Genomic DNA, 728,212 nt, shown 5'->3' with positions numbered 1-728,212 from the left:
AGATGTTTCAGTTCGGAAGGTTTGCCTTCCCTTGCGGGAATACTATACTCTTGTATAGTGGGTTGCCCCATTCAGACATCTGCGGATCACTTCGTGTGTGCCAATCCCCGCAGCTTTTCGCAGCTTACCACGTCTTTCTTCGCCTCTTGAAGCCTAGGCATCCGCCATACGCCCTTAACGATTTCTTTTCCTTAGCCAATTATATTGGCCGCTCGGTTTATTTTTTTATATAAAATCCCAATAATGTCAATGATCCGTATATAACACTGGTTCTTTTTTACTACTTCTTTCGTTTTTAGAACCTTGTGGAGAATAAGGGAGTCGAACCCTTGACCTCCTGCGTGCAAGGCAGGCGCTCTAGCCAGCTGAGCTAATTCCCCTTGTTTCCCTTTGTAGTCTCAGGCAGACTCGAACTGCCGACCTCTACATTATCAGTGTAGCGCTCTAACCGGCTGAGCTATGAGACTGATTGATTTTTATTTTCCTCGTTGCTCCTTTTACTCTTCTTCTTATGTCTTACCTTTTCCTTACAGGGGCTTTTCAGGGGTGTTATATATCTTGTGTTTTTTAACTTTTTACTTACTTTTTTATTTGTTTAAGTAGGAAACACCTGGAAGTTGTTAGCTTCTTTTGGGGTTTTTATTCCTTGTTTTGACTTTTTGCTCTAAAAAAGAGATGTTCCAGCCGCACCTTCCGGTACGGCTACCTTGTTACGACTTAGCCCCAGTCACTAGTTTTACCCTAGGCAGCTCCTTTTACGGTCACCGACTTCAGGTACCCCCAGCTTCCATGGCTTGACGGGCGGTGTGTACAAGGCCCGGGAACGTATTCACCGCAGCATGGCTGATCTGCGATTACTAGCGATTCCAGCTTCATAGAGTCGAGTTGCAGACTCCAATCCGAACTGAGACCGGCTTTTGAGATTCGCATCTGGTTGCCCAGTAGCTGCCCTCTGTACCGGCCATTGTAGCACGTGTGTGGCCCAGGGCGTAAGGGCCGTGATGATTTGACGTCATCCCCACCTTCCTCGCGGTTTGCACCGGCAGTCTCATTAGAGTTCCCGACTTTAATCGCTGGCAACTAATGATAAGGGTTGCGCTCGTTATAGGACTTAACCTGACACCTCACGGCACGAGCTGACGACAACCATGCAGCACCTTGAAAATTGTCCGTAGAAATACTTATTTCTAAGTACGTCAATTCCCATTTAAGCCCTGGTAAGGTTCCTCGCGTATCATCGAATTAAACCACATGCTCCACCGCTTGTGCGGGCCCCCGTCAATTCCTTTGAGTTTCAACCTTGCGGTCGTACTCCCCAGGTGGGATACTTATTACTTTCGCTTAGTCACTGAGAAGTTAATCCCCAACAACGAGTATCCATCGTTTACGGCGTGGACTACCAGGGTATCTAATCCTGTTCGCTCCCCACGCTTTCGTCCATCAGCGTCAATCGGTATTTAGTAACCTGCCTTCGCAATCGGGGTTCTGTGTAATATCTATGCATTTCACCGCTACACTACACATTCCAGCTACTTCAATACTATTCAAGATTAACAGTATCAACGGCAGTTCTACAGTTAAGCTGCAGGTTTTCACCGCTGACTTATCAACCCGCCTACGGACCCTTTAAACCCAATAAATCCGGATAACGCTCGCATCCTCCGTATTACCGCGGCTGCTGGCACGGAGTTAGCCGATGCTTATTCGTATGGTACCTTCAGAACATTACACGTAATGTGGTTTATTCCCATACAAAAGAAGTTTAAAACCCATAGGGCTGTCGTCCTTCACGCGGGATGGCTGGATCAGGCTCTCACCCATTGTCCAATATTCCTCACTGCTGCCTCCCGTAGGAGTCTGGTCCGTGTCTCAGTTCCAGTGTGGGGGTTCACCCTCTCAGGCCCCCTAAGGATCATCGTCTTGGTAAGCCGTTACCTTACCAACTAACTAATCCTACGCATGCCTATCTGTATCCGATTAATCTTTTAATATCTGCCAATGCTGACTGATATGTTATCCGGTATTAATCCGGGTTTCCCCGGGCTATCCCGGTGATACAGGTAAGTTGCATACGCGTTACGCACCCGTACGCCGGTCTCTCTTGAAGCAAGCTCCAAAATACCCCTCGGCTTGCATGTGTTAGGCCTCCCGCTAGCGTTCATCCTGAGCCAGGATCAAACTCTCCATTGTAATTTCTTTGTTATTATCAATTTCAAGGCTTTTTCCCTAACTCAAAAGAATCTCTTTTCTTCCAGGTTGTGTTTTGCTACTTTTTATCTTTCGTAAGCTTTGTTTAAAAAACTTTTTATTTCAACGATCTTTTGCGCTAATCAGGTCCCTCATCTTCTGTTTTTCTCTTTCGTTGTTCCTGACTTGCGGGTGCAAAGATAGCTACTTTTTCTTTCCCCGCAAGTTTTTTTTTAATCTTTTTTTAATCTTTTTTGCTAAATAATCATTAATATACTGAATACGAACCACTTAACCTCCAAAAAAATTTTTAATTTTTTTTAATTCTTTTTTAATCCTCCAGATACTTGTTATTATATAGTCATTAACAAAGATTATTATAGACTATCTTTGTACTAACTAATAAATGTAAATAACTATATATATCTATCAAATATGGCTAAGGCTAAAACTACTTTTTTTTGTCAAAATTGCGGAACTCAATATTCTCAATGGCTGGGTCAATGCAAAGTATGCGGAGAATGGAACACTATTGTAGAAGAAGTTATTGAAAAAAGTTCTGCAAATTCTATTTCTTCCCTTAGTTCCTCTTCTTCTAAAAATAAAATATATAAGATTCATGAAATTGAAACTACGGATGAGTATCGTATTCTTTCTAATGACTCTGAACTGGATCATTTATTAGGTGGCGGTATTGTTCCCGGTAGTGTTATTTTGATTGGAGGCGAACCCGGCATTGGTAAATCTACTTTGTTGTTGCAAATTTCTTTACAAATACCCAAAAAAGTATTATATGTTTCGGGGGAGGAAAGCAGTAATCAAATTAAAATGAGATCTGACCGTCTGGATATTTCTAATTCTGAATGCTATATTTTAACGGAAACTTCAACTCAAAAGATTTTAAAGAAAGCTCATGAGCTTCAACCGGAGTTGTTAGTGATTGATTCCATTCAAACTCTACATTCTTCTTATATAGAATCTTCTCCGGGAAGTATATCTCAAATTAGAGAATGTGCTTCCGAATTAATTAAATATGCTAAGGAAACTTCTACTCCTGTATTTTTAATTGGACATATTACTAAGGAGGGTTCTATAGCCGGTCCTAAAATTTTAGAGCATATGGTAGATGTCGTTCTTCAGTTTGAAGGGGACAGAAATTATGTTTACCGACTTTTACGTGCAAATAAAAATAGGTATGGTTCTACTTCTGAACTTGGAATTTATGAAATGTTCTCTTCCGGATTGAAACAGGTAAAAAATCCGTCTGAAATTTTAGTATCTAAAAAAGATGAAAGTTTATCGGGAAATGCTATTGCGGTTACTTTGGAAGGATTACGCCCTATGTTGGTTGAAATTCAAGCATTGGTATCAACGGCTGTTTATGGAACGCCTCAACGGGTGACAACGGGTTTTGACGTTAAACGATTAAATATGTTATTAGCTGTTTTGGAAAAGCGTGCGGGTTTTCATTTGGGAACTAAGGATGTGTTTTTAAATGTTACCGGAGGTATTCGTGTTGATGATCCTGCTATTGACTTAGCTGTTATTTGTGCTATTTTGTCTTCTAATGAGGATATTTCTTTACCGGATAATTGTTTATTCGCCGGTGAAATTGGTTTAAGTGGTGAAATCAGACCTGTAAATCGTATTGAACAGCGAATCATTGAGGCTGAAAAATTGGGTTATGATGTCATTTTCATTTCTAAATATAATAAAATAGATCGCAAGAAATATAATATTAGGGTTGAAATGGTTTCTAAGGTTGAGGATGTTTATAAGTTATTATTCTAATTAATTGTATGTAAATTTATCTTTCTTCGTATGGTGTAAACTTTTGCAGTCAATATATTTTTATTATACTAATAAGTGAAATTTGGCATTTGTTATCTATTACACATTATACTTTTATTTTTCAAATTAACGAAAATTAAGGTCGGTTTTATGTTTACAAATAATGTCTAAATTTTTGCTAATTTATTGTTAAACGTAATGTTTAAATTATACTTTTAGTTTTAATTTTTTTATATTTGTTCCACTACCTTCAGAATATTATACTATGAAAAATAACAAATCTAAATATTCCACTATAATTATTACTGATAAAAATTCACTGGAAACAAAAATTTTTTCTGTTAAGAATAAGCATATAAGAAATATTTTTCTGTACAAAAAGATTTTACTTTTATCAATTTTTACTATATTTTGTTTAGTTGCGGGATTGGTTAGTTATATAAGTTATGTGTATTACCAAAAACAAGATTTACATGTTAAGATTGCCGATCTTGAAAGCAAGTTGGATACTAAAAAATTAAATGATATGATTATCAATCTTAATGAAGCTGAAAAATCTTTATTAAAGATTGAGAGATACCTTAAAGATCGTCAAGTTAAAACGCTCCCTACTTCCGCCTCTAATTATAATGTTGATAATGTGGGGGGAGAGTATTATCCTGTTAATGATTCTAACTTAAATTTAATTGAAAATAAAAAAAAGAGAATTTCCGATATATATAAAAAGATTCAATTCATTCCTATCGGCTTACCTCACGTTGGAAGGATTACTTCTAATTTTGGTGTGAGAGGAAATCCGATGAAAAAAGGTAAAGGATCCGAGTTTCATCCGGGTTTGGATATAGCAGGAACTATTGGTGATCCTATTCATGCTACTGCGAATGGTGTTGTTACCTTTGCCAGTGTTAGAGGAGGATATGGCAATTGTGTAATGATAAAGCACCATTTCGGTTATGAAACACTATACGGTCACATGTCTAAAATATTGGTTAAAGAAGGACAGGTTGTCAATGCCGGAGATGTTATTGGTGAATTAGGAAGTACCGGCCGTTCTACCGGACCTCATGTTCATTATGAAATTATTTTAAATAAAGAAAAAGAAAATCCAAATAATTATTTGCATGTAAACTAAATATGAAATAAATTTAACTACTATATAAAATAAACTAACTATGTTCAATAAAAAAAAAGGAGCTGCTCTTAATTTATCTACAGAAAACATTACTACTATTATTGCGGAGGATTGTAAAATCGAAGGAAATATAGAATGTAAGGAATTTATTAGAATTGATGGTCAAACATTAGGAAATGTCAATAGCATTTGTGGACTTGTTGTTGGTCAGAAAGGAAGCGTTAAAGGAGATATCAGGACTAAAGAACTTATTGTATATGGCCAAATTGACGGCGATATTTTTGTTGATAATCTTAGTTTGAAAAACTCGGGGTCTATTATAGGAAATATGCAGGTAAAAAGTTTTCAAGTTGAAAATGGTGCCTTATATAAAGGCACCGTTAGTATGGATCAAAATAATTCTACTCCTGTTAATAAAAAAGAAAATAATTCTCAGCTTGTAGTATAAATTTTATTTCTGAAATATATACAATATTTTAGGTATTCAGGGTCTTGGATCTCCAATTTTATAAGCACTTCCTAAGGAAGAATTTTTAGATATGTATATGGTTAACCAACGATATAAAGTATTTAATCTATTACCTATGGAAACTAAAGAAATTAAGTGGATGGACGACCAAATAATCCATGCCGGTAATCCTTTTAAAAATAAGGTAGGATGAATCAGATCGGCTACGGCTTTATTTCTTCCGATAACTGCCATAGACCCTCTATCTTTATAACTAAATGGTACAGGTTGATAGTTGTCTTGGGTAAGTTGTTTTTTTAAATTATTTGCCAAATTTTTTCCTTGTTGTATTGCTACTTGGGCTAATTGCGGATGTCCTGCAGGAAAATTAGGATCTGTAGTCATTATACAGGTATCTCCTATTGCATATATATTTGAAAATCCTTGAATTTTATTATACGCGTCAACTTGCATACGTCTACCTCTTCCATACACTTCTTTGGGTATTCCTTCAAAAATTCTTGAAGTAACTCCCGCTGTCCAGATTATAGTTTTTGTTTCAATTTTATCTCCGTTTGAAAAATATATGGTGTTTTCATCACAATCTTTTACTTGTGTATTTACGAGTATTTTAACTCCTAATTTATCTAAGGCGTGATAAGCTTCTTTGTGAGATTTTTCGCTCATAGGTCCCAATAATACAGGGCTTCCTTCTACCAAATAGACTTGAATTTGGTCTTTTAAATCTTTATAATCAACATTTTCAATATAATTGATAATTTCGCGAATAACTCCTGCTATTTCAACTCCGGCAGGTCCTCCTCCGGTGATGACGATGGATAATAATCTTTTCTTTTCTACTAAATCAGTTTCTCTACTGGCGGCTTCTAACCTTTCTAAAAGTATATTTCTAAGTAACAAAGCATCATTTAAGGTTTTCATTGGAAAGGCATATTTCTCTAAATTTTCCATTCCGAAATAGTTACTTTGCGTTCCCGTTGCTAAAATCAAAATATCATAATCTAATTCTCCATTAGATAAGACTACTTTGTTTTCATCGGATTTGATTTCAATTAATTCTCCTAATCTGAATTTAACATTTTTTTTATGTCTTATAAATCTACGGAAAGGATAGCTGATAGCTGCGGGATCTAAAATACTTGAACTTACTTGATATATTAATGGTGGAAAAAAATTATAGTTGTTTTTGTCGACTAAGGTAATTTCAAAATTAGGATCATTGGACAATCTGGTGATTATATTAATCCCAGCAAAACCTCCACCTATTAATACGATTTTTTTCATAATTTGCACTAAAAAATTAATTTAACATATTGATGCAAACACATTTATTTCTTAAGAACACAAAAATGTATAGCATACATTTTATCAAAGTTACTGTTTTTTTGTAAAGTTATATAAACTTTTAATAAAAATTTAATGCTATCTTTGAATTTATTTTCAAAAATCATGATTCAAATAGAAGATACAATAATTTCTTTAGATGTATTACAGAAACAATTTGTTTGTAATCTTAATAAATGCAAAGGGATATGTTGTGTGGAAGGAGATTCGGGAGCTCCACTCGATGAAGAAGAATTACCGATTCTTGAAGACATATATGAGCAAGTATCGCCTTATCTTAGAGAGGAAGGTAGAAGGGCTATTGAATTGGAAGGTAAATATACAACCGACCTTGATGATGATTATGTTACTCCGTTAATAGAGGGTAGAGAATGTGCTTATGTAATCTATGATGAAAATCAAGCTGCGAAATGCGCCATTGAAAAGGCTTACGAAGACGGTAAAATTGATTTTAAAAAACCTATTTCCTGTCATCTGTATCCGGTTCGTCTTCAAAAATTACGAAAATATGTTGCGGTAAATTATGATGAATGGTATATATGCAAGGATGCGTGTACTTTAGGTAAAGAACTTAATGTTAAAGTTTTCGAATTTTTAAAAGAACCTTTAATTAGAAAATTCGGAGAAAATTGGTACAACCAGTTGATAGAAGCTGAGAAACTTTTAGAAATAAGTAAATAATTTAGCTTTATTTTTCCTGCAACGTATCTATGGTTTTTTGTATTTGTGTGTCATTTGCCGTAATTGCATAATAGTAAGCAATTTTTCCTTGTTGATCTATTACCATATAGCGTGGAATCCAATTTAATTCTATATATTCTGTAAAAGGATTTTTCCAACCAGTTGAAAACCAATAATTATCACCCGTATTTAATTCATACTTAGTGATACCGTTTTTCCAAGAGTCGTAATTTTTGTCTAATGACAGATAGATAAAATCTACATTATTATTTTTTTGCTTAAGAGCCCGTGAATCGGACATTCCCACTATGCAATCTTTACACCAAGATGCCCAAAATTTCAGGATCGTAACTTTACCTTTGTGTTTATTTAGTATGGATTGCATCGTTGTTTCTTTATTATCCGTATCAACTACTATTTGCTTTAAGGATTCTTCGGAAAATTCAGTTTTGGAAATTAATGGAATTTGCTGACTATAACTTAATGTAGCTATTAAAGTAATATATAGTCCTGTAAAAATTTTTTTCATTATTATATTTTTTCAAATCTGAAATTTTCTCCTAAATATACTTGACGAACTATCGGATCATTTGCTAATTCTTCGGGATATCCTTCCTTTAATATATTTCCTTCGAACATAACATAAGTTCTATTAGTGATAGCCAGAGTTTGCTGAACGTTATGGTCTGTTATTAAAATTCCTATATTTTTATTTACCAAAGAACGCACGACTTTTTGAATGTCTTCAACGGCAATAGGATCAACTCCTGCAAAGGGTTCATCCAGTAAAATAAATTTAGGATCGGTAGCTAGGCATCGGGCAATTTCGCAACGACGTCTTTCTCCTCCCGACAATAAATCTCCTCGGTTCTTACGAACGTGTTCTAAACCAAATTCTTCAATTAAAGAATCTGCTTTTATTTTTCTTTCTTTCTTCGAAAGTTTGGTCATCTCCAACACTCCCACAATATTATCTTCAACGGATAATTTCCTGAATATGGAAGCTTCTTGAGCCAAATACCCGATTCCTTTTTGGGCCCTTTTATACATGGCATCTTTGGTTATGTTAATCTTATCCAAAAATACATTTCCTTGAGTAGGCTTGATTAAGCCTACAATCATATAAAAAGAAGTGGTTTTTCCGGCTCCATTAGGCCCTAACAATCCTACTATTTCTCCTTGTTTTACATTTAATGAAACATCTTTAACTACTCGTTTGTTTCCGTATGTTTTTATTAAATGTTCTCCTCGTAATATCATAATATCAAAAGTAATTAAATTACTACGTTTTTTTCTATTACTCAATAAAATTTTTACAAATTATTTTTTTAAAATTATTCTAAAAGTAGTCCCTTTATTAATTTCGGTATTTTGAACGAAAATTTTACCGTAGTGATAATCTTCAATAATTCGTCTGGCCAGAGACAAGCCTAGCCCCCACCCTCTTTTTTTAGTTGTAAATCCGGGTTTGAATATTTTTTTCACATTTTTTGATTCAATGCCTGATCCTTCATCGGAAATATCTATAAAAATATTTTTTTTGTTATCGTGGATTTGCAATTTTATTTTTCCTTCTCCTTTCATGGCATCTGCTGAATTTTTAATGAGATTTTCGATAACCCAACTATATAAGATGTTATTTAAAGAAACATATACAGGATACTCCGGTGCTTGAAATTCAAACCCGATTTGTTTGGACATTCTTCTTTTCAAATACATAAATGCTTGTTCCGATATTTCCACAATATCTTCTTTTTTTAGTGAAGGAGTTGATCCTATTTTAGAAAATCTGTCGGTAATATTTTGCAGTCTGTGTACATCTTTTTCAATATTTATTATCGGTTTCTGATCAATTTCTTCTGTTTTTAATATTTCCAGCCATCCCATGATGGATGAAAGCGGCGTACCGATTTGATGTGCGGTTTCCTTAGCCATTCCTGCCCATAGTAAACTTTGCTCTGTTTTTTTTACGGTTTTAAAATACCAATAGGTGAACCAGACAAACAATGTTACTAATATAATTAGTACAAAGGGATAATAACCTAATTGTGTCAGCAGAACCGAGTTTTTATAATATACGTATTGATTTCCAAAAGGAAGTTTGATTAAAATGGGATAATAGGATTCTGCCATTTCGTGCAATTCTTCCTTTAATTTTAAGGTATCTGAAATAATTTTTTTACTTACATTTTTAGAATCGATGTAATTTCCTTTTTCATCTACTAAAATCACAGGTATGGTAGTGTTTTGCTCGATAAGCTGGACTAAAAAAAATTGTGTTTTAGGTGGAATGTCTGTTTCCGTGTTTAATAATTCCAACGTTTTGGCATAATTTGAAATTTTTACGGATTCTTCTTCTTTTAATTCTTCAACTTTGCTGTTAGAAAAGATTATAATAAACAGAGCTACTATAAGCGCCAATATATACCCAAACCAATTCCGTAATCTAACATTTTTAAAAAAGCTCATTTTCCGAATTTTATGAATTCATATATCAACGTATTTATGCAAACAAAAATTATTTGATTAAAACGGATAGTCGATAGCAAAATTAACTTGAGGTTTCAACAGATTGATATATTTAAAATACCATCGGTCATTTTCGTCTCTTCTTGGATCATGAAATCGATAAGCAAAATCAAAGCGAATGATAAAGTTACTTATATCCCAACGGATCCCCCATCCTCCTCCAATTCCCAGTTCTTTATAGAAGGAATTAAATTCAAATTTATTCAGTGAATTATTATTAATTCCCCAAACATTTCCTGCATCTACAAATAAAGCTCCTTCGAACCCTTTACTTGGTAAAGGAAACCTGTATTCTACCTGAGTCAACAATTTAAAATTATCGATCGCTATTAGTTCATAGCCGTCTTTTCCTCCTAATTTTGATGATCCCGGACCAAAACCAAAGGATTTCCAAGCTCGAACATCACTCGGTCCACCCACAGAGTAGCTTCGGTCAAAAGGCATACTAAAGGAATTTCCATAAGGTATTCCTATTCCGGTAAAAAGTCTCGCATTAAACGATTTTTTTCCGGAAAAAATCCAAAATTTTCTTAGATCCAAATCGAATTTCACATATTGTGAATAGGGAACTCCAAATATTTGTTTTATAGTTTTATTATTGGAAGTTGTAAAATCTTTGAGTGTTTTGTTAAATAAGGATTCCAGATTACCGGCTAATTCCACTTGTGCTTTTAAATAAAAAGGATGTTTACCCGGAAAATATCCTAATCGTTGATCGTAGGTAAAATCATATTTAAAAGAGGAGATTAATACATTCTGTGTGAAACGATAACGACGAAATTCCATTAAGTCGTAATCGTTAGCTAAACTTAAATGCGTAGTTCTTAAATAATCTTGAAAGTCTATATTATTCTGAATTTGAAACAGCAAATCATTATCGTTATGGTTTTTGTCGTACTCCTCTTTGGCGGAAGGATACTGTTGAAAATATAAATCGTAAACACTATTTCTTACTTTACTGTCTTGTGTATATATGTTGAAATAATTATTAGGATTTAAAAACTGCGTATATTGTAGATTCCATAATGTAATTTGGTGAACGGTAGTTCGGGTGGGATTGAAATTATAAAGTAATCCGGCATTATAACTTCTTTTATCCAAACCTATGTTATATTGTGCATTATATCCTAAAGAAATTGCCGATGAAGGCCCCCAGGCTTTAGGAATAATTCTTTTTGCGTTGAAAGGCAAAATAAGCTTAGGAAAGGATAAACTGGCCTGCGCTGATAGTTCCGATGCATTAAAAATTTTACTGTTATTTTTTTTGGTTTTAATATTTCCTAAGGATCCTCCAAAACTGACACTTAAATTTTCTGCTCCTCCAAAAAGATTTTTTACCGTAAAGGTAAGATTGGGAGTTATACCGAAATTGACAACACCTGAATTAAACGCTTCAAACCCTAATTCATAAGAATATTTATCCATGGGAGAAAGAATGATATTGGATATTAAGGTAGAATCTGAGTCTTTTTCAGGAACTGTATTAAACCCGAGGATGTTAAAATTATTTACTTTATATATATTTCGTCGAGTACGAGTCTCAGAGCTTAAATTATATGAATGCCCTTTTTCAATGGCTAGCATATCTGCCAATACTCTGTTTTTATATTTATTTCCTAAATGGTTAACAATGAAAGCAATGGTATCGTTAACCATCATTTTTGTTTTCCTACCGTCAACCCGTCTTACTATTTTTTTGGTAGTTACATAGAAACTTGAGTCTATAGTATTTTTACTTGTATCTCTATTTTCGTTATCTAAAAGTGAAATGTTTATTTTATTGTATTTAAATCTTTTGAATTTATGCACTAAAGTATCTTTCTTAAGAGTATCCGATCTAGTGGAATCAGTAACAGCTGTGGTAGTGGTAGAACTTCCTATTTGGCTTTTCTTGATTGATAATCTGACCGAAACATCATATACATTATTAGCCGTATCAACATAGTAAATAACTTCATCTTTAAGATCATTAAAACGATAATATCCCATATTTTTAAAACGGTTTTCCAAACGGGATATCTCATTCTCAATTACATAAGCATCTAATCGATCTCCTTTTTTAACATAGGAACCTCTACTGAATAGGTTGTATATAAATTCGTCTTTTGAAAGTTCATAAGTTTGAGACTTTTTTTTCTTCGCCTGTCTTGTTCGTTTTAAATAATGAGCATATAAATCATCTTTTATTTCATCGGCAATATCATAGGTGATCGTATCCATAATCATAGGACGTCCTAATTTTATGGAATACTGCACATGAGCTTTTTTACCGGAAGTAATTACACTGTCTTTTACAATGGACTTACGCCACCCTCTGTTTTTAAAATATTGTTGTATGTTTTTTGAAGAAGTTTTAGATAGTAAGGTATCAACTAATACAGGGGCTTCTCCATTATTATAAAAAAAACGATCAAACCATCTGGATTTGCCAACATAATTTTTTAAGTTATATTTTACATATAGAGAATCCAGTAATTTTTGATTTCTTTGTTTTTGACTAACGGAATAGTATTCTGCGTAGACGGAATCGAATGTAGGATTTGAGAAATCATACAGCCACAACCCTAATGGAATTATGAATAGTATTTTTTTATTAGATTTTTGCTTGACATAACTGTCCAATTCATCCTCAAATGGTTTCTTGTATTCGTTGATAATTTCTTTGCCTTTTTTATTCAAAAAGGGATTACCGTATGCATCCAAATAGGGTTTTCCTTTTTTATCTACATATTTATATTTATTATCAATAAATAAATGTCCATTTTTAGGTACTTTAGTTGTTCTACATGAAAAAATGAGAAACAGTTGAACAAAAATCAATATTTTTACTATAATATTGTATCCTAATTTCATTTTATGTTGTCTGCAAGTAAAATTAAACTTATTCAGTCGCTTTCAAAAAAAAAGTATAGACAAAAATATAACTTATTTGTTGTTGAGGGTATAAAAAGCATTAAAGAATTCTGCTTTTCGCAGTTTTCTGTAAAAAACATTTACAGTACGGTTCCCATTTCTTTTTTAGATGAAAATCAATATCAGATGATCAGTTTCGAAGAATTAAAAAAGATTAGTTTTCTAACCACCCCTCACGATGCATTAGCAGTATTGGAAATACCTCAAAACTCAAATAATTCATATAGCGGAATACAATTAGTATTGGATGAAATACAAGATCCGGGAAATCTGGGAACGATTATACGTCTTGCAGACTGGTATGGAATTAAACAGATTTTGTGCAGTAAAGGAACTACTGATGCCTATAATCCCAAAGCAGTTCAATCTGCAATGGGATCGTTAAGCAGAGTTAACGTTGTATACACAGACATCGCTGAAATATTGACAAATTCCAACATACCGGTTATGGGAACAGATATGAAAGGTGAAAATTTATATACAACGGATTTACCCGAAAATTTTTATGTGGTTATGGGTAATGAAGGAAATGGCGTTTCAGATGAAATAAAATCTCTGTGTACTCATACTCTAACAATCCCCAGATTCGGCTTAGAACAAAAAACAGAAAGTTTAAATGTCGCCATGTCTACCGGAATAATTTTAAGTGAATTCTACTCGAGAGCTGCAAAATTAAAAGGGAATATAAAATGAAATGGAATTCGTATATATCAAAAAAATATCGTAACAATACGGACATATTAAATGAAATAATAGAAAATTTTGATTCTTTAGGTGAGATTATATTTCAAGAACGGAACACTTTACGTAAAATACCTCATCCTGTACTGGGAAACGTAGCGGTAAAATCTTTTAAAAAGCCTCATCTTCTCAATCAACTTGTTTATGCTAATTTTAGAAAATCTAAAGCCCATCGTTCTTATATTCATGCTGAAATTTTAACTTCTAAGGATATAAACACACCGGAACCGATTGGTTTTTTTGAAGAGATTCATACTTTTAAAATCAAAAGATCTTTTTATTTTTCAAAGTATTCTGAGTATGATTTTACTTTTAGGGAACTCATTGAAAAAAGAAATAGTTTTGATGATTGGGAATTAATACTGAAAGAATTTGTTTCATTTGTTTTTTCTATTCATGAAAATCATATCTTATTTAAAGACCTTTCACCGGGAAATGTACTCATAAAAAATGATCAAGAAAAAAACGCATATTCTTTTTCATTAATCGATTTAAATCGGATGAGTTTTCAATCTTTATCTTTAGATCAAAGGCTTCAAAATTTTATTAGATTATCCTTAACGGATGAAATGATCCCTATCATTGCAAAAGAATATGCCAAATACAGCCATGAAAATGTTAATTTTATCAGGGAACAATTGCTTAAAAAAAATAATAAATTCATTGAAAAGAAGGAAAGAAAGAAAAAGATAAAGAAACTGTTGGGCAAAAATGTTTAGCATCTTTTAGTCCCGTTTTTATTTAAATTAACTTTACTATTAAAAATATTAAAAATTTTAAAGATTCAATTTTTTAAACTTTTTCATTTACAAGTAACAAAAAGATATATTAATGAAAATATATACGAAAAGAGGTGACGACGGAACTACGGGTTTGTATGGAGGAAAACGTGTATCTAAGAATTCCATTCGCGTTCAATCCTATGGCGAAATAGATGAATTAAATTCTTATATCGGTTTGCTAAGAAGTTATGGTTCTCTTAAAAATATTGATGAACAATTAAAAATTATACAAAATTTACTATTTACTATCGGTGCTGAATTAGCTACTCCTTCAGAAAAAATGTATTCTCCAAATGGAAAACCTAAAATATCTTGCTTACTTTCTGAAGAAAAAATAATTTTATTGGAGCAATGGATTGATGAAATAAGCGAAACCCTGCCTCCTTTAAAGCAATTTATTCTTCCGACAGGAAATGTATCTTCTTCTACTGCACATGTTGCAAGAACCGTATGCAGAAGATCAGAAAGAACTATAGTCACCTTAGGTGAAATTGAAGATATAAGACCCATAATTCAAAAATTTATAAATCGTTTGTCTGATTATTTGTTTGTTCTTGCGCGATATTTTGCACATTTAGCAAATGAAATTGAAGAACCTTGGAATCCCAATGAATAAAGCATTACTTTTTTTAAACGGAAAAAAACCTACAATTTTACCTGAAAATTTAGATTCATATTCCATTATTACGTGTACAGACGGGGCGTACAGCAGATATGTAAAAAATTTACCTTTTACAATTAATTATATTTCAGGAGATCTGGATAGTGTACAAGTATCGACTATCCCGTCGTCTATTCCAATTATTGAAACACCGGATCAAAACAAAACTGATTTTCATAAGGCTTTAGAATTATTGCTGGATAAAGGTATACATAATGTGGATGTTTACGGTGGCAGCGGAAGAGAAAACGATCATTTCATTGGAAACTTATCTACAGCACTTTTTTTTAAAAATAAACTCCGCATTACATTTTACGATGATTATTCAAAATTCTTTTTCTCGGGTAAATCAACTAAAATTAATGATGCAAAAGGTAAAACCATTTCCTTAATCCCTTTTTTTGAGACTAAAAATATTTGTACGAAAGGTTTACAATATCCCTTATCTAACGAAACTCTTATATTTCCGCAACGAATAGGTACGCGTAATGTGGCTGTAGAAAATGAAGTTGTTATAACCTACGGTGAGGGCGAACTGTTGATCTATATCAGCCGCTAAACTTTTTTGCTAAAAAAATTAGTTAAGTCTTGAGGTTTTAACGATATAGATGATAGAAACAACATCTAATAGCTAAATAATTCACGATTAACTAGTTAACCGTTATAATCATTATTAATGATTCTTTAAAAAGTTTATCTTTTATTTAAATAATATGGATATCTTATTTAAAAAGGTTTTCCTCCCGACATTTGTTTTGCCATTGCTTGCATCATCATCCTTCCTTGCGGTGTTTGCATCATCTTCATCATTTTGCTCATCTGTTCAAATTGTTTTAACAGTTGATTGATATCCTGTATGGATCTACCGCTTCCTTTAGCTATTCTATTCTTTCGAGATGTAGTTATAATAGCCGGATTTCTTCTTTCTTCAGGAGTCATGGAATAAATTAAAGCTTCAATATGCTTGAAAGCATCGTCATCGATATTAATATCTTTTAATGCTTTACCTGCACCCGGTATCATTCCAAGCAAATCTTTCATATTTCCCATTCTCTTAATCTGCTTAATTTGATTAAGGAAATCGTCGAATCCGAATTGATTTTTCGCTATCTTTTTCTGTAATTTACGAGCTTCTTCTTCGTCAAATTGTTCTTGGGCTCTTTCTACTAGTGATACCACATCTCCCATTCCTAAGATACGATCAGCCATACGCGAAGGATAGAAAATATCCAGCGCTTCCATTTTTTCTCCGGTGGAAATAAATTTAATTGGTTTTTCAACCACAGTACGTATAGTTAAAGCAGCACCTCCTCGGGTATCACCGTCTAATTTAGTTAATACTACCCCATCATAATTCAATACATCATTAAAAGCTTTGGCTGTATTTACCGCATCTTGTCCGGTCATGGAATCCACTACAAACAAAGTTTCATTTGGACTGACTTTTTGATGAACGTTTCTGATTTCATTCATCATACTTTCATCAATCGCCAAACGTCCTGCAGTATCTATTATAACAACATTAAATTTATTTTGTTTAGCATATTCTATGGCATGACCGGAAATATCAACCGGATTTTTACTTTCCGGTTCTGTGTATACTTCTACTCCAATTTGATCTCCTAAAACTTTTAATTGATCAATTGCAGCCGGACGATATACGTCACAGGCAACTAATAATACTTTTTTTTGTTTTTTAGTTTTAAGATAATTAGCTAATTTTCCCGAAAAGGTAGTTTTACCGGAACCTTGTAAACCCGCAATTAAGATAACGGTAGGATTCCCGGATAAATTTACTCCAACATTCTCTCCTCCCATTAGATCGGCCAACTCATCATGTACAATCTTCACCATTAGCTGACCCGGCGTAACGGAAGTAAGCACATTTTGACCTAAGGCTTTCTCCTGAATCCTTTTAGTCAAATCTTTGGCCACTTTATAACTAACGTCTGCATCCACTAAAGCTCTTCTTATTTCTTTGACGGTTTCAGCAACATTAATCTCCGTGATCTTTCCTCTCCCGCTGATGTTATGTAATGCCTTATCTAATTTATCTTGTAAATTCTGAAACATATTCGGTACTTATATACTATTATACTATTTATACTAACTGCAAAAATAGTAAAGTTTTACTTAATTTAAAAATATGTATTTCAGTAATTAGAAAGCGCCTTTCTTTGCTAAAAAAGTTTAAAAATGTATATTTGCTTTTATATTAAATTAAATAAAAAAGACATCGTGTTTATATACATGATTAAAAAATTTTCAAATTTTAGCTAACATGAATAAAATTTTAATTACAGGGCATCAAAATCCTGATACGGATACCATTACCTCTGCTATTTCATTTTCTTACTTACAAAATGCCTTAGGTAAAAATACAGAGGCAGTCGCTTTAGGTAACCCCAATGAAGAAACCCAATTTGCCCTGAATTATTTTAAGATACAAGCGCCTAGAGTTATTTCTAGAGCTTCCGATGAAACGAAAGAAATTATTTTGGTAGATCACAATGAATTCCAACAATCGGTTGCAGATATTGAAGAATTGACTATTTTAGCTGTAATAGATCACCATCGTATCGCTAATTTTCATACTTCCGTTCCTCTCTATTATCGCGCTGAACCTGTGGGATGTACTCAAACTATTATTTCAAAAATTTATAAAGAAAATTCCATTGAAATCCCCGCTGCTATCGCAGGTCTTATGGTATCAGGGATTATTTCCGATACGTTATTATTTAAATCTCCTACTTGCACACAAGAAGATGTACATGCAGCTCATGAATTAGCAAAAATTGCAGGTATTGAGGTTGAAAAATATGGGCTTGATCTTCTTAAAGCAGGAACCAATCTTTCCAACAAATCTGCCGAAGAATTACTATCTCTGGATGCTAAATCTTTCGAAGTAAACGGAAAAAAGGTACGGGTTGCTCAAGTTAACACAATTGATTATGATGATGTATTTTCTAATAAATCCAATATAGAGGCTGCTATAGCCGACCAAATTAATAAAGAAGGTTATGATCTTTTTTTACTTGTAGTGACTAATGTATTGGATAGTGATTCAAAAATTTTAGCTATGGGTAATGCTGCTCAGGCTTCAGAAAAGGCTTTTGGAATACAACTTGAAAACGGCGAAGCTTTCCTTAAAGGGGTGGTTTCCCGTAAAAAACAAATTATTCCACAAATAACTGAAGCATTATCCTAGATTCATCCATATTCTTAATTTTTTTAGAAGCCAAGCACTTTATTTAAAAGTGCTTGGTTTTTTCATTTTACAGTTAACACTAAAGGTTGTTAACTTATTTCAAAAAAAATATTTTACACTAATTCTTTCATACTTGACACTATTCCGTAGTGTAATGCTTCATGGGTATTGTTAAAATTTATCGCATCTTCAACGGAAGAAATCACAATGCCCATTTTTGTTTCAAATTCAGTATAAGATTCAAATCTTTTTTCATTAAAATCTTGTTCCAGTTGTTCAGCGGTGATAATTAGCTTACTTTTTAAGTAGTCAATTTCATCTTCTGTAATTACAAATCTGGGAAAAGTACCATTTTGATAGTTTTCAATCCAGTCATTGGTTATCAGCGGATTTAAACCTGACATTTTATAATGAAGAATTTGTTGAGAAACCAACGTATGGGCAACATTCCAAAAAATATTATTTTTAAATCCTTCAGGAATTTTCTGTAATTGCTCTAAACTTAAATCGTCAATCTCTTGTACTAAGGATTTACGGTATATTTTAAAAATTTCAAATTGTTTTTTCACCTCAAAAAGAATTTTAACAAAAGTATTAAAGTTATTTAACTAAACCAATGGCCCTAATCGTATCGGAATCTAAATTAGAAAAATCATTTATTATTTGATCCGCAGTAGACAAATCTTGATCACCGGAGGCTTCACTTTTATAACCTATACAAAATATACCGGCCCTATTGGCGGCAATAACGCCATTAGTCGAATCTTCAATGACAATACAGTTTTCTTTTGGTTGTCCTGATAATTTTACAGCTTCTAAAAATATAGCAGGATCGGGTTTTGATTTTGGAAAATCTTCTCCACTCACAATATGTTTAAAATAAGGAAACAATCCAAAACGATCAAAAATTTTAGTTAAGGTTACACGAGCCGAAGAAGTAGCCAAAAGTAATTGAAAATTATCTTTATATAAACTTTCGATAAGATTTCTTACACCCGGCAATAAATCTAGATCTTCATCTTCTTGAAAAATTTTATTAAAAATATTTCTTTTTTGTTGAACCAATTCCTCAACCTCTTGTTTCAAACCATATTTTTGTTTCAAATTTTGATATAAATTACGGGTAGATAATCCTCTGAACGTATCATATTCTTCCTGAGATATATCCAATCCTATAGAATGAAAATGTTTTTTAAATGACAATTCATGAATAGGCTCAGTATCTACTATTACCCCATCCATATCAAAAATAACTGTGTTTATCATAAGTTTATTTTATCTACGATTGCAGTGTAGGTTTTAATTCTGATATTTTTTAATTATTCTCAATAAAATTTGATTTATTTAAAAAATTGTGAATTTAAAGGCTCAAATTTAAGAAATATTGTTTCTACTATGTAGCCTTTACTAATATTCTAAATTTGGGATGAACATCTACTTTATATAAATTAATTGTAAAATTTTACATTATCTATGAATTTTTATTTTTTTAAAATTTTTAACTCATGAAATTAACACAAATATCCTGTATAATTATCTAAATTTGATATTTAAATTTATATATATGAAAGCGTGTATTATCGTTATTGGAGATGAAATTCTTTCCGGAAGAACTCTGGATACCAATTCTAATTTCATTGCTAAAAAACTAGATCTTACAGGGATTTCGGTTACAGAAATTTCGACAATCTCCGACAACCCCGATTCTATAGTGACTAAATTAAAAGAAGCCTTCGCATCTGACACTAATTTTATAATAACAACCGGGGGACTGGGACCTACTAAAGATGATAAAACCAAACAAACTTTAGCAGAGTTCTTATCTGATCAATTAGTTATTAATCAACCTGCTTTGGATTACATCACTCAGTTGTACTGTACAAATGGTCGAACGATGAATGATTTAACCCGCAAACAAGCTCTTGTACCTTCACATTCGGAAGTTATAATTAATAGATATGGTACAGCTCCTATCTTGTGGACAAAAAAATCAAATAAGATTTTAATCAACCTTCCGGGTGTTCCCTATGAGACCCAAGCTATGTTTGAAGAATTTATTATTCCGAAAATAAAAAAAGAATTTAACCTTCCCTTTATTGTAAGGCGTTCTGTTATTGTTGTAGATTATCTTGAAAGCGAGTTAGCCATAACGCTAACGGATTGGGAAAACAATTTGCCTGATTTTGTGTCTTTGTCTTACTTGCCTTCGGGGGCTAGGATTGAACTTAGATTGAGTGCAAAGGGAACTGATAAAAAACTACTTGAAAAAACAATTACTAAAGAAATAAAAAAACTATCTCAAATTTTACATGAGAAATTGCTCTCAACTACTACTACCAATATAATTGAAATTATTGCCGATTTTTTTTCAAAAAATAATCTTACTTTATCCGTCGCTGAAAGTATTACCGGTGGAAACATATCTCATAAAATCACTTCCTTAGCGGGAAGTTCTGTTTATTATAAAGGAGGAATAACTGCTTATAGCTCTTTAATTAAGGAGAGCGTTTTAAAAATACCCGAACCTTTTATTCATACTCATAAAGTGGTTAGTGAAGAAGTAGCTAAAGAAATGGCAATTCAGTGTGCAAAGTTATTTAATTCAGATGTTGCAATATCTACTACAGGCGTTGCCGGTCCAAGTTCTGATGAATTTAACGATCCGGTAGGTTTAGCTTATATAGGTTTATATGTTCATGGAAACACCTATGTAAAAAAATATTATTATCCTCATGTAACGAGAGATGAAATGATTACTCGAATAACTAACAAAGCATTGGAATATATTTATTTTGAAATGATTGAAAACAAATAAAAGTTGACCTACGCATTTGGTATAATTTTAGATTTTACGTAGAGATAACAAATCATCAGATTATGAAAAAAAGAAAATTAGGTCCGACTGATCTTGAGGTTTATCCATTTGCTTTTGGGGGCAATGTATTTGGTTGGACTGCCAATGAAAACACTTCTTTTGAATTATTAGATCAATATACCGAATTAGGATTTAACTTTATTGATACCGCAGATGTATATTCTGCATGGGTTCCCGGCAATAAAGGCGGAGAATCAGAAACCATCATTGGAAAATGGATGCATCAAAAAGGATCTAGAGATAAACTTGTTATTGCAACTAAAGTAGGGGGAGAAATTGACAGTACACATAAAGGGTTGAAAAAATCATATATTCTTTCAGAAGTTGAAGAATCACTAAAACGTCTTCAAACCGATTATATAGATTTATATTTTACTCATTTTGATGATCCCGATACTCCCATAGAAGAAGTATTGGACGCCTATCAGCAATTAATAAAAGAGGGTAAAATACGTTACATAGGGGTTTCCAATATGTCTCCTGAGAGAATTGTAAAATCATTGGAAATAAGTAAATCTAATAATCTACCTTCTTATTCCATTTTACAGCCTGAATATAATCTGTATGATCGACAACCGTATGAAAAGGATTACGAACCAATTGCCGAAAAATACCAATTAGGTGTCATGACTTACTATTCTTTGGCAAGTGGTTTTCTAACCGGTAAATATCATTCGGAAGCGGATTTAAATAAAAGTAAAAGAGGTGACAGCTTAAAGAAATATTTAAACGACAGAGGCTTACGAATTATAAAAACTTTAGAGGATGTTGCCGCACGAAATACAGCTACCCCGGCTCAGGTTGCTATCGCATGGATCATTCAAAGACCGAGTATTACTACTCCTATAGCCAGTGCTTCTAAATTGGGACAATTGGATATATTAAAAGCGGTAGACCTAAATTTATCTCAAGATGATATTAATGATTTGGACATTGCCAGTAAGGTAACTTCATAACGACAAGCGTTCAAATAATATAAAAAAAAGTATTCATCCTCTTGAATACTTTTTTTCCTTTTATAAGATAATTTAATTAATATAATCTGTTTTTATAATATAAATATAAAATTTTTCTGTCTTTTAAGCAGGTGATGAAATTTGATTTTATTTTTTCTCTGATATTATTTATTATCTTTGCAAAAAATTTTATTCAATTTCATGGAATTATACTACTCATTTTCAATCCTTATTATTTTAGCTGCTATTTTTTCATACATTAATGTAAGGTTTTTAAAATTCCCTTCTACCATCGGAATAATGATCATTGCGTTAATTATGTCAATAATTTTAGTTCTTTTAGGTAGTTTAACCTCTAAACCTTTAAATGATATTGCCTCATTAATTAAAGAATTTGATTTTACCGAAATTTTGATGGGGTGTATGTTAAATTTCCTGCTATTTGCCGGAGCTATACATATCAATATGTCGGATCTAAAGGAACAAAGGCTTCCTGTTATAATATTTTCTACTTTAGGAGTTATAATATCTGCCATCGTTGTGGGCGTAGGCCTTTATTATACATCCAATTATCTTCTTCCTCTTATAAATGTACATACAGAAATTCCTTTAATATATTGTTTACTTTTTGGTGCTTTAATTTCTCCGACAGATCCGATTGCGGTATTGAGTATATTAAAACAAGCCAATGTTTCTAAGTCTTTAGAAACAAAAATTGCAGGTGAATCTCTTCTTAATGACGGGGTAGCTGTGGTATTGTTTGCCGTATTAGCTAATCTTGCTTATAATCCCGTAGTAGTTGCCACCGGACGAATGGATTTATCATTTGCCCATATTTTTGATTTATTTCTTAGAGAAGCGGTAGGCGGATTGTTATTAGGGGCGGCTCTTGGATATCTCGCTGCTTATGCGATACGAACTTCACATGATTATAAAGTTTCGGTTTTGATTACCCTAGCGGTAGTTATGGGAGGATATCTTATTGCAAGTTCTTTGCATACGTCTGCTCCTCTTGCTATGGTGGGTGCGGGATTGATAATAGGAGAATCCAGACGAAGATTGGGTACTAGTAAAAAAGCAGTGTGGGTACTTTCTGGGAATTAATCGATGAGGTTATGAATGCAATTTTATTCCTTTTTATGGGATTCCAACTTTTACTTATCGACGATCTAATTCATTACTGGCTACTAGGTATTATATGCATTATAATTGTTTTATTCGCTAGATTTATTTCTATTAAAATTCCAACAATGATTATTCCTTTTAAGGAAAAATTCAGCAAAGGAACTATTGCCGTTTTAGTATGGGGTGGCTTACGCGGCGGGGTCTCCATCGCATTGGCTCTTTCAGTTCCTGAGAGTGACTATAAAGAAACTATTATAGCCGTTACTTATGTGGTGGTGGTTTTCTCAATTTTAGTTCAAGGATTGACTGTTGGAAAAGTAGCAAAAGACATTCAGTAAATTACTGCATCGTAACTATTTTCAAATAGTATTAAAAATAATGATAGTATCTGCAATAATCAATACATGCAGATACTATTTTCGTTTTAATACCGATTTAATTTCTATTGGTACTTCAATTTTGTTCAATTTATAAATTGCTGCAACTTCACTTTTTATACTTATTTTTAACATACGCCAATTTAAATGGAGTATATTAAAATACAACTATGGTTTACTTATTAAATGATAAGGTAATGGCATATTTATTGTTTAAATCATAAAGAACTACAAGATTATTACACTTCCTTCGAAATTGAAATAATAGTAAACTCTAAAAAATTTTATAAATGGAAGGAATGGGTATTTTATGGTCTATAATTATTGGAATTATAGCCGGTTTTATTGCAGGTAGAATTATGCGAGGCAGTGGATTTGGAATGTTAGTTAATTTGCTTGTTGGATTAGTAGGAAGTATATTGGGGGGTTGGATCTATAGTTTGTTGGGCTTTTCCAGTGGAGGTAAATTAGGTATGTTACTAATGTCTGTAATTGGTTCTGTGGTCCTTCTATGGATAATATCATTATTTAGAACAAAAAAACCTTATTAAATTATAATATGTTATGAAAAAAGTATTATTGGGTACAATCTTGGGTGCTGCTCTAGGTTATGTTGCCAGAAAAATGCAAGAAGATGGATTTCTAGATCAAGTTTCTGATGAGATAAGTAAATTTACATCCAAAACCAAAAAAAATTTTAGCAATATAGTGGATGTTGGTAAAAATGAGGCTGAGTATTTAAAAGATCGAGCAAAAAAATACGGAGAAAAAGGAGAAAGCTTTATACACGATGAGTAATAAGAGTAAGCATTAATCAGTAAGTAATAAATTGAATACATGTAAATAGCAGCTAATTAGCTGCTATTTTGTTTACCTGTCGAAATATTCTATATTTACATTTTAAATAGTATACTATTAATTTTACTACCTTTATATTGTATGCTTTTTTACTTCATTTTAGATTTAAAATATTCATAATTAAGATAAATAAAATATGAAAGTAACAGGTACACCTATTGAATTAGGTACTGAAAATATTGGAAAACTTTTAAAACAATATGCTATTCCTGCTATTATAGCCATGATTGCTTCCTCTCTCTATAATATTACGGACAGCATTTTTATAGGACATGGTGTAGGACCTTTAGCTATTTCCGGATTAGCCATTACTTTTCCTCTTATGAACCTTGCTGCAGCTTTTGGCTCGTTAGTTGGTGCAGGTGCTGCTACCTTACTTTCCGTTCGTTTGGGACAAAAAGATTATACCACAGCCAACAGCATTTTAGGTAATGTGTTCATCATGAACTTATTTATAGGTATTTCGTTTACCATTATTTCCTTATTGTTTTTAGATCCGATATTATATTTTTTCGGTGCGAGTGAAAAAACCCTTCCCTATGCTCATGATTTTATGGTTATTATACTTTCAGGTAATGTAATCACTCATATGTATCTTGGATTAAATTCTATGTTACGTTCTTCCGGAAAACCAAGACAGTCCATGTATGCGACCATATTTACCGTACTTATAAATTTAGTTTTAAATCCTTTATTCATTTTCGTTTTTAATTGGGGTATTCGTGGGAGCGCCATTGCTACGGTTATTTCTCAAACTTCAGTATTAATTTGGCAGATTTATCTGTTTTGCGATAAAAATAATTTTATCCATATACAGAAAGGAATTTTTAAATTAAACAAATATATAGTTAAAGATTCTCTATCTATTGGTATGTCGCCGTTTTTAATGAACGCAGCTGCCTCGGTGATTGTTATAATTATTAACCAGGGCCTTTTAAAATATGGTGGAGATCTTGCCGTTGGTGCTTACGGAATTGTAAATAGGATTGCGTTTTTATTTGTAACCATAGTATTGGGATTAAATCAAGGTATGCAACCTATAGCCGGTTATAATTTTGGAGCAAAACTTTATCCCAGAGTAACACAGGTTTTAAAAAAAACAATTTTAGGAGCTACTCTGGTCATGTGTACCGGCTTCCTTGTGGTTGAATCTGTGCCTCATGCGGTTGCTTCTATTTTTACAACCGATAAAGAGTTAATTGATATTGCATCCTTAGGATTGCGCATGGTATTTATTTGTTATCCGATTGTAGGTTTTCAAATTGTTACTTCTACCTTTTTCCAAAGTATCGGAATGGCTCAAAAAGCTATAATTTTATCTCTCACTCGCCAAATACTATTTTTAATTCCTTTTTTACTAATTCTACCTAAATTTTTCGGCATTGCAGGAATATGGTTGAGTATGCCTTTAGCTGATTTTTTCGCTACTATTTTGGCTGCCATTATGCTTTATAAGCAATACAAAGAATTTAATAGATATAATCCTGAAAACTAATATAAGTACGTTATGAAAGATAAATATTTTATTACCATTGGCAGACAGTTAGGAAGCGGTGGCAGACAAATCGGGAGAAAATTGGCTGATTTATTGGACATTTCATATTACGACAAAGAGATTATTAATCTGGCTTCAATTGAGAGCGGTTTAAATGCTGATATTTTTGAGCAAGCAGATGAAAAAAATTGTTATAGTTTTTTTGATAATTTTTTTGGTATGCAATTATCTAAAAACTATTTAGGAAACGAAAATTTATTTGAAATACAAAGTAAAATAATTAAAGAAGAAGCCCTTAAAGGTTCTGCTCTTTTTGTGGGTCGTTGCTCCGATTATATTTTGCGTGAATATGAGAGAAGGATAGACATATTTATTACAGCTAATAAAGAAGATAGAATTCGGAGAACATCTCAAAGAAAAAATATTTCTTTAAAAGAAGCAGAAGAATTAAACGTAAAAATAGATAAAAAGAGAAAAGAGTATTATAACTTTTTTAATAAGAAAAGTTGGGGGCATGCCAGTTCTTATCATCTTTGCATCAATTCATCCGTTTTAGGGATTGATAAAAGTGTACTTCTTATTAAAAGTTTTGTAGAGCAAAAATTTGCACTTTAGTTGTTATTTATAAAGAATATACAAGCTAAAAATCTTACTTATTTTTAGAAATAACAAGGAACAATTATTGTTATAAATCTTGTGAATCTATTTTACTTTTTAAACTTTACTGCCAGAGAATTTATGAAAAAAATATCGTGGATGTATTTTCAACTATTAAAAGACAGTAGAGAATAATGAAAAATTATCTTGATTATGACAAAAGTATTATATTTGAAAAAAAATAAGATTACTATATGAAATTGCTTGAAGGAAAAACCGCGATTATTACCGGAGCAACCCGAGGTATTGGAAAAGGAATTGCTGAAGTATTTGCTCAAAACGGAGCAAATATAGCTTTTACTTATGCATCTTCAGTAGCTAAAGCAGAAGAGCTGGAAAAAGAATTAGGTTCTTTAACTAAAATAAGAGGATTTCAATCAGACGCTTCAGATTTTGATTCTGCTCAGAAACTTGCCGATGATGTTATAAAAGAATTCGGGCAAATTGACATTGTGGTTAATAATGCAGGTATCACTAAAGATAACCTTATATTAAGAATGAGTAAAGAGGATTGGGATGAAGTGATTCGCATCAATTTGGATTCGGTATTCAATCTTACCAAAGCAATCATAAAACCGATGATGAAGCAAAAAAAGGGTTCGATTATCAATATGAGTTCTGTAGTTGGAGTTAAAGGTAATGCAGGTCAAGCAAATTATGCTGCTTCTAAAGCAGGAATTATTGGATTTTCTAAATCCATAGCATTGGAATTAGGATCAAGAAATATTCGATGCAATGTGGTTGCTCCCGGATTTATTGAAACTGAAATGACTGAAGCTTTGGATGAAAAAACCATTCAAGAATGGAGAAATAATATTCCTTTGAAAAGAGGAGGAACCCCTGAAGATATTGCTAATGCATGTTTATATCTTGCCAGTGATTTATCAAGCTATGTAACCGGACATGTACTCAATGTCAACGGTGGAATGCTTACTTATTAAAAAATATGGATTAAAGCACGATAAACAAGAGATTAAATTTTTTTAATCTCTTTCTTTTTTAACTTTAAAAACTATGTATAGTAATAAATTATCAGTTCAACTAATTGGAGAAGTTTTATATCGATACGGAATTACGGATATCATATTATCTCCGGGATCTAGAAATGCACCTTTAACCATACATTTTACTAATCATCAAGAATATACTTGTTACAGCATAGTGGATGAGCGATCAGCAGCATTTTTTGCGTTAGGAATGGCTCAATCAAAGAAAAAACCGGTGGCCATCTGTTGCACCAGCGGCACAGCATCCGCTAATTATTATCCGGCAATTATAGAAGCTTTTTACCAAAATATACCTATAGTCGTACTTACTGCTGATCGACCGGAAAATTATGTTGATATTTTTGACGGTCAGACTATAAGACAAAAAAATATGTATAGCAATCATATTTATGGATCTTATCAATTGTCTGAATCAGAAAGTGAAGAATCAATTACACAAAATTTTCTAGATTTAAAAAAAGCATTGAATACTTGTGTTTTAAAATCAGGACCGATTCATATCAATATTCCCTTTTCAGAACCTTTATATGAGCAAACAGATCAAATTGAAATTTCATTTGAAAAACTTACTCTTCCTGTAAAAAATTACAATTCAGATAAATACAAACCCTTGTTTTCTACTTGGAACAACTTTTCTAAAAAGATGATTCTTGTTGGAATGCAACAACCCAATTCGGAATTAAATCAATTACTCGAAAAATTAGCTGAGAGGGAAGATACGATTATTCTTACTGAAGTTACTTCAAATCTAAATTCTTCAAAATTTTATCCCAATATTGACCGTTATATGTTTCCTTTTGGTGAAGAAACGCTAGATGATTATAAACCGGAATTACTTCTTACCATTGGTCAAAATATTGTTTCAAAAAAAATTAAAGATTTTTTACGAAAATCTAAGTTGAAGGCCCATTGGCATTTAGATGAATATTGGCATCCTGATACTTATTTTTCTTTAACTGAAAAAATTGAAGAAAATCCGGTCATTTTTTTAAAAGAATTAGTGAAAGTTCCTCCCGTTGCTTCTTCGTATTCTTTACTATGGAAACAACTTAAAGATGAGCGACAACTAAGTCATAATGATTTTATTAAAAACTTAACATTTTCCGATTTACGTGTTATAAAAACTTTGGATGAAAAAATACCTGATTCATATAATCTGCAAATTTCTAACAGTTCTATGATCAGATATGCTCAGTTATTCAATTTTAACTCTAAAAATAAGATATTTTGCAATCGCGGTGCCAGTGGCATTGACGGGGCAACTTCAACGGCCGTTGGTTTCGCCGTTGCAGATACTCACCCTACTCTTTTGATCACCGGTGATATTGGTTTTTTTTATGATTCTAATGCTCTATGGAATAAATATATTCCTAATACATTTAGGATTATACTTGTAAATAATGGTGGTGGCGATATTTTTAAAATTATTCCCGGTCCCGATTCTTCCAATTCTTTAGAGGAATATTTTGTTACCCGACATAATCGTACTGCTCGATTGATGGCTCAAGAATATAATTTTGAATATATTCAAGCTCATAATCAAGAAGAACTGTTAAAACAATTAGATTCTTTTTTTCTTTGCTCGAAAAAACCTAAATTATTGGAAATTAATACTATTAATCAACCCAATTCACAAATTTTACGTGAATATTTCAAATATTTAAATCAGGAATAAAAACATGAGAATTAATTTATTCACCCCTATGAGGGAAGAAAATCAAAAAATTTTAGATGCTTTAAAGGTTTTTTCTAAATTAAAACATTCTTATGAGGTTATTATAACCGGTATAGGTCGTGAAAAAATTGCTAAATCCATGATTACTAAACCAAAGTCTGATTTAGATGTTTTAGTAGGATTTACAGCTATTACCGGAATTGAGAAAACGATGCCTAAAGAGCTACAAAAAGGAAGTTTAGTTGAAGTGGTGGCTTCTTCGTTATACGGATATTCAGGAGAAATATTTGAAAATGGAAAATTAATACTTTCCTCATCTCATACTCATTTTCCTAAACTAAGTTCCCTCACCTCCGATAAGTTTGTTACGACTTCCAATATTCCGATCGGAACATTGATTAATATGGAAGATTATACTTTTATGTATTTGAAAAGACCACAGGATTTTATCCTGCGTATTATCTCTGATTTTTTACCTCATCAGGAAGAAATTGATTTTTTTAAAATTATTGAAGAAATTAGTTTTTCTTCGGTAATTGAGTTTTTGGAAGGATTGAATTAATTTAGGATTATGTGCCCAATTCCAATTGATTTTTAACCAAATTATAGTAATTTGACCTTAATTTTACTAATTGGCTATGATTTCCTGTTTCTACTATTTGACCGTTTTTTAAAACTACTATTTGATCTGCATTTTTAACTGTTGATAATCGATGGGCTATAATTATCACGGTTTTACCTTTAAAAAATTCTTGTAAATTAGCATGAATAATCCTTTCATTTTCAGAATCTAAAGCAGAAGTAGCTTCATCAAAAAATAAGTATTCAGGATTTTTATAAACAGCCCTCGCTATAAGAATTCTTTGTTTTTGTCCGCCCGATAATTCTATCCCGGCATTCCCAACACGAGTGAAATAATGCATCGGTAAGTTTTCAATAAAATCTTGTATTCCCGCTATTTTTGCTGCTTTTCTAAGTTTATCTACATCATAGCTTTTTCCGGACATGGAAATATTACTTGCAATGGTATCACTAAAGATGGTTCCATTTTGAAGCACTGTTCCACATCGCTCTCTCCATTCTTCGGCATTTATATCATTCATGGAACAGGTATCTAAATATATTCCTCCTTTTTTTATAGGATAGTACGATAATAATAATTTCAACAGAGTTGTTTTACCACTACCACTAGCGCCGACAATGGCCGTTATGGAGTTTTTAGGTATTACCATATGTATATCCTTTAATATAAAGGGATTATGGGTTCCCGGATATTTAAAGGACACATGATCAATATAAATATTATGAATAACGCAATTTTTTATGTGCTTTTTATTTTGAGAATCTTCATCAGGTATTTCATAGATTAGTTCAATTCTTTTATTGGCAATAATGGTATCTTGTGTATCACGAAGAAACATAATTAAATTTTGTAGTGGTGTTGAAAGTTGTCCGATGACATAGGATATTCCCATTAAAGTTCCCAAAGACATTTGGTCCTCTATGATAAATGTTGCACAAAATGCTATGGCAATAATTTCTTTTAATTTGGAAAGTGTATCTACTCCAAAAAGCTGATAGGTATTTAAAAGTAACGATTTAATTTCCAATCGGTTTAATTTATCTTGAGTAGAAATAATTCGATTAATAATTTTTTCCTGAGCATTATTAATTTTTATCTCAGGCATATTCATTATGAATTCATATATATTATTGCTGTTTTCTGATCTTTTTAAAAATGATGCATATTCAATTATATTTCGTTTATTAAAAAAAATAGAAAACCACAATACTGAAATTATTGACAATACTAGATATACACAAAATATGGTTATGCTAAAATATGCCAATACACAGCTAAAAACAACCACATTTAAAAAACTCAATAGTAAAGTAACCCCTTTCCAAGTAAAAAACCGTTGAATGGTTTGCTGATCTTCCAACCGTTGTAGAATTTCCGTGTTAATTTGAGTGTCAAAGAAAACTATGGGTAAACGTAATATTTTTAAAAGTAATGTTTTTCGTAATTCAATACTTAATATGAAATTTAGCTTAGTAAGCACAATTTGACTAAAAAAGTCTGAGGCAAAATTAGATATGAACAAAATAAATTGCGCTAATAAAAGATAATAAACTACTCGTAATGATTTTGAAGAAATTCCTAAATCAATAATGTTCTGAAAGGTAAAGGGAATGAACCAATTCGTCACTAATCCTATGAAAACTAAAAATATAGCAAGGAAATAGTTACGTTTATGATTTTTTAAAAACCTATACGTATATTTTATTATACTGGATTGAAACAAACTTTTATTTTTTACATTATCAATTTTTATAGTGCAAAAATTTTCAGAAGGTTCTAAAAATAAAACGATCCCCTTAGTATTGTTTTCTTTCCACTCAGTTATAAAAGATTCTCTATCTAGTACTACCTTACCATAACTGGGATCTGCTAAATGATAATAAACTTGATTTTTCTTTTTAACTATTTTTTCTAAAACTACAAAATGACTTTGTTTCCAATATAAAATATAAGGCGTGGGAATTTCATCTAATTCTTCAACTGTTAATTTTAACGCATGGGCTGTTAATCCTAATTTTTCGGAGACATCCACGAGATCTTGTACAGATACTCCAATACGAGTAAATTCAAAAAAAGATTTAATATAATTAAGTGAAGTTTTTTTGCCAAAATAGCTCATGATCATGGCTAGACAGGCTGCTCCGCAATCGCTGCTTTCGAGTTGATTATAAAATTGTAAACGATGCCTTTTATTTATTCGCATTCTCTAAAATTTCACTTATTTTATTTCTTATAACCTTTTCTTTTTCTGTCTCATCCCATGAATACACACAATACTCTCTATTAGCGGCCAGACTTTCCAAGGCAGTTTGAGAACATCCCCCATTACATAAAGGTAAAATTTTACATTCTAAGCATGGGCGATTCTTGAACTTTGAATTCATTCGTTTATTTAACGAGTCATTTTCCCAAAATAATTCTCCGTTTTCCGTTAAATATCCTTCCCTATTTTTAGTTGAGAAATCACGGGCCGTGCATTTAAATATATCTCCATTATAATTGATAACAACACTATTTTTTTTATCTGCATAGCATGAATTTCGAAGGGTATCCGGGCTATATTCATGGCATGAGGTTTTCCCTCCTTTGCTATTTATTTGATTCATTTCTTTATCAACAATATCTTGTGTCTGATCTATTTTTTTATTTTGCCATACTCTATGAAAATCGAATTTTAAAAATTGAGTTTTAATATCTTCTTCGACGTCTTCGAAATCGTCATAAATTTTGTTTGCATTAAAAATATTTGAATCAGTGAAATTTATTCTAACATTCACATAGAATTTATTCTTTATCAAGTTTTTTATATTTGAAACAATTTTATCATAAGAACCCTTATTTTGACTTATATAGCGCACTTTATTATGTTCTTCTTTATGACCATCTAAAGTGATTTGTAAATTGCATCGGACGTTTTTATCCAAGAAAAAATTTATAAATTCTTGATTTGCTAAATATCCATTAGTAGTGAAAGATGTATAAGCATTTATATTTTTCTCTGTACATCTTTCTAAATAATAATTAATTATAGGAATTACATTTTTATTAAAATATAATAAAGGTTCTCCGCCAAAAAATGAAATATTCATATTTTTTAAATCCTTATTATTGGTAATGGTATCTATCAACTTTTTGATTTTAGATAGTCCATTTTCATTTAACCTTGAACTTTTTACCAGATTTTCATAACAATACCAACATTTAAAATTGCAATTCATAGTTGGATTGATAGTTAATAAAAACAATGAATTATCTTCATCAATGCTTTTACTTATTTTTTTTATTTCATCCAGCTCATCTATTTCATCATTAATAATAAATTTTTCTTCTACCATATAATTGAAAAATTCCGGATGGATCTCTTTTAGCTCTGATGTTTTATACATTTCCATTAATTCTTTAAGTTCAGATTGTATAAAAAGTAATCGTTGCTCAAGGGTATTATATAAAACATATTGCTCTCCATAAGGTAAGCATACATTATAATGACTATATTTCATAGAATGTATTTCCATTATATATATTTAATTTATTTAGTTCACTTCTATTACTAATTTTGAAAGATAAAATCCATTTATAACATATAATTCTTATTAGATATATAATTATTTTTAGATGATCATTTTTAATCTATTTTATCATCTATTGAAATTTATAATAGGTATAAATATTATTAAAAGTTATGTGCAGATTTTTCATTAAAAAACAGAGTGTTAAACAACACTCTGTTAAATTCTTAATCTTAAATTCGATTTAAAATCCTTGTAGTGCATCTATTAGCTGCCATACCTCCAAGTACTTCACATGAAGTTACTGCAGTAAATGATTTTGAAAATCCACCTTTTAAAACTGTTCCAGATGTTTTTAATGTTTCAAATTTTTTAACGTCTACTTTTTTTGTTGTTTTCATAATTTTAATTTTTAAATTAATATTAGAGTAACCTTTTTATGTCATGACTCATTTATGGACAATGATTGCAATCTTTATTTTATTTTAATATATTCTATTAGTATAAATTATTTTATATATAAATATCATTATGCTAAATGACAATTTGTAAAATATTAAGCATTCTAATATTATTATATTTCTTATACCGGATTGACTAAAATTTTTACATTTTTTTACTTATTATAAATTTTAGATAACGAAATAAATTTATCTTTTATCGCTAATTTTAATTAGTAAACTTTAAGAAAAACGTTATGTATCATATAATTAATATACACATACAAATATAGAAAATTTATATTATAATTAAAATTATAAAATAATTTTTATAACATAAATACACATAATTATTAATAAAATTATTTAAATAGAAATTAAAAAAATACAATAATTAACAATAGTCAACTAAAAATTTTATAGATAATCTTTTCGAGTATTATTATATCAGCTAATTGAAATTATCCTATTAGAATTTATAAATTTTTACCTCTCATATTAAACAGGCTAAATTTTTATTTTTAACTCAATTTAGTAATAAAGAACTTTTATAAAACTAACCTAACATTTTTTAAACTTTTATATTCCAAAACAGAGTATTGCTGCTAACAATACTCTGTTAGACTAAAGTAAGATTGTTAACATTTCCATCTAACCGGACCCGTACATTTATTTATACAAATTCCTACATTCATACATCCACCCATTACATCCTTAGCATCAACTGCAGTTAATGATTTTGAAAAACCTCCTTTTAAAACTTCTCCTGACGTTTGTAATGTTTCAAATTTTTTAACGTCAACTTTTTTTGTTGTTTTCATATTTGAATAATTATTATAAATTTTAGAGTAACCTTTTTGTGTCTTGACTCATTTATGGACAACGATTGCAATCTGTATTTTTATTTAATTCTGTTCTGATCTTCTGTATTACTTCCCTCAATATTTTTTTCTTTTACTGTTGAACTTCCTAATTTATAGCTTAACGATATTCGTATTGAAGGAGATTCATAATACCCTCTATATTTAGCACTTATGCCGTTATTAGTGCTTTTATTTCTAAATTGATCTGCATTAAATAGGTTAGTAACCTGTAAGGATAATTGCATTTTTTTATCCAACAGTAGAGCTTTAAAAAACATATCCATTTGTGTTAATGAATAATTGGTACTTAAAGCTCCTTGACTGCGCGGGTAATAAGAAATTATCAAGTCTGCTGACAGTGTCTTACTTTTATTAAGGATAAATGTATTATTAGCTTGTATTCTACCCATAAATCCTTCTTGAGATTTATCCGTGATCGGATAAATTTTAGATTTTAAATATAGATAACCCCCGACTAACATTAGATTACTTTGCAACCAATTCAATTTAGTATAGGTAAAAGATTGAATTATCCCTACCCCATAATTATCAAAATAATTTTCCACTTTTGTTGCTTGTATATAACTATCTTTATCCAAATAGGCAACATCGTTAAAGTTATCTTTTTGAACCATAAATTGTAAAATGGTTTGTATAATATCTTTATAATAATAAGATAGCTCAATACTGTTATTAATGACAGGTTTTAAAAAAGGATTACCCTCTGAATATTGATAGGGATTTGAATAATTCCTGAAAGGATTAACGGAATTGTAATCCGGCCGGTCAATTCTTCTAGAATAGGTAAAAGAATAAGAATTATTTTCGTTTGCTTTATAAAGTATATATAAAGTTGGAAATAATTTCAAATAATTATTTTTATTGCATTCATTAAGTGAAATGGAATTTCCACGAGTTTGCGTATTTTCCATTCTAATCCCTAGTTGAATATCCCATTTTTTCATTTCTTTACTGGCTGAGACATAAAGAGCTTGCGAATTTTCTTTATATATAAAGTCATCTTGATGCGTTTTTTCAATTACATTCTCACTTTTTGTCAGATAATTCCTTAAACTGCTTTTCGTTTTCGTAAAAGATATTTTAGCCCCGTATTGTAAGTTTATAAAAGAAAGGGGGTAATCAATATCAACCCGGCCGCTATAATTATCTATATCTAGCGATCCCTTATTTTCAACTGGGAAATAACGCGTAATTAGATCGTTGTGAGTCCCATAAGAACGGGTTAAATAATTGTATTTTTTCTCAGTATTGTAGTTAAAATAATCAAAATTCAATTTTATTTTTTTACCTAAACTATCAATGGTAAAATGTGAATACCAATTAAGTGAATTCAATCTTTTTGTAGAATTTTCATAGCTTTTAGTCCTGAGTAATGAATCCAATTTATTTTCATATGTATGGAAATTTGTTATATCCTTATATCGAGAATGCGGTTCTGAATAATTGAGCAAATATTGTATTCCTGAATTCCATTTAGAAGTTAATTGATAATCTAACAAAAATTTTGAACTGAGTGTATTTTGATAATTTTTACCTGTTTCCTTTTCATCCCATAATTGCTCGGGATAATACACCTTACTTTTTTTTACATTTTTGTAATTGCCGTTCGAGTAATTAGATGATAGGCCTAAGTTTATTTTATTTTTACTGTAAGTAAAGTTTGCTCCAAAATTACCTGATGCGTAATACCCTTGTTTATATGAAGACGTAAGGTTAGATGCCCAAAAATCTTTTTTGATTTTTTTTAAATTTATATTTATGAGGCCTGAGTTACCTTCTGCATCATATTGTGAAGGAGGCGTAGTTATAACTTCAATATTCTTTACCTGGTCAGAAGGGATACTTTTTAAATAATTAAATAAATCATCACCATTCAGAGAAACGATCTTATCATCAATCAGCACTTTTACCGAACTTTTACCTGTAAGAAATAATTGATTATTTCGTACCTCTATTCCCGGCATAAGGTGTAAAATATCTAAAACATCTGTTCCGGCGGATCCTATTGAATTTTCAATATTATAAATCGTTCGGTCAACTTTCTTTTCAATTAACCTTTTTTTTCCGGTAACTAATATCTCCTGTAATTCGTTAGGCGTTCTAATGGATAGTATACCTAAATCAGTATCTTCTTTAAGTTCCAAGCTTTGAGCATATAAAACTTCCTCCGATTCTTTAATGATCAAATTATAATTTCCTAGAGACAAATGATCAAAACGAAATTTACATTCTTCTTTGACTATAACTTTTCCTACTATCGAATCTCGATTTGCCAGAATTACTTCAGCTAAATGACCGGAATTAACTTTTTCAAATTTTATTTCTCCTTTAATATGAACTTTTTGAGAAAAACTTAGGAAGAACTGAAAGAATAAAACTAATAAAATATTAATCTTCATACAAGCACATTTATATCATTATCCTTAGTTTTACAAATACATTTCATAAATGATTACTAATTAAATTACTCTCATTGATAGAAATTTTTAAATTTAGATTTCCTGATCAGATACAACCTATAAAAACAGAGAACTTATAAAATTTAATACAGATAAATATAAAGAATTCATAGTAATTTTATTTTATATAAAATACAAATTTATATTATAATACTATTTAAATAAAACTGAATTATATCATATTTTATTATTACTCAATGAGTACTTAGTCTTGAATACATCATTTTAAAATAAAATATCAAATTTTAAAATATTTTTCTATCTCTACTTATTAGCCATTTGTAAACTTCTAACTTGTTATGTAGTTACTTTATACTATAAACTAGTGATTTAAATAACATTTCTTTTTTAATTTATTATTAACAAGTAAAACGTTTTTTTATAAAAATCTGAAATATAAAAAACAGTACTTTTGTAAAATGAAACTATTGAGTTACAACGTTAACGGAATAAGAGCCGCATTAAATAAAGGCTTAATTGATTGGTTGAAATCTGCCAATCCTGATATACTTTGCTTGCAAGAAATAAAAGCACATACTGATCAATTCGACTCAACAGTATTTGAAAGTTTGGGTTATCATTCCTACTGGTTTCCGGCAGAAAAAAAGGGATATAGCGGAGTAGCAATTTTATCTAAAGAAAAACCGGTTTCAGTGAAATATGGTTGTGATGAGCAAGAATACGATCAAGAAGGAAGAGTATTACAAGCAAATTTTGAAAACTTTTCAGTTTTAAGTGTTTATGTTCCCTCTGCAACCAATATTTCTCGTTTAGGTTTTAAAATGAAATTTTGCGAATATTTATTAAATTATATTAAAAAATTAGAAAAAGAGTTTAAAAACCTTATTATAAATGGCGATATAAATATTTGTCATAAAGCCATAGACATCAATGATCCGGTTCGAAATGCTAAAGTTTCCGGTTTTCTTCCTGAAGAAAGAGAATGGATGGATCGTTTCTTTGATCAATGTAATTTGGTAGATACTTTACGGGTTTTTAATCATGAACCCAATCAATATTCGTGGTGGACATACCGTGTAAAAACAGCCAGAAGTAATAATAAAGGATGGCGCATCGATTACACTTTGGTTACCAAGCCTTTGGTAAAACATTTGCAAAGAGCTTATATTTTAACTCAAGCAGTACACTCTGACCACGCTCCGGTAGGTATTGATTTCGACCTAAATAAAACACAAAATCTTTAATTAAATTATCTAATTATGAAAAAAGCAACTTGTATTATTTCTCTTGTAATTCTCGCCGCATCCTGTGTACCTCAATCCAGATACGATGAATTAGAAAAAAAATATTATGCTTCATTGCAAGGAGAAAGAAAAAGTCAAAAAGCAATTCAAGAAAAAGAAAACGAATTAAAATCTTTATCCGACCAATATTCATCATTACAAGAACAACAAGACGCCCTGGCTAAAAAGAAAGCACAGCTTGATGCTGAATATTCAGATCTTCAAATAGAATATGCTACACGACTTAAAGATATGGAAGATCTTAAAGCCAAAAACGCACAAATAGCTGATCAAGTTCAAAGTACGGAACAATCCAGAAAAAAAATATTAAATGAATTAGAGCAAACCCAAGGTCAGCTACAAGAAAAAATTAGAAGAATTAATGAGCTGGAAAACTTAATTTCTCAACAAAAAGAATCGGTTTCCAAATTAAAAAACAAACTTCAAATCGCTTTAAAAAATTATTCAGGAAAAGGAATTACTGTTGAAGAAAAAGATGGAAATATTTACGTTTCCATGGAGAATAAACTTCTGTTTCCATCAGCAAGTTGGACGGTGGAAACGGATGGTATAAAAGCGCTTCACGACCTTTCCGAAGTTTTATCTAAAGATAAAAATTTAAATATAATTATTCAAGGACATACGGATTCCGATAAATATGCTGGTAGCGGAAGCATTAAAGACAATTGGGATTTATCTGTAATGCGTGCAACCGCCATAACTAAAATTCTTCAATCTGAAGGAGTTTCGCCTAAGCAAATGACCGCTTCCGGTAAAAGTGAATATGCTCCTCTAGCCAGTAATTCCACAGCTACCGGAAAAGCAGCTAATAGAAGGGTTGACATTATTATAGCTCCTAATTTGAGTGAAATTACTAAAATTTTAAATGATTTATAATTTTAAGATTTAATTTTATGCGAGTGGTTATCCAAAGAGTTTTAGAATCTTCCGTGAAAGTTGATAATAAAATAGTTGGCCAAATTGATCATGGTTTGTTAATACTTTTAGGTATTGAGGAAGCAGACAACCGGGAAGATATAGATTGGTTGTCTAATAAAATTTGTAATCTTCGAATTTTTAATGATGAAAATGAAATAATGAATAAATCAATTTTGGATATTGGAGGAGATATTTTATTAGTAAGCCAATTTACCCTTCATGCTTCCACAAAAAAAGGTAATAGGCCGAGTTATATAAAAGCCGCAAAACAAGAATTTGCCAATACTATGTATGAAAAATTTAAAGATCAATTATCCAACATATTATCAAAACCTGTCCAATCCGGGATATTCGGTGCAAATATGAAAGTTTCTTTACTCAATGATGGTCCGGTAACTATTCTCATAGATTCTAAAAATAAAGAATAATAAAAATAGATAGTTATTCAAATTAAAAGACTTTTTGTTTTAAAAAACTTTCACCTTTTGATTAATAATTATTGAAAACTTATCGCATAAAAAAACCTGATTATTTAAAATAATCAGGTTTTTATTCTTTTATTTAAACAGAAAGATTAAATATTTAAATTTAAATCTGTCATTTGTTGTTTATATACACCTCCAACCAGCTTGTCTCTAACAGCTTCGAAAGCATCCAAGGTTTTATCAATTTCTTCATCTGTATGCGAAGCCGTAGGTATTAAACGTAAAAGTATCATTCCCTTAGGAATAACCGGATATACTACAACACTGGTAAAAATTTTATAATTTTCACGAATATCTTTAATTAATAAAGTAGCCTCAATAGGATCTCCCTGCATATATACAGGAGTTACACAAGTATTGGTTTTACCGATATCAAATCCTCTGGCTTTTAATCCTTCTTGAAGTTTTTTTACGTTATGCCACAGTTTATCTTTAAGTTCGGGTTTGCTTCGTAACAATTCCAATCTTTTTAACGCACCAATCACCATAGGCATCGGCAAAGATTTTGCGAAAATTTGAGATCTTAAATTGTATTTTAAATATCTGATTATTTCTTTATTAGAAGCTACAAATGCACCAATTCCAGCCATAGATTTTGCAAATGTTGAAAAATAAACATCTATACCGTCCTGGCAGCCTTGCTCTTCTCCTGCTCCTGCTCCTGTTTTACCAAGTGTACCGAATCCGTGAGCGTCATCAACTAATAATCTAAAATTGTATTTCTTTTTCAGTTCTACAATTTCTTTTAATTTACCTTGCTCTCCTCTCATTCCGAAAACTCCCTCGGTGATAACTAAAACACCTCCTCCTGATTCTGCTGCATTTTTTTCCGCTCTTTTCAGATTTTTTTCCAAGCTTTCTATATCGTTGTGCTGATAGGTAAATCTTTTTCCAAAATGAAGTCTTACTCCATCAACTATACAAGCATGGCTATCTACATCGTAAACGATTACATCATTTTTGGAAACCAATGTATCTATAATCGATAACATTCCCTGGTATCCAAAATTTAATAAATAAGCTGATTCTTTGTTTGCAAAATTAGCCAATTGTTTTTCCAATTCTTCATGGTAATGAGTCTGACCCGACATGGCTCTCGCTCCCATTGGATAAGCCATACCATATTGAGCTGCTGCATCTGCATCTGCTTTTCGCACTTCAGGATGATTAGCCAATCCTAAATAATCATTAATGCTCCAGATGATCATGTCATTACCCTTAAATTTCATTCTTGGGCTGATTTCTCCTTCTAGAACAGGAAATATATATTCTCCTTCCCCATAGTCCGCATATTTAGCTAGTGGACCGGGATTATTTTTTATTCTTTCAAAAATATCCATTGTTACAATTTAACCAAAGTTAGTTATATTTTTTCTACAGTAGCGTGAGATTCTAACCCATTCAATTTGCTGTTGACAAAACCTTGAGATGACATCCATTCATCACTGAAAACTTTAGTCATATATCTGGAACCGTGATCCGGAAAAATTAAAACAGCCAATGAGTTATCACTAAAAGTATCTGCTATTGTACGTGCTGCTGTTAAGCTTGCTCCACTGGTATATCCTACCATCATTCCTTCTTTTAGAGCTAATTCTCTGGTAGCATAGGCACTGGGCTCATCTGATACTTTAACGTATTGATCGATAACAGAAAAATCTAAAGCACCCGGTATTAAATTTTTACCTAAACCTTCAATTTGATAAGGTTTGATCTCGTTACGGTCTAATTCTCCTGTTTCAAAATATTTTTTTAATACTGAACCTACTGCATCCACTCCTATTACTTTAATATCAGGATTTTTTTCTTTGAGAAACTGTGCAGCTCCCGTAAGTGTTCCTCCGGTTCCTGTACATCCAATAAGATGGGTAATTTTCCCTTGCGTTTGCTCCCAAATTTCAGGTCCTGTACTTAAATAATGAGATTTTGTGTTTTCTTTATTAAAATATTGATTAATATATAAGGAATTAGGGGTATTTGCTGCTATTCTTTTGGCAACTTCATAATAGGATCTGGGATCATCTGCCGGAACATTAGCCGGACATAAATAAACTTTAGCTCCCATTGCTCTAAGAAAAGAGATTTTTTCAGGTTTTGTTTTATCGCTAACTGCTACTATACATTTATAGCCTTTCACGATACTTACCATAGCTATGGAAAAACCTGTATTTCCTGAAGTTGTTTCAACTATAGTTGCTCCTGGCTTTAATAAACCTTGTTTTTCAGCATTTTCAATAATATGAAGCGCAATTCTGTCTTTAGTTGAGTGTCCGGGATTATAGCATTCTAATTTTGCAAAAAAAGAACCTTTCATTCCTTCTGTTACTCTGTTTAAGCGAACTAACGGCGTATTGTTAATTAACTCAAGAACATTATTATAAGTTCCAGCCATCCTATCTTATTATTAATTTATATAATTAATTCAAGGGGCAAATTTATAATTTTTTTTTCTTACAAAAAATTTAACTGAATGAAATTTAACATATACAAATTGATTAAAAATTTATATCATACTTTATTAGAAAATCCGTATAAATTATTTGTAATTGTTATAGATATATTCTATAATTTTCTTATCCTCTTCAGATAATTCAATTCCCCTTCTTTTCATAGTCCTTTCTGCAACTTCAAATACTTGTTCCAATTTAAAGTTTGGACTTTCTGACTTACCACCCCATGAGAAAGATTTTATTATATTAGGTGGAAAACCGGAAGTAAATATATTGGCCGAAACTCCTACTACCGTGCCTGTATTAAATTGTGTATTAATAGCTGATTTAGAATGATCTCCCATGATCATTCCTGCAAATTGTAATCCTGACTTAATAAACTTTTGTTTTTTATAATTCCAAAGCTTAACTTCTGCATAATTATTTTTTAAATTTGAGGAGTTGGTATCAGCTCCCAAATTACACCATTCACCTATTACCGAATTTCCTACAAAACCGTCATGTCCTTTATTTGAATATCCTAAGATTATAATATTATTTACTTCTCCGCCCACTTTGGAATACGGTCCGACTGTTGTTCCGCCATAAACTTTGGCTCCCATATTTATTTTAGAACCCGTACCTAAGGCAAAGGAACCTCGAATCATCGCTCCTTCCATAATTTCAGAATTTTTCCCTAAATAAATAGGTCCTTCTTTGGTATTGAGTATTGCACATTCGGCTACGGCACCCTCTTCAACAAATAGTTGTGAAGGATCTCCTATGATTCTAACGGTATTAGATAAGGTACATGATTTTCTGCCTTGTGTAATTAATTGGAAATCATAAGTAATGGCATCCGAATTATAAGTAAACAAATCCCAAGGATATTGTATGTGAAAGCTTTCAAATGTTATATCCAATTTTTTTACAAAATTATTTAATTGAAAATTTTCAAGAGTAGTTTTTGCTGCTACCAACTCTTCCTGATAATAAAAAGCTTCTCCGAATTTTAAATTTTTTAATTGGAAAATAAAATCTTGATTTGGAAAATAGGCGGGATTTATAAATACGTTTTCTTCTTCATTTTGAAGAGTATATTTTTCTGAAAGATATCTTTGAGTTAGATAAGAGATTTTTTCCGTTTGAAAAATAAGTTTCCATCTTTCCGCAAATGTTAATATTCCCATCCTTAGTTCTGCCACCGGTCGCGTAAACGTTAAGGGTAAAAGATCGGAATACTCTTTCCCATCAAAAAGAATAATATTCATAGTATATACTTTATTATTTTTTCAAATATAAAAAATTATATCATAGTTTTTATTCTTTTATTTCCGTTAAAAACTTTAATTATTTTATACATAAAATAGCTAAAACACTGACTCTCTATTATTTAATAATGCCTTATTATTTATTTTTATAAATCTTTCGCATAATGCTCTTTAAAATATTCCAATCCTTCGGATGCTCCTTTTTGTATGAATATGATATCATTGCGTAATGAGGTTCGGAACGGTTTAGGATCTATGACAAATATTTTTGAAGTTACCGGCACAAAATCAAGTAAAGATGCAGCCGGATATACTTGAAGAGAGCTTCCAATGACTAAAAAAATATCGGCATTTTGAGTTATTTCAATGGCATTTTCCATTTCAGGAACCATTTCTCCAAACCACACTATATGGGGACGTAATTGTCCACCATCTTCTGCTAAGTCCCCCATATGAACATCTTGTAACGTATCATAAATAAGTGATTCATTAGTTTCGCTTCTTACTTTTGTAAGTTCACCGTGTAAATGAAGTATATGTGTTGATTGAGCTCTTTCGTGAAAATTGTCAACATTTTGAGTTATAATTGAAATATCAAAAATGGATTCCAATTCTTTGAGCAAATGATGCCCCCGATTAGGGTCATGTTTTTGCAACTCGGCTCTTCGCATATTATAAAAATTCTGCACTAATTCCGGGTTTTTATACCATCCTTCTATGGAGGCTACTTCTTGCACTTTATAATTTTCCCATAATCCACCTGAATCTCTGAATGTGCTTAAACCGCTTTCAGCACTCATTCCTGCTCCTGTTAATACAACTAATTTTTTTTTCATATTTTATGCACTCAATTAGTTAACTAATTATTTTTAAATATAAGTTCTCTCCTTTTAAATCTTATTTTAACTCATCATAAGTAGTATATCCACATAGCAGAAAATTTTTAAATTCTTCTTTATCCATATAACCTGCAACCGGAAGATTCAAAATTCTATTATCCGGTGTTACTAATACGTAGAATGGTTGAGAATTGGAATTAAAGTTCTCTCTTTGAAAAGTAGACCATTTATTTCCTATTGTTTTAATTTTTCTTTTTCTTCCATCTTTTAAATGAAGGGTTTGTTGCTCATTATTAGGCAATTTTTCTGAATCATCAACATATAAAGATGAAATTATGAATTTATCGTGTAAGATATTCCAAATATCCGGTTCACTCCACACATATTCTTCCATTTTTCGGCAATTTTCACATCCATAACCAGTAAAATCAATGAGAATGGGTTTATTTTCCTTTTTTGCCATTTCCCTTGCTTTCTCATAGTCATGAAAGATGGTCAATCCTAAAACCCCATTTTTTTGGTTGTTTGGATATATGCTAATTTGCATAGGTGGAGTAAGTCCACTAAGCAATTTTAAATTAGGCTTTTCTGAAGGAAACAATCCAGGGATCATATAAATTCCAATCAGTCCAAAGAGACAAGCCCAGATTATTCTTCCTACATTGATTTTTACTTTTTTATTATCGTGAGGAAATTTAATTACACCTAATAAGTATAATACAATTGAAATACAAATAAGGATCCAGATCGCGATAAAAATTTCTCTTTTTAACAAAAAAGTTTTAGCTACTAAATCTGCTTTTGATAAAAACTTGAACGCTAATGCCAATTCTAAAAAACCTAAAACAACTTTAACGGTATTCATCCATCCTCCTGATTTAGGCATCGTATGTAAAAATTGAGGAAATAATGCAAATATTCCAAACACTAGTGCCCAAGCTAATCCACATCCTCCAAATGCTAAGGTCAATTGATTCGGGTTTTGAATTGCATTCGCCAATATGCTTCCTAAAACAGGACCGGTGCATGAGAATGAAACGATTACCAGGGTTAAAGCCATGAAAAAAAGACCTATTATACCTCCCGATTCGGAAGCTTTGTCAGATTTATTAGCCATCCATCCGGGTAACGTTATATCGTAATATCCAAAAAAACTAAAAGCAAACAGTATAAAAATCACAAAAAAGATTAAATTCAACCAAACATTGGTGGCAATCTGATTAAAAATATCCGGATTTATGCCACTTATAAGATGAAAGGGCAGTGTGAATAATACGAAAATTAACACTATGAAAAACGCGTAAATCAAGGCATCTTTCTTGCCTTCTTTTTTACCTTTAGCATGTTTGGTAAAATAGGATATGGTTAATGGAATCATAGGATATACACATGGGGTTAGCAAAGCTACCAATCCTCCTAAAAAACCAAATGTAAAAATCCATATATAACCTTCTTTTTTAATTATCCTATCTCCGCAATCTTTATTTATGGGTTCAGCCATATTAAAGCCGGGTATAATGATCTGATTTTTATTGCTTTCTGCAATTGTTTTTATGGGTTGAACGGAATCTTTTATTGGAGTCGAAGGAACGGAATCTATTTTTGGATTCGGTTGAGTCAATTGCTTAATCGTGTCTTTGAGTAAGACCGTTGACTTATCTTGATTTATTGACTTAGGAATCAATTTGAATGAAAAGGTTTCTTCATCAGGTGCTAAACATACTTTATCGTTGCATATCTGATATTCAACATCTGCTTCAAATACAACCGGTTTAGAACCTAAAACCTCAACTCGTTGCCTATATTCAACTTTATTGGAATAATAAATCAAAGTTCCTTCAAATACATCGGAATATTCTTCAATTTTTTTACCAATTTCTTTAGTTGGACCAATTAGTTTTATAGAAGAATTTTTGGGGTATGAAAATGAAGTTGGAATAGCATTTTCAACCTTTATATCTTTGGAATAAACATGCCACCCCGATTCTAAAATTGCAGTGAATACGGCTTCATAGATATTATCTTTTTCATGTTTTATTTCCGATTTCCACTGGATAGGATTCTTAACTTGAGCATTGGCTACTAGGGCAAGAACAAAAAAAATCCAAATCAGTTTTTTCATGATAAGCTTTATGTTAGAATTATTTAGTTTATGAACCAAATGTAATAAATTTCACAAATATAATCGACTGATTTTATCTTAATTTTACTTTGGAAAGTCCATCTTTTTTTTCCAAAAATGACAGTAAAATTTGAAATTTTTCTTATTTATTAAATGGTTATTATCTGATTTATAAACACTTCATGATTGAAACAATATATGATTGATTACCAAATTACAATCATTTATTCAAAATTTTTTTGGTATATCTTATCTTTAAGTGTTGAATTTAACGATTAAAACGAAGCTTTTATCTGAACACTTCCCGTATGTATGGTTTTTGAATCTTCACTTTTGCGACCATCGTATATAATATTCAATGTAAAAACAGAGCTAAGTTCTCGTTGAAGGTATGCTTTCCATATCATATTTTTCCCACTTAGTAACCCTTCCATCATCTGACTGGATACCAAGGAAAAATTATTTCCTTTTAATTCATTTTTTATATATGAAAAAGTGCCGGTAAGAGAGGTTCTTTTCTCATCATTCCAATGGCATTCAAATCCGGCTTGTTTCCATTCTAACCGTTCATTTCCTAATTTGTTTTTTTTATGTTGATACTTTAGTAAGGCTCTTAGGCTGATATTTTTTTGAATTTCATAGGTTAATGAAGGATGAAAAGCTGTTGTTTCAATGGTAAATCGTTTGGTAACAAAAAGTTGAGATCTACTTTTATCTGTGATAAAATTATTTTGAAGAGAAAAAATCCATAAATCCCAAGGTTTATAATTTACTAAAGTTTGAAAATTGATACTATTTCTTTTGTCTTTTCCGGTAAATATAAATTGTGTAGAGTTATTTTCCATGAATTGAAAAGCTCCGGTCCATTTGTGTACACTGATTCGATTAAATGATAGATTTGTAGTTATATTCTGTGTCTGAGTCAAGATATCTTTATTGGAAAACGGATTAAGTTCAACGGTTTTATTTTTTTTCTTGTAAGATGAAATCGATTGAAAAGCAGATTGTAAGGTTATTCTTTTCCACCAGTCGGAATTAAGAAAACGAGAGGGATGTACATGTATGGTAAACAGTAATTTATTATTATTTGATTTTAAATAGTTTACATTGTCTGTATAAACACGTATATATTGTGCTTGATCGCTGAATTCTGCCACTTCAAATTCATCAATTTCCTCTATACCGTTCCCATTATAATCCGTCCATTTATAAATGCCTTTTCCATCCGTCACTTTTACATATTTAAATTCTCTTTGGGCTTCCTGACCACTCGACAACTCATATTCAGAATTTAAGACTAATCCGCTTTTAAGTAAAATTTTATTCCAATGAATAGATCCTAATAAGTAATTTTCATCTTTTTGATTGGTATATATAGCTTTACTATAATGCACTTTACGATAATGGAAATCAATATTTAAATTATGATTTTGAGATTGTATCAATTGATTGATTATTACCGTTCCATAGGAAGTGGTAAAATTTTTCAGTTTACCAATACGTACGGAATCATCTGTTCTGGCATAAATTTTTAATTCGGTAAAAATTTTTGCGCTATCTGTGAGTAAGGTTGCATATATTTCATTCCAGTTAAAACTGGATGAGGTATATTTTGACAGCAAATTGTTTTTAACTTTATTGGTTTCTCCTTTTAAACCGATTCCTACTTTCACCTTTCCTATTTGTTGATTAACTTCCGAAATATGCTTTATAAAATTAGAATGGATACTGTCTTGTTGTTTGGAATATAAATAACTAACATTTGTAGATATGGCTGTATTATTAGTAGCATATCCCAGGTGTATATCATTTTTGTATCCTTTATAAAAATTTTCTTCTTCTAAATAATGCAAGGTGTAATTTAACTTCCATTTTTCATATAATATGTTTTGCCAACCCAGACTTAATTGGTTCTGATTTATGCCATTGAATTCTTGTGAAATATTAAAATCCCTATCGAATTCAACTTGGTTAATTCTTTCTAAGATGTGAAAGTTTTTTTGAATAAAAATATGGGATAAATTAAAATTACTATTCCAATATTTTTTATCTATATTTTTATTTAAGTATATTTTACTTGCAAAACCTTTATTTTTGCCATTTCCAATAGACGAAAACGTATTTTCATCATGATCGCTTATTGCCAAATTAACACCCAAATTACCTTTATTAAACCTATATTCTGCATGAGTTGAAACTATTTGTGTTTTTTGAGGTGGAATCAATTGGGTTACGGGTTCATATTCCCCTTGTAATATCCCGTCAATTGGAGGAATATATTCATATACACGACCATTTACAGGAAGTGATACAATTTTATAATTTCCTTTATTAGTCCCCATATAGGTAAATGAAAGTGTATATAATTCTTCTGAGCTATCGGTTGAATATTGATAAATTAATTCTTGACCCGTATTAATTTTTTTATATAAAATTTTGTTTGGATCATATTCGGTTAATACCGCATTCGGCGCATACATTCGGTCTATTTCGTTTCCTGCTTCACGTAAAACTTCTTTTTGTTTATCTGTTAGTTCCTGATTACTAGCTTTGGTATCATTTTCAGAAAATATATTGGCACTAAAAGTAAATCTTTCTGATTGATATTTTCCACCCGTATATAGTAAAAAACGTGTATAAGTAGTGGTATTATAAATATATTCTACTACTATACGACTATTGGACGAAATATAGGTTTTAGAGGTAAAAGTAAGTTCTCCCGTATTATAATTGATCGTATAATCTTGATCTTCGCCCCTTTTTAATAACGCACCGTTCATATAAACTTTTTCTGAGCCTGATAATACAATTATAAAAAGTTCTCCTTGTTTTCCTTTTAATTTATAAGGCCCTTGATTTCCTTCTATTCCGGTAAATTTCATTCGATTAAATTCACCTCTGGAAAGTGAACCTAAAGCATATAAATCGGTAAATGAATTTGTACGTTTTATTCGTGTTCCAATTTTCATACCCGTAATCTTTCTCGAGAAATTGGCAAAATAATCTTGTTCTTGAATCAAATCTAAATGTCCCGCTCTTAAATAAGAATTTTTATTAGAAAGCTCAATATAGATTTTATCAAATTCATCCAATCGTTGGGTATATCCGTCGGCTTGTATAGGTATATTATGATCTGATATAGCTGCTTTTATCATAACATCTTTACTTAAATGACCGGATAGCTCTAAATCCAATGAAGACTGAACGGAAGCACTTTGATTGGTTCCAAAGGTGATTCCTCTAATTAAGGTCCCTGAACTTGTCAAATTTTGAAAAAATTCATTATCTTTCTTTACTTTTTCAGTTATTTCATAAAGTTTTACAGGCTTATTAATTCTCACTATAAGTGACGTATCTTTAGAATAAATTATTTTTTCTTTTTTTTCAGGAAATAGGTAATAACAAATTTTTAATTCCTGACCTATCAATAAAGGATCAATTCTTATCGCATTTAGTGTCGAATGGTATGAGTATAATTTAGGGTTTATTTCTTCATTATTTTTATTCTTTATGGAAATCGGCTCAGGTATAATCGTTAGAGAATCAAGTACTACTATGGTGTCCTTTATTACATTTTTTTTACACTTGAAATTTGGATTTTTCCAATCAATATCCTGAGCCTGGATAAATAATCCCAAGCATATAGTAATTAGTATGAATATTGATCTACTTAGCAATTTTATAAATTAACGAATTTATACTTTTTTTTGATATACCCATTAATTGATAAAACTTTATTTTATTCAATAAATTTTACTCATTACAATTTAGTTTACTACTTTTAATAACATTATCTTAATCTTCAACTAAAAAAATCAAAATTATTTTTCAATAATGAAATTGTATTTAATAAATAACGATAAATAATCTACCCAACGGTTTAATTTTTGTAATACTATAAATAATAAATGAAATATTTATGTCAAATTTTACCGAAATAATTCAAGGAAATAAAACCGTGTTAATTGATTTTTCCGCAGAATGGTGTCAACCCTGTAAAATGTTAGCACCAATATTGAAAGAGGTTAAAGAAAAAATTGGAGATAAAGCAACAATTATTAAAATTGATATAGATAAAAATCAAAAATTGGCAAGTGCATATCATATTCAATCAGTACCTACCTTAATTATTTTTAAAAAAGGAGAAATAAAATGGAGAGAAAGCGGCGTAAGAGCTGCACAAGAGATTATAGATTTATTAAATCAATACTTTTAATAATTTTTAAGTATTTCGTTGATTAAATTGTATTCATACCCTTTTTGTAATAGATAATTATATATTTTTTTCTTTTTTAAATATATTTCAGATTCCCTAAGAATATTCCATTTTTTTTCAGTCAACTCCGTGAGAGTTGATTTATAATCTTCCTCGTTAATTTCTTCAATCCCTTTATCTATTAAATTAGTTGGAATTCTCTTTTGCTTTAATCCTTGCTTAATTTTAATCTTCCCCCATTTTTTTTGATAAAATTTTCCTCTAGCATATGATTTAGAAAATCTTTCCTCATTCAAAAAATTATTTTGTATCAACCATATGAGTATTTCACCCCTCTCATCCTCATTCAAAGTTCTCAATTCTTTCAATTTTTGTTCAACTTCATAATGACTGCGATCCTGATAGACGCAATAATCTGCTAATTTTTTTTTTATTTGGGACAAATCAAGCACGACATCTTATTTAAGTACTAAAATATAAAAAAGTTTTAAAATTTTTGTATTAAGTTTATTAACCCGATTTTTTAAGTATTTTTATAACAATTATTTTTAGAACATGAAATCATTTAAGAGCTATTTACATATATTTTTAGTTGTAACTACTTTTTCAATTTCCTATGCACAAAATAATAATTCTTTTAAGCCTGAAGAAATTACAGAAAAACAAATTACAACATTAGATAAAGACCTAATCCTTGACGATTTTCAAAAATTAGAGCTTGAAGAATTCATATTAGAAAAAACTACATATCTAAAAAATGTAATGGATACCGGTATTGACAATCAAGAGATACGTTTTTTGATTGAAAACAACAACAGGGAAATTGATTTTAAATTAAAAGAAGTATTATCAACTGAGCAGTTTGATAAATATTTAAAACTAAAACGGGAAAGAGCGATTAATCCGGATCAGAAAAAAAGAAAAAAAACATCTAACTAAGTCTAGCAATCAAATGCATATTTGATTAAATTTTAGCATTGATTTCTATAGTATTATTTATTATTTTTAAAATATAAAAGGCGATTGTATCGCCTTATTTTTTTTGAAAATTAACAATTTTCAATGATTTTATATAGATATACTTAATTATCCAATTTTCCAAACATTTTCATAAGCCACATTGCTTATAGAAAGTGATTTTGCAACTATTATAAGGTTAATTTTCATTGGTTCATTATTTACAGAATCAAACTCCTCTGAAAATTCAATGCAATAACCTTTTTCAAATTTTACCTCTTGTAGTTTACTCATGGCATCTCTACGATAAAATATAATCTTTGCATCTTTGGTTTTTTCTGTGGATAACATCCAATCAACAAAATAGGGTGCTCCTGTACTTTCAATCGTTAAATGGATTTGCCCTCCACGGATAGTAGCTTGTGGTTTTCCTGTACTATCTACTCCTTGGTTAAAGCTATATTTACATTTGAGAACATTATGAGTATTACCATCCATTTCCAATTTAGCTAAGAATGACGACATATTGATTAAAATTTTGTTAAATAAAACTTATTGAATAATATTTAAATGAAAGGGAATTCATAAAATCCCCTTTCATCTTACAGGTTATATTTAATGTAGGTTTTTTATACCCATTCATTAATATGTTCTCCTGTACCCATTTTAATAGTCTTAGCTGAAATAGTAAACGTTTCTGTTAACGGGTTGGTACCGGAAGCATCAAAATTTTCTCTGTACTTAACCACGTAACCATCTGTAAATGACAACTCTTTCAAAGTGGCATCAGAATCTCTTTTTACAAAGATTACCTTACCATCTTTTCTCTCGAAACTATTGGTCATCCATTCGAAGATATCAGATTCTCCTGTTGATTCAACAGTTACTTCAATTCTTCCACCTCTGGTTTGAGAAGATGGACGCCCAGTTGGATCTGTTTCTTGAGCTAGGGAATAATTAACATTTAAAATGTTGTACGTTTTTCCTGCTACTTCTAATTTAGATTTAAAAGACATAATAAAAAAATTTAATAATTAATATTTAATAAAATATATTTATACCACAAAGATAATTATATATAGTAAGCTTATCTCAATACAATATGTTAAATTAATGTTAAAATATTTATTTATTATTATACAATTGTCTGCAGACTTCTAAATCTCTGGTAATAATTTGTATCTGCCTCCTATATGTCTCCACCTTAGCAAGTAAAGTGTCAATTTCTGCCTTACTTTTCCCGTAGGTTTTTATGGTCTTTTTTGATTCGATGAGAGCTCTACTGGTCAACAAAAAATTCTTATATAATAAACCTCTTCGTATACTGTCTTTACCCGGAATATTTTGTTCCATTTTTATGACCATATCAATGGCTTTCTGTTGATAATAATACATATCATGGTTGGGCATATCAATGGAATCTATATATTTTTTTAAAATTTCCATTTGATTTTCAAACTTTTCCTGATACCTAAATTCATTAATAATTGCAGTATTTTCTTTTCTAAGTTCATAATTTTCTCTCCAAGGCAACTGATAATTAAAGAATATTGATGTAACAATAATTATTACTGTTAATGTAAATAAAGATATAAAAAGTAGAAAAGCAATCCATCTATCTTTTTTATTTAATACTTCCATATTATAAATTTTTAATCGTCAAAAAATCTGCTTTTTTTTGTTTTTTCAATTGTATTATTTTCCAGCCTTTCTTTAATAAATATTCCGGTATCATTTCTTTTTCCGATGTAATCGAGTCTATTTAATGCGGCAAATAATTGATCTAGTGTTCGCATAAATATATTTACCTTTTTAATAGTTTTATCAATTTGTGAATGATTATAACCGGCATTAACCAGATCCGTAAACAGAACTTCAAAATCGCCTTGTGATAATCCACACCATTCTGCCAAATAATTCAATAATTCTTCTTTACCTGCTCCGGATTTAGCATCAACAAAGTTTTTCATGATTCTGGCTAATCGAACAATTTTATCCAACATGTAAGCCGGTGTAGTATACAACCCAAGCCATCTTAAGGAATTGATTTCATTACCCAAATAGGTAATCACCAATTCCGAAAGTTTTAAAACCATAATAGCTAATTCATTCGTTTGATTTTTCCTGTTAATTTTTTGAGCTATTTGAACTGCATATAATTCCAATTGCCCCATAAACTTATCAATTTGAGTATGTACATCAATCAACTCTTTATGACTGTTCGTTGAGGTACACGGAGGTATATAACCCGGTTGTAAATACGTATCCTCTTTAGTTACAACAATTTTACCTACAGTCAGTTGATAACCAATGTTTGAAGTTTGTTCTGATATTTGTCCCTCCTGAACTAAATGCAATTTATAAGTAGGAGTTAAATATGGATACCTAGGTGGATTTTCATCAGAATTTAAAACTCCAAAAGGTATTTGTTCAAACGGATTAACTACTATATTGGCTAGTAAAATGATTTCTTGTTCCTCATTTAAATTGTATACGGCTTCCGGATAAGGCATCTGTATATCTATAGAATTATTTAATGGGGTAATTTCGATACGGGCCCCATTAGGAGTGACTGCATGACATTCTTCAATTTTTACTCGTAATAATTTATGATTGTCTATAATCAAAGAAATTTTTATTGATTCCATGGTGTTGTGCACCGGTAAAAGACCATAGCTTATAGGGGTAACGTGACTTCCTATGGCATCACGCATCATATCAACAAAATTATCTTGCATGGCTATGAAGTGGGATTTGTTTATCTTCATCCCATCAATCCAATTAACTGGAAAATAATTTAATTTTTCTAACATAGCGAAGGATTTATTTTAAAAATTATCATTGTTTTTTTCATTTAGATTTTCAAATTCATCATTTTGATCATTGTCAAAATTATATTTCAATTCTTCTTCAGAATTAATTAATGGAGGTGTACGTTGGCATATGATGACACTATTCTCTTCTATTGAATTTACGTACAATGGATAATCAGGCTTAATAAATTTTGGTAAGCCTAAATATTTAGATTTTAAATAAAATACCCAATGTTGTTTTTCACCGTTTATATCAAGCAAATTAATAGTTGAATCAGGATTCCTTAAGTTATAATCATTTACAAAATGATAAAATAATCTTCCAAAATCCATACGTATCGGGGCTTTTGCTCTAAACTCTGTTCGTATATCAGAATTAGGATCTCTATGGAAAACAAAAGTAATGACTACCATATCTCTATATTCGCTGTCCGGTGGATCAGGATAGGCATGTTCTTCCGGAAATTGCCAAGTTTTATAAATTTTCGGAGGAATTGAAATAGATGCTTGAAATGTTAAAAATATAGATGTCGGAATGATAAAAACTAATGATGAAAACATCATGTTATATACAAACGTATTACCTTTTACCAGTGTATACACGAATAGAAATGGTATAAGAATGTATATCACCATAGTTATACTAAAAAGTAATTCAATCCAGGGAGATTTAGAATCAAACTTATCAAAGTAATTTCTGTAGACGAAACAATGGATAATTCCTAGTATAAAAAAAACTACTTGATAAAAAATAAAAATGCTAAATATCTGATTGTTAAAAACTTCCGAAGAACCTATAAAAACCACTAATGCAGTTACTAAAACTAATATAATGGTGTATGCTATAAATTTGTTTTTATATTTTTGTTTGAAACCTTCTACTTTTGAGCTAAAAAAAATATAGACAATTATAGATACCGCCAATATTATCAATACTCCTGTTATAATTGAAGGATCTATTAAGTCCTTAAAATAGGTTTTAAATTTCATATTCTCGATGTTATTCCTAAAATTGTATTTTCAGTTAAATTAAAAACTTCTGTTTCTTTTTCTAATAATATGGTTGTTTTTACATCTACTTCCATAGGTAGAAAATATTCATAAAATAATTCTATAAATTTTTTTAGTTTACCTTGATGGATATAATCTAAAAATGAAGTCTTTTGTAACGGTCCGATTTTAAATTCTAAGTATAATGAGTAATCCATATAGGCACTCCCTGAAATCATATCTAAACCGAGTCTGCAATTTCCCAGATTTATTTCTTCCTCTGAACTGGATTGTTCTTTATATCCTTGCTCTGCTATTTCCACATCTTCTTCCAACAAATAGCTTAAACAATGCACGGTCATATCAAGATTTCCAACAATTTTATGGAGATAAGGCAAGATTCTAATTAATTTAGAAACTAATACGGGGGGCAATTCTCGATCAATATGCCAAAAATCGTAAAAGAAATCCAGTGGTTTAGATCCATTAAGTTCCAACAAAATTTCTTTCTCAATATTTTCTCTTTCTATAGCTTTAAGAAAAAATTCATTTTCAAATGGAAAGAAAAATTTCCTTGCATATTCTTCTTCCTTTTTATGAACTTTATATTCTTTGGTCATATCAGAGACCATTTTTTTTGGTTTGTCGGCTCCCAGTTGGTGAGTTAATCCTTCAGGGAGAGTATCATAAATACCATCTCTAGATAAATTAACTTTCACATACTCTGTTATGTCATAATTGTAATTAACAACTTCCGCCCCTAAAACATCTTTCCTAAAAGGTCTTTTAAATTGTCCTTTGTAATCTACTAAAATGTTTTGTTCTTTATTGTCTAGCTGCTCGAGTATTTCTGAAATAATAACTTCGGCTTTTAGATCAAATTTCAAATTATTTATCCTATTTTTTATTTCTTCCGATAGGATATTTGTTTCTATAGCTTCCATCATTTATTCAGTTTCTTTATCAATAATTAGTCTTCCGGCACTAACATATCTAAGTTGAAAGTAATCTAAATTAAAATCACTTATTATTAAACCTTTACTCCTGGTACTTACTAATATTCTATTATTTCTTAAATAGATTCCTATATCGCCAACCGGAATATCTTTTTGATATCTAAAAAAGAGGATATCTCCTTCTTTAAGGAATTTTCGTCCCGTAAAGAGATTAATTTCCGGAGAATTAAAGATTCCCAGTGGGGTGGAGGGTATTTTTCTCTTAAAAGTTAATTGATACAAAGCACTTGTAAATGCCCCTATGTTCAAACTATCAGTGGTAAAACCTTTAGTAGCATAAGGTGTTCCGATCCATTTATCTATAAAACAATAAAATTTATAATTGGTTAATTCCTCAGGCTTAATACCTAGGATTATTGAATATTTTTCTTTAAGATAAATTTGTCTATCTGTTAAATTTTTTTCATATTGTTGATCTAAGGTATCTAAGATAGGCAGGTAATTTGTTGTAATTCCTAATTTTAATTTTATATCATCTTCATTGTATTTGAACTTATAAGGTATTTCATTATAATACTTATTTTGACATGCATAGAACAAAAAAAACGTCAATACAGATAATGCAAGTATATTCTTTTTCATTTTATTAATAATCTATAAGGATAAATATTAGAGGAAACTTTATCTAATTTATAAAGCATGTTATCACATAAATATTGCCATTCAAAATCAGTGATTGTAGAATCCGGTGTTAAATTTCTTTCTAAAATTATATCTATGGTTCGGACAAATCCTTTATTTGTAGAAGTATCGATTTTGGTACCTTTTCTTATTTCGACCCCGGTAATAGTAAATTTAAAATGGTTTTGACAAAAAGTTTTTATATCAGCAAATGTTACTATTCTTCCTCGAGTTAAAAGAGCCTCTCTATATGAATCAATTTTACCTTTAGTATCCATCCTGGACTTACCTCCTACTGATGTATTAATCAGCATGATAGAATCTTGGTTGAAATCACTAGTTCCTATCCCGTCCAAATGAGTTCCTACTTTCATATCGTTGGCTTCCTCCCCATTAGTAACCCAATAACTTATAGTAAAGAAATCATTATCATTTTTTATAGCTGCAGATTTTGGACGAATAATAGCATAAGGAAAATTAGATTTTGTGAATTTCTTTTCTTTTATGTGCTGCTCCAATGTTGCAATCGATTTGTTGATCTCTTTAATCGTCCCGTCAATAAAATCACCACCAATTACGGTAAAGGAAGCACTTTCATCTTTTAACAATTCAATCAGATATTGAATCAATTCAGAAGCATTCCGTTCATCAAATCGAATAACACCTGTGTGTCTCAATGTGGCATCTCCTATATCTAAATTTCCTTCCGAAAATTCTTTAATATGATATTGATAACCTCTCGAATCATTTATACTGTCTAAATCTAAAAATATATCTTCAGAAGCTAAAGGTATATAATTAATAAAAGAACCAATGGTTTGATTTTGAGTAAGTAATCTTTTATTAATAACAGGAATCGCGTTAATGTAAAACATTACATTTTCAAAAGCATCATTGATAACAACTTCCGGAAATTGAATCTGAATCCAAATTACATTTTCTGCATCATTAATTTTAGTTACGTTGCTGCCGAATAAATCTACTAATTCATCCGGGACTTTAAATACTTCATCTTTGATAATAATATCTTGGGTAAAATGCAAAAATTTATCTGAATAAAAATTATTTACATCTGTATACAATTGATTGATTTTATTATAGTTTTTATTTACAACTGCATCAATATCAATTGTATAATTTTCAACATTAAATCCTTCTTTATAAGGTATTTCTTGATTGTTAATATAAAATTTGGCTTGTTTTAAATAATTATAAAAAATTTCCCTTTGAGATATATTCCTTACATCCGTAAAAAACATAAGCTTTTCCAGTTTATCAACACCATCCGGACAAGTTATTCCTAACCATAATGATCCCGGTTTCATAAATCTTGATTCTTTTGCAATAGGATCTTTGTGAATAGTTCTTTTTAAAGAATATAATGAATTGCCAAAAGCGATATAGTCTAATTTAGCTTTTGTTAAAATAAAGGGTAAAGTTGTTCCAAAATATATATCTTTAACAATAGGTTGTAATGGGTCATAAATATTTTGTATTGTTTTTTTACATCTAAATTGATGTTCCAAGGATATGGTAAAATTATTTTCAATAGGCTCTAAATGAAGAATTGACCTGGCAGGTATAATTCCGGTATTAATCTCAGGAGACATTATTTCCAATAATCTTTCAATAATACGTGATCTGGAATTATTTAATTCAGCAGATATTTTTTCTAATTCTGATGCGCAAGCCTCTAATAGCAGAGCAACTATAGGATCAAAGGATGTTTCTAGTTCACTATCCGTATAACCCCACGTTTGGGCTGCCCTTCTAAGAATTCTATCTTTTATTTTTTCTTGAGTATCCATTTTCTAATTTTGTGAAAGAGGTCCAATAAAAAAATATCCATGAAAATTAAAGGGTCTATTTGTTTTCTTAATCAGTCCATCTATTTTCATCGTTACTTTTTTCTTTAATCGTATTGAATTATTATAAGAAGGATTCTGACCTACACCAATCGCAACATCAACTTCTAATAAATTTAATCTACTCTCATTCATCATTATAGCTTCTTTAATATCATTTTTAAATTTGTCTCTTAAACTATTAGTGTCTGATAATAAATCAAAATCCATCTCCCAAATTTTACATCCTAACATTTCATTGAATTTACATTCTCCAAAAGAAGAGGTTACAATTAAATTAATATATTTAGCTATTGATTGATCTAAATTTGTTTTTTCAACATCTTTTTTTTCAATGAGATGCTGAAAATTTATGGGAATATTATAATAAATTCCATACATATCAATTTCTTATTTATAAATAAATAATTTTGTTTATTTTACCTGATTTGTCTAATTCAAATTCTTTAATATTATTTAGACGCTTAATAAGGTGTATTTCAACTTTAGGAATAGTTTTTATAAATTTTTCTCTATAAGAAATATCTCCTATAAATTTTTGCCCTTGATGGTGATCCTCGATGTAAAAAAAATGTTCACAACTTGTAGAATTAATAAAGCTTTCAGGAGGCAATCCTGACACTAAAAGTGCTTTTTCATTGTTCCTATGTAGAGTATAATACAAATAATTATCTTTTTTTGTACGGTATTTGGAAACTTCAAATACTTCTTTAACGGATTTTAATGGCTCAAAAGCGACTACAGGTAACATATAAACTGTTTTTTTTAAAATATTTATTCCTAAAAATGAAAATCCACCTGTTTTGTTAATTTTTAATTCATTAAGCAATAAAGAGTCACGAGTTACTTCATAATAAGTTTTTTCTTCTGTTTTGTCATCAGTTACCATCATTTTATAGGTAGGTAACATGATTTTATGTAAGTTTTTGTCACTAAGATTAAATTCAATTTCATTGACTTTTTCATCAGTAATAACAATGGTAATAGTATGTTGTCGTATAGCGGAATCAAAATCGGACATCTTCTCCCTCTCACCTTTTCCGGAATACATAGGTGATCCGGGATTATCTGTTATAGATAATGATAAACCTAATTGAGGTAATGGCATTTATTTGAATTTAAAACGTTTACTTTTCAAGCATTGAAATTCATCCTTTATTCGTTCGGCCTCTGCTTTTTCTAAATGAAACTCATAATCCCTATCGAAAGTTATAATTTTAATACTGCTTATATCACTTCTAATTAGATTTTTAATATCTTTTCTCCTGATCTTACCTAATAAATATCCGTCACAGTTTGGTTTATAGCTATTTTTTATTCTATATCTATAACCGTTAATTGTAATAAATTCCATGACCTCATCTTTTTTGAGACAGGTATTAAATCTAAACAATTTCACAAATAATAGAGGTCGACTTCCTTTTCTCTTAATCGTTTGAAATACAGCAAAATCTTTTTTACTATTAAAAACTCTTTCATAATAAGGTTCGGCATAGATATAGGGTTTACCTCCTATTAAATCTACTTTCCTATTATTTAGTGTAAACAAGGCATTGCAATCAACTATTTTTGTTAGCAAAGTGTCTTCTTTTATTTTTTTCATTGGTAAACTTGACTGCCCATATGACATATTATATCCTAAGAATATACATCCGCTTATAAAAAATAATTTAAAGATTTTGCTTTTTATATTCATATTATAATTTTTAAAAAGAGAGGTAAAAAATTTTCCCTCTCTTGGTACTATCAATTATTTTTGTTCATATTCAGTATCCCAATCATTTCCTTCATCTCCTTTATGCCCATCCATTTTTATAAGAAAGTTCTTAGCCGGGAAATAAGGTTTTAAATGTATGTCTAAATAAATTCGATCTTTCTGTACTGCATCTTGTTCGAATCTTCTTACTTCAAAGTTTTCAATTAATTTATCCGGACCGGTAATACCATCTAAAAAGCGTACAATTTGATTCATAATTTCTTTACGTGTTTTTGCTGTAAAATTTTCAAATGCTCTACGATTTAAAAAATCCATTAATACCTTAGTAACGTAGTCAAATACTCTAACCACTGAATAGGTCTGAAGCCCTAAATTATCTCCATTGAATAGGGTTTTACCTGAGAAAGCCATTACTTTACCATATTCGTTAACCATTGGAATTAACCCCATATTCTCTAAATTAGCTATTTCGCTTTTTTTAAGATCGAATTTAACTCCTTCTATTTCATTAATTCCTCCGAACTTTTTACCTGCAGTAACTTGCGACATTAAAGTTCCGTATATTTTACCGGCTAATGCAGCGGATGGGGGTATGTATAGATCGTTTTCTTCTTGAATTTCATCAAATTTCCCTCTTCCAACTAACCAATTACATGTCATTAGTACATTGGAACGATAAATGTCTCCACCGGTAAGATATGCTTCATCAAACATCTCCATTACATCATCCGGTTCATCAAGGTGAGCAAAATCTGTTACCAACATTACTTTATTTTCATGAGCAATTTTTGCCCATTTTTCAACCACTCTATTACTACCTAAATAACCGGGTATAACTAATAATCCATAATTATTTTTTAAATCCAGTCGATCATAATTATCTACTAATTCTGTATGTATAGCATCTATAAATCGAGTGTTATCTAAATCGGTTAATTGGTCTAATTCTGCATTAATTATTGAAACATTTTTTACCTTATCCTGATCTGTATTTTTATAAAATAAAGCTACGGTACGATAGGCCTTTTCTAGCTCTTCAGTCTCTCTTACTGCATTAGCTAAATTCTTTTGTAAAGTTTTATCGGCAAGTTTACTCTTATCTTCACTAAGCGCCACCATATCTGTAAGACTGGTATTATTCTTCAACACATTAAGCCAAAGTTCTAATGTTTTCTTAAGTGCATTGCGTTCATTTTTTTTATTGGAATCACCTAAAAATATTTGTCTTCTAGCCTTACGTTCCGGATTTAAATTTTGAACATTTTCTATAGAGGCTTCTAATAAATCAAATCCACCAAATTTGGCTAATTTATCTAAACCACTTTTAATATCAATTTTTTTATTAGCTTGTTCCGATACCGCAACATCTACAGGTTGGATTTGCGCTTTTACATTTTCTTTAGCCATAATTATTTTTGATTTAATTCGTTAATAAGCCCTTCTATACTATCCATTAAAGCTTCTCTGGCTTCCGGATCTTCAAGTGCTGCTTTTAAAATTTTATTGGTTTTAAGCTGTTTAATAATTTTTTGATATTGGTCTTTTTCAACCTGTAAATCAGTTAAAAACTTACTTTGAGCTGTAATCCCTTTTATTCCAAAATCCCCAAGATTTTTAAATTTTAGCTCTTCAAATTGGGTAACTCCATCTGCATCTTCAAAATTCACTTTTACTTCCGGTTTAAAGTGTTCGAAAACTTGTTCAACGGTTGTTAACCCTTCGATTATTTCAGGTCTGATAGGAGTTTGACCTGTTAATTTTTGAGCTATTAAAGTACGGTTTTGTGCAATTTCCAGTATTGCTTCATTTGCATCTAAAGGAACTTCGTTTCCTCCAATGCCATAATTTGATAACATATTATTTAAATTTTAATTAATAATTTATTTTAATTGATTATCCATTGTAATTTATCATCCAGCATATCCACAGTAACATTATTCCCTTCTTTAATTTCTCCGGAAATTATCTTCTTAGCCATAGGTCTTCGTAAAGCTGAACGAATTATTCCTTTTAAAGGCCTTGCTCCATACGTTGCATTAAATCCGTTATCAACTAAAAAGGACTTAGCATTTTGCGACAAGCTTAGATCAATATTCAAATCTTTAACTAGATCTAATAATTCTTTTTTCAAGTGAATTTCAAATATTCCCATAGCATTATCTTTAGTTATAGGACTAAAAGGAATTATTTCGGTAAGTCTACCTAAAAATTCCGGTCTAAAATTACCTGACATTATTTCCATTAATTGATTCGAAGAGGGCAAGCCTTTACCCGTATTAACAGAATCCACAATGAAATGTGCCCCGATGTTAGAGGTAAATAAGATTAAAGCATTGGAGAAATCTCCTTCTTTACCTAAGCGATCATGAAGTTTACCTTCATCCATAATTTGTAAAAAGACATCAAATACAGATGAATGTGCTTTTTCAATCTCATCAAATAATACTATGGAATAGGGTTTTTGCCTGATTTTATTGACCAATAATCCCCCTTCTTCATACCCTACATAACCCGGAGGAGCTCCATATAATAATGCAGCCGAATGTTCTTCTTTAAATTCCGACATATCAAAACGAATAATCGCCTGTTCATCCTGAAAAAGAAAATCTGCTAATGATTTTGCTAATTCTGTTTTCCCTGTTCCTGTAGGACCTAGAAAAAAGAATGATCCTATCGGTTGTCCTGCTTTACTTAATCCTGAGCGAGATTCTAAAACTGCTTCTGTTATTACTTCAATGGCATAATTCTGTCCAACTACTCTTTTTTTAAGTATCTCATCCATATTTTGTAACCGATCTTTTTCTTCTGAATGAAGCTTACCTAATGGAATTCCCGTTTTTTGCGCCACAACTGCAGCTAAGTCAATCGGATCTATATGTTCTTTTTTGGATTGTGCTACTTGAGTTAATCTTTCTAATAAAGATTTTAAATATTCGTATAAAGAATCTTCAGATAATAATTCTATGTCATCCCTAATTAAATTTTCTTGGACCAATAAATATTGAGCTTTCTTTTTTAAATCTTCATAAAACCATTTTAATTCAAGTTTTTTATTACACTCTCCTTCTTGTATTGTTATTAACTTATCTTGCAAAGTATCTTTTTCTTTTAGAAAAGAAATACCTGCAGTTTTAATTACAGACATGGTTCGATCCAATAAATTCAACGCTGATTCGGGTAAACTTTTTTCTTTTAAATATCTTTGAGAAAGTCTTACGGATTCTGTAATAGATTCATCAGTTACCTTAATGGTATGATGTTTTAAATATGAAGGCAAAGCTGATTTTAATATTCGAAATGCCTGTTCTTCATTAGGTTCTTCAACTTTAATCACCTCAAACATACTGGAAAGCCCTTCGTCTTTTTCAATTTTTTTAGTATATTCATCTACCGTTGTAGTCACGATAAGTGTTAGTCCGCTATTTCCGGATAATTCACTTTTTAAAATACTGGAAATTCCTGAATTATCACTGTTTTTATCCAAAAGAACATGAATTCCATCAATAACAAGTATTGATTGAGGAAATGATTTTAATTCTTGCAATATCTTTTTTAAGCGATCTTCTATTTCCCCTTTATATGAGGCCCCTGCTATTAAAGACCCTAAATCTAATTCATAAACTTTAGTCTTTAACAATTCATCAGGTGCTTGTTTCTGAACAATTTGATTTACAAATCCTTCGATTAATACTGTTTTACCTACACCCGGATAGCCTTGCAAAAGAACATTAGGTTTAGAAAAACGACTTATAATTTCTACAATCTCCTTAATCTCTTTTTCTCTGGCCACAATTTGTTTAGGATTTTTTTTAGCTTTAGCTAACAGATCTTTGCAATATTTATATAAGTACTTTATAGAAGCATTTATACCATTGTTTTTTTCTGATATCCTTGTATTATTTTCATCACCAATATCGTTTAATAATTCGCCTCTAACAATAGGAAAACTTTTCATTTGATCGAAGCTGAAACCCACACCCGGAGTTGCCATTGCTGCCATTATACAATACAAGTCTACCTCTTCCCTACCTAGTATATCTCTTATTTCATCTGCTTCTTTTATAATTTTATCAATACTATCATCAGCTTCCGGTTTTATATTCCTGCTTGCTCGTGGAAAATCATCTATTCTAACATCTGCCCATTCCTCTATAAAAAAAACATCTTTTTTCATAGCTTCTAATTCTTTTAAAAGAGATAAATCTCTATGAAGAATTGCTTTAAGAAAATGTGGTGCGCCAAAATGTGCATTTTTCTTTTCCATTGCATATTTTCTAGCTATATTTAAAGCCGAGTATATTTCTTCAGTAAATGTCGCTTCCATAATAAGTATAAAGTGAATATTTTATATTTAAAATCATTTTTTTGATTATTTATTCATAAACCCAGAAAAGTCCTTTTTTAATTTTATATTTTATGGTTAAACCTTCAATACAGTTTCTATTATTTTTGGTAAGTCGTATGGATTCAATTTTTATCTTTTTATTTTGGATTTTATCACAAAATTCCGAAAACGGTATAATAATTTTTTCGTTTTTAATTACCGGAAAATCATACTTATCACAAGTATATTTACCAAAGTCTTCCTTAGCTTTATTCTGCTTAGCTACATCAATTAATAATAATTCAAACTGATTTTCAGAAATGGAAGGAGCTAAGTTTTCTTCTATTTTACTAATTTTCTCTTCTACCGGAGTCTCCATAGGTATAGCAGGTATATATCTTAAAAATTCTTCCATAGGATCTTTCTGTGGATTACCCGGAGGTAAATAGTATACAATGGTATCTTTTTCCGGTATATATCTTTTAAGAGTATCAATATTAGACACATTCAATATTCTTGGCTTCACATATATATCCCTACTGGCAATATGCGTTATATCCCCATTGACTACTAATGTCAATCTTTTTTTCCCCGGTGAACTATAACTATAAACCGGATATTCAGAAGTATTATCCATTTGCCCTGATTCCCCAAAACTCCATTCCCACGAAAAAGCCTCCCCTAAATATTTATAATAAACTTCAACTGGCTGTCCAACAGTAACTACCGTTGGAGCAATTATTTTTGGGATTTTCATGGAATCTATAATTTTACCCAACCCCCTTATTTCCAAAGTTTTTTGAAAAGTACATGAACCATTAACCTGCAAGGTAACGATATACATTCCCGATTTATCATATTTATGGAATGGGGATTGGTCGTATACTTTCGCAGAATTGTCACCGAAATCCCACACCCAACTTTTAGCATTAGGTGTTAAATCTTTAAATCCGATTATTTCACCAACCTGTTTTCTTTCAGCTTCAATCGCAAAATCGACCTTACTGCAGTCTATATATCTAGAATATTTATAAAATAAAATAAATAAACCGATAAGAATAAATATAATAAATATAAAAATTATTCTAAAATCTATTTTTTTAAAAAACTTATTAAAAGAATTTTTTAATTTATAGCTCATTACAACACAAAATATTAAATATATATATCATTTGCTAACTTAAGAAAAATATTTATATATATAAAATAAATTAAGATTTTTTTATAATATATAAACATACATAGGGAATTATTTATTTTTTTATAAATAATTAACTATTATTTTTAAAACATCAGATTATTAGCGTTATTTATAACATATTGATATTAAAATATGTTAATTATATTTATATTATTAAAATAATTAAAATCTACAATGCATTGATAATTAATTGATTATAACAAAAAATATGCATTATAATTACAAATTTAAAATGATATTATATTTTTCTATTTAAAAATATGAGATTAATTATGATATTCAGTACTTTTTATATATTATTATTTATATCATTTTATAAAATCATTTTAAAATATTTAATTTAATATATTAAAATAAATTCCGATTAAATTATATTTTGAAATTTAGTTTTCTTTAAAAATAAAAATCGGCATTGTTTTTTTTTTATATGGAAGTATATTTAGATAAATTTATAAAATACTTTATATTGTGTAAAAAATATTTACTGTCATTTATTAAATTAGGTAACATATTTTTTATAAAACTTAATTTATTTTAATATAAATACAATTCATCTTTTCCCACATTATCTCATTTATTTATAGAAATAAATAAAAAACATTAATAGAATTTGATTAAGAGTTATAGTTATTATTATCCTTATACTTTTACTTTCTATACGATAACCTCACTCGAACAAGTTGAACTAACAATGAATTTAATTGTATTCTTATTAAATACTAATCTATTTTAATTTAATTACACCCTTTAATCAATTTTATTAATAAAGTATTTATAAACTTTTATCAAATATTACCATACTGATTATATTTAAAATACCTATCATTATACCAATTTAATTATTTAAAAAAAATAATTATCTTTTATAAATTAATTATATAAATATATTATATTAAATAAATTAATTATTATATTTGATTTATAATTAAAAAATAAAAAAAATGAAAAAGAAGTTTCAATTATTTAAGGCTTTATTTATTACCATTAGCGGATTACTATTAATTAATAGTTGTAGTAATGACAATGACAATGATATCAATCCGATATCGAATAAGAAAGAAAGTATTACTACTTTCGAAAAAAATTATATAAGGTATCTTTATCCGGAATCAAACAATGATTCAATTAAATTAATTGGATTTAAAACGGTATATTTCAACAAAGAAGAAGCACAAGAAATTAAAAATGCACAAGAATTATATAAAAACGAATTAATTGAAATTAATAAATCAATTTATTATGCTGATGATTATTCATTTATGCGAGTATATTTTCCTATGAGTGATGCTATAGTAAATTATAATGGAAAAACGTATGAGGCAAGTAATCGTGGAAGCTTTATTACAGATGCGTTTGTAAATTTAAAAACTACTTCTTGGATACAAGTGATTGGAAGAAAAGCATCCGAATTCGTTTCAGGAACAGATTTTAATAGCATAGAAGGAAATCAAATATTACTTGCTGAAAAATTAGAAAAAGCGATGAAAGACCATAATACTGAAAATACTTATGTATTTAATTTAGGAGAAAGAAGCTTTAATCACCATCATAATGAAGATGGAGAAGCTATTAATGAAAATACAACATATAGTTCTAAAATTTCATGTTATAATAATCACAGAAAAAGAAATTGCAGCACAGCATTTGGATATAACGGAAGATGTAAAAGAGTTTATGTAAAATGCATGGACTATAATGGTTGGCCGGCTAGATGTGGTGATAAAAGTAAAGCAGGCTTTGTAGGTAGTGATTGCCAAAGAGCGATGGCTAAAGGAAATTGTTGGAATGAAATAATGTAATAATGTAATAAATTATTAAAAATGGTTTATTCTGTAGGGGTATTTTATGCTTGGGATTTTATTGCAATAATTTTAATAACTATATTATATTATTATTGCCCTAAAAATATCATTGATAAGAAAAATGAATATATTCAGTTTTTCTTGTATTTTCTAAGTATTTTATTTACAATATTTATTTTCATAATTAACATTACAAGATCAACTGCATTTACTCATATGCTATTTAAGATATCTTTTATACCCCTTTTATTTATATTTTACTCATTATATAAATTCAAAAACAATAAAAAAAATCAAAATCTATATTTTTTTCTACTTGTTATTTCAATTTATATAGTTTTAGTATTTTCTGCTATGTATATTGGAATATTACTCTCTACCATGTAGATTAATCTTATAATGTATTAGAAATAAACAACTATAAGCTAATTAACAACTAAAATTTATAAGCAAAAAATTACTATCAATTAATTTTCTTAGCTTTAAGTATTCAAACAAAAAAAAGAGTTACAAATTATGTAACTCTTTTTTAGCTCCTCCTGCTGGGCTCGAACCAGCGACCCTCTGATTAACAGTCAGATGCTCTAACCGACTGAGCTAAGGAGGAATTTTGTGAGTGCAAATGTAGAAGAATTTTATATACGCTCCAAATATTTTTTAATCTTTTTTTCATCTTAAAATCTAAGTACATAAGTATCAATGAAAAAAAAATTTATTTTTTTAATATATAACCCATATTAGATACTTTTTTTAATATAAAATAGTATTTTTGTCTCTGTCTAACTTATATAATTATTATGGACATATCTATATTGCTTGTATTCTTATTGATTTTAGTGCTCTTTATGGGAGGTTTTCTGTTTATGTTAACCCGTTTTTTTCAATCAGAAAGAGAAAGAAGAAGTTTTGAGTTGCGTTTAAAATATTCTGAGAATATTTTACCGAACAAATTACAAGCCTATGAACGTATGACTCTTTTTTTAGAAAGAATACGCCCTTCTTCTTTAATACGTCGAGTAACTCCTACAGATGATAGTAAATCTTATGAATTCACTTTAATAGAAACTATTCAAACAGAATTCGAACACAATTTAGCACAACAACTCTATATAAATCCGAATTCGTGGAAGATTATTTTATCGGCAAAGAATGCAACCCAATTGCTTATAAAAAATACTATTGAAGCTATGAAAGATTCTTCAATACAAGAAATTCAAGAGGAAATCATTAAACAATCGATGGAAGACGCTTCTCCTTCGTCTGCGGCAATTTTGTACTTACAAAAAGATATTCAAGACGGAATCTAAAAAATTTTCACTATGAACATCAAATCATTAGCTGAAGAAGAAAGACCCAGAGAAAAATTACTACTGAGAGGGAAACAATCCTTATCAGACGCAGAACTTCTTGCTATAATTTTAGGTAGTGGTTCGAAATCTGAAAGCAGCATTACTCTTGCTCAACGAATTTTAGCATCTGTGAATCATAATTGGAATGAATTGGCAAAACTAACCATACGAGATTTATGCAAATTTAACGGAGTAGGTAAAGTTAAAGCAATTGAAATTATCACTTCTCTAGAAATTGGAAGACGAAAATCCTTACAGCAAGCCTTAAAAAAAGAAAAAATTTCTTCTTCGAAAGATGCCTATAATATTCTTCAACCCATTATTGGTGATTTGATGGTAGAAGAATTTTGGGTGATTTACTTAAGCAGATCCAATAAAATATTAAGTAAAGAAAAAATTTCTCAAGGAGGAATAACCGGTACAATGGTAGATAATCGACTAATTTTTAAACATGCTTTAGAACTTAATGCCGTTTCATTAATCATATCCCATAATCATCCTTCAGGAAATATTCAACCCAGCAATTCTGATATACAAATTACTCATGAAATAAAAAAAGCAGGAAACTTATTAAATATAACATTGATGGATCATCTAATTGTAACGCAAACCTCTTTTTTCAGTTTTGCCGATGAAAATTTAATGTGAAAGACCATAAAATTTACTGTGAAAGACCATTTTACCTATGATTCTTGTATATGTTCCTAAAATCAATGAAAGAATTAAGTATATTTTTACTTTTATTTTCGAACAAATTTTGGGAATTTCTTTCCGGCTCACGGATTGCGCTATTCTCTTCGCTAAAGAAACTTCGCCTAAATTTTCTTACTCATTTTCAATAGTAAAAAACGAAATTCATTATTCGGCTTGTAATTTATTATTTGAAACGGATATTAAAACACAAAACTTGAGGGGAGTTTTAAAAGATCCTTTTGCAACTGCTTTTTTTTTACTTTCAAGATATGAAGAATATTTGCCATATCAAGAAGATATTCATCATAGATTCTCATACAAAGCATCATCAATTAAAGATAAGATTGATCCGTTAGTTCCATGGATAGATACCTTTGCTTATAAACTATTTGATCAACTAAAAAAAAGCTTTCCTTCACTCAATTATAAAGCTAGGAAGTTTACCTATATAAATACAATAGATATAGATCATGCTTGGTTATATAAAAATAAATTTTGGTTAAAAAAATGTAAAGCATTAGGAAAAAATATTTTAACTTTTCGATGGAAAGATTTTCATCAACAAATTTTAGTTATATCAGGATTAAAACCAGATCCTTATTACATTTATCCTTATATACAAAAATTAAAAATACCTACCATTTATTTTATTTCTTTTGGATTAGGAAGTCAATGGGATACTAATCATAACCCTAAAAATTCAGCTTACCAAGAATTGATACTACAATTATATAATCAAGATTATACTACTATAGGTCTTCATCCCAGCTATTTTTCCAATAAGGATTTCACAATCTTGAAAAAGGAAAAATTAGCATTGGAAAAACTTGTAAAACAAAAAATTACCATTTCCAGACAGCATTTTATAAAACTTCATTTACCCGAAACTTATGACAACCTGATCCGATTAAATATTACAGCAGATTTTTCCATGGGTTTTCAAGATCATATCGGTTTCAGAGCAGGGACTTGTACTCCTTTTTATTGGTTTGATTTGAAAAATAATCAAGTTACCCAATTAAAAGTTTATCCATTCTGCGTGATGGATGTTACGCTTAAAAATTACATGCAACTATCTATTGAGGAAGCTGAAAATAAGCTACTAAATTTATTGCATGCCGTAAAAAAAGTAAACGGAACTTTTATATCTATTTTCCATAATGACAGCTTATCTAATCATGGAGAATGGAAGCTATGGAAAAACGTATATGAAAAATTGATTCATAAAGCCAATGATTTTAAAGTACAATCATAAAACCATTGATAAAACAAAATACTCCGCATGTTTGGATCAATGCCTCAATTACAGAATTTATGCAGAATTGTGGTATTTAAACATTGTTTCTCCCGATGGTTATGATATTTTGGTATTAAACGATTATGAAGCTGTAATGCCTATCCCCTATCAAAAAAAATGGGGATTTAAATTAGTTATTCAACCTATTTTTTGTCAACAATTAGGCATATTTTATAAAGAAAACATATCCGCTGAAACCTTCCATCTTTTTATATCTTTCTTAAAAAAATATAAAGTCAGAAGCTATTGCTTTAACGAAGAAAACACCCCATATTTACCTTCCCACTATGTAAAGAGAGATAATCAATTATTGAATTTAGATCGTGAATATTCAACTCTTGTGACTAATTATAATGCAAACAAAAAAAGGGTCCTTAAAAATTATTTATTATCCAATAGCAAAATTGAAGAAAAATATACGGGATCAATTGTATCAGAAAAACCAAGTAATCTGCTCAATAGAATTCTATCAGCCTCACAGCTCAATATCTTAAACACACTTTTACAAGAATTAAATCGACAAAAAGTGTTAAAACAATATACCCTTTATAATAGAGATAATATTCCTACAGTCTATGTATGGCTCATTTTTTCCAAAGGAAGGATTATAAATTTACTGTCAATAAGAGACAAAGAGTTAGAAATTAAAAATTCGTATGCCTATATGATTGATTTATTGATTAAAAATCATTCCGATCAAAAATTAATTTTAGATTTTGAAGGTTCAATGATACCTGGAATAGCCCATTTCAATAAAAGTTTCGGAGCAGCGACTAATCATTATGTGTTATACAAAAATTTAAAATGGATGGATAATTTAAGCAGCTTAACTATTTTTAAAACTTCTCGTTAACTTTCCTTTAATTAGTGTATTCATTAACCTATTTTGAAAGAATTGATTTCTCTGAACTCAAAAATAACACTATAAAAAAATGGTTTGAAATATCAAACCATTCATTATATTATACTATAAACTCTTTTTTTAATTAGTGTTGGCTAGTAAACCGGCACGTTTGAGTAAGGCCTCCGATTGAGGTCTTCTACCCCGAAAACTTATATATAATTCCATAGGGTCTTCAGTCCCGCCTTTACTTAATAAACTTTCAAATTTAGATGCTGTTTCTTTATCAAAAATTCCTCTTTCTTTAAAGTAATCAAAAGCATCAGCGTCTAAAACTTCAGCCCATTTATAGGAATAATAACCTGCAGCATATCCCCCTTGAAATATATGTGAAAAAGATGTACTTATACAAGTATTTTTGATATGAGGATACAATTGGGTTTCTTTAATCTTTTCTACTTCAAAATCTTCAATCCCTTGATCTGATGTCAACTCATCGGTATGATAGGCCATATCCAAAAGACCTAAGCCAATTTGTCGAAGAGTTTGATATCCTTGCATAAAGTTAGCAGATGCAACTATTTTATCAATTTTCTCCTCATCCAGCATATCCCCTTTTTGGTAATGAAGGGCAAAAGTTTTTAAAAATTCCTTTTCAAAAACATAGTTTTCCATAAATTGAGACGGTAGTTCAACAAAGTCCCAATAAACATTCGTTCCTGATAATGATTCAAAGGTTGTATTAGCTAAAATACCGTGTAATGCATGGCCAAATTCATGAAATAACGTGGTAACTTCAGTAAATGTCAATAAAGAAGGTGTTTCTCCGTTAGGACGTGAAAAATTACAAACTATCGAAATATGCGGTCTGATATTATCACTTAAAGTTTTAAATTGCCCCTTATAGGAAGTCATCCAAGCTCCTGCCCTTTTCCCTTCTCTGGGAAAAAAGTCGGTATATAACAATGCCTGATGTTTTCCTTTATCATTGATGACTTCATACACTTTAACTTCCGAATGATATTTCTGTATATCTTCTCTTTCAATAAAAGTCAACCCGTATAATTTTTTAGCTACATCAAAAGCAGCATTCAAAACCTGATGCAACGGAAAATAAGGTTTTAATTCTTCTTCAGAAAACGAAAATTTTTCCTGTCTTAATTTTTCAGCATAAAAGGCATGATCATAAGGCATCATTTCAGTTATTCCGTCTCGTGATGCTATATTTTTTAAGTCTTGAATTTCTTTTTGAGCAAATGGCTTAGCTTTATGTAACAAATCATATAAAAAATCATATACAAGTTTAGGTGCAGAAGCCATTCTTTCTTGCAAAATTAAATCGGCATAAGTTTTAAAACCTAATAATTTAGCTTTCTTGCTCCGTAATTCAACAATTTTATGAATAATATCTTCATTATTATACTCATTATCTTTACATGCTCGTTGCATATAAGCAGTATAAATTTCCTTGCGTAACTCTCGATTTGCCGAATACGTCATAAAAGGCACATAGCTGGGATAATGTAACGTGAAAACCCAACCTTTCAAATTTCTATTTTCCGCCTCTTGTTTTGCCATTTCTTTAATGGATTCCGGAATTCCTTCCATATCCTTATTTTCAGATATATGAAGAAAGTAATCATTGGTTTCCTTTAAAACGTTTTGGCCAAACTTAACGGATAAAATTGCTAATTCATTAGATATTTGTCGGAGATTATTTTTATCCTCCGAGGATAACAAGGCTCCATTTTTTGAGAAATCCTTATACGTTTTATCTAAAAGTCGTACTTCTTCTTGGCTTAACTTTGATTTTAAAGTTGTATCGTAAACGATTTTTATTTTTTCAAATAATTGTTCATTCAGTATGATGTCATTTGCATATTCAGTTAGCATAGGAGATATTTCCTCCGCTAAACTTTGCAAATAATCATTAGTTTCCGCTGAATTTAAATTAAAAAAAGTAGAGGAAATTATGGTAAGTTTTTTTCCGACATTTTCTAAAGCTACTATGGTATTTACAAAATTCGGTGGATCAGTATTTTGAACTATTTCGTTAATTTCGTTCTTAGCATCTTCAATTGCCTGTTCAATCGCTGGTTTAAAATCTTCTTGTTTAATGTTTTCGAAAGGGATGCTTTCGTAAGGCGTATTAAATTTTTCCACTAAATTATTACTCATAATTTTTTTGTAAGTATATACTATCGAATAAAGTTTCCCCTATATACAGTTCTATATAATTAATTTATATGTGATTAAAATTATTCAAATTTACAAATATCCACTGATTCTCCAATGGACAAAAAAGTTAACCGTTTTTCTTCGGCTAAGAATAAATGTTTAATCTTATCCTTATTAACTTTTATGGCAGGAAAAGTATCATAATGAGAAGCTATAGCATTTTTTGTTTTAACAAATTTTGCTGCAATAACAGCATCATATCCACCCATCGTATAGGTATTACCAATAGGTAATATTGCCACGTTAATATATCCATAGATAAATGGTAGCAATTTCATGTCAGTAGTAAGGGCAGTATCACCCGCTACATAAATTACTTTTCCATCCATTTTCATCAGGAAACCACAAGCTAATCCGCCATAGGAACCATCGGGAAAAGAAGAACTGTGGGACGCCGATACCATTTTAATTTTACCAAAATCAAATTTCTTAACTCCTCCTATATTCATGGGTATAACATTTAAACCCAATTTTTGATAGTGAGCAGTAATTTCCGGATTAGCCAATATTTGGGAATTATTGTTTTTAGCAATAGTTTCAACATCCAAAATATGATCATAATGGGCGTGAGTCAAAAAAATATAATCTGCTTTAATTCCATTTATATCAATATCTTTTGCTAGTTCATTCCCTGAAATAAATGGATCAATTAAGACCGTTGATGATGAGGTTTTAAAACCAAAACATGCATGTCCGTAATATATAATTTCCATGACTTTATCCTTTAATATTTAATGTTCTTCAAATGTAATAAATAATAATTATCTTTGAAAAAAATTAAGCAAAAATCATTATATATGAAAAGACTCTTTCCGATATTATTTTTACTTTTTATTTCAATTGTTACTTATGCACAACAAGTTGAATTTGGAGCCAAAGCCGGAATGGCTTTCGGTTATAAAGGAACCTTAAAGCAAACCGTAACCAATATTAAAGAAAGTAAAGCCACTGATAATATCGGATGGCATGCGGGTTTTTTTAGTCGAATAAAATTTTTGGAATGGTTTATCCAACCTGAGATTTATTTTTCTTCCATGAAAACTAATTTCGATTATAGGAACGATGGTGAATTTACAGCACATTCCAACCGATTGGATATCCCTATTTTGTTTGGATCTAAATTTTTAGAAGTTACCCGATTGTATGCCGGTCCTGTTTTTTCCACTTCTTTAAATGAAAATATTTCCTTAAAAGGAATTAGAAAAACAAAAACAGATGATTTTTCACTTGCCGGTCAAGTAGGAGGAGGTTTTGACTTAGCTAAGCTCACTTTTGATGTGCGTTATGAATTCGGATTTAATAAAAGTCAAACAAATTTTATAAAGAAGCGTACCGGTGAAGCATTTAAATTGGAGAAAAGACAAAATTCTCTGGTATTAAGTGTCGGATATAAATTTTAAGGCAAAACGTATTTCTTATTTTAGTGCCCATTCTTATTATGATTAAACTGATATGAAAAAATTATCACTTTTATTATTTTTATCTTTTTTAGCTCTTTCAATTTTTTCATGCAGAGATGATTATAATTATGATTCTGCTTCTAAACCGCTTCGTTTTTCTAAAGATACGGTTATGCTGGATACTGTATTTTCAACGGTTCGATCAGAAACCTATGTACTTAAAGTTTATAACCAACAAAACGATGATGTTGTAATTCCGAGGATTTATCTTGAAAAAGGCTCGTCCTCTCAATTTAAAATTAATGTAGACGGAACTCCCAGCAATGCAACCAATCAAAATAGCTTTCAAAACATACCTATACGGTCTAAAGATAGTTTATTCATTTTTATTGAAGTTGCTCCTCAAGCCATTAATGCATCCGAAGCGTTAGCAGATGAAGACTTATTGTTTAACACCGTCGGATCTACACAAAAAGTTAAGTTACTTTCTTTAATTGAAGATGCAGAATTTTACTATTCTAAATCAGGGACTAAAGAAATAGCAAAAGATCTGGCTTGGAACAATACTAAATCCAAAGTTATTTATGGAAATTTAAAAATTACAAATGGTGCCAAGTTATCCGTGTCGGAAGGAACCAAAATATACCTTCATAAGAATGCAAATATAATTATTGATTCGGGCAGCCAACTTACTATAGACGGTTCTTTGGAACATGAAGTATTAATTCGGGGAGATCGACACGAAATCAAATACGATTCACTTCCGGGTAATTGGAATCAAATTCATCTCGCTACCAAAGCCTCCGCAACAATTAACCACTTAGTTATAAAAGGGGGTAATAATGCATTTTATTTAGAGGAAAATGCTCATTTGAACATCTTCAATTCCAAAATTTATAATTTTTTATATGGAGGAATCTACTCTGTAGGAGGCAATGTGGAAGGTAAGAATCTTGCCATAAATAATTGTGGAACTTCCGATCTTATAGCAGAATATGGTGGAAACTATGATTTCACTCATTGTACTTTTGCCAATTATTGGAATTTAAATGCTGGTGCAGGATATTCTGCCTATTTATCTAATGCTTATCAGAAATCAGGACAAACAAAATACAATTCGCTTACGGCTTCTTTTAAAAATTGTATTTTCTGGGTTAAAAATTATAACAGCTTATATTTAGATAAAAATGAGCATGCCCCTTTTAATTATATTTTTGATACTAATCTGATTAAAAATACTTCCAATAATTTATCTATAGAAACGGACGAACATTTTGTAAATACTATTCTTAATAAAGATCCTGAATTTTATAAAACAGGATATTCGGACTGTTTACTTCTTCTTAACATAGGATCTCCAGCTTTAGGTAAAGGCAATTTAAGTTATGCAAAGGAGGTTCCTGAAGATATGAACGGTATATCGAGAATTAAAGATCCTGCTTTAGGAGCATATCAATGATTTAAAATTATATTTAAATCAGAACTTATAAATTAATGGATTGGCCGGATTTTTTTTCAAAATAATTTTACATGGAAACCTTCATGAAAATTTAAAAGGCTTAATAAAACTATCGATTAGCTTTTAGATATCTTTAAGTAAAACTCCGCTTTCATGCTCATAAATCATATTTCGTATTTCTAAAGTTTTATCCCAAATATTTTTAATATCTCCTTCCATATCGATCTTGAAGTTTTCAGATCCATATTGATCCAATTTATTGAAAAAATAATTTATCGTAATGTGATTGATATCGATTCCGGGAATATACGCAACCTCCATGTCATTTTCTGTTAGTGTTTCTACAATAAGTCCTACTTGTAATAAATAGTATAAAGAATCACTAGTTAATCGGGTGGGTATTTTATAAGTTTCAGATAATTCATCTGCCGTGTAGGGCTTTTCGCCAGCTTCAAATCGTTTTATGATGAGTGTAGTGATCATTAAAAGTATAAAATCCTTATATCTTCTGCTTATGTTGCTAATATCTTTTTCGAAGCTAAACTTATTTACATTTTGATAGGAAAAAGATAATTGAACCCCGAACAAGCAAATAAACCAGCTCAATTGCAGCCACAACATTAACAAAGGCAATGCGGCAAAACTCCCATAAATAGCATTATATTTTGCTATCCAAAATTGTCCTGATATATAAAGCATTTGAAAAATTTGGAAACAACTCCCGCTCACTATACCTGCTAAAAAGGCAGCACTAAATTTGACTTTTGTATTAGGAATGTAAATATATATAAATGTAAAAAGTAAGATGATTATAACGTAGGGAATAAACTTTATGATCGGACTAATGACCATACCGATTATATTGATATTGGTGGTTGAGTTCAAAAAAATTGACAATCCGGCATTGCAAATTAAAAATAAAGGAGCTATAAGAATTAAGGCTAAATAATCCGTAAATTGTCGAGAAAACTTCCTTCCTTTTTTAATTCTCCAAATAGTGTTAAAATTATCTTCAATACTTACCAATAAAGTTATAACCGTGTAAAAGAGAATGATTATTCCTAAACCTAAAAATACGCCTCCTTGAGCATAATCAATCGAACCGTCTATAAATTGCATAGCCTTGGAAAGAGCAACTTTCTGTCCCGTAAAATATTGAAACAGTTGTGTTTCCACTAAATTTTGAAAACCAAATCCACGGGCTATAGCAAATAATACTGCCAATAAAGGCACTATAGACAAAAGAGAATTATATGTTAAGGCGGCTGCACGAGTATTGATCTGTGAGCCGTTACTGTTTCTAAAAGTTAATAAAAAAGCTTTGGTAATATTGATGAAAAAAGTTTTTATATGAGGACCATCGCTTCCGTTCACCCGCCATATGTCATAGGTTAAAAAATGTATAATATTTTTGATTTTTTCTTTTATCTTAGAATACATAAGATATTTTTCAAATTATTATTAAAAGATACAAACATGATACCTACTAGCTTTAAATAAGAAAAAATTTACTTTATAAAAGTTTATTATCCTTAACTCTTATGCTTTATAATTTAAATGAAGAAATTTTTGAGTGGAAGGTGATATTTTGAAACGATCATCTAAACGAAACCCTACCAACCAAATAATTTCTCCTGAATTATTACATAAAACCAATACTTTATCTTTTTGAAAATTAGATACCTTATGATCCTTTAAAAATTTACTTACCTTCTTTTTACCTAATCCATTAATAGGGTAAAAATAATCCCCTTCCTTCCAATTTCTTAAAACCAAAGGAAATTCAACTTTTTCAAAATCAATACTTTCTCCTTCCTTAAATATAGCTTTATCAACTACACAACAAGTAAATTCAAACGGTTGCTTAAGTATCCACGGAACCGATGGAATTAAAAAATTAACAGTTGAAAATTCCGTTTTACTTCTATTAGCTAACAACAATGTTCCCCTATCCACCCAAGCTTTATACTCTTGTGATTCAAATAAACTTCCTGTATGAGCATTTAAGATATTTTCACAATCTTTTTTATTAGTAAATCCATATTTGGAAAGTAAATGGTAAGATAAAAGAAAATCAGCTTGTAGGAGTTTCTCTAATGAATAAGCCTTCACCCCTGTTTCAGCAAAAACTTCTGCTTTTTTTTGTAATTCTTGCACCTGTGATTCTAAAAAAGATTGAGTTTCATGTAAAATACTCATACTTTTTTCTACTTGATGTAAAAAAACGGGTGATATATCTTGAAATTCAGGAATAATCTGATGACGAATTTTATTTCTCAAATAATCCAACGTTTGATTCGAAGCATCTTCTCTCCAAACGATTGAATGATTCAGAGCAAAATTAACGATTTCATTTCGGGTAAAAGGCAATAAAGGTCTTACAATATAATTTGCAATCATTTGCATTCCCGATAATCCCTTAATGCCTGAACCTCTCAATAGATTTATAAAAAAAGTTTCTACATTATCATTAAGATGGTGTGCGGTAACAAGATAATCAAAAGAGTGCTTTTTTATTAATTCTTGAAAATAATCATACCTTAAGTTCCTGGCAACCATTTCAATAGATTCTCTATTTTTCTTAATTTTTAAGGTATCAAAGGTTTTAATGAAAAGCTCAATATCATGATCATCACAAAAGTCCTTTACTAATTTTTCGTCTAAATCTGAATTCTCCCCTCTTAGCCGAAAATTACAATGAACTACACTAAAACGGTAAGGAGAATTATAAAATAAATGCAACAATACCATACTATCGACTCCTCCACTAACTGCTAATAAATATTTTTTTTCAACAGGTAAGTTATTCAATGAATCCGTTAACCTCATGCGTTTTATTTATCCGAAAAAATTGGTAAATATCAGAATTTTAATTTTTAACAAAGATAACTGAAAAAATTTTTGAGTAAAACCTTTCATTAAGCACAATCTTTGCTATCACTATAAATTGTACAATAAAATGCTAAAATAATATAAATACCTAGATTTATTTACTTTAGAATGATTATAAATAACAAAATTATCTATAAAATTAAAAATCTATTATGGAAATTGGTTTATTTATTCCATGTTATATTGATGCTATTTACCCGGAAGTAGGAATAGCAACTTTGGAATTATTAGAAAAATTGGGTTTGGATGTAGAATATCCAATGGAGCAAACTTGTTGCGGGCAACCCATGTCCAATGAGGGCGATTACAAAAGTGCAGAAACTGCACAAAAACTATTTATTCAAAATTTTAAGGATTATGAGTACATCGTTGGACCTGCCGGAAGTTGTGTAAAGCAAGTCCGTTTACATTTTGATAATTTAGAGCAAACCGATGAGGTAAAGCAAGTGAGAAAAAATACCTATGAATTGGTTGAGTTTTTACACGATATCCTACAAGTAAAAAGTTTTCCGGGTGTTGAATTCAAACATAAAGTTGCTCTACACAATAGTTGCAGCTCTATCCGAGGATTGGGTATTGCCAAACCTTCGGAAATCATAGGAACTCCCTATAATAAATCTGCCGATTTATTAAAAATGATTGAGGGATTGGAAATAGCAGAGATGAGCAGACCGGACGAATGTTGCGGTTTTGGAGGCACTTTTTGTGTAACTGATGAAGTAGTGAGCGGAAAAATGGGTAAAGACAAAATTTCAGATTACGTAACCAGTGGAGCAGAATATGTAGTTTCTCCCGATATGTCTTGCTTAATGCACCAAAAGGGAGTTGCTTTAAAAAATGGAATCACCCATTTACCTTTTCTTCATATTGCCCAAGTTCTTAACGGAGGTCCATTTTAAACTTTGAAAATGAAAAAGAAGATAGTCAACATTGAAAAAAATTCTGCTGATTTTATAAATCAAGATAACATACACGAAAAGGAACACGATAAAAACCTTTGGAATGCCCGAATAAAAAGAGATCGAATTGCCCAATCCATACCGGAATGGGAGGAACTTAAAGAATTAGCATCTAAAATAAAGGAACACACTTTGTCACACTTAGACGAATATGTATCCACTTTTGCAGAAAATGCCTCCAAAAGAGGAGCGGTGGTTCATTGGGCTAGAGATGCGCAGGAACATAATGAAATCGTTTATAATATCTTACAAGAAAGAAAAGTAACTGAAATTATAAAAAGTAAATCCATGCTTCAAGAAGAGTGTGAAATGACAAGCTTTTTAGAATCTAAGGGAATTGAGGTTACCGAGTCTGATTTGGGCGAAAGAATACAGCAGCTTTCGCATCAACCACCGGCTCATATTGTTATGCCCGCCATTGAAAAAACCACGGAAGATATCGCCCAGCTCTTTGCGAAAACCATAGGCACTGATCCTAATGATACGGATCCGCATTCTCTAAACGAAGCGATGAGGAATAATGCCAGACCTAAATTTTTACGAGCAGGGGCAGGAATGACCGGTGCCAATTTCGCCATAGCTGAAACAGGAACTTTTGTTGTCTGCACTAATGAAGGTAATGCGGATATTGGAGCAGCCGTACCTCCTCTTCATATTGCTAGTATAGGTATTGAAAAAATAATTCCAAAGGTGGAAGATTTAGGAATTTTTATACGCCTCTTATCCAGAAGTGCACTAGGAACTCCGGCAACCCAATATACTTCGCATTTCACCGGACCTCGAAAAAATGGAGAACTTCATATTATTATAACTGATAATGGAAGATCTACCCGTTTAGGCATGGAAGATTTTTGGACTTCTCTTAAATGTATCCGTTGCGGCGCATGTATGAATACTTGTCCGGTTTACAGAAGAAGTGGTGGTTTATCTTATGAATCAACCTATTCCGGTCCGATAGGAATTATATTAAGCCCGACTTTCGATCTAGAAAAATATAAAGAGCTTCCGTATCATTCCACTTTATGCGGCTCTTGTTCAGATGTTTGTCCGGTAAAAATTGACATATCCGATCAAATCTACAAATGGAGGAAATTGGTTGTCGACAAAGGATACATGCCTTCAAATCGAAAATATGCGCTGAAAGCAGCCGGTGCTGTTTTAGGTCATCCGCATCTATTTAGAACAACGGAAGCTTTTGCAGAAAAAGCACTGCCCATAGTGCCCGATTTTCTTATATACAGCAGTTTAAATCCATGGACTCAAGAACGTAAAATGTTTTCCATGGCAAAAAATACATTTAGAGATTGGTATATTAAAAACAGAAAAAGAAAAAAATGATAAGTACTAAAGAACATATATTAGAAGCTATTCGTAAAAATAAGCCTCAAGGAACACAATATCCCTATCCTGTAATTCCTTCATTTCCCAAAAGCACAAAAGATATAGTGGAAGAATTTAAGGAAAATTTAATCTTAAATGCCGGTACTTGCTTCACCATAAATTCCATTGAGGAGGGCGAAAACAAAATTAAAGAATTACATCCGCAAGCTAAAGTAATTTGTTCTTCTGCCATCGAATTTCCTGGAAATAAAGATTTATCCAAAGTAACTGATCCTCATCAATTGGATGATGTGGATGTTGGAATTATTCGTGCGGAATTTGGTGTTTCAGAAAACGGTATGGTCTGGTTGACGGAAAAAGGTATGATGGTTACTTCTTTAGGTTTTCTTTCTCAACATTTAATTATATTGTTAAAACCGCAAGATATAGTCAGAGACATGTATGAAGCGTATGCGAGAATAAATCTTAATGATAACAATTACGGTTGTTTTATGTTAGGTCCTTCTGCTACAGCTGATATAGGGGCTGTTATGGTTAGAGGAGCACAAGGAGCCAGAAGCTTATCGGTATTTTTTATGTAGTTTTATATGTTATTGAAATATAAATAAGTGAAAAGTAAAAAAAGAGGAGAAAATGAATTTCTCCTCTTTTAAATTCTATCATATTTTATTGGATTATAACTTTTCTGTTTACTTCAAAATCATTTCCCATTACTTTTATTATGTAACTACCTGATTTTTGAATAGTAATCGTCAATAAATCGCTGTTATAGGAATTGACAATGGTTTGTAATAAAATTCCGTTTAAAGAAAAAACCATCACTTTTTTAATTGCGGATTTATAATCGTTGGATTTTATATAAACAGTTCCCGAAGAAAGAGTAGGATAAATTTCTAAAAAATCTCTGGGTTGATATTCGAAACTTTCCACTTTTAAATTATTTCCCCATACCATTTCCACCCACTCGGGATGGTCTATATAGGGATTACGATTTTTTTGTTTACTATAAATAGCTTCATTCATGTCTATTTCTCGGTCACTGACAGGATCCATTACATGCCAAGTCAGCAATATATTTCTAAAGGTATCGGTAAACACTTGATTTTTTGTTCTATTAAACATATCAAAACTCCAAGAACTGATTTCATCTTCATATCGGGTTGCAAAATAAAAGAATGCTCGAGCTATATCGCCCTTAAATTCATCAATGGGTTCAAAAACGACTCCTTTATACCCTTTAGAATACCCTGAATTAGCATTGCTACCCAATTGAGATCCGTTTTTGGATACCCATTTGCTGTTACCTACTCTGCCAAACGGATAATCGCTTCTCATAGCATTCACTTTTCCGTCCGTTGGCCAAATATGAAAGGCATCAGACAGCATGGGATTTTTTTTATAAAATACAGATTGAGGTATCAGGTGCTCTCTATTATAACAATCTCCTTCTTTAGTATAATTTCCGCACTGATCTACACCAAACCGATAATTGTAGGGATCCGCACCGTTAGGTATCTCAGAATAAATATCCAAAACAGTTCCGTCGTTTTCATACCATTGATCACCAAAAGCACTCATGGACTTATATAAATTCCACAAACCTTTATATCCAATGGGTACATGTCCCTGTTTGATAATTTCTTTCAAACTTGTTTTTAAGTCATATCCCGTACCGTATGCATCCGCATAATAGTTGAGAGGTATTGACTTACTTTCTATAAACTGTATCTCAGCTTGCTGAGAATAAAAAAAACAGGTGGATAGTACAATCCAAAATAATAAAATTTTCTTCATATTATTTGTAATTTTAGCGTTGGTAATAACTTTGATAAAGTTTTTAACTTTTGTTCAAGTTAAGATAAATATCTCACTAATTATAATTATTTTTTTATATGATACAGGCAAATTTCACCTCATACGAATTACAATTTAAGCGTCCGGCAGGAACTTCTCGCGGAACATTAAATTCTAAGCTAACTTATCTTTTAAAAGTTCAAAATTCAGATACGGAATATGTTGGCGAATGTAGTTTTTTTAGGGGTTTAAGTGCTGATTCCGAAACGGAATATGAGCCTAAACTGCAATGGGTATGTGATCATATCAATGAAGGTAAAGAATTTTTGCTTACGAATTGTCAAGAATTTCCTTCCATACAATTCGGTATTGAACAGATTTTTGCTCAAATTGAAAACAGAAAAGAAGGAATGTTCTTTCCGTCTGAATTTACCGAAGGAAAACAAGGAATTAAAATCAACGGATTAATTTGGATGGGAAATTTGGACTTTATGCGTGAGCAAATCCAACAAAAACTTGAACAAAATTATAGTTGTATAAAACTTAAAATTGGTGTTAACTGGCAAGAAGAATATAAAATATTACAAAACTTACGCAAAGAATTTTCTGCTTCTCAATTGGAATTGAGAGTGGATGCTAATGGCGGATTTTCTTTTGAGGAAGCAAAAAAGGTATTAGAGCAACTGGCTCAACTTGAAATTCATTCCATTGAACAACCCATTAAAGCCGGAAATGAAAATCAAATGGCTGAATTATGCAAATATACTCCCACTCCTATTGCTTTAGACGAAGAATTGATCGGTAAGTTTTATAAAGATCAAAAAGAAAAAACGTTAGAAATTATAAAACCTCAATATATAATTTTAAAACCTTCTTTAATTGGCGGATGGAAAGGATCGGAAGAATGGATTGAAATAGCCGAATCTAAAAATATAGATTGGTGGATCACTTCAGCCTTAGAATCCAATATTGGATTAAATGCTATAGCGCAATGGACTGCTTTATTTCATAAAGATATGCCGCAAGGTTTGGGTACAGGAAGTTTATATACTAATAATTTCCCTTCTAAACTTTCCGTAAGGGGTGAATATCTATTTTATAATCCATAAATTGAAAAAAGTATCCGTTAAATACTTCTGAAAAATATAGTTTCATTGATAGTAATCATTATCGTATAAAGAAAAAAATTTCTTATGATTCATCTGAATTTTTCAAAACCTATAGACGTAAATGCAATACCTTGTCAAGAAAAATGGCAAATAGACCTTGTTGATTTTTTAAAAGATTGGTATTCTGCTTCACCCACTATAATCACAAAGACATCCGGTTCCACCGGAACTCCAAAAAATATTGAATTGACTAAAAAAGCTATGGCTGAAAGCGCAAAGATGACGGGTACTTTTTTAAATCTTAAAGCTAATGACAGCGCTCTTCTTTGTATGCCTTCTTCCTATATAGCAGGTAAGATGATGTTAGTAAGAGCTATCGTTTGGAAATTAGATCTTTATTGCATTAAGCCCGTATCTCATCCCCTTGAGAATGTTAACAGAGAATTTACCTTTTCTGCAATGACGCCTATGCAAGTTGAAAATTCATTGGATAAGCTTTACCTTATTAAAAAGTTGATTGTAGGAGGCGCTCAGCCTTCCGCTCAATTGGTATCCGAATTAAAAAACCAAACTACCGATATTTATGAATCTTTTGGAATGACGGAAACGATATCTCATATTGCACTTAAAAAAATATCGGGTCATGCGGTAAATTCGGCTTTTAAAGTTATGCCCAACACTAAAATTCGTGTGGATGAAAGAGGTTGTTTGTGTATTCTTCCTCCATTTTTGGATGAAGAAATTGTAACTAATGATCTGGTTTCGCTCATTTCTGACAATGAATTTGAATGGAAAGGAAGAATGGACCATGTAATTAATTCCGGAGGAATTAAAATTTTTCCTGAACAAGTCGAAAAACAACTCAAATCTATTATTCAATCTGATTTTATCATTTCATCCGTACATGATCCTTTACTAGGTAATAAAGTAGTGATTATAATAGCCGGAAAAAAAGATCTCAATTTGGAAAAACAAATTCTAGATTTCAATTTTGAAAATAAATATGAAAAACCTAAAGAGTTTATTTATGTTGAAAGCTTCGCTAAAACTCCTACCGGAAAAATCATCCGAAAAATATAAGCTCTATTTTTATTTCGATTGTTTTTAAAATGATTTTTTACTTCTATTAAGTTTAAATTTTACATTTAAAAATTAAGGTATAAAAAAAGCCTTATAAATAAATTATAAGGCTTTTTTGTCAAAATATTTGAGTATAATCGTACAATTTCTATTTGATTTTCAAGAACCAACGCATACCTGCAATAATTTGATTTCCATTAATTCCATCTAAACCGTTATATATTCCGTTAAAATTGGTTCTGTTATACGCATACATAAGGTGGAATCTAAGGTCTTTAATAGCCGGATCTGTAAATGGATAATATTCAACTGCTGCTTGTACACCTCCATTAATATAGGAAGAAGAATTTATTTGATCTCTTCTTTTATTCCATACTCCTTTAATTAAAGGTTTTATCTTTCCTAAATCGTATTTAAAATTAACTGAAACAGAATTGTCTCTAACATGTCTTAATCCTAAATCTTCATTTTGAACGACATCCCCGTAATCCATATCACGATCTCCCATATACCAATCTAATTCAGCTGTAAATTTTTTAAGATTGATTTGGTTACCAATGGTTATCCAGTTATAATATTTGCTCGCATCATGTTGAAAGGCTCCATATCCATATCGAGTTCTAAATACATTGTTGAAAAGGCTACCTTCCCATAAGAATAAACCTGCTAACGATTTATTTTTATATTTATCGGTAGCAAATTGAGGAGCATCCGAATTTACCACTTCAAAATTTAAGGTTTGTCCTGCTACTCTATAAGCTAAATTTACCCCCGTTTTATACGCATCCAGGTCATTATAGGTCATAGTATATAAGTAAACATCAGCAGCATTATAGTCAAATTCAAAAGTACCGAATTGTACTGCTTGTTTACCTACACGGAATGTTAAATTTTTTCCTGCATCAATTTCGAAATATGCTTGATCGGTTGCTGATGAATAGTTATCTCTGTACAATGCGTTTTGAGGGGTATTTAGTCTATGACGTACCCTGTAACGAAACCCCGGAATTATTTCACCTTCAAACCATACTTTTACAGTATTTCCTCTGAAACTGCTTTGATCCGTTTTACTTCCTTTAAAAGTAGCTTGATAATCTACACGAGTATCAAACATAATGTTTAACATTTTGTCATCTTTCAATAACTTATCCAGAACGGATTTGAAAGATGGTTCATTGACAGTGTTATCTCCTGTACTTGGATTGGTTTGCTGTCCGAACATGGACAAACAAAATAAACAATTAGCCGCTATGAGAATTTTTTTCGTAATACTTAATTTCTTCATAAATTTTTAATATTCTGTAAACATTCTTTGTATTTCCTTATAATTATTTGTTTTGGTTAAAGCAAGCATCAACAATACTCTGGATTTATACGGATTTAAGTACCAAGATGCTGTAAATCCATATTTATCGTCATCTACTTCATCATATTGAGCAGTTGGTCCCATTGAAATTCGGGAGGAACGAACTACTGCAATCCCTCTCTTTACTGCATTTGCAAGTGCATTTTGTAGATCGGTAGTAATGTTTCCGTTCCCAACTCCTGCTGTAACTATTCCTCTTACTCCGGCATTAACTGCAGCATCTACAAATAATGACTTAGCGTTGGAATAACTTAAAATTACTTCAACTCTAGGCAGTTTAGTTATGTTAGTTATGTCAAATTCTGAATTTATTGTATGTCTTTTTACAGATTCCCGGGTATAGATGGGTTTACCGTTATACACGATTCCCAAATTCCCATAATTTGGATCTTCAAAAGTTCCTACAGAAAGAGTATGCGTTTTGGTAATATCATCAGCCCCTATAATTTTATCATCCATTACTACCATTACTCCTTTACCTAAAGATTCCGGCGATCCAGCACATGCAACTGCATTGTAAATATTTCTAGGACCGTCTGCACTAATGGCAGTAGATGGACGCATGGAACCTACTAATACTACAGGCTTGTTGCTTTTTACGGTTAAGTTAAGAAAATATGCTGTTTCTTCTTGTGTATCGGTACCGTGGGTAATTACAATTCCGTCTACATCTTTTTGTTTAAGCAATTCATTAACTCTTTTCGATAATTTTAGCCAAACATCGTCATTCATGTCCTGACTTCCGATATTTGCTACTTGCTCTGCTTTAATGTTAGCAATGTCTTTAATGGAAGGAACTGCTTTTAAAAGTTCATCTACTGTAATAGAACCGGCTGTATATGCCTGAGTTACAGAGGATGACCCTTGTCCTGCGATGGTTCCTCCTGTTGCTAAAATGTAAATAGTTGGTTTATACTGTGCGTTAACCGCCATAAAAATAAACAATACAAACAAACTGAACAAATTTTTTAAACTTTTTGTTTTCATAGTTAAATAATTATAATTAATATTTGAATTTATTTTTTTGAATTTTTCCATGCTTCTACGTATTCGTACATTGTTTCGGAAAGCTTTTTTCCTATAGTTTTATAATCATCGTCATCTAAATTTGCTAACGATACTCTTACTGACCATTCCGGACCGGCAAAACCTCCTCCATTTAATAATACTATGGAAGATTTTTCGGCTAATCTGAAAAGTATATCTACGGGTTCAAAATTCTTTTCCAAGAAAGTAACAAAATCTTTATCGTAATTTTTAGATGCCCATTCATGAATATCTATTTCACAATAGTAAGATGCTCTTTCCGGATCGGGTTTGATAGGTATATTCATTCCTTCCCAAAGTAGATTAAATCTATGTTTTACTAAATCTGTACACACTTTTTTATAGTGATTTTGCTTATCCAATAATGCAAACGATGCAAACAACATCATTTGTATTTGCTGAGGTAAGGATAATCCTGCAGTATGATTCAATGCAACTTGACGACTGTCTGCTACTAATCGGTCAATAAATTTCAGTTTTTCAGGATATAAAGTCAAACTAGAGTACAATTTTGCTGTTTTAGCTTTTTCTTTTTCAGGTATTGCTTTTAGCATTTTATCATAAATGTTATCTTCATATAAAGCAATAGCCCCTAAACGCCATCCTGTGGCTCCGAAATATTTTGAAAATGAATAAACACAAAGTGTATTTTGTGGTAATTCATTCATTAATGAGCTAAATTTGGGAACAAAAGTACCATAAACGTCATCCGTCAATATCATTAAATTAGGATTGAGGTTTTTAACTACTTTTATGAGATATTTTCGACTCTTATCGCAAATTTCTACTGAGGTGGGATTACTTGGGTTAACAATGAAAAAGGCTTTGATGGTTTTGTCTCCTAATTTATCTAATTCTTCATCCGGATATTGATAGTTGGAAGTTCCGTCGCTATTTTTTCCTGTACCATGCACGTAAGTAACCTTAAAGTCATATCTTTTTAATTCAGGTATTTCTAAGTAAGGAGTAAAAACAGGAACTCCTAAAGCAATATGATCTCCTTTTCTTAATAAATAGTTTTCCATCAAAGAATCAAAAATATAACACATGGCAGCCGTTCCTCCTTCTACGGCAAAAATATCATATTTACCACTTCTTTGCGGATTATTCCCGCACATTTCTTGAATGAGGTAATCGTGAACTATGGGTTCTATGTGTTTTAACATCCTTACCGGACTTGGATATTGATCTCCGATAATTCCTTCCGCTAATTCGTGTGCCCAACTGTCGCGATCGTATTTATGTTTTTCTATACCGTATTTGTAGGTATTTTTTAAATGTTCAATACCGGGTTGCTCTTTATTTTTTTCCAAAAATGCTTCAAATCTTTTACCTATTCCTTTTTTTTCGGGTATCCCCGCCAATCCTTCGGGTTTATTTAAGGTTCTTTTACATTCTTCTATTCCGAACCTTCCTAAGGTAAAAAATGCTTCTCGAGGAACTGTTGCTATCCAATTGGGATTTCCGCGACCTGCATTTAACATGGTTCTGGTGGGTTTGGTTTGTTGATCTGAGGCCAATTTAATCAAATCATTTTTTAACTCAAAAGGGCTTAGTTGTTCTAATTGCTGCTCTTTACGACGAGAGGTTTTTAGTTTAGAAATATCCATTGTTATTTACTTTTTTCTTGTTTTACTAATTTTTATGTGTTCAATGGCTAGCTCATTAACAAAACAATTACTACTCCCCATATAATAAGTAGTGTATTACCAACGGCATAAGTAGTGGTATAAGACAGGGCCGGAACTTTACTTTGTAATGTATCTTCCAAGGCTCCCAATGCAGCGGTTGTAGTTCGGGCTCCTGCACAAGCCCCTAAGGTAATGGCTGGATTAAATTTAAATACATATCTTCCCAATAATATACCAATGAACATGGGTACGATACTTACAAATATTCCTGCGATAAATAAGCTTACTCCGGCCGTTTTCAATCCTGAAATAAAATCGGGTCCTGCATTTATTCCCACTACGGCAATAAACATGTTTAGACCCAAATTATTCATCAACCAAACTGAGGGCGAAGGAATGTATCCAAAAGTAGGTCGCAAGGATCGTAACCATCCGAATATAATTCCCATAATTAAAACTCCTCCACTGGCACTTAAACTTAAGGGAATATTTCCGGTACGGATTGATAATGACCCTAATAATCCTCCTAAAAATATACCCAATCCTATATATAGAATATCAGTAACATTAGTGGGTCTTTCCGGATAACCTAAATAGGAAGCAAATTTATCTACGTCTGTTTTCCTGCCTTCTATTTCTACAATGTCTCCTCGTTGGATGGTTACATTTTTTAATAAAGGAATTGTTGTTTTTCCTCTATGTATTTTTAATATGATTACTCCGTGTCTGTTTTTATTGTATTTTAAGGTATGTAAACATTTTCCGATTATTTCTTTATTGGCAACCATTACCTTTAAACTTTCTACCTTAAAATCCAATAATTCCAAATCTGCAACTTCTTTACCGACCAGATTTTCATCGGACAAAATGGTATCTAACGGGCCATTTAAAACCATTCGATCTCCCCTATTGATAGTAGTATCGGGAGTGGGATCTGAAATAATTTCATTGTTGGAAGCTGAACGAATTTGTTCAACATAGACGGGCCATCCTTTGTTTACTAGTAAATTTTCAACCTCTTGAACGGAGCGTTTTTGATTAAAAAATGAACTTCCTGCTTCAATTACTCTAAAAGTAGCTCCATCGTAAGCATATTCTAAACTTGAATCATCATCTTGTATTTCTCCTCCTAATGATTCTTCATATTTTTTGGTTTGTCCTATAACATCTTTTCCTAAAAGCTTAGGTCCAATGGATGATAAAAACCATGCTGTTCCTGCTGTCCCAAATATATAAGTTACTGCATACGCAACGGGAATGTGATTTATTAATTGTTGTTTTTGAGATGAGTCTATACTTAACTGATTTATTGTATCGGATGCAACTCCAATTACTGCTGATATGGTATTAGCTCCGGCTAATAATCCTGCTGCATTTCCTACATCAAAACCTGCAATAATTGCGGCAACCCATCCCACTAATAAACAAGATACACATACTAAGGCTGCAAATGCAATTTGCGGCAATCCTTCTTTTTTTAATCCGTGCACAAATTGAGGACCCACACTATATCCAACGGCAAATAAAAATATGAGAAAAAATGCTGATTTTACGGTAGGCGAAATGGAAATACCCAGCTGTCCGATTAATACTCCCATTAAAAGAACGCCCGTAACGGCGCCTAAACTAAATCCTTTAATTTTTATTTGTCCGATTGCAAAACCTAATGCTAAGGTGAGAAAAATAGCTAATTCAGGAGAACCTTGAATAGTTTTTAAAATCCATTCCATATATCTTGTTTTTTAATAAATATTTTTTAGGTTAATTAGAGATAAAAAAAGAAAATAATATTTTTTATCCCATAAAATAACTCTATATAAAATACAATTAATATGCCAACAAAATGAACTTATATTTTTTCCCTATTCCTATTAATGTCTAAAAAGTACCTCCTTAAAAAATTTATATTATGTTCGATATTTCAATGAATTTCTTGATAGTATATATAACTAAAAAAGAAAAAGCAATTGATTTCTCAATTGCTTTTCAAGGTTATATTAGTCTTTATACTTATGTGGCCCCAGCATATTTTGCGGGTTTAAAATTTCATCTAATTTTTCTTTTGATAAAAGCTTATTTTCGAGCACTAAGTCATAAACACTTAAATTTTTCTCTAAGGCTTCTTTAGCTATCTTAGTGCTGTTTTTGTATCCTATATAGGGATTTAATGCTGTAACAATTCCTATACTGTTTAATACCATATCTTTGCAATGTTGTTCATTAGCTGTTATACCGTCGATACAATTTACACGTAAACAGTCCATAGCGTTCATTAAGATATGAACTGATTCTAACAGGCTGTATGCGATTACAGGTTCCATTACATTTAATTGGAGTTGCCCGGATTCTGCAGCCATAGTTACTGTTAAATCATTTCCAATAACTTTAAAGCAAGTTTGGTTCATTGCTTCCGGAATAACGGGATTAACTTTTCCCGGCATAATGGAAGATCCCGGTTGCATAGCCGGTAGATTGATTTCATTCAATCCACAACGAGGCCCGGATGATAATAGACGTAAATCGTTACAAATTTTTGAAAGCTTGATGGCTACTCTTTTCAAAGCTGATGAATAAATAACATATGATCCGGTATCCGGGGTTGCTTCAACTAAATTTTTCGCAGATATAAACGGTAATTTTGTTATTTCCGCTAATTTTTTAGCACATAATTCAGCATAACCGGGGATTGCGTTTAATCCGGTTCCGATGGCTGTAGCACCCATATTGATTTCTAAAAATAAATTAGAATTTTGGGTCAACCTTTCCACATCTTCGCTTAATGTTTCTGCAAAGGCTTCAAATTCTTGCCCTAAAGTCATAGGTACTGCATCTTGCAATTGGGTTCTTCCCATTTTTAAAACATGCATAAATTCTTTTCCTTTGTTGCGGAAAGATTCAATTAATTGTTTTAAATGATCAATTAAGATCATGTTAGAATTAATTGCTGCTAATTTTATAGAAGTTGGATAGGCATCATTAGTAGATTGGGAAAGGTTTACGTGATCGTGAGGGGAACAATATTGGTATTCTCCTTTTTTATGTCCCATTATTTCTAATGCAATATTGGCTACCACTTCATTTATGTTCATGTTGGTTGAAGTTCCTGCTCCTCCTTGAATTACATCACTTGGAAATTCTTTGTCGTATTTACCGGTTATAATTTCCTGACATGCTTTTACAATTGCATTTTTGATATTTTCATCTAAGACTCCTAATTCGCAATTAGTCTCTGCTGCCGCCCATTTTACATAAGCTAACGCTTTAATTAATTCCGGATAATTAGATAATTTTATACCTGTTATATGAAAATTGTTTACAGCCCTTTGAGTTTGAATTCCATAATATGCATTTTCAGGAACTTCTAAATCTCCTATCAAATCGTTTTCGACTCTGTACATAATTTTTTATTTATAATTTTTTTACGGTTGTTTTTTTATTTTTAAAATAGTAAATAAGCTAAACCAAAACCTACACTTACGGCTACAATGGTTGCGATAAATCCCGGTAATTGGAAAGAGTGATTGACTACGTATTTTCCTATACGAGTAGTACCGGTACGATCAAAGTTTATTGCAGCTATTATGGTTGGATAATTTGGAATAAAGAAATATCCATTTACTGCCGGAAACATAGCTATCAAACTAGGGATAGGTATGCCCAGGGAAACTCCTAACGGCATAAGTGCTCGTACGGTTGCTGCTTGACTAAACAGCATGATGGACATAATAAATAAGGCTATTGCAAAGGTCCACGGATATTCTGTAACCATAGTGGTTAACAATCCTTTGAAGAAATCTAAATTTCCACCAAAAAAAGTATCACCCATCCAGGCTATACCAAAAATAGCTATTACTGCTTGCATTCCTGCAGAGAAAATGGAACCGGTTGCTATTTTTTCTACATTGGTTTTAGTGAATAGTAAGATACATCCTGCTGCTGCCAACATAAGTATTTCTATGATATGAGGCATAGCCATTGGTACACCATTAAAAGTGGGCTTCATTCCGTCAATTGAACCAAAAACCACTATCCCTACAACACTAACCAAAAAGATGATCACAGATAATTTTGCTCCAAAACTTACTTTGTTTTTGCTGCTTTTTTCTTTTATTTCTAATAAGCCTTCGTTTATTCTTTTTTGATATTCAGGATCTTTTTCTAAATCTACTCCTATAAACATTTGTACAATTGCAGCAACTATAACTCCAATTAAAGTGGAAGGTACTGATATCATTAAAATATCCGTAAGTCTTAATTCAGGGTTTTTTACCATAATTACACTAAGTAAAGCTGCCGTAGCTGCAGAAATGGGACTTGCGGTTATGGCTTGTTGTGACGCGATAACCGAAATGCTTAACGGTCTTTCAGGCCTCACCTTTGCATCGGTGGCTACTTCTGATATTATAGGCAACAGTGCATAGGCTATGTGTCCGGTACCTGCAATCATCGTAAAAATATAAGAAACAATAGGGGCTACTATGGTAATGGCAGGAGGATAAGCTCTTAAAAGCTTTTCAGCGATATTTACCATATAGTCTATACCCCCGGATGCTTGTAATGTACTTGCTGCTGTAATTACTGCAACTATCATTAACATGACATCTATGGGCGGATTTTGCGGCTTCAGCTTAAAAACAAAAACTAAAACAGCCAATCCCAGACCTCCGAAAATACCTAATCCTAAACCTCCTTTTCTCGCCCCGATAAATATGGCTGCCATTACAACCATAAATTCCAGCAAAATCATTAAAGTGTTACTCATCTAAAAATTAATTTTATTTAATTTAAAACTAATAATATGTATAATATTTATAACAAATCTTAGTTTTAATTATTTAATAATTGCAAATGTAAACAGATAATTAAGATTTTCATTATTTTTTGTAAGTGATGTTATTTGTATTTTAAAAACAATATAATTACCTTTGTAAGTGAAAAATCTTACTTTTTTGAACATGGAGAAGCTGATTACTACCATCCCTTTTTATGCTATATTAACTGAGGAGGAGAAAATGTTTCTCTCTCAAAATTGTAGTATTGTTGACTTTGATTCCAGAGAAGCCCTTTTTAAACAGGGCAGTTTTGCGGTTAATATATATTTTGTATTGGAAGGGTATTGTAAATTGACGTACCAATCCGGCAATAAAAGAAAAATCGTTTATATAGCCCGAAAGGGTGAAATTATAGGTAAGGATTATATATTATTGGAACATTATCCTTACAGTACTCACTCGCTTACCGCTTCTAAATTAATGGTTTTTCCCAAAAACTTGTTTCAAAAAATCTGTGAATTAAATAAATCATTTTATCTTAAAATAAGCAATAAATTAGAATTTAAACTACGGGAAACCATGGAATGGTTGATTAATCTTAGTTTTAAAAATGTGGAAGGAGCTGTGGCTATGTTTATTTTAAAATTTTGTAATAAAAATTTTAAGGACATTAGTTTAACTAGAACCGAAATTGCAGAAATTATAGGATATTCCAGAGAAAGCATTATTCATACCCTTACAAAGTTTGAACAAGAAAAACTGATCAAAACGAAAGGCAAAGACATTATTATAAAAGATATCGAAAAACTGGAAGAAATAATAAAATACGGATAAATTCAGTAATTATTAAAAAACATAAATCAATTCTTGAATTGTTAATTAACAAACAAATCATATCTTTGTATTGATTTTTAAAAATTATTGATGAATTTATTCAAAGAGTATGGCCTATCAGAAGATTTGTTAAAGGCCATAACAGAGTTGGGTTACACTCAACCCACTGAAATCCAAAAGCAAACCATTCCCTATTTATTATCCAAGGAAGAAGACTTAATAGCTTTAGCACAAACCGGTACCGGTAAAACTGCTGCATTTTCATTACCTATATTGGAAATGATAGATCCCTATCAAAAACATGTTCAAGCCTTAATTCTTTGTCCAACTCGTGAACTGTGTTTACAAATTTCAAAAGATATTGCCAGTTATTCGAAATATTTATCTAAAATACGCTCATTGGCAGTTTATGGCGGATCTAATATTTCTGAGCAAATCAGAGGTTTGAAAAATAATCCTCAAATTGTAATAGGTACACCGGGAAGGGTTAATGATATGCTTAAAAGAGGGGTTCTAAAAATTAACCAAATTCAATGGTTGATTTTAGACGAAGCAGATGAGATGTTATCTATGGGCTTTAAAGCCGAATTGGAAACAATTCTTAAAGAAACGCCTAAAGAAAGACAAACTTTATTATTTTCAGCAACAATGTCTAAACAAGTTGAGGCTATTGCTAAAAATTATATGAAGGGTGCACAAAAAATATCAGCGGGAGGAATTAATGAAGTAAAGAAAAATATTACTCATAAATTCGTAATGGTGCGTGACCGTCAAAAAAATAACGGGTTACGAAGAGTATTGGATGCAAATCCCAATATATATTCAATTATTTTCTGCAGAACGAGAGTGGAAACTCAACATGTTGCAGATTTCTTAATGCACCAAGGATATGCAGCTGATGCTTTGCATGGAGATTTATCACAATCTCAACGAGATATGGTAATGAAAAAATTCCGATTGAAAAATTTACGAATCCTTGTTGCTACGGATGTGGCAGCCAGAGGGTTGGACGTAAATGACCTTACTCATGTGATTCATTACTCATTACCTGATGATCCGGAAGTTTTCATCCATAGAAGCGGTAGAACCGGTAGAGCAGGAAAAGACGGAGAATCTATAGCTATTATTCGTCCTAGCGAAATGGTTAAATTTAATCGCATTAAAAAGGAAACTTCTATTAAGGTAGAAGAAATGAAAATTCCTACCAAAGAGGATATTTTAAAAGCGAAAGAACTTTATTTATCGGATAAGCTGCTTAATTCCGATTTTGATTCCGAAGAATTTGAACTTTCCACTATTCCTGATCTATCCAACATTTCTAAAGAAGAACTTTATAAAAGGGTAATGTTCCTTGAATTAAAATCAACTTGGGAATTCTATAAAAACGAGAAAGATATTGCTCCTATTGATAAGAACGAAAGAGCAGCCGAAAGAGGTAAAAAATCTTCCACAAGCCGAAACAGAAAGGATAGAAAAGACTCAAAAGACGGAAATAAAAGAAACAGAAAAAGTAAAAAAGGGAATTTCACTCGTTTTTTCTTTAATTTAGGCAAAAGAGATAATCTTAACAAAGTAACGGTTATTGACTTAATTAATAAAAACACGAAAGGTGCGAGAGCGGATATTGGCGAAATTGATATTAGAGATAAATTTACCTTTTTCGAAGTTGACGCCAATTATACTGATCAATTATTAAAGAAAATTAATCAGTTAAGTTTTAATGGTAAAAATATGTCATTGGAAATAGCTCAATAGAAGGTTTAGTTGAAATTTCTAAATTGTTTAAATTATTTTAAGCTACCTAAAATATACCATAAATGATGAAACTTATAAAAAAAATTTTTGTCATCCTATTGATATTCATTTCATTTACTGAAATAAATGCACAAATAAATAATCAAAAAGTTGAAAAAATAAAAGTTTACGGTAATTGCAATATGTGCAAGGAAACTATTGAAAAAGCCGGTTATGAAGCAAATATTTCTGCTGTACTATGGGATCCGGGCACTAAAATTGCAACTATAACTTATGATGATACGCAAACATCTTTGAATGCTATTTTGAAGAAAATAGCAAAATCGGGGTACAGCAATGAAAAATATAAGGCTAAAGATTCCGATTATAAAAAATTACCGATATGTTGTCAATATTAAAAAGATAGTAAAAATAGTTTTAAGCGTTCTTTTAGAGAATTTTTTTAATTCTCATAATTTAATACATTAATTTATCAATTTAGAGAACTCAATTTTATTGAGCTCTCTTTTTTGTTTTAATTCTAAATTTACTCTGCAAAAAAAGGAACTGACTTCAAAAAGCCAATTCCTTATATTAAAAAATTAATTTATTAGTTCAAAAATTTATGAGGCGGTTGCTCTTGGATACCATACCGTACACATAATACCTTCACTTGCTACCTTAGGATGGGCGCAATTTGATTTCTGAAATTTAGAACATTTCAAACAATCATCTTCTCTATGAGGAATCACTTTAAATTCGTATGAATTACAAACTTGATTTTGGCTTACTGCAATTTCTTTAATAGTACATAACTGCCCATTCAAAAAATGCTCACAATTACCACAGCATTTAGCTAACTTTAATTCCATATCAATTATTATTTTATTTAAAAACTTTGATACAAAATTATAAATTAAGATTCAAAGATTTATTCTAAATAACTGATTTAAAGCAATTTATATTTAGAATAAATTAATATAATCGATATAATCATTCTAAATACTCAGGTATTTTTATGAAGTAATTTTTTTACAACAATTTTATCGACCGGTAATGGGATGCTATCTAATGTAATTTGATCTAAAGGCATCCATTCTATTTGATTTATGGACTTTTCTATTATTTGAAGATTGGAAAGATCATTACATTCCACTTTATAGTACACGGTAAGTAATTGACTATCGGGAGTTAATTTAGATTCCAGGAAAAAATCTTGAGTATAGAAATGCTCTTTTACTGTAACTTCTAAATTTAATTCTTCTTTAAATTCTCTAATCAATGTATCCCGAGTTCCTTCTCCCAATTCCAATCCTCCACCGGGCAATTTAAGTAATGGTTTTCCCGCATACATTTCGTGTAGAAACATCAAACAATTATCTTTTATTAAAAGTCCATATACTCTTACATTTAATTTTGTTATCTTTTCCATGCATTAACCATTTCTCGTTTTCCTTTAGGTCCTGTTAATTTTTCTACGTCAAATCCTACCCTTTGCATGGCTCTTCTTGCACTTCCTTTACTGGAATAGGTAGTTAGCAATCCTTGTGGTGCCATCCGATCGAAGATTTGTTTAAAAATATCTTCTTCCCAAAGCTCGGGTTGAACTCTTGCTCCAAAAGCATCATAATAAACTACATTTATATCGGAAATAGGTAAATTTCTTAATTCAAGAAAATCTGCCTTAAATTTAATGATAGTAAAATTTTTATTAATTTGAGTTTCCTTCCCCCACTCTGCTTTATGTAATGATTGATAAAATTCCTCTGCTTTTTCTTTATTTAGTAAAGTCCCGTATTGTAACTCTTTAATTTCTTCATGTGTTAGAGGATATTTTTCCAGCGTATAATATCGAACTGTCAAATCCTTTTCTATTGCTTTATATAATGTTAAAAAAGCATTTAAACCCGTTCCAAAACCCATTTCCAAAATGGAAATCTCAGAAATTTTTAATTGATCTAATCCATGAGATATAAATACATGTTCTGCTTCTTGCATGATACCATGACGGGAATGATAAGTCTCATTCCATTCAGGAATATGTAAGGTTTTAGTACCTTCGGATGTGGTAATAATGGTTCTTTCTAACATAAAACGTAAATCCTTTCAAAATTACAACTCTTTTTAATCTATCAAATGATTTATTTATTAATTTTGAAATGTTCAATAAACAATTTTAGCAAGTTAAGTAATGAAAATAAATAAAATAGCAAACTCCAGATTAGATACAATCGATCCCAATGACTCCCCTTTTGGAGCCAACATATCTGATCATATGCTCATATGTGAATACGAAAACGGTAAATGGGGAGAACCGGTTATTATGCCTTATGGTTCGATGAATTATTCTCCTGCTTTGATGGCTCTTCATTATGGCCAAGCCATCTTTGAAGGAATGAAAGCATATAAGGATAAAAATAATGAGGTTTTTTTATTCCGACCTGAAAAAAACTTTGAAAGATTCAATAAATCTGCGGAACGTTTAGCTATGCCGCAAATACCTAAAGAAATTTTTCTTGATGGACTTTATGCTTTAATTGATTTGGATCGGGGTTGGATTCCTACTAAACCGGGTATTTCTCTATATATTCGTCCGGTTATGTTTGCTTCTGAAGAAATGTTTTCAGCAAGGATATCTAAAAAATATACTTTTGCTATTATGACTTCTCCTGCCGGACTTTATTATGATAAACCCTTAAAAATTAAAATTGAAGATTATTATACTCGTGCAGTAGACGGAGGGGTTGGATTTACTAAATGCGCCGGTAATTACGGGGCATCTTTTTATCCTACATTTCTAGCTAATCAAAATGGTTTTGATCAGGTAATTTGGACCGATAGTAAAAATCACAGGTATTTTGAGGAATCCGGAACTATGAATGTTATGGTAAGAATCGGAAACACTATTTACACCCCCCCTACTTCCACAACGATTTTAAGCGGTATTACCAGAGACAGCTTAGTACATTTAGCCAAATATCACAATCTGGATATTAAGGAAGAACGGATATCTGTTGACGACATTGTAAATGCATATCAAGAAGGTAATCTAAAAGAAATATTCGGTTGTGGTACTGCCGTGGTAATTTCAAGGTATTCTCATTTGGGCTATCAAGATTCTATCATGGAGTTGCCTCAATTATCGGATGAAGAGAGTTATGCCGTTTTTCTTAAAAAACAGTTAGTGGGTATACAAACTAATGAAATTGATGATCCTTTTGAATGGAGATATAAAATTTAAAATTATAATTATTTATAACCCAAAAATATTTTTTTGCTAACTTCTGGAACAGTCTGTGATTCAGAAGTTTTTTATTACCTATGTATAAACCTATGAATCACTTTAACATTAAATCAATATTTAGTAAATAATGAAAGTTAATTCCATAAAAAACATCCAATTTATATTCATAGGTATTTTATTCATATTCAATATTTTTCAATCGGTAACACTTCCTTTAATTGATGATGAGGCATATTATTGGGTTTGGTCGAATCATTTGGATTTTGGTTATTACGATCATCCTCCTATGATTGCTTTATTTATCAAGGCGGGATATTTATTTTTCAAAGGAACTTTAGGGGTTCGATTTGTATCGATTATATCTTGGATAGTCGTTTATTGTATTTGGTTGTTGATTCTTAAACCTAAAACGTTAAAAGAAAATTATTTATTTATAGGACTTTTTGGATCTGTCGGATTTTATCAAACGTTAGGATTTATATCTACTCCCGACACTCCTTTGCTTTTATTCTGTTCTTTATTTTTATGGAGATGGAAATCATTTACTGAGAAAAATAATCTACTAAATGCTTTACTTTTGGGATTATCCATGGCACTTACCATGTATTCTAAATATCAGGGAGCCTTATTGATTATTCTAACTTTTATTCCTTTTTTCCCTTCTTTATTAAAAAATAAATGGTTTTACTTCATTTTGTTGTTTTCTTTGCTTTTATATATTCCTCATTTATATTGGCAGTATGATCACGATTGGGCATCTATAAAATATCATCTTTTTGAAAGGAGCAAACAAAAAGCTGTTACTTATCCATTCATCAAATGGATACTTGGCATACTTATATTAGGTAACCCTTTGCTTCTCTATTTTTACGGTAAAAGTATTTTCAAACGTTTGGATGGAAATAAACCGTGGATAAGATCTTTACAATGGATTAGCTTGGGTGGAATCCTTTTTTTTAGTTTATTTTCATTTAGCAGAGTAATTCAACCGCAATGGAACTTAATTATTTATATTGCGCTCATTCCTTTAACTTATTTAACGTTTAAAGAAAAAAACAATGTTTGGATCACCGGACTTTCTTTTGCTTATATTTTACTATTGTTTTTTGTGAGAATATCATTATTCTTTCCCGCTGTCATACACAAAAGTCCCATGTATAAATTGAAGGAATTTGTTTTAAATGCTAAAGAAGTAACGGAGGGATTGGCTGTTTTTGAACGCTATCAAAAAGCGGCTGCATACAATTTTTATACACAACAACCTTCTTGTTGTTTACAAGTTTATACTCATAGATATTCTCAATATGATATTTGGAATTCCGAACAAAATATTCAAGGAAAAACTATTACATTTTTTGGATTGGAAGAATTATCTCCCGTTTACCTTGTTGATGAGGATGGAAAAAACGAGTATTATAAAACTGTAGATAAATTTTATTCTTATTCCCAAATAAAATGTGAAGTACAGCCCACTAGTATTTTATCCGAAGAAGAATCACAAACACTCGATGTTAAGTGGACAAATCCTTATAATAAAGAGATTAATTTAGGTGATGGTACTCCTCAAGAACTAGCATTTTTATTTTTCAATACTAAAACTTTTGAACCTCAAAATATAATTTCAATTAATAAAAAATTAATTCTTCCGCCTAAAAGCTCTACAGACCAAACTTTATTTATTGATGTTTCTCAAATTCCTCCCGGTACTTATAAAGTCTATCTGATTTTAAAACCCTATAATTTATTTGGAAAAATTATCTCTAATGAAATGAGCCTTCATATTCCTTAATTTTTTAGTATTTTTGATAAAATATTATATGGTACTTATTCAAAATATACATAAATCTTTTGGTTCCCTTGAAGTTTTAAAAGGTGTTTCTCTCCATATAAAAAAAGGTGAAATAGTTACCATCGTGGGAGAATCCGGTGCCGGTAAATCAACTCTTTTGCAAATCATTGGCACTTTAGACAAACCGTCAAATCCGGAAAGATATCACAGCATTATTGAAATTGATAATTTACCCATTACTCAATTGAGAGATAAGGAACTTTCTTTATTTAGAAACCAGAATATTGGATTTATTTTTCAATTTCATCAATTATTACCAGAATTTACTGCACTGGAAAACGTCATGTTACCCGGAATGATTGCCGGAAAATCTAAATCTAAATTAGTTAATAAAGCAAAGGAATTATTAAGTTACCTGAAATTATCTCACCGTTTGGAGCATAAACCCGGTGAACTTTCCGGCGGTGAACAGCAAAGGGTTTCCGTTGCCAGGGCATTAATGAATAATCCTAAAATTATTTTAGCGGATGAGCCATCAGGAAATCTTGATTCCGCGAATGCTGAAGATTTACATCAATTATTTTATCAATTAAGAAAAGAATTTAATCAGACTTTTATTATTGTGACGCATAACTCTCATTTAGCCTCTATGGCAGATAGAAGTTTACTTATGAAAGACGGGATAATAGCCAATGTTTAATGGTAAAATGGTAAATTAATTGAATAGATTCAACGATATCAATTTATAACATTTTATTTAGCTTTTTCTTTAAAAAAATTTTCAAATAAGATAGTAAGCAGAGTGTCTGTATTTTTGATTCCCTGCTTTAATCCAATTAAAAACTTATTTTAACTATATTCCAATAAAAAAAGCATCAAAAAATACTTTTCTGATGCTTTTTTCTTTTTAAAATTTTACTTATAACATTACTATTCCTTCAATGGAACTTGCTTCTTTATAATATTCAATAACTGAAATTGAATCCGTTACATACATAGTAATCGTTATGCTTGTATATTTACCGTTTTTACTTTCTTTCATTGAAAATGAAGCTCCGCTATGATCAAAAATTTTATGCAATTGAGCCACTTTCTTGCTTTCCGTTGGAATTATAAACTTAAACATATAATTCCCCGGAAATGTATGTTCTTTGTCTAACTGTTCTTTAAATCTTGAATAAAAATCTTCAGGATTTTCGCCTTTATTGGCAAATATTTTTATATTGTCATTCCTATTCATGGTTACCCTTAAATCAAATCTAAAGCCAAATAAAATTTATGACAAAATAGCATGTTGAAAATTATTTTAGTTATTTATCATACAATTTATTATATAAATTGATGTATTTTTCTTTAATAAATTTTCTTTTTAATTTTAAGGTAGGAGTTAATTCTCCTCCATCTACCGACCATACATTGGGGGTAAGCTCTATTTTTTTAATTTGCTCCCATTTTCCTAAATTTTTATTTACCTTTTCAACATCTTGCATGATTCTATCTTTAATTATCTTATTATTGACAATTTCTTCCGGCGAAGCAGTAGAATTTAATGGTAAATGTTTATAACTAATATATTTAGAAATAAAATCAAAATCAGGCTGTATAAGCGCACAAGGCATTTTTTCTCCGTCACCAACTACCATGGCTTCTCCTATAAACCGTGATTGCTTAAGGTTATTTTCTGTTACTTGTGGAATAATATATTTTCCTCCGGAGGTTTTAAATATTTCTTTTTTTCGATCGGTAATTTTCAAGAATCCATCTTTCATATAACCTATATCTCCTGTCTTAAGCCAACCGTCTTCCGTAAATATTTCTTTGGTTTTTTCTTCATCTTTATAATACCCTAAGAAAACATTCGGCCCTTTGGTTAGTATTTCTCCGTCCTCTGCAATTTTAACCTCATATCCGTCTAATAAAGGCCCCACCGTTCCTAATCGGTAGACTTCATTATTTATACCGTTTACTGAAATAACCGGAGACGTTTCTGTCATTCCATATCCTTCCGTAACGAGTAACCCCGCGGCAGAGAATACTCGACAAAGATTCTCAGATAGCGCGGCACTTCCACATATCATTAATTGAAGATTATTACCTACTGCTTCTCTCCACTTTTTAAATACTAAAGCATCTGCTATTTTATGAGAAAGGCCTGCCGGTTTGAAGGGTTGATATTTTTTAGCCACATTTAGTGCCCATAAGAAGATTTGTTTTTTAATCCAACCGGAAGAAGTTCCTTTGTTATATATGGATGCATACAATTTTTCAATTACTCTCGGCACCACTAGAATTACATCGGGTTTAACTTCTTTAAAGTTTGAAGCTAATTTATCTATACCTTCTGCAAAATATATCCCATAACATTTATACATAAAGACATAGACTACCATTCTTTCTAATATATGACTGATGGGAAGAATACTTAAAATTCTGAATTTCTCATCATTTTTCATTAAAAACCTGGTATGGCATCCCATTACATTGGATAGTACATTTCCATGTGAGAGCATAACGCCTTTGGGTCTTCCTGTAGTTCCGGAAGTATAAATCAACGTCATCCATGTATCGGGTTTTATATTATTTTTTAAGGTTTCAACATCTTGTTGATTAGATTCCTCTTCACCCTTTTCTTTAATTTCCGACCAATGAGGAACTCCTTCTATCTCATCGAAGGTAAAAATATTTGAAAGCGAAGGGCAATTTTCCTTTATATTTTGTACTTTATCATATAACTTTTTGTCAGAAATTAGACAAAATTTAGCTTCACTGTTATTGAGTATAAATGTTAAATCGTCATCGCTCATGGTTGGATATATAGGAACACTTACCGCTCCTATTTGTTGTATGGCAAAATCCATAATCATCCATTCTGTTCTGTTTACTGACGTAATTAAAGCTATTCTGTCTTCAGGTTTAATTCCATATTTTAAAAGACCTCTACTAACTTGGTTAACCTGATCTATAAGCGATTTTGTTGATATTCCTTCCCAAACTCCATTTTTTTTTGATGATAAGGAAACTTCAATCGGCCTATTTTCTAATTGATAATATAAAATGTCAAATAGCCTAGCGACTTTCATTATGTATTCATTTTAAAGCGCGAAAAATACAAAAAAATAATATATTAGCAAAAATCATCTTTTTTCTTGATTTGTTAATTAGAAATAAAAAATCAAATTTTCTATCTTATGTAAATGAAAACTGACTAAAACTTATTAATTAGAAATAATCAGTTTTCATAATTTAACTTTTTTTAAAATTCAATATTTTTATTTACCATTGGAATAAAGGCCTAGAATCCATTAAAGCATTGACTTCTTTTTTTACTTTATCTATCACCTTTTCGTTTTCCGAATCTGTGATAACTTCATTTATAAAATCCGCTATTTTTATCATATCGTCTTCTTTGAGCCCTCTGGTGGTTACCGCTGCAGTTCCCAATCGAATACCTGAAGTTACAAATGGACTCCGGTCATCGTAAGGAATCATATTTTTATTACATGTTATGTCTGCTTTTTCTAATACTTTTTCGGCAGCTTTACCTGTAATATTTTTATTGTGTAAATCAATTAGCATGAGATGATTATCAGTTCCTCCTGAAATTATAGTAAAATCTCTTTCTATCAATGCTTGAGATAAAGCTTCGGCATTTTTAACGACTTGATGGGTATAAGCAAGGTATCCATCACTTAATGCTTCAATGAAAGTTATCGCTTTAGCCGCAATTATATGCTCTAAAGGTCCGCCCTGAGTTCCCGGAAAAACAGCTCCATCTAGCACTTGTGACATCATCTTTATCTCTCCTTTAGGCGTTTTATGTCCGAAGGGATTTTCAAAATCTTTACCTAACATAATCATTCCTCCTCGCGTACCTCGTAATGTTTTATGAGTTGTAGTGGTTACAATATCACAATAAGGTAGAGGATCACTTAAAATTCCTTTAGCTATTAATCCTGCAGGATGTGAAATATCAGCCATCAATATTGCTCCTATTTCATCTGCTATTTCTCTAAATTTTCGATAATCAAAATCTCTGGAATAGGCTGATGCTCCCACTATGATCATTTTAGGCTTTTCTCTCCTGGCTGTTTCAATCATATCTTCATAGTTGATGCGCCCATCATCTTTATTTACTTTATAAAAAACCGGGTTGTAATTTATTCCTGAAAAATTAACGGGAGAACCGTGAGTTAGATGTCCGCCATGGGCTAAGTCTAACCCCATTACTTTGTCACCGGGTTTTAAACAGGCTAGAAAAACGGCTGCATTTGCCTGTGCTCCGGAATGCGGCTGAACGTTTACATAAGAAGCACCAAATAACTTTTTAGCACTTTCTATGGCGATTTCTTCTATTTGGTCTATTACTTCACATCCTCCATAATATCTCCTTCCCGGATATCCTTCTGCATATTTGTTTGTTAATACAGATCCGGCGGCTTTCATTACTTCGTCGCTGACAAAATTTTCTGAGGCTATCAATTCAAGCCCTTTGGTTTGTCTTTGTTTTTCTTTTTCGATCAGTTCGAATATTGTTTTACTTTCCATAACATAGTTTACTTTATTTTCTATATGATTTTTCCCAATTCCATGCATCTTTAACCATATCTTCTAAAGAATACTTGGCTTTCCATTTTAATATTTGATTGGCTTTATCGCAACCGGCATAGATGCTTTCTACGTCTCCATTTCTTCTGCCTCCTATAACATAAGGTACTTTAACCTTATTAACCGCTTCAAAGGTATTTATTATTTCTAAAACAGAATTACCAAGCCCTGTTCCTATATTAAATACATCATGCGACAAATCTCCTTTATCTGCCAGTAAATACTCACAAGCATTTACATGAGCTTTCGCAAGATCAACCACATGAATATAGTCTCTTATGCATGTTCCATCGGCGGTGTTATAGTCGTTACCAAATACTGTCAATTCTTTTCTAATTCCAAATGCTGTTTGTGTAATAAATGGCATTAAATTACTGGGAATTCCTTTCGGCAATTCTCCAATTAAGGAAGATGAATGGGCTCCAACCGGGTTAAAATATCGTAAAGAAAGTGCTTGTAAGCTACCCGTTGCCGAAACTTTTTCTATTATATCTTCCGCCATTTGCTTGGTACTTCCGTAAGAAGATAGGGCTTTTTGAATTGGAGAGGTTTCTGTAACAGGTAATTTTTCGGGCTGTCCATATACGGTTGCAGAGGATGAAAAGACCAATTTTCTTACCTTAAATTCATTCATAACTTCCAATAGGTTCATAAGAGATATTAAATTTGACCGGTAATAGGTAAGAGGAATTTCCATAGATTCTCCTACTGATTTTTTAGCTGCAAAATGTATACAGGCAGAAATATCGTTATTATCCGTAAATACTTGATGTAATTTATTATAATCACCTATATCGTATGAATAGAATTTGGGTTTACATCCCGTAATTCTTTCTATTCTTTCTAATATAAATAATTCTGAATTACTCAAATCATCTATAATTATCGGTTCAAATCCTGATTGAATCAATTCAACTACCGTATGAGAACCTATAAATCCTAAGCCCCCAGTAATTATGATTTTAGTTTTATTCATAAGTCATGAAATTTATCTAAATATTTATTTATAATTCTTCACTCTTTTTATCCTGCTTTTATATATTACATCCGTAAGCATAGGTACTTCTTCCACTTCTACGTTATAAGTATCTAAGCCTAAAGCAGCGGTATCAGATATTCCTATATATTTGACCATGTTATAAAAGCGTAAGATAAACCTTTCTTTTAATGAAAACAAATATTCTTGATTGAAAACTCTATCTATAAGGATATATTTAAAATCTGCAGGAATATCATATTTTTTCAAAGATGGATAATTGCTTGACAAATCTATTTTTCCTGAGATTTTTAAATCTTCAAGCACTTGGCTAAAATAAATATTTATTAAAGGAACTACTTTGAATCCTAATTTAAAATTAACTTTGTATAAGGTATTGGGTATTAATTCTAATACATCATATTCAAACGTATAAGGGTTTGTATCATTTTCTACTCTAAGGAACCAATAGTAATCTGCTCTTTTAGGGTTTTTATTGACTATGGAAAATAAAATTTTTGCTTCTATTTCTTCTGATTTACCTGCTCTACTTATATATACTAAATGGGTTGAATATTTCGATATGTCTGTATCGGTTTTCATATCTTGTATAATAGGTAGATAAGGTTTTATATTTACATATTGTACGTATTTATTCTTCAATTTGCGTCCGTTATACCAAATGTACATAGAGAAAGCAATCAAACCGGCCAACATCATGGTAATCCATCCGCCTTCTTCAAATTTCAACGCATTGGCATAGAAAAATCCTCCTTCAATGATAAAATATATGATTGCAAATAGTAAAATAAAAAATATATTTACTTTTTTGCTATATAAATAGAAAAGTAATAAAATGGTTGTCATCAGCATGGTGATGGTAATTGCCAAACCATAGGCCGCCTCCATTTTAGAAGATTCTTTAAAATAAAATACTACAAAAATACAGGATATGAGTAATCCCCAATTTATGGCCGGAACATACATTTGACCTTTTTCATGGGTGGGATATTCAATTTTTTGCCTCGGCCAAAAGTCCAACGACATAGCCTCGCTAAATATCGTATAAGATCCTGTTATTAAGGCTTGGCTTGCTATGACCGCTGCCAAGGTAGCCATCCCTACTCCAATGATTACAAAGTTATCGGGCATCATCATAAAAAATGGGTTTCCTCCACTAGCTGCTTCTACAGGATGTGACAGAATCCATGCGCCTTGTCCGAGATAGTTTATGATTAAACAAATTTTTACAAAGCCCCAACTTATCCTGATGTTTTTAATTCCACAATGTCCCAAATCGGAATATAATGCTTCGGCTCCGGTGGTACACAGAAATACAGCACCCATAATTAGTAAAATCATATGTTTAGCTTCTAATGCAGTTTCTGCACTGTCTCTCACAATAAGCATTAACTTAACAGCATAATAGGGATTTATGGCTTTTATTACATATAAATTAGGTATAAATTGAATAGCACCCAGTAATAACAACATGATAAACCAGAGGGTCATGATCGGTCCGTAAAATTTCCCTATGGACTGGGTTCCAAATTGTTGAACGACAAAAAGAACTATAAGTATAAATATGGTAATGGGTATGACTTCTGTATTGGGATTATAACTTTTAAGTCCTTCTACTGCCGACATAATGGTCATTGAAGGAGTAATTACTCCATCAGAAACTAACGTTGCGGCTCCTAAAATGGCTACAATATACAGCCATTTATTCTTCATCTTTTTGACCAACGAATACAAAGCTAGAATTCCACCTTCTCCATTATTATCAGCTCGTAACGCTATTACCACATACTTTAGGGTTGTTTGCAATGTTAACGTCCAAATGATGCAAGATAAAGCCCCTATGATAAAATCTTCTGAAATATGATCTGTGTGATTGGCGGCAACTATGGCTCTCATTACATATAATGGAGAGGTTCCTATATCACCAAAAACTATCCCGATGGTAACTACTAAACCTATAAAAGTAAGTTTAGATTTCTTAGAATCAATCTGCTGCACAATTAGTTATTTTAATTTACTACTAATTTGCAAAGTTATATTTTTTTTAAGTTAAATTTTTTTATATACTGTTAATTTAATTAAAATAGAACCGGAAATTTAGCTCATTAATTTAACTTCAATGTTGCCAGTACCGGATAATGATCGGAAATTGTAATTGTTTTATCTACATAACATTGCATCGGCGTAAAGCTATTACTTGCAAATATATAATCAATTCTAATGGGATAATAATAATCATAAAAAGTCCATCCTAAACCTTTCCCACTTTCTTCAAAAACATCTGTCAAATCTTTTTTCAAGGTAAAATATTCATACGATAAGGGTACCGAATTTAAGTCTCCACACACAAGTACGGGATAGGGTGATTCTTTTATATATTTTGAAAGTAAATCTATTTGAACTTGATGTTTTTGAAAACCTTTTATTAATTTTTCCGTTATCAGTTCCAAATTATCTCCAAAATGTTTTAGGCTGTTGGCTTTGAATAAATTTTTAGAAAGATTCATGGGTTCTAAATATATGCTGAAACATCTTATTATATCCTGATCTTTCTGTATATCTACCAAGCATGCAAATCCATTACCCGGCAGTATTATTTTTTGTTCATTTATAATGGGATATTTTGATGATATGCCAATTAAATCAAAGGCTGCATTATAGCGTTCAGCTAAAAATATTTCTTTTGATCTCCACTGTCTGGTATAGATTTCGTGAAAAAATGCAATATCAATATCTTTTTGATGAATATAGTTTTCCAGGGCTCGTAAGTCTTTATTATCATTTGCATATCTAATATTATAGGTTAAAATTTTAAGTTCATTATTCCGAATCGGTTGATTATTCATTTCCCCAAAATGAACGTATTTTTTTATAGGAAACAGTAAAAAAAGGGTGATAATAAAGAAGGGTACAAAAATTAATTGTCTTTTAATAAGCCAAAATATAGTGAACAAACAATAAAGAGCAATTAGTATGGGATATATAAGAGCCAGTAAGCCTAAATATGGAAATGTCTTGGGTTCAATAAATTTATTAAAATAAGTCAGAAACAGTAAAATAGCTATACTAAGATGTATTATAAGAATTAGATAATTTAATTTGTTCTTTTTTATAAACATCATATTCTTAACTATTTCATTTGGAAGAATTAAATAAAAATTCTTTTTCCTGTTTCGTCAAACTATCATATCCGCTTTTTGAAATTTTATCCAATATAGTATCGATCTGTTTTTGTTTCTTTACTTTGTTATAATTAAATTCTTCATCCGATAAAGGTCTGGAGTGATGCGATGTATATTGCTTTTTATCGCTTTTTTCAATTTTAAATTTAGGTTTATCTAGTTTTTTAAAATAAGCTCCGACATGGCTGAAAATCTTCTTAAAATTGGGAATAGGAAATACTAGAAAATCATTTCCTTTTTGGAAAGACTTCATATAAAAAAAACCAAAACTTGCAGCTGCTATTCTAGCTATAAATACTCCGATAAGTTCATTATAGTTGAGCAAATTAACAACATCAAAAAGCACAAACACTATTCCAACGACATAAAGAGGCAGTTGATAGGGTATGGGAAATAGGGATATTTGCATTTTTGGATTGTATGAAATTATTGCAAATAAGCAACTATAAACACCCAACATTCCACCTTCTAAAAGGGTATATTCCTGATCGGCAACTACATTTGTAAGTAAAAAAGCTATACAACCGATTAAATTGCCATAAATGAAAAATTTTAAAAAACTTGATCCACTAAAATATATTCTGAAAATTTTTTCCACGAAATAAATAATCATTGCGGCAATTAATAAATCCCAAAGATTAGTATATATAAATGGAAAGGTTATAATAGTCCAAATAAATGGAAGAAAATTATTTACAGAAACCAAAACATATGAGGTTATTGAAAAATCAAACGTTTTAATTAATAAAAAGTTTAAAATCCAATAAAAAAATGAAAACAACACAGAGATGAAAATGAGTTTAATTCCTTCTGTTCCATTTTTATAATAATCCCATATATTTATCATCTTTTTGTCCATACAACTGATTTAATTCCAACGATATCTGTTTTTTAGCCAATGACGAGTCAAAAAATATCCAAAAACGGCTCCTCCTAAATGAGCAAAATGTGCTACATTATCTCCTTGCGATTGTTGAATTCCTAAATATAATTCTAATAAAACCATAATCGGAATAAAATATTTAGCCTTCATTGGAATCGGTGGAAAGATTAACATTAATACGGAATTAGGAAACATCACTCCAAAGGCTACTAAAATCCCATAAATGGCTCCACTGGCTCCCACCATTGGGGTGACTAAATCTACATATAGCTTGCTTGCAATGTATTGATTAGTCCCTTGAGGCAAAGTATTCAACCATGCATATGCTTTTTGTTCCACATTATTATTTGATATTTCATAACTTAATTTTGCGTATTTGCCAACTTCGTTTAAAGGAACATTGGCAGACACTAAAGAATCATACACTTGCTTGAATTCAAAATAATTAACTAAATTGAATAAAGCAAAAGCTCCTAACCCACAAACGAAATACAAGATCAAATATTTTTTAGCTCCTAAAGACTGTTCTACAGCAGATCCAAACATCCACAGGGAAAACATGTTGAAGAAAAAATGTGTAAATCCTCCATGCATAAACATATGAGAAATTATTTGATACCAATGAAAATTGGGGGATAAAGGGAAATATGCTCCAAAAAGAACCGTGAGATCTATCCCGCGAGTAGATAATATATATGTTGCTATAAAAAACAGAGTGTTTAATAGTAAAAGATTTTTAGTTACCGCTGGTATGGTTCTATTCATTATTTTAAAAAATTAATTGTTCTAAATGATGGTTATTAATCGAAATTTGGCATGGGCAATATTTCATAATTTCTTTTTCCAAAAGGATTAAATTTAGGACATCCTAAAGTTATGAAATTCTCCCAAATAGGTAAGAAATGTGACGGTTGTATAAATTCATTTCTTTTTCTGGCAGAAACTTTTGAAATTGTTTTACTAAAAAATATAGAAAATTCTTCTTCGGAATGTTCAGATAATTCACTTAATAAATAGTCAATTAATTCAATTATTTTTTCCTGCATAACATCTGATGGTATTGCTGTTATCGTCAGTAAATCTTCTTCAATTTCCATATCTAATCCCTCCGCAAATAATGCGGTTTTAATTGAATCTAATTTCTCTTTTTCAAGATCATATACCGGTCTTTCTATGGGAAACAATAATTGTTGACTTAAGACATTCCCTTTCGAGTTTTTGATATGATTTTCATATAAAACTGTCTGATGTATTCTATAGGGATCCAAAATCCATACATTGGAATCTTTTTCAGTAATCCATCTCCCATTGGATAATCGTAATAGTGAAGATTCGGTGATAGTTTCACTAGGATTATCAAACATTTCAGAAGTTAAAATTTCTTGTCTGGAGGATGTATATAATTCATGCAAATTGACTTTTTCGGCACGTGACGGTTTACTGGCTGTACTATCAAACGGATTATAGGACGAATTAATATTTATTTTAGGTTCAACAATGGGAGTATCTTTTTTATTTAAGGAAAAACTCCAATCAGGATTTTGATCAAAATCTAAGCTTGGTACAACATTATAAACCCCAAGGGATTTTTTTATGGCTGTTCTTAATAAAGCATATATTGACGCCTCGTCTTCAAATTTAATTTCAGTCTTTGTCGGATGAATATTAACATCTATTCTTTCAGGATCAATCTGTATATAAAGAAAAAATGAAGGCAAAAACCGTGGCGGGATCAATCCTTCAAAAGCATCCTGTACCGCCTTATTTAAATAGGTCGATCTAAAAAACCTTTGATTAACGAAAAAAAATTGTTCACCTCGTGCTTTTTTAGCACCTTCCGGTTTTCCTATAAATCCATTTAATTTTATCCAATCTAATTGTTCTGCAATTGGGATTAATTGATGTTGAATTTTTCTGCCGAAGATCTCTGAAATTCTTTGCAACAAACTTCCTGAACGAAGTCTGAACATTTCTTCGTCATTATTAAATAATTGGAACTGTATATCTTCATGTGCTAAAGCAACTCTATGGAATTCGTCTAAAATATGCCTAAATTCAACAGAATTGGATTTTAGAAATTTTCTTCTTGCCGGCACATTAAAAAATAAATTTTTAATTAAAAATGTGGATCCTACTGCTGTATTTACGGGAAGTTGAGAAATGATATTTCCCCCTTCAATAATAATATGAGTACCCAATTCATCTTCCTCTTTACGAGTTTTTAATTCAACTTGAGATACTGCTGCTATGGAGGCTAATGCTTCTCCTCTAAAGCCTTTGGTATGAATATGAAATATATCTTCTGTAGTTGTTATTTTTGAGGTTGCATGTCTTTCAAATGACATTCTTGCATCAGTTACGCTCATTCCCACCCCATTATCAACTACCTGAATTAGATTTCGACCCGCTTCTTTTATGATTAGTTGAATTTGCGTTGCTTTTGCATCGATAGCATTTTCTAAAAGTTCTTTTACTACAGAAGAAGGTCTTTGTACTACTTCTCCTGCCGCTATCTGATTGGATACATTATCCGGAAGTAAGTGTATTATATCAGGCATACTACAAAGTTATTAAAACTATTAGAAACCTCATCGCATCCTTTTACTAATTAAAAAAATGAAAGAACAATTATTTAATTAGCAATTATTTAAAAAATGCTAAATTTATTTAACAAAAACTAATCAGTAGCCTATCTCTTTCAAATAATCTGCTTTTTTATTGGTAAATTTTTTTCTTTGTTATAAAAATCAACAAAATTTTCATACCCGATGTATTTACATAATAAATCTAATATATGTCGGTTGGGTTCTCCTGTAGCTTTTTCTCTTCCTCCTATATATTTATCGTAATATCTTATAAAGGTCTTTTCACTAATACATGTCTTATATTCTTTTTCGATTTTAGAGGAAATATGTTTTGAAAGAGGAGTTTTCAACACAAGTAACGATTCTTTTTTAGCTTTATTAAAAGCCGCATAAACTATCTTCTTAATTACTTCTTTATATCCCATACTTTAATTCTAATAGTTAGTTAATACCTTTTTGCAACCAATAAAAAAGAAGCAAAATTTGTTAAATGTCTTTAAAAAGTCTTTAGTATGTCTTTATTTTACTTTATATTATCAGTTACTTTGTATTTGAATTTTGTTAGTATATTTCACAGCAAAGGTACTAAATGTATTCTAATAAGGAATAAACAAGTAGTAGTATTTTAATAGATTTGGGAAGCCTATTAAATAACTGCCACTTAGTATTGCTTGCTTCCCTAATGCATAACTGTATTTTAAATGCTAGAAAACAACTAATTAGTTATCTAAAAATTTTTAGATACATTTTTTATTAAGTAAAAATTAAATAAACAATAAACATGAAAAAAATATCAATATCTATAGTAAGTTTATCTTTAAGCTTATTTATAACATCATGCAACGACGATTATAGCGATATCCCAATGCAAAAAACTTTATCTGCAGAAAATACATTAAATAGTCAGACACAAAAGAGGAAAATAATTCCGAAAATACAGAGATTGGAATTTATAGGATTGATATGGATATCAGCGGGGAAACTGCTCAGAATCCGGTAAGAAAAATGGATATCAGTGGAGAAACTGCTCAGAATCCCGTAAGAAGAATGGATATTAGCGGAGAAACTGCTCAGAATCCCGTAAGAAGAATGGATATTAGCGGAGAAACTGCTCAGAATCCCGTAAGAAGAATGGATATTAGCGGAGAAACTGCTCAGAATCCCGTAAGAAGAATGGATATTAGCGGAGAAACTGCTCAGAATCCCGTAAGAAGAATGGATATTAGCGGAGAAACTGCTCAGAATCCCGTAAGAAGAATGGATATTAGCGGAGAAACTGCTCAGAATCCAGTTAGATAATTCATTCTAATTCTAAAAAATGATTGAATTTCAAAAAAATAAAATATTTTAATTCTATCTATAATTTATAGATATTTATACGGCAAGGAATACATGTATTCCTTGTCTTTTTTTTACTTAATAAATATATAATTCTTAATACATAATAAGTTTCAATATTATAAGTTAATATTTTTATATTTAGTAAATAATGAAAACTTATATTATATATTTATCCTATATTGTTGTTTTATTGCTATATTTTCCTTCATGCAAAGATTTTACTATACGAAAAAAGAAATCTGATAGTTCAATTAAAAAATCAAAAATATATAATACTCCTTTTACTTATTATACCAATGAAACCATTCAATTAACGTATAAAGAAATATATAGGCTAAAAAAAGAAAAGAATAATGGACTTTTAGCCAATATTTATTTTCAAATGGGTCATTATTATTTAAACAAAAATAAAAGTGATAGCTCATTTTATTATTTCAATCATGCAAAAGAAGCCTATTTACTTGATAATAATAATGTCTTTATCGGTAAAAGTTTAATAGATATGGCCATCATCCAGGCGAATGAAGGAGATTACATAGGAAGTGAAGAGACCGCAGTTGAAGCATTACGATATATTAAAAAAACTCAACATAATGCTTCCTTATCTGCTGTATATAATTGTTTAGCCATATCTAAAACTGAACAAAAAGATTACGATCAAGCCATAAAATATTATAATTTGGCATTAAAATTTTCAACCAGTAAAATATCTGTTATCAACATAAAAAACAATGAGGCGGTAGTTAATATTAAAGCCGGAAATTATGATAATGCCATTAAAATTTTAACTAAGTTAATTAACGATTCTTTTTTAAATAATCTCCCCCTTCATAAAGCTCGTATAACTGATAACTTAGCTTATGCAAAATGGCTGGATAATCCAAATTATAAGGCGGATAAAGATCTTTATCAAGCCTTAAAAATAAGAGAAAAAGCATCTGATTCCATCGGACAAATTGCTAATCATTATCATTTATCGGAATACTATGAAAAAACAAGTATTAAAAAAGCAATTTTTCATGCAAATAAAATGTATGATATTGCTTTAAAATTAGGGAATATAGATGACCAACTTGCGGCGATGCAAAAAATTATTCTTTTAGATACACCTTCTACGCATGAAAAAAATTATTTTAATTCTTATATTAGATTAAATGATGAAATCAATTTTAAAAGAATTCGAGCCAAAAACCAATTTGCTTTAATTCGTTATGAAGTAGAACGTAATAAAGAAGAAAATGCATTACTGAAAGCTGAAAACGCTCAAAAAAACTATTTGCTATTACAACAAAATGTAACGATTGGTTCTATTATAATTTTAGCATTAATAATTGTAATATTAGTAATATTTTGGCATAAAAGAAGAAATGCTAAATTTAGACAAGAAAAAATTGAAGAAGTCCATCGAACTAAATTGAAATATTCTAAAAAAATCCATGATGAAGTAGCCAATGGTATTTACTTTTTGATGGTTCAACTTCAAAATAATTCAGATGTAAAACCAACAAAGATAATTGATGAATTGGACCAATTATATCTTAAATCAAGAGATATCTCGCATGATTCAGATTATAAAATTGGTTTAATTGAAGAATTTTCAATTACTTTACGAAATATGATTAAACCTTATGGTTCAAAAGATACCCGAATAATATTAATTGGTAATGAATCTCATATTTGGGATAATATTCCAAACAATAAAAAAGAGGATTTATATTATATCCTTAAAGAATTAATGACTAATATGAAAAAACATAGTCAAGCTGATATTGTTACATTAAAATTTAAAAAAGAAGATTATATCATTTCCATTGAATATTCAGATAATGGCGTGGGTTTTGCCGGTTCAGGTGCCAAACCACTCGCAGATTTAAAAAACATAAAAGACAGATTACACCCCAAAAAAGGTCATTATATTATTGATCGCAACAAAAAGACCGGCTGCTCAATAAAAATTTTATATTCAATATCTAATTAATAGTAATGTTAAAAAAAATACTTATTTCAGAAGATTTTGACAGTTACAACATAGGGATAAAAAAAACTGTTGAGGAATTAAAAATTCCTATTATTGACCAGGCTTTTTATTGTGATGATGCTTTACTTAAAATCAAAAGAGCAATTATGGATCATGATCCCTATGATCTATTAATAACCGATTTATCTTTTGCTTCTGATTATAGAGAACAAAAATTGGAAGGAGGCGAGGATTTAATATTAGCAGCTAAAAACGAACAACCTGATCTTAAAGTTATCGTTTTTTCGATTGAAAATAGGTTTCATAAAATTAAATCTATGTTCGACAGGTATAAAATTAATGGATTTGTAACCAAAGGCAGAAATGACACCAAAGAATTACATAAAGCAATTATATCGGTAAATCAAAATGAAACCTATATTTCCAACGATAATTACAAAACTACTCAAAATAATTTATACGAATTATCGGAATATGACATCAATTTATTAAAATTACTTTCTCAAGGAAATACTCAAAAAGAGGTGGAACAACATTTAAAAGAAAATCAAATTGTGCCTAATAGTGAAAGTTCAATAGAAAAGAGGCTTGCCTTATTAAGGGCATCTTTTAATGCAAAAGACACTAAACAATTATTAAGTTTAATTATTGAATTAGGGATAATTTAAAAATTTTTGAGTTTTAGATGATTTTTAGTTCAGATACTTTGATGATGTACTTTTTATCTAATGGAATAAAATTCCAGTCTTTTTTAATCTGTTTTTAAAATAATGAATTCTTACTTACAACATATTTTTTCTAATACAGAAGTAATTAATTTTTTAATATATATATTTAGAAATTTACTGATATGAATCTTTAAATTCCTTAAAAGGAATTTTTAATTGAAAATTCTTAGGAATATCATTTCCTAAATCCGATTCCGAATTTTTAATGCTTACCCCTATCAATCTAATTTTCTTATCCAAGTCAAGTGAATAGAGTAATTCCAGAGCAATTTTATAGAGTTGAGGAAAATCTGTTATAAAACTCGTTATGGTTTTACTTCGCGAAATTATTTTAAAATCAGAGAATTTTATCTTTAAAGTAACGGTACGGCCTTTAAAAGAATTTTTATTCATTCTGTGAATTACATCTCTACAGATAGTTTCTAATTCCGCATACAATCGAGGTAAAGAATTTGTATCTTCCATAAATGTATTTTCTGAACCTACTGATTTTCGTATTCTATTGGGATTTACTTCCCGATTATCAATTGCTCTCGCATTTAAATAGTATAAACTCCCGTGTTTACCAAATAGCTTTATAAGATCTTCTTCAGATTTTTTTTTCAAATCTAAACCGGTATTTATCCCTATTTGATGCATTTTTTCGGCAGTTTTTTTTCCTATTCCGAAAAAATCTTCAATTTTAAGGTTTTCTACAAATTTTTCTGCCTTTTGAGGAGTAATTATAAATAAGCCATTGGGCTTATTATAATCAGAAGCTATTTTTGCAAGGAATTTATTGAAGGATACACCTGCAGAAGCTGTCAATCCGGTTTCTTTAAAAATCTTATTTTTAATTTCCTTTGCGATATCCCTTGCAAATTCCATATTTTTAAAATTATAGGTTACATCTAAAAATGCTTCATCTAACGATAAGGGTTCTACTAAATCGGTATATTGAAAAAAAATGTCTCTAATTTGTTTTGAAACAGAACGATAAATCTCAAAACGGGCGGAAGTAAAAATAAGGCCGGGACATCGTTGAATTGCTTGTTTGGAGGACATTGCTGAACGAACGCCAAATTTTCTTGCTTCATAACTGGCGGCAGCAACTACTCCTCTTTCTCCTGCAAATCCAACGGCCAAAGGTTTCCCTCTAAATTCCTCATGATCTCTTTGCTCGATTGAGGCATAGAATGCATCCATATCTATATGAATTATCTTACGCACAATGACAAAGTTACAAAAGGTGTTTACTTAAAATCAACAAAAATATTATTTTTGTGTAAACTTTATTTATATGTTCCAAGTTATATGATCCGTTTTTAAATAAAATACAAATACGTAAATCAAAAAATAATTGAATTTACCTATGATTTATTTCTTACGAATTATAATTTAATCTTTATAGTACTTATTTTATGGGTAATCCACTCTAATAATAGTTATACATTTTCAAACATTTCTTATTGGAAAGTATAGTAGTATTAGTTTCGTTTAAATTATACTATAATTTAAAAAAGTTAATTTATTAAAATCTATTAAATAATTGTATATTTATCATTTAGGATTTTTTATTAAAACCTTTTGAAAAAAATTATACTTTACATAAAAAATAATGATATCATATTTCAGTATTTTCAAATTAAAATATAGTTACTATAAAATGTAACCATTTTATAATAAAAAAGTTATAATATGTTTTATAAAATAAAATGGCATGATTTATGACGAAATTATTTTTTAAAATTTTTTAAAAAATTTTAGCTATCCATATGAAATTATATTGTTTAACCCTCATATTACTTATTAGTTTACTAAGTTGTAAGAAAGAAGATAACAAAAAAATAAACGCTATACCTGAAAAAAATGTTACTAATGTAACTTCTATTTCAGACACAACCGGCACACATCATAATAATTCAAAAGATACTACTATACATCACGGTAAAAAAGATTCTTTAACTAAACCTGCTCATCCTAATAATAAAAATTCTTATAAATCAGACAGTGTCGCTAAGAAAAATAAAGATCAAGATAAATATACCGAAACTAGACATAAACATAAAGGAATCGTAAAAGATTCCTCAGATAAATACTATATATATTTATCCTTAGATGATGGTCCTCAGTTACCGGGCACGCATAATTGTAAAAGTATCTTGGAAAAGTACAATGTTAGAGCTACTTTTTTCATGATAGGTGTTCACAATACGGGAATAGTAAGAGAACAGTTAGTGGATTCCATAAACAATAACCCATTATTTATCGTTTGCAATCATAGTGATACCCATGCTAATAATAAATATAGTTTATTTTATAAGAATGCTAAAAGTGCTCTACAGGATTTTTTACGGGCTGAAAGTAAATTAAATCTTAAACATAAAATAGCTCGACTTCCCGGCAGAAATACTTGGGCGGTTAATCATCAGATTAAAGGCGAATCTTCTGCGTTCAATGTTGCCAAAAAACTCGACTCTATAGGTTATTCTGTATATGGTTGGGATTTGGAATGGAGATTTGTTCATAGTAACATTCCGGTTGAAAGTGCTACTGAAATGATAAAAAAAGTTAAAAATACTTTGAAAAACGGTAGAACACATAGTCCTAATTCCATAGTAATTCTAGTTCATGACAGAATGTTTGATAAACCGCAATATGCTGATTCTTTACAGAAATTTATTTCTGTATTGAAAAGCGATAAACATTACATATTTGAAACTCTTGATAAATACCCTATTTTATCTTTAGAAAAAAATTAATTATATTTTTTCGATAAGATTTTTAAATAAATATTTGTTGAAAAATTAGTAGTGGATTTTAGTATTAATTGTATTTAAATTTTAAAAATTGTTTATTTTTAGTACTAAATACTTTTATAAGGATTTTTTATTTTCCGTTATATTGATTCATAGTATTATTTAAACCTGAAAAAATAAAGGATAGTATTGCATCTGTGCTAATATCGATTCTTTCATTAAGAACTTTTTTTTCTTCTTCGTTCCACTCCCCTAAAACATATTCAATTTGTTTACCTTTTACATAGTTATTACCGATTCCAAAACGAAATCGCGGGTATTGTTGCGTTTGTAACTTTTCTTCGATACTTTTCAATCCATTATGCCCCGCACTGCTTCCTTTGGATTTTATACGAATAGTTCCAAATGGTAGGCTTAAATCATCACAAATAATTAAGCAATTCTCAAGCTTAATTTTTTCTTTAGTAACCCAATATTTAACTGAATTACCGCTTAAATTCATATAAGTATCAGGCTTTAGTATAAAAGTTTTTCTCCCTTTATATGAAGTTTCACAAACTTGACCGAAATTTTGTGCTTTAAAACTACCTCCAAGTTTTTCAACTAGTCTATCAACCAGTAAAAAACCTATATTATGCCGAGTATTGCTATATTTTTCTCCTATATTTCCTAAGCCTACAATCAGGTATTTATTCATAAAATTTCGATTTTTGTCGTACTACTATAAGAAAAAATCAGTATTTTTTCTTATAGTATTTTTTTATTCTTAAAAGTTCAAAAGGAAGTTTTAAAGAATAAGAAAATTTAACTTTGGAATCTCCCACATCTCTCCAGGCTTCTAGAGGGATTTCTTTTGCTCTCTTTTCAACATTTTCTTTACCAACTATATTCATGAATTTAAAGAAAATTTCTATATCAAAACTCCAATTAGATATAAATGGATCAGCAAATATCTTTTTAGCTATATCTTGAGAGAATGCTTTGGCTCCACATTGAGTATCATAAACCGGCAAATCTAACATGGTACTGGATAAGGTAGCAAAAATTCTTCCAATTAAATGACGATGCAATTTTCTTTTTATTTGCGAACCGATTCTTCTGACTCTTGATCCGAATACAAAAATAATATTTTCGTTCATGTATGAACATATACGACTATATTCTTCAACAGAAGTAGCTAAATCGGCATCTAAATATCCTAAAATATCAAAATTTTTCCACATAAAAGCTTCATTGATCCCGGTAAAAATTGCTGCTGCTTTCCCTGCATTTTGCTTTTTATCAACAATTAAAACTTTATCTGGAAATTTTTGATACAATTCATTTAATATTTTTAATGTTTGATCCGAGCTGCCATCATTTACAAAACAAAATGAAAGATTATTTTCTTCTGCTAAACTTTTTTCAAATTCTTTGACAGGCAACCTGAATTCTTCATTATAACAAGGAACAACTACACAATTAGTTTTCATGATTTATATATTATATATTAATTATTTAATTATGATCGCTTTTTTATTAAAATATTCTGCCATGGATGCATTATAAAAATGTTTTGGATCATGGCTTAAATCAGAATGATATATAATTAGTGGTTTTGTTTGAATTGGTGATAAATATATAGTATCTTCTTTAGATTTCTGAATAATCTCGTATCTTTCACGAACTTCTTCTTTATATTTTTGGGCTTTACCACTAACGATATCATCGTATGAATTATAAATATTATTGCTTAAATCATATACTTCATTATCTCTAATGGCAAAAATATAACCTAAAACTAAAATTAGCAAAGAAATATTTAGTAAAAAACGTGGCACATGTATTTTACTGATGAAAGGTTCTCTGATTAATTTGCAACATATAATCATTACAACAATCAAAATACTTAAAAAGATTACATTGACCGTGCGTAGTGGCGGATAACTTCCTAGAGTATATATACTTGGAAAGCATCCGATAAATATGAGTAATAAAAATAAAAGTATATAAAAATAATAAGGAAGTGAAAGTAAAGAAAATTTCATTTTTTGTAATGATTTTCTAAAGCTGTAGAAAGCCAAAAATATAATTAAAAATGAAAGGGCTGCATATCTAATAATTATAACTGTTGTTTTTCTAAGAGATCTTAAAATAATTTCCGTAAAGGAATAAGGATTAAACACGGAATGAGAACGTTCGTGATTTCCCGGTGCTATTAATATAAAAATCGTTAACAGTACAGTCCAAAGTAATAGATAAAAATATATAGTAAATAATTTTCTAGTTTTAAAAAAGTTATAAGTAAACAATAAGAAATTAAAGATCAGCAAATAAATCATGGATATTTCATTACAGCCTATAATAAGAAATATCAATAAATAGAGAAATACATTCCTTAATTTTAATTGTTCGGTACTCTTAGCACAAAATCCTATATAAAATAGAAATAATATATTGCCCAAATGATAGGTAGCAGAACCGGAAAGCCAATAAAAGGCTGAATTAATCCCGGGTAATTGAAATATATAAATAAAAGAAAATAACGAGGCTAGTTTAACAGATAAGATCTTATCTTTTACCAGCTGATAAAACATAAAATAGGAAGCAAAGATAAAAAGCAAGATCATCAACACAGAAATCACTCTATATCCTAAGAAACTTCCCCAATGGATGGGATCTGTAATTAAAACTGCAGTAGCTGTATATCTACTCCCCCAATGCATATATTCATAATATTCTATACCCAAAAAAGTATCTTTATCTAATTTTATAGCGTAATTAAAATCGTCCGCCGAAGGTTCATTAAAAAAAGAAAGATATAGCAATGGAAGGGTTGCCACAAATAATAATAGGATAATGAGTTTATCAAAAATACTAAATGTGCGCGATTGACTCATGTAATACGTATAAAATAAAATATTGGATAATAAATGCGAAGATACATTTTTTTTGATACGATTTCCTGCTATTCATCGATAAATGCATGAATTCTTTCCAAAAAATAAAGTACATCGTCTATTTTCAATATCTTGTCTTTTCTTAAATAAAGCTGTAAATTATCATGTACGTTTTTTTGTTTTAATGAAGCATCAGAAGGGTTATTTTGTAAATATTCCAGAACTTTCTTAAAAGTATCTGATTGATAATATTTAGATTGAGCATTAATTGGAAAATAGGCCAACAAAACATTATTTTTAATTAATAATTTTTCAAATCCAATATATTTGGAAATCCATTTTAACTTAACACTCTTTAATAAATCTTGAGTTTGATCAGGTAATTTGCCAAAACGATCTATAAGCTCGTTTTTAAAATTGGTAAGTTCTTCTTCATTAGTAATTTCAGATAATTTTTGATAAAGTGAAAATCGTTCTTCTACCTTATTTACATATTGATCGGGTATTAATAATTCAAAATCGGTATCAATTTGTACATCTGTAATAAATTCCTTCTTCTCATTTTCTTCAACAAACAAATCTGAAAATTCATCTTCTTTTAATTCTTCTATAGCTTCATTTAAAATTTGTTGGTAAGCCTCAAATCCGATTTCTGCAAAAAAACCGCTTTGCTCGGCACCTAACAAATCGCCGGCTCCTCGTATTTCCAAATCTTTCATGGCTATATTAAACCCGGAACCCAGATCTGAAAATTGTTCTATTGCTTGTAAACGCTTTCTGGCTTCGGATGTGATAACGTCTAAAGGCGGAGTGATGAGATAACAAAAAGCTTTTCGATTGGATCTTCCTACCCTCCCCCTCATTTGATGTAAATCTGCTAAACCGAATCTTTGAGCATCATTAATAAAAATTGTATTTGCATTTGGAACATCTAAACCGGATTCAATAATTGTAGTTGAAATTAAGACATCGTAATTCCCCTCCATAAAGTCAATCATAATTTTCTCAAGTTTCTTTCCCTCCATTTGACCATGTCCAATGGCCACTCGGGCCATAGGAACCAAGCGCTTAATCATCCCTGCGAGCACATCCAAATTTTCAATTCTATTATTGATAAATAATATTTGTCCTTCTCTGTTTAATTCATAAATGATGGCATCCCGGATTTGTTCTTCATTAAAACCAATAAGTTGAGTCTGAACGGGCTGCCTATTGGGAGGCGGAGTCTTAATAACAGACATATCGCGAGCCGCCATTAAAGAAAATTGTAAAGTTCTGGGGATTGGAGTGGCGGTTAACGTTAACGTATCTACCGTTGTTTTTAATGTCTTTAATTTATCTTTTACGGATACTCCGAATTTATGCTCTTCATCAATAATTAATAAGCCTAAATCTTTAAAAACGACATCCTTACCGATTAATTGATGAGTTCCTATAATAATATCAATTTTTCCTTCGGCAAGAGATTTGATTATTTCTTTTTTTTGTCCGGCAGTTTTAAATCGATTTAAATATTCAATACGTACAGGAAAATCTTTTAGTCTGGACATAAAAGTTTTATAGTGTTGCAAAGCCAATATGGTGGTCGGAACCATAATTGCGCTTTGTTTTCCATCTGTAGCCGCTTTAAAAGCTGCCCTTATGGCAATTTCCGTTTTACCAAATCCTACATCCCCACAAATAAGCCTATCCATAGCAATAGGTTTTTCCATGTCGCTTTTAACGTCTTGGGTAGCTTTTTCTTGATCCGGAGTATCTTCATACATAAAAGAGGCTTCCAGTTCATTTTGTAAATATCCGTCGGGTGAAAAAGAAAATCCTTTCTTAGTTTTCCTGTCGGCATAAAGTTTTATAAGGTCAAAAGCAACTTCCTTAACTTTTCTTTTTGCCTTATTCTTAAGGTTTTTCCACGCTGCCGACCCCAATTGGTTAAGAGTAACTTCTGCGCCTTCTTTTCCTGAAAATTTTGAGATTTTATGTAAGGAATGGATATTTACATATAAGATGTCATTATTTTTATATACCAGTTTGATGGTTTCTTGTAACTTATCATCATTTTTAATTTTCACCAATCCCATAAATTTACCGATCCCGTGATCAATATGGGTTACATAATCTCCCACTTTTAAGTCTGTTAACTCTTTAAGTGTTAAGGATTCTGACTTAGAAAATGAATTTCGCAAATTGTATCGGTGATATCTTTCGAAAATTTGATGATCCGTATAGATAAGAAATTTAGAATTATGATCTATAAATCCTTTACTTACATTGGCATGAAAACCTATAAAAGGCACTTCTTTTTCAATTTCTGAAAAAATATCTTGTAATCTGCTTTCCTGTTTTTCGGATTGAAACGCAATGTAATTCTTATAATGTGATTTTTCTTTTTCAAGCAAATCTTGCCCTAACAAGTCAAATTGTTTATGAAAACTCGGTTGCTCTGTTTGATCCAGCCGTACTGTTTTAAATTCATTAAAATAAGGGATTGAGGAGAATTCAATAAATGAATTCTGAACTATTTTAGAAATCAGCTCATGGGATTGTATATAAAGCTCTTTAGGCTCACTGCGTTTTATACTTTGCGATAAGGTAGCATAAACCTCTTCTGCCTTTGAAAATTTTTTTTCAATATTAGCTAAAGTCAAAGAAAAATCTTTACTTATAAATATAGTGTCCGAAGGCAGGTAATCTAAAAATGAAACTTTCATAGTTTCTCTGTGCGAATGATCTATATTGGGAACAATCATAAATTCATCAACCTTTTCTTCTGAAAGTTGAGTGTCAATATTAAATTTACGTATAGTTTCCACTTCGTTACCAAAAAAACCTATACGATAGGGTTTTTCATCAGAATAAGAGAAAACATCTACAATCCCTCCTCTTACAGAAAATTCACCGGGTTGAGTTACAAAATCGGTTCGTTTAAAATGAAAACTGAAAAGCGTTTCATTAAGGAAATCTGCATCAATTTTTTCACCTGTTTTTATTTTAAAACTAATCGAATGTAATTCAGATTTAGTAATTATTTTTTCAGATAAAGCATCAGCATAAGTAATAATAATTTTGGGATTTTGCATTTGCGTGATGCTGTTAATCACTTCCGTTCGTAAAACCACATTTGCGTTTTGGACTTCCTCAATCTGATAAGGAGTTAAATGTGAGGTAGGATAAAACAAAACTGTATCTTTCCCGAATATATCTTCGATTTCATTCAAAGCATACGCTGCTTCTTCTTTATCGGAAAAGAGTAACAATACCGTTTTTTTCAAAGAATTATATAAATAACTGCTGTAAATGTTAAGGTACGATCCTGCCGCACCTAATACAGATAGTTTTATGATATTATTTTCTTCTAAAAAAATGGATACTTCCGAATCTAAAATACTCTTTTTTAAAAGCGGAAAAATTGAGTGTATAATGGAATTTGTTTTCAAAACAAAGTAAAGGTACGAATTTTGTTAATAATTTATTTAATCACTTATTTAACCAATCAACATATAATTTTTATATTTTATTTTTTATATTTAATTAATTAAAAATTTAATATGAATGAAAGATAAAAAAATAGTAATATTAATCCATGCTCATAAAAATCTTGAATGTTTAAATAAATTGATAAAATCACTAGTTTATGATAATTTTGTTATCTATGTCAACTTAGATAAAAAATCCGACATTAATCCACAACAAATTGATTCTAGCGCTATTTTAGTAAAAAAAAGAGTAAATGTAACTTGGGGAGAATATTCCATAGTAAATCAAACGTTACATTCACTTCAACAAATTGTGGATGAACAAGAAGATTTTTCTCATGTTCTACTAATTTCCGGTCAAGATTATCCAATAAAAAGCAATCAATATATTGATGATTTTTTTAAAAAATATAAGGAGATTAGTTTTATTGAGTGCTTGTTAATTACTGAAAACAATAAATATAAACCTTATATATGGAGATACGATCGAAGGCATTATCCCGCGAATCGAATTTTAGAAAGAAAAATCCATACGGCATATAAATTAGCTTATAAATTTATTACGGGAAAGGAATATAAAATCAAAATGATTCACAATCTTACCCCCTATTGGGGTAGTCAATGGTGGAATCTATCCAAAGAAGCAGTATATTATTCACTTGAATTTGCAAAAAACAAAAAAATAACTACTTTTTTTACTACAACCTGGTGTTCAGATGAGGTTTTCTTTCAAGTATTATTGATGAATTCAAATTTGAAAGATAAAATTATAAATAAGAATTTCAGGTATATAGATTGGACTAATTGCATTAATAGCCCGAGAGTTTTAAGTGAAGATGATTTTAATAAGATTATTGACTCCGATAATTTATTTTGCAGAAAAATTGATAAAGAAATATCCGATTCTTTAGTTGAAAAATTAGAAAATAGAAGATAATAAATGGTTATATATTTTCCCTATATATTTTATGGTGATTTTCAAGGAATTACTATATTCCCGTTTATTTTTATACGCTATAAACATTTAAAAAAGAATAAAATATTAATCAATCACGAAAGAATACACCTAAGACAGCAACTTGAAATGCTTTGGGTCTTTTTCTTTATTTTTTATATCGCTGAATTTATAGTAAATCTGGTAAAATATAAAAATGCGTCTATCGCTTACAGTGAAATCAGTTTTGAAAAGGAGGCATATGCCAATGAATTTAACTTAGAATACTTAAAAAAAAGGAAGTGTTGGGCTTTTATCAATTATATAAATTAACAAATATAAATACGTAAAAAGCAGATTCAATTAAATTGAATCTGCCTTTTTTTACAATTAATTTAAAAAAACTATTTATAAAGAGCAGTATAAAAGGTCGCTTTATTTAAATAGGGAACTAAAGCGATAATGTGATCTCCTTCAGTAGAAATGAAGGTTACATTACCTCCAAATTTTTTCTGTTGTACAGAGAAATCATAAGCATTTTGATAATATACAGATACATCAGAAACTCCATGCGTCATAATAAATCTACATTTATTTACCCAAGGGGTTACGCTGTTTTCATGAAGAATATCATTCATATAAGCTAAAGAAGGGTCTGTATCAAGATCTTTGATAAATTTTTCTGTATACATTTCTTTAGGATATTGTGAAAAATATGCATTTACTTCTATATCCCAATGAGTTCCGTCGAAATAAGACAAAGAGGTTGAAGCATACGGTTCTTTAAGAAAATCTCTAATATTTATATTAGGATACGCATTTTGTTTATACCCCCACAAACCATATGTTAAAAAATAAGTATGTTGAGTTTTTTCTGAATTTCTAACAATATCCGCAATTTGTTTTAAATTACATGGAGTACCTCCGGTTAACAATAAATTTACAGAAAGTCCAAGTGAAGGGGTAGTTTCAATTTTGCGCCCTATGGATGCCGCAACGAATCCTCCTAAAGAATAACCGGTAACGATTAAATCTGTTTTATATCTATATCCTTCTCCCGAAAGTGTAAGTTTAGCCGCATTCAATAAATCTAATGTTGAATTAACCATTGATTTTGAATCTAAATAGGGATGCTGACATTGTCTGTAAGATTCACCGAATCCAGGATAATCAGGCACAAATACTATAAATCCGTTACTTGCATGAAGAGTCCAATAAGCTAAGAAATCATTATCAGGTAAATTCACATCTTTAAATAAATTGGATGGAGCTGTTTTATTATTGGTATAAGTAGGTGGAGTAGCCACTATAATACGATATTTGGTTAAATCCGAAATAACAGTTCTTGGAGGAAGTAATAAAACCCCTGAAACATCTATTAAGCCTCCTAAACGATTCGGATGCGCTGTTTTAGTTGTAACTTTTATAACTTTTACACTAGGAACAATTTTAGATGTCGGTTCATTTGATGCTTTTAATTTATCTAATTGAAAACTTGAAACATCTACCCCATATTTTTGTAATTTATTTTTTAAATTTAATAAAGCACTCGAATCAAAAGTAGCTATTACTTCTGATTTTACAGGAACATCAGCTGAAGAAGCTTTAGACAAGTTCTCTACTGAACTTGAAGAAGTATCAACGAAACTATCTTCATTATTACATGATTGGATTGTAAAAGTCACTCCCAATATGAAAGCGATTAAAATCCTTGAAAAATTTTTTTTCATGATTTATGTATATTTTATTTTTTATAAACAAAAATAATAAATTTTATCTTATAAATTATATCATTAGATGTAATTTTTTCCCTAAAATATATACATAATTTTTTTATATATCTAATTACCATTAAAACAAAACATTTATTTACAATTAGAAAATTTTTAAAATACCAATATCATTCCTTATATAATCTGAAAAATGCAAAGCAATTATCGTTAATAGTTAACCTATCCATTTTATATAGCCCTATATGACTGTTCAAAAAAAGTTTATTTTATTCTTAATTTTCAAAAAGATTTTCTATTAAGTTACATTTAATAATTAACTACAATTGGAAACTAGGGAAGCATTATAAAAAAAGCTCTGTAAAAAAAAACAGGCCTCGTTTAAGGCCTGTTTTTTTCATATTAATATATAAATGCTATTTGTATAGCAAGGTATAAAATGTAGCTTTGGTATAATAAGGAATCATACCAATAATATGATCACCTACAGTAGATATAAAGGTAACATTTCCTCCCGATTGATTCTGTTGTTTTGAAAAATCATATGCATTTTGATAATAGACAGAAATGTCTGAAGTTCCGTGAGTCATAATAAATCTACATTTATTTTTCCACGGCTTAACACTGTTTTCATAAAGAATATCATTCATATAGGAAATACTCGGATCTGTATCGAGATTTTTAATAAATTTTTCGGTATATATATCCTTTGGTCTGTTTGAAAAATATAGATTTACAATTAATTCATAATGAGTTCCATCAAACCAAGAAAGAGATTTGGAAGCATACGGCTCTTTTAAAAAATCATTGATATTTATATACGGATATGCATTTTTTTTGTATCCCCATACACCATATGTTAGAAAAAAATGATGCTGAGTTTTTTCAGCAGTTCTAACTAAATCTGTAATTTGCTTTAAGTTGCAAGGGGTTCCTCCTGTAAATAATAAGCTAACGGATTGTCCATGTGAAGGGTTTGTTTCTATCTCCCGAGCTAAAGATGAAGCGACGAAACCACCTAAAGAATATCCGCTGATTATTAAATCTTTTTTAAATCTATATCCTTTTTTAGTTAAAGTTCTTTGCGCTGATTTTAGAAGATCTAATGTTGAATTAACCATAGCTTTAGAATCTAAATAAGGATGTTGGCATTGTTTATATGAATCTCCAAATCCGGGATAATCCGGGAAGAAAACAATAAATCCATTTAAAGCTTGCAAGGTCCAAAATGCCAAATAATTAAAATGCAAATCGTTATCCATCCACTTAAATCCTTGAAAAACATTAGATGGCGCCATTTTATTATAAGTATAAGTGGGGGGCGGAGCAACAATTATGCGGTGTTTAAAAATGGAATTAAAAATGGTTTTTGCCGGTAATAACAATACTCCTGACACATCAATAGTTCCTCCTAATCGATTGGGATGAGCGGTTTTAGTTTTTACTTTTAACACTTGAACTTCGAGTGGTGATTTTTGTGTTTTAGAAGGTTCATTTATCTTTAAATCAGAAACATGGATCCCTGATTTAATTAAATTTTCCCTTATTTCTAATAAGGTATTGGAATCTAAAGTACCTAAATCTTCATATTCGCCAGATCCCCAAGATAAAGATTTAGATAATGCTTGATCTGAGTCTACAGCGCTCGAAGATACTTCATCAAGGCTATCCTCATTTGTACACGATTGTAGGGTTAATAGTAAACCCAATAGAGAATAAATAATAAGTCTAAAGGTAAATTTTTTCATGATTTTAATCTATTAAATTTATTTTATTAAACAAATTTAATAGATTAAATTATATAATATACTCATAAAATAATGAATATTTAAAATAGTAAAATGAATTATTTAGACTGATATCACATTATATAACATAATAATAAATTTATCATAAAAGAATAAAGCCCTAAAGAATTCTTAGGGCTTTAATAAATATAGATACTGTTAATCTATCAATCGTAAAGTATTCAAACTTTAGTATCAAGGTTTTTTTATAATTTTAAAAGATTGTTCACCTTTTTTAGTTACTAACTTAATATAGTAGATTCCCACTTGATTAGGAATTGGTATTTGAGTATCATCAAAATTTACAATATAATTTATCAAATTTCCTGAAATGTTATAAATATATATTGCTTTAATATCTCGTCCTTTAACATATACAAAATTTTCAGAAGTAACGGTTGGGTAAACCTTGTATTCTTCAGATTTAATTACTTCATCCATTAACAAATACCCCCAAGTATTTAAGGCTCTGGGCCCACCCCATATGAGAGTGGCAATGTAAGGATTATCAATAAATGGATTTCTATTTCCTTGAATGTTGTAAATAACTTCATTTCTAAGTTTTTCAAAAAGGGTTGGATCTTTTTCAGCATTCCACTTCAAATATAAATCGGGCATTTCAACGCTGTAAGTATACGTGCTTTCTGCTGTATTTTTTGCTTCGCATTGACCGGGATATCTAACATGCATATACATTATAATTCTTGCTACAGATCCCTTCCATTCATCCCCCGGATAAAATCCTGTGGATGAAACATTACCGGAATTACCGGTGCCTTCTGCAAAATTGCGATTACTTCGACGAATATTATATTGTTGATCTACGGCTCGTAAGTTATGTGCATCGGTACCGGGACCTCTAGACGAGGTAACCAATTTGGGATTAGCCAATGATTTGGCAAAAACATGCTCTCGAGTCCAAAGTCCTTTACAAGAAGATTTGTGACAAGAGGAATCAACACTTCTTATTCGGTTATGCATTACATCTTGCGGATCGTCATTATAGCCATAAATTAATAAAACAGTATTTTGATCCGAATTTTCAGGATCTATATCCGACAATTTTAAGGTCTTCCAAACATCCGGATTTTTAGTGCTGCTGTAATACAACCAGGTAGTATGAGTAGCAGTAACCAAAGATGAGATATCTGATTTTAATTCCTCTCCGTCTTTTGAAAAATCAATAGAATCGTAATAATTAGGAATTTGAGCAACTAGCATTACATGGGCTATTGCCCATAATAAAAGGATAAAATTTTTCTTCATAAAAGTATACTTAGTGAGACTGGTATAAAAATAAAAATATTGGTTGAGATAAAAAAATAAATATGTCGTTCTTATTCAACTTTACTTGTTGCCTTCAATCTAACTACGTTTTTTTATGAAGATCATTGTCCACAAGACCCGGTAAACTACTATCTTTCAAATAAATAAATGTAATTAAAAAATTTTGCAGGGATCTAAAATATCTTGCTTATTAAAATTTAATAGTTAAAAATATTTTTTAAAGAATAATCAAATAAGATAGCTGATTTTACCTTATAATATATCGCAAAAAATATAATTAAATTATCGCTTATTAATCTTAATTTCACCTGATGGAGAGAAAACAAAATGATTATTAGGAAAGTCTGTATAGGTTAAATATTTAATATAATTATACGCTTTGTGATTAGTATCGATTTCAGGTCCTTTTTTAGATCCTTTACTTTGAATGACGGATATAACACGACAAGAAATAAAATTACCTTTAGTATCTGTTTTAATTTTCAAAATAGGAGCATTGCCATTGGGTCCGGTTAACGTAATCTTTCCATACGTGGCAAAATTACCTAAACTGTAAGCAATAAATTTATTATTATAGAGCTCAACGGCCCGGGCAACATGGGGTCCGCTTCCTAAAATAAGATCTGCTCCTGCATCAATGCAAACATGGGCAAATTCTACGACATTGCCTCGATTTTCCCCGGCATAAAATTCATTTTTAAAAGGTATATGCTGATAAGAAGCCCCCTCTCCTCCTCCATGAAACATAACAATAACTATATCAGCTTTAGGTCGTACTTCTTTAATGACTCTTTTAATATCTTCGTAATGAACCGAACTTATTAAGCCCGGACTGTGTCCGGCTCCTATAAAAGCATATCGTATTCCATTTTTTTCTTTAATAGCATATTCACAATGATTCAATACACCGGCATATTGAATACCTAAATTCTTTAAATTTTTTTCGGTTGCATTTCTTCCAAAAGTACCAAAATCATTACTGTGATTATTTGCTATGCTTAAAAAATCAAACCCGGCTTCCTTTAAATAGTTTCCATACGCAAACGGAGATCTAAACACAAAGCAAAAATTCGGATTGGAACATTTTTTTGGTTTTCCTCCAGAATCAAATAAAGTACCTTCTAAGTTACCGACAATCAAATCTGTTTTTTCTTTAAGTACAGGAACTATTCCTTCTAATATATTGACACCCGGCAAGAAAGAGGCTGAAGGATAGTTACTTCCTAACATAATATCTCCCACTGCTGTAATGGTAACAGTATCGGAATTAGCGGATAGGAAATCTTTGGATTCAGTGACAGGATAAGATTTTTTTTCTGATTCTTTTACCTTATTTTTCTTACAGGCAACCGTAATCACCAAAAAGGTCAAGATAATTGAAAAAAATCTCATAAGAGCGTCTAAATGGATATGATACTAGTTTTTAAAGACAAAAATTATAAATGATCTCCATCATATTTATGATCCTTCTGTGTAAAACCAATAATTCGTTTACACCAATACAAAAGAAATAAACAAAGAATAGCCACATACAACCAATCAACAAAATGTCCAATGACAGGTAAAATTTTGTAAGACCATGTAAATAATTTGCCGATACCTAGTATTAATTCTGTCATGATTTAATAGGTTTTTATTTATATTTTTGTAACAAATATATAAAAAAATGTACTCGAACTCTCCTTCTATCAAATATTTTTTTCCCGTTTTTGGCCTGTGGATCATTTTTTTAGGAGTCTTTATTTATTATCTTAATTTACACGTTACATCTATTTTAAAATTGTGGGAGATAGTTGTTGTTAGTTCATTATCATATATTTTGAATACCCTTACGATTTTATATTCAAAATTTAAGAAAAAAAGGAAAATTTGGGCGTTAGCCATTTATAATCTTTTATTTATTCCTTCTTGTGAAGAATTTATAAATTTACCTATAGGTCTTTCTTACTTACTGCTTTCTATAGCGCTTTTATTATTGTTAGATATTTTCAGCAAATCTTCTCAATTGAAATATTTTAATATTGGAATGTTCGCTTCTATAGCAAGCTTATTATATTTTCCCACTATTTCCATAGTTTTTTTATTTTTATTCATGACTATTGTATACTATAAGGAAAAAATAAACATATCCCAGTATATCGCAGGTGTATTGGTAACCGTTATACTTACTCTTGAAATAACATTTATTACCGATTCTTTTTCATATATTACTAATTGGATAAATCAATTAACCATTCCAACATTTCATTTTGAATATCAAATCCCTATTTTATTAATACTTCTTGTTGTATTAGTTTTAGGATGGATCAGTCAATATTCAAATAAAAATATTTCCGAAGATTTAAAGATTTCTTCACAGCATACTATTTTAGTTTTTTATCTTTTGTTCTGGATTTTAATTTATGCTTTCTTCATGGGAGATAATTATGCCTTGTTGATATTCGTTAGCCTTCCCGTAAGTCTTATCACATCCAGATGTATTTAATATCAATTTCAATTTAATAAAACCATTCGGAACGTAACATTAAATATAAGAAGCATTGACCTTTACGTTAATTTAGTCAAAAAATTGAGAGTTAATTTGAAGTTTTTTTAGTCAATAGTCTATTCAAAATAATAAAGCTGCCCATGAACCAATCGAAGAAATGGCTAAAGAGTATATTGTTTTATACAAGCTCTATATTTAAAAACTTAACTACTTAAATAACTTTCTTAATTTTATTTTTTTAATACATTTTTATTAAATTTTAGGATTGGATTTACAATTTCACAATTAAAAAGAGTAGATCCTATCAAAAAAATGTAATCCGTAAACCCATTGAGCATTTTTAAAAACCATTAATAAGTACTAATTTAGCAAATTCATGTAAATTAATACCTACTATAACCTTCGAAAGCAATGGGTAAGACAAAAGAAACTCCTTTGATGAAGCAATACAACAGTATAAAAGCCCGATATCCGGATGCTATGTTGCTGTTTCGAGTTGGAGATTTTTATGAAACATTTGGTGAAGATGCGGTTAAAGCTTCCAAAATTTTAGGAATTGTACTTACAAAAAGAGCAAACGGACAAGCTAGTCATATTGAGTTGGCCGGTTTTCCTCATCATTCAATAGACGTTTATCTGCCCAAATTAGTACGTTCGGGTCTTAGAGTTGCTATTTGTGATCAATTAGAAGATCCTTCCATGGCAAAAGGTATTGTAAAACGTGGAGTTACGGAATTGGTTACCCCGGGAGTAACTTTTAATGATAAGGTTTTAGAAGCAAAAAGTAATAACTTTTTATTATCCGTTCATCAGGAAAAAAATTTATACGGTATGGCTTTATTGGACATTTCCACCGGAGAATTCCTGATTTCTGAAGGAGATGAACACAAACTTCGACATCTTATCGATAATTTTAAGCCGACCGAAATAATCCATCAACGAAGACATCCTTTACCCTTTGATCATCAAGCCTATTCATTTCAATTAGAAGATTGGGCATTTCAATATGATTATTCGTACGATAAACTAACTTCACATTTTAAAACCAATTCTTTAAAAGGTTTTGGTATAGAATCAATGAAACTGGCGATCACTGCAGCAGGTGCGGTTTTTGCTTATTTAGTTGAAGATACTCATCATAAATTATTGGACCATATAACCAATATTCAGCGATTATCACAAGATACCTTTGTCTGGATGGACGATTTTACCATCAAAAATTTAGAATTAATACATACAACTGAATCCCAATCGGTTTCCCTGTTAAAAATATTAGATAAAACCCATACCAATATGGGAGGGAGAATGTTACGCCGATGGATTCTCACTCCTTTAAAAGAAATATCCGTAATTCAGAGGAGGTTGGAAGTAGTAGAGTTCTTCTTAGAATTTTCTGAAATAGCTTATGAGATCCGAGAATTACTTAAAGGGATATCCGATGTAGAAAGACTTCTAGGCAAATTAGCCGGTGAACGTATATCACCTAAAGAATTAGGGTATTTAAAGGATTCTTTGATTAATTACTTAAAAATCGAAAAAATCTTAAAAGAAAAAAATCATCCGACCTTTACTAATTTTGGAGAATTTAAAAATTTAGAAGAGGTTGTATCCTTATTGCAAAAGCAATTAAATGATGAGTTACCGGTTATTTTGTCAAAAGGAAACGTAATAAAAGAAGGAATTTCCGAAGAATTGGATGTATTGCGTAATTTAAAAAATCATGGCAAAGAATATTTAGACAATTTATGTATAAGAGAATCTGAAAAAACCGGTATTCCCAGCCTAAAAATTGATTTTAATAATGTGTTCGGCTATTATTTGGAAGTTAGAAACACCCATAAAGATAAAGTTCCTACCGATTGGATCAGAAAACAAACATTGGTTAATGCCGAAAGATATATTACAGAAGAATTAAAAGAATACGAAAGCCAAATTTTAGGCGCTGAAGAAAAAATAGGAGTATTGGAATCTGAACTTTTCAAAAGTCTTTGTTTACAAATCAAAAACAGTCTTACGGATATCCAGCATAATACTTCCAAAATTGCGACCATCGATACTTTGCTTTCTTTTGCGGAAACAGCACAAGAAAACTCATATATACATCCTAAATTAACAGATTCCAAAGTCATCGACATAAAAGACGGAAGACACCCCGTCATTGAAAAACAATTGCCTTTAGGAGAATCCTATGTAGCTAATTCGGTCTATATGGATGACGAAAAGCAGCAAATACTTATGATTACTGGCCCTAATATGGCAGGAAAATCCGCATTGCTCAGACAAACGGCATTGATTGTTCTCATGGCTCAAATTGGAAGCTATGTTCCTGCCAAGGAGGCTACGTTGGGTATTGTGGATAAAATTTTTACTCGTGTAGGAGCTTCTGATAATTTATCAAAAGGGGAATCAACCTTCATGGTTGAAATGAATGAAACGGCGAGTATTCTAAATAATATTTCAGATCGCAGCTTAATATTGCTTGACGAAATAGGCCGAGGAACCAGTACATACGATGGGGTTTCCATAGCCTGGGCAATTGCAGAATATCTTCATGAACATCCCACACATCCTAAAACGCTTTTTGCTACACATTATCACGAACTTAACGAAATGACAGAGTCATTTCCAAGAATTAAAAATTTCAATGTGAGTATCAAGGAGGTCAATGGAACGATAGTATTTCTTAGAAAATTAATTCCGGGAGGAAGCGAGCACAGTTTCGGTATACATGTAGCTAAATTGGCAGGAATGCCCGAAATAGTAACTCAACGTGCCGAGCAAATTTTAAAAACTTTGGAAAATAACAGTTCTAAAAAAGAGCGGAAAGAAAATGCAAAAACATCTACCGATGAAAATATGCAATTAAGCTTTTTTCAACTGGACGATCCAATTTTAGAGAATATTCGTGAAGAAATAGTAAAAACTGACATCAATGCGTTGACTCCTTTAGAAGCTTTAATGAAATTATACCATATAAAGAAAATGATTGGCGGCTGATTGTTCATTTTTTAATAATATATTAAGATTTTCAACCTATTTTTTCCATATTTTTTACTGTATAAGATCATGCATATGGGTCATAATTTTAAAAAATTCTTTTCTTAGAACGACTTATTTTCGATTTGCATTTTCAACTATTGAATGTTATAAAAAAAGTTTCGTTTAACTCTTGTTTACTTTCGATTTAGTAAATATATTTGTTTGATTGACTTTCAATTAAACTAAAACCACAAAAAAAATTATAAACTATGGACACAAAAAAAGCAAAAGACGGTCCTTTAGTAATTGCCATTGACTCCTCAACCACTTCCTCCAAAGCAATTATTGTTGATGAAAACGGACACGTTTGGCAAACTGCAAAAAGAAATATACAACTTCATACTCCTGCCATGGATTTTTATGAACATAATCCGATTCGATGGTGGCAAACTACCAAAGAATGTGTAGGAGAAGTACTGTCAAAACTATCTTCTAAAGACAGAGAACGAATTTCGGCTATTGGAATAACTCATCAACGGGAAAGCTTTGCTCCTTTTGATGAAAACGGAATGCCTCTACGTAACGGAATTCTTTGGCTGGACGGTCGCGCAACGAAACAAATTAGAGCCTATGGCTCTCAACATATCCATGACCTCTCAGGTAAGCCGCCCGGCGTAACTCCCGGTATATATAAAATTGCTTGGTTAAAAGAAAATGAACCCGAAGTGCTGAAAAAAGCGTTTAAAGTTGTTGAAGTACACGGTTATATCACTTGGAACCTTACCGGTAAATGGATATCTTCAGTAGCCGCAACAGATTCTTTAGGATTATTGGACATCCGTAAATTTGATTACAGCGATGAACTTTTACAAATAGCCGGAGTAACCCGCGAACAAATGGCCGATTTAGTTCCTCCCGGAGAAATTATGGAAGAATTAAAACCGGAATTGGCTGCAGAATGGAAACTATCTAAGCCAATACCTGTAATTGCAGGTTTGGGAGATGGTCAGGCAGCAGGAATAGGTGCAGCTGCCGTATCTCCTGATATTGCCTTTCTAAATTTAGGAACAGCTGTAAATGCGGGAGTTGAAAGCTCGGAATACAGGTGCGATCCCGTATTCAGGACTCATGTTTCAGGAATTAAAGGAAATTTTGTTTTCGAAATTTTACAATCGTCGGGTTCTTATTTGGCGGGATGGTTCCGACAATCTTTGGGAGATCCTAAATTATTGGGAGAACCGGATCCAAAGTTGGATCACGAAGCTTCTCATATCCCCCCGGGATGTGAAGGACTCGTAACCTTGCCTTACTGGAATGCCGTACAAAGTCCCTATTGGGATTCTGTAGCAAGAGGCGCGGTAGTAGGCTGGAGAGGAACTCATTCCAAAGCGCATATGTATCGATCAATTTTAGAATCCATCGGCTTTGAGATGAAATTTAATTTAGAATCCATTGAAAAAGGAACCGGTGTTAAATTAAAATCGGTTCGAGCCATGGGAGGAGGAACTCGTTCTCAGTTGTGGCGTCAAATAATGGCCGATTCTCTGGGATTACCCATTACCATTTGTTCTGAAGATGAAATTTCCGCCCTAGGAGCCTCCATTGTTGCCATGGCAGGAATAGGCGCACATGGATCCAACAACGTAGCTCATGCGGCTAAACACATGGCACATTTTGGAGAAACTATTGAACCGGATGTAACGCAATCAGAAAGATATAGAGAAGTCGCCGAGATACAGCATAAACTATATCCGCAACTAAAAAATATTTTTGAACAACTTTATGAGTTGTCGGAAAAATACCCTTCAACAAAGCCGGAATCACCAAAATCAGAATTATAAAAACTAAAATCACAAATCGTAAAATAAATAAAAATGGCAATAATCACCATATTAGGCGCCGGAGCCATGGGCTCCGGTTTATGTACACCGGTAAGTAAAGCCGGTTGGGAAGTTAGGTTATGGGGCACCTGGCTCGATGATCATTTATTGGATGCCTGTGAAGCAGGTAAACCTCATCCAAGAACTCAAATACCTTTAGCAAAAGGAGTTAAACTCTTTCGTTCCAATGATTTACAAAACGCTTTAGAAGGAGCAGATGTCGTGGTGATGTCGGTTGCCTCAGTAGGTGTTCCTAAAGTTACCGAAATGGCATTAGAAGGAATTTCCAAAGCAAAAGCACTTTGGTTGACCTCTAAAGGATTTTGTCCCGATGAAAAAGGAAAAATCCAACTTCTTCCCGAAGCTATTCGCACCCTAGCTAAACAAAAAGGAATACAAATCCCTCCTGTCGTTGCAATTGCCGGACCGGTAAAAGCCAACGAGTGTGCAGACGGTAAACCCACGGCTACCATTTTCGGATGCAAGGATATTGAAGTTTCACGAAAATATGCCGGAGAAGCAAGAACAGAGGTTTACTGTATTGAAGCAACCGATGATGAAATTGGAGTAGAAATCTGTGCACCCATGAAAAATGTGTACGCCATAGCTCTGGGAATTGCTGACGGATTGGAAGAAGGTACCGGATTTCCTCATCATAATTTAAAAGCTGCTACTTTCAGTCGTGCTATTAAAGAGATGTCTTTGTTGGGTCAAGCTTTGGGTGCTCGTATGGAAACAGCCTTCGGACTTCCCGGAGTGGGTGACCTGGAAGTTACCGGATTATCGGGAAGAAATAAAGTATATGGGGTACGTATAGGAAGAGGTGAAAACGCAAAAGATGCTCTGAAAGAAATGGATCGTTTGGAACAAACGGTAGAAGGAGTACCGGCAGCGGGTCTTGCGGCTAAATTAGTTGAGCAATTAGCACCTCAACTTAAAGAAGAACTGACTTTATTAAAAGCTGTAAATGAGATTTTAGCTGGATCTAGTCGACCTGTAGTCAATGTGCTATCAGAAGCAGTACTTCCTAAAAAGCCTTAAAATTAATCTTTGAAAATTTCAATATACTTGTACTATTTAGTCAAAAAAGTTCCTGGTAATTCAGGAACTTTCTGTTTGCTATTCGTTTTGATTTTTAGTTATAGTTTTTAAGTTGTATTAATTGTATAGGCTTATTAATTCATCAATTCTTTTTTATAAATTTAAAAATGATCGTTGATTTCTCGCTGAATTTTTTTCCATTCTGATACTGTGAAATTTAATATCGATTTTTTCTGAATAGGTAATTTTTTTATCCACCGTGTAGATATTTATTGAGGCCGTTTTGGAAAGTAATTTACCGCTGTCTTTTTCCCAATGGGCAGTCACTTTGCATTGGGATTTTATGTTTTCCTTAGTTATATAGTCTCGGGTATATTTTTTTATGTCTAATAAGTAATTAATATTTTCGATAAATTTATCCTCTAGTTGTTTCGGACATCCATCATAACTACTAAAAATTTCATTTCCTTTTATTTCATTATGGACCGCTCCCAAAAAATACACAGTTCCTATCTTATGCAGACTCCAACGTAAGCTTTTCTCATTTTGATTTTCTGATACACCAAAAAAATACAGTCTCCAAAAAGCTTCTTCTTGTATTTTTTGTTTCAGTTTCTCTTCTGTTTCTATTGCTTGTTTATATTGGTCTCTTAGCTGTCTTGCTATCCCTTCTTGATAGTTAGTATTTAGTAAAGCACCTGATTTTTTTAGCCACTTTTCTTTCCAAAGATTATAAGATACTATTTGTACATAATTTTCATATTTATTTACCTCAACTGTTAACGGATACATTGCCAATTCTAAATTACATACCATATCAGTATTGGGATCATGGGAAGGTTTAGAACTTATTTTAAGATTTTCTTTAGTAAACATTCTTTGAAGTCTCTTTCCATTGGTAATACAACTTATAGCCATATCATAATTGATCTTGCTTTGCTTGTGTTGAGATCGTTCTTTTATATCCAATGTATGTTCTACTTTATATAGGCGCGTGTTTTTCGGATTATTTATCTGCATTTGTAGTTAGTTTTTCAATGCATTAAAATACAATTTTTATTTTATCTTTTTGTTTGATTCATTCTAAATTATTATTGAATAATTCTTTTATAGTTCTTCTTATTATTTTTACTTGTTAATCATTAATCGGAATAAGAAACATAAAGAAAACCGGATATTCCTTAAATTAATGCATAATTAAAACCATTGGGATAAAAAATATGAACAACTATAATATAATTGAGATTATTACAGGTTCAAAGTTTTCATTTAACGAATCTATAGTTCAAACTCAATAAAATAAACTTGTTGCAAACTCTTTTATTCCCTCATCGTTTAAATTGTTTCAATCTACACCATACCATCAGCTATATACATGTTGGTGTCTATTTTAAAACGTCCAAATTGGGTTTCTTCAATTTCCAAGTCTACCTTAACCGTTTGTGTTCCTTCTACCAAACCCTTATAGTCATAATTTATAATATCTCCACTTCAAACCATGCTCCTTTATCGTGGTATTTTAATTTCATTTTTTCCTGATTATCTTTGTTGTATAAAATATAAGTATAATTTTCTGTTTCTTTTTTACTTTCGTCCTTTTCTGCATAGTCTAAAAAATTCTGCACCGTATTAACCGTTAATGTTTCAAAATCTGAACTTAAGAATGTTTGGTTATTTTCCTTTTTTATGATAAATGAAATAGGTGTATTTTTTAAAAAGTTTACTTTTATATAATAAAATTTATCTCTAATATTATCTATTGAAAATCTTTGATAATTTGTGTTTAATATAGCTGATCCATCCTCAAATGTTACCCCATTATCATTAGTTAATATCCATTTATCGCCATAAGTACTCTTTATGTAGTTAAACAAATACCTTATTGAACTTTCATTATCTATAAAAGTTCTAAACAAAAAATACTTATAATAATAAGTATCTTTCAAATGTATTATTTCAGGAGATAAAACATTATTAATTTCTTTTTTACATTCCTGATAAGAACAAGAAGTAACTCCTATATTAAAAAATAAAAAAAGTATACAAATTATTCGTTCTATCATAGTTGTATATAATTAGTATCTTCATAAATAATTTCAGTTTCATATGGGTAGTAACCATAGTAATGTTGTAACCAGAAAAAAGCATTTAGACTTGTACATTTCCTTTAAGCCTCATATGTTCCTTTCCTGCCCTCTGAATGCGTTTTATCAAATCTGAAGGATTGCTTAAATCTTTTATTGGATCAATTTTTATTTCTTTAAGAAACTCAGATAAATCACCTCCATTAATATCGTACCAATCTGCTCCGTACCAATCGCCTATATACATTTTTGTTTTTACCTTATATTTATTTTTTTCAATTTTACTGATTTATAGATTTCATTGTTTAGAATTTAATTAAGATTAAATTCAGAAAATATACTAAATTTTATAATTATATTTTTATTTAAGGTATTCCTATAAATAATGAAATTATAAATATTATAGAATAGAATGCTATGTATCCTAAGGGAATAATTAATACTGAGTATAAAAACCTAAACTTAATTTTATACTTCATGGCTTTTCCTATAAAACTCAAAAAAAGTTCAAATAAAAGCCAGGTTAGTAATGAAGGAAGTATAAAAAACATGATTATATGAAAACAATTATCTAGAGCAAAAGAACTAAATATTATATAATTTATAAATTGAATATATATTAAGATTATTATTAGTTCTAATAAGCTTTTTTTACTAATTAATAAAGATATATTCCTCATTCTTTTAAAATTTGCTTGTAAATGATATTTTGGTTATAAAAGGTTTATAACCTCTAAAATGTTGTAAAATAAACCAAGCAATAAAAATATTATAATCATATTTTTCAATGTCCGGATAATCTAAACAAAATGATCAAACATTTCAAATATTAATTATTCATGAGGTTTCATACTAATTATTACCTATATAATTTCAACCTCAAACCATTCTCCTTTGTCATGATAAGTAATCACTACTTTTTTTTCTTTATCTTTATTATATAATTCATATATATAAGTGTCTATTTCTTTTTTTTCTTTATCCTGTTCTGCGAAATCTAACAGATTTTGCAAAATATTTAAGTTTAGAGTTTCAAAATTATAATATAAGGAAAGAGTTTTAGAATTAATTTTACTTGCTTCTTCTTCATAATCAGTTGCAGATACTTTTATTACAGGAGGCTCATATGGTTTTACTTCTTTTCCTTGTTCATTTTGAAATTGGATTGGAATATTTTTAAGAAAATTAACAATTATATACTCATTTTGAAATCCATTATCTTTTCTTGAAAAACTAAACCTTTGCTTAGTTGTATCTTTTATAAATTCAATTCCATCCTCAAATTCAAAAATATTTTTATTCGTTAATATTTGAAGATATCCATTATTCTTTTTTGAAAATGAAAAAACATATTTTATACATTGCTCATTATCTTTAAAATGATCAATTACATAATATTTTGCTAAGTAAGTATTTTGCAAATGATAAATTTTTGGAGGTTGATTGGAGCAGTTATTTAAATATAATAAACAAAGTAAGTAAAATAAGAAAAATTTTATTTTTTTCATAATGTTAAATAATCTAACGATTGGTAAATAATTTCAGTTTCAAAAGGCTGATAACCGTAATGGTGTTGTAACCAAAAAAATGCTGATAGGCTATGCACGCTCCCTTTTATGACTCCATTAACGTCATCCCAATCTGCTCCATACCAATCACCTATATACATTTTTGTTTTTACCAAACATATCCCCGGCTTATCTTCTTCAATTTCCAAGTCTACCTTTATGGTTTGAGTTCCTCCCATAAAGCCGTAATAAACATTACTATAAAATATCTATTTCAAACCATTTTCCAAAATTGTGATATACTTGCCTGATTTTAAGAGAATCTTTATTATTATATAATTCATAAATATAATCTTCAAATTGTTTTTGTGTATCATAATCATGATAAGAATAATCTAAAAAATTCTGTACGATATTTACATTAAGGCTATCAAAATCAGCAGATAATTTTTTTACATGATTTTTATCTTTATTTCTTTCTTCTTCAATTTTAAAATGGAGTTTTGTTTTTTTTAAATAATTTACACTAATTCTAAAATCCCGAGTATTATTATCATCACCCATACCATATTCTCTATTAAAAATGAACTTATGGGAAACAGTATCTTGAATGAACGCTATATTGTCTTCAAATTCATATATATCTTTATTAGTCATAATAATCAGGTAGCCCTTATTTTTCTTAGCAAAATTAAATAGGTATTTAATACAGTTTTCGTTATCCTGAAAATTATCAAACACATAAAAATGAGCAAGATAATTATCCCGTAAATGATAAATATGGGGCTTTCCTAATGACTTTTTTGGGGGATAACAATTTACCAAAACAGCAAGGAGCAGGAAAAAAGAAATAATAATTATATATATAAATTTATTTTTTTTCATTGTATTATTTCTTTCTGTTAATAATTAAATAGTCTACGGATTTATAGACCAGTTCGGTTTCAAAGGGTTTATATTTTTTTTCATATCCGGGAAGGTATCCGTAATGGTATTGAAGCCAGAAAAAGGCGTTCAAACAGGACATGTTTCCTTTTTTATGTCCTATCATTTCATTTAGTCGGCCAGACATAGCCGCAATAGCTAAGTTTTGCGCCATTAGTGTTTTTCCTAAATCGGTAAACTGATTCATCAGTTTTGTGTATATTTCTTCATAGTTTTTACCTCCGTTAAGGTCTCCCCAATCAGAGCCGTACCAATCCCCTATATACATGGTGGTGTCTATTTTAAAACGCCCGGGTTGGGTTACTTCAATTTCCAAGTCTACCTTAACCGTTTGTGTTCTTTCTACCAAACCCTTATAGTCATAATTTACAATATCTCCACTTCAAACCATGCTCCTTTATCGTGGTATTTTAGCTTCATTTTTTCTTGGTTATTTTTATTGTATAAAACATAGGTATATTCTTCTGTTATTTTTTTAGTTTTATCTTTTTCTGCATATTCTAAAAAATTCTGCACCGTATTTAACGTCAAAGTTTCAAAATCTGAAATAAGTATTTTTTTATTATCTGTTTCCTCTACATTAAAATTTATAGGTGTATTTTTTAAGAAATTTACTTTAGCACTTATATAAATATTTCCTACTTTTTTTTTATCAAAATAAAATCTCTCTTTATTTGTGTCTAATGAATTAAATATATTTCCATCAAATTCAGCTCCATTTTTATCTGTTAAAATCCACATTAGCCCTCGCTTTTCTCTAGAGAAATCAAATAGATAGTTTATGCAGAATTCATTATTTTTAAAATTATTAAATACATAAAAATCAGCATAATCACTATTTTTTAAAAACTCTAACTTAGGTGGTTGATTGTAACATCCTATTAAAAATAAGAAGAAAGACGTAAAGAGAAATACATATTTTATTTTTTTCATACTATTATATAATCTAATGATTGGTAAATAATCTCGGTTTCAAAAGGTTGACAACCATAGTAATGCTGTAACATAAAAAATGCTTTTAAACTGGGTGCAAATTCTTTTATTCCTTTTCCATTTAAATCATCCCAATCAGCCCCATACCAATCTCCTATATACATTTTGGTTTTTACCTTATATTTATTTTTTTCTATTTCAGTTATTTCTAAATCTACCTTTATGGTTTGGGTTCCTCCCATCAACCCATAAAAGTCATATTTTAGTATATCGCCTACCTTACTGAAGTTGGGTCTAAATTCTCCATAATTTAATTTTTTCATAAAAATCTCAATTATTTCCATTCCATCTTTATCCTGTATAGACTTTTCTTTGAGCATATATTTGATTACTTCCAAATAATTTTTAAAGTATTGTCTAAAATATGGATATTCTTCCAAATCAGATTGAAATTGTGGCCAATCCTTAAAACTTAATTTCTTTCCTCTTCCATAATAAAAATTATGGACTACCTTATCTGCAACATTATCGGACAACACTTTACGTGTACCTGTAATACTACTTTCATAATAAAATTTTGCCATCTTTAAACCTGTTTCTTCCCCCCAATCTACAAACCTTTTATAAGCTTTTTTACCTTGATTATTAGCATTTGCTTCAATATCCTTATTTGTAATTCTATCAAATTTAGCAGAAAAATCTAGTTCTTCATCGGTTTTATACTTTTGAAGTTTACCCCATTGCTTAGTTCCTTTATAATAAAATTTATCATCCAGTCTACTTAGTATACTAACATCCTTACTAGGCTTTTCCAAGTAGGCATATACACTGAATTTAGAATTTTTAACATCTCTGGGTACCCAAAATTTTACTTCTTGTTTTCCGTTATTTTGAGGGTATTTAGATATAATCTCTCCTTCATCAAATTGAGTTGCCCACTTAATTCTTATAAGTTCATGTGGTTTATAGGCTGTCTATTGAAATTTACTATTTTGTATTGGTATGATATACCTTTTGTAATAAAAGAAACTTTTTGTCCCTTTTCATCAAAAGGTCCGTCCAGTTTTACCACGCGCAAAGGCGGTGGAGGGGTATAATCATTTAGATATTCAACTCCGCTCTGCTCTCCTATCATTTCTACTTTTTTGGCGGAATATAAAGTCAAATTATCATGTGTTGCCTCTAATATAAGAGATTTTTTTGCCCTTTTTATACTCTCTCCCCCTATTTTGCGTACGATATTTCCTCCTTGCATAACTCTTTAGTATTAATGAATTAGAAGTATTTTAACTATAATGAATATAACTTTTATTTTCAGGTAAATTTATTTTAACTCTAGCTATCTCTTACACTGATGAAATTTGTATGCATAAACGCATATTATTTTTTCTTTGTTTTTTTATATAAAATGAAAAATATACCGATACAAATAAGATCTCCAATAAAATAAATTATACCTAACCCAAATAAAGCACCTACCATAGCTGAATCATCTCCCGGGATAGTATTTTCCGGATGAAAATAATCATACCAGTTAAAGCCAATTAATATAATAGACGCTAAACTTGTATATAAGATTGCAATAATTAAAAGTATTTTAGCTATTTGTATAACTATTTTTTTATTCATGTAAAACTTCTTTTAGTTCTATCTCTTTAGTTTTTACCCAAGATTTTCTTTTATTAATTATTACATAAAATCTTTTTAAAATATCTTGTTCTTTTAATTCTTTAATCTTATTGGTTATTTTTAGCCAGTGATGATTGCTTGAATCATCATCATAATCATCATTGATCGAAGCTTTTTTCGCTAATTCTTCTGTCTGATAAATATCGTTAGAAGGAATAAAAGAAAAACATCCTAATGAACCTCCTAACCACTGTACTAAAAATCCGTTAACACCCGCTCTGTATACACCTCCAATATGTACCATAACATTGGATGCCTCAGTTGGTTTTTCTCGTTTTTCCTCTATGGGATTATTATCAATATCTACCTCAACCTCAAATGGCTCCGCTTTTAATTTTCTCGATTTATTTTGCATTAAAAAATAACCTCTACAATCTGATGGAGCCTTAGAAGGGAAATGTATTTCTTCTGTGTAATAAAGGTTCATATTTTCATCTAAAGGCTCAAATGTTCTATTTAAAAGATGCACTTTATTATCTTTTTCCCCTAAATAGTACCATGCATCCCGTGTTACATTAAATTCTAAAATATCTTTGGTTTCTCCATTTTCAAAAAAACGTAAATAGGCTTTATACGTAGACACAACAACTGCTGGTTCATAAGGATATGTATAATCTTTTGCTGCTGGGTGTCCATAAAGTTTTTGTATTGTATAACCTGTTTTTTGAGTTGAAATGTAAAGCTTAGGATACTTTCCTTCTATTAAAGTAATAATAGAAATTTGGTCAGTTGGTTTACTGAAATATGCATAGACAGACATTGTTGTATTTTCTGTATTTTCACGAACTTTAAAAGAAACATTTTGACTTCCAACTATATGCGAATAATTTGTAATTATCTTGTCATTATCATATCTATTTGCCCATTTTAAATTTTTAAGCTCAGCTATTTTAGGAGTTCGATTAAACTGAATAACTTTATATGAATACCATTTTCCCTTTTTCAAAATAGATACTTTTTTACCTGTATTATCGTCATAAGGTCCGTCCAGTTTTACCACGTGCAAAGGCGGTGGAGGGGTATAATCATTTAGATATTCAACTCCGCCCTGCTCTCCTATCATTTCTACTTTTTTGGCAGAATATAAGATCAAATTATCATGGGTTGCCTCTAATATAAGAGATTTTTTTGCTCTTTTTATACTCTCTCCCCCTATTTTGCGTACGATATTTCCTCCTCTAATTGTCATTTTAAATCAATTTGTTGTGCACTATTTGATTGTACTGTTTTTCCACTTCTTAAACGCAATTTTTCATCTTCGCTTCCGTATATTCCTTTTTTTGAAGTTTCTTCAATATTTAAAGCATCTGAAGTTCTACTTTGTCCTGCAGCTTCATAAATATTAGCGGCGGTCAAACTATAATCTTCTCCCGCCATCAGGGATACATTTCCTCCTGCATTCATAGTTATATTTTGAGAAGCATTTACCGATATATTCTTGGCATCCATATACAAGGTTTCAGGGGCATATACTTTGATATTCCCTTTTCCATCCAAAAAAATTCTATTTCCGCTTGGATCTTCCATTAGTATCGTTCCCTCGGAATCATTAAATATTATCTTAGTGCCGCTTCGGGTTTGTATCACTTTAATATCATTTCCTTCACTATAATAGGCGGCTATTTCTCCTCCATTATAAGCCGATCCTAATACTACGGGTGCTTCGGCATTTCCTCCTTGAAAGGCACACAAAACGGTCTCTCCTTTCTCCGGATTCATATAGGTACCTTTTCCTCCTCCCGCATGAGGCTGTATTACCTGTATCCACGGGGTTTGACTGTTGCTTTCTTTCTGCCAACTAAACTGCACGCGCACTCTACCCATTTTCAACGGATCTTGATTATCTGTAACCGTAGCGTGTTGAATTGAAGCTTTCGGATAGACTCTTCCGTTGTAAAACGGTGGAACGGTCATGTCCTTAGGTATGCCTGTAAAGGTATTTTCATAGCCCTCTCCGTCTGCAAAGCGGTGTTCAATTTCGATGATCTTATATGATTCGATCGGTATTCGACCGTCTTTAAATATTTCATGTTCAGGTATCCACACCATCATCTTGGCTACATCTCCGATCCGCAATTGGGGATTGTTACTCACCCCTTCTACATAAACTAAATTTTGTCTTTTCTTTTTTTCAACCTCCATTGAATCTTCTATTTCCTTTGAACCGTTTGGCAATAAGCTTTGTTCATAATGGAATTGAGGTACTGTGTGATACAGGTTTTTTGAATAGGCTAAGGCATGTTGTTGAAAGGGATTGGTTGAACCGGGATGAGATTGAGGGTTAGCGGTTAAAATATGCTCTGTTTTCTGTTGGGCATCATAGGCCGTAAATTTAAAATTCTGAGGACCGATTCCCAGTTTTAACTCATATTCAAATACGTCTTCTCCTTCCATTAATTCTATGACCCTTCCCCCCCATGAACTATAGCAATATTCTTCACCATTGTAATAAAAATATTCACCATAGCGTTCGCTAAGTTGTTGGATAAAGGCTAAATCCGAACAATTGTACTGTACGGTATAAGGTAATCGTTCTTTTTTATTGGGATTGAATTGAAAGTTTATTAAGTTTCGGGAATAGGGTTTTATTATTTCTTTTATAATTTCTTCCTGGGTTTGGTTTTCAAAACTTCTGCATTGTAATCCGCTTTCCATCAATACCTCGGGAGAGGTACCCCGAAATACCAGCTGACGTATGCCTTGTTTTTTGGGTAGAGATATTTGTGTAATCACACCCGTAAAAAGAGAGGCTGTTTTTCCATACTGGCGAAATTCAAAGGTTATTTTTTTTCCTAAGTATTCTTTGGTATTTTGGTAGATATACGTCTTTTTATTTTCTCCGAATTCGTCCGGATCACAATAGAGTGTAAAAGTGTGTAACTGATTGAGTTTTTGCTTTAGCTCTAATTTTATACTGGTTTTGGTAAAATATTCAATTTCGTTGATACGTATTTTCACGGATACTAAATGAGTTTTTCCATAGACCTCTTCTTTAGTTCCTCCGTATTTTGCATAATATCTAACCTCTTTTTGAGGCGGGTTTAATTGAAAGGAAGGCTCCGTACCTTCTTCATAATTTGGAGTGGTTTTCATATAATAAGTAGTTTGTTTTGTTATTAAACAATAATAAACAAAGATACTAAATATTTAGTTATTGAAATAAATATATTTGAAAAATAGAAATAAGTAGTGGTAAAAATGCCAATTATATGGTTTATGAGATAGCAATAAGATCATTTTATATGTATGTGTTTTTTAATCAAACAATCTAAAAAGTATAAAATTTAAGTATAGGATAGGATCAATATTAGTTATTCTTTAAACAAAAAGTGAAATTCAAATCTTACTTCTTTCGGTATTATAAAAAAGAACTTGACGAATACGAAAAAATCGTGAGTCTCATTGAATCTATTTAAAAATGTAAAAAATAATTAAGAATAATAGTATTCCCGAAGATGAAAAACTTATCTAAAAAACCATAAAAAACGAAAAAACCCGTTATTTAAACGGGTTAAAAAGTGGAGATGGAGGGATTCGAACCCTCGTCCAAACAAGCAATACGCAAGCTTTCTACATGCTTAGTGAATTATTAATTTTCGGCTGATTGCTGAGAATTCACACCCCACAAGCAGCTTATCATCTAAATTTTCGAACAGAACCCGATGCGTGTCCTGTTCTATCTCCGCATTCCCGTGCCTCTTAACCAAACGCCGCAGAGAAGGGCTTTTGAGAGACATTTAGCTTCCTTACCTGGTAAGGAGATCGCTTGGACTTACTATAATTCGGTCGTATTAAGCAGCTAAAGCGTATTCTTCGTTGCCAGTTATAAGTTTGTAACGGAAGTTTAACGAGATTACCTTACGTGACTCGACATGCTTACTTACCCATTGATCTTGCTGTCAAAACCGGTCATCCCCAATGGATAATTCTTCAATATTAATTGGCAAATATAATCATTTTAACTTAATTATAGGTCAAAATGGATCCCGTATTCCTTTAAGCACTATATATATTCAATTATTATTTTTAAATAAATTAAAGATTTGAAAACAAAATAAGATATAAAACCATACATCTAAGCTTTTACTAAATCAATTAAAAACAGGGGGATCGGTTTTAAATTTCATCATAACAAAATTGACAGTAAAAAATAATTTTCTAAATATTTTTAAAAATAGAAATTATCTTTTTATTATAATTATAAAAATTTAAATCCCTAAAAATAAAACAATATATCATAAAGAATTTATAATTTATATATATTTTAAAATAGATAATATGATTTTTTCAATAAAAAATAAAAAAAAAGAGTTTGATTTAGAATGAAAAAAACTAATTTTGTAACTATTAAGAAAAAATTCATATATGAAATTCATAGTTTCAAGCGGAGAATTATTAAAAGCATTACAATTAATAAGTGGAGTTACCGGAGGAAACTCATCTTTACCTGTATTGGAAAATTTTTTATTCGATCTGGATTCTGATAAATTAACCATCTATGGATCTGATGGTGAAACAACCATGAAAACCAGTATTGAAGTTCAAAGTACAGATAAAGGAAAAATTGCGGTTCCTTCAAAACTGCTTACCGATACAGTAAAAACTTTTTCCGAACAGCCGCTTTCCTTTTCACAAGAAGGAAATCAACTCGAAATTGTGGATGAAAAAGACAACTACTTCATAGCATTGGATGATGTAGACCAGTACCCTACCCTACCCGAATTAGACACAGACAGGTCTATTACCATGAAAGCCTCCGTTTTAGGAGAAGCGGTCGCCAATACTATATTTTCAACCGGTAATGACGCCATGCGTCCTGTGATGACCGGAGTATTATTCCAATTTACCAATTCGGAATGTCGATTTGTAGCAACCGATGCTCATCGCTTGGTAAAATATACTCGTAAAGATGTATCTGCCAATGAAGATATAGAATTCATCATGCCTAAAAAACCGCTTACTCTATTGAAAAATGCCTTGATTGCATATGATGATGAGGTTATTATTGAATTTAATGAAACCAATGCTCGGTTCACTCACAATGAAACTCAATGGGTTTGTAGGCTAATAGACGGTAAATATCCTAACTACGATGCCGTAATCCCTAAAGAGAATCCGAACGTATTGACTATAAACAGGCAATTATTTTTAAGCTCTCTAAAAAGAGCCGCCCTTTTCTCTAATAAATCAACTTCACAAGTACGCTTGGCATTAAATGGAAATTTACTTAAGCTAAGCGCTGAAGATGTTGATTTTTCAAATAAAGCGGATATGAGCCTTCCTTGTGATTACAATGGGGAAGAATTAAAAATAGGATTTAATTCCAAATTCTTAAATGAAATGCTTAACAACATTTCTTCGGAAGACATTACTCTTGAAATGTCTACGCCCAATCGTGCGGGAATTATTAAACCTGCAGACGGATTGGATGAGAACGAAGACATATTAATGTTGGTAATGCCTGTTATGCTTAATAACTAAATAAATTTTAAAATATAAACCACTTTTCTCGCTCTTATGTAAATAAATTATTTACATAAGATTTTTTTAATATAAATAGTTAAAATCAATGAAAATTTCTTATAATTGGTTATGTAAATATATTAAGACTGATTTATCTGTTGAAAAAATAGCCTCCATACTTACAGACACAGGTTTGGAAGTGGAAGATGTTGAAGAAATTGAATCTGTCAAAGGCAGTCTAAAAGGTGTAGTTGTCGGTGAAGTCATTGAATGTGAAAAGCATCCAAATGCGGACAAACTGAAACTAACTAAAGTGAACTTAGGGGATCAAACCGTACAAATTGTTTGTGGGGCACCTAATGTAGAAAAAGGCCAAAAAGTACCTGTAGCCACTATTGGTACTTCTTTATATTCCGAAGACGGAAGCGAATTTAAAATTAAGAAAAGTAAAATACGAGGAGAAGAATCTTTCGGAATGATTTGTGCCGAAGATGAATTGGGCTTAGGTAAAAGCCATGAGGGCATACTCGTACTTGATACTAATTTAAAAGTGGGTACTCCGCTCAATGAGGTGATCCCTGTTTCTAAGGATTATTGTATTGAAATAGGGCTCACTCCCAACCGTACGGATGCTATGTCTCATTATGGGGTAGCTCGTGATTTATATGCGGCGCTTAAAAGCAGAAAAATCAAGGCTGAATTGCAACCAATCACTTTCGAAAATTTCAAATTGGATGAAGCCAAAGGGAATCCAATTAGCGTTGAAGTGGAAAATCAGCAACTCTGCCCTAGATATTCGGGTATATATTTAAAAAATATTGAAATTAAACCTTCACCGGATTGGTTACAAAACCAGTTAAGAATCATAGGATTATCTCCTATAAATAATGCAGTAGATATAACTAATTATATATTACATTCCTACGGACTTCCTCTTCATGCATTTGATGCCGATAAAATTGGCGGTCAAAAAATAAAAGTGGGAACAGTACCGGAAGGAACTGCGTTTACTACATTAGACGGAGTAAAAAGAAATCTATCCGATTCCGAATTACTTATAAAAGACGCTCAGGATACTCCTTTATGCTTGGCCGGTGTGTATGGCGGATTAGAATCCGGAGTTTCCAATGAAACTAAAAATATTTTTTTAGAAGCTGCTTACTTTGATCCGGTTTCTATAAGGAAAACCTCTAAAAAAGAAGGGTTAAATACCGATTCTTCTTTCCGTTTTGAAAGAGGTGTAGACCCTAATTATACCCTGATTGCTTTGAAAAAAGCCTGTGAGCTTTTTAAAGAGTTAACCCATGCAACCGTTGTTGGAGAAATGATAGATATATATCCCAATCCAATAAAAAACGTAAATACTATTTTAAGGTATCATAAAATCGATCGAATATTAGGAAAGAAAATCCATAGAGAACAGATCAAAGAAATCTTAAAATCATTAGAGTTTACTATCATCAGCGATACAAACGAAGTTTTGGATCTTATAGTACCCGCTTATCGTGTAGATGTGACGAGGGAAATAGATGTTATTGAAGAAATTGCACGAATCTATGGGTACAATCAAATTGATATTCCTGAAAAGTTTTCGTTTGCTTATGAAAATAAAAATGCCTTTGATGAAGAATTTCTTGAAAACACGATTGCTAACCAATTAAAATATAATGGTTTTAACGAAATCATCAATAATTCGTTAACGTCTCGTAGAGATGAAAACACCCAATACGTGGAGCTGGTTAATCCTTTAAGCACAGATTTGTGTGTAATGAGGCAATCCCTGATATATGGAGTATTACAAAGTATATCATTTAACAGCAATCGTAATCAGAAAGAAATTAAGTTTTATGAATTCGGAAAAACTTATTTTAAAAATTCCGCGGGAACTTATATTGAAAATAAAAAACTTTCGGTAGCTTTATTCGGAAATTTCCAGGAAAATAATTGGATTATTCCTCAAAATACTTCTACTTTTTTTCATTTAAAAGGAATTGTAAGCCAATTACTTACCGGTTTTAACATATCCATTGATGAAAAACCATTAGAGTCTTCTTCTCTGTATAAAGACGGCATCGAACTTTTTGTAAACGGATCTTCTTTAGGTAAATTAGGAAGTATCAATCCTAAGCTTTTAAAAGAATTCGGATTAAAAGGTAATGTATTTTATGCAGAATTGGAATGGGAAAAATGGGTGGATCTTGCCTCTAAGAAAAAACCTTATAAATTAGCTGAAATCCCTAAATTTCCGGGCTCAACCCGAGATTTAGCCCTTTTACTGGATAAAGATATAAAATATTTTGACTTATATAAAGCGGCCTTTGAAACAGAAAAAAAATTGCTTCAATCCGTAAATCTTTTTGATGTTTATGAGGGCAAAAATCTACCTGAAGGTAAAAAATCATACGCATTGAATTTCTTCCTTCAAGATGAAAATAAAACCCTTACGGATCAAGACATTGATAAGGTCATGAAAAAATTGTTAGATCGTTTTTCAACCCAGTTTCATGCCGAATTAAGAAATAATTAATGATGAAAATATGCATAAAAATGTTGTAATTCTAGGGGCCGGAAATGTTGCTTATCATTTAACCAGAGCCTTACTTGAAAATACGGTGAATGTCGTACAGGTTTTCAACAGAACCCTGGATAAAGCACAAAATTTTGCAGAAGATTATAATATTAATTATACAGATAAAATTTCAGAAATTGTTAAGGCAGACATCTATATTATCTGCACTTCAGATAAGGCCATTTCCGAAATATCTTATTATGTACCATTTGAAGATTGTTTAGTTGTCCATACTTCCGGATCGATCCCCTTATCTGCGCTTAAGGGTAAATACAGAAAAGGAGTCTTTTACCCTTTGCAAACCTTTTCAAAAAAAAGAGCGTTGGAATACGATAAAATTCCTTTTTTTATTGAAGCAGAAAATAAAGACGATGAAACTATTCTTTTAAATTTGGCTAAAAGAATTTCTGATGAAGCCTATGTTGTTGATTCAGAAAAGCGATTGAAAATACATATGTCGGGTGTATGGGCCAACAATTTTACCAATCACCTACTTTATATAGCCAATGAAATTTGCCGTAAACAAGATATACCTTTTGAGATTTTAAAACCTTTGATAAAGGAAACTTTTGAAAAAATAAATGATGACATTTCTCCGTATGACGCTCAAACAGGACCGGCAAAAAGAAATGACCAAGTTGTTATCCAAAAACATTTATCTATTTTAGAGTCTGATTCGAATTTATACCAAATCTATTCTCTACTAACTAATTCCATTTTAGAAACTTACCATGATAAATTATAAAGAAAAGCTCAATCATATTAGTGCATTCGTTTTTGATGTAGATGGAGTTATGACCGACGGATCCATCATTCTCATTAATAACGAAATGATAAGAAATATGAATACTAAAGATGGGTTTGCCTTACAGTTTGCCGTAAAAAAAGGTTATAAAATTGCCGTAATTACCGGAGGAAAGGATGCCTCTGTAGTGAGCCGACTCAACTATTTAGGTATAACCGACGTCTATCTTGATTCTAAAGATAAATGGGATGATTTGGAAGATTTTCTTTACAAATACGGGTTGAAACCTCATGAAGTTTTATATATGGGAGACGACCTGCCCGATTATGAGGTGATGAACCAAGTGGGAATTGGAGCAGCTCCCAAAGATGCTTGTCCCGAAATTCTTTCTATTGCAGACTATATTTCACCTACTAAAGGCGGAAAAGGTTGTGTGAGAGATGTGATCGAACAAGTTTTAAGAGTAAAGGGCGATTGGGATTATCTCGAAACAAAAGATACTACCGCTTCTATATAAACAACTTATTTACATAAGTTTTAGGATGTAAAATTTATTTAGATCCCTAAATAAAATAACCAATCTTGTTAATCTATTTGATAGCAATGGATAAAATCATACGCTTTCAATCATGTTATTCAAATTTAATTTCCATCCTATCTCCAAAATTTTTACACCACCTACCATCTCCATCAACTATATTGTTTTAATATAATTATTTGCACAATATATACGATTTCTTATAAAGAAATTAGTTTTTATCAAACATACAATCTATAAACTACAAAATTTGAATTGTAAATGTTAAAAATTATTAAATAATTATATTAATTAAATTTATAAGAAAATTTTTGTTTCAAAAATATGGATAAATTTATTGCATGGTTTAAATCTTTAAACTTTGAATATCTTTCAATACTAGGGGCTGTTCTTTATATACTTGTTATTATTTATACCATCTTTAAAATAATCAAAAATACGGAAAATCCATCCAAAGCAATCGGGTATTTACTTATAGTTATTATCCTTCCCATTATAGGGGTAATATTATATTTTTCGATTGGAATGAACTACCGATTGGAAAAATTGTATAAAAGAAAATATACACACGATCGAAACTTCTATCAGATACTCAGAAATCAAATAAATGAACATACTGAAAAGAGAATCAACAAATACAATAAATTACTGGAGGGTAAAACTCACTCAATAAGAATGTTATTAAAAGATACTTCTTCTGCCCTTTATGTAGCCGACAATACCAAGTTGCTTATCAATGGTGAAAATAAATTTAAAGAGGTTATTGAAGAATTAAAGAAAGCAACTAAACATATCCATATTGAATATTATATTTTTGCTGATGACCGTATTGGAAACGAAATTAAAGATATTTTAATACAAAAAGCCAAAGAAGGCGTAACCGTACGATTTATTTATGACGATTTTGGAAGCCATTCGTTGAACAAAAGAATGATAAAAGAACTGCGTGAAGGCGGGGTACAAGCCGCTGCTTTTTACAAAATTAAACTTTATGCTTTTGCTAACCGAATGAATTACCGCAATCACCGTAAAATAATAATCATTGATTCTAAAGTTGGTTTTATTGGCGGAATTAATGTTGACGACCGATATATCAATACCCCGAACAGCAAACTATTTTGGCGCGATACCCATTTTATGGTGAAAGGAGAAGCGGTGAACGGACTTCAATATAATTTCATAACCGATTGGAATTTTTGTTCCGGAAATGACGTCGATCCTTTTGACAAAGCCTACTTTCATGCGTCTAAAGATATCACCACTAAAGACGAAAACCCCGAACTTCTTCAGATTGCTGCCAGTGGTCCGGATAGCGATCGAGCAACTATAATGCTTGTATACAACGGAATTATAATGTCCAGCCGAAAGAGGCTTTATTTAACGACGCCTTACTTGATCCCTAATGAAACTATTGTTAATGCTTTAAAATACGCAGCTTTAAGTGGAGTGGACGTTCGGATTTTGGTTCCGTATAAATCGGACAGTATTATTGTAAATGCAGCTTCGTGCGCCTATTATAAAGAGTTATTAGCCTCGGGGGTTCGAATTTACAGGTATACGAAAGGATTTGTACATGCTAAAACCATAATTTCCGACACCAATCTTTCCGTTATAGGATCAGCTAATTTGGATATGCGGAGCTTTGATTTAAATTTTGAAATAAGCGCCTTAGTTTACAGCGAAACCATTAACCGGGAACTTTATGATGCTTTTATGGAAGACATTGAAAACAGTACGGAAGTTTCCTATAAGGAATGGTTAAAACGAAACCGATGGGTAGATTTAGGTAATTCCATAGCCAAACTTATATCACCCCTTTTATAAAAAAATGATTAGTTAATTCTTCAAGGTTAACAAATATTTTAGGGTATAACAATCCCTATATACGGTAATTTAATTGATCTGTATTTTTAAAAAATACGATTTTTTTAAAAGTTATAAATCGCTGATTGTAATACAATAAATTAGTTTTACTATACAATTAAAGTCCATTTAAGATAGACTTTTTTTTCGTATATTCGCAAATCAATTTTTTTCGCATTTGTTTTAAAAGAAAATGAGCAATAAATTTCAAGAATATAAAGAATTAAATCTAAATAAATTTGCAGACGAAATTTTAGAATTTTGGAAAAAAAATAATATTTTCCAAGAGAGTATAAAATCTCGTGAAGGCAATCCCCAATTCGTATTTTTTGAAGGACCTCCTTCAGCTAACGGAATGCCGGGCATTCACCATGTAATGGCTCGTACCATTAAAGATATTTTCTGCCGATACCAAACATTAAAAGGAAAACAGGTCAATAGAAAAGCCGGTTGGGATACCCACGGTTTGCCCGTTGAACTTGGAGTTGAAAAGGAATTAGGTATTACCAAAGAAGATATTGGTAAAAAAATAACTGTTGAAGAATACAACAAGGCTTGTAAAGAAGCAGTTATGCGATATACCGGTGCTTGGAACGAACTAACTCAAAAAATAGGTTATTGGGTAGATTTAAATCATCCTTATATTACTTACGATCCCAAATATATGGAAAGTGTTTGGTGGTTGTTGAAACAAATTTACGATAAAAATTTACTTTATAAGGGTTATACCATTCAACCCTATTCTCCTAAAGCTGGAACAGGGCTTTCCAGTCATGAGTTGAGTTTACCCGGTGCATATAAAGATATTACAGACACGACCATTGTTGCTCAATTTAAAGCAATTAAGGAAAGCACTACTTTATTTAACGATATTCAGGGCGATGTATATTTCTTGGCTTGGACTACCACACCGTGGACTTTACCTTCCAATACGGCGTTGACTGTAGGAGGATCTATTGATTATGTATTGGTAAAAACATTTAATCAATATACTTTTGAACCCATCAACGTTATACTCGCTAAAGAATTAGTAGGAAGTCAGTTTTCAGGTAAATTCGTGCCTGCTGAGTCTGATGTCGATTTTCAAGAGTATACATCTGAAAATAAAAAAATACCTTATCGAATTCTTGCCGAATACAAGGGGAAAGATTTAGTTGGAATAAAATACGAACAACTCCTTTCTTGGACATTACCGTATGTAGATGCGGATAAAGCTTTTGTAGTAATAGATGGAGACCATGTGACTACTGAAGACGGTACAGGTATTGTTCATACTGCTCCTACTTTTGGTGCAGACGATGCGAAAGTTGCAAAAGAACACGGGGTACCCGGTATGTTGGTTCTTGATGAAAATCAAAATCCTGTTCCTTTAGTGGATTTACAGGGTAAATTTATTTCAAGTTTACCTGAACCTTTTGCGGGAAAATATGTTCGCATTGAATATTATAACGATAACGAAGCTCCGGAACGTTCAACTGACGTTGAAATAGCCATACTTTTAAAGACCGAAAATAAGGCTTTTAAAGTAGAAAAATACAATCACAACTATCCTCATTGTTGGAGAACAGACAAACCTATTCTTTACTATCCTTTGGATTCTTGGTTTATAAAAATTACGGAAGTTCGTGATCGAATGACCGAATTAAATCAAAGTATCAATTGGAAACCTAAATCAACGGGAGAAGGTCGTTTCGGTAATTGGCTGGAAAATGCTAATGATTGGAATCTTTCCAGATCAAGATATTGGGGTACTCCCCTTCCTATTTGGAGAACTGAAGATGCTAAAGAAGAAATCATTATTGGTTCTATTCAGGAATTGATTGATGAAATGGAAAAATCCGTAAAAGCCGGATTTATGTCTAAAAATATTTTTGAAGATTTTATTGTAGGTGATTTTTCCGAGGAAAATTACAATAAAATAGATCTTCATAAAAATATTGTGGATCAAATAGTTCTTGTTTCAGAGAGTGGAAAGCCCATGAAGCGAGAAAGTGATTTGATTGATGTATGGTTTGATTCAGGAGCTATGCCATACGCTCAATGGCACTATCCTTTTGAAAATAAGGAATTAATAGACGAACGAAAATACTATCCGGCAGATTTTATTGCTGAAGGAGTAGACCAAACTCGCGGTTGGTTCTATACTTTACATGCAATCGGAACCATGATTTTTGACAGCGTAACTTATAAAAATGTTGTTTCCAATGGGTTGGTTTTGGATAAAAAAGGAAATAAAATGTCCAAAAGTAAAGGAAATGCTGTTGAGCCTTTTGAAACCTTAGCTATGTATGGGCCGGATGCTACTCGATGGTATATGATTTCCAATGCTCAACCTTGGGATAATTTGAAATTTGATTTGGAGGGCATTGACGAAGTACGCCGTAAAATATTCGGAACTCTATATAATACCTATTCATTCTTTGCTTTATATGCCAACGTGGATGGATTCAGTTATAAAGAGGATGATATACCTTTTAAAGAAAGAAACGAATTAGATCAATGGATCCTATCCGAACTTAATCTTTTGATAGATGAAGTGGATTCTTTCTATACCGATTATGAGCCAACCAAAGCTTTACGAGCAATTAATACTTTTGTTATAGATAATTTAAGTAATTGGTATGTGCGCTTATCAAGAAGACGTTTTTGGAAAGGAGAATATTCCAATGATAAGATTTCTGCTTACCAAACTCTTTATAAATGTTTGGATACTATTGCTAAATTAATGTCTCCGGCAGCACCTTTCTATTCCGATAGATTGTATCAGGATTTAAATGCAGTTACGGGAAAAGAACCTTATGCATCGGTTCATTTAGCTTATTTTCCGATCAAACAGGAAAATGAAATCGATTATTTATTGTTGGAAAGAACTCATTTAGCGCAAAAAGTTACCACTATGGTATTTTCTTTGCGTAAAAAAGAAAATATAAAAGTTCGCCAACCGTTGCAAAAAATTATGATTCCTGTTTTAAGTAAAAATGACAGGGAAAATTTAGAATCCATAATACCTATAATAAAACAAGAGGTCAATGTAAAAGAAGTTCAATTATTGAACCCTGAAGAAGCTTCTGATATTATTGTAAAAGCCGTAAAACCTAATTTTAAAACGTTAGGACCTAAATTAGGTAAAGACCTTAAAGCCGTTAGCCAACAGCTCCAACAATTATCTTCTTCTCAAATTGAAGAGTTGGAAAAGAACGGAACTATAACTCTGTCCGGCTACGAACTAAACTTGGATGATGTTGAAATTCGCACACAAGATATTACGGGATGGTTGGTTGCCAATGACGGCAAATTAACCGTTGCACTCGATATCACTATCACACCTGAATTAAAATCTGAAGGAATTGCTCGAGAATTGGTAAATAAAATTCAAAATCTCAGAAAAGAGAATGGATTGGAAGTTACCGATAAAATATCTTTAGAAATTCAGGAGAATGAAGAAATTGAAAAATCCGTTAACGAAAATATGGAATATATATGTTCTGAAACATTAACACAGAAATTAACTTTTGTAAGTAACACTACCGATGGGACGGAATTAGACATTAATGAAATTAAAATTAAAATCGTACTAAAAAAAGTGTAATTATGACTGAAGACAGACTTAGATATTCTGACGAAGAACTTGAAGAATTCAAGATACTTATTCTTGATAAAATTGAAAAAGCGGAAAATGATTTAACTATGCTGAAAGAAGCGTTTGTTAATGATTTAAATAACGGAACGGATGATACCTCTCCTACTTTTAAAGCTTTTGAAGAAGGTTCGGAAACCATGAGTAAAGAAAGTAATTCCCATTTGGCGGCTCGTCAAGAAAAATTTATCCGTGATTTGCGAAATGCTTTAATACGAATTGAGAACAAAACATACGGAATTTGCAGAATTTCAGGAAAATTAATAGGTAAAGAAAGATTGAAAGCGGTTCCTCATGCTACCTTAAGCATTGAGGCTAAAAACAATCAATAGTAAGAATGAAGAAAGTCTTATGGATAACATTTTTTATCCTTTTATTAGATCAAGTATCAAAAATTTACATTAAAACGCATTTTCATCTTCATGAGGAAATAAAAGTTTTCGATTGGTTTTATCTTACGTATGTTGAAAATCCAGGTATGGCTTATGGAGTGCAACTTGGAGGATTTATAGGTAAAATAGGTTTGAGCTTATTGCGTTTGGTATTAATAGGCTTAATGGCTTATTATATCAACAAATGGTCTAAAAAGGCTAATACTTGGTATTTTATCATTCCGGCAGGATTAATTTTTGCGGGTGCAATCGGGAATTTGATTGACAGTACTTTTTATGGAGTCCTTTTCGATTCGGGTACAACTTATAACTCGGTTGTGAAGGATTGGTATGGATATTCGGGAATTTCCAAGCTTAATTTTAAAGGATATGCTCCTCTATTTGGGGGATGTGTCGTGGATATGTTTCGTTTTCCTCTTATAGACACTTACTTGCCTGAATGGTTTCCTATATGGGGAGGTGAAAGGATTCAATTTTTTAATTATATATTCAATGTTGCCGATTCTTCCATCACTCTCGGAGCGATATTTCTCATAGGTGTTTATTTCTTCAAACCCGGTATGTTTCCTAAAGAATGGATGAAATAGTCCTGTGTAAAAAAGTACTCCATTTTGTATTTTTATGCAGGGTCTAATCTTTATATGGTATAATAAAAATGCATAAGTTTTTGCACTTTATATTTTAAATGTAAATTTGCATTTTATCATATAAAATATACACATGAGAGTTTTAACAGGCATACAAAGTACAGGTACTCCACATTTAGGCAATATATTAGGAGCCATTGCACCGGCTATTAAGTTAAGCAAGGATCCTTCTAATGAATCTTTTTTCTTTATTGCCAATTTGCATTCCATGACGCAAATTAAAGATGCTGAAGTCCTAAAACAAAATACGTATGAAATAGCGGCAACCTGGCTCGCATGTGGTTTGGATATTTCCAAAACTTATTTTTACAGACAATCAGACATCCCCGAAGTAACAGAACTTATGTGGTATTTGCTTTGTTATTTCCCCTATAGCCGTTTGGCTCTGGCACATGGATTTAAAGATAAGGCCGATCGTTTGGAAGATGTAAATTCCGGGCTTTTTACTTATCCTATGCTTATGGCTGCGGACATTCTTTTATACGATGCACAAATCGTTCCGGTAGGTAAAGATCAATTGCAGCATTTAGAGATGACTAGAGATGTCGCTCAAAAATTTAACCACGTACACGGCGATGTTTTGGTAGTCCCTGAAGCCAAAATTCAAGAAAATACGATGTATGTCCCCGGAACTGATGGAAATAAAATGAGTAAATCCAGAGGAAACACGATTCAAATTTTTGCTCCTGAAAAAGAGTTGAAAAAACAAATTATGTCTATTGTAACCGATTCTACTCCATTGGAAGAACCTAAAAATCCGGATACTTGTAATGCGTTTTCTATATTTAAATTGGTAGCCACTCCTGAAGAAGTGGAACTTATGAGAGAAAACTACTTAGCCGGTGGTTACGGATACGGACATGCTAAAAATGAATTATTTAAAGTTCTTCTACGTGAATTTAGTGAAGCCAGAGAAAAATATAATTATTATATGAATCATATTGAGGAACTTGAGAATATTCTTAAAGAAGGTGCTGAAAAGACAAAAAGCATAGCATCTGAAACACTGAAAAGAGTTAGAAAGTCTTTACAATTTTAAAACTTTTCAAAAAAAATTGCAGCAAAAAGATCTTTTGCTACAATTTAAACTAAACTAATTAAACTAATATTTAAATTCTTGTGTAAAAGGATACAATTTTAGTTTAATTATTTTTTTCCTGCAATTCTTTATAATAGATTTTATCTATAGCTATATTTAATATTTTTATATAAGCCATATTTAGTATATATTCACATATCCGCCCTCGATATCTTTTTTAACTACTTCCGCTCCTCCATAGACATTAATATCTCCGCCATCTTTTATTTTGGTTTCAACTAATCCATTAGAATAAACAGATGCTGTTCCTCCGGAAGTAACTGCTACTGCAATTTTGTTTGATCCCACTTCTTTTGCATCGTAGGTGCCTCCGGATGTAATTTTAATATTTTGATGGTTTGCCAATCCTGAAACTTTGATTTCTCCTCCGGATTTTAGCTTGGCATGTATTTTGTTTACTCCAACAAGAACGGTGATCTTCGAACCTTCAGTAGCCCCAATATTTAATAGATTTTCTTCTAATTTATCATGACCGGTTATTGTTGATCCTTCGTAAGCATGTATATTATTTAACTTTTTATAATATACCTTTACGTTTACTTCATCGTCGTTCTCTAATTTCAACGTATCCATTCTAATAATTAATTCTCCGCCTTTTTTAACGATTTTTACGTCATCTTTTTTTACTCCGCTGATCTCTACTTTTTCTTCCGGTGAGGAAAGTAACGTCACAGGAATTTTATCATAAACACGCAAAACGGTAAAACTTCTTAAATTTTTAATGATTGCCTGAGCAGAAACAATCTGTATAAAAATTATCCCAAATAAAACAAATAAAAATTTCTTCATATACTTTTTTGAGATAGAATTCAATAATTAAGCCATAACTTCATTATGATTACTATATTATCAATAAGTATATTCTTATAAGTGGTATTGATGATTAGTTTAGCCTAGTAATGCTTTTTTCCATTCTTCTTCTTTAAATCCTACTAAAATAAGAGAATCACTTATCACTAAGGGACGTTTTACCAACATTCCGTCAGTAGATAGAAGTGATAAGAGTTCGTCTTCGCTGCTTGTTTTTACTTTTTCTTTAAGATTTAATTCTTTATACAGTTTGCCTGACGTATTAAAAAATTTATTTATTGGCAATCCTGATTTTTGAAACCATTCTTTTAATTCTTCTTTCGTTGGACGTTCTTTTGCTATATTTCTTTCTTTAAATTCTATGGTATTATCTTGCAACCATTTGATTGCTTTTTTACATGTGCTGCATGTGGGATAGCATAAGATTGTTATTTTCATAATTTGCAATTATTCTAAGACCTAAAATTACATTATATTTTAATAAATATATTTAAATTAACTATTTAATATATAATCATTTTGATTATCTAATATAGGATAAAAAAAATTATATATTTTAAGTAGAATTTATATTTTAAATTCTTAAGAAATATATGATAAATACTTTTAAATAAATATCCGAATATATATAATTGAAAAAAAAATTTATTCTATTGTAATAAAATAGTTTATCTAGTATGTTATATTTTTTGAATATATAAATAAGTGTATCTTTGGAGATTGAAAAAATTGAATACTGATATAATGAAAAAAAAAACAGTACAATCAATCGAACCCAATATTGCAGATTTAGCTAACGGTTGGCTTAAATCATATCAATTAAACTATAAATTAGAACAAGAGTCATTAAATACTGAAATAGATAAAGCACTCTCAGATTACTTTACCAAAAATGGCGGAAGCGGGGCAAATCGTCCTGATGCGAAATTGTTGTTACAAAATGAAAATATGAGTTTTTTCCCTATTCTTATTGAATATAAAGGATATAAAGATAAACTTGTAAAACTTGACAATCAAGGAGAAGTTGAAAATAAAACAACAAAAAATGAACCTAATTTTAAAAATATCAATTCCTATGCAGTCAATGGTGCGGTGCATTATGCTAATGCTATATTGCATCATACCAGTTATACCGATATTATCGCTATTGGAATGACCGGTTATAAAGACGAAAACGAAAAAATACAATATCAAATTGGTGTTTATTATGTTTCAAAAAATAATTTTGGAATTGGCCAAAAAGTTGGCGAATTTTCAGATTTCTCTTTTTTAAAAAAGGAAAACTTTGATAGTTTTATTAAGCAAGTAAAAGAATTGACTTTAACACAAGAAGAGATTGAGAAACTCAAAGAACGACGTGAAAGGGAAATTAATGCGAGTCTAGTAAAACTTAATAATGATATATACCAAAATGAAAAAGGTTTAGGTGAAAACGATCGAGTCTATCTTGTTGCCGCCTCCATTATTGCAACGTTAGGTATACCCGGTAAAGTAGCGCCTCTTGAAAAAGAAGATCTAAAATCATCTAGTGAAAAAGGAAATACAGATGGAGATATAATTGTACGAAAAATCCAAGCCTTTTTGGAAGAAAAACTGCTACCTAAAGAAAAGAAAGATCTTATTTTAAGAACTTTACAAAATACTCTTACCACCGAAAACATCAATAAAGTCAATAATGGGGAATCTCAGTTAAAAAGAGTATTTACTAAAATTATTGATGATTTAGGTATTTATTACAAAATCGGGTTAACGACTGATTTTACAGGAAAACTTTTTAATGAAATGTATTCTTGGCTAGGTTTTACTCAAGATAAACTTAATGATGTAGTACTCACACCTTCATATGTCGCTACCCTTTTAGTAAAATTGGCACGTGTAAATAAAGATTCCTACGTTTGGGATTTCGCGACAGGATCTGCAGGTTTACTTGTTGCCGCAATGAACGAAATGCTTAATGATGCTAAAAACAGTATAACATCACCAGATGAACTTAAGCAAAAAGAGATCCAAATAAAAGCTCAACAATTGCTAGGTTTAGAAGTCCTTTCTAGTGTATATATGTTAGCCATTTTGAATATGATCTTAATGGGAGATGGAAGTTCAAACATCCTAAATAAAGACTCCTTAAATGACTTTGACGGTAATTATGGTTTTGGAAAAACGAACGAGAAATTCCCGGCAAATGCTTTTATACTCAATCCGCCTTATTCTGCCAAAGGAAATGGGATGATTTTTGTAGAAAAAGCACTTAGCATGATGAATAAAGGATATGCTGCCGTTATCATACAAAATTCAGCAGGTTCCGGTAAAGCAAAAGAATACAATCAAAAAATTTTAAAAAAACATACGCTTTTAGCCAGTATAAAAATGCCTAATGATTTATTTATCGGCAAATCTAGCGTACAAACCAATATTTATGTGTTTAAAATAAATGAAAAGCACGAAAAAGATGAAATAGTGAAGTTTATTGACTTCTCAAATGACGGATACACGCGGACCAACCGTAAAAAAGCAAGTAACAATCTAAAAGATACAGACAGAGCGATTGAACGCTATCAAGAATTAGTCAAATTGGTACGTTTTGGACGAAACAAGCTTAATATTTTTACCGATAAAGAGTATTACGAAGGTACCATAGATCCTGAAAATGGCGCTGATTGGAATCAAAGCGCACCACTTGATACCATACCAACATTACATGATTTTAAGAAAACGGTAGGCGACTATCTGGCTTGGGAAGTATCCAATTTATTAAAACAACAAAACAAAGAAGAAAGCCTGGGAAAGTAGAAGCCTCACTTAACAAAAAACTGCAAGGAGTTAAGTGGGGCGAATTTAAATTAAGTGATTTGTTTGAAAGTTCAAATGGTGATTTTGATATACAAAAAGAACATATTAACGGCAAAGGTGAATATGTAATCACAGCTGGCTTAACTAATAATGGAATATTAGGTAAAACTACCATAAAAGCTAAAATTTTTAATAAAAATACAATTACAGTTGATATGTTTGGTTTTGCTTTTTTCCGTCAGTTTAAATATAAAATGGTAACACACGCACGAGTATTTTCATTACAATCAAAATTTATAATCTCAGAAAAACAAGGATTATTTTTAGCTAATTCATTTTGTTTTTTAAATAAGAAATTTGGATATCAAAATATGTGCTCTTGGACAAAAATACGAAATGAAAAAATCCAACTCCCAATAAAAAATGATACGATTGATTTTGATTTTATGGAAAATTTTATAGCGGAGCTGGAAGCGGAGCGTATAGCGGAGCTGGAAGCCTATTTATCTGTTACAAACCTAAAAGATTAAACTTTAACAAAAGAAGAGCAACAAGCTTTAGATGATTTTGAGAATTTTAAATGGAAATTTTTCAATCTTAAAAATTTATTTGGCAAATCAACTCGAGGAAAACGCTTAAAAAGCGCAGATAGAATTTCAGGAACTTTACCATTTGTTACAGCTGGTGAAACAGATGAAGGGATTTCTGCATTTATTGGAAATAATATCACTATTTTTTCAGAAAATACTACAACAATTGATATGTTCGGTTCTGCAAAATATAGGAATTACAAATATGGAGCGGATGATCATATTGCAGTAGTACATACAGAAAATTTATCTAAGTTCGCAGCAATATTTTTAACAGCAGCCATTCATAAATCCTCTTATACTGATCATTTTAATTATTCAAGAAATTTTTATGCAAAAGATGCAGATGACTTGAATATTTTACTTCCTATACAAGATAATAAACCAGATTATACTATAATGGAAACATTTATCTTTGCTATTCAGAAATTGATCCTCAAGGAGGTCGTTTTATATGCTGATAAGAAAATTGCAGCAACAAAAACTGTCGTAAATAAAGAAAATTAACTCATTATGCAAATGTACCTCCAATAGAAAGATGCATTATCTGGTTTAAAAGATAATTCTTTTAACTGGAAAAATACATACTAAAATTATTTGAAACAAATTTAGAACAAATATCGGACTTCAAATTTGTTAAGTTTGAGTTTATAATTAATAATGTGTGATTGACACTTTTACTTTTACTGAAAGGGTTAATTTTTTATTTTAATAAAATAAAAGTTAGAACAAAATTACTATTAATCATAATTTTCAGCTTCTTTAAATTAGCATATGTATACTAAAGTGTTATTATAATTTACAATTTTAAAAAGTTGAGAGGAAATTTAAAAAAATAGATAAAATAAACCAATGATTTGATTTTATAATTATTTAGAATTTACAGAATACAACAAACGACAGTATCATATATTTTCATAATCATAAGCCTTAAGTATATGTTGATAAAACAACCCGAGATAAATTTAGTTTTATAGCTCAACTTTTAGAGTTATATTTTTTTCTTTATTTATATTTTTAGTTTATTATATCTCTTTCCTCTTTTCCACCACTTATTATCTCTTTGATCATTTCTAATTTACCTTTATCGTTATATCCTATCTTAATTTTGAATAAATAATATTTTTCTTTTTCAAGAAACATATGCCCTTTTGATAACGATTCATATTTTATAGGAATTACAACCTCATAATTTTCATATTTATCATTGAGTTCGATAGGGTGTTTACAATAATATTTCTGATAAATCTTCATCCATTTATCTATGGGTTCGTATATTTTTATTATATCAAAACTACTTTCACATAAATTCGTTATAAAATCAATTTTCTGAGGAATATATAAACTATCTGTATTTAGAAATTCAGAAATGTATTCTCGATCAAATTCAACTCCCAAAAATTTTCTTAAATCCTCAAATATTCAGTATTTTTTTGGCAAATCTTTTCTTAATTCTTTCACTGTTACACTATCTTTAGTTATATCCAGATTTGTATAATAAAAACCTAGAGAACCGCCTGTAGAATAGCCTTTAGGATAATAATCCATATTTAAAGAAACCGAATTAATTCCTACTACATGGCATTGCTTATTGCTTTTAAACTCTTTGGAAAGTATAATTGATTTATATACCTCAATTTTTAAATGATCAATTGGACTAACATCTACATTATTTATTTCTCGACTGCTTATTTGTCCTTGCAATACATAGATAAAAGAAAAATTAATTAAAATCAAAAGTTTCTTCATATACATGATAATTTATAGTTGTTAGAAATCTTAAAATAAATAAGTTATTAATATTTCCTTTATTTTGCCCAACTACTACTACATTCATTATCGTGGATTTTCAACTTATTTATTAAATTAATCTAATTCAACTACTTTCATTGATTTTACCTTTGTACTTCCTTCGTATAATTCTATTTTATATAAAAGATATTTAGGTTTTTCTTTAAAAGATTCATAAATAACAGGAATTACTACATTTGCTTTATTTAGTAAAATATTAGCTTTATAAATTTTCATCCAACTATCTAAAGGTTCTTGTATTTTGATAACATCAAAACTACTATCACATATATCCTTTTGTAAATTTCTTTTGGCATATAAACTATCCATTCTCTGCAATTGAGAAACAAGTTCATACCCTTGAACTGTATTTGATAACTTATCTTCTATGGAATAAACCCTATAGTTTTCAGATAATGAATTTCTCAAGTTTAATATTGACACACTATCTTTCTCTTTTTTTATATTATGAAAACCTATTTGACTATTAAAATCCATTCTAAGAGAAGTGGGTTGTACTATAATTATATGACATTTTTCATCACTTTGTAATTCTTCAGAGAAAAGAATTGATTTATAAACCTCTTCTTTAGCCTTATTCACATAAGATAATTTAAGTGTATCTATTTGCCCATATAAAAATATATTTATCAAAATAGTACTAAGAAAAATTATAAATTTCATCTTTCCCATTATATTTTAGCTTTATAACGTAATTCATTTGAACTAATTTTAAGTAATTGTTTTCATTAATGATGCCTATACCTTGATTTTTTGGATATTTTTTAGGTGGACTAGGATAATTAGTATCTCGACTATCTATTTCAGATTTATATAATTCATCACTTCCATTTAAAAAACCAAATTTCATTTCAACATTTCCCGCCTGACTAGCATTTACTGCATAACCACCATATGATTTTTTATCAGGAATTCCTATTTCTCTTCTTATTACATTACACAATTTAGCTTCAACTTGTGTTGGACCTTCGGTGGTAAATTCTTTAGAAAATATATCATATTCATCATCGGTAAGCTTCAGTAAGACATGTCCTAAAAACTCATGTTCTAAAACCCTCGACAAGCCATTATACCGAGCTGTCAATTTAGGTAAAATTAATTTAAACTCTTTGTAACAAGCAATATCATAATCTGATAATTTATAATACATATATTTTATATTTAAATCATCAATGAAATCTTCTAAATCTATACAAGCTACATTCCCTATCATATTCAAAATTTTATCTCCCACCGATCCGTCATTATATTTATAATTTTTTATTTTCTTTCTATATCCAGGAACTACTCCCAAAAACATAGGTTCTTTTGCATAAATATCAAATAACAAATGACCATTCTCATTATAAGTATTACCATTCTTATCTTTATTATCTGAATAAACTTCATATCCAAAATTATATCCAAATAACAACTTACCCTTAGATACTTGATCTCTGCTTAATTCTCTTTTCCAATGTGCAATTGCAGTTGGAGATATTTTTTCATAGGCTGGAGCACATTCGCCCTTATAGTATAGCATTTCATTTTCTTTGTCATAGGCAATCTTGATACCGTATTCTTCATTAAATGCTTTTTGTAATTTCCTAGGTATGTCGTATATCTGTTGCCCCTGTTCATCATAAAATCGGGTATGTATTCCTCCTTGTTTGGTACTTACATTTACTTCACATTTCCCTTCTTTTTTCCAATTGGAAATATAAGCATATATAGTAATTTTATCCAAAGAATCAGTTTTCGAAATGTCTAACGTTACTTCTTGTTTTCCAATAGTTTTAGCCGATAATTGTACTGCATCTTCATTGAGCTGTAACGACCATTTAATTTTCATGAGTTCTGCCGGCGATTTCAATTCCCTATTAAATTGAGTAATTTTAATTTTATAGGATTTTCCTTTTTCCACTGTTGAAACCTTTTCTCCTTCTTCATTTAAAGGGCCCTCTATATGAATTACTTGCAAAGGCTCAGGCGGTTTATAATCATTCAAATATTCTACCCCACCTTGCTCCCCTGACATAACCACTTGCTTGGCGGAATAAAAGGTCAAGTTATCATGGGTTGACTCTAATATAAGAGATTTTTTTGCTCTTTTAATACTTTCTCCACCTATTCTACGAACAATGTTACCGCCTTCCATTTTTTACTCTTTTTTTAAATTTATTATATAGCTTTTGTGTCTTAGTTATGAATTTTTGTGTCGAAATACTATCAACTGATTTTAAAATCTGATCAATTTAATCAGCTTTTCAAACGGATGTTTACTTCGGGTTTGCTTGCCGTATAGGTGGTAAAAAAGATCTTTATAAACTTAATATAAAGAGTTTGAGGTTTTAAAAATTTAAGTAAGTAATCTAAATTTTCTGCTGTTGTAGAAGGAATTTTTTCTCCATAGACAGCCTGAATGGTATATTTCATAGTAATCTGATTTAATAAATAGGCTCAACAAATATACTAGTATTTTTTATTTTATTTTATATTTTTCTGCTATATATTTTGCCTGTTTTACTATAAATACAGTTTTTGTACGATTAATATAACAAATTACCTTGTTTAAAAGAAATATTCAATAAATTTAAATATGTAGTATAAGTAGTCTTATGAATTTATTCTATATAGCCTTGCTTTAAAAGAATTGGAATTGACTAATTTTGGGTATACAAATAAATTTTTCTTATATATTATATTTGTTTTAGTTTTAGAATATATTATAAAATTTTAATTTATATGATTAAAATTTGGAAAGGAGTTAATTTTTTAATTGTAATATTTTTAATATTAATTTGTTTACTAGGGACATTTTATAAACATATTTCATTTGGTTTAGGATTAGGCGATATCATTTTTGGTTATATACCATTATATTTTATAACCATTACACATATATATTTAACCATTATTTTAAGAAAAAATGGTATTAAAACATTTATTTTGCTAAGTACTATATTTTTGACATTAACACTCTTTATCTGTTTAAAAGCAACCCTATGGAGAGGTCCTCAATATCGTTGGAATGGAAATATATTTTACATTCCATGTGGTAACGAAATAAACATTAGAAATCAGAATATAAATAAAATTGTATTAGTTGAAATGTGCACCGGCGATTATATCTCCGAATTTACTGCTGAATGGGATGGAAAATTTATGAAAATTGTAGATGGAAATTTAAATATTCCTAATAAATTAAATAAATACATAGATTATCCTATCAAACATGTTAAAATCGAAACAGAAATTTTTAAAAATTATAATGGTGTTGTTGATTATGTAAAAATAGATACCTTAAAAATAAATCATCAATATAAATTAAAAGGAAAAATAATTAAAATACAAAATAAAATTCCTGTAATTAAAGTGACTATTTATTAAAAATATAATAATACATAGTTTACTTTCTTTGTTTCAATGATTTTAAATACTACTAGATTAAATATCATTTTCTAAAAATGATTATTTTATACATATGAAATCTTTAATCAATATTCTTTAATTTAGTAATATAAATGCTAATCAAACTCCCCACTTACAACACAGTTGGATTCTTAACAATTTAATCTAAATTCATTTTTTATTTTAAAAGATAAAGAAAATATTTATAAATCCATAAATAACTCTCAATTTTTTGCACTTTAAACCTATTAAATTCGTTTAACAAAATATAAATTATTTCCCGATACAGTAACAAAATCCTTCACATGAAATATAGTGTTTTCACATTAAGTAGTATCCTATTTAGGAAAACTTTTATATCATTGTAAAGTAAAACAAAATAAAGTATTTAACTTAGTTTTCTGACTATTTCACTTAATAGTACATCCATATCCGAACTAAAATTTATTTGTGTTTTATTTGGTAATGTTTCTTTTTTTCTTATGTGTGTATGTAAATATGAATCAGAAATATTCCTAAGAGATTTGTTTAAGTGCTCCATAGATTTTTTAAAACTTTTACTTCCATAGTTATTGGTCACTTCATTAAAATTAGAGTATCCAAATATAGGAGGAATATGATCAATAATAGCTCTCATTAACATTCCAACACTTAAATAATTTTCAAACAAAAAAGTGAAATTTAACTCTTCACAAAATTTAATAAGTTTACTTAAATCAAAATCACTATTTTTAATATTTCTAAGTTCTGAAAGTCTTTTCGGATCAATAAAGTATTGATTATTAGATTTGTTTTCTATTAACTTTTCCAATAATAATTCTCTATTTTCATTAATATTAAAAATTCTATCATCATTAGTTATTAATGTGGTCTTATTAATTTTTTCTTTATTTAAATATTCTTCCCAACTACTAAATTTTAATACAGTCTCTCCTTTTTCTGTTAAACTTGAAACAACATTATCTCCATTATTTTTCTCTTTCACATTTATAAATCCATTATCTTTTAGATAATTAAACGATTTATCAAAAAGAGGTTGATAATTTTCTTTATCTGTTTCTTGTTTTAATACAAAATATTCTATTTGATCATCTCTATGAGGTTGTTTCATATTACTCACAAAAAATAAAATTCCATATCTCAAATCGTATTCTTCACTCATTTTAATATTAATTTAATATTACCCAACAAATTTAATGAAATAAAAATCTATCAAAATATGATAATTTATCTAAAATTAACCAGCTTCCAAAAATTGTATAGAAGAAATTACCATATATCCATTATTTTATCTCCCTGTTTATTAAAATGGATTACTTTTACCATATCTTTTGGAAACTCATTCCAATCGATAATAACATCAATACTTTCTTCTTTATATAAGTTTATAAATTCGGCATTGTTTAGATTACTTATTAATCATAAAAGTAAATAATTAACCAATAAGAATTTGGGAAGAATAAGTATAGGATAAGAAACAATCAGAAAGAAAAATATTTCCGTAACCCGTATTTAGAAAAGGATTTATTTTATGATTGTTTCTCTTGGATTTTTTGATGCCCCAGCCTATTTACCGATACAAAATTTACCAAAAATATTTCCTAGCAGTTCATCATTTGAAACTTGTCCCACGATTTCCCCGAGGGCTTCCAAGGCACGTCGCAAATCAATGGCAATCAATTCGCTGCTTAATCCGTTTTGTAAACCTTCTTTACATAAAAGTAAAGATTCTCTCGCTCGAATCAAAGCATTCACATGACGTACATTAGTTACAATTGTTTGAGAAGTTGACTTTTGAGATTCTATATACGAATACATGTTTTCTTTAAGTTCTAAAAGATCCGGATTTTGCTTAACAGAAACCATCAGTACCGTATATTTCTGTAAAATTTCATCGGGAATTTCAGAAACAGTGAATTTGCTATTCTTATCCAGCTTTGTTAAACATACAATGATAAATACGTCTTCCCTCTGAAATTTAATAAGATCAGATTTTATCTCTTCCCAATTTAACTCAGTTACATCTGCCAAATATAAAATAATTGAGGCTTCCTTGGCCTTTTCCAAAGCCTTGGCTACTCCTATAGCTTCTATTTGATCTTCCGTTTCCCGTAATCCCGCCGTATCTATAAATCGAAATTGAATACCATTTATAACTAACGATTCTTCAATGGTATCTCGAGTAGTTCCCGCAATATCGCTGACGATGGCCCTTTCCTCCTGCAATAAAGCATTTAACAAAGTTGATTTTCCTGCATTTGGCTTTCCTAGAATAGTAACCGGAACACCGTTTTTAAGAGCATTCCCGTAAGAAAATGATTCGATTAAAGGATTAATAACCCCTAAAATCTTATCCATCAATTGTACTAATTGAGAACGATCGGCAAATTCAACATCTTCCTCAGAAAAATCCAATTCCAGCTCTAGAAGTGAGGCTAAATCCAATAATTCAATTCGTAATTCCTTGAGAAGAGAAGAAAATCCCCCCCGCATTTGTGATAAAGCCATGTCGTGACTGGCTTTATTTTCGGCAGAAATTAAATCGGCAACTGCCTCGGCCTGACTTAAATCTATACGTCCATTAAGAAAAGCACGTTGTGTAAATTCTCCTGCCAAAGCCAATCGACACCCTTTTTTAAGTAATAGGGAAAGAATTTGCTGTTCAATATATTGGGAACCGTGACATGTGATTTCCACCAAATTTTCTGCCGTAAAAGTTTTAGGAGCTAAAAAAACGGTAACCATCACTTCATCAATCGTTTCATTTTCATCTTTAATAAAACCATAATGAACCGTATGAGAAGGTACCTCATTTAGATTTTTACCCTTAAAAACAGAATTAACTAAAGAAATTGAATTTTTACCGGAAACCCTGATAATTCCTAATGCCCCTGTTCCCGGTGGAGTAGCTAATGCACAAATAGTATCTTCAAACAACATCAATATAGATAATAAAAAAACTAATTAGGTTTACAAAGTTTATCAATATAAAGCTTTCCTTGCAGGTGATCGAATTCATGTTGGAAAATAGTACCGGTATAATCTTCGGCACGGCTTCCGCCTAAAAATTTATGAGTAACCTTTTTCTCATTTTGGTCCGTATATTCCACCTCAATCCAGGCATAACGTTGCGAAGCTCCATATCGGTCAGGTACGGATAAACATCCGTCATTCTGAAAACATAGTAATTCGGTAGAATGGGAAATAATCCGTGGATTAATAGCAACTTCTACCGTTTTTTCTTCCTTATCCAATCGATAAAATAAAAAAACATTTCGATTTACTCCAATTTGAGGTGCTGCAATTCCTACTCCGTTTTCTTCCAACATAGTTAAGTACAGCTTCTTTATCAGCTGCTCCAAGTCTTTATTATTGTGTATTTTTTTTATTCGTTTAGAAGGTTTTCTAACAATCAGTGAATCCTCTTTGTGATTTATCTTTAAAACTCTTGCCGGAGAATCGGGTGACTGATAAATAATTGCTTTCTCTGAAGAGGTAAAACAACTTCCACATGATGTTAGTATGACAAACAATGTCAGATATGCTATTTTATACATTTTTTTAAGGTTTGAGTTTTTTTTGGTTGTTGATTTTTATCAGTATTTTATTTTTACTATCCAGAAGTGTAGAAAAAAACTCGCTCATCTTTTGGTACTCTTCCGAATCCTGAGGATTTATAAATGAATATTCCTTACCGGAACATAAGACTATCTTGTATTTGGTATCTTTTCCATCATACAAACGTTTACTCTCACCGCTTTTAATTTTTTCAAGTAAATGAATATCTAAAGTAGATTCTAATTTTTTCCAAACAACTTCAGGTGTTTTTTCCAGCTCTTTTGCGCTTGTGTTCGTTCTTCTGATAATTGAATGATACGAACTATTCTCTTGAGTAATCATAAAAGATTCTTCCCAACCATTCATCCCTCCGTAATTAGAATACTCAACTTTGCAAAGCTTATCCTTGCTAACCGTTTTAGGTTGCTGAGATTTACAAGCAAAGCAAGTAACCAGCATGATAACTAAATAGAAAATTCTTTTCACTTTAGAATGAAATGCTTAAACTTTTAATTTTTTTTGAAAAAGCTGTCTACAAACTCATATTTATTAAAGGGTTGGAGATCTTCCATTTTTTCGCCCACTCCAATATATTTTACCGGAATTTTAAACTGGTCGGATATACCGATCACTACTCCTCCTTTGGCTGTACCGTCTAATTTGGTAACCGCTAAAGCACTAACTTCGGTAGCTGCCGTGAATTGTTTGGCCTGTTCAAATGCATTTTGTCCGGTGGAACCGTCTAATACCAATAATATTTCATGAGGAGCATCGGGAATTACTTTTTGCATAACCCTTTTTATTTTACTAAGCTCATTCATTAAATTAACCTTATTATGCAAACGACCCGCAGTATCAATTAATACCACATCGGCACCTTGCGCTTTTGCAGATTGAACGGTATCAAAAGCCACAGAAGCAGGATCTGATCCCATGCTTTGTTTAATTATTGGAACTCCTACTCTTTCAGACCATATGACTAATTGATCTACGGCTGCCGCACGGAACGTATCCGCAGCTCCTAATATAACTTTCTTTCCTTGTTGTTTAAACTGATAAGCAAGTTTTCCTATAGTCGTTGTTTTTCCAACTCCATTAACTCCCACTACCATGATAACGTACGGTTTTTTATCCTCCGGAATTTGAAATTCAGAATCAGAACTTTTATTTTCTGCCAATAAATTCATAATTTCTTCTTTTAGAATTTGATCTAATTCTGAAGTATTCATAAATTTATCTCTGGCAACCCTTTCTTCTATTTTTTTTATTATTTTAAGTGTGGTTTCAATTCCTACATCGGAAGAAATCAGCACTTCTTCCAATTCATCAAGAACCTCATCATCGACTTTACTTTTTCCTGCAATAGCTCTCCCAATTTTATCAAAAAAAGATCGGCTAGATTTTTCCAATCCCTTGTCTAATGTTTCTTTTTTCTCTTTTCCGAAAATTTTCTTAAACCAACTCATATAGGATATATAATATAACAAAAATAAAAAAAAAATCATTCACAATGAAGTGAATGATTTTTTTTAAAACCTTAAAAACCTATGTTATGAAAACTATTTCTGTTTTAAAAATGTGTCTACGTTATCCGCATTCACAACTTTTTCTTCAAAAACGTAAGCTCCGGATTTAGGAGACTTAACCATTTTGATCACTTTGGTCATTTTTTTAGATTCTGTACGTAATGTTGCTACAACCTTCTTTGCCATGACTAAAATTTATTATTTAATTTCTTTGTGTATAGTATATTTTTTTAACACCGGATTGAATTTTTTCAATTCAATTCGTTCCGGAGTATTCTTTTTGTTCTTAGTTGTTATATAACGAGACACTCCCGGCATTCCACTCTCTTTATGCTCAGTACATTCTAAAATTACTTGTACTCTATTACCTTTCTTTGCCATTTTAATTTTAATTTTTAGTAATTGATAAGACCTTGTTTACGAGCTCTTGCTACAGCTTCTTCAATTCCTATTTTATCTATAATTCTTAAACCATGTGCAGATACTTTTAAAAATACCCAAGCATCTTCTGATGGTAAATAGAATTTTTTCTCCATCAAATTTATTTCAAAACGTCTTTTTGTTTTGTTATTGGCGTGCGACACATTATTTCCTACCATTGCACGCTTTCCTGTTATTTGACAAATTCTAGCCATTATCTTAAATCTAAATAATATTCTTTTTCCTTGAATCGGGTTGCAAATTAACAAATTATTTTTGACTCTACCAACTTTTTTACTTTTTATTTTTTGATATTGTGTTTCCTTTTTAGGGCATTCTTATTTATTTTATTTAAAAAAGTTTTGGATATCGCATAAGCCAATAATATTCCCGCCAGCAGCAATGCCAATCTGGCGATTACATCGCCGTATTTCACATAAGTTGTAAGTGAAGTATTTAAATTAATATCCCCCTTTAGAGCCCCCCGTTTTCCATAGTCTAATTTTTCTACGATATCTCCCCGTTGGTTTATAAATGCTGAAATTCCACTATTGGCTGAGCGCCCTATATCTCTTCTGGTTTCAATGGCTCGTAATCGCGCATAAGCCAATAACTGCTTATGTCCTTGCGAATCGCTCCACCAAGAGTCATTGGTCATTATAAATAATGCGTTAGCTCCTTTTTTCACGAATTCTCCGACGTATTCTCCATATATGCTTTCATAACATATTATAGGAGCGGCTTTTAATCGGTTCTTCGAATTTGTGAATATAGTCGGATGGTCTTGTACTCCTAAACTTTCCATAGATCCGCCAAAATTCATCATATATTCTCCTAGTATAGGCTTTAATACAGCTGCATAAGGGAAATGTTCTACTCCTACCACTAATTTTGACTTATTATAATATTGAACCGGATCATTCAAATTTACTTGTACGGCAGAATTATATAGATCAATCCATTGGTTATACTGTTTGAGATAACGGGCTGTAGGAGTTTGTTGTTGAGTAAAATATTCAGCTAACGATCCACCCGATACCAAACTTAATTGAGGGTAATTTTTCAGCCATTGCTTTATTTGAGTTATGTAGATATCGTTTTCAAGATTGTTTACCATTACAAATCCATTTCCCGGAAAAGCAGTTTCAGGAGCAACTACAAATTGTGTGGCAGGGGTTATTTCTTTATCTACTGTTTGTAATAATTCTTGAAGAATTACAGTCCCGTCCAAACGATACTTATCGGCATATGGGTCAAGTGCCGGTTGAGCTAAAACCACTTCTATTTTTTCAGAAGCTTTTTCATGATACGATTGATATCTAAGGAGGGAAATAGCCAGGGGAATTCCTATAATGGCCAGGTTATAGCATAGAGATTTCCATATATAGGTTTTATTATGCGTAACTTGATAAGCTCGTAGGTAATAAAAGAATATCAGGTTTGCTGTTAATACCCATAAAGTTCCGCCCATAGTGCCGGTTATTTCATACCACTGAATGGTTTCAGGATAATTAGCAAAGGCATTTCCTAAATTCAGCCAGGGCCAGGACATTTCCCAAGTTAGATGAAATTTTTCAAAACAGATCCAAAGGGTTGGAAAGAAAATAATCCCGAAGCGAGTACCTGTTTTTCTTTTTACAAAATGAAAAAAAGTAAAAACGAAAGACATTAACAAACTGTTTACGAAAAGAGGAAACAAAAATGCCATCCAAGAATGGGACCCGTCCGGATTTTGGGCGAAATGTAGCCATTGGGTTGCTCCCCAGTTCCAAAGGAAAAAGGCCAAATAGGATAATCCAAAAATCTTCCAATCGGAGAATTTTTCTTTTTTTACAGTAATATCATGTTCAACCAATAAAAGGGGAACAAAAGCAATAAACAGCAAAAAGGGAAAGCCATATGCAGGCCAAGACAGAGCAAGAAGCAATCCACTGACTATTGCCGGAATAAATCTTTTCATATACTTGTAAAAATAGTTATTTTTGAGTTTTTAAACGCTTCAAATCTATGAATAAATTATTTTTTATAGTTCTGCTCTCCTTGATTTTACTTTCGTGTAAAGCTCATTACAGGGAATCAGTAAATACCTATACTACCCCACCCGAAGTAGGAATCCTTACTTCCGATTTACCCAGATACAGCAAACCTCCGTCATCCGTAAAACCTGTTAAATTAGATGAGTCTCTTCCTTCTTCAAAAAAAGACAGTATAGTTACTTCTAAGGATACCATTTCTTCTCCCTCCCACACAATTAATAGAGAAAATCCTTTAATTCAAACAGTTTCGGTATCCACCTTTTCATGGGAAATAGGAATACGCCAAACGCAGATTGTTGATGTACGAACACTGGTTGAATACAAAAGTGGCCATATATATGATGCTGTTAATATGAGTGTAGACGATCCCAGCTTTGAAAACCAAATTCAAGAATTAGATAAAAACAGTCCGGTAGCCGTTTATTGTAAATCCGGAATACGAAGTTTTTATGCGGCTAATGTTTTAAAAGATCATGGGTTTCAAATCATTTATAATTTAGACGGAGGACTTAACAGCTGGTTGAAAAATGGAAAGGAACTTGTAAAGTAAAAAATAATTATAATCATTAAATATATGAAGTCTATCTCAAAAATCTTAACTCTATGTTATTCTATTGTTTTACTTGTAAGTTGTTCCATACGCGAGGAAATTACGTTCAATCCTGAAGGCAATCTTACGTATTCTTATATGATTGATGCCGGTGAATTTATGAAAATTATGCCTGATAGTCTAAATAAAGGTATTTATAAAGACACTCTAATTTCATTCAACAACTTACTTACTCAAAAAAAGGATAGCATATCAAAATTATCTCTCGAGAATCAAAAAAAGTTAGAAGCACTTAAGCCTCTATTTATCAAAGTGCACCAAGATGAAAAGAAAGGGGAATTTTATGTATTGATTTACGGAGATTTCACCAATAGTGCGTCTTTAAATTCCGCTCTCGACGCTTTAAATTCTATTGATAATTCAAAAAACAACCCTTCTAAAAACATGGAATTTCTCACCAACTCAACTTTTCATTGGAAGGGCAACGTATTTAGTAAAAAGTCCGTGAAATCCGAAAGTTTAAAAAATGATTCTGTGGCTCAAAGCATTCTCCCCTTATTTACCGGTGGTACTTTTAAAACCATTTATACGTTTCCGAAAGAAATAAAGAAAGTAAACAATTCTTCGGCCGTAATTTCTCAAGACAAAAAAAGTCTTTCTATGGTATTTGATGCTGCCGAGTATTTGGCTGCTCCTCAAAAAACGGATTTAAAAGTGGAGCTGGTAAAATAATTACATAAAATTAGTACTTAGTACAATTTTTATTTTATACTTCTTGCAATGAAGTAACACGATGCCGGTTTCAGTTGTAAAATCTAAGACAGCCTCCTAGTAACTCATTTACATTTATTTACATATTTTGTACCTTTGCGTTGTTAAATAGTAAATGTGTACTATGAATTCTCAAACTCAGATAAAATGCCCGAATTGTGGAAATGTAATCGATGTAAATGATATTCTTAAACATCAATTAGAAGAATCCATAAAGAAAGAATACCAAGAAAAATTTCTTTCTTCTCAAAAAGAACTTCAAGAAAAAAACAATTTATTGGAGCGGCAAAAAGAAGAATTTGAGGCCAAGAAAAAGAAAGAGAATGAAATTTTTCAGGAAAGACTCTCGAAAATAACCAAAGAAAAGACTCTTGAAATTGAAAATTATTTAAAAAAGAAAATTGAGGAAGAGAATCAAGAACGCATTTTTCTTTATGAAAAAGAATTAACCGAAAAATCTGAAAAGCTTCAAGAGTTAAATAAGATGCAAGCGGAGATTTTCAAATTAAGTAGAGAAAAAGAAGAGTTGAAAGCCGTTTTTGAAGCAGAAGCTCAAAAAAAATTAACTGATGAACTTCTACGAGAAAGAGAAAAAATTCGCAAACAAGAAAATGAAAAAAATGAGTTAAAGTTTAAGGAGTTACTTAAACAACTGGAAGATCAGAAAAGACTCACTGAAGAAATGAAGCGAAAACAAGAACAAGGATCCATGCAATTGCAGGGAGAAGTTCAGGAATTAGCTATTGAAGAATGGTTAGCTCAAAATTTTCCTTTAGATACTATTAACGAAATAAAAAAAGGGGTCCGTGGTGCCGATTGCCTTCAAATTGTAAATACCCGTGAAATCCAAAATTGCGGTTCAATTTATTATGAAAGTAAAAGAACAAAAGATTTCCAAAACTCATGGATTGAAAAATTTAAAAATGATATCCGTGAGAAAAAAGCAAATACCGGGGTTCTTATTACTGAAGTAATGCCTTCAGACATGGATCGAATGGGAATGAAAGAGGGCATTTGGATTTGTACCTATAATGAATTTAAGGGGTTGAGTGCCGTTTTAAGACATTCTATCATTCAATTCAGCACCATTATTAAATCCCAAGAAAATAAAGGCGATAAGATGGAAATGCTCTACGATTTTCTTACCGGAAATGAATTCCGTTTACGAATAGAGGGTATTGTTGAAGGATTTACTCAAATGCAAGATGAGCTTAGTAAAGAAAAAAGGGCTATGATGAATATATGGTCCAAACGGGAAAAGCAAATCGAAAAGGTAATCGAAAATACAATTTCCATGTACGGCTCCATTAAAGGAATAGCAGGAAATGCCATTCAAAATATACAAGCTTTAGAATTAAATACTGACGAAACCTTAGGCTTTGATGAATAAATAATAGACACAATACTAAAAAATATGCTTCTTTATATATAATTTAGAATTATATTTGCAGTACTCTTCAATAACATAACCTAAAAAAAAAGTCTATGGAAAAAAATATCTTTGAAGGCACTCCTATTGAAGATCTTCACCCAAATGACATCGCAGAACAACTTGAAGAGCTATCCGAAAAAGATCGGATTTTAAACTTTTTTCTGCTTCCTCGTAATCAAAAAACGGATGTTTTTACGTATTTAGACCCTAAAATTCAACAAGAATTGTTGCATGGTTTAGGTAAAAAAGACATTGCCGATTTATTAAACGAAATGGCTCCGGATGACCGTACAGAATTTTTTGTAGATCTGCCGGACGATCTCATTAAAAACACCATAAACTTATTAGACGAAAACGAGAGAAAAATTGCTTTACAGCTTTTAGGATATCCGGAAGACAGCGTAGGTCGTTTGATGACGCCTAATTATATACAAGCTAAAAAATACTGGACGGTAAAACATACGTTACAACATATTAAAAAATATGGAAGGAAAGCAGAAACTCTAAATTTCATTTACATTGTCGATGAGAATGACAAGTTACTGGATGATATCAAAATAGGAAAGTTATTACTTGCCGATGATGACAGTAAATTGGAAGAATTAGGAGATGACAATTTCATTGCTTTAAAAAGCATGATGAACCAGGAGGATGCCATTCGCGTTTTTGAAGATTATGACCGAAGCACCCTTCCCGTTATTTCCGAAACCGGGGTATTGGTTGGTATAGTTACCGTGGATGATATCTTGGATATTGTTAAGGAACGAGATACGGAAGATATACAAAAATTTGGTGGTGTGGAAGCTTTGGATATTCCTTATCGTGATACTCCACTCTTAACTTTATTTAGAAAACGAGCCGGATGGTTAATCATACTTTTTCTTGGAGAAATGCTTACTGCCAGTGCCATGGTCCATTTTGAAGAGGAAATTGAAAAAGCCGTGGTTTTAGCCCTTTTTGTGCCTCTAATTATCTCCAGTGGGGGAAATTCCGGATCCCAAGCAGCTACCCTGATTATACGGGCTATGGCTTTGCATGAAATCAAATTGAAAGACTGGTGGTACGTTATGAAAAAAGAAATTTTTTCGGGTCTCTTATTAGGGATCACTTTAGGTGTAATTGGTTTCATCAGAATACTTATATGGCAAAATCTTAATTTTTACGATTATGGCCCTCATTGGCTGCTCATCGGAATTACGGTTGCCACTTCACTTATCGGAATCGTATTATGGGGAACCCTTTCCGGTTCTATGATTCCTTTCATTTTACGTTTATTTAAATTAGACCCTGCTACCTCCTCTGCTCCTTTTGTGGCAACGATGGTGGACGTAACCGGATTAATTATTTATTTTACTATCGCTTCTCTTATTTTAAGCGGTGTGTTACTCTAAATTTATTCTAATTTACGTAAATACGTTAATTGGTATTCAGGAACTAGTTCGGGATGTATGATTTTAATGAGATCCGATAATACTTTATCCGCATAAATGCTTCCGTACTCGTAGTAGTCATTAGCGAATGATTGGTTTTCTTTGTTATTTAATGCATATACGTTTCCTGTTTGATACGCTTTAAACCATGCATAGTTTGTATTGGAATTTAACAAATCTCTTTTAGACTTAAAATTACTGGTTCCTATCCATAAATCGGCATTTTTAGCTTTACTTAGTACTTCTTCAAAAGTCATGGGAACCGATCCTGAATTTTTATTATCCTGCCATAAATAATGAGCTCCCGCATCTCTGAAAAGAGTAGCTAAAAAGCTTTTTCCTCCTGCCATATACCAGGAATCTCCATACATAATTCCGGTAAAAACGGTGGGTTTCATACTTGTATGAGCCGATTTTTCTTTTAATTTTAAATAGTTTTCTTTTACTATAGAAAAGATGCTGTCGGCCTTTGGGAGCTGTTTAAAAACTGTTCCGAATAGTTTTAGATATTCTGTTTTTCCTAATGGATGTAATTCCATAAATTCTTCTACATAAAGAATTTTAATACCCTGTTTAGACAGTTGATTTAAAATTTTTTCATAATTGGGGTTATGTCCGGATATAATTAAATCCGGTTTTAAAGCTAAGATTTTTTCAAAATTCAACGTTCCGTCATTTCCTATATCTTCGATGGTATTGTTTTTAATTTTCTCTTTGATTTTTGGATTATAGAAATAATGGGGTGAACAAACACCTACAATGGAGTTAATCTCTCCCAATGCATCAATATACGCCGAGGCAGAAGTAGTAGTAATTACACATCGTTTACTTTTATAATGCTGGGGGAAAACTAAACGACTGCCCGCAGATGTTATAATTAGTTGATTATTTTCGTTTTGAATTGAAAAATTAGTCGCGTATTCGTTTTTAGAAGCAACGGATTTTTCTAAAGATTTTCTGCAAGAAAATAAGACAATTGCAAATACACAAAAAATGAATATTTTCCTCATAAACTATTCATGATTTTCGTTACAAAACTACTTAAAGTAAACATTTTTTTAATTTATTATTACACATATTTTTATTTTATCAGTATTTCGATTTAAATCTTAAATATATTATCCCAAATTTAAGTCTTCCTATTTTGAACTTTCTATTATAAACGTTTTTAATTCATTACTATTTAAAAATATAATCTCTTTAAATATATAAAAACATAAAATTTAAATTTAATTGTTTAAACAAAGATCTTATACACTTATAAACATTTTATTTATTATTAAATGTTATTAATTTATTTATTCCTTATTCATTATTTTTTAACATAAATTTTATGATATCAATCACTTTTAATTAAATTATACGTTATTTTTTAAATATATTTGTCTTTATAACTATACTGTTTTTAATTTATTAATGAACGGTTTAACATTTATTTTTTATGAAGAATTTTTTACTTTTTTTATTTTATTTTTTATCCATATTTTTTTTACAGGGTCAAGTAAAGGTCATTGATATGGAAGACCCCGGCAGCTTATCTAAGCTATTAGGTAATGAGGTTAATACGATTACCAATTTAACGATTAATGGAAGTATAAATCCTGATGATATAAAAACGTTAAATAATATGAAAAAATTAACGGTTTTAGATCTTTCCAACTCATCGGTTACGGACGGAATACTTCCTAAGGGTGCATTCCAAAGTAATTCCGTTTTAAAAGAAATAATTCTCCCTTCTAATCTAACAATTATTTCTAAAGAAGCTTTCAAATATGCGTATAATATCAGCGTGAATGCTTCTAAATGCTCCAAACTTAAAAATATTGGCGATTATGCTTTTAATGGAGTTAAGGGTAAAGTAGTACTTCCCGAACATCTGGAATCTTTACCTTACTTTTCTTTTGCTAGGTTTAATGGTACTATTAGTCTTCCTAAAAATCTGAAAACTATAGGACAAGGGGCTTTTCATAGTTCAAATATAAATGCTTTGGATCTTAGTCTTTGTCCTCTTTTGGAAACTATTTCTAAACAAGCTTTTGAATATGCATATAATATCAGCGTGGACGCTTCTAAATGCTCAAACCTTAAAAATATAGGCGAAAATGCTTTTAATGGAGTTAAGGGTAAAGTAGTACTTCCCGAACATCTGGAATCTTTACCTTACTTTTCTTTTGCTAGGTTTAATGGTACTATTAGTCTTCCTAAAAATCTGAAAACTATAGGACAAGGGGCTTTTCATAGTTCAAATATAAATGCTTTGGATCTTAGTCTTTGTCCTCTTTTGGAAACTATTTCTAAACAAGCTTTTGAATATGCATATAATATCAGCGTGGACGCTTCTAAATGCTCAAACCTTAAAAATATAGGCGAAAATGCTTTTAATGGTGTTAAGGGTAAGGTAGTACTTCCCGAACATCTAGAATCTTTACCTTACTTTTCTTTTGCTAGGTTTAATGGTACTATTAGTCTTCCTAAAAATCTGAAAACTATAGGACAAGGGGCTTTTCATAGTTCAAATATAAATGCTTTGGATCTTAGTCTTTGTCCTCTTTTGGAAACTATTTCTAAACAAGCTTTTGAATATGCATATAATATCAGCGTGGACGCTTCTAAATGCTCAAACCTTAAAAATATAGGCGAAAATGCTTTTAATGGTGTTAAGGGTAAGGTAGTACTTCCCGAACATCTAGAATCTTTACCTTACTTTTCTTTTGCTAGGTTTAATGGTACTATTAGTCTTCCTAAAAATCTGAAAACTATAGGACAAGGGGCTTTTCATAGTTCAAATATAAATGCTTTGGATCTTAGTCTTTGTCCTCTTTTGGAAACTATTTCTAAACAAGCTTTTGAATATGCATATAATATCAGCGTGGACGCTTCTAAATGCTCAAACCTTAAAAATATAGGCGAAAATGCTTTTAATGGTGTTAAGGGTAAGGTAGTACTTCCCGAACATCTAGAATCTTTACCTTACTTTTCTTTTGCTAGGTTTAATGGTACTATTAGTCTTCCTAAAAATCTGAAAACTATAGGACAAGGGGCTTTTCATAGTTCAAATATAAATGCTTTGGATCTTAGTCTTTGTCCTCTTTTGGAAACTATTTCTAAACAAGCTTTTGAATATGCATATAATATCAGCGTGGACGCTTCTAAATGCTCAAACCTTAAAAATATAGGCGAAAATGCTTTTAATGGTGTTAAGGGTAAGGTAGTACTTCCCGAACATCTAGAATCTTTACCTTACAGGTCTTTTGCTAATTTTAATGGATCTGTTAGTCTTCCTAAAAATTTAAAAGCTATTAGTAAAGAGGCTTTTTATAATTCAAATATTAAATCTTTGGATCTGTCACATTGTTTTCAACTGGAAAAATTAGCCGATTACGCTTTTTATGGTATTAAGGAAAAAGTGATCCTTCCAGATCATCTGGAATCTTTACCTTACAGGTCTTTTTCTAATTTTAGTGGATCTGTCATTGTTATACCTAAAAATTTAAAAACTATCGGGAAAGAGACTTTTTATAATTCAAATGTTAAAACTTTGGATCTGTCACATTGTTTTCAACTGGAAAAATTAGCCGATTACGCTTTTTATGGTATTAAGGAAAAAGTGATTCTTCCGGATCATCTGGAATCATTACCTTATAGATCTTTTGCTAATTTTAGTGGATCTGTCATTGTTATACCTAAAAATTTAAAAACTATCGGGAAAGAGACTTTTTATAATTCAAATGTTAAAACTTTGGATCTGTCACATTGTTTTCAACTGGAAAAATTAGCCGATTACGCTTTTTATGGTATTAAGGAAAAAGTGATCCTTCCAGATCATCTGGAATCTTTACCTTACAGATCTTTTGCTAATTTTAGTGGATCTGTTATTGTTATACCTAAAAATTTAAAAACTATTGGGAAAGAGACGTTTTATAATTCAAATGTTAAAACTTTGGATCTGTCACATTGTTTTCAACTGGAAAAATTAGCCGATTACGCTTTTTATGGTATTAAGGAAAAAGTGATCCTTCCAGATCATCTGGAGTCATTACCTTACAGATCTTTTGCTAATTTTAATGGATCTGTTAGTCTTCCTAAAAATTTAAAAACTATCGGACAAGAGGCTTTTTATAATTCTTTAATAAAAGAAATAACTTTACCTGGCTCGCTTAAAAAAATTGATACAGAGGCTTTTAATGGTGCTAAACAATTAGTTTCTATTACCAGTAACAATACAATTCCGCCTTCTTTGGGTAAAAATGTATTTAATGGGGTTGATAAAAATAACTGTTTGTTACAAGTTCCTAATTCTTCTCGTCAACTATACGCAAAAGCCGATCAATGGAAAGATTTTCAATTTAAAGAGGCCAATTTATTTATTTCTTTAAATTTACCCGATACAGATTTCTCAGTTAATACCCCTTTTTTAGTTTCCACTACTCTTGAAAATAAGGGTAAATCCGAAGCTAATAATAATGGTGAAGTAGCTTATTTTTTATCTGAGGATGATCGTTGGGATGATAACGATTACTTACTAGCTAAACATTCTATCTCTGAAACTATACCTGCCAAGGATAAAATTTCTTTTACTACCTCAATATCTTTCCCTGATAAATTAGGCGATTTTTTCTTACTTGCTGTAATCATTCCTAAGGACTCAGCGGATATCCCATTGGAAGATTACTCAAGCTTTGCAGGAAAAATACATTTATCCCCTGAATATAAAGTGAGCATAAACCCCTTAGATAAATCCGTTTATTCCAGAGGGGAAAAAATAATTTTTAATGGTAAAGCCCGGTTGGCTGATAAAAGCCCTGCCATTGATAAAAATATTAAAATTAATTTAGTTACTGCAGGTACGAAAAGGGAGTTTTTTTCTAAAACTAATTTCAAAGGAGAGTTTACCTACACCTTCACCCCTTTTGATGAAGAATTCGGTTTTTATCAAGTGGGAGCTTCTCATCCTGATATCTCTACTTCTGCAGCGCAGACTGATTTTACTATTCTTGGTATTGACATTATCGACAGCGATATTATATTTAAAGGTATAGTAAACAATACTGTAGAAGGATCTATTGAAGTTAAAAATAAAACCCATCTTACTTTACATACTATTACTGTCCTTCGTAAAGTTAATTCCGATAGTTATTCTATTTCTTTTGAACCATTAACCGTTTTAGAACCGGGTAAATCAGCTTTTTTAAAATATAAGCTTATCGCTAAAAAGGTTACCTTGACTGATAATTACGAGTCTTCAGACTTCGACATTAAAGCAGAGGAGGGTAATTTGGTTGAATTCTCCGCTAAATTTACCGCTACTACAGGTAAAGCTTATCTGGAAGTGAAAAAGTTTCCTAAAGATATTACTGTAACTAAAAGCAAAAAACGTTTGGTTGAATATACTCTTTTTAATTCCGGAAAAGAAAATACGGGTAAAATCTCTCTTTCTTTACCTTCTGAAGATTGGTTCAAAATTTTAAGTCCGGCCACTGCTTCTATTGATAATTTACCGCCGGGACAAACTGCTACCTTTACTATTGAGCTCACAGGTAAGTCGAATCTTCCTTTGAATTCACCATTCAAAGGATCCATAGCCGTAAATACCGAAAAAGCCAATTCAATATTAATTCCTTTTGACATTGAGCTTGTTTCTGAAAATGTTGGATCTTTATGGGTGGATGTGGTTGACGAATATTCTTATAATACACCAAGTAAACCTCATGTTAAAAATGCTAAAGTGGTTATTTCACATCCATTTTCCGGTAAGGTGTTGAGCGAAGGATTAACCGACCAAAATGGATTGTATAAATTGGATAGTATTCCGGAAGGATATTATACCGTTTCTGTTTCTGCTGATAAGCATGAAAGTTATAAAAATAATATTTTAATAAACGCCGGTAAACTCAATAATCAACGGGTGTTTATTTCTTACATGGGGGTTTCATATACCTGGGAGGTAACTCCAACAGAAATTGAAGATGAATATGATATCGATTTAAAAGTTGATTATGAAACCAATGTTCCTCAACCGGTGGTTATTATGGAATTCCCTAAACCCTTACCGGATCTTAAACCGGGTAATACGTACAGCTTTATGGTTACTTTAACCAATAAAGGACTTATCGCGGCTGAAAATGCAAAAATTCAATTTGATTCATACAATAATTACGTATTTACCCCTTTAGTTAATAAAGTAAATATTCCTGCTTTAACGGCTATACAAATACCGGTAGTAATGAGTATGAATAATTCAAATAATAATAGTTCCAATGGAAATAGTGAAAACAACAATAACAACAATGGTTCCAATGGAAATAGTGAAGACAACAATAATAACAATGGTTCCAATGGAAATAGTGAAAACAACAATAATAACAATGGTTCCAATGGAAATAGTGAAAACAACAATAATAACAATGGTTCCAATGGAAATAGTGAAAACAACAATAACAACAATGGTTCCAATGATAATAACAATAATTCAGATAATAATACTCCTACTAATGATAGTAATAAGGATACAAACGATGATAAGGTTAACAAAAATAATGGCTGCATAAGTTATGTTAAAGTTTTTTATGAATACAAGTGCGGTAACACTACAGTTAAAAAGTCTTCTTACAAGATAACCCATATTAACCCAGGTTGTAATACCAATAATTCTTCGGGACATTTATCCAATGGAAGCGTGAGTCATGGAAGTGGTGGGTTTATTCCTATTGTTATATCGGGTGGCTGTACCCCTTTATCTCAATGCCTTATTGAAGCTGGTGGAGCAATTATAAGTTGTATCCCAGGACTTCCTCCACATATAGGTTGTGAATATAGCTATGCGACTTCCGGTTTAACAGCAAAAAATATCTTTCTTTGCCATATCAACGTCATTCCTGTATACGGGTACGCTATAAATTGTTTGGTTTCTTTATACGATTTTTATAACTGTTACTATTCCGATAAAAACAAATTTTTTAAATCAGGAGCAAACTATAATGAAATAAATGACCTAGAAGCTATCCTTAACTTTATAAAAACTTCCGATAATTTTAATTCCGAATATTATGGAGACGATATTGTAAACAAGTCCTCATTTGGAAAATTCGCAAATGCAACTTCTGCTTATTTAGGTGACAATAAACCTTTTTCACCTCAAGATATTGCCGATATCAAAAGCCTTTTTGTTAATTCCGATTTAAGCTCTTCTACCATGGATTACTTCTTTACTCGATGGAATTTGACTGTTGAGGCCTGGAATAAAGGGGTTTGGGCTTCTAATGAGAATTATCTTGATATTGTTAATAAAAACAAGATTGATGACTATTTGAAGACTATGATTTCTATAAAAGAATATGTAAGTTCCAGAGGATATGATTCTTTAGATGAATTATATGCAGACAGGCTTAATGAAGCTAAAGAATATATTACTCGAAAACAAAATTCCGTTTGTGCTAAAGTTTCATTAGACATTAAGCAAAAAATGGTTATGACAAGAGAAGCTTTTGAAGGGGATTTTACTCTAACTAATGGTAGCCAACAAAAAGGGATTACTAATATTAAGCTTGATATAGAAATTAGAGATGATCAAGGTAAATTAGCTAATGAACTTTTCCAAATTAATATTAAATCTCTTACAGATTTATCCGCCATTGATGGTACCGGATCTTTAGACCCGGGCAAAAAAGGTTTTGCCTCCATTTTATTTATTCCTACCAAGAAAGCGGCCCCTAATCAAAAGAAATCATATTCTTTTGGCGGTACTCTTTCATATACCAATCCTCTGACTGATGAAGTAACTACGATTAAATTGTTCCCATCTATATTGGATGTCCATCCTAGTCCCGAAATTTATCTAGATTATTTTATGCAGAGAAACATTTTCGGGGATGATCCGTTAACCGAGGATATTGAACCTATCATCCCGGCTGAATTGGGGCTTATTATTCACAATAAAGGAATGGGAACGGCTAAAAATGTACATGTTAGTTCAGCTCAACCACAAATTATTGATAATCAAAAAGGATTAGCTATTGATTTTGATATTATTGGTTCCAACTTTAACGGTAAAAAACGTCAATTGGGAATTACCAATATCGATTTCGGAACTATAGAAGGTGGTAAAACTGCGGTTGGACAATGGTGGTTTACCAGCTCTCTTTTAGGTCATTTTATAGATTTCGAAGCAAAAATTTCTCATTCTAATAGTTTTGGTAATCCGGACCTTAGCTTAGTAGGTGGTATTAAAATTCATGAATTGATTAAAAGTATCCGAGTATACGGTAATCAGGATGATGGCATAAATGACTTCTTAGTTAATGATAATCAAGATATAAAAGATTTTCCTGACTCGTTATTCTTATCTAGCGGTGGAACTGAGCCAGTGTTCCGTACTAAAAATATCGTAATTAAAGAGAAAAATCCCGATACTATTGTATCTCAAATTGAAATTACTCCTTCTAAAGAAGGATGGAATTATGGTTTAATCAATGATCCTTGGAACGGCAAATATGTGATTACTAAGATTGTTCGTAATGATGGTGTGATTATTCCGTTGGATAACTTCTGGTTAACACAATGTACACTACATGATAATGCGGATCCTGTTTATGAAAATAAGTTACATGTCATCGATAAATTTGAATCTATACATAGTGCTATCTATACCGTTTATTGGGAAATCAATAAAAATAATGCGGTGAGGGTCGAGGCTATTACTCATGTTCCTGAAAAAACTATTTATGAAAGCTTGAATTATGTTGATGTCAGATTCAATACACCTATTAATCCTGCTACTTTTACTTACAAAGATCTTTATTTATCTTGCCAGGGTGGTAAAAATTTAATCGACTCCGGCATAACAATACATAAAATCGATGAAAGAAACTATCGCGTGTATATTGAATCTAAAACTATGAAGTTTGGGTATTACAGATTCCGTGTATTAACCAATGATATAGAAGATGCTAACGGAAATAAGGGGTCAACAGGTAAAGAAGCCGGTTGGACTCAATCCCCTCAAATTAATGTAATTAATGTTTCAGGTATTCTTAATGATGGACAGCCTGTGGATAAAGTAACTATTCAATTTAATATGCCGGTGAATTTTACTAAGGAGGCCATTTATCTTAGAAAAGGTAATTCTGAAACAATACTTTTAGATAATGTAACTATAACCAATAGTGAAGATAAAACTATTTTTACTGTTCAAGGTTTAAAACAATATAATTATATGGATGGTAACTATACATTAGTTATAGACCTGTCTAAAGTTACGGATACTAACGGTAATAAAGGGAAGGATAATCATTCTGAAAAATGGATGGTATATCCTGCTAATGCTAGCATTAGGTTATATCCAAATCCAGTATTATATAACCTTACTCTTGAATCTAATATTCCTTTTAAGTGGTATCATATTGTCTCTCTTTTTGGTAAATCTGAATTTTACCAAACTTTCCCGGATCATACTTACAAGGCTATTATTAAAACCAATAATTCTTGGAATAAAGGAATTTATTTGATTTTCATTTATGACAGTAACAATAAATTAATTGCAGTTAAAAGATTTATTAAAATTTAACTCTTTTAATTTATTTTAAGTATTTTATTTTTTTATTATATTTTAAATCACGGGGAGAATTATCGTTCTCCTCGTGATATTTATTACTCTATCTAATTTATAATATGTTTTGAATTTTTTATCTATGAAGAGAAAGATATATAAAATATACAATTTGACAATTTATTAATATACTACGTTAATTTTAAAAGCAACCATACAATTATTCATCAAAAAAAACAAATGCCAAAAAAAAATACATTTTTGGCATTTGAAATTTATTTACTCATTGAATAAATAAATCGTTATAGAATTTTAGTGTTAATAAACCCTGATTACGAATTTATTACATCAAATGTAAGAAATTTAACCTTTGGCTGTTACCGTAATTTCATAATTAAAATAATTATCATAAAATAGATAAATTATTCACAATATATATCTTATATTATTTTTTATCTCTTAAAAAATAAATAGAAAAAAATAATAAGTATCAATAAGTATAAAATTGAGATTATTTATATTATATAAAAATTATGTTAAAATTTATTATTTTAAAAATAGAGCCAACATTTTATCCTTCATTTAATTGAACATCATTGTTTTATATACGTAAGCAAATTAAAATATGAGATATTTAGCTTAGTATTTTTTATATTTTTATGAAATTATATATTCATAAAATTTATAAAAACTAAAATGAATGTTTGATTCATTTTTATTTTTTATCTTAAATTAGCTATTATGTTTATAATTAATTATTTGTTTTCATTAAAAATTAATTTTATTGCTGTTTTAATAGAATGATAAAAGCAACAAAACAAGAAAAAGACATAGCTCTTGAAATATTACATAGTGCTTTCTTTAATGTACTTATTCCAAATTCAATTAACTTCACGATAAAAAATGACTATAAGAGGCATGAAAGATTAATGGCTCTAATGGATTATCAATTTAAAATGTCAATGAAATATGGAGAAGTTTTTATTAGTGATGATAAAAATGGCTGTGTATTATATATCGATAAAATATACCCCAGTCTATATAAGGTTAGTTGGGAAATTAAACTTCTTTTTAAATGTATAGGCATTGAGAATACTTATAAAACCCTGAAAAGGGAAAATCTTTTAAAAAAGTATCATCCTAAAGAACCTTTTAAGCATTTATGGTTAATGGGAGTTCGACCCAAATTTCAAGGCAAAGGGATCGGAAGCAAATTAATCAATGAAACCCTTAAAAGATATAAAGGAGATTTAATTTATGTGGAAACAACTATTCCCCAAAATATAAAATTTTATAAAAATTTAGGATTTACCGTTTTCCATGAAACACATGAGCTCAATTATCCTCTTTATTTCCTCAAATTAAGAAATCAAATATAATTTTTTCATTATACTTTCCAGTTCAAGAATACTAACTAATTATATAATTATTTAAAAATTATTCTAAGCTGCAAAATTTAAAAACCTATATTTTTTATGTTTTTAATAAAGATAATACTGAAGGAAAAAATTAATTTATTTTTTCAACGATCTAACGACAACGAAGCAGACAAAAAGTATTTTTAAAGGACTAACTAAATACAATTACAAAGAAGCTATCAAAGTAATAGCCGGACCCTTAGACTATACCTATCAAATAACAAAGTTTATTTATATTGAAAGTAATGAAGCTTATATTCAATTATTAGATAATGTGGAATGGATGGTTTTAATCCATGCATCATTGGATTTTATAATACAGCTTTATTCATAAGGTCAAAATGGAAAGAGAGACATAGATATCACTATACTCACAATTTTAGAAATATTAACTTCCTTAGATTTTTACTAAAACCCAACAATAAACTTATTAATAAAAATAAAATTCAAATAAAATAAAATTTATCTTAAATTAGTCTCTTATATTATTCTTATCATTTATAAAATTTGATTTATGAAAAAAGCAGTAAGTGAAAATTATACTAAAATTAACCACATACTAACAAAAGCTTTTGTAAATAATAAGTCTGTAAATTTTGTTATAAAACAAAAAAATGAAAAATATATTTCAAGGTTGATGGATTATTCTCTATATATGGGTAAAAAATTTGGGGATATATTTTTAAATGAAAAAGAAACCGCCTGTGCAATACTCATAGATCATAAAAAAAAGAAAACTACATTAAGAACCCTTATACGAGATATTAAATTTGCCTGTTGTGTGAGTGGATTAAAAAATGCCTATAAAGTAGTGAAAAAAGAAAAGATTACTCATAAAACACTGCCTAAAAGCATTAATTTTATTCAACTATGGTTTCTGGGGGTTGATGTTTTACAGCAGGGAAAAGGGAAAGGTACTGATTTTCTACAAGAGCTTATAGAATATTATAAAGGAAAAAAAGAAGCTATTGTATTAGAGACATCAACAGTAAAAAATATTCAATTTTATGAAAAAAATGGGTTTGAAATATATTGTGTGAATAAAGAAGATTTTGGATTTGATTTTTATTTTTTTATATATAGATATTAATAATGTTCGGAACAGAAATTCAATTTAATACATTCATTTATATATGTATCGCCTTTATTAATTCATTTCCTGTATTATTTAATGAAAATACAAGAAATATCATATAAAATTTTTGATACTATCAGTATGTATCCTATTAAATAATTTATCATCGGGACTTCTGCCCGATAATAATTTGAAAATAAATACCCTTTCCCGGAATATATGAGCATATGTTGTAGGATTAAGTACAACAATATATTATTTATATTATATATACACTGAATATGATATTAAAGTCATTGAATTTATAAATATCTATTTTATACTAATAGTTTCAAGTCTTAGTTTAATACTTCTTTTTATATTTTCCTATACTATTTAAATACTCTTGTTTTATCCGGTAAAATATTTTTGATAATTCCACTAATTATTATTACAATAATTTTCTTCAATACCATTCATCAGGAATTAAAAAAATAGCAGAAGTAAAAATATCTGATAAAACCATACATGAATTAACAACAAAATAAAAAAAGACTGGAAGTCTCTTAATTATAGCTCAACTTTTTATTATTGCTATTTTTGATAGATGAGCGTTAATTAAGGCTTTTGAAATACAAGAAGCAGCTCACCTATTAGTATTGATAGCACCTATCAGGTTATTCTTCATATCACAACTATTATAGATAAAATTCTAAAAACACTCATTTTACATTCACAAAATATCCTGTATTATTTTTTGATTATGGTCAAAATATAGTACAATAAATCAATTGAAAAAAACAGAAATAAGAAGATTACACCTACTCTAAATTAGGTTCGTTTGAAGATGTTGTAGCTTTTAAATATGATATAATAATTAGAAATGGATAGAAATTAAAAAATGATTAATTTGGAAACTGATTATATTAAATTATTTCGAGGGATATATGGGAAATATTAAAAATAAAAAACCGCTAATCTTTTGAATTTCAAAATGATTAACGGTCTTTGAGTACCCCAGACGGGACTTGAACCCGTACAGCCTAATGGCCACAGGATTTTAAGTCCTGCGTGTCTACCAATTCCACCACCGGGGCATTAGTATTTTTAGTATTTTAATTATCAAACCTGAGCGAAAAACGGGACTCGAACCCGCGACCCCGACCTTGGCAAGGTCGTGCTCTACCAGCTGAGCTATTTTCGCGCTTCAATTAACGTCTTTCTTGTAAATTGGTTTGCAAATATAGAATTGATTTTTCTTATCTGCAAACTTTTTTTTCATTTTTTAAACTATTTTTACTCTCAAATTATTTATACCATTAGTACTCAATCTATTAAAAAATTACTAATTTAGTAATGCTAAGGCTAAAAAGGTTTCAAAACTTCTATTTATATCTGATTTATGCATCTTCAACTTAAAAAAAAGAATAGAATTTTTATTAATTGTTTATATTTGTCGAAAAGTTATTCAAAATTTAAAAGTGAAAGCAAGAAAGGAATTTATAGCGGGTATAATAGTAATTGTAACTTTATTAGCCTTTTGGTGGTTGTTTAAATTTTTAAAAGCGCAAAACGTTTTTACAAATCAAAACACCTATTATGTAAAATATAATAAAGTAGAAGGCTTATCTAAATCCAAAAATGTAAATATAAACGGCTTAAAAGTCGGAATGGTGGAATCAATAATTCCTGTACCTACCAAAACAAAAAATATAAGCTTTATTGTAGCAATAAATGTTGATAAAGATTATCAATTTTCTAAAAATTCTGTAGCTCAAATAGTTACCAGCTTTATGAACGGTGCAGAAATTAACTTGGTTCTGGCTGAAGATCAAGCAGAAATAGCAAAAACAGGAGATACTTTGAAAGGGAGTTTATTGCCGGGCCTAATGGATTTAGCCGAAGAAAAGATAAAACCAATTAGTGATAATGCCAATAAAGTTTTATTAAGACTGGATTCTACTCTAGCTTCTACTAATAAACTTCTTAATGAAAAAAATCGACAAAATATAGAATCTTCTTTAGCAAATTTAAATCAAGCTATAGCAGAATTCAATAAATTAGGTAAAGGGGCTAACCAATTGCTGGCTAATAATTCTTCAAAAATTAATTTAGCTATTGATAATGCCAATAAAATGATAGTTACAACCAATACTACGGTTGAAAAATATGGAATGATGGCTGATAAGATCAATAAAGCAGATTTAGATCTTGCCGTTAAAAAATTAGAATCTACATTAAATAATCTTAACGAAATATCCGGTAAAATAAATTCGGGAGAAGGCTCAATGGGCAAACTAATGAATGATCCCGGTTTATATACTAACTTAACTCAAGCTTCTAAAAATTTAAGTGTTTTATTGGATGATTTAAAAACCAATCCAAAAAGATATGTTCACTTTTCAATTTTCGGAGGTGGCGGAAAAAAGAGTAAACAAGAAGGAACAGCCAAATAATATAGTATGTTATAAGGGTTGAATATCCACTAATACACTATTTATGGATTACATACAGAGCATCATATTCTTACTTCTTGCATTTGCAGGAATTGGATTGTTTGTTCGTAATATCCTTAAAATAAAAAGAAATATATTATTAGGTAAAGCAGAAAACCGTTCGGATAATCCCTCCAAAAGATGGAAATTAGTTTTACGTATTGCCGTTGGGCAAGGGAAAATGTTAGCCCGTCCGGTTGCCGGAATTTTGCATCTTGTTGTATATATAGGATTTGTCATCATAAATATAGAATTAATTGAAATATTTGTTGATGGTATATGGGGAACCCATCGGTATTTCGGAAAAATTCTCCCCTCTCCTCTTTATAATTTGACAACCGGAACGGTAGATATTCTATCATTTTCTGTTTTAATTGCGGTAACCCTATTTTTTATACGAAGAAACATACTCAAAGTTCCAAGGCTTAATTCTAAAGATTTGCTGGGTTGGCCGCATATGGACGGAAATCTAATTTTGATTATTGAGTTCTTAATGATGCTTTCTTTGCTCATTATGAATGCTGCCGATTTTACTCTTCAAAAAAAAGGTATTTTATATTCATGCGGATTTTTTCCTGTAAGCAATTGCATTTTTAATAACGTATTTTCGACTTTTTCAGTTGAAAGTTTGTATATAATGCAAAAATCAGCCTGGTGGTTTCATTACATCGGGGTTCTCTTTTTTTTAAATTACTTATATTTTTCCAAACACTTACATATCCTATTTGCTTTTCCAAATACTTATTTTGCTAACCTTCACAATCAAGGTCAACTTAATGATTTGGACACTGTAACTAAAGAAGTAAAATTATTATTAAATCCCAATGCTGATCCTTATCAAGCATCAACGGAAGAATCAGTACCTGAAAAATTCGGTGTCAGTGACGCTACTGATTTATCTTGGATCCAATTATTGAATGCATATACCTGCACTGAGTGTGGAAGGTGTACATCTAGTTGTCCGGCAAACTTAACCGGAAAAAAATTATCTCCAAGAAAAATCATGATGGATGTTCGTGATCGTATCGAGGAAATCGGTAGAAATATTGACAAAAACGGGAATTTTTTAGATGACGGCAAACAACTTTTAGGTAACTATATTACTCCTGAAGAGATTTGGGCTTGTACAACTTGTAATGCTTGTGTGGAGGCTTGTCCATTATTGATAAACCCTCTTTCCATACTAATTGATTTGCGCAGATATTTAGTAATGGAGAAAACTGCTGCACCTAGCGAATTAAATTCTATGATGAGCAATATTGAAAATAATAATGCCCCTTGGCAATTCAGTCAAAATGATAGAGCCAATTGGACTAAAGAATAATTTTAATTTATTTTTGTAAATAAACATAAAATATGGATCGACCTATTAAAACCATGGCAGAATTTAAGGCAGAAGGAAAATCCCCTGAAATACTTTTTTGGGTGGGATGTGCCGGAAGTTTTGATGATCGAGCCAAAAAAATAACAAAATCATTTGCTTCTTTACTTCAAAAGGCCAATATTGAATTTGCTATTTTAGGGCAGGAAGAAGGTTGTACCGGAGATCCGGCCAAAAGAGCCGGAAATGAATTTCTATTTCAAATGCAGGCCTTGATGAATATTGAAGTTTTAAATTCATATGAAATAAAAAAAATTGTTACCGCTTGTCCTCATTGTTTTAATACTCTAAAAAATGAATATCCTCAATTAGGAGGAACATATGAAGTTTTACATCATACACAGTTTTTAGTTTCTCTTTTAAATGAAGGAAGAATAAAAGTTAAGGGAGGAATTTATAAAGGAAAAAAGATAACTTTCCATGATCCCTGTTATTTGGGAAGAGCTAATGATGTGTATGAAGCTCCTCGTGAATTGTTGGCCCAATTGGAAGTTAATTTGTTAGAGATGAAAAGATGTAAACAAAACGGTTTATGTTGCGGTGCGGGTGGAGCACAAATGTTTAAAGAACCAGAACCCGGTATCAAAGATATCAATGTTGAGCGAACAGAAGAGGCATTACAACTTAATCCCGATATAATAGCAACGGGATGTCCTTTCTGCAGTACGATGCTCACAGACGGTCTTCAATCAAAAAATAAAAACTCTCAAATCTATGTTAAAGATTTAGCAGAGTTGTTGAATGAAAATTTAAGCTAATCTTATCCACCTCTCCTACTTATAAATCTTTTTTTATTATAACTGTATCTTATTCAGTTAAATATATCATAATCTGTCTTAAATATTTATTTTTTATTTTGAAATATTATTAGTTTATTTGCTTTAAAATAAAATATTTATTCCATTAATTACTATTTATATTATATAACAAATTTGAAAAAAACTATTATATTGTATTAAAATTATAGTTCTTGAATAGTAATCTTTAGTAGATCAATTTCTTTAAATTTATCATAAATCATTTAAAAATTAATTACGTAGACCAAGCCAATAAAAACCACCTCATGAGAAAAACTAACCGAAAAATATATTTTGTTATCCTATATTTATTTACAGCGATAGGTATATATGCTCAAAATATTAATGAAAAGAATAACATACACGAAGATTCCCTATTATCCAAAGAAAAAAAAGATTCGCTTAAGATTCAAGAACTTAAAATGCAAGTTCAGGAATTAAAATTAAGCCAAATTGCCCTTCTGAATGAAAAGAAAAATATGGGAAAAACCGATTCCCTAAAAAAAGCATTACAAAAAAAACAAATTGATTCATTACGGGCGATCACCAAAGGGTATCCTGTTGTAATCGATAATGACACTTTATTCAATTTATATGCTCGGAGAGGCGGCGTTATGCCCGCAGACCGGGCAAGTAAGGTAAAGGAAGTGATAATAGCAGAAGGAAAAAAACTAAAGCTTAAGCCCGATTCCATATACATGTTTGAAACCGAATACGTTACAGATATCATGTCCGGAGACAAGGTTATAATTACTTTATCGGATCAAGATGGTTTATGGCAAAATACCACTCGTCAAGATCTTGCCAAAAAATATACAGCAATTATTTCCAAAAAAATATCTGAATTACACTCCAAATATGGTCTTCAACAAAAAATTAAGTCATTTTTAATTTTATTTTTAGTCATTATTGCTCAAATAATTGCCATATATTTTACCCAAAAATTATTTATTAAAATTAAAAGTCGCCTCAAGAAAATAATTAATGAGAAATTCAAAGCGAATAAATTTCTTACGAATGATCGACAGGAAGTTTTATTGGTTTCTATAACAAAAGTTACCAAATATTCATTTATCATTGTCCAATTAATTATATCTATTTTTATCATATTTTCGATTTTCCCTGAAACAGAAAAATATGTATATCACATGTTTACTTTTATGGGAAATCTTGCTAAAGATATGGGAAATACCATTATACATTATATTCCCAATTTAGTTAAGATAATTTTTATATATATAATTTTCAAATACATAATAAAAATATTAAAGTATTTTTCAGGAGAAATAGCTGAAGAAAGAATTAAAATCAAAGGCTTCTATCCAGATTGGGCGCATTCAACGTTCAACATACTTCGATTTTTACTTTATTCTTTTATGTTTATTATGATTTGGCCTTTACTTCCTAATTCTAATTCTCCTGCCTTTCAAGGGATTTCCGTATTTATCGGTCTTATTATATCGTTAGGATCTACTACCGTAATAGGAAACTTAATGTCCGGATTGGTTATTACTTATATGCGTGCATTTAAAATCGGAGATCAGATTAAGCTGAATGATACGATTGGTAATGTAGTAGAAAAAACACCTTTTGTAACGAGAGTTAGAACTTCAAAAAATGAATTGATTACTATTCCTAATTCCTTTATTCTTTCTTCTCAAACAGTTAATTATAGCGCTTCGGCAAGAAATTACGGGATTATAATATATTCAGATATTACGGTAGGTTATGATATTCCCCGCAAACAAGTGGAAGATTTACTTATTGAAGCGGCTACTAATGCAGAAGGAGTGTTAAAAAATCCTGCTCCATTTGTATTGGTGAAAGAATTGGAAGATTTCTATTGCTGTTATCAGATTAACGCTTATACGGATCGGGATTTGGCTATGCCTAAAGTTTATTCAAATCTTCATAAAAATATTATGGATCGTTTTCATGAAGAAGGAATTGAAATTTTATCGCCTCATTTTTATGCAGAACGCGATGGTAATGAAATTGTAATGCCCTCCCAATACAAACACCAATCCAATGATTGAACTGACACAACACAATAAAAAAGGCCTTAAAAAGGCCTTTTCTTCTTTTATATTTATAGTTTAAACTGGGAATCGTCTAATTTAGGATTTATTTTATAGCTGGTTATCGTTTGAACCGCTGTTTGACCAGGTACTTTGGTTTTTATTTTGGTGGAGAACTTATATCCTTCAAAATCTTTGTAATCTGAATATTCTTTTGATACAACTTCATTTTCTTTTACAGTTTCTTCTTTTACTTTAAATCCCGTATTTACATCGAAATAAAGAATAGTTTTAATGGTTCCTTCTGTAACCGTGATTTTATATACTTCTTTACCGTCTAAATTTTTCTTACCGTCTAACACCGCATTATCTTTGGTAATATACAATTCTGAAAAAATCCCTTTCTTAACTTTCATTTCATTTAATTCATCTTTTTCACCGGTTGCAGGTAAATTTGAAAATAATTTTTTCCCGTCAAAACCTTTAATAATGGTTTGACCCATGATTGATATTTTAGATACAAATTTATTAGGTGCTTTGTATTTAATTTCTAAATCAGCAGGTTCCGGCAACTGAGCAAATGTTATTTTGCCCTCAGAAATCAAAGTGGTTATTTGTTGTAATTTTTCTTTACTACCGGCCACAGCAACGTAATAATGATTTAAAACGGATTCTAACGTTGGTTCTTTTTCAATCTCTTCGGATAAAACTGTACAATGGGTACCGGTTACTACATTTGCTTTCGCTATAAAAGAAATAACCAGTAATAAGGTAAGTATTTTTCTTTTCATTTTATTTAATTATTTAAAAAATTAATATGTATTATTAAAAATTGATAATTTAGAGTTACTAATAAAACAACTATTGAATTCGACCGGTATATTCAACTGTTTTCTTATTCATAATTTCTTTTCAGAATTATTCTTAAATAATGATCCTATTTCCAAATATTCAGAACATTTAGAGACTTAAGCTTCTATATATTATCTTTCCCTTTGTGCTATTACTTCCTTTAAAATATTTAATACCCCATCTTCATCATTGGAATCTGTTTTAAATTTGGAAATTTTTTGTAATTTAGGATGTGCATTTTTCATTGCGTAACTAAAATAGCTTTCCTGCATCATTCCTATATCATTTAAAAAATCTCCAAAAGCCATAGTTTCTGCTTTAGATATGTTTAATATTTCTTGAACTTCTTTTAAAGCAAATCCTTTATCGGCATTTTTAACGGAAATATCCAGCCAAAATTTACCTGATACAACTACTTGGTAATTTTCGCTAAGGTGTTTCACATAAGGCAAAATATTTTCTTCCGAACCTACACTGTTGTATATCGCCATTTTGACTATCTGATCATCAATAGGCTCCTGAAAGCTCGAAATAATTTTCCTTTTAGGATAATAGGGAGCTATTTGTTTTTCAAATTCCGAAAATCCTTCTTCAATATATGCACTTTTTATACCACATAAAAGCATTTGAGTATCGGGTAAGGGACGTATCAGTTGGGCTACTTCATGGATAACATTTTGATCCAATTCATGGATAAATAACTGCTTTCCTCTATGTACTACGTTTCCTCCATTTTCAGCAATAAAATATATTTCATTCTTAATTTTTTCAAAAACCCCTAAGAGACTTTCATACTGTCTTCCACTTGCTACGACAAATTTTATATCCAACTTTTTCAGTTTTTCATATATTGTAAAGAACTCTTGATTGAGTGTATAATCTGAATGAAGCAGTGTTCCATCCATATCTGTAACTACCAGTTTTAGCTTACTATAGTCCATATATTATTTTAGTTAGCTTTTAAATTATGTTTTATTGTTAATCCGTTTATAAAATCTGAAATTCCCATTCTTTTCTTTCCTTCTAATTGAACTTCAGTTAAAAAATAGAATCCATCGGCGGCTGCAATTTTAAATGTTTTTTTGCCTTCAATACATACAGTTCCAATATCTAGAATATGTTTTTCAATTTTATAATGCCCCTTATAAATTTTTAATATTTTAGAATCTCCATTTATCGACAAATGGGTAAAAGCAGCAGGATAAGGACTTAAACCTCTTATTAAATTGTGTATATTTTCTAAAGGTGCATCCCAATGTATTTGACAATCTTCTTTAAATAATTTAGGAGCATATTTATACTCAACCCCCTCTTTTAAAATTTGTTTTTGAGGTTTTAATGTTCCTTCTGAAAGGCCTTCAAGAGTTTTAACTACTAATTGTTTTCCTAAATTTTTTAGTTTATCATGTAAAATTCCGGCGTCATCGGAATCATCAATTTCAGTCTTAGCTTGCAACAAAATTTCACCGGTATCAATTTTATCATCAATAAAAAATGTGGTAACCCCCGATTCTTTATCTCCATTGATAATAGCAAAGTTAATAGGTGAAGCTCCTCTGTATTGAGGCAATAAGGATGCATGTAAATTAAAAGTTCCTAATTTTGGAATAGACCAAACTTCTTTAGGTAATAAACGAAAAGCTACAATAACGATTACATCCGGATTTAATTGTTGAAGCTGATTTATAAATTCGGGATCTTTCATTTTTGCGGGTTGGAACAAAGTCAAATCTTGACTTACTGCATATTTTTTAACGGCTGATTCAGCCATTTTTTGTCCTCTTCCTGCCGGTTTATCAGGAGTAGTTACTACTCCCACTACTTCATATCCGGATTTTATTATTTCTTCTAAAGGAGCTACAGCAAACTCCGGAGTTCCCATGTAGACTATTCTTAGAGCTTTTCTTGTCATGTAAAATTCGCGTATAAATTTTGTATAATACAAAGGTAAACATTGTATTTTTTGTATTATACATTTATCACTTTTTTATATTTATACATTTTACATTTTTGTTCTGAAAAAAATCATTATATTTGCAGTTCAAAAAAACGAAAATTTTATGTATGCAATTGTAGAGATAGCAGGGCTTCAATACAAAGTTGAGCAAGACCAAAAATTGTTCGTAAACCGTTTAAAAGCAAATATAGACGACGAAGTAACTTTTGACAAAGTATTGCTTACCGATAACGGTTCTGTAACAGTTGGCGCCCCGGTTATTAATGGAGTGACAGTAGTCGCTAAAGTTTTAGATCAAGTAAAAGGAGACAAAGTAATTGTTTTCAAAAAGAAAAGAAGAAAAGGTTACAAAGTAAAAAACGGTCACAGACAACAATTTACTCAAATTCAAATTGTTTCCATTGGTGGTGCAGAAGCTCCTAAAAAGGCTGCAAAAAAAGCAGCTCCTAAAAAAGAAAAAGAAGCTGAAGTTAAAGAAGTAAAAGCAGAAGATTAATTTAAAAGTAATTAAAGCATGGCACACAAGAAAGGAGTTGGTAGCTCCAAAAACGGTAGAGAATCACATTCCAAAAGATTAGGAGTAAAGATTTTCGGTGGTCAAGACGCCAAAGCAGGTAACATCTTAGTGAGACAAAGAGGAACAACTCATCACCCAGGTGATAATGTTGGAATGGGAAAAGACCATACTTTGTTTGCTCTTACAGATGGTGTAGTAGTTTTTAGAAAAAAACAAAATAATCGTTCTTATGTTTCAATACAACCTAGTACTGAAGCTCAAGCTTAAAATTTAATACGATTATATTAAAAATATGAAAATCCGGTAGTAACTATCGGATTTTTTTTATTTATTAATTTTTAAATAAAAATCAACATTACCGGTTTAACTTTAAAATCAATAACAACTAAAAACTATGAAAACATACCCTTAGGATTGAATTTTAATTAGTTATCTATGTACTATGATTTTTTTAAAATAATCTAATGGAGACATTATGAATTTAACAATTTTAAATGTTGCCAGATATAAACAAGTAATGACAATTATAGCTGTAACACCTAAATTTAAGAGTAAGTTTGGGTTAAAATTCAATAGAGGAAATAATTCAACATATAAAAAATTTATAATAATGTGATGCATCAAGTAAATTTCCAAAGTTTTAGAACCATATTTACCCAGGGTATCCGGTATTACATTTATAATTCCAATTGAAACCGTTATTGCTAAAACATACGCTAAAATCCTATATAAGAATCCTTCATATCGGGTACTATAATTTTTTATGTAAGGATCTTCCCCGAATAAAGAAATCAAAAATTCTTTATTTACAATGAAGTAAATACTAATAAATACTACAACCAAAAATAATATTGCATATAATTTATTGATATTCCTTATCCTTACAATACTGACTTCCTTACAAAAAGCACCAAGTAAAAAATAAGGAAAAAAGGTAAGTATTCTAAACATGAATATTTCGGTATCTAAGAATCCTACGCCCAAAGGGAATAAAAAAGAGATTAATAAAAAAGAAACTTTTGAAACCTTATCTTTTGCAATTAAAAATAAAAAACGCCATACTAATAATCCAATGATATACCATCCTTTGGGTTTCATAAAAAAAATTATCCAATTTTTAAATCCTGTAAAAATTATAGGAAATGAATAAATAAATTGGAATATGGTAAAAGTAATTATTAATGATATAAAAGATTTTTTATATTTTTCCCAAGTAATATTTTTTGAAAAATAACCGGATATAAAAATAAATAACGGCATATGAAAGGTATAAATAAAACCAAAGATCGTATCCACTATATGCCCGCTATTATATTGCAAGGTATGTCCATAAACCATTAAGAATATTAATACGAATTTTAAAGAATCAAAGAGCTTATTTCTTTTCATAAGAACTATATTTTATTTCCAAAGAATGTTATTATCTTTCATGTAATCATAGCAGCAGTATTTAGTATTAGTAGTAGTTTTATTTATTATTATAATTTAAAAATTTTTTCGGCATTTTCAGAAGTTATAGCCCCTATTTTTTCAGGCAACATCTCATAGATATCTGAAAGTTTATCGGCAATAATTTTTAAATAGGATGATTCATTTCTTTTGCCACGAAAAGGAGAAGGCGCCAAATATGGAGAATCTGTTTCCAAAACAATCTTTTCAATAGGAATTTCTTTTAAAAACTGATCTATTTTTCCATTTTTAAAAGTAACAACTCCTCCGATTCCCAAATAAAAGCCTAAATCTATAAACTCTTTTGCCTGTTCTAAGTTACCCGTAAAACAATGAATTATGCCATACAAGTTTGCATCTTTTTCTTTTCTTATGATTTCCAATACTTCATTAAAAGCTTCTCTAACATGAATAACGATCGGAAGTTTATATTGTTTAGCTAATTGAATTTGTTTTACAAAAGCATACTTTTGAATTTCCAAAGTTGAAGTATCCCAAAATAAATCCAATCCTATTTCTCCAACAGCCGCAAATTTTTCCTCGGAAAGTTTATTTTCAATAAATGCTAACTCCTTTTCGTATGAATCTAATTTTACATCGCAAGGATGAAGCCCCATCATTAAAAACATGTTTTCAGGATATTTATTTTTAAGCTCTTCCATCTTAGGATAATAAGATGAATTTATGGAAGGTAAGTAAAAACGTTGTACTCCATGATCCAGGGCTCTTTGAATCACTTCTTCTCTATCGTGATCAAACTGTTCAGAATATAAATGGGTATGACTATCTATCAATAGCATTGTTTAATTTGGGTATTTTTTAATTTATCTTAATAAGAATCATTCATTTTTTTTCTTAATTCCTGATATTCTTCTTTAAAAGCACCCGGTGGTAAAAGAGGCTCTAAATTCTGAATATTTTTTACGATGCTATATAAAAATTTTTTATAGGCTATCGTGTGAGTATTTTGAATTTTGTGTTGTAAAGAAGTGTTTACTTTTTTCACCATTTGCATGGTTGAAAATTCATCAGGTGAAATATGGGCATTTTTAAATTTCTCCCATATATATTTTATGGCTACATCATTTGGATGTATTAAATCTTCTTTATAAAAACGATAATCCCGTAAATCATCCATCATAAATTCATACGATGGGAAATATTCACAATTATCGTATGATTCGACCACCGAATGGATGGCACATAAAAGCTTGGATTTACTTATATTATTTTCAACCATACCATCTTTAATATGTCTTACCGGACTTAATGTAAAAAAAATCTTCATGTTTTTCTTTCCCATATCCGTCAACATTTCAATGATGTTTTTCAAAGAAGTTTTTATTTGATGTTCTGCCAATAATAATTTAGAAAAATGTGTATTCGGAATTTTATGACAATTAGCTACTATTATATCAAATTGATTTAATTTGTATACAAATGAAGTTCCTAAAGTAATTATAACCATATCGGTCTCTTGAAGAAACTTATTAGCTAAATTTATATTCTTATTGATATGAGATAATACCCTATCTTTTGATATATCATTAAAAGAAGAATGATGATCCCAACTTAAATATAATTCTTCATATTTGAAAAGTTCTGATGATTGATATTCTTCCTGAGAATAAATTCTCATGATTGCATTTTCAACAGCTAAAGGATGGAATATAACACCAAAAGGATTATGAAATACTGAAAACTTATACTGAGATAATTTATTGGAAATTTCGGTAGCGAAACAGGAACCTATAGTAAATATTTTACTTTTGTAATCAAGTTTAATTGAATTTGGATTATATGGTAATTCTGTTCTAAATATCATCTTTATTAACTTTCCCTAACTAATAAATAATCGATCAGTTTATAAAAAGACTGTTTTTTGGTAGCATCTGCTTTAACTTTATCTAAATAGTTTTTTGCTTGATCTGAATAGGTTTTAATTAATTCTAAACATGAATCTCCTACATTCAAATCATTAAAAATAGCTAAAACTTCGTTTACTTTGTCTATATTTTCTCCTGTAATAGTATACCAACCATTTAATTTTTGCCTCTGTTCTTCATTTGCTTTTTGTCGAGCTAAGATGTATAAGATCGTTTTCTTATTTTCAACAATATCTCCTGCATGTTTTTTCCCTACAGATTTTTGATTTCCAAATACATCCAAATAATCATCCATTATTTGAAAAGCAATTCCCAACGATTTGCCAAATTCATACATATTTTTTGAGTCCTCTTCATCTGCTTCTGCTAATAATGCGCCCATTTGAAAAGCACAAGCACACAATACAGCCGTTTTTCCGGTAATCATGTTAATGTATTCTTCATATGACACATCCGATTGTTTTTCAAAATTCATATCATACTGCTGTCCTTCACAAACTTCTAAAGCAGTTTGAGAAAACAAATGAAAACATTTTTTAAATAATTGAGGTTCCAAGTCCTCTAACATTTGAAAAGACTTAACCATCAACGCATCACCCGATAGAATTGCAACATTTTCATCATATTTAACATGAACGGTTTCTTTGCCTCTGCGCAAAGTGGCTTTATCCATAATATCGTCATGCATCAAAGAGAAATTGTGAAAATACTCTATCCCTAAAGCAGGTTTTACGGCTCTTTCAATATTTCCTTTAAATAGATCACACGACATTAATAAAAATATAGGACGTAATTGTTTTCCGCCTATTGATAAAATATAATTGATGGGGTCATAAAGTTGATGGGGAGGATTTGTTAATTTATGTTTACTTATAGCATCTCTAATAATTAATCTATATTTATCTAAAAAAGGCATTTTTTCGTATTTTCCTATATATATTGTTACAAAGATAAGGTTTTGTAAAATATTCTTCCTACCCTTGTGAATAAATTTACTATCAATATTTTACATTTGATAGGAATAATTAATTTTTTATAGATTTTAAATATAAATAAATAGGTTTTTTTTAAAATGAACACTATGGTAGAATTGGACAACATAATCCCCAAAAAAGAATTTGCTAAATTTTCCACCCCTATAAATTGGAAGATAGCACCAACCCAACATTGGGCTGTCATTGGACCAAATGGAGCAGGAAAATCTTTATTGATTGATATTTTATTAGGTAAATATGCTTTACAAGAAGGTAAAATTAGATATACTAAAAAATTTAATCGTCTCTCTGATTTTATAAAAATAGTTGCTTTTAAGAATATTCATGCCTTTTCCAAGACTCAAAACAGCTATTACCAACAAAGGTGGAACAAAGGATTGGAAGATGAAACGCCCCAAGTTAAGTATCTATTATTCAAGAATACTGATTTACAATGGATGGAATATCTCATTTCCTTAGTAGGAATTGAAGACTTAATGGAGAAAAATATTGATCTCCTTTCGAGCGGAGAACTCAGAAAATTTTTAATTATTCAATCTTTATCCACTAAACCCGAGATTCTAATATTAGACAATCCGTATATTGGCTTAGATACTAAAGCCAGACAAGTTTTAGATCAGGTTTTACTCAACCTTAAAAATTTACAAAACTTACAGGTAATAGTACTCATCTCAAACATTGCTGATATTTCTCCAATCATTACTCACGTTTTACCCATTAACAACAAAACATTATTCCCAAGTAAAACCTCTCAAGAATTTTTTGAAGATAAAAAACTGCAAAATGAATTGTTTCCTCATTTTAAATATGAATTAAAAAAACTTCCATACCCCATTAATCAACCAAAGGAAATTAGTTATAACTATGCTTTACAATTAAATAATATAAATATCCGATATGGCAACCGAACCATTTTGAAAAATATATCTTGGAAAGTTAAAAAAGGTGAAAAATGGGCATTATCCGGTCCTAATGGCTCCGGAAAATCAACTTTATTGAGTGTAATTGCTGCCGATAATCCTCAAGCGTATGCCAATGACATTCTCCTTTTTGATAAAAAAAGAGGAACAGGAGAAAGTATTTGGGATATTAAAAAGCATATGGGATATATATCACCCGAAATGCATTTATATTATCAAAAAAATGTAACATGCTTGGAAGTAGTTGGATCAGGATTTTTTGATACTATTGGTTTATACAGAAAATGTGATCAAGAGCAAATAAAAATATCCTTGCAATGGATGGAAATTTTGGGAATTGAAAAACTTAAAAATTCTTCTTTTCTCTCTATATCTACAGGAGAACAACGTTTAGTTTTATTAGCTCGTGTATTTGTAAAAAATCCTTCGCTCGTTATTCTTGATGAACCCCTTCATGGACTGGATATGAATAATAAATTTCGTGTTTTGCAAATTATCGAAAAATTTTGCGATTCAAGCAAAGCTTTGATCTACGTGACCCATTATAAAGAAGAACTACCTTCTTTAATAAATCACGAATTGTCCCTAACTAAAATACAATAAAATTCTATTTCCAAAATCAAAAAGGTGTTTTACAGGCATGGTATGTATAAATTGTGTTGGGGAACAGCTCCCACCTAAGGGCAACCCAATAAATAAGATAATATATTTATTTAATGCGCAAACCTTAGCAGGTATTGATATATTTATAGATTTAAAAAAACTGTTAGATGAATTTACCTGTACTAAGGTAAACAAAGTTATTATATTAGAAAGCCAAAACCATCTAACATAATCAACAGCAATCAAGCATATCAAAAGAATAGCTATATATTGACATGTTAAAAATAAAAATATATTATTTGATTTTAAACGAAAATTTTTTTTCAAATAAATAAACATGCTTAAAAAAATTAAACATGTATTTAAAAAAAGCCTAAGAGATAAATTGGATGTTTTTTAAAAATAGGAATTTTCCACATAATTACCTCATCTGTTGAATTAAAGACCCAATAAAGCTCTTTAATACTATTCAAATGATCTGTTCCAAATTTATTCAACTGTTTATAATTATATTTATATTCTTATTGCTGCCATTAAAACAAATTCCTACCAATAAAAAAATAAAAAAAGAAGGGATTAATAATGAAATTTTCTTAATAGATACACTATTTAAATTAGTACTATTGAGATAATAAAGCAAAGGAAAAAAAGTAAAAACAAAATAAGCTTCATGTATAAGAATCATAAATATGCTCATCAAATTACATATCACAATTTTTAATTTAAAAGCTTTTATTTTGTTAATAACATATAATTGTAAAAGAAAATAAACAATCAACAAAACATCTAATGTAAAAAACATTTTATAAGCAATAACATTGATAAGCATAAAGTTTCCAAATAAAATATATGGTTCTAACTTATTTATGTAAAATTCTTTTATTATAATTATTACCAAAAGAATTATAAAAATAAGTTGAAATTTAAAAGGCTCAATAGGTGTGTTATTAGCTAAAAAAAATAAAATACTCCCGAATAATCCCCTTCTAATAAAACCTGCTTCATAATTTATATAAGACCCTTTAATAATTAACCATTCATTGAAATAATCTATAAACTTTAGTTTAACTTCAATTATAATAAAAAAATTTACTAATAAAGAGTTTTCTTTATCATATTCATATTTTTACATTAATTATATAAGTGAACAAAAAATAACAGTAGAAATAATTTATTTAAAATAAATTATAGTGATATTGATTTTTATTATTCATTAAAATATAATTACTAAATTAAAATATTATATGATTATTAACTTAATAGTGTTTTGAATAATGGATAAAACAATAAGATATGAACTCATTTTTTATTACATTTTGATAAATTTCAGATTTATAATTTCACAAACCTAAAAAGTAATGCCTTAAAAAAATACACAAATCAATATAAAGTAAAATTATTTTTTATTAAATTTATTTTGGCAATTAAAAAAATTATCATAATTTAGCGCCCAATTATAATTAATACAAAGAATGTCATTGTTTACTAACATAATTAGCATTATTCTGATTCTGGGTCAAGCTCAGGGTGAGTAATGCTTGTGTTGTAAATTATACAAAATATAAAAAGCCTTTCTCACTCTAAGGAGAAAGGCTTTTTAATGTTTTTTAATCACAAAAAGAAAACGATACCAAGGATGGATAAATTATTCATTTTCGACACTACTTTAAGGGATGGAGAACAGGTCCCGGGGTGTCAATTAAATACAATTGAAAAAATTGAAATTGCTAAAGCATTAGAAGAATTAGGAGTGGATGTTATAGAAGCCGGTTTTCCCATTTCGAGTCCGGGAGATTTCACTTCTGTAGAAGCGATTTCCAAAGCTGTAACAAACCCTACCATCTGCGCTCTAACCCGTGCTGTAGAAAAAGATATAGAAGTAGCTGCCGATGCTCTCAAATATGCCAAGAAAAAAAGAATACATACAGGAATCGGAACTTCTGATTTCCACATAAAATATAAATTTAACTCTACCAGAGAAGAAATCATAAAAAGAGCAGTTGCGGCAACTGCATATGCAAAAAAATTCGTTGAAGATGTTGAGTTCTATGCTGAAGATGCGGGAAGAACTGACAATGAATACTTAGCCCAAGTGGTCCAAGCAGTTGTTAATGCAGGAGCAACAGTAATCAATATCCCTGATACCACCGGATACTGTCTACCTACAGAATATGGTGAAAAAATAAAATACTTAATTGACCATGTAGATATGAAAAATGCCATCTTATCTACTCACTGCCATCAAGATTTAGGAATGGCAACAGCCAACTCACTTATGGGAGTTATCAATGGTGCCAGACAAGTAGAGGTAACCATTAACGGAATTGGAGAGAGAGCAGGAAATACATCGCTTGAAGAAGTTGTTATGGCTATAAAAAGTCATAAAGAATTATCTATTGACACAAATATTAATACAAAGAAAATATACCCGGTAAGCAAAATGGTTTCCAGCTTAATGAATATGCCTGTTCAACCTAATAAGGCAATTGTAGGTAGAAATGCTTTTGCCCATTCTTCCGGAATTCATCAAGACGGAGTATTAAAAAATCTCTCAACTTACGAAATCATTGATCCTAAAGAAGTTGGAATAGATGACAATGCTATAGTGCTTACCGCCCGAAGTGGTCGTCATGCCCTTAAAAGCAGACTGAACTTACTAGGAATTAAAGTAGAAGCGAATGAATTAGCAAATATATACGAACGATTTTTAGAACTTGCTGATAAAAAGAAAGATATTAATGACGATGACCTTTTAATATTAGTAGGAAAAGAACCTAATGAAAGCAACCGTATAAAACTCGATTACTTACAAGTTACTTCCGGAAAAGGAATTAAAAATGCTGCAATTGTTACCCTAAATATAGCCGGCGAAAAATTCACTTCCACTTCTTTCGGAAACGGACCTGTAGATGCAGCAATTAACACCGTAAGAGACATTCTTAAAAAACAAATGACTATTCACGAGTTTTTAATTCAGGCTATAAACAAAGGAAGTGACGACTTAGGAAAAGTTCACATGCAAGTTGAATATAAGGGTAAAAATTATTACGGATTTTCAGCAAATACAGATATTGTGACTGCTTCCGTTGAAGCTTATCTCGATGCAATAAATAAATTCACCGTTTAACACTATATACAAAAACCAATTAAAAAAGAGAATATACCATGAAAACACTTTTTGACAAAATTTGGGATGCTCATACGGTTACGTCTATACAAGATGGGCCTACCCAATTATATATAGATAGGCATTTTTGCCATGAAGTTACCAGCCCCCAAGCCTTTAACGGACTAAGAGAAAGAGGATTAAAAGTTTTTAGACCCTCTCAAACAACGTTAACTGCCGACCACAATACACCCACTTGTAATCAAGACCAACCGGTAAAAGATCCTGTATCCAAAAAACAATTAGATACCCTTTCTAAAAATGCGGAAGAATTTGGTCTTACCCTTTATGCTCTTGGAAATGAGAGAAACGGAGTGGTTCACATTATTGGTCCTGAAAACGGCTATACCCAACCGGGAATGACCATCGTTTGTGGAGATAGTCACACTTCTACACACGGTGCCTTCGGAGCTATTGCATTTGGAATCGGAACCAGTGAGGTTGAAATGGTTTTGGCCACTCAATGTATTCTTCAAAGCAGACCCAAAACAATGAGAATTAATTTTAACGGAGCCCTAAGTGAAGGAGTAACGGCTAAAGATTTAGCATTATATATGATATCTACCCTTACCACAGGAGGAGCTACCGGTTATTTTGTTGAATATGCAGGAGAAGCTATTCGAAATCTAAATATGGAACAACGTATGACTCTTTGTAATTTAAGTATTGAAATGGGTGCACGAGGCGGATTAATTGCACCGGATGAAACTACATTTGAATATCTTAAAGGTAAAGACTTTGCTCCTAAAGGAGATAAATGGAAGGAAGCAGTTGAATACTGGAAAACGTTGAAAACCGACGAAGGAGCCCAATTCGATAAAGAATATACTTTTGACGCTACTAAGATTGAACCTATGGTTACCTACGGTACTAACCCGGGTATGGGAGTATCTATAACCGGATCCATACCTACTTTAGACGGATTGGATGAAACCGGTAAAATATCTTTCAAAAAATCATTGGATTACATGGGCTTTAATCCGGGAGAAAAAATGGAAGGAAAACCCATTGACTATGTATTTATTGGAAGTTGCACCAACGGAAGAATTGAAGATTTTAGAACCTTTGCAAATTTTGTAAAAGGCAGGAAAAAAGCAGAAAATGTAACCGCTTGGTTAGTTCCCGGAAGTCATCGTGTAGCTCAACAACTTATCGACGAAGGTTTATATAAAATATTAGAAGAAGCAGGATTCGAAATTCGTCAACCCGGTTGTTCTGCTTGTCTTGCTATGAACGATGATAAAGTTCCGGCCGGAAAATATGCCGTTTCCACCACTAACCGAAACTTTGAAGGAAGACAAGGTCCCGGAGCCAGAACAATTTTGGCCAGCCCTTTGGTAGCTGCTGCTGCTGCTGTAACCGGAAAAATAACCGATCCTAGAAAACTAAACTAATCCTCTAAAAAAACAAAATGGAAAAATTTAAAACGATAACATCAACCTATGTTCCACTACCAATTGAAAATGTGGATACAGACCAAATCATACCCGCACGTTTCTTAAAAGCTACTAATAAAGAAGGTTTCGGAGATAATTTATTCGCTGATTGGAGATATGATAAAAATGGAAATCCAAAACCGGATTTTGTATTGAATAATCCAACATACAGCGGGAACATATTAGTTGCAGGAAAGAATTTCGGTAGCGGTTCCAGTAGAGAACATGCTGCTTGGGCAGTATCCGGATATGGCTTCCGTGCTGTGGTTTCCAGCTATTTTGCTGATATTTTTAAAAATAATTCCCTTAATAACGGATTACTTCCGGTAGTAGTAAGTCCCGAATTTTTATCGGATCTTTTCGAAAATGTACATTCTGATCCTAACAATACTATTACAATTGATCTGGAAAAGCAAACAATCACCAATAACAAGACGGGAAAAACGGAAATTTTTGACATTAACTCTTATAAAAAAGAGTGCCTTCTTCAAGGGCTTGATGATATAGATTACTTATTATCTAAAAAAGATAAAATTGAAGAATATGAAAAAAACCGTGTTTTTCAATACTAAATTAGATAAAAAATTATCATCTCATTTTTCTAAGTAAAGGTCCCATTGGGTCTATCACGTATCATTAATAAAAACAACAGTATGATAGAAATTATGGATACCACTCTCCGTGATGGAGAGCAAACTTCCGGGGTTTCATTTTCCATGCAAGAAAAACTAAGCGTTGCCCGTCTACTCATAGATATGGGATTAAATAGATTGGAAATTGCTTCTGCTAAAGTTTCTGAAGGAGAATTTTTAACTGTTCAGAAAATAGCCTCTTGGGCAGAGAACGCCGGACACTTAGATAAGTTAGAAATATTAGGATTTGTTGACAAAGGGGTGTCCTTAGATTGGATAAAAAGAACCGGTTGCAAAACAATCAATTTATTAACCAAAGGGTCTCTTAAACACGTAACAGAACAATTACGTAAAACACCCGAACAACATGTAAAAGATATCAAGCATGATATTTCACTTGCTGAATCCATGGGGATTTCGGTGAATATATATTTGGAAGATTGGTCTAATGGTATGATTCATTCAAAAGACTATGTTTTTTTTATGATAGATCAATTGAAAGACCTTCCTATCCAACGTTTTATGCTTCCTGATACTTTAGGAATTCTTAACCCCCTTAACACAAAACTTTTTTGTACGGAAATAGTTCATCGTTACCCGAATATTCACTTTGATTTTCATGCGCACAATGATTACGATTTGGCTGTTGCCAATGTAATGGCCGCAGTAGATTCCGGAATTCAAGGAATTCATGTTACCATGAACGGATTAGGAGAAAGAGCCGGAAATGCTCCATTACCCAGTGTAATTGCTGTTCTCCATGATCAGATGAAGATAAAGACTTCCGTAAAAGAATACATGTTAAATAAAGTAAGTCGTGTGGTAGAAACCTACTCAGGACTAAATATTTCATCCAATCAACCGGTAATCGGAGAAAATGTTTTTACCCAAACAGCCGGAATACATGCCGACGGTGACAATAAAAACAATCTATATTACAATGATTTACATCCGGATCGATTCGGTCGAGTTCGAGAATATGCCCTGGGTAAATTATCCGGAAAAGCTAATATTAAAAAAAATATTGAAGCTTTAGGAATTGAATTGGATGAAAAAGATATGATTAAAGTAACCAACCGAGTTATTGAATTAGGAGACAGAAAAGAAATTATTACCCAAGAAGACCTCCCATTCATCATTTCGGATGTTTTAAATACCAATGAAAATGAAAAGAAAGTGAAAATACTTTCTTATGCTTTAGTTTTAAGTAAAGGTTTGCATCCAACAGCATCCATCCGTATGGAAATTGACGGAAAAATGTATGAACAAACAGCATCAGGTGATGGACAATACGATGCATTCTCTGAAGCTATCAGTCTCATTTATGAAAAATTGAACAAGGCTAAACCTATCCTTACTAACTATAAAGTAATTATTCCACCCGGAGGACAAACGGATGCTCTTGTACAAACGGTTATATCTTGGAAGTTAAATGATTACGAATTTAAAACCAGAGGACTGGATGCTGACCAAACAGAAGCTGCTATAAAAGCGACTGAAAAAATGCTGAATATAATTGAAAACCTTCATTAAAATTGGTAATTATTTAAAAAAATTAGGTTTTAAACTTATTTAATTTAAAAAGTTTATCGTTTATATAATTTTGACGCGGAAATTATTTCCAAATTAAAATGTACTAACGCTTTAAATTCAGGTATGATGAAAACTTTTTAATCATAAACTGGTATAAGGATTAAAAATGCATAACAAATAAAGAATATAAATATAAAGAATATATAAAATGAAATTAAATATAGCCGTATTACCCGGAGACGGGATAGGCCCTGAAATCATAGCTCAAGCCTTAGAAGTAACTAAAGCTATATGCACAAAATTTAATCATGAGCTTACTTTTAAAGAAGCTTTAGTTGGAGCAATAGCTATAGACAAAACCGGAAATCCATATCCGCAGGAAACCCATGATTTATGTATGGATTCAGATGCCGTCTTATTTGGAGCTATCGGAGACCCTAAATATGACAACAATCCATCTGCTAAAGTTCGTCCGGAACAAGGTCTATTAAAAATGAGAAAAGAGCTTGGGTTATACGCAAACCTTCGTCCTATAAATACCTTTCCATCCTTACTACATAAATCTCCGCTTCGTCCTGATCTTGTGGATGGTGCTGATTTTATGTGCGTAAGAGAATTAACCGGAGGTTTATATTTTGGTCGTCCTCAAGGAAGAAGTGAAGATGGTAATACCGCTTACGACACTTGTGTATATACCAGAGAAGAAATTGAAAGAATTGTTAGGCTGGCTTATAAACTAGCAGGACAAAGAAATAAAAAACTGACTATAGTTGATAAAGCAAATGTACTTTGCTCTTCTCGCTTATGGAGACAGGTATCTCAAGAAATTGAAAAAGAATTTCCCGATATCGAAACTGAATATATGTTTGTAGATAATGCTGCCATGCAGATTATTCAATGGCCTAAGCGTTTTGATGTTTTAGTTACAGAAAATCTTTTCGGAGATATACTCACCGATGAAGCTTCCGTTATAACCGGATCTTTAGGAATGTTACCTTCTGCCTCAATCGGTATTCATACTTCCGTTTTTGAACCCATACATGGTTCCTACCCGCAAGCTGCAGGAAAAAATATAGCAAATCCGCTTGCTACCATACTTTCTGCGGCATTAATGTTTGAATATGCTTTTGATTTAAAAGAAGAAGGAGCACTAATCAGAAAAGCGGTGGACGCTTCAATGGAACAAAAAATAGTTACCGAGGACATCGCATTCGATGGTAAAGCTTATTCAACTTCAGAAGTTGGTAATTGGATTGTAGAATATATTAAAAATTCATAGTTTAGTTAATAAAAGGGCTTTCATATAATGAAGTCCTTTTATTTCTTATTTGATTTATAAAACTTTAAAATCTAGTTATAAGCAAAAGAAATTCTACTTTAAAGAATAACTGTCTTTTTCAATTAATAAATTACCTGTTTACCTTACTAATTAGATAAATTAAATTATTTAGATTACTTGTTTTTTAATTAATTATTATAAAAAGATTCATAAATTTCAGAGTATATCCAAAATACAAAAAAAATCACCATCGAATAAATCAATACAATATAAATAGCAAACTTTAATTTATGTTTTTAACATTAAATTATAATTTAATTTCATCAAATATTATTTTATTTACAAATAATATTTGGACATAACAAAAAACAATCTTAATTTTGTCCCATTATTATAAAATTTATACTTAAAACCAATGTATCAACATAACTACATACTATTACTTCTTCTCGTTCTGGTCAATATATATTAATCAGAGAAAGGGATATATGTAAAATCAATTGTAGTTATTAAAAATATTCATAAGCCCTTTCTCTTATTAAGGAAAGGGCTTAAATTTTATAAAAAATAAAATAAACTAAAAAAATGAAATACCAGTTAAGAAGTCACACCAGTACACATGGTCGAAGAATGGCTGGAGCCCGAGCTCTATGGAGAGCTAACGGTATGCGCGAGGAACAAATGGGGAAGCCTTTAATCGCAATTGTCAATTCATTTACTCAATTTGTACCCGGACACGTGCACTTGCATCAGATAGGTCAATTTGTAAAATCAGAAATAGAAGCTTTAGGCTGTTTTGCTGCCGAATTCAATACCATTGCCATAGACGACGGAATAGCCATGGGACACGATGGAATGCTATATTCTCTTCCTTCCAGGGATTTAATTGCCGATAGTGTTGAATATATGGTAAATGCGCATAAAGCAGATGCCATGATTTGCATAAGTAACTGTGATAAAATTACTCCGGGTATGCTAATGGCCTCCATGCGCCTCAACATACCTACTATATTTGTTTCCGGCGGTCCTATGGAAGCCGGAGAATTAAATAATCAACATTTAGATTTAATCGATGCTATGATTAAATCTGCAGACTCAACGGTTTCAGATAAAGAAGTGAATGCCATTGAACGATCTGCCTGTCCAACTTGCGGATCATGTTCCGGTATGTTTACGGCTAATTCCATGAATTGTTTAAACGAAGCAATTGGATTAGCACTTCCCGGAAATGGAACTATAGTAGCCACTCACGCAAACAGAAAAAAATTATTTAAGGATGCAGCCGCCCTAATTGTTAAAAACGCTTATAGATATTATCAAGAGGGAGACGAATCGGTTTTACCTAGAAATATAGCAACGAAACAAGCTTTTTTAAATTCAATGGCGCTAGATATAGCAATGGGAGGTTCAACAAACACTATTCTTCATTTATTAGCTATCGCCAATGAAGCTGAAGTAGATTTCACAATGGACGATATTGATGCATTATCAAGAAAAACGCCATGTCTTTGTAAAGTTGCTCCTAATACAACAAAATATCATATACAAGACGTAAATAGAGCCGGAGGAATTATAGGTATTTTAGGAGAATTGGCTAAAGCTGATTTAATAGATACATCTACCCACCGTATCGATGGTTATACTTTAAAAGAAGCAATAGATATATACGATATTACTAAACCAAACCCTACTCAAGAAGCATTGGATTTATACCAATCGGCACCGGGGAATAAATTTAACTTAGTAATGGGATCACAAAATTCAACCTATTCTACTCTGGATATCGATCGTTCCGAAGGATGTATTCGAGATTGGAATCATGCCTATACTAAGGATGGTGGTTTAGCTATATTAAAAGGTAACATTGCCCTAAACGGCTGTGTAGTTAAAACCGCAGGTGTGGACGAAAGTATATTTAAGTTTACAGGAACTGCTAAAGTATTTCAATCTCAAGATGCCGCTTGTGAAGGTATTTTATCGGGAAAAGTTCAATCGGGTGATGTAGTAATTATAACTTATGAAGGACCTAAAGGAGGACCCGGCATGCAAGAAATGCTCTATCCTACTTCATACATAAAATCTAAGCACTTAGGAAAAGAATGCGCCTTAATTACAGATGGTAGATTTTCGGGAGGAACTTCCGGTTTATCTATAGGGCACGTTTCTCCCGAAGCTGCAGCCGGAGGAGCCATTGGTTTGGTTGAAGACGGAGACATCATTGAAATCGATATTCCTAATCGAACCATTAATGTTAAAATATCCGATGAAGAATTGAAATTTCGAAGAGAACAAGAAATTTCCAAAGGATCAAATGCATTTAAACCGCAAAGAGATCGAAAAATTTCAAAAGCTTTAAAAGCTTATGCTAGTATGGTTAGCTCTGCTGATTTAGGGGCAGTAAGAATAATATAATAAATGACTAAACAATAAGAATAAAGACTATGAATACTAATATTTCAGGAAGTGAGGCTTTAATACAATCCTTACTTAAAGAAGGGGTAGATACCATATTCGGATATCCGGGAGGCGCTATTATGCCGGTATTCGATGCTTTATACGATTATAAAGAAAAAATCAATCATATTCTTGTACGTCATGAACAGGCTGCGGCGCATGCTGCACAAGGCTATGCCCGTGCTAAAGGCAAACCCGGAATCGTTTTGGTAACTTCCGGTCCGGGTGCCACTAACACTGTAACCGGGATAGCAGATGCCATGATTGACAGTACTCCCCTGGTGGTAATTTCGGGACAAGTATTTTCCGGTTTACTGGGAAGTGATGCTTTTCAAGAAGCTGATGTAGTAGGAATAACTAAGCCGATCAGCAAATGGACGTATCAGATACGAAATGCAGAAGATATTCCCTGGGCTGTAGCCAGAGCTTTTTATATAGCCGGTAATGGTCGTAAAGGTCCGGTAGTTTTAGACATAACCAAAGATGCTTTGCAAGGACAAATCGAATATGCCCCTGCAAAAATCAATTTTATAAGAAGTTATCAACCCATTCCCGATTTAAAACCGGAAGAAATCCGTGAAGCAGCCAAACTTATCAATGAAGCAAAAAAACCGTTGGCGTTAATCGGTCAAGGAGTTATCTTAAGCGGAGCGGAAGAAGAACTTAAAAAGTTTTTGGAAAAAGCTGATATTCCCGCCGCATCCACGATGTTAGGTTTATCGGCCATTCCTACTGACCACCCTTTAAATGTGGGACTTTTAGGGATGCATGGTAATGTAGCCCCTAATGTGAAAACTAATGAATGTGATGTTTTAATAGCTATAGGTATGCGATTTGATGATCGGGTAACCGGTGATTTAAAAACGTATGCTAAACAGGCAAAAATTATTCATTTTGATATTGATCCTTCCGAAATTGATAAAAACGTAAAAACTCATGTAAAAGTTTTAGGTGATGCTAAAGCAACTTTAGCTGAGGTAACCCAATTAGTAAACGAAAATAAACACACCGAATGGTTAGACAGTTTTAAAGAATATTACGAGAAAGAATACGATGCTGTAATTGAAAAAGAATTGTATCCTGAATCCGGGAGCTTAAAAATGGGAGAAGTAGTAAGAAAAGTATCGGAAGCTACCCATCATGAAGGTATTTTAGTTACCGATGTTGGACAAAACCAAATGATGGGCGTTCGGTATTTTAAATATAAACAAAGCCGAAGTGTTATAACTTCCGGCGGACTTGGTACTATGGGATTTGGTTTGCCGGCTGCCATTGGTGCAAAAATTGGTGCTCCTGATCGAACAGTTTGTTTATTTGTGGGCGATGGCGGAATTCAAATGACCATTCAAGAATTGGGAACGATCATGCAATATGACATTGATGTAAAAATTATCATATTAAACAACCATTTTCTAGGTATGGTGCGTCAATGGCAAGAATTGTTTTTTGACAAAAGATATTCTGAAACTCTTATGAAAAATCCAAATTTTGAAGCTATTGCTAAGGCCTACAATATTAAATCTAAAACCATAAGCAAAAGAGAAGAGTTGGATCAGGCAATTGAAGAAATGATTAATCATAAGGGATCTTACTTGTTAGATGTTCAGGTTGAAATTCAGGGTATGGTATATCCGATGATTCCGGCCGGTTCGTGTGTTACTAACATTTTATTAGGAGAAACTAACCAAATATAAATCTATGTTATGGAAACTATTGAAACTCAATTTAACTCTGTCGCCCAACAATACGATAAACAGCGAAGAAAATTAATTCCCTGTTTTCAAGATTTTTATAAAATAGCGGTTGAAAATATAAACCTTTCATCATCTTCTCCTAAAATTTTAGATTTAGGGGCCGGTACCGGATTATTATCCGAATTTGTTCTTCAAAAATATCCAAATGCTAAAATTACTTTGGTTGATCTGTCAGAAAAAATGTTAGAAGTTGCTAAAAATAGGTTTGAAACTAATACCTCTATCCATATAATTCGACAAGATTTTACCACATATACATCGACACAACCATTTGATGCCGTCGTGTCCTCATTGGCTATTCATCACTTGGAAGACTCGGATAAAATTAAACTTTATAATTCCATTTTTTCTTATCTTAAAGAGGAGGGCACATTTATAAATGCAGAGCAAGTTTGCGGTGAAGATGATTATTTTTCAAAATTTTATGAAACCCGTTGGAGATATCAAATTGAAAACAGCGGACTTACCGCTGATGAAATTAATGCTTCATATGAAAGAATTAAATTAGACAAAAGAAGTCCCATACTTGCCCAATTAAAATGGCTGAAAGAGGCGGGCTTTAAACATGTTGATTGTCTTTATAAATATTATGACTTTGCTGTTTTATATGCTAAAAAGTAGAAATAACCATGAAAAATAAAACGTTATATACTGTAACTATATTTTCTGAAAACACTGTTGGACTTTTAGGTCAAGTAACCAGTGTTTTTACCAGAAGATTTTTAAATATTGAAACTTTATCGGTATCGCCGTCAGCTATTGAAGGCATACATAAATTTACCATTACGGTACTTTGTGATAAAGAAATGATTGAAAAAGTAGTAAAACAAATCGACAAATGCGTGGATGTGTTGAAATCTTACTATAATACCGACGATGAATTAATTCATCAGGAAATTGCTTTGTATAAATTACCCACTCCTGAATTTTTAAAAATTGGTTCGGTGGAAAATTTAATTAGAAAATATAATGCTCAGATACTTGAAATTAACGAGATTTGTGTTGTCATTCAAAAAACAGGGCATTACACCGATACGCAAGCTTTGTTTCAAGAATTGAGTGAAAATATTAAAGTATTGCAATTTATTCGTTCTGGAAGAATAGCGGTAAATACTTCAAAAATAGAACGCTTAAGTGATATGTTAAGTGAATTAAAAATAAAAGAATCTTTAATAAAAAATTAAAAATACTAACAAGATGGCACAAATGAATTTTGGTGGAGTAATTGAAAATGTAATTACTCGTGATGAGTTTCCTTTAGAAAAAGCTAGGGAAACATTAAAAGATGAAACCATTGCTGTTATTGGATATGGAGTACAAGGTCCCGGACAAGCATTAAATTTAAGAGATAACGGCTTCAATGTAATCGTTGGACAACGTAAAGGAGGTAAAACTTGGGATAAGGCTATTGCAGACGGTTGGGTTCCGGGTGAAACTTTATTTGATATAGAAGAAGCAGCATCAAAAGGAACTATTATTCAATATTTATTGTCAGATGCCGCACAAATTGAGGTTTGGCCTAAATTAAAACCTCACTTAACTGCCGGTAAAGCTTTATATTTTTCTCATGGTTTCGGTATTACTTTTAACGACCGCACCGGAATTATACCTCCTAAAGATATTGATGTAATTTTAGTTGCACCTAAAGGATCAGGAACCAGCTTAAGACGTATGTTCTTAGAAGGAAGAGGGTTAAACTCCAGTTATGCAATTTTCCAGGATGCTACCGGTAAAGCTAAAGACAGAACTATCGCTTTAGGTATTGGTGTTGGTTCAGGATATTTATTTGAAACTGACTTTAAACGTGAAGTTTATTCTGATCTAACTGGGGAAAGAGGTACTTTAATGGGGGCTATTCAAGGAATTTTATTAGCTCAATATGAAGTGTTACGTGAAAACGGACACACTCCATCTGAAGCTTTCAATGAAACAGTAGAAGAACTTACACAATCTTTAATGCCTCTTTTTGCTGAAAAAGGTATGGACTGGATGTATGCAAACTGTTCTACTACTGCACAAAGAGGTGCATTAGATTGGATGACTCCTTTTCATGATGCCACTAAACCTGTATTTGCTAAGTTATATGCAGAAGTAGCTTCAGGAAATGAAGCACAAAGATCAATCGACACCAACTCTAAGCCTGACTATCGCGAAAAATTGGAAGAAGAACTTAAGGCTCTTCGTGAAAGCGAAATGTGGAAGGCCGGAGCTGTTGTTAGAGAATTACGACCGGAAAATAACTAATTAGTATTATATAAAAAAAGGAATATGCAAAATACATATTCCTTTTTTTATATTTACAAATTAAAATTACATTTAAATGTTTATAATTACTAAAAAATCTACTCTTCTAAATTCATCCGCATTAATTTTTCTTTTACTATCTCCCCTTTTCATAACATTATTTTTATCAAATCTATTATTTATATGTAAAATCAGCCTATCTGAATTTACAATGCTTTTTTCGTTTATATTATCTTATTTCATCCTTTTTTTCTTAACAAGAAAAACTCATTGGTACGAATGGATTTTAACTCTTTTATTTTACCTTATATCATATTCACTTAGTATATTTTTCTATGATCTATCTGCCGATGGTCAATGGTATCATTTAGAAAGTATTATAAATCTAAAGAATAGATGGAATCCAATCTATGAAATATCAAAAACTAATGTTGCACAAATATATGTTCAATCCTATCCAAAAGGATATGAAATTATAGCCGCCTCTATTTACTCTTTTACTCAAAAAGTAGAATCTGGAAAGCTTATCAATATAATTGTTCTGATAGCTTCTCTAATATATGTTTTTAAATTGCTTAAACAAACTCAGATAAGCAAGTTGAAGATATATCTATATACATTTCTTATCTGTATGAATCCAATAGTAGTTACTGAACTATTTACCTATTATTTAGACGGTTTCATGTATTCTTGCTTAATCATACTATTTTGTTCTTTTAGTTGCCTATTAAGAAGATATAACAAAATTGATTTAGCGACTTTTATATTTACATTATCAATTTTCTCATCACTGAAATTTACTTCTATTTTATTAGTTTTTATATTCGTATTATTTTCTTTTATATACTTATGGAAAGATCATAAATTTAAATTAAAATATATATTTCCATTTTTAATATCCGGAATAATCATCTTTCCAATAACCAATATAAATCCCTATTTCACCAATTTAAAAAATAATCATCACGTTTTTCATCCCGCATTTGGAAAAGAAAAAATAGAAAACTTACTATCCTCTCATGTAAGTTATGATTTTTACAAAAAAAACAGAATTGAAAAAGCATTTATATCATATTTTTCTTATACCGGTGACAGTAAAAAAACAACTAACTTAAAAATACCTTTTTCATTAAAACTATCCGAAATTAAAGTTCTTAATGAAGTATCTATAACATATGGGGGATTTGGACCTTTCTTTGGAGGAATTGTTATTCTATCGACCCTTCTTTTCATTATTTCATTTTTTATTCCTTCCAAAGCTCCTTCTGGATTGTACTATCTAACCTTAGGGGTTATTGCAAGTATTTTATCATTTCCGGATTTTTGGTTTGCTAGAATGGTTCCGCAACTTTACTTATGCCCTGTTTTGATTCTTTTAATAATGGAATATAAATCAATAAATTCTAAATATCTAAAATTCGGAACTCTTATAACTCTATTATTTATTAGCACTAATACGTTAATGTTCATCATAATTTCGTTTACCTTAAATTTTTATCTTAGTCTAAATACCCATTATCAAATTTCTCAAATGAAAAAGCTTGGGAAAAAATCCCCTATTCTTATCGATTATTTTTTTAAATCAAACGTAACTAGATTAGAAGAAAATGACATTACTTATAAAGTGACCGAGATTCCTTATTCAGAAGATGATAAAAATCTACAATTCTTTGGTGCTAAAGGAAAAAATACGACCCGATTTATAGCTGAATTTAATGAAAAAGATAAAAGTAATTTATTACGATATTTAGATAATCAATATAATAAGATTTTCAATTACTATCAATCTTATAAAAAATTAAGTGAAATTTAAGTTTCAATTCTCTATAATATATCTATTTTCTTTGTTACTTTTGCGTAGAAAAATATAGAAAATGTCAGAAATCAGAGTTCGATTTGCACCTAGTCCTACCGGATATTTACATATTGGAGGAGTAAGAACTGCTTTATATAATTATCTTTTCGCAAAAAAAAATAAGGGAAAATTTATCTTGCGCATTGAAGATACCGATCAAAACCGCTATGTTGAAGATGCCGAAAAATACATAAGTGAATCGTTGAAATGGTGTGGCTTAGAATTGGATGAAAGTCCGGAAAAAGGAGGACCCTATGCTCCATATAAACAATCTGAAAGAAAAGACATCTATAAAAAATATATCGAAGAAATACTTAAAACAGATTTCGCATATCTGGCTTTTGACACGCCGGAAGAATTAGAAAAGTTACGAAAAGAGTATGAGGAACAAGGTAAAGTATTTTCTTACAATCATGAAGTCAGAAATCAACTCAATAACAGCCTCTCTCTATCGCCCGATGAAGTTCAAAAAAAATTAAATGAGGGAGTTCCTTATGTGATCCGATTTAAAATACCGCCACACAGAACTTTGGTTTTAAAAGATATTATTCGAGGCAACTTTTCCATCGATACATCTATTTTAGATGATAAAGTGTTAGTTAAGACTGACGGAATGCCTACCTATCATTTTGCCAATATAGTAGATGACCATACCATGGAAATTACTCATGTGATAAGAGGAGAAGAATGGCTTCCTTCCTTGGCCTTACATGTATTGCTCTATGAAGCATTGGGGTGGAAATCACCGGAATTTGCCCATTTGCCTTTGATTTTAAAACCGGAAGGTAAGGGTAAATTGAGCAAACGAGATGGGGATAAATACGGATTTCCTGTATTTCCTCTTGCTTGGAAAAACGAAAAAGAAGGTACATCTTCCATAGGATACAGAGAAGAAGGTTACCTGCCTGAAGCCTTTATAAATATGTTGGCATTATTAGGATGGTCACCTTCTAATGACAAGGAAATACTATCTCTGAACGAAATGATCCAAGAGTTTGAATTGGAAAAAGTCCATAAAGCAGGAGCTCGTTTCAATCCTGATAAAGCAAAATGGTTTAATCATGAATATATTATTAAATCCAAAGCCTCTGACTTACTCCCTGAATTTCAAAAAATTTTGAAAGAAAAAGGTATTAAGACAGAAGACACTAAAGATATTCGAATCATCGAACTATTAAAAGAAAGAGTTAATTTTGCAAAAGAAATATGGGAAGTAGGTTCTTTTTTCTGGATTGCGCCTTCATCTTACCAAGAAAAAAGTTACAAAAAGGTTATTAAAGACGATACAAAAGCAATACTTACTCAATTAATTTCTAATCTGGAATCTGTTTCTTTTACCGAAAAAGAATTACATGACAAGATTCATGAATTTGTGGAAAACTCAGGATTGGGATTTGGAAAAGTAATGCAACCCTTACGTTTAGCTCTAGTTGGTGATCTTAAAGGACCGGATATTCCGGTTATTATGGAAATAATAGGAAAAACAGAAAGCTTACAACGTTTAAAAAATTTAGAATCAAAAATTTAAAAATAATAGGTCATGAAAATCGCATTAGCTTCAGATCATGCAGGATTTGAATATAAAAATTATATATTTAAATATCTCACTGAAAATGGAAACCAGGTACATGATTTTGGAACCTATTCGGGAGAAAGTGTAGATTATCCGGATTTTGTACATCCTTTAGCTATTGCTGTTGAGAAAAATGAATTTGATTTCGGCATACTTTTCTGTGGCAGCGGCGAAGGGGTATCCATAACCGCAAATAAACATTCCGGAATACGTTGTGCCCTTTGTTGGCAAACAGATATTGCCCGTTTAGCCAGACAACATAACAATGCGAATGTGCTTTCCATTCCTGCGCGTTTTATTGCCAAAGAATTAGCTCAAGATATAATTGATACTTTTTTATCCACTCAATTTGAAGGGGGAAGACATCAAATGCGTGTAGATAAGATATCCAAATGGTAAAGCGAATTTTATAAATATGACAAAATTTCATAAATAATTTTTGGAATAGATATTGACTTTTTATGTAATACAAAATATTGTATATTTGAAATAATAAATAACTAAGCAAATGGATTATAAAGATTACGGAAACACTCTTGAACCATCGTTTCAAAAAAATGCCATAGCTAAACAGCAAGCTACATTTATATCTAAAGTATATATGTGGATGAGCTTGGCTTTATTTATAAGTGGTTTTACTGCTTATTTTACTGCTAATTCTCCGGGATTATTAAGCTTAATGTTTGGTACTACCGGCCCTACTTTCTTATATTATGCTTTAATTTTAGGCGAATTAGGATTAGTATTTGCTTTAAGCGGAGCAATCCATAAAATGACTTTAGGATTAGCATCGGCAGTCTTTTTGTTTTATTCTTTTTTAAACGGAATGACTTTGGCTATGATTTTCTTAGCTTATACCTTTTCATCTATAGCTACCACATTTTTTATTACTGCCGGTACATTTGCTATAATGAGTTTATATGGTTATTTTACCAAAACAGATCTTACAAAATTTGGAAGAATTCTATTCATGGCTTTACTAGGTGTACTATTAGCCATAGTTGTCAATATTTTCTTAAATAACTCCATGTTGGATTTAATTATTTCAGTAGTTGGAGTTTTAATATTTGTGGGATTAATTGCTTATGATACTCAAACTCTGAAAAATATAGGATCACAAATAAACTCTGAAGATAGAGAAAGTTATTCTAAAATTGCGATTCAAGGTGCCTTGTCTCTCTATTTAGATTTTATTAACCTTTTCTTATTTTTACTTAGATTTCTTGGTTCAAGAAGATAAATTTACTTTTTGAAAACGTCAAAATAGTTTATAGGTGAATAAAGTTTTTATTCACCTATTTATATATAATAAAATACCATTATTAAAACAAAATATAAATCTAAAAGAAACTATAAAATTTGTAATTTTAAATTTATTTATAAATAAATATGGAGAACAATCCACAAGATAATAAAAATAATAAAAAAAAGCCCTTATTAAAAACAATCCTTGGTTTAGTTTTATTTAGCTTTTCCATCATCTTATTTATTTCATTCCTCTCATTTTACTTTAATTGGAAAGAAGATCAAAGCCAATTAACTTCTTATCTAAATAAAAATGTTACAGCGCAAAATATAATCGGTAAAACAGGCGCTTATTTAGGGGAAATATTTATTTTTGATGGTGTAGGAGTTATTGCATTTTTTATTCCGTTCTTCTTATTTATTTTATCTTTTAAAGTATTATTTAATAAAGAAATTCTAAAAATATGGAAACTCCTCTCTCATGGAATTTTCTTTATTATTTGGACCCCTATATTTCTAGCTATGATTTTCGGATCTAAATGGTTGCTTTCCGGTTTGATAGGCTATGAAGTATATGATTATTTAAAATCATTATTGGGCAGTGTGGGTACAGGTATTATATTGTTGCTGACCCTGTCGATATATTTTATCCTTGAATTTAATTTGAGCGTGGATCATGTAAAATCTAAATTGCATTCAACACCTTCTTTCAAACCGTCTAAAAAAGAAAAAGAAGAGGATGTTTTAAAAGAACCTTTTGAAGAAGACCAAATTTATGAGAAAATAAAAGACCCTAAAACCGTTAAATCTGAAACTGTTATCTCAAAAGTTCCAACAAAAAATGAAATTCAAGAAGAAAATTTAACAGGTATACAACAAGTCGAGTCACTAATAGAAGAGGAAAGTAATCCTATAAATTTATCCAATACCAATATTCTGATAGAAGAATCTTCCCATCCTGACACAACCACTCATTCTACAGAATTAGAAATTGATATTCCTACTACTGAAGAAACGGTTGAAGATGATATTTCGCTGACTATAGAAGAAACTAAAAAAGAAGAAATTTTGTCTGAAAATGAGCCTAATAAAAATATTTATGATCAATTCGGACCTTATGATCCTAAATTAGATTTACCTAAATATAAATACCCTACTCTTGACCTTTTAACCAATTATAATACGAATAATAATATTACAATAAACAATGAAGAGTTAGAAGAAAATAAAAATAAAATTGTAACAACACTTGCAAATTATGGCATTGGAATTTCAAGTATCAAAGCAACGGTCGGTCCAACAGTAACTTTATATGAAATTATTCCTGAAGCAGGTATCCGTATCTCCAAAATTAAAAATTTGGAAGATGATATAGCCCTTAGTCTTGCAGCTTTAGGAATTCGTATTATTGCTCCGATACCCGGAAAAGGAACTATTGGTATTGAAGTACCCAATAGCACCGCAACGATGGTTTCCATGCGTTCGGTTATCGCTTCACAAAAATTTCAAAAAATCGATATGGAACTACCTATTGTTTTTGGAAAAACCATATCTAATGAAACTTTCGTTACAGATTTAGCTAAAATGCCTCACATGCTCATGGCCGGGGCTACAGGACAGGGAAAATCGGTGGGATTAAACGCCATTATAACTTCTCTATTATACAAAAAACATCCTAGCGAATTAAAATTCGTTTTTGTAGACCCTAAAAAGGTGGAACTTACCTTATACAACAAAATTGAACGTCATTTTCTTGCAAAATTACCGGATACGGATGAAGCCATTATTACCGATACGACTAAAGTGATTAATACTTTGAATTCACTTTGTGTGGAAATGGATAATCGTTACAAGCTTCTCCAATCAGCTTATGTAAGAACCATCAAAGAATATAACCAAAAATTTAAGGAACGTAAATTAAATCCTGAAAAAGGTCATCGATTCTTACCGTATATTGTTTTGGTTATTGATGAATTTGCTGATTTAATTATGACCGCCGGAAAAGAAGTAGAGCTTCCTATCGCCAGATTAGCTCAGTTGGCCAGAGCCATAGGAATTCATCTTATTATAGCTACACAAAGGCCTTCCGTAAATGTTATTACCGGAATGATTAAAGCCAACTTCCCCGCTCGTGTTGCATTCCGCGTAACTTCAAAAATAGATTCAAGAACTATTTTAGACGGAAATGGTGCCGATCAATTAATCGGTAAAGGAGATATGTTGTTTACTACCGGTAATGAGTTGATACGTATGCAATGTGCCTTTGTTGATACACCCGAGGTTGATAAAATAACGGAATATATTGGTTCTCAACAAGGATATCCGGATGCTTATTTATTGCCGGAATTTTATGAAGAAAATTCAAGTGTAAGCTCAAACGATGCAGTTGAAGCAAAAAGAGATGAGCTTTTTAATGATGCTGCTCGAGTAATTGTAACTGCTCAACAAGGATCCACCTCTTTGATTCAACGTAAATTATCATTGGGTTATAATAGAGCCGGAAGAATTATGGACCAACTTGAAGCGTTCGGCATTGTCGGGGCTTTCGAAGGAAGTAAGGCACGTAAAGTTCTGGTTACCGACCTGGTTAGTTTGGAACAATTATTGGAAAATTTAAACCCCTAAAAAACATTACCTAATAATATGAAAAAGATATTTGCATTCTTATTTATTTGTTCTTCATTTTTAATATGGGCTCAAAAAATTGATCCGGAAGCAAAAAGACTTTTAGATACAGCTAGTGCGAAACTCAGCCAAAATTCAACATTTTACGTAAAATTCAATTATTTATATTCTATACCCGGACAAAAAAGTATATCTGAAATTGGACAGGTTTATGCCGCTAAAGAAAAGTATCATTTAATTCTGCCCAGTATTACCCAAATTTATGACGGAAATAAGATTTACACTATTTCTAAGGAAGATAAAGAAATTACTTCTTCTGATAAAGAAGACGGTGAAAGCCTATCTCCTACCAATATTTTAAGTCTTTATAAAAGCGGCTTTAATATTACTTTTGAAGGAAATACAACTATTAATAATGTTAAATGTTCCGTTATTAAATTGGTTCCTATTGATACCAAAAAATCAAAATCTATACTTCTTGCTCTTTCTAATAATAAGATCATAAGAGTATCTGAAAATTATAACGACGGAAGTTCTTTAATTTTAATGATCATTGATTTTAAAGAAAATTTAATTGTAAATAAATCTTTACTTACATTTGATAAAAATAACTATAAAGATTACACACTAACAGAGTTATAAAAGATGATTAAAAAGTTAGACTGGTATATTATCCGCACTTTTTTTGGTCCTTTTTTATTTATATTTAGCGTTTTAATGTTCATCTTTGTAGTTCAGTTTGCCTTTAACCAAATGGATAAATTTTTAGGTAAAGGACTGAACTTATGGGACATATCTAAATTATTGTATTATCTGGGCTTGGATGTGATTCGTCTCGTTTTACCTTTAACTATCTTGTTGTCATCAATTATGACATTTGGTGGTTTCGGAGAGCGATATGAACTAGCTGCAATGAAATCAGCAGGAATTTCATTAGCCCGAATAATGTATCCTCTTTTTAGTCTTGTAGTCTTACTGGCCATCTGGTTATTTTATTTCTGTAACACCACACTTCCCGAAAACCAACGAAGAGCGCGTAATATGCTCATCAATATTGCACAAACAAGACCTGCCCTGAATTTTGAAGAAGGACGGTTTATTAAGGAAATGAATCCTTTAAGCATTAAAATTGGCAGAAAAAGTGGTGAAAATGATAGTGAATGGGATCAAGTATTTATTCATAAAAATGCTTCCCCTTTTGAAGATCAACAAACCATTATAGCCGATAAAGGAAATATAATTTCCAAAGATAACCATTATTTAAAAATTGAATTATATAACGGATATATATATCAAGATAATATTAAAGGTAAGAATTTAAATGAACTAAAAAAACAACCGGGTAATTCCATTAAGTTTGACACCTTAACTCAATATTACGATATTTCGGATATAATTAAAAAGTCATTAGATAAACAATCCGAAGGGGATAATTTCAGATATAAATCAGTATCCGAATTAAGCACCTATATAGATTCCATCAAAACTTCCAATACTGTGTACTTTAAAGGGCTTGGAGAAAATGGCATGAAACTTTTGTTAGGAGAAACGAACTCGTTGGATTCCCTAGATTATAGTCATTATAATGAAGATTTTCCGTTTGAATGGTCTAACTTAGATGAAAACACTAAATATAATTTAGTTAAAGCCGCCATAAATCAGGTTACTCTGTCTAAATATGAATTAGGTTCAAAAGCCACTGAAATGAAAGCGGTTGAAAAATTTATTGCTAAAATGATTTTATGGCAGCAAAAAAATATCATTTCATATTCTGTTACCTGTATTGTATTTTTCTTAATAGGAGCTCCGCTAGGATCAATCATTAGAAAAGGAGGAGTCGGTTTGCCTGTAGTTGTAGCCATAATAATATTTATCATTTTTTATATTTTAGGTCTTTATATGGAAAATTTGGCGAAAAATCAGGTAATCAACGCCTATTGGGCTTCTTGGATTCCAAATGCAATATTTCTACCTGTTGGAATTTTTCTAACTATAAAATCCATGAGAGATTCTGAACTATTTGACGTGGATAATTATTTAAAACCTTTTAAAAGATTTATTAGTAAATTTATCAAACAAAAAAAATTAGAACACAGTAGATACCAATGATTATTACAGACTTAAAAATGAATACCATATCAGAAGCTCTTGAAGAATTAAGACAGGGAAAGGTAATTATAGTTGTTGATGATGAAGATCGTGAAAACGAGGGTGATTTTGTTGCTGCAGCTTCAACTATGACACCTGAAACTATAAATTTTATGACTAAGTACGGAAGGGGCTTGATTTGCACGCCTTTAACTCAAAAAAGGGCTGAAGAACTGGACTTGGAATACATGGTCGGAAAAAATACTGATCCTAAGCAAACGGCTTTCACTGTTTCAGTAGATTTACTTGGACATGGGATTACTACAGGTATTTCCGCTTCTGATCGATCCAAAACCGTTAAAGCTCTTGTCGATGAAAATATCAAGCCAAGTGATTTTGCACGTCCGGGTCATATTTTTCCTTTAGTTGCAAAAAAAGGAGGAGTACTTAAAAGAGACGGACATACTGAAGCTACAGTCGATTTATTACAATTGGCGGGCCTTCCTTCTACCGGAGTTTTAGTTGAAATCATGAATGAGGATGGAACAATGGCTCGTTTGCCTCAATTAATGGAAGTTGCTAAGAAATTTGATTTAAAAATTATAACTATTAAAGACTTAATTTCATATCGACTTAAAAATGATTCTTTGATCGAAAAAATCGACGATGAAATAATTAAAACCCATTATGGAGAATTACGATTTGTAACGTATAAAGATAAAACCAATGATCAAATTCATTTTGCCTTAGTGAAGGGAGAAATTAATGAAGATGAAATCATACCTGTAAAAGTTTGTGCTAATAATGTATATTTGGATCTTTTCAAAACTCTTGCTCAAGGCGAAGAAACCATTGTAAATAGAGCTATTAATTTTATTAATGAAAATGGCAAAGGAGTAATTATTTTTATAAACAATCCTTCCAATACAGACGTAATCGAAAATCATCTGAGCGAACTCAAAAAATACATATCGGGAGAAATAGCTGATTTTGGCATACAATCCGATGAAAGGGATTTAGGAATCGGTGCACAAATAATTAAAAATTTAGGAATTAAAAATATCAATGTTTTAACAACCAATCCTAATAAAAATTTCCCTCTAAGTAGTGGATATGGAATTAAGATTGTAAATGAAATTAAAATTTAAATTTCATTCTCATAAATTATAAATAAAGAAGCTATATAGTAGCTTCTTTATTTAACCAAATATTGAATTATAAAATGATATTTTGGATCTGATTCGGTAATTACACGTAAAGGATCTTGCTTCTTATTTCTTGCTTCTATAATTTTATTTTTATATTTCCTTAAATAAATATGTTTGTGTAAATCTTCTTCTGAGGCTGTTTGTAAATTTATTTTAAGAACTTGAGTTGGATCTAAAATGAAAGAATCAAAAATTTTTGAAACCATTTCAGAAGTTATATCATAAACATCTTTAATTTGTTCCATCGACACAAAACCACCTAATCCTTTTCTAAAACTCAATATTCTTTTAGTTATGATTTCATTTTCAATTACGGAATTTATATTGTTAAAAGATGCAGTATTAATATCCTTTTTTTCATTGGAGATTTGTAGTATTTTTATATTTGATGTATTTTCAATATTTTGAGAAGGAAGCTTAATGTGCGATTCCAATTCATGATATTTTACAGTTGATATCACATAACATTTTTTTAAATCCTCTTTGGATTTGAATTTTCCACCGATAGCATTTTTATATCTTATAATGCTTTCCGCTTGTTTTTCTGAAAAACCTATTTGTACCCAATCGTTTACTTTATATGTATTCGGGTCAAATGTTAATAACCGATACTTCTTTACTTTACTAGAATTAGTAGTTGTTTCATTAAAGCCGTTCTCGGGTAATAACAAAAAAGGATATATTTTTGCATACATTTCCTCGGAAATTACGTAGCAAGATTTAAGCTGTTCTTTAGAAGTAAATTTACCTCCAAGCATAGCCTTATAATTAATGATTACCTCTGCTTGTTTTTTAGAAAAACCTAAACTCTGCCAGTCTTCTGAATTATAATCAGTTGGATTAAAAGGTTCTATAAATTTATCTTTTTTATCCTTTACCTTAAAATTCTGTTCATTAATTTCTTCAACAAATTGAAAAGGGGTAGCATTATTATTCTCAAAGATTGAAGAAATTAAAGCATTCCTATGAATTAATAATTCTAAAATACATATAATTATGAGCAACAAAAGAACACCTATTCGTTGCTCTTTTATCATTTTAAGGCGTAAATTCATAAAAGTTAATATAAATATATAATTACAAGAGCTTAATTTTTAAAATGTTACCATTTATTATGGTAACGTAAAAAAATTATATTTTTATATTAAAAAAATGAAATACTATTTCTTTTAAATCGCTGTAAAATAATAACCTAAGATTCAAAATAGCTTAGAGGAAGTTAGCAATCCCTTTAAAATTGCGAACTCAATGGATACTTTACAAAAGTATTATGTGAAAATTTAATTCAAAAATATTTAGCTATTTTTTCCTTTTTCTGCATAGCTCATATCATTAACCGATTCGATGATATATTTTCCATCTTCAAATATAACTTTACATACTGAAGCGTTTTCCAAATCTTTAACAAATAACCTTTTACCTCCCAGATTATGAAGCATTAGAGTTATACTTAATCCGTGAGATACGATCAGAACGTTTTTATTTTCCTTATTCTTACTTTCGATATGTACAATATCCGATAAAGCTTTATGCGTTCTTTTTTCAACGGTATTAAAATCTTCTGCCATTTTCATAGGATCTAAAATACTTATGGTATTGACCGCTTCTTTATAAGTAATTTCTTTATTCTTGTCAAAGATATCATTGAATAAATCCTGAGCATTAGTGTAATGAAGATATAAGGCAACATCCTTAAACATTTCCGTAGCTAAGGCAGTTTCATAGGCTCCAAAACAGATTTCTCTTAATTCAGGTTTTTCTGTAACCGGAAGTTCTTTTTGATCTGAATTCTTTAAAATTATATTGATAGTTTCTCTGGTTCTCCTTAAATCACTGCAAAAAGCTGAAGAAAATTTAACATCTTTCAATCCTTTACCCAAATTTTCTGCCACCTCAATCCCTTCTTTTGTTAACGGCGTATCACTCCAACCTTGAACTTTGTTTAATGTATTTAAAATTGTCTTACCATGACGTACTATGTAAAATGTAATCTTAGATCCCATATAAAAAATATTAGCATTTTAAATACAAAATTAGAAAATTTTGTTTGTTATAAGTATAGAATAATCATTATAGTTCACTAGTATTTCATACTGTTGATTTAATTAAACATAAAATTAAAAAACAAAATATATCTGAAATAAAATTATTTTTAACCGTATAATTTTTAAAAAATTTTATTCGTATAAAAAAATAATTATTATTTTTGTTATGTTAATTTAGATTTTAAAAGTTAAAAATCTTAGTTATGTTATTACGCAATTTACCATTGCTGGTTAATAAAATTACCCTTTTATCTTACCCTATCTACTTCAGTAGGCAGGTTAGGCTTTGATTTTCGATTTTTCCAAAGCCGACACTTCCGTTTTTTATACAGTAATTTATCTACTACTGTTTTTTCAATTTATCCATTTACTATATTATTTATACATAAGATGAATATTAATATTGTTGTTGCAACAGAAGAACATTATCAATACGCTGAAGAAATATGCGAAACTATTTACCAATCGGCTATTGTAAGGGGGACAGGTATTGCTAAAAGAACCCCTGAATACATCCAAAAAAAAATGGATCAAAGACAAGCGATTTTAGCTCTTGATAATACAAAATTTGCAGGTTTTTGTTATATAGAAAAATGGCAGAACGGAGAATTTGTCGTCCATTCAGGATTAATTGTTCATCCTGACTACAGAGGAATAGGTTTAGCCAAAAAAATTAAACATTTTATTTTTGATTATACCCGCAAAAAATTTCCTGAAGCTAAAATTTTCGGTATAACTACTGGTTTGGCTGTAATGAAAATTAATTCGGAATTAGGATATAAGCCGGTACCCTTTTCTGAACTAACTGAAGATCCTGATTTTTGGAATGGCTGTAAAACATGTACGAATTTTAATATTCTACGAAGTAAACAAAATAAAATGTGCTTATGTACCGGAATGTTATTCGATCCTAAAGATCAAAAAAAAGATAAGAATATCTCCCATAAAAATAGTTTCGATAAAAAGGTCATTACTCATCTCAATAAAATAAAAGAAGTATTACACTTAAAATCTAAAAAGGATTGTAATAATTCCCAAATTAAAACCATCTAAAAAAATCTTGATTATGAAAAAAGCAGTTTTAGCATATAGTGGAGGACTAGATACTTCCTATTCTTTGGTTAAACTAACTAAAGAACACGATATGGAAGTACATACCGTTATAGTAAACAGCGGAGGATTTTCTAAAGAAGAATTAAAACAAATTGAAAAACGAGCATATGAGTTGGGTTCCAATCATCATATAACCATTGATATTACTGAAAAATTTTATAAAAATTGTTTACGCTTTCTCATTTATGGAAACATTTTAAAAAACAACACCTATCCATTATCAGTTAGTGCAGAAAGAATATTTCAGTCACTGGCTATAGCGGAATACGCAAAAAAAATAAATGCGGAATATATAGTTCATGGAAGCACGGGAGCCGGTAATGATCAAATCCGATTCGATGTAGCCTTTGAAGTCATTTCCCCTAAATCAAAAATAATTACACCGATTCGTGATGAAAATATTTCTCGTCAAGAAGAAGTTGACTACTTACAAAAAAACGGAATAAACATGAATTGGGAAAAAGCAAAATATTCTATCAATAAAGGAATATGGGGAACTTCTGTGGGGGGTGTTGAAACACTTTCCTCCGATCTCCCTTTGCCGGACGAGGCCTTCCCTACTCCCCTCTCTGAAACCACTCCTTCCATAATTGAACTTGAATTTTCTAAAGGAGAACCTATCGGATTAAATGGAGAAAAAATGAATCCGGTGGCATTAATTCAAAAACTGAATGAAATAGGAGGAAAATACGCCATTGGAAGAGATATACATGTGGGAGATACCATTTTAGGAATTAAAGGAAGAGTAGGTTTTGAAGCTCCTGCTCCTATGTTACTGATTAAAGCACACCATCTGCTTGAAAAACATACCCTATCCCGTTGGCAACTCTTACATAAAGATTCATTGGCCAATTGGTATGGTACTTTATTGCATGAAGCTCAGTATTTAGACCCTGTAATGCGTGACATTGAAGCATTTCTTACGTCCTCTCAAAAACGGGTTAGCGGAACCGTAAAGATTCAGTTGTATCCCTATTATTTCCGCATGATCGGTATAAAATCTCCTTACGATATGATGCAATCAAAAGTTGCTACTTACGGTGAAGAAAATGAAGCTTGGGACAGTAGAGATGCCCGAGGATTCATTAAAATTTTTGGAAATCAATTAAAAATTCACCATAGTTTCAATGATTTAGAATAATTTACGAACTTTATCTTGAATTAAAGTAAATAAAAATTGAAAGTATAGTTTAGTTTAAAAAACCAATGAACAAAATAAAAGCTAGTATTGTGGGAGGGGCAGGATATACTGCTGGCGAATTATTGCGAATCCTCATTAATCATCCAAAAATAGAACTCACATCCGTTTACAGCACTTCCAATGCAGGAAATCCTGTCACAACGGTTCATGAAGACCTTATAGGAGAAACCGATTTAATTTTTTCTGATCGCATTGATCAAGAGGCAGATGTTGTTTTTTTATGTTTGGGACATGGTAAATCCAGGGATTTTTTGACAAAAAATGTGTATTCTAAAAACACAAAAATCATAGATTTAAGTAATGATTTCAGGGTTAAACCTCATCATGTGTTTCAAGACAGGACATATATTTACGGTCTTCCCGAATTACAAAAAGAAGAAATAAAAAAGGCAAAAAATATTGCTAATCCCGGATGTTTTGCCACCGCCATACAATTAGCTTTACTTCCCTTAGCAAAGAAAAGTTTATTGTCGCAAGATATTCATATCCATGCTGTAACCGGCTCAACCGGTGCGGGGCAATCACTTTCAGCAACTGCTCATTTCAGTTGGAGAAATAATAATGTTTCCTTTTACAAAGAATTTAGTCATCAGCATGAGGCAGAAATTTCACAAAGTATTCATCAGTTAGGAACCAACCAACATCAACTCTATTTTTTACCCATGCGTGGCAATTTTACTCGAGGGATTCTTGCCGGCATATATTTAAAATGTGAAATTACAAAGGAGGAAGCTTTTTCTTTATATCGTGAATATTATCAGGATCATCCATTTACCTTTGTTTCGAACACTCCTCTATCTGTAAAGCAGGTAGTCAACACAAATAAATGTATGTTAGAAATACAAAAACATAAAGATACCTTATTAATTACTTCGGTGATTGATAATTTAAGTAAAGGTGCTTCGGGTCAAGCCGTACAAAACATGAACCTTATTTTCGGATTTGAGGAATCGAAAGGTTTACATTTAAAACCGGTGGCATTTTGATAAAATTAGAGTTATGAATTAACTATTTCCTCTTAAAATGATTAACCAGAAAAACTCAAAATACAATATCAGTTTCCTTAGTTTATTTAAAAAGTTCTTATGATTCTTTTAGAGATGTTAACTAAAATAAGGATAAATTACTGATTTTAATGAATAATAAAAATTATATAATTAGTACAAAATTATAATATGAAAATAGCAATTATTGGAGCCGGAAATTTAGGATTGGCAATCGCAAAAGGAATTATTAACAGCAATTTTGCTGAATCATTATATATTACTAAGCGAAATATTAAAACCTTAGATGAACTGGAAAATAAACAAAATATAGTTCTTACCTCAGACAATAAAGAGGCAATTAAAAATTCAGAGATTATATTGTTTGCGGTACAGCCTAATGTTTTAACCAATGTTTTACAAGAGTGCATGCATTTATTTACGGAACATCATACTTTACTATCAGTAGTTGCCGGATTTGATTTAAGTAAACTAGAAGAAATCATAGGCAGTCATTTTCCAATTATTAAGGCCATGCCTAATACTGCTATATCGGTGAAAAAATCCATGACCTGTCTTTGTTCCAATAAAAAAGGAAAGGATCGGATCAATATCGCGTTGGAAATCTTTAATCAACTGGGTCATGCTGTAGAAATTCCTGAAGAGCAAATGCAAGCGGCAACAATTATTTGTTCCAGCGGTATAGCTTTTTGGCTGAGGATCATTCGTGCACATATGTTGGGAGCTATAGAGATGGGACTGGAACCGCAAGAAGCTCTATCCATGATTACTCAAACTTGTATGGGAGCGGCACAATTAATTGAGTCTAAAAAAAGTCATCCCGAGCAAGAAATTGATAAGGTCACAACTCCGGGCGGATGCACCATAGCCGGAATTAATGAAATGGATCATCAAGGAGTTAACTCTGCCATTATTAAAGGGCTTTTAGCTTCCTATACTAAAATCAATCAGCTGACTAAGAAATAAATAGTAAAGTATCACATGAATACCACAAAAAAACAATAATAAAAATTTATAAAGGATACTAATATGAGTCTATTCAATGTATATCCTATCTACTCAGTAACCCCTGTTAAAGCATCAGGTTGTACCGTATGGGATGAAAAAGGAGATGCCTACCTTGACTTTTATGGTGGGCATGGGGTTATTTCCATCGGTCATTCGCATCCGACGTATATCAAACATGTAACTAAACAAATCAATTCCATCGGATTTTATTCCAATTCAATTATCAATCCTGTTCAGGAAAAACTGGGTAATTTATTACCTCAAATTTGCGGATATCCCGACTATTCGTTATTCCTCTGCAATTCAGGAGCAGAAGCCAATGAAAATGCTTTAAAATTAGCCTCTTTTCATACCGGAAAATCAAAAATTTTAGCCTTTAAAAACAGTTTCCACGGGCGTACTTCCGCAGCGGTTGCCGCGACCGATAATCCAAAAATTATTGCTCCTATCAACGCTCAACAGGAAGTGGTATTTTGCGAATTAAACGACATTGAAAGTGTTAAAAAAGAGATTGCTAAAGGGGATGTATCTTCCGTAATTATCGAAGCTATTCAAGGAGTGGGTGGATTGGATGAAGGAAGCACTGAATTTTTTCGGGAATTGGAAAAGGTTTGTAAAAATAATAAGGTAGTTCTAATTCTGGATGAAATTCAATGTGGATATGGACGATCCGGAAAATTTTTTGCCCATCAATATCACGGAATCAAAGCAGATATTATATCGGTAGCGAAAGGGATGGGAAACGGATTTCCTATCGGGGGGATCTTAATTTCTCCTGAATTTACTTCTTCTTTTGGATTATTAGGAACTACTTTTGGCGGCAATCATCTCGCTTGTGCCGCAGCATTAGCGGTTTTAGAAGTTATGGAGGATGAAGAAATTTTAAACAATGTTCAAAAACAATATGAATATTTCATTAAAAAATTTTCTTCCCTATCGAAAATTAAGAAAATTAAGGGTAAAGGATTAATGCTGGGATTAGAATTTGATTTCGAAGTCGCATATCTCCGTAAAAAATTAATCTATGAAAAAAAGATTTTTACGGGTAATTCCAATAATAAAAATCTACTGCGTGTACTTCCGCCGTTAACTATTTCCAAAAATGAAATTGATATGCTTTATGACAGTTTACAGTCTTGTCTTTAACAACCTTATAAAATAAGAAATAATGAAAAAGTATACTTCTGTCGATGATATTACAGACCTAAACGAGATGTTAAATTTGGCTAAGAAGATTAAAGCTGCTCCTTTAGCTAACCAAGTTTTGGGAAAAAATAAAATTTTAGGGCTTTTATTTTTTAATCCGAGCTTAAGAACGCGATTAAGCACGCAAAAAGCAGCTCGCAATCTGGGTATGGATTGTATGGTTATGAATTTAAACACAGAAGGCTGGACATTAGAATTTGAAGATGGAACGGTAATGGATGGTTCTGCTTCCGAACATATAAAAGAAGCCGCTAAAGTTATATCAGTTTATTGTGATATAATAGCCATTCGAAGCTTTCCCACTTTAAAAGATAAGGAAAAAGACGAAGCGGAAACAGTCATTTCTTCTTTCGTTAAATACGCCACCGTTCCGATCATCAGTTTAGAAGGGGCTACAGAACATCCTCTACAAGCTTTGGCTGATGCGTTGACTATTGAAGAATACAAAAAAACGGAACGTCCTAAAGTAGTGTTGAGTTGGGTTCCACACCCAAAAGCTCTTCCTCAATCTGTTTCTAATTCATTCGTGAAAATGATGAAAAAAATGGAGGTGGATTTTATTATTACTCATCCGGAAGGATACGAGTTGAACCCTGAAATTACCAAAGGTGTTCTCATTGAATATAATCAAGAAAAAGCATTTATAAATGCTGATTTTATATATGCTAAAAATTGGAGTAATTACAACGATTATGGTAAAATATTAAATGAGGACCCTCATTGGACCATTGGAAAAAGACAAATGGAATTGACAAATCACGCTAAATTCATGCATTGTTTACCGGTACGAAGAAATATGATTGTAACTGATGACATATTGGACAGCGATGCCTCGATAGTTATACCTGAAGCAAATAATCGAACGTATTCTGCTCAAACCATTCTTACTCGAATTCTGGAAGGGCTCACATAAATATTAATTATTTGATTTTTGGTAAAAAACAGGTATTTAACTAATTACTAACAAACAACCCAATAAGTTGAATATGGAAAAGAAAAAATTAACCGTTATAAAAATAGGAGGAAATGTAATTGATAATCAAAAAGTCCTTACTCAATTTTTACAAGATTTTTCTAAGTTGGAAACTCCGAAAATTTTAGTCCACGGAGGGGGAAAAGCTGCTACAAGATTAGCGGGTAAATTGGGGGTTGAATCGATCATGATTGAAGGACGAAGAGTAACCAACGAAGAAATGCTAGATGTGGCAATAATGACGTATGCAGGACTTTGCAATAAAAAAATTGTAGCTCAACTTCAAGGTTTACAAACTTCTGCTATCGGGCTAACCGGTGCAGATGGAAATTCTATTGTTTCGAAAAGGAGAGAAAATAGCGCTTATGATTATGGATATGTAGGGGATATCATTGAAATTAACTCCGAATGGATTAAATGTTTACTCGATACCGATACGATTCCTGTATTCTGTGCAATTACCCACGATAAAAAAGGACAGTTGCTTAATACGAATGCTGATTCCATTGCACAATTTCTGGCTGTGGGCCTATCCGCTTTTTATGAAACCACTTTATTGTATTGTTTTGAAAAAAAGGGTGTTTTACTAGATATTGAAGACGAAGATAGTATTATTAAAACGATAAATTACAGTTCCTATCAACAGTTAAAAAAGGATAATATTATTCACTCGGGTATGATCCCAAAACTTGATAATTGTTTTGAAGCGCTGAAACAGGGAGTTACAAATATTATTATTTCTAACCCTGAAATAATTAACAACTTTAATCATTCTCATACTTGTATTACCTTATAATTAAGTCTTATGAAAACCATTGAACAACTAACATATGAGGCAATTGACTTGTTAAAAAAATTAATTGCAACACCCTCTTTTTCCGGAGAAGAACATCATACCGCTTTATTGATTGAAGCTTGGTTCAGACATCATTCAATTCCTTATGAAAGAGAGAATAATAATATATGGGCATATAATAAATATGTGGATGAAAGCAAACCTTATTTACTGCTGAATTCTCATCAAGACACTGTTTTTCCTAACAAAGACTATACTCATAATCCTTTTGATGCCATTGAAAAAGAGGGTAAAATATTCGGTTTAGGTTCCAATGATGCCGGAGGATGTTTAGTGTCTCTTTTAGCCACGTTTACCTTTTTTTATTTACGTAAGAATATGAAATATAATTTAATTATGGTGGCTTCCGCTGAAGAAGAAAACAGTGGAAAAAAAGGTCTAAACAGTGTGTTGGCTCACTTGCCACCATTGGAATGTGCTATTATAGGAGAACCTACTCAAATGCAACTTGCCATTGCTGAAAAAGGCTTGCTTGTTTTAGACGTTTTCATAAAAGGAACTGCCAGTCACGCAGCTCATAATAATCCCGATAATTCCATTTATAATGCTATTGAGGTAATTGAATGGTTTAAAAATTTCTCGTTTGAAAAAATATCAGAAGTTTTAGGTCCTATGAAAATGACGGTTTCTCAAATTGAAGCAGGTAAACAACACAATCTTGTGCCTGAAGAATGTCGCTTGGTGGTGGATATCCGTGTGAATGATTGTTATACAAACGAAGAGATACTATCAATAGTAAAGAAAAATTTATCATCTGAAAGGGTGATAATTACCCCCCGATCATTGAAACTTAAATCTTCTTCCATTCCCAAGACTCATCCGTTGGTTATATCCGGAATAGCTTTGGGGAGAGAAACTTATGGGTCTCCTACCCTTTCAGATCAAGCCGTCTTACAATGCCCTTCTTTAAAAATGGGGCCGGGAAATTCTTTACGATCTCACACTGCCGATGAATATATTTTTAGGGAGGAAATTGTAGAAGCAATTCCTCTGTATATAGAATTATTAAATCAAACGATCTTATAAAAGATAATTGAAACTATTAAATTTTAAAAAATGAAACTTTGGGAAAAAGGTATACCGACTGATCAGAGAATTGATTTATTTACCGTAGGTAATGATCGGGAATTAGATATTGTTTTAGCTAAATATGACGTGTTAGGTTCATTAGCTCAAACTAAGATGTTGTATCAAGTAGGGCTTATTACGGAAAACGAAAAAAAAGATTTACTTCAAACATTAAATGAAATTCTCACAGATATTGAAAATCATACTTTTAAAATTGAAGAAAATTTTGAAGATGTTCATTCTAAAATAGAATTTTTACTAACTGAAAAAGTGGGAGATGCCGGTAAAAAGATTCATACGGCTCGTTCCCGCAATGATCAGGTTTTAGTGGATATGAACTTATATCTGAAAGATGAATTAAAAGTGATTAAAGATCTAAGTCGTAAACTTTTTGATCTTCTACTGGTACTTGCAGAAAAAAATAAAAACATTTTATTGCCCGGATATACGCATTTTCAAATAGCTATGCCCTCTTCCTTCGGAATGTGGTTTTCTGCATATGCTGAAAGTTTGATTGATGATGTAATTTTACTTAATGCAGCTTTAAAAATAGTCGATCAAAACCCTTTAGGATCAGCAGCGGGATATGGTAGTTCTTTTCCTATAGATCGAACGTTTACTACTCGGGAATTGGATTTTAAAACATTAAAATTTAATTCCGTTGCCGCACAAATGAGTCGTGGTAAATCGGAAAAAAGCACGGCATATGCTCTTAGCAGCTTGGCCGGTACTTTATCCAAGTTAGCAATGGATGTAACTTTATATTTAAGTCAAAATTTTAACTTTCTTTCACTTCCCACCCATTTGACAACAGGTTCCAGCATTATGCCTCATAAAAAAAATCCTGATGTTTTTGAATTGATACGAGGAAAATGCAATAAAATACAAGCTTTGCCTTATGAGTTGACTTTGATAACCAATAATCTTCCTAGTGGATATCATAGAGATTTACAGTTATTAAAAGAAGGAATTATTCCGGGAATACAAAATTGTAAGGCATGTTTAGAAATGGCTCATTATTCTCTTCAAGATATACAAGTTAATAAAAATATACTCGATGATCCTAAATACGATTATTTATTTACCGTAGATGCTCTTAATGAATTGGTAGCTGAGGGAATTCCGTTTCGAGACGCTTATAAAATAATCGGTCAAAAGGTGGAACAGGGAACGTTTCAATCCCCTAAAAAAACTACTCATACGCATGAAGGAAGCATAAACAATTTGTGTTTAGAGGAAATTAAAAAGAAAATGGATGATTATTGGATGGATTAATACATCCTATATGCCAGTAAAATCAAAGTTAAAAAAGATACGCTTGTCCATAAGATAACGCCCAATAGTAAAGGCTTTATACCGATTTTTTTTAAGGTTTGTAAACTTAATCCTGCTCCTATTAAAAATAAGGTTACGGTTAGTCCTCGTTTAGCTGCCATAACCAACCCATGGTCAATAATATTAAATACAGGAAAGTATTGGGGTAAATAGGTATTACTTATCATGGCCGCAATAAATAAAAATATAAAGTAAGGTAGTTTTATTTTCTTATGTATATTTTCCTTATCTTCTTTAAGAGTCAATATAATCAGAAAAGATAAAGGAATGATCCATAAGGCTCTTTCCAGCTTAACCATCGTCGCAATTTCTAAGGCTCTTGAACCATAGTGCTGTGCAGCGCCAACAACAGAACTTGTATCATGTATAGCCAATGCAGACCAATATCCGAATTGTTCTTGTGAAAGATGTATTAGATGTCCTATTGCCGGAAATATAAATAAAGCAATGGAATTTAAAATAAAAATAGTCGCTAAAGACAGGCTGGTTTCTTCTTCATCTGCATGGATAAGCGGAGCAACGGCAGCTATAGCACTTCCTCCACATATAGCAGTTCCTGATGATATCAATAAGGTTATTTTCCTATCAATTTTAAAAAATTTTCCTATCAATATTCCCAAGAATAAGGTAAGAAAAATTGATCCAACCGTTAATAACAATCCTTCTTTACCAACTTGAATTGCTGTATTTAAATTCATCCCAAACCCCAATCCTATAACAGAAAGTTGAAGAAGATAGCGCGTTATTTTTTTAGTAAAGGCGGGATAAGGATTACCGAAACTAAAGGAAAATAACATTCCCAACAATAACGCTAGAGGGGTGTCTATAGATACAACCAGGCAAAGTAAACCTAAAAGAATAAAAATTATTTTTTTTACCCGATCATTGGTGACTAATTTTTTATTGGTTGTTGCTTGATTCATTGTACAAATATCCTTTACTGAATACAAATCTGCCAATGAAAAAATGTTATACCTTATAACGATGGGTTATAATGTGAAGTAGCAAATTTTATAAAAACATCTGAATTTCCTTCGGGGACTCCTTGCTTATAAACAAAATAAAACCAGCGTTTTATATTTATTCCCTCTATATCAATTATTTGAAATTCTCCTTTTTTTATATCTTTAGCTACTGCTGCTATGGATATAAAACCTATACTGTTGGTATGGGTAAGGTAGGACTTGATGCCTTCTGTACTTCCTAAATGCATAGCAATGTTCAGATCTTTAAGCTGTATATTGACAGCTTGGAAAGCATCTCGTATAATATCCAAACTTCCTGAACCTAATTCTCTCAAAACTAGGGGTACTTTTTGCAATTCATCTAAAGTCAAAACTTCTTTTTTTGAAATTTCCTGTGAGGTGTGTGCAATGGCTACAATTTCATCTTTTAAAAATGGAAGGTATTTAAGTTGCATGTTTTTGGGTTTGCCTTCAACCATTCCTAATTCAATTTTTTTTTCAATCAGATATTTTTCAATTTCTTCTGTATTTGCGGTTATAAGAGACATTTTAATTTTCGGATGTTTGGAATGAAATTGAGACATCAAGGCCGGAAGTAAATATTGGCCTAAAGTAGTACTTGCTCCTAGTTGAAAAGTTCCTGAAAAATTTTCTTTCAATAAATCAAAATCATATCGTATTTGTTTATAGATATTCATGATTTTTTCTGAATGGATCAATAATATTTTACCGGCATCGGTAAGCTCTATTTTATTTCCTTTTCGAAGAAATAGGGTTAAATCATATTCTGATTCCAACTCCTTTATATTTTTAGTCACAGCAGGTTGTGAAATATATAATTCCTCAGCAGCTTTGGTAAAACTTAAATTTTTAGCTACAGCATAAAATATTTTCAATCGGAAATCAGACATTATAATTTTTATTATTTCTTGCTAAGTAAATTACTATAAATATTTTATTAAATCATACAATTATTGATTTATGAAAAAAATTGAACCTATTCAAATTAATTTTTATCCTTCGATCCTGATTTTCAACACAAGTGTAAAAGTATATATATGGAATAATTTTTGTTTTGGATTGGTATTAAACAATGTTAATTTTAAATAGACCTAAAAAACCAAATTATGAAACAATTAAAAAAAATTTTATGGGCTTTTGCATTAATGGGTACGCTGAGCTTTTCTTTGACATCATGTAAAAATGAGCCTAAAGATTCAGATTTAGTTACCAAGGCAAAATCCGTTATTCCTGAAGGAGTTACTATTGATGTTAAAAAAGGGGTGGCTACACTTACCGGAGAGTATAACGATAATGACGCTAAACAATCAACTGAAAATGCTGTTAAAGCAATACCGGGTATAAAATCTGTTGAAGATAATGCAACGGTTAAATCAGAATCAGGTGATGTAGTGGTTTCAGTGGATTCTGTATTAAAATCTAAAGTAAATGATATTTTAAAAGGATATACCGGTGTTACAGCGGATATAAATGATGGTGTGGTAACTCTTAATGGTGAATTAAATAGAAGCGAATTGCCTCGACTTATGCAAGCAATTAATACGCTGCAACCTAAAAAAATTGAACAAAAATTATTACTAAAATAGAAGTATGGCTTTACAAGATAAATACGCAGATTTAATAAATAAGGCGAAAAGTTTGGGAACAACAAATCTTTCTGTTAAAGAACAAAATAATGTTCTTTATATTGATGGAGAAGTTCCGAATGGAGAATCTAAAGATCAGTTGTGGGCTGCTTATAATAAAATTGATCCTGATTTTAGATCCGCTGATTTAATTTTAAATATTAATGTATCACCCAATGCTCCTTCTTCAAAATATAAAGTAACCACTCAAAGTTCTAATTTAAATATTAGAAAAGGACCGGGTACGGATCAACCTATTTTAGGAAAAGCCGCACATCAATCTACGGTAACTTTTCTGAGCAAATATAACGATGATTGGTATTTAATACGATCTGAAGATGGAACCGAAGGATATTGTAATACTGAATATTTAACGGCTATATAGAATTATTATACTTAAATATTTTTTGAGAGGGCTGGAATTAATTTTCTTGCCCTTTTTTTATCTAATCAAATATACTGTAATTATATTTATATCTTTTTAAGATTGTTTTACCTGTTGATATTATGACTTTTTAAAAAACATTTAAATTTTTTGTTTATTATTGCATCTATTAAAATTTAGATAGAATTATAGATTCTTAGGATTGATTTTTGCTATTATCTTATCTAATATTTTTATTTAAACTGTTTTTATTTTTTTGTGTATAATTTTATTTTTTATTTACTATTGCCTTTGAATTTTGATCAACAGAGAACTAGTATTATTTTAATACCTATATATTAAATGAATTTATTCGAAAAGCAATTTCAAGATATTATACATTATTTACAGTTTGATGATTATTCTTTAGTTTTAAAGAGAATTATTGACTTAACGTTAGATACGGAAGAGGTATCTTTTTATAAGAAAACAAGTGATTTACTTCAATGGGTTGATTATAATGAATCCAATGAAAAAGGAAAAAAGGAAAAATATTCTGTCATTTTAAATGAACTTTATCAATTTCTTTCTAAAAAAGAAATTCATGAACCGAAAAAACTTCTTGAAGCCGAAAAAGTTAAAAAATCATACAGTAAATCTGCTTTCTCTTTAGGGCCTATAAGCTTAAAAATTTCCGAAGGAGAAATTATTGGTTTAGTGGGAGAAAATGGAAATGGTAAAACTTCTTTGCTTAGACTTTTATGTGGAGAATTGGAAGCAACTGAAGGAAATATATCTTATTCGCTGGATTTTAAAGATCGATATGAATTAAGAACTAAGTTGATTTATATTCCTCAAAGGCCGAATATATGGTACGGTTCTATATTAGATAATCTTCAATTTACTGCATCTTCTTATAATATTAAGGGAGAAGAAAACGAATTAATGGTTGATTTGATTACCTCCAGAATGGGATTGCGAAACTATCGGAAAATGAATTGGGCTAATCTTTCTTCAGGATATAAAATGAGATTTGAATTAGCCCGAATGTTACTTAGAAAACCTAAACTTTTATTGATTGATGAGCCTTTAGCTAATTTAGATATTCTTTCTCAACAAACGGTATTGGAAGATTTTAAAGCAATAGCAAAATCTCCATTCAGACCTTTGGGTATCGTTGTCAGCTCCCAACAATTGTATGAAGTGGAAAAAAATTCCGATCAAGTGCTATTCTTAAAACATGGGGAACAAAAAAATATAAAAAGTGAGAGTTCTAATAAAAAAGAATTGCCTGAATTGATTATTGAGTTTGAATCGGAATGGCCTCAGGAAAAACTTTATGCTTCTTTATCTAAAATCTCTTTACTAAAATTACAATATAATGGAGGTTCTTATATTGCGCATTTTCCTGATACTACGTCTGTGAATAATTTTTTAACTCTTTGTATTGATGATCAGATACCCATTAAGTATTTTAGAAATATATCTGATTCAACTCGTAGATTTTTTATTTAATTCTTTTAAAAATCCGTGATCATGTTTACAAAAACACAAAAACGTTTGCTAGAAAATTACCCTATTTTATGGAACACAAAATTTGTTCCGATGGGTATAACAGTTCTATTTATTAATATTTTTTTCTTTATTACGGGTTATTTTTCCGGATCTATTAATTTTTATGAAACAGATTATGATTTAAATAGCACCACTGTCATCTATCTTATTTCAGTTTTAGCTAGTTTATTAATTCTCATTATATGGTTAGTATTTTATTTAAAGAATAATGGCTTTAAGTCCTTTTACCCCAAACAATCCAATGCTCTATATGTGGAATGGTTGTTGACTTTTATCTTACTCATAGGCAACCAATTATATCCTTACAGTTATTATCAGGGTATTACATATAAAGAAAGAGCCTTTGCTTCAAAACAACAAATCTATGAAGCTAAAAAAATATTGAATCAAATTCAAGTAGTAATACCTGATTCGTATAATTATTATCAATTCAATCCTATCGAGAAAACTATTGATTCTTTAGAAAAAGATCCTGATTCAACTCCCATGCACTTATCTCTTCTTAATTTTTATCCATATAATAAGGAGATTGAGCAGGTTAAAAATTGGTTAATTAACGAACAAAAAGATAGCATAAGAAATTTAATTCGGGAATATTTAGATCTTCAAAAAAAACATAATCTTTCTACCAATCTTACTGTAAACAGTTGGATGAAAATAGTTTATAATCCACCCAATTATATTGTTACTGAATCAAATTATATTAGCAATGCAAAAAATCAAAATGATGATAACATAAAAAATTATGTGGAATTTAAAAAACTCGATTTTGCTTATCAAAAAATGTTTGACGCATATAATAATGGGAATTTTTCCAATGAGTTTATTTTAATCATTTTATATAGTGCTTTAAGTTTATCTATAGCAATATTATCCTTTCGTACAACAAGTGGAAAAGCCTGGTTAATCGCATTTATAACATTTGGATTACTTATTTTTATTAACGGAATTATTTCGGTTTTATTCCATCTATTTTTTTTTGAAATTAATGAGTATAATATCACTTATTTAATAACCATTTATTGGACATTGATACTCTTATTTATGAGCATTTACGTTGTACTTAAACTCTATAAAAAAAGCGCAAAGAATAAATCAACTGTACTGATAAATTTAATTTTATGGATACTACCCTATATGCCTATACTTTATTTTACAACGTTTATGATAATAATGAATGAAACCGTTTATAGTGAAAATCTGAACCATTTTATTAGTACTATATATCTTTACTTTTTTAATCATTCTATCGTCTTTTTTTGGATTAATCTTATATTTGTAGGTATCATTTTATTCTTTGTAGCTAAAATAATAAAAAACTGGAAAGCTTTGCCTGAAGAATAGAAGAATTAACCCTATTTTTTATTTTAAATGTACAAAAGATTCCCATTATCCTTGCGAATTTTTTTAGTGATGATCCTTGTTGAGGTCAGCACTATATTTGCCATGGGATTGATAACTTTTTATCAATATATAAGAATTGCAGAGGAATATAACAATAAAAGGCTAGAAAGAAAGGAACAATTAATTATAGAAACTTTCGATTATCTCATTTCCAATCGAAATACAAAACCGGAGGAGGTTAAAAATAAAATTGGCAATAAAATTTATGAAATTTCAGATATTAATAATATCGATATAAATTTTTATTCTCTGGATGGAAAATATATTTTAGGGAATAAATTACCCAATCCTAAGACTGAATTTGTTCCTAAAGAAATCTTAAAAAATCTGAATGTAAATAACGACCGTATAGAGGTTATAAACAAGCTTCCCAATTCAGAAGAAAGTTTTACGTCCGTATATAGATATATTTACAACAATGATTATCAACCTATTACAATTATAAATTTTCCTTTTTTACATGATGAAGCATTTCTAAAAAAAGATTTTTATTCCTTATTATACAGATATTTAGTTATCATGCTTATCGTATTAATTGTAAGTGGTATTTTTTCATGGTTCTTTTCACTTACTTTAACCAGAAAAATTAAAGATATTGCTTATCGGCTTAGGGATACCGGCGCACTTACTCATAATAGACCCCTTTTATATAATTATATTGATGAAGTGAGTCCATTGGTTAAAGCTTACAATATTATGCTGAATAAATTTAGAGAGCAAACTGATGCACTGGTTAAAAAAGAAAAAGATAATGCTTGGCAGGAAATGGCGAGACAGGTGGCTCATGAAATTAAAAATCCGCTTACCCCTATGCGGCTCGAAATTCAAAGTTTTCAATTAAGATTTAATCCAGAAGATCCACAAATTCATGAAAAGTTGGATTCATTAACCCGTTCATTAATACAACAAATAGATACTATTGCCTCGATTGCCGGTGCATTTTCAGATTTTGCAAAAATGCCTCTAAAAAAGGATGAAAAATTAAACGTAATTGAAGTTGCTAAAATTTCGTTAGAAATATTTCCATCTCAACAAATTTCACTTGATACACTTGATGAATTGGTCATTTTAAATATTGATCCTAATTTATTGAACCGCATATTAACCAATTTAATTAAAAACGCTTTTCAATCGATACCGGAAGGAAGAACTCCCCATATTATTGTAAAAATCAGACAAGACATACGAATGGTTTATTTTTCTGTTATTGATAACGGAAATGGAATTCCGGAAGAAATAAAAGGCAAAATTTTTACTCCTCAATTTTCAACTAAAACCAGTGGAAGTGGTTTAGGTTTAGCTATAATTAAAAAGCTAATTGAAGAATATAATGGGTCTATAACCTTTGTGTCTGAAGAAGGGAAAGGAACTATTTTCAAATTTGAAATCCCTAAAGGTGAATAATATTTTTAAGTTTAAAAAATTTAATATACTTCAAAATAATTCCGTATTTAAAGTAGGCACGGATAGTGTATTATTGGGTTGTTTTGCTAATGTACATAATGCCTCTCATATTCTTGATATTGGTACCGGTACAGGGATTCTTTCGTTAATGTGCGCGCAAAGAAATCCCATTTCTCATATTACAGCCATGGATTCTGAATACAATGCGTATTCTTTGGCCTTTGAAAATTTTAAAAATTCTCCTTTTTCTCAAAGGATCACAGGTATCCATTGCGATTTAGACCTTTTCTTTAGTGATATATTATTTGATTATATTATTTGTAACCCTCCTTATTTTAAAATTTCCGAAGTATTACATCGTAAACATCCTGTCGCCAGGCAGCAAATAAAACTTAACTATCATCTTCTTATTAAAAAATCGGCATCATTACTATCTCAAAACGGAAAAATCGGATACATTTTTCCTATTGAAAATGAAAAAGAAATACTTGAACTATCAAATAGATATAATTTATTTCCCAATCGCATTATATATATTTCAGGAATAAGAAATGGAAAAATTAAAAGAATTTTTCTTGAACTTAGCAGAGACGATAAAAATCCTATAATTGAAAACTTTGTTATCGAAGAAAAAAGTCGTATTTGGTCGGAAGAATATAAAAAATTAACATCAGAGTTCTATTTATAATATCATAGAAAAGGCATCTTTTATATGTTCAATTTGCCATCTATAATCTTTTTTTATGATGGAAATAATATCAAACCTTACATTGGCATCTATTTCCTTACAAAGGACATATTCATTTGCTGCCTTAATCAATAATTTTCTTTTTGATCTGGTTACCGCCTCTATGGGGTCAATTATAGTTGTATAGTTTCTAGCCTTAACTTCAACTATTACCAACTCGGAACCATTTTTAGCAATAATATCAATTTCCGCCTTATCATATTTCCAATTTCTATCTAATATTTCATATCCTATATCTAAAAGATAATAAAATGCTTTCATTTCCGCTTCTTTTCCGAATTCATTATGATAAGCCACACTATATTTTTTAGTTTATTGATTAAAATTATATTTATATGAAATACAAATATACTATATTTGAAAAAAAATCCTGTATGAGGAATACGACCCTATTATTTTTTAGTTTTTTTAGTTTCTTTATTTTTTTCTCCTGTGGAGACGAAAATTTTGAACCCTATCCTAATCATGAATTTGATAACCACAAAGGCTTATTACCTTCAGAATATATAAAAACTGAAATAGATAAAAATACGGGGAACAAAGTAACTGTAACTACTTCTATGCAATACGATAATTTAAATAGATTAATAAATATTAAATCGTCTATCTCAGATTCGATAACTAATATTCATATGATCTCTTATAATGAAAGTAATGGTAAAGTTTATACCGTTACTACCGAAAATGCCGGAGGAACTTATTTGTATTCTTATGAATATACAGAACCCGGTATTATACTTGAGCATAGAAGTTTTAAAACAAATCCTCCTCCCGGATATCCTGAAATTGAACCTTATACAAGAACGTTAACTGTTTCGGGCGATAAATTACTAAAAATAGAAGATCCAAAAGACGTACAAACCCATCTTTTCAAATACGACATATACGGAAATTTAATTCAATTTGATACTACTATTTATACTTATGATATCTTAAAAGGCTTGATGAACAACGTAAAAACCCCTCATTGGCTATTTGCAGCATTCGAAGGAAATTTTCCATTCACTTACAATCTGGTTAATAATATTATCGGTGATAATAAGGGAACTGTTTATAATTATGAATATAATAAAGACTTACATCCTGATTATCCTACAAAAATTATTCTTAACAACACAGAAGAAATAATTATCAATTATATAGTTGCTAAATAAATCAAATTTTACCCTTAAAAAAATACACAAACTTTTAAATCTTAATATAATTAAAATTTATTATTGAAAGTAATAAACCATAAATTATTATTCTCAAATCTATAACATTAACTAACACTAAAAATGATTATATAATTACCTATGAGCTACATTTATAATGTAGCTTTTTGCATTTTATAGTACCTTATTAACTAATCTTAAAACCTAGAGCCATTGAAAATGAGTCCCAGATAATGAATTTTAATGGATTTACAAGTATATTCAAAGCTGAATATAATAGGCAAAATTTTTAGTATTTAAGATTAAATATAATAATTAATAAATAAGTTTAGAAAAATGAACGATTAGATTAAAAATTTACCACAAAATGCGTCCTTTTGTCATTCACTATCAAAATTAGTAGGATACTAGGGAACATGACTATATGTTCCCTTTAATCAAATATCTACAAAATAGTTCTTAGAATTTTTTATTACAATTTAAACAAACTTTTTCTACTTTTCCATTTTTAGTAAAACCTAAAAATATTAATGGCCAAAAGATAATAGCTAGAAGACAACCTCTTCCCCATCCAAATTGTTTTTTAGTATGAACGTAAATATTACTACTCCCACAATTAGGGCATTTAATGTTTAGATCAGATTTTATATTCTCCATAAAAATATAAATTTTAAATTTCCACCCAATATAATAATATAACATAAAAAAATTGATATATACTATTAAATATTTGTTCAATACTAATAAAAATCATGTTAAAAATATAAAAAAAACTTTTTTATTTTACTGACTCTATAAATCCTTTCTATATGTATTCTACTTTATACGGTCTACCCAATGACAATTTAATTTATCTGAGTGCTTTGACAAATTATTATTAAAAATTAAAGTAATATTCTTACTACGGCATTCGATGAAATATGGGATAGTTACTTAATAAGTATTTCATAGTTGATTTCATAAAAATGTTGAATTAGTTTTTTTTAAAAATTTATTTCAATTAATGAAATATAAAATAAACTCTTGTTTAAGCTCAAACATATATCACTTCCACATCATCTGAAGAAATATATACTAATAATTTACTTGCAACTTTTTTATTCATTTCAACTAAGGCTTTTTCATATAGCGAAATTTGTTTTTTATGACCGGTTAATTTTTCACCCGTTTTGAAATCAATAAGTGTTAATGAATCTTGCTTTTCTATGATTCGATCGGGGCGGTAAATTTTTCCTTCATATATTATTTCACGTTCTTGATATACAGTTATACCTTTTGAAAAATAATCTTTTATTTGAGGATTGGATATAACTTTATGTATTATATTTTCAATTTCTGCTTCCTGACCGATTGGAATCAATCCCGTCAAAGTAAATTTTTTAATTACCAGTGGCAGATCTTCCGGCGTATTAATTTCTGCTAAAATAGCATGTATACTATTACCGTATTGAATGTCTTCGTTTTCCTCACTATAAAATTTATGAGCCTCGGAACTTACTTTTATTTTAGAATTCCATCTCTCAGAGGTCCATTGTATTTTTTCTTCTTGAACAATATTTTTTGCGCTTTTTTCATTATTTTTCTTAAAATCGGAAGCAGGATAAAGTTCAACTATTCCTTCTGAAGATTTCCCTTGCTGAATTAAAAATTCACCCAACGAACTTAATTTATCTTTTCTTTCTTCCAATAAAAATAATTGTTGTGACGCCCGTGTGGTTGCAACATATTGTATACATAATTCATCTATCTTATTTTCAAATTCTCGGATAGTTATCACCTCCTTTATACTATCACCGGTATCATCTAAGCCTGATTTTGAAGATGTGTAAAACTTATCAAATCCATTATATAAGTCTTTATCAAGTGGAAACCAATATTCTTCTTTTCTAGAATTGCTATCGATCATAGGATAAATTACAATTGGAAATTCCAATCCTTTAGATTTATGTATAGTCATGATCTGGATGGCATTTCGATTATCAGGAAATCGTATGGATAATCCCGGACTTTTTAATTCCCAATATTCTAAAAATTCTTGTAAACTTATAACTCCGTTCTTTTCCAACTGAACTATCATATCCAATAAGGCAGAAATATATAAATCTTCTTTCTCTCCAAACCCTAAAGAATTAATAAATTCTTCTACATAATCATAAAAGCTTAAATTATATATTTGTTGATAAGGCAAAGAAATATTCAATTTTTCTTTAAACCAATTAATAATATCGTCAAAATCCAAATCTTTTATTTTACAAATTTCTTCTGTAAAATCTTCAAATTCCGCTCTACCTATGGTAAAAAGAAGATGGAGCATTCTCACCAAATTTTCTTTGTCTTCAGGATTGGAAATCCATTGTAAAGCATAAATAAGAGCCTGGATTTCAGGGGACGATACAACTACTAACGCTTCTTCTGTTAAAATAGGATAACCTTTTTCTGCAATTTTATCTACAATGGAAACACTATGCTTTTTATTTCTTACTAAAATTGTTATATCTTTAAAATCAAAACCATTCTGTAAAGACTCTTCAATTATTTCAACAATTCTTTCTTCTAAGAGATTTTCTTCTTTTGGAGATATAAATGATACCTGTACCCTTCCCCCTTTGTGTAAGTGGGAGATTTGCTGTGCATGGACTCCAAACAATGAAAAATATTCGGGATTATTTACTAAATAAGCAGATAAAAATTGATAATAGGTATTATTAAAATCAACAATATTGGGCAAACTTCTGAAATTATTCTGCAAAGTTTTTACATGTATGCCTTTGTCTTTTGCATTTGCTATAAGATCGATTAATATTTCAGGATTTCCCGAACGAAATCTGTAAATGGCTTGCTTGGGATCACCAACCAAAGTAATTGTATTTCCATCTGATACTTTTGCATTATCTAACAAAGGAATTATATTATTCCATTGAAGTTGTGAGGTGTCTTGAAATTCATCTATAAAGTAGTGATTGTATCTCCCTCCTAATTTTTCATATATAAAGGCTACCGGTTCCTCTTTTAAATGAGTTCCTATAATAGGATTTACATCTGATAGAAATACTACATCATTTTCTGTTTTTCGTCTGTGTAAAAATCGATTAATTTCAGATTGTAATTCAATCGTAATTAGATTTTTACGAACAGATTCATCTACTTTAATTCTAATGATGGCTTGTTTTATTTTATAAAATGCCTCAATAATTTGCGGTGCAATACCCTTTATATCTTCTTCATGAATCGATTTTGATTTTGCATATTTTTCTTCTTCACAAAAAGCTTTATAATAAGAAGAAGATAAGTTTATACTAAGTATTTTGCTCGAATCCTGCATTTTATAAAAAAATCCGGCCATACCTCTCGCTCCTTGATAAAAATCTCCTACTTCTAAACCGTTGGATTCAAATAACGCTATAATTTCATCGGCTGTTTTTTGTATTAAGGTATAATTTTCCTGTACTCGCCTACTTATCAACTGATTCAATTTTTTAAAATCTTCGATCTCTTTATAAGTCAAAGAATTAATCTGTTCCTGATTCTTTTCTTTTAAAAAATTTTGTGAGGAAGTCAATAATTCCTTTCTAATATCTGTAGATGATTCGTTCTCGAATTTCCAAAATATATAATTTAAAATGACCTCAGCAAAAGGATTATCTGTTCCTAATTCATCTACTAATTCATCAATTGACTGTTTGAGATATTCCGAAGAATCCAGTTCCACCGCAAACGAATACGACAACCCCAATTCTTTGGTAAATGCCTTCATCAATCGTAAATTAAACTTATCAATGGTACTGATGGAAAATAATGAATAATGATGTAAGATATAGGATAAGGCCCTATACGATCGCTGATGTAAAAGATTTATATCTATATTCAGTTCTTGAGATATCTGCTGTAAAACTATATTCGATTGATAATTTTTTTCATCTGAAAAATCCTTTAACCATGAAAGTATGCGCGTTTTCATTTCATTAGCTGCTTTATTGGTAAAAGTTACTGCTACTATGGAACGCACAGACTCTACGGAATCATTTTGCAACAGGATACTAAGGAAATTTTTCACTAAAGTGAACGTTTTCCCTGCACCTGCAGATGCATTGTATATCGTATAGCTTGAACTCATTCAGATGAAAATTAAAAAAGGATTTAACAAAATTAGTTAAATCCTTAATAGTATGGAATTTTATAACTTAATAAAGCTTTTCACTATCTTCTTTTTTGAAATGAATAAATTAAATGGAATACTCCCGGAAGTATAAAAATACTTCCTAATATTAATGCCCATGCTAGCATTGCAATAGTTTTATGTATATATTGGTCTTCAATCAAAGATAGAGTACCCTGTTTTAATATAACTAAATTAGGATAATGCTGGTAGGTTACCGCAAACAATATGGTTAATACCTGAAATCCTGCTAATACTCTTATCCAAGAATATTTCTTTTCTTTCAATGCATATAGAGTTCCAAAAACAGAAACGGTTGCTAAAATTACCGCAATCCATCCGACTGTTTCCCCAAATATCCATTGAATTAAAGGAACATGTGAAAAATAAGCACATACAAATACTAAACCTCCGGTAACTATCACTACAAATAAAAATATAGTAAGTTTTTTAGATAAATATTCACGATCATCAAAATTTTTAACTTGAGACAATGAATAGGAAACAGCCAAATATCCACAAATACTGCAAGTGAAAACACCAAGCGCACATCCAAACGGAGTAAGCCAACTCCATATATAAGCATTCATAAAATCGGTAGGTTCTACATCAATAGTTCCGGAAACCGTTGCTGCTGCTATAATACCTAAGAAAAAAGGTGTGATTACACTGGAATATCTAAATATTTTATTATAAACAAATTGCCAATGATCTTTAACCGCATCGTAATTTCGAAAAGAAAAGGCAGTTCCCCTGGCAATTATACCTATAAGCATTAATAGTAAAGGTATATGTAAATAGGTTGATAGTACCGAATAAATATCAGGAAACCCTACAAAAAGAATTACAATTACAATGATCAACCACATATGGTTAGCTTCCCATACGGGACCCATTTCTTCATACATGATTTTTTCAATTCTTTTTTCATTTTTGTGTTTGCTGAATAATTCTAAAATTCCAACTCCAAAATCTGCACCTCCTAATAGTAAATACAAAGCGATCGCTGTCCAGAGGAAAAAGATTACTACATATAAATAAAACATACTCTACTTCTTATTAGGTTTATAATTCTTATCCGTTGCGTCATATAATATAGGAACCATTTTCATTTGCCTATATAAAAGGAAAATTACAATGGCTGATAATGAAATAAAAATAGCTGTGAATAAATAGAATGAATATGCTATTCCGGGCATAGGTGTTACGGCATCAGCAGTCCTCATTACTTTATAAATAATCCACGGTTGACGTCCAACTTCCGTTACGGTCCATCCTGCCTCCAGCGCTATATATCCCAAGGGGGTAGCTATTACAAATAATTTATAAATCCATTTTTTTGTAAGCCACTTTTTAGTTTTGAATCTTGCCAATAAATAGATAACCGCCAATATCATTAATGCCACACCTAATATAATCATGATTTGAAAGGAATAATGGGTAATTGCAACGGGCGGTCTATCGTCTTTGGGAAAATCAGTGATTCCTTTAACCGGATCTTTTACATTTCCATAAGCTAAAAAACTTAATAAACCGGGTATTTTTATAGCATAATCAACTCTTTCTTCCTTTTCATTTACAATACCTCCTAAAATAAATGAGGCCGGGGCTTCTGTATGGAAGTGTGCTTCCATGGCCGCCAACTTTTCCGGTTGTCTTCTGCTTACATCTTTCGCAGAGATGTCTCCACTTAAAGGTTGAATCAAAGCTGCAATACATGCACAAGTGGCAGCAATTTTAAATGCTTTACTATGAAATTCGATATTCTTTTTCTTTAAAATCATGAATGCATGCATACCGGCTACGGCAAATCCGGTAGCCACAAATGCGGCTATTATCATATGTAATGCCTGAGAAAACCAAGCATCATTAAACATTGCCTTTACAGGGTCTATGTTTATATAGTTTCCGTTAACATAGTCGAACCCTGCGGGACTATTCATCCAAGCATTAGCTGCTAAAACCAGTATACCTGATGACAATCCGCTAATTCCAACTAATAATCCTGTTAACCAGTGAAACCAAGGGTTGAATTTATTCCAACCGTAAAGAAAGAATCCTATAGCTATAGCTTCTACGAAAAAGGCAGTACCTTCTAAAGAAAAAGGCATTCCAAAAATTGGACCTGCATGTTTCATGAATTCAGGCCATAATAATCCTAATTCAAATGAAAGCATAGTACCTGAAACCGCTCCGGTTGCAAATAATATTGCGATTCCTTTACTCCATGCTTTTGTTAGACCTTTGTATACTTCATCTCCGGTCTTTAAATATTTATAATGTGAAATTGCCATAAAGAAAGGCATAACCATACCTATACATGAAAATATGATATGGAATCCTAATGAAACTGCCATCTGCGATCGAGCAGCAATAAAATCATTCATCGAAAAAACAAATTAAAGAGTGCAAATTTATAATAATTCTTAACTTTTAAAATCATTTAATAAAAAGTTTTACTATAAGTCATAATTTATTTTATCATTATATAACAATAATTTAATTAAGATATTTATATAATTATATTTTTTTAGCATAATTATCATAGCTGCTTTCACTTATTATAAAAAACATCACATATTCATTATTGTTAAACAAATCATTATTTTTTATTAAAAAATTATGCCGAAAATTTAGAATTACTAATTAAAATCTTATTTTTTGAGGTTAAACTTCAAAAAAAAGAATTTTCAACATCAATATTTAGTTGTAATTTGATTTTAATTATTGAGGTTCAATTAATTTAAAATTCACTTTAAGTAGGCATGGTTATAATTTATTAAAATAAATGGGCTTAGCGCTTAAAAGAAGGAGGATTTTACTTATTATTTAATTTTTTATTTACAATGAGATAACACTAAGAGCTATTAAAAGAATTAAAACCATTCAGTTATGAAACTTTATTTTGAATATTAAAGTTTCCAATTATATATGTTACTAATATTATTATTTTTCGAATGTCAAAATAATTTACTCATTTTTAGACAAATAGTTTCCCGGATTTTTTTTGAATTCTTCCTTACAATGTGAACTGCAAAAACCATATAATTTACCTTGATAATTTAAGGTATCTTTTAAATTTTCATGGGTAGACATACTACATACAGGATCTACTTCATTCACAACTTTTACATTGGAGAGTATTTCTTCTTTGCTTGTATCCTTATTATTCTTAAGCTCACAAGAAGTCATCCACATCATTACAATTATATTGAGTGCGATAAATTTTATATTTTTTTTCATTAGTTATGAATTTTAATTTTAAAATATGAAGTTTTAATTTGAACTCCATAATCGAGCTAAATGTATGAAATCTTCTACAGATAATTGTTCGGCGCGTAGATTTAAAAATTCATGGGATTCAAGATGTTGAGGAATGTTTAAAACTTTTAATGCATTTCTCAGTGTTTTTCGTCTTTGATTAAATCCTGCCTTTACTAATTTAAAAAAGAATTCATCATCTATACCCTCTATTTTATCTCTATATCGTTTTAAGCGTATAACTGCCGATTTAACTTTGGGAGGTGGTGTAAATACGTTTTCATGAACAGTAAATAGGTAGTCTACATTATAATATGCTTGGGTTAGAACGGATAGTATACCATAAATTTTATTTCCTTTTTGAGCGGCAATTCTTTCTGCTACTTCTTTTTGAAACATTCCAACCATTTCAGGTATTTTATGTTTATTTTCTAAAATCTTAAAAACAATTTGTGAAGAAATGTTGTAGGGAAAATTACCAATTACAGCAAAATTATCTGAAAATAATTCCTCAAATTCTAACTTAAGAAAATCACCTACGATATTGTTTTCCAGTTGAGGATAATTTATTTTTAAATAATCTACAGATTCCTTATCAATTTCAGCAACATATACTTTCACCTGCTTTTGAAGTAAAAACTGAGTCAGAACTCCCATACCCGGACCAACTTCCAACACTAAGTCATACGGATGATAGCTTAATGAATCTACTATTTTTGAGGCGATATTCTGATCATTTAGAAAATGTTGCCCTAAATGCTTTTTAGGTTTAACTTTCAATTGTATCTTTATTTTAACAATAATTTATATCCAAAATTACACTAAAATAAATGAAGTTTTTATATTTTAGCGAATATTTAATAAAAATATGGCCAATAAAACAGACAAGCTAAATAAGGGAAGATTGCGTTCTTCTAACATTACTGTAGTCATCAGTATTTCTTTAGTCTTATTTTTAATTGGAATCATTGGCATGATTATAATTAATGCCAATTCTTATATTGATTATTTGAAAGAACAAATGGTGATTGAAGTTTTCTTTAAAAACGACAGAAACAAAAATAATCTAATTAAAAACGAAAAAGCCCAACTAAATTATCTTGACAGTATTCAAGTAAATCCTTACGTAAAAAAGGCTAAGTATATATCTAAAGAACAAGCAACTTACACCGCAAAAAAAGATTTAGGAGTTGACTCTCAATCTCTTTTCGAAGAAGATATATTTCCGGCTTCCATTACTATCGCTTTAAAACCGGAATATACTGATTCCGTACATATTGAAACTATAAAAAAGCAAATTCAAAAAAATGTTTTAGTTGATGAGGTAAAATCCGACAGTAATTTATTGACTCAGATGAATAAAGGAGTTAGAAAAATTACCTTAGGTATTTCCATACTCGCCGGTATTATCTTATTAATTGCCATTTCATTAATTAATAATTCCATTCGATTGAAAATTTACGCTAAAAGATTTATAATCAAAACCATGCAATTAGTGGGTGCAAAGCGTTTTTTCATTATGAAACCCTTTTTAATTCAATCGGTAATTTTAGGAGCCATAGGATCTGCAATAGCCTTAGTTCTTTTATTCGCCGTAAATTATATGCTTATCCGATATAATATTCTTCCGCCAATTGTAGATTATTCTAACCATATTATCTTGTCTTTATTTATTTTGCTTATTGGAATTTTGATAACAACGGTTAGTACATGGTTTGCAACTTGGAGATATTTAAAACTTAAAATTGATGATCTATATTATTCATAATTCTTAAATTGGCTGAAAATTTAATTTTATGAAAGATCAACCATCAAAAAATATATATTCTGAATCTGATAAACCTTTTTTATTTGGAAAAAAAAATTATACATTTATGTTTATCGGTTTGAGTTTAATTGCTCTAGGTCTTATTTTGATGACAGGACCGGATGCGAATACTGTAAATGGAGTTTATGATAAGAATAACTGGAACGAAGATATTTTTAGTTTCAGAAGAATTCGACTGGCCCCAATTCTTATTGTTCTTGGGTTTTTAGTCGAAATTTATTCAATCATGACTTATTCTAATCCAAAAAAGAACTCTAAATGAATACGTTAGAAGCGATCATTATTGCTATTGTTGAAGGTCTTACAGAATATTTACCTGTTTCCTCCACTGCCCATATGATTTTTACCAGTTCCATTTTAGGAATACAAGAAAATAACTTTGTAAAAATGTTTGAATATTGTATTCAACTGGGCGCAATCTTAGCAGTTGTTGTTTTATACTGGAAAAAATTTTTCGATTTTAAAAGATTAAATTTTTATTTGAAATTAATATGTGCTGTAATTCCTGCTTTAATTTTAGGTAAATTATTTAATGAAAAAATTGATGCTATTTTAGAAAAACCTATTCCTATTGCCATCGTTTTAGTTGTTGGGGGATTTATACTTCTGTTTGTAGATCGTTTTTTCAAAAATCCTACTATACTTAAAGAGGAGGATATTTCAATTAAACAAGCTGTAATTATAGGTTTTTGGCAATGTTTAGCAATGATGCCGGGTACCAGCCGATCTGCAGCCTCAATTATTGGCGGAATGCAACAAAAATTAAGCAGGGAGGTTGCCGCTGAATTTTCTTTTTTTCTGGCAGTTCCAACTATGCTGGCGGTTACTGTATATTCTCTTACATTAAAAACATGGGAAGAAAATGGAATCAGCATGAAAGGGTATGAACTATTGGCTTCAAATAGTAATCAAATGTGGCTTTTTATTTTAGGAAACCTTGTTGCCTTTGTAGTAGCAATTTTTGCTATTAAATTTTTTGTTGGAGTGATTAAAAAATACGGATTTAAAATTTGGGGCTGGTACAGAATTATTATAGGTTCTTTATTATTGATATATTTTATTTACTTCCAAAAAGCCTAAAATTTTGAGTTTTATTTATTAAATATTTACTTTCAATTTAAAAAAGTTGAATTTAAGATTTTATGTTTATTTAAATACTATATAGTTCTACTACTTCGCATTAATATTTAACTGTTTTTATTTTTCTATATTTTAATAGTAAATTAAATATTTTGTATGGGATAAACACAATTGCTTATTTTAGTTTAAATTTATACCTTATTAAAAACCAAATATAATCTTCAAAAATTACCTGACGTTCGATATTCTCAATAATCACACTTTATTATAATTTATTTTTCAGTTAAGGAATGTAATTTGCATTCATAAATTTAACAGATGTTATATATTTTTTGAGTTTATAAATATCTTATAATATAATAAACTATATACAAGATAAAGCTTAAAAAATACTTTTTAATTAATATTATCATAAATTTACCAAAAACTAATAATAATGTCAATACACTCGGAATTTAAAAAGATAACTACTGAAACTTTCAAAAAAATGAAAGTTTCGGGAGAAAAAATATCTATGTTAACTGCTTATGATTACACTATGGCAAGTCTTGCAGATGAAGCCGGAATAGATGCTATTTTAGTTGGCGATTCTGCAGCTAATGTAATGGCAGGATATGAAACTACGTTACCTATAACGTTGGATCAAATGATTTATCATGCCCAATGTGTATCAAGAGGAATTAAAAGAGCTTTATTAGTTGTAGATTTACCTTTCGGTACCTACCAATCCGATCCTTTACAAGCTTATCATTCTGCCGTTCGAATTATGAAAGAAACCGGTGCTTCCGCAATAAAAATGGAGGGAGGAATTGAAATAAAAGATTCTGTAGAAGCCATTGTTAAAGCCGGTATTCCTGTTATGGGACATTTAGGTTTAACTCCTCAATCCATTCATCAATTTGGATCTTTCAAGTTAAGAGCGAAAGAAGATGCCGAAGCAGATAAATTAATTTCCGATGCTAAATTATTAGAGGAAATAGGGTGTTTTTCACTAGTATTAGAAAAAATACCGGCTCAATTAGCAGAAAAGGTAACCAATGAATTAGATATTATTACCATTGGTATCGGTGCAGGAAATGTTACTGATGGTCAAGTTTTAGTTATTCATGATTTACTAGGCTTAAATAAAAATTTCAAACCTAAATTCGCCAGAAAATATTTACATCTTCATGAACAAATTGTTGAAGCCGTTTCAAATTATGTTCAAGATGTGAAAAGCCAAGAATTTCCAAGTAAAGAAGAAAGCTTTTAAATTTTTCACCTATTTAAGGATATAAAATTTTAGTGTCCTAAATTATTGGAATTATTTTTTTAAAAATATGCTTACTGAAAATCAAATACTTTTTGAAGATAATCATATCATCATTATAAACAAAAAAGCCGGTCAGCTCGTTCAAGGAGATAAGACCGGTGATATTTCATTATTGGATGAAGTAAAATCTTATATTAAGCAAAAGTATTCCAAACCCGGAAATGTTTTTGCCGGACTTGTTCATCGCATTGATCGTCCTACTTCCGGCATTGTTATATTTGCTAAAACGAGTAAAGCCCTTACTCGATTGACGGAAATGATCAAGAAAAGAGAAATTAAAAAAACATATTGGGCAGTAGTAAAAAAAAATGAAATTCCTGAAACACAAAGGTTAGTTCATTATTTAAAGAAGAATGAAAAGAATAATAAGGCAATTATTTTTAATACATCGAGTGCTCAAAGCGGTTCCAAAGAGGCCATTCTAACTTATAAAATAATAAAAAAATCTGACCATTACCTATTATTGGAAATCGATTTGGAAACAGGAAGACATCATCAAATACGAGCACAACTCAGTGCAATTAAATGTCCAATCAAAGGAGATCTAAAATACGGTGCTGATCGTTCCAACTCTGATGGCAGCATTCATCTATTAGCCAGAAAAATTGAATTTATTCACCCCATTAAGAAGGAAAATATTGTACTGGAAGCTCCTGTTCCGGAAAATGATAATTTATGGAAAAGCTTTGAAAATTAGAGTTTTTTAAAATATAAATATACAGTACTCATATTGTAAAATCCTGAAAATATATACGCTAAACCGGTTGCCATTGCTGCTCCTGCTATTCCATAGTGAGGAATCAAAAATATTCCTACAATTAGCTGAATAATAATAGCTCCTACGGAAGCAAAAATATTGTTTTTTAGTAACCCTAATGCTGCTGAAATATTTCCAAAAGGAATCAATACGAGTAAAGAAAAAACCGAAGCAATCATAAGAATATAAAAGGCCGTATTTGCCTGATAATTACTTCCAAATAATAAATTAATTATAAAATCTCCAAATAAAAAAAATACCGATATAAACAAACTTCCCAAACCAAAAAAAATTATAAAATAATTTTTCATATAAGTTTGAAAATACTTTTTGTTGTTAAAATTCTTTACAAATTTAGGATAATCTGTTACTATAAACATTTGAGCAATAAAGAATAAATTAAAAGGAATGATAGATGAAATTCTATATTCTGCAATACTAACTGCCGAAAGAAAATATCCTACCATAAAAGTATCTATCGATGAAATAGAAGAATGTAAAAAATTAGCTACGGAACTACCTATTGAATACTTCCAAAATTCTTTTTTAGATACGGGAAGTTTTGCACTTTCTTTAGACTTACTATATTTCCTAAGGAAGCAATAAAAAAAAATACATGAAATGGATAATGAAACAACATATCCATAAACTCCAAATATAAAGCTGAACAATAAAGAAACTACTAATGTGCTAACATTAAAGACCATATCCGTCATTGCATATCCATAATTATTATCTCGTATTTGAAAATCTATGCGTATTTGATAAAAAAAGGAAAGACTGACGAAACGTAAGCTCAATAGTAATGAAATTATTATTAGATAGTTATATTTTGTAGCAAACAACAGGCAAATAATAAGAAATAAAAATATGGTGATACTATTGAGCTTATTACCTACTTTAAAATTATAAATACTTAATATATCCTTTTCCTTATTGTCGGAAACTAATGAGCCGTAACGAAGTAATGCATTTTGACTTCCCATATTTATAAAGGGCATAAGAAATGATAAAATGGACAAGGCTAATGTAACCGATCCAAATTCCTCTTTGGTAAGAATTCTAACTATAAAAAACGAATTACTTACCATAGCCAATTTACTTACTACTTGAGACATAGCAATATATCCTCCTTTATTTTTTTGGAATTCAAGTAAAAAAGATGATAAACTTTTTATCATTGGTAGTATCTATTTAGTGTATTTGAGCATAACATTCATATATATTTGATCCATTTTTTTGGCTATACTTTTTATACTAAAATGTTTTTCCGAAAATTGATGCATAACGTCGGCTTCATCAAATTCTACTTTACCCGTAATACATTTTTCCATTGCTTCATACAATTGATCCTCATTACCTTTTTCTATAAGAATCCCAAAATTTTCAGGAAATAACTCAGAAATTCCTCCTACCTTAGTCGAAATTACCGGTAAACCGCACGAAAATGCTTCATTAATTACACACGGTTGACTTTCAGTATTACTAAACATGACTAATAGATCCGCATTCTTCATTTTATCCGAAACCTCAACTTCAGATAAAGAGTCAAAAGTAAAAATGTATTCTTCCAGCTTATTATTTTTTATAAATTCTTTTATATGAGTATTATCTCCATCCCCTCCTATTTGAAGTGTAAATCTATATCCTGAATCTGCTAATCTTTTGGCTACATTTAAAATACCTGTAATATTCTTGTATTCATTGATTAAATTCGAAATATGAAGAAATTCATTTTTTTTCGTTTTTATATCTAATGGTTTAAAAATTTCCGTATTTACCACATTTGGAACTATATTAAATTTCCCCTTAATTCCTTTATTTTTCATGTTTAACTCCAAATCTTTAGTTACGGGTATCAGACAACTTGCTTTAGAACAAATCAGTTTCATTAGTAGATAATAAAGTTTGAAAGACAGACTAGAATTGTTTGTGAGCCAACGCGACCAGTGTTCTGTAACTACAAAATTTATGTTCTTCTTCATTTTAAAATAATAAGCAAGAATAGCATAATAATGTAAGACATGAATATGAAGTAAATCTACTTTTTCTATTTTCCGTAAACCTTTTATATAGGCTTGACATTTTTTTACGTAGTTAATGAGTTTATAAGAACTTCCTTTATAATAAATTTTTAAAATAAATAAATTTTTTTCTTTATCCGTAGCAAGTTCAAATTCATTTTTTAACTGTTCATCTCTTTCAACATAAAGAATACTTACCTTATGTATTGTTGCAACCGCTTGAGCATGTCGTAAGATAAAATTACCATTTTTAGGATTTTTTCTGGAAGGAAACCAATAAGGTAAAAAAAGAATATGTAATTTTTGTCGCATCAGTAAAAGAGAACAAACTACAAATATATTATTTTTATCCAGATAATTAATTTATTATTTTTGTTAGTTAAAATGACTAAACGAAAAAAAGTATTAGTTTCTGTAATTAATAATATAGCTACGGATCAAAGAGTAGAAAAGGTTTGCAATTCCTTATATAAAAATGGTTACGAAATTTCAATTATCGGTACTAATTTATATGGAAAGCCCCCATTAAATAGACCCTATTCTTTTCACCGTTTCCATCTTGCCTTTCAAAGAAAATTTTTATTATTTGCGGAATTTAATTTTAAATTATTCTGGAAACTATTATTTAAATCCGATAAACATACCATATTATTAGCTAACGATCTGGATTCTCTTTTACCTAATTATTTAGTTTCAAAATTTAAAAAAATTCCTTTAGTCTTTGATAGTCATGAAATATACTCTGAGCTGCCCTCCATACAAGGTAGATATGCTCAAAAACTATGGAGAAAACTGGAAAAATATCTTATACCCAAAATTGAATATTTTTATACCGTTAGTGAAGGATATGCAGATTTTTTTGAAGAAAGATACAGCAACCGCCCTATTATAATTAAAAATGTTCCAATCATCGCCACTGTATCTGACAAGAATAAAAATATTCATACTAAATTACCTGAAACCCCATGTAGTAAGAAAATTATAGTATATCAAGGAGCCATTAATTTCAGCAGAGGTATTGATAAAATGATAGAAGCCATGAAATATATTGAAAATGCACAATTATGGATTATTGGTAATGGCCCATTAAAAAACACATTCGAAAATTTATGCAAAGAATTACGTTTAGATCATAAAATTTATTTCTTAGGAGAAATTTCACCTGAACAACTAAAATTAATAACTCCTAAAGCTGAGTTAGGGATAAGTCTGGAAGAAGACGGGGGCCTAAGTTATCGTTATGCTCTCCCCAATAAAATATTTGATTATGTTCATGCTAAAATACCCGTTCTAGGAACGTATCTCCCGGAAATAAAAAATATGATAAATGAAAATCAAATTGGTGAAGTTATTACCAATCATTCAGCGATTGAAATTTCAGAAAAAATAAAATTATTACTTTCTAAAGGAAAAAAACATTATGAAAATAACTTGGAAAAAACTTCAATAAAATACAATTGGGAAGCACAGGAATCAACCTTGTTAAATATTTTCAATCAGGCGAGTAAATAACACAAATACCCTATTTTGTATAACTGAAAAATTTTTAAATCTGCATTTTCGGACAATAAATTCTTTTTCATTAAACCACGATTTTTTTTAAATAAATAGGTAACGAATTTAACGCCGTTCACCTTTTTTATTTGAAAATATACTTTTGCTAGTCTGATTTTTTTACATAGTATTTCATCATGTTTTATTAAACTTGATAAATTTTTTATAGCTTCTTCTGTTTTGTTTAAAAATATATGGTTCGATTCAATTCCCTCATGATAAACAGGATTTTCAATTAATTCAAGTTTAATAGTATTTGCTTCTAAGGTTAACCCAAACAATGTATCTTCATATCCATAATTGCGTTCTAAAACAGGAAAAGGAATGGAGTGAAAAATACTTTTTCTAATCATTACATTAGCTGTTTTTAGATAAAGATAAATTGAGTTACCAGAATTTTTTTTTAGAGAAGTTTCTTCATAAGTAACTCCGTATTTCCAACGTAAAGAGCTCTGAATAGTTTGTTCCAAATTCCTCCTATATAATATAGTCCCGCTTAAAACCTGACTTTCACAATGAATGGATGAAACAAAAGTTTTAAGATACGATGAAGTAGCCGGTATAACATCGGAATCCATGAATACTAACCATTCATAGTTAGCTTTTTGTGCTAAAAAATTACGGGCTTTAGCTCTTCCTAAATTTTCTTCGGAAATGATATAAGTAAGATTGTTTTTTGCACAAAATAATTGATTACTTTTAGTGATTTCATGATTGACAGAGGCATCATCAAGAAAAAGTACCTCATAGGGTACGTTTAATTCTGATCCTTGTTTTACCAATTCTTTACCTAAATTTATAATAGAATAATTATAAACCGGAACAAGAATTGAAATCATAGGAGTTTAAAAATTTCAATTAATATAATTTAAATAAAAAGATCATTGGAATCACCATGATAAATCTTTCCATTTTCACATTTAATAGTTTTTGCAGGAAAGTTCTTAATCATCGAATAATCATGAGTAGCCATTAATATGGTACAATTATTTTGTTGTGCAATGCCTTTAAGTAACAGCATAATCTCATTAGAAGTTTCAGGATCCAAGTTTCCGGTCGGCTCATCTGCCAAAATTAAGGACGGATGATTTAATAAGGCTCTTGCGATAGCTACCCGTTGCTGTTCACCTCCGGAAAGTTCATGCGGCATTTTATGTTTTTTTGTTGCCATTCCAACACTTTGTAAAACCTCCTCAATTCTTTCATTGATGGCATACGCGTCTTTCCATCCGGTCGCTTTTAAAACAAACAATAAATTCTTTTCTACACTCCTATCCGTTAATAATTGAAAGTCTTGAAATACAATACCTAACTTCCTTCTTAATGTAGGAATTTCACTATCTTTCAAGGAAACCAAATCAATATCAACTACTTTCCCCTGCCCCTCAAGCAAAGGAATATCTCCATATAAAATTTTTAACAATGAGCTTTTCCCACTACCTGTTTTACCAATAAGATAATAAAATTCACCCTTTTCTAAGCTCATGTTAACATGACTTAGAACTAAAAAGTTTTTTTGATAAATATTAGCATTTCTTAAGTACAAAATAGGCTCACTCATTAGTAAAAGTTGTATAAGTATTTATAAAAGAGAATTAATTTTCACAAAAATAACAATTTAAAATATATTGCTTATTTTACTTCATTTTAAAGTTTTGTTAAAAATAGCTTATATGACTATTTTTAACTATTTTTGATTGAGAATTAATTTTTAATAATGAAAAATTTAATATTATTTATTGCAACTGCGCTGCTGCCTTTTACCGGAGTATTTGCTCAAAAACATGCAATTAATGAAGAGTACATGGATAAGAAAGTAAGACCGCAAGACGATTTTTATAACTATGTTAACGGAAATTGGATGAAAACTACTCAAATTCCTCCTGACCGTTCCAGATGGGGAAGCTTTGACCAATTACGTGAATTTACAGATTCTGTATCACTTACGATTCTAAAAAAATCAAATAATAAAAATTATCCTAAAGGTTCTGAAGGACAAAAAATTAAAGATTTGTTTAGTTCATTCATGGATATGGATGCTAGAAACAAACAAGGCATAGCTCCTATTCAACCTTATTTAAAAAAAGTGGACCGGGTTAAAAACCTTACGGACTTACAAAATTTACTTATCGAGTTCACTCCGTTAGAAATGAATCCTTTTTATGAATACGGCGTTCAATCCGATTTAAATAACAGCAATAAAAATGCGGTATATTTAGGAGATGTAAGTTTAGGTTTGGGAAGAGATTATTATCAAAAAAATGATGAAAAATCCTTAAAAACATTACAGGATTATACAATCTATTTATCAAAATTATTAAAGGTAATCGGACACAAACAACCGGATAAAACCGCTTCCGCTATTGTTGCTTTCGAAAAACAATTAGCTTCTAATCTCTTAACAGTAGAGCAAATTAGAAACGCGCAACTTCAAAATAATCCTTATTCATTTACAAGTTTATCTGAATTATCCAAAAATATAAATTTAACGGATTATTTGACAAAACTGGGAGTACGTGTAGATACAGTTATTATTCCTGAAAAAAAATATTTTGAAAACCTAGATAATAATATTACTCCACAAAACCTTTCATTAGTAAAAGATTATATAAAAATAAATATTGTTAGATCTGCAGCCAATAGCCTAACCAAAGAATTGGATGATATAAACTTTGATTTTTACAATAAAACATTGGGAGGACAATCAGAGCAAAGATCAATGGAAAAACGCGCTCTTGCAAGTATCAATTCTTTAGTAGGAGAAGCATTTGGTAAACTATACGTAGCTGAAGTATTTCCGGAAGAAGCTAAGAGAAACGCTAATGAATTGATTGAATATCTAAAAAAATCTTTTGCCATCCATATTAATAATTTAACTTGGATGTCTCACCCTACCAAACAAAAAGCATTAGATAAGCTAAACAAGTTTACGGTTAAGATCGGATATCCGGATAAATGGAAAGACTATTCTAAACTAGAAATAAAATCTGTAAAAGAAGGTGGATCTTATTTTCAAAATAAATTAAATGCTATTGTATTTAATTACGAGAGAGATAAAGACAAAATAGGTAAACCGGTTGATAAAACCGAATGGCTGATGTCTCCTCAAACAGTAAATGCCTATTATAATCCTTCTTATAATGAAATTGTATTTCCGGCAGCTATTTTACAGCCTCCATTTTATGATTATAAAGCAGATGCAGCAATAAATTTTGGTGGAATCGGAGCCGTAATCGGTCATGAAATATCTCACGGATTTGATGATAGCGGTTCTCAATTTGATGGAGATGGAAATTTAAAAGATTGGTGGACACCTGAGGATAAAGAAAAATTTGAGAAAGCTACTCAAGCACTTGAAAAACAATATAACTCTTATGAACCCATTCCGGGTCTACATATAAACGGAAAATTAACATTAGGTGAAAATATAGCCGATTTAGGCGGAGTTGCCATTGCTTATGATGCCTTACAAATTTATTTAAAAGAAAAAGGTAATCCCGGTAAAATTGATAATTTTACACCGCAACAAAGATATTTTATATCTTGGGCAACCATATGGAGAACCAAATCCAAGGAAGAAGCTTTAGTTAACCAAATTAAAACAGATCCACATGCTCCGGGTTATTATAGAGCGATTGCACCTCTAGAAAATGTTGAAGGCTTTTATAAAGCATTTAATGTACAAAAAGGAGATAAAATGTTTAAACCTAAAAAAGAAAGAATTATTATTTGGTAATTATGGATCTAAAAGAACTTTTGAAAAAAAGCTCGGCAACCCTTCTGGATGTAAGAGAAAAAGAAGAATTAATTAAAGAAGGAAAAGTAGAAGGAGCTATTTTAATTCCTATGAATGAGATACCATCTAAAATAGAAGAAATTCGCAACTTTTCTACCCCACTTATAGTATTTTGCAGATCAGGAATACGATCCGAAAAAATAGTTAACTACCTCAAAAAAGAAGGATTTAATGATATATATAATGGCGGTGGATTTAAAGAAATTAATCAATTGTTAAATTCCTAATTTATCCTGAATTTATACTTTGGCAAAATATTTGAGATAACGCTTTAAAAGTTAAAAAAGGCTTATAAAAGCTTAAAAATTTAATTTAATATAATATATGAAAAATTTAATTAAAATTAGTATTACCAGTTTATTCTTATTATTTTTAGGTACTACATTTCAAAGTTGTAATTCTACCAAAAATGTTGCACAAAAAGTGGATGATAAAGAATTACAAATTAAACTAAGAGGTACATGGTATCTAACTTCTATAGACGGTACGTTAGCAACAAATTCATTTAAAGGAGAAATTCCTACTTTAAATTTTGACTTTGATAAAAACAGAACCAATGGTAATGCAGGATGCAATCAATATAACGGTTCCTTTGCTCTAATTGGTAATGTATATAATCCTAGTCCAATGGTTTCAACTCTTATGGCTTGTCCTGAATACAACCAAGAGCCTAGATTTTTAGAATTAATGGGTAAAAGAAGTACCTTAGTATTTACTAATTACACTTTACAATTTGTTCAAGATGGTAAAGTAGTACTTGAATTTGCTCCGTTAACAAAATAAGTAAATACTAGTAAGATACAGCAAACTATATAAATAAGAGTGTATTTTTCACAAAAGCACTCTTATTTTCTTTACATCTAAAAAAAAGTTATATATTTGCTGCTCAATACATAATAATCATTAAAATAATATTGGCATGTATCTAACATCAGATGTAAAAAAAGAAATTTTCGCTAAACACGGTAAAGATGAAAAAAATACCGGTAGCGCTGAAGGACAGGTAGCTTTGTTTACCTTTAGAATTAACCATTTAACACAGCATCTTAAAAGAAATCATAAAGATTTCAATACTGAAAGAGCTTTAGTGGCATTAGTGGGAAAAAGAAAAAAATTACTTGATTATCTAAAGAAAAAAGATATCAACAGATATAGAGCAATTATTGCAGAATTAGGTATTCGTAAGTAAAAGAAATTATAAAGAGGCAATTTATCAATTGCCTCTTTTATTATCTTTTGAAAAAAGCACGAAAAGAAAAAAGTTTAATTTAATAAGTTATTCATTTTATATATTTTAACACACTGAGCACTGAATTCCATTAATCTTTATTATTTTAATGGACTTGAGTGTTCTCTGGTGTTTTCCTATTTAAGATAAGTAGCTATTTTATCAACACTACCTTTTCTTTTTGCTTTATTATATATTTATTAACAAATTTTTTATTTTTTATGGAGATTCCAAAAGCAATTACAGAAAAAATTGTCTTGGATGATGGAAGAGAAATCATCTTAGAAACCGGAAAACTTGCTAAACAAGCAGATGGCTCTGTGGTAGTTACATGTGGTGGAACCATGTTATTAGCAACAGTAGTGGCTGCAAAAGAGGCTAATCCCGGAGTAGATTTTCTACCTCTTACAGTGGATTACAGGGATAAATTCTCAGCCGGAGGACGTATTCCGGGTGGATTTATGAAAAGAGAGGGAAGACCAACGGATGAAGAAATACTAACCATGCGATTGGTAGACCGTGTTCTACGCCCTTTATTTCCCGACGACTTTCATGCCGAAATACAGGTAATGATTCAACTTATTTCGTACGATGGCTCCATACTTCCCGATTCATTAGCAGGACTAGCGGCTTCAGCAGCTATAAGCATCACTGATATTCCTTTTAACGGACCAATTTCTGAAGTTCGAATTATTCGCCATAACGGAAAGTACATCATTAATCCGAGCCTTGCTCAAATGGATGAAGGATTTGATCTTGATATAATGGTGGGTGCTTCCAAAGATTCAATTGTTATGATTGAAGGAGAAATGAGTGAAATTTCTGAAAAAGATATGATCGATGCAATTTCAGTAGCTCATGAAGCCATTAAAAAACAAATTGATGCTGAAGAAAGATTAGCCGCTAAGGTTGGAAAATCTCAGCCTAAAAGGGAATATTGCCATGAAACTCATGATGAAGAATTAAGAAGTGCTATTACAGAATTTTCTTATCAAAAAATTTATGATATAGCCAAAACACCTTCTGAAAAACATGAGAGAAGCGAAAAATTTGATGCTGTTTTAGAAGAATTTTTATCAAGATATACTGAAGAAGAATTAGAAGAAAAAAAATCTTTAGCCGCTACTTATTTTCATGATGTACAAAAAGACGCTGTTAGACAACTTATATTAAATGAAGGCATTCGTTTAGATGGTAGAGACACAAAAACTATCCGACCTATTTGGTGTGAAGTTAATTACCTTCCGGGATCTCACGGATCAGCCATTTTTACACGCGGTGAAACTCAATCATTGACTACTGTTACCCTAGGTTCTTCATTGGATGCCAATCGAGTGGACAATGTAATATCTCAACACGAAGAAAAATTCTATTTACATTATAATTTCCCGCCATTTTCAACCGGTGAAGTTAGACCGGTAAGAGGGGTTTCTCGTAGAGAAATAGGTCATGGTAATTTAGCTCAAAGAGCCTTAAAATATGTTATTCCAAAAGATTCTCCGTATACTATACGTGTTGTTTCCGATATTTTAGAATCTAACGGTTCTTCTTCAATGGCAACTGTTTGCGCAGGAACATTAGCATTAATGGATGCGGGTATTAAAATAAAGAAACCTGTATCCGGTATAGCCATGGGGTTAATCACTGATAAGGAATCAGGCAAATGGAGCGTTCTTTCTGATATACTTGGAGATGAAGACCATTTAGGAGATATGGACTTTAAAGTAACCGGTACTGCTGACGGTATTACCGCTTGCCAAATGGATATTAAAATTCAAGGGTTATCTTTTGAAATTATGGAAAAAGCTTTGAATCAAGCGAAGGAAGGACGTTTACATATTTTAGGTAAAATATTGGAAACCATCTCCGCTCCTAATGATCATTTGAAACCCAATGCACCTAAATTGGTATCTTTGGAAATTCCTAAAGACTTTATTGGCGCTGTTATCGGACCCGGAGGAAAAATCATTCAACAACTTCAAAAAGATACAGACACTGTAATTACGATTGAAGAGAGTAATGATGTAGGAAAAGTTGAAATATCGGGAGTTGATCAAACCAAAATTGATGAAGCAATTGAAAAAATTAAACAAATAGCTTTCGTTCCTGAGGTTGGAGCTACTTACAAAGCTAAAGTGGTTTCAATAAAACCTTTTGGAGCATTTGTTGAGATTTCTAAAGGTGTTGAAGGATTGGTTCATATTTCCGAGTTAGAATGGAGACGTTTGGAAAAAGTTGAAGATTCCGTTAAGCTTGGAGATATCATTGAAGTGAAATATTTAGGTGTAGACGATAAGAAAAAGATTAAACTTTCAAGAAAAGTCTTATTACCCAAACCTGAAAAAAAGGATTCTGAAAGTAAAAAATAATACTTTATAATAAAATAATAAAAAAGGTTGAAAATAATTTCAACCTTTTTTTATTTAATTCATTGAATGAAATATATTTTATAAAAATCAGATTTTACCTACTTTTTTTACGCATATTGGTAAAGTCCTTATTTTCAACTACTTATTATTTCAGTAAAATATTTAAAACTATAGTATTACTAAAAAACTGAAATAATCCGACTAGTTCGCATCTTAACTATATATCTTGAAACTTATAATTAAAGTATAAGATATTTAGTAATTGCAATACTTATAATTATAATAATTTATATTTTTATATTTTAGTTTCTTTTTCATGAAAGAATATAGGCCCATATTTATAAGTTTACTTAAATTTTTCTCTGTTTATTTAATTTTAACAGCACTCTATTATTGGTATCTTACTTATTATCAAAATGACCTGGCGACCTGTGATATTTATACTTTTAACGTTGCTAAACAATCGTCTTGTTTACTCCAATGTATTGGTATTACAAGCAAGGCGATCCATATAGATCATGAAAATTTCATGCGTTTTTATATCAATAATAAATTTGTCAGCATTATAAATGAGGGGTGCAATGCTTTGTCGGTAATTATTCTTTACCTATCGTTTATAATAGCTTTTGCTAATTCTTTCAAAAAAACCTGTATTTATCTGGTTATAACTATCTTATTTATATACTTAATAAACATTGTAAGGATAAGCTTTATTAATTATATATTTTATTATTATCCGCAATATGGAAAATTCAGCCATGACTATTTATTTCCATCAATTATATACGGATTGATCATTATATTATGGATTGTATGGATTAAATATTTCATATTTAAAAAGAAATAAAAATATGAAAAAAACAGGTAAAATTATTGGAATTCTACTAAGCATACTTGCTTTAATTTTGGTACGAAAATTTGAAACCTCTTTGTTTTATGATCCTCTACTCTTATTTTTTAAACAAAAAGATTTTAATCATCAAATTCCCCCTGAATTTAATCTCATAAAACTTACGACGTTTCTTATCTTTCGATACGGATTAAATTCTTTTATAACGCTTGTGATTATATATTTATGGTACAATGATAAAAAAATAACGAAAGTATGTTCCTATATTTTAGGTATTGGATTCCTTATTTTTATATCCCTTTATTTATTTTCCTTACTAACCAATTTTAGTTTGGGTTACATGCCAACATTTTATATAAGAAGAGTTTTAATTCAGCCTATATTTTTACTATTGCTTATACCCGCAATATATTATTATAAGAATTTACCCTCTAATTCCCGTTAGGAGTATCGTTATTGGTTGTTGTTTCTTGATTTTGTAGCTTATTTCTCATAACTTCTCTTTCGGCTTCTCTAGCTTTTCTCTTTATACTTTGCGTTTTACTGCTATAACCGCCAATAGCACCTAATATGAGACCTATTCCGGAACCGGCCAATAAACCAATAACTAATGTAATTGTTAAAAAGGGTTCTTTTGATCCATTACATTGGATGTACCCTAAGGCTATTCCCAGGATTAAAAATAGAATACCAATAATTATTGAACTTTTCATTATTATAATATATTTTAGATAATAAATTTATGAAAATTTATTTATTTGAGTTTAAATTCTGCCTTACCACTTCGTATAAAAAGGCGCCACAAGCTACAGATACATTTAAAGAATCCGTTTTACCGTAAATAGGCAGCTTTAATTTTGCATCAGAATTTTTAAGCAGATCCCTTGAAATTCCTTTTTCTTCATTTCCTACAATAACAGCTAACGGAAGTTCCAACACTTCATCATATAAATATGTATCTGTTTTCTCAGTAGCACTAACAACTTTTATACCACTAAGCTTTAAAAACTCCAATACTTTTAATAAATTCTTCTCCTTGCAAATTTTTAAATTGTAAATAGCTCCTGCAGATGTTTTAATAGAATCCGAATTGATTGGAGCCGAACCTTCATCAGGAATAACTATGACGTCAACACCAACAATTTCTGCTGTTCTGCAAATTGCTCCAAAATTTCTAACGTCAGTTAAATGATCTAAAATAAGGACCAATGGCATTTTCCCGTCATCAAACAATTGAGGTATAACATCCTCAATTGAAAAAAATTGTACCGGTGAAAGAAAAGCACATACACCTTGATGATTTTTACGGGTCAATCGATTCAATTTTTCAATCGGAACATACTTAACACGAATTCCCGCTTGTGAAAATTTCATCTTCAAGACTTTAATATTATCTCCTAATAAACCATTTTGAATAAATACCTTATCAAAAGTTTTTCCTGCCTCTAAAGCCTCCATAACAGGCCGTATTCCGAATATAAAATCTTTTTCCATATTTTTAATGAGGGTAATTTATAAGTATTTAGTCAAGCTTCTACTAATTATTTGGTTAGATTATTAATCTCCAAAATAAATTTTATTTCTTGCCAAATATTTATTGGTATCTTCAATAAAAGAAAGTATCTCTTCTTTTCCAATCTTCTTTTCTGATGAAGATTTAAACATTTCAGGAAGATCATCCCAAGTTTTACGTAATTCTTGAGAATACTTTTTAAAATTAAAAGAAAACTCTTTTTGAGTGACTTTATCCAACTTGGTGAAAATTAATGAAAAAGGGATACCTGATTCTCCCAGCCAGTTGATAAAATCTATATCAATTTTAAGAGGTAAATGACGAGCGTCTATTAATACAAAAAGGTTTACTAAATTTTTTCTAGACAACACATATTTTTCAATCATCTTAGAAAATGCAGCCCTATTCGTTTTAGAAGCTTTCGCATAACCATATCCCGGCAAATCTGTTAAATACCAGTTGTCATTAATTAAAAAATGATTAATCAATTGAGTCTTTCCGGGAGTGGATGAAGTTTTGGCTAACCCTTTTTTATTGGTAAGCATATTAATTAAAGATGATTTACCTACGTTAGATCTGCCTATAAAGGCATATTCAGGCTTATTGCCTTCCGGACAATCTTCAATTAATTTACTGCTTTTTATAAATTCTGCTGAATATATATTCATGATTTGATTTTCTACAATTTCATCTCTTTCAGCCAATTAAAAAGAATTTCATTAAATTCAATCGGTTTTTCCATCATTGGCGAATGACCGCATTGATCTACCCAAAATAATTGAGAATTAGGAATTCCTTCATGAAATTCTTCTGCTACTTCCGGTGGAGTTACATTGTCTTGTTTTCCCCAAATCAGACATGTCGGTTGATGAATATTTTTTAACTCTTTAGATAAATTATGCTTGATGGCACTTCTTGCAATGTGAATTGTTTTTAAAACTTTGCTCCTGTCAGACAATGTTTCATATACTTCTTCAACTAATTCTTTAGTGGCAATCTTAGGATCATAAAAAACCTCTTCCGATTTCTTTTTTATATAATCATAGCTACCTCTTTTAGGATAGGATTCTCCAAAACTTCTCTCATACAATCCTGAACTACCGGTTAAAACCAAAGAATCAACATATTGAGGTTTTTTCAAAGAAATCATTAATCCTAAATGTCCGCCTAAAGAATTCCCCAAAATAATGGATGGCTCATCAACAACCTTTTGTAGAAAGCTAATCACATAATTAGTTAATCCCATTACGTTAGTCCTCAAAGTAGGAAGAGAATATAAAGGAAGTTCAATAGAATACACCTTGTAGCCATTTTTGGAAAAAAAATTAACCTGATCCGAAAAATTGCTTAAACTACCCATTAAACCATGCAATAATACTATTGGTTTGCCTTCTCCCTCTACCGTATATGCAAATTTTTTTTCTTTACGAAGATTAAAAATCATTAGTCAATCTTATTGCTGTGCAGATGCAAAAATACATCATTTATTACTAAATAAAAACATTATTTACTAATAACTTTCCTTCTTTATGTATTTAAATATCCTTTTTTTACCGAATTAATTAGCCCACAAAAGTTATCAACAAAAGTGGGTAAAAGTGGAGCAAAGTGGAAAATAATTTCTAATTTTGAAGACTAATATGGTAAATCTTATTGGAACATATGAATGTACCCTTGATTCAAAAGGAAGAATGTTGCTCCCTTCAGGTTTAAAGAAGCAAATGGATACCCTTTTGCAAGAAGGTTTTGTCCTAAAAAGATCCGTATTTCAACCCTGTTTAGAGCTTCACCCCATGTCTGAATGGAATCAGGTAATGGGCAAAATAAATAAATTAAACCGTTTTGTGAAAAAAAATAATGATTTTATCCGCCAATTTACAGCCGGTTTAAAAAATGTGGAAATAGATACCAGCGGACGTTTACAGATAAGTAAAGATTTGATACAATTTGCTAAGCTTGAAAAAAATATTGTAGTAGCAGCAGCTATTAATGTTATAGAAATATGGGATAAGAACCTTTATGAAGATTCTGTTAATGTAAATGATTTAGACTTTGCCAATTTAGCAGAGGAAGTAATGGGTAATATATCTGAAGATGAATTATCATAAGCCTGTATTATTACATCCAAGCGTAGATGCTTTAATTTCTAATCCCAAAGGTATTTACGTAGACTGCACTTTTGGCGGCGGAGGGCACTCTCGTTTAATTTTGGAAAAATTATCTCCTGAAGGAAAGCTGTTTGCTTTTGATCAAGATTATGATGCAATTGCCAACCTTATTCAAGATAGTCGCTTTACGTTCATTCAACAGAATTTTCGTTATTTGAAAAATTCGTTGCGATTTTATAAAGTAGACGCTGTTGATGGTATACTTGCCGATTTAGGGGTTTCATCCCATCAATTTGATATACCGTTAAGAGGTTTTTCCACTCGTTTTGACGGCCCATTAGACATGAGGATGAATAATAAACAACCCCTGAGTGCAAAAGATATTATTAACAACTATACAGAAGATCAATTAGCTGAAATTTTTTATTTATATGGAGAATTAAAACAATCCAGAAAAATTTCAAGAGAAATTATAGAAGCAAGAAAAGAAAAACATATAGAAACAACCTCAGATCTTAAAGTAATATTTGAAAAGAGCATTCCCTCTTTTAAACAAAATAAATTTTTCGCTCAATTATTTCAAGCACTTAGAATTGAAGTAAATGACGAATTAAACGCTTTGAAAGAGCTATTAACTCAAAGCTATGAAATGCTTAAGCCGGGGGGAACATTGGTGTTTATCTCCTACCATTCGCTTGAAGATCGATTGGTTAAAAAATTTTTAAAAACAGGATTATTTAAAGGAGAGCCAGAAAGAGATATTTACGGGAATTGGGAAAAACCTTTTGATATTCCTTATTCAAAAGCTATAATCCCGAATCAGGAAGAAATTTTAGATAACACAAGAGCACGTAGTGCAAAAATGCGAATAGCAACAAAACGGTAAAATGGCTAAAAGAAGAGCTAAAAATAAAAAAGGTAGAACTATTTTAGATATACTAAAAGGAAAATTTTTAGTAGAGGGAGATGCTTTTTCCGTTTGGAAGTTTATTTTATTTATGATGATTTTGTCTCTAATTTCAATTTCTTCTTCTCATATAGTTGACGAAAAAGTGGTTGAAATTTCAGAATTAAAAGAAAAATCAGAAGAATATAAAGCCCGATATGCTTTAATACATAATAAACTAATGAAATTGAAAGTAGAATCGGAATTAGAAGACATGGTTATCTCTGATTCACTTCATGCATTAGATAAACAACCTTATAAAATTTTGGTACCTAAAGTTAAAGATGAATAATGAGCGAAAAAAAATATTAGCACGTACCTACTTGGTTGCCGCACTTATTTTATTATTTGCGGTATCCGTGTTTGCTCGCCTTATTTATATTCAAACTCATGATACCGAAAAATATAAAAATCTCGCTCAAACCACCAATTTCCGAAATGTAGAGGTTGTAGCTGCAAGAGGTAATTTATATGCTTCGGACGGTATCTTACTTGCCACCACGATTACTAAGTATGATATATATATGGATATGAAAACTATCCGTAATGAATTGTATCAAAATAATATTGGAGCATTATGCGATTCTTTGCAAAAAATGTTTAAAAAGCCAAGCTTTTATTTTTATTCAAAATTAAACGAAGCAAGAAAAAAAGAAAATCAATACTTAAAACTAGCCAAAGGTCTTGATTACGAACAATTTGCCAGACTTAAAAATTTTCCAATCTTAAACAAAGGAAAAAACAAAGGAGGCTTTATAGTTGAAAGAAGAACCGAGAGAATAAAAACCATTTCAGGATTTGGAATCAGAACCTTAGGATTTGATGATGAAAGAGGAAAATCAGGGTTAGAAGGTGCATTTTCTTGTTATTTAAAAGGTAAAAACGGAAGAGAAATCCAACAAAGAATTAATCAAAAACAGTGGAAACCCATTAATATAGAGTTAGAACCTCAAGATGGAAATGATGTGTATACAACTATAGACATGAGGATTCAAGACATTGCTTATTCTGCTTTGCAAGAACAACTTGAAAAATCTGAAGCTGATCATGGTTGTGCTATAGTTATGGAAGTTGCCACCGGTAAAATTGTTGCCCTAACCAATCTTCAACGAACTAAAGACGGCGGATATGACGATTTACGAAATTTTGCTGTATGGGAGGCAGCAGAACCGGGATCAACATTTAAATCAATATCTATGTTGGCTCTTCTGGATGATGGATATGTAGAACCAAATACCACGGTTGATATTGGTCCCGGGTATTGGAAATATTACAAACATACCATTCGAGATGATCACGGAAGCGGTATTATCACTCTATCACAGGTTCTTTCTCAATCGAGCAATGTGGGAATTTCTAAAACGGTAGATAAATATTTTTCTAAAAATCCGCAAGATTTTTTAAATAAAATAAATTCATGGGGCATTAATAAAAAAACAGACATTGATATACCCGGAGAAAGCGCTCCTTACATACCTAAATACGGTAAAAAATGGAGTCCGGTTACCCTTGCTTGGATGTCATTCGGTTATGGCGTAAAACTTACTCCGCTGCAAATTCTTACTTTTTACAATGGAGTAGCTAACAATGGCAAATTAATGAAACCTCAACTTCTGTATAAAATTGAATCAAAAGGTATCGTTACTGAAAAATTTACGCCTATAGTAATAAATCAAAAAATGGCTTCCCAAAAAGCAATTAACGATTTAAAGAAAATGTTAACCTATGCCGTGGAAACAGGAACGTCAAAAAGTATTTATACGCCGAATTTATCAATGGCCGGTAAAACAGGAACTGCTCAGGTGGAATACTGGAATAAAGGAAAAGGCAGATTATATCAAGCCTCTTTCTGCGGATTTTTTCCAGCAGATCATCCTGAATATTCGTGTATAGTAGTTATTAACAAACCAAAAAAAGGATTTTATGGATCTCAGGTTGCCGCTCCTGTATTTAAAGAAATAGCAGGTAAAGTATATCTTAAAAAACCATTAAATCTTCCCAAAGAAGATAAATCTAAAGAGTCACAAAATATAAATGTATTATTAACTAAAAACCAAAAGCTAACTATTAGCCCTTCTACTGCATTGGTACCAAACGTAATTGGCTATTATGGAAAAGATGCTATCCCCGCTTTGGAAAACCTGGGATTAAAAGTAGTTTATTCAGGAAATGGAAAAGTCATTGAACAATCCATAATTGGCTATCCTATAAAAAAAGGTATGACTGTATATTTAAAATTAAGCGCATGAAAAAGCTTTCAGACCTATTATATAAAGTATCCATTGAAAAACTAATTGGTAATGTTGGTTCTTCAATTAAAAATATTTCTTTTGATTCAAGAAAAATTGAATCGGGATATATTTTCTTTGCCATAAAAGGATACGATTTAGACGGTCATAAATATATACCCCAAGCAATAACCCAAGGGGCGTCTGTTGTCGTATGCGAGGAACTTCCTGAAGAGTTATCAGATTACGTAACTTATGTTCAGGTTAAAAATTCAAGCATAGCTTTAGGTATAGTCGCTTCAAACTTTTATGACAATCCTTCCGAGAAATTGACACTTGCAGGGATTACAGGAACTAATGGTAAGACCACCACAACAACTTTACTTTATAATTTATTTACACAATTAGGTTTTCGTTGTGCTTTACTTTCAACAATTGAAAACAGAATTTCAGATAAAGTTTTAAATTCAAATCATACGACTCCTGATCCTATTACCATAAACCAATTACTAGCTCAAGCAGTAGACGAAGGTTGTCAATATGCATTCATGGAAGTCAGTTCCCACGGAATACATCAAAATAGGTTAGCAGGGTTAACTTTTAAAATTGGAGCTTTTACAAATATCACGCATGACCATTTGGATTATCACCAAACGTTTTCCAATTATATTGCTGCTAAAAAGAAATTTTTTGATGAATTACCAAAGACCGCGATTGCGATCACTAATATGGATGATAAAAATGGTCTTATAATGCTTCAAAATACGAACGCTAAAAAAGTAACCTACTCCTTAAAATCAAATTCAGAGTATAAGGGAAAAATTATTGAGAATAGATTAGACGGAATGTTGTTACAATTTAATAATCAAGAATTTTGGACAGTTTTAGCAGGAAAATTCAATGCATACAATGAACTTTTAGCTTATACTATTGCTTCTGAATTAGGCTTTGATTCTTTAGATATTGTAACGGCATTAAGTAAATTACAACGAGTGAAAGGACGATTTGAAACCTATGTGAGTGATGACAAAAAATACATTATTGTGGATTATGCCCATACTCCCGATGCGTTACAAAATATTTTGGAGGCCATCAATCAATCCCGTACCAGAAATGAAAAATTGATTACTGTTTTTGGTTGTGGAGGACATAGAGATAAGGAGAAAAGACCTAAAATGGGAAATATTGCCACTCGATTATCCGATTTAGCAATTATAACATCCGATAATCCCAGAGATGAAAATCCGGATGAAATAATACAAGAAATTGAAACAGGAATTGAACCTCAAAATACCAATAAATATTTATCCATAACTGATAGAAAACAAGCCATACGAACAGCCATTAAAATGGCAGCACCTAAAGATATAATCCTGATTGCAGGAAAAGGACATGAAAATTATCAAGAAATTAATGGAAAGCATTTTCCATTTGATGATATGAAAATAGCTAAAGAATTATTAAAAAACACATAAAAAGGATGCTTTACCACTTATTTGATTATTTAAATGTAAATTATTATATACCCGGAAGCGGTTTATATAGATATATTACATTCCGAGCCTTAGCAGCGGTATTTACATCTCTATTTATCTCTTTAATTATTGGTAAAAAAATTATCAATTTCCTTCGTAGAAAACAATTAGGTGAAACAGTAAGAGAGCTGGGACTTAGCGGACAAAAAGAAAAAGAAGGTACTCCGACTATGGGAGGAATTATTATCATCTTGGCAACGTTGATTCCGGTACTTTTATTTTGTAAATTAAACAACATCTATATTATTATATTAGTCATATCAACCATTTGGATGGGAATTATTGGCTTTTTAGACGATTTTTTAAAAATTCATAAAAAAAATAAAGTCGGATTAAAAGGTAAATTCAAAGTTTTAGGTCAGATAAGTCTCGGTATTTTTGTGGGAGTAGTTTTATATACAAATAAAGATATAGTAATCAAAGAAAAAATTGAAGGCTCACATAATATAGAATTCGCAAAAGATTTCTATCCCAGAGAAAAAACATTTAAAACTACTATTCCATTTTTTAAAAACAATCAATTTGATTACGGAAAGGTTCTCAAATGGATAGGAATGGATGAAAAAGAATCAGAAGATTTGGTATGGATCATTTTAATTCCGGTAGTTATAACTATTGTTACTGCAGTTTCTAACGGAGCCAACCTCACCGATGGGATTGACGGACTAGCAGCAGGAAGCTCAGCAATTATTGTTACCACATTAGCTTTATTTGCTTATGTATCCGGTAATATAATGATGGCAGATTACTTAAATCTGATGTATATTCCTAATTCGGGCGAAATAGTAATATTTTCGGCAGCCTTTGCCGGTGCTTTGATCGGCTTTTTATGGTATAACACGTATCCGGCTCAAATATTTATGGGAGATACGGGAAGTCTTACTATCGGAGGCGTTATCGCAGTTTTAGCTATAGTTTTAAGAAAAGAATTACTAATCCCTGTATTGTGCGGAATATTTTTAATTGAAAATCTTTCTGTAATACTCCAGGTAATTTATTTTAAATATACTAAGAAAAAATACGGAGAAGGAAAAAGAATATTTTTAATGTCTCCCCTTCATCACCATTTTCAAAAATTAGGATATCACGAAAGTAAAATAGTAACCCGTTTTTGGATTATTGGAATTATGCTGGCCATATTCTGTATCATAACCCTAAAAGTAAGATAAAAAGAAATGAAAAGGTTAGTTATATTAGGAGGTGGAGAAAGTGGCGTAGGTGCAGCCATATTAGGAAAAAAAGTCGGATTTGACGTTTTTCTTTCCGATATGGGTTCTATAAAAGAAGAATATAAAGCAATTTTATCTGAAAAGGGAATTCCATTTGAAGAAAAACAACATACAGAGGCATTAATACTCAATGCTGATTGGATCATAAAAAGCCCGGGGATACCTAAAAAATCACCCATAATTCAAAAAATTAATGAAAGACAAATTCTTATTTCATCAGAAATTGAATTTGCCTCGCAATATACCGATGCTACACTTATTGCAATTACCGGTTCAAATGGTAAAACAACCACTACCTCATTAACCTACCATATGTTTAAAAAAGCAGGTTATTCAGTTGGATTGGCAGGAAATATCGGTAAAAGCTTTGCTTGGCAGGTAGCTGAAGAAAATTTTGATTATTATATACTTGAAATTAGTAGTTTTCAGTTAGATGACATTCAAAACTTCAAACCTCATATAGCTATGGTCTTGAATTTAAGTCCTGACCATCTCGATCGATATGAATACACCTATCAAAAATATATCGATGCAAAATTTACAATAACTAAAAATCAAGATATTAAGGATTATTTTATATATAATGAGGATGATCCAATGACTACTAATTGGTTTCAAAATCACAATACTAAAGCGCAAAAGCTTCCTTTTTCTTTACATAAGAAAATAGAAAACGGAGCTTTCAGCGATCATGAAAATATAAACTTCCACATTAACTCAGACACTTTTAAAATGAAAATCAACGAATTAGCACTTACAGGAAAACACAATATTGCCAATTCCATGGCAGCAGGAATTGCAGGAAAACTATCTAAAATTAAAAATGATTTCATAAAACAAAGTTTAATGGATTTTGAAGCGGTAGAACACCGTTTGGAATTTGTTTTAAAAATTAATGGAATTAATTTTATTAACGACAGTAAGGCGACCAATGTAAATTCTGTTTATTATGCTTTAGAAAGTATGAAAACTCCGGTGATCTGGATTGTGGGAGGAACTGACAAAGGAAATGACTACAGTGAACTGATCCCATTTGTTCAAAGAAAAGTCAAAGCCATAGTTTGCTTAGGTGTTGATAATAAAAAGATAATTGATACTTTTCAGGATATAGTTTCAAACATTGTTGAAACTAAATGTATGAAAGATGCCGTAAATGCAGCCTATAGTTTAGGCTCAAAAGGAGATTCTGTACTTCTTTCACCTGCATGTGCAAGTTTCGATTTATTTAAAAATTATGAAGATCGAGGAAATCAGTTTAAGGAGGAAGTTAGAAAACTTTAATAAATGAGAAAATTAAAACAATACTTTAAGGGAGACATAACTCTTTGGGCAGCGATATTACTGATTTCGTTAGCTTCCTTCTTACCCGTATATTCTGCCAGTTCGAATTTGCAATATGTAGTCGGACAAGGATCTGTTTTGGGACATTTTGCCAAACATGCCGGGTTTATCATAGTCGGAATAGGTATTGTTTTTATTTTTCAAAAAATTGATTATAAATATTTTGGCGGATTTTCCAAATTATTATTACCGGTAGTTATTTTTTTATTGATACTTACTTTAATGCAAGGAAAAAGTATTGATGGAGCAAATGCTTCCCGTTGGTTGAAACTTCCGGGGGTTCCATTTGCCTTTCAAACCTCTGTTTTTGCGGCATTAGTATTAAATATATATGTTGCCCGATATCTTGATAGAAATAAAGATAAAGAAATAACTTTCAATAATAGTTTTGTACCTATTTTACTACCTATTTTTATGGTAGTCGGACTTATATTTCCTGCAAACGGATCAACGGGAATTTTAATTTTTTTGATGGTTTTAGCTTTATTGTTTATCGGGGGATATCCTATCAAAATATTACTTTCAATTATCGGGGTTGGTATAATTGTGGCTATTCTTTTTATAACAATCGTGTTGGAATATCCGGATATGTTTCCCGGCCACAGGGTTCATACTTGGAAGAGCAGAATTGAAAACTTTGCAGGAGAAGATGGAGAAGAAAGTTACCAGGTACAACAAGCTAAAGCAGCTATAGTTCAGGGCGGTATTATACCCAGAGGACCGGGAAAAAGCGCTTTTAAGCAATCTTTACCTCAATCTTCTTCGGATTTTATATTTGCTATTATAGTAGAGGAATACGGTTATGCAGGTGTGTTTTTATGTTTTTTCCTTTATTTACTTATACTTTGGAGAATCATTGTTATAGCCACTAAGGTGGAAAATATATTCGGTACTTTATTAGTGGTGGGTATTGGTCTACCGGTTATATTTCAGGCATTTTCCAACATGGCTGTAGCCGTTAATTTAATTCCGGTTACCGGACAGCCTCTACCCATATTAAGTTACGGAGGAACATCCATGTGGGTAACTTATATGGCTTTAGGGATTATTATTAGTGTAAGTCGTGATATTGTTTCAAATGAAAACACAGTTAAAGAAAATAATAAAGGAGATATAAATTATGAGATCGCCTAGATTTATAATAAGCGGAGGTGGAACCGGTGGACATATTTTTCCTGCAATTGCCATTGCAGATGAAATAAAACATCGTATTCCTAATGCAGAATTTCTGTTTATTGGTTCGGAAAATAAAATGGAAATGGAAAAAGTACCTCAAGCCGGTTATGCTATTGAAGGATTATGGATCTCAGGAATTTCACGATCGTCCATGCTGTCTAACTTTAAATTTCCTTTTAAGGTTATTTCGAGCCTAATAAAATCACGGAAAATTATTAAATCTTTCCAACCGAATGCGGCAATAGGTACCGGCGGATATGCATCCGGGCCTGCTTTATATGTTGCGGCTCAAGCAAACATTCCCACTTTTATACAAGAACAAAATTCGTTTCCCGGTATTACCAATAGAAAACTTGGAACTAAAGCCAAAGGAATTTTTGTTGCTTATGAAGGCATGGAAAACTATTTCCCAAAAGATAACTTATATGTTACGGGAAATCCTGTTAGGAAATCTTTATTTGGAACTATAACTCAAGAACAAGCAAAAAAAGAATTAGGACTCGATCCATCGAAATTGGCAATTTTATCTATAGGAGGGTCTTTAGGTTCGAGAACTATCAATAATTTTTGGAAGGAAAATTCCAAGATAATTGCTGATACCAATATTCAAATCATATGGCAAACCGGAAAATTGGATTATTCTGATATTAAAGTTAATAACAACTTAAAACACAACAATATATTTATTTTTGAGTTTATAAAAGATATGTCCGTTGCTTACGCTGCCGCTGATATCATTATATCTAGAGCCGGAGCAATAGCCATTTCGGAATTAACCTTAGCCGGAAAGCCAACAATACTTATACCTTTCCCCTTTGCTGCAGAAGATCATCAAACTAAAAATGCCCGGCAATTAGTTAACGCAAACGCTGCAAAAATGGTAAAGGATTCAGAGGTTTCTCAAAAATTATTAAGCGAGATACAAAATCTTTGTAACGATAAAAAAGAAAGAGAACTATTGTCTGAAAATATTGTTAAATTGGCTAAGCCCAATGCAACTGAAGAAATTGTAACTCATATATTAAATGAATTGAAAATTTACTAGTCTATGAAAGATATTCATACATATAAAAATTATTACTTTATAGGAATTGGAGGAATAGGAATGAGTGCTTTGGCTCGTTATTTCAAATTTTCCAATGCAACAGTGTATGGATATGATAAGACTCCTACTAAACTGACTCATAACCTGGAAAAGGAAAATATATCTATTATTTATGAGGATACGATATCATTACTTCCGAAAAATATTTCCAAAGAGGATACGGTAGTGATTTATACACCAGCTATACCTGAAAATTTAAAAATTAAACACTATTTTATTGAAAAAGGATTTACACTTTTCAAACGATCCCAAGTTTTAGGTGAAATCACTAAAAGTACTCTGTGTTTAGCTATTGCAGGAACTCATGGAAAGACGACAACTTCAACCTTATTAGGACATATTTGTAAGTATGCAAATTTACCTGCTACTGCTTTTTTAGGCGGTATTTCTGCCAATTATAATTCTAACTTCATTTACAATGGGGCCAAGATTTCCATTGTTGAAGCTGATGAATTTGATCGGTCCTTCTTATCCCTTTCTCCAAACATGGCAGCTATAACATCTACAGATTCTGATCACTTGGATATTTATGGAAATCATGAAAATATAATTGAATCTTTTAATCAATTTGCGAACTTAATTCCCGAAAACGGATTTTTAATAGTTAAAAAAGGGTTACCCATCAATGCAAAGCATCTTACTTATTCAGCTAATGAAAAGGCTGATTATTATGCTGAAAATATACAGATAATCAATGGGCAATTCCATTTTGATTTAGTAGCGCCTCACCAAATTATAAAAGATTTTATTGTACCCATACCCGGAAAACACAATGTTGAAAATGCAATAGCCGCTTTAGCAATCAGCTTACAACTGGGTATTGAAGCCGATATACTACGTAAGGCTTTAGTTGATTTTAAAGGGGTTTTACGAAGATTTAATAAACATGTATTTGAAAATAATAAAATTTACATCGATGATTATGCCCATCATCCAACTGAAATCAATGCTGTAATCGATACAATTAGAAATTTGTATCCTACCAAAAAATTACTGACAGTATTTCAGCCTCACTTATATTCAAGGACTGCTGACTTTGCAGAGGATTTTGCTAAAAGTCTCAGCAAAACAGATACGCTTATTTTATTGGACATCTACCCGGCCAGAGAAACTCCTATCGAGGGAATAACTTCGGAATGGTTGGCGGATAAAATACAACTTGATGACAAGGAAATATGCTCGATTGATAATGTTTTAAAAAGTATTAAGACAAAAGATTTTGATGTGCTCTTAACTATAGGAGCCGGTAATATTGATACCTTATATGATCCCATTATAAATTGGCTTAATGAAATTAAAATATAGATTAATTAAAATTTTTTTATTACTAATAGTACTAGGATTTTTGATGAACTTTGCAGTTCGAAGACATAATGATAAAAGTATAGATAACGTAAGTATTCTAATTGATAATTCTGATTATATACATTTTATTACCAATGCCATGGTTTATGACATTGTCAACCGATCATCAAAAAATGAAAAGAAAGCAAGTAAAATAAAAGATATAGATATTTCAAAAACCGAAGAAAATTTGGATACCATACCGTTTATTTCAAACAGTAATGTTTATATAGACTTAAATGGTTCCCTAAATATACATGTGAGTCAAAAAATTCCAATTGTTCGAATTAAGACTCCTAATGATGAATTTTATTTGGATCAATACGGTACGAAATTTCCTTTGTCCCAAAACTTTTCATTGCCTTGTTTACTTGTAAGTGGTGATATTAAAGCAGAGGAATATAAAAAATTAGTGAAATTATCTCAATTAATAAGTGAAGACAAGATATTAAAAAATCACATTATAAGCATTGATAAAGACAAAAAAAATAGTTATAATTTACTTTTAAATGTAGCCGGAGTATATATAGAATATGGTGATCTTAAAAACAATCATCAGAAACTTACAAATCTAAAAGAATTTTACAAACAATATCTAGATTATGTAGGTTTTGGCGTTTATAAGAAAATAAGTTTAAAATATGACAATCAAATAGTTGCAACAAAGAGATAAATATGGACAACAACAACAATATTGCAGTAGGTTTGGATATAGGCACAACAAAGATTGTTGCTATAGTTGGGCAAAGGAATGAACATGGAAAATTGGTTATTCTGGGAATGGGAAGAGCTAAAAGTTTAGGCGTTCATCGGGGTGTAGTAAATAATATTACTCAGACTATTGATTCAATAAAAAAAGCAATTTCTGAGGCTGAAAAAGCAGCAAATTACAAAATTACCGATGTTACTGTTGGAATTGCAGGACAACATATTAGAAGTCTTCAACACAGCGATTATATTTCCAGACCTAACTTTGAAGATGTTATTGACGATACGGATATTGAAAAGTTAAAAGAACAAGTACATAAACTAGTCATGCTTCCGGGAGAAGAAATTATACATGTTCTTCCTCAAGAATACAAGGTTGATTCTCAATCTGAAATTATTGAACCGAGAGGTTTCCACGGTAGCAGATTGGAAGCTAATTTTCATGTTGTAGTTGGTCAAATTTCTTTAATTAGAAATATTGCCAGATGTGTTAAAGAAGCAGGGTTAAATTTAGTAGGTATAACATTGGAACCCCTTGCCTCTTCGGATGCGGTTTTGAGTCAAGAAGAAAAAGAAGCCGGAGTTGCTTTGATCGATGTAGGAGGAGGTACAACCGATATTGCCGTTTTTAAAGATAATATTATTCGTCATACAGCGGTAATACCTTTCGGTGGAAATGTGATTACTGATGATATCAAATCAGGTTGTTCAATTATTGAAAGACAAGCAGAGATTTTAAAAGTTAAATATGGTTCTGCCTGGCCTTCTGAAAATAAAGAGATTGAAGTCATCAGTATACCCGGATTACACGGAAGAGAACCCAAAGAAATTACCGTTAAGAAATTATCTCAAATTATACATGCAAGGGTTGAAGAAATTATTTCCTTAGCTTATTTAGAGTTAAAAAATTACGGATGTGAGGAGCAAAAGAAAAAATTGATTGCCGGAATCGTAATGACGGGAGGTGGTTCTAAGTTAAAGCACTTAAGGCAATTAACAGAATATACCACAGGTATGGATGTTCGCATTGGTTATTGTAATGAACATTTAGCCGGAGGACAGCCTGAAGAATTAGCCAGTCCTGAATATGCTACTGCCATAGGATTATTAATGACAGGGCTCAATAATCTTGAACTAAAGAAAAATAAAATTCAACAGGAAACTAAAAATATAAAGAAACCTGAAGTTTCTTCAGATATTCCGACTGAAAATTCTAATACAACTACCCTAAATATTGAGCAAAAAACTTTGAAAGAAGAAAAGAAGAAAAGTAAAGAAAAGAAAAAATCTATATTCGCTTCTTTTCAAGAAAAATTTATTAAATATATTAACGATACAGAATAAACAGATAGAATACAATGGATAATACAGAGAACAATAAGCTATTTTTTGAGCTGCCCAAAAATAAAACTTCAGCCATCAAGGTAATTGGTGTCGGAGGTGGAGGAAATAATGCTGTTGGTTATATGTATGATCAAGGCATTACCGGTGTAGATTTTATAATTTGCAATACGGATGCACAGGCATTAATCAATAATCCTATCCCAAATAAAATTCAGTTGGGAAATACCATTACGGAAGGTTTAGGAGCCGGAGCCAATCCTGAAATCGGAGAACAGGCTGCTCTAGAGAGTATAGATGACATTAAAAATGCTTTAGGTGATCAAACTAAAATGGTTTTCATTACCGCAGGAATGGGAGGAGGAACCGGTACAGGAGCGGCGCCTATTATTTCGGGTATTGCAAAAGAAATGGGTATTCTAACTGTTGGTATTGTCACTATTCCTTTCTCTTTTGAAGGTAAATCGCGATTGGAACAAGCAGAAAAAGGTCTTGAAAAAATCAGGAAAAACGTTGACTCTTTAATTGTCGTAAAAAACGATAAGTTGAGAGAATTGTATGGAAACTTGGGTTATAAATCCGGATTCTCAAAATCCAATGAGGTGCTAAGCACAGCTGCAAAAGGAATTGCTGAAGTTATTACCAAAAATTACTCCATCAATATAGATTTACGTGATGCTAAAACCGTTCTGGCAGATAGCGGAACTGCCATCATGGGATCTGCTGTTTCTTCCGGACCTAACAAAGCCCAGGATGCTATCATGGCTGCCTTGGATTCTCCTTTGCTTAATGATAATAAAATTACGGGAGCTAAGAATGTATTATTGTTAATCGTATCCGGCGATGATGAGATAACAGTAGACGAAATAGGTATCATTAACGATTATATTCAATCTGAGGCCGGTAATAGTACAAATATTATTATGGGTATCGGTGAGGATGAAAGTTTAGGAGATAGTATCAGAGTAACTGTCATTGCAACCGGTTTTCCTGTGGACGATGAAAGAAACAGCGGTAAAGAAAAAGAGAAAATTGTACACACATTAACTGATGATTTTCCAACTTCCAATCCCTTGAATTTAGGAAATGCAAAAGCTGCAAATTTCAATAGTCAAAAAGATAATAGATCTGATGAACCACAAATAATTTCTTCAATTAATAAAGGAAATTATATTCAGGAAAAAAACGAAGAAAAAACGATTCAAAAAATAATAACTCTAGAAGATGAAGAAGAGGTAACCACTTTCGGAATATCTAACAGAAAAGATCCGATTGTTCCCTCTTTTCCCATTGATGAGGAAATAAATATTATTAAAAAGGATGTATATCCTCCCCAAAATAATGAAACAACTTTATTTTCTAATACAGAAAATACATTTAAGGAAATCAAAGAAGATAAACTTCCCGAGCCTCCTGTAAACCAATCGACTATATTCACTTTAGATGAAGCTGAGGATTTTACTCAAAAAGTAAATTTTCAAACAGAAACCGAAGAATTTAGTTCTTATAATAACAAGTTTCAGCTTCCTGAAGAAAAAAAGGAAATTTTCACAGAAGATCAAACCGTTTCTGAAGATAAAAATTATTCTTCAGAATCTTTAAATGAGCTTATGGAGAAAAAAATCCAAGAAAGAAGAGAACGATTGAAAAAACTGAACAGCAAATTTCAAGGATTATCTAAACAAAATGTTGATGAAGTGGAAAAAGTTCCGGCTTATAAAAGACAAGGCATTAATTTAGATGAAAATATAGATTCTAATAAAAGTTCGGATATGTACTTTAACAAAAATTCTAATGAAGTTCAAATACGACCGAATAATTTTTTCCATGATAATGTTGATTAGTCCCTAACTAAAACAAATAATTATGAGCTTAGAAACTAAAATAATGGATGCGATGAAAATCGCCATGAAAGATAAAGATAAAGTAGCATTGGAATCATTACGAGCTATTAAATCTCAATTATTATTACTTAAAACAGATGGTAAGACGGAAGATATTTCTCCGGACCAGGAAATTGCTTTATTACAAAGATTGGTTAAGCAAAGAAAAGAGGCTTATGAACAATTTTTAGCTAATAACAGGAATGAATTGGCTGAAAATGAATTAGCACAAGCAAAAGTCATTGAGCAATTCCTTCCGGCACAACTTACTCCTGAAGAATTAGAAAAAGAACTTCGAGAGATTATAGCCGAAACCGGTGCTCAAGATATTAAAGATCTGGGAAAGGTTATGGGCATAGCTTCAAAAAAATTACAAGGAAAATCCGAAGGAAAAACAATATCAGAAACTGTTAGGAAGTTGTTGTCCTAATTTATCTTTTGTATGTAAGCCGATAGTATCAGTCGGCTTTTTTAAATTAAAAAAGACATTCGTAAATGAATGTCTTTTCTATTTTGTATTGTTTATAAGCAAACTGATTATCGATCTGATTCATTGTAATTCCTTAACATAATCCAACCGGTAAATTCTCTCCCGTCGGCAATTGTAATTATGTACCAATAGGAAGATGTCGGCAGATTTCTGCCTAAGTGTTTTCCGTCCCATACAAAACATGTATTAGAGGTTTCTTCATAAACTTGTTTACCGTATCGGTCAAAGATTCTAACTTGAGAATTTTCGCCTTTAAACAAATCTAATCCGCATACTCTCCATGCATCGTTATAATTATCACCGTTGGGAGTTATCACATTATTAATTCCGAAAATTATTCCTTTGGATGTTATAGCATCACAAGAATTGGCAACGGAACGTACATAGAATGTATAAATTCCTTGTTTTAAATTAGTAAATGTATTACTTCTTTGCCAATTTATCTTATCGATGGAATATTCCAACGGAGCCGGTCCATTTGCTATTACAGTTATATAATCTTTTCCTTGCTGTAATTCAACAATAATCGGTTCTTCCAACAATTTAACTTCTATTTGATGCGTAGTAGTACAGCTGATATTATAATTTAAAATTTTAGTATGTTCAACCGTATAAATACCTATGTCTCTAACATTTTCCAGATATTGACCGGTTCCAACTAATTTTCCTTTGAAATACCATCGGATTTGATCGTATCCATCATCTCCTGCGTCTAGTGTTGCAGCATATCTTGGACAGATATAAACTATTTCATTAGGAGGCGTTGGAGAAACATAAGGAATCAACTCTACTTTTGCTACCGATGGACAAAAATCATCATCTATATTATCCACACGAACATATACATATCCTTTATTACTTTTATAGTTAGATAATTCGGGTTCTTGTATTTGTTTTGAAGGTTTACCCATTGCTTCATCTTTCAAGGCATTATTTGCATCCTTTTCGGTTCTATAAAAACGAATTGTTGAATTGGGTTGATTTTTAAATAAATGTTCAACTAACGGAAGTTGAAAATACGCGTATCCGTCTTGATTTCCATCACAAGCATATAGGGTAGCATCAGTAAGTTCTACAGGATCATTGGTTTCAAATTCTATTTTTGTAATGCCGATGCATTCGGTTTGAATATTTTTAATTCTACAATAAATTGAATCGGATAAATTTAAATATTTGTTTTTATCTAATACCCCTGTTCCGTTCAATGCTTTTTTATATCCTTCATGATAGGTTATCTCATATACGCGTTGATCTAAATAATTATGTCCTGATTTATCTTTAATTTTAGGATCAAGGTCTTTGAGTAACAGGTCATCATATTTTCCATTATTGTCTCCATCACACACAAATTGAGGTATCAGTTGTGGACGTGGCGTTTCTTTTTGAGTGATTGTTATTGTTCCTTCATTTCCACATCCGTTCTCTTTGTTTTCAAATTTAACTTTTATTTCTACTTTGTTTTCTCCTACAGGGGGTTCGTAATCGGTTAAAGCTTTTGGTATTTGTCCTGATGTGTCTTCTACTCTACCAATCTCTACTCCTTTACTGTCTTGGAAAATTACTCGCATATCTTGTAAGAAGCTTTTTATTCTTGCTTCTTCTCCATTGGATGACAACATTGGATAAATCGAACTCCATAAATCTACTCGGGTTTTACTGCCTTGCGGTTCGTATTCACAAATGATCGGTTCGTCTTTTGCTACTTTTAAATATGGATATACGTAGAGTTTTACTTTTGATACTTCATCACAATAGTTGCCTTCTTCGTCTTTTATTCTTACATAGATTTCATCTACTAGGTATAATCCTTCTTTATATAGTTCTCTATTGGTATAGTTACTTATTTCAGGTTCGGTCAGGTGTGTATAAATCCCTTTCGCTTCATTTTTAAAGGCTTCTTTGGCATCTGATTCATTTCTGTAATAACGATAATTGCTTGTCGGATAATTGCCCAGTAATTGTTCTGATTCATGTAAATTAAATATTTCTTTTGAATCATCTTGGGAATCATCGCATTTTATTGATAAGCGTACTTCTTTCGGGATTGGTACATGGTTGGAATTTTTCTTAAACCATACTTCGTTTATGCCTATACAACCGCTCTCTTGGTTCAGTACTCGTACGTATAACGGGTTCAGGAAGTCCACAGTAAAGTACGTTTGTTTATCTATCGGAATTATAGTCGGATCATTTACTGCTAAGGCTTCGGACTGAGTGCGGTAATAGGTAATTTCTTGTTTCGCTGACGGGGTAATTACCAGATTATCTAAATCTTTTAGTAATACGTCATTATACTCTCCGTCTAAGTCTTCATCACACAGGGTATAGGTTACCTTATTGGGGAGTGGCGTTTCTTTTTGAGTGATTGTTATTGTTCCTTCATTTCCACATCCGTTCTCTTTGTTTTCAAATAGGACTTTTATTTCTACTTTGTTTTCTCCTACAGGGGGTTCGTAATCGGTTAAAGTATTTGGTATTTGTCCTGATGTGTCTTCTACTCTACCAATCTCTACTCCTTTACTGTCTTGGAAAATTACTCGCATATCTTGTAAGAAGCTCTTTATTCTTGCTTCTTCTCCATTGGATGACAACATTGGATAAATCGAACTCCATAAATCTACTCGGGTTTTACTGCCTTGCGGTTCGTATTCACAGATGATCGGTTCGTCTTTTACTACTTTTAAATATGGATATACGTAGAGTTTTACTTTCGATACTTCATCACAATAGTTGCCTTCTTCGTCTTTCACTCTTACATAGATTTCATCTACTAGGTATAATCCTTCTTTATATAATTCTCTATTGGTATAGTTACTTATTTCAGGTTCGGTCAGATGTGTATAAATCCCTTTCGCTTCATTTTTAAAGGCTTCTTTGGCATCTGATTCATTTCTGTAATAGCGATAACTGCTTGTAGGATAATTGCCCAGTAATTGTTCTGATTCGTGTAGATTAAATATTTCTTTTGAATCATCTTGGGAATCATCGCATTTTATTGATAAGCGTATTTCTTTGGGAATCGGTACATGGTTGGAATTTTTCTTAAACCATACTTCGTTTATGCCTATACAACCGCTTTCTTGGTTCAGTACTCGTACGTATAAAGGGTTCAGGAAGTCCACGGTAAAGTACGTTTGTTTGTCTATTGGAATTATAGTCGGATCATTTACTGCTAAGGCTTCGGACTGAGTGCGATAATAGGTAATTTCTTGTTTCGCTGACGGGGTAATTACCAGGTTGTCTAAATCTTTTAGTAATACGTCATTATACTCTGCGTCTAAGTCTTCATCACACAGGGTATAGGTTACCTTATTGGGACGTGGCGTTTCTTTTTGGGTAATTGTTATTGTTCCTTCATTTCCACAGCCATTCTCTTTGTTTTCAAATTTGACTTTTATTTCTACTTTGTTTTCTCCTACAGGGGGTTCGTAATCGGTTAAAGTATTTGGTATTTGCCCTGATGTGTCTTCTACTCTGCCAATCTCTACTCCTTTGCTGTCTTGGTAGATAATTCGTAAAGAATTGAACATTCTATATAAACGTGTTGGATCAGGAATGCCATTTGATTCAAGCATTGACCGGGATAATTCCCAAAGATTAATTTTTGATTTTGTAGCGTCCGGTTCGTATTCGCAAATTTCAACGGATTGATTTTCTACTTTTATATAAGGATATACTTTTATTTTAATCTTTGCTATACTATCGCATTGAATTCCTTTGCTATCCTTTACTCTGACAAACACTTCATCAAATGTATAAAATCCATCTGTAGTTATCACTCCGGTTTGGTAAGCATTTGGATTTGCAACAGCATTACTGATCTCTCCTTTTCGTGCTTGATTTTCATCTTTATAATATTCAAATTGAACATCGGAAGAACTACTAATCCGGTTGGAAACAGAAGTAAGATCAACGAAGGATTTATCCTGACCGTCCATACATCCTATTATTTCAACTTCCTGTTTATCCAGCGATAGGCGTGGATTTACATTTACCGATATAGCGGTAATGGTCGGACAAGTTTTATCTTTCTTATCTATTCTGACATTGATTATATAAAAAAGACTGTCAGGAGGAACACTGGTAAATTCATTATGTTTGATGGTAAATTTTACAGGCGATACCTCATTCTTATGTTCTTCTGCATCTTGTTTCGTTCTATAATAAGTAAAATCATATTCCGAATTGATAAAGGACAGAGATTCTCCGGTAATAATATTAGTTTTGTAATCATCTAAATTGCTGATTACATACTTGCCGTCTATGGTTCCATCGGTTTCATCACAAATATCTATAAAGTGTACATTGGCTTTAGGAACTAAAGAAATTAAAAATTCTACTTTACGGATTATATAGCACTTCGTCTTTATGTATTCAAACTTAACCCAAACTTCATCTCCTCCGGAAACTTCATATTCATCTAAATTTGCCTCAGGTATATTTATCCCATAAATTGCGTTGTATTTACTTGCATGATAGGAAACAGTAAAATCACTCAGTGTATATGAACTTCCAATCATTTGAGATGGATAATCCTTTAAGTTAACTTTTACCTTTTTTTCTTCATTACATAATAAGGTAGCAAAATGATTTACCTCTAATTCAGGATATGCTTTAACTTCTATAGGTGCAATTGAAAAACAGTTACTTTTTATATTTCTTACTCTAACCCAAAAAGTGGTTGGAAATCGGGAAACCGAAGCACTCCTCGAAATACTATTTTGATTTTTAAGTGCATCATCCTCGCTAGTAAAATAAATAAATTCAAAATCCTTACTATCTATGTTGGAATCAAGAAAAAGGCTATTGTAATTTTCCAACCAAATATTTTCATAGATGCTGTCTTGATCATTTTTCGTGTTATTATTGCATATGGTAACAGTTACATTTTGCTTTAAAACGGGAGATTCAATTAATGAAAAATTTAACATAAAATAATCCGAGCAATCTTTGGTTTTAATCTTCACCCAAATTTTTGTGGAGTTGGTTACATCAAATTCACTTACCGGATTAGTGCCATTTTTTGCATCATTTTCTGTTACATAATATTCATAATCCATTTGATTCGTCAACTTTGAATTATTGGATATAAGTGGGGCCGTTACCAGTTGGTATAAATTTGATGAATTGATCTTTTCTGTCCCGTTATTTCCAAAATCACATATATAGATGTTTGGATTACTAACTGTCGGTACAGGAATTAAGTTTATTGTAACTCGAATAATCTTAAAACACTTGGTTACCGGATCCTCCACTCTCATGCATATCTCATTATTGGTAATATTTGTTGTCGTATTTACCAGATACTTAATTGGAGTATTGCTATCCGTATACGTTCCTAACAATTCACCGGGAGCATCTATTTCATATTCTGCATCGTATATCAAACGATAAAATTGAATGGTTGTCCCTTTTGAATCAAGTATGATTTTAGACAAATCTACTTCTTCTTTGTAGTCATCCCCTATGTCACAAACCTCTAAGTCTGTATATTCCGGTAATTGTACGGATGGAACTAAATTAAATTTAATCTCAACAATAATGGGACATTGGTTTTTAAATTCTAATTTGACAAATGCCGAAAAAATCCCTTGTCCAATTTGAAATTTAGCAGGATTTGTTATCGTTGCTTTACCCCCTTCGTGTGCTTCATTTTTGGTTTTATAATACCTTAAATTTTTTATATCTTTTATAGGAGTTTTTAAACTTGATAACTGATCTTGAGTTAGAAGTTCTTCCAGCTTGTTTGGATCAGTCTTTTTAGAACCCTTTATAAATTCTAATATATTAACAACCTCAATTCCATCATCATTAAAATCACAAATAGTATGCGGACCCAATACTTTTTCTTCAATTGTTATCAAATTGAATTTCAAATCATAAGCATAGCTGCATCGGTTATATCGGACTGCAGGATATATTATTTTTGGATTTTCAGCCGAAGTTAGATCAAAACTCTTTTTAATCATTCCTTTTCCATGTTTAGGATCTGCCAAATACATATCCCGATCGTGCTGATTGTCAAAAAATACAATTTTATCATCTGAATCATTTCCAAAGGATGGATGTGAATATGAATAAGTATAAAGATCTTTAAGTAAATCTTCGTAATCTTTTAAGTATATTTTCTCGATACCATCATTGTATGTGTCGCATATATCAAATTCCCTCTTATATAATGTTTGATTTTTAGATACGAAGATAGTTATTGAGCTTACTGCTATAATTCCGCTTTTTTTAATCTTATATTTTAAATAAATTGTAGGTTTAGCCGGTGCCTCTACACTATAGATATAGCCGGGTGATGATTCCTTTAATTTAAGTTTATCCGTGCATGCCAAATCTTTATAAAAACCTTCAATCTCAATATCTTGAGGAGTTAATGAAGTACCGGACAAAAAGTTAGGAAGATACGATTCCAAATTTACTTCTTCTGTATCATTGGCATTACATATAGTTGGATAAGGCAATCCATCTCCGATGCCGCCGCCACCGCCGCCGCCGCTATCGCTACAATCTCCGATGGCTTTTAAAATCAATTTTGTTTTTACTTCTCCACAAAAATCCGGATGAGTCGCTTTGATGTAAATAGTGTTATTTAATCTCAACATACAATTATCCGGATTTACAATTTCGTTGTTGTAATAAGAATCTTTATAGTATTTCCATTTTACGGTAGTATGGGAAGGATTGATCGGTGAATTTGTTAGTAAGTTAGAGTTATATTTGGTTAGATCCAACATCACGGATTGCCCTTCCCTAACATCGCAAATTTCAGCTAAATACTCTTCTAACTCTAATTTTTTAACCAATTTTACAGTAAATGCGATTAAGGTATAACACGACTTATCCCTTATGGATTTATTCCATGCTTTAAGGTAAAACTTTACGCTATCATCGTCAGTTCCTGATAAATCAATCGGGTAATTACGTATAACCACATCGGGCAATTCTCTCATTTGATCATCCAGTATAATATACTCTGTAGTCCGTTTATTTATTTCGTAATTAAAATTATTCAGGTTCACATTCTCTATATCGTCATTGCCTTCATCGCAAACAATGAATTGCTGATTATCTTTTAAATCAGGCTTCTTATTTAATTTAAGATTTATCTCTGTAGAAACAAAACATTCTCCGCTTTTCAATACTTTTACATAGACCGTCATATCATCAGAAAAAGTAAAGGATTTTGCTTCTTCATCTGAAATCTGATTGGTTAAATTCTTATACCGGTAATAGGTAAATTTTAAATTTTTATCTGGGTTTATCAGTTGTTGATATGAGGTTAAATCAACTGTATAACTTTCTCCTTTATTAATACAAAAAGGTGGGGGTGATTGTTTTACTGCCGTAGGATATTCTTTGCTAAACTTCACCTGTAAGGTATCCGTAAGTGAAAAACTATTACATCCATTATAAGTAACCTTTGCTATAAAGTAATTGTTGGTGGTGGATTTGACTACCCAAGTATCACCCCAATTACTTGGACTTGAAGAATTTCCTTCATACCAAGTAACGGAAATATCCGTATTTCCATTCGGTGTAAATCTCCATGCTTCTTTTTTTGCTTCCCAATCATCCCTATTTCTTCCCGGGGGAGAAACTCCAATGTATCCATTGGAATTGATGATCCCTATTAAAGCGTTTTTATCTTTAGTGGTATGGGGGTTTTTACTTTTATTTCCAACATATATATCTATGATATTAAAAGTTTCATACAAAACAATTTGAGAAGATGAATAAATCCGATCCGGTCCGTATTGTTTTAAATTATCAAAATTAATAATGAATTTCCTATAGGGAGCTTTCCCTTCATAAGCAACTTTTACCTTGCTCGGTGTGGTATTATTCATGTCGTGATATACACCAAATATTGAATTTTTAGGTAATCCGGAATTTGGATTATTACCTGAAATAATATACGGGCATTCTTTATTTTTTTGCGACAGGTCAAAGCTGACTACTCCATTATCACTGACAATGATTTGATTATAACTTTTTCCATAAAAACAAAAATTAAAACCTATATCGATGATATCGTTACCAAAAACATCATCGTTTTTACCATTGGAGTTACCGGTTGATACCGGAATACCTTTGGTAAAATCTACGTTTGAAGGATATTGAATGGAAGAAACTTCATATTTATCTGTTTGTTTGATTATAGGATAATCTACACTTAGTTTAATGTTTTTATTTCTAAAAAACTTATAATCACAGTCAACATACACAGTATCTGAATTTCCATTATGATCTTTGATCGAGATCTTGGGTTCTTTAAAATCCTGTGAAAAAATTTTACCAATAAAAAATATTAAAATAACGAACGAATAAAGGTTTTTCATTTTTTAATTTTATTTATATTATTTAACTAAATAACACCCTATTAAATCAGATTTTATGATAAATACGGATAATGAATGGATAAAGATATTAATTCTTATTTTTTTTTTCTACTATTATAGGATTTATTATATAATTTAAAAGTTTTGAAGTGTTTTATATTTATATATATTTTTTATTTTATGTGATAAAAATATAGTATATGTATTTTAAAAAATTAAAATAATTATTATAATCTATAATAGAACCTATATTTTTATCTAAAGATCTTTTATTAATCTTTTAATCAATTTAATCAATCATAGATAATTGTATTCTCTTTCTTTCCTTATCTATATCGATTATTTTTACTTCTACATGTTGATGAAGATGAACGACTGTGCTAATATCTGTTATGAATTCATTGCATACTTTAGAAAGATGTACTAATCCATTCTCTTTAATTCCTATATCTACAAAACAACCGAAATTAGTGATATTATTGATTATTCCGGGAACTTTCATGCCCGGTTTTAAATCATCAATGGTTTTTAAAGAAGGATCGAAAGTAAACATTTTTACTTGTGTTCTTGGATCTAAACCTGGTTTTTCCAATTCTTTACAAATATCTTCCAACGTTAAAATCCCTACTTCCTCGTTTACGTAATTGTTTAAATTTATTTTTTGAATTAGTTCTTTATTTCGGATTAAATCTCCCAATTTTACTCCTAAATCTTTCGCCATTTTCATAACTAGTGAATAGCTTTCGGGATGAACAGCGGAATTGTCTAAAGGATTTTCAGATGTCGGAATTCTTAAGAATCCGGATGCTTGTTGAAATACTTTTTCACCAAGTCTGGGAACTTTTTTCAGATCTTGTCTGGTTGAAAATGCTCCCATTTCCGAACGGTACTGAACAATATTTTCAGCCATCTTTTCTCCTATACCCGAAACATAAGACAATAAGGATTTACTGGCTGTATTAAGGTTTACTCCTACACTGTTTACGCAAGATATAACAACTGCATCCAGTTCTTTTTTCAATAATGTTTGATCTACATCGTGTTGATATTGTCCCACTCCTATGGCTTTAGGTTCTATTTTTACCAATTCTGCTAGTGGATCAGACAACCGTCTTCCTATGGAAACTGCTCCTCTTACCGTAACGTCATAGGATGGAAATTCTTCCCGAGCCAATTTAGATGCAGAATAAACGGACGCCCCGGCTTCATTTACAACAAAAACTTTTAGAGGACGATCAAAAGCTATGGATTGTATTAATCGTTCCGTTTCTCGGGAGGCTGTACCGTTACCTATGGATATGGCTTCAATTTTATAGGCATTAATTAAAGATTTAATTTTTTTAATTGATTCTTTGGTTTCTTTTTGGGGAGGATGAGGATATATGGTATCATTGTGTAATAAATTACCATTTTCATCTAAACAAACCAACTTACAACCTGATTTATATCCGGGATCAATTGCCAGAATCCTTTTTTCCCCCAAAGGAGATTGCAATAACAATTGCTTTAAATTGGATGAAAACACTTGAATGGCTATTTGGTCGGCTGACTCTTTGGCTTTCTGGAAAACTTCATTACTTAGCGCCGGTTCTAATAAGCGTGAAAAAGAATCTTTTATAGCTATAAGTAATTGATCTTTAATTATTTTTTCCTGGGTTTTAATTATATGTTTGCTTATTATATGTAAGGCTTCCTCTGAGTCAACTTTAACTTTAACGCGTAGAATTCCTTCCTTTTCCCCTCGTAAGATTGCTAAAAACCGATGAGATGGCGAACGTTTTAAATTTTCAGAAAATTCAAAATAATTTGAAAATTTTTGTGCTTCTTTTTCCTCCTCTTTTCCTTTAATCAGCTTAGATTCCAATACGGCATTTTGTTGAAAAAAACGTCTTAAATTTGAACGTACATAATTATTTTCGTTAATCCATTCCGCAATAATATATCCGGCACCTTGAAGAGCATCATCTACTGACAATACCTTATCTGAGGTGTATTTTGAAGCTAATAGAGTTAAATCTGAAATCGGTTTTTGCGCCATTAAGATTTTTGCTAAAGGTTCTAAACCGTTTTCAATTGCAACAGACGCCTTTGTTTTTCTTTTCTTTTTATAGGGTAAGTAATAATCTTCTAAAAGAGTAAGTTCGAAACAATTTTCTATTTTTTGCTTAAATTCTTCGGTTAATGCTCCTTGTTCGTCAATACTTTTTATAATAAACTCCTTACGTTTTTGAATTTCTTCAAAATCTGTTTTTAACTTACATATATTGAATAATTGAACTTCATCCAGATTTCCGGTCATCTCCTTTCTATAACGGGCAATAAAGGGTATGGTATGATCTTCGTTTAATAATTTTACCGTATTTTCTATGCTTTTTTGAGAGATATCTATTCGTTTCTGAATGAAGGAAATCATATTTATAGTAATTATTTTATATTTAAGTAGTGTAGGTTCGTTTTTTATTTTATAAAAATAGGTAATATAAATTAATTGTCGAATCAAAAATAACTTGCTTTCAAAATAAATTATAATTTATATTAATAGCATTCCAATTAAATTTTATCTTTACCATCTGATCTTTATAAATTTTGTTAAATGACTTTAAAAAGTCTTCTACATACTCTTAAACCCTTATTTTTGTTGTAATAAAAGCAAATGTCTATTATAAAATAGAGTCTTATATTATTAAAACTTATATTTTTGTATATCTATTAATACCCATGACAAACTTAATACAAAAGTATTTTCCGGAGATAACTGAAAAACAATTACATAGTTTCGAAAAACTCTCTGATTTGTATTCAAATTGGAATGAAAAAATCAATGTTATATCAAGGAAAGATATAGATTCTTTACTTGAGAAACATGTGCTTCATTCTTTGGGAATAGCAAAAGTAATGCAGTTCGCTCCTTCTACCAAAGTTTTGGATATTGGTACAGGTGGCGGATTTCCGGGTATACCTTTAGCTATACTTTTTCCGGAATCTCAATTTACTTTGGCCGACTCCATTGGAAAAAAAATTAGGGTTGTTAATGAAATTGCACAAGAATTACAGTTAGAAAATGTCATCGGTATTCATACACGAGCCGAAAAAATTAAAGAGAAATTTGATTTTGTAGTGAGCCGAGCGGTTACCCAAATGCCTGTTTTTATGTCTTGGGTTAAAGGAAAATTTACATCTAAGAATATCAATAGTTTACAAAATGGCGTTTTATATTTAAAAGGAGGAGATCTAACTGAAGAATTGAAAAATTTTCCCGAGGCTACACTCTATGAGTTAAAAGATTATTTTGACGAGGAATTTTTTAAAACTAAAAAAGTCGTTTATATTAAAAATATGCACTAAAGTTATGCGAAAAAAAACCCAATGGCTTATCCCATTATTAGGAGCAAATTTATTTGTGAATGCTCAATTATCTGAAATTTATTATAACAATTACCAGATAAGCAACGCAAAGGAATTATATGAAAATGAAGCCTATAGAGGAACTCAATATATAATTAATGATTTAATTAACTTTTCTAATCTGAGATCTTATCAATTGGAAATTGCCAATTTTTACGATGCTCTGATAAGCCTTATCTTACAAGATGAAGAAGCAGAAAAGAAATTTGATGCTTTTACAAATAAATATCCGCAAAGCGTATTAACTGAAAGAGCTCACCTCCAATTGGGAAATTACTATTTAATACATCAGGATTATTTTCGCGCAGCAGAAGAACTCTCTAAAGTAGCTATAGATAAACTTCCTCCTAATAAAAGAGCCAACCAATACATCAAACTCGGGTATGCTCAATTTATGAATCAGGATTTTGAAAATGCTGAAAAAAACTTGGAAAAAGGATCCTATAGCAACCAATACAAAAATCAAATAGACTTTTTGTTAGGTCATATAGCTTATGCTAACGGTGAGCATATTGAAGCTAAGAAAAAATTCACATCCTTATTAAATCAACCGGAATTTACCGAAAAAATCAAGCCTTATATGGTTCAGATTTATTTTAATGACGGTGAATATGATTCTGCCATATCTACCGGTAAAACTTTATTAGCTTCTAATCAATATCCTGAATTAAAAAATGAGATAATAAAAATTATAGGAGAAAGTTATTTCAAATTAAAAAAGTATGCTGAAGCCGAACCCTATCTTTCATCTTATATAAAAAATAGTGCTTCTCCAACTTTGAGCGATTATTATCAAATGGGATATGTTTTGTATCAAGCCAAGAAATATGAAGAAGCAGTTACTTATTTTAATAAAATAACTGTTGGAGATATTTCTCCCATTTCACAAAATGCATATTACCAATTGGGGAATTCCTACCTGAAAACAAATAAAAAGAAAGAAGCTTTAACTGCTTTCAAAGCTGCTTCTGAAATGGATTTTGACAAAAAAATTCAAGAAAACGCCTATTTAAATTATGCGAAATTGAGTTATGAAGTAGGTAATCCTTATGAGCCTGTTTCCAAAGTTTTAAATACCTATTTAAAAAGATATCCCGCTTCCAAGCATCAATCGGAAATCAATGAATTGCTGGTTAAATCATATATTAATTCCGGAAATTTCTCAGAAGCCTCTCAACTTTTATCTTCCATACCCAATAAATCTTCGGAGTTGAAACTTAAAGAGCAAGAAGTTGCTTATGCCTACGGAGTACAATTATACAATCAGGGTAAAATAGAATCGGCTTCTCAAGAATTCGAAAAAGCCATACTTTTAAAAAATAATTCTCAATTTTATGCTCGTTCACTCTATTGGTATAGCGATTGTCAATACCAATTAGGAAATTTTCAAAATGCTATTGATAAATTACAACTTTTGCAAAATTCCGGAATTACCATACCGGAAAGTTCGCAAGTGATGTATCAAAAAGGATATTCTTATTTAAAATTGAAGAATTTCGATTTGGCAGCAGTTTCATTTCAAGAATATCTTAAAAATCCAAAGCAAGAATTTAAAGCAGATGCAGAATTACGTCTTGCCGATGCATTATTAGGCAGCAATCAGCTTAACCAAGCAATTCAAATGTATGATCAAGCGTATACCTCTTCTATCGAAGACAGGGAATATTCTCAATATCAAAAAGCTATTGTATATGGTCTGCAAAAAGATTATAAAAATAAAATTGTTGAACTTGAAAAGTTCATTAAAGCATATCCAAAATCGGAAAAAATTAGCGATGCATATTTTGAATTAGGTACAGCGTACGCTGAAACTGAAAATTATCAGAATTCAAATAACTATTTTCAGAAAGTTATCAGCGCTTCCAAAAATAATGACTTAGTGGTTATGTCATATCTTGGTATTGCTGATAATTTGACCAGTTTAAAAGAATATCAAAAAGCTATTTTAAATTATGGAACTATTGCCGATAATTATCCTAAAACCGATTATGCCTTACAAGCTATAACCGGAGCTAAAACTGCATTTATTGAAAGCGGTAAAGAAAATGAATATATTGACTGGGCAAATAGAAAAGGCTATAATATGGACCGTGCGGAAGCTGAGGAATTGTCTTTTATGTCTGCTCAAAAGAAATTTTTATCTAAAGATTACTCTGCGGCCTCTCAAGAATTTGCGAGTTTTTTAACTAAGTTTCCTACTACAAATCGTAAAATAACCTCTCTCTATTATTTAGGAGAAAGTTATTTTCAGCTAACTAATTATAATCAAGCGGTAGAGGCATTAAAAGAAGTTTCAGAATCATCCAATGAATTCCAGGAAGATGCTTTGGTTAGACTTTCTCAAATTTATATAAAACAAGAAAAAGACGAAGCTGCTCAAAATTCGCTAGAATCTTTGTATAAAATTACTTCCAATCAGAACTATAAATCTTTCGCCGAATTAGAATTGATGTATATCTATTCCGATCATAAAGAATATACTAAGGCTAATGAAATGGCTATAAAAGTACTGAATAATTCCAAAAATCCTTCTACTGTAAAAGAACAAGCCACTTTGATAAAAGCACGAAGTCTATACAATTCGGGAAAAATAAATGACGCAAAATCAATATTTACAACTCTTGAACAATCTAAAAATAATGTGGTAAAAGCTGAGGCCTTATACTATAATGCATTATTTAAAAATAAAGATAAAAAATACGATGCCAGTAATTCCGTAATATTTAATTTAACATCTAAATATTCTGATCAACAGTATTGGGGAGCTAAAGCTCTTCTTATAATGAGCAACAATTATCTAAACCTTAAAGATAATTATCAGGCTACTTATATATTGGAGCAAATTATAGAAAATTATAAAGAGTTTCCGGATGTTGTTCAAGATGCCCAAACTCAACTTAACCATATTAAATAATTATATCTCGTTTTGAAGTTTATGAATACTCAATATAAAATACTGATTTTAATTTTAATAGCGACTATTTCAACCACATCAGGATATTCTCAAATTAAAGAAGAAATATTAACCATTGGAAAAAAGAAAAATCCGAATGTTAATGTAAAAAATATCGAGAAAAAGAAAACAGATCCGGATAAATATCCACCGTCTAATGAAAACAGTTCAGTAAAAAAAGATTCACTAAATTATACGATTATTGATGTTCCTGCTGTTTCTGAATTTCAAACGTCTCAACTGCCTCCTCAATCCTTAAACACTGATTTTACTAATTCATATTATGACAATCATGCTAAGTTAGGTTATGGAACCAGAAATACGGTACTGGGGGATTTATATTTTAATTATCCGATAAATAATAATTTGACCGGTATTAAATTGTCTGCACTTTCTACCGATGGTCCTAAAAACAAATACGATTGGAAAACTTCTTCTTCAACAATTGATGCAGAAGCTTTTTACATTTTTAAATTAAAAACGGGAAAATTACATTTTGCGGGAAATTATACCTATAACGGATCTAATTATTACGGTCTCAACACACCGGAAATACATGCAACACCCCACATGAACTTAAGGCAAAATACCAATCAACTGACATTTAAATCCGATTATGACATGTACAGTAATAATTATTTGGATAAAGCTTCTTTAAAAGCCGGATATATGTGGGACAAATTTGATTCAAATGAAACTTTTGTAGACTTAAAAGCAAAGCTGGCTAAGAGTTCTGAAAATGCAAATCTTATGCTACCCGGTTTAAATTTTGGCGTGGAAGCAGATGTATTGTTTAATTATACTTATACGCATTTTGGATTGAACACAAAAGATAAATATTCATTTTTAACCGCCGGATTTTCTCCTGTGTTACGAATTTCCAGTCAAGGTTCTTATTTAAAAGTGGGTGCTAATATTGCCTATAATGGCGAATTGGAAGGTAATAATACAAAAATTTTCTTCCATCCTAAGGCTGAATTTTTATTCAATGCTGCCAGAGAAATTAATGTATATGCCGGTATAGATGGCGGTTTAAAACTTAATAATATGTCCGACTTATTTTCGGAAAATCCGTATTTATATTCCAATCAATTGTTAAGACCTACCAATATATTATATAAAGTTTATGGAGGGGTTAAAGGGGATATAGATGAAAGCATTAAGTACGAAGCGGAAGGATCATTCAGTAAAGCCGAAAACCTTTATTTTTTCATGAGAAATCCTTATGACCTTACCTTGCCTTCTGTATTAAAGGCCTATAACCGATTAAATACCTTTAATGCTGTGTACGATGATGGTAATATTATTACTGTTAAAGGTGCTTTACAATATTTTTGGACCGGAGATTTGACTATTGGATTGGAAGGAGAATATCATAATTACAATCTGGATGAGCTTAAACATGCTTATAATTTACCAAATTTTAAAGTAGGTTTAGATAGTAATTATAAAACTTTAGAAGATAAATTAAAATTAGAAGCAAAATTATTTTTTACCGGTGAGCGTAAGAGTAATTATTTTTATTACGATCCTGCTTCTTCATCTGTTAGGGAGGGAATAACTACTTTAGACAGTTATGTAGACCTTAATCTCTCGGCTTCTTATAAATTATATAAGAATTTTTCACTATTTGTTAACGGAACTAATTTATTCAGTAAAAATTACGAACGCTTTCAAGGTTATAAAGTCTTAGGAGCTCAAGTATTGGGAGGTATTTTGGTTCAATTTTAGCGAATTGATAATTGTAAATAAAAAATTGTAATTTTTTACCTTATATGTATTAACTTAATAAATACTTTTTTATGATAGAAAAATTACGCACCCTATTTGAAGCAAACGGATTTGAAGTAATTTCACGTGTATCGGAAAAATTCGGAGTACGGGCGTCTAAATTAAGACTTTTATTTATCTATTTGTCATTTATTACTTTAGGTGGAATTTTTGCTTTATATCTTACCGGAGCATTTTTTCTTTGGATTAAAGACAGCATTATCACTAAACGACCTTCGGTTTTTGACCTATAGTTTCTCTTGATTTTTCAAAGAATCTTTTTCATCTTGGTAATGGACGTTGTCTGTTTTATTTATCTCTGAAGTCGAATCATATTTCGAAGGATCTTCTTCATGAAAATATTCAGGATATTCCAATTGGTATTTTTCCCAAAGTTTTTCATCATCAGAATGATCATATTCATCCTTATCCCATTGAGGTTTTTCTCTTTTTTTCCCTATTCTTCTCAACATATAAGCTAATATAAACCCGGTTACTGCTCCCGACAGATGACTTTCCCAGGAAATAGGTCGATCATCGTATATGCCTAAAAGTTCTCTGGGAAATATTCCCCAAACTAAACTTCCATATAAAAAAACAACAATTAATGAAACTGCCAGTAAGGTTTTTTCATGCCTGAAAATTCCACTAAAAAAAAGAAATGATGCCAAAACATAGATAATACCGCTGGCTCCTATATGGCAAGATAAAACAGAAGAATTTAGTAAAGAAAAATTGGGTAGTAACCAAACCACAAAACCGGATATAATCCATCCATTTAGTAAAACGAAATAAGCCAATTTTTCATAAAACTGAAAAGTAAAAAATGTTAATACAAATAAAGGAATTGTATTACTGAGTATATGGGTAAGGTTTCCATGAAATAGCGGTGCAAGCAGGACTCCTCTCAATCCTTTTAGCTTAAGAGGTATGATTCCATAACATTCTTTGAAAACCAATAAATTTTGCAATAGAAATACCAACCATATGGCACCGACTAATACGATCGGAACAATAATAGCTTCTCTATGGATCGGAAATTTATGCATTTACCTTATTTATAAATACAAATTTGAACAGATTGTAAAATCCAAAAATTTATCTTCTATAAACTACATACTACTAAAAACGGTAAGAAATCTCTTACCGTTCTGTTTTTTTTTTAACATTAATATTTTATAATATTTTTTTCCATTCTTTAATAGATTCGGTGTTTAATCTAATGTAATCTTTATTACCTTCTTTTTGAGCTCCATCTAAAGATTTCTCAGCTGAATCTATTGCCCCTTTTATATCTCCTAACTTAGCTTGAATTTGCGATTTAACTCTGTAATACCAATAAGGGGATTCTCCTTGCTTTAAATCAATGGCTCTATTGATCCAATTTAAAGCTTTCTTCATATCTCCATTAGACTGTAAATAATAATTGGCTGAAGCATAATAGGCATTAGCATCTGCTCTTGGGTTAGATAATATACCGTCAATACTTGCATTTGCTATTTTTTGTGTCGGTACATGGAAAGTTACATCTACCAAAACCTGATCCCACATAAATTGTAAATGTGCGGAATTATCTGAAAGATTATTTATTCCTATAGTAAATGATTCCACTGATTCTGCCAATTTTTTAACCGGTGCCGTTGTTTTTAAAACCACTTTTTTATCGTCCCATTTTTCAGGTGTTCCCCAATTTTCTGAATCGGAATAAAAAATTACATCCCACGTATCTTCGTAGGGAATTGTATATATTGCATATTTACCTTTAGGAATAGTTTTTCCTTCAATTTCAACATCATCCCCAAACTTAATGGTTGTATTTTCATTAGCGCCTGTTCTCCAAACTTGGCCATAAGGTACCAGTCCGCCAAAAATTACCCTTCCTTTTTTATTAGGTCGAGAATATTCATATTCAACATCTGTTAAACCTACCATTTGTTCAACCTCCGCTTTTAAACTTGCTGCCGGAGTTTTTACTTGTTGAGCTTCACTGAAAAGTGAAAAAGAAGAAAGAGCAATTAAAAAAATTATTTTTTTCATAATTTAAAACTTTATTTATTAGCGATTTTCGCCCAGGTATCTTTTAATGTTACAGTTCTGTTAAAAATTAGATGATTTTCTGTTGAATCGTCATCGACTGCAAAATACCCAAGTCTTTGGAATTGATATTTTGTTCCAATTTTTGTACCATTTAAGCCGGGTTCTGCAAAACCATGAATAGTTTTTAAAGAATCCGGATTTAAAAAATTTAAAAAGTCACCTTCTTGCGTATCCGGAGATTCTTCTTTAAATAATCGATCATAGATTCTCACTTCTATAGGTAATGCGTGTTTAACGGATACCCAATGCAAAGTACCTTTCACTTTTCGCATGCTTTCTTCTGTCCCGCTTCCGCTTTTACTTTTATCGTCATACGTGCAATAAATGGTTTGAATTACACCGTTTTCGTCTTTTTCTACAGATTCTGCTTTAATTATATAAGCTCCTTTTAATCGGACTTCTCCTCCTAAGGTCAATCGGAAAAATTTCTTAGGAGCTTCTTCCATAAAATCTTCTCTTTCTATATATATTTCTCTTGAAAAAGGAACTTCTCTTTCTCCTGCATCACTATTTTCCGGATTGTTTTCAATGCAAACATTTTCTTCTGAATTTTCCGGATAATTAGTGATTACAACTTTCACCGGATTAACCACAGCCATGACTCTTGGCGCAATCTTATTAAGGTGATCTCTTACCGTGAATTCTAATAAAGCAAAATCAATAATGTTGTCTCTTTTAGCCACTCCTACTCGTTCCATAAAATCTTTAATAGCTTCAGGAGTATATCCTCTTCTTCTCATACCCGATACGGTAGGCATTCGCGGGTCATCCCAACCGGATACATAATTTCCTTCTACTAAACGCAATAATTTTCGTTTGCTGGTAATCGTATAACTTAAATTTAATCTGGCAAATTCACGCTGCTTACTTTTAACTTTTGCCGGATCGTATACTTGATCCAAAAACCATTCATATAAAGGTCGGTGATTTTCAAATTCCAGAGAACATAAAGAATGAGAAACCTGCTCTATGTAATCTGATTCTCCATGTGTCCAATCGTATAAAGGATATATACACCATTCGTTACCGGTTCTTTGATGATGTTTTTTTAAAATACGATACATTACCGGGTCCCTCATATTCATATTAGGAGATTTCATGTCTATTTTTGCGCGAAGTACACAACTTCCTTCCTCAAATTCTCCTTCTTTCATTCTTTGGAAAAGATCAAGGTTTTCCTCTATGCTCCTGTTTCTATAAGGACTTTCGATACCTTCTTCAAAAGGATTTTTTTTCTGCTCATTCATCTCTTCTGAAGTCTGATTATCAACATATGCTTTTCCTTCTTTAATTAATTTTATAGCCCACTCATATAACTGTTGAAAATAATCAGAAGCATAACATTCCTTATCCCAAGTATATCCCAGCCATTCTACATCCTTTCTAATCGCGTCAACATATTCTTGATCTTCTTTAACCGGATTAGTGTCATCAAATCGTAAATTAACGGGTACATTATATTTCTGACCCAATCCGAAATTTATCCAAATGGCTTTGATATGGCCTACATGAAGATAGCCGTTAGGCTCAGGTGGAAATCTAAACCTTAATTTCTCTTTAGGAAAACCATTTTCTAAATCTTCTTCAATTATCTGCTCTAAAAAATTTAAAGATTTTTTTTCTTCTTGGTGCATAATATAATATAGTTATAGACGTACAAATTTAAATCATTTTTAAAATTATTCTCCATATAATATTTTAAACGTAATAAATATTTCTTTAGCTTTATTTTTAATCAGATAAGATTTTAAAAATATTGAAAATTTTCGATATGTCGTAAATTTCATCGGTTAAAATGATTAATTTTGTACTATGAAGGAACGTTTCATCCCTATTTTATCGGGATTAATGACCATCTCCCTTATAGTTTTTGTGGGATTGCAGATTTTTTGGCTGAAACAAGCTATAGATGCAGGTGAACAGGATTTTTCATCTCGTGTATACAAAGCACTAAATAATTCTTCCAAAAAAATTAATACTATAGAGATTAATAAATTTTACAAACCATTTACTAATTTCTATCAAGACATCAATAATCAAAAAGATTCCAGCACCATCCAAACAGCCATGAGTGTTATTGACTCTCAGTCTGTTAAATACATCATTTATAAAAAAACAATCGTTAATAAAAAGCCTCTCATCATTCCTTTTTCAAAAAAAGATACTTTAAAAATCACCAATTTACTAACGGATGAAGGCGTATTAAAAATTAAAAAAGATTCGCTTCAAACCAATATTAAACCGATTGAAAAAAATATTGAAAATAGTTTTGTAAGCCCTAAATTTACCTTAGACGAATTTGCAAGATTGAGTGTAAACCAGATGAGTTTGGAATCCAGGATTAACATGCAGCTAATAGATTCAGTGGTTAGCTTAGAACTTAAAAAGCACAATATTAATACTGAATTTAAATGCGGAGTGCTCAACAATAAACTTAAATTAACTAAAATCCATAGTGATGATTTTATCTTAAGTAATAAGTTTACTCAAAATTACAATGTAGTTTTATTTTCTGACGGAAAAGATAATACCCAATATTATTTATCCGTTTATTTTCCTTCTAAACAATATTCCGTACTAAATCCTATTTTGGGAGCTATTGGGGTAACCATAGCCTCTACTTTGGTCATTATTGCTATATATATTGCTTCTATATATTATATGTCCCAGCAAAAAAAGATTTCTGAAATAAAAACTGATTTCATAAATAATATGTCTCATGAATTTAAAACTCCTATAGCAACCATTAATATTGCTACGGATGCGCTAAATTCGGAGAAAGTTCAATCAGAACCGGAAAAGATGAAATTCTATACTTCTTTAATTAAGCAAGAAAATGATAGAATGAAAAAACAAGTAGAGATGGTTTTGAGAATGTCGAAACTTGAACGAAATGCACTTCAACTGATCCGAAAAGAAACAGATATTCGACAAATCCTGAAAAACAGCATTAAAACTGTTCGGGTACAAGTGGAACAACGAGGGGGAACAATCAAAGAAGAGTATTTAGCAGATAAATATATTGGAAATGTGGATGGATTTCATCTCACCAATGCCTTTGTTAACATATTAGACAACGCGAACAAATATTCATTAGAAAAACCTGAAATCTCGGTAAAAACTTACAACGATAAAAATGATTACGTAGTTGAAATTTCAGATAAAGGAAAAGGTATGTCTGAAAACGTTATAAAAAAAATATTTGAAAAATTTTATCGGGAAGAAACCGGAAACATACATAATGTAAAAGGTCACGGATTAGGCTTGACCTACGTAAAAAATATTATTAAGTTACATAATGGTGGTATTAAAGTTGTTAGTAAATTACATAAAGGAACCACTTTTATTGTACGTATTCCTCTAAATTAAAAATATCATGGATAAAAAAGTAAAGCTATTATTAGTAGAAGATGATCCAAGTTTTGGTGCTGTTTTAAAAGATTACCTCTCTATTCACGATTACGATGTAACCCTATCTGTTGATGGTGAGGATGGGTTAGAAAAATTTAAAGCAGACAATTTTGATATTTGTCTCTCCGATGTAATGATGCCGAAAAAAGACGGCTTTACATTAGCTAAAGAAATTATTGACATTAATCCGGATGTTCCGATTATCTTTTTAACAGCTAAAAATATGCGTGAGGATATTCTTACCGGATATAAACTTGGCGCTAATGATTATATAACTAAACCATTTGATTCTGAAGTTTTATTGTATAAAATTAATGCCGTTCTTCAAAGGAATTCCAATTCTTCCGTTAATTCTGAAAATGAAGACAAAGAAATTTATGAAATTTCCAATTTTAAATTTAACACCAAATTACGTCAATTAGAGGTTAACGGTAAAATGCATAAATTATCTCCTAAAGAGAATGAGCTGTTAAAACTTCTTTGCAAGTATAAAAATGATCTTATGCCAAGAGAAGAAGCCTTAACTAAAATTTGGCATAATGATAATTATTTCACTTCTCGCAGTATGGATGTTTACATTGCTAAAATCAGAAAATTACTTAAAGATGACGACAATGTAGAAATCGTAAATATTCATGGAGAAGGTTTTCGCTTATTAGTGAAAGATTAATCTTTCTCAAAAACTATATGGAATAGATTATTAATCTTCATAAAAAAGATTAATAACCTATTCTTTTCCTTTACTTAACTAACTATTTATTAAAAAACAGACGATCTTAATTATTACGAATGAAGGCTATAGATAAATCTCAAAACATCTCAGAGCTGGAGAATGAAAAACCCGGCAAACTTATTTGGAAATATGCCGTTCCGGCTATTATAGGAACTATAGTAATTGCTTTATACAATATCATTGACAGTATTTACATAGGTCATGGAGAAAATTTGGGAGATCATGCTATAGGAGGACTGGGAGTTCTTCTTCCCATAATGAACCTTATCTCAGGAATAGGTATGCTGGTTGGAGCCGGAGCGTCTACACGTACCTCAATTTTTCTAGGCCAAAAAGATATGAAATCTGCCAATATTGTATTGGGAAATTCCATCTTATTAGCTACCGCATTAACTTTCTTGTTAATCATAGGTATGTATGCCTACATGGATCCGATACTTATTGGTATTGGAGCTACTCCTCAAACATTCCCATTTGCAAAAGAATTTTTACTCTATTATCTTCCGGGAAATATATTTTTAACGGTTAATTATGCTCTCAACAGTATCATGCGAGCATCAGGATATCCTAAAAAAGCCATGTATATGATGCTTATTGGAGTTGTCGCCAATATTATTTTGGCTCCCATCTTTATATTTGTATTGAAATGGGGAATGAAAGGTGCTGCCATAGCAACCAATATTTCCATGGCGATAGGCTTGGGTGTCGTTTTAAAACATTTTTTTAATTCTAATTCCATTGTATATTTTCACTTGAAAAGTTTAAAACCCAATTATAAGATCATATGGTCCATAATTAATGTGGGGTTTGCTCCTTTTTTCATGTTACTTGCTGCATCTGTTGTTGTTTTATTCATAAATAACAGGCTTAATGTTTACGGAGGCAGCACAGCCATAGAAGCTTATACCATAGCCAATCGCCTGATCATGGTATTTATAATGGTATTAGTAGGTTTAACTCAAGGAATGCAGCCTATTATAGGGTATAATTTCGGTGCTGAAAATATGAATAGAGTTAAGGACACGTTAACTTATAGCCTTAAAACCGGATTTTTTATTGGATGTCTAGGGTTTTTATTCGGTTTTTTATTTCCTGAACTTGTTGTTAAACCCTTTAATCCTTCCCCAAAATTAGCAAAAGAAGCATCTTTAGCTTTACAAATAATGACCATAACTTTACCATTAAGCGGTATACAAATGGTTATATCCAATTTTTTCCAATGTATTGGAAAAGCTGTTATTGCTTTTATTTTAAGTATGAGCAGACAATTCTTACTACTTGTTCCCTCATTATTTATTTTACCTAACTACTTAAATTTAAATGGGGTGTGGTACTCTATCCCTTTATCCGATACAATCTCTACTATTTTAGCAATAATTATCTTTATTTGGCAGGTTCGCAAGATCAAAAACTTAATCTAAATTAATATTAACAAAATGTTAAAATTATTCTTTTTTTGATTATATTTGCGATTCGATTTCCCTCTTTAATTATAAGGGGAATATGTTTAGTTAATACTATGTGATCCTAGATTATCTTAAGTAGTAAAAAACATTGATAAGTTAAATATTTACTAAATACAATTTTTTTAAGCCATGCAAGAAAAAAAAGAGTTATTTGTTCTTTCTCCTTTTGAATTACCTGACGTTGATCTAGCCTTAAAAACTATTAAAACCGGGGCTTTTCCAATCCTACATTTAGGAAGAGATAAAAACAAAGCTATTCAAAGTTTAAATGAACTTTCTGAAAAAACAAGAGAATCATTTGGTGTATGTTTTGTGTCAGAATCAATGGCTGACCTTACACTTCCTGAAAATGTAACAAAAATATTTATTCCTTTTAATTTTAAAATTTCTGTTAAAAAAAATATAGAAATTTTTCATCAAGTTCACTCATTGGATGAAGCAGAAGAAGCCATCAAAAAAGGGGTAGAATCAATTATATTAAAAGGAAATGAAGGAGCAGGAAAAGTGGCTTATGAATCCTCATATGTTCTTTTTCAAGGAATCAAAAACAAGCACAAAAAATTAAAAACTAAAATTTACATACAAGGAGGAATGGGTATTCATACCTCTGCTGCTGCCTTAGCAATGGGGGCACAAGGTATCATACTTGATAGTCAAATCGCTCTTTTTCCAGAATGTAGTATATCTAAAGATTTAAAAAATATTTTTAACAAGCTGAGTGGAAGCGAAACTGTTATTATCGACAATTTCAGAATCTTACTTAGAAAAAATTCACCGGAATTACCAATACAAGCAAAATATGAAGATATTTTACCTTTTTTAGGCGGCCTGGATCTTTCTCAAAATATAATTCCTATGGGGCAGGATATTTGCTTATCCGTGGATTTTGTAGAACGATACAAAAAGCTTGAAAATTTAATTATAGCTTTTCAAGAAGCTGCCTATGGGCATTTATTGCAAGCTAAAAATTTAAATATAATCGGAGAGAACAGCCCTCTTGCGAAAGAATTAGGAACCAGATTTCCAATCGCTCAAGGTCCTATGGCCCGTGTAAGTGACGTACCTGAATTTGCTGAAAAAATTGCCAATGAAGGTGGTGTTCCATTTATAGCAATGAGCTTGATGATTGGACAAGCAGCTAAAGATGCTGTTGAAAAAACACATGCTCTATTAAAAGATAAGGCTTGGGGAGTAGGTATTTTAGGTTTTGCTCCGGCACCATTGCGTGAAGAGCAAATGAAATACATCCTCGAAAATAAACCTCCTTTTATTATCATTGCAGGTGGAAGACCTTCATTAGCTAAACCTTATGAAAAGGAAGGTATCAAAGCATTTTTACATGTCCCATCTGTATCATTACTGGACATGTTCTTAAAAGAAGGTGCCAGAAATTTCATTTTTGAAGGAAGAGAAAGCGGTGGACATGTTGGCCCTTTACCTAGTATGGTTCTTTGGGAAAAACAAATCTATCGTTTATTAAAAGACGACCAACCAAGTACATTAAATATATTCTTTGCAGGAGGAATTCACGATGCATTTTCTTCCGCATTTATCTCTATTATGTCTGCATCCTTAGCAGCAAAAGGAGCTAAAATTGGTATATTGATGGGAACTTCTTACTTATTTACAAAAGAAGCTGTTGAAACGGGTGCTATTTCAGATGAATATCAAAAACAATCCGTAGCACATGATAAAACCGTTTTACTAGAAGCGGCTCCAGGTCAAGAAACCAGAGCTCTACCTACCCCTTTTACCAAATTATTCGATCAAGAAAAACAACGATTATTTGCGGAAGGTTTAGATTCCAAAGAAGTTTGGCTAAAACTTGAAGAAATGAACTTGGGACGTCAAAGAATTGCTGCAAAAGGAATTGAAAGACAGGGTAAAGAACTTATCAAACTTTCCAATGAAGATCAGTTAAATAAGGGGGTATTTATGATTGGACAGGTTGGTGCATTAAGAGGCAATTCAACTACCATAAAAGAACTCCACAAAGACGTAGCAATAGAAAACAATAAAGTTCTTTCAAAATTAGAAAATCTTACAGAACCAACTAAAGAACCTAGTGGTTCTAAATTGGCAATTGTTGGTATGGCAGGTATTTTTCCTCAAGCCCAAACGTTAGAGGAATACTGGAAAAATATTTTATCCGGTAAAGATTGTGTTACCGAAGTTCCTGATGACCGATGGAATAAAGAACTTTTCTATAATCCTGACACCAGAGACACTGATTTCGTTTCCTCTAAGTGGGGTGGTTTTATACCAACCATTGATTTTGATCCGTTAGAATTTGGTATCCCTCCTCAATCATTAGCTTCTATAGAACCGGTGCAGTTATTAAGCCTTTTAGTGGCTAAAAGAGCATTGGAAGATGCCGGTTATGACATGAAAACTTTCGATGGAGAAAATACATCTGTTATCATCGGTGCTGAAGGAGCAACCGAATTAGCTTCAAGTTATGGGTTTAGAGGATATGCTAAACAAGTTTTCGGAGATCTTCCTGAGGAACTTAAAAATATGCTTCCTAAACTTAATGAAGATTCCTTCCCGGGGGTTTTATCCAATGTGGTGGCCGGTAGAATTACCAACAGGTTAAATTTAGGAGGTACCAACTATACTGTTGATGCTGCCTGTGGTGCATCTCTTGCAGCAGTAGATATTGGATGCCAAGAATTACAAAATTACAGAACAGACATTGCCATCATAGGAGGTGCAGATTTACATAATGGTTTAAATGACTTTTTAATGTTCTCTGCAACACATGCCTTATCAAGAAAAGGAAAATGTGCTTCCTTCGATGCTAATTCTGATGGAATTGCTTTAGGAGAAGGAATTGGAATGATTGTGGTAAAAAGATTGGAAGATGCAGAACGCGATGGGGACAGAATCTATGCCGTAATAAGAGGAACAGGTGCCAGCAGTGACGGTAAAAGCTTAGGTATGACCGCTCCAAATAAAAGAGGTCAGATGAAAGCCCTACAAAGAGCCTATAAACATGCAGGTGTTTTACCTTCAGAAGTTGAATTAATTGAAGCTCATGGAACAGGAACTGTTGTAGGTGATAAAACGGAATTAAGCGCATTGACTGAAATGTTTTTAGAGTCCGGAGCTTTAGTGGGACAAACTCATTTAGGGTCTGTAAAAACTCAAATCGGACATACTAAATGTGCTGCCGGTATGGCCGGATTGATTAAAACGGCTTTAGCAACCTATTACGGTATTCAACCGCCGACCATCAATTTAACTAATCCGAATGCTTTTTATAACAAAGAAAGCAGTCCGTTTAAATTCAATACTAAAGCGGGAATCTGGAGCAGTGAAAGAAGAATATCCGGTGTAAGTGCGTTTGGTTTTGGTGGAACCAATTTCCATGTTGTTATGGAAAATTATAAATCAGAAATTCCTACGACAAGCAGCTTAACTTCTTGGCCTTCCGAATTATTTGTTTTCAAAGGAGATAACTTACAAGAAGCCAAACAAATTGCTCAAAAAGTTAAAAATTTAATTGAAATAAACAGTTCTCTAAACTTAAAAGATATAGCTTATAGTTTAGCAACTGATAACAATAAAGATATTCAAGCTTCTATAGTAGCTTCCAATACTATTGAATTAAAAGATAAAATTGAATCTCTTCTTTCCAATAAAGAAGAAGCGGGAATTTATCTAAGGAATCCTAAGGAAGGTAAAGTTGCCTTTTTATTTTCAGGACAAGGAAGTCAAAGAATTAATATGGCTCGTGATCTTTTTGTGGCATTTCCTGCTATGAGATCCTTATTAATTCAAAATAAAGAGGTTGAAAAAATATTATTCCCTCATGCGGTTTTTGATGATGAGAGTAAGAAATTACAGCAAACTACCATCACAAAAACTCAAAATGCCCAGCCATCATTAGGTATCGTTGATTATGCGATCGCCAGTTTTTTACGATCTTTAGAAATTGAACCGGATATGGTTGCGGGACACAGCTATGGAGAACTTCCTGCGCTTTGTTTTGCAGGAGTATTCAAACCTGAAGAATTAGTTTCTTTAAGTAGAAAAAGAGCCCATGCAATTTTAGATGCTGTTGGACAAGATAAGGGTAAAATGATTGCATTAAATCTACCGGAAGTAGAAATAAAATCATTACTTGAAGGAGAAAAAGAAGTTTGGGCCGTAAACTTCAATTCTATCAAACAAACCATTCTTGCCGGTTCTACTGCTGCAATGACTGAGTTTTTGAAGAAACTTACGGATAAGAAAATCACTTACAGAGAATTGGCCGTAGATTGTGCTTTCCACAGTCCACTATTGAATAAATCTAAAGATTTATATTTGAAAGAGCTTTCTTCTGTTGATTTTACTTCTCCGACGTTGTCCATATGGTCTAATACAACTGCAGAACTATACCCTTCCAAACCTGAAGAAATTAAAAATCGTTTAGCTGAGCATTTAATTAATCCAGTATACTTTACCAAAGAGGTTACTAATATGTATGCAGAGGGTGCGCGTGTATTCATTGAAACCGGCCCGGGTAAAGTTCTCATAAATCTTGTTCAATCTACATTAGGTGCTCAAGAAATTACTACAATTCAAACCGAAGAAAAAGAAAAAGAAGGAATTACCTTTTTACTTAATGCATTAGCTAAATATATTGCTACCGGAAGAAATATAAATCTTGAAAAACTATTTGAAGGTAGAAAAGTTACTTCTATAAATTTTGATGAACCGGAAAAATATAAAAAGAGAGCTACAAACTGGCTTATCAATGGCCATTATGCTATTTCTTCCGTAGGAAGCCTTCCTCCTAACGGAGCACTTCCAATTAGCAAACCGATAAATTTAAATTTTGGAGCTATTTCCGATACTTATACCATGAATAACAATCTTACTCAAGCGGATCATGTTATCCTTGAATATTTAGGTAACATGAGATCTATGATACAAAACCAAAGAGACGTCATGTTAGGATACTTTGGTCAAAATCCAACAACTATTGCTGCTCCTCAAGCAACAACAACTATTCAAGTGCCTACTCAAAGCACTCAAATTGCTACCCCTCAACCAACGGTGGTTGTTCCGGCTCAAGTCGCCGTACCGGTACATACGGTTGCTCAAAGTTCAGCTCCTGCATTATCAATTCAAGTAATCAAAGACACTTTACTTGATACAGTAAGTGAAAAAACCGGGTATCCTATTGATATGCTAGGTTTAGACATGGATCTGGAGGCTGACTTAAGTATTGATTCCATTAAAAGAATGGAAATCATTGGAGCTTTAAAAGAAAAATTAAAAATCAATGCTGATTTTGAAGAATCTGAAGATGCTATCGAAAAAATGGCTTCTATTAAGACACTTAGCGGTGTTATCGGATGGGTTGAAGAATTAGTAAAATCAGATCAACCCGTATCTCAAGAAGTTATTGTAGCTACAAATATTTTACCTGCAGCAACTCCAAGTGCTAAAAAAGAAGCCCTTTCTTTGGAAGTGATTAAAGATGCTCTCCTTAATACCGTAAGTGAAAAAACCGGATATCCAATTGATATGTTAGGTTTGGATTTAGATTTAGAAGCTGATTTAAGTATCGATTCCATTAAAAGAATGGAAATAATTGGAGCATTACGAGAAAGATTAAATATTACTTCTGATTTTGAAGAATCTGAAGATGCTATCGAAAAAATGGCCTCTATAAAAACATTAAACGGGGTTATCGGATGGATTGAAGATTTAGCAAATGGGGATTCTTCAGAAAAAACAGACAAGCAAATTGCAGCTTCACCGGCTGTAAATGAAATATCTTTTGATGCAGAATCAATTTCAGAATTAGAAAAAAACCTTGATTCAGCTAAAGACGAACCTCTTTTAAGAACTCGTTTTGAACTTGAAAAATATCCAATTAATGGATCAGATAAAATAGAAATTGAAGGCAAAAAATTTGCAATTACTGATGATGGAAAATCTATGGCTAAAGATCTTAAAAAAGCTTTAGAAGCAAAAGGAGCTACAGTAGATATCATTTCAGAAAGTAATACAAATCTTTCAAACTACGACGGTCTTCTTATTCTAGAGGTTTCAGAATCATCTAAGCATTATACTATTAAAGATGCTTTTACTCTTATAAAAAGTGCTGATATGGATCGTATTCAATGGATCTATAGCTTCAGCGACCTGATGGGTGATTTAGAAGGTAAAAAAGATATCAAAGAATTAAAGAAAATTCAAGGTTTTCCGGGATTAATCAAAAGTTTAGCTCGTGAATATTCTAAAATAAATTGTAGAGCTATTATATCTAATACTGTATTTACTTCTAAAAATTTAACGGAAATTGTTTTAAATGAAATACAAGCAAAAGACATTTCTGCTGAAGTCATTTATAAAGATACCGAACGTTTTCGTCTTAATTTAGTACCTGAAGCTCTTGCTGTAAATGGAAGCTCTAAATTAGACCTGGATAAAGAATCTGTAGTACTTGTTTTAGGAGGTGCTCAAGGAATTACCGCTGAATTAACTAATCAACTTTCTTCTGAATATCCTTGTCATTATATTTTGGTAGGACGTTCCGCTAAACCTACTGAGGAAGATAAAAAATACATTTCATTAAAAGATAAAAATGAAATCCGTAAATATCTTATCAATGAAGAGCAAATGAAAACTCCTACTGAAATAGAGAAGAAAGCTCAAAAAATTGATAAAACCAATCAAATTATACAAACCATAGCCCAAATTGAAAAGTCAGATTCTAAAGTAACATATGTTTCTTTAGATGTAACAGATGAAAAAGGACTAAGGCAATTTATAAAAGATACGTACAAACAATACGGTAGAATTGACGGATGCATTCATGCAGCAGGACTTTTAGTTGATAAGTTATTTACACATAAAACCCTAGAAGCATTCGAACAAGTTTATTCTACTAAAATAAATCCTTTACACGTACTTTTAGACGAACTTCATAGTGATATTAAATTCATTATTTTCTTCAGCAGCATCGCTTCTGTATACGGTAACAGAGGACAAACTGATTATGCTGCAGCCAACAGCGTGTTTGACATGACTTCGTGGGCTATCCAAGGAAAAACCAACGCCAGAGTTTTAGCTATTAATTGGGGACCTTGGAAAGGAGCAGGAATGGTATCCAGTTCTTTGGAAAATGAATTTAATAAAAGAGGTGTTGCTATGATTCCTTTAAAACAAGGAGCTCGTGAATTCGTTAACGAATTAAAATATGGTAATGATAACCAAGTTTTAATTATGGGAGGAAGTGATCAAGGAGTTAAACAATTTTTCGGAATCTGAGTATAACTATGAAAGATACAGATATTGCAATTGTAGGAATGTCTTGTTTCCTTCCAGGAGCAAATAATATCAATGATTTTTGGAACAATTTATTGAAAGGAACTTATTCCATAACTGATGTTCCTGAAGAAAAAATTGATTCAATCTACTTTAAAAATAATTTAAATAAATTAGATCATATTTATTGTAATAAAGGAGGATTTATTCCTCCTATTACAATTGATCCATCTAAAATAGGAATTACACCGGAACAGGTACAGCATTTAGACCCTATACAACTTTTAGTAATAAAATTAGTCTATCAAGCATTAGAGGATGCTTCTGTATTTGAAAAAAATATTTCTTTAAAGAAATCTTCGATTATAATCGGAAAAGAAAATTACATTAGTTCCAATGACTTAAAATGGATCGATATTGTTCGTACCAGTGAGCAACTTGCTCTAGCCATTAAAAATATACTTCCGTCCATTTCCGATCAAGACATTGAAAAAGTTAAAGAGGCTTTTCAAAAGGATAAAGGGGCTCAAGAAAACAAATTACAACTTGAACATACGACAAAGTCAATTGCGGGAATAGTTTCCTCTCATTTTAATACTGAAGGAACTGCCTATACCATCGATGCATCCGAAGTAAGTTCATTACTTGCCGTAGAACAATCAATACAGGAATTACTTGCTAATAAGGTCGAAATTGCAATCGCCGGAGGCATGCAATTTAGCCAAAATTCTCCTTATTGGAGTATGTTTTCAAACTCGGGTTTATTATCTCATAAACAAGAAATTAAACCTTTTAATGAAGACGCTGACGGTATTTTATTAAGCGAAGGAGCCGGATTTATTGTACTAAAAAAATTAAGTAAAGCTCTTTCCGATAATGATCGTATCTATGCTGTAATTAAAGGGGTGGGAATTGCTTCCAATAGAAATAATTTTTCAAACGGACAAAAAACTGCTATTCAGGAGGCTTGGAAAAATGCAAAAGTTAAGGCTGAAAATATCGGATATATAGAGGCCAACGGCACAGCTATTAAAAGCAATGATAAAATTGAGATTGATGTGCTTTCTGAACTATTCAAAGATGGAAAAGTTTTAATCGGATCGGTAAAATCCAATATCGGACATACTCTTTCTGCGTCCGGTATGGCCGGTTTAATTAAAACCGCACTTTCTTTATATAATAAAAAAATTCCTGTAACTCTGAATTGTGAAAATCCTAATAATTCACTAAAAAATACACAAATTTCACCTGTTACTGAAATAATCGATTGGAATGAAAAAGAAATTCCGTTGCATGCAGGGGTTAGCGCATTTGGTATTGACGGTATGAGTGCACACGTTGTTTTACAGGCACATAGTCATGCCGAGGAAAACAACTCTTCAATTCCGGTTTTTGACAACGAAGCGATTGCTATTTCCGCTTCATCTAAAGAGGCGTTAATTGAAGCTTTAGATAAAAGAGATTTTTCCTTATCTGATCCAAACGGTACTTATCGATTAGTTCTTTTTAATCCAACATCGGATCGTATTGAAAAAGCTAAAAAATTAATTTCAAAAGATAAGCCCTGGAAAGGAAGACAAGATATTTGGTTCTCAAACAAACCTCTTTTAAGAAAAAATGAAAAAATAGCTTTCTTATTTCCGGGATTCGATCCTTCATCTAATCCAGAAGTAGAAAGTATTGCAAAATATTTTGGGTATAAAATACCTAAAGAAAGAATTACAGGTAATTTATTACTTGACCAGTCTTTTAAACAATTTCACGGAGGTGAAATTATAGACGGAGCGTTAAAAAAAATGGGTATAATACCCGATTTAACTGCAGGGCATAGTTTAGGAGAATGGTTCGCAGCAAAATCAGGTGGTCTGGTTTCTGATGAATCCGTTGAAAATTTATTAAATTCAATGGAACCGGAAAAATACAATATGGACGATGTGTATTTTATCGCCGTAGGTGCCGGTACAGAAACAGTAAATCCCATTTTAGATGGAATCCAGGATCTTTACTTGTCCAATGATAATTGTCCCAACCAAGTTCTTTTGTGTGGAACGGAAACAGCAAAAGATCAATTAATACAAATCTTAAAATCTAAAAGTATATTTTATCAAGTTTTAGATTTTAAATCCGGCTTTCATTCACCATTCCTAAAAAAGAAGCTTTATTTACTGGACGATCTTAATTATATTAAGATTGAAAAAAATGACATTCCGGTTTGGTCGGCCACTACCCTAAATGTTTACCCGCATGATTTTGAATCTTTCAAAGAATTAACCATGCAACATCTAACTCAAGCCGTTCTTTTTCGTGAATTAATTGAAAAATTATATGAAAAAGAAAATGTTAGATTTTTTATACAAATAGGAAGTGGAAGTTTAATAGGTTTTGTGGATGATATTCTTAAAAATAAAGAATATGCTGCAATATCGGCTACAGTTCCTAAACTTTCAACTCTGGAACAATTGAGAAGGGTACTTTCTTTATTATTCATTGAAGGTAAAGAAATTAATACTTCTTTCATAGGTCTTAAAAATAAGGAAACTTCTTCTATAGAAGAGATTCAAGTTTTTGAAAACCAATCTTTAGTAAAAAACTTTCCTTTATTACAGGAATTATCCAATAAATATAAAATTCATACTACCGAATCAGATTCTATAAATTCTCTTTTCATTAAATCCAATCATCCGGTTATTCAAGCGATGAATGAGTATACTCAAGAACTTATTCTCATGCAAAAGGAATTTACTGAAATGGTTGAAACAAGAAAAGCATTTGCATCAAATTCTGATTATTTAGTTACTGATTTTGTACCCTTAAAAGAATATGCTCCTCAACCAATTATTCCTAATACGGTTACTCAAGAGATAAAAGTTGGAAGTTCTTTTGAAGAAAAATTAGATATCGACTTAAAGAATTATCCTTATATAATAGATCATTCTTTATTCAGACAACCTAAAAATTGGAAAGTTGTTGAAGATATGTGTCCGGTTATACCTATGACCATGACTTTTGAGTTGTTAATAGAAGCGGCTCATAAACAAAACTTAAATAAAAAAGTTCTTCGTTTGGGACCTGTAAGTGTTTTCCAATGGATGAAAGTATATAAACCTTTCCAACATACCATTGAAGGAACTTGGAAAACTGAAAATGTAGTTTCTTTGAAAATCAAAAATTTCGCAAATGGAGATGTAACTTTAGGCGATGCATATCCAAGTGCAGACCCTGCTTATCTTGAAAATATTGATTTTGGAGAAAATGCGGTAGCTCTTCCTACTCCGGAAATTATTTATAAAGATCATATGTTCCATGGTCCCGGATATCAAGGTATTTTAGAAGTTACAAACATTTCTAAAAAAGGATTAAGAGCCATTGTTAAGAAATCCTTTGGTAAAGGTTCTTTAATGGATACTATTGGTCAACTTTATGGCTTATATCTTCAATTGATGTTAGAGGGAGAATCTAAAGTTAGTTTTCCGGTAAAAATTGAAGAAATTAATTTCTATCAAGATGTAGAAGATCAAGAAGGAATTTTTGAATGTATTTGTCTTCCTACCTCCTATGTAGATAAATTGGCAACTGCCGATATTATCATGAAACGCGACGGAAAAATTTGGTGTATAATTAAAAATTGGAAAAATCAAATATTTGAAGGTTTTGACACCAGACTATGGAATACGAATATGAGTCCGGCGGATCATATTTTGGCAAATGAAATAGCACCGAATGTTTATTTCTTCGATGACCGATATAAAAAAGCTGTAAATCAAGATTTCTTGATGCATATATATTTAAACACTGAAGAAAAACGTCGATATGATTCTTTAATGTTAAATAAGAAAAAAGATTTCTTAATCAGTCGTGTATGTGTTAAGGATAGTGTTAGAGATTACATCAATAACCAAAATGGTATAAAATATTTCCCTATTGAATTTTCTATTCAGCACGACGAAAAAAATAAGCCATCCATACACGGCGTTCAGGAAACTGAGTCATTAGAAATTTCAATTGCTCATAAAGGAAGCAATACGGTAAGTATGGTATCTAATAAGCCGGTAGGGATTGATATAGAAACCATCGAGGAACGTGACAAAGGCTTTTTAGATATTGCATTCACAGATAAAGAACTTACTCTTATTAAATCAAAAGAAAATATTGCAGAATGGAGCACTCGTTTTTGGGTGGCTAAAGAAGCCTATGGAAAAATGCTTGGTGTTGGTTTAAACGGAAATCCTAAGCAATATGAAGTAACATCTATTGATGGTGAAAATTTAACTATCAATGAAACTATAATAAAAACAATTAAACATAATAATAAATTCATAATCGGATGGACTCTATAGAAAAACAAAAAGAAACTATTTTTGAATCACTTAAAAAATTTATTACTGAAGTAATTGGCGAAGACGTAGCGGAAGAATTAACTATTGAACCGGAAAGTGTTTTTACCAGAGATTTGGAAATGGACAGTATTGAAATTGTTTCATTTGCGGAGAAAGTAAAAGCTACCTATGGTGACAATATAGATTTTAATGGATGGTTATCAGGTATGGATATGGATCAATTAATCAATTTATCAATCAACGATGTTGTTAATTATATTGTAGATGCCAATAATTCAGATAAATAACAGAAAAACTCACATCTTAGAACTCAATCCGGAAGCTTCCGAAACAATTGTAATGGTTCATGGTATGTTTACCAATTTATCCATATTTTATTTTAATATAGCTCCGGAACTTGCTAAAAAATATCACGTGGTTATGTATGATTTACGTAGCCACGGCCTTAGCGGCAAAATTGATAATGGATATGATTTAGAAACTCTTTCTAATGATTTGTTGGATCTTTTGAATCATTTAAATTTATCAAAAGTTGATCTTGTAGGCTATAGTTTTGGTGGTTTAATAGCTTTATATACTGCAATTCATCATCAGGATAAAATAAAAAAACTTGCTATTATCGATTCTCCTATTACAGATAAAAATGGAGATACAGAGCAAATTCTTGAAAAATATGGTAATGAGTATATCGAACACTATATGAAAAATTATAGTATTTCAACAAATATTACTCCTAATAACAAACAGCTTGAAAAAAGTAAAAAATTATTTGATTTTCTACTTCATGAAACTTCGATGCCTCAAGATTTAATAAAGGATAAAAATTTTTCAACAGAAAAAAATATGAGTCTCATAAAAAATAAAACGTTATTACTTTATGGGAATGAATCGGATTGTTTACCGGATGGGAAGTTATTAAATACCTATATTCCTGATTCAACCTTATTTTCAGGAACTGGAGATCATAACATTCCAATTCAAAATCCTGAATGGATTAACGAAAAACTGAGTGAATTTTTTACTTAATAAATTAATTACTAGATGGCAAAATTTACTTTCATAGTTCCTCCCCTTACTGGTCATATTAATCCAACATTAAGCCTTGGCAATGAACTTTTAAAAAGAAACCATGAAGTTACCTGGTATAGTTTAGATGCTAATTTAAAAGCTCAATTGCCTGAAAAAGGCCAATTAGTTGTTCTTCCTTTAGAAATGGATGAAATGGCAAAAAAAAAGCTTTTTGAACATGCTCAAGAGCTTCAAAAAAAGAAAGTATACGGAATTGACAGTCTTAAATTTTTATATGAAGAAGTTCTCACTCCCATGAATTCATTAATGATGAATGGGATTGAAAATGCATTAGATGAATATAAACCGGATGTGGTGATTTCCGATCATCAAATTTTTGCCGGGGCTGTTGCTTCATTCAAAAAAAATATTCCTTATGCTACTTCCGTTACTGCACCGGCATCAATTAAAGTTAATCCTTCGTTTCCAAAAATTCATGAATGGGAAGGTGAACAGGTTATAGCTTTTCAAAATAAATACGGTGTTTCCGGATATAATCGCCTTGATTGTTCTCAATTATTAACTTTGGTATACACCTCAAGAGAATTTTTCGGTGAAACCGATTTGCCATCCAATTACAAATTTATAGGTCCTGTATTATCGCCACGCGCTCAAAAAATTGATTTTAATTGGGAAAAACTAGAAAAAATGGGTCAAGATCGTCCTAAAATTTTAGTAAGTATAGGAACCACATTTGATCATACACAAAAGAAACAATTTTTCAGTAAAGTTGTTGAGGCTTTTGAGGGAGAAAATATTACTGTTATTGTAGTATCCGATCCTGACTTATTTGAAAATATTCCAGATAATTTTATTATTCAAAAGAACATACCCCAACTTGAAATAATTCAACAGATGCAGGCAGTGGTATGTCATGGAGGAAATAATACGGTCTGTGAATCTCTGTCTTACGGTATTCCTTTAGTAGTTATTCCCATTGCTTATGACCAATCTTTTGTATCCAGTTGCGTTACAGATAGTGGGGCAGGTATACGTTTAAATTTTAATCGTTTTAAAACTTCTCATCTAAAAGAAGCTGTTGAATCACTATTAAATCAGAAATCATTTAGTGAAAACGCAAAAATGATTCAAAGTTCATTTGAAAAAGCAGGAGGAGTGAGTAAAGGAGCAGACTATTTACAAACATTAGTAAAAAATTAAACATTATGTCAAAATTCTTATTTGTTGTCCCTCCTTTTTTTGGGCATATCAATCCCAGTCTAAGTATAGGTAGAACTTTATTAGAAAACGGTCATGAAGTCGCATGGGCCGGATTAACCGAAATAAAACCAGAAACTATTCCGGCAGGCGGTACTTTTTTTATATTAAAAGAATCATATCAAGAAAATAAAGAAGAAATACAAGATATTATTAAACTACAAGACAGAGGGGCTAAATTACCTGCTTTGGAAGCATTAAAATTGGGTCTTCAGGGTACTTATATTCCTTTTGCCAGAATAATGTATGCCGAGCTTTCTAAGTTAGTAGATACTTATGAGCCGGATGTTATTATCAATGACTGTATTACATTTGCGGGAGCATTTGTAGCTCATGTTAAAAAAATTCCATTGGCTACGATCACCCCTGTTACCCCAAATACACTTCATGATCCGGGAACAGCACCAAAAGTAACTCAATGGGTACATGATTCCATCATAAATTTGCAAAAATCTTTAGGTATATCGGGTGATGAAGAATTAATTTCTTCTAAAGAAGTTAATATGTTTTATACCTCTCAAAAATTTGCAGGATATAATGATGGAGAATATCCTTCTTATATGAAATTTATCGGAGCTTTAACCGGTCGCCCGGATAATACTCCTTTTGATTGGGACAGATTAAATAAAGATAATAATCCTAAAATATATATATCTTTAGGTACTGTCCTGGTAGATATCAGAAAAGAGTTTTTCACTAAAATGATTGAGGCTCTTAAAGATAAAAACGTAACTGTTGTTGCGGCAACAGACCCTTCTATTATAGAAAAATGGCCGGATAATTTTATTGTACAAAGTTATGTGCCACAACTTGAACTTTTAAAACATATTGATGTAGTAATTGGTCATGGAGGATTAAATACCGTTTGTGATACTTATATGAATGGTATTCCAATGCTCATAATACCTATAGCTTTTGACCAATCTCATACCGCCACTTTAATTGAACAATACGGATGCGGCATACGGTTAAAATACAAACGCATGAGAATTATGGATATAGAACATGCGGTCGACGAATTATTATATAATGAAAAATATAAAAAGGCAGCAAAAGAAATTCAAGAATCTTTCATTGAAGCCGGAGGAAATAAAAAAGCTGCAGAGCTCATCGAAAATCTAGTTATTAAGAATAAGGTGTAAGTAAAATATTTAATTTTTATAAAATGGAAAAAACTTCTGAAAGAAATATTTACTTTTTGCTATTTATATATGTATTAAGTGTTTTATTCATATGCTCAAAGATGTCCCCTCTATATACTACAAATGAATGGGCAGATCCTAACATTTATTTTAATGTTGCAAAGGGAATGGTTAATGGAAGGGCTTTATATACCGAGATTTTCGATCATAAAGGGCCTTTCATATTTTTTATTTATGCAGCCGGATATATAATTTCCAATGAAAATTTTTTCGGGATGTTTTTAATTGAATTAGCCTCCTGGTTTATTTTAGCATTCTCTTTATATTCTACTTCTAGACTATTCTTAGGTAAATTCATTTCTTTTGTAATTACCACCGCATTCTTTATTTTTTTAATTAAGATTATGAAAGCGGGAGGTTCTGCTGAAGAATTTATTTTATGTATGGAAGGGGTCACCTTATACTTATTTTTTAAATATTTTAAATCTGAAAATCCTATTCACAAACCAATATATATGTTTATTAATGGTTTGTTAGTAACTGCTGTGTTATATACTAAAATAAATCTTATAGCATTTTGGATTTTCCCACTTTCTGCGATATTTATCAATATTTTATATCATAAGGAATATAAAAACTTTTTATATAATATTTTAGCATTTATTTTAGGGTTTTTATTTGTTAGTATCCCTGTTATTGGATATCTATACACACATAATTGTTTAGAAGAGGCTTATAAAATATATATTGAGTTGAATAGTGCTTATGCAAAATTAGGAACTCCTAAGGATATTGTTTTAAGACTATTGGCAAGAATTCTTTATTTATTTTTAGAACCCACCTGTTTGTTTTTACTTGCTTTTATGGGAATATTTTTATTTCCATTTAAATATGTTAAAAATATATTTGCTAGAGTAGGTATAGTATTTTCCGGATTTATTTTATATTCGGTTATCTTTATGGGTAAATTTCAATATTATTATCCTATACCTTTTTTAATTTTCGGGTTTATAGGTTTTATATATGTTGGAGCCATATTCCAAAAATGTTTTGGCTCATTTTATATAAACTCAAGTAAAACATTATTTTTTACTATGTTGGTTTTCGTATTTACCTGTGCGGGGATGTCAGGACTTGATAATACGCGCATAGAAGAATGGATATTAACGGATGAAAATTATGACCGAAAAGCTTTAATGACCATGAGGTTAAAAAAGGAAATTATGAAAGAAAATAATCCTACTTTATTAAATTTAGGATTTGGTCTGGCAAATAATCTTTTTACTACATGTAATATAGTGCCTAACATTAAGTATTTTGTTACTCCTAATCTTTCTCATAAATTTTATCCTCAATTAAGAGATGAACAATTTCAATATTTAAAAGATAAAAAAACTGATTTTGTTATCATACAGCAATACATACCTAGTAATGGATATTATGAAAAAATGGATTCTATTGATACACCGTATAGTTTAAAACGAAATCCATTCTTATTGGAAAATTATAAATTAATTCTTACCGATACGATCATAAATACAATTGATGAAAGGTCCGTTGATATTTATTTTCTATATAAGAAAAAACCATAAGTATTTATTTAGGGTATAACTAAAAAGAGTTCAGTTATAAACTGAACTCTTTTTTTATGGTAAAAATTTAAATATGTTAAATTTGGGTAAGGCGTAATGTGTTTGTCAAACTATTCGCAAAAGAAGGCATTGCATTTAGGTTGATTACAAAATCACCTGATTTAATATACCCTTTTTGCTTAATATTATTGTTAACCTCAACAACTGTTTCATCAGTACTGTTCGCACCTTCATATAAATATGCTTTAACGCCCCATAGTAAGCTTAGCATATTGATTATACGTTTATTGGATGTATAAACAATAATATTAGCTAGTGGACGATGGGATGATATTTGAAATGCTGTATATCCTGATTGAGTTAAAGTAATAATAGCTTTCGCTCCTACTTGTCCAACCATAACTGCAGCATTGTAGCAAATCATATCAGTTATATAACGCTCACTGCCTTTTTTTGGATAGTGTAAAGGTATTTGAATACGGTGATCATCTTCTACGCTTAAAATAATTTTAGACATGTTCTCAATTACTTCAACCGGATGTTTACCTACTGAGGTTTCTCCACTTAACATAACCGCGTCAGCGCCGTCTAATACAGAATTAGCCACGTCATTAACTTCCGCTCTGGTAGGGGTTAACCCGTCAATCATACTTTCCATCATTTGAGTTGCAATGATCACAGGTTTACAGTGAGTTTTACATATGCTAACCAAATTCTTTTGAATTAAAGGAACTTTTTCCATTGGAATTTCAATTCCTAAATCTCCTCTGGCCACCATAATTCCATCTACAACATGAACTATTTCTTCAATGTTAGTTATAGCTTCCGGTTTTTCAATTTTTGCTATAATTGGGATTTTATGATCACAGTGTTTCTTAATTAAATTTTGTAAATCTATAACATCCTCTTTATGTCTAACAAAAGAAAGCGCAATCCAATCAAATTCGTATTTTATCGCAGTTATCGCATCTTTAATATCCTTTTCCGTTAAAGCCGGTAAAGAAATTTGAGTATTTGGTAAGTTAACTCCTTTTTTAGATTTTAACGGACCTCCTTGAATAACTTTTGCTACTACTTTATCTGTTAAATTAGTTTCTAAAACTTCAAAAATTAATTTTCCGTCATCCAATAATATTCTTTCTCCCACTTTGACATCTTTAGCAAATTGGGGGTAACTCATATAGACCTGTTTTGCGTCGCCTTCTATATTTTCATTGGTAAACGTAATTGTATCTCCAGCATTAACAATTGTTCCTTCTTTAACAATACCTACTCTAAGTTTAGGCCCTTGTAAATCGGCTAATAAGGCTACGCTAAAGCCATGTTCTTCATTGAGGTCTCTAACTGTACGTACCCATTTTTCAACAACTTCTTCTTCTGCATGAGAGAAATTCACTCTAATTACATTTACACCTGCTTGGAACATCTTTAATAATGTATTCTTATCTTCAGATGCAGGACCAATAGTAGCTACTATCTTCGTTTTTTTTCTAAATCCACTCATTATGTAGGTAATATCAAATTTTCTAAATTTTTTATTTTAATTTTATCTATATTTATTTCACTAAATTTATAAATATTTTTAAGATTTCCCAAATTTATATAGAATTCTTCATCTAATATGACATCTGATTTTAAGAAATAATTGTAATATTTATATTCGGGGATTAAAATTTTAACTTTTTCGATCTGGTCAAAAAAACTATCATTTTCATGTATGGTTTGAGGAAAGGAGAAGTTACTTATTAATTCTAATTTTTGTTTAGTTTTTTCATGGAAAAACCTATAAATTGAGAAAATATAAGTAATCCCATCTTCTATTATTTGCTGGTCATTGACTCGCTTAAAATTAAGGTTACAATTCTTATTTAAATAGAATACAAAATCATAATCTTTATTAATACAGGTTTTAAATCCTAATAAATTAAAATCAAATATTGGATCATTTACTTCCCAATCTAAAGAATATGTTTTTAATATACTCATTTATTTTGCAGAGAATTATAATACTTGCTAAGACTGTGATAGGCTCTCCTGGAAGCGCTCTCTTCGGCTTTTTTCTTAGAAGTAGCTCTTCCTTTAGCAATAATCTTATTATCCAGTTGAATTATAGAATTGAAGATTAATGATTCTTCTGCATTTTCTTCTTGAAATGTATTAAAAATAATTTCGAGTTTATTTTTTTGAGCCCATTCAATAATCAGACTTTTATAACTTGCAATTCTTTTTTCAAGCTGTTCAAAGTTTTCTTGCTTAATGAGTGTTTCTTTTATAAAATTTCGACAAAATTCAAATCCACTATCTATATAAATTGCACCGACCAGCGCTTCATATAAATTTCCATTTATATTTTCGCCCAAACTTGTATTTTGCCTCTTTTGAAGAAAAGAGGTTAATTTTAAATCTGCTCCTAAAACATTTAAGGATTTTCGACTTACCAGTTTGGATCGCATCTGAGTAAGATAACCTTCTTTTTTATCAGGTGCTTGATGGTATAAATAGTCAGATACTATACTTGATAATATGGAATCTCCTAGAAATTCTAATCTTTCGAAATTCTTATTATCATTTGTATTAATTGAGGAATGAGTAAAGCACTCATAGAAAATCGACAGGTTGGATGGTTTATATCCAATAAGATTTTCAATTTTCTTATTAAAAGTTGTTTCCTCTTTTTTTTTAGAATTTTGTTTAAATAAATATGAACATAAAAGTATTTTTTTCCAAATACTCATTTGTTAGTAATCTCTTATTTTAAAATTTCTTTAAAATAACACATGCATTATGACCTCCAAAACCAAAAGTATTACTCATTGCATAATTTACTTGTTTTTCTTTTGCTACATTAAAAGTAAAATCTAATCTTTTATCAAACTCTTCATCGTCAGTAAAGTGATTGATTGTAGGCGGAACTTTATTTTCTCTGATAGCCACAATACAAGCCAAGGCTTCAATAGCACCTGCAGCACCCAATAAATGACCCGTCATTGATTTAGTTGAATTGATCTGGATGTTGTATGCATGTTCACCAAATAATTTTAGGATAGCTTTTGATTCAGCTAAATCCCCTAATGGTGTTGAAGTCCCATGGACATTAATATGGTTGATATCTGTTAATTCTATTCCGGCATCCTCAATAGCATTTTTCATAACATTATATGCTCCTAATCCTTCAGGATGCGGGGCTGTCATATGATAGGCGTCGGAACTTAATCCTCCCCCAACTACTTCGGCATAAATAGTAGCTCCTCTTTTTACTGCATGTTCATATTCCTCTAGAATAAGGGTTCCTGCTCCTTCTCCAAGAACAAATCCATCTCTATCCTTATCAAAAGGTCTAGAGGCAGTTTTAGGATCATCATTACGAGTAGACATAGCGTGTAAAGCGTTAAAACCACCAACACCACTCGCTACTATCCCGGCTTCGGAACCTCCTGTTATAATTACATCTGCCTTACCTAATCTTAATAGCATTAAAGCATCAATTATAGAATTGGAAGAAGAAGCACAAGCTGAAACAGTTGCATAATTCGGCCCTCTAAATCCATATTCGATTGAAATAAGACCTGCGGTCATATCTGCAATCATTTTTGGAATGAAGAATGGATTAAATCTAGGGGTTCCATTTCCTAAAGCATAAGCGGTAATTTCTTGCTCAAAAGTGTTTAAACCACCTATTCCGGATCCCCATACAACTCCTACTCTATCTTTATTTAAATCAGAATATTCTAATATTTTACTATCGATTACTGCTTCTTTGGTAGAAATTAATCCAAATTGAGCACATCGATCATATTTGCGAATATCTTTTTTTTCAAAATAATCCTCTGGATTATAATTTTTTACTTCGCAAGCGAATTTTGTTTTAAAATTTGTTGCGTCAAATAGAGTAATTGGACTAGCCCCACTAACTCCGCTTAATAAAGCTTTACAGTATTCTTTAAAATTATTTCCGATTGGAGTTATTGCACCCAGTCCAGTTACTACTACTCGTTTTAAAGCCATACTTGAATGTGTCTTTGTGTAAATTATTGTTTGTTTACTTCTTCAATATAAGAAATGGCTTGACCAACTGTTGAAATCTTTTCTGCTTGATCATCAGGTATTTGAATATCAAATTCCTTTTCAAACTCCATGATTAATTCTACTGTGTCTAATGAATCTGCCCCCAAGTCATTTGTAAAACTTGCTTCTGGTGTAACTTCGCTTTCATCTACTCCTAGTTTATCTACGATGATAGCTTTTACTCTTGATGTAATGTCAGACATAACCTTTTATTTTTTTATTATAGTTCAGTCGGCAAATATAAAAATTTTTTTACTATAATAATATTTTTTAATACTTTTTGATTGAAATGCTCATTCTTCAAAGAATTTATTGCAATTTTATTAACCTTAAAATCAACACATTAAAATGCATTTAAATAGTACTTTAAATTATTAATAATTTTTATGTTTTTCTGTCATATTTTATTAAATTATAGTTAGCAATTACAATAAAGTATCATTTAAAAAATTTTCTTTCAATGTAATTTAGCGAATCATAAACTCCTTTTCCGTACTTATATGAAGAAATATAATTTGCTTTTTCTTGTAAAGATTTTACCGCATTGTTTACTGCGCATCCAAAAAAAGAATTTGTAATCATTTCCAAATCATTATAGGAATCGCCAAATGAAAAAATTCTACTTTCCGTATTTTTTACTACCTCTTCTACTGCTAAATACTTATTTATATTTGAAGAAAATATTTCTATGTAAGAATTTGATGAAGCAGTTATGTGAACCCCTTTAAGATTGTTTTTTAAATCTTCGGTTACTTCTTTTAAATTTTTCTCTTCAACAATTACTATTTTTAATACCTTTTGAAAATTATAATCTTTTAAAGGTAATGCCTGGTGATTAACTCCTTTTACTTCTTTGCAGTAAGCTTCTGTTTCTAAAGATGAAGCATACCAAGCTTCTTCTGTGTAAAACCATAAGTTTAAATATTGCTGTTTGACACTCAAAAAATATTTTATGATATCATGAGATATGGGGTAGGTTTTGAATGTCTTGTTTTTATATAAAATATGTGCTCCGTTTAATGCAATTATATAATCAATGATTAGGTCTTCCAGTGAATACATACTTATAATTCCTTGAAAAGGGCGGCCGGATGCTAATATAACTTCTCCTAATTTTAAAGCTTTTTGTAAAGCTTTAATCCCGTAAGCATCTAAGCTAGGTTTGCATGGGGCAGTTAATGTTCCGTCAATATCTGTAACAAATATATTTTTCATAATATTTTACTATTTCTTAAATTTAATCAATATTATCTGAATTATAAGTTTTGATTACCTTTGAGATATTAAATATTTAGTATGTTATCTTCTATACCCTTAAAACAAATTTTATTTCTTGATTTGGAAACCGTTCCTCAACATGAAAATTGGAACGAATTATCTGAGAGAACTAAAGTTTTATGGGAGAAAAAAACTCAATTTCAAAGGAAAGAAAATGTTTCCCCGGAAGAATATTATTATGAAAGAGCAGGAATACTTTCTGAATTTGGTAAAATTATATGTTTATCTTGTGGATTAATTATCGAGGATAAAAAAATTCGTATTAAAAGTTTTTATGGTGATTACGAAGAAAAGTTATTAATAGAATTTAATGAATTATTAAAATCAAATTATTTTAAATCCAATTTGATTTTATGTGCTCATAACGGTAAAGAATTTGATTTTCCTTATCTCGCCCGGCGAATGATGATTCATCAAATAGAGTTGCCTAAAATTTTAAGATTTCACGGTAAAAAACCATGGGAAATTCAACATCTTGATACTATGGATTTGTGGAAATTCGGAGACTATAAACACTATACATCACTGGATTTATTATCTCATGTTTTTGGATTGCCTTCTCCTAAAGATGACATGAATGGCAGTGAGGTATCTGATGTATATTATAAAGATAAAAATCTAGAACGTATAAAAACATATTGTGAAAATGATGTGATTACGTTAATAAATGTATTTCGTAAAATGAGATATGAATCCGTTCTTGAAAGAGAATAAATTTGTTTATTTATTTTCAACCCGCAATTTATTGTTTTCCAAAAAATAGAAACATGTCTGATAATTAGCTATTGCTTCATCAGCTATAGAAGTATCAATGGATTTTGATTTTTTCATTTGAGTTCCTTCTATCACATTATATTGTTCAATTTTTTGGTTAGGTGATAAAACAATTAATTTATTATCTTTTAAATATCCTAATTTCTGATAGGTTGCAATTAATGCCCGTGGTTGATAAGTAGAGTCAAATACATCTTGCCCATAAAAACGTGATGAATAGGAAAAATGTAATTTACCAAAAAGTGTAGGCATAAGATCAATTTGGGAAACCAGTTTAGAAAACTTTTCCGATTTTATAAACCCCGGAGAATATATAATTGCAGGTATTTTGTATTTATCCAAAGGAATATCTTCTTTACCGGCACTTGAGGCACAGTGATCTGCTACAAACACGAATACTGTATTAGGGAACCAAGGACGTTTTTTTGCTTCTTCGATAAATCTACCAATAGCATAATCCGTATATTTTACTCCTCCTTTTCTGGATTTACTGGTATTAGATATATCTATTTTCCCTGAGGGATAGGTAAATGGTCTGTGATTACTTACTGTCATAATGTGTCCGAAAAAGGGAGACTTATGTTTACTATTTTCATCAAATACATGGATAGCTTTCATAAACATATCTTCGTCACAAACTCCCCATATATTAGCAAAAGTTATTTCATCTTTTTTAAAAGAACTTCTATCTATAATATTATACCCATTTCCTTCAAAAAAAGTATTCATATTATCAAAATATCCATATCCACCATAAAAATATTGAACCGTATATCCTCTGCGTTTGAATAAATACCCCGTAGAAAACATATGATCATTGTTATTTCTTTTTATTAAACTTTCACCGGGTGATGGCGGGATACATAGGGTAACAGATTCTAACCCTCTAACGGTTCTATTACCGGTAGCATACATATCTGTAAAAAAAAGTCCTTCTTTTGCTAACTTATCTAAGTTAGGTGTCAAATTTTGAGTATTTCCAAATTCCTTTAGAAAACTTGCACTCATACTTTCTATGGTTACAAGAATAACGTTTTTATGAAGTTCCGGAAGCGTATCCTTTATAATTTTGGTATTATTATTTGCAGACCATTCATTATCATAAATTTTATTAATTAGTGAAAATGCTTTTTGTAAGGGCAATTTTGCATAAAATTTATCATAATTTAAGGAACTGTCGCTATATGCATTACAAAATCGAACTAATCCATTTGCTTGTAATTCATTTACAAAGGCATTATCTGAATTTTCATACTTTTCATTTACTTTTAAAAGAAAAATCGCACCGATAAATAGTATTATATAAACTATACTGTTTATTAATTTTGTTTTAAAATTAGGTAAATCTTCAAAGTAATTTTTGGATTTTTTGAGATAAAATATGGTAATCAATACTGAGATTACTATTAATGCAGAAAACATGGGAATAATAGGATAGGATTCTAGAATATTCCCGATTACCTCATTGGTATATATTAAATAGTCAACAGCTATAAAATTATATCTTACCCCGAATTCATTCCAAAATAAAAATTCACTGATTACATTGAAATTAATTAAAAAAATGTATAAAAAGAAAATAAAAAAGTATATGCAATAACGCCATGTTTGCCTTATTTTAGGGATCAATAGCAATATTATATATGATGAAGCTTTTATTAGTACAAATGTTTTTATTATTTTAGGAACAGCACTTCCATAATCATCAAAAACCGTTTTAAAAAGAAACAAATAACCAATTAAAATCAAAAAAAGACATAATATAATGTATTTTAAAGGTGATTTAAATTTTGAATCGGTAATGAAGATTAGATGTATCCAAAAAAAAACAAAAATTAAAATTGATACACAAAAATCATTAAGTAAACCAACAGAAAATATTTTTAAATAGTCAATAAATGAAAAATTTGAATCAGTAACAGGTGAAAAGAGAAGAACAATTCTTAAGATTAAACCAACTATTATGTAAAAACTTGAAATCTTTATAAATGGCGCTACTAACTTTTTCATTAATTATTTATCGTATTTTCTTTAGTTTATTTATTATTTATTAAATGAAACGTATTATTTTTTTTATACTATTTAAAATAACGAAAAAAAATTATCAATAGTATAATCAACTATTAATTATTATTTTTTCTAAATTATTGTAAATAATCAAATATATAAAATTATTATAATTCACAACTTGTTTGAAAAATTTTTATGGAATTTTTAAATTTTAATTTAAGCATTGCTTGAATTACTTATTTAATTATTAAGCTTATTTTTAAAAATATATTTTTAAGACTTTTTTCTTTACTAATTAATATTCTCTATTACTATAATTATAAAATTCATTAAATAAAAAAGGGTAAATTAATTTACCCTTTTTTATCAATTAAATTTATCCATTCTATGGATTAGTAAAAAATTTATTTAGCATTTATCCACTAAAATTTTCTTTTACTTCCAATAATTCCATTGTAAACCATCAAAAATCGCTATACATTGACTTGCTGTATCATAACAAATCATTCCCGGATGTGGACTTTTTACATTTAAATGAGGATCGGAAATTTTTGGTAAAATTAAAGCTTTATCAGCCGCCTCTAAGACTAATACTCCCTCCGGTGTTGAACTAGTATAATCTCCGATGACAACCCCATTTCCTTTTTCAACAGAATCATTAAACTCCACATTGGAAACACTACCCGTTCCGGTTAAATCCATCCAACTATCATTTATTTTCACTTTAACTACTGCATCTTCTTTATCCATTATAAAAGTTCCGTCAACCGCTTTCTCCGGTAACGTTTCAACGATAGGCAATAGTATACCTTTAGTAGTCCCTTGACTAAAATCTAAAATTCCACCTTTATCCACCTTCTTTTTACCAATTGCAACTTGCGCGTTTGAAGTTACTGTCAGGAGCAATATAAATAAGATTAATATTTTATTTTTCATATCATTTTTCATTTTTGTGAGTTATTTTCAATTTTTCTCGTCAAAAAATTATTGAGGACAAGTTCTTTCTATACAATGCCATTCCTCACCGTTATACAATTTAATACATTTATCCGTAGTATCATATATAACCATTCCTTCAACTAGTTTTTCCTGAGGAATTAAATCAGAACTTGTTCTTGTAATTACAAAACCTTTATTTTTTGATTCCAAAACTATAAATCCATTGTAGATATTAAAAGGCCACCCTTTCAACTCTTTTTCAAGAGTAGTAATTCCTATTTTAGAAACTTCAGTTGAAGGTTCCAGGTTAGGATCTAATGTACAAAATGGAACAGGTGTACAGAATGAAACCAAAACAAAGTTGTTACCGTCTATATCAATGGAGGCACAATCAATTTCGGAAGATGTCGTCATATCTATATTTATTTCCATTTCCGTAAAATTATTAGACAGAATTTCTGGCGCTTTAATTTTAAAGCTTAATGTATGATTTCCATTCGGTAAGCTAAAGTCTTCTATTTCGAACTCATTATCTTCAATATCTTCTGTGTTAATTGTACCGTCCGTCATTTTAAAAGAAGTTTTTAAACTTCCTTTTACATATTTAAATCCTTCACTAAATGATGCATTTAAGGTTACATTATCCAATAAAGAATTAGGATTGTTTATATCCATTGTAACTAAAATGGTATCGTCTTCTGCAATACAAGTTTTATCCACACTAAGATCGCTTATTATAACCGGACTTGGTAAACCTGCTGCAACAGCATTTACAGTGGTATTACCACAACCATCTATAACATCACAACTTTCATAGGTTACATTTTCATCATTACGATTTAAATATTGTATAGAAGCCCTTGTAAGATAGGATGCTGTTTTATCTTCTGTAAATTTTGCTCTTGCCATAATAATAGTTGTAGTTCCACCGGGAACTTTTATTCCTTTTATAGAAAGCAAATCACTGTCTCCATATTCTTTAGTTTCAGTAGTAAAATCTCCGTCTTCAACATTTAAAGATTCTTTCACCCATTGCATACCTTGCGGTAGTTGGTCCGTCAAATCTATTAATTTGGATTCGCAATTAGTATTCATGATTTTAAATATAAAAGGCACTTCTTCACAGGTAAGGGTGGATTCAGCAACTTTAAGTGTAAAAGCAAGACCATCCTCATTAACTTCCACCGGCTTTGGACAATACAGCTTTATAGCACCAATACCTATCATTTGTGATCCCGTCGCAGGACGTCTATTATAATGAACTTTATATTCAATAACTATCTTCTCAACAGCTACGGAAAAATCTATTAAAACTTTTCCTCTGGCAGCAGTATATCCTGAAGATCTATAACCACCCGTAGCTTTTGCTGTTGCTATATTCTTATCAATAGTATAAGAACTTTTCTTTTTAGGTGCTACGTGCATAAGCTTTGGTTTAACAATTCCTCCTCCGCAAATTCCGTAAACATTAATTTCATCTGACCTATACGCCTGGGTATCAATATCAAATATTTCAAACATTGCAGCAGCGGCTCCTCCGGTAAATGAAATGGTAGTAGTGATAGGTTCTTTATCTTTATCAAAATTTCCATATCGGTAAAATTGCAAGGTTTTACCACTTCTTCTCGGGTACTTATAGCGTAGAACTTTTCCCGGATCCGATATATTAATATTGGCAGAGAAATCATCTCCTAAATCAACCGTTTTATCTAGCTGACCATTATTTGCAGCTCCCTTCCAAATTTGGGGTAGATCAATGGTTTTATATCCGCTGAAGCTGCAATTCGTACAAACTCCATCTGACTTAACAGCCCCAAAGGTAAAATAGGTAGTATCTTCTGTAAATTTATAATTAAATTGAACTTTGTTATCTACCCATTCGCCGGGTATAGTATAAGCCCAATTTTCATTTTTGATATCATCATCAGAATTAGCAATTAATAAATAAACTCTATAATTTTGATTAAAAACAAATTCATCTGCAGACTCATCAGCTGATAAAATAACCGATTGTTCATCCAAATTGGTTTTATTTACTAACCATATTCGATTCATTCTTCTATCTAATCCTCCACAAATAGATTGTGAAAGCTCACTTAAATCTGTAGTTCCCGTATCTCCGTTATGTCCCCAAAATAATCCACTTAGATCATTTTTTAATACAGACTTTTGCCCTTGTCCACATTCGGTACTTTCACCGGCTTGAATAGTTACAATTGACTGAACATCAGTAGATCGAGCTTTGTTAACATATATATTTGAATTATCATCACGTACTAACCCGGCAATATTTCTATGATAGTTAGAATAAGGCTGTGTTGATCCTTTCCAAACTTTAGTTTTAATGTCTGATAATATGTAATCAGTCGGTTGTTTTTGTAATTGCACTATTTCCTCACCCATAGTTATAGACTTAGTTGTATACAAAGTAATAGCATATTTCATTGCTAAATAGGTTTGTATACGAACTTTTTCATTCTTACTTAACTTTCTTTCATAAAAAAACAATTCGGAAATTAATCCATCAAAAAGCCCGGAATTCAAACTGGCTGCACCTATAGTTCCTCCACTAGCCATTAAGAAATCCGAACCAAAGTTAGTTTCCGGCCTGGATAATGTATCAACAATACCTCCAAAATCATGTTCGATTAAAGGAAATTTCGGATCTATACCTTTATAAGCTTTACTAAGCCTGGTCATATGCAAGGCTGTAGCTCCAAATTCAAATCCTTTTACTGAACCTTGAGTTATAGCTATGGAAGTTGCTATTCTTCCTGTTCCATAATTAGGATTGAAACCTACCGCCGGGTGTCTGGTTTTCACCGAAACTGGATCCACTCCACCAAAGCCGTGGGTATAGGTTCTAACTGTTGATGGAGACGCGAAGCTATTATAAATGATGAAAGAAGTGGTATGTTCCGGCGCATTAGTACTCATAGGCCCCTTCTTTATAGCAAGTGCGGAATTTTGACTAAAATATATGCTTGGAAAGAAATTCATTTTACTATTACATGAATCAAACACCGGCTCCATTTTAAAGTTATTATTCACTAATGAAAAATAATAATCGTTTTCATTAACGGTTTGGTCTTTCCAAATCAATAATTTAGAGCTTTCCCCATCAAACACTAAACTATTCTTATCATCTGCTTTTAACCACAATCTTAATCCATTCAATACTCCCCCCGGAGCAAATCCGTATAAAGCATAACTTATATAATCTCCATCATTAATTTCAACATTTTTGGCAACTTTATTTTCCACCACATAAAATCTGGTGTTTTGGGGCTCAAATTTTCCATCAGGTGAAACTAATAAAATCTTTGCCGTCAAACTTGGTTGTATATTTACTACATAGGAACCGGATCCTGATGCCTGTGCTTTTAAAGTCACCTGATTTCTGTAATCGATTCTAAATGGCAATTTACCGTTTGCATAAGCAGTGCCTTCAAGATAATTATAATCTAATAAATAATCTTCTAATCCATTAGAACCTAACATCAAATAATCTTTGTTTTTCAAGGTTCCGTTACCTAACTTATTCATATCTGCGACTTCATTACCAACAAAAATGGTCATAAGGTCTCTATCATAACTTACAGATTGCTTTTGATATAAATCAGAACTATCATCTCTGGCTATACCAAAAATATCATGATTAAATCCTGCATTTATTTTACCATCCCAAACTTTGTTTCCATAAGAGTCATAATAATCCGGTTCAGATTCACTATGTAATGTAATTCCATATTTAATCGCTAAATAAGAATTAATTCTATTAAAATCTTTGGAATCTATGGGTGTTCCTTTATTTCCAGAAAGAACAATTATTTCCTGAACATTACCTACAAAAGGATTGAAATAATTTAAAGTTTTAGTATAGAGTTGTCGAGCTCCGATAAGACTTAACGCCGGAATTTTATTTTCCATTGCAAATCCGTTAAACGAATTGGAAATACCATTGAATATGATTCTTTGTTCAACATATTTATCATTGGTTCGCTCCACTGCTACTACTCCATACGTTTTATTTATACTATTGGAATGTGTTTGAACAGTATTAGACGGATTATACCCATTAGTTAATGCAGGATTCCCTAAATTCCACCCCTGGTTATTATCATTATTGGTATTGGAATAGTTACTGTTTAAAGCATATAATACCGATAATCCGCTTGTATTTATTTCAGATACATAGAATATGTAGTAAGATCTATCTGAACTATAAAAACTTGGTGCAGTTAATACCGGAATTGTAGAATTTGACTGACCGGTATTAGTAAATTGCAAATGAGAATGATAATTCATTAATCCTTTTTGATTACGAATAATTGGTCCTTTAAACTCTTTAGCATCAGTAATGACCGAGTGGTCCCGTTTATATACTGAAATATCTTGCCAAGTACTAATTTCTGTACTATCTTCTTCAGTGCTTGGTATATCATCAGCTCGTAACCAAAGTTCTGTTAGTAAATTTACACCTCCCGGATTAGGTCGTCCACTGGTAAAAGAAACGTAATCATCATTCTCTATCTCAACTCCTTTAACGATTCCGTCATTAACAGGATAAATACGAGTTTTTGACGGATCAAACGTTTCTACAGAACTAACTATAACATATTTAGCATCAACATTTAATTTCATGTTGACAGTTAGACTTTTGGTTCCTGTTACCTTTGTTTTTAAGGTTCTTTTTAATTTAAAAAATACATCTTCACTCAATATGCTGTTAGAATATTTTTCTCCTTGCAAATGTTCATACCGTTCTACACCAATCTCATCATTAGATCCAAACATCAAAAAAGTGTTATTGGTTAGAGTTCCATTATTGTTATCATTTAATTCTGTTAATTCATCTCCAACATAAGCGGTTAAAGTTGATAAATCAAAATTAGTTGATTGTTTTTGATATAATCCGTATTGATCATCTCTTCCTAAACCAAATACATGGTTTTGATAGGACATGAAATTTTCTCCGTCCCAAATTTTTTCACCTTTTGAATTAACATAATTAGGGAATGTTATCTCATTAGCTGATTCTAAAGAAATACCATATTTAACGGATAAGTAAGAATGAATTTTTTGTAAATCCATATCTGTTAAATAGGTATTTTGAGGGGCAGATAATACTATTATTTCTTGTATTTCACCTTCAAAAGGATTCAGATTTTTTACATTTCCAGCTCCCACCACACTCTGTCCATCTCCCAGCCTTATAGAATACGACCTAAATGTGTTTTCGGGAATAGAGTTAAAATAAAGCATCTGGGTTAAAGTTGTACTGTTTGGACGAATTATCCCAACTATACCATAATTTTTGCCTTGACTGATTTTACTTCTATAAGTTGCGCCCGCTGTAGTAAAATATGGAAACCCGGTAGACCAACCCGAATAATTATTTCTCGTAGAATTTAATGAATAAACGTACTGAATACCTGTCGGTCTATCTAATAATGATACATAAAATACATAATAAGCTTTACTTGCAGATATTTTCAAATCAGGCCCCGCTAAAAAAGCTTTAGATCTAGGTTCAAAATACATAGACGGTTGAAAATTCATTAAATCTCCAGTTTTTTTATACACCGGCAAATTTTCATTAACTTTCTTATGATCTCTCCCATTACCGGATACATCCTTCCATAAATCCACCGGTTGATTATCCATCAATGAGCCGACTCCCCCTTCTTGAGGCCGGTCTGCTTTTAACCATAACTCTACATTGCTATCAAACCCACCGGGACTTTGTCCCAACAAAAGCACGGGTATTACAAAATAAAATAAAAATGAATAATAAGTAATTGATCCATAATTAGCTTTTCTTTTCATATAATTTAGTTTTTTATACAGTTATAATTCTATTGAATTAAATAGAATTTTAGCCATACATCAATTCATCATAGTAATATATTTTAAAAAATTATTTAGGGCTTAATTATCTTCTATAATAAACAATGATCTATTATTTATTATCTGCAAAGAATAAAAATGACATTAACAATATATTATCTAATCAATTATAATGTATGTTTTTAAACCTGCAAATGTAACAAAGTATTAACAAAGAAAATAAGCATTATACACATTAAATGTACATTAAATCTCATTTAAAATTATAAGTGGTTAATTTTAAATACCTTACTTTTTAACGCTTATTTAATATTTTATTAAACTAATTTTAAAATATGAGGTATATAAATTTTTATTCTGCTTTAGAAACATATTTATTTTAAATAAATAAAAATATAAATTGCATAATCAAAAAAAACAACTTATCTTTGTAGGATTTTAAAAAATCGATTTAATAAAAAAGTTTGTATAATCACACTAATTAAATCTTTTGAATAACTCTGAATCATTACCTAAAACAATAAACAAAAAAGGAAGAATTACTTTTAACAAAAAGTTTATCCCTCTACTATTCCAGATTCAGGGCAAGAAATCATCTTTAGAAGATACCGGAAATATTTTTTTTAAATATTCATTTAAAACATCTTATTATTTAAGATGTTTTTTTTTATTTTTAAAAAGCAATAATAAAAATTACACTATTATAACACCAATTAAACTAATATATAAATAATGAATCATTTTATCACTTTAGAAAATCTTGATCTAAGTTTGATTGAGGAATTAGTGGATGATGCGATAAGCTTTAAAAAGAAAAAAGCTTTTCCAAATCTGTCTAATCATTATATATCCAACCTTTTTTTCGAGAACAGTACTCGAACCAAACTCAGCTTTGAAATGGCTGAGAAAAAAACAGGAATGGAAATTATATATTTTGATGCAGAGAGTTCAAGTGTTAAAAAAGGTGAAACTCTTTATGATACAGTTAAAACTTTAAATTCCATAGGGGTTGAATGTTTTGTTATAAGACATATGCAAGATAGATTTTATGACGATTTAATTACAAAAATAGAGGTGCCTATCATTAATGCCGGTGATGGTTGCGGAGACCACCCTACCCAATCTTTATTGGATTTAGTAACCATATATGAGGAATTCGGTACTTTTAGAGATCTGAATATAGTAATTGTTGGCGATGTGATACATAGCAGAGTAGCTCATTCAGATGCTAAAATTTTAAAAAGACTGGGATCTTCTATAACATTTGCGACTCCGGAATTTTGGAGAGATTCCAGCATGACTATGGGAACCTATGCTTCTCTTGATTCAGTAATACAAGAAGCAGACGTTGTGATGTTATTAAGGAATCAAAACGAAAGACATGCGAAACAATATGACGAAAAAAATTTTTTAGAATTATATGGATTAACAAAACAGAGAGCCGATAAAATGAAATCCTCGGCAATCATTATGCATCCGGCACCTATTAACCGTAATGTTGAGATTGATGAGGATCTTATCGAATCTTCAAAATCAAGAATATTTACGCAGATGACGAATGGAGTTTTTGCCAGAATTGCTGTGCTTAACTATGTTTTTAATTCATAACCATATTCAAACCACTATAATAAATTAACAACCCTTGAAAAGAAAATTAGTATTAGAAAACGGATTAGTATTTAATGGCGAAGGCTTTGGTAGCGACCAATTCACAATCGGTGAAGTTGTTTTTACCACAGGAATGACAGGTTACCAAGAAACCTTATCAGATCCTTCCTTCCACAAGCAAATTATTGTTTTCACCTATCCATTAATAGGGAATTATGGAATTAATTCCAGCGATTTTGAATCCCTTAATTCTTTTGTAGGTGGAATTATCGTTCATGAATACGCTGAAACAGAATCTCACTGGAAAAGCCAAATGAACATCGATTCTTTTTTGAAAAAACAAAATATTCCCGGTTTAAGCGGTATTGATACCCGCGCCTTGGTAAAAACCATACGAACCAAAGGCAGTATGAAAGGTAAATTCTGTGATGAAAATGAAAACATTGATGAAGTAATTAAATCTCTACAAGAGACCAAGTTAGGACATCATGTTCCCGAAGTTTCTACACCAAGAGCCTATAGTGCTCCAGCAGAAGGACACAGAATTGTATTGATAGATTATGGAATGAAAAAAAGCATTTTAAAAGAATTATGCTTACGAAATTGTGATGTAGTGGTAGTACCTTATAATACAGATTCAAGCTCTATATTAGAACTAAACCCCGATGGAATTATGCTCTCCAATGGTCCCGGTAATCCGGAAGAATTAACCGAATCTATAAACACTATAAAAGAATTGAGCGGAAAAGCCCCGATATTCGGAATATGCTTAGGTCACCAATTATATGCCCTTGCACATGGAGCTAAAACTTTTAAGATGTTATTCGGACACAGAGGTGCAAATCATCCGGTAAAAGAACTTGCCACTAACAGAGTGTATATAACTTCTCAAAATCACGGATATGTAGTTGATGAAGAATCTTTACAAAACACAACTTTAGAAGTAACGCATCGAGCTTTAAATGACGGAACTATAGAAGGATTACAGGATAAAAAGAATTGGGCATTTACTGTCCAATACCATCCCGAATCCAGTCCGGGGCCTCATGATAACGAATATTTATTTAACCGCTTTATGTCTATGGTAGAAGAATTTAAAAATAAATAATAAAATTCTTTATATCCGAATAGTTAAGCACTATCGAATTATTACTAGGTTAAAAAGGATTAATGTAAAAGAATTAGTAAAAATTCATATAAACAGAAGTCATTACTTCAAACTAAAAATTAAAAAACAACATGCCAAAACGCACAGATATAAATAAAATTCTTGTAATAGGTTCAGGACCTATCATTATCGGACAAGCTGCCGAATTCGATTATGCAGGAACCCAGGCTTGCCTGGCTCTTAAGGAAGAAGGATACAAAGTCGTTCTTGTTAATTCGAATCCTGCAACGATCATGACCGATAAAGAAATTGCCGATAAGGTATACATGGAACCGTTAACATTAGATTTTCTTCAACAAATTATTGCATTAGAGCGTCCCGATGCGTTGTTACCATCTTTGGGAGGACAGACCGGACTCAATCTTGCCGTTGAATTAGCTAAAGCAGGTACGCTAGCCCAATATGATGTTGAAATTATCGGAACCAAATTATCTTCCATTGAGCAGGCCGAAGACAGAGATTTGTTCAAACAATTAATGGAAAACATTAATGAACCTATTGCAGAAAGTATAATTGTAAATGACGTTGAGTCATCGGTGGAATTCGCTAATCAAATTGGTTATCCGATAATTGTTAGACCTGCTTTTACTCTGGGAGGCACCGGAGGTGGAATAGCTGAAAATGAAACCGAACTAAGGGAAATTACTGATTCCGGTTTAAAATACAGTCCGGTTCATCAATGTCTTATAGAGAAAAGTATTGCCGGATATAAAGAAATTGAGTATGAAGTAATGAGGGATGCCAATGACAATGCCATAGTAGTTTGTAATATGGAAAATTTTGATCCGGTGGGAATACATACCGGAGATTCCATTGTTTTCGCTCCTAGTCAAACATTAGCAGATCAAGAATATCAATTACTTAGAAATTCTGCATTAAAAATAATCCGCGCTTTAAAAATTGAAGGAGGGTGTAATGTTCAATTTGCTTTAGATCCTTCTAGTAGAGATTATATAGTCATTGAAGTAAACCCAAGAGTTAGCCGTTCGTCTGCATTGGCCTCTAAAGCTACCGGATATCCGATTGCAAAATTAGCGGCTAAAATTGCGGTAGGATTAACTCTGGACGAAATGAAAAATCCGGTAACTAATACTACTTATGCTTGTTTTGAACCTTCGCTGGATTATGTTGTTGCCAAAATCCCTCGATGGCCTTTTGATAAATTTCAAAGTGCCAACAGGCATTTAGGAACCCAGATGAAAGCTACCGGTGAAGTTATGGCTATAGGAACTTCAATTGAAGAATCTTTGTTAAAGGCTGTACAATCTTTGGAAATAGGTTGTTTGCATTTAACTAAAAAAGATATGACGCCGTATGATCCTTCGACTTTGGAAAAGAGACTTAAAAATGCCGATGATGAACGTCTGTTTTTAATTGCCGAAGCTTTACGTAACGGTGTAAGTATTCAAAAAATACATGAAATAACCAAGATAGACCTATTCTTCCTGGCTAAAATATTACATATCATCAATATTGAAAAAGAAGTTAAAGAAAAACCAAAAGATATTGAGGTTTTAGCAAAAGCCAAAAAATACGGATTTTCTGATTGGGAAATTGCCCAATTATGGAACATGGAAGAAAAGCAAGTGTATTCTTTGAGAAAGGAAAACTCTATTATTCCGGTGTATAAAATGGTCGATACGTGTGCTGCTGAATTTATATCCACAACCCCATATTTTTACAGTACTTACGGTATTGAAAATGAATCGGTACGTTCTGATAAGAAAAAAGTGATTGTATTAGGTTCCGGACCTATACGAATCGGACAAGGGGTGGAATTTGATTATGCAACCGTACACAGTGTTTTAGCCCTTAAAGAATCAGGATATGAAGCTATTATCATCAACAGCAATCCGGAAACCGTTTCTACAGATTTCAGCATTTCTGATAAACTTTATTTTGAACCTCTAACCAGAGAATCCATCACTTCTATTATAGATTTAGAAAAACCGGACGGTGTTTTAGTTCAATTTGGTGGTCAAACAGCCATTAACTTGGCTCAAGCTGCCATAGATGCCGGAGCAAAAATATTGGGTACTACGCTGGAAGATATAGATCGAGCTGAAGATCGTAAAAAATTCGAAGAACAATTAAACGAATTAAATATCGCTCGTCCTAAAGGCGATACGGTGTTTACGTTAAAAGAGGCCTTACATGTAGCTAATTCCATTGGATATCCGGTTGTTATTCGTCCTTCTTATGTTTTAGGAGGAAGAGCCATGCAAATTGTTTATCAAGATTCTGAATTGGAAAGATATATGAAAGAAGCGATCAATGTTCATGAAAAACAACCTATTCTAATTGATAAATACTTAATTGGAAAAGAAATTGAAGTGGATGCAATTTCCGATGGCGAAAATGTTTTTGTTCCCGGAATTATGGAACATATTGAAAAAGCCGGAGTTCATTCCGGAGATTCTATTGCTGTATATCCTTCCCAAACTTTAACAAAAGAAGAAAAAGAAGACATTATTAGACAAACTCAAGCATTAGCCAGAGGATTTAAAATCATTGGATTAATGAATATACAGTTTGTTTTAATGAGCGGAAAAATATACGTTCTGGAAGTTAATCCGCGTTCCAGCCGAACCATTCCATTCATGAGCAAAGTAACCGGTATTCCTTTAGCAAAAATTGCAACAAAAGCTGTTTTAGGCCAATCTTTGAAAGAGCAAGGGTATGCTATGGATTGTTATTCGGAACCTCGTAATATATACATTAAAGCCCCTGTTTTTTCATTTGCTAAATTACGTTCTGTAGATATTACGTTAGGCCCTGAAATGAAATCGACCGGGGAGGTTATTGGAAAAGATACTACTTATGAAAGAGCTCTTTATAAAGCTTTAAGAGCGGGTCAAATCAATATACCTATTTTAGGTAATGCCATATTCACAGTAGCAGACAAGGATAAAGCCGAGGCTCTCCCATTAGCGAAGAGATTCTATGATATAGGTTATACAATTATGGCTACCGAAGGAACTGCCAAGTATTTCCGCGACTATAACATTCCTGTTGTTGAAATTAACAAGATTGAAAGTGAAGACAACAATATTGTTAAAATTATGCAACAAGGAAAAGCTCAATTTGTTATTAATACACTTTCTAATGACGGTACGGCTCAAGAAGACGGCTTTTTAATTCGACGAAATGCTGTTGAAAACAGTGTAGCTTGTTTTACTTCTTTGGATACTACCGCCGCCGTAATTCAAGTATTAGAATCAATAGTATTTGATATTAAACCTTTTTAAATTTAAATTTTATAAAATATACATTCAAAAAAGCCCTGTAAAAACAGGGCTTTTTTGTATTTATAATTTTTCGATATTTGATTTTGTTTCTTTAATTTTATCTAACCATGACTAATAAAAATCCACAATATGAAAAAAGTATCGCTTATACAAGCTTTATTTTTTTCTAGTAAAATACATTTTATACCACTTAATTACGTTTATCGTAAAACTTATTGTAATACATTTTTTACTATAGTAAATTTGATTTTATTTACAAAAGATACAGAATTTATGAAATAAAAAATTTATTTTTGATCAAATTTACATTATAATTATGGCTAAAGAATTGAATTCTGATCTTGGAAAACTCCTATTACGTGTTTCAATAGGCGGATTAATGGTCTTCCATGGAATATCAAAATTATATCATGGACACGATTTTATAAAAGGAATGCTTACTTCAAAAAATTTGCCTGAATATCTCTGGCTTGGTGTTCCTTTAGGGGAAGTATTTGCTCCTATTTGTATCTTATTAGGGGTTTTTACAAGGATTTCATCCCTTTTAGTAGCATTTACTATGCTTATGACTTTTTATTTAGTGCATGGGATGGAAGGTTTTTCACTATCGCAAACCGGAGGTTTAAAAGTTGAGCTTAACCTATTCTATTTATTAACCTCATTAGCGCTTTTCTTCTTAGGTTCGGGAAAATATAGCGTATATAAAGGAAACAAAGGAATTATGATATAAATGATTTATTTCTAATTTTTGTTCATTATTTTTTTACTACTATATTAATCCATACATGAATTTTGAAAAAATATTTGCCCACAATGAAACATGGATAGCAGAAAAGTTATCTATGGATAAGGAGTATTTCCATAAGCTATCAGAAGGACAGAATCCTGAAGTTCTTTATATTGGCTGTTCTGATAGTCGGGTAGCAACAGAAGAATTACTTGGAGCTAAGCCCGGAGAAGTCTTTGTCCATAGAAATTTAGCCAATATGGTTATTAGCACAGATTTTAATGTTCAATCTGTAATAACTTATGCTATCGATCATTTAAAAGTTAAACAAATCATTGTTTGTGGACATTATTATTGTGGCGGAGTTAAAGAGGCTATGGAGGCTAAAGACCTGGGACTTTTAAATCCGTGGTTGCGAAATATCAGGGACGTTTATAGAATTCATAAAGATGAATTAAATTTAATTACCGACTCAGAGGAAAAATACAATCGGCTTATTGAATTGAATGTGGAAGAACAATGCATTAATTTAATTAAAACCGCTGCTGTACAAAAAGCTATTATAGAAAGTAATCTAAAGGTTCATGGCTGGATTTTTGACATACGATCCGGAAAATTAATTGACATGAAAATTAATTTCAAAAAGATTCTAAAAGAGATTATGGAAATATATAATCTTTATGAAGGGAAAAGTTTATTTTAATATATGAAAAACCAACGGGTCAATTACCTTTCTCTACTAAATTAAAATGTAATTTTATTTCCAATAAAAATAATGGGAGAGTTAACTATATTGCTAATCTCTCCCAAAATAAAAATAATAAAGTAATTGTTTATATTTTAGTCCATTCGATACCAAAAACTAAATAAGCGATAATTAAGGTAAATACAACATTAAAAGTTTGTGCGCCTAAAAATACTAAAGTAGCTTTTCTGTTTTCTTTATTAATTAACGTTTTAAAATTAGTTTCTAAACCTATGGAGGTAAACCCTAAGGCAAACCATAATCCTTGAAATTTCTTCAATACAGCAAGAACCGGTTTGTAATGCTCAGTTGGAATAACAAATGAGAATAACAAAGAAGCTAAGATAAAACCTATAACAAATTTAGGAAATCGATCCCAAATTACTTTTAGATTAGGTTTATCAGCAAATTCATTTCCTTCTTTTTTAGTATAACTCCAATAAACAGCTATTAAAAAGGCAGCAATACCTAACAAAACATTTTGTGAAAATTTAACTATTGTACTAATTTTAAGTGCTTCTTCCCCATAAACGGCTCCGGTTGCAGCTACTGCTCCGGTAGTATCAATTGTTCCACCAATCCATGCACCGGCCATTACTTCTCCTAATCCTAATAGTTTAGCTAATGCCGGCATAATGATAATCATAGGAACAGCAACTACTAAAACTAGTGAAACTACATAAGATAATTTTTTGGAATCTCCTTTTATTGCTCCTGCCGTTGCTATAGCAGCTGAAACTCCACAAATGGATACCGCACTGGAAAGCATCATAGACATTTCCTTATCTATATTGAATTTTTTGCACAGCCAAAAAGAAAAATACCAAACAGAGAAAACTACTACTACTGATTGTATTAATCCCAAAGCACCCGCCTGCATAATATCTTGAAAAATAATGGTTGAGCCTAAAAAAATCAATCCTATTTTCACATACATTTCAGAAGATAAACATCCTTTCATCCACTGAGGAGTACCTATAAAGTTATTGATAACTAATCCTATAAGCAAACAAAATATTACGGTTTCAAATCCCCAATAATTCATTACCGAGTTTCCACCAATCACCATGGCGACTATAGTAAGAATAAACAGTAAGGGAAACCCTTTTGCTGAACTCATAGGTTTTCCTTGTAATATATCTGCCAATAGTAATAAAACATAAGAAACAATAAAAATGATAAAAATGTTTATAAAATTTTTACCTGTTAAAACATTGGACAATAAATCGTCACCGGTGCTCCATTTAAATGTAGGCCAACTTAGTGTATACCCGAATGAAGAATATAAAATAATACCTAATACTATGACCAATCCACCAATTATTGTGGCTGTCCAATCCTCTGTTAAACTCAGTTTTTTCATTTCTTATTTTTGATGTTCTTTAAAAAAGTTTTTTAGTTTTATTTTAGATTAAAACTCCGCAAATGTAATAATTCCTATCGAAATAATAGGAATTCAACTAAAATTTTTTACCCAGATTCGCAGTTTGTAGCAAATACACCCTTATATTGTTTATAAAAAATGTATTTTTGCACTATTGTAGAAAATATGAAGAACATAAGAAATTTTTGCATTATTGCCCATATAGATCATGGCAAAAGCACTTTAGCAGACAGACTTTTACAACAAACCAAAACTATTTCTGATCGTGAGCTGCAAGAACAGACCTTAGATGATATGGACTTAGAACGCGAACGGGGTATTACTATTAAGAGTCATGCTATTCAAATGGAGTATGAATATAAAGGGGAAAAATATGTTTTGAATTTGATCGATACTCCCGGGCATGTTGATTTTTCTTATGAAGTTTCTCGTTCTATTGCTGCCTGTGAAGGTGCCTTATTAATTGTTGATGCCGCACAAAGTATTCAGGCACAAACCATATCCAATCTTTATTTAGCGTTAGAACACGACTTGGAAATTATTCCAGTTTTAAATAAAATTGACCTACCTTCTGCAAATCCTGAAGAAGTTACCGATGAAATTGTAAATCTTCTCGGTTGCAAACCTGAAGACGTATTACGCGCCAGTGGCAAGACCGGAGCGGGGGTTGAAGAATTGTTGGAGCAAATTGTGGAAAGAATCCCGGCACCATCCGGAGATCCTAATGCTCCATTACAAGCGTTGATTTTTGATTCTGTTTTTAATCCTTTTCGAGGAATAGAGGCCTTTTTCAAGGTTGTAAACGGCAGCATAACTAAAGGTCAAAAAGTGAAATTTATGGCTACCGGTAAAAGCTATGATGCCGATGAAATAGGAACTTTAAAACTAAATCAAGTCCCAAAAGATGTTATACATTGCGGTGATGTGGGATATATTATAAGTGGTATTAAAGAAGCTCGTGAAGTTAAGGTAGGTGACACCATCACATCGGTTGAACGCCCTGCATCTGAAGCTATTGCCGGATTTGAAGAAGTAAAACCAATGGTGTTTGCCGGAATATATCCGGTGGACACAGAAGAATATGAATTGTTGCGCTCTGCATTGGAAAAGCTTCAACTTAATGATGCTTCTCTTGTTTTTGAACCGGAATCATCCGCTGCTTTAGGATTTGGTTTCCGTTGCGGATTTTTAGGTATGCTTCATATGGAAATCATTCAAGAGCGTTTGGAACGAGAATTTAAAATGACTGTAGTTACTACCGTTCCCAATGTATCTTACAATGCCTATTTAAATAAGGATCCTGAAAAAGCGATTGTAGTACATAATCCTTCGGAACTTCCGGAACCTACTTCATTAAATCGTGTGGAAGAACCTTATATTAAAGCTTCAATCATCACCAAATCAGATTTTATTGGTTCTGTAATGAACCTTTGTATTGATAAAAGGGGTGAACTGACTAACCAATCGTATTTAACTACAGACCGAGTAGAGCTATTTTTTGAAATGCCTTTAGCTGAGGTGGTTTTTGACTTTTATGATAGACTCAAAACTATTTCCAAAGGATACGCTTCTTTTGATTATTCGCCTTGCGGAATGAGAACTTCCAAGCTGGTAAAAGTTGACATCCTTATAAATGGTGAACCTGTGGATGCTTTATCTGCTTTAATTCATCAAGATAATGCCTATACTATAGGTAAAAAAATGTGCGAAAAGCTTAAAGAGTTAATCCCGAGACAACAATTTGACATTCCTATTCAAGCAGCACTTGGTGCTAAGATTATTGCTAGAGAAACTATTAAAGCTTTACGAAAAGACGTTACTGCCAAATGTTACGGAGGGGATATATCTCGTAAAAGAAAATTACTAGAAAAACAAAAAGAAGGTAAGAAACGAATGCGACAAATTGGTCGAGTGGAAGTCCCGCAATCTGCATTTTTAGCGGTATTGAAACTGGATTAAGTGTTTGTTACTTATTTATAGATTATAGGCTATAATTTGAACTTATTGTATTTTTTATAGGAGTATCATGTTATGATAATTGATTAATTTACCTTCTATAATTATTTTGTACCTTAATAAGTTATAGGATATATACTTGCATATATTTTTTCTAAAAGGTAAATACATTTATTTTATAGCTATTATCTTTTTTATACAAATAAAACTTCTAATTATTATTATTTTATAAACATTATTTATTATTTTTATCTATAAAATTTATTTGAATATTAATTTTTATGTTTTTATATTTAATAAAAATTTTTTAAATTAATATTTCAATATTTTTTTAAATAATTAAATAAGTATAGTAATCTAAATATGTTTAGTTTTTATGTAAGATTCAAAATCCATTTAATTTTAAATAGATAAACAAATTGTTTATTATTTTTGTGAAAATTTTTTTTATAGATTAATTTTCGTAACCAATCCTAATAATATACTACAAATAGTAAAAAGGGATTCCGTGTTCTTTACCATTTAACACAGTTAAGACAATGTATTTATAAAATTTTAACAACGGTTATATTATTGTTTTCTATCTCTATTAAAAAAATAGTTAAGAGAATTCTAACCAATTAGGACAATTTTACAAATAGCATTCTTACAATTATAAATGGATATAGTATTACATATTTAAAAAATTTTACATGGCGATTTAAAAACTCTTATATACTATGATTTTTGAAAAAATATTGGAAGAAATAAACAATGTAGTGCCTATTTCCAGAGAGGAAAAAGAGTATCTAAAGTCTATTTTAAAATTTAAAAAGCTAAACAAAAGAGATTCTCTTTTGCATCAAGAGGAGGTTGAAGATAATTATTATTACGTTCTTTCCGGTTGTTTACGAAGTTATATTAACGACAAAAAAGGATTGGAGCAGGTTCTTCAATTTTCATCTAAAGGTTGGTGGATTGCAGATAATGAAAGTATTATATACAATCAACCTGCTAAATTCAATATTGTTGCAGATTTAGATACTGAAATATTTATTTTATCTAAAAAAGCAAAAGAAGAATCCGTTAAAAGGTTTCCAAAATTAGAACTTTATTATAATGAAAGTTTAATCCGCTCTGTAATTTTCTTACGTAATCGTTTATATGAAATATTAAGTTTATCTGCAGAAGAACGATATAGAAATTTTTGTATTATGTTTCCTGAATTAAAAAATTCAATATCTCAAAAACATATCGCCTCATACATTGGTATTACTCCTGAATTTTTTAGTGCTATGAAAAAAAAATTAAAAGACAGGCAAACATGCGTTGAGGAATTTTAATTATATATTCTTAAGTTATTTAAATTTGTGAAAATATATTTCAGCTTTAAAAAAGGAGATAAAGATAGTTGATAAATAATGTATTTATTTTAAATTTACTTTATGGACCTAATAAAATATTGCATACTATTATTACAAGAAACCAATCAAGTTACTTTACCTTCTTTTGGAAAATTTGAATTAAAATTTAATTCGGTGAGAGAGGATCAGGAAACTAATCAACTACTCCCCCCCTCCTATTCCCTTTCTTTTACTCAGCAACATAATCTCAATGATATCGCTTTAGCTAGCATAATTGCGGAATTGAATTCAATAGATGTTGAGAAATCTAAAGATTTTGTTTATCAGACAATTAAGGAGTGGAAAAAAATTCTAAAATCGGAAACATATTTAACCATTGAAAATTTAGGAACATTTACAGCTGAAAAAGAAAAAATTATTTTCAGTTTGAGTGAAAAGAGTTTTGTTACTTGCAAAAATTTTGGTCTACTTCCTCTATAATTGAATTGAAATTCATGAAAGCTAAAACTCCCTCTGATTCAAGAACCATAATGACCACCATTGTGCTAACGAATGAAACCAATGCTTATAATAATATGTTTGGCGGGGATTTACTTTCTTTAATGGATCGAGCATGTGCCATAGCCGCTCAAAGACATGCGGAAGCTAAAGTTGTGACTGCTTCTGTTAATCATGTTTCCTTTTCAACACCTATTCCATTAGGAAGCACCGTAGAAGCCATAGCTAAGGTTTCTAGAGCTTTTGGATCTTCTATGGAAGTATTTGTCGATATATGGGTGGATGATGCAATAAATCATACAAAAACCAAAACCAATGAAGGGATATATACTTTTGTAGCTTTAGATGAATTTATGAAGCCTAAAAAAATACCTGACTTAGTACCTGAAACTGAAGAAGAAATAGTTAGATATAACTCAGCCCTTCACAGAAGGGAATTATCTTTGCTGCTATCCGGAAGAATTACTCCTTCAGAAGCTGTTGAATTAAGAAAAATATTTACGATGGATAAATAAAATTAAACAGTTTCGGTAAAAGTCTGTAAATGCAAATGATCTCCATCGAAAACGGCATAGGTATAATACGAAATCCAATCCCCTAAATTTACATAGTGGCTGTTTTTATCTTCACCAATCAATAAATCCATAGGTAAATGACGATGTCCGTAAATAAAGTAATCATAATGTTTTTCATTCAATTTTTCTTTAGAAAAGACAATCAGCCATTCATTATCTTCCCCTAAGAATTTAATATCTTCCTCACCGCTAATTAATTTATTTTTTCTTGATAAATAAGTACCTAAGGCGACTCCTACATCCGGATGCAACCATCTGAAAAACCATCGAGCAACAGGATTCGTAAAAAGTTTTTTCATTCTTTTATACCCACGATCTCCCGGTCCCAATCCATCTCCATGAGCAATAAAAAAACTTTTGTTGTTGATTATAAATGTTTGTTCTTCGTTAAAAACTGTTATTGCTAATTCTCTTTGAAGATAATCTCTCATCCACAAATCATGATTTCCGGTAAAAAAATATATTTTAACCCCCGAATCTGAAAGTTCAGCTAATTTTCCTAATATTCGAACAAACCCTTTAGGTACAACGGTTTTATATTCATGCCAAAAATCAAATAAATCTCCTAATAGGAATAATACTTGAACATCATGTTTAATTTGTTCTAAAAATTTTACAAAAATCTTTTCTCTTTTTCTGGATGAAACTTCATCAGGTGCTCCTAAATGCTGATCTGAGGCAAAATAAACTTTTTTGCCTGCAATAAGGTTAATTTCTATTGGTCTTCCCTTATCCATTCACCATATGACGTTTCGGTTTCATATAATTTAAGCTTCGCTAATAAAATATTTTCAGGAAGCTCTGATTGTATCTTTTCGGCAAAATCCATCAACATATTCTCACAAGTTGGCTGATAATTCATAAAAATAACTTTATGTCCTTGATTTTGCAATTGCTCTCCTAGTTGTTTATGTTCTGTTTGAGCGTTTAAAATAATGGCATGATCTAAAGGATTTATAATTAATTTTTTTACAATAGATTTCAACTCTCCAAAATCCATAACCATTCCATTTTTAACATGGTGTATATCATTACACGGCTCTCCTTTAACAGTAACATACAATTTATAAGAATGCCCATGAATGTTTTTACATTTACCATCATATCCCCACAGAGCATGTGCTGTTTCAAATGTAAATATTTTAGTCAGCCTTATCACAATAAATAAATTTGTTTATATTACGCAAAGATAATTGAAAAATACTCATGTGGCAAGAAATACTCTCTACCCTGTTTCCTAATAGATGTATTGGTTGTGAAACAATTATTTCTTCATCACAACACTATGTATGCGAAAGGTGTAAAGCTCATTTACCTTTTACTTATATTCCTTTTGACAACGCAAATTCAATTCACAGCCAACTTAACAATTCTGCGAAAATAGAATTTGCATCTTCCTTATTATTTTTCTCAAAAGAAAATATTACACAACAATTAATTCATCATTTAAAATATAAAAATAAACCGGAAATCGGTTCGTGGTTAGCTGAGATTTGGTTTATGCAAAATGAGAACAATCCTTGTTTAAAAGAAGTAAAAACCGTTGTTCCGGTTCCTATTCACTCGAAAAGATATAAAAAAAGAAACTATAATCAAATTTTGCTATGTTGCAAAAAATTAGCAACTCTAATGAATTGCAATTTCGACGAGCATGTTCTCCGACGAGTTTCTCATACGAAATCTCAAACTCAATCCAACAGAGAAGAACGTATAAAAAAAATGGAAAACGCTTTTATAAGAAATTCAAATTGTTCGAGTCATTATTTATTGGTTGATGATGTCTTAACAACGGGTGCAACTTTAATTGCATGCACTCAAGAACTGTTAAAAACCGATGATTCTCAAGTAAGTATATTTACTTTAGCAACAACAATATAAATATAAAATATAGAATAATTCAGAAAAAAGCCCTTAAGACAAAACTATTGAAGATAAGATAATTTAATATTATCTTTATTCCCAAATAAAAATAAAAATAATTTAATGAAAAGTTGTAAAGAATATTTTTTTTTTATAATTTTATACATTAATTTTAAGTACATAAAACTATCATTTTATCAAGGAAATTTTCATAATTTTTAGATATAAATTGCTTATGAAGAAATTTTTATTTTTTATTACGTTGCTTTTTTCAATTAACCTGGTTACTGCAAAAGAATTTCCGGCCAATATTTTAATGAACTTTTATTTACAAGAGCAACCTTATACTAAATCAAAATTATATCCTAATCCGGCAGTAAATTTTATACTTGTTAAGAATTCAAGTTCTTATAAAATTGATAATATTTCTGTTTTATCCATGGTTGGTACCAATTTAATCGATAAAGATATAATTGACTCCAATCTTAATCAGGAAATTAATATTTCAAAACTTCCTACAGGAAGATATTTTGTTAAAGTTACTTATTCCGATGGAAGCAGAGAAATTCTAACCCTTATCAAGTTATAATTCTAAGCTTTATTAGCAATTATAGTAAGTTTTTATTTGGCATATTAATTGACCTTAGTACACGTACAAACTTTGGAGGTTGCAACATTTCTTATTAATAATCAATACTATACCCATTTAAGATTAAAAAAAAGTAGTTCTCTTTTTTTAGATATCTGAAAGTTTGTCATTAAATCTTTAATACGAAACATTATGAAGTTCGACATATTGTCATTAGATCAAGTTATGCAAAATGATAGTGAATTTATTCCTTTACTAAGCCAGGATGAAGAAGATAAAATGATGAATGAAACTTTTCCTACTGTTTTACCCTTACTTCCGGTAAAAAATGTAGTTTTATTTCCCGGGGTTGTTATACCAATTACTGCCGGAAGAAATAAATCCATCAATTTATTACAAGATGCTCAGCAAAACGATAAGATAATAGCAGTCATTACACAAAAAGATGTAAATGCAGATAATCCGACTATAAATGATATGTACTCGGTAGGTACTATAGGTAAAATATTAAAATTACTTAAAATGCCTGACGGAAGTACCATGGTAATTATTCAGGGGATACGTAAATTTTCTATTAATAATATACTTGAAGAGGAGCCTTATTTAAAAGCAGAAATTACTTTATTGGAAGACAAAAGAAAGGTTTCCAATAAAAATAAAGAACATTTTAATGTTTTATTGGAAAGCCTTCGTGAAACAGCCATTAAAATTATTAATGAAAATCCGGCTATCCCTTCAGACGCTTCTTTTGCTATTAAAAATATTGAAGGCAGCTCCTTGTTGGTAAATTTTGTTGCTTCTAATCTTGATTTACCGTTAGTAAAAAAGCAGGAATTGCTGGAAGTTAATAGTTTGTTAGATCGTGCTTCCAAAACATTAAAGTACCTGAACGTTGAGCTTCAAAAAATATCTTTAAAAAATTCTATTCAGGATAAGGTTAACTCCGACCTCAGCAAACAACAACGTGAATATTTCCTACACCAGCAAATGAAAACCATTCAGGAGGAGTTGGGAGGCGTTTCTTATGAAGCTGAAGTTCAAGAAATGAAAGAAAAAGCTTCGAAAAAAAAATGGAGCAAGTCTATAAATGAACATTTTGAAAAAGAACTTAATCGATTAGTTCGCATGAACCCGCAAACACCTGATTATGGTGTTCAAAGGAATTATTTAGAATTAATGTTGGATTTGCCTTGGGAGAAATATTCTAAGGACAATTTTGATATTAATCATGCTGAAAAAGTTTTAAATAAAGACCATTTTGGTTTAGAAGATGTTAAAGAACGAATCTTAGAGTATCTCGCAGTCCTAAAACTTAAAGGAGATATGAAATCTCCCATCATTTGTTTATATGGTCCTCCCGGTGTCGGTAAAACTTCATTGGGTAAATCCATTGCTTCTGCTTTAGGAAGAAAATACGTTCGTATATCATTGGGAGGGTTGCATGATGAATCGGAAATTAGAGGACATCGTAAAACTTATATTGGGGCTATGCCGGGGAGAATTATTCAATCCATAAAAAAGGTTGGAACATCTAATCCCGTTATTGTTTTAGACGAAATAGACAAAATTAGCACCAGTGGACACGGTGACCCGTCATCTGCTTTACTTGAAGTATTAGATCCCGAACAAAACAGTACTTTCCATGATAATTTTCTGGATGTAGATTACGACTTATCTAAAGTATTGTTTATTGCTACCGCCAACAATTTAGCTACCATACAACCGGCGTTGTTGGACAGAATGGAAATTATTGATATTTCCGGATATACTATTGAGGAAAAAGTAGAAATAGCTAATAAATATCTTTTACCAAAACAAATCCTTGAACATGGACTTACCAAAAAAGATATTTCAATAAGTAAGAAAGAATTGGAATTTATTATCCAAGCATATACTCGAGAATCCGGTGTTAGAGGCTTAGAAAGGAAGATATCAAAAATTGTAAGGAATATTGCCTTACAAATTGCTCGCAATACTGAATACAACAAAAAATTGAGTCAAAATAAAATTATCGAAATCCTAGGTCCGCCTATGATGCCTGAAATGTCTGAAACTAATAAAGTTCCAGGAGTTGTTACAGGATTAGCCTGGACTCAAGTAGGAGGAGATATTCTTTTTATTGAAAGTATTCTTTCTAAAGGCAAAGGAAACTTAAGCATGACCGGAAATTTAGGTAATGTAATGAAAGAATCGGCTACTATTGCTTTGGAATACATAAAATCTAATTATAAAGAATTCGGTATCGATCCGCAAAAAATTGAAGAAAGTAATATACACATTCACGTTCCTGAAGGTGCAACTCCTAAAGACGGACCATCTGCAGGTATAGCAATGCTTACTTCTCTTGTTTCCTCTTTTACCGGTAAAAAGGTTAAGTCTAAATGGGCAATGACCGGTGAAATTACGTTACGAGGAAAAGTTCTTCCGGTAGGCGGCATTAAAGAAAAAATATTAGCTGCTAAACGGGCCGGTATTACCGATGTCATATTATGTGAAGAGAATAGAAAAGATATTGAAAAAATCAATCCTGATTATATTAAAGGCTTAAAAATACATTATGTAACTCAAATGTCTGAAGTGATTGATTTAGCTCTATAATAAAATTATAAAAACTATAAGCCTGATTTTCATCAGGCTTTTTTATTTCTAATTATAATATATTTAAAATGCAACATTTATCAAATAATAAAATTTAATTTTTTTTGATTCCTGTTAAAATTTGAAAGTAAAGTACTATTAGATATATATAGACTTTAAAATTAGCTATTTTATTTTGTTTACCTTTGATATCATGAAAATAAAAGATATTGAACATTCATACCGTTCTCTTATTAATAAAGAGATTTCAACGGTACAATCACTTAAAAAAAAGATATTTATTATTGCTGCTTTAAGATTATCAGTAGTTCTTATTGCTGCTTTACTTTGTATTTTTACTTGGAAAAACAGCTACCTTACCGGCGGTATCATCTTTGTATCTTTTTCAATATTTATCTTGTTATTAAAGTTACATCAAAAACTGTTTTATAAAAAAAATTATTCAGATTCATTAATAACTTTAGCAGAAAATGAATGTAAAGCTCTTAATTACGATTTTTCATCTTTTGATGGAGGCCCAGAATATATTTCGACTGAACACAGCTTCAGCTACGATTTAGATTTATTTGGCGATCGATCGCTTTTTCAGGCTATTAATCGAACATGCACCTATCAAGGTAAAAAATTTCTTGCCTATCTGTTCCTTACTCCCTATTTAGACAAAAAAACCATTGTGGAAAATCAGGAAAGCATCCAAGAATTAGCTTCAAAACAAGATTGGGTAAACCATTTCCGAGTTTTGGGGTCTTTAAACGGAAAATTAGAAAATAAAGAAAATTTTGATTCAAATATATTTCCGGAAACATTTTTATTGCATAAAAATAAATTCTGGGAAATAATGATAAATATTATTCCCTGCTTATATTTAATCTTACTTGTACTTACAGCTTTTAATAGGGTATCTGCATTATATTTTATTCCTTTATGGATCATAACTTATGCAATTAATGCCTTTGCGAGTAAGCATGTAAATAATATAGTTAATAACATAGAAAAAAAAACAGATGTTTTAAATACCTATACCTCACTTTTTAATGCCATAGAAGAGCAAAATTTTGATAGTTATTTGTTAGAAAAAAATCGTAAAACCCTTATCAAGAAAACTCCTGCATCAAAAGCTATCTATAAATTAAATAGATATTGTTCTCAATTAAATATGTGTATGGCTTATCCGATGATTTTATTTTTCAATCCGGTCTTATGTTGGAGTGTTCGTTATGCTATTAAGATAGAAAAATGGTTAGATATCTATAAAAAGTATCTACCGAATTGGTTTGATTCTCTTTCTCATTTTGATGCTTGGTGCTCCCTGTCAACATACGCATATACTCACCCCGGATATTCATATCCTAAAATAAATACTGAACATTTTATATTTGATGGGAAAGAATTGGGCCACCCTCTACTTAACCGTTCCTTTTGTGTAACCAATGATGTTAAAATTTCAAAAGAAAATTATTTTTTAGTAATAACGGGAGCTAATATGGCCGGTAAAAGTACGTATTTAAGAACTATAGGGGTTAACCACGTGTTAGCCTGTATTGGTGCTCCGGTATACGCTAAGTCATTAGAGATATTCCCGGGAAATTTGGTAACTAATTTAAGAACTACAGATTCCTTAGTTGATCATGAATCTTATTTTTTCTCTGAATTAAAACGATTGAAAATGGTTATAGACAGACTTCATTCCGGAGAACATTTATTTATCATTTTAGACGAAATTTTAAAAGGTACCAACTCTGAAGATAAGCAAAAAGGATCCTTAGCGCTTATGAAACAGCTTATTTCGCTAAAAGGAAATGGCATTATTGCTACTCATGATTTAGTATTAGGCACCTTGGAAGCAAACTATCCCGAAAATATAAAGAACTATCGTTTTGAAGCAGAAATTGCTCAGGATGAATTAGTGTTTGATTATAAATTAAAAGAAGGTATAGCTCAAAATATGAATGCCACTTTTTTAATGAAGAAAATGGGAATTACTGGTATTGAATAAAAAAATACCTGCCTATTCGGCAGGTATTATATAAATACTAGTATATAACTTAATTTTTAAAATTTATAGAGATGATTCATCTATATCTAAACGAATAGCAAAGAAATAAACTCCCACTTCAAGATTGCCCCCATTATTACCTGAACCACGAATTGATGATCTGGTTTCCAATACTTGATCACCATTTAAACTGGAACTAAAAGTTAAAGCAATTTCATGCTCATATCCCGGATCACCCGGTCTTAGTTTTTTACCTGGATTTAATGGATCATCAGATTTAATTACTGCTATATAATTAACATATGGAGTGGTATATCCTTGGCCTTTTGCTTCCGGATAAGTTCCAACCACAGTCATTGCATATTCTGAAGGGTTTCCGCCCAGATCGTTACTTGCTAAATACCAATTTAAATTGTAGCCACTACCATTACAATTATTTTCAGGAAGGGCTCCATCAACTAGACAAGGTTTACGCTTATCACGTAGATGATTATTATCTACGGGTAAAGTGGTAAGATCATCTAAATCATGCAAATAAGTCCAAAACAAATTACCTTTATCATCCCCGTTATTATAAACCATATATTTAGCCATAATCATCCAGATACCCGGAGTTAATTTTAAACCGTGTCCCGGTATTGAAATTTCTCTATGGTCATTCGCATTTCTTTTAAATGGATCGTTCATATTAAAATCTTTCCTAAGTTCTGCTTGTTTTATGGTAAAAGGTTTGGGAACCCAGTTAACTATTCCCGTATTATCTTGAAACATAAGCATACTCCCTTTTCCTTCTGATTGATCACTGATGCGGATTCCATTTGTTGATCCATCCGTTTTAATATGAACTTTAGCCGTTGGTGCAATGGTTCCTATTCCTAAATTTCCGTTTTTATCAACTATTACATCATCAGCTGTATTTAAAGATCCGTTTGTATCCCCCTTTGCATCTACATGAAAAGGTCCTTGCGGGTTAGTTGTATTTACTCCAACCGATGGAGCTGTTTGTGCAAAAGATTTAGTAAAACCTATACCTCCCGCTATAATTATATATAATAAAAATAATTTTTTCATATAATAAATTTAAAATTCATATGTATTAATTTAATCGTCTAAAAGTTCTGCATCTAATCGAACGGCATAAAAATAAGATCCTTGAAAATCGTCATTTGTTGTAATATATTCGAATTCTTTATTACTTGTACTTCCAAATACTCTATACTCAAAAGTTTTTCCTTTAGGTATATTAACAAGAGCTGCTAATTGCGGTGTCCCAACTTTAGCTCCCGCTTGTTCTAACGGTACCCCCAAAATAGTATTATAGACTTTATCGGTTATTAGCGGGTGCTCGCTAACATTTTTTAAATAAATCCATACATTATTCCGAGGTTTAAAATCGTCATTAACATGTTGGGTAGCTTTAACTACAAATTTGGATAGAATCAACCATCTTCCTTGAGTAAGCATTAAAGGTTGTACTGTTAAATCTATAGCACTTTCATCCAGTGGTAATCGAATACCATTTCCTATTTCTCCATTATGAATCAATGGTCTGGCAGGAGCTATCCATTGGGCATTTCCAAGTGAATCTGTACTAACTAATATATTATTATTAACTTGAGTTCCATCTTCCAATCGTATGTTGCCATTAACATCTAAACCCGTATCCGGATTAACTTTTCCAACACCTAAATGACCGTAGAGTTTTGCAGTCGGATCTGAGGCATTATTTGTACCCGGTTTGAAAATTACATCATCTGATGTATTTACTGGGACAGATATATTCCCATTATCTTTTTTAGCATCTATATGAAAAATAGCTTTAGGATTATCTGTGTTAACTCCTACTTGTGATAAACTAATTCCAATTGCTAATACACAAAAATTTATTGATAATATTATTTTTTTCATGACATGATTTTAAATATAAAATTATATGAATAATAAAGATCTTAATTCCACCACATTATTAATTAAAACTATCTATACGAATAGCTCTAAAATATGGTTTGCCGGTAGTAAATGAATTAAAATCGCCATCTACGAATACTACTGTATTGTGCCATATACTAGTACTGGCATAAGCACTAACTTTCATTGTCTGTCCCGGATTGACTTTTACTACGTGGGTTAACTGAGGAGTACAAGCACAAGCACCATCACGTTCCGTAGCAAAACCTACCGTAGTTAATACTGCTTTTTTAAAGTCCGGCTCATTTTCGTTATATAGTAATGTCCAAATATATTGATCAAATCCATTTTCTTTTCCACAATATTCTTGAAAATTGGATCCTCCCCCTCTTGTTGTACGAGTAGTGTACTTAAGCTGAATCAGCCATGTACCTTCTGTTAGCTCTATAGGCTTGTCAGATATTTTTACAGCCGGTTTTTTTCCCGGAGGTAAACTTGGATCACCGGGAATAATTGGATTTGAATCTATTAAATTAGGAGCTAATGTTGAAGTTGCATCAAGTCTTGTTCTAATTTGAATGATAGAACCCTCTCTAAGTTCGGGCATAGGCCTGGTAGAGGCTACAAAATTACCATTTGCATCAGATGCAATAACTTCTCCTTTAGCGATAGTTCCCGGAGGAGTTACCCGCAATCCTTTACCTTTAGTACCTATAATTTCCAACTTTGATTTAGGGGTTCGGGTACCTATACCCACATTCCCATTTGCATCTACAATAAAGTCATCTTGACTTAAATCTTTATTGGTTCCATTGATATGGAAAACTCCTTGAGGATCTTCCGTATTAATTCCCACTCTTTGGCTTTGAGAGAAAGAACAAACGGAAATCACTCCGAGTAATGAACATAATAAAATTCTCTTTTTCATAATGAATTATTAATTAACTTATTAACACTTAATTGATTTTCTATTTTTTTATTTAAAAAAATCTATTCTATTTTTAATGATCTCCTCTCTTATTTCATTATAAAAATTTAATTGCTACAATGGCATTAAAAATAGATGAACACTTAATTTTTTAAATTTTACAACACTTAAACACTAACTTTATGGCGGTAAAGATAAACAAAAAAAAATTACAATCATAAAGTTTATATAACATTAATTACCTTTATCTCCTTACATTATCCCAAGGCTGCTAAACAAGATTTATAACATATAATAGTTGGTTATTTTTATTTTTTCAGAATAAATTATCAACCATTTATACATATAAAACATTTATATAATTTAAATAAATTCTTGAACTATTACTTTAAAAAATTAATAGTCTTATTTAAAAATAATTTTAGTAACAATAAAGTTTTCCTTTATAAATATAAAGATCAATAATTTTTAAATTTTACAGAATTAATTATATACAGAGTATTTAAGCCAAGAAATTTAACTTGTATCACTAATTTTTTTAAAACTTCATTTTTCTACCAAAAGATTAAAAAAAAATTATAAAATAGGATTTTTGTTTTAAACTGCAGGTTATGATTTAAATTATGATCAACAATGAAATATTTTGTATTAAGATTATTATAATCATTTATTTAATAAGGCAACTCTCAATGAAGATAGTAATTTATCATTAAATCATAAGGAAGAACTCTTATCCTTTTCATAGTGTAAAATTCAGATTTAAAAAATTAAGTTGATTAGCCTGAAATTTTCTTATGGTATTCTTTTATAAACCTTTCCCTATTACTAATTATTGCTTTTAACGCTTCTATTGCATCCATCTTTTCTCGTGAAAAACGAGCTCTTACATTTTCGGGGGTTATATTTAATAATTTCGATGCCAAAATATAATCTCCCACTTCAATTTTTCTTTTTATTTGTTCTACTGTCATAACAATAATGTATTTTTTGATATCTTTGTTTTATCTCAACACAAATATATATACATTTTGTTTATTTTAAAATTATTTTACACAAAATGTATATTTTTTATATTGAACATGGATAAAAATATCATTCTAAACGAAATTAAAAAATACTATGGTTTTACTAAAGATTCTCAATTAGTAAAACATTTAGGCATAACCTCACAAATATTGTATAATTGGAAAAGAAGGAATTCGTTCAACATTAAACTTATTTATACAAAATGTGAAATTTTTAATTATGAATGGTTGTTAACCGGCAAAGGTCCTATGTTGAAAAAAGATAATATTGGACAATCTAATATTATTTCAATAGCGGAAGAATCTGGATATAATTCCTATAAAGGTGAAAAAAATCATATTCCTTTATATAATATAGACAGAAATGGTGGATTGAAAAATATATTTAGCAAAAAACATCATCAAGAAAATATTATAGATTTTATAAAAATGCCGGATTTGGCTGATTGCGACGGAGCTGCTTATGTAAAAGGAAATTCCATGCTACCAACTATACAAAATGGAGACATAATTATTTTTAAAACTATTTCTCTTAAAGACCTGTTTTGGGGTGAGCTTTATTTAATTGAGATATGTATGAATGATGATTCTTTTTATATGTTAATTAAATATATTCAAAAATCTGAAAAAGGCGAACAATTTGTTAAACTATTAGGACAAGACAACACAAACGCACCTCAAGATATTCCGGTTTCTAAAATTAATGCTATGGCTCTAATACGTGGAAGTATTCGAACCTTTTAAATTTTTATTTCATCCATTACTAATTCTTATCTCCTGTATAATTTATATTATTCTATTCTTTATATTGTTTTTACGGTAATAATATAACATTGTTGTGACAATATAATAATTTTTAGTATATTTGTCTAATTATCAAATAGATATATAAACACACTGTTTATATAAAATTTATTTGAACTTTTACTTATATAACTACAATCTATGGAAAAAACTACCATATTGAATAAAATAAAGTTATTTTATGGATTTAAAAAAGATTCTGAATTAGCCAGATATCTCGGTATTTCTCCCCAAACCTTTTCGAATTGGAAAAAAAGAAATAGTTACGATTCTTTATTGATCCATACCAAATGTCCCGAAATAAATTTAGAATGGCTTCTCACCTATGAAGGGCCCATGTTAAAATCCCCAATTTTAGATAAAGATTATCCAATGTCTGTTTTGGAGGACCCCATGTTTAAATTACAAGAAAAAAATAATACCAATATCCCTCTTTATAATTTAGATTCTAATGGTGGATTAAAAAATATCGTTCATAAAAAATCAGAAAATACATTTATTTCAGGATTTATAAAAATACCCAATTTATCAGACTGTGATGGAGCTATTTATATAAAAGGAGAATCTATGCTTCCTCTTTTAAAAAATGGTGATATTGTTATTTTTAAAAATGCTTCCATTGATAATATATTTTGGGGAGAATTATATATAATTGAAATTGCCTTATCTGAAGATTCCAATCATACCTTTGTTAGACACATTCAAAAATCCAGTTTAGGTAACGATTACATAAAATTAGTCAGCGCCAATCCTATGTTTGAATCTAAAGATGTCTCTTTAAAAACCATAAATGCTATCGGCATGATACGTGCAAGTATCCGATATCATTAAATATTACATAAAATCTATAATTTATTTATATCATATTATACATCTGTAATTTTTAAATTATATATGAATTTCATGTAATTTAATATTTTTGAAGATGTAGTAATCAAAAAGACAATCCAATCTTTTAATGAACAAACAATCATGACATTGTGTCATTAATTTTAGTTGCGACAAAACAAAACAATGCCATATTGTCTCGTTTTATTTATTTATTCCCTTACATATTGATTATAAAAACCTATCCATGATTTTGGTTTATATTTTGCTGAGAAAAAATGTAAGAGATTAAATAAAATGGATTTTAATAAATTAACCATCAAATCACAAGAAGCCTTGCAACAATCCCAAGTGATTGCACAAGGTTTAGAGAATCAGGCTATTGAACCTGCACACCTACTTAAAGCTTTATTGGAAAGCGAAGCCAGTGTGATTACTTTCATATTAAAAAAACAAAACTCAAATTTAGCATACATTAACTCCGAACTTGATTCTATACTAAATTCTTTACCTAAAGTTAGCGGCGGACAAATTTATTTGTCTCAAAATTCTAATAAAGCTTTAAATGAAGCCCAATTAGAATCAACTAAGATGAAAGATGAATTTATAAGTTTAGAGCATATTTTCTTAGGACTGCTTTCTGTAAATGACAAAACCTCACAATTATTAAAAAACCAAGGAGTCACCAAAGAAGGCGTAATTAAAGCGATCGAAGAAATTAGAAAAGGAGAACGAGTAACCTCTCAATCAGCAGAAGATACCTATAATTCATTAAACAAGTATGCCAAAAACCTTAATGAATTAGCTCAAAACGGTAAACTAGACCCTGTAATAGGAAGAGATGACGAAATCAGAAGAGTTTTGCAAATTCTTTCTCGAAGAACAAAAAACAATCCCATATTAATTGGAGAGCCCGGTGTCGGAAAAACTGCAATTGCCGAAGGAATAGCTCATAGAATCATTAATGGGGATGTTCCTGAAAATTTAAAGGATAAAACTATTTTTTCTTTAGATATGGGGGCTTTGATTGCAGGAGCAAAATATAAGGGTGAATTTGAAGAACGTCTAAAAGCAGTTGTTAAAGAAGTTACCGCTTCCAACGGAAATATTATTTTGTTTATTGATGAAATTCACACATTAGTTGGTGCCGGAGGAGGAGAAGGAGCCATGGATGCTGCGAACATTTTAAAACCGGCATTGGCACGAGGTGAACTTCGTTCAATTGGAGCAACAACATTAAATGAATATCAAAAATATTTTGAAAAGGACAAAGCGTTGGAAAGACGTTTTCAAAAGGTGATGGTTGAAGAACCCGATGTGGATGATGCCATAGCTATATTACGTGGAATTAGAGAAAAGTATGAAGCCCATCACAAAGTACGTATTAAAGATGAAGCCGTAATTGCATCAGTGGAACTTTCCAATCGTTATATTTCCGACCGATTTTTACCGGACAAAGCCATAGACTTAATGGATGAAGCATCGGCAAAACTTCGTATGGAAATGAATTCCAAGCCTGAAGAACTGGATGCCTTAGACCGTAAAAAAATGCAGCTTGAAATTGAATTAGAGGCGGTTAAACGAGAAGCGGAAAGTCCTACTTCCAATGAAAGCATTAAACAAGCTAATGAGAAAAGGTTAGAAAATGTTAAAGAAGAATTAGCACAACTTAATGAAAAAAGAAATGAGCTAAGCGCTTCCTGGAAAGCAGAAAAAGAAAGAGCGGATAAAGTTCAAGAAATCCGTAAAAATATTGAAGAATTTAAGATTGAAGCCGAAAAAGCAGAAAGATCCGGTGATTATGGTAAAGTTGCTGAATTACGTTACGGAAAAATAAAAGAACAAGAGGCTGAACTTGCTAAAGCTGAAGCCGAACTTTCTGATGATCGACCTAAATTAATCAAGGAAGAAGTTGATTCCGAAGACATTGCTGATGTAGTAGCCAAATGGACCGGTATTCCGGTTACTAAACTGGTACAAAGTGAACGAGAAAAATTATTAAATCTGGAATCTGTTCTTCACAAAAGGGTTGTCGGACAAGAAGAAGCAATTGAAGCAGTAGCAGATGCTATACGCAGAAACCGCGCGGGATTAAACGATGAAAGAAAACCTATCGGATCATTCTTATTCTTAGGAACAACAGGTGTCGGAAAAACCGAATTAGCTAAAGCCTTAGCCGAATTTTTATTTGATGATGAAAATTCAATGACCAGAATTGACATGAGTGAATATCAAGAAAAACATTCTGTTAGCAGACTGGTAGGTGCGCCTCCGGGATATGTGGGTTACGATGAGGGTGGTCAGTTAACCGAAGCCGTTAGAAGAAGACCTTATTCTGTTATCTTATTGGATGAAATCGAAAAAGCTCATCCGGATGTTTTTAATATTTTATTACAGGTATTGGATGATGGTAGGCTAACAGATAATAAAGGAAGAACCGTTAATTTTAAAAATGCGATTATAGTTATGACATCCAATTTGGGATCTCATTTAATTCAAGAAAATTTTGAAAAACTGGAAGGAAATAATTACAAAGAAATTTTAGAATTGACCAAAGAGCAGGTTATGGAACTGTTAAGGAAAACCCTTCGTCCTGAGTTTTTAAACCGTATCGATGAAACTATTGTATTTAAGCCTTTAAATAAGAATGAAATAAGAAGTATAATAGATATCCAGTTAGATTCTCTTAATAAAATATTAGATAAAAAAGGAATTCGCATGAGCATGACAGATGAGGCTAAAGATTATATAATGAGTAAAGGCTATGATCCTACTTTTGGCGCAAGACCTTTAAAAAGATTGATTCAACATGAAATTTTAAATCAATTATCTAAGGAAATTTTAGGTGGAAAAATTAATGACAATGATACCATCGTTGCAGATTATTTTCCTGAAACCGGTCTAGTTTTTAGAAAAGAAAATTAATAAGAATACATAAATCATAATACATTATAAAATTAAAAACAGGGTATAATAATTTATACCCTGTTTTTGTTTCAATTAATAAAAGCACTTCATATTATTTTTATTTTATATTTACTTCTTATATTTAGTATTCAACACTTACTATCTTAATTAATAATACATAAATTTAAAGATGATGATATCATTTAGAATTAATTAGTTTATTATCATATTTGACGATAGATCTATAATTAAAACCTGATAAAAAATGTTTTTAGATAAGTTTGTAACAAAATAAATAATTATTCTACTTATAATACTGAAAATTCATTTACATAAGAATGAAACTAAACAACAGTATAATCGCTTTTTTCATAGTCGGATTTATTTCAGCGCAAAAAGTATGGTCTTTCAATGATTGTTTATCTTACGCCAGAGAAAACAATTTGCAAGTACTTGCTTCTAAACTAAATGAACAAGTTCAAGAAAGTAATTTAAAAATTGCTAAAAAAGAAAAACTACCCGATCTTAAAGGTACTATAACTAACGGTATAACTTTTGGTCCATTGGCTACACAAAAGGTTACCCAAGATGGTGTAACAGATTTTGCCATTGACTCCTATTATAAATATACAGAAGGATATCAGAACAATCTTGCTCTTGAATCCTCCATGATACTTTATAACAACAGACGTTTACGATTAACCGAGGAAAAAAACTCTTTTTTGGTTCAACAAAATCAATATACCACTGAAAAAATCAAAAATGATATTTCACTACAATTAGTAGGAAATTATTTAACCGTTCTATTGAATAAAGAGCTTTTAGGAGTTCAACTAAATTCCATGGATACTCAAGCAAAAGATAAAGACAGGAATGAAAAATTATATAATGCCGGTAGTATACCTTTAAGCACTTTATATGAATCAAAATCCAATCTTGCGAATGCTAAACAAACGTATGAAAATGCTAAAATTGAAGTAGATCGTTCACTAATGGTTTTAGCCATGTTACTTCAAAAAGATTATCGAGACTTTCAGATAGAGGATGTTAAAGTTTCCGATGATATAGGAATGCCTCTTATCAATTTGGATGATATCATCAATTATGCTTTTAATAATCAACCGGTTATTAAATCTGCCGAATTAGGGGTTGAATCAGCAAAGAAAGATATTGATATTGCTAAAACCGCTTTTTACCCTTCAATTACCGGCGGATATAAAGTAAGTACTTTTTATCAGGATTATTTCGATCGTTCCAGTAAATCTATAGACGACCAATGGTATGACAATCACTCTCAAATGGTATCTGTAGGGGTTAACATTCCCATATTTAGTAAAGGAACAAATAAAATAAAAGTTCAGCAATCCCGAATTAATCAATTGATTCAAGAAAACCAGCTCGACCAAGAAAAATTAAATTTAAAGCAAAATATACAAACTTCTTATTTTGACGTAAATTCTGCTTTTCAAACATTTACCTCTGCAAAAGAATTGGTAGCATCCACCGAATTATCCTATGAATTTGCACAAAAGAGTTTCACTGCAGGAAAAATTAATATATACGATTTAAATACTGCAAGAAATAATTATTTCAACGCATTATCTCAAATGCTTCAAGCTAAATATTCATTTTTATTCAGATTAAAAATTCTTGATTTCTATATTGGTAAACCGTTAGAAATATCTTCTGATGAAAATACTAATTATAATAATTTAACTCCTGGTAAAGAAACGGTACAGGCAATAAATGATTTAACTTCAACTGATGTGGAAATTAAAAAACCGGAAGTTATAAAATCAAATAATATTATTCAGGAAAGAAAAAATGCAAATCTTTCAAGCCCAAAAACAACCGTTATAAAACCTGAAAATATTAGCAATGCTAAACCTAAGCCTTCTGTAAAATCTAAAGATGAAGTAAAAACTAGTTCCGTTCCTGTTACGGCTCCTGTTAAAAATAATAATGCATCTCAACCCATAAAAACAGAAACGGTGAATAGTAAAAATATTCCGGTTAAATCATCAAATGAAAATTCGACAGTAAAACCATCAACTAAAAATGATGCTGATGCTAAACGGGAAGCATTAATTAAAGAAAGAAGATTAAAATATAGTCAAGGCGCCAAACCTAAATTCCAGAATGATGCTCAAAGAGAAGCCTTAATTAAGGAAAGACGAGCTAAGCTGAGTAAAGGAATATATGACTAACTACTATGAAATAAAAAGGCCTATACCAATTGGTATAGGCCTTTTTATTTTGAATTAAATTTATTATTTACTTATATAAACCATACAACTTCTGTATATACTTACCAATAATATCAAATTCTAAGTTTACTTTATCTCCGATTTTCAGATATTTGAAATTTGTATGATCCCATGTATACGGAATAATTGCAACTGAAAACTCATTATCCTTACTATCTACCACCGTTAAGCTTACTCCATTCACAGTAACTGAACCTTTTTCCACGGTGATTTGTTTACCTGTATAGGTAAAAGTCAATAAAAAACTTCCTTCTTGATTTTCTATCGATTTCAATTCCCCTACTTGATCTACATGCCCCTGTACAATATGCCCGTCTAGTCTATCTGATACTTTAACACATCTTTCCAGATTAATACGATCACCAATGGCAAGAGTTGAAAAATGCGTTTTTTTTAATGTTTCAGCAATAGCTGTTACCGTATAAAATTCCGGATTTATATCTACAACTGTTAGACATGTTCCATTATGAGCTATACTTTGATCTATTTTTAATTCATCAATAAATGAAGCGGATATTGATATGGAAAGATTTTCGTCTATTTTTTCCATATTTACTATCTTTCCCGTTTCTTCTACAATACCTGTAAACATATTCAATTTTTATTCAAAAGTACTATTTTATAATTTTTTTTAAATCGTTTATAGGCAATATTTAAACTCTTTAATATTTTTTTTTTAATTTATAATTATTGTTGATTTATAAATTAAAAAGCTTTATTTCATATAGCAATATTTCTATTTTATTAAATTATTATAAATTAAGTATATATTTTTTTCTACTTTTGTTATAATAAATTTCACAGTTCATATATGAGCGTTAAAAATAATAAGCTAAAAATAGGAATTAGTATAGGAGACCCTAACGGTATAGGAATTGAAGTAATATTGAAAACCCTTCAAAATAAAGAAATCTTAGATTTCTTTACACCGGTTATTTTTGCATCTACTAAATTATTATCCTATCAAAAAAATATTTTCGGATTAAATTCTATCTATTTTCAAGGAATATTCAAAGCTGAAGAAGCTATTCCCGGAAAAATAAACGTTGTGAATTTATGGAAAGAAAATGTTTCTATTAGTTTTGGCAATTCTACCGAAGAAAGTGCCAAAATAGCTAAAAATTCTTTATTAGCTGCTGTTGACGCTTTAAAACAAGGTTCGGTGGATGTTTTGGTTACTGCTCCTCTAAATTGGGAAAGCATGCAAACCCAAGGATTAAATTTTTTAAATCATACGGAATATCTTGAAAATACTCTTAAGGAGAAAGCCCATTTACTTTTAGAAAACAACGATTTAAGGATTGCGTTTGCCACGTTTAATACTCCAATATCCAAAGTTTCTGAACTATTAAGTAAAGAGTTAATTAAAAAACAAATTAAAGCTTTACATACCACTTTAATTCAAGACTTCTGTATTGAAAAACCTAAAATTGCGGTTTTAGGATTAAATCCACATGCAGGAGAAAATGGTTTATTGGGAAGAGAAGAAATTAATTGTATTGAGCCGGCGGTTAAAGAATCTTTTGATCGAGGCATTCTCTCCTTTGGTCCTTACTCTGCTGATAGTTTCTTCTCGCCTAGTATTTATACTTCTTTTGATGGAATATTAGCAATGTATCACGATCAAGGGCTTATTCCTTTTAAAACTCTAGCTTATGAATACGGCGTAAATTTTACCGGTGGATTATCTGTTGTTCATACTGAACCCAATCATGGAGCAGCTTATTCGATAGCCGGACAAGGAATTGCGGATGCAAAATCATTTGAACAGGCAATTTTTGATGCTATAAAAATTTATAAAACTAGAAGAGAATATGTGAAATTAAAATCAAATGCCCTTCAAAAAACAAAAATTGAGGGTATTGATATTACTGTTGATGAAGATCTTCCCGAAGAAGGAGAAGTATAAATTTAAATATTGTTATAATCTAAAATAAAAAAAACTTTAAAATTAATTTTAAAGTTTTTTTATTTTTATCTATTAGGTAAACTGTCTACCTGGCTATATTAACTGCTCTCGTTTCTCGAATAACAGTTACTTTAACCTGTCCCGGATACGTTAATTCATTTTGAATTTTTTCACTTATTTCAAAAGACAATTGTGACGCTTTCTGATCATCTATTTTTTCACTTTGAACCATTACGCGTAATTCTCTACCGGCTTGAATTGCATAAGCTGTATTAACGCCATCAAAACTTAATGCTACATTTTCTAGGTCTCTCAATCTTTGAATATATGATTCTACTACTTGTCTCCTTGCTCCCGGTCTTGCACCGCTAATTGCATCAGCTACTTGAATAATAGGCGCAATCAAACTTTTCATTTCAATTTCATCATGGTGGGCACCTATGGCATTAACAACGGTTTGATTTTCTCCATATTTTTCCGCCCATTGCATTCCTAATATTGCATGAGGATACTCGGATTCTTCTTCAGGAACTTTTCCAATATCATGCAATAATCCGGCACGTTTTGCAATTTTTGGATTAAGCCCAAGTTCGGAAGCTAAAATTCCTGCTATATTAGCAACCTCTCTTGAGTGCTGTAAAAGGTTTTGTCCGTAGGAAGAACGATATTTCATTCTACCGACCATTTTTACTAATTCAGGATGTAATCCATGAATTCCTAAATCGATAATGGTCTTTTTACCGATCTCAATAATTTCTTCTTCTATCTGTTGCTGGGTTTTAGCTACAATTTCTTCAATTCTTGCCGGATGGATTCTTCCGTCGGTTACCAATCTATGTAAAGATAATCTGGCTACTTCTCTCCTAACCGGATCAAAACAAGAAAGTAATATTGCTTCAGGAGTATCATCAACAATAATTTCAACCCCTGTAACTGCTTCTAAAGCCCGAATATTACGCCCTTCTCTTCCTATAATCCTACCTTTTATTTCATCTGATTCTATATTAAAAACAGATACCGAATTTTCAATTGCTTGTTCAGTACCTACCCTTTGAATGGTTTGTACTATAATTTTTTTGGCTTCTGCCTTTGCATTCAGCTGCGCTTCTTCAACAATGGCTTGGATTTGAGCTTGAGCTCTGGATCTTGCTTCCTGCTTTAATGCTTCCACCAATTCAGCTTTTGCATCTTCAGCAGAATATCCTGAAATTTTTTCTAATATTTCTACCTGCTGTTCGTGCATTTGATTTAATTCAGCTTGTTTTTTAGTTAGCGTTTCCGCTTTAATCTGATTATCATTTATGGCTTGATCTAATTGCTTTTTCTGAATATTATTCTGATGCAATTCGTCATTCAGCTTCGTTTCTTTGTCTTTAATTCTTTTTTCCACTTCAAGCATTTTCTTTTCTCTTTGATTAATTTGCTCTTCGTGTTGTAATTTTAATTCTAAGAATTTTTCTTTTGCTTGAAGCATTTTTTCCTGCTTAATGTTTTCGGCCTTAAGCTCTCCTTCCTTTAAGATCGCAGCAGCTTTGTCTTCTGCTTCTTTTAATTTATTTTCTCTATATTTATTTAGAGAACTTTTCGATAAGAAGTATCCTATAAATCCCCCAATAAAAAGGGTGGCGATTAACTCAAATATTATCGTTACATTCATACAATTAATTTATATAAAAAAACCTACATCAATCCTATTAAACTTTGATTTAAGTAAACTCCAATAAACAGGATTCAAGCTATGTTTTTTTCTCTGTAATCTGCTGTTGATATTTCTATCAAATCATCTGAGAAGATGAGAGGCAGCCCGCCATTAAAAAAAACAATCACTCAGTCAGTCAATTCGTGTTGAGTTTACTAAATTGAGTTAGAATCAATGTAGGTTATATCTTTGTTCTACATTTAATTTTAAATTCTATGATCTATTTGGAAATGCGTTACTTTATCTATAACAATTTTTTTATTTTTTTTATTTTAAGCAAAATTTCATTTTGTTCATGTGATTTTTCCCTTAAAATGTTTTCTAATTCTGAAGCTAGTTGTAAAGCCGCCATAGCTAAAGCATCTTGTTTTTCAGAAATGTTATAGTTTTTTTCAAAAGTATTAATGTATTTTTCTATTTTTTTTGCAGCAATTCGTAATATCTCTTCTTCCTCACTTTGTACTACTAGGGGGTAATTTCTTCCCGCTACTCGTATATTTACTTTTTGAGACATTTTTATTTATGAATTCTGCAATTCTGAAATACATGCATCTATTTCTTTAATCATTCTATTCATCTGCAATTTCATCAACTTCTTATATTCTCCACTTCCCGAAATTGCATTAATAACTTTCAATCTTTTATTAAGCTCTTCAAGTTCTTTATATTGTTTTTCTTTCTGAATAAATTTATCTTCATTTTTTAAAAGAGAATTTTCTAGATATTCATTTTTTCTTTTCAATTCTTCATTTTCCTTCTTTAATTCGAGAATCTTATTTTCCAAATCATTAATTCCCTGAATAATCTCTTCCATATTAGAACGAAAAATTTACTATTCTAACTCTCTTGCAAATATATGAAATTCTTTTTTAAAAAAGTTAATATCCTAATATAATAGTTTATCCAACAAAATTTCACCAACATTGTTTTAAATAACAAATCCCTGCAGTAAAATTTAAAATTTTATATGATGTTTTTAAGTTAATTATACTGAATTATTTCAACAAGTTGTTGATAAATTGAAATAACTCCATTTTAACTTTTAGTTTATCATATGCCGATAAATTTATAGAAAAGAAGTATCAGCAGACCAAAAATAACTAAAAATTTAAATTATTTACTATAACAAAAGTAGTAATAAAAAGATTTAAAAATAATTATTCGAATTTAATTGAAAAGACGACAGCTCTGGTATGTATCGACTTTAATGCACCTGCCCAGTACGGAGGAGTTCCCGGATTATCTGCAACCAGTTCATTATTGAAAAAGAATATTCCCCTTACTGACGGAGTCATTTTAAATCGCTTAAAGTAAAGCTCTATACCGGCTTCTAATTGATAAGAAAAGTTATTAGTTTTCATTCGGAAGATTTGATCGGTATTATCCTTTTCTTTTTTCTCATTACTTTGTAAGTTTATTAACCAACTTAAACCGGCCTGTACATAAGGTCTGGAATTATACCATCGGTCCCCGTGAAAATTTAAAAATAAAGGAAAATCTAAATATGTAGATTTTACATTTCGTTTGACATCTTGTTCTGTGTAAGTAGTTTCCAGACCATTGGCAATTTCTTCATCGATGATCTTTTGAACATTATTAAAAATTAAATCGCGTTGTGTGAAGTGCATAGCCGGTTCTAACCTCAAATCAACGTAGTCATGAACTTTCATTTTACCAATTAAGCCTACAGTAAATCCTCCTTTAGAATCCACATCAACCAAATATCTGCCGGTATGTTCTAAACCTTCTTTGTTGGGATGAATTTTTAAATCAAAATAATTCATTGCTAAATAATACCCCCAGGAAAATTCCTGATCATCAAAATCAGTATACCTTTCCATAACGTCTCTTGAACGGAACTGCGCATTAACTCCACAATGTATTACTATTAATAATAAAACTATGACTAATTTCTTCATAGTAGAGAAAACGATTTTTTTATTTATTTATTTTATTCCCTCATAGACAGTAGCTACTCCAAATGTCAATCTTCTAAAGCTTGCCTCCTTAAATCCATTTTTAAGGATCAAGTTTTTCATATTTTCCCCATAGGGCATAGCATCAACGGAATTGGGTAAATATGTATACGCTCGTGAATCTCCTGAAATTATTTTTCCTATGCCGGGTAATATATTTTTAAAATAGAACATAAAAAAAGGAGCAAAAAAACCACCGGGTTTTGAAAATTCTAAGATTAACAATTTTCCTCCCTTTTTAAGTACTCTTCCCATTTCAGAAATACCTTTTTCTAAATTTTCGAAATTACGAACTCCGAAGGATACTGTTACAATATCAAATTCTCCTTCTTGAAAAGGTAAATTTTCAGCGTCTCCTTTAACTAATTTTATTCTGTCTTTCAGCCCTTTTTTATTTATTTTAGCTTGGCCGTAATCCAACATTTTTTGGGACAAGTCTAAACCGGTAATTGAAGCTTTTGTTTTTTTAGCATGTTCAATTGCCAAATCAGCCGTTCCTGTAGCAACATCTAATATTTTTTCGGGGTTATATGCCACCACTTTTTTTTCTAATTGATTCCGCCAATAAATATCAATGTTAAAAGATAACAATCTGTTTAAGAAGTCATAATTTTCAGATATATTATCAAACATCTGTTCAACCTGTTTCTTTTTACTTTCTGTTTCGTTATATGGCTTTACAATATTTGGCATATTATTAATTTGCTGTTCTCAACTTACAAAAGTAACTGTTTTATTCAAATGTAGACCGATAAAACTCTAAAAATTGGTTTTTTCTGAATAATTTAATCCTTGATTCTATGGAATCTACTTTATTTATTATTTTAGGAAAATTTTGATTAATATTATAATAGAAATCTTGTATTACTAATTGGTTGTATTCGCCAATTTCACCTATAAACTCTTTTCCATTGATATTTTTCCGATGGGCTCGATATATGGAATCTCTGTTTTTTATATGACCGTAATATCTTTTAAAAGTGAAATAGGTTGCTAAAGATGGATTAATAAGACCTCTTTTATTTTTAGTTATTACAAAAAAAGTATCTTTTAAAATAATATTCCCCTGTTTATTTTGACATGAGATTGTATTCTTACCCGAATTAACAGGAATTGAAAGAGATTGTCCTCCCGCGAGTAAATAACTTTTTCCATTTACAAGTACTTTAATTTCTTCCTTGTTGGGATTATCCAACAAAAATTCATCATTCTTTTCAATATAAAACTTGTATATAAAAAATGAAATTAATCCTATAAATAACGCTATCAATAATCCTTGTAAGGAATTTTTATTCAGCATATAACCTTACTTTGATGCACAAAGGTAACAATATAATAGATTTTTTAGTAATTATTACATAAATTTGTCAAATTATTATCAAGAATAATATCACAAATTTAATATGTTGCAAAGTATTATAACTGGCTCTGGATCGTACTTACCTAAGAAAGTCGTTCCAAATAGCAATTTTGAAGGAATTACTTTTTATGATGAAAACAGGGAACCCATAACGAAACCGACTCCAGAAATTATTAAAAAATTTGCAGATATCACTGAAATAACTGAAAGACGTTACGTTGACGACGACAATGTGATGAATTCTGATTTGGCAGCAGAAGTAGGTAGATTAGCAATTGAAAATGCAGGAATAGATAAGGAAGAACTCGATTATGTTATCGTAGCTCACAATTTTGGAGATATCGATGCTAATGAAAGACAAGTAAGAATTATGCCTTCCATAGCTGCTTTAACCAAGAAAAAGATTGGTATCAAAAATATTTTGTGTAAGCCATATGATATGAATTTTGGATGTCCGGGATGGAATGAAGGGATGATTTTAGCCGACCAATTATTAAAAGCTAAAGTGGCTAAGAAAATATTGGTTATAGGTTCTGAAACTCTTTCCAGAACTGTTGATCCTTATGACAGAAATTGTATGATTTTTTCTGATGGAGCAGCAGGTGTAATACTTGAATCCAGAGAAACCGATAAACCGGTAGGTATTCTTCATCATTATACCAGAAGCGATAATGGAGAAGAAGTATCTTATATTGCTACAGACTCCTCTTTAAATCCTAATTATGTCGGATCGAAAGCTAACATCCGAATGAAAGGAAGAAAAGTATATGAATATGCCCTAACTTACGTTCCTCAAGTCGTAAAAAAAGTGATCGATGATGCCGGATACACCATATCCGATATAAATAAGGTTCTTATCCATCAAGCGAATGCAAAAATGGATCATGCTATATTAGAAAGAGTTTTCAAATTATATAAATTAAAGGTAACCGATATTCCGGAAGGAATTGCTCCCATGACTATTCAAAAATTCGGTAATTCTTCTGTAGCAACCATACCCACGATGTATGACATGATGGTTAAAGGTAACTTTTTAAACCAAACTTTAAAATCCAATGATTTGGTCATATTTGCCTCAGTAGGTGCAGGGATGAATATCAATGCAATTTTGTATAGAATGCCATAAAATTTAATTACTGAAAATTCAAAAATACATTGGGCACTTTAATAGGAATATTATTTATTGTATCATTAATTGTTGAATATTATTGCTATCAAGCTATTAAAGTATTGACAACTAATAAACTTTTTAGAAAATACTGGTTAGGTTTTTCAATTAGTGCTTTATTGATTATTCTTATTTGGTCCATTTTTATTGATAGAAATAACAAAGGGCAAGTTCATTTTTTATTAGGTTTTTTTATGATTGTTTTCGTTCCGAAATTTGTTTTGGCAATAACGATCATTTTTGAGGACCTCATAAGAATGCTGACTTTTTTAGTTAGAAAAGTTACATCAAAACCATCTGCAAATGACGCATATTTACCTGAAAGAAGAAAGGCTATAAGTGCTATTGGTTTAGGACTTGCAAGTATTCCTTTTTTATCTATTATTGAAGGTATTGTTTGGGGTAAATTTGATTTTAGAGTAAGAAAAGTTACCCTAAAATTCCATGATCTACCCGAAAATTTTGACGGGTATAGAATCGCTCAACTTTCAGACATACATTTGGGAAGTTTTAATACTAAGGATTTCGATAAGGTTGCCAGAGGGATAAAACTTCTAAATGATCAAAATGCAGATTTGTTTGTCTTTACCGGAGATTCTGTTAATAATCTGGCGGATGAAATGGAACCGTGGCTTCCTTTGTTAAAAACCATAAAAGCAAAAGACGGTAAATATTCTATTTTGGGTAATCATGATTATGGGGTTTATGTTTTTGGAAAGAATGAAATTGCTCAACAAAAAAATATTGATCAATTAAACGAATATCATAAATCCATTGATTGGAAATTATTAAGAAATGAATCTATAAGACTTTATAAAGATAACCAATTCATCAACATTGTGGGAGTTAAAAATTGGGGAGCAGGACATTTTCCTAAAGATGGAGATATAGAAATTGCTTCTCAAAACATTAAAGATGGTGAATTCAATATTTTATTATCACATGATCCCTCCCATTTTGATGCTATTGTAAAAAATTTCTCAAAGAAAATGCATCTTACCTTATCAGGCCATACTCACGGAATGCAGTTTGGAATAGAAATTCCCGGCGTTATAAAATGGTCTCCTATCAAATATAGATACCCTAAATGGGCGGATTTATATCAAGAAAAGGATAAATACCTTTATGTAAACCGTGGATTTGGTTTTATAGGATTTCCGGGAAGAGTAGGAATTTGGCCGGAAATAACTATAATTGAATTAAAAAAAGGTTAATTTTGCAGTTCTTTTAATTGCAAACTACATTTAAATTAACTACGCTTAGTTATAACCATATTTTTATTAACTATGTTACAATCAATGACTGGCTATGGTAAGTCAGAAGTCAATACAGAAAATTTAAAAATTTCAATTGAAATTAAAACCCTTAACAGTAAATCTCTTGATTTATTTGTAAGGATATCGCCTAGATATAGAAATAAAGAGCTGGAATTAAGAAAAATTATCGGAAATAAATTAGTAAGAGGAAAAATAGATTTTTCTATAGTTATTGAAAATTTAGGTGCAGAAAATAATTCTCGAATCAATGTAAATGCTGTTAAAAATTATATTTCCAATTTGGAAGAATTACAAATAGAAGGCACACCCTTGGATTTCCTTAAGATGGCTATAAGAATGCCTGAAGTATTTACTAATCAAGAAATTGAAATTAGTGATGATGAATGGATTTTGGTTTTAGAATGTCTAAACGCTTCTATTGAAAAAGTAAACGATTTTAGAGCAGAAGAAGGAAAGTCTTTAGAAAACGTTTTAAAAAAATACACTCAAAATATTCTCATTTCATTATCTGAAATTGAAAAATACGAACAAGAAAGAGTGGAATCCGTAAGGCAGAAATTAGAAAAACAATTATCTGAATTGAAAGTCCAATTTGATGAACAGCGTTTTCACCAAGAACTTGTATATTATATTGAGAAATTAGATATTAATGAAGAAAAAGTACGCTTAAAACAACATTGTGAATATTTTTTTAAAGTAATTGAAGAAGAAGATCAAGCCGGAAAAAAATTAGGTTTTATTGCCCAAGAAATGGGAAGAGAGATCAATACCATTGGTTCTAAAGCCAATCATTCTGAAATTCAAAAATTAGTCGTACTAATGAAAGACGAACTTGAAAAAATAAAAGAACAAACTAATAACGTTTTATAATTAATTCATGGGGTTAATCTATCAAAAACCGGGAAATGATACGTTTCAACTTAAAGAATTGCTTCCGGGAAAGCCTATGGAAGGCAAATTAATTATTTTTTCTGCTCCTTCAGGTGCCGGAAAAACAACCATTGTTCAATATCTTTTATCCATATTTCCTGAAATTTCATTCTCTATTTCCTGTACAACACGTCCTAAAAGAGAAAATGAAGTTGACGGAAAAGATTATTATTTTCTAACTGAAGAACAATTTCAGGAAAAAATAAAAAATAATGAATTTATTGAATATGAAGAGGTTTATAAAGGACGATATTACGGAACTCTTCATTCAGAGATAGAAAGATTATGGAACCAAGGGAAGCATGTTATTTTCGATATTGATGTAAGGGGTGGACTAAATCTTAAAAAACAATTTAAAGATAGAGCATTGGCAATTTTTATAGCACCTCCTTCTTTAAAAGATCTTGAAGAACGATTGAAAAATAGAAATACTGAAAATTTAGAATCGCTATTAACCAGAATTCAAAAAGCGGATGAAGAGCTTTCTTTTGCCAAAGATTTTGACGCTGTTATTATTAATGATAATTTGGAAAAAGCTCAAAATAAAGCTAAAACGTTAGTAAAGAATTTTCTCGATATAAAAGAATAAACTAATTACTTTCTTCTACCTCGAAAAAAAATGCCTTTATCATTCCGCTAAAATATACATTTTGTTTAAAAAATAGTATCATAAAAACTATAGGGTTTAAAAATATGAATTTTTAAGAGCTTAATTTGCTTAAAAAATCATTCGGGAAAGCACAATTTACCTAAACATTTTTTAAATTCATGTAGCATTTACAATATCCATTGGCTTAAATAACAACTAAGTCTTCATTGATATTTATAGTTTTTTTAAATTTGAATAATCTTATTTCAAATGAACTAAATTATTCATAATTAACCAACTACTATTTTTTTATATTTTCATGAAAGGAAGGATAAACAAGAAAAACAGTAAAAAGGAAATTCCCTATAAGCTCTATTATTGGCTAACGGGTTTTATTATTTTTTTATCTGTGCTTTTCTTTTTTAGAACTTCACTCATTATGTATTATTACATTATAAAAGAAAAATTAGCTATTGGTGAATTCGGAAATGCAAATTTTCAAAAGAGCATTAAAATTTCTGAAGCCGAAAAGATTCAGGCTGTTTTTAAAAAATATAAAAATTATGCTTTCGGGTTGGATATAAGTCAACATCAAGGTAAAATACTTTGGGATAGCGTGCAAGACATTCATAAAGATATTCCTGTTTCCTTTGTTTTTGTTAGAGCAACCCGAGGGGCTTTTACTCAGGATGCTTTTTTCAAAAAAAATTGGAAAAATCTTACGAAAAAAAAAATACTTAAAGGCGCATATCATTATTATGATGTGAACAGAAATTCTACCCTACAAGCAGAAAACTTTATTAAAACCGTAACTTTGGATAAAGGTGATTTGCCTCCCGTACTTGACGTGGAAGATCTGCCCAAAAATCAATCGTTGGAATTATTGAAATCAGGACTTATCAATTGGTTGAACTTAGTTGAAAAAAACTATAATGTGAAGCCCATTATTTATTCTAATGATTCATATTTTATCTATCATATTTCGGATCTTGATTTAAGTGAATACATTATATGGACGGCAAACTATAACCCTATAGAAAGTCCTTTGCACCAAAAATGGATTTTTTGGCAATTTACGGAAAAGGGGATTGTCAAAGGATTTACACAAAATTTTGTAGACATCAATGTATTTAATGGAAGCATAGAAGAGTTACAAAGACTTACTCTTTAAAAAAATAAGGGTAGAAATATTTCCACCCTTATTGCTCTAACTAAGTATAAATTTATTTGAAAGAAATTTACTTTAAAAAAAATTAATTTACTTTTAAATTATATGCTACCAATAAAATCTAGAAATATTATTTGATCATGACTAAATAATTAACATTTACTATTTTATCAATAAAACTTATAATTTAAGTTAATATTTTCAAAAAACTTGCCAAAAAGTCCTTTAGATAAAGAGCATACATTAATAAATACTTGACTTTAGGGGTATGCTTATTGTATATTTGTAATCTAAACATAATTTTAATAATGAAAACTTCAGATTTTGATTTTAAATTACCTCCTGAACTTCTTGCGGATAGACCTTCCAAAAACAGAGATGAGGCAAGGCTAATGGTGGTACATAAAAATACAGGAGAAATAGAACATAAATTATTTAAAGATGTCATTGATTATTTTGATGAAGGAGATGTATTTATTTTAAATAATACAAAAGTATTTCCGGCTCGTTTATATGGTAACAAAGAAAAAACAGGAGCTCAAATAGAAGTTTTTTTATTAAGAGAGCTGGATGCTGAGTCAAGAATTTGGGATGTATTGGTAGATCCTGCAAGAAAAATAAGAATTGGAAATAAATTATTTTTTACGGAAGATGACAGTCTAGTGGCTGAAGTTGTAGATAATACTACTTCCCGAGGCAGAACCTTACGTTTTTTATTTGACGGTTCTTATGAAGAATTCAGAAGAAAATTAAAAGAATTAGGAGAAACTCCTCTTCCAAAATATATAAAAAGAAAACCTGATTCAGAAGATGCTGAAAGATATCAAACCATCTATGCAAAAGAAGAAGGTGCAGTTGCTGCTCCAACGGCAGGACTACATTTTTCAAAACATCTGTTAAAAAGATTGGAAATTAAAGGTATCGAATTTGCTGAAATTACTTTACATGTAGGATTAGGTACTTTTGCTTCAGTAGAAGTGGAAGATCTTTCCAAACATAAAATGGAAAGTGAACAAATTTCCATTTCAGAAAAAACTTGTAAAATAGTAAATCATGCCATTGAGACCAAACACCGTGTATGTGCTGTGGGTACAACTTCCATGAGGGCTATTGAAACTTCAGTTTCTGCTAATAAACGATTAAATCCATACGAAGGATGGACCAATAAATTTATTTTCCCTTCTTATGATTTTGGTATTGCTGATTCCATGATTACCAACTTTCACACTCCTAAATCAACTTTAATGATGATGGTTTCAGCTTTTGCCGGATATGATTTAATTATGAAAGCTTACAAAGAAGCTATTAAAGAAAATTATAAATTCTACTCCTATGGAGATGCCATGTTAATCATTTAATTATAGCATTATAGTAACTTTGAATCAAAATAAGAAAGATATAAGAGCCTTAAGTTTACAAGAACTTGAGGCTTATTTTTCCTCAATAGGAGAAAAACCTTTTCGAGCCAAACAGGTTTATGAATGGCTCTGGAATAAAAATGCTCATTCTCTTTCAGAGATGACCAATCTTTCCAAATCTTTACGTGAAAATTTAGAAAATCATTTCTCGATCAAGCCGGCAGAGATCCACGTCATGCAAAGATCTATCGACGGAACTATTAAAAATGCCGTAAAATTACACGACGGAAATGTTGTGGAATCGGTTCTGATTCCTACCACTAAACGGACTACGGCTTGTGTTTCTTCGCAAGTTGGATGCAGTTTGGATTGCACTTTTTGCGCTACGGCACAATTAACACGAATGAGAAATTTAACTGCCGCAGAAATCGTAGATCAGGTAACCTTAATTGATAAACAAAGCAGAGAATATCATCAAAAGCCTCTTTCCAATATAGTATTTATGGGAATGGGAGAACCTTTACTCAATTATTCTTCTGTAACGGATGCAATCCGAAAGATCACGGAGGACAAAGGATTAGGAATGTCTCCCAGAAGAATTACCGTTTCTACTTCCGGAATTCCTAAACTGATTGAAAAACTAGCAGATGAAAATTTAAAAGTTAAATTAGCCTTATCCTTACATTCAGCCATTGAGGAAAAACGCAATCAATTAATGCCATTTAGTGTTAAATTTCCTCTAACAAGTATAATGGAATCCCTATCCTATTGGTATCAGAAAACTAAAAGTAGAATTACACTGGAATACATTATTTGGAAAGGAATTAATGACGGCAATGAAGATATAAGAGCATTAATAAAATTCTGTAAATCAATACCGTCAAAAGTTAATTTAATACAATACAATTCCATAGAAGGTGGAAAATACTCTCAAGCCAATTCAAACATAATTCAAAACTATGTAACTGCTTTGGAACAAGAAAATATCATTGTTAAAATAAGAAAAAGTAGAGGGGATGATATTGATGCAGCCTGTGGACAACTCGCTAACAAGCATTAATATATAATTAAGTTTTGAAGAAAGTTTAACTTAAATACGAAGTTTACTTACCTAATAATTATTTTTTTAATCTGCTGCATTATTTATCAGAATTGGTATACCATTTATATATTCCTACGAGCGCATTTATTTCATATAATATGGATTGAACAGCAAAAATATAATTATGCGAAATCAGATTTAATGATAACCAAACTAAATTACTAACACTCCACAAAACCCAGGAAAAAGGTTGTCTCATGATCATAGTAAATTGAGCAGACACTCCTATCATAAAAGCAATACAATTAAGTAAAAGTATGTAAGGAGAAGAATCTTTTTTAAAAAAATAATCACCCAAGAAAAACATAAGAATTATTCCTATTATACAGAATAAGATCGTACATATTAAGGCTTTTTGATTCATTTTTGATACTTTGATTTTTCCTTCTTGATCTTGATTTTTTTTCTTAGTCCATAGAATCAGCCCGAAAATATGAGTTATAAAATAATATAGATTGCTACATGCCATACCAACATTTCCAAATAACAGATGGGTATATATCTCGCCAATATTTGCCGACATTCCCAATAAATTGGATACTATCGGCGATCTATATACTAACACGTTAACACAAACATAACCAAGCAAAGCGGTTACGGTAAAAATTAGTATATGGGAAAGTGTTTCAGCATTGTCTTTCCACATAGCATATCCCAAGTATATGGTTAAAAAAAACGCAACAATAAACCAGGTAATTCTAAGTATTTTTTCAAATTTCTTTGTAAACATTTTACTTAATTATTATATTTTATTTTCTTTTAATTGTTACTCCGTTCTCTGATACATACACCCCCGATAAAATACATACGGTACCTAGAAAAGTAATCATCGTTATACTTTCCTTTAAAATAATTGATGCTGAAATGATTGCTATCAACGGTACAAAGTAGATATAATTGGTTGTTTTTATAATTCCTATTTTCTTTATTGATAAATTCCAGGTAAAAAAACATACCATAGATGCTATAATTCCTAAAAATAAAAGATTAAAAATTACCGTAGGTGTTAGCAATACATCTTTTTGAAATTTGAAAGGTGCTATTAAAATAAAAGGTATTATAGTTACTATTCCATAAAAAAATAATTTACGGGTTATAAAAAGTATGGAATAGGTATTACTGAGCTTATTTAAAATTAAGGTATAGATTGTCCAAGAAAGTACTGCCGTTAAAGCCAATAAATCTCCCCAAAAGTTTATCTCGAGTATGAAATTACCATTAAATATTATTAAAAAAACTCCAAATAAAGCTAATAAAGAACCATATACTAAATTTTTGGTTACTTTTTCTTTTTTATTTATTAGTATAGTAAAAAAAGCGGTTACTATGGGATTAGTAGACAATATTAATGATACATTAGAAGTTAAAGATAACTTCAAAGCTATATTTTCTGTTATAAAGTATATTGTTCCTCCAAATAACCCGATTAACAAGAACAGAAATTCATCTTTATAATTTTTTGAAAAAATTACCTTAGGAGAAAAAAACCATATACATATATAAGCTAATAAAAAACGGTATAAAAAGATCTCTACCGGACTTAATCCGTCATTCATTAATACTTTGGTTGAAATAAAGGTAGTACCCCATATACAAATCGTTATTATAGCTAAAATATGATATTTTAAATTTTTGTTTTTCATGTATTTAGTTAGTATTATAATAAAAAAGAACTGATAGTTTTATAAAACTATCAGTTTATTCCAAGATTAAAAAATATACTAGTTTCTTAAAAATTCATCTATATGCCTAGCCGTTTTTCTTCCGGAAGCGATGCTTGTCACCACCAAAGATTGTCCGCTCACACAATCTCCTGCTGCAAAAATTTTATCCACATTGGTCTTTCTTGTTTCATCGGTATGAATATTTTTTCTTTCATTCATGATGATCTCCATTTCTTCTAAAAAACCTTCTTGAATGGGATTGACAAATCCAAGGGCCAAAAAAGCCAAGTCAATTTTTAATATTTCGGGTTCTCCCACTTCTTTCATAGTAAATTTACCTGATGAATCTTTTTCCCATTCAACTTCTACTACTTCCACTCCGGTTAATTGTCCATCTTCTCCGATAAATCTTTTGGTATGTAACGACCATCTTCGTTCACATCCTTCTAAATGTGAAGAAGAAGTTTTTAAATAGACCGGAAAAGGAACGGGCCATCGGTTTTCAACTTCTTTTAATTCTTTAGGCTTAGATAGTATTTCAATTTGTATAATATTAGCAGCTCCTTGTCGATTAGCCGTTCCTATACAATCGGAACCGGTATCTCCTCCTCCGATTACCAAAACATTTTTTCCTTTTGCGTTAATAAATTCTTCTTCGGAAATGGTTTCTTTAGCAACGATCTTGTTTTGCATTTTTAAATATTCCATTGCATAATGAACTCCTTTGAGTTCCCTTCCCTCAATTTTCAAATCTCTGGGCGACTGAGACCCGATGGCTATACAAACGGCATCGTAATTTTTTAAAATCTCTCTTCCTTTTATATCTTTGCCCACTTCAGTATTGACTATAAATCCAATGCCCTCCTCCTTCATCAAATCAACACGTCTTTGAACTACATTTTTGTTTAATTTAAAATCGGGAATACCATAACGAAGCAATCCGCCTATGCTCGTATCTTTTTCATAAACTGTTACAGTATGTCCTTTTTTATTGAGTTGATTGGCTACTGCCATTCCTGCAGGACCTGATCCAATAACAGCTACTTTTTTTCCTGTTCGTGCAGTTGGAATTTGTGGCTTCATGAATCCCTCCGAATAGGCATGTTCCATCACGGCCGCCTCATTTTCTCTAATGGTAACAGGCGAATCTTCAATCGCCAATACACAAGTTTTTTCGCAAGGTGCCGGACATACTCTGCCTGTAAATTCAGGAAAATCGTTGGTAGATTGTAAACTTCGAGCAGCCCTTTTCCAATTTCTTTTATAAATTAGATCTTGCCATTCGGGCATTTTATTTCCTAATGGACAACCGTATTGACAAAATGGAACTCCGCAGTCCATACATCTAGATGCTTGTAAGAATCTATCTTCTGTATTTAATGTCTGCTCTACTTCTCCATAATCCGAAATTCTTTCATGTCTAGGGCGATACCCTGCCTCTTTTCTATTTATTGTTAAAAATGCTTTAGGATTTCCCATTTTATACCTTATAATATCTTAATAATCGTATTCTAGTTTTGAAATTTTCTCATTTATTGCGCGAATTTTTTCTTCTTGCAAAACTCTTTTATATTCTATTGGAGTAACTTTAATAAAAGAATTTACTTCGTTTATCCAATTATCCAATAACCTTTTAGCAAGTGGGCTTGAAGTGTGTTTGTAATGATTGCTAATAAGATCATTTAATTCACGTATATCGCTAATGTCTTCAATTAAGGAAAGTTCTACCATTTCCATATTGCAATAGTAATCGAAATCGCCATCCGGATTATATACATAAGCGATACCGCCACTCATACCGGCTGCAAAATTTCTTCCTGTTTTACCCAGCACTACCGTTCTTCCTCCGGTCATATATTCACAACAATGATCTCCTGCGCCTTCAACTACTGCAAGAGCTCCACTGTTTCTTACGCAAAAACGCTCTCCTACCTGACCGTTAATATATACTTCGCCTGAGGTCGCACCATATAAAAGTGTATTTCCCGCTATAATGTTGTTTTCAGGCATAAAGTTAGATGAATCGGGAGGCAACAAAATAATCTTACCGCCAGACAATCCTTTTCCCAAATAGTCATTTGCATCCCCTTTTAATGTAAAAGTGATTCCTTTGGATAAAAAAGCTCCGAAGCTTTGACCTGCAGATCCTTTAAATGTGCAATGAATGGTATTATCCGGTAATCCTTCGTTACCGTATTTTTTTGCCACTTCTCCTGACAGCATTGCTCCCACTGCTCTATCCGTATTTTGAATGGTACGTTTCAATGATACGGGCATGGATTGATCTATGGCATTGCGACAAGTGTTTATTAATTCTCTATCTAAAACTTTATCTATTTTATGATCTTGAAGTTTATTATGTTTTAAAGAATTTTTATTTTTTTCGGGATAATATAATATTCTGCTTAAATCTAATTTTTCAAATCTTGGATTTTGAAGAGTGGATTTGGACTTTAACAGATCTGTTCTTCCCACAATATCGTCTAATTTGGTAAATCCCAGTGAGGCTAAATGTTCTCGTACTTCCTCTGCTAAGAAGGTAAAGAAATTTATAAGATAATCACTTTTACCGCTAAATTTTCCCCTTAATTGCTCATTTTGAGTTGCTACTCCTACCGGACAAGTATTCAAATGACACTTTCTCATCATAACGCAGCCCAAAATAATCAAAGCACTGGTTGCAAAACCAAATTCTTCGGCTCCCAGCATTGCGGCTATGACAATATCTCTGCCTGTTTTTAATTGTCCGTCTGTTTGAAGGCGAATGTTACCTCTAAGATTATTTAACACCAATGTTTGTTGGGTTTCAGCTAATCCGATTTCCAGTGGTAATCCGGCATGTTTAATAGAGCTTAACGGACTGGCACCCGTTCCTCCGTCGCACCCGCTGATTAAAATTAAATCTGCCTTTGCTTTTGCCACTCCGGCAGCTATGGTTCCTACACCACTTTCTGAAACCAATTTTACGCTAATTATAGCTTTTGGATTCACATTTTTTAAATCATAGATTAATTGTGCCAAATCTTCAATAGAATATATATCGTGATGAGGTGGCGGTGAAATCAATGAGATACCGGGTATGGAATGTCTTGTTTTGGCTATAATTGTGTCAACTTTAAATCCGGGCAATTGTCCTCCTTCTCCCGGCTTAGCTCCTTGGGCTACTTTAATTTGAATTTCATCTGCATTTACTAAATATTCCGTTGTAACTCCAAATCTTCCTGAAGCTACTTGTTTGATCGCTGATCTAGCATTAGTTGAAAAACGTTCTTTTAGTTCTCCTCCTTCTCCTGTATTACTTTTTCCCCCGATCGTATTCATAGCAACCGCTATGGCTTCATGTGCTTCTTTACTGATGGATCCGAACGACATAGCACCTGTAACAAAACGTTTCATAATTTCTGATGCAGGCTCGACTAAATCTATATCAATGGGTTGAGATGTATAATCGATAAAATCTCTTATAAATATTTTATCCTCTTTGTTGTCTACTTCTTGAGTAAATTCTTTAAATTTATTGTAATCTCCGGTTCGTGTGGCAATCTGAAGTTTTGCGATGGTTTCCGGATTCCAAGCATGGGCTTCTCTTCCTTTTCTCCATGCATACATTCCTAAATTGTCGTATATGGTTGAATCATGTGCCCCTTCGAATGCTTCTTTAAACGATTGGATGGTATCGTATGCTATGTCTTCTAAGTCTATACCTTCTATTTTTGAAATGGTGTGACCAAAATAATCAGACAATACTTTTGAACTTATTCCGATCGCCTCAAATACTTGAGCTCCTATATAACTTTTAAGGGTAGATATTCCCATTTTAGAAAGAACTTTCAATAATCCTTTATGTATGGATTTCATGTAATTTCTTTCTGCTGTTGAAAATACCATTTGTATTTCTCCTTTTTCAACCAAATCATTCAACATGGCAAATGACAGGTATGGATTTACCGCATTGGCTCCGTATCCAAATAATAAGGCAAAATGCATAACCTCTCTCGGTTCTGCTGATTCTACCACCAAATCAATTTGCATACGTTTTCTCTTTTTAATCAAATAATGATGGACAGAAGAAACTGCTAATAATGAAGGAATGGCTATATGGTCCAGGTCAGCTTTTCTATCACTTAAAATAATATAATTGCTTCCTTTGTCCACTGCTTCTTCCGCAGTTTTACAAAGTTCTTCAATACCTTTTTTCAACCCGTAAGCATACTCATCCGGTTGATACGTAAAGGTTATAGGAATTACTGTCGATTTAAATCCTTTATACTCTAAATTTTCGAGCAGATCCAATTCTTTATTGGTTATAATGGGATAGGCCAGTCCAACCATTTTACAATGTTCGGGCATGGGCTCTAATATATTTTTATGTAAAGAACCTATATATCCGGCTAGGGACATTACTAATTCTTCTCTTATGGGATCAATGGGTGGATTGGTTACCTGCGCAAAATGTTGCCTGAAATAGGAAAATAAACGATTGGGTTCTTTGGATAATATTGCCAAAGGAGTATCGTTTCCCATAGAGCCCACCGGTTCTTTTCCGTCCTTCGCCATCGGAATTAATAGTTTCTCTATATCTTCACGATAATATCCATATGCTGATAACATGACATCCAAATTCGGAACTTCATATTTCACGCTTCTTCCCGAAGATATATCATCTAAAGAAATTCTGTTTTTATCTAACCATTGTTTATACGGATAAGCATTTGCTAATTCTTCTTTTAATTCTTTATCATACTGAACACTACCATTTACAGTATCAATTAATACCATTTTTCCTGGTTTTAATCTTCCTTTTTCCCTGATTTCTGAGGGATCAAAGGTAACTACTCCTGTTTCTGAAGCTACTACCATCATATCATGATGGGTAATGAGATATCGTGCGGGACGTAATCCATTTCTATCCAACAATCCCCCGGCATATCGCCCGTCACTGAATAAAATGGTCGCCGGTCCGTCCCACGGTTCCATAAGAATGCTGTGGTATTCATAGAAGGCTTTCAGTTCGGATGAGATCGGATTTTTATCATTCCATGATTCCGGAACCATCATGGCCAATGCATGGGGCAAGGACTTGCCAGACATTACTAAAAATTCTAATACATTATCAAAAGATGAACTGTCGCTCATTCCCTGCTGCACAATCGGCCATATATCTTCTATATTTCCTATTTTTTCTGATTTTAAAACGCTTTCACGTGCTTCCATCCACAACCTGTTTCCTTTGATGGTGTTGATTTCACCGTTATGCCCGACTAAACGAAAAGGCTGAGCTAAATCCCAGGTTGGAAAAGTATTGGTACTGAACCTTGAATGAACTAAAGCAATAGCACTGGTAAAATTAGGATGTAATAAGTCAGGAAAATAATGTCTTAGTTGTAAAGATGTCAACATTCCTTTATATACAATGGTTTTGGTTGACAAACTTACTATGTAACACCCGCGCTTATTTTTTATATCTGATTCTAATAATGCTTTTTCAAATTTTTTTCTAAGTAAATACAGTTTCAGTTCTAATACTTCTTGTGAATATTCTTCTCCTTTTATGAATATCTGCTTTATAATCGGCTCATTTGCCATTGATATTTCTCCAAGTATATCACTATTAACAGGTACATCCCGCAAGGCTAAAAAACTTAATCCTTCTTTTTTGATTAATTCGGACAGTAATTCAAATGCCTTTTTTTCTTCTTCTTTTTCTTTAGGGAAAAATAACAACCCGCTCCCATATCTGCCCTTTTCCGGAACTGCTATTCCTTGAAGAAGAACAAATTCATGAGGTATTTGCACCATAATTCCGGCTCCATCTCCGGTTTTATTATCGGCGCTTTCAGCTCCTCTGTGGGTCATATTTTCTAAAACTTGAAGTCCGTTTTCAACAATTGAATGGGATCTGACACCTTTGGTGTGGACTATCATACCTACTCCACACGCGTCATGCTCAAATTCCGGATCATATAATCCTTTTTTACAGTATTCACTTTTCCACATAATTTTTACTCAGAATTTTTTAAGTTATAAAAGTAATAATTATAAATATAAATTATTGCATAAATTGCATTATAATTTGTTATTAATAAATTATAAACATAAATTATCTAGTATTTTATACCTTAAAACGCATAGGAAGATTCGATATTATCAATTGATTTTTGAAAAATTAATATCCATCGGAGTTTTTTACTGAAAATAAGATATATTAATATTTTTATATTTTACAATTAATTTAACATTAATTTAAAAATAAGACAACTTTCATGTACTATATTTGCGTTATAAATTCAATTAACACAATTTTATTAAGATAATCGTAAAACAATCACTATGTCATTTAAAGCGAAATTAGAAGTAGAAGGGAAATCATATAATGTTTTGAATATTAATTACTCTTTAGCTCAGGAAACAGATCCGACCGGTCGCCCTTCTTCTCAAACCAGAGGGGGAAGGATTGAAGTTTCAATTGAATCTACCGGTGAAACTGATATTTTTGAGTGGATGACAAATAGCTTTGAAAGAAAAGATGGTAAAATAGTATTCATTAAAAGAGACAACAATTCTACTTTAAAAGAATTATATTTTTTTGATGGATATGTTGTGAAATATAAAGAAAATTTTGATTCTTACGGTAAATCTCCTCTTACGGAAACTTTTACTATTTCTGCTAAGAGTATTAAAATGGGAACCGGAGAGCATATTAATGAATGGATTTAAGATTAAAAATCTTTTAATCGGAATTAATAACTGAATTATCGGTTTAAATTAAATTTACACATATTGTATGGTATTTTTATTTAATTAAAAAATTCTATTATCCGTTTTGGTAAGATTTGTAAAGTGGTTTCGGATATTAAGTTTCTAATTTAAAAAATACTTTATTCTTATAAAAAAATAAAACGATGAATTTCAAGAAATTCATCGTTTTTTTATGAGTGTTATAATTAATAACTATTTTACATATTATTGTTCCGCCAATTTTTCTTTAATGCGGGTTTCAATTTCCTCTAATAGTTCCGGATTATCTTTTAATAACTGCTTAACAGAATCTCTTCCTTGTCCAAGTTTTGTATCTTGATAGCTGAACCAGGATCCGGATTTTCCGACAATTCCCATTTCAACTCCTAAATCCAGGACTTCTCCAACTTTGGAAATTCCTTCTCCGTACATAATATCGAATTCTGTTTGACGGAATGGTGGGGCTACTTTATTCTTAACTACTTTTACTTTCACTCTGCTTCCTATTGCATTATCACCATCCTTGATCGGTGAGCCTGATTTACGTATATCAATTCGGACTGAAGCATAGAATTTTAATGCATTTCCTCCGGTAGTTGTTTCCGGGTTTCCAAACATTACTCCAATTTTTTCTCTAAGCTGATTGATAAATATTACGGTACATTTAGTTTTACTAATGGTAGCGGTTAGTTTTCTAAGAGCCTGAGACATTAGTCGTGCATGAAGACCCATTTTAGAATCTCCCATTTCTCCTTCTATTTCTGCTCGAGGAGTTAATGCTGCTACTGAATCGATAACTACAATGTCAATAGCACCTGATCGAATCAGATTATCGGCGATTTCCAATGCTTGTTCTCCATCGTCCGGCTGAGAAATAATCAGATCGTCCAAATTGATGCCCAGACGTTGAGCATAGGTTGGATCGAATGCGTGTTCTGCATCAATGAATGCTGCTATTCCTCCTTTTTTCTGAGCTTCTGCTATTGCGTGTAACGTAAGTGTTGTTTTACCCGATGATTCCGGACCAAATATTTCAATAATTCTTCCTCGTGGATAGCCTCCGACCCCTAAAGCCAAATCCAAACCGAAAGATCCGGTAGGAATGGTGTCTACTTCTTCAACAGGCTTATCTCCCATTCGCATGACTGATCCTTTACCATAGGTCTTGTCTAATTTGTCTAAAATTAGATTCAACGCCTTCTTCTTTGCTTCTGAATTGTTTGCGTCTTTGCTTTCTTTTTCTGCCATTATTTGTTTTACTTTTTATATATATTTAATTTTTCAATTGTTTTAATCCTTTAAAATATTCGTTGTTTACGAAATATCTAAGTTAACTAATGTTTATCTTAAAGATTCATAGTTTTAAGGATTTGCTCTGCATGATTCTTTGTTTTTACTTTGGTAATAATTTTTTTAATTATTCCATTTTCATCAACTATATAGGTATATCGTAAGATGCCTTCGTATTCTTTTCCCAAAAATTTTTTCTTACCCCATGCTCCAAATGATTCTATTATTTTTTTATCAACGTCTGCTATAAGCGGAAAAGGAAATGAATATTTATCATGAAATGATTTTTGTTTATCTACTGAATCTTTACTTATTCCTATGATTTGATAGCCTTCTTTTTGAAGAGTTGCATAATTATCTCTAAGATTACATCCTTCAGCTGAACAACCCGGAGTATTTGCTTTGGGATAAAAATATATGATAAGTTTTTTTCCTTTAAAATCTGAATATTTAATTATTTTTCCTTCTTGGTCAAGTCCTTCAAAATCAGGAATCTTATCCCCTATTTTTAACATCGTTTTGGGTTTAAACTTTTGGTTATGTAAAGATATTCATAAAAAATATAAGTATCAATTTTTTCAAAACTCTAAATTACATATCCTTACCAACCACCAACCTAAGCAATTATATATCAAACCATTAAGCAACCAAATAATTCTCAGCTATAAATTTTCCATTTCTTTCAATTAAGTGTAAGTAAATTTCATGAAATACTGAAATTTTAAATGTTATAGTATAAGATCCTTGTAACTTTTGATTACTTCATATCCTTTGTTTTGAAAATAGGTTTCCGAACATTCTAATTTTTCGGCCATAATAAAATCTCCTCCCCAAGCTCCCAGACTCTTAACAAACCCCGGATAATCACTGAATAAAACTTTTTTTACTGTATCTATATTGATAAACTCTGAAATCAATTGTTCATGTTCTGAAATAAGAATCCTAAATTGATTAAAGGTAATTTTTGGGTCAATAATTTCTCGGGTTATATTTGAAATGGCATCTATGAGATGTTCCGACTTCGTTTTTTGTTTATAATGCTGTATTCCTTCTCTTGAATTTTGTTTTTGATTCAAATAAATAAATAAAAGATTTTCCGTTATTGCGGAAGATATTTCTACCTTTTCAATTTTCTTTACTTCATTTTCTTTTAGTTGATAGGTAATAGGTGTATGGGCTTCGGCACAGGCTATATCATAACCGCTTCCTCCAAAAGTTTTTTCTAATAATTTATAGGGATTTACTTTTGTCCATTGTGCTATATTATTGATTAAGGTTGAACTGGTTCCTAAGCCCCAATTTTCGGGAAAGTCCAACCGAGTTATACATTCGTATCCTACTTTATTTTCAAATTTCGTGCTTCCTAATTTTTGTATTTCTTGGAAAATATGGAGTAATTGTTTTGAAAAATTTAAATTCGTCGTTTCATCGATTTTATTGCTGTTGATATCTAAAACGGTTTTAAACCATAATTTTCCATCACTTTTATAGGCAGTCCATACCAATTTATTAGAAAATTCTTGAGTTTGGTGTATTTGAAGAGATTGTCCTAATCGAGTGGGTACGGCTAAACTTACGGCACCATCCAGTACCGTATATTCTCCGGTTAAAAGTAATTTTCCGTTACTTTTAAATTTTTGTAAAATACTCAAATTATGAGAGTTTATTCTGTTTATTTTTGAAGATATTTAGCAAATGATTCATCTAATAGCGCCGGCATACTTACACGTCCATTAACTACACTTACTACTTCTGCTTTTGCTTCAGAACATACTTTGTTGTCGGACTTGCGTATAATTTTTTGATTAAATATATAACGGATTCCTTCTTTTTCCAATGAATCTATGGTACATAAAAATTTTTCTCCTCCTTTTAGTGAACTCATATAGCGTACATGAATGCTTATTAATACTAAATCGATTCCTTTTTGGTGTAAATCATAGAAATCAAGCCCATTATGTTCTAGAAATTCATGACGGCCTACTTCATAATAGTGTTGATAATTTGCATTGTTTACGATGCCTTGTGCATCACATTCATAATCTCGTACTTTTAAATCGATTTCAAAAAGAGGAGTATTCATAATTTAATTTTTTATACGTAATAGTAAACTCTAATTTATGAAAAATTTCGCTTATAAAAAAGGAATTGTAAGATTTTTATTCATGGTTTTTAGGTGAATATATACCAGAGTATTCCTATATTTAAACGAAAATCTGTATATGGATTGAGAGGTGAACTGTAGAATTTGTAACCACTAAAACTGGAGTTAAAATGTTGCCCTTCCAGTATAATCAACATTCTCTTGACTTTAAAATGCAGAAATAAATCTAATACGGGATATTCTCCGATATTATAATTTTCTGTTTTTGATTGTAATCTAAACTCGTTGGTTACCGGTAAAAAGAGTCTGGATTGAAATTTATTAAAGTAATAAGCATTTAACCCTAATTGGAATTCTGCATTATTTTTAAATGCTTTTGATTGGTAATAAATGGTTGCTCTACCAATGAAATCCGGCAAGGGTAAGAGTTGTTTATTACCGGTAACATTTTGATAAGCTAAATTAGTTTCCAAATGGAATTTTTTATATTGAAAACTGTTTTTCAAACCTACTTGTACTACATCCACTGAAGAACCGGCTTGTTTAGGAAGATAATCACTATCTAAATAGGTATAATTTTTTATATTATAAAATTGTGTAAAAACTCTTGTATTATAAGGTTTTATATGTAATTCTCCTCCCGCTTGAACTGTTCTTTCTTTTTTCGGGTCATCCATAAAATAATTCATGGATTTATAAAAACTTTGATTATACAGCAAGTTTAATGACGGTATCTGAGATTTAACTCCTACATTAGCTTCTAAATAATAATCTTTTAAAGGACTGACTATTAAATGATTGTCTAAGTAATACGAATTTTTAAATTCATCTCCCGTCATTGCCTCTCCTTGTGATTTTAAAACAATTTCTTTCTTCCAGTTAAATGCAAGTTTTCCGGCTATTCCCACTCGATTGTCTTTAAGATTTTTAGGAAAGGAAATACTTGGATCTACTATTCGGTCAAAATTAAATTCTAAATGTTCATATTTAAGTCCTGTTTCCAAATGTAATTTATCGCTCCAATCAAAAACTGCCATGGATTGATTGGTAATCTTTCTAAGTTTTTTGGTGTTGTAATGACTTTTCAAATTGTCTACATCAAAAATACCTTGTTTATCTGAAAAATAGGTATTTAGATTTTTAAATTCTTCATAGGTAAAGTGGGAAGATTCTGCCGAAAAAATATTTTTTATAGATAACGGATAGGTGTTATGTCCCGAATTAAGTATTCCTAATTGTTGACCGACATAAAATCTTCTTCTTCCATATTTTGATTGCGCTCCTGTAAGGTTTACTTCCATTCGGTCCCGATCTTTAAATCGGCTGTCTCCATCTTCGAAATTTTTTGGAAATTGAATTCCTCCGTTTTCTTCATCGTCTACATTAGCTGTTATATAGTGAGTCCACAAATTATATTTTTGATTTTTGGTATGATAGGCAAGTGTGAATAAAAGTGAATTATTGGAAGCTAATTGTTCTAAATATTTTCCTTCTGAACGTAATCCTCTGTATTGTATGGAATAATTTAGCCTTGAATTGATATTATGTGTAAATAAACTTGATAATGAATGGCCTTGTTTATATCCATTGTTGTATTGGAATTCGGTCATCGGGGTCTGAACATCAAAATATCTTACTTCATCAGCTTCTATTAGGTTAAAAGATTTTCCCGTAGGAATTAAATCTATTCCTGAGTTAATTTTAGTTGAAAATAATAAAGGATTAAAAGTATGTCCTATATTGGAAAACGGCATGGCGCCAAAACTATCTTTGTGATTGTACATTCTATTGCTATAGTATTTATCTATAGTTAAAATGGTATCAAAGATTTTTTTCGGATGGTCTTCCGTCCAATATTTATAGGATTGTATGGTTGGGTTATAAATTTTAATTGAATCAGAAGAGATAGTTTTACTGTTTGTTACAGGCATTTCGTTTGTGTTCCCTTCTGAAACCTGAGCAAAAGAAAATATTGAAACTATGCTTGAAAATAAACAGATAAAATATATTCTAATTCTACTCATGTACGTAAACAATATGCAAATATAAAAATAAAAAAACGGCAAAAAAACCGACTGTTTACTCTATATGTTATATTATTCTTAATATCTGTTAAAATAATGCCGAATATCATTATTTACGTTCTGTATTTAAAATTATTTTGGTGTTTATTAAAATGCTATCTATAAAAAAACCACCTTAAATAAGGTGGTTTTTTGTGTATATAATCTATTAATACCCTTTATTTTGTTGATCTTTGTTCATTCCGGCATTATTATCTATTTCGGATTGCGGTATCGGAAAAGCTAATCTGAAGTCTCCAACTGGGAAAGTAATATCTTGTTCTCCTGTTAAGTCTATTCTTGTTAAGGTTTTATTCCATCTTAACAAATCCCAAACCCTGAATCCTTCTCCTACTAATTCTTTTCTTCTCTCTTCTTTTACATCATCCATGGTTATTGTTGTTAATGGAGTAATTCCTCTTTGAGCTCTAATGCCGTTTACTAATTCTAAGGCTTCAGCAGTAGAACCTCCTCCTCCCATTAATATGGCTTCTGCCTGATTTAAGGCTATTTCTTCATATCTAACTAACTTTTGATTTGATTCTCCTGTTAATAACGGATATTTACCTTCAATATAGGTTGCATTTTTGGATGAATTTTGACGCAACATTCCGGTTTTGTCTTTACTATCTTTTTTGATTTTAGCTCTGATATCTTCAGGGTCGTATGCTGCAACTAAACTTGGGTTTAATCGGGTATTGGCATATCCTTCTGATGAAAAAATATAACCTACACTTGAAGTACCAATAGCCCCTGCAACGCCATAAGCTAATTCAAATATTGAGTTAAGCCCTTCTATTCTCCAACTGGTTACATATAAACCTTTGTCAATTGGTGCATATTGAGCCGTAACTTCACCGGCATATTTATATACATTAGTATAGTCTTCTTTGTATAAATAGTATCTCGACATTAATCCGGCTATCGCTCCTTTAGTTAATTTTTGTTTAACATCAATGTTATATACTGATTTTTCATAGGCTTGTTGAAAATCAGATTCGATTTGAGCATAACATTCATCTAAGGTTGCTCTTGATACAGCGAATGTTGCCGGGTTGGTTGTATTATCTAAAATTAAGGGAACACCTAAATTTTTGTCTTGTGTATATTTTTGTCCAAACAATTTTATGAGATCGAAATATGCCCAAGCTCGGATTGCATAGGCTTGTGATTTAATTTCGTCAATTTTTTCTTCCGGAGTTCCATCTGTTATAGTTGCGTTTATGACGATATTTGCATTGGATATTACTCGATAGATTCTTTTCCATGTTTCACTTGCATAACTGTCGGTTGCATTCATGGTAAATTGAGAAACTGTCTGATATCTTCCGGAAGAGCCTGTTGAGAACATTTCATCACTTCCTCTAACTTCTCCGAAAACTACATAATTACATCCGTAATAATATTGGGATCTCATTAAGGCATAAGTTCCGTTCATAAATGTTTCCAGCTGACCCAAAGTAGTAATGGGCGTTTCATCTATTACATCGGTTTGTTGCAATTGCGGGTCTGTAAAATCATCTGAGCATGATACGGTTGAAATTAATGATGATAAAACAGTTGCTAATAATATAATCTTTTTCATGGTTATCTTCTTAATTTTTAAAATCCAACATTAACTCCAACAGTAAATGTTTTTAATATAGGTTGTTCAAAGTTACTTCCTCCTCCATTGACATTTTGTTCAGGTTCTATTTTCAGATGCCTTACTTTACTGTCAAAACAATAGGTCCAAATATTGGTTCCTCGTAGATATATTTTAAGGTTAGTTAATCCTATATCATCTAATACTGATTTTGAAAAAGTATATCCGATGGTTAAGTCTCTTAATCTGATGAAATCGCCATCATATAAAAATCTGGTTGATGAATAGTTGGATTTTGAAGAATTGGTAAGTATTGGTTTTGGATTCGAAGCATGAGGATTATCCGGCGTCCAGAAATCGCCTTGTTCTTCATATCCTCCATATATATGTATATATTGTCCGTCACTGGTAGTGTAATTTCTCCATCCATCATATATTTTATGTCCGAAATTACCACTGAAGGTTGCAGATAAAGATATTCTTTTATAAGATAGATCTGTTGAAAGCCCTGCCATGTATTTTGGAAGTGTAGTTCCTTGAACGGCTCTTTCTGCTTTATTATAATCGGTAGTTACTTCTCCTCCTTTTCCATTTACATACCATTGTCCTTCTCCTGTAGTAGGGTTAACTCCCGCCCATTTCCTCATATACCAACTTTTTACGGCTTCTCCTTTTCTAACAATATTTACTCCTGTGATGGATTCACCTAACGGAAGATTTGTTACTTCATTTTTTACGTAAGTGAAATTACCGGATAGATACCAGTTGAACCCGTCAGGGGTATCTGATTTGATTATTGTTCCTCCTAAATCTAATTCAATCCCTTTGTTTACCATATCTCCGGCATTAACTAATACAGTAGAGAATCCTGTGGTTAATGATATACCTTTAGGGAATATTAAATCTTTTGTCTTTTTGTGAAAGTATGAAGCTGAAAAATTCAATCTGTGATTAAAAAATTCTGTTTCGAAACCTGCATCAAACTGTCTGATTTTTTCCCAAGTGAAATCTTTATATCCTAATTGATAGATATATCCTCCCGCAGCATCATTATAATTTAAATCATATCCATATTGTGCAAATGAATTTAAATCGTCATATAGTAATTGATTTCCTAATTCTCCATATGATGCTTTGATTTTTAACAAATCAATGGATGATCCGATTAAAAATCTTTCATTGGAAATATCATAAGCCGCTCCTACAGACCAGAATGTCCCCCATTTATTACCTGAACCAAAGTTATTTAATGCTTCTCTTCTTATCGTTCCGTCCAGAAAATACTTTTTACTGTAATCGTAACTTACATTCGCTGCATATGCATTTCTTGTAGCGATATAGCCATTTCCGGTGGTTTCTTCATTTTTAACAAAATTATCTGTAGAATATAACCCCAGTCTTCCTAATGTAGTATTTGAAGTGCTTAAGTATTTATAGTCTTTTTTATAAGCTTCTTGTATAATTCGTGTATCAAAGTGATGGTTTTCTCCTACTGTGAAAAAGTAATTTAAAATATTCTGAACATTCCAGTTAAAATATCGCACTCTTTCATTAATCATTCTTCCGTTTGTATTAGCTCCGTCTCCATGAATTGGATTATCATATTTATCTCTTTCCATGTTTATATACTCCGGTGCAAAATTTATCACATACCTTAAATTATTAATAATCTTGTACTCACCTTGTATATTAGCAAAAACTCTGGCTGTTTTAGTGGTTATGTAGTTATTTTCCAATAAATACGCGGCATTAAACATACCGTTAAACATTCTTCCGCCTTCTCCTAAATTGTAACTTCCATCCGGATTTTTAGCAGGGTCAGTTGGCAGCATAAAATATTTAGTTAATAACGGATTTGAAAAATATCCTCCGTTTAAAACACTATTTTGTTTGGTATAAGCCGCATTGATATCTGTACGGATGGTTAATTGATCTGTAGCTTTATAATCAGTTGCTAATCTCCCACTAACTCTATCAAAGTCTGTACTTCTTACAGTACCTTCTTGTGAGAAATAATTAAGAGAGGAAGCATATTTTAATTTATCTGAACCTCCGGTTACTCCAATATTTAGGCTGTTTTGAGAGGTATAATCTCTTTCCACAAGTTTAGTCCAATCAGGAACCTCAGTTTTACCATCCCATAACGGCAAAGTGGTTTCTTTTGGAGCCAATTCATTGTTTATATAATCGATGGCTTCTTGTTCTGTTAAATTTCTTTTATTTTTAACCGCTTCTGTTAAAACTCTGTTCCATGTTCCCGGAGTGATTGATTTTGGGCCTTTTACCGCTTTTTTTCCAAAACCTCTTTCCAGGTCAACTGAAAATTTAGCTTTCCCGTTTTTTCCTTTTTTGGTAGTTATCACAATAACCCCCGCTCCTGCATCAGCACCATACAAAGAGGTAGCTGCTGCATCTTTTAAGACTGTATAGGATTCTATATCATTGGGATTTATGGTTGCTAAAACATTCGTTGAAGGGTCTGTTTCGGATTTGTTACGATTATTGGTTAAATTACCTGAAGAAATTCTTACCCCGTCAATGATGTAAATCGGATTGTTATTTCCGTTCACAGAGGTAACTCCTCTCAATCTTATTTGTGCAAGTCCACCCGGCTGACCTGTAGAGGAGTTTACTGATAAACCTGAAACTCTTCCTGCTAAGGCTTTATCAAATGATGCAATCGGGGCATTTGATATGTCAGATCCTTTTACCACAGATGCTGTTCCTACCACATCTTTAGCATCTCTTATTCTACCGAATCCTAAAACAACTACTTCTTCAATTTCCTTTTCGTCTTTTTTCTCGATTTTTTTAGAAAATTTAAATGCTAAATCATCTTTTGCTATTACTTCTTCAGATTCTTCTTCTAAATTCGTAATTACTAAAACATCCCCAACTTTTCCTGCTGATAATTCAAAATTACCGTCATCATCGGTTCTTGTAAAAGTATTCGTTCCCTTAATTTCGACCTTTGCTCCTATGGCAGGTTCACCATCAGCCTCTTGTACATTTCCTTTAATTTGCCCAAAAGCAAATTGACCGGATAAGCACAATCCTAGCACACTTAAAATTTTAAGTTCTTTCCTCATACAATAATATATACTTAGTTAAACAACAAAATTCTAACATTTTTTTAATATATCCAAAAATAATATTAAATTATCTTAAAATAATAGCTATTTGTTATAAATATAGTTAAATTATTACATATATATTAAATAATGAAAAAATTATACTTAATTCTTTGAAAGAACACTATAATATAAGATGGTTGGGAAATAAAAAAAGCTGTATGAAATTTCATACAGCTTTTATATTAGTTATGTATAATTTTAAAATTTAAATCTTCAATTTTTTCTTAACTTCTACTTCTTCGTATACTTCCAATAAATCACCTATCTGAATATCATTATAATTCTTAATATTCAATCCACATTCGTATCCTTTGCTTACTTCTTTTACATCATCTTTAAATCTTTTTAAGCTTTCAAGCTCACCGGTATATACTACTATACCTTCTCTAATGATACGAATTTTAGAGTTTCTGTTAATAGTTCCATCTAAAACCATACATCCGGCAATAGTACCCACTTTGGAAATTTTAAAGGTTTCTCTGATTTCAACATTTCCAATAATTTGTTCTCTGATTTCAGGAGAAAGCATACCTTCCATAGCTTCTTTAACATCGTTAATTACGTCGTAGATAATGGAATAGGTTCTAATTTCGATTTCTTCTCTTTCTGCTAATTCTCTGGCACTTTGGTTTGGACGAATGTTAAATCCAATTAATATGGCATCTGAAGCTGCTGCTAATAAGATATCAGACTCTGTAATCTGTCCAACTCCTTTGTGGATGATATTGATTTGTATCTGATCATTAGATAATTTTTGTAAAGAATCTGTTAGTGCTTCTACTGAACCATCTACATCTCCTTTTAGGATAATGTTTAATTCTTTAAAATCACCTAACGCAATTCTTCTTCCAATTTCATCTAAGGTGATATGTTTTTGAGTTCTTATGGATTGTTCTCTGATTAATTGCTCTCGTTTGTTAGCAATTTGTTTTGCTTCTTTCTCATCCTCAAATACCCTAAATTTGTCCCCTGCAGTTGGCGCTCCATCTAAACCTAAAACCGTAACGGGAACTGATGGACCTGCTTCTTTCATTGGTTTTCCCCTTTCATCCATCATAGCTCTTACTTTACCGTGATTTTTTCCCGCTAAAATGTAGTCTCCAACTCGTAAAGTCCCATTTTGTACTAATATGGTTGATACATAACCTCTTCCTTTATCTAAGGCTGCTTCAATAACCACTCCATTAGATAATCGGTTAGGGTTGGCTTTTAATTCCAATATTTCAGCTTCTAATAATACTTTTTCAAGCAGAATATCAACATTGGTTCCAAACTTAGCGGAAATTTCTTGGGATTGAATATTACCTCCCCAATCTTCTACTAATAAGTTCATTTGCGATAATTCTTCCTTGATTTTATCAGGGTTGGAATTAGGCTTATCAATTTTATTAATTGCAAATATCATAGGAACTCCCGCTGCTTGAGCGTGACTGATTGCTTCTTTGGTTTGAGGCATCACATTATCATCTGCTGCAACTACGATAATTGCTAAATCGGTTACTTGAGCACCCCTTGCACGCATGGCGGTAAAGGCTTCGTGTCCGGGAGTATCTAAAAATGTGATTTTTTGCCCATTGGAAAGCTTAACATTATAAGCCCCTATATGTTGTGTAATCCCTCCGGATTCACCGGCAATTACATTGGTATTTCTTATATAATCCAGCAAAGAAGTTTTTCCGTGGTCCACATGTCCCATCACTGTAACGATTGGAGCTCTTGTAACCAAATCTTCTTCTTTATCTTGTTCTTCTTCAATAGCAGAATCATCTACTTCAGAATCGGTAAATTCAATTTTATAACCAAACTCATCGGCTACCAATACCATGGTATCAGCATCTAACCGTTGATTCATGGTTACCATAACACCTAAAGAAAAACATGCAGAAATAATTTCAGTTGCTGCAACATTCATTAGACTCGCCAACTCGTTAACAGTGATAAACTCAGTTACTTTTAGGGTGTTATCTTTTCTTTCTTGTTCGTGTAATTCAGCTTCTTGCTCTCTTCTTTGAATTCTTTTATCTCTTCTGAATTTTGAACTTTTAGATTTTCCTCCTTTGGAGGTTAATTTTTCTAAGGTTTCTTTTATTTGATTTTTTACTTGTTCATCCGTTAATTCTGCCGGACGAACATTTCTGTTTCCTCCGCCTGAATTTGGACGTCTGTTTCCTCCGCCTTTTTTAAAGTTTTTATTTTGTCCTTGACCTGATCCGCCCTTTTTATCTCCGTTGTTGTTTATTGATTTAGCAACCGCATTTACATCAACTTTAGAGTCTTTAACAATTCTTTTTCTTTTCTTTTTCTCAGAATTTGAATTTTCTTTATTGACTTTTTTAGGTTTTTGAAATTGTGTTAAATCAATCTTTTGACCTGTAATTTTAGGTCCGTCCAACTTTTGGTATTGGGTTTCTAACTTTTCAGGTTCTTCGTCTTGTGATTTTTTTTCATTCTCCTCAACTACCGGTGGAGAAGAAACGACCTGTGGTTTTTCTGATTTTTTTTCTTCTTTGATTTCCTGTTTCGGCTGCTCTTCTGCATTTTTCTCTTTCTGTTTTTTAACCGGATGTGTAGGTTCCTTAGCTCTTTGTAGGTCTTCAGGAGATATTTTTCCAACTATTTTAATACCCGATTTTTTTTCTTCTACAGGTTTAGCTTCTTTTTGCTCAACATTTTGAGAGGAAGTTACTTTTTCTTCTTCTTTTTCTTCTTCTTTTTCTTTCTCTTTTCTAAAATCTTTTTTAGTCTTTCTATGAGCATCTAGGTCTATTTTACCTATTGTTTTAGGTGCAGCTATTTCATCGGCTTTAACCTTAAATATTTCCGGTTGCTCCACCTTCTCTTCCTTTCTTCTTTCCGGAATTTTGTTTATGACCACATCTAAAGACGCATCTTTTTTCATTTTATCTTCTGAGAATTCAGTAACTAAGAGCTGATACGCTTTTTGATCTAACTTTACGTTAGGGTTTTTCTCAATCCCGACATTTTGAGAATGTAAATATTCTACTGCTCTGTCAAGAGAGATATTAAGGTCTTTTAATACTTTACTTAATCGAATACCCGACATATTATACTTTGTTGTTATTCTATTTTTTTTACAAATATGATAATTTATTGAAAGAAATTTACATTATTCTTCAAATTCTTCTTTTAAAATACGGATCACATCTATAATGGTTTCTTCTTCTAAATCCGTAAGTTCTAATAAATCATTTACATCTTTTTCTAATACAGATCGTGCTGTATCTAATCCTACTTTTTTCAATTCTTCAATAACCCAGCTTTCTATTTCATCGGAAAATTCTGTCAATTCAATATCTTCTTCTTCCGGCTCATCTCTTCGTACATCAATCTCATATCCTGTTAACCAACTAGCTAATTTAATATTTTGTCCTCCTTTACCTATCGCTTTAGATACTTCTTCCGGTCTTAAGAAAACTACTGCATGTTTGTTTTCTTCGTCTAGTTCCATGGAAGATACTTTTGCGGGACTTAACGCTCTTTGGATAAATAATTGCTGATTGTTGGTATAACTGATTACATCTATATTTTCATTTCTTAATTCTCTTACAATTGAATGGATTCTAGAACCTTTCATACCGACACATGCTCCCACCGGATCTATTCTGTCATCATAAGATTCTACTGCTACTTTGGCTTTTTCTCCCGGTATACGAACTGTTTTCTTAATGGTAATTAATCCATCATATATTTCAGGAATCTCAAATTCAAACAGTTTTTCCAAAAATTTAGGTGAAGTTCTTGAAAGGATAATTAATGGTTTTCCTCCTTTAAAGCCTACTTCTTCTACCACGGCTTTTACGGTTTCTCCTTTTCTGAAGAAATCGGATGGTATTTGATTTTCTTTGGGAAGTATCATGTCATTTTGATCTTCATCCATTAAGATAACCTGCTTATGACGAATATAATGGACTTCTCCGCTTACAATTTCTCCTTCTATTGATTTGAATTTTTCATATAAATTAGAGTTATCGTATTCGGCTATTTTTGTGTTCAATACTTGTTTGAATGCAAGAATATTTCTTCTTCCTAATTCGTTTAATTCAATCTTTTGGGTATATTCTTCTCCAACTTCAAAACTTGGATCAATTTTTCTAACTTCACTGATTTCTATTTCTAACAAATCATCTTCAGACATTTCATCTTCAACGATTTTTCTATTTAAATATATCTCCAAGTCCCCTTTATCCGGGTTAACAATAACATCAAAATGATCATCTGAACCATATCTCTTTCTTAAAACGGTTTTCATTGATTCTTCAACGATTGCCATTAAAGTAATTCTATCTATATTTTTCTCGTCTTTAAAATCTGCAAATGATTCTATTAACTCTATACTATCCATCGGTCCGTTCTAATTTAAATTAAAATTTTATATTAATTGTTGCTCTTTTTATATTGCTGTAAAATATTTCTTCTTTGACTTCTATAGTTACTTTTCCTTTACCTACTTCTTTAGCCCTTCTTTCCTTCCATGTAAGAACTACTTTTTCTTCGTCTGCATCAACTATAGTTCCATTTAGCTCTCTATTTTCTATAGTAATAATCTGTAGATCCCTTCCCTTATTTTTCACATACTGTCTTGGATATAATAAAGGATTGGTTATACCGTAAGAATAGACTGACAATTCAAAATCTTCTTCTTCTCTGTCTAAGTTATTTTCAATTGCTCTGCTGCAATCTAAACAATCTTGCACAGAAACTCCTTCGTCTCCGTCTATGGTAACTTCTATTTTATTAGTTTGAGAAACTTTACAAGATATTAAAAACAAATCTGCTCTAGTTTGAAGAAATTCTTCTAATAATACATTTACTTTCTCTTCCAATGCCATAATAACACCCTCTAATAAACAACTAAATCTTAACAATAATTTACTATACTATTTTTTCTAAGAATAAAGTACAAAAAAAAGCCCTTGTAGATAGGCTTTTAATAATCTTTTAAATCCCAAAAACTTTACAAATGTAATACTTATTTTCTAAATAATAAAATTATACTCTCTATGTATAAGATAATTACAGTTTTATATTTTATAAAATTATTTAATAAACTCTGCCATATCGATTTTAACTGAAAATATATTAGAATATAATGCAACTGAAGAATTTCCGATATTAGTAAGTGCATAATCTACCGTTACGCCTTTATAACGAAACCCTATACCTGCATTGGGTTGAATTGTTAATTTTCTTGAATCGTCAAAACGGGTTTCATATTGCATATTATTTAAACCCGCTCGTAAAAAAACTACATGATCATAATCTAATTCTATCCCTAAAGATGGGGACATACTCAGCGCTTCTGATGAAAGCCAATCATTGTTTTTATCAAATTCAAAATTTAAATCTAACTCAGCCAACAGCCCGAATTTATCATTTAAATCGAATTTTTTGGCTGCGCCTAATTTTAATTTAGGCATGGTTAACTCTATTTTATCTTTGGGCGCTTCATTAAGTGTTTCTCCGTCTAATTCTAATTTATTTAATTTTTTTTCATTTACGGACCATGCATTAAAAGTGGTTGTTATATCTCTGGCCATAATTCCAAAATAAAATTGATCTTGGGTTCGATATTGCAATCCCGCGTCTAATCCAAAACCGAATGCATTGGCAAATTTACCGATATGCCTATATACTATTTTTGCATTAGCTCCTATTGAAAGATTTGGATCATTGAATAAATTACCGGCATAGGAGGCCATAAAAGCATAATCAGCCGTTGAAAATCGACTTATTTTATTGTAATCTATATTCCCTTGATTATCGATCAATTGAGTAGTATTCATAATATCATCTACCGCAAATCGGTAGAGTGAAAAACCAATCGTTCCTTCCGTTCCACTGTTTAAAGGAATTGCTGCAGCTGCATATTCATATTTGGCGATAGATTGAAAATATTCTGCATGCATCAAAGCTCCTTGCCAAGCATCTCTGACTTCCGTCAACCCTGCCGGATTCCAATATCCTGCATTTACGTCCGATACACTAGCTATCACTGAATTACCCATCCCAAATGCACGAGCATCTGCTCCTATATTTAGAAATTCATTTGAATACTTTCTAAATGCTTGCGCATGAAGATTTATATTAAAATGAAAAGCCCAAATGATGAAGCTTAAAGTAATTTTTTTTAGAATTTTCCCTTTCAACAAATAGTATTTTTTTGTATAAATAAACTATCGTATAAACGTTGAAAACCGTTATTTATTACTTGGGCTGCCTCGGATTTTTAAAAATAATTATTACTTTTATAACTTAATTTGCTTTGTATTTAACAATACATTATTCATAAATACCTGAAAAAATGAAATATTTTCCTAATACACTAACTCTTGCTAATTTACTTTGTGGTAGCATTGCGTGTATTTTAACTATAATAAAAGCTCCCATTGAATATATTTTAATCCTGCTTTTATGTTCTTTGATTTTTGATTTTTTCGATGGTTTTGCCGCCCGTCTTGCAAAGGTTTCCGGTCCTTTTGGTAAGGAACTTGACAGTTTGGCAGATATTGTTACGTTTGGCGTATTGCCCGGTTTATTTATGTTTACTATGTTGGGAGGAGATGATTTTTATTCTCGTATAAGTACGTTTTCAAACGGATTTATACATAATAAATACATCGTTTTATTTCCATTTTTTGGATTGTTGATTACTTTGTTTTCTGCTCTGCGTCTTGCTAAATTTAATTTAGATGAGGAACAAAGTTATTATTTTAAAGGGTTGCCTACTCCTGCAAATACTATCTTGATATTTTCATTATACTATTTACATCAAAATCATACGTATTTATTATTGGATAATTCTTGGTTTTTATTATTCATTACTGCCTTATCAAGCTATTTACTGGTTGCCAATATTCCCTTATTGGCTTTTAAATTTAAAAACTTAACCTGGAAAGATAATTCTCTTGTATACTCTTTCCTTATAATTTGCATAGTATTATTAATTTTCCTTAAAATATCAGCTATACCAATACTTATATTAATTTACTTAATTTTATCAATTATATTTCGAAAAAAAATTATTTCAAATGGAACTAAAACTACATAAATCAATCTGCTTTTTCGATCTTGAAACTACCGGAATAAATATCAGCAAAGACCGGATAGTTGAAATTAGTATATTTAAAGTAAACCCTGACCAATCAAAAGAGAGTAAAACTTGGAGAGTTAATCCTGAAATTCCAATTCCAAAAGAATCGTCTTTAATTCATGGAATTTATGATAAAGATATTGTCGATGCTCCTACTTTTAAAGAAATTGCCCCTCAAGTTCTCGAAATGATTAAAGATTCTGATCTTTCAGGATATAATTCCAATCGATTCGATATCCCATTACTTGCGGAAGAACTTTTGCGAAACGGGTTTGAATTTGACATAAAAAAACACCGCCCGATTGATGTTCAAGTAATCTTTCATAAAATGGAACCCAGGAATCTTTCCGCAGCTTATAAATTTTATTGCGATAAGAATTTAGAAAATGCTCATTCAGCTTCTGCAGATACTTATGCTACGTATGAAATATTAAAGGCTCAACTTGAAAAATATGAGGATATTCAAAACGATGTGAAATTCCTTCATGAGTTTACCATGCAAAATAAAAATGCTGATTTGGCAGGATTTGTTGGAATAGATAAGGATGAAGACGAGGTTTTCAATTTTGGAAAATACAAAGGTAAAAAATTGAAAAATGTGTTTTTAAGTGATTTAGGATATTATTCCTGGTTAATGAATGCTGATTTTCCTTTATATTCGAAAAAAATTTTTACAAGAGCAAAATTAAAAAGTGTTTTATGAAATTTATCTGTGTAGGAAGAAATTATAGTAATCACGCGAAAGAATTAAACAATGAGATACCTAAAGATCCGGTTTTATTTATTAAACCGGATACCGCTTTAGCCAGACCCGGTGATGATTGGTATATTCCAGAATTCACTGAAAACCTTCAGCATGAAGTGGAGGTTCTTATAAAAATTTCTAAAGTTGGAAAATACATTCAACCGGAATTTGCCGGAAATTATTACTCTGAAATTGGACTTGGCATTGATTTTACTGCTAGAGATTTACAAGACCGATTAAAAGAAAAAGGGCTTCCCTGGGAAAAATCCAAGGCTTTCGATCGATCTGCTTTAATTGGAAATTTTGTAAGTAAAGAGAAGTTTAATTTAGATAATTTGAATTTTTCTTTAATGAAAAACGGTAATATTCAGCAAAAAGGAAATACTTCAGAAATGATTTTTTCATTTGATTACCTCATCTCATATATTTCTCAATATTTCACTTTAAAAATGGGCGATATTATTTTTACCGGAACTCCATCGGGAGTTTCAAAGCTTAGTGAAAATGATTTTTTGGAAGGTTTTATTGAAAATGAGAAGTTTTTTGAGATTAAAATCAGGTAATAGTTTTAATCATTAACCTTCAATTTATAATCCTGACTTTTGGGTACAATAAAAAATTTATTCGGAGACCACTGTGCAATGAAAATTTTGGACACATCATCATATCCTTGTTTTCGTAATTCATTTTTTAGCCAATCTTCTGTTTTATCAATTCCTTCTAAATAGACATGGTTAATTTTGCCATCAATAACCAGTAAGACCGCGTATTTATCATAATCATCCGTAAATGCGGTAATGGAACCGTCTTGTTCCATTTGAGCAAAATATACTTTAGATATATCGTATATACCATTATTTTTTAGTACACTGGCATAAGTCATTATATCAATCTTTGCTTTTTTAAATCCTTCTATATTAAATTTTCCTTTTAATACTAAAGGTATAATAGGACCTTCTACTAACCCTCTTAAACGACTATATTTTTTTGTGAGAAAGGCTATTAAATATACAATGAATGTCCAAATAAACAACACTAAAGCAAATTCCATAATAGAAATATTCGGATTATATATAATTCCACCTACCAAGCCCCCTAAGACTATATTCTGAATTAGATCAATTCCGGAAACTTGGTTTAAAATGGTTCTTCCTACTAATTTAATGTAAATTAAAACGGCGATAAATGCTACTACTAATTTTATCGATATAAATATGTTATCATATATATTGAAGCTTCCGAAAACTGCATTTTTTAAATCCATGATATTCTATATTTGTAATTTAGTGTTATATACAAAAATATAAATTAATTTAATATATTAATGTATAATTATCAAAATGTTTCTTATTTTATTTTAAAGAAATATATACATATAATATTATAATAAAATGAAAATAAGCTGAAAGCACTATGTTTTCAGCTTATTCTTAACACATAAAATGTATAATCAACTTTTGTTTCTTATCCTATTTTAGCTATTTAAAATTAAAATACTACTAAGACAATTATGATTTTGTTTTAATAAATCATTTTTAAGTTTTAATTTATCGAACTCTAGAATTTTTTAAATTTTCATTGAATTCTAACCTTTGGTTTAAACGACTTTTAAGAAGCTACGATCATATTTAAAACATTTATACGTATTATACAGACCGATACTAAAAAGATCGTTTAGTATTGTTCTCGCATTTCTGTTGCTGCTCCTACCATTTCGATTAATGCTTTTTCTGTTTCTTCCCATCCTCTTGTCTTTAGTCCGCAATCCGGGTTAATCCACAATTGCTCTACCGGTATACTTTTTATTGCTTTTTTCAATAAGGAAACCATTTCATTTTTGGACGGTATTCTCGGAGAGTGGATATCATAAACACCCGGACCAATATCGTTAGGGTATTTAAATTCTGAAAAAATGTTTAACAACTTCATATCTGATTTAGAGCATTCTATGGTAATTACATCTGCATCCATATCTGCTATGTTTTGTATGATATCATTAAATTCAGAGTAACACATATGAGTATGAATTTGTGTTTGATCTTTTACCCCACAGGATGCAATTCTAAATGCTTTTATAGCCCACTCTAAATAGGTTTGCCAATCTTTTTTTCGTAACGGCAGCCCTTCTCTTATGGCCGGTTCATCTATTTGAATAATTCGTATTCCCGCTTTTTCCAAGTCTACTACTTCTTCTCTAATGGCTAATGCAATTTGGAAACAGGTATCTTTTCTCGGTTGATCGTCTCGTACAAAACTCCATTGCAATATGGTTACCGGTCCGGTCAACATACCTTTTACATTTTTATTTGTTAAGGATTGTGCATAGGAAGACCATTTCACAGTCATAGGATTAGGCCTGAATATATCGCCATAAATGATGGGTGGTTTCACACAACGGCTTCCATAACTTTGTACCCATCCGTTTTTGGAAAATGCAACTCCTTCTAATTGTTCTCCAAAATATTCCACCATGTCGTTTCGTTCAAACTCCCCGTGAACCAATACATCTATACCTATTTTTTCTTGGAATCGTATTGTTTTTTCAATTTCCTTTTTAATCAGCTCTTCATATTCTAAAGGAGTTATCAATCCTTTTTTTAGTTTAGATCTCCAACTTCTGACTTCGGATGTTTGAGGAAATGAGCCGATCGTAGTTGTTGCAAATAAAGGCAACTGCAAGGCTTCAGATTGTTTTTTCTTTCGTTCTGAAAATACGGAATTTCTTTTATCTTCTACTTTTTCAATGTTCCTTATTTTTTCTTTTACTTTTTCGTTATGTATTAAAGCTGATATTTTTCTGCTGGTTGCAGCCGCTATATTTTCCTGTAATTTTTTTTGTAAATCCAGGGAATCTTCTTTAGACGCAAGCTTTTTTAAGGTTACTACTTCATCGATTTTCTGTTTTGCAAAAGCCAACCAATTTTTAATTTCCGATGAAAGGGCTTTTGTATCTGTTTCCAATTCCAAGTCAACCGGACTATGAAGAAGTGAACAAGAAGGAGCTATTAAAATTCGGTCTTTACCAATTTTGGAAACAGCTTTTTGAATAAGTTTCAAAGATTTTTCGAAATCATTTTTCCATATATTTCTTCCATCAACGATTCCTAAGGACAGGATAAGTTTTTCCGGAATATTTTCTAAAACTTCATCTAATTGTTCCGGACAACGTGCCAAATCAATATGTAATGCTTGTACGGGTAGATTAAAAGCAAGTGCTAAATTGTCTTTCAATCCGTCAAAATAGGTAGTTAGTATTTTATTTATATAAGGAAATTGTTTATGTATTTCTTTATAGGCATATTGGAAGGAGTCTTTCGCTTTTTCATCCAAATCCAAAGCTAAGAAAGGCTCATCAAACTGCACCCATTCAACACCTTCTGCCTTTAATTTATTTAGGATTTCTATATAGACAGGAAGAATATTTTTTAGTAAATCCAGCTTATTGAAGTTTTCCTCTTTTTCTTTTCCCAACAACAAATAAGATACAGGGCCTATTATAACCGGCTTTGTATGGATTCCTGCATTTTTAGCTTCTAAATATTCATCAATAATTTTTGTTGAAAACAAGGAAAATTTCTGATTACTTTCAAATTCAGGGACAATGTAATGATAATTGGTATCAAACCATTTGGTCATTTCCATGGCTTTTATATCAATACCTTCTTTTTGATGTCCTCTTGCCATGGCAAAATATAAGTCTAATTCTGTATTTGATTTATCCAGTATTACCTTATTATATCTTTTAGGGATAGCTCCGACCATTAGTGACATATCAAGTACCTGATCGTAATAAGAAAAATCATTAGATGGGATCCAATCAATCCCTAATTTTTGTTGAGTTACCCAGTTTCGGTGCCGGATATCTTTACTTGTTATCATCAGCTCTTCGACTGACGCTTTACCAGCCCAATATTTTTCACAGGCTTTTTTAAGTTCTCTGTCACTACCAATACGCGGATAGCCAAGATTGTGTGTTTGCATTTTTATAACTTTTTAAACGATTATATTATAAAAAGCTCTTATTGCTAAACTTCACAATGCTCTCTTTCTTTGTTAAATAAAATCAAATTTCAAAACAATTTTGACATACAAGTAAACTAATTATTCTAATGATCTTAAAGTTTCTTGTAGTCCAATTATATTTTTTGTGATCTTGCTTTTACTCGCGAAAGCATTGTCAATTAAGAACAGGCAGGTCTCCTGGCTTATAACATTTTATCTACCTTCTCACCGTTTAAATCGGCAATGGTTTTTATTGATAAAATTTTTTTTAGGTTACTTACAGTTGCGCGTCAGCTCATGATTCACACATGATTCCCTATTAAGTCGTTTTTACACAGCACCTTATTCTTGTTGATAAAGAAATTAAGTAAAGAACTTATATATACAAAGATAAAAAACCTTTGCTTTTATTTCTTTATTAAAATAAATAAAAATTAAAACTTGGTTTTTGTTTTTATTTTACTACTATTTTATGTTTTTATTAGTATAATTCTTTAAGTTGATCTTTAGAAAATCCTTTAAACTCAGATAAGTTTCCATTTTTAATTTTTAATGCCCATTCAGGATCTGCAAGTAGCGCTCTTCCTACTGCTATTAAATCAAATTCGCCCGCATCTAATCTTCTATTTAATTCGTTAAGAAAATTATCGGACGCCTCAAAACTTTGTCCTTTGAATGCCCCTAGGAAATCCCCGGTGAGCCCCACAGATCCTACACTTATGGAAGGTTTGCCCGTTATTTTTTTTGCCCATCCTGCAAAATTTAAATCGGAATTTTCAAATTCGGGCTCCCAAAATCTTCGTTGTGAGCAATGAAAAATATCAACTCCGGCATCCGATAACGGTAGTAACCATTCTTCCATTTCTTCCGGTGTCTTTGCCAATTTAGCGGAATAATCTTGTTGTTTCCATTGTGATAAGCGTAATATTATAGGAAAATCTTCTCCTACCGCATTTCGAACCGCTTTTACAACTTCAATGGCAAAACGACTCCTTTCGGCCAGGGTAGCTCCTCCCCATATATCATTTCTTTTATTGAGCTTATCCCAAAAGAATTGATCGATCAAATATCCGTGCGCTCCATGCAATTCCAGAGCATCAAAACCTATTTTTTTGGTTTGGTAAGCTGCTTCTGCAAAAGCCTCAATTGTATTTTCAATATCACTTTCGCTCATTTCTTTTCCGCCTTTTGTTTCCGGATTTAAAAGTCCGGATGGTCCCTCAAAAGGCTCTGATGGTTTCCAGTTTTTATGGGCAGGTATTATTCCCATATGCCAAAGTTGCGGAGCTATTTTACCACCTTTAGCATGAACTTCTTCAACCACCTTTTTCCAACCTTCTAAGGCTTGTTCTCCATAAAATACAGGTATATTGGGATCATTGGAAGATGCCGCCCTGCGAACAACGGTTCCTTCTGTTATAATTAAGCCCACTTCGGCCTGTGCTCTTCTTTGATAATAATCAGCTATTTGTTTACCGGGGATTCCATCATAAGCAAATGATCGGGTCATAGGCGCCATGACTATTCTGTTTTTTAATGACAGTTTTTTTGATGTAAACGGTTGAAATAATTTATGTACCATTTTAATTTATATCGTAGTTATTATTTAATTTCATATTCTAAACGAATGGTAATGCTTGCTGTTTTTTTCTTGGATGATACATTAAATGCTCCTCCCCAAGAGTAATCATCTTCAGATGAATTTTGAGCAGTTATTTGAAAAACCCCTTGATTGGCATTTTTTAATTTGCCTAATTTACAACCGGCGTTAATTGCTATTTCTTCTGCTCTTTTTTTTGCATCTTTGGTTGCATCTGAAATCATCTGTATTTTTAAATCAGATAATTTAGTATAGTAATATAAAGGCGATCGGGAATAGAGCTCTACTCCGTTATTAATCAATTCTGTAATTTGACGGGAAAGATCTTCTACTTTTCTCACATTTTTAGATTCTATGGTTATGGTTTGATTTAATTCATACCCCGTAAATATATTTTGATTTATTCCTTCATTGTATCTACTATCATATTGTTTACTTATTTCTACTGAGGAAAAAACTATTTCTTTATCGGAAAATCCTTTGGAAATCAGATATTCTCTTACTTTTTTTCTATCTGCATCTAATTCGGCATAAGCTTGTTTTAAATCGAGATTTTTCTTAGAAAAATCGGCTTTCCATACTATTAAATCAGATTCAAAATCTTTTGTGCCTAATCCTTTTACTGTTATTGTATTGGATTGATTTCTTTTTTGGTAAGAATTACCTAAAAAATAAGCAGCAAGAACGATTGAAATGGACGCTAGTAATGTTGATACTATTAGATAATTTTTCATACTCTCTTTTTTCCAAATATACAAAAAAAGCACCTCAAATAAAGGTGCTTTCATTTTTTATAAATAAAATTTATATTTTTTTACTATAATGTGTTTATATTATTTAAATCTTCAAAAGCTTTTTCCAATCTTTTTGAGAAACCTTCTTCACATTTTCTCATCCAAACTCTTGGATCATAAAATTTCTTATTTGGTGCTTCATCTCCGGTTGGATTTCCTACTTGAGTTCTTAAATAATCAATATTTTTTTCTACATAATCTCTTGCCCCTTCGGTATAAGCGAATTGTAAATCTGTATCAATATTCATTTTTACTACTCCGTAGCTTATAGCTTCTCTTATATCTAACAAGGAAGAACCTGATCCTCCATGAAATACAAAATTAATCGGTTTTGAAGGTCCGCCCACTTGTTTTTGAACGTATTCTTGTGAGTTGTGAAGTATTTTAGGCTCTAATTTAACATTTCCCGGTTTATACACTCCATGTACATTACCAAATGCTGCTGCAATAGTAAAATTAGGACTTATTGCGCTTAATGCTTTATACGTTTTATAAACATCCTCAGGTTGTGTATATAATTTTGAGCTTTCTATATCTGAATTGTCAACTCCGTCTTCTTCTCCGCCTGTTATCCCTATTTCAACTTCTAGAGTCATTCCTAATTTTGCCATTCTTTCAAAATATTTGGAAGAGATTGCTAAATTTTCATCTAAGGGCTCTTCTGAAAGATCTAGCATGTGTGAAGAGTATAATGTTTTTCCTTCTTTTTTATGGAATTCTTCACATGCATCTAATAACCCGTCAACCCAAGGTAATAGTTTTTTTGCACAATGATCAGTATGTAAAATTACAGTTGCCCCATAGGCTTCTGCCAACGTATGGACATGTTTTGCTCCAGCTATAGCCCCTAAAACATCTGCTCTAAGGGAAGAGTTTTTATATCCTTTACCTGCATTAAATTGAGATCCTCCGTTTGAAAATTGTATAATTAAGGGAGCATTTACTCTAACAGCTGTTTCAAGAGCTGCATTTACATTGCTAGATCCTATAACGTTACATGCCGGTAAAGCAAACTGATTTTCTTTAGCATAATCGAATATTTCTTTTACTAGCGAACCGGTTGCTACTCCTGCTGGAAATTTTCTGCTCATGATATTATAATTTTTTTTTGTTATACTTTTTTAAATTGTAAATGTAAAAACTATTTATATCTCAAAGAGTTATTTTATGTTGAAATTTCTCATGTTTTATTTTTTTTAACAAAAAGTTATAATTTTATTGAAATTATCGGGTTAATTTCTCATTATACATCTAACGTTTTATAGAAACTTTAGTACTTTTTTAGAATTTACCATATTTCTTTTAAAATATAAATCTTAGTTACTATATCAAGAGTTAATAACATTTTTTACTTTACATTGAATTCAAACAATTTTTACTCTCAATTATCATACTAATCTTTCATTTTGAAAATTAGAAAAAAATACAAATGCCTCATATTTGAAAAATACAAGGCATTCCTTTTTTTGATAGATTTTTTTATTTTAATATAGCTGTTACTTTTTCATAATTAGGCTCATGAGTAGTTTCAGCCACTTGTTCTTCATAAATAATTTCTCCTGACTCATTAATAACAAGTACTGATCTGCTAAGTAATCCTTTTAACGGGCCATCTGCAAATTCTAAATTATATACCTTACCAAAATCTGAACGAAAGGCAGAAAGCGGGATAACATTATCTAAACCTTCTGCGGCACAAAAACGTTTTTGAGCAAAAGGAAGGTCTTTTGAAATACATAAAACCACAGTGTTTTTCATTTCAGATACTTTTTCATTAAATTCTCTGACAGACATAGCGCATGTGTCTGTATCCACACTTGGAAATATGTTTAAAACAACTCTTTTTCCTGTATAATCCGATAATTTTTTTTCTGATAAATCCGTATCCACTAATATAAAATCTGGAGCCTTACTTCCTATTGATGGTAGGTTTCCCAATGTATGAACTTCATTTCCTTTTAATGTTATTGTTGCCATTGTATTATTTTTATTTACGGTTAATTATTACTATGAAAGATTTACAAAGACTAATGTATGAAATAATATTAATTTTGATGATTTGTAAAATATTATATTATATAATTCTTTTATTAATAATTTCTATTTAAATGTTACTATTTATTTTGAAAAGTATTTTCTATTATTTTCATATAAAATAATTTTTGATATCTATATTTTTAAAATACTTAATTAAATTTGGGTATTAAAACTTATGTGATATGCAACCCATTTTCAAATTCTGCCCAAATTGTAAAAGTGATCATTTAGAATATCCGCATGGATCTAAAATTGTATGTTTAGATTGTAATTTTGAATACTATCACAATACAGCCGGAGCAACCGCTGTGGTTATTCAGAAAAATGACGAAATATTATTTACTATTAGAAACAAAGAACCTAAAAAAGGCTTTTTAGATCTGGCAGGAGGATTTATTGAAGCCGGAGAAACCGCTGAACATGGAAGCTTTAGGGAATTACAAGAGGAATTAAATATATCGATTGATTTATCTAAATTAAAATATATATGTTCCCACCCTAATACTTATTTGTACAAAAACATCTTATACAATACCATTGATTTATTCTTTCTTTATAAAGATGAGAATTTATCTATCGGAGATTATGATCCGATTGAATTAAAAGGATATGTGTGGAAAAAATTATCCGATATAGATCTTAATGAAATTGCTTTTGACAGTCACAAGAAAACGCTAACTCTTTTGAAAAATAATTTAAAGGGATCTTAAGTATACTTGTTTTCTTGTAAATTATGAAAGCGTATCGGTATTTTGATTATTAATTTTATATTAAATTTTAAACCACTATAATTAAAAAACAAGTCTAAAAAAGAAATGATTCTAATTAAATTAGAATCATTTCTTTATTTTTACTTTCAAATTTAATAAAAAACAATAATTATTTTTAGAAAGCAAAAATCTCAAATTCTCATTTTTTATGTTATGTTTGAAGCCTAAACTTCCTGTCCTGCTAATGTAATAAATTATATTTTATATATAAAATTTAAAGCAAATAATTTAATAATAATCAATAAATTTTATTCTTTACTTGTAAAATTACTAATAGAAGAACACAAAAACGTATTATCTTTTTTTCTTACTTTTCAGTACTTAAAATGTTTTAAAAAATTTAGTTGCATCGCATTTTATTTGCTTACACTAGTTAATTATTGAAAATTATTTTTTTCATTTATTCCATGGAATCTACCAATTTTTATGAAAGGGTATATGAAATTGTACGAAAAATACCTTACGGTAAAGTAACCACTTACGGACATATTGCGGCTTATTTGGGAGTTAAAAGTTCCTCCCGAATGGTAGGTTATGCTATGAATTCTTCCCATTCAATATCAGACATTCCGGCTCACAGAGTTGTAAACCGAAACGGAATGTTAACGGGAAAATTCCATTTTCCCACCCCTTCAATTATGGAAGAACTTTTAGAAAATGAAGGAATCCCAATTAAAAACGATAAGATCATTAATTTTAAAGATTATTTATGGATACCTGAAAATGATTGATATTATTATTTTACAATGCAAAAATTTTATTTAAATTTGCAAATATTAGAAAAGCCTAACAATTGAGTAAGAAATCTCTTCAAGAAGTTCATGAAAGTATTAATACCGAAAATCCAAAAAGATGGAAAAGGATACTTTCTTTTTTCGGGCCGGCTTACCTAGTGGCCGTTGGATATCTTGATCCCGGAAACTGGGCAACTGACATTGCCGGGGGCAGCAAATTTGGATATGCTTTAATCTGGGTTCTATTAATGAGCAATATTATGGCATTATTGCTTCAAGCATTAAGTGCTCGTTTAGGTATTGTTCGCGGATTAGATTTGGCTCAAACTAACAGGGAGTATTATCCGAAATGGATGAATTATATTCTATATGGTTTTGCTGAAATAGCGATAGCTGCAACAGATTTAGCCGAAGTTTTAGGAATGGCCATTGGTTTACAGCTTCTTTTCGGCCTTGATCTTATTTGGGGTGTTTGGTTGGCTGCGTTGGACACATTGCTGTTACTTGTTTTACAACGGTTTGGTATACGAAAAATGGAAGCGTTTATCATCGCTTTGGTGGCTATTATAGGAGGTTGTTTTCTTATTGAAATGTTTTTAGCTAAGCCTGATCTTATTGAAGTTTCTAAAGGATTTAAACCTACTCTTCCCAATACTGAGGCTTTATATATTGCAATTGGAATTATTGGGGCAACTGTTATGCCGCATAATTTGTATCTTCATTCCGCTTTGGTTCAAACCAGAAAAATTAAACGAGATTATGAATCCATAAAACGAGCCATTAAATATAATTTTTTTGACAGTCTCATCGCATTAAACATGGCTTTTTTTGTAAATGCTGCCATTTTAGTGCTTGCTGCTTCAACTTTTTACAGTGCCGGATTACATAATATAGAAGGATTGCATGATGCATATAAAATGCTATCCAATTTATTAGGTCCTCTTTCTCCTGTTCTTTTTGCTATTGCTTTAATTGCTGCCGGTCAAAGCTCTACCGTAACCGGAACGCTTGCCGGTCAAATTGTTATGGAAGGGTACTTGCACTTTAGAATGAATCCTGCTTTACGAAGGTTATTAACACGTATTATAGCTATTATACCGGCTGTGATTGTAATAAGCCTGTTGGGGGAAAGTTCCGTTGATGAAATGCTTATTTTTAGTCAAGTGCTTTTAAGTATGCAATTAGGTTTTGCCGTAATCCCTCTAATCCATTTTGTTAGTGATAAAGAAAAAATGGGAAAATTTGCCATTAAATTACCTTTAAAAATTATATCTTGGATCGTATGTACAATCATTATCTTGTTAAATATAAAGTTAATTTACGATGAAGAAATTAATGTTTATTACAATGAGGATATAATTTTAAGTGTAAAAATTATTTTGGGAATTATATCTTTATGCTTACTATTATTCTTGATTTGTATTGTTTTATATCCTTGGATAAAAAAGTCCCAAAAAATAAATTTTGGTATTCACCAATTACCTTCTCAAAAGAGTATAGATAAATTACATCCATTCAAAGTTATTGGCATAGCATTGGATTTTACTAAAGGCGATCAGCGGGTTCTGAATTACTTACCAATTTTCGCTGATATTAGTTCTCGAATCGTATTGTTTCATGTTACTGAAAGTGCTTCTGCAAACTATAACGGTAAATTAGCAAATGATTACGAAGTGAAGTTTGATCAAAATAAATTGGATGATTATAAAAATTTTCTACTAAAAGAAGGATATATGAATGTCGAGACTAAATTAGGGTTTGGTAATCCTACTATATCACTTCCTAAATTAATTAATGATACTAAAGTTGATGTCTTACTAATGGCAAAACATGAATATAAGGGAATCCCTGATTTTACGTTTGGTATAATGGCTAATCGATTAAGCAATAAAACGAACGTTCCTATTTTAGTAGTATAAATTAGAATTTAGAATATTTTACTTCTATATTTAGCTTTATAATGATCATTTCACAATCATACATGGTTTTACAATTATTTAAAAGTGTGTATATTTTATTTAAATCAATTGTAAATGTGAACTCTAACTTTTTTATGAAACTTATTTTATAAAATTTTTACACGAGTTAATCTTTAATAAATTTACCATTCATGAGAATATTTTTTAATTTAATACTTATTTTTTTGGTGTTTTTCAGTATTGGTACAGAAACCTATAATTACGTCTATGGAGACATTCACCCATCGATCTTAAATGAAAAATCCAAATTCAATCGATTGATTTATTATTACAGCTATTTTACTGTTCAATCTAATATTGCGGTGGGTATTAGCTCTTTAGTCTTGCTTTTTAAACCTGATTATTCTAAAAAATGGTTTCGCATTTTACGAATAGACGGTATTATTTGTATAGTTATTACATGCATCGTTTATAATTTAATGCTCAGGCATGATCATAATGTAAAAGGGATTATGCGATTTACCAATGAAGCTTTGCATGTATTCATACCTTTTTTGGCTGTATTGTATTGGTTATTATACGGTCCTAGAAAACTATTGGATAAAAAAACTATTTTTTTTGCGATTATTCCTCCTTTAATTTATGTTATATATATTTTTATAAGAGGCCATTTCACCAATATGTATCCTTATCCATTTTTGGATGCCGGTGAAATAGGTTTATTTCAAGCTTTATTAAATACGGGAGCTATTGTATTGTTGTTTTTATTTCTGGAATTTATCCTTATTTATATAGATAATCAATTGATAAAAAAGGATCAATCTTAAATTAAAGTTTTAATTTTTAGAATTGTTGAAGAATACTTATTTAAAATAAAAAAGACTGCAATATGCAGTCTTTTTTATATATATTATTTTGAAATTATAATCGTATAAATCCGGTTATTTTAACTTCAGGATCAATTGATTTTACATAATCTTCTACTGAAGTTTTTTCACCCATAATATAATCTTGTTTTAACAAAGTGTTATCTTTAAAGAACTTGTTAAGTTTTCCTTTGGCTATATTTTCAAGCATAGCTTCCGGTTTTCCTTCTTGACGTAATTGATCTTTAGCAATTTCAAGTTCTTTTTCAATTACACTTGAATCCACCTGAGTTTCATCTAATGCAATAGGATTCATAGCTGCAACTTGCATAGAAATATTTTTAGCTACTTCTGCTGCCTGATCAAAAGACTTTGATAAACCAACTGCTGAAGCTATTTTATTTCCCGCATGTATATAGGAACCTACAAATGGAGCTTCCAAAGTTTTAAATCCGGATATTTCAATTTTTTCACCGATTACACCTGTTTGTTCTATAAGCTTTTCACTTACAGGAATACCATTGAAATCGGCAGCTAATAATTCTTCTTTTGTATTGAAATTTAAAGCAAGATTTGCAAAATCCTTAGCTAATTTAACAAAATCTTCGTTTTTTGCAACAAAGTCAGTTTCACAACTTAATTTTATTACAACAGCTTTTGTATTGGATTCGTTAACTGCAGCTATTACAGCTCCTTCAAGATTTTCTCTATCAGCTCTGTTTGCAGCAACTTTTTGTCCTTTTTTTCTTAATAAGTCAACCGCTTTGTCGAAATCTCCTTCAGCTTCAACTAAAGCTTTTTTTGAGTCCATCATTCCTGCTCCTGTAGCATTTCTTAGTTTTGCTACATCAGCTGCTTTTGGTGAATATGACATCTTTATTTTTATTTAAATTTAACTTTATTCTGCGTTATTTTCTTCTTGATTTTCAGAAACTTCAGAGTCATTAGTGTCTTGTACTAAAACATCTTCTTCTTCTGCAGCACCTTCTTCTTTAGCTTTCGCTTTTTCTGCTTTTCTTACACTTAACCCTTCTTTAATAGAGTTAGTAACAGTTTCTAAAATCAAATCAATTGATTTGGATGCATCATCATTTCCAGGAATTGGGAAATCAACCAATTGAGGATCTGAATTCGTATCAACGATTGCAAAAACAGGAATACCTAATTTTTTTGCTTCTGTTACAGCGATATGTTCTCTTAGTATATCTACTACGAAAAGAGCAGATGGTAAACGAGTCATATCAGCAATAGATCCTAAGTTTTTTTCAAGTTTAGCTCTTTGACGATCTACTTGTAATTTTTCTTTTTTAGATAGAGTTTCAAAAGTACCGTCTTTTTTCATTCTATCGATAGAATTCATTTTTTTAACAGCTTTTCGGATGGTAACAAAGTTTGTTAACATTCCTCCCGGCCATCTTTCTGTAATATAAGGCATATTTACAGATTCTGCATGTTTTGCAACAATGTCTTTTGCTTGTTTTTTGGTTGCAACAAACAAGATTTTTCTTCCTGATGTAGCAATTTTTCCTAAAGCGTTTGATGCCTCATCTAATTTTACAGAGGTTTTGTGCAAATCAATAATGTGGATTCCATTTTTCTCCATAAAAATGTAAGGAGCCATATGTGGATTCCATTTTCTGGTAAGGTGACCAAAATGCACTCCGGCATTTAAAAGGTCTTTTACATCTACTTTTGCCATACTTTTTTTAGTTTACGTTCCGCAGTTTTTGCAATCAACTTAAAGTTTAACTTTAAAGTTTGGATGCTAAACTAAACGGCAAGTTTAAATTATTTATAAAATTGTTATTTTTTAATATAAAATAACCACTACAAAATAGTGGTTATAAGTATCGTTATTAGTCAGATTAACGTTTAGAGAATTGGAATCTTTTACGTGCTTTTTTCTGACCGAATTTCTTTCTTTCAACCATTCTAGGATCTCTAGTTAGAAGACCTTCTGGTTTTAAAACTGTTCTGTTTTCTTCATTTAAAGAAACTAAAGCTCTAGATATTGCTAATCTGATAGCCTCAGCTTGTCCTGTTACTCCTCCTCCATATACATTTACTTTAATATCATACTGACCTAAAGTTTCAGTTAATTGGAAAGGTTGTGCAATTTTGTATTGTAATACTTCTGTAGGAAAGTAAACTTTATAGTCTTTTCCATTTATGGTAAACTCTCCTTTTCCTTCAGAAAGATATACTCTTGCGACAGATGTTTTTCTTCTTCCTATTTTATGTGTAACTGCCATTATTTTTTAGATGAAAGCGTTAATATCAAATGTTTTAGGTTGTTGAGCTGCTTGTTCATGCTCTACTCCTTCATATAAGTATAAATTTTTAAGTACTTTTCTTCCTAATTTATTTTTAGGAAGCATACCTTTCACTGCATACTCCAACAATCTTCTAGAATCCTTTACCTTAACTTCGGCAACACTTGAAAATTTTTGTCCACCGGGATATCCTGTATGTCTTACATATTCTTTTTGATCTGTTTTATCTCCGGATAAAACAACTTTTCCTGCATTGATAACAACAATATTATCACCACAATCTGCATGTGGAGTAAAATTTGTTTTGTGTTTCCCTCGCAAAATCTTAGCTATTTTAGAAGCTAAACGACCTAATTTTTGTCCTTCTGCATCAATAAGTAACCACTCTTTATTTGCAGTCTCTTTATTTGCCGATATGGTTTTGTAACTTAGTGTATTCACTTTTCTTATTTTTCCTTTATTAAAAAATCGCCCTAAATAGGGTTGCAAATTTAAAAAATATTTTTAATTTAACAAATATCTTATGAACATTTTATCGTTTTATTTAAGTTATTGTATATACCTCTAGATCAATGAGTCTTCAACTCCTCTAATTTTCCCGCTTTATAAAGTAAATATCTTAAAATTTTAATTATGTAAAATTCTGTTTTAATTTAAAATAATCTTAATTTTATTTTCTAACTTATTATAATGCACAAAAATAATTGTTATTTTTCAAGGTTGATTCTTTTCAATTTAAATTATTATTTATTACTCCTATTGTTTCATGAAATTTTACTGATTTGAAATTTCTAAAATTCAAAGATTATAATTCAATTTTATTTTTAAATAAAATAAATCTGTTATGAGATATTTTTCCCATAAATCTATTAATTTTACAAGCATTACATATAATTTCTATGAAAAAGCTTAGTTTTTTAATTTTATTAATTTTTACCGGTCTTTGCAATAGTCAAAATACCAGATGGAAAGATTATTTTTCTTATTTTAATATTAAAGCTATTCAAAAAGTTGACAATCTTATTTTCAGTGCAACTCAAAACGGTTTGTACTCTTATAATGAAACAACCGGGGAAATTAAGAAATTTTCAAAAGCTAATGGTCTTCACGAAGTTAATATTACTGCTTTCGCTTATAATTCCGATAATAAAGCTTTACTCGTTGGATATAAATCCGGTAAATTGGACATAGTAAAGCAAGACATGATCCAATTAATTGTGGATATTCCTTTTGATCGAAATTATCAAGGAAATAAAAGAATTAATCATATATATACTGAAGGTGATTATGCGGTACTTTCCATGGACTTTGGAATTACTTTATTTGATTTAAAGAAGCTTGAATTTAAAGAAACTTGTTATTTTAAACAAGGTCTTAACTATTATAAAGTACAGGAAAGCGTAATTGTTAATAATAAAATATTTGCCGCTTCAACTAATGGGATTTATTCTCATTCCATAGATCATTTAATTCCAAATTTTACTGCTTGGAATCTTACCAATTCCGGAAATAACATTAATCAAATAATTAAAAATAATACATCTTTACTTATAAGCTCCAACCAAACCATTTATAAAAGTGATGATGAAGGGATTAGTTGGCAAAATAAAGGCAATTTCATTGATTTAAATGATATTATTTCTATTGATGAGGGCTTTTTATTGGTTCAAAAAAATAAATTGGTTGTACTAAATGAATCTTTTCAAGTTTTAAAATCTATGGAATTTTCAGATGACCTTACCACCGGTTTTTACTCAAATGGAATTTTTTATGCAGGAACTCAATTAAAAGGCCTTATTAGAAATAACGCATACCTGGTTCCGGACGGCCCGTTTAATAACCGTTCTTATTCATTAACTATCTATGATAATCAATTATGGGTAGCACCGGGAGGAAGAAATATTGATAATTATTTCGAATTGAATCCCAACTCTTATGGTTTTTATCATTTTAACGGTCAAAAATGGAATCATATAGATTCTAAGAGTATTAATAACGAACGGTATATTATGAAAGTTGTTCCTAATGTTAATAACATTCATGAAGTTTTCGTGATCTCTTATAGTAATGGATTGATAAAAATGGTAAATGATCAAATGAAAATTATTTATAATCGGACCAATTCTCCAATAATTAAATATGAGCGATTAGTTGGCGGAAATTTTGATGCCAATGGTAATTTAATTATGGTTCAATCATTTGCTGCGGAATCTAACAATGGTTTTAATAATGCCATTATCATAAAAACGCCTAATGATCAATTTAAATTTTTAAGTCTTTTACCTAAAAGATTTCATTTAGCGGGAGGAGCTATGAATCCGTATATAGATTCCCAAGGATATATATGGGTTCCTTCACCAAGAAATAACGGACTGGTTGTATATAAATATAACCGAACCCCGCTTACTACTTCTGATGATAATATTTATTTAATAGATTCCAATAAAAATAGCGGAAACTTACCTTCTAATAATATATTATGCGTTGAATTAGATAAATCCGGAACTGCTTGGATAGGAACCGACAGCGGTCTTCGTATTTTTAGAAATCCTTATCAATCATTAGAATCAGGAAACTATAATACCGAAAGAATTATTATTACTCAAAACGGTTTAGGTGAAGAAGTTTTACGAGAAACTAAGGTTACGGCAATAAAAACCGATGGCGCTAACAGAAAATGGATTGGTACACATAGTTCAGGTGTTTTTTACTTATCGGAAGACGGAACAACTCTTTTAAATAGATTTACGGAAGAAAATTCTCCTTTACCTTCTAATCTTATTACGGATATACAAATCGATAAGACCGGTGAAGTTTATTTTGTTACTCCTTCAGGTATTGTTTCTTATAGAGGAGACATTATTGATTCAGGAGATGATTTTGGAGAAATTGTTGCCTATCCTAATCCGGTTAGACCCGGTTATACAGGAAATATCACGATACGCGGATTAGCCCATGATGCTTTTGTTAAAATTACTGATGTAGCGGGTAACCTGGTATATGAAACTAAAGCACCCGGAGGCGTTGCAACCTGGAATGGAACTAATTTTAATGGAAAACCTGTTGCTTCAGGGATTTATTTAGTTTTAATGAGCAATTCTGAAGGAAAAAAACATGCTACAACCAAAATTGCAATTATTCGTTAAGCTTAAAAGAAATGATTGAAACTACTAAAGCTATCGTATTGTCTTTTTTAAAATATGGAGATTCTTCTCTTATTGTAAAATGCTATACCGAAAATTTTGGATATAAAAGTTTTATTTTAAAAAATTCTTTTTCTAAAAAAAATAGAAAAAGCCATTTTATCTTTTTATTTAATGAAATTGAAGTTACTTTTTATTCTAAAAAAAACCATTCTTTAGAGTTGATTAAAGAAATTCATCAAGCTCATATTTTCAATACCATTCATACAAATATTATCAAGTCTTCGATAATAACATTTATTGGAGAAATGGTGAACCAAACACTAAAAAACGAGGAAGCACAGGACACATCTTTATATAATTTTATTAAAAGCAGTTTAATTGATTTAGATGCAAAAGACAGTTACTTTTCTGATTTCCATCTTTATTTTTTACTGCATTTTTCGAAGTATATTGGGTTTTATCCCTTAGAAAATGATTCAGAATTTCCTTATTTTAATATTAAAGAGGGTATTTTTTCTTTAAAAGCTGATACTGTTTCAAGGGAAGAAAATGCTCATTTATGGAAGCAATTACTTTCTTATGATTTTAATTCTTTAAAAAATTGCTTTACTAATTCACAGCGTAAACAGATGCTTTCAGAAATAATAACTTATTTTGAAATGCATTTGTCTAATTTTAAAAAACCTATTTCTTTAGATATTTTAAAATTAATTTTTGATTAAATATTACTAATTAAAATCAAGAGATTACTCCGCTTCCGATTAATTCATCTTCAACATACCAAGCCGCAAATTGCCCTCGGGTAATTGCTGATTGCAAATTTTCAAATTCAATGAAAATTCCTTCTTCAAATTGATACAAAACTGCCTCTTGCAAAGATTGTCTATATCTTATCCTGACTCGAACTCTCATTGTTTCTCCTATCTTCATTGGTAGGTCTTCTCTAACCCAATGCACTTCTTTTTGATCTATAAATAAGGCCTTTCTAAATAATCCGGGATGATTTTTACCTTCACCTACATAGATTGTATTGTTTTGCACATCGGTATCTAATACAAAGCATGGCTCGATATGCCCTCCTATTCCTAAACCTTTTCTTTGACCGATGGTATAATAATGCGCTCCTGAATGTTCACCGATCACTTTGCCATCCTCTATAGTATATGGAAAAGGAGTTGACAAATAAATCAATTCTTCTTTTTTAGTTGAAAATGATTGTTCTTCTTTTTTGTATATAGGATTATCTGAAAAAATTTCAACCAAATTTCCTTTTTTAGGTTTTAATTTTTGTTGTAAAAAATCAGGCAATCTTATTTTCCCAATAAAGCATAATCCTTGAGAATCCTTTTTATTTGCAGTAACTAAACCAATTTCACTTGCAATTTGCCTTACTTCCGGCTTGGTTAAATTTCCTATAGGAAATAAGGTTTTGGAAAGCTGGTATTGATTAAGTTGACATAAAAAATAGGATTGGTCTTTGTTGGAATCTATACCTGCTAAAAGCTGATAAATTGTTTGTCCTTCGTTATTCAATGAATGAACACGGGCATAATGACCGGTTGCTACTTTATCTGCCCCTAAAGATAAAGCCGTTTTAAGAAATATATCAAACTTGATTTCTCTGTTGCATAATACATCCGGATTAGGGGTACGTCCTGATTCGTATTCATGAAACATGTAATCAACAATTCTTTCTTTATATATTTCAGAAAGGTCTATGACTTGATAGGGAATATTAAGTTTTTGAGCTATTAGCAATGCATCATTGCTATCTTCTACCCATGGACATTCATCTTCCAGTGTAAATTCAGAATCGTTCCAATTCTTCATGAATAGACCTATAACTTCATGACCTTGTTGTTGCAATAAATATGCTGCAACACTTGAATCTACTCCTCCCGATAAACCTACTACTACTTTCATTTTATATAATTAAAAAGCATATTCTATATACCATAGAATATGCTTTATGATTTATTTATAATCGTTTACTTCTTTGCAGGTGCATTTTCCGGATATCTTGCTATAGACAATTCTCTGGAAATTGCTGATTTTTCGATTTTTATTTTTCCCGCCATAGTTTCAATAATAAGTCCATCATCCATTATTTCCGCAACTTTTCCATGTATACCGGAAGTGGTAACTATTCTTGTTCCTTTAGCTATATTATCTTGAAAATTCTTTTCTTGTTTTTGTCTTTTTGTTTGCGGTCTAATAAAAAAGAAGTAAAACACCACAAATAGAAGGACTAGGGGAAGGAATGCTCCTGCTTGTTCCATAAAACCTCCTTTTGCTTGTAAAATTATTGTTAACATTTTTATTTAAATTTATTTTTAATTAACTTTTGCTTGAAATTTAATTACTTTAGTTTCAAAATTTCCTGAAACAGCTATTGTTTTAAGTACTTCTCCTTCAAAATTTGAAGAATCAAAAGTAACTGTAATTTCTCCTTTCTTGCCCGGATATACAGGTTCTTTAGTATATTTTGGAGTGGTACACCCACACGAAGGACGTACTTCTGAAATTAATAAAGGACGTTTTCCAACATTGGTAAATTTAAAAACATGGGAGACTTCTTGCCCTCTTTTTATATCCTTAAAATCATACGTATCTTCATTAAATTTTATAATAGATTCTTCGGTTATTTTGGGTACACCATGAGTATTTTTAGTATTCGTATTATCCTGTACGGTACTTTTGATTTGCTTTTGAGAAGAATTTTCTTTTTTGCAACCGATGGTGAATAACATACCTATTAATAAAAATATTACTGCTGACTTTTTCATTTTTCAGGATGTTTAAACTTTATTCATATCTCTAGCATATCTGTCTAAAATACCATTAATAAATACATTACTTTTAGCGCTAGAATAAACTTTTGCTAATTCAATACATTCATTAATAACAACTTTAGCCGGAACTTGAGGGAAATAATTGAGTTCTGTAAATCCCATTGCCAATATGATTTTATCTATTTCCGCAATTCTATCCAACTCCCAGTTATTTGATCTTTTTTCAATTAATTTTAAACTTTCCGGATAGTGTTTAACCGTGGTCCTGAATAAATTTTTTGCAAATAAAATACCCTCATCCGATTTTAAAACTTGAATTAATGTATCAAAGGATGCCCCTTCCTCAATAGACTTGATAGTCTTCAGGGTCATATTATTGGCAATATGAACATCATCTGCCCAAGAAAGTTTTAATTCCTCAAACCATTCATACATGATGTCATTATCTGCTATATGCTTTAAAAACAGTTTAAGCAATACCTTTTTTTCCGACTCAAAATCTGTTTCTTTACTTTGCATATACTCTAAATAACTTCGCGATGTTTGAAATTTTTTAAAGATAATTGCCGGATAATTATTATTTAAATGCCACGATAATTCTAAATGTTTGTCCGAATACTCTTTTCTAGCTTTGTTTTTTTCTAACAGCTCAAATATCTTATTATTAACAAACTTAAGATTAGGATTTTTTTCCTCATCTGTGGCAAAACGTTTTTGCTTTTTCCTTTCTATAACTTCAAGAGCATAATCTCTCACAGCCAATAGAAGATTTAATTGATATATATATAAATCATATATCTCATCTATAGACTGAAACATTCTATTTTCAACATATTCTAACTCATTCCCACTTATATTATACGCATACAGAACCTGTAGAATTTTTTCTCTAATTTGCCTTCTTCCTAACACAACAATAAATTTTTAAGAACTTTGTTAATACTATATTTTTAGTGTTAATTATTACAAGTATATTTTACTTAACGTTAGTTTTAGGCAAAGCCTGTTCTTGTTGAGGGGTTGAAGACTGTTTTGAGTTTTGGGTTGGAGTTGATGTATATATAGTTGGCTTTGCAATCAATACCGATGCAAAAATTGACAATACTACTATTACTCCTCCTAAGGTCCAAGTTGCCTTCTCCATAAAATCATTTGTTTTCTGAACACCGAACATTTGTGTTCCACTACCTCCGAAAGTTGAACTTAAACCTCCTCCTTTTGGATTTTGCGACAAAACAACTAATATTAGCAAAACGCATGCGATAATGATAAATATCATTAGTATTCCATATACTGCTGTCATATTATTTTGAATTTTTTATCTTTTTTATTCTTCTTATTTCCGAGGCAAAATAACTACTTTTTTCTGGATATTTCAAACTTAATATCTTAAAAGCTGTTAATGCTGTATCATATTTACCTTGCTCTACATATAATTGAGCTAAGGTAATAGTCATTAAATTTGCAATGTCCTGAATTTCTTCTTTTTTAAATTCTACGTCTTTACTATATTTCGTGTCTTTTGCAACCGGTTTTATCTTGGGATTATTTTCAATAAAATTTGAAATAATGCTATTTTGTTTTTCTTGTTGTGGTATTACTTTTTCAAATTTTAAAGCTTTTTTTTGCTTGGAAAGTGAGATCCATTGATTAAAAGTTAATTTGTCGGATTCCAAAGTAATTTCCTCTTGCTTGTTTTCAATACTTGGTTCGCTTAACTGAATTTCATTGATTTCATTACCAACCAAATCTTCCTTTACTTCTTCTTCTTCAATTTCCGAATGTTCAATTTCAGTACTTTCTTCCCTATTCTCGAAATTTTCTTCATTTTCTTTTTCTAAGCTTGAAGTAAATAAATGTGATATTCCTAACTTTTCTATATTGGTATAGGAGATATCACTGTTTAAAAAGATTTTCTTATTATCCTTAGCATCTTCATTAGTTAAAAGTAATTGAATTTTAGAATGATCTTCTATAGGTTCAATTTCTATTATATTGTTGTTATTTACTAATTCTTCGGATATTTTTTGTTCATTTATAATTTCAGAATTTGAATCTATTGCTTTCAATTGGGTTAAACTGCTATCCTCTTCCATAAATTCATTACTAACAATATTTTCAAGAACTATAGTTTCTTCAAATTTATTATCATCTGCTTGTAAAATTTCATCTTCTTTTTTATCGATCAATTCTTCTGCTGTAATTGGTTCTACTAACTTCTTGTTAGTATCAATGGATTTTTTTATTAATTCTCGATAGTTCGTATAAATTGAAACCTTTTTAATATCTTCATTAGTTAACGGTTCTGATACATATCTATTTTTCCAATTTAAATAAATTAAATGAAACGATTGAGAAAATGGATAGTGAGTTATTAAATCTTCCACATAATTCTTATCGGAAAATTTAAGTTTTTCAGGGTTTTCTATTAACTGTATAATTCTACTATTATCCATAATTTACCAATCGGCTACTATCGCTAAAAATATTTGATCAATAATTCTTTGATTGATTTTCTGGGCAAGATCATCTTGAACATTAATCAATAATTCTTTGCTAGAATAATCTTCATAATCGGAAAAAGTTTTTTCGAAACTCTTTTCAGGCTGCTTTTTATTTTCGTATCTAACAGAAACGCTTATCGTCAATCTGTTTTGCGTTGCTTCGTCGGAATTACTTTGTATATTTACCGGACTGGTTGAAAAGTTAGTTATTTCTCCTTCTAAAATGATATCCGGATCTATATTAGTCTCTACAAGCTTCGTTCTTTGATTAAATCTACTTTGTAAGGCGGTAGTAAAATCTACACTTAAATTCGGGCTTTGATAAGCTGAATAATTAGGAAATGATTTTATTTCTATAGTTTTTATATCGGGATCCAAAGAAGCCCCTGTGAATGAATAACATCCGGACAAAGATATAAAAAAAATTCCTATTATGAGTAATATGATTTTATTCTTCAATATCATATTGTTTTATTTTTCTATATAATGTTCTTTCCGAAATCCCCAACTCTTTTGCTGCTAATTTACGTTTTCCATTATACTTTTCTAAAGCTTTTTTAATAAGTTCCTCTTCCTTTCTTTGTAAAGATAAAGATTCCGAATTGTTGGACACATCTTCATATTCGTAGTCATCCAAAATTTCGTGATACTCATTAACTGATGAAGGAACTGTCGGTATGACGGGTTTTTCATCATAATAAACAAGAGAATCTCCCGATTTAGGAATATCATAATCTTTATATACTCGTTGGAAAAGATCCTGATCATTTGAGTTTAGCATCAAATCGCCTTTATTTTTAATGAGTTCTAAAGTCAACGCTTTCAAATCGTTGAGATCTTTTTTCATATCAAATAAAAACTTATATAATATTTCCCTTTCACTGGAAAAATCGGAATGATTTTCATTTTGCTTGGAAAAGTTTACTAAAGACGTGGTTTGTGGAATGTCTTTTAAATATTCTTTTACCTTATCTATAGACAAATTCCTGTTGGTTTCCACCACCGTAATTTGTTCGGTAAAATTTCTTAATTGACGGATATTTCCCGGCCAATAATAATTTTGAATATAGGACATGGCTTCTTCCGATAAACTCACTGAAGGCATTCTATATTTTTCTGAAAAGTCAACTGCAAATTTTCTGAAAAGTAAAGGAATATCATCCTTCCTTTCCCTTAAAGCAGGTATATCAATTTGTACTGTATTTAACCTGTAATATAAATCTTCTCTGAATCTGCCTTTTTTAATTGCTTCCAATAAATTAACATTAGTCGCAGCTACAATTCTTATATTTGTTTTTTGAATAGTAGATGATCCGACTTTCATAAATTCACCACTTTCCAATACTCTTAATAAACGAACTTGCGTTTGCAAAGGCAATTCTCCTACTTCATCTAAAAAAATGGTTCCTCCATCTGCTACTTCAAAATATCCTTTACGAACCTTATCTGCTCCCGTAAAAGCTCCTTTTTCGTGACCAAAAAGTTCTGAATCTATGGTCCCTTCGGGAATTGCTCCACAATTAACAGCAATATATTGTTTATGTTTTCTTGGTGAAAGATTATGAATTATTTTAGGAATAAACTCTTTTCCTACCCCGCTTTCTCCAATTACCAAAACAGAAATATCTGTAGGTGCTACTTGCATAGCTTTTTCTAAAGCCCTGTTAAGTGCAAGGTTATTTCCAATTATTCCGAATCTTTGTTTTATTGCCTGTAATGAATCCATAATATTTATGTTATGCGATCTCTCCTATCAAGGTAGCTGAAGTGCAATCATTTACCAATACATTAACAAAATCTCCAACTTTTGTTTGATCTGTTTTAGTAAAAACCACCACTGCATTTTGAGAAATCCTTCCGTACCATTGATCTTTACTTTTTTTACTGGTTCCCTCTATCAAAACTTCGTGTACCTTGTTAGTATACGTTTTCATTCTTTCTAATGAAAGTTCTTGTTGAAGATTTATAATTTCTTTAAGTCTTCTTGACTTTATTTCCGCTGGCACATCGTCTTTCATTTTTTTATGAGCTAACGTACCGGGACGTTCAGAATAAGCAAACATGTATCCGAAATCGTATTTTGCATATTTCATTAGAGATAAGGTTTCTTGATGCTCTTCTTCCGTTTCTCCACAAAAACCTGCTATGATATCATGTGAAATCGCGCAGTCAGGTACGATTTCCCTTATTTTATCCACTAAATTAATATATTCTTCCCGTGTGTGTTGACGATTCATTCGCTGCAAAACTGTAGTGCTCCCACTTTGAACAGGTAAATGGATGTATTTGCAAATATTATCATGTTTAGCCATTACGTGCAATACTTCTTCATGCATGTCTTGCGGATTGGACGTTGAAAATCGTATTCTAATTTCAGGACAAGCTTCAGCTACCATGTTCAATAATTGTGCAAAATTTATCGCTGTTGCTCTTTGCAATTCACTAGCTTTTAAGAAATCTTTTTTAGGACCTCCTCCATACCATAAGTAACTGTCTATATTTTGTCCTAAAAGTGTAATTTCTTTATATCCGTTTTCTCTCAACTCTTTACATTCTTTAAGAATTGAATGTGGATCTCTACTGCGTTCTCTTCCTCTTGTAAAAGGAACCACACAGAATGTACACATATTATCACATCCTCGGGTTATGGACACAAAAGCTGTAACTCCATTTCCGCCTAAGCGTATCGGACTTATATCTGCATAAGTCTCTTCTTTTGATAAAAGTACATTAATGGCATTTCTTCCATCATCCGTATTTTTCAATAAGTTCGGAAGATCTCTGTATGCATCGGGACCTACCACTAGATCAACTAAATGCTCTTCTTCCAAAAACTTTGTTTTTAATCTTTCTGCCATGCAGCCGAGAACGCCTATAACCAGATCCGGCTTTTTTCTTTTTATTGCATTAAATTGAGAAAGTCTTTTTCTAACCGTTTGCTCCGCTTTTTCACGAATAGAGCAAGTATTGAGAAGAACTAAATCTGCTTCTTCCAGTTGAGGGGTAGTATTATATCCTTCGTTACTAAGTATTGAGGCTACTATTTCACTATCGGAAAAATTCATTTGACAACCATAGCTTTCTAAAAACATTTTTTTGGTGTTTTTAATAGAACTTTCTTGTATTAAGATTTCTCCTTGTCTTCCTTCTATAATTTCTTTTTCCATATTTAAACATTCCCTACGAAAAAAAGTACCGGGATATTACTAAATCAAAATAAAAATAGTCTGCAAAGATAAAACTTTATATGCCAAGTTGACAGATTATTGTTTTAAATATTTCTTAAAATATATGTTAAGTAAATATAATTTTATTTATCTGCTTGTTAAGACCATCTCAAAATACCCCGTAAAATTTTGCAAAAATAACACCCAGGCCATGATTACTATAGTTCCTACTATTGCTGCATAAAAACCCCCAAAATAAAAGTCTGATTGTTTAAGCATCCCTGTACTGTATACTATTGCATTGGGAGGCGTTGACACGGGCAGGAATAATCCGCACGAAGCACAAAGACCAATTACTAAACCGATCGGCAATATTTGTTCCGGAGGAAGTACTACCGCAGCAATATTTATGACGATGGTTGCTGTAGCCGTACTACTCATTATGTTAGAAAAAATCACAGTCACTATAGCAAAAATCATCATCATTAAATATTCATTAAACGATGCATCTCCCAATAATTCGGAATAATAGGGCGCCAGCAATTCCTTTATTGCAATCCCTAGTGATAATCCACCGGCGACCAACATTAAGGTATCCCACGGAAGCTTTCTTATATCTTCAGCCGTTATAATCCCTAACATAGGAAGGAAAACAATAGGAATTCCTGAAGTGGCTGCACTTGGGATTTTCAATTTTGAACCCATCATCCAAAAGAAAACGGTTATAAATAAAATTAGTATTACAAAAAACCTCTGCAATCTAATCTTTTTGGGAATCGGGGCTAATTCTTCTAAGAAATTTAAATTAATTTTTTCAACTTTAGATGTATATTTTTGCTTAAGCAGAATCCAAAAGAACAACAACAATACTATTGCTACGGGCAAGCCCAAGATCATCCAATCAAAAAAAGAAACCTCAATACCTTTGGATTTTAAAACATCTACTACAATCAAATTGGGAGGAGAAGATATTAAGCTGCCCATTCCTGCAAAAGTTGCCGAGGCCGGTATGCTTATCAATATTGCTTTTGTCATGGGCGAATCTTTCCCTTCTCTGTCTAAAAAAGGCATAACAGCTGCCAAAATCATGGCTGATGTTGCCGTATTGGATATAATTAATGATAAACAGGAAGTAGTTAGCATAATTCCTAACAACATATGCGACGGCTTACTACCAAAAATAGATATGGTACCTCTAAATAAAGAAATATCTATTCCTGTTTTTCTCATACTTTCACTGAGAAAAAAACCGCCCAAGAAAATCCATATAACACTATCAGACCATGTATTAGAAATAGTTTTCGGATCAATTGTTGATCCTTCTATATTCCCCATGGTATAAATGAGAAAACCTGTGATCAGTATCCCTACGGCAAAGGGGGGTATTGCTTCGGTAACCCATAGAAGTATTGAAAACATCAGAATGAACAGGGTGTATTCTTGAGCTTTAGTAAATTCTTGAGGAGAAAGAAAATAAGTACCTAATAAAGCAATACCTAATGAAAAAAAGAATAATCCAACTTTAGTTTTTATATTCCAAACATCTAAAGATTTTTCTATAAGAAGATCACTATAGACTCTAATATTCGTATTAATCTTTTTAAAATCTTTATTAATTCTATGAAAATCAAAATCCATATATATAGCCCTAAATTAAATTTTATCTACTCTTAAAAACTTTGCTTACCTTAATGACAGATAGCAAAACTCTTTATAAATTTACTATTTATTTCTAATAGTTTACTCTTAATTGAGAAATTAATTTTTAAATTTGTATCCTAATTCTCACATTAATAACACAGGTAAAGTTTACCTCTAATATAAATTATGAATAATTTTTCTAAGCTCTGGGTTTTTCAATCTAGAAGATTTCTTACCCCTGAAGAAATTCAAGATATCACCAAAATTCTTACTGACTTTTTGAAAACATGGGCGGCACATGGTGCTGATTTAAAATCTGAGCTTACGATTATTAAAAATAAATTCATAATTATAGCGGTTGATGAAAATCAAGCGAAAGCCACCGGATGTTCTATCGATAAATTGAATCAATGCATTAGACAAATCGATCAAAAATATCAATTAGAACTTTTAAACCGATTATGGGTAAGCTATGAAGATGATAAAGGGGAAATTACTACTGTTCCTATGAATTCTTTTAAGGAAAAAATCAAATCCGCTCAAATTTCTCCTGAAACCTATATTTATAACCTTGCTATAAGTACTTCCAAAGAATTCGAAGAAAAATTTAGACTTCCTCTTAATGAAAGCTGGGCAAGAATATTTATGTAATTTTTATTTATATAAGGTTTTCGTTTTATTAAAACTGTGATATAAGTTGCTTCTTAATAAATAATTTCTCTTTTAAAAATAATTTGAGACCCCATATACCTTATTTTCAATAAATAAACTAATTTTATCTTATAAAATTAAATACCATCATTTATTGACTTCATTATATTATTTATCTTGATAATTTTGTTTTATACTATACTATAAATCAAAAACCCTGTTTTTCATTTTATCTATTTTTTAAAAACTATTGATAGTAAAATTACAATTTATAATTTTATAATTAATAATCATAAATAAACATTAATATTATTGCTTATTAATTTATAATATATATTTTTGTTTTCATAATAACATACAAAAATAGAAATACATGAAAATTTTCTTATTAATTATTAGTGTTTTTATGTTCAGTATTCCTCTTTCAGCACAAAATTATTGGAAGAGAACAAGCTTAACAGGAAAGAAGATAAAAAGTGAAAATATCAATTTACCCATTGAAGAACTATATACCGTTGATTTTTATTCTTTGAAAAAACAATTAAATTCGGCCTCATTAAGAGGAACTAACCATACTCCTATCATAGTATACGTTCCAACATCCGAAGGAAAAATAGAAAGATTTTCGGTTTATCATGCTCCTGTAATGGATGAAGAAATTGAAAATACATACGAATTGTATTCATACGCAGGAATCGGTATAGATGATACGAACAAATATATTCGATTTAGTATTTCTCCCAATCAATTCAATTCAATGATTATGGATAATACGGGTATCATTCAGCTCATTGATCCTTATACAACCGATGGAGAAGTTTATTCTGTTCGTATTAGAAAGGAAAACATCTTTAATGATTTCAATTGTAATACGGTTGATGAAATTAATTCGGAAGAATCAAGTTCTTATAAAATTATAGCGGGTGATCGAAAATTTCGCACGTATAGATTAGCTCTTTCAGTAACCGGTGAATATACTCAACATTTTGGTGGCGTAACCGGAGCTTTACAACAGATAAATATCACCTTAACCCGAGCGAATGGTATTTTGGAAAAAGATCTAGCTGTAAATCTTAAAATGATAAATAATATTTCTCTTATTTATGAAGATCCCAATACGGACCCTTATTCCGATTCATCTTTGATGGATAACTGGAATATGGAACTTCAAAAAACATTAACAGCTGTGGTTGGAGAAGATAACTATGATATTGGCCATCTTTTTGGCGGTAATGGTGGAGGAGGAAATGCCGGGTGCATAGGGTGTATTTGTGTCAGTCCTTTGATGGATCGAAATGGAATCCCTACTTCTGTAGGAAAAGGAAGTGGGATAACTTCCCCCTCAAATAATAATCCGTCAGGAGATCATTTTGATATTGATTACGTAGCTCATGAATTGGGACATCAGTTGGGAGCTAATCATACTTTTTCTTGTTGGCTAGAAAACACGGGGGTTAATATAGAACCGGGAAGCGGAAGTACAATAATGGGATATGCCGGTATCACATCTGCCAATGTACAATTAAGTTCGGATGCTTATTTTCATTCTGCAAGTATTCAGCAAATTAACAGAAATCTACAGCGTAAAAACTGTGGAACAATCAATCAAATTCCTAATCATCCCCCCGTAGTAAATGTAGGTCCCTCTAGTGTGACCATTCCTATAGGGACACGGTTTTACTTGGATGCAGAAGGAACAACAGATCCCGATGGGGATGAGCTGACTTTTTGTTGGGAACAAATTGATAATGCTCGTAAAAATGTTATTCGAGTCGATTCTTCACAAAGATCCGGTCCTATATTCAGGTCTTTTCTACCGACTTCATCTACTAGAAGATATTTTCCCGCTTTAACTACCGATAGCTACTCTCCAAATACTTGGGAGACTGTTTCTAACGTTAAAAGAGTCCTGAATTTTACTGTAACCGTACGTGATAATAATCCTAATAAACCTCAGACTAAGATTGTTACTAAAGAAGTTTTGGTTTCTGATAGTGGTGGGCCATTTATCGCAACATTTCCTACCGCTGATTATATTGCAAAGAAAGGAAGTTCAATTAAAGTAGCTTGGAATGTTGCTAATACAACAGCACAGCCATTTAATACACAATATGTGAATATTTCATTAGTTACGGATGAGGGGCAAACTATTACTCCTCTGGCTGATCATATTCCTAATTCGGGAAATGCAACTGTGGATTTACCTGCTGATCTTGTCGCTAAAAAAGCAAAAATAATGATTGAGGCTAGTAATAATATTTATTTTGCCTTAACCGAATATTTTTCAATAGGATATGAATCGGAAGTAATTTGTAAAAAATATATGCCAAACTTTTCTCCGATTCCGATTCCTGACGGAAATGGTGATCATTTAAATTCTGATTTTGCTACCATGGGAATTATTATTCCTGATAATGAGAATTATGATGAATTAATTAATTTACAGGTATCTGTTGATATAGATCATCCAAATATTTTTGATTTATACATTGTTTTACAAGACCCCGGTCCGGATTATAAATCAACTGTTTTATGGAATCATTCATGTGAATATTATTCAGATTTAAAAGTTACTTTTGATGATAACGGAGCTGCCGTAAACTGTTCTTCTCCTACTACAGGTACTATTAAACCCCGTAATGCAATTCATTCACTTTATAAGAAAAAATATAGCGGTGAATGGCTATTAGGAGTAGCAGATCATTATGCTAACGATGTTGGTACATTAAATTCTTTTTCTTTGAATTTATGCAGTTTGAATTATAAGCAACTCCAAACCGATGAAAATTTTTCAGAAACCCCAACATTTAAAGTTTACCCTAATCCTTCTGAAGGAGTTTTTACTATCGATTTAGGTGCTATTCAATTTAAAGGAAATACAAGCCACGTTAAAGTTTATAATTTGGCCGGTAGCTTATTATTTTCAAAAGTTGAAAAAAATAAGCTTTTTTCTATAGATCTTACTAATTATCCTGCGGGTATATATACCATAAATATTACGGGGAATGGTAATTCTATATCCAAAAATGTAATTAAGAAGTAATCCTTTAAGCTAAAATAAATAAAGCACTCTTTTATATATTTATGAGAGTGCTTTAAATTTTTCTTTATTTTTAAAATTTAAATTCTTTTTCAGGAATGATCTTGTTAATTTCAAGCGATTTAAATACAAGAATAAATTCAGAGTCATCCTCCTTGTTTTTGACGACCAAACGATAAGGAAAAATTAGTCCGGAGACTAATTTAAAGTCTGAATACAATTTACTTTCATTTGAAGTATCTTCTCTAATTAATTGATAGCTGGTTTTATCAAAATAATAAATTTCTGATTCTCTGTTGTTAGTTAGCTTAATTTTATAACAATTCTTGTTATCAATACGTTCTTCTCCGAGAAATATCGGAAGAAACCCTTTTGCAGAATAATCAATTAAATCCGATTCAAATGCTTCAGGAACGTAATTATTATTTTCTTCAAGGGAATTCGTTTGAAAGTTATATTGTATAGCTTTCTTTCCATTGTAAGCATTTAAAATAATTTTTTTTCCCTGTATTTCTATACAAGTTTTATTAAGATTCGGCCTCTGCTGATAAATTTCTATAGGATATGACTCATTTAATCCTAAAATTATATCTCCTTTAATTATTATTGAATTCAATTCTTTCCAATGATCTGTTCCTCCGGTAACTTCCAAATGCTTTTTAATTATTTCTTCTACCGTCTGAGAATAACATATATTCAAAAGGAATATCAGAAAAGCAAAAAAAAGTTTCTTCATATAAGATTAAAATGGGTTGACTGTAAAAAAATTCCAGGCAACTTTAAAGTTCTCCCGGAATTATCATTTTTCTTCAATTTATATCTTTGCATTAATTGAACTATTATCTTTCGAATAATAGTATTTACATTTCTTCGTAAAGTGCTCTTAATTTTTCTTTAGTCATTATTTTCTGCCAATCTTTACCTAATGCATTTTCCCAAAGTGGTGCCATTCCATAAGAAACATTTATCATAGTATTGAATTGTTCATCAGACAATCCTTTGCATACACCTTGCGGAATTTCAATCTGATTTTTTTCAACCATATATTTAAATTCCTTAACTCCTTCCGGATAATACTCTTCTAATCGGTCAAAAACAATGCAATTACCTACTCCATGATGAGTTCCTAGTAAATAAGAAAGTCCGTAACTCACCGCATGAGCAATTCCTACTTGTGAATAAGCGATGCTCATTCCTCCATGCCAAGATGCCATCATTAAATCTTCATCAGACTCATCATCCCATTCAGATTTATGAACATATACTTTTTGGCAAAGTTCTAATGCTTTTTCTCCGTAACTTTTACTGAAAGCATTAAGATATGTTCCTGTTAAAGACTCAATGCAATGAATATAACAATCCATACCGGTAAAAAATGCCTGATTTTTTTCTACTCCTTTTACTAAAGAAGGATCCAAAATAACTTGATCAAAAGGGGTAAAGTCTGAATTAATACCTAATTTTCTTTCCGGCCCGGTTAATATACAAGTTCTGGAAACTTCTGCTCCTGTACCACTAATTGTTGGTATACCTACATGATATACAGCCGGATTCTTCACTAAATCCCACCCTTGATATTGAGAAGAAGACCCTTCACTATTCATCATAATTGCAACAGCTTTTGCCGAATCCATTACACTTCCTCCTCCTATTCCAATAACTCCGGAAACAGTTCCATATTCCTCTTTTAATGAATCTCTGATCGCATCAATTCCTTTGGTTTTGGGTTCATCAGTAGTATCTATAAATATAATTTTATCTTTTCCTTTTAAGGGAATTCTTTTTTCTAATTTTTTTCCTTCAAACACTTTATCTACTAAAAAAATAAATGGATAATCTTTATTTCTTTTTTCTTCAATAATTTCTGAAGTTTGATCAAAGCTTCCACGTCCATAAATTACACGGGGAACCATTGGGAAATTTCTGAATTTCATATTTTTATTTTTTCTCGTTTATCTGTTTTTTTAATATTTCATTTGCTTTTTCCAAATCCTCCGGAGTGTCTATTTCAACTCCTACAAAATCAGTCTCTATTACCTTAATTTTCATGCCATATTCTAAATATCTTATGCACTCCACCTTTTCTGCTTGTTCGTTTTGTAACATCGGTAATTTTGCAAAATCTAGTAAGGCTTGTTTACGAAAAGCATATACACCTACATGCTCATAGTAATCCGCCTGAAATGATTTTTCTCGAGGATATGGTATAACTGAACGTGAAAAATATAGTGCAAAGTCATTTTGGTCTTTAACTACTTTTACATAATTAGAATCCTCAATTAAATTCCAATCGTCCATTTTACGAATCAAGGTAGCAACATCAATTTTATTTTCTTGATCTTTCTTAAATACTTCAATTAGCCTTGCTAACGGTTCGGTTTTTACAAAAGGTTCATCTCCTTGTATGTTTATGATGATATCGCATTCTAAATTTTCAACAGCTTCTGCAATTCGATCACTTCCTGTCTCATGTTCCTTTTTACTCATAATGGCTTTACCTCCGTTTCTGGTAATTTCATTATGAATTATTTCGGAATCTGTTACTACAAATACATCTGAAAAAAGACGGGTTTTAACTGCATTTTCATAGGTTGACCGAATGACTGTTTTTTCTCCTAACATACCCATCAGCTTTGCAGGGAAACGAGAGGCTGCATATCTTGCAGGAATAACTGCTATTATTTTCACGTTATTTATAATTTAATTACAAAGTTAACTAAAATAGCTTTTGTTAACCGGTATTATCCCTATTAAAAAAACATTTTAAATGTGCTTATTTTTTATCTTTAAAATTTTTTATACAGCTATTATTTTTTTTATAAATCATTATTTAATAATTGTATTCTTTTATTATACTTTTATAAATAATGAATAAAAAAAGTCATCCAAAATTTGGATGACTTTTTTCTATTAGAAAAGTTTGTTTAGTAAATTATCTTCTTCTGTTACTAGGAGTTTTTACCTTAACTTCTTCTGTGATTGATACTTTTGAACCGGTTTGATCTAAGATCACAACTCTTCTGTTTTCTCTATCACAAGTTTCTTGATCCGGATAAAGAATATTTCCTTTATCGTCTTTCTTAGCATTGATATCTTGTTGTTTACATAACAATTCTGATTTACCGAATCCTCTTGCTATCAATCTATCTTTGCTTACTCCGTTTTTAACTAATTCGTTTACTACAGATTGTGCTCTTTGTTTTGATATTCTATTGTTTACGGCTACAGATCCTACTCTGTCGGTATGTCCGTCTACAAAGAATTTTTTACCATCAAAACTTCCGTCATTTAACATTTTTGCAGCATCGTTAACTAATGGTAAAGATTCTGCTGTTAATTTAGAACTGTTAAATTCAAAGTTGATATTTTTTAATTTGAATGTAACGTCTTTAGTTTCCCAAGGACAACCATTATTATCAATTGGTCCTTTTACTGTTGGACAAGCATCATCAATATCAGGGATACCGTCTCCATCTGTATCAGGACATCCTTGGAATTGTGCAGGTCCTGCTGCATTAGGACATCTGTCTTGATCGTCAGGGATACCGTCTCCGTCTGTATCAGGACATCCTTGGAATTGTGGTAATCCCGGTGTATCAGGACATCTGTCTTGATCATCTGGAATACCATCCCCATCTCTATCGCTCGGTGCTACCGGAGGTGGTGGTAATGGTTGTTCTTTCTTAGCTCCAAATTTAAATATTAAAGATGCTGAGTGTTGAAAGAAGTCAGAATAATCTTTTGATTGATTAGTTACCCAGTTATATTGAGATTCTATGTTTAAACCAAAGTTTCTGGTAAACCAAAAGTTAATACCAACACCCCCGTTTACTACGAACATATCATCTTTTCCTGTAAATTTACCTCCTAACTTATAATTTTTATCTGAGTTATAATCATCATCATAAGCGTCTAAGTGTGTAGATGGATCATCCTCAACAATTTTAATTCCTTTATAAGAATATTTGTGATAGTTTGCACCTACTCTCACATATGGGTCCAGCCATCTTAATGATTTTGACTCACTAAGTGGAGTAAATCTAAGACCTAAACCTGCTAAAACAAAAAATTCGTCTTTTATTTTTAATCTTTTGTTATCCATATCACTTATTGAAGCTTGTAAATCAACTGCAAAGTTTTTACCAATACTTCTTGCTACAGTTAATTTTGATAATGGAAAAGAAAAACTATAATCATCGGTATCAAAATATCCGTCAAAGATACCACGCACTGACGTATGGTCAGTTGCATGCATCCCTATCCCCACATACCACTTTTCTGTAGTATTTTGAGCTTTAGTTACAATGGCCATTATAACAGCTCCTATTGTAATCAATAATTTAAATTTTTTCATATTAATTTCTTACTACTATGATTTATTTTATTCTACTAAACAAATTCTATTCCAATATATAAAAAAACCATCCTAATAAGGATGGTTTTTTTATTTGTAGATCAATTATTTCTTAATTTTCACTTCTTTTGTTACGGAAACTTTATCTCCTGCCTGATCTAAAACTACCACTCTTCTATTAGATCTATCACAAGATTCTTGGTCAGGATATAGTATATTTCCTTCTTCGTCTTTTTTAGTATTGATATCTGCTTGTTTACATAATAATTCTGTTTTTCCAAAGCCTCTAGCTATCAATCTATCTTTTTCTATACCTTCATTAATTAATTCGTTAACTACAGATTGTGCTCTTTGTTTTGATATTCTATTGTTTACGGCTACAGATCCTACTCTGTCGGTATGTCCGTCTACAAAGAATTTTTTACCATCAAAACTTTCATCTTTTAATAATTTAGCTGCATCTTTTACTAATGGTAAAGACTCTGCTGTTAATTTAGAACTGTTAAATTCAAAGTTGATATTTTTTAATCTGAAAGTAACGTCTTTAGTTTCCCAAGGACAACCGTTGTTTTCAATTGGTCCTTTTACTGCTGGACAAGCATCATCAATATCAGGAATACCGTCTCCATCTGTGTCAGGACATCCTTGGAATTGTGAAGGTCCTGCTGCATTCGGACATCTGTCTTGGTCGTCCGGAATACCGTCTCCGTCTGTATCAGGACATCCTTGGAATTGAGGCAATCCCGGTGTATCAGGACATCTGTCTTGATCGTCTGGAATACCGTCGCCATCTCTATCACTTGGTGCTTCTACCGGTGGAGGTGGCGGAAGTGGTTCTTCTTTCTTAGCTCCGAATTTAAATATAATCGATGCAGAATGTTGGAAGAAATTTATATAATCTTTAGAATATGCTGTTGCCCAGTTATATTGAGACTCTAGATTTATACCAAAGTTTTTTGTAAACCAGAAGTTAATACCTACTCCACCATTTAATATGAAATTATTATCATGACCGGTAAATTTACCTCCCAGTTTATAATTTTTCTTAGGATTATAATCATCATCGTAAGCGTCTAAGTGAGTGGTTGGATCGTTTTCAACGATTCTAATTCCTTTATAAGAATATTTGTGGTAATTTGCCCCTACTCTAACGTATGGATCTAACCATTTTAAAGATTTGGATTCACTTAATGGGGTATATCTAATACCTAATCCTGCTAAAACAAAGAATTCATCTTTAATTTTTAATCTTTTATTGTCTATTTCTCCAATTGAAGCTTGCAAGTCAACTGCAAAGTTTTTAGCTATGCTTCTAGCTACTGTTAATTTAGACAACGGTGGTACAATACTATAATCATCGGTATCAAAATATCCGTCAAAGATACCACGAACAGAAGTATAGTCTACCGCATGAGCTCCAATCCCGATATACCACTTATCCGAAATGTTTTGAGCAAATACAGTAGTTGCTAACGTTGTAGCCAATCCTGTAAGTAACAAATTGAACTTTTTCATATATAAAAATCTAATTTTTAGGTTGCAAAGTAACATTTTTATTATCTAACTCCCAAGAAAAAATTAATATTTCTTTACCATTCTGTTAATATTTCGTTTGGATTCTCTTTCTTTTATCGCTTCTCTTTTGTCATATAATTTTTTTCCCTTCGCAAGATATACTTGGATCTTCGCGATTCCTTTTTCATTGATATACAATTTTGTAGGAACAATCGTTAATCCTGTTTCTTTAGTTTTTCTTAACAGTTTGTTAATTTCCTTTTTATGTAATAACAGTTTTCTTTCCCTTTTTATTGTATGATTATAACGAGTTCCGTAATAATATTCGTCAATGGTCATATTTATTACATATAATTCGCCATTAATAATCTGACAAAAACTCTCTGCAATACTTGCTTTCCCTAATCTAATAGATTTTATCTCAGTACCATGTAAAACTATTCCTGCCTCATATTTATCCAATAATTCATAGTTAAATCTTGCTTTTCTATTCAGTATATTTACTTTATTTTCAAATTTCATAATCAAAGTTTTTCTTACTACTTTTGTACAAATTTATTAAAGTATATGCTTACAGTATCAAATTTATCTTTACAATTTGGAAAAAGAGTACTCTTTGATGAGGTTAATGTAAAATTTACGAAAGGAAACTGTTATGGAATTATTGGAGCTAATGGAGCAGGAAAATCTACATTTTTGAAAATTCTATCCGGCGATGTTGAACCGACTACAGGAAGTGTAAGCCTTGAAACAGATAAAAGAATGTCTGTATTGGAACAAAATCACTTTGCTTATGATGCATATCCTGTACTGGAAACGGTTATTAAAGGGAATCAGAAACTTTTCCACATAAAGGAGGAAATGGATGCTTTATATGCCAAACCTGATTTTTCTGATGAAGATGGAGTTAAAGCGGGAGAATTAGGTATTATTTATGAAGAAATGGGAGGTTGGAATGCTGAGTCTGATGCAGGAACTTTATTATCTAATCTTGGAATAAAAGACGATGCACATTATAAAATGATGTCTGAATTGGAAAATGCTGACAAAGTAAGAGTATTACTTGCTCAAGCTTTATTCGGAAATCCTGATGTTCTTATTCTTGATGAGCCTACGAATGATTTAGACATTGAAACCATATCTTGGTTAGAAGATTTCTTGGCGGGATATGAAAATACTGTAATTGTTGTTTCGCACGACCGTCACTTTTTGGATGCAGTTTGTACTCATACCTGCGATTTGGATTTCGGAAAATTAAATTTATATACCGGTAACTATTCATTTTGGTATGAGGCCAGTCAATTAGCTGCCCGTCAAAGAGCTCAACAAAACAAAAAGGCTGAGGAAAAAAAGAAAGAACTTCAAGAGTTTATTTCCAGGTTTAGTTCTAATGTTGCTAAAGCAAAACAAGCCACGGCTCGTAAAAAAATGATCGAAAAATTAAATATTGAAGATATCAAACCATCTTCTAGAAGATATCCGGCAATTATTTTTGAACAAGAACGTGAAGCCGGGGATCAAATATTGGACGTTAAAGGATTGGAAAAAACTAAAGATGGTGAATTGTTATTCAGCAATATTGACTTGAACCTAAAAAAGGGGGATAAAGTTGCCGTTCTATCCAGAAATTCTTTGGCTATTACTGAATTTTTTCAAATATTATCCGGAGAGTCAGAACCTGATAAAGGGAGTTATTCTTGGGGTATAACTACTAAGCAAAGTTACCTTCCTTTAGATAATACAAAATATTTTCAATCGGACGATAACCTTGTAGATTGGCTTCGTCAGTATGTGAATACGGATGAGGAGAGACATGAAGAATATATCCGAGGATTTTTAGGTAAAATGCTATTTAGTGGTGATGAAGCTTTAAAATCTTGCAAAGTTCTTTCGGGAGGTGAAAAAATGCGTTGTATGTTTTCAAGAATGATGTTATTTAAAGCTAATGTTTTACTTCTTGATGAGCCTACCAACCATTTAGACTTGGAAAGTATTACGGCTCTTAACAACTCGTTAACCAATTTTAAGGGCACTATTTTACTTTCTTCTCATGATCATGAATTATTATCTACTGTTTGTAACAGAATCATTGAATTAACCCCTAAAGGTATCATTGACCGCTATATGAGCTATGATGAGTATTTATCTGACGCAAAAGTTAAAGAACTTAAAGCGCAATATTATAGCTAAGAAATTATTGGGCGAAATTTAAATCGTAAAGATTTTTATTTCACCAAAATGATAATACTATAAAACCTTTTAATCATCTTAAAGATTAAAAGGTTTTTTTATATAATAAACTTCGAATTATCCGGCTGGCAAGCGTGTTATTCTAAACAATATTTTTACTTTAACTTAAAGAATCCTTTGTGCTTTTTTAAATTTATTTTTCCAATAAGTTTCTTCGAGAGAACTAATTATAACCCCTTTAGATGTTGAGGCATGTATGAATGTTATTTCGCCTGAACCGGATATGTTATAGACTATACCTACATGATTTATTGAGCTCCCCCCTGTATTAAAAAATAATAAATCGCCTTCTTTTATTCGAGAGATACTTACATCTTTTCCTGCATTAGACATATCTATGGAACGTCTTGGTAATTTTACATCTATTCTTTGGTAAGCATTGCAAACTAAACCGGAACAATCTATGCCACTGAAAGTATTTCCTCCATATTTATAAGGAGTCCCTTTATATTTTTCTGCTTCTTTCAAAACCAAAATAACATCCGTAGATTTTATATTTTTATGAACTCCGTATTTTTTTGATTCTAAATTCGAATCTCTCTTTATCGGTTTTGAAATATGGGGTGATTTATGCGATGGTTTTGATTTTGAAATATGTTTATTTGTTTTATTGGAATTATAAGTATATCTTTTCGAATGAGGATGTTTTGATTTTTTATATGAAGAAGTTGCCTCGTAAGATACACAAGATGTAATAAATGAAAAAAACATCAATCCGAACACATAGATTACCATTTTACTTTTCATATATCTTATTTTTTAATAATCTTTGTGCTAATTTATAAAATTATGAACATTTTTTTAACACGTTATTTACTAATTTATTAACAAATTATTTTTCTAACGGTTTAGACTATTTAATTAAAAAATATTTTTATTGTCTGATATAAGATTTTCATATCCCATATCAATGGACAGATTTTCTCCTTTAGCTGCAGCAGTTGCCAACTGATCCGCCTTTTCATTGTAAAAATGCCCATGATGACCCTTTACCCAGTGAAAGGTTACTTTATGTTTTTTGTAAATTCTAATAAATCGAATCCATAGATCCGGATTTTTAACTTTTTCAAATCTTTTTTTCTCCCAACCATAAATCCATTTATTATTAACGGCATCGACTACATATTTTGAATCAGAATATATTTCAACTTCTTGATCGGGTTTATTAATTTTTTCCAAAGCAATAATTACGGCCAATAATTCCATTCTATTGTTGGTAGTTAAGCGAAATCCTTCTGAAAAGTTTTTTTCATATGAAGTTCCTTTCAGCTTCATTATAATGCCATACCCTCCTTTTCCCGGATTTCCAGAAGAAGCTCCGTCTGTATAAACCTCAATCATAATATCTATTTAAAAGATATTTTTTAATTCTAACAAATTTTCAATTATGGGAATCTCTGCACTTTTATGATGCTCTTCTTTTTTGTAATTAAAATAGACCGGAAACATCCCTATTCTTTGAGAACCTAATACATCTGCTTCCCAATCATCCCCGATAAACGCGGATTCATTCACTAATGCATGGGCTTTTTTAAGGCCTAATTCAAATACTTCTTTAGCAGGCTTTCTTTTATTTATTTCTTCCCCGCTGGTTAGGGTGGTTATATAATCTTTAATACAAGTTTCTTGAACTTTTTGTTCGGTTTGTTGTATAAAGCCATTGGAAACAACATGTAATTGGTAACCTTTTGTTTTTAGATATTTCAAAATTTCCTCTGCATACTCAATTAAATTATTGTTTTCCATGATCTGAGTTAAAAAATTGGCATTAAAATAATCCCAAATTTCAGGATCATTTATATGAAATTCCAAAAACGTATCCTTGAATCTTTTCTCCAATATATCTGCTTTGCTTACCTTATCTTGCCTATATAAGGACCAAAGATTTTCATTCCTGTTGTAATAACATGTATAAAAATCTGAAAATTGTAATTGATACCTTTCTACAATTTTTAAATTTTCATAAATATTTTTAAGAGTTAACTTTGAATTTTTATCCGTATCCCAAAGTGTATTATCAAGATCAAAGAATATGTGTTTTATATTATTTTTCATGTATAGTTTTTTTAAAGGCTTAATCCCATTCCAAAGAAAACGGAAAAACATAAGGCTAACAATGCTGTAGGTTTTAAGTATAAATCTAAATCTTTGGGGTTTTGGGTGTAAAGAATTTTTCTGCGTACTATAGTATTCGGAATAAATAGTATAAAGAATAAAAATGGTTTTAATGATGACCAACTATCTAATTTTATAACAAATTCTTTCTGATGTATTAACAGGAAAATGAGACAAAGAATAAAAGGAAGATTCATTAGTACCATTTGATAATACTTAGCATTTTGAAATCCTAATCGTAATGCCAGCGTTTTTTTATGACTGATTCTATCCGATTCAATGTCCCTCATATTATTTAGATTCAAAACGGCTACACTAAATAAGCCAATTGCAGAGGCGGGAAGCAAATTATCCCAAGTAAAAGATTTTGTATAAAGAAATTCACTTCCTAAAACAGAAACCCATCCAAAAAAAATAAAAACAAAAAAATCCCCTAATCCCATATATCCGTAGGGCTTTTTTCCCATAGTATAAAATATAGCCGCCAATACACAAGCAATTCCCAATCCAATGAATATAAAAAATTCACTTTTATAATTGGGGATAAAAGCATACCAAAGCAGAACTATTGAAGAAAGTAGGGATAGAAATACAGTAATTAAAATTGCACGAAACATGGATTGTTGTGTAATAGCTCCCGATTGAATAGCACGAACCGGACCAACTCGTAACTCATTATCGGTTCCTTTGGTTCCATCTCCATAATCATTGGCAAAATTGGACAATATTTGAAATAATATGGTTGTAAGACAAGAAAGTCCAAAAATAATTCCATCAAAATTCCCTTTCCATTTGGCAAGTAATCCTCCTAAAATGATTCCACATAATGAAAGCGGTAACGTTCTTAATCTAGCGGCCTCAATCCAATTTTTCATCTGTTTTTCTTCTATTTTTTAACTTTTTACAAAAATACACTAATTATATGATAGATTTAACGCATCCTGAATTGGATAAATAATTGAGTCAAAATATATAGAATTATTAATTACTCTAAGATTACCGACTTATCAATATATTAAGGTAAGAAATTCATCAAGTGTGATTTTCCCAAAATATGTTGATAGATCAATATCTTTTAATGAATCGGCAACGGAAGTTTTTGTGTATTTTTGTCCTAATAATCTGTTCTCTATATCTTCTAGGTCTCCCACTCCGAAGAAATCTCCGTATATTTTAATTGCAGTAATGTTTCCTTCTTCGACATTTAATTTTAAATCAATGGAACCTATTGGAAACCGTTGACTTCTTTCCATATAAAATTTGGGAGAACGTCCGTAATTCCAATCCCAATTTGAATACCTTTGATGTGAAATTTTATTTATTTGTTCCCAATCTTTTTCCGTCAATTCATATTTATTGACATCTTCTGTTTTATCTACATTAAAAATTGAAAGTAGTAATTTATCTCTAAATTCTTCTATGGTTAAATCTGTTGTGACAAAATCAGATATATTGGCTACTCTGCTTCTGATTGATTTAATTCCTTTCGATTCAATTTTATCTTTTCTTACCTTTAAAGAGTTAACAACTTCATCCATGTTGCTATTGAATAATAGTGTTCCATGGGTAAACATTCTTTTGTTAGTGGCAAATTGAGCATTTCCGCTTATTTTCTTTCCTTCTACTACTATGTCATTCCTTCCCTTAATTTCCGCATTGACTCCCATTTGCTTCAACGCTTCTAGTACCGGATGTAAATATTTTTGATAATTTGAAAAACTATTACCATCATTTTTGGTAATAAAACTAAAATTTAAATTACCCCTATCGTGAAATACAGCTCCTCCTCCCGATAACCTCCTAACAACTTTTATGTTTTTTTCTTCTACATATTCTGTATTGATTTCTTCTATAGTGTTTTGATGTTTTCCTATGATTATGGAAGGATCATTTATATAGAAAAGAAGATATGAATCTTCCTCAATTGGCAAGTTCATTACAAGATACTCTTCAATAGCTAAATTAATTTCGGGATTGTAATTGTTTTTATTATCTACAAATAACATTCTCATTTTTTTGGATCAAAAATACAATAAATAGTTTTTACGCCTTCTTTTCTGAATATACAGCGGCTCATGGGTATTCATTATAAGTAAACCAATGTGATATTAAATATTATAATATATATTTAATTTGTTTAGTTAAAACCGTAAAAAAAGTATAATTTATGCTTATAAATGGAACATATTCATCGAAAAATTATAAATTTGCCTGTTGAAAAATCTAACATATGAATTCTTTTATTGAAGAGTTAACTTGGAGGGGATTAATTCATAATATAATCCCGGGAACAGAAGAACAATTAAATAAGGAAATGACGCTGGGTTATATTGGTTTTGATCCGACTGCAGATTCTCTTCATGTAGGAAGCCTGGTGCCTATCTTACTTTTAGTTCATTTTCAAAGACATGGTCATAAGCCTGTTGCTTTAGTGGGTGGTTCCACAGGTATGATCGGCGATCCATCCGGAAAAAGCGCAGAGCGTAATTTACTGGATAGTGAAACTTTACAAAAGCACATTTTAGGAATAAAATCTCAATTAGAACGATTTTTAGACTTTGATAGTAACAAGTCAAATTCTGCCATACTGGTTAATAATTATGACTGGATGAAGGATGTTACTTTTTTAGACTTTGCCCGTGATATTGGAAAGCATATAACCGTTAATTATATGATGGCTAAAGATTCCGTCAAAAAAAGATTAAACGGTGAATATCAAGAGGGTATGTCTTTTACAGAATTTACATATCAACTTTTACAAGGTTTTGATTTTTATCATTTATACAAAGAAAAAGGGGTTAAACTTCAAATGGGTGGTTCCGACCAGTGGGGAAATTTGACCACAGGAACTGAGCTTATTAGAAAAAAAATCGGTGAAGAAGCTTTTGCTTTAACTTGTCCACTAACTACAAAAGCTAATGGTACTAAATTCGGTAAAAGTGAGGGAGGTGAAAATGTTTGGTTAGATGTAAATAGAACTTCCGTTTTTAAATTTTATCAATTCTGGTTAAATATAACAGATATTGATGCTGAAAAATATATAAAAATTTATACTTTCCTCTCCAAGGATGAAATTGAATCATTAATTAGAAATCATAATGAAAACCCATCCCTTAGGATTTTACAAAAAAAATTAGCTGAAGAAGTTACCCGTTGGGTTCATGGTAAGGAAGAAACGGATAAGGTCATAAAAGCTTCCTCTATTTTGTTTGGAAAATCAACTAAGGAAGATTTCCTATCTTTAGATGAAACTACTTTTTTATCTTTATTCGAAGGGGTTCCGCAAAAAGAAGTTTCTTTGAATATTCTTAAAAACGGAATTTCAATTCTTGATGCATTATCAGAAATAAGCGGTTTTTTATCTTCAAAAAATGAAGCTAAAAGAGCTCTTAAGGAAAAATCAATTTCTGTTAATCAAGAAAAAGTTAACGATGATTTTATTATTAATGAATCAAATTTAATTCAAGGAAAATACGTTTTACTTCAAAGAGGAAAAAAATCATATTTTATCCTTAAAGGAATTGAATAAAATAGTTTTTATTTTAAGTAAATATTTTATAAAATAACACAATATATATTTTTGCAACACGTTATATAACAAATAGATGAAAGGGCTTATTAAGTTTTATCATCCTGATGAAACCTTAGTGTATCACATCAGGAAATGTTTTTGTAAGGTTGTTTTTCTTAACAAGAAAAATACATTAGTAGTTGAAATAGAATCAGATGATGATTTAGATCACGTAGAAGAAGACTCATATCAAAATGAATACCCGCAAGTGTCTTTTTCCATTGAAGATTTCGAAATTCCAGTAAAAACTATACAGCAACTTTGCGGAAAATCATTTCAAATACCTTCGTATGAAGAAAAAGAAAATGAAAATGGCGAAGCAGAAGAATTATATTATACAAATCTGAATTTAAATGATGAAGAGGATTTGGAAACTGACAATAATGAATTGAAATTCGGTAAAGATGAACAGGGTAATTTAAAACTTATATGGCAAGGCTATTGTGAAGATTTTATTACTCAAGAAGAACCCTTACGATTTAAAGTATCTTGCTCATTTATCAATGATATCTTAGAAATAGATGAATAACCTGAACCATATATAATGAAAAAATTAATAGTACTTTTTTATTTTTTAGGGCTGATTTCCTTTACCCATGCTCAGAGTTTTAGAGGTATTGGAGACCAAAAAGTACAGTTAGGAATTAATGCTTTCGGATATGGAACCGGAATTACTGCTACTTATGATTACGGAATAATGGATTGGCTTTCCATTGGTGGGGGTACCGATTTTTATTGGAGCGCAGATGATGATAATTTTTTTATTTATGGACGGGCTAATTTTCATTTAAATGACCTCTTAGACCTTCCTCATACTATGGACTTATATCCCGGAATAAATATAGGAGGAAGAAATGACGGTTTTGGTATAGGTGCACATATTGGGTATCGGTATTTCTTCGATGATAAATTTGGTGCATTTGCAGAGCTAGGCAGCCATGGTTCTATTGGAGTTATTATAAACTTATAAAAATATACAGAATATCAGATTAAATCAGGAATTTTACTAGTAGATTTTTTCTTCTGAACTTTCTACATTTTTATTCAAAATGACAATAAAAAGGATCTGTCGCAAGTTCTAACATATTTTTATCTCCTTTACTATCTCCAAATGCGTATATTTTGGAATAATGGGCTAATTGTATTTCACTAATTATTCTAATTACTTTCTGCTTATAATTACAATTGGGTGTAGCAAATTTACCGGTAAATACTCCATCAATATATTCTGCTTCTGTTGAAATCAAACGTAATCCTAAATATTTTGCAAAAGGTTTAACCCATAGATCTAAGGAAGCTGTGACGATATATTTATTGGGTTCTCTTGATAACGCTCTTATGTATTCCAATGCCTTGGGCCTGATAATAGTATTTTTCCTACTTTCAAAATAATATTGAGCTAATTCTTCTAATTCTGAACGTGTTTTACCTTTTAAAAATTGAGAGATAAATTTTTGCTTAATTTTTCCTGCATCGAATATTTTAAATTTTACCAATATAAATAAAGGAATAAATTTAATAAAGACTTTTTTGTATTTATGAGGAAAAGAAAATTGTAAAAAATCAAATAAAGTATCTTTGTTTGTTAACGTTCCATCAAAGTCAAATATATATAAACAATTATTCTCCATCTTTTTTAATAAAATAATATTTTTGAAATAAATAATAATTCTTTTTATCTTTTTCGAAATCTTTTATCGAAACAACTTGGGCGTTTACCTCATATTCTTTAAAATAGAATTCTTCACTATCATAATCGACTTTTATTTTAATAGTTTTATCGCCAAAACACTTTTTTAACATAGACAGACATTTTCTTTTTTCATAACTATTATATAAAGTTTTACTATAGTTGTATCCTCCTATAATAAATATCATAATGGCAACTAAAACTAAACTAATTTGGCTAACAACTTTTAATATTGTATTGCCGAAATAATTTGTTAGAAAAAAAATAAAGATCGGAAAAATCCATAATTGTGGTATAAAACGAGCCCACCATGCCCCTTGTATATAAGGTAGGATGCTAATAAAAATAAACATCACAAAGAATAACATTAAATTTCTTTGATCTTTTTTTAGATAAAAGCATAGTGCTATAAACAATACAATTGCTAGTATAAAAATTCCACTAAACCAGAAACCGAATCCTGAAATTCTAGCACATGCTATTGATGAATATTTAATCTCATAAAATTTAAAGGTAAATGGTATTTTAAATTCTTCGATATTTTCATTTATAGTACCATTTGACCAAGAATGTGGAGCATGGTTAACTCTATAAAATAGAGATTTAAAAGCAGCAATAATTGATAAATCATCTTTTAATGATGGCGGCCTTTGATGTTCAATAATATCAATTTTATTTTTTCCAACAACAGGATATATGGGATTCCCCTTTTTAAGTAAATTTTGCCCAAAAGGATACCAGGAAACAATTCCTATTATTATTCCTGAAAGTATTAATAATTTTAAATTAGATATAATTTCTTTTATCCTTTTTTTATTTAATAAGTAAATAAAGTAAAAAAAGAACAGACAAAGTACTAATACAAAGGATGTCAACTTTATATTAACAAATAAAACAACGATCATTAATAATAGCAAGTCTAAATAAGGCCATTTCTCATTAAAGGATTTTAAGAGTAATAGTGACAAACTTATTAACAATGATAAATAAATTATTCCATCTACGTAAAAGGTAAATAGTTGATTAATTACAATAGGATTAGCATTTAAAAACAAAGTAAATACTACTGAAAATATTTTTTTATTAAATATTTTCTTGATACTAAGATATGTAAAACATAAAGATGATAATAAAAATAAAAAATTGATAACCTTGGAAGATTCAATATTACGAGTTAAACAGTAAACAGAATATTGCGAAAATTCAATTCCTTTTACATAATGATTATATACATATTGAAAAGGAATATCTTTTGTCATCTCTTCGTATATAGGATTCCATTTTTTACTAATTTCCAAGATAATACCTTTATGATATAGCATGCCATCCTGACTAAAATCAATGATAAAGCTATTAATGACTATTGTAATTAATACAAAAGCAGTAAAATAAAACATGGTTCCATTTACCTTGCTTGTTGGAAATTTAAATAATGCTAAAAAATAGGACAGAATTATAGCTAAAGGAAAAACAAATAAGTTAGATTCTATCTTGAGATTTAAACATAAATTTATAAGTAAAAAATTAAAAAATAAGGTTGATATACATAAAAAGCCAATTAAATATATATCAATTTCTTTTAAGGAAAAATATGATAAAATTTTTTTCATTAATTTAAATGATCATAATTTACATCTTTAATTTTTTAAATATAAATTCCGGAATATTCCTTACAATTAGCATTATATATCTCCAGATGCCCGTTATATAAATTTTATTTTTTTTCTTCTTATATGCTTTATAAATAATGTCTGCGGCTTGTTGCGGTGAAGCGGTTAGGAGTTTGGGTAATGCCATTCCCAAAGTCATTTTGGTATCCATAAATCCGGGAAGAACGGTCATAACATGAACATTTTTATGATAAAGATAATTACGCAAACCGTCTAAATAAACCATAAATCCGGCTTTCGAACTCCCGTAAATAAAATTACTTTGCCTACCCCGAAGTCCGGCAACAGATGATAATCCGATGATAGTTCCTGATTTTTTATTTTCAAATTTTTGAGCAAAATAATTTACTAATGGTACAAGTTTAGAATAGTTTATTTCAAGAATTCTTTGTGTATTATATTCATCATATAATCCCGCTTCTGTATTTTTTCCTAAAAAACCTGTCGCACAAAATAATAAATCTGAATCAATAGAATCAAATACAGAATAATCAACATCTTTAGTTAAATCAAAATTTATAATTTCGGAATCTTGTTTAAACTTAATTAAAATATGCTTTGATAATCGTTGGGTTTCTTCCGGGTTTGACGTTATTAAATATATTTTGGGATACCTGTTTATATTTTCAGATAATAATTTATTAATAAATGCTTGAGAGATGTCTGAAGTTGCTCCTAGAATTATCATTTGATTTCGGAATTGTATAATATTAAACTTTTATTTGTAATTGAATTGTCTTTTTGAATGGTTTGTATATCAGGATTAATTGATCTTACAATATTAGAATTTATATAACCTGATTGTAAATAAGGATGAAAGTATTCAAATTTTTTATTAAGTAATGGAATTTTATATATCGAAACATGATCGTTACCCGTATCATTTAAAAAATATTTTAGATTTTTTCTTTCTTTTAAAATTTTTATCACTTTTACTCTATAAGAAAGGTAATTTACCGGCGATTTCAGTTGATATATTATATTTATTGCTAACGATAAAATACTTAACATAAAAATATAATGCAATTTGTTGGGATAAGTTTTAAAAAATAATATTAAAAATGAAAAACAAAAACAGAAAGATGCCGGAGCCAACATTCTTGTGTTTAATGATTCTATTCCCTGTGTAAATTCTGAAATAAACATTAAAATGAGATATATACATCCTATAGTCAGTAATAATTGATGAAATGTGGTAACTTTACCTTTAAAAGGCCTTTTATAAAACCATATATAGGTTAGTAAAAAGAATAAATCTATTATCAATATACCTATCATTATAAAAATTACTGCCGACGTTGGTTCCAGTATTTTAATTGAAAATATAGGATTAACAACATTTAGTACACCTAACAAATTATCTAAGGTATGTTTCCATAAGCTATCCAATGAGGGAGCTGATCTTATATGCTCGCCAAAAAAACTTCCAAATTCCAGGTAATTATATATTAAATATATACTGATTCCTAAAGATGAAAATAACAAATAATAAAAATAATTTTTATAAATAAGTTTATTGAAGAGCTTATATTTAATTGTATAACATATAAAGTATATTGTTATTGCTATAAAAATATATAAGCCTGTATATCGTACTAAAGTTAAAAATACAGTTAAGATAACTGCCGGATAAATAATTTTAAATTTTAATTTGTTTTCTGTCAATAATTTATTTAAATAAAAGATTAAAATATAAAAAAGTGTCAAGAAAATACTTTCAGAAATAGAAAGAATATAAAGAGATATAATAAATTTTAAAGTAACCAGTAAAGCCGTCTCCTTAAAATAAAATTTTTTTAAATATGAGAAGCCAATTATAAGAGTAAAACTTAAGCAACTAATAATTCGAGAACCAAAATAAAACTCATTTGTAAAAAAATATCCAATTCTTAAAACTATTGGATATCCGATAGGAAACAAATTACTTTTACCATTCGGTATTTCCTTTGCAATCTTAAAATAAGATAATGAATCAGGTGTAATACCACCAAACGGCAAAAACAAAGGTAATAAAGTAATACTTAATAATGTAATTATGATGAGAATCCAATATTTAACTATCTTATAACCCGCCATTATCAAGATAAATAATTGGTAATTCTTTTTCTTTGTAAAGAATCAAATTTACCCGTTTCAGGAACTTTGACATAGTCTATAAGTGATTTTTTAGACATGGAATCTTTGGCTAAATAAATCCTTCCTCCATAATGTTCAACTATTTCATCTAATTCCTTAACTAGAAATGGTAATTTTTTATTGATTTTAAAATCCAATGCTAAACTGTATCCGTCAATAGGAAACGAATTATGAGCATTTATATTACCTTTTTTATATAATTTTAAAACAGCAAGGAATGAACCTTGGCCACTTTTTGCTATAGTTTTTAAAATCTCTGTCATTCCCTCTTTACCAACCTTTTTAGGTATTATAAATTGATATTGTATAAACCCATTTTTACCATAAATTCTGTTCCAATTGTTGATCGCATCTAAAGGGTAGAAAAATGTATCATAGTCTACTACATTACTTATGATTTTTTTTCTTTGTTTCAAATAATATAAAAAATTAAAAGCCTTAACAGACCATGTATTCAACACAAATGACGGAAAATCAAAAGGAACATTTAATTTTAATTTTTTCTTAGTTTGTAATGGATTTTCTTTCCATTGAGTGGGTAATTCCGACAACTTTGCATGTTCACCCACCATTAATATTGATCTCCCCATTTGGTTGCCTTTTTGTAGGCAATCAATCCATGCTACACTATACGTCCAGTTTTCACATTCCTCGAAAAATTTAAAAATTTCCTCAAGGTTTTCAGCCTTTAAAACTTTTTGTTTAATATAAGCCGTCTGTATTCTTTTTAAAGTAAATTTTGCAGAAATGATGATACCGGTTAATCCCATACCTCCAATGGTATTCCAAAATAAATCGGAATTTTCCTCACGGGAGCATTTTTTTATTTCTCCATCTTGGGTGATTATTTTGAAATCAATCAAATAATCTCCAAAACAACCTTCTGAATGATTATTTTTTCCATGAACATCAGATCCTATAGCTCCTCCAACCGTAATTAATTTAGTACCCGGTGTTACAGGTAAAAAATAACCTTCGGGAACAATTACATCAAGAATATCAGACAAAATAACTCCGGATTCACATTCAAAAATACCTTTTTCTCTATCAAAGGATAAAAATTTATTTAATCGCAGAGTAGATAAAATATGATCGCTGTTTAACGAATTATCGCCATAGGACCTTCCGTTTCCCCTTGCAATAATTGAAGTACTATTTTTTATTATTTTTACTATTTCTTTTACGTCAGATGTTATATGAAAATTAGTTTTAACTACCGGATATTTCCCCCAATTAGTTATATTTATTTTATTTTCAATTCCACTCATCTTTTTAATTTAAATATTTTAGTATAAAAATCATCACGATCCAAATCGCTAAGTCTATTTGGAGAAATAAGTCTTTATAAAGCACCTTGGTGGGTGATTCTGTTTTAGTATATACAAAAGTTAATTGTAAATATCTTAGAATACCAATTACCGCAAACAAAGAAGTATATACAATGTAATAATGGAAGTTCGTTTTTATTACAGGGTCTAAGGTATACATAATATAACAAACGACAAAACAGGTAGAAACCATAGTAATTGCAATATCTATAAATTGAAGATTATATCCGTCTAATGCTTTTCTAGTTTCGCCGGTTAATTGAACGTTTATTAATTCTCCCCTTCTTTTCCCTAAAGCCATAACTAATGCTAAAAAAAAGGTAACTAATATTGCCCATACGGATATGGGTAAATTTGTTGCAAATCCCCCCATATAAATCCTTAATAAAAATCCTAAAGAAATAATTACTACATCTACAATAGCAATTTGCTTTAATTTAAAGCTATAAGCTAAATTCATTAAAAAGTAAACCGAAATTATTAAAATTACTCCCCAAGAATGAGTAAGATAACCCAAAAAATAGGATGAAAAGAATAGAAATAGAAAAACAATAATTGCATGATTAACTGGTATCTTACCGGCGGCTAGAGGTCTATTTTTTTTTTCAGGATGCATCCTATCTTTTTCGATATCTGTATAGTCATTAATTATATAAATTGAACTTGCTATAAATGAAAACGAAAAAAAAGCGATTATTGAATTTAATAATAAATTCAAATCCAATATTTTACCTGCAAAAAATATAGGAAGAAATACAAAAACATTTTTTAGCCATTGCTTGATCCTTATTAATCTTAAATAATCCACTTTTATTTTATACCCTTGATTTTATAAGACGTAAAGATATAACATTTATGTCAATTATATATTCTTAGTAACAAGCTATTAGTTTTCTTAATCAAAAATTTAAGGATAATTGTCCATCTAACAGTTTAAAAGTCTTTCTATGAAGGTAAGTAATCCCATATTTCTTTATTGCTTGTCTATGAGCAATCGTTGGGTATCCCTTGTTCTTTTTCCATAAATAATCAGGAAATTCTTCATGGAATTTATCCATTAAAAAATCTCTGTGATTTTTAGCCAAAATGGATGCAGCAGCTATATTCATATACTTAGCATCACCCTTTATCGCACAAAAATGCGGTGTTTCTTTATATTTATGGAATCTATTTCCATCAACTAATAAAAATTCGGGTTGAACTTTTAATTTATCCACAGCTAAATGCATAGCTAAAAAACTGGCATTTAAAATATTAATTTCATCAATTTTTTGTGGAGAAACTTCTGCAATTGCATAATCAATTGCATTTTGTCTAATAATACTATCTAATTCTTTTCTTTTCCTTTCACTCAGCTGTTTGGAATCATTGATTTCTTCATTAAAAAAGTCTTCAGGAAGCACGACTGCGGCTGCAACTACAGGACCGGCCAAACAACCTCTTCCTACTTCATCCAGTGCAACTTCAAATTTATATTTTGAATATTTTAATTTCATTTAGAATATTCTTCTGATAAAACGCAACTGATGCGTATATTTATTTAGATCTGAATTAAATATTCCTGTATAATCTAAATTGTCAATGCGCACTTTTCCGTGGGCATGTAGAATTTTCTGATCAGGAAGTATAAACCCAACGTGTATAATTTTTCCATCCTGATTTTCAAAAAAAGCAAGATCTCCCGGTTCTGCTTCTTCTATAAAACTTAATACTTGCCCTTCTAATGCTTGTTGACCGGCATCTCTTGGTAATTTATACCCGGCTAATTTATATACCATTTGCACCAAACCACTGCAATCAATACCATAGGTTGTTTTTCCACCCCACAAATAGGGAGTATTTATGTATTTAAAAGCCAATTCTAAAATTTGATCTTTTTTTTGTTTTCCTTTTAACAAAGTTTCATCAATAAAAAAATGTTTATCTGGAGCTAATTTAAAAACACTATTTTCAATTGCACCGTGAACCTCTGCACCAATGGTAACCGGAAAAGGTTGATTATTTAAAATTAATAGGCTGAAAGGCTCTGATATATATGAATGATCTTGAGAAAAATTAGCAAATTCTATTTCACTGAGAATGGAAACCTGTTTATAATCTACCCATCCTTCATAGCCATCAAAATAAATTTTAATTTTAACCCATTGTTGTTTCACTTCTAAAATCTCACATAGCTCTCCAAACAACAATTGAGTAACCATTTCTGAAGAATCAGACGGTTCTTTTCGTACTGGGGCAACACTTACCTGGCAAATAGATTTACTCATAAATGCAAATTTATTTTTTTCTAACAATACTTATACCATCTCTAATAGGTAAAATTAGCACTTCTAGTGATGAATCTGATCTTATAAAAGAATTGAATTCCCTAATACTTTCTGTTTTTTTGTCTTTAAAATCTTCGACAACCTTTCCCTTCCATAAAATATTATCTGCTATTATTATTCCCCCCGAACGCAACTTTGGCTTAACTATCTCAACATACTTACTATAATTCTTTTTATCGGCATCCAGAAAAACCATATCAATTTCCTGATTAATTTCTTGTAAAACATTTATAGCATCATCCAAAATAAAATGAATTTTTTGAGAGTATTCAGATTTTAAAAAGTATTTTTTAGGTATATATGCCGTTTCGCGATTATTATCTACTGTTATTATTTTACCAGACTCTGAAAGTCCTTCAGCTAAACATAATGTTGAATATCCGGTAAAAGTTCCTATTTCAACAATTAAATGGGGAGAAATTAATTTCGAAATCATACTTAACAGTCTTCCTTGCAACAAACCGGACAACATATGTGGTTGTGTCGTTTTTAAAAACGTTTCTCTCCTTAATTCTTTTAATAAAGTCGGTTCTTCTGTACTGTTTTTTTCTATATAATCTTCAAGTAAAGGGGTTATCTCCATTATTTTATATTATTCTTTACAAATATAATTCGTTTCTAAAAATTCGTTACCATTAAATGGCATTATATCTAACTAATAACTAGGACATTTAAACTTAATAACATTTACATTCGATTATATAAAATGTCTTCTATAAAGCAAATCATAAAGAAATTTTTTTATCAAAAATTTAATTATACATATTTTTAATAAATTTAATAACATAAATTATAATAACTTTTTAACAGTATAACATAATGGATAAAATACAATATTTTTATACACATAAAAGTTACAAAGAAAAAATATAACCATTATAAGTATATATAAGATAAACTAAAATCATATAAAATTGCATGCAACTGGTGAAAAATGCAAAAATGTCAGTATACAATTTTGTGTACATCATTGTAAAAATTATCTTAAAAAATGTTAAAATTTAAATTATAAATTTTATTCAAAATAAGCTACAATCCTTTATTTTAGCCTATCCTATGAAATTATCACATTTTTTATCTATTGTTAAAAAATACAGAATAGTTTTGTTTATAAAATAATGGCATGATTTTTTCCTACCTTATGCCATATTAACACTAAATAGTATAACAATATGTTTGAAATTTTCAAAGACAAAGAAGGAGCTTTTTTCTTTAGATTAAAAGAAAAAAATGGTCAAATTATTCTTGAAAGTGATGGATATACACAAAAAACAAATTGTCAAAAAGGAATCAGTTCAGTAAAAAGAAATTCCAAAAATGAAGATCGTTTTGAAGTGAAACAAGCTTCCAATAAAAAATGGATGTTTAGTTTAAAATCCGGAAACGGACAATTAGTAGGGACCAGTTCTTATTTTGATTCTGAAACCGATGCTAAAAACGGTATAAGAACAGTAATGAAAACTGCACCTGTATCCGAAACAGTTGACTTGTCAAAATAATAGATTCCATAAATTGTTATCAAAAAATGAAAAAACCATCCGCTGGATGGTTTTTTTTTATAATTAATACGATACTAATTACATTTTTAAAAAATTATTTATTTCCCTACCTTTGTATATACTATATTTATAGTAAAATAGCATTACTTTTCAATTTAGCTAATCAAATACAAACTTTTGAAAACAAATAATAAAATTAAAACACATCCAGATCAAGATGTGGTTTTCATAAAAAATGCACATCTTCATAATCTTAGAAATATAGATGTTTCCATTCCCAAAAATAAATTAACCATAATAACTGGTGTATCAGGAAGTGGAAAATCTACCCTGGCTTTTGATACCTTATATGCAGAAGGTCAAAGACGATATGTGGAAAGCCTAAGCTCCTATGCGCGGCAATTTTTAGGAAAATTAGAGAAACCTCAAGTAGATGACATTAAGGGACTTGCTCCGGCAATTGCTATTCAACAAAAGGTTATTTCAGGAAATCCTAGATCAACCGTAGGAACTTCTACTGAAATTTATGATTATTTAAGACTATTGTTTTCTCGTGTAGGTAAAACCTATTCTCCCATATCAGGACAAGAAGTAAAAAAAGATGAGGTTACAGATGTTATCGATTATATACTCTCTTTAGCGGAAGGTGGTAAATACATCTTATCTGCTCCGATTACTACGGTAGATAAAGATTTTAAAGTATTTTTAAATACTTTGAAAGGACAAGGATATGTCAGGTTGGAAGTTGGTGGAAATATTGCTACTATTGAGGATTTGGAAAGTTTTGGATTTGTTCCGGATAGTAATACCCCTATAAATTTAGTTATTGAACGTTTTTCCGTTGAACATAATGAGGAATTCTTACAAAGATTTGCTGATAGTGTTCAAATTGCTTTTTACGAAGGCAAAGGCTCTTGTTCCATTAAAAATGTTGATACCCAAGAAATTAAAACCTTTTCTAATGCATTTGAACTGGACGGAATTAAGTTTTTGGAGCCTACCATACATTTTTTTAGCTTTAATAATCCTTATGGAGCTTGTCCGGTTTGTGAAGGATATGGAAAAATTTTAGGTATTGATGAAGACCTGGTATTTCCTAACAAAAATTTATCAATCTATGAAGATGCTGTTGTTGCTTGGAGAGGAGAAAAAATGAGTGAATGGAAAGATGATTTTATTAAAAAATCATCTAAACTCAACTTTCCCATTCACAAACCGTATTTTGAACTAACAGATAAACAAAAAGATATTTTATGGAAAGGTACAGGGGATCATAGTTTTCCCAGCCTGAACCATTTCTTCAAAATGGTTGAAGAAAATACGTATAAAATTCAATACAGGGTAATGCTTTCCAGATATAGAGGCAAAACTATTTGCCCGGAATGCAAAGGAAAACGTTTACGACCTGAAACCAATTACGTTAAAATCAATGGATATTCGATTAACGATTGGATTGATTTACCTATTGACCAATTACACGGTATAATAAAAAATTTAACGCTTAATGAATATCAACAAAAAATTGCTAAACGATTACTTTTTGAGATTAATAGCAGAATTGAATTTCTTTTAGACGTTGGCTTGGGATATTTAACTTTAAATCGAGCTTCTAATACCCTCTCAGGGGGAGAATCTCAACGAATTAATTTAGCAACATCATTAGGAAGCAGTTTAGTAGGATCTATTTATATTTTAGATGAACCTAGTATCGGACTACATGGAAGAGATACCAACCGCTTAATCACTGTTCTGGAAAAATTAAGAGATCTGGGAAATACCGTGGTTGTAGTTGAACATGATGAGGATATTATGAAAGCTGCCGATTATTTGGTTGATATTGGACCAAAAGCCGGTAGTCTGGGAGGGAATGTCGTATTTTCGGGCACTTATTCGGAAATGATGCAAACCCATACATTAACCGCCGAATATTTAAATGGTGAAAAGAGAATTGAAATACCTAAAACTCGAAGAAAAACTAAAGAATTTATTGAAATAACAGGAGCCAGACAAAATAATTTAAAAGGCATTGATGTTAAATTACCCTTACACTGCTTAACGGTTATAACAGGAGTAAGCGGTTCAGGTAAAAGTACCTTAATGAAAAATATCTTAACTCCTGCATTACAAAGAAAATTGGGAATAAACGGTGATAAACCCGGTAATTTTTCCGAATTAAAGGGAAATTGGAAGGAAATTAAACATCTGGAACTGATTGACCAAAATCCAATTGGAAAATCTTCTCGATCCAACCCGGCCACCTATGTTAAAGCTTTTGACGATATACGCGATTTATTTTCCAAGCAAAAACTAAGTAAGCTTAACAATTTCAAACCGAAACATTTTTCATTCAATGTAGAGGGCGGACGTTGTGAAACTTGTTTAGGAGAAGGATTTATAACTGTTGAAATGCAGTTTATGGCAGATATTGAATTAGAATGCGAAACCTGTCATGGCAAAAGATTTAAGCAAGATGTTTTGGAAGTAAAATATGAAGGTAAAAATATTGCTGACGTCTTAGAAATGACCATTGATGAGGCCATAGCCTTTTTCAACGAACACAATCAGGATAAAATTGCAACCAAATTGCAACCTTTACAAGATGTGGGCTTAGGTTATTTGGAATTAGGACAATCATCCGGTACACTATCCGGAGGAGAAGCTCAACGAATTAAATTAGCTTCATTTTTGGTAAAAGGTAATTCTTCCGAAAATACCTTATTTATTTTTGATGAACCAAGTACCGGTTTGCATTTTGATGACATAAATAAATTACTAAAATCATTTAATGCATTAATTGAGAAAGGCCACAGTGTAATGGTTATTGAACATCATCCGGATATCATCAAATGCGCAGATTATCTGGTTGATATCGGACCGGATGCCGGAATTAATGGAGGAAATATTGTCTTTCAAGGCACTCCTGAAGAAATTATTAAATGTAAAGAATCTTATACCGGACAATTTTTAAAAGAAAAGTTTAACGAATAATGATACGTACACTTTGTTTACACGTTTAAATGTTTATTTAAAAATGACAAAATTTCAGTAATCAATCATTATATTATTAAAAGAAAAAACACCGGAATTAACCGGTGTTTTTTTATGATTGTTTTTTTATTTTTTTTAGATTTTACCCTCATTTTTCTTAATTAAATTTAATGCTGAACCTGCCTTAAACCATTCGATTTGTCCATTATTATAAGTATGATTGGCTATGATATTTTCTCTAGTTCCATCAGAATGAACTAATTCAATAGTAATAGGTTTTCCGGGAGCAAATTGATCTAAATCTAAAAAATTAAATAGATCATCTTCCTGAATTTTATCGTAATCTTCGGGATTAGCAAAAGTTAAAGCTAACATCCCCTGCTTTTTTAAATTTGTTTCATGTATTCTTGCAAAGGATTTAACCAAAACAGCTCTTACACCTAAATGACGAGGCTGCATAGCTGCATGTTCTCTTGATGATCCTTCTCCATAATTATAATCTCCTACAACAATAGTAGGAACTCCATCTGCTTTATATTTTCTTGCCGAATCAGGAACAGCCATATATTCTCCTGTATCTTCATTCTTAACTTTATTAGTTTCCATATTAAAAGCATTTACAGCACCAATCAAAGTATTATTTGAAATATTGTCTAAATGTCCTCTGTATTTTAACCAAGGTCCGGCCATAGAAATATGGTCTGTAGTACATTTTCCATAAGCTTTAATCAGCAATCTCATTCCGCTAATATTTTTACCGTCCCATGCAGGGAAGCTTTCTAACAACTGTAATCTTTCTGAAGTAGGTGAAACTTGAACCTGTATTCCGGAACCATCTTCGGCAGGTTTTTGATATCCCGGATCATCTACTTCAAATCCTCTCGGTGGAAGCTCATATCCTTGAGGTTCGTCCAACATAACCTCTTCTCCTAGATCGTTTATCAATTTATCTTTTCTAGGATCAAAACTTAGATCTCCTGCAATAGCCAATGCAGTAACTAATTCCGGAGAAGCTACAAAAGCATATGTATTAGGATTTCCATCTGCTCTTTTGGCAAAATTTCTATTGAAGGAATGCACGATAGTATTCTTTTGTTGTTTTTCTGCCCCTTCTCTAGCCCATTGTCCAATACATGGTCCACATGCATTTGCAAAGACTTTGCCTCCAATTTTATCAAAAACAGCTAAATATCCATCTCTTTCTACGGTATAACGTACCAATTCCGACCCCGGTGTAATGGTATATTCTGCTTTAGGACTAATCTTTTTATCTGATGCTTGTTTCGCTATCGAGGCTGCTCTTGAAATATCTTCATAAGAAGAATTGGTACAAGAACCTATCAATCCGACATCTACTTTTAAAGGCCATCCATTTTTTTCAGCTATATCTTTAATTCGAGATATAGGTGTTGCTATATCCGGAGAAAATGGACCATTGAGATGAGGTTCTAAAGAAGTTAAATCTATTTCAACAACCTGGTCATAATATTTTTCCGGGTTCTCATAAACTTCTTTATCGGAACGAAGTTCCTCTTTAATTTTATCTGCCATGTCTGCAATCTCTGTACGTCCGGTAGCTTTTAGATACTTTGACATATTTTCGTCGTAAGCAAATATTGAAGTAGTTGCTCCTACTTCCGCTCCCATGTTACAAATAGTTCCTTTTCCGGTAGCCGATAATGATTCTGCTCCTTCTCCGAAGTATTCTATGATACATCCGGTACCTCCTTTTACGGTCAAAAGACCTGTTACTTCCAATATGATATCTTTAGGTGCAGTCCAGCCATTAAGTTTACCTTTAAGATGAATTCCAATTAATTTTGGAAATTTTAATTCCCAAGACATACCCGCCATAACGTCGACCGCATCAGCTCCTCCAACTCCAATGGCAACCATTCCTAAACCACCTGCATTCGGCGTATGGGAATCAGTTCCTATCATCATTCCTCCCGGAAATGCATAATTTTCAAGAATTACCTGATGTATAATTCCCGCTCCGGGTTTCCAAAATCCTATATTGTATTTGTTGGAAACAGACGATAGAAAATTATATACTTCATTATTTTTATTGATAGCCTCTTGCAAGTCTTTATCGGCTCCAACTCTGGCCTGAATTAAATGATCGGCATGAACGGTAGAAGGCACCGCTACCTTTTTCTTACCGGCTTGCATAAATTGTAATAAGGCCATTTGCGCAGTAGCATCCTGCATAGCTACTCTATCCGGTGCAAAATCTACATAAGATTCTCCTCTTTTATATGCTTCAGATGGATTTCCATCAAACAAATGTGAATATAATATTTTTTCAGAATATGTCAGAGGCCTCCCCACTACTTTTCGCGCCATTCCAACCTTTAACTGAAAGCGATTATATACCGCTTTTATCATATCTAAATCAAAAATCATATAGTAAATTTATTTTTTGCTTTGTTAATTTTATGTAACATTTAAATTTTACTTTACTATTGCTGTTTAATGACAGCCTTTTAATAAAACAAGTATTTTTAAAGGAAAATTTATCTGCTAGATTTTTAAATATACAATTTTAAAATCAATATATACGATGTTTTAATTTTTTGACAGATATTTATAAAGATTCTAAATAATTTTAAGATATATTACAGGTATTATATTAAATAAAGCACTTTATATATAAATTTATTTGATATAAGAATTTATTTTTTTTATTCAATTTATACACATTTATTAATATTTATATATAACTAATTAAATATACTGTAAAACTATTTATAATTTAAAGAAAAGAGGCTCTTATTAACATATGTTTAAAATTATTCAAGTGTTATAAACGGAATTATTTGTCTATAAATTTAAAGCTTTAAACAAAGAATGAGAATATAAATTTAATCGATTAAATTTTAAATGGATTATCAATTAAAAGCTCCCTTTTTTTAAAAAAAAAGAGAGCTTTAACTACACTAATTAGTTGTTTACATATAACAATAGGTGCTTAATAATATTATAAAATTTGTACGAGGCAAAGATATTCTATTATTGTAACATTAAATTGAGGAATCCCGTAATTATAATTTTTTTTATAATAAAATTTTTAAAAATTAAAATTTATGAATCTCTAATAAATTATAATATCTTCTTAAAACTCCTTATAATGCTTAAATAATTCATCATAAATTTATTTTACAAGTATATATTTACAGATAAAAAATATATTTTTATGAAATAAATCATATCTAAAAAATCTCAATAAATATGTAAAGAGATATGGATTTTAGTTAATTACTTATGTATAAATACGATTTTTCTTACTATTCGATAATTAAAAATACAACAAAAATGAATAATATTATATTTAGATAAATATATTATTTTTAAAAAACAATTATCATATAATTTTATAATATTTACATATATTGCAAATTATATTACCATATATTTTTGTAATTGCTATTACAATTATATTAAAAATTGAGATTATATATTTATTTAAACGGTTAAACTTGTCTCTGGTTTTTCATCTTTATAAATATTATTTCAATTCTGACAATTATTTATAATTTAACTTTATTTTTTCATTTATATAGATTTTATATTTCAGATGTTTTTATGATTATAAAAAATTTTATTTTTAAGATTGAAATAATATTTTACCTTATATATAACTAATAATAATGATTGTTTACTATTTTTTTTACTATATGATCGTTTTGTCTTTTTTAAAATCTTTTTATGAAAACAGATGTAATAATATTATTCGACGCATATAATTGTTACCTTATTTAGGCTGCAAAATGAAAAATTTAAATTTATTATCCTGAACTTGATGATATTCTTTTTGTATAGGATTTAATTTATTCGAATATTTTAACAACTAGCAGCAGTATAGTATTATCGATAAAATGGATTAGAATATAAAATATTACCTTTTAAATTAAAAATCCCCGCTAAAATATTCTTTATCGGTAACCGGATGAAGCCACACAGCTCCACCTAAATTGCTATTAGTTCCAATGGTAATATGTGTCATGGACTGATCTTTTGAAGCTCCATGCCAATGCTCAATATCACGCGTACATTTTATTACGTCTCCTTTTTTAATAATTTCAACGGGCTTACCTTTTTCTTGATACCATCCTTCCCCTTCAGTTATCAATAATATTTGGCCTCCAGGGTGATAATGCCAATGAGTTCTTGCTCCCGGCTCAAAACTTACAGAACCAATTACAACATTATAAACGCTATCGGATGGAGCTAAATATGTTAACCATACGTTTCCTGTAAAATGCTCATTGGAAACCTTAGTTCCTTTAGGAAAAATCGCCGACACTTCCCGTGCTTCCAATCTATTACTTTGTTGGGTACTCCTACACGCAATTAATAATAAAGTACATAAAAGTATTCCTTGAAAAAATGAGCTCCTAATTTGATTCATGGTTTATTAAATTTTAAAAAAAACTCGATGATTTATCCACTAATTTTTAAAGATTTTTCTTATAAAATTCAACTAATTTATTTACTGCTTGAGATACATATTCAGGCTTCCAATAGGTTTGTATATGAGTTGCCCCTTCTATTTGGAATAACTCCTTATTTTTTGCATTAATAGCCTTAGAAAAAGCTTCTTCGGTCATGTATTTGGTATCTGCTTTACTTCCAGCAATCATTACTAATGGCTGATTAAGTAATTCTATTTGATCGGTTGCATCCCACGCCATTAAATACATAAGGCTACTAGTAGTATAAAGAAAAGTTGAATTGGGATGCGCATGAGTTCTGTAATAATATACAAATCCTTCACGATATAAATCCGTAGGAGTTTTATTAATCTCTTCATCCGTAACAGTAGCTACTCCCGAATACAAAATTTTTCCTCCGGATGCTTCTTGGGCTCGAGCCTCGGATGCTTGTTTTAAACGTTCTTGAATAGTACTGACTTGTGAATTTTGGAACCCATTGCGTCGTACTTCTCCCGAATTAAACATACTAAGAGTGGCTATAGCTTTTAATCTTTTATCTGTTTGAGCCGCCTTAAGTGTATACCCACCGCCCCCGCAAATTCCCAGAGCTCCGATACGATTGGCATCAACTCCGGGGTATTGAGAAATGTAATCTACCATGCCATGAATATCTTCGGTGCGATAGGCCGGATTATCCGTATGACGAGGCTCTCCCCCACTGGCTCCTTGATAAGCAGCATCGGCAGCTATGGTAATATAACCTGCTTCTGCCAATTTTTGCGCATAAAGTCCGGCAGTTTGTTCTTTCACTCCCCCGTTAGGATGGGCTACAACTACAGCCGGATATTTTTTTGAAGAATCATAATGGGCCGGAGTATAAACATTAGCCGCTATTTCAATTCCATGTAATTTATAGGTAACCGGATGTATATTTACTTTTCCCGGTTCATTTTTTTGGATCGCACCTTCATAAACTAAGGTAAACTGATTTTGTTGATCGTTTTTATGAGACGATTGTGCTTGTATTGCATCAGCCCCTACTAATGATGTTGCAATAGCTAATATTGAGGTTAATTTATTCATGATTAAAATGTTATGTATTTTTTTCTTGCTGTTCAACTATTTCATTTACAATTTTTCGCACAGAGGAAGCTTCTTTTCTTTTTAAAGTTGTTTTTATTATAGATGTAAATTGTTGAAGTTGTCGGGGAGACCATCCTACATTAAGACAGATATTTAAATGGGAACGAAGCATAGGTTCTGCTTTTCCTATTGCACTAATAGCTGAAATGTTTACTAATTCCCTTTCAGCATAAGTAAGAATATCTCTTTCAAAAATATCGGCAAATAAATGTTCTTTCAAAAAGGTATCAATTATCGGAGCAAATGCTGAATAACCACTAAGTTTTTCAGGTTGTTGGGTTTTAGTCAATTCTTCCAGTATCTTTTTTCCTCTTTCATATTTGTTTTCGTTCCTTTTAAGGGGAGAAATATCTTTTCCATCTATATCTTTTATGCCTTGATTTTTATGATCCTCAATCACTTCCATAAAGGTTTGTAACCCCCGAATACTGCGCGGAAATCCACAATAAGCATATAAATGTACCAAGATCTCTTTGATTTCATTTACTGATAAACCGGAGTTAAGCCCATTATTTAAAGCTTTTTTAAGTTGAGATAAGTCTCCTTTAGCTGTATAGGACGATATGATTATTATACTTTGCTGCCTGGAATTCAAAAGAGTATCCTGTATTTTATTGTTATATTGTGATTTAAGATGGCTAACCATACCAATGACAATAAATAAAAACAGTATGGTTTTATGATATATTATTTTCATCATTTAAATACATGCAGTTGTTAACATGGATCTTTTAAAATTTAATTATTTCATCTCTACCCATACTCTAATTGCAATGATTATACCTTTATAAATTTTTAAATCATTGACAAAGACACCGATGGTATTCTTTAAACTGTTTTTAAATTATTTTAATAATAATCTTGTTTATTAACATTGATAGAGCTAATGTAAATTTCTGATTTTAAATCATCTTAATTTGTATACTGATTACCTTTATTTCAACCAATATAACTGATTTTTAAATAGATTGATTTTCAAAAGAGAGGAGGTACTTATAGGTGTAGAAATTAGAATTATTAAAAAAATAAAAGCACCGAAAAAATAATTTGGTGCTTGGATATTATGCTCAAGTTTAATTTCTTTTTTAAATAGTAAAATAAAGAGCTATTTAAATACTAATCCGGTGTCCATCTCCAGCCCACTTACTGTTTTTATATTCAAAACTAAGTCTAACTCTTTATTTAAATATTTTTTACCCATCTTTTTGATTAATATTATATCATACTAAAAAAACAAAGTCTTTTATAGTTAAGGTTGAATTTTTCAACAATTAACTCTAAAGTTTCTTCAAACTTAATTTTAGACTCATAATATTCTAAATATTTTAAAAAAGACATAATAAAATACGATAAATGTAAACCAGCATTGTCTTATTTGTTAAATAAATGTTTTTATGAAATAACTTTAAAATTTAATTGTTGGATTACTTGATTGTATAATTTCATATCTCATTTTGTTTGCATCTGCCAATTGTTTAGCGTACTCACTTTTAGCTTTTACCACTTCATCATCAATCATATAATCAGCTTTCACTTCTAATATAACATATGAACCATCTTTGAGCAATACTAGAAAGTCAGGATAATAACTGCGTAATGTATGCGAAACATTATCTATGTAATGTATTACAAAATCAGATTGGCCATTTGCTAACATGCCTGTAAACCATACTTTGTCAACCTTGTTTTCATTAAGCAATGTTTGGAATAATGTTTTTTCTGGAACACTATCAAAACAATAATTGTCAAGATGGAACGATTTGTTTTTGAAAGGTTTGTATTTATTGTCTTCTAAACTTGCTAAGAGTTCAGGCTTAACCTTCATTTGGTAAAATCCTTCTTTTGGTGCTTTGACTAATTCAACTTTTATTTCATCCGTAGAGGTAAATTCCTGTATATCCCAATAATAATTGAATAGTTTGGGTATAACCCAATCGTATAACAATTCATTATAGTCATTTACCCATTTTAAAACTTCATCAAGCCTTTGTATGGATTCTTGTAATATCTGTTTTATAAGTGTTGGTTTGAGATTCAAATATCGTGATATTTCACCGATTAATAATAATGTTGAATATTTAAATTTCTCTTTTATATAAGTAATATCTTTAGAATATCTTTTTTTTGATAAATCGGTAATTGATCTTTCTGTTTGAATAATCCTATACCTTTCAATATCAACCTTTTCAAATTCAAAGTCTATACCCTCATTAAGTTTTCGTTCTTTCAGTTTGTATAATTTCTTAACCTGTTTTAATTTCAATTCTACTGGTGGTGGAACGAAACGAACCTCAACTAATTCTTTGTCATCGTTTTCTCCTTTTAAATCATCAATCGTTAGTCTGAAATTTTCTTCCAATTCAGCATTCAAAATATCAACGTTTTCTTTGGATAGGAATACCATGGCTGTTTCTTGATACTCTGTGATTTTACGCAAACAACGCATTGTCGCCTGAAGTACAAATATCTTTGACTTAGGGCATCGATGCATACCCACACCAAATAATGAACGACAGTTCCAACCCTCTTTTCCTTTGTTTACAAGAAGAACGAATTGTTTCTCTGAGCTTATGGTGTCCAAATTAATAAACTCTCTTAAATCATCATTATTTGTGATAGTTGCATCACCTACATTTACAAGAATTTTTGAAATTGGTATATTCAATTCTATTAATACCTGCTCAACTGCAGGACGTAATTCATTTTGAAGTTCATCTATTGAACTTGCAAAGAATGCTATTTTAGGTAACATCCCTTCAAAGCGTTTCCCATCATAAGCATCCCAAAATTTAGTAATTGAATATCTTACAAATGCTTGTGTTTGACTTCTTATATTTTCAAATTCTTCTACTTTGACTTTTTTCAAATACTTGTTATCAATCGCATCTTTCAAACCGTAATAATAAACTACCTCAGGTAATAAACGTTTACCAACGTATGGAGTTCCTGTATAATTGTAACAGCCTACAATGTGAGTTCCTGCGTAATTCAAACTTTCTGCTAACTTATTGATAGTGTTTCGTAAACTTGTAGCCTTGTTGGGATCAAAATCTTTCTTTAAGGTACTACCAAATACATGGTGAGCTTCATCAACATAAATTCCTAGTTGAGAAATACGCCTTAAGGATTCAAAACGTTGATTTGTAAGGAGATTGTGTTCATTTAGTTCTTCACCATACAAGTCTTTTCCCATTTTCAAAAATGCATGGGTTCGATCACTGAATAATTGTTGAATTTGAGTTTGCTCATTTTGTTGCCTTCTCAAAATTATTTTTTGAGTATTGGATATGATAATATTAAATCTTGAACCTTCGAGCAGATTCAATGTAAGTCCTGTATCATCCAAAAAATGGAATTTTATATTTTCTATAAAATTGACATATTCAGGAGGTACAACTTTTGATTTGTCAAAAGTTTGAATCTCTTTTAGTGATTGTAAAACAGTCTTGTCGGGTGCAAATACCAAAGCATTGTGACAATATTTCGGGTCTTTGGGAAATTTATTTGCTAATAGGAATTCATAAAAGATCGATGTAGCCATCAGAACAGTCTTCCCTAGCCCCATTGTGAGAGAAAAGATATAGTTGGGATACTCTTGTTTGAACTCTTCTATTTGATTAAAGACTGCTTGATAAAGATCCTTATTTTCATCGAAGTTAAATTCGTTTTCAAATAAATCTATTTGTCCTTTAGAACTTAATCCCGTGGTTTCTCTGTCTTTAAACTCATTTTTTTTATAAACCCATTCTATAAATATTTCGTTCAAATGCTTGTTTTCACAAAACTCTTTTAGGAAAACATACATTTCCAAGGCTTCAAATTGTGGTTTGCGAAGATAGGCTTCAACATTTTCTTCAGGATTATTAAAAATTAAATATTTCTTAGTTATTCCTTTAAATTCTTTATATATACGTTTCCTTTCTTGTGAAATGAATAAGTTCAAATACCGATAAAAGGGAAAATCAATATGTGATGATTTTTTCTTTGCCATTATTTAATAGTCTTTTCAAAAGTTTCACTCAAAAGGTCTGTTATTTTGATATGGATTGTACCCGAATCTTTTGGTATATCATAGATTCCCTTTACCAATTCATTTTTCTCCGGTATATCAACAATCTGAGGTTCAAAAATAGAACCATCATAATTGAAGTCTATCATTATACTTTCTGTCATTTCTTTCCAATTCTCTACATTTTCTTTTTGGATGGAAAGTTTTTGGAGTAAATTCATTGGATAGAATTCCCGAACTAACAAACGATTACCCTCGATACTGATTTCAGCATCGCTGTCATGTTTGAATTCTAAGTTCGATTTATCTCTCAAAACATCTACTATTTTCACATCTAATGGAAAGGGTACTTGTTCTTTCAAATGTGCTGCCAAGTCGGGTTCGTGTCCCATACACACCAAAAGAATGGATTCGACAGGTTTGTTGGGGCTTTCATTGTGGCGTTTTTCGAAGGTCTTGTAGTCAAAGTTGACTATCAGCTCATTGAGGTCGGCACGTGTAGCAATACGATTTACAGACATCACTTTTACAAAACGTCCATCTTTTTCGCCATCATACAACATACTGTTTGGCATGGGTTGTACTTCTAATGCCTTTAGCAACAAATCTTTTGCTTCCACAGGATTACGAAACACATCGTAATTGTTGACATTATATACTTGAAAACCTGTATAGTAATTCTCAATCTTATTTTCATCATCAAAGCCGATCTTATTTTGTTGACTATTCAACTCATTAGCTACCTTTATCAAACGTTTAGTGGTTGTTTGAACAGCTCCTAAATTAATATCTGCACCAATAAAGCGTCTACCAAGTTTCATTGCAACAGCCTGAGTGGTTCCACTCCCCATAAAGCAATCAAAAATGATATCACCTTCATTTGTTGAAGCTTTAACAATACGTTCAAGTAAACTTTCAGGTTTCTGTGTTGGATATTTAATATTTTCTGCTGCGGTTGGTTGTTGCTGAAATGACATTATATCCCCCCATACATCACCAAATGGTTTACCTTTATCAATCACATCTTTTAAGTAACGTGTAAAACCATGTGCAACCATAAATTTTTCACCATTTTCATCTACTCTATTAAACATGTCAATATATTTTTGAGTATGAGGTTGCATCAATTTATTAAACTTACCATTACCTGTTTTTGTATAATAATATATTATGTCATGTCCTCGAATCCAATTATTAGCTTGGGTTTTAAAGCCTGACAAAACTGTAATATCCCATATTATTTCTCTTTTGAAGTTTTGAGAACCAAAAACCTCATCTAATATAATTTTAATATAATGAGCCCTTTTTTCATCCAAGTGGACATAAATACTACCTTCTTCTGATAATAATTCTCGCAATAATATGAATCGTTCATACATAAATTGAAGATATTCATCATTAGACCAAATATCTGTATATTGTTTTTCTTCAAATGCAGTATTATCATTTTTTACACTTTGTCCTTTCAGCGATATTTTCTTTTTATAATCAGCTTTACTGTCATAAGGAGGGTCAATATAAATTAAATCTACCTGCCCACGATATTTTTTCAAAAGATGAGACATCACTTGTAAGTTATCACCCCAAAAGATTTGATTCATCCAACCATCCGTTTCTTCGCCATGTTGTTCCTTCAATTGTGCAGGGTAATATTGCGTACTTGTAAAAGGTCGTTTGCCCTTCCATCTCAACATGGGATAACCTTTGATAGGTTCAAATTTAAATTTTTCAACCGAATCTATTTTTCGTTCTGCATTCAGATTTAATATATTATCTTCCATAGTATTTAATTCTTTCTTTTATTCACTAAACGTATGTGGATTACAATAATATCGCATATCACATTCACCGCATTGCTTTTCACCTTTAGGCGTACGACTCATATCGTAATCTTTTGATTCTATTCTGTTTACTACCTCAGAAAATATATCAATCGTAGCGTTTATGTTATCTATATTTGCTTTAAAAGTAATGTATGGAATACCATCATCTTCTTTTGGGTAGTACAAATGCAGTTTACTTATTTTTACACCTTTGTTTTTTTCGATAATATGTGCATAAACTTCCAATTGACGTTGGTATTGGTTCAACAATTTTCGCACTTTAGGGTCTGTTGAGTTTACATCAGGTTTATCTCCTGACTTAAAGTCTACCAATTCTACTGTTTCATTATCACCCTTTATAAGGTCGATAGTTCCTTTCAGAATATAATCTTCTTTTACCAAAGACACATCAACTTCGGTTTCTAATATCAAATTCCAACGACTCTGATTGCGGTCACGATACCTTAACACCTGTTTCAACAATGCGTTAAGCTGTCCTTGGTGTAGATAACTTCTTTGCTGTTTGGATAATAGTTGATAATTACGATTAAACCAATCGGTTATATTATAATTAGTGAGCTTATTTTCTTCTTTCTTCAATACTGCACGATGAATATCTTCAATCGTTTGATGTAATAAACTACCCCCTAAAACGCCCCCTGTACGAACTTCAACAAATCCTAATTCTTTATAGAATTTATATTGTAAAGGACAGTTTTCATATAATAAGATATCGGATGTAAAAGCATATTCATGCTTTATATTGATGGGTTTTAGGTTTTCTAATTCAAGCAATTCGGGTTTAAAACGTTCATCTGTCCAAGATGGCAATTTATTAAAAGTATCCGCAAAATGTTTGGATGGTGTGCGTCCTTGTCCCTCTCTTGTACAAGCTGATAATACCAATAGGTTCTGAGGTCTTGAAAAAGCAGTATAAAACAACCTGTAAAAGTCATAATACTTAGTTTTTTTAATAGGTTCGAAGGGTGGCTTGTGATAGTAGTCTGATTGAAGTTTCAAGTCAATATCATCATATTGTTCTCGTGGTGATGCGTTTAATGAACCAACAATAACAATAGGGAATTCAAGCCCTTTGGATTGGTGAATAGTCATAAATGAAATACAACCTGAGGGAGCGTATTCTTCAAAGTCTTCATATTCTTCAAGACCACCTTCCTTCAAAAATCGTAAGAATTTATTAAACAATTCTTTTAATGTTCTGTCAATATTCTTTTCTGTAAAAACAGTGATATTATAGGTATGTTCAAACTTAAATAATAGTTTGGAGAACATAGCGATATTATATGTTGCTCTCAGGTCTGTTTTCTTTTCTTGTAGGTTGACATCCAAATATTTTGAAAACATTGGAAATTCAAGAAGTTGATACAAAAGGGCAGCAAATGCATAGTTGGTACTTTGAGAAAAGTTAGTATGAGCTTTCATCTTACTCAAAGTCCACTTATAAAGTGTTTTGTGAGTTTGTGAGTCTTTCGTAAACTCATTCATAAATTCTACTTGACAACCTCTATAATAATACCATATATCCAATTCTGCTGTATCATTCCATTTCAGACGTTGAAATAGGTTAGGAAATATGGTAACAAATGCACCAATCAGCAAACGTATTTCTTCACGTTCAAAAAACATCTTGGAACGTGGTGAGAAAACAGGTATGCCCTTATCTTCTAAAAATTCAGCTAATCCAATGGCTTGGTCACTTTGAACAGATTTGAATAGAAATGCTATTTGATTGTAATCAGTCAGTACACCCTTATCTTTTAAATCTTTGATGAAATTATAAACTTCTTGATGATAAGCTTCTTTATCATTATGTTTAGATACTTTGATTACAGCAGGAATGTTTGGATATTCACCATCATTTGGTTTGATAGTCTTTTCGTATCTGAAAGTTTTACCATTATGATTCCAATTATGTCTGTTCATAAACCTGTTATAGAAATTGATAATATCAGGGTGTGAACGATAATTGGTATCTAATGTAACCTTTTTACAAGTCCCTTTTTCAAAGTGTGTAGAAAACTCTAAAATATTGCGTATAGAAGCTCCTCGAAAACGATATAAACTTTGATCATCATCTCCAACAACACAAATATTTTTGTGTTTGTCAGCTAGTAATAGAATAAGACGTTCTTGAATAGTATTAGTATCTTGATATTCATCAATCATAATATATTTAATCTTATTCTGCAATTCTGCTAATATATCAGGATTGTACTCTAATAACCCAAGAGCTTTACTCTGTATAGTAGCAAAATCAATAACATTTTCTTCTTTCAGCAGTTTTTGATATTCTTTGTAGAAATCACCAATCACTTGTAAATCAGGCTCATCAGAATTGTATAGCTCATCAGGGTCGATATATTCTTCTGCTATTTTAGATACATATTTTACAACGATATCAGCTTTAATCCAATTGGATAAATTTATCTTCCAAATGAAGTCACTATTTTCAACTGCTGTGAATCTATTGATATTTCTAAATATAAGATATCGTTGGTCAAATTGATCAAGAATATTATAGTTTCGTTTAAGACTCGTAAACTCTCTATATTCTTCCAATATTCTAAGAAAAATAGAATGTAGTGTACCAATATACATTTCATTGAGATTAATATCTATCCCAAGTTGTAATAATCGATTTGAAATTCTTGTGACAAGTTCTTTTGCTGCTTTCTCAGTGAATGTAGCAACAAGTATAGTCTCTGCATTAACACCTTTTGATATAAGGTAAACTACACGTTCCACAAGGGTTTTTGTTTTACCTGCTCCTGGACCCGCAATTATTAGCAGGGGGCCTTCTGTATTTAAAATAGCTTCCTTTTGGTTTTTATTAAGAGCTTGTTTATCGATTTTCCATATTTCTTCTAACACCATTGTATATCAACATAACGTCAAAATTAAAGGATAAATATATACATTAATATAAAATAAAACAACAAAAAGTAAAAGACTTATATACTTAATACTTTGACACTAAACAAAAACAAATCAATTTTATAAACCATTATTTGTTTCATGTATCTATAATTAATTGAATATAAAAACAATGATGGGAAAATTGTTTATAATAAAAAATGTTAGGGAAAACTTATTTTCGAGCTAGATCCAAAAATGCATCATGGAAGAAATGTAATATCTTCTCGAATTATTAAGAGTTTAACTGGAAGAATAGTTAAATAAGTTGAAACTTTCTTAACAAACGGTATCTAAACTTGAGAAAAAGGAGTAAATAAATGATAATATTCTAGATAAAAATGCTTCTGCTCTACATTTTCTTATTGAAACCATTAAGATTTATAAAGTAAAGGGTATTATTATAATAAATACATGTCAAGATGAATCATTCAGTTACGCTGTTCATTATAAATATGCTATTTATCCTATTGAAAAAATAGTAGAATTCTATATTATAAAATAAGCACTTTATGAAAAAATGATTTAATAGAGAAACTGTTTAATAAGTAAAATAATATTTATTTATTGAAAATAAAAATCAAACCGGCTTTATAGATATTGCCTAAAAATAAAAAACACCAAATATTATAATTCGGTGTATCAGATATTTGAATTTTAATCATGTGGAGCTGATGGGGCTCGAACCCACGACCTTTAGACTGCCAGTCTAACACTCTAGCCAGCTGAGCTACAGCCCCGAATTTTCGATCACAAAGATAACTTATTTTTCTTTTTTGCCAAACTTGCTAAGGTTGTTTTTCTATAGATTTCTAAGGTTGCATCTCGAACTTCTATAAATACATCTCGTATGGTACAAGTATCTTCTGTTGTACAAGTATCACACGGCTGATGGTACATAATCGACACACAAGGCAATAATGCGATCGGGCCATCCATTAATCGAATTACTTCTATCAAGGTTACTTTTTCGGGGTCTTTATTCAATCGATACCCTCCTTTTGCTCCTCTTCTACTGGTTAAAAATTGTGCATTCTTAAGGTCTCTTAAAATATTTTCCAAAAACTTTTTGGGAATATTTTCATCATTAGAGATTTCTGTCGACAATATACTTTTATCCTTATCTTGTCTTGCTATATAGATTAAAGCTTTTAAAGCGTATTTACACCGGTTGGAAATCATAAATCTAAAGATACTTATTTTCCTTCAATTAGTAAAACTATTTCACCTTTCAAAGGCTTTTCTTTGCATATTTTTACTATTTCGCCTACGCTACCCCGCAACGTTTCTTCATACATTTTGGTAAGTTCCCTGCTTATGCTAACTCTTCGATCTTCTCCGAAGATTTCAGAGATTTGTTCCAAAGTAGTATTTATTTTATGGGGGCTTTCATATAAAATAATAGTTCTGCTCTCTTGAGATAGCTCTTTAAGTTTTGTTTGCCTTCCTTTTTTGGCCGGTAAAAAGCCTACAAAAATAAATTCATGAGAAGGAAGACCTGAGATAGCCAGGGCAGGAACAAAAGCCGTTGCTCCCGGAAGGCATTCTACCGATATATTTTTTTCGATACACGATTTTACAAGCATATATCCGGGATCCGAGATTCCCGGAGTTCCGGCATCGGTGATTAAAGCAATGACACGTCCTTCAGAAATCTGCTGAGTATATCCCTCTGTTTTTTGATGTTCATTAAACATATGGTATGATTGCATCGGCGTTTGGATATCGTAATGCTTTAAAAGCTTACCGGAAGTACGAGTATCTTCAGCCAAAATTAAGTCTACTTCCTTTAAAAGCCGTAAAGCCCGCAGGGTTATATCTTCCAGATTTCCTATAGGAGTTGGAATTAAATATAGCTTTCCACTCATATACTTTATAAACTTTTAAGAATCAAATCTGTGAACTATTAAACCGGATAGACGTTCCACATATTCTTCTTTGTTTTTCCAATTATATTTTACGAACATTTCTTCCATCCATCTTTTTGCTTCTTCTATGGTATGCGTTTGGTTCAATTGGGCAAATTCATTATCCATATCTGATTTGCTGCCATTAAACAATTGACTGATAAATGCTATGGAATCATTAAAATCTAAATTAATTGGTCGTACAATTCTATTCTTTTCTTGAGGTTTTATTTCTGCAATTCGGATATTCAGAGAATCCATTTTTTTTAAATTTTCTTCCTCTGATTTTCTCATCTCTTCAGTTGTATCAACTGCTTCTACAAAGGGCTCCTCAACTTTTTGTTCTTCTGTGATTACATTGTTTTCAACATTATCTTTTTTTATTGAGTCTATAGGATCAGACACTTCACTTGCCGCCTCTTTGTCCGTTTCATAAAAATCTCTAACCTCTACTTTCTTTTCCTGAACTTTTCCATTACTTTCTAAATTTTCAAGGATCTGCTGATATTTAGAAGTAGATATTTGTTTTAAAAAAATAAATTTTTCGTATAAGTTTTGAATTTTCTGCTGATGTGACAAAAGACCTGAAAAGCTTTGCACACGGCTAATTTCTCCGGCAATAGATTTGATTTCCTCTAGAACTTCCTTTTGAAATATTTCTTTAGCATTCATAATTTGCTTTTTAATATGTTCGTTAATTTCTACTTTTGTAAAAATTTTTATTAAAGACCCGAAATTTACAAATGTTTCTTGAAAATACAACAAATAGCACTCAACAAACTGGCTGGATTGAAGTAATTTGCGGTTCCATGTTCTCCGGTAAAACAGAAGAACTTATACGCAGACTTAAACGTGCAGAATTTGCAAAACAAAAGGTTGAAATTTTCAAACCTGCCATGGATGTAAGATATGATGAAACATTGGTAGTTTCCCATGATCAAACTTCTTATCCCAGCACTCCTATTGACAATCCTTTAGAAATTCCTCTTTTGGCAGCCGATTGCGATGTTGTAGGAATCGATGAAGCTCAGTTTTTTAGCGATACTATAGTGGAAGTTTGCAATCTACTTGCCAATCAAGGAAAACGAGTTATAGTTGCAGGTTTGGATATGGATTTTAAAGGCAGACCTTTTGGCCCGATGCCCTTTTTAATGGCTACCGCCGAATACGTAACAAAAGTACATGCTGTTTGCGTAAAAACCGGAAATTTAGCTAATTATTCCCATAGAATTTCATCCGGTGAGAACTTGGTGGAATTAGGAGAAAAGGACAAATATGAACCTCTAAGCAGGCAAGCTTTTTGGGAGATAATGAATAAGGAAAAAGTACATAAAAAGGATTAAATTTAACTAGAGGTTCTACGATGAAATATTCCGCATCTCAACTGGCCCGAATTATTGATGCCCAACTCATCGGCAATCCTGATAGAATAATTAAACATGTTTTCTATGACAGCCGAAATATAGTATCTCCTGCAGATGGTACTTTTATTGCATTTAAAGGAGTTCGAGACGGACATACTTATATGGAAGATGCTTATAATAAATCGGTTCGAATTTTTATAGCGTCGCATATTCCCTCAATGCATCCCGATGCTACATATTTGATAGTGGATGATACGGTTTCTGCATTGCAAAAATGGGCTCGTCATCACGCAACTTCTTTTCCTAATCTTCTAACCATAGGCATTACCGGAAGTAATGGTAAAACCATACTAAAAGAATGGCTTGACCAATGTTTATGGGATGAATTTTCAATTATAAAAAGTCCTAAGAGTTTTAATTCTCAAATTGGACTTCCCTTATCTCTATTACAAATTACATCTAAACACAATTTAGGAATTTTTGAAGTCGGAATTTCCAAACCCGGTGAAATGGATAAACAGGAAGATGTTTTGCATCCTTCGATTGGAGTTCTCACAAATGTACTGGCAGCTCATTCCGAATATTTTAAAGATCGGGAAGAGCAAATTGTGGAAAAAATTAAACTTTTTAAACACTCAAGTGCAATTATTTATCCAAGTGATCCGATTATTTCAAAAATAATTCAAAAAACGTATCCCAATAAAAAATTAATTTCTTTCGGAAAGGAAAATTCAGACATCCAATTATTAGATATTTCTCTTACCGGTAATACAACAGAATTGAACGTTTCCATTTGGAGGGAAAAAAGAAAATATACTATCCCTTTTACTGATAATGCCTCTATTCAAAATGCATTATGTTTAGTAGCCGTACTTTCTGAATTGGGTTGTAAATACGATTTTATACAAGAAAAAATTTTTCATTTGCAACCGGTATCGATGCGTTTAGAACAAGTATCGGGAATTAATAATTGTACTATTATAAACGATACCTTCAATTCGGATTATCAATCATTGGAAATAGCCTTACAGTTTCTTTTTCAGCAAAATAAACCTAAAAAAGTATTGGTATTATCAGATATTTTCCAATCTCGTCTTCCTGAAGCTGCATTGTATAAAAAAATTGCTGACTTAGTTAATTCTTTTCCTTTACATCATGTCCTTTTAGTAGGAGAAAAAATGCACCAATATCAAAGCTTATTTAATGCTATGTTAAAAAGCTTTTTGTCCACGGCAGAAGTTATTAAGTTTTTAGAAAGTCGATCTATAAAAGATGCTGCCCTATTAATTAAAGGGGCCCGCAAGTTTGAATTGGAAAAAGTTGCTCAATTATTGCAAGTTCAATCTCATGATACCATACTGGAAGTTAATCTGAATTCACTTTTGAATAATGTAAATTATTTCAAAAGTCAATTAAAACCTAAAACTAAAATTATTGCCATGGTTAAGGCTTTTTCTTACGGTTTGGGAAATTTTGAAATTGCAGAAGTTTTACAATATTATCATATAGACTATCTGGCCGTAGCTTATGCGGATGAAGGTATTAAATTAAGAGACCGGGGGATTTATTTGCCCATTATGGTTATGAATCCTGAAATCAGCAGTTATGATCGTGTCATTGAATATAACTTGGAGCCGGAAATATACAGTTTTAGGGAACTTGACTTATTTACACAAAAATTAAAAGAAAAAAACGTATCGGATTACCCTATTCATATTAAAATAGATACCGGAATGCATCGCTTAGGCTTCCAACCCGATGAAGCTCAAAAATTAGGTGACTTATTAAAAGATAATATTTATGTAAAGGTAAAATCGGTTTTCAGTCATTTTGCAGTGTCCGATGTGTTAGAGCAAGAAGAATTTACCAGATTACAAGCGACGAGACTGAAATATTCATTTGATTTATTAGTTAAAATATTAGGTTATCGACCTCTTCTTCATATAGCTAATTCAAACGGTATTCTTAATTATCCCGAATATCAATTTGACGCCGTTCGTTTAGGTATTGGTATGTATGGATATATTGATAACGAAAAGGCTTTAAAAATGCTGGAAAATGTAATTACTTTAAAAACTGTTATCTCTAATATTCACAATCTTAAACCCGGAGAAACAGTCGGATATGGTCGACATTATGTTGTTGAAAAAAATTCTTCTATTGCAACTTTACCTATTGGCTATGCAGATGGTATTCGTAGAATCATAGGAAATGGTAAAGGATATGTAACGATACATGGAATGAAAGCTCCTATCATTGGAAATATTTGTATGGATATGATGATGATTGATGTAACGGGGATTGCTTGCAAAGAAGGAGATCCAGTCATTATAATTGGTGAAAATCCTAGTTTGAAAGAATATGCTGACTGGTATCAAACAATTCCTTATGAAGTCTTAACCTCTATTTCGCCCAGAGTAAAGCGCATCTATTACAGGGATTAAAATATTCCTTCCTATTTATATTTGAGGATTATCTATATTCTTATATAATTTTGAATTAATAAGCTTTTAATTACTATTGATCACAATATTATTTATTTATAAAAAATTTATAATATCTACAGGTTTTAAAAAAAACGGTTAAAGTAAAAAAAGTTACTTTATGAAGTTTACAAATAAATTTTACTTAACCGTATAAAATCTCAAACGTATTAAAAATAGTAATTTAATTATGCAACCGTATACTTGCTCGTATTAAAGCAATAGCATTTATATGTTCCATTAACATATCTTTAGGCTGATGATGTTGATTCTGTGAAACCAGCTTTATATAATTGTCTCCTAATTCGGATTTTTGGACAAACTTAACGGTAATATATTCGCTCCAATCATCAATTTTTATAGATAGTAAATACATTTCTCCCCAAAAAATTTTATCTAAAGTTATTTCTTTATATAATACTATATCACCACTTTTCAGTAATGGATACATGGAATCTCCTTTCACATATACTCCTCCATCACAATTAGCTATACCCGGTATACGAATTCGATCCAGAACCGCTTCACTGGAAGTCCCCTTAAAAAGCTCAACCAAACCGGCTGTAGCTTCTAAATCATATAATGGGACATCTTGTATTTCTCTAACAGGATCCGCCGTTTTACGGTGCACATTTATCGGAACAGTAATAATTTCTTTTCCTCTCGGAAATCCTGATCCTCTTTTTAACATGGATTCCCTTCCGGTAAGAAGCCAATTTACATTTATTTCATCAAACTTATTGGCAATATCTTCTAATATATCATAAGAAGGTTTAGTTCCTTCCCTTTTTAATCGGTTTAATTTTTCCGAAGAACTATATCCCAACCCATTAATTGCAAAATCATGAACACTTCTAAATCCTTTATATTTAATGATCTCAGCTATTCTTTCAAAGAAATTTGTGTTATTTTTCATATTTTATTTATTTTTTGCAAATATGTTTGTATGTTTGCTTTGTATTATAACGTAAATATACATTAATTTTTTAAAAACCCATATAATTACCAGAAAATTAATTTATTAGATATCGAAACTTTTATTTCGATTTACAAACAAACAAGAAAGATGTTAACTAAATAGGAACTAATAAATGATTATATGAATATTAAGAACAAAATACCATTTTTAAGATTGATTCCACGAATTATAGCGATTTAGTTAAATATAGTGCGCGAATCTAAAATGCTCCAATTATTAATATTCAATTATAATCCGATTTAGCCTGGTCTCATTTAGCAATTAAAAAGAATTAATTCACCAATTAATACACCATACCATGAGAAAAAGAAAATTAAACATCCATGATTTAAGAACCTGTTTAAGCTATGATTCTGAAGTTCGAAAATTTCTTAGTTTAAAGGAAAGATGTATCATCCATCATAATCAGATTAAAATTTTAGAGTGGTCTTACCCTTTAGAAATACCCGTCGATCTCATTGATAAAATTGAAGATAAATTAGATGAAATACGTCGAAAAAGATGGAAACGACCTGAGTTTCATTTTGAAAGAGAAAGCAACCATATTACGAGAATACAAATAAAATGAAAGAAAATATTCTTTTTTTAAGATTTATCTATTGATATGTTACCGATTTCATTTTGTAAGAATTTCCTTTTTTTATTCTTTTTATTGAAAGCTTCTTTATTATTAGCTTTTCTTATCCCTTAATTTTCAAGAAGTAATAAGCTAATAATTTTTGTTATCGAAACTAGACACCCTAAAAATTAATATTTTATATGATATAATTAAAGTGTATTTCATATTAAAACCTTAAATAACAACCTTTAAAAAGCCCATATGATACCATATTGTAAAGAAATTAACGAAACACTATTTGATTTTTTTATCCAAAACAAAGGTGTGATCTTTGTTACTGTGATCAGTATGATCGCTCGTTCCTTATATAAAGGAACTTCGGTATGCAGACTTCTAATCAAAACACCCATTTCCATAATAATAGGAATTTCCATGGGGATACTGATGCAAGAATTTACCGATGTATCCCACAATACTATATACGTATTATGTATGCTTACCGGTGCATATACCGGAGAAATTTTAGATGGCATTGAACAACTTTTAAAGTGGATTCCATCGGCTTTAAAGAAAATTATAAGTAAAAAACTGGATATTGATGATAAAGACCCTTAATTTAAAGAAAATCAACATCAATTGAATTTATTATAACATACTTTTTAAATAAGAAGTATTTAAAAATGAGCGATTTTTCTGTGAAATATTCTATTTAATAGGAATTTGTATTAGTAAGTCTTTGAAAAATATTTATTTAAATAATGTTAATCAATTTTGAAATCAATAAAATTTATAACCTATTTTTTAAAGCATTTATAAAGGTAGTATATTTGTTTTTGAATAAGTTTAAGATAATATACGATAAAAATGCTATCAATAAAAAATTTGCACGCAAGAATTGGAGAAAAAGAAATACTTAAAGGAATAAATCTTGAAATTAATAAAGGAGAGGTACATGCGATTATGGGTCCTAATGGAGGAGGAAAAAGTACGCTTTCCAATGTAATTACCGGAAGAGAAGATTATGAAGTTACCGAAGGTTCCATTCTTTTAGACGGAAAAAATTTGTTAGACCTTGCCCCTGAAGAAAGAGCCAATGCCGGTATATTTATGTCTTTTCAATATCCCGTGGAAATTCCGGGTGTTAGCGTTTCCAACTTTTTAAAGGCAGCCATAAATGCTAACCGCAAAGCTCGCGGACAGGAAGATATTTCGGCACAAGAATTTTTACAAAAAGTTAAAGAAAAATCTGAAATGCTTGAAATTAGAAAAGATTTTCTTTCCCGATCTCTTAATGAAGGATTTTCAGGAGGTGAAAAGAAAAGAAATGAAATTTTCCAAATGGCTATGTTAGAACCTAAATTATCCATTTTGGATGAAACGGATTCAGGGCTTGATATTGATGCATTACGTATTGTTTCTAACGGGGTTAATAAATTAAAAAATAAAGATAATGCCGTTTTAGTTATTACTCATTACCAACGCTTATTGGATTATATCGTTCCTGACTTCGTACATGTTTTAATGAACGGAAAAATTATAAAATCGGGAACTAAAGAATTAGCATTGGAATTAGAAGAAAAAGGTTACGATTGGTTATAATTTTCAAATACGCCAATCAGTCATCCTCTTAACTAAAATTAGTAAAATGAACATTCCACAACATACAGAATTAGTAAAAATTATAAAACAAGCTCAACAAACATTAGAGAATAGCAGTCTTCCAACCTCAAAAAATGAAGATTGGAAATTTTCAAAAATAGCAGATTTTAATCCGGAAACTTATGAAGCTGCAAAAAATAATCCTGTTTCTAAAGAGATTATAGAGAGTATTTTAGGTAATGAATCGAATTCTTTTAAAATAGTTTTGATTGATGGAATCATTTCACCAATGTATTCCAATTACCCACAGGATTCATGGAAAGTGCTTCCTTTTTCTGAAGCATTACAAAATGAAACGTATCAAACAATTATTCTCTCTAAGCTAAATTCCATTTCTAATAATGAAAATTATTTTAACGTATTAAATACGGCATCATATCAAGAAGGAACTTTTATTTATGTACCTAAACAAACAATAGAGAATCAGTTAATTGAATTAATCTATATAAATTCAAAACAAGAATATAAGGCCATTAGCAACCTTCGTAATTTATTTGTTATTGAAGATCAGTCTCAAATTCAAATTTCTGAAAGAATTCATACGCTTTCTGAATTGGACTTCTTTCATAATATAGTTACAGAAATTTTTGTTGGAAAAAATACGAATTTCAGCCTTTATAAAATTCAGGATGATAAACATTCCTCTTGTTTAATAGACTCTACCTATATTGAACAAGAAAAAGACAGTAACGCCTTTGTGCATACTTTTTCTTTTGGCGGCAAAACGGTTCGCAATGAATTATCTTTTGATCACAAAGGAGAAAATATCAATTCAACATTAAAAGGGGTTACCCTTATAGGAGATGGACAAGAAGTGGGAAATCATACACTTGTTAAACATAACCAACCTAATTGTGAAAGCCATGAACTTTATAGAGGGATATATCAAGATTCTGCACATGGCATATTTAACGGAAAAATCAAAGTAAATAAAATAGCTCAAAAAACGAATGCTTTCCAGCAAAATAATAATATTTTGCTTTCTGAAAATTCGAGCATCGATACGAAACCTCAGTTAGAAATTTTTGCAGACGACGTGAAATGTTCCCATGGATGTACTGTAGGTCAACTTGATGATGATGCCTTGTTTTATATGAAACAAAGGGGAATTCATGAGAAAGAAGCTAAAGCTTTACTTATGTTCGCATTCTGTGCGGATGTAATGGAATCTGTTTCCATTCCTTATTTGAAAAATAAAATAAACAAGATTATTGCTCAAAAATTAGATGTAAATTCTGATTTTGAAATATAAAAAATATATATAATTTTTTTCAAAGGTTAGGATTAATTCCTAACCTTTCGTATTTAAATAAGTTAAATTCAACGTTTAAACATCAATCTTTTTTAATAACTTAGCTACATCGCTAATAAATTTTAAATGAAAATACTTCTTTCTCCGGCAAAAATTATGAGTTTGGAAACCAATTCAAGTTGGAATCAACACACTCAACCCGAATTCATTGATTATAGTAAAAAATTACAACTTGTTTTAAAGGAATATTCTCCATCTGAATTAGAAAATCTATTGAATATTTCATCAAAATTGTCCGAAGAAAATTGGGAACGAATTCAGAAATGGACTCCCAATCCTTTAAAAAAGGATTGCGTACAGGCTATTTTTGCATTTAAAGGTGAAGTTTACAGAGGGCTAGATGCCGAATCCTTATCCAAATCCGCCTTAGATTATTTACAAAAAAATTTATTAATTCTTTCAGGCCTTTACGGTTTGCTTCATCCTTCAGATGATATTATGTTATATCGATTGGAAATGGGAAAAAAACTTAAAACCGAACAAGCCAACGATTTATATGGGTTTTGGAAAGATATATTGAATACTTATTTGAATAACTTACTTGAAAATGATGAACCTATACTAAACATTGCGAGTAAAGAATATTTTAAAGTAATTGACCTAAAAAAGTTGAAAGGTCAAGTTATGGATATTGAATTTAAAGATTATAAAAATGGATCTTTAAAAAGCATTATGATGTATTTTAAAAATGCCCGTGGAAAGATGACTCGTTGGTGCGCCGAAAACTCAATAACCCATTGGGAGGATATCAAGACGTATAATGAGGACGGATATGAATATTCAGATCAATTATCTACAGAAAAAAGTTTGGTATTTGTCAGGTAATTATAGTAATTTTTTTTAAGATAAAAGCTTACGTGCTCTCATCAAGCTTACTTTTACATTAGCTAAAGATAAACCGGTTTCTTCAACTATATCTTTAAGTTTTTTTCCTTCTACATATCGTGAATAAATTAATTTTCGATAATTTTCAGGAAGATTATTTAATCTTTTTTCAAATGCTTCTAAATTTTGTTTATCAATAAACAACTGCTCAGGCGATGGTTCCCAATCTCTTGGTTGTTGATAGTCATCATCTAAAAATTTGTTTTTATCCTTATTTTTTTTTCTTAAAAAATCTATGGCTGAATTATGCGCAATGGAAGTAACCCAAGTTCTAAAATCAAAATCAGAATTGTATAAATTTAATTTACTTAAAACTTTTGTAAAGGTTTCAACAGTGAGCTCTTCTGAATAATTTTCATCTTTCACTAAAGAAAAAATATAGGACTTAATATCACTCCAAAATAAATTTACTATTTTACTTTGAGCCTGTTGCCTGGAATTTTTTGCTTCTTCGATTAGCTGTAATAGATCTAATTTATTTTTCAATTTGAAATTATTCTCTTTTTTAGTTGACAATCTACAATAATAATACCTAATTAAAAAAATAAAAATTTAATAGTTACACTTATTATATGAGCACTTATCAACCTTTATTTCATTTGTATATAACAATTTCATGGCATTATTTTTGAAATTATCTTATCCTAATAATTACATAAAATTTATATGAAATCATTTATAAAAAATTGGTGGATTATGCTCCTTTTAGGCATATTGTTCATTTTAGCAGGTATTATAGTAATGGTGTCTCCTACTCCATCACTAATTTTCTTAACAACATTTTTTTCTGTCTCTTTTCTGGTTTTTGGTATTTTCGAAATTGTTTTTTCATTAAGTAATACTCATACCAGCAATTGGGGATGGTATTTGGCCGGTGGTATTTTAGATTTATTGGTAGGGATTATATTAATATCCTCCAATATATTTACTCAAATGGGAATCTTATCTTTCTTTATTGGCTTCTGGCTGTTATTTAAAGGAGTTAGTTTAATTGGCCACTCGTTTGATATTAAGAACATGGGGTTAAGTAATTGGGGATGGTTATTAACTTTAGGCATACTGGAAGTTATCCTTTCATTTGTAATAGTGGTATTCCCTCCAATCGGATTAGCCGCTTTGCTAATATGGGTTAGCATATCTATGTTGTTTTTAGGAATTTATTACATCAGTTTATCTTTTAGTGTTAAAAAAATAAAAAATAATATAGTTTAATTTTAAATTATCTATACTTCATTATAGACCTTTGATATTTTTATTTTATCAAAGGTTTTTTCATTTATACTTAACTTTTTAAACGTATTTTAAACTTATAGCACTGTATTACAAATACTTATTTACAAAAATAAATATTCCTCTTAAACCGTATTATAAGTCATCTGACACCTTGACGCGTTTACTTTCTTTTTGTCATAAAACTTTTATTTGGCATATTTTTAGAAAAAAGAAAAGGGTATTACCAATTAGTTTAAAAAAATAATATAAAAATTAAAAATAATAGATATGTCAGAACTATCAATTAAACCATTGGCTGACCGTGTAGTAGTAGAGCCGGCAGCTGCTGAAACAAAAACAGCTTCAGGAATCATTATCCCTGATAGTGCTAAAGAAAAACCACAAGAAGGGGTTATAGTTGCAGTAGGAGCCGGAAAAAAAGACGAACCGTTAACTGTTAAAGTTGGTGATAAAGTTTTATATGGTAAATATTCCGGAACTGAACTAAAACTTAATGGAAAGGATTATCTTATAATGAGAGAGTCTGATATTTTAGCAATTGTTTAATTAAACCTAATACTCAAATCTTAAAAAAATTAAAATGGCAAAAGATATAAAATTTAATATTGAATCTAGAGATGCCCTTAAAAAAGGGGTAGATGCTTTAGCTGACGCTGTTAAAGTTACTTTAGGACCTAAAGGAAGAAATGTAGTTATACAAAAATCTTTCGGAGCTCCTCATGTAACTAAAGATGGTGTTACTGTTGCAAAAGAAATTGAATTAGAAGAGCCTATTGAAAATTTAGGAGCTCAAATGGTTAAAGAAGTTGCATCTAAAACCAATGATGTTGCCGGTGATGGAACAACTACAGCAACTGTATTGGCACAAGCTATTGTAAGAGAAGGATTAAAAAATGTAGCTGCGGGTGCAAATCCAATGGATTTAAAAAGAGGTATTGATAAAGCAGTAGCTGCTGTTGTTGAAGAATTAAAAAAACAATCTCAAGAAGTTGGTTCTGATTCAGAAAAGATCAAACAAGTTGCATCAATTTCTGCAAATAACGATGATACTATCGGTTCACTTATTGCTGAAGCTTTCGGTAAAGTAGGAAAAGAAGGTGTTATCACTGTGGAAGAAGCAAAAGGTACAGATACTTACGTAGACGTAGTAGAAGGTATGCAATTTGACAGAGGATACCAATCTCCTTACTTTGTAACTAATACAGATAAAATGATCACTGAGCTGGAAAATCCATATATTTTATTATGCGATAAAAAAATATCCAGCATGAAAGATTTACTTCCAGTGTTAGAACCGGTTGCACAACATGGTAAATCTTTACTTATTATTTCTGAAGAAGTAGATGGTGAAGCATTGGCTACTTTAGTAGTAAATAAGTTAAGAGGATCTTTAAAAATTGCTGCTGTTAAAGCTCCGGGATTTGGAGACAGAAGAAAAGCAATGTTAGAAGATATCGCTATTTTAACAGGAGGAACCGTTATTTCTGAAGAAGCCGGATTAACTCTTGAAGGAGCTACATTAGAAATGTTAGGTACTGCTGAAAAAGTATCTATCGATAAAGATAACACGACCATCGTTAACGGTGCTGGAAGTGATGAAAACATCAAACAAAGAGTAGCTCAAATTAAAGCTCAAATTGAAAATACTACTTCTGATTACGATAAAGAAAAACTTCAAGAGAGACTTGCTAAATTAGCAGGAGGAGTAGCTGTTTTATATGTAGGTGCTGCTTCAGAAGTTGAAATGAAAGAGAAAAAAGACCGAGTAGATGATGCATTACATGCAACTCGTGCTGCTGTTGAAGAAGGTTTTGTTGCCGGAGGTGGTGTCGCTTTAGTTCGCGCAATTAACGGAATTGAATCTCTTAAAGGTATTAATCAAGATGAAGAAACCGGTATCAAAATCGTTAGAAGAGCTATTGAAGAACCACTTCGTCAAATTGTAGCTAATGCCGGTGGTGAAGGTTCTGTTGTTGTTAATAAAGTTAAAGAAGGAAAAGATGATTTCGGTTACAATGCCAAATCTGAACAATACGAAAATATGTTCAGCGCCGGAATTATTGACCCTACTAAAGTAACTCGTGTTGCATTAGAAAATGCGGCTTCTGTTGCCGGAATGTTATTAACTACTGAATGTGTAATTACTGATATTAAAAAAGATGAACCTGCAATGCCACCAATGGGTGGAGGAATGCCGGGAATGATGTAACAATCACATTTTTTCTTTATAAAAATAAAAAAATCCCGGAATTCCGGGATTTTTTTATTTTATTTTAAATTATTCAATTGATTTTTAGAATATTCTTTATTTTATATTTATACCGTTATTTGTTGAATTTATTTTTACCCATAACATTACAGTTATTTAACTTCTTATTTAAAAAACCATCTACAACAAGGTAACTCGCTAATTAGATGAATAATAGTAATTATATCTAAACCTAAAAAACTACTGATACGTATGCAATATCAAAAAATTTGTATACGATTAAGTTAATCTTTTAGTTACTGAAAAATTTATGTCAAATTATTCATTTTCAGCAATATTATTTTGTTCATAAAACCATTCGATTGAAGTAATTTTTAAAATAAGAAACTGTCAAAGGTTTTTAAAAATATTAGTTAAATTTTAATTATAAAATTAATATAATGTGTAAATTTGTAACGTTTTTTGAAGAATATTAAAATATGAAGCATCCTTTATTTTATGCAAAAATTTTACTCTTTGGAGAATATGGAATTATTGAAAATTCAAGAGGGTTAACCTTACCCTACAATGCCTACAAAGGAACCTTACAGTTTTCATCAGAACTTAATGAAATTGAATCAAAATCAAATAAATCATTGCATAAATTTGCAGATTATTTGAAAACTTTATCGTTACCTGAAAAATTTTCGATTAATATTTCTCAGCTTGAAAAAGATATTGAAAAAGGAATGTTCTTTGATTCTAATATTCCTCAAGGGTATGGGGTTGGTAGCTCCGGTGCTCTGGTAGCTGCTATCTTCGATAAATATTCTGTAAATAAAATTTCATCTGATAAGATTCTAAAAACTGATTTAAAAGATTTAAAAAATGTTTTAGGACAAATGGAATCTTTTTTTCACGGAAAAAGTTCAGGTATTGACCCTCTTATCTGTTATATGAATATCCCGTTGTTAATTCAGCCTAATGCAGATGTTGACAAAATAGGATTAACTGAGAGCAAAGACGGAAAAGGAGCTGTTTTTTTAATTAATTCCGGTATGCCCGGTGAAACAGAACCTATGGTTCAGATTTTTTTTGAAAAACTTAAAAATGAAGGTTTTAGAAAAACATTAAAAGAAGAATTTATAAAATATAACAATAATTGTATAGATTCTTTCCTCAATAGAGATATGGGGTCCTTTTTTCAAAACTTGAAACATCTTTCTCTATGGGCTTTAAATCATTTTACCCCTATGATCCCTCGAAAATTTTTAAAAATTTGGAAAAAGGGTATTGATACTAATACTTATTATTTGAAACTTTGCGGATCCGGAGGTGGCGGATATATATTAGGCTTTACCCAGGATTATGAAGCTACTGAAAAAATGTTAAAAAATTACAAAAAAGAAGTCGTATACCGTTTTTAATTATAAATCCCTTAATTTTTTTTGTATTTTTACCTGATTAATATCCTTAATGGATGTACTCTTCAGGAAAAAAAATAATTTTAATTAACCTCTCTTTTTTGGTTAGAGTTAGAATTTTTAATGTAATTATGCTAATTCTAGCCATGTATATTTCTGCTATCTATTTATTTGGTGATGAAAAAAATATTGTTGAGAATTTAAAAAATATAAAGCTTCATGGTATAGTCTTATCCTCCTCACTAAGTGCCATGGCAGGTTATATAATAAATTTTTTTTACGATCAGGAAAAAGATATGATATATAGGCCGATAACTTCTATATTGCAACGATTTATCAGTAATGGAATAGCTTTACGATTTTACATTTTCTTCAATTTCATATCTTTAACTATTGCCATAGTGTTATCTTATCGTATTTTTATTTTTTTTCTAATCTATCAATTTATCATTTGGTTTTACAGCCATAAACTCAGTCGAATAGTTTTTATCAATAATTTGACTAATTCTGCAATTATGCTTTTTCCTTTTTTAGCACTGTTTTTATTTTATGAAAATTTTTCTTCTTACATTTTATATCTTTCCGGATTTTTATTCTTTATCATATTCATCAAAGATATTTGTAAAGATCTTCTCTCTTATAAATATGATCATCTATTTAACTACCATACTTTGCCTAATACTTTAGGTATTATACCTACCAAAATTATATTAAATATATTATTTTGTTTATTATTAGGTATTTCATTTCAATTAAGTTGCGAACCTCATCTTTATGAAATACGACTTTATTATTTACTAACCATCCTATTATGCGTTTGTTCGATTGTGGTTATCTGGTTAAGTAAACCTCAATATATTCAGATATTAATATTTATGATCAAATTTTGGATTTTTTTAGGCACTATTTCTCTAGTATTTATTGATGGGAATCCCTTAACTTTGCACTTTTAATGAAGTTTGTTTAAAAATAGCTTTCTACCCATTTATATTCACATATATCATAAAGGTATATTAACATAGATTTGTAACAGATGAAAAATAATAAATCATACGACAGAAGAGGCTCTGGAAGAAATGAAAAGTCTCTAAAAAAAGAATATTTCAAAGCCAATGATAAAAAGGAAAATAAACCCGGTAAAAAAAATAAATTCGAGGATAAAAAACGATTTGCATCAACTGCTCCATTTAGAAAAAGATTACCTAAAACTCCCAAAGAAAATGAGGGAACAAGACTTAATAAATATATAGCAAATTCAGGCGTTTGCAGCAGAAGAGAAGCGGATATATTTATTCAAAATGGAGTTGTTGAAGTTAACGGAAAAATTATTACAGAATTTGGATATAAAGTACAACCGGGCGATGAAGTATTTTTTGACGGAAGATATATTCGTCCTGAGAAAAATGTATACGTACTTTTGAATAAACCCAAAGGTTATATTTCAACCACTAAGGATGAAAAGGCCAGAAAGACCGTATTGGATTTAGTCGCCAATGCTTCTCCTTATCGTTTATATCCTGTCGGCCGATTGGATAGGCAAACCACCGGTGTACTTCTTTTAACTAATGATGGAGATCTTACTAAAAAATTAACCCATCCTTCCCATGAAGTTAAAAAGATTTATCATGTCACATTAAATAAAAAAGTTTCGGTTGAAGATTTTGGTAAATTGTTGGAAGGTTTACGATTTGAAGAGGGAATAGCTAAGGTTGACAAGATATCCTACATTGAAGGAGCTCCAAAAAACGAAGTAGGAGTTGAAATCCATATCGGGTGGAACCGTATTATTCGAAGAATGTTTGAAAGGTTAGGATATGAGGTAGAAAAGCTCGATAGGGTAATGTTTGCCGGATTAACAAAAAAAGCATTAAAACGAGGTTACTGGAGAATTCTCACAGACCTCGAAGTTAATACTTTAAAAATGCTTTAATTATTTGATATTTTATAATTCTCCTATTAGATAGTTATTTTTTTCTTGATGGTTATCTTATTAACAATATTGTCAACTAATTTTTGCCATACATACGCTAAAATAAATGTTACAATAAATGAACATATATTTTCAATGTTGGATGGCAAAAACAGATGAAAAAAATAGAGAATTTTCTCATGAAATATAAATAAGGTAAGGCTATGTATTCCTAAAAATGTAAGAATCGGAAATTTATACGACTTAAACAAAGAAAAGAAATAACATAAAAACATACATAATGGCAAAGTTATAAGAATAAAAGGAGCCACATAAATTCCATATTCTTCAAAATAAGGAGTGTAATAATAAAAATAATAAAGAAGACATACTCCTACTATTAAACTTAATGCAAATAAAACTATTGTAATTTTATTAAATTCATATTCCTTATTTCTGATTAAAAAATCAGCTAACCAAAAACCTATAACGTAATGAGGTATCCTAAATGTTAAATTATAAAGATATTCATATGTACCATGTGTTGAATAGCTAAATACATAAGCTGCTGCTATAGCACATAGGGTAGTCACGGTCTTATTTATTTTAAAAAATTTGTAATATAAAGGCGTTAAAAGATATAAAAACAAAAGTGCTGGAATATACCAATCATATATATATCCTAAACCCACATTTCTCCAATATCCTAAAGTAGTTAAATTATAAAATAAAGCATCCGATTTCCAAATCCCCAATTTTATCGCTACGATAGTTACTACTATAACAATTGGATAGTAATAAGGTAATATACGTAATGCTCTTTTTTTATAAAAATGTCTAATTGAATCATCATTATGGATAGAAAAATAGACACCAAAACCAGATACTAATATAAAAATATCCACTCCTCCGTAGCCTATCCGTTTAAAGAATTCTAAAAAATTTGATGTACCTACATACACGTGAGAATGGTAAAACATTACCCATAAAATGGCAAAACCCATCAATATGGTTCTGTATTTACTCAGTAAATTTAATTTCATAATATTTATTTTAGTTTATTTTGAGCGAATTTAACCAATCAATGTAGTCTCTGGCATTTTTCATATGCTCTGCCGGATTCGAGGTAAAGGCATGTCTGCCGGTATTTCTTATGGCACACATATACAAATAATCAGTTGTAGCCGGATTTAAAACGGCATCGACTACAAAATCATTAGGAATACAAATAGGTAAAGGAGGTAAACCTTTATACTTATAGGTATTGTATGGAGAATCAATAGATACATTTTTTACTCTCTTAACTTGAACCTTAAAGCCATATACTTTTCTTTCAGCATACTGAACAGTAGGGTCCGATTGTAATTTCATATCTTTTTTTAGACGATTAAGATATAAGCTGGCGATGATGGGCAGTTCGTCTTTTTTTACATATTCCCTTTGAACTATGGAAGCTAAGGTATAAACTTCTAAAACAGACAAACCTAATTTATCGGCTTCTGCTTTTCTTTTTTCATTCCAAAAACGGTTATGAATAGTTTCAAATCTTGAAAATAATTTTTCCGGAGAAGTATTCCAGTCCATATAATAGGTTTCAGGAGTGAAATATATTTTCAGCTCTTCCACATCATTATATCCTTTTAATGATGCTTGTTTTTTAAAATAATTTATAAAATGTAAAGAATCATCTTCTAAATTCTTACCTAAATCGGAAGCTAATTCATAAATGTCATCATATGATTTAATTCTTAAATGAACTTCATCTTGCTTGCCTAATAACAATCGCCTGATTAAATCTTTATTATTTTCGCCTACATTTAATTTATACCTTCCTGCTTTTATTTTATCCGGATATTTTTCGGCATAAGCTACTTTGTCAAAAGATTCGATGTCTTTAAGATAAGGAGCTATCATTTTTTTTACCTGATGAAAACTAGCTCGAGTTGGAATATATATAAGCTTTTCCTGTATAACATTAGAGCTGTAATATTTTTTGTAATAAGGAACGCCTATCATAATTAATCCCAACGAAAGTAATAAAAACAAAATTATTATAATAATAATTATTTTTTTCATATTCGATTACTTGGTTCGACAAACATCCAATTAGGATTAAACGCTGCAAAAATACATATCTTTATTTAATTTGTATAATATAAACTCGGGTTTTTATATATTTGTTAGTAACTTCAAGTTGATTAAATATGATTTTAGGTTTATTAGGGAAAAATATTTCTTATTCTTTTTCCAAAAATTATTTCACGGAAAAATTTAAACTAATGGGATTAAAAGATTTTTCCTATAAAATATTTGATATTCCTTCCAAAAATGATATTTCAAAACTCTTTAACACGCCGGATTTACTCGGTTTTAATGTTACCATTCCTTATAAAAAAGATATTCTAGATTTTCTAGATGAATTAAGTCCGGAGGCTGAAAAAATTGGAGCTGTTAATACGGTTAAAATTAAAGGTAAAAAAAGAATAGGTTATAATACCGATGCAATCGGTTTTAAAAACTCATTAGTTCCTTTATTAAAACCTCATCACCAATCGGCTTTAATTCTCGGTAACGGTGGAGCTTCCCAAGCGGTCGCATATATATTACACCATCTTTCCATACCTTATACAATCATCTCCCGAAACGGAATAAATACCTATAGCTCATTAACCCAAGAAATAATTTCATCTCACAATTTAATTATAAATACAACACCGGTAGGAACTTATCCTAATATAGATGATTGCCCCCCTGTACCCGCTCAATTTTTTACCCCTGAACATTTAATTTATGATTTGATATACAATCCGGAAGAAACTAAATTGTTACAGCTGGGAAAAAAAGCAGGTTCACAAACTAAAAATGGATTGGAAATGCTCCATTTACAAGCTGATCATGCCTGGAATATCTGGTATGAAAATAAGTAACTAAATAATTATTTTCTGTCAAATAACGTTCCGGAAGCTTGAGCTTTGGGAAATATGGTCATGTCCGCAATTTGTACATGATCGGGCCTTGAAACGGCATAATAGATAGCATCCGCTATATCTTCTGCAACTAAAGGCTCAAAACCCTGATAAACAGAGTCTGCTCTTTTTTGGTCTCCTTTAAATCGAACTAAGGAAAATTCAGTTTCAACAGCACCCGGAGCAATATTGGTAACCTTTATCCCTTGAATTAATAAATCCATTCTCATTCCTTTACTGATTGCTTCCACGGCATGTTTGGTAGCACAATAAACCGTTCCTTTTGGATAAGTTTCCTTTCCTGCAATAGAACTTATGTTTATTATATGTCCTTTTTTGTTGGCAACTAAAATAGGCACGACGGCTTTGGATACATATAGAAGGCCTTTAACATTCGAATCGATCATCGAATCAAAATCATCAATTGAAGAATCCAAAAATGTGTCTAATCCATGGGCATTTCCTGCACAATTTACTAATATATTTATATCTTTCTTGTTTTGATCCGACAAACTTTCTATTGCAGAAAATACCGCTTCTCTATTTCCAACATCGAATGAAAGAGTGGTTATTTTCACTTTATCTTCCAATTCTTTTTTTATATCGTCCAATCTACTTTTTCTTCTTCCACAGAGTATAAGGTTGATTCCTTTTTCAGCGAAAATTTTCGCCGTAGCTTGACCTATACCTGAAGTAGCACCGGTAATTAAAGCTGTTTTTTGCATATACTATTTTTAAAGAATTAACTTACTAAATATACAAAATTATTCCAATTAAAATAGCTTATAAAAAACAGTTTGTTTATTATTTACCTTTATTCAAAATTCGGAAAATTCTCAACCAATTCAATATCATCAACTCTAAAACCTCTATCATTACTTGCCGCTTCACTAATCAATTCTAAGGTTGAAATTTCTTTTAAAATTTCATCCGGAATTCTGATCATTACGCCTTTGTATTTGTTTCTATTGTTGAATGCATTGAGTTCAATATTGGGTAAAGTCAGCTCTTTCTCATTAAATCTAATTCTTAGCTTGTTTGTATTAGAAATATCATCTGAGTTATAAATATTTGCATTGAAATTATATCTCAAGGCTATATTTTTCCGGTTTCTTAATGGGATATTACTTATGATTAAAGATGATTCTTTGTTTGCCGGGAACCATATAAAAAATTCTTTCTTGGCAATTTCACTGGATCCGTTTAATTTTCTTATATCAGCCAGTCTAAATGAATCCGAATAAACTGCTCCTTCTGCTTCTCCATCAAAATTAGTAACCGCAGATACTTTAGGCCATGGACTTGAAATAATTATTCCTACCTTGACTTTAGTTACTTTATTAAAAGTTTCTTTAAAAAATCCGCTTGGAGGAATCGGGGGCGTTGAGTAGTCATCATTATCAACACAGGAGATAAGAAATCCCTTAACCACCAATCCAATTATTATAAGTGAATATATGTATTTAAATTTCATCATTTCAATAATTAATCTTCCAATTGTATCGTATCAATCCTAATTCCTTTTTTATTTTTACTTGCTGATCCAAAAAATTCAATTTTTTGAGTACCATCCGGAATAGGAATTCGCACAGTATAAAATGTATTTTTATTGTTGCTTATATCTAAAGCAATATGGGGCAGCTCCACTTCAACATCATTACATTTCACTATTAAATCATCCACAAAGCCAATATCCAATGAATTAAAAATGCCTACATTGAGTTTAAACGATAAAACCATTTGTTTATGACCGGATGTATTAATATGATCTATAATTAATGAAGCATTAGTATTTGCCGGAAACCATACCAAAGGGGAAGGAAATGAAGTTCCTGAAGTTCTAATATCTGCTTTTCCATAAGGATCACTATAGGTGACCGATTGAGAATTATCAAAACCGTTTGCATTATTTATTTTAGGTCTTACGGATACATTTGAAACTTTATTAAAAGTTTCAATAAAAAAAGGTTGAGTAAGTGGAAAATCTTTGACATCTTCTATAGTTCTCAGGTTCAATCTATAGGTTTTATACATCCCATCATATCGGGTCATAATTCCTCTCAATTTACCCTCTCCATGGGGAATTTTATATCCCGCAAATGAAGCATAATTACTTATAGGTACAGTAAAATAATTGAGATTTATAGTATTTACCTGATTGTCAGTGCTTGAATTGTTTCTTACAAATGTCTTACCCGGTTCATTAAATTCTACTCTGCTAATTTCAACCAAGGTACACAAATATGTTTCATTATTATTGACCTCTCTAGCAGTTAATAATTTACCGTCTGAATTTCTTTTAATAACCAATTCTTCTTCATTTTTTTGATCTTTACCCAAGATAATATTCGATTTCATAATTGAAGGGGATATTTGATCGACGATATATTTTTCCGGCTGTGTGGGAAGCATACCAATCTGAACCATACCGTTTTGCTTTCCATAATAGAGATTATCTAATTTAATATATAGTTTAGACCCAAGCGGATAATAAGTATATAAGCTGGATTTATTAATGCTGAGTACAATCCCTTGAGTTCCGTCTTCAGTTACTAAAAATAAATTTTTATAAATATTTCCGGCATGATCTGTTGAAATAACATAGCCCTCTAAAATTTCGCCATTTGTAAAAGCTTGTGCCTCTATACCATTTTTTCCGGTAAAAACAGGAGCTGTTTTTAAAAGATCAGAAATGTATACAGTCGCTTGCATTAGCCGACCTTGATTTACTGAGGGATTTTTATAATCATCATCATGTACACAGGCCAAGAGAAACCAAGATATAAATATAAATAGTACACTATTTTTAATCATTTTTTCAATTTTAAAATTTATCGTTTATTTCAGCATTAATTTAAAATCTAAAAGAAACGTTTATGAAATACGATCTGCCTCTATCGTAAAAAAGCTTATTGCCAAAAAGCGGATAGGCCAACAATTTATCTTTTTCCAATTGTTCATAATTGGAATATCTTCCTTGCTCAAATGATCCGGTAACATATCCTCTTTCATTTAAAATATTATTTACCGAAGCACTTAAACCCAGGGAATATTTACCCATTTTAAGAGATTTACCCAGGGAAGCATTTAACATAAAAACATCTTGAAATTGCTTCTGTTTTATAATTGATTTAACATTTTCTTGAGTAGCTCCCTCATAGGGAAAAGCATCATCTTTCATAATAAAATTTTTGGTTCTTGATAGAGAAGATATATTCGAATAATTATCTTGTAAAAAATTACCACTAACTCCTACCCACCAATAGTTAGGCGAATCATATTTAATTCCAACAACATATGCTTTTTGTGGTGTTCCGGTAATCTTATAATTTTTAATGAAAGAAGATCCGTAATCATGTACACCCGGTGAATTATCACTAAGTATGTACAAATTAGGATTATTTTTATATGTATATTGTCCAATAGATGCTATTCCGGAGAGGGTTAAAGATGGTGTTAATTTCCATTCCAACCCTATTTCGGACCCCAAATATTCTTTTTCAACACCTGCTAAAACTTCTGAAACAAACGCGTCTTCACTTTCATCTAAACTAACTCCTTTAGCATAATAACGTGTTATTTCTACCGCATCTTTTATCTTTGTATAATATCCGGTAATCCTGGCCTTCACAGAAGGAGACCTTAAAATATATGTTAAATCATTAGTATTTATTCTTTGATTGGATATATGGGGTGTTATATCATTATTTAATCGGGAATTCACAAAAATTTCATTTAAAGTTGGTGAAGACTCAAAATAGGCGGAGTTTAGTATAATGAAATTTCTTCCATTAATTTTATAAGTTATTCCTGTTCTAAGACCCAATTCTGTAAAATTGGCTTTATTAGATTTTCCGTACGAATTATTCGGATATAATCCGTGTTTAAATTTTCCGTTTCTATAGGCTTCATTCCAACCGAATACTAATGATACTGCCATCTCCCAATGGTTTAACGTTACTCTTGAGGTAGCATTTCCTGTTATTTCCTGCCTGAACATTCGGTAATCATATTCCGTTTTCTCGCCTTTCCTTGCCACACTACCCGGTTTTAAGCTGTTATAATCATCGGTAGATGAACCGGAACCATCACCCTTTATAAATGAACTTTTATTTACGACAAAATCTGCTCCCAATAAATCATTTACCTCTCTATAATTATCTGAAACTAAATTTTGATAATTTAAATTGAGAAATAATTTCCAATTATCGCTCAAAAAAGTATGCAAATGAGTGGCAGCATTAAAGGTTTTATCTTTATAAACATCATCCACCAGGAAATAGGAAGCCCTTCTGCCTATTTGCCCGCTGTAGGGATCTTGATATGTTGGAGCATGATAATTCGTATTATATAAATATCCCCAATCGAGTTGAGTCACGTTGAGATCATTAGTCTCCCAAGCATGTAGAAAATTTTCATATTCCGTCATATTTTCCTGACTAAACCAGTAACTAGGTAAATTTTTATAATAAGTTGGAGATGGGTTATCGGCTTCATACCTATTTAGACGGGAACTTTTATTATACCCAAATTGATATGAGGCTGTAGTTGTTATCTTTGTTTTATCGCTTAAATTCCAGTAATGAGTTAACATAAATATCGGCTCAAAAATTCTTTTTACCCTTTCATTTCTTTTATCTCCATCTTGCCATCCCCAATATGAATTATAATTCTTACCTCTTAGGTCATATACTTCTTGTGTATTAGGACTCATTCCTGTTTTTCTTGTAGGAGCACCGAATGCAGTAAGATTTAGTCTGTGGTTATCATTAATTTTTTTCTCAAGAGATGCGAAGTACGCATATGAATTGTTATAGGTCCCATCAATTACTCCTTCTTCCATCCATCTTCTGGAACCTGAAAAAGTGAAAGCCCATCCTGACGGAAGCATTCCCGAGGAATACGTTGTCATGATTCTATGTTGATACGTACGATTTGAAAAAGAATAGGTTAGCTGAAATCCTTTCCTGTAAGAAGAAGAACGTGTATCGTAATAAGTTGTTCCTCCCAAATTGCTGAAAGAATAATCAGAGATGGTATTATTTTCTGCTAATTCGTAAGGATATTTAATAACATTATTTAAACCACCCCAATTACCAAAATCAGGTTTTCCTGTATGATTTTTAGACATTGGAATACCATTAAACATAATATTTGCATAACTGTTATCAATTCCCCTTACTTTGAACCAATAAGATCCTAATTCAAAAGAGGCGGTTTTAGAAAATACATCTTTAGATGATTGCAATAACCCAATTCCGGTCATTGATTGAGAACTCTCTTCATCAGGCGAAAAATCATCTTCCATCAATGTCAATAAACCTTCATCCTCTTGAGAAGGATTATATTCTAATTTTATCACTCCTAAATCTTTCCTCGTTTCTTTAGGAAAAACTTTTACCGTTAGAGTTAAAGGCACATAGCCTACTCTATTAATGATGATTAGATAAGTTCCGGCAGCTACATCTTTAAATTGAAAATATCCTACCCTATCGGATTTGGATTGTATCAAACGATCTTCACCTAAGCTAACGACAGCCTGATCCAAAGGCTTATCCTGGTCTCCTTTGAGATAACCATAGATCATAGTTTGCGCAAATATTACCTGATTTACAAAAAGTATCCAATACAATAACTTAAATTTCATCATCTTTTAGTAATTTCAAGAAGCCTATTGAAGCAAATATAATTATTTATTTTTAGTTTTGTTAATATAAAAAAAGCGGATCTATGCGTATATTTTTAAAAAATATATTTGTTTTTATTTTTTTATTAATGATTTATACCCCTTGTGAAGCACAAATACGATATAAATCAGCAACTGTCATGTTTTATAACGTAGAAAATCTCTATGACACCATTCCATCTGCTGATCTTATTAACGGCACCCTAGATCCTAATGATCCAAAGTATCAAATAAGTGTATCCGAAGATGAAGCTTTACAATCCGGATATGAGGTGTACCGAGGTGAACTATCCTTCAATAAACTAAAAGGAAAAAAGGTAGTCAGAAAGCATATTTTAACCGATGAATTCCATTATAAAGGACCAAAACGCTGGAATACAAAAAAATATAAAGAAAAAATCAATAACATCAGCCGAGTTATATCCGAAACCGGAAAAACCGAAACTCAATCTATGCCGGTAATCATTGGTTTATGTGAAATTGAAAATGAGCATGTATTGAATGATCTATGCGAAGCCATCAATAAAAGAGGAGGAAATTATGAATTTATTCATCTCAATTCTTTCGATGAAAGAGGCATTGACGTTGGCTTATTATATAACAAAACAAGGTTTATCCCCCAAAATAAACAAAAGCTGTTAATTAATTTACCCAGACAAGAAGGTTATAAAAATTACACACGCGATATACTACTGGTAGAAGGTCTGTTAGAAGGTGAAAAAATGTATTTCTTCGTCAACCATTGGCCTTCCCGACGAGGAGGTGAACAAAGAAGCCTTCCCAAAAGGATGGCGGCTGCAAAAGTCTTAAAACAAGCAATGGACAGCCTCATAAGCATCAACCCAAAGGCAAAAATAGTAGCTATGGGTGATTTTAATGATGATTGTACCAGCCCCAGTATTAAAAAAGGGTTAAATACGGTATCTAAAAAGGAAAACGTAATAACCGGTTCTTATTATAATCCCGCAGAGAACTTATTTAAAAAAGGATTAGGAACTATTGCCTATCAAGATTCATTTAGCTTTTTCGATCAACAAATTATGTCTCCTGCCCTTGTTACAGATCAGGAAGGTTATCACTTTTATAGAATGAACGTGTTTGCGCCTTTTTATTTAATTACACAAGAAGGTCCTTACAAAGGCTATCCCTACCGTACTTTTTCTAATAATAATTATACGGGGGGATATAGTGACCATTTTCCGGTTTATACTATTCTTATTAAAGAAATTAAATGAGTGTAATTTAATATAAATTATCCTTATAAAATACCATCTACTATAACAGCTTAAACTTACCAACATACCAATAAAAAAAGCGAGATAATTCCCGCCTTTAATGTTTTCACAACGGAATAATCCTTATTGTGAATTGCTTTCAAATTTTATTTGCTTCAAATATAATCAATAAATTAAACTAATTCATCATAAATATACATTTTTTTTATTTCTAATTAGTTTATACTTTTATTGAATAATTACTAAAACCAAATAGATCATTATGTCTTTTAAGAAAATTCTTGGCCTGAACGTAGGAGTATCTTCTATTGGCTGGGCTGTTGTCCGTGAAAATGAAGAAAATCCAAATTTAAATACTATTTCCAAATTAGGGGTGCGGGTAATTCCTATAACCAAAGATGAAAAGAATAATTTTGAGAAAGGATTGTCTGTAACACCCAATGCAGAAAGATCTTCAGCACGAAGCGCTAGAAGAAACCTTCAACGATTTAAGCTGAGAAGAAATAACTTAATCGCATTACTACTTCAAAACCAAATTATTTCATCCAACTCTTCTTTGACAGAAAAAGGTAAATTTACCTCTTTCGAAACCTTAAAAAATCGAGCGAAAGCAACAAAAGAAAGAATAGAGCTGGAAGAATTAGCCAGGGTTTTACTTCATATAAACAAAAAGAGAGGGTATAAAAGCAGTCGAAAAGTAAAAAACAATGAAGATGGGAAGACAATAGACGGAATGGAGATTGCTAAGCTTTTATATGAAAAAAAGTTAACTCCCGGGCAATATATTTACCAACTTATAAAAAAAGGGAAAAAGCAAATTCCTGACTTTTACCGTTCCGATTTAGAAAAGGAATGGTCCGCATTATGGGATTTTCAAAAAAAATATTATCCCGATATTTTGACCGAAGATTTTAAAAAAGAACTGGAAGGAAAAGGACAAAGAGCAACTGCCGCTTTATTTCTAAAAAAATATGGAATCAGAATCGCCATAAATAAAGGGAAAAGAGATGAAAAAAAGTTACAAGCCTTTAAATGGAGAAACCAAGCAATCTCGGAAAAAATAACCCTTGAAGAAATAGCCTATGTTTTGGCTGAAATAAATAACCATATTGCTAATTCCAGCGGATATTTAGGCGCAATTAGTGATCGAAGTAAAGAGCTTTATTTCAATCAACAGACAATAGGCGAAAATCTTTTTTCCCAAGTAGCAAAAAATATTCACACCAAATTAAAAAATCAAGTATTTTTGAGACAAGACTATCTTGATGAGTTTGAGCAAATATGGGAAACTCAAGCGCAATTCCACCCTCAACTTACTCCTGGGCTAAAAAAAAAGATTCGAGATTCCGTTATCTTTTACCAACGTAAACTTCGTTCCCAAAAAAGATTAATTAATCTTTGTGAATTTGAAAACCAAGAAATTGAAATAAATAAAAACGGAAAAAAGAAAAAGAAAAAAATTGGTTTAAAGGTTGCCCCCAAGTCCTCCCCTCTTTTCCAACAGTTCAAAATATGGCAAAGCCTTGGTAATGTACTCATCAAAAGGGAAGGAAGCGATCGTCCGTTGACGTTAAAAGAAAAAGAAATACTATTTACAGAACTGAATATTAAAGGAAACCTATCCGGACTAAAGGCTTTATCCCTATTAAAATTACCCTCTAAAGAAACTAAAATCAATTTTACAATCCTGGAAGGAAATCAAACTCAAGAACAGCTTTACCGAATTTATCTTAAAATTTTAGATATGGAAGGATATAATGTTTTTGAACTTTTGGACATATCGGAAGACCAAGAAGAATTAAAACCAGGAGACAGTAAAATCCCTGCCGCAGAAATCAAAGAAATAGTAAAATCTGTTTTTGAAACATGTTCTATTTCTACTTCTATATTAGATTTTGACCCGTTGCTTCCAAATCCTGAATTTGAAAATCAAAGCGCATATCAGCTCTGGCATCTAATATATTCTTATGAAGGAGACAATTCTACCTCGGGAAATGATAAATTGTTAGAACTGTTAACTACTAAATTCGGATTTAAAAAGGAGTATGCACAACTTTTTGCTTCTATCTCATATGATTCAGAATATGGTAATTTAAGTAGTAAAGCAATGCGAAAAATTTTCTCCTATTGTAAAGAAAATACTTTTAGTGAGGCATGCATAATGGCGGGATATAAACATTCTAAACATTCCCTGCCCCATGAAGAGAGTAATAACCGCAAATTAAAAGATCGACTCGAAATTTTACCTAAAAATTCTTTGAGAAGCCCTGTAGTGGAAAAAGTCATAAACCAATTAATTAACCTGGTAAATTCATTAATGGATGAGTATGGTGCTTTTGATGAAATACGCCTTGAATTAGCAAAAGAGCTCAAAAAAAATGCTAAAGAGCGAGAAAAAATTTCAAAAAATAGGGATGCTGCTAAAATTCGATATCAAAAATATTCAGAAATACTAAAAAAAGAATTTAATATTTCGAACCCCTCAAAGAACGATATGATTCGCTATCGATTATATTTAGAATTGGAAGCGAACGGTTTTAACGATTTATATACTGATACTCCTATAAATAAAGATTATCTTTTTACAAACAACTATGACATTGACCATATCATCCCGCAATCCAAAGTATTTGATAACAGCTTTTCCAATAAAGTACTGGTTCCCAGGCAAGCAAACCTTGAAAAAAGTAATTTAACTGCTTTCGATTACCTATCTAATCAAGGAAAAGAGAAAGAAGAACACTTTCAATATGTTATTTCAGAATTATATAAGAAAGGAGCTATTTCCGAAACCAAATATAAAAACTTACGTAAAAAAGGCTCCGAAATAGGAGAAAGTTTTATCAACAGAGAGTTGCAAGATACACCATATATTGCCGGAAAAATTAAGGAACTCCTTTTTGAAATTGCTCCCGATGTGGTTACTACTTGCAGTGATATTACTTCTAAATTACGTAAAGATTGGAACTTAACTGATCTTATGAAAGAGTTGAATATTGAAAAATTCCGTAACGCCGGACTTACAAAGTTGATTGAAAATTCAAGAGGTGAAAAAAAAGAGATGATCATAGATTGGAATAAAGGAAATGACCATCGTCATCAAGCTCTCGATGCCTTACTTGTTGCTTTTACATCCCGAAATCATATTCAATATTTAAATCATATGAATGCTCGGGACGATGAAAAACATAAGCGACATGCAGTTATTCTTGCTATTGAAAAGAAGATCAAATATGATAAAATCAATGAAAATGGAAGCAGACCCTCTCGATTTACTTTTCCTACTCAAAATTTTCGACAAGAAGTCGAAAAGCAATTAAAAGAAATATTGGTTTCATACAAAACTAAAAATACGGTAGCCACTGTAAACTTAAATAAACCTAAGAAAAAAGGCGGATATTCGCCCAAGCTTGAACTTACGCCAAGAGGCCCTTTACATAAAGAAACCATTTATGGGATGTCAAAAATTTCCCGGACTAAAGAAATAATGATTTCTTCAAAATGTAACTATGAGACGGTATCAATGGTTCAAAATCCTATATACAAAAATGCTTTATTAAAACGATTGAATGATCATTTCAATGATCCTAAAAAAGCTTTTTCCGGTAAAAATTCAGTAACTAAAAAACCAATTTTTTTGAATGCTTTTTCAACCGATACCATTCCTGAAAAAGTTACCATCCAATGGTTTGAAAAAGTTTATACTATAAGAAAAGCTATTACCCCCGAAAATTTTAAAAATGAAAAAACTATTGAAAAAGTATTGGATCCCACTACCCAAAACATACTAAGAAATCGATTAAAAGAAGCTCATGGAAATGCTAAAGAAGCCTTTTCAGATTTGGAAAAAAAACCCATCTGGCTAAACCAAGAAAAAGGAATCTGCATTAAAACAGCAACTATAATCGGAGTTAGTAATGTGGAATCGCTACATACTAAAAAAGACCATTTCGGAAATGAACTTTTAGATTTAAACGGCAAACCTATTCCGGTAGACTTTGTGAGTACGGGAAATAACCATCATGTAGCTATTTATGAAGATGCAGAAGGAAACCTACAGGAAAAAATAGTCAGTTTTTTTGAAGCGGTCGAAAAAGTAAATCAAGGACTTCCCGTAATTGATAAATTCTATAATGAAAACCTGGGTTGGAAATTTCTTTTTACCATGAAACAAAACGAGATGTTTTTATTTCCTTCAGAAGATTTCAATCCGAATGATCTAGATATCAACGATGAAAAAAATTTAAATCTAATTTCCCAACATCTATTCAGAGTCCAAAAATTAGCTTCTAAAGACTATTATTTTAGACATCATTTGGAAACAGGCATTGAATTTAATGATGCAAATTTAAAAAGAATAATCTGGAGGAGGGAAAGACCTAGCGGGGTTAGAAATATCGTTAAAGTTCGTTTGAATCATATGGGGAAAATTGTTCATATAGGAGAATGAAAAAAACAACACCCCAACACTGTAATTCCATAAACTACAACAAGATATCCCATACTTATTTTCAAAGAAACCCTGAAACCAACCCATAATTTTGTTCAGACAACCCAACAGCATCTTTTTGATGATCAATAAGTTAAACTAAAAATAACCGTAAAAGTTATAAATTCTGATAAAAAAATCTTTATCTTAGCCGAATAATTTTCACAAAGCCTAACTTATGAATATAACGTCTCGTTGTTTCGTGTATAGTTTATTTAGTGTAAATCGGAATCTAATTCTTATGGAATTTTTCCGCTTGTAAAGCTTAAAAAATAAAAAAGTAAAGGGAATTTTTAATTATTGCTTTACTCCCACTAACTCAACCTAAAAAAAACTAACTCCATGCCCGATAAAAAACCCGATCATTTAGCCTTAGTAGTAGAAGGAGCTTGCGTAAGCTGCAACCGAGGAAGCATTCCCGAATGTATTTTAAAAGTAAAGCATAAGGACGATGACAAGTACCTGGCCAACCAAAAGAAAATAGCCACCTGGCTGGAAGATGACCAAGACCACATGAATTTTGGATTGTGTAACCGAAGCAGCCCCCAGCCGGCCTGCATCCCGCAAATTTCATGGAAAGATTATTATCAAAACGCCGAATTCGGCAAACAAAAACCACTGACGGAAGCTTCCTACGGGGAGTGTAAGTATAAAGGGAAAATCACCATTAAAAACCACGGCCAAAAGGTCAAACTCTCAGCAAAAATTTTTAAAAAACACCTCAGGGAATCGTATGATATTTTTATGATAAGTCCGAAGATTGCGGCTTCATTAGGAAATACCATTCCTTCGGTAAGCAAAATAGATTTGGTTTCTTCAAGCGTTCCCAAGCAAACGATTCCCCCCCACCGAGAAGTGTGCTTTGAAATAGGCGGAGCGGTTAAAACAATCACCCTTCAGGCCACGGTAAGGGAAAAAGACGATGCCAGTCTGGTCAATTGGGCCTACTACAAAGGAGATACTCAAAAAGACCGAATAAAAACTTATCTGGAATACGGAAGCACACACCAAGTAAACCTGGAAGAGTTACCTGAAGGCAAGACCACCATCTTCGGATACGGAAAGGTTCCCATAGGCGATTCTACCAAAATAATCATCCATCGCAAAGCAAACAAACTCGAGGAAATTGTTGTCAACGCAAAGCAGGTTTCCAAAGAGAAAATCGTGGAACTTCCCAAAAATACTCCCACCTATTTTACCCCTCGCTATACCTTTCCCGATTCGCTAAAAACCAAGTTTTTTATGTTGCAAGGCATGCGATGGCGCATCAAAGATTTGAACGGAACGATTTTATATACGAATGCTCCGGGATTTTCTGCCGATCATAAAAACAGCCCTTTGGGAGCGCAAATTCTCTCGGGAAGCCTGATGGCTTCTTTTCGCAACAGCGGCTCTTATGTTATAGAATTGGAAGACCATAATTATGTTCCGATGGGAATGTTGCCTAATCGGCGCATGTTGACCGTAAAAATAAAAAACCGATCGGCAGAAAATATAGTAAACCTGGGAAGCGACAAGATACGAAAAGACGGCATTTTTCATCTGAAAGTCTCGAAAATCAAGTATAATTACGAAGGAATGATCGGATTAGGGAATCGGGTTTTTTGGATTGTTCAAAAAGACGGGGGAAAAGCCATACGGTTAGGACTTAAAGAAGAGTTAAAGATCAGTGTTGCAGCGCTTGTCGAAGAATTCAAAAAACAAGGGCAGCCTGTAACCGACCTTTACGGGATTTATAAATTCCGAGCCTTCGGGGAAGATAAAGACTCGGCAGCTGTTTTGGGAAAAGGTCCGGATACGGCATGGATTGAAGTGGGCAAGAACCGTTTGGAAAGCATCAGCGGTCCTGAAAAACTACCCGTGGGAGCTGAAGCTGTCTATAAGATCCAACCCTTGATGCCTCTGCAAGCGGGAGAAATGCCACAATGGACCGAACCGCATTCTGTCGAGTTGAAATGGAGTCTGTCCTCCGACCGTCAACAAGCGGTTTTACGAATGGACAGGAAAGATAAAGTTACTTTTTCGGCCCAACTGAAGGGAGAGGAAGTAAGTGATCGTTCAGTAGAAAAAACCGTACAAGCGGAAGAGGTTTTTCTGGAAAGAGCCTTGTGGTGTTACAAAAACGGAACCAGAAGGACCGAGACGGGCTGGGAGGAAGAAAATTATTTCTACCTTAGTTTGAAAGGGCTGGAGAGCGTTGGAATTAAAGTAACGATTTGGGCAGAACATCCCAACTTTGAACCATTGGAAACCTTCCGCCGACAAGAATGTTTGATAAAAGAACTGGATGCCGTCTTGGATAAAAAAGGAAGTTGTCAACTTTCCTTTATTGTGGACCGGGAAAGTAAAGAAAAGATACAAACCATCAATCCCGACCCTAAAGTACAGACCAAACTTTTTTTTACGGTGGAATTTACCTCAAAACAACCGTTGGATCTTTCTCGCATATCCTTGATCCACCGGGCAGACGGTCAAGAAGTGGAAACGGTGCATATAGACGGGAAAACGTTATATTTGGTATTGGATCGCAGAGAATATTTGAAAGTCCCTGCTCCTGCGCGCATTACTTCTTTGTGTTTTTCTAATGAGGCAGCGGATGATGTTCAGATAAAGACTACTGAGTACGGCATAAAACATACGGTTTGGGTACATACCGTGGGTATGGCTAAGGAAAAACTGACGGTGGTTGTGTATAAAAAATTGGGGGCGGATGATTGGGCGGATTCTTATAACGAAAAGCAAAAGTCCTTTATGGTGGCAACACAGGCAAAAAGGTATGAGGCAGAGGTGGTGGGGACCGACGGCTTACTGTCGCTGGATTTTACCCCGGAGAGGGACTCGAACTTTCCGAGCCCTCAGGTGTTCTATATCGCCGTTTTTAAGGAGGAAAAGGATACGAACGATGCAACGGTTTGGGTGGAATTGGAATCTCAGCTGAAAACGGTAAACAGGGATTCGTATGAAAAGGTTTTTAATGAGGAGTATTCGCAGGTGGGCATAGCCATGCCCACTTTGGAGGAAGGGCAAACTCCTACCGCGGAACAATTAAAAAAGGTGGAATCTGGTTTTTTTCATTTTTTTAATCCGCTCTATGTTTCTGATCTGGGAAATCTTGAAGATTTATCTTCTGTTTCTTTGGTTACCGTGGCCAGGGGGAAGAACTTGATGAAAAAACGTAATTGTTATTGTCATCGAGATTTTACCGAAGAAGAAATGGAACAATTGCTGATCCATATGAACGGAAATACGAAACTGTGGACCGACGGATTGATTAATGACAACAGCGTAAAAAGCTTGACTAGGGAATTAAACCAAATGTTTCGCAGATATGGTATTAATACTTGCATACAAAAGATTACTTTTTTGGCTCAAGTAAATGCGGAAACGGGATTTTTTAAATTATCGCAAGAAAAACCGAGTAAATATAAATCCAGTACTTCCTTTTATAAAGGGAGAGGATTGATTCAACTTACCGGTAATTTAAATAAGGATAAAACTGCTTACGATGATCCCGGGCCTTATGAAGACTATGGAAAATATTTAGCAGACAATGGATATCTGGAAAAAGGAAAGGAAGGAATATTTATCACCAATCCTGATTTGATATCCAAAGATCTACATTATGCCATAGACAGTGCCGGTTGGGAATGGGAGGTTTTTAAAAGGGTTTCAACATGGAAATATGATTCAAGAGATTCTAATCAAATAAAAGAAGTTAAGGCATGGAAAAGGGAGCGTTTTAGTAAAGGATTAGATCAAAGTTTAAACCGATTGGCTTTGGTTATGGAAGAAAGTGGAGAGGAGGAAAATTATTTTTGGTTGCAGTCTAAAATACTCAACGGATATTCGCCCGGTCATAAAGATAAACCTGATCCGCATGGTTGGGAAAAACGCAAAGAAGGGCTTAGAAAGTTAAAAACATGGTTTAAGTACGACAAAGCTGTTTGCAAAGGAGAGAAAGAGTTGGAATTTATAAGCGGCAAAGGCAGAGCGCCATGGATGGAAACCGCTATTCAAGAGATAATTAATTACGGCGGTAAACATGAGAAAGCAATTGACAAAAGAATAAGAGAATATCACAAAGCAGGAGGACTTTCAGGTAGTGGAAGTGATGTAGCATGGTGTGCCTCATTTGTATCCTGGTGCTTGGAGAATTCAACGCCCAAATTTGAATCACCTCATTCAGCTAGTTCAAGTATGTTTTTCAATCACAGTACATTAGAGCCTTGTGAGGCGTTCTTTGGTGCCATAGCCGTATTTTCAGATTGTTATTCAAATGGAAAAATGAAAGGATCAGGACATATAACCTTAGTATATGGAAAATTATTAGATAAAAACACCTATATTGGTTTAGGGGGAAATCAAGGAAACATGATAACCCTTTCACCTAATTATAAATTTGATGGAAGCACATTCTATTCTTATACCGAAAAAGGAATAAAAATATATAAAAAACTTAGAGGTTTTTTTAAACCTAAAGGATATGTTATTAAAGAAGAAGATAAACTGAATAAAAATGATGAATATGCCACTATCAATGAAGCAAATAAAAAATTAAACCAAAAAACTCAAGATACCAGTAAAGGAGAAAGTTCAAGATAAAAAATATATGAAAACCAAATTATTATTAATAAGCACAATCACCCTTTTTGCAATAATGAATTGTCAAGAAAAAAAAGAAGTAAGTCTGACAAACAAAAAAATAGAAGAAAAAAAAATGGAAACATCTAAAATAAAAGAAGTACTGATAAAACAAATAAAAGAAGGTGCTAGTTCAGAATATTGGGGGGAAACATATGGAAAGGAAGATTTAGATGCCTTAGTACAAATTGAAGACACTATTTTAAAAAATAATGGATATAAAACACCTGAAAGGGAGGTTTTTAATCAAAAAATAAAAATGATTTTTGGAAGAATTATAGATAATAATTCTAAAAATCAGTATTTAAAAATAGATGCTTATGAAAATTCTAAATGTAATAAAGAGTTAGAATTTTATCCATATTCTGCAGATGCACAATATTTATATGTTGATAAAAAAGATCATTTTATAACTTATTTTGATGCTATCCCTAAAATTATAGATTATCAGAAAATATACCCTGAATTATCAAAATATGAAGAAAATTCATATACGATTGATACTGCAGATGGTGTAATTGAGGTATCGATGTGGAAAGATTTAAATAATTTACCGCAAGAAAGATATTTTAATCAACAGCGTTTAATCTCACGAAACAAATATTTATTTACTGACGATAAAAGCCAGTTTCCATGGTTGGTTACTAAAGATGACTATTTTATGAGGCGTTTAATAACTGTTTTTGGTTATACGGAGGATAAAAGACTATTGAAGTGGGCACTTGAAAACACCCATCTTCCATTTTTTCATACTTATGCTAAAGACAATGATTTGGAGGAGTTGGGAAAATTATTATGGACTAAAGATTGTAATGGAGAAATACGAGTTCATCAAAATACCTTAGATATTCTAAAAGAAATGTCCACCCCAAATGAAAATTTATATATTATGTATGTAGCTGAATATCTTACAAATTTAGAACACCTAAATGCTAACAAAGAATTAAGTGATGCGCAAAAAGCCAAAATAGCAGCTCATTTGATGTATTGGGGAGAGCAATATAAATACGATAAACTTTATGATTATAATCAAATGTTTATGGGGCATTTTTGGCATTATAAGGATGATGGCACTTATGATAAAGAATTTAAAAAGAACAACTATTATGGCTTACCCAAATTTAAAGAGTGGTATGAAGCTGTCAAAAAAGAAGAAAATCTATTTTTAGATGATCAGACTATACCTGATTCACCACAACCTTTAGATTATAAGCATAAAGCAAGACCGATAAGAAAATAATTATTTTTTAAATAAAATTTAAGATAAAGACAACTTTAACATAGACACTTGTGCTCGAAAAGCACATTTTTTTGCACAATCTCGCGAAGAATCGGGCTTAGATTTGAAAGGAGCCTTAGAAGGTGAAAGTTTAAATTATGCTGCGGAAATTTTCATTAAACTTTAAATAGTTCATATTGGGCTTGCAAAGTTTTTAAATGAGTTCCAAAATAAAAAAAATAATTTTATTTATCAGAAACTATTAAAATAAGTTAAACAATAAAAAACACAGGATTGACTACTTTCACATAAATGTAAACCGAATTTGATGGATGGATTAAATGAAAGTTAAAATGACCAATAAGGGTACTATTCAATCAGTTTTGAAAACAATAGAAAACAAAAAAATAAAATACCCGTTTAAAAGTCAATACTATATTTCTATATCTAATAAAATTTGAAATCAATTCACAACATTACATATTTTCCAACCCTTACGGGTACTTGCTATTTAATTTATACCATTATGATTTAAATTACCTAAAAGCGATTCACAACATTCTTACATCAAGTTGTTCACTAGTTGTTATTATGAAAACTCGGTATATCTAATAAAATTTGAAGCAATTCACAACACTAAGTATACTTCATTGTAATAATTAAAGTTGTGAATGATCACTAAAACATCATATTAAAAAAGCACTATCAGCATAACATCATCACTCTTTTAGAGACAAAATGATTACAATTTTGCAAATATATAAAAATTACCATTCTTTATCCAAGAATACTCTATTTAATTAAATATCAAGCTCTACATTTAATAAGCAAAATAGTCGAAATTAACAGGTTACTTTAAATGTTAAAAAACATCCTTTTTTAGAATATTTTTTAAATCAGTTTATATATTTGCATTTATGTTTTTTAGTAGTAACATTAAGGATAAAAATTCTAAAGCAAGAGCAGGTATTTTGCAAACCGATCACGGAAAAATAGAAACCCCTATTTTTATGCCGGTTGGAACGGTTGGATCAGTAAAATCAGTACATCAAAGAGAACTAAAAGAAGATATTAAAGCCCAGATCATTTTAGGAAATACTTATCATCTATATCTTAGACCGGGCACCGATATATTATACAAGGCCGGTGGGTTACATAAATTTATCCATTGGGATCGTCCTATCCTTACAGATAGTGGCGGTTATCAAGTATTTTCTCTTTCTCAAACTCGGAAAATCCAAGAAGAAGGAGTAAAATTTAAATCACACATTGACGGATCGTATCATTTTTTTACACCTGAAAAATCTATGGAAATCCAACGGTATATCGGAGGGGATATCTTTATGGCGTTTGATGAATGTACCCCCTATCCTTGCGATTATTCCTATGCTAAAAATTCATTGGAAATTACACATAAATGGCTTAAACGTTGTGTGAAATGGTGTGATGAAAATCCGGAATTTTATAATTACAAACAACATTTATTCCCTATTGTACAAGGAAGTACCTTCGATGATTTACGTAAATTTTCAGCAGAATTTATTTCCTCTGTCAATGCGGATGGTAATGCTATTGGTGGGTTAAGCGTTGGAGAACCGGAAGAAGAAATGTATCGTATCACCGATTTGGTAACCGATATTTTACCTCTTGAAAAACCGAGGTATTTAATGGGTGTGGGTACTCCATGGAATATCTTGGAATCCATCTCTTTAGGTATTGATATGATGGACTGTGTAATGCCTACTCGAAATGCCCGAAACGGTATGCTATTTACCTGGGAGGGCGTTATTAATATTAAAAACAAAAAATGGGCGGATGATTTTTCCGAGCTGGATCCTAAAGGTACTGCTTTTGTTGACCATGATTACTCCAAAGCCTATCTAAGGCATTTGTTTTCTGCTAATGAATTTTTAGGAAAACAAATTGCTTCTGTACATAATCTTGCGTTTTATTTAGACTTGGTTAAAACCGCTCGTAAACATATTATAGAAGGTGATTTTACAAGTTGGAAAAAATCGGTCATTCCGCAGCTAAGAAACAGATTATGATTACTATTTTAGACCGGTATATTATTCGAAACTTTCTGGGAACCTTGTTTTTCATGCTGCTTCTTTTAATTGCTGTTTTTGTAATTATTGATATTCAAAGTCATTATCAGGAATTCAGCGAAAACGGATTTTCCGTATTGGATACCCTAAAATTATATTATCCGTTTTATGTTATTTGGGCAGTAAATGTTTTTGCATCCATACTGGTTTTTATTTCAGTAATTTATTTTACCTCTCGAATGGCAAATAATACGGAAATTGTTGCCATTACCAGCTCAGGGACCAGTTTTTTCAGATTTTCACGACCCTATTTTATCGTGGGAATTATGATTGCGTTAGGTTCTTTCATGACCAATCATTTTCTTCTTCCTTGGGCAAACATTAAAAAGAATGAGTTTAATGTAAAAATTCTTACCGGTAACAAAAAAGATGCTTATATGGCCAATCAAAATATATCTGCACAAATTTCTCCTACAGAATATATTTTCGTTAACAGCTATAATCGTCAAATGAAGAGAGGAACGGGGTTTTTATATCAGAAATTTAATGAAAAAAGAATATTGCTGCATGAATTACGTTCTGCTGAAATTTATTGGTCAGAAGAAGACAATACCTATGTCTTAGGCAACTATTACGAAAAGGAAATGTCTTCTAATGGAAATATAGTATCTTTAAAAAACGGAAGTACTTTAAAAAAACATTTTAATTTTACTCCTGATGAATTACTGCCTGAAGCCTTTGTAGCAGAAACTATGAATACTCCTGAATTAAGAGAGTTTATAAAAAAAGAAAAGATGAGAGGTGCTAATAATGTAAATATCTATCTTAATGAGCTTCATCAAAGAACGAGCTCATCTGTAGCTGTAGTTATTCTTACCTTCCTTGCCTTATCTCTTTCTTCAACCAAAAAAAGAGGCGGATTAGGAATAAATTTAGCGATTGGTATATCCTGTGCTTTTTTGTATATATTTTCTTTCCAAGCCTTACAAGTATTCTCTTCCAAAGGAATTTTACCTTCTTGGTTTGCAGTATGGCTCCCTAATATTATTTTTGGTATAATTACTTTAGTCTTGTATGTAAAACGCGCATACGCATAAAAAAAATAAATAATACTACTAATACGATGAAAAAAAAGATTGCAAATTTTATAGCATTTATAATTGGTATTTATTTTATTATCCGTTCGTTTTTCTGGTATAACCGCTCGCAAGGTGATCCCTCACAAAATAATTTTTTTGCGATCGTTTATTTTTGCATTGGAATAGTTGCCATTATCATTCAATTAGTTGTAAATTACCTTAAGAAAAAGAAAAAACAGTAATGGCAATCAACATTCTTCATATAGAAACCTCTTCAAAAAACTGTTCGGTAGCGATTGGAACTGACGGTAAAATAAATTCATATTGTGAAGAAATATCCCAAGATTATAAACATAGCGAAAATCTTCATTTATTTATTCAATGGGCTCTTGAAGGTGCAGAATTAGCACTTTCAGATATCCACGCCGTCTCTGTAGGAAAAGGCCCCGGATCTTATACGGGTTTACGTATAGGATTAGCATCAGCCAAAGGGTTTTGTTTTGGAAATGATATCCCTCTAATCTCCATAAACTCTTTATATATTTTAGCCGTTCCCTATTTAAATTCCGAGTACGATTATATTATCCCTGTTATTGATGCGAGAAGGATGGAAATTTACACGTCTGTCTTAAATAAAAAAGGTGAATATTTAATTGAGACTCATGCTCATATTTTAAATGAAAAATCTTTTGAACAAATAAGTTCAAAGAAAGTACTCTTTGTCGGAGATGCTGTTGAAAAAACTGAGAATTTCTTGAAAGAAATTTCATTTCCTTTGGAAAACGCTACCTTTATTAATGCTTATCCTCAAGCAAAAAATATGGTTGATCTCTCATATAAAAAATTCCAACAAACTATATTTGAAGATGTTGCCTATTTCGATCCTTTGTATTTAAAAGATTGGAAATAGTTTTCTCAAATAACTATTCCAAACTAGATCTTTATACTTTTAAAGTAAAGTTGATTGTAATAACTTATCTAATTACATTTACTCTATACTAATGTAGCCCAATAATTTATAAAATGGTTTTTTAATTTTAAAATTATTTCTACAATAAGATTAAAAATTATTTTTTTTATAAAATTATTTTTATAAAATAAAATCTATTATATAATTCTTACACATTTAATTTATATCTATTAACAATAATTCATCTAAATATAAATAATTTTATTATATAATAAGTAATTTTATACGAATATTCAGATAAACACCTTAATAATAATATAGAAATATTTGTATTTTTGCAAAATTGTGTGTGTGTAATTAGTTTTAGTTTATGTTATTTAAATAGTTCTTACTATCAATTTATTATATTTGTTCATATATTTCTATTTAAATATTCTTTATTAATCAGATTACTTCATTCACTTTGATAATTTAATTAATTATTTAATTTTTTTGATCAATAGTTGATTTATGAAACATCTATATTTTGTTCTTATTTTACTGCAAACTATAGGCATTGGGTCCCTTTATTCGCAAGAAAAAAATTCAATACTTACAGAATCTTCTCAAACACTTAAAGAAAGAACCTACCAACATCTAATTATGTATGGACAAAGTTTGTCCACCGGAGCTCAATCGTATCCCGCTCTATCTACCGAAAATATTGAGGGAAACTATATGATAGGAGATCAAGTCTGGATCGAGCAGGGAAATACCCATTTCACAGAATTTAATCCGTTGAAAGCTTCCACTGCCATAATGTACCAAAATTATCCTAAAAACAGAGCATCCATCACGTTGGCGGAAACTCCTTTGGTAGGCCTGGTAAACCACTTACAATTAAAGCAACCCAAAGCAGGTATTAAATATCTGGCTTCTTCCGATGGAGAAAATGGAAAAAGCATTGAAGCTTTATCTAAAAAAGGGGCTTTACAAAAAAATTATTATAATGATTATTTTTTAAAATCAGTTGAATCTGCTGCAAATATTGCCCGAACTAATGGTTACAAAATGGTCACTCCGGCTATTTTTTGGCTTCAAGGAGAATACAATTATTTTACTCTTCATGATGATAATAAAAGTGGTGCTACTCTTGACAAATACGGTTATAAAAAGCTTCTGGTTGAATTAAAAAATGATATGCAGAAAGATATCATGAATGCTTATGGGCAAACTAAAAAACCGGTTTTTATTACGTATCAAGTAGGATCGTTACGAAATGATGATAATCTCAATATTGGACTCGCTCAATTAGAGTTATCAAATACATATGATGACATTATAAATGCCGGCCCAATTTATCATTTGCCACACAGAGGAATTCATATGGATGCCAACGGATACAGATGGTATGGTGAAATGTTGGCAAAAGTGTATTATAAAACCCAAGTACTAGGCGAAGATTTTAAACCTTTACAACCTAAACAAATCTATCGTATATCTTCGAATTCAGTGGGGATTATATTTCATGTACCTCAACCACCTATGGTATTTGATACCAATCTTGTGCAAGCACTTCCCAATTATGGATTTAAAATAAAGAATAACGGGGTGGAACAAAAAATATCTGAGGTAAAAATCGATTCGAATAATAATACGATAATTATTTCTTGTACAAATGCTATTACCGGAAATGTAGAGGTCATATACGGGCAGCAAAATATATTTCATAATAAAAAATTATTGATTAAAGCCGGAAACCTAAGGGATAGTGATAACTATCCTGCTTTTTTTACTTATGTAGATTTGGATGCTAAAAAGGATGGCGAATATATCTATCCAAGAGAAAAATCAGAAACAACCTTAAGACCGGACAATGAACCTAAAGATAAGGACGGGAGTTTTTTACATGGCAAACCTTATCCGTTATTTAATTTTAGTGTAGCTTTCAGTTATACTCTGGATGCCAATAGATCTTCAGTTTTTATGCCCGGTTTCAGATCCAAACAAGACATTTTATATGTTAAAAAAGGTAGTAATGGAGACGGGAGCTCTTGGGAAAATGCTTTGGGAGAATTAGCTGATGCTTTAAAAATTGCTGAAGAGCAAAATATGGGTAATAAGATACAGGTTAACCAAATATGGGTTGCTAAAGGTTCTTATTCTCCATTATATACTGCAGGTGATGGAGGAAATGCTAATGATCGTTCATTTGTACTACCGAAAAATGTAGAAATTTATGGTGGATTTACAGGAACAGAAACATCCGTTAGTCAGAGAGATTGGAAAAATAATAGTACTACGCTCCAAGGGGATAATGTTTACCATGTTGTTATTTCATCAGGAGATGCCGGAAAAACAGTTCTTGACGGATTCACTATAAAAGGAGGTAATGCAAGCCTAGCTACTAATGCATGTAATAAAAAGCCTTTTTATACCTTTTGTCACATTATGCTTAATAATAGTTGGATTTTTACAGGATATGGAGGAGGAGTTTATCTTTCCAATTCATCGCCCAAATTAAAAAACTTGATAATATCGGATAATAATGCCGTAGATGCCGGAGCAGGTATAACAATTGACGTATCCAACTCTTTCTTAAACAATATAACTATTACAAATAATAAATTAATCAGTACTAATGCCATAGGGGGAAGCGGTGTCTATACTCTTAAGTCATCTCCTTTATTACAGGATGTATCCATTACTAATAACAATATAGAAACTACAAATGTTAAAGCAAAAGGTGCCGGAGTATACAATTTAGATTCAGAAAAACCTAGATTAAATAATGTAATAATTTCCGATAATGCTATTATTAATTATAAATATAAAAATGCGATTGGTAAAGGAGGCGGTATTTATATTGAAAACTCAAACTTACTGTTAACAAACTCTCTAGTCGTTAGGAATAAATCCGGCGAAGGAGGAGGTATTTATATCGAACGTTCAAATGAATCTGAATTTACAAATGTTACCATTTCAGATAACGAAGTTTCGGCTAACAAGGGCAGTGGTTTATATTGTAATTCTGCTGACCCAACAATTTACAATAGTATTATTTGGGGCAACAGACCCAATACAACCTCAAATGATGAAGGTAAAAAACCTATTTTTAATTATAGTTTAGTTCAATATAATTTTTCCACCGATAATTTTAATTTAAGCGGTCAAACTGATCCTTTATTCGAAGACGGATATAAATTAAATCCAAACAGTCCGGTTATAAATAAGGGTAATAATGAGTATATAATTTCGACGAATAAAGACTTAGACAACAGCCCTCGAATTGTTAACAAAACCGTAGATATAGGTGCTTATGAATATCAAAATGAAACCTCATGTAACAGCTTTAATGATATTACAATTAATGACACAGAAGTAACTTATGATGGAACACCTAAAGAAATTGTTTTAAATGATCTTCCGGATCATATAAGTGCAGAAATCAAATATAAAGGTATCGGGAATACTTCTTATAATGAAAGTTCTGACGCTCCTATTGATGCCGGAACTTATTTAGTAATCGTTCAATTAAAAAATAATTCTGAATCAACCGATTGCGAAATAACTCTTACGGCAAATTTGACTATCAATAAAGCTATAACTGAAATTGTCTCGGATGATTTATATACCTACATTTACGATGGAAAAGAAAAGAAAGTATTCGCTTCCCATAATCATACTGATTCTTCAATTACCTATGAACCTCAACAAGAATATATAAATGCCGGAGGGTATACCATAACAGCAAAATCTGCTGAAACAAAAAATTACCTTGCCGCAAAAAAAGATATTATATTAGTTATAGAAAAAGCAAACTTTACTAATATATCATTACCTGAAATGAGTGTTACTTATGATGGTTTAGAAAAATCTATGGAGGTTACCGGAACTGTACCGGCAGAAACCGATATAGTGTATGAATACGAAGGCATTAATGCAACATCCTACCCTAAACAAAAAAATAAACCTGTAAATAGTGGTACTTACCTTGTAACGGCAACAGTAAGTAACCCTAATTATAATACACTGTTGATACAAGGTAAATTACTAATTAATAAGGCAAATTTTAACGGTATTAAACTTAACGAGAAAGTAACTACTTACAATGGTGATAAACATAATAATGTTATCACTGTTTCAGATAAACTTCCCAACAATACCGAAATAAAATATGAATACGAAGGAGTTAATCATACTTCATATCCTAAAAATACAGAAGAACCGATTAATTCCGGTACATACCTGGTGACAGCCACTATAACAAACAATAATTATAATACACTGATTCTAAACAACTACCTTATAATAAACAAAGCTGAAGCAATTATTACAGCTGAAGACGAACAAAGTTTTATTTATGATGGTAATGAGAAAAATATAAGTGCCACTCTTAATCATTCGGAAAGCCAACTTCAATATTTACCTAAAAATAAATATATTGATGCAGGAGACTATGAAATAAACATTGAAGCTCCAGAATCAGATAATTACCAAAAGGCCAGCAAGAAAGTAATATTAAAAATTAAAAGGGCAAAAACTGTAATTACAGCCCAAAGCATACAAATATATACATATGACGGCAAGGAAAAAACTGTTACCGGCTCTATTAATCACAAGGAAACCACCATTGATTCTCATCCCCAAAAAGGATATATTAATGCCGGAGAATATTCAATAACATTAAAAACAAAACAAACCAAAAATTATGAAGCAGCATCATTTGATGTAAAATTAATTATTGAAAAAGCACAATCCATAATTTCTGCAGATGATGTACAAACCTATTTCTATAATGGTAAGCAAAGAAACATTTCTGCAACTTTAAACCATAATGAGGCAGATTTAACCTTTAGCCCTCAAAAAGGCTTTACGGAATCAGGTTCTTATGATATTGTTATAAATGCACCCGCTTCAACAAATTATGAATCCGTTTCAAAGAAAGTTAAACTTATAATTAAAAAAGCGGAGGCTTTAATCACCGCTAACGAAATTCAAACATATACTTTTGATGGAACAGTAAAAAATGTAGTTGCTCAATTAAACCATGACAAAGCCATACTAACCTATTCTCCACAAAGAGGATATACAGATGTCGGTTCCTATAAAATTATTGTTAGTGCTCCTTCTACCTCTAATTATGAAGCTGTTACTAAAACCATTACTTTAAATATTAATAAAGCTGTTTCTTATCCGTCAACGATTAAATTAGAAAGTAAAACATTTACTTATGATGGTAATCCACATAGTTTATTTGTTGAAGGTTATCCGGAAGGCACACAAATTAATTATGAAAATAATGATAAAATTAAAAGCGGAACATATACAGTAACCGCCACTTTAATACATAAAAACTATAAAGACGCTCAATTATTCGCTCAATTAATTATTAATAAAGCTCCTTCAATTATATCCGCTGAAGATTTACAAAATTTCACTTATGATGGTAAAGAAAAAGTTGTAACGGCTTCGCTAAATCATAATGAGACATCCTTATCTTATTTTCCACAACAAGGATACAGTCAGGCGGGTAAATATACAATTACCGCTAAAGCTGCAGAGTCTAATAATTATAAACATTCTTCAAAACAAATTGTTTTAAACATTGAAAAAGCTAATGCTGAAATTACGGCCGATGAGGTACAAACATTTACTTATGATGGAAATTTAAAAAAGATATCAGCTACCCTTAATCATAATGAAACCGAATTAACCTTTTCACCGGTAAACGGATTTACAAATGCCGGAGAATATACAATTACCATTTCTGCTAAAGCAACTGATAATTATAAATCTGTTTCTAAAACCGTAATTTTAAGAATTGAAAAAGCAGAAGCTTCCATTATTGCAGATGATACGCAAATTTTTTCATATGATGGTTCTGTTAAAAATGTAAAGGCTATTTTAAATCATAAAGAAGCTCATGTAACATATAGTCCTAAACAAGGATATACTGAGGTAGGATCCTATGCTATTACAGCTAATGCTCCTGAAACATCTAATTATAAAAAAGTTTCTAAGGAAATTATGTTGAAAATTAATTATCCTAACAAATTCCCGACTTCTGTGAAGTTGGAAAATAAATCTTTCACATACAACGGAGAACCTCATAGCTTAGTAATTTCCGGATTACCGGAATCTACCCAAGTTACATATGTAAATAATGAACATATAAAGGCCGGCTCATACTTGGTTACAGCGATATTAACTCATCCTAATTATGGTAAAGCAGAGTATACCGCTACCTTAACCATTGATAAGGCTAAGGCAATTATTTCCGCTGATGATGTACAATCATTTATCTATGATGGTTTAGTTAAGAATGTGACAGCTACCCTTAATCATACGGAAACTGATTTAATTTATTCACAAGGATATATTAATGCCGGGGAATATACTATAAAAGTTAGTGCTCCTGAATCTGATAATTATAAGGAAGTTTCTAAAATAATTACTTTAAAAATTGAAAAAGCTATTACAATAATTTCAGCCGAAGAGATACAAATTGCCACCTATGATGGAACAGTTAAAAAAGTTAATGCTTACCTAAATCACAACGAAACAGCAATCAATTTTGTCCCTAATGAAGGCGGCTATATCAATGCAGGAACTTATAAAATAACCATTGAAGCTCCAGCCACTCAAAATTATAAGGCAGCATCCAAAACTGTAACATTAAAAATTAATAAGGCTGATGCTGAAATTATCGCTCCTGAATTCCAAACATATGATTATGATGGAATCGTTAAAAAAGTTACTGCCAGACTTAATCATGACGAAGCGGTAATTTCCTATGAACCTCAACAAGGATATACAGATATAGGAATTTATATAATTACCGCCAGTGCTCCTGAAACTACTAATTACAATAAAGTTTCAAAAGATATTAAATTAAAAATTGTTGCAACTAATTCATTTCCGGCTTCTGTCTTATTGGAAAGTAAATCATTTATATATGATGGCAAACCACATAGTTTATCGCTTACAGGTATACCGGAATCAACTCAAGTTTCTTATGAAAACAATGGTCATACAAATGCCGGTTCCTATTTAGTTAAAGCTAAATTAAATCACCCTAATTATGGTTCTGCGGAATATACGGCTACTCTCACCATCGATAAAGCTCCGTCCATTATTTCCGGTTCTGATACGCAAACATTAACTTATGATGGTTCTGTAAAAAATGTGACAGCTACCCTGAACCATACAGAATCAAATTTAATTTATAGTCCACAAGAAATTAGAAATGCAGGAGAATATGTTATTACCGTTTTTGCTCCGGGGTCCAAAAATTACAAAGAGGCATCCAAACAAATAACTCTAATAATTAAAAAGGCAGTGGCAAACATTTCTGCTGATGAAAGTCAAAAATTTACATATGACGGTTCTGCAAAATATGTAACAGCGACCTTGAATCATACGGAAACTAATTTAATTTATACGCCACAGAGCTTTATTAATGCGGGTATACATAAAGTAACCGTAAGTGCTCCTGAAACTCAAAATTATTTGGAAGTATCTAAGCAGATATCTTTAATAATTGAAAAGGCTAAGTCTGTTATTTCTGCTGATGACATACAAACTTTCATTTATGATGGTTCGGTGAAAAATGTCCAAGCCAATTTAAATCATAAAGAAACTAATTTAATTTATTCTCCTCAACAAGGATATATTGAAGAAGGTTCTTATGATATTACCATTACCGCTAATGAAAGTTCAAATTATTTATCTTCTTCTAAAAATGTAAAACTAGTTATAAATAAGAATTCACTGGGAGTAGATGATATTACAGTTGAAGATGAAGAAATTAAAATAGCACCGAATCCGGTTTCAACTACTTTAAAAATAGCTTTCTCAAAACCACTGGCTAAAAAAGAAGCAATTAGCATCTATGACCTTATGGGTAGATTAATTATGGAAACCACCATTGCTCCGGGAGAAAAAATTAAAGAAATCGATTTTAACGGTTATTATTCCGGTGTTTATATTTTAAAATATAAAAACAAAGTATTTAAAATCGTTAAAGAGTAAAATAATTTTCAAATAACTACAAAAAAAGGATTCCTAAATTAGGAATCCTTTTTTAATTCTTCAACTATCAGTTTTGCCGTTCGAGAAGAAGCTCCGGAGTCTCCCAGCTCATGCCTGAGCTCTAAATAGTTCTTTTTAATTTTTGCTGCATTTTCCGGCTTCAATATTTTAGTTAATTCACTCTTTAAATTATTGTAATTTAAATCATCTTGGATAAGTTCGGTTACTACTTTGCGATCCATGATTAAATTAACTAAAGAAATATATTGTATATGCTTTATTAATCTTTTGGCTATTTCATAAGAAATTCTACTGCCTTTATAACAAACCACTTCAGGCACGTTCAGTAAAGCAGTTTCCAGGGTAGCTGTTCCGGAGGTAACTAAAGCAGCTTGAGAGATCCTTAATAAATTATATGTTTGATTGGAAACAATCTTTACATGTGAATTCAAAAATTGTTGATAAAATTCTATTTCAATAGAGGGTGCACCTGCAATGACAAACTCATAAGATAAAAAATCTTTTTCCACCGATAACATTTGAGATAACATTTTTTTAATCTCTTGTTTTCTACTACCCGGTAGTAATGCTATTATGGGCTTATTCGAGAGACCATGCTCTTTTCTGAATTTATTTTGATCAAGTTCCGGTAATGAATTTAAAGCATCTAATAAAGGATGCCCCACAAAATCCACCGGATAATTATATTTAGCATAAAAATCTTTCTCAAAAGGAAGAATTACAAACATTCGATCAATATATTTTTTAATAATCTTTACCCTTCCGGATTTCCAGGCCCATAATTGAGGAGATATATAATAAAATGTTTTTATCCCTAATTTTTTCACACTCTTACAAATGCGAAGATTGAATCCGGGATAATCAATAAAGATGACACAATCGGGTTTATATGCAGTAATATCTTTTTTACATAAGTTAATATTACCCAGTATAGTACCTAAATTGGCCACTACTTCAAGAAAGCCCATAAAAGATAAATCCTTATAATGTTTAACTATTATTCCCCCTTGGGCTTGCATTAAATCTCCTCCCCAGAAACGAAATTCTGCGTTTTGATCCTCTTTTTTAATTTCTTTCATGAGGTTAGAACCATGTAAATCTCCTGAAGCCTCTCCTGCAATTATGTAGTATTTCATATTATTTAAAATTTAAGGTAGAAAATGTTCGAACCTTCCTTCTTACTCTTGTAAAGATACGTTCTTCCCCCTTTCCAATAATCAATCTGTCTCCAACGTATTTTAAATTTCTCTTATACTAATTTTTACAATCCTTAGATTAGTATGTACGTGTAAAAAATTTCTTCTTATAACTTAAAACCGAATAAAATCTTTATAAATTAAGATTGAAGAAAAGTGGTTACAGTTTCATAAAAAACCGTAGGATTATCTACTTGAACCCAATGCCCTGCATGGGGGATAACTACTGTTTTTTCATTTGGAAATTGTTGACGTATCGAAAACTCATCTTCCTTCAAAATATAATTAGACTTTTCTCCGGCAATAAATAAAGTAGGACCTTCATATTTTCCAAAAGAAATTGTATTATTTATTAACTGATTGTATTTTTCTTTTAAGGTTTTTAAATTAAAACGAAAGTCGAAACGGTTATCTTCCGTTCTGTAAACATTTTTCATTAAAAACATTAATATTCCGGCATCACTTATATGCTGAGATAACATGTTTTCAACATCTTTTTTTTCATTTGCCTTTGAAAAATCAACGCTTTCCAATGCCTTGAAAATTTGCTGATGATGTGGAGGATACGCTTTAGGTGCCATATCAACAACTATTAATTTTTCAACAAGATCAGGGTGTTTAACAGCGCATTCCATGACAGCCTTTCCCCCTAAAGAATGCCCTAATAAAATGGCTTTATCTAATGAATAATGTTTCATGTAATTAACAATATCATCAGACATAGTTGTGTAGCTCATCTCATCCGAATGAAAACTCCTTCCGTGATTTCGTAAATCGATAAGATGTACTTCATTGGTTTCAGAAAATTTTTTTCCTAAAGTCCCCCAATTGTCCAACATTCCAAATAAACCGTGAAAAATCAATAAGGGCATTTTTCCGGGATTATAAAATATTTTTGAATTTAAGACACGATTTTCCATTGAATTATCTTTTTTACAAAAATATGGATATTCTTAAATATACTTATTTTTTAAATAGAAACACAAATAGGATTTAATTTATATGTGAAACTTCATAAAAAAATGTAATTTTATACTATATTTTATCAACAAAACAATTAATTATTACATAACTAAGAAAAAAATTGAACACATGAATAATTCCAACAATCAGTTAAAAAGGAGTTTAACTAACAGACACATACAGCTCATTGCAATTGGAGGAGCTATCGGAACGGGATTATTTATGGGATCAGGAAAAACCATAAACTTGGCCGGTCCATCAATTTTATTGGTGTATACCATTATAGGTTTTATTTTGTTCTTTGTCATGAGAGCCATGGGCGAATTGCTCCTTTCCAATCTTAACTATAAATCTTTTGTCGATTTTACTACCGATTTATTAGGCCCTATGGCAGGTTTTTTTATGGGATGGACTTATTGGTTTTGCTGGATAGTTACCGGAAGTGCTGATTTAATCGCTATTTCCGGATACGTAGAATATCTTTTTCCGAATATGGTTGCGCCCTGGATTCCGGCCTTAGCTTGTATAATATTATTCTTATGTTTAAATCTATTAACTGTTAAGCTTTTTGGAGAAACAGAATTTTGGTTTGCCATAATTAAAATTATTGCCATAATTTCCCTTATTGCAATCGGTATACTATTCATAATTAATCATTTCAAATCTCCATCCGGAGTAACTACCTCGCTTTCCAATATATGGAACGATGGCGGATTTTTCCCTACCGGTTTTACCGGATTTGTTGCGGGATTTCAAATCGCCGCTTTTGCATTTGTTGGAGTAGAATTGGTAGGAACGACAGCTGCTGAGACTAAAGATCCGGAAAAAACTCTTCCCAGAGCCATTAATGCCATTCCTGTTCGAGTTATTCTATTTTATGTACTTTCTTTAGCCGTAATCATGTCGGTAATGCCTTGGAGAACTATAGACCCCGACAAAAGTCCTTTTGTTGTTTTATTTTCTTTTGCCGGAATAACTGCCGCATTCAGTATAACTTATTTTGTAGTACTTACTTCCGCTGCTTCTTCTGCTAACAGCGGGATATTTTCAACCAGTAGAATGTTATACGGTCTTTCGTTAAGTAAAAAAGCACCTGTTTATTTCCGAAAACTTTCCAAAGCTTCAGTTCCTTCCTATGGATTAACGTTCTCCTGCATCTGTTTGCTCCCTGCCGTACTAATCCTTTGCTATGGAAACGAAAATATAATGTATGCCTTTACATTGGTAACTACGGTAGCTACCGTACTTTTTATTTTTATTTGGTCTATGATCCTCATATCCTATATTTCATTTAGAAAGAGAAAACCCGAACTTCATCGAAAATCAAATTATAAAGTTCCCGGAGGTCTTTTATCCATTTATTTATCCTTATTGTTTTTCTTATTTCTCATTGTAGCTTTTTGGTTTAAAGAAGACACAAGACAGGCTCTCATTTTTACTCCTTTATGGTTTATATTATTGGGAATTTGCTACTCAATAATTCCTAAGCAAATAAAAAACCAGTGGAAAGCACATTTTTAGAATTTTATACCTTTTATCAAGTAAAAAGATTTTCTAAAATCAATCAGTACAAACAATAATTGATCTTTACTAATCATTTAAGATTTTAAATTGTTTACAGAGTTAATTTAAAAAGCTTAGTCCGTTATCCCTAAAATTGCCATAGTTTGGTGGTAAAACAAAAGCAGGCTTAGTACTCTTACTTTTATAATAGGTATTAAATACCTAAATTTGAAAAATATCAACGAAAATAAATCTAAATACAATATGGCTAGAAATTGGGAAACTATAAAAGAATACTCTGATATTTTATTTGAATACTGGAACGGAATTGCAAAAATAACTATTAATCGACCGGAAGTTTATAATGCTTTCCGACCGGAAACCAATTTTCAAATGATTGAAGCAATGGAATACTGTCGAGAGCATCCCGAAATTGATGTAATCATTCTAACCGGAGCGGGAGATAAAGCCTTTTGCAGCGGAGGTGATCAAAATGTAAAAGGTGTTGGCGGCTACGTAGGAGAAGATGGAGTACCTAGATTAAATGTATTGGAATTACATAAAAAAATAAGGGAAATTCCTAAACCGGTAATTGCTATGGTAAACGGATATGCTATCGGAGGAGGACATGTGCTTCATGTCGTTTGTGATTTAACAATAGCTTCCGAAAATGCTAAATTTGGACAAACCGGTCCAAAAGTTGGAAGCTTTGACGGTGGTTTTGGTTCATCGTACCTTGCCAGAAGTATTGGTCAAAAAAAGACAAGAGAAATATGGTTCCTATGCCAACAATATACCGCTGAAGAAGCAAGAGAAATGGGAATGGTAAACAAAGTTGTTCCTTTGGAACAACTTGAAGACGCCACCATAGAATGGTGTGAAATTATGCAGCAACGAAGTCCAATGGCATTACGTATGATAAAACGTTGTTTAAATGCTGAACTCGATGGGCAGCATGGTCTAATGCAATTAGCCGGAGATGCTACCCTTATGTATTATTTAATGGATGAAGCCCAAGAAGGTAAAAAAGCTTTCTTGGAAAAACGTAAACCCGATTTTAAAAAATTCCCTAAATTTCCTTAATAATATTAAAAAAGTTCCTTAATCAAGGAACTTTTTTTATTTGAATATGAAAATACTTTGTTTTATATCGTTCATACAAAACAATATCATTTTAAAACTACAATAATAATTTTTAACTATTAGAAACCTTATTTTAAATGATGAAATAATTTCATTGATTATCAAGTCTCTTAGTTCTATATACTCTTATCTTTCATTTTATAATTTATAATTGGTAAAGATAGTATACAAAAAAATACAGGTCATTAAATCTATTTTATTTTCCATCGTTAAAAAAATCACTATTTCTCCCTTATAAAATTTTACCATTACTTACGTTTTAAAACCGATTTTTCAGATCAAATCAAAAGTAATATTAGGCCCTATTAGAAAATTTTTCTAAAAATTCTCATCATAATAATTTGTAAATAAATTTTAATTAATTAAAACTTTTACAATTAATTAAGTAATAATTAATCTAATTCATCAATCATATATTGATAAGAAAAAATTATCTTATCTGTTTTTTAAAAAAATGATTAATATCAGAATAGTAACTCCATATTGTTTCGTTTTCTTTCGTAATTTTGCTACTAAAATAAAACCAAACATTTGTGAAAACAGAATTATCTAATTCTAGTAAAACTAACACTTGGGATGTAATTGTTATCGGAGGAGGTGCGACCGGTGCCGGAACTGCCCGAGATTGTGCAAGGAGAGGATTGCGTACGCTTATGTTAGAGCGTCACGATATAGCTACTGGAGCTACGGGAAGAAATCACGGATTACTACATAGCGGCAGCCGTTATGCGGTTACTGATAGAGAATCCGCTGAAGAATGTATCAAAGAAAATATGATCTTAAAACGTATCGCCAGCCATTGTGTTGAAAAAACAGACGGTCTTTTTTTAACCTTACCGGAAGACGATATTGCTTTTCAATCTAAATTTATAGAGGCTTGTCATACTGCAGGAATTGATGCTAAGGCCATCGACCCTAAAGAGGCATTACATTTAGAGCCTTCTGCAAATCCTTCCATAATCGGTGCAGTAGTTGTACCGGATGGAACTGTAGATCCGTTCCGTTTAACTCTTTCTAATATAGTAGATGCTAAACAACATGGAGCAACCATTGAAACCTACCATGAAGTTTTAGGATTAATTAAAGAGCAGAACAGAGTTATCGGAGTAAAAGTTTATGATCATATAACCAAACAGGAAAAAAATTTATATGCTTCTGTAGTAGTAAATGCCGGAGGAATATGGGGTCAAAAAATTGCGGAGTATGCTGATTTAAAAATAAAAATGTTTCCTGCTAAAGGATCGCTTCTTATTTTTGGACACAGAGTTAACAATATGGTATTAAACCGTTGTCGTAAACCTGCGGACTCTGATATCCTCGTACCCGGAGACACCATTTGTTTAATAGGTACAACTTCCACCCATGTCCCTTACGAAGAAATTGACAACATGTATGTTACTCCTGAAGAAGTAGACATCTTAATCCGTGAAGGTGGAAAACTATCCCCTACCCTGCTTCAAACCCGAATATTACGTGGGTATGCAGGAGTGCGACCATTAGTAGCTTCCGATGATGATCCTACAGGACGTAATGTTAGTCGAGGTATCGTTTTATTAGATCATGCTACAAGAGATGGCCTGGAAGGTTTTATCACCATTACCGGTGGTAAATTAATGACGTACCGATTAATGGCTGAATGGGCTACAGACTTAGTATGTAAAAAATTAAATAATACAACTCCTTGTACAACCGCTGAATCCAATCTTCCGGGATCTCAACAAAGTACTGAAGAAATAAATCAAAAAATGACTTCAGTACCAACTACCATACGTAAATCTGCCATTTACAGATTGGGAGATATGGCAGAGAATTTAAAAGCAAACAAGGTTACGGAAAATAGTTTAGTTTGTGAATGTGAGGAAGTATCAGTCGGAGAAGTCGAATACGCTATTAATGAATTACATGTCAACAATCTAATTGATCTTCGTAGAAGAACCCGTGTTGGCATGGGAACCTGTCAAGGAGAACTTTGTGCCTGTAGAGCAGCCGGATTAATGAACCATTATCAAGTTTTAAGCCCGGATAAATCTAAAGAAGATTTAACCATTTTCCTTAATGAAAGATGGAAAGGAATACGTCCTATTGCCTGGGGCGATACTTTAAGAGAAAGTGAATTTACCAGTTGGGTTTATGAAGGAGTTTGCGGATTAGATATGACACAAGAACAAATTAAAAAAGCAAAAGATGAAATTTGATACAGTAATAGTAGGAGGTGGTTTAACCGGATTGGTTGGTGGAATTAGATTAATGCAGAAAGGGCAAAAATGCGCTATTATCTCTTCCGGACAAAGTGCTTTACATTTTTTTTCAGGTTCTTTCGATTTGTTAAACAATCTTCCGGACGGAACGCCTGTTAATAACCCGGAAGCTTCCCTATCAGAACTTTCTAAACAAGCGCCGAATCATCCATATACCAAAATGGGCGAATCTAAATTTAAAGAATTAGCCCAAGAAGCTAAAAATTTTCTAAATGGAATTGGAATAAAAATCCAAGGGTCTTCAAATAAAAATCATTATCGAATTACCCCTATGGGTATGATAAAACCCACTTGGTTAACCATGCCAAATTTTGCTTTTTTTGAAGATGGAAAATTTCCGGTTAAAAAAGCAGCAATTATAAATGTTGAGGGATTTTTAGATTTTAATCCTGATTTTATTTCCGAAGCATTTGAAAAAATAGGAGTGGAAACTACCTTCAACTATTTCAACTTACCGGAATTAAATACAATCAGAAAAAATCCGAGCGAATTTAGATCTACTAACCTCTCCTTTGTATTTGACAAAGAAGCTAACCAAGATCTTCTGGCTAAAATTCTCACTGAAAAAAGTCAAGGATGCGATGCTATTATTTTCCCTGATTGTATTGGCTTTAGAAATGCGGATGTATTACCTAAACTCATTCAAAAGGTAGGAAAACCTATATATTTAATACCGACCTTCCCTCCTTCCCTAGTGGGTGTTAGTACTCAATTATATCTAAAAGATTATTTCACAAAATTGGGCGGTATTTTTATGCTGGGAGACAGCGTAACCCATGCCAACATTGAAGGAAATCAAGTTACCGAATTATATACACTCAACCACGGAAATATTCCAATTTCTGCCAAAAACGTAATACTTTCTTCCGGAAGCTTTTTTAGTCAAGGATTATTAGCTGACAGTAAACAAGTTTATGAACCTGTATTTGACCTTGATACGGATTATTTACAAGATCGAGCAGATTGGTATAATAGTAATTTATTTGAAAAGCAAAATTATCAACAGTTTGGTGTTAAAACTGACAAAAATTTTCACGGTATAAAAAACGATATGCCTATCGATAATTTATATGTGACAGGTGCCATTCTTAGTGGGTTCAATCCATTAAAAGAAGGATGCGGTGCAGGTGTTTCCTTTTTATCCGCATTATATGTAGCTGAACAAATTTTAATTAAAGAAAAGACCTATGAACCTATTGCTCAATAAAAGTGAAAATAATTTCGAACAATGCATTAAATGTACGATCTGTACGGTGTATTGTCCCGTATCCAAAGTAAATCCCGATTATCCGGGGCCAAAACATTCCGGCCCTGATGGAGAAAGATTACGTTTAAAAGACCCTGAATTTTATGACGAATCTTTAAAATATTGTATTAACTGCAAAAGATGTGAAGTTGCTTGTCCATCTAACGTTAAGATTGGAGATATAATCCAGATGGCTCGCATTAAATACAGCAAGAAAAAACCTATTTTAAGAGATGTAATTCTTGCTCACACGGACTTTATGGGTACACTGGCTACTCCATTTGCTCCTATTGTGAATGCAATGACTTCTTTTAAACCGGTTAAAAGCTTAATTGAACCTATCTTAAAAATAGATAAGAGAAGAAGCCTTCCCAAATACTCATTCGGTACATTCAGAAGTTGGTACAAGAATGTAGCTGAAGAACAAAAAAAATATCCAACACAAGTATCTTATTTTCACGGTTGTTATGTAAATTATAATAATCCGCAGCTTGGAAAGGATATGATCAAAGTTCTTAACTCATTGAACATAGGGATTCAACTTCTTGAAAAAGAAAGATGTTGTGGTATTGCTTTAATATCAAACGGTTTTATAGATAAAGCTAAGAAAAACGCGACTATCGATGAAGCTGAAATTCGCAAATCCGTAATAGACAAAAAACTTCCGGTAATCACTACTTCTTCTTCCTGTACGTTTACTGTACGTGATGAACATTCTCATCTTTTGGGAGTAGATAATAGTTCCGTTAAAGATCAAGTAGAATTAGCTACTAGATACATTTACCGATTACTGAGTTCTTCTGACACTAAACTTAAGTTTAAAAATAAACCTTTAAAAATTGCGTATCATACCCCTTGTCATATGGCAAAATTAGGATGGACGTATTATTCCGTTGAATTGTTAAAACTTATACCAAATGTAGAAGTAACCGTTTTAGAATCTAATTGTTGCGGAATTGCCGGAACTTTTGGATTTAAAAAAGAAAATCACGAAGTTTCTAAAAAAATTGGTGATCCATTATTTAATCAAATTGAAACGGGAGGTTTCGATCTTATTGCAACCGATTGCGAAACTTGTAAATGGCAAATTGAAATGTTTACCACTAAAAAATGTGAACATCCCCTTAGTATAATTGCCAATGCATTAGAGGATTGATATTATATTTTCAGTAAAAAACCCTTATGAAAAATCATAAGGGTTTTTTTATAAACAAATCAAAATTTATTTGGCTACAATTACTTCTATTCCGTTATCTTCTAAAGTGGTAAGATCTTTTTCCGTAATATCATTATCTGTAATCAAAACATCAACTTTATCCAGAGAACAAATCTGACCAAACCCTCTTTTATTTATTTTAGTTGAATCTGCCAATACTATGACTTTCTCCGATTGCTCTATCATTACTTTATTAAGATGGGCTTCTGTTGAATTGGAGGTTGAAAGACCAAAGTCCAGGTCTATGCCATCTATTCCCAAAAACAATTTATTACATGAAAATTTTTTTAATTCGGATTCTGCTAAAGATCCTATTACGGAAATGGAGCTTTTCCTTAGATTTCCCCCCAGCTGAATTACATCAATAAAAGAATCCTTACTCAACTCCATTGATACACTTAACGAAGAGGTAATGATCGTTAATTTTTCATATCCTGAAATGATTTTTGCTAAATAATATACAGTAGTTCCTGAAGCTAAAATAATAAAATCCTGATCGTTAACGAACTTAAGTGCAGCTTTCGCTATTTTTTGTTTTTGCATTACTTGCACAAATTCTTTTTCGTTAATATTTTTTTCGAAAGCATAGAGAGGTTGCTTACTTGCTCCACCATGTGTTCTATATAAAAGACCGGTATTTTCCAAATATTGAAGATCCTTTCTGATAGTAACCGCCGAAACATTTAATTTTTCACAAAGCTCATTTACTTTAGTGAAATTATGCTCATCTAATTCATCGATAATAAGTTGCTGCCTTCTATTAAGCTTAATCATGATCAGGAATTTTTGAAAGTTTAAAGTTAAGAATAAAATCTAAATCTTTATTGCATTTTATCAATATGTCAATTAAATTATCATTAACAACTATATAGTCAATAAATTATTTTATTTTTATTCCATTAATTAATAGCCTGCAGCTTTATTTTATCAAATTTTTAACTAAAATTTATAGGATTTTCAACAGAAAATTGTATATTAAAAAATTTCATACTGTTTCGTATTGTTTTTTTTGTAATTTTACCGACAACAGAAAAGAAGCAAAAAACAATTAAATTAAAACAAAATGAAACGAAGTGATCAATTATCAAAACTAAATACAAATTCTGAATGGGATGTAATTATAATTGGTGGCGGTTCAAGTGGATTGGGAGCAGCTGTAGATGCAGCAACAAGAGGATATAAAACCGTTTTATTTGAAGCTAATGATTTTGCAAAAGCAACATCAAGTCGTTCTACAAAATTACTTCATGGAGGTGTTCGATATTTAGCACAAGGAGATATTGCCTTAGTAAAAGAGGCACTAAGAGAAAGAGGTCTTTTGGAAAGAAATGCCAGTCACCTTGCGAAAAAACAAGTTTTTGTTATACCTAACTATAAATGGATTGATGGTCCTTTTTACACCATTGGGCTAAAAATATATGATATGCTTTCGAAAAAACTTAGCTTAGGAAAATCCGAGCATATCAGTAAAAGCAAAGCGCTGGAAATGCTACCTACTGTAGAACCTAACGGTCTACATGGAGGGGTAATATATTATGATGGACAGTTTGACGATTCTCGTATGGCTGTAAATCTTGCCCAAACTGCTGTAGAAAATGGGGGAGCCATCTTAAACTATATGAAAGTAACCAGTTTAATCAAAGATGATAAAAACCAAATTACAGGTGTAAAAGTAAAAGACGAAATTAACGGTACCGAATACGAAGTAAAAGGAAAGGTAGTATTAAATGCCACCGGTGTATTTACTAATGATATTCTTAATATGAATGATCCTAATCATAAAAAAACAGTTGTTCCAAGTCAAGGGATCCACTTAGTATTAGACAAATCATTCTTACCGGGAGATAATGCTTTGATGATTCCTAAAACCAGCGACGGAAGGGTATTATTTGCCGTTCCATGGCATAACAGACTAGTGGTAGGTACCACAGATGTATTAGTTGATCACCCAAGTTTAGAGCCTAGAGCTTTGGAACAAGAAATTGAATTTGTACTTAATACAGCATCTCAATATCTTGTTAAAAAACCTACTCGAAAAGACGTATTATCCATCTTTGCGGGACAAAGACCATTAGCTGCTCCTGACAAAGAAGGAGGAAGCACTAAAGAAGTATCTAGAAATCATAAAATTTTAGTGTCAGAAACCGGATTATTAAGTATAATCGGTGGAAAATGGACTACCTTCCGACAAATGGCAGAAGACTTTATAGATAAAGCCATAGAGACCGGAAAAATTGACCGTAAACCTTGTAAAACAGTTAATCTTTCCATTCATGGGAATATGCCGGCAAATCAAGTAGACAGAACCAATCATTTATATGTTTATGGTTCCGATATACCGGCTATCAAAAAACTTCAGCAAGAAAATCCTGAATATGCAGAAAAAATCCATCCAAACCATGACTATACAAAAGCTGAAATTGTATGGGCTGTTAGACAAGAGATGGCGCAAAAAGTTGAAGATATATTAGCCCGAAGAGTTCGACTATTATTTGTTGATGCGCGCGCTGCTATAGATGCAGCTGAATCGGTAGCAAAAATTATAGCTAACGAATTAGGATATGATGACAATTGGGTTGCTAAAGAAACTAAAGAGTTCCAAGATTTAGCCAAAGGATATTTATTAGTTAATTACTAAAATAAGTTGTCTATCATTTTTTCATTAAAAAAATAATTAACTCTATTATAAAATTAAAAAAATGTCAAATTTTTTAGCTCCACCTAAGCCTATTGAACGTAAGCCGGAATCGGAAGTTAAATCTTCCTATACGCAATTGAGGCTTCAGGTCTTCATAGGAATATTTATAGGATATGCCGCCTATTATCTTGTTAGAAAAAACTTTTCATTGGCTATGCCTTATTTAGTTGAAATGGGTTTTTCTAAATCAGACCTCGGAATTGCCTTTTCATTCAATGCTACTGCGTATGGTTTATCTAAGTTCATTATGGGTGGTATTTCAGATAGAAGTAATGCAAGAAAATTCCTTCCTTTAGGATTAATCTTAGCTGCGGTTTCAACCATTATAGCAGGAACTTCCATAGGAATGTATAATATTACCGTAATGGCCGTTTTCCAATTTTTAGTGGGTTGGTTCGGGGGTATGGGTTGGCCTCCCTGTGGACGAGTGATGACTCATTGGTTTTCTGTTAAAGAAAGGGGAACAAAAATGGCTATATGGAATTTAGCTCACAATGTTGGTGGTGGATTATTAGGTCAGGTAACCAAATGGGGAATTCTTTTCGCTTCATCTCTTAGTATGAGTGTTCTAAGTTGGAAAGTAGGAATGTTTTGGTTTCCTGCAGGAATTGCCATCCTAATCGCCATAATTTCTTATATTCTTATTCGTGACAATCCTCAAGCATGCGGCTTGCCGAGCATTGAAGAATATAAAAATGATTTCCCTCCTAATTATTCTAAAGATTCCGAAAAAGTATTATCAACTAAAGAAATATTTTTCAAATACGTTTTAAATAACAAAATGCTTTGGTTCGTTGCATTCGCAAACGCCTTTGTTTACTTTATCCGATATGGAGTACAAGACTGGGCTCCTACCTATCTTTCTGAAGTAAAAGGATATTCCCAAAGTGATATCAGCAATGCCTATACCTATTATGAATTGGCTGCTATACCGGGAACCTTATTATGTGGTTGGGTTAGTGATAAGATATTTAAAGGGAAAAGAGCCATGACTACCATTATATTTATGTTGCTGGTAATTGTATCAATAGTTGTGTATTGGCAAAATCCGGACAGTAAATTAGTTGATTTAATCGCATTAACTTCAATTGGATTCTTTATCTATGGTCCGGTGATGTTAATAGGTGTTCAAGCATTAGATTTAGCTCCTAAAAATGCAGCAGGAACTGCTGCAGGTCTTACCGGTTTCTTCGGTTATTTTATCGGTACTTCATTACTTGCTAATATAGTTATGGGAAAAGTTGTTGAATCCCTTGGATGGTCGGCAAGCTTCCAATTGTTAATTGGCAGCGGCATTTTATCCATTATATTTATGGCTTTCACTTACAAAAAAGAACAAGAATTGGATAAAAATAAATAACAATATAAAAATACATTCTTTTTCTGTTTTTAATAAGTTTTGATTGTGATAAAATTTTTTGGAATGAATTACAAATGGATGTATAAATCCATTACTGAATAAAAGCTCTGATTTAATTGAAAATTATTTGAAAAAAATAATGATTGATAAAAGATAAAACATGAGTTATAAAATAAGAGTTAAAAATTCTGTTTTAGATATGATGTAAATAGAGCCACCAATAAAATTTTTCACAATCAAAACCTATTAGCATTGAAAAGAAATACCATCAAGTAGCAAGATATCTCAAAAATTAAATTCAAACTAAATTCACTTTTTTATAATAGTTATATGAGAAATAATAAGCTGGTTACATTAGCATGTTTAAGTATGATAGCTTTATCATGCAGTAGCGATGATAACGCATCCACAAACAGTAAAGAAGAAGTTCTTCATTTATCTCCTGAAATGCAAAAAGTAAGGGATTATGTTCCTGAAAATGCCGTAATAGGTCACAGAGGAACCTCTTATTGGGCACCGGAGTCTACAGAGTCCGCATATAGATGGGCGCGAAATATGGGCGCCGATTATTTGGAAGCTGATCTTCAAATTACCAAAGACAGCGTAATTTTAGTAGTGCATGACAATGTACTGACCCGAACGTCCAACATAAAAGATATCTATCCGGACAGAGCAACTCAACCTGCCTCTACCTTTACTTATGAAGAATTATTAAAGTTGGATGCCGGTACTTGGTTTAACCATGATAAAAATACATCACCCGACAGAGCTAGACCTAGCTTCTCCTCTCAAAAACAATATATCAGCACCTTGGAAGACTTACTAATGTTTGCACAAGGAAAACGTTTAAAAAGAGATTCTAACGGAGAAAGAATTTGGAAAAAAATAAACGGAAAATATACTTTTGAATATGAAGATGACCCGGCAGATAATGGAAACAGACCCGGAATTTATATTGAAACTAAAGAGCCCAGCTTAAATCCCGGAATAGAGCATGCTTTAGTTAAGGAATTGAATCGACATGGATGGAACATTATTGAAAAACCGGCTACAGAAACCGCCCATTTCAAAAACGGTAAAGTAAATGTCGGAAATACCAATGGAAAAGTTGTATTACAGACTTTTTCTCATAATAGCTTACTGATTTTAAAAGATTTATTTAAAGGAAAAATTCCAACCGCTTTATTATTTTGGAAAGGTACCGGGCCGGATGATATACATGATGATCAACAAGCCACTTATATAAAACATATTAATTTCGGAATTGAAAATTTAGCACAGTTTATTGGTCCTTCTATTGCCGGAGGAACTCCACCCGACAATTGGCCGGAATTATTAAATCCTTGGCAAGCAGAATTAATACACCAATCAGGCATGAAAATACATCCTTATTCTTTCGATAATGAGGGACAAATGATTAAATATTTTTCTTTTTATGATGGAATGTTTACCAATCAATCGGATCTAACAATTCGTTTCTATCATGAAAAGCAACTCAGAGAAGGAGGACCGGCTTATCAAGATGCTAAAACTATATTGGCAGATTTAGGCTACTAAACAAAAAAATTATAGGTTATTTTCAATTTTATTACTTCGATATAGTTTAAATGTTGTTTTCTTAAGAAGTTTAACAAAATTGAAAATAACCTTTTCATCAAACAGTAAAAAACTACTTATCAAAATTTCACCTAATTAAAATTTAAAAATTAGATACGCGTCAATCGTTTACTATCACATTTCATTTTTTAATCAGATCCTATTAATAAAAATAATCTTATAAAAAAACACGAAGTAAAAAATCTAGCCATTAGTTGATCAATAAAGAATAAATAAACGAGTCAAAATAAAAAATAAAATAAATATTAACGTTACAAAAAAAAGATCATGAAAAAACTAATACTTGCACTATTAGTAGTTGGATTCACTTCCATTAATGCTCAAAAATTAGCAAAATCAGGGAGTAGCTACAAACTAAAAAAAGTTATTCCTGTTGAAGGAAGACAAGGTATTGCTATAGACAAAGATTACTACTATGTATCAAGCAGCACCGCTTTATTCAAATACGATAAAAATGGGAATCTAATTACAAAAAACGATAAACCATTTACCAAATTTGAAAAACAAGTAAATCATTTCGGAGATATCGATATTTATAATGGAGAAGTTTATACCGGAGTAGAATTTTTTGATTCAGGAGTTGTACGCAACATTCAAATTGCCGTTTACGATGCTGAAACTTTAGATTATAAATATTCTATAGACTTTGGAGAAATTGAACAACCGGAAGTTAGTGGTATTACCATTGACAGAAAGAACAACATTGCTTGGATGTCTGATTGGACTTCCGGATGGTATGTATACAAATATGATTTAAAAACTAGAAAATATATTGGTAAAGTTCATTTACAACCCTCTCCGCAATGGCAACAAGGGGTTTATCATATTGATGGAAAACTTTTAATAACTTCTGATGACGGGGATTCCGATATTCCGGAGGCAGATAATGTTTATATTGCTGACGTAAGCGATCCGAACCAAACTCGTGCGGAAGTTTCATTATTTAGATCAATTCCTGAATTTAAAAGAGCCGGAGAAATTGAAGGTCTTTCAATTGATCCTGTAACCAATGACCTTGTTATCCTTAATAATAGAGGAGCAATCATTAAAATGGGTATGCCGTCCGGATTCTACCCAGGCTATGACAGAGAAATTCACGAATTGTATATTTTTGAAAAAACTAAAAAATAATTCTCTTTCGTTCCACTTATTAACATAAAAAGATAAGGCAAAGCATTAAATACCAAATCTTTGCCTTATTTCAACAACTACATTACGAAACCAATTAATTACTAAACAAAAACAACTAACATGAAATTTAAACGCAGTTTATCTCTTTTCTTTACGGCAGCATTTATTTTAGGCTATGGCCAAAAAGCCTCCCTGGATAAATTCCAACAAGACAGCGATTCAATTAAAAAAAGACCTTCACTTGTGGAACGTATGAACAGCGATAGCTCCCAACTTTCTCAAGGTATTAAGTTAAATTTTATTAAAGAATTAACGGGAGGAGATGAAAATAGCTTTACTCCTACTCTGAAATACGGAATCGGTATGGTTCTGGAAACTATTTACCAACAAGTTCCTAGTGAAAAAGGACCTCATAAAGAAGCAAATTCAAGCTATAATTTTCAACCGGCTGCATTCAAAATAGGATTCTTACATACAGATATGGCTATATCTCCTAAATTGAGCGCTAGCATAACTTGGAACCTACACGCAAGCAAAATTTCTGATGCTTTCATTAAATATAACTTCCATCCGTTGCTTAATTTACAGTTAGGACGTTTTAAAGGAGCCGGAAACAGAGCTGCTAATGAAACATCTGCTTATGACTTAGATTTAGCCGACTTTACTTATACATCTGAAAATCAAAGTGCAGCTCAAGGTGCTCCTGATTTAAGACATTATGGTATTAACGTTTCAGGTAACGTTAAAAATTTTGTAAGATATGCCTTCTTTTTGCATAATAGCGACAGCAATCGAGACAGATATTGGTCTTCATTCAACGATGGTCCATCGGAAGGACAAGGAAACCACGGTTTAGAATTTAAAAGCTGGGATGCATCCCTACGTTTTTTCCCTGTAAAAAATGTTGAATTCGGTGGTCATATGGGTGCTGTTAATCTTCCGGGAATGGGCTTTAAACAAGCTTGGGCTTATTCAGGGTTTTTATACTATATAAATCCTAACAAATACAAATTTAAATTTGATTACGGTACTTACAAAAATGTACGATTTACAAGCGTTGATGAAAATGGAAATACTATATTTGTAACCCCTAACAATATGGATTATACTAAACATGATTTTGTTAAGGTTAATAAGTTAGGTTACTCTTTATTAGCAGGATTTAATGTTACTCCAAAAATTGAACCTGTTGCAAGATTTGAATATTTCAATCAAGGAAATAAAGATATTTCCGGATTTGACTATGAAAAGCTTTACTTATATACTGCCGGGGTGAATTTTTATTTATACCCTAACAGTCCAAGAATGGCAAAAATAACAGCGTTCTATCAACATAGAGCGGAAAAAGGAGGACCAAGCATTGCTAATGATTGGTTCGGATTGAGTTACCAAATCGTATTATACAATAATACGAAAGGAGTTTTTTAACATAATAAAAAACATATAAAATTTAAAATACATTTAAAAAAAGATCTTTAAATTACTAATTATCCTATTTTAAATGTATTTTTTGTTTTATTTTATACGGACAAATTAAATAACTAAAATCAATAAAGATGAAAGAAAAATTCATTTTAGCTTTAGATCAGGGAACTACATCTTCCAGAGCTATTTTATTTAATCATGGAGGAGAAATAGTATCGGTTGCACAAAAAGATTATACCCAATACTTTCCAAAACCGGGATTAGTGGAACATCACCCTGAAGAAATTTGGTCTTCGCAAATGTCTGTTGCTGCCGAAGCAATAGCTAAAAAAGGTATATCCGGATTGGATATAGCTGCGATTGGTATTACCAACCAAAGGGAAACCACAATTGTATGGGACAGAGAAACCAGTGAAACCATTTACAATGCTATCGTTTGGCAAGACAGAAGAACTTCCAAATATTGTGATGAACTTAAAGAACAAGGTTTAACTGATATGATCCGAGAAAAAACCGGTTTAATACTGGATGCTTATTTCTCAGGGACAAAATTAAAATGGATATTGGACAACGTTCCGGGTGCAAGAGAAAAAGCTGAGCAAGGAAAACTTTGTTTTGGTACAGTTGATACTTGGTTGGTTTGGAAACTTACGAGAGGAAAAATGCATGTTACCGACGTTTCTAATGCTTCTCGTACCTTATTGTTTAATATTCATACTTTGGAATGGGATGAAGATTTATTAAAATTATTCAACATTCCTAAATCTATGCTTCCTGAAGTAAAACAAAGCAGTGAAGTGTATGGTGAAACCTCCACTACTCTATTCTCAACAAAAATTCCTATTTCAGGTATTGCCGGAGATCAACAAGCTGCTTTATTCGGCCAATTGTGTACTAATAAAGGAATGGCTAAGAATACATACGGTACAGGGTGTTTCTTATTAATGAATACAGGTGAAAAACCCGTTTTATCTAAAAATAATTTATTAACTACCATTGCGTGGAAAATTAATGGTAAAACTTATTATGCGCTTGAAGGTAGTGTATTCGTTGGTGGAGCGGTAGTTCAGTGGTTAAGAGACGGAGCTAAAATTGTTAAAACCTCTGCTGACACTGAAAATTTAGCTAAAACTGTTCCAGATAATGGAGGGGTATATTTTGTTCCTGCATTAACAGGCTTAGGTGCTCCGTACTGGGATCCCTATGCTCGTGGAGGAATTTTAGGAATTACCAGAGGTACTACCGATGGACACATTGCCAGAGCAACTTTAGAAGGTATTGCATACCAAGTGTATGATTTAATAAAAGCTATGGAAGCAGACTCCGGCGTTCATGAAATTGAACTTCGAGTTGACGGGGGGGCTTGTGCTAACAATTTAATGATGCAATTCCAATCTGATATTTTCGGATTTAATGTAATTAGACCTAAAACATTGGAAACAACCGCTCTAGGTGCTGCTTATTTGGCCGGATTAGCTGTTGGTTATTGGAAAAGCATTGATGAACTTCAAGCTCAACGATCTGTAGACCGTGTATTTACACCTGAAATGGATAAAGATAAAGCCGAACATTATTTAAAAGGTTGGAAAAGAGCGGTAAGCAGAGTACTTAATTGGGTTGATGATGAAGACAAATAAAGTTTTCACGCAAAGACTTACATTTACTATAAAATTATATAAAGCAAATAAAAGAAGTAATTAAATTAAATGCCTCTAAAAGTTCTTAACGTTGGTTTTTGTGATTTTTTGTAAAACTAATTACAATTGGAAACAGTAACTAACAATATAGTTTCTATGGATTGATTAATCATACCCATAAAATATAGATGGTTTTACTGATGCTAATTTTGAATGTAATAAAATTTTTCAGAATTCGGCATCTGTAAATCTATCTAAAAAATATATTATAAAATTTAGACAAGACAATTATCAGCTTTATAATAATCTCTAAAATATTTGTACTAAATATCCTATTTTTTTAATCTAATTGATACAAAAGTTTCAATATATTTCCGAATAATTAATAATAAATTATATATTCCGATAGAATATTTATATTTTTACATCCAAATTTCAATGCTGATTTAAAATAAAAACAAACTAAAATCCATTAATATGAAAAAAATTCTTATTTTACTTACAGTTCTTATATCTTCTATTTCATTATATAGTCAAGAAATAGAAAGATTAGATTTCAATCTTAGTTTACGATCTAACCACTTTTGGAGAGGTATAACTGTTACAGACGGTGCCATGGCCGACGTAGACATAAATTATGCTTTAGATCGTAAAAAATATCTAAAATTGGGAGTTTGGGGCGGTATAGGTCTCGGGGATACAAACGGACAACACTATCATGAAATTAATTATTATCTACACTATAGTACGGAAAAATGGGGTGTCGGTGTATGGGATGTATTCAATTCTACCGGAAGATTAAAAGATGCTAAAGATAATGACATTTGGAATTATGATCACAAAACAACCGGACATCGATTTGATTTCAGAGGATATTTTGTTTTCTGTGACAGCTTTCCTTTAAAACTGGATTATGGAACTTCTTTTTACGGAGCAGACAGAAATGAAAAAGGAGATCAAAGATGGTCTACCTATACCGGACTAAATTATCCTATTATAAAAGGTAAAGTAGTGGATCTGGATATATTTTGCGGTGCTGCTTTTGGTCTTGCAGGAAAATCTAGCTTTTATGGTAATGAAAAACACGATTTCGACATTGTAAATGCCGGAATTACAGCTTCTAAAGATGTTACGGTTCTCGGATATAAATTACCTGTTTCTGCCACAGCCATGTGGAATCCTTCACGCAAAGAAGCAAGAGTCCAAATCGCCACTTCTTTATTCTAATAAATATTTTTAATTCAGATATAAAAAAAGCCGGTTTATAATAAATCGGCTTTTTTAGTTATTAAAATACTTTAAACCATTTTCGTATAAAAAATAATTTTATAAATTTACGTTTTCAGTACAAGCTAAAAATTCGGATTTTTTAATCAATTGAAGCAAAAAAGATTATTTCTATAAATGCAAACATCTATAAGAAGCAACTTAGTTCTATTATTTTTTCTCTTTTTTTCTCTACATCTTTTCTGTCAAATACACATTAAAATTGTAAATATTGAAACCAATCTACCTGTTGAAAAAGCTTTTATTTACAATGAATCAAATAGCCTGTTAGGGTTTACCAATGCAGAAGGAATGATTACTTTAGATAGCAATATAAACAAAATAATCATTCGTGTTGATGGTTACTTGCCTAAAATAGAAATGATCGGCAAACTGGATAAAACTATTTATTTATTTAAAAAAATTAAAAAAAAGAGTGATCCAAAGGCTGTATCTATACTAAAAAAAGTATGGGAAAACAGCAGTAAAAATAATGCTGATCATCTCAATGCATATAAGTTTGATTCGTATGTGAAATTTACTTTAGACATGCCTTCTGATTCCGTTACTTATATTAATCATCCTAAAAGAAAACTGGATACTTTAAACAATAAATTAAAAGGATTTTTAGAAAAAAGCATGGTTTTTATTGGTGAAAGAACTATGCTTTATGAATATGATAAAAAATATGGTAAAAAAGCCATTGTAACAGCTTATAAAGCAGGAGGATTTAGTAATCCGCAATTTTTTAATTTTTCCATTGCAAAATCAATGGTCAATGATTATCCTGAAATGCTTAAGCCCAGGGAAACGCAGGGAACAATATCCCGATTGGTAGACAGTGTCTATATTAACAACAGAAAAACATATGTTATCTATACTTATTCTCATGGAAAAAGTGAAGCTCAATTTTACAAAAATCTAACTGTATTTGTAGATTCTGAATCGTATGCGCTCGTAAAATTAATTGGCAATAATTCGAAAATATCCAATATATACTACGAAATAACTTATGCTCCCTATGAAGGAATTTGGTATACAGAAGATGAATATATGAAGACGGAAATTTTAAGCAGTAATTTCATCAAAAAAATAAATAAACTACTGCCTAAGGGATTGCATTCGATAACTCGATTAACTACTACGGCAACCATAGATTCTCATGTAACCAATTTCACCAACGATGTTTCTTATACTGCTAATGACTTCAAAGGATATGAATATGTTATCTCAAAAGAAGTTTCCCACAATGCAGATGAAAAAATTTCAGCACTGCGAGATGATTCTTTAACTCATCGAGAAGCTACAACTTATAATGAATTATATCGAATATCAAAAGAATATAAACTGGAACCTAAATTACGATTTTTAAGAAAACTCACCGAAGGGGATTTGGAACTGGGATTTTTTAATTTTGATGTATACAGTATATTCAGTCATAACCTGTATGAATCTTTCCGTTATCAACTAGGAGGACATACTAACCATAAATTCAGTAAAAATACTCGTATTGGAGGGTATATAGCTAAAGGAACTCGAGATGAGGAAGTTAAAGGAGGAGCAGATGTAACATTTTTTGTTAATAAGCACCAAGGTGGAGAATTATCTATAAAAGCAGAAACCGATGTGCTGCCGGTGGGAAGAACCAAAATTAAGTATTTAACACCAAAAGATGAGCTTACGGCTAAAACCAATAATATTTATAACGGAGATTATTTTAGCTATAGGAAAGTAGAATTGTCATATCAACAAGATTTTTTAAAAAATATTGATATTACTTTTGCGGTTGATTTCCAAAGACAACGGGTAAATTTTCATTATAAATTTAAAGATTACGATGAAAGTACTTGGTTTAACTATGTTAATACTGCCATACGTTTACGATACGCTCCCAATGTAAAATATATCGAATCGAATAACGGAAAATATACTTTACAAGATAAGCCTCCTTATTATTATTTTACTTACGCTAAATCTTGGAAATTATTTGAAAACAGTACAGGTATTCATCGTTTATACCTCTCGGCTTTATATACTTTTTTGTCTAAATTAGGTAAAACTGAAATTATCGGGAATATAGGAGCCACTTTCGGAGATACTCCAATTATAAATTCTTTCGAGGGCAACGGGGTTGCGAAGCACGGAAACAGTATTTGGGGTAGATTTGCTTTTAAAGGCTTTCAAAGTTTTGAAACTATGAGACCTTCCTCCTTTTTTTCAGATAGATTTATTTCTTTTCAATTTACCCACCATTTCCGTCCTTTACGCGTAAGTGAATTTAAATCTCTACATTTTGCCGTATTATACAATGGTCTTATAGGATGGATGCCAAATAAAGATGTTCATTCGCTTTTTGAATTCGATGTTCCTAAAGATTATTACCAGGAAGTTGGTTTTGAAGCAAATAAGCTATTATTAGGTCTGGTAGGTGTTGGCGTATATGCTCGATTAGGCGCTTATAAAGTTGGAAATTTAGATCAAAATATGTCTATCAAGTTAACTATGGAATTATAATTTTCAAATAAATACATATTGATTTTACAAGCTTATAGATTACTATAAATCAATATAATATTTTAATTATTTATATACTTCGGGATTAACGACGCAAGGTAATTTTTCTCCTTTTAAACCGGAAATAATATTTTTAGCACACAAAGCCGACATCGCATTTCGTGCTTCTATAGTTGCTGATCCGATATGAGGCGTAACCGCAACATTTTCCATACGTAATAAAGGGTTATCTGCTTTCATGGGTTCGGGATCTGTTACATCTAAACCGGCTCCCCAGATTTGACCTTCTTGGATGGTCTGTATTAAATCTTTTTCATTAACCATAGGACCTCTGGCCGTGTTTATTAAAATAGATGTTTTCTTCATTTTTTTAAACGCTGAGGCATTAAAAATACCTTTATTTTCATCTGTTAAAGGCGCATGTAAACTTATTACATCCGATTGTTCCAATAATTCTTCAAAAGAAACATAATGCGCTCCTAATTCTTTTTCGGCATCTTCTTGTTTATGCCTATTATTATAAAGTATATTCATCCCATATGCATTTTTACATTTTTGAGCCATTTTGATTCCTATACGTCCCATACCAAATATGCCTAAGGTCTTTCCATTTAATTCTTGCCCTAAATATTCTACTGATAAAAAACCGGGCTTCCAATTTCCTTCGATTATCCTTCGATAATTAAAAAAAGCTTTTCTGGAAACATTCAACAGTAACAAGAAAGCAATGTCTGCCGTTGCATTACTGAGAACATCCGGGGTATTTCCCACTGGTATGCCCAAACGTGTGGCTGCTTGGATATCGATATGATTATAACCAACCGAAAATGTGGAAATAACTTTCAAATTTGTAACTTCTTTAAAAAAACTTTCCGGCACAGGAGACATCACATTTATATATGCGTCGGATTGTTTACATTTATCTATTAATTCTGCAAGGGTAATAGGTTCCGAATTTGTCCACATTTCGACCTCATAACCTGCCTTTTTCAGCATGTCTACTCCTACTTCCGGTATTTTGCCGGATATAAATACTTTCATATATTTTAAATGTTAAAATAATAAAGTCCGGTATATTAGCCGGACTTTATCTATGGGTTTATAATTTTAAGGATTGGTTGACCATAAAGATGCATTTGCCAACAAGGCTCGTTTATTTAACTTAAGAATATCAACCACTAATTCTGCAAAATCTTCCGGCTGTAAAACTTTTTCCGGATTTCCATCCGTAATTTTTAATAATTTTACAGACATGTCTGATGCAATGGTACTTGGTGTAAGAGTTGTAACTCTTATGTTGTGCTTTCTCATCTCATACATCAATGATTCCGACAAGGATATTAAACCGGCTTTTGAAACACTATAGGCTGAAGTGTTTGCGCCCCCTTTTAATCCAGCCGTGGATGAAACATTAATGATATCTCCCCCTTTTTTTTCAATCATTGCAGGCAAAACTGCTCTTGACATGAAATAAGGTCCGAAAAGATTGGTTTGTACAATATTTTGCCACTGATCAACAGGCATATCCAAAAAACTTTGAAATGCTGAAATTCCTGCATTGTTGATCAAAATATCAAAGGATCCGAAACTGTTTTGTAATTTTTCCATTTCCGTTTCAACTTCTTTTTGATTGGAAACATCAAAAATTGAATATGCAGCTTTTATTCCTTTTCCTTCTAACTCCTTTACAGTTTCCTTAACTGTTTTTTCATCTCTTCCTGTAATAGCTACATCTACCCCTTCAGCAGCCAGAGCTAAAGCCACTGCTTTTCCTAATCCTCTGTTTCCGCCTGTAACTATTGCTTTTTTACCTGTCAGTTTTTCCATAATAATTCTTTATATGATTTTATAATTTTGCTAATTCCGAATCGATAAAATCCATTTGTTCTTTGCTGATTTTTACTTCTGCAGCTTTTGCATTTTGTTTTGCTTGTTCAGCATTTCTTGCACCGGCCAAGGCTATGGTAATCCCCGGTTGTTCAGCAGTCCATTTTAATACTAACTGAGCCAGGGTTGCTCCTTGATCATCTGCTATATGTTTAATTTTAGCCAAGAAATCATCAATTCTTTTAATACTATCCGGTTGGTACATCTTCATATCCCTTCGGGCATCACCTTCTTCAAATTTATGATCCGGTTTAATTTTACCGGTTAATAATCCTCTTTCCATTGGACTATAAGCTAAGATAGACTTTTTATTTTTAATACAATAAGGAACTATATCTTTTTCTATTTTACGGTTTAACATACTATAAGGAACCTGATCGGAAAGTATTTTGCATGTTTTATTTGCTGCTTCAATTTGAGATGTAGAGCAATTACATACGGATGCATGACGTACTTTACCTTGCTCGATTAATTTTGCAACTGCTTCAAACGTTTCTTCAATGGGAGTAACGGTTTCCGGCCAGTGCAGTTGATATAGATCTATATAATCGGTTCCTAAACGTTTTAAACTTTGTTCACACTCATAGATAACACTTTCCTTTCCAGCATATTTATATATATCGATATCTTTACCTGAATTATCTTTACTGTGCATGGCTAAATCTCCTTTAGCTAAATCCCAACGCATTCCAAATTTAGTTAAAATTTGAACTTTATCTCTAGGAATTCCTTTAATAGCTTCTCCTACTATAGATTCACTGGTTCCCTGTCCATATATAGGAGCCGTATCGATAGATGTTATTCCTGCATCGTGAGCTGATTTGATTGCTTCAACGGCAACTTTTCTTTCTGTTCCTCCCCACATCCAACCTCCGGCAGCCCAAGCTCCAAAAGTTATTACCGATAAAGATAAATCTGAATCGCCTATTTTTCTATGTTCCATGTTTTTTAGGTTTTTGATTAATTTTAATTATTGTTGTTATTTTTATCTTTTTAATCTTATCTTTTATGAGATTTATTTAAAATTATTAATGAAAATATTATACCAACGCAAGATTTTATAAACAAAAATTTTACAATTATCCAGTTTTTGTAATTATTTTAAATATTCTATCTTTTTGAATTCTGTTTCTCTAATTTTATTTCATATAAAAACCGTATTAAAATATTTTATCCACAATACAGTGAAAAATTTATCCATTCGTAACATATTACAAGTTAACTATTTATTCATAAATTATTTTTCTTTCTTTTATTATTCTTAATAGAGCCCGATAAATAATAAATGAATATAAAATAATTTATTTTTTTTATACATTTTGTTTTTATGACATTCTCATATTAAAATACTTATTACTTGTTTATTTTATTTTATTTATTAAAATTGAAGTTTTTTTTTGATAATATGTTAAGAATTCAATGAATGATTTTTAATAAAATTCTTTTAATTGTGTGTAAAAAATGAGGGTTATTTGATTTATTTTAATATTATAATTATATTTACCCTCTAAAAAAAATACCTTTTATGTCAACATTACGTTTTTATGCTTTAAAAAGGCTTCCTTATTTACAGCCTAAACATATAGAAATTCCAAAAAAATTATCTGAGCTATATTGCGAAAATGTCTTTTCAGAATCCACCATGCGTGAATATCTGACTAAAGAAGCTTATCAAAGCATTTTAGATGCGATAAAATATGGAAAGAAAATCACAAGAGAAATTGCAGATCAGGTTGCTGTTTCCATGAAAGAATGGGCTATGTCTAAAGGTGCTACCCATTATACTCACTGGTTTCAACCTTTAACGGGAGAGACAGCTGAAAAGCATGATTCTTTTTTTAATCCAATTGGAGAAGGTCGAGCCATTGAAAGATTCAGCGGTTCTTTATTAATTCAGCAAGAACCAGATGCTTCCAGCTTCCCTAACGGTGGAATACGTAATACATTCGAAGCAAGAGGTTATACCGCCTGGGATCCGACTTCACCTGCTTTCATTATTGATACAACGTTATGTATTCCTTCTATTTTTGTTTCTTATACCGGTGAGACTTTAGATTATAAAACTCCACTATTACGAGCATTACAATCGGTAGATGAAGCTGCTACTGAAGTATGTCAAGCCTATTTCGATAAAAATGTAACCAAAGTTTATTCTACTTTGGGTTGGGAACAAGAATATTTTTTAGTGGATTCTTCACTTTTTCAAACCCGTCCGGATTTAGTTCTAACAGGAAGAACTCTTCTAGGTCACGCTCCTGCTAAAGGACAACAACTCGAAGACCATTATTTCGGCTCTATTCCTACTCGCGTAAGAAATTTTATGAAAGAGTTGGAAATTGACTGTATGAGATTGGGTATACCAGTAACAACCAGACATAATGAAGTTGCTCCTAATCAATTTGAATTAGCTCCATTATTTGAAGAAGCTAACTTAGCGGTAGATCACAATTCATTATTAATGGATGTCATGAAAAAAGTAAGCCGCAGACACGGTTTAAGCATTTTATTTCATGAAAAGCCCTTTGATGGTGTTAACGGAAGCGGAAAACATAATAACTGGTCGCTTTCAACAGATACCGGAGAAAACTTATTAAGTCCCGGAAAGAACCCTAAGAAAAATCTCCAGTTCCTTACTTTTTTCATCAATACTATTAAGGCTGTTCATGACTATGGTGACTTACTACGTTCCTCGATTGCATCGGCAGGTAATGATCACAGGTTAGGTGCTAATGAAGCTCCACCTGCTATTATTTCTATATTTATTGGATCTCAGTTAACCGCTGTTTTAGATGAGTTGGAAAAAGTTACTAAAGGAAAACTTTCCCCGGATGAAAAGACGGATTTAAAATTAAATATTGTCGGAAAAATCCCTGAACTATTACTTGACAATACAGACCGTAACAGAACTTCGCCTTTTGCATTTACCGGAAATAAATTCGAATTCAGAGCTGTCGGATCTCAAGCTAATTGTGGTGAACCTATGACCGTTTTAAACACTATAATGGCTTATCAATTACAAAAATTCAAAAAAGAGGTTGATGAATTGATTGCTAAAGGACTTAAAAAAGATGAAGCAATATTTAATATTCTTCGTGACTATATTACTGAATCAAGATCTATATTATTTGAAGGAGATGGTTATAGTGAAGATTGGGTTAAAGAAGCGGAAAAAAGAGGATTGGAAAATAAAAAAACTACTCCTGAGGCATTAAAATTTGAATTAAACAAAAAATATATTGAGCCATTTGAAAAGCTAAATATTTTATCTCATAAGGAAATTGAAGCCAGAAATGAAATCAAATTGGAAAAATATTCTAAAATGATCTCTATTGAAGCAAAGGTATTAGGAGATATGGCTCGTAATCACATTGTCCCTGTGGCTGTTGATTATCAAACTAAATTGATTGAAAATGCAAAAGGTTTAAAAGATATTTTTGGTGAAAATGAAATGAAATCCATGTGTAAAGAGCAATTGGATCTTATTAAAAATATCTCTTCTCATATTACTGAAATTAAAAGCGGGGTTGATAAATTGTTTAAAGAAAGAGACAAGGCTATTGCTATTTCAGATCCTGCTAAACAAGCTGAAACTTTTTGTAATAAAGTTAAACCTTTATTTGATAAAATCAGAGAACATTCTGATGCATTGGAAATGTTAATAGACAACGAAATGTGGCCATTAACAAAATATAGAGAATTACTTTTTACGTTAAGATAGGCTAAATTGATTTAATTTTCAATAGATATTTATTATAGAGAGGGTTGATGAATTATCAACCCTCTTTTTTTAATCTTTTTCTAAATATTTCTCTTATAAAATTATAAATATAAACCACTATTGAAAAAACTGTTTTTTCTTTATTTATAATGATTATAAATTTCGTACTAGTCTTTAAAAGCGGTAAATGTCATGTTTTATAAATCTATTAATATATAATTTTAGCGCTGTTAAATTTATAAAACTAGGCTTACTATATGGCAACACCGGATTTTAAGTATCAAGAAACTTTTGAACAAGGAAAAGATCTTACAGAATACTATTTACTAACTAAAAATTATATATCAACCTCTACATTTGAAGGAAAAGAAATTCTTAAAATAGAACCGGAAGGTTTAACTCTGCTGGCTCAACATGCATTTCATAATGTTGAATTTTTACTTCGTCCGGAACATCAAAAACAAGTAGCAAGTATACTATCAGATCCGAGCGCCAGTGAAAACGACAAGTTTGTGGCTCTTACTTTTTTACGAAATTCTGAAATCTCAGCTAAAGGAATTCTTCCTTTTTGTCAAGATACCGGAACAGCCATTATTATGGGAAAAAAGGGCCAACAGGTATGGACCGGAGGTAATGATGAAGAAGCTTTATCTAAGGGAGTATACAATACTTTTACATCTGATAATCTGCGTTATTCTCAAAATGCTCCTTTAGACTTATATAAAGAGGTGAATACAGGAACCAATCTTCCCGCTCAAATAGATTTATATGCTGTAAACGGACAGGAATATAAATTTTTATTTGTTGCAAAGGGAGGAGGTTCAGCAAATAAAACTTATTTATATCAAGAGACTAAAGCATTATTAAATCCCGATAAATTATTTCCTTTTTTAGTAGAAAAAATGAAATCGTTGGGTACTGCTGCTTGTCCTCCTTATCATATTGCTTTTGTAATTGGAGGAACATCGGCTGAAACTAACTTGAAAACAGTTAAGCTTGCTTCTACTAAATATTATGATAACTTGGCAACATCAGGAAATGAAGGCGGGCGGGCTTTTCGGGATCTTGAAATGGAAAAAAAGCTATTGAATGCCGCTCGAGAATTAGGGTTAGGCGCCCAATTCGGAGGTAAATTTTTTGCTCATGATATCAGAGTTATACGACTACCAAGACACGGAGCGTCTTGTCCGGTTGGAATGGGTGTTTCTTGTTCTGCCGATCGAAATATTAAAGCAAAAATAAATAAAAACGGTATTTGGATTGAAAAATTGGAAGATAATCCTGCCCGATTAATTCCTGAACAATATCAAAAGGCGGGAGAAGCCGGAGGTGTTGCGATTGATTTAAATCGACCGATGAAAGAGATTCTTTCCGAATTGTCCCAATATCCTGTTTCTACTCGACTATCTTTAACCGGAACTATTATTGTAGGACGGGATATTGCTCATGCGAAACTGCAAGAAAAATTGGATAATGGAGAAGAGTTACCGCAATATATAAAAGATCATCCTATTTATTATGCCGGACCGGCTAAAACACCTGCCGGGTATGCTTCGGGATCTATGGGGCCTACTACTGCCGGAAGAATGGATTCTTATGTGGATTCTTTCCAATCCCATGGAGGCAGCTTAATTATGATTGCAAAAGGAAACAGAAGCCAACAGGTTACAGACGCTTGCCATAAATACGGCGGTTTTTATTTAGGAAGTATAGGGGGACCTGCTGCAATTCTTGCGCAAACTAATATTAAACATTTAGAATGTTTGGAGTATCCCGAACTGGGAATGGAAGCTATTTGGAAAATAGAGGTTGAGAACTTTCCTGCTTTTATTCTCGTGGATGACAAGGGTAATGATTTCTTTCAACAGATAAAAAATACTTCTTGTAACTGCTAATTAATTTTATCTTTATATTTAAAAAGCAGCTTAATAATATAAGCTGCTTTTTATCTATATAGAGATAAGATTAGTGTATGCTAATTGATTGTTTGATCTTCTATAAATGTGTTACTGTTTATCGATTTGTCCTGTTTGAATTTTTGGAATTCTTCTAAATCATATACCGGACATGCTCCTATGTGATTGGTTATAAATGCTCCTAAAGCAATCGCTTCTTTCATAGCATCTAAATTTGAGAATCCTTGAGCTCGTTTAGCTAAAAATCCGGCCAGAAAAGAATCACCACTACCGACTGTATCTTTAATTTCAACTTGTATAGCTTCTGAATATATATATTGATATTGATCACAATATACAGCTCCTTTACTTCCTTTGGTTACAATTAGTCCATCTAAAGAGAATGTTTTACGAACATATTTAACGGCATCTTCTTCGGATGTATATTCTTTCCCCACCCATTCTAACAAAAGCCTTAATTCTGCCTTATTCATCTTTACTAAATCGGCTTTTTTCATAAAATCGATAATCGATTCTTGAGAAATATATGGGGGTCGTAGATTGATGTCAAAAACTTTATATGGCGCAACTTCTATTAATTTTGACAAAGTGTTTTTGGATAAATTATTTCTGCTTCCTAAACTTCCAAATACAAATCCTTGTGAATTCTTTACTAAATTTTCATATTCATCTTTCCATTCTATAAAGTCCCAAGCTACGGGTTCTACAATGGTATAATGAGCTTCGTTATTTTTATCTATTTCTGCTATTACAGTCCCTGTGTTGTATTTATCGCTTATCTGGCATTCTTCTGTCGGAATCGCTGCTTCTTGTACTTTGTTAAGCAATTCTCTGCCTAATTCATCATCTCCAACACAACTAATCATTCTTCCATCAACACCCATTTTATTAAGATGATATGCAACATTAAATGGAGCTCCTCCTATTTTCTTTCCTGATGGGAATATATCCCATAATATTTCTCCAAAACAGATGATGGGCTTCGTATTCATATTATTTTTCATTATGTATCTTATTAAGAAGATTGTTTTATTATTAATTTCGAGTTGTACACTCTCGGTTTAAATTTTAAATTTTTATCTTCAATCATGCCGGTAATTATTTCTACAGCTTCTTTGGATATTTCATACAAAGGTTGTTTTATATGGCTCACCGGTACTTTAAAGATGTCAAAGGCTTCTGATTCATCAAAGGTAATTAGTGCTAATTCGTCGGGTATTCTTATGTTTAACGTCATTAGCTTTTTAAGTCCTGCCAACGCTAATTTATTTGTTGCAAAAAATAAGGCATCAATGGCTTCTTCTTTTGATAGTAATTCATCTATAGCATGGGAAACTTCTATATCTATTTCCGCTTCATTAATGTATTTTATATTTTCTGATTTAATAGTTAAACCCCTATCCAACACAGCTCTTTTATAACCATTTACTCTTTCATTTATATGAATTAATTCCGTTTGAAATGATAGTATGCCTATGTTCTTTTTTCCTTTTTTTATTAAATGTTCTGTGGCTTGATAGGATGCTCCGTAATTATTAGTAGTAATTACGGGTATTTCCATATTATTATTAAAATATCTGTCTATTAAAACTATCGGAGCATTGGTTTTAGCTAAATCCAATATATACTTTTCTGAGCCTTCTACCGGTAGAATTATAAAACCATCTACCTGTCTGGTAAGAAAAATATCTATTAATTGCTGCAATTTTTCTGCGTTTTCATCGGAACTTCCAATTAATATTACATATCCTTTGCTGCTTATCTCATCTTCAATAATCCTTGCTATTTGAGAAGCAAACGGGTTGGCAATATCTGCAACCAACAAGGCAATGGTATGAGTTTTTTTGGCTTTGAGACTTCGCGCTATGCTATTGGGTCGGTAATTCAGTTCTTTAGCTGCATTTTTTATTTTTTCTGCTGTAAGTTTACTTATTCTATCGGTATGACGACCGTTCAAAACATATGAAACCAACGCAGTCGAAACTCCTGCTTTTAAAGCAACATCTTTAATTGAAACTCTTTTCATAGTAATTGTATTTTATAGCTTAGTCAATAAGCCCTAATTCTTTTTCAATTTGTTCTAAAGATTTTCCTTTGGTTTCCGGAATCCAAAATTTAACAAAAATAAAGGCAATTACAGTAAATATTCCAAAAATTCCAAATAATGCACTATCTCCTAAATTTGCTCGGATAATTGGTGCAAAATATACAGTTAAAAATGTACAACCCCAGCTAACAGCAGTTGAAAAAGACATTGCTAATCCTTTAATTCTATTAGGATAAATTTCGGATATAATTACCCACATTACCGGAGCGAAGGATGCAGCAAAAAAGGAGATATATCCTAATAAGGCTATTAAAACTCCCATACTATTTTTTTCAGGTTGTAAGAAAGCATATGTCAAATATCCTAAAGAAACAGCCATTCCAAAAGCTCCCCATAATAAAAGAGTTTTACGACCTTTAGAATCCACTAATTTCAAGGCAACTATAGTCATTAATACATTTACAATTCCCACGATCATGGATTGAAGTAAAGCTGTATCTCCACCTACTCCGGCAGAACGGAAAATATCCGGTGCAAATATTAATACAGCATTTATACCGGTAATCTGCTGGAATGCTGCTATAAGGGTTCCTATTGCAACTATTTTGCCAGTCTTTCCGTTAAATAATTCTTTACTGCTGGCTTTTTCTTTGTTCTTTTCAGCATTTATGGATTTTTCCATTTCAGGAAGTTCGTTTTTAACATAACTATCTCCTCCTATTTTATTAAGAATTTCTACGGCTTCGTCTTTTTTTCCCTTAGCTAAGAGCCAGCGTGGACTTTCCGGAAATGAGAATACTAAATATAGTAAAAAAATGATTCCGAACAGGGCCGGGACTCCCAACATATACCTCCAACTTTCTTGACCTAAATTAATCAAGAAATAATCAAAAACATAGGCTAAAAAGATACCGATGGTTATTGCAAATTGATTGAATGATACCAACGTTCCTCTTTTATTGGCCGGGGAGATTTCTGAAATATACATGGGGCCTACTACTGAAGTAGCTCCTACAGCGAAACCGGAAAGAACCCTAAAAATAGTTAATCCTATAAAGCTGGTTGCAAAAGCACAACCTAAAGAAGAAATTATATATATAATTGCTGTAATGATCATAACATTTTTACGACCGTATTTTTCAGCTATACTACCGGTAAAAAAAGCTCCAATTAAGCAACCAATCATTAAAAAACTGGCAACTGTACCTAATCCGCTATCGCTTAAACTGAAATCTTGCTTTATGAGATCATTGGCTCCGGCAATTCCTGCCATATTTAAACCAAATAATAGACCTCCGTTTACTGCAACGAAAGTAATCCAATATAGATATTTTGTATTCATATTACATTTATGTTTGTGGTTTCATGCAGTAAAATTATATCATTTAACCGATTAAATGATTTTATTTGAAATGAGTTATATCATATTAAAGAATGATAATATAATTATAGGTGTGGAGATTGATAGTACATAATTATACATCTTATTTTTTCAAATGATTCAAAAATAATTTTATTAAATGTAAACGAAAATGAATTTTTAAATTTAAATATTGTTAGGTTGAAAAAATGATTCTTTAACTTTAAAAAGATATTTAGTTTAAAAAATATTAATCTTTTATCTTTCTGAATATATTGTTTAAACGTTTAAATATTTGCTATAGATTTAAATATGCTTTATAAATTCTTATATGTTAGATGCATCATACAAACTTACTTAAGAAGCTATATAATCTAAACTTAATAATTCTTTGAACTAATATCCTATTATATTAATATAGGGGTATATATCATTAAATTTAAACTAATTGTAATAGTTCGTTTTGCTTGGTTTGGATTTTCTAATTTTCTTAGGCGGATAATTCTTAAACAACAAATTAATTGATGAATTATAAAAGGAAGCTTTAGAAGCGGTAGAAGTATTAAAAGGTTTAGAATCGACAACTTTTGATGTCCAAACTAAATTCTTTGTTTTAGCATCATCAAAATCGATTTTAAACGAATAATTAACAATTTTACTATTATTTTTTATGGGTATATCTACATTAGTACCTAATCCAAACCAGCCACTTCCTCCTCCAATTCCTAAATTAACTGAACTGTTGGCAGGGTGTGTAAGTTGGGTATAAACTTCCACGGCTATATAAACATCGGGGTTATCAACATCTTTCATTAAACCTTTGGAAAGCAACACCGCATCCAGGTTTTTCATAAAATTGGTACTGTCTATTTTATTATTAAGTTTTACTTTATTATCTGCATAATAATTATAGGTTTTTACTGTAGAAAAATTATATCCTGAATCATAATCTACTGATAGATTATTGGTTTGACATGAAACCAATGTAATTAGTAAAATAAATAATAGCCAATGTGATTTCATATATTTATATAATTTACATTCAACATAAGTAACAAATTTACTAATATTTTAGTCATATTTTACTTGCCTATCTAAATTATGAACCTTTTATGTGATTGTTATCAGGTTTACGTTATTTTATCTCAAAACTCTACTTCCTTGTTATAATTTTACACCTGTTAATTAATACTTCTTTATGACTGATACTTCAATCGAAATAAAATTTGTAAGTGAAGTTATTTCTGATATTGCTATAAGCCTTATCATGAATGGTGCTAATACTTCGCGAACATTAAAAAATACGCAAAGAATAGCCGGGGCTCTTGGTTATGAAGCTGATTTATTTTTTTCGTTATCAGGCGTTGTACTTAGTGTGAGAGATAAGAAAACTCATGTTATGCATACTATAGTTCGTGCTATACCTCATATTGGAGTAAATTTTGAAATTGTTTCTGAGATCAGCATATTATCATGGAGAGTGATCCATGAACAAATGGATGTGAATGCCGTTAATGAACAATTTAATTCTATAAAGAAAATTAATCATTACCCAAAACCCGCCATTTGGTTTTTTGTAGGTCTTGCCGGAGCCAGTTTATGCAGGATTCTTAATGGTAGTTGGATTGAGTTTTTTATTACTTTCCTTGCGACTGTTTTGGGAATCCTTTCCAGACAGTTTTTAACTCAAAAAAAATTCAACATTTTTATAATTTTTACTATTGCTTCTTTTACTGCCGTATCTGTTGTGAATATATTTAGATTAATCACCGGTCTTGATCTTAAAAGTGCTTTTGCTGCCAGTGTTTTATTTTTAATACCGGGTGTGCCTTTAATTAATTCTTTCATAGATATTTTAGAAGGATATGTTACACAAGGTATTGCCAGGGGAATACACGGATCAATGTTAATTTTTGTTATCGCTATGGGCCTATTTTTATCACTATTTTTATTTGGATATGGATTTAATTAATTTTTTTACCGTTTGTGAGAATGTAACTATTTGGGAAAAAATATTTTGGTCTATGTGGGTATCCATAGGCTTTGCCGTTATATTTAGAACGCCTTACCGTTCGATGTGGGTGGTGGCTTTGTTAGGAGCTATGGGGTTTAGCTGCAGAGCTGTATTATTACATTATTTCGTAAATCAAATTGTATTTTCAAGTTTTGCTGCTGCCAGCTTAGTAGGTATATCCGGCGTATATTTCGCTCATAGAGTACATACCCCTCCTATTGTATTTACGATTCCCGCTGTCATTAATATTATTCCCGGTAAAATGGGCTATGAGTTTATGATTTCTTTGATCGAGGTTATGACTTTAAAAGAGGGGGAACCTCTGCAATTTAATTATTTAGTTGAAATGCTTGAAAAAGCTACTCGTACGGGCTTTACTTTATTATCACTTGCATTTGGTGTTGTTTTTCCTTTATTAATTTTTAAAACCAGATCAGTTAAACAAACTAATCTTAATCAATTATTATTTAATAAACTGGTTCATATTAAGAAGAAAAATGAATAAATGATATGTTAAACAAATTGATAGTCTTATGATATAAAAGATTATTTAACTGATTATATTTAATTTATCTCCATATAATTGAGTAATAAAGTAAGTGAAATTCAACAATTAAATTATTTAATTAATTAGTTTTTGTTAGTTTAATACTATTTAGTAAAAAAAACAATCATATAGTTTTATATGATTGTTTTTTTTACTAACTTTTTATTTTATTTTTTAATTATCTTTTAATTTTATTAAAGATTATCTCAATTAATTTTAAAGGATTCATTATTAATTGAATAATTTTTAGCTTAGTTAAAAACAAACATACTAAAGTAATTGTTATAGCAGCTAAAATATCAACTACAAGTGGTATATGACTGAAATGTTTTGTAACTATCCCCCAATATACAGGATATACTATCATAATATGTAATAAAAGGATGCCCAAACTAGCGGAACCAAATTTATAGAAGGTATCCGGGATAATATTAAAAAATGCTGCTGAACTGAATATGGCAAAAACAAGAAAAATCAACCTTTGAATCAATCCATCGGTAATGGTAGGAAATACACTATAGGAATATCCTCCAAATGTGGTGAATGCATGATAGCTAGTTCCATATAAACATACCCAGATACCAAATATTGTAAAAAATAATACGGAATATATTTTTTTAATATTTTTTATTCTAGACCATATATCTTGTGGAGCATAATATCCTACAAAAAAATGGGGTATAAAAACCAAGATTCTTAGTGCAGAAACATAATCAGGATGTAAGATAGGATCTATCTTTATGAATCCAACAGCTAAAGAAATAACAGTTGAAATTAGTAAACTTGCCCATGCCGGTATATTAAATTTTTTTATTAGTATTATAAAATATCTCCAAAGAATTAATCCCGCAAGATACCAGAGCGGGCCTATAGGTAATAGTATATATCGTACGATATTGAAATGACCGGCAGCCATGGAGGGTATTGAATAAAAAAGCTGAAATAGGTAATATACTAAAACAAAGCCTAAGATGAATTTTTTAAACTTATCCCATGTTAAATTTTTTGAGAAGTAACCTGAAATGATTATAAATAAGGGTATAGTAAAGGTTGAAGAAAAAATGTAAATCAAAAGTTTGATTTTAGATGTAAATAAATCATATTCACAGGTATGTGCTAATACTACAAAAAATATTAAAATGAACTTAGCGGAATCTAAAGATTTATTCCTTTCCATAAAAAAATAAAATTACTTAATAATAAACTATTTGTATAATAAATTTAATTTAAAATATAACAATTTGTTTATAAATATATAGAGATCCAACTTTTATTTATAAATTTAAATATTCTTAAAATTTATAAAAATCTTCAACTTCATATAAATAAATAATTACTTTATTTATCAGTATTTCCAAAGGTTGAAAGCTTCTATTTTTTATAAAAATTGGTCAAATATACATATAAAATGTTAATGCAATTCATACAATAATCATGAGTGAAAAGTAATGATAAAAATCACTTAAACAAATAAAAATCAAAAAAATGTTTATTTTATATTAATAAAATATATTTTTTTATATAAAATTTAGAACTAATCATACTATGGATTATATTTATTTTTATATAAGATCAACACCAATTGTTGTTTAATTCTTTTTTCCTCAATACTCCTATCTTTTCTCAAAAAATATAGTGGCAACAAAGTATTGGAGGAAACCAAATTAATTATATCGACCTTGAACCTATTGAAGTGGTGGGTAATAATTACTTTTTACCGGATTATATATCCGGTGCATACAATCATGCAGTAGCAAGTGATCAATATGGAAGATATAGCCCTTATAAGCCGGATGCATTTAGTTTCAGCTTGGGATTTTCATTTCAAGGAATCTTTGGAGAAGCAAGCTTTAGTATAGGAATTGCAGTAGCCAACGGTGATGCGGATTTAGTTGTGGGAACTGGAGGTGGTCTGGGAATAAAACCGAGCATACCGGGGGTAAAAACCGGGGCTCAATTTGCTTTTCATGATAACTATTGGGATAATAAAGATCTTTTAAAAGGTCTTTCCGGAACGGATGTTAGCTGGGTAGGATCCTTTTTGGTGGGAGGTATGTATTCAACGTCTGCAACAGACTCTTTAACACCTGCTAAATCAGGTGTAAAAACAATGGGAATAAATGCCGGATTGGGGTTTGGAGCGGGTGTTGCTGTTTCTAAATCCGAAACTTTTAGATTAAGCAATGGTATTCGTCAGTTAAGTAATTGGTTTAACAATAAATAAAAAGATAATGAAAAAGATAATTATTTTATTATTGGGAATTAGTCTATTAAGTTCTTGCTTAAGCCCTGACTGTGAAAAATTGGCAAATTATGACAGAAAAAAAGAATGTTTATTGATTATTAAAAAAATGCCGGTTTTCGATACTAGATATCTTAATGCAGAAGGTATTCATTTGAAAACTGGAGAATATTGTAAATGTAGAGATGATGATAATTGGTGGACACAATATAGCGATTATATGTCTGTGGGAGATACTATAATTAAACGAAAAGGGGAATTAGTTTTTTATATTCACAAGAAAGATACTATTTTAAGTTTTCCTTGGGAATGTGAGGGTAAAGTTTATAAATCATGAAATATTTAAGTCTAATATATTTATTGTTTTTGGTTACTTCATGTACATTTGTCCATACTAATAATAATATGGATAAAAAGGAAGCAGAAAAAATATTAAAAGTATATTTTTATAACCTTGCTTACGAATCTGTTACATCTAATGACAGCTTATATAGTATTGATTTTTATACAAAAATTTCGAAAGATAAACTGCATAAAATCCACAACTCATTGAAAAATAAATTGGGAAATTTGATTGATTATAAATTAGATAAATGGGAAACCAGAGTTGTAAGCGGAACCCAATCTTATTCAGAGTATGGATTTGTTTATACGGTAATATATGAGAAAGATTCAGCAACTGAAATTTTTAAATTAAAAAAAGATGATAAAGGGAGAATAAAAATATATTATCATGATATATCTTCTTTAGCATTATTAAATGATTAAAATTTCATTAATAATAAAAAAATCCTCATTAAGAAGTAAAAATTTTTTATGTTTTTTGCATCCTATATTCTTTGTCCTACAGATTTAACGACTCAATTTCTTCGTTGTGGAATAGACTATAGTCATAGGATATCCAAAGAGTAACTATAATAACAAATTTATGGGAAGTAAATAATTCTATTTAAAATAAAGGAAAATTTACTATAATAGGATTTTATTTACAGAGCTTATTTAGATTTCAATAATGAATGAAAATAAAGGATAATAGGAATGTCTCTTATATAAAAAACCCTCATAATTCTATATGAGGGTTATAATTTTGTAGCGAGGAGCAGACTTGAACTGCCGACCTTTGGGTTATGAATCCAACGCTCTAACCACCTGAGCTACCTCGCCAATTAATTCGAGGTGCAAATATAACGGGATTTCATTAATTTACAAAATTATTTAATAGTAAAAGCCGATTTTTAACTTTCTGCTTTAGGTAAAAATATTTCTGCTAACATACATCGTACGCCACCGCCGCCGTATTTTTCAATTGTGGGAATATCAAATACCAATATTTGACTGTATTTATTTATGGCATTTATTTGACCTGCATTCAAGGATTGGTAGGCTGTATTGGACATTACTAAAAATCTTTCTTTTTTATCGTTTTCCAGTTGTAAGGTATTTCCTAAAAAATGATTCATTTGTTCTTCTGAAATGATAATTACCTCCTTTTTCGTAGTTTGTAAAAAGTCTATTACTAGTTTTCTTTCTTTTACATCTTGGATAGATTCTTTACAAATTATGGCGAAATCTTCTGCCACGCTCATCATTACATTGGTATGATACACCGGGTATCTTTTACCATTTTTTTCTTGTGTAGAATGAAAAACTACAGGTGAGAATTCCAAATCTTCACAAAACTCTATAAAAAGTTCTTCGTTGGTTCTTTCTGAAATGGCAGCATAGGCGATTTCATTAGTACGATCCAATACCATGCTTCCGGTTCCTTCTAAAAAAATATCTTCCTCTTCAGCCCGGCTGTAATCTATTATTTCATTAATTATAAATCCTTCCTTCTCTATACTATCCAATATATCTTCTCTTCTTTCTACTCTTCTATTTTCAGCATACATAGGATAAAGCACTACTTTACCGTCTGAATGAAAAGAAATCCAGTTATTTGGAAAAATTGAATCCGGTGTATGCGGTTGCTCCGTATCTTTAACAACCAAAACATTTATTCCGAATTTTCTAAGTTTTTCAACCATATTTCTGAATTCTTCCTTTGCTTTTTCTTGAATAGATTCTACAGAAACCGAATCGTTTTGTTGGAAGAAATTATTTTTTGCTGTTTGATAATTATACCCAAAGGAAACGGGTTCTATCATCAATACGGTATTTGTTATCTGCTTATTACTCATTTGTACGTATTAAAGGTAAAGTGGAACATCTTAGAAGGCCTCCCATTTTTGATATTTCATGGTATGGAACTTTTTCTACTTTTATATTCCATTCGTTTTCCATAAAATTATTAAGTCTTTCAAATTTATTTTCCGAAATAACCACTTCCGGTGAAATGGAAAATACATTAGTATTCATGTAATACAATTCTTCGTCAGTTACTTCAAAGACATTATTTGTGCCAAAAAAATCAAGTAAGAAATGATAGTCTTTTTCATTTGCAAAACCTCCTTTGTAAAGAATAGCTTTATCTTTTCCAACAGGCATAAAGGTGCAATCGAGATGTAAAATTCCGTTTCTCGGGTTTTTATCATCTTTTTTTAACGGTAAATTTATAAAGGTTTTATTAGGAAATAAATCTTTTAAGTAATCTATAGCATATTGGTTTGTTCTCGCTGTTTTAATATTCGCAAAGTCTTTTCCTTCATAAGCTCCGCAAAAAACAACATCGTTGTGAGGTATAATATCCCCTCCTTCAACTTTTGCTTTTTTAGGAAGATTATAAATATTCTGAAAATATATGGATTTGAATATTTCCTTATAAGCATAGAGTTCTTCTGCTCGATCTGCAATCATATTAGATATAATGATCTTATCTTCTATAACAAAGGCTACATCTCTTGCAAATACTTGGTTATAATCTTTTAAAATTTCGGGAGTTAAAACCGTAACATCATATTTTTGAAGGGCTTTTTTAAATTCCTTCATTTCGTGTATTACGTCTTCTTCTATAGGGTAACTGTTGTTTTTTACATTTTCATAAGACTTTGCATCATAAGTTTCATTTAGTTCCGGTGTTTTTCCCATAGAACAGGGTTGACCCAGAACAACCACTTTCAGCTTTGATGTTTCATTTTTTATGTTGAGCTGCATAATATTTCATCTAGTTAATTGATTAAAAAAAATCAAAGTTAGTTCAAATTTACAGAAAATTTATTTTTAAGGAGTTTTACTTTATGTTAACGGACTTTATTCGCCTAATTTAGTTTTTATTAGCTTCCAAAATTTTTTCATATTGGTGTATGATCTTATCTTTTGAAAATCTATTTATTATGGAATTTTTTATACGATTTTTATCGTATTTTTTACTTAATGTTATTTTTATCTCCTCAGCAAAATTTTTATGATCTTCAATGGAAATTATCCTTCCATTAACATTTTCTTCAATTATTTCACTGATTCCCCCTTTACAATTATTTGCTAATGAAAATGTTCCGGTAGCTCCTGCTTCTAACAATACATTGGGAAAACCTTCATATCTGGAAGAGAGGATAAATAGATCTGCATTTTTTAAATATGGATAGGGATTAGTTATTTTTCCTAAAAATTTTACATTCTTAATTTGTAAAGAATCTTTTAATTCAATCAATTTTTCTTTATCGTCTCCCTCTCCTATGATATATAAAAATATATTTTCATTTTTTAGGTATGAAAAAACTTTTAATAGATTGTCAAAGCCTTTACGATAGGAAAGATTGCCGATAGCCACTACATTTTTAAAGCCTTCGAAAAATGGAAAATTCATAGGTTCGAGTGATTTTGCTTCAACTGCATCTACATCCACCGGATTATTGATTTTTATAATCTTTTCTTCATGTATTTTCAGGTTGTTTATGAGATCATATTTCATATCATCACTTTGTGCAATGACTGTATCAAAATTATTGTAAAAACGATAAAAAAATCTTATTTCCGGTCGGGTTACATGTTGAGAAACTATATTGGTTTCTCTTGCTATAAAACGTATTTTCGGAAAAAAGGGTATTATGGGGGCTAAATAGGCCGATACTTCACCCCATCCGCCAAAAACAATATCGGGTTTTAATGTTCTAAGTACCTTAATTATGGGAAAAAATGCATTTCTTATTCGAGACGTTTTTATATCTATAATTTCAATATTTTTATCTAAAAGCTCAAGATAATATCCTTCTTTTCTCATTAGAAGGAGCTTTGGAGTAAATTTATTTTTATCCAAATTATTTATAAGCAAAGTAATTATTCTTTCTGCCCCGCCCATATTTAAATCCGGAAGTATAAACAGTATGGTTTTCATTTACACTTTATTATTAATATATCCTTGGGTTGCTTTTTCATTGGGTTGTATTTGAGCTACATTTCCAATTACAATTGAATTATCGGGAATATCTTCCGTAACATAGGCATTGGGCGCGATCAAAACATTATTTCCTATTTTTATATTGCCTACAAGTACTGCATTAGTACCTATCCATACTTCATCTCCTATAACAGGTACTCCTGCTTTTTTGCCTCTGTTCGTTTTTCCTATAGTAACTCCGGGAGCTATATTACAATTTTTGCCAATTTTTACTTTGGGATTTATGATAACTGTTCCCCAATGACCGAGGTAAAAGCCTTCTCCAATTTGTGTTTCCGGATATATCTGAAATCCATATTTAGTTTGGTAATGATATAAAATCAATCGATATAAAGTTCCAAATACCGATTTTTTTGGATATACGGATGCTTTTCTTAAAAAATATATATACCGAAAATTGGGATTTATTAGAGCTTTGCCTAAAAATTTCCCCGGCCATTTTCCGTATATTCTGAAATAATCTTTTTGTATTAAAGAGTTTGACATTTTATAAATTGTCTAAAATAGTTGTTAATCGGGATACAGCATTTTCTAATGTAAAGGGCAATTCCTTGTCGTTCATTTCTTGTATATATTTTTGGGTGATCTCGGGTTGTGTTAAAAATTGTTTCATTCCGGTATAAATCCCTTCTTCAGAATTTTCGACGATTTTTCCTAATTTACCCTCTTGCAATATTTCGCTGACTCCGGAAACATCCGTAGCTATTATCGGCTTTTTCAACGTTAGTGCTTCAAATAAAACGGTTGGATATCCTTCATATCGTGAGGATAAAATAAAATAATCAGCATTTTTAAAAAATGGATAGGGATTTTCTTGATAACCTACCATTTTTACTGTATCATCCAAATTCAAAGATTTAACCAAAGTATGGATATTTTTAAAATCATACCCATCTCCTACTATATAAATTTTATGCTTATATCCTTCTTGTAAAAGCCTTTTATGCATTTTTATAAGTCGGTCAAAACCTTTCTGTGGAAAAACTGTACCAACAGCTACAAAAATTTTTTCATTCTTTTCTTTCGTAAAAGTAAAGTTAATATCTTCTTCTGATTTTTTTATAATTTCTTGGGAATCAATTGGATTATAAATTCTAATTAGTTTTTCTCTGTCCTCTCGGGTTGTGGCTAATTTTTCGAATCCGGATTTAATTTTTTCAGATATTACCCATATTTTATCTGCTTTAAAAAAATTACTTAATTTTTTGGTTGTATATTCTGATATGCTGAACAAATCATTATGAACCCAAACTACTTTTTTTGAGGTTTTTATTGGACTTTTTAAAACTTCTTCTAACAGTCTGTGATTGGCAATAAGCTCTATATCATAATGTTGTTTTTTTAAAATAAATTTATAAAGTGCTTTAGGAAATAATTTCAACAGTACTTCATAGGATCTTCTAAAAGCTTTAACGGGTATTTCCCACGGTTTGTTTGTTGTTATCATTTCTCCTTTATGTAGATGATATACTGAGACCCAAGAGGGAACGTCTTTTAAATATTTTCCTGATTTAAGATTTAACAACAGATCTATTTCATACTTATTTTCGGGTAAATTTTTTAAAAATGTTACTAAAACTTTTTCAGCTCCTCCATGACGTAAGGATCCTATTCTAATAAGTATTTTCTTTTTATTCATCTTAACTTTAAAAAATTTTTTAATTCATTTGAAAGTTTTTTTTCAATGAATTGAAAGAGTATATATGAAAATAATATGATGCTTAATATCATTAAAATGTAGAAAAAATAATTAAATAAATCATTATTAAATATTCCCGGAAAAATATTAAAATGATTCATTAATAGATTTGGTATAAACGGATGAAATAAATATAAAGAATATGATATATTTCCTAAGAAATAAAGGGCATTTAGATTTATTTTTATTTGAGAAAAATCAAAATTAATTACGCTATATACGATGAATGTAAAAAAAAGTAATAAACTTATTTTATTATTTATTTTAACATAATTGAATAAAAATAAAATCAATATAAACATTGATACTGTAAACAATGTTAATGAAATTTGAGAATTATTTATTATAATTTTTTTTCTAAATAATCCTAATAAAACTCCTACTAAAAAGTAATTTAGCTGAAAGCTGGAAATCATATTTAGATAACTATTTTGATATTTAAAATGTTGTAAACTTATAAATATCATAAAAAATATAAGCAAAACTTTATATTTATAATGCCCAAATAATAAGCTTATTGCAAATATCAAGTAAAAAAACATTTCATAGTTTAAAGACCATCCTAAATATAAAATAGGGAATTCATTATACGGAATAAACATTATGGATTTTATTATTTTAATAAATACATTCCAATTAAAAGAATCAATAAATATAATATACCAAACAATTGTTAATATAGTATATAAAGGAACAATTCTAATTATTCTTTTCTTTATAAATGATATTGAATACTTATATTGACTTTGTAAATAATTATCTTTTGTGGTATATATCATTATAAATCCACTAATTATAAAAAATAATTCTACTCCATACACTCCTTTTCCAAATAAAAAATTTCCTAACTCACTATTATCATTTAAATTAATCCAATAACGTGTATGAAATCCACATACAAGTAATGATGCTAAACCTCTTAAACATTGAACATAGTATAATAATTTCTTATTTTCCATTTTTGACTTTAGTTAGTTTTTATCTAAAAGAATTTTCCATGTTGAAATAACGTTGTCCTTTTTCCACTTTTTAGATTCTTCATAAGAAGATTTATTTAATTTTTTTAACAACTCTTCATCAGTTATTAATAATTGAAGCTTATTTGTAAAATCTTCTTTATTATGATGCTTTATAAGAAAACCATTTTTATTATTTACTATTGAAGCAGGACCAAATTCACAATCATAAGAAATCAAAATATTGCTACAAAACATAGATTCAACCAGTACCAGACCAAAAGCCTCAGATTCTGATGCTAATACTAATATTTTACTTTTTTTCATATAATTACAGACCTCTTCTTTAGTTTTATTTCCCAATATCTCTATATGTGAATTAGGGTGATCTTTTACATAATTTTCTAAATAACTTTTTTCAGGTCCTTCTCCTATTATTTTAAAATTCCACCCTTCTTTTTCTTTTAAATTAGAATATATTTCCACTAGTTGCCTTATATTTTTTTCAGGATGTAGCCTTCCGACAAATAAAATGGTATTTTCTTTTTCTTCACAACATATAAATGGCATATTTTCAAAAGGATCACCTATGAGGTTATAAATTAAATAGCTGTTAGGATTTATCTTTTTATAATGTCCCTCGGATTCTTTATTTATATAAATAATTCCTTTTAAATTCTTGTAATATGGTCGCATAAGGGTATACCAAAAAAAACCTCCAATCTTATAGTTTATGTGTTCCCACGCCCATGTTTTCTTATTTATTCCTTTCATGGTGGACAACATGCTTGAAAGGGTATATCTGCAAGAAACTATGGTATCATAATTCTGATGGTTTTTTTTTAACCATTTTTTTAATAGGCAATATACCCCGTATTGATAAATATAATTTTTAATGTTTTGTTTCTTTGGCAACCACGAAAAGTATTTGTTAATTAGTACCATTGCCTTAAATGATTTTGTATTTCCAAAAGAATTTAAAACCACTGACTTAATTTTAGGATTTAAATCGTATAGAAATACCTCATTTCCATCCAAACATAAAACCGTTATATCGAACTTAGTACATAGTTCATTCATTAAATTAGTTAAAACGGTTTGTACTCCTCCGGATTTACCTAGTGAATAGGTTATAAACAATAACTTTTTCATTTTTTTATTACAGCTATCTTTTATTTATAAAATAATATATATAGCTAAATGGCAATGTTAAAACACTCATAGTCTTAATTAAAGGATTATTAATGTCTGTGATATTTGACGCTAAAGATTTTTTATTTAAAAAGGAATAAAATTGAAATCCTATTAAATTTCTAAGCAAAGTTTTAGGATATGAAAATAACTGATAGCTATAATTGTTTAACATGGCTTTATATCCCTCTCTTAATCCGAAAATATTTTTCCCCTTCCAACGGGTATTGGAAACCGATTCTGAATCGTTATCGTCTTTATGATAAGTACGAATTATCTTATTAATAAATTTTGTTTTTAACCCTTTTGCATCGTAAATGGTAAAGAAAATACTTTGAGGAATATAGCCTTTATTTTCATAAATTAAATAATCAAATTTATCCAATTCTCTTTGATAACTCTTTGTTATAAAAATACCATTTTTATCTCCCTTTACTTTGTACTTATACCGCATTTCTAAAATAGAACCTATAAATCCGTTTTCAGGGAAATAACTTCCTACTAAATTTCCTTCCGTATCTGCTGAATGTCCAATTACTCCAATATATTGATCTTGGTTTTCAATGCTGCAAACTTCATCATACAATATTTCAAATGAATTCTCAGGCCAACTATCATCTGAATCAATAATTACAAAATAAGGCGTTTTTACCTTCTTAATTCCTTCAAATACGGTAATAAATTTATGACGATTTTTTCCTTTACAGTATTCAATAGGAATACTGTTTTCATCTATATATTTTTGTACCAACTGACTGGTCGAATCCGTAGAACCATCATCCATAATTATCCACATAAATTGTTTAAATGATTGTTTTTTTAGTGATTCATAGACTCTATCAAGCGTATGAGCCCTATTATAAGTGGGTGTTATTACTGTTATTACGGAATTTTTTTCCATTCATTGATTTTTTTACTTTGTTAACAGCTTTTCTATTTCTTTATATATAGGAACTGGTGAGAAAATTTCTTTACAATTTTTATTATTTTCGATAAAGAATTGCACTTTTTTTGGGTCATACAACAGGGTTTTCATTGATTCATATAGGGCTGGTTCATTTTTACTTGGAATGAATATACCGTTTTCTTGATCGACCATCATTTCTCTAATTCCTCCAACATCGGTAGTTATAATCGGCTTTTCCAATATAAGGCTTTCTGCAATAACTAAAGGATACGCTTCTGAAAATGATGGAAGTATAAAATAATCTGCTTCTTTAATCAATGGGTAGGGATTACTATGTTCTCCCAAAAATATAAATGTTTCTTCTATACGATATTCTTTTACTTTTTTTAGTAATTCTTCTTTATATTCTCCCTCTCCAACGAGATATATTTTATGATATAATCCATCATCAATAAGCTTTTTATGGGCTTCAATTAAAAGTTGATAGCCTTTACCCGGTTTTATTCTTCCAACTGATATAAATGATTGTATTGAATCATTTTTGTGTGAACTGATTTTTATAGTTGGTTTCAGCTTGGATTTAGCTATGATATCATCAACCTCTATTGGATTATAAATAATCTTAGCATTTGCAGCAATCTGATCATTAAAACTTTTTGCACTTTGCATCGTTTGTTGTGAAACATAAACCATGGTATTAAATCTCAAAAATTTCGCTACAAATTTCTCTTTATTTCCATTTATGGTAATATTTTTTATATCACCATGCATCCAACCTATTTTTTTTGATTTTAGATTAGGACTGTTTAAAACATCATCGTAATTATAATGGAAAAAAGCTATTTCAACATCTTGATCATAGAGTTTTAGGTTTTTATATAATAATCGAGGAAATTTTGAATACAATTTTAATTTTGCAGCCCTAGTGATTAATTGAAATTTTTTTATAAAAGAATTTGAATTCATAAATTCTCTTCCTTTTCCTATATATTGAACTTTAATGGATTCCGGTATTTCTTTAATTAATTCTCCTTGATATAGATTCAACAATAAAGTAATATCAAAAATATTCTTATCTAAATGATTTAAAATATTTAGTAAGACTTTTTGAACACCTCCGGTTTCCATGGATCGGATTCTAAAAAGAATTTTAATTTTTTTTATTTCTTCCATTTATATAAGTAAAATATATATAGTTAAATCTATTTTTAATATTTTTTAATTATTTATTTTAATCGCTATATCTCAATTAATAGTTATAAATTTTAAATTCATTTTTATGAATAGTACCATCTTTCCTTTTAAAATAGATTTTAAAAATAAATGTAATACTAAGTATATTTTTAAGTAAATCTAAAAAAAACTTACCAATTCTTTCTATTTTATTATTACTTATATAAATTACATGTTTTTAATATATTTGCTATTATGAAATTTTGTAAAAAATACTTATTATTTTTTATTTTACTAATAGGAAATTTATTTTACGGTATAAATAGAGATTCAACTTTTATATCAATTCAGGATTCTTTAAATCGTAGACCCAAAGTAGGCTTAGTTCTTAGTGGCGGAGGTGCTAAAGGGTTCGCTCATGTAGAAGTTATAGAAGCTATTGAAAAAGCAGGAATTAAAATTGATTATATAAGCGGAACCAGTATGGGTGCCATAGTAGGTTCATTATATGCTGCAGGATATTCTCCTAAAGAAATGAGAAATATCATTAAAAGCATTGATTTTAACGAACTTTTTTTACAGGACAGAAATCGTAATTTTATTCCTTTTTTTGATAAATCTTACAGAGAAAAATATATTTTAACTTTACCCATCTCCAATTTTAAAGTAGTTTTTCCATCAGCTTTAAGTAAGGGACAAGGACCTTTAATGCTTTTAACTAATTTATTGTACAATGTTCATGATATTCATGATTATTCTAAACTACCGATACCTTTCTTATGCATAGCAACTAATTTAGAAACCGGTGACGAAGAGCAAATGGAAAAAGGTTTTCTTCCTCTCAGTGTTTTGGCCAGTGGTGCTTATCCTTCTCTTATCGAACCGGTTAAAATTGATGATAAAACTTTAATTGACGGTGGAATTGTTAATAATTTTCCTTCCCGAGCGTTACGAGATAAAGGCATGGATATCATAATTGGAGTTGATTTAGGCAATGGTTTACAAAAAGCGAATGAAATTAAATCAATATTAAATATTATTAGTCAAATTATAAGCTATCGTATCAATATCAAAACGGATTTTGAAAGAAGTTATGTAGATTTACTAATTCGACCTGATGTAAAGAATTATGAGGTAACCGATTTTGATAAAAAGGATTCCATTTTGTATAAAGGAAAACTAGCCGGAGAAAAGGCGTTTCCTGAGCTATTAAAAATTGCTAAATTACAAGGGTTTGATACTATCAATAGACCGAGAATACAGGAACTACCTTCCGAAAAAAATTTATTTATTACCAATCTTTCCATTATTGGTAATTCTTCAAAAGATTCTGTTTATATAAAAAGAAAATTAGGTTTGAAATTACCTCAAAATACCTCTATTACCAAATTAGATAAAGGAATTTCTGCTTTATATTCTACGGGAAATTATAATCGGGTTTTTTATGAGCTAACTTCTGAAAACTTTAATGAAAATCAACAAGTTAACTTATATCTGGATAAAAAAGATAACAATTCCATAAAATTTGGAATCCATTACGATGATGTGTATAAAACTTCTCTTTTAGCTAATGTTACTTTAAACAAACTCATATTAAATAATTCCAATTTATCCATTGATATAATTTTTGGAAATAATTTCAGAACTAATATAAATTATTATATTGATAATGGAATATTACCAAGTATTGGATCTAATACAACTTTTAATTCTTTTAATTTTAATTATTCCGATATAAAAAGAAGTGAATATTCCTTTAATCGTATTCGATACTTTAATCAACAACTATATCTACAATCTACCTTAAATGAAAAATATGCCGTGGGTACCGGTATAGAATATAGTTACATGCGCATCTCACCCTTTTCCTACGATCGAATTAACGATGTAGATCACAAAAATTTTAATAAGGACGAGAGTTTTTTTTATAATCCTTATTTTTATATAAAGGCCGATACGAGAGATAACTCTAACTTTCCTTTTAAAGGTTTTAAACTAGATGCCTCTGCTAAATATATATTTTATTCTAATGCTCCTAATTTTGAAAAATTTTCCACAATTAAAACTCAATTAAGTTATTCAATCCCTTTCGGACATCGATTAGCTTTAGAAAATCAACATTTTTTAGGAGTATCTTTTAATACGCCTTCTTTACAATACAAATATTTTAACGGTGGTTATTTTGAACAAGATTTTTTAAATTTCAGTAAATTTTTAGGATTACCATTTGTCTATAAATCCGGGGATCAACTATTCTCATTATATTCTTCTTTAAACTATAAAATCTTAAAAAATCATTATGTGAAAATTTATGCAGACATGGCTAATGTTGAAGATGAATTTAACGATATAAGATATTTTAAATACAAATATTTTAGTTATGGAGTGGGATATGGATATGACAGTCCTTTTGGACCTATTAACTTATTATACACATTTTCTACCAATCAAAACAAAGGTGTTTTTAGTGTTGGTTTAGGATATTGGTTTTAACAAAATTGTTACCTATCATTTTTTCAATCTTATTTATGTAAAATTACTTTATTTAAAAAACTTTTATTCATTATAAACATTTTCTCTTAATTTAACTTGGTATTAAATGTAAAAGTTATTATAAAATTTAATAGTATTAGTAAATAATATGAAGAATTTTATTATATTAAAATTTCAGAATTTAAATATTAATTTAGCTAAGTAGAAATTAACAAAAAATGATAAATTATTTTTCAAATAATGATTTTATTTTAAAAAATAAATTAAAAAGAAAAAAGTGGTTAAAAGAAGTTATACAACAAGAAGCCTGCCGTGTAGGGGATATAAATTATATTTTTTGCTCTGATGAACAATTATTAGAAATTAATATTCAATATTTAAATCATGATTATTACACGGATATAATTACGTTTGATTATAAAGAAAACCAATTAATTTCGGGTGATATATTCATTTCCACAGACAGAGTTAAAGATAATGCAGTAATTAATAATGAAAATTTTGATCATGAATTAAATCGTGTTTTAGTTCATGGAGTTCTGCATATCATCGGGTACAAAGATAAATTGGAAAAGGATATTGAACTTATGAGAAAAAAGGAAAACACTTATATAGACTTATATAAAAATTATTAAAAATTAATTATAAAAAAATTTTGTTTCACGTGAAACATCTGTTAAAATGATATTAGAAAAATACGATGTTATTGTTGTAGGTGGTGGACATGCAGGTTCAGAAGCTGCCGCTGCTGCTGCCAATTTAGGTTCAAAAACACTACTAATTACCATGAATCTTCAGACTATTGGTCAAATGTCTTGCAATCCGGCTATGGGAGGTATTGCAAAAGGACAAATAGTTAGAGAAATCGATGCTTTGGGCGGATTATCAGGTATCGTTACTGATAAAACTATGATTCAATTTAAGATGCTTAATTTATCTAAAGGTCCTGCCATGTGGAGTCCAAGAGCACAATCCGATCGAATGAGATTTTCGGAAGAATGGCGATTACAATTAGAAAGCATCCCAAATCTTGATTTCTTTCAAGACATGGTTGTTGAGTTATTAACAGAAAATGATCAAATTATTGGTGTTAAAACCTATATGGGAGCTGTTATTTATTCAAAAGCTGTAATATTAACTAATGGAACATTTCTAAATGGTTTAATCCATATTGGAAACAAACAGTTCGGCGGAGGTAGAATGGGTGAAAAAGCAGCATTTGGAATCACTGAAAATCTAGTTAAATTAGGATTTGAGGCCGGTAGAATGAAAACAGGAACACCTCCCAGGGTAGATGGTAGAAGCATAGATTTCTCAAAAATGGAAGAACAAAAAGGAGATACTAATCCACAAAAATTTTCCTATACTAATATACCTAAACTCAACAAACAAAGAAGTTGTTATATTACCTATACTAATGTAAAAGTTCATGAAGTTTTACGTGAAGGATTTGAAAGATCTCCTTTATTTAATGGAACAATTAAAAGTACAGGTCCAAGATATTGTCCTTCGATTGAAGACAAAATTAACAGATTTGCAGATAGAGAAAGACATCAAATATTTGCTGAACCGGAAGGTTGGCAAACTGTTGAATTTTACATCAACGGATTTAGTACATCTTTACCGGATGATATTCAAATTAAAGCTTTACAACTAATCCCCGGATTTGAAAAAGCTAAATTTTTCAGACCGGGTTACGCTATTGAATATGATTACTTCCCTCCTACTCAATTAAAAAATACATTAGAAACAAAAAATATTAATCATTTATATTTTGCGGGACAAATTAATGGTACAACGGGTTATGAAGAGGCAGCAGCTCAAGGATTGATGGCCGGTATTAATGCTTCACTTAAAATTCAAAATAAAGAGCCGTTGGTTCTTAAGAGAAATGAAGCGTATATTGGGGTATTAATTGATGATCTTATTACCAAAGGAACCGAAGAACCTTATCGAATGTTTACCTCACGTGCAGAATATAGAATGAGTTTAAGACAGGATAATGCCGATGAACGATTAACACCATTAAGTTATACACTTGGTTTAGCATCATCTGAAAGAATGCAAAATTTAGAAAAGAAAATCAAGCAAACGAATAATTGTATAGATTTTATAAAATCTACCTCCATAACCAAAGAAGAAACTAATCCAATTTTACTACAAAAAAATTCAACACCTATTTCTCAAACTGTAAAAGCTGACAGTATATTGGTTAGACCTAATATATACTTAAAAAACTTGGAAAACATATCCTCTATAAATGATTATATCAAATCAAATCATTTTTCGGATGAGGTTCTTGAACAAGTAGAAATTAAAATTAAATATAAAGGTTACATTGATAAAGAACTTGAAAATGTTGAAAAATTAAATAGATTAGAAAATATAAAAATTCCTTCAAATTTTGACTATTCAAAATTAAATAGTATTTCTACTGAAGCTAAACAAAAATTAATGAAATTCAAACCTGAGACTATAGGTCAAGCCAGTAGAATAAGTGGCGTATCTCCATCCGATATAAATGTTTTATTAATTTACATGGGTAGATAATATAAAGTTATAAATAAATGTTCCACGTGGAACATTTATTTATAATCCTAAATATTTTACTATATGATATTATATATATACAAAATTGAAAATGAAAATTAAAGATCACTTCTTATCTAATGAAATTTTTGAAATTCAAAAATCTGAATATACCGGTATTTTAAAAACTACCCAAATACCTGAGGATCTTTCAAAATATTATGAAAGTGAAAAATATTTATCCCATTCAAAAGATCAGTCTATAAAATCAAAAATATATTTATTAATTCAGAAACTGAATGAAAAATATAAATTAAAGATTATTAATAAATACAAAACGACCGGAACATTATTAGACTATGGTTGTGGAGATGGAACGTTCTTAAAATTCATAAAAGATAAAAATTTTTCAATACTTGGTTTTGAACCTAATATAAAAGCAGCAGAAACTGCTAAATCTAAAATTGGTGAAAATCATATAACTACTTCTTTAGATTCTGTTGAAAATAATTCTTTAGATATCATTACACTTTGGCATGTATTAGAACACATCCCTAATCCGAAAGAAATCCTGTCAAAATTAAGATTAAAATTAAAAAATGATGGATATATAGTAATAGCAGTTCCAAATTACAAATCTTTTGATGCTAAATTTTATAGAGAATTTTGGGCTGCCTGGGATGTACCTCGACATATATTTCATTATTCTAAAAAAGGAGCTATCGATTTTTTTAATAATCATAAGTTTGAAGTAATTCATACTTATCCCCTACCCTTTGATAGTTTCTATATTTCTTTAATCAGTGAAAATTATATGAATAATCCTTTAGGAATTTTTAGATTTCCATTCATTGCTGCCTTATCAAACTTAAAAGGAATGAATGATGGTAATTATTCATCTGTTATTTATATTTTGAAAAAATAAAATTTTCACAAAATTCTTATTATTAAATTAACTAGTATGCTAAGTTTAAAAGAAAATAATTTTTAATAATAGATATTTAAAATTTTAAATATTAATTAAATGAATCTATAAAATAGTATTTTTGATATAAATAGATATATATTAATAAAAATATTAATTTATTTATACAAAAAATATATTAAAAAAGATTTTATATATTAAAATTTATTAGAGCAATAATAAAATTAAAATTACTTTGAATAGTTACTAACATATAAAAAAAGAAGCTTGAAATATCAAGCTTCTTAATATGTATTGTATAATGCTAGATTTTAATACTAATCGTTTAAAATAGCTGCTACTCCGGGTAATTCTCTACCTTCTAATGATTCAAGCATTGCTCCTCCCCCGGTTGAAACGTAACTAACTTTGTCAGTATAATTATTTTGTTTAACAAATGCTACACTGTCACCTCCTCCAACTAAGGAGAAAGCTCCATTCTTAGTGGCTTCACCAATAGCGTCTCCAATAGCTTTCGTACCAACGGCAAAATTTGGCATTTCAAATACTCCTAAAGGTCCGTTCCATAATATGGTTTTAGAAGCTAAAATAACATCAGAAAATGTTTTAATAGTTTTAGGTCCAACATCCAAACCTTCCCATCCGTCAGGAATATCATTAGTATCGACTACTTTTCTATTTGCATCATTTGAAAAGTCATCACCTATAACAGAATCTTCCGGAAGATATACTTTTACACCTTTTTCTTTTGCTTTTTTAAGTATATCTAATGCCAATTCTTGTTTATCATCTTCACAAATAGAGTTTCCGATCTTACCTCCTTGAGCTTTAATAAAAGTATAGGTCATTCCTCCTCCGATTATTAAATTATCAACCACCGGAAGGATATTTTCTATAATAGTAATTTTAGAAGAAACTTTAGAACCTCCTAATATAGCTGTTACAGGTTTTTCGCCTGTTTTAAGGACTTTTTGAATAGCATCAAGCTCTTTGGCCATCAACAGACCAAAACATTTGTTAGAAGGGAAGAATTTAGCAATAATAGCAGTAGATGCATGAGCGCGATGTGCAGTACCGAATGCATCGTTTACATAAATATCACCTAGTTTGGCTAATTCTTTAGCAAATCCTTCATCTCCTTTCTCCTCTTCATTGTGAAAACGTAAATTTTCTAACAATAAAACTTCACCGGGTTTTAATTCTGCTGCAGCTTTTTCGGCTTTAGGGCCTACACATTCATCAACGAACTTAACAGGAACACCTAAAACTTTTGATACCTCATCAACAATGTGTTTTAAAGAATATTTATCTGTAACCTGACCTTTGGGTCTGCCTAAATGCGTCATCAATATTACAGAACCTCCATCTTTCAATATTTTATCTATAGTTGGCTTAGCAGAAACAATTCTTGTATTATCAGTAACCTTAAGATTTTCATCTTGAGGAACATTAAAATCAACTCTAATTAATGCTTTTTTTCCATTGAAATTGAAATCATTAACTGTCTTCATAATTTTTACTTATTTTTCTTACAAATATACCTTCATAAAAACGAAAAGAGAAATTTTGAAACCTGAATTTTTTCCACAATTAATTATTATATATATATCTTTTTTTAATTAATTAAATAAAATTTAAAGTAATAGTAATAATAGACCTGTTAATATGTTAATAACTTTGAAATAGTGAGTTATTAATATTTCTAAATATGATATTAACAAAATTTATTGAAAATAAATAAGTATAAATCAATAAACTAAATCACTTATCAACAATTTTTAGAAGTTATTAATAAAGTGACTGTTTAAAAAGTAACTGTTATTAAACTTATCAAAAGGAAGGTAAAATTCATTTTTAAAAAGTTTTATAAATATTTGGAAAAATCTTAAATCTTTATAAATGGAAATTGTAACTCTTGAAGCAAAATTTTTTGTTTAAAAATGTTAACAATAATTTATTTAAATTGTTAATATTGTTTTAACTTATTGAAAATTTATAAGTTAATAAAAATAATTTTTAATAATAATTATATAATTTTATTGATTTACAGTCAATTATATAATTGAAGGAATTTTTGAAATAAATTAAGTTATTAACATGTTTATTAATTAATTCATAATTAATTACTTATATATGAATTATTTTGTAAAATATTGATAGTTAATATATTATATTAGGTTAAAATTTATAAGTATAGTTTAGAAGTTTAAAACATTTCTGTAGTTAAAAAATTATATTTTAAAATTATAAACTATAAACAGCTCTAACATTAATTATATTTATTTATTTAAATAAAATCAAAATAATCATTAAAAATAAATTCTTACATTATTAATGCTTAGTTATACATACAATCAATAAGCAATTTATGATAATATGATATAACTATTCTAATTTTAATTTATGGTATTTTTTAATTTATAAACAGTTATCTTATGGTGGGATAATTATTAAAAAAGAAAACATAGAAAAAGCCTTTAAATAAGCTTGTAGACAGGCTCAATATTAGTAAAGAATTGAAGAATGTGAAATAATCCAAGTATAGAAATAAAAAAAGGTAAATAATAGCTATTTACCTTTTTAAAATAGTAGATTAAATTTTTATAAAAAGTTCAACATTAGTAAGGTGTTGAAAATCTAAGTATAGAGTACTTTAATAAAAGCAATTAGTAATCTTGTTTCAATTGAATAGTTATAAACTTGTTAACAATTGTTTATTTTTCTTCCTTTTGATTTTTTTTGTCCATAGAATCTAGCTCCTCTAATACCGGATTAATAGTACTATCCGGAATATCACTTATTCTAATATACATCAATCCGTCAATGGCATCATTAAACTTAGGATCGACGTTAAAAGCAATAACACGTGCGTTTTGTTTTAAATATTTTTTGATCAATACGGGAAGTCTTAAATCGGGCTCAAGTTCATCAATTAACTTGTCAAATTTATTAAGATCATTATCCGCAGCATCAAAGAATAAATCTTTTTCATTAGATTTCAGATGAACTTTAAATTCATTTTTTGAATGTACATATTGAGCAACATAAGAATCAAAATAATGAGAACGCATAAATTCAACCATTATCGATTTTGAAAAGTTGGAAAATTGATTACTTATACTTACACCTCCCACCAGATATTTATAATGCGGATTTCTTAAACAAACATGTACAATCCCTCTCCATAAAAGTAATAAGGGCATAGGTTTTTTTTGATATTCACTGGAAATAAATGCCCTACCCATTTCAATGATTTTTTTAAAGAAAGGATGTACTTCTGAATCATATTCGAAAAGAGAAGCAGTATAAAAACCTTTTATTCCGTATTTTTCATAAATCTCTTTTCCCATTCCCATTCGATAAGCACCCGCGATAAGTTTATTTTCTTTATCCCATAAAAATAAGTGATGATAAATTTGATCGAATTCATCCAGATCAAAAGGTTCATTGGTTCCCTCTCCCACTTCGCGAAAACAAATTTCTCTTAATCGGCCAATTTCACGTAAGATATTAGGTATTTTTTCAGGTTTAGCTAAATAGACTTCATATTGAGAATTGGAAAATAGTTCACAATCAATTTCTTTTAAAAGCTCAACTTCTTTTAAGATTAATTCATGAGGTGTCTCTTTAATAATAGGCTTAACCTCATTGGAATTAGCAGACTTAGTCATTGCTGAAACTGAAAGGAACTTTATATTTTTAAATGGATTCTTAACCGTAGTATAGAATGATTTAAGCATATATACCTTATTCCTTAAAAAATTACCGTAAGACTTAATATCCGTATATTCATCTTGCTGTTTAACTGAAATAGGTTTACCTATACGGATTTTAATAGGCGCTTTTCTTTTTCTAACCAATTCTCTAGGCAGCATCGCAGTCTGTAAATCCGGATGAATATTAGACATTTTGTAAAACAACTTACTATTTCTCGCATGAAAATATACAGGAATTACGGGTACTTTAGCTTTTTTCAAAAGTTTTAAGGCACTTTCCACCCATTCTCTGTCTTGATATTCTTTGGTATCCGGGTAATAATGAGAAACTTCACCGGCCGGGAAAATGATAACACAATGATTATCTTTCAAGACACGCAAGGTTTCAATAAAACCTTTTTTACTGTCAAAAGTATCTTTTCTGGTTTCAAAAGGATTAACAGGAATAATAACTTTTTTTAAAGGTTCAATTTTTTGCAATAAAAAATTAGTCATTATTTTAAAATCCGGACGAATTTCTGAAACAATTTTCATTAAAATTATGCCATCTAATCCTCCTAGAGGGTGATTGGAAACGATTATAAAAGGTCCTTTTTCAGGAATTCTTTTTAAATCTTCTTCATGAATTTCGTAGTTAATTTTTAAATGTTTTAAAACTGCAGTAAGAAATTCATTGGTAGGTAAATCTTTATTTTCAGTACAGAATTTATTTATATGACCAAGTTTTGAAACATTCATAAGGGTCCATGCTATACCCTTTCCAATAAAACCAAATTTCTTTAGGTTTAAAGTATTTTGTATATCCTCTAAGGTGACTAAACTCATATTGTTATTCTTTTACAATTGCTTGGTAAGTTTGTTTTACCAATTGTTCTAATAAAACTGTTTTTCCTTTTTTAAAATTATTTCGTATTTTTTGTGAACTATTCGTTATCGTAAATAGACGCACATTTTCTTCTAATGTTACATTAAAAGAATTTGCGAGTATATTCAGTAAAATGTTAATTGAATTAAATTTGTCTTCAATAACCAGTGAAACTGAACAAGCAGAAACCTTGATCATGTTAGTTTTAATATTCAGTTCAGTAAGTTGTTTGAAGAGTATACAAAGAGTATCTTCCAGATTATAAGTAAAATAAATGGAAGAAATAGTAAGCAAATGTACATTTAATTTTTGTATGAAACAAGAAACGCTCGGATCTCCCTTAATTCCTTTCGTAATATAAGTTCCATGATTTTCAAGTTCTAAAAAAGAACGAATGTTCAATGGAATCTCACCTTTATACAAAGGAAAAATGGTTTTCGGATGAAGGATGGATGCTCCAAAAAATGACATATCCATAGCTTCTTCATAGGAAAGAGATTTTAATAATTGAGCATTTTCATAGTAGTCAGGATCTCCGGTCATAATTCCCGGAACATCTTTCCAAATGGTAACACCTTCTGCATGTAAACAATAAGCAATTATGGCAGCAGAATAATCTGAACCTTCCCTTCCCAGAGTTACAGTAAAATTGCCGGAATTCGAAGCTATAAAACCTTGAGTAACATATGTTTGAGAAGTATCAAAATTTTCAAATTGTTTTTGCGTACGTTCCCAATCTATAGTCCCTTCTCTATAATTATCATCAGTTTTTAAATAATTTCTACTATCAATCCAAGTATTGGTAATTCCTGAATAATTTAAAAAAGAGCTTAAAATTCTGGATGAAATAATTTCACCAAAACTTACTGTTTGATCGTATAAGAAATTAAAATTATCGGATGTATTGTTAGTTAGTAAAGATCGCAAATTTTTAAAAATATTCTTAATATCGTTATAAACTTCCGTATAATTAGAAAATAATTTTTTAACTATTTCTAAATGCTCCTCCTCTATTCTGTCAATTAATAGTTTATAAGTATCATTATTATGAAAGTATGCTTGAATAACATCTTCTAATGCGTTAGTCGTTTTACCCATGGCCGAGACAACAATAATGGTTGATTTGTATCCGGTTTGGTTTAAAACTTTTAAAATAGCACGTACATTTTTTTCATTTTGTACTGAAGCACCTCCAAATTTATAAACTTTCATAAATGATAGTTATATATTTTCAATATATAAAAAACACATTTTCCCATAAATAAATCTTGTGAAAAAAGAATTTTTACACATCGGGAATTCACGTATTAATAGACTTAAAATTTATATTATAATGATAAACAGTACAATAAGTATTTTAAATATTAAAAGACCTTCAGCAAATATATGACAAATCTGCATATTACTTATAAAGTACAACCAAAAATCAATATATTTGGAACATTCAAAAAACTAAATATATAAAATATGAAATCGAAGAGCTCACAGACTTTAGGCGAATTTATAATTGATAAACAGGCAGATTTTAAATATTCTTCAGGAGAGTTGTCACGCCTTTTAGGAGCAATAAGATTAGCCAGTAAAGTTGTTAATCAGCAAGTTAATAAAGCTGGGCTCGTTGATATTATTGGAGCAATTGGAAATCAGAATATACAAGGTGAAGAGCAACAAAAATTAGATGTGTTTGCCAATGATGTATTTATTGGTGCCTTAAAAAATAGAGAGGTCGTTTGTGGAATTGCTTCCGAAGAAAATGAAGACTTCATCAGTATAAATTCTAAAGATAATTCACATAATAGTAAATATGTGGTATTAATTGATCCTTTAGACGGATCTTCCAATATCGATGTAAATGTTAATGTAGGAACTATTTTTTCTATTTATAGAAGAATATCGGAAGATGGACCGGTAACATTGGAAGATTTTTTACAACCGGGAAATAAGCAGGTAGCAGCAGGATATATAGTATACGGTTCATCAACAATGTTAGTATATACAACAGGTAACGGTGTAAATGGTTTTACTTTAGATCCGGCTTTGGGAGTGTTTTATCTTTCACATCCTAATATTAAAATACCTGAAGATGGAAAAATATATTCCGTAAATGAAGGAAATTATCTTAAATTTCCTCAAGGAATTAAGAATTATATAAAATATTGTCAAGAAGAAAAAGAAAATAGACCGTATACTTCCCGTTATATCGGATCTTTAGTTTCCGATTTTCATAGAAATATGTTGAAAGGAGGCATTTACCTATATCCTTCCTATTCACAAGCCCCTAAAGGCAAATTACGATTGTTATATGAATGTAATCCTATGGCATTCCTTGCGGAACAAGCAGGAGGAAGTGCCAGTGATGGTTTTACACGAATATTGGATTTAAATCCTGTTGAATTGCATGAAAGAACACCATTTGTTTGTGGATCAAAAAAAATGGTTGAAAAAGTAGAAAAATTTATGAAAGATGCCCAAGAGTAGCACTCATCCCTATGATTATGTTTTAAAAAAATTTGATCAACTTACTTTAGACGAATTGTATAACTTATTACGATTAAGAAATGAAGTATTTATAGTCGAGCAAAAATGTTCATACCAGGATTTGGACTATAAAGATTATAAAGCGCATCATTTATTACTGTATAAAGGGGAACAATTAGTTGCTTATTCCAGGATTTTTCCTGAAAAAGTTTCCTTTAATGAAGCTTCCATTGGAAGAATTATAGTTTGTAAGGAATATCGTTCTACCGGTTTAGGAAAAATTTTAATGGAAAAATCCATAGAGTCATTATTTACACTTCATGGTAAACAACCGATAAGAATTGGTGCCCAATATTATGCAGTTCCATTTTATAAAAAATTTGGATTTGAAACTGAAGGAGAGATTTATTTTGAAGATCATATTGAGCATATTGAGATGGTAAAGAAAGAAGACTAATATTCATATAAAAAAAAGTAAAAATTAAAGGCTGATAATATTTAAATTATCAGCCTTTATTGATTTATATAAAATTGAGTATTTATTTTAACGGACCGGAAGGTAACAATTTGTTAGAATTTGAATTAGTATCTTCTTCAATAATTGTATTTTCCTTTTTAATATTTCGGTTTTTATCAAAACTGTAAGATAATTTAATATAGAACAATTGATCGCTGTCTCTACTATAATAATTGGTTCTTAAATTAAAGTTATTAATATCAGAATTAAACTTAGTAGGACCCAATATATTTTGAATACCTAAAGAAGCCTTAATAGTTTTGTTACTAAAGGATCTTGAAAGTTCTATATTAGAATAACGGAAAGGTTTATAGGATTTGTAAATTTCAAAATATCCCTTATCTGTACTAGATAAAAAGAAAGTGGTTAATTTAAAATCTTTTGGAAGGATTAATTGAGCATATATTACATAAAACCACATAGGTCTTACTTTATCTAAATATGGATAATCATTTACTTTGTAGTAATTATACATCCCGTAAAGGTAGATGAAATTCATTTTATCCATATTCATAGGCTCGTCAAAGAATTTTTTACCCATGGTAACCAATTTAAATGGAATAGGAATACCAACCCATACGTTATAGTTTTTCATGCCGTGAAATGTACGAGTAGTTTGATTTACGGTTAATGAATTGTCTTCAGTCTCGTAATACAGCATATTTATATTTTTAGAATACGTATAGTTGAAAGAGATTTTCAAATATCTCCATGCACTTAAAGAAACTTCATAGTTATCGTAATAATCCGGTTTAAGATGTAAGTTTCCTTCCGAAGTATTGAATTCGTCAAAATAGTTGGTTAAATTTGGATCCATATTAGAATAGGAAGGAGGCATCATACTCTTTCTATAGGTAGCATTAAAATCCAGCGTAGGATTAAATTTATATAGTAAACTAAAAGATGGGAAAAACTTTTCAAACGTATATTTAATACTTTGATCAGTAGTTTTTACTTTATTTTTAAATTCTAAATTTTCATAACGAACCCCTGCAGTCAAATCCAACTTTTCAAATTTTTTACTTAGCTCTCCATATAAAGCATATTGATTTTCATCGTATATAAAATCCCTGAATGAATTATAATCCGGATTTTCCAGTATAGAAGAAGAAGTATTTAAAAGATTATATTTTCCGTTACTGGTATATTTAGTATGAGAATACTTTCCACCGGTATTCATTTTTATTCCTACCTTATTAAAAGAAAATTCAAAATTAGGATTTACTTGAAAATAATCGGATTTATAATCAATATCATTTACAGAATATTTATAAACACCCTCATTATTTTGAATACTGTTATTTGTTGAATTTTTGTTAAAGTGTTTATAAGATGCCGTTATATCAAACAAGTTTCCTAACGTATCTAATTTAACCTTATACTTTGTGGTTAATTCATGATTGGTGTTATCTTCCGAATATTTTGAATTATTTAAAAGATTAATTGGTTCAATATCGTTAGAGCTCAAAGATTCACCCGTATAATGGTTGCTGTTATCAGTATAACTTAAGTTATAATTGATCAATAAATTACTGTTTTTGTTAAGGCGAATATTTGAAGAAGGTCTAAAATAATAAAAACGATTATATTTATTTTCAATATTCTTTTGATCAAAAATAATGGAAGGAGTGAAAGAAGTAAATTCCCTTTTATAATAGGTAGTTTTATCGTTTTCCCTATAATTATAACCACTATTTAATTGTAAGGATACACTTTTTAAACGACTATTTAAACTAATAGAAGGAGATACACGGTTGTTCTTGTTAAATTGGTAATTTAAAGAAGCAGACCCGTTTATTCCTCGCAATGCACGACCATTAGTAATAATATTTATTATACCACCCCCTGTTTTAGCATCGTAAGAAGCTCCCGGGTTAGATATAATTTCAATTTTTTCAATAGCATTTGATGGTAAACTTTGTAATAAATTTTCTAAGTCTCCACCCGATAGACCTGTCGGGATATCATCAATATAAATAGTCATGGACTTACCATTTACGGTAAGATTTCCACCATAACCCTTGATTACCCCCGGAAGTTTTGTTAAAGTTTCTTGTGCACTTCCGCCGGAAAGTAAATCATTATCCTTTATCGTATAAGTTGTCTTGTTAGCTTCTAATTTAATAAATTTCTTACGTGCCCCGGTCACTGTTACCCCCTCAATTTCTTTTTCAGCAGATTTGGAAGGTTTCTGAATTTCTTCACTAATTTCGGGATACATACGTGTTAGATAAACCTCACCTAAATATAGGGTATCTTTACTTTGTTTAGTAATAGTGAAATCAAGATATTGTGATTCATATTCAGGTACTGAAATATAAATTCGAAAATTACCAGAAATTTTAGTTATTGCATAACTATTAAAACACTTTGTAGAAACTAAACTTTTTAGGTCTTTATAACCGGAACTATTTTCATATTGGAATGTAAAATTTTTCTTTACGTTAACATCAACACAGGAATTTTTTTCTTTATCTATAACTTTAAAAGCTACTACAACTTTTGATTGAGCAACACCTAATAAAGGGAGCATTATTAAAGATAAACGAATAACAGATCTTATCATAAACTGAATTTGGCAGAATAATTTTTAAACATTAGTATCATTTGATATTAATTATGTTACGTTAAATACTGTAAAATATTTAATCATAATCAAAAAATTTGCCTAAATGTAACAACAAAATTCGTTATTTTAAATCAGTATATAGAGTATCATTAATATATTATGATTTAAATAATAATATTAATATTAGTTAATATTTATAAATTTAATAATTATTTAGGAAAAAAATAAATTAAATTGAAGAAATATCCAGGCGAGTATTATTAGAATTGCTAAAGATTAAATTTTAAAATTTTTTGAATTTTACTGTTTAAAAGGGACGCTAAGTCGATAAATTAGTACTTATAGGAAAACATAAAAACAAATCATCTAGTAAATTCAATAACTTCTAAATTCTGTATAGTTTCCTGATTTACTTCAAATCTTAACATAGTCCTCACCTTATGAAATCCATAGATTCCTATAGCACCCGGATTCATATGAAGTAAATGAAGTTTTTTATCATTCATAACTTTTAAAATATGTGAATGACCGCAAATAAAAAGTTTAGGAGGATTCAATTTTATTTCTTCGCGTATGATTGGTGCATATTTACCCGGATAACCGCCAATATGGGTCATCCATACATCCACTTTTTCACAAAAAAAACGTAAATTAAGAGGGAATTCTTTACGAATTTCTGTTCCATCAATATTTCCATAGACCGCTTTAAATACCGGAACCGTTTTTTTTAAAGTTTCGGAAACCTTTATATCACCAATATCACCTGCATGCCAAACCTCGTCTGCTTGGGAAGCATATTCCAATATACGATCATCAATATAAGAATGGGTATCGGAAAGCAATAATATTTTTCTCACTATTTTTGTAGTAAATTTACAATAAAATTGCGTTATTTCATTCAATTTTCATACGATGGTACTCAATATTACGGGTATCAGAGACAGCCAAAACATATATCAGTACAAGAAAAATTAGAATCGGCATTAAGTCGATTACTTAGAAAAGAGATAAAAACAATAGGTGCAGGAAGAACCGATACGGGAGTTCATGCAGCTGAAATGTATGCTCATTTTGATTGGGAAGAAGAATTGCCGGATCAATTGGTTAGAAAATTAAATTCTTTATTGCCTTCGGATATTTCCATAAAAGCAATATTCCGAGTTAAAGACTCCGCACATGCACGTTTCGATGCAACGGAAAGAATTTATAAGTATAGAATTTCTACCCTGAAAAATCCTTTTAAACAGCAATTCCATGCTCAATTTCTTTTCTATCAGTTTGATGTAGATAAAATGAACAAAGCTGCAAAAGTATTATTTGAATATAAAGACTTTACCAGTTTTTCAAAACTACATTCGGATAATAAAACGAATGATTGCTATATTTACCAAGCAGAATGGAAACAATATGAAGATGAATTAGTATTTACCATCGCTGCTAATAGATTTTTGAGAAATATGGTTAGAGCAATTGCAGGAACTCTCATGGATGTTGGCAGAGGAAAAATTGACGAAAAGGAATTTAGAAACATAATTGAAAAAAAAGACCGTAAATTTGCTTCCACTTCAGCACCTGCTAAAGGTCTTACTTTAGTGAAAGTTAACTATCCTCAGGATATATATTATGAAACATAAAAAAGAAAAAAACGTAAAAGCAGGTCAAGCACTTTCTCGATTAATGGAATTGGGAAGTAAATATCCTGTATGGTTTTATTCTACAATTTTTATAGCATTGGCGTTAGCATATGTTTCCTCTTTCCGTCCGGTTGTAATTAGTCATGCAATAGATGTTGATATTATTAAAAATAAAAATTTTTCAAATTTATATCATTCCCTTTTGCTTATTTTTTTATTAATGTTGATTGAAGTTGTTTTACAATTTTTTTTAGTTTATGCTTCTAACTTTGTTGCCCAAAATGTAATTCGTAGCTTACGTATAAAATTATACAAAAAGCTCATTTATTTTAAATCTTCTTTTTTCGATAAAACGCCTTTAGGAGTGTTAGTCACTCGTTCTGTATCCGATATCGAAACTATTTCAACTATTTATACCGATGGAATTTTAATGGTTTTAGGAGATATTCTTCGTATAATTTTTGTGGTAGTAACTATGTATTGGATTAATTGGGAATTAGCAACCATAGCATTGTTCATCTTCCCGATAATGACTATTATAACCCGAATATTTCAAAAAGCCATAAAAAAAGCTTTTTCTGAAGAAAGAAATCAAACAGCCAATCAAAACAGCTTTGTTCAAGAGAGGCTGTCAGGAATGACCATCGTTCAAGTATTTAATCAACAGAAAAAAGAATATAAAAAGTTTTTTCAAATTAATCAAAAATTAGAAAAAGCCTATCTTAAAACAGTTTTCTATTTTTCACTGTTTTTTCCTGCTGTCGATATTATTACCGGTATTGCCATTGGTGTCATGATATGGTATGCAGGTTATAATGCATTAACGGCACACAATATATCACCGGGTGTAGTTATAGCTTTTACTACTTCCTATGTGAACATGCTGGTGAGGCCCATGAGGCAAATAGCAGATCGCTTTAATACCATTCAAAGAGGTATTGTTGGAGCGGAACGAGTTTTTACCGTTTTGGATTCCAATCATGAAATATCAAATAAAGGAACTGTAAAAAAAGACAAAATTAAAGGAGATATCATTTTTGACCATGTATCATTTTCATACGTAAAAGGAGAAAGTGTTCTTAAAGATCTTTCATTTACGGTTTCCGGTGGAGAAAAAGTAGCAATTGTTGGAGCTACCGGAGCAGGAAAATCAACTATTATAAATTTATTAAGCCGTTTTTATGAAATTTCGGGAGGGCATATATATATAGACGGAACGGATATAAAATCGTATGAATTACACAATTTACGGTCGCACATCGCTGTCGTATTACAAGATGTATTTTTGTTTAATGATACCATTTTAGAAAATATCACTTTTGGAAATAAAGATATAACCTTAGAAGAAGTACGGAAAGCTGCAAAAGAAATTCAAATAGATGATTTTATAATGAGCCTTCCCAATGGTTACGGCTATGAAGTAAGTGAACGGGGAGCTTCCATCTCTTTAGGTCAACGACAATTGATTTCCTTTTTACGGGCTTATTTATATAACCCTTCTATTCTGGTGTTAGATGAAGCAACTTCATCTATAGACACTAAATCAGAGGAATTAATACAAAAAGCTACCGATAAGATTACTAAAAATCGAACTTCCATTATTATTGCTCATCGTTTAGCTACCATACAGAATGCGGACAAAATTATCGTATTAGATCATGGTAAAATAGTTGAAATAGGAAACCATAATTCCTTGTTACAACGAAAAGGGTACTATAGAAAACTTTACGAAGCCCAATTTTCCCAAACTTAAAATTAATACCCATTATAAATTTTTAATATTTACCGGCTAATTATATTTATATATTACTGTTTATTTTATTAAAAATGAATAACAATTCACTTAATAAACAATTTTATTCTTATTATATTTCTAAAATATGTGTGTATACATGTAAATAAACGTAAAAAACAATTATAAAAATTGTTAAATTTGTTGTATAAACAAAAAATATGAAAGATTTACAACAAACTATTGAAAAAGTTTGGAATGACCGTGCATTATTATCGGATAAAGAATATCAAAAAGCAATTCGAGAAGTAATAGAATTGTTAGATTCAGGAAAACTAAGAGTAGCACAGCCGTTAGAAGATGGAAAATGGCAAGTAAATGAGTGGGTTAAAAAAGCGGTAGTATTATATTTCCCTATACAAAAAATGGAAACCTATGAAGTAGGTATTTTTGAGTATCATGATAAAATTCCTTTAAAAACAGGATATGCAGAAAAAGGAGTTCGTGTAGTACCTCATGCAGTTGCAAGAAAAGGAGCATATATTTCCAGCGGTGCGATCTTAATGCCTTCTTATGTTAATATAGGTGCTTATGTAGATGAAGGTACTATGGTAGATACTTGGGCAACCGTAGGAAGTTGTGCACAGATTGGTAAAAATGTACATTTAAGCGGAGGTGTTGGTATTGGCGGTGTTTTAGAACCTTTACAAGCGGCACCGGTTATTATTGGAAATAATTGCTTTATTGGTTCACGTTGTATTGTTGTAGAAGGTGTACATGTTGATGATGAAGCGGTTTTAGGAGCAAACGTTACTTTAACTTCTTCTACTAAAATAATTGATGTTTCAGGAAGCGAACCTAAAGAATACAGAGGATATGTGCCTCCACGTTCAGTAGTAATTCCAGGGTCTATAACTAAAAAATTCCCTGCAGGAGAATATAACGTAAATTGTGCCTTAATTATAGGAACTAGAAAAGAAAGTACAGACAAGAAAACATCGTTAAATGATGCTCTTAGAGAGCATAACGTATCTGTTTAGATATTAATCATATAGTGAAAGCGCTATTAATACAATATAACAATGTTGGAGAAGTATTACTCTCCAGTGTAATTCCTAATAATCTAAAGAAAATCTATCCGGATATTAAGATAGATTTTCTTTGTTATAAAAAATATATTGGAGTTATACAGAGAAATCCTAATATTGACCGTATAATAGCTATAGATACGGAGCATATACGTTCCGTACTTTTCGTATATAAATATATCCAGTTAGTAAGAAGTGAAAAATACGACATACTTATTGATATGTCGCAGAATTTTAACAGTATCTTGCTAACCCTATTTTCAAAAGCAAAGAAAAAATACAGTTTTTTCAATCCTTTATTGGATAAATTTTATGATAAAACCATCTCTAAAGTAGAAGAACCAATTACTCAAACGTGTACTTTATTGGAAGATCGTTTAGTAATCTTACAAGAATTTCTTAAAGATAACCCTATACCTATCGATCCGTTAGCTAAAATATATCTAGCAGAAGATGAAATTGAGGACGCTAAAGAAAAAATGATAAATGCGGGCATACATTTTAAACGACCGGTAATTATGTTGGGTGTTTTGGGTTCAAACATACATAATACTTGGACGGTGGGTAATATGGCAAAACTTATAGATTTTATTTGGGCAAATTATAGAGCCGATTTATTATTTACCTATTTGCCTTCGCAGTATAAACAAGTAAACGAGCTGCTATCTTTACTAAATTCTAATACCAAAGTATTTGTTCAGCCGGTAGGAAAAACAATACGTGAGTATGCCGCTTTTATGCAAAATTGCACTTTATTTATTGGAAATAGCAGTAGATTTGTAATTACGGCAAAAGCTCTGCAAAAACCTACTTTCACCATTTATCCTCCTTATATCAGTAGAAAAGATATTGCCTGTTATGAAAATACTAACTTACACCAAAGTGTCCATTTACACGACTTTTCTCCCAGGCTATACGAAGACTTTTATCAAAATGAATTAAAAAATGACTCGTCTAAATTTTACTTGATGTTGTCGTATGAATTTGTAATAGTAAAAGTTAGAACGTTTTTAAAAGAGCATTTAATTACTTTTAATAAAATAAAATAATAAACAAGCCCACCCTATGATCATAAATGTTCCCCCAATGGGAGTTACAGGGCCTAAAAAACGTAAATTGATATTCCAATAATCAGAAAAAGCCAATAGATAAATACTGAAAGAAAATAGAAATGTACCTATAATCATTCCCCATCCGGCCCATTTTTCCAAACCCGAGCTAAACGATAGAGAAAATCCAATAATTAAAAGAGCCAATGCATGATACATTTGATATTTAACACCCGTTTCAAAGCTTACTAATTTTTCAGCTGAAAGCATTTTTTTAAAAGCATGAGCACCGAATGCTCCTAAAATAATGGAAATTAAACCATAAAAAGCCCCTGCAACAAGAACAATATTTTTCATAATTTTAATTAACTAATTTTCTAATAAATATTTGGTTATAAAATCTTTTTCTAAACTCCAGCCTCTAGCCGGAGAATATTCCCGACCGTAAAAAATAATTTGAATGTGTAAGATATTCCATAATTCTTTAGGAAATAACCGTTTAGCATCTTTTTCTGTTTGTTCAACATTTTTTCCGTTGGTTAATTTCCATAATTTCATAAGTCTGTGAATGTGTGTATCAACAGGAAATGCCGGGTGTCCAAAACCTTGGCTCATGACAACAGAAGCCGTTTTATGACCCACGCCGGGTAAGGCTTCTAATTCCTCAAAACTTTCCGGAACTTCTCCGTTATATTTTTCTACCAAAATAGTAGAAAGTTTATGGATATTTTTGGATTTAGTATTTGATAAGCCAATTTCTTTTATGTATTCTTTGATTTCCCACTCAGGCAATTCAGCCATTTTAAAAGCATTGGGAGCAACTTTGTAGAGAGCAGGTGTAACTTCATTAACCTTCTTATCCGTTGTTTGAGCAGAAAGTAATACGGAAATTAATAAAGTAAATACATCTTGATAGACTAACGGAGCAATAGGGTTTGGATAGAGCTTGTTTAACTCCGTTATTATGTACTCTACTTTTTCCTTTTGTTTCATTAAAGCATATAAATTATAATCTAAAAATACTAAATTTTAAATTAGGTTGATGTTATAGAGAAATAAAATTTCTATTTGTTTTGAAAATGCAAAGAAATATATGTCTTATAAGTATTTTAATAATTTATTATGTATTTGAATTGGATTAGTTGGAGACGATTTAAATTATCGTCATATATAAAAATAATGATCCCGATTCGGAAGAAGATATTTATATCCCAATAAAGAGAAAAAAAATTTAAAATAAATGTATATATCAATTATGAAAAAATTGTTATTTCATCATCCATTGCTTGGGAGTAATTCCATATTTTTTCTTAAAAGCCTCTATAAAATGACTGGGATTTTCATATCCTAAATCATAAGCGATTTCCTGCACCTGTTTAACTTTCAAGTTTAATTTTTCTTTACCGATTTCTAATTTTGTATCCAGTATAAAATGAGAAATTGATTTTCCGTATATTTTTTTAAAACCTTCTTTAATTTTATACTCACTTAAATTAGTAGATTCAGAAAGTTCTTTTAAAGTAGGTGGAGAAGCTATATTCTCCATTAAGACCTCTTTTATTTCATAAATCTTACGAATGAATTTTTCATCTTTTATAGGTAAATGGTATGAAGAAGTAGAGGAATTTGAAGAAAAATAATAAAGTAAGAATTCATGTAATTTTAATGTCAAATAATGATTTTCAAATTCTTGATCTAAGGTAAAATCTTCAAGTTGTGAAATAATTAACTTTTCTTGAATGCTTAAAGGCTTTTCATGATAAAATTTAGTGTAATTGTTTTGAATGAGTAAAGGAAGTTTATCTTTATGTTTGGAAAAAATATCTTCCAGTTTTTGAATAGCTATTACGAAAATGACCAGTTTTGATTTTTTCGATAAACTGATATTAATAGGAATATCTATTTCAGGATGAAAAAGAAGTAAGGAATTCCCTTCATTCATAACACGTAAAGATTCATTTTTAAAATGAAAAGTGGCTCTTCCTTTAGTACAAAGATAAAATTGCACAAACCGTTTGCCAACAGGTTTGGAAATGGTATCAGTCAGAATAGTATAATTATCTATCTGAGCCATATAAATATCCGATCCAATTTTGTTTTCTCTAATTCTACTTTTAAAGGTATTTTTTAAATCCATTACCAAATTCTTTATCTATCAATTTACAACCACAAAATCATGATATTTATCATGTTAATTAACTATTTAGATTAGTTCTAAAATTGTAAAAATTTACTTTTATAGGTATTTTTTTATAAATATAGGTATTTTCTCCATACATGTACTCATAAATTTGCTTGAACAAAATATATGAAAAAGCTTCAGCCTAATAATATTAAAAACTTTTATGCAATAAGTTTGAGCTTTGTAAAGGCAGATACAGAAATTAGAGGAAAATTTAGTTTTTTTCCTGATTTTGTGGAAGAGTTTTCCAACAAAATTAACTCCCTGTCGGATACTCATATTTTCATATTATCCACATGTAACCGTACAGAATTATATTTTCAAACAGAAAACCCGGATTATGTAATTGATATATTTTGCAAGCAAATAAAAGTAGATTCTGCTGAATTTATAAAGTATATAACCATTTATAGAAGAGAAGAAGCCATTAAACATTTTTTAAGAGTTTCAGCAGGTTTAGAAAGTCAAATTATAGGTGATTTTGAAATCATATCTCAAATAAAAACATGGTTTAAAAGATTTAAAAAACATAATTGCACTAATGCTTTTTTGGAAAGATTACTAAACACAGGCATTCAAACCTCAAAAAAAATTAAATATACAACTTCAATAAGTACAGGAATTACGTCTATGTCTTATGCAGCAGTGCATTATATCTTAACTCATTTCACGCAACTATCAGAGAAAAAAATTACCTTGATTGGTACAGGAAAAATTGGTAAAAATACTTGTGAAAATTTAATAAAACATATCAATAATCCTAACATAACAGTACTTAACAGAACCTTTTCTAAAGCGCAAGGAGTAGCCCAAACATTCAATCTAAAGGTGGCAAACTATGAGCAAATGCAAGAACAGGTTATTAATTCAGATATTGTTATTGTAGCAACCGGGGCATCGAAACCTATAATTACAAAAAAAGATTTACTTTCTAATCAACCCATAACTTTAATTGATTTATCCATCCCTTCCAATGTTTGTTTATCTGTAAAAGAAAACAATCATATAACTTTACTAAATGTTGATGATTTGTCCCAAAAAATCAACGAAACACTGGAACTAAGAAATAAAGAAATTCCTATAGCTGAAGGGATTATAGACGAAATGATAAATGAATTTATAATTTGGTCTGAAAATAGAAAATATGCGCCGATCATTCACGCTTTCAAATCAGATTTAGAGAGAATTAAAGAACATCAATTGAAAACATTAAAAAAAGATCAGATGGTAATTTCTGAAGAAGAAACAGAATTATCAAATCGCATAGTACAAAAAATTACCAACAGACTAGCTAACTATCTTATTACTAACCCTGAAAAAGCAGATGACACCATAAATTTATTTACGGAAATGTTTCAACTGCAAGAATATAAAGTATAAAATATTTATGAGCCCTATTCGTATTGGAACACGAAATAGCCCATTAGCAATGTGGCAAGCGTTAAAAGTGCAAAAGAAATTTAAGGAATTAGGTTTCCAAGCTGTAATTGTACCCATTACCTCACATGGAGATAAGAATCTCACACAACCTTTGTATCAAATGGATATTATTGGTGTTTTTACAAGAGATTTGGATATTGCACTTTTAAATGATAAGATAGATGTTGCTGTTCACAGTCTCAAGGATGTACCCACCTTATTACCGGAAGGAATACATTTATCAGCGGTTCTAGAAAGGGATTATGAAGCAGATGTATTAGTTAGAAATCCGAATAAAATAGAAAAACTAAATTCTTATGAAAATTTATATTTAGGAACAGGCAGTTTAAGAAGGAGAGCCTTTTGGAAAGCAAAATATCCAGAAGTAACATTTGGAAATATACGCGGAAATGTACAAACCAGATTATCAAAATTAGATTCAGAAGGTTTTGATGGGACTATTTTTTCACTTGCAGGAATAAAGAGACTAGGTTTACCTTTGGATTATGAAGTATTGGATTTTATTATTCCGGCTCCGGCACAAGGTGTAGTTGGCATTACCTCTTTGGAAAAAAACAGAGAATTAACAGAATTGGTGAGAAAAATTAATCATAAGGACACTCAAATCTGTATAGATATTGAAAGGGATTTTTTAAATAGCATTGAAGGAGGCTGTACCGCGCCCATAGGAGCTTTAGCCAAAATTAAAAATAATCACGTATATTTTAAGGCTGGGATAGTTTCTTTAGACGGGACTAAAAAAGTACTTCTAGATGAAAGTTTTCCAATTTCAGAATCATATGAAAAAGGAAGAATACTTGCCTTAAAAGCTAAAAAAATGGGCGCTGAAGAGATAATAAACGAAATTAAAGCCTATAGAGAATAAGTAATAAAATTACTTATTCTTTAACTCTGCCATTCGTACTGCAACTACCCCTGCTTCTACCCCTTTATTTCCTAATTTTCCACCACTACGATCTAAAGACTGTTGTACATGATCATCTGTAAGTACGCAAAATACCACCGGTGTATCCATGTGTGTATTTAAATACGTAACACCATCCGTAACAGTTTTACATACATAATCAAAATGAGCCGTTTCGCCTCTTATAACGCATCCTATTACAATAACTGCATCATAAAGCTTTGTGTTACATAGTTTGTTTGCACCGTATACTAATTCAACAGATCCGGGTACGAATATAGAATCAATATCAGATTCTTTAGCACCTAAATCAATTAAAGTATCAACAGCTCCTTTGTGTAAGTTATAAGTAACTTCAGAATTCCAATCTGAAATAACAATACCGAAACGATAGGCTCCGGCATTGGGTAAATTTTCTTTATTATAGATAGATAAGTTTGTTGTTGCCATTATTGTTTTCCTGTTGCGTATTTAAGTCTTTCGATATATGCGTCTACTTCTCCTGAAGCATCTACATCTGGAAATTTATCTTTAATATTTTGAAAAAATTCTAAGGCTTTTTCGTTTTGGTTTAAAGACATAGCTAATATACCGGCTTTTTTACTGAATTGATAAACAGTGGCTGCATTTGAACTTTCATTAGCAGCTTTAGTCATATAATTTAGTGCTTCATCTGTGTTATTAAGTTCGGCATAAGTATCAGCAATAGCGCCATATTTAACGGCTTTTAAATCTTTGTCAGAAGTATCAAATTGGTTAAAATGGTCCAATGCATTTTGATAGTTTCCTTTTTTAAATTCGGCTATTCCGGCATATAAATGAGCAAATTTTCCTGCTTTTGTAGATCCATATTCTTCAGCGATGTCAATAAAACCGGAAACTCCGCTGGATTTTCCACCTAATGCCTGATCTGATTTTCCTTCATCATATAAATTTTGAGCGTCTACCAGTAAATCGGAGGCCTCAATATTTTTTGGAGTTACTACATAATTATCATAAATAACATATCCTAAAACTGCGATAATTACAATAGCAAAAAAAATACCTATCGGTTTTGCATACTTTTGTAAGAATTTTTCACCATCTAAGGCAGAAGTATTTAAAGAATCTAAAATTTCTTTAGTTGCGTAATTGTGCTTTCCTTTATGTTTTGACATGTGTCTGAATATGTTTTTAGTGCGCTAAAATAGGCATTTATAAATTGAAATCCAAATTTTTAATGGCCTCGCATTCTAAGTAGGTTTCGAATTTTTCCCGTGAGATTTCAACGGCTCCAAGTTGTTCCAGATAAGAAGAATAAATTTGACAATCAATAATTTTATATTGATTAGAATATTTTTGGATGAAATAGGTAAATCCGCATTTTGAAGCATTACTGATTTTTGAAAACATACTTTCTCCGCAAAATACGGTATGTAAATCTATACCGTAAAATCCTCCCACCAAATTATGGTTTTTCCAAACCTCAACACTTTTTGCCAATCCCCTTTCATGCAAGTTACAATAAGCATGGAACATTTCTTCGGTAATCCAAGTTCCTGCTTGACCTGTTCTTTTAATGGAAGCACATTGTTTAATTACTTCCGGAAAACATTGGTTTTCCGTAAATTCAAAATACTCTTGATTCAGTAATTTCTTAGTTGATTTAGAAATTTTTAAATTTTTTGGATAGAGTACAAATCTGGGATCCGGAGACCACCATTGTATAATTTCCTTAGGATTATACCAAGGAAAAATCCCCGATTTGTATGCCAGAAGTAATCTTTCCGGTGTTAAATCTCCACCTATGGCAAGAAGTCCGCTTTCATCAGCCAAAGAGATATCGGGAAATTCTAATTTTTGTGTTAACCGGTACATACGTATAAAAAAAGCACCTTTTTTAGCGGTGCTTGAATAATTTTTAAATATATGAGTATTTTATTAAAACGGTAAATCATCATCCTCTTCTTCTTGCATACTTGGAGCAGATGGTGCAGGAGATATATGTGCGGAAGGAGGAACCATAGGATTATCTTGTCCCATTCCGGAAGAAACAGGCATTAATTTTTCAATTCTCCAGCCGGTTATGCTGTTGAAATATTTAGTTTCACCTTGTGGATTAACCCATTCACGGCCTCTGATATTAATTGATACTCTTACATCATCTCCTACATTAAAAGAATTAATGATATCTACCCGATCTCCTAAAAGCTCAATTAAAATATGCTGAGGATATTGTTCTTCCGTAGTTAACACTACTTCTCTTTTTCTGAATCCGCTATCAAATGTTTGAATATCAGATATTAATTTTATTCTTCCTGCTATTTCCATATCTACTGTTTTTAGTTTAGAATACAAAATTAAAAAATAATTTTCAGCGAAAAAAAAAGATATTACCGGGTTTTTAATAAAAAGAAAAGGATCCCAAAAAGGATCCTCGTATATTGTAAATCAAAGAAAAGTATTTTATTTTACTTTTTGATCCATTAATTGCATAAATTGATCTAGTTTAGGAAGAATTACAATTTCAGTTCTTCTGTTAACTGCTTTATTTTCAGGATTTGTATTAGGAACTTTTGGTTGATATTCTCCGTGACCTCCGGCAAGTAATCTGGCAGGATCCACTCCGAATTTAGTTTGTAACATTTTAACAACTGAGGTTGCTCTCATGGCACTCAAATCCCAGTTATCTCTTATACAACCTGCAGCAGAATTTTTAAATTGATCATTGTCAGTATATCCCTGAACTTGAACATCATAATCTTTGTAATCATTGATAATTTTAGCTACTTTTTCCAATACATTTTCTGCAGTTGGAAGCACATCATAACTACCGGATTTATAAAGCATTTTATCTGATAATGAGATGAATACTACTCCTTTTTGAACTTGAACGTCTACATCACTGTCATTTAAATTATCTAGAGAACGTTTTAATTTATTAGATAAAGCAAGATTTAAAGAATCATTTTTTGCACGAGCTTCTGTCAAACGTTTAATATACGCATTAGATTCATTAATTTGACTAATTAATTTGTCTATATTAACAGTTCCGGCTTTTCCGGTAGCCATACAGTCGGCTAAATTTTGTTGTAATACGTCATTTTGTTTACGTATCAAATTCATTTGTTCTTCCAAAGATTTGTTTCTCTCTTTTAAAGAAGTGATCGAACGATCTTTTTCAACATTTCTTTCTAGACAAGATTCATAATTAGCTTTTGCCTGTTCAAATTCTTTTCTACTTACACAAGACATTGCTAATAAGCCAATAGAAGATAGCAATGCTAATTTAATAATTTTCATATCTTTTATATTATATATATTTTATTAAAAAATCTGTAAAAACAATTAATCAAAAAGTAGATCGTTAAAGGCTACTCAGGATAATTTTAATGGTAAAAATAGTAAATTAAAATTAAAAATGGTATAAATACTGATATAAAAATTGAAAACAAAGGATTCTTAAGTTGCTTTGTAAAAAATTGTACTTTTGTATTTATTAATGCTTATAACAGTATGCTATACTACAGAGATAAAGGAAAAGGTAAAGTTATAGTTTTTTTACACGGTTTCTTAGAAAATTCAAGAATGTGGAGGTTTTTTCAAAATAATTTATCCAAGAAATACAGAGTTATAGCCATTGATTTACCGGGTCATGGAAGATCTTCTAAAAAAACAAATGAAGTCAACAGAATGGAAGATATGGCCAAAAAAGTAAACAATGTTTTGGAGCATTTGAAAATAGATGATGTAATAATTATAGGCCATTCGATGGGAGGATATGTAGCATTGGCCTTTGCAGATTTATATAAGTATAAAGTTTCCGGATTGGGATTATTTTATTCTACCACATTACCGGATGATGAAATAAAAAAAGAACAAAGATTAAAAGCTGCCGAAGTAGTAGTTAAAAATCCTAAAGAATTTTTCCGTTTATCAATTCCTAATTTATTTGCTCCTGAAAATGTTCCCCTTATGCAATCAGAAATAAAAACAGCAATTTCTTGGGCTAAACATGCTTCTTTAACAGGGATATCAGCTGCTTTAAAAGGCATGAGGTTACGTAAAGACAGGACAGATGTTTTAAGGAATTTAGACAAACCCATCTTACTCATTTTGGGTAAATATGATACTGCAATTAAAAATGCCGAATTAATAAATAAATTAGAAGGTACAGAACATCTTTCTATTTTTGAGATTTCTACCGGACATATGGGAGCATTAGAGGCACCTGAAGAATGCTTAGAAATTATGGAATTCTGGTTAAATCAAAATTTTAATTGATGTCATTATTACAATTACTTATATGTAGTGTAAAATGAGTAAGAATTATTATTTGTAATTTTGTATTAGTGTAAACCTATTTATTTGTTTAATAGTATGATAAAGGTATCGCAAGAAGCAGAAAAAAAAATCATTGAATTGATGAAAGAAAGTGGTTTTGACAGTACCAAAGATTTCGTAAGAGTAGGAGTAGCAAGCGGGGGGTGTTCGGGATTGTCATATAAGCTTAATTTTGATCACAATCAAAACCCTGAAGATAAAGTCTTTGAAGATAAAGGAATTAAGATATTGGTTGATAAAAAATCCTTTCTTTATTTAGTAGGAACTACGTTAGAGTACTCCGGAGGTTTAAATGGAAAAGGTTTTGTTTTTAACAATCCCAATGCTCAAAGAACCTGTGGGTGCGGTGAAAGTTTTGCTGTTTAAAAGAATAAAAAAGTATATAAAAAAACCTTCTTTTTAAAAAGAAGGTTTTTTTATAGCTATTAATTACTTACATTTATTTCTTCATTACTTCAGCAGCCATGCTATCTAACTTTCTTACGAAATCATTAAATTTATTTAATTCTTTAGGGTTTGAAGACAATTCTTCACTTATAATTTTTCTAGTAATAATTAATTTTTGATTTTTCTTGGTAAGCTCTGTTAATTTATTAATATCTTTTGCATCGGCAGCATTAATATATTGATCAATATACGATTTATAATCTACCAAAAACTTTTGTATTTTAGCGTCTGAAAATTTAGGAATGTCTTGGTTTAAAATTTCACTTACAGTGTCTGTAGATAAGTCAATAGGTTCTTCCTTTATTATATTTGAATTGGATTCCGTTATTTGTTGATTTTCAGTTGTTTTTTGGTCGTTTTTACAAGATTGAAAAGTAATTGTATTAACAATAAATAAAGATAAAATTATTTTCTTCATATAAAAATTTATTTTCGGCTAATGTATAAAAAAATGATTCAAAAATTATAAAAAGATACTTATTAGTAGTTTTATGAAATATTTATTATAATTTATTATATATTTATTTTAAATAATTTATAATTAGTCTAATACATGCTTAATTTATAATTTTAATTTTAAATATTTATAATTTTATTAAACATTTTTTTTAATTAATATAGCTTAATAAAATACTTGATTTTATTCTATTATTCAAAAACCATCTCTAGTTTAAAATTTAAAATTCCATTATTTAAAAAATCTATCAATGTGTATTTATAATGTTTGATAAACTCAGTATTTTTGCACATAGAACCAATCCAAGTTTAATAAAGATGGCTGAGCTGTCTTCGAATCAAATCAATTGATAAAATGAGCAGAGCAAAATATACAGAAGAAGAATTACGGTTAGACCTTGAACAAAAAGATTATGAATATGGTTGGACCACGGATTTGGAATATGAAGATTTCCCTACCGGATTAAATGAAGATATAGTTCGTGAAATTTCCAAAAGAAAGAATGAACCGGAATGGATGTTGGAATGGAGATTAGACTCTTTTAAATTATGGAAAGAAATGAAAGCTCCTCATTGGGCTAATGTTACTTTTAAAGAGCCTGATTTCAATAATATAAAATATTATGCGGCACCTAAACAGAAAAAAGAATTAACGAGTTTAGAAGAAGTAGACCCGGAATTATTGAATACTTTTGACAAACTAGGCATTCCGTTAGAAGAACAAAAAAGATTAACAGGTGTAGCAGTAGATGCGGTAATAGATAGTGTTTCAGTTAAAACAACCTTCACAGAAACATTGGCTGAAAAAGGAATTATTTTTTGTTCTATTAGCGAAGCCATTCAAAATCATCCGGATTTAGTTAGAAAATATTTAGGAAAAGTAGTGCCTAAAAGCGATAATTTTTATTCTGCTTTAAATTCGGCAGTTTTTTCAGATGGTTCGTTTTGCTATATACCAAAAGGAGTGAAATGTCCGATGGAACTTTCTACCTATTTTAGAATTAATCAATCCGGAACCGGTCAATTTGAAAGAACACTTCTAATAGCCGATGAAGGAAGCTATGTTTCCTATTTGGAAGGATGTACAGCACCTCAAAGAGACGAAAATCAATTACATGCAGCCGTGGTTGAATTAATCGCTTTAGACGGAGCAGAAATAAAATATTCAACCGTTCAAAATTGGTATCCGGGAGATAAGGATGGTAAAGGAGGTATTTATAACTTCGTAACCAAAAGAGCTCTTTGCGAAAAAAACGCTAAAATTTCTTGGACACAAGTTGAAACGGGTTCTGCTGTAACATGGAAATATCCATCCTGTATTTTGAAAGGGGATAATTCAATTGGAGAATTTTATTCAATAGCAGTAACTAATAATTGTCAACAGGCAGATACAGGTACAAAAATGATCCATATTGGAAAAAATACACGATCAACAATCATATCAAAAGGAATTTCTGCAGGTAAATCACAAAACAGCTATCGAGGATTAGTTAAAGTTTTACCTCAAGCAGATAATGCAAGAAATTTCTCTCAATGTGATTCTTTGCTGATGGGTAATAATTGTGGAGCTCATACCTTTCCCTATATTGAAATAAAAAATAAATCTGCCCAAATGGAACATGAAGCCACAACCTCCAAAATAGGTGAAGATCAGATTTTTTATTGCAACCAGCGAGGTATTGATACGGAAACTGCAATAGCATTAATTGTTAATGGATTTAGTAGAGAAGTACTTGATAAGCTTCCTATGGAATTTGCAGTAGAAGCAAAAAAATTACTGGAAATTTCGTTAGAAGGCAGTGTTGGATAAAAGCGTTGCATAAATATATATTGTTCAGAAAAAAAACTTTCTATGGTATAGAAAGTTTTTTTTATTTGGTTTTTTTTCAACTATTTTTAAAAATTGATTTTATACGTGCCGGTTACCGATCGAGTACCTGCATTACCTTTTACGTATTGTTTAATCCATTTAATGCCTGTATTCAATAAACAAGTATTATTTATCCCTGACTTTCGACTAACAGAAATAACATTTCCATTTTTATCAAGAGTATAGGAAAAAATAATAGTTCCGGAACCATTGCAACTATGTTCGGGAACTTTTCCGCCTCTTCCCATAGTGCCCGGAATGAAGCTGACTAATTTTCTTCCGTTACCAATACCCTCGCCACCGCTTCCGTTGCCTCCTGTTTCTACTCCTTGGTTTTGACCCGGTCTTCCTCCGGTCCCTTCACCGGTGGAAAATGTTCCTGTTCCTTTACCTTTTATTAAATTTCCTAGAGCGGCATTTCCTTTGGGATTACCTCCTGTAGAACTCTTATTTCCTACACCTGCTACTGTTTTGGATTTAGTTTTATTTGGGATAGTTTTTGAGTTAATTTTAGTTACAGGTTTGGTTTTATCCTTTTTCTTAATTACCGTTTTTTTAGCAGGTTCGGGAACAATATCTTTGGTTTCGTTCTGATTGGCTAAAATAGGTTTGTTTTCTTCTTCTTGTTTTGAATTTTGGGAAGATTTATCTTCAAGATTTGTTACTGATTGTACTTCTCCACCTTCACCCGATAAAACATCTTGATCAATAGGCTCTTCATCCCCTAAACCCACTTCATCAGTACCAAAATTAGCACCCATATCATCCATATCAAAGTTTATATCAATATAAGCAGGAGGAGTCATAGTTAAAAAAACGGTTTTATAAGTTAAAATAAATAATAATATGGCGGCTGAAATTATTAGAGTAATAATACCGCTAATTAACTTCTCCTTTTTATTATCATAATACTTAATTTTATAACTATCACTCATAGCTTATTTTTCCTCTTGAGTATGCGGATTCGTCGCAATTAAAACTTTGTATTTATTTCTATTGGCAATATCCATTAAAAAAACAACATCTTTGTGTAAAGCCTCTTCATCTGCTGCAATAACAAAAGTAGGAGATGGATTGGCGTTAAATATCGTTTTTAAGGTGGGCTCGATTTCGTTTTTAGCTATTAATTTTTTATTTAAAAAATATTTTCCATCCATAGAAACCCCTATATAAACTCTTTCAGCGGGCATTTCCTGACCTTTGGCAGTTGGCAATTTTATATTTAAAGCAGACTGATTTGCAGATGCAGTAAGCATAAAAAATGTAAGCAATAAAAATATTACATCTGTTATGGATGCCATGCTGAATTCCGGAGTAACTCTATTTCTACTTCGTAATTTCATAAATTAATGAGTAACAGGTTTGTTTAATATATCCAGAAAATCAATAGCGGTAAGCTGTAATGCATGTACACTTCTATCAATACGAATAACCAAAATGTTATAGAATAAATACGCCAATAAACCAACAATTAATCCCGCAGCAGTATTTGCCATAGCAGAATAAATACCACCGGCTAACATTTGAGCGCTGGCTTGATCTTGTGCGCTGGTAGCAAAGAAAGCAATGATCATTCCGATTACCGTACCCAAAAAACCTAGCATGGGAGCGGCTCCTGAAATAGTACCTAAAACACCTACATTTTTTTCCAATTCAAAGATTTCCAACTGAGCTGTGTTCTCTATAGCATCACTAATATCCCGAGTAGGTTTACCAATTCTCATTAATCCTTTATAAAGCATTCTACCTTCAGGGGTATGAGTTCTTTTGCATAAATCTAAGGCTGCGTTGATATTACCCTGATGAATAAGATCTTTAATATCATTAAGAATGGAAGAATTTTTATTTGAAAACTTTTTTAAGGTTAGAAAACGTTCAAAGAAAATATAAAGAGAAAGCATGAAAAGCAAGAAAAGGCAGATCATTACAAATATACCTATAGGTCCTCCATGTGTAAACATTTCTAAAAGGGAAAATTGTTTTTCATTAATTTCTCCACTTTGTGCAAGTATTTTTTCTGCGGTCTTTAAAGAATCATTCATATAAATCCTTTTTTTTTGTATAAAAGTTTTTTAAATTATTTGTGCAAAGGTAGGAATTATTGTTAGTCTTTTCTTAAATATAATCATATAAGATTAGAAGTAAAATGGTATCTTCGCGTTGTTAATTCTTAAAATGAATGAGAGATACTAACACTAGTAAAGGAAAAGAATTTATAGCTGTCATTCAGGATAATAAAACAGGTAAGGTTTTAACATCCGGTCAATGCACCTATGCGTTGCTAAAAAAAACTCAGGCAGAAAAAAAAATTTATTTTGTTGGTGATTTTTTTGATGATTTATACACAGCAGAAGAATTTTTATGGAACAAAGATAAGACTGTGATATTAATCAAAGTTAAAACCAACAAAGATTCAGATAAATATTTACCAACAACGGATTTCTTGGAAGAAAATAGAAATTCCTATTCCTATTTAAGTATTTTAGAAAAAAAAATAGGAAAAAGCATTAAAGGAGAAAAGCAAAATACACATATTACTACTGTTTTAAAGAAAGGCAAATCCAAAATTGCGCAAAAATTTGGAGAAGAAGCAGTAGAGTTAGTAATTGAAGCAGCTAAGGAAAACGATAAATTATTTAAAGATGAAGCTGCAGATGTTTTTTATTATTATCTGATATTGCTGCAGGAAAGAGGATTTTTACTAGACGATATTTTAAAGCAATTAAAGCTACAACGAAGAAAAATTTAAAGTTCTTCCTCCTTAATCTGTTCAATTTCGATTCCTGCCTCCCTTAAAAAATCAATGCCACTCGTATCAGAATACTCATTAATATATACCAAACGCTTAATACCTGCCTGATGAATCAATTTGCTGCATTCGCGACAAGGAGAAAGTGTAACATAAAGAGTAGCTCCTATGCAGGATTGTGTAGATGCAGCCACTTTAAGGATGGCATTGGCCTCAGCATGCAAAACATACCATTTGGTAGTTCCCGTTTCGTCCTCGCATATATTTTCAAAACCTGTAGGAGTACCATTATATCCGTCAGAAATAATCATACGGTTTTTAACAATTAAAGCTCCTACCTTCTTTCTTTCACAATAAGATAATTTACCCCATTCTTGAGCCATGCGTAAATAAGCAATATCATATTTTGTTTTCATAAGCTAAAAATACATTTTTTTACTAAAAGGCTTGACTTATTTATTGATACTTTTTTATTTTTTTAACAGTTATTAAAAAGGGAAATACAGATATATAAAAAAAGTATTTATGAATAATTTAAATTATTTGGAATAATTATTGTCATAAACAAAAGATAAAATATGTTATAATTAAATAATAATACATTTAACACGGAAAAATTTTGTTATGGAAAATCTATTAGATTCATTAAAGAAAATTATTACACCCGAAGCTGTTTCTAATATATCTTCAGAATTGGGAGAAGATACAGGAAAAGTTACATCAGCAATAAAAACAGCCGTTTCCAGTTTATTCGGTGCAGTTCTAGAAAAAGGTAATGATAATAAGTTAGAAAATATATTGAAACAAGCGGGAAATATTCCTTCCATTTCTAATGTAAAAGGATTGTTTTCCGGACAAGCAGATGCTGAAACACAAAAATTAAGTTCGGGCTTTTTAAATAATCTTTTTGGAGATAAATTAGGAAACTTTTCTTCTCTGATATCTTCTTCATCAGGCTTAAAAAGTGAAAGTACTACCAAACTAATGGGAGTTATATCACCATTAGTAGCAGGATTTTTAGGACAAAAATTATTAGCAGGAGGAAATTTCAAAGGCTTATTAGGACAGATAAATTCAGAAAAAAATGGTTTTTTATCATCAATACCTTCAGGTTTAGCCGGTATTTTAGGAGTTTCTTCACTATCAGGATTAGGAGATTCTTTTCTTAACAAAGTTTCATCTCAAACTAAAGAAACTGCAGAAAACGTAAAAGAAAAAGTAGAAGATACCTATCATGAATATAAAGATAAAATGGAAAAACATTCCGGTGGCGGTTGGTTAAAATGGCTTATCATATTTTTACTTGCGGGTATTCTAATCATTTGGTTATTTTCTAAAAATGGATGTTCTAAAGGGAAAGGTACTACAACTCCGGTAAACGATTCCATCCAAAAAGTAGAGCCTAATGCAAATAATAGAGACACAGTTTCAGCTAATAGTACTAATCCAACAGATCATAAAATAAAAGAATTACTTCCGATTACTTTGCCAAGCGGAACAGTTATCAATGCTTTTCCCGGAGGAATAGAAGACAAAATGGTCAATTTTTTGCAATCCGATGAATATAAAAATGCTACCAACGACGATTTAAAAAATAAATGGTTTGATTTTGATGCCATCAATTTTGAATTTGGAAGCGGAACAAAATTAACGCCTGAATCGGAAACACAAGCAAAAAATATTGGAATTATACTTAAAGAATTTCCTGATGCAAAAGTTAAAATTGGAGCTTATACAGATAAAAAAGGAAATGACCAAGATAATTTAAAATTGTCACAAGAAAGAGCAAATACTGTAAAGGAAATATTTATTAAAAATGGATTTGGAGATAGAGTTGACGGTGCTGAAGGATATGGTTCCAAATTTGCAACAGTTGATGCAAACGCTTCCGATGAAGAAAGAGCTAAAGACAGAAGAATTTCTTTACGTTTTGAAAAATAAAATTTAGACGATTAATTTAAAAAAACTATTATATAACTGTAGCAATAGGATAAATATGTAAGAATCTAATAAAAGAGTAAAACCTTAAGAATTCTATTCGTAACCCATTCTTTATTTTATATAAATGAATGGGTTTTTTCTTTTAATTTAAGAATAATATCTAGTATTTGTAAACTCAGCACATAGCTAAATAGTCAATTTATATGCATAGCAAGAACAAAATATATAAAGTAAAGTACACTATTAAATCACGCTCATAATTAAATAATAATCTAAATATAAATTAAAGAAAAACATAAAATCGGATGAAATATTTTGTATTATAAAAAGATAATTAGTATTTTTGTTAAAATAATTAAGTAAAGTGAAAACAATATTTTTAAATAATATATCTTGGTGGTGGTGCTCTCAGCTTCAATAGCCGTGGGCAGTAAGGTATATTATTTTAAATAAAATAGTAAAAGAATAAGAAAAACCTACCGTGTTCACGGTAGGTTTTTTTGTTTTTTGAAATGATTAATTACATAAAATGAAAAAAATGAAGCATACATATAGTGTAAACCAAGAAGGTTACTATGGAGAATTTGGAGGAGCTTATATTCCTGAAATTCTTTATGAAAATGTGGAGATTCTAAAAAACAATTATTTAAAAGTATTAAATGACCCAAAATTTCAAAAAGATTACCACGATTTACTAAGAGATTATGTAGGAAGGCCCTCACCTTTATATTTGGCAAAAAGACTGTCTCACAAATACGGATGTAAAATCTACTTAAAAAGAGAAGATTTAAATCATACCGGAGCGCACAAAATCAACAATACAATAGGTCAAATATTATTGGCGCAAAGAATGGGTAAGACCCGAATCATAGCTGAAACCGGAGCGGGTCAACATGGAGTTGCCACGGCTACAGTTTGTGCTCTAATGAATTTGAAATGCGTAATTTACATGGGAAAAGTGGATGTGGAAAGACAAAAGTTGAATGTTGAAAAAATGCAAATGTTAGGAGCAGAAGTACTACCCGTAACGAGTGGAAATATGACCTTAAAAGATGCTACTAATGAAGCAATTCGCGATTGGTGTTCAAATCCGAAAGACACGTATTATATTATAGGTTCCACCGTAGGTCCTCATCCTTATCCGGATATGGTTGCTCGTTTACAATCAGTCATCAGTGAAGAAATTCGCAAACAACTGTTAGAAAAAGAACAAAGAGAAACCCCCGACTATTTGATAGCATGTGTAGGAGGAGGAAGCAATGCTGCCGGAACCATCTATCATTTTTTAAATGAACCTTCGGTAAAGATTGTCTTAGCTGAAGCAGCAGGAAAAGGATTAAACTCCGGAGAATCTGCTGCGACGATCCATTTAGGAAGATTAGGAATCATTCACGGAAGCAAAACATTACTCATGCAATCAGAAGATGGACAAATAGAAGAACCGTATTCTATATCGGCCGGATTGGATTATCCGGGAGTAGGTCCCCTTCATGCCCATTTGTCAAAAACCAAACGTTCGGAAGTTCTGGCAATCACAGATGAGGAAGCTCTAGATGCAGCCTTTGAATTAACAAGATTAGAAGGTATAATTCCCGCCATTGAGTCGGCACATGCCTTAGGAGTATTGAAGAAAAAGAAATTTAAAAAGGAAGATATTATTGTGATCTGTCTATCGGGAAGAGGAGATAAAGATATGGAAACATACATAAAAGTTCAGGAAAATCGAAACGAATAAAATATGAAAATACAGGTAAAAACTAAGAAATTATTAGCAGACTTACAAACTCCGGTGGGAATATATTTAAAAATAAGGGATGCTTTTCCTGAATCTGCCTTACTCGAAAGTTCTGATTTTCATGGAGGAGAAGACAGCTCATCTTTTATTGCGATGGATCCTTTAGCTAAATTTAAAGTAAAAGACTATGAAATTACAACGGAAATAAACGGGCAAACAAAAATCAAAAATTTAGAACAACCTTTAGTTAACGAATTGAATGATTTTATTAAAAGCTTTCAATTACAAGGAGAGAATCCTGCTAAAATTAATGGTTTTTTTGGATATACTTCCTATGATAGTATTCAATATTTTGAATCCGTTGATCCTAAAAATAAAAAATATGAAAATGCGGATATTCCTGAATTATTTTACATTTTTTACCGATTTATATTAGTTATTAATCATTTAAAGAATGAATTAACCATAGTTGAAAATATTCCCGAAGGGGGAAAATCAGATATTCATCAACTAGAAGCCTTATTGCAAAATAATAATTTTGCTTCCTATAATTTTAAGATCAAAGGAGATGAAAAAAGTTTTATTTCCGATGAAGAATATATAGAGTCTGTAAAAAAAGGGATTGCACATTGTAAAAGAGGAGATGTCTTTCAGATTGTTCCTTCACGGTGTTATTCACAAGCATTTACCGGCGATGATTTTAAAGTATATCGAGCGTTACGATCCATTAATCCGTCTCCCTATCTTTTTTATTTCGATTTTGGTTCTTTTCGAATATTCGGATCATCCCCCGAAACGCATTGTAAAATAAACAAAGGACGAGCATATATTGATCCTATAGCCGGAACTTATAAAAGAACCGGAGATGATGAAAAAGACAGAAAACTTTCAGAAAAACTCTTACAAGATGAAAAAGAAAATGCAGAACATGTTATGTTGGTAGATTTAGCAAGAAATGATCTGAGCCGAAATTGCCATGAGGTCCAATTAGAGTTTTTTAAACGAGTACAGTATTTTTCACATGTGATACATTTAGTTTCCCGTGTGAGTGGAATTGTGGATGAAAATAAAAACAGTATTTCTGTATTTGCAGATACATTTCCTGCAGGAACCTTATCCGGAGCACCCAAAGTTAGAGCCATGCAATTGCTGCACGATATAGAAAAGCATATGCGGGGAATATATGGAGGATGCATCGGGTATATTGGTTTAGACGGAAATTTAAATCAAGCAATTACCATCCGGTCATTTTTAAGCAAAAATAATGTATTGTATTATCAAGCAGGGGCGGGCGTTGTATCCAAGTCAAATCCGGAAGAAGAGTTAAAAGAAGTAAATAACAAGTTAGGAGCGCTTAAAAAAGCAATTGATCTGGCAGAAATTTTAAAAAATTAATTATATATGAAAGCTTTACTTATTATCGATATTCAAAATGACTATTTTGAAGGAGGAAAAAATCCTCTAAATAATTCTATACAAGCTTGTGAACAAGCAAAAAACATTTTAGAAAAGTTCAGAAAAGAACAATGGCCGGTAGTCCATATACAACATGTATCTTCAAGGTCGGATGCTACTTTTTTCCTTCCTCATACTCAAGGGGTAGAAATACATTCCCATGTTAAGCCGAAAGAAGAAGAAACCGTCATCATCAAGAATTTTCCAAATAGCTTTATAAATACAGATCTTCAAGATACTTTAAAGAAACTTAAAGTTGATGAACTTGTAATTTGCGGAATGATGACCCATATGTGTGTGGATGCAACTACTAGAGCAGCAAAAGACTTAGGCTATTCTTGTACTTTAATAGGCGATGCTTGTGCAACCCGAGATCTTGAAATTAAGGGAGAAAAAATACAAGCTAAAGAAGTTCAAAATTCATTTTTAGCAGCCTTAAGTTATTACTATGCCGATGTACAAACGGCTAACCAATTCTTAAATTCATGTTCTAAGTAAATATATGATGAAACTATTGGTTTTAGATAATTATGATTCATTTACCTATAATTTGGTTCACTTAATTAAAGAATTGAATTATACGGAAGTAAATGTATTTAGGAACGATCAAATCGCGGTATCAGAAGTAGCAGACTATGATAAAATAATATTGTCACCGGGACCGGGAATACCTTCCGAATCAGGAATATTGCTCCCATTAATCAAACAATATGCTCCAACTCATTCGATTTTAGGGGTGTGCCTAGGAGAACAAGCTATAGGAGAAGCTTTTGGTGCTAAATTGACCAATTTGGAAGATGTGTATCATGGAGTAGCAACGAAAATAAGAATAATAGATGAAGACTATATATTCAAAGGTATTTCTGAAGAAATGGAAGTTGGGAGATACCATTCGTGGATTGTAGATAATCAAAATTTTCCGGATGAACTTCAAATTACGGCCGTCGATCATGATAATCAAATTATGGCTATAAAACATAAGCATTATGATGTCCACGGAGTTCAGTTTCATCCTGAATCCATACTTACTCCGAAAGGCAAAAACATTTTAAAAAATTTTTTAGAAAATTAAGTTGATATGAAACAACTATTAAACAGACTCTTTGAGCATCAATATTTAAACCGAGAAGAAGCGAAAGAAGTATTGACTAAAATGGCCGCGAAAGAATATAATGAATCTCAGATTGCCGCTTTTATAAGCGTTTTTCTTATGAGAAATATTAGCATCGATGAATTTTTCGGTTTTAGGGATGCCCTTATGGATTTATGTACGGATGTTTCATCATTAGCCGCATATGATCCTATAGATATCGTAGGTACGGGAGGGGATAATAAAAATACGTTTAATATTTCTACTCTTTCTTGTTTTGTGGTAGCCGGTGCCGGATATAAAGTTGCAAAGCATGGAAATTATGGCGCAACTTCTGTTAGTGGAGCTTCCAATGTGATGGAACAACACGGAGTTAAATTTACTGCAGATATCAGTAAACTTGAACGATCATTAGATCAATCCAACCTGGCCTTTTTACATGCTCCTTTATTCAATGATGCCATGAAGGTGGTAACACCCATAAGAAAAGCATTAGGAGTTCGTACATTCTTTAATATGCTGGGACCTGTAGTGAATCCAATAAAGCCTAAAAGAAATGTATTAGGAGTATTTAACCTTAAAATGTCTCGTTTATATTATTATATCTATCAAAATACCGATTGTAATTATACGGTCGTACATAGTTTAGACGGGTATGATGAAATATCCTTAACCGATAATTTTAAAGTGGTTACCCATTTAGGGGAACATATCTATTCTCCCGAAGATATCGGTTTGGAAAGATGTACGCAACCGGAGTTGGACGGAGGAAAAACACCTGAAGAAGCTTCAAAAATTTTTGATAATGTATTAAATAATCAAGCAACCAAAGCCCAAAAAAATGCTGTGATAGCTAATTCGGCATTTGCCATACACAATATAAATCCCAAATTAACTATTGAAGAATGCATCAATCAAGCGAGAGAATCTTTGGAAAGCGGAAAAGCGAAACAAACTTTTCAAAAGTTTTTAAGCCTGAATAATTAGGTTTAATAAGAATAAAAAAGATGAAAAAATTAATACTTATAACATTTATCTTGTGGAATCTAGTATCCTATTCTCAAATAAAAGAAAGAGATCAAAACTTAATTGGATTTTGGCAAGGTACAGAAAAAGGAACTCGAGAAGGAGGAATACGTAACTATTGGATTAAGCAACGGAATATTGACGGAACTTTTCTTTTGTTGAAAATTCAATTGTTGGGAGGAATTGAAGAAAGAGCGATTGTAGATAAAGGGGAATGGTGGACGGAAAAAGGTAATTATTATGAACTTCATTTTACTAGTAAAACAATTGATACCTATTTTTATTATTTTCCTGATCAACAACAAGTTCAGTTTAGAAGAGGACAAATAAACGGAGATTCTGTTGATTTAGATGATGAATTTGTAGAAAAAAAAGTAGTTGATGAGGATAGTAACTCATTCATTGAACCATAAAAGAAAAAAAATGCCTACTATTTTAGATAAAATTATTGATTGTAAAAGGATTGAAATTGAAAAATCCAAAAGGAAAATTTCAATTAAAGATCTGGAAAATAAAATACAAAATGTAAAGAAAAGACAATCGTTTAAAGAATCCATACAAAGATCTTCAACCGGTATAATTGCAGAATTTAAACGTCGATCTCCCTCGAAAGATTGGATATTTAAAAATGCAAAAATAGAACAAATTATACCTCTTTATTCTGAAAACGGAGCAAGTGCTATATCCATTCTCACCGATACTGATTTTTTTGGAGGTAATTTGCAGGATTTGGTTAATGCAGAAGCCATTACACAAACTCCCCTTCTTCGTAAAGATTTTATGATTGATGAATATCAACTTTTTGAAGCTAAGGCTTACGGTGCAAGTGCAATATTGTTAATAGCCGCAGCTTTAACTGTTGAAAAAACTAAAGAATTGGCAAAACAAGCTAAAAATATTGGATTGGATGTGTTGTTGGAATTGCATCATGAAAAGGAATTAGATTATATTAACGAATGGGTAGATGTAGTAGGAATTAATAATCGTAATTTAAAAAACTTTGTTACGGATGTACAAGTTTCATTTGACATGGTTAATAAAATACCCCCGGAGTTTTTGAAAATTTCTGAAAGTGGAATATCATCTTCTCAAACTGTAAAAGACTTAATGCTAGCCGGATATAAAGGATTTTTAATGGGTGAAAATTTTATGAAAACGAATAATCCCGGTAAAGCTTTACAAGATTTTATTGAAGAACTTACATAATCATACCAATTAACCAATTAATAGATGAAAATTAAAGTTTGTGGGATGAAATATCCTGATAATATTGAGCATCTTTCTCTATTACCTATAGATTATATGGGATTTATATTTTACCCGAAATCCTTACGTTATATAGATAAGATACTCCCCGAAACCATTCTTTTACAAACTAAAGATATTTTGAGGGTTGGGGTCTTTGTTAATGAAAAAATAGAATCGCTATTCAATAGGATTGAAAAATATAAGTTGGATGTTATCCAACTTCATGGATCGGAACATCCAAAATATTGTTCAGATCTCATAAAAAGTTTTCCTAATATAAAAATAATTAAGGCTTTTAATGTATCATCCCCTAATGATTTGCACAGTACAAAAGAATATAACTCAGTTTGTGACTTCTTTCTGTTTGATACTAAAAGCACGCAATATGGAGGCTCAGGGAAAAAGTTCGATTGGTCGTTGATGGATTTTTATACAGGTGAACTTCCTTTTTTTTTAAGTGGAGGTATTTCAATGGAAGATGTAGGTAAAATTAAAGAAATAAAGCATCCGAAATTATATGGTTTGGACTTAAACAGTAAGTTTGAACTAGAACCGGGAAGAAAAAATATTGAATTAATAAAAAAATTTATAGAAGAAATAAACTATGAATAGAATAAAGCAATTATTTAATAAAAAACAGAAAGACATTCTTTCCATTTATTTTACGGCCGGATATCCGAATCTTGCCGATACTGGTAAGATCATAAAAGAGCTTGAAAAAAACGGCATAGATTTAATAGAAGTGGGTATACCCTTTTCAGACCCTATGGCAGATGGGCCGACCATTCAGGAAAGCGGCACGTTGGCCTTGAAGAATGGAATGAATTTAAAATTGCTTTTCGAACAAATTAAAGAAGTGAGAAAAGAAGTTGAATTGCCGTTACTATTAATGGGATATCTAAATCCTATTATGCAATACGGAATTGAAAATTTTTGTAAAAAATGTAAAGAAGTCGGTGTAGATGGAGCAATTATACCTGATTTGCCTTTTAATGATTATAGTACAAAATATAAATCGATTTTTGAAACTTATGATATAAAAGTTATAATGCTTATAACTCCCGAAACATCAGAAGAAAGAATTCGCTTGATTGATGAAAATACGGATGGATTTATATATATGGTTTCATCTGCCTCAACAACGGGAGCGCAAAAAAGTTTTGATGATAAAAAAGTAGAATATTTTCAAAAAATTAATTCGATGAAATTGCGTAATCCTCGTTTAATAGGTTTTGGTATTTCTAATAAAGCTACTTTAGAAGTCGCACAATCTTATGCTAACGGCGCTATCATTGGAAGTAAGTTCATTACCTTGTTAAAAGATAATAAAACAATAGAAAAGGCGGTTCAAGAATTAAAAAACACTTTAAAAACTTGATGGGTTTTTTAGTTTTTAAGTTTTTGGTTAATACCCTTTATCTTTTCATGGAAAAAATATATGTTCATTTTTCGGTTGCAGTACAATCTTCGCCTGAACTAATTTTAACGAAAAATTATTTTAAAATAATTTTTTAAATAGTAAGTGTATTTCTTTTTATCCTTATAATAAAGGGATTTACAGAGAAAACGGGTAGATTACATCTAAATTTAAAGGGTTTCATCCTATTTTTTAAATATTTAAGATGTTTAATTCTAAAAAAGGATATAAAAAATACTTTTTCCATGGATCAAAAAAAATATTTTACAAAGCCTTATTAGAAAGGGATAGTTCATTTGAAGGAACTTTTATTGTTGGTGTTAAAACTACCGGAATATTTTGCCGTCCTACCTGTTCAGCACGAAAACCTAAATTTGAGAATGTTGAATTTTTTTCTTCAACTAAAGAAGCTTTAAGTAAAGGATATAGAGCATGTAAAATATGTCATCCTATGGAAAGGAATGGTGAGACGCCGGAATATATTCATAAATTATTACAACATTTGGAGGACAACCCCAATATTAAATTAAAAGACTTTGATATAAGGAATTTTGGAATTGAGCCAATAAAAGTTAGAAGGTGGTTTCTTAAAAATCATGGAATTACTTTTCATATGTATCAAAGAATGTATAGAATAAATGAGGCATTTAAAAAATGTAAAGAAGGAAAGAATATTACACATATTGCCTATGACTCAGGATTTGAATCGTTGAGCGGATTTAATGAAACTTTTAAAAAAATAACAGGAATTACACCTAAAATGAGTAAAGAAAAACAATTAATTAATCTTACCCGCTTGGCAACCCCTTTAGGTACTATGATTGCTTGTGCCTCAGAGAAAGGCATATGTTTATTGGAATTTTCGGATCGTAAAATGTTAGAAAGAGAACTACAATTAATATCAAAGCGTTTTAATACTTCTATTGTGCCAAGTGAAAATAGTTTATTTAAACAATTAAAGCAACAATTAGACTCATACTTTGAAGGTACTTTAAAAGAATTTACAGTTCCTTTAGACTGGGTTGGTTCTGATTTTCAAAAAGAGGTATGGAAGGTCCTTCTTCAAATACCTTACGGCAAGACTTCAACTTATGCCATTCAAGCAAAACGTATCGGTAAGCCCTCTTCTGTTCGAGCGGTTGCAAATGCTAATGGTATGAATATGATTTCTATATTGGTTCCTTGTCATAGGGTCATTGGTTCGGATGGATCTTTAACAGGTTATGGAGGAGGACTGTGGAGAAAGAAAAAATTATTAGAGTTAGAAGCAAAAGGTTCGTTACAATTAAAATTGTTTTGATATTAGCAATATAACAGACTATATAGTATAATTGGTTACTAATTTATTTTTTATCAATTCTCAATAAGTTCAAAATCTAATTGTTTCTTTTCAAGATTAGCTTTTATAACTTTAATAAATACAGTATCTCCCAACTGATATTGATTGCCGGTTCTTTGTCCAATAATAGAATAGGTCTTTTCATCATAGCGATATTCATCATCCCGTATATCTCTTGTTTTGATCATTCCTTCGGTTCCGAATTCTTTAATTTCTACATAAATACCATATTCGGTTACTCCGGTGATTACTCCCTCAAAAGATTCACCTAAGTGTTTTTCCATAAATTTAACCTGCATGTATTTAATACTGTCTCTTTCAGCATCGGCGGCTAATTTTTCCATATTGCTGCAATGTTTTGCCATATTCTCGATGATTTCTTTGTTTGCAGACGGTTTTTTGTCTAGAAAATCTTGTAAGAGACGATGGGCAATTACATCAGGATATCGGCGTATGGGAGAGGTAAAATGACTGTAATAATCGAAAGCTAAACCATAGTGACCGACATTTTCGGTTGAATATTTTGCTTTTGACATAGTACGGATGGTAAGCGTTTCAATCATATTTTCTTCGCCTTTACCTTTCACGTCGGCAAGTAATTTATTGATGGATTGATAGGTTTTATTTTTATTGGTTATATTTATATCATAACCCAAAGTATTCACAAATTGTTTAAGAGAGAGTAATTTTATCGGATCCGGGTCGTCATGAATTCTATAAATAAAAGTTCGATCGGTTGGATTTCCTTTTTTATTGGTACTAACATATTCGGAAACTTTTTTATTGGCCAGGAGCATAAATTCTTCAATTAAATGATTGCTGTCTTTTCCAATTTTAAAATAAACACCTACGGGGTTTTTATTTTCATCTAAATTAAATTTTACCTCTATTTTATCAAAAGAGATTGCTCCTTTGTTCATTCGATCTTCTCTTAGTAGCTTTGCCAAATTATTAAGGGTGTGTATTTCTTCTTCAAAATCGCCCTTTTTTCCCTCGATAATCTCTTGGGCTTCTTCATAAGTGAATCTTCTGTCTGAATGGATAACCGTTCGTCCAAACCACTGTTTTTTTACTTGTGCTTTCTCATCCAATTCAAATACGGCGGAAAAAGTATATTTATCTTCTTTAGGACGTAAGGAACAAACATTATTGCTTAAAACTTCAGGAAGCATTGGAACGACTCTATCGACTAAATACACGGAAGTTCCTCTTAAATAGGCTTCTTTATCTAATAGGGTTCCCGGCTTTACATAATGGGAAACATCTGCAATATGAATTCCGATTTCCCAGTTGCCGTTGTCTAACTTTTCGATAGAGAGTGCATCATCAAAATCCTTAGCATCAACAGGGTCAATGGTAAATGTAGTGACAGTACGCATATCTCTTCTTTTAGATATTTCATCCTCTGATATGCGTATATCAAGTTTTTCCGCTTCTTTTTCAACTTCATAAGGAAATGTATAAGGTAACCCATATTCACTTAAAATAGCATGAATTTCGGTTTCATTTTCTCCGGGATCTCCTAATACTTCAACAATAGATCCCGTAGGACTGTCTTCTTTATCTTGCCAATCGAGGAGTTGAACCACTACCAGTTGACCGTTTTTTGCACCGTTGAATTTATCTTTTGGTATAAAAAAATCAGTGTGAACGGAAGGTTTATTAACTACTGCAAATCCAAAGTTTTTGTTCGGAGAATATTCAAATTTTGCAACAAATTTTGTTTTGTAACGTTCCAGGATTTCAACAACTTCTCCTTCCGGTTTTCTGTTTTTAAATTGATGGACTATAGCTTTTACAATGTCATTTTGTAAAGCTTTTCCTGTTTTTCCTTTCGGTATAAAAATATCTTTTTCAAGACCGTCAACAATTAAATAGGCATTACCATTCTGACTGAAATCAATTTTTCCGGTAACGGATTCTTTTATGGAATTGATTTGATATTTTCCGGTTTTTATTTCTGTTAGTTGTTTTTCAGAAACCAAACTTAAAAGTCCTTGTATTACAAATTCCCTTTGTCTGGGATTTTTGTAATCCAGTATTGTGGATATTTGTTTATAATTGTATTGTTTATTCGGGTTTTTTATAAAGATGTTAAGTATATTTCTTTTTAAATTTCGTAGTTTCTCTTTATGTTTAGTAGAAATTATTCTCTTTTTCTTAGTCATAATATATTTTAAAATTTATTTAAATATTCGCCTATTTCATAAAAACTTATCAGATAAATTTATAGTAATAAGTAATTATTTATTGTTACAAAAAGTTAACCACAACGAATATTTATCCAATCGAATTTAATAGTTGGATTAAATACGGAGTTAGTATAGGAGCAAATATAGCAGTTAATACACCATTTAAAGCCATTCCAAGTGCTCCGTAAGCGCCAAATTTTTCGCCATTTTTAACAATTTCCGCCGTACCTATAGCATGAGAAGCAGAACCCACAGCTATTCCGATTGCTTTGTGATCTTTAATTCCTAATTTAGTTAGGAATCCCCATCCGAAAAGGGCACCGACAAATCCGGTAATAAAAACTATCGCAATAGTAAGAGACGGAATACCTCCCAGTCCTTTAGATACCTCCATTGCAATAGGCGTTGTTACAGATTTTGGAGATAAAGAATAAGCTATAATGTCTGAAGCGCCTAGAATTTTTGCTATAACAACCACGGAAATAATTCCCGCAAGACTTCCCGCTATCATAGCGATAAAAACTCGTATATAACTGCCTTTTAAATGTTTTATATACAAATAAAGCGGTAGACCCAAAGTTACCACGGATGGTCCCAGCCAAAAAGAAATTAAAGAGGTATTATTGTTATAATCTTCATACGAAGTATGTGTCACTTTTAAATAGACAATCAATAAGATTATAGAGGTTATACCCGGATGAAGTATTTTATATTTGAATTTAGTAAACAACAAATTACATAACCAAAAAACCAGTAAGGTTAACGTTATATGAAAAAGAGGAGTATCTAAAAATTCCTTCATTCTTTTTTCTTTCTAATAAGTAAACTTACAGTTAATAACACGATAAAGGTACTAAGTATAATGGATATTAAAATTGCTAACCATTCCTTAGAGATTAAGTCCCATTGGGAAGCTAATCCAACCCCTAAAGGTATAAATAAAATCAGCATATTATTTAAAAAGAAAGTAGCCACTTCTTTTATATCTTCCACTTTTATGATATTCAATTGTAAAGATACAAGTAATAACAGCATACCTATTATGCTTCCCGGTATCTTTATTTGCAGGATAAAAACTATTAATTCACCAATAAAATACAACAGTAATATAATTCCTAATTGTGAAATTAATTTCATATAGCAAAATTACTATATTAAATACAAATCAAATATTATTTTTCATAAGATATTTAATCAAAAAAATAATTTTTAAGTAAAAATTCAGATTTTGATTTGTATTTTGATAAAATTATAATTAAATATTTTATATATTGGAAATAATTCTTCCATCACTAGTTTATAAATAAGCCAATTTGTTTAGGCTAAATAGCTAGACGCTTTATTAATAAAATCAATAGTTTCAATCGAATTTTCAGCATCTAAACAAGATGAGGTTGAATTTTTTAACGAATGTACTATTTCTTTATATAACAATTTATGAAGCGGTTCTTTAGGCAAATCAATACCTTCTAAAAAGCTCTCTTTTACATTATAATGTACTAGTTGATCCAAATATTGGCCACCAATTTTTATTGTTCCTTTTTCTGCAATGATAGTAATTGATGATTCAAAATTTTTATCATAGGTAGAGATCGTGTAACACATGCTTCCCAGGGTTTTTCCCGATTTAAATTGTAAAATTCCACTATCGGGGAATTCAATTACGTTTTGAAGCGTATAATTGGCAGTTAAATTGCTTAGTAATTCAATTTTTCCCAATAAATAATGTATTATGTCTATGAAATGAGAGAATTGAGTAAACAGTATTCCTCCATCTAACTGCTTTGTTCCACGCCATGAATTTTTTTTATAATAGCGGTCATTTCTGTTCCAAAAACATTCAATATTTATAAGAAAAATTTCACCTAAATAATCATTGTCAATTAAATTTTTGACGTGGTTTATTATATGTGAAAAACGTAGTTGCAGAGAGGTAAATAATCGAACATTATTATTCTTTGCGATAGTAATTAATTCTTCAATTTGGAATTTATGAAATGTAATGGGTTTTTCCACCAACACATTTTTAGATAATTCCAGGATTTCTTTCGTTTGTTTATAATGGTAACCGTTGGGTGTTGCAACTATATACAAATCAATATCAGGGAAAATAATATGGCATTCTGATATACTTTGAAAAATAGGGATATTTTTATTTTCCAAAACGGAATTATCCGTATCAATCAAAGCAACTACATTTAAATTTTCATTTTGTGTGATATTTTCATAGTGTATTTTTCCTATATGGCCGAATCCTATAATAGCTATTTTAAGAGTGTTTTTTTTCAAATTTATTTAAATATTTTACAAATTGGATAAACAAAATTATAAATATTGAAAATAAAAAACCATATAAAATAAAAGAATACGTACTTCTATTTGTAATTAAAGAATTGTTATCAACTAATTGAGGTTCTGAAATTAGTGTTATTACTTGAGATTTTTGAACTTTTTCTACTTCAGTATCAGCTAATAATTGTGTTATCTTTAATGCTTTATTAAGTAAATCCTGTTCAACATTCGTTTTAGAATCTTTATTAATAGATAGAGAAGATGCGGAAATTTTGGATTTATCCCCTTTAGCTATAGATAGTAAGAGGGTATCAATTATCTTTAATTCATTTTTATATATTTTAGATTTAGTATCTATTGAATTTAAATAAGCTTCTTTAAAACGGGAAAAAAACGGATCATTTTCAAACGGACTTAAAATTTCGTTTTTGATTTCTTCCGAAGAAAGTTTATTTGTTGATGTTATATGTATAGAATGTTTAAGATAATCAGTGTCTACAAGATATTGTCTAAACTTATTAATTAATTCAAAGTTTTTCGAAAAAATAGAATCATTTTTTACAATATTATCATTATTTTTTATGGTAGTATAAAATATATTAAGCTCTTCAGTTAGTGATTTAATAGGTTTTATTGAAATGTTTTTTAAACCTTTAAGTTTGCTTTCTTTATTTGCAGCTAATTTATTATATGAGTCAATGAGTTGATATAGTGTTTTAGAACTATTAAAATTAGGTTCAACAATCATATCATAATTATAATAAATGGGTATAATGCCCTTATTTAAGTAACCTAACACACCGGAAATAATTACGACAATTAAAATAAGAAGAAAGTATTTTTTTAATAAAATAAAAAACCATAAGATAGTTTTAAAAATTTTTTCGAAAATGTTAATAATTTTAGTTCCAATTTTTTTAACAATGTTTATAAGATAATTAAAAAAATCTATAATATTTACTTCGTGGTTTTGGTTTTGTTTAGTCATTTATTTTAGATAAATTAATTTTTAATATTTAATATTTGCTCAAGTATCTTTTGAGTGATCAAATACGTAGGTTTTACACCCGTTAAACCCAATCCTCCGGAGGCTAATGTACTTCCGGTTTCTAAAGGGTTATCTGAGGCATAATAAGCATATCTTAATTTTACGTTTTCACCTATATGATGACGTATTTTAGATGCCACTTGAATAGCTTTTTGATAATGTGCTCCCTCCATTTCTAAACCGATGGCTTTCCAAGATGTTTGCATAAAATAAGTCAAAACATTTTTATTTTGTAAGGAAGTACCTAATACGGTAATCATGGCTCCTTTATAAGCGTTAATATTATATCCTTCAAAATCTTTTAAGGAAAGTTGGTTATGAAAAGGATAGTTATCTGCTGTCCCTTCAAATATATGGGCAGTTGGAATCATAATATCGCCTTTATTTCCAACTAAAATTCCGGCTTTACCTAAGATAGATATTGAGTCAACATTCAGCTTAAATTTTTCTTTCGCATTATTTATTGGCCTTAATAATTCATCCATTATCTCAAAAGCTTGTTCTCCGAATGCATAATCAAAAACAATTAAAATGTCTTCTTTGTTTATGTTTTTAATATTTTTAAAAGGGGTGTTTTTAAAATTAATCTTAGATAAATCGAAGATTTGAACGTCAATATTTGATCCGCTGGTATCTTTACTGTATATCATGCCATTTTTTTGAGCATAACTTTTTACAGAATCAACTAAATCTAAATTTTTACTTAAATCTTCATACATTTTTAATTCTTCATCAGCATGAAAAGTCTTATTTAAAGAATCAAAAGCATACAACATATTTTTCACACTATGCATATTGGAGCTTATAATGTGAATTTTTTTATTAATTAACTTATTTTTAATTAATGTTTTTTTAACATTTTCCGCCCATTTTTCACCAAATAAATGATGACCCACTCTTTCCTTCAAAATGGAGCTGAAAAATATTTCTCTTCTTCGAATTCCTAATTCGTCTTCTTTGCTTACTCTTCCTAAATTGTAAATAATCTTTATAAAACGGTCAGGATCATTTGTTTCTTGAAAGTTTTTATAAGCAGTAATTACTTCATCAAAGCTTCTGCCCAGCATGGTGGCTATGTGGGCTAAAATTACCTCTCTTTCTTTTCTTTTTAAAGGTTCAGAGCTTAAGGCTGCATTTTCAACAGATATCCAGATTCTTCCTACTTTTCCGTTAAAATCATGAGTTCTTTTTCTGATTTTGTCTGCTTCATTATATAAAAACGTAAGGTGGGTTAATATATCATAAATTTCAGATCTTCCTAATAATACTTCAATGTTCATTTGGTGCTCATCCACCCGATAACAAGTTCTCCTTCTTTTTTTAGGATAAATAGGGGTAAATGATGATTTGTCTAATCCTTCATTGGAGGTTAAAAATATAAATGAACATTCTTCAATCCCTTGTGGGAGCCTGTCTAATACATAGTTGAGCCCATTAAGTTCCACTTTATCCGGATCTGCTATTGATCCGTATATTTCCGGATTTAGTTTTAACAAATAGTTTCTTAATTCAAGTCCTGAAGTACCCGTTGGTTTGAAGCCGCCTCGGTTAAAAAGGTGACGCATGGTTATATACAATCTTTCAATTACGTCTGTCGATTCTCTGGCTTTATATATTGTCATATGGATAATTTTTTAAATAAAGATAATACATTCTTTTATTTAGAATATGAAATTATAGTTGTACATATCCTTTTAAGGAAATGGGCTTGTCTTAATTAGAATATAAATTAGAATAAAGTTTTTAATTAAGATGTGTTTATTGTTATAATTATATAAAAATAATTAATGTGGTAGAAAATAAAATTGAATCATATTACTTTTTTTTGATTTAAAAATTTAACAAAAACAATATATAATTAGTATAAAAGAAAAATTATTTAGAAGTATAAAATATAAATTATATAGAGTGTTAACAAAAATTAAGCCAAAGTTTATCCTAGGTGTTCTTTTTGTATATTTTTGTTTAAATTTAATATTAAATCATTACATTATAAAAAGCCAACGATTCAGTATTATGATTGAATTTTTTTTGTAATTAGATTTTAAAATAACTTAATAAGAATATAAAAAATCTTTTTAAATGAAATAAAGATATTTTATTAGCTGCTAAGAATTTTATTTGATATAATTCAAAGAAACACTAAAAACATATATGTATCAACAGAAAATGTTAATATTTAAAGAATTTTTACAGATTTGATTTAATGTAATCAGTCATTTTTTGATATAAATGATATCGAGTATTTCCGCCATAAATTCCATGATCTTTATCAGGATAAATAGCTATATCAAATGGTTTTCCATTTTCAATAAGAGCATTGATCATAGCTGCAGAATTTTGAAAATGTACATTGTCATCTGCCGTTCCATGAATAATTAAAAATTTACCTTGTAAATCTTTTGCAAAGTTTATAGGTGAATTTTCGTCATATCCTGTTGGATTTTCTTGAGGAGTTTGTAAAAATCGTTCGGTATAAATAGTATCATAGAATCTCCAGTTGGTTACCGGCGCAACAGCTATTCCCATTTTAAATAAGCCATTAGACTTTGTCATACATAGAGAAGTTAAATAACCACCAAAGCTCCAGCCCCATATTCCAATTCTGTTAGAATCGATAAAAGATTGGGTTTGCAACCACTTTGCAGCAGCAATTTGATCTTCAAGTTCTAGTTTACCTAGCTGTTTATATGTTGATTTTTTAAAGTTTTCCCCTCTTCCACCGGTTCCTCTTCCATCAACGGAAACAATTATATATCCTTCTTGCGCAAGCATTTGGTGCCACCAATAATTGAATGAATCCCAAGAATTGGTTACCGTTTGAGATCCGGGGCCTCCGTATACATACATTAAAATAGGATATTTTTTATCAGGATTGAAATTTATAGGTTTAATCATATATGATTTCAACTTAATCCCATTTTTAGTTGGAATTTCAATAAATTCCAATTTTTGAATTTCTTTCTTATTGACATAAGATACTAAGAACGAATTATCTTCCAGAGTTTTTAATATAGATCCGTTATTGTTCCTCAATGTAACTACAGGAGGTGTATTTGCTGTACTAAATTGATCGATGAAATAAGAAAAATCAGTACTAAAAGAGGCATTATGGGTTCCTATTTCATCTGTTAAAATTATCTGTTTACCGGTTTTGATGTTAACGGAGGCAACTATCCTATTGTTAGATCCTTTTTCATTGGATTGAAAGTATAAGAGGGAATTTTTATTATCTATTCCATAAATTCGAATTACGTCCCAATTCCCTTTAGTAATAGGTTTTATTAATTGTCCTTTAGCATTATAAAGATATAAGTGATTGTAGCCGTTTTTTTCGGAGTTTAAAACAAAACTTCCATCGGCTAATAAATTAATATAAAGTTTGTCAGTGTCAATCCAAGTAGTGGATGTTTCCGTTACTAATAATTGAGTGTTAAGATTTGCCGGGTTTACTTTTAAAACAGTAATTTTATTTTGAAAACGATTGGAAGTTATCGCGAATAAATCTCCATTGGGTGAGAATTTACTATTTATAATATAATAATTTTCGTAATTAGATAAAGAAACCGTATTAATTTCTTTTTTATCTAAATTATATAACTTTAAGCTAACAAAAGAATTGTCTTCACCAGCTTTTGGATATTTATAAATGAAATGATCGGGATACAAAAAGTTTTCATATAATGGAATATCAACTTCTTTAACATGAGATTCATCAAAATGTATAAAGGCAATATTCTTTCCGTCGGGCGACCATTCAAAATTTCTGACATGAGCAAACTCTTCTTCATAAACCCAATCTGAAATTCCATTTATGATTTTATTCTTTTTTCCATCGTGCGTAACTTGCGTTATTTGTAATGAGGGAAATTCTTGATAATAGATATTATTTTCATAAACAAATGCTATTTTAGTACCATCAGGAGAAAAAATAGGTTCTTGTATAGGCTTTTTATTGAAAACCTCTAAAAATGTTTGGTTTTTTATGTTATATAAAGTATAAATTCCCGATTTTGAGCGTCGATATATTGGAAACGAATCATTTTCTAAAAGCAAATAATTTTCATCGTTATTAAATAAATAATCGGAATAAGTACCCGAAATGATCGTATTTATTTTATCAAAGGTATCATAGGAATATTTTTCAATACCATTTTTAGTTAGAATAGTATATTCTTTACCATTTTTTAAAGATTTTATTCCTGAAATGGTTTTTGGATAAAATTTACCGCTCCATATTTCTTCTAATGTTATTTTTTGAGCATTAATATTTACTACAAATATGCATAAAATTATAGATAACAATATACTTTTATCAAATCTCATAAAGATCATTTTTAAAATTTAGAATAATAAATAATAGCTTTTATTAGCTAACATACGCTTTTAATAACAAACGAAAGTACCTTTATTAATTATTGAAATTGGGATCAAGGGCTTTTGGAGACCAATCATTTAAAAATTTTTCAACTTTTTTAACGTCATATCCTGAATTGTTGTCTTCTAAAAAATCAGACTGCTGCGTATGAATTCTTTCACCTTTTTCATTTAAGATTACGAATACTGGAAAACCAAAACGTTGAGGATATCCCAACTTGGCTAAAATAGTCTCATTTTTATTTTCTTTTGAATAATTTAAATGATATACAATATAATTTTCCGTTAAAATATTCTTTATAGCCTCGTTATTTTGAGTTAGAGTATTGAATCGAATACACCAGATACACCAATTCCCACCGATTTGAAGCAAGATAAATTTTTTTTCTTTTTTAGCTTCACTAATACAAGAATCAATTTTTTGTTGAGCATGATCATCAGGATTATATATTTTTTTATCTTGTGAAAATACCATTGAGACAAAAAATATACATAGAACTAAAAATTTGATTTTCATTTTATCAAGGGTTTTCGGGTGATTCTTCTTCTTTTAATTGTTGTTGCTGCTCTTTAGTTAATTTACTTTTAAGATTATCAATAACTTTATCATATATATGCTGTAAAGCATTTACATCTGTATAGTAGTATATGTAACTGTTTTGAAAAATTTCTTTAGTGGTATGATGAGCCTTAAATATAGAAACGTATGTATCAAAAGCAGTTTCTTGATCCAATGGAAGATTGGTTGGAGTTTGTTTATATAAATATATGTCACTTAAAATAGCAATCATATCCTTTTTAGAGAGCAGATGATCAGGTTTTTCAAGCGGATGTTGGCATGAAAAAAACATTAAAGACAGACTAATAAATATATATAAATAAAGCCTCATAATCTTCCTAATAAAGACATAAATTTCATTTTAATTACTCCGAAAACAGCTTCACTGATGATGGCTCCACTCATCTTCGATTTTCCTTTAGTTCGGTCTGTAAATATAATAGGAATTTCAACAATTTTAAATTTTTTGCAATACGCTCTAAATTTCATTTCAATTTGAAAGCCATATCCTACTAATTCCACTTGATCTAGAGGTAATTCCTCCAATACTTTTCGAGTGAAACATACAAAACCGGCAGTAGAATCGTTAATGGGCAATCCGGTAATCAAACGCACATATTTAGAGGCAAAAAAAGAAAGTAGCACCCGATTCATCGGCCAATTAACTACATTAACTCCCTGGCAATAACGAGAACCAACAGCTAAATCTGCTCCATTTTTACAAGCCCGATACAGTTTAATTAAATCATTCGGATTATGTGAAAAGTCAGCATCCATTTCAAAAATATAGTCATATCCCTTTTGCAATGCCCATTTAAAACCATGGATATAGGCTCTTCCCAAGCCATTTTTAGTACTTCGAACTTCTAAAAAAAGACGATTGGAATATGTTGGAATTAAGTCGGCAACCTTCTCTCCAGTGCCATCAGGAGAAGAATCATCTACAATCAATATATCGAAATCCTCTTCCAGGCTAAACACACATGAAATGATATCTTCAATGTTTTCAATTTCATTGTATGTAGGAATTATGACAAGTTTTTTATCGGACACAGTATATTGTTTTTAATAAAGTAAATTTATGTTTCTAGCAACTTTATCAACAAAGGTAATCCAAAATTATAAGTTAGTTGGATAAAAAATAAGAAAACACGAGTTCTCTATCAGTTTCTTTTTCAGCTTCTTCAAATAAGGCAATTAATTGTTTAAACTTTTGAATTTTATCTAAATCTAAATTTTGGAAATTAATTTTAACAGGCAATTCAATAATACCGGTAAGCGTATCCCAAAGTCCGTCCAAATTATTGGCCGTATGAGAATCAAGGCCGAATTTTTTTTGAAAAACTCGGTAAAATTTAGGTAAAGAAGAAATAGAGTCAAAATCAAAAGAAACTGTTTTCATCTTTGTTGAAAAGTCTTATAATGGTCATAAGTTACAAAAATTAGTCCATCATTCGAAAAAATAACACGATCGGCACCTCTCATACCGCATTTATAATTTAAATCGGCTTCCGTCCATTTTCTTCCCTTTTTCGATGGAATCTTATTTTCTCTATTTTTAAATATATCCCCGCCAATTATTTTACCCGGGAGTATTTGACATAAATTACCTTTTTCGGGTTTCCAACCGGCTTTGCGCGCATCTAATCTTTTAATATAATAATTTGGTAAGGAATGATGTATTTTTATATAATTTATAACAATATCTTCTGAACTTAGCTGTTCTATATTAAATTGCCCAAGATTTAATTTTTTAGTTGAAAGGTTATAACTAAGGATTAAGGAAATTATTACTAAAACACTAAAGAAAAGACTATAAAAAAAGGATTGTTTTTTAATTTTCATGCTAATAATTCAAATATAAGTAATAAAATTATCTAAATAATGAATAAGTTTTTTTACTTTTGCCAAATTTCTTTTATATCATGTATATAGAAAGTAATAAAAATCCAAAAATAAAGAATTTAGTAAAATTATTAGAAAAAAGTAAAGAAAGGAAAAGTCAAAAGAAATTCATTGTTGAAGGCAAAAATGAAAATTTTTTCGCCTTAAAAAATGGTTTTGTTCCTATTGAATTTTACATACAACCACATATTTTTCAAGATTCTATAACACTGCCTTCTTCCGCTATAAAATATGAAGTATCACAATCTGTTTATGATAAGATCGCTTATAGGAAACTATCTGAAGGCATATTGGGAGTTTATGAATATAAGACCTATGAATTAGACCAAATAAAATTACCGGATCGCCCATTTATCCTGATTATTGAATCAATTGAAAAACCGGGTAATCTTGGGGCAATATGCAGGTCAGCAGATGCGTTTGGTGTAGATATGGTTGTAGTATGTGAAGAAAAAGCAGATCTGTATAATCCCAATGTACTACGGTCATCGGTAGGAAGTTTTTTTAATATTCCTATTATATCAACAAATAATGCAAATATATATGATTTTCTTATAAAAATGGATGTACCAATTTATGCTACTTATATGACTGAAACCTCAAAAATTATACAAAATGTTGATTTTACCCAATCATCTGCAGTCATATTTGGAACAGAGCATTCCGGTATTTCTGATTTTTGGAAAGATAAAATAAAAGAAAATATACTAATTCCTATGAAAGGACAAATAGATTCATTAAATGTAAGCAATGCAGTTGCAATTGTTTGTTATGAAGTGGAAAGACAAAAAATCATGTTAAACAAGCACTTATGAAAATAATATTTGCAAACTTTATGTGTATTATGTCATAAAAATATATTATTCTTGTTCTTTATTAATTAGAACTTATATCTTTGTATGAAATTGTTTAGAAAAAGAGAACATTGTTACTCTATTATTTGTTGAAAAAAACAAGAATATTGTAATATAGTTGGATAAATAACACTAAAAAGCTTAATAAAGTAAGACTAAAATTTGTACAACTATGTTTGAAATTTTTAAAGACAAATCAGGTGCTTTTCGATTTAGACTGAAAGCAAAAAACGGGCAAATTATCCTGGCAAGTGAAGGATATACCCAAAAAACAAATTGTCAAAAAGGTGTTAGTTCTGTAAAAAGAAATTCTAAAAACGAAGATCGTTTTGAATTGAAACAGTCCTCTAACAAAAAATGGTTCTTTAACTTAAAAGCCGGTAACGGACAAATAGTAGGAACCAGCGAGCTTTATGACAATGAAACTAATGCTAAGAATGGTGTAAAATCAGTAATGAACAATGCCCCGACAGCAGAAACGGTTGATTTATCTAAATAGAAAAATTGACCGGAGCCTATATAAATTAGGTTTGAATATTTACTAAAAATAAAAGCTGTGAATTTTCACAGCTTTTATTTTTTATAACTAAGAAATGATTTTTTTACGATAGAGTATTTTTGATTCTTTTTAAAGCTTCAATAAGATCTTCTTCAGAAGCCGCATACGATAATCGTATGCAATTACTGTCTCCAAAACATACACCACCCACTGTAGCTACATGTGCTTTTTCTAATAATAATAAAGCAAAATCATCGGAATTTGTAATCTTATGTCCTTGTATAGTCTTTCCAAAATAAAAAGATACATCAGGAAAGAAATAAAATGCTCCGGCCGGTTTATTAACTTTAAATCCCGGAATTTCATTTAGTAAATTGTATACAAGTTCCCGTCTCTTTTTAAAACCTTCAATCATATAATTAATAACCGAAGGATCAGCTTCTATAGCTGTTATAGAGGCTTTTTGAGCAATACAATTTGCCCCAGAGGTCATTTGTCCTTGAATTTTATCACAAGCATCAGTAAGCCATTTTGGGCCTCCTAAATATCCAATTCTCCAACCTGTCATGGCATACGATTTGGAAACGCCGTTAATTGTTACAGTCTGATCAAAAACTTCAGGAAATTGAGCTATACTTTCGTGTTTTCCTTCATAATTTATATATTCATATATTTCATCAGAAATAATAATTACGCTAGGATGCTTTTCTAATACCTTAGCTAAGGCATATAATTCCTCTTTAGTATAAACAGTTCCCGAAGGATTACATGGAGAGCTGAATAAAAATGCTTTGGTTTTTGGAGTTATAGCATTCTCAAGCTGTTCGGGTGTGATTTTAAAATCAGTGTCAATGGTAGTAGTTACCACAATATTTTCCCCCCCGGCAAGTTTAACCATTTCATAATAGCTTACCCAATAAGGAGCAGGAACGATTACTTCATCTCCATCATTAATGATTGAAAGCAATACATTAATAATAGACTGTTTTCCTCCGTTCGAAACAACTATTTGATCAGGTTTATATTCTAAATTATTGTCTCTTTTAAATTTATTAGCAATAGCTTTTCTTAATTCAAGATATCCGGGAACGGGTGTGTAGGATTTAACACCATCATTAATCGCTTTGATGGCAGATTCCCTTACAAATTTAGGAATTTCAAAATCAGGCTCTCCCAAAGTTAAGCTAATAACATTGATTCCTTGAGCTTTTAATTCACGAGCTTTGTTAGACATAACAAAGGTTTGAGAATAGCTAAGACGATTAACGCGATCGGATAATAAATTCATTTTGGACTAATTAATTTTTATTGTTTTTCAAAACTCAAAAATACAGTATTTTTTTAGATTAAGATAGTTTTATAAGATAAAAATATGAAGAGTATTCAGTTCAAAATCAGTAAATATAAACTCTTTTTATAGAATACATTTTTTGTGTATTTTTGTAATCTTATTTTATATTCTGTAATTTGAGAAGAAAAAAAAATATTCAAATCCCCAATTTAGAGCTTACTACTGCCGGAGCTAAAGGGGTTGCGATAGGAAAAACTGAAGAAGGAAAAACAGTATTAGTAGGATATGCCGTACCGGGGGATGTAGTTAATGCCCAGGTAATTAAGTCTAAAAAAAATTATTACGAAGCTAAAGTTTTAGATTTTATTAAATATTCTTCTGATCGAGTGGATCCCGAATGTATGCATTTTGGAATATGCGGAGGTTGTAAATGGCAAAATCTTTCTTATGAAAAACAATTAGAATATAAAGAGAAAGAGGTTTACAATAATATAAAAAGAATTGGAAAAATTGATAATTTTCAAGAATTAACCATTGTCCCTTCAACGGATAAGTATTTCTACAGAAATAAAATGGAATTTTCCTTTTCTAATGCTCGATGGTTGACATCTGAGGAAATACAATCCGATAAAGATATTGAAGATAAAAATGCGTTGGGTTTTCACATACCTCAACAATGGAATAAAGTATTAAACATTAAAGAATGTTTTTTACAACAAGAACCTTCAAATAAAATCAGAAATTCTATTAAAGAGTTTGCTTTAAAGCATAAGATGGAATTTTATGATTTTAAAGAACAAAGTGGATTTCTTAGAACATTAATGATTCGTTCTAATTCTAAAAATGATCTAATGGTTTTGCTACAGTTTTTTAGAGAGGATGAGCAAAACATTAGCAAAATATTGAACTATATTCGCGAAGAATTTCCTGAAGTAAAAACGATTCTTTATGCAATAAATTCTAAAGGAAATGACAGCTTATATGATTTGGATGTTAAAATATTCCATGGAAATGGTTTTTTAACGGAAGAGATAGAAGGACTAAAATTTAAAATTGGACCCAAATCATTTTTTCAAACTAATTATAAACAAGCCGTAAAATTATACGAAATAGCAAGAGATTTTGCAGATTTAAAAGGCGATGAAGTAGTGTATGATCTTTATACAGGAACAGGAACCATAGCGCAATTTATTTCTCGTAAAGCAAAAACGGTGGTCGGAGTAGAAGCGGTACCCGAGGCAATAAATGCTGCGAAAGAAAATGCTGAATATAATAATATTAAAAATTGTCGTTTTTATTGTGGAGATATGAAAGATATATTCACGGAAGAATTTATTCATGAAAACGGTCATCCGGATATTATTGTTACCGATCCGCCGAGAGAAGGAATGCATAAAAATGTAGTAGAAACTATATTACGCATAGCCCCCCAAAAAATAGTTTATGTAAGTTGTAATTCAGCAACACAAGCTAGGGATCTGGAGTTGATGAAAGAAAAATATGAGGTTGTAAAAGTTCAAGCTGTAGATATGTTTCCACAGACTTATCATGTAGAAAGCGTTGCGCTTCTTAAACTAAAATAAAAATGTTTCAAAAAAAAATAAATATACTATTCGTCCTATTCTTTATAGGTTTACTTGTTTTTTCCTGTGTAGATGATGATGTTTGCGACAAAGTTACTACACCGAGATTGACTATAGAATTGGATAGTTTAGGTAGTAAATATAAGAAAACTCGATTATATGTTGACAGGAAAATGCCGGATGGTTCTGTACATTCGGAAGGTGTCTTTCTTGGAAAAGACAGTATTCAATTACCTTTAAATTATTTATCCGACGAAACTGTTTTTTATTTATACGATACACTGCATACTCCGGATTCAAGTAAAAATATTATTACAATAAAATACCTGACTGATCAACAGTTTGTTTCAAAGGCATGTGGATTCAAGGTAATATTTAATGAGGTAACTTATGATGCAACTGCGCTTACAACTATTAAATCCATAACAGGTCAAACTAATCAAATTTATAATGAATCCTCTACGAATTTACGTATTGCTTATTAGTGTATTTCTGGGTATATATGCTCATTCCCAAACAAAAAGCAACGATTCTATTCCGGTAAAAAATCCAAAGCATCAACTATTTATAGGAGTGGATTTATTAAATCCGGTTGCTGGTTTTTTTGCAGATAAAAAAAATTATAGTAGTTTTATCGCTTATAAAATTAAAAATAGGTGGTTGGCTGTTGCCGAAGTAGGGTATGAAAAAAATATTTATAATAAAAATAACTGGAATATTGATGCAAAAGGAGTTTTTGGAGAAATAGGAATAAATTATATTTTAACTAACAACTATGAAAAATCAGGCGAAGGGTTTTATATAGGAGGAAGATTTGGTTATTCCCCCTTCAAGCAAAATGTAAAAAAATATCCTCTTAAGGGAATGAATCCCGAAGGACAAATACAAATAATTGGAGAAGGTTCTTTACCGGAAGCAAATGTAAGTTCCGGCTGGTTAGAAGCAGTTGCAGGAGCTAAAGTTCAAATTGGAAACTCATCGTTTTATATTGATTTCATGGTTCGTCCGAAATTTCTATTGTTTTCCAGCAAACAGAAAAATGTAGACAATTTAGTTATTCCCGGGTATGGAAAAGATAAGGGATCGGCAAATATATCTCTTTTCTGGGGTATATCTTATAAATTATTTTAATCCTATTGAAAACCTATAGTATTACTAATAGATAAAATAATTAATAAAATATAAATTATATTTTTGTAAAATATTTAAATATATGAATATTACAATTGTTGGTACAGGATATGTAGGACTGGTTTCAGGAACCTGCCTTGCAGATTTGGGACATAGTGTACATTGTGTTGATATAAATGAAGAAAAAGTTACCTTGATGAAAAATGGGCAAGTACCCATTTATGAGCCACAATTAGAAGAAGTATTTCTGAGAAATATTAAAGGAGGTCGTTTGTTTTTCACCACAGATTTGAGTGAAGCAATGCGAGTTTCAAATGTAATATTTTTAGCCTTGCCAACTCCTCCGGGAGAAGATGGCTCAGCGGATCTGTCTTACGTACTGGAAGTTGCCGGTCAAATAGGAGATCTAATGACTGAATATACCTTAATTGTAAATAAAAGTACGGTTCCGGTAGGTACAGCAGAAAAAGTCAAAAACTTGATAAAATCAAAAACTCAAGTACCTTTCGATGTTGTTTCAAATCCGGAATTTTTACGAGAAGGATATGCTGTGGAAGATTTTATGAACCCTGAAAGAGTAATTGTGGGAGCCGGTTCACAGAAAGCATTTGAAATAATGGATAAAATTTATTTGTCTTTAACTAATGCCGGTGCTAAAATGATAAAGATGGATGAAAAATCTTCTGAGTTAACAAAATATGCTTCCAATTCTTTCTTAGCCACCAAAATCACTTTTATGAATGAAGTAGCTAATTACTGCGAAAAAGTAGGAGCAGATGTTGATAAAGTAAGATTAGGTATGGGGTCGGATGAAAGAATCGGGAATCGATTTTTATTTCCGGGTGTAGGATATGGAGGAAGTTGTTTTCCCAAAGATGTAAAAGCTTTAATTAAAAGCGGAAAAGAAGTTGGATATACTTTTGAAATTTTGGAATCTGTAGAAGAGGTAAACCAAAAACAAAAAACCATATTAGTACCCGAAGTCGAAAAATATTTAGGAGATTTAAAAAATAAACAAATAGCAATTTGGGGGTTAGCTTTCAAAGAAAATACGGATGATATTCGGGAAGCTTCCTCACTTGAAATAATTGATATGCTTCTGGAGAAAGGAGCAAAAGTTAAAGCATACGATTCGATTGCCGTCAATAATGTAAAAAAAATATTAGGCAATAAAATAGAATATGCCAACAATATGTATGATTGTGTAGAAGGTGCAGATGCATTAATTATTGTAACAGAATGGGGTGAATTTAGAAATCCTCATTTTGATATTTTAGAAAAAAAGATGAATAAAAAAGCTATTTTTGATGGAAGAAACCTTTATAATCTAGATGAATTACAAATTCATGGCTTTTATTATAAAAGTATTGGTAGGAAATTAATAAATGGATAGATAATTTTTAAATAAATGAAAAAATTAATAATTACAGGAGGTGCCGGATTTATCGGATCTCATGTAGTCAGAAGGTTTGTAAATCAGTATCCGGAATATAAAATTTTAAATTTAGATGCATTAACTTATGCCGGTAATTTAGAAAATTTAAAAGATATTGAAAATAAGCCTAATTACCAATTTTTAAAAGCCGATATAACTAACGAAGAACAAATAAAAGAAATATTTTCTGAATTTCAACCGGATGGAGTAATACACTTAGCTGCTGAATCTCATGTAGACAGATCCATAACCACACCTTTAGAATTTGTAAAATCTAATGTTATAGGAACGGTTATTCTTTTAGATGCTGCAAAAAAAGTATGGAATAATAATTATGAGGGTAAAAGATTTCATCATGTATCCACCGATGAAGTGTATGGTACATTAGGTGAAACCGGTTTTTTTACTGAAGAAACAAAATACAATCCTCATTCCCCTTATTCGGCTTCAAAAGCCTCATCAGATCATTTTGTAAGAGCATATACAGATACCTATGATTTACCGGTGGTAATTACCAATTGTTCTAATAACTATGGTCCCAATCATTTTCCTGAAAAGTTTATCCCGTTGTTAATTCATAATATCTTAAATAATAACCCTTTACCTGTATATGGTGATGGAAATTATACCCGTGACTGGTTGTATGTAATTGACCATGCCGTAGCTATTGATCTGGTTTTTCATAAGGGAAAAAACAAAGAAAATTATAATATAGGAGGATTTAATGAATGGAAAAACATTGATTTAGTTCACTTATTATGCAAATTGATGGATAAGAAATTAGGAAGAAAAGAAGGAGAAAGTGCCAAATTAATAACTTTTGTTAAAGATCGTCCCGGACATGATTTACGCTATGCAATTGATGCTACTAAAATAAACAAAGAGCTAGGATGGAAACCTTCCGTAAATTTTGAGGAAGGATTAACTAAAACTATTGATTGGTATATGGATAATCAAGATTGGTTAAGCCACGTAACCAGCGGCTCATACCGAAAATATTATGATGAACAGTATGATTTAACGTAATACCTATCATGAGTAAAATAAGTGTATTTATTTTTTCGTTGTTACTTATAATAAGTTCTTGTACACAAAGTAAGGAAAGTAAAAAACAAACAACTAATACCTATCAAAAAGAAGGATTATCTATTAATTTACCTTTACATTGGAAAGTTAAAAACGATTATTTCAAAGAAGGTGTTAGATATCTGGAATTAGACAAATACACAAATTACAAAGTAGAAAGTACCATAGCGATTAGCATTTTTAATAAAAAATTATCTGCCGACTCTATAGTAAGTGATCAAATCAATCAACTTCAATTTTTTTATCAAAAAGTAAATTTTAAAGTTACAAGCAAAAATAAATCAACCCATCTTGGTAAGTTCAATTGGATAACTACCTATTACGAAGCCGATGATACCAGAGACAAAGTATACGGTGAAGTAGGGGTTATGCACTATGAAGATAAAACAATTACTTTACAAATAGTTGAAGATAAAAATAATACCGATAGGTCGGATTATAATGTTATGTTTAATACATTTATAATAAAATAATTATATGAAAGGAATTATATTAGCTGGAGGATCCGGAACACGATTATACCCACTTACCATTGCAGTAAGTAAACAACTTATGCCTGTTTATGATAAACCTATGATCTATTATCCATTATCGGTTTTAATGGATGCAGAAATTAAAGATATATTAATTATTACCACACCTCATGATCAAGAGGCATTCAAAAAATTGTTAGGAGACGGTTCAGATTTCGGATGTAACCTAACTTATGAAATCCAACATACGCCAAATGGGTTAGCTCAAGCTTTTGTTATAGGTGAAAAATTTATAGGAGATGATTCGGTGGCATTAATATTAGGAGATAATATTTTTTATGGATCAGGCTTAAGCCAATTATTGAGATCCAAGACCAATCCAAAAGGAGCTATAGTTTTTGCTTACCATGTAAATGATCCGGAAAGATATGGGGTAGTTGAATTTAATGAAGATATGAAAGCTATTTCCATTGAAGAAAAGCCATTAAATCCAAAATCAAACTATGCAGTACCGGGATTATATTTTTACGATAATAAAGTAGTAGAAATAGCAAAACAATTAAAGCCATCAGCTAGAGGAGAGTATGAAATTACAGATGTAAACAAAGTATATTTAGAAAACGAAGAGTTGGAAGTTGGAGTAATGGACAGAGGTACAGCTTGGCTGGATACCGGAACTTTTGATTCTCTTCATGATGCTACGGAATATATACGTGTAATTGAAAAAAGACAAGGTATAAAAATTGGATGTATTGAAGAAACTGCTTATAAGAGAGGATTTATTTCTATTGAAAAATTATATGAGATTGCTAATAAATATGGAAAAAGCGGGTATGGAGAATATCTTAAAAATATTACCTATTATAAACGTTAGTGCTTATTATTAAATGGAAGAAACTCAGAAATGGACTGAAAATATTAGTGCAAAACATTCTTTATTAGATTTTAAGCTTAAAGAAATTTGGGATTATAGGGACTTATTAGTCCTTATGGTAAGGAGAAATTTTGTTGCTAACTATAAGCAAACCATTCTAGGCCCTCTTTGGTTTTTTATAAACCCAATTATAACTTCTTTAATGTTTACGGTTGTTTTTGGGGGGATTGCCGGTATAAAAACAGATGGAATTCCGGGTATTTTATTTTATTTATCGGGTTTAACTCTTTGGAATTATTTTCAAGATTGCTTAACTGGAACTTCATCAGTATTTAGAGATAATGCAAGTATTTTTGGAAAAGTATATTTTCCTCGCTTAATCATGCCTTTGTCAATAGTTATCGGCAATTTATTGAAATTTTTAATTCAGTTTATTTTATTTCTGATATTTTTGTTTTATTATATATTTAAAGGAATTCATCTTCAAACAAATATATATGCTATTTTACTTCCTATTTTACTTGTTCTTATGGCAGGTATAGGACTAGGTTTAGGTATGATTATTAGTTCCATGACAACTAAATATAGAGATTTATCCTATTTATTGTCATTTGGAGTGTCATTACTTATGTATGCTACTCCAATCATTTATCCTATAACCATGATTTATAACAAACTTCCCGAAAATTTTCATTGGTTAGCTATGATTAACCCTATTTCACCGATCATAGAAGCCTTTAAATACGGCTTTCTAGGAGAAGGAGTTTTGAGTTGGGGAGGCTTATTATATAGTACTCTATTTGCTTTTTTTAGCATATTTTTTGGTATTATAATTTTTAATAAAGTGGAAAGAAGCTTTATGGATACTGTCTAATTGATGCATAAATTATTATATTTATCCAAAAATTTATAAAAAGTATATTCATTATTTTCCAATATGAATCTAGCAATAAAAATAGAAAATATTTCAAAACTATATAGATTAGGTCAGGTAGGTACCGGAACTTTGCAGCAGGATTTTAAACGATGGTGGTGGAAAACAATAGGCAAGGGTGATCCTTTCGCTAAAATAGGAGAAACGAATGATAGAACGACAAAAGGTTCTTCAGATTTTGTGTGGGCATTGAAAGAAGTTAGTTTCGACGTTAAGCAGGGTGAAGTCTTAGGCATTATAGGAAGAAACGGAGCAGGAAAATCAACCTTATTAAAAATACTATCTAAAACTACATCTCCTACATCAGGATGTATTAAAATTAATGGTAGAATAGCATCTTTATTGGAAGTGGGAACCGGTTTCCATCCGGAATTAACCGGAAGAGAAAATATTTTTTTAAACGGGGCTATTTTAGGAATGACTAAAAGAGAAATTCGATCCAAATTTGATGAAATCGTAAATTTTTCCGGTGTTGAAAGATATATAGATACTCCGGTAAAAAGGTATTCCTCCGGCATGTATGTACGATTGGCATTTGCTGTTGCAGCCCATCTAGAGCCGGAAATATTAGTTGTAGATGAAGTACTAGCTGTTGGAGATGCTGAATTTCAAAAAAAATGCTTAGGAAAAATGAAAGATGTAAGTGTTAATGATGGAAGGACCGTACTATTTGTGAGCCATAATATGGCAGCTATAAAAACACTATGTAACCAGGGGGTGGTTATGCAGCATGGTGGAGTATCTTATATGGGAGGGGCTTTGGAATCCGTTGAATATTATCAAAAATTAAATAATGTTCCATCATCGCTAGAACATAGTGGAGATATTGATTCCGCACCGGGAAATGAAAATATAAAGATATTAAAGTTTATTACTCAACCTGTGAAAGGTAATTATTTAACAATTTCTTCAGGATTAGAATTTGAATTAGTATTTTTTAATTATAAACAAGGCATAAATTTAGATGTTACTTTTGAATTAAGAAATTCTGATGAGATCGTTATTTTTCATACAGGAGAGTTAGTGACAGTGAATAAAGATTCCAAAAAAGGAATTTATATAGTAAAAGGCCATATAGAACCCAATTTATTAAATGCCGGAGTTTATAAATTTAACTTAATATTTGGGGAAGATCAGAAATACCCATTATACATACAAAACGAGGTAATTCAATTTGAAATATTAAATGAATCATTGGGTTCAAATAACAATTTACTACCGGGAGTAATTCGTCCGGACCTTAATTTTTCATATAAATTTTATGGCTAGGATGAATAAACCACAGATTATTGAATTACCAAAAATAGGGTCTTCTGTATTAGGATATATTACGGTTGCTGAAGAAAATCGTAATATTCCATTTGATATTAAAAGGGTATATTGGACTTATTTTACCCCTCAGGATGTACATAGAGGAGGGCATGCTCACAAAAATCTTGAACAGGTGATATTTGCGCTTTCCGGGACTATTGAGTTTAACATAGAAGATATATATGGCAATACGACAACATTTATCTTAGATTCTCCCGAAAAAGGGTTATATATACCAAGTAAAATTTGGAGAGATATAAAATTTTCACATAACGCAGTCTTACTATGTCTAGCTTCTGAATTGTATATTGAACAAGATTACATAAGAGATTATGACGAATTTAAAAAATTAACGAAATGATTAAAATTCATCCAACATCGGATGTACAAACTCACTATATCGGAGATAATACTTTCATTTGGCAGTTTTGTGTTATTTTAAAAAATGCAATCATCGGTAATAATTGTAATATTAACTTTAATGTTTTTATAGAAAACGATGTTACAATTGGAAATAATGTAACCATAAAATCCGGTGTTCAGATTTGGGACGGAGTCACTATAGAAGATGATGTTTTTATTGGTCCCAATGTTACCTTTACTAATGATTTAATACCCCGTTCAAAGCAATATCCTAGTGAATTCAAAAAAACAATTATAAAAAAAGGAGCATCTATAGGGGCAAATTCAACTATAATTGCAGGACATAGTATTGGAGAATATAGCCTAATTGGAGCAGGAAGTGTGATAACGAAAGATATTCCCCCCTATACGGTTTGGTATGGCAATCCCGCAATTCAACAAGGCATAATATCAAAAGAAGGTAAGATTCAAAAATTATGATAAAATTTTTAGACTTGAAAAAAATCAATCTTCAATTTCAAAAAGAAATCGAAGATGAAATCATAAAAGTATATCGATCAGGATGGTATCTTTTAGGAGAAAAAGTTAAAGAATTTGAAAATAATTTGGCAAAATATATTGGAGTAAATGAAGCAATAGGAGTTGCCAATGGATTGGATTCTTTACGATTAATAATTAAAGGTTATAAAGAATTAGGAGTAATAAATGAAGGGGATGAAGTAATCGTTCCTGCCAATACATACATAGCTTCGGTTTTAGCTGTTTCAGAAAATGGATTGATTCCAATTTTTGTAGAACCTGATGAACGAACCTTTAACATAGATATATCAAAAATTGAAGAAAAGATAACCCCTAAGACTAAAGCAATTATGATTGTCCATTTATATGGACAAGCCGTGTTTTCCAATGAATTAAAATTATTGGCACAAAATTATAATTTAAAAATTATTGAAGATAATGCTCAAGCGATTGGAGCAGAATGGGAAGGTATTAAAACCGGAAACTTAGGAGATGCTTCAGGCTTTAGCTTTTATCCGGGGAAGAATTTAGGAGCTTTAGGAGATGCAGGAGCAGTATGTACCAATGATACAGAATTAGCGCAAACCATAAGAACTTTGGCTAATTACGGATCACAGAAAAAATATGTGAATAAGTTTCAAGGATTAAATAGTAGGTTAGATGAAATACAAGCTACAGTTCTTAACCTGAAATTGAGATATAATGATCAAGAAAATCAGAAAAGGAGAGAGGTTGCTAATTATTATTTAAACCATATTAAAAATCCTAAGATTGAATTACCTAAAATTGAAAATTGTCTTCAAAACCATGGGCATGTTTGGCATATATTTGTAATTAAATGCAAACAAAGAGAAGAATTACAAGAATATTTATCAAAAAATAATATTCAAACTTTAATTCATTATCCTATACCACCTCATAAACAGGAAGCTTATTCAAACTTTAATCATTTACAATTACCAATAACAGAAAAATTAAGTAAAGAAATTTTAAGCATTCCCATTTCACCTGTTTTAACTCAAGATGAAATAAAAAAAGTAGTTGATCAAATAAATCAATTTTAAGTTATAGGCTTGTTGTGGATAAAGAATTACCATTAGTTAGTATAGTAGCTATCAATTATAATAATAGCAAGCATCTAGTAGAAACTTTAGATAGTATTGATCAGCAAACGTATAAGAACATTGAATTAATAATTGTTGATGATTGTTCCACAGATGATAGCGTAAAAAAAATAGATCAGTGGTTGCTCACTTATAATAAACCATTTCAATTTATAAAGCATATTGAAAATAAGGGAATTTGTAAAACTATTAATGACGGATATAAAGTTGCCAAAGGGAAATATATTTCATCGATAGCAACAGATGATCTCATGTTGCCTAAAAAAACCGAAATCCAAGTTCAATTATTAGAGAATACAGATGATCGTCTAGGAATGGTTTTTTCTGATGTTTATCTTATAGATGAAGACTCTAATCCTATAGAGGGTAAATTTATTGAAAAATATAAATCAAATGTATTTCATATAAATTCCGAAAATATATATGAAGAATTATTAAAAGGAAATTTTATACCGGCTATGTCCATAATGATTAAAAGTGATATTTTATCTAAAATTGGCTATTTTGATGAAAACTTAAATTATGAAGATCTTGATATGTGGTTAAGAATAGCTGAAAAATATAAAATACAATATTCAGAATATATTTCAGCTAAATATAGAATTCATAAAAATAGTATTACACAAAAGTTATCTAGAGATAGATGGGCTGTGGATGATATTAAAATATATAATAAACATAAAAATAATTCCCCAATTGCTAAATATTTTCTTAATAAATTAATATATGATTCATTCATTAAAGATAATAATGATGTATATAAGTTTTTGAAAAATAATAAAATAAACAAACAGATAACTTGTATGAGTAATATATGGGGAATGAATTATCTATCACATAGAAAAAAAATAGATTTGTATAATAAAACAATGAGTATATATAAATATTATTATAAGCTCATTGCTTTTATGAAATATCAAAAGTGTCTCATTTAAAATGGCTCGTTATTAATTTGAAAATAATTCATTAATAAAATAAATTCCATAAGTTTATCAAGTGTAAAAATTTTTTTCTTAACTATCTATAAAATAAAATCAAGAATTACTTATTTAAAAATTAGTTATATCTTCAATAATAAATTCAAATCCAAGACTTAAATACATATATATAAATTAAATTAGAAAGATAAAGTTATACCAATATGGTAAAATAATTTTTTCAATTCAATTTGAAAAAAATTTAATAAACCTTTATTTATAATTAATAAAAATTTCATACATATATGATAAACGAAAATTACGAATGATATCAATAATAGTTTCCTCATATAATAATAAATGGTTTCAATCATTTAGTAAAAGTGTTAATGAAACTATTGGAGATAATATTATCTATGAGATTATAAATATTTGGAATCCAAAATTAATGGGAATATGTTGTGCATACAATCAAGGAGCTCAACAGGCTAAATATGAAAATTTACTTTTTATTCATGAAGATACCATATTTATAACCAAAAATTGGGGAAATAAGTTACTGAACTTATTGTCAGATAAAAACATTGGAGTTGTTGGAGTTGCAGGTTCTACTTATGTGCCCAATGTTCCGGCTTTTTGGTGGGGAATAAAAGAAGTTTGTTTTTTTAATTTAATACAATCAGATGCAAACGATGAGAATGTGTTAACTTACAGATTAGATGATAAATACGGAAATAGCAAAAATGTTTATTCGTTAGATGGGGTTTTTTTGGCTTGCAGAAGGGATGTATATTCAGAATTTCCATTTAATGATAAAATAAAAGGATTTCATGGTTATGATATAGATTTTTCATTGAGAGTTGCTTCAAAATATATTAATATTGTTACAGGAGAAATATTAATTAAACATTTTTCATATGGTAATTTGTCTAAAGAATGGTTTACAGAACTAATAAATATTCGGTCAAATTATTCAATACCTAAGGAACAAAAAAATAATAAAAAATATGAATTAAATAAATATTATGTATTTATAAGTTATTTATATAAATACAAAACACCTTTTTTTTGGTCATTAAATAAACAAATAAAATATTTAAACTTACAAAAGTTGGGAGTAAAAGGTTATATGAAGGTAATTTTCAAAATTATGAAATATGTTAAATTCTCTTTTATTAGAAATTTTAAATTAACAAAATCTAGTTAAGAAATGCCTATTTCATAATTATTGAAAATTTTATATTAAAAATTTTTCATGCATAATAAAATTAAAATGAATAAAAATATTTTTGCTATAGTTGTTATTTTTAATGGAATGCAAAAAAAATGGATTCAAAAATGTTTTGATTCATTACTAAAATCCACTTTAAAAATAAATATTATAGCCATTGACAATGTATCGACAGATGGAAGTGTTGAATTCATTAAGAAAAATTATCCATCTGTTGAACTTATTGAAAATTATTCAAATGAAGGTTTTGGGAAAGCTAATAATATGGGAATTAAAAGAGCATATGAACAGGGAGCTGATTACTATTTCTTATTAAATCAAGATGCATGGATTGAAGAAAGCACAATTGAAATTTTGATTAATAATTGTATAAAATATCCGGATTATGGAATTTTAAGTCCAATGCATATGAATGGAGAAGGAAATTTGATTGATAAAGGGTTCTTTAATTGTATAAATCCTTTAAAAAGCAGATATCTTTATTCAGCATTAAGCACACCTAGAATAAATAATGAATTAATTTATAATTTCGATTTTGTACCGGCAGCCTGTTGGCTGCTTCCCAAAAAAACTATAGAAAAAATTGGAGGTTTTAGTCCAACTTTTTATCACTATGCTGAAGATGATAATTACGTTCACAGAGTACGTTATTTTTCAATGAAAGTGGGTGTAGTGCCTTCAGTTAAAGTTTATCATGATAGGGAAGAAAGATCTCCTCATGTATATTTTGATGCATTACTAACAAAATATAAAAGAAAAGTTTTATTAGATATTTCAAATCCATTGTTAAAAGGAAATAGAAAGTTTGTTGAATACAGATTACTTTTAGCAGACCTATTTAGAGCATTTCTTTTCTTTGATAAGAAATCAATCAGACTAATATTTGATAAGTTTAAAGTTGTATTAAAAATAAAAGAGAAAGAGATATTAAAAAATAAAAAAGTTTCAGAAAAAGAAGGAATGAATTTTTTGTAATAATTTTACATTTCTATAGTATAAAGCTAAAAAAAATCGGGTTATTAACCCGATTTTTTTGTCCTAATAATTAATTTTTTATAATTTTTTTAGTTATTACTGTTTGATTTGAAATAACGTTAACAATATAAATACCGGAAGGCTGAGTTTGTATGTCCACATAAATTTCGTTTATTCCATTGAATTTTTTAGAATAAATAATACCTCCGTTTATATTAGAAATTTCAATAGACCCTTCGGATATATTTCCTAAATTAATACTAAATAAGCCATTGTTTGGATTGGGATATACATTAATCTGAGGTTCTGTAGTTAAATAATTATTAAAAGCAAAGTTTGCTTTTTTACCACAAGCAACCAAATCTGCATTCTTAATAAAATCTTTCCACTGATCAGCTTCTGCGTAAGCACATGTATTGGCAATTAATCTTGTACTAGTTGTGTTAACAGATTTAAATACTTCTTTTCCTAATCTTGGCGGAGTTGGGTTATTGCTAATTATTTTTTCAAAAGTAGTATTTCCCATAAAAGCTGAATTACCAATATAATTAACAGTTGAAGGGATCACAATTTCTTTCATTTTGGCATAAATAAATGCTTTATCTTCAATAGTTTCCAAAGCTGGAGGTAGAGTTACACTACCCGTAAATTGTGAAAACGTTAGAGTGGAGATTTGTTTTAGGTGCTGAGGTAAAATCACGTTTCCTGTAAAAAGGGTAAAACTTCCAGAGTTTGTTCCTGGATTAGATGAAAATGTATTTAATTGACAATTTTTAGAAAAATCTAAAGTTTTATTTTCAGTTAGATTTAATTTTTCGAATGCTCTCTCCTTTATTTCTGTTAATATAATTGATTTACAAAAATCAAGTCTATCTATATTAGCATAATAGAAAGTTCTATTATCAATAACTCTTAAAGCTACAGGAAGGCATACACTTCCGTTAAACTTAGAAAACATATAACTATAAATTCTAGTCAAATTTATTGGTAATATGACATGCCCGGAATAATTTGAGAAAGCTCCTGAAGCAGAATTATGATGAGAAGGAAAAGACTTTAATTTAAGATTTTTAACAAAGTTTAATGTTTTATCTGTTGTAATTTGTAGGCCTTCAAAAGCATTATCTTTAATTGTATTTAAATTAGGGGTACTGAAAAAATCCAGTTTATCGACTTTAGCAAATAAAAAAGCTCTGTTCTCAATAGTTTCCAAAGCTGCAGGTAACGTAACACTACCGGTAAATTGAGAAAACATAAGATTAGGAATTTCTTTAAGGTTAGGGGGTAAAATAACGTTTCCATTAAAAGGAGTAAAAGCTCCGGAATTTGTACCGGGATTAGAAATGAAAGATGTTAACTTTAAATTAGTTGAAAAATCTAAAGTATTATTATTGGAAGTAATTTGTAAAGATTCAAAAGCTCTGTTTTTAATTGTATTTAAATTAGGAGTATTGGAAAAATCTAGTTTATCGATTTTAGCAAATAAGAAAGCCCTGTGCTCAATAGTTTCTAAGGAAGAAGGTAACGTAACGCTACCGGTAAATTGAGAAAACATAAGATTAGGAATTTCTTTAAGGTTAGGGGGTAAAATAACGTTTCCATTAAAAGGAGTAAAAGCTCCAGAATTTGTGCCGGGATTGGATATGAAAGAAGTTAATTTCAAATTTTTGGAGAAATCTAAGGTATTATTATTGGAAGTAATTTCTAAAGCTTCAAAAGCTCGGTCTTTAATTGTACTTAAATTAGGAGAATTAGAAAAATCAAGTTTATCAATTTTAGAGTACATAAAAGCCTTGTGCTCAATAGTTTCTAAGGCATAAGGTAAAATAACGCTACCCGTAAATTGAGAAAACATAAGATTTGAAATTTCTTTAAGATTAGTTGGTAAAATTACGTTTCCAACAAACCCTGTAAATGGACCAGCGACAGCGTTACCATAAGGCAGAAAAGAATTTAATTTTAAATTTTTAGAAAAATCTAAAGTATTGTTGGTTTTAGTTAAAGTAAGTCTTTCGAATGCAGAGTAATTAATAGTATTTAAATTAGGTGAATTAGAAAAATCCAGTTTATCAATTTTAGAGTATATAAAAGCTTTGTGCTCAATAGTTTCTAGAGCTGCAGGTAAAGTAATGCTGCCGGTAAATTGAGCAAACATTAGATTTGATATTTTTTTAAGGTTAGTCGGTAAAATTACGTTTCCTACAAATCCAGTAAAAGGACCTGCAACAGAACTACCATATGGCAAAAAAGAATTTAATTTTAAATTTTTAGAAAAATCTAAAGTATTATTGGTTGTTGTTAAAGTTAGCCCTTCAAATGCAGAATAATCAATCGTATGTAAATTAGGAATATTAGAAAAATCTAGTTTATCGATTTTGGCAGCTAAGAAAGCCTTATGTTCAATAGTTTCTAATGCAGAAGGTAAAGTAATACTTCCTGAATATGAAATGAAAGTGTTGGAAGGTATTACTTTAAGAGTTGCAGGTAATGATATATGGCCTTTGAAATTAGAAAAAGCCCCTTTTGGTAGATTGTTGTCTGATAATTTTACTTTAGTTAAATCCAAATTATTAAGAGCAGACATTTCCCGTATCGTTTTAATGTCTTCATTACTTATAGAACCTGTTAATTTAAGGTGAGTTATTTTACTTTTATCAGAAGTAACTAATTGGGATAAGGTCCCGGGTGATTTAACATCTAACTCTTTATAAACTTGTGCATGGCAAACTGCTCCTATTAAGAAAATAGAAAGCATAAAAAAAATAAATTTTTTCATAATAATTAATTTTATTAAAATGTATTTGAATACTTTTTTATTTGATTATGATAATATTATAATCATAAGAGGATACCCATTATTAAATTGTTAATGGGTGTAAAAAGATATTGATATGTATATAGCATAATATTTCATTTGTGTTAGTTTTAGTTAAATAAATCAGTAAATTATTAATGTGCACATATAATAATTACATTAGTATATGAAACAAAGTTAATAAAAATATTTATACTTTAATCGCAAAAATAAATATAAATTTATATTTAAAACGTAAACAAATTGTTTATAGGTATATACTTATAATAATTAAAATACTTGTAATCAATAATTTAAAAGTTTGGATAAAAATATTAGCAATGAAAATAGTAATTAATAAATATAAAATAAAATGAAGCATAAGAAGCTAATAATAATTAGTTGTATTTAAATTTAGAGTTTTTATTTATTAGCTAAAGAAGATAAAACTTAACTTAAAAAAAATTAAAAATGTAATAAATACAATTCATATTTTGAACTAAATGAACTTTGAGAAGAGATAGTTACTAAAACGATTATTTATACTAAGATAATAAAAAAAGAAACTTGAATTTTTCTAATTTTGTATGATTAAATACTAATAATTTTTTATAATCCTTTAAATAATTATAACAAAGAATTTAGAATATTTGTTTCAATATTCATCGAAATAAATTAATTTTAATTACTCATGTGCCAACCTTTAGTATCTATAATAATTCCTACTTACAATGTTGAAAGATATATTGAGCAAGCAATAGATAGTATATTAAATCAAACCTATTCAAATTTGGAAATACTTGTTATTGATGATTGTTCTACAGACAATACAGTACAAATGGTGAAGAGTAAATATTCTAAAAATCAAAAAATTAGATTATATGAAAAGTCACAAAATTTAGGTCCAGCAAATTCTCGAAATATTGGAATTAAACAAGCAAAAGGAAAATATATAGCTTTATTAGATGGAGATGATTACTACATTCAAGATAAAATAGAAAAGCAGGTTCGGGTACTGGAAAGAAATCAAGATTTAGCTCTTTGTTCTACTTTTTTGAAATGCATTGGATTAAAAAACAATGTGATAAAATTTAAAATTAATCACTCAGATATAAAAGATCAACAATTGCTAGGCTGTCCCATTGCACATGCAGCTGTTATGTTCAGGGCAACTTTTTTAAAAGAAAATAATTTATTTTATAATGAAAATTTAAGATTTTCAGAAGATTATGAATTATTTATCAGGATGATTGAAAAGGGAGGCAAATTTTTAACAATTCCTGAAGCCCTCTATGTATATAGAATTACAGGAAACCAAGCATCCTTTATAAAATCAGATAATAAGATTTTAAAAAATGAAAAGCAGTGGGAAATATCTAAAAACTTACATTATCAAGTCTTAAGCAAATTAATTGATGAAAGTTCAGAATTGTATGATAAAAAATTTGTAGACGCTTTATTAATCCATCAAGTGATAAGAAATTATGATGATCTGATGCTATTTATAGATTGGGCAAAAAAATTAATTGAATATAATGAAAGTATAGAATGTCCATTTAGTTCAAAATTTTTAGAAAACACATATAAAAATAGTGTACTAGGATATTTTCTTGCTCAAAAGAGATTATCCTGGAATATTTTATACCAATATATATCAGTTTATCCGTATTGTGCTAAATTGGATCTAACCTATCAATTTAAATATATTATAAAATGTCTTTTATTTCTAAAACATTAAAAAAAATTATTTTCGTTCAAATCTCCATTTAAATAATTTATATCCAATATTGACCGGTAAGTTTTGAAAAAAATTTTTCTTTTTTTGGTCTAATGAATAAAAAGAAGAAAAGTAATCTAGAATTGATAATGAAGGAGCTTTTTTTAATCTTTTATAATTCTGTTTCCAATAAGTAATATCCTTTTTCATACATTTCCATTGCATGGTAAGAGTAATTTCTTTAAATGAGATAATATGCTTAAGCATATATTTTTTCCTTATTGGATTAGCTTCTTTAAAAGCTCTTGTAAAATATTCAACTATAGTTTGATGATTTTCAAAATTTCTTTTAGTTTTATTAAAAATAATAGATTCATTGTGAAGATAATAAAAATAGGTTGATTTATGTAAAAAACAAATACTGTCTAGCTTCAATGCCGTATGAAAAGACCATAACTCGTCCTGAGAAAATAAATCTTTTACAAAATAAATTTTATGTTTTCTAAAAAAGTCAACTTCAATAAGTTTATTACAAGCACTTACTGACCAAGATCCATTACAAAAATATTCAAAGATACTATCGTTTCCTTTAAGGGAAGTAAGGGAGTGATTAAAAGGAAATATTTTATATTGTGTTTTTTTGAATGTATTAATTGCGGATATTTCACCCACAGCAACAGTAGACTGCGTTTTAGTAATCAATGTTACTAATTCCTCAATACACTCGGGAACAATTTCATCATCACCATCCAAAAAAAATAAATATTTACCCCTTGCATGATCTATACCTGTGTTTCTAACTATGGAAAGACCCTGATTGGTTTCGTGTTCTATAATTCTTATTTTTTCAGGGTGTTGAGACTGAATCTTTTTAATAACATTTAAACTATTATCTTTTCCTTTATCATCCACCAATAGTATTTCTATATTAGGATAGGTTTGATTCAATACAGAATTAATGCTGCGACCAATATATTTTTCACAATTGTAAACGGGAATAGAGACGGTAACTAATGGATATGGCATACAAATTAATTATAATCGAGCATCAACAATTTTTTTGTCTAGAAAAGATTTGCAATCGTAAATTACAGCATTATCTTTACAATATTTCTTAATATTCATTTCTTTAAATTCTTGATGTGGTACGGCAAGAATTACTGTGTCGAATTTCATAGAATTCGGAATTTCATTAAATATATCTAAGCCATATTCATGCTTAACCTCTTTAGGGTTTGCTAAAGGATCGCAAATAGTTATATTCAAATCATATTCATCCAAACATTTAACTATATTAACCACTTTAGTATTTCTAACATCCGGACAATTTTCTTTAAATGTAATGCCTAAAATTAAAATGTCTGAATTGTTTATAATAATATCCTTTTTAATCATTAACTTAATTACTTCGGAAGCGATATAATAAGGCATCGAATCATTTAATCTTCTTCCGGCGAGAATAATCTCGGAATGATATCCTAATTCCATGGCTTTTTGGGCCAAATAATAAGGGTCAACGCCAATGCAATGCCCACCTACCAGGCCGGGTTTAAACGGTAAAAAATTCCATTTAGTTCCGGCAGCCTCTAAAACTTCCGTCGTATCGACACCTAATAAATTAAAAATTTTTGCTAATTCATTAACAAAAGCAATATTAATATCCCGTTGTGAATTTTCAATTACTTTTGCTGATTCGGCAACTTTAATACAACTTGTCTGATAAGTACCTGCGGTTATAATGGAAGAATATAAATTATTTACAAATTCTGCAACCTGAGGAGTAGACCCGGAGGTTACTTTTTTAATATTTGTGAGAGTATTAATTTTATCACCGGGATTGATTCTTTCAGGAGAATATCCTGCAAAAAAATCACGATTGTATGTTAGCCCTGCAATTTTTTCAATAATAGGTACACATTCTTCTTCCGTGCATCCCGGATAAGTCGTAGATTCATAAATAACAACATCACCTTTTTTAATTACTTTCCCTACAGTGGTACTAGCAGAATGTAAAGGAGTTAAATCAGGTCTGTTGGATGAATCTACAGGAGTAGGTACGGTCACGATGTAAATCGTTGAATTTTTTATGTCATCCAAATCCGAAGTAGGATAAAATCCGTTTTGGTTTTCTAAATCTTTTGCGGATTTAACTATAACATTTGAAATTTGTTCAGAAGATACCTCTCGAGTAATATCTTTAGATTCAATTAATTGTTTTATTCTTTCGGTTGAAATGTCAAATCCTGTTACCTTATATTTTTTTGCAAATTCCAAAGCTAAAGGAAGTCCGACATATCCGAGACCTATTATACTTATTTTAATATTTTGAGGAGAAAAAAGCATTGTGTCGATTTTTAATTTAAATTGAATAAAAATTTCTATACCATTCAATGAAATTTTTAATTCCCTCCTTTACGGATACTTGAGGTTTATAATTAAAATTTTCAATTAAATCAGTAACATCAGCATAGGTAGCAGGAACATCTCCGGGCTGAATAGGCAGTAAATTTATTATTGCTTTTTTACCCAATTCTTCTTCTATAGTTTTAACAAAAGACATAAGTTCCACAGGCTTACTATTTCCTATATTATAGATTTTATAAGGAGCAGATGAAGACGAAGGGTCCGGATTAACAGGGTCCCAGTTTGAGTTGCCTATTGGCGGATTGTCATTAACCTTTATAATTCCTTGCACAATATCTGAAATGTAGGTAAAATCACGCTGCATTTTTCCATAATTATAGACATCAATAGGTTTATTTTCTAAAATGGATTTAGTAAAGATAAATAAGGCCATATCGGGTCTACCCCACGGACCGTAAACGGTAAAAAAACGCAATCCGGTGGTTGGGATTTTAAATAAGTGGCTATAGGTATGTGCCATCAGTTCATTGCATTTTTTACTGGAGGCATATAAACTTACCGGATGATCAACATTATCTTTAGTTGAAAAAGGCTGTTTTTCATTCAGGCCATATACGCTGGAACTACTGGCATAAGTTAAATGCTTGATAGAAAAATTCCTGCAACATTCTAATATAGTAAGGAATCCGGTTATATTTGAATCAATATAGGCTTGAGGATTGACTAAAGAATATCTAACCCCGGCTTGAGCAGCAAGATTAATTACTTTATCGAATTTTTCTTCTTTAAATAAATTTTCTAAATTATTTTTATCTTCAAGACCTAGTTTGATGAATGAAAGATTGGAATATTTGGAACTCTTAATCAGTTTATTATATTCAATATCGGATTTATCAAATCCACAATTTTTTAATCTTCCATATTTAATAGAGACGTCATAATAATCATTGATAATATCGAGACCAATTATCTCATCGTCTCTGTTTATTAAAGACATTACTAAGTGATAACCGATAAATCCGGCAATTCCTGTAACAAGGATTTTCATTCAGATTTTTTTTATAACAAAATACAAATTTAAAAATTTTTATTTTGATAGTTTGAGTGACTCATTAACTTTGAGTGGATTGTATTGAAAAAATGAATAAGATATACCTTACAACAGATCATGCTCTAAGTAAATTCAGTACTAGAAAAAATATTTAAACTCATGGTATTCTTAAATTAATGGGTTATACATACTTGGTATATAGTAGTTTAATGCTTAAGATTAGTTGTCACTGATGATAAGTTTATAGTAATGCGTATGCAGTTGACGAAATAAATGCAAAAGATTAAATTTAAGATCCTTTTTTTAACATGGAAAATTTGATTGAAAAGATGCAAAAAAAGAAAGCTTGGAAGTGGAATCAGAAATAAAATTTCACTGAATTCATTGCAGGTTAAATAAAATTTATCTAACTTTCAATTAGTTCGATGAAAAGGTTATGAAAGCAATAAGACATATATTCTTATTAAGTTTTATATTACTAATATTGATACATTGTAAAACAAATAAGGTAAAAGAAGTACACCAAATACATCTTAATAAAAAAATTACTGATTCAATTAAATCGGATTCACAAATTATAAATTTCATTTATCCATATAAAAAACAATTAGATTCAATAATGAATCAACCCATTAGTTATGCCAATGTTGACTTAACCAAAACAGGATACTCCAGCAACGAAGGTAATCTATTAGCAGACTTAGTATTGGAATATGCTAAAAAATATGCTAAAACAAACAAAAAACCTGAACCCGATTTTTGTTTGTTAAACAGCGGCGGAATCAGAACTATAATCCCTAAAGGAGTAGTTACTGTTGAAAACATATTTGAAGTATCGCCCTTTGAAAATGAAATGGTTCTTTTACAATTGGATGGATCTCGAATGAAAGAAATGTTTGATTATTTAAGAATTGAAAAAAAAGGACATCCATTGGCAGGAATAAAATTAGTATATAAGAAAGATAAATTAATTTCTGCACAAATTGAAGGTAAAGATTTTGATCCAACAAAAAAATATTGTGTAGTTACCATAGATTATCTAATGAATGGCGGAGATAGAATGAATTTTTTCATGAAATCGGATGCCCAAGAAATCACTCATTTAAAATTACGAGATATTCTATTAGAACAGGTAAAAAATTACAAAGTATTGCCGGACATTAAAGATCAAAGATTAGTCTTTGAAGATTAAAAAAAATTCAAATGAAAAGAAGAGATTTTATCAAAACTGCTGCTTTAGCAGGAGGAGCTTTAAGTTTTCCCTCCCTATCATTTGCTTCCCGTGTTTTACATTCAGACAAAAAAATAACCATAGTACATACCAATGATCAACATAGTAGAATAGACCCTTTTCCGGCGACTTATACCAAAAATCCCAATCAAGGAGGTTTTGCCAGAAGAGCAACTTTAATAGATGCTATACGAAAACAAGAATCACAGGTATTATTATTAGATTCGGGTGATGTTTTTCAAGGAACTCCTTATTTCAATTTTTTCGGAGGTGAACTGGAGTTTAAATTAATGTCAACCATGGGATATGAAGCTTCAACTATGGGAAATCATGAATTTGATAATGGATTGGAGGGATTTAAAAAACAACTGCCACATGCTAAATTTGATTTTCTTTGTTCAAACTATGATTTTAGCAATACGCTGTTGGAAGGATTAACCAAAGATTATAAAATCATAAAAAAGGGAGGCATTAAAATAGGATTATTTGGGTTAGGCGTTGAATTAGCCGGATTGGTAGAAAAAAAGAATTATTTAGAAACTAAATATCTGGATCCTATAGAAATTGCACAAGATCGAGCAAGAATGTTAAAAAAAGAAAAAAAGTGCGATCTAGTAATTTGCCTTTCCCATATAGGATATAAATATCCTAATTTTCCCGATAAAATTTGCGATGTGAAATTGTGTCAGCAAACATCGAATATAGATTTAATACTCGGAGGCCATACACATACCTTTTTTAAAGAACCGGAAAAATTTCTAAACAAAGAAGGCAAAGTAGTATTGCTCAATCAAGTGGGATGGGCCGGTTTATTATTAGGCAGAATTGATTTTCTCTTTACCCAAGACAATACGTTAAAAGAAATAGCTTATCAAACAATTCCCGTAAAAAATTACACCGTATAATTTCGCTTTCCAAATAATTTAGATCCAATTCTAACCATATTACTTCCGCACTTTATGGCAATTAGATAATCATCCGACATGCCCATGGATAAAATCGATAGACCATATTCATTTTGATGGGTTATATAAAAATCGTGAAGGGAAGAAAATTCTTTTTCAATTTGAGAAGTATTATCAGTAAATGAAGCCATACCCATAAGACCAAGAATAGTAACATGTGGAAACATTCCATCCTTTTTGAGCTTAAGTATTTCAAGAGCCGAATCGAAAGTTAATCCATATTTAGAATCTTCTTGGGCTATTTTTATTTGTAATAAAACAGAAATCGGGCGATTGTTTTTTACCGCCTCTTTTTCAATAGTATCAAGCAATTCCAAACGATCCACAGAATGTATTAGGTGAACAAAAGGAGCAATATATTTTACTTTATTCTTTTGTAAATGCCCAATTTGATGCCAGCGAATATTTTTAGGCAATTGATTATATTTTTCAACTAATTCTTGAACTTTATTCTCACCGAAATCGATCTGTCCACATTGATACATTTCTTCAATTTCCTTTGCAGGATGAGTTTTTGAAACGGCTATTAATTGAACATTAGAGGGTAGAGTTTCTAAAGTTGTTTGTAATGAATCTGCTATAGACATGGATTGAAAATATATTTTTACGAAGGTTAAAAGTACTAATAAATTTTTTGATAAAATAATGGTAGAAACATAGTATATAAAAAAGAGCGGAAAATATTTTATTTTCCGCTCTGTTAAATTAATATGACTTTAAAAATGATGGATTATGATTTATCTATTAGATTTTAAATCTTGAAAATTAAGATCATTATTTAACACATTGTTTACTTTTTCAACAATTAACTTATTTGGTAATGAAAAATTAGATACTTGCTTAGTGTTAGTAAGAGATGAGTTAAACTCAATTTTATAGATTCCAGCATCGGCAATCCATGCGGAAGCCAAAGGATTAAAAGAAGCTAAGTCTTTGGGTTGAAGTTCGAAAAATACCACTTGAGTTTCTCCCGGTTTCAATACTCTGGTCTTAACAAATCCCTTTAATTCTTTTGATGGTTTATCTATATTCCCTTTAGGAGTTGAAAGATACAATTGAACAACTTCTTTACCTGCAACACTTCCGGTATTTTTAACTTTAAGAGAGATCAAAAGTTTTTGATTAAATTCAGCGGAACTCAATACAGGTTCAGAATAGTCGAACTTTGTATAAGAAAGGCCGTACCCAAATTCATAAGATGGAATAACATTAAAGGTGTTAAAATATCTGTATCCCACATATATGCCTTCCTTATAAGATACGTCAGTTGGTTTTTCTGCCGGAACTCCGTCAAAATTAGAAGAAGAAGAAACATCTGTATATTTAACAGGTAGGGTTTGAGTTAATTTTCCGGATGGATTCACAGCTCCTGAAAGTACATCGGTTATAGCATAGCCGCCTTCCTGACCGGGAAGACTTGCCCAAACTATAGCATCTACTTTATCTTTCCAACTGGAAGTTTCAATAGCGCTTCCTGAATTTATAATCACAACCACTTTTTTATTTTGTTGATGAAATGCTTTTGATACTTCAGAAATTAAATTTTGTTCTTTTTCGGAAAGATCAAAATCATCAGGAATTTTTCTGTCTCCGGATTCACCCGCTTCTCTTCCAATAGTAATGATTGCAATATCATTTTCTTTAGCACTGTTTTGGATCGCTTTTTCCTTAATGGTCGGCTGAGTTAAAGTTGGTAAGATAGCGAGTAATTTTTTCTTTAATTCCTCAGTTTTAGCTAATTCCTCTTTAACAAATTGAGAATAAGTTTGATTTAAATTTTTATCAATCACATAACCGTTATCTTCTAATCCTTTAGGTAAAGAAATTACATATGCTTTATTTACATTTCCACTTCCTGTTCCTCCTGCTATAATATTATATGAACCACTTCCAAATAAGGCTATTTTACTTCCTTTATTTAAAGGTAAAGCTCCTTGCTCATTTTTTAATAAAACCATACCTTCTGAAGCTGCTTTTCTGCTTAAAAGTGCATGGGATTTCAAATCCGGATTATTAGTTGGTACATAACCGGCTACCCGTGGAGATTTATAGATCATTTCCAATACATTTCTCAAGCAATTATTTACATCTTCAATAGAAAGACGTTTAGTTTCAATGTATTTTTTAAGGGTTTCAAATTGTACTTGCGTACCCGGCATTAATAAATCATTTCCTGCATGTATTTGCTTTGCAAATATGTTTTCATCATAAGAATCTTTACTTATTCCATCATGGCTGGTATCGCTTACAGCAGATACATTGGCATATCCGCCAAACCAGTCTGTAATTACTGCTCCTTTGAAGCCCCATTCGTGACGTAAAATAGTGGTTAATAAGTCATAACTTGCCGAAGTGTAAGTCCCGTTAATTTTATTGTAAGAAGACATAATGGTTGCCGGATTAGATTCTTTAACAGCAATTTCAAATCCGCGTAGGTAAATTTCTCGTAACGCTCTTTGAGATAGATGAACATCTAAGTCCATTCGATTATTTTCACTATTGTTTGCGGCAAAATGTTTTAAAGAAACACCCACACCGTTTTTTTGAATTCCTTGGGTGATCGCTGAAGCGAATTTACCGGCTATTAAAGGATCTTCTGAGAAATACTCGAAATTACGCCCACACAAAGGGTTGCGAATGATGTTTAACGCCGGAGCCAATTGAATATCCGAGCCATATTTTAAGGCTTCATCTCCAATAGCATTTCCAACTTCTTTTGCTAATTCTGTATCCCAAGTGGTCGAAATAAGGGCCCCTACAGGAAAACCTGTGGCATAATAAGTTCTTGTTTCTCCTTTTCTTTTATAAGAAATGCGGACACCTGCAGGACCATCGGTAAATATTACTGCAGGAACGCCCCATTTGTCAATGGGTGTAGTTGAACCTGCTGACCCGGGAATAAGGTAGCTTGGTATTGTGACTCCTTTAGGGTCTATAGCTTCAAACCCTTTCAACATTTCAAATCCAACCATTCCCGTACCCAAGAGTAAATGTATTTTATCATCAACAGATAAACGAGAAATTAAATCATTAATTCTTTCATAATCCGACAGTCGAGTATCTTCATAAGGTTGTAGTTTTCCATCTTTGTTCCAATCAGAAAATCTTTGATTATTTACAACGATTTGAGGATAGGTTTGCGCCTTACTGAGGTTAAATGCGCAAAAACCGGCTAATGCATATAATACAAATCTTTTTTTCATCATATTATTTTTTTTCTCATAAGGTACAAATTATTTATTATATATTAACATAGACATGATATAAATTAGGTGTTAAGTGCCTTGCTATTACTATATAATATTCAATAATTGATATACAATAAGATATATATTCTGATTTTATATAATAAAAAAAGATGAAATTGATCTAAAGATGTATTCACATACAGTAGTATCTAAATAAAAAGATAATACGAACCATTTATGTAAATGCGAAAATTATCTTGATAAATGATTATTTTTGTACAAGTAAAGGTAAGCAAATGAATAAAAAAAAGGTAGAAAAATATTTTAATTTAGCTTGTTATGCAGAATGCATAAGTTGTTTCTTACTTTTTTTAGTAGCCATGCCCTTAAAATATTTTTTTCATTATACCTTATTTATGATTCCGACGGGTATGATACACGGTTTATTTTTTACCGCATATATTATATTGGCGATTTTAGTTAGAAAGCATTATAAATGGGATGATGAAGATTTTGTATTTGTATTAATGTCAGCCTTTTTCCCGTTCGCAACACTATGGGTCGAAAAAAAATTAGCTAAGATCAATCGAACATAAATTAACCAATTTTAGATTTCCGGTTGTAGAAATCAACTAATAATTTAAAACTGTTTAAATTATTATCAATGATTTAACAGGAATACGATAGATATAAAAAAATAAAAAGCTTCTTATAAGCATAAGAAACTTTCTATTTTTTATATATGTAAAAAATTCTAATTTACAGCGTTTTGCAATTCTTCAGTAATTTCCATATTATGAAATACTTGTTGAACATCATCATCGTCTTCAAATTTTTCAAGCATTTTCAAAATAGTTTGTGACTGTTCTAACGGAAGAGCTTTTGTATTGTTAGGCAACCTTTGTAATTCCGCACTCTTAGGCTCTATACCCAATTCTTCAAATTTATGGTTTATAGAACCAAAATCTTCAAAAGAAGAGGTTATAATCACTTCATTTTCATCTTCTTCAATTTCTTCGGCTCCTGCGTCAATCATTTCCAATTCAAAACTGTCCCAATCCATAGTAAGATTTGACTTATCTAAAGTAAAAATCCCCTTTCGATCAAAAATAAATGTAAGTTCTCCATTTTTGCCCAGATTTCCTTCAAATTTGTTAAATATAGCACGAACATTGGCTACAGTTCGGGTAGGATTATTAGTAGTACATTCTAAAAAAATGGCAATTCCTCCCGGTCCATATCCTTCATAGGTTATTTCATCGTATTGTTCTGCATCTGCCCCTGAAGCCTTTTTAATCGCTCTTTCTACATTGTCTTTTGGCATGTTTACACCTTTCGCATTAAGTAAACAACGACGAAGTGCAGGGTTAGATTCAGGGTTAGGGCCACCGGCTTTTACAGCAATTGCAATTTCTTTACCAATACGGCTGAACTGTTTTGCCATTTTGTCCCATCTGGCTAATTTTGAAGCTTTTCTATATTCAAATGCGCGTCCCATAATCAAGTTTAATTTCTAAAACAAAAATAATAATTGAATGAGTTATAGAAAAATAAATTATTAATTTTTAAATCTTTTTTACATGTTTAACTATTTGATGGTTTGTTCTTTTTTTACAACTAATATATAGATGAACTAAGAACAATTAATAATTATTAGTAACCGTGAAGTTAAACAGTATCCTTAACAAAGTTTAATCAAGTAATTCTTTAGGAATTTTACAAACCGGAATAGGATTAATTTTATGTTGAGCAAGTCTGTTTAATCGATCATAAATTTCGAAAACTTCACGTTCTCTTCCTGTAAAATCAGAAGCCTTATGATTTTCATGAACATTCATTGCCCATTCAAGTTCCGGATAGGAAGCTCCAATTTGGTCTTCATCAGATCGGTCATCGGTCCAAAGACCATCGGTAGGTTTCGCTTTTTGTATAGACTCAGAGACATGTAATTCTTTGGCTATTTCAAATACCTGACTTTTTAAGAGGTCGGCAATAGGGCTGATATCAACTCCTCCATCTCCATATTTAGTAAAAAAGCCGATGCCAAAATCCTCTATTTTATTACCTGTTCCACAAACCAAGAAATTGTTGAGTCCTGCATAATAATATAAGGCAGTCATACGAAGACGAGACCGAGTATTAGCTAAAGACAAATTGTTTTTTTCATGAGATTCATCCGCTTCTAAATCAGATTTTAAAGCCTCAAAAGTGTTGGTCAGATTTATAGTTTTTCCGGTAACATTTGTATAATGTTCAGTGAGATATTTTATATGTTCTCTGGCTCGAGTAACTTGGTCTTCCGGTTGATGAATAGGCATTTCTAAAACTAAAACGGGTTTACCGGTTTGAGCAGCTAATGTAGAAACTACAGCGGAATCTATTCCTCCGGATACTCCTACTACAAATCCTTTTGCTCCACTATTTTTGAGATAATCGTTTAACCAATTAACAATATAGGAAATTACTCTGGTTGTTTTCATAATATTGTATCTTTGCGCGTAATATTATATATTTAAAAATCAAGTGTAAAGATAATGAAGATTATTAAATATCTTACAGTATTGTTATTAGTAATAAGCTGCACTCATAAAAGCAGTAAAGATGATTTGAATAAGAGGTGGAAAGTAGAGGTTAGCGAGATACAAGAACCTATTGAAATTCATGATATAGCAAAAGATTTTTACAATTTAGATATTTCAATACCGGATTTTAGAAAAAAATATCCTTTTTATTTGAGTCAGAATACCCCGGATTCCCGATTTGAAAAAGATCGAAGGGATAGTACAGAACTCAATATTTATTCTGAAATAAAGAAAAAAGTTTCTAACGATAGAATTAAAGCTGAATTAGAGAATCTTTTTCAGCATATCAAGTATTATTATCCGGAATTTAAATCTCCCGAAGTATATTTATATTCATCATTTACCTCAGATTATTTGAATCCTATTACATATATTCCACAAAATAATTATTTACTTATTGCTACAGATTGCTTTTTAGGTTTTGATAATAAATACTATAATATGATGAATATAGATAAATATATCCAGAGAACAATGAGCATGGAATATTTTTCATCAAAAACGGCAAAAGAAATAATTAAAGGAATGGCAATAGTTCCGCGAGAGACGAACAGCCAATCTTTTGTTTCACAAATGATTTATCAAGGCAAAATTTTAGTTTTGGAAGATGCCTTTTTGCCTGAAGTAAAAGATTGTTATAAAATAGGATATACCCAAGACCAGATAAATTGGGCGAAAACTAACGAATATGAAATATGGAATTTCTTTATTGAAAGTAATTATGTGTTTAGTGATGATATTTCTTTATCTGATCGGTTTTTATCGTTAGCGCCTTTTTCTAAATTTTATACGGAGGTAGACTCTCAAAGTCCGGGGAGAATAGGTTGTTGGACCGGATGGCAGATTTGTAGAAAATACTTACTTGAAAATCCTCAAGTAAGCCTACAAGACTTTATTAAAAATCCTAACCACGAGCAAATATTTGCCAAGTCCAAATATAAGCCCCATCCTGAGGTAGAGACACACTAATATTTAAAGATACAAAACAAAGTAATATTTTAATAGGAGCTAATGAAAGAAACTGAAATAAATTTTAATGTACAATTAGATGAAAACCATATACCTGAAAAAATTGTATGGGCAGCCCCGGACGGAGGAGTAATTGGAGCAGAAAGTAAAGCTATTTTATTATCCGTTTGGGATGATAAAGTTAAAGAAGCTTTAAGGATTGATTTATGGACCAAAGAAATGCCTGTTGATGATATGAAGCGGTTTTTTCATCAAGTATTGCATTCTTTAGGAGATTCTTATCAGAGAGCCACAGATGAGGAAGAAATTGCAGAAGAAATAAGAAAATTTGCAGAATATTTTGCAGATAGGAGTGGTATAAAAATGTAATATTATTTTTAAACTGAATAAGATTTTATTTATCTTATGGGTCTATACCAAATTCTTTTAAATTATACCTTTTTAAGGTCAACTATTAACACGAAATAACAAAAAATGATACTATATAATAGAAATAGAAGATTAAGATCAACTCAAGCCGTAAGAGATTTAGTAAGAGAAACGATTTTAACTACCGATGATTTTATCATGCCGATATTTATTGCAGAAGGAGAAAATATAAAAGAAGAAATTTCTTCTATGCCGGGAATATATCGCCAATCATTGGATTTAACAATTAAAGAGGTTAAAGAATTATGGTCTTTAGGAGTTAAAGCGGTGAATATTTATGTAAAAATCAATGAAAATTTAAAAGATAATACAGGCAAAGAAGCATGGAATAAAAACGGCTTAATGCAAAAATCAATCAAAGCTATTAAAGATGCTGTACCCGAAATGGTAATTATGCCGGACGTCGCTCTTGATCCTTATTCAATTTACGGACATGACGGAATTGTTGAAAATGGTAAAATTGTAAATGATGCAACCGTGGATGCATTGGTAAAAATGAGCCTAAGCCATGCAGAAGCAGGAGCTGATTTTATTGCGCCAAGCGATATGATGGATGGAAGAGTTGCAGCAATTAGAGAAGCATTAGAAGAAAATGGATTTGATGAAGTAGGTATTATGAGTTATGCAGCGAAATATGCCAGTTCGTATTACGGTCCTTTTAGAGATGCTCTGGACAGTGCTCCCGGTTTTGGAGATAAAAAAACCTACCAAATGGATTACGGTAACAGTAAAGAAGCTATCAATGAAGCATTGAAAGATATTGAAGAAGGCGCAGATATTGTTATGGTAAAGCCGGGCCTTCCTTATTTAGATATAGTCTCTAAATTAAATGAAATAGTAGATGTGCCTATTTCGGTATTTCAGGTTAGTGGAGAATATGCCATGATTAAAGCGGCTGCAAAAAATGGATGGTTGGATAATGATAAAATTATTATTGAAAGCTTAACATGTATAAAAAGAGCAGGCGCCGGTCTTATTTCTACCTATTTTGCCAAAGAAGCTGCTAAACTATTGAATCGATAAATTGTAAGTAATAAATATTTTTATAAGAAGCCTCTTTTATTTCGATAAGAGAGGTTTTTTTATTTAAATTACTAAAATAAGTAGCTCTAAAATTGTTTGAAAATAGTATCACAAAAAAACAAAAAAGCATACTTATAATTAAGTATGCTTTTTTTAATATTTATTGTCTAAATTATTTTTGTTGTTGATTTAACAAGATACCTCTATAATCGGTAATATCTGATTCTTGAACTAATGATCTTAAAAGTAAAGAAGGCATTTGTTGAGCATATTGACTCATTAAAGAGGTTTTAAGCTGTTTTTTGTCTCCAACTTGTCCTTTAGTAATTGATTTAGTTACAATTACATAAACTCCGCTTTTTCCTTCAATTGCTTTCGAGGTAACTCCTTGTTTTAACCCAAATGCAGCACCACCCACCTTAGGCTCAAATTCTCCGTTAACTGATGGATTGTCAAAACTTATTGAAGCATTGCTTTTTGTAGTTTTAAATTCAGTTGCTAAGTTGTCAAGTGATTTGTTTCCTGAATTTACTTTTTCAGCAATTATCTTACCCAGCTTTTCATTCCTTACCTCAGTTTCAATTTCATCTCTAACTAAAGAAGGATCTGCTAACCCTTTGCTAAATAAAGATGAAACTCTGGCTACAATATAACTTTGGTCACCCGTAGTGAATACTTCAGTATCACCAAGTTTTCTTTTAGAATCAAAAGCCCAAGCAATAATATCAGAATCTTTATCTGTGTGTAATCCGTTCAACATAGAACCAAAACGTACTATGCCTCGTTGCTGTTGTGGTTTATAGTTAGATTTTTTAGCGAAATCAATAAATTCTCTTGATGACTTTCCTTGAATGGATTGTATGAAATTGGTTGATTGTTTACGGGCAGTCTCGATAGTTTCCTCAGAAGGTTTAATTTCTTTCGCAAGATCTGCTAGTTTATAAACAATTTCATCCGGTTTCCTTTGAGATATCATTAATACCAAATATCCCTGAGGAGTTTCAATAACTTCTGCTTTATTTGTAGGAGAAGTTTCTAAAAAACGTTGTAATTTTTTATAAGGAGCAGGAAAATCTTGAGCTGTTGTTAACTTCATTTCACCATTATTCGAGGAAGCCGTCGGATCGTCTGAATATTGAGAAGCTAATTTTGCAAAATCACTAGGATTAGCATTTAATTTTGCCGCTAATTCATCCGCTTGTTTTTTTGCCTGATCCTTGTTTCTGGCAGTTTTAGGCTGGATTTGCTGAGCTCCGGTGTAACTTATTAATATATTTTTAGCAGTTACCGAATCCGTATTTTTTTTAGCGATTAATTTAGATAATACATAGTATCCATTATCTTTATAAGCATTAGAAATTTGTCCGATAGAAGCATTTTTTACCCAATTTTGTATGTTTTGAGGCAATTGCTTTTCGCTTCTGTATTGAGAGATAAAAGGTTTATCTGCAATTTGTGCGGTATTTAGCTCGCTGATATATAGTGAATCATTTTTAACCGAACCAAATGCTTGAATAGTATCCCCTTCAATAATGGATTGAGATAATAAGGCATTTAATGAATGTAATGTGTTATTTTCATCGGAAGGAGTAGGTTTTGCAGAGAAATATACAAAATCTAGCGTTCTGTTTTCATCAATTTTAAATAAAGATTTATGTCTTTCAATATAAGCTTTTAAATCTTCATCTGTGACCTTAACAGGGTTTGATTTTTGGTATGCATTGTAATCGATTTTAACGTATTCAATATCTGCAATATTGGATTGATTTTGTGCTAAAAGTTCAATTTCCTTGTTATTGGTTAACATTCCGGAACCATAAGTCCCTAAATATTGTTTACCCATTGCTTGATAACCAAAATTCTTTTTTAAAGTCATCATAGTTTGGAAATATTCTCTGTATTGCGGAGAAGCATTTTGGCTTTCTTCCATTTTTTGGAATTCATCCTGAATCAATTTGGTATTAATATTTCCGCTTTTATCTTTGAATTGAGGATTGTTAAATAAAGGAGAGGATTTGGCCATATTCCAAATCATTTTATCAGTTAAAATTAATCCGGATGCATTAAATTTTTGCTCAATTAATTTTTGTTCAATTAACGAATTCCAAATTTGTCCTTCAAGTAAATTTTCCGGATATTGCCCTTGGTACTGAGAAGAAAGAAGACTAAGTTGACTATAATATTCCTGGCGTGAGATCGCTTCTTTGTTTACTTTTCCCAAAACATTGGGATCTTTCTTGCCAATTCTGCTCCAATCAATTCCACCTAATAAAAATAATAATAATGCTACAGCAACAAAACCTATTAATAACCCGTTTCTTTTTCTTATTTGTCCAAGAATAGCCATTTATTCGTAATTTAATTTATTTTAATTTACGAAATTACGGTTTCGACATGAAATATGAAAATAATATTTACCTTAATAGTCATTTTTAAAAATAAAAAAACCTCACAAGAAAAATCTTGCAAGGCTTTTAAAAATTAAATTTAAAAGTATAGACTATTTATCAATTGATCCGAGGACACGTTTCATAAATGCATTTAAAGCATTTTTTTCATCCATACCCTCTCTCATTAGCTTATTAACTTCAATAGCTCCGTACATATTAGAGAGCACTTCTCCTAAAACATCTAATTCTTCATCTTTCAAACCTGGAGCTTCCGTTAAGTTCTCTAAGGTTTCAATCGTTTCATTGATATAATCTTCATCATTATTTTCAATGAATTGAGTTAAATGTTTAATTATGGGTAATTTCATTTACTAATTCTTGTAAAGGTTCTATTTTATTTGTTTGTATTTGATTAACCAGCTTTCCGTCTTTAAAAGAAGCAAAAGTCGGCAAGTTGGTCACATTTGCTAATTTTCTAGATTCAGGAAATTTTTCCGCATCAACAATTAAAAAAGGAATGGTGCTGTTTTCTTCGCCAATTTTTTTAAATTTCGGCTTCATAATTTTACAGTTTCCGCACCATGAAGCAGCATACTGAACGAGAACGATCGGAGATTCTTTGATAATTTCACTTAAATTATCTTCTTGTAATTCTTGTACCATTTTTTTGTTTTTTTAAATTATGATTAATGAGAAGATAAATAATCCGATACTCCTTTACGATTGGCATTCATCGCATCTTTTCCTTCTTCCCAGTTAGCCGGACATACTTCACCGAATTTTTGAACATGAGTATAGGCATCTATAAGGCGTAAATATTCTTGAACATTTCTTCCTAATGGCATGTCATTAATACTTTCATGGAAAACTTTTCCCTCTTCATCAATTAAAAAGGTTGCTCTGTATGCAACATTGGATCCTTTCAATACCACAGTTTCATAATCTTCATCATATTCGGAAGATTCAATATCTAAAATTCCTAAAATATTAGAAAGATTACGTGTTGTATCTGCTAAGATTGGATAAGTAACCCCTTCTATACCGCCATTGTCTTTAGGTGTATTTAACCAGGCAAAATGTACTTCGTTAGTATCACATGAAGCCCCTATAACTATAGTATTTCTTTTTTCAAATTCAGGTAGTGCTTGTTGAAAAGCATGAAGTTCCGTAGGACAAACGAAAGTAAAATCTTTAGGATACCAAAATAATAAAACCTTTTTATTTTTTTTAGTTGCCTCCTCAAAAATATTGATCTTTAAATCATCCCCCATGTGATCCATGGCATCTATTGAAATGTTTGGAAATTTTTTACCTACTATTGACATAATTTTATTGTTTTGTTTATCAAAATATTATTTCATTTTTTACATTTCAAAATTAGTCAATAAAACAAGAACCTTACGTTGTGTAAGCATAATTCTTTTTTATTGAAGAATAAAAAAAAACTATATACATAAAAAAATTTCACGATAACTTCCCGGATTTTTTAATAAGATAGTAAAAAAAATTAATTTATCCTATTAAATGATATAAACACAAAAGGATGAATTAATTAAAAGATATTGAAATCTGATAGTAATCGGTTATAAAGACATGATTCGGCTAATTCTAATACAGATTAAAGGCATTAAAAACTAAAAAATAAAGTGCAGAAGGGTTTTTTAATGATATAGGATTAGACTTTATCAATTGCTGTTATTAGGGAATGTTTAAATATTTATGAGTTTGTAAAGAAACTAGCCATTTAGGGTTTTTCATCACATAATCAATGATTTTTGGAGTAACTTTATTCCTATTACTCCACTCAGGTTGTAAATATAAAATGGCATTATCATTTACTTTAGAAGCCTGTTCTTCCGCAAAAATAAAGTCATGATTATTATAAACAATTACTTTTAATTCGTTTGCTTTTGCATACACACTTTCGAGAGGAAGGGCTGTTTTTTTAGGAGACAGACAGATCCAATCAATATGTCCCGATAGAGGATAAGCTCCCGAAGTTTCGATATGTATTCGGCAACCTAAATTTTTTAGTCTGGACGTTAAGGGTTCTAAATTCCACATTAAAGGTTCCCCTCCGGTTAAAACAATGGTTTTCGATTGGGAAGCAGCCATTTCGGCAATTTTATCTACAGAGCTAACCGGATGAATAGAAGGATTCCAACTTTCTTTTACATCACACCAATGACATCCTACATCACAACCGCCTATTCTTATAAAGTATGCAGCCGTACCGGTATATCTACCTTCTCCTTGAATGGTGTAAAAATGCTCCATAATAGGTAATGATAGACCGGATTCTAAATCCATAGTTATACTATCTTCCATTTACTTATAATTTTTTAGCAAAAACAACTTGCAAAATTACAAAAAAGTAATTATTTATAAAGATTGCTGCCATCAATATAATTGAAGACTTCCGGAGGAAGCATGGGACGAACATTTTTATGTTCTTTAATCATGGAGCGTATTAAGGTAGAAGAAATTTCAATGATAGGAGCGGAAATTTTATGAATATGTGGATGTTCCATAGTTTGTTCCTTCTGAATACTGTTAATTCGAGGATAAACAAATAATGAATGATATTTTAAAATTTGATCATAATTTTTCCATTTATGAAATGAATTCAAATTATCTTCTCCCATTAGTAAAACAAAATCATAGGATGGATATTTTTCTTTTAGTACAACCAACGTATCAATGGTATAGGAAGGTTTGGGTAAAGCAAATTCAACTGAAGAAGATCTGAAATGAGGGTATTTTTCAATGGCAAGGTTTACCATTTCCAATCTGTGATGATCTTTTAACAGAGTAGATTTATTTTTGAAAGGGTTTTGCGGAGTTACAACAAACCAGATTTGGGTAAGGTCTGAATTTTCAATGATATAATTTGCAATGATTAAATGTCCTATATGAATAGGATTAAATGATCCGAAAAATAAACCAACTTTCATTCAACAAAGTTACAAATCCTCATAAAATTTAACATCTTTAATTTGCAGTTGATAAAAAGTTTTGCCTTGCCAATAATTTTCATATAAAGTGAAAACCATATCAAAAGGATATTTTTCAAATTTAGGCAAAAGATGACCCATTTTAAAGGCGATAGCTTCAAATGAATTTTTAATGGAATCTTGGAAAACAATAATTTTTAAATGGGAACGATCTTTACCCATAAGCGTATAATCGCCTCCAAAATAAACATTTCGGGCTAAAAATACCGGGCGCAAATTAGCCGGACCAAATGGAGCAAAATAACTGATAAGTTTGAAAAAACGTTTATTTATTACGGATAGAGATATTTCTTCGTCTATTTCAATAGTAGGTGTTCTTTGGCTTTCCTTAATCGTTTCTTTAACTACAGATTCAAATTTTTCTTTAAAGGGTAAAAAATTCTCTTTTTTTATCGAGAGCCCTGCAGCATACATATGACCACCAAATTGTTCCAAATACTCAGAGGTTTTTTCCAAAGTTTTATAAATATCAAAACCGGTAACACTTCGAGCAGAAGCAACCAGGTCTTTATTTTTTCCTTCTGTAAAGACTAAAGTAGGCCTGTAATATTCTTCAATTAATCGGGAAGCTACAATTCCAATGACCCCTTTGTGCCATTTGCGATTAAAAACAATGGTGGAATAAGTACTGGTTTGACCTGTTTTTATAATTTCTTGAATGGCTTCGGAAGTGATATTGGCATCAAGCTCTCGACGTTCGTTATTAAGCTCATTAATTTGAGTATAGATCTTTCGAGCTTCAATATCATTAGTTGTAATAAGTAGTTTTACAGCATTGCTTGCATGGCTGATTCTTCCTGCAGCATTTATTTTAGGAGCTATTCCAAATACAATATTATTAATTGAAAAAGCTTCACGAGTTTCTTTGGGTAAAAAAACCTTTAAACCTACTCTGGGTTTTTCCAACAATTGTTTCAAACCAAATGCAGCTAAAATTCGATTTTCACCGGTTATCGGTACAATATCGGCAGCGATACTGATAGCTACTAAGTCTAAGTAGGGAAATATATCTTCCTGTGGAATTTGTTTTTGGGAGGACAAAGCTTGTATAAGTTTAAAGCCAACTCCACATCCGCTTAAAAATTTATAGGGATACTTGCAATCTGATCTTTGCGGATCTAAAATAGCAACCGCTTCCGGAAGAACTTCATCCGGCAAATGATGATCGCATACGATAAAATCAATGTTTTTATCTTTTGCATAAGAAATCTTATCTTTTTCTTTAATTCCGCAATCTAATGCAATTATTAAGGAAAAACCATTAGCAGCGGCAAAATCGATGCCCTGATAAGAGATGCCATATCCTTCTTCATATCTATCCGGTATATAATAATCGATATGCTTATAAAAAGAATTTAGAAAAAGATACATCATTGCCACAGAAGTAGTACCATCCACATCGTAATCTCCATAAATAAGTATTTTTTCATTAGTATTTATGGCTTTTTCGATTCTTTCTACAGCAATGTTCATGTCCTTTAGAAGAAAAGGGTCATGAAGTTGATCAAGCGAAGGTTTAAAAAAAGTTTTAGTTTCATCAAATGTAGAAACACCTCGTTTTAAAAGAAGGCTGGTAATTTCCACAGGGAATCCCAGTTCTTCAGCTAGTTTTTGGGCTTTATTTGGATCAGGTTGAGGTAAAATTAACCAACGATTTCGCATAGTTTACAAATGTATATAATTTTAGTAAATATGAGTACTTTGATTTTATCTTTTATAATTATAGAAGATTGGCTAAAAAAAGATTGAATGTTTTTATATATTTGATTAAAAATAAAATATAATGGAAAAATTAAGAATTTTATTCTTTTCTGTATGGCTGTTTAGCTTATACTCTTGTAATCCGGGACCCGGAAAATTTAACGACAAATTAATGGAAAATTTGAATAGAGCAGACAGGGAATATACCACCTTTTATGCTATGGTTGAACAGCACCCTGATACCGGTGACTTTGTTTCCGTCACCAAAAAAGGAAAAATTGCTTCTGAAGAATTAGAAAAATTGATCAACAAAATTAACGGCTATGAAGTACCCAAAGATGGGGAAGATTTAAAAAACTTATGTGAAGAGTATATCCATAATATGATTACGTCGATAAAAGGATTTACTTCAAAAGAAAAATTAACAAAAGATCAATTTGAAAAAGCTCTAGAAGAAATGGATGTAAATGAAGTTAAATTAAATGAAATTGACGGTAAAATTGTTGAAGCTCAAAAATCATTTGCCAACAAAAGGGGGTTTGAGTTGAAAGATTCATCATCAAATAAAAGATAAATATGGATAAATTTTATTATTGTTACCAAAGTGTTAAATAGTTAAGGAATTTAATTTCTCTTAGTTTTTTACAAACACTTAAATTTATTAATTTATTACCTTTGCTTAAATCAAAAGAAAGATGATTAACAAAGAAAAATTTTTACTCAAATCTTATGAACTGGGAATAATAAAATTTGGTGAATTCACTTTAAAAAGTGGGATTCTTTCTCCTTTTTACGTTGATTTACGACCATTAGCCTCCAGTCCGGAATTACTAAGCGAATTGTCACAACTTTTATTGGCTATGCTAAAAGATTGTAGGCACGAACTTATTTGCGGTGTTCCCTATGCGGCATTACCTATGGCTACGGCGATGTCTTTAGAATCTAAAGTGCCATTAATTATAAAAAGAAAAGAGAGTAAAAATTACGGGACGAAAAAAATGTTGGAAGGGATCTTTAAAGAAGGACAACGTTGCGTACTCGTGGAAGATGTAATAACAAGTGGGAAAAGTTTGCTTGAAACGATAGAAGAGGTAGAAAAAGAAGGACTAAAAGTAAAAGATATTGTTGTAGTATTAGATAGGCAACAAGGGGGTAAAGAATTATTGGAAAGCAAAGGATATCATGTTCACACTTTATTCAGTATTGAAAATGTAATTGATATTCTGTACAATCATGAATTTTTAAATCAATCACAGGTTGTTAAAATCAAAGACTTTCTTAAAGAAAAACCAACGGTACAATTAAGTGCTCCTCGATTAACCTATGAGGAAAAATTAGAATTACAGAATCATTCGGTTTCTAAGAAGCTGATCGAAATTGCATTATCAAAAAAAACCAACTTAATTGCTTCCTTAGATACCCATAAATCTGCAGAAATTTTAAAATTAGCGCATCAAATAGGAGATTCCATTGTAGCTGTTAAATTGCATTCAGATATAATTTCAGACTTTACTGAAAATTTTATACACGAATTGAAAGAGATTGCAGCAGCTAAAAACTTTTTATTATTCGAGGACAGAAAATTTGGAGATATTGGTAATACACAACATATGCAGTTTACCGGAGGAATTTATAAAATCTCAGAATGGGCAGATTTAATAACTTCTCATGTTATAGCCGGAGAAGAAAGCTTACAAGTATTTGGTGAAAAAACCGGAGTAGTAACTATTGCAGAAATGTCGTCAAAAGGAACTTTAACAGATGAAAACTATAAGTCGAAAGCGATCGAAATTTCAAGTAAAGTTTCCAATGTAATAGGATGTGTTGCCCAATCCAAACTACCTTCTGCTTTATTGTTATTCACTCCGGGGGTAAATTTAACAGAATCAGGAGACTCCAAAGGTCAGCAATTCAATACACCTGAAAAAGTATTCTCCGACTATCATACAGATTTTATTATTGTCGGCAGAGGCATTTATGGAGCTAAGAATCCGGAAGAAGCTGCCAAGAAATATAAAGAAGAAGGCTGGAAAGCATATTTAAAGAATTGTTAAGATTACATTATTAAAACATTTTGACGGAAAGAATTATAATAGGAATCGATCCCGGAACGAATGTTATGGGATTTGGGATTATTAGTGTAGTGGGTAATAAAATGAAGCTGTTGTGCATTGATGAGCTAATTCTTAAAAAGGTTGAATCCCATGCATTAAAGCTTAAAAAAATATTTGATAAAACCTTATCGCTGATTGATACCTATCATCCGGATGAATTGGCAATTGAAGAACCCTTTTACGCTAAAAATGTACAGTCTATGTTAAAATTAGGCAGAGCACAAGGTGTTGCTATGGCTGCCGGCTTACTAAGAGAAATTCCTATTACAGAATATTTTCCTAAAAAAGTTAAAATGTCAATAACAGGAAACGGTAATGCATCCAAAGAACAAGTTGCAGGAATGTTAAAAACTTTATTGAATTTAAAAGATTTTCCTACTCGGTATTTGGATGCTTCCGATGGACTGGCTCTGGCAGTATGCCACTTTTTAAACAGTAGAGTTCCCTCATCGGCAAATACTTCAAAATCATATTCGGGGTGGGATTCCTTTGTGAAAAATAATCCTAAAAGAGTGGGCAGTTGATAAGGCCATGAAATGAAAAAATCGATTGAAAGATTTTTAATTAAAACTCAATTGTGGGTTTCTTTCATGATTTCATTATTATGTCTATTTTTTGGAAGTTTAAATCACTCCGTAAATTACAACAGAATTGCAATAATTTTTTTTTCTGCCTTAGCTGCTTATAATTTTATTTGCTTTCAAAATACTTGGTCGCGAAATATCTTAAAAAAACTTTCTTTTCATATTTCATTCATCAGTTTAATACTTGTGGCTTTTATAGTATGTAAGGAAAAAGATTTACTACAATTTTTTCATATTGCATTTATTGGAAGTATTGTAATCATGTATAATTCGGATTTTATAAAGATTCCATTTAGAAACATTCCTTTATTAAAAATTTTTATTATATCATTTGCATGGGCCTATGCGATTCTATATATAGGAAATACGGGTAATCGTAATACTCTCTCAGAATTTTTAATTCTGTATTTTTTTATCATAGGTATAACCCTGCCTTTTGATATTTGCGACATGAAAAAAGATGTTATTTGTACAATACCCAACTATTTAGGAATACGAAAAAGCAAAGGTATTGCTTGTATATGTTTATTTCTATCTGCACTAGTTTTTGCTTTGACTTTTTATAAGCAAGGCGATTTAATCTATGTGACAGCATGGGAAGTGGTGTGTATAATCAGTATGGGTATGGTAGTATTTATGGGAAAAACACATCAATTTTTTTACACCCGTTTTTGGATGGAAGCTTGTTCTGCTTTACCCATAATTATTATATGGTTGCAAAAAATAAGAGTCGTTTTATTTTATAAAACGACTCTTGCACTCATTAAAAGTTGTTATGAGTTTTAACGGAATCTGTCTACAGATTTTATGAGCTTTTCATCCTTATTGATGTACTTATTTGCCATGGCAAGCAGAATAATCAGCAGGACCGGGACGAGTAGCTCAACACCTTTCTCAGGAAGTATAGTACTTCCTCCAGATGAATTTAGCAAATCATAAACCATAAAACCGATCAACAATACGTTTATAATTATATTTATATAATTAATTTTTTTTTGAACATTTCTGCTTTTAAAGCAGAATAGGGAAATAAAAGCTAACAATCCGATGAGGAACAAAAGGAACATATCTGTTAAATCATTAGGAATGAAATCGGTTATATAACCGACAGCAAATCCTAGTATACCGGCTAATGATAGATAAATACTTTGAATTCTTTGGATCAAAATTTCGCTTTTTTGAACAGCAAATGTATAAAAAATTAGCGTTTTAATAAAATATTTTGTAATATTGCTGAATAATCTACTAAAGATTAGTGCATTATTTTTCATAAAGTTACCACTTTATTCTTTTATAAAATAATCAAAATCAATATTTTACGTAATTTTCGAGTAATTTTAAAATCATACTAAACATAACTTATGTTTGAGGAACAAAAGCTTAAAGCAATGAAAGTGGCTGATTTGCAGTCTATTGCTAATGAATTAAAAATTAAAAGTTCAGGATTAAAAAAATCAGAATTAATTGAATTAATTTTAGCTCATCAAAACAAACAAACAAACCATAATGAGTCGGAAAAACCCACCGATGAAGAGCCTATAGTAACGGAAAAAAGACAAAGAAAAAGAATACCTGCTAAACAACAGCAGAGAGATACTTTATTTTCTAAAGAGGAAGTGGTTGAAAATAAAAGTTCCCAAGATGATGACTCACTAATAGATGATGACGTTCAAAAAGAAGGTTCGGAAAATGATGAAGATTTTAAAATTGATATCCCGGTTTACAGAAAGCCGCAAGTTATATTAAGAAAAAGTGCAGACAGCACTCATTTTCAAAAAACTACAGTTTCCAAGGATGATAAGAAGCTTTTTGATGAAGAGCCTAAAACCAATTATCAAAGCCCGAAGAAAAACAATACTAAGGAATATGCTAACAGACCACATACCAATGGTAATAAATATCGTTCCTCCGATTATGAATTTGAGGGTATTATAAAAACAGAAGGAGTTTTAGAGATCACTCAGGACGGATATGGTTTTTTACGTTCTTCTGATTTTAATTACCTTTCATCTCCCGATGATGTATATGTTTCTCCTTCCCAAATTAAGCTTTTCGGACTTAAGACCGGAGATACTGTTACCGGAGAAGTTCGTCCACCGAAAGAAGGTGAAAAATTTTTCCCTTTAGTTAAGATTATCGAAATAAACGGAAGAGATCCTTTATTTGTTAGAGATCGAGTATCATTCGAGCATTTAACTCCCTTATTTCCTGAAGAAAAATTTAAATTAGCCGGTAAAGGAGCTACTTTGTCAACTCGTGTGGTAGATTTATTCTCACCTATTGGAAAAGGACAAAGAGGGATGATCGTTGCTCAACCTAAAACAGGTAAAACAATTTTACTGAAAGATATTGCCAATGTAATTTCCATAAATCATCCGGAAGTTTACATGATTGTATTATTGATTGACGAACGTCCGGAAGAGGTAACCGACATGCAAAGAAGCGTCAAAGGAGAAGTAATTGCTTCAACTTTTGATGAATCAGCCGAAAAACATGTAAAAGTTGCCAATATTGTTCTGTCTAAAGCACAAAGAATGGTGGAATGTGGACACGATGTAGTAATATTGTTAGATTCCATTACCCGTTTGGCTCGTGCTTATAATACGGTTTCTCCGGCATCCGGTAAAGTACTTTCCGGAGGGGTAGATGCCAATGCACTTCATAAACCTAAACGTTTCTTTGGAGCAGCAAGAAATATTGAAGGAGGAGGTTCTCTTACCATTATTGCAACGGCATTAATAGATACCGGATCTAAAATGGATGAGGTAATTTTTGAGGAATTTAAAGGTACCGGTAATATGGAGCTACAACTGGATCGAAAAATTGCCAATAAACGTATTTATCCGGCTATTGATTTGGTTTCATCTTCAACACGTCGTGACGATTTATTATTAGACCCGGTTTCTCAACAAAGAATGTGGATATTAAGGAATCATTTGGCAGATATGAACCCATTGGAAGCTATGGAGTTCTTAAAAATGAGATTAGACCGATCTCTTTCCAATGAAGAATTCTTATTAACGATGAATCAATAAAATAGCTAATAAAAATATATAGTATAGATAAAAAGGCTGTTAATTTAACAGCCTTTTTTATTGATAAAAATCTAAAACTAGGATATTTATATTTGAAATTTGAAAAAGTTTTTTTAAATGAAATGTGTGATACAAATATAAGCTAAAATTAATTATTTCATGAATTTAGAACGACTTCTCATTTGAGGGTTGATCATATTGCTTCTCGAAACATTTACTCTTTTCATTTGTTCTTTCATCATTTTAATTTGATCTCCCAACATGTTGGAAGTATCTAATTTTTTAGCTTCACTTAAAAAACGTTCTGCCTCATTTTTATTACCTCTCATCATAGCTCCTGCCGCCAAATTTAGTGTAGCCAATGCGCGATCGTGTTTAAAGCTTAAACCGTAATCCAAAGCTGTTTTCATATACGATTCGGCCTTAGCAGCATTGCCTTGAGCCTCAGTAATCCCCATAAGATAGTTATAATATCCGTATTGTTTTCTTACTAATTGACTTTTCACATTAGTAATTTTGTCCAACCAGGAACGAGCACCTACAAGATCTTGTTTTCTCAGTTTCCAAAAAGCTAATAAAATATATTCGTTTCTGAAAAATAATAAAATAGGCAGGGCAGAAAGAATAACCAATAGAATTCCTAATCCTATTTGACGATTAAACATCAGATAAATGCCCAATCCGATTATGAGGGCTGCAATAACAAGTTTTATATATTTATTCATGGTAAAGTCTTCAAATTTCGACAAAGGTAACAATAAGTGTTGAAAAAATAAGGATTAATAAAAATGTGAAAAGTACTTTTAATGAAAATAGCACAAAAAAATAAGTAAACCTGTCAACCAGTTATTTAATCTTATTTATTTGTATATCCGAAATTTTTTAAATCCCGATCATTGGATCTCCAATCTTTTTTTACTTTGACATAAAGGTTGAGGAAAATCTTTTTATTAAAAAATTTTTCTAAGTCTAGCCGAGCTTCCGTCCCTACTTTTTGAATTTTTTGTCCTTTATGACCGATAAGAATGCCTTTTTGTGTGTTTCTTTCTACATAAATAGTCGATTCAATACGGATAATATGATCTTCTTCTTTAAAGCTTTCGGTAACTACTTCTACAGAATAAGGAATCTCTTTTTGATAATTAAGCAATATTTTTTCTCGAACGGTCTCGTTCACAAAAAAACGTTCCGATAAGGTAGTAAATTGTTCTTTATCATAATAAGGAGGCATTTCCGGCAATAAACTTTTAATTTTTGGAAGAATTAATTCGGTATTGAGAGAATGTAAGGCAGATATAGGAAGAATTTCTGCATTTGGTAATTGGTTATGCCAAAATGCAACGCTTTCTGATATAGTTGAAGCATCTTTAGCTTTATCAACTTTATTTAGTAATACAATAACAGGTATTTTTACCGAATTTAATTTTTTAACTAAAAATTCAGAAGGATTTTTTTCTTCGCCAAATTCTGTGATAAATAAAATCAAATCAGCATCTTCAAAAGACTCTTTTACAAAATCATTCATTTTTTCCTGCAATTCATAAGCAGGATTTTGTATGATTCCGGGGGTATCGGAAAATATAATTTGTGTATTTTCATCATTCCAAATTCCATATACTCGATGACGAGTAGTTTGTACTTTTGGAGTTACGATGGATAGCTTTTCTCCTATTAATTGATTTATCAAAGTGGATTTTCCTACATTGGGTTTACCTACAATGCTGACAAATCCTGAGTGGTGTGACATGAAATTAATTTTTTGATAAAATTATAAAGTTATTTAGTATTGGAACGATATTTTTTATTCAAGGCTTGTAAAATAGCCCAAGTTTCAGCATCTACATTGCCATCAGCCTTTTCAGGTCTGAAATGCCATTGAAATGCACGGATAGTTAGAAATGTATTTTTGTCCCATTCTCCGGTTAAATCTATTTTATAACCGTATTTTTTAAGTGCTTTCTGAAATTCCAACGGAGAGCTGTAAGGGTAGGTATCCGGAATATATTGAGTCAAATAATACTCTTTGTCATACTCCTCATACCAAGCTCCAATTCCATACTGAGTATATAACTCTTTCCAAGGAAACATTGGCCCGGGATCTTGTTTTCTTAACGGGGCTATATCACTGTGCCCCACAACATTCACAGGGTCAATCTCGTAACGATTAATAATGTTCTTGGATAAAGTCGCAACTTTCTTAATCTGATATTTTGGAAAATAAGTAAATATTAATGAATCTTTTATTTTAGTGTATCCTTTATTTACTATTTCAATACCTATGGAGGTATCATTTAAATTTTCTGTTCCGTTCCATGAGCTCACTCCCGCATGCCAGGCTCTTTTGTCCTCACTAACTAAGATATCAATGGTATCGTTCGGCTGATCGGTGATTAAATAATGAGCGCTTACTTGTCCCTTTTTAGCCAATATCTTAACAGAGGTTGGATAATCTGAAACAGTATAGTGTAAGACTAAAAATTTAATTCTTTCATTAAATGCGACGGAAGGGAAATTTTTTTGAGAAATAACATATTCCGGAAGGTTGGCTTCGGTAATAATATGATATTTAGGATTAGCATGGGTTATATATATAGTATCTCTAATAACCTTGCTATCAACGATAATCTTTTTTTGTGATCCACAGCTTACTAAGAAGAAGAGTGTACAACACAAAATGTTGAATTTTATTATTTGTATCATTTATTTTATTATATAATAACAAAGTTAAAAAACAGTAAAATAATTATAAGTCAAAAATTTTAAAAAAATACTTGCATAAGTAAAATCTTACACTTACTTTTGCACTCCAAATTAGTTGGAATTCGGACTAAATTTGGAGAGTTGCCGGAGTGGTTAACGGAGCAGTTTGCTAAACTGTCGACAGGAAACTGTCGCGTGGGTTCGAATCCCACACTCTCCGCATTAACACACAAGGTATATTCGGGGTGTAGCGCAGGTGGTAGCGCATCTGGTTTGGGACCAGAGGGTCGCAGGTTCGAGTCCTGTCACCCCGACATTATTAAAATCCGAAAGGAGGTCGCGTAGCTCAGCTGGATAGAGCATCTGCCTTCTAAGCAGACGGTCAAAGGTTCGAATCCTTTCGCGATCACAATCTTCAAGAGTAGTTTATTACTCTAAAAATATTTTTAAACTTCTATAAATTTTAATTATAGAAGTTTTTTTATTTATTATAAAATAATAGTTCATTATTATGTTCTTAAAATGGTTGAAATAGATAATTGTTACTAAAGATTTTATTAAAAAATAAATCTAATGAAATCGTTGTAAATAAAGAATTTGAAATAGCTACCTATAATTTTCTGAATAATGAGAAGAATTACTTTTTTAGTTTGTATATCGGATTTATTTTTGATATAAATATTATTAAATAATTATGTAGAGCAGGTTAGATAATATAATAAAAAATGATATAATTAGAAAAATAGATATATTTTAATCTATAAAGCTTGTTTTATTAAACTCATAATATATTCTAAGTTATGCGTATCCTCAACAATAAGTTCATAATCCCCATTTCCCCAATGTCCGATTTTAGATACATCTCTCGTCAATTTTTTAGGATCATCCAATTCTCCACTTTTCTTATTTATAAAAATTTTCAACCCTTTTTTTAATAGTACAATATCTGCAATATTTTTATCTTTTTTGAAAGCAATATATAGTTTTTTAGGCTCTATTTCAATATTAGCAGGAAGGTTTAAAATCGCATTTTTATACATTTCGTATAATTCTTTAACCTCTTCGGATTTATGATCCAAATGATCCTCTTCTGTAAATACTTTTATAGCGTTTGTTACTCTTGATATTTTAGAGTTTCTGTCACTTTGTATCTGTTTAATACTAGGAGCTGATTTCGATTTTTTTATCGGATTTATTATGAGACTATTATTTTCATAACGTTTAATTTCCCATAATTCTATTGCTAAATCCTTAAAATTGGAAGACTGTTTCTGAAATTCGGTAAAGAAAGGGGAAACAAAAATTATTCGGCTCTGCGACCAATCCACCTCATTCCTTTTAATGGAATGCTTTTGGGTTTCATTATATTCGACAATAAAATCGGCTTTATACTCAAGCATCAGATTAAGATAAGAAACGCCCTGGTCTATAATACTGTAATTCCGTTCTCTTTTATACTCAATGATAACAAAGGCTTTACTTTCTATGTCAAAAGCAAGGGTATCAATCCGGCTATTTTTAATCGTAAATTCCGATTTAATATACTTTAATCCTGTTAAGATTTCCATATTATTTTCAAATAATAATTGAATTTCCTTTTCCAATTTAAAAGGCTTTTCTTTTAGTTCAGACAGTTGGTTTTTATTTTGAGAAAGTACGAACATAAAAATTAGTTTTAATAGTTAAGGGATAGATATTTACATATGTTTCTGAAATACGATAAGGTATTTTTTGCATTTTTTATTCCCATATTTATATATTGTTGGAGTACAAAACCTTTTATAGTCGGGCTTGCCTTCTTCCGTTTTAAGACAGCCTATTTATTCCATTGAAATTCATCTTTGATAATTGGTTTGAAGACATTTTCTTTTAAATCGAATAAATATTTTAGAAATAATTTTAAAGAATATTGTTCCTCATCATCAAGCTCTGTCTCGCATCCGTCGTCCTTATGAAATATTATAATATTAAAGATCTGTTTAAACATGCAATGTAATTTACGACAAATTTAGTTTTTAAAATTTAAAAATGTATCTATACTTTATCGTATTTTTTATAAATGTATTTGAGAGTAACAAATTACTTAAATTTAAGCTAAATTAAATAGTATATGTAGCCTAAAAATATTTAAGAATAACTTGAACAAAAAAAATCATTTCTTAGATAATCTTAATTAAAAGATTAATGTAAATTTACCTTCTTAATAAATAATACTGTGAGTTAATTTTTTTACATTAAATTATTAATATGAATAAAAATTTATATAAATCCCTTGTAAACTTTTTAGGAGCTTTAACAATAGTTTGTACTATAGCAAGTTGTGAATGTGACAGAGATAAAAAAGAAGAACTAATAAAACAACAGGCAGAAAAAGAAAAATTAGAAAAAGAACAATCGGTTGAAGTAGATAAAATTGGTACAGTCATTCAAGGTGCTTTAGATCCTGCAACAGGAAATTTTATATATGAAACCGGGGATATATTTACCATAAAACTTCCGAACGGAGAAGAAATTTTCGAAGTAGGAAACAATTCAACCGAGGCTAAATTGTTTAATTTTCTAAAAGATTCAACTCTAAATGTAAGTGAAGATAAAACCAAAGGCTGGATTACATTAGATCGAGTATATTTTGATACAGGTAAAACCACTTTAACTACAGAATCAGGAAAACAAATAAAAAATTTAGCGCAAATTTTAAAAGCATTTCCTAAAGCTAAAGTTAAAATTGGAGGATATACCGATACTACCGGATCAGAAGAAACTAATAAAAAAGTTTCAGAAGATAGAGCAAAAATCGTTCAAGAAGAATTAATCAAATCAGGAGTACAAACAGAAAGAATATCATCTGAAGGATATGGATCACAGCATCCGGTTTGTGATGCTAATGATACACCTGAATGTAAGGCACAAAACAGAAGAGTAGATATACGCGTACTTGAAAAATAAAATTCAGTTACTCACAGTATTCTTTATTTATATCCCCAAGTCGCTTCGTACAAATTTAATTTCGTCATAAGAAACATCTTCTCCCAATGATTCCTTAATAAGTTTTAATTCTTTAGTATTTAACTCAGCTAATTTTTTTTCAATCAAAACATACTTTTCCTCAGAGATAAAATCATATACAGATACTTTATTTTTAGAAATCAATTTAGCCACATGATTGCTAATAGTAGAAACCGTCAAATTTCTAACTTTGGCTACCTCTGTAAGATTTTTTCCTTCTTGCAAAAGCTGTAAAGTTATATCAACCGTGTCTTCTTTTTTATTGGCTTTTGAAAAAGTTTCGGAATCAGAAGTAAAAACATATTCTTTATATGTAATCCGTTGATCAATAAGATTCGTGGAAAGTATATATTTTATTTTCACTTTACTATCATTTTCAAATTCACAAATGAATTTTAGATATTGAGAAATTCTTGATTTATTTTTATAATCAAGATAATGAGTTTGCAAAGGTTTCCAAACTCTAAGAAAAAGCTCATCAGCAAAATATTGCACAGCGTCTTTAGCTCTCATTTCGATAGTTCGCCATATTTCCTCTTTATTGGTAATAGTTGATGAATTAAAACGAGAAAAAATATTTCGTTGAAATTTTTGATTGATTAACAAAAGAGAATGTAAGCACTCATCAATAGAAGTAATTAAATCCAAAACCTGTTGTTTTTCAGGAATAGATTTTTCAATAGTCATTTTGCGCCAATCCTGAATCCTATGAGTTAAAGAAAGAACCGATAAAGATTTAAAAAGAGTTTCAAGTCCAAAATTATATTTCTCTTCATTAAGAGTATTTTCTAACTCATGCACATTCCACATTTGATTTTGAAATTCATTTATCTTAGAATCTTGAATAATATTATGATTTCTTATAATAGATTTTAAAATAATTCCTTCCAAAGTTCGGCACCTGCTTAAGGCAACATAAACCTGGCCGGAAGCAAAAGATTTCCCTGCATCAACAATAACTTTATCAAAAGTTAGCCCTTGACTTTTATGGATGGTTACAGCCCAAGCAAGTCGAATGGGAAATTGAGAAAACGATCCCAAAACTTCTTCCGTAATCTTGCCCGTTTCAGGATCAATACTATATTTTATATTTTTCCAAACTTCATGTTCCAATAAAAAGGATTCTTTTTGATTTTCAAATCGAACATAAATTTCAAAATCCTCAATTTTTTCAATAATACCGATTTTTCCGTTAAAATACCTTCTGTTGCCGGAGCTGTCATTTCGAATGAACATGATTTGAGTGCCCTCTTTTAATACCAATTCCATATCAGTGGGATATGAGGTTTCAGGAAATACACCATCTACAATAGCCTCAAAAAACTTAATAGGTTTATTGAGTTTTCTTAATTCATTCTCATTAATGGAAGTAGCAATAGAATTATGAGTTGTCAAAGTTATATAACCGGGTTCCTTCGGAATAAAATCAGGATCATATCTTTCATGAAGTAATTCAAAATCAATAGAATCAAAATCCTGGTATCGAATAGCATTCAATAAATTTATAAAAACAGGATCATCTTGCCTGTATACTTTTTTGAATTCAATACATACCGGAGGATTATTTTGCAAAACTAATGCATCAAAGAAAAAAAGGCTTTTATAATAATTCTTTAAAAGATTCCATTGTTCCTCTTTTATTACAGGAGGCAATTGATACATGTCTCCAATCATAAGTATTTGTACACCTCCAAAAGGAGCTGCATTTTTTCTTGTGTATTGCAAAGACCAGTTAATAGCATCAAGAATATCCGCACGCAACATGGAAACTTCATCGATAATTAATAATTCAACCTCCGAAAATAATTTTTTCTTATCTTTATTATACCTAAAATGTTGATGAAGTTCTAATTTAGTGATAGCAATATTCCGATCAATCCATCCGTCATTAACAGGAATAAAACTTGTAAGAGGAAACCCGAATAAAGAATGTATAGTAACCCCTCCCGCATTAATAGCTGCAACTCCCGTGGGAGCAACGATAATAGTGTTTTTTCTAGTAGAATTTTTCAATTCCTTTAAAAAAGTGGTTTTACCCGTTCCCGCCTTTCCGGTTATAAAAATGTTTTTGTTAGTATAGTTGGCTAAATCAAAAGCTAATTTCTGTTCAATATTGACTGCAGTGGATGGGTTTTCCATTTACTTTTAGGTTTTAATACAAATATATACTAAAAGTTTAAAAAAATAAATATAAAAAAGTAAACAAAATAGAGGATTTTAATTCTAAAATTAAAAAATAATTTAAAAAGAGTAAAATGTATAAAAAAATATTCAAAAAAATATAATTTGATTACTTATACTATATATAAAAGATTGTACCTCTAAAGAATGTTACTAAACTATAGTATTAAAAAAACAAAATGTCATGAACAATAAATGTAAATAATTACGATATATAATTATATATTTTACTTTTGTTAAAGACTTAATCAAGTAATAAGATGAAAAGTAAAATTATTGAAGGGTTTTCAAAACTAAACAAAGAACAAAAAATTAACTGGCTAAATCAACAATACGGAGGAGGTTCAGGAGATTTAAAAAATATATTAGAACAGTATTGGAATCATAACGCTGATTTGCAAAAACTACATGACGAATTTACAGAAAACACTATAAGCAATTTTTATCTTCCCTATGGTATAGCACCTAATTTTTTAATAAATGATGAAATATATGCCTTGCCCATGGCTATAGAAGAAAGCTCAGTAGTAGCGGCTGCCTCCAAATCGGCTAAATTTTGGTTAGATAAAGGAGGTTTTAAAACGAAACTTTTAGGAAACACTAAATTAGGACATATACACTTTATATATAAAGGAGAAGGGAGTAAATTATTACAATGGTTTAACACCCATTTAAAAGAAGAACTCATTAAACAATCGAAGGACCTCACTAAGAATATGCAGATGAGAGGAGGAGGAATTGTGAATATAGAATTAATTGATAAATCAAACGAGCTTGAAAACTACTATCAGATAAAAGGTTCTTTTAATACACAAGATAGTATGGGAGCAAACTTTATAAATTCATGCCTCGAACAATTTTCAACAACATTTAAAACAGAATTTCAAAAATCCAATATATTTAATAAAGAAGAAAAGAACAGCCTGCAGATTATTATGTCTATACTTTCCAATTATACACCCGATTGTATGGCGAGAGCGGAAGTAAGCTGTAAAATAAAAGAATTAAAGGACGATAGCGGAATGCCTCCGGAGGAATTTGCCTGGAAGTTTAAACAAGCAGTTGAAATAGCAGAAGTAGAATCTTATAGAGCAGCTACTCACAATAAAGGAATTATGAATGGAGTTGATTCTGTAGTAATAGCCACAGGAAATGATTTTAGAGCAGTTGAGGCATGTGCACATACCTATGCCTCACATAAAGGGAAATACACCAGTTTAACTCATTGTGAAATTAAAAACGATCAATTTCGTTTTTGGCTTGATCTGCCTATATCCTTAGGAATAGTTGGAGGCTTAACGAAACTTCATCCATTAGTAATAGCATCCTTACAAATATTAAATAATCCCTCAGCAGAAAAACTTATGCAAATTGTAGCAGTTGCTGGACTGGCTCAAAATTTTGCTGCAATACGATCATTAATTACAACAGGAATTCAAAAAGGACATATGAAAATGCATCTTACCAATATAATAAATCAATTAGGAGCAACGGAAAAAGAAAAGAAGGAGATACTCAATATATTTAAAGAAAAAACAATATCACATCATTTAGTAGCTGCAGAACTGGAAAGACTCCGTAAAGAACAATAATGTTAAATAAAAGATACATTAAAAAGTATTAATAGTAAAGTGTACTGTCTACTATATATAAAAAAGTACTTGAATAAAAACATTAGAGGAAAGGAATTCAAAACTATCAATTAGAGTATACAACCTATAAAGTTAGTAAAATAGAAAAGAATAAGAACGAGCCCATAAGGTCCAATACGAATGATGAGGAGAGAAGCAGGAATAAATAGAAAAAAATTAAAAATTTTTTTGGAGGTTAAGTGGTTCGTATTCAGTATATTAATGATTATTTAGCAAAAAAGATTAAAAAAAGATTAAAAAAAAACTTGCGGGGAAAGAAAAAGTAGCTATCTTTGCACCCGCAAGTCAGGAACAACGAAAGAGAAAAACAGAAGATGAGGGACCTGATTAGCGCAAAAGATCGTTGAAATAAAAAGTTTTTTAAACAAAGCTTACGAAAGATAAAAAGTAGCAAAACACAACCTGGAAGAAAAGAGATTCTTTTGAGTTAGGGAAAAAGCCTTGAAATTGATAATAACAAAGAAATTACAATGGAGAGTTTGATCCTGGCTCAGGATGAACGCTAGCGGGAGGCCTAACACATGCAAGCCGAGGGGTATTTTGGAGCTTGCTTCAAGAGAGACCGGCGTACGGGTGCGTAACGCGTATGCAACTTACCTGTATCACCGGGATAGCCCGGGGAAACCCGGATTAATACCGGATAACATATCAGTCAGCATTGGCAGATATTAAAAGATTAATCGGATACAGATAGGCATGCGTAGGATTAGTTAGTTGGTAAGGTAACGGCTTACCAAGACGATGATCCTTAGGGGGCCTGAGAGGGTGAACCCCCACACTGGAACTGAGACACGGACCAGACTCCTACGGGAGGCAGCAGTGAGGAATATTGGACAATGGGTGAGAGCCTGATCCAGCCATCCCGCGTGAAGGACGACAGCCCTATGGGTTTTAAACTTCTTTTGTATGGGAATAAACCACATTACGTGTAATGTTCTGAAGGTACCATACGAATAAGCATCGGCTAACTCCGTGCCAGCAGCCGCGGTAATACGGAGGATGCGAGCGTTATCCGGATTTATTGGGTTTAAAGGGTCCGTAGGCGGGTTGATAAGTCAGCGGTGAAAACCTGCAGCTTAACTGTAGAACTGCCGTTGATACTGTTAATCTTGAATAGTATTGAAGTAGCTGGAATGTGTAGTGTAGCGGTGAAATGCATAGATATTACACAGAACCCCGATTGCGAAGGCAGGTTACTAAATACCGATTGACGCTGATGGACGAAAGCGTGGGGAGCGAACAGGATTAGATACCCTGGTAGTCCACGCCGTAAACGATGGATACTCGTTGTTGGGGATTAACTTCTCAGTGACTAAGCGAAAGTAATAAGTATCCCACCTGGGGAGTACGACCGCAAGGTTGAAACTCAAAGGAATTGACGGGGGCCCGCACAAGCGGTGGAGCATGTGGTTTAATTCGATGATACGCGAGGAACCTTACCAGGGCTTAAATGGGAATTGACGTACTTAGAAATAAGTATTTCTACGGACAATTTTCAAGGTGCTGCATGGTTGTCGTCAGCTCGTGCCGTGAGGTGTCAGGTTAAGTCCTATAACGAGCGCAACCCTTATCATTAGTTGCCAGCGATTAAAGTCGGGAACTCTAATGAGACTGCCGGTGCAAACCGCGAGGAAGGTGGGGATGACGTCAAATCATCACGGCCCTTACGCCCTGGGCCACACACGTGCTACAATGGCCGGTACAGAGGGCAGCTACTGGGCAACCAGATGCGAATCTCAAAAGCCGGTCTCAGTTCGGATTGGAGTCTGCAACTCGACTCTATGAAGCTGGAATCGCTAGTAATCGCAGATCAGCCATGCTGCGGTGAATACGTTCCCGGGCCTTGTACACACCGCCCGTCAAGCCATGGAAGCTGGGGGTACCTGAAGTCGGTGACCGTAAAAGGAGCTGCCTAGGGTAAAACTAGTGACTGGGGCTAAGTCGTAACAAGGTAGCCGTACCGGAAGGTGCGGCTGGAACATCTCTTTTTTAGAGCAAAAAGTCAAAACAAGGAATAAAAACCCCAAAAGAAGCTAACAACTTCCAGGTGTTTCCTACTTAAACAAATAAAAAAGTAAGTAAAAAGTTAAAAAACACAAGATATATAACACCCCTGAAAAGCCCCTGTAAGGAAAAGGTAAGACATAAGAAGAAGAGTAAAAGGAGCAACGAGGAAAATAAAAATCAATCAGTCTCATAGCTCAGCCGGTTAGAGCGCTACACTGATAATGTAGAGGTCGGCAGTTCGAGTCTGCCTGAGACTACAAAGGGAAACAAGGGGAATTAGCTCAGCTGGCTAGAGCGCCTGCCTTGCACGCAGGAGGTCAAGGGTTCGACTCCCTTATTCTCCACAAGGTTCTAAAAACGAAAGAAGTAGTAAAAAAGAACCAGTGTTATATACGGATCATTGACATTATTGGGATTTTATATAAAAAAATAAACCGAGCGGCCAATATAATTGGCTAAGGAAAAGAAATCGTTAAGGGCGTATGGCGGATGCCTAGGCTTCAAGAGGCGAAGAAAGACGTGGTAAGCTGCGAAAAGCTGCGGGGATTGGCACACACGAAGTGATCCGCAGATGTCTGAATGGGGCAACCCACTATACAAGAGTATAGTATTCCCGCAAGGGAAGGCAAACCTTCCGAACTGAAACATCTAAGTAGGAAGAGGAAAAGAAATCAACCGAGATTCCGAGAGTAGTGGCGAGCGAAATCGGAATAGCCCAAAAGTATGTAATTAGATAGCAGAATGTTTTGGAAAGAACAACCGAAGAAGGTGAAAGTCCTGTAAGTAAAATCTGGATATGTATGAAAAAGAGTAGGGCGGGACACGTGAAATCCTGTCTGAACATGGGGGGACCATCCTCCAAGGCTAAATACTCCTTGAAGACCGATAGCGAACAAGTACCGTGAGGGAAAGGTGAAAAGTATTTCGAAAAGAAAGATGAAAGAGACCCTGAAACCATACGCCTACAAGCGGTCGGAGCATCGTAAGATGTGACGGCGTGCCTTTTGCATAATGAGCCTACGAGTTAATTTCACTAGCGAGGTTAAGTAGTTCAGCTACGGAGCCGCAGCGAAAGCGAGTCTGAATAGGGCGTTTAGTTAGTGGGATTAGACGCGAAACCTTGTGATCTATCCATGGGCAGGTTGAAGCTTTGGTAACACAAAGTGGAGGACCGAACCGGTTGACGTTGAAAAGTCTTCGGATGACCTGTGGATAGGGGTGAAAGGCTAATCAAACTGGGAGATAGCTCGTACTCCCCGAAATGCATTTAGGTGCAGCGTTAAGAAAGAGTATACTAGAGGTAGAGCTACTGATTGGATGCGGGGGTTTCACCGCCTACCAAATCCTGACAAACTCCGAATGCTATTATATGTTTCTTAGCAGTGAGGGCATGGGTGCTAAGGTCCATGTCCGAGAGGGAAAGAACCCAGAGCAACAGCTAAGGTCCCGAAATGTATACTAAGTTGAACAAACGAGGTCAGACTGCCCAGACAGCTAGGATGTTGGCTTGGAAGCAGCCATTCATTTAAAGAGTGCGTAACAGCTCACTAGTCGAGCGGTTTGGCATGGATAATACTCGGGCATAAGTATACTACCGAAGCTATGCGAAATGAAAATTTCGGTAGGGGAGCATTCTATATGCGCAGAATCAGTAAGGTGACTTATTGTGGAGCGTATAGAAAAGAAAATGTAGGCATAAGTAACGATAATGAAGGTGAGAAACCTTCACGCCGAAAATCCAAGGTTTCCTCAGCTATGCTAATCAGCTGAGGGTAAGTCGGGACCTAAGGTGAATCCGAGAGGAGCAATCGATGGGAAATCGGTTAATATTCCGATACCGGCTGTAAATTCGATGGAGTGACAGAGTAATGACACTACCGCGTACTGACGGAATAGTACGTTAAAGCATGTAGGTAAATCAGCAATAGTAAAATGCGTTGCCGATGCCGAAAGTGAAAGTACCAGGAAGCTACGGTGGAATGGATAGTGTAGGTAAGAGCTCTCAAGAAAAACTTCTAAGGCAAGTTTACAGCGCCCGTACCAAAACCGACACAGGTGGATGAGGAGAGTATCCTAAGGCGCTCGAGTGAATCATGGTTAAGGAACTAGGCAAAATAGACCTGTAACTTCGGGAGAAAGGTCGCTCCCCGTAAAAAGGGAGCCGCAGTGAAAAGGCCCAGGCGACTGTTTATCAAAAACACAGGACTCTGCAAAATCGCAAGATGACGTATAGGGTCTGACACCTGCCCGGTGCTGGAAGGTTAAGGAAGGAGGTTAGCGCAAGCGAAGCCTTTGACTGAAGCCCCAGTAAACGGCGGCCGTAACTATAACGGTCCTAAGGTAGCGAAATTCCTTGTCGGGTAAGTTCCGACCTGCACGAATGGTGTAACGATCTGGGCACTGTCTCAACCATGAGCTCGGTGAAATTGTAGTATCGGTGAAGATGCCGATTACCCGCAATGGGACGAAAAGACCCTGTGAACCTTTACTATAGCTTCGTATTGACTTCGGGTAAATGATGTGTAGGATAGGTGGGAAACTGAGAATCGGCTTCGCCAGGAGTCGAGGAGTTGACGTTGAAATACCACCCTTTATTTATCTGGAGCCTAACTTCTGAACAGAAGGACATTGCGTGGTGGGTAGTTTGACTGGGGTGGTCGCCTCCAAAAGAGTAACGGAGGCTTTCAAAGGTACCCTCAGCACGCTTGGCAACCGTGCGCAGAGTGTAATGGCATAAGGGTGCTTGACTGCAAGACCGACAAGTCGAGCAGGTGCGAAAGCAGGACATAGTGATCCGGTGGTTCCGTATGGAAGGGCCATCGCTCATAGGATAAAAGGTACTCCGGGGATAACAGGCTAGTCTCCCCCAAGAGCTCACATCGACGGGGAGGTTCGGCACCTCGATGTCGGCTCGTCACATCCTGGGGCTGGAGAAGGTCCCAAGGGTTGGGCTGTTCGCCCATTAAAGTGGCACGCGAGCTGGGTTCAGAACGTCGTGAGACAGTTCGGTCTCTATCTATTGCGGGCGTAGAATTTTGCGTGGAGTTGACTCTAGTACGAGAGGACCGAGTTGAACAAACCTCTGGTGTATCAGTTGTGCCGCCAGGTTCACCGCTGAGTAGCTAAGTTTGGAAGAGATAAGCACTGAAAGCATATAAGTGCGAAACTCGCCACAAGATAAGAATTCGATATAGGGTCGTGGGAGAATACCACGTTGATAGGCTACAGGTGTAAAGGCAGTGATGTCATAGCCGAGTAGTACTAATTACCCGGAGATTTCGTCCAAAATAAAAAATAAAAGTTAATACAATTGGCCGTAAGAGTTTACAAAATTTATATAAAATCCCATTAAGATATTTAGGGTGGTTATAGCGGTAGGGCTCACCTGTTCCCATTTCGAACACAGAAGTTAAGCCTACTTGCGCTGATGGTACTGCAAACGCGGGAGAGTAGGTAGCCGCCGGTTTTTTAAAAAAGAAAGCTTTGTATAGGTAATATACAAGGCTTTTTTTGTTTTGGGTTGGAGTGGTTTATTTGGTTGGTGGATTTTTAAACTTATA

Annotated in this window: 594 protein-coding genes, 12 tRNA genes, 5 rRNA genes, 1 other RNA gene, 2 pseudogenes and 1 riboswitch (1 of these 615 cut by a window edge); of the genes and pseudogenes, 306 read left to right on the top strand and 308 right to left on the bottom strand. The window is 30.9% G+C overall.

Features of this window, described 5'->3' with window-relative positions; genetic code table 11:
* The 4 genes from G8C43_RS09310 to G8C43_RS09295 form a co-directional block, all read right to left on the bottom strand.
* Positions 1–188 (bottom strand): 23S ribosomal RNA (locus G8C43_RS09310); it reaches 2,635 nt to the left of the window's first position.
* Positions 189–306: 118 nt separating this feature from the next.
* Positions 307–380: transfer RNA gene (locus G8C43_RS09305), tRNA-Ala, on the bottom strand.
* 13 nt (positions 381–393) lie between these two features.
* Positions 394–467 (bottom strand) — tRNA-Ile (locus G8C43_RS09300).
* 201 nt (positions 468–668) lie between these two features.
* Positions 669–2,190 (bottom strand): 16S ribosomal RNA (locus G8C43_RS09295).
* 432 nt (positions 2,191–2,622) lie between these two features.
* Here G8C43_RS09295 and radA point away from each other — a divergent pair.
* The 3 genes from radA (at position 2,623) to G8C43_RS09280 (ending at position 5,558) form a co-directional block, all read left to right on the top strand.
* Positions 2,623–3,978, top strand: coding sequence for a DNA repair protein RadA (gene radA, locus G8C43_RS09290; RefSeq protein WP_166005607.1), 1,356 nt, complete (start codon positions 2,623–2,625; stop codon positions 3,976–3,978).
* Positions 3,979–4,243: 265 nt separating this feature from the next.
* Positions 4,244–5,110: a M23 family metallopeptidase gene (locus G8C43_RS10050; protein ID WP_160542592.1), complete on the top strand. Its 867-nt coding sequence runs from the start codon at positions 4,244–4,246 to the stop codon at positions 5,108–5,110.
* A 40-nt stretch (positions 5,111–5,150) separates the two neighbouring features.
* Positions 5,151–5,558 carry a polymer-forming cytoskeletal protein gene (locus tag G8C43_RS09280; protein ID WP_166005606.1) on the top strand — a complete coding sequence of 136 codons (408 nt, stop codon included), beginning with the start codon at positions 5,151–5,153 and terminating at the stop codon, positions 5,556–5,558.
* Between the two features lie 36 nt (positions 5,559–5,594).
* On the opposite strand, the gene G8C43_RS09275 is transcribed toward G8C43_RS09280, so the two are convergent.
* The gene (locus G8C43_RS09275; protein ID WP_160566430.1) at positions 5,595–6,863 is read right to left on the bottom strand and encodes an NAD(P)/FAD-dependent oxidoreductase; all 1,269 of its coding nucleotides are present in this window, start codon (positions 6,861–6,863) and stop codon (positions 5,595–5,597) included.
* A gap of 165 nt (positions 6,864–7,028) precedes the next feature.
* On the opposite strand from G8C43_RS09275, the gene G8C43_RS09270 reads away from it, so the two are divergent.
* Positions 7,029–7,604 (top strand): DUF3109 family protein, encoded by a 576-nt coding sequence (locus tag G8C43_RS09270; RefSeq protein WP_166005605.1) that lies wholly within the window; start codon positions 7,029–7,031, stop codon positions 7,602–7,604.
* A 7-nt stretch (positions 7,605–7,611) separates the two neighbouring features.
* Here G8C43_RS09270 and G8C43_RS09265 read toward each other — a convergent pair whose 3' ends face one another.
* From G8C43_RS09265 to G8C43_RS09250, 4 genes are read right to left on the bottom strand one after another with little or no spacing between them, the layout of a single operon-like run.
* Positions 7,612–8,133, bottom strand: a complete 522-nt coding sequence (locus tag G8C43_RS09265; RefSeq protein ID WP_166005604.1) for a TlpA family protein disulfide reductase — start codon at positions 8,131–8,133, stop codon at positions 7,612–7,614.
* A 2-nt stretch (positions 8,134–8,135) separates the two neighbouring features.
* Entirely contained in the window at positions 8,136–8,864 is a 729-nt protein-coding gene (gene lptB, locus G8C43_RS09260; protein ID WP_166005603.1) for an LPS export ABC transporter ATP-binding protein, read from the bottom strand.
* 60 nt (positions 8,865–8,924) lie between these two features.
* Positions 8,925–10,073, bottom strand: coding sequence for a sensor histidine kinase (locus G8C43_RS09255; protein ID WP_166005602.1), 1,149 nt, complete (start codon positions 10,071–10,073; stop codon positions 8,925–8,927).
* A gap of 57 nt (positions 10,074–10,130) precedes the next feature.
* On the bottom strand, positions 10,131–12,986 hold the full coding sequence (locus G8C43_RS09250; RefSeq protein ID WP_166005601.1) for a BamA/TamA family outer membrane protein: 2,856 nt from the start codon (positions 12,984–12,986) through the stop codon (positions 10,131–10,133).
* A 3-nt stretch (positions 12,987–12,989) separates the two neighbouring features.
* On the opposite strand from G8C43_RS09250, the gene G8C43_RS09245 reads away from it, so the two are divergent.
* The 4 genes from G8C43_RS09245 to G8C43_RS09230 all read left to right on the top strand — a co-directional run bounded on the left by G8C43_RS09245 (position 12,990) and on the right by G8C43_RS09230 (position 15,789).
* Entirely contained in the window at positions 12,990–13,739 is a 750-nt protein-coding gene (locus tag G8C43_RS09245; RefSeq protein WP_166005600.1) for an RNA methyltransferase, read from the top strand.
* Complete coding sequence (locus tag G8C43_RS09240; RefSeq protein ID WP_166005599.1) at positions 13,736–14,506, top strand: Kdo domain containing protein; 771 nt, start codon at positions 13,736–13,738, stop codon at positions 14,504–14,506. The genes G8C43_RS09245 and G8C43_RS09240 overlap by 4 nt, the downstream gene beginning before the upstream one ends.
* A 112-nt stretch (positions 14,507–14,618) precedes the next feature.
* On the top strand, positions 14,619–15,185 hold the full coding sequence (locus G8C43_RS09235) for a cob(I)yrinic acid a,c-diamide adenosyltransferase (protein WP_166005598.1): 567 nt from the start codon (positions 14,619–14,621) through the stop codon (positions 15,183–15,185).
* On the top strand, positions 15,178–15,789 hold the full coding sequence (locus tag G8C43_RS09230; protein ID WP_166005597.1) for a thiamine diphosphokinase: 612 nt from the start codon (positions 15,178–15,180) through the stop codon (positions 15,787–15,789). Before G8C43_RS09235 ends, G8C43_RS09230 begins: the two co-directional genes overlap by 8 nt.
* Positions 15,790–15,956: 167 nt before the next feature.
* Here the strand turns inward: G8C43_RS09230 and ffh are convergent, their stop codons facing one another.
* Positions 15,957–17,303, bottom strand: a complete 1,347-nt coding sequence (ffh, locus tag G8C43_RS09225) for a signal recognition particle protein (RefSeq protein ID WP_160557323.1) — start codon at positions 17,301–17,303, stop codon at positions 15,957–15,959.
* Between the two features lie 208 nt (positions 17,304–17,511).
* On the opposite strand from ffh, the gene G8C43_RS09220 reads away from it, so the two are divergent.
* A complete protein-coding gene (locus G8C43_RS09220) occupies positions 17,512–18,438 on the top strand; it encodes a manganese-dependent inorganic pyrophosphatase (RefSeq protein ID WP_166005596.1) in 927 nt (308 codons plus the stop codon).
* Between the two features lie 113 nt (positions 18,439–18,551).
* Here G8C43_RS09220 and G8C43_RS09215 read toward each other — a convergent pair whose 3' ends face one another.
* On the bottom strand, positions 18,552–19,007 hold the full coding sequence (locus G8C43_RS09215; protein WP_166005595.1) for a DinB family protein: 456 nt from the start codon (positions 19,005–19,007) through the stop codon (positions 18,552–18,554).
* A 31-nt stretch (positions 19,008–19,038) separates the two neighbouring features.
* On the bottom strand, positions 19,039–19,704 hold the full coding sequence (locus tag G8C43_RS09210; protein WP_160542606.1) for an HAD family hydrolase: 666 nt from the start codon (positions 19,702–19,704) through the stop codon (positions 19,039–19,041).
* Between the two features lie 298 nt (positions 19,705–20,002).
* Between G8C43_RS09210 and G8C43_RS09205 the strand changes: the two genes are divergently transcribed.
* The 10 genes and pseudogenes from G8C43_RS09205 (at position 20,003) to G8C43_RS09160 (ending at position 30,025) form a co-directional block, all read left to right on the top strand.
* Complete coding sequence (locus tag G8C43_RS09205) at positions 20,003–21,253, top strand: CinA family nicotinamide mononucleotide deamidase-related protein (protein ID WP_166005594.1); 1,251 nt, start codon at positions 20,003–20,005, stop codon at positions 21,251–21,253.
* Positions 21,254–21,315: 62 nt separating this feature from the next.
* Positions 21,316–22,269 carry an aldo/keto reductase gene (locus G8C43_RS09200; protein WP_166005593.1) on the top strand — a complete coding sequence of 318 codons (954 nt, stop codon included), beginning with the start codon at positions 21,316–21,318 and terminating at the stop codon, positions 22,267–22,269.
* A gap of 201 nt (positions 22,270–22,470) precedes the next feature.
* A pseudogene (locus G8C43_RS09195) lies at positions 22,471–23,732 on the top strand (cation:proton antiporter).
* Positions 23,733–24,061: 329 nt separating this feature from the next.
* Positions 24,062–24,322, top strand: coding sequence for a GlsB/YeaQ/YmgE family stress response membrane protein (locus G8C43_RS09190; RefSeq protein ID WP_220234011.1), 261 nt, complete (start codon positions 24,062–24,064; stop codon positions 24,320–24,322).
* Positions 24,323–24,335: 13 nt separating this feature from the next.
* Positions 24,336–24,569, top strand: a complete 234-nt coding sequence (locus G8C43_RS09185; RefSeq protein WP_166005592.1) for a hypothetical protein — start codon at positions 24,336–24,338, stop codon at positions 24,567–24,569.
* A gap of 196 nt (positions 24,570–24,765) precedes the next feature.
* Positions 24,766–26,124, top strand: a complete 1,359-nt coding sequence (locus tag G8C43_RS09180) for an MATE family efflux transporter (RefSeq protein ID WP_160542610.1) — start codon at positions 24,766–24,768, stop codon at positions 26,122–26,124.
* Positions 26,125–26,136: 12 nt separating this feature from the next.
* Positions 26,137–26,739 carry an AAA family ATPase gene (locus tag G8C43_RS09175; RefSeq protein WP_160542611.1) on the top strand — a complete coding sequence of 201 codons (603 nt, stop codon included), beginning with the start codon at positions 26,137–26,139 and terminating at the stop codon, positions 26,737–26,739.
* Positions 26,740–26,975: 236 nt separating this feature from the next.
* Complete coding sequence (fabG, locus tag G8C43_RS09170; RefSeq protein WP_166005591.1) at positions 26,976–27,722, top strand: 3-oxoacyl-[acyl-carrier-protein] reductase; 747 nt, start codon at positions 26,976–26,978, stop codon at positions 27,720–27,722.
* A gap of 73 nt (positions 27,723–27,795) precedes the next feature.
* A complete protein-coding gene (menD, locus tag G8C43_RS09165; RefSeq protein WP_166005590.1) occupies positions 27,796–29,463 on the top strand; it encodes a 2-succinyl-5-enolpyruvyl-6-hydroxy-3-cyclohexene-1-carboxylic-acid synthase in 1,668 nt (555 codons plus the stop codon).
* A gap of 4 nt (positions 29,464–29,467) precedes the next feature.
* On the top strand, positions 29,468–30,025 hold the full coding sequence (locus G8C43_RS09160; protein WP_255490364.1) for a hypothetical protein: 558 nt from the start codon (positions 29,468–29,470) through the stop codon (positions 30,023–30,025).
* Positions 30,026–30,032: 7 nt separating this feature from the next.
* Here G8C43_RS09160 and G8C43_RS09155 read toward each other — a convergent pair whose 3' ends face one another.
* The 5 genes from G8C43_RS09155 to G8C43_RS09135 form a co-directional block, all read right to left on the bottom strand.
* Positions 30,033–32,249, bottom strand: a complete 2,217-nt coding sequence (locus G8C43_RS09155) for a peptidase domain-containing ABC transporter (protein ID WP_166005589.1) — start codon at positions 32,247–32,249, stop codon at positions 30,033–30,035.
* Complete coding sequence (locus G8C43_RS09150) at positions 32,236–33,561, bottom strand: radical SAM/SPASM domain-containing protein (RefSeq protein ID WP_166005588.1); 1,326 nt, start codon at positions 33,559–33,561, stop codon at positions 32,236–32,238. The genes G8C43_RS09155 and G8C43_RS09150 overlap by 14 nt, the downstream gene beginning before the upstream one ends.
* Positions 33,562–33,788: 227 nt before the next feature.
* Positions 33,789–33,956: a hypothetical protein gene (locus tag G8C43_RS09145; protein ID WP_160542616.1), complete on the bottom strand. Its 168-nt coding sequence runs from the start codon at positions 33,954–33,956 to the stop codon at positions 33,789–33,791.
* A 677-nt stretch (positions 33,957–34,633) separates the two neighbouring features.
* Positions 34,634–34,816 carry a hypothetical protein gene (locus tag G8C43_RS09140; RefSeq protein ID WP_160542617.1) on the bottom strand — a complete coding sequence of 61 codons (183 nt, stop codon included), beginning with the start codon at positions 34,814–34,816 and terminating at the stop codon, positions 34,634–34,636.
* 80 nt (positions 34,817–34,896) lie between these two features.
* Positions 34,897–37,278, bottom strand: a complete 2,382-nt coding sequence (locus G8C43_RS09135) for a TonB-dependent receptor domain-containing protein (protein ID WP_166005587.1) — start codon at positions 37,276–37,278, stop codon at positions 34,897–34,899.
* A 479-nt stretch (positions 37,279–37,757) separates the two neighbouring features.
* Between G8C43_RS09135 and G8C43_RS09130 the strand changes: the two genes are divergently transcribed.
* Genes G8C43_RS09130 through dtd form a run of 3 tightly spaced genes read left to right on the top strand, consistent with a single transcriptional unit; the run spans position 37,758 to position 39,949 of the window.
* On the top strand, positions 37,758–38,543 hold the full coding sequence (locus G8C43_RS09130; protein ID WP_166005586.1) for an exodeoxyribonuclease III: 786 nt from the start codon (positions 37,758–37,760) through the stop codon (positions 38,541–38,543).
* Between the two features lie 15 nt (positions 38,544–38,558).
* Positions 38,559–39,479 carry a flagellar motor protein MotB gene (locus G8C43_RS09125; protein ID WP_166005585.1) on the top strand — a complete coding sequence of 307 codons (921 nt, stop codon included), beginning with the start codon at positions 38,559–38,561 and terminating at the stop codon, positions 39,477–39,479.
* Positions 39,480–39,496: 17 nt separating this feature from the next.
* Complete coding sequence (dtd, locus tag G8C43_RS09120; RefSeq protein ID WP_166005584.1) at positions 39,497–39,949, top strand: D-aminoacyl-tRNA deacylase; 453 nt, start codon at positions 39,497–39,499, stop codon at positions 39,947–39,949.
* 146 nt (positions 39,950–40,095) lie between these two features.
* Here dtd and G8C43_RS09115 read toward each other — a convergent pair whose 3' ends face one another.
* From G8C43_RS09115 to G8C43_RS09090, 6 genes are all read right to left on the bottom strand, one after another.
* On the bottom strand, positions 40,096–41,346 hold the full coding sequence (locus G8C43_RS09115; RefSeq protein WP_105297230.1) for an aminotransferase class I/II-fold pyridoxal phosphate-dependent enzyme: 1,251 nt from the start codon (positions 41,344–41,346) through the stop codon (positions 40,096–40,098).
* A 23-nt stretch (positions 41,347–41,369) separates the two neighbouring features.
* Positions 41,370–42,398 carry a PLP-dependent cysteine synthase family protein gene (locus G8C43_RS09110; protein ID WP_160566502.1) on the bottom strand — a complete coding sequence of 343 codons (1,029 nt, stop codon included), beginning with the start codon at positions 42,396–42,398 and terminating at the stop codon, positions 41,370–41,372.
* Positions 42,399–42,542: 144 nt separating this feature from the next.
* Positions 42,543–43,706, bottom strand: a complete 1,164-nt coding sequence (locus G8C43_RS09105) for a GlmU family protein (protein WP_166005583.1) — start codon at positions 43,704–43,706, stop codon at positions 42,543–42,545.
* A 146-nt stretch (positions 43,707–43,852) separates the two neighbouring features.
* Complete coding sequence (locus G8C43_RS09100) at positions 43,853–44,542, bottom strand: SIR2 family NAD-dependent protein deacylase (protein WP_166005582.1); 690 nt, start codon at positions 44,540–44,542, stop codon at positions 43,853–43,855.
* 61 nt (positions 44,543–44,603) lie between these two features.
* The gene (locus G8C43_RS09095) at positions 44,604–46,667 is read right to left on the bottom strand and encodes a protein-disulfide reductase DsbD family protein (RefSeq protein ID WP_166005581.1); all 2,064 of its coding nucleotides are present in this window, start codon (positions 46,665–46,667) and stop codon (positions 44,604–44,606) included.
* Between the two features lie 275 nt (positions 46,668–46,942).
* Positions 46,943–50,305, bottom strand: a complete 3,363-nt coding sequence (locus tag G8C43_RS09090) for a hypothetical protein (RefSeq protein WP_166005580.1) — start codon at positions 50,303–50,305, stop codon at positions 46,943–46,945.
* 281 nt (positions 50,306–50,586) lie between these two features.
* Here G8C43_RS09090 and trxA point away from each other — a divergent pair, with 281 nt between their 5' ends.
* On the top strand, positions 50,587–50,883 hold the full coding sequence (trxA, locus tag G8C43_RS09085) for a thioredoxin (protein ID WP_160542626.1): 297 nt from the start codon (positions 50,587–50,589) through the stop codon (positions 50,881–50,883).
* On the opposite strand, the gene G8C43_RS09080 is transcribed toward trxA, so the two are convergent.
* On the bottom strand, positions 50,880–51,335 hold the full coding sequence (locus G8C43_RS09080; RefSeq protein WP_166005579.1) for a regulatory protein RecX: 456 nt from the start codon (positions 51,333–51,335) through the stop codon (positions 50,880–50,882). The genes trxA and G8C43_RS09080 overlap by 4 nt on opposite strands.
* 103 nt (positions 51,336–51,438) lie before the next feature.
* On the opposite strand from G8C43_RS09080, the gene G8C43_RS09075 reads away from it, so the two are divergent.
* Entirely contained in the window at positions 51,439–51,822 is a 384-nt protein-coding gene (locus tag G8C43_RS09075; protein ID WP_166005578.1) for a hypothetical protein, read from the top strand.
* A gap of 147 nt (positions 51,823–51,969) precedes the next feature.
* On the opposite strand, the gene tssD (G8C43_RS09070) is transcribed toward G8C43_RS09075, so the two are convergent.
* From tssD (G8C43_RS09070) to G8C43_RS09000, 15 genes are all read right to left on the bottom strand, one after another.
* A complete protein-coding gene (gene tssD / locus G8C43_RS09070; RefSeq protein WP_160542629.1) occupies positions 51,970–52,365 on the bottom strand; it encodes a type VI secretion system tube protein TssD in 396 nt (131 codons plus the stop codon).
* 104 nt (positions 52,366–52,469) lie between these two features.
* Positions 52,470–52,856 carry a type VI secretion system tube protein TssD gene (gene tssD / locus G8C43_RS09065; RefSeq protein WP_160542630.1) on the bottom strand — a complete coding sequence of 129 codons (387 nt, stop codon included), beginning with the start codon at positions 52,854–52,856 and terminating at the stop codon, positions 52,470–52,472.
* A gap of 109 nt (positions 52,857–52,965) precedes the next feature.
* Positions 52,966–53,481 (bottom strand): type VI secretion system TssO, encoded by a 516-nt coding sequence (gene tssO, locus G8C43_RS09060; RefSeq protein WP_166005577.1) that lies wholly within the window; start codon positions 53,479–53,481, stop codon positions 52,966–52,968.
* Positions 53,482–53,492: 11 nt separating this feature from the next.
* Complete coding sequence (locus G8C43_RS09055) at positions 53,493–54,653, bottom strand: hypothetical protein (RefSeq protein ID WP_166005576.1); 1,161 nt, start codon at positions 54,651–54,653, stop codon at positions 53,493–53,495.
* Positions 54,654–54,668: 15 nt separating this feature from the next.
* Positions 54,669–55,643, bottom strand: coding sequence for a TssN family type VI secretion system protein (locus tag G8C43_RS09050; protein ID WP_160542633.1), 975 nt, complete (start codon positions 55,641–55,643; stop codon positions 54,669–54,671).
* Positions 55,640–56,587 carry a type VI secretion system baseplate subunit TssG gene (locus G8C43_RS09045; RefSeq protein ID WP_166005575.1) on the bottom strand — a complete coding sequence of 316 codons (948 nt, stop codon included), beginning with the start codon at positions 56,585–56,587 and terminating at the stop codon, positions 55,640–55,642. The genes G8C43_RS09050 and G8C43_RS09045 overlap by 4 nt, the downstream gene beginning before the upstream one ends.
* A 3-nt stretch (positions 56,588–56,590) precedes the next feature.
* Positions 56,591–57,241, bottom strand: a complete 651-nt coding sequence (locus tag G8C43_RS09040) for a C40 family peptidase (protein ID WP_166005574.1) — start codon at positions 57,239–57,241, stop codon at positions 56,591–56,593.
* A complete protein-coding gene (locus G8C43_RS09035) occupies positions 57,238–59,088 on the bottom strand; it encodes a type VI secretion system baseplate subunit TssF (protein WP_166005573.1) in 1,851 nt (616 codons plus the stop codon). The genes G8C43_RS09040 and G8C43_RS09035 overlap by 4 nt, the downstream gene beginning before the upstream one ends.
* 3 nt (positions 59,089–59,091) lie before the next feature.
* Positions 59,092–59,526 (bottom strand): GPW/gp25 family protein, encoded by a 435-nt coding sequence (locus G8C43_RS09030; protein ID WP_160542637.1) that lies wholly within the window; start codon positions 59,524–59,526, stop codon positions 59,092–59,094.
* A 13-nt stretch (positions 59,527–59,539) separates the two neighbouring features.
* Positions 59,540–60,253 (bottom strand): hypothetical protein, encoded by a 714-nt coding sequence (locus G8C43_RS09025; protein WP_160542638.1) that lies wholly within the window; start codon positions 60,251–60,253, stop codon positions 59,540–59,542.
* A complete protein-coding gene (locus G8C43_RS09020) occupies positions 60,254–60,748 on the bottom strand; it encodes a hypothetical protein (RefSeq protein WP_160542639.1) in 495 nt (164 codons plus the stop codon).
* 147 nt (positions 60,749–60,895) lie between these two features.
* Positions 60,896–62,269 (bottom strand): DUF5458 family protein, encoded by a 1,374-nt coding sequence (locus G8C43_RS09015; protein ID WP_166005572.1) that lies wholly within the window; start codon positions 62,267–62,269, stop codon positions 60,896–60,898.
* A 2-nt stretch (positions 62,270–62,271) separates the two neighbouring features.
* Entirely contained in the window at positions 62,272–62,718 is a 447-nt protein-coding gene (locus G8C43_RS09010; protein WP_160542641.1) for a hypothetical protein, read from the bottom strand.
* Between the two features lie 29 nt (positions 62,719–62,747).
* Positions 62,748–65,186, bottom strand: a complete 2,439-nt coding sequence (locus G8C43_RS09005; RefSeq protein ID WP_166005571.1) for an ATP-dependent Clp protease ATP-binding subunit — start codon at positions 65,184–65,186, stop codon at positions 62,748–62,750.
* Between the two features lie 49 nt (positions 65,187–65,235).
* Positions 65,236–66,327: a PKD domain-containing protein gene (locus G8C43_RS09000; protein ID WP_160542643.1), complete on the bottom strand. Its 1,092-nt coding sequence runs from the start codon at positions 66,325–66,327 to the stop codon at positions 65,236–65,238.
* A 1,001-nt stretch (positions 66,328–67,328) separates the two neighbouring features.
* Here G8C43_RS09000 and G8C43_RS08995 point away from each other — a divergent pair.
* Positions 67,329–68,186 carry a hypothetical protein gene (locus G8C43_RS08995; RefSeq protein WP_166005570.1) on the top strand — a complete coding sequence of 286 codons (858 nt, stop codon included), beginning with the start codon at positions 67,329–67,331 and terminating at the stop codon, positions 68,184–68,186.
* A 536-nt stretch (positions 68,187–68,722) separates the two neighbouring features.
* Here the strand turns inward: G8C43_RS08995 and G8C43_RS08990 are convergent.
* A tRNA-Asn gene (locus tag G8C43_RS08990) sits at positions 68,723–68,796 on the bottom strand.
* A gap of 190 nt (positions 68,797–68,986) precedes the next feature.
* Here G8C43_RS08990 and G8C43_RS08985 point away from each other — a divergent pair.
* From G8C43_RS08985 to G8C43_RS08970, 4 genes are read left to right on the top strand one after another with little or no spacing between them, the layout of a single operon-like run.
* Entirely contained in the window at positions 68,987–69,496 is a 510-nt protein-coding gene (locus G8C43_RS08985) for a hypothetical protein (RefSeq protein ID WP_160542647.1), read from the top strand.
* Between the two features lie 12 nt (positions 69,497–69,508).
* Complete coding sequence (gene radC, locus G8C43_RS08980; RefSeq protein ID WP_166005569.1) at positions 69,509–70,186, top strand: RadC family protein; 678 nt, start codon at positions 69,509–69,511, stop codon at positions 70,184–70,186.
* A gap of 37 nt (positions 70,187–70,223) precedes the next feature.
* Positions 70,224–71,486: a polysaccharide deacetylase family protein gene (locus G8C43_RS08975; protein ID WP_166005568.1), complete on the top strand. Its 1,263-nt coding sequence runs from the start codon at positions 70,224–70,226 to the stop codon at positions 71,484–71,486.
* Positions 71,464–72,381, top strand: coding sequence for a hypothetical protein (locus G8C43_RS08970; RefSeq protein WP_166005567.1), 918 nt, complete (start codon positions 71,464–71,466; stop codon positions 72,379–72,381). The genes G8C43_RS08975 and G8C43_RS08970 overlap by 23 nt, the downstream gene beginning before the upstream one ends.
* Before the next feature lie 129 nt (positions 72,382–72,510).
* Here G8C43_RS08970 and G8C43_RS08965 read toward each other — a convergent pair whose 3' ends face one another.
* Together G8C43_RS08965 and G8C43_RS08960 are read right to left on the bottom strand one after the other, a co-directional pair.
* Positions 72,511–74,547: a M3 family metallopeptidase gene (locus G8C43_RS08965; protein ID WP_166005566.1), complete on the bottom strand. Its 2,037-nt coding sequence runs from the start codon at positions 74,545–74,547 to the stop codon at positions 72,511–72,513.
* 80 nt (positions 74,548–74,627) lie between these two features.
* Complete coding sequence (locus G8C43_RS08960) at positions 74,628–75,320, bottom strand: metal-dependent hydrolase (protein ID WP_166005565.1); 693 nt, start codon at positions 75,318–75,320, stop codon at positions 74,628–74,630.
* An 84-nt stretch (positions 75,321–75,404) separates the two neighbouring features.
* Here G8C43_RS08960 and G8C43_RS08955 point away from each other — a divergent pair, with 84 nt between their 5' ends.
* Both G8C43_RS08955 and G8C43_RS08950 read left to right on the top strand, forming a co-directional pair.
* The gene (locus tag G8C43_RS08955; protein WP_166005564.1) at positions 75,405–76,007 is read left to right on the top strand and encodes an outer membrane beta-barrel protein; all 603 of its coding nucleotides are present in this window, start codon (positions 75,405–75,407) and stop codon (positions 76,005–76,007) included.
* Between the two features lie 52 nt (positions 76,008–76,059).
* The gene (locus G8C43_RS08950) at positions 76,060–77,466 is read left to right on the top strand and encodes a hypothetical protein (RefSeq protein ID WP_166005563.1); all 1,407 of its coding nucleotides are present in this window, start codon (positions 76,060–76,062) and stop codon (positions 77,464–77,466) included.
* Between the two features lie 123 nt (positions 77,467–77,589).
* Here the strand turns inward: G8C43_RS08950 and G8C43_RS08945 are convergent, their stop codons facing one another.
* Together G8C43_RS08945 and tilS are read right to left on the bottom strand one after the other, a co-directional pair.
* Positions 77,590–78,906 carry a YihY/virulence factor BrkB family protein gene (locus tag G8C43_RS08945; RefSeq protein WP_166005562.1) on the bottom strand — a complete coding sequence of 439 codons (1,317 nt, stop codon included), beginning with the start codon at positions 78,904–78,906 and terminating at the stop codon, positions 77,590–77,592.
* A gap of 99 nt (positions 78,907–79,005) precedes the next feature.
* Positions 79,006–80,295, bottom strand: coding sequence for a tRNA lysidine(34) synthetase TilS (gene tilS / locus G8C43_RS08940; RefSeq protein ID WP_166005561.1), 1,290 nt, complete (start codon positions 80,293–80,295; stop codon positions 79,006–79,008).
* Positions 80,296–80,510: 215 nt separating this feature from the next.
* On the opposite strand from tilS, the gene G8C43_RS08935 reads away from it, so the two are divergent.
* The 3 genes from G8C43_RS08935 to G8C43_RS08925 are packed head-to-tail and all read left to right on the top strand — an operon-like array spanning position 80,511 to position 83,239.
* Positions 80,511–81,257, top strand: coding sequence for a (Fe-S)-binding protein (locus tag G8C43_RS08935; RefSeq protein WP_166005560.1), 747 nt, complete (start codon positions 80,511–80,513; stop codon positions 81,255–81,257).
* A gap of 9 nt (positions 81,258–81,266) precedes the next feature.
* Entirely contained in the window at positions 81,267–82,655 is a 1,389-nt protein-coding gene (locus tag G8C43_RS08930; protein ID WP_166005559.1) for a lactate utilization protein B, read from the top strand.
* The gene (locus tag G8C43_RS08925; protein ID WP_255490359.1) at positions 82,652–83,239 is read left to right on the top strand and encodes a lactate utilization protein C; all 588 of its coding nucleotides are present in this window, start codon (positions 82,652–82,654) and stop codon (positions 83,237–83,239) included. The genes G8C43_RS08930 and G8C43_RS08925 overlap by 4 nt, the downstream gene beginning before the upstream one ends.
* Positions 83,240–83,324: 85 nt before the next feature.
* Here G8C43_RS08925 and G8C43_RS08920 read toward each other — a convergent pair whose 3' ends face one another.
* Positions 83,325–84,452, bottom strand: coding sequence for an endonuclease (locus G8C43_RS08920; protein ID WP_166005558.1), 1,128 nt, complete (start codon positions 84,450–84,452; stop codon positions 83,325–83,327).
* A 101-nt stretch (positions 84,453–84,553) separates the two neighbouring features.
* Here G8C43_RS08920 and G8C43_RS08915 point away from each other — a divergent pair, with 101 nt between their 5' ends.
* Positions 84,554–85,561, top strand: coding sequence for an o-succinylbenzoate synthase (locus tag G8C43_RS08915; RefSeq protein WP_166005723.1), 1,008 nt, complete (start codon positions 84,554–84,556; stop codon positions 85,559–85,561).
* A gap of 84 nt (positions 85,562–85,645) precedes the next feature.
* Positions 85,646–86,641: an AMP-binding protein gene (locus G8C43_RS08910; protein WP_166005557.1), complete on the top strand. Its 996-nt coding sequence runs from the start codon at positions 85,646–85,648 to the stop codon at positions 86,639–86,641.
* 148 nt (positions 86,642–86,789) lie between these two features.
* On the opposite strand, the gene G8C43_RS08905 is transcribed toward G8C43_RS08910, so the two are convergent.
* The 6 genes from G8C43_RS08905 to G8C43_RS08880 form a co-directional block, all read right to left on the bottom strand.
* Entirely contained in the window at positions 86,790–87,926 is a 1,137-nt protein-coding gene (locus tag G8C43_RS08905) for a porin (protein ID WP_166005555.1), read from the bottom strand.
* 6 nt (positions 87,927–87,932) lie between these two features.
* Complete coding sequence (locus tag G8C43_RS08900; protein ID WP_105297285.1) at positions 87,933–88,994, bottom strand: type II asparaginase; 1,062 nt, start codon at positions 88,992–88,994, stop codon at positions 87,933–87,935.
* Positions 88,995–89,023: 29 nt separating this feature from the next.
* On the bottom strand, positions 89,024–90,664 hold the full coding sequence (gene aspD, locus G8C43_RS08895; RefSeq protein WP_166005553.1) for an aspartate 4-decarboxylase: 1,641 nt from the start codon (positions 90,662–90,664) through the stop codon (positions 89,024–89,026).
* A gap of 47 nt (positions 90,665–90,711) precedes the next feature.
* Positions 90,712–92,415, bottom strand: coding sequence for an aspartate-alanine antiporter (aspT, locus tag G8C43_RS08890; RefSeq protein WP_160566613.1), 1,704 nt, complete (start codon positions 92,413–92,415; stop codon positions 90,712–90,714).
* Positions 92,416–92,682: 267 nt separating this feature from the next.
* Positions 92,683–94,083, bottom strand: a complete 1,401-nt coding sequence (gene aspA, locus G8C43_RS08885) for an aspartate ammonia-lyase (protein ID WP_160542663.1) — start codon at positions 94,081–94,083, stop codon at positions 92,683–92,685.
* Positions 94,084–94,124: 41 nt separating this feature from the next.
* Positions 94,125–95,432: an anaerobic C4-dicarboxylate transporter family protein gene (locus G8C43_RS08880; protein ID WP_160542829.1), complete on the bottom strand. Its 1,308-nt coding sequence runs from the start codon at positions 95,430–95,432 to the stop codon at positions 94,125–94,127.
* A 208-nt stretch (positions 95,433–95,640) separates the two neighbouring features.
* On the opposite strand from G8C43_RS08880, the gene G8C43_RS08875 reads away from it, so the two are divergent.
* The 3 genes from G8C43_RS08875 (at position 95,641) to G8C43_RS08865 (ending at position 98,444) form a co-directional block, all read left to right on the top strand.
* Positions 95,641–96,291 (top strand): Crp/Fnr family transcriptional regulator, encoded by a 651-nt coding sequence (locus G8C43_RS08875; protein WP_166005551.1) that lies wholly within the window; start codon positions 95,641–95,643, stop codon positions 96,289–96,291.
* A 90-nt stretch (positions 96,292–96,381) separates the two neighbouring features.
* Positions 96,382–98,046, top strand: a complete 1,665-nt coding sequence (locus tag G8C43_RS08870) for a DEAD/DEAH box helicase (RefSeq protein ID WP_105297264.1) — start codon at positions 96,382–96,384, stop codon at positions 98,044–98,046.
* A gap of 65 nt (positions 98,047–98,111) precedes the next feature.
* Entirely contained in the window at positions 98,112–98,444 is a 333-nt protein-coding gene (locus G8C43_RS08865) for a heavy-metal-associated domain-containing protein (RefSeq protein ID WP_160542665.1), read from the top strand.
* A 204-nt stretch (positions 98,445–98,648) separates the two neighbouring features.
* Here the strand turns inward: G8C43_RS08865 and G8C43_RS08860 are convergent, their stop codons facing one another.
* The 3 genes from G8C43_RS08860 to mnmD all read right to left on the bottom strand — a co-directional run bounded on the left by G8C43_RS08860 (position 98,649) and on the right by mnmD (position 100,116).
* Positions 98,649–98,852, bottom strand: coding sequence for a hypothetical protein (locus G8C43_RS08860; RefSeq protein WP_146105565.1), 204 nt, complete (start codon positions 98,850–98,852; stop codon positions 98,649–98,651).
* 179 nt (positions 98,853–99,031) lie between these two features.
* Complete coding sequence (locus G8C43_RS08855) at positions 99,032–99,457, bottom strand: NUDIX domain-containing protein (RefSeq protein WP_160557390.1); 426 nt, start codon at positions 99,455–99,457, stop codon at positions 99,032–99,034.
* Positions 99,445–100,116, bottom strand: coding sequence for a tRNA (5-methylaminomethyl-2-thiouridine)(34)-methyltransferase MnmD (mnmD, locus tag G8C43_RS08850; RefSeq protein WP_166005549.1), 672 nt, complete (start codon positions 100,114–100,116; stop codon positions 99,445–99,447). Before mnmD ends, G8C43_RS08855 begins: the two co-directional genes overlap by 13 nt.
* 100 nt (positions 100,117–100,216) lie before the next feature.
* On the opposite strand from mnmD, the gene G8C43_RS08845 reads away from it, so the two are divergent.
* The 3 genes from G8C43_RS08845 to G8C43_RS08835 all read left to right on the top strand — a co-directional run bounded on the left by G8C43_RS08845 (position 100,217) and on the right by G8C43_RS08835 (position 103,758).
* On the top strand, positions 100,217–101,266 hold the full coding sequence (locus G8C43_RS08845; RefSeq protein ID WP_166005547.1) for a branched-chain amino acid aminotransferase: 1,050 nt from the start codon (positions 100,217–100,219) through the stop codon (positions 101,264–101,266).
* Between the two features lie 130 nt (positions 101,267–101,396).
* Positions 101,397–103,058, top strand: coding sequence for a glycosyltransferase family 39 protein (locus G8C43_RS08840; RefSeq protein WP_166005545.1), 1,662 nt, complete (start codon positions 101,397–101,399; stop codon positions 103,056–103,058).
* Positions 103,059–103,086: 28 nt separating this feature from the next.
* Positions 103,087–103,758: an ABC transporter ATP-binding protein gene (locus tag G8C43_RS08835; RefSeq protein WP_160557393.1), complete on the top strand. Its 672-nt coding sequence runs from the start codon at positions 103,087–103,089 to the stop codon at positions 103,756–103,758.
* 219 nt (positions 103,759–103,977) lie between these two features.
* On the opposite strand, the gene G8C43_RS08830 is transcribed toward G8C43_RS08835, so the two are convergent.
* From G8C43_RS08830 to G8C43_RS08785, 10 genes are all read right to left on the bottom strand, one after another.
* Positions 103,978–104,298: a DUF493 domain-containing protein gene (locus tag G8C43_RS08830; protein ID WP_105297272.1), complete on the bottom strand. Its 321-nt coding sequence runs from the start codon at positions 104,296–104,298 to the stop codon at positions 103,978–103,980.
* 70 nt (positions 104,299–104,368) lie between these two features.
* Entirely contained in the window at positions 104,369–106,138 is a 1,770-nt protein-coding gene (locus tag G8C43_RS08825) for an AMP-dependent synthetase/ligase (RefSeq protein ID WP_166005543.1), read from the bottom strand.
* Between the two features lie 193 nt (positions 106,139–106,331).
* Positions 106,332–107,603, bottom strand: a complete 1,272-nt coding sequence (gene glyA, locus G8C43_RS08820; RefSeq protein WP_166005541.1) for a serine hydroxymethyltransferase — start codon at positions 107,601–107,603, stop codon at positions 106,332–106,334.
* A gap of 13 nt (positions 107,604–107,616) precedes the next feature.
* A complete protein-coding gene (galE, locus tag G8C43_RS08815) occupies positions 107,617–108,639 on the bottom strand; it encodes a UDP-glucose 4-epimerase GalE (RefSeq protein WP_166005539.1) in 1,023 nt (340 codons plus the stop codon).
* 24 nt (positions 108,640–108,663) lie between these two features.
* Positions 108,664–110,658: a KUP/HAK/KT family potassium transporter gene (locus G8C43_RS08810; protein WP_255466928.1), complete on the bottom strand. Its 1,995-nt coding sequence runs from the start codon at positions 110,656–110,658 to the stop codon at positions 108,664–108,666.
* Between the two features lie 107 nt (positions 110,659–110,765).
* Entirely contained in the window at positions 110,766–111,506 is a 741-nt protein-coding gene (locus tag G8C43_RS08805) for an endonuclease/exonuclease/phosphatase family protein (RefSeq protein WP_166005537.1), read from the bottom strand.
* A 289-nt stretch (positions 111,507–111,795) separates the two neighbouring features.
* On the bottom strand, positions 111,796–112,701 hold the full coding sequence (locus tag G8C43_RS08800; protein WP_166005535.1) for a rhomboid family intramembrane serine protease: 906 nt from the start codon (positions 112,699–112,701) through the stop codon (positions 111,796–111,798).
* A 9-nt stretch (positions 112,702–112,710) separates the two neighbouring features.
* Positions 112,711–113,490 carry a rhomboid family intramembrane serine protease gene (locus G8C43_RS08795; RefSeq protein WP_160542676.1) on the bottom strand — a complete coding sequence of 260 codons (780 nt, stop codon included), beginning with the start codon at positions 113,488–113,490 and terminating at the stop codon, positions 112,711–112,713.
* A gap of 35 nt (positions 113,491–113,525) precedes the next feature.
* A complete protein-coding gene (mutL, locus tag G8C43_RS08790) occupies positions 113,526–115,283 on the bottom strand; it encodes a DNA mismatch repair endonuclease MutL (protein ID WP_166005533.1) in 1,758 nt (585 codons plus the stop codon).
* Positions 115,284–115,423: 140 nt separating this feature from the next.
* Positions 115,424–115,735: a hypothetical protein gene (locus G8C43_RS08785; RefSeq protein WP_160542678.1), complete on the bottom strand. Its 312-nt coding sequence runs from the start codon at positions 115,733–115,735 to the stop codon at positions 115,424–115,426.
* 538 nt (positions 115,736–116,273) lie between these two features.
* On the opposite strand from G8C43_RS08785, the gene G8C43_RS08780 reads away from it, so the two are divergent.
* From G8C43_RS08780 to G8C43_RS08770, 3 genes are all read left to right on the top strand, one after another.
* A complete protein-coding gene (locus G8C43_RS08780) occupies positions 116,274–116,609 on the top strand; it encodes a hypothetical protein (RefSeq protein ID WP_166005531.1) in 336 nt (111 codons plus the stop codon).
* A 190-nt stretch (positions 116,610–116,799) separates the two neighbouring features.
* Positions 116,800–118,629 (top strand): tetratricopeptide repeat-containing sensor histidine kinase, encoded by a 1,830-nt coding sequence (locus G8C43_RS08775; protein WP_166005529.1) that lies wholly within the window; start codon positions 116,800–116,802, stop codon positions 118,627–118,629.
* Between the two features lie 5 nt (positions 118,630–118,634).
* A complete protein-coding gene (locus G8C43_RS08770) occupies positions 118,635–119,297 on the top strand; it encodes a response regulator transcription factor (protein ID WP_160542681.1) in 663 nt (220 codons plus the stop codon).
* 174 nt (positions 119,298–119,471) lie between these two features.
* Here the strand turns inward: G8C43_RS08770 and dinB are convergent, their stop codons facing one another.
* The gene (gene dinB, locus G8C43_RS08765) at positions 119,472–120,566 is read right to left on the bottom strand and encodes a DNA polymerase IV (protein ID WP_166005527.1); all 1,095 of its coding nucleotides are present in this window, start codon (positions 120,564–120,566) and stop codon (positions 119,472–119,474) included.
* A gap of 545 nt (positions 120,567–121,111) precedes the next feature.
* On the opposite strand from dinB, the gene G8C43_RS08760 reads away from it, so the two are divergent.
* Entirely contained in the window at positions 121,112–122,098 is a 987-nt protein-coding gene (locus G8C43_RS08760; protein WP_166005525.1) for a polysaccharide deacetylase family protein, read from the top strand.
* A gap of 127 nt (positions 122,099–122,225) precedes the next feature.
* Here G8C43_RS08760 and pth read toward each other — a convergent pair whose 3' ends face one another.
* From pth to mfd, 4 genes are all read right to left on the bottom strand, one after another.
* Positions 122,226–122,792, bottom strand: a complete 567-nt coding sequence (gene pth / locus G8C43_RS08755) for an aminoacyl-tRNA hydrolase (RefSeq protein WP_166005523.1) — start codon at positions 122,790–122,792, stop codon at positions 122,226–122,228.
* Between the two features lie 37 nt (positions 122,793–122,829).
* Positions 122,830–123,567, bottom strand: coding sequence for a glycosyltransferase (locus G8C43_RS08750; protein WP_166005521.1), 738 nt, complete (start codon positions 123,565–123,567; stop codon positions 122,830–122,832).
* Between the two features lie 21 nt (positions 123,568–123,588).
* Complete coding sequence (locus G8C43_RS08745; protein WP_166005518.1) at positions 123,589–124,974, bottom strand: DUF6056 family protein; 1,386 nt, start codon at positions 124,972–124,974, stop codon at positions 123,589–123,591.
* A gap of 68 nt (positions 124,975–125,042) precedes the next feature.
* A complete protein-coding gene (mfd, locus tag G8C43_RS08740; protein ID WP_166005516.1) occupies positions 125,043–128,408 on the bottom strand; it encodes a transcription-repair coupling factor in 3,366 nt (1,121 codons plus the stop codon).
* A 115-nt stretch (positions 128,409–128,523) separates the two neighbouring features.
* On the opposite strand from mfd, the gene G8C43_RS08735 reads away from it, so the two are divergent.
* A complete protein-coding gene (locus tag G8C43_RS08735; protein ID WP_166005514.1) occupies positions 128,524–129,384 on the top strand; it encodes a beta-1,6-N-acetylglucosaminyltransferase in 861 nt (286 codons plus the stop codon).
* Positions 129,385–129,785: 401 nt separating this feature from the next.
* On the opposite strand, the gene G8C43_RS08730 is transcribed toward G8C43_RS08735, so the two are convergent.
* The 5 genes from G8C43_RS08730 to G8C43_RS08710 all read right to left on the bottom strand — a co-directional run bounded on the left by G8C43_RS08730 (position 129,786) and on the right by G8C43_RS08710 (position 135,804).
* Positions 129,786–131,111: an alpha/beta hydrolase family protein gene (locus G8C43_RS08730; RefSeq protein WP_166005512.1), complete on the bottom strand. Its 1,326-nt coding sequence runs from the start codon at positions 131,109–131,111 to the stop codon at positions 129,786–129,788.
* Positions 131,112–131,527: 416 nt separating this feature from the next.
* On the bottom strand, positions 131,528–132,859 hold the full coding sequence (locus tag G8C43_RS08725) for an alpha/beta hydrolase (RefSeq protein WP_166005510.1): 1,332 nt from the start codon (positions 132,857–132,859) through the stop codon (positions 131,528–131,530).
* 234 nt (positions 132,860–133,093) lie between these two features.
* Entirely contained in the window at positions 133,094–134,164 is a 1,071-nt protein-coding gene (locus G8C43_RS08720) for an endonuclease (protein ID WP_166005508.1), read from the bottom strand.
* Between the two features lie 303 nt (positions 134,165–134,467).
* Positions 134,468–135,577: a CapA family protein gene (locus G8C43_RS08715; RefSeq protein WP_166005506.1), complete on the bottom strand. Its 1,110-nt coding sequence runs from the start codon at positions 135,575–135,577 to the stop codon at positions 134,468–134,470.
* Positions 135,578–135,621: 44 nt separating this feature from the next.
* The gene (locus G8C43_RS08710) at positions 135,622–135,804 is read right to left on the bottom strand and encodes a hypothetical protein (protein ID WP_160557414.1); all 183 of its coding nucleotides are present in this window, start codon (positions 135,802–135,804) and stop codon (positions 135,622–135,624) included.
* A 47-nt stretch (positions 135,805–135,851) separates the two neighbouring features.
* On the opposite strand from G8C43_RS08710, the gene G8C43_RS08705 reads away from it, so the two are divergent.
* The 4 genes from G8C43_RS08705 (at position 135,852) to G8C43_RS08690 (ending at position 142,573) form a co-directional block, all read left to right on the top strand.
* Positions 135,852–136,670 carry a DUF6427 family protein gene (locus G8C43_RS08705; protein ID WP_166005504.1) on the top strand — a complete coding sequence of 273 codons (819 nt, stop codon included), beginning with the start codon at positions 135,852–135,854 and terminating at the stop codon, positions 136,668–136,670.
* Positions 136,671–137,084: 414 nt separating this feature from the next.
* Positions 137,085–139,670, top strand: a complete 2,586-nt coding sequence (mutS, locus tag G8C43_RS08700) for a DNA mismatch repair protein MutS (protein ID WP_166005502.1) — start codon at positions 137,085–137,087, stop codon at positions 139,668–139,670.
* Positions 139,671–139,921: 251 nt separating this feature from the next.
* A complete protein-coding gene (locus G8C43_RS08695) occupies positions 139,922–141,493 on the top strand; it encodes a xylulokinase (protein ID WP_166005500.1) in 1,572 nt (523 codons plus the stop codon).
* A 33-nt stretch (positions 141,494–141,526) separates the two neighbouring features.
* A complete protein-coding gene (locus tag G8C43_RS08690; protein ID WP_166005497.1) occupies positions 141,527–142,573 on the top strand; it encodes an NAD(P)H-dependent glycerol-3-phosphate dehydrogenase in 1,047 nt (348 codons plus the stop codon).
* 153 nt (positions 142,574–142,726) lie between these two features.
* On the opposite strand, the gene G8C43_RS08685 is transcribed toward G8C43_RS08690, so the two are convergent.
* The 14 genes from G8C43_RS08685 to ssrA form a co-directional block, all read right to left on the bottom strand.
* On the bottom strand, positions 142,727–143,593 hold the full coding sequence (locus tag G8C43_RS08685) for a hypothetical protein (protein WP_166005495.1): 867 nt from the start codon (positions 143,591–143,593) through the stop codon (positions 142,727–142,729).
* Between the two features lie 455 nt (positions 143,594–144,048).
* Positions 144,049–144,636, bottom strand: a complete 588-nt coding sequence (locus tag G8C43_RS08680; protein ID WP_166005493.1) for a hypothetical protein — start codon at positions 144,634–144,636, stop codon at positions 144,049–144,051.
* 85 nt (positions 144,637–144,721) lie between these two features.
* The gene (locus tag G8C43_RS08675; RefSeq protein WP_166005491.1) at positions 144,722–144,904 is read right to left on the bottom strand and encodes a hypothetical protein; all 183 of its coding nucleotides are present in this window, start codon (positions 144,902–144,904) and stop codon (positions 144,722–144,724) included.
* A 616-nt stretch (positions 144,905–145,520) separates the two neighbouring features.
* Positions 145,521–146,165 (bottom strand): hypothetical protein, encoded by a 645-nt coding sequence (locus G8C43_RS08670; RefSeq protein WP_166005489.1) that lies wholly within the window; start codon positions 146,163–146,165, stop codon positions 145,521–145,523.
* Positions 146,162–146,404: a hypothetical protein gene (locus tag G8C43_RS08665; RefSeq protein ID WP_160557425.1), complete on the bottom strand. Its 243-nt coding sequence runs from the start codon at positions 146,402–146,404 to the stop codon at positions 146,162–146,164. The genes G8C43_RS08670 and G8C43_RS08665 overlap by 4 nt, the downstream gene beginning before the upstream one ends.
* 19 nt (positions 146,405–146,423) lie before the next feature.
* Entirely contained in the window at positions 146,424–146,822 is a 399-nt protein-coding gene (locus tag G8C43_RS08660) for a hypothetical protein (protein ID WP_166005487.1), read from the bottom strand.
* Between the two features lie 232 nt (positions 146,823–147,054).
* Complete coding sequence (locus G8C43_RS08655) at positions 147,055–147,459, bottom strand: hypothetical protein (RefSeq protein WP_166005485.1); 405 nt, start codon at positions 147,457–147,459, stop codon at positions 147,055–147,057.
* A 17-nt stretch (positions 147,460–147,476) separates the two neighbouring features.
* Positions 147,477–148,043 (bottom strand): hypothetical protein, encoded by a 567-nt coding sequence (locus G8C43_RS08650; protein WP_166005483.1) that lies wholly within the window; start codon positions 148,041–148,043, stop codon positions 147,477–147,479.
* Positions 148,040–148,858, bottom strand: a complete 819-nt coding sequence (locus tag G8C43_RS08645) for a DUF3289 family protein (RefSeq protein ID WP_166005481.1) — start codon at positions 148,856–148,858, stop codon at positions 148,040–148,042. The genes G8C43_RS08650 and G8C43_RS08645 overlap by 4 nt, the downstream gene beginning before the upstream one ends.
* Positions 148,859–148,989: 131 nt before the next feature.
* Positions 148,990–149,298: a hypothetical protein gene (locus tag G8C43_RS08640; protein WP_166005478.1), complete on the bottom strand. Its 309-nt coding sequence runs from the start codon at positions 149,296–149,298 to the stop codon at positions 148,990–148,992.
* 125 nt (positions 149,299–149,423) lie between these two features.
* Entirely contained in the window at positions 149,424–149,672 is a 249-nt protein-coding gene (locus G8C43_RS08635) for a hypothetical protein (RefSeq protein ID WP_166005476.1), read from the bottom strand.
* Positions 149,665–150,921, bottom strand: a complete 1,257-nt coding sequence (locus G8C43_RS08630) for a hypothetical protein (protein WP_166005475.1) — start codon at positions 150,919–150,921, stop codon at positions 149,665–149,667. The genes G8C43_RS08635 and G8C43_RS08630 overlap by 8 nt, the downstream gene beginning before the upstream one ends.
* Positions 150,918–152,825, bottom strand: a complete 1,908-nt coding sequence (locus tag G8C43_RS08625) for a type VI secretion system Vgr family protein (protein WP_166005473.1) — start codon at positions 152,823–152,825, stop codon at positions 150,918–150,920. The genes G8C43_RS08630 and G8C43_RS08625 overlap by 4 nt, the downstream gene beginning before the upstream one ends.
* Positions 152,826–153,248: 423 nt before the next feature.
* Positions 153,249–153,649, bottom strand: a transfer-messenger RNA (tmRNA) gene (gene ssrA / locus G8C43_RS08620).
* A 448-nt stretch (positions 153,650–154,097) separates the two neighbouring features.
* On the opposite strand from ssrA, the gene dnaN reads away from it, so the two are divergent.
* From dnaN to trpS, 9 genes are all read left to right on the top strand, one after another.
* On the top strand, positions 154,098–155,213 hold the full coding sequence (dnaN, locus tag G8C43_RS08615; protein WP_105297308.1) for a DNA polymerase III subunit beta: 1,116 nt from the start codon (positions 154,098–154,100) through the stop codon (positions 155,211–155,213).
* Positions 155,214–155,301: 88 nt separating this feature from the next.
* Positions 155,302–157,722, top strand: coding sequence for a phenylalanine--tRNA ligase subunit beta (gene pheT / locus G8C43_RS08610; RefSeq protein ID WP_166005471.1), 2,421 nt, complete (start codon positions 155,302–155,304; stop codon positions 157,720–157,722).
* Positions 157,723–157,732: 10 nt separating this feature from the next.
* A complete protein-coding gene (locus tag G8C43_RS08605) occupies positions 157,733–158,509 on the top strand; it encodes a Rossmann-like and DUF2520 domain-containing protein (RefSeq protein WP_166005469.1) in 777 nt (258 codons plus the stop codon).
* A complete protein-coding gene (locus G8C43_RS08600; protein ID WP_166005722.1) occupies positions 158,499–159,026 on the top strand; it encodes a KdsC family phosphatase in 528 nt (175 codons plus the stop codon). Before G8C43_RS08605 ends, G8C43_RS08600 begins: the two co-directional genes overlap by 11 nt.
* A 345-nt stretch (positions 159,027–159,371) precedes the next feature.
* The gene (cls, locus tag G8C43_RS08595; RefSeq protein ID WP_166005467.1) at positions 159,372–160,871 is read left to right on the top strand and encodes a cardiolipin synthase; all 1,500 of its coding nucleotides are present in this window, start codon (positions 159,372–159,374) and stop codon (positions 160,869–160,871) included.
* 232 nt (positions 160,872–161,103) lie between these two features.
* A complete protein-coding gene (ileS, locus tag G8C43_RS08590; protein ID WP_166005465.1) occupies positions 161,104–164,499 on the top strand; it encodes an isoleucine--tRNA ligase in 3,396 nt (1,131 codons plus the stop codon).
* A 2-nt stretch (positions 164,500–164,501) separates the two neighbouring features.
* A complete protein-coding gene (locus G8C43_RS08585; protein ID WP_105297303.1) occupies positions 164,502–164,879 on the top strand; it encodes a TraR/DksA family transcriptional regulator in 378 nt (125 codons plus the stop codon).
* A 5-nt stretch (positions 164,880–164,884) separates the two neighbouring features.
* Positions 164,885–165,526, top strand: coding sequence for a lipoprotein signal peptidase (locus G8C43_RS08580; protein WP_160557437.1), 642 nt, complete (start codon positions 164,885–164,887; stop codon positions 165,524–165,526).
* 133 nt (positions 165,527–165,659) lie between these two features.
* A complete protein-coding gene (gene trpS, locus G8C43_RS08575; protein ID WP_166005463.1) occupies positions 165,660–166,625 on the top strand; it encodes a tryptophan--tRNA ligase in 966 nt (321 codons plus the stop codon).
* A gap of 180 nt (positions 166,626–166,805) precedes the next feature.
* Here the strand turns inward: trpS and G8C43_RS08570 are convergent, their stop codons facing one another.
* Positions 166,806–167,474 (bottom strand): GIN domain-containing protein, encoded by a 669-nt coding sequence (locus tag G8C43_RS08570; RefSeq protein ID WP_166005461.1) that lies wholly within the window; start codon positions 167,472–167,474, stop codon positions 166,806–166,808.
* 99 nt (positions 167,475–167,573) lie between these two features.
* Entirely contained in the window at positions 167,574–167,933 is a 360-nt protein-coding gene (locus tag G8C43_RS08565; RefSeq protein ID WP_166005459.1) for an arsenate reductase family protein, read from the bottom strand.
* A 306-nt stretch (positions 167,934–168,239) separates the two neighbouring features.
* Here G8C43_RS08565 and G8C43_RS08560 point away from each other — a divergent pair, with 306 nt between their 5' ends.
* The 3 genes and pseudogenes from G8C43_RS08560 to G8C43_RS10000 all read left to right on the top strand — a co-directional run.
* Positions 168,240–170,285: an N-6 DNA methylase gene (locus tag G8C43_RS08560; protein WP_185152351.1), complete on the top strand. Its 2,046-nt coding sequence runs from the start codon at positions 168,240–168,242 to the stop codon at positions 170,283–170,285.
* Positions 170,228–170,815, top strand: a complete 588-nt coding sequence (locus G8C43_RS10005) for a restriction endonuclease subunit S (RefSeq protein ID WP_255490348.1) — start codon at positions 170,228–170,230, stop codon at positions 170,813–170,815. The genes G8C43_RS08560 and G8C43_RS10005 overlap by 58 nt, the downstream gene beginning before the upstream one ends.
* 60 nt (positions 170,816–170,875) lie before the next feature.
* Positions 170,876–171,382, top strand: a pseudogene (locus G8C43_RS10000) (restriction endonuclease subunit S); the annotation flags it as partial.
* A gap of 510 nt (positions 171,383–171,892) precedes the next feature.
* Here the strand turns inward: G8C43_RS10000 and G8C43_RS08550 are convergent.
* The 5 genes from G8C43_RS08550 to G8C43_RS08530 form a co-directional block, all read right to left on the bottom strand.
* Positions 171,893–172,273: a hypothetical protein gene (locus G8C43_RS08550; RefSeq protein ID WP_166005457.1), complete on the bottom strand. Its 381-nt coding sequence runs from the start codon at positions 172,271–172,273 to the stop codon at positions 171,893–171,895.
* A 24-nt stretch (positions 172,274–172,297) separates the two neighbouring features.
* Positions 172,298–172,624: a hypothetical protein gene (locus G8C43_RS08545; protein ID WP_166005455.1), complete on the bottom strand. Its 327-nt coding sequence runs from the start codon at positions 172,622–172,624 to the stop codon at positions 172,298–172,300.
* Between the two features lie 117 nt (positions 172,625–172,741).
* On the bottom strand, positions 172,742–173,269 hold the full coding sequence (locus G8C43_RS08540) for a hypothetical protein (RefSeq protein ID WP_166005453.1): 528 nt from the start codon (positions 173,267–173,269) through the stop codon (positions 172,742–172,744).
* Positions 173,270–173,327: 58 nt separating this feature from the next.
* On the bottom strand, positions 173,328–174,824 hold the full coding sequence (locus G8C43_RS08535; RefSeq protein ID WP_166005451.1) for a hypothetical protein: 1,497 nt from the start codon (positions 174,822–174,824) through the stop codon (positions 173,328–173,330).
* A gap of 101 nt (positions 174,825–174,925) precedes the next feature.
* Positions 174,926–175,102: a hypothetical protein gene (locus G8C43_RS08530; protein WP_166005449.1), complete on the bottom strand. Its 177-nt coding sequence runs from the start codon at positions 175,100–175,102 to the stop codon at positions 174,926–174,928.
* Between the two features lie 309 nt (positions 175,103–175,411).
* Between G8C43_RS08530 and G8C43_RS08525 the strand changes: the two genes are divergently transcribed.
* Positions 175,412–176,056: a hypothetical protein gene (locus G8C43_RS08525; RefSeq protein ID WP_166005447.1), complete on the top strand. Its 645-nt coding sequence runs from the start codon at positions 175,412–175,414 to the stop codon at positions 176,054–176,056.
* Positions 176,057–176,465: 409 nt separating this feature from the next.
* On the opposite strand, the gene G8C43_RS08520 is transcribed toward G8C43_RS08525, so the two are convergent.
* The 9 genes from G8C43_RS08520 to lnt all read right to left on the bottom strand — a co-directional run bounded on the left by G8C43_RS08520 (position 176,466) and on the right by lnt (position 183,541).
* On the bottom strand, positions 176,466–177,239 hold the full coding sequence (locus G8C43_RS08520) for a hypothetical protein (protein ID WP_166005445.1): 774 nt from the start codon (positions 177,237–177,239) through the stop codon (positions 176,466–176,468).
* A gap of 404 nt (positions 177,240–177,643) precedes the next feature.
* Positions 177,644–179,017, bottom strand: a complete 1,374-nt coding sequence (gene mnmE, locus G8C43_RS08515) for a tRNA uridine-5-carboxymethylaminomethyl(34) synthesis GTPase MnmE (protein WP_166005443.1) — start codon at positions 179,015–179,017, stop codon at positions 177,644–177,646.
* Between the two features lie 20 nt (positions 179,018–179,037).
* The gene (gene def / locus G8C43_RS08510; RefSeq protein WP_166005441.1) at positions 179,038–179,634 is read right to left on the bottom strand and encodes a peptide deformylase; all 597 of its coding nucleotides are present in this window, start codon (positions 179,632–179,634) and stop codon (positions 179,038–179,040) included.
* 4 nt (positions 179,635–179,638) lie between these two features.
* Complete coding sequence (locus tag G8C43_RS08505; protein WP_166005439.1) at positions 179,639–180,121, bottom strand: hypothetical protein; 483 nt, start codon at positions 180,119–180,121, stop codon at positions 179,639–179,641.
* Between the two features lie 23 nt (positions 180,122–180,144).
* Complete coding sequence (gene ftsY, locus G8C43_RS08500) at positions 180,145–181,101, bottom strand: signal recognition particle-docking protein FtsY (RefSeq protein ID WP_166005437.1); 957 nt, start codon at positions 181,099–181,101, stop codon at positions 180,145–180,147.
* 93 nt (positions 181,102–181,194) lie between these two features.
* On the bottom strand, positions 181,195–181,347 hold the full coding sequence (locus G8C43_RS08495) for a DUF4295 domain-containing protein (RefSeq protein WP_105297293.1): 153 nt from the start codon (positions 181,345–181,347) through the stop codon (positions 181,195–181,197).
* Between the two features lie 12 nt (positions 181,348–181,359).
* The gene (gene rpmG / locus G8C43_RS08490; RefSeq protein ID WP_055425117.1) at positions 181,360–181,542 is read right to left on the bottom strand and encodes a 50S ribosomal protein L33; all 183 of its coding nucleotides are present in this window, start codon (positions 181,540–181,542) and stop codon (positions 181,360–181,362) included.
* 14 nt (positions 181,543–181,556) lie between these two features.
* Positions 181,557–181,796: a 50S ribosomal protein L28 gene (gene rpmB, locus G8C43_RS08485; RefSeq protein WP_055425116.1), complete on the bottom strand. Its 240-nt coding sequence runs from the start codon at positions 181,794–181,796 to the stop codon at positions 181,557–181,559.
* Positions 181,797–181,882: 86 nt separating this feature from the next.
* Positions 181,883–183,541, bottom strand: coding sequence for an apolipoprotein N-acyltransferase (gene lnt, locus G8C43_RS08480; RefSeq protein WP_166005434.1), 1,659 nt, complete (start codon positions 183,539–183,541; stop codon positions 181,883–181,885).
* A 47-nt stretch (positions 183,542–183,588) separates the two neighbouring features.
* On the opposite strand from lnt, the gene G8C43_RS08475 reads away from it, so the two are divergent.
* From G8C43_RS08475 to mgtE, 4 genes are all read left to right on the top strand, one after another.
* On the top strand, positions 183,589–184,167 hold the full coding sequence (locus tag G8C43_RS08475; protein WP_166005432.1) for a rhodanese-like domain-containing protein: 579 nt from the start codon (positions 183,589–183,591) through the stop codon (positions 184,165–184,167).
* Positions 184,168–184,191: 24 nt separating this feature from the next.
* Positions 184,192–184,899 (top strand): hypothetical protein, encoded by a 708-nt coding sequence (locus tag G8C43_RS08470; RefSeq protein WP_166005430.1) that lies wholly within the window; start codon positions 184,192–184,194, stop codon positions 184,897–184,899.
* Between the two features lie 163 nt (positions 184,900–185,062).
* Positions 185,063–186,328, top strand: coding sequence for a DUF2130 domain-containing protein (locus tag G8C43_RS08465; RefSeq protein ID WP_166005428.1), 1,266 nt, complete (start codon positions 185,063–185,065; stop codon positions 186,326–186,328).
* Between the two features lie 95 nt (positions 186,329–186,423).
* Positions 186,424–187,761 carry a magnesium transporter gene (gene mgtE, locus G8C43_RS08460; protein WP_160542736.1) on the top strand — a complete coding sequence of 446 codons (1,338 nt, stop codon included), beginning with the start codon at positions 186,424–186,426 and terminating at the stop codon, positions 187,759–187,761.
* 2 nt (positions 187,762–187,763) lie between these two features.
* Here mgtE and G8C43_RS08455 read toward each other — a convergent pair whose 3' ends face one another.
* A complete protein-coding gene (locus G8C43_RS08455) occupies positions 187,764–188,810 on the bottom strand; it encodes an ABC transporter substrate-binding protein (protein ID WP_166005426.1) in 1,047 nt (348 codons plus the stop codon).
* 431 nt (positions 188,811–189,241) lie between these two features.
* Here G8C43_RS08455 and G8C43_RS08450 point away from each other — a divergent pair, with 431 nt between their 5' ends.
* The 3 genes from G8C43_RS08450 to G8C43_RS08440 all read left to right on the top strand — a co-directional run bounded on the left by G8C43_RS08450 (position 189,242) and on the right by G8C43_RS08440 (position 199,852).
* A complete protein-coding gene (locus G8C43_RS08450; protein ID WP_166005424.1) occupies positions 189,242–197,362 on the top strand; it encodes a leucine-rich repeat protein in 8,121 nt (2,706 codons plus the stop codon).
* Between the two features lie 782 nt (positions 197,363–198,144).
* The gene (locus G8C43_RS08445) at positions 198,145–198,723 is read left to right on the top strand and encodes a GNAT family N-acetyltransferase (RefSeq protein WP_166005421.1); all 579 of its coding nucleotides are present in this window, start codon (positions 198,145–198,147) and stop codon (positions 198,721–198,723) included.
* Positions 198,724–199,276: 553 nt separating this feature from the next.
* A complete protein-coding gene (locus G8C43_RS08440; protein ID WP_166005419.1) occupies positions 199,277–199,852 on the top strand; it encodes a GNAT family N-acetyltransferase in 576 nt (191 codons plus the stop codon).
* A 977-nt stretch (positions 199,853–200,829) separates the two neighbouring features.
* Here the strand turns inward: G8C43_RS08440 and G8C43_RS08435 are convergent.
* Positions 200,830–200,913, bottom strand: a tRNA-Leu gene (locus G8C43_RS08435).
* Positions 200,914–200,947: 34 nt separating this feature from the next.
* Positions 200,948–201,020, bottom strand: a tRNA-Gly gene (locus G8C43_RS08430).
* Between the two features lie 277 nt (positions 201,021–201,297).
* Between G8C43_RS08430 and G8C43_RS08425 the strand changes: the two genes are divergently transcribed.
* The 4 genes from G8C43_RS08425 (at position 201,298) to G8C43_RS08410 (ending at position 206,525) form a co-directional block, all read left to right on the top strand.
* On the top strand, positions 201,298–202,272 hold the full coding sequence (locus G8C43_RS08425) for an MlaD family protein (protein ID WP_166005417.1): 975 nt from the start codon (positions 201,298–201,300) through the stop codon (positions 202,270–202,272).
* Positions 202,273–202,315: 43 nt separating this feature from the next.
* Entirely contained in the window at positions 202,316–203,635 is a 1,320-nt protein-coding gene (locus tag G8C43_RS08420; protein WP_166005415.1) for a (Fe-S)-binding protein, read from the top strand.
* A 32-nt stretch (positions 203,636–203,667) separates the two neighbouring features.
* Positions 203,668–204,450: a (Fe-S)-binding protein gene (locus G8C43_RS08415; protein WP_166005412.1), complete on the top strand. Its 783-nt coding sequence runs from the start codon at positions 203,668–203,670 to the stop codon at positions 204,448–204,450.
* A 305-nt stretch (positions 204,451–204,755) separates the two neighbouring features.
* Complete coding sequence (locus tag G8C43_RS08410) at positions 204,756–206,525, top strand: mechanosensitive ion channel family protein (protein ID WP_166005410.1); 1,770 nt, start codon at positions 204,756–204,758, stop codon at positions 206,523–206,525.
* A gap of 53 nt (positions 206,526–206,578) precedes the next feature.
* Here G8C43_RS08410 and G8C43_RS08405 read toward each other — a convergent pair whose 3' ends face one another.
* From G8C43_RS08405 to fmt, 3 genes are all read right to left on the bottom strand, one after another.
* Positions 206,579–207,298: a hypothetical protein gene (locus G8C43_RS08405; protein WP_166005408.1), complete on the bottom strand. Its 720-nt coding sequence runs from the start codon at positions 207,296–207,298 to the stop codon at positions 206,579–206,581.
* A gap of 192 nt (positions 207,299–207,490) precedes the next feature.
* Complete coding sequence (locus G8C43_RS08400) at positions 207,491–208,300, bottom strand: HAD family hydrolase (RefSeq protein ID WP_166005406.1); 810 nt, start codon at positions 208,298–208,300, stop codon at positions 207,491–207,493.
* Between the two features lie 8 nt (positions 208,301–208,308).
* Positions 208,309–209,271, bottom strand: coding sequence for a methionyl-tRNA formyltransferase (gene fmt, locus G8C43_RS08395; protein ID WP_166005404.1), 963 nt, complete (start codon positions 209,269–209,271; stop codon positions 208,309–208,311).
* Between the two features lie 148 nt (positions 209,272–209,419).
* On the opposite strand from fmt, the gene rplU reads away from it, so the two are divergent.
* Entirely contained in the window at positions 209,420–209,812 is a 393-nt protein-coding gene (gene rplU, locus G8C43_RS08390; RefSeq protein WP_105297179.1) for a 50S ribosomal protein L21, read from the top strand.
* An 18-nt stretch (positions 209,813–209,830) separates the two neighbouring features.
* Positions 209,831–210,100, top strand: a complete 270-nt coding sequence (gene rpmA, locus G8C43_RS08385) for a 50S ribosomal protein L27 (RefSeq protein ID WP_160542760.1) — start codon at positions 209,831–209,833, stop codon at positions 210,098–210,100.
* A gap of 162 nt (positions 210,101–210,262) precedes the next feature.
* On the opposite strand, the gene G8C43_RS08380 is transcribed toward rpmA, so the two are convergent.
* From G8C43_RS08380 to G8C43_RS08365, 4 genes are all read right to left on the bottom strand, one after another.
* The gene (locus G8C43_RS08380; RefSeq protein ID WP_166005402.1) at positions 210,263–211,222 is read right to left on the bottom strand and encodes an acyltransferase family protein; all 960 of its coding nucleotides are present in this window, start codon (positions 211,220–211,222) and stop codon (positions 210,263–210,265) included.
* Between the two features lie 89 nt (positions 211,223–211,311).
* The gene (locus G8C43_RS08375; protein ID WP_166005400.1) at positions 211,312–212,082 is read right to left on the bottom strand and encodes a TatD family hydrolase; all 771 of its coding nucleotides are present in this window, start codon (positions 212,080–212,082) and stop codon (positions 211,312–211,314) included.
* Positions 212,083–212,111: 29 nt separating this feature from the next.
* Positions 212,112–213,107, bottom strand: coding sequence for a GSCFA domain-containing protein (locus tag G8C43_RS08370; protein WP_166005398.1), 996 nt, complete (start codon positions 213,105–213,107; stop codon positions 212,112–212,114).
* A gap of 5 nt (positions 213,108–213,112) precedes the next feature.
* Positions 213,113–214,084, bottom strand: a complete 972-nt coding sequence (locus tag G8C43_RS08365) for a polyprenyl synthetase family protein (protein ID WP_166005396.1) — start codon at positions 214,082–214,084, stop codon at positions 213,113–213,115.
* Positions 214,085–214,240: 156 nt separating this feature from the next.
* On the opposite strand from G8C43_RS08365, the gene G8C43_RS08360 reads away from it, so the two are divergent.
* From G8C43_RS08360 to ribB, 19 genes are all read left to right on the top strand, one after another.
* Positions 214,241–215,686 (top strand): ATP-binding cassette domain-containing protein, encoded by a 1,446-nt coding sequence (locus G8C43_RS08360; protein WP_166005394.1) that lies wholly within the window; start codon positions 214,241–214,243, stop codon positions 215,684–215,686.
* 1,636 nt (positions 215,687–217,322) lie between these two features.
* Positions 217,323–218,813: a 2-isopropylmalate synthase gene (locus tag G8C43_RS08355; protein WP_105297171.1), complete on the top strand. Its 1,491-nt coding sequence runs from the start codon at positions 217,323–217,325 to the stop codon at positions 218,811–218,813.
* Positions 218,814–218,851: 38 nt separating this feature from the next.
* Positions 218,852–220,246: a 3-isopropylmalate dehydratase large subunit gene (leuC, locus tag G8C43_RS08350; RefSeq protein ID WP_166005392.1), complete on the top strand. Its 1,395-nt coding sequence runs from the start codon at positions 218,852–218,854 to the stop codon at positions 220,244–220,246.
* A gap of 17 nt (positions 220,247–220,263) precedes the next feature.
* A complete protein-coding gene (gene leuD, locus G8C43_RS08345) occupies positions 220,264–220,860 on the top strand; it encodes a 3-isopropylmalate dehydratase small subunit (protein ID WP_166005390.1) in 597 nt (198 codons plus the stop codon).
* An 81-nt stretch (positions 220,861–220,941) separates the two neighbouring features.
* Entirely contained in the window at positions 220,942–222,453 is a 1,512-nt protein-coding gene (locus tag G8C43_RS08340) for an alpha-isopropylmalate synthase regulatory domain-containing protein (protein WP_166005388.1), read from the top strand.
* A 208-nt stretch (positions 222,454–222,661) separates the two neighbouring features.
* The gene (leuB, locus tag G8C43_RS08335; RefSeq protein WP_160542774.1) at positions 222,662–223,732 is read left to right on the top strand and encodes a 3-isopropylmalate dehydrogenase; all 1,071 of its coding nucleotides are present in this window, start codon (positions 222,662–222,664) and stop codon (positions 223,730–223,732) included.
* A gap of 585 nt (positions 223,733–224,317) precedes the next feature.
* The gene (gene ilvD / locus G8C43_RS08330; RefSeq protein WP_166005386.1) at positions 224,318–226,144 is read left to right on the top strand and encodes a dihydroxy-acid dehydratase; all 1,827 of its coding nucleotides are present in this window, start codon (positions 224,318–224,320) and stop codon (positions 226,142–226,144) included.
* Between the two features lie 29 nt (positions 226,145–226,173).
* Complete coding sequence (gene ilvB / locus G8C43_RS08325) at positions 226,174–227,880, top strand: biosynthetic-type acetolactate synthase large subunit (protein WP_166005385.1); 1,707 nt, start codon at positions 226,174–226,176, stop codon at positions 227,878–227,880.
* Between the two features lie 9 nt (positions 227,881–227,889).
* Complete coding sequence (locus G8C43_RS08320) at positions 227,890–228,561, top strand: class I SAM-dependent methyltransferase (protein WP_166005383.1); 672 nt, start codon at positions 227,890–227,892, stop codon at positions 228,559–228,561.
* Between the two features lie 8 nt (positions 228,562–228,569).
* The gene (gene ilvN, locus G8C43_RS08315; RefSeq protein WP_105297163.1) at positions 228,570–229,124 is read left to right on the top strand and encodes an acetolactate synthase small subunit; all 555 of its coding nucleotides are present in this window, start codon (positions 228,570–228,572) and stop codon (positions 229,122–229,124) included.
* Between the two features lie 13 nt (positions 229,125–229,137).
* Positions 229,138–230,184, top strand: a complete 1,047-nt coding sequence (ilvC, locus tag G8C43_RS08310) for a ketol-acid reductoisomerase (protein ID WP_105297162.1) — start codon at positions 229,138–229,140, stop codon at positions 230,182–230,184.
* A gap of 76 nt (positions 230,185–230,260) precedes the next feature.
* Positions 230,261–231,997: a hypothetical protein gene (locus G8C43_RS08305; RefSeq protein ID WP_166005381.1), complete on the top strand. Its 1,737-nt coding sequence runs from the start codon at positions 230,261–230,263 to the stop codon at positions 231,995–231,997.
* Between the two features lie 61 nt (positions 231,998–232,058).
* On the top strand, positions 232,059–233,567 hold the full coding sequence (gltX, locus tag G8C43_RS08300; protein WP_166005379.1) for a glutamate--tRNA ligase: 1,509 nt from the start codon (positions 232,059–232,061) through the stop codon (positions 233,565–233,567).
* A 12-nt stretch (positions 233,568–233,579) separates the two neighbouring features.
* Positions 233,580–234,011, top strand: a complete 432-nt coding sequence (rpiB, locus tag G8C43_RS08295) for a ribose 5-phosphate isomerase B (protein WP_166005377.1) — start codon at positions 233,580–233,582, stop codon at positions 234,009–234,011.
* 109 nt (positions 234,012–234,120) lie between these two features.
* Complete coding sequence (locus G8C43_RS08290) at positions 234,121–234,852, top strand: Bax inhibitor-1/YccA family protein (protein ID WP_166005375.1); 732 nt, start codon at positions 234,121–234,123, stop codon at positions 234,850–234,852.
* 149 nt (positions 234,853–235,001) lie between these two features.
* A complete protein-coding gene (locus G8C43_RS08285; RefSeq protein ID WP_166005372.1) occupies positions 235,002–237,482 on the top strand; it encodes an FtsK/SpoIIIE family DNA translocase in 2,481 nt (826 codons plus the stop codon).
* An 18-nt stretch (positions 237,483–237,500) separates the two neighbouring features.
* Positions 237,501–238,124 (top strand): LolA family protein, encoded by a 624-nt coding sequence (locus G8C43_RS08280; protein WP_160542787.1) that lies wholly within the window; start codon positions 237,501–237,503, stop codon positions 238,122–238,124.
* Between the two features lie 3 nt (positions 238,125–238,127).
* Positions 238,128–239,591 (top strand): LptF/LptG family permease, encoded by a 1,464-nt coding sequence (locus tag G8C43_RS08275; RefSeq protein WP_166005370.1) that lies wholly within the window; start codon positions 238,128–238,130, stop codon positions 239,589–239,591.
* Between the two features lie 2 nt (positions 239,592–239,593).
* Positions 239,594–240,718: a 3,4-dihydroxy-2-butanone-4-phosphate synthase gene (gene ribB / locus G8C43_RS08270; RefSeq protein ID WP_166005720.1), complete on the top strand. Its 1,125-nt coding sequence runs from the start codon at positions 239,594–239,596 to the stop codon at positions 240,716–240,718.
* A gap of 47 nt (positions 240,719–240,765) precedes the next feature.
* Here the strand turns inward: ribB and G8C43_RS08265 are convergent, their stop codons facing one another.
* Together G8C43_RS08265 and G8C43_RS08260 are read right to left on the bottom strand one after the other, a co-directional pair.
* A complete protein-coding gene (locus G8C43_RS08265) occupies positions 240,766–241,833 on the bottom strand; it encodes a helix-hairpin-helix domain-containing protein (RefSeq protein WP_166005368.1) in 1,068 nt (355 codons plus the stop codon).
* Positions 241,834–242,073: 240 nt separating this feature from the next.
* Positions 242,074–242,781 (bottom strand): histidine phosphatase family protein, encoded by a 708-nt coding sequence (locus tag G8C43_RS08260; protein ID WP_166005366.1) that lies wholly within the window; start codon positions 242,779–242,781, stop codon positions 242,074–242,076.
* 432 nt (positions 242,782–243,213) lie between these two features.
* Here G8C43_RS08260 and G8C43_RS08255 point away from each other — a divergent pair, with 432 nt between their 5' ends.
* From G8C43_RS08255 to argH, 9 genes are all read left to right on the top strand, one after another.
* Positions 243,214–243,876 carry a GNAT family N-acetyltransferase gene (locus G8C43_RS08255; protein WP_166005364.1) on the top strand — a complete coding sequence of 221 codons (663 nt, stop codon included), beginning with the start codon at positions 243,214–243,216 and terminating at the stop codon, positions 243,874–243,876.
* 13 nt (positions 243,877–243,889) lie between these two features.
* The gene (argG, locus tag G8C43_RS08250) at positions 243,890–245,077 is read left to right on the top strand and encodes an argininosuccinate synthase (protein ID WP_166005362.1); all 1,188 of its coding nucleotides are present in this window, start codon (positions 243,890–243,892) and stop codon (positions 245,075–245,077) included.
* A 65-nt stretch (positions 245,078–245,142) separates the two neighbouring features.
* The gene (gene argC, locus G8C43_RS08245) at positions 245,143–246,123 is read left to right on the top strand and encodes an N-acetyl-gamma-glutamyl-phosphate reductase (RefSeq protein ID WP_166005360.1); all 981 of its coding nucleotides are present in this window, start codon (positions 245,143–245,145) and stop codon (positions 246,121–246,123) included.
* 189 nt (positions 246,124–246,312) lie between these two features.
* Complete coding sequence (gene proC / locus G8C43_RS08240; protein WP_166005358.1) at positions 246,313–247,107, top strand: pyrroline-5-carboxylate reductase; 795 nt, start codon at positions 246,313–246,315, stop codon at positions 247,105–247,107.
* A gap of 63 nt (positions 247,108–247,170) precedes the next feature.
* Positions 247,171–248,295, top strand: a complete 1,125-nt coding sequence (locus G8C43_RS08235) for an aspartate aminotransferase family protein (RefSeq protein ID WP_166005356.1) — start codon at positions 247,171–247,173, stop codon at positions 248,293–248,295.
* Between the two features lie 22 nt (positions 248,296–248,317).
* Positions 248,318–249,268, top strand: coding sequence for an N-acetylornithine carbamoyltransferase (locus G8C43_RS08230; protein ID WP_166005354.1), 951 nt, complete (start codon positions 248,318–248,320; stop codon positions 249,266–249,268).
* A 73-nt stretch (positions 249,269–249,341) separates the two neighbouring features.
* Positions 249,342–250,124 (top strand): acetylglutamate kinase, encoded by a 783-nt coding sequence (argB, locus tag G8C43_RS08225; protein WP_166005352.1) that lies wholly within the window; start codon positions 249,342–249,344, stop codon positions 250,122–250,124.
* Positions 250,125–250,133: 9 nt separating this feature from the next.
* Positions 250,134–251,210, top strand: coding sequence for a M20 family metallo-hydrolase (locus G8C43_RS08220; RefSeq protein WP_166005350.1), 1,077 nt, complete (start codon positions 250,134–250,136; stop codon positions 251,208–251,210).
* A 30-nt stretch (positions 251,211–251,240) separates the two neighbouring features.
* Positions 251,241–252,527 carry an argininosuccinate lyase gene (gene argH / locus G8C43_RS08215; RefSeq protein WP_166005348.1) on the top strand — a complete coding sequence of 429 codons (1,287 nt, stop codon included), beginning with the start codon at positions 251,241–251,243 and terminating at the stop codon, positions 252,525–252,527.
* Here the strand turns inward: argH and G8C43_RS08210 are convergent.
* Together G8C43_RS08210 and G8C43_RS08205 are read right to left on the bottom strand one after the other, a co-directional pair.
* Positions 252,524–253,510, bottom strand: coding sequence for a YeiH family protein (locus G8C43_RS08210; protein ID WP_166005346.1), 987 nt, complete (start codon positions 253,508–253,510; stop codon positions 252,524–252,526). The genes argH and G8C43_RS08210 overlap by 4 nt on opposite strands.
* 53 nt (positions 253,511–253,563) lie before the next feature.
* Positions 253,564–254,463 (bottom strand): LysR family transcriptional regulator, encoded by a 900-nt coding sequence (locus tag G8C43_RS08205; RefSeq protein ID WP_166005344.1) that lies wholly within the window; start codon positions 254,461–254,463, stop codon positions 253,564–253,566.
* A 216-nt stretch (positions 254,464–254,679) separates the two neighbouring features.
* On the opposite strand from G8C43_RS08205, the gene G8C43_RS08200 reads away from it, so the two are divergent.
* From G8C43_RS08200 to G8C43_RS08175, 6 genes are all read left to right on the top strand, one after another.
* Positions 254,680–255,159 carry a BON domain-containing protein gene (locus G8C43_RS08200; RefSeq protein WP_105297142.1) on the top strand — a complete coding sequence of 160 codons (480 nt, stop codon included), beginning with the start codon at positions 254,680–254,682 and terminating at the stop codon, positions 255,157–255,159.
* A gap of 4 nt (positions 255,160–255,163) precedes the next feature.
* A complete protein-coding gene (locus tag G8C43_RS08195; RefSeq protein WP_105297141.1) occupies positions 255,164–255,583 on the top strand; it encodes an SH3 domain-containing protein in 420 nt (139 codons plus the stop codon).
* Positions 255,584–255,925: 342 nt separating this feature from the next.
* Positions 255,926–257,077, top strand: a complete 1,152-nt coding sequence (locus G8C43_RS08190; RefSeq protein WP_166005342.1) for an ATP-binding cassette domain-containing protein — start codon at positions 255,926–255,928, stop codon at positions 257,075–257,077.
* Between the two features lie 21 nt (positions 257,078–257,098).
* The gene (locus tag G8C43_RS08185) at positions 257,099–258,481 is read left to right on the top strand and encodes a hypothetical protein (RefSeq protein WP_166005340.1); all 1,383 of its coding nucleotides are present in this window, start codon (positions 257,099–257,101) and stop codon (positions 258,479–258,481) included.
* Positions 258,482–258,508: 27 nt separating this feature from the next.
* Positions 258,509–259,945 (top strand): sensor histidine kinase, encoded by a 1,437-nt coding sequence (locus G8C43_RS08180; RefSeq protein WP_166005338.1) that lies wholly within the window; start codon positions 258,509–258,511, stop codon positions 259,943–259,945.
* Positions 259,938–260,633, top strand: coding sequence for a tRNA1(Val) (adenine(37)-N6)-methyltransferase (locus G8C43_RS08175; protein WP_166005336.1), 696 nt, complete (start codon positions 259,938–259,940; stop codon positions 260,631–260,633). Before G8C43_RS08180 ends, G8C43_RS08175 begins: the two co-directional genes overlap by 8 nt.
* Here G8C43_RS08175 and G8C43_RS08170 read toward each other — a convergent pair.
* A complete protein-coding gene (locus tag G8C43_RS08170; RefSeq protein ID WP_166005334.1) occupies positions 260,628–260,990 on the bottom strand; it encodes a YraN family protein in 363 nt (120 codons plus the stop codon). The two genes, G8C43_RS08175 and G8C43_RS08170, sit on opposite strands and share 6 nt — an antisense overlap.
* Positions 260,991–261,028: 38 nt before the next feature.
* Between G8C43_RS08170 and G8C43_RS08165 the strand changes: the two genes are divergently transcribed.
* Complete coding sequence (locus G8C43_RS08165; RefSeq protein WP_166005332.1) at positions 261,029–261,847, top strand: hypothetical protein; 819 nt, start codon at positions 261,029–261,031, stop codon at positions 261,845–261,847.
* 1,033 nt (positions 261,848–262,880) lie between these two features.
* Here G8C43_RS08165 and G8C43_RS08160 read toward each other — a convergent pair.
* The 5 genes from G8C43_RS08160 to rsmA form a co-directional block, all read right to left on the bottom strand.
* The gene (locus G8C43_RS08160) at positions 262,881–265,961 is read right to left on the bottom strand and encodes a UvrD-helicase domain-containing protein (RefSeq protein ID WP_166005330.1); all 3,081 of its coding nucleotides are present in this window, start codon (positions 265,959–265,961) and stop codon (positions 262,881–262,883) included.
* An 83-nt stretch (positions 265,962–266,044) separates the two neighbouring features.
* Entirely contained in the window at positions 266,045–267,049 is a 1,005-nt protein-coding gene (locus tag G8C43_RS08155) for a cytochrome d ubiquinol oxidase subunit II (RefSeq protein ID WP_166005328.1), read from the bottom strand.
* Between the two features lie 3 nt (positions 267,050–267,052).
* Positions 267,053–268,390, bottom strand: a complete 1,338-nt coding sequence (locus tag G8C43_RS08150; protein WP_160542420.1) for a cytochrome ubiquinol oxidase subunit I — start codon at positions 268,388–268,390, stop codon at positions 267,053–267,055.
* Positions 268,391–268,973: 583 nt separating this feature from the next.
* Positions 268,974–269,246, bottom strand: a complete 273-nt coding sequence (locus G8C43_RS08145; RefSeq protein ID WP_160568062.1) for a YHS domain-containing protein — start codon at positions 269,244–269,246, stop codon at positions 268,974–268,976.
* Between the two features lie 33 nt (positions 269,247–269,279).
* Positions 269,280–270,044 carry a 16S rRNA (adenine(1518)-N(6)/adenine(1519)-N(6))-dimethyltransferase RsmA gene (gene rsmA / locus G8C43_RS08140; protein ID WP_166005326.1) on the bottom strand — a complete coding sequence of 255 codons (765 nt, stop codon included), beginning with the start codon at positions 270,042–270,044 and terminating at the stop codon, positions 269,280–269,282.
* A gap of 88 nt (positions 270,045–270,132) precedes the next feature.
* Between rsmA and G8C43_RS08135 the strand changes: the two genes are divergently transcribed.
* From G8C43_RS08135 to G8C43_RS08115, 5 genes are all read left to right on the top strand, one after another.
* On the top strand, positions 270,133–271,032 hold the full coding sequence (locus tag G8C43_RS08135; RefSeq protein ID WP_166005324.1) for a cell division protein FtsX: 900 nt from the start codon (positions 270,133–270,135) through the stop codon (positions 271,030–271,032).
* Between the two features lie 28 nt (positions 271,033–271,060).
* A complete protein-coding gene (locus G8C43_RS08130; RefSeq protein ID WP_166005323.1) occupies positions 271,061–271,354 on the top strand; it encodes a DUF3098 domain-containing protein in 294 nt (97 codons plus the stop codon).
* The gene (locus tag G8C43_RS08125; RefSeq protein ID WP_160542423.1) at positions 271,351–272,172 is read left to right on the top strand and encodes an undecaprenyl-diphosphate phosphatase; all 822 of its coding nucleotides are present in this window, start codon (positions 271,351–271,353) and stop codon (positions 272,170–272,172) included. Before G8C43_RS08130 ends, G8C43_RS08125 begins: the two co-directional genes overlap by 4 nt.
* A gap of 436 nt (positions 272,173–272,608) precedes the next feature.
* Complete coding sequence (gene panB / locus G8C43_RS08120) at positions 272,609–273,424, top strand: 3-methyl-2-oxobutanoate hydroxymethyltransferase (RefSeq protein WP_160542424.1); 816 nt, start codon at positions 272,609–272,611, stop codon at positions 273,422–273,424.
* Positions 273,425–273,491: 67 nt separating this feature from the next.
* Positions 273,492–274,181 (top strand): RluA family pseudouridine synthase, encoded by a 690-nt coding sequence (locus tag G8C43_RS08115; protein ID WP_166005322.1) that lies wholly within the window; start codon positions 273,492–273,494, stop codon positions 274,179–274,181.
* On the opposite strand, the gene G8C43_RS08110 is transcribed toward G8C43_RS08115, so the two are convergent.
* Both G8C43_RS08110 and G8C43_RS08105 read right to left on the bottom strand, forming a co-directional pair.
* Positions 274,178–275,422: an oligosaccharide flippase family protein gene (locus tag G8C43_RS08110; protein ID WP_166005321.1), complete on the bottom strand. Its 1,245-nt coding sequence runs from the start codon at positions 275,420–275,422 to the stop codon at positions 274,178–274,180. The genes G8C43_RS08115 and G8C43_RS08110 overlap by 4 nt on opposite strands.
* Positions 275,423–275,431: 9 nt before the next feature.
* Positions 275,432–276,577 carry a glycosyltransferase gene (locus G8C43_RS08105; RefSeq protein ID WP_166005320.1) on the bottom strand — a complete coding sequence of 382 codons (1,146 nt, stop codon included), beginning with the start codon at positions 276,575–276,577 and terminating at the stop codon, positions 275,432–275,434.
* Between the two features lie 72 nt (positions 276,578–276,649).
* Between G8C43_RS08105 and G8C43_RS08100 the strand changes: the two genes are divergently transcribed.
* Positions 276,650–277,777 (top strand): glycosyltransferase, encoded by a 1,128-nt coding sequence (locus G8C43_RS08100; RefSeq protein ID WP_166005319.1) that lies wholly within the window; start codon positions 276,650–276,652, stop codon positions 277,775–277,777.
* Here the strand turns inward: G8C43_RS08100 and G8C43_RS08095 are convergent.
* Positions 277,762–278,658, bottom strand: a complete 897-nt coding sequence (locus G8C43_RS08095; protein WP_166005318.1) for a glycosyltransferase family 2 protein — start codon at positions 278,656–278,658, stop codon at positions 277,762–277,764. The two genes, G8C43_RS08100 and G8C43_RS08095, sit on opposite strands and share 16 nt — an antisense overlap.
* Positions 278,659–278,687: 29 nt before the next feature.
* Positions 278,688–279,380, bottom strand: a complete 693-nt coding sequence (locus G8C43_RS08090; RefSeq protein ID WP_105297116.1) for a cell division ATP-binding protein FtsE — start codon at positions 279,378–279,380, stop codon at positions 278,688–278,690.
* A 156-nt stretch (positions 279,381–279,536) separates the two neighbouring features.
* On the opposite strand from G8C43_RS08090, the gene G8C43_RS08085 reads away from it, so the two are divergent.
* The 7 genes from G8C43_RS08085 to G8C43_RS10070 all read left to right on the top strand — a co-directional run bounded on the left by G8C43_RS08085 (position 279,537) and on the right by G8C43_RS10070 (position 286,507).
* Positions 279,537–281,555, top strand: a complete 2,019-nt coding sequence (locus G8C43_RS08085) for a M13 family metallopeptidase (protein WP_166005317.1) — start codon at positions 279,537–279,539, stop codon at positions 281,553–281,555.
* 2 nt (positions 281,556–281,557) lie between these two features.
* Complete coding sequence (locus tag G8C43_RS08080) at positions 281,558–281,842, top strand: rhodanese-like domain-containing protein (protein WP_160542430.1); 285 nt, start codon at positions 281,558–281,560, stop codon at positions 281,840–281,842.
* A 97-nt stretch (positions 281,843–281,939) separates the two neighbouring features.
* Positions 281,940–282,398: an META domain-containing protein gene (locus tag G8C43_RS08075; RefSeq protein ID WP_105297113.1), complete on the top strand. Its 459-nt coding sequence runs from the start codon at positions 281,940–281,942 to the stop codon at positions 282,396–282,398.
* A gap of 136 nt (positions 282,399–282,534) precedes the next feature.
* A complete protein-coding gene (gene rpsO / locus G8C43_RS08070; RefSeq protein WP_105297112.1) occupies positions 282,535–282,804 on the top strand; it encodes a 30S ribosomal protein S15 in 270 nt (89 codons plus the stop codon).
* Between the two features lie 260 nt (positions 282,805–283,064).
* On the top strand, positions 283,065–285,212 hold the full coding sequence (pnp, locus tag G8C43_RS08065; protein WP_166005316.1) for a polyribonucleotide nucleotidyltransferase: 2,148 nt from the start codon (positions 283,065–283,067) through the stop codon (positions 285,210–285,212).
* 316 nt (positions 285,213–285,528) lie between these two features.
* Positions 285,529–286,059, top strand: coding sequence for an exosortase family protein XrtF (xrtF, locus tag G8C43_RS08060; RefSeq protein ID WP_166005314.1), 531 nt, complete (start codon positions 285,529–285,531; stop codon positions 286,057–286,059).
* Between the two features lie 4 nt (positions 286,060–286,063).
* A complete protein-coding gene (locus G8C43_RS10070; RefSeq protein WP_166005312.1) occupies positions 286,064–286,507 on the top strand; it encodes an exosortase F system-associated membrane protein in 444 nt (147 codons plus the stop codon).
* Here the strand turns inward: G8C43_RS10070 and G8C43_RS08050 are convergent.
* The 4 genes from G8C43_RS08050 to G8C43_RS08035 all read right to left on the bottom strand — a co-directional run bounded on the left by G8C43_RS08050 (position 286,494) and on the right by G8C43_RS08035 (position 289,019).
* The gene (locus tag G8C43_RS08050; RefSeq protein WP_160542434.1) at positions 286,494–286,775 is read right to left on the bottom strand and encodes a hypothetical protein; all 282 of its coding nucleotides are present in this window, start codon (positions 286,773–286,775) and stop codon (positions 286,494–286,496) included. The two genes, G8C43_RS10070 and G8C43_RS08050, sit on opposite strands and share 14 nt — an antisense overlap.
* A gap of 37 nt (positions 286,776–286,812) precedes the next feature.
* A complete protein-coding gene (gene rlmB / locus G8C43_RS08045) occupies positions 286,813–287,556 on the bottom strand; it encodes a 23S rRNA (guanosine(2251)-2'-O)-methyltransferase RlmB (RefSeq protein ID WP_166005310.1) in 744 nt (247 codons plus the stop codon).
* Between the two features lie 63 nt (positions 287,557–287,619).
* On the bottom strand, positions 287,620–288,243 hold the full coding sequence (yihA, locus tag G8C43_RS08040; protein WP_105297189.1) for a ribosome biogenesis GTP-binding protein YihA/YsxC: 624 nt from the start codon (positions 288,241–288,243) through the stop codon (positions 287,620–287,622).
* A gap of 11 nt (positions 288,244–288,254) precedes the next feature.
* Positions 288,255–289,019: an alpha/beta fold hydrolase gene (locus G8C43_RS08035; protein ID WP_105297106.1), complete on the bottom strand. Its 765-nt coding sequence runs from the start codon at positions 289,017–289,019 to the stop codon at positions 288,255–288,257.
* A 196-nt stretch (positions 289,020–289,215) separates the two neighbouring features.
* Here G8C43_RS08035 and mraZ point away from each other — a divergent pair, with 196 nt between their 5' ends.
* Genes mraZ through G8C43_RS07965 form a run of 14 tightly spaced genes read left to right on the top strand, consistent with a single transcriptional unit; the run spans position 289,216 to position 304,949 of the window.
* A complete protein-coding gene (mraZ, locus tag G8C43_RS08030) occupies positions 289,216–289,683 on the top strand; it encodes a division/cell wall cluster transcriptional repressor MraZ (protein ID WP_105297105.1) in 468 nt (155 codons plus the stop codon).
* Positions 289,670–290,569: a 16S rRNA (cytosine(1402)-N(4))-methyltransferase RsmH gene (gene rsmH, locus G8C43_RS08025; protein ID WP_166005307.1), complete on the top strand. Its 900-nt coding sequence runs from the start codon at positions 289,670–289,672 to the stop codon at positions 290,567–290,569. The genes mraZ and rsmH overlap by 14 nt, the downstream gene beginning before the upstream one ends.
* Position 290,570: 1 nt before the next feature.
* Entirely contained in the window at positions 290,571–290,921 is a 351-nt protein-coding gene (locus G8C43_RS08020; protein WP_160557529.1) for an FtsL-like putative cell division protein, read from the top strand.
* Positions 290,914–292,878 carry a penicillin-binding protein gene (locus G8C43_RS08015; protein WP_160542439.1) on the top strand — a complete coding sequence of 655 codons (1,965 nt, stop codon included), beginning with the start codon at positions 290,914–290,916 and terminating at the stop codon, positions 292,876–292,878. The genes G8C43_RS08020 and G8C43_RS08015 overlap by 8 nt, the downstream gene beginning before the upstream one ends.
* Positions 292,875–294,332, top strand: coding sequence for a UDP-N-acetylmuramoyl-L-alanyl-D-glutamate--2,6-diaminopimelate ligase (locus G8C43_RS08010; protein ID WP_160568093.1), 1,458 nt, complete (start codon positions 292,875–292,877; stop codon positions 294,330–294,332). Before G8C43_RS08015 ends, G8C43_RS08010 begins: the two co-directional genes overlap by 4 nt.
* A 5-nt stretch (positions 294,333–294,337) precedes the next feature.
* Positions 294,338–295,561, top strand: a complete 1,224-nt coding sequence (gene mraY / locus G8C43_RS08005) for a phospho-N-acetylmuramoyl-pentapeptide-transferase (RefSeq protein WP_105297100.1) — start codon at positions 294,338–294,340, stop codon at positions 295,559–295,561.
* A gap of 6 nt (positions 295,562–295,567) precedes the next feature.
* Positions 295,568–296,902, top strand: coding sequence for a UDP-N-acetylmuramoyl-L-alanine--D-glutamate ligase (gene murD, locus G8C43_RS08000; protein ID WP_166005305.1), 1,335 nt, complete (start codon positions 295,568–295,570; stop codon positions 296,900–296,902).
* A gap of 3 nt (positions 296,903–296,905) precedes the next feature.
* The gene (locus tag G8C43_RS07995; RefSeq protein WP_160568100.1) at positions 296,906–298,096 is read left to right on the top strand and encodes an FtsW/RodA/SpoVE family cell cycle protein; all 1,191 of its coding nucleotides are present in this window, start codon (positions 296,906–296,908) and stop codon (positions 298,094–298,096) included.
* Positions 298,083–299,183 (top strand): undecaprenyldiphospho-muramoylpentapeptide beta-N-acetylglucosaminyltransferase, encoded by a 1,101-nt coding sequence (murG, locus tag G8C43_RS07990; RefSeq protein ID WP_166005303.1) that lies wholly within the window; start codon positions 298,083–298,085, stop codon positions 299,181–299,183. The genes G8C43_RS07995 and murG overlap by 14 nt, the downstream gene beginning before the upstream one ends.
* Before the next feature lie 3 nt (positions 299,184–299,186).
* Complete coding sequence (gene murC / locus G8C43_RS07985) at positions 299,187–300,548, top strand: UDP-N-acetylmuramate--L-alanine ligase (protein WP_166005301.1); 1,362 nt, start codon at positions 299,187–299,189, stop codon at positions 300,546–300,548.
* A gap of 43 nt (positions 300,549–300,591) precedes the next feature.
* Positions 300,592–301,260, top strand: a complete 669-nt coding sequence (locus G8C43_RS07980) for a cell division protein FtsQ/DivIB (RefSeq protein ID WP_166005299.1) — start codon at positions 300,592–300,594, stop codon at positions 301,258–301,260.
* Between the two features lie 2 nt (positions 301,261–301,262).
* Entirely contained in the window at positions 301,263–302,639 is a 1,377-nt protein-coding gene (gene ftsA, locus G8C43_RS07975) for a cell division protein FtsA (RefSeq protein ID WP_160557536.1), read from the top strand.
* Between the two features lie 14 nt (positions 302,640–302,653).
* The gene (gene ftsZ / locus G8C43_RS07970) at positions 302,654–304,480 is read left to right on the top strand and encodes a cell division protein FtsZ (protein ID WP_166005297.1); all 1,827 of its coding nucleotides are present in this window, start codon (positions 302,654–302,656) and stop codon (positions 304,478–304,480) included.
* A 22-nt stretch (positions 304,481–304,502) separates the two neighbouring features.
* Complete coding sequence (locus G8C43_RS07965) at positions 304,503–304,949, top strand: GatB/YqeY domain-containing protein (protein ID WP_166005295.1); 447 nt, start codon at positions 304,503–304,505, stop codon at positions 304,947–304,949.
* Positions 304,950–305,056: 107 nt separating this feature from the next.
* On the opposite strand, the gene G8C43_RS07960 is transcribed toward G8C43_RS07965, so the two are convergent.
* Together G8C43_RS07960 and G8C43_RS07955 are read right to left on the bottom strand one after the other, a co-directional pair.
* Positions 305,057–313,357 carry a T9SS type B sorting domain-containing protein gene (locus G8C43_RS07960; RefSeq protein ID WP_166005293.1) on the bottom strand — a complete coding sequence of 2,767 codons (8,301 nt, stop codon included), beginning with the start codon at positions 313,355–313,357 and terminating at the stop codon, positions 305,057–305,059.
* 289 nt (positions 313,358–313,646) lie between these two features.
* Positions 313,647–315,776 carry a Tex family protein gene (locus G8C43_RS07955; protein ID WP_166005718.1) on the bottom strand — a complete coding sequence of 710 codons (2,130 nt, stop codon included), beginning with the start codon at positions 315,774–315,776 and terminating at the stop codon, positions 313,647–313,649.
* 299 nt (positions 315,777–316,075) lie between these two features.
* Here G8C43_RS07955 and rsmG point away from each other — a divergent pair, with 299 nt between their 5' ends.
* From rsmG to G8C43_RS07935, 4 genes are all read left to right on the top strand, one after another.
* Positions 316,076–316,702 carry a 16S rRNA (guanine(527)-N(7))-methyltransferase RsmG gene (gene rsmG, locus G8C43_RS07950; protein WP_166005291.1) on the top strand — a complete coding sequence of 209 codons (627 nt, stop codon included), beginning with the start codon at positions 316,076–316,078 and terminating at the stop codon, positions 316,700–316,702.
* Positions 316,703–316,706: 4 nt separating this feature from the next.
* Positions 316,707–319,676, top strand: coding sequence for a tetratricopeptide repeat protein (locus tag G8C43_RS07945; RefSeq protein ID WP_166005288.1), 2,970 nt, complete (start codon positions 316,707–316,709; stop codon positions 319,674–319,676).
* Between the two features lie 21 nt (positions 319,677–319,697).
* A complete protein-coding gene (locus G8C43_RS07940; protein WP_166005286.1) occupies positions 319,698–321,446 on the top strand; it encodes a hypothetical protein in 1,749 nt (582 codons plus the stop codon).
* A gap of 71 nt (positions 321,447–321,517) precedes the next feature.
* Positions 321,518–321,739 (top strand): PspC family transcriptional regulator, encoded by a 222-nt coding sequence (locus tag G8C43_RS07935; RefSeq protein ID WP_105296274.1) that lies wholly within the window; start codon positions 321,518–321,520, stop codon positions 321,737–321,739.
* On the opposite strand, the gene G8C43_RS07930 is transcribed toward G8C43_RS07935, so the two are convergent.
* The 3 genes from G8C43_RS07930 to G8C43_RS07920 all read right to left on the bottom strand — a co-directional run bounded on the left by G8C43_RS07930 (position 321,734) and on the right by G8C43_RS07920 (position 325,216).
* Positions 321,734–322,534: a rhomboid family intramembrane serine protease gene (locus G8C43_RS07930; protein WP_166005284.1), complete on the bottom strand. Its 801-nt coding sequence runs from the start codon at positions 322,532–322,534 to the stop codon at positions 321,734–321,736. The genes G8C43_RS07935 and G8C43_RS07930 overlap by 6 nt on opposite strands.
* A gap of 127 nt (positions 322,535–322,661) precedes the next feature.
* On the bottom strand, positions 322,662–323,522 hold the full coding sequence (locus tag G8C43_RS07925) for a DUF2911 domain-containing protein (protein WP_166005282.1): 861 nt from the start codon (positions 323,520–323,522) through the stop codon (positions 322,662–322,664).
* 11 nt (positions 323,523–323,533) lie between these two features.
* Entirely contained in the window at positions 323,534–325,216 is a 1,683-nt protein-coding gene (locus G8C43_RS07920) for a glutamine--tRNA ligase/YqeY domain fusion protein (RefSeq protein ID WP_166005280.1), read from the bottom strand.
* 178 nt (positions 325,217–325,394) lie between these two features.
* Here G8C43_RS07920 and G8C43_RS07915 point away from each other — a divergent pair, with 178 nt between their 5' ends.
* The 10 genes from G8C43_RS07915 to G8C43_RS07870 all read left to right on the top strand — a co-directional run bounded on the left by G8C43_RS07915 (position 325,395) and on the right by G8C43_RS07870 (position 345,818).
* Complete coding sequence (locus tag G8C43_RS07915; RefSeq protein ID WP_160565859.1) at positions 325,395–326,951, top strand: sensor histidine kinase; 1,557 nt, start codon at positions 325,395–325,397, stop codon at positions 326,949–326,951.
* 7 nt (positions 326,952–326,958) lie between these two features.
* Positions 326,959–327,663, top strand: a complete 705-nt coding sequence (locus G8C43_RS07910; RefSeq protein WP_105296279.1) for a response regulator transcription factor — start codon at positions 326,959–326,961, stop codon at positions 327,661–327,663.
* Between the two features lie 119 nt (positions 327,664–327,782).
* Positions 327,783–329,147, top strand: a complete 1,365-nt coding sequence (locus tag G8C43_RS07905) for an MATE family efflux transporter (RefSeq protein ID WP_221411566.1) — start codon at positions 327,783–327,785, stop codon at positions 329,145–329,147.
* Between the two features lie 174 nt (positions 329,148–329,321).
* The gene (locus G8C43_RS07900; protein WP_166005278.1) at positions 329,322–336,464 is read left to right on the top strand and encodes a type I polyketide synthase; all 7,143 of its coding nucleotides are present in this window, start codon (positions 329,322–329,324) and stop codon (positions 336,462–336,464) included.
* Positions 336,465–336,472: 8 nt separating this feature from the next.
* Complete coding sequence (locus tag G8C43_RS07895) at positions 336,473–340,798, top strand: type I polyketide synthase (RefSeq protein ID WP_166005276.1); 4,326 nt, start codon at positions 336,473–336,475, stop codon at positions 340,796–340,798.
* Positions 340,786–341,085, top strand: a complete 300-nt coding sequence (locus G8C43_RS07890; protein WP_105296282.1) for an acyl carrier protein — start codon at positions 340,786–340,788, stop codon at positions 341,083–341,085. The genes G8C43_RS07895 and G8C43_RS07890 overlap by 13 nt, the downstream gene beginning before the upstream one ends.
* Positions 341,063–341,824 carry an alpha/beta fold hydrolase gene (locus G8C43_RS07885; RefSeq protein ID WP_160542460.1) on the top strand — a complete coding sequence of 254 codons (762 nt, stop codon included), beginning with the start codon at positions 341,063–341,065 and terminating at the stop codon, positions 341,822–341,824. Before G8C43_RS07890 ends, G8C43_RS07885 begins: the two co-directional genes overlap by 23 nt.
* 15 nt (positions 341,825–341,839) lie before the next feature.
* A complete protein-coding gene (locus G8C43_RS09995; protein ID WP_166005274.1) occupies positions 341,840–343,027 on the top strand; it encodes a glycosyltransferase in 1,188 nt (395 codons plus the stop codon).
* A gap of 5 nt (positions 343,028–343,032) precedes the next feature.
* On the top strand, positions 343,033–344,226 hold the full coding sequence (locus G8C43_RS09990; RefSeq protein ID WP_166005272.1) for a glycosyltransferase: 1,194 nt from the start codon (positions 343,033–343,035) through the stop codon (positions 344,224–344,226).
* A gap of 101 nt (positions 344,227–344,327) precedes the next feature.
* A complete protein-coding gene (locus tag G8C43_RS07870) occupies positions 344,328–345,818 on the top strand; it encodes a hypothetical protein (protein ID WP_160542463.1) in 1,491 nt (496 codons plus the stop codon).
* Positions 345,819–345,894: 76 nt separating this feature from the next.
* Here the strand turns inward: G8C43_RS07870 and pyk are convergent, their stop codons facing one another.
* The 6 genes from pyk to G8C43_RS07840 all read right to left on the bottom strand — a co-directional run bounded on the left by pyk (position 345,895) and on the right by G8C43_RS07840 (position 351,098).
* Positions 345,895–347,322 carry a pyruvate kinase gene (pyk, locus tag G8C43_RS07865; protein ID WP_160568143.1) on the bottom strand — a complete coding sequence of 476 codons (1,428 nt, stop codon included), beginning with the start codon at positions 347,320–347,322 and terminating at the stop codon, positions 345,895–345,897.
* Positions 347,322–347,804, bottom strand: coding sequence for an IPExxxVDY family protein (locus tag G8C43_RS07860; protein WP_160542464.1), 483 nt, complete (start codon positions 347,802–347,804; stop codon positions 347,322–347,324). Before G8C43_RS07860 ends, pyk begins: the two co-directional genes overlap by 1 nt.
* On the bottom strand, positions 347,801–348,553 hold the full coding sequence (rnc, locus tag G8C43_RS07855) for a ribonuclease III (RefSeq protein WP_160542465.1): 753 nt from the start codon (positions 348,551–348,553) through the stop codon (positions 347,801–347,803). Before rnc ends, G8C43_RS07860 begins: the two co-directional genes overlap by 4 nt.
* 19 nt (positions 348,554–348,572) lie before the next feature.
* Positions 348,573–349,823 carry a beta-ketoacyl-ACP synthase II gene (gene fabF, locus G8C43_RS07850; RefSeq protein WP_105296290.1) on the bottom strand — a complete coding sequence of 417 codons (1,251 nt, stop codon included), beginning with the start codon at positions 349,821–349,823 and terminating at the stop codon, positions 348,573–348,575.
* 23 nt (positions 349,824–349,846) lie between these two features.
* On the bottom strand, positions 349,847–350,086 hold the full coding sequence (locus G8C43_RS07845; protein WP_055424989.1) for an acyl carrier protein: 240 nt from the start codon (positions 350,084–350,086) through the stop codon (positions 349,847–349,849).
* 235 nt (positions 350,087–350,321) lie between these two features.
* Positions 350,322–351,098 carry an HAD-IIB family hydrolase gene (locus G8C43_RS07840; protein ID WP_166005270.1) on the bottom strand — a complete coding sequence of 259 codons (777 nt, stop codon included), beginning with the start codon at positions 351,096–351,098 and terminating at the stop codon, positions 350,322–350,324.
* 81 nt (positions 351,099–351,179) lie between these two features.
* On the opposite strand from G8C43_RS07840, the gene G8C43_RS07835 reads away from it, so the two are divergent.
* On the top strand, positions 351,180–351,875 hold the full coding sequence (locus G8C43_RS07835) for a 3'-5' exonuclease (RefSeq protein ID WP_166005268.1): 696 nt from the start codon (positions 351,180–351,182) through the stop codon (positions 351,873–351,875).
* Between the two features lie 6 nt (positions 351,876–351,881).
* Here the strand turns inward: G8C43_RS07835 and G8C43_RS07830 are convergent, their stop codons facing one another.
* The 3 genes from G8C43_RS07830 to G8C43_RS07820 all read right to left on the bottom strand — a co-directional run bounded on the left by G8C43_RS07830 (position 351,882) and on the right by G8C43_RS07820 (position 360,713).
* Positions 351,882–353,666: an LTA synthase family protein gene (locus tag G8C43_RS07830; protein WP_255490343.1), complete on the bottom strand. Its 1,785-nt coding sequence runs from the start codon at positions 353,664–353,666 to the stop codon at positions 351,882–351,884.
* Between the two features lie 714 nt (positions 353,667–354,380).
* Positions 354,381–354,881: a hypothetical protein gene (locus G8C43_RS07825; RefSeq protein WP_166005265.1), complete on the bottom strand. Its 501-nt coding sequence runs from the start codon at positions 354,879–354,881 to the stop codon at positions 354,381–354,383.
* Between the two features lie 48 nt (positions 354,882–354,929).
* Entirely contained in the window at positions 354,930–360,713 is a 5,784-nt protein-coding gene (locus tag G8C43_RS07820; RefSeq protein WP_166005262.1) for a hypothetical protein, read from the bottom strand.
* A 753-nt stretch (positions 360,714–361,466) separates the two neighbouring features.
* Here G8C43_RS07820 and G8C43_RS07815 point away from each other — a divergent pair.
* The 5 genes from G8C43_RS07815 to G8C43_RS07795 all read left to right on the top strand — a co-directional run bounded on the left by G8C43_RS07815 (position 361,467) and on the right by G8C43_RS07795 (position 368,188).
* A complete protein-coding gene (locus G8C43_RS07815) occupies positions 361,467–362,342 on the top strand; it encodes an aspartate carbamoyltransferase catalytic subunit (protein WP_160568155.1) in 876 nt (291 codons plus the stop codon).
* A gap of 34 nt (positions 362,343–362,376) precedes the next feature.
* Positions 362,377–363,450, top strand: coding sequence for a carbamoyl phosphate synthase small subunit (locus tag G8C43_RS07810; RefSeq protein ID WP_160557562.1), 1,074 nt, complete (start codon positions 362,377–362,379; stop codon positions 363,448–363,450).
* Positions 363,451–363,581: 131 nt separating this feature from the next.
* Positions 363,582–366,758, top strand: a complete 3,177-nt coding sequence (carB, locus tag G8C43_RS07805) for a carbamoyl-phosphate synthase large subunit (RefSeq protein ID WP_166005260.1) — start codon at positions 363,582–363,584, stop codon at positions 366,756–366,758.
* 316 nt (positions 366,759–367,074) lie between these two features.
* Positions 367,075–367,488: a DoxX family protein gene (locus tag G8C43_RS07800; protein ID WP_185116728.1), complete on the top strand. Its 414-nt coding sequence runs from the start codon at positions 367,075–367,077 to the stop codon at positions 367,486–367,488.
* 55 nt (positions 367,489–367,543) lie between these two features.
* Positions 367,544–368,188: a carbonic anhydrase gene (locus G8C43_RS07795; protein ID WP_166005258.1), complete on the top strand. Its 645-nt coding sequence runs from the start codon at positions 367,544–367,546 to the stop codon at positions 368,186–368,188.
* A 130-nt stretch (positions 368,189–368,318) separates the two neighbouring features.
* On the opposite strand, the gene G8C43_RS07790 is transcribed toward G8C43_RS07795, so the two are convergent.
* A complete protein-coding gene (locus G8C43_RS07790; RefSeq protein WP_166005256.1) occupies positions 368,319–369,593 on the bottom strand; it encodes a YeiH family protein in 1,275 nt (424 codons plus the stop codon).
* 186 nt (positions 369,594–369,779) lie between these two features.
* On the opposite strand from G8C43_RS07790, the gene lepA reads away from it, so the two are divergent.
* From lepA to G8C43_RS07770, 4 genes are all read left to right on the top strand, one after another.
* Entirely contained in the window at positions 369,780–371,573 is a 1,794-nt protein-coding gene (gene lepA / locus G8C43_RS07785) for a translation elongation factor 4 (RefSeq protein ID WP_160542477.1), read from the top strand.
* Positions 371,574–372,289: 716 nt separating this feature from the next.
* Positions 372,290–372,892: a Crp/Fnr family transcriptional regulator gene (locus tag G8C43_RS07780; RefSeq protein ID WP_160542478.1), complete on the top strand. Its 603-nt coding sequence runs from the start codon at positions 372,290–372,292 to the stop codon at positions 372,890–372,892.
* Between the two features lie 102 nt (positions 372,893–372,994).
* A complete protein-coding gene (locus tag G8C43_RS07775; protein ID WP_166005254.1) occupies positions 372,995–373,393 on the top strand; it encodes a hypothetical protein in 399 nt (132 codons plus the stop codon).
* Positions 373,394–373,407: 14 nt separating this feature from the next.
* Positions 373,408–373,926, top strand: coding sequence for an acyl-CoA thioesterase (locus G8C43_RS07770; protein ID WP_160565823.1), 519 nt, complete (start codon positions 373,408–373,410; stop codon positions 373,924–373,926).
* A gap of 2 nt (positions 373,927–373,928) precedes the next feature.
* Here the strand turns inward: G8C43_RS07770 and G8C43_RS07765 are convergent, their stop codons facing one another.
* Both G8C43_RS07765 and G8C43_RS07760 read right to left on the bottom strand, forming a co-directional pair.
* A complete protein-coding gene (locus G8C43_RS07765; RefSeq protein WP_166005252.1) occupies positions 373,929–374,723 on the bottom strand; it encodes a UDP-2,3-diacylglucosamine diphosphatase in 795 nt (264 codons plus the stop codon).
* On the bottom strand, positions 374,702–375,145 hold the full coding sequence (locus G8C43_RS07760; RefSeq protein ID WP_160568163.1) for a 6-pyruvoyl trahydropterin synthase family protein: 444 nt from the start codon (positions 375,143–375,145) through the stop codon (positions 374,702–374,704). Before G8C43_RS07760 ends, G8C43_RS07765 begins: the two co-directional genes overlap by 22 nt.
* A gap of 47 nt (positions 375,146–375,192) precedes the next feature.
* Here G8C43_RS07760 and G8C43_RS07755 point away from each other — a divergent pair, with 47 nt between their 5' ends.
* The 4 genes from G8C43_RS07755 (at position 375,193) to G8C43_RS07740 (ending at position 381,029) form a co-directional block, all read left to right on the top strand.
* Positions 375,193–375,864 (top strand): ComF family protein, encoded by a 672-nt coding sequence (locus G8C43_RS07755; protein WP_166005250.1) that lies wholly within the window; start codon positions 375,193–375,195, stop codon positions 375,862–375,864.
* Positions 375,865–376,081: 217 nt separating this feature from the next.
* Positions 376,082–376,435, top strand: a complete 354-nt coding sequence (locus tag G8C43_RS07750; RefSeq protein ID WP_160542483.1) for a T9SS type A sorting domain-containing protein — start codon at positions 376,082–376,084, stop codon at positions 376,433–376,435.
* Positions 376,436–376,627: 192 nt separating this feature from the next.
* Positions 376,628–379,033 carry an endopeptidase La gene (gene lon, locus G8C43_RS07745; RefSeq protein WP_105296308.1) on the top strand — a complete coding sequence of 802 codons (2,406 nt, stop codon included), beginning with the start codon at positions 376,628–376,630 and terminating at the stop codon, positions 379,031–379,033.
* A 193-nt stretch (positions 379,034–379,226) separates the two neighbouring features.
* Positions 379,227–381,029 carry a MutS-related protein gene (locus G8C43_RS07740; protein WP_166005248.1) on the top strand — a complete coding sequence of 601 codons (1,803 nt, stop codon included), beginning with the start codon at positions 379,227–379,229 and terminating at the stop codon, positions 381,027–381,029.
* Between the two features lie 63 nt (positions 381,030–381,092).
* Here G8C43_RS07740 and G8C43_RS07735 read toward each other — a convergent pair whose 3' ends face one another.
* The 4 genes from G8C43_RS07735 to G8C43_RS07720 all read right to left on the bottom strand — a co-directional run bounded on the left by G8C43_RS07735 (position 381,093) and on the right by G8C43_RS07720 (position 384,836).
* On the bottom strand, positions 381,093–382,100 hold the full coding sequence (locus G8C43_RS07735; RefSeq protein WP_166005246.1) for a hypothetical protein: 1,008 nt from the start codon (positions 382,098–382,100) through the stop codon (positions 381,093–381,095).
* Between the two features lie 30 nt (positions 382,101–382,130).
* Positions 382,131–382,937 (bottom strand): hypothetical protein, encoded by an 807-nt coding sequence (locus tag G8C43_RS07730; protein WP_166005243.1) that lies wholly within the window; start codon positions 382,935–382,937, stop codon positions 382,131–382,133.
* Between the two features lie 58 nt (positions 382,938–382,995).
* Positions 382,996–383,865, bottom strand: a complete 870-nt coding sequence (locus G8C43_RS07725) for a hypothetical protein (RefSeq protein ID WP_160542488.1) — start codon at positions 383,863–383,865, stop codon at positions 382,996–382,998.
* 776 nt (positions 383,866–384,641) lie between these two features.
* Complete coding sequence (locus tag G8C43_RS07720; RefSeq protein WP_105296313.1) at positions 384,642–384,836, bottom strand: hypothetical protein; 195 nt, start codon at positions 384,834–384,836, stop codon at positions 384,642–384,644.
* 108 nt (positions 384,837–384,944) lie between these two features.
* Between G8C43_RS07720 and G8C43_RS07715 the strand changes: the two genes are divergently transcribed.
* The 4 genes from G8C43_RS07715 (at position 384,945) to G8C43_RS07700 (ending at position 391,636) form a co-directional block, all read left to right on the top strand.
* On the top strand, positions 384,945–385,634 hold the full coding sequence (locus G8C43_RS07715; protein ID WP_160542489.1) for a helix-turn-helix domain-containing protein: 690 nt from the start codon (positions 384,945–384,947) through the stop codon (positions 385,632–385,634).
* Between the two features lie 201 nt (positions 385,635–385,835).
* A complete protein-coding gene (locus tag G8C43_RS07710; RefSeq protein WP_160542490.1) occupies positions 385,836–386,525 on the top strand; it encodes a helix-turn-helix domain-containing protein in 690 nt (229 codons plus the stop codon).
* A gap of 294 nt (positions 386,526–386,819) precedes the next feature.
* Positions 386,820–389,447 carry an ATP-dependent chaperone ClpB gene (gene clpB / locus G8C43_RS07705; RefSeq protein WP_160568175.1) on the top strand — a complete coding sequence of 876 codons (2,628 nt, stop codon included), beginning with the start codon at positions 386,820–386,822 and terminating at the stop codon, positions 389,445–389,447.
* Between the two features lie 320 nt (positions 389,448–389,767).
* Positions 389,768–391,636, top strand: coding sequence for a TolC family protein (locus G8C43_RS07700; RefSeq protein WP_166005241.1), 1,869 nt, complete (start codon positions 389,768–389,770; stop codon positions 391,634–391,636).
* A gap of 67 nt (positions 391,637–391,703) precedes the next feature.
* Here G8C43_RS07700 and G8C43_RS07695 read toward each other — a convergent pair whose 3' ends face one another.
* Positions 391,704–392,288: a riboflavin synthase gene (locus G8C43_RS07695; protein WP_166005239.1), complete on the bottom strand. Its 585-nt coding sequence runs from the start codon at positions 392,286–392,288 to the stop codon at positions 391,704–391,706.
* A 219-nt stretch (positions 392,289–392,507) separates the two neighbouring features.
* Between G8C43_RS07695 and pdxA the strand changes: the two genes are divergently transcribed.
* Positions 392,508–393,605 carry a 4-hydroxythreonine-4-phosphate dehydrogenase PdxA gene (gene pdxA, locus G8C43_RS07690; protein WP_166005237.1) on the top strand — a complete coding sequence of 366 codons (1,098 nt, stop codon included), beginning with the start codon at positions 392,508–392,510 and terminating at the stop codon, positions 393,603–393,605.
* 85 nt (positions 393,606–393,690) lie between these two features.
* Here pdxA and rny read toward each other — a convergent pair whose 3' ends face one another.
* From rny to G8C43_RS07660, 6 genes are all read right to left on the bottom strand, one after another.
* On the bottom strand, positions 393,691–395,262 hold the full coding sequence (rny, locus tag G8C43_RS07685; RefSeq protein WP_105296320.1) for a ribonuclease Y: 1,572 nt from the start codon (positions 395,260–395,262) through the stop codon (positions 393,691–393,693).
* A 286-nt stretch (positions 395,263–395,548) separates the two neighbouring features.
* Positions 395,549–395,818, bottom strand: coding sequence for a cell division protein ZapA (locus G8C43_RS07680; protein ID WP_166005235.1), 270 nt, complete (start codon positions 395,816–395,818; stop codon positions 395,549–395,551).
* 6 nt (positions 395,819–395,824) lie between these two features.
* On the bottom strand, positions 395,825–396,118 hold the full coding sequence (locus tag G8C43_RS07675) for a hypothetical protein (RefSeq protein WP_105296322.1): 294 nt from the start codon (positions 396,116–396,118) through the stop codon (positions 395,825–395,827).
* A 343-nt stretch (positions 396,119–396,461) separates the two neighbouring features.
* Positions 396,462–397,223 carry a porin family protein gene (locus tag G8C43_RS07670; protein ID WP_160542495.1) on the bottom strand — a complete coding sequence of 254 codons (762 nt, stop codon included), beginning with the start codon at positions 397,221–397,223 and terminating at the stop codon, positions 396,462–396,464.
* Positions 397,224–397,250: 27 nt separating this feature from the next.
* The gene (gene ubiE / locus G8C43_RS07665) at positions 397,251–397,973 is read right to left on the bottom strand and encodes a bifunctional demethylmenaquinone methyltransferase/2-methoxy-6-polyprenyl-1,4-benzoquinol methylase UbiE (protein ID WP_160565789.1); all 723 of its coding nucleotides are present in this window, start codon (positions 397,971–397,973) and stop codon (positions 397,251–397,253) included.
* Between the two features lie 40 nt (positions 397,974–398,013).
* A complete protein-coding gene (locus tag G8C43_RS07660) occupies positions 398,014–398,580 on the bottom strand; it encodes a hypothetical protein (RefSeq protein WP_166005233.1) in 567 nt (188 codons plus the stop codon).
* A 103-nt stretch (positions 398,581–398,683) separates the two neighbouring features.
* Here G8C43_RS07660 and G8C43_RS07655 point away from each other — a divergent pair, with 103 nt between their 5' ends.
* The 7 genes from G8C43_RS07655 (at position 398,684) to rlmN (ending at position 406,190) form a co-directional block, all read left to right on the top strand.
* Complete coding sequence (locus G8C43_RS07655) at positions 398,684–399,766, top strand: 3-oxoacyl-ACP synthase III family protein (protein WP_160565785.1); 1,083 nt, start codon at positions 398,684–398,686, stop codon at positions 399,764–399,766.
* Between the two features lie 29 nt (positions 399,767–399,795).
* A complete protein-coding gene (locus tag G8C43_RS07650) occupies positions 399,796–401,022 on the top strand; it encodes a metallophosphoesterase (RefSeq protein WP_166005230.1) in 1,227 nt (408 codons plus the stop codon).
* Positions 401,023–401,094: 72 nt separating this feature from the next.
* On the top strand, positions 401,095–401,955 hold the full coding sequence (locus G8C43_RS07645; protein WP_160557588.1) for a YicC family protein: 861 nt from the start codon (positions 401,095–401,097) through the stop codon (positions 401,953–401,955).
* Between the two features lie 7 nt (positions 401,956–401,962).
* Positions 401,963–402,604, top strand: a complete 642-nt coding sequence (gene gmk, locus G8C43_RS07640) for a guanylate kinase (protein WP_317164154.1) — start codon at positions 401,963–401,965, stop codon at positions 402,602–402,604.
* A gap of 319 nt (positions 402,605–402,923) precedes the next feature.
* Positions 402,924–403,775: a glycoside hydrolase family 25 protein gene (locus G8C43_RS07635; RefSeq protein ID WP_166005229.1), complete on the top strand. Its 852-nt coding sequence runs from the start codon at positions 402,924–402,926 to the stop codon at positions 403,773–403,775.
* A 305-nt stretch (positions 403,776–404,080) separates the two neighbouring features.
* On the top strand, positions 404,081–405,130 hold the full coding sequence (queA, locus tag G8C43_RS07630; RefSeq protein WP_105296330.1) for a tRNA preQ1(34) S-adenosylmethionine ribosyltransferase-isomerase QueA: 1,050 nt from the start codon (positions 404,081–404,083) through the stop codon (positions 405,128–405,130).
* A 19-nt stretch (positions 405,131–405,149) separates the two neighbouring features.
* Positions 405,150–406,190: a 23S rRNA (adenine(2503)-C(2))-methyltransferase RlmN gene (rlmN, locus tag G8C43_RS07625; protein ID WP_166005227.1), complete on the top strand. Its 1,041-nt coding sequence runs from the start codon at positions 405,150–405,152 to the stop codon at positions 406,188–406,190.
* 79 nt (positions 406,191–406,269) lie between these two features.
* Here rlmN and pnuC read toward each other — a convergent pair whose 3' ends face one another.
* The 4 genes from pnuC to gltB form a co-directional block, all read right to left on the bottom strand.
* Positions 406,270–406,962 carry a nicotinamide riboside transporter PnuC gene (gene pnuC / locus G8C43_RS07620; protein WP_166005224.1) on the bottom strand — a complete coding sequence of 231 codons (693 nt, stop codon included), beginning with the start codon at positions 406,960–406,962 and terminating at the stop codon, positions 406,270–406,272.
* Positions 406,963–406,981: 19 nt separating this feature from the next.
* Positions 406,982–407,875 (bottom strand): DMT family transporter, encoded by an 894-nt coding sequence (locus G8C43_RS07615; protein ID WP_166005222.1) that lies wholly within the window; start codon positions 407,873–407,875, stop codon positions 406,982–406,984.
* A gap of 78 nt (positions 407,876–407,953) precedes the next feature.
* On the bottom strand, positions 407,954–409,375 hold the full coding sequence (locus tag G8C43_RS07610; RefSeq protein WP_166005220.1) for a glutamate synthase subunit beta: 1,422 nt from the start codon (positions 409,373–409,375) through the stop codon (positions 407,954–407,956).
* Between the two features lie 18 nt (positions 409,376–409,393).
* Positions 409,394–413,893: a glutamate synthase large subunit gene (gene gltB, locus G8C43_RS07605; protein WP_166005218.1), complete on the bottom strand. Its 4,500-nt coding sequence runs from the start codon at positions 413,891–413,893 to the stop codon at positions 409,394–409,396.
* A gap of 333 nt (positions 413,894–414,226) precedes the next feature.
* On the opposite strand from gltB, the gene tssD (G8C43_RS07600) reads away from it, so the two are divergent.
* Complete coding sequence (tssD, locus tag G8C43_RS07600) at positions 414,227–414,613, top strand: type VI secretion system tube protein TssD (protein WP_105296336.1); 387 nt, start codon at positions 414,227–414,229, stop codon at positions 414,611–414,613.
* 246 nt (positions 414,614–414,859) lie between these two features.
* Here the strand turns inward: tssD (G8C43_RS07600) and recA are convergent, their stop codons facing one another.
* The 11 genes from recA to G8C43_RS07545 form a co-directional block, all read right to left on the bottom strand.
* Positions 414,860–415,882, bottom strand: coding sequence for a recombinase RecA (gene recA, locus G8C43_RS07595; RefSeq protein WP_160542507.1), 1,023 nt, complete (start codon positions 415,880–415,882; stop codon positions 414,860–414,862).
* A gap of 98 nt (positions 415,883–415,980) precedes the next feature.
* Positions 415,981–416,439 carry a thioredoxin-dependent thiol peroxidase gene (gene bcp, locus G8C43_RS07590; protein WP_166005216.1) on the bottom strand — a complete coding sequence of 153 codons (459 nt, stop codon included), beginning with the start codon at positions 416,437–416,439 and terminating at the stop codon, positions 415,981–415,983.
* 213 nt (positions 416,440–416,652) lie between these two features.
* The gene (locus tag G8C43_RS07585) at positions 416,653–417,576 is read right to left on the bottom strand and encodes a GYDIA family GHMP kinase (RefSeq protein WP_166005214.1); all 924 of its coding nucleotides are present in this window, start codon (positions 417,574–417,576) and stop codon (positions 416,653–416,655) included.
* Positions 417,577–417,596: 20 nt separating this feature from the next.
* Positions 417,597–418,007 (bottom strand): acyl-CoA thioesterase, encoded by a 411-nt coding sequence (locus tag G8C43_RS07580; RefSeq protein ID WP_105296340.1) that lies wholly within the window; start codon positions 418,005–418,007, stop codon positions 417,597–417,599.
* 89 nt (positions 418,008–418,096) lie between these two features.
* Entirely contained in the window at positions 418,097–420,052 is a 1,956-nt protein-coding gene (locus G8C43_RS07575) for a putative porin (RefSeq protein WP_166005212.1), read from the bottom strand.
* A 208-nt stretch (positions 420,053–420,260) separates the two neighbouring features.
* Positions 420,261–421,676, bottom strand: coding sequence for a RagB/SusD family nutrient uptake outer membrane protein (locus tag G8C43_RS07570; RefSeq protein ID WP_166005210.1), 1,416 nt, complete (start codon positions 421,674–421,676; stop codon positions 420,261–420,263).
* Between the two features lie 17 nt (positions 421,677–421,693).
* Positions 421,694–424,765, bottom strand: a complete 3,072-nt coding sequence (locus G8C43_RS07565; RefSeq protein WP_160542512.1) for a SusC/RagA family TonB-linked outer membrane protein — start codon at positions 424,763–424,765, stop codon at positions 421,694–421,696.
* A gap of 250 nt (positions 424,766–425,015) precedes the next feature.
* Entirely contained in the window at positions 425,016–427,874 is a 2,859-nt protein-coding gene (infB, locus tag G8C43_RS07560) for a translation initiation factor IF-2 (RefSeq protein WP_166005208.1), read from the bottom strand.
* A gap of 63 nt (positions 427,875–427,937) precedes the next feature.
* Positions 427,938–429,173, bottom strand: a complete 1,236-nt coding sequence (nusA, locus tag G8C43_RS07555) for a transcription termination factor NusA (protein ID WP_105296345.1) — start codon at positions 429,171–429,173, stop codon at positions 427,938–427,940.
* Positions 429,174–429,192: 19 nt separating this feature from the next.
* Entirely contained in the window at positions 429,193–429,660 is a 468-nt protein-coding gene (gene rimP / locus G8C43_RS07550; protein ID WP_160542514.1) for a ribosome assembly cofactor RimP, read from the bottom strand.
* A 207-nt stretch (positions 429,661–429,867) separates the two neighbouring features.
* Positions 429,868–430,977, bottom strand: a complete 1,110-nt coding sequence (locus tag G8C43_RS07545; RefSeq protein WP_255490342.1) for a PorV/PorQ family protein — start codon at positions 430,975–430,977, stop codon at positions 429,868–429,870.
* A gap of 155 nt (positions 430,978–431,132) precedes the next feature.
* Between G8C43_RS07545 and G8C43_RS07540 the strand changes: the two genes are divergently transcribed.
* The 3 genes from G8C43_RS07540 to G8C43_RS07530 are packed head-to-tail and all read left to right on the top strand — an operon-like array spanning position 431,133 to position 433,229.
* Complete coding sequence (locus G8C43_RS07540; protein ID WP_166005206.1) at positions 431,133–431,879, top strand: CDP-alcohol phosphatidyltransferase family protein; 747 nt, start codon at positions 431,133–431,135, stop codon at positions 431,877–431,879.
* Positions 431,860–432,624, top strand: coding sequence for a 3'-5' exonuclease (locus G8C43_RS07535; RefSeq protein ID WP_160542516.1), 765 nt, complete (start codon positions 431,860–431,862; stop codon positions 432,622–432,624). Before G8C43_RS07540 ends, G8C43_RS07535 begins: the two co-directional genes overlap by 20 nt.
* The gene (locus G8C43_RS07530) at positions 432,621–433,229 is read left to right on the top strand and encodes a fumarylacetoacetate hydrolase family protein (RefSeq protein WP_166005204.1); all 609 of its coding nucleotides are present in this window, start codon (positions 432,621–432,623) and stop codon (positions 433,227–433,229) included. The genes G8C43_RS07535 and G8C43_RS07530 overlap by 4 nt, the downstream gene beginning before the upstream one ends.
* A 5-nt stretch (positions 433,230–433,234) precedes the next feature.
* On the opposite strand, the gene G8C43_RS07525 is transcribed toward G8C43_RS07530, so the two are convergent.
* The 6 genes from G8C43_RS07525 to tpx all read right to left on the bottom strand — a co-directional run bounded on the left by G8C43_RS07525 (position 433,235) and on the right by tpx (position 441,039).
* Positions 433,235–433,930, bottom strand: a complete 696-nt coding sequence (locus G8C43_RS07525) for a DUF421 domain-containing protein (protein ID WP_160542518.1) — start codon at positions 433,928–433,930, stop codon at positions 433,235–433,237.
* A 410-nt stretch (positions 433,931–434,340) separates the two neighbouring features.
* Positions 434,341–436,647: a 5-methyltetrahydropteroyltriglutamate--homocysteine S-methyltransferase gene (gene metE / locus G8C43_RS07520; RefSeq protein WP_166005202.1), complete on the bottom strand. Its 2,307-nt coding sequence runs from the start codon at positions 436,645–436,647 to the stop codon at positions 434,341–434,343.
* 191 nt (positions 436,648–436,838) lie between these two features.
* Positions 436,839–437,028, bottom strand: a riboswitch (cobalamin riboswitch).
* Positions 437,029–437,149: 121 nt separating this feature from the next.
* Complete coding sequence (locus tag G8C43_RS07515; RefSeq protein ID WP_166005200.1) at positions 437,150–438,250, bottom strand: NADH:flavin oxidoreductase; 1,101 nt, start codon at positions 438,248–438,250, stop codon at positions 437,150–437,152.
* 20 nt (positions 438,251–438,270) lie between these two features.
* A complete protein-coding gene (locus G8C43_RS07510) occupies positions 438,271–439,002 on the bottom strand; it encodes an SIMPL domain-containing protein (RefSeq protein WP_160557603.1) in 732 nt (243 codons plus the stop codon).
* An 83-nt stretch (positions 439,003–439,085) separates the two neighbouring features.
* A complete protein-coding gene (fbaA, locus tag G8C43_RS07505) occupies positions 439,086–440,153 on the bottom strand; it encodes a class II fructose-bisphosphate aldolase (RefSeq protein WP_105296353.1) in 1,068 nt (355 codons plus the stop codon).
* A 388-nt stretch (positions 440,154–440,541) separates the two neighbouring features.
* A complete protein-coding gene (gene tpx / locus G8C43_RS07500) occupies positions 440,542–441,039 on the bottom strand; it encodes a thiol peroxidase (protein ID WP_166005198.1) in 498 nt (165 codons plus the stop codon).
* Positions 441,040–441,281: 242 nt separating this feature from the next.
* Between tpx and G8C43_RS07495 the strand changes: the two genes are divergently transcribed.
* The 4 genes from G8C43_RS07495 (at position 441,282) to G8C43_RS07480 (ending at position 445,349) form a co-directional block, all read left to right on the top strand.
* Complete coding sequence (locus G8C43_RS07495; RefSeq protein WP_166005196.1) at positions 441,282–441,809, top strand: NUDIX hydrolase; 528 nt, start codon at positions 441,282–441,284, stop codon at positions 441,807–441,809.
* Between the two features lie 467 nt (positions 441,810–442,276).
* Positions 442,277–442,600: an MGMT family protein gene (locus tag G8C43_RS07490; RefSeq protein ID WP_166005194.1), complete on the top strand. Its 324-nt coding sequence runs from the start codon at positions 442,277–442,279 to the stop codon at positions 442,598–442,600.
* A gap of 62 nt (positions 442,601–442,662) precedes the next feature.
* Positions 442,663–444,522, top strand: a complete 1,860-nt coding sequence (locus G8C43_RS07485; RefSeq protein WP_166005191.1) for an Nramp family divalent metal transporter — start codon at positions 442,663–442,665, stop codon at positions 444,520–444,522.
* Between the two features lie 191 nt (positions 444,523–444,713).
* Positions 444,714–445,349, top strand: coding sequence for a Pr6Pr family membrane protein (locus G8C43_RS07480; protein ID WP_166005188.1), 636 nt, complete (start codon positions 444,714–444,716; stop codon positions 445,347–445,349).
* 94 nt (positions 445,350–445,443) lie between these two features.
* On the opposite strand, the gene tsf is transcribed toward G8C43_RS07480, so the two are convergent.
* The 4 genes from tsf to rplM form a co-directional block, all read right to left on the bottom strand.
* A complete protein-coding gene (gene tsf, locus G8C43_RS07475; RefSeq protein ID WP_105296358.1) occupies positions 445,444–446,262 on the bottom strand; it encodes a translation elongation factor Ts in 819 nt (272 codons plus the stop codon).
* 24 nt (positions 446,263–446,286) lie between these two features.
* Positions 446,287–447,087 (bottom strand): 30S ribosomal protein S2, encoded by an 801-nt coding sequence (gene rpsB, locus G8C43_RS07470; protein ID WP_160542526.1) that lies wholly within the window; start codon positions 447,085–447,087, stop codon positions 446,287–446,289.
* Positions 447,088–447,253: 166 nt separating this feature from the next.
* Complete coding sequence (gene rpsI, locus G8C43_RS07465; RefSeq protein ID WP_105296360.1) at positions 447,254–447,640, bottom strand: 30S ribosomal protein S9; 387 nt, start codon at positions 447,638–447,640, stop codon at positions 447,254–447,256.
* A gap of 6 nt (positions 447,641–447,646) precedes the next feature.
* On the bottom strand, positions 447,647–448,102 hold the full coding sequence (rplM, locus tag G8C43_RS07460; RefSeq protein WP_160542527.1) for a 50S ribosomal protein L13: 456 nt from the start codon (positions 448,100–448,102) through the stop codon (positions 447,647–447,649).
* 458 nt (positions 448,103–448,560) lie between these two features.
* Between rplM and G8C43_RS07455 the strand changes: the two genes are divergently transcribed.
* Both G8C43_RS07455 and recO read left to right on the top strand, forming a co-directional pair.
* Positions 448,561–450,807, top strand: coding sequence for a two-component regulator propeller domain-containing protein (locus G8C43_RS07455; protein ID WP_166005186.1), 2,247 nt, complete (start codon positions 448,561–448,563; stop codon positions 450,805–450,807).
* 11 nt (positions 450,808–450,818) lie between these two features.
* Entirely contained in the window at positions 450,819–451,529 is a 711-nt protein-coding gene (gene recO / locus G8C43_RS07450) for a DNA repair protein RecO (RefSeq protein WP_166005184.1), read from the top strand.
* Positions 451,530–451,545: 16 nt separating this feature from the next.
* Here the strand turns inward: recO and mnmA are convergent, their stop codons facing one another.
* From mnmA to G8C43_RS07400, 10 genes are all read right to left on the bottom strand, one after another.
* Positions 451,546–452,730, bottom strand: coding sequence for a tRNA 2-thiouridine(34) synthase MnmA (mnmA, locus tag G8C43_RS07445; protein WP_166005182.1), 1,185 nt, complete (start codon positions 452,728–452,730; stop codon positions 451,546–451,548).
* Positions 452,731–452,795: 65 nt separating this feature from the next.
* Entirely contained in the window at positions 452,796–453,122 is a 327-nt protein-coding gene (yajC, locus tag G8C43_RS07440) for a preprotein translocase subunit YajC (protein WP_105296364.1), read from the bottom strand.
* A gap of 18 nt (positions 453,123–453,140) precedes the next feature.
* On the bottom strand, positions 453,141–453,593 hold the full coding sequence (locus G8C43_RS07435) for a DUF1573 domain-containing protein (protein WP_105296365.1): 453 nt from the start codon (positions 453,591–453,593) through the stop codon (positions 453,141–453,143).
* A 12-nt stretch (positions 453,594–453,605) separates the two neighbouring features.
* Positions 453,606–454,511, bottom strand: coding sequence for a transcription antitermination factor NusB (gene nusB, locus G8C43_RS07430; RefSeq protein ID WP_166005180.1), 906 nt, complete (start codon positions 454,509–454,511; stop codon positions 453,606–453,608).
* Positions 454,512–454,575: 64 nt separating this feature from the next.
* Positions 454,576–454,902: a preprotein translocase subunit SecG gene (gene secG, locus G8C43_RS07425; protein WP_105296367.1), complete on the bottom strand. Its 327-nt coding sequence runs from the start codon at positions 454,900–454,902 to the stop codon at positions 454,576–454,578.
* Position 454,903: 1 nt separating this feature from the next.
* A complete protein-coding gene (locus G8C43_RS07420; RefSeq protein ID WP_166005178.1) occupies positions 454,904–456,055 on the bottom strand; it encodes a hypothetical protein in 1,152 nt (383 codons plus the stop codon).
* A 3-nt stretch (positions 456,056–456,058) separates the two neighbouring features.
* Positions 456,059–456,568: an LptE family protein gene (locus tag G8C43_RS07415; RefSeq protein ID WP_105296369.1), complete on the bottom strand. Its 510-nt coding sequence runs from the start codon at positions 456,566–456,568 to the stop codon at positions 456,059–456,061.
* On the bottom strand, positions 456,552–457,829 hold the full coding sequence (locus G8C43_RS07410; protein WP_105296370.1) for a sigma-54 interaction domain-containing protein: 1,278 nt from the start codon (positions 457,827–457,829) through the stop codon (positions 456,552–456,554). Before G8C43_RS07410 ends, G8C43_RS07415 begins: the two co-directional genes overlap by 17 nt.
* Positions 457,830–457,839: 10 nt before the next feature.
* Positions 457,840–459,270, bottom strand: a complete 1,431-nt coding sequence (gene miaB, locus G8C43_RS07405) for a tRNA (N6-isopentenyl adenosine(37)-C2)-methylthiotransferase MiaB (RefSeq protein WP_166005176.1) — start codon at positions 459,268–459,270, stop codon at positions 457,840–457,842.
* 147 nt (positions 459,271–459,417) lie between these two features.
* Positions 459,418–460,908, bottom strand: coding sequence for an SLC13 family permease (locus tag G8C43_RS07400; protein ID WP_160542534.1), 1,491 nt, complete (start codon positions 460,906–460,908; stop codon positions 459,418–459,420).
* A gap of 189 nt (positions 460,909–461,097) precedes the next feature.
* Between G8C43_RS07400 and G8C43_RS07395 the strand changes: the two genes are divergently transcribed.
* Together G8C43_RS07395 and G8C43_RS07390 are read left to right on the top strand one after the other, a co-directional pair.
* Entirely contained in the window at positions 461,098–461,562 is a 465-nt protein-coding gene (locus G8C43_RS07395) for a hypothetical protein (protein ID WP_166005174.1), read from the top strand.
* Positions 461,563–461,935: 373 nt separating this feature from the next.
* Positions 461,936–464,605, top strand: coding sequence for a reprolysin-like metallopeptidase (locus G8C43_RS07390; protein ID WP_166005172.1), 2,670 nt, complete (start codon positions 461,936–461,938; stop codon positions 464,603–464,605).
* Positions 464,606–464,675: 70 nt separating this feature from the next.
* Here G8C43_RS07390 and G8C43_RS07385 read toward each other — a convergent pair whose 3' ends face one another.
* From G8C43_RS07385 to smpB, 6 genes are all read right to left on the bottom strand, one after another.
* Positions 464,676–465,338 (bottom strand): histidine kinase, encoded by a 663-nt coding sequence (locus G8C43_RS07385; RefSeq protein WP_166005170.1) that lies wholly within the window; start codon positions 465,336–465,338, stop codon positions 464,676–464,678.
* A 124-nt stretch (positions 465,339–465,462) separates the two neighbouring features.
* Positions 465,463–466,536, bottom strand: coding sequence for an iron-containing alcohol dehydrogenase family protein (locus tag G8C43_RS07380; protein WP_166005168.1), 1,074 nt, complete (start codon positions 466,534–466,536; stop codon positions 465,463–465,465).
* Positions 466,537–466,540: 4 nt separating this feature from the next.
* A complete protein-coding gene (gene kdsB / locus G8C43_RS07375) occupies positions 466,541–467,290 on the bottom strand; it encodes a 3-deoxy-manno-octulosonate cytidylyltransferase (RefSeq protein WP_166005165.1) in 750 nt (249 codons plus the stop codon).
* Between the two features lie 244 nt (positions 467,291–467,534).
* Complete coding sequence (locus G8C43_RS07370; RefSeq protein WP_166005163.1) at positions 467,535–468,956, bottom strand: OmpA family protein; 1,422 nt, start codon at positions 468,954–468,956, stop codon at positions 467,535–467,537.
* A 105-nt stretch (positions 468,957–469,061) separates the two neighbouring features.
* On the bottom strand, positions 469,062–470,471 hold the full coding sequence (locus G8C43_RS07365; protein WP_160542541.1) for an OmpA family protein: 1,410 nt from the start codon (positions 470,469–470,471) through the stop codon (positions 469,062–469,064).
* A gap of 63 nt (positions 470,472–470,534) precedes the next feature.
* The gene (gene smpB, locus G8C43_RS07360) at positions 470,535–470,993 is read right to left on the bottom strand and encodes an SsrA-binding protein SmpB (RefSeq protein ID WP_105296380.1); all 459 of its coding nucleotides are present in this window, start codon (positions 470,991–470,993) and stop codon (positions 470,535–470,537) included.
* 45 nt (positions 470,994–471,038) lie between these two features.
* Between smpB and G8C43_RS07355 the strand changes: the two genes are divergently transcribed.
* Positions 471,039–472,661 carry an ABC-F family ATP-binding cassette domain-containing protein gene (locus G8C43_RS07355; protein ID WP_160542542.1) on the top strand — a complete coding sequence of 541 codons (1,623 nt, stop codon included), beginning with the start codon at positions 471,039–471,041 and terminating at the stop codon, positions 472,659–472,661.
* 165 nt (positions 472,662–472,826) lie between these two features.
* Here G8C43_RS07355 and G8C43_RS07350 read toward each other — a convergent pair whose 3' ends face one another.
* From G8C43_RS07350 to G8C43_RS07330, 5 genes are all read right to left on the bottom strand, one after another.
* Positions 472,827–473,468 (bottom strand): C40 family peptidase, encoded by a 642-nt coding sequence (locus G8C43_RS07350; protein ID WP_255490341.1) that lies wholly within the window; start codon positions 473,466–473,468, stop codon positions 472,827–472,829.
* Positions 473,469–473,582: 114 nt separating this feature from the next.
* Positions 473,583–474,065 (bottom strand): ribonuclease HI, encoded by a 483-nt coding sequence (gene rnhA, locus G8C43_RS07345; protein ID WP_160542585.1) that lies wholly within the window; start codon positions 474,063–474,065, stop codon positions 473,583–473,585.
* 6 nt (positions 474,066–474,071) lie between these two features.
* On the bottom strand, positions 474,072–474,776 hold the full coding sequence (locus tag G8C43_RS07340; RefSeq protein WP_166005161.1) for an HAD family hydrolase: 705 nt from the start codon (positions 474,774–474,776) through the stop codon (positions 474,072–474,074).
* An 11-nt stretch (positions 474,777–474,787) separates the two neighbouring features.
* Positions 474,788–475,711 (bottom strand): 1,4-dihydroxy-2-naphthoate octaprenyltransferase, encoded by a 924-nt coding sequence (gene menA, locus G8C43_RS07335; protein WP_166005159.1) that lies wholly within the window; start codon positions 475,709–475,711, stop codon positions 474,788–474,790.
* A 132-nt stretch (positions 475,712–475,843) separates the two neighbouring features.
* Positions 475,844–476,848: a lipoate--protein ligase gene (locus G8C43_RS07330; RefSeq protein WP_317164153.1), complete on the bottom strand. Its 1,005-nt coding sequence runs from the start codon at positions 476,846–476,848 to the stop codon at positions 475,844–475,846.
* A 218-nt stretch (positions 476,849–477,066) separates the two neighbouring features.
* Here G8C43_RS07330 and tyrS point away from each other — a divergent pair, with 218 nt between their 5' ends.
* The 3 genes from tyrS (at position 477,067) to G8C43_RS07315 (ending at position 479,377) form a co-directional block, all read left to right on the top strand.
* A complete protein-coding gene (gene tyrS / locus G8C43_RS07325; RefSeq protein WP_166005157.1) occupies positions 477,067–478,365 on the top strand; it encodes a tyrosine--tRNA ligase in 1,299 nt (432 codons plus the stop codon).
* A gap of 76 nt (positions 478,366–478,441) precedes the next feature.
* The gene (locus G8C43_RS07320) at positions 478,442–478,936 is read left to right on the top strand and encodes a hypothetical protein (RefSeq protein WP_160568630.1); all 495 of its coding nucleotides are present in this window, start codon (positions 478,442–478,444) and stop codon (positions 478,934–478,936) included.
* Positions 478,937–478,951: 15 nt separating this feature from the next.
* Positions 478,952–479,377: a DUF6646 family protein gene (locus tag G8C43_RS07315; protein ID WP_166005155.1), complete on the top strand. Its 426-nt coding sequence runs from the start codon at positions 478,952–478,954 to the stop codon at positions 479,375–479,377.
* Between the two features lie 70 nt (positions 479,378–479,447).
* On the opposite strand, the gene G8C43_RS07310 is transcribed toward G8C43_RS07315, so the two are convergent.
* From G8C43_RS07310 to G8C43_RS07270, 9 genes are all read right to left on the bottom strand, one after another.
* Positions 479,448–480,038 carry an HAD-IB family hydrolase gene (locus G8C43_RS07310; RefSeq protein WP_166005153.1) on the bottom strand — a complete coding sequence of 197 codons (591 nt, stop codon included), beginning with the start codon at positions 480,036–480,038 and terminating at the stop codon, positions 479,448–479,450.
* Positions 480,028–481,707, bottom strand: coding sequence for a hypothetical protein (locus G8C43_RS07305; protein ID WP_166005151.1), 1,680 nt, complete (start codon positions 481,705–481,707; stop codon positions 480,028–480,030). Before G8C43_RS07305 ends, G8C43_RS07310 begins: the two co-directional genes overlap by 11 nt.
* Positions 481,708–481,726: 19 nt before the next feature.
* Entirely contained in the window at positions 481,727–482,455 is a 729-nt protein-coding gene (locus G8C43_RS07300) for an SDR family NAD(P)-dependent oxidoreductase (protein WP_166005149.1), read from the bottom strand.
* The gene (locus G8C43_RS07295; protein WP_160557628.1) at positions 482,452–483,252 is read right to left on the bottom strand and encodes a hypothetical protein; all 801 of its coding nucleotides are present in this window, start codon (positions 483,250–483,252) and stop codon (positions 482,452–482,454) included. Before G8C43_RS07295 ends, G8C43_RS07300 begins: the two co-directional genes overlap by 4 nt.
* A 593-nt stretch (positions 483,253–483,845) precedes the next feature.
* Positions 483,846–485,171: an FAD-dependent oxidoreductase gene (locus G8C43_RS07290; RefSeq protein WP_166005147.1), complete on the bottom strand. Its 1,326-nt coding sequence runs from the start codon at positions 485,169–485,171 to the stop codon at positions 483,846–483,848.
* Positions 485,172–485,175: 4 nt separating this feature from the next.
* The gene (locus G8C43_RS07285; protein ID WP_410488969.1) at positions 485,176–486,045 is read right to left on the bottom strand and encodes a decaprenyl-phosphate phosphoribosyltransferase; all 870 of its coding nucleotides are present in this window, start codon (positions 486,043–486,045) and stop codon (positions 485,176–485,178) included.
* Positions 486,046–486,130: 85 nt separating this feature from the next.
* On the bottom strand, positions 486,131–486,727 hold the full coding sequence (locus tag G8C43_RS07280) for a ribonuclease HII (RefSeq protein ID WP_166005144.1): 597 nt from the start codon (positions 486,725–486,727) through the stop codon (positions 486,131–486,133).
* Entirely contained in the window at positions 486,728–487,498 is a 771-nt protein-coding gene (locus G8C43_RS07275) for a C40 family peptidase (RefSeq protein ID WP_105296597.1), read from the bottom strand. It abuts the gene before it with no gap.
* Between the two features lie 10 nt (positions 487,499–487,508).
* The gene (locus G8C43_RS07270; RefSeq protein WP_166005142.1) at positions 487,509–488,141 is read right to left on the bottom strand and encodes an O-methyltransferase; all 633 of its coding nucleotides are present in this window, start codon (positions 488,139–488,141) and stop codon (positions 487,509–487,511) included.
* 589 nt (positions 488,142–488,730) lie between these two features.
* Here G8C43_RS07270 and G8C43_RS07265 point away from each other — a divergent pair.
* Together G8C43_RS07265 and uvrA are read left to right on the top strand one after the other, a co-directional pair.
* Positions 488,731–489,057, top strand: coding sequence for a YegP family protein (locus tag G8C43_RS07265; protein ID WP_105296398.1), 327 nt, complete (start codon positions 488,731–488,733; stop codon positions 489,055–489,057).
* Between the two features lie 177 nt (positions 489,058–489,234).
* A complete protein-coding gene (gene uvrA / locus G8C43_RS07260) occupies positions 489,235–492,045 on the top strand; it encodes an excinuclease ABC subunit UvrA (RefSeq protein WP_255490340.1) in 2,811 nt (936 codons plus the stop codon).
* A 135-nt stretch (positions 492,046–492,180) separates the two neighbouring features.
* Here the strand turns inward: uvrA and G8C43_RS07255 are convergent, their stop codons facing one another.
* From G8C43_RS07255 to G8C43_RS07205, 11 genes are all read right to left on the bottom strand, one after another.
* A complete protein-coding gene (locus G8C43_RS07255) occupies positions 492,181–494,451 on the bottom strand; it encodes an aconitate hydratase (protein ID WP_166005140.1) in 2,271 nt (756 codons plus the stop codon).
* A 1,504-nt stretch (positions 494,452–495,955) separates the two neighbouring features.
* Entirely contained in the window at positions 495,956–496,456 is a 501-nt protein-coding gene (locus G8C43_RS07250; RefSeq protein WP_221411565.1) for a cupin domain-containing protein, read from the bottom strand.
* A 46-nt stretch (positions 496,457–496,502) separates the two neighbouring features.
* Positions 496,503–497,564, bottom strand: a complete 1,062-nt coding sequence (locus G8C43_RS07245; protein ID WP_166005138.1) for an alpha/beta hydrolase — start codon at positions 497,562–497,564, stop codon at positions 496,503–496,505.
* Between the two features lie 10 nt (positions 497,565–497,574).
* Entirely contained in the window at positions 497,575–498,321 is a 747-nt protein-coding gene (locus tag G8C43_RS07240) for a carboxymuconolactone decarboxylase family protein (protein ID WP_166005135.1), read from the bottom strand.
* Positions 498,322–499,029: 708 nt separating this feature from the next.
* Positions 499,030–501,615: a TnsA endonuclease N-terminal domain-containing protein gene (locus tag G8C43_RS07235; RefSeq protein ID WP_166005133.1), complete on the bottom strand. Its 2,586-nt coding sequence runs from the start codon at positions 501,613–501,615 to the stop codon at positions 499,030–499,032.
* On the bottom strand, positions 501,615–503,414 hold the full coding sequence (locus tag G8C43_RS07230) for a site-specific DNA-methyltransferase (RefSeq protein WP_166005131.1): 1,800 nt from the start codon (positions 503,412–503,414) through the stop codon (positions 501,615–501,617). The genes G8C43_RS07235 and G8C43_RS07230 overlap by 1 nt, the downstream gene beginning before the upstream one ends.
* 18 nt (positions 503,415–503,432) lie before the next feature.
* Complete coding sequence (locus G8C43_RS07225) at positions 503,433–506,351, bottom strand: ATP-dependent helicase (protein ID WP_166005129.1); 2,919 nt, start codon at positions 506,349–506,351, stop codon at positions 503,433–503,435.
* Between the two features lie 705 nt (positions 506,352–507,056).
* Positions 507,057–507,130 (bottom strand) — tRNA-Ala (locus G8C43_RS07220).
* A gap of 10 nt (positions 507,131–507,140) precedes the next feature.
* Positions 507,141–507,572 carry an RrF2 family transcriptional regulator gene (locus G8C43_RS07215; RefSeq protein ID WP_105296402.1) on the bottom strand — a complete coding sequence of 144 codons (432 nt, stop codon included), beginning with the start codon at positions 507,570–507,572 and terminating at the stop codon, positions 507,141–507,143.
* Between the two features lie 14 nt (positions 507,573–507,586).
* Positions 507,587–508,258, bottom strand: coding sequence for a 16S rRNA (cytidine(1402)-2'-O)-methyltransferase (gene rsmI, locus G8C43_RS07210; protein ID WP_166005127.1), 672 nt, complete (start codon positions 508,256–508,258; stop codon positions 507,587–507,589).
* A 15-nt stretch (positions 508,259–508,273) separates the two neighbouring features.
* Entirely contained in the window at positions 508,274–508,969 is a 696-nt protein-coding gene (locus G8C43_RS07205) for a hypothetical protein (protein ID WP_166005125.1), read from the bottom strand.
* Between the two features lie 71 nt (positions 508,970–509,040).
* On the opposite strand from G8C43_RS07205, the gene G8C43_RS07200 reads away from it, so the two are divergent.
* Positions 509,041–509,640 (top strand): thymidine kinase, encoded by a 600-nt coding sequence (locus G8C43_RS07200; RefSeq protein WP_166005123.1) that lies wholly within the window; start codon positions 509,041–509,043, stop codon positions 509,638–509,640.
* Between the two features lie 20 nt (positions 509,641–509,660).
* Positions 509,661–512,105 (top strand): bifunctional UDP-N-acetylmuramoyl-tripeptide:D-alanyl-D-alanine ligase/alanine racemase, encoded by a 2,445-nt coding sequence (locus tag G8C43_RS07195; RefSeq protein ID WP_166005121.1) that lies wholly within the window; start codon positions 509,661–509,663, stop codon positions 512,103–512,105.
* A 223-nt stretch (positions 512,106–512,328) separates the two neighbouring features.
* On the opposite strand, the gene G8C43_RS07190 is transcribed toward G8C43_RS07195, so the two are convergent.
* Positions 512,329–513,060, bottom strand: coding sequence for a S24 family peptidase (locus G8C43_RS07190; protein ID WP_185150456.1), 732 nt, complete (start codon positions 513,058–513,060; stop codon positions 512,329–512,331).
* A 361-nt stretch (positions 513,061–513,421) separates the two neighbouring features.
* Here G8C43_RS07190 and G8C43_RS07185 point away from each other — a divergent pair, with 361 nt between their 5' ends.
* The 5 genes from G8C43_RS07185 (at position 513,422) to yaaA (ending at position 517,478) form a co-directional block, all read left to right on the top strand.
* Complete coding sequence (locus tag G8C43_RS07185; RefSeq protein ID WP_105296408.1) at positions 513,422–513,691, top strand: hypothetical protein; 270 nt, start codon at positions 513,422–513,424, stop codon at positions 513,689–513,691.
* A gap of 252 nt (positions 513,692–513,943) precedes the next feature.
* Positions 513,944–514,297, top strand: coding sequence for a hypothetical protein (locus G8C43_RS07180; protein ID WP_166005119.1), 354 nt, complete (start codon positions 513,944–513,946; stop codon positions 514,295–514,297).
* Between the two features lie 249 nt (positions 514,298–514,546).
* Positions 514,547–515,281 carry a Fe-S cluster assembly ATPase SufC gene (sufC, locus tag G8C43_RS07175; protein WP_160542566.1) on the top strand — a complete coding sequence of 245 codons (735 nt, stop codon included), beginning with the start codon at positions 514,547–514,549 and terminating at the stop codon, positions 515,279–515,281.
* Positions 515,282–515,327: 46 nt separating this feature from the next.
* A complete protein-coding gene (gene sufD, locus G8C43_RS07170) occupies positions 515,328–516,593 on the top strand; it encodes a Fe-S cluster assembly protein SufD (protein WP_166005117.1) in 1,266 nt (421 codons plus the stop codon).
* Positions 516,594–516,719: 126 nt separating this feature from the next.
* On the top strand, positions 516,720–517,478 hold the full coding sequence (gene yaaA, locus G8C43_RS07165; RefSeq protein WP_166005114.1) for a peroxide stress protein YaaA: 759 nt from the start codon (positions 516,720–516,722) through the stop codon (positions 517,476–517,478).
* A 15-nt stretch (positions 517,479–517,493) separates the two neighbouring features.
* Here yaaA and G8C43_RS07160 read toward each other — a convergent pair whose 3' ends face one another.
* A complete protein-coding gene (locus G8C43_RS07160) occupies positions 517,494–518,024 on the bottom strand; it encodes an RNA polymerase sigma factor (RefSeq protein ID WP_158254190.1) in 531 nt (176 codons plus the stop codon).
* A 180-nt stretch (positions 518,025–518,204) separates the two neighbouring features.
* Here G8C43_RS07160 and G8C43_RS07155 point away from each other — a divergent pair, with 180 nt between their 5' ends.
* The 6 genes from G8C43_RS07155 to G8C43_RS07130 all read left to right on the top strand — a co-directional run bounded on the left by G8C43_RS07155 (position 518,205) and on the right by G8C43_RS07130 (position 524,313).
* Positions 518,205–518,750, top strand: coding sequence for an HdeD family acid-resistance protein (locus tag G8C43_RS07155; RefSeq protein ID WP_105296414.1), 546 nt, complete (start codon positions 518,205–518,207; stop codon positions 518,748–518,750).
* Between the two features lie 288 nt (positions 518,751–519,038).
* Positions 519,039–519,317: a co-chaperone GroES gene (gene groES / locus G8C43_RS07150; protein ID WP_055426187.1), complete on the top strand. Its 279-nt coding sequence runs from the start codon at positions 519,039–519,041 to the stop codon at positions 519,315–519,317.
* A 34-nt stretch (positions 519,318–519,351) separates the two neighbouring features.
* Positions 519,352–520,980, top strand: coding sequence for a chaperonin GroEL (gene groL / locus G8C43_RS07145; protein ID WP_105296415.1), 1,629 nt, complete (start codon positions 519,352–519,354; stop codon positions 520,978–520,980).
* A gap of 479 nt (positions 520,981–521,459) precedes the next feature.
* On the top strand, positions 521,460–522,386 hold the full coding sequence (locus G8C43_RS07140; RefSeq protein ID WP_160542569.1) for a mevalonate kinase: 927 nt from the start codon (positions 521,460–521,462) through the stop codon (positions 522,384–522,386).
* A gap of 53 nt (positions 522,387–522,439) precedes the next feature.
* Entirely contained in the window at positions 522,440–523,336 is an 897-nt protein-coding gene (locus G8C43_RS07135; RefSeq protein WP_166005111.1) for a UbiA family prenyltransferase, read from the top strand.
* 80 nt (positions 523,337–523,416) lie between these two features.
* Positions 523,417–524,313: a pseudouridine synthase gene (locus G8C43_RS07130; protein WP_166005109.1), complete on the top strand. Its 897-nt coding sequence runs from the start codon at positions 523,417–523,419 to the stop codon at positions 524,311–524,313.
* 26 nt (positions 524,314–524,339) lie between these two features.
* On the opposite strand, the gene G8C43_RS07125 is transcribed toward G8C43_RS07130, so the two are convergent.
* Positions 524,340–525,335: an acyltransferase family protein gene (locus G8C43_RS07125; RefSeq protein WP_160542572.1), complete on the bottom strand. Its 996-nt coding sequence runs from the start codon at positions 525,333–525,335 to the stop codon at positions 524,340–524,342.
* A 10-nt stretch (positions 525,336–525,345) separates the two neighbouring features.
* Positions 525,346–526,368 (bottom strand): endolytic transglycosylase MltG, encoded by a 1,023-nt coding sequence (gene mltG, locus G8C43_RS07120; protein WP_166005107.1) that lies wholly within the window; start codon positions 526,366–526,368, stop codon positions 525,346–525,348.
* 128 nt (positions 526,369–526,496) lie between these two features.
* Here mltG and G8C43_RS07115 point away from each other — a divergent pair, with 128 nt between their 5' ends.
* Positions 526,497–527,219: a shikimate dehydrogenase family protein gene (locus tag G8C43_RS07115; RefSeq protein ID WP_166005105.1), complete on the top strand. Its 723-nt coding sequence runs from the start codon at positions 526,497–526,499 to the stop codon at positions 527,217–527,219.
* Positions 527,220–527,227: 8 nt separating this feature from the next.
* On the opposite strand, the gene G8C43_RS07110 is transcribed toward G8C43_RS07115, so the two are convergent.
* The 4 genes from G8C43_RS07110 to G8C43_RS07095 all read right to left on the bottom strand — a co-directional run bounded on the left by G8C43_RS07110 (position 527,228) and on the right by G8C43_RS07095 (position 532,905).
* The gene (locus tag G8C43_RS07110) at positions 527,228–527,983 is read right to left on the bottom strand and encodes an SDR family NAD(P)-dependent oxidoreductase (protein WP_166005103.1); all 756 of its coding nucleotides are present in this window, start codon (positions 527,981–527,983) and stop codon (positions 527,228–527,230) included.
* A gap of 89 nt (positions 527,984–528,072) precedes the next feature.
* Positions 528,073–528,732 carry a hypothetical protein gene (locus tag G8C43_RS07105; protein ID WP_166005101.1) on the bottom strand — a complete coding sequence of 220 codons (660 nt, stop codon included), beginning with the start codon at positions 528,730–528,732 and terminating at the stop codon, positions 528,073–528,075.
* A gap of 11 nt (positions 528,733–528,743) precedes the next feature.
* Positions 528,744–530,072 carry a DUF5689 domain-containing protein gene (locus tag G8C43_RS07100; RefSeq protein ID WP_166005099.1) on the bottom strand — a complete coding sequence of 443 codons (1,329 nt, stop codon included), beginning with the start codon at positions 530,070–530,072 and terminating at the stop codon, positions 528,744–528,746.
* Positions 530,073–530,112: 40 nt separating this feature from the next.
* A complete protein-coding gene (locus G8C43_RS07095; RefSeq protein ID WP_166005097.1) occupies positions 530,113–532,905 on the bottom strand; it encodes a TonB-dependent receptor in 2,793 nt (930 codons plus the stop codon).
* An 83-nt stretch (positions 532,906–532,988) separates the two neighbouring features.
* Here G8C43_RS07095 and G8C43_RS07090 point away from each other — a divergent pair, with 83 nt between their 5' ends.
* The 9 genes from G8C43_RS07090 (at position 532,989) to G8C43_RS07050 (ending at position 556,578) form a co-directional block, all read left to right on the top strand.
* Positions 532,989–534,179 carry an endonuclease gene (locus G8C43_RS07090; RefSeq protein WP_166005095.1) on the top strand — a complete coding sequence of 397 codons (1,191 nt, stop codon included), beginning with the start codon at positions 532,989–532,991 and terminating at the stop codon, positions 534,177–534,179.
* Between the two features lie 262 nt (positions 534,180–534,441).
* Positions 534,442–538,629 carry a type II CRISPR RNA-guided endonuclease Cas9 gene (gene cas9, locus G8C43_RS07085; RefSeq protein ID WP_166005093.1) on the top strand — a complete coding sequence of 1,396 codons (4,188 nt, stop codon included), beginning with the start codon at positions 534,442–534,444 and terminating at the stop codon, positions 538,627–538,629.
* A gap of 381 nt (positions 538,630–539,010) precedes the next feature.
* A complete protein-coding gene (locus tag G8C43_RS07080) occupies positions 539,011–543,270 on the top strand; it encodes a PAAR-like protein (protein WP_166005090.1) in 4,260 nt (1,419 codons plus the stop codon).
* Positions 543,271–543,277: 7 nt separating this feature from the next.
* Positions 543,278–544,549, top strand: a complete 1,272-nt coding sequence (locus G8C43_RS07075) for a hypothetical protein (protein ID WP_166005088.1) — start codon at positions 543,278–543,280, stop codon at positions 544,547–544,549.
* A gap of 896 nt (positions 544,550–545,445) precedes the next feature.
* Complete coding sequence (tgt, locus tag G8C43_RS07070) at positions 545,446–546,576, top strand: tRNA guanosine(34) transglycosylase Tgt (RefSeq protein WP_166005086.1); 1,131 nt, start codon at positions 545,446–545,448, stop codon at positions 546,574–546,576.
* The gene (locus G8C43_RS07065; protein ID WP_255448671.1) at positions 546,534–547,673 is read left to right on the top strand and encodes an LptF/LptG family permease; all 1,140 of its coding nucleotides are present in this window, start codon (positions 546,534–546,536) and stop codon (positions 547,671–547,673) included. Before tgt ends, G8C43_RS07065 begins: the two co-directional genes overlap by 43 nt.
* A gap of 26 nt (positions 547,674–547,699) precedes the next feature.
* Positions 547,700–547,897, top strand: a complete 198-nt coding sequence (locus G8C43_RS07060; RefSeq protein WP_166005084.1) for a hypothetical protein — start codon at positions 547,700–547,702, stop codon at positions 547,895–547,897.
* Positions 547,898–547,902: 5 nt separating this feature from the next.
* Complete coding sequence (tsaB, locus tag G8C43_RS07055) at positions 547,903–548,565, top strand: tRNA (adenosine(37)-N6)-threonylcarbamoyltransferase complex dimerization subunit type 1 TsaB (protein WP_166005711.1); 663 nt, start codon at positions 547,903–547,905, stop codon at positions 548,563–548,565.
* Between the two features lie 510 nt (positions 548,566–549,075).
* Complete coding sequence (locus tag G8C43_RS07050; protein WP_166005082.1) at positions 549,076–556,578, top strand: MBG domain-containing protein; 7,503 nt, start codon at positions 549,076–549,078, stop codon at positions 556,576–556,578.
* Positions 556,579–556,616: 38 nt separating this feature from the next.
* Here the strand turns inward: G8C43_RS07050 and lpxB are convergent, their stop codons facing one another.
* The gene (lpxB, locus tag G8C43_RS07045; protein WP_166005080.1) at positions 556,617–557,735 is read right to left on the bottom strand and encodes a lipid-A-disaccharide synthase; all 1,119 of its coding nucleotides are present in this window, start codon (positions 557,733–557,735) and stop codon (positions 556,617–556,619) included.
* Between the two features lie 200 nt (positions 557,736–557,935).
* Positions 557,936–558,715, bottom strand: a complete 780-nt coding sequence (locus tag G8C43_RS07040; RefSeq protein WP_166005078.1) for an alpha/beta fold hydrolase — start codon at positions 558,713–558,715, stop codon at positions 557,936–557,938.
* Positions 558,716–558,809: 94 nt separating this feature from the next.
* Here G8C43_RS07040 and cycA point away from each other — a divergent pair, with 94 nt between their 5' ends.
* The 5 genes from cycA to glpC all read left to right on the top strand — a co-directional run bounded on the left by cycA (position 558,810) and on the right by glpC (position 566,064).
* Positions 558,810–560,279 (top strand): D-serine/D-alanine/glycine transporter, encoded by a 1,470-nt coding sequence (cycA, locus tag G8C43_RS07035; RefSeq protein ID WP_317164177.1) that lies wholly within the window; start codon positions 558,810–558,812, stop codon positions 560,277–560,279.
* Between the two features lie 246 nt (positions 560,280–560,525).
* On the top strand, positions 560,526–561,344 hold the full coding sequence (gene menB, locus G8C43_RS07030; RefSeq protein WP_105296433.1) for a 1,4-dihydroxy-2-naphthoyl-CoA synthase: 819 nt from the start codon (positions 560,526–560,528) through the stop codon (positions 561,342–561,344).
* Positions 561,345–561,937: 593 nt separating this feature from the next.
* Positions 561,938–563,599 (top strand): anaerobic glycerol-3-phosphate dehydrogenase subunit A, encoded by a 1,662-nt coding sequence (glpA, locus tag G8C43_RS07025; RefSeq protein ID WP_160542976.1) that lies wholly within the window; start codon positions 561,938–561,940, stop codon positions 563,597–563,599.
* Positions 563,589–564,869: a glycerol-3-phosphate dehydrogenase subunit GlpB gene (glpB, locus tag G8C43_RS07020; protein ID WP_166005074.1), complete on the top strand. Its 1,281-nt coding sequence runs from the start codon at positions 563,589–563,591 to the stop codon at positions 564,867–564,869. The genes glpA and glpB overlap by 11 nt, the downstream gene beginning before the upstream one ends.
* Entirely contained in the window at positions 564,850–566,064 is a 1,215-nt protein-coding gene (gene glpC / locus G8C43_RS07015) for an anaerobic glycerol-3-phosphate dehydrogenase subunit GlpC (RefSeq protein WP_166005073.1), read from the top strand. Before glpB ends, glpC begins: the two co-directional genes overlap by 20 nt.
* Positions 566,065–566,130: 66 nt before the next feature.
* Here the strand turns inward: glpC and G8C43_RS07010 are convergent, their stop codons facing one another.
* Positions 566,131–566,898, bottom strand: coding sequence for a DeoR/GlpR family DNA-binding transcription regulator (locus G8C43_RS07010; RefSeq protein WP_105296437.1), 768 nt, complete (start codon positions 566,896–566,898; stop codon positions 566,131–566,133).
* Positions 566,899–567,187: 289 nt separating this feature from the next.
* Here G8C43_RS07010 and G8C43_RS07005 point away from each other — a divergent pair, with 289 nt between their 5' ends.
* The 8 genes from G8C43_RS07005 (at position 567,188) to G8C43_RS06970 (ending at position 579,772) form a co-directional block, all read left to right on the top strand.
* The gene (locus tag G8C43_RS07005; RefSeq protein ID WP_166005070.1) at positions 567,188–568,762 is read left to right on the top strand and encodes a glycerol-3-phosphate dehydrogenase/oxidase; all 1,575 of its coding nucleotides are present in this window, start codon (positions 567,188–567,190) and stop codon (positions 568,760–568,762) included.
* 61 nt (positions 568,763–568,823) lie between these two features.
* Positions 568,824–570,182: a phosphoglycerate transporter protein PgtP gene (pgtP, locus tag G8C43_RS07000; RefSeq protein WP_160542972.1), complete on the top strand. Its 1,359-nt coding sequence runs from the start codon at positions 568,824–568,826 to the stop codon at positions 570,180–570,182.
* Between the two features lie 330 nt (positions 570,183–570,512).
* On the top strand, positions 570,513–571,739 hold the full coding sequence (locus G8C43_RS06995; RefSeq protein WP_160542971.1) for a glycerophosphodiester phosphodiesterase family protein: 1,227 nt from the start codon (positions 570,513–570,515) through the stop codon (positions 571,737–571,739).
* 327 nt (positions 571,740–572,066) lie between these two features.
* Positions 572,067–572,930 carry a hypothetical protein gene (locus G8C43_RS06990; RefSeq protein ID WP_166005069.1) on the top strand — a complete coding sequence of 288 codons (864 nt, stop codon included), beginning with the start codon at positions 572,067–572,069 and terminating at the stop codon, positions 572,928–572,930.
* A 120-nt stretch (positions 572,931–573,050) separates the two neighbouring features.
* Complete coding sequence (locus tag G8C43_RS06985; protein ID WP_160542969.1) at positions 573,051–574,358, top strand: hypothetical protein; 1,308 nt, start codon at positions 573,051–573,053, stop codon at positions 574,356–574,358.
* A 128-nt stretch (positions 574,359–574,486) separates the two neighbouring features.
* Positions 574,487–575,992, top strand: a complete 1,506-nt coding sequence (gene glpK, locus G8C43_RS06980) for a glycerol kinase GlpK (protein WP_105296443.1) — start codon at positions 574,487–574,489, stop codon at positions 575,990–575,992.
* Positions 575,993–576,469: 477 nt separating this feature from the next.
* Entirely contained in the window at positions 576,470–577,219 is a 750-nt protein-coding gene (locus G8C43_RS06975; protein ID WP_166005067.1) for a hypothetical protein, read from the top strand.
* A 177-nt stretch (positions 577,220–577,396) separates the two neighbouring features.
* On the top strand, positions 577,397–579,772 hold the full coding sequence (locus tag G8C43_RS06970; protein ID WP_166005065.1) for a hypothetical protein: 2,376 nt from the start codon (positions 577,397–577,399) through the stop codon (positions 579,770–579,772).
* 66 nt (positions 579,773–579,838) lie between these two features.
* Here the strand turns inward: G8C43_RS06970 and G8C43_RS06965 are convergent, their stop codons facing one another.
* The 3 genes from G8C43_RS06965 to G8C43_RS06955 all read right to left on the bottom strand — a co-directional run bounded on the left by G8C43_RS06965 (position 579,839) and on the right by G8C43_RS06955 (position 582,602).
* Complete coding sequence (locus tag G8C43_RS06965; protein ID WP_166005063.1) at positions 579,839–580,813, bottom strand: 2-hydroxyacid dehydrogenase; 975 nt, start codon at positions 580,811–580,813, stop codon at positions 579,839–579,841.
* A gap of 66 nt (positions 580,814–580,879) precedes the next feature.
* Positions 580,880–581,599, bottom strand: coding sequence for a 3-ketoacyl-ACP reductase (locus G8C43_RS06960; protein ID WP_160542965.1), 720 nt, complete (start codon positions 581,597–581,599; stop codon positions 580,880–580,882).
* A 19-nt stretch (positions 581,600–581,618) separates the two neighbouring features.
* Complete coding sequence (locus G8C43_RS06955; protein ID WP_166005061.1) at positions 581,619–582,602, bottom strand: aldo/keto reductase; 984 nt, start codon at positions 582,600–582,602, stop codon at positions 581,619–581,621.
* Between the two features lie 582 nt (positions 582,603–583,184).
* On the opposite strand from G8C43_RS06955, the gene G8C43_RS06950 reads away from it, so the two are divergent.
* Positions 583,185–585,377 (top strand): glutamine synthetase III, encoded by a 2,193-nt coding sequence (locus tag G8C43_RS06950; protein ID WP_105296449.1) that lies wholly within the window; start codon positions 583,185–583,187, stop codon positions 585,375–585,377.
* A 257-nt stretch (positions 585,378–585,634) separates the two neighbouring features.
* Entirely contained in the window at positions 585,635–587,272 is a 1,638-nt protein-coding gene (locus G8C43_RS06945; RefSeq protein ID WP_166005059.1) for a fumarate hydratase, read from the top strand.
* A gap of 80 nt (positions 587,273–587,352) precedes the next feature.
* On the opposite strand, the gene G8C43_RS06940 is transcribed toward G8C43_RS06945, so the two are convergent.
* The 4 genes from G8C43_RS06940 to G8C43_RS06925 all read right to left on the bottom strand — a co-directional run bounded on the left by G8C43_RS06940 (position 587,353) and on the right by G8C43_RS06925 (position 591,723).
* On the bottom strand, positions 587,353–588,297 hold the full coding sequence (locus G8C43_RS06940; protein ID WP_166005056.1) for a carbohydrate kinase family protein: 945 nt from the start codon (positions 588,295–588,297) through the stop codon (positions 587,353–587,355).
* An 11-nt stretch (positions 588,298–588,308) separates the two neighbouring features.
* Positions 588,309–589,319, bottom strand: a complete 1,011-nt coding sequence (locus tag G8C43_RS06935) for a LacI family DNA-binding transcriptional regulator (RefSeq protein ID WP_166005054.1) — start codon at positions 589,317–589,319, stop codon at positions 588,309–588,311.
* Positions 589,320–589,338: 19 nt separating this feature from the next.
* On the bottom strand, positions 589,339–590,682 hold the full coding sequence (locus tag G8C43_RS06930) for a sugar porter family MFS transporter (protein ID WP_166005052.1): 1,344 nt from the start codon (positions 590,680–590,682) through the stop codon (positions 589,339–589,341).
* Between the two features lie 462 nt (positions 590,683–591,144).
* Positions 591,145–591,723: a DUF4136 domain-containing protein gene (locus tag G8C43_RS06925; RefSeq protein ID WP_166005050.1), complete on the bottom strand. Its 579-nt coding sequence runs from the start codon at positions 591,721–591,723 to the stop codon at positions 591,145–591,147.
* Positions 591,724–591,898: 175 nt separating this feature from the next.
* Between G8C43_RS06925 and G8C43_RS06920 the strand changes: the two genes are divergently transcribed.
* Positions 591,899–592,672: a threonine/serine exporter ThrE family protein gene (locus G8C43_RS06920; RefSeq protein ID WP_160542958.1), complete on the top strand. Its 774-nt coding sequence runs from the start codon at positions 591,899–591,901 to the stop codon at positions 592,670–592,672.
* Positions 592,659–593,219, top strand: a complete 561-nt coding sequence (locus tag G8C43_RS06915; RefSeq protein ID WP_105296456.1) for a threonine/serine exporter family protein — start codon at positions 592,659–592,661, stop codon at positions 593,217–593,219. The genes G8C43_RS06920 and G8C43_RS06915 overlap by 14 nt, the downstream gene beginning before the upstream one ends.
* A 220-nt stretch (positions 593,220–593,439) precedes the next feature.
* On the opposite strand, the gene G8C43_RS06910 is transcribed toward G8C43_RS06915, so the two are convergent.
* Positions 593,440–594,438 (bottom strand): acyltransferase family protein, encoded by a 999-nt coding sequence (locus tag G8C43_RS06910; protein WP_166005048.1) that lies wholly within the window; start codon positions 594,436–594,438, stop codon positions 593,440–593,442.
* 519 nt (positions 594,439–594,957) lie between these two features.
* Between G8C43_RS06910 and G8C43_RS06905 the strand changes: the two genes are divergently transcribed.
* From G8C43_RS06905 to G8C43_RS06895, 3 genes are read left to right on the top strand one after another with little or no spacing between them, the layout of a single operon-like run.
* Complete coding sequence (locus G8C43_RS06905) at positions 594,958–595,485, top strand: hypothetical protein (RefSeq protein ID WP_166005046.1); 528 nt, start codon at positions 594,958–594,960, stop codon at positions 595,483–595,485.
* 7 nt (positions 595,486–595,492) lie between these two features.
* Positions 595,493–595,840, top strand: coding sequence for a hypothetical protein (locus G8C43_RS06900; RefSeq protein WP_166005044.1), 348 nt, complete (start codon positions 595,493–595,495; stop codon positions 595,838–595,840).
* On the top strand, positions 595,837–596,271 hold the full coding sequence (locus G8C43_RS06895) for a hypothetical protein (RefSeq protein ID WP_166005042.1): 435 nt from the start codon (positions 595,837–595,839) through the stop codon (positions 596,269–596,271). The genes G8C43_RS06900 and G8C43_RS06895 overlap by 4 nt, the downstream gene beginning before the upstream one ends.
* Before the next feature lie 322 nt (positions 596,272–596,593).
* On the opposite strand, the gene G8C43_RS06890 is transcribed toward G8C43_RS06895, so the two are convergent.
* From G8C43_RS06890 to G8C43_RS06845, 10 genes are all read right to left on the bottom strand, one after another.
* Positions 596,594–596,667 (bottom strand) — tRNA-Met (locus G8C43_RS06890).
* Positions 596,668–596,738: 71 nt separating this feature from the next.
* A complete protein-coding gene (gene ctlX / locus G8C43_RS06885) occupies positions 596,739–597,683 on the bottom strand; it encodes a citrulline utilization hydrolase CtlX (protein WP_221404041.1) in 945 nt (314 codons plus the stop codon).
* The gene (locus tag G8C43_RS06880; protein WP_166005040.1) at positions 597,676–598,596 is read right to left on the bottom strand and encodes a dimethylarginine dimethylaminohydrolase family protein; all 921 of its coding nucleotides are present in this window, start codon (positions 598,594–598,596) and stop codon (positions 597,676–597,678) included. Before G8C43_RS06880 ends, ctlX begins: the two co-directional genes overlap by 8 nt.
* Positions 598,597–598,705: 109 nt before the next feature.
* Positions 598,706–599,776 carry a glycosyltransferase gene (locus G8C43_RS06875; RefSeq protein WP_166005038.1) on the bottom strand — a complete coding sequence of 357 codons (1,071 nt, stop codon included), beginning with the start codon at positions 599,774–599,776 and terminating at the stop codon, positions 598,706–598,708.
* On the bottom strand, positions 599,777–600,325 hold the full coding sequence (locus G8C43_RS06870; protein WP_166005036.1) for a serine acetyltransferase: 549 nt from the start codon (positions 600,323–600,325) through the stop codon (positions 599,777–599,779). It abuts the gene before it with no gap.
* Between the two features lies 1 nt (position 600,326).
* Complete coding sequence (locus G8C43_RS06865) at positions 600,327–601,478, bottom strand: glycosyltransferase (RefSeq protein WP_166005034.1); 1,152 nt, start codon at positions 601,476–601,478, stop codon at positions 600,327–600,329.
* Entirely contained in the window at positions 601,475–602,497 is a 1,023-nt protein-coding gene (locus G8C43_RS10065; protein ID WP_166005022.1) for an acyltransferase family protein, read from the bottom strand. Before G8C43_RS10065 ends, G8C43_RS06865 begins: the two co-directional genes overlap by 4 nt.
* 12 nt (positions 602,498–602,509) lie before the next feature.
* Positions 602,510–603,646 (bottom strand): glycosyltransferase, encoded by a 1,137-nt coding sequence (locus tag G8C43_RS06855; protein WP_166005020.1) that lies wholly within the window; start codon positions 603,644–603,646, stop codon positions 602,510–602,512.
* Positions 603,647–603,659: 13 nt separating this feature from the next.
* Positions 603,660–604,586, bottom strand: a complete 927-nt coding sequence (locus G8C43_RS06850) for a glycosyltransferase family A protein (RefSeq protein WP_166005018.1) — start codon at positions 604,584–604,586, stop codon at positions 603,660–603,662.
* Positions 604,587–604,598: 12 nt separating this feature from the next.
* Positions 604,599–605,765, bottom strand: a complete 1,167-nt coding sequence (locus G8C43_RS06845; protein ID WP_166005016.1) for a glycosyltransferase — start codon at positions 605,763–605,765, stop codon at positions 604,599–604,601.
* Positions 605,766–606,020: 255 nt separating this feature from the next.
* Here G8C43_RS06845 and G8C43_RS06840 point away from each other — a divergent pair, with 255 nt between their 5' ends.
* The 4 genes from G8C43_RS06840 to G8C43_RS06825 all read left to right on the top strand — a co-directional run bounded on the left by G8C43_RS06840 (position 606,021) and on the right by G8C43_RS06825 (position 611,712).
* A complete protein-coding gene (locus G8C43_RS06840) occupies positions 606,021–608,258 on the top strand; it encodes a patatin-like phospholipase family protein (RefSeq protein WP_166005014.1) in 2,238 nt (745 codons plus the stop codon).
* A 218-nt stretch (positions 608,259–608,476) separates the two neighbouring features.
* Entirely contained in the window at positions 608,477–608,893 is a 417-nt protein-coding gene (gene ybeY / locus G8C43_RS06835; RefSeq protein ID WP_166005012.1) for an rRNA maturation RNase YbeY, read from the top strand.
* 46 nt (positions 608,894–608,939) lie between these two features.
* Positions 608,940–610,808, top strand: a complete 1,869-nt coding sequence (gene mnmG, locus G8C43_RS06830; protein ID WP_166005011.1) for a tRNA uridine-5-carboxymethylaminomethyl(34) synthesis enzyme MnmG — start codon at positions 608,940–608,942, stop codon at positions 610,806–610,808.
* Between the two features lie 91 nt (positions 610,809–610,899).
* Complete coding sequence (locus G8C43_RS06825) at positions 610,900–611,712, top strand: class I SAM-dependent methyltransferase (protein ID WP_166005009.1); 813 nt, start codon at positions 610,900–610,902, stop codon at positions 611,710–611,712.
* Between the two features lie 317 nt (positions 611,713–612,029).
* Here the strand turns inward: G8C43_RS06825 and G8C43_RS06820 are convergent, their stop codons facing one another.
* The 3 genes from G8C43_RS06820 to G8C43_RS06810 form a co-directional block, all read right to left on the bottom strand.
* Positions 612,030–613,223: a phosphoglycerate kinase gene (locus G8C43_RS06820; protein ID WP_160567761.1), complete on the bottom strand. Its 1,194-nt coding sequence runs from the start codon at positions 613,221–613,223 to the stop codon at positions 612,030–612,032.
* 1,203 nt (positions 613,224–614,426) lie between these two features.
* Complete coding sequence (locus tag G8C43_RS06815; RefSeq protein ID WP_160542940.1) at positions 614,427–616,253, bottom strand: lysophospholipid acyltransferase family protein; 1,827 nt, start codon at positions 616,251–616,253, stop codon at positions 614,427–614,429.
* Between the two features lie 4 nt (positions 616,254–616,257).
* A complete protein-coding gene (locus G8C43_RS06810) occupies positions 616,258–617,505 on the bottom strand; it encodes an aspartate kinase (protein ID WP_166005007.1) in 1,248 nt (415 codons plus the stop codon).
* Between the two features lie 255 nt (positions 617,506–617,760).
* Here G8C43_RS06810 and fbp point away from each other — a divergent pair, with 255 nt between their 5' ends.
* A complete protein-coding gene (fbp, locus tag G8C43_RS06805; protein WP_105296477.1) occupies positions 617,761–618,771 on the top strand; it encodes a class 1 fructose-bisphosphatase in 1,011 nt (336 codons plus the stop codon).
* Positions 618,758–619,228, top strand: a complete 471-nt coding sequence (locus G8C43_RS06800; protein WP_166005005.1) for a GNAT family N-acetyltransferase — start codon at positions 618,758–618,760, stop codon at positions 619,226–619,228. The genes fbp and G8C43_RS06800 overlap by 14 nt, the downstream gene beginning before the upstream one ends.
* Positions 619,229–619,310: 82 nt before the next feature.
* Here the strand turns inward: G8C43_RS06800 and G8C43_RS06795 are convergent, their stop codons facing one another.
* Positions 619,311–621,854 (bottom strand): TonB-dependent receptor domain-containing protein, encoded by a 2,544-nt coding sequence (locus tag G8C43_RS06795; RefSeq protein ID WP_166005003.1) that lies wholly within the window; start codon positions 621,852–621,854, stop codon positions 619,311–619,313.
* A 365-nt stretch (positions 621,855–622,219) separates the two neighbouring features.
* Complete coding sequence (locus tag G8C43_RS06790; RefSeq protein ID WP_166005001.1) at positions 622,220–622,714, bottom strand: metallophosphoesterase family protein; 495 nt, start codon at positions 622,712–622,714, stop codon at positions 622,220–622,222.
* Positions 622,715–622,741: 27 nt separating this feature from the next.
* Between G8C43_RS06790 and truA the strand changes: the two genes are divergently transcribed.
* The 4 genes from truA to G8C43_RS06770 all read left to right on the top strand — a co-directional run bounded on the left by truA (position 622,742) and on the right by G8C43_RS06770 (position 627,360).
* On the top strand, positions 622,742–623,491 hold the full coding sequence (gene truA / locus G8C43_RS06785) for a tRNA pseudouridine(38-40) synthase TruA (protein WP_166004999.1): 750 nt from the start codon (positions 622,742–622,744) through the stop codon (positions 623,489–623,491).
* Positions 623,481–625,244: an ABC transporter ATP-binding protein gene (locus G8C43_RS06780; RefSeq protein ID WP_185152350.1), complete on the top strand. Its 1,764-nt coding sequence runs from the start codon at positions 623,481–623,483 to the stop codon at positions 625,242–625,244. The genes truA and G8C43_RS06780 overlap by 11 nt, the downstream gene beginning before the upstream one ends.
* A gap of 200 nt (positions 625,245–625,444) precedes the next feature.
* Positions 625,445–626,263, top strand: coding sequence for a 2,3,4,5-tetrahydropyridine-2,6-dicarboxylate N-succinyltransferase (locus G8C43_RS06775; protein WP_160542934.1), 819 nt, complete (start codon positions 625,445–625,447; stop codon positions 626,261–626,263).
* Between the two features lie 14 nt (positions 626,264–626,277).
* Complete coding sequence (locus G8C43_RS06770) at positions 626,278–627,360, top strand: glycosyltransferase family 9 protein (RefSeq protein ID WP_166004997.1); 1,083 nt, start codon at positions 626,278–626,280, stop codon at positions 627,358–627,360.
* On the opposite strand, the gene G8C43_RS06765 is transcribed toward G8C43_RS06770, so the two are convergent.
* From G8C43_RS06765 to G8C43_RS06755, 3 genes are all read right to left on the bottom strand, one after another.
* The gene (locus G8C43_RS06765; protein ID WP_160542932.1) at positions 627,334–627,717 is read right to left on the bottom strand and encodes a DUF423 domain-containing protein; all 384 of its coding nucleotides are present in this window, start codon (positions 627,715–627,717) and stop codon (positions 627,334–627,336) included. The two genes, G8C43_RS06770 and G8C43_RS06765, sit on opposite strands and share 27 nt — an antisense overlap.
* Before the next feature lie 12 nt (positions 627,718–627,729).
* A complete protein-coding gene (gene nth / locus G8C43_RS06760) occupies positions 627,730–628,353 on the bottom strand; it encodes an endonuclease III (protein ID WP_160542931.1) in 624 nt (207 codons plus the stop codon).
* A 274-nt stretch (positions 628,354–628,627) separates the two neighbouring features.
* On the bottom strand, positions 628,628–629,497 hold the full coding sequence (locus G8C43_RS06755) for a helix-turn-helix domain-containing protein (RefSeq protein ID WP_166004995.1): 870 nt from the start codon (positions 629,495–629,497) through the stop codon (positions 628,628–628,630).
* A gap of 171 nt (positions 629,498–629,668) precedes the next feature.
* Here G8C43_RS06755 and hemA point away from each other — a divergent pair, with 171 nt between their 5' ends.
* Complete coding sequence (hemA, locus tag G8C43_RS06750; RefSeq protein WP_166004993.1) at positions 629,669–630,922, top strand: glutamyl-tRNA reductase; 1,254 nt, start codon at positions 629,669–629,671, stop codon at positions 630,920–630,922.
* A gap of 7 nt (positions 630,923–630,929) precedes the next feature.
* On the top strand, positions 630,930–631,847 hold the full coding sequence (gene hemC / locus G8C43_RS06745) for a hydroxymethylbilane synthase (RefSeq protein ID WP_166004991.1): 918 nt from the start codon (positions 630,930–630,932) through the stop codon (positions 631,845–631,847).
* A 9-nt stretch (positions 631,848–631,856) separates the two neighbouring features.
* Here hemC and ribH read toward each other — a convergent pair whose 3' ends face one another.
* From ribH to G8C43_RS06720, 5 genes are all read right to left on the bottom strand, one after another.
* A complete protein-coding gene (gene ribH, locus G8C43_RS06740; RefSeq protein WP_166004989.1) occupies positions 631,857–632,336 on the bottom strand; it encodes a 6,7-dimethyl-8-ribityllumazine synthase in 480 nt (159 codons plus the stop codon).
* On the bottom strand, positions 632,336–633,043 hold the full coding sequence (locus G8C43_RS06735) for a tetratricopeptide repeat protein (protein ID WP_160567788.1): 708 nt from the start codon (positions 633,041–633,043) through the stop codon (positions 632,336–632,338). Before G8C43_RS06735 ends, ribH begins: the two co-directional genes overlap by 1 nt.
* 37 nt (positions 633,044–633,080) lie before the next feature.
* Positions 633,081–633,743, bottom strand: a complete 663-nt coding sequence (gene aat / locus G8C43_RS06730) for a leucyl/phenylalanyl-tRNA--protein transferase (RefSeq protein WP_166004987.1) — start codon at positions 633,741–633,743, stop codon at positions 633,081–633,083.
* A gap of 63 nt (positions 633,744–633,806) precedes the next feature.
* Positions 633,807–634,196 carry a DUF3127 domain-containing protein gene (locus G8C43_RS06725; RefSeq protein WP_105296492.1) on the bottom strand — a complete coding sequence of 130 codons (390 nt, stop codon included), beginning with the start codon at positions 634,194–634,196 and terminating at the stop codon, positions 633,807–633,809.
* 135 nt (positions 634,197–634,331) lie between these two features.
* Positions 634,332–635,168, bottom strand: a complete 837-nt coding sequence (locus G8C43_RS06720; protein WP_160542925.1) for a flagellar motor protein MotB — start codon at positions 635,166–635,168, stop codon at positions 634,332–634,334.
* A gap of 213 nt (positions 635,169–635,381) precedes the next feature.
* On the opposite strand from G8C43_RS06720, the gene G8C43_RS06715 reads away from it, so the two are divergent.
* Both G8C43_RS06715 and G8C43_RS06710 read left to right on the top strand, forming a co-directional pair.
* Positions 635,382–636,149 carry an alpha/beta fold hydrolase gene (locus G8C43_RS06715; RefSeq protein WP_160542924.1) on the top strand — a complete coding sequence of 256 codons (768 nt, stop codon included), beginning with the start codon at positions 635,382–635,384 and terminating at the stop codon, positions 636,147–636,149.
* A 96-nt stretch (positions 636,150–636,245) separates the two neighbouring features.
* Entirely contained in the window at positions 636,246–636,575 is a 330-nt protein-coding gene (locus G8C43_RS06710) for a HesB/IscA family protein (protein WP_105296495.1), read from the top strand.
* 73 nt (positions 636,576–636,648) lie between these two features.
* On the opposite strand, the gene G8C43_RS06705 is transcribed toward G8C43_RS06710, so the two are convergent.
* Positions 636,649–637,074 carry a hypothetical protein gene (locus G8C43_RS06705; protein WP_160542923.1) on the bottom strand — a complete coding sequence of 142 codons (426 nt, stop codon included), beginning with the start codon at positions 637,072–637,074 and terminating at the stop codon, positions 636,649–636,651.
* Positions 637,075–637,467: 393 nt separating this feature from the next.
* Between G8C43_RS06705 and sufB the strand changes: the two genes are divergently transcribed.
* Positions 637,468–638,922, top strand: a complete 1,455-nt coding sequence (gene sufB, locus G8C43_RS06700) for a Fe-S cluster assembly protein SufB (protein ID WP_166004985.1) — start codon at positions 637,468–637,470, stop codon at positions 638,920–638,922.
* An 86-nt stretch (positions 638,923–639,008) separates the two neighbouring features.
* On the opposite strand, the gene G8C43_RS06695 is transcribed toward sufB, so the two are convergent.
* From G8C43_RS06695 to G8C43_RS06685, 3 genes are read right to left on the bottom strand one after another with little or no spacing between them, the layout of a single operon-like run.
* On the bottom strand, positions 639,009–639,917 hold the full coding sequence (locus G8C43_RS06695; protein WP_166004983.1) for a ferric siderophore ABC transporter substrate-binding protein: 909 nt from the start codon (positions 639,915–639,917) through the stop codon (positions 639,009–639,011).
* 3 nt (positions 639,918–639,920) lie between these two features.
* Positions 639,921–640,325 (bottom strand): ExbD/TolR family protein, encoded by a 405-nt coding sequence (locus G8C43_RS06690; RefSeq protein ID WP_160566225.1) that lies wholly within the window; start codon positions 640,323–640,325, stop codon positions 639,921–639,923.
* 3 nt (positions 640,326–640,328) lie between these two features.
* Complete coding sequence (locus G8C43_RS06685) at positions 640,329–641,024, bottom strand: MotA/TolQ/ExbB proton channel family protein (RefSeq protein ID WP_160542919.1); 696 nt, start codon at positions 641,022–641,024, stop codon at positions 640,329–640,331.
* Between the two features lie 137 nt (positions 641,025–641,161).
* Here G8C43_RS06685 and hisE point away from each other — a divergent pair, with 137 nt between their 5' ends.
* Entirely contained in the window at positions 641,162–641,731 is a 570-nt protein-coding gene (hisE, locus tag G8C43_RS06680) for a phosphoribosyl-ATP diphosphatase (protein WP_160566227.1), read from the top strand.
* On the opposite strand, the gene G8C43_RS06675 is transcribed toward hisE, so the two are convergent.
* On the bottom strand, positions 641,728–642,147 hold the full coding sequence (locus G8C43_RS06675; protein ID WP_105296502.1) for a deoxycytidylate deaminase: 420 nt from the start codon (positions 642,145–642,147) through the stop codon (positions 641,728–641,730). The genes hisE and G8C43_RS06675 overlap by 4 nt on opposite strands.
* A 208-nt stretch (positions 642,148–642,355) precedes the next feature.
* On the opposite strand from G8C43_RS06675, the gene G8C43_RS06670 reads away from it, so the two are divergent.
* The 11 genes from G8C43_RS06670 to G8C43_RS10045 all read left to right on the top strand — a co-directional run bounded on the left by G8C43_RS06670 (position 642,356) and on the right by G8C43_RS10045 (position 652,943).
* Positions 642,356–643,672, top strand: a complete 1,317-nt coding sequence (locus G8C43_RS06670) for an OmpA family protein (protein WP_166004981.1) — start codon at positions 642,356–642,358, stop codon at positions 643,670–643,672.
* Positions 643,673–644,210: 538 nt separating this feature from the next.
* Positions 644,211–645,407, top strand: coding sequence for a tryptophan synthase subunit beta (trpB, locus tag G8C43_RS06665; protein ID WP_166004979.1), 1,197 nt, complete (start codon positions 644,211–644,213; stop codon positions 645,405–645,407).
* Between the two features lie 3 nt (positions 645,408–645,410).
* Complete coding sequence (locus G8C43_RS06660; protein WP_166004977.1) at positions 645,411–646,802, top strand: anthranilate synthase component I family protein; 1,392 nt, start codon at positions 645,411–645,413, stop codon at positions 646,800–646,802.
* 6 nt (positions 646,803–646,808) lie between these two features.
* Complete coding sequence (locus tag G8C43_RS06655; RefSeq protein ID WP_166004975.1) at positions 646,809–647,360, top strand: cysteine hydrolase family protein; 552 nt, start codon at positions 646,809–646,811, stop codon at positions 647,358–647,360.
* Between the two features lie 4 nt (positions 647,361–647,364).
* Entirely contained in the window at positions 647,365–647,934 is a 570-nt protein-coding gene (locus G8C43_RS06650) for an anthranilate synthase component II (protein WP_221411564.1), read from the top strand.
* 6 nt (positions 647,935–647,940) lie between these two features.
* Positions 647,941–648,939: an anthranilate phosphoribosyltransferase gene (gene trpD, locus G8C43_RS06645; RefSeq protein WP_166004971.1), complete on the top strand. Its 999-nt coding sequence runs from the start codon at positions 647,941–647,943 to the stop codon at positions 648,937–648,939.
* Between the two features lie 20 nt (positions 648,940–648,959).
* A complete protein-coding gene (locus G8C43_RS06640) occupies positions 648,960–649,391 on the top strand; it encodes a hypothetical protein (RefSeq protein ID WP_166004969.1) in 432 nt (143 codons plus the stop codon).
* Positions 649,360–650,184, top strand: coding sequence for an indole-3-glycerol phosphate synthase TrpC (gene trpC, locus G8C43_RS06635; RefSeq protein WP_255490339.1), 825 nt, complete (start codon positions 649,360–649,362; stop codon positions 650,182–650,184). The genes G8C43_RS06640 and trpC overlap by 32 nt, the downstream gene beginning before the upstream one ends.
* A gap of 24 nt (positions 650,185–650,208) precedes the next feature.
* Entirely contained in the window at positions 650,209–650,838 is a 630-nt protein-coding gene (locus G8C43_RS06630; RefSeq protein WP_166004966.1) for a phosphoribosylanthranilate isomerase, read from the top strand.
* On the top strand, positions 650,831–651,604 hold the full coding sequence (trpA, locus tag G8C43_RS06625; RefSeq protein ID WP_166004963.1) for a tryptophan synthase subunit alpha: 774 nt from the start codon (positions 650,831–650,833) through the stop codon (positions 651,602–651,604). Before G8C43_RS06630 ends, trpA begins: the two co-directional genes overlap by 8 nt.
* Positions 651,605–651,848: 244 nt before the next feature.
* Positions 651,849–652,943, top strand: a complete 1,095-nt coding sequence (locus tag G8C43_RS10045; protein ID WP_166004961.1) for a bifunctional transcriptional activator/DNA repair enzyme AdaA — start codon at positions 651,849–651,851, stop codon at positions 652,941–652,943.
* A 53-nt stretch (positions 652,944–652,996) separates the two neighbouring features.
* Here the strand turns inward: G8C43_RS10045 and rnr are convergent, their stop codons facing one another.
* The 12 genes from rnr to G8C43_RS06560 form a co-directional block, all read right to left on the bottom strand.
* Positions 652,997–655,150, bottom strand: coding sequence for a ribonuclease R (rnr, locus tag G8C43_RS06615; RefSeq protein ID WP_166004959.1), 2,154 nt, complete (start codon positions 655,148–655,150; stop codon positions 652,997–652,999).
* A 112-nt stretch (positions 655,151–655,262) separates the two neighbouring features.
* Entirely contained in the window at positions 655,263–655,976 is a 714-nt protein-coding gene (locus G8C43_RS06610) for an LrgB family protein (RefSeq protein WP_160542906.1), read from the bottom strand.
* On the bottom strand, positions 655,973–656,311 hold the full coding sequence (locus tag G8C43_RS06605; protein WP_105296516.1) for a CidA/LrgA family protein: 339 nt from the start codon (positions 656,309–656,311) through the stop codon (positions 655,973–655,975). The genes G8C43_RS06610 and G8C43_RS06605 overlap by 4 nt, the downstream gene beginning before the upstream one ends.
* A gap of 180 nt (positions 656,312–656,491) precedes the next feature.
* A complete protein-coding gene (locus G8C43_RS06600) occupies positions 656,492–657,463 on the bottom strand; it encodes a Gfo/Idh/MocA family protein (protein WP_166004957.1) in 972 nt (323 codons plus the stop codon).
* A complete protein-coding gene (locus G8C43_RS06595; RefSeq protein ID WP_166004954.1) occupies positions 657,444–658,454 on the bottom strand; it encodes a hypothetical protein in 1,011 nt (336 codons plus the stop codon). Before G8C43_RS06595 ends, G8C43_RS06600 begins: the two co-directional genes overlap by 20 nt.
* Positions 658,455–658,468: 14 nt before the next feature.
* Positions 658,469–660,136 carry a DUF6909 family protein gene (locus tag G8C43_RS06590; RefSeq protein WP_166004951.1) on the bottom strand — a complete coding sequence of 556 codons (1,668 nt, stop codon included), beginning with the start codon at positions 660,134–660,136 and terminating at the stop codon, positions 658,469–658,471.
* 568 nt (positions 660,137–660,704) lie between these two features.
* Positions 660,705–662,840 carry a S9 family peptidase gene (locus tag G8C43_RS06585; RefSeq protein ID WP_166004949.1) on the bottom strand — a complete coding sequence of 712 codons (2,136 nt, stop codon included), beginning with the start codon at positions 662,838–662,840 and terminating at the stop codon, positions 660,705–660,707.
* A gap of 85 nt (positions 662,841–662,925) precedes the next feature.
* The gene (locus G8C43_RS06580; RefSeq protein WP_166004947.1) at positions 662,926–663,408 is read right to left on the bottom strand and encodes a thioredoxin family protein; all 483 of its coding nucleotides are present in this window, start codon (positions 663,406–663,408) and stop codon (positions 662,926–662,928) included.
* Positions 663,409–663,412: 4 nt separating this feature from the next.
* A complete protein-coding gene (locus G8C43_RS06575) occupies positions 663,413–663,781 on the bottom strand; it encodes a DUF4296 domain-containing protein (RefSeq protein ID WP_166004944.1) in 369 nt (122 codons plus the stop codon).
* Entirely contained in the window at positions 663,778–664,503 is a 726-nt protein-coding gene (locus tag G8C43_RS06570) for a polyprenol monophosphomannose synthase (protein WP_166004943.1), read from the bottom strand. Before G8C43_RS06570 ends, G8C43_RS06575 begins: the two co-directional genes overlap by 4 nt.
* 73 nt (positions 664,504–664,576) lie before the next feature.
* Positions 664,577–664,852, bottom strand: a complete 276-nt coding sequence (locus G8C43_RS06565; protein WP_160567872.1) for a barstar family protein — start codon at positions 664,850–664,852, stop codon at positions 664,577–664,579.
* The gene (locus G8C43_RS06560; protein ID WP_166004941.1) at positions 664,849–665,295 is read right to left on the bottom strand and encodes a ribonuclease domain-containing protein; all 447 of its coding nucleotides are present in this window, start codon (positions 665,293–665,295) and stop codon (positions 664,849–664,851) included. Before G8C43_RS06560 ends, G8C43_RS06565 begins: the two co-directional genes overlap by 4 nt.
* 80 nt (positions 665,296–665,375) lie before the next feature.
* Here G8C43_RS06560 and G8C43_RS06555 point away from each other — a divergent pair, with 80 nt between their 5' ends.
* Together G8C43_RS06555 and G8C43_RS06550 are read left to right on the top strand one after the other, a co-directional pair.
* Positions 665,376–666,170 carry a TrmH family RNA methyltransferase gene (locus G8C43_RS06555; RefSeq protein ID WP_166004939.1) on the top strand — a complete coding sequence of 265 codons (795 nt, stop codon included), beginning with the start codon at positions 665,376–665,378 and terminating at the stop codon, positions 666,168–666,170.
* 211 nt (positions 666,171–666,381) lie between these two features.
* The gene (locus tag G8C43_RS06550) at positions 666,382–666,708 is read left to right on the top strand and encodes a YegP family protein (protein WP_160542894.1); all 327 of its coding nucleotides are present in this window, start codon (positions 666,382–666,384) and stop codon (positions 666,706–666,708) included.
* A gap of 103 nt (positions 666,709–666,811) precedes the next feature.
* Here the strand turns inward: G8C43_RS06550 and G8C43_RS06545 are convergent, their stop codons facing one another.
* Positions 666,812–667,996, bottom strand: a complete 1,185-nt coding sequence (locus G8C43_RS06545) for a pyridoxal phosphate-dependent aminotransferase (RefSeq protein ID WP_166004937.1) — start codon at positions 667,994–667,996, stop codon at positions 666,812–666,814.
* Positions 667,997–668,175: 179 nt separating this feature from the next.
* On the opposite strand from G8C43_RS06545, the gene rlmD reads away from it, so the two are divergent.
* From rlmD to G8C43_RS06470, 15 genes are all read left to right on the top strand, one after another.
* Positions 668,176–669,582 (top strand): 23S rRNA (uracil(1939)-C(5))-methyltransferase RlmD, encoded by a 1,407-nt coding sequence (gene rlmD, locus G8C43_RS06540; protein ID WP_166004934.1) that lies wholly within the window; start codon positions 668,176–668,178, stop codon positions 669,580–669,582.
* Positions 669,583–669,584: 2 nt separating this feature from the next.
* Positions 669,585–670,067, top strand: coding sequence for a DUF6452 family protein (locus tag G8C43_RS06535; RefSeq protein ID WP_166004932.1), 483 nt, complete (start codon positions 669,585–669,587; stop codon positions 670,065–670,067).
* A complete protein-coding gene (locus tag G8C43_RS06530) occupies positions 670,033–670,713 on the top strand; it encodes a DUF6048 family protein (RefSeq protein ID WP_166004930.1) in 681 nt (226 codons plus the stop codon). Before G8C43_RS06535 ends, G8C43_RS06530 begins: the two co-directional genes overlap by 35 nt.
* A gap of 82 nt (positions 670,714–670,795) precedes the next feature.
* Entirely contained in the window at positions 670,796–672,106 is a 1,311-nt protein-coding gene (locus tag G8C43_RS06525; protein WP_160542889.1) for a UDP-glucose dehydrogenase family protein, read from the top strand.
* A 15-nt stretch (positions 672,107–672,121) separates the two neighbouring features.
* Complete coding sequence (gene rfbB, locus G8C43_RS06520; protein WP_160542888.1) at positions 672,122–673,174, top strand: dTDP-glucose 4,6-dehydratase; 1,053 nt, start codon at positions 672,122–672,124, stop codon at positions 673,172–673,174.
* Positions 673,175–673,182: 8 nt separating this feature from the next.
* Positions 673,183–673,707 carry a hypothetical protein gene (locus G8C43_RS06515; RefSeq protein ID WP_166004928.1) on the top strand — a complete coding sequence of 175 codons (525 nt, stop codon included), beginning with the start codon at positions 673,183–673,185 and terminating at the stop codon, positions 673,705–673,707.
* Positions 673,708–673,711: 4 nt separating this feature from the next.
* Positions 673,712–674,581: a glucose-1-phosphate thymidylyltransferase RfbA gene (gene rfbA, locus G8C43_RS06510; RefSeq protein WP_166004926.1), complete on the top strand. Its 870-nt coding sequence runs from the start codon at positions 673,712–673,714 to the stop codon at positions 674,579–674,581.
* 13 nt (positions 674,582–674,594) lie between these two features.
* The gene (locus G8C43_RS06505; RefSeq protein WP_166004924.1) at positions 674,595–675,455 is read left to right on the top strand and encodes an ABC transporter permease; all 861 of its coding nucleotides are present in this window, start codon (positions 674,595–674,597) and stop codon (positions 675,453–675,455) included.
* A gap of 63 nt (positions 675,456–675,518) precedes the next feature.
* Entirely contained in the window at positions 675,519–676,784 is a 1,266-nt protein-coding gene (locus tag G8C43_RS06500) for a polysaccharide ABC transporter ATP-binding protein (protein ID WP_166004922.1), read from the top strand.
* Position 676,785: 1 nt separating this feature from the next.
* Positions 676,786–677,187 carry a sugar 3,4-ketoisomerase gene (locus G8C43_RS06495; protein ID WP_255490338.1) on the top strand — a complete coding sequence of 134 codons (402 nt, stop codon included), beginning with the start codon at positions 676,786–676,788 and terminating at the stop codon, positions 677,185–677,187.
* On the top strand, positions 677,184–677,669 hold the full coding sequence (locus G8C43_RS06490; protein ID WP_166004918.1) for an acyltransferase: 486 nt from the start codon (positions 677,184–677,186) through the stop codon (positions 677,667–677,669). The genes G8C43_RS06495 and G8C43_RS06490 overlap by 4 nt, the downstream gene beginning before the upstream one ends.
* Positions 677,666–678,772, top strand: coding sequence for a DegT/DnrJ/EryC1/StrS family aminotransferase (locus G8C43_RS06485; protein ID WP_166004915.1), 1,107 nt, complete (start codon positions 677,666–677,668; stop codon positions 678,770–678,772). Before G8C43_RS06490 ends, G8C43_RS06485 begins: the two co-directional genes overlap by 4 nt.
* Positions 678,773–678,786: 14 nt before the next feature.
* The gene (locus tag G8C43_RS06480; RefSeq protein WP_166004912.1) at positions 678,787–679,767 is read left to right on the top strand and encodes a glycosyltransferase; all 981 of its coding nucleotides are present in this window, start codon (positions 678,787–678,789) and stop codon (positions 679,765–679,767) included.
* 307 nt (positions 679,768–680,074) lie between these two features.
* Entirely contained in the window at positions 680,075–680,956 is an 882-nt protein-coding gene (locus G8C43_RS06475) for a glycosyltransferase (RefSeq protein WP_166004910.1), read from the top strand.
* A gap of 66 nt (positions 680,957–681,022) precedes the next feature.
* Entirely contained in the window at positions 681,023–681,955 is a 933-nt protein-coding gene (locus tag G8C43_RS06470; protein WP_166004908.1) for a glycosyltransferase family 2 protein, read from the top strand.
* A 70-nt stretch (positions 681,956–682,025) separates the two neighbouring features.
* Here G8C43_RS06470 and G8C43_RS06465 read toward each other — a convergent pair whose 3' ends face one another.
* Positions 682,026–684,731 carry a leucine-rich repeat protein gene (locus tag G8C43_RS06465; RefSeq protein ID WP_166004904.1) on the bottom strand — a complete coding sequence of 902 codons (2,706 nt, stop codon included), beginning with the start codon at positions 684,729–684,731 and terminating at the stop codon, positions 682,026–682,028.
* Between the two features lie 709 nt (positions 684,732–685,440).
* Between G8C43_RS06465 and G8C43_RS06460 the strand changes: the two genes are divergently transcribed.
* Entirely contained in the window at positions 685,441–686,487 is a 1,047-nt protein-coding gene (locus tag G8C43_RS06460; protein ID WP_166004902.1) for a glycosyltransferase family 2 protein, read from the top strand.
* Between the two features lie 6 nt (positions 686,488–686,493).
* Here G8C43_RS06460 and G8C43_RS06455 read toward each other — a convergent pair whose 3' ends face one another.
* Genes G8C43_RS06455 through G8C43_RS06445 form a run of 3 tightly spaced genes read right to left on the bottom strand, consistent with a single transcriptional unit; the run spans position 686,494 to position 689,878 of the window.
* On the bottom strand, positions 686,494–687,492 hold the full coding sequence (locus G8C43_RS06455; RefSeq protein WP_166004898.1) for a glycosyltransferase family 2 protein: 999 nt from the start codon (positions 687,490–687,492) through the stop codon (positions 686,494–686,496).
* 9 nt (positions 687,493–687,501) lie between these two features.
* Positions 687,502–688,809, bottom strand: a complete 1,308-nt coding sequence (locus G8C43_RS06450; protein WP_166004893.1) for a nucleotide sugar dehydrogenase — start codon at positions 688,807–688,809, stop codon at positions 687,502–687,504.
* A 16-nt stretch (positions 688,810–688,825) separates the two neighbouring features.
* A complete protein-coding gene (locus G8C43_RS06445) occupies positions 688,826–689,878 on the bottom strand; it encodes an NAD-dependent epimerase (protein ID WP_160542872.1) in 1,053 nt (350 codons plus the stop codon).
* A gap of 439 nt (positions 689,879–690,317) precedes the next feature.
* Here G8C43_RS06445 and G8C43_RS06440 point away from each other — a divergent pair, with 439 nt between their 5' ends.
* Positions 690,318–691,073 carry a 5'-nucleotidase C-terminal domain-containing protein gene (locus G8C43_RS06440; RefSeq protein ID WP_166004892.1) on the top strand — a complete coding sequence of 252 codons (756 nt, stop codon included), beginning with the start codon at positions 690,318–690,320 and terminating at the stop codon, positions 691,071–691,073.
* Positions 691,074–691,084: 11 nt separating this feature from the next.
* On the top strand, positions 691,085–692,017 hold the full coding sequence (locus tag G8C43_RS06435) for a metallophosphoesterase (protein WP_166004891.1): 933 nt from the start codon (positions 691,085–691,087) through the stop codon (positions 692,015–692,017).
* On the opposite strand, the gene G8C43_RS06430 is transcribed toward G8C43_RS06435, so the two are convergent.
* A complete protein-coding gene (locus G8C43_RS06430) occupies positions 692,005–692,664 on the bottom strand; it encodes a YggS family pyridoxal phosphate-dependent enzyme (protein ID WP_166004890.1) in 660 nt (219 codons plus the stop codon). The genes G8C43_RS06435 and G8C43_RS06430 overlap by 13 nt on opposite strands.
* A 150-nt stretch (positions 692,665–692,814) precedes the next feature.
* Positions 692,815–695,280, bottom strand: a complete 2,466-nt coding sequence (locus G8C43_RS06425) for a beta-glucosidase (protein WP_166004889.1) — start codon at positions 695,278–695,280, stop codon at positions 692,815–692,817.
* Between the two features lie 281 nt (positions 695,281–695,561).
* On the opposite strand from G8C43_RS06425, the gene G8C43_RS06420 reads away from it, so the two are divergent.
* Positions 695,562–695,861 (top strand): DUF3817 domain-containing protein, encoded by a 300-nt coding sequence (locus G8C43_RS06420; protein ID WP_160542867.1) that lies wholly within the window; start codon positions 695,562–695,564, stop codon positions 695,859–695,861.
* Positions 695,862–696,019: 158 nt separating this feature from the next.
* Here G8C43_RS06420 and G8C43_RS06415 read toward each other — a convergent pair whose 3' ends face one another.
* Both G8C43_RS06415 and nadE read right to left on the bottom strand, forming a co-directional pair.
* On the bottom strand, positions 696,020–696,763 hold the full coding sequence (locus tag G8C43_RS06415; RefSeq protein ID WP_166004887.1) for a YebC/PmpR family DNA-binding transcriptional regulator: 744 nt from the start codon (positions 696,761–696,763) through the stop codon (positions 696,020–696,022).
* 193 nt (positions 696,764–696,956) lie between these two features.
* Positions 696,957–697,745 (bottom strand): NAD(+) synthase, encoded by a 789-nt coding sequence (nadE, locus tag G8C43_RS06410; RefSeq protein ID WP_166004885.1) that lies wholly within the window; start codon positions 697,743–697,745, stop codon positions 696,957–696,959.
* A gap of 54 nt (positions 697,746–697,799) precedes the next feature.
* Here nadE and G8C43_RS06405 point away from each other — a divergent pair, with 54 nt between their 5' ends.
* The 3 genes from G8C43_RS06405 to hemB all read left to right on the top strand — a co-directional run bounded on the left by G8C43_RS06405 (position 697,800) and on the right by hemB (position 700,268).
* A complete protein-coding gene (locus G8C43_RS06405; RefSeq protein WP_166004883.1) occupies positions 697,800–698,816 on the top strand; it encodes a gliding motility protein GldB in 1,017 nt (338 codons plus the stop codon).
* A 42-nt stretch (positions 698,817–698,858) separates the two neighbouring features.
* On the top strand, positions 698,859–699,185 hold the full coding sequence (gene gldC / locus G8C43_RS06400) for a gliding motility protein GldC (protein WP_160542863.1): 327 nt from the start codon (positions 698,859–698,861) through the stop codon (positions 699,183–699,185).
* A gap of 105 nt (positions 699,186–699,290) precedes the next feature.
* On the top strand, positions 699,291–700,268 hold the full coding sequence (hemB, locus tag G8C43_RS06395) for a porphobilinogen synthase (RefSeq protein ID WP_160542862.1): 978 nt from the start codon (positions 699,291–699,293) through the stop codon (positions 700,266–700,268).
* A gap of 172 nt (positions 700,269–700,440) precedes the next feature.
* Here hemB and G8C43_RS06390 read toward each other — a convergent pair whose 3' ends face one another.
* The 7 genes from G8C43_RS06390 to recJ all read right to left on the bottom strand — a co-directional run bounded on the left by G8C43_RS06390 (position 700,441) and on the right by recJ (position 707,334).
* On the bottom strand, positions 700,441–702,615 hold the full coding sequence (locus tag G8C43_RS06390; RefSeq protein WP_166004881.1) for a SurA N-terminal domain-containing protein: 2,175 nt from the start codon (positions 702,613–702,615) through the stop codon (positions 700,441–700,443).
* 153 nt (positions 702,616–702,768) lie between these two features.
* Entirely contained in the window at positions 702,769–703,026 is a 258-nt protein-coding gene (locus G8C43_RS06385; protein WP_160542860.1) for a DUF6952 family protein, read from the bottom strand.
* Entirely contained in the window at positions 703,007–703,321 is a 315-nt protein-coding gene (locus G8C43_RS06380) for a thioredoxin family protein (protein ID WP_166004879.1), read from the bottom strand. Before G8C43_RS06380 ends, G8C43_RS06385 begins: the two co-directional genes overlap by 20 nt.
* Positions 703,322–703,344: 23 nt before the next feature.
* The gene (locus tag G8C43_RS06375) at positions 703,345–703,983 is read right to left on the bottom strand and encodes a peroxiredoxin (RefSeq protein WP_105296560.1); all 639 of its coding nucleotides are present in this window, start codon (positions 703,981–703,983) and stop codon (positions 703,345–703,347) included.
* Positions 703,984–704,356: 373 nt separating this feature from the next.
* The gene (locus tag G8C43_RS06370; protein ID WP_166004877.1) at positions 704,357–704,986 is read right to left on the bottom strand and encodes a 7-carboxy-7-deazaguanine synthase QueE; all 630 of its coding nucleotides are present in this window, start codon (positions 704,984–704,986) and stop codon (positions 704,357–704,359) included.
* Between the two features lie 50 nt (positions 704,987–705,036).
* Positions 705,037–705,612, bottom strand: coding sequence for a nicotinate (nicotinamide) nucleotide adenylyltransferase (nadD, locus tag G8C43_RS06365; RefSeq protein WP_166004875.1), 576 nt, complete (start codon positions 705,610–705,612; stop codon positions 705,037–705,039).
* 9 nt (positions 705,613–705,621) lie between these two features.
* A complete protein-coding gene (recJ, locus tag G8C43_RS06360) occupies positions 705,622–707,334 on the bottom strand; it encodes a single-stranded-DNA-specific exonuclease RecJ (protein WP_166004873.1) in 1,713 nt (570 codons plus the stop codon).
* 121 nt (positions 707,335–707,455) lie between these two features.
* Between recJ and G8C43_RS06355 the strand changes: the two genes are divergently transcribed.
* The 4 genes from G8C43_RS06355 (at position 707,456) to G8C43_RS06340 (ending at position 710,857) form a co-directional block, all read left to right on the top strand.
* Positions 707,456–707,947 (top strand): hypothetical protein, encoded by a 492-nt coding sequence (locus G8C43_RS06355; RefSeq protein ID WP_166004871.1) that lies wholly within the window; start codon positions 707,456–707,458, stop codon positions 707,945–707,947.
* A gap of 121 nt (positions 707,948–708,068) precedes the next feature.
* Positions 708,069–709,427 carry an orotidine-5'-phosphate decarboxylase gene (pyrF, locus tag G8C43_RS06350; protein ID WP_160567814.1) on the top strand — a complete coding sequence of 453 codons (1,359 nt, stop codon included), beginning with the start codon at positions 708,069–708,071 and terminating at the stop codon, positions 709,425–709,427.
* A gap of 17 nt (positions 709,428–709,444) precedes the next feature.
* The gene (gene ruvC, locus G8C43_RS06345) at positions 709,445–710,011 is read left to right on the top strand and encodes a crossover junction endodeoxyribonuclease RuvC (RefSeq protein WP_166005708.1); all 567 of its coding nucleotides are present in this window, start codon (positions 709,445–709,447) and stop codon (positions 710,009–710,011) included.
* A gap of 12 nt (positions 710,012–710,023) precedes the next feature.
* Positions 710,024–710,857, top strand: a complete 834-nt coding sequence (locus G8C43_RS06340) for a hypothetical protein (RefSeq protein ID WP_166004869.1) — start codon at positions 710,024–710,026, stop codon at positions 710,855–710,857.
* On the opposite strand, the gene G8C43_RS06335 is transcribed toward G8C43_RS06340, so the two are convergent.
* Positions 710,854–711,342 (bottom strand): DUF4293 family protein, encoded by a 489-nt coding sequence (locus G8C43_RS06335; RefSeq protein ID WP_105296568.1) that lies wholly within the window; start codon positions 711,340–711,342, stop codon positions 710,854–710,856. The genes G8C43_RS06340 and G8C43_RS06335 overlap by 4 nt on opposite strands.
* Before the next feature lie 90 nt (positions 711,343–711,432).
* Between G8C43_RS06335 and rho the strand changes: the two genes are divergently transcribed.
* On the top strand, positions 711,433–713,106 hold the full coding sequence (rho, locus tag G8C43_RS06330) for a transcription termination factor Rho (protein WP_166004868.1): 1,674 nt from the start codon (positions 711,433–711,435) through the stop codon (positions 713,104–713,106).
* Between the two features lie 152 nt (positions 713,107–713,258).
* Here the strand turns inward: rho and G8C43_RS06325 are convergent, their stop codons facing one another.
* The 3 genes from G8C43_RS06325 to G8C43_RS06315 all read right to left on the bottom strand — a co-directional run bounded on the left by G8C43_RS06325 (position 713,259) and on the right by G8C43_RS06315 (position 715,806).
* On the bottom strand, positions 713,259–713,831 hold the full coding sequence (locus G8C43_RS06325; RefSeq protein ID WP_166004866.1) for a DUF2892 domain-containing protein: 573 nt from the start codon (positions 713,829–713,831) through the stop codon (positions 713,259–713,261).
* A 131-nt stretch (positions 713,832–713,962) separates the two neighbouring features.
* The gene (gene era, locus G8C43_RS06320; RefSeq protein WP_105296571.1) at positions 713,963–714,853 is read right to left on the bottom strand and encodes a GTPase Era; all 891 of its coding nucleotides are present in this window, start codon (positions 714,851–714,853) and stop codon (positions 713,963–713,965) included.
* Positions 714,854–714,882: 29 nt separating this feature from the next.
* Complete coding sequence (locus tag G8C43_RS06315) at positions 714,883–715,806, bottom strand: N-acetylmuramoyl-L-alanine amidase (protein WP_166004863.1); 924 nt, start codon at positions 715,804–715,806, stop codon at positions 714,883–714,885.
* Between the two features lie 135 nt (positions 715,807–715,941).
* Here G8C43_RS06315 and G8C43_RS06310 point away from each other — a divergent pair.
* The 3 genes from G8C43_RS06310 to G8C43_RS06300 all read left to right on the top strand — a co-directional run bounded on the left by G8C43_RS06310 (position 715,942) and on the right by G8C43_RS06300 (position 716,215).
* Positions 715,942–716,026: transfer RNA gene (locus G8C43_RS06310), tRNA-Ser, on the top strand.
* Positions 716,027–716,047: 21 nt separating this feature from the next.
* Positions 716,048–716,120, top strand: a tRNA-Pro gene (locus tag G8C43_RS06305).
* A 21-nt stretch (positions 716,121–716,141) separates the two neighbouring features.
* A tRNA-Arg gene (locus G8C43_RS06300) sits at positions 716,142–716,215 on the top strand.
* Between the two features lie 349 nt (positions 716,216–716,564).
* Here G8C43_RS06300 and G8C43_RS06295 read toward each other — a convergent pair.
* Both G8C43_RS06295 and G8C43_RS06290 read right to left on the bottom strand, forming a co-directional pair.
* Positions 716,565–717,470, bottom strand: a complete 906-nt coding sequence (locus G8C43_RS06295) for a DUF5655 domain-containing protein (RefSeq protein WP_166004861.1) — start codon at positions 717,468–717,470, stop codon at positions 716,565–716,567.
* 152 nt (positions 717,471–717,622) lie between these two features.
* Positions 717,623–717,793: a hypothetical protein gene (locus G8C43_RS06290; RefSeq protein ID WP_166004859.1), complete on the bottom strand. Its 171-nt coding sequence runs from the start codon at positions 717,791–717,793 to the stop codon at positions 717,623–717,625.
* A gap of 260 nt (positions 717,794–718,053) precedes the next feature.
* Here G8C43_RS06290 and G8C43_RS06285 point away from each other — a divergent pair, with 260 nt between their 5' ends.
* Positions 718,054–718,752, top strand: coding sequence for an OmpA family protein (locus G8C43_RS06285; RefSeq protein WP_166004857.1), 699 nt, complete (start codon positions 718,054–718,056; stop codon positions 718,750–718,752).
* A 27-nt stretch (positions 718,753–718,779) separates the two neighbouring features.
* Here G8C43_RS06285 and G8C43_RS06280 read toward each other — a convergent pair whose 3' ends face one another.
* Positions 718,780–720,951, bottom strand: a complete 2,172-nt coding sequence (locus G8C43_RS06280; RefSeq protein ID WP_166004855.1) for a helix-turn-helix domain-containing protein — start codon at positions 720,949–720,951, stop codon at positions 718,780–718,782.
* 302 nt (positions 720,952–721,253) lie between these two features.
* Here G8C43_RS06280 and G8C43_RS06275 point away from each other — a divergent pair, with 302 nt between their 5' ends.
* The 6 genes from G8C43_RS06275 (at position 721,254) to rrf (ending at position 728,118) form a co-directional block, all read left to right on the top strand.
* Positions 721,254–722,585: a hydroxymethylglutaryl-CoA reductase gene (locus G8C43_RS06275; RefSeq protein WP_166004853.1), complete on the top strand. Its 1,332-nt coding sequence runs from the start codon at positions 721,254–721,256 to the stop codon at positions 722,583–722,585.
* Between the two features lie 527 nt (positions 722,586–723,112).
* Positions 723,113–724,634 (top strand): 16S ribosomal RNA (locus G8C43_RS06270).
* 201 nt (positions 724,635–724,835) lie between these two features.
* Positions 724,836–724,909, top strand: a tRNA-Ile gene (locus G8C43_RS06265).
* Positions 724,910–724,922: 13 nt separating this feature from the next.
* Positions 724,923–724,996: transfer RNA gene (locus tag G8C43_RS06260), tRNA-Ala, on the top strand.
* Positions 724,997–725,114: 118 nt separating this feature from the next.
* Positions 725,115–727,937, top strand: a 23S ribosomal RNA gene (locus G8C43_RS06255).
* Between the two features lie 73 nt (positions 727,938–728,010).
* Positions 728,011–728,118: ribosomal RNA gene (gene rrf / locus G8C43_RS06250) — 5S ribosomal RNA — on the top strand.
* The last annotated feature ends 94 nt before the right edge of the window (positions 728,119–728,212 follow it).

Origin of the sequence: Apibacter sp. B2966, assembly GCF_011082485.1 — a bacterium.
Lineage (GTDB): Bacteria > Bacteroidota > Bacteroidia > Flavobacteriales > Weeksellaceae > Apibacter.
The sequence above is the reverse complement of the archived record's forward strand: the minus strand, read 5'-3'. Positions and strand labels throughout refer to the sequence as shown.

Bases quoted from the DNA above. Each gene is read 5' to 3' on its own strand.
- G8C43_RS06650 (WP_221411564.1), top strand. From the start codon at position 647,365: ATGATGAAACTATTGGTTTTAGATAATTATGATTCATTTACCTATAAT.
- G8C43_RS06970 (WP_166005065.1), top strand. From the start codon at position 577,397: ATGCAAACATCTATAAGAAGCAACTTAGTTCTATTATTTTTTCTCTTT.
- ubiE (WP_160565789.1), bottom strand. From the start codon at position 397,973: ATGCCAAATATTGTAAAGCCATATAACGAAACAGAAAGTAAAAAGAAA.
- G8C43_RS08660 (WP_166005487.1), bottom strand. From the start codon at position 146,822: ATGACTAATAAAGATATATATGAATTTGAAGACAATATAGCGTTCATT.
- G8C43_RS07800 (WP_185116728.1), top strand. From the start codon at position 367,075: ATGGCTAAAGAATTGAATTCTGATCTTGGAAAACTCCTATTACGTGTT.
- G8C43_RS08185 (WP_166005340.1), top strand. From the start codon at position 257,099: ATGTTTACAAAAACACAAAAACGTTTGCTAGAAAATTACCCTATTTTA.
- G8C43_RS09210 (WP_160542606.1), bottom strand. From the start codon at position 19,704: ATGATAAACACAGTTATTTTTGATATGGATGGGGTAATAGTAGATACT.
- G8C43_RS07265 (WP_105296398.1), top strand. From the start codon at position 488,731: ATGTTTGAAATTTTCAAAGACAAAGAAGGAGCTTTTTTCTTTAGATTA.
- G8C43_RS08925 (WP_255490359.1), top strand. From the start codon at position 82,652: ATGATAAGTACTAAAGAACATATATTAGAAGCTATTCGTAAAAATAAG.
- G8C43_RS08115 (WP_166005322.1), top strand. From the start codon at position 273,492: ATGCTTACTGAAAATCAAATACTTTTTGAAGATAATCATATCATCATT.
- G8C43_RS08570 (WP_166005461.1), bottom strand. From the start codon at position 167,474: ATGAAGAAATTTTTATTTGTTTTATTTGGGATAATTTTTATACAGATT.
- tssD (WP_160542630.1), bottom strand. From the start codon at position 52,856: ATGTCTTTTAAATCTAAATTAGAAGTAGCAGGAAAAACGTACAACATT.
- G8C43_RS06380 (WP_166004879.1), bottom strand. From the start codon at position 703,321: ATGGTACAAGAATTACAAGAAGATAATTTAAGTGAAATTATCAAAGAA.
- G8C43_RS08880 (WP_160542829.1), bottom strand. From the start codon at position 95,432: ATGATTTTGCTGGAATTTATGGTTGTAATGGCAGCCATATTTATCGGG.
- G8C43_RS09095 (WP_166005581.1), bottom strand. From the start codon at position 46,667: ATGAAAAAACTGATTTGGATTTTTTTTGTTCTTGCCCTAGTAGCCAAT.
- G8C43_RS09035 (WP_166005573.1), bottom strand. From the start codon at position 59,088: ATGGATACTCAAGAAAAAATAAAAGATAGAATTCTTAGAAGGGCAGCC.
- G8C43_RS07050 (WP_166005082.1), top strand. From the start codon at position 549,076: ATGAAACATCTATATTTTGTTCTTATTTTACTGCAAACTATAGGCATT.
- G8C43_RS07350 (WP_255490341.1), bottom strand. From the start codon at position 473,468: ATGAAAAGTAAAATGGTAATCTATGTGTTCGGATTGATGTTTTTTTCA.
- G8C43_RS09010 (WP_160542641.1), bottom strand. From the start codon at position 62,718: ATGTTATCAAATTATGGCATTGGAGGAAACGAAGTTCCTTTAGATGCA.
- G8C43_RS07930 (WP_166005284.1), bottom strand. From the start codon at position 322,534: ATGCATAAATTTCCGATCCATAGAGAAGCTATTATTGTTCCGATCGTA.
- ilvD (WP_166005386.1), top strand. From the start codon at position 224,318: ATGAAATACCAGTTAAGAAGTCACACCAGTACACATGGTCGAAGAATG.
- G8C43_RS09220 (WP_166005596.1), top strand. From the start codon at position 17,512: ATGAATAAAATTTTAATTACAGGGCATCAAAATCCTGATACGGATACC.
- tpx (WP_166005198.1), bottom strand. From the start codon at position 441,039: ATGGCAACAATAACATTAAAAGGAAATGAAGTTCATACATTGGGAAAC.
- G8C43_RS07825 (WP_166005265.1), bottom strand. From the start codon at position 354,881: ATGAAAAATAAAATATTAATCTTATTTATATTGCTCCTGACAGTAACT.
- G8C43_RS08135 (WP_166005324.1), top strand. From the start codon at position 270,133: ATGGCCAATAAAACAGACAAGCTAAATAAGGGAAGATTGCGTTCTTCT.
- G8C43_RS07355 (WP_160542542.1), top strand. From the start codon at position 471,039: ATGCTTACAGTATCAAATTTATCTTTACAATTTGGAAAAAGAGTACTC.
- menA (WP_166005159.1), bottom strand. From the start codon at position 475,711: ATGAAAAATTGGATTGAGGCCGCTAGATTAAGAACGTTACCGCTTTCA.
- G8C43_RS06950 (WP_105296449.1), top strand. From the start codon at position 583,185: ATGTCAACATTACGTTTTTATGCTTTAAAAAGGCTTCCTTATTTACAG.
- G8C43_RS06715 (WP_160542924.1), top strand. From the start codon at position 635,382: ATGCTATACTACAGAGATAAAGGAAAAGGTAAAGTTATAGTTTTTTTA.
- G8C43_RS07755 (WP_166005250.1), top strand. From the start codon at position 375,193: ATGTGGCAAGAAATACTCTCTACCCTGTTTCCTAATAGATGTATTGGT.
- queA (WP_105296330.1), top strand. From the start codon at position 404,081: ATGAAAACTTCAGATTTTGATTTTAAATTACCTCCTGAACTTCTTGCG.
- G8C43_RS07180 (WP_166005119.1), top strand. From the start codon at position 513,944: ATGATACCATATTGTAAAGAAATTAACGAAACACTATTTGATTTTTTT.
- G8C43_RS09140 (WP_160542617.1), bottom strand. From the start codon at position 34,816: ATGAAAACAACAAAAAAAGTTGACGTTAAAAAATTTGAAACATTACAA.
- tilS (WP_166005561.1), bottom strand. From the start codon at position 80,295: ATGAGGTTAACGGATTCATTGAATAACTTACCTGTTGAAAAAAAATAT.
- G8C43_RS06875 (WP_166005038.1), bottom strand. From the start codon at position 599,776: ATGAAAACCATACTGTTTATACTTCCGGATTTAAATATGGGCGGGGCA.
- hemB (WP_160542862.1), top strand. From the start codon at position 699,291: ATGATACTATATAATAGAAATAGAAGATTAAGATCAACTCAAGCCGTA.
- G8C43_RS06590 (WP_166004951.1), bottom strand. From the start codon at position 660,136: ATGACAATATATAAAGCCAGAGAATCGACAGACGTAATTGAAAGATTG.
- ilvC (WP_105297162.1), top strand. From the start codon at position 229,138: ATGGCACAAATGAATTTTGGTGGAGTAATTGAAAATGTAATTACTCGT.
- G8C43_RS09005 (WP_166005571.1), bottom strand. From the start codon at position 65,186: ATGGAAGCGACATTTACTGAAGAAATATACTCGGCTTTAAATATAGCT.
- G8C43_RS08455 (WP_166005426.1), bottom strand. From the start codon at position 188,810: ATGAGGAAAATATTCATTTTTTGTGTATTTGCAATTGTCTTATTTTCT.
- G8C43_RS06325 (WP_166004866.1), bottom strand. From the start codon at position 713,831: ATGAATAAATATATAAAACTTGTTATTGCAGCCCTCATAATCGGATTG.
- G8C43_RS07340 (WP_166005161.1), bottom strand. From the start codon at position 474,776: ATGAAAAATAATATAAAACACATATTCTTTGATCTTGATAATACACTT.
- G8C43_RS09075 (WP_166005578.1), top strand. From the start codon at position 51,439: ATGAAATCATTTAAGAGCTATTTACATATATTTTTAGTTGTAACTACT.
- G8C43_RS06415 (WP_166004887.1), bottom strand. From the start codon at position 696,763: ATGGGACGCGCATTTGAATATAGAAAAGCTTCAAAATTAGCCAGATGG.
- glyA (WP_166005541.1), bottom strand. From the start codon at position 107,603: ATGGAAAGTAAAACAATATTCGAACTGATCGAAAAAGAAAAACAAAGA.
- G8C43_RS07080 (WP_166005090.1), top strand. From the start codon at position 539,011: ATGCCCGATAAAAAACCCGATCATTTAGCCTTAGTAGTAGAAGGAGCT.
- G8C43_RS08155 (WP_166005328.1), bottom strand. From the start codon at position 267,049: ATGTTTTATTTATATGTAGTAATCTTTTTCCTCTGGACAGCGATCGCT.
- G8C43_RS09045 (WP_166005575.1), bottom strand. From the start codon at position 56,587: ATGGAAGCTATAGAAACAAATATCCTATCGGAAGAAATAAAAAATAGG.
- G8C43_RS07730 (WP_166005243.1), bottom strand. From the start codon at position 382,937: ATGAAAAAAATAATATTATCAATAAATTTTTGTGTATTAGCAATTGGA.
- G8C43_RS08150 (WP_160542420.1), bottom strand. From the start codon at position 268,390: ATGAATGATTTTATTGCTGCTCGATCGCAGATGGCAGTTTCATTAGGA.
- mraY (WP_105297100.1), top strand. From the start codon at position 294,338: ATGCTTTACCACTTATTTGATTATTTAAATGTAAATTATTATATACCC.
- G8C43_RS09030 (WP_160542637.1), bottom strand. From the start codon at position 59,526: ATGTATGGAATTTATTATAATATTCCCATAAATTTTCAGCATCTCATT.
- G8C43_RS08720 (WP_166005508.1), bottom strand. From the start codon at position 134,164: ATGAAGAAAAATTTTATCCTTTTATTATGGGCAATAGCCCATGTAATG.
- G8C43_RS08665 (WP_160557425.1), bottom strand. From the start codon at position 146,404: ATGGGAGGAACTCAAACCATAAAGGTAGACTTGGAAATTGAAGAAGAT.
- G8C43_RS06290 (WP_166004859.1), bottom strand. From the start codon at position 717,793: ATGTTTAAACAGATCTTTAATATTATAATATTTCATAAGGACGACGGA.
- glpK (WP_105296443.1), top strand. From the start codon at position 574,487: ATGAAAGAAAAATTCATTTTAGCTTTAGATCAGGGAACTACATCTTCC.
- G8C43_RS07400 (WP_160542534.1), bottom strand. From the start codon at position 460,908: ATGGATTTTGATTTTCATAGAATTAATAAAGATTTTAAAAAGATTAAT.
- rpsI (WP_105296360.1), bottom strand. From the start codon at position 447,640: ATGGCAGTTACACATAAAATAGGAAGAAGAAAAACATCTGTCGCAAGA.
- yihA (WP_105297189.1), bottom strand. From the start codon at position 288,243: ATGAATATATATTCAGCAGAATTTATAAAAAGCAGTAAATTAATTGAA.
- G8C43_RS06690 (WP_160566225.1), bottom strand. From the start codon at position 640,325: ATGAAATTACGAAGTAGAAATAGAGTTACTCCGGAATTCAGCATGGCA.
- G8C43_RS08705 (WP_166005504.1), top strand. From the start codon at position 135,852: ATGTACTCGAACTCTCCTTCTATCAAATATTTTTTTCCCGTTTTTGGC.
- G8C43_RS06725 (WP_105296492.1), bottom strand. From the start codon at position 634,196: ATGGAAATAGCAGGAAGAATAAAATTAATATCTGATATTCAAACATTT.
- G8C43_RS08920 (WP_166005558.1), bottom strand. From the start codon at position 84,452: ATGAAGAAAATTTTATTATTTTGGATTGTACTATCCACCTGTTTTTTT.
- G8C43_RS07565 (WP_160542512.1), bottom strand. From the start codon at position 424,765: ATGAGGAAAGAACTTAAAATTTTAAGTGTGCTAGGATTGTGCTTATCC.
- G8C43_RS06440 (WP_166004892.1), top strand. From the start codon at position 690,318: ATGAAAGCAATAAGACATATATTCTTATTAAGTTTTATATTACTAATA.
- G8C43_RS06385 (WP_160542860.1), bottom strand. From the start codon at position 703,026: ATGAAATTACCCATAATTAAACATTTAACTCAATTCATTGAAAATAAT.
- fmt (WP_166005404.1), bottom strand. From the start codon at position 209,271: ATGACAAGAAAAGCTCTAAGAATAGTCTACATGGGAACTCCGGAGTTT.
- G8C43_RS08680 (WP_166005493.1), bottom strand. From the start codon at position 144,636: ATGATAGAACGAATAATTTGTATACTTTTTTTATTTTTTAATATAGGA.
- G8C43_RS06900 (WP_166005044.1), top strand. From the start codon at position 595,493: ATGAAAAAGATAATTATTTTATTATTGGGAATTAGTCTATTAAGTTCT.
- G8C43_RS07925 (WP_166005282.1), bottom strand. From the start codon at position 323,522: ATGAAAAAAATAATTTTTTTAATTGCTCTTTCTTCTTTTTCACTTTTC.
- G8C43_RS08015 (WP_160542439.1), top strand. From the start codon at position 290,914: ATGAATAATGAGCGAAAAAAAATATTAGCACGTACCTACTTGGTTGCC.
- G8C43_RS06995 (WP_160542971.1), top strand. From the start codon at position 570,513: ATGAGAAATAATAAGCTGGTTACATTAGCATGTTTAAGTATGATAGCT.
- G8C43_RS06735 (WP_160567788.1), bottom strand. From the start codon at position 633,043: ATGTCAAAACATAAAGGAAAGCACAATTACGCAACTAAAGAAATTTTA.
- groES (WP_055426187.1), top strand. From the start codon at position 519,039: ATGTCAGAACTATCAATTAAACCATTGGCTGACCGTGTAGTAGTAGAG.
- G8C43_RS08985 (WP_160542647.1), top strand. From the start codon at position 68,987: ATGGACATATCTATATTGCTTGTATTCTTATTGATTTTAGTGCTCTTT.
- G8C43_RS09270 (WP_166005605.1), top strand. From the start codon at position 7,029: ATGATTCAAATAGAAGATACAATAATTTCTTTAGATGTATTACAGAAA.
- murG (WP_166005303.1), top strand. From the start codon at position 298,083: ATGAGATCGCCTAGATTTATAATAAGCGGAGGTGGAACCGGTGGACAT.
- G8C43_RS09230 (WP_166005597.1), top strand. From the start codon at position 15,178: ATGAATAAAGCATTACTTTTTTTAAACGGAAAAAAACCTACAATTTTA.
- sufD (WP_166005117.1), top strand. From the start codon at position 515,328: ATGAACATTCCACAACATACAGAATTAGTAAAAATTATAAAACAAGCT.
- G8C43_RS06880 (WP_166005040.1), bottom strand. From the start codon at position 598,596: ATGCAGCTCAACATAAAAAATGAAACATCAAAGCTGAAAGTGGTTGTT.
- mnmD (WP_166005549.1), bottom strand. From the start codon at position 100,116: ATGTTAGAAAGAACCATTATTACCACATCCGAAGGTACTAAAACCTTA.
- G8C43_RS06450 (WP_166004893.1), bottom strand. From the start codon at position 688,809: ATGCTTTTTTCTCCTCAAAATATTAAAATAAGTATAATAGGTCTCGGA.
- G8C43_RS07235 (WP_166005133.1), bottom strand. From the start codon at position 501,615: ATGGCAAAGAAAAAATCATCACATATTGATTTTCCCTTTTATCGGTAT.
- G8C43_RS07185 (WP_105296408.1), top strand. From the start codon at position 513,422: ATGAGAAAAAGAAAATTAAACATCCATGATTTAAGAACCTGTTTAAGC.
- G8C43_RS07735 (WP_166005246.1), bottom strand. From the start codon at position 382,100: ATGAAAAAATTATTTTTATTATATATAATTATAGCGGGAGGTATAGGT.
- G8C43_RS08650 (WP_166005483.1), bottom strand. From the start codon at position 148,043: ATGAAAAAAATAAAATATGTATTTCTCTTTACGTCTTTCTTCTTATTT.
- G8C43_RS07105 (WP_166005101.1), bottom strand. From the start codon at position 528,732: ATGAAATTTAAATACATATATTCACTTATAATAATTGGATTGGTGGTT.
- G8C43_RS08910 (WP_166005557.1), top strand. From the start codon at position 85,646: ATGATTCATCTGAATTTTTCAAAACCTATAGACGTAAATGCAATACCT.
- G8C43_RS06455 (WP_166004898.1), bottom strand. From the start codon at position 687,492: ATGCCATATCCATTAGTTACCGTCTCTATTCCCGTTTACAATTGTGAA.
- rfbB (WP_160542888.1), top strand. From the start codon at position 672,122: ATGAAAAAATTAATAATTACAGGAGGTGCCGGATTTATCGGATCTCAT.
- lon (WP_105296308.1), top strand. From the start codon at position 376,628: ATGAAGTTCGACATATTGTCATTAGATCAAGTTATGCAAAATGATAGT.
- aat (WP_166004987.1), bottom strand. From the start codon at position 633,743: ATGTACCGGTTAACACAAAAATTAGAATTTCCCGATATCTCTTTGGCT.
- G8C43_RS08275 (WP_166005370.1), top strand. From the start codon at position 238,128: ATGATTAAAAAGTTAGACTGGTATATTATCCGCACTTTTTTTGGTCCT.
- clpB (WP_160568175.1), top strand. From the start codon at position 386,820: ATGGATTTTAATAAATTAACCATCAAATCACAAGAAGCCTTGCAACAA.
- G8C43_RS06575 (WP_166004944.1), bottom strand. From the start codon at position 663,781: ATGAGGCTTTATTTATATATATTTATTAGTCTGTCTTTAATGTTTTTT.
- G8C43_RS07205 (WP_166005125.1), bottom strand. From the start codon at position 508,969: ATGAATGCTAAAGAAATATTTCAAAAGGAAGTTCTAGAGGAAATCAAA.
- G8C43_RS08470 (WP_166005430.1), top strand. From the start codon at position 184,192: ATGAAGTCTATCTCAAAAATCTTAACTCTATGTTATTCTATTGTTTTA.
- groL (WP_105296415.1), top strand. From the start codon at position 519,352: ATGGCAAAAGATATAAAATTTAATATTGAATCTAGAGATGCCCTTAAA.
- menB (WP_105296433.1), top strand. From the start codon at position 560,526: ATGGCTAGAAATTGGGAAACTATAAAAGAATACTCTGATATTTTATTT.
- G8C43_RS08200 (WP_105297142.1), top strand. From the start codon at position 254,680: ATGAAACAATTAAAAAAAATTTTATGGGCTTTTGCATTAATGGGTACG.
- G8C43_RS07195 (WP_166005121.1), top strand. From the start codon at position 509,661: ATGAAATATTCCGCATCTCAACTGGCCCGAATTATTGATGCCCAACTC.
- G8C43_RS08630 (WP_166005475.1), bottom strand. From the start codon at position 150,921: ATGACAATTAGAGGAGGAAATATCGTACGCAAAATAGGGGGAGAGAGT.
- rny (WP_105296320.1), bottom strand. From the start codon at position 395,262: ATGAATGTAACGATAATATTTGAGTTAATCGCCACCCTTTTTATTGGG.
- G8C43_RS07890 (WP_105296282.1), top strand. From the start codon at position 340,786: ATGGACTCTATAGAAAAACAAAAAGAAACTATTTTTGAATCACTTAAA.
- G8C43_RS06780 (WP_185152350.1), top strand. From the start codon at position 623,481: ATGAAACATAAAAAAGAAAAAAACGTAAAAGCAGGTCAAGCACTTTCT.
- G8C43_RS08110 (WP_166005321.1), bottom strand. From the start codon at position 275,422: ATGATAAAAAGTTTATCATCTTTTTTACTTGAATTCCAAAAAAATAAA.
- G8C43_RS08995 (WP_166005570.1), top strand. From the start codon at position 67,329: ATGAAAAAGAAGTTTCAATTATTTAAGGCTTTATTTATTACCATTAGC.
- G8C43_RS06660 (WP_166004977.1), top strand. From the start codon at position 645,411: ATGAAAATACAGGTAAAAACTAAGAAATTATTAGCAGACTTACAAACT.
- G8C43_RS08160 (WP_166005330.1), bottom strand. From the start codon at position 265,961: ATGAGTTCAAGCTATACGATATACAATGCATCTGCAGGTGCAGGGAAA.
- rsmG (WP_166005291.1), top strand. From the start codon at position 316,076: ATGACAAACTTAATACAAAAGTATTTTCCGGAGATAACTGAAAAACAA.
- G8C43_RS06555 (WP_166004939.1), top strand. From the start codon at position 665,376: ATGTATATAGAAAGTAATAAAAATCCAAAAATAAAGAATTTAGTAAAA.
- G8C43_RS06530 (WP_166004930.1), top strand. From the start codon at position 670,033: ATGAATCCTCTACGAATTTACGTATTGCTTATTAGTGTATTTCTGGGT.
- G8C43_RS06975 (WP_166005067.1), top strand. From the start codon at position 576,470: ATGAAAAAAATTCTTATTTTACTTACAGTTCTTATATCTTCTATTTCA.
- G8C43_RS06670 (WP_166004981.1), top strand. From the start codon at position 642,356: ATGGAAAATCTATTAGATTCATTAAAGAAAATTATTACACCCGAAGCT.
- G8C43_RS07135 (WP_166005111.1), top strand. From the start codon at position 522,440: ATGTACTCTTCAGGAAAAAAAATAATTTTAATTAACCTCTCTTTTTTG.
- G8C43_RS07140 (WP_160542569.1), top strand. From the start codon at position 521,460: ATGAAGCATCCTTTATTTTATGCAAAAATTTTACTCTTTGGAGAATAT.
- G8C43_RS06960 (WP_160542965.1), bottom strand. From the start codon at position 581,599: ATGGAAAAACTGACAGGTAAAAAAGCAATAGTTACAGGCGGAAACAGA.
- G8C43_RS09180 (WP_160542610.1), top strand. From the start codon at position 24,766: ATGAAAGTAACAGGTACACCTATTGAATTAGGTACTGAAAATATTGGA.
- cas9 (WP_166005093.1), top strand. From the start codon at position 534,442: ATGTCTTTTAAGAAAATTCTTGGCCTGAACGTAGGAGTATCTTCTATT.
- G8C43_RS07820 (WP_166005262.1), bottom strand. From the start codon at position 360,713: ATGAAAAGAAAAGCTAATTATGGATCAATTACTTATTATTCATTTTTA.
- G8C43_RS07510 (WP_160557603.1), bottom strand. From the start codon at position 439,002: ATGAAAAATTATCTAATAGTATCAACATTACTAGCGTCCATTTCAATC.
- pyrF (WP_160567814.1), top strand. From the start codon at position 708,069: ATGATTAACAAAGAAAAATTTTTACTCAAATCTTATGAACTGGGAATA.
- G8C43_RS06915 (WP_105296456.1), top strand. From the start codon at position 592,659: ATGGATTTAATTAATTTTTTTACCGTTTGTGAGAATGTAACTATTTGG.
- G8C43_RS08235 (WP_166005356.1), top strand. From the start codon at position 247,171: ATGAGTCTATTCAATGTATATCCTATCTACTCAGTAACCCCTGTTAAA.
- G8C43_RS08825 (WP_166005543.1), bottom strand. From the start codon at position 106,138: ATGAAAGTCGCTAGGCTATTTGACATTTTATATTATCAATTAGAAAAT.
- G8C43_RS07790 (WP_166005256.1), bottom strand. From the start codon at position 369,593: ATGAAAAAACTGAGTTTAACAGAGGATTGGACAGCCACAATAATTGGT.
- G8C43_RS06475 (WP_166004910.1), top strand. From the start codon at position 680,075: ATGATATCAATAATAGTTTCCTCATATAATAATAAATGGTTTCAATCA.
- G8C43_RS08690 (WP_166005497.1), top strand. From the start codon at position 141,527: ATGGCAATAATCACCATATTAGGCGCCGGAGCCATGGGCTCCGGTTTA.
- G8C43_RS07095 (WP_166005097.1), bottom strand. From the start codon at position 532,905: ATGAAATTTAAGTTATTGTATTGGATACTTTTTGTAAATCAGGTAATA.
- G8C43_RS06855 (WP_166005020.1), bottom strand. From the start codon at position 603,646: ATGAAAAAGTTATTGTTTATAACCTATTCACTAGGTAAATCCGGAGGA.
- mnmE (WP_166005443.1), bottom strand. From the start codon at position 179,017: ATGTTGTTTGAAGATACTATTTGTGCATTAGCTACTCCACCGGGAACA.
- xrtF (WP_166005314.1), top strand. From the start codon at position 285,529: ATGAAAGAATATAGGCCCATATTTATAAGTTTACTTAAATTTTTCTCT.
- G8C43_RS06435 (WP_166004891.1), top strand. From the start codon at position 691,085: ATGAAAAGAAGAGATTTTATCAAAACTGCTGCTTTAGCAGGAGGAGCT.
- G8C43_RS09155 (WP_166005589.1), bottom strand. From the start codon at position 32,249: ATGCGAATAAATAAAAGGCATCGTTTACAATTTTATAATCAACTCGAA.
- G8C43_RS06655 (WP_166004975.1), top strand. From the start codon at position 646,809: ATGAAAGCTTTACTTATTATCGATATTCAAAATGACTATTTTGAAGGA.
- cls (WP_166005467.1), top strand. From the start codon at position 159,372: ATGGATAAATTTATTGCATGGTTTAAATCTTTAAACTTTGAATATCTT.
- G8C43_RS06640 (WP_166004969.1), top strand. From the start codon at position 648,960: ATGAAAAAATTAATACTTATAACATTTATCTTGTGGAATCTAGTATCC.
- radA (WP_166005607.1), top strand. From the start codon at position 2,623: ATGGCTAAGGCTAAAACTACTTTTTTTTGTCAAAATTGCGGAACTCAA.
- G8C43_RS08450 (WP_166005424.1), top strand. From the start codon at position 189,242: ATGAAGAATTTTTTACTTTTTTTATTTTATTTTTTATCCATATTTTTT.
- G8C43_RS06505 (WP_166004924.1), top strand. From the start codon at position 674,595: ATGGAAGAAACTCAGAAATGGACTGAAAATATTAGTGCAAAACATTCT.
- G8C43_RS08520 (WP_166005445.1), bottom strand. From the start codon at position 177,239: ATGAGTGAAGAATACGATTTGAGATATGGAATTTTATTTTTTGTGAGT.
- G8C43_RS08835 (WP_160557393.1), top strand. From the start codon at position 103,087: ATGGTACTTATTCAAAATATACATAAATCTTTTGGTTCCCTTGAAGTT.
- G8C43_RS07320 (WP_160568630.1), top strand. From the start codon at position 478,442: ATGAAAGGGCTTATTAAGTTTTATCATCCTGATGAAACCTTAGTGTAT.
- G8C43_RS07885 (WP_160542460.1), top strand. From the start codon at position 341,063: ATGCCAATAATTCAGATAAATAACAGAAAAACTCACATCTTAGAACTC.
- nadE (WP_166004885.1), bottom strand. From the start codon at position 697,745: ATGAAAACAACCAGAGTAATTTCCTATATTGTTAATTGGTTAAACGAT.
- proC (WP_166005358.1), top strand. From the start codon at position 246,313: ATGAAAATAGCAATTATTGGAGCCGGAAATTTAGGATTGGCAATCGCA.
- G8C43_RS07275 (WP_105296597.1), bottom strand. From the start codon at position 487,498: ATGAGTAAATCTATTTGCCAGGTAAGTGTTGCCCCAGTACGAAAAGAA.
- G8C43_RS07270 (WP_166005142.1), bottom strand. From the start codon at position 488,141: ATGGAGATAACCCCTTTACTTGAAGATTATATAGAAAAAAACAGTACA.
- G8C43_RS08190 (WP_166005342.1), top strand. From the start codon at position 255,926: ATGAATTTATTCGAAAAGCAATTTCAAGATATTATACATTATTTACAG.
- G8C43_RS07075 (WP_166005088.1), top strand. From the start codon at position 543,278: ATGAAAACCAAATTATTATTAATAAGCACAATCACCCTTTTTGCAATA.
- G8C43_RS08970 (WP_166005567.1), top strand. From the start codon at position 71,464: ATGATTTTAAAGTACAATCATAAAACCATTGATAAAACAAAATACTCC.
- pnp (WP_166005316.1), top strand. From the start codon at position 283,065: ATGGAGATTCCAAAAGCAATTACAGAAAAAATTGTCTTGGATGATGGA.
- G8C43_RS07995 (WP_160568100.1), top strand. From the start codon at position 296,906: ATGAGAAAATTAAAACAATACTTTAAGGGAGACATAACTCTTTGGGCA.
- G8C43_RS07110 (WP_166005103.1), bottom strand. From the start codon at position 527,983: ATGCAAAAAACAGCTTTAATTACCGGTGCTACTTCAGGTATAGGTCAA.
- G8C43_RS09240 (WP_166005599.1), top strand. From the start codon at position 13,736: ATGAAATGGAATTCGTATATATCAAAAAAATATCGTAACAATACGGAC.
- G8C43_RS08220 (WP_166005350.1), top strand. From the start codon at position 250,134: ATGAAAACCATTGAACAACTAACATATGAGGCAATTGACTTGTTAAAA.
- murC (WP_166005301.1), top strand. From the start codon at position 299,187: ATGAAAGATATTCATACATATAAAAATTATTACTTTATAGGAATTGGA.
- G8C43_RS09275 (WP_160566430.1), bottom strand. From the start codon at position 6,863: ATGAAAAAAATCGTATTAATAGGTGGAGGTTTTGCTGGGATTAATATA.
- G8C43_RS08795 (WP_160542676.1), bottom strand. From the start codon at position 113,490: ATGAATAGAACCATACCAGCGGTAACTAAAAATCTTTTACTATTAAAC.
- aspD (WP_166005553.1), bottom strand. From the start codon at position 90,664: ATGGATATTTCTAAACTAAAAACCTCTCGTCGTAAAGAGCAGCAATTA.
- dtd (WP_166005584.1), top strand. From the start codon at position 39,497: ATGCGAGTGGTTATCCAAAGAGTTTTAGAATCTTCCGTGAAAGTTGAT.
- G8C43_RS08775 (WP_166005529.1), top strand. From the start codon at position 116,800: ATGAAAACTTATATTATATATTTATCCTATATTGTTGTTTTATTGCTA.
- G8C43_RS07920 (WP_166005280.1), bottom strand. From the start codon at position 325,216: ATGCACCAAGAAGAAAAAAAATCTTTAAATTTTTTAGAGCAGATAATT.
- trpB (WP_166004979.1), top strand. From the start codon at position 644,211: ATGAAGCATACATATAGTGTAAACCAAGAAGGTTACTATGGAGAATTT.
- G8C43_RS06845 (WP_166005016.1), bottom strand. From the start codon at position 605,765: ATGGAAGAAATAAAAAAAATTAAAATTCTTTTTAGAATCCGATCCATG.
- nusA (WP_105296345.1), bottom strand. From the start codon at position 429,173: ATGGATAGTATAGAGTTAATAGAATCATTTGCAGATTTTAAAGACGAG.
- trpC (WP_255490339.1), top strand. From the start codon at position 649,360: ATGAGGATAGTAACTCATTCATTGAACCATAAAAGAAAAAAAATGCCT.
- G8C43_RS08375 (WP_166005400.1), bottom strand. From the start codon at position 212,082: ATGCTATTGATAGATAGTCATACCCATTTATATTCTGAACAGTTTGAT.
- G8C43_RS08530 (WP_166005449.1), bottom strand. From the start codon at position 175,102: ATGAAATATACCATTCAGGCTGTCTATGGAGAAAAAATTCCTTCTACA.
- G8C43_RS08785 (WP_160542678.1), bottom strand. From the start codon at position 115,735: ATGGGATATAAAGAAGTAATTAAGAAGATAGTTTATGCGGCTTTTAAT.
- mltG (WP_166005107.1), bottom strand. From the start codon at position 526,368: ATGAAAAAAATAATTATTATTATAATAATTTTGTTTTTATTACTTTCG.
- rpiB (WP_166005377.1), top strand. From the start codon at position 233,580: ATGAAAATCGCATTAGCTTCAGATCATGCAGGATTTGAATATAAAAAT.
- G8C43_RS08725 (WP_166005510.1), bottom strand. From the start codon at position 132,859: ATGAAAAAATTTACCTTTAGACTTATTATTTATTCTCTATTGGGTTTA.
- G8C43_RS08340 (WP_166005388.1), top strand. From the start codon at position 220,942: ATGATAGAAATTATGGATACCACTCTCCGTGATGGAGAGCAAACTTCC.
- G8C43_RS09020 (WP_160542639.1), bottom strand. From the start codon at position 60,748: ATGAAAAAAATAAAAGAAGACACTTTGCTAACAAAAATAGTTGATTGC.
- G8C43_RS07895 (WP_166005276.1), top strand. From the start codon at position 336,473: ATGAAAGATACAGATATTGCAATTGTAGGAATGTCTTGTTTCCTTCCA.
- G8C43_RS06920 (WP_160542958.1), top strand. From the start codon at position 591,899: ATGACTGATACTTCAATCGAAATAAAATTTGTAAGTGAAGTTATTTCT.
- fabG (WP_166005591.1), top strand. From the start codon at position 26,976: ATGAAATTGCTTGAAGGAAAAACCGCGATTATTACCGGAGCAACCCGA.
- G8C43_RS08525 (WP_166005447.1), top strand. From the start codon at position 175,412: ATGATTAAAATTTGGAAAGGAGTTAATTTTTTAATTGTAATATTTTTA.
- G8C43_RS06375 (WP_105296560.1), bottom strand. From the start codon at position 703,983: ATGTCAATAGTAGGTAAAAAATTTCCAAACATTTCAATAGATGCCATG.
- G8C43_RS08950 (WP_166005563.1), top strand. From the start codon at position 76,060: ATGAAAAAATTATCACTTTTATTATTTTTATCTTTTTTAGCTCTTTCA.
- G8C43_RS07740 (WP_166005248.1), top strand. From the start codon at position 379,227: ATGAAAATAAAAGATATTGAACATTCATACCGTTCTCTTATTAATAAA.
- G8C43_RS08260 (WP_166005366.1), bottom strand. From the start codon at position 242,781: ATGGGATCTAAGATTACATTTTACATAGTACGTCATGGTAAGACAATT.
- G8C43_RS08710 (WP_160557414.1), bottom strand. From the start codon at position 135,804: ATGACAGAATTAATACTAGGTATCGGCAAATTATTTACATGGTCTTAC.
- ftsA (WP_160557536.1), top strand. From the start codon at position 301,263: ATGGACAACAACAACAATATTGCAGTAGGTTTGGATATAGGCACAACA.
- G8C43_RS08230 (WP_166005354.1), top strand. From the start codon at position 248,318: ATGAAAAAGTATACTTCTGTCGATGATATTACAGACCTAAACGAGATG.
- G8C43_RS06535 (WP_166004932.1), top strand. From the start codon at position 669,585: ATGTTTCAAAAAAAAATAAATATACTATTCGTCCTATTCTTTATAGGT.
- G8C43_RS07420 (WP_166005178.1), bottom strand. From the start codon at position 456,055: ATGGATAATAGTAGAATTATACAGTTAATAGAAAACCCTGAAAAACTT.
- G8C43_RS07770 (WP_160565823.1), top strand. From the start codon at position 373,408: ATGAAAGCTAAAACTCCCTCTGATTCAAGAACCATAATGACCACCATT.
- sufB (WP_166004985.1), top strand. From the start codon at position 637,468: ATGAGCAGAGCAAAATATACAGAAGAAGAATTACGGTTAGACCTTGAA.
- miaB (WP_166005176.1), bottom strand. From the start codon at position 459,270: ATGGAAAAAGAAATTATAGAAGGAAGACAAGGAGAAATCTTAATACAA.
- nth (WP_160542931.1), bottom strand. From the start codon at position 628,353: ATGAAACAAAAGGAAAAAGTAGAGTACATAATAACGGAGTTAAACAAG.
- metE (WP_166005202.1), bottom strand. From the start codon at position 436,647: ATGCAAACACACAATCTTGGCTATCCGCGTATTGGTAGTGACAGAGAA.
- argH (WP_166005348.1), top strand. From the start codon at position 251,241: ATGAAACTTTGGGAAAAAGGTATACCGACTGATCAGAGAATTGATTTA.
- G8C43_RS09185 (WP_166005592.1), top strand. From the start codon at position 24,336: ATGAAAAAAGTATTATTGGGTACAATCTTGGGTGCTGCTCTAGGTTAT.
- rfbA (WP_166004926.1), top strand. From the start codon at position 673,712: ATGAAAGGAATTATATTAGCTGGAGGATCCGGAACACGATTATACCCA.
- G8C43_RS08730 (WP_166005512.1), bottom strand. From the start codon at position 131,111: ATGAAAAAAAATTTTTCAAGGATTTTAATCGCTTTCATATTGGGAGTG.
- G8C43_RS07390 (WP_166005172.1), top strand. From the start codon at position 461,936: ATGAAAATTTTCTTATTAATTATTAGTGTTTTTATGTTCAGTATTCCT.
- mnmA (WP_166005182.1), bottom strand. From the start codon at position 452,730: ATGAAAGTAGTAGTAGGTTTATCGGGAGGAGTAGATTCAAGTGTTGCA.
- G8C43_RS07190 (WP_185150456.1), bottom strand. From the start codon at position 513,060: ATGAAAAATAACACAAATTTCTTTGAAAGAATAGCTGAGATCATTAAA.
- mutL (WP_166005533.1), bottom strand. From the start codon at position 115,283: ATGCCTGATATAATACACTTACTTCCGGATAATGTATCCAATCAGATA.
- G8C43_RS06340 (WP_166004869.1), top strand. From the start codon at position 710,024: ATGAAAAAATCGATTGAAAGATTTTTAATTAAAACTCAATTGTGGGTT.
- G8C43_RS08420 (WP_166005415.1), top strand. From the start codon at position 202,316: ATGGATTACATACAGAGCATCATATTCTTACTTCTTGCATTTGCAGGA.
- G8C43_RS08255 (WP_166005364.1), top strand. From the start codon at position 243,214: ATGAATATTAATATTGTTGTTGCAACAGAAGAACATTATCAATACGCT.
- G8C43_RS06280 (WP_166004855.1), bottom strand. From the start codon at position 720,951: ATGGAAAACCCATCCACTGCAGTCAATATTGAACAGAAATTAGCTTTT.
- G8C43_RS07960 (WP_166005293.1), bottom strand. From the start codon at position 313,357: ATGAAAAACCTTTATTCGTTCGTTATTTTAATATTTTTTATTGGTAAA.
- smpB (WP_105296380.1), bottom strand. From the start codon at position 470,993: ATGAAATTTGAAAATAAAGTAAATATACTGAATAGAAAAGCAAGATTT.
- G8C43_RS10065 (WP_166005022.1), bottom strand. From the start codon at position 602,497: ATGGAAAATAAGAAATTATTATACTATGTTCAATGTTTAAGAGGTTTA.
- G8C43_RS06685 (WP_160542919.1), bottom strand. From the start codon at position 641,024: ATGAATGATTCTTTAAAGACCGCAGAAAAAATACTTGCACAAAGTGGA.
- G8C43_RS09110 (WP_160566502.1), bottom strand. From the start codon at position 42,398: ATGGCTGGAACTTATAATAATGTTCTTGAGTTAATTAACAATACGCCG.
- G8C43_RS08445 (WP_166005421.1), top strand. From the start codon at position 198,145: ATGATAAAAGCAACAAAACAAGAAAAAGACATAGCTCTTGAAATATTA.
- G8C43_RS08830 (WP_105297272.1), bottom strand. From the start codon at position 104,298: ATGAATAGGAATGACAATATAAAAATATTTGCCAATAAAGGCGAAAAT.
- G8C43_RS08100 (WP_166005319.1), top strand. From the start codon at position 276,650: ATGACTAAACGAAAAAAAGTATTAGTTTCTGTAATTAATAATATAGCT.
- G8C43_RS10050 (WP_160542592.1), top strand. From the start codon at position 4,244: ATGAAAAATAACAAATCTAAATATTCCACTATAATTATTACTGATAAA.
- G8C43_RS07720 (WP_105296313.1), bottom strand. From the start codon at position 384,836: ATGACAGTAGAACAAATAAAAAGAAAAATTGAAGTGGGAGATTATATT.
- galE (WP_166005539.1), bottom strand. From the start codon at position 108,639: ATGAATAAAACTAAAATCATAATTACTGGGGGCTTAGGATTTATAGGT.
- G8C43_RS07935 (WP_105296274.1), top strand. From the start codon at position 321,518: ATGATAGAAAAATTACGCACCCTATTTGAAGCAAACGGATTTGAAGTA.
- def (WP_166005441.1), bottom strand. From the start codon at position 179,634: ATGTATAAAATAGCATATCTGACATTGTTTGTCATACTAACATCATGT.
- G8C43_RS07910 (WP_105296279.1), top strand. From the start codon at position 326,959: ATGGATAAAAAAGTAAAGCTATTATTAGTAGAAGATGATCCAAGTTTT.
- G8C43_RS07840 (WP_166005270.1), bottom strand. From the start codon at position 351,098: ATGAAAAATATATTTGTTACAGATATTGACGGAACATTAACTGCCCCA.
- G8C43_RS09265 (WP_166005604.1), bottom strand. From the start codon at position 8,133: ATGAAAAAAATTTTTACAGGACTATATATTACTTTAATAGCTACATTA.
- G8C43_RS06675 (WP_105296502.1), bottom strand. From the start codon at position 642,147: ATGAAAACAAAATATGATATTGCTTATTTACGCATGGCTCAAGAATGG.
- G8C43_RS08640 (WP_166005478.1), bottom strand. From the start codon at position 149,298: ATGCAAGGAGGAAATATCGTACGCAAAATAGGGGGAGAGAGTATAAAA.
- rnc (WP_160542465.1), bottom strand. From the start codon at position 348,553: ATGAGTATTTGGAAAAAAATACTTTTATGTTCATATTTATTTAAACAA.
- G8C43_RS06795 (WP_166005003.1), bottom strand. From the start codon at position 621,854: ATGATAAGATCTGTTATTCGTTTATCTTTAATAATGCTCCCTTTATTA.
- rpsO (WP_105297112.1), top strand. From the start codon at position 282,535: ATGTATCTAACATCAGATGTAAAAAAAGAAATTTTCGCTAAACACGGT.
- G8C43_RS06930 (WP_166005052.1), bottom strand. From the start codon at position 590,682: ATGAATACAAAATATCTATATTGGATTACTTTCGTTGCAGTAAACGGA.
- G8C43_RS07780 (WP_160542478.1), top strand. From the start codon at position 372,290: ATGATTTTTGAAAAAATATTGGAAGAAATAAACAATGTAGTGCCTATT.
- G8C43_RS08130 (WP_166005323.1), top strand. From the start codon at position 271,061: ATGAAAGATCAACCATCAAAAAATATATATTCTGAATCTGATAAACCT.
- G8C43_RS08865 (WP_160542665.1), top strand. From the start codon at position 98,112: ATGAAACTTATAAAAAAAATTTTTGTCATCCTATTGATATTCATTTCA.
- G8C43_RS06560 (WP_166004941.1), bottom strand. From the start codon at position 665,295: ATGAAAATTAAAAAACAATCCTTTTTTTATAGTCTTTTCTTTAGTGTT.
- G8C43_RS08670 (WP_166005489.1), bottom strand. From the start codon at position 146,165: ATGAAAAAAATAAAATTTTTCTTATTTTACTTACTTTGTTTATTATAT.
- G8C43_RS07700 (WP_166005241.1), top strand. From the start codon at position 389,768: ATGAAACTAAACAACAGTATAATCGCTTTTTTCATAGTCGGATTTATT.
- G8C43_RS09190 (WP_220234011.1), top strand. From the start codon at position 24,062: ATGGAAGGAATGGGTATTTTATGGTCTATAATTATTGGAATTATAGCC.
- G8C43_RS07870 (WP_160542463.1), top strand. From the start codon at position 344,328: ATGTCCCCTCTATATACTACAAATGAATGGGCAGATCCTAACATTTAT.
- G8C43_RS06550 (WP_160542894.1), top strand. From the start codon at position 666,382: ATGTTTGAAATTTTTAAAGACAAATCAGGTGCTTTTCGATTTAGACTG.
- G8C43_RS08495 (WP_105297293.1), bottom strand. From the start codon at position 181,347: ATGGCAAAGAAGGTTGTAGCAACATTACGTACAGAATCTAAAAAAATG.
- G8C43_RS08845 (WP_166005547.1), top strand. From the start codon at position 100,217: ATGAAAATAAATAAAATAGCAAACTCCAGATTAGATACAATCGATCCC.
- G8C43_RS09175 (WP_160542611.1), top strand. From the start codon at position 26,137: ATGAAAGATAAATATTTTATTACCATTGGCAGACAGTTAGGAAGCGGT.
- panB (WP_160542424.1), top strand. From the start codon at position 272,609: ATGTCAATACACTCGGAATTTAAAAAGATAACTACTGAAACTTTCAAA.
- rnr (WP_166004959.1), bottom strand. From the start codon at position 655,150: ATGACTAAGAAAAAGAGAATAATTTCTACTAAACATAAAGAGAAACTA.
- G8C43_RS07330 (WP_317164153.1), bottom strand. From the start codon at position 476,848: ATGAGAATGTTATTTGTAGATAATAAAAACAATTACAATCCCGAAATT.
- G8C43_RS06755 (WP_166004995.1), bottom strand. From the start codon at position 629,497: ATGGATTTAAAAAATACCTTTAAAAGTAGAATTAGAGAAAACAAAATT.
- G8C43_RS08960 (WP_166005565.1), bottom strand. From the start codon at position 75,320: ATGGAAATTATATATTACGGACATGCATGTTTTGGTTTTAAAACCTCA.
- aspA (WP_160542663.1), bottom strand. From the start codon at position 94,083: ATGTACAGAGTCGAAAACGATTTGATAGGAGATTTAGAAGTTCCTGAA.
- G8C43_RS07635 (WP_166005229.1), top strand. From the start codon at position 402,924: ATGAAAGGAAGGATAAACAAGAAAAACAGTAAAAAGGAAATTCCCTAT.
- argC (WP_166005360.1), top strand. From the start codon at position 245,143: ATGAACAAAATAAAAGCTAGTATTGTGGGAGGGGCAGGATATACTGCT.
- G8C43_RS07155 (WP_105296414.1), top strand. From the start codon at position 518,205: ATGAAATCATTTATAAAAAATTGGTGGATTATGCTCCTTTTAGGCATA.
- G8C43_RS09145 (WP_160542616.1), bottom strand. From the start codon at position 33,956: ATGAAAACAACAAAAAAAGTAGACGTTAAAAAATTTGAAACATTAAAA.
- G8C43_RS06495 (WP_255490338.1), top strand. From the start codon at position 676,786: ATGAATAAACCACAGATTATTGAATTACCAAAAATAGGGTCTTCTGTA.
- sufC (WP_160542566.1), top strand. From the start codon at position 514,547: ATGCTATCAATAAAAAATTTGCACGCAAGAATTGGAGAAAAAGAAATA.
- G8C43_RS08050 (WP_160542434.1), bottom strand. From the start codon at position 286,775: ATGAAAAGTTCAATAATTATTGGTATTCTATTTTTAATCCTGGGAATA.
- G8C43_RS09130 (WP_166005586.1), top strand. From the start codon at position 37,758: ATGAAACTATTGAGTTACAACGTTAACGGAATAAGAGCCGCATTAAAT.
- ybeY (WP_166005012.1), top strand. From the start codon at position 608,477: ATGATAAATTATTTTTCAAATAATGATTTTATTTTAAAAAATAAATTA.
- G8C43_RS06580 (WP_166004947.1), bottom strand. From the start codon at position 663,408: ATGAAAATCAAATTTTTAGTTCTATGTATATTTTTTGTCTCAATGGTA.
- G8C43_RS08780 (WP_166005531.1), top strand. From the start codon at position 116,274: ATGGATATCAGCGGGGAAACTGCTCAGAATCCGGTAAGAAAAATGGAT.
- glpB (WP_166005074.1), top strand. From the start codon at position 563,589: ATGAAATTTGATACAGTAATAGTAGGAGGTGGTTTAACCGGATTGGTT.
- G8C43_RS08560 (WP_185152351.1), top strand. From the start codon at position 168,240: ATGAAAAAAAAAACAGTACAATCAATCGAACCCAATATTGCAGATTTA.
- G8C43_RS07090 (WP_166005095.1), top strand. From the start codon at position 532,989: ATGCGTATATTTTTAAAAAATATATTTGTTTTTATTTTTTTATTAATG.
- G8C43_RS06925 (WP_166005050.1), bottom strand. From the start codon at position 591,723: ATGAAATCACATTGGCTATTATTTATTTTACTAATTACATTGGTTTCA.
- rimP (WP_160542514.1), bottom strand. From the start codon at position 429,660: ATGGCATTGGAAGAGAAAGTAAATGTATTATTAGAAGAATTTCTTCAA.
- G8C43_RS09250 (WP_166005601.1), bottom strand. From the start codon at position 12,986: ATGAAATTAGGATACAATATTATAGTAAAAATATTGATTTTTGTTCAA.
- G8C43_RS06940 (WP_166005056.1), bottom strand. From the start codon at position 588,297: ATGAAAAATAATATGAATACGAAGCCCATCATCTGTTTTGGAGAAATA.
- G8C43_RS07670 (WP_160542495.1), bottom strand. From the start codon at position 397,223: ATGAAGAAATTAGTCATAGTTTTATTATTAATAGTAATACATTGTGGA.
- G8C43_RS07365 (WP_160542541.1), bottom strand. From the start codon at position 470,471: ATGAAAAAGTTCAATTTGTTACTTACAGGATTGGCTACAACGTTAGCA.
- rsmI (WP_166005127.1), bottom strand. From the start codon at position 508,258: ATGAGTGGAAAGCTATATTTAATTCCAACTCCTATAGGAAATCTGGAA.
- G8C43_RS06430 (WP_166004890.1), bottom strand. From the start codon at position 692,664: ATGTCTATAGCAGATTCATTACAAACAACTTTAGAAACTCTACCCTCT.
- G8C43_RS08745 (WP_166005518.1), bottom strand. From the start codon at position 124,974: ATGAGTCAATCGCGCACATTTAGTATTTTTGATAAACTCATTATCCTA.
- pnuC (WP_166005224.1), bottom strand. From the start codon at position 406,962: ATGTTTACAAAGAAATTTGAAAAAATACTTAGAATTACCTGGTTTATT.
- G8C43_RS08125 (WP_160542423.1), top strand. From the start codon at position 271,351: ATGAATACGTTAGAAGCGATCATTATTGCTATTGTTGAAGGTCTTACA.
- G8C43_RS06595 (WP_166004954.1), bottom strand. From the start codon at position 658,454: ATGACTAAACAAAACCAAAACCACGAAGTAAATATTATAGATTTTTTT.
- secG (WP_105296367.1), bottom strand. From the start codon at position 454,902: ATGACAGCAGTATATGGAATACTAATGATATTTATCATTATCGCATGC.
- G8C43_RS08905 (WP_166005555.1), bottom strand. From the start codon at position 87,926: ATGAAGAAATTAAGTATTACGAAAAAAATTCTCATAGCGGCTAATTGT.
- recJ (WP_166004873.1), bottom strand. From the start codon at position 707,334: ATGCGAAATCGTTGGTTAATTTTACCTCAACCTGATCCAAATAAAGCC.
- argB (WP_166005352.1), top strand. From the start codon at position 249,342: ATGGAAAAGAAAAAATTAACCGTTATAAAAATAGGAGGAAATGTAATT.
- G8C43_RS09205 (WP_166005594.1), top strand. From the start codon at position 20,003: ATGAAAGCGTGTATTATCGTTATTGGAGATGAAATTCTTTCCGGAAGA.
- G8C43_RS07535 (WP_160542516.1), top strand. From the start codon at position 431,860: ATGGAACTAAAACTACATAAATCAATCTGCTTTTTCGATCTTGAAACT.
- gmk (WP_317164154.1), top strand. From the start codon at position 401,963: ATGGGGTTAATCTATCAAAAACCGGGAAATGATACGTTTCAACTTAAA.
- G8C43_RS09100 (WP_166005582.1), bottom strand. From the start codon at position 44,542: ATGAAAAAAAAATTAGTTGTATTAACAGGAGCAGGAATGAGTGCTGAA.
- G8C43_RS07900 (WP_166005278.1), top strand. From the start codon at position 329,322: ATGCAAGAAAAAAAAGAGTTATTTGTTCTTTCTCCTTTTGAATTACCT.
- rho (WP_166004868.1), top strand. From the start codon at position 711,433: ATGTTTGAGGAACAAAAGCTTAAAGCAATGAAAGTGGCTGATTTGCAG.
- G8C43_RS08935 (WP_166005560.1), top strand. From the start codon at position 80,511: ATGGAAATTGGTTTATTTATTCCATGTTATATTGATGCTATTTACCCG.
- G8C43_RS07580 (WP_105296340.1), bottom strand. From the start codon at position 418,007: ATGAATACTCCTCTTTTTGAAATCGATTTAAAAGTACGAGATTATGAA.
- G8C43_RS08080 (WP_160542430.1), top strand. From the start codon at position 281,558: ATGGATCTAAAAGAACTTTTGAAAAAAAGCTCGGCAACCCTTCTGGAT.
- G8C43_RS07040 (WP_166005078.1), bottom strand. From the start codon at position 558,715: ATGGAAAATCGTGTCTTAAATTCAAAAATATTTTATAATCCCGGAAAA.
- lptB (WP_166005603.1), bottom strand. From the start codon at position 8,864: ATGATATTACGAGGAGAACATTTAATAAAAACATACGGAAACAAACGA.
- G8C43_RS07215 (WP_105296402.1), bottom strand. From the start codon at position 507,572: ATGATTTCCAACCGGTGTAAATACGCTTTAAAAGCTTTAATCTATATA.
- G8C43_RS07125 (WP_160542572.1), bottom strand. From the start codon at position 525,335: ATGAAATTAAATTTACTGAGTAAATACAGAACCATATTGATGGGTTTT.
- pyk (WP_160568143.1), bottom strand. From the start codon at position 347,322: ATGAGTGGATTTAGAAAAAAAACGAAGATAGTAGCTACTATTGGTCCT.
- mgtE (WP_160542736.1), top strand. From the start codon at position 186,424: ATGGAAAAAAATATCTTTGAAGGCACTCCTATTGAAGATCTTCACCCA.
- G8C43_RS07530 (WP_166005204.1), top strand. From the start codon at position 432,621: ATGAAATTTATCTGTGTAGGAAGAAATTATAGTAATCACGCGAAAGAA.
- G8C43_RS08090 (WP_105297116.1), bottom strand. From the start codon at position 279,380: ATGAGTGAGCCTATTTTGTACTTAAGAAATGCTAATATTTATCAAAAA.
- nadD (WP_166004875.1), bottom strand. From the start codon at position 705,612: ATGAAAGTTGGTTTATTTTTCGGATCATTTAATCCTATTCATATAGGA.
- tssO (WP_166005577.1), bottom strand. From the start codon at position 53,481: ATGGAAGTATTAAATAAAAAAGATAGATGGATTGCTTTTCTACTTTTT.
- recA (WP_160542507.1), bottom strand. From the start codon at position 415,882: ATGGCAGAAAAAGAAAGCAAAGACGCAAACAATTCAGAAGCAAAGAAG.
- G8C43_RS09235 (WP_166005598.1), top strand. From the start codon at position 14,619: ATGAAAATATATACGAAAAGAGGTGACGACGGAACTACGGGTTTGTAT.
- ftsZ (WP_166005297.1), top strand. From the start codon at position 302,654: ATGGATAATACAGAGAACAATAAGCTATTTTTTGAGCTGCCCAAAAAT.
- yajC (WP_105296364.1), bottom strand. From the start codon at position 453,122: ATGTTAACAATAATTTTACAAGCAAAAGGAGGTTTTATGGAACAAGCA.
- G8C43_RS08975 (WP_166005568.1), top strand. From the start codon at position 70,224: ATGATTCTTGTATATGTTCCTAAAATCAATGAAAGAATTAAGTATATT.
- tsf (WP_105296358.1), bottom strand. From the start codon at position 446,262: ATGTCATATTCACCAAAAGCAGCTGATGTAGCAAAACTAAGAAATGCT.
- G8C43_RS09000 (WP_160542643.1), bottom strand. From the start codon at position 66,327: ATGAGCTATAAATTAAAAAATTCTTTTAATAAGTTTTTTAAAAAAATA.
- G8C43_RS09055 (WP_166005576.1), bottom strand. From the start codon at position 54,653: ATGTTAGAAAAATTAAATTATTTTCCAGTTAATTGGATTGATGGGATG.
- G8C43_RS08685 (WP_166005495.1), bottom strand. From the start codon at position 143,593: ATGCAGATAAATAATCCGAAAAACACGCGCCTATATAAAGTAGAACAT.
- G8C43_RS08165 (WP_166005332.1), top strand. From the start codon at position 261,029: ATGAAATACAAATATACTATATTTGAAAAAAAATCCTGTATGAGGAAT.
- G8C43_RS07795 (WP_166005258.1), top strand. From the start codon at position 367,544: ATGAATTTTGAAAAAATATTTGCCCACAATGAAACATGGATAGCAGAA.
- G8C43_RS07765 (WP_166005252.1), bottom strand. From the start codon at position 374,723: ATGGATAAGGGAAGACCAATAGAAATTAACCTTATTGCAGGCAAAAAA.
- G8C43_RS08035 (WP_105297106.1), bottom strand. From the start codon at position 289,019: ATGATTTTTAATCTTCGTAAAGAAAAAAAATTTGCATATACGGTAGAG.
- G8C43_RS06965 (WP_166005063.1), bottom strand. From the start codon at position 580,813: ATGAAAGTATTTATATCCGGCAAAATACCGGAAGTAGGAGTAGACATG.
- G8C43_RS06910 (WP_166005048.1), bottom strand. From the start codon at position 594,438: ATGGAAAGGAATAAATCTTTAGATTCCGCTAAGTTCATTTTAATATTT.
- G8C43_RS06895 (WP_166005042.1), top strand. From the start codon at position 595,837: ATGAAATATTTAAGTCTAATATATTTATTGTTTTTGGTTACTTCATGT.
- G8C43_RS07230 (WP_166005131.1), bottom strand. From the start codon at position 503,414: ATGGAAGATAATATATTAAATCTGAATGCAGAACGAAAAATAGATTCG.
- ileS (WP_166005465.1), top strand. From the start codon at position 161,104: ATGAGCAATAAATTTCAAGAATATAAAGAATTAAATCTAAATAAATTT.
- G8C43_RS06610 (WP_160542906.1), bottom strand. From the start codon at position 655,976: ATGAAGGAATTTTTAGATACTCCTCTTTTTCATATAACGTTAACCTTA.
- G8C43_RS08955 (WP_166005564.1), top strand. From the start codon at position 75,405: ATGAAAAGACTCTTTCCGATATTATTTTTACTTTTTATTTCAATTGTT.
- G8C43_RS06820 (WP_160567761.1), bottom strand. From the start codon at position 613,223: ATGAAGACAGTTAATGATTTCAATTTCAATGGAAAAAAAGCATTAATT.
- G8C43_RS07715 (WP_160542489.1), top strand. From the start codon at position 384,945: ATGGATAAAAATATCATTCTAAACGAAATTAAAAAATACTATGGTTTT.
- rplU (WP_105297179.1), top strand. From the start codon at position 209,420: ATGTATGCAATTGTAGAGATAGCAGGGCTTCAATACAAAGTTGAGCAA.
- tssD (WP_105296336.1), top strand. From the start codon at position 414,227: ATGTCATTTAAAGCGAAATTAGAAGTAGAAGGGAAATCATATAATGTT.
- G8C43_RS07380 (WP_166005168.1), bottom strand. From the start codon at position 466,536: ATGAAATTCAGAAATTTCCCAATGGTTCCCCGTGTAATTTATGGACGT.
- G8C43_RS07575 (WP_166005212.1), bottom strand. From the start codon at position 420,052: ATGAGTAGAATTAGAATATATTTTATCTGTTTATTTTCAAGCATAGTT.
- G8C43_RS07490 (WP_166005194.1), top strand. From the start codon at position 442,277: ATGGAATCTACCAATTTTTATGAAAGGGTATATGAAATTGTACGAAAA.
- G8C43_RS07905 (WP_221411566.1), top strand. From the start codon at position 327,783: ATGAAGGCTATAGATAAATCTCAAAACATCTCAGAGCTGGAGAATGAA.
- G8C43_RS06525 (WP_160542889.1), top strand. From the start codon at position 670,796: ATGAATATTACAATTGTTGGTACAGGATATGTAGGACTGGTTTCAGGA.
- G8C43_RS07660 (WP_166005233.1), bottom strand. From the start codon at position 398,580: ATGCTGAATAAAAATTCCTTACAAGGATTATTGATAGCGTTATTTATA.
- G8C43_RS07915 (WP_160565859.1), top strand. From the start codon at position 325,395: ATGAAGGAACGTTTCATCCCTATTTTATCGGGATTAATGACCATCTCC.
- G8C43_RS07540 (WP_166005206.1), top strand. From the start codon at position 431,133: ATGAAATATTTTCCTAATACACTAACTCTTGCTAATTTACTTTGTGGT.
- G8C43_RS09995 (WP_166005274.1), top strand. From the start codon at position 341,840: ATGGCAAAATTTACTTTCATAGTTCCTCCCCTTACTGGTCATATTAAT.
- G8C43_RS08380 (WP_166005402.1), bottom strand. From the start codon at position 211,222: ATGAAAAGAAATAAGCTCTTTGATTCTTTAAAATTCGTATTAATATTC.
- G8C43_RS08285 (WP_166005372.1), top strand. From the start codon at position 235,002: ATGGAGAACAATCCACAAGATAATAAAAATAATAAAAAAAAGCCCTTA.
- G8C43_RS06605 (WP_105296516.1), bottom strand. From the start codon at position 656,311: ATGAAATTAATTTCACAATTAGGAATTATATTACTGTTGTATTTTATT.
- G8C43_RS08105 (WP_166005320.1), bottom strand. From the start codon at position 276,577: ATGCGACAAAAATTACATATTCTTTTTTTACCTTATTGGTTTCCTTCC.
- G8C43_RS08290 (WP_166005375.1), top strand. From the start codon at position 234,121: ATGGATTATAAAGATTACGGAAACACTCTTGAACCATCGTTTCAAAAA.
- ribH (WP_166004989.1), bottom strand. From the start codon at position 632,336: ATGGCAACAACAAACTTATCTATCTATAATAAAGAAAATTTACCCAAT.
- leuD (WP_166005390.1), top strand. From the start codon at position 220,264: ATGGAAAAATTTAAAACGATAACATCAACCTATGTTCCACTACCAATT.
- G8C43_RS08635 (WP_166005476.1), bottom strand. From the start codon at position 149,672: ATGAATAAAAAAATAGTTATACAAATAGCTAAAATACTTTTAATTATT.
- G8C43_RS07370 (WP_166005163.1), bottom strand. From the start codon at position 468,956: ATGAAAAAATTTAAATTATTGATTACAATAGGAGCTGTTATAATGGCC.
- G8C43_RS06720 (WP_160542925.1), bottom strand. From the start codon at position 635,168: ATGAAAATTATTAAATTAGCATTGCTATCTTCTATTGGCTTATTAGCA.
- G8C43_RS08965 (WP_166005566.1), bottom strand. From the start codon at position 74,547: ATGAGTAATAATTTAGTGGAAAAATTTAATACGCCTTACGAAAGCATC.
- G8C43_RS06810 (WP_166005007.1), bottom strand. From the start codon at position 617,505: ATGAAAGTTTATAAATTTGGAGGTGCTTCAGTACAAAATGAAAAAAAT.
- G8C43_RS06465 (WP_166004904.1), bottom strand. From the start codon at position 684,731: ATGAAAAAATTTATTTTTTTTATGCTTTCTATTTTCTTAATAGGAGCA.
- G8C43_RS06370 (WP_166004877.1), bottom strand. From the start codon at position 704,986: ATGGAAGATAGTATAACTATGGATTTAGAATCCGGTCTATCATTACCT.
- hemC (WP_166004991.1), top strand. From the start codon at position 630,930: ATGAGCCCTATTCGTATTGGAACACGAAATAGCCCATTAGCAATGTGG.
- G8C43_RS06275 (WP_166004853.1), top strand. From the start codon at position 721,254: ATGAAAAGTAAAATTATTGAAGGGTTTTCAAAACTAAACAAAGAACAA.
- lpxB (WP_166005080.1), bottom strand. From the start codon at position 557,735: ATGAAATACTACATAATTGCAGGAGAGGCTTCAGGAGATTTACATGGT.
- G8C43_RS07495 (WP_166005196.1), top strand. From the start codon at position 441,282: ATGCAACCCATTTTCAAATTCTGCCCAAATTGTAAAAGTGATCATTTA.
- tgt (WP_166005086.1), top strand. From the start codon at position 545,446: ATGTTTTTTAGTAGTAACATTAAGGATAAAAATTCTAAAGCAAGAGCA.
- G8C43_RS08840 (WP_166005545.1), top strand. From the start codon at position 101,397: ATGAAAGTTAATTCCATAAAAAACATCCAATTTATATTCATAGGTATT.
- G8C43_RS06460 (WP_166004902.1), top strand. From the start codon at position 685,441: ATGTGCCAACCTTTAGTATCTATAATAATTCCTACTTACAATGTTGAA.
- G8C43_RS08305 (WP_166005381.1), top strand. From the start codon at position 230,261: ATGTTTATAATTACTAAAAAATCTACTCTTCTAAATTCATCCGCATTA.
- G8C43_RS08735 (WP_166005514.1), top strand. From the start codon at position 128,524: ATGAAAGATAAAAAAATAGTAATATTAATCCATGCTCATAAAAATCTT.
- pth (WP_166005523.1), bottom strand. From the start codon at position 122,792: ATGAATAAATACCTGATTGTAGGCTTAGGAAATATAGGAGAAAAATAT.
- G8C43_RS07385 (WP_166005170.1), bottom strand. From the start codon at position 465,338: ATGAAGAAACTTTTTTTTGCTTTTCTGATATTCCTTTTGAATATATGT.
- trxA (WP_160542626.1), top strand. From the start codon at position 50,587: ATGTCAAATTTTACCGAAATAATTCAAGGAAATAAAACCGTGTTAATT.
- G8C43_RS06710 (WP_105296495.1), top strand. From the start codon at position 636,246: ATGATAAAGGTATCGCAAGAAGCAGAAAAAAAAATCATTGAATTGATG.
- trpD (WP_166004971.1), top strand. From the start codon at position 647,941: ATGAAACAACTATTAAACAGACTCTTTGAGCATCAATATTTAAACCGA.
- G8C43_RS08475 (WP_166005432.1), top strand. From the start codon at position 183,589: ATGAATAAATTATTTTTTATAGTTCTGCTCTCCTTGATTTTACTTTCG.
- leuB (WP_160542774.1), top strand. From the start codon at position 222,662: ATGAAATTAAATATAGCCGTATTACCCGGAGACGGGATAGGCCCTGAA.
- G8C43_RS07310 (WP_166005153.1), bottom strand. From the start codon at position 480,038: ATGGAGAATAATTGTTTATATATATTTGACTTTGATGGAACGTTAACA.
- G8C43_RS08085 (WP_166005317.1), top strand. From the start codon at position 279,537: ATGAAAAATTTAATATTATTTATTGCAACTGCGCTGCTGCCTTTTACC.
- ffh (WP_160557323.1), bottom strand. From the start codon at position 17,303: ATGTTTCAGAATTTACAAGATAAATTAGATAAGGCATTACATAACATC.
- G8C43_RS07010 (WP_105296437.1), bottom strand. From the start codon at position 566,898: ATGATTAAGCTTAATAGAAGGCAGCAACTTATTATCGATGAATTAGAT.
- G8C43_RS08770 (WP_160542681.1), top strand. From the start codon at position 118,635: ATGTTAAAAAAAATACTTATTTCAGAAGATTTTGACAGTTACAACATA.
- G8C43_RS06335 (WP_105296568.1), bottom strand. From the start codon at position 711,342: ATGAAAAATAATGCACTAATCTTTAGTAGATTATTCAGCAATATTACA.
- gltX (WP_166005379.1), top strand. From the start codon at position 232,059: ATGTCAGAAATCAGAGTTCGATTTGCACCTAGTCCTACCGGATATTTA.
- G8C43_RS06825 (WP_166005009.1), top strand. From the start codon at position 610,900: ATGAAAATTAAAGATCACTTCTTATCTAATGAAATTTTTGAAATTCAA.
- G8C43_RS09200 (WP_166005593.1), top strand. From the start codon at position 21,316: ATGAAAAAAAGAAAATTAGGTCCGACTGATCTTGAGGTTTATCCATTT.
- G8C43_RS07415 (WP_105296369.1), bottom strand. From the start codon at position 456,568: ATGATATTGAAGAATAAAATCATATTACTCATAATAGGAATTTTTTTT.
- G8C43_RS07395 (WP_166005174.1), top strand. From the start codon at position 461,098: ATGAATAATTTTTCTAAGCTCTGGGTTTTTCAATCTAGAAGATTTCTT.
- G8C43_RS09160 (WP_255490364.1), top strand. From the start codon at position 29,468: ATGAGAATTAATTTATTCACCCCTATGAGGGAAGAAAATCAAAAAATT.
- G8C43_RS07775 (WP_166005254.1), top strand. From the start codon at position 372,995: ATGGACCTAATAAAATATTGCATACTATTATTACAAGAAACCAATCAA.
- G8C43_RS06490 (WP_166004918.1), top strand. From the start codon at position 677,184: ATGATTAAAATTCATCCAACATCGGATGTACAAACTCACTATATCGGA.
- G8C43_RS07610 (WP_166005220.1), bottom strand. From the start codon at position 409,375: ATGGGAAATCCTAAAGCATTTTTAACAATAAATAGAAAAGAGGCAGGG.
- G8C43_RS06390 (WP_166004881.1), bottom strand. From the start codon at position 702,615: ATGGCTATTCTTGGACAAATAAGAAAAAGAAACGGGTTATTAATAGGT.
- G8C43_RS06630 (WP_166004966.1), top strand. From the start codon at position 650,209: ATGAAAATTAAAGTTTGTGGGATGAAATATCCTGATAATATTGAGCAT.
- G8C43_RS08355 (WP_105297171.1), top strand. From the start codon at position 217,323: ATGGATAAATTATTCATTTTCGACACTACTTTAAGGGATGGAGAACAG.
- G8C43_RS08750 (WP_166005521.1), bottom strand. From the start codon at position 123,567: ATGAAAACTAATTGTGTAGTTGTTCCTTGTTATAATGAAGAATTCAGG.
- G8C43_RS08365 (WP_166005396.1), bottom strand. From the start codon at position 214,084: ATGCCTTTTTTAGATAAATATAGATTAATTATTAGAGATGCTATAAGT.
- G8C43_RS08415 (WP_166005412.1), top strand. From the start codon at position 203,668: ATGGATCGACCTATTAAAACCATGGCAGAATTTAAGGCAGAAGGAAAA.
- G8C43_RS06405 (WP_166004883.1), top strand. From the start codon at position 697,800: ATGAAGATTATTAAATATCTTACAGTATTGTTATTAGTAATAAGCTGC.
- G8C43_RS06705 (WP_160542923.1), bottom strand. From the start codon at position 637,074: ATGAAGAAAATAATTTTATCTTTATTTATTGTTAATACAATTACTTTT.
- G8C43_RS07945 (WP_166005288.1), top strand. From the start codon at position 316,707: ATGCGAAAAAAAACCCAATGGCTTATCCCATTATTAGGAGCAAATTTA.
- G8C43_RS07965 (WP_166005295.1), top strand. From the start codon at position 304,503: ATGAGCTTAGAAACTAAAATAATGGATGCGATGAAAATCGCCATGAAA.
- G8C43_RS07815 (WP_160568155.1), top strand. From the start codon at position 361,467: ATGAATCATTTTATCACTTTAGAAAATCTTGATCTAAGTTTGATTGAG.
- G8C43_RS09115 (WP_105297230.1), bottom strand. From the start codon at position 41,346: ATGGATATTTTTGAAAGAATAAAAAATAATCCCGGTCCACTAGCTAAA.
- G8C43_RS08625 (WP_166005473.1), bottom strand. From the start codon at position 152,825: ATGAAAACCACTCCAAATTATGAAGAAGGTACGGAGCCTTCCTTTCAA.
- G8C43_RS08405 (WP_166005408.1), bottom strand. From the start codon at position 207,298: ATGAAAAGAAAAATACTTACCTTATTACTGGTTATTTCTTTTATAGCG.
- trpS (WP_166005463.1), top strand. From the start codon at position 165,660: ATGAGAGTTTTAACAGGCATACAAAGTACAGGTACTCCACATTTAGGC.
- G8C43_RS06420 (WP_160542867.1), top strand. From the start codon at position 695,562: ATGAATAAAAAAAAGGTAGAAAAATATTTTAATTTAGCTTGTTATGCA.
- G8C43_RS07290 (WP_166005147.1), bottom strand. From the start codon at position 485,171: ATGAGTGGAATTGAAAATAAAATAAATATAACTAATTGGGGGAAATAT.
- G8C43_RS07645 (WP_160557588.1), top strand. From the start codon at position 401,095: ATGTTACAATCAATGACTGGCTATGGTAAGTCAGAAGTCAATACAGAA.
- mraZ (WP_105297105.1), top strand. From the start codon at position 289,216: ATGGTAAATCTTATTGGAACATATGAATGTACCCTTGATTCAAAAGGA.
- G8C43_RS07515 (WP_166005200.1), bottom strand. From the start codon at position 438,250: ATGGTACATAAATTATTTCAACCGTTTACATCAAAAAAACTGTCATTA.
- G8C43_RS08020 (WP_160557529.1), top strand. From the start codon at position 290,571: ATGGCTAAAAGAAGAGCTAAAAATAAAAAAGGTAGAACTATTTTAGAT.
- rsmH (WP_166005307.1), top strand. From the start codon at position 289,670: ATGAATTATCATAAGCCTGTATTATTACATCCAAGCGTAGATGCTTTA.
- G8C43_RS07695 (WP_166005239.1), bottom strand. From the start codon at position 392,288: ATGTTTACAGGTATTGTAGAAGAAACGGGAAAGATAGTAAATATGGAA.
- tssD (WP_160542629.1), bottom strand. From the start codon at position 52,365: ATGTCGTCATTCTTAGCTAAATTGGAAATGGATGGTAATACTCATAAT.
- G8C43_RS07980 (WP_166005299.1), top strand. From the start codon at position 300,592: ATGAACTTTGCAGTTCGAAGACATAATGATAAAAGTATAGATAACGTA.
- G8C43_RS08900 (WP_105297285.1), bottom strand. From the start codon at position 88,994: ATGAAAACAAAAAGTTTAAAAAATTTGTTCAGTTTGTTTGTATTGTTT.
- G8C43_RS07655 (WP_160565785.1), top strand. From the start codon at position 398,684: ATGTTGCAAAGTATTATAACTGGCTCTGGATCGTACTTACCTAAGAAA.
- G8C43_RS08205 (WP_166005344.1), bottom strand. From the start codon at position 254,463: ATGTCTGATTTCCGATTGAAAATATTTTATGCTGTAGCTAAAAATTTA.
- era (WP_105296571.1), bottom strand. From the start codon at position 714,853: ATGTCACACCACTCAGGATTTGTCAGCATTGTAGGTAAACCCAATGTA.
- G8C43_RS07225 (WP_166005129.1), bottom strand. From the start codon at position 506,351: ATGGTGTTAGAAGAAATATGGAAAATCGATAAACAAGCTCTTAATAAA.
- G8C43_RS07615 (WP_166005222.1), bottom strand. From the start codon at position 407,875: ATGAAAAACAAAAATTTAAAATATCATATTTTAGCTATAATAACGATT.
- G8C43_RS10070 (WP_166005312.1), top strand. From the start codon at position 286,064: ATGAAAAAAACAGGTAAAATTATTGGAATTCTACTAAGCATACTTGCT.
- G8C43_RS09015 (WP_166005572.1), bottom strand. From the start codon at position 62,269: ATGGCTAAAGAAAATGTAAAAGCGCAAATCCAACCTGTAGATGTTGCG.
- G8C43_RS08400 (WP_166005406.1), bottom strand. From the start codon at position 208,300: ATGGACTATAGTAAGCTAAAACTGGTAGTTACAGATATGGATGGAACA.
- carB (WP_166005260.1), top strand. From the start codon at position 363,582: ATGCCAAAACGCACAGATATAAATAAAATTCTTGTAATAGGTTCAGGA.
- G8C43_RS09025 (WP_160542638.1), bottom strand. From the start codon at position 60,253: ATGCCATTACCTCAATTAGGTTTATCATTATCTATAACAGATAATCCC.
- G8C43_RS08210 (WP_166005346.1), bottom strand. From the start codon at position 253,510: ATGAATCAAGCAACAACCAATAAAAAATTAGTCACCAATGATCGGGTA.
- G8C43_RS06775 (WP_160542934.1), top strand. From the start codon at position 625,445: ATGAAAGATTTACAACAAACTATTGAAAAAGTTTGGAATGACCGTGCA.
- G8C43_RS09990 (WP_166005272.1), top strand. From the start codon at position 343,033: ATGTCAAAATTCTTATTTGTTGTCCCTCCTTTTTTTGGGCATATCAAT.
- pgtP (WP_160542972.1), top strand. From the start codon at position 568,824: ATGTCAAATTTTTTAGCTCCACCTAAGCCTATTGAACGTAAGCCGGAA.
- radC (WP_166005569.1), top strand. From the start codon at position 69,509: ATGAACATCAAATCATTAGCTGAAGAAGAAAGACCCAGAGAAAAATTA.
- ctlX (WP_221404041.1), bottom strand. From the start codon at position 597,683: ATGAGTAATAAGCAGATAACAAATACCGTATTGATGATAGAACCCGTT.
- hemA (WP_166004993.1), top strand. From the start codon at position 629,669: ATGAAAAAGCTTCAGCCTAATAATATTAAAAACTTTTATGCAATAAGT.
- dnaN (WP_105297308.1), top strand. From the start codon at position 154,098: ATGAAATTCATAGTTTCAAGCGGAGAATTATTAAAAGCATTACAATTA.
- G8C43_RS08280 (WP_160542787.1), top strand. From the start codon at position 237,501: ATGAAAAAGATATTTGCATTCTTATTTATTTGTTCTTCATTTTTAATA.
- fbp (WP_105296477.1), top strand. From the start codon at position 617,761: ATGAAATCGAAGAGCTCACAGACTTTAGGCGAATTTATAATTGATAAA.
- hisE (WP_160566227.1), top strand. From the start codon at position 641,162: ATGAGAGATACTAACACTAGTAAAGGAAAAGAATTTATAGCTGTCATT.
- G8C43_RS06840 (WP_166005014.1), top strand. From the start codon at position 606,021: ATGAAATTTTGTAAAAAATACTTATTATTTTTTATTTTACTAATAGGA.
- G8C43_RS08805 (WP_166005537.1), bottom strand. From the start codon at position 111,506: ATGAATAATCAACCGATTCGGAATAATGAACTTAAAATTTTAACCTAT.
- G8C43_RS06800 (WP_166005005.1), top strand. From the start codon at position 618,758: ATGCCCAAGAGTAGCACTCATCCCTATGATTATGTTTTAAAAAAATTT.
- G8C43_RS08695 (WP_166005500.1), top strand. From the start codon at position 139,922: ATGGACACAAAAAAAGCAAAAGACGGTCCTTTAGTAATTGCCATTGAC.
- G8C43_RS08580 (WP_160557437.1), top strand. From the start codon at position 164,885: ATGAAGAAAGTCTTATGGATAACATTTTTTATCCTTTTATTAGATCAA.
- G8C43_RS09135 (WP_166005587.1), bottom strand. From the start codon at position 37,278: ATGAAGATTAATATTTTATTAGTTTTATTCTTTCAGTTCTTCCTAAGT.
- G8C43_RS08545 (WP_166005455.1), bottom strand. From the start codon at position 172,624: ATGAAGAAACTTTTGATTTTAATTAATTTTTCTTTTATCTATGTATTG.
- G8C43_RS06355 (WP_166004871.1), top strand. From the start codon at position 707,456: ATGGAAAAATTAAGAATTTTATTCTTTTCTGTATGGCTGTTTAGCTTA.
- G8C43_RS06815 (WP_160542940.1), bottom strand. From the start codon at position 616,253: ATGAGTTTAGTCACCTTAGAGGATATACAAAATACTTTAAACCTAAAG.
- G8C43_RS06765 (WP_160542932.1), bottom strand. From the start codon at position 627,717: ATGAAAAATATTGTTCTTGTTGCAGGGGCTTTTTATGGTTTAATTTCC.
- infB (WP_166005208.1), bottom strand. From the start codon at position 427,874: ATGTCGGGTATTCGATTAAGTAAAGTATTAAAAGACCTTAATATCTCT.
- G8C43_RS07315 (WP_166005155.1), top strand. From the start codon at position 478,952: ATGAAAAAATTAATAGTACTTTTTTATTTTTTAGGGCTGATTTCCTTT.
- G8C43_RS08410 (WP_166005410.1), top strand. From the start codon at position 204,756: ATGAGAAAAACTAACCGAAAAATATATTTTGTTATCCTATATTTATTT.
- G8C43_RS06485 (WP_166004915.1), top strand. From the start codon at position 677,666: ATGATAAAATTTTTAGACTTGAAAAAAATCAATCTTCAATTTCAAAAA.
- G8C43_RS08675 (WP_166005491.1), bottom strand. From the start codon at position 144,904: ATGTATATAGGCGATTGGTACGGAGCAGATTGGTACGATATTAATGGA.
- G8C43_RS07005 (WP_166005070.1), top strand. From the start codon at position 567,188: ATGAAACGAAGTGATCAATTATCAAAACTAAATACAAATTCTGAATGG.
- mnmG (WP_166005011.1), top strand. From the start codon at position 608,940: ATGATATTAGAAAAATACGATGTTATTGTTGTAGGTGGTGGACATGCA.
- rpmB (WP_055425116.1), bottom strand. From the start codon at position 181,796: ATGGCTAGAATTTGTCAAATAACAGGAAAGCGTGCAATGGTAGGAAAT.
- G8C43_RS06565 (WP_160567872.1), bottom strand. From the start codon at position 664,852: ATGAAAACAGTTTCTTTTGATTTTGACTCTATTTCTTCTTTACCTAAA.
- menD (WP_166005590.1), top strand. From the start codon at position 27,796: ATGTATAGTAATAAATTATCAGTTCAACTAATTGGAGAAGTTTTATAT.
- rpmG (WP_055425117.1), bottom strand. From the start codon at position 181,542: ATGGCAAAGAAAGGTAATAGAGTACAAGTAATTTTAGAATGTACTGAG.
- G8C43_RS06545 (WP_166004937.1), bottom strand. From the start codon at position 667,996: ATGAATTTATTATCCGATCGCGTTAATCGTCTTAGCTATTCTCAAACC.
- G8C43_RS07455 (WP_166005186.1), top strand. From the start codon at position 448,561: ATGAAAAAGCTTAGTTTTTTAATTTTATTAATTTTTACCGGTCTTTGC.
- G8C43_RS08565 (WP_166005459.1), bottom strand. From the start codon at position 167,933: ATGAAAATAACAATCTTATGCTATCCCACATGCAGCACATGTAAAAAA.
- argG (WP_166005362.1), top strand. From the start codon at position 243,890: ATGAAAAAAGCAGTTTTAGCATATAGTGGAGGACTAGATACTTCCTAT.
- G8C43_RS06470 (WP_166004908.1), top strand. From the start codon at position 681,023: ATGAATAAAAATATTTTTGCTATAGTTGTTATTTTTAATGGAATGCAA.
- G8C43_RS07300 (WP_166005149.1), bottom strand. From the start codon at position 482,455: ATGATAATTCTAGGAGCAACTTCAGACATCTCTCAAGCATTTATTAAT.
- G8C43_RS08585 (WP_105297303.1), top strand. From the start codon at position 164,502: ATGACTGAAGACAGACTTAGATATTCTGACGAAGAACTTGAAGAATTC.
- G8C43_RS08370 (WP_166005398.1), bottom strand. From the start codon at position 213,107: ATGATATTTAGAACAGAATTACCATATAATCCAAATTCAATTAAACTT.
- G8C43_RS09125 (WP_166005585.1), top strand. From the start codon at position 38,559: ATGAAAAAAGCAACTTGTATTATTTCTCTTGTAATTCTCGCCGCATCC.
- G8C43_RS08075 (WP_105297113.1), top strand. From the start codon at position 281,940: ATGAAAAATTTAATTAAAATTAGTATTACCAGTTTATTCTTATTATTT.
- G8C43_RS06985 (WP_160542969.1), top strand. From the start codon at position 573,051: ATGAAATTTAAACGCAGTTTATCTCTTTTCTTTACGGCAGCATTTATT.
- pheT (WP_166005471.1), top strand. From the start codon at position 155,302: ATGAAAATTTCTTATAATTGGTTATGTAAATATATTAAGACTGATTTA.
- G8C43_RS08870 (WP_105297264.1), top strand. From the start codon at position 96,382: ATGAATTTATTCAAAGAGTATGGCCTATCAGAAGATTTGTTAAAGGCC.
- G8C43_RS08930 (WP_166005559.1), top strand. From the start codon at position 81,267: ATGAAAAAGAAGATAGTCAACATTGAAAAAAATTCTGCTGATTTTATA.
- G8C43_RS06585 (WP_166004949.1), bottom strand. From the start codon at position 662,840: ATGAGATTTGATAAAAGTATATTGTTATCTATAATTTTATGCATATTT.
- G8C43_RS07675 (WP_105296322.1), bottom strand. From the start codon at position 396,118: ATGGAAGAGATTATTCAGGGAATTAATGATTTGGAAAATAAGATTCTC.
- G8C43_RS07710 (WP_160542490.1), top strand. From the start codon at position 385,836: ATGGAAAAAACTACCATATTGAATAAAATAAAGTTATTTTATGGATTT.
- pdxA (WP_166005237.1), top strand. From the start codon at position 392,508: ATGAGCGTTAAAAATAATAAGCTAAAAATAGGAATTAGTATAGGAGAC.
- G8C43_RS06695 (WP_166004983.1), bottom strand. From the start codon at position 639,917: ATGAGTGATAGTTATAAAATTAAGTATTATGATAATAAAAAGGAGAAG.
- G8C43_RS06285 (WP_166004857.1), top strand. From the start codon at position 718,054: ATGAATAAAAATTTATATAAATCCCTTGTAAACTTTTTAGGAGCTTTA.
- G8C43_RS07680 (WP_166005235.1), bottom strand. From the start codon at position 395,818: ATGTCTCAAAAAGTAAATATACGAGTAGCGGGAAGAAATTACCCCCTA.
- G8C43_RS06990 (WP_166005069.1), top strand. From the start codon at position 572,067: ATGAAAAAACTAATACTTGCACTATTAGTAGTTGGATTCACTTCCATT.
- G8C43_RS08195 (WP_105297141.1), top strand. From the start codon at position 255,164: ATGGCTTTACAAGATAAATACGCAGATTTAATAAATAAGGCGAAAAGT.
- G8C43_RS07245 (WP_166005138.1), bottom strand. From the start codon at position 497,564: ATGAATAAATTAACCTCAATATTAGCTATTGCAACATCATTAGTAGGG.
- G8C43_RS07250 (WP_221411565.1), bottom strand. From the start codon at position 496,456: ATGAATCAAATTAGGAGCTCATTTTTTCAAGGAATACTTTTATGTACT.
- G8C43_RS06865 (WP_166005034.1), bottom strand. From the start codon at position 601,478: ATGAATAAAAAGAAAATACTTATTAGAATAGGATCCTTACGTCATGGA.
- leuC (WP_166005392.1), top strand. From the start codon at position 218,852: ATGAAAACACTTTTTGACAAAATTTGGGATGCTCATACGGTTACGTCT.
- G8C43_RS07280 (WP_166005144.1), bottom strand. From the start codon at position 486,727: ATGAAATTAAAATATTCAAAATATAAATTTGAAGTTGCACTGGATGAA.
- glpC (WP_166005073.1), top strand. From the start codon at position 564,850: ATGAACCTATTGCTCAATAAAAGTGAAAATAATTTCGAACAATGCATT.
- mutS (WP_166005502.1), top strand. From the start codon at position 137,085: ATGGGTAAGACAAAAGAAACTCCTTTGATGAAGCAATACAACAGTATA.
- G8C43_RS07845 (WP_055424989.1), bottom strand. From the start codon at position 350,086: ATGTCTGACATTACATCAAGAGTAAAAGCTATCATCGTAGATAAACTA.
- G8C43_RS06870 (WP_166005036.1), bottom strand. From the start codon at position 600,325: ATGTCAAACTCTTTAATACAAAAAGATTATTTCAGAATATACGGAAAA.
- tyrS (WP_166005157.1), top strand. From the start codon at position 477,067: ATGAATTCTTTTATTGAAGAGTTAACTTGGAGGGGATTAATTCATAAT.
- G8C43_RS08855 (WP_160557390.1), bottom strand. From the start codon at position 99,457: ATGGAAAAGATAACAAAATTAAATGTAAGAGTATATGGACTTTTAATA.
- G8C43_RS10045 (WP_166004961.1), top strand. From the start codon at position 651,849: ATGTTTAATTCTAAAAAAGGATATAAAAAATACTTTTTCCATGGATCA.
- gltB (WP_166005218.1), bottom strand. From the start codon at position 413,893: ATGTGGAAAAGTGAATACTGTAAAAAAGGATTATATGATCCGGAATTT.
- G8C43_RS07200 (WP_166005123.1), top strand. From the start codon at position 509,041: ATGTTTCTTGAAAATACAACAAATAGCACTCAACAAACTGGCTGGATT.
- G8C43_RS06315 (WP_166004863.1), bottom strand. From the start codon at position 715,806: ATGATACAAATAATAAAATTCAACATTTTGTGTTGTACACTCTTCTTC.
- G8C43_RS07255 (WP_166005140.1), bottom strand. From the start codon at position 494,451: ATGATTTTTGATTTAGATATGATAAAAGCGGTATATAATCGCTTTCAG.
- G8C43_RS07115 (WP_166005105.1), top strand. From the start codon at position 526,497: ATGATTTTAGGTTTATTAGGGAAAAATATTTCTTATTCTTTTTCCAAA.
- rpsB (WP_160542526.1), bottom strand. From the start codon at position 447,087: ATGGCAAAAGTAGATGTAAAAGACCTTTTAAATGCCGGAGTGCATTTT.
- G8C43_RS06295 (WP_166004861.1), bottom strand. From the start codon at position 717,470: ATGTTCGTACTTTCTCAAAATAAAAACCAACTGTCTGAACTAAAAGAA.
- G8C43_RS07570 (WP_166005210.1), bottom strand. From the start codon at position 421,676: ATGAAAAAGATTATATTATTAGCAACTGTTTTATCATCATTAATTTCA.
- G8C43_RS07100 (WP_166005099.1), bottom strand. From the start codon at position 530,072: ATGATTAAAAATAGTGTACTATTTATATTTATATCTTGGTTTCTCTTG.
- G8C43_RS08760 (WP_166005525.1), top strand. From the start codon at position 121,112: ATGAAATTATATTGTTTAACCCTCATATTACTTATTAGTTTACTAAGT.
- fbaA (WP_105296353.1), bottom strand. From the start codon at position 440,153: ATGAGCAGAAAATTTCCAGCAGGAGTAGCAACCGGTTCGCTAGTAAAA.
- G8C43_RS08605 (WP_166005469.1), top strand. From the start codon at position 157,733: ATGCATAAAAATGTTGTAATTCTAGGGGCCGGAAATGTTGCTTATCAT.
- G8C43_RS08145 (WP_160568062.1), bottom strand. From the start codon at position 269,246: ATGAAAAAAAATATAAAATTTATCGCACTCAATATAATTGTAATGATG.
- lepA (WP_160542477.1), top strand. From the start codon at position 369,780: ATGAAGAACATAAGAAATTTTTGCATTATTGCCCATATAGATCATGGC.
- G8C43_RS07835 (WP_166005268.1), top strand. From the start codon at position 351,180: ATGTTATCTTCTATACCCTTAAAACAAATTTTATTTCTTGATTTGGAA.
- G8C43_RS07305 (WP_166005151.1), bottom strand. From the start codon at position 481,707: ATGAAAAAAATTTTATCATATTTTTCCTTAAAAGAAATTGATATATAT.
- G8C43_RS06945 (WP_166005059.1), top strand. From the start codon at position 585,635: ATGGCAACACCGGATTTTAAGTATCAAGAAACTTTTGAACAAGGAAAA.
- ilvB (WP_166005385.1), top strand. From the start codon at position 226,174: ATGAATACTAATATTTCAGGAAGTGAGGCTTTAATACAATCCTTACTT.
- G8C43_RS06935 (WP_166005054.1), bottom strand. From the start codon at position 589,319: ATGAAAAGAGTTTCAATTAAAGATGTTGCTTTAAAAGCAGGAGTTTCG.
- G8C43_RS08535 (WP_166005451.1), bottom strand. From the start codon at position 174,824: ATGGAAGGCGGTAACATTGTTCGTAGAATAGGTGGAGAAAGTATTAAA.
- G8C43_RS07410 (WP_105296370.1), bottom strand. From the start codon at position 457,829: ATGGATTCATTACAGGCAATAAAACAAAGATTCGGAATAATTGGAAAT.
- G8C43_RS08180 (WP_166005338.1), top strand. From the start codon at position 258,509: ATGTACAAAAGATTCCCATTATCCTTGCGAATTTTTTTAGTGATGATC.
- fabF (WP_105296290.1), bottom strand. From the start codon at position 349,823: ATGGCTTTAAAACGAGTAGTAGTAACTGGACTGGGTGCAATAACTCCA.
- bcp (WP_166005216.1), bottom strand. From the start codon at position 416,439: ATGTTAAAAATAGGGGATAAGATTCCTGATTTTGAAGGACTTGACCAA.
- G8C43_RS06500 (WP_166004922.1), top strand. From the start codon at position 675,519: ATGAATCTAGCAATAAAAATAGAAAATATTTCAAAACTATATAGATTA.
- G8C43_RS08360 (WP_166005394.1), top strand. From the start codon at position 214,241: ATGAACACTATGGTAGAATTGGACAACATAATCCCCAAAAAAGAATTT.
- G8C43_RS07480 (WP_166005188.1), top strand. From the start codon at position 444,714: ATGAGAATATTTTTTAATTTAATACTTATTTTTTTGGTGTTTTTCAGT.
- G8C43_RS07130 (WP_166005109.1), top strand. From the start codon at position 523,417: ATGAAAAATAATAAATCATACGACAGAAGAGGCTCTGGAAGAAATGAA.
- G8C43_RS08010 (WP_160568093.1), top strand. From the start codon at position 292,875: ATGAAAAAGCTTTCAGACCTATTATATAAAGTATCCATTGAAAAACTA.
- G8C43_RS07240 (WP_166005135.1), bottom strand. From the start codon at position 498,321: ATGAAAATAATATATCATAAAACCATACTGTTTTTATTTATTGTCATT.
- G8C43_RS09255 (WP_166005602.1), bottom strand. From the start codon at position 10,073: ATGAGCTTTTTTAAAAATGTTAGATTACGGAATTGGTTTGGGTATATA.
- G8C43_RS08800 (WP_166005535.1), bottom strand. From the start codon at position 112,701: ATGGACAAAAAGATGATAAATATATGGGATTATTATAAAAATGGAACA.
- G8C43_RS06445 (WP_160542872.1), bottom strand. From the start codon at position 689,878: ATGAAAATCCTTGTTACAGGAATTGCCGGATTTATCGGTTATCACTTA.
- G8C43_RS06850 (WP_166005018.1), bottom strand. From the start codon at position 604,586: ATGGAAAAAAATTCCGTAATAACAGTAATAACACCCACTTATAATAGG.
- G8C43_RS09245 (WP_166005600.1), top strand. From the start codon at position 12,990: ATGTTGTCTGCAAGTAAAATTAAACTTATTCAGTCGCTTTCAAAAAAA.
- trpA (WP_166004963.1), top strand. From the start codon at position 650,831: ATGAATAGAATAAAGCAATTATTTAATAAAAAACAGAAAGACATTCTT.
- G8C43_RS09150 (WP_166005588.1), bottom strand. From the start codon at position 33,561: ATGGAAATACATTCTATGAAATATAGTCATTATAATGTATGCTTACCT.
- lnt (WP_166005434.1), bottom strand. From the start codon at position 183,541: ATGAAAAGATTTATTCCGGCAATAGTCAGTGGATTGCTTCTTGCTCTG.
- ilvN (WP_105297163.1), top strand. From the start codon at position 228,570: ATGAAAAATAAAACGTTATATACTGTAACTATATTTTCTGAAAACACT.
- G8C43_RS07725 (WP_160542488.1), bottom strand. From the start codon at position 383,865: ATGAAAAAGAGAATTTTATTATGTTCATTACTCGGAGTGATTTCCGTT.
- G8C43_RS06425 (WP_166004889.1), bottom strand. From the start codon at position 695,280: ATGAAAAAAAGATTTGTATTATATGCATTAGCCGGTTTTTGCGCATTT.
- G8C43_RS09050 (WP_160542633.1), bottom strand. From the start codon at position 55,643: ATGAAATTTAAAACCTATTTTAAGGACTTAATAGATCCTTCAATTATA.
- rpmA (WP_160542760.1), top strand. From the start codon at position 209,831: ATGGCACACAAGAAAGGAGTTGGTAGCTCCAAAAACGGTAGAGAATCA.
- G8C43_RS08440 (WP_166005419.1), top strand. From the start codon at position 199,277: ATGAAAAAAGCAGTAAGTGAAAATTATACTAAAATTAACCACATACTA.
- G8C43_RS07525 (WP_160542518.1), bottom strand. From the start codon at position 433,930: ATGGATTTAAAAAATGCAGTTTTCGGAAGCTTCAATATATATGATAAC.
- G8C43_RS08945 (WP_166005562.1), bottom strand. From the start codon at position 78,906: ATGTATTCTAAGATAAAAGAAAAAATCAAAAATATTATACATTTTTTA.
- aspT (WP_160566613.1), bottom strand. From the start codon at position 92,415: ATGGAATGGATTTTAAAAACTATTCAAGGTTCTCCTGAATTAGCTATT.
- yaaA (WP_166005114.1), top strand. From the start codon at position 516,720: ATGAAAATACTTCTTTCTCCGGCAAAAATTATGAGTTTGGAAACCAAT.
- G8C43_RS08715 (WP_166005506.1), bottom strand. From the start codon at position 135,577: ATGAGATTTTTTTCAATTATCTTGACCTTTTTGGTGATTACGGTTGCC.
- G8C43_RS09105 (WP_166005583.1), bottom strand. From the start codon at position 43,706: ATGAATATTATTCTTTTTGATGGGAAAGAGTATTCCGATCTTTTACCC.
- G8C43_RS07435 (WP_105296365.1), bottom strand. From the start codon at position 453,593: ATGAAAAAGTCAGCAGTAATATTTTTATTAATAGGTATGTTATTCACC.
- G8C43_RS07860 (WP_160542464.1), bottom strand. From the start codon at position 347,804: ATGAGTATATTAAAAACATATTCTTTAGATTGGGAAGTAAATGATCCA.
- G8C43_RS08265 (WP_166005368.1), bottom strand. From the start codon at position 241,833: ATGAATTTACGCCTTAAAATGATAAAAGAGCAACGAATAGGTGTTCTT.
- G8C43_RS08465 (WP_166005428.1), top strand. From the start codon at position 185,063: ATGAATTCTCAAACTCAGATAAAATGCCCGAATTGTGGAAATGTAATC.
- G8C43_RS07940 (WP_166005286.1), top strand. From the start codon at position 319,698: ATGAATACTCAATATAAAATACTGATTTTAATTTTAATAGCGACTATT.
- gldC (WP_160542863.1), top strand. From the start codon at position 698,859: ATGAAAGAAACTGAAATAAATTTTAATGTACAATTAGATGAAAACCAT.
- G8C43_RS07060 (WP_166005084.1), top strand. From the start codon at position 547,700: ATGAAAAAAAAGATTGCAAATTTTATAGCATTTATAATTGGTATTTAT.
- G8C43_RS06515 (WP_166004928.1), top strand. From the start codon at position 673,183: ATGAGTAAAATAAGTGTATTTATTTTTTCGTTGTTACTTATAATAAGT.
- G8C43_RS07750 (WP_160542483.1), top strand. From the start codon at position 376,082: ATGAAGAAATTTTTATTTTTTATTACGTTGCTTTTTTCAATTAACCTG.
- G8C43_RS09040 (WP_166005574.1), bottom strand. From the start codon at position 57,241: ATGAAAAAGAATATACTTGCATTATCTGTATTGACGTTTTTTTTGTTC.
- G8C43_RS08875 (WP_166005551.1), top strand. From the start codon at position 95,641: ATGGAGAAGCTGATTACTACCATCCCTTTTTATGCTATATTAACTGAG.
- recO (WP_166005184.1), top strand. From the start codon at position 450,819: ATGATTGAAACTACTAAAGCTATCGTATTGTCTTTTTTAAAATATGGA.
- ftsY (WP_166005437.1), bottom strand. From the start codon at position 181,101: ATGAGTTGGTTTAAGAAAATTTTCGGAAAAGAGAAAAAAGAAACATTA.
- G8C43_RS08320 (WP_166005383.1), top strand. From the start codon at position 227,890: ATGGAAACTATTGAAACTCAATTTAACTCTGTCGCCCAACAATACGAT.
- G8C43_RS08095 (WP_166005318.1), bottom strand. From the start codon at position 278,658: ATGATTTCAATTCTTGTTCCGGTTTATAATTATTCTATTATAAATTTA.
- murD (WP_166005305.1), top strand. From the start codon at position 295,568: ATGAAAAGGTTAGTTATATTAGGAGGTGGAGAAAGTGGCGTAGGTGCA.
- rlmB (WP_166005310.1), bottom strand. From the start codon at position 287,556: ATGGAAAAAGATTTTATATTCGGAATACGGCCTGTTATGGAGGCTTTA.
- G8C43_RS06955 (WP_166005061.1), bottom strand. From the start codon at position 582,602: ATGGAACATAGAAAAATAGGCGATTCAGATTTATCTTTATCGGTAATA.
- G8C43_RS09280 (WP_166005606.1), top strand. From the start codon at position 5,151: ATGTTCAATAAAAAAAAAGGAGCTGCTCTTAATTTATCTACAGAAAAC.